Origin of the sequence: Brevibacterium sp. SMBL_HHYL_HB1 (genome assembly GCF_018208375.1) — a bacterium.
Classification (GTDB): domain Bacteria; phylum Actinomycetota; class Actinomycetes; order Actinomycetales; family Brevibacteriaceae; genus Brevibacterium; species Brevibacterium intestinavium.
Map to the genome: position 1 here is coordinate 2354921 of NZ_CP062936.1, position 922746 is coordinate 3277666.

Annotated in this window: 799 protein-coding genes, 11 tRNA genes, 6 rRNA genes, 1 other RNA gene, 18 pseudogenes, 4 riboswitches and 2 other annotated features (2 of these 841 only partly in view); of the genes and pseudogenes, 352 read left to right on the forward strand and 483 right to left on the reverse strand. The window is 65.5% G+C overall.

Annotated features, from left to right (window positions below; translation table 11 throughout):
* The 10 genes from IG171_RS10930 to IG171_RS10975 form a co-directional block, all read right to left on the reverse strand.
* A protein-coding gene (locus IG171_RS10930) for a helix-turn-helix domain-containing protein (RefSeq protein WP_212127477.1) crosses the window boundary here: on the reverse strand, positions 1-323 show its beginning. 970 nt of this gene lie to the left of the window's left edge; the window shows 323 of its 1293 coding nt (coding positions 1-323); its start codon is at positions 321-323; the stop codon falls past the left edge of the window.
* A 166-nt stretch (positions 324-489) separates the two neighbouring features.
* Positions 490-1185 carry a 50S ribosomal protein L1 gene (gene rplA / locus IG171_RS10935; protein ID WP_212127478.1) on the reverse strand — a complete coding sequence of 232 codons (696 nt, stop codon included), beginning with the start codon at positions 1183-1185 and terminating at the stop codon, positions 490-492.
* 64 nt (positions 1186-1249) lie between these two features.
* Complete coding sequence (gene rplK / locus IG171_RS10940) at positions 1250-1687, reverse strand: 50S ribosomal protein L11 (RefSeq protein ID WP_212127479.1); 438 nt, start codon at positions 1685-1687, stop codon at positions 1250-1252.
* 394 nt (positions 1688-2081) lie between these two features.
* Positions 2082-2882 (reverse strand): transcription termination/antitermination protein NusG, encoded by an 801-nt coding sequence (gene nusG / locus IG171_RS10945; protein ID WP_249204336.1) that lies wholly within the window; start codon positions 2880-2882, stop codon positions 2082-2084.
* A 160-nt stretch (positions 2883-3042) separates the two neighbouring features.
* A complete protein-coding gene (gene secE, locus IG171_RS10950; RefSeq protein ID WP_135537149.1) occupies positions 3043-3321 on the reverse strand; it encodes a preprotein translocase subunit SecE in 279 nt (92 codons plus the stop codon).
* A 96-nt stretch (positions 3322-3417) separates the two neighbouring features.
* Positions 3418-3490 (reverse strand) — tRNA-Trp (locus tag IG171_RS10955).
* A gap of 136 nt (positions 3491-3626) precedes the next feature.
* On the reverse strand, positions 3627-5264 hold the full coding sequence (locus tag IG171_RS10960) for a metallophosphoesterase (protein ID WP_249203635.1): 1638 nt from the start codon (positions 5262-5264) through the stop codon (positions 3627-3629).
* A 29-nt stretch (positions 5265-5293) separates the two neighbouring features.
* Positions 5294-6403, reverse strand: coding sequence for a UDP-N-acetylmuramate dehydrogenase (locus IG171_RS10965; protein WP_249203637.1), 1110 nt, complete (start codon positions 6401-6403; stop codon positions 5294-5296).
* Positions 6400-6843 carry a MaoC/PaaZ C-terminal domain-containing protein gene (locus IG171_RS10970; protein ID WP_212127481.1) on the reverse strand — a complete coding sequence of 148 codons (444 nt, stop codon included), beginning with the start codon at positions 6841-6843 and terminating at the stop codon, positions 6400-6402. The genes IG171_RS10965 and IG171_RS10970 overlap by 4 nt, the downstream gene beginning before the upstream one ends.
* Positions 6840-7289 carry a MaoC family dehydratase N-terminal domain-containing protein gene (locus IG171_RS10975; RefSeq protein ID WP_212127482.1) on the reverse strand — a complete coding sequence of 150 codons (450 nt, stop codon included), beginning with the start codon at positions 7287-7289 and terminating at the stop codon, positions 6840-6842. Before IG171_RS10975 ends, IG171_RS10970 begins: the two co-directional genes overlap by 4 nt.
* 168 nt (positions 7290-7457) lie before the next feature.
* Between IG171_RS10975 and IG171_RS10980 the strand changes: the two genes are divergently transcribed.
* From IG171_RS10980 to IG171_RS10995, 5 genes are all read left to right on the forward strand, one after another.
* Entirely contained in the window at positions 7458-8882 is a 1425-nt protein-coding gene (locus IG171_RS10980; RefSeq protein WP_135542801.1) for an IS1380 family transposase, read from the forward strand.
* 353 nt (positions 8883-9235) lie between these two features.
* Positions 9236-10525 carry a biotin carboxylase gene (locus IG171_RS10985; protein ID WP_249203639.1) on the forward strand — a complete coding sequence of 430 codons (1290 nt, stop codon included), beginning with the start codon at positions 9236-9238 and terminating at the stop codon, positions 10523-10525.
* On the forward strand, positions 10462-10839 hold the full coding sequence (locus tag IG171_RS19065) for a hypothetical protein (protein ID WP_249203641.1): 378 nt from the start codon (positions 10462-10464) through the stop codon (positions 10837-10839). Before IG171_RS10985 ends, IG171_RS19065 begins: the two co-directional genes overlap by 64 nt.
* Before the next feature lie 165 nt (positions 10840-11004).
* Positions 11005-12261 (forward strand): serine hydrolase, encoded by a 1257-nt coding sequence (locus IG171_RS10990; RefSeq protein WP_249203643.1) that lies wholly within the window; start codon positions 11005-11007, stop codon positions 12259-12261.
* Positions 12262-12624: 363 nt separating this feature from the next.
* Positions 12625-13248, forward strand: a complete 624-nt coding sequence (locus tag IG171_RS10995; protein WP_212127483.1) for a hypothetical protein — start codon at positions 12625-12627, stop codon at positions 13246-13248.
* Here the strand turns inward: IG171_RS10995 and IG171_RS11000 are convergent.
* From IG171_RS11000 to IG171_RS11020, 5 genes and pseudogenes are all read right to left on the reverse strand, one after another.
* The gene (locus IG171_RS11000; protein ID WP_212127484.1) at positions 13221-13649 is read right to left on the reverse strand and encodes a twin-arginine translocase TatA/TatE family subunit; all 429 of its coding nucleotides are present in this window, start codon (positions 13647-13649) and stop codon (positions 13221-13223) included. The genes IG171_RS10995 and IG171_RS11000 overlap by 28 nt on opposite strands.
* Entirely contained in the window at positions 13637-14431 is a 795-nt protein-coding gene (gene tatC / locus IG171_RS11005; protein ID WP_249203646.1) for a twin-arginine translocase subunit TatC, read from the reverse strand. The genes IG171_RS11000 and tatC overlap by 13 nt, the downstream gene beginning before the upstream one ends.
* Positions 14432-14640: 209 nt before the next feature.
* A pseudogene (locus IG171_RS11010) lies at positions 14641-14769 on the reverse strand (twin-arginine translocase TatA/TatE family subunit); the annotation flags it as partial.
* Positions 14770-14857: 88 nt separating this feature from the next.
* The gene (locus tag IG171_RS11015; protein WP_212127485.1) at positions 14858-15835 is read right to left on the reverse strand and encodes an intradiol ring-cleavage dioxygenase; all 978 of its coding nucleotides are present in this window, start codon (positions 15833-15835) and stop codon (positions 14858-14860) included.
* A 71-nt stretch (positions 15836-15906) separates the two neighbouring features.
* Complete coding sequence (locus IG171_RS11020; protein WP_212127486.1) at positions 15907-16887, reverse strand: squalene cyclase; 981 nt, start codon at positions 16885-16887, stop codon at positions 15907-15909.
* A gap of 659 nt (positions 16888-17546) precedes the next feature.
* On the opposite strand from IG171_RS11020, the gene IG171_RS11025 reads away from it, so the two are divergent.
* From IG171_RS11025 to IG171_RS11075, 11 genes are all read left to right on the forward strand, one after another.
* Positions 17547-17768: a hypothetical protein gene (locus IG171_RS11025; protein ID WP_212127487.1), complete on the forward strand. Its 222-nt coding sequence runs from the start codon at positions 17547-17549 to the stop codon at positions 17766-17768.
* A gap of 62 nt (positions 17769-17830) precedes the next feature.
* Positions 17831-18727 (forward strand): tyrosine-type recombinase/integrase, encoded by an 897-nt coding sequence (locus tag IG171_RS11030; protein ID WP_212127488.1) that lies wholly within the window; start codon positions 17831-17833, stop codon positions 18725-18727.
* A gap of 101 nt (positions 18728-18828) precedes the next feature.
* Positions 18829-19407, forward strand: a complete 579-nt coding sequence (locus IG171_RS11035; protein ID WP_212127489.1) for a hypothetical protein — start codon at positions 18829-18831, stop codon at positions 19405-19407.
* Between the two features lie 45 nt (positions 19408-19452).
* The gene (locus IG171_RS11040; RefSeq protein ID WP_212127490.1) at positions 19453-19752 is read left to right on the forward strand and encodes a glutaredoxin family protein; all 300 of its coding nucleotides are present in this window, start codon (positions 19453-19455) and stop codon (positions 19750-19752) included.
* Positions 19749-20885: a YibE/F family protein gene (locus IG171_RS11045; protein WP_212127491.1), complete on the forward strand. Its 1137-nt coding sequence runs from the start codon at positions 19749-19751 to the stop codon at positions 20883-20885. The genes IG171_RS11040 and IG171_RS11045 overlap by 4 nt, the downstream gene beginning before the upstream one ends.
* Positions 20886-21023: 138 nt before the next feature.
* Positions 21024-22805 (forward strand): hypothetical protein, encoded by a 1782-nt coding sequence (locus tag IG171_RS11050; protein WP_212127492.1) that lies wholly within the window; start codon positions 21024-21026, stop codon positions 22803-22805.
* Positions 22802-24595 (forward strand): hypothetical protein, encoded by a 1794-nt coding sequence (locus IG171_RS11055; RefSeq protein ID WP_212127493.1) that lies wholly within the window; start codon positions 22802-22804, stop codon positions 24593-24595. Before IG171_RS11050 ends, IG171_RS11055 begins: the two co-directional genes overlap by 4 nt.
* Positions 24596-24659: 64 nt before the next feature.
* Entirely contained in the window at positions 24660-26378 is a 1719-nt protein-coding gene (locus IG171_RS11060) for a phage tail tip lysozyme (RefSeq protein WP_212127494.1), read from the forward strand.
* A 148-nt stretch (positions 26379-26526) separates the two neighbouring features.
* On the forward strand, positions 26527-27384 hold the full coding sequence (locus IG171_RS11065) for a hypothetical protein (protein WP_212127495.1): 858 nt from the start codon (positions 26527-26529) through the stop codon (positions 27382-27384).
* 82 nt (positions 27385-27466) lie between these two features.
* On the forward strand, positions 27467-28120 hold the full coding sequence (locus tag IG171_RS11070) for a type IV toxin-antitoxin system AbiEi family antitoxin domain-containing protein (RefSeq protein ID WP_212127496.1): 654 nt from the start codon (positions 27467-27469) through the stop codon (positions 28118-28120).
* A complete protein-coding gene (locus IG171_RS11075; protein WP_212127497.1) occupies positions 28117-29127 on the forward strand; it encodes a nucleotidyl transferase AbiEii/AbiGii toxin family protein in 1011 nt (336 codons plus the stop codon). Before IG171_RS11070 ends, IG171_RS11075 begins: the two co-directional genes overlap by 4 nt.
* 463 nt (positions 29128-29590) lie before the next feature.
* Here the strand turns inward: IG171_RS11075 and IG171_RS11080 are convergent, their stop codons facing one another.
* Together IG171_RS11080 and IG171_RS11085 are read right to left on the reverse strand one after the other, a co-directional pair.
* The gene (locus tag IG171_RS11080; RefSeq protein ID WP_212127498.1) at positions 29591-29740 is read right to left on the reverse strand and encodes a hypothetical protein; all 150 of its coding nucleotides are present in this window, start codon (positions 29738-29740) and stop codon (positions 29591-29593) included.
* A 59-nt stretch (positions 29741-29799) separates the two neighbouring features.
* Positions 29800-30162: a hypothetical protein gene (locus tag IG171_RS11085; protein WP_212127499.1), complete on the reverse strand. Its 363-nt coding sequence runs from the start codon at positions 30160-30162 to the stop codon at positions 29800-29802.
* 277 nt (positions 30163-30439) lie between these two features.
* On the opposite strand from IG171_RS11085, the gene IG171_RS11090 reads away from it, so the two are divergent.
* Both IG171_RS11090 and mobF read left to right on the forward strand, forming a co-directional pair.
* On the forward strand, positions 30440-31243 hold the full coding sequence (locus IG171_RS11090; protein WP_212127500.1) for a hypothetical protein: 804 nt from the start codon (positions 30440-30442) through the stop codon (positions 31241-31243).
* 160 nt (positions 31244-31403) lie between these two features.
* A complete protein-coding gene (mobF, locus tag IG171_RS11095; RefSeq protein WP_212127501.1) occupies positions 31404-35177 on the forward strand; it encodes a MobF family relaxase in 3774 nt (1257 codons plus the stop codon).
* 772 nt (positions 35178-35949) lie between these two features.
* Here the strand turns inward: mobF and IG171_RS11100 are convergent.
* The 12 genes from IG171_RS11100 to IG171_RS11155 form a co-directional block, all read right to left on the reverse strand.
* Positions 35950-37173 (reverse strand): helix-turn-helix domain-containing protein, encoded by a 1224-nt coding sequence (locus IG171_RS11100; protein WP_212127502.1) that lies wholly within the window; start codon positions 37171-37173, stop codon positions 35950-35952.
* A 59-nt stretch (positions 37174-37232) separates the two neighbouring features.
* Positions 37233-38390, reverse strand: a complete 1158-nt coding sequence (locus tag IG171_RS11105) for an acetyl-CoA C-acyltransferase (protein ID WP_212127503.1) — start codon at positions 38388-38390, stop codon at positions 37233-37235.
* A 56-nt stretch (positions 38391-38446) separates the two neighbouring features.
* Positions 38447-38872, reverse strand: coding sequence for a MaoC family dehydratase (locus IG171_RS11110; protein ID WP_212127504.1), 426 nt, complete (start codon positions 38870-38872; stop codon positions 38447-38449).
* Positions 38873-38874: 2 nt separating this feature from the next.
* Positions 38875-40185 (reverse strand): MFS transporter, encoded by a 1311-nt coding sequence (locus IG171_RS11115; RefSeq protein WP_212127505.1) that lies wholly within the window; start codon positions 40183-40185, stop codon positions 38875-38877.
* On the reverse strand, positions 40185-41603 hold the full coding sequence (locus IG171_RS11120; protein ID WP_212127506.1) for an MFS transporter: 1419 nt from the start codon (positions 41601-41603) through the stop codon (positions 40185-40187). The genes IG171_RS11115 and IG171_RS11120 overlap by 1 nt, the downstream gene beginning before the upstream one ends.
* 52 nt (positions 41604-41655) lie before the next feature.
* On the reverse strand, positions 41656-42111 hold the full coding sequence (locus tag IG171_RS11125; protein ID WP_212127507.1) for a Zn-ribbon domain-containing OB-fold protein: 456 nt from the start codon (positions 42109-42111) through the stop codon (positions 41656-41658).
* Positions 42112-42128: 17 nt separating this feature from the next.
* On the reverse strand, positions 42129-43283 hold the full coding sequence (locus IG171_RS11130; RefSeq protein WP_212127509.1) for a thiolase family protein: 1155 nt from the start codon (positions 43281-43283) through the stop codon (positions 42129-42131).
* Complete coding sequence (locus IG171_RS11135; RefSeq protein ID WP_212127511.1) at positions 43280-43972, reverse strand: 3-oxoacid CoA-transferase subunit B; 693 nt, start codon at positions 43970-43972, stop codon at positions 43280-43282. The genes IG171_RS11130 and IG171_RS11135 overlap by 4 nt, the downstream gene beginning before the upstream one ends.
* Positions 43973-44008: 36 nt before the next feature.
* A complete protein-coding gene (locus IG171_RS11140) occupies positions 44009-44788 on the reverse strand; it encodes a CoA transferase subunit A (protein ID WP_212127512.1) in 780 nt (259 codons plus the stop codon).
* Positions 44789-45338: 550 nt separating this feature from the next.
* Entirely contained in the window at positions 45339-46307 is a 969-nt protein-coding gene (locus IG171_RS11145; protein ID WP_212127513.1) for a C-terminal binding protein, read from the reverse strand.
* Positions 46308-46347: 40 nt separating this feature from the next.
* A complete protein-coding gene (locus IG171_RS11150) occupies positions 46348-47523 on the reverse strand; it encodes a MalY/PatB family protein (protein WP_249203648.1) in 1176 nt (391 codons plus the stop codon).
* 104 nt (positions 47524-47627) lie between these two features.
* On the reverse strand, positions 47628-48473 hold the full coding sequence (locus IG171_RS11155; RefSeq protein ID WP_212127514.1) for an IclR family transcriptional regulator: 846 nt from the start codon (positions 48471-48473) through the stop codon (positions 47628-47630).
* A 193-nt stretch (positions 48474-48666) separates the two neighbouring features.
* On the opposite strand from IG171_RS11155, the gene IG171_RS11160 reads away from it, so the two are divergent.
* From IG171_RS11160 to IG171_RS11190, 7 genes and pseudogenes are all read left to right on the forward strand, one after another.
* A complete protein-coding gene (locus IG171_RS11160; RefSeq protein WP_212127515.1) occupies positions 48667-50019 on the forward strand; it encodes an MFS transporter in 1353 nt (450 codons plus the stop codon).
* 49 nt (positions 50020-50068) lie between these two features.
* Positions 50069-51271 (forward strand): mandelate racemase/muconate lactonizing enzyme family protein, encoded by a 1203-nt coding sequence (locus IG171_RS11165; protein ID WP_212127517.1) that lies wholly within the window; start codon positions 50069-50071, stop codon positions 51269-51271.
* Between the two features lie 65 nt (positions 51272-51336).
* Positions 51337-51888: an OsmC family protein gene (locus IG171_RS11170; protein ID WP_212127519.1), complete on the forward strand. Its 552-nt coding sequence runs from the start codon at positions 51337-51339 to the stop codon at positions 51886-51888.
* Positions 51889-52448: 560 nt separating this feature from the next.
* Positions 52449-52676 (forward strand): annotated as a pseudogene (locus IG171_RS19335) (recombinase family protein); the annotation flags it as partial.
* A gap of 216 nt (positions 52677-52892) precedes the next feature.
* Complete coding sequence (locus tag IG171_RS11180; protein ID WP_212127520.1) at positions 52893-54047, forward strand: adenine-specific methyltransferase EcoRI family protein; 1155 nt, start codon at positions 52893-52895, stop codon at positions 54045-54047.
* Positions 54048-54050: 3 nt separating this feature from the next.
* Positions 54051-55229: a DUF262 domain-containing protein gene (locus IG171_RS11185; RefSeq protein ID WP_212127522.1), complete on the forward strand. Its 1179-nt coding sequence runs from the start codon at positions 54051-54053 to the stop codon at positions 55227-55229.
* Positions 55226-55711 carry a hypothetical protein gene (locus tag IG171_RS11190; RefSeq protein WP_212127523.1) on the forward strand — a complete coding sequence of 162 codons (486 nt, stop codon included), beginning with the start codon at positions 55226-55228 and terminating at the stop codon, positions 55709-55711. Before IG171_RS11185 ends, IG171_RS11190 begins: the two co-directional genes overlap by 4 nt.
* Positions 55712-55877: 166 nt before the next feature.
* Here IG171_RS11190 and IG171_RS11195 read toward each other — a convergent pair whose 3' ends face one another.
* The 38 genes from IG171_RS11195 to IG171_RS11385 form a co-directional block, all read right to left on the reverse strand.
* Positions 55878-57701: an ATP-dependent helicase gene (locus tag IG171_RS11195; RefSeq protein ID WP_212127524.1), complete on the reverse strand. Its 1824-nt coding sequence runs from the start codon at positions 57699-57701 to the stop codon at positions 55878-55880.
* Position 57702: 1 nt separating this feature from the next.
* Positions 57703-59775: an AAA family ATPase gene (locus tag IG171_RS11200; protein WP_212127525.1), complete on the reverse strand. Its 2073-nt coding sequence runs from the start codon at positions 59773-59775 to the stop codon at positions 57703-57705.
* A gap of 356 nt (positions 59776-60131) precedes the next feature.
* On the reverse strand, positions 60132-65759 hold the full coding sequence (locus IG171_RS11205) for a helicase-related protein (RefSeq protein WP_212127526.1): 5628 nt from the start codon (positions 65757-65759) through the stop codon (positions 60132-60134).
* Between the two features lie 44 nt (positions 65760-65803).
* Complete coding sequence (locus tag IG171_RS11210; RefSeq protein ID WP_212127528.1) at positions 65804-66172, reverse strand: hypothetical protein; 369 nt, start codon at positions 66170-66172, stop codon at positions 65804-65806.
* 148 nt (positions 66173-66320) lie between these two features.
* Positions 66321-67313: a hypothetical protein gene (locus IG171_RS11215; protein ID WP_212127529.1), complete on the reverse strand. Its 993-nt coding sequence runs from the start codon at positions 67311-67313 to the stop codon at positions 66321-66323.
* Positions 67314-67332: 19 nt separating this feature from the next.
* Complete coding sequence (locus tag IG171_RS11220) at positions 67333-68142, reverse strand: hypothetical protein (protein ID WP_212127530.1); 810 nt, start codon at positions 68140-68142, stop codon at positions 67333-67335.
* Positions 68143-68148: 6 nt separating this feature from the next.
* Complete coding sequence (locus tag IG171_RS11225) at positions 68149-69555, reverse strand: hypothetical protein (RefSeq protein WP_212127532.1); 1407 nt, start codon at positions 69553-69555, stop codon at positions 68149-68151.
* A gap of 24 nt (positions 69556-69579) precedes the next feature.
* Complete coding sequence (locus tag IG171_RS11230; RefSeq protein ID WP_212127534.1) at positions 69580-70377, reverse strand: site-specific DNA-methyltransferase; 798 nt, start codon at positions 70375-70377, stop codon at positions 69580-69582.
* A 6-nt stretch (positions 70378-70383) separates the two neighbouring features.
* A complete protein-coding gene (locus IG171_RS11235; protein WP_212127535.1) occupies positions 70384-71733 on the reverse strand; it encodes a hypothetical protein in 1350 nt (449 codons plus the stop codon).
* An 18-nt stretch (positions 71734-71751) separates the two neighbouring features.
* A complete protein-coding gene (locus tag IG171_RS11240; RefSeq protein ID WP_212127536.1) occupies positions 71752-72318 on the reverse strand; it encodes a single-stranded DNA-binding protein in 567 nt (188 codons plus the stop codon).
* 589 nt (positions 72319-72907) lie between these two features.
* On the reverse strand, positions 72908-73270 hold the full coding sequence (locus IG171_RS11245; RefSeq protein WP_212127538.1) for a hypothetical protein: 363 nt from the start codon (positions 73268-73270) through the stop codon (positions 72908-72910).
* Between the two features lie 27 nt (positions 73271-73297).
* Complete coding sequence (locus IG171_RS11250) at positions 73298-73873, reverse strand: hypothetical protein (RefSeq protein ID WP_212127539.1); 576 nt, start codon at positions 73871-73873, stop codon at positions 73298-73300.
* A 27-nt stretch (positions 73874-73900) separates the two neighbouring features.
* Positions 73901-74773 (reverse strand): hypothetical protein, encoded by an 873-nt coding sequence (locus IG171_RS11255; RefSeq protein WP_212127541.1) that lies wholly within the window; start codon positions 74771-74773, stop codon positions 73901-73903.
* The gene (locus tag IG171_RS11260; RefSeq protein WP_212127542.1) at positions 74763-75071 is read right to left on the reverse strand and encodes a hypothetical protein; all 309 of its coding nucleotides are present in this window, start codon (positions 75069-75071) and stop codon (positions 74763-74765) included. The genes IG171_RS11255 and IG171_RS11260 overlap by 11 nt, the downstream gene beginning before the upstream one ends.
* Positions 75072-75502: 431 nt before the next feature.
* Positions 75503-77533 carry a TraM recognition domain-containing protein gene (locus tag IG171_RS11265; RefSeq protein WP_212127544.1) on the reverse strand — a complete coding sequence of 677 codons (2031 nt, stop codon included), beginning with the start codon at positions 77531-77533 and terminating at the stop codon, positions 75503-75505.
* On the reverse strand, positions 77530-79107 hold the full coding sequence (locus IG171_RS11270) for a conjugal transfer protein TraC (protein ID WP_212127545.1): 1578 nt from the start codon (positions 79105-79107) through the stop codon (positions 77530-77532). The genes IG171_RS11265 and IG171_RS11270 overlap by 4 nt, the downstream gene beginning before the upstream one ends.
* A complete protein-coding gene (locus tag IG171_RS11275; protein ID WP_212127547.1) occupies positions 79107-80744 on the reverse strand; it encodes a PrgI family protein in 1638 nt (545 codons plus the stop codon). The genes IG171_RS11270 and IG171_RS11275 overlap by 1 nt, the downstream gene beginning before the upstream one ends.
* A 5-nt stretch (positions 80745-80749) precedes the next feature.
* The gene (locus IG171_RS11280; RefSeq protein WP_212127549.1) at positions 80750-81829 is read right to left on the reverse strand and encodes a hypothetical protein; all 1080 of its coding nucleotides are present in this window, start codon (positions 81827-81829) and stop codon (positions 80750-80752) included.
* 110 nt (positions 81830-81939) lie between these two features.
* Positions 81940-82266, reverse strand: coding sequence for a hypothetical protein (locus IG171_RS11285; RefSeq protein ID WP_212127551.1), 327 nt, complete (start codon positions 82264-82266; stop codon positions 81940-81942).
* A 52-nt stretch (positions 82267-82318) separates the two neighbouring features.
* Positions 82319-83101 (reverse strand): hypothetical protein, encoded by a 783-nt coding sequence (locus IG171_RS11290; protein ID WP_212127553.1) that lies wholly within the window; start codon positions 83099-83101, stop codon positions 82319-82321.
* Between the two features lie 477 nt (positions 83102-83578).
* On the reverse strand, positions 83579-84154 hold the full coding sequence (locus IG171_RS11295) for a hypothetical protein (protein WP_212127555.1): 576 nt from the start codon (positions 84152-84154) through the stop codon (positions 83579-83581).
* A complete protein-coding gene (locus tag IG171_RS11300) occupies positions 84151-84432 on the reverse strand; it encodes a hypothetical protein (RefSeq protein ID WP_212127556.1) in 282 nt (93 codons plus the stop codon). Before IG171_RS11300 ends, IG171_RS11295 begins: the two co-directional genes overlap by 4 nt.
* Positions 84433-84435: 3 nt before the next feature.
* Positions 84436-85263, reverse strand: coding sequence for a hypothetical protein (locus IG171_RS11305; protein ID WP_212127562.1), 828 nt, complete (start codon positions 85261-85263; stop codon positions 84436-84438).
* A 64-nt stretch (positions 85264-85327) separates the two neighbouring features.
* On the reverse strand, positions 85328-86290 hold the full coding sequence (locus IG171_RS11310; protein ID WP_349252154.1) for an IS3 family transposase: 963 nt from the start codon (positions 86288-86290) through the stop codon (positions 85328-85330).
* Positions 86149-86281, reverse strand: a sequence feature (AL1L pseudoknot). Its footprint overlaps the gene before it by 133 nt.
* Positions 86239-86550 carry a transposase gene (locus IG171_RS11315; RefSeq protein ID WP_212127336.1) on the reverse strand — a complete coding sequence of 104 codons (312 nt, stop codon included), beginning with the start codon at positions 86548-86550 and terminating at the stop codon, positions 86239-86241. The genes IG171_RS11310 and IG171_RS11315 overlap by 52 nt, the downstream gene beginning before the upstream one ends.
* 94 nt (positions 86551-86644) lie before the next feature.
* Positions 86645-86974: a hypothetical protein gene (locus tag IG171_RS11320; protein ID WP_212127563.1), complete on the reverse strand. Its 330-nt coding sequence runs from the start codon at positions 86972-86974 to the stop codon at positions 86645-86647.
* Positions 86974-87834 (reverse strand): sigma factor, encoded by an 861-nt coding sequence (locus tag IG171_RS11325; RefSeq protein ID WP_212127564.1) that lies wholly within the window; start codon positions 87832-87834, stop codon positions 86974-86976. Before IG171_RS11325 ends, IG171_RS11320 begins: the two co-directional genes overlap by 1 nt.
* A gap of 23 nt (positions 87835-87857) precedes the next feature.
* The gene (locus IG171_RS11330; RefSeq protein WP_212127565.1) at positions 87858-89048 is read right to left on the reverse strand and encodes a helix-turn-helix domain-containing protein; all 1191 of its coding nucleotides are present in this window, start codon (positions 89046-89048) and stop codon (positions 87858-87860) included.
* Between the two features lie 274 nt (positions 89049-89322).
* Complete coding sequence (locus IG171_RS11335; protein ID WP_212127566.1) at positions 89323-89538, reverse strand: hypothetical protein; 216 nt, start codon at positions 89536-89538, stop codon at positions 89323-89325.
* Positions 89539-89819: 281 nt separating this feature from the next.
* Entirely contained in the window at positions 89820-90302 is a 483-nt protein-coding gene (locus tag IG171_RS11340; protein ID WP_212127567.1) for a hypothetical protein, read from the reverse strand.
* A gap of 2 nt (positions 90303-90304) precedes the next feature.
* Positions 90305-90796, reverse strand: coding sequence for a hypothetical protein (locus IG171_RS11345; protein WP_212127568.1), 492 nt, complete (start codon positions 90794-90796; stop codon positions 90305-90307).
* On the reverse strand, positions 90789-91625 hold the full coding sequence (locus tag IG171_RS11350; RefSeq protein WP_249203651.1) for a DUF2637 domain-containing protein: 837 nt from the start codon (positions 91623-91625) through the stop codon (positions 90789-90791). The genes IG171_RS11345 and IG171_RS11350 overlap by 8 nt, the downstream gene beginning before the upstream one ends.
* Before the next feature lie 257 nt (positions 91626-91882).
* The gene (locus IG171_RS11355; RefSeq protein ID WP_212127570.1) at positions 91883-92164 is read right to left on the reverse strand and encodes a hypothetical protein; all 282 of its coding nucleotides are present in this window, start codon (positions 92162-92164) and stop codon (positions 91883-91885) included.
* Positions 92165-92175: 11 nt separating this feature from the next.
* The gene (locus IG171_RS11360) at positions 92176-93003 is read right to left on the reverse strand and encodes a hypothetical protein (RefSeq protein ID WP_212127571.1); all 828 of its coding nucleotides are present in this window, start codon (positions 93001-93003) and stop codon (positions 92176-92178) included.
* A complete protein-coding gene (locus tag IG171_RS11365) occupies positions 93000-93860 on the reverse strand; it encodes a hypothetical protein (protein ID WP_212127572.1) in 861 nt (286 codons plus the stop codon). The genes IG171_RS11360 and IG171_RS11365 overlap by 4 nt, the downstream gene beginning before the upstream one ends.
* A 631-nt stretch (positions 93861-94491) precedes the next feature.
* Positions 94492-94565 (reverse strand) — tRNA-Met (locus IG171_RS11375).
* Positions 94566-94592: 27 nt separating this feature from the next.
* A tRNA-Thr gene (locus tag IG171_RS11380) sits at positions 94593-94665 on the reverse strand.
* A 91-nt stretch (positions 94666-94756) separates the two neighbouring features.
* The gene (locus IG171_RS11385) at positions 94757-95557 is read right to left on the reverse strand and encodes a glycerophosphodiester phosphodiesterase family protein (protein ID WP_212127573.1); all 801 of its coding nucleotides are present in this window, start codon (positions 95555-95557) and stop codon (positions 94757-94759) included.
* A gap of 152 nt (positions 95558-95709) precedes the next feature.
* Between IG171_RS11385 and IG171_RS11390 the strand changes: the two genes are divergently transcribed.
* Positions 95710-96882, forward strand: a complete 1173-nt coding sequence (locus IG171_RS11390; RefSeq protein ID WP_212127574.1) for a hypothetical protein — start codon at positions 95710-95712, stop codon at positions 96880-96882.
* Positions 96883-96907: 25 nt separating this feature from the next.
* Complete coding sequence (locus IG171_RS11395; RefSeq protein ID WP_212127575.1) at positions 96908-98113, forward strand: M20 family metallopeptidase; 1206 nt, start codon at positions 96908-96910, stop codon at positions 98111-98113.
* Between the two features lie 29 nt (positions 98114-98142).
* On the opposite strand, the gene IG171_RS11400 is transcribed toward IG171_RS11395, so the two are convergent.
* Together IG171_RS11400 and IG171_RS11405 are read right to left on the reverse strand one after the other, a co-directional pair.
* Entirely contained in the window at positions 98143-98700 is a 558-nt protein-coding gene (locus IG171_RS11400; protein WP_249203652.1) for a DUF1992 domain-containing protein, read from the reverse strand.
* Positions 98701-98778: 78 nt separating this feature from the next.
* Positions 98779-98860: transfer RNA gene (locus IG171_RS11405), tRNA-Tyr, on the reverse strand.
* A gap of 161 nt (positions 98861-99021) precedes the next feature.
* On the opposite strand from IG171_RS11405, the gene IG171_RS11410 reads away from it, so the two are divergent.
* The 3 genes from IG171_RS11410 (at position 99022) to metE (ending at position 103095) form a co-directional block, all read left to right on the forward strand.
* Positions 99022-99513, forward strand: a complete 492-nt coding sequence (locus tag IG171_RS11410; RefSeq protein WP_212127576.1) for a YajQ family cyclic di-GMP-binding protein — start codon at positions 99022-99024, stop codon at positions 99511-99513.
* A gap of 172 nt (positions 99514-99685) precedes the next feature.
* Positions 99686-100747 (forward strand): methylenetetrahydrofolate reductase, encoded by a 1062-nt coding sequence (locus IG171_RS11415; protein WP_212127577.1) that lies wholly within the window; start codon positions 99686-99688, stop codon positions 100745-100747.
* The gene (metE, locus tag IG171_RS11420; protein WP_212127578.1) at positions 100744-103095 is read left to right on the forward strand and encodes a 5-methyltetrahydropteroyltriglutamate--homocysteine S-methyltransferase; all 2352 of its coding nucleotides are present in this window, start codon (positions 100744-100746) and stop codon (positions 103093-103095) included. Before IG171_RS11415 ends, metE begins: the two co-directional genes overlap by 4 nt.
* Positions 103096-103139: 44 nt before the next feature.
* Here metE and IG171_RS11425 read toward each other — a convergent pair whose 3' ends face one another.
* Positions 103140-104066, reverse strand: a complete 927-nt coding sequence (locus IG171_RS11425) for a RelA/SpoT domain-containing protein (RefSeq protein WP_212127579.1) — start codon at positions 104064-104066, stop codon at positions 103140-103142.
* Between the two features lie 243 nt (positions 104067-104309).
* Positions 104310-105728 carry an FAD-dependent oxidoreductase gene (locus IG171_RS11430; protein ID WP_212127580.1) on the reverse strand — a complete coding sequence of 473 codons (1419 nt, stop codon included), beginning with the start codon at positions 105726-105728 and terminating at the stop codon, positions 104310-104312.
* A gap of 148 nt (positions 105729-105876) precedes the next feature.
* Between IG171_RS11430 and rarD the strand changes: the two genes are divergently transcribed.
* From rarD to IG171_RS11450, 4 genes are all read left to right on the forward strand, one after another.
* Positions 105877-106782, forward strand: coding sequence for an EamA family transporter RarD (gene rarD, locus IG171_RS11435; RefSeq protein ID WP_212131649.1), 906 nt, complete (start codon positions 105877-105879; stop codon positions 106780-106782).
* Positions 106783-107062: 280 nt separating this feature from the next.
* Complete coding sequence (locus IG171_RS11440; RefSeq protein WP_212127581.1) at positions 107063-107464, forward strand: GntR family transcriptional regulator; 402 nt, start codon at positions 107063-107065, stop codon at positions 107462-107464.
* 3 nt (positions 107465-107467) lie between these two features.
* A complete protein-coding gene (locus tag IG171_RS11445; protein WP_212127582.1) occupies positions 107468-108385 on the forward strand; it encodes an ABC transporter ATP-binding protein in 918 nt (305 codons plus the stop codon).
* The gene (locus IG171_RS11450) at positions 108382-109125 is read left to right on the forward strand and encodes a hypothetical protein (RefSeq protein ID WP_212127583.1); all 744 of its coding nucleotides are present in this window, start codon (positions 108382-108384) and stop codon (positions 109123-109125) included. Before IG171_RS11445 ends, IG171_RS11450 begins: the two co-directional genes overlap by 4 nt.
* A 1-nt stretch (position 109126) precedes the next feature.
* Here the strand turns inward: IG171_RS11450 and IG171_RS11455 are convergent, their stop codons facing one another.
* From IG171_RS11455 to IG171_RS11470, 4 genes are read right to left on the reverse strand one after another with little or no spacing between them, the layout of a single operon-like run.
* Positions 109127-110188, reverse strand: coding sequence for a permease (locus IG171_RS11455; RefSeq protein WP_212127584.1), 1062 nt, complete (start codon positions 110186-110188; stop codon positions 109127-109129).
* A complete protein-coding gene (locus IG171_RS11460) occupies positions 110185-111195 on the reverse strand; it encodes a polyprenyl synthetase family protein (protein ID WP_212127585.1) in 1011 nt (336 codons plus the stop codon). Before IG171_RS11460 ends, IG171_RS11455 begins: the two co-directional genes overlap by 4 nt.
* A 45-nt stretch (positions 111196-111240) precedes the next feature.
* Complete coding sequence (locus tag IG171_RS11465) at positions 111241-112542, reverse strand: geranylgeranyl reductase family protein (RefSeq protein WP_212131650.1); 1302 nt, start codon at positions 112540-112542, stop codon at positions 111241-111243.
* 8 nt (positions 112543-112550) lie between these two features.
* Positions 112551-113300, reverse strand: a complete 750-nt coding sequence (locus IG171_RS11470; protein ID WP_212127586.1) for a demethylmenaquinone methyltransferase — start codon at positions 113298-113300, stop codon at positions 112551-112553.
* A 201-nt stretch (positions 113301-113501) separates the two neighbouring features.
* On the opposite strand from IG171_RS11470, the gene IG171_RS11475 reads away from it, so the two are divergent.
* Positions 113502-114866: an isochorismate synthase gene (locus IG171_RS11475; protein ID WP_212127587.1), complete on the forward strand. Its 1365-nt coding sequence runs from the start codon at positions 113502-113504 to the stop codon at positions 114864-114866.
* 169 nt (positions 114867-115035) lie between these two features.
* Here the strand turns inward: IG171_RS11475 and menD are convergent, their stop codons facing one another.
* Positions 115036-116766 carry a 2-succinyl-5-enolpyruvyl-6-hydroxy-3-cyclohexene-1-carboxylic-acid synthase gene (gene menD / locus IG171_RS11480; protein ID WP_249203653.1) on the reverse strand — a complete coding sequence of 577 codons (1731 nt, stop codon included), beginning with the start codon at positions 116764-116766 and terminating at the stop codon, positions 115036-115038.
* Positions 116767-117060: 294 nt separating this feature from the next.
* Here menD and IG171_RS11485 point away from each other — a divergent pair, with 294 nt between their 5' ends.
* Positions 117061-117702: a hypothetical protein gene (locus tag IG171_RS11485; protein ID WP_212127588.1), complete on the forward strand. Its 642-nt coding sequence runs from the start codon at positions 117061-117063 to the stop codon at positions 117700-117702.
* Positions 117703-117704: 2 nt separating this feature from the next.
* Here the strand turns inward: IG171_RS11485 and IG171_RS11490 are convergent, their stop codons facing one another.
* Positions 117705-118835, reverse strand: coding sequence for an o-succinylbenzoate synthase (locus IG171_RS11490; RefSeq protein WP_212127589.1), 1131 nt, complete (start codon positions 118833-118835; stop codon positions 117705-117707).
* Positions 118836-118859: 24 nt separating this feature from the next.
* Positions 118860-118994 (reverse strand): hypothetical protein, encoded by a 135-nt coding sequence (locus IG171_RS19260; RefSeq protein WP_283091825.1) that lies wholly within the window; start codon positions 118992-118994, stop codon positions 118860-118862.
* Between the two features lie 196 nt (positions 118995-119190).
* On the opposite strand from IG171_RS19260, the gene IG171_RS11495 reads away from it, so the two are divergent.
* From IG171_RS11495 to IG171_RS11505, 3 genes are read left to right on the forward strand one after another with little or no spacing between them, the layout of a single operon-like run.
* On the forward strand, positions 119191-120111 hold the full coding sequence (locus IG171_RS11495; RefSeq protein WP_212127590.1) for a 1,4-dihydroxy-2-naphthoyl-CoA synthase: 921 nt from the start codon (positions 119191-119193) through the stop codon (positions 120109-120111).
* Positions 120112-120131: 20 nt separating this feature from the next.
* The gene (locus IG171_RS11500; protein WP_212127591.1) at positions 120132-121373 is read left to right on the forward strand and encodes an AMP-binding protein; all 1242 of its coding nucleotides are present in this window, start codon (positions 120132-120134) and stop codon (positions 121371-121373) included.
* Between the two features lie 54 nt (positions 121374-121427).
* The gene (locus tag IG171_RS11505) at positions 121428-122360 is read left to right on the forward strand and encodes a 1,4-dihydroxy-2-naphthoate polyprenyltransferase (RefSeq protein WP_212127592.1); all 933 of its coding nucleotides are present in this window, start codon (positions 121428-121430) and stop codon (positions 122358-122360) included.
* A 206-nt stretch (positions 122361-122566) separates the two neighbouring features.
* Here the strand turns inward: IG171_RS11505 and IG171_RS11510 are convergent, their stop codons facing one another.
* Complete coding sequence (locus IG171_RS11510) at positions 122567-122875, reverse strand: DUF4229 domain-containing protein (RefSeq protein ID WP_212127593.1); 309 nt, start codon at positions 122873-122875, stop codon at positions 122567-122569.
* A gap of 84 nt (positions 122876-122959) precedes the next feature.
* On the opposite strand from IG171_RS11510, the gene IG171_RS11515 reads away from it, so the two are divergent.
* A complete protein-coding gene (locus IG171_RS11515) occupies positions 122960-123382 on the forward strand; it encodes a PLD nuclease N-terminal domain-containing protein (protein ID WP_212127594.1) in 423 nt (140 codons plus the stop codon).
* Between the two features lie 585 nt (positions 123383-123967).
* Here the strand turns inward: IG171_RS11515 and ccsB are convergent.
* The 14 genes from ccsB to IG171_RS11585 form a co-directional block, all read right to left on the reverse strand.
* On the reverse strand, positions 123968-124990 hold the full coding sequence (ccsB, locus tag IG171_RS11520) for a c-type cytochrome biogenesis protein CcsB (protein WP_212127595.1): 1023 nt from the start codon (positions 124988-124990) through the stop codon (positions 123968-123970).
* 120 nt (positions 124991-125110) lie between these two features.
* On the reverse strand, positions 125111-126814 hold the full coding sequence (locus IG171_RS11525) for a cytochrome c biogenesis protein ResB (protein ID WP_249203654.1): 1704 nt from the start codon (positions 126812-126814) through the stop codon (positions 125111-125113).
* Positions 126814-127569, reverse strand: coding sequence for a cytochrome c biogenesis protein CcdA (locus tag IG171_RS11530; protein ID WP_212131653.1), 756 nt, complete (start codon positions 127567-127569; stop codon positions 126814-126816). Before IG171_RS11530 ends, IG171_RS11525 begins: the two co-directional genes overlap by 1 nt.
* A 5-nt stretch (positions 127570-127574) precedes the next feature.
* Positions 127575-128174, reverse strand: coding sequence for a TlpA disulfide reductase family protein (locus IG171_RS11535; protein ID WP_212127596.1), 600 nt, complete (start codon positions 128172-128174; stop codon positions 127575-127577).
* Positions 128171-128812 (reverse strand): histidine phosphatase family protein, encoded by a 642-nt coding sequence (locus IG171_RS11540; RefSeq protein WP_212127597.1) that lies wholly within the window; start codon positions 128810-128812, stop codon positions 128171-128173. The genes IG171_RS11535 and IG171_RS11540 overlap by 4 nt, the downstream gene beginning before the upstream one ends.
* Complete coding sequence (gene hemL / locus IG171_RS11545; RefSeq protein WP_212127598.1) at positions 128809-130170, reverse strand: glutamate-1-semialdehyde 2,1-aminomutase; 1362 nt, start codon at positions 130168-130170, stop codon at positions 128809-128811. The genes IG171_RS11540 and hemL overlap by 4 nt, the downstream gene beginning before the upstream one ends.
* Before the next feature lie 55 nt (positions 130171-130225).
* Positions 130226-130693: a MarR family winged helix-turn-helix transcriptional regulator gene (locus IG171_RS11550; protein ID WP_212127599.1), complete on the reverse strand. Its 468-nt coding sequence runs from the start codon at positions 130691-130693 to the stop codon at positions 130226-130228.
* Positions 130693-131715 carry a porphobilinogen synthase gene (hemB, locus tag IG171_RS11555; RefSeq protein WP_212127600.1) on the reverse strand — a complete coding sequence of 341 codons (1023 nt, stop codon included), beginning with the start codon at positions 131713-131715 and terminating at the stop codon, positions 130693-130695. The genes IG171_RS11550 and hemB overlap by 1 nt, the downstream gene beginning before the upstream one ends.
* Before the next feature lies 1 nt (position 131716).
* Entirely contained in the window at positions 131717-133321 is a 1605-nt protein-coding gene (locus IG171_RS11560) for a uroporphyrinogen-III synthase (RefSeq protein WP_212127601.1), read from the reverse strand.
* Positions 133318-135795: a glutamyl-tRNA reductase gene (hemA, locus tag IG171_RS11565; RefSeq protein WP_212127602.1), complete on the reverse strand. Its 2478-nt coding sequence runs from the start codon at positions 135793-135795 to the stop codon at positions 133318-133320. Before hemA ends, IG171_RS11560 begins: the two co-directional genes overlap by 4 nt.
* Positions 135792-136424, reverse strand: coding sequence for a redox-sensing transcriptional repressor Rex (locus IG171_RS11570; RefSeq protein ID WP_249203655.1), 633 nt, complete (start codon positions 136422-136424; stop codon positions 135792-135794). Before IG171_RS11570 ends, hemA begins: the two co-directional genes overlap by 4 nt.
* A gap of 90 nt (positions 136425-136514) precedes the next feature.
* Positions 136515-136760: a glutaredoxin family protein gene (locus tag IG171_RS11575; protein WP_212127604.1), complete on the reverse strand. Its 246-nt coding sequence runs from the start codon at positions 136758-136760 to the stop codon at positions 136515-136517.
* A 79-nt stretch (positions 136761-136839) separates the two neighbouring features.
* Positions 136840-136935 (reverse strand): AURKAIP1/COX24 domain-containing protein, encoded by a 96-nt coding sequence (locus tag IG171_RS11580; RefSeq protein ID WP_167952014.1) that lies wholly within the window; start codon positions 136933-136935, stop codon positions 136840-136842.
* A 151-nt stretch (positions 136936-137086) separates the two neighbouring features.
* Positions 137087-138283 (reverse strand): acetoin utilization protein AcuC, encoded by a 1197-nt coding sequence (locus tag IG171_RS11585; protein ID WP_249203656.1) that lies wholly within the window; start codon positions 138281-138283, stop codon positions 137087-137089.
* Between the two features lie 59 nt (positions 138284-138342).
* Between IG171_RS11585 and IG171_RS11590 the strand changes: the two genes are divergently transcribed.
* Together IG171_RS11590 and IG171_RS11595 are read left to right on the forward strand one after the other, a co-directional pair.
* The gene (locus IG171_RS11590) at positions 138343-139761 is read left to right on the forward strand and encodes a potassium transporter TrkG (RefSeq protein ID WP_249203657.1); all 1419 of its coding nucleotides are present in this window, start codon (positions 138343-138345) and stop codon (positions 139759-139761) included.
* Positions 139754-140416, forward strand: a complete 663-nt coding sequence (locus IG171_RS11595) for a TrkA family potassium uptake protein (protein ID WP_212127607.1) — start codon at positions 139754-139756, stop codon at positions 140414-140416. The genes IG171_RS11590 and IG171_RS11595 overlap by 8 nt, the downstream gene beginning before the upstream one ends.
* Positions 140417-140641: 225 nt before the next feature.
* On the opposite strand, the gene IG171_RS11600 is transcribed toward IG171_RS11595, so the two are convergent.
* The 3 genes from IG171_RS11600 to IG171_RS11610 form a co-directional block, all read right to left on the reverse strand.
* Positions 140642-140712: transfer RNA gene (locus IG171_RS11600), tRNA-Gly, on the reverse strand.
* Between the two features lie 287 nt (positions 140713-140999).
* Entirely contained in the window at positions 141000-142652 is a 1653-nt protein-coding gene (locus IG171_RS11605) for a cation acetate symporter (RefSeq protein WP_249203658.1), read from the reverse strand.
* Positions 142649-142990, reverse strand: a complete 342-nt coding sequence (locus IG171_RS11610; RefSeq protein WP_212127608.1) for a DUF485 domain-containing protein — start codon at positions 142988-142990, stop codon at positions 142649-142651. The genes IG171_RS11605 and IG171_RS11610 overlap by 4 nt, the downstream gene beginning before the upstream one ends.
* Positions 142991-143097: 107 nt before the next feature.
* Between IG171_RS11610 and IG171_RS11615 the strand changes: the two genes are divergently transcribed.
* Positions 143098-143979, forward strand: a complete 882-nt coding sequence (locus IG171_RS11615) for a LuxR C-terminal-related transcriptional regulator (RefSeq protein ID WP_212127609.1) — start codon at positions 143098-143100, stop codon at positions 143977-143979.
* A 99-nt stretch (positions 143980-144078) separates the two neighbouring features.
* Here IG171_RS11615 and proC read toward each other — a convergent pair whose 3' ends face one another.
* Together proC and IG171_RS11625 are read right to left on the reverse strand one after the other, a co-directional pair.
* On the reverse strand, positions 144079-144915 hold the full coding sequence (gene proC / locus IG171_RS11620; protein ID WP_212127610.1) for a pyrroline-5-carboxylate reductase: 837 nt from the start codon (positions 144913-144915) through the stop codon (positions 144079-144081).
* Between the two features lie 63 nt (positions 144916-144978).
* Positions 144979-145977, reverse strand: coding sequence for a sugar phosphate isomerase/epimerase (locus IG171_RS11625; RefSeq protein WP_212127611.1), 999 nt, complete (start codon positions 145975-145977; stop codon positions 144979-144981).
* Between the two features lie 105 nt (positions 145978-146082).
* Here IG171_RS11625 and IG171_RS11630 point away from each other — a divergent pair, with 105 nt between their 5' ends.
* Positions 146083-146640, forward strand: a complete 558-nt coding sequence (locus IG171_RS11630; protein WP_212127612.1) for a GNAT family N-acetyltransferase — start codon at positions 146083-146085, stop codon at positions 146638-146640.
* 141 nt (positions 146641-146781) lie between these two features.
* On the opposite strand, the gene glpK is transcribed toward IG171_RS11630, so the two are convergent.
* From glpK to IG171_RS11670, 8 genes are all read right to left on the reverse strand, one after another.
* Positions 146782-148314 (reverse strand): glycerol kinase GlpK, encoded by a 1533-nt coding sequence (gene glpK / locus IG171_RS11635; RefSeq protein ID WP_212127613.1) that lies wholly within the window; start codon positions 148312-148314, stop codon positions 146782-146784.
* A gap of 38 nt (positions 148315-148352) precedes the next feature.
* Positions 148353-149075 (reverse strand): MIP/aquaporin family protein, encoded by a 723-nt coding sequence (locus tag IG171_RS11640; protein WP_212127614.1) that lies wholly within the window; start codon positions 149073-149075, stop codon positions 148353-148355.
* A gap of 115 nt (positions 149076-149190) precedes the next feature.
* Positions 149191-150909: a glycerol-3-phosphate dehydrogenase/oxidase gene (locus IG171_RS11645; protein ID WP_212131655.1), complete on the reverse strand. Its 1719-nt coding sequence runs from the start codon at positions 150907-150909 to the stop codon at positions 149191-149193.
* 157 nt (positions 150910-151066) lie between these two features.
* Complete coding sequence (locus IG171_RS11650; protein ID WP_212127615.1) at positions 151067-152044, reverse strand: Ppx/GppA family phosphatase; 978 nt, start codon at positions 152042-152044, stop codon at positions 151067-151069.
* 120 nt (positions 152045-152164) lie between these two features.
* Positions 152165-152998, reverse strand: a complete 834-nt coding sequence (locus tag IG171_RS11655) for an enoyl-CoA hydratase/isomerase family protein (protein WP_212127616.1) — start codon at positions 152996-152998, stop codon at positions 152165-152167.
* Positions 152999-153021: 23 nt separating this feature from the next.
* Positions 153022-154143, reverse strand: coding sequence for a bifunctional 2-methylcitrate synthase/citrate synthase (locus IG171_RS11660; RefSeq protein ID WP_212127617.1), 1122 nt, complete (start codon positions 154141-154143; stop codon positions 153022-153024).
* Positions 154140-155045: a methylisocitrate lyase gene (prpB, locus tag IG171_RS11665; RefSeq protein ID WP_212127618.1), complete on the reverse strand. Its 906-nt coding sequence runs from the start codon at positions 155043-155045 to the stop codon at positions 154140-154142. Before prpB ends, IG171_RS11660 begins: the two co-directional genes overlap by 4 nt.
* Positions 155045-156541, reverse strand: a complete 1497-nt coding sequence (locus tag IG171_RS11670; RefSeq protein ID WP_212127619.1) for an MmgE/PrpD family protein — start codon at positions 156539-156541, stop codon at positions 155045-155047. The genes prpB and IG171_RS11670 overlap by 1 nt, the downstream gene beginning before the upstream one ends.
* 196 nt (positions 156542-156737) lie before the next feature.
* Here IG171_RS11670 and IG171_RS11675 point away from each other — a divergent pair, with 196 nt between their 5' ends.
* Both IG171_RS11675 and IG171_RS11680 read left to right on the forward strand, forming a co-directional pair.
* Positions 156738-157277, forward strand: coding sequence for a DUF4916 domain-containing protein (locus IG171_RS11675; RefSeq protein ID WP_212127620.1), 540 nt, complete (start codon positions 156738-156740; stop codon positions 157275-157277).
* 157 nt (positions 157278-157434) lie between these two features.
* Positions 157435-158367 carry a universal stress protein gene (locus IG171_RS11680; RefSeq protein WP_212127621.1) on the forward strand — a complete coding sequence of 311 codons (933 nt, stop codon included), beginning with the start codon at positions 157435-157437 and terminating at the stop codon, positions 158365-158367.
* Between the two features lie 143 nt (positions 158368-158510).
* Here the strand turns inward: IG171_RS11680 and IG171_RS11685 are convergent, their stop codons facing one another.
* Entirely contained in the window at positions 158511-160265 is a 1755-nt protein-coding gene (locus IG171_RS11685; protein ID WP_212127622.1) for an FN3 domain-containing metallophosphoesterase family protein, read from the reverse strand.
* Positions 160266-160424: 159 nt separating this feature from the next.
* Positions 160425-160533: riboswitch (TPP riboswitch) on the forward strand.
* A gap of 23 nt (positions 160534-160556) precedes the next feature.
* On the opposite strand from IG171_RS11685, the gene IG171_RS11690 reads away from it, so the two are divergent.
* Genes IG171_RS11690 through IG171_RS11700 form a run of 3 tightly spaced genes read left to right on the forward strand, consistent with a single transcriptional unit; the run spans position 160557 to position 163553 of the window.
* A complete protein-coding gene (locus IG171_RS11690) occupies positions 160557-161186 on the forward strand; it encodes an ECF transporter S component (RefSeq protein ID WP_212127623.1) in 630 nt (209 codons plus the stop codon).
* Entirely contained in the window at positions 161186-162715 is a 1530-nt protein-coding gene (locus IG171_RS11695) for an ABC transporter ATP-binding protein (protein ID WP_212127624.1), read from the forward strand. Before IG171_RS11690 ends, IG171_RS11695 begins: the two co-directional genes overlap by 1 nt.
* Positions 162708-163553, forward strand: a complete 846-nt coding sequence (locus IG171_RS11700; protein WP_249203659.1) for an energy-coupling factor transporter transmembrane component T — start codon at positions 162708-162710, stop codon at positions 163551-163553. The genes IG171_RS11695 and IG171_RS11700 overlap by 8 nt, the downstream gene beginning before the upstream one ends.
* Positions 163554-163562: 9 nt before the next feature.
* Here the strand turns inward: IG171_RS11700 and IG171_RS11705 are convergent, their stop codons facing one another.
* The 5 genes from IG171_RS11705 to IG171_RS11725 form a co-directional block, all read right to left on the reverse strand.
* On the reverse strand, positions 163563-164153 hold the full coding sequence (locus tag IG171_RS11705) for a hypothetical protein (RefSeq protein WP_212127626.1): 591 nt from the start codon (positions 164151-164153) through the stop codon (positions 163563-163565).
* Positions 164154-164247: 94 nt separating this feature from the next.
* Positions 164248-164568, reverse strand: a complete 321-nt coding sequence (locus tag IG171_RS11710; RefSeq protein WP_212127627.1) for a putative quinol monooxygenase — start codon at positions 164566-164568, stop codon at positions 164248-164250.
* Between the two features lie 122 nt (positions 164569-164690).
* Entirely contained in the window at positions 164691-165293 is a 603-nt protein-coding gene (locus IG171_RS11715) for a class I SAM-dependent methyltransferase (protein WP_212127628.1), read from the reverse strand.
* Between the two features lie 180 nt (positions 165294-165473).
* Complete coding sequence (locus IG171_RS11720) at positions 165474-165875, reverse strand: dihydrofolate reductase family protein (RefSeq protein ID WP_249203660.1); 402 nt, start codon at positions 165873-165875, stop codon at positions 165474-165476.
* 71 nt (positions 165876-165946) lie between these two features.
* Positions 165947-166822, reverse strand: coding sequence for a LysR family transcriptional regulator (locus IG171_RS11725; protein WP_212127629.1), 876 nt, complete (start codon positions 166820-166822; stop codon positions 165947-165949).
* A gap of 180 nt (positions 166823-167002) precedes the next feature.
* Between IG171_RS11725 and IG171_RS11730 the strand changes: the two genes are divergently transcribed.
* Entirely contained in the window at positions 167003-168205 is a 1203-nt protein-coding gene (locus IG171_RS11730; RefSeq protein ID WP_249203661.1) for an FAD-binding oxidoreductase, read from the forward strand.
* Positions 168206-168277: 72 nt separating this feature from the next.
* The gene (locus IG171_RS11735; protein WP_212127630.1) at positions 168278-169813 is read left to right on the forward strand and encodes an aldehyde dehydrogenase family protein; all 1536 of its coding nucleotides are present in this window, start codon (positions 168278-168280) and stop codon (positions 169811-169813) included.
* Between the two features lie 134 nt (positions 169814-169947).
* Here the strand turns inward: IG171_RS11735 and IG171_RS11740 are convergent, their stop codons facing one another.
* A complete protein-coding gene (locus IG171_RS11740; protein ID WP_212127631.1) occupies positions 169948-170160 on the reverse strand; it encodes a hypothetical protein in 213 nt (70 codons plus the stop codon).
* 208 nt (positions 170161-170368) lie between these two features.
* On the opposite strand from IG171_RS11740, the gene map reads away from it, so the two are divergent.
* The 3 genes from map (at position 170369) to IG171_RS11755 (ending at position 173054) form a co-directional block, all read left to right on the forward strand.
* Positions 170369-171136 (forward strand): type I methionyl aminopeptidase, encoded by a 768-nt coding sequence (gene map / locus IG171_RS11745; protein WP_212127632.1) that lies wholly within the window; start codon positions 170369-170371, stop codon positions 171134-171136.
* Between the two features lie 126 nt (positions 171137-171262).
* Positions 171263-172609: a DNA repair protein RadA gene (gene radA, locus IG171_RS11750; protein WP_212127633.1), complete on the forward strand. Its 1347-nt coding sequence runs from the start codon at positions 171263-171265 to the stop codon at positions 172607-172609.
* Between the two features lie 52 nt (positions 172610-172661).
* Positions 172662-173054, forward strand: a complete 393-nt coding sequence (locus IG171_RS11755) for a VOC family protein (protein WP_249203662.1) — start codon at positions 172662-172664, stop codon at positions 173052-173054.
* Positions 173055-173143: 89 nt separating this feature from the next.
* On the opposite strand, the gene IG171_RS11760 is transcribed toward IG171_RS11755, so the two are convergent.
* A complete protein-coding gene (locus tag IG171_RS11760; protein ID WP_212127634.1) occupies positions 173144-173962 on the reverse strand; it encodes a hypothetical protein in 819 nt (272 codons plus the stop codon).
* Positions 173963-173998: 36 nt separating this feature from the next.
* Between IG171_RS11760 and IG171_RS11765 the strand changes: the two genes are divergently transcribed.
* Positions 173999-175027, forward strand: a complete 1029-nt coding sequence (locus IG171_RS11765; RefSeq protein ID WP_212127635.1) for an A/G-specific adenine glycosylase — start codon at positions 173999-174001, stop codon at positions 175025-175027.
* 16 nt (positions 175028-175043) lie between these two features.
* On the opposite strand, the gene IG171_RS11770 is transcribed toward IG171_RS11765, so the two are convergent.
* From IG171_RS11770 to IG171_RS11780, 3 genes are all read right to left on the reverse strand, one after another.
* The gene (locus tag IG171_RS11770; protein ID WP_212127636.1) at positions 175044-175628 is read right to left on the reverse strand and encodes an amino-acid N-acetyltransferase; all 585 of its coding nucleotides are present in this window, start codon (positions 175626-175628) and stop codon (positions 175044-175046) included.
* A gap of 91 nt (positions 175629-175719) precedes the next feature.
* Entirely contained in the window at positions 175720-178254 is a 2535-nt protein-coding gene (locus IG171_RS11775; protein WP_212131658.1) for an ATP-dependent Clp protease ATP-binding subunit, read from the reverse strand.
* Positions 178255-178498: 244 nt separating this feature from the next.
* Positions 178499-178960 (reverse strand): hypothetical protein, encoded by a 462-nt coding sequence (locus IG171_RS11780; protein WP_212127637.1) that lies wholly within the window; start codon positions 178958-178960, stop codon positions 178499-178501.
* 197 nt (positions 178961-179157) lie between these two features.
* On the opposite strand from IG171_RS11780, the gene IG171_RS11785 reads away from it, so the two are divergent.
* On the forward strand, positions 179158-180048 hold the full coding sequence (locus IG171_RS11785) for a macrolide 2'-phosphotransferase (RefSeq protein ID WP_212127638.1): 891 nt from the start codon (positions 179158-179160) through the stop codon (positions 180046-180048).
* Between the two features lie 305 nt (positions 180049-180353).
* Here IG171_RS11785 and IG171_RS11790 read toward each other — a convergent pair whose 3' ends face one another.
* From IG171_RS11790 to IG171_RS11850, 13 genes are all read right to left on the reverse strand, one after another.
* Positions 180354-180683: an Lsr2 family protein gene (locus tag IG171_RS11790; RefSeq protein ID WP_212131659.1), complete on the reverse strand. Its 330-nt coding sequence runs from the start codon at positions 180681-180683 to the stop codon at positions 180354-180356.
* Entirely contained in the window at positions 180649-180894 is a 246-nt protein-coding gene (locus tag IG171_RS11795; RefSeq protein ID WP_212131800.1) for a hypothetical protein, read from the reverse strand. The genes IG171_RS11790 and IG171_RS11795 overlap by 35 nt, the downstream gene beginning before the upstream one ends.
* Positions 180895-180899: 5 nt before the next feature.
* Entirely contained in the window at positions 180900-182459 is a 1560-nt protein-coding gene (lysS, locus tag IG171_RS11800) for a lysine--tRNA ligase (protein WP_212127639.1), read from the reverse strand.
* A 43-nt stretch (positions 182460-182502) separates the two neighbouring features.
* The gene (locus IG171_RS11805; RefSeq protein ID WP_212127640.1) at positions 182503-183393 is read right to left on the reverse strand and encodes a DUF2520 domain-containing protein; all 891 of its coding nucleotides are present in this window, start codon (positions 183391-183393) and stop codon (positions 182503-182505) included.
* Positions 183390-185186: a PH domain-containing protein gene (locus IG171_RS11810; RefSeq protein ID WP_212127641.1), complete on the reverse strand. Its 1797-nt coding sequence runs from the start codon at positions 185184-185186 to the stop codon at positions 183390-183392. Before IG171_RS11810 ends, IG171_RS11805 begins: the two co-directional genes overlap by 4 nt.
* Before the next feature lie 2 nt (positions 185187-185188).
* On the reverse strand, positions 185189-185689 hold the full coding sequence (locus IG171_RS11815) for a PH domain-containing protein (protein WP_212127642.1): 501 nt from the start codon (positions 185687-185689) through the stop codon (positions 185189-185191).
* A complete protein-coding gene (locus IG171_RS11820) occupies positions 185686-186147 on the reverse strand; it encodes a DUF3180 domain-containing protein (protein WP_212127643.1) in 462 nt (153 codons plus the stop codon). Before IG171_RS11820 ends, IG171_RS11815 begins: the two co-directional genes overlap by 4 nt.
* 28 nt (positions 186148-186175) lie before the next feature.
* Positions 186176-187072, reverse strand: coding sequence for a 2-amino-4-hydroxy-6-hydroxymethyldihydropteridine diphosphokinase (gene folK / locus IG171_RS11825; protein WP_212127644.1), 897 nt, complete (start codon positions 187070-187072; stop codon positions 186176-186178).
* Complete coding sequence (folP, locus tag IG171_RS11830; protein ID WP_212131660.1) at positions 187069-187917, reverse strand: dihydropteroate synthase; 849 nt, start codon at positions 187915-187917, stop codon at positions 187069-187071. The genes folK and folP overlap by 4 nt, the downstream gene beginning before the upstream one ends.
* Positions 187918-187941: 24 nt before the next feature.
* Complete coding sequence (gene folE / locus IG171_RS11835; RefSeq protein WP_212127645.1) at positions 187942-188565, reverse strand: GTP cyclohydrolase I FolE; 624 nt, start codon at positions 188563-188565, stop codon at positions 187942-187944.
* Positions 188565-190727: an ATP-dependent zinc metalloprotease FtsH gene (gene ftsH / locus IG171_RS11840; protein ID WP_212127646.1), complete on the reverse strand. Its 2163-nt coding sequence runs from the start codon at positions 190725-190727 to the stop codon at positions 188565-188567. The genes folE and ftsH overlap by 1 nt, the downstream gene beginning before the upstream one ends.
* 173 nt (positions 190728-190900) lie before the next feature.
* The gene (gene hpt, locus IG171_RS11845; protein ID WP_212127647.1) at positions 190901-191452 is read right to left on the reverse strand and encodes a hypoxanthine phosphoribosyltransferase; all 552 of its coding nucleotides are present in this window, start codon (positions 191450-191452) and stop codon (positions 190901-190903) included.
* Between the two features lie 46 nt (positions 191453-191498).
* Positions 191499-192770 (reverse strand): MFS transporter, encoded by a 1272-nt coding sequence (locus IG171_RS11850; RefSeq protein WP_212127648.1) that lies wholly within the window; start codon positions 192768-192770, stop codon positions 191499-191501.
* 128 nt (positions 192771-192898) lie between these two features.
* On the opposite strand from IG171_RS11850, the gene IG171_RS11855 reads away from it, so the two are divergent.
* A complete protein-coding gene (locus tag IG171_RS11855) occupies positions 192899-194188 on the forward strand; it encodes an amidohydrolase family protein (RefSeq protein WP_212127649.1) in 1290 nt (429 codons plus the stop codon).
* Positions 194189-194191: 3 nt separating this feature from the next.
* Here the strand turns inward: IG171_RS11855 and IG171_RS11860 are convergent, their stop codons facing one another.
* The 4 genes from IG171_RS11860 to dacB form a co-directional block, all read right to left on the reverse strand.
* Complete coding sequence (locus IG171_RS11860; protein WP_212127650.1) at positions 194192-195655, reverse strand: endonuclease/exonuclease/phosphatase family protein; 1464 nt, start codon at positions 195653-195655, stop codon at positions 194192-194194.
* A 251-nt stretch (positions 195656-195906) separates the two neighbouring features.
* Positions 195907-196968, reverse strand: coding sequence for a tRNA lysidine(34) synthetase TilS (gene tilS / locus IG171_RS11865; protein WP_212127651.1), 1062 nt, complete (start codon positions 196966-196968; stop codon positions 195907-195909).
* Positions 196961-197989, reverse strand: a complete 1029-nt coding sequence (locus tag IG171_RS11870; protein WP_249203663.1) for a zinc-dependent metalloprotease — start codon at positions 197987-197989, stop codon at positions 196961-196963. The genes tilS and IG171_RS11870 overlap by 8 nt, the downstream gene beginning before the upstream one ends.
* Entirely contained in the window at positions 197974-199512 is a 1539-nt protein-coding gene (gene dacB, locus IG171_RS11875) for a D-alanyl-D-alanine carboxypeptidase/D-alanyl-D-alanine-endopeptidase (RefSeq protein ID WP_249203664.1), read from the reverse strand. Before dacB ends, IG171_RS11870 begins: the two co-directional genes overlap by 16 nt.
* A gap of 106 nt (positions 199513-199618) precedes the next feature.
* Here dacB and IG171_RS11880 point away from each other — a divergent pair, with 106 nt between their 5' ends.
* Together IG171_RS11880 and IG171_RS11885 are read left to right on the forward strand one after the other, a co-directional pair.
* Entirely contained in the window at positions 199619-200107 is a 489-nt protein-coding gene (locus IG171_RS11880; RefSeq protein ID WP_212127653.1) for an inorganic diphosphatase, read from the forward strand.
* 144 nt (positions 200108-200251) lie between these two features.
* On the forward strand, positions 200252-200893 hold the full coding sequence (locus IG171_RS11885) for a VOC family protein (protein WP_212127654.1): 642 nt from the start codon (positions 200252-200254) through the stop codon (positions 200891-200893).
* A gap of 89 nt (positions 200894-200982) precedes the next feature.
* Here IG171_RS11885 and IG171_RS11890 read toward each other — a convergent pair whose 3' ends face one another.
* The 9 genes from IG171_RS11890 to IG171_RS11930 all read right to left on the reverse strand — a co-directional run bounded on the left by IG171_RS11890 (position 200983) and on the right by IG171_RS11930 (position 213305).
* Entirely contained in the window at positions 200983-203508 is a 2526-nt protein-coding gene (locus IG171_RS11890) for a PhoX family phosphatase (protein WP_212127655.1), read from the reverse strand.
* Between the two features lie 211 nt (positions 203509-203719).
* Entirely contained in the window at positions 203720-204481 is a 762-nt protein-coding gene (locus IG171_RS11895) for a CPBP family intramembrane glutamic endopeptidase (protein WP_212127656.1), read from the reverse strand.
* 24 nt (positions 204482-204505) lie between these two features.
* On the reverse strand, positions 204506-208450 hold the full coding sequence (locus tag IG171_RS11900; RefSeq protein ID WP_249203665.1) for an efflux RND transporter permease subunit: 3945 nt from the start codon (positions 208448-208450) through the stop codon (positions 204506-204508).
* A 140-nt stretch (positions 208451-208590) separates the two neighbouring features.
* Complete coding sequence (locus IG171_RS11905; protein ID WP_249203666.1) at positions 208591-209844, reverse strand: MFS transporter; 1254 nt, start codon at positions 209842-209844, stop codon at positions 208591-208593.
* Entirely contained in the window at positions 209841-210707 is an 867-nt protein-coding gene (locus IG171_RS11910) for a nitroreductase family protein (protein ID WP_212127657.1), read from the reverse strand. Before IG171_RS11910 ends, IG171_RS11905 begins: the two co-directional genes overlap by 4 nt.
* Positions 210707-211237: a peptide-methionine (S)-S-oxide reductase MsrA gene (gene msrA / locus IG171_RS11915; RefSeq protein ID WP_212127658.1), complete on the reverse strand. Its 531-nt coding sequence runs from the start codon at positions 211235-211237 to the stop codon at positions 210707-210709. Before msrA ends, IG171_RS11910 begins: the two co-directional genes overlap by 1 nt.
* A gap of 47 nt (positions 211238-211284) precedes the next feature.
* Positions 211285-211950 carry a peptide deformylase gene (locus tag IG171_RS11920; protein ID WP_212127659.1) on the reverse strand — a complete coding sequence of 222 codons (666 nt, stop codon included), beginning with the start codon at positions 211948-211950 and terminating at the stop codon, positions 211285-211287.
* Positions 211951-211962: 12 nt separating this feature from the next.
* Positions 211963-212766 carry a CoA ester lyase gene (locus tag IG171_RS11925; protein ID WP_212127660.1) on the reverse strand — a complete coding sequence of 268 codons (804 nt, stop codon included), beginning with the start codon at positions 212764-212766 and terminating at the stop codon, positions 211963-211965.
* A gap of 8 nt (positions 212767-212774) precedes the next feature.
* On the reverse strand, positions 212775-213305 hold the full coding sequence (locus IG171_RS11930; protein ID WP_212127661.1) for a MaoC family dehydratase: 531 nt from the start codon (positions 213303-213305) through the stop codon (positions 212775-212777).
* Positions 213306-213390: 85 nt separating this feature from the next.
* On the opposite strand from IG171_RS11930, the gene IG171_RS11935 reads away from it, so the two are divergent.
* On the forward strand, positions 213391-214050 hold the full coding sequence (locus IG171_RS11935; protein WP_212127662.1) for a histidine phosphatase family protein: 660 nt from the start codon (positions 213391-213393) through the stop codon (positions 214048-214050).
* Between the two features lie 76 nt (positions 214051-214126).
* Here the strand turns inward: IG171_RS11935 and IG171_RS11940 are convergent, their stop codons facing one another.
* Together IG171_RS11940 and IG171_RS11945 are read right to left on the reverse strand one after the other, a co-directional pair.
* Positions 214127-214621 carry an SRPBCC domain-containing protein gene (locus IG171_RS11940; protein WP_212127663.1) on the reverse strand — a complete coding sequence of 165 codons (495 nt, stop codon included), beginning with the start codon at positions 214619-214621 and terminating at the stop codon, positions 214127-214129.
* 76 nt (positions 214622-214697) lie between these two features.
* Entirely contained in the window at positions 214698-215048 is a 351-nt protein-coding gene (locus tag IG171_RS11945; protein ID WP_212127664.1) for a metalloregulator ArsR/SmtB family transcription factor, read from the reverse strand.
* A 156-nt stretch (positions 215049-215204) separates the two neighbouring features.
* Between IG171_RS11945 and IG171_RS11950 the strand changes: the two genes are divergently transcribed.
* Positions 215205-216026, forward strand: coding sequence for an HAD-IIA family hydrolase (locus IG171_RS11950; protein WP_212127665.1), 822 nt, complete (start codon positions 215205-215207; stop codon positions 216024-216026).
* A 340-nt stretch (positions 216027-216366) separates the two neighbouring features.
* Positions 216367-217338: a hypothetical protein gene (locus tag IG171_RS11955; RefSeq protein ID WP_212127666.1), complete on the forward strand. Its 972-nt coding sequence runs from the start codon at positions 216367-216369 to the stop codon at positions 217336-217338.
* A 30-nt stretch (positions 217339-217368) separates the two neighbouring features.
* Here the strand turns inward: IG171_RS11955 and IG171_RS11960 are convergent, their stop codons facing one another.
* The 8 genes and pseudogenes from IG171_RS11960 to IG171_RS11995 all read right to left on the reverse strand — a co-directional run bounded on the left by IG171_RS11960 (position 217369) and on the right by IG171_RS11995 (position 227034).
* The gene (locus IG171_RS11960) at positions 217369-217656 is read right to left on the reverse strand and encodes an integrase core domain-containing protein (RefSeq protein ID WP_249203667.1); all 288 of its coding nucleotides are present in this window, start codon (positions 217654-217656) and stop codon (positions 217369-217371) included.
* Positions 217657-217748: 92 nt separating this feature from the next.
* Positions 217749-218932, reverse strand: a pseudogene (locus IG171_RS11965) (IS3 family transposase).
* Positions 218933-218937: 5 nt separating this feature from the next.
* Positions 218938-219615: a DDE-type integrase/transposase/recombinase gene (locus IG171_RS11970; protein ID WP_212127667.1), complete on the reverse strand. Its 678-nt coding sequence runs from the start codon at positions 219613-219615 to the stop codon at positions 218938-218940.
* A gap of 71 nt (positions 219616-219686) precedes the next feature.
* A complete protein-coding gene (locus IG171_RS11975) occupies positions 219687-220127 on the reverse strand; it encodes a transposase (protein WP_212127466.1) in 441 nt (146 codons plus the stop codon).
* Positions 220128-220463: 336 nt separating this feature from the next.
* Positions 220464-221936 (reverse strand): cardiolipin synthase, encoded by a 1473-nt coding sequence (gene cls, locus IG171_RS11980; RefSeq protein WP_212127668.1) that lies wholly within the window; start codon positions 221934-221936, stop codon positions 220464-220466.
* A 180-nt stretch (positions 221937-222116) separates the two neighbouring features.
* The gene (locus IG171_RS11985; RefSeq protein WP_212127669.1) at positions 222117-223289 is read right to left on the reverse strand and encodes an acyl-CoA dehydrogenase family protein; all 1173 of its coding nucleotides are present in this window, start codon (positions 223287-223289) and stop codon (positions 222117-222119) included.
* 107 nt (positions 223290-223396) lie between these two features.
* Positions 223397-225412, reverse strand: a complete 2016-nt coding sequence (locus IG171_RS11990) for an acetyl-CoA carboxylase biotin carboxylase subunit (protein ID WP_212127670.1) — start codon at positions 225410-225412, stop codon at positions 223397-223399.
* Positions 225413-225420: 8 nt separating this feature from the next.
* Positions 225421-227034: a carboxyl transferase domain-containing protein gene (locus tag IG171_RS11995; RefSeq protein ID WP_212127671.1), complete on the reverse strand. Its 1614-nt coding sequence runs from the start codon at positions 227032-227034 to the stop codon at positions 225421-225423.
* Between the two features lie 136 nt (positions 227035-227170).
* Here IG171_RS11995 and IG171_RS12000 point away from each other — a divergent pair, with 136 nt between their 5' ends.
* Complete coding sequence (locus tag IG171_RS12000) at positions 227171-227806, forward strand: TetR/AcrR family transcriptional regulator (RefSeq protein WP_212127672.1); 636 nt, start codon at positions 227171-227173, stop codon at positions 227804-227806.
* A 9-nt stretch (positions 227807-227815) separates the two neighbouring features.
* Here IG171_RS12000 and IG171_RS12005 read toward each other — a convergent pair whose 3' ends face one another.
* The 4 genes from IG171_RS12005 to IG171_RS12020 all read right to left on the reverse strand — a co-directional run bounded on the left by IG171_RS12005 (position 227816) and on the right by IG171_RS12020 (position 232841).
* Positions 227816-228736 carry an NADP-dependent oxidoreductase gene (locus IG171_RS12005; protein ID WP_212131664.1) on the reverse strand — a complete coding sequence of 307 codons (921 nt, stop codon included), beginning with the start codon at positions 228734-228736 and terminating at the stop codon, positions 227816-227818.
* Positions 228737-228839: 103 nt separating this feature from the next.
* Positions 228840-231011 carry a 3-hydroxyacyl-CoA dehydrogenase NAD-binding domain-containing protein gene (locus tag IG171_RS12010; RefSeq protein ID WP_212127673.1) on the reverse strand — a complete coding sequence of 724 codons (2172 nt, stop codon included), beginning with the start codon at positions 231009-231011 and terminating at the stop codon, positions 228840-228842.
* Position 231012: 1 nt separating this feature from the next.
* Complete coding sequence (locus IG171_RS12015) at positions 231013-232221, reverse strand: acetyl-CoA C-acetyltransferase (protein ID WP_212127674.1); 1209 nt, start codon at positions 232219-232221, stop codon at positions 231013-231015.
* A gap of 176 nt (positions 232222-232397) precedes the next feature.
* Entirely contained in the window at positions 232398-232841 is a 444-nt protein-coding gene (locus IG171_RS12020; protein WP_212127675.1) for a helix-turn-helix domain-containing protein, read from the reverse strand.
* Between the two features lie 709 nt (positions 232842-233550).
* Here IG171_RS12020 and IG171_RS12025 point away from each other — a divergent pair.
* The 6 genes from IG171_RS12025 to IG171_RS12050 all read left to right on the forward strand — a co-directional run bounded on the left by IG171_RS12025 (position 233551) and on the right by IG171_RS12050 (position 240572).
* Positions 233551-234423, forward strand: coding sequence for an ABC transporter substrate-binding protein (locus tag IG171_RS12025; RefSeq protein WP_212127676.1), 873 nt, complete (start codon positions 233551-233553; stop codon positions 234421-234423).
* 1330 nt (positions 234424-235753) lie between these two features.
* Positions 235754-236833 (forward strand): protein rep, encoded by a 1080-nt coding sequence (locus tag IG171_RS12030; RefSeq protein WP_212127677.1) that lies wholly within the window; start codon positions 235754-235756, stop codon positions 236831-236833.
* A 573-nt stretch (positions 236834-237406) separates the two neighbouring features.
* A complete protein-coding gene (locus IG171_RS12035) occupies positions 237407-237820 on the forward strand; it encodes a hypothetical protein (RefSeq protein ID WP_212127678.1) in 414 nt (137 codons plus the stop codon).
* Between the two features lie 856 nt (positions 237821-238676).
* Positions 238677-239708: an FtsK/SpoIIIE domain-containing protein gene (locus IG171_RS12040; protein WP_349252116.1), complete on the forward strand. Its 1032-nt coding sequence runs from the start codon at positions 238677-238679 to the stop codon at positions 239706-239708.
* Positions 239705-240055 carry a hypothetical protein gene (locus IG171_RS12045; protein ID WP_212127680.1) on the forward strand — a complete coding sequence of 117 codons (351 nt, stop codon included), beginning with the start codon at positions 239705-239707 and terminating at the stop codon, positions 240053-240055. The genes IG171_RS12040 and IG171_RS12045 overlap by 4 nt, the downstream gene beginning before the upstream one ends.
* 10 nt (positions 240056-240065) lie before the next feature.
* Complete coding sequence (locus IG171_RS12050; protein WP_212127681.1) at positions 240066-240572, forward strand: hypothetical protein; 507 nt, start codon at positions 240066-240068, stop codon at positions 240570-240572.
* Between the two features lie 22 nt (positions 240573-240594).
* Here IG171_RS12050 and IG171_RS12055 read toward each other — a convergent pair whose 3' ends face one another.
* On the reverse strand, positions 240595-240738 hold the full coding sequence (locus IG171_RS12055; RefSeq protein ID WP_212127682.1) for a hypothetical protein: 144 nt from the start codon (positions 240736-240738) through the stop codon (positions 240595-240597).
* 284 nt (positions 240739-241022) lie between these two features.
* Between IG171_RS12055 and IG171_RS12065 the strand changes: the two genes are divergently transcribed.
* Positions 241023-242123, forward strand: a complete 1101-nt coding sequence (locus IG171_RS12065) for a tyrosine-type recombinase/integrase (protein ID WP_212127684.1) — start codon at positions 241023-241025, stop codon at positions 242121-242123.
* Between the two features lie 18 nt (positions 242124-242141).
* On the opposite strand, the gene IG171_RS12070 is transcribed toward IG171_RS12065, so the two are convergent.
* A tRNA-Thr gene (locus IG171_RS12070) sits at positions 242142-242214 on the reverse strand.
* A 208-nt stretch (positions 242215-242422) separates the two neighbouring features.
* Between IG171_RS12070 and IG171_RS12075 the strand changes: the two genes are divergently transcribed.
* Complete coding sequence (locus IG171_RS12075) at positions 242423-243541, forward strand: M20/M25/M40 family metallo-hydrolase (RefSeq protein WP_212127685.1); 1119 nt, start codon at positions 242423-242425, stop codon at positions 243539-243541.
* A gap of 41 nt (positions 243542-243582) precedes the next feature.
* Here IG171_RS12075 and IG171_RS12080 read toward each other — a convergent pair whose 3' ends face one another.
* Both IG171_RS12080 and tmk read right to left on the reverse strand, forming a co-directional pair.
* Entirely contained in the window at positions 243583-244740 is a 1158-nt protein-coding gene (locus tag IG171_RS12080; RefSeq protein ID WP_212127686.1) for a DNA polymerase III subunit delta', read from the reverse strand.
* A gap of 1 nt (position 244741) precedes the next feature.
* Complete coding sequence (tmk, locus tag IG171_RS12085; protein WP_212127687.1) at positions 244742-247576, reverse strand: dTMP kinase; 2835 nt, start codon at positions 247574-247576, stop codon at positions 244742-244744.
* A 109-nt stretch (positions 247577-247685) separates the two neighbouring features.
* Between tmk and IG171_RS12090 the strand changes: the two genes are divergently transcribed.
* Entirely contained in the window at positions 247686-248441 is a 756-nt protein-coding gene (locus IG171_RS12090; protein WP_249203668.1) for a lipoate--protein ligase family protein, read from the forward strand.
* A gap of 16 nt (positions 248442-248457) precedes the next feature.
* A complete protein-coding gene (locus IG171_RS12095; protein WP_212127688.1) occupies positions 248458-248952 on the forward strand; it encodes a GNAT family N-acetyltransferase in 495 nt (164 codons plus the stop codon).
* 84 nt (positions 248953-249036) lie between these two features.
* Here IG171_RS12095 and topA read toward each other — a convergent pair whose 3' ends face one another.
* The gene (topA, locus tag IG171_RS12100; RefSeq protein ID WP_212127689.1) at positions 249037-251844 is read right to left on the reverse strand and encodes a type I DNA topoisomerase; all 2808 of its coding nucleotides are present in this window, start codon (positions 251842-251844) and stop codon (positions 249037-249039) included.
* A gap of 168 nt (positions 251845-252012) precedes the next feature.
* Positions 252013-253563 (reverse strand): class I SAM-dependent methyltransferase, encoded by a 1551-nt coding sequence (locus IG171_RS12105; RefSeq protein ID WP_249203669.1) that lies wholly within the window; start codon positions 253561-253563, stop codon positions 252013-252015.
* Positions 253564-253597: 34 nt separating this feature from the next.
* Between IG171_RS12105 and IG171_RS12110 the strand changes: the two genes are divergently transcribed.
* Positions 253598-255874, forward strand: coding sequence for a DEAD/DEAH box helicase (locus IG171_RS12110; RefSeq protein ID WP_212127690.1), 2277 nt, complete (start codon positions 253598-253600; stop codon positions 255872-255874).
* Positions 255875-255879: 5 nt separating this feature from the next.
* Here IG171_RS12110 and IG171_RS12115 read toward each other — a convergent pair whose 3' ends face one another.
* From IG171_RS12115 to IG171_RS12155, 9 genes are all read right to left on the reverse strand, one after another.
* On the reverse strand, positions 255880-256197 hold the full coding sequence (locus IG171_RS12115; RefSeq protein WP_212127691.1) for an Rv3654c family TadE-like protein: 318 nt from the start codon (positions 256195-256197) through the stop codon (positions 255880-255882).
* Positions 256194-256580, reverse strand: coding sequence for a TadE family protein (locus IG171_RS12120; protein WP_212127692.1), 387 nt, complete (start codon positions 256578-256580; stop codon positions 256194-256196). The genes IG171_RS12115 and IG171_RS12120 overlap by 4 nt, the downstream gene beginning before the upstream one ends.
* 6 nt (positions 256581-256586) lie before the next feature.
* A complete protein-coding gene (locus IG171_RS12125) occupies positions 256587-256823 on the reverse strand; it encodes a DUF4244 domain-containing protein (protein WP_212127693.1) in 237 nt (78 codons plus the stop codon).
* A 177-nt stretch (positions 256824-257000) separates the two neighbouring features.
* Positions 257001-257603, reverse strand: coding sequence for a GNAT family protein (locus IG171_RS12130; protein WP_212127694.1), 603 nt, complete (start codon positions 257601-257603; stop codon positions 257001-257003).
* A 45-nt stretch (positions 257604-257648) separates the two neighbouring features.
* Positions 257649-258275: a type II secretion system F family protein gene (locus tag IG171_RS12135; protein WP_249203670.1), complete on the reverse strand. Its 627-nt coding sequence runs from the start codon at positions 258273-258275 to the stop codon at positions 257649-257651.
* The gene (locus IG171_RS12140; protein ID WP_212127695.1) at positions 258239-258931 is read right to left on the reverse strand and encodes a type II secretion system F family protein; all 693 of its coding nucleotides are present in this window, start codon (positions 258929-258931) and stop codon (positions 258239-258241) included. The genes IG171_RS12135 and IG171_RS12140 overlap by 37 nt, the downstream gene beginning before the upstream one ends.
* A complete protein-coding gene (locus IG171_RS12145) occupies positions 258928-260100 on the reverse strand; it encodes a TadA family conjugal transfer-associated ATPase (protein WP_212127696.1) in 1173 nt (390 codons plus the stop codon). The genes IG171_RS12140 and IG171_RS12145 overlap by 4 nt, the downstream gene beginning before the upstream one ends.
* Entirely contained in the window at positions 260097-261104 is a 1008-nt protein-coding gene (ssd, locus tag IG171_RS12150) for a septum site-determining protein Ssd (RefSeq protein ID WP_212127697.1), read from the reverse strand. Before ssd ends, IG171_RS12145 begins: the two co-directional genes overlap by 4 nt.
* A gap of 262 nt (positions 261105-261366) precedes the next feature.
* On the reverse strand, positions 261367-263604 hold the full coding sequence (locus IG171_RS12155) for a hypothetical protein (protein ID WP_212127698.1): 2238 nt from the start codon (positions 263602-263604) through the stop codon (positions 261367-261369).
* Between the two features lie 310 nt (positions 263605-263914).
* On the opposite strand from IG171_RS12155, the gene acs (IG171_RS12160) reads away from it, so the two are divergent.
* Positions 263915-265861, forward strand: coding sequence for an acetate--CoA ligase (gene acs / locus IG171_RS12160; RefSeq protein WP_212127699.1), 1947 nt, complete (start codon positions 263915-263917; stop codon positions 265859-265861).
* A gap of 372 nt (positions 265862-266233) precedes the next feature.
* Positions 266234-267625 (forward strand): IS1380 family transposase, encoded by a 1392-nt coding sequence (locus IG171_RS12165; RefSeq protein ID WP_212131668.1) that lies wholly within the window; start codon positions 266234-266236, stop codon positions 267623-267625.
* A gap of 129 nt (positions 267626-267754) precedes the next feature.
* Here IG171_RS12165 and IG171_RS12170 read toward each other — a convergent pair whose 3' ends face one another.
* Together IG171_RS12170 and IG171_RS12175 are read right to left on the reverse strand one after the other, a co-directional pair.
* Entirely contained in the window at positions 267755-268717 is a 963-nt protein-coding gene (locus tag IG171_RS12170; protein ID WP_349252154.1) for an IS3 family transposase, read from the reverse strand.
* Positions 268576-268708: a sequence feature (AL1L pseudoknot), on the reverse strand. Its footprint overlaps the gene before it by 133 nt.
* A complete protein-coding gene (locus tag IG171_RS12175) occupies positions 268666-268977 on the reverse strand; it encodes a transposase (RefSeq protein ID WP_212127336.1) in 312 nt (103 codons plus the stop codon). The genes IG171_RS12170 and IG171_RS12175 overlap by 52 nt, the downstream gene beginning before the upstream one ends.
* Before the next feature lie 503 nt (positions 268978-269480).
* Here IG171_RS12175 and IG171_RS12180 point away from each other — a divergent pair.
* The gene (locus IG171_RS12180; protein ID WP_212127700.1) at positions 269481-269843 is read left to right on the forward strand and encodes a hypothetical protein; all 363 of its coding nucleotides are present in this window, start codon (positions 269481-269483) and stop codon (positions 269841-269843) included.
* A gap of 99 nt (positions 269844-269942) precedes the next feature.
* Here IG171_RS12180 and IG171_RS12185 read toward each other — a convergent pair whose 3' ends face one another.
* Entirely contained in the window at positions 269943-270602 is a 660-nt protein-coding gene (locus IG171_RS12185) for a recombinase family protein (RefSeq protein ID WP_212127701.1), read from the reverse strand.
* A 485-nt stretch (positions 270603-271087) separates the two neighbouring features.
* Here IG171_RS12185 and IG171_RS12190 point away from each other — a divergent pair, with 485 nt between their 5' ends.
* Complete coding sequence (locus IG171_RS12190) at positions 271088-271648, forward strand: hypothetical protein (protein ID WP_212127702.1); 561 nt, start codon at positions 271088-271090, stop codon at positions 271646-271648.
* Positions 271649-271698: 50 nt separating this feature from the next.
* A protein-coding gene (locus IG171_RS12195) for an IS3 family transposase (protein ID WP_249203671.1) occupies positions 271699-272864 on the forward strand; the annotation gives its coding sequence in 2 pieces (ribosomal slippage) (positions 271699-271983 and positions 271986-272864; 1164 coding nt in all).
* Positions 272865-273373: 509 nt separating this feature from the next.
* On the opposite strand, the gene IG171_RS12200 is transcribed toward IG171_RS12195, so the two are convergent.
* The gene (locus tag IG171_RS12200; RefSeq protein WP_249204338.1) at positions 273374-274003 is read right to left on the reverse strand and encodes a response regulator transcription factor; all 630 of its coding nucleotides are present in this window, start codon (positions 274001-274003) and stop codon (positions 273374-273376) included.
* Here IG171_RS12200 and IG171_RS19070 point away from each other — a divergent pair.
* Positions 273887-274150: a hypothetical protein gene (locus IG171_RS19070; RefSeq protein ID WP_249204375.1), complete on the forward strand. Its 264-nt coding sequence runs from the start codon at positions 273887-273889 to the stop codon at positions 274148-274150. The two genes, IG171_RS12200 and IG171_RS19070, sit on opposite strands and share 117 nt — an antisense overlap.
* On the opposite strand, the gene IG171_RS12205 is transcribed toward IG171_RS19070, so the two are convergent.
* Positions 274051-274764, reverse strand: a complete 714-nt coding sequence (locus tag IG171_RS12205) for an ATP-binding protein (RefSeq protein WP_212127704.1) — start codon at positions 274762-274764, stop codon at positions 274051-274053. The two genes, IG171_RS19070 and IG171_RS12205, sit on opposite strands and share 100 nt — an antisense overlap.
* Positions 274701-275189: a histidine kinase gene (locus IG171_RS12210; protein ID WP_212127705.1), complete on the reverse strand. Its 489-nt coding sequence runs from the start codon at positions 275187-275189 to the stop codon at positions 274701-274703. Before IG171_RS12210 ends, IG171_RS12205 begins: the two co-directional genes overlap by 64 nt.
* A 119-nt stretch (positions 275190-275308) precedes the next feature.
* Here IG171_RS12210 and IG171_RS12215 point away from each other — a divergent pair, with 119 nt between their 5' ends.
* Entirely contained in the window at positions 275309-276796 is a 1488-nt protein-coding gene (locus tag IG171_RS12215) for a serine hydrolase domain-containing protein (protein WP_212127706.1), read from the forward strand.
* A gap of 868 nt (positions 276797-277664) precedes the next feature.
* Here IG171_RS12215 and IG171_RS19075 read toward each other — a convergent pair.
* Positions 277665-277865, reverse strand: a pseudogene (locus IG171_RS19075) (tyrosine-type recombinase/integrase); the annotation flags it as partial.
* Entirely contained in the window at positions 277862-278500 is a 639-nt protein-coding gene (locus IG171_RS19080) for a site-specific integrase (protein WP_249203672.1), read from the reverse strand. The gene IG171_RS19080 and the pseudogene IG171_RS19075, both read right to left, overlap by 4 nt.
* A 95-nt stretch (positions 278501-278595) precedes the next feature.
* On the opposite strand from IG171_RS19080, the gene IG171_RS12225 reads away from it, so the two are divergent.
* Positions 278596-279761 (forward strand): IS3 family transposase gene (locus IG171_RS12225; RefSeq protein WP_249203671.1). Its coding sequence is split into 2 segments (ribosomal slippage): positions 278596-278880 and positions 278883-279761, totalling 1164 coding nucleotides; the frame shifts between segments, so codons are not numbered across the junction.
* 15 nt (positions 279762-279776) lie between these two features.
* On the opposite strand, the gene IG171_RS12230 is transcribed toward IG171_RS12225, so the two are convergent.
* Positions 279777-280475 carry a recombinase family protein gene (locus tag IG171_RS12230; protein WP_212127707.1) on the reverse strand — a complete coding sequence of 233 codons (699 nt, stop codon included), beginning with the start codon at positions 280473-280475 and terminating at the stop codon, positions 279777-279779.
* A 30-nt stretch (positions 280476-280505) separates the two neighbouring features.
* Between IG171_RS12230 and IG171_RS12235 the strand changes: the two are divergent.
* Positions 280506-280787, forward strand: a pseudogene (locus IG171_RS12235) (acetyl-coenzyme A synthetase); the annotation flags it as partial.
* 167 nt (positions 280788-280954) lie between these two features.
* Positions 280955-281362, forward strand: a complete 408-nt coding sequence (locus IG171_RS12240; protein ID WP_212127708.1) for a phage holin family protein — start codon at positions 280955-280957, stop codon at positions 281360-281362.
* A 119-nt stretch (positions 281363-281481) separates the two neighbouring features.
* On the opposite strand, the gene IG171_RS12245 is transcribed toward IG171_RS12240, so the two are convergent.
* Complete coding sequence (locus IG171_RS12245) at positions 281482-282480, reverse strand: TetR/AcrR family transcriptional regulator (RefSeq protein ID WP_212127709.1); 999 nt, start codon at positions 282478-282480, stop codon at positions 281482-281484.
* Between the two features lie 106 nt (positions 282481-282586).
* Here IG171_RS12245 and IG171_RS12250 point away from each other — a divergent pair, with 106 nt between their 5' ends.
* Positions 282587-283552, forward strand: coding sequence for an ATP-binding cassette domain-containing protein (locus tag IG171_RS12250; protein WP_212127710.1), 966 nt, complete (start codon positions 282587-282589; stop codon positions 283550-283552).
* A gap of 77 nt (positions 283553-283629) precedes the next feature.
* A complete protein-coding gene (locus IG171_RS12255; RefSeq protein WP_212127711.1) occupies positions 283630-284484 on the forward strand; it encodes an ABC transporter permease in 855 nt (284 codons plus the stop codon).
* 22 nt (positions 284485-284506) lie between these two features.
* Here the strand turns inward: IG171_RS12255 and IG171_RS12260 are convergent, their stop codons facing one another.
* Positions 284507-285286 carry a CoA pyrophosphatase gene (locus IG171_RS12260; protein WP_212127712.1) on the reverse strand — a complete coding sequence of 260 codons (780 nt, stop codon included), beginning with the start codon at positions 285284-285286 and terminating at the stop codon, positions 284507-284509.
* A complete protein-coding gene (gene nth, locus IG171_RS12265) occupies positions 285283-286038 on the reverse strand; it encodes an endonuclease III (protein ID WP_249204339.1) in 756 nt (251 codons plus the stop codon). Before nth ends, IG171_RS12260 begins: the two co-directional genes overlap by 4 nt.
* Before the next feature lie 213 nt (positions 286039-286251).
* Here nth and IG171_RS12270 point away from each other — a divergent pair, with 213 nt between their 5' ends.
* The gene (locus IG171_RS12270) at positions 286252-286929 is read left to right on the forward strand and encodes a Crp/Fnr family transcriptional regulator (RefSeq protein WP_212127714.1); all 678 of its coding nucleotides are present in this window, start codon (positions 286252-286254) and stop codon (positions 286927-286929) included.
* Between the two features lie 96 nt (positions 286930-287025).
* Here the strand turns inward: IG171_RS12270 and IG171_RS12275 are convergent, their stop codons facing one another.
* From IG171_RS12275 to IG171_RS12345, 15 genes are all read right to left on the reverse strand, one after another.
* The gene (locus IG171_RS12275) at positions 287026-287790 is read right to left on the reverse strand and encodes an MBL fold metallo-hydrolase (RefSeq protein ID WP_212127715.1); all 765 of its coding nucleotides are present in this window, start codon (positions 287788-287790) and stop codon (positions 287026-287028) included.
* The gene (locus IG171_RS12280; protein WP_212127716.1) at positions 287787-288761 is read right to left on the reverse strand and encodes a hypothetical protein; all 975 of its coding nucleotides are present in this window, start codon (positions 288759-288761) and stop codon (positions 287787-287789) included. The genes IG171_RS12275 and IG171_RS12280 overlap by 4 nt, the downstream gene beginning before the upstream one ends.
* Positions 288751-289224 (reverse strand): RidA family protein, encoded by a 474-nt coding sequence (locus IG171_RS12285; RefSeq protein WP_212127717.1) that lies wholly within the window; start codon positions 289222-289224, stop codon positions 288751-288753. The genes IG171_RS12280 and IG171_RS12285 overlap by 11 nt, the downstream gene beginning before the upstream one ends.
* Before the next feature lie 61 nt (positions 289225-289285).
* The gene (locus IG171_RS12290; protein ID WP_009883339.1) at positions 289286-289441 is read right to left on the reverse strand and encodes a hypothetical protein; all 156 of its coding nucleotides are present in this window, start codon (positions 289439-289441) and stop codon (positions 289286-289288) included.
* Between the two features lie 252 nt (positions 289442-289693).
* Positions 289694-292042: a transglycosylase domain-containing protein gene (locus tag IG171_RS12295; RefSeq protein ID WP_212127718.1), complete on the reverse strand. Its 2349-nt coding sequence runs from the start codon at positions 292040-292042 to the stop codon at positions 289694-289696.
* A 36-nt stretch (positions 292043-292078) separates the two neighbouring features.
* On the reverse strand, positions 292079-293038 hold the full coding sequence (locus IG171_RS12300; RefSeq protein WP_212127719.1) for a metallophosphoesterase: 960 nt from the start codon (positions 293036-293038) through the stop codon (positions 292079-292081).
* 65 nt (positions 293039-293103) lie between these two features.
* Positions 293104-294012 carry a metal ABC transporter permease gene (locus tag IG171_RS12305; RefSeq protein ID WP_212127720.1) on the reverse strand — a complete coding sequence of 303 codons (909 nt, stop codon included), beginning with the start codon at positions 294010-294012 and terminating at the stop codon, positions 293104-293106.
* Complete coding sequence (locus IG171_RS12310) at positions 294009-294872, reverse strand: metal ABC transporter ATP-binding protein (protein ID WP_212127721.1); 864 nt, start codon at positions 294870-294872, stop codon at positions 294009-294011. The genes IG171_RS12305 and IG171_RS12310 overlap by 4 nt, the downstream gene beginning before the upstream one ends.
* Positions 294873-294874: 2 nt before the next feature.
* Positions 294875-295903, reverse strand: coding sequence for a zinc ABC transporter substrate-binding protein (locus IG171_RS12315; protein WP_212127722.1), 1029 nt, complete (start codon positions 295901-295903; stop codon positions 294875-294877).
* 380 nt (positions 295904-296283) lie between these two features.
* Positions 296284-297336 (reverse strand): aspartate-semialdehyde dehydrogenase, encoded by a 1053-nt coding sequence (locus IG171_RS12320; protein ID WP_212127723.1) that lies wholly within the window; start codon positions 297334-297336, stop codon positions 296284-296286.
* Entirely contained in the window at positions 297333-298661 is a 1329-nt protein-coding gene (locus IG171_RS12325; RefSeq protein WP_212127724.1) for an aspartate kinase, read from the reverse strand. The genes IG171_RS12320 and IG171_RS12325 overlap by 4 nt, the downstream gene beginning before the upstream one ends.
* A gap of 325 nt (positions 298662-298986) precedes the next feature.
* Positions 298987-299238, reverse strand: a complete 252-nt coding sequence (locus IG171_RS12330; protein WP_212127725.1) for a helix-turn-helix domain-containing protein — start codon at positions 299236-299238, stop codon at positions 298987-298989.
* Positions 299238-299939, reverse strand: coding sequence for a DUF2975 domain-containing protein (locus tag IG171_RS12335; protein ID WP_212127726.1), 702 nt, complete (start codon positions 299937-299939; stop codon positions 299238-299240). Before IG171_RS12335 ends, IG171_RS12330 begins: the two co-directional genes overlap by 1 nt.
* Before the next feature lie 160 nt (positions 299940-300099).
* On the reverse strand, positions 300100-300705 hold the full coding sequence (recR, locus tag IG171_RS12340) for a recombination mediator RecR (protein ID WP_212127727.1): 606 nt from the start codon (positions 300703-300705) through the stop codon (positions 300100-300102).
* Complete coding sequence (locus IG171_RS12345) at positions 300702-303974, reverse strand: DNA polymerase III subunit gamma and tau (RefSeq protein ID WP_212127728.1); 3273 nt, start codon at positions 303972-303974, stop codon at positions 300702-300704. The genes recR and IG171_RS12345 overlap by 4 nt, the downstream gene beginning before the upstream one ends.
* 80 nt (positions 303975-304054) lie before the next feature.
* On the opposite strand from IG171_RS12345, the gene IG171_RS12350 reads away from it, so the two are divergent.
* Genes IG171_RS12350 through IG171_RS12360 form a run of 3 tightly spaced genes read left to right on the forward strand, consistent with a single transcriptional unit; the run spans position 304055 to position 306016 of the window.
* On the forward strand, positions 304055-304717 hold the full coding sequence (locus IG171_RS12350) for a DUF1707 domain-containing protein (RefSeq protein WP_212127729.1): 663 nt from the start codon (positions 304055-304057) through the stop codon (positions 304715-304717).
* Positions 304714-304944 (forward strand): hypothetical protein, encoded by a 231-nt coding sequence (locus IG171_RS12355; protein WP_212127730.1) that lies wholly within the window; start codon positions 304714-304716, stop codon positions 304942-304944. The genes IG171_RS12350 and IG171_RS12355 overlap by 4 nt, the downstream gene beginning before the upstream one ends.
* Positions 304945-304999: 55 nt before the next feature.
* Positions 305000-306016 carry a GNAT family N-acetyltransferase gene (locus tag IG171_RS12360; protein ID WP_212127731.1) on the forward strand — a complete coding sequence of 339 codons (1017 nt, stop codon included), beginning with the start codon at positions 305000-305002 and terminating at the stop codon, positions 306014-306016.
* Between the two features lie 29 nt (positions 306017-306045).
* Here the strand turns inward: IG171_RS12360 and IG171_RS12365 are convergent, their stop codons facing one another.
* From IG171_RS12365 to IG171_RS12375, 3 genes are all read right to left on the reverse strand, one after another.
* Positions 306046-306453, reverse strand: a complete 408-nt coding sequence (locus tag IG171_RS12365) for a DUF4190 domain-containing protein (protein WP_212127732.1) — start codon at positions 306451-306453, stop codon at positions 306046-306048.
* Positions 306454-306573: 120 nt separating this feature from the next.
* Positions 306574-307167: a TIGR03085 family metal-binding protein gene (locus tag IG171_RS12370; protein WP_212127733.1), complete on the reverse strand. Its 594-nt coding sequence runs from the start codon at positions 307165-307167 to the stop codon at positions 306574-306576.
* A 30-nt stretch (positions 307168-307197) separates the two neighbouring features.
* Complete coding sequence (locus IG171_RS12375; RefSeq protein WP_212127734.1) at positions 307198-308097, reverse strand: Sir2 family NAD-dependent protein deacetylase; 900 nt, start codon at positions 308095-308097, stop codon at positions 307198-307200.
* Between the two features lie 57 nt (positions 308098-308154).
* Here IG171_RS12375 and IG171_RS12380 point away from each other — a divergent pair, with 57 nt between their 5' ends.
* From IG171_RS12380 to IG171_RS12395, 4 genes are all read left to right on the forward strand, one after another.
* Positions 308155-308604: an NAD(P)H-dependent oxidoreductase gene (locus IG171_RS12380; protein WP_212127735.1), complete on the forward strand. Its 450-nt coding sequence runs from the start codon at positions 308155-308157 to the stop codon at positions 308602-308604.
* Between the two features lie 154 nt (positions 308605-308758).
* Entirely contained in the window at positions 308759-309181 is a 423-nt protein-coding gene (locus tag IG171_RS12385; protein ID WP_212127736.1) for a hypothetical protein, read from the forward strand.
* A gap of 35 nt (positions 309182-309216) precedes the next feature.
* The gene (locus IG171_RS12390) at positions 309217-309564 is read left to right on the forward strand and encodes a transcriptional regulator (RefSeq protein WP_212127737.1); all 348 of its coding nucleotides are present in this window, start codon (positions 309217-309219) and stop codon (positions 309562-309564) included.
* A 64-nt stretch (positions 309565-309628) separates the two neighbouring features.
* Entirely contained in the window at positions 309629-311044 is a 1416-nt protein-coding gene (locus IG171_RS12395) for an amidase (protein WP_249203673.1), read from the forward strand.
* Between the two features lie 30 nt (positions 311045-311074).
* On the opposite strand, the gene IG171_RS12400 is transcribed toward IG171_RS12395, so the two are convergent.
* The 4 genes from IG171_RS12400 to IG171_RS12415 all read right to left on the reverse strand — a co-directional run bounded on the left by IG171_RS12400 (position 311075) and on the right by IG171_RS12415 (position 313875).
* On the reverse strand, positions 311075-311692 hold the full coding sequence (locus IG171_RS12400) for an FUSC family protein (RefSeq protein WP_212127739.1): 618 nt from the start codon (positions 311690-311692) through the stop codon (positions 311075-311077).
* Complete coding sequence (locus IG171_RS12405) at positions 311652-312146, reverse strand: hypothetical protein (RefSeq protein ID WP_212127740.1); 495 nt, start codon at positions 312144-312146, stop codon at positions 311652-311654. Before IG171_RS12405 ends, IG171_RS12400 begins: the two co-directional genes overlap by 41 nt.
* A 115-nt stretch (positions 312147-312261) precedes the next feature.
* Positions 312262-313449: a DUF6596 domain-containing protein gene (locus IG171_RS12410; protein WP_212127741.1), complete on the reverse strand. Its 1188-nt coding sequence runs from the start codon at positions 313447-313449 to the stop codon at positions 312262-312264.
* An 18-nt stretch (positions 313450-313467) separates the two neighbouring features.
* On the reverse strand, positions 313468-313875 hold the full coding sequence (locus IG171_RS12415) for a YciI family protein (protein ID WP_212127742.1): 408 nt from the start codon (positions 313873-313875) through the stop codon (positions 313468-313470).
* 267 nt (positions 313876-314142) lie between these two features.
* Between IG171_RS12415 and IG171_RS12420 the strand changes: the two genes are divergently transcribed.
* Entirely contained in the window at positions 314143-314676 is a 534-nt protein-coding gene (locus IG171_RS12420) for a type 1 glutamine amidotransferase domain-containing protein (RefSeq protein ID WP_212127743.1), read from the forward strand.
* A 167-nt stretch (positions 314677-314843) separates the two neighbouring features.
* Positions 314844-315650: an Fpg/Nei family DNA glycosylase gene (locus IG171_RS12425; RefSeq protein ID WP_212127744.1), complete on the forward strand. Its 807-nt coding sequence runs from the start codon at positions 314844-314846 to the stop codon at positions 315648-315650.
* A gap of 101 nt (positions 315651-315751) precedes the next feature.
* Here IG171_RS12425 and IG171_RS12430 read toward each other — a convergent pair.
* Positions 315752-315836 (reverse strand) — tRNA-Ser (locus IG171_RS12430).
* 191 nt (positions 315837-316027) lie between these two features.
* Here IG171_RS12430 and IG171_RS12435 point away from each other — a divergent pair.
* The 4 genes from IG171_RS12435 to IG171_RS12450 all read left to right on the forward strand — a co-directional run bounded on the left by IG171_RS12435 (position 316028) and on the right by IG171_RS12450 (position 319706).
* A complete protein-coding gene (locus tag IG171_RS12435) occupies positions 316028-316459 on the forward strand; it encodes a YciI family protein (protein ID WP_212127745.1) in 432 nt (143 codons plus the stop codon).
* On the forward strand, positions 316420-317850 hold the full coding sequence (locus tag IG171_RS12440; protein ID WP_212127746.1) for a DUF6596 domain-containing protein: 1431 nt from the start codon (positions 316420-316422) through the stop codon (positions 317848-317850). The genes IG171_RS12435 and IG171_RS12440 overlap by 40 nt, the downstream gene beginning before the upstream one ends.
* Positions 317851-317932: 82 nt before the next feature.
* An RNA gene (ffs, locus tag IG171_RS12445) (signal recognition particle sRNA small type) lies at positions 317933-318028 on the forward strand.
* A 190-nt stretch (positions 318029-318218) separates the two neighbouring features.
* Positions 318219-319706, forward strand: coding sequence for an Ig-like domain-containing protein (locus tag IG171_RS12450; protein WP_212127747.1), 1488 nt, complete (start codon positions 318219-318221; stop codon positions 319704-319706).
* Positions 319707-319750: 44 nt separating this feature from the next.
* Here IG171_RS12450 and IG171_RS12455 read toward each other — a convergent pair whose 3' ends face one another.
* Positions 319751-320785 carry an iron-siderophore ABC transporter substrate-binding protein gene (locus IG171_RS12455; protein WP_212127748.1) on the reverse strand — a complete coding sequence of 345 codons (1035 nt, stop codon included), beginning with the start codon at positions 320783-320785 and terminating at the stop codon, positions 319751-319753.
* 159 nt (positions 320786-320944) lie between these two features.
* Between IG171_RS12455 and IG171_RS12460 the strand changes: the two genes are divergently transcribed.
* Both IG171_RS12460 and IG171_RS12465 read left to right on the forward strand, forming a co-directional pair.
* Entirely contained in the window at positions 320945-321583 is a 639-nt protein-coding gene (locus IG171_RS12460) for an endonuclease (protein ID WP_212127749.1), read from the forward strand.
* An 85-nt stretch (positions 321584-321668) separates the two neighbouring features.
* Positions 321669-321998, forward strand: coding sequence for a helix-turn-helix transcriptional regulator (locus IG171_RS12465; RefSeq protein ID WP_212127750.1), 330 nt, complete (start codon positions 321669-321671; stop codon positions 321996-321998).
* An 8-nt stretch (positions 321999-322006) separates the two neighbouring features.
* On the opposite strand, the gene IG171_RS12470 is transcribed toward IG171_RS12465, so the two are convergent.
* Together IG171_RS12470 and IG171_RS12475 are read right to left on the reverse strand one after the other, a co-directional pair.
* Entirely contained in the window at positions 322007-322588 is a 582-nt protein-coding gene (locus IG171_RS12470) for an ATP-dependent Clp protease proteolytic subunit (protein WP_212127751.1), read from the reverse strand.
* Complete coding sequence (locus tag IG171_RS12475) at positions 322585-323238, reverse strand: ATP-dependent Clp protease proteolytic subunit (RefSeq protein WP_212127752.1); 654 nt, start codon at positions 323236-323238, stop codon at positions 322585-322587. The genes IG171_RS12470 and IG171_RS12475 overlap by 4 nt, the downstream gene beginning before the upstream one ends.
* 145 nt (positions 323239-323383) lie before the next feature.
* On the opposite strand from IG171_RS12475, the gene IG171_RS12480 reads away from it, so the two are divergent.
* Together IG171_RS12480 and IG171_RS12485 are read left to right on the forward strand one after the other, a co-directional pair.
* Complete coding sequence (locus IG171_RS12480) at positions 323384-323689, forward strand: hypothetical protein (protein WP_212127753.1); 306 nt, start codon at positions 323384-323386, stop codon at positions 323687-323689.
* A 229-nt stretch (positions 323690-323918) separates the two neighbouring features.
* A complete protein-coding gene (locus IG171_RS12485) occupies positions 323919-324734 on the forward strand; it encodes a YidC/Oxa1 family membrane protein insertase (protein WP_212127754.1) in 816 nt (271 codons plus the stop codon).
* A 111-nt stretch (positions 324735-324845) separates the two neighbouring features.
* On the opposite strand, the gene IG171_RS12490 is transcribed toward IG171_RS12485, so the two are convergent.
* From IG171_RS12490 to IG171_RS12500, 3 genes are all read right to left on the reverse strand, one after another.
* The gene (locus IG171_RS12490; RefSeq protein ID WP_212127755.1) at positions 324846-327392 is read right to left on the reverse strand and encodes an ATP-dependent Clp protease ATP-binding subunit; all 2547 of its coding nucleotides are present in this window, start codon (positions 327390-327392) and stop codon (positions 324846-324848) included.
* Between the two features lie 129 nt (positions 327393-327521).
* The gene (locus tag IG171_RS12495; RefSeq protein WP_249203674.1) at positions 327522-328304 is read right to left on the reverse strand and encodes a DUF3152 domain-containing protein; all 783 of its coding nucleotides are present in this window, start codon (positions 328302-328304) and stop codon (positions 327522-327524) included.
* Positions 328305-328409: 105 nt separating this feature from the next.
* Positions 328410-329078, reverse strand: coding sequence for a VOC family protein (locus tag IG171_RS12500; protein WP_212127756.1), 669 nt, complete (start codon positions 329076-329078; stop codon positions 328410-328412).
* 566 nt (positions 329079-329644) lie between these two features.
* On the opposite strand from IG171_RS12500, the gene IG171_RS12505 reads away from it, so the two are divergent.
* The 6 genes from IG171_RS12505 to IG171_RS12530 are packed head-to-tail and all read left to right on the forward strand — an operon-like array spanning position 329645 to position 337420.
* Entirely contained in the window at positions 329645-331354 is a 1710-nt protein-coding gene (locus IG171_RS12505; protein ID WP_212127757.1) for a TIGR04028 family ABC transporter substrate-binding protein, read from the forward strand.
* Entirely contained in the window at positions 331351-332469 is a 1119-nt protein-coding gene (locus IG171_RS12510) for an ABC transporter permease (protein ID WP_212127758.1), read from the forward strand. The genes IG171_RS12505 and IG171_RS12510 overlap by 4 nt, the downstream gene beginning before the upstream one ends.
* Positions 332466-333320, forward strand: coding sequence for an ABC transporter permease (locus IG171_RS12515; RefSeq protein ID WP_249203675.1), 855 nt, complete (start codon positions 332466-332468; stop codon positions 333318-333320). The genes IG171_RS12510 and IG171_RS12515 overlap by 4 nt, the downstream gene beginning before the upstream one ends.
* The gene (locus IG171_RS12520) at positions 333317-335017 is read left to right on the forward strand and encodes an ABC transporter ATP-binding protein (protein ID WP_212127759.1); all 1701 of its coding nucleotides are present in this window, start codon (positions 333317-333319) and stop codon (positions 335015-335017) included. Before IG171_RS12515 ends, IG171_RS12520 begins: the two co-directional genes overlap by 4 nt.
* 5 nt (positions 335018-335022) lie before the next feature.
* Positions 335023-336081, forward strand: coding sequence for a putative FMN-dependent luciferase-like monooxygenase (locus tag IG171_RS12525; RefSeq protein ID WP_212127760.1), 1059 nt, complete (start codon positions 335023-335025; stop codon positions 336079-336081).
* 1 nt (position 336082) lies between these two features.
* Positions 336083-337420: an alkylhydroperoxidase domain protein gene (locus IG171_RS12530; RefSeq protein ID WP_212127761.1), complete on the forward strand. Its 1338-nt coding sequence runs from the start codon at positions 336083-336085 to the stop codon at positions 337418-337420.
* 56 nt (positions 337421-337476) lie between these two features.
* Here the strand turns inward: IG171_RS12530 and IG171_RS12535 are convergent, their stop codons facing one another.
* The 4 genes from IG171_RS12535 to IG171_RS12550 all read right to left on the reverse strand — a co-directional run bounded on the left by IG171_RS12535 (position 337477) and on the right by IG171_RS12550 (position 341035).
* Complete coding sequence (locus tag IG171_RS12535) at positions 337477-337896, reverse strand: DUF779 domain-containing protein (protein ID WP_212127762.1); 420 nt, start codon at positions 337894-337896, stop codon at positions 337477-337479.
* Positions 337896-339350 carry an aldehyde dehydrogenase family protein gene (locus IG171_RS12540; RefSeq protein ID WP_249204340.1) on the reverse strand — a complete coding sequence of 485 codons (1455 nt, stop codon included), beginning with the start codon at positions 339348-339350 and terminating at the stop codon, positions 337896-337898. Before IG171_RS12540 ends, IG171_RS12535 begins: the two co-directional genes overlap by 1 nt.
* 471 nt (positions 339351-339821) lie before the next feature.
* The gene (locus IG171_RS12545) at positions 339822-340286 is read right to left on the reverse strand and encodes a GNAT family N-acetyltransferase (protein WP_249203676.1); all 465 of its coding nucleotides are present in this window, start codon (positions 340284-340286) and stop codon (positions 339822-339824) included.
* A gap of 143 nt (positions 340287-340429) precedes the next feature.
* Positions 340430-341035, reverse strand: coding sequence for a M23 family metallopeptidase (locus IG171_RS12550; protein ID WP_212127764.1), 606 nt, complete (start codon positions 341033-341035; stop codon positions 340430-340432).
* A 36-nt stretch (positions 341036-341071) separates the two neighbouring features.
* Here IG171_RS12550 and IG171_RS12555 point away from each other — a divergent pair, with 36 nt between their 5' ends.
* Positions 341072-341284: a hypothetical protein gene (locus tag IG171_RS12555; RefSeq protein ID WP_212127765.1), complete on the forward strand. Its 213-nt coding sequence runs from the start codon at positions 341072-341074 to the stop codon at positions 341282-341284.
* 3 nt (positions 341285-341287) lie between these two features.
* Here IG171_RS12555 and IG171_RS12560 read toward each other — a convergent pair whose 3' ends face one another.
* The gene (locus tag IG171_RS12560; RefSeq protein ID WP_212127766.1) at positions 341288-342358 is read right to left on the reverse strand and encodes an AI-2E family transporter; all 1071 of its coding nucleotides are present in this window, start codon (positions 342356-342358) and stop codon (positions 341288-341290) included.
* A gap of 95 nt (positions 342359-342453) precedes the next feature.
* Here IG171_RS12560 and IG171_RS12565 point away from each other — a divergent pair, with 95 nt between their 5' ends.
* Both IG171_RS12565 and IG171_RS12570 read left to right on the forward strand, forming a co-directional pair.
* Positions 342454-345108, forward strand: a complete 2655-nt coding sequence (locus IG171_RS12565) for a M3 family metallopeptidase (protein WP_212127767.1) — start codon at positions 342454-342456, stop codon at positions 345106-345108.
* Between the two features lie 82 nt (positions 345109-345190).
* On the forward strand, positions 345191-345850 hold the full coding sequence (locus IG171_RS12570) for a queuosine precursor transporter (protein ID WP_212131673.1): 660 nt from the start codon (positions 345191-345193) through the stop codon (positions 345848-345850).
* Here IG171_RS12570 and tgt read toward each other — a convergent pair.
* On the reverse strand, positions 345826-347103 hold the full coding sequence (gene tgt / locus IG171_RS12575; RefSeq protein ID WP_212127768.1) for a tRNA guanosine(34) transglycosylase Tgt: 1278 nt from the start codon (positions 347101-347103) through the stop codon (positions 345826-345828). The two genes, IG171_RS12570 and tgt, sit on opposite strands and share 25 nt — an antisense overlap.
* Positions 347104-347124: 21 nt before the next feature.
* Here tgt and mmuM point away from each other — a divergent pair, with 21 nt between their 5' ends.
* A complete protein-coding gene (gene mmuM / locus IG171_RS12580) occupies positions 347125-348048 on the forward strand; it encodes a homocysteine S-methyltransferase (RefSeq protein WP_212127769.1) in 924 nt (307 codons plus the stop codon).
* Here the strand turns inward: mmuM and IG171_RS12585 are convergent.
* Together IG171_RS12585 and IG171_RS12590 are read right to left on the reverse strand one after the other, a co-directional pair.
* Positions 348023-349417, reverse strand: coding sequence for an FAD-linked oxidase C-terminal domain-containing protein (locus IG171_RS12585; protein ID WP_212127770.1), 1395 nt, complete (start codon positions 349415-349417; stop codon positions 348023-348025). The two genes, mmuM and IG171_RS12585, sit on opposite strands and share 26 nt — an antisense overlap.
* The gene (locus IG171_RS12590; RefSeq protein ID WP_212127771.1) at positions 349414-350475 is read right to left on the reverse strand and encodes an aminotransferase class I/II-fold pyridoxal phosphate-dependent enzyme; all 1062 of its coding nucleotides are present in this window, start codon (positions 350473-350475) and stop codon (positions 349414-349416) included. Before IG171_RS12590 ends, IG171_RS12585 begins: the two co-directional genes overlap by 4 nt.
* Positions 350476-350688: 213 nt before the next feature.
* Here IG171_RS12590 and mqo point away from each other — a divergent pair, with 213 nt between their 5' ends.
* Positions 350689-352164 (forward strand): malate dehydrogenase (quinone), encoded by a 1476-nt coding sequence (mqo, locus tag IG171_RS12595; protein WP_212127772.1) that lies wholly within the window; start codon positions 350689-350691, stop codon positions 352162-352164.
* A gap of 141 nt (positions 352165-352305) precedes the next feature.
* On the opposite strand, the gene IG171_RS12600 is transcribed toward mqo, so the two are convergent.
* The 3 genes from IG171_RS12600 to IG171_RS12610 form a co-directional block, all read right to left on the reverse strand.
* The gene (locus tag IG171_RS12600) at positions 352306-353130 is read right to left on the reverse strand and encodes a bifunctional allantoicase/(S)-ureidoglycine aminohydrolase (protein ID WP_212127773.1); all 825 of its coding nucleotides are present in this window, start codon (positions 353128-353130) and stop codon (positions 352306-352308) included.
* Positions 353131-353183: 53 nt separating this feature from the next.
* On the reverse strand, positions 353184-354491 hold the full coding sequence (locus IG171_RS12605; RefSeq protein WP_212127774.1) for an aldolase/citrate lyase family protein: 1308 nt from the start codon (positions 354489-354491) through the stop codon (positions 353184-353186).
* A 100-nt stretch (positions 354492-354591) separates the two neighbouring features.
* Positions 354592-355971: an NAD-dependent malic enzyme gene (locus IG171_RS12610; protein WP_212127775.1), complete on the reverse strand. Its 1380-nt coding sequence runs from the start codon at positions 355969-355971 to the stop codon at positions 354592-354594.
* Between the two features lie 164 nt (positions 355972-356135).
* Here IG171_RS12610 and IG171_RS12615 point away from each other — a divergent pair, with 164 nt between their 5' ends.
* Positions 356136-356921, forward strand: a complete 786-nt coding sequence (locus IG171_RS12615; protein WP_212127776.1) for an IclR family transcriptional regulator — start codon at positions 356136-356138, stop codon at positions 356919-356921.
* A 251-nt stretch (positions 356922-357172) separates the two neighbouring features.
* Here IG171_RS12615 and IG171_RS12620 read toward each other — a convergent pair whose 3' ends face one another.
* The 6 genes from IG171_RS12620 to uraD all read right to left on the reverse strand — a co-directional run bounded on the left by IG171_RS12620 (position 357173) and on the right by uraD (position 364239).
* Entirely contained in the window at positions 357173-358123 is a 951-nt protein-coding gene (locus tag IG171_RS12620) for an IS3 family transposase (RefSeq protein ID WP_249203629.1), read from the reverse strand.
* Between the two features lie 71 nt (positions 358124-358194).
* On the reverse strand, positions 358195-358635 hold the full coding sequence (locus IG171_RS12625; RefSeq protein ID WP_212127466.1) for a transposase: 441 nt from the start codon (positions 358633-358635) through the stop codon (positions 358195-358197).
* A gap of 821 nt (positions 358636-359456) precedes the next feature.
* A complete protein-coding gene (gene aceE / locus IG171_RS12630) occupies positions 359457-362210 on the reverse strand; it encodes a pyruvate dehydrogenase (acetyl-transferring), homodimeric type (protein WP_212127777.1) in 2754 nt (917 codons plus the stop codon).
* 141 nt (positions 362211-362351) lie between these two features.
* A complete protein-coding gene (pucL, locus tag IG171_RS12635) occupies positions 362352-363236 on the reverse strand; it encodes a factor-independent urate hydroxylase (RefSeq protein ID WP_212127778.1) in 885 nt (294 codons plus the stop codon).
* A 167-nt stretch (positions 363237-363403) separates the two neighbouring features.
* Positions 363404-363727 (reverse strand): hydroxyisourate hydrolase, encoded by a 324-nt coding sequence (gene uraH, locus IG171_RS12640; protein WP_212127779.1) that lies wholly within the window; start codon positions 363725-363727, stop codon positions 363404-363406.
* On the reverse strand, positions 363724-364239 hold the full coding sequence (gene uraD / locus IG171_RS12645) for a 2-oxo-4-hydroxy-4-carboxy-5-ureidoimidazoline decarboxylase (RefSeq protein ID WP_249203677.1): 516 nt from the start codon (positions 364237-364239) through the stop codon (positions 363724-363726). The genes uraH and uraD overlap by 4 nt, the downstream gene beginning before the upstream one ends.
* Before the next feature lie 191 nt (positions 364240-364430).
* Between uraD and IG171_RS12650 the strand changes: the two genes are divergently transcribed.
* A complete protein-coding gene (locus IG171_RS12650; protein WP_212127780.1) occupies positions 364431-365615 on the forward strand; it encodes a glycerate kinase in 1185 nt (394 codons plus the stop codon).
* A 65-nt stretch (positions 365616-365680) separates the two neighbouring features.
* Positions 365681-366148, forward strand: a complete 468-nt coding sequence (gene bcp, locus IG171_RS12655; protein ID WP_212127781.1) for a thioredoxin-dependent thiol peroxidase — start codon at positions 365681-365683, stop codon at positions 366146-366148.
* 78 nt (positions 366149-366226) lie between these two features.
* On the opposite strand, the gene allB is transcribed toward bcp, so the two are convergent.
* The 12 genes from allB to IG171_RS12715 form a co-directional block, all read right to left on the reverse strand.
* Positions 366227-367558, reverse strand: coding sequence for an allantoinase AllB (gene allB, locus IG171_RS12660; RefSeq protein ID WP_249204342.1), 1332 nt, complete (start codon positions 367556-367558; stop codon positions 366227-366229).
* 130 nt (positions 367559-367688) lie between these two features.
* Complete coding sequence (gene gcl, locus IG171_RS12665) at positions 367689-369482, reverse strand: glyoxylate carboligase (RefSeq protein ID WP_212127783.1); 1794 nt, start codon at positions 369480-369482, stop codon at positions 367689-367691.
* 116 nt (positions 369483-369598) lie between these two features.
* Positions 369599-370486: a 2-hydroxy-3-oxopropionate reductase gene (locus IG171_RS12670; RefSeq protein ID WP_212127784.1), complete on the reverse strand. Its 888-nt coding sequence runs from the start codon at positions 370484-370486 to the stop codon at positions 369599-369601.
* A 33-nt stretch (positions 370487-370519) separates the two neighbouring features.
* Positions 370520-371350, reverse strand: a complete 831-nt coding sequence (locus IG171_RS12675) for a TIM barrel protein (protein ID WP_212127785.1) — start codon at positions 371348-371350, stop codon at positions 370520-370522.
* 166 nt (positions 371351-371516) lie between these two features.
* On the reverse strand, positions 371517-372803 hold the full coding sequence (guaD, locus tag IG171_RS12680) for a guanine deaminase (RefSeq protein WP_212127786.1): 1287 nt from the start codon (positions 372801-372803) through the stop codon (positions 371517-371519).
* A gap of 31 nt (positions 372804-372834) precedes the next feature.
* Positions 372835-373620, reverse strand: a complete 786-nt coding sequence (xdhC, locus tag IG171_RS12685) for a xanthine dehydrogenase accessory protein XdhC (protein WP_212127787.1) — start codon at positions 373618-373620, stop codon at positions 372835-372837.
* Positions 373617-375998, reverse strand: a complete 2382-nt coding sequence (gene xdhB / locus IG171_RS12690) for a xanthine dehydrogenase molybdopterin binding subunit (RefSeq protein ID WP_212127788.1) — start codon at positions 375996-375998, stop codon at positions 373617-373619. Before xdhB ends, xdhC begins: the two co-directional genes overlap by 4 nt.
* Entirely contained in the window at positions 375998-377503 is a 1506-nt protein-coding gene (locus IG171_RS12695) for an FAD binding domain-containing protein (protein WP_212127789.1), read from the reverse strand. Before IG171_RS12695 ends, xdhB begins: the two co-directional genes overlap by 1 nt.
* A gap of 208 nt (positions 377504-377711) precedes the next feature.
* Positions 377712-379178 (reverse strand): NCS2 family permease, encoded by a 1467-nt coding sequence (locus IG171_RS12700; RefSeq protein ID WP_212127790.1) that lies wholly within the window; start codon positions 379176-379178, stop codon positions 377712-377714.
* 277 nt (positions 379179-379455) lie between these two features.
* Positions 379456-379546: transfer RNA gene (locus tag IG171_RS12705), tRNA-Ser, on the reverse strand.
* Positions 379547-379623: 77 nt separating this feature from the next.
* A complete protein-coding gene (locus IG171_RS12710; RefSeq protein ID WP_212127791.1) occupies positions 379624-380055 on the reverse strand; it encodes a nucleoside deaminase in 432 nt (143 codons plus the stop codon).
* Positions 380056-380096: 41 nt separating this feature from the next.
* The gene (locus tag IG171_RS12715) at positions 380097-380642 is read right to left on the reverse strand and encodes a tRNA adenosine deaminase-associated protein (RefSeq protein ID WP_212127792.1); all 546 of its coding nucleotides are present in this window, start codon (positions 380640-380642) and stop codon (positions 380097-380099) included.
* Between the two features lie 71 nt (positions 380643-380713).
* On the opposite strand from IG171_RS12715, the gene upp reads away from it, so the two are divergent.
* The 3 genes from upp to IG171_RS12730 all read left to right on the forward strand — a co-directional run bounded on the left by upp (position 380714) and on the right by IG171_RS12730 (position 383492).
* Complete coding sequence (upp, locus tag IG171_RS12720) at positions 380714-381352, forward strand: uracil phosphoribosyltransferase (RefSeq protein WP_212127793.1); 639 nt, start codon at positions 380714-380716, stop codon at positions 381350-381352.
* Positions 381353-381617: 265 nt separating this feature from the next.
* Complete coding sequence (locus IG171_RS12725; RefSeq protein ID WP_212127794.1) at positions 381618-382436, forward strand: winged helix-turn-helix transcriptional regulator; 819 nt, start codon at positions 381618-381620, stop codon at positions 382434-382436.
* Between the two features lie 114 nt (positions 382437-382550).
* Positions 382551-383492: an endonuclease/exonuclease/phosphatase family protein gene (locus IG171_RS12730; protein WP_212127795.1), complete on the forward strand. Its 942-nt coding sequence runs from the start codon at positions 382551-382553 to the stop codon at positions 383490-383492.
* 30 nt (positions 383493-383522) lie between these two features.
* On the opposite strand, the gene IG171_RS12735 is transcribed toward IG171_RS12730, so the two are convergent.
* Both IG171_RS12735 and IG171_RS12740 read right to left on the reverse strand, forming a co-directional pair.
* Positions 383523-384713 (reverse strand): MarP family serine protease, encoded by a 1191-nt coding sequence (locus IG171_RS12735; RefSeq protein WP_212127796.1) that lies wholly within the window; start codon positions 384711-384713, stop codon positions 383523-383525.
* 7 nt (positions 384714-384720) lie between these two features.
* A complete protein-coding gene (locus tag IG171_RS12740; RefSeq protein ID WP_249203678.1) occupies positions 384721-386259 on the reverse strand; it encodes a PrsW family intramembrane metalloprotease in 1539 nt (512 codons plus the stop codon).
* Positions 386260-386627: 368 nt separating this feature from the next.
* On the opposite strand from IG171_RS12740, the gene IG171_RS12745 reads away from it, so the two are divergent.
* Entirely contained in the window at positions 386628-388673 is a 2046-nt protein-coding gene (locus tag IG171_RS12745; protein WP_212127797.1) for an LPXTG cell wall anchor domain-containing protein, read from the forward strand.
* 9 nt (positions 388674-388682) lie between these two features.
* On the opposite strand, the gene IG171_RS12750 is transcribed toward IG171_RS12745, so the two are convergent.
* Entirely contained in the window at positions 388683-389441 is a 759-nt protein-coding gene (locus tag IG171_RS12750; protein ID WP_249203679.1) for a MerR family transcriptional regulator, read from the reverse strand.
* Positions 389442-389507: 66 nt separating this feature from the next.
* On the opposite strand from IG171_RS12750, the pseudogene IG171_RS19085 reads away from it, so the two are divergent.
* Positions 389508-389870 (forward strand): annotated as a pseudogene (locus IG171_RS19085) (DUF6194 family protein); the annotation flags it as partial.
* A 92-nt stretch (positions 389871-389962) separates the two neighbouring features.
* On the opposite strand, the gene IG171_RS12755 reads toward IG171_RS19085, so the two are convergent.
* Genes IG171_RS12755 through IG171_RS12780 form a run of 6 tightly spaced genes read right to left on the reverse strand, consistent with a single transcriptional unit; the run spans position 389963 to position 396383 of the window.
* Complete coding sequence (locus IG171_RS12755; RefSeq protein WP_212127798.1) at positions 389963-390751, reverse strand: HpcH/HpaI aldolase/citrate lyase family protein; 789 nt, start codon at positions 390749-390751, stop codon at positions 389963-389965.
* Positions 390736-391521 carry a fumarylacetoacetate hydrolase family protein gene (locus IG171_RS12760; protein ID WP_212127799.1) on the reverse strand — a complete coding sequence of 262 codons (786 nt, stop codon included), beginning with the start codon at positions 391519-391521 and terminating at the stop codon, positions 390736-390738. Before IG171_RS12760 ends, IG171_RS12755 begins: the two co-directional genes overlap by 16 nt.
* 33 nt (positions 391522-391554) lie before the next feature.
* On the reverse strand, positions 391555-392667 hold the full coding sequence (hpaD, locus tag IG171_RS12765) for a 3,4-dihydroxyphenylacetate 2,3-dioxygenase (RefSeq protein WP_249203680.1): 1113 nt from the start codon (positions 392665-392667) through the stop codon (positions 391555-391557).
* Between the two features lie 19 nt (positions 392668-392686).
* Positions 392687-394189 (reverse strand): 5-carboxymethyl-2-hydroxymuconate semialdehyde dehydrogenase, encoded by a 1503-nt coding sequence (gene hpaE, locus IG171_RS12770; protein WP_212127800.1) that lies wholly within the window; start codon positions 394187-394189, stop codon positions 392687-392689.
* The gene (locus IG171_RS12775) at positions 394186-394902 is read right to left on the reverse strand and encodes a GntR family transcriptional regulator (protein ID WP_249203681.1); all 717 of its coding nucleotides are present in this window, start codon (positions 394900-394902) and stop codon (positions 394186-394188) included. Before IG171_RS12775 ends, hpaE begins: the two co-directional genes overlap by 4 nt.
* On the reverse strand, positions 394899-396383 hold the full coding sequence (locus IG171_RS12780; protein ID WP_212127802.1) for a fumarylacetoacetate hydrolase family protein: 1485 nt from the start codon (positions 396381-396383) through the stop codon (positions 394899-394901). The genes IG171_RS12775 and IG171_RS12780 overlap by 4 nt, the downstream gene beginning before the upstream one ends.
* Positions 396384-396511: 128 nt before the next feature.
* On the opposite strand from IG171_RS12780, the gene IG171_RS12785 reads away from it, so the two are divergent.
* Together IG171_RS12785 and IG171_RS12790 are read left to right on the forward strand one after the other, a co-directional pair.
* Positions 396512-397906 carry an MFS transporter gene (locus tag IG171_RS12785; protein WP_212127803.1) on the forward strand — a complete coding sequence of 465 codons (1395 nt, stop codon included), beginning with the start codon at positions 396512-396514 and terminating at the stop codon, positions 397904-397906.
* An 85-nt stretch (positions 397907-397991) separates the two neighbouring features.
* Positions 397992-399911 carry an FAD-binding monooxygenase gene (locus IG171_RS12790; RefSeq protein ID WP_212127804.1) on the forward strand — a complete coding sequence of 640 codons (1920 nt, stop codon included), beginning with the start codon at positions 397992-397994 and terminating at the stop codon, positions 399909-399911.
* A 16-nt stretch (positions 399912-399927) separates the two neighbouring features.
* On the opposite strand, the gene IG171_RS12795 is transcribed toward IG171_RS12790, so the two are convergent.
* The 3 genes from IG171_RS12795 to udk all read right to left on the reverse strand — a co-directional run bounded on the left by IG171_RS12795 (position 399928) and on the right by udk (position 402819).
* On the reverse strand, positions 399928-400497 hold the full coding sequence (locus IG171_RS12795; RefSeq protein ID WP_212127805.1) for a hypothetical protein: 570 nt from the start codon (positions 400495-400497) through the stop codon (positions 399928-399930).
* 65 nt (positions 400498-400562) lie between these two features.
* The gene (locus IG171_RS12800; protein ID WP_212127806.1) at positions 400563-402137 is read right to left on the reverse strand and encodes a DUF222 domain-containing protein; all 1575 of its coding nucleotides are present in this window, start codon (positions 402135-402137) and stop codon (positions 400563-400565) included.
* A 70-nt stretch (positions 402138-402207) separates the two neighbouring features.
* Positions 402208-402819, reverse strand: a complete 612-nt coding sequence (udk, locus tag IG171_RS12805; protein ID WP_212127807.1) for a uridine kinase — start codon at positions 402817-402819, stop codon at positions 402208-402210.
* Positions 402820-403070: 251 nt separating this feature from the next.
* Here udk and mgtE (IG171_RS12810) point away from each other — a divergent pair, with 251 nt between their 5' ends.
* Complete coding sequence (gene mgtE, locus IG171_RS12810; protein WP_212127808.1) at positions 403071-404414, forward strand: magnesium transporter; 1344 nt, start codon at positions 403071-403073, stop codon at positions 404412-404414.
* A gap of 36 nt (positions 404415-404450) precedes the next feature.
* Here mgtE (IG171_RS12810) and IG171_RS12815 read toward each other — a convergent pair whose 3' ends face one another.
* On the reverse strand, positions 404451-405974 hold the full coding sequence (locus tag IG171_RS12815) for a GntR family transcriptional regulator (RefSeq protein WP_212127809.1): 1524 nt from the start codon (positions 405972-405974) through the stop codon (positions 404451-404453).
* Between the two features lie 115 nt (positions 405975-406089).
* Here IG171_RS12815 and IG171_RS12820 point away from each other — a divergent pair, with 115 nt between their 5' ends.
* Positions 406090-409575: a bifunctional proline dehydrogenase/L-glutamate gamma-semialdehyde dehydrogenase gene (locus IG171_RS12820; RefSeq protein ID WP_212127810.1), complete on the forward strand. Its 3486-nt coding sequence runs from the start codon at positions 406090-406092 to the stop codon at positions 409573-409575.
* 77 nt (positions 409576-409652) lie between these two features.
* Here the strand turns inward: IG171_RS12820 and IG171_RS12825 are convergent, their stop codons facing one another.
* The gene (locus tag IG171_RS12825; protein WP_212127811.1) at positions 409653-410489 is read right to left on the reverse strand and encodes a GntR family transcriptional regulator; all 837 of its coding nucleotides are present in this window, start codon (positions 410487-410489) and stop codon (positions 409653-409655) included.
* A 247-nt stretch (positions 410490-410736) separates the two neighbouring features.
* Between IG171_RS12825 and IG171_RS12830 the strand changes: the two genes are divergently transcribed.
* From IG171_RS12830 to IG171_RS12855, 6 genes are read left to right on the forward strand one after another with little or no spacing between them, the layout of a single operon-like run.
* A complete protein-coding gene (locus tag IG171_RS12830) occupies positions 410737-411879 on the forward strand; it encodes an ABC transporter substrate-binding protein (protein WP_212127812.1) in 1143 nt (380 codons plus the stop codon).
* On the forward strand, positions 411876-412796 hold the full coding sequence (locus tag IG171_RS12835; RefSeq protein WP_212127813.1) for a spermidine/putrescine ABC transporter permease: 921 nt from the start codon (positions 411876-411878) through the stop codon (positions 412794-412796). The genes IG171_RS12830 and IG171_RS12835 overlap by 4 nt, the downstream gene beginning before the upstream one ends.
* On the forward strand, positions 412781-413662 hold the full coding sequence (locus tag IG171_RS12840) for an ABC transporter permease subunit (protein WP_212127814.1): 882 nt from the start codon (positions 412781-412783) through the stop codon (positions 413660-413662). The genes IG171_RS12835 and IG171_RS12840 overlap by 16 nt, the downstream gene beginning before the upstream one ends.
* Positions 413659-414723, forward strand: a complete 1065-nt coding sequence (locus IG171_RS12845; RefSeq protein ID WP_212127815.1) for an ABC transporter ATP-binding protein — start codon at positions 413659-413661, stop codon at positions 414721-414723. The genes IG171_RS12840 and IG171_RS12845 overlap by 4 nt, the downstream gene beginning before the upstream one ends.
* Entirely contained in the window at positions 414720-415385 is a 666-nt protein-coding gene (locus IG171_RS12850) for an HAD family phosphatase (protein WP_212127816.1), read from the forward strand. Before IG171_RS12845 ends, IG171_RS12850 begins: the two co-directional genes overlap by 4 nt.
* A 24-nt stretch (positions 415386-415409) precedes the next feature.
* Complete coding sequence (locus IG171_RS12855; RefSeq protein WP_212127817.1) at positions 415410-416318, forward strand: endonuclease/exonuclease/phosphatase family protein; 909 nt, start codon at positions 415410-415412, stop codon at positions 416316-416318.
* 34 nt (positions 416319-416352) lie between these two features.
* Here IG171_RS12855 and IG171_RS12860 read toward each other — a convergent pair whose 3' ends face one another.
* The 3 genes from IG171_RS12860 to mdlC are packed head-to-tail and all read right to left on the reverse strand — an operon-like array spanning position 416353 to position 420774.
* A complete protein-coding gene (locus tag IG171_RS12860) occupies positions 416353-417633 on the reverse strand; it encodes an aromatic acid/H+ symport family MFS transporter (RefSeq protein ID WP_212127818.1) in 1281 nt (426 codons plus the stop codon).
* A 59-nt stretch (positions 417634-417692) separates the two neighbouring features.
* Positions 417693-419156: a benzaldehyde dehydrogenase gene (locus tag IG171_RS12865; RefSeq protein ID WP_212127819.1), complete on the reverse strand. Its 1464-nt coding sequence runs from the start codon at positions 419154-419156 to the stop codon at positions 417693-417695.
* A 13-nt stretch (positions 419157-419169) separates the two neighbouring features.
* Positions 419170-420774: a benzoylformate decarboxylase gene (gene mdlC / locus IG171_RS12870; protein WP_212127820.1), complete on the reverse strand. Its 1605-nt coding sequence runs from the start codon at positions 420772-420774 to the stop codon at positions 419170-419172.
* Between the two features lie 150 nt (positions 420775-420924).
* Here mdlC and IG171_RS12875 point away from each other — a divergent pair, with 150 nt between their 5' ends.
* Together IG171_RS12875 and IG171_RS12880 are read left to right on the forward strand one after the other, a co-directional pair.
* The gene (locus IG171_RS12875) at positions 420925-421695 is read left to right on the forward strand and encodes an IclR family transcriptional regulator (protein ID WP_212127821.1); all 771 of its coding nucleotides are present in this window, start codon (positions 420925-420927) and stop codon (positions 421693-421695) included.
* Positions 421696-421763: 68 nt separating this feature from the next.
* Positions 421764-422495: a GTP pyrophosphokinase family protein gene (locus IG171_RS12880; protein WP_249203682.1), complete on the forward strand. Its 732-nt coding sequence runs from the start codon at positions 421764-421766 to the stop codon at positions 422493-422495.
* Here IG171_RS12880 and IG171_RS12885 read toward each other — a convergent pair.
* Positions 422476-423054 carry a dihydrofolate reductase family protein gene (locus IG171_RS12885; protein WP_212127822.1) on the reverse strand — a complete coding sequence of 193 codons (579 nt, stop codon included), beginning with the start codon at positions 423052-423054 and terminating at the stop codon, positions 422476-422478. The two genes, IG171_RS12880 and IG171_RS12885, sit on opposite strands and share 20 nt — an antisense overlap.
* Before the next feature lie 146 nt (positions 423055-423200).
* Here IG171_RS12885 and IG171_RS12890 point away from each other — a divergent pair.
* The 4 genes and pseudogenes from IG171_RS12890 to IG171_RS12905 all read left to right on the forward strand — a co-directional run.
* Positions 423201-423344: pseudogene (locus tag IG171_RS12890) on the forward strand (SDR family oxidoreductase); the annotation flags it as partial.
* Between the two features lie 65 nt (positions 423345-423409).
* Positions 423410-424435, forward strand: coding sequence for a type IV toxin-antitoxin system AbiEi family antitoxin (locus IG171_RS12895; protein WP_212127824.1), 1026 nt, complete (start codon positions 423410-423412; stop codon positions 424433-424435).
* Between the two features lie 29 nt (positions 424436-424464).
* On the forward strand, positions 424465-424710 hold the full coding sequence (locus IG171_RS12900) for a hypothetical protein (RefSeq protein ID WP_212127825.1): 246 nt from the start codon (positions 424465-424467) through the stop codon (positions 424708-424710).
* Entirely contained in the window at positions 424707-425171 is a 465-nt protein-coding gene (locus tag IG171_RS12905; RefSeq protein ID WP_212127826.1) for a nucleotidyl transferase AbiEii/AbiGii toxin family protein, read from the forward strand. The genes IG171_RS12900 and IG171_RS12905 overlap by 4 nt, the downstream gene beginning before the upstream one ends.
* Positions 425172-425178: 7 nt before the next feature.
* Here the strand turns inward: IG171_RS12905 and IG171_RS12910 are convergent, their stop codons facing one another.
* Both IG171_RS12910 and IG171_RS12915 read right to left on the reverse strand, forming a co-directional pair.
* Complete coding sequence (locus IG171_RS12910) at positions 425179-426666, reverse strand: multicopper oxidase domain-containing protein (protein WP_212127827.1); 1488 nt, start codon at positions 426664-426666, stop codon at positions 425179-425181.
* Entirely contained in the window at positions 426663-427067 is a 405-nt protein-coding gene (locus tag IG171_RS12915; RefSeq protein WP_212127828.1) for a hypothetical protein, read from the reverse strand. The genes IG171_RS12910 and IG171_RS12915 overlap by 4 nt, the downstream gene beginning before the upstream one ends.
* Positions 427068-427219: 152 nt before the next feature.
* On the opposite strand from IG171_RS12915, the gene IG171_RS12920 reads away from it, so the two are divergent.
* The 3 genes from IG171_RS12920 (at position 427220) to IG171_RS12930 (ending at position 429477) form a co-directional block, all read left to right on the forward strand.
* Positions 427220-428413, forward strand: coding sequence for a sensor histidine kinase (locus IG171_RS12920; RefSeq protein WP_212127829.1), 1194 nt, complete (start codon positions 427220-427222; stop codon positions 428411-428413).
* Positions 428410-429096: a response regulator transcription factor gene (locus IG171_RS12925; RefSeq protein ID WP_212127830.1), complete on the forward strand. Its 687-nt coding sequence runs from the start codon at positions 428410-428412 to the stop codon at positions 429094-429096. Before IG171_RS12920 ends, IG171_RS12925 begins: the two co-directional genes overlap by 4 nt.
* 129 nt (positions 429097-429225) lie before the next feature.
* Positions 429226-429477: a hypothetical protein gene (locus IG171_RS12930; protein WP_212127831.1), complete on the forward strand. Its 252-nt coding sequence runs from the start codon at positions 429226-429228 to the stop codon at positions 429475-429477.
* Between the two features lie 64 nt (positions 429478-429541).
* Here the strand turns inward: IG171_RS12930 and IG171_RS12935 are convergent, their stop codons facing one another.
* Positions 429542-430075 (reverse strand): O-acetyl-ADP-ribose deacetylase, encoded by a 534-nt coding sequence (locus IG171_RS12935; RefSeq protein ID WP_212127832.1) that lies wholly within the window; start codon positions 430073-430075, stop codon positions 429542-429544.
* 75 nt (positions 430076-430150) lie between these two features.
* Between IG171_RS12935 and IG171_RS12940 the strand changes: the two genes are divergently transcribed.
* The gene (locus tag IG171_RS12940; protein WP_212127833.1) at positions 430151-430921 is read left to right on the forward strand and encodes a class II glutamine amidotransferase; all 771 of its coding nucleotides are present in this window, start codon (positions 430151-430153) and stop codon (positions 430919-430921) included.
* Position 430922: 1 nt separating this feature from the next.
* On the opposite strand, the gene IG171_RS12945 is transcribed toward IG171_RS12940, so the two are convergent.
* On the reverse strand, positions 430923-431147 hold the full coding sequence (locus IG171_RS12945; RefSeq protein WP_212127834.1) for a sulfurtransferase TusA family protein: 225 nt from the start codon (positions 431145-431147) through the stop codon (positions 430923-430925).
* Positions 431144-432199 (reverse strand): YeeE/YedE family protein, encoded by a 1056-nt coding sequence (locus IG171_RS12950; protein WP_212127835.1) that lies wholly within the window; start codon positions 432197-432199, stop codon positions 431144-431146. The genes IG171_RS12945 and IG171_RS12950 overlap by 4 nt, the downstream gene beginning before the upstream one ends.
* Before the next feature lie 223 nt (positions 432200-432422).
* On the opposite strand from IG171_RS12950, the gene IG171_RS12955 reads away from it, so the two are divergent.
* The 9 genes and pseudogenes from IG171_RS12955 to IG171_RS12990 all read left to right on the forward strand — a co-directional run bounded on the left by IG171_RS12955 (position 432423) and on the right by IG171_RS12990 (position 441591).
* Positions 432423-433811: an MmgE/PrpD family protein gene (locus IG171_RS12955; protein ID WP_212127836.1), complete on the forward strand. Its 1389-nt coding sequence runs from the start codon at positions 432423-432425 to the stop codon at positions 433809-433811.
* Positions 433812-433902: 91 nt separating this feature from the next.
* A complete protein-coding gene (locus IG171_RS12960; protein ID WP_212127837.1) occupies positions 433903-434739 on the forward strand; it encodes a phosphosulfolactate synthase in 837 nt (278 codons plus the stop codon).
* A gap of 167 nt (positions 434740-434906) precedes the next feature.
* Entirely contained in the window at positions 434907-436091 is a 1185-nt protein-coding gene (locus tag IG171_RS12965) for a 4-hydroxybenzoate 3-monooxygenase (RefSeq protein ID WP_212127838.1), read from the forward strand.
* A gap of 51 nt (positions 436092-436142) precedes the next feature.
* A complete protein-coding gene (pcaH, locus tag IG171_RS12970) occupies positions 436143-436955 on the forward strand; it encodes a protocatechuate 3,4-dioxygenase subunit beta (RefSeq protein ID WP_212127839.1) in 813 nt (270 codons plus the stop codon).
* On the forward strand, positions 436948-437532 hold the full coding sequence (gene pcaG, locus IG171_RS12975) for a protocatechuate 3,4-dioxygenase subunit alpha (protein WP_212127840.1): 585 nt from the start codon (positions 436948-436950) through the stop codon (positions 437530-437532). The genes pcaH and pcaG overlap by 8 nt, the downstream gene beginning before the upstream one ends.
* 5 nt (positions 437533-437537) lie before the next feature.
* Positions 437538-438908 (forward strand): lyase family protein, encoded by a 1371-nt coding sequence (locus IG171_RS12980; RefSeq protein ID WP_212127841.1) that lies wholly within the window; start codon positions 437538-437540, stop codon positions 438906-438908.
* A 24-nt stretch (positions 438909-438932) separates the two neighbouring features.
* A pseudogene (locus IG171_RS19090) lies at positions 438933-439718 on the forward strand (alpha/beta fold hydrolase); the annotation flags it as partial.
* Positions 439719-439823: 105 nt separating this feature from the next.
* Complete coding sequence (pcaC, locus tag IG171_RS19095) at positions 439824-440240, forward strand: 4-carboxymuconolactone decarboxylase (RefSeq protein WP_249204347.1); 417 nt, start codon at positions 439824-439826, stop codon at positions 440238-440240.
* A gap of 133 nt (positions 440241-440373) precedes the next feature.
* Positions 440374-441591 (forward strand): MFS transporter, encoded by a 1218-nt coding sequence (locus tag IG171_RS12990; protein ID WP_212127843.1) that lies wholly within the window; start codon positions 440374-440376, stop codon positions 441589-441591.
* A gap of 118 nt (positions 441592-441709) precedes the next feature.
* On the opposite strand, the gene IG171_RS12995 is transcribed toward IG171_RS12990, so the two are convergent.
* Both IG171_RS12995 and IG171_RS13000 read right to left on the reverse strand, forming a co-directional pair.
* Positions 441710-442660, reverse strand: a complete 951-nt coding sequence (locus IG171_RS12995) for an IS3 family transposase (protein ID WP_249203629.1) — start codon at positions 442658-442660, stop codon at positions 441710-441712.
* A gap of 71 nt (positions 442661-442731) precedes the next feature.
* The gene (locus tag IG171_RS13000) at positions 442732-443172 is read right to left on the reverse strand and encodes a transposase (protein WP_212127466.1); all 441 of its coding nucleotides are present in this window, start codon (positions 443170-443172) and stop codon (positions 442732-442734) included.
* A gap of 245 nt (positions 443173-443417) precedes the next feature.
* Here IG171_RS13000 and IG171_RS13005 point away from each other — a divergent pair, with 245 nt between their 5' ends.
* The 5 genes from IG171_RS13005 to IG171_RS13025 all read left to right on the forward strand — a co-directional run bounded on the left by IG171_RS13005 (position 443418) and on the right by IG171_RS13025 (position 448711).
* Positions 443418-444170, forward strand: coding sequence for a peptidylprolyl isomerase (locus IG171_RS13005; protein WP_249203683.1), 753 nt, complete (start codon positions 443418-443420; stop codon positions 444168-444170).
* A gap of 203 nt (positions 444171-444373) precedes the next feature.
* Positions 444374-445810 carry an MFS transporter gene (locus IG171_RS13010; protein WP_212127844.1) on the forward strand — a complete coding sequence of 479 codons (1437 nt, stop codon included), beginning with the start codon at positions 444374-444376 and terminating at the stop codon, positions 445808-445810.
* 312 nt (positions 445811-446122) lie between these two features.
* On the forward strand, positions 446123-446920 hold the full coding sequence (locus tag IG171_RS13015) for a basic amino acid ABC transporter substrate-binding protein (RefSeq protein WP_249203684.1): 798 nt from the start codon (positions 446123-446125) through the stop codon (positions 446918-446920).
* 211 nt (positions 446921-447131) lie between these two features.
* Entirely contained in the window at positions 447132-447926 is a 795-nt protein-coding gene (locus tag IG171_RS13020; RefSeq protein WP_212131681.1) for an amino acid ABC transporter permease, read from the forward strand.
* A complete protein-coding gene (locus IG171_RS13025) occupies positions 447926-448711 on the forward strand; it encodes an amino acid ABC transporter ATP-binding protein (protein WP_212131682.1) in 786 nt (261 codons plus the stop codon). The genes IG171_RS13020 and IG171_RS13025 overlap by 1 nt, the downstream gene beginning before the upstream one ends.
* A gap of 31 nt (positions 448712-448742) precedes the next feature.
* On the opposite strand, the gene IG171_RS13030 is transcribed toward IG171_RS13025, so the two are convergent.
* Positions 448743-449372, reverse strand: a complete 630-nt coding sequence (locus tag IG171_RS13030) for a TetR/AcrR family transcriptional regulator (RefSeq protein ID WP_212127845.1) — start codon at positions 449370-449372, stop codon at positions 448743-448745.
* An 86-nt stretch (positions 449373-449458) separates the two neighbouring features.
* Here IG171_RS13030 and IG171_RS13035 point away from each other — a divergent pair, with 86 nt between their 5' ends.
* A complete protein-coding gene (locus tag IG171_RS13035; protein WP_249203685.1) occupies positions 449459-450901 on the forward strand; it encodes an MDR family MFS transporter in 1443 nt (480 codons plus the stop codon).
* A 12-nt stretch (positions 450902-450913) separates the two neighbouring features.
* Here the strand turns inward: IG171_RS13035 and IG171_RS13040 are convergent, their stop codons facing one another.
* Both IG171_RS13040 and IG171_RS13045 read right to left on the reverse strand, forming a co-directional pair.
* Positions 450914-451927 (reverse strand): proline racemase family protein, encoded by a 1014-nt coding sequence (locus IG171_RS13040; protein ID WP_212127846.1) that lies wholly within the window; start codon positions 451925-451927, stop codon positions 450914-450916.
* Between the two features lie 4 nt (positions 451928-451931).
* The gene (locus IG171_RS13045) at positions 451932-454757 is read right to left on the reverse strand and encodes an ornithine decarboxylase (protein WP_212127847.1); all 2826 of its coding nucleotides are present in this window, start codon (positions 454755-454757) and stop codon (positions 451932-451934) included.
* Positions 454758-454932: 175 nt separating this feature from the next.
* Between IG171_RS13045 and IG171_RS13050 the strand changes: the two genes are divergently transcribed.
* Both IG171_RS13050 and IG171_RS13055 read left to right on the forward strand, forming a co-directional pair.
* Positions 454933-456675 carry a thiamine pyrophosphate-dependent enzyme gene (locus IG171_RS13050; RefSeq protein WP_212127848.1) on the forward strand — a complete coding sequence of 581 codons (1743 nt, stop codon included), beginning with the start codon at positions 454933-454935 and terminating at the stop codon, positions 456673-456675.
* 9 nt (positions 456676-456684) lie between these two features.
* Positions 456685-458316 (forward strand): amidohydrolase, encoded by a 1632-nt coding sequence (locus tag IG171_RS13055; RefSeq protein WP_212127849.1) that lies wholly within the window; start codon positions 456685-456687, stop codon positions 458314-458316.
* A gap of 21 nt (positions 458317-458337) precedes the next feature.
* Here IG171_RS13055 and IG171_RS13060 read toward each other — a convergent pair whose 3' ends face one another.
* Positions 458338-459702: an aspartate aminotransferase family protein gene (locus IG171_RS13060; RefSeq protein WP_212127850.1), complete on the reverse strand. Its 1365-nt coding sequence runs from the start codon at positions 459700-459702 to the stop codon at positions 458338-458340.
* A gap of 89 nt (positions 459703-459791) precedes the next feature.
* Here IG171_RS13060 and IG171_RS13065 point away from each other — a divergent pair, with 89 nt between their 5' ends.
* The gene (locus IG171_RS13065; RefSeq protein WP_212127851.1) at positions 459792-460403 is read left to right on the forward strand and encodes a YigZ family protein; all 612 of its coding nucleotides are present in this window, start codon (positions 459792-459794) and stop codon (positions 460401-460403) included.
* Between the two features lie 33 nt (positions 460404-460436).
* Here the strand turns inward: IG171_RS13065 and ybaK are convergent, their stop codons facing one another.
* Together ybaK and IG171_RS13075 are read right to left on the reverse strand one after the other, a co-directional pair.
* Positions 460437-460937: a Cys-tRNA(Pro) deacylase gene (gene ybaK / locus IG171_RS13070; protein WP_212127852.1), complete on the reverse strand. Its 501-nt coding sequence runs from the start codon at positions 460935-460937 to the stop codon at positions 460437-460439.
* 221 nt (positions 460938-461158) lie between these two features.
* Entirely contained in the window at positions 461159-461506 is a 348-nt protein-coding gene (locus tag IG171_RS13075) for a metallopeptidase family protein (protein ID WP_212127853.1), read from the reverse strand.
* 163 nt (positions 461507-461669) lie between these two features.
* Between IG171_RS13075 and IG171_RS13080 the strand changes: the two genes are divergently transcribed.
* The 15 genes and pseudogenes from IG171_RS13080 to IG171_RS13145 all read left to right on the forward strand — a co-directional run bounded on the left by IG171_RS13080 (position 461670) and on the right by IG171_RS13145 (position 473738).
* Positions 461670-461742 (forward strand) — tRNA-Glu (locus tag IG171_RS13080).
* Between the two features lie 37 nt (positions 461743-461779).
* Positions 461780-461853, forward strand: a tRNA-Asp gene (locus IG171_RS13085).
* A 69-nt stretch (positions 461854-461922) separates the two neighbouring features.
* Positions 461923-461998 (forward strand) — tRNA-Phe (locus IG171_RS13090).
* A 104-nt stretch (positions 461999-462102) separates the two neighbouring features.
* A complete protein-coding gene (locus tag IG171_RS19265) occupies positions 462103-462228 on the forward strand; it encodes a hypothetical protein (RefSeq protein ID WP_283091826.1) in 126 nt (41 codons plus the stop codon).
* A 61-nt stretch (positions 462229-462289) separates the two neighbouring features.
* Positions 462290-463192 carry a DUF418 domain-containing protein gene (locus IG171_RS13095; protein WP_212127854.1) on the forward strand — a complete coding sequence of 301 codons (903 nt, stop codon included), beginning with the start codon at positions 462290-462292 and terminating at the stop codon, positions 463190-463192.
* Positions 463193-463298: 106 nt separating this feature from the next.
* Positions 463299-465248, forward strand: coding sequence for an acetate--CoA ligase (acs, locus tag IG171_RS13100; RefSeq protein WP_212127855.1), 1950 nt, complete (start codon positions 463299-463301; stop codon positions 465246-465248).
* Positions 465249-465399: 151 nt separating this feature from the next.
* Positions 465400-466230 carry an SDR family oxidoreductase gene (locus IG171_RS13105; RefSeq protein ID WP_212127856.1) on the forward strand — a complete coding sequence of 277 codons (831 nt, stop codon included), beginning with the start codon at positions 465400-465402 and terminating at the stop codon, positions 466228-466230.
* Between the two features lie 59 nt (positions 466231-466289).
* Positions 466290-467273, forward strand: a complete 984-nt coding sequence (locus tag IG171_RS13110; protein ID WP_212127857.1) for a patatin-like phospholipase family protein — start codon at positions 466290-466292, stop codon at positions 467271-467273.
* A gap of 84 nt (positions 467274-467357) precedes the next feature.
* Entirely contained in the window at positions 467358-468101 is a 744-nt protein-coding gene (locus IG171_RS13115; RefSeq protein WP_212127858.1) for an IclR family transcriptional regulator, read from the forward strand.
* A gap of 169 nt (positions 468102-468270) precedes the next feature.
* Positions 468271-469581 (forward strand): ISL3 family transposase, encoded by a 1311-nt coding sequence (locus IG171_RS13120; RefSeq protein ID WP_212127859.1) that lies wholly within the window; start codon positions 468271-468273, stop codon positions 469579-469581.
* Between the two features lie 3 nt (positions 469582-469584).
* Positions 469585-470883, forward strand: a pseudogene (locus IG171_RS13125) (ISL3 family transposase); the annotation flags it as partial.
* Positions 470884-471047: 164 nt separating this feature from the next.
* On the forward strand, positions 471048-471887 hold the full coding sequence (locus tag IG171_RS13130) for a thiamine pyrophosphate-dependent dehydrogenase E1 component subunit alpha (protein ID WP_249204348.1): 840 nt from the start codon (positions 471048-471050) through the stop codon (positions 471885-471887).
* A 16-nt stretch (positions 471888-471903) separates the two neighbouring features.
* Positions 471904-472929: an alpha-ketoacid dehydrogenase subunit beta gene (locus IG171_RS13135; RefSeq protein ID WP_212127861.1), complete on the forward strand. Its 1026-nt coding sequence runs from the start codon at positions 471904-471906 to the stop codon at positions 472927-472929.
* Positions 472926-473156, forward strand: a complete 231-nt coding sequence (locus tag IG171_RS13140; RefSeq protein ID WP_212127862.1) for a lipoyl domain-containing protein — start codon at positions 472926-472928, stop codon at positions 473154-473156. Before IG171_RS13135 ends, IG171_RS13140 begins: the two co-directional genes overlap by 4 nt.
* Positions 473157-473243: 87 nt before the next feature.
* Positions 473244-473738: a hypothetical protein gene (locus IG171_RS13145; protein WP_212127863.1), complete on the forward strand. Its 495-nt coding sequence runs from the start codon at positions 473244-473246 to the stop codon at positions 473736-473738.
* Here IG171_RS13145 and IG171_RS13150 read toward each other — a convergent pair.
* Positions 473723-474214: an isocitrate lyase/phosphoenolpyruvate mutase family protein gene (locus IG171_RS13150; RefSeq protein WP_212127864.1), complete on the reverse strand. Its 492-nt coding sequence runs from the start codon at positions 474212-474214 to the stop codon at positions 473723-473725. The genes IG171_RS13145 and IG171_RS13150 overlap by 16 nt on opposite strands.
* Here IG171_RS13150 and mgtE (IG171_RS13155) point away from each other — a divergent pair.
* Entirely contained in the window at positions 474140-475507 is a 1368-nt protein-coding gene (gene mgtE, locus IG171_RS13155; protein WP_212127865.1) for a magnesium transporter, read from the forward strand. The two genes, IG171_RS13150 and mgtE (IG171_RS13155), sit on opposite strands and share 75 nt — an antisense overlap.
* 33 nt (positions 475508-475540) lie before the next feature.
* Here the strand turns inward: mgtE (IG171_RS13155) and IG171_RS13160 are convergent, their stop codons facing one another.
* Both IG171_RS13160 and IG171_RS13165 read right to left on the reverse strand, forming a co-directional pair.
* A complete protein-coding gene (locus IG171_RS13160) occupies positions 475541-477328 on the reverse strand; it encodes an ABC transporter ATP-binding protein (RefSeq protein ID WP_212127866.1) in 1788 nt (595 codons plus the stop codon).
* Positions 477325-479025 carry an ABC transporter ATP-binding protein gene (locus IG171_RS13165; protein WP_249203686.1) on the reverse strand — a complete coding sequence of 567 codons (1701 nt, stop codon included), beginning with the start codon at positions 479023-479025 and terminating at the stop codon, positions 477325-477327. Before IG171_RS13165 ends, IG171_RS13160 begins: the two co-directional genes overlap by 4 nt.
* An 88-nt stretch (positions 479026-479113) precedes the next feature.
* Between IG171_RS13165 and IG171_RS13170 the strand changes: the two genes are divergently transcribed.
* Positions 479114-480181 (forward strand): amidohydrolase family protein, encoded by a 1068-nt coding sequence (locus IG171_RS13170; protein WP_212127867.1) that lies wholly within the window; start codon positions 479114-479116, stop codon positions 480179-480181.
* 6 nt (positions 480182-480187) lie between these two features.
* Here the strand turns inward: IG171_RS13170 and IG171_RS13175 are convergent, their stop codons facing one another.
* Positions 480188-481378 carry an acyl-CoA dehydrogenase family protein gene (locus IG171_RS13175; RefSeq protein ID WP_212127868.1) on the reverse strand — a complete coding sequence of 397 codons (1191 nt, stop codon included), beginning with the start codon at positions 481376-481378 and terminating at the stop codon, positions 480188-480190.
* A gap of 124 nt (positions 481379-481502) precedes the next feature.
* Here IG171_RS13175 and IG171_RS13180 point away from each other — a divergent pair, with 124 nt between their 5' ends.
* Positions 481503-482393 (forward strand): LysR family transcriptional regulator, encoded by an 891-nt coding sequence (locus IG171_RS13180; protein ID WP_212127869.1) that lies wholly within the window; start codon positions 481503-481505, stop codon positions 482391-482393.
* 31 nt (positions 482394-482424) lie between these two features.
* On the opposite strand, the gene IG171_RS13185 is transcribed toward IG171_RS13180, so the two are convergent.
* The 3 genes from IG171_RS13185 to IG171_RS13195 form a co-directional block, all read right to left on the reverse strand.
* Positions 482425-483840 carry an aldehyde dehydrogenase family protein gene (locus IG171_RS13185; protein ID WP_212127870.1) on the reverse strand — a complete coding sequence of 472 codons (1416 nt, stop codon included), beginning with the start codon at positions 483838-483840 and terminating at the stop codon, positions 482425-482427.
* Between the two features lie 165 nt (positions 483841-484005).
* Entirely contained in the window at positions 484006-484974 is a 969-nt protein-coding gene (locus IG171_RS13190) for a helix-turn-helix domain-containing protein (RefSeq protein WP_249203687.1), read from the reverse strand.
* A gap of 372 nt (positions 484975-485346) precedes the next feature.
* A complete protein-coding gene (locus IG171_RS13195) occupies positions 485347-486771 on the reverse strand; it encodes an IS1380 family transposase (RefSeq protein ID WP_135542801.1) in 1425 nt (474 codons plus the stop codon).
* Between the two features lie 354 nt (positions 486772-487125).
* Between IG171_RS13195 and IG171_RS13200 the strand changes: the two genes are divergently transcribed.
* From IG171_RS13200 to IG171_RS19350, 4 genes and pseudogenes are all read left to right on the forward strand, one after another.
* Positions 487126-488328, forward strand: a complete 1203-nt coding sequence (locus IG171_RS13200) for an IS110 family transposase (RefSeq protein WP_212127871.1) — start codon at positions 487126-487128, stop codon at positions 488326-488328.
* 272 nt (positions 488329-488600) lie between these two features.
* Positions 488601-488954: a lycopene cyclase family protein gene (locus IG171_RS19340; RefSeq protein ID WP_349252117.1), complete on the forward strand. Its 354-nt coding sequence runs from the start codon at positions 488601-488603 to the stop codon at positions 488952-488954.
* 60 nt (positions 488955-489014) lie between these two features.
* Positions 489015-489398 (forward strand): annotated as a pseudogene (locus IG171_RS19345) (GMC family oxidoreductase N-terminal domain-containing protein); the annotation flags it as partial.
* 44 nt (positions 489399-489442) lie between these two features.
* On the forward strand, positions 489443-490156 hold the full coding sequence (locus IG171_RS19350; protein WP_349252118.1) for a GMC oxidoreductase: 714 nt from the start codon (positions 489443-489445) through the stop codon (positions 490154-490156).
* Between the two features lie 89 nt (positions 490157-490245).
* Here IG171_RS19350 and IG171_RS13210 read toward each other — a convergent pair whose 3' ends face one another.
* The 3 genes from IG171_RS13210 to IG171_RS13220 form a co-directional block, all read right to left on the reverse strand.
* A complete protein-coding gene (locus tag IG171_RS13210) occupies positions 490246-491208 on the reverse strand; it encodes an aldo/keto reductase (protein ID WP_212127872.1) in 963 nt (320 codons plus the stop codon).
* Between the two features lie 108 nt (positions 491209-491316).
* The gene (locus IG171_RS13215) at positions 491317-492087 is read right to left on the reverse strand and encodes an SDR family NAD(P)-dependent oxidoreductase (protein ID WP_212127873.1); all 771 of its coding nucleotides are present in this window, start codon (positions 492085-492087) and stop codon (positions 491317-491319) included.
* The gene (locus IG171_RS13220) at positions 492084-493448 is read right to left on the reverse strand and encodes an NAD(P)-binding domain-containing protein (protein ID WP_212127874.1); all 1365 of its coding nucleotides are present in this window, start codon (positions 493446-493448) and stop codon (positions 492084-492086) included. The genes IG171_RS13215 and IG171_RS13220 overlap by 4 nt, the downstream gene beginning before the upstream one ends.
* A 48-nt stretch (positions 493449-493496) precedes the next feature.
* On the opposite strand from IG171_RS13220, the gene IG171_RS13225 reads away from it, so the two are divergent.
* The gene (locus IG171_RS13225; protein WP_212127875.1) at positions 493497-494192 is read left to right on the forward strand and encodes a TetR/AcrR family transcriptional regulator; all 696 of its coding nucleotides are present in this window, start codon (positions 493497-493499) and stop codon (positions 494190-494192) included.
* Between the two features lie 71 nt (positions 494193-494263).
* Here IG171_RS13225 and IG171_RS13230 read toward each other — a convergent pair whose 3' ends face one another.
* A complete protein-coding gene (locus IG171_RS13230) occupies positions 494264-495109 on the reverse strand; it encodes an Fpg/Nei family DNA glycosylase (RefSeq protein WP_212127876.1) in 846 nt (281 codons plus the stop codon).
* A gap of 145 nt (positions 495110-495254) precedes the next feature.
* On the opposite strand from IG171_RS13230, the gene IG171_RS13235 reads away from it, so the two are divergent.
* Positions 495255-497198: an aconitate hydratase gene (locus IG171_RS13235; protein ID WP_212127877.1), complete on the forward strand. Its 1944-nt coding sequence runs from the start codon at positions 495255-495257 to the stop codon at positions 497196-497198.
* 68 nt (positions 497199-497266) lie between these two features.
* On the opposite strand, the gene IG171_RS13240 is transcribed toward IG171_RS13235, so the two are convergent.
* From IG171_RS13240 to IG171_RS13250, 3 genes are all read right to left on the reverse strand, one after another.
* Positions 497267-498745: a peptide MFS transporter gene (locus IG171_RS13240; protein WP_249203688.1), complete on the reverse strand. Its 1479-nt coding sequence runs from the start codon at positions 498743-498745 to the stop codon at positions 497267-497269.
* A gap of 199 nt (positions 498746-498944) precedes the next feature.
* A complete protein-coding gene (locus IG171_RS13245; RefSeq protein ID WP_212127878.1) occupies positions 498945-500423 on the reverse strand; it encodes a catalase in 1479 nt (492 codons plus the stop codon).
* A 201-nt stretch (positions 500424-500624) separates the two neighbouring features.
* Positions 500625-501950 (reverse strand): hypothetical protein, encoded by a 1326-nt coding sequence (locus tag IG171_RS13250; protein WP_212127879.1) that lies wholly within the window; start codon positions 501948-501950, stop codon positions 500625-500627.
* Positions 501951-502430: 480 nt separating this feature from the next.
* Here IG171_RS13250 and IG171_RS13255 point away from each other — a divergent pair, with 480 nt between their 5' ends.
* A complete protein-coding gene (locus tag IG171_RS13255) occupies positions 502431-503813 on the forward strand; it encodes an MFS transporter (RefSeq protein WP_249203689.1) in 1383 nt (460 codons plus the stop codon).
* A 46-nt stretch (positions 503814-503859) separates the two neighbouring features.
* Here the strand turns inward: IG171_RS13255 and IG171_RS13260 are convergent, their stop codons facing one another.
* Positions 503860-504222: a VOC family protein gene (locus IG171_RS13260; RefSeq protein ID WP_212127880.1), complete on the reverse strand. Its 363-nt coding sequence runs from the start codon at positions 504220-504222 to the stop codon at positions 503860-503862.
* A gap of 273 nt (positions 504223-504495) precedes the next feature.
* Between IG171_RS13260 and IG171_RS13265 the strand changes: the two genes are divergently transcribed.
* From IG171_RS13265 to IG171_RS13275, 3 genes are all read left to right on the forward strand, one after another.
* Positions 504496-505053, forward strand: a complete 558-nt coding sequence (locus IG171_RS13265) for a hypothetical protein (RefSeq protein ID WP_212127881.1) — start codon at positions 504496-504498, stop codon at positions 505051-505053.
* 38 nt (positions 505054-505091) lie between these two features.
* Positions 505092-506573 (forward strand): NAD(P)/FAD-dependent oxidoreductase, encoded by a 1482-nt coding sequence (locus tag IG171_RS13270; RefSeq protein ID WP_212127882.1) that lies wholly within the window; start codon positions 505092-505094, stop codon positions 506571-506573.
* Between the two features lie 126 nt (positions 506574-506699).
* Entirely contained in the window at positions 506700-507599 is a 900-nt protein-coding gene (locus IG171_RS13275) for a GyrI-like domain-containing protein (protein ID WP_212127883.1), read from the forward strand.
* A 185-nt stretch (positions 507600-507784) separates the two neighbouring features.
* Here IG171_RS13275 and IG171_RS13280 read toward each other — a convergent pair whose 3' ends face one another.
* The 3 genes from IG171_RS13280 to IG171_RS13290 all read right to left on the reverse strand — a co-directional run bounded on the left by IG171_RS13280 (position 507785) and on the right by IG171_RS13290 (position 510208).
* Positions 507785-508717: a hypothetical protein gene (locus IG171_RS13280; protein ID WP_249203690.1), complete on the reverse strand. Its 933-nt coding sequence runs from the start codon at positions 508715-508717 to the stop codon at positions 507785-507787.
* The gene (locus IG171_RS13285) at positions 508714-509253 is read right to left on the reverse strand and encodes a hypothetical protein (RefSeq protein ID WP_212127884.1); all 540 of its coding nucleotides are present in this window, start codon (positions 509251-509253) and stop codon (positions 508714-508716) included. The genes IG171_RS13280 and IG171_RS13285 overlap by 4 nt, the downstream gene beginning before the upstream one ends.
* Positions 509254-509392: 139 nt before the next feature.
* Positions 509393-510208, reverse strand: coding sequence for a hypothetical protein (locus IG171_RS13290; RefSeq protein WP_212127885.1), 816 nt, complete (start codon positions 510206-510208; stop codon positions 509393-509395).
* 128 nt (positions 510209-510336) lie between these two features.
* On the opposite strand from IG171_RS13290, the gene IG171_RS13295 reads away from it, so the two are divergent.
* Positions 510337-510561 (forward strand): DUF3073 domain-containing protein, encoded by a 225-nt coding sequence (locus IG171_RS13295; RefSeq protein WP_212127886.1) that lies wholly within the window; start codon positions 510337-510339, stop codon positions 510559-510561.
* A gap of 158 nt (positions 510562-510719) precedes the next feature.
* Here the strand turns inward: IG171_RS13295 and purM are convergent, their stop codons facing one another.
* The 3 genes from purM to IG171_RS13310 form a co-directional block, all read right to left on the reverse strand.
* The gene (gene purM, locus IG171_RS13300) at positions 510720-511847 is read right to left on the reverse strand and encodes a phosphoribosylformylglycinamidine cyclo-ligase (RefSeq protein WP_212127887.1); all 1128 of its coding nucleotides are present in this window, start codon (positions 511845-511847) and stop codon (positions 510720-510722) included.
* Position 511848: 1 nt separating this feature from the next.
* Positions 511849-513330 carry an amidophosphoribosyltransferase gene (gene purF / locus IG171_RS13305; protein WP_212127888.1) on the reverse strand — a complete coding sequence of 494 codons (1482 nt, stop codon included), beginning with the start codon at positions 513328-513330 and terminating at the stop codon, positions 511849-511851.
* A gap of 81 nt (positions 513331-513411) precedes the next feature.
* Positions 513412-513906 carry a hypothetical protein gene (locus IG171_RS13310; protein ID WP_249203691.1) on the reverse strand — a complete coding sequence of 165 codons (495 nt, stop codon included), beginning with the start codon at positions 513904-513906 and terminating at the stop codon, positions 513412-513414.
* A gap of 174 nt (positions 513907-514080) precedes the next feature.
* Between IG171_RS13310 and IG171_RS13315 the strand changes: the two genes are divergently transcribed.
* Positions 514081-515058 (forward strand): universal stress protein, encoded by a 978-nt coding sequence (locus IG171_RS13315; RefSeq protein ID WP_212127890.1) that lies wholly within the window; start codon positions 514081-514083, stop codon positions 515056-515058.
* Positions 515059-515068: 10 nt separating this feature from the next.
* Here the strand turns inward: IG171_RS13315 and IG171_RS13320 are convergent, their stop codons facing one another.
* The 6 genes from IG171_RS13320 to IG171_RS13345 form a co-directional block, all read right to left on the reverse strand.
* The gene (locus IG171_RS13320) at positions 515069-515722 is read right to left on the reverse strand and encodes a DMT family transporter (RefSeq protein WP_249203692.1); all 654 of its coding nucleotides are present in this window, start codon (positions 515720-515722) and stop codon (positions 515069-515071) included.
* Between the two features lie 4 nt (positions 515723-515726).
* The gene (locus IG171_RS13325) at positions 515727-517313 is read right to left on the reverse strand and encodes an IS1634 family transposase (protein WP_212127892.1); all 1587 of its coding nucleotides are present in this window, start codon (positions 517311-517313) and stop codon (positions 515727-515729) included.
* Between the two features lie 180 nt (positions 517314-517493).
* The gene (locus IG171_RS13330; RefSeq protein WP_249203693.1) at positions 517494-517877 is read right to left on the reverse strand and encodes a hypothetical protein; all 384 of its coding nucleotides are present in this window, start codon (positions 517875-517877) and stop codon (positions 517494-517496) included.
* A 19-nt stretch (positions 517878-517896) separates the two neighbouring features.
* Entirely contained in the window at positions 517897-519339 is a 1443-nt protein-coding gene (locus IG171_RS13335) for an aldehyde dehydrogenase family protein (RefSeq protein WP_212127893.1), read from the reverse strand.
* Positions 519336-519737 carry a sterol carrier family protein gene (locus IG171_RS13340; RefSeq protein WP_212127894.1) on the reverse strand — a complete coding sequence of 134 codons (402 nt, stop codon included), beginning with the start codon at positions 519735-519737 and terminating at the stop codon, positions 519336-519338. The genes IG171_RS13335 and IG171_RS13340 overlap by 4 nt, the downstream gene beginning before the upstream one ends.
* The gene (locus tag IG171_RS13345) at positions 519737-520885 is read right to left on the reverse strand and encodes an asparaginase (protein WP_212127895.1); all 1149 of its coding nucleotides are present in this window, start codon (positions 520883-520885) and stop codon (positions 519737-519739) included. The genes IG171_RS13340 and IG171_RS13345 overlap by 1 nt, the downstream gene beginning before the upstream one ends.
* 33 nt (positions 520886-520918) lie before the next feature.
* On the opposite strand from IG171_RS13345, the gene purD reads away from it, so the two are divergent.
* From purD to purQ, 9 genes are all read left to right on the forward strand, one after another.
* Positions 520919-523234 carry a phosphoribosylamine--glycine ligase gene (purD, locus tag IG171_RS13350; protein ID WP_212127896.1) on the forward strand — a complete coding sequence of 772 codons (2316 nt, stop codon included), beginning with the start codon at positions 520919-520921 and terminating at the stop codon, positions 523232-523234.
* Positions 523235-523647: 413 nt separating this feature from the next.
* Positions 523648-524355, forward strand: coding sequence for an amidohydrolase family protein (locus IG171_RS13355; protein ID WP_212127897.1), 708 nt, complete (start codon positions 523648-523650; stop codon positions 524353-524355).
* Positions 524356-524364: 9 nt separating this feature from the next.
* Positions 524365-525504: an ABC transporter ATP-binding protein gene (locus IG171_RS13360; RefSeq protein WP_212127898.1), complete on the forward strand. Its 1140-nt coding sequence runs from the start codon at positions 524365-524367 to the stop codon at positions 525502-525504.
* Positions 525497-526660, forward strand: coding sequence for a spermidine/putrescine ABC transporter substrate-binding protein (locus IG171_RS13365; protein WP_212127899.1), 1164 nt, complete (start codon positions 525497-525499; stop codon positions 526658-526660). The genes IG171_RS13360 and IG171_RS13365 overlap by 8 nt, the downstream gene beginning before the upstream one ends.
* Positions 526657-527562, forward strand: a complete 906-nt coding sequence (locus IG171_RS13370) for an ABC transporter permease (RefSeq protein WP_212127900.1) — start codon at positions 526657-526659, stop codon at positions 527560-527562. The genes IG171_RS13365 and IG171_RS13370 overlap by 4 nt, the downstream gene beginning before the upstream one ends.
* A 1-nt stretch (position 527563) precedes the next feature.
* Complete coding sequence (locus IG171_RS13375) at positions 527564-528418, forward strand: ABC transporter permease (protein ID WP_212127901.1); 855 nt, start codon at positions 527564-527566, stop codon at positions 528416-528418.
* A gap of 90 nt (positions 528419-528508) precedes the next feature.
* Complete coding sequence (locus IG171_RS13380) at positions 528509-529930, forward strand: FAD-dependent oxidoreductase (protein ID WP_212127902.1); 1422 nt, start codon at positions 528509-528511, stop codon at positions 529928-529930.
* A 263-nt stretch (positions 529931-530193) separates the two neighbouring features.
* Complete coding sequence (gene purS / locus IG171_RS13385) at positions 530194-530451, forward strand: phosphoribosylformylglycinamidine synthase subunit PurS (protein WP_212127903.1); 258 nt, start codon at positions 530194-530196, stop codon at positions 530449-530451.
* Positions 530448-531185, forward strand: coding sequence for a phosphoribosylformylglycinamidine synthase subunit PurQ (gene purQ, locus IG171_RS13390; protein ID WP_212127904.1), 738 nt, complete (start codon positions 530448-530450; stop codon positions 531183-531185). Before purS ends, purQ begins: the two co-directional genes overlap by 4 nt.
* 94 nt (positions 531186-531279) lie before the next feature.
* Here purQ and IG171_RS13395 read toward each other — a convergent pair whose 3' ends face one another.
* From IG171_RS13395 to IG171_RS13410, 4 genes are all read right to left on the reverse strand, one after another.
* Complete coding sequence (locus IG171_RS13395) at positions 531280-531774, reverse strand: peptidoglycan-binding protein (RefSeq protein WP_212127905.1); 495 nt, start codon at positions 531772-531774, stop codon at positions 531280-531282.
* 286 nt (positions 531775-532060) lie between these two features.
* Positions 532061-533701, reverse strand: a complete 1641-nt coding sequence (locus IG171_RS13400) for a hypothetical protein (RefSeq protein ID WP_212127906.1) — start codon at positions 533699-533701, stop codon at positions 532061-532063.
* Positions 533702-534026: 325 nt separating this feature from the next.
* A complete protein-coding gene (locus tag IG171_RS13405) occupies positions 534027-536057 on the reverse strand; it encodes an ABC transporter ATP-binding protein (RefSeq protein ID WP_249204349.1) in 2031 nt (676 codons plus the stop codon).
* Between the two features lie 76 nt (positions 536058-536133).
* Positions 536134-537867 carry an ABC transporter ATP-binding protein gene (locus IG171_RS13410; RefSeq protein WP_212127908.1) on the reverse strand — a complete coding sequence of 578 codons (1734 nt, stop codon included), beginning with the start codon at positions 537865-537867 and terminating at the stop codon, positions 536134-536136.
* A gap of 197 nt (positions 537868-538064) precedes the next feature.
* On the opposite strand from IG171_RS13410, the gene IG171_RS13415 reads away from it, so the two are divergent.
* Positions 538065-539189, forward strand: coding sequence for a DUF6882 domain-containing protein (locus IG171_RS13415; RefSeq protein ID WP_212127909.1), 1125 nt, complete (start codon positions 538065-538067; stop codon positions 539187-539189).
* Between the two features lie 233 nt (positions 539190-539422).
* On the opposite strand, the gene rrf (IG171_RS13420) is transcribed toward IG171_RS13415, so the two are convergent.
* The 9 genes and pseudogenes from rrf (IG171_RS13420) to IG171_RS13465 all read right to left on the reverse strand — a co-directional run bounded on the left by rrf (IG171_RS13420) (position 539423) and on the right by IG171_RS13465 (position 553951).
* Positions 539423-539541: ribosomal RNA gene (rrf, locus tag IG171_RS13420) — 5S ribosomal RNA — on the reverse strand.
* Positions 539542-539703: 162 nt separating this feature from the next.
* A 23S ribosomal RNA gene (locus IG171_RS13425) occupies positions 539704-542825 on the reverse strand.
* A gap of 58 nt (positions 542826-542883) precedes the next feature.
* Positions 542884-544293, reverse strand: a pseudogene (locus tag IG171_RS13430) (IS3 family transposase).
* Positions 544294-544801: 508 nt separating this feature from the next.
* A 16S ribosomal RNA gene (locus IG171_RS13435) occupies positions 544802-546328 on the reverse strand.
* The 16S, 23S and 5S rRNA genes sit together here, the layout of an rRNA operon.
* Positions 546329-546851: 523 nt before the next feature.
* Positions 546852-547550: a HipA domain-containing protein gene (locus IG171_RS13440; RefSeq protein WP_212127910.1), complete on the reverse strand. Its 699-nt coding sequence runs from the start codon at positions 547548-547550 to the stop codon at positions 546852-546854.
* Between the two features lie 519 nt (positions 547551-548069).
* Complete coding sequence (locus IG171_RS13450) at positions 548070-548363, reverse strand: helix-turn-helix transcriptional regulator (RefSeq protein WP_212127911.1); 294 nt, start codon at positions 548361-548363, stop codon at positions 548070-548072.
* A gap of 248 nt (positions 548364-548611) precedes the next feature.
* Positions 548612-548730 (reverse strand): 5S ribosomal RNA (gene rrf, locus IG171_RS13455).
* A 174-nt stretch (positions 548731-548904) separates the two neighbouring features.
* Positions 548905-552026: ribosomal RNA gene (locus IG171_RS13460) — 23S ribosomal RNA — on the reverse strand.
* Between the two features lie 397 nt (positions 552027-552423).
* Positions 552424-553951 (reverse strand): 16S ribosomal RNA (locus IG171_RS13465).
* Positions 553952-554468: 517 nt separating this feature from the next.
* Here IG171_RS13465 and IG171_RS13470 point away from each other — a divergent pair.
* Positions 554469-555491 carry a DUF1731 domain-containing protein gene (locus IG171_RS13470; RefSeq protein WP_212127912.1) on the forward strand — a complete coding sequence of 341 codons (1023 nt, stop codon included), beginning with the start codon at positions 554469-554471 and terminating at the stop codon, positions 555489-555491.
* 6 nt (positions 555492-555497) lie between these two features.
* Here the strand turns inward: IG171_RS13470 and IG171_RS13475 are convergent, their stop codons facing one another.
* On the reverse strand, positions 555498-556463 hold the full coding sequence (locus IG171_RS13475) for a rhodanese-related sulfurtransferase (RefSeq protein WP_212127913.1): 966 nt from the start codon (positions 556461-556463) through the stop codon (positions 555498-555500).
* Positions 556464-556663: 200 nt separating this feature from the next.
* Between IG171_RS13475 and purL the strand changes: the two genes are divergently transcribed.
* Together purL and IG171_RS13485 are read left to right on the forward strand one after the other, a co-directional pair.
* Positions 556664-559048: a phosphoribosylformylglycinamidine synthase subunit PurL gene (gene purL, locus IG171_RS13480; RefSeq protein WP_212127914.1), complete on the forward strand. Its 2385-nt coding sequence runs from the start codon at positions 556664-556666 to the stop codon at positions 559046-559048.
* Between the two features lie 817 nt (positions 559049-559865).
* The gene (locus tag IG171_RS13485) at positions 559866-561095 is read left to right on the forward strand and encodes a cobalamin-independent methionine synthase II family protein (RefSeq protein ID WP_212127915.1); all 1230 of its coding nucleotides are present in this window, start codon (positions 559866-559868) and stop codon (positions 561093-561095) included.
* Positions 561096-561230: 135 nt separating this feature from the next.
* Here IG171_RS13485 and IG171_RS13490 read toward each other — a convergent pair whose 3' ends face one another.
* From IG171_RS13490 to IG171_RS13535, 10 genes are all read right to left on the reverse strand, one after another.
* On the reverse strand, positions 561231-562631 hold the full coding sequence (locus tag IG171_RS13490) for a TIGR01777 family oxidoreductase (RefSeq protein WP_212127916.1): 1401 nt from the start codon (positions 562629-562631) through the stop codon (positions 561231-561233).
* 145 nt (positions 562632-562776) lie between these two features.
* Positions 562777-564348 (reverse strand): choline-sulfatase, encoded by a 1572-nt coding sequence (gene betC / locus IG171_RS13495; protein ID WP_212127917.1) that lies wholly within the window; start codon positions 564346-564348, stop codon positions 562777-562779.
* Between the two features lie 17 nt (positions 564349-564365).
* Entirely contained in the window at positions 564366-566510 is a 2145-nt protein-coding gene (locus IG171_RS13500) for a BCCT family transporter (protein ID WP_212127918.1), read from the reverse strand.
* A 421-nt stretch (positions 566511-566931) separates the two neighbouring features.
* A complete protein-coding gene (locus IG171_RS13505; RefSeq protein WP_212127919.1) occupies positions 566932-567246 on the reverse strand; it encodes an SMR family transporter in 315 nt (104 codons plus the stop codon).
* On the reverse strand, positions 567243-567602 hold the full coding sequence (locus IG171_RS13510) for an SMR family transporter (RefSeq protein ID WP_249203694.1): 360 nt from the start codon (positions 567600-567602) through the stop codon (positions 567243-567245). Before IG171_RS13510 ends, IG171_RS13505 begins: the two co-directional genes overlap by 4 nt.
* Complete coding sequence (locus tag IG171_RS13515) at positions 567599-568156, reverse strand: TetR family transcriptional regulator (RefSeq protein ID WP_212127920.1); 558 nt, start codon at positions 568154-568156, stop codon at positions 567599-567601. The genes IG171_RS13510 and IG171_RS13515 overlap by 4 nt, the downstream gene beginning before the upstream one ends.
* A 194-nt stretch (positions 568157-568350) precedes the next feature.
* On the reverse strand, positions 568351-569142 hold the full coding sequence (locus IG171_RS13520) for an ABC transporter ATP-binding protein (protein ID WP_212127921.1): 792 nt from the start codon (positions 569140-569142) through the stop codon (positions 568351-568353).
* A 5-nt stretch (positions 569143-569147) separates the two neighbouring features.
* Positions 569148-570131: an ABC transporter permease gene (locus IG171_RS13525; RefSeq protein ID WP_212127922.1), complete on the reverse strand. Its 984-nt coding sequence runs from the start codon at positions 570129-570131 to the stop codon at positions 569148-569150.
* Positions 570132-570265: 134 nt separating this feature from the next.
* Complete coding sequence (locus tag IG171_RS13530) at positions 570266-571246, reverse strand: ABC transporter substrate-binding protein (RefSeq protein ID WP_212127923.1); 981 nt, start codon at positions 571244-571246, stop codon at positions 570266-570268.
* Positions 571247-571510: 264 nt separating this feature from the next.
* A complete protein-coding gene (locus IG171_RS13535) occupies positions 571511-573739 on the reverse strand; it encodes a S9 family peptidase (RefSeq protein ID WP_212127924.1) in 2229 nt (742 codons plus the stop codon).
* Positions 573740-574033: 294 nt separating this feature from the next.
* Here IG171_RS13535 and IG171_RS13540 point away from each other — a divergent pair, with 294 nt between their 5' ends.
* From IG171_RS13540 to IG171_RS13550, 3 genes are read left to right on the forward strand one after another with little or no spacing between them, the layout of a single operon-like run.
* Positions 574034-575065, forward strand: a complete 1032-nt coding sequence (locus IG171_RS13540) for a tripartite tricarboxylate transporter substrate-binding protein (RefSeq protein ID WP_249203695.1) — start codon at positions 574034-574036, stop codon at positions 575063-575065.
* Complete coding sequence (locus tag IG171_RS13545; protein WP_212127925.1) at positions 575062-575727, forward strand: tripartite tricarboxylate transporter TctB family protein; 666 nt, start codon at positions 575062-575064, stop codon at positions 575725-575727. Before IG171_RS13540 ends, IG171_RS13545 begins: the two co-directional genes overlap by 4 nt.
* A gap of 1 nt (position 575728) precedes the next feature.
* A complete protein-coding gene (locus IG171_RS13550) occupies positions 575729-577273 on the forward strand; it encodes a tripartite tricarboxylate transporter permease (RefSeq protein WP_212127926.1) in 1545 nt (514 codons plus the stop codon).
* A 97-nt stretch (positions 577274-577370) separates the two neighbouring features.
* Here IG171_RS13550 and IG171_RS13555 read toward each other — a convergent pair whose 3' ends face one another.
* Positions 577371-578921 carry an MFS transporter gene (locus IG171_RS13555; RefSeq protein WP_212127927.1) on the reverse strand — a complete coding sequence of 517 codons (1551 nt, stop codon included), beginning with the start codon at positions 578919-578921 and terminating at the stop codon, positions 577371-577373.
* 161 nt (positions 578922-579082) lie between these two features.
* Here IG171_RS13555 and IG171_RS13560 point away from each other — a divergent pair, with 161 nt between their 5' ends.
* A complete protein-coding gene (locus IG171_RS13560) occupies positions 579083-579625 on the forward strand; it encodes a TetR/AcrR family transcriptional regulator (protein ID WP_212127928.1) in 543 nt (180 codons plus the stop codon).
* Positions 579626-579679: 54 nt separating this feature from the next.
* Here the strand turns inward: IG171_RS13560 and IG171_RS13565 are convergent, their stop codons facing one another.
* On the reverse strand, positions 579680-581500 hold the full coding sequence (locus IG171_RS13565) for an NAD(P)/FAD-dependent oxidoreductase (RefSeq protein ID WP_212127929.1): 1821 nt from the start codon (positions 581498-581500) through the stop codon (positions 579680-579682).
* Between the two features lie 131 nt (positions 581501-581631).
* Between IG171_RS13565 and IG171_RS13570 the strand changes: the two genes are divergently transcribed.
* Entirely contained in the window at positions 581632-582816 is a 1185-nt protein-coding gene (locus IG171_RS13570) for a GAF domain-containing protein (RefSeq protein WP_249203696.1), read from the forward strand.
* Positions 582817-582911: 95 nt separating this feature from the next.
* On the opposite strand, the gene IG171_RS13575 is transcribed toward IG171_RS13570, so the two are convergent.
* The 6 genes from IG171_RS13575 to IG171_RS13595 form a co-directional block, all read right to left on the reverse strand.
* The gene (locus tag IG171_RS13575) at positions 582912-583835 is read right to left on the reverse strand and encodes an arylamine N-acetyltransferase (RefSeq protein WP_212127930.1); all 924 of its coding nucleotides are present in this window, start codon (positions 583833-583835) and stop codon (positions 582912-582914) included.
* A gap of 2 nt (positions 583836-583837) precedes the next feature.
* A complete protein-coding gene (locus IG171_RS13580) occupies positions 583838-584884 on the reverse strand; it encodes an NAD(P)-dependent alcohol dehydrogenase (protein WP_212127931.1) in 1047 nt (348 codons plus the stop codon).
* Positions 584885-585038: 154 nt separating this feature from the next.
* Positions 585039-585242 carry a VOC family protein gene (locus IG171_RS19100; protein WP_249203697.1) on the reverse strand — a complete coding sequence of 68 codons (204 nt, stop codon included), beginning with the start codon at positions 585240-585242 and terminating at the stop codon, positions 585039-585041.
* Positions 585242-585451 (reverse strand): hypothetical protein, encoded by a 210-nt coding sequence (locus tag IG171_RS19105; protein WP_249203698.1) that lies wholly within the window; start codon positions 585449-585451, stop codon positions 585242-585244. Before IG171_RS19105 ends, IG171_RS19100 begins: the two co-directional genes overlap by 1 nt.
* A 91-nt stretch (positions 585452-585542) precedes the next feature.
* The gene (locus tag IG171_RS13590) at positions 585543-586403 is read right to left on the reverse strand and encodes a helix-turn-helix transcriptional regulator (RefSeq protein ID WP_212127932.1); all 861 of its coding nucleotides are present in this window, start codon (positions 586401-586403) and stop codon (positions 585543-585545) included.
* 62 nt (positions 586404-586465) lie between these two features.
* Positions 586466-587527, reverse strand: coding sequence for an MFS transporter (locus tag IG171_RS13595; protein ID WP_212127933.1), 1062 nt, complete (start codon positions 587525-587527; stop codon positions 586466-586468).
* A 248-nt stretch (positions 587528-587775) separates the two neighbouring features.
* On the opposite strand from IG171_RS13595, the gene IG171_RS13600 reads away from it, so the two are divergent.
* On the forward strand, positions 587776-589299 hold the full coding sequence (locus tag IG171_RS13600) for an asparagine synthase-related protein (protein ID WP_212127934.1): 1524 nt from the start codon (positions 587776-587778) through the stop codon (positions 589297-589299).
* Between the two features lie 119 nt (positions 589300-589418).
* Here the strand turns inward: IG171_RS13600 and IG171_RS13605 are convergent, their stop codons facing one another.
* The 5 genes from IG171_RS13605 to glsA all read right to left on the reverse strand — a co-directional run bounded on the left by IG171_RS13605 (position 589419) and on the right by glsA (position 595081).
* Complete coding sequence (locus IG171_RS13605; protein WP_212127935.1) at positions 589419-590354, reverse strand: glycine betaine ABC transporter substrate-binding protein; 936 nt, start codon at positions 590352-590354, stop codon at positions 589419-589421.
* Positions 590355-590419: 65 nt separating this feature from the next.
* A complete protein-coding gene (locus tag IG171_RS13610; RefSeq protein WP_249203699.1) occupies positions 590420-591133 on the reverse strand; it encodes an ABC transporter permease in 714 nt (237 codons plus the stop codon).
* A 77-nt stretch (positions 591134-591210) separates the two neighbouring features.
* Positions 591211-592482 carry an ABC transporter ATP-binding protein gene (locus IG171_RS13615; protein ID WP_212127937.1) on the reverse strand — a complete coding sequence of 424 codons (1272 nt, stop codon included), beginning with the start codon at positions 592480-592482 and terminating at the stop codon, positions 591211-591213.
* Complete coding sequence (locus tag IG171_RS13620; RefSeq protein ID WP_212127938.1) at positions 592479-593123, reverse strand: ABC transporter permease; 645 nt, start codon at positions 593121-593123, stop codon at positions 592479-592481. Before IG171_RS13620 ends, IG171_RS13615 begins: the two co-directional genes overlap by 4 nt.
* Positions 593124-593266: 143 nt before the next feature.
* The gene (gene glsA / locus IG171_RS13625; RefSeq protein WP_212127939.1) at positions 593267-595081 is read right to left on the reverse strand and encodes a glutaminase A; all 1815 of its coding nucleotides are present in this window, start codon (positions 595079-595081) and stop codon (positions 593267-593269) included.
* A 125-nt stretch (positions 595082-595206) separates the two neighbouring features.
* Here glsA and IG171_RS13630 point away from each other — a divergent pair, with 125 nt between their 5' ends.
* Positions 595207-595959: a helix-turn-helix transcriptional regulator gene (locus IG171_RS13630; RefSeq protein WP_212127940.1), complete on the forward strand. Its 753-nt coding sequence runs from the start codon at positions 595207-595209 to the stop codon at positions 595957-595959.
* Positions 595960-596024: 65 nt separating this feature from the next.
* Here IG171_RS13630 and IG171_RS13635 read toward each other — a convergent pair whose 3' ends face one another.
* Positions 596025-596876 carry an urea carboxylase-associated family protein gene (locus IG171_RS13635; RefSeq protein ID WP_212127941.1) on the reverse strand — a complete coding sequence of 284 codons (852 nt, stop codon included), beginning with the start codon at positions 596874-596876 and terminating at the stop codon, positions 596025-596027.
* A 235-nt stretch (positions 596877-597111) separates the two neighbouring features.
* On the opposite strand from IG171_RS13635, the gene IG171_RS13640 reads away from it, so the two are divergent.
* The 4 genes from IG171_RS13640 to IG171_RS13655 all read left to right on the forward strand — a co-directional run bounded on the left by IG171_RS13640 (position 597112) and on the right by IG171_RS13655 (position 599517).
* Positions 597112-597390 carry a hypothetical protein gene (locus tag IG171_RS13640; protein WP_212127942.1) on the forward strand — a complete coding sequence of 93 codons (279 nt, stop codon included), beginning with the start codon at positions 597112-597114 and terminating at the stop codon, positions 597388-597390.
* Between the two features lie 66 nt (positions 597391-597456).
* Positions 597457-597909: a carboxymuconolactone decarboxylase family protein gene (locus IG171_RS13645; RefSeq protein ID WP_212127943.1), complete on the forward strand. Its 453-nt coding sequence runs from the start codon at positions 597457-597459 to the stop codon at positions 597907-597909.
* A 145-nt stretch (positions 597910-598054) separates the two neighbouring features.
* Positions 598055-598495 carry a transposase gene (locus IG171_RS13650; protein WP_212127466.1) on the forward strand — a complete coding sequence of 147 codons (441 nt, stop codon included), beginning with the start codon at positions 598055-598057 and terminating at the stop codon, positions 598493-598495.
* A gap of 71 nt (positions 598496-598566) precedes the next feature.
* The gene (locus IG171_RS13655) at positions 598567-599517 is read left to right on the forward strand and encodes an IS3 family transposase (protein WP_249203700.1); all 951 of its coding nucleotides are present in this window, start codon (positions 598567-598569) and stop codon (positions 599515-599517) included.
* 318 nt (positions 599518-599835) lie between these two features.
* Here the strand turns inward: IG171_RS13655 and IG171_RS13660 are convergent, their stop codons facing one another.
* The 3 genes from IG171_RS13660 to IG171_RS13670 form a co-directional block, all read right to left on the reverse strand.
* On the reverse strand, positions 599836-601245 hold the full coding sequence (locus IG171_RS13660) for a sugar porter family MFS transporter (protein WP_212127944.1): 1410 nt from the start codon (positions 601243-601245) through the stop codon (positions 599836-599838).
* 158 nt (positions 601246-601403) lie between these two features.
* Positions 601404-602492, reverse strand: a complete 1089-nt coding sequence (locus IG171_RS13665) for a LacI family DNA-binding transcriptional regulator (protein WP_249203701.1) — start codon at positions 602490-602492, stop codon at positions 601404-601406.
* Entirely contained in the window at positions 602459-603517 is a 1059-nt protein-coding gene (locus IG171_RS13670; protein ID WP_249203702.1) for an aldose 1-epimerase family protein, read from the reverse strand. The genes IG171_RS13665 and IG171_RS13670 overlap by 34 nt, the downstream gene beginning before the upstream one ends.
* A 254-nt stretch (positions 603518-603771) precedes the next feature.
* Here IG171_RS13670 and IG171_RS13675 point away from each other — a divergent pair, with 254 nt between their 5' ends.
* Genes IG171_RS13675 through araA form a run of 3 tightly spaced genes read left to right on the forward strand, consistent with a single transcriptional unit; the run spans position 603772 to position 607720 of the window.
* Complete coding sequence (locus IG171_RS13675; RefSeq protein WP_212127945.1) at positions 603772-605397, forward strand: FGGY-family carbohydrate kinase; 1626 nt, start codon at positions 603772-603774, stop codon at positions 605395-605397.
* Positions 605398-605449: 52 nt separating this feature from the next.
* Positions 605450-606160 (forward strand): L-ribulose-5-phosphate 4-epimerase, encoded by a 711-nt coding sequence (locus tag IG171_RS13680; protein ID WP_212127946.1) that lies wholly within the window; start codon positions 605450-605452, stop codon positions 606158-606160.
* Positions 606161-606211: 51 nt separating this feature from the next.
* Positions 606212-607720, forward strand: coding sequence for an L-arabinose isomerase (gene araA / locus IG171_RS13685; protein ID WP_212127947.1), 1509 nt, complete (start codon positions 606212-606214; stop codon positions 607718-607720).
* An 87-nt stretch (positions 607721-607807) separates the two neighbouring features.
* Here the strand turns inward: araA and IG171_RS13690 are convergent, their stop codons facing one another.
* The gene (locus IG171_RS13690) at positions 607808-609094 is read right to left on the reverse strand and encodes an adenylosuccinate synthase (RefSeq protein WP_212127948.1); all 1287 of its coding nucleotides are present in this window, start codon (positions 609092-609094) and stop codon (positions 607808-607810) included.
* A 303-nt stretch (positions 609095-609397) separates the two neighbouring features.
* On the opposite strand from IG171_RS13690, the gene IG171_RS13695 reads away from it, so the two are divergent.
* The 3 genes from IG171_RS13695 to IG171_RS13705 all read left to right on the forward strand — a co-directional run bounded on the left by IG171_RS13695 (position 609398) and on the right by IG171_RS13705 (position 612530).
* Positions 609398-610648 (forward strand): PLP-dependent aminotransferase family protein, encoded by a 1251-nt coding sequence (locus IG171_RS13695; RefSeq protein WP_212127949.1) that lies wholly within the window; start codon positions 609398-609400, stop codon positions 610646-610648.
* Between the two features lie 71 nt (positions 610649-610719).
* Entirely contained in the window at positions 610720-611844 is a 1125-nt protein-coding gene (locus IG171_RS13700) for an aromatic acid exporter family protein (protein ID WP_249203703.1), read from the forward strand.
* 152 nt (positions 611845-611996) lie between these two features.
* Positions 611997-612530, forward strand: a complete 534-nt coding sequence (locus IG171_RS13705) for a hypothetical protein (protein ID WP_212127950.1) — start codon at positions 611997-611999, stop codon at positions 612528-612530.
* 69 nt (positions 612531-612599) lie between these two features.
* On the opposite strand, the gene IG171_RS13710 is transcribed toward IG171_RS13705, so the two are convergent.
* From IG171_RS13710 to IG171_RS13725, 4 genes are all read right to left on the reverse strand, one after another.
* A complete protein-coding gene (locus IG171_RS13710; RefSeq protein ID WP_212127951.1) occupies positions 612600-615116 on the reverse strand; it encodes an ABC transporter permease in 2517 nt (838 codons plus the stop codon).
* Positions 615113-615967 carry an ABC transporter ATP-binding protein gene (locus IG171_RS13715; RefSeq protein ID WP_212127952.1) on the reverse strand — a complete coding sequence of 285 codons (855 nt, stop codon included), beginning with the start codon at positions 615965-615967 and terminating at the stop codon, positions 615113-615115. The genes IG171_RS13710 and IG171_RS13715 overlap by 4 nt, the downstream gene beginning before the upstream one ends.
* Before the next feature lie 156 nt (positions 615968-616123).
* Entirely contained in the window at positions 616124-616861 is a 738-nt protein-coding gene (locus IG171_RS13720; RefSeq protein WP_212131696.1) for a response regulator transcription factor, read from the reverse strand.
* A 71-nt stretch (positions 616862-616932) separates the two neighbouring features.
* Positions 616933-618672 (reverse strand): sensor histidine kinase, encoded by a 1740-nt coding sequence (locus IG171_RS13725; protein WP_212127953.1) that lies wholly within the window; start codon positions 618670-618672, stop codon positions 616933-616935.
* Between the two features lie 229 nt (positions 618673-618901).
* On the opposite strand from IG171_RS13725, the gene IG171_RS13730 reads away from it, so the two are divergent.
* The 7 genes from IG171_RS13730 to IG171_RS13760 all read left to right on the forward strand — a co-directional run bounded on the left by IG171_RS13730 (position 618902) and on the right by IG171_RS13760 (position 624112).
* A complete protein-coding gene (locus IG171_RS13730) occupies positions 618902-619441 on the forward strand; it encodes a CrcB family protein (RefSeq protein WP_212127954.1) in 540 nt (179 codons plus the stop codon).
* Positions 619438-619815, forward strand: coding sequence for a fluoride efflux transporter CrcB (crcB, locus tag IG171_RS13735; protein WP_212127955.1), 378 nt, complete (start codon positions 619438-619440; stop codon positions 619813-619815). The genes IG171_RS13730 and crcB overlap by 4 nt, the downstream gene beginning before the upstream one ends.
* 86 nt (positions 619816-619901) lie before the next feature.
* Complete coding sequence (locus tag IG171_RS13740) at positions 619902-620312, forward strand: hypothetical protein (protein WP_212127956.1); 411 nt, start codon at positions 619902-619904, stop codon at positions 620310-620312.
* Positions 620248-621738 carry a HAMP domain-containing sensor histidine kinase gene (locus IG171_RS13745; RefSeq protein ID WP_212127957.1) on the forward strand — a complete coding sequence of 497 codons (1491 nt, stop codon included), beginning with the start codon at positions 620248-620250 and terminating at the stop codon, positions 621736-621738. Before IG171_RS13740 ends, IG171_RS13745 begins: the two co-directional genes overlap by 65 nt.
* Positions 621735-622403 (forward strand): response regulator transcription factor, encoded by a 669-nt coding sequence (locus IG171_RS13750; protein WP_212127958.1) that lies wholly within the window; start codon positions 621735-621737, stop codon positions 622401-622403. Before IG171_RS13745 ends, IG171_RS13750 begins: the two co-directional genes overlap by 4 nt.
* A gap of 78 nt (positions 622404-622481) precedes the next feature.
* Positions 622482-623117 carry a DUF4956 domain-containing protein gene (locus IG171_RS13755; RefSeq protein ID WP_212127959.1) on the forward strand — a complete coding sequence of 212 codons (636 nt, stop codon included), beginning with the start codon at positions 622482-622484 and terminating at the stop codon, positions 623115-623117.
* Complete coding sequence (locus IG171_RS13760; protein ID WP_212127960.1) at positions 623114-624112, forward strand: polyphosphate polymerase domain-containing protein; 999 nt, start codon at positions 623114-623116, stop codon at positions 624110-624112. Before IG171_RS13755 ends, IG171_RS13760 begins: the two co-directional genes overlap by 4 nt.
* 84 nt (positions 624113-624196) lie before the next feature.
* Here IG171_RS13760 and IG171_RS13765 read toward each other — a convergent pair whose 3' ends face one another.
* From IG171_RS13765 to IG171_RS13810, 10 genes are all read right to left on the reverse strand, one after another.
* Positions 624197-625666 (reverse strand): MFS transporter, encoded by a 1470-nt coding sequence (locus IG171_RS13765; protein ID WP_212127961.1) that lies wholly within the window; start codon positions 625664-625666, stop codon positions 624197-624199.
* Between the two features lie 189 nt (positions 625667-625855).
* The gene (locus IG171_RS13770; protein ID WP_212127962.1) at positions 625856-626317 is read right to left on the reverse strand and encodes a DUF3151 domain-containing protein; all 462 of its coding nucleotides are present in this window, start codon (positions 626315-626317) and stop codon (positions 625856-625858) included.
* Between the two features lie 93 nt (positions 626318-626410).
* A complete protein-coding gene (locus IG171_RS13775) occupies positions 626411-627328 on the reverse strand; it encodes a hypothetical protein (protein ID WP_212127963.1) in 918 nt (305 codons plus the stop codon).
* The gene (locus tag IG171_RS13780; RefSeq protein ID WP_212127964.1) at positions 627325-628404 is read right to left on the reverse strand and encodes a glycosyltransferase family 2 protein; all 1080 of its coding nucleotides are present in this window, start codon (positions 628402-628404) and stop codon (positions 627325-627327) included. Before IG171_RS13780 ends, IG171_RS13775 begins: the two co-directional genes overlap by 4 nt.
* A 72-nt stretch (positions 628405-628476) precedes the next feature.
* Positions 628477-629310 (reverse strand): ABC transporter ATP-binding protein, encoded by an 834-nt coding sequence (locus tag IG171_RS13785; protein ID WP_212127965.1) that lies wholly within the window; start codon positions 629308-629310, stop codon positions 628477-628479.
* Between the two features lie 41 nt (positions 629311-629351).
* The gene (locus tag IG171_RS13790) at positions 629352-630221 is read right to left on the reverse strand and encodes an ABC transporter permease (protein ID WP_212127966.1); all 870 of its coding nucleotides are present in this window, start codon (positions 630219-630221) and stop codon (positions 629352-629354) included.
* Between the two features lie 4 nt (positions 630222-630225).
* Positions 630226-631461: a CmpA/NrtA family ABC transporter substrate-binding protein gene (locus IG171_RS13795; RefSeq protein WP_212127967.1), complete on the reverse strand. Its 1236-nt coding sequence runs from the start codon at positions 631459-631461 to the stop codon at positions 630226-630228.
* Between the two features lie 35 nt (positions 631462-631496).
* Positions 631497-632657, reverse strand: coding sequence for an acyl-CoA dehydrogenase family protein (locus tag IG171_RS13800; RefSeq protein ID WP_212127968.1), 1161 nt, complete (start codon positions 632655-632657; stop codon positions 631497-631499).
* A 2-nt stretch (positions 632658-632659) separates the two neighbouring features.
* Positions 632660-633217: an OsmC family protein gene (locus IG171_RS13805; protein ID WP_212127969.1), complete on the reverse strand. Its 558-nt coding sequence runs from the start codon at positions 633215-633217 to the stop codon at positions 632660-632662.
* A 203-nt stretch (positions 633218-633420) separates the two neighbouring features.
* The gene (locus tag IG171_RS13810) at positions 633421-634275 is read right to left on the reverse strand and encodes a CoA transferase (RefSeq protein WP_212127970.1); all 855 of its coding nucleotides are present in this window, start codon (positions 634273-634275) and stop codon (positions 633421-633423) included.
* Between the two features lie 289 nt (positions 634276-634564).
* Here IG171_RS13810 and IG171_RS13815 point away from each other — a divergent pair, with 289 nt between their 5' ends.
* The 7 genes and pseudogenes from IG171_RS13815 to IG171_RS13845 form a co-directional block, all read left to right on the forward strand.
* Complete coding sequence (locus IG171_RS13815) at positions 634565-635182, forward strand: TetR/AcrR family transcriptional regulator (RefSeq protein WP_212127971.1); 618 nt, start codon at positions 634565-634567, stop codon at positions 635180-635182.
* A 133-nt stretch (positions 635183-635315) separates the two neighbouring features.
* Positions 635316-636923, forward strand: coding sequence for a sodium:solute symporter (locus IG171_RS13820; RefSeq protein WP_212127972.1), 1608 nt, complete (start codon positions 635316-635318; stop codon positions 636921-636923).
* Positions 636916-637833 (forward strand): dihydrodipicolinate synthase family protein, encoded by a 918-nt coding sequence (locus tag IG171_RS13825; RefSeq protein ID WP_212127973.1) that lies wholly within the window; start codon positions 636916-636918, stop codon positions 637831-637833. Before IG171_RS13820 ends, IG171_RS13825 begins: the two co-directional genes overlap by 8 nt.
* On the forward strand, positions 637830-638954 hold the full coding sequence (locus IG171_RS13830) for an ROK family protein (protein ID WP_212127974.1): 1125 nt from the start codon (positions 637830-637832) through the stop codon (positions 638952-638954). Before IG171_RS13825 ends, IG171_RS13830 begins: the two co-directional genes overlap by 4 nt.
* Complete coding sequence (locus IG171_RS13835; protein WP_212127975.1) at positions 638954-639649, forward strand: N-acetylmannosamine-6-phosphate 2-epimerase; 696 nt, start codon at positions 638954-638956, stop codon at positions 639647-639649. Before IG171_RS13830 ends, IG171_RS13835 begins: the two co-directional genes overlap by 1 nt.
* Before the next feature lie 64 nt (positions 639650-639713).
* Positions 639714-640628 carry a DUF2268 domain-containing putative Zn-dependent protease gene (locus IG171_RS13840; RefSeq protein ID WP_212127976.1) on the forward strand — a complete coding sequence of 305 codons (915 nt, stop codon included), beginning with the start codon at positions 639714-639716 and terminating at the stop codon, positions 640626-640628.
* 7 nt (positions 640629-640635) lie between these two features.
* Positions 640636-640857 (forward strand): annotated as a pseudogene (locus IG171_RS13845) (IS481 family transposase); the annotation flags it as partial.
* A 14-nt stretch (positions 640858-640871) separates the two neighbouring features.
* Here the strand turns inward: IG171_RS13845 and nagB are convergent.
* Both nagB and IG171_RS13855 read right to left on the reverse strand, forming a co-directional pair.
* A complete protein-coding gene (gene nagB, locus IG171_RS13850; RefSeq protein WP_212127977.1) occupies positions 640872-641654 on the reverse strand; it encodes a glucosamine-6-phosphate deaminase in 783 nt (260 codons plus the stop codon).
* A gap of 31 nt (positions 641655-641685) precedes the next feature.
* The gene (locus tag IG171_RS13855; RefSeq protein WP_212127978.1) at positions 641686-642399 is read right to left on the reverse strand and encodes a GntR family transcriptional regulator; all 714 of its coding nucleotides are present in this window, start codon (positions 642397-642399) and stop codon (positions 641686-641688) included.
* Between the two features lie 199 nt (positions 642400-642598).
* On the opposite strand from IG171_RS13855, the gene IG171_RS13860 reads away from it, so the two are divergent.
* Both IG171_RS13860 and IG171_RS13865 read left to right on the forward strand, forming a co-directional pair.
* Positions 642599-643714 carry an SPFH domain-containing protein gene (locus IG171_RS13860; protein ID WP_212127979.1) on the forward strand — a complete coding sequence of 372 codons (1116 nt, stop codon included), beginning with the start codon at positions 642599-642601 and terminating at the stop codon, positions 643712-643714.
* A 79-nt stretch (positions 643715-643793) separates the two neighbouring features.
* On the forward strand, positions 643794-644216 hold the full coding sequence (locus IG171_RS13865) for an organic hydroperoxide resistance protein (RefSeq protein ID WP_212127980.1): 423 nt from the start codon (positions 643794-643796) through the stop codon (positions 644214-644216).
* Between the two features lie 109 nt (positions 644217-644325).
* On the opposite strand, the gene IG171_RS13870 is transcribed toward IG171_RS13865, so the two are convergent.
* Entirely contained in the window at positions 644326-645531 is a 1206-nt protein-coding gene (locus IG171_RS13870) for an NADP-dependent malic enzyme (protein WP_212127981.1), read from the reverse strand.
* 769 nt (positions 645532-646300) lie between these two features.
* Between IG171_RS13870 and IG171_RS13875 the strand changes: the two genes are divergently transcribed.
* Together IG171_RS13875 and IG171_RS13880 are read left to right on the forward strand one after the other, a co-directional pair.
* A complete protein-coding gene (locus tag IG171_RS13875; RefSeq protein ID WP_212127982.1) occupies positions 646301-648709 on the forward strand; it encodes an HNH endonuclease signature motif containing protein in 2409 nt (802 codons plus the stop codon).
* A gap of 177 nt (positions 648710-648886) precedes the next feature.
* Entirely contained in the window at positions 648887-649540 is a 654-nt protein-coding gene (locus IG171_RS13880) for a histidine phosphatase family protein (RefSeq protein WP_212127983.1), read from the forward strand.
* Between the two features lie 176 nt (positions 649541-649716).
* Here the strand turns inward: IG171_RS13880 and IG171_RS13885 are convergent, their stop codons facing one another.
* Complete coding sequence (locus tag IG171_RS13885) at positions 649717-651921, reverse strand: SpaA isopeptide-forming pilin-related protein (protein WP_212127984.1); 2205 nt, start codon at positions 651919-651921, stop codon at positions 649717-649719.
* 493 nt (positions 651922-652414) lie between these two features.
* Between IG171_RS13885 and IG171_RS13890 the strand changes: the two genes are divergently transcribed.
* A complete protein-coding gene (locus IG171_RS13890; RefSeq protein ID WP_212127985.1) occupies positions 652415-654124 on the forward strand; it encodes a sigma-70 family RNA polymerase sigma factor in 1710 nt (569 codons plus the stop codon).
* Positions 654125-654190: 66 nt separating this feature from the next.
* On the opposite strand, the gene IG171_RS13895 is transcribed toward IG171_RS13890, so the two are convergent.
* Both IG171_RS13895 and IG171_RS13900 read right to left on the reverse strand, forming a co-directional pair.
* Positions 654191-654781, reverse strand: coding sequence for a LuxR C-terminal-related transcriptional regulator (locus tag IG171_RS13895; protein WP_212127986.1), 591 nt, complete (start codon positions 654779-654781; stop codon positions 654191-654193).
* A gap of 23 nt (positions 654782-654804) precedes the next feature.
* A complete protein-coding gene (locus tag IG171_RS13900) occupies positions 654805-656463 on the reverse strand; it encodes a hypothetical protein (protein WP_212127987.1) in 1659 nt (552 codons plus the stop codon).
* Between the two features lie 199 nt (positions 656464-656662).
* On the opposite strand from IG171_RS13900, the gene IG171_RS13905 reads away from it, so the two are divergent.
* Positions 656663-657571, forward strand: a complete 909-nt coding sequence (locus IG171_RS13905) for an Ltp family lipoprotein (protein WP_249203704.1) — start codon at positions 656663-656665, stop codon at positions 657569-657571.
* Positions 657572-657729: 158 nt separating this feature from the next.
* Here IG171_RS13905 and IG171_RS13910 read toward each other — a convergent pair whose 3' ends face one another.
* Together IG171_RS13910 and IG171_RS13915 are read right to left on the reverse strand one after the other, a co-directional pair.
* Entirely contained in the window at positions 657730-658059 is a 330-nt protein-coding gene (locus IG171_RS13910; RefSeq protein WP_212127988.1) for a nuclear transport factor 2 family protein, read from the reverse strand.
* A 79-nt stretch (positions 658060-658138) separates the two neighbouring features.
* Complete coding sequence (locus IG171_RS13915) at positions 658139-658894, reverse strand: SDR family oxidoreductase (RefSeq protein ID WP_212127989.1); 756 nt, start codon at positions 658892-658894, stop codon at positions 658139-658141.
* Positions 658895-658957: 63 nt separating this feature from the next.
* Between IG171_RS13915 and IG171_RS13920 the strand changes: the two genes are divergently transcribed.
* A complete protein-coding gene (locus tag IG171_RS13920; RefSeq protein WP_212127990.1) occupies positions 658958-659656 on the forward strand; it encodes a TetR/AcrR family transcriptional regulator in 699 nt (232 codons plus the stop codon).
* Positions 659657-659687: 31 nt separating this feature from the next.
* On the opposite strand, the gene IG171_RS13925 is transcribed toward IG171_RS13920, so the two are convergent.
* The 4 genes from IG171_RS13925 to IG171_RS13940 all read right to left on the reverse strand — a co-directional run bounded on the left by IG171_RS13925 (position 659688) and on the right by IG171_RS13940 (position 663455).
* Positions 659688-660389 carry a response regulator gene (locus IG171_RS13925; RefSeq protein WP_212127991.1) on the reverse strand — a complete coding sequence of 234 codons (702 nt, stop codon included), beginning with the start codon at positions 660387-660389 and terminating at the stop codon, positions 659688-659690.
* Entirely contained in the window at positions 660379-662076 is a 1698-nt protein-coding gene (locus IG171_RS13930; protein WP_249203705.1) for a sensor histidine kinase, read from the reverse strand. Before IG171_RS13930 ends, IG171_RS13925 begins: the two co-directional genes overlap by 11 nt.
* A gap of 28 nt (positions 662077-662104) precedes the next feature.
* A complete protein-coding gene (locus IG171_RS13935; protein ID WP_212127992.1) occupies positions 662105-662512 on the reverse strand; it encodes a hypothetical protein in 408 nt (135 codons plus the stop codon).
* 139 nt (positions 662513-662651) lie between these two features.
* Positions 662652-663455 (reverse strand): PaaX family transcriptional regulator C-terminal domain-containing protein, encoded by an 804-nt coding sequence (locus IG171_RS13940; protein WP_212127993.1) that lies wholly within the window; start codon positions 663453-663455, stop codon positions 662652-662654.
* Positions 663456-663640: 185 nt separating this feature from the next.
* On the opposite strand from IG171_RS13940, the gene IG171_RS13945 reads away from it, so the two are divergent.
* From IG171_RS13945 to IG171_RS13975, 7 genes are all read left to right on the forward strand, one after another.
* Positions 663641-664984 carry an MFS transporter gene (locus IG171_RS13945; RefSeq protein ID WP_212127994.1) on the forward strand — a complete coding sequence of 448 codons (1344 nt, stop codon included), beginning with the start codon at positions 663641-663643 and terminating at the stop codon, positions 664982-664984.
* The gene (gene menE, locus IG171_RS13950; protein WP_212127995.1) at positions 664981-666594 is read left to right on the forward strand and encodes an o-succinylbenzoate--CoA ligase; all 1614 of its coding nucleotides are present in this window, start codon (positions 664981-664983) and stop codon (positions 666592-666594) included. The genes IG171_RS13945 and menE overlap by 4 nt, the downstream gene beginning before the upstream one ends.
* On the forward strand, positions 666591-667478 hold the full coding sequence (locus IG171_RS13955; protein WP_212127996.1) for a crotonase/enoyl-CoA hydratase family protein: 888 nt from the start codon (positions 666591-666593) through the stop codon (positions 667476-667478). Before menE ends, IG171_RS13955 begins: the two co-directional genes overlap by 4 nt.
* A gap of 11 nt (positions 667479-667489) precedes the next feature.
* Positions 667490-669490 carry an acetoacetate--CoA ligase gene (locus IG171_RS13960; protein WP_212127997.1) on the forward strand — a complete coding sequence of 667 codons (2001 nt, stop codon included), beginning with the start codon at positions 667490-667492 and terminating at the stop codon, positions 669488-669490.
* Entirely contained in the window at positions 669487-670428 is a 942-nt protein-coding gene (locus IG171_RS13965) for a 3-hydroxyacyl-CoA dehydrogenase NAD-binding domain-containing protein (protein ID WP_212127998.1), read from the forward strand. Before IG171_RS13960 ends, IG171_RS13965 begins: the two co-directional genes overlap by 4 nt.
* Positions 670429-670469: 41 nt before the next feature.
* Positions 670470-671351, forward strand: coding sequence for an amidohydrolase family protein (locus IG171_RS13970; protein ID WP_212127999.1), 882 nt, complete (start codon positions 670470-670472; stop codon positions 671349-671351).
* Positions 671352-671557: 206 nt separating this feature from the next.
* Positions 671558-672931: a cation:dicarboxylase symporter family transporter gene (locus IG171_RS13975; protein WP_212128000.1), complete on the forward strand. Its 1374-nt coding sequence runs from the start codon at positions 671558-671560 to the stop codon at positions 672929-672931.
* 162 nt (positions 672932-673093) lie between these two features.
* Here the strand turns inward: IG171_RS13975 and IG171_RS13980 are convergent, their stop codons facing one another.
* The 7 genes from IG171_RS13980 to IG171_RS14010 all read right to left on the reverse strand — a co-directional run bounded on the left by IG171_RS13980 (position 673094) and on the right by IG171_RS14010 (position 679620).
* Positions 673094-674047 (reverse strand): alpha/beta hydrolase, encoded by a 954-nt coding sequence (locus IG171_RS13980; RefSeq protein ID WP_212128001.1) that lies wholly within the window; start codon positions 674045-674047, stop codon positions 673094-673096.
* Between the two features lie 92 nt (positions 674048-674139).
* Positions 674140-674826: a TetR/AcrR family transcriptional regulator gene (locus tag IG171_RS13985; protein ID WP_212128002.1), complete on the reverse strand. Its 687-nt coding sequence runs from the start codon at positions 674824-674826 to the stop codon at positions 674140-674142.
* A 51-nt stretch (positions 674827-674877) separates the two neighbouring features.
* Positions 674878-675900 (reverse strand): phosphotransferase family protein, encoded by a 1023-nt coding sequence (locus tag IG171_RS13990; protein ID WP_212128003.1) that lies wholly within the window; start codon positions 675898-675900, stop codon positions 674878-674880.
* The gene (locus tag IG171_RS13995; RefSeq protein WP_139469845.1) at positions 675897-677120 is read right to left on the reverse strand and encodes an acyl-CoA dehydrogenase family protein; all 1224 of its coding nucleotides are present in this window, start codon (positions 677118-677120) and stop codon (positions 675897-675899) included. Before IG171_RS13995 ends, IG171_RS13990 begins: the two co-directional genes overlap by 4 nt.
* Before the next feature lie 35 nt (positions 677121-677155).
* Positions 677156-678163, reverse strand: coding sequence for an NADPH:quinone oxidoreductase family protein (locus IG171_RS14000; RefSeq protein WP_212128004.1), 1008 nt, complete (start codon positions 678161-678163; stop codon positions 677156-677158).
* A gap of 129 nt (positions 678164-678292) precedes the next feature.
* Entirely contained in the window at positions 678293-679069 is a 777-nt protein-coding gene (locus tag IG171_RS14005; RefSeq protein ID WP_249203706.1) for an SDR family oxidoreductase, read from the reverse strand.
* 71 nt (positions 679070-679140) lie between these two features.
* Complete coding sequence (locus IG171_RS14010; protein ID WP_212128006.1) at positions 679141-679620, reverse strand: MaoC family dehydratase; 480 nt, start codon at positions 679618-679620, stop codon at positions 679141-679143.
* 178 nt (positions 679621-679798) lie between these two features.
* Here IG171_RS14010 and IG171_RS14015 point away from each other — a divergent pair, with 178 nt between their 5' ends.
* A complete protein-coding gene (locus tag IG171_RS14015) occupies positions 679799-680758 on the forward strand; it encodes a phosphotriesterase (protein WP_212128007.1) in 960 nt (319 codons plus the stop codon).
* A 110-nt stretch (positions 680759-680868) separates the two neighbouring features.
* Positions 680869-682197: an MFS transporter gene (locus IG171_RS14020; RefSeq protein ID WP_249203707.1), complete on the forward strand. Its 1329-nt coding sequence runs from the start codon at positions 680869-680871 to the stop codon at positions 682195-682197.
* 23 nt (positions 682198-682220) lie between these two features.
* On the opposite strand, the gene IG171_RS14025 is transcribed toward IG171_RS14020, so the two are convergent.
* Entirely contained in the window at positions 682221-683027 is an 807-nt protein-coding gene (locus IG171_RS14025; RefSeq protein ID WP_212128009.1) for an SDR family oxidoreductase, read from the reverse strand.
* Between the two features lie 148 nt (positions 683028-683175).
* Between IG171_RS14025 and IG171_RS14030 the strand changes: the two are divergent.
* Positions 683176-684230, forward strand: a pseudogene (locus tag IG171_RS14030) (AMP-binding protein); the annotation flags it as partial.
* Positions 684231-684275: 45 nt separating this feature from the next.
* Complete coding sequence (locus IG171_RS19110; RefSeq protein WP_349252156.1) at positions 684276-684722, forward strand: hypothetical protein; 447 nt, start codon at positions 684276-684278, stop codon at positions 684720-684722.
* 134 nt (positions 684723-684856) lie between these two features.
* Here the strand turns inward: IG171_RS19110 and IG171_RS14035 are convergent, their stop codons facing one another.
* Together IG171_RS14035 and IG171_RS14040 are read right to left on the reverse strand one after the other, a co-directional pair.
* Complete coding sequence (locus tag IG171_RS14035) at positions 684857-685051, reverse strand: hypothetical protein (RefSeq protein ID WP_212128010.1); 195 nt, start codon at positions 685049-685051, stop codon at positions 684857-684859.
* Positions 685048-685329 (reverse strand): MerR family transcriptional regulator, encoded by a 282-nt coding sequence (locus IG171_RS14040; RefSeq protein ID WP_212128011.1) that lies wholly within the window; start codon positions 685327-685329, stop codon positions 685048-685050. Before IG171_RS14040 ends, IG171_RS14035 begins: the two co-directional genes overlap by 4 nt.
* A gap of 136 nt (positions 685330-685465) precedes the next feature.
* On the opposite strand from IG171_RS14040, the gene IG171_RS14045 reads away from it, so the two are divergent.
* Complete coding sequence (locus tag IG171_RS14045) at positions 685466-685897, forward strand: HSP20 family small heat-shock protein (protein ID WP_212131699.1); 432 nt, start codon at positions 685466-685468, stop codon at positions 685895-685897.
* A 637-nt stretch (positions 685898-686534) separates the two neighbouring features.
* Here IG171_RS14045 and IG171_RS14050 read toward each other — a convergent pair.
* The gene (locus IG171_RS14050) at positions 686535-687014 is read right to left on the reverse strand and encodes a hypothetical protein (protein ID WP_212128012.1); all 480 of its coding nucleotides are present in this window, start codon (positions 687012-687014) and stop codon (positions 686535-686537) included.
* A gap of 158 nt (positions 687015-687172) precedes the next feature.
* Here IG171_RS14050 and IG171_RS14055 point away from each other — a divergent pair, with 158 nt between their 5' ends.
* The 5 genes from IG171_RS14055 (at position 687173) to IG171_RS14075 (ending at position 691514) form a co-directional block, all read left to right on the forward strand.
* Positions 687173-687571: an acylglycerol kinase family protein gene (locus IG171_RS14055; RefSeq protein ID WP_212128013.1), complete on the forward strand. Its 399-nt coding sequence runs from the start codon at positions 687173-687175 to the stop codon at positions 687569-687571.
* A gap of 34 nt (positions 687572-687605) precedes the next feature.
* Positions 687606-688840 (forward strand): IS3 family transposase gene (locus IG171_RS14060; RefSeq protein WP_212128014.1). Its coding sequence is split into 2 segments (ribosomal slippage): positions 687606-687888 and positions 687888-688840, totalling 1236 coding nucleotides; the frame shifts between segments, so codons are not numbered across the junction.
* 39 nt (positions 688841-688879) lie between these two features.
* Positions 688880-689449, forward strand: coding sequence for a hypothetical protein (locus tag IG171_RS14065; protein ID WP_212128015.1), 570 nt, complete (start codon positions 688880-688882; stop codon positions 689447-689449).
* 47 nt (positions 689450-689496) lie between these two features.
* On the forward strand, positions 689497-690324 hold the full coding sequence (locus IG171_RS14070; RefSeq protein ID WP_249203708.1) for a DUF3500 domain-containing protein: 828 nt from the start codon (positions 689497-689499) through the stop codon (positions 690322-690324).
* A gap of 80 nt (positions 690325-690404) precedes the next feature.
* A complete protein-coding gene (locus IG171_RS14075; RefSeq protein ID WP_212128017.1) occupies positions 690405-691514 on the forward strand; it encodes an FAD-dependent oxidoreductase in 1110 nt (369 codons plus the stop codon).
* Positions 691515-691577: 63 nt separating this feature from the next.
* On the opposite strand, the gene IG171_RS14080 is transcribed toward IG171_RS14075, so the two are convergent.
* The 11 genes from IG171_RS14080 to IG171_RS14125 form a co-directional block, all read right to left on the reverse strand.
* Positions 691578-693254 (reverse strand): hypothetical protein, encoded by a 1677-nt coding sequence (locus tag IG171_RS14080; RefSeq protein ID WP_249204351.1) that lies wholly within the window; start codon positions 693252-693254, stop codon positions 691578-691580.
* The gene (locus IG171_RS14085; protein WP_212128018.1) at positions 693217-694527 is read right to left on the reverse strand and encodes an ISL3 family transposase; all 1311 of its coding nucleotides are present in this window, start codon (positions 694525-694527) and stop codon (positions 693217-693219) included. Before IG171_RS14085 ends, IG171_RS14080 begins: the two co-directional genes overlap by 38 nt.
* Positions 694528-695328: 801 nt before the next feature.
* On the reverse strand, positions 695329-695457 hold the full coding sequence (locus IG171_RS19270) for a hypothetical protein (RefSeq protein ID WP_283091828.1): 129 nt from the start codon (positions 695455-695457) through the stop codon (positions 695329-695331).
* Positions 695458-695557: 100 nt separating this feature from the next.
* Entirely contained in the window at positions 695558-696967 is a 1410-nt protein-coding gene (locus tag IG171_RS14090) for an FAD-dependent oxidoreductase (RefSeq protein ID WP_212128019.1), read from the reverse strand.
* A gap of 72 nt (positions 696968-697039) precedes the next feature.
* A complete protein-coding gene (fdxA, locus tag IG171_RS14095; RefSeq protein WP_212128020.1) occupies positions 697040-697366 on the reverse strand; it encodes a ferredoxin in 327 nt (108 codons plus the stop codon).
* The gene (gene cobA, locus IG171_RS14100) at positions 697363-698175 is read right to left on the reverse strand and encodes a uroporphyrinogen-III C-methyltransferase (protein ID WP_212128021.1); all 813 of its coding nucleotides are present in this window, start codon (positions 698173-698175) and stop codon (positions 697363-697365) included. Before cobA ends, fdxA (IG171_RS14095) begins: the two co-directional genes overlap by 4 nt.
* A complete protein-coding gene (locus IG171_RS14105; RefSeq protein WP_212128022.1) occupies positions 698172-699551 on the reverse strand; it encodes a GTP-binding protein in 1380 nt (459 codons plus the stop codon). Before IG171_RS14105 ends, cobA begins: the two co-directional genes overlap by 4 nt.
* Entirely contained in the window at positions 699551-700516 is a 966-nt protein-coding gene (gene cysD, locus IG171_RS14110) for a sulfate adenylyltransferase subunit CysD (protein WP_101546398.1), read from the reverse strand. The genes IG171_RS14105 and cysD overlap by 1 nt, the downstream gene beginning before the upstream one ends.
* Positions 700513-701313 (reverse strand): phosphoadenylyl-sulfate reductase, encoded by an 801-nt coding sequence (locus tag IG171_RS14115; RefSeq protein ID WP_212128023.1) that lies wholly within the window; start codon positions 701311-701313, stop codon positions 700513-700515. Before IG171_RS14115 ends, cysD begins: the two co-directional genes overlap by 4 nt.
* Positions 701310-703037: a nitrite/sulfite reductase gene (locus IG171_RS14120; RefSeq protein WP_212128024.1), complete on the reverse strand. Its 1728-nt coding sequence runs from the start codon at positions 703035-703037 to the stop codon at positions 701310-701312. Before IG171_RS14120 ends, IG171_RS14115 begins: the two co-directional genes overlap by 4 nt.
* Before the next feature lie 137 nt (positions 703038-703174).
* Positions 703175-703972 (reverse strand): CbiX/SirB N-terminal domain-containing protein, encoded by a 798-nt coding sequence (locus IG171_RS14125; protein WP_249203709.1) that lies wholly within the window; start codon positions 703970-703972, stop codon positions 703175-703177.
* Positions 703973-704371: 399 nt separating this feature from the next.
* Here IG171_RS14125 and IG171_RS14130 point away from each other — a divergent pair, with 399 nt between their 5' ends.
* Positions 704372-705289, forward strand: coding sequence for a sulfite exporter TauE/SafE family protein (locus IG171_RS14130; RefSeq protein ID WP_212128025.1), 918 nt, complete (start codon positions 704372-704374; stop codon positions 705287-705289).
* Between the two features lie 104 nt (positions 705290-705393).
* On the opposite strand, the gene IG171_RS14135 is transcribed toward IG171_RS14130, so the two are convergent.
* The 8 genes from IG171_RS14135 to IG171_RS14170 all read right to left on the reverse strand — a co-directional run bounded on the left by IG171_RS14135 (position 705394) and on the right by IG171_RS14170 (position 715825).
* The gene (locus IG171_RS14135) at positions 705394-706665 is read right to left on the reverse strand and encodes an MFS transporter (RefSeq protein ID WP_212128026.1); all 1272 of its coding nucleotides are present in this window, start codon (positions 706663-706665) and stop codon (positions 705394-705396) included.
* A 647-nt stretch (positions 706666-707312) separates the two neighbouring features.
* Positions 707313-708755, reverse strand: a complete 1443-nt coding sequence (locus tag IG171_RS14140; protein WP_212128027.1) for an FGGY-family carbohydrate kinase — start codon at positions 708753-708755, stop codon at positions 707313-707315.
* The gene (locus tag IG171_RS14145) at positions 708752-709468 is read right to left on the reverse strand and encodes a GntR family transcriptional regulator (RefSeq protein ID WP_212128028.1); all 717 of its coding nucleotides are present in this window, start codon (positions 709466-709468) and stop codon (positions 708752-708754) included. The genes IG171_RS14140 and IG171_RS14145 overlap by 4 nt, the downstream gene beginning before the upstream one ends.
* Complete coding sequence (locus IG171_RS14150) at positions 709468-710685, reverse strand: CoA transferase (RefSeq protein WP_212128029.1); 1218 nt, start codon at positions 710683-710685, stop codon at positions 709468-709470. Before IG171_RS14150 ends, IG171_RS14145 begins: the two co-directional genes overlap by 1 nt.
* A gap of 53 nt (positions 710686-710738) precedes the next feature.
* Positions 710739-712430 (reverse strand): thiamine pyrophosphate-binding protein, encoded by a 1692-nt coding sequence (locus tag IG171_RS14155; RefSeq protein ID WP_212128030.1) that lies wholly within the window; start codon positions 712428-712430, stop codon positions 710739-710741.
* Positions 712431-712443: 13 nt separating this feature from the next.
* Entirely contained in the window at positions 712444-713430 is a 987-nt protein-coding gene (locus tag IG171_RS14160) for a MaoC/PaaZ C-terminal domain-containing protein (RefSeq protein ID WP_212128031.1), read from the reverse strand.
* Positions 713427-714791 (reverse strand): MFS transporter, encoded by a 1365-nt coding sequence (locus tag IG171_RS14165; RefSeq protein ID WP_212128032.1) that lies wholly within the window; start codon positions 714789-714791, stop codon positions 713427-713429. Before IG171_RS14165 ends, IG171_RS14160 begins: the two co-directional genes overlap by 4 nt.
* An 83-nt stretch (positions 714792-714874) precedes the next feature.
* Entirely contained in the window at positions 714875-715825 is a 951-nt protein-coding gene (locus IG171_RS14170; protein WP_212128033.1) for a MaoC family dehydratase, read from the reverse strand.
* A 310-nt stretch (positions 715826-716135) separates the two neighbouring features.
* Between IG171_RS14170 and IG171_RS14175 the strand changes: the two genes are divergently transcribed.
* The 3 genes from IG171_RS14175 (at position 716136) to IG171_RS14185 (ending at position 719175) form a co-directional block, all read left to right on the forward strand.
* On the forward strand, positions 716136-716576 hold the full coding sequence (locus IG171_RS14175) for a transposase (RefSeq protein ID WP_212127466.1): 441 nt from the start codon (positions 716136-716138) through the stop codon (positions 716574-716576).
* A 71-nt stretch (positions 716577-716647) separates the two neighbouring features.
* Complete coding sequence (locus tag IG171_RS14180) at positions 716648-717331, forward strand: DDE-type integrase/transposase/recombinase (protein WP_212128034.1); 684 nt, start codon at positions 716648-716650, stop codon at positions 717329-717331.
* Complete coding sequence (locus IG171_RS14185; RefSeq protein WP_249203710.1) at positions 717328-719175, forward strand: excinuclease ABC subunit UvrA; 1848 nt, start codon at positions 717328-717330, stop codon at positions 719173-719175. The genes IG171_RS14180 and IG171_RS14185 overlap by 4 nt, the downstream gene beginning before the upstream one ends.
* A gap of 48 nt (positions 719176-719223) precedes the next feature.
* Here IG171_RS14185 and IG171_RS14190 read toward each other — a convergent pair whose 3' ends face one another.
* The 6 genes from IG171_RS14190 to IG171_RS19355 form a co-directional block, all read right to left on the reverse strand.
* Entirely contained in the window at positions 719224-719568 is a 345-nt protein-coding gene (locus IG171_RS14190; RefSeq protein WP_212128035.1) for a hypothetical protein, read from the reverse strand.
* Between the two features lie 50 nt (positions 719569-719618).
* Positions 719619-720437 (reverse strand): ABC transporter ATP-binding protein, encoded by an 819-nt coding sequence (locus IG171_RS14195; protein WP_212128036.1) that lies wholly within the window; start codon positions 720435-720437, stop codon positions 719619-719621.
* On the reverse strand, positions 720430-721287 hold the full coding sequence (locus tag IG171_RS14200; protein ID WP_212128037.1) for an ABC transporter permease: 858 nt from the start codon (positions 721285-721287) through the stop codon (positions 720430-720432). The genes IG171_RS14195 and IG171_RS14200 overlap by 8 nt, the downstream gene beginning before the upstream one ends.
* Before the next feature lie 73 nt (positions 721288-721360).
* Positions 721361-722665 (reverse strand): FAD-dependent oxidoreductase, encoded by a 1305-nt coding sequence (locus IG171_RS14205; protein ID WP_212128038.1) that lies wholly within the window; start codon positions 722663-722665, stop codon positions 721361-721363.
* 210 nt (positions 722666-722875) lie between these two features.
* Positions 722876-723661 carry an acetoin reductase gene (locus tag IG171_RS14210; RefSeq protein ID WP_101555668.1) on the reverse strand — a complete coding sequence of 262 codons (786 nt, stop codon included), beginning with the start codon at positions 723659-723661 and terminating at the stop codon, positions 722876-722878.
* A 139-nt stretch (positions 723662-723800) separates the two neighbouring features.
* Entirely contained in the window at positions 723801-725030 is a 1230-nt protein-coding gene (locus IG171_RS19355) for a pyridoxamine 5'-phosphate oxidase family protein (RefSeq protein ID WP_349252119.1), read from the reverse strand.
* Between the two features lie 364 nt (positions 725031-725394).
* On the opposite strand from IG171_RS19355, the pseudogene IG171_RS19120 reads away from it, so the two are divergent.
* Together IG171_RS19120 and IG171_RS19125 are read left to right on the forward strand one after the other, a co-directional pair.
* A pseudogene (locus IG171_RS19120) lies at positions 725395-725773 on the forward strand (hypothetical protein); the annotation flags it as partial.
* Between the two features lie 153 nt (positions 725774-725926).
* Positions 725927-726229 (forward strand): helix-turn-helix transcriptional regulator, encoded by a 303-nt coding sequence (locus IG171_RS19125; protein WP_249204353.1) that lies wholly within the window; start codon positions 725927-725929, stop codon positions 726227-726229.
* On the opposite strand, the gene IG171_RS14230 is transcribed toward IG171_RS19125, so the two are convergent.
* Positions 726183-727109, reverse strand: coding sequence for an arginase family protein (locus IG171_RS14230; protein ID WP_212128041.1), 927 nt, complete (start codon positions 727107-727109; stop codon positions 726183-726185). The two genes, IG171_RS19125 and IG171_RS14230, sit on opposite strands and share 47 nt — an antisense overlap.
* Positions 727110-727319: 210 nt before the next feature.
* Here IG171_RS14230 and IG171_RS14235 point away from each other — a divergent pair, with 210 nt between their 5' ends.
* From IG171_RS14235 to IG171_RS14255, 5 genes are all read left to right on the forward strand, one after another.
* Entirely contained in the window at positions 727320-728630 is a 1311-nt protein-coding gene (locus IG171_RS14235; protein ID WP_212127363.1) for an ISL3 family transposase, read from the forward strand.
* A 157-nt stretch (positions 728631-728787) separates the two neighbouring features.
* Entirely contained in the window at positions 728788-729117 is a 330-nt protein-coding gene (locus tag IG171_RS14240) for a rhodanese-like domain-containing protein (RefSeq protein WP_212128042.1), read from the forward strand.
* Positions 729118-729163: 46 nt separating this feature from the next.
* Positions 729164-729388, forward strand: coding sequence for a hypothetical protein (locus IG171_RS14245; protein WP_212128043.1), 225 nt, complete (start codon positions 729164-729166; stop codon positions 729386-729388).
* A gap of 99 nt (positions 729389-729487) precedes the next feature.
* Positions 729488-730090 carry a hypothetical protein gene (locus IG171_RS14250; RefSeq protein ID WP_212128044.1) on the forward strand — a complete coding sequence of 201 codons (603 nt, stop codon included), beginning with the start codon at positions 729488-729490 and terminating at the stop codon, positions 730088-730090.
* A 107-nt stretch (positions 730091-730197) separates the two neighbouring features.
* A complete protein-coding gene (locus IG171_RS14255) occupies positions 730198-730839 on the forward strand; it encodes an HIRAN domain-containing protein (RefSeq protein ID WP_212128045.1) in 642 nt (213 codons plus the stop codon).
* An 81-nt stretch (positions 730840-730920) separates the two neighbouring features.
* Here the strand turns inward: IG171_RS14255 and IG171_RS14260 are convergent, their stop codons facing one another.
* Complete coding sequence (locus IG171_RS14260; RefSeq protein WP_212128046.1) at positions 730921-731106, reverse strand: hypothetical protein; 186 nt, start codon at positions 731104-731106, stop codon at positions 730921-730923.
* 512 nt (positions 731107-731618) lie between these two features.
* Here IG171_RS14260 and IG171_RS14265 point away from each other — a divergent pair.
* Together IG171_RS14265 and pgm are read left to right on the forward strand one after the other, a co-directional pair.
* A complete protein-coding gene (locus tag IG171_RS14265; protein WP_212128047.1) occupies positions 731619-731936 on the forward strand; it encodes a hypothetical protein in 318 nt (105 codons plus the stop codon).
* Between the two features lie 127 nt (positions 731937-732063).
* On the forward strand, positions 732064-733704 hold the full coding sequence (gene pgm, locus IG171_RS14270; RefSeq protein WP_212128048.1) for a phosphoglucomutase (alpha-D-glucose-1,6-bisphosphate-dependent): 1641 nt from the start codon (positions 732064-732066) through the stop codon (positions 733702-733704).
* A 40-nt stretch (positions 733705-733744) separates the two neighbouring features.
* Here pgm and IG171_RS14275 read toward each other — a convergent pair whose 3' ends face one another.
* Positions 733745-734107, reverse strand: coding sequence for a MerR family transcriptional regulator (locus IG171_RS14275; protein ID WP_249203711.1), 363 nt, complete (start codon positions 734105-734107; stop codon positions 733745-733747).
* A 104-nt stretch (positions 734108-734211) separates the two neighbouring features.
* On the opposite strand from IG171_RS14275, the gene IG171_RS14280 reads away from it, so the two are divergent.
* Entirely contained in the window at positions 734212-734901 is a 690-nt protein-coding gene (locus IG171_RS14280; RefSeq protein WP_212128049.1) for an SDR family oxidoreductase, read from the forward strand.
* Positions 734902-734942: 41 nt separating this feature from the next.
* Here IG171_RS14280 and fdxA (IG171_RS14285) read toward each other — a convergent pair whose 3' ends face one another.
* Together fdxA (IG171_RS14285) and IG171_RS14290 are read right to left on the reverse strand one after the other, a co-directional pair.
* The gene (fdxA, locus tag IG171_RS14285; RefSeq protein ID WP_212128050.1) at positions 734943-735275 is read right to left on the reverse strand and encodes a ferredoxin; all 333 of its coding nucleotides are present in this window, start codon (positions 735273-735275) and stop codon (positions 734943-734945) included.
* A 284-nt stretch (positions 735276-735559) separates the two neighbouring features.
* The gene (locus tag IG171_RS14290) at positions 735560-736300 is read right to left on the reverse strand and encodes a Crp/Fnr family transcriptional regulator (protein ID WP_212128051.1); all 741 of its coding nucleotides are present in this window, start codon (positions 736298-736300) and stop codon (positions 735560-735562) included.
* Between the two features lie 396 nt (positions 736301-736696).
* Here IG171_RS14290 and IG171_RS14295 point away from each other — a divergent pair, with 396 nt between their 5' ends.
* Positions 736697-737164, forward strand: a complete 468-nt coding sequence (locus IG171_RS14295; RefSeq protein ID WP_212128052.1) for a hypothetical protein — start codon at positions 736697-736699, stop codon at positions 737162-737164.
* Positions 737165-737245: 81 nt separating this feature from the next.
* Here the strand turns inward: IG171_RS14295 and IG171_RS14300 are convergent, their stop codons facing one another.
* Positions 737246-738289, reverse strand: coding sequence for an LCP family protein (locus IG171_RS14300; protein WP_212128053.1), 1044 nt, complete (start codon positions 738287-738289; stop codon positions 737246-737248).
* Between the two features lie 190 nt (positions 738290-738479).
* Between IG171_RS14300 and IG171_RS14305 the strand changes: the two genes are divergently transcribed.
* Positions 738480-739718 (forward strand): MFS transporter, encoded by a 1239-nt coding sequence (locus tag IG171_RS14305; protein ID WP_212128054.1) that lies wholly within the window; start codon positions 738480-738482, stop codon positions 739716-739718.
* Positions 739719-739838: 120 nt separating this feature from the next.
* Here IG171_RS14305 and IG171_RS14310 read toward each other — a convergent pair whose 3' ends face one another.
* On the reverse strand, positions 739839-741488 hold the full coding sequence (locus tag IG171_RS14310) for an FAD-dependent oxidoreductase (protein ID WP_212128055.1): 1650 nt from the start codon (positions 741486-741488) through the stop codon (positions 739839-739841).
* Between the two features lie 91 nt (positions 741489-741579).
* Between IG171_RS14310 and IG171_RS14315 the strand changes: the two genes are divergently transcribed.
* From IG171_RS14315 to IG171_RS14325, 3 genes are all read left to right on the forward strand, one after another.
* Positions 741580-742191, forward strand: coding sequence for an XRE family transcriptional regulator (locus tag IG171_RS14315; RefSeq protein WP_212128056.1), 612 nt, complete (start codon positions 741580-741582; stop codon positions 742189-742191).
* Between the two features lie 193 nt (positions 742192-742384).
* Entirely contained in the window at positions 742385-742597 is a 213-nt protein-coding gene (locus tag IG171_RS14320; protein WP_212128057.1) for a helix-turn-helix transcriptional regulator, read from the forward strand.
* Positions 742594-743163, forward strand: a complete 570-nt coding sequence (locus IG171_RS14325; RefSeq protein ID WP_212128058.1) for a hypothetical protein — start codon at positions 742594-742596, stop codon at positions 743161-743163. The genes IG171_RS14320 and IG171_RS14325 overlap by 4 nt, the downstream gene beginning before the upstream one ends.
* Before the next feature lie 261 nt (positions 743164-743424).
* Here IG171_RS14325 and dld read toward each other — a convergent pair whose 3' ends face one another.
* The 4 genes from dld to IG171_RS14345 form a co-directional block, all read right to left on the reverse strand.
* Complete coding sequence (dld, locus tag IG171_RS14330; RefSeq protein WP_212128059.1) at positions 743425-745134, reverse strand: D-lactate dehydrogenase; 1710 nt, start codon at positions 745132-745134, stop codon at positions 743425-743427.
* A gap of 91 nt (positions 745135-745225) precedes the next feature.
* Positions 745226-746551, reverse strand: coding sequence for a replication-associated recombination protein A (locus tag IG171_RS14335; RefSeq protein WP_249203712.1), 1326 nt, complete (start codon positions 746549-746551; stop codon positions 745226-745228).
* A 115-nt stretch (positions 746552-746666) separates the two neighbouring features.
* On the reverse strand, positions 746667-748001 hold the full coding sequence (locus tag IG171_RS14340) for an MFS transporter (protein WP_249203713.1): 1335 nt from the start codon (positions 747999-748001) through the stop codon (positions 746667-746669).
* On the reverse strand, positions 747998-748675 hold the full coding sequence (locus IG171_RS14345; protein ID WP_212128061.1) for a GntR family transcriptional regulator: 678 nt from the start codon (positions 748673-748675) through the stop codon (positions 747998-748000). The genes IG171_RS14340 and IG171_RS14345 overlap by 4 nt, the downstream gene beginning before the upstream one ends.
* Positions 748676-748787: 112 nt before the next feature.
* On the opposite strand from IG171_RS14345, the gene IG171_RS14350 reads away from it, so the two are divergent.
* On the forward strand, positions 748788-749792 hold the full coding sequence (locus IG171_RS14350; protein ID WP_212128062.1) for a universal stress protein: 1005 nt from the start codon (positions 748788-748790) through the stop codon (positions 749790-749792).
* A gap of 72 nt (positions 749793-749864) precedes the next feature.
* On the opposite strand, the gene IG171_RS14355 is transcribed toward IG171_RS14350, so the two are convergent.
* Entirely contained in the window at positions 749865-751622 is a 1758-nt protein-coding gene (locus tag IG171_RS14355; RefSeq protein ID WP_212128063.1) for an FAD-dependent oxidoreductase, read from the reverse strand.
* A 77-nt stretch (positions 751623-751699) separates the two neighbouring features.
* On the opposite strand from IG171_RS14355, the gene IG171_RS14360 reads away from it, so the two are divergent.
* Complete coding sequence (locus IG171_RS14360; RefSeq protein WP_212128064.1) at positions 751700-752644, forward strand: LysR family transcriptional regulator; 945 nt, start codon at positions 751700-751702, stop codon at positions 752642-752644.
* A 15-nt stretch (positions 752645-752659) separates the two neighbouring features.
* On the opposite strand, the gene IG171_RS19275 is transcribed toward IG171_RS14360, so the two are convergent.
* Entirely contained in the window at positions 752660-752782 is a 123-nt protein-coding gene (locus IG171_RS19275; protein ID WP_283091829.1) for a hypothetical protein, read from the reverse strand.
* Between the two features lie 120 nt (positions 752783-752902).
* Here IG171_RS19275 and IG171_RS14365 point away from each other — a divergent pair, with 120 nt between their 5' ends.
* Positions 752903-753952: an MFS transporter gene (locus tag IG171_RS14365; protein WP_249204354.1), complete on the forward strand. Its 1050-nt coding sequence runs from the start codon at positions 752903-752905 to the stop codon at positions 753950-753952.
* Positions 753953-754226: 274 nt separating this feature from the next.
* Here IG171_RS14365 and IG171_RS14370 read toward each other — a convergent pair whose 3' ends face one another.
* On the reverse strand, positions 754227-755213 hold the full coding sequence (locus tag IG171_RS14370) for an LLM class flavin-dependent oxidoreductase (RefSeq protein WP_212128065.1): 987 nt from the start codon (positions 755211-755213) through the stop codon (positions 754227-754229).
* Between the two features lie 150 nt (positions 755214-755363).
* Between IG171_RS14370 and IG171_RS14375 the strand changes: the two genes are divergently transcribed.
* On the forward strand, positions 755364-756542 hold the full coding sequence (locus IG171_RS14375; RefSeq protein WP_212128066.1) for a PQQ-dependent sugar dehydrogenase: 1179 nt from the start codon (positions 755364-755366) through the stop codon (positions 756540-756542).
* Between the two features lie 92 nt (positions 756543-756634).
* Here the strand turns inward: IG171_RS14375 and IG171_RS14380 are convergent, their stop codons facing one another.
* Both IG171_RS14380 and IG171_RS14385 read right to left on the reverse strand, forming a co-directional pair.
* Entirely contained in the window at positions 756635-757309 is a 675-nt protein-coding gene (locus tag IG171_RS14380; RefSeq protein WP_249203714.1) for a copper resistance protein CopC, read from the reverse strand.
* Between the two features lie 65 nt (positions 757310-757374).
* The gene (locus IG171_RS14385) at positions 757375-757926 is read right to left on the reverse strand and encodes a low molecular weight protein-tyrosine-phosphatase (RefSeq protein ID WP_212128067.1); all 552 of its coding nucleotides are present in this window, start codon (positions 757924-757926) and stop codon (positions 757375-757377) included.
* A 110-nt stretch (positions 757927-758036) separates the two neighbouring features.
* Here IG171_RS14385 and IG171_RS14390 point away from each other — a divergent pair, with 110 nt between their 5' ends.
* Positions 758037-760007 (forward strand): M13-type metalloendopeptidase, encoded by a 1971-nt coding sequence (locus tag IG171_RS14390; RefSeq protein WP_212128068.1) that lies wholly within the window; start codon positions 758037-758039, stop codon positions 760005-760007.
* Positions 760008-760133: 126 nt separating this feature from the next.
* Here the strand turns inward: IG171_RS14390 and IG171_RS14395 are convergent, their stop codons facing one another.
* Positions 760134-761690, reverse strand: a complete 1557-nt coding sequence (locus tag IG171_RS14395; RefSeq protein ID WP_249203715.1) for a DUF1684 domain-containing protein — start codon at positions 761688-761690, stop codon at positions 760134-760136.
* A gap of 150 nt (positions 761691-761840) precedes the next feature.
* Between IG171_RS14395 and IG171_RS14400 the strand changes: the two genes are divergently transcribed.
* From IG171_RS14400 to IG171_RS14415, 4 genes are all read left to right on the forward strand, one after another.
* Positions 761841-763148 (forward strand): M18 family aminopeptidase, encoded by a 1308-nt coding sequence (locus IG171_RS14400; protein WP_212128070.1) that lies wholly within the window; start codon positions 761841-761843, stop codon positions 763146-763148.
* 684 nt (positions 763149-763832) lie between these two features.
* A riboswitch (TPP riboswitch) is annotated at positions 763833-763941 on the forward strand.
* Entirely contained in the window at positions 763937-765901 is a 1965-nt protein-coding gene (gene thiC / locus IG171_RS14405; protein WP_249203716.1) for a phosphomethylpyrimidine synthase ThiC, read from the forward strand. (Overlaps the previous riboswitch by 5 nt.)
* An 84-nt stretch (positions 765902-765985) precedes the next feature.
* On the forward strand, positions 765986-766810 hold the full coding sequence (locus IG171_RS14410; RefSeq protein WP_212128071.1) for an amidohydrolase family protein: 825 nt from the start codon (positions 765986-765988) through the stop codon (positions 766808-766810).
* Positions 766807-768498 (forward strand): ABC-ATPase domain-containing protein, encoded by a 1692-nt coding sequence (locus IG171_RS14415; protein ID WP_212128072.1) that lies wholly within the window; start codon positions 766807-766809, stop codon positions 768496-768498. Before IG171_RS14410 ends, IG171_RS14415 begins: the two co-directional genes overlap by 4 nt.
* A gap of 99 nt (positions 768499-768597) precedes the next feature.
* Here IG171_RS14415 and IG171_RS14420 read toward each other — a convergent pair whose 3' ends face one another.
* Genes IG171_RS14420 through IG171_RS14435 form a run of 4 tightly spaced genes read right to left on the reverse strand, consistent with a single transcriptional unit; the run spans position 768598 to position 774135 of the window.
* Positions 768598-769524, reverse strand: a complete 927-nt coding sequence (locus IG171_RS14420; protein ID WP_212128073.1) for an energy-coupling factor transporter transmembrane component T — start codon at positions 769522-769524, stop codon at positions 768598-768600.
* Positions 769521-771356, reverse strand: a complete 1836-nt coding sequence (locus tag IG171_RS14425) for an ABC transporter ATP-binding protein (RefSeq protein ID WP_212128074.1) — start codon at positions 771354-771356, stop codon at positions 769521-769523. Before IG171_RS14425 ends, IG171_RS14420 begins: the two co-directional genes overlap by 4 nt.
* Complete coding sequence (locus IG171_RS14430) at positions 771353-772330, reverse strand: cell division protein FtsQ (RefSeq protein ID WP_212128075.1); 978 nt, start codon at positions 772328-772330, stop codon at positions 771353-771355. Before IG171_RS14430 ends, IG171_RS14425 begins: the two co-directional genes overlap by 4 nt.
* Positions 772327-774135: an HAD family hydrolase gene (locus tag IG171_RS14435; RefSeq protein WP_212128076.1), complete on the reverse strand. Its 1809-nt coding sequence runs from the start codon at positions 774133-774135 to the stop codon at positions 772327-772329. The genes IG171_RS14430 and IG171_RS14435 overlap by 4 nt, the downstream gene beginning before the upstream one ends.
* 136 nt (positions 774136-774271) lie before the next feature.
* On the opposite strand from IG171_RS14435, the gene IG171_RS14440 reads away from it, so the two are divergent.
* Positions 774272-775288: a LacI family DNA-binding transcriptional regulator gene (locus tag IG171_RS14440; RefSeq protein WP_212128077.1), complete on the forward strand. Its 1017-nt coding sequence runs from the start codon at positions 774272-774274 to the stop codon at positions 775286-775288.
* 31 nt (positions 775289-775319) lie between these two features.
* Here the strand turns inward: IG171_RS14440 and IG171_RS14445 are convergent, their stop codons facing one another.
* A complete protein-coding gene (locus tag IG171_RS14445) occupies positions 775320-775664 on the reverse strand; it encodes a metalloregulator ArsR/SmtB family transcription factor (protein WP_249203717.1) in 345 nt (114 codons plus the stop codon).
* A 119-nt stretch (positions 775665-775783) separates the two neighbouring features.
* On the opposite strand from IG171_RS14445, the gene arsB reads away from it, so the two are divergent.
* Both arsB and IG171_RS14455 read left to right on the forward strand, forming a co-directional pair.
* The gene (gene arsB, locus IG171_RS14450) at positions 775784-776890 is read left to right on the forward strand and encodes an ACR3 family arsenite efflux transporter (RefSeq protein WP_212128078.1); all 1107 of its coding nucleotides are present in this window, start codon (positions 775784-775786) and stop codon (positions 776888-776890) included.
* Positions 776883-778277 carry an FAD-dependent oxidoreductase gene (locus IG171_RS14455; protein ID WP_212128079.1) on the forward strand — a complete coding sequence of 465 codons (1395 nt, stop codon included), beginning with the start codon at positions 776883-776885 and terminating at the stop codon, positions 778275-778277. The genes arsB and IG171_RS14455 overlap by 8 nt, the downstream gene beginning before the upstream one ends.
* A 25-nt stretch (positions 778278-778302) precedes the next feature.
* Here IG171_RS14455 and IG171_RS14460 read toward each other — a convergent pair whose 3' ends face one another.
* Positions 778303-780657: a DUF255 domain-containing protein gene (locus tag IG171_RS14460; RefSeq protein ID WP_212128080.1), complete on the reverse strand. Its 2355-nt coding sequence runs from the start codon at positions 780655-780657 to the stop codon at positions 778303-778305.
* A gap of 89 nt (positions 780658-780746) precedes the next feature.
* Between IG171_RS14460 and IG171_RS14465 the strand changes: the two genes are divergently transcribed.
* The 3 genes from IG171_RS14465 (at position 780747) to IG171_RS14475 (ending at position 783491) form a co-directional block, all read left to right on the forward strand.
* Positions 780747-781727, forward strand: coding sequence for a hypothetical protein (locus IG171_RS14465; RefSeq protein WP_212128081.1), 981 nt, complete (start codon positions 780747-780749; stop codon positions 781725-781727).
* Positions 781728-781876: 149 nt separating this feature from the next.
* Positions 781877-782878, forward strand: coding sequence for an RluA family pseudouridine synthase (locus tag IG171_RS14470; protein ID WP_212128082.1), 1002 nt, complete (start codon positions 781877-781879; stop codon positions 782876-782878).
* 154 nt (positions 782879-783032) lie between these two features.
* The gene (locus IG171_RS14475; protein WP_212128083.1) at positions 783033-783491 is read left to right on the forward strand and encodes a pyridoxamine 5'-phosphate oxidase family protein; all 459 of its coding nucleotides are present in this window, start codon (positions 783033-783035) and stop codon (positions 783489-783491) included.
* Positions 783492-783631: 140 nt separating this feature from the next.
* Here the strand turns inward: IG171_RS14475 and IG171_RS14480 are convergent, their stop codons facing one another.
* Positions 783632-784492 carry a glycerophosphodiester phosphodiesterase gene (locus IG171_RS14480; protein WP_212128084.1) on the reverse strand — a complete coding sequence of 287 codons (861 nt, stop codon included), beginning with the start codon at positions 784490-784492 and terminating at the stop codon, positions 783632-783634.
* A 533-nt stretch (positions 784493-785025) separates the two neighbouring features.
* Here IG171_RS14480 and IG171_RS14485 point away from each other — a divergent pair.
* The 6 genes from IG171_RS14485 to IG171_RS14510 all read left to right on the forward strand — a co-directional run bounded on the left by IG171_RS14485 (position 785026) and on the right by IG171_RS14510 (position 791926).
* Positions 785026-785850, forward strand: a complete 825-nt coding sequence (locus tag IG171_RS14485; RefSeq protein ID WP_249203718.1) for an Lrp/AsnC family transcriptional regulator — start codon at positions 785026-785028, stop codon at positions 785848-785850.
* 405 nt (positions 785851-786255) lie between these two features.
* Positions 786256-786942, forward strand: coding sequence for a polysaccharide deacetylase (locus IG171_RS14490; RefSeq protein ID WP_249203719.1), 687 nt, complete (start codon positions 786256-786258; stop codon positions 786940-786942).
* Between the two features lie 59 nt (positions 786943-787001).
* Positions 787002-788309, forward strand: a complete 1308-nt coding sequence (locus IG171_RS14495) for an MFS transporter (RefSeq protein WP_212128087.1) — start codon at positions 787002-787004, stop codon at positions 788307-788309.
* Complete coding sequence (locus IG171_RS14500; protein WP_212128088.1) at positions 788306-789181, forward strand: SDR family oxidoreductase; 876 nt, start codon at positions 788306-788308, stop codon at positions 789179-789181. Before IG171_RS14495 ends, IG171_RS14500 begins: the two co-directional genes overlap by 4 nt.
* Positions 789178-790260 carry a 2-dehydropantoate 2-reductase N-terminal domain-containing protein gene (locus IG171_RS14505; RefSeq protein ID WP_212128089.1) on the forward strand — a complete coding sequence of 361 codons (1083 nt, stop codon included), beginning with the start codon at positions 789178-789180 and terminating at the stop codon, positions 790258-790260. Before IG171_RS14500 ends, IG171_RS14505 begins: the two co-directional genes overlap by 4 nt.
* 172 nt (positions 790261-790432) lie before the next feature.
* Positions 790433-791926 (forward strand): alanine/glycine:cation symporter family protein, encoded by a 1494-nt coding sequence (locus IG171_RS14510; protein ID WP_212128090.1) that lies wholly within the window; start codon positions 790433-790435, stop codon positions 791924-791926.
* 207 nt (positions 791927-792133) lie between these two features.
* Here the strand turns inward: IG171_RS14510 and thpD are convergent, their stop codons facing one another.
* From thpD to IG171_RS14555, 10 genes and pseudogenes are all read right to left on the reverse strand, one after another.
* Positions 792134-793045: an ectoine hydroxylase gene (thpD, locus tag IG171_RS14515; RefSeq protein WP_349252120.1), complete on the reverse strand. Its 912-nt coding sequence runs from the start codon at positions 793043-793045 to the stop codon at positions 792134-792136.
* A 291-nt stretch (positions 793046-793336) separates the two neighbouring features.
* A complete protein-coding gene (locus tag IG171_RS14520; RefSeq protein ID WP_212128091.1) occupies positions 793337-793744 on the reverse strand; it encodes an ectoine synthase in 408 nt (135 codons plus the stop codon).
* Between the two features lie 90 nt (positions 793745-793834).
* Entirely contained in the window at positions 793835-795136 is a 1302-nt protein-coding gene (gene ectB, locus IG171_RS14525; RefSeq protein WP_212128092.1) for a diaminobutyrate--2-oxoglutarate transaminase, read from the reverse strand.
* 161 nt (positions 795137-795297) lie between these two features.
* Positions 795298-795693, reverse strand: a complete 396-nt coding sequence (gene ectA / locus IG171_RS14530) for a diaminobutyrate acetyltransferase (protein ID WP_249203720.1) — start codon at positions 795691-795693, stop codon at positions 795298-795300.
* A gap of 594 nt (positions 795694-796287) precedes the next feature.
* Positions 796288-797196, reverse strand: a pseudogene (locus IG171_RS19130) (L-serine ammonia-lyase); the annotation flags it as partial.
* Positions 797197-797408: 212 nt separating this feature from the next.
* Positions 797409-797978: pseudogene (locus IG171_RS19360) on the reverse strand (serine dehydratase beta chain); the annotation flags it as partial.
* Positions 797979-798006: 28 nt separating this feature from the next.
* Positions 798007-798405 carry a glycine cleavage system protein GcvH gene (gene gcvH, locus IG171_RS14540; protein ID WP_212128093.1) on the reverse strand — a complete coding sequence of 133 codons (399 nt, stop codon included), beginning with the start codon at positions 798403-798405 and terminating at the stop codon, positions 798007-798009.
* 102 nt (positions 798406-798507) lie between these two features.
* A complete protein-coding gene (locus IG171_RS14545) occupies positions 798508-799767 on the reverse strand; it encodes a glycine cleavage system aminomethyltransferase GcvT (protein WP_212128094.1) in 1260 nt (419 codons plus the stop codon).
* A complete protein-coding gene (gcvP, locus tag IG171_RS14550; protein WP_212128095.1) occupies positions 799767-802700 on the reverse strand; it encodes an aminomethyl-transferring glycine dehydrogenase in 2934 nt (977 codons plus the stop codon). Before gcvP ends, IG171_RS14545 begins: the two co-directional genes overlap by 1 nt.
* A gap of 197 nt (positions 802701-802897) precedes the next feature.
* A riboswitch (glycine riboswitch) is annotated at positions 802898-802995 on the reverse strand.
* 816 nt (positions 802996-803811) lie between these two features.
* Complete coding sequence (locus tag IG171_RS14555; protein WP_212128096.1) at positions 803812-804843, reverse strand: AraC family transcriptional regulator; 1032 nt, start codon at positions 804841-804843, stop codon at positions 803812-803814.
* Positions 804844-804954: 111 nt separating this feature from the next.
* Between IG171_RS14555 and IG171_RS14560 the strand changes: the two genes are divergently transcribed.
* On the forward strand, positions 804955-806244 hold the full coding sequence (locus IG171_RS14560) for an alpha-hydroxy-acid oxidizing protein (protein WP_212128097.1): 1290 nt from the start codon (positions 804955-804957) through the stop codon (positions 806242-806244).
* A 399-nt stretch (positions 806245-806643) separates the two neighbouring features.
* Here the strand turns inward: IG171_RS14560 and IG171_RS14565 are convergent, their stop codons facing one another.
* Positions 806644-807438: an SDR family oxidoreductase gene (locus tag IG171_RS14565; protein ID WP_212128098.1), complete on the reverse strand. Its 795-nt coding sequence runs from the start codon at positions 807436-807438 to the stop codon at positions 806644-806646.
* A 112-nt stretch (positions 807439-807550) separates the two neighbouring features.
* Here IG171_RS14565 and IG171_RS14570 point away from each other — a divergent pair, with 112 nt between their 5' ends.
* The 3 genes from IG171_RS14570 (at position 807551) to fabG (ending at position 810438) form a co-directional block, all read left to right on the forward strand.
* On the forward strand, positions 807551-808225 hold the full coding sequence (locus IG171_RS14570; protein WP_212128099.1) for a DUF1990 domain-containing protein: 675 nt from the start codon (positions 807551-807553) through the stop codon (positions 808223-808225).
* A 147-nt stretch (positions 808226-808372) separates the two neighbouring features.
* Entirely contained in the window at positions 808373-809536 is a 1164-nt protein-coding gene (locus IG171_RS14575) for an acyl-CoA dehydrogenase family protein (RefSeq protein WP_212128100.1), read from the forward strand.
* Positions 809537-809631: 95 nt separating this feature from the next.
* Positions 809632-810438 (forward strand): 3-oxoacyl-ACP reductase FabG, encoded by an 807-nt coding sequence (gene fabG / locus IG171_RS14580; protein ID WP_212128101.1) that lies wholly within the window; start codon positions 809632-809634, stop codon positions 810436-810438.
* 250 nt (positions 810439-810688) lie between these two features.
* Here fabG and IG171_RS14585 read toward each other — a convergent pair whose 3' ends face one another.
* On the reverse strand, positions 810689-812635 hold the full coding sequence (locus IG171_RS14585; protein WP_212128102.1) for an amidohydrolase: 1947 nt from the start codon (positions 812633-812635) through the stop codon (positions 810689-810691).
* Positions 812636-812751: 116 nt separating this feature from the next.
* Between IG171_RS14585 and IG171_RS14590 the strand changes: the two genes are divergently transcribed.
* A complete protein-coding gene (locus IG171_RS14590) occupies positions 812752-813225 on the forward strand; it encodes a hypothetical protein (protein ID WP_212128103.1) in 474 nt (157 codons plus the stop codon).
* Here the strand turns inward: IG171_RS14590 and IG171_RS14595 are convergent.
* The 6 genes from IG171_RS14595 to IG171_RS14620 all read right to left on the reverse strand — a co-directional run bounded on the left by IG171_RS14595 (position 813219) and on the right by IG171_RS14620 (position 819478).
* A complete protein-coding gene (locus IG171_RS14595) occupies positions 813219-813974 on the reverse strand; it encodes an ATP-binding cassette domain-containing protein (protein WP_212128104.1) in 756 nt (251 codons plus the stop codon). The two genes, IG171_RS14590 and IG171_RS14595, sit on opposite strands and share 7 nt — an antisense overlap.
* Complete coding sequence (locus tag IG171_RS14600) at positions 813971-815230, reverse strand: iron chelate uptake ABC transporter family permease subunit (protein WP_249203721.1); 1260 nt, start codon at positions 815228-815230, stop codon at positions 813971-813973. Before IG171_RS14600 ends, IG171_RS14595 begins: the two co-directional genes overlap by 4 nt.
* A 1-nt stretch (position 815231) precedes the next feature.
* Positions 815232-816392 (reverse strand): iron chelate uptake ABC transporter family permease subunit, encoded by a 1161-nt coding sequence (locus tag IG171_RS14605; RefSeq protein WP_349252121.1) that lies wholly within the window; start codon positions 816390-816392, stop codon positions 815232-815234.
* A 15-nt stretch (positions 816393-816407) separates the two neighbouring features.
* Positions 816408-817400 (reverse strand): ABC transporter substrate-binding protein, encoded by a 993-nt coding sequence (locus IG171_RS14610; protein ID WP_212128105.1) that lies wholly within the window; start codon positions 817398-817400, stop codon positions 816408-816410.
* A gap of 373 nt (positions 817401-817773) precedes the next feature.
* Positions 817774-818769, reverse strand: a complete 996-nt coding sequence (locus IG171_RS14615) for an inositol monophosphatase family protein (RefSeq protein ID WP_212128106.1) — start codon at positions 818767-818769, stop codon at positions 817774-817776.
* 556 nt (positions 818770-819325) lie between these two features.
* Positions 819326-819478 carry a hypothetical protein gene (locus tag IG171_RS14620; protein WP_162835613.1) on the reverse strand — a complete coding sequence of 51 codons (153 nt, stop codon included), beginning with the start codon at positions 819476-819478 and terminating at the stop codon, positions 819326-819328.
* Between the two features lie 388 nt (positions 819479-819866).
* Between IG171_RS14620 and IG171_RS14625 the strand changes: the two genes are divergently transcribed.
* Positions 819867-822890 (forward strand): FAD-binding and (Fe-S)-binding domain-containing protein, encoded by a 3024-nt coding sequence (locus IG171_RS14625; RefSeq protein ID WP_249203722.1) that lies wholly within the window; start codon positions 819867-819869, stop codon positions 822888-822890.
* Between the two features lie 33 nt (positions 822891-822923).
* On the opposite strand, the gene IG171_RS14630 is transcribed toward IG171_RS14625, so the two are convergent.
* Both IG171_RS14630 and IG171_RS14635 read right to left on the reverse strand, forming a co-directional pair.
* On the reverse strand, positions 822924-823313 hold the full coding sequence (locus IG171_RS14630) for a universal stress protein (RefSeq protein WP_212128107.1): 390 nt from the start codon (positions 823311-823313) through the stop codon (positions 822924-822926).
* A gap of 64 nt (positions 823314-823377) precedes the next feature.
* Entirely contained in the window at positions 823378-824415 is a 1038-nt protein-coding gene (locus IG171_RS14635; protein WP_212128108.1) for a WYL domain-containing protein, read from the reverse strand.
* Positions 824416-824491: 76 nt separating this feature from the next.
* Here IG171_RS14635 and IG171_RS14640 point away from each other — a divergent pair, with 76 nt between their 5' ends.
* A complete protein-coding gene (locus tag IG171_RS14640; protein WP_249203723.1) occupies positions 824492-825181 on the forward strand; it encodes a DUF664 domain-containing protein in 690 nt (229 codons plus the stop codon).
* A 75-nt stretch (positions 825182-825256) separates the two neighbouring features.
* Here the strand turns inward: IG171_RS14640 and aceB are convergent, their stop codons facing one another.
* Both aceB and aceA read right to left on the reverse strand, forming a co-directional pair.
* Positions 825257-826867 carry a malate synthase A gene (aceB, locus tag IG171_RS14645; RefSeq protein ID WP_212128109.1) on the reverse strand — a complete coding sequence of 537 codons (1611 nt, stop codon included), beginning with the start codon at positions 826865-826867 and terminating at the stop codon, positions 825257-825259.
* A gap of 248 nt (positions 826868-827115) precedes the next feature.
* A complete protein-coding gene (aceA, locus tag IG171_RS14650) occupies positions 827116-828411 on the reverse strand; it encodes an isocitrate lyase (RefSeq protein ID WP_212128110.1) in 1296 nt (431 codons plus the stop codon).
* 176 nt (positions 828412-828587) lie between these two features.
* Between aceA and IG171_RS14655 the strand changes: the two genes are divergently transcribed.
* Positions 828588-830039 carry an XRE family transcriptional regulator gene (locus IG171_RS14655; protein ID WP_249203724.1) on the forward strand — a complete coding sequence of 484 codons (1452 nt, stop codon included), beginning with the start codon at positions 828588-828590 and terminating at the stop codon, positions 830037-830039.
* Here the strand turns inward: IG171_RS14655 and IG171_RS14660 are convergent.
* Positions 830027-831388, reverse strand: coding sequence for an alpha/beta hydrolase-fold protein (locus tag IG171_RS14660; RefSeq protein WP_212128111.1), 1362 nt, complete (start codon positions 831386-831388; stop codon positions 830027-830029). The two genes, IG171_RS14655 and IG171_RS14660, sit on opposite strands and share 13 nt — an antisense overlap.
* Positions 831385-833001 (reverse strand): FAD-dependent oxidoreductase, encoded by a 1617-nt coding sequence (locus IG171_RS14665; RefSeq protein ID WP_249203725.1) that lies wholly within the window; start codon positions 832999-833001, stop codon positions 831385-831387. Before IG171_RS14665 ends, IG171_RS14660 begins: the two co-directional genes overlap by 4 nt.
* 37 nt (positions 833002-833038) lie before the next feature.
* Here IG171_RS14665 and IG171_RS14670 point away from each other — a divergent pair, with 37 nt between their 5' ends.
* A complete protein-coding gene (locus tag IG171_RS14670) occupies positions 833039-834313 on the forward strand; it encodes a site-specific DNA-methyltransferase (RefSeq protein ID WP_212128112.1) in 1275 nt (424 codons plus the stop codon).
* A gap of 125 nt (positions 834314-834438) precedes the next feature.
* Here the strand turns inward: IG171_RS14670 and IG171_RS14675 are convergent, their stop codons facing one another.
* Positions 834439-835140, reverse strand: coding sequence for a TetR/AcrR family transcriptional regulator (locus IG171_RS14675; protein WP_212128113.1), 702 nt, complete (start codon positions 835138-835140; stop codon positions 834439-834441).
* Between the two features lie 44 nt (positions 835141-835184).
* On the opposite strand from IG171_RS14675, the gene IG171_RS14680 reads away from it, so the two are divergent.
* From IG171_RS14680 to IG171_RS14695, 4 genes are all read left to right on the forward strand, one after another.
* Positions 835185-836225, forward strand: a complete 1041-nt coding sequence (locus tag IG171_RS14680) for an ATP-binding cassette domain-containing protein (protein ID WP_212128114.1) — start codon at positions 835185-835187, stop codon at positions 836223-836225.
* Positions 836222-837019 carry a hypothetical protein gene (locus IG171_RS14685; protein WP_212128115.1) on the forward strand — a complete coding sequence of 266 codons (798 nt, stop codon included), beginning with the start codon at positions 836222-836224 and terminating at the stop codon, positions 837017-837019. The genes IG171_RS14680 and IG171_RS14685 overlap by 4 nt, the downstream gene beginning before the upstream one ends.
* Before the next feature lie 335 nt (positions 837020-837354).
* Positions 837355-837651, forward strand: a complete 297-nt coding sequence (locus IG171_RS14690) for an antibiotic biosynthesis monooxygenase (RefSeq protein WP_212128116.1) — start codon at positions 837355-837357, stop codon at positions 837649-837651.
* Between the two features lie 299 nt (positions 837652-837950).
* Positions 837951-839402: an APC family permease gene (locus IG171_RS14695; protein WP_212128117.1), complete on the forward strand. Its 1452-nt coding sequence runs from the start codon at positions 837951-837953 to the stop codon at positions 839400-839402.
* A gap of 528 nt (positions 839403-839930) precedes the next feature.
* On the opposite strand, the gene IG171_RS14700 is transcribed toward IG171_RS14695, so the two are convergent.
* Positions 839931-841235, reverse strand: a complete 1305-nt coding sequence (locus tag IG171_RS14700) for a glycine cleavage T C-terminal barrel domain-containing protein (RefSeq protein ID WP_212128118.1) — start codon at positions 841233-841235, stop codon at positions 839931-839933.
* 143 nt (positions 841236-841378) lie between these two features.
* Here IG171_RS14700 and IG171_RS14705 point away from each other — a divergent pair, with 143 nt between their 5' ends.
* Positions 841379-842239: a methylenetetrahydrofolate reductase gene (locus IG171_RS14705; RefSeq protein ID WP_212128119.1), complete on the forward strand. Its 861-nt coding sequence runs from the start codon at positions 841379-841381 to the stop codon at positions 842237-842239.
* 118 nt (positions 842240-842357) lie between these two features.
* Here the strand turns inward: IG171_RS14705 and IG171_RS14710 are convergent, their stop codons facing one another.
* A complete protein-coding gene (locus IG171_RS14710; RefSeq protein ID WP_212128120.1) occupies positions 842358-843107 on the reverse strand; it encodes an IclR family transcriptional regulator in 750 nt (249 codons plus the stop codon).
* Between the two features lie 120 nt (positions 843108-843227).
* Between IG171_RS14710 and IG171_RS14715 the strand changes: the two genes are divergently transcribed.
* The 13 genes and pseudogenes from IG171_RS14715 to IG171_RS14775 all read left to right on the forward strand — a co-directional run bounded on the left by IG171_RS14715 (position 843228) and on the right by IG171_RS14775 (position 857562).
* Positions 843228-844025: an IclR family transcriptional regulator gene (locus tag IG171_RS14715; RefSeq protein WP_212128121.1), complete on the forward strand. Its 798-nt coding sequence runs from the start codon at positions 843228-843230 to the stop codon at positions 844023-844025.
* 122 nt (positions 844026-844147) lie between these two features.
* Positions 844148-846661 carry an FAD-dependent oxidoreductase gene (locus IG171_RS14720; RefSeq protein ID WP_212128122.1) on the forward strand — a complete coding sequence of 838 codons (2514 nt, stop codon included), beginning with the start codon at positions 844148-844150 and terminating at the stop codon, positions 846659-846661.
* Positions 846662-846663: 2 nt separating this feature from the next.
* Entirely contained in the window at positions 846664-847437 is a 774-nt protein-coding gene (locus IG171_RS14725) for an electron transfer flavoprotein subunit beta/FixA family protein (RefSeq protein WP_212128123.1), read from the forward strand.
* Positions 847434-848414, forward strand: a complete 981-nt coding sequence (locus tag IG171_RS14730; protein ID WP_212128124.1) for an electron transfer flavoprotein subunit alpha/FixB family protein — start codon at positions 847434-847436, stop codon at positions 848412-848414. The genes IG171_RS14725 and IG171_RS14730 overlap by 4 nt, the downstream gene beginning before the upstream one ends.
* A gap of 122 nt (positions 848415-848536) precedes the next feature.
* On the forward strand, positions 848537-848932 hold the full coding sequence (locus IG171_RS14735; protein WP_212128125.1) for a thioesterase family protein: 396 nt from the start codon (positions 848537-848539) through the stop codon (positions 848930-848932).
* Between the two features lie 176 nt (positions 848933-849108).
* Positions 849109-849741: an HAD domain-containing protein gene (locus tag IG171_RS14740; protein ID WP_212128126.1), complete on the forward strand. Its 633-nt coding sequence runs from the start codon at positions 849109-849111 to the stop codon at positions 849739-849741.
* Entirely contained in the window at positions 849738-850544 is an 807-nt protein-coding gene (locus IG171_RS14745) for an aspartate/glutamate racemase family protein (protein WP_212128127.1), read from the forward strand. The genes IG171_RS14740 and IG171_RS14745 overlap by 4 nt, the downstream gene beginning before the upstream one ends.
* Positions 850545-850698: 154 nt before the next feature.
* The gene (locus IG171_RS14750) at positions 850699-851751 is read left to right on the forward strand and encodes a slipin family protein (protein ID WP_212128128.1); all 1053 of its coding nucleotides are present in this window, start codon (positions 850699-850701) and stop codon (positions 851749-851751) included.
* Between the two features lie 73 nt (positions 851752-851824).
* On the forward strand, positions 851825-852421 hold the full coding sequence (locus tag IG171_RS14755; protein WP_212128129.1) for a DUF308 domain-containing protein: 597 nt from the start codon (positions 851825-851827) through the stop codon (positions 852419-852421).
* 376 nt (positions 852422-852797) lie between these two features.
* Complete coding sequence (locus tag IG171_RS14760) at positions 852798-854306, forward strand: inorganic phosphate transporter (protein ID WP_212128130.1); 1509 nt, start codon at positions 852798-852800, stop codon at positions 854304-854306.
* A gap of 410 nt (positions 854307-854716) precedes the next feature.
* A pseudogene (gene erm, locus IG171_RS14765) lies at positions 854717-855544 on the forward strand (23S ribosomal RNA methyltransferase Erm); the annotation flags it as partial.
* 915 nt (positions 855545-856459) lie between these two features.
* Positions 856460-856855, forward strand: a complete 396-nt coding sequence (locus IG171_RS14770; protein ID WP_212128131.1) for a hypothetical protein — start codon at positions 856460-856462, stop codon at positions 856853-856855.
* An 83-nt stretch (positions 856856-856938) separates the two neighbouring features.
* Positions 856939-857049: riboswitch (SAM riboswitch) on the forward strand.
* Positions 857050-857079: 30 nt separating this feature from the next.
* On the forward strand, positions 857080-857562 hold the full coding sequence (locus IG171_RS14775) for a hypothetical protein (protein ID WP_212128132.1): 483 nt from the start codon (positions 857080-857082) through the stop codon (positions 857560-857562).
* Positions 857563-857577: 15 nt separating this feature from the next.
* Here the strand turns inward: IG171_RS14775 and IG171_RS14780 are convergent, their stop codons facing one another.
* On the reverse strand, positions 857578-858252 hold the full coding sequence (locus IG171_RS14780) for a metal-dependent transcriptional regulator (RefSeq protein WP_212128133.1): 675 nt from the start codon (positions 858250-858252) through the stop codon (positions 857578-857580).
* A 176-nt stretch (positions 858253-858428) separates the two neighbouring features.
* Here IG171_RS14780 and IG171_RS14785 point away from each other — a divergent pair, with 176 nt between their 5' ends.
* The 6 genes from IG171_RS14785 (at position 858429) to IG171_RS14810 (ending at position 865854) form a co-directional block, all read left to right on the forward strand.
* Positions 858429-858950 (forward strand): hypothetical protein, encoded by a 522-nt coding sequence (locus tag IG171_RS14785; RefSeq protein WP_212128134.1) that lies wholly within the window; start codon positions 858429-858431, stop codon positions 858948-858950.
* Positions 858951-859104: 154 nt separating this feature from the next.
* Positions 859105-861375 (forward strand): choline BCCT transporter BetT, encoded by a 2271-nt coding sequence (gene betT, locus IG171_RS14790; protein ID WP_212128135.1) that lies wholly within the window; start codon positions 859105-859107, stop codon positions 861373-861375.
* A gap of 191 nt (positions 861376-861566) precedes the next feature.
* Positions 861567-863156, forward strand: a complete 1590-nt coding sequence (locus IG171_RS14795) for a lipase maturation factor family protein (RefSeq protein ID WP_212128136.1) — start codon at positions 861567-861569, stop codon at positions 863154-863156.
* 141 nt (positions 863157-863297) lie between these two features.
* Positions 863298-864188, forward strand: coding sequence for a metal ABC transporter substrate-binding protein (locus IG171_RS14800; protein WP_212131718.1), 891 nt, complete (start codon positions 863298-863300; stop codon positions 864186-864188).
* A complete protein-coding gene (locus IG171_RS14805) occupies positions 864185-864976 on the forward strand; it encodes a metal ABC transporter ATP-binding protein (protein WP_212128137.1) in 792 nt (263 codons plus the stop codon). Before IG171_RS14800 ends, IG171_RS14805 begins: the two co-directional genes overlap by 4 nt.
* A complete protein-coding gene (locus IG171_RS14810; protein ID WP_212128138.1) occupies positions 864973-865854 on the forward strand; it encodes a metal ABC transporter permease in 882 nt (293 codons plus the stop codon). The genes IG171_RS14805 and IG171_RS14810 overlap by 4 nt, the downstream gene beginning before the upstream one ends.
* Before the next feature lie 172 nt (positions 865855-866026).
* Here the strand turns inward: IG171_RS14810 and IG171_RS14815 are convergent, their stop codons facing one another.
* Entirely contained in the window at positions 866027-867286 is a 1260-nt protein-coding gene (locus IG171_RS14815) for an Nramp family divalent metal transporter (RefSeq protein ID WP_212128139.1), read from the reverse strand.
* Between the two features lie 100 nt (positions 867287-867386).
* On the opposite strand from IG171_RS14815, the gene IG171_RS14820 reads away from it, so the two are divergent.
* From IG171_RS14820 to IG171_RS14835, 4 genes are all read left to right on the forward strand, one after another.
* A complete protein-coding gene (locus IG171_RS14820) occupies positions 867387-868004 on the forward strand; it encodes a TetR/AcrR family transcriptional regulator (RefSeq protein WP_212128140.1) in 618 nt (205 codons plus the stop codon).
* Complete coding sequence (locus tag IG171_RS14825) at positions 868001-868360, forward strand: DoxX family protein (RefSeq protein WP_212128141.1); 360 nt, start codon at positions 868001-868003, stop codon at positions 868358-868360. The genes IG171_RS14820 and IG171_RS14825 overlap by 4 nt, the downstream gene beginning before the upstream one ends.
* A 149-nt stretch (positions 868361-868509) precedes the next feature.
* Positions 868510-869325 (forward strand): methyltransferase domain-containing protein, encoded by an 816-nt coding sequence (locus tag IG171_RS14830; RefSeq protein ID WP_212128142.1) that lies wholly within the window; start codon positions 868510-868512, stop codon positions 869323-869325.
* A gap of 170 nt (positions 869326-869495) precedes the next feature.
* Entirely contained in the window at positions 869496-870044 is a 549-nt protein-coding gene (locus IG171_RS14835; protein WP_212128143.1) for a hypothetical protein, read from the forward strand.
* 46 nt (positions 870045-870090) lie between these two features.
* On the opposite strand, the gene IG171_RS14840 is transcribed toward IG171_RS14835, so the two are convergent.
* Positions 870091-870810 (reverse strand): sulfite exporter TauE/SafE family protein, encoded by a 720-nt coding sequence (locus tag IG171_RS14840; protein ID WP_249203726.1) that lies wholly within the window; start codon positions 870808-870810, stop codon positions 870091-870093.
* Between the two features lie 716 nt (positions 870811-871526).
* Between IG171_RS14840 and IG171_RS19365 the strand changes: the two are divergent.
* The 3 genes and pseudogenes from IG171_RS19365 to IG171_RS14850 all read left to right on the forward strand — a co-directional run.
* Positions 871527-871784, forward strand: a pseudogene (locus IG171_RS19365) (23S rRNA (uracil(747)-C(5))-methyltransferase); the annotation flags it as partial.
* Between the two features lie 43 nt (positions 871785-871827).
* Positions 871828-872103 (forward strand): hypothetical protein, encoded by a 276-nt coding sequence (locus IG171_RS19370; RefSeq protein WP_349252157.1) that lies wholly within the window; start codon positions 871828-871830, stop codon positions 872101-872103.
* 374 nt (positions 872104-872477) lie between these two features.
* Entirely contained in the window at positions 872478-874031 is a 1554-nt protein-coding gene (locus IG171_RS14850) for a BCCT family transporter (protein WP_249203727.1), read from the forward strand.
* Between the two features lie 97 nt (positions 874032-874128).
* Here IG171_RS14850 and IG171_RS14855 read toward each other — a convergent pair whose 3' ends face one another.
* The 5 genes from IG171_RS14855 to hutI all read right to left on the reverse strand — a co-directional run bounded on the left by IG171_RS14855 (position 874129) and on the right by hutI (position 880876).
* A complete protein-coding gene (locus tag IG171_RS14855; protein WP_212128145.1) occupies positions 874129-874872 on the reverse strand; it encodes an IclR family transcriptional regulator in 744 nt (247 codons plus the stop codon).
* Positions 874873-874939: 67 nt separating this feature from the next.
* A complete protein-coding gene (locus IG171_RS14860) occupies positions 874940-876409 on the reverse strand; it encodes an amidohydrolase family protein (RefSeq protein WP_212128146.1) in 1470 nt (489 codons plus the stop codon).
* Positions 876406-877755, reverse strand: coding sequence for an allantoate amidohydrolase (locus IG171_RS14865; protein WP_249203728.1), 1350 nt, complete (start codon positions 877753-877755; stop codon positions 876406-876408). Before IG171_RS14865 ends, IG171_RS14860 begins: the two co-directional genes overlap by 4 nt.
* Before the next feature lie 48 nt (positions 877756-877803).
* The gene (hutH, locus tag IG171_RS14870; protein ID WP_212128147.1) at positions 877804-879480 is read right to left on the reverse strand and encodes a histidine ammonia-lyase; all 1677 of its coding nucleotides are present in this window, start codon (positions 879478-879480) and stop codon (positions 877804-877806) included.
* A 73-nt stretch (positions 879481-879553) separates the two neighbouring features.
* Positions 879554-880876, reverse strand: coding sequence for an imidazolonepropionase (gene hutI, locus IG171_RS14875; RefSeq protein ID WP_212128148.1), 1323 nt, complete (start codon positions 880874-880876; stop codon positions 879554-879556).
* A gap of 346 nt (positions 880877-881222) precedes the next feature.
* On the opposite strand from hutI, the gene IG171_RS14880 reads away from it, so the two are divergent.
* On the forward strand, positions 881223-882116 hold the full coding sequence (locus IG171_RS14880) for an NAD(P)-dependent oxidoreductase (RefSeq protein ID WP_212128149.1): 894 nt from the start codon (positions 881223-881225) through the stop codon (positions 882114-882116).
* A gap of 212 nt (positions 882117-882328) precedes the next feature.
* On the opposite strand, the gene hutU is transcribed toward IG171_RS14880, so the two are convergent.
* Positions 882329-884050 (reverse strand): urocanate hydratase, encoded by a 1722-nt coding sequence (hutU, locus tag IG171_RS14885; RefSeq protein ID WP_212128150.1) that lies wholly within the window; start codon positions 884048-884050, stop codon positions 882329-882331.
* Between the two features lie 511 nt (positions 884051-884561).
* Between hutU and IG171_RS14890 the strand changes: the two genes are divergently transcribed.
* On the forward strand, positions 884562-885455 hold the full coding sequence (locus tag IG171_RS14890) for a LysR substrate-binding domain-containing protein (RefSeq protein WP_212128151.1): 894 nt from the start codon (positions 884562-884564) through the stop codon (positions 885453-885455).
* 54 nt (positions 885456-885509) lie between these two features.
* On the opposite strand, the gene IG171_RS14895 is transcribed toward IG171_RS14890, so the two are convergent.
* On the reverse strand, positions 885510-886745 hold the full coding sequence (locus IG171_RS14895; protein WP_212128152.1) for an IS30 family transposase: 1236 nt from the start codon (positions 886743-886745) through the stop codon (positions 885510-885512).
* Between the two features lie 438 nt (positions 886746-887183).
* On the opposite strand from IG171_RS14895, the gene IG171_RS14900 reads away from it, so the two are divergent.
* Together IG171_RS14900 and IG171_RS14905 are read left to right on the forward strand one after the other, a co-directional pair.
* Complete coding sequence (locus IG171_RS14900; RefSeq protein ID WP_212128153.1) at positions 887184-888614, forward strand: Nramp family divalent metal transporter; 1431 nt, start codon at positions 887184-887186, stop codon at positions 888612-888614.
* A complete protein-coding gene (locus IG171_RS14905) occupies positions 888614-889558 on the forward strand; it encodes a phosphoglycerate dehydrogenase (RefSeq protein WP_212128154.1) in 945 nt (314 codons plus the stop codon). Before IG171_RS14900 ends, IG171_RS14905 begins: the two co-directional genes overlap by 1 nt.
* A gap of 385 nt (positions 889559-889943) precedes the next feature.
* Here the strand turns inward: IG171_RS14905 and IG171_RS14910 are convergent, their stop codons facing one another.
* Together IG171_RS14910 and IG171_RS14915 are read right to left on the reverse strand one after the other, a co-directional pair.
* Positions 889944-890837 carry a dihydrodipicolinate synthase family protein gene (locus IG171_RS14910; RefSeq protein WP_212128155.1) on the reverse strand — a complete coding sequence of 298 codons (894 nt, stop codon included), beginning with the start codon at positions 890835-890837 and terminating at the stop codon, positions 889944-889946.
* Positions 890838-890868: 31 nt separating this feature from the next.
* Positions 890869-891849: an aldo/keto reductase gene (locus IG171_RS14915; RefSeq protein WP_249203729.1), complete on the reverse strand. Its 981-nt coding sequence runs from the start codon at positions 891847-891849 to the stop codon at positions 890869-890871.
* A gap of 140 nt (positions 891850-891989) precedes the next feature.
* Between IG171_RS14915 and pdxA the strand changes: the two genes are divergently transcribed.
* Together pdxA and IG171_RS14925 are read left to right on the forward strand one after the other, a co-directional pair.
* On the forward strand, positions 891990-894299 hold the full coding sequence (gene pdxA, locus IG171_RS14920) for a 4-hydroxythreonine-4-phosphate dehydrogenase PdxA (protein WP_212128156.1): 2310 nt from the start codon (positions 891990-891992) through the stop codon (positions 894297-894299).
* 78 nt (positions 894300-894377) lie between these two features.
* Positions 894378-895181, forward strand: a complete 804-nt coding sequence (locus tag IG171_RS14925; RefSeq protein WP_212128157.1) for a DeoR/GlpR family DNA-binding transcription regulator — start codon at positions 894378-894380, stop codon at positions 895179-895181.
* 24 nt (positions 895182-895205) lie between these two features.
* On the opposite strand, the gene IG171_RS14930 is transcribed toward IG171_RS14925, so the two are convergent.
* Together IG171_RS14930 and IG171_RS14935 are read right to left on the reverse strand one after the other, a co-directional pair.
* A complete protein-coding gene (locus IG171_RS14930; RefSeq protein WP_212128158.1) occupies positions 895206-896375 on the reverse strand; it encodes a sialidase family protein in 1170 nt (389 codons plus the stop codon).
* A 110-nt stretch (positions 896376-896485) separates the two neighbouring features.
* Positions 896486-897814 carry an Nramp family divalent metal transporter gene (locus IG171_RS14935; RefSeq protein WP_212128159.1) on the reverse strand — a complete coding sequence of 443 codons (1329 nt, stop codon included), beginning with the start codon at positions 897812-897814 and terminating at the stop codon, positions 896486-896488.
* A 328-nt stretch (positions 897815-898142) separates the two neighbouring features.
* Between IG171_RS14935 and IG171_RS14940 the strand changes: the two genes are divergently transcribed.
* Both IG171_RS14940 and IG171_RS14945 read left to right on the forward strand, forming a co-directional pair.
* The gene (locus IG171_RS14940) at positions 898143-898871 is read left to right on the forward strand and encodes a sulfite exporter TauE/SafE family protein (RefSeq protein ID WP_212128160.1); all 729 of its coding nucleotides are present in this window, start codon (positions 898143-898145) and stop codon (positions 898869-898871) included.
* A 518-nt stretch (positions 898872-899389) separates the two neighbouring features.
* Positions 899390-900856 carry a lipase family protein gene (locus IG171_RS14945; protein ID WP_212128161.1) on the forward strand — a complete coding sequence of 489 codons (1467 nt, stop codon included), beginning with the start codon at positions 899390-899392 and terminating at the stop codon, positions 900854-900856.
* A 159-nt stretch (positions 900857-901015) separates the two neighbouring features.
* Here the strand turns inward: IG171_RS14945 and IG171_RS14950 are convergent, their stop codons facing one another.
* The 8 genes from IG171_RS14950 to IG171_RS14985 form a co-directional block, all read right to left on the reverse strand.
* A complete protein-coding gene (locus tag IG171_RS14950; protein ID WP_212128162.1) occupies positions 901016-902266 on the reverse strand; it encodes an amidase in 1251 nt (416 codons plus the stop codon).
* Positions 902266-902652, reverse strand: coding sequence for a hypothetical protein (locus IG171_RS14955; RefSeq protein ID WP_249203730.1), 387 nt, complete (start codon positions 902650-902652; stop codon positions 902266-902268). Before IG171_RS14955 ends, IG171_RS14950 begins: the two co-directional genes overlap by 1 nt.
* A gap of 231 nt (positions 902653-902883) precedes the next feature.
* On the reverse strand, positions 902884-904308 hold the full coding sequence (locus IG171_RS14960) for an IS1380 family transposase (RefSeq protein WP_135542801.1): 1425 nt from the start codon (positions 904306-904308) through the stop codon (positions 902884-902886).
* 100 nt (positions 904309-904408) lie between these two features.
* On the reverse strand, positions 904409-905413 hold the full coding sequence (locus tag IG171_RS14965) for an MFS transporter (protein ID WP_249203731.1): 1005 nt from the start codon (positions 905411-905413) through the stop codon (positions 904409-904411).
* A 7-nt stretch (positions 905414-905420) separates the two neighbouring features.
* The gene (locus IG171_RS14970; protein ID WP_212128164.1) at positions 905421-906923 is read right to left on the reverse strand and encodes an amidase; all 1503 of its coding nucleotides are present in this window, start codon (positions 906921-906923) and stop codon (positions 905421-905423) included.
* A gap of 50 nt (positions 906924-906973) precedes the next feature.
* Positions 906974-908293 carry a M20 family metallo-hydrolase gene (locus IG171_RS14975; RefSeq protein ID WP_212128165.1) on the reverse strand — a complete coding sequence of 440 codons (1320 nt, stop codon included), beginning with the start codon at positions 908291-908293 and terminating at the stop codon, positions 906974-906976.
* Positions 908294-908343: 50 nt separating this feature from the next.
* Positions 908344-909645, reverse strand: coding sequence for an MFS transporter (locus IG171_RS14980; RefSeq protein ID WP_249203732.1), 1302 nt, complete (start codon positions 909643-909645; stop codon positions 908344-908346).
* Positions 909646-909852: 207 nt separating this feature from the next.
* Positions 909853-910767 carry a LysR family transcriptional regulator gene (locus IG171_RS14985; protein WP_212128166.1) on the reverse strand — a complete coding sequence of 305 codons (915 nt, stop codon included), beginning with the start codon at positions 910765-910767 and terminating at the stop codon, positions 909853-909855.
* A gap of 162 nt (positions 910768-910929) precedes the next feature.
* On the opposite strand from IG171_RS14985, the gene lgt reads away from it, so the two are divergent.
* Complete coding sequence (gene lgt, locus IG171_RS14990) at positions 910930-911814, forward strand: prolipoprotein diacylglyceryl transferase (RefSeq protein WP_212131723.1); 885 nt, start codon at positions 910930-910932, stop codon at positions 911812-911814.
* A gap of 121 nt (positions 911815-911935) precedes the next feature.
* On the opposite strand, the gene IG171_RS14995 is transcribed toward lgt, so the two are convergent.
* The 4 genes from IG171_RS14995 to IG171_RS15010 form a co-directional block, all read right to left on the reverse strand.
* Positions 911936-913630, reverse strand: coding sequence for a nucleobase:cation symporter-2 family protein (locus tag IG171_RS14995; protein ID WP_212128167.1), 1695 nt, complete (start codon positions 913628-913630; stop codon positions 911936-911938).
* 207 nt (positions 913631-913837) lie between these two features.
* Entirely contained in the window at positions 913838-915031 is a 1194-nt protein-coding gene (locus IG171_RS15000) for an aminotransferase class I/II-fold pyridoxal phosphate-dependent enzyme (protein ID WP_212128168.1), read from the reverse strand.
* Between the two features lie 135 nt (positions 915032-915166).
* A complete protein-coding gene (locus IG171_RS15005; RefSeq protein WP_212128169.1) occupies positions 915167-915724 on the reverse strand; it encodes a hypothetical protein in 558 nt (185 codons plus the stop codon).
* Positions 915725-915786: 62 nt separating this feature from the next.
* Positions 915787-916578, reverse strand: coding sequence for an SDR family oxidoreductase (locus tag IG171_RS15010; protein ID WP_212128170.1), 792 nt, complete (start codon positions 916576-916578; stop codon positions 915787-915789).
* Between the two features lie 166 nt (positions 916579-916744).
* On the opposite strand from IG171_RS15010, the gene IG171_RS19140 reads away from it, so the two are divergent.
* Positions 916745-917428 carry an FAD-dependent oxidoreductase gene (locus tag IG171_RS19140; protein ID WP_249203733.1) on the forward strand — a complete coding sequence of 228 codons (684 nt, stop codon included), beginning with the start codon at positions 916745-916747 and terminating at the stop codon, positions 917426-917428.
* Positions 917415-918200 carry an FAD-dependent oxidoreductase gene (locus IG171_RS19145; RefSeq protein WP_249203734.1) on the forward strand — a complete coding sequence of 262 codons (786 nt, stop codon included), beginning with the start codon at positions 917415-917417 and terminating at the stop codon, positions 918198-918200. The genes IG171_RS19140 and IG171_RS19145 overlap by 14 nt, the downstream gene beginning before the upstream one ends.
* Positions 918201-918399: 199 nt before the next feature.
* On the opposite strand, the gene IG171_RS15020 is transcribed toward IG171_RS19145, so the two are convergent.
* Positions 918400-919824, reverse strand: a complete 1425-nt coding sequence (locus IG171_RS15020) for a sodium:solute symporter family protein (protein WP_212128171.1) — start codon at positions 919822-919824, stop codon at positions 918400-918402.
* Positions 919825-919911: 87 nt separating this feature from the next.
* On the reverse strand, positions 919912-920754 hold the full coding sequence (locus IG171_RS15025; RefSeq protein ID WP_212128172.1) for a MurR/RpiR family transcriptional regulator: 843 nt from the start codon (positions 920752-920754) through the stop codon (positions 919912-919914).
* Positions 920755-920839: 85 nt separating this feature from the next.
* On the opposite strand from IG171_RS15025, the gene IG171_RS15030 reads away from it, so the two are divergent.
* Positions 920840-922066, forward strand: coding sequence for an amidohydrolase family protein (locus IG171_RS15030; protein ID WP_212128173.1), 1227 nt, complete (start codon positions 920840-920842; stop codon positions 922064-922066).
* A gap of 328 nt (positions 922067-922394) precedes the next feature.
* Positions 922395-922746: the 5' portion of a pyridoxal phosphate-dependent aminotransferase gene (locus IG171_RS15035; RefSeq protein WP_212128174.1), read on the forward strand. Its footprint extends 818 nt past the window's final position; 352 of the gene's 1170 nt are visible here — the first part of the coding sequence; the start codon lies at positions 922395-922397; its stop codon lies off the right edge, out of view.

Sequence of the window (922746 nt, forward strand, 5' to 3'; positions counted from 1 at the left end):
AGCGCTGCCAGCAGACCCGCGTCCTTCGCGGGTTCGATGAGGTGCGAACGCAGCAGCGGCATGATCGAGTGGAAGGGGTGGCGTCGCCTCATCTCGGCCAGCTGCTCGGCCTCATAGGCCACGCGCACTCGGGCGCCGGCGGGATCGCGCAGTCGGTTCAGGCTACGGTTCCAGGACTCGAGCACCGATGAGCGCACTCCGCTGCGGCGTTCATCGTGACTGCCGCCGAGACCTCTGAGATCCGCCGACGGCTGCTGCAGGCGATCGTGCGCCAATCGCACGGTGCGCTGATAGGCATCTTCGAGCAGAAGCGTCGAGTCCATGGCGGACGGTCCACCTCCATCGGCGGTCATCGGATGAGAACTGTCAGAAGAGAGCCTCGATTGCTCACAATCTAATCGCGAACCGGCCTCCGAGCAAGGCCGCGGACGAATCAGGGCGGGAAGCGAACGATTCGCTTCCCGCCCTCAGACTGCGCTGACCCGCTGATCAGACGCGCAGACCCGAATGGTCGACCGGAACGGCGGGGCCGTTCGAGGTCGTGATCGCAGCCTTGCTGATGTAGCGGCCCTTCGAGGCGGAGGGCTTCAGACGCAGGATCTCGTCGACGGCTGCTTCGAAGTTCTCCTGCAGAGCTTCCTCGGAGAAGGAGACCTTTCCGATGATGAAGTGCAGGTTCGAGTGCTTGTCGACGCGGAATTCGATCTTTCCGCCCTTGATGTCGGCCACGGCCTTCGCGACGTCCATGGTCACGGTGCCGGTCTTCGGGTTCGGCATCAGGCCACGGGGACCGAGCACCTTGCCGAGACGACCGACCTTGCCCATCATGTCGGGGGTCGCAACAGCGGCATCGAAGTCGGTGAACCCTCCGGCCACCTTCTCCAGCAGGTCATCGGAGCCGACGTAGTCGGCACCTGCTTCACGGGCAGCTTCTGCACGGTCGCCGGCAGCGAACACCAGGACCCGGGCGGTCTTACCGGTACCATGCGGAAGGTTGACGGTGCCGCGCACCATCTGGTCCGCCTTGCGGGGGTCAACACCCAGGCGGAGGGCGACCTCGACGGTGGCGTCGTACTTCGCCACGCTGGTCTCTTTGGCCAGGGCGATCGCCTGAGCCGGTTCGTAGTTCACATCTGCGGCGATCTTCTCAGCCGCGGCCTGGTAGGCCTTTGAACGCTTTGCCATCTGCTTTGCTCCTTGCAGTCGTGGTGTGGGCTGCGTGGGCCCTGCCACTGGATGAGGTGAGGTCTCAGACCTCGATGTCGGTGGTCACACCCATGGAACGTGCGGTTCCGGCCACGATGCGGTCGGCCTGTTCCATGGTGATGGCGTTGAGGTCGGGCATCTTCGTGGTGGCGATCTCACGCACCTGATCAGCGCTGAGGTGAGCGACCTTGACGGTGTGCGGCGTCGCCGAACCTGACTTCACTCCGGCGGCCTTCTTGATCAGCTCTGCGGCCGGCGGGGTCTTGAGCACGAAGTCGAACGAACGATCTTCGTACACGGTGATCTCGACGGGAACGATGTTTCCGCGCTGGGATTCTGTGGCGGCATTGTAGGCCTTGCAGAATTCCATGATGTTGACGCCGTGCTGGGCAAGCGCCGGACCGATCGGAGGGGCCGGGTTGGCGGCACCTGCCTGAATCTGGAGCTTGACGAGGCCGGCTACCTTTTTCTTGGGAGGCATGTACGGTCCTTAATCTTGAGGTTTCGATGTGCCAGACGAAAACGGCACATCGTTCGACGGCGGACTCCGATGAGGGCCGCAATCAAACCACACCAGTATTCCATGCGCGCGCGGCTTTGGGCAAATGCCTGTGGGCCGCATCACTGGCGCCGCATCACCGGATCGAAGTCTCACCGAGGCGGCCGACCCGATGCGGTTGCCTCGACACCCTCGTTCAACCGCCGGCGCGAATATCGACCCGAGGAACGCTCGAAATCCGGGCTCAGCCTTGAACGGGGAATATCGTCGCCGAGGCGACCGCCCAGGCACGGGCGAAGGGGCCCGGAATCATCCGGGCCCCTTCGAGCGGAAGTCTCACCTGATCGCCGAGGCGGTCAGTTCGCACCTGCGGTTCTCACAGCTTCGACACCTGGTCGAAGCCGAGCTCGACCGGAACATCGCGTTCGAAGATCGACAGCAGCACGGTGAGCTTCTGCGACTCCGGACGGATCTCCTGGATGGTGGCGGGATGGCCCTCGAAGGAGCCCTCCTTGACGAGCACGGACTCGCCGACCTCGAATTCCACCTCGGTGACGGGGGCCGGTTTCGCGGCGGCCTCGGCGGCAGGTCCCTCGGCAGCGGCGGCCTCGGCCTGACGCTCCTCGAAGATCGGGGCCAGCATCGAGAAGACCTCGTCGATCGACAGCGGGGTCGGGTCGTAGGCGTTGCCGACGAACCCGGTCACACCCGGAGTGTGGCGGACCGCGCCCCACGACTCATCGGTCAGCTCCATGCGCACGAGAACGTAGCCGGGCATGCGCACGCGGCGGACCTGCTTGCGCTGGCCGTTCTTGATCTCGACGACGTCTTCCATCGGCACCTGCGATTCGAAGATGTACTCTTCGAGGTTGAGGCTGATGGTGCGGTTCTCGAGGTTCTGCTTGACCCTGTTCTCGTAGCCGGCATAGGAGTGGATGACGTACCAGTCGCCCTCCTGCATGCGCAGCTCGGCCTTGAACTCCTCGGCCGGGTCCTCCTCGACAGCGGACTCATCGTCGTCGCCGGCGTCGCCTGCGTCCTCGTCGTCCGCAGTCGCGGACTCGCCTTCTGCGTCTGACCCAGCGGCCGCGTCCGCCGATTCGGGCTGTGCGGATTCGACGTCCGCGTCTTCGGCCGCTGCCGCCTCGGCGTCGGCCGGAGCTTCGGTTTCGGGCACCGCTGCGGCACCCGATTCCTCGGGAGTGACGTCCTGTGTCTCAGGGGTCTCCTGCTCAGGTGAACTGGTATCCGACACCGATCATTTCCTCGCTTCGCGTGTTGTGATTCCCATTCGGGAGTGAAGATTCAGCTTAAAGTGTCTCACTGCGGACCGCGGTTCACCACAGGGGCCACAGCGGCGTTCCGCCGAAGACGAATCCGACGAGCTTGCCGAACACCAGGTCCAGGACCGTGACGAGGAGCATCATGAACAGGATGAAGCCCAGCACCACCAGGGTGTAATTGACCAGCTGCTTCCGCGTCGGAGTGACGACCTTCTTGAGTTCTGCCACAACCTCGCGGAAGAACTGCAGGATTCGTCCGAAGAATCCGAGCTTCTTGGGACCGGAGGCACTGCTGGGTGCGCTGCCAGTCTTCTTTGCCGGTGTGTCGCTCACACATCCTCACTCGGTCGGTTTCGTTAGGGCTTCACAATTGTTCGTGCCAGTCGAGGACGGCGCCTAGCCGATGAGACTTCGGCAGAGTCAACTGCGCAGGGGTGACAGGACTCGAACCTGCAACCTACGGTTTTGGAGACCGTTGCGCTACCAATTGCGCCACACCCCTTCGATCGAACAACTCGAATCCTTGGGATCCGGTGACTGTCCAACCACGAGAAACGAGCATACCGTGCCCGACCGTCGTTCGTCGAACCGGAGGGCGCACAGGTGGCACAAGCGTGTCGCCGCTCACTCACCGCCTCTCATTGCCCGGCGACGTCCTCATGGGGTTGGGCCACCAGCGGCAGGGGCTCGGGGAAGCGCACCCACGGATCGATGTGCACCTCCATCTCAGGCGTGACGGTGATGATCTGCACGTCGATCGGCCGCTTCGTGGCATTGTCGACGCGGATGATGCTCAGCTCCGCGTTCATCTTCAGCGGCCCCGGAGTCAGCGCATTCGCAAGCGCGCCCCCGGTCGTGGAGCTGAGGTAGCGGACTCCGGAGCCGAAGGTCTCGGGGCCGACCCTGCGGTGCCAGTGTCCGCTCAGAGCGTAGTCGGCGCATCCGGCTCGCAGGCTCGGGGCACCCACAGCGGCATCGTGGATGAGCATGATGTCGAAGTCCGTCTCGCAGGCTTCGTCTCGCAGCCGCTGCGCGTACTGGTCGGCAGTGAGTTCGGTCTCGAGCTGCGCCCCGGAGCCGAAGACGGTGCGGCGGGGGTCCGCGGCGCCGAAGAAGGTCACCCCGGCCATCTCCGCGGTCGAATCCTCGAGCACCTCCCAGCCGCGGGTCTTCGCATGCTGGGTCGTCTCCGTCGAGTCGTGGTTGCCCTTGACGATCACGCGGGGCATCTCATCGGGCAGTTCATCGTCGAGGACGTCGAGACAGTAGTTCTCCGCGGAGGTTCCGGTCATCGTGATGTCGCCGCCGTCGATATAGGCGTCGGCGCCGCTCATCCCGGCCACCTCTCCGACGACGCGGGCCATGCCGATGTTGCAGTGCAGATCGGACCCGAAGACGAACGTCGACACTGCCCGGTCCGAGTCGTCCGCGTCCTCCTGTCCGGCTGCCCCGGCGGGTGGGACCATTCCGCGGTCGGTCCAGTTGCCCGTGATCGGTCGTCGGTCCCACTGCTGCCTGAGTGCGGCCAGCACCTGGTCGTAGAATGCATCGTTGTCCTCGGCGAAGTCCTGCACCGCAGTCAGCGCGGTGTCGATCACTCCGCCGAGGCGGCCGGTGACCTGGGAGCCGGCCAAGGGGGTGCCGTCGAAGGCGGGATCGGCCGCGATCGGTTTCGGACGATTGAGCACGAGGCCGCCGAGTCCGGTCAGCACGAGAACGATCACCAGGCAGATGCCGATGAGCTCCTTGCCGACGAGGGCCCGGACGATGCCATCGAGCCGCTGCGAGCCCAGGAACGCCGCGAGGCCGACGAGCCCACCGGTGACCAGGCACACCGCCAGCGCCCACCGGGTGAGGATCTCCCGGCTCAGCCCCTCCACCACCTGGTCGATCTGAGCCTGCGGGGAGGAGAACAGGGAGGCATAGGAGGCGATGTCTCCGCCGAGGGCGTCGATGCTTCCCCCGCCGGGATCCTTCACCTCGTCGGGGTCGGCGGCGGGCCGCTCCTCGTCCCGGTCGTCGCCGGAGACCGGGATCTCTCCGATGTCGACATGCAGTCCGAGGCCGAGGGGAATGTAGTCCTCGGCAGGAACGAGCAGCTCCCCCAAGGGGCCGAAGTCCACGGTCAGCCGGGAATCGGCGGTGACACGGTACTGCGCCTCGTGCGGGCCGAAGGTGAGATCGGCACGGGAGGTGAAGAGCGCCCACGGCAGGGTCACCAGAGCGACGGCCGCCAGGGCGAGGAGGAGACAGGTGGTTCTGCGACGCGATGACACGTGCTCAGTCTATGGAAGTTCTCCGCCGTCTACGGAAGCGCTCCGTCGTTCAGGGCACAGCCGATAAAGGTCGGTTCGGGCTCCAAGGTGATGCCGAAGGCGTTTTCGACACCGGCGACGATCGTGTTCGCGAGTTCGATGACGTCGGCGGTCCTCGCCTGTCCCCGGTTCGTCAGCGCCAGGGTGTGCTTGTCCGACAGCGCCGCTCGCCCGGGCCCGAGACTGAATCCCTTGGAGAATCCCGCGTGTTCGATCAGCCAGGCCGCCGAGGTCTTCGTCTTCCCCTCGATCTTCGCGCCGCTGAGCGGATCGGTCACCGGGTAGCGGGGAGCCTCGGCCGGCAGGGTGTCCGGGTCGTCGACGATGGGATTGGTGAAGAAGGACCCTGCCGACCACGAGTCGTGGTCGTCGGGGTCGAGCACCATCCCCTTCGAGCGGCGCAGTCCGATGACGCTCTCGCGCACGAGGCCCACTTCCACCCGGGCGCCGATCTCGACGTCGAGGGCGGAGGCGAGCTGGGCGTAGCGCACCGGCAGGGACTGCTGACTGCGCTGGAGGTCGAAGGTCACCGACAGCACCACGAACTGCGGTGTCCCGGCCGCGATCTGCGCGCGCTTGAGCGCCGAGGTGCGGTAGCCGAATTCGAGTTCGACCGCGCTGAGGTGCCGGATCTGGCCGGCGACGCGGTCGAAGACCTCGACCGAGGTGATGAGCTCGCCGACCTCGGTGCCGTAGGCGCCGACGTTCTGGATCGGGGTCGCCCCGACGCAGCCGGGGATGCCGGACAGAGCTTCGAGCCCGGACAGGCCGAGTGAGAGCGTATGAGCGACGAAATCGTCCCAGTCCTCCCCCGCCTCGGCGGTCACTCTGACGTCGGTGACCGTGGTCTCGGTGGCTGTGACACCGGTGGTGCGCACCACGCACACGGGCCCGTCGAAGCCGTCGTCGGCGATCAGGAGGTTCGATCCGCCTCCGATGAACAGCACGCCGGCCCGCTCCTCACCGCTGAGTCCCATCTGGTGGGCGCGGCAGAACTCGAGCAGCTCCTCGCGGGTCTCGGCGATGGTCACCTGCGCGGCCGGACCGCCGAGGCGGAAGGTGGTGAACTTCGACAGCTCCTCGCTCACAGCTCCGCTCACCGGCTGATCCGAACCTGGGTGCGGCTGAGGACATCGGCCTCACCCGACTTCACGGTGATGTCGATGCGCGCGGTGCCCACAGCGGCATCGACCGCACCGACCGTGGCCGTGAGCTTGAGCGAGGTCGTCGGGGACGTCGGCGGTCCGGCCTCGGCGTCGGGGACGAGCACCGGAGCGGAGAACCGGGTCCGATAGTCGACGACGGCACCGGGATCGCCGAGCCAGTCGACGACCGGGGCGATGACCGCACCCATCGACAGCATGCCGTGGGCGATGACGCCGTCGAGGCCGACCTCCCGGGCGAATCGCTCGTTCCAGTGGATCGGATTGTGATCGCCCGAGGCCGCGGCGTAGTCGACCAGCGAGGCTAGCGACAGCGGGATCTCCGCCTCGACGACGGTGTCTCCGATGGTCAGCTGGGAGAAGTCGGTGGGACTCATTCTCCGTCTCCTCTCACGACGAGGGTCGAGGTCACGGTGACGACGGGCTGCTGCGCGGCGTCGGTGAGCTCGGTGCGGGTGGTGATCATGGCATTGTCGCCGGCGGCGCGGATCCCGTCGACGTGGGTCACGGCCGACAGGAGGTCACCGGCGACGATGGGACGGGTGAAGGAGAACTGCTCGGAACCGTGGACGACCTTCGAGAAGTCGATGCCCGATTCGGGATCGGCCACATACGCGGCTTCGGACTTCTGCGCGATGATCACGGCGAAGGTGGTCGGGGCGACGACATCGCGATATCCCAGTGCGGTGGCCGCCTCGGCGTCGTAATGGTAATCGGCCTTCGCCCCTGTGGCGCGCGCGAACTCCGCGATCGCCTCCCGGGAGACCTCGTAGGGCTCGGGCAGGGAGAACGAGGCTCCCTGCCTCTCGGTGTTGACCGGCATATAAGCTCTCTTTTCCACTGTGGTCGGTATCGACTCCAGCCTAAACCTTGATCCACCGATGCGGGTAGCTGTTCAAAGCCGCGTGTGAAATGGAAATGCCCCTCCTGAACTGGGAAAATGATGATGTCTAACGTCAACATTCCCGTTCAAGAAAGGGGCACCTCTCAGGTGCTATTCAATCACACACCCACGGCAGCGTCCTACTCCTTCAACGACACGAACCTCGTCAGTCCTACCGGCCTGGTCCCGATCATGCGTCTGGCCCACCAGGCAGGCCTGCTCGACCTCGCCGAGCAGCGTTTGACCGTGACGACGACCGGAGCCGATAAGGGCGCGAACCCGGGCGCGAAACTGTCCACCCTGATCGCGGGCATGGCCGCCGGCGCCGATTCGATCGATGATATGAACATCCTGCGCCACGGCGGCATGAACAGACTCTTCGACCGTGTCTACGCCCCATCGACTTTGGGATCGTTTCTGCGCTCGTTCTCCTTCGGCCACGTCAGACAGCTCGATGCCATCAGCGCCCGTCTTCTGACCGGCTTCGACCAGCACATACGCCTGCTGGCCACCAGTCCGACAACACCGCAGTCGTCAATGGTCTTCGTTGACGTCGACGACACCGTCATCGACGTCCATTCCGCAAGGAAACAAGGAGCCGGATTCGGGTATCAAGGCAGTCGGGGACTCAACGCGCTCTTGGCGACTGCATCGACAAGCACCTCCAGTCAGGTCATCGTCGGTCAGCGTCTCCGGAAGGGCTCTACCTCATCAGCTCGGGGTGCCGACAAGTTCGTCTCTGACGCCCTGGCCACCACTCGACGCATCAATTCCGGTCAGGCCCCGGTGCTGGTGCGTGCTGATTCCGCCTACTACTCGTCGACAATGACCAAAGCCGCCCGCGGTGCTGGGGCCGAGGTGTCGGTGACGGTGCGTATGGACAAGAAGGTCAAAACAGCGATCTCCACCATCGACGATGATGCGTGGACCGGCATCCAGTACCCGGAAGCGATCTTCGACGAAGAGACCAAAACGTGGATCAGCAAGGCTGAAGTCGCTGAAGTCGCCTTTACCGCGTTCACGTCGAAGAAGAAGGCTCTGCAGGTGCCAGGCCGGTTGATCGTGCGACGAGTCCCCGAGCTCAACGAGAAGAAGCGGTCTGCCGGGCAGGACCCGTTATTCGACTTGTACCGATACCACGCCTTCTTCACCACCCTCGATCAGGAGCGCTTCGACACTGTTCTGGCGGACCAGATCCACCGGAAGCACGCAATCATCGAGCAGATCAATGCGGAATTGAAAAACGGTGCACTGGCGCATATGCCCTCAGGGGCCTTCGATGCCAACGCAGCGTGGGTGACGATCGCGGCGATGACTCATAACCTACTGCGGGCAGCTGCTGGGCTCATGGGTGGCCGAATGAGCAAGGCGCGTGCACAAACACTGAGGACGCGTATCATCCTCGTCCCGGCCCGGATTGCCCACCGAGCGAGGAGATTGATCCTGAATCTGCCCAGAGACTGGCCATGGGCCGAGGAATTCGCTCGTTTGTGGCAGGCCGCGTTGAGCCCTCCCCAACGTGCGTTGACATGACCGATCAGCCCGAGCGGGCGTGAAGACCGGGGCCCGGGGAGGAGGCCTACGGGAACTGAAAAGTGGAATCAGACTGGTGAGAGACCGGGACGATGTTCCCTGCCCATTTGTCGACATTTTGCGGGAACCGGATTCACACCACGGCTCCCATACCGATCGGTGGATCAAGGCTAAAGCACGGCTGTGTCCGGGGGCATCCGCGGTCGAGGCCGGCGGAGTCCTGGGTCGTGGCGTCTGCTCTCGGCTGTGGAATCGACCGCGCGTTCGCGTCCGGTTCGCACAATTCATCGGGTCCACCACCGCAAAACTGGTATATGTTATTCACATCACATCTGCCGAGGAGTAGTGCGAAGATGAACGATTCCCCCGCCGCAGACCCAGCGAGCCCCGGGGTGCAGAGGCGAGGGGATTCGGCCCCGCCGCAGGTCGAAGTGGCAGTCGCCACCGACGCCGCCTATGCCGGCGATGAGGCCGACCGGGTGCAGATCAGACGTCCTCTGCGCAATGTCTCCGAGGTCCGACATTTCTTCCGAACGAATCAGACGCCGATCTATTTCGTCGGTGCCACCCCGTTCAACCTGCTCGGCATCGACCGGTGGGTGCGCAACTTCTCCTATGTCACCTACTACGACGGCTGGGACGGCGGTCATCCGCGCGTGTTCTCCCCGCGCTACAAGCCCTATGTCGAGTTCGACTCCGGTGAGTCGATCAACAACTGGCTGCTGCTCAACGCCGAGGTGCGCGCTCATATGACGCGCAGCATCCCGCATGGGGAGCGGGTCAAGGTCGCCATGGTCTTCTTCGACGAGGAGACCGAGAGGATCTGCCGGGAACTCGGCTACGACCTCATCCTGCCCTCGGCCGCGCTGCGCAATCAGCTGGATTCGAAGATCGAGACCACCAAGCTCGGCAATGAGGCCGGGGCGTTCTCCGTGCCCAATGTGCTCACCACGGCCGATACCTTTCAGGAGCTGACAGATCAGGCCGCCGAGGCGGGGCTCGGCGGAGATCTCGTCGTGCAGACCCCGTACGGCGATTCGGGGAAGACGACGTTCTTCATCTCCGCTGAGTCGGATTGGCAGAGGCATGAGGACGACATCGTCGGCGAGCAGCTGAAGGTGATGAAACGGATCAGCAACACCCCTGTCGCCGTCGAAGCCGTCATCACCTCCAGCGGAGTCGTCGTCGGCCCCTATCTCACCGAACTGGCCGGTTTCCCCGAACTCACCCCGTATCCGGGCGGCTGGTGCGGCAATGAGATGAAACCCGATGTCCTCAACGCGCAGCAGCGAGCCCAGACCCGCGAGCTCGTGCGCAAGATGGGCGAAGGTCTGCGCAAACGCGGCTACCGGGGCTTCTTCGAAGTCGATGTGCTCGTCGACCTCGACAGCGACGACTGTTGGCTCGGTGAGCTCAATCCGCGCATCTCCGGAGCCTCGGCGATCACGAACGTCACCGCCGGGGCCTATGCCGACGTTCCGCTGTTCCTGTTCCATCTGCTCGAATACCTCGATGTCGAGTTCGACCTCGACGTCGATGAGATCAACGAGCGATGGGAGGAGCTGTCCGGGGCCGACGAGTGGAGCCAGATGATCATCAGGAGACGGCTCCGATCACCGAGTACATCACTCATTCGCCGCTGACCGGCCAGTACTGCCTCGACCAGTACGGGACGCTGGCATACAAGCGGGCGGCACTGGACTGGCACCCGCTGCAGAACGGCAATGAGGCGTTCTTCCTGCGCATCTTCGGGGCCGGGGACTATCGCTGGAAGGGTGCGGACCTCGGTGTGCTGGTGACGAAGAATCCGCTGCAGACCAATGTGGGCGGACCGGATGCGCTGAGCATCAGGGCCAAGCACTTCATCGATTCGATCCGGGCCATGTACGCCGGGATCCCGGTGGCGCCGGAGGACCCGTCACCGGCTCTGGGCGGGCCGGGAACCAAGGGAGACTGACCCGGGAGGCGGGGCCGCCTCGGTGATACTCTCGTCACGACCCGAGCCGGCGCCGCGGCCAGAAGCCGATGAAGCGATCAGACACCGGTCGAACCGGCGCCGCCGAAGCCGACCGGCCGAACCGGCGCCGCCGAAGCCGGACGAAGACCGATCCGAGAACACGAGGTGAAGCGTGACCGAACCGTCACCGGGACAGACAAGCCCATTCCCCCGGCAGACGCCGCAGGCCCGGCAGGCACGGCGCTGGGAGCCGCCGGCATCGACAGGGACAACTGGCAGGCTCCCGACAACATCCGGTGGTCGTTCCAGAACGTCGCACGGGTGCTGCCGACGACGCCGATCTCGCGCGGGACCGGGCCGGTGGCCGAACTGCCGGTCGAGCTGCAGGACCTCGGCGAGGTCGAGATCCCCGCGACCGAGCACTCCGGGGCCCGCAGCGTCCGCAGCGTCATCGAAGCCACGGACACGGACGGATGGATGCTGCTCCACAACGGGACCGCCCTCATCGAGGAGTACTTCGGCGCCATGACCCCGTCGACCGAGCATCTGCTCATGTCGGTGAGCAAATCGCTCGTCAGCACGGTCGCCGGCGTGCTCGCCGGTTCGGGCGACCTCGACCCGAGGCGTCCGATCACCGACTACGTGCCCGAACTCGCAGATTCCGGCTATGCCGGGGCCACCGTGCGGAACATCCTCGACATGCGCTCGGGGATCAGATTCTCCGAGGACTACCTCGACCCGGAGTCCGAGGTCCGACAGATCGAGGAGGCCATCGGCTGGTCCGAGGCCGCGCGGGTCAGCCCCGGCATCGGCATGTACGAGTTCCTCACCACGCTCGAGGCGAAGTCCGAGCACGGTGGGGTCTTCGAATACCGCTCGTGCGAGTCCGATGTGCTCGGCTGGGTGTGCGAGAAGATCGCCGGGGAGAGCATGCAGACGCTGATGTCGCGGGTGCTGTGGTCCCGCCTCGGGGCGGAGCAGGACGCGCTCATCGCCACCGATCAGTACGGGGTCGGCATGTTCGACGGTGGGATCAACACCACTCTGCGCGACCTCGCCCGCTTCGGCTTCGTCTACGCCAACCGCGGCCGATCGCTGACCGGTCAGCAGGTCGCTCCGACGACGTGGATCGGCGACACGCTCACGACCTCGGAGGACGTGCGGCAGGCCTTCGCCGACGGCCCCGGGGACAATCGGATGCCCGGCGGGGCGTATCACAACCAGTTCTGGTTCCCCTTCCCCGACTCCCACGCGTTCCTGGCCCTGGGCATCCACGGCCAGATGATCTACATGAACCCGGGCGCGAACGTCGTCGGGGTCAAGCTCTCCAGCTGGGGGCTGCCGCAGGATGCGGCGAAGCTGTTCCCGACGATCCGTGCGTTCGAGGCCCTGGCCATGGCCGTGAACTCCCCGGCGAAATAGCCCCCGGTCTCCAGCACCATCACACCCCCGCTTGCGTCACAGCGCCCCGCCAGCGCCATAGTGCCCCGGCGGTGGCAGCTCCTGCAGTCGCTGAGCCATCACGTCCCGGTACTCCCACACCCTCCTGGTGCAGCGCTCGGTCATGCGAGCGAAGGTGCGTGTCGGCCTGCGGGCGAGGGCACTGCGCGATGGGCGAGGCCACTTCACGGGCGTCGAGGGCGATCACGCACGCGAACGTGTGCCCAGATCGCCACATCCGTTGCCGGACCCGCACACAGAACTGCGAGCGCAGGCGACCGGCCATGGCAGACTCGTTGTGCAGAGACCACGTTTGTGGTCGCTTCACGGCGAAGGAGAGAGACCATGACACCGAACCGCCGCACCACCCGGATGCCCCGCCTGCTGACAGCGGCCGCCGGAACAGCCCTGGCACTGTCACTGAGCGGTTGCGGACTGCTCGGCGGCGGCGATGAGCCCGCCGAGGGCCCGGAGTCCGAAGCCGCTCAGCCCAGTGAGGGAGCATCGGACGCGGGCACGGACTCCTCAGACGAGGGCAGCATGACTCAGACCACTCCGAGCGAATCGACCACTGCCGACCCCGCCGAGGCGGAGCCCACCGATACCGCGTCGACCGACCTGTTCGCTGACGCCGCAAGGACGAAGAATTGGGCCAGTGACGATGCGATGGACGTCGATGACGAGGGCAATGGCATCGTGCCCGCCAGATCGATCGAAGCCGACCTCATCGACCTGTTCGAGAACAAGCTCGAGATGAAGGTCGAGAAGGCCGAGTGCGCGAACGATATGGAGCTGAGCGAGTGGTACGGATTCGAAACCTGCGATATCACGGTCGAGGACGATGAGAGGACCACGGGAGAGAAGACCTATTACGGAACGGTGAAGATCGTCGACCACAAGGACTCCATGATCAAGTACGAACTCGTGTTCCCCGGCATCGATCAGGAGGACTTCGACTTCAAGGACTGATCACCTTCTGAAGGCACGGAGGCGCTCTCCTCCGCGTCCGACCGGCTGTCGGTCGAGTGGGCGAGGAACTGTCTGCGGGGATGGCCGGAGGAACCGGTGACGATGTAACGCCCCGGCACCTCGGCGCCGGTCGATCCGGTCTCCTGCTTGGAGTCGCGGGCCGGTTCGTGCAGCGCCTCCCGGATGATCCGACGCGGATCGTACTGGCGCGGATCGAGAGACTGCCAGTCCTCGACACCCAGCGACTCGGACGCGTTGTCCCGGGCGACGTCGATCTGGGCTCGCAGCAGTCGGGCCAGTTCACCGAGCTTCTGCGCATAGTGGGGCAGCCGACTCGGGCCGAGGACGATCGCTGCGATGATGCCGACGATGACGATCTTCTCGAAGTTCAGGCCGAACATGTCCGGCTCCTTTCCGTGGACGGCAGGTGGATCTCGCCCTCGTCACCGTCGTGCCGGCGATCGTGGACCCAGGCGACGGCGAGCGCTGCGAGGAAGAGCAGGACCATCGGGGCGGCGACGAAGACCATCGAGAGCACGTCTGCGGCCGAGGTCACCAGAGCCGCGAATACGACGATTCCGACGATGCTCACACTCCACGCCTTCGCGATCGTCCGGGCCGAGAGAAGGCCCATGGAGTTGAGCATGACGAGGATGACCGGGAGGACGAACGCGATGCCGGTGGCCAGCACGATCTTGAACACGAAGTCGAAGTAGTAGGAGGCCTGGAGGATGGTGCTGTCCTCGGATGAGGCGAAGGAGGTGAGCACCTCGACCATCCGGGGAAAGACATACAGTCCGGTCAGGCAGCCGGCGAGGTAGAGAGGGATGGCTACGGCGAGGAAGCCGAAGGTGTATTTCCTCTCCCTCGCCGTCAGCCCAGGGGTGAGGAACCCGAAGATCTGCCCCAGCCAGACAGGGCTGGAGAGGATGATCCCCGAATACAGCGCAATCCGCACCTGCAGGTCGAAGGCCCCGGTGACGCTGTCGTAGTTGAGTGAGGCACTGCGGGACTCGGCGATCTCGGTGATCGGGGCACGGAGCACATCCATGACCAGACCGGAGGTGAGATAGCCGATGACAGTGCCGATGAGAAGCGCCACCGCCGCGCGCACCGCCCGGGCCCGGGCCTCCCTCATGTGCGCGGACAGGGGCATCTTCTGCGCGGCGGTGGCTGCGGTCATGATCGGGCCCGCGTGTGCGGCTGAGAATCCGCGCCGTTCTCAGCGGCCCGGACAGTGACGTTCGGGGCGACGTCGACCGAGCTCGGCTCGGAGACCGCCGAGGCTGCCCCGGTGCCGGTGGGTTCTGTGACGATCCGATCGGTCACCGCCTCGTGATAGGTGGGTTCCGGATTCCGATCGTCCGGTCCGCTCGGGCGCTTCTCGGCCGTTTCGTCCTTGAGGATTCGGACCGATTGTCCGAGGCTCTTGGCCAGCGCGGGCAGTTTGGTCGCTCCGAAGACGAGGATGACGATCGCGAGGATGATGAGGGCGTGCCAGCCCGTGAGATTGTGCAGCATGGTCTATGGCCTTTCGAATGGTTGTTCTGCGGTTTCGGCATGTTCAGCGACGACGTGCAGTCGCCGACGCGCCATCGGTGGGCTCCGTCTACTGCTCCGCGGACTCGTCGGGCGGGGTCCCACCCTCCGGACCGGCCCCGCCCTCCGGCGGTTCTCCGCCTTCTCCGCCTCCGCCGCCGGCAGGTGCGGCCCCGTCTGACGGTTCGGTCTCCGTGTCGACGGGAACATCGAGTGAGGCCACGTATCCGGAGTCGGTATCGCCGCTGATCGTCGCGAGCTGGTGTTCACCGCCGTCATCGCCGAAGACATTGTCGTCATCGAGGGTGATGGCCGAGAGGTTCTTCGCCGATCCGTCATAGGCGTCGAGTTCGAACACGGCATTGCACGCATCCTCGGGAAGAGCCATCTGGGAGGTGGCGATCGCGTTCTCGGCGTCGGTGATCGAGTCGACGTCGGGGTAGACCTCGAAGTGGATGTGCGTCCACCTTCCGGTGTAGCAGCCGGGGAAGATCGAGGTGAAAGTGACCTCGCCGTTCGAATCGGCGACCTGAACCCCGCGCAGCCAGGTCGCGTCCTCGGCGCCTTCGGAGTACATCGAGTATCGGCCCTGAGCGTCGCAGTGCCAGGCATAGACTGCCACCCCCTCGAATGGGGCGTTGCCGTTGGCCATGTCGGTGACCTTGAGCGTGAAGGTCAGCGGCACGCCGTCGACGGTGTCGGATCCGTCGATGTTCGACCGAATGTCCGAACGCACGATTCCTGACTGTTCGAGGATGTCCGGGCCGTTGGAACCGTCTGCCGGATACGGTCCGGCGGTCTCGTCGGGGATCTCCGTGACCGAGCCGCTGCTCGAACTCGCTGAACCCGAGGTTCCGGAGCTGCAGGCGGTCAGGGCCGCGGCCCCGACGCCTGCGCCGATGAGTCCCAGGACTCCGCGTCGGCTGAAGAGTGTGCGGAGATCGAATGAAGCGCCCTGATCGACGACTTCCTCGTCCGGGCGGTCGAGGAGTCGGCCTTCGTAGGCGGGGCCTTCGGGGGTCTGGTCTGGTTCGGGTACGCGAGCCATGAGCTGTCCTTCCTTCGCTGGTGTGATGACACCATCGTGGCGACGAGGTCTGGCCCGCGACTGTGGCGTTCCTAGGTTGCCGCTGAGAAAGGCCGGGACGGATGTGCTCCGTCCCACAATCCGAGGATTCTGCAGGCGTGGAATGTCACCCATTTCGATGGCTGACCGGGCCGAACATCGACGTGGAACCGCACGTCGCCACCGAGGCGATGGCCCTGCAGCCACGATCCGTCGTCCTCGCGTTCGCTGCGGATGCTCTCGATCGCGTCGGTCATGCGCAGGTCGGGGGCCACCGCGTCGGCGTGCGCCGCGCGCCGGAAGCAGTCGGCCGCAGGGAGGACACCGTAGAACCACCGCCGAGGGTGGAAGAGCACGAAGACACGATCATCGAAGGGCTCGCCGCTGCTTCGCCGACGGAAGAGGCCCCGAGCGAGGAGGTATTCCTCTCCCCCGCATCGGGCCGTCGCGACCCGCGCAGCGTCTCCGGTGCGGATCTGATAGTCGAGCAGCCCGAGGAGGGCGTTGAGCGTGGAGTGGAAGGAGGAGACCCTCGAGCCGTCGATCCATTCGCAGTTCCAGCCACCGTCATCCTGCTGGTGTTCGAGGAGCCAGTCGACGAGCCCATCGACGTCCGCATCGAGCCAGAGTCCGTTCGACAGGGCCCATGAGTTGATGCAGACATCGACCTCTCCGCCCCAGTACGGAAGGTTCTCGTATTCCCAGCGCACATCGGCGAGCTTCTCTGCGGTGCCGGCGAGCGCCGCGGCGTCGACACCCCATTCGCGCAGGTCGTTGAGCGCCCAGGTGGTGGCTGTCCATGGCTGCGGTGTGTCTTCGGCGAAGGCGAAGTCCGCGGGAAAGTAGGCTCCCCCGGCCCACGCGCCGTCATCGTCCTCCTCATCAAGCAGTTCGCGGCCGAAGCCCTCGTGGGCCACACGGGCGCGGGTGGCCTGCCAGATCTCCGGTGCCGCCCCGAGGAGATCGCGTTCGACCTGCCAGCGCGGGGCGGGGTCGGAGTCGAGCAGCCAGTCGGCAAGCCGTGCGTCGATCATCGTCGATCCTCTGCATCCTGTCTCGCCCCGAACGGGCGGAGACCTTGGGCAGAGGTTACTCCTCTGGCCGGAAGCATGGAAGCGCCGGGAACGAAAGAACTCCCCCACTGGACTGTCCGTCCTGGTGAGGGAGTTGAGTGGTAGCGGGAGGGGGACTCGATCCCCCGACCTCACGATTAGAGGATTCATTCCAGAGGGCACTCACACCGATCTGAACTTTGATGGTGCTCCGTTCGCTGCTGGACAACTGCTCGCCGCCGCGTGGAGTAAAGCTCTCCTTGAACTTCTCGTCGAAGAGGTGGGTTGATGACTGCCAAGCATCTGACGATCCGCACAGTACGCTCGATGCTCACCCGTTCCGGAGTCGACTACTCGGCCTTGGATTTCGCGATCATCGACCGGTCGGGTACACACACAGGTGGAATGTATGAGGGGCAGTACGTTGAGAAGATAGACGTACGAATTACCGGAGAGTCAGCCGCCAGGCGCGAGGCTCGACAGGCGCTCGGAGAACGTGGGCTCTGGCTAACACCCAACGGCGAATACGATGACTGGAGCCGCGGTAGTGCGCCAGCAGCATCACACGCATAGTGCCGTGTCAGTCCCGAGTAGTAACGTAGTCCGTCCAACATCAGCACTCAAGTCAAGGAGAAGCGAACATGGACATCGGAGTCATCGTTGCGCTAGTACTGGCCGGATTTCTGCTTGTCGCAATTCTCGGAGTCGCGCTCAGGCTTGCGTTCTTCGCCTGCGCTGCACTAGCCGTCGCCTCTTTCCTTCAGATCTTCCTGGTCGAACCTTCCGGCCCGCTCTGGCTCGCAGCGATCGGAGGCACGATCGGATTCTTCGTCTTTGGTGCCCTGTCGGCACGATCCCGGTAATCAGACAGCAGTCAAGCCATGCTAAAAACAATCTCACTTCCCCTAATAGAAAGTGAGATTCAATGTCCGTCCGCGATCTATCAAAGCCCCACCAGGCACTCCACGACTCATTCACGTCGTCCTTGTCCAACTATCGTTCGCCTTACACGGTCGAACTGCGGGGGTACTACCTCCAGCGCTTGATGGTCTGGACTCAAGACACCACCAAACACAAGTCCGTCCTCAAACTCACCCTCGAGGATTTCCACGCGTGGCTCTCCAAAGACGTAGGACCCGCGATCTCGACAAAACGCTCGGCCCGTTCCACTCTCAGTGTCTTCTACGAGTGGGCCGAGACCATCGGGAAGATCAAGAAGAATCCCGCACGTAAGCTCCCCACCATGCGTAACAGCATCGGCATCCCCAACCCCTGCCCCATCGATGACATTCAGAGAGCACTCTCACGAGCGACCCGCCCCATCGATGTCCTTATGATCCTCTTCGGAGAACTCCAAGGAATGAGAGCCGGTGAAATCTCCCGCGCACACTCCGACGATGTCATGCTTCCAACGAAGGAGCTAAGAGTCCTCGGCAAGGGAAACAAACAACGCCTCGTCCCACTCCACCCGCTCCTGCAGGATCTGTTGCCGCAGTTCCCGGCGGGCTACTTTTTCCCTTCCGACCGGAACCCCTCAGGACACATGCTGCCCCGATCAATCGGACGACGAATCCGGCATCTACTCGGGTTTCAACCGGGGAGGAACGCCCACTCCCTGCGACACAAGTTCGGCGTTGACGCTCTTGAGCTCAACCCCGATCTCATGGGTCTCCGTGACCTCCTTGGCCACGCGTCAGTCGCCACAACACAGATCTACACCAAGGCCTCAAGCAGCCGCCTGAGAAAGCTCGTCGACGACTTACCAGAGCCGACTGGCCACCGCGACAGAATCCAAGCTCTCCAGCGTCAAGCAATCTCCTAATCACGAGCGTAACGACACCACTCTCATATCCCGCGACAAACACCAACATCGCGTGTGCCCGAACTTCGTGCACAAGTTCACAACTAGACAAAGGAACCGTGATGAGCAAGATTCCCACCCACTACCCCGTCAAGTACAAGTGCGGCCATACCGCCAGCACCGATCTCTCGAAAGTTCCACCGTCGAGGCGAGCACAGGCTGCCAGATCTGACTTCTTCGCAACTAAGGCCGGGAAGAACAACGACGGCATGGTGTGCAAGAAGTGCTTCAACGCCGAACGAGAGAACGACACCGAAGCTTTCCTGAAACAGCTCATGCTCGACACCGAAGCCTTTGAGGCCGAACACGGCCTGCCGGAACTGACCGGCACCGACAAGCAGCTCAGCTCAGGGCTGGTGGAATCGGCGCGAAAGGATCGTTTCACCGTCCTCGACACGATCGCCAACGACAACGAATACGCCGACCAGTTCCCGACTGTGCTCGAAGCAGCGCACTCCCTGACATGGGGCGGCTGGTGGACGAACAATCTCGGCTACAAGACTCGCAAGGACAACGAGTACGGGTCAGAAGAGTTCGTCGAACTCATCATCGACGGAGCCGAAGAAGAAGCGAAACGCGAGCCCTCCGAAAGAGCCGAACCAGAGAACCCCCACGACTGGAACCCCAACGAATCCGAATGACAACCCGAGGTGACCACCATGTCGACCCCAACCGAGGAGGAACCCATGTCCAACATCACCGTGTGGGCAGCCCCGCAATGTGGCAAATGTGAAAGCACGATCAGCTTCTTTAAAGGAGCTGGCTTCCCGCCGAACGTCAAAGACCTCTCTGCACCCGAAAACCTCGACAAGCTCAAGGAGATTAAAGCCGCCGGCCACCGCGAAGCACCCTACGTGGAGACTCCCACCGATTCGTGGTCAGGTCTTCGGCCCGACAAGATTGCCCAGGCTATCGCGGTCGAGAGAACTGCAACACCGTCACCTACAGTCCAGCCGCCTAGTCACTCCCATGATCTGAGCGCATGAAGACGCTCCTTGCCAGCATTGACCACGGCACCCGCCTCGCCACGGCGGTTGTCGTGGTCATTGCTGTAGCCCTCATTCCTCTCACCATTGCCCTGTGGCCGAACCCCAGCAACACCACGGGGATCTCTTACCCGAACGCCGTCCTGTCTGAAGTGTCCTACACCGACTGCGAGAACGTCACCGACGAGGCCCCATGTGGAGACGCCACCGGGACTCTGAACACAGGGCAGCAGGTTGACGTTATGCTCTTCCGCGACGCGTGGCTCTCCCACGTGGACAACGGCGATCGCTCAATCCTGTACGTTTCCGAATCCGGCGACTCTGAAACTGTCTACACGTTCCACTCCCACGACCGCGCTTTGAAGCTCGCCATTTTCACGATCATCATCATCGCACTCGTCCTCCTGGTCGTCGGGGGCAAAGGAATCCGAGCCATCGCCTCTCTTCTGGCTTCAGCCCTGTTCATCTGGGCCTTCCTCATCGGTGGAATTGCCGCAGGCGGATCCCCGCTGCTCTACACCGCCATCAGCATCGTCCTCGTCCTCACCGGCGTGCTGTTCTTCACCCACGGACTGTCGACGAAGACCCTCGCCGCCTGGGGAGGGACCATGTGTGGCGCCGCCACCGCTATGCTCGCAGGCACGCTACTCGCGACGTGGCTCGAACTAGGCCCAGCCGACGAGTCCGCATCCGCGCTGACCTACACCAGCCTCGATATTGACCTCTCGGCACTATCCCTTGCGGCCCTGCTGATCGCGCTCGTCGGAATTCTCAACGATATTGCCGCAGCTCAAGCCTCGACCGTTTTCTCTCATACCGCCGCAGGAACACCCCCGAACTGGCGAACGACTCTACCGACCGTTCTTGCCGTCGGTCGCGACCACTCCGCCTCAGCGATCTATACGATCAGCTTTTCAGTCGTCGGAGCCGGTCTCGCAGCCTTTGTCCTCGCTCATACCTACAATCAACCTCTGTCAGCGTTTCTCCAAACAGACACGGTCGCCACGACTCTCACACAAATGCTCGCTGGCATCATCGGCATCATCGTTACCATGCCAGCCACCACCGTGTTCGCGCTTCTTCTCTCTCGGATCCCAACACGACCAGTTCCGACACCACTCCATACGCATTAACCTTCCTTCCCCTTGACGGCTCCTCACACGGGTGAGGGGCCGTTTTCATGCGCAACGGATCCACGACGGTGACAAACATTCGCCCGAGTTTTCGGGGAACAACTCCCGAAACCAGGATTTCCCTCAAGGCGGAGAAGCATGCACGACACCACAGATACGACCCCTGGCATCGAAGTCGGTGAGACAGCCCCGAACGGCCTGATCGTCACCGCCGAGGTCACTCTCAAAGACCGGTCGAATGTCTCCGTGTCCAAACCCACCCTCGACGCCGCTCTGGCCATCATCCGGCGACGCCACCACAATCGGCAACCGATCATCGAACTAGCTCCCGTTCATGCACGGGACACTGTCTGCTTCCGAGCGGGTCGGTGGCGAGTCACGCCAACCGATCTCGAACTCCTCGACTCGAGAGACGCTGCCCCCACGACATATCAAATCGAGTTCCACAACTTCTCGATCATCACTCCAGGAGAGGGCTCCATCGCCGCGAAATCCTCCTTGGCAACCGTCGTCGCCGCCGCTCAGTCTTTGGCCAACCGCAATGTCGACTCCTTCGAGCTGACCTCCGCACTCCCTGGTTTTCGTGCGTTGGTCCTCGAACCTGAGAGTTTCGACGACACCGTCGAGCTCTCCACCGTCTCCGAGCTGCCGCCCAAGCCGACAAATAGGCCTCGTACCCCTACGCGCATCGGTCGACTCGTCTCCCGTGCCAAGGCCAAGTGGTCCGCGATCAAGCCAGCTACGGCGAAGAAGCCGACATCACGCCCGCAGACCAACACAAAGCGCAGGCTGCCGGATCCGGCCTGGACCAAACGCGCTCCAGTCATCATCACTGTCATGGCTGTGCTCCTCGTCGGCCTCCTCATCCTTGGCCTTTTGCAAATGGGGCCCGCGCGCCAACCAGAACCCGCGTCCTCCCCCACCTGGTTCACACCAGCCCCCGTGGCTCAACCTGCCTACGAGGAGTTCCTCGACGGCTACGACAAGCAGCTCTGGGAACTGCCCGCAGACAAGACCTCAGCACTTGGTTGGTTCAAGGCAGGAGTCGCTTATGTCACTCCCGATAGCGGCGAGCTTGTTCTGGCCAACACACGCAGCGGAGACGAGGTCGGGAAGGCGAAGCTCGACGGCCCGATCAAATACACATCCGAGTTCACCACCGGTGACACCCCCGCGGTCGCAGCGCGTACCGACAAGAAGGTCACTGTCATCACCGGCAAGGGCACGACTCAGACCTGGCCGATCGGGAAAGACCAGAAACTCAATGTCACCGGAACTACGCCGATGATCACGACCAAAGACGGTGATATTCGGGCGCTCCTGGTCGGAGAGAAAGATCCGGTCAAGGTCACCTCCAATCCACAGTTCCTCCCTGTGGCCATTGACGACCACGCACTCGTCCAGGTCGAGTCCGGAAAACCACGGCTCGTAAGTGTGCCCTTCGGGAAGAACAAGGATGATGCCACCACGATCACCTTGGCCGCACCAACCAAGGGCGCAACGTTCGTTCGGCATATCACTGCCGGTCACAGCCTGGCCGTTGCTGAATGGTCAGTCGATGACACCAACTATGTCGTCGTCCACTCACTGACCGACGACGGTGCCGTTTCCGGCGCAGCCGAGGCATCTCCGTCCGGCATGGATTGGAAAGTTGGACGTGGCCTCGAGACGGCCATCATCGGCAACACCGCTTTCAATCTCGACGACGGAACAGTCGCCGCGCAATCCGCCGAGGGCGACTTCACGACCGCCCTCGGACCAGCAGCGATCAGCGAATCCGGCACCGACCGTACCTATTACCTCAACAAGCACACCTATACCGATCCAGATCGTGTCATCGGCTACACCAGCGAAGGCATCGCACTCGTGCGCGGCTCCAACGGTGTCGTCACTGCAAATGAGAAAGGTTCAACCAAATGACACAGCCAACACCCGCAAAGCGGCGAGTCCTTGCGGCCGCCGTGGCCGTCGGTCTTGCAACATCCGGGACGACTCTGGCGACTTCATTGGCCCATGCCGATGAGCCAAGCACCGAGCAACCCGCAGAGACTTCGTCCCCGGCGTCCGAAGCACCCACAACAGAGACTCAGCCCGATCAGCAGCCCGCGGCCGAGCCCTCCACGGCACCGGAGCCTGAAACTCCCGCAAAGGTGGATACCCAACCTGCGAAGGAACCCGAGCCGGCCACGGACGAGGCTGCACCGAAGACGGTGGACACGCAACCTGCGCCGAAACCGGAGACGCCTGCCTCTGAACAGCCGAAAGCCGAACCTCCTGTTGCCAAGAAGCCAAACGAACCGTCCGAAGATGACGCACCTTCGCTGCCCGCCACAGTGCCCACGGCCCCCAAAGACCACGACGACCGAGAAGGTCCGCTAGACAACGAGGTTCCTGTCGATGAGCCCACTGACGAGCCGTCCGATGAACCCACCGATGAACCGTCCGACGAACCCACAGACGAGCCGAGCGAGGATCCTGATTCCCCGGAACCTCCCGAGGAAGATTCCTACGACCCAACGAACCCCGGTGATCGAGAAGAGCCCGACCCAGAGGCGCCCACTCCCCCGCCCGATTCAGAACACCAGTACCCCGTGGACAACTCGGACCCGGTCACCGTTAAGCCTGCCATCCCTCCCGAAGACTACGACCAGGCATCCATTGGTCTCGTCGACCCCAAGACTGGCAAACGCTCACCTGTAGCCAAGGTCGACGGCTACGGCACATTCGTGACGCTGCCCGATGGATCAGTGACCTTCACTCCTGATAAGCCGTTCGAGGGATCCGTCACGATCAAGTACTTCGTCAAAAACAACAACGGCGAGTGGGTGGTCGGCTGGTTCACCGTCCACGGCGGAGGAACGACCCCACCCGGAGACAAGGACGCGATCGCAGACAGCAACGGTGACGAAACCGCTTCCGGCAATGCGAACGCCGATGGAGACGACTCCAACGCTTCGTCTGATGCTGATTCCGATAGTTCTGAAGCCACCAGCCGTGCTGACGGGTCCGACGACGCGGGCGCGACGGCTGCCGACGACAACGGCTCAGCTGCTGGGGCCAACAGTGACCCGGACGATCAGGGTGACAAGACCGGCGATAGCAACGACTCCATTGCGGCTGAGGGCGATCGAGAAGCCGAAGCCAATGCCTCGGGCAAGGAAGCGGCTGCAAACGCTCAAGGTCCGCCTCCGGCTGCCGATAGTGACAGCGACGGAGGAACCTCGGATCCTGCCGCCGACGGAGGTGCTGACGACGCCGGAGCTGACGGCAGTGACAGCGATGAGCCCAAAGCAGGTAACGACGGTGGTGACGATAAGGGCAAAGGCGACGAGGACAAGGACCAGCCGGACATTGCCGATGATTCCAATCTTGAAGATAACGCACCGGACACTCCTGGTGACGTTCCTGAACTGCCGTCCGGCCAGGGAGATGAACATCAGTACCAGCGCCCAGCACCACGCGATGAGACAACCCTCGTCGATGGTGACGACGATGCTCCCGATGATGAGCCCACTGAAAAGTCCACTCCTTCGCCCGATAAGACCGACGAAGTTGTCATCACTGATGGCGGCTCGGCCAAGGCCGGAGAACCCGCCACTCAGGGAGTCAATGGTGCCGCTGTCGGTTTCAGCCTTGGCGCTCTCGTCGCCGTGACGATCGGCGGATTCGTGCTGTTCGCTGTGCTGCGTCGCAAGAAGAACAATCAGTAATCAACCATGATGACCACCGGCCCTGCGCTTTGGGGTCGGTGGTCATTGCCGAAAGGCCCTCGCCATGTTCTCTCTCAAGTCGCTCCTTCCCGGTGCTGCCACCCTTGGTGCAGGCTTCCTCGCGCTCGTCGTCATTGTGCCGATACTCTTCGGACTCATGGCCGCAAGCGGGGCTTGTACACCGGTCAGCGACGATGGCAATGGTGGAGGCGATGTCGGAGATATCGGTGACATTGATCCGACTGAGAAAGCGCACGCGAGAGCCGTCTTCGAAGTACTCTCCGACAAGGGAATGTCGAACACTAACATCGCGGGAATTCTCGGCAACTGGTCGCAGGAATCGGGAGTCGATCCTACTAGTGTGCAGGGCATCACGGATTCTCCCTACAAAATGACCCCGAAGAAGCGCGAGAAGGCCGAATCGTCTTCAGATGGGATCGGTCTGGGGCAATGGACAGGTGATCGCAACAGCAAGCTCAAGGCCTATGGCAAGAAGAAGAGTAAGGATTGGTCGACGGTCGAAGTCCAGTTGACTTTCATGGCTGATCCCAAGGGTGATAACCCTGACGACGTCGCGATCTTCGAAAACATGATCAAGAGAGAACTCGATTCAGTCCCAGCTGCAACGAAACACTTCCATGACAAATGGGAACGGGCCGGAGCTCCAAACATGCCCAATCGGATCAAGCAGGCCGAGAAGTGGTTCGACGAAATGAAAAACTGGAAGTCAGGCGACAAAGCCCAGGCCGCCAGTGTTTCCACGGGAGATGATGAGGCAATCGCCGGTGGCGAGGTCACAGTTCAGAAAAAGAAGCTTCCGCTCGGCAAGGTGAAGCCTCACGTGCAGGAAGCCGCCGAGGTCATCCACGACGAATACGACGGCATCACCGGAGTCGGTGGATACCGATCGGGCAGCACGTCTCGAGATCCGAACGGCCACCCTGCTGGTCTCGCCGTGGACTTCATGGTCCCTTTGAACAAGGACGGCAAGGCACTCGGTGACGACATTGCCAAGTTCGCCATCGACAACCACAAAGCGCTCAACGTTAAATACGTGATCTGGTACCAACGGATCTACAACGTCGAGCGTGCCGATGAGGGGTGGCGCAAGATGCCAGATCGCGGCGGCGACACTCAGAATCACAAAGACCACCCACACGTCTCGTTTCAGGCCGACGCCAAGGGCGACCCCAAGGATGCCGTCGGCAAGGGAGGAAAAGGTGGCGGTGGTAGCGACAACGGTGATGATGGCAAAGCCGACAACGCCACCTGCGAGACCGACGGTGGTGGAGGTTCAGGTGGTGGTGGCGGTGATGTACCCGACGACGGTCGCCACAACCCTGGCCCATGGGGTGGGCACAAGAACGGCGAGATCCCGACCGACAAGCTCAAGAAGATCCCGTGGACGCCCAAGAGCAAGAAAGAGTTCCTGCGCAAGGACGCCACCGAAGCCCTCATCGCGATGAACAAGGCCTACAAGAAAGAGTTCCACACTGACATCGCCATCACCGACGCCTACAGAGACCTCGCGGAGCAGAAGATCCTTTACAAGAGGTACGGACCAGGCCGGGCCGCGGTACCTGGTAAGTCAAACCATGGTTGGGCGTTGGCCGTCGACTACGGGGGCGGCATCAACAAGTTCGGATCTCCGCAGCATAAATGGATGCAGAAGAACGCCAAGAAGTTCGGCTGGGAGCATCCGCCCTGGGCACGTGAGGGGCAAAAGAACAGCGAAGCATGGCACTGGGAGTTCTATGGCAAGGATAAAGAATCCAAAGCCTGAGGAAGTCCGCATGAACACCAGCAGTCATCCTGCAATGTCACGTTGTAACTTGGTGGCTGTGATGGCCGCGGCCGATGTGTGCTGAGCAACACGGAGTTGCCTAGCGGGAGAAAACAGAGAACACATCACTGCGAGCAGGAGAAGAACAATGACCGATCTCACCACATTCTCACGGAGTGAAGCCTGGGCGCTGCGCCGCCTGGTCGACGGAGGGATCCACGACTTCGAAGCACAAGTACACAATAATCCTCGAATGCTCGACCACATCGCCGACGGCCACATGTCGCTCGACGACTACCGCGAAATGCACTCTGGTATCGCCCACAAGCTGCAGGAACACGAAAACGACGGATTCGACTGCCGCCTGTTCAACCGTGACGAGACAATGTTCATCGCCCACCTCGCGCAAGAAGGCAACGACTCAAGCCTCTCCAACACCTCGTATGTTCATGAAGATACTCGCAACTGGTACGCCACCCTCATAGAAAAGGCCGAAGCTATGAACCAAGACCGCCGCTCCACCGATGCCACCACTGCCCCAGACCGCGCCGCATCTGCGCATACCGAACCCATGTACAACCGTGCCACGCTCGCCGCCGCCGGCCACCAGCTCGAAACCGGAGACTGGGACGCCCATCGAAAGCTTGCTCAGATCGCAGTCAAGAGCGGCTACGCCGCTGAAGTGACGCAAGAGTACTGCAACGAAACTGATACTGACACGCCTCTGGAACACAAGATCGAGATCCTCGACCCTGGCGAGGCTGCCCCCTGTAAGGAACCCGGCCTCCGTCTCGAAGAAGAGACTGTGCTCGGCTCAACTATTACAGTCGAACAGTTCACCCCCGAGACCCCGCATGGATTCTTCGGCCCCGTCACTCCACTCGAGGACGCCCCGACTGACCCAGAAGGCCCAGGCAACCCCGTCGCCTCCGACGCACACCTCAGCGCACTCTCCGCACAACCACCCCACCCACAGGCACACAGCACAGGCCCCAGCCTGACCTGATAACTCCACACCACTCTCCACCGCCGCATACTTCCATCAGCCAGAGGCATCATTAATGCTTCTGGCTGGTATTATTGATGTCATGAGTTATCAAGTGGTGGCCGCGCTCAGTCCCGTGGCCTACGACTACAACGGGTTCGTGACCTCTCGGCAGGCCCACGACGTAGGGGTGTCGAACACGCAGCTGAAGTCCATGGCCGACGCCGGAGTCCTGGAACGCGTTGACCATGGAATCTACCGCTTCGAAGCAGCCCCTGGGCAGCTCTCCGATCCAACATTCTGGCGCTGGCTCGCAGTCAGCCAGGGTGACCGTCACGGAAGCGACGGTGTACCACCTGTCATCGTAGGCGGAGAGAGTGCCGCTGAGCTCCACGACATCGGTGACTTCTGGCCGCGCGGCTTTGACTTCATCGTTACTGCTCGTCGATTCACCCGAATCGATGACGTGCGACTTCGCAGACGGACAGTCGAGCCGATTGATGTCGACTATGTTGACTCGATTCCTGTGCTGACTATCGAGGCCACCCTGGCGGATCTGGCGGGACCGGACCAAGGTGCAGATCTGTCACTGATTGGTGATGCCTACAGGGATGCCCGTCGACTGGGGAGGATTGTGAGGCCTCAGCGACTGCTGGCTCTTCTTGGGCGACATGCCCACCGCCACGGCTTCTCCCGAGGCGACGGGGCGGCGCTGCTCGACTGCATCGCGCCAAACGCCGATAGAGTCGCCGCATGACAGATTCCGGTTACTCGACCTGGACGGCCACCGACAAGGCCATCAAAGCCGCAGCGAGGACAATCTCGGAAGAACAAGGACGAGACTTTCACACCCTCATTCGCGGCGCCTACTTTGACCGCTTCCTCTCTCGCGTGTTCGATCAATCGCAGGGAAACCGCTGGGTGCTCAAAGGTGGTTCTGGCATGCTCGCCAGAGTTCCCGACACTAGAACCACCAAAGACGTGGATCTCACCACCTCAGCCATGTCCATCGACGATGCCGAACGAGCACTGATCGAAGCTGCGTCCAACGACATCGGCGACCACGCAGTGATACGCCACCGCGACAGCCGTCCCATCGTCGAACATGACGTGCAACCCGATGTCAAAGGGCGACGAATCACATTCGAGATGCGTGATGCTCAGACATTGAAGCTCATCCACACGATTCCCGTTGACCTGGTCGTCGAGGACGGGCTGATCGGCAGGACAGAAGTGATAGATCCAGCCTCCCGAGTCATGCCATCAAGGGGACTGCCGACAGCCCCCTACCGTCTTTACCCACTGGCCGATCAGATCGCCGATAAGGCCAGTGCCACCATGCTTCGCTTCAACGGTCGACCAAGTACCCGGACTAAAGACCTCGTGGATCTCGTCGTCATCGCACGCACGCAATCAGTAGATGTTGACAAGATGAGAGCGGCGATAGAAGCGCGCTTCGCTGCTCGTCGTGAACCAATCCCCGCTCAGTTCAAAGTCCCCGACGGGTGGAGTGCACGATACTCACAGATGACAAAGGCAGTGCCAGCTTGCCAGGGATTCGAAGACGTTCACACAGCCGAAAAGCTCGCCGGCACACTACTGGCCCCGGCCCTCGATCCTGCACACCCTCGGTGTCACCAGTGGATGCCACAACGCGGATGGGATACGGCCCCTGAGGCCGGCAAAACTGCTTCGCCCATTGATCCGATGATGATTGCACCTTCGGTAGAACCTCCCGGATCCGACGGCCCAGGCATGAACTAACACTGCGCTCATCGGCTCCGGCACCCTGGTTGGTGCCGTGGTCGAGAAAGGCCGGTCACCACAGTCAGCGCGTGGTGACCGGCCTTATTCATGAAATCCTGCCGCACTGGGCGGCGTGGTTGCGTTCTGCACTTCGGACCGAGGTTCGTGGCCTCCGAATTGGGTGCCCTGCGTGAGGGCGGGTGGCGCACAGTTCTCTTTGATTCTTCCTCCCCACAGACTGTCACACCCTCCATCGACTAATTGCTCCCACCCACTGCGGCACCCTGGTTGGTGCCGTGGTTGAGGAAGGCCTCCCACCACAGTGTGTGCGTGGCGGGAGGCCGAGCAAATGAGATCCTGCTGCCCTTCCTGCTTCGCCGCTTTCCATGGTTCGATCCAGCGTTCGCGCGCCTGCGTCGGGGTGTCCTGCGTGTCTTGCGGTTGTGCACCTTAGTGGTTCTTGTCGTTCCGATGTGATGCTTCAGGTGCGTTGGGCATCGTGTGCAGCTCTGTCCTTTGCAATGCTTTCCTGCGCCCTGGCCCGGCAGTTGCCCCAATAGTCATTATTGGGCAGTGCATCGAACCACTCTCTGAGGGAGGGACTGGAAAAGGAGTCATCGTTCATTGCCATATTGAAAGGCTACGGCACCCTGGTTGGTGCGGTGGTTGAGTAAGCCCATTCGCGGCTCTCTACTCGTTGTCGTGGAATATCTGCTGTTTCCAGTAGGGGTCTCCCTTGTATCGGCCCGGCTCGAGACGGCAGTCCCGGAGGTTCACGTGGTCACGAATCCATTGCCTGACCGTGCCCGAGACTTCGTCGAAACGGTCCCGCCAGTCTTCCGTCTTCAGCACAAGTTCGTTTCCTGATTGGTCGCTGAGCCGACACGCATAGTGGGGCAGCTCCCGACCATCGCTGCGCTGTGAGTGTGTGTACTTTACTCCCTCGTGCCCGGTGGTGAGGTAGTAGCGGATGTACTCTCCGCACGTACGGGCGCACAGCGTTTTGTAGTCCTGGTACTCAGCCATCCATTCTGGCGAAATAGATTCGTTCATACGTTCTATTATGCTCTCTGTGGGAGCTGGCCGCGCCCACGTCGATTCAGGGGGTGTTCGCTGCCGAGCGAACACCCCCTTCACTTTCAGCAGACTGCACTCGTCCTAACCAGATTCCGCCAGCCCCAACTCACCATCAATGACGAAGAGAACCCTGCTACACATCAGAACAGACCACACGTAATACCAAGCTTCACCGCCTCACGGAGAAGGGCACTTCTCCAACGAGCAAACCCGGACTCAAAAGCTACACACCTCTGGCACCAAGGTGCATACCGTGCGTTTGCGCCCCGACGCAACGACAAACGCTCCGACCGCCGCTTGGCGTAGACGAGGTATGGAAACACCTCTAAGACCCTGCAACGAATGCGGCTCTCCCCTGCCGCCGACAGCGACCACACGCCGTAAGTTCTGTTCGCCGACGTGCCGCCGGCGGTCCAACGACCGCGAACACCGGCGCGCGAGACAGAAGACGGAGACCCAGCGACTGTCGGACCAGCTCGACGAGGCCCGAGCAGAGATCTCCCGCAAGGAATCCCAGCTCGCCAACGCTCGAAAGACCATCGCGGCCGAACGCACCCAGCTCCGCCGCCAAGAAGCCAAAGCGCGGAAACGGGAACGACAGCAGCAGGCACACGCTCAACGGGCGATCACCGCCAGAGTTAAGAACCTCGTGTCCACCCGTGATCGGCTCGCGGCGGTCAAGGCCGACTTGGAGGCGGCGACGACCGGCCCGATTGACCGGTCAGACCTCGAGATCGCGGCGCAGCAGATCCTGGATCTGCAGAACCGATTGGCCACCGTCGCCGACCGTCAGCAAGCAGTGACCGGTCAATACGTCGAGCTGCGTGACCGCTTCGAGTCCTTGGTGACCGAATACAACAAAGCAGCTCAGAAACTCAGCGATATGGCTCGTGACCGGCAGCGGTTTCGACCGGTCATCGAAGCTTGGGACACGCTGGTTGACCGTCTCGCCCGGTCAGCCAAGCCTGCTGCTCTGTCCCCCGGTGACCGGGAGATTGTCCGCATGTGGGCCACGTGGAAGGCCGGTCGTGACCGGCGAATCAAGGCCGGTCAATGACCGGCCACCGCCTGTCCATTGACTGTGTCCGACCGTTGACCGGCCACCATCTGGCCACCCCTATGACCACTGACCGAGTCCACCTGTCCGGTCGCCGCTTGACGCCGACAGGTCATCCTTTCGTGACCGGCCACACCCCTCTGACCGAAGGAGTCCGACTATGACCGTGTCCATCTCGAAGATGTCCATCAACTACTACCTCGAGCACGCCGCGACCGGCGACGGTCAATCGCATGACCTGACCGCCTACTACACCGAGACCAAAGCTCCCCCCGGAACATGGCTCGGATCCGGCCTGACCGGCCTGTCCGGCCTCCACGTCGGACAAGAAGTGACCGAGGCCCACGCCCGGTCAATCTACGAACTCCAGGAAGACCCGATCACCAAGAAGCCGATCGGGCGACCACTGATGAAGACTCAGGCGGCTCCCGAGGGTGCGGTCACGCCTGCCGGTCGACCAGCCAAGAAGGAACGTGACGGTGTAGCTGGATTCGACCTGACGTTCTCTCCCCCAAAGTCCGTGTCTGCTCTCTGGGCTTTGGCCGGTCCCGAACTGCAAGGCCGACTCCACGCCGCACACCGCCAAGCTCTCGAAGAAATTCTGGCATGGGCCGAAGCCAACATCGTCCAATCCAGGGCCGGGCACGGCGGTGTCGCCCACGTCGCTGTCAACGGTGTGATCGCCTCCGCATTCGACCACTGGGACTCCCGTGCCGGTGACCCGCAACTGCACACCCACCTGGTGATCGCTAACCGTGTCCAGCGTGCCTCGGACGGCCACTGGGTCACCATCGACTCCTACACGCTTCACCGCCACGTCGTGGCGCTCTCGGAGATGTACAACTCGCTGATCTTCGACCGGCTCGCCGCCGACGTCGGAACCGTTGCCGAGTCGCGAGGGGACATCGACCTTGATGTCCAGCAACTCATCGAAGAAGCGACCCAGGAGGAAACCAGTAGTGGTTATGAACCGGCACATCGTGTCGAGCTGGCCGGAATTCCCGACGAGCTCATCGAGGAGTTCTCCAGCCGGTCAATCAGTATTGAGGCCCGGACCGACGAACTGATTGCCGAATACACCGACACGCATGGGCGTCGTCCCACTGCTCGCGAAATCCTCATCATCCGACAACGGGCGACCCTGGAGAACCGCCCGGACAAAGAGACGGTGGAGCGGACCACCCTGCCCGAGAAGATGCATTGGTGGAGGCAACGCACGCACATGGCCGGTCTCGACCCGGACACCGTTGTCCGCAACGCGGTCGGTCACCATGTCCGGTCGGTGACCGCCGAGATGGTCACACCCGACGTCATTGAGCAGATCAGCCAATGGACGCTGACCGATGCCTCACAACGTCGGACCACGTTCTCTCGCGCCAACGTCCGCGCTTCCGCTGAACGTGTCCTGCGTCTTGTCCGCTGTCCTACCGCCGATGACCGGCACGCACTCGTTGACCAGATCGTGAACGCCACCCTCGACAAGGCAGTGTCACTGACACCCGACCGGTCACGCTCTCCCGAAGGACCGGACAACACGGTCAACCTCCGTGACCGGTCAATCTTCGACCACCAGGTCCACTCCGGTGTCTACACCACAGAACAGGTCATGACCGATGAAGAGCATCTCATCTCTCGCGTGACCGCGACCGGCGCACCCACCCTGTCCGGTCACCCTGACCACGCGACCGTCCTCGAGAACTGGCGCACCGACGACGGTCACGCTCTCAGCCCCGACCAGATGGAGGCCTCCAAACACGTCCTGTCGTCCGATGCTGGAATTTCTGCCATCATCGGCCCAGCCGGAACCGGCAAATCCACCACGATGGGAGCCATCACCGACACCTGGCATTCCGTCCACGGCGACCAGTCCGTCATCGGCCTCGCGCCCTCGGCGGTGGCCGCCGGTGTCCTCGGCGATGAAATCGGCGTCGACACCGATAACGTCGCCAAGTGGCTGTTTGAATCCGTCGGCGAAGGCGCCGCCCGCAGAGCCGAGCGAGTCGTCAACCATGAAACACGACTGGAAGCCATCGACGAGAAACTGGCGGACACTACCCCACGAAACCGCCCCAAGCTGATCAAACAACGCGAAGCCATTCAAGCAAAGCTCGCCCAGGACTACGCAACCCAGGCCCAGTACCGGTTCCACGCCAACCAACTCATCATCATCGACGAAGCCTCGATGGTCTCGACAACCAACATGGCCGAACTATCCCGACAGGCCGAGGCCGCAGGAGCGAAACTCCTCATCGTCGGCGACCCGGCACAACTCGAAGCCGTCGACGCCGGCGGATTCCTCGGCCACGTCGAACGCCACCTCGACCACACCACACTGAACACGATCTGGCGGTTTAAGAACGAATGGGAAAAAGCCGCCTCACTCAAGCTGCGCTCCGGTGACATCGACAACGACATGGCCGTCGTCGACGAATACGCCGCTAAAGGACGCATCCACGGCGACCCCGACGCAGAAGCAGCCGATACCGCCTACACCGCGTGGAAGAACGATCGCGACGCAGGATTGTCCTCGATTCTCATCGCCTCAGACAACGAGACCGTGGCCGAACTCAACCAGCGAGCTCACACCGACCTCGTCGAGTCCGGCGACGTCGACATCACCGACCAAGTCGTCCTCCGCGCCGAGGTCCAGGCCGGTGTCGGCGACGTCCTTCTTGCCCGCCGCAACGACCGCAGCATCCGCGACTCCAACGGTGCCTTCGTCGCCAACGGCACCCGCATGACCATCGCCACGATACGGCCCGATGGAAGCGTTGAAGCTCACGTCCAGTCAGACGAGGACGGTCCAGCACCAACGATCATCCTCGACGCCGACTACCTCGCATCCTCAGTCGAACTCGGATACGCCACCACCGCTCACCGATCCCAGGGCGTGACCGTCGATACCGGCCACGCAGTCGTAACCCCGAAACTATCTCGTGAACTGTTCTACGTCGCCATGACGAGAGGAAAACGCGCCAACCACGCCTATGTCGATATCGACGATCCGGAGAACCCCACACCGGACGATTGGTCCACCACCATCACCGCCAGTGCCCTCGATGACAACGGCGAAGTCATCGACGATCCCAGCTACTACATCAAGGCGGTGGTCGCTCGATCCACCGCGGAGAAATCCGCACACGAAGTCCGAGACGCTGAACTTGGGTGGGCCAACGACGTCGGACGCATCTGCCACGAGCTGACCTACCTCAACTGGGCGGCAAAAGTTGCACGCACCCAGGACTGGCTCAACGTGAACGCCGATAACGAGCACCGCGAACGGCTCCGCTCCGATGAGAACTGGCAACGCCTCATCAGCGTCGACCCAGCGCAGAACTTCCACGGTGAAGTCCTTCCAGGTGATTCCGCTCTGGCGATCATCGACCGCTGCGAAAAGCCCTCCGAGCAACCGGCCACTGGAGCCGGTGACATGATCGTGGCCACGAGCGTGGCCACCGAAGAACAGGGACACATCTGGGACCAAGCCATGTTCGATCTCGACGACCAAGTTGCCGCTCGCCGAGCCGTCCTCGCAAAGGACCCGCCAGAGTGGTTCGCCACGCTCAATGAGCAGTACGCCCATCATCCCCGCCGCGATGACGTGATCAACGCCGTCATCGTCTGGCGCGGGGTCTCGAACCAGACCGAGATCGAAACTCCGCTGGGTACGGAACCACCCAAGCAAGACTATCTCCGTCCGTACTGGGAGCGAATGCAAGCAGTGATGAACGACCACTCTGACCATAGCGACCGCTCACACCAACCGCCACGAATCGGCTCAAACATCGAAACGATTGATTGGAACAACCACGTCCCAAGCGCGGACTATGGAGCGTTGGACGACTTGCGGCTTCAGACGGCTCCGCATCGTCCAGAACACCACCAACCCGAGGTTCAGGCACCCGACCGTTCAGGTCCCGAAACCGAGATCTAACATTCATAGGAGATGTGACAGACGCGTGCCATCGCACTGTCGGGGAGGATCTCGTCGCGGCGACCTCGCGGCGTCGTGTTTCAACTCCTGTGAGTTTTCCTGAATCTCGAATTTCATCGGTTTCGCCATCACCCACCGACGCCCGGCGACTGTGCGTCGCTCCTTCATCAATAGAGCGGACCGTCTAATCCACCATCGTGCTCCGCCTCACCGGTAACTGACCGGCTTTCCTCTGACTATTGGTCTTTGCGATTCCTGCCACATGCTCAGCAGCGGCCAGACCATGCAGGCACCAAGTCGTCGCCGCCAGCTTCAGTGCCGTGAGCACTTCAGCTAACGATAACTGTTCAGAGACTCCCGGCAAGTACGGCATCATCGCAAGTTCAAACCTGTCGTCGCCGGCGTACGCAGGGAAGAAGAATTAGCCAAACGATCCCTGTTTAGTGCGAGTTGGCCACGTGGACTCTCCTTCCGGCAGAAAACGCTCCTTGGTCGCAATGCGGGTGTGGTCATCGCATTCGGTGTTTCCCATCCGAGGGCAATGTTCGACCCTGGTAGAAACGGGACGAAGCTGTGGGAATGACAGAATTCTGTTTGCTTCTAGCCAGCGAGCTGCAGTTGATATCGAGCGGATCGTGTGACAGGAGCCGAGACTGGCCATGTCTTCGGTCTTTCACAGCGTGTCGCGTCGCTTCGGGGGAGGAAGCTGTCAGCAACGTCGACCGGTAGATGAAATCGTTGCGAAGTTGTCCTTAGGTTCCTCGCTTGAGGACTAGCCTGAAAAGTCGCGATTGATCTTCGAGCCAAGGGCGAGCAGCAACAGGTCATCTGGGAGGTTCGGGTCTCTTCCGGACAGCTCCTGGATGCGTTCGAGACGATATCGCACGGTGTTCGGTCGAATATTGAGTTCCGCGGCAGTCTGTGACAGGTTGAATCGACGCAGAATATAGACCCGCAGCGTCTGCACCAGACTCGATCCGTGAGCCTTGTCATAGTTCAAAAGCGGATGGACGGTTTCACCGAGGATCGTCTCTCGCAACCCCGACCGGTCCACAACTGCTTGTAGGAGAACGTCCGTATAGAAGTAGGCCCTCAAGTCCCCTTGGATCCGCGCGATCCTCACGGCATCAGAGGCCTCTCGGTATGCCTCGGAGGTCCGCCCCCCGCCGGCGTGGGCGCGACTCACGCCCACAGCGTATCGGTCGAGCATGGTTGAGATCTCATTCGCAACCGTTCGCACCGCTCCGTCTGCAATGCCGGTAGTCGGCAAGATCACTACGATCTCTTCTTCTCTCAACCCCACGAGTGGTTTGCTCGCCGGGCTGGTTGGCAACAATCCTCTCACGGAGGAAAGGTCGTCTCTGGTCTGGCTGGAATCAGCGGCTGACGGGTTGCGCCGGTGCAGAAGTAGGACGCAGTGACGCTGGTTGACATCAATGCCGAGACGCGAAAGATAGCTATACACCCGTTCGGAAATCTCGGTTCCCGATATGAGTTCTTCAAGGGCGTTGCGTTCGGCAAGATGACGATCTTGGATGACGCCTTCAGCCTCTTCGAGGTACGAATTTGCGACGGCCAACGACACTCGGTTGACATAACGCATGACTTCCCCGGCCACAGCGAATCCGGTGGCCGGGGAAGTTTTGCATTCGGGCAGGCTGGCGATTTCCTCCCAAACGATCTGACCCCAAAGCCTGTATGAGTGAAGCAGGGCTTGAACCGATATTCCTTGCCGGAATCGTCGCACAGCGCTGTTGCGGAAGTCTTCAAAACTGCGGGCTTCGTCCGCATCGCCCCTCAACCAGTCACGGAGCGTGAAAAGACTCGTCCGAGAATTCTCGAAGACATCATTCATCAGAAACCCCTCCGGCTGCGACCGGTAATCGACGATCTCGTCGGTATACGCGGTGACCAGCCTGTTGGAGATTTCGTCAGCATGTTGCGCCAGGTGTTCGACGACCGACTCAAGAAGCATCTCGGAATCGTGCTCGCTCACTCGATTCTCCTTCGAAGTCATTGCGCTATCCTCTCACAGAGGAATAGTGAGTCTGATCGTCATTGCAATCGGAGCAGGATCGCCTGTCCTTGACCGCCTCCCCCGCACATCGTGGCAATGCCGTGCTCGACACCTCGTCTGCGCATCTCGAGAGCCAGGCTCATCGTGATCCGGAAGCCCGAAGCCCCTAGAGGGTGGCCGATCGCGATCGCTCCACCGTTGACGTTGACACTCGCAAGGTCCAATGCCAGATCGCGAGCCGTTGCCAGGGCCACTCCCGCGAACGCTTCATTGACTTCCCAGAGTCCGATGTCATCGGGCTTCATGCCGACTGAGTCGAGCAGTTTGCGGGCGGCGGCCGCGGGTTTGAGGTGCAGTGACGGGTCGGGTCCTGCCACCGTGCTGGAGCCGACAATCTCGACAAGAGGTCGCAGTCCTTCGGCCTCTGCCACAGCCATGCTGGTCATGAGCCCGGCTGAACCGGCATCGGACATCTGAGAAGCGTTTCCTGCAGTGACAGTTCCACCCTCGGTGAACGCTGGCCGTAGCTTGGCTAAGCGATCGAGCGATGAGTCGGAGCGAATTCCCTCGTCGGCTTCCAGCTCTGGAAGGGTGACGATCTCGTCGCCGAGGCGGCCGCTCTCAGTTGCCTGGTGGGCACGTCGGTGGCTTTCGACGGCGAACGCGTCTTGATCTTCACGTGAGATTCCGATGTCAGCATTGGCTTCGTCGGCGATCGGGCCCATTCCCGAGTCGGAGACGGCGCACCATAGTCCATCTTTGGTGAGGAGGTCGACCGCTGATTCGTCGCCGACCTTCGGGGCTTGTCTGATCTGAATGGCGTGGGGTGCTCTGCTCATTGAGTCGAATCCACCGACGACTGCCGAATTGAGCTCTCCACAGCGAATCATGGTGGCGGCCATGCCTGCGGCGTACATGCTGGCCAAGCAGACGTTGTTCAGAGTGATCGCGGGCACCGTCGTCGGCAGCCCTCCCCTGAGGCCGGCTGACCGTGCGGGGTTCTGGCCGTTTCCGGCCTGGAGGACATTGGCCATGATGACGTGGTCAGGAACAACCTCTCCTGCGTTGTTCATTGCTGCGGCAACCGCTGCGCCGCCGAGGTCGAGAGGATCGACTGTTCTGAGCGCACCGTTGAATTTTCCGACGGGTGTTCTCGCTGCGCTGACGAGTACCGGGGCTTGTGCGTTGATGGGCATTATGTGCTGCTCCTATGGAATCGTTGCAATGTAGTCAGTGGGGATGAGACGTCCGATCATGTCAGTGACATGGTGTAGCACACGGCTGTGCCATCGAGGACGAGCGTGCCGTCGTCGCGGACGACCTGCGTCTTGATTTTGGTGACTGGTTTGTCCTCGCGCGCTTCAACGACTTCAACTCGACCGGTGATCGTGTCTCCCGGACGGACCGGTGCTTTGAAATCCCAGTTCACGTTGAGGAACACGGTCCCAGGTCCCGGCAGCTCTTCGGCCACGACGGCGTTGAGGATCGCGCTCGTCACTCCGCCTTGCACGACGATTTCTCCGAACTTTGATCTCTTCGCTGCCTGTTCGTCGTAGTGAATCGGGTTCTTGTCCCCGCTGATGTCGGTGAACTTCGCGATGTCGTCTGCTGTGACTTCGCGTGTCAGCTCAGCTGTCTGTCCGGCGGCGAGCTTCTTGGTGGTATCTGAATCGGTCATGGTTACTGTTCCTTCTCATTGATGGTGTTGGATTGGTTCTGTACAGGGTCAGTCATTGTGGTTGGTGTGCCCATTTCGGCGGCGTCGGTTTGATCCGATCGAGGATCAGTGTCTGAAATCGTCGGGTTCGCTCGGTGCCTAAGCCCCATCGCCACGGCGCCGACGACGGGTCCCGGCACCAGGATGAGAAACGCGAACTGCCAACTGGTGAGTTCTGCTGCCAGTGGCACTAGCTGAATCGTGATGACGGTAATGAGAAAGCCGACTGTCGTCTGCATGGTCAGGGCGGTTCCGACGTATCGCGGGTCGACGCTCTCGCTCAGTGAGGTCGAGAAGACTCCGGAGTCGGCGATGACTGAGCTTCCCCAGATGATGAGGAACACGAGCATCAGTGGCCCTGTCACCGTGAACATCATCGGCGAGACGATGCAGCAGAGGCCACTGACGACCAATGCTGAGACCGCAGCCGTGCTCCTCCCCCACCGGTCGGCCATCCAGCCGCCGAGCAGACAGCCGATGAGTCCGGCGACCCCGATGGCGATGAAGACCGAGGTGCCGAGGTCGACGGGATCTGCCTCTGTTCCTGCCGCCTGCTTGCTCATCAGCAGGTACGTCGGAAGCCAGGTCCAGAATGCGTAGAGTTCCCACATGTGGCCGAAGTAGCCGAGGTTCGCTAACAAGGGAGGGCGCGAGTTGAAGCCCGCCCAGGCGTAGCGCATCTTCGGACGTGTCGTAGCGGCCCCTCCGTATGGTCCCTGCCGAACCCACAAGCCGGCCAGGACTCCTGCCACGGCGGTGACCCCGGCTGCGATAAGCATGATGTACCGCCAGGGCAGGCCCTCTGCCAGTCCGGAGATGAGATGTGGCATGCCCGAACCGACCGTCAGAGCACCGATCAACAGCCCGAAGGCCAACCCTCGCTGGCGGGGTGATGCCCAGCTGGCCATCACCTTCATACCAATCGGGTAGAGCCCTGCGAGGAAGACTCCTGTGAAGAATCTCAGCCCGATCGCCGTCCAGAGGTCATCGGCGAAGAGGGCCAGGCACGCCGTGGTCAGGGAAGCACCGAAGGCGGATAGGCACATCACGGCGTGGGGTCGGTATCTGTCACCGATGGTCAGGAGGGCAGAGGCGATACCGCCACAGACGAATCCGATCTGCACTGATGCCGTCAGCCACACCGCTGACGAGGAGCTGATGGACCATTCCATTTGCAACGCAGGCGAGACCGCTGTGGCTGAGAACCACACTGTCAACCCGAGGACCTCGACGGCGGCTAAGAGCAGCATCTGCCCGCGCTTGCTCTTTGTCATCACGGAGTTTCAGGGACCTTCGCATCTGCTGGTTGGGACGTGTGTGCCTCCGACACTGGTCGATATGGCTGTCCCGAATCTTTATCGGCAATACGATCGATTTTGGCTGGCTTTCTGCGATTGCCTCGGTGGGTCTCGGGTGACAGGATCGTCGCGACGATTGTGACGATGCTGACGCCGATCATGTACAGCGCCACCAGCCACGGTCGATCATTGCCGACTTGCAAGAGATAAACGGCGAGGACAGGTGAAACTGCGCCCGCGATTGTCGAGGCGAACTGGTATCCAAGCGATGTTCCGGTGTACCGGACCTTCGTTTCGAACATCTCGGTCATGAAGGATGCCTGTGGGCCGTACATCGCATCGTGGAAGATGAAGGCGAGGACAATCGCCACGGCGATGAGAACCACGTTTCGGGTGTCCATCAGTGCGAACATCGGGTAGGCGAACACTGCGGAGGCGATGGCGCCGAAGAGGTAGGTGCGCCGCCGTCCGAACTGGTCGGATATCCAGCCGAAGAACATGAGGGAGAAGACGCTGATCACGCAGGCGATCATCACGCCGACCAGAGCGACGTCGTCGCTCATGCCAAGTGACTCCCCGACGTAGGTGAGGACGAAGACGGTGATGATGTAGAAGATCGCGTTCTGCGAGATCTTCACCCCGGCGGCGAGCAGCAGCCTGCGCCACTGGGTGCGGAACATTTCGGCGATGGGGAACTTGGCGACTTGCGCGGTCTCCTTCACTTCAGCGAAGTCCGGGGTTTCCTCCATCTTCAGGCGAATGATCAGGCCGACAGCGATGAGGAGGGCCGAGCCGAGGAATCCGACCCGCCATCCCCAGGCGACAAATTCTTCGGGCCCGATGATGAAGTTCATGATCATGAAGACGGCGTTGGCCATGAAGAGGCCTACGGGCACTCCGACTTGCGGCCAGGATCCGGCCAGACCTTTCTTCGTCTTCGGCGCGTGTTCGACGGCGACGAGAACTGCGCCTCCCCATTCGCCACCGACTCCGAAACCTTGGATGACACGCAACAGCACCAAGAGCAATGGTGCCCAGATGCCAATCGTGGCGTAGGTCGGAAGGAACCCTATGAGAGTCGTGGCAATGCCCATGGTCATCAGCGAGAGCACGAGCATCGACTTGCGACCGATCCGGTCTCCGAAGTGGCCCATAACAATTCCACCGACCGGTCGTGCGATGAATCCGGCGGAGAACGTCATGAGGGACAGCAGTGTTCCGGTCGGGCCGTCAAAATCTGTGAAGAAAACTTGGTTGAACACGAGTGCGGCCGCGGTGCCATAGAGGTAGAAGTCGTACCACTCGATGGCGGTGCCGATGAAGCTGCCCCATTTGGCCCGCCGGGCCATCGCCGTCGTATGGGTGGGATCCGGTTGTATGTTCGCTGTTGTCATTCTCTGACCTCCTTGTCAGCCGAGTGCGCGATACACCCGGGTTGGTCGCTGTCTATTCCGAGACAGCAGATGCGAAGTTGAGCAGCATCTGATTGAGTTGGTCGTCCCATGTGGGTGCGAGTCTGACTGGCATTCCCACGGACACACTTTCGGGTGGACAGTCGACGATTCGAGTCATCATCCGCGGTCCTTCTTCGAGTTCGACGAGGGCGATCACATATGGGACCTCATCAGCCCATGCCGGGTGGCCAGGCTTTTCAACGACAGTGAATGTCCAGATGACACCGTTGCCTGAGGCGCTCATCCACAAAGGTTCATCCGCCCAGCACGAGGTGCAGATATTGCGTGGATAGTGCTGACGATGACCGCAACTCGAGCAATGCTGGATGAGCAGCTCGCCCTCGTTGGCGCGGTCCCAAAAGGGTTCGGTCAATGGTGTCGTCACCAACCCCGGCCGTCGGATAGATTCGGGTCGTGTTTTTATGCTGGCGGTTTGGGTGTCGGTCATGTCAGTTCCTTTCGTGCTCATCTGCGAGAGCTGCCTAGTATCAAGGCGACTTCTTCGCTGAGCGTCGCGCCATTGCCGGTGACCAATGCGAGTTCGGGGTCGTCAATCTGCCTTCCGACCGCGTCCCCCCGCAGTTGCAACACGGCTTCGACCACATGTCCCATTCCTCCAGCAAGGTCGGACTGGCCGGTCGAAAGTTGTCCGCCATGAGGGTTAATTGGCAAGTCGGACGTGATGGAGAAGTCCGCCTGTTCGAGCCAGGGCCCGCCCTCTCCTTTGGCGCACACTCCTGCGTCTTCGATGGTCTCGGCGACCACGATGGAGTAGCAGTCATAAATGGACAAGAGGTCGAGGTCATCGGCTCGTACTGCGGCCATCCGATAGGCCTGCTCGATTGCAGGTGCCAGTGGCGAGGTCGTCAATCGTGGAGCCTGGCTCAACGCCCTGTGAGTGACCATTTCCCCGGCACCGAGCAGATGCACCGGTGCGTGTGGGGTGTCGTGTGCGCGATCAGACGAGGTGACGACAACCGCCGCTCCCCCGCCACAGGGCATGACCACCTCGAGCAGGTGCAACGGTGACATCACCATAGGAGACGACAGCACGTCGTCGACGGTGATTGCCTTGCCGTGGAAGACAGCATTCGGGTTGAGCATTGCATTCTGACGTTGTTTGACTGGTACCTGGGCAAGCTGTTCGGGGGTGGTTCCGAATTCGGCCATGTGAGCCTGAGCGACCATGGCGTAGGCTTGATTGGCGCCGCTAGCACCATAGGGAACGTCGAATTCGCGGATAGGGTTGCGGTTCGGCGAGCGGGGAAGACGTTCCGGGTCACGGGCGTTGCCCAGCACACAGAGGACTGTGTCCGCCATTCCTGCCGCGATCGCGGCCGCTGCACGCCAGACCATGCCGGGTCCGCATGCACCTCCGAGATCGACGATGTCCGCGAATCTCGGTTGCAGCCCCAGATATTCAGCGAGTGCTGCCGGTGCGTGCTGTGGTGTCTCGCCGACCTGGGGGCCGATCATCAGGCCATCGATGTCCTGTGGAGTGAGACCGGCATCAAAGGTCGCCCCCTTTGCCGCCCTGGCGATCATTTCAAGACTGGTCACGCCAGGGGTGGTGCGCTGTGGGGGAAGTTCGAACGCGCCGACGATAGCTGCACCCCTCATACGAGTTCCTCTTCTCGCAGTGCCGCTGACGAACCCGCACTTGAACTCGCGAGCTGCGGGTCAATGGTCACCGGGGCTCCGGTCGCCGAGACCACCTCGTCGATGCTCAGACCATCTGCGACCTCGCGGAGAACGAGTCCGTCGTCAGTGACATCGAAGACACCGTGACTCGTGATCACCATTGAGACGACCCCTTTGCCGGTCAGTGGGAGTGTGCATTCTTCGAGTATCCGGTGGTCGCCGTTCTTTGTCAGATGCTCCATGAGCACGATGACGCGCCTGGCACCGTGCACGAGGTCCATCGCTCCGCCTGGGCCCTTGATCATCTTTCCTGGTACGGTCCAGTTCGCCAGATCGCCCTGGGCTGAGACCTGCATTCCTCCGAGTACTGTGACGTCGAGCTTTCCGCCGCGGACCATGCCGAAGCTCATAGACGAGTCAAAGTAGGCTGCACCAGGCAGCACTGTCACGGTTTCCTTGCCCGCATTGATGAGCTTCGGATCCTCATCGCCTTCCAAAGGGTAGGGTCCTACTCCGACGATTCCATTCTCCGAATGCATCGTGATCTCGACGCCCTCCGGCAAGAAGTTCGGGATGAGGGTGGGCAGGCCAATGCCCAGGTTGACGTAGCCCCCTGCTGGAAGCTCAAGTGCCGCGCGTGCGGCCATGTCATTACGTGTCCAGGTCATAGTATTTCCTCTCGGTCTTTCTGTTTCGGCAGACGTTCAGGCAGCTGTACGGGGGCGGGTCTTGAGCTTCTCGATGGGAAGCTCCTTGGCGACCTCCGCCGTCTGGGCGATCACACGGTGGACGTAGATGCCGGGAATGTCGACGTCGTCGGGATCGATCTCTCCGGGCTCGACGAGTTCTTCGACCTCGGCGATCGTGATACGCCCGCAGGTGGCCACGACGGGGCTGAAGGCCCGTTCTGCCTTTTCGAAGACAAGGTTCCCGTGGCGGTCGCCCTTTGCAGCGCGGACCAAGGAGAAGTCGGTGACGATGGCCTCCTCGAGGACGTAGCTGAGCCCGGGGCCGAAGTGGTCAAATGTCCTGGTCTCTTTCGCTGGTGATTCGACGATTACATTTCCGTGCCCGTCGTATTTCCACGGAAGGCCTCCGTCAGCGACGACGGTGCCGACTCCGGAGGCGGTATAGAAGCCGGGAATCCCGGCGCCGCCGCAGCGCATTCTCTCAGCAAGCGTTCCCTGCGGTGCGAACTCCAACTCCAGTTCGCCACCGAGGTATCGGCGGGCGAATTCGTGGTTCTCACCGACGTAGGAAGCGATCATGCGCGAAATTTGGCCGGTGCGCAGAATCTCGCCGAGGCCCCAGTCGTCGACGCCACAGTTGTTCGAGACGACTTCCAGATCGTCAACGCCGAGATCGCGCACGGCGCGGATGAGGGTGATCGGCACTCCGACGAGGCCGAATCCACCGACCGCTATCGAAGCGCCGGAAGGGATATCCTGGATTGCTTCAGCGGCCGAGGTTTGTACTTTGTCCATGGGAGAGTTCTCCTTTGCATCGCCTTTGATTGAACTGTCGTCGACGATATGCACGAGTGTGGTCGGAGTCACTGGCGAGAAACGCGGACTTCGCGCCCACCAATTGCAAAATATGCAAAAGCCCTGATCAGAGCGCCGCTTCGATTAACGAATGGCGTGAAAGGACGCTGGCATCAGACCAGTGCAGTCACGAGACTTTGATTTGTGTGCGTATAGGAGTGCATTCTCGGTGTAGCCCTACTTTTTCAAACTCGAGACCTGACGCATGGCAGAAATAGGATGCTCGAGGAGTCCGTCGCGGAATCATTTCTGGGTGAATGCCACTCGTGTCATCCAGTACGTCCATATTCTTCGAGTTATCAGCGCGGCGAGTACAGGTGCCAGGCCGTCTGCACGGCCCGAGAAGCACGTAGACTTCAGCACCTGAACTGGAGTGTCACAATTGCGGGCTGAGCGTTCTTTGAACTGGTGTTGTCACAAACGATGCGTTGCCCTGGCCATCGTTGAGCGCGACCACGCAACGTGATCGAATGCCAAGCTTCTCGGGTGTTTACTCAGCTTCGCAATTCACAAGATTGATTGGTCTTTCATTCCTGAAAACCCTGCCGATTTCACTGACTGCGGTGCTAGCAGCTTCTGCCGCGGCCTCTTTGGACAGATAAGCGACGTGCGGGGTGAGAGTGATTCCGTCCACTCCATGAAACGGACTGCCAATTCCTGCCGGTTCGGCTTCGAAGACGTCGAAGCCGGCTCCGGCGATATGCCCCGCTTGGACTCTCTCAGCCAAAGCATGCTCGTCAACGAGCCCTCCCCTGGAGACGTTGATCAGCACTGCACCGGTTTTCATTCTTGACAGCCGTGTGCGGTCGATTAGTCCTCTTGTCTCCTCGGTGACGGGGATATGGAGAGACACAATGTCGGAAGTTTCGAAGAGCTCATCGAGACTCATTGGAGTACCACCCATGGCGATGATGGAATCAGCATACTTCGGTCGGGCGTAGACGTGGACTTCGAATCCGAGCGGCCGGACGAGATCGGTCAGGCGTTGAGCAGAGCGCCCGAACCCGACCAGGCCAAGACTCAGTGCACTCGGGCGGCGCATACCTGCCCCGATCGTCGATGGCGCCCATTCACCCTTCTGCATGGATGAGTTGAATACAGTAATCCGCCTGAGTTGGTCGAGGATCAGAGCAAGTGCATGAGTGGCCACTTCGTTGAAATTTGCATCCGGCACATTCGTGACGAGGATTCCCAACTCGGTCGCAGCCGCGACATCGATAGTGTCGACGCCAACACCGACGCGGGCGATGACTTTGAGTTTCGGCAGCGCCTCCATAACTTCACGGGTGACATTCTCGGTCATGACCACGAGGGCGTCGGCGTCAGCGGCTTGATCGATGATGTCTTGTGCGGATCGACACGGTACATCGTCTATGCGATAGCCTATTCCGCTCAGGTGAGAGAGTGCTTCCTCTGGTATCGACACCACGCCGAGGTCGGTTTTTACTATGCGGAACATGGGCGGATCCTGGTCTCGCATGGAACGAGTTCAAAGCTCGTCATCGGTATCTGACGGATTCGGCCATGGCGGTAACGGCCTCAGTGAGTACGGACGGGGATGTGGCGAAGTTCAGCCGCACGTGTCCTCGACCACCTGGCCCGAACACGTGACCGGAACTCAAAGCCACTTTGGCGTTGCTGAGGAAGAACTGTGCAGGGCCTGCCAGTTCCGAAACGACTCCTGTTTCGGAGCGGGAGGGAGCCTCGTCGATTTCGAGTTTCCGGCAGTCGAGCCACCCGAGGTAGGTACCCTGTGGTGGAGTCCAGCTGACCGAGGGGATCTTCGATGAGATGAGTTGGTCGAGCAGGTTTCGGTTCTTCTCGAGCCCTGTCAGAAGGTCCTTGAGCCATTGTCGTCCTGAGTTCAATGCGGCCGTATGGGCGATGATCGCAACATGGCTTGGACCGTGGCTGACTTCCTCTGGGATCTGTGCGAGCTCCCGAACGCTGTCTTTGCCTGCGATGACGAGCGCGGCCTTGAGCCCAGCAAGGTTCCACGCCTTCGACGCCGATGTCAATGAGAAGGCGTTCTCAGCTCCGTCGACGGTGAGAAATGGAATGAATTGGTGGCCTGAGTAGACCAGCGGTGCGTGGATTTCGTCGGAAATCACGCGGACTCCGTACTTCCGTGCCAGCTGCGCCACGTGCTCGAGTTCTGCGCGAGTATGGACGGTTCCGGTCGGGTTGTGCGGGTTGCTCAGCAGCAGGACAGCCCGTTTGTGATCTTTCGACGCTGTCACGAATGCTGATTCCAGGGTTGCGATATTTAGCCTGTTCGAATCTCCCAGCGGAGCGTTGATAATTCTTCGGTCGCTGTGTTCGACGAACGCGTAGAAAGGCGCGTAGACAGGAGGGGTGACGATGACCGCGTCGCCGGGATCTGTAAGCACTCGGAGTACCTCTACGATGCCCATCATCACATCGGGAACAATCGCGGTACGCTCCACCTGGAAATCGGTCCATCCCCAGGTCTCGGCGGCGAATTCGCCCAGCGCCCGAGCATAGGCATCGCCTGCGGGGTATCCGGTGTCGCCAGCAGTCATAGTCTCGGTGACTGCGTCAATGATGGCCGGTGCAGGTGTGACGTCCATCTCCGCCACCCAAAGCGGCAGGACATCGGTCGGATGAGTCCGCCATTTCATGCTGGTTCGGGTTCTCAAGTCCTCGATGGTCAACTGCTCAAGTGGGTTGGATGACACGAGCGCCTACTTTCGTCAGGGAGGGTTCGGGCAATTGCGTATTCGTAGTACGGACGACTAAGCGGGCGTGCGTCGCCGGCTCAGGACGCGAGCGAGCGTTTGATGTCGGTATCTGAGAAGCGCGGGTTGAGGCTCAGCAGTTCGTCTGAGAGCGATTGGGCTTCCTCGGTCAGCCACTCAACGATGCGTTCCAGGCGTGGTTGCTGGAATCGTGAATGAGTGCCCACAATGCTCAGTGCGGCGACTGGTTGCGACGATGCACCGCGGACAGGCACGCCGACACCGACGATTTCAGGTATCTGCAGATTGGCGAACTCGGCATAGCCGCGCACCCGGGACTCCTCGATGAGTTCGTCGAGAGCTGCGCGTTCGGGAACACGGTAATCATCTGATCTCTCGCGCATTTGCGCGGCCAAAGATTCTGCCATCGAATCGTCGTCCATCCAGGCGAGAAGAGCAAGACTTCCGGCACATGAGCCCAGTGGTCGGCGGTCGCCGATCTCGGGGTCGACGATTCTGACAGGGTGGCTGCCCGCCGCCCTGTCGGCACACAGTGCGCGTCCGTCAAGCATCACCGATAGGTAGACGGTATCGCCTGTTACCTGGGCAAGGCGCTCCAGATGTGGTCGTGCTTGCTCAACGATCCCATGGCGATCCATCGCTGCCATGCCGAAGCCGACGACCGGCGGGCCGAGGAAATAGGCACCTCTTCCTTCGTCGAATTCGATCCATCCCGAACCTGTCAGGGTGACGAGAATTCTGTGCACTGTCGCCTTCGACAGCTTCGAAGCAACAACCAGGTCGCTGGGCTTGCTCCCCTTGTCTCCAGACGATGCGATGATTTCGACCAGCGCCAGGGCTCGTTCGACCGAACGGATGGACCCAGCACTTGCCGCGTGCTCGTTTTGAAACTCTGTTTCACTCACATCACCGAAGTTACCACAGATCCGATCTTCAACCCGAGATACCTACCGGATTGGAACCATGATCCGTTTGGTGAAACTTCTCGATTGACAGCTACTCGATCGTGTGATGTGCTTTGTGTCACCTGGGAACTGCGTTTCACTTTCGTGCGTGCAGCGTCCTGGCGTGATGTCCGTCCGTCGAAAATGAGAGCCGATGATGTCCTCAGAACCGAGCACCGCTGCAACACTCAAACGCGTATCACTGCGATTGCTGCCGATCATGATGATCCTCTACTTCATGAGCTATGTTGACCGAGTCAACATCGGATTCGCAGCACTGGAGATGAATGCCGATATCGGCCTGAGCACCGCCGCCTACGGGCTCGGAGCCGGCCTGTTCTTCGTCGGCTACTTCATCTTCGAGGTACCGAGCAATCTTTTGCTCGACCGGTTCGGGGCCCGAATATGGATCACACGTATCGCCCTGACCTGGGGTGCAGTGGCAGCTGCGATGGCGTTGGTCAATAACGAGCTCACCTTCTACATCCTCCGCTTCCTGCTCGGAGTCGCCGAAGCCGGGTTCTTCCCTGGACTGGTCTACTTCCTGGGATTTTGGTTCCCCCGCCAGCAGAGGGCTCGCATCCTGTCGTATGTGTATATGGCTGCGCCGGTGTCCTTTCTCCTCGGCGGACCGCTCTCGGCGTTCCTCATGGAGACGGGCAACACCCACGCCAACTTCGCAGGCTGGCGTTTCATGTTCGCCGCCGAAGGCATCTTGACCATGGTGCTCGGCGTGATCGGCTACTTCCTGCTCGTGGACCGCCCGTCGAAAGCGAAATGGCTCACCGCGGCTGATGCCAAGTCACTCGAGGATCAGATCGCATCTGAGGACGCTTCGGTGACTGCGACCCACGGCGGTCACGGCCTGCGTGCTGCCTTCACCCCTCGAGTCTTCGCTCTCTCGGCCGTGTACTTCGGCATCGCCTACGGAATCTATGCAGTGGGCTTCTTCCTCCCCTCGGCCATCAGCGATTTCGAGACACGGTTCGGTCTGTCCCTGTCCCTGGTGCAGATTGGTCTGATCTCAGCCATTCCGTACGCGTTCGCAACGATCGCCATGCTGCTGTGGAGCAGACACTCCGACCGTAACGCTGAACGCTTCTGGCACGTGGCCATCCCCACCGCTGTAGGCGGTGTCGCCCTTGCCATCGCCTTCACGCTGGATTCGCCTTGGGCCGTCATGGCCGCTATCACAGTCACAGCGATCGGGATGTTCTGCGCCGTGCCAGTCTTCTGGCAGATTCCGCCCATGTTCCTCACCGGCGCTGCGGCAGCTGCCGGTATCGGTGTCGCGAACTCGATCGGTAACCTCTCGGGCTTCTTCGCGCCCTATATTGCCGGTTGGCTCAAGGACAGCACAGGGACGTACGAGTCCGGAATGCTCCTGGCCGGGGCCTGTATGGTCGCCGCAGCGATCCTCGTGTTCTTCGTGCGCCGCCGACTACGCGCCACCGCTGCCCACTCCTCGCCGTCCGGGAACCAAGCAAACAACGAAGTATCTTCCTAACTAACCATCACAAAGTAGTGCACCACTTCACCTACAGAAGGAGAATCACATGGCAACGACCATTGCCTCGCTCGAAACGCTGTCGTGCGACGCCGGATGGCGTAACTATCACTTCCTCAAGCTCACCACGTCCGACGGCGTCGTCGGTTGGTCGGAATTCGACGAGGACTTCGGGCCCCGTGGCCTGACCGCAGCCATCGAAGCATATGCACCATTCTTCATCGGCGCTGACGTGATGAATCACGAAAGGTCGATTCTAGCGGTCGGGTCCACGATGCGCCCCGCGCCCCATGGCATCACTGGAGAAGTTCTCGGCGCCGTTGAGAACGCGATGCTCGACGCTAAAGCACGCACCCTCAACGTTCCCGTCTACGAACTCCTCGGCGGCAAGCATCGGGATTCAGTGCCCATCTACTGGTCTCATTGCGCCAGCTGGCGCATCAGCCACCCCTCCCACTACGGCAACGCCATCACCGATCTCAACGGTGTCAAGGACATTGGACACGAGGCCAGAGAGCGCGGCTTCCAGGCCGTGAAGACCAACATCTTCCAGTACGGGGAGAACGGACCGAAATCCTGGGGCTCGGGATTCGGCAACCCGTACGAGCCAGGCTTGAACATCACACCCGCCTTGATCCGCGATGTCACCAACCATCTCTCAGCTCTGCGAGAAGGAGCCGGAGACGATGTCGAGATCCTCATCGACTTCAACTTCAACGCCCGCACCGAGGGCTACGTCAAGCTGTTGCGAGCACTGTCGGACTTCGACCTGCTCTGGGCCGAACTCGACATCTACAACCCCGAGGCCCTCGCGTTCATCCGCGCGCAATCGCACGTTCCCATCGCCTCGTGCGAGACCGCCTTCGGTGTCCGGCAGTTCCTGCCCTATCTCTCTGCACAAGCCATCGACGTCGGCATCGTCGATGTCGTCTGGAACGGCGTCGCCCAAGGTATGAAGATCGCCCACACTGCCGAGGCCTTCGACGTCAACGTCGCACCCCATAACTTCTACAGCCACCTCGCTACCACCATGAGCGCGCACTTCGCCATGGCAGTGCCCAACCTCAGAATCATGGAACACGACGTCGACCGTCTCGACTACGACGACGAACTCTTCACCGCACACCCTGAGATCTCCGCCGGACGCCTCAGCGTCCCGGACGGGCCCGGATGGGGAATCGAACCGATTGAAGACGAGATCCGCCGCAGACCCGCAGTCGCACGCGACACATACTTGGGCATCAAGCCCTAACCTGCGATTGCGCCAGTCGGAGGCAATCTGCCTCCGACAAACACCATACCGAAAGGAACACCACCATGGCCGACAAGCCGTTCATCAATTCCAAGGACCTGACAGATACCATCGCGGCTGTCACCGACAACCGCGCTCTCGGAGAAGTCACTTTCTCCGTAGCAGCACATTCGACTGGCGGTGTCGCCGGAGAGACCATCACCGGGCCCATCACACAGGCCGGCCAGCAGGACACATCACGCAAAGGCAAGTTCACCCTTGCCAGCGATGAACCCGTTCCACTGCTCGGAGGAGACAGCGCGGTCAGCCCCGCTGAATACATCCTCCAGGGGCTTGCCGGCTGCTACATCGTCTCCCTGACATCGCTGGCCACCAAGCGCGAGATCGAGCTCGAGCGCATCGAGGTCTCCCTCGACTTCGATATCGATCTTGCAGGATTCCTCGGCATCGATGACTCCGTAAAGCGAGGAGCAAAAGAAATCCGGGCCGAAGTCTCGCTCACGGCCCCATCTGCCTCCACTGAAGAGCTGCAGAAACTCGTCGATGCACTCGACACGACTTCACCAATTCGGGATACACTTGCAAATCCCGTCGATGTGGTCACCACACTTAAGTAAGGCTGGACGGAAGCACTCGCACCTTTCACAACTCACCATCGGCGAAGCCTCGGTTCCACTTCTCAAACGAAGTGGAACCGAGGCTTCGCCGAGTCAATCGCCCAAAACCGTTCAGATCTACTTTCGGTGAACGGATATCAGATTTCACTACTAAACAATGTTGGTGATTAGATTCCGGGCTGATAGGCAAGGGTTCGAGTGAGTTGGTGGCGGTCTCTTTTCGACGATTTCCTCACTTTCGGGCGAGCGCGCGAAGTATCATAGGTTAAAAAAATTATGGAATCAGTATTGCTGCAGTTAAACCGCGTAACGGTACCTCCTGACGTTCCCACTAACCGACCGTCGCGGAAACGATCGTTTCCGCGACGTCCCATCTTCGCCACCGCAATCCCCGACCACAAGGCGGCTCTGTTGTCGCATAAACGTGTTCCACAACTGCGCAGACCCCCATCACGGGAATTGACACATCTTCTATGTCAACGACCTGTGGTGCGTCTGAACGCACGAGTTGGTCTCCTCCCAGTTCACGCACGCTTGGCTATAGTTGAGTCTCCACTGTCGGTCACAACCACGACCGGCATCTCAATTCCCTCAAACAGGCCGGATGCTCACGAGTCTTTTCCGACGCCGGATCGGGAGCGAAAGCAGATCGCCCTGGAATCACTGCTCTGCGCGACCATGTCCGCCCCGGGGACACTGTATTAGTCGAGTCGCTTGACCGACTCGGACGCTCAATGCGGGCATTCTCAGTCCCATCCACGAGTTTGCCGGGGAAGACGTATCAGTAGAGTCTCTGGACGGTCTATGCACCGACTCTCGCAAACCCCGGGGGCACGATCGGCCCGCAGGCGGTGAGCCAGCGAAGATCGCGGGAGGCGCTGGTCCCCAAGGGGGCGTACAGGATGGAGCCCAGCAACACTTGTCGCGTAGGTCAGGTCCTAGTTGGTGAGGACATCGTCGACTTCTTGTAGCATTCCAACTATCGGACTAGAGGAGAGACATCGATGGCGAATACCAACTTGGGTGCAGCAAAGCAGGCGAAAAATAACGAGTACTACACTCAATGGCCGGACATCGAGCGCGAGATGAATGCCTGCCTCGAGTATGACCCCGACGTCTTCAGGGATGCTACGGTACTGCTCCCATGTGATGATCCGGAATGGTCGAACTTCACGAAGTTCTTCGCACTGCACTTTCGCGACTTTGGTCTCAAGAAGCTGATCTCTACTAGCTACGCGCCGAACAGTAACGCTGACGCAATGCACTACTCGCCGACCTTGTTCGAGACCGAAGACCCGAAATTTGACCCGAAAAAGTCCAAGGAACGTGGAAGAGTTTTCGTTCTCGAGCAAGATAGCGTGAACGGAGATGGCAGGGTCGATATCGACGATCTACGATGGGACTACCTTGAGGGTGACGGCGACTTTAGTAGCGCGGAAGTTACAGCTCTTCGTGATGAAGCTGACTTCGTGATCACCAATCCGCCCTTCTCTCTATTTCGAAAGTTTCTATCGTGGCTCTTTGACGGCAAAGTAAGATTTTCTATTATCGGTAGCAATAACGCAATTACATATAAAGAGACATTTCTACGGATCAAGAATAACCAAATGTGGTTGGGTGCGACCGGGAACAGCAACGATATGGTATTCGGTGTACCCAAAGGTACACCGGTAAAAAAAGCGGACCGCGAAAAGGCCGAACGTCTCGGATACCCCTCTGACGATCGCTTCGACTATACGAGGATGGGTAACTCCTGTTGGTTGACTAGCATCGAACACGGCCGCAGGCATGAGCCACTGCAGCTGATGGATATGAAGGACAATTTGCAATATGGTTCGAAGCGGGTCAAAGCCGCATCTTATCAAAGCTACGAAAATTATGATGCCATCGAAGTCCCTGAAACCATGGGGATTCCGTCTGACTTCGAGGGAATCATGGGGGTTCCCATATCATTCCTCGATAAGTACGATCCCGAACAATTCGAAATTTTGATGATGGCAAACGGAAATGCGCGTACTAACACTCCGATTAATGTACTGGAATCTGTGAGATACCACCGCCATTCTGAAGACAAAGGCGGGCTGGGCGTGATCAATGGTGAACGTGTCTACGCTCGAATTCTCGTCCGTCACCTGAACCCCGTTCCGAGGAAGGAATAATCCGTGGATACCGATCTACACCAATACTCTGTAGAGGAAGTCACGCGAGGTTTCGTCTACAACGAACTCGAAGGCAAGGGGTTATTCGGCCTGAACGGCGACCTGGTTATCCAACCAGAGTACCAGCGGCACTATATCTACGGGGATGGCAAGAAAGACGTGGCGGTCATTGAATCGCTGCTCAAGGGATATCCGCTCGGTCTGATCTATTTCGTGAACACGGGGGCGACGACCAGCCCGCGACTCGAAGTGCTTGACGGCCAGCAGCGCATCACTTCAGTTGGTCGATTTGTCACGGGGAAATTTGCTATCAAAATCGCTGGTCGCGAGCAGACATTCGGGTCGCTGTCCGCAGACAAGCAAGAGCTCATACTTATGAGCACACTGCTGGTGTACGAGTGCACGGGCACTGAGACCGAGATCAAGGAATGGTTCGAAACGATCAACATCGCGGGTATACCACTCAACCAGCAAGAGCTCAACAACGCGATTTACTCCGGATCGTTCGTCACCGCGGCGAAGCGGGAGTTCTCGCGATCCTCAAATGCCCTCCAGCAGAAATGGACGGCGTATGTGAAGGGCGATCCGAAGCGCCAGGAAGTCCTCGAGGTCGCGCTTAGCTGGGTTGCAGACACGCACGCCCAGACGATCCCGGCGTACATGGCTGCGCACCGAAAGGACGCGGGGATCGATGAACTCAAGACTTACTTCACGACTGTCATCGACTGGATCGGAAGCGTGTTCACTGGGGAACTCCACAGCGAGATGCGAGGGCTCGAGTGGGGTCGCCTGTACGAGACTTACCATCAGGAGTCCTACGACAGCGTGGCACTCACCGAGCGGGTGGATGAGCTGATCGCCGACCCCGCTGTGAGCGACCGAAAAGGCGTCTTCGAGTTCGTCCTGGGCCGTGAGACTGACACCCTACTGCTTAACGTCCGCCTGTTCCCGCCGAAAACGAAGAAGCAGGCCTACAAGCGACAGACGGAGTACGCAAAAGCGCGTGGGGTCTCGAACTGTCCCGTGTGCGAGATTGGGAACAATGTGAACAAAACAAAGGTCTGGGCCGAGAAGGAGATGGAGGCAGATCACGTGACTGCATGGTCGAAGGGTGGCTCAACGGACCTGGACAACTGCGAGATGCTCTGCAAATCGCACAATCGCGCTAAGGGCAACCGGTGAGCGAATCCGCGACATCTTCGCTCCGCGTCTCGTTGCCAGACAAAGCGTACGTACAAAAGATCGGCGCTCTCGCATACGCAGTGTCCTCGCTCGAGTGGAAACTCCTCGGCGATCTGAATCGCCTAGCGAACAGGTTGCCGGAGAACCTGACTCTGAAAGTCCTGGAACCAATCACCACAGGGGGAATCGCTAAGAGAATCAGCAAGGCAGCTGCCAACACCAAGGACGTCGAGGTGCGGAACTACCTTACTGTGGCGAGCGATGCGCTGAAACGCGCGGCGGAGTTGAGAAACGACCTCCTGCACGCGAGGCCTGCGACGCATCCAACCGAGGGTCAGCGGCTTCACCGCGCCGAAGTTGTCGACCGAGCAACCACGGGGCACCGATTCTGGATTGATAATGCATGGTTCGACAATTCATTCGCTGAACTCAACGCGCTTTCGGCCAAGGTCAACCGCGTTCGACCGCCACGTAGTTACTAATTATGTCTTACACACACGTGGAGTGAAGATACAAAGTTCTGCGAATGGATGTCACCGATGCGGTGTGGTTGAATGCCGCGGTGTAGCAAAGTTTCACTCCGCTTCGGTACACAGCTTTCTACTGGGAGCCGTTTTCGAGCACCTGATTCGGATGCCCGAACGGATTCTACAGGTTCTTACCGAGTCGATCAGCCAACTGCTGAGCAAAGCTCGAGTAACCTCGCTGGATTTCATAGCCCTGATGATCGACTCCAGTACTCGAGACCTGAAGCAGAACGCTACCGCGGCTGCGAGTCAAAGCAACGTAGAAACCACGTCGCTCTTCCTCTAAAGCTCGACCAGTCTTGGGCCTGCGTTTCCAGGGTGGACCGCTCCATGGCGGTACGACACCTTCGCTCAGCCCCGGAATGACGACCGCCGAGAACGTGCGCCCCTTTGCTCCGTGGAAGGTGGACATCACAACTCTTCCCGTGCCCACGGAATCAGACGCGAGGGAAGCGAGCGCCACATCTTCAGGCGCCTCTAGCAGTCCGTTGAGCTCATCGACCGACCGAGGATCGCCAACCTCACGGGCAAGGTCCCTCAGATTCAGCGATTCCACGACCTGCCGCAGCCATGAGCGCATCGTGAGGTCTAGTGTCGGGTTACCGTCCAGCAGTGAGGCATGAAGTTGAGCAACTCGTGCAAGCCGGGGTTGGCTAGGCTTGGGTCTGCCAACAATCCGGCGCATGGACTCCAGGCGGTCCAAGAGCTGGCTCACGCCAACTTCCGGCGGCAGGTCCGCGTCAGATTGACCCGACATCCGTACCGCGTATAGCGCGGCTGCCTCAAGCCACCGCCCCACATCAGTGACAGGACCTGCCAGCAGTCCACCGTGTTGCACCGGAATCCCCTCGAAGCGCAAACCTCGTTCGATGAGGGGCGCCAGCGGCTTCCGGTTACGCACGAGGACAGCAATCTCTTCAGCGGCGAGCCCAGCGTCGAGAAACTGGCGCACCGAGGACACGACCTCGCGAGCTTGTTCAGCCGAGGAGCCTTCGGCCACTCTGAACTCAAGGACGCCCGGATCTGCGCTATAACCACGCGCCCGGTCGAGAGTAAGTTCGGCTGCCGCAACAACAGCAGATCCGCAGCGGTAATTCGTCACGAGGCGGCGCATCGCGAAGTCATCACGGCGGCACAGCTCCTCGAGATACACCGGGTCGCCGCCGCTGAACCCGAAGATACTCTGGTCGGCGTCTCCAACTGCGGTGATCTCGACTCCGGAGGCCAAAAGCAGCTCGACCAGTCGGTGTAGACCTGCGCCGAGATCCTGGTACTCGTCGATCATCACGATGGGAAACTTCGCTTGGATGACTTCTGCGATCTCGGGATGATCCTCCAGGAGCCGCACTGAACGAAGCACAATTGCTTCGAAGTCCCATACATTGCGGCGTTCGCAAAGAGCCTCGTAGTGTTCGACCGCGTGCACGTATGCTTCCGGCTCGTTGGAGACATCCTCGCTCGCTGCTACTCGCCGTCGTAACCCGGGGAAGCCTTCTCGCAGATCCCACACGTTGATCCCGACAGCGTCGGCACATTCTTGTTCTAGGTCTTTGATCTGGGACGTCGTCATTAACCGGTCGAGCGAGGGAAGATAAGTGCCGACCAGCGTGGCGTATGGGAGGACCTGAGTAAGACAGAACGAGTGCATTGTGCCGGCGAATAGACGCCGCGTGGTTACGCCCAGTTGAGCCAATCCTTCGCGAAGCTCGGATGCGGCTTGGTTTGTGTAGGTGATCGACGCGAGGCCGCGCGGGGGCTGTATCTGGGTTGAGAGGAGGCACCCGGCGCGGGCCACGACGGTACGGGTCTTGCCACTTCCTGGTCCCGCTGTGATGACCAGATTGCCCTCTGCAGTCAGTACCGAGCGCTGCTCAGCATCAAGTTCCCTGATCGCCTCGGTAAGGGCGGATGGCAAAGCATGGGTTGTCCTCTTGGAGATGGCCACGTCACGGCTCCTCCGCACGAATAAGGGCGGAGCTTCGGGCCGCTCTGCTCACATGGTCCAAGGCACGCAAGTATACGCGGGCGGATTCACTCGATGCGATCAGGTCGAGATGGACTTCCTGGCTGACGTCAGAGATGTTGCTGTCGGTCTGATGACCGAGGCCTGCGAGCAGTACTTCGAGCCAGTTCCGCAGATTCGCTTTCTCGATGTGATGCGCCCAGCGCTGTGCGACACGTCCCTTTCCTAGCTCTTCCACGCGCGCTAGGACTCGGTCCAGGCGATGTTGGTGTGTGCTGCGCGCTGTGTTCTCAGCTCTCGCCATATCCGCCAGATACTGTGTGGGCTCCGTGATCATTTCCTCAGTTCCCTCGGCCTCGAGAATCGCTCGGATGTCGCGTGCCATGGCTGTTGACCGACCTTCGCTCGCGAGCTCAGAGTATGCCGTAGCCAACTCATCGCCAAGCAAGAACAAGAGATCTAGTTCGAGAGTACTGTCGCCAACGAAGAGGCCCGCCTCAGCGCAGGCGTCCTGCAGGGAGCGCCTGAGACGGATTGCTTTTCCGTTCGCACCAGCTCGCTCGTGCTGCCTCAGTTCTTCAACATCGCTGATCAATCTTTCGCGAAGGCTAGCGTCCTCGACGAGCTGGGCGGCTCTTTGCAGGCCTTGCTCGGATCTCTTCGAGTCGCGGAGAGGATCTCCGTCGGTGATGACCACGTGAGGCACTTGGAGACCGAGCGGTCCGAGTAGTTTTCGATACGGTGCGAAGTCTGTGCCCGCCACGTTAACGACGACTACGCCATACTCATCGAGGTCGAACCCTGCGGCCTTTGCTATGGCCGGGAGGATGTAGGTCTCCGCGGTGCCTTCAACCAGGATGACGAAGCGTGCGAACAACAGTTCTGCGCGGGTGACGTCGAGGTATCGGCTGATGTCCTGAGATTCTTCTGCAGTAAGTCCCGCGTCGAGGGTGGTACTGGCGACCGTGCCTGACGTGCTTGCCCGCAGCAGCAGCAAAGAATCCAGGGGCGCCACAGCGGCGATGTGAGGGCTGTGCGTGGTGAGCAGCATCGCTGGCTCGGTAGCCAGGAGATGTCGGAACAGACGGCGCTGGACCGCGACATGCAAATGGGCCTCGGGCTCCTCGACCCCCAGGATCGTTGTCACGAAGGCGCTCGCGGAGCGTCGTACCGAAAGGGCTTCCATGAGCATCCCCAAATAGAGAACATTCGCGGCGCCGAGACTTGTGTCCGCCACGGTTCTGGTACGCGAAGAGTCCACAAATAGACGCAGACTCCTCAGTAGGGAATCGGGGTCTTTGGACGCAATACCAACGTGAGGGTCGACGGGAAGCTGAGGCCCGACGAGTCGCTTCAGCCTCGTTGCCAAGTCCTTCTGGAGGCCGTCAATCTCCGGTTCCTGAGCTAGACGGTCCGCGGCGGCATCAATGTCACCTGCGATCGCCTCAAGCTTGGTTCGGTCGAGGGGTAGTTCTTCGAGCAGCGTTCGCAGCGGGCTACGATTCCACCGGGCAAGGTCACTCTCGGCATCGCGAAGGGCAGGAAGGACGCGCAAGCTGATGTAGCGTCGCACCCGTGCGCCGTCAGTACTTTCGTCGATGCCCTGGGTCACCTGGAAGTCGTAGTCCAACGGGGTGAACGCGACGTCCTCCTCCGTGGGAGGGCCTTCGATGTCGAGCGGTGCCCTCGGCGCGAACCGGTACACGAGTCGAGCACGACGCGGCCGCGTCACTTTGGTCAGTGCATCAGATAAGATCGCGAGAGCGTCCGGCTCGTCGTCAAACCCCTCGAAGTCAATCTCGACGGCGACCTCGGCACCACCCGCCAAGCCAGGCCCGAACGGCCCTGTAGCTCCCTCGTGGATGTCTTCGGCCCTTAGTCGGCGTGCAGAGTCGGGCATGTCGGGGTCTAGAACAAGTCGGAGTGCATGCAGCATGTTGCTTTTGCCGATCCCGTTCTCTCCTACGATGACTGCGGGCGAAGGAAACGAGGAAACTTCGCATTCGGCGAAGTTACGAAAATTCGCGATTCGAAGTCGACTGATCCGAAGCGTCACGTACATTCCTATCTATTGCCGACAGTCATCTTCCGTATTGCGCGAAGTAGCTCCGCACCAAGTGGAAAGACCGGCACACCAACGTGTCTTAAGACCACCTTGCCACACACGGGTAGAGTTTGTAAGCAATGAAAATGGCGGACGGCCTCACTCTCGCGCGAGCTAAACCCGCTATCCGCTCCGTGCTGACCAATCATCTTACGGGCACCATGTCTACTCTGTGCTCCTGGGGCACTTCTCCATCAGACAAATTCGGCCACATCAATGCTTTCATTTCTCACGTCTTCGGTGCTTTCATTCTGGTTTTGACGCGATCGTACCGGTGGCCCATGACACGATCCGTTTCCTCGGAACTCTCACTCAACATCAGGCATCGCTCCTGCCGGCTGGGGTGCAGGTGGAGAATAGACCTCGGGTGAGACCGGCGCGCCTGGAGAATGGGTGACGTGTGCCTCGACGCCCTTTAGGTTCTCCTGAAGCTGCTTGATTTTGCCGTGAGCATCGATCAAAAGTGCTTCGTGGGATTTCAGGTCGTCCACGTGGGCTGAGCTTTCTGCTGTTTCCAATGCGGCCGAGAATGCTTCCAACCCAGTCGAGCACATTTTAGCCACCCGTTCTAGTTCAAACCGGTAGACGCTCAACGCGGGAGAAAGTTTGTGCTTCTCCGTGGCATCACGCCGCACACGCTCAACCGCGGCCGCGGACCGTTCCTCGACCTCGCGCGTGATCCTCTTCGCTTCGTCACCCAGTCGCTGCGACTGTCCCATACGTGAGTTCTGAGCGTGCGCGGCCGCTTCGGACTCTGCCTCGTTCGCCGTCGCCTCGGGTACGCTGGCCAGTCGTTGCCCCTCATGCGTGTATTCGACGGTCTCCGGTTCGCTCACACTCACCCCGGATCGCGTCGGTGTCACCGCGACCGTCGTCACTGAATATCCGGTCTCGGCCTCGTCTCCATTCGTTTCTGGTCCCGGCTCTCGCTTCTTGCGGTCCTCAGCCTCCTGCACCTCCTTGATCTTCGCGTCGATGTCATCCAGCTTCGCCTTGGCCGCTGCCAGCTCTTCGGCGTGTTTGAACGGCTTGCCCAACTGCTCACCAACAACCTCCAGCGTCTGCTCTGCCTCGTTCTGGTTCGCCACGAGTCGGTCTCTGACCTTGTCCAGGCCAGTGACCTTGTTCTCCAGCAGTTGCGCGACATTCCGCGGAGCCGAACTCTGCGGATCCAGAATGGCGTCGAAATCAATCTCCACCTGCACCGATTCGGGCAACGCCCCGGTGTCCTCCAAGGTCAGGAGGACTCGTCGACCCGTAGCGTAATCGTGCCGGAAGTCAACGTTGACGAAGAACCCACCAATCTCAATGCGGTTGCCCTCCCCATTGATCAACCCGCCACCAGGCCGGGTGAACCCCTCGATGTGCGAATAGATCGCCTCAGAGGCTTCTCCACGATTGTCGTACTCAACACCAGCGACCCGTGCTCGGAAACGATCACTTTGGGTGTCGATTCGCCGTGTCAGTGCCTCTTCGACGGCAGGCAGGATCCGCTTGATCTCCCCGAGCCGCTGTTCAGCGGAACTTCGGCGGAACTTCAACGCCGCCTGCGCCTTGTCATGACCGCGTGCCCGTCGCGACAGCTTCTGTACGGTCACATCGACCTCGGTGCGTTCGACGAGCAGCGGGTTTCCTGAGGATCCGGCCATCATCTGCTGCGCATCCAGCGCCAGATCGCCGGGATCGTCGAGCTCCCTGACATCGAGCCGGCCCCGCATCACCTGAGCGATCGCAGTGGCTTTCCGCCCGATGATGTCCCAGGAAGTGCTGTCGAACGTGTTCTCCGTCGCGTACCGGTAGATCTGGACTTCACTGTTCTCGTTGCCCTGCCGCAGGATCCGTCCCTCACGCTGTTCCAGCTGATCGGGCCGCCATGGGCAATCAACATGGTGCATCGCCACCGCACGATTCTGGATATTGGCTCCGGTGCCCATCTTCTGGCTTGAACCGATGAGCACGTCGATACGACCCTCGCGCGCGTCCCGGAACAGATTCGCCCGCTTCTCATCGTCCTTGGCCTCGTGGATGAACCGGATCCGCGACCGGTCCATCCCGTGCTTGGCCGCCAGATCGGACTTCATCTGATCGTAGGCATTCCACTCATCATCAGTCGGCATCGACAAGTCACAGAACACCAACTGCAGGCCACCCTTGTTCTCCGACACATCACTTGTGCCGGGGACCAGGTATTCGTTGTCCCGGTTCTCTCGCCAGATCTGCGCGATCCGTCGAGTCACGTAGTTCAGCTTCACATCGCCGCTGAACTCGAGACCGACCATGCGAGGGTCCAAAGCCACCTGCCTACCGTCGTTATACACGGTCAGGTGGTTGTCCTCACCCTTCTCCGGTCGACCCGACAGCTTATCCAGCCGGCCCTCGAGGTACTCCATGTACTGTGCGTGTGCCTCCGTGCGGGGGATGACGACCATCTCGGGGCGTCGGTCACCATTGGAGTTGACCACCTGTTCGGGCACCGGCAGGTCCAGATCCTCGGCACGCTTCACATCGGCGAACTGCTGCCACGATGACAGCATTTCCGGGACGTTCTTGAACTTCGCGAACCTGGTCCGCTGCTTCAACCGGCCCGCAGCGTCGCGTTCGACGCGGGTCACCGTCTCACCGAACGTTGACCCCCATTGATCGAACGCGCGGACTCCGGCCTCTTCCAACAGGTCAGGCCGCAGATACCGTGTCATGACGTGGGCTTCGCTGATGCTGTTGGCAATCGGGGTGCCCGTGGCCATCGTGACAACCCGCTCACCGTAGGTCTGGCGCAGATAGTTGATCTTCAGCTCCATGTCGGTGGCCTTCTCGGAGCCTTCGATGAAGGCACCGGCAATCGACGTGGGAGTGTGCAGATTCTTAAACTCGTGAGCCTCATCAACGGTCAGGTAGTCGATACCCGTGGCCTCGAACGTCAGGTTCGTCTCATCAGCAGCTGCGAGAATCTTCTCCAACCGGGCTTCCTGCTTCTTCTTCGCACCCTCGATCTGCTTAACGGTCCGGTTCGTTTCACTCTCCGTCGACGCTTCCATCGCCGCTTTGGCCTCATCGAGCTCAGCAGTGATGTCACGGAAATAGCTCTTCGCAGTCTCCGGCTTCACTCCCAACATCTTGAACGACGAATGCGTCATGATGATGCCGTCCCAGTCACCGGTGGCCGCCTTCGCCACGAACTCCCGGCGCCCAGCAAGACTGCCCTTCTTCACCGCCAGATCATCACTTCCGGCAGCAAGCAGACGAGCATTGGGGTACATCTCCTGCCACTCGCGGGTGAACTGCTCCAGCATGTGTCCCGGAACCAGCACGGCAGGCTTGGTGACCAGACCGCGGCGTTTCAGCTCCATCATCCCCATCACAGCCGCCCCGGTCTTGCCCGCACCCACGACATGGAACAGCCCCACCGCCGGCTCCGCGATCATTCTCGCCACCGCCGTGCGCTGATGCGGCTTCGGCACCCAATCATCAACCAGACCGGGGAACGTCAGACGCTCGGCCTCGGGGGTGTAATCGCGGGGCACGAGTGCGTTGAAACGCCGGTTGTAATCGGCACTGAGCCGTTCGGCCCGCGCAGGATCGGCAAACACCCAATCCTCGAACCGTTCGGCAATCTCCTCAGCCTTGGCCCGTGCGGCCTCGGTCTCGGTCGGGTTGAGGACACGGGACTTATCCTCCATGGTGTCCATGACCTGGATCTCCGCACCGGTAAGCAGGTGCCGGTAGATGTCATAGACCGGCATCCTCGACGTTCCCCACTCGGTGGTGGCCTGCACCGACTGGCGTGCACCGGCATATCCGAACTTCACATCCCAATAGCCCGCGCCGGCCTTGTGCACGGTCGCCCACCGGTCACCGGCTATTTCTTGCAAGAACGCCTCATGATCGGACGCCGGAATCCACACAGCCCCGATCGTCGGGGTGATGTCCTCAATCGGAATATCGTCGGGGATCACCGCCTTCAGGGCCTCGACATTGACCGTATAGCGGCCGTCATCCTCGACTGATTGTTCGGCCTCGGCCAGCTTCCGCCGCACGTTGCCCGACAGGTACTCCGCACGGGTCACCAATTGCCCACTGGTCGGATCGTCGAACACGAGATCGCCGAGCTCTTCGCGAGCAGTCACTTCATCTGTGCCCAGCAGATTCGCGATCCGACCGATCTCGGCCTTGCCCTTGGCATCCAGGCACAGTCCCAGTGCTTCTTCTGCCGTGTCCGCACCCAGCAAGGGCCGATTCTGCTCGACGGTGCGCTGGTGCAAAATGTCAGCCGCGACCGCCTCCCCGGTCTCCTCGTTGTAGGTCTCCAAGGCTTTCGTCAGCGACCACAGCGGATCGTCCCGCATGATCTGGGCCGATTTCGGGTCTTTCCGAACTTGGACCCGGACCTTTTCTTTCTCTCCGGTGTCCTCATTGTCGACCGTTTCGGTCTTCCATCCCGTTCTGTGGCGGTTGATCGGCCCGAACTTCGCGACGTGCTTGGCCCACACGGCCCGTGTGTCTTCACGCAGCGCCACCAGTTCCTCAGTATCAACTGGTGTGGCCACCTGGCCCTCGACGAGGGCACTGGCGCGGTCTCGAAGATCCACCAGCGAACGGACCTCGGCCATGGCATTCTTCGGCACCTTCACGTCCACGTTCTCGCCGTCGACGACGCGCACAAACTGACCCGGCTCCGTCTCGACAATCGTTCCCGGCCACTGGCCCTCAGCCAGTTCGACGGGAGCCTCACGCTCACGCTCGGCCAGCATCTCCGCTGTGGGAGCCACATACCCGCGCCCGCGTTCGTTGGCCGCATCGACGATTGCGGTCAAACGCTGCCGCAACAGCTGCGGCACCTGCTCCAGGTTTTCGGCGCGCACGTTGATCTGCGAATCCCGGAACGTGCTCGCCTCCAGCTCACCCAGAATGTTCTCTGGATGGTCGTGGAAATACCGATTCATCAATGGCCGTGCACCGGCTTCACCCAGATTCGTCGGTTGCGTCTTCACCCACCGCAGCGTCTCCGGGGTCGGTTCTTCACCGGGGAGGCGTTTGCGGAACACGAGCACATCGGTGACAACTTCGGTGCCCGCGGTACGTCGGTGTGCCCCGGTCGGCAATCGCACCGCACCCAGGAAGTCGGCCTCGCGGCCGATCTCTGCCCTGAACGCGGGATTCTTCGCATCCATGGTGTACGCCGACGTCATCATCACCGCGACACCGCCCTCGTGGAGTCCACCCACGGCTTTGCGAATGAAGTGATTGTGGATGGAGAACCGTTCACCCGGATTCCATGACGGGTCGAAGACAGGAAAGTTGCCGAACGGGACGTTGGCAATCGCGGCATCGAACTGGTTCGGCCGAATCAGGGTCTTGCCGAACGATTCATTGCGCACATCGGCGTGCGGATACAGATACGAGGCGATCTGCGCTGACAGTGGATCGAGTTCCACACCGACCATGCTCATGGACTCTGGTGCCGAGCCGATAAAGTTACCGGATCCGCACCCAGGTTCGAGGACACGGCCCTCGGCGACTCCCAGACGCTCCAGTGAGGACCACATTTCGGCGACGATGGCCGGCGAGGTGAAGTGAGCGTTGAGCGTCGTTGCCCGTGCCGCTTCCCACTCATCGTCGGTCAGCACCTGCCGCAGCTGGTCACGCTCGCTCGACCAACTGTCCTTCGCCTCGTCGAAGACATCGGCCACAGCCCCCCACGAGGACCACCCGGACAGCACTTCCTGATCCTGACCGGTCACCGCCCGACCTGACTCGGTCAGCTCCCGGACACGGTCAATCGCGGCCAGATTCGCCTGAAACCGTGCTTTCGGCCCCGAGGGCACATGCTCTTTGTCCCGGTCAACGACGAACCTCGGCCCAGCAGTGTCCGGTGTTGTGTCCGGCCCTGTCCGGTCATGACCGGTGTCCGTGACCGGACGCACATCGTCGCCGGTCACGGACACCACCTCGATATTGTCCGACTCGAGGAAGTCGCTCAGCCTCAGTCGTCCAGTGGACTGCCGCTCTCGTCGACTTCCGGTGGATACCGGTCGAGAACGACCTCCTGCCACGCGATCTCCTCGGCTTGCCGCCGATTCGCCCGACTCTTTCCGATCAGCAGCAGCGGATTCGCCCGCTCTTCCGCGCTCGGCTGCTCGCCCTCCGGCTCCAGCGCCGCGATCACCTGGCTGCGTCGGCTCACGTATTCCTCGAATATCGCCGAATAGTGTTCCGTCGGGTTCTGGATCGCCGCGGCCCTGCTTGGCGCGAACCTCTCCACGTACTCCCGAATCCTCTTGCCCTCGGCCATCTTCCTCACCTGCTCCTGCACTCTCAGCTCGTGGCTCTGACACCAGTTCCTGTTTGACACTGAGCACCGGCTGTTCCGATGCGTCGTCCGAAAAGATGAGGTCAAACAGACCCTCAGCATCGTCAAACTCATTTTTCGCCATTCTGCCTTACCTCACAGATTAGAACACATATACGAATAGTGCAAGATTGATTTTTGTTGTTGCGAATCAGCGATCCATTCCGACTGCAGTCTCCGAAGCGCTCACCGCAGACGGTCCGTAGATGGGCACAGCACCTGTTCTCCGGCTATGGCTGTGTGCTTCTTTCAGCATCGTCTTCTGAACCTCTCCAGCATTGGTCGCTGACGGGTCCACGGCAGGCATCAAGGGCAGGCCGTTCTCCGCGGCATATGTTTCAGCCGCTGCGCTGTTGAGCTTCTGGCGCGAGTCCACCGCTTCACGTTGCACGCGTGAGGTGCTTACCCATGCTTGAGCGATCCCTCGTTGCTCTGTCGTCATTGCCGCATAGCTCTCGACGGCAAGTCCGGCTCCACGATGCCCAGACATAACCACCTGGTTCTGCTTGGTTCCTCGATCTAAATCGGCCAGGCGCAACTGCGACTGCAAGTATTGCTTCGCACGCGAGACGTCCTCGGCTCCTTTGGGGTTCCACGCCACTGGTTCGTTGGGTGTAAGCACTAGCGCTTGCTCCACGCTCGCATCCACAGTTAGCTTCCCGGCCCGTGTGTTCATGATGCTTTCCACCTGCTCGGGCATCCGTTCGCGCAACGACCGCGTGACTCCTGTGGCAAACGGTGTCTCGGGTCGACTCGCCGCCTGCGCCGCCGCTGAGAACGCTCTCAGCGACTCCGCTCGAGCCGACGCCAGTTCAGCTCTCGCGCGTTCTTGGCTGATCGCCTCCGGCACCGACTGCCCCGTGAGGTTACGGGTCTGGTACTGCCTGGTTTCCATCGACCTCTTGAAGTGCTCTTGCTGCGCTGCTTCATAGCTACGTCGTGCCTCGTTGATTGGACTGTCCAACGATTTCAGAGTGGCTTTGAGTTCTGCTTCCGCCTCCGCTCTCAAGGACGGCTGTGCCGCCTTGCGATAAGCATCCTGCATCGCACGCGTGACTTCATTACGAATCTGACGCACCTGCTTATCGGCTTGGATCCACGCTGCCGATAGCCCATCACCATATGTCTGATTGTTCTCGCTCATGTTCCTCACCCTCTCGGCGTCAACGGTCAAGACCGGTGTCCGGCCCCTGACCGGTCACCGTGTGACCGGTCATCATGTCCAGGCTTGGCCCGGTAACGGCGGCCGCTGGTGTCCGGTCACGGCCCATGTGCTCATCCCAAGCCCGGGTTTGGCTGACCCCGGACGCCCGGTCAACGGTCATCATTCGTGCCGCGAGCTGACCGGTCGGAGACTCGGGCTCGTCCATCAGGGCACTGTTCTGTTCGAACCGTGTCCGGGCACGTGCGGACAGGTCGGCGTCGTTGGACACGGCCCTCCACGCCTGGGACACCAGGCGTGACCGGTCATACTTTTGACCGGAATCGCCCAGGTCGATAGTGCATGCTTGTTCCTGTTGTTCGTGTGCATCCCAGTACCGATTCAGTGCTGTCTCGACCTGGGATGGTTCAGCCGTCGGTATCCAAGACATCAACGCCGCCTCACGACTCGCGGCCTTCGTCACATACATGCTCTGACTGGTCTCAAGCTGCTTGACCGCCTGTGCCGGGAGTTCCGCCTGCATTGCCCGTTTCACGATCGCCCAATCCTGACCGCCAGTAACGGGGTCCTTCGCCGCCACGAGTGCATCGCCGTAGCGTTCCATCACTGCCGCCTCTGCCGGTGCCTGCTCCGCGAGGTTGTTCGCCGCCACTTCTGCGTCTCTCGCCTGACCAGTCAGAAGTTTCTGCATGTCCTCCATATACTCAAGCTGGGTCTCCGGTGACTGCGTCACTCGTTGTCCCAACTGCCTCACCAGGCGCACCCGCAGGCTCATTCGCTCACGCACTTCGTTCATCTCATCGGCAGCCACGACCGGTCACTCCCACATCTCGTACGCTGTCGAAGTCTCGACCTCAACCTCGACTTCTGGTGGTGCCACAGAGTAGACACTCGCCGGATCGGCAGCCTGATCGACCAGTGATTTCTGCACGCTCAGGCCGTCGCCGGCTTCTCTGGCCTGATCTGCCACTGTGAGTGCGGGCATTGCGGGAAGCCCGACCCCTATCGAATAGTCGTGGGCGCGGGCGCTGTTGACTCCACGGTCGTCGATCATCGACCGCTCAACCGAGGACAGCTTCCTCCACCGGTCGCTGAGATCCTTCTGCTCCTTACTGATGACGTCATAGCAAGCCATCGCCAATCCTTGCCCCCTCAAGCTGGGGGTGCGTGGCAGATGACGCCGATCGACCATTTCGTCCCAATCCAGGCGGTCACGCTCCTGGGCGGTGTCGATATACCGGTGGATCTGTTTGATCATCCCGTCCTGGTCGGGATACCAGTTCATTGGATCTTTGGGCGTCAAACGCAGGGCCGCCTCGACACTGGACTGTTCGGTCAGCCTGCCTGCCTTCGTCGCGAGAATCTCTCGGTCCTCATGAGGGAACCGTTCACTCAGACTCCGGCGCAGGCACGCCATGAATGGTGTCGTTCGACGTGCCGCCCGCTCCAGCGCCACTGAGTACGCAGTCAGAGCGGCTGCTCTACTCGCGGCGACCTGCTTGTTGACTTGGAACAACTCGCGAAGCGACTCCGGGGTAGTCTCCCGGTCTCTCGTTACTTGGAAATCTTTGGCCGCTGCCGTGTACTTTCTCGTTGCGAGCTCGACCTGTTCACGAGCCATGGCGATTTCACGCTTGATGTACCGTTCGGCCTCGGCCCGCCGTGTCGGATTCTCCGCCAGTGCCTGCCCATGAACGAGTGCGTCAACGATACGTCTGCGTAACAACGCTACGGCTTCATCGGCTTCGACCAGTTCCAAAGGACCGGTCCCGGACTCTCGGCCAGCCTGATACTCGCCTCGGACGTCTTCCCACCACAGCGCTGCTTCGTCGCGCCCAGGCACCCGCACGCTTCTGTCCGGGTTTCGCGCGTCCACGATCGCGTCATCGACGACTCGTTCAAGAATCTCTGGCGATATCTCCCCGTGGCCTGTTTCTAGGTGGTCTTCCATCTGATAGGCCAAGACCCCGCCGTTGTCGAGCCGGTCGAGGTCTCCATAGGCGTAACCGACCGCGTCGAGACCGAAGATCCCCGGACGCGTGTGCTCTCCAGCGTCTCGCGCTTGTCGGTGCAGCCGCTGTTCATAGTCGGCAAGTTCACCCCAGCGTTCCCACCGCAACGTGACATCATCCGGGGTATTGCCTTCAACACCCAACCGCATCGCCGTTCCGGGAGGTGCGGCCGCAAGTTCATTGTGCAACTGTTCTAGCTCGATGGTGTTCATGGTCGTCCTCTTTCTCGTGTTGTCTCAGGCACTCAGACGGGCAATTCCGCCCATAGTGGGGGCATCGCTGACCTCTGCCAGCGGGAGCACTCCTTGGCCGAAACGCCGGGCCATCACCTCGCAGTAGCGTTCATTCGCTTCAATGCCGATTGCTTTTCGTCCGAGCATTCGTGCAGCCGCCAGCGTCGTCCCCGACCCGGCGAAGGGGTCAAGGACTGTCTCTCCGGGGTCAGTGAACTGCGCCAGGAGTGTATGCATGAGCTCCTGGGGCTTCTGCGTGGTGTGGAGCCGTGCGCCTGTCCGGCCGCGATCAAGCACGATGGGGAACGACCATACGGCGTGCTTGCCGCCTCCGTTCCACTTCTTTCGCCCTTTCGGATGCGCGATTGTGATTGCCTCGAAGCCAGTTGCGGGACGGTCCCCGGAGAACTGTGGTGTCGCTCCGAGCTTCACCCACGCCCCTGTACGCACATAGTCCAACCCGGCCTCTGTCAGGTCGGATCGCCATAGGTGATCGGATTCGACGTCGGAGAACACGAGCACCCACCGCCCGGCAAGGCGTGCAAATTCCGCAGCGCACCACCGCCTCAGATCTTCGTCGAGATGGTCGAAGCCCAAATCGACAGTGCGGCGTACATCGGCACCGTAGCGGCCTCCACGGTCATTTGCTGCTCTCATTCGACCCGAACGCGCATTGGCGTGAATGTGCTCGCCATAAGGCGGGTCGGTGATGATGTGATCTGCGTTGGGCAACTGGGGAAGGATCTCAGCACAGTCGCCGTGGTAGATCATCACCTCGTCGTCTTCGTAGTAGGCATCCATCCTCGATCACCGGTCCAGCTCGACACCGACATTCGCCTCTGTCGGAGGAGCAACCAGATACGGTTCCACCGACGGTGCGGGGGCACTGTTATGCATGGTCACCGGTTTGGCTGAGTTGAGTGCACCCACAACGACACTGCAGTGGTACGCCACCCGTTCGGCATCGTTGCGCAGCTTCTCCACCTGCTGTACAGCCTCGCCACCGTCGAGGCCGTAGTCGTCGTCGTTCTGTATGAGCTCGATGCGTTCTTGCGCGTTATACACCGATGTGAACTGCACGTCCTCGGCTCGCTCTCGCAGTTCGACACGCTGTGTTGCGCTGACGGTCACGTCGACGTCGTTCTCGCCCTCGATTACGACGTGGTCGAACGCCGGTCCCATGTAATCGCGGCTTGCCTCCCACACCTGCCGGGGGAGCTTGAATCGCACATCTGCGTGCTGTTGAACAGACTCGTTCGGAGCTGGGAACGAATCAATCTCGACCGGAACACCATTGCGCAATGCCCACCAGTCACTCGTCGGTGACAGCCCGTCTTGGTCAGGCACAGGAACAAAAGCCTCTTCCTCGAGGTCGCCACCCTCGGTCACGCCGAACGATTCCATCGCCACATTGCGCGTGTCGAATTCGTAGGCTTTAGAGAACGCCCTGTCCATCGTCGACTGACTGGTATCGGTGCGTTGACAGCTCACCTTGAGACGCTGTCCTACTGCTTCCCGCAGCTGATGCCCAGTTGGTTCGTCAGACGACCGTTCCGACGCTGAAAGCCGGTCAACAGCCAACCACGCAGCCACATCTGCATGCTGTTCTTCCAACCGTTTGATTCCTGCTCCGTCGGCGGCCGTCCAGCCTTTCGGCGACGGTGGCATGCAGGACACGGTGGCTTCGATGCTGGCCTGCTGCATCAGGCCCCATTCCTGGGTCTCACGAAGCTCGGGAAGCTTCTCGGGACTGACGACCTCGGCGGTTGTCACCGACATGGCAGCCAGCCATGGCCTACGGTCCTCAGCAGCATTAACGATCGATTCGCTGAAAGCCCTCACGTGTGCCGCGCGCGCATTCATCTCCTGCTGTACTGATTCAACTTCAGCAGACGCCGCGGCTCTCCGGTAATGGTCACTTGCATAAGCTGCCCTGTCCGGCACAAAGGTGCGGAGTTCATAGCGCAGTTGATCGTCGAGCACGTCGCGTTCACATGCGGGCCTCTCCATCAACTTTTCGTGCGCATTGGCCAGGCTTGCAACAACTCCTCTACGGATTCGCCTCACCTGCGCGTCGGCAGCAGTAACCAATTCCTCGTGCAGATCAGCCTGGATTTGTCTGAACTGGGCGTCGACATCCCACGGCTCGTCGGCCATATCAGTAGCCACCCTCGGTCACCGTCCTAGCCCGGCATCCGGTGCGTTGTCAGGCGGCGGGGGTGGTGAGTACTGCTGGTGGACTGGCTGGCCACGGTCAGCGAACTGCTGCGAATGCTCCGGGTACGGGTCCGGGTTCTGACCCCAGCCGTGTCCAGCAGCCGCGCGAGCCATGTCCTGAGCCTCGGGCGCGCGGCTATACCCGACTTCTTCATCCCGTCCCACTGCTACACCACCGCGTCCTTGTGATTCGTGCATGTAGCTGGCAGACACATCGTGGGCGTAGATCTTGTGCCCGACCCGTTGCTCTCCGTTCTTGTCGATGTACGGCTTGGGCACATAGTTGCCCTCGACACTGACGCGCTGGCCCCTTTCGAGCGAGGCGAGAACGTTGTCACGTAACTTCGGCTGGTCGACCGTGACTTCGTACCGAGTGGCTTTCGCATCCTTCCATTCCTGAGTGTCCGGATCCTTATACCGTTTGTTCTCCACCACAGGGAACGCCGCGAACGACTTCCCTTCTGGGGTTTTGATCAGCTCGGGATCGCTTGCGACATATGCTTTGACGGTTCTCTTCTCGGCCATCGTGGTCACTCTCCTTAATCGTGAGTCCGCATTCATTGCGACTCACCAGGAGTACCCACCAGCAGGTATGTCTCTTCGAGTGACAAACATTTCCACCCCAAACACCGTAAACACGGTGAAAGCGGCGACCTGTGTAATCAGGCCACCGCTTTCTTCTATCCGCGCCCGCAGATGATCAGCCCCCTGGCGAACTCCACCGAGGCATTCCCCCACCCATCCAGAACAACTCATCAGTCTGAACGCCACCGGATGCATCAATCGCGGCCACGTGGGCATCCAACGCAGCTCTGAAGCTCTCGTACCTGCCCTGCGGATGGTTCGCCAACGGGGTATTGCGATTCCACCCATCGGAGAACTCGAAAATCCAGCAGATCTCGTTCCCGTCTAGATCCTCGACCATCGAGGATCCACCATCTTCGTCAGCGACCTTGATTTCAGTACGCACACACGACCCCAGACGGTGCTCAAATACTTCCGGAACATTCAACATCTGCCCTCACCTCTTTCGTCGATCACAGCACAGCCGGCGGCTGCTCTTCGTGCTCATCATCACCGGTTTCACTCGCTCAATCAGGCTGGACTATCGAGCTCACATCCACGGCCTACCTCCATTGGCCCGGATCAGACGCGATTGTCGGTCCATTCCCCGGAGCCAGCCTGTGTCCTTTCGGATTGTCTGGCTCTCGCCGAGGATGACCGCTTCCTCGTATTCGGGTGTCATAGGCTCTTCACCGTGTGGCCCCTCATGCCCCTTTTGCAGCCCGCACAGAGTCAGCAAGAACGCGTAATCCACCCCCTCAGCATCCGGAACTACGAGTTGGAACTCCTTGAGGCATTGCATCTGTTCTAACGCCAATCGAGCTTCGTCGACCTCCACTTTGGCCTGTCGAACGGCATTGACAGCCAAGTGGAAATCTCTCACAGCTTCGGCGAATTCCTTCTCTGACACCATGACTTCTTCCCTCCTCACCTCAGCCATTCACCGGTGCGACGGCGGCTGCTCTTCGCGCTCATCAGCTTCGGTTTCACTCAACGAGCTACCCCATCGTGGATCCCAGAACCCGTCCAACGGATACTGAGCAAACTCGTCAACGACCTCGGCTCCTTCGCAGTGCCGTGACTCTTCCCATTCCCTCCGCTCCATAGCCTCCATTGACTCCAGGATTCTGTCCAGCTCTTCTTCGCTGCAGGCTTCGTCAGTGACTTCCGGACGCTCCAGCCGTTCGACCGCGCTCCATGTTTCCAACAGTCGCGTGGCGGCCTTATCAGCAGCGACAGCTGCGAACACCCATTCGTCGACTGCGTCCGCAAACTCCTCAGCCTGGTCCTCTTCCAGATAGAACCGTGCATCGTGAGTCCCCTCGTGACCGGCCGGACGTCCACACCGCAGCACAGGCCATCCGGACCGGAAGCCATTAGGCCTCCATGAAAACCGGCACTGCAACCGTCCCAACGCTCCCTGCGCCCGATCAGCTCGGGCATTAGCCGAATCGAACTCATCGTTGGCCCTGGCCTTAGCGGCCTCAGCGGCTACGAAATCATTCTCTGTCACCATGACTTCTTCCTTCCTCACCTTGGCCACTCACAGGTCCGCGGGCGGCTGCTCTTCGTTCTCATCCTCGTCATCGAGTCCGGTCCATGGACCGTCTTGGGAGTCGGCCTTCTCCCACACCAGCTCCACGACCTCCGGCACCTGCTTCACCGTCGTCTTCAACACGGCATCCGACCCACCAGGCACACCATCGCCAGTGAGCACAGCCGCTGACTCTCCGCGAGCCTTTCGCCTCGCCCCGGCACCGCCGACGTTCGACTCGCTGACGATCTCACCGTTGTCATCGACAACCCGCACCCGCACGTACGTCGCCTCTCCAGCGTTCTCCGGCCGGTCCAACGTCTTCGTCTCAGTGCGAGTGAACGCTGTTTGTTCCCACAGATCTTCGTCATAATCTCGCTTGACCAGTTCGGGTTCGTGGTGCTCCCCCTCGCCGCACCCGCCGAGCTCGCCGACAAAACCGCGCAGACGCATGATCATGGCCTGCAATTGCGGCAGCCACATCCACATCGGATTCACCGTCGGAGCGCCCTCTTCCCACGCCTTCCATTCCAGGTTCATCGCCGCATGGAGTTCGGCAACGATTTCTGAGTGACGGAACCAGCACGGAGGAATCACAGCTTTAGTGATTTTGAACTCTGCGATCAGCCAATCGACCCAGCGGCGCAGCCCCACCCAAGCATCCTGCTGGAGTTCGACAGGGATGTCGCGCCACCGCAGTCCCAGCCATTCTGGGTACGCGGTGTCCTCCGCTAAACCCATCAGCCCGGGGTCAACGTAGGACGAGTTCTGGGTGCTGCCATAGACCTGCTCCGGGTCCGTGATCTTCGCCAGCAGAGCATCAAGGTCGCTGGGATCCACATCTTCTTCAGATTCCGGTGGGGTTTCGGGTTCATCGACCATGGGTCCGTCCCTTCTTGTGATACTTCCGGGCCTTCACTGACACTGCCTCGGCCAAGCGATGCACCATTGCCCCGATCACTTTCGCCGAACGCCCGTCGCCAGTTTCATCTTTCATCAGTTCATGTGCCGTCGAGTGGCACAGGTCCGAGCACAACCAATACCCGGGTCCGCCCGATCCCAGCGACGCCGCGCACTCGATCGTGGTGTCATAGTCAGCGCTGATGGAGTGCCACTCGAGTTCGGCGAACCGTCCGCACACCTCACATAGCATCGGCTTCGCATCACTGCTCGCGCTCATCGTGGATCCTCCACTTACTGATTCTGCTTTCACTTCTTTTCCCTTCTCGAACGGAGGTAGGCAACGATCACGAGCGTTGCTCGGCGCCGATCCCATCCGTAGAAGTCTCGCTTGCGATCCATCAGCCGGTGCACCGCTTGGTGGTGGGCCCGACATAACGGCATCAGGTCCTCGTCGGCCTCTCTCGCCGTCCACGAACCATCAGCATTCTCGACCACACCGTCATACGACACATGGTGCAGATCCAGGCTTCCTGCGTCCTCGAGCCGGACACCACACACTTGGCAGGCTGGTTCGAATCCCGCATCACGGCGGTCGCGGAACCACCTGCGACGCCTCCAATGCCACTGCTGGGACCGCAGATATCCTGCCTGATAGGCGTTCGACCCTGTGCGTGTCAGGCTGAGTCGGCTCATAACTATTCACCCGCATCAGAACACCGTCACGGACGGCGGCTCAGGCTTGTTCTCCGCCTCATCGCCACCTTGAACGTCCGTCGACGGCGGTGCTTCTTCCTGCCGCGCCTCGTCGACTTCCGTGTCAGCCTCGACGACCTCCCCATCGACGGTCTCTGGCGTCGTCGCCGTGGACAAGTGATGTTCCCACCGGTCGTCTTCGCTGTCTTCGAGCAGCGACTGAGCGTAGAGCTTCTTCGTCATGTTGATCTCGGAGGCGTACTTCGACTTCCAATACGGAGTCAGATGCATGAGCATGGGACGCTTGTTACGGAAGAACACAACCGACCATCCAAACGGCAGACGTCGCAGCTCCGAGACTTCGAAGACCTTCTTCTCATGCAACTGTTCCGAGACGGTCGTCCCGTCGTTCTGTCGCGTCCGAGACGCCCTCAGTACCTCACGATTGCCCGCCAGGGTCGACAGCACTTCCAAGTCTTGAGTGTTCGATGCTCCACCGAGTTGAATTTTCACTGTCGCAGCGTCGAACAGTGCTGACGCAGCTTGTTCACCCCACGAGTTCCGTACCTGTGCCATGGACTGGAATACGGCCATGACACAGATTCCAACACCTCCACCGTCGGCCATGAGCGGGACAAGTCCGTCCCAAGCTTTGGTGATGTTCGCGATCTCATCGAGTACGAGAGCCAACGGCGGATCGAGTCGGTTTCCTTCGCGTTTGGCCGCGATCTCTCGCCCCCGCTCGGTGATGGCATCCATCATCGCCACAAGGAACGCACCGGCTGACGAACCACCGGTTTTGGTGCCCATGATGTAGAGGGTGCCGGAGTTCTCAATGAACTCGTCGATATTGAACTCTTCGTCCTTGCCCTTCGGGTTCATGACCTCGCGCACGGCCCCGACGCTGAGTCCGCTAACCGCGTTGGCGACACCGAACCACTTGTTCGTTCGCATCTTCGGGTCCGACTCGATTTCTGATTCGAGGCTTGTTGCCCAGCCGATTTCGGCCATCCCCATTTCTTCGTACTCGCGCAGAATCTTCACGGCGTCCTTCGCTCCTGCCGGTGACGTTCCCCACCGCATCAGGGGGTCGACTCCGGCCCCATCGAGGGCACATGCGTGGAGGAGAGACTGCATGATCGTGACCGCGGCGGGTTTCCACTCTGAGTTCGACGAGTCGTCATTCAACCCGGTAGCAGAAATCAACGAGGTTGCTCGCTGGCTCGCGACGATTCCTCTTTCACATCCGGTGATCGGAGACCACTTCAGGCTCGTCGGCTTTCCGGTCAATCCCTGCGGGTCAAACAGTGTCACCGGTCCCTTGCGCGCACGAATGCTCGCCGTCATCGAGTAGTTGTCCGCACGGGATGACGTCGTGATTACTGGGCCAGGTGCGTCGATGATGGCCTTCACGAGGACGTTCACGCCTTTACCTGACCGGGGCGGGCCGATAAAGCAGATTGATTCTTCCAACGCGATCCAGGATTGGATGCCTTCGCTTCGTCCGAACTCGATATTGCCTAGTTCGGGAGCGATTTTCGCCAGCCCCACGGCTCGCAGTGTTTTCGCCCGAATCGACTTGTCGACCATTGTCGGTCTGACGTTCTTGACCGCTTTCCCCGCCGCACGAGGGCCGACCGCTCTGTTCACCTCACGCCGTTTGGCGACACCGCGCCGTTCGCGCAGCTTCTTGATGAAATACCCATCGGACTCGAGATAGTCCCGGTACTTCACGATCCCGAATACCACACTCCCGCTGACGATCAGCAGGGCGATCACCCAGACAGTGCCAATGGCCCCGGCCGATGCCGTGCACCCAGTCTCGGTTGTGCCAAATACTGAGGCGTCACCCGTGCCGAAAAACGAGAACACGTCGAAGATGCCCGACGGTGTCGCCCATGCCCCGCAGGCGAGGCGATTGACCATCATGGCCAGCCCCGTGAGCAACGCCAGAATCCCTATGCAAGCGGCGACAAAATAGATAATGATGTCGCCTTTCGACGATACCCTCATCTGGTTATCGCGTTCCTGGAACAGCCCCATCATGCGACGTCCCTCCCAGCTCCTGGTGCCGCCCAGTCAGTGAAGCGGTGATCACCGACTGTCACGAACGCATCATCGTCACCGGTATCCCCGGAAGCACGCAGCCGCTGGTCGGTATCGAATAGAGGTTCTTCTTCGACGGTGAGGTCGTTGCTGACGTGGAATGTTTTCTGACCCATGCGCCACAGGCCGGTGCCTTTGGGTAGCGTCTTCAGGATTTGTCTTTCTTTGTCGTTGAGCTCAAGCTCTTCTGTCGTCGAACGCAGTGCGGCCGCGTCCTGACGGTAGATGACTTTGATATCGGCGTCGGCCAGCAACGACTTCGCCATCGCGGCCATCTGGGATCCTTGGTCACCGGCCATGTTCAGATCCGAGACCTTGTGGAGGATGAGGATGTTGAAGATGCCGTAATCACGGGCAAGCTTCCAGTTCTCAACCATCCGCTCGAGGTCGGCCCTCGACGTGACTGCGTCCCAACCCTCTTCATAGACGACGAGTCGTTGACCGGCGTCGGGGTTGGTCACCATGGCTTCGATCCAAGTGCCGCAGCACGCCGAGGCTACACGCCGACCCGCCTGAGTGGCCCCGCGCAGCGCGGCCGTGTCGATCGATACCGCTGGAACGTCGGAATCGAAGGTCACCGTGGATAGTCCATCGAACATGCCGCCCACGTCGCCGGTGTGTAGCCTCTCCAGCGACATGATGAGGTCCTGGCACGCATTCGAGACTTTCGTCGCCGATGTCTTCTCAACTTCCCTCAGTGCATCGGTTACATCGGGAATAATCATCATTCGCCCGGCGTTCTCTGCAATCGCGGCAGCACCCTCGACGCCTTCCTGCAGCGCATTGTTCTCCGCTGGTGTGAGGTCGTCTTGGCCGGTGAGGATCTTCACGATCGTTGTGAGAATCGAGAGACGACGGGTACGGACCATCATCTTCCATCCCTCATCCGATAGCGGGTTGCCCATCCGGTCAATCGACGGGCGTACTCCCTCTTCGAGCGGGTTGAGGCGGGTGGGAAGGCCGGGACCGATCTGAATGACTTTGCCTTTGAGGCGGTGAATGACGTCGGTCCATTCGCCCTTGAGGTCGCTGGCGACGGCGAGTTTCTTCCCGAACTGCACCAGACGAGTCGTCCACGACTTCGCTAGCGATGACTTTCCCGTTCCGACGGTCCCAAACAGCAGCATCGCCATTCCCGAGATGATGCCGCGACGGTACAGGTCCCACGGGTCTGCGCAGAACAGTCCCCCACCATAGAGGTCTTCACCGATCGGTGGGCCAGATGCTCCCAGGTTCGGTCCGGCACAGTACGGGTAGGCTGTCGCCGCGGTGTGACCGGCGACTTTCACTCCCCCGTCAGTGAGCATCCTCGCGCCGCGTCCCGAGTGCCGCCGCGGTTGCCCACCAGAGGACCAGCGTCGTTTCGGAAAGCCTGCGTTGAGGTCTTTCTTCGGCTGGGCCTCTACCAGCTGGCGTTGCGCTTCCAGCCCCAGCGTCCGCACCGCCCTGGCCTGTGCTTTCCGGGTCTTTTTATCCCCGTCGATGAACGCGAAGACACTCTGCTTCTTAGCCATTACACACTCAACCTGCCCAACGGAGTCGCCGCTGCCATAAACGCACTGTCCTGCTGCCCGTACATCACTCGCACTTCACAGTTCGCGCGAGCAGCCGAGGTCTTCAACTGAGAGACGTTGGCATCCATTTCTTCTTCCGAGAACGCAGAAACCGTGATGAGGATCGTCATCTTCAACGCCGCGTGACCGCGGACGAGTTCTTCTTCCTCTTGATTCAGATCCTCAATCTGCCGGTCGTTGCGGCGGGTCTTCTGCTTGCCAAGCCTCTGCCGGATCGTTTCGTTTGTGCCCCACGTCGCCCTCGACCGTTCGTTCGTTTTCAGCGCCTTACCAATATCGCGGGGCTTCATATACACGCTGACCGTGTGCCTGAAGTCACCGGAGAAGATGAACCCGGACAGGAATCCCAACTGCGCTTGCGATCGAGGGAACTCCGAGACCTTGAACGTCCGGTGCAAGGCCCCTTCGGATGCGAACGTTGCCAGTGAGTCTTTGGCCCACATTGGTCCTGCCGCTGACACGTCGACACCGTCTTCCCCGCGCTCGGAGATCTCCACCGACGATGCGGGGTCGAACGCTGAGCGCACCAGTGCCGCCAACGACCGGGGTGAGTGCCACCGAACCACTTCGGTACCCGACTCCGGCAGACCCGACTCGATGGATCCCATGGTCACCAGAGCTGTTTCCATGAATCCCCGGATACCTCGGCCTGAGGAGTGAATGCGCTTGGCCAGCTTCGTCTGGCTCAACACAATCGCCATCCACATACCATGGACCGGCTGCCCCTCAGCAGCCGAGAGCATGTCGACCAGAGACTGGTGCAAGAACGGGTCGATCCCTTCACCCGCCTGGTGGACTCTCTCACCCGTATCCGGGTCTTCGACGACCTGCGCATTGTTGATCTCGTGGTCATAGTGGTCAAGGACGGCCGCACCGGAAACAATCGTTGTCTGGTCCGACATCTGCACTCTCACAACTCCGTCCATCCCGGAGATCGTTGCTTCGACTTCGGCCCATGCCCGCAGGCGTGCCTCCTGGTTGTCAAAGGATTCGAGGCCGAAGGCTTTATGCGTCGAGATCTGGGCGACGACAACCGCCTCTTTCGCTGTCGGGTCGTAGGCGAACGCTGCCCCGCCTGGCATCTGGTACACGAGCAGTTCACCGAACTCGCCCGGCAGCATGAGCCGAGCCGGCTTCAGCGGGACGATGCGGCCCTTCTTATCTCGAGTGGTGTCCTCACTGCGCTTGGGTGGATCCATAACCTCGAGTTCGGGAAGCAACTCCACACCCTCGTCACCGATAGCAACGTCAACACCATCTTCTTCCGGCATGTACTCGTTCTGCCCAGTGCGTTTCCGGCTCCACGAGGTCATGAACACTTGCACCCATTTGAGGAACGACTTGCCGAAGACTCGAGGAATGCCGAGTCCTCCGAAGACGACGACTGTTCCTACCGCTGCCAAGGTTCCGCCGGGGAACCCTCCAGCGATGACGAAGGCCACCGCGATGACCATACCGATGCCCAGGAACAGAACCTGGAGGAAGTCGAGTCCGAACACGACCCCGGTCGATTCCTCGCGCCCGAAGCGGGCACCGTCCCATTCGCTTTCTTCACTGTTGACTGTTTGTGCACTCATCGTTTTCACCTTCTGCCTGTAAAGAGACGACGACCGGCTCTGGCCGTTCCACCGACTGATTTCCTCACCGTGTTCGCGCTGCTGCGCATCACCCGTTGTCCACCGCGGCCAATGCCGCCATAAACACGCCGTTGTCCGGCCATGGCGAACCCGCCGGCTGTCTGCTCGAGCATCCGTGCCGAGTCCGGTGTCATGAATGAAATGATGCTGATCATCACGATGGGCATCGCCGACGAGATGAGCACCAACACCACACCGGCCGCCATCTGCACCCAGTCAGAACCGATCGAGGCCATCGTGATTCCGAACTTTGTGACTGCAGCCGCAATGGGTTTGGCCATGAGAAGAGCCACCACTAGGCTCGCCCACTTCGATGCGATCCCTTTCGCCGCATCCCACGACATTGAGAACACTCCCACGGGAGTGAACATCGCGAGGACGAGAACGATCACGGTGCGAAACAGCATCATGAGCATGAGGATCAGACACGAGATGAGGATGACCCCGGAGACCAGCCACGGCAGGATTGACTGCCCTACTTGGTCCGTGCCGGTGGCCATGGCCCAGATTTCAAAGCCTGCGTCGACTTGCACTCCCCCGGCGTTGTTGTTCGCCGACGGGTCCCACCAGAGTCCGAAGAGGCGCAGGATACCGCCGACTCCAACGTCATCGCCGCTGGTGTCCCCGACCCCAACTTCGAGGATCCAATTGGTGAGTTCGTCTGTTCCAATCAGTCCCAGGTAGACGATCCCGGCACAAATGTAGGTTGCCGGGACCGCCAGGACTGCAGAGGCGAATGCGCGAATCATGCCCGCGGTCGATGCGCGATAGATTGACATGAAGATCTGGATCGCCAGGAAGATGATGAGCAACGGAACCATGGCGATGACCATGACGTTGAGCATTCCGGGATACTCCACGGTGTGCTGGTACACCCCACCCTGGTAGACCTCGATCTTGCCGCCGATGACGGCCAGCCACCAGTCCGATCCACCGCCATCGGCGGTGAACGACCCGACTCCGAAAGCTCCTTTGAGAAACTCCCAAGAGGCGATCGCGAATCCGTCGATGGACTGCTGGATCAAGGCCTGGAGGGATTCGCCCCAGTCTTTCCACGGACCGTCGAGGATTCCTCCCCAGTCCTTGCCCTTAGCTAGAAACATGCTGATGCTGGCCTCTCATCGGCTGGAACGGATCACGGGAACAGGGGAATTCCGGAGAAGTACATGACCGCGCCACCGATCGATCCGATGATGGCCGCAGCGATCGCTCCGATGAGCAGACCTTGCAGACCCAGCGTCTGGCCGTTGCCTGCTCCGAAGATCTTCGAGCCCACCCACACGAGTGCGGCGCAGACCATGAAGATCACGAGGCAGGCGATGACCGTGCCGAGGATCTGTCCGCCGAGGGTGCGGAAGAATCCCATCCATGGGGCATCGAATCGCGGTTTGATTCCAGGGTCGTAACCCTTCGCGAGGACGTCGAGACTGGTGTTGATGATTTCGGCGTGTACAACGTTCATTTCGTTTTTCCTTTCGAGTACTCCCCGGCTTTCTGCCGGGAAGGAGGGAGTGTTATTTCACGGGGATGCGGAACATGCGGTAGCCGTACTGCTGGGGGATGTTCCAGCCCCAGTCATCGGGGTCTTTGCCCTTCTTGTGGATTTCCCAGAAGATGACCTCGACAGGGGCACCTTTCGCGGCGTGGAAGTTGGTGTTGTCGCAGTCGCCCTTCTTCCCGTCGGGCTGCCACTGGATCCGTGAGTACATCGGGGAGTGTTTCGCCTCGTAGTCGGCCCGGTTCTGCTTCCAGTCCTCTACCTTGGGCATGTCGCCGACGCGACCGAGCTTCGACCATTTGATGTCTTTGGTCTTCACCGACTCGGCTTCCCACTTATCAGCGCCGATCTCGCGGATCGCGCGGCCCATCTTCCCGGCTTCGGCCTCGGTCGGCTTGTACTTATCGCCGTCCTCGTCCTTGGCCTTGTCTTTCTTCCCGCCCAGGTGCTTCTCGGCCGAGATTGACACTGTCGCCGTGCACTTCGAGTGCGGAGCCTTCCGGTCGACGCGGATCGTTTTCTGTTTCGCGGCCTCTGGTAAAAGCCCCTCAGTTTTCGAGTCTGTGGACGACCATTCGATGCCCCCGCCGATCGAGCCCAGCAGGAGGGCTCCGAGAAAGAACATGGCGACACCGATCTGGCCCTTCTTCACCCATTCCTGCATCGAGAAGGTCTTTCCGGCCAACCATGTCAACAGCAGGCACACACATCCGACGACGGCCAGGGCGATTGCCGACCCGAGGAACCACGCCGCGATCGTGTTCAATTGCGTCAACGGTGGCGCGATGTCTTCAAGCATCCAAGTCTCCAAAGTCGGTATGTACTGTCGTAGTCGTTTCTCTCTGTGGCCCGCACATGTCTGTCAGGGCATGAAAAAGGGTGGGTGCCCTCCCGAAGGAAGACACCCACCCTTATGGCAGATGGTCAGATGTGAACTACCAAGACAGCCATGTCACGGCTCCGGGCAGCAGGATGAGGAACGCAAAAATGAGACCAGCAACCGCAACGCTGCCAACGACAAGGCCCAGGGCTGCCCCCAGTCGCCTCAGCGTCCTCCCCACGGAAGCGAGCGTGGTCATGTCGCTGTCTTGCTTTAGTTGCTTTTCACCGCTCACGATCAGCTCCCGTCGCCTCCTTGCAGCCACCGGTCGCACCCAACCCGTCGAGCGGGTCTAGCCGACTCCGGCCTGTCGGGTGCACGTCGATGACCGTCCCGCCGAGCCGTTGAATAACATTCGTCGGGTCTCCGCCAGTTGCGTTCGTTGTGGGGTGTTCGTCATTTCGCATGGTCTTCCTCCAATTCCAGTTCGAGCCGCGCGGTCTCGACCGCCACGATCAGGTCTTCTCTCGCCCGTTCGAGTTGGTCCTCGATGCTGCACCGCAGAGCCTTGCCCTGGTCCTCCCTTTGAAGGGACAACGTGGCACTGCCGGTGAAGCGCCGGCCGTACTTCAGTGTCTGCATTTTCCATTCGAGGCCCTGCACGCGAGCACCTGCGTCTGCAGCTTGGATCAGCACTGTTTCGGGAAGGTCCTGCCACTGATGTGGGACAGTCCACTGCCTCGCCACATTCCGCCACCCGCGAAGACCTCGGTAGAACATCAGTACCCAACCGGCGCACGCGATGGCGACTATCAGCTTGAAGATCCACGGCAGCTCTTCTGAGCTCCACCCTGGCCACATGGCGATGCAGGTGATTCCGGCGATTGCGATCAGCAACCGAACCACGGTCGACGCTGCCGGGTACCGGCTGTATTGGACAACGGAAACGCTCACCAACCGGTGCTCGGTGCGGCGACCACGCGGAATCTGGATCTGGTACTCCTGTGTGTGCCGCTTCACGTGCCACATCACTGTCGTACCTCAGCCGATTGAACGACCGTCTGGAAGTCTCTCAGCACTTGCTTTGCGCTCACCTCACGGACGGTGTTGTTCCCTAGCGAATTGATCGCCGCATACGTTCGAGCCCCGCTTTCTCCGACGGTCTTGATCTTCAGGAATATGCGGTCGTCCTTTGCGTGTGTCATCGCCCATTCGATAATCCGTGTATTGACAAGGGTTTCTCTCGGCTCCTGTGAAATCCTGTCGGCGGCCACGAGTTCGACGACTTGTGTCAGTCTGATCAGTGCCATGGTTCAGTTCCTCCGGTTGCCGTGTTCAGCGTTCCATCTCGCTGCAGCGAGTTTCGCCTCGGCCAGGTCAGCTTCTTCGTGGATCCCTGCGCCGAGGTTCTCGAGTTTCCAGCGCGTACTCATCCACCGTGCGAACGCCGTGCTCGTCTCCGCTTCGACAGTTCGACGATCATCACTGAGCTGTTGCAGCTCGTCATCGTTGTCGATGTCGTCTTGCGAGATCCTGGCCAGCATCCGCCGCGCTTTCACCAATTCCCGGTAGGACCGTTGCGTATCCGAGGCATACAACATCGCTTCCTCAACCAACGGAACCATTTGAGCCTGGTACTCATCCGTTGAGAGTCCACAGTCCTTGAGCCGATCCATCCCGTCCTCGGCTACGGCAATAAGCTCCGCTACGGTGCCGACATCCTCGTCGGAGATCAACGATGCCGTGCATCCCTCCGCGATCAGGGTGTCGTACTTCGCCCAGCCGGCTGCTTCACGCCTGGCCAACCACGCCTCGACCAAGTACAGACCGGCACCAATGGCCACGCTGAGTCCTGTGTTGGCCATTCCCGCCCAAATCCCGTTGACGACTCCGTCGCCCTCGAAAATCGAGAACGGGCCGCCCAGGGTCAGGGCCAGGAACATGCTGCCCGCAATCGCCCAAAAGAATGGGATCCGTACCGGTGACGGCAGCTCAGATGAAGGAACGGTCAGGTTTCGAAATTCCGACAGAACATTCTTGGGTGGACGGTTACCCAGCGTATTGAAATCGGCATCACCGGTCGGGCCCAGCGCGGTGACTCGTCGCCGGTCTGGTGTGTAGTAGGTGACTTCTTCCACCACGGAAGAGGCATACTTCAGTATGTCAAGTCCCGGGTTTTCTGGAGGCTGAACGTTCGTTCAGTTATTAGGCCGCCGAAGTCTGCAGGCTCGTGTAGTGGGCTGCTTCGATCTCGGCGGGAGTCTGATAGTCAAGCATCGAATGCAACCGTTCGGTGTTGAACCAATGCACCCACTCAGCCGTCGCGGCCTCGAGATCGTTGCGACCGGACCAGGGGCCGTCGGTGAAGACGAGTTCGTATTTGTATAACGAGTTCAGCGCTTCGGCCATGGCATTGTCGTAACTATCGCCGATCGATCCCACCGACGCCACTGCCTCGGCCTCAGCCAGTGCCTGGGTGTAGCGCAGAGCCCGATACTGCACCCCTCTGTCCGAGTGGTGGGTCAGCCCTACAACGTCGTGACCTGCACGTTTACGGCCCCATATGCCCATATTCAAAGCATCGAGAGCCAGATCGGTATACATTCGCGTCGAGGTCTGCCAGCCGATGATCATTCGAGAGAATACGTCGAGGACGAACGCGACGTAAACGAAGCCGGCCTCAGTGGGAACGTAGGTCAGATCCGCGACCCAGAGACGGTTCGGCTCCGCAGCGGTGAAGTTACGTTTGACGAGGTCAGCCGGTCGTTTCGTCTCGGGACCGGGCTTCGTCGTCCGCGGGAACTTCCCTCTCACAACACCCCGGATGCCCAACTCATTGCACAATCTCTCGACCGTGCACCGGGCCACGGGGCCGTAGGTCCTTGTGAGTTCGGCGTGGATCTTGCGGATGCCGTAGACCTTGTTGCGGCGGTGAGTGTGGATAGCCATGATCCTTTCTTTGAGCACCGCATCTCGCTGGGCTCGAGCGCTGACCGGACGGGTCTTGAAGGCATAGTACGTTGATGGGGCGATGCTCAGGCCCAGGTCCTGGCGCAGGACCTGACAGATCGGTTCGATTCCCCACCTGTGCTTGTTCTCGTCGATGAAGGCGACGATTACTTCTGTAGGCGGTCGAACTCCGCCTTGCCGAAAAACGCGGTCGCTGATCGGAGGATGTCGTTGGACTTCCGCAGCTCCCGGTTCTCCTTCTCCAGCCGCCGGATCCGTGCCTGGACGTCCTCGGTCTCGACGGGCAGGTTGGCTGCTTCGGCTTTCTTGACCCAGTTGCGCAGGGCTTCCTTGTTCACATCGGTCTGCTCGGCAATGCGGGCGATGGCACCGTTTCGAGTCTCTGGGTCGGCGCGGGCCTCGAGAGCCAGTCGAGTGGCTCTCTCACGTACTTCTGGTGGATATTTCGAGGTAGGCATGATGAGTTGAGGGTAGTCCTTTCTTGGGTAACCGCACACCCTCCATCAAACCAAGGACGAATCAGTACTCGTTTGCGCGCCCGCATCGTGGTCATCACCGCGTCCACAACAGCCACAGCAGAAACACCCACACGCCCATCGCTACGACGGCGCACCCGGCCAGCAGCAATCGACCGACAGGTCCGTGGAAGACCTTCGGCAGGTGCTGGGGAGCATCGTCGTCTTCGGTCGGGACCACGTTCTCCAGGTAGTAGCTCCACCACTTGCGGACCCTGGCGCGGTTCCGGTCACGGATCATCCGCCACCGCCCGAACAGACCCTTGTACCTATCCGGGTCTGCCGACCCTGCTTGCCCTGCTCTTGTGCTTTCGTTCGCCTCATCGAGATCAATGTTGAGACTGCCGGTCTGCTTCTTCTTACTCATCACGCCTGCCCTTTCGATTCCTTGGCACTGAGAACTCCCAGCGCCACTTCCAGGAGAGTCTTCGTTGTCGATACGTACTGGCGCACCGTGTTCCTTTCCCACCCCGTCACTTTCACCACGTGCTCAACCGGCACCTGACCAATCGGTCCCTTCCACGAGCTCATCGCCTGTGCGGTCTCTCTCGTCCATGAACCTGACTCGTCAGCACCTGGCAGGCACTCGATCAGGTCTGTGATCCTTATTCCCCGACCGACCACAATGCGTTTGTGCTCGATCGCGGTCCGGATCACCTGGCAGTGAAGTTCAAACAACCGTTTGCAGTCCCGGACCCGCTGCTCGCTGAGCCCAAAAGCAGAGGAGGCGGTCTTCACATCGGACTCGAACTTCAGATGGGTCAAGAACCCGACCATGAAGGCTTGAGTTTCCATGACCGATGCTGCCGCCGCGATGACCGGTCGCAGCCACGTCATCGTCGCCAAGTGTTCGGCAACGATGACCGCGATGTCCGTGCCCCACGACCGGGGGTCTGAGGCCGCGATCCGGTCAAGGACTTCTTCGACTGCGACCGGCGAGTCTTTCGGCCCGGATACCAAGTCCGCGGGATTGCGGCGAGTCTCGGAGTCGATGAGGTCGGCCATGCGATTACGAGCGATGCCCGTGATCCATGCCTCCAACTGCCCCAGCTCAGGGTCGAACCCCGAACGTGCCTTCCACGCCGAAACGATCACATCACCGGCGACGTCTTCGGCCCATCGGGACAATCCGATTGCAGACATCTTTGGCCGGATGGTGCGCTTGGCCACAGTCTCGACGGCGGTCAATAGCTGTCGTTCTGAGAATGGTTCTTCGTGCTCTTGCATGGTTCACCGTCCTTCCTTCCCCATCAACCGGCATCCCGGTCGACTGTCCGGCCTGACCGGTCGCGTGACCGGACACTCGGTCTGGTCATGTCCACCACTGTGACCGTCTGATCGCGGTCGACCAGTGACCGGACGTCGGCTTCCAGAGCCTCATACGTTGCCCGGTCAAGCTGCTTGGGGAAGTCAAGATGCTTACGGCATCCGGGGCATGACCGGGCACTCCAGCCAGAGTCCGCGTGATGCTTGATCGGGCATTTCCGGTCATCAACCGAGCTGTGACCGGGTGACCGGACCCAACTGCGGCGGTCACCGAAGTGGTCAATGACCGCCGCCTCCCACTCGTGACCGTCGTTGACCAGGCTCCTGCGGACAAACGCGTCCGGGGACCCGACTGCCCGGGCTGACCGGGCTGTGATCTGCTCGGCCAGCCACGCGGCTCGGTCACGGTCAACGGTGACCGACCATTGACCAGCCACGACCTCAACGAGCTTGTCCAGATCGACCGGAATGCGTGCATTCGACACCGGGTGCGTGCCCAGCCGATCCCGGCTCGATCCATTTTCTTCATCCCCGAATAGCCTCGTCGTCGTCTCGTCTGCCTCGGCTCCTGCCGACGGCACGCCGTCGTCTGTAGTTGCGCTGGAACTCATAGACGACGATGACGGTTCAATGACGGTTAAAGACGCACCCGCGGTAGTCTCCGCGCGTGGGACCCGACTCTGTGTCGGGTAGTACCCGACTGTGTGTCGGGTAGGGTCGTCTTCCTCGGGGTACCCGACTGTGTGTCGTGTCTTGAATTCGCGGGCCTGAACGGGGGTACCCGACTCTGTGTCGTCACTTGAATTCTCGGGACCCGACTGTGTGTCGTCACTTGAAAATCCAGGGATCGCCTCATTGCGGGCAATCGGCTCAGCCACCGCTTCCGGGTGCAGTCGGTACATGTTCCCTGACTTCGCGCCACTCTTCTTGTAGCGAGTTTCGGTGCTCAGCAGCCCGAAGTCGCGGAATCGTTTCAAGGCCCGCTGCACGGTGCGTTCGTTGAACCCGGATTCCTGCGCCAGCGTGTTTTGGAGAGGGAATGCCGACCATAGGCCGGTTTCTTCATCGAAGGATGCGTTGTCGGCCAACAGCATCAGAATGAATCGTTCCGGGCCGGAGAGTTTGAACTGCTCGAACACTTGCCTTCTGGCCCACGTGATCATCTCTACAGCCATGGTTCACCCCCTAACCTGTCGGTCGCCTTCAGAACTGTCATCTCGGTCATCGCCTCGGTGAGTCTGGGAAGCTGCGATTGAGGGTGAACGCGGTGGCCGTCACCACTCCGTTGTCTCGGGGCTCGTTACCGCGCACTGTCTGCGTGTTCACTGTCTTCGTCCTTTCCGCCAGTTCCGCACTTCTTCGTTCCTCTGGTCTCTCCGGGGATCTCGTCGAGAAGATCCAACTGCCCAGGCATTTCGACGTCGTCTGGTGTTGGTTTCGTCGTCGTCATCACTCTCCGATTGCCCCTTCGGGACCGTGGAAGTCGATGTTGATGTCAACCAGCGATGAACCCCACGTGTAGACGACGGCGATCCAGTGCCACCACCACCGCACGTCCAACCAGTGCAAGTACCACTCGCCCGTAAGGGACAGCTCGCCAAGTGTTCCCAGAGTCATCAGGACCGCTAGTACAGCGACAAGAACGAATCCACCGATCTTCATCACCAATCACTCCTCTCTGAGTTCTGCGTCAGAGATATCGGCTCGGTAGTCACCCGTCGCCACGGCAGGGGTTTTGCCTGTCCCGGTCCCGAAGAAGACCAAGGGCCGCGGTGACCTCGCCTGCTCGTCGTCTCCGGAAGCGACGGAGACGAGGCGGGGGCGGAGCTCGCACGCCTCCCATTGCTCCCAGCGCTGCATGATGATCGGTGGCCGTCTCGCGTGCCATGATTCCTCGACCACCAATTGCCTCGCTGGCTCAGGAGGACGGGCGCGCTCGAACTCATTCATGACTGCTCTTCTTTGTTCAAGGCACCAACCGCTTCCGAGCGACGCTCGTTGTTGGCTTTGCGCAAGTCAGCGGTCGCGAGGCGGTACATGACCAAAAGCAGTGCGAGACCTGCCGAAATCGGCATAGCCGTGAAGACGGCGAAGGCCAACAGCAAGAGGGCTCCGCCTCCGACGGTCACGATGGCGACATCGATCCAAGGCGACATGCTCCCCCCGCCCGCAAGCAGGCCCAGAGTGACGACGACGACGGTCATTCCAAGGAGGACCAGGAGTCGCTTCGTGGAAATGCGGCCCGTCTTGGACCGGGCAATCATGGCGAGGCTCCACCAGATGATGAAGGCCAGCCCAGACAGCACGGCCAAGTACAGTGGCGACACCGCCTGTGCATGCTCAAACGCCTCCGCCTCGGAGGTGTTCGATGCCGTGGTGGGCCAGTCGATAACAGGCCAATTTGAGGGCGCAAAATCAGGGAAAAACATTATTACTTAGCCTCCTCAGTGTTTGAGTCGTCCGACTCTTCGAATGCTTCTGGTGGTAGATCGCTGGCCTCGACGACCACTGGTCCGGGAAGTCCTGCGTCTAGCAGTCCCGAAATGCTGGCTCCGTCGGGGACTTCATTGACCTCGAGTTGAAAGTGCCACCACACCTGGTCACACCTGGTGCACTCCGCATTGTCGACACAGACCACACGGTCATAGGCCATGAACAGGACCCGCTCGTCGCCCTCCAGGTTCACCTGAATCAGTGGTTTGGCATTGAACGGGTGAAGGGAGCCAGCCCCGGTCCACGCGAGGCTGTCGACCAGCGGTGTCGCTCGGGCATCGTCTGGGGCAAAGTGTCCGGCGAGGAGGAATGGCACTTCCGTCTTCGTCCCGAGAAGATGCACGATGTGCTCTTCAACCGCTTGGGATGTGACCGCAGAGCGGAGGAACGGGACTGAGGTTTCGGTTGTGGTCGTGGTGTTCTCAGGCATTGTCGCCTCCGGTGAAGATGTGTGGGTGGGACTCGCGCAGCGCTGATAGGCGACGGCGTCCGGTCTTGTCGCTGAAGCCAAACTCATTCGCGAGATCCGCTCCGGACGTTTCCTCACCCTGTGCGGTGCGGTCGGTGATGAACTCGATCAGGGCGTCCATGTCCGATGTTGCGGTCTTCGCCTTTGGTCCGGGCTGTTCAGTAGGCCTCTCTGGTGTTTCGGGGTCGGGGACACTGGCCAGCCACGGAGTGCGAGGCAGAGCGAATTGCTCACCGTCTTCGGCTGCTTGCGCCGCACGAGTGGCCAGCGCATCCCGTTGTGCACGCACGACTTCCAGATTCGTGGCGTGCTGTTCCCTAGCCAGCTCAGCTTCCTGTCTGGCGGCTTCCCGCTCGGCTTCGACCTCGAGCTGCTTGCGTTCGCGCTCGGCCTGTTCAGCCAGCCACTCGGCCTCGGCCTGCTTCTCACGTCGTCTCGAGATCGGGTCCTCGACGGCGACTCGAGAGAGTTGTTCTGTAGCGGCGAACACGGCGAACGGGACCATTCCGGCAATGACGGCTCCGATGATTCCCTGCCAAGAACCGGCCTGCGCGTCTCCGTACGAGAGTGCGTGAGCGACGTTGGCGATCACGGATAGGCCGGTGAACGCGGCCAGTAGTGCCCACGATTGCCAGGTCTTCTCGCCTCGAGTTTTGTGGATGAGGATGGATCCGGCGTAAACGAGGATCGCAGTATCGATGAACGCCGGTACTGCCCAATGCATCCATTCGGGAAGACCGAGCCAGGACGCGACTTCCATGAGCGCGACGAAGCTGATTGCGAAGGCCACGAGACCAGCGAATGCAACACCGATGGTGATGAGGCGAACGAACCTGTGGTCGTCCGGGTTGATCCGTGATTTTGGGCCATTTGCGACAGCAATAGTCGACTCGTTCGGTGTACTCTGGTCGTGCCTTTGAATTCTGCTAAATGCTCTTGCATGGTTCTCTGGCTGGGCGGCCTCATCCTTCGCGGGTGGGGCCGTTCCTTCGTCTGCAGGAGCGGTGTGTGCCAGTGCTGTGTTATCAGTCGTCATGGTTGCCTCTCTCACTGGTCGACTGGACCGATCCAGTCACATGAAACTCCGCCGTTTCCGTTGTCACCGTCGTAGATGACGCAGGTGATCGTGCGTCCGTCCTCGAGGACGATGGGTTCTTCGTGCAGCCCCTGACCGTCGCCTCGTTCGTCAACAACCGATGGGTCGTTGGTCTCGTTGGACTCGTCTTCGGGAGCTTCGTCGACCTTCGTGGGCTGGCACCCTGCCAACGCGGAGGTCAGGATCACTGTTGTCAGGAGAACGACTGGCTTCTTCACGGATGTGGTCTTCATGGGTATTCCAATCACTTGGTCTTTGTGGTCGTGATCTGCTTCATCAAGAACGGGTCGAGTTCGGGGATCTCGACGGCACGTTCACCGACAATGGGTTTGAGTGCCTTGAACAGCACCCGCATTGTCCGGTCGCGGTCATCGTCTGTGGTGTCGGGACGACGCAGGACCTCCACAAGGTGCGCGGCATCGTCCATCACTCGTTTGAGCACCGGGTCGAGGGAAGGTCCGCGCCCGAGGAGCTTGGCTTGGTGTTCACCGTCGAAAAGTGCCCTGTCGAACGCATCGACGGCGGCCTCGAAGGCACGGAGTCGGCTGTGATCGGCCCGGTCGTTTTCCCACCGTTCGCGGGTTTTCGTCGCAGTTTCCGAAGTATCGAGAATCCGCACGGCGAACTCTTCGTGAGCTACGTCGTGGATCGCGGGAAACTCGATGAGTAGGTTGAGGTCTGTGTGCCACTGGGCCCAACGGTTCTGGACCGCGTCATGACGGGCCACCGTCACTTCTCCCCGGTCCCAACCCCACACGTCAATAGTTGAACCATCGGAGTCCCGGAGCGTGATCCTCGTTGAGCTAAACCTCGCCATCGCCTTATCAGCAGTCGCATCATCCGCTCTATCGGCAGTCGCGTAATCGAAGAGGGATACCAGATCACCCCCTGCCCCACCGAGACCAGCGCGGAATCTTAGACGACCCATCGTCAAGACTCCGACCGCGATCACCACTAAGAGAACGGAGACCGTCAAACCAACGGCGAGAATCGTTGCGAAAGATTGATCGGTTACCCATGCCTCGAAAGAAGGTCCTCCAACTGCGGGTCCACGAACTTTGAACGCCGTCATGATCGGCTCCGTGTGATGGCCTGGAGGTTAGTCATGGTCTTCTTGACCGACCCCACGGTGTCCGAATGCGTTAGCGCGGCTTGGAAAGTGGGTGCCGACTGTGTCGCCATGGCTGAAAGAAGATCGGAGAGCACACCGAGGGCATCAGCGACGTCGCGGCCAAGATCCTCGACTTTGTCGCCTTCGAGAGTCGCAAGGTCGGAGACTCCCCCACTGAACGCGACCTCGAGGAGTTTCGACTGCTTCTTCACCATTGGTAGTGGTGCTGCTGCCCCGTAGTGGAGTTCGCGGATCGCCCGCACGACATGCTCACGGCCGGGGGCATTGCTCGACTCGCTGAGATTCACCGAGGCAGGTTCGAGACCGGATGCGGAAGCCAGACCGTAGTCCTCGGCCTCATCGTCATCGATAACCTCGGCATCAATGATGTTCTCCGTCGTGGGCGTAGCGGTGGATTCAGTCTTTGGAGGCTTCTCGCGCCCATAGCGCTTTCCGTCCAAACCGATTACAGATTCTCCAATTTCAGGTGATTCATTTGAATCACCTGGATCGCCCAGCCTGCGGACCACGGTTGGTTGACTCAGATCAGTCGCTGACGCGATTCCTCGAGTACTCATGCCCGCTTCACGCAGCTCCGCGATTACCTGTTCTTGAAGTTCCTTAGGCGGACGCAAGCTCACATCGCGAAACTCTTCGTCCAAGTAGTCCTGCCAAGACTCGTAGCCCAGAGCAAGCCAAATACGACCTCTCCAAGCGGTCGAAATCTTCACCTGAAGAGACCCATAGTCGGCTCTGAGCTCGTCGGTGAGTTCTCGAGCCTCGTCTGCTGAAAACTGGCTCACGAGTTCGGTGCTCATGCTGGCACCGCCAGTTCCGAATCGATCCCCTCAACCAGACGCGAGAAAGGCATATCAAGCGCCTGTGCGAGACCGACTAGTTCGTTCATTCGCCACTCCGTACGGCCGTGTAGCCGAGACGAGAAGGTTGCCGGTGTAAGCCCAATTGATTCCGCAGTCTTCTGTCCTAGCCAATCGCGACGCGCCATGGCTGCCTTGATGTTGCCCCTCAGGACCATTTGATAGCTCATGGGGACGACAGTAGTCCTGTGGCGACTATTCTGCAAGCTAGAAATGTCCCGTGTCGAATATTTTTCTCCAGGGGGTTATGTCTAAGTCCGAGAGAGGGATAGAATTGCCACATGAATACATCGACAGAATCGGCAACTGATCTAGAGCGAACAGCCAACCTGAAAGTTAGCAGCGAAGTCAGAGCGTGGCTGGCACGTAGAGGCCTGCGACAGATTTGGCTCGCAGAACTCCTGGGAGTCGGCCAATCGGCAGTTTCTAAGCGACTGCGCGGCGTGCTGCCGTTCACCGCTCCCGAGCTGATGATGATAGCGAACGCGCTCGATGTGTCTTTGGCCGAGCTACTTGGCGAACTCGTGAATGAGAAGAACCCCCATCCAGTGGATGGAGGTTCTTCGAACGGTAGCGGGAGGGGGACTCGATCCCCCGACCTCACGATTATGAGTCGTGCGCTCTAACCAGCTGAGCTACCCCGCCCCAGCACCGCATTCTAGGCGGCACAAGAGCCCCGAAAGGGAATCGAACCCTTGACCTTCTCCTTACCATGGAGATGCTCTGCCGACTGAGCTATCGGGGCAACAGGTAAGAATTTACACGGGTTTCAGCGAGGAGGGCAAATCGGCACCTCGTGACCTCTCTCACAGAACCGCGGCCCAGCACCGAGGCGGCTATGCCACCGGGTCGAACCGTCCTGCCAGGAACCCCTGCAGACGACCGGGATGATTCGTGATGATTCCGTCCACGCCGGCGTCGAGGAGCTCCCGCCATTCGTTCATCCCGTCGACCGTCCACACGAACACCCCGAGGTCGTTGTCGCGGATCTCGGCCACGACGGATCTGCGCAGCGAGAACCCCTTGTACGACGGGTTGATCGCGACGGCTCCGACCTCGCGGGCGATCTCGATGTCTTCGGGTTTGGGCACCATGCGCAGCAGGAACCGGGTGACCATCGGCAGCATGTCCCGGCAGGTCTCGAGCGTGACGACGCTGAACGACTGCACGACCATCCTGTCGGCGATGCCGGTCTCTACCACGAGCTCGGAGACCCGGGCGACCGCACCCGCCGACCACTCCCCCTTGAGCTCGAGGATCAGTTCGCCGCCGCGATGCTCGATATCGCGCATCACCGCCGCCAGAGTCGGGATCCGCACCCCGGTGAACCCGGGGCCCATCCACGAACCCGCATCGACGAACGACAGCTCCTCGGCGGTGAGCTCGACCACCGGCCCCTTCCGATTCGTGGTCCGATCGAGATCGGGATCGTGGAGGATGACGGGCACACCATCGGCGCTCGTCGAGGTGTCGACCTCGATGAAGTCCACGTCGAGCGCCCGGGCCGCGTCGACGGCCGCCAGACTGTTCTCCGGGACCACGGCCGAATAGCCGCGGTGGGCGATCACCAACGGTCGATTCGCGGATCCCGGACGCTCGGTCAATCCACGCTCGTGCAGGAACTGCAGAAAACTCATAGGCCCAGACTATGCCCTGACACAGCAGCTGTCGCACGCCGAGGCACGAGTTGTTCTCGACTATCGGGGAAGTCGGACGAAAACCCCCACAGACGCCGGATCTCGTACTACCTTGTCAGCACGGCCACCTCCCCGACTCGAAGGGCCCCCTCATGGAAGCCATCTGCGCTGCCGCCGTCGTTCTCGCATTCATCGCATTCGGCGAACTCATCTCGATCTGGTCGAAGGCCCGCATACCCAGTCTGCTGGTGGCCATGCTCAGCATCTTCGTGTTCGCGAAGATCGGGATCGTACCCGAGACCGTCATCGACGATTCGATGCTCGTCCAGATCTACACGATCCTCGTCGCGCCCCTCCTGTTCCACATGGGCACGCTCATCCCTCTGCGGGTGATGCTCAAGCAGTGGCGCTCGGTGATCATCGCGACCTCCGGAATGCTGGTGGCCGTCCTGCTCATCCTCGCCGTCGTCGCCCCGCTGTTCGGCTTCGAGACCTTCGTCGCCGGTTCCGGACCACTCGCCGGCGGCATCGTCGCCACGAGCCTGACGACGGAGGGCCTGACCGCCCATGGAGCCGCCTCGTCGATCATCGTCCTTCCCGCTCTTGTGCTCATGCTGCAGTCACTGCCGTCGATGCCGATGACGAACTTCCTGCTGCGCCGCTACGCCGCGAAGCTGCGCGACAGCGGCGAACTGCAGGAACTCGCCCGAGCCCACCACGCGGAAGAGGAGGAGGTCCAGCAGAAGAAGAAGCCCATCACTCTGCCCGGGTTCCTCGTGGACAACCAGCTGTTCATGCTCTTCCTCATCCTCGTCGGCGGTTCGGCCGCGACCCTGCTCGCCGTACCCACGCACATCCCCTCCTCGATCCTCGCACTCATCCTCGGCATCCTCGCCGCCGCAGTCGGACTCTCCCCGGACAAGGCGATGGAACGGTCGAACTCCTTCGGCATCGCCATGGCCGGCGTCATCGCCATCGTCATGGCACCGCTGGTCACGGCGTCCGTGCAGGATGTCATCAATGCCTTCCTGCCCACCGTCATGATCCTCATCGTCGGCGGCGCAGGCATCATCGGCGGCGGCTTCATCGCCACGAAACTGCTGCGGTGGAAGTCCGGACTGGGCATGTCGGTGGCGCTGACCGCGATGTACGGCTTCCCCGCCGACTATCTGCTGACCAATGAGGTCGCACGTTCGGTCGCCCGCGACGAGGACGAGAAGGAGGCCCTGCTCAGCGCCATGCTCCCGCCGATGCTCGTCGGCGGCTTCACCTCGGTCAGCGCCGGATCGATCGTCATCGCCAGCGTCCTCGTCAGCCTGCTCTGAACCACCGCACGGAAGGACTCCGCTCATGAACTCCCTCATCGCCGAGGCCGACGGCCTGCTGCCTCAGCTGCAGCGGCTGCGCCGCACCCTGCACGCCCATCCCGAGATCGGACTCGACCTCCCCCGCACACAGGCCGCCGTCCTCGACGCCCTTGACGGTCTCGACCTCGAGATCAGCACGGGCACGGAGACGACGTCGGTGGTCGCCGTTCTGCGCGAACACCACCCGGACAGGCCCGCAGAGGCACCGGTGGTGCTGCTGCGCGGGGACATGGACGGTCTGCCGATCACCGAGGAGACCGAGGAGCCCTTCGCCTCGACGAACGGGAGGATGCACGCCTGCGGGCACGACCTGCACACGGCCGGGCTCGTCGGCGCTGCGCGCTTGCTGCACGCCCACCGGGACGAACTGCGCGGCGATGTCGTGTTCATGTTCCAACCCGGCGAAGAGGTCTGCAACGGGGCATCGGTCATGATCGAAGAGGGCGTGCTCGAAGCGGCGGGCCGCCGAGCGGTCGCGGCCTTCGGCGCACATGTGAATACGAGCCCGCGGGGAGTCGTCTGCACCCGCCCGGGAACTCTCCAGGCCGGTTCGAACGTCCTCGAGGTCACGATCCGCGGCCGCGGCGGCCACGGCTCCCAGCCGCAGTCGGCCGTCGACCCGGTCCCGGTCCTGGCAGAGCTCGTCACCGCACTGCAGAACATGGTCAGCCGACGGATCGACGCCTTCGATCCCATCGTCATGAGCGTCACCCAGCTGCGAGCCGGCGATGCCATCAACGTCATCCCCGCCTCGGCGAGTCTGGCAGCGACCGTGCGCACCCTGTCCGAATCCTCGCTCGAAACGGTCCGGCAGCGGTCGGAACAGCTGACCGAGGGCATCGCGGCAGCGCACGGATGCACCGCCGAGGTCACTTTCGAAGTCCAGTACCCGGTGACCGTCAACGACGCTGCCGAAACCGCGTGGGCGCTCGAGCGGCTCGAGGGACTGCTCGGAGGCGAGCGGGTGAAGGTGCTGCCGCAGCCGATCATGCCCAGCGAGGACTTCTCGTTCGTGCTCCGTCAGGTGCCGGGAACCTACCTCCTGCTCGGCGCGGGTCGCACCGATGTCCCCGCCGATCGACTGGGCGACAACCACTCCCCCTTCGTCATCTTCGACGACTCCGTCCTCGCCGATCAGGCCGCGGTCCTCGCCCACCTGGCCCTCGAACGGCTGAATCTCGCAGACTGACCCCGTCGAGGTCGCCGGATCACGTTTGCTCAGCGCCGCCTGCGCCGCCACCAGCGCCGAGGCGGGCCATCGTCTCCGCGCCTCTGCCTCTCGGGCGCCGCGTCGTCCTCGCTCCGTGGTTCGGACGGTGCTCTGCGCCGGCGCCAGGCCGCGACCTCTCGGTCGACATCACGCGGCGGGGTGAAGATCGGCGGGCCCTCACGCAGGTCCATCACCGCCGCACGCACACGTTCGTTGAATCCGGCCAGGTAGTCGCGGACGTCGGCCTCACGGTCGAAGACGTCGAGCGTGTCCTCGAGGACAGCGTTCTCCTTGCGCAGCTGGAAGGCGGCCGGGGCGACGCCGCTGATGTTCTCCTGATCCATCTTCTGCTTGATCCACCAGTCGGGATCCTCGGAATTGCCCAGGCCTTTCAGCGGTCTGCCCAGACCCGGCAGATCATCGAAGTCGCCGCGCTTGACCGCCCTGTCGACGGCGGACTCGACGACAGCGTTGCGGTCTTCGAGCGAATTCAGTCGCCGCGGCCGCTGCTCGTCTTTCGCCTCTTCGTTCATCGCCTCGCCCCGAAACAGAGTCGTTGCGACCACTTTAGACCTTCTGACGGGCCGCGGCCATGCGAAAGACCCCGTGATCGGGAGACGATCACGGGGTCTTTCCGTTCTGCGTGGCAGATGAAGGATTCGAACCTTCGAAGGCAATGCCGGCTGATTTACAGTCAGCTCCCTTTGGCCGCTCGGGCAATCTGCCGCAGTCAGCGCTCGATGAGCACCTGAAAAGAATACAAGGCATGAGCCCGAATCACCAACTCGATTGACGCGGGTCACATCTGAGGCCCCTCGACTAGACTCGGTGTCAGGAGTCACGCTCGTTGCATCCGGGCACGCATCACCGAACACGAAGGAGCATCCATGGCCAGCGAATCCTCATTCGACATCGTCAGCAAGGTCGATCGTCAGGAGGCCGACAACGCCCTCAACCAGGCTGCGAAGGAGATCCACTCCCGCTACGACTTCCGCGGCACCGATCCCTCGATCGCCTGGAGCGGCGAGGCGATTCAGATGAAGGCCAACAGCGAAGACCGGGTCAAGGCCATCCTCGACGTGTTCCAGTCGAAGCTGGTCAAGCGCGGAATCTCGCTGAAGTCGCTCGAGGACGGCGAGCCCTATCCCTCCGGCAAGGAGCACCGCATCGATGCCTCCCTCAAGGAAGGCATCGACAAGGACAATGCGAAGAAGATCTCGAAGATCATCCGCGAGGAGGGGCCCAAGGGCGTCAAGGCGCAGGTCCAGGGCGATGAGCTGCGAGTGAGCTCGAAGAAGCGCGACGATCTGCAGAACGTCATCGCCCTGCTCAAGGGCAAGGACCTCGACGTCGACCTCCAATTCACCAACTACCGCTGAGACCGGCGGCCCTCCCCTCGTCCAGTCCCCATCGACCGCCCCACCCGGTCAATATGACGGAACATGTCCCCATCTGACGTCGGCGAACGTCCTTTGACCCGTTCATGACGGGCTGTGACGCCGATCGTCATCGGGCACCGAGCATCCTCGGGTCCGCTGTCAGCATGAAGGCATGTCATCGACCCACACCGCCCCCAGGGCCACCGCATCGGTGCCCAGGCTCTCGGCATCGGCGCCCGAGACCGCGCCCGAGACCCGGCCCGCCGCCCGGCGCCGGCTGCGGCGAGCGCTGTCGTTCGAGGTCATCCCTCCCCGTTCAGCGACTCAGGCCGAGCGCATGCCCCAGCTGCTGAGGTTCCTCGATTCTCTCAGCCCCGACTATCTGGCCGTGACCTCCTCGGCCAAGAGCGATTGGCTCCGAGGCACGGCTGACTTCATCGCCGAGGTCACGTCCACGACTTCGCTCAGGCCGTTGGCCCACCTCGCCTGCACCGCCGGCACCGAGTCGGAGCTGTTGGCCTGGATCGATCATCTCCTGCAGGTCGGCGTCCGGGGCTTCCTCGCCATTCGCGGGGACTTCCCCGACGGTGAGACCAGCGTCCCGCCCGAGCACCTGCCGCACGCCGATGCCCTGGTCAGTCTCCTGCGCCGCGTCGAATCGGACAATGTCGCCTGCCTGGCCGCCGGCCGGCTCGGCATCGGGGTCGCCGCCTATCCCTCCGGCCACCCGGAGTCGACGGGGCCCGAGGAGGACCTCGACGTGCTCGCGGCCAAACAGCGCAACGGCGCCGATTTCGCGATCACCCAGCTCTTCTTCGACCCCACCGCCTACTCCAGGCTGAGACGTCGCGCCGAGCACGCGGGCATCACCATCCCGATCATCCCCGGCATCCTCCCCATCACCGATGCCCGCCGGCTGCACACGATGTCCCGCCTCTCGGGGCTGCCGGTCCCGGACCACCTGCTCGCGCGCTTCGACGGAGTCAGCGACCCCGCCTCGGCGCGGCGGATAGGGCTCGATATCACGGCAGAGCACACGGCGGCGATCCTCGACCAGGATGCCGACGGGCTGCACTTCTACACCTTCAACGACCAGAACACGACCGAGGACCTGCTCACCGCGCTCGACGACCGAGGGGTGTCCGTGTCCTCATTCCCACCGCCACCGCCTCCTCGGCGCTGGCCGCCATCGTCCGAGACCGAAACAACGACAGAGAAGGAAACGCGTTCATGACTGCACCATTTCCGACCGCGACCATCACCGGCTACCCCCGCATCGGGGCCCGCCGCGAACAGAAGAAGGCCTTGGAGAGCTTCTGGGCCGGCCGCATCGACGCCGAGGACTTCGCCCGCTCCGTGCACACGCTGCGCATCGGCACATATCACCGCTTGGCGCAGCTGGGGCTGCGCGAGAACTATGCGATCCCGGCCTCCTACAGCCATTACGACCACGTCCTCGACACCGCGCTCACGGTCGGTCTCATCCCCTCGGCCACGACCGGCACCGATTTCGACCTCGACGAGTACTTCGCTCTCGCCCGCGGCACCGCGCAGCGCTCCCCGCTGGAGATGACGAAGTGGTTCGACACGAACTACCACTACCTCGTACCCGAGATCTCCGACGACACGACGTTCACCGCACATCCCCAGCATCTGCTGTCGCTGGTCAGCGAGGCCAAGACCGCAGGTCACCTCGTCCGTCCCGTGCTCGTGGGACCGCTGACCCTGCTCGCCCTGACCAAACCCGCACCGGGCACGCCCACGCGTCCCCTCGACCGGCTCGCGGAGCTCACCGATGTCTACCTCGACATCATCGGCGTCCTGGCCGCCGCCGGTGTCGATTGGGTTCAGTTCGACGAGCCGGCTCTGGTCGCCGACATCGCCGGAACGAGCGATCACGAACTCGCCGAGGCGGCCCGCCGGACGTATTCGACCCTGGCCTCGGCCCGCACCCGCCCGCAGCTGTTCGTCACCACCCCGTACGGCAGCCTCCGCGAGGGCTTGGACGGGCTGGCCGGGTCCGGCATCGACGCCCTCGGCGTCGACCTCGCGGCCTCGACCCGAGCCTCCGACCCCGACTACGCGAGCCGCCTGGCCTCCGCCGTTCCCCAGCAGGTCCGCCTCGTCGCCGGTGTCGTCGACGGCCGCAACATCTGGGCCGATGATCTGCGGACCAGTCTCGAGGTGCTGCAGGGGCTGGGGCGCGAGTCGCTGAGCGTGTCGACCTCGACGTCGCTGCTGCATGTGCCCTACACCGTGGAGCAGGAGACCTCTCTGCCGGTCGATGTCGCCTCCTGGCTGTCCTTCGCCGAGGAGAAGGTCACCGAGGTCGAGGCTCTGGCTACGGCCGTCACCGCCGGACCGGATGCTCGCATCGAAGCGTTCAACCGCGCCGACCGGGCCCGCCGCACTCGGGCCGAATCCGCCCGGGTCAACAGCCCCGAGGTGAGGGAGCGCACCACCGCCGCTGCAGGTCGGGACGGGTTCCGCACCGACTTCGCGCACAGGCGACAGGCCCAGGACGCACTGGGCATCCCGGATCTGCCGACGACGACCATCGGTTCGTTCCCGCAGACGGCCGAGGTCCGTCGCGCACGAGCCGACCACCGGGCCGGCCGCCTCGACGACGCCGCCTATGCGCAGGCGATGCGGACCGAGATCGATCGTGTGATCGAGCTGCAGGAGGACCTGGGGCTCGATGTCATCGTCCACGGCGAACCCGAACGCAATGACATGGTTCAGTACTTCGCCGAGAACCTCGACGGCTTCGCCACCACCGAACACGGCTGGGTGCAGTCCTATGGCTCGCGGTGCACCCGTCCCCCGATCCTCTTCGGCGATGTGTCGCGACCGAATCCGATCACCGTCGACTGGTCGGCCTACACCGCGCAGCAGACGCAGAAGACGGTCAAGGGCATGCTCACCGGTCCGGTGACCATCCTCGCGTGGTCGTTCGTCCGGGACGATGTGCCGCTGCGCGAATCGGCCGATCAGATCGCCTTGGCCCTGGCCGATGAGGTCGCCGACCTCGAGGCGGCCGGCATCGGCGTCATCCAGGTCGACGAACCGGCTCTGCGCGAACTGCTGCCGCTGCGCGAATCCGACCGCGCCGAGTACCTCGACTGGTCGGTGCGCTCGTTCCGGCTGGTCAATGCGCAGGTCAGTCCCCGCACTCAGATCCACACTCACCTGTGCTACTCGGAGTTCGGGGAGATCATCGATGCGATCAACGCTCTCGACGCCGATGTCACCAGCATCGAGGCGGCCCGGTCCCGGATGGAGGTGCTGAACGACATCGCCGATTTCGGATTCGAACGCGGAATCGGTCCCGGCGTCTATGACATCCATTCCCCGCGGGTGCCCACGGTGCCCGAACTCGTCGAACTCATCGAGGCCGCGCTCAAGCACGTTCCGCCCCACCGGCTGTGGATCAACCCGGACTGCGGTCTGAAGACCCGCAGCTATGCCGAGGTGCGCGCCTCCCTGGCCAATCTCGTCGCCGCTCGCGACCAGGTGGTGGCCGCCGGCCTCCCGACCGGCGGCGCCGAGGCCCCGGAGTCAGCGGTGGTAGTGTCCGGCTGAGTCCGGAACCGAGACGCTGACTGAGGGTCGGGGCAGTGACCGGGTCAGTGTCGGGGCAGTTCGAGGGGAATGTAGTACAGCCCCTTCGAATCCTCCTCGACGCTGACTCGCAGTCGGTCGTCGAGGTGGATGTAGTCATTGACCTTGATGGTCCCCTTCGTCTGGCTCAGACGTCGGATCGCGAAGGCGGGGATGAGTCCCTGCCGTCCGGACCCGTCGACGGCGAGAGCGTATTTCGGTCCGGTGGCACGGACCCTGACCTCGATGCCGATCCTCTGCTCGCGCAGCTCGTCGAGTCCGGGTTCGGGTTCGCGATCGGTCAGCGCGGTGAGCTCGACGGCCAGCGTATCGGCCATGTCGTCGACCGTGGCGAGCATATTCGCCATGGCGCGGGCGAACTCCCCGTGCAGTTTGCTCGGCTTCATCGCCGCACCGGGTTTGTACATGTCCTCGTGGGTCAGTTCGCCCCAGGCGTCCTGGAGTCGGGTCTTGACCTGGATCTCGGCGAAGACCGGGGCTCCCTGGTCCGAGGGGATGCGGAGGATGACGTGGCAGGCCCGATAGCCGCTGGCCTTCGGAGGGTCCGTGTAGTCCCTCTCTTCGATGAGTTCGAAGGACCCGAGCTGTTCGGGATCGCGCAGCGCATCGAACATCATCCGCTGATCCCGCGGTGATTTGCACAGCACCTTGACGCCGACGATGTCGCGGATCTGGTCCTCGACGTCCGCGGTCCCGTGCACCGCCAGCTGCGGGTCCTCCTCCGTCTTCTCGGTCAGCTTCGCCAGAGTTCGCGCCGCATCCTTGATTCGATGCCCGTCGACGTCGAGGCGGGAGATGTCCTTGTCCTTGAGCAGGCCCTTCTGCTGTTCCTTCAGCCAGTGTTTGATCCGCACGGCCGCCGTCTGCCAGGCGTCGAGTCGTTCGACGTAGGCACGTTCGACGATCGTTTTGAGCAGCGATTCGTTCTTCACTCAGTCTCCTGCCTGCCGACGGTGCGTGATCTGGTGCGTGTCTCTCGAGGTTCGACTCTACGCGCTGGAGCCATCACGGCCCATCAGCGACTCGTCACTCCGATGCGACGGGGTGACCAGCGACTGCGGGTGCGCAGTGGGTCATGGAGTGTCGGCAATACCGAGGCGGGATGCGAGATCCGCTCAGCACCCGAGGTCACCCGGTCCAGACGAGTCCCCGGGCCGGACTAGCGTTCGGCGTGATCAGTGCCCGGAGGCGGGCTGGCCCACGGTCTCGGCGGTGACGCGTCCGCGAGCTTCTGCCAGCATCGCCTCACGGGTGGCGAGCTTGATCCGTTCGCGCCCTTCGGCTTCGCCGGCCGCCTTCTCGGCGGCCTCGACCCGGTGGTAGCCCTCCCAATCGACGTAGTCCACGCCCTTGGCCTCAAGAAGGTCGACGATCGCCGATTCGTCCGGGTAGACCGGCTCCGTGAGCACCCCGGCGGCGCGGTCGTCGAGAATGTGGCCGATCGTCTCCAGCGCATCGCCCTTCGTGTGGCCGATCAGCCCCACCGGTCCGCGCTTGATCCACCCGGTGGTGTACACCCCGGGCACGACGTCAGCCTCGGCGGCCCGATCCTGTGAATCCGCGTCGACGACTCGGCCCTCATGGTTGGGGATCACGCGCTTGTGCTCGTCGAAGGGCAGCTGCGGCAGCTGCGTGCCCGCATAGCCGACCGCCCGATAGACGGCGTCGATGTCCCAATCGTGGAACTCCCCGGTGCCCGTAACGCCGCCGGTCCCGTCGAGTTCCTGCCGCTCGGTGCGCAGCCCGGTCACCCGATCCTCACCGAGAACGGCCACCGGTGCGTGGAGGAAGTGCAGGTGCAGGCGGCGCTTGGCCCCGGTGGGCTCCCGCATCGCGAAGTCCGTCAGCGTCTTCGTCACCTGCTTGACCTGGTTGCTCGATCCGATGGCCTCCATGGACCCCTCGTCGAATTCGAAGTCCTCGGGATAGACGATGATGTCGACATCGGCGACCTGCCCGAGTTCGCGCAGCTCGAGCGGAGTGAACTTCGCCTGCGCGGGACCGCGCCTGCCGAAGATGTGGACGTCGGTGACGCGCGAGGCCTTGAGTCCGTCGTAGACGTGATCGGGGATCTCCGTGGTGTGCAGGTCGTCGGCCTGCTTCGACAGCACGCGGGCGACGTCGAGAGCGACATTGCCGTTGCCGATGACGGCGACTCGCTCGGCATCCAGAGGCCAGGTCTGGGCAACATCGGGATGCGAGTCGTACCAGTTGACGAAGTCCGCGGCCCCGTAGGAGCCGGGCAGGTCCACACCGGGCAGATCGAGTTCGGCATCGACGAAGCAGCCGGTGGAGAAGATCACGGCGTCATAGCGGTCGGTGAGCTCCTCGAGGTGGAGGTCGACACCGTATTCGACGTTCGTGAACAGTCGGATGTCGCCGCGGTCGAGGACCTTGATCAGCGCGTTGATGATGCCTTTGATCCGCGGATGGTCGGGGGCGACTCCATAGCGGACGAGGCCGAAGGGAGTCGGCAGGCGATCGAAGAGATCGATGCTCAGATCGAAATCACGCTCCGCCTTCGTCATGAGGTCAGCAGCGTAGATCCCAGCAGGACCGGCGCCGACGATGGCCACCCGGAAGGGACGAGTCATTCTCACACCTCTCTAGTCAGTCGTCCCCGAGTCTATCGCCAATGTAGGTGATCCTTACAACGACGTGAGCAAACTCGCATTCACCGTCTCAGCGCCGGACCCCTGGCGGGGCGCGCCCCGCCGTCTCAGTAGACTGAAACGTGTGAGCATGAACCCGGCCCCTGATGAGAGCGCGATTCGTCGCACCGGCCTGATCAACGGATTCTCCGCATACCTGCTGTGGGGCATGATGCCGCTGCTCTTCGCCGCCGCAGTCCCCACCGGGGCCCTCGAACTCGTCTCCCACCGCGTCATCTGGTCGCTGGTCTTCTGCGCGGCCCTCCTCGTCTTCACCGGAGGCTTCCTGCGCACCTGGCAGGTCATGCGCTCGCCGCGCACCTTCGGCCTCCTCGTGCTCGCCTCGGTGCTCATCGCGATCAACTGGACGACCTTCATCTACGGCGTCGAGACCAATCAGCTCGTCGAGATCTCTCTGGGCTACTACCTCAACCCGCTGATCTCGATCGGCCTGGGTGTGGTCTTCCTCGGCGAGAAGCTGCGCCCCCTGCAGTGGACGGCAGTGGGCTTCGGCATCCTGGCCGTGATCATCGTCGGCCTCGGGCTCGGGCGCATCCCGTATCTGGCCTTCACCGTGGCTCTGTCGTTCGGCCTCTACGGCCTGGTGAAGAACAAGGTCGGCGGCCGGGTCGGAGCGCTCGAGGGCATGACCGTCGAGAGCCTCGTTCTCGCCGTCCCCTCTGCCGCCTACCTCATCTTCCTCGGTTCCCAGGGCCTGCAGACGTTCACCGGCTTCGGCGCCTGGCACATCGTCGTCATCATCGTCACCGGTCCCGCCACGGCCATCCCGCTCATCCTCTTCAGTGCGGCTGCACGGCGCATCCCCCTGTCGTGGGTGGGCATGCTCCAGTACATCACCCCGACACTCCAGTTCATCCTCGGCATCACGGTCCTCGGCGAGGCGATGTCGACGCCGAGGTGGATCGGCTTCTTCGTCATCTGGATCGCTGTGACGCTGCTGTGCACCGATATGCTCAGCCACAGTCGTCGACGCTGACCGGCCGACCGGCACTTCCCGACCGCTGCCTGCCCGAGAACCGGCCGACCGGCACTTCCCGACCGCTGCCTGCCCGAGAACCGGCCGACCGGCACTTCCCGACCGCTGCCTGCCCGAGAACCGGCCGACCGGCACTTCTCGTCCGACGCATCCCCGAGCACGGCCGTCCGGCACTTTCCCGTGCGAGAGCTGAGGAAGAACAGTCCCGCGAACCCTTGACACCGCAACCAGCACCATGGTTCATTAGTTAAGTAACTAACCGATGCACATGGAGCCGAATATGATCGACGATGCCAAACCCCTGTTCACCCAGATAGCCGAGAAGATCGAGGACTCGATCCTCAACGGGACACTTCCCGAGCTCTCCAAGGCCCCGTCGACGAACGAACTCGCCGGCTTCTACTCCATAAATCCGGCCACGGCCGCCAAGGGGATCAACGAGCTCGTGTCCAAAGGCGTTCTGGAGAAGCGACGCGGCGTCGGCATGTTCGTCACCGAAGGTGCCCGCGCGCTGCTCATCACCGAACACCGCACCGCGTTCTCCGAGAACTTCGTCACTCCCCTGCTGAGCGAGGCCAAACGACTGGGACTCGGCGCGAAGGACGTGATCGCGCTCATCGAAGAGCGCTCCCGAGAACTCCCCCTGACCACCGCACTCGATCCGACCGCCGCGAAGGGATGACCCATGAACTCAGTCGTCGAGCTCCGCCACCTGACCAAGACATACAAGACGACCACCGCCCTCAACGATGTCAGCCTCAGCATCGAACAGGACTCGATCTACGGCCTGCTCGGACGCAACGGCGCCGGCAAGACGACGCTGATGTCGATACTGACCGCCCAGAACTTCGCCACCAGCGGTGAAGTCGAGGTATTCGGGGAGAACCCCTACGAGAACGCCCGCGTACTCAGCCGCATGTGCTTCGTACGCGAGAGTCAGAAGTATCCTGAGGATTCCAATGCCAAACATGCGCTGGCCAATGCACGGCTGTTCTTCCCGCATTGGGACCAGGCTCTCGCCGAAGAGCTCATCGACGAGTTCCGCCTGCCGCTGAAGACGACGATCAAGAAGCTCTCCCGCGGTCAGCAGTCGGCCGTCGGCGTCATCATCGGCCTGGCCTCGCGAGCCGAGATCACGTTCTTCGACGAACCCTACCTCGGCTTCGACGCGGTGGCCCGGCAGACCTTCTACGACCGTCTCATCGCCGACTACGCGGACCATCCCCGCACGGTCGTGCTCTCGAGCCACCTCATCGATGAGGTCGCCGATCTCATCGAGAACGTCATCGTCATCGATCGCGGAAAGATCATCATCGACGAATCCGCCGAGGAGGTCCGGAATCGCGCCGTCAACATCGTCGGTGACGCCGATGCGATCGCCCGCCTCGTCGCCGGCCGCGAAGTCATCCATCGGCAGTCACTGGGCAGGGTAGCCTCGGTGACCGTGCTCGGTCGGCTCAGCGCAGTCGATTACGAACTCATCGCCGAAGCCGATCTCGACCTCACCCCCGTGTCCCTGCAGCAGCTCATCGTCCGCAGCACCCAGGAGGGCCTCAACGATCGGTCCGCAGCCGACACCGAAAGCAGAAGCGTGCAGTCATGACCGCCACAGTCGACCACCCCACCCGGGACACGATCTCTCGACCGAAGAGCCGCGCCTGGGGAGTCGTCCGCCTCCAGTTCACGAACACCCAGACCTTCGTCTGGGTCCCCGTCCTCGTCCTCGGCGGGGTGTGGCTGATCACCCTCGTCATCTACTGGATCATCTCCTCCTCAGGTTCGGACGGCCCCATGTACAGCGGCGGATCGCAGGCACCACTGTGGTACTTCGCCGTCGTCGGCGCCCAAGCGATGAACCACACTTTCTACTTCTCGCAGGCGATGAGCCTCACACGCCGGGAGTTCTACCTCGGCTCCCTGCTCGCCGCGGGCATCAGCGCCGTCGGCATCTCATTCGTCTTCGTCGCCCTCGGTCTCATCGAACAGGCCACCGACGGCTATGGCATGGACGGCTATTTCGCCTATCTGCCCTGGATCTGGGAAGGGGGCCCGCTGGCGGCCGGAACGATCTACTTCACGCTCACGCTGCTGGGCTTCGTCCTCGGCTTCTGGTTCGCCATCGTCAAGAACCGCTTCGGCTCGGTCATCGTCACGGTTTCGCTCATCGGCCTCGCCCTGGTGCTGCTGGCCGGTGCTGCGTGGCTCAGCTTCAATCGCGCCTGGCCCCAGCTGTGGATGTGGCTGGCCGACGCGCAGGCGATCGGACTGGCGTTCTGGGCGCTGGGACTGTCAGTGGTCTGCGCAGCCGGGTCGTACCTGACCCTGCGCCATCTGACCTCCTAGCTCAGCCCAGCAGCGTCAGCGCTGCCCCGGCGAGTACGGCGGCCACCGCCACCGCAGCGCCCATGGCCGCGGTCGTCCGCCATCCCATGTCCCTGCCGACCATGACCATCGAAGGGATGCTCAGCGCTGGCAGAGCCACGAGGAGGGCACCGGTGACTCCGGCGCCGACGCCCAACGGCAGCAGGGTGAGGATGATCGGAATCTCACCGCCGGTGGGGATCACCAGGAGCGTGCCCACGATCGCCACGACGAGGACCGCTGCGACTCCCAGCTGCGCCTCGAGCCCGTAGACTCCCGTCAGCCACGGGCTGAGGAATCCGATCACGAGGACGAGCAGGAAGTGCTCCGGCACGAGGATGAGCGTGAATCTCGACAGGGACCGCACATAGCGGACAGGCAGGTGGGACAGCCTCGCCGGCTCAGCACGCGGGGCGGGCACCCGATCGGCTCGTCCCGGCACCCACCGTCCGATGAGGGCACTGGCTCCCACGGCGATGAGCACCGCGAAGACGATGCGCACCGCGACGTAGTGCCAGGGCAGGACGAGAGCGAGGAAGATGAGGACCGCCGGGTTGAGCAGAGGGTTGCCGACCCAATAGGCCAGGGCCGCCGATCGGCGGACGCCCGAGGAGCGCAGGCCGGTGGCCACCGGCGCCGCGCAGCAGGTGCACATCATCGACGGCATCGACAGGGCGGCGCCGACCAGGGACTGTCCGGTGTGGCTGCTGCGGTTGAGCACGCGCAGCAGCCAGTCCCTGGGCACCAGGGCATCGATGGCCGCCGCGACGATCAGAGCCACGAGCAGGGCCTTCCACACCGCAGTGAAGTACACGAGTGTGAAGTCCCAGGCCCCGGCCAGGGACACGGCGTCGCCGGCGGCGTCGAACAGCGGCCCGCCGTCCCAGATCGAGGTCCGGCTCAGCGTCCAGGCCCTGTCCCAGTACGGCAGCCATTTCGACCAGCTCAGCCCCACCACCAACAGCAGGACGAGGACGGCCACACCGGCCCAGTCGACGGCTCCGAACCGGCGCGGCACCGGGTTCGGGGCCCGTGAGGTGGTCACGAGCTGCGGGCGACGACCGAATCGGCGAAGGCGAACAGGGCGTCCTTGACGCGACCGGCCGGCACCGGTTCCAGAGCGGCCTTCGCGTCTTCGGCCCAGCGCAGAGCCTCGGCGCGTGCCCGCTCGGTCACGGGGTGGGCGGCCAGTGCGGCACGGGCGGCCTCCAGCGCCTCATCGGAGGTCAGGTCCGCGTCGAGGAGTCGGACCACCTCGGCGGCGGCTTCGTCACCATCGCCGGCGGCGGCCCGCACATAGAGCACGGGCAGGGTCGGGACGCGTTCGCGCAGGTCCGTGCCCGGTGTCTTGCCCGATTCCGAGGAGGTGGTCGTGAGGTCGATGATGTCGTCGGCGAGTTGGAAGGCCACGCCGACGCGTTCACCGAAGACGCGGGCAGGTTCTGCCAGAGCCGGATCGGCGCCCGAGAACATGATTCCGAACCGCGCCGAGGTGGCGATGAGCGATCCTGTCTTGTCCGCGAGCACCTGGAGGTAGTGGTCGATCGCATCGGCGTCCTCGGGCGGGCCGGCGAATTCGTTGAGCTGCCCGAGGACGAGGCGCTCGAAGGTCTCGGCCTGGATCCGCACGGCTTCGGGACCGAGCTTCGCAGTCACTCCGGAGGCCTTGGAGAAGAGCAGATCACCGGTGAGGATGGCTACCGAATTGCCCCACACCTCATGCGCGGCCGGTGCCCCGCGACGCACGGGAGCGTCGTCCATGACGTCGTCGTGGTACAGCGATGCCAGGTGGATGAGTTCGACGGCCACGGCCGCGTCGATGATGTCGTCCTGCTCGGCCTCACCGAGGCGAGCGGTCAGCAGCACGAGGTTCGGACGGGCACGTTTGCCACCGGCGGCCAGCAGATGCTTCGAGGTCGTGTCCGGCAGTTTGCGGGTCTGCTCGGTCACCTCGTAGAGCCTGGCCTCGACGGCCTCCAACTGAGTCGAGATCTCCGCCGCGAGTTGGGCGTCGGCACCGGTGAAGGTGGCCGGAGAGGCTAAGTGGCTCATGTCCTCGTCATTCGTCGTAGTCGGTGTCTGTCCTCGCCCGAGCGCTCAGACATTGCTGGTGTCCGGGGCGATTCGGGTCAGGGCGGCGATCACCCTGTCGATGAGATCGGCCTCGGAGACCTTCGGTTCGCGGTAGAGGTTCGCCAACAATTTGACGACGAACTCCATCACAACGTCAACACCCATACCGTACTTGATTCCGAACTGCATGAGCGCAGGGTGGCCGATGATCGAGGCGAAAACCCGACCCAGGGTGAAATAGCCGCCGAGCGAGTCCCCGAGCAGGGCCGGGTACTCCTGCAGCCGGCGGCGCATCACCGCCTGCGGATAGCGGGAGTAGGTGGAGATCACCTCGGCGGCCAACCGAGCGGATTCGAGCGCATAGTCGATGCCCTCCCCGTTGAACGGGTTGACCATTCCGCCGGAGTCGCCGATGAGCAGCAGCCCGCGGTGGAAGTGCGGGGTGCGGTTGAACGCCATGGGCAGGGCGGCGGACTTGATCGGGCCCAGCGAGGTGGTCTCATCGAGGCCCCATTCGTGGCCCATATCCGCGATCCACTGGCCCATGACCGAGCGCAGGTCGACGGATCTGAACTGCGGGGAGGAGTCCAGCAGGCCGGCACCGATGTTGACCGTGCCGTCGCCGAGGGGGAAGATCCACCCGTAGCCGGGCAGGACCTCCGACTGCCCGTCCGCGTTCGTCGAGCGCATCTCGAGCCAGGATTCGATGTAGTCGTCGGCGTGCCTCGGCGAGGTGTGGTAGGCGCGGGCGGCGATGCCCATGGGCCGGTCGTCGCGCTTCTCCAGCCCCATGGCCACGGCCATCCGGGACGAGACCCCGTCGGCGGCGATGACGATAGGAGCACGGAAATGGGCCTCGGGTCCGACCCGTCGGCCGCGGTGATCGGTCCCGGCCGCATGGACTCCCCGGATCCAACCGTCCTCGCCGATGTCCGGCGACATCGCTTTGACCTGTTCGAACAGTCTCGCCCCGGACCGCTGCGCATGTCGGGCGAAGGCCTCGTCCATGCCCAGGCGCGGGCGTGTGAGCCCGTAGTTCGGGGTGCCGTCGATATCGGGCCAGTCGAGTTCGAGGCGGTAGCCCCCGCCGATCAGCCGCAGCCCCCGATTCGGGTGCCAGCCGTCGGAGGCCGGCAGGTCCATGCCGAGGAACCCGGCCTCCTTGACCGCCCGCGGAGTCAGAGCGTCGCCGCAGATCTTGTCACGCGGGAAACCGGACTTCTCGAGGATGATGACTTCGTGTCCGGCCTGAGCGAGGTAGGCGCCGATGGCCGATCCCGCCGGTCCGGCTCCGACGATGACGACCTCGGCGTCGAACTGATTCACCGTTGCGCTCACGGCTCGTCGGACTCCGTGTCCCGAGTCTGAGCACCGGGCCCGGCCTCGGTCCCGACGGGTTTGAGGGCGTGGTGGACGGCGACGATGCCTCCGGTGAGGTTGCGGTACTTCACCTGGTCGAACCCGGCGCCGAGGATCTGGTGGGCGAAGGCCTCCTGGTTCGGCCAGGCGCGGATCGACTCGGCCAGGTACACATAGGCCTCGGGGTTCGAGGACACCGCGCGGGCCACGGCCGGCAGCGCCCGCATCAGGTACTCCTTGTACACGAGGCTGAAGGCCTCACACGTCGGGGTGGAGAACTCGCAGATGACCAGCCTGCCGCCGGGCTTGAGCACGCGCAGCATCTCGGCGAGGGCCGTGTCGACGTCGTGGACGTTGCGGATGCCGAAGGAGATCGTGACGACGTCGAAGCCGCCATCGGCGAAGGGCAGATCCATCGCATCGGCGTAGATGAAATCGATCTTCGGGTGGCGGCGGCGACCCTCGGTGAGCATCCCGGTGGAGATGTCACCGGCGACCACCTCGGCGCCGTGCCGGGTGAATGCCATCGACGACGTGCCGGTTCCCGCCGCGAGGTCGAGGACGCGCTCACCGGGTCCGGCGGCCACGGAATCGGCGACGGTGCGTCGCCAGGTGCGGGCGAGACCGAAAGTGAGGACATCGTTCGTGAGGTCGTAGCGGGAGGCGACATCATCGAACATCGAGGCGACGTCGTCGGGCTGCTTGTCCAGCTGGGCACGGTTCATGCCCTCATTGTCTCAACACCTCAACGCAGACGGCGAATCCGTCATCGCCCGGACGGGCCGCCGCGGATGTGGAAATGGACACACTCCCGGTCATCACGAGCCCGCACCGGTCCGCTGGGGTCCCGTACCGGTCAGTCTCGGGCCGGTGCCGGTGGCGGTGAGAGGATGAGAACCGGGGAACTCGTCTAGAGTTGGACCGACATGACTACGACTTTCGGCACCAGTGACATCATCACCGCACCCCCGCACCTGCATGTGCGCTCCCGCTTCGTCGACGACGTCGATCCCGGGCCCGGATTCCCGTTCCAATCCGGGCTGCCGACCACCGTCGAGCAGACCCTGGAGCTGCTGCCGACGTCCGGATTCTCCTGCTGGGTCCGCGACACCTCCGGGCTGATCGGCTTCGGCCGGACCCTGCGCATCCGCGCCCGCGGTCCCGAACGGTTCACTCAGCTCTCGGCCGCGTGGAAGGCGATCACCGCTGTCGCGAGCGTCGAGGACGAGGTCGATCTGCTCGGCTCCGGGCTCATGTGCTTCGCCACGGTCGCCTATTCGGGCGAGTCGGACGTCGATTCGATCATCCACGTTCCCGAATTCGTGCTCGGTCGCCGAGGCGGCCGCGTGTGGCTGACATCGATCTCGACGAACGCCACTCCGCCCACTCCCCCGGTCCTGCAGGCCGAGCCCCTGCGTCGGGTCGCCTCGGCGCGGGCGACGGACGGCAACCTCGATTCCGCGAAGTGGGCGCAGCTGGTCGCAGAGGTCGCGGCCATGCTCACCCCCGTCGACGGCTCGTCCGAGGTGGATGCCTTCAGCGACGATCCGACACTGCGCAAGATCGTGCTCGCCCGCGACGAGGTGGTCACCACCGACGACGACATCGACGTCCGGTCGGTGCTCGGCGCTCTCAATCGCAGCTATCCCAGCTGCTGGACCTTCGATGTCGCCGGGCTCATCGGTTCGACGCCCGAGCTGCTCATCGGGGTGGAGAACAACCGAGTGATCTCCCGCGTCCTGGCCGGGACCTACCGGGTCGAGAAGAACCCGACGGACGAGATGCCCGCGGCCAGGAAGCTGCTCAGCGCGCACAAGGACAGCACCGAGCACGCCTTCGCCATCGCCTCCCTGCAGCGCAGCCTCGGTTCGGTCGCCGACGACGTCACCGTCGATGAGCGTCCTCACCTGCTGCCGCTGGCCAACGTCATCCACTCGGCCTCGGACGCGCAGGCGAACCTCTCACCCGATTCCGATCTCAACGCCCTCGACGTCGCCGCCGCTGTCCATCCGACGGCCGCCGTCGGCGGTTACCCGCAGGCGAGCGCCGTGGCCCACGTCGATTCGCTCGAACCGCTCGACCGCGGACGCTACTCGGGTCCGGTCGGGTGGATGGACGGACGCGGCAACGGTCAGTTCGGCATCGCTCTGCGCTGCGGTCAGCTCGAGGACCGCAATCGGATCCGCCTGTTCGCCGGTGCCGGGATCATGCCGGATTCCGATCCCGACGCCGAGGTGGCCGAGACCGATGCGAAGCTCGCCCCGATGCGTCGGGCGCTGGGCCTGGACTGAGCGATTTCGCTGTCGGCGCGGGCGGCGGTGACCGGTCAGGCTGACGAAGCAGCCCGAAACAGCCGCTCACTCACCAGTACGGTTGAAGAACGCGTCGTGCACGGCGCGTTCTTCAACCCACGCGGTGAGTGAGCGGACTCAGCACAGCGCGGACTCAGCGCAGGCCGGGTCAGTGCGCGCGGGTGACTTCGATGATGCGGCGAGTGCCTGCAGCAGCGCTCGAATCAGCAGCGCCTGGGCCAGAGACGCCGGTGTTGCCTTCGCCAGCCAGGACCCGTTCGAACTCGCCCGCAGTCTCGACCGACGTGTAATCCCACCCGTAGGCGGCGGCGAGCTCTGCGAACCCGCGGCCGTGCGGGACCGTGAAGTAGCGCTCCAGGTAACCGGCCACATGCGGCTGGGAGTGCTCGAGTCCGGAGAAGATCGCTCCCCCGTCGTCGTTGAGCACCACGATCGTCACATCCCCCGCCATTTCGGCCGTCGGTGTGAGCAGTCCCCCGATGTCGTGGAGCATCGCGATGTCACCGATGAGCAGGACGACCGGCTCGTCCAGGCCCAGGGACAGCCCCGTCGCGGTGGAGACGAGTCCGTCGATGCCCGCCAGTCCGCGTGAGGCGTGGATATGGGCACGGATGTCGGTGGCCTCACTGAGGTAGCGCACCGAGTTCGAACTGGCCGCGAAGACAGTGACGTCCTGTGCCGCGAGATATTCGGTGACCGCTCGAGCCGTCGATTGGAATTCCTGCGCCGAGGCGGCTTCCCCAGTATCGGTCGATTTCCGCGCCGAGGTTCGTTCGTCCCGGGCGGCTGCAAGACAGGCCTCGCCTGCGTCGATCCAGTCACGCACCCACGCAGCGCCCGAGGCGGCGCAGTCTGCGCCATCGCTGCCGGCTCCGTCATCGGAGCCGATTGCCTCGTCCGTGACGGACAGGGCGAGCGCGTCGATATCGTCGGGCAACCGCCGTGCGGTCACCGTTTCGTCGGCGAGCAGCGCGGCCACCGGCCGGGTCAGAGTCGGTTTGCCGTGGACGACGACCGTGCGGATCGCGTCTCTCAGTTCCGTCCGTTCCCCGAGAACCCGAGCATGGGCGGGCACGAATGTCGAGGAGACTCCCCTGGCCTGCGCCAAGGGGCTCGAGGGTTCGGCGAGCACCGGTAGGTGGTGGGCGGCGGCGAGCGCACGCAGAGATTCGGCCGGGTGCCCGCCTGCGTCGCCCGCGACGATGACGGTGCCATCGGTGATCGTCACGCTCACCTCGGGACGTGAGGATTCGACCGGGGTCCGCTCGAACGATCCGCTGACCTCGTCCTTCCACGCCCCCAGTTCGGCGGCAGTGGGCACCAGCGGGGTATCGAACTGCACATTCAACTGGACCGGTCCGGCCGCCTCGGCGCCGGTTCCTCCGGTGCGTCCCAGCGCTGCCGCAACGGACTCGGAGACCGCCGCCTCGACTCCTCCGCGGCTCTCTCCGGCGGGAAGATCGCAACGGGCACGGACGTCGCTGGGCACATGCGCCTGATCGTCGATCGTCTGGTTCGCCCCGGTCCCACGCAGCCGGGCGGGCCGGTCGGCGGTCAGCGCCAGCAGCGGCAGGTGCCCGTACGAGGCCTCGAGCACGGCCGGGTGGAGGTTGGCCACGGCCGATCCCGAAGTGGTGACGACCGCGACGGCCGATCCCGCGCCGCCGGCGCGCAGACCCCGGGCCAGCCCGAGGGCGAGGAACCCGGCGTCGCGCTCGTCGATGCGCACATGCGTGCGGATCAGCCCCGCTTCGGCCAACGGTGCCAGGGCATAGACCAAGGGAGCGGAGCGGGACCCGGGGGCGATGACCACATCCGTCACTGCTGATCGGACGAGGCCTCGGGCAATCTGCTGCGCCACCGCGCTCGAATTCGACATCACCTGATATTCAACCACTAACCCATCTGCGGTTCATCTCCGCCCTCTGACCTCGGCGCATTCGTTCGACTGGTGCGGATCGCCTCGACGCCTGAGGACTCGGACGAGACAGCGACACAGCCACGCGGCGATGTGTCGGATCCGGTACACGGGAGGGCCCGCAACCGGCGGGTGGGGCTTATATTGATAGCAGTCGCGGCTCTGCGACCGCTGATCGCCCCACTGAACGCTGACTCGAGAGGTCCATCATGAAACGCACACTCCCAGCCATCGCGCTCATCACCGGCCTGACCCTTGCGGGCTGTTCGGGCGGCCAAGACGGCGGCCAGGACGAGGACGAGCGACTCCGCAGCCGAGGAGGCGACGCAGCTCGACGAAGCGACGCTGAAGGAGCTCCTCGAATCCACGGATGCTCAGGGACAGTCCTTCACGTACATCGACACCAGCGAGGCCTCCGGCAGCGAGGCTCTCAAGGCTCTCGACAATGCCGAGTTCGAACCCAGCGAGTGCAAGGACCTGTCGATGGCGGCGCTCGGGGCAGCCGAAGCCAGTGACAGCACCACGGTCACCGGTGTTTCGAGTGACAACACTCTGTCCGTGGGACTGGTCAGCCTCGCCGATGAGGACGCGGCCGGGTCTCAGCTTCGAACCTCGAGCAAGGTGACCGAGGAATGCAGCGATGTGACCATCAGCTCCCAGGGCATCGAGATGTCGATGGACTTCGAACCCTTCGACACCGAGGTCGCCGGCGCCGATGAGACCGTCGGAGTCAAGGCCACGATCGACGCCGGCGGGCAGACGGTGCTCAACACGAACTCCATCAGCGCCAGAGTCGGCAACAATATCGTGACCGCGGCCAATGTCGTCGACGTCGACAAGGCGACGGTGTCCCAGACCGCCGAGGCAATCGTCGACGCCGTCAGCAGCGCGGGCTGACCTCAGCCCGCGCCTTCGCCACGCTCCCGCTCTCCGAGCCGCAGACGGGACCAGCACTGCTGGAGTCGTCGGGCCCACCAGTCGAATCGCCCCGGATCCACCGCCAGAGACTGCAGGCGGTCAGGGTCCGGGGCGATTCGCGTGACCGGGACGAAGCCGTCGACCGGGCGCATCCCGGCATCGTCGGCGACGACATCCGAGGCGAAGAGACGGACGGTGCCCAGACCGCAGGCCGGGCTGTCGCCGAGCAGTGCCCGGCTGCGGTCGGTGCGCGGCAGCTGTGCGGCCAGCCTGGCACCGGCGGCCAGTCCGACCGATGATTCCAGCGCCGAGGACACCACGGCCGGCAGCCCGCAGGCGTCGATGACCGACCGGCCCGCGGCGATGCCGCCCAAAGGCTGGACCTTGACAATGATGACCTCGGCCGCACCCAGCGCAGCCACACGCAGCGGGTCCTCGGCCTTGCGGATCGATTCGTCGGCGGCGAGCACGATCGGCAGATCCCGGTCGGCCAGTTCCTCACGCAAGCGGGCCATGTCCTCGACGCCGGCGACCGGCTGTTCGAAGTACTGGAGGTCGAAGTCGGCGAATTCGGTGCAGGCGCGCTGCGCCTCGGCGAGGCTGTAGCCGGCGTTCGCGTCCAGGCGCAGCGTGGTGTCGGGCAGGATCCGACGGAACTGCCGCAGGCGGGCGAGGTCATCGGCGAGTGAGTCGATTCCGTGCTCGGCGACCTTCGCCTTGACGGTGCCGACGTGTCCGTACCGGGCCAGTACCGACTCGACCTCTTCGGCAGGGCAAGCCGGCAACGTGGCGTTGACGGCGACGGTCTGGGGCTCCTCCTCTGCTGCGCTGCCTGCGGTCGGCCGGCTCGCGCGGTCGCCGGGCAGCAGACCTGCGAATTCGAGGGCGGCACGCAGCCACCTGCTGGCTTCCTCGGTGCCGTATTCGGTGAACGGGGAGAACTCGGCCCACCCATCGGGCCCGGGCAGCAGGGCGATCTCGCGTTCTGTGATGCCTCTGAATCGAGTCACCATCGGCAGACGGAGCACGTGCACCTCGTCGATGAGGTCCTCGAAGCGTTCGGGCAGCTCGGCTGCTGACGAGGCGGCTGCGGACGGACGTGAATCGGCCATGGGGCCAGACTATCGCCCTCCCGGTCAGAGGCGTCCGAGGAACGAGGGCACCCGCTCGCGCAGCAGGGAAGCCGCGTCGTCGTCGAGGGCCTCGAGCGAGGAGTCCGCGAAGGCTCTCATCCCGTCGGTCAGGCCCTGGATGTGGTGGTAGGGAAGCACTTCATGTGGTGGTAGGGAAGCACTTCGGTCCTCGCAGACTCCCATCGACTGGTGATCCGCTCGACTGGTGATCCGCCTGTCCTCGACGATGCCCGACTCCAGCGTGATGTGATATCAATCATCAGCCGTCGGTGGGGTTCGGATCACCGGACACCTCGGGACCGGCACAGCACTGCCAAGCGATAGGCTGGGGACCATGACGGTTTCAGATATCTTCGATCCCTCCGCGTGGCGTGAGGTCTCCGGATTCGACTTCACCGATATCACCTACCACCGGGCGATCGACCCCGCCGACGGCAGCGATCTCGGCTGCGTGCGCATCGCCTTCGACCGCCCCGAGGTGCGCAACGCCTTCCGGCCCCACACCGTCGACGAGCTCTACCGCGCCCTCGACCATGCCCGCCAGACCTCGGATGTCGGTGCGGTGCTGCTGACCGGCAACGGCCCGAGTGCCAAGGACGGCGGTTGGGCGTTCTGCTCCGGCGGCGACCAGCGCATCCGCGGCCGCTCCGGCTACCAGTACGCCTCCGGGGAGACCCGTGAGAGTGTCGATCCGGCTCGTGCCGGGCGCCTGCACATCCTCGAGGTCCAGCGCCTCATCCGCACCATGCCGAAGGTCGTCATCGCCGTCGTCCCCGGCTGGGCCGCCGGCGGCGGGCACAGTCTGCACGTCGTGGCTGATATGACGATCGCCTCCCGCGAGCATGCGAAGTTCAAGCAGACCGATGCCGATGTCGGATCCTACGACGCCGGCTACGGGTCGGCGTATCTGGCGAAGATGGTCGGGCAGAAGAGGGCCCGCGAGATCTTCTTCCTCGGCCGCACGTATTCGGCGCAGGAGATGGCCGATATGGGCGCTGTCAACGAGGTCGTCGACCACGCCGAACTCGAAACGGCCGCCCTGACGATGGCCAAGGAGATCCTCGGCAAGTCCCCCAACGCGCAGCGGATGCTCAAATTCGCCTTCAACCTCGTCGACGACGGTCTCATGGGCCAGCAGGTCTTCGCCGGTGAGGCCACCCGCCTGGGGTACATGACCGACGAAGCCGTCGAGGGCCGCGACGCCTTCCTCGACAAGCGCGACCCCGACTGGTCGCCGTTCCCCTGGTACTACTGAAGGCCCGGCCCGGACCCATCGTGACCGCACGCGAGCTCAGCCCCGAGGACCTGCCCGAGGCCATCGACCGAGCGCTTCAGGGACACTCGATCCTCATCCTGCCCGCAAACCGCGAGGGTGCCGTCACCGAGGCGGCCCCGAGTTCGTGGGCAGGCACCGGAACGTGTCCGGCTCTCATCCTCTTCACCTCCGGCTCCACCGGGCAGGCGAAGGCTGTGGCCCTGTCCGCCCGCGCCCTGACCACCTCGGCGCGGGCGACCGAACGGTCCCTGTCCGGGCCCGGCGACTGGTACCTGTGTCTGCCGGTCAATCACATCGCCGGTTTCCAGGTGGAGCTGCGTGCCCGACTGGCCGGGAGGCCTCCGGTGCGGTCGACCTCGGCGAGGTTCACCGCCGCATCCTTCACCACCGGGGCCGACCAGCTGCTGGACAGGGCAGGAGACCGACCCACCTACGCCTCGCTCGTGCCCACTCAGCTCCACCGCATCCTCGAGGACGATCACGCCGCCGATCTGGCATCGAGGATCGATCACATCCTCCTCGGCGGGGCGGCGATCCCACCGGCGCTGCTCGATCGGGCGGATGCCGCAGGACTGTCGATCGTGCGCACCTACGGGATGAGCGAGACCGCCGGCGGCTGCGTCTACGACGGCGTGCCCTTCGACGGCGTCGACATCACCATCACCGAGTCGGGCACCATCGATCTGTCCGGCCCGGTCGTCGCCGACGCCTATGTCGACATCGCCGCCGACGGCACCATCACCCCCGTGGACTCCCCCGGCCTGGAGGTCGACGTTCAGGGCAGGCGCATCATGCACACGAGCGATCTCGGGCGCCTCGAGGCGGGTGTGCTCACCGTGCTCGGCCGCGCCGATGACATCATCGTCTCCGGCGGCACGAACGTGTCTCCGCATGCGCTGGAGATCGGGCTGCTGCCGAGCTGGCAGCGCGAGGGCATCGCCGAGATGCTCGTGACCTGGGTGCCCGATGCCGAGTGGGGAAAGCGGATCGTCGCCCTCGTCAGATTCGCCGAGCCTCTGCGCGAGCTCGCCCAGCCTCTGCGCGAAATCACCGAGTCTCCGCGAGAGCTCGCCCGCCGACTGACCGCCCTCGATCACGGGATGAGCGGGCAGCTGCTGCCGCAGCTCGTCTTCGCCGTCGACGAGATCCCGAGCAGGTCGATCGGCAAACCCGACCGGCAGGCCGCGGCCGAACTCGCGGCCGAACTCGACGCCACCGCTGCCGAATACCCTTGCCGATGAACAATCGATAATATGAGACGGTTCCGCAAATGCTGAGGAAGGTGACCGAAACCTATGGCTGATGCCGCCCAGTGGATCTCGGGTGCTCGGTTGCGCACCCTGCCCCTGGCACTCGCGCCCGTCCTCATCGGAACCGGCGCCGCGATCGGGTCCCTCGGAGGATTCACCGCGTTCATCCTCGATGACATCTCCGGCAGCGGCGATCATGTCAGTCTGCCGCAGATACTTCTGCGCGGCTTCCTCGCGCTGCTCGTCGCTCTCTGCCTCCAGATCGGATCGAACTACGCCAACGACTACTCCGACGGCATCCGCGGCACCGACGACGAGCGAGTCGGACCGGTGCGTCTGACCGCGACCGGTCTGGCCGAGGCGCATACGGTCAAGCGTGCGGCCTTCCTCTTCTTCGGTCTTGCCGGTCTCGCCGGCATCGTGCTCGTCCTCATCTCGCAGGCGTGGTGGTTCCTCATCGTCGGCGCAGCCGCCGTGGCCGCCGCGTGGTTCTACACCGGAGGGAAGAGGCCCTATGGGTATATGGGCCTCGGCGAGGTCTTCGTCTTCGTCTTCTTCGGTCTCGTCGCCACCTTGGGAACGATGTGGATGCAGGTCGGCCATCTCAGCCTGAGCGGCCTCGCCGGGGCTGTGGCGATCGGCTCGCTCGCCTCGGCTGTGCTCATGGTCAACAACCTCCGCGATATCCCCACCGACACCGAGGCGGGCAAGATCACGCTGGCCGTGCGGCTGGGCGACAACGCTGCCCGCATCGCCTATGCGGTGCTGGTGCTGCTGCCGTTCGCGCTGCTGGCCCTGGCGATCCTCGATGGGCATCCGGCGGTGGCATTGGCGATCCTCGCTCTGGTGCCGGCCCTCAACCCGCTCAAGACGGTTCTCAGCGGCACGTCCGGCCAAGGGCTGATTCCGCCGATCAAGTCGACCGGGCTGACCGGCTTGGCCTTCGCCGCGCTGATGGGACTCGGTCTGGCCCTCTGATGGGACTGGGTCCGGCCCGCTGAGGGGACTCGGTCCGGGCCCGGGGGCTGGGCCCGGTCCTCCGTGCCCTCCGAGGGGATGAGCCTTCTGAGGACGCGCGCTCCTTTGGGGGCTTGTGACCGCACCTATGGGAACAGTTGAGACCCGCGCTGCGGGAAGGAGTGCGACCCGCGCTTGAACCGGGCCCGGATGCCCGAGTCGGGTTCCTACTTGCTCTGGTTCCCGTCGTCGCTGACGTGTTCCTCGTCGCCCATGCGTTCGTCGACGATGTGGTCCTCGGCGGCTTCATCGGCGCTGCGTCGCTTCGGCGCAACGGCGCGCTTGGCCACACGTGCTTCGATGTCGGCCGCTACTCGGGCACGCATATTGCCCAGGAACAGGTAGCTCAGCAGTGCGCCGATGACGATCGCGGCGACGGCCATGAGCAAATTGAGTCCGAGGAACGGGAACAGTACGAGGCCCACGGCGACGATGATGCCGAGGCGGGCGAGAGAATAGAGCCAGAAGGTGCGCATTGAGCCCATTGTATCCCTCGATCGTGACCATCTCGTCACCGCACGCTTGAGTCCGTGCTCAGGTTCGTGGACTAACCTGGACGCATGGCTCGATTTCTCATTGCCGCGATTGTCCTGGCAGCAGCGGTGACACTGTACGGACTCTTCGATTGCCTGTTGCGCGATCGGGGTCTGATTCGAGTCCTGCCCAAACCCGCGTGGGCGCTCATCATTCTCTTCATTCCCGTACTCGGATTCATCCTCTGGTATCTTTTCGGCCGTGGTTCCGAGGGCAGGCCCGTTTCGGCGGCTCGCCCGCGCGGACAGGTCGCACCGGACGATGATGAGGACTACCTGCGCCAGGTCGACCGTGAGGTCCAGCTCGGCAAGCACGCTCCGCAGGCCAGCGATGACGATGAGCCTTCGTCGTCGACCGACGCCTATGAGGATTCCGACGAGGACAGCGACTCCTCTGCCGATTCCGATGAGCACGGCACCAAAGGCGATGGCCGCGGTCGCTCGAACTGAGCTTCACAGAGTCCCACCCCAGCACAGCCCAGCCTCCTGGCAGCCATCGAAACAGCACAGGCTGCCCTGACCTGCCTGATTCCGAACCAGAGTTCTGCGGTCTTCGATCGGCTGCTTTCCGCTTGATCTGGAGACACGTGCGGCTGCCGATCCTCTCGCCGACGGCCTGATACGGCCGACGGCTCGCTCTGCGACACAGAGCTCTGTATGCAAACAGAGCTTCCAGTCGTAGGTCGAGCCGTCGCCGTTTCAGGAGCGCGAAGTCACCTCCGTTCGAGCGGTCCTCGCCCCCTGAGGCAGCCGCTGACCGAGCCGCCGCTGACCGAGCCGCGAACCGCCGCTGACCGAGCCGCCGAACCATCGCTGACCGAGTCGTCGAACGCCCGAGTCGTCGAACGGCAGGGGTTCGGCCCCGGCCGCGGGCGACACCGCACTGGCCAGAGCCGACTTGCTGCGGTCCGCCCCCCTCTCAAGCGAGTCCGGAGTATTTGCTCCCTCGCAGCCGAGTCCGGGGTACCTGCCCCCTCTCAACCGATTCCGGAGTGTCCGACACCTCTCGGCCGACGCCGGAGTGTCCGACTCCCCTCAGTCGAGTCCGGAGTAGGAGTGCAGGCCGTTGAAGTAGACGTTGACGACGGTGAAGTTGAAGACCACCGAGGCGATGCCGATGAGGTTGAGCACCGCGACCTTCGTCGGACCCCAGCCGCGCGTGGCGCGAGCATGCAGGTAGGCGGCGTAGATGACCCACACGACGAAAGTCCAGATCTCCTTCGAGTCCCAGCCCCAGTAGCGGCTCCAGGCCACCTCCGCCCAGATGGCACCGGCGATGAGGGTGAAGGTCCAGGTGATGAAGCCGACGGCCGCGATCGTGTAGGAGATCCGCTCGAGATCGGTGCTCGAGGGCAGTCGCTTCATGAAGCGCAGCCACTTCGGGTCCCTGTCCTCGTGGACGGTCTTGAGGATCTGGAACAGAGCCAGCGCCGCGGAGATGAACAGCAGCGAGGTCGAGAGGATCGCGATCGGCACGTGGATGGCGATCCAGTACGAATCGAGCGCCGGGATCAGCTTCGCCGCCGGGGTGTAGAAGACGGTGATCGCCAGCCCGAGGCTGAGCAGCACTCCCCCGGAGACGAAGGTGCCGAGATAGCGCACGTCCTTCTTCAGGTTGACGACGAGGTAGACGATGACGGTGATCACCGTGGCCGTGAGGACGTATTCCATCATGTTGCCCCACGGCACGCGTGAGACGGACAGCGCGCGAGTGAGCACCGCCGCCGCGTGGAGCAGGACGGCCAGGACGAGCAGCGAAGTGCCGATGCGGGCCCCGCGGCGTCGGTTCCTCCGAGCGGAGGGAGCCGGGTCGGTGCCGGTCGCAGCGGCGGACTCATCGTCTCCGGGCCGGTCGAGGACCGCAGTCGTCGCGGTCTTCCGGTTGGTCCGACGCACGGAGCTGGCCTTGGCCGCGGTGCCGACGGAGGTCTGAGAGGTCTTGAGCTCCCGAGAGCCGAACAGGTCGAAGGCGTAGAAGATCATGGCGAAGGCGTAGACGATCATCGCCGAGATGATCAACTGGTTCGACCACATTGCGAGGTCAGTGTTGACGTCCATTCATCCTCCGCACCTCAGGTGCTCTCAAATCGCTAGCTGTCAGTATCGCTGTGCACAGGCCCGTTCGAGGCTTCGGGACTCGCACACCGCGGCCATTCTACTCTGCGTAGTAGCTTTGGCTCATCTTTCCTTCTCGCCATCGTCCCGATCCTCGTCGGGTTCGGGGTCTCGCAGCTGTTTGACCAGGTCGGCGACCGCTCGCTCGACCATCGGGTCCTCACCGCGGGCGAGCGCGGCCACCTCGGCTTCACCGCCCCTGATCCGCACCCACACGCGACGTCGCGGGACGAACAGGGACAGGCCGAGGCCCGCCAGGACCAGGACCGCGCTGATGAGCATCAGCCCCTGTGTCGGGTCCTGCGAGATGTCGACGGCGATGTACTTCTTCACCCCGTCGAAGGTCACCGAACCGCCGCCCGGCAGCTCCTGGGTCTCCCCCTCGGCGAGTTGGATGATCAGCGGATTGCCCGCGTCATCGGTCATCTCGGTCATCTCATCGGCATCGAGGGAGTACACCGACTGCGGGACTCCGGAGTCGAGGCCGAGATCACCGGTGTACCCGCTCATCACGAGGTAAGGGTTGCGCAGCTCGGCGAAGCTTGAGACGAGGTCGCCGTCTTCGTTCTGCGCGGCCGTGGGCAGGAAGACCCCGACGAAGCCCATCTGGGTTCCGGCCGAGTCCGGGACCTTGATGACTCCCTCCGAGGTGTAGCCGGGGTCGCCGTCGTCGGGGACGAACACCTGCGGTCCGGACTGGACGATGTTGCCTTGCGCATCGCGGATGGTCACCTCGGGCGCGTAGCCGTTGCCGGTGAGGTAGACGCCGACGCCGGCGACACGGACGGGTTCGTTGACCTTGAGCGTGTGCGTCTCGTCCTCGCCGTTGGCCGTGGTGGTGACCTGCGCGTCGAAGCTGCGCGGCTGACCGAACTGGTTGCCCGCGGCCTGATCGTCGAAGGTCGAGGTGAAGCGGTCGAGCTTGAGCCGGAAATCCGGCAGATTGTCGGCATCGTAGTAGGAGCCGGGTTCGAACGAATCATACGAGACCAGCGAGTTCGTGAACGTGTCCCCTTCGACGAGGATGCGCTGCCCCTCGTAGCCGAAGAGGGACCCGATGGCCATCGTCAGCGTCGCCATGAGCAGTGCGATGTGGAAGACGAGGTTGCCCGTCTCGCGCAGGTAGCCGCGTTCGGCGGCGATGTGGTCGGCCTGCCGGTTGATCCGGTAGCCGGACTTCTTCAGCCGTGCCTCGGCGGCATCGAGGAAAGCTTCATCTGCGGCCTCTCGCGACCGGCTCTCCCCCTGCGCCGAGGTGAAGCTCGCGTAGCCGGGCATCCGACTCAGTCGCCGCGGCGCCTTCGGCGGCACCGAGCGCATCGCCTTCCAGTGTTGCTTCGTGCGGGGAATGATGCAGCCGACGAGGGAGATCATCAGCAGCAGGTAGATCGCGGAGAACCAGACCGAGGAGTAGACGTCGAACATCTGTATGGCGTCGAGGAATCGTCCCCAAGCGCCGTTGTTCTCCAGGAAGGTATTCACCCGGCCCGGGTCCTGGATGCGTTGGGGCAGCAGCGATCCGGGGATCGCGGCGAGCGCGAGCACGAGCAGCAGGATGAGCGCCACGCGCATCGTCGTCAGCTGTGTCCAGGCCCAGCGGCACATGCCCCAGAAGCCCAGTTGGGGCGGGGACACGGTCGACTTCGCCGACTTCCCGGACTTCGCGCCGGACTTCGCCCCGGGCTTCGTCGATTTGCCGGACTTCGCCGCAGACTTCGAGCCCGATTCCGTCGGTGTCGTCTCGACGTCTTCGGTCTTGCGCTCCACTAGATCACCACTTCGAATCCGTTGATCACACCTTGCAGGGAGGTCATCCACATATTCCAGACGCCGCTGGCCATGAGCACGCCGAGGACGATGAGCATGATGCCGCCGGCGCGCACGATCGCGCTCTGGTGCCTGCGCACCCACCCGAGCCGCCCGGCGCCCTTGTGGATGGCCACCGCCAGCAGGATGAACGGGATGCCCAAGCCCAGACAGTAGACGAAGGCCAGCAGGGCCCCGCGCCAGATCATCCCGTCACCGCCGAAGCTCACGGACATGGTCAGCACCGCCGACAGGGTCGGTCCCACGCAGGGAGCCCAGCCGAGGGCGAAGGTCGCCCCGAGCACCGGGGCGCCCCAGAGTCCCGCCTTCGGGCGGGCCCGGATCCGGTGTTCGCGCTGCAGCAGCCCGAATCCGCCCATGAACACGAAGCCGGCGATGATGACGACGATGCCGAGGATGCGGATGATCAGCGACTGCCATTGGGAGAACAGAGCCCCCAGCGCGGAGAAGCTGGTTCCCAGCAGGACGAAGACGACGGTGAATCCGAGCACGAACAGGCTGATGCCCAGCACGACCCGCCAGGTCTGTTTGTCCCTGAGCGAGGATCCGGACAGTCCGGTGACGTACCCGACGTAGCCGGGCACCAGCGGCAGCACGCACGGAGAAGCGAAGGACACCAGGCCCGCCAGCGCCGCTGCCCCGGCCGCCAGCAGCAGCGGACCGGACAGCACGGTCTGGGCGAATTCCGCCCCGATCCCACTCACTCGGCCCGCACGTCCTCGATGAGTCCCTTGAGCGTCGACGCGTCGACCTCACCGACGACCCGGGCGGCGGCACGGCCTTCGGTGTCGAGCACCACCGTCGAGGGGGTCGCCTGCGGGGGCAGGACGCCCGAGAGCAGGGAGACCATATCGCCGTTGGTGTCGAGCATGTTCGGATACGGAATCTGGTAGTTGTTGATGAAGGCATTGGCCGCGGCCGCCTGGTCGCGCACATTGACGCCGATGAACTGGGCCTTGTCACCGAAGCTCTCCGACACCGACTTCAGGTCCGGAGCCTCCTTCCGGCACGGCGGGCAGGCCGCGTACCAGAGGTTGATGACCACGGGCGTCGGGCGCAGATCGGCCAGGGACATCGACTCACCGTCGATGGTCTCGAAGTCCAGCTCCAGGGGCTCGCCGCGGTCTTCCACGGCCACCTGGGAGACCACGCCCGATCCGGACACGTAGCCCTGATCGGACCCGGCCTGATCGGCCAGTTCGTCGTTCTCGCTGCAGGCGCCGAGGGCCAGGGTCGTACCGGCGGCGAAGACCGCGGTGAAGAGGGTGCGGCGGTTCAGCGGGCGGCGACCGGCCCTCATGCTCCTGCCACCGTGGTCCCGGGTTGCAGATCAGCGCAGATGCTCTCGTAACTCACGGATACCAGTGTGGACGAGCCGAATGTGAAACTGGTGATAGAAGCCAGATCACATTCCCGGCGCCGGGGGTCGTGGACGAGCGAGCGCCCCTCCCCCGACAGCCGGGTCATCCAGATCGGCAGCTGGTGCGAGACGATGACGCCCTCGGCCTCGGGCCCGTACCGGGCCAGTTTGGTCCGCAGGCTGGCCATCGCGGCTCGCATGCGCAGCACGATCTGTCGGTACGGTTCGCCCCAGGACGGGGTCAGCGGGTTGTACAGGCGCAGGAGGTTCCTCGGTTCGGCCAGCCGACGCACACCCAGCTTCTGCCCCTCGAACGAGTTCGCGGCCTCGATCACTCGGTCATCGGTGAACACCGGAAGCTCGAGCGCCTCGGCCAGCGGTTCGACCGTCTGCTGGGTCCGCAGCAGCGGTGAGGCGACGAGTTCGACCGGGGCCGTGTCCGCCGTCGAGAAGTGCTTCGCGACCCGGGCGGCCATCTCATGGCCGCGCTCGGTCAGACCGAAATGCGGCAGACGTCCGTACAGCACCCCCTCGGGGTTGTCGACCTCGCCGTGCCTGACCAGGTGGATCGTGGTCATGCCTGCGCCTTTCCCGCCTCCGGCACCGCGGCCGCGGCCTTCGCCGCCGCGGGCAGAGCGGTCACGATCCGGTCGAGGATCTCATCGGTGTGGGCGTAGGACAGGAACCAGGCCTCGAAGGCGCTCGGCGGCATGTGGATGCCCTGATCGAGCATGGCGTTGAAGAACGCCGAGTACCGGTCGACGTTCTGTCCGCGCGCCTGTTCGTAGTTCGTCACCTCCGTGTCGGTGAAGAAGACCGAGAACATCGAATTCGCGGACTGGATGACGTGGGCGACGCCTTCGGCCTCCAGACTCGCTGCGACGGCCGATCGCAGGATGTCCGCCGCCCGTCCTATGTGCGAGTACACGTCGAGTTCGGTGGTGAGCTTGAGCGTGGTCAGTCCGGCGGCGGTGGCCACGGGATTGCCCGACAGCGTTCCCGCCTGGTAGACGGGGCCGGCCGGGGCCAACTGGGCCATGACATCGGCACGTCCGCCGAAGGCCGCGGCGGGGAATCCGCCGCCCATGACCTTGCCGAAGGTGAACAGGTCCGGTGCTCCCTCCGGGTAGCCGAGCCGATCGGCCTCATAGCCGTACCAGCCGGCGGCGGAGACGCGGAACCCGGTCATCACCTCGTCGCTGATCATCAGCGCACCGTGGGCCTTGGTCAGACGGCGGATGGTGTTCGTGAAGCCCTCGCGCGGAGGCACGACGCCCATGTTCCCGGGGCTGGCCTCGGTGATGACGCAGGCGATGTCATCACCGTGCTCGGCGAAGACGGCTTCGAGACCGGCGGCGTCGTTGTAGCCGACGACGATGGTGTCCTGCGCCTGCGCCCCGGTCACGCCCGGGGTGTCGGGCAGAGAGAAGGTCGCCAGTCCGGACCCGGCCTGGGCCAGCAGCGAATCCACGTGGCCGTGGTAGCACCCGGCGAACTTCACGACCTTCGACCGGCCCGTGTATCCGCGGGCCAGACGGATCGCGGACATGGTCGCCTCGGTGCCCGAGGACACGAGACGGACCTGGTCGACGGGGTCGACCCGGGACACGATCTCCTCGGCGAGTTCGACCTCACCGGTCGAGGGGGTGCCGAAGGAGAACCCCTTGACGGCGGCTTCCTGCACGGCGGCGAGCACCTCGGGGCGCGAGTGGCCCAGGATCATCGGGCCCCAGGAGCCGATGAGGTCGATGTAGTCGTTGCCGTCGGCGTCACGCAGCCAGGCGCCGGTCGCCTCGGTGATGAATCGGGGGGTGCCGCCGACGGCCTTGAACGCGCGGACCGGGGAGTTGACTCCGCCGGGGGTGACGGCCTCGGCGCGGGCGAAGAGTGCGGCGGACTGATCGGTGGGGTGTCCGTGCGTCGGTGCTGTCGTCATGGGGTCTCCTCTGATTCTTCGCGGGATCGTGGTCGTGGAACGTGGCAGGGGCGGCTCAGGAGCCGTCGAGTTCGCGCAGATGGTCGTGGACCCTGGCGAAGATGCGACCCAGAGTCGCCATCTCCTCGGGTTCGAGCAGGTCGACGAGGTGGTCGCGGACACCGGCGACATGGTCGGGGGCGACGGTGCGCAGCAGCTGCCAACCGGCCTCGGTCATCACACAGTTGACTCCGCGTCCGTCCTCGGCGATGGCCGAGCGTTCGAGCAGTCCTCTCTTCTCCATCCTCGCCACACTGTGGGTCAGACGCGACCGCGACATGGTCGTGTCGGTGGCCAGCAGCGCCATCCGCATGGTTCGGTCCTCGTGTTCGGACAGCCGAACGAGGATCTCGTACTCGGGCAGGCCGATGCCGTGCTTCTCGCGCAGCTCCTTGTCCAGCTGCGCGCTCAGCAGCTGGGAACCGCTGAGGTAGCTGCGCCACGCTCTCTGGTCCACGGCCGACAGCCAGCGGGGCTCAGTCATCACCGGCTCCCGGTCGCTGCGGTGCCCGCCCCCGCGGCCTCGGCCTGGAGCCTCTGGGCGACCTCGGTGGCCCAGTAGGTGAGGATCGCATCGGTGCCGGCGCGTTTGAAGGCGATGAGGGACTCCTCGATGGCCCGTTCGCGCTCGATCGCCCCGGCCGCGGCGGCGAATTCGATCATCGCGTACTCGCCGGAGACCTGGTAGGTCCAGACGGGCACAATGGATTCGCGGGCCACCTCGGCGAGGACGTCGAGGTAGGGCAGCCCGGGTTTGACCATGACGATGTCGGCGCCTTCGGCCAGGTCGAGCCCGAGCTCGCGCAGGGCCTCGCGACCGTTCGCGGGATCCTGCTGGTAGGTCTTGCGATCGCCCTTGAGCTCGGAGTCCACGGCCTCCCGGAACGGGCCGTAGAAGGCCGAAGCGTACTTCGCGGTGTACCCCATCACGACGGTGTCGGTCAGCCCGGCGGCGTCGAGGGCCTCACGGCAGTAACCGACCTGACCGTCCATCATCCCCGACAGTCCGAGCACCTGGGCTCCGGCACGGGCCTGGGCCACAGCCATCGAGGCGTAGCGGTCGAGGGTGGCGTCGTTGTCGACTCCCCCGGCCGAGTCAAGGACTCCGCAGTGGCCGTGGGAGGTGAATTCGTCGAGGCACAGATCGGCCATGACGACCGTGTCCTCGCCGAGGCGGTCGCTGAGCAGCGACAGCGCGCGGTTGAGGATGCCGTCGGGGTCATCGGCCTGGGAGCCCGTCTCGTCCTTGTGCTCGGGGATGCCGAAGAGCATGAGTCCGCCGACTCCGGCCGCCACGGCCTCCTCGGCCGCGGCCAGCAGGGACTCCAGCGTGTGCTGGACGACTCCCGGCATTCCCTCCAACGGGACCGGTTCGCTCAGGCCCTCCTTGACGAACATCGGCAGGATCAGCTCGGACGGGTGCAGCTGCACTTCGGACACGAGCCTCCGCAGGGCCGGCGTCGAGCGCAGGCGGCGGGGGCGTGCGGATCCGGGAACCAGTGGCATGTCAGGCCTTCTTTCTGCGGCGCTTCTGGCTCGGACGCTTCGGGGTGATCCCGGCGTCCACGTCTTCTGCCCGCTTGGTGAGTGCGAATTCGACGAGTCCGTCGATGAGCGAGGTGAGGTTGGCCTCCTCGGCGAGCACATCGACCCGCAGTCCGTGCTCGGCCGCTGTGTTCGCCGTGGCCGGACCGATGCAGCAGATCACCGAGGTGGCCGCGGGTTTGCCGGCGATGCCGACGAGGTTGCGCACCGTCGACGAGGAGGTGAAGAGGAAGGCGTCGAAGTCGCCGGCCTTGATCGACTCGCGGATCGGCGCCGGCGGCGGGGAGGCCCGCACGGTGCGGTAGGCGGTGACGTCGTCGGGGTCCCAGCCCTTCTCGAGCAGACCGGCCACCAGCACCTCGGTGGCGATGTCGGCCCGGGGCAGGAGCACGGTGTTCATCGGGTCGATGTCGTCGACGAATTCCGGCCAGGCCGCGGCCAGCCCGCGGGCCGAATGCTCACCGTCGGGAACCAGATCGGGGGTGATTCCCCAGTCGATGAGGGCCGCCGCCGTGCGACCGCCGACGGCCGCGACCTTGACTCCGGCCATCGACCGGGAGTCGAGCCCGAAGTCCTCGAACCACATGCGCACCGCGCGCACGGCGTTGACCGAGGTGAAGCCCACCCATTCGTAGGATCCGTCGACGAGTCCGCGGATGGCCTTCTCCATCTGGGTCGGGGTCCGCGGGGGCTGCACGGCGATGGTGGGCACGACGGTGCCGACGGCACCGAGCTCGGCCAGAGCCTCGGCGGTGGAGGTTCCCTGCTCCTTCGTCCGCGGGATGAGCACCTGCCAGCCGAAGAGCGGTTTGGATTCGAACCAGCTCAGCTCTCCTCTGGATTCCACGCCCTGTCCCATGATCACCACCATACGATCCGATCCTGTCTGCGTCATCGAAAGCGCCTGCTTCAGGGTGGTCTCCACGCTCGTCTGCTCGATCGTGGAGATCCCCCAGCCCAGCAGCACCTTCGTGTCCTCGTCCCAGCCGTCGGCCAGCAGGGCACCGATGGCCTGTTCGTGGGCGGCGGCGGTGCCGGTGAGCACATGGGTGGTGTTGCGGTGTCGGGAGACGTCGACGTGGGTCTGCGGTCCCGCCTCGATGAAGCGCACGGACCGGACCCGGTTCGTCGTCAGGGCTGTGCCGGTGTAGGCCGCCGTCGAGGCCGACAGGCCGACTCCCGGCACGATCTCGACCTCGACGTCGGCCTTGCGGCACACGGCGGCCTCGGCCGTGGTGTTCGTGAAGATCAGCCCGTCATCGGAGCTCAGACGCACGACGGTGTTGTCGGGTCGGGCGAGTTCGGCCAGCCGCCGGCCCCGGGTGGATGCGGCGACACCGAGATCGGCGGCGTCGATGAGCGTCGCCGCCTGGGGAACGTAGGCGGTGACGATCTCCGAGTGGACATCGGCGTCGTAGACGACGGTGACCGCTGTGGCCAGGATCTCGGCTCCGCGCATCGTCATCAGGCTCGATTCGCCGGGACCGCTGCCGATGAAGACGACGCGCGGCGCGGCCGGCAGCAGTCGGCGCGGTTGGACCTGACCGGTGGCCGGTGTGCTGTTCATCCCTGCTCCTGAGCCTTGACGGGGGTGAGGTGATCGGCGCTGGCCGACGGGTCGATGCCGAGTGCGTCCAGCAGGTCCTCGGCCGCCGCGGTGCCGAGTTCGTCGGCGATGCGGGCCAGTTCCTTGCCGGTCACGGTCAGCTGCTGTTCGCTCCCGTTCGTCCAGTCGACATCCGGCACTGCCGGCAGCTGGGTGCTCCGGCGGGTCCGGGCCAGTCTGCCGTCGTCATCGGCCATCACGGCGTCGACGACGAACTGGCCGCCCTCGATCTTGGCCAGGGCGCCGATCGGGGCCGAGCACCCGGCCTCGGCACGGGACAGGATCGCGCGTTCGCAGGTCACGGCCAGATCCGTGGTCTGGTCGTGGATGCGGCGCAGGGCCGCGCGCACCTCGGCGTCGGCGTTGAGGATGTCCTCGGAGCGGGCATAGGAGCTGTCCGCACTGCGGGTCTCCACCGCCAGCGCACCCTGACCGGGAGCCGGGAGCATGACGTCGAAGCTCAGCGAGTCCGTGGCCTCGGCCAGCCGACCGATCCGGCGGACTCCGGCCGCGGCGAGGACGACGGCGTCGAGGCGACCGTCACGGACGTGGGCGATGCGGGTGTCGACGTTTCCGCGCACTCCCCTGACCTCGATATCGGGGCGGGCGGCCTGCAGCTGCACGGCGCGCCTGGGCGAACCGGTGCCGATGGCCGATCCGGCCGGCAGCTCGGACAGGCTCAGGCCGTCGCGGCCGATGAGCACGTCGGAGGGGTCGACGCGCGGTGGGATCGCCGCCATCTGGATGCCCACCTCGGGGGTGGTCGGCAGGTCCTTGAGCGAATGGACGGCGAGGTCGATCTTGCCCTGGTGCAGCGCCTGTCGCACCGCGGAGACGAAGACGCCGGTGCCGCCGAATCCGGCCAGCGGGGACATGTTGACGTCCCCCTCGGTGACGACCTCGACGATCTCGACCCGCCAACCGGTCAGAGCCGCGATCTGGTGGGCGATCGCCGTGGACTGGGACCGGGCGAGCTTGGACCGGCGGGTGCCCAGGCGCACGGTGCGTCCGCTGAACTGCTCGGGTTCGACGATGTCGAGGGTGTGGTCGGCGACCGGTCGGATCCCATCGGCTTCGACGTGGTCGGCGCTGGCGGCCTTCGCGACCTTCGTCTCGGGCTGAGTGATCGCATGGGCGACCTTGTTGACGGGAAGGTCGAACAGCTGCATGAGCGCTTGGGCGTAGTCGACCTCGGATTCCGTCACAGCCAGTTCCTTGACCTTCACCGTCGGGGTGTGGATGAGCTTCTCGGCCACCCGGTGCAGCGATTTGCGGACCTCGCCGAAGGACTTCTCATCGACGACCGCACCGATCTTCTTCTCCAGGCGCGCGGTCTCGGAGGCGAGGACGTCCTTGGCGTGGGAGCGCAGCGCGGTCACCGTCGGGGCGACGGAGCGCTCCCTGTTGCCGGTGGCGATCTTGTCGAGTTCCTCAGCGATGATCCCCCGCACCTCCTCGACGGTGCTCACGACCTTCGCGTCGCGCTCCTTGTCGGAGTTCTTCAGCAGTTCGCGGATCTCGCCGAGTCCGAAGAGCGCAACGTGTTCGAACTCGCGCACGCTGGGGTCGATGTCATGCGGCAGGGCGAGGTCGACGAACGCCTTGTTCGCCGCGCCCTTGGGGTTCTGCGACAGTCCGGCGACGATGTCGTCACGGGTCACGACGACACCGCGGGCACCGGTGCAGGAGATGATGAGGTCGGCGTCGGCGATCTCCTCGGCCATCACCCGCGGGGTCAGCTCACGGGCCCGTCCGCCCACCTCGGCGACGAGGCGCTCGGCCTTCTCCACGGTCCGGTTGAGCACGGTGATGTGGCTGACCCCTTCCCTGTGCAGGCCGGACACGACGAGTCCCGACATGGCTCCGGCACCGATGACCAGGGCGTTGGCGGCTCGCAGCGAACCGATGTGCGCGGCCGAGGCTTCGAGCGCGGCTCCGAAGAGGGAGCGGGCGACCTCGCCGAGGTCGGTCTCCGAATGGGCGCGCTTGCCCACTCGCAGCGCCTGCTGGAGGGCCTGGGACAGTTCGGAGGTCAGGGCCCGGTCCTCCTGCGAACCGGTGAACGACGAGCGCAGCTGGCCGAGGATCTGAGCCTCACCGATGGCCATCGAGTCGAGTCCGCAGGCGACCTTGAGCAGATGCTCCATGGCCTGAGTGTCGTAGTGGGCGTAGAAGTGCGCGGCGATGTCCGACCATTCCTTGTCGATCGAGGACACCAGCGCATTGCCGAGGTCGGCCAGTCCTCCGTGGAAGGCCGAGACGTCGGCGATCAGCTCGAGGCGGTTGCACGTCGAGAGCACGGCGAGCCCTTCGACGTTGTCTCCGGCAAGTGCGTCCTTGCGCAGAGACCCGACCTCGCCGGCACCGAAGGCCAGCCTGTCGAGCATGTCGATCGGGGCCGACTGATGTGAAATGCCGAGAACCAAGAGAGTCAATTCCTGTGCTCCTCAAAACCAGGGTTGAGCGGTGCCGTGTCCAGCGCCGAATAGTATGCGAGTACTTGCAGCTCACTGGCCAGATCGACTTGGTGGACACGGACGGTGTCCGGGGTGTCGAGCACGGTAGGTGAGAAATTGAGAATGCCGCGCACACCCGCCTCGACGGCCGTGTGGGCCGCCGCGGGTGCCGCGGCTGCGGGAACGGCCATGACCACGAGGTCGATGTGCTCGTTCCAGGCGGGCAGGTCGTCGAGAGCGGAGACGGTCAGCGTGCCGATCGTCGTCCCGATCTTCTGCTCGTCGATGTCGAAGATGGCGGTCAGACGCAGGCCCCGACGACGGAAGCCGGCGTAGTCGGCCAGGGCCGAACCGAGGCGACCGGCGCCGATGATGGCCACGCTCCGGTCGCGGTCGAGGCCGAGGAAGCCCCGCAGGGTGGTGACGAGTTCGGGGCACGAGTATCCGACGCCGCGCTTGCCGGAGCGTCCCAGCTGGGACAGGTCCTTGCGCAGAATCGACGGGGACACTCCGCTGGCGGCGGCGAGGTCCTCCGACGACACGGTCTCCCTGCCGGTTGCGACGATGGTCTCGACGGCCTGCAGATAGATCGGGAGTCGGGAGATCACGCGTTCGGGTACGTTTCTGCGAACGACACCCTCAATCCTGTTGGCGGACAGAATCTCGCCCACGAACCCGTCTCACTCCTTCAATCGATCTCATGCGCCCAGGCTCGCCAGAGCCTGGGACAGCCGATCCCTGTCGACTCGATGAAAACTGTGCTGCCGCCCGTTGAGGAGCACCACCGGCACGTCCCAGCCGTACTGTGCGGCCAGGTCGTCGTCGGTGTCGATATCGACCTCGGTCACTCTCACGTCCCTGCCGGCGGCCACCTCTGCGACGGTCTCGCGCGCGAGCGCGCACAGATGGCAGTCGACGCGCGTGAGGAAGGTCAGCTCAACCATGGCTCACTCCTCATCGGGTGCAACAAACCCCGCCGAGAAATCACTCGAGCGGGGGCGCAGGACCGTCGTCTCGGCCTTACTACTTGTTGCGACGCTGGTGACGTGTCTTGCGAAGCTGCTTGCGGTGCTTCTTCTTCGACATACGCTTGCGGCGCTTCTTGATGACTGAGCCCACGCGGGTACCCCTTGTGCTTGGCGGTGGAGGGTGGACAGCGGATGCCCACCCATTGAACTAACCGTGCAATTCTATCGCTTGGCCGCCTGCTTTCCCAAAACTGTGTCGAGTTCCACAGCCGGTGGCCCGATCTTCCGCGCCGCTTCGGGGGTCAGTCGAAGTACGGGTCGAGTCCGAAGAAGGGGAAGACGTTCTTCCGGGTGCCCATCACGGCCCGATCGAGTTCGGCCTCGGGGTCGAATCCCTTCGACCAGGGTTCGAACGCACCGTCGAATCCGTCCGTCATCGACAGCGGCGCCTCGCGCCCCGTCATCGTCTGCGCATAGTCCGCCCAGCGGCCGGGGATCCGCGCGCCGGGATCGATGTCGCGGTCGGCGGCCACGGCCAGCAGATTCGTCCAGGCCCGGGGCACGACGTCGATGATCGCGTAGCCGCCTCCCCCGACGGACAGCCATTTCCCGTCCGCGTGATCGGCGGCGAGCCGACGGATCCGCTCGGCCGCGATCCGCATCGCGTCGACGCTCAGCCACATGTGCGTCAGCGGGTCCGAGCGGTGACCGTCGCATCCGTGCTGGGAGACGATGACCTGGGGTTCGAAGGCAGCGACGATCGGCGGGACGGTGGCGTCGAAGGCCCGCAGCCAGTCCGCGTCGCCGGTGCGCGGGGGCAGGGCGACATTCACCGCCGAGGCGGCCGCCTTCAGTCCCCCGATATCGGCGGGGAACCCGGTGCCGGGGAAGAGGAACTTCCCCGATTCGTGGATCGAGACCGTCAGCACCCGCGGTTCGTCCCAGAAGAACTTCTCCACCCCGTCCCCGTGGTGGGCGTCGATGTCGAGGTAGACGATGCGTTCGTATCCGGCGTCGAGGAACTCGGTGATCGCCCCGGCCGCATCGTTGTAGATGCAGAAGCCGCTGGCTCTGTCCGGCATCGCGTGGTGCATCCCTCCGGTGAAGTTCACCGCGCGGTCGTAACCGCCGGAGATGATCGCATCGGCGGCGTCGACGGTGCCTTGGAACAGCAGCGCCGAGGCGGCGTGCATGTCCTCGAACCCGGGCACGTCCTCGGTGCCGATCCCGTAGCCGTTCGCCGTCTCCTCGTCGAGGCCCTCGGCGGTTCCGGCCTGCTTCACGGCGGCGATGAAGTCGTTGTCGTGGAGGCGGGCGAGTCTGCCCTCGTCGATCGGGCCGACCGGATTCACGTGGACGTTGTCGGCGTCGCAGAGGCCGAAGTCCATCGCAAGCTTCGCCGTCAGGTCGAGCCGCAGCGGGTGCATGGGGTGGCTGGGACCGAAGTTGTAACCGGTCACCGCGTCGTCCCAAACGACGTACACATCATTTTCGGCCATGCGCACCATGCTATATGGCGCAGCTCACTTGCGCCGATTCCGGGGACCCGGGATCTACCATGGTGCTTGTGTCCAAGAAATCCGCACCTCGCTACGACCGGCTGCTCACGCCCGGACGGTGGGTACGGGACTTCGTCGACGACCTCGCCGTCGCCTCGCCGGCGCGGCTGGCGATCGGATCCTTCGTCGCCGTCGTCGCGCTGTTCGCAATCCTTCTCATGCTGCCGGCGAGCATGCGCCATCCGGGATCGGTCGATGAGGTCACGCATATCGCGAATTCCGTCTTCGTGGCCGTCTCGGCCGTCTGCGTGACCGGGCTCAGCCCGGTGGTCACGGAGGAGTACTGGTCGGATTTCGGGATCTCGGTCATCACCGCCGGCATCCAGGTCGGCGGTCTCGGCATTCTCACGCTCGCCTCGGTGCTGGGCATGGCGGTCTCACGCCGGCTGGGCGTGCGTCAGCGGCTCATCGCCCAGCAGGCCACCTCGGCGCTCAATCTGGGTCAGGTCGGCTCTCTGCTCAAGACGGTCGTCATCACCATCGTCACCGCCGAGGCGATCCTCGCGGTGCTCCTGTTCCCGCGCTTCCTCATCCGCGGCGATTCCATCGGCGATGCCACGTGGTACTCCGTGTTCTATTCGATCTCGGCGTTCAACAATGCCGGCTTCACCATCCACCCGGGAGGCGGCGCCCACTTCGCCTCGGACCCGTGGATCCTGTCCCTGCTCATGATCGGCGTGTTCGTCGGGTCCCTGGGCTTCCCGGTCGTGCTCATGGTCGCGATGTTCTGGAATCGGCCGAAGAAGTGGGATCTGCACACGAAGCTGACGCTGACCACCACCACGGCGGTGCTGGCCGTCGGTCTGCTGCTGCTGGCGCTCTTCGAATCGGCGAATCCGGCCACGCTCGGGGACAAGAACGCCGGTCACACCTTCGTCGAAGTCCTGTTCATGGCCGTCATGCCCCGGTCGGGCGGGTTCTCGACGATGGAGATCGCGGACATGAGCCAGGCCTCCCACCTGCTCATGGACCTCATGATGTTCATCGGCGGCGGATCGTCCTCGACCGCCGGCGGCATCAAGGTCACGACCGTGGCCGTGCTCGTTCTGGCCGCCTTCGCCGAGGCCAGGGGCCTGCAGGATGTGCACGTGTTCGGGCGCCGGCTGACCTCCTCGACGATCAAGCTGTCCATCTCGATCCTGCTGACAGGCGCCTCCATCGTCTTCGTCGGCACGCTGGCGATGCTCCAGATCAGTGCCGAACCGCTCGACCGAGTGCTGTTCGAGGTGATCTCGGCCTTCGGCACCGTCGGCTTGAGCTCCGGGGTGTCCGCCTCCTCGCCGAATTCGGGGCTCTATGTGCTCTCGGTCATCATGCTCATCGGCCGACTCGGTACGATTACACTTGCGGCGGCCCTGTCCATGCAGGACTCCGCGCGACTGTACCGCTACCCCGAGGAAAGGCCGGTCGTTGGCTAACGAACACACCTCCATCCTGGTCATCGGGCTGGGACGCTTCGGGTCCTCGACGGCCGCCACCCTGACCCGGCTGGGGCGGGAGGTCATGGCCATCGAGCACAATCCCGAGCTCGTCAAGGACTGGAGCGGCAAACTCACCCACGTCGTCGAAGCCGATTCCACGAACATCGACGCGCTGCGACAGGTCGGTGCCGGTGATTTCTCGACCGCCGTCGTCGGCATCGGCACGTCGATCGAGGACAGCGTGCTCACCACGGCCAATCTCGTCGACCTCGGTGTGGGCCAGGTGTGGGCGAAGGCGATCTCGCCCTCGCACGGCAAGATCCTCCACCGCATCGGCGCCCACCACGTCCTCTACCCCGAATCGGATGCGGGTCGGCGCGTGGCCCACCTGGTCAGTTCCAGGATGATGGAGTACATCGAGTTCGATGAGGGTCACTTCGCCGTGGTGAAGATGCGTCCGCCGCGGGAGATCCAGGGCTTCACGCTCAGCGAATCGGGTGTGCGCGACAAGTACGGCGTGACCATCGTGGGCATCAAGAGCCCGGGGCGCGACTTCACCTATGCCGATCCTTCGACTCGGGTGGGCAAACAGGACCTGCTCATCGTCGCCGGGCACGTGGAGCTGCTGGGTCGCTTCGCCGGCCGCCCCTAGGCACGGCTGCGCGGTTCGCCGCTGCGCAGCCGGGGCGAACCACCGTTTGTGGTCACCGCACCGAGGAGAATCCGTGCGATCGGCCATTTCGCCTCGGTTCATCGACCACAAACGGAACCAGCCCCGCGCAGAACCCACCGACTCACGGGGAGGAAGCCGGCAGGGTCAGTCGAGTCAGACCCAGCCGTGTCCGGGCACGAAAAGAACGGTGTCGAACATGAAGAGAGCGGGCGACGGGAATCGAACCCGCGTCGTCGGCTTGGGAAGCCGAAGCTTTACCATTAAGCTACGCCCGCACGTCACCGCTGTTGAGCAGCTGTCCGTCCAGGTGGAACCCTGTGCAGACATGCTGCCCTCGGCTGCTCGAACCAGTCTACAGCTTCATGACGAAAACGCATCCCCGCACCGAACCTCCTGCACGCCTCAGACCCTGCATGACACGGGACACGCAATCCTGCATGAGACCTCCGCACACGCGCTCGTGCAGCACGCAATCCTGGAGGGACTTCCGGACACGCGCTGAGGGGCGGCCGCAGCCGCCCCTCAATGCGCCTTCTGCCCAGCGCTGGGCAGTCGGCCGAACTCAGTGCTCGACGGCCTCCTCGGCGCCGAATCCGGTGTGAGCTCGGACCTCCATTTCGGCCGCGAGCGCCGGATTCTCAACGGTCCTGTCGGTGACCGAGGCGATCCACCCGAGGAGGAATCCCAGCGGAATCGAGATGATTCCCGGGTTCGCCAGGGGGAAGATCGCGAAGTCGGCTCCCGGGATCATCGCGGTCTCGGATCCGGAGACGACCGGGGAGAAGCTGATGAGCAGCATCGCCGAGATCAGGCCGCCGTAGATCGACCAGACAGCGCCCCGGGTGGTGAAGCGCTTCCAGAACAGCGAGTAGACGATCGTCGGCAGGTTCGCGCTGGCCGCGACAGCGAAGGCCAGGGCCACCAGGAACGCGATGTTCTGCCCCTGCACGCCGATCCCGCCGATGATCGCGACCGCGCCGATGACGATGACCGTGCGACGAGCGATCTTGACCTCGGCCTCGGAATCCTCGACCCGGCCCTTCTTGATCACATTGGCGTAGATGTCGTGAGCGAACGAGGCCGCGGCGGTGATCGCCAGGCCCGCCACCACGGCGAGGATCGTGGCGAAGGCGACCGCGGAGATGAAGCCCATGAGGAGGGGCCCGCCGAGATGGAGCGCGAGCAGCGGCGCCGCCGAGTTCACCCCACCGGGAGCGTTCTTGATCTCCTCGGCGCCGACGAGTGCTGCCGCACCGTAGCCGAGCACGAGGGTGAACAGGTAGAAGGCACCGATGAGCCAGATCGCCCACACCACCGAGCGACGGGCCTCCTTCGCCGTGGGCACGGTGTAGAAGCGCATGAGCACGTGCGGAAGACCGGCGGTGCCCAGAACCAGCGCCAGGGCCAGGGAGATGAAGTCGAGCGGATTCTCACCGTACTGCAGTCCGGGATTGAGGACTCCCTCGCCGACACCATCGGCCGCGTTCTCGACCGCCGAAGCCAACAGCGAGGAGAGGTTGAAGCCATTGAGTGCGAGCACCCAGACGGTCATCGCGAAGGCACCGGCGATGAGCAGGATGGCCTTGACGATCTGCACCCATGTGGTGCCCTTCATCCCTCCGACGAGGACGTAGATGATCATCAGCGCGCCGACGACGGCGATGACCAGTGATTGGCCGACCTCGCTGTCGATGCCCATGAGCAGCGACACGAGTCCGCCGGCTCCGGCCATCTGGGCGAGCAGATAGAAGAAGCACACGGCCAGGGTCGACAGGGCCGCCGCCATGCGCACGGGGCGCTGTCTGAGACGGAAGGACAGCACATCGGCCATGGTGAACTTGCCCGTATTGCGCATGAGCTCGGCGACGATGAGCAGAGCCACGAGCCACGCGACGAGGAAGCCGATCGAATAGAGGAAACCGTCGTAGCCGTTGACCGCGATCGCACCGCAGATGCCGAGGAACGATGCCGCCGAGAGGTAATCGCCGGAGATGGCGAAGCCGTTCTGCGGTCCCGTGAAGGAGCGTCCGCCGGCGTAGTAGTCGGATGCGGAGCGGTTGTTGCGGCTGGCCCGCAGCACGATGAACATCGTCACCGCGACGAAGGCGGCGAAGATCGTGATGTTGAGGACGGGATTGTTCTCGACCTCGGCCGTGGCCGCGCTGAGGAGGTCCACCCCGGAGGCGAGGATGTCGTCGAATGCCGGTGCGCTCATGAGACACGTCCTTCCGACTCGGCTTCGAGGCGCTCACGGATCCTCTGTGCCGGAGGGTCGAGCTTCCTATTGGCGAATGAGACGTAGAACATCGTGATCGCGAAGGTCGTCACGAACTGCAGCAGCCCGAAGACCAGACCGATGTTGATCTCGCCCACGACCTTCGTCGACATGAAGTCATGGGCATAGGTGCTGAGGATGACGTAGAGGAAATACCAGACGAGGAACGCGATCGACAGCGGTATCACCACCGAGAACCTCTTGCGCTTCAGCGCTTTGAATTCGGGGTCTTCCGCCTCGGCGAGGAAGTCAACCCCGGTGTTGACCGATTCAGTCATTCTTTCTCCTTTGAATGGACAGAACATCAGTGTCCTGAATCACATGACCCAAAGGTAACGTTCAGCATGCACTAGGGAATACCACCGAAAGTTGGTAGCTTGTTCACATGAACGCGCACGACAAGGAGACACGGGCTCTCCAAGCCCAGACCCGCCGCCTGTTCGTCGAAGCCGTCGACTCACTCCACCGCAGCGGCACGGGCGACGTCGTCTTCGGAGGCATGGTCGAGGAGGGCTCTGTCGCGGTCGAGGCCGTCGCCGGCGCCGGTCGTGATCTGCTCTCGTCCCTCATCGTCAGCACCGGTCGGGGGCTCGGCGGTCGTGCCATGACCGAAGGCACTCCACAGCTGACACGAGACTACGAAGTCGACCCCTACATCACCCACCACTACGACGAAGAGGTCCTCGGTGAGGGGATCCGAGTCCTCGTCGCCGTCCCCACCCTCCACGGCGGCGAGGTCACGGGTATGGTCTACTGCGGTCACCGGTCCGACTACGATGCCGCCGCACCGCAGACGGGAGACCTCGTCCGACGAGTGCGACAGCTCTCGGTCGATCTCGCCCGGCTCGGCTACCGCCAGGAACCTCAGCGCAACGCCGCCAGCGAGCAGCTCTACCCCGATCTGGATCCCTCCGGCCGGGAGGCGCTGCGGCACACCTACGCGGAGCTGCGCGCCATCCGCTCGGGCATCGTCGACGACGAGACACGGGAGAGGCTGACGGCGGTCGAGGCCCGACTGGCCGATATCCTCTCCGGGCACAATCCGGACAATTTCCAAACCCCGGTCCCCGCAGTGCGCCTCTCGCCCAGGGAGACGGACATCCTCTCCCATGTGGCCCTGGGCTGGTCGAATGCGCGCATCGCCGAGACGCTGGGCCTGCGCGAATCGACGGTGAAGTCCTATCTCAACACCGCAATGGTCAAACTCTCGGCCCGCACCCGGCACGAGGCCGTCTCGATCGCCAGGTCGTCGAACGTCCTCCCCTGAAGCCGAAGGAGGCCGAGCATGCCCGGCAGCAGTCGAGCCTGAGAACGCAGTCGAGCCTGAGAGCGCAGCCGAGCCTGACGTCAGCCGTGGAGGACGTCGTCAGCCGTTGATGACGTCGGAGTTCTCCCGCTCCATCTCCACGGATCGGTCCGCCGCCGCCTGCACGGCCGCCTCGGCGATGTCGAAGATGCCGGCGTCGATGAACTCCGACAGTCCGGCCAGGGTCGTCCCGCCCTTGCTGCTCACGGCCTGACGCTGCGCGGCCGGATCGGGTTTCCGACTCAGCAGGCGACCAGCACCGTCGGCGGTGGCCACGACCATCTGCCGAGCGACGTCCTCGCTCAGACCCTGCTTGACCCCGGCGGCGATCATGGCCTCGGCCAGGAGGAAGAAGTAGGCGACTCCCGATCCAGAGATCCCGGTCATGGCCGGGACCTGGGACTCGTCGAGATCGACGACGAGACCGGCGCCCGACAACAGCTGCTTGAGGGTCTCGACGCGGTCGGCGGGCACCTCGGCGTCGGGGGCGAGTGCGATGACACCGTGGCCGACCGCGCTGGGCGTGTTCGGCATGATCCGCACGATCGGGTTCTCCGGTGCCAGCGTGGCCAGGTCGGCGGTCGCGACCCCGGCGGCCATGGACACGAGCACCGTGTCTGCCTCAAGTCCCGGTGCCAGTCCGCGCAGAGTGTCGGCCATCATCCACGGCTTCACGCCGAGGAAGACGAAATCGGCTCCGGCCGCGGCCTTCCGGTTGGCTTCGTCATCGTCCTCCACCGAGGTGACCGTCGCGCGGGGCAGGTCACCGCGCAGACGCTTCGCCGAGGCGGCCGAGTTCGTCGTCGCCCGGACGGTGATGGTCTCATCGGCGCTGAGGATTCCCTGGATCAGTGCCGTGCCCATGTTGCCGGTGCCGATGGAGGCGATAGTGGTCAAATCGTGCCAGCCTTTCGTCGCGATTGAAGTGTGTGGGATTCGGTGGGTCAGCGATCGCTCGGATCAGTCCGCGGGGCCGTTGCCGTGGCTCAGGGGCGAACGCTCCGAGGTGCGGGTGTGGCTGTGCGCATTGCGTCGGGGCGCGTCCTCGTCGAGGCCGAGGTGCTCGCGGGCGAAGGCGATCGAGTCGGCGAGCATCCTCTCCCGGGTCGACTGCTTGCGCACGAAGCGGGTGTTGACCTCGACGACGACATCGCCGGCCCAGTTGTGCTTGGCCAGATACTGCAGGGTCTCGGCCACGGGCATGGTCCCGGCTCCGGGGACGAGATGTTCGTCCTTGAGCGACCCGGCCCCGTCGGTGAGGTGGACGTGCCGGAGCCGGTCGAAGATCTCGGCCACGGTCTCGAGCGCATTCATCCCTGCAGTGGACGCGTGGGAGAAGTCGAAGGTGAGGTTGTCGTAGTCCTCGTCCAAGGGGTTCCAGTCCGGATAGTACACGAGGATCTCACGCAGGCCCGCGCGCCACGGGTACATGTTCTCCACGGCCAGTCTCACCCCGGTCTCCTGCGAGACCTGGCGGACGCCGTCGACGAAGCCGAGCGCGTAGTCGCCCTGCCATCGGAACGGCGGGTGCAGGACCACGGTCTCGGCACCGACCGCCTTGGCGAGATTCGCGGTGATCCGCAGCTTCTCCCAATGGTCCTTGTGCAGCACCCGGGGCAGGAACAGCAGCGTGGGGGCGTGAATGGAGATGACCTCGAGGCCGGTGTCCTCGGCGAGGGAGTTGATGAGGTCGACATCGCGGGTCTCGACGTTGTGGGTGACCATGATCTCGACGCCGTCGTAGCCGTGCTTGGCGGCCTGGGCGAAGGTCTCCTCCACGGTCATCGGCGAGACCGAGGAACTGGAGAGTCCGAGGCGGATGCGGTTGTCGGAGACGTGATGGGCGTCGTGTTCGTAGACCTCGTGACTGTCGAAGTAATGCCGGTGGCGCCGCGAATTCGAGCGCGCGGAATTCTTGGCGGTCAGCACCTTCCGTTTGGACTTCGACTTCTTACTCATCGCTTCCAGTTTAGCGCTCTCGAAATCCACATTCGCTCAAAGCCCTGTGACATCGTCGCCTACGCACTCACACTCATCCGCCTCACGCACGGGTAGGCTGAGGCCGTGTCCGAGTTCCGAGTTCGCCCGGCCCACGTCTCCGACGCCGGGCGGATCGCGCAGATCCACATCGCCGCCTGGCGCTGCGCATACCGCGGGATCATGGATGACGCGGTCCTCGATCGACTGGACCATGACCGTCAGACCGCCACCTGGGCGACGAACCTCGCCGACGAGCAGACAACGATCGAGACCTTCGTCGTCGACAGGACCGCTGACGGTGAGTGCCTGGGCTTCGGCGGGGTGTGCCCGCCGCGTGAGACCGCCGAGGTGCTCGACCGGCTGCCGGATTCGTCCGGTCTCGGTCAGCTCGCCTTCATCAACGTCCATCCCGATCATTTCGGGACCGGCGCCGCCTCCGTGCTCTTCGACGGCCTCGAGGACGAGCTGCGCGCTCAGGGCTGGATCCGGGCCTACCTCATGGTCGCCGAGGGCAACGACCGGGCCATGCGCTTCTATGCGAAGAAGGGCTGGGAGCGCACCGGCATCACTCATGTCTACGAAGGCGTCGTCCCGCCCGTGCCCGAGCGGATGTACGTCGCCGACCTGCACCGGGCCCGGTGAGAGGGCCGGACCCAGCCGCCGGCCCCGGTGGGCCCCCGGACTCGGCCCGCTGCGGCAGCCCTCTCTGTCCGGAAACAGCTGGCGGGAGTCGGGTGACCCGATGCCAGGGTCGCCCGACTCCCGCCGAGCAGGTCGAGTGGCTCAGCCGTAGAGGGCTGCGGTGTCTTCGTCGACCCAGTTCTTCGACTTCTCGACCGCCTTGTTCCACAGACGGTAGAGGCGGTCGATCTTCCCGTCTTCCATCGACGGGGTCCAGCGCTTGCCCTCGCGCCAGTTGCTGCTCACATCCTCTTCGCCCTTCCAGAACTTCACGGCGATGCCCGCGGCATAGGCCGCACCCAGAGCCGTGGTCTCGACGACCTCGGGGCGGATGACGGGCACACCGAGGAGGTCGGCCTGGAACTGCATGAGGGTCTCGTTGGCGACCATGCCGCCGTCGACCTTGAGCTCGGTGAGCTCGACGCCGGAGTCGAGGTTCATCGCGTCGAGGACCTCACGCGACTGGAACGCCACGGATTCGAGAGTCGCACGTGCGATGTGGTTCTTGTTGACGTACCGGGTCAGGCCCACGATCACACCGCGGGCATCGGATTCCCAGTGGGGTGCGAAGAGTCCGGAGAACGCCGGCACGATGTAGCATCCGCCGTTGTCGTCGACCTCCTTGGCCAGCGTCTCGATCTCCGGGGCGTCCTTGATCAGGCCGAGGTTGTCCCGGATCCACTGCACGAGCGAACCGGTCACGGCCACCGAGCCCTCGAGTGCGTAGACGGCCTCGGCCTCGCCGATCTTGTAGGCCACGGTCGTGAGCAGTCCGTTCTTGCTGGCCACCGGTTCGGTGCCGGTGTTGATCAGCATGAAGTTGCCGGTGCCGTAGGTGTTCTTCGCCTGGCCCTTCTCGAAGCAGGCCTGACCGAAGGTCGCCGCCTGCTGGTCGCCGAGGATGCCGCAGATCGGGGTGTCGATGATCAGCCCGTTCTTCGCGCCGTAGCCGTAGATCTCGGAGCAGGACTTGATCTCCGGCAGCATCTGAACGGGGATGCCCATGTCCGCGGCGATATCGGCGTTCCAGTCGAGGGTGTCGATGTTCATCAGCATCGTCCGCGAGGCATTCGTGACATCGGTGACGTGGACTCCCCCATTGGGGCCGCCGGTGAGGTTCCAGATCACCCAGGTGTCCATGGTGCCGAAGAGGAGGTCTCCGGCCTCGGCGGATTCCCTGACCCCGTCGACGTTGTCGAAGATCCATTTGGCCTTCGGTCCGGCGAAGTAGGTGGCCAGAGGCAGACCCACCCGATCCTTGTACTTGTCGGCGCCGTCGTCGCCGGCGAGCTCATCGCAGATCTTCTGCGTGCGGGTGTCCTGCCAGACGATCGCGTTGTAGACGGGCTCGCCGGTGTGCTTGTTCCAGATCACGGTGGTCTCACGCTGATTCGTGATGCCCACGCCCTCGAGCTGGTGGCGGTTGATGTTCGCCCGCGTCAGGGCCTGACCGATCGCCTCGTTCGTGTTCTTGATGACCTCCTTCGGGTCGTGTTCGACCCAACCGGCGCGGGGGAAGATCTGCTCGTGCTCGAGCTGCCCCGAGGACACGATCTGCCCGTCATGGTCGAATACGATCGCCCGTGACGAGGTGGTGCCCTGGTCGATGGCGAGGATGAATTTTTCCTGACTCATACTGACTCCTGTGTCGAAGTGGTTCGCTGTGATCGTACTCAGATGAACGCCTGGGAGGCCAGGCCGGCGATGATGGCGCCGACCAACGGCCCGAAGACCGGGACCCACGAATAGGCCCAGTCGGAGCCGCCCTTGTTCGGAATCGGCAGCAGCGTGTGGACGATGCGGGGTCCGAGGTCTCGAGCGGGGTTGATGGCGTATCCGGTGGGTCCGCCCAGCGAGGCGCCGATGGCGACGACGATGAGGGCCACGGCCAGCGGACCGAGCCTGTCCGGTGTGCCCCCGAAGACGAGGATGACGAAGACGAGCACGAAGGTCGCAACGATCTCGGTGATGAAGTTCCAGCCGTAGGAGCGGATCTCCGGGCCGGTGGAGAAGGTGCCCAGAATGCTGCCGGGGTCCTCCTCCTCGTCGTAGTGCTTCTTGTATGCGGCCCAGGCCAGGAACGCGCCGATCATCGCGCCGATCATCTCGGCGGCGAGATAGGCCACTGTGTTGGCGAAGTCGACCGGGATCCCCTCAGCGTATTCGGACTTCCCGCTGAAGAGGATGCCGAAGGTCACCGCCGGGTTGAGGTGGGCTCCGGTCTTGAACGCGACGAAGACACCGGCGAAGACCGCCAGGCCCCAGCCGAATGAGATCAGCAGCCAACCGCCGCCGTTTCCCTTGGTCTTGGTGAGTACGACGTTGGCCACGACGCCGACGCCGAGCAGCATGAGCATCGCAGTGCCCGCGATCTCATAGAGAAAGATAGTGCCCATATCTCACAAACTCCTCATTGTTCGTTTGTTCTCGTATGTCGTCACACTCGGCACTCACAGACTGTGACGGCGGTGATGGTGCTCTTTGCGGCCGGTCCGGCAGGTCCCGGACGGCTCAGTGCAGGGTCTTCGCGACCAGTGCGGCGGCGGAGGCGTCGTCCTCGGTGCCCTCCGCTGCGATCTGGGCATCGACATGGGCGTGGAAATCAGAGATTTCGGAAGCTTCCCGATCGGCGTCCCATCCGAGGATCGGAGCGACGATGGCAGCGACCGCCTCGGCGGCGTTCTTGCCCCGGTCCGCGGTCTCGTAGTTCAGACGCAGACGACGCTCCAGGATGTCGCCGAGGTGGACGGCCCCCTCGGCGGCGGCCGCATAGTGGGCTTCGACGCGCAGGTAGCGTTCGGCGCCCGGCAGCGGTTCACCGAGTTCGGGATCCTCGTCGACGAGGTCGAGCAGATCCTCGATGAGGGTGCCGTAGCGGCGGATGAGACGTTTGACGCGGTCTTCGTCCCAGCCGTACTTCTCCGCGATCCCGGACTGTCCGCGGCGCAGCGCCCCGACCCCCTGCGCACCGAGCAGCGGCACGGATTCCGTCAGCGACCGACGGTCCTTCGCATCATCGCCGAGGGCGAAGTCGACGGCGTCCTCGGCCATCACCCGGTAGGTGGTGAACTTGCCGCCGGCGATGGCGGACAGGGCGGGCTCGACCTCCATCACGGTGTGTTCGCGGGAGACCTTCGTCGAGGCCTGCCCCTCCTTGACGACCGGCTGCAGCAGCGGCCGCAGTCCGGAGTAGACGCCGATGACATCGTCACGGGTGAGCTTGTTCGCCAGGATCGCATTCGCATGCTCAAGCAGGTACTCGATGTCCTTCGACGTCGCCACGGGGGCATCGACGTCCTGGTTCCACGGGGTGTCGGTGGTGCCGATGACCCAGTAGCCGTCCCAGGGGATGACGAAGAGCACGGACTTCTCGGTCTTCGAGATGATGCCGGTGTTCGGATCGGCCGCGATCTTGTCCTGGGCGACGGTGATGTGCACGCCCTTGGAGGCCAGCACCTTGAGACCGGCGTCGGCCTTCGCCAGATCCTGCTGCTCCTCGGTCCAGACCCCGCCGGCGAGGATCGTCCGGCGGGCGTGGATGTCGAATTCGTCTCCGGTGAGTTCGTCGCGGGCCCGCACGCCGGCGACCTCGTCGCCGTCGTGGAGGTAGCCGATGACGGAGACGTGGTTGGCCGCGGCTGCACCGTATCCGACGGCCGAGCGCACCAGCGTCATCACGAAGCGGGCGTCGTCGACCTTCGCGTCGTAGTACTCGAGTGCGCCGACCGCGGCGTCATCGGCCAGGCCGGGGAAGTGCGAGGTCAGCGCCTTCTTGCTCAGATGGCGGTGCATCGGCACTGCGCGCTTGCGGCCGGGGCGGGTGGCCATCGTGTCGTAGAGGAGGACGCCGGAGCCGATGAAGGCCCGGTCGATCAGGCGGTGCTCGAAGGGGAACACGAAGGCGACGGGTTCGACGAGGTGGGGGGCGGTGTGCGTCAGCAGCAGATCGCGTTCCTTGAGCGCTTCGGCCACGAGCTTGAAGTCGAGCATCTCGAGGTACCGCAGGCCTCCGTGCATGAGCTTCGATGACCGGGACGACGTCCCCGAGGCCCAGTCCTTGGCGTCGACGACGCCGACCTTGAGACCGCGGGTCGCTGCGTCGAAGGCTGATCCCGCTCCGGTGACTCCCCCGCCGACGATGAAGACGTCGAGGGGGTCGTCCGCACTGGTCTTCTTCAGCGTCTCGAGTGCCTGCTCGCGGAAGTTGGGGGACAGCTCACCATTTCGCATCGTCAAATCTGCGCTTTCTCTCGGACGTTCTCTTACGGACCTGCCCAGGTCCACCGTCGCCGGACCGGCCAGGTGCTCCCCAGTGCCGATGAGGCCGACAGTCAAAAACTAGCAGGCCATTATGAAATTGCGTACTGAACGGTAATTCAGATTGGCTTCAGTCGAGCGCGGCGATCGGTTCCACGCGCATCGCCGAGGACTGCTCGGCCGAATCGAGCAGGTCGAGTTTGCGCATGATGATGCCCTCGCGCAGCGCCCAGGGCGAGATGCTCATCACACCGACGTCGAAGATCGTGAAGGCCGCCTCGGCGACGATCGCGCCGGCGAGCACCTGACCGGCGCGAGCCTCGGAGACCCCCGGCAGGGTCGCCCGCTCCTGAGGGGTGCGCGAGGCCAGGGTGTCGATGATGCCTTCGAGGTCGCGGCGGAAGAGTTTGCGCGGGGCATAGATTCCGTCTCCGCTCGGAGCCGCCCCGGCGATGCGGGCCAGGGAGCGGAAGGTCTTCGAGGAGCCGACGACCTGGTCGGGGGCACCGACCCGGTTGATCTTGCCGGCGATGCGACCGATCTGCGCTCGAGCGTGCTTGCGCAGGCTGTGGATGTCCTCGGCCGAGGGGACCGGGTCGGGCAGGAAGTCCGAATAGGTCCGTCCGGCGCCGAGAGGCACCGAGACCGCCGCCTGCGGGTATTCGTCCTGGCCGGCCGCGATCTCGAGCGAACCGCCGCCGATGTCGAGCAGCAGGATCTTGCCGGCGGACCAGCCGAACCAGCGCCTGGCGGCGAGGAAGGTCACGCGCGCCTCGTCCTTGCCGGTCATGACGTTGAGAGTCACCCCGAGCTGGGCGTTGATGGAGTCGATGAGGGCGACACCGTTGGGGGCATCTCGAACCGCCGAGGTGGCGAAGGCCAGGATCTGCTCGGCTCCCTGGTCCTCGGCGATCTCGACCGCCTCGGCGATGAAGTCGCGCAGGTGCTCCTGGCCTTGTGCATCGATCGTTCCGTCGTCCGTGAGGTATTCGGCAAGACGGAGCACCTCCTTGTGGGAGGTCGCCGGCAGCGGCGGTGCTCCGACATGAGCATCGACGACCAGGAGGTGGACGCTGTTGGACCCGATATCAAGTACAGCTAAGCGCATTCGGTCAGTTTATCCCGTTCGCGGGCTCGGTCGACGCTTTCTCCGGGGATTGTTCTTCCCACTGACCGTCGAACGCATCGGCCGCTCCTTCGCCGGACGGCGCGACGACGGTCTCGGTGCTCAGGATCGGTCGCCGTCGTTCCAGTCGGACTTGGAGAAGGTGAACTCCGGAGAGCGCTTGGCGAAGAACGCCTCCTGACCACGGGCGATCTCCTCCTGATAGGCGGCATCGAGCCATTCCGGAGGAACGCCGTCGTCCGCTCCGGCATCCGCCGGGCCCGTCCCCTGCCCGGTCAGACGCCCGTCGAGGATCTCCTTGGCTCCGATCTGACTGAGCCGGGACAGTCCGACGATCCGCTCCCCCAGCTCCTGAGCGGCGGCCCGAGGCGAGTCCGAGACCTCGTGGAAGAAACCGAGCTCATCCATCTGCTCGAACTTCACGATCGAGGCGGTGACGAGGAGGTATCTGGCCCACGAATCGCCGAGGACCTGGGCCAGACGACGAGTGGGGCCGGGCGGGTAGACGAGGCCGAGTTTGGCCGCCGTGACGCCGAAGATCGAGCCGGGGGCGGCGATGCGGATATCGCAGGCGGCGGCGATCTCCGTGCCTCCGCCCACGCAGTTGCCTTCGATGGCTGCGATCGTCGGGGTCGACGAATTCGCCACGGCCGCCTCCGCGGTGGAGTTGAGCTGCCAGAAGTCGGGCAGCGCGACACCGAGGTCGCCGATGTCCGAGCCGGCGGAGAAGTGCCCTCCGGCACCGGTGATCACGAGCGCCCCGATCGAGTCATCGGCATCGACGGAGGCGATGATCTCGGGGATGGCACGCCACATCGGGCGGGAGAGCGCATTGCGCTTCTCGGTCCGATCGATGACGAGGGTTCCGACCCCACCGGAGACGGTGAAGTCGAAACCCTCGTGATCGACCGGACGGTGGGAACCGTCAGCGGTCATATGCTGTGCCTTCCGTGCCGCACTCAGCCCCGGCTGTCGGGGACTTCGCGCTGGTCATGACCGTCATAGGCGCTCAACGGTCGGATCAGGGCGTTGTTCGCCTGCTGCTCGAGGATGTGCGCGGTCCACCCGGTGATGCGAGACATCACGAAGATCGGGGTGAACTGCTCGGTGTCGAAGCCCATCAGGTGGTAGGCCGGGCCCGAAGGGTAGTCGAGGTTGGGGTAGATGCCCTTGCGCTCGACGAAATCGGACTCGAAGGTGTTGTAGAGATCGAGCAGATCCTTGGCGCCCTTGGCCTCGACCATGTCCTCGAAGGCCTTGCGCATGGTGGGAACGCGCGAGTCGCCGTTCTTGTACACACGGTGACCGAAGCCCATGATCTTGGCCTTGTTCGCCAGGGCCTCATCGATCCATGCCGAGACCCTGTCGGCCGTCCCGACCTCTTCGAGCATCGCCATCACGGCCTCGTTGGCTCCGCCGTGCAGCGGGCCCTTGAGCGCGCCGATGCCGCCGGCGACGGCCGAGTACAGGTCCGAGGTCGTCGAGGTGATCACGCGCGTGGTGAACGTCGAGGCGTTGAAGGAGTGCTCGGCGTAGAGGATCATCGACACATCGAAGCAGCGCACGACCTCCTCGGCGGGAACCTCGTCGAAGACCATCTTGAAGAAGTTCGCGGCATAGCCGAGGTCCTTCGTCGGGGCGATGGGGTCGAGGCCGTGACGGCGACGGTGGTCGATGGCCACGATCGTCGGCAGCTGGGCGTAGAGGCGCTCGGCCTTCGCGAGGTTCGCCTCCTCGCCTTCGACATCGGCCTCGGGGTCGACGGCGCCGAGGTAGGCCACAGCCGTCTGCACCACGTGCATCGGGTGGCAGTCCTTCGGCAGGTCGAGGATGAGCTGGACCAGCTTGTCATCGACCTGCCGCTGGCTGCGTTCGCGCTCCTGGAACTGCTCGAGCTGGGCTTCGGTGGGCAGCTCGCCGTTCCAGATCAGGTAGGCGACGTCCTCGAAGCTGCGCTTGGCGGCGAGCTGCTGGACGGGATATCCGCGATAGGTCAGGGAGTTGGTCTCCTGGACCACCTTGGAGACGGCCGTGGTGTCGACGACGACGCCGGCGAGGCCTTTCTTGATTTCTTCGGTCACTGGTGACCCTCCTGTGAGAAGTTGAATACGGCAGCGTCAAAGTCGTTGTACGCAGCGTAGTCGATCGTGTCATACAGGTCCGCACGGGTCTGCATCCCCTCGAGCAGGTCCACCTGGGTGCCCTCGTCGCGAATGGTCTGCAGGCCCGATTTGATCGCACCCATGGCGAGACGCAGGGTCGTGACCGGGTAGATCACGAGTCTGACTCCCACGTTCGCCAACTGCTCTGTCGTGAACAGTTCGCTCTTTCCGAATTCCGTCATGTTCGCCAGGATCGGCACATCGACACTGGCGGCGAACTTCTCGAATTCGCCCAGGTCGCGCATGGCCTCGGGGAAGATCAGGTCCGCTCCGGCGTCGGCATAGGCCTTCGCCCGGTCGATCGCCGCGTCGAGGCCCTCGCCGGCACGGGAATCGGTGCGGGCGCTGATGACGAAGTTCTCGTCGCGGCGGCCCTTGACGGCGGCCTTGATGCGCTTGGTCATCTCGGCGGCGGTGACGACCTCTTTGCCGTCGAGGTGACCGCAGCGCTTCGGGTTGACCTGGTCCTCGAGGTGGAGTCCCGAGATGCCGGCGTCCTCGAACTCCTGGACCGTGCGGGCCACGTTCATCGCCTCGCCCCAGCCGGTGTCGGCGTCGATAAAGGTCGGCAGGTTCGTCACCCGGGCGATATTGCGTCCGTGGTCGGCCACCTCGGTCATCGTGGTCAGTCCGATGTCGGGCAGCCCCATGGCCGCGGAGAACGCTCCGCCGGAGATGTAGACGCCCTCGAAACCGATCTGCTCGATGATCTGAGCGTTGATCGGATTGATGGCGCCGGGGAACTGGACGATCCGATCGCCGGCGAGCAGTTCGCGGAACTTCGCGCGGCGCTCGGCCGCGGTTGTCTGTGCGCCCAACATCAGAAGATGCCCTTCGATCCGCTGTGGGCGAGTCCGTCGACGGTGAAGGACAGCTCGGCCACGCCCTTGGCGTCGAGACTCTCGAGGTTCTCGGCCAGGTCGAGGAACCGGGCCTGCTCGGAATCGCTGACGATGCCCTCGGCCAGTGTCTTGAACTTCTCGACGTAGTTCGCCCGGGCGAAGGGACGGGCGCCGAGGGGGTGGGCATCGGCGACGGCGATCTCGTCGACCAGCGTCGAACCGTCCTCGAACTCGATCTCCACGCGGCCGCCGAAGGCCTTCTCGTTCGGGTCGATCGAGTGGTAGCGGCGGGTCCACTCCGGGTCCTCGGTCGTCTCAATCTTGTGCCAGAGTTCGACGGTGTCGGGTCGGCCGGCGCGCTCGGGAGCGTAGGAGTGCTCGTGGTGCCAGCCCTGGTCCTGCATGGCCACCGCGAAGATGTACATGATCGAGTGGTCGAGGGTCTCGCGGCTGGCACCAGGGTCCATCTTCTGCGGGTCGTTGGCACCGGTGCCGATGACGTAGTGGGTGTGGTGCGAGGTGTGGATGACGATGCGCTTGATCTTGCTCAGGTCCTCGATCTGCCCGCCGAGCTTGCGCGCGAGGTCGATGAGCGCCTGCGCCTGGTACTCGGCCGAGTGCTCCTTGGTGTAGGTGTCGAGGATCGCCCGCTTGGCCTCGCCCTTGCCGGGCAGCGGAATGGTGTAGCGGGCCTCGGGGCCCGACAGGATCCAGGCGATGAAGCCGTCCTCGCCTTCGTAGATCGGGTTCGGGGCGCCCTCACCGCGCATCGCCCGGTCGACGGCCTCGACGGCCATCTTGCCGGCGAAGGCCGGAGCGTGGGCCTTCCAGGACGAGATCTCGCCCTTGCGCGACTGCCGGGTCGCCGTGGTCACGTGCAGCGCCTGCTGGACGGCCTGGAAGGTCACCTCGGTGGGCAGGCCGAGCATGGCGCCGATTCCGGCTGCGGCCGACGGGCCGAGGTGGGCGACGTGGTCGATCTTGTGCTCGTGCAGGCACATGCCCTTGACGAGGTCGACCTGGATCTCGTAGCCGGTGGCCACGCCGTTGATGAGGTCCTTGCCGTCGATGCCCTTGTGCTGGGCGACGGCGAGGATCGGCGGGATGTTGTCACCGGGGTGGGAGTACTCGGCGGCGAGGAAGGTGTCGTGGAAGTCGAGTTCGCGCACGGCCACACCATTGGCCCATGCCGCCCACTCCGGGGAGAAGCGGTCGGTCAGCGGCAGACCGAAGATGCTGGCGCCGGGGCTGAAGGGATGGGTCTGCGCCTGTTCGCGAGCGTGCATCGGAGCCGAACGGCGCACCGAGGCGGCCGCCACGGAGGCGTTGTCGATGACGCGGTTGATGACCATCTCGGTGACGTCCGAATCGACCGGGGTCGGGTCGGATGCGACCTCCGCGATCTTCCAGGCGAGCTGATCCTCACGAGCCAGGTTCTCTGAGCTCTTATGAGTGCGGACTTCATGATCGATCATGGATACCCCTTCATAGTCCTCGACCGGTTCCGGTCAGAAAGTGCTGACACAACTGTAGGCCACGTCACTTGGGCAGGTCTCTGCCGGTCGGATATTTATCTCGACGTCAAGATACTTTACCCGATGTATGGGCTGCTTCACCACCAGAGCCGACGAAGCACTTCTGCCTCGGCCCACGTTGTGGGACGATTGCCTCATGACTCGAACTGCCCTGGACTTCGACGAGAATTGGTTCGACGACGCGGAGTACGCCCAGCTGCGCAGACGCATGCCGATCCCCTATGTCAACGCGATCCCGGTCCGGGTGGGCGAGTCAGGCAATGTCGAGCGCATCGGACTGCTGCTGCGCAGCCTCGACGACGGGACCCTGGGCAGGGAGGTCGTCGGCGGTCGCATCCGCTTCCACGAGACCATCCGCTCAGCACTCATGCGCCACGCGGAGAACGACCTGGGCCCGATGGCGCTGCCGGTCATCCCACCGGCGATCTCACCGTTCCACATCGCCGAGTACTTCCCCACCGAGGGCTCCTCGCTGCTGCACGATCCGCGCCAGCATGCGATCTCCATGTGCTTCATCCTCGAGGTCCGCGGAGAGTGCACCCCGCGCGCCGATGCGCTCAGCCTCGACTGGCTGACTCCCGAGGAGACTCAGCGCCCAGACATCACGAGCGAGCTCTGCTACGGCCAGGAGTACATCCTCAAGGCCGCACTCAGCCATCTGGGCTTCCCGATCTGAGCCTTCTGCTCCCGACCTGAGACCCCGACTCTCATCCGAGGCGCTTTTCTACGCTGTGTAGAACGGCCTTGCTAAACTGGTGCCGACGCTGACGAAACCGCCAGTCGGGGCCGTCGTCGGCGTCCGGGTTGGCCAGGCCCCGATCGAGAGGTTCGAGATGTCTGACCAGTCCCGCCCGCCCGAAGCACGTCCGTCCGAAGCCGGCCTCAACCGACACCTCGGCGTCCTCGTCGGCTTCGACGGGTCCGACCTCGCAGCCCTGGCCGTGCGCTCCGGCGCAGTCGAAGCCGAGCGGCGCAACACGACACTGACCGTCGTCACCGCCTATGCACTGCCGACGATGATCTACCCGAACATGGCTTCCATGCCCAGTGAGCCCGAAGGCGAGAAGGCGAAGCGGGAGGCGGAGAGTACACTCGCCGAGGCTGCCGAACTCCTGCGCGACCACCCCGGTGAGACGAGCTTCCGCACGGAGTCCGGTGATGCCGCCGGCGTGCTCGTCACGCTCAGCTCCGCCGCCGAGCTGGTCATCGTCGGCGCACGCGGACGCGGGGGCTTCCTCGGCCGCCTCCTCGGCTCCGTCTCCACCGCCCTGCCCGCCCACGCCCACTGTCCGACCCTCGTCGTCGGCAGGCGCGCCTCATCCGAGACCGCTGCCGATGGTTCCGTGGTCGTCGCCGTCGACGGCTCGGACTCCGGCCGCGTGGCCATGTTCACCGCAGCCGCCGAGGCCGGCGTGCGCGAGGCCCCGCTCGAGGTCGTGGCGGTGCTGCCGGCCGGAGACGAATGGCTCTACTGGTACCCCGAGCTCGAGCTCAGCTCGGAGGTCTCCGCGCGTCGGCAGAAGCAGCTCGCCGTCGGATTGGACAAGGAGGCGGCGAAGCTTCGTGAGCAGTTCCCGAACCTGTCCGTGTCCACCTCGGTGCCGGTCGGCGACCCCACTCAGACGCTGGTCGAGATCAGTGCCCGGGCGCAGCTGCTGGTGATGGGCACGCGGGGTCGCGGGAGGGTCAAGAGCGCTCTGCTCGGCTCCGTCTCCCGCGGGGTGCTCAACCACGCCCAGGGTCCGGTGATGGTGGTTCCGAGCTGATCAGCAAGGCGCCCGGCTGAGCAGGTGCCTTGCCCGACCCGGCGATGAGGTCGAGGCGGTCACCGCCCTCGCAGTCGTCCGTGACGACGGTGACCGCTCCGGCAGCGAGACCGTGACTGCGCTTTCGCCTGCCGTGGAGGATCTCAGTGCAGTGCGCTCCGACGCCGCCGGCTCGCAGCCAGCAGCAGAGCACCGAGGAGGATCGTTCCCGCGCCGAGACCGATCGGAAGTGCGAGCTCAGTTCCCGTGCGCGGCAGGTCGTCGCCGTCCTTCGAGGCGGAAGCTGCGTCTGACTCCGAGCCTGCCCCCGGCTCGCCGCCCTCGGCCTCGGCGTCCACAGCCGCTGGCGTGGATCCGTCGGCGTCCGCGGCGGTGTCAGCCTCATCGGCGCTTGTCTCGGTTCCGTCCCGGTTCGGTCCGGCTCCGCCCGAATCGGATTCGCCGCCGGCGGCATCGGCCCCACCACCGGCACCGTCAGCGTCAGCCCCAGCACCAGCACCGTCAGTATCAGCCCCAGCACCAGCACCGTCGGCATCGGCGTCGTCGTCCGGTTCCGGAGCTTCGTCCGAGGCGCGGCTGATCTCGACGTCGTCGATCTCCTCGGACGCGGCTTGGGCCGTGACCTGACCGTCGGTCCCGGTCGGCACTTCGTAGGTCGTCGCCCGCAGAGATCCGTCGGTGACGCGCACTCGCGTGAAGGCCGGAACGTCGTTGTGGACGCTCTTTGCCTCCCATTCGAGACCCGGAACATGATCGTAGAACTTCGAACCCGAGGATGAGGTCAGTGTGAGATACATCGTCTGCCCCGGCTCCTTCTCCTGAGCGATTCCGGCGTCGGACCCGTCGACCGGCTCGCCCTCGGCGTCCATGAGGAACGTTCGATTGTAGATGTGATCGTGGCCGGAGACGACGAGATCGATGTCGTTTCGGGCGGCCACCGGAGGAATGGCCTTCCGCAGCCTCCTCACATCGGCGTCATCGTTGTGGGTTGCGGTCGAATAGATCGAGTGATGGAATCCGAGGACCTTCCACCGTGCCTCGTCACCGTGCTCGGCGACGACCTCATCGATGAACTCAGCATGCTCGTCGGTATCGAGTTCGTTCGAGTTGATGTTGATGAACAGGACGCCTGAGTCGATGAACCAGTAGTCTCCTCCTGAGGTGATCGCACCTCCTCCGCCGTGGTCCCGGCTGACGTTCGGGCGGTTGAAGTGCTGCTCATAGGACTTCGAAGCCACATCGTGGTTGCCGATGGTCGTCGCTTGGGGGACCGTCCTGGTCGCATCGGGAGCGAGGTACTGCTCGTACTGGCTCTGGCTGTTCGCGATGTTGACCTGATCGCCCATGGAATAGAAGAAGCGCGGATCCTGTGCTGTGGCCAATGCCGAGTTCAGGGTTCGCTCCCAGCCGGCGGCGTCGTCCGGACGCCCTCCGCCGGAGCCGATCTGAGGATCGCCGAAGACGAGGAATTCGCTGTCGCCGCCGCTGGGGCCGGTGACGAAGTTCTCAACCGACGTATAGCCGTCCTCTTCGCTGCCGACTCGATAGGCGTACTCGGTGTCGGGTTCCAACCCGGTCATGGCCGCATGGTTGTAGTGGCGTCTGAGATCGATGGCGAGCCCGGAGTCGGTGGTCTCTGCACTCTGCGCATCGGCGGGCAGCTGCCCATCGTCGACCTCTGAGGCCTTCGCCCACCGAATCTCTCCCCCGCCGGAGCTCTCACTCATCCACGACAGGTTGCGAGAGGTCTCATCGCCGCCGACCTGAAGGACGGGATCGCTGATCGCGGACTCCTCCGTCACGTCGGCCTGGGCGGGAATGGGCGCGGCGACCAGCCCGGTCACCAGCGCCAGAACCGATGCGAAGCTGAATGATCTGTTGAGATGTTGAGTTTTCACCCGACCATTCCTACTGCTGGGTAATTAAAGCTCGCCTGTCGAGAGACGACCCACGACGAAACGACAGGTGAATTTCTGACAACGGAATCGACCGATCGTGCCGCCGCCCTGCCATCACCTGCCGCCGCCTGGCAATCCCCGTCGCCTGGGGTACAGTGGTGGCTACGACAGGGGAGCGCCGTCAGGGGCGCTGAGAGTGCAGGTGAAGCTGCAGACCCTCGAACCTGATGCGGTCAGTACCGCCGAAGGAAGTCGAGACTCTTCTACCCCTCCTTGATCCGAGGAGGCACAATGCCGAAAACCACCACGCCGAATTCCACGCCGTCGACCGCGCCGGCCCACACCCTGGCGCCGAAGACGAAGAAGTGGCGCGTCGTCGACTACGTCACCACCGCCGTGCTCGGCATCGCCGTCGGGCTCGTGTTCTGGGTGCTGGCGCTGAGCTGGAAGGTCCTCGAACTCGCGTTCCAGGCCTTCCCACCCTCGATCGGCCTCATCGCGGGCCTGTGGGTCCTCGCCGGGCCCCTGGCCGGTGCGATCATCCGCAAACCCGGTGCCGCGCTCCTGTGCGAACTCATCGCTGCTGTCGTCGAGGCGGTCCTCGGTTCCCACTTCGGCGCCACCGTGCTGCTGTCCGGGCTGCTCCAGGGCCTCGGTGCCGAACTCGTCTTCGCAGCCTTCGGGTACAAGCGGTTCACGCTCTGGATCACTGCGGCCTCGGGCATGCTGGCCGCAGCCTTCATGGCCGTGAGCGAGAACATCATGTACAACGCCGAATGGCAGTTCGGCTACCAGGCGATCTACGCGGTGTGTGCGATCGTGTCCGGTCTCGTCCTCTCCGGCATCGGGGCCTGGTACGCCTACCGTGCGATCGCGAGGACCGGGGCGCTGAGTTCGTTCGCCTCCGGTCGTCTGCGCTGATGGGCCTGCCGATCACGGCGCGCGGGTATTCATGGACCCACGCCGACCGCGATGAGCCGGCCGTCGGTCCGCTCGATCTCGACATCCCCGCCGGGCAGAAGGTCCTCCTGCTCGGCCCATCCGGAGCGGGCAAATCCACGCTGCTGCACGCGCTGGCCGGTGTCCTGCCCGAGGAGTCCGGCACCCCAAACGGTGAGCTGCTCGTCGGCGACACCGGCCCGGACCCGCACCGAGGTGAGACCGGATTGGTCCTGCAGGACCCCGAATCGCAGGTGATCTTCTCCCGGGTCGGCGACGACGTCGCCTTCGGAATGGAGAACCTCGGCCTGCCCGCCGAGACCATCGACTCCCAGATCCGCGAATCGCTGGCCGCGCTCGGTCTCGATCTGCGGCTCGACCATCCGACGGCGGCCCTGTCCGGAGGACAGAAGCAGCGCCTGGCCCTGGCCGGGATCCATGCGATGTCTCCGCAGGTGATCATCCTCGACGAACCCACGGCGAATATCGACGCGGACTCGGCCGGCGGGATCAGGGACGCCGTTCTCTCCGTCCAGGCGGCTAACTCGGCGACCATGGTCGTCGTCGAGCACCGGGTCGGCCTGTGGCTCGACCACGTCGACCGCGTCATCGTGCTCGGACGTGAGGGTCTGGTCGCCGAGGGGTCGCCGCAGAGCGTCTTCTCAGACCCGGGACTGACGGCCGCGCTCATCGGCTGCGGCATCTGGGTGCCGACCGGTCCCAACGCGCCGGCCGAAGAGCGGGCCCACCCCACCGCCGAGGCGGCTCCGGGCTCGGGAACCGACGACGAAGAGGGCGAGGTGCTGCTGCGGGCCGAGAGCCTGGCGGTGTCCCGTCCGCGTGCGAAGGCACCGGCGGCCGCCGGCATCGACCTCACCGTCCGGGCCGGACAGGCCGTGGGGATCGTCGGCCCCAATGGAGCCGGCAAGTCCACGACCGCTCTGACGCTGGCCGGCCTGCTGCCCGAGTTCGCGGGTCAGGTGACTGCCGAACCGGCGCTGCGGGGAAAGACCAGGCAGGTCCGGCCCTTCGCCTGGCCCTCGGCGCTGCTGGCACCGCGCATCGGCATGGTCTTCCAGGAACCGGCCCATCAGTTCCTCACCGCCGAAGTGGCCGCCGAGCTGAGACTGGGCCCGCACCTGGCCGGGTGGTCCAGGGCCGAGGTCAACGACCGCGTCGGGCAGCTGCTCGATGTGCTCGGTTTGAATGACCTGGCCGGGGCGCACCCGCAGAGCCTGTCCGGCGGAGAGAAGCGTCGCCTGTCGGTGGCGGCTATGCTCGCTCCCCGACCGCAGGTCCTCATCGTCGATGAGCCGACCTTCGGTCAGGACGCCCTGACCTGGGCCGGGCTGGTCGAGCTGTTCCTCGACGCGCTGGGCCGCGGCTCGGCGGTCGTCGCCGTCAGTCACGACCGTGCCTTCCTCGATGCGATCGGGGCCAGACGGGTCGATCTCGGCGCGTTCTCGACCCCCGCATCGGCGCAGGCACCGGCGGGTGGTCGCGGTGAGTGAGCAGCTCGCACGCAGGCGCTCCTCCGCCGAAGTCGGCGTCGAGGATCCCGGTCAGCTCATTCCCGTGGTGCGCACCACGGCGGTGGTCAGGTGCAATCCGCTGACGAAGATCGCCATGGCCCTCATCCTCATGGTCGGGGCGCTGCTGAGCATCGACGTCGTCTCCGCCGGTGTGGTGCTCCTGTTCTGCCTTCTCGGACTGCCTGCCACAGGCCTCGACCTCACCGCAGCCCTCAAACGACTGTGGTTCCTGCCGGCCGGGGCCCTGCTGGCGGCATGGGGCACGGCGATACTTGCGGAGAAGACCGGAACGGTCGTCATCGACGTCGGTCCCGTCCTCATGACCACGGGATCGCTGAGCGCGGCCGCGGCGATCTTCGTGCGCGCTATCGCCTTGGCGATACCGCTCATCGTGCTGGCCTCGACGATCGATCCGCGCGATCTCTCCGATGCCCTCATCCAGCATCTGCGGCTGCCGGAGGTCGTGGTCGTCTCCGTGCTCGCCGCCGGTCGGCTGCTGGGCCTGCTGGTCAGCGAGTGGCAGGTGCTGGCGATGGCCAGGCGGGCCAGAGGGATGGCCGGCGGTTCGCTCGCTCGGCGCACGAGGAGTCTGTTCAGCGCTGTCTTCGTTCTGCTCGTGGTCTCGATCAGGCGGGCGACGACACTGGCGATGGCGATGGAGGGCCGTGCCTTCGGTCGTCCCGGACGCACGTGGCGCAGGCGTTCGACGTTCGCAGTCCGGGACGTCGCCGCAGTGGTCTCGGCCCTGGTCGTGTGTGTGCTCGCCATCGTCGCCGCCCACGTGCTGGGCACCTGGAATCCGATCATCGCCGGTTGAGCGGTCGGCTCAGGCGGGGCGATCGGAATCGATCGGGCTCACCTGACCGATGAGGTCCTTGAGGTGCGCTCTCCATTCCTCGACCGCTGCGACGTCGGGCAGCCTGGAGACGGTGAGGACGAGCAGGGTGCGGTCAGCGGGCTTCGCCTCGGCGGCGGCTTCGAATCTCGTCCCGTCTTCGAGGCCCGCGCGCCAGAAGGAGCGCTTCTGGGTCCGCGACCGACGCGGCCGGTCCGTCAGTTCCACGCCCGCGTCCGGGCTGAGACCCTGCGGTGGACGGTCGTCGATGAGTTCGGCGAAACCGGCGATCACCTCGTCCCGGTCACCGGTGAGAGTGCGTGAGACGGCGACGTCGAAGGTGCCGTCGGCGCGCTGACCGGGCACCCTCCTGCCGATCTCCTGTTCGTAGGCGACGACCGCGCCCTGGACCCACCATTCGTGTCTGTCGACGATGCCGTCGAACTGCGGGCCGAGGGCCTCGGCGAGTTCCTTGTGGCTCGCCGAGGTCCCGCCCGCGGCCTCGAGGCGAGCGCGGATGGTCGACCAGGGTTCGCCGAGGGCCGTCTCGATCGCCTGCACATTCGCTGCTCTGGTCGCCATGGGGAGGAGTCTATTCCGACCCGGACCGGCTGTCGATGTCGAAAGGGCCCCTGGAGGAGCTCCAGGGGCCCTGGTGAGGGTGCGGCTGTGCGGGTCAGTCGATCTTCAGTTCGCCCATCTCGTCCCAGCCCTCGCCGTCGATCTTGCGCGAGATGATCTTCGGCGTCGAGGCCAGGTGCGGACGCATGGCTTCGAGTCCGGCGGCGAAGTGATCGCTCTTGACGTGCGGTTCCGCGCCTTCGTCGGTGAATGCCTCGACGAGGACGTACTCGTTCGGGTTCTCCAGGCTCTTCGACCATTCGAAGAAGAGGTTCCCGGGTTCTGCGCGGGTCGCCTCGGTGAAGGCGCGCACCGCCTCGGGGAACTCGTCGACGCTGTCGGGCTTCACGTCGTACTTCACAACGATGAAGATCATGATGGATTCTCCTCAGTCGGATCTCGGGTGGATCGTCGGTTATCGGATGGGCTCGGTGTCAGCTTAGTTCGCGACGGACCAGGTTTCGACCGGCCCCGAAGCCGCCTGGCCCATCGTGGTCCTCAGAGCCTCTCGGCGATGAGGACGAGGAAGTCGCTGTCGGCCTCGAAGGGGTGGAGTTCCCAGGTGGAGAACTTGAGGTCGATGAACATTCCGGTGGCCTTGATGTCCTCGGCGAAGTCGTCGAAGTCGTAGCCGCGACCGGCACCGAAACCGGACACGAGGCGACCACCGTGTTTGAGGGCCGATTTGATGTTGCCCAGCGTCTGTCGGCGTGATGCCGGGTCCAAGAAGGCGAGCACATTGCCGGCGCAGAAGGCCACATCGATCTCGGTGATCCCCGCCGCGGCGAAATCGAAGTCGGCGAGGTCACCGGTGTGCCATTGACCTGCCGGGAAGTCCTCCTCGGCGACGGAGATGAGGAATTCGTCGAGGTCGACGCCGAAGACGGTGTGTCCTTCGCTCAGGAGCAGCCCCCCGGCTCGGCCGGTCCCGCAGCCGGCATCGAGGATGCGGGCCTCGCGCGGGGCCATCGCATTGACGAAGCGGGCCTCTCCCCCGATGTCGTGGCCCGCGGCGGCGCGTTTGCGCCACATCTGCGCGTAGTTGGCCGAATGCTCGGGATTGGCCCTGCGTACCTGGTTCCACCGGTGATCGAAGCTCATAGCTCTCATCCTAGGAGATGCACCAGTGGTGCTGTCCGCGGCCGTCGTCGGGCCGGTTCTGGCTCGACGGGTGCCGGTGGCAGGCCCCGGCTGCCGAAGACGTCGAGATGTTCGTCGAGCGCCTTGTTCGACACGAGGTGATCGCGCTCGATCCCGCTCAGGATGCGACCTCGTAGACGCTCAGGATGCGACCTCGTGGACGAGCTTCGTCACCCCGTTCGAGCAGCTGTCTGACTCTCGCAGCCGCCGCATATCGTTGTCGCCCCGGCTGGACAGGCTCTTGCCTGCGCCCAGGAGCACCGGGAAGACCAGCAGGTTGTACCGGTCGATGAGGCGGGCATCGGAGAGCCTTCGGGCGAGTTCGGCACTGCCGTGGAGGAAGATGCCGCCGCCTTCGCCGCGCTTGAGCTCGGCCACCTCGTCGCTGGAGCGCAGGATCGCAGTCTGGCCCCAGCCGTCGTACAGTCCGTCCTCGCCGAGGGTCGTCGACACCACGTATTTCGGCAGATCCGCGTACGCGGCGTGGTCATCGGAGTCGCGCCAGACGGCAGCGAACGCCTCGTAGTTGCGACGGCCGAACATCAGTGTCCATCACCCAGCCTCCGCTGCGATGGCCCTCCTGTCGGCTTCCCGGTGAGTCCGCCAGCAGTGCTTCATGCGAAGACCTCGGCGACGACCTCGGCGACGGCGCGCACCGGCTCGCTCGGCTCCGGGGAGGTCAGGACGATGATCTCCCGGCCGCCCGCCTCGGCGACGGGGTGGAGTTCGACGTCGTCCCCGCCCAAGGACATCATGATCGGGCTCGCCAGGGTCAGTCCCAGCCCGGTCCCGGCCAGGGCGAGGGCGACGGCGGTGTCGGTGACGATATGCGTCTCCTTCGCGGTGATCCCCAGCGCCGAGGTGGCCAGGCGCATCGCCCGGCCGAAGAGGTCCTCGGCCGGTGGGAGGATCCAATCGGCCTCGGCCAGCTGCCCGGCCCGCGGTTCGGCCGATCCGGCGGGTACGACGATTCCGAAGTCCTCCTCAGCCACGGCCCGCCAGCTCACCCCGCGCATCGCCGGCAGCGGCACGGCCGGGTAGTTGATCCCGATCCCGAGGTCGATGACTCCGTCGATGACCGCCGTCGACATCGTCTCGACGTCGATCTCCCGGGCCCGGACCTCGATGTCGGGGTGGCGCTTGCCCAGCCGCCGCACCACCTGCGGCAGCGCCGTCGTCGACGCGGAGCCGAAGACGCCGAGGGTGACGATGGCCTCGCTGCGGAAATCCCTGCCGAGCATCGCCATCTCCGCCTGCTTCTGCGCAGCCAGGATGTTCCTCGCCCGCGGCAGCAGGGTGCGACCGGCCTCGGCGAGGACGAGACCGCGACCTCGGCGCAGGAACAGATCGGAGTCGACGACCCGACGCAGGGCGGTGATGTGCTGGGACACGGCTCCGACGCTGTAGCCCAGGTGCTCGGCCGCACGCGTCATCGAGCCGAGTTCTGCCACTGCGACGAAGGTGCGCAGCTGACCGAGTGTCCACGCCATGGGGGCATCCTAGCGTCTTTCACACTTGCTAAACAGAGTGTTCATGAACTCTCTCTTGTCCTTAACTGTGATCGGACGCACAATGGTGTCAAGTCACAGTCCGCCGACATCGCCGTCGGCATCTTCCGCCGCTGCGGCGACCGACGGAGGTCGCCGCGGCAGCAGACAGTGAGGTGAAACGTGGAGACCCCAGCCACTTCGACCAGCGCAGAGACCACGACCGGCTCGGTGCCCGAAAGCGCCTCGATCGTCATCATCGGAGCGGGTGTCATGGGCGCGTCGATCGCCTACCATCTGGCCGAGCGCGGAGTCGAGGACATCGTCCTCGTCGAACGCGACACCCCCGGAGCCGGTTCGACGTCGAAGGCGGCAGGGGGTGTGCGCTGTCAGTTCTCCGACGAGGTGAATATCGCCCTCGCCGCACGCGGGCTCGAGGTGCTGCGGACCTTCGAGGACGATTTCGGCGTCGACATCGATCTTGTCCGCAACGGCTACCTGTTCCTCCTCGACTCGGACGAGTCCGCCGAGGCCTTCGCCGCCAATGTCGCCCTGCAGCAGAGGATGGGCCTGGATTCGCGGATGCTCACCGTCGCCGAGGTGGCCGAACTCGCCCCCTACGTTGACACCGAAGGACTCGTGGCCGGAGCATTCAACCCCGGTGACGGCCATTGCACCCCCGAGGCCGTCGTGTCCGGCTACATCACCGCCGCTCGAGACCGCGGGGTGCGTGTGGTCAAGGACTGCGAGGTGACCGGTTTCGAAGCAGACGATGGCCCGGACCGTCGCGTGAGTGCGGTGCGCACCGATCGCGGCACCATCTCCAGCCCCCAGGTCGTATGCGCAGCCGGGGCCTGGTCGGGGCTGATCGGGCAGATGGCCGGAGTCGACCTGCCGGTCAAACCTCTGCGACGCGAGATCATGGTCTCAGAGCCCGTGGACTTCGATACGACCGGAATGCCGTTCACCATCGATTTCTCAACCAGCTACTACGTCCACCCGGAAGGCTCCGGTCTGCTCTTCGGCTGTCCCGACGAGGTCGACGACTGGTCGTTCAACGACAAGCGGGATCCGGACTGGCCGTCCACCCTGGCCGAGCACATCGCCGCCCGGACACCGGACCTCGGCGAGGTCGAAGCGGGACACGGGTGGGCGGGCCTGTACGAGATGACTCCCGACCACAATGCGCTCATCGGTGAGGCCGAGGAACTCGCAGGGTTCTTCTACGCCTGCGGATTCTCCGGCCACGGCTTCCTCATGGGCCCGGCCGTCGGTCAGGTGCTCGCCGATCTCATCACCGGCAGCGAGCCCTTCGTCGACGTCTCCCCGATGGACAAGCGCCGCTTCGCGACCACGGGACTGCGCAAGGAGCTCAACGTGGTCTGAGACCTCCGCCCCGACCCTGCCGGCAACGGCACCTGACTGGCCCAGATAACGGCATCCGACGAAAGGACGGCAATGACCGCACTGCCCACCGACCAGACCATCACCGAACTCCTGACTTCGGGACTGAACGCCTGCGGAGTCGACGCTGACGTGCTCGACGCGACGGCGGCCTCGGCGACCCTGCCCGCCCGCTCCCCCATCACAGGGCAGGAGCTCGGCACCATCGCCGCCGACACCGCTGCCAGCGCGGCGGACAAGATCGGCGCCGCCCGGCAGGCCTTCGAATCCTGGCGTGATGTGCCCGCGCCGGCACGCGGCCAATTGGTCCAGCGCTGGGGCCAGCTGCTGGGCGAGCACAAGGAGGATCTGGCGAAGATCATCACCGTCGAGGCCGGCAAGACCCCCTCGGAAGCGGCCGGCGAGGTGCAGGAGATGATCGACGTCTGCGAGTTCGCCCTCGGCCAGTCCCGCCAGCTGTGGGGCAAGACCATGCCCAGCGAACGTCCCGGGCACCGGCTGATGGAGACCTGGCATCCGCTCGGCGTCGTCGGGGTCATCTCCGCGTTCAACTTCCCCGTGGCCGTGTACTCGTGGAACACGGCGCTGGCACTGGTCGCCGGTGACGCGGTGGTGTGGAAGCCCTCGGAGAACGCCGTGCTCGCCGCCCTCGGAGCGCAATCGCTGCTGTCGCGGGCCGCCGCCGAGGTGGGGGCGCCGGAGGACCTCGCACCCGTCCTCGTCGGCGGTCGGGACATCGGCGACGTCATGGTCCGAGATGATCGAGTGGCCCTGGTCTCGGCGACCGGCTCGGTGCGGATGGGACGTGAGGTCGGCCCCGTCGTGGCCGAGCGCTTCGGCCGGATCCTGCTCGAGCTCGGCGGCAACAACGGTGCCATCGTGGCGCCGAGCGCGGACATCGACCTGGCCCTGCGCGGGGTGGTCTTCGCCGCGGCCGGCACCGCCGGCCAACGCTGCACGACCCTGCGCCGGCTGATCGTGCACGAGTCCATCGCCGATGAGTTCGTCGACAAGGTCGTCGCCGCCTACAAGACGCTGAGCATCGGCTCGCCGACCGATGACGGGGTGCTCGTGGGACCGCTCATCAACGAGGGCGCCTACGAAGCGATGCAGGCGGCCCTCGAGCAGGCGAAGTCCGAAGGCGGCGAGGTCCTCTGCGGCGGCGGGCGCGTGCTGGCCGAGGAGCGTCCGGATGCTCACTACGTCGAACCGGCGGTCGTGCGGATGCCCTCACAGACGGCGGTGATGAAGGATGAGACCTTCGCCCCCATCCTCTATGTCGTGACCTATTCGGATCTCGACGAGGCACTCGAGATCCACAACGACGTCCCGCAGGGGCTGTCCTCGGCGATCTTCACCTCCGAGCTCGCCGAATCCGAGAGGTTCATCTCGCGATCGGACTGCGGCATCACCAACGTCAACATCGGCACCTCGGGAGCGGAGATCGGCGGTGCCTTCGGCGGCGAGAAGGAGACCGGCGGCGGACGCGAATCCGGCTCCGACTCGTGGAAGGCCTATATGCGGCAGGCCACGAACACGATCAACTACTCCGGCGAGCTGCCGCTGGCGCAGGGCGTCGAGTTCCTCTGATCCCACCTCCTGCCGCGCCCGGCTCCCTGCCGCTCGTTCAAGGGCGGGCTCAGATATGGCGTCGTTGAACATTCCATATCTGAGCCCGCCCTTGATCGAGCGTGCGGCCTACGCGCCCGATAGCTGCCCCAGCGTCATGCGTCGGGAAAGCTCTCGGCAGCTGCTCGCTCCCGGCGCTTCTTTCTGTAGTCGATGAGCTGAGCGATGAGACCGAGCACGGCCAGCGGCGCGAAGACACACAGCCAGAGGATCCACTTGCGGTCATCTTCACGCAGGAGATCGGCTCGCGAGGTCACCGACAGCGCGAATGTCATGCCGAGAGCGAATGCCGCGACGATGTTTCCCATGCCCTGAACCCTACTTTCGAACAAGCCCTCCTGTGAATGCGCGAAGCGGCTCGCAGCCGAAATCGGGTGATCTGCCGCCCCGACGGCGACGGGCCCGGAAATGATAGGCCCCTCACTGCGACCACCTAACCGGATGCGCCCGCGACCGCGGCGGGGCCAGGGACTAAAATCGGAGTCGAAACCCCGTGCCTGCCGAAGGAGAAACCCTGTGATTGAGCTGAAGACGCCTGCCGAGATCGACAGGATGGCGGTGACCGGCCGTTTCGTCGCGAAGACCTTGGCGGAGCTGACCTCGATCGCAGAACCCGGTATGGACATCATGCATCTGGAGAAGCGGGCCCGGAAGCTCATCGAGGACGCCGGCGCGAAGTCCTGCTACTGGGACTACGCGCCGTCATTCGGTTCGGGGCCCTTCCGCAATGTCATCTGCCTGTCGGTCAACGACGGAGTCCTCCACGGCAAGCCCCACAGCTATGTGATGGCCGACGGCGATCTGCTGACCCTCGACTTCGCTGTGTCCATCGACGGTTGGGTCGCCGACGCCGCCCGTTCCGTCGTCGTCGGTGATGGCCGCGACGAGGATCAGCGTCTCATCGATTCCACCTGGGCCGGGCTCGAAGCCGGCATCGGCGCGGCGCAGGCGGGCAACCGCCTCGGCGATATCTCGAAGGCCATCGGAGACGTCGCCGATGCTCAGCGCATCCCGGTCAATCTCGACTTCGGCGGTCACGGCCTCGGCCACACGATGCATGAGGATCCGCACGTGCCCAACCGAGGCAAGGGCGGTCGCGGACTCGTGCTCAAGCCCGGTCTGACCCTGGCGATCGAACCGTGGTGGTCGTTCACCTCGAAGAAGCTCACCGTCGACAAGGACGGGTGGACGCTGCGCCTGGCCGATGGTTCGAACGGCGCGCATTCGGAGAATACGATCGCCATCACCGAGGACGGCCCCAGAGTCCTCACGGTCGTCGACTGACCGTCTGCCGCACTGGCCGGCGACCGCACTGACAGCCTGCCGCACTGCCGGACGAGGGCGCCCGATCGTCGGGCGCCCTTTCTCGTCCGCGATCCCTGCGTCAGCCCCTCGTGTCAGAATTGCGGTATGTCTTTCACCTGCACCGAATGCGGCTATTCGACGGTCAAATGGCTCGGGCGCTGCCCCGAGTGCCAGGCCTGGGGCACCCTCGAAGAAAAGGGTGCGAATTCGTCGAAGGTGAAGACCAAGGTCAAGAAGTCCAGCGGGGCGAAGCCGATCAACGAGGTCGACTCCACACTGGCTCAGGCGAAGTCGACCTTCGTCCCCGAACTCGACCGAGTGCTCGGCGGTGGGATCGTGCCCGGCGCCGTCGTCCTGCTCTCCGGTGAGCCGGGGGTCGGCAAGTCGACCCTGCTGCTCGATGTGGCCGCGAAGACGGCGCTGTTCGGAGCCAAGGTCCTCTACGTCACCGGTGAGGAATCGGCCGGGCAGGTCAGGCTGCGGGCCGAAAGGATCAACGCCCTGGCGGACTCTCTCCTGCTGGCCGCGGAGACCGACCTCGGCTCGGTCCTGGGCATGATCGAGGCCGAGGATCCCGACCTGCTCATCGTCGATTCGATTCAGACGCTGGCCTCCTCCGAGGTCGAAGGCGTCCCCGGCGGTGTCACCCAGGTCCGAGAGGTCGCGGCGGCTCTCATCAGGGAGGCGAAGGCCAAATCCCTGCCCACGGTGCTCGTCGGCCACATCACCAAGGACGGCACGATCGCCGGGCCCCGACTGCTCGAACACCTCGTCGACGTCGTGTGCACCTTCGAAGGCGAGCGGCATTCGCGTCTGCGCATGCTGCGAGCCGTGAAGAACCGCTTCGGTCCCACCGACGACGTGGGCTGCTTCGACATGGCGGAGAACGGCATCCACAGCCTCGAGGACCCCTCCGGGCTCTTCCTTTCCCGGAGCGGAATGAATCCGCCGGGAACCTGCCTGACTGTCACGCAGGAGGGCAAGCGACCGCTGCTGGTCGAGGTCCAATCCCTGATCACCGAGTCCGCAGGCGGACAGTCGCGCAGATCCGTCTCCGGCGTCGACTCGTCGCGAGTGGCGATGATGTTGGCCGTACTCAGCCAGAACATCCCGGGCTCCAATCTGGCCAAGAGCGATGTCTTCACCGCCACGGTCGGAGGCGCGAAGCTGTCCGAGCCCGCGAGCGACCTGGCCATCTGCCTGTCACTGGCCTCGGCGGTCATGGGCAGATCTCTGGCCAAGAGGTTCGTGGGCATCGGCGAGATCAGCCTGTCCGGGGAGATCCGCAATGTGCCCAACCTCGGTCAGCGTCTCAATGAAGCCAAACGGCTGGGCATCACCCACGCAATCGTGGCCAAGGGGGCCCTGCGCAATGTGCCGACGCCGGAGAAGATGAAGGTGAAGGAGTGCGAGCACATCGCCGAGGCAGTCCAGATCCTGTTGAAGGACTGAGCGTGTTGAGAAATTTCGGGACTTTCGGACGGATTTGGAGCATCCTTGTGTCATGACTACGACAGTTTTTCCGGCACTGAGGACCACGGATGCGGCGGCCACGATCGCGCTGCTGGTCACGCTCGGGTTCACTGAGCGTGTGGTGATCCGCAACGAACAGGATCCAGAACTCGTCGAGCACGCCGAATACGCACTCGGCGACACCGGTGGGATCATGTTCGGTTCGGTCCGCAACGACGGTTCAGCGCTCGACGCGGTCGGCGGCAGCTCGATCTACGTCGTCGTCGACACCGAACGCGAAGTCGACCGCCTCTATCAGGAGATCGTCGATATGGGCCATGCGATCGTCAGACCCGTGCAGACACAGGACCACGGCGGTCGGGAGTTCGACTTCCGCGACCACGACGGCAATTCCTGGGGTGTGGGCTCCTACCGCGGAGCCTGACCAACTGGGGGCTCCTATCGCGGGCCCCTGACCGTCATCGACCCGCTCGGGTCAGTTCTGCCCGTCATCGTCAGTTGTGCGCATCATCGTCAGTTCTGCCCATCGTCTGAGGACTGCTCCTGCGACTGGTCCTCCGACGAGGGCCCGTCCTCCGAGGATTCCTCGTCGGAGGAGTCCTCCTCGCCGGACTCGTCGTCCTTCTTCTCCTTGGCCTTCTTCTCCTTGGCCTTGGTGGCGGCGTCCTTCTCCAGCTCGAACGTCGTCGGTTCGCTCGCCCTATCATCGAGTTTGACGATGAGATCGTACTTCCCCGGTGCGAAGTCCTCATCCGTGCGGTTGCAGTTCTTATCGACCTGAATCCGATTCCACTTGAGCTTCGCGGTCTTCTCCGACTGCGGTGCGAATTCGGTCGAGACTTCGGCGTTCTCGTCCTTCGGGGCTGCGCAGTACTTCGACGACCACACCACATCGCCGTCCTTCTTGACGACGAACTCCTGCTCCTTGGTGCCGACGTCGATGAGGCAGGTCACGGTGTGATTGTTCTCGACGACCATCCCGAATTCGGGCTCTTCCCCGTCCTCGACGGATTTGGGATCGACTTCGGCTTTGAGAGCGATCTTGTCCTCGGGACATTTTCCGCTCGCCGCTTTCTCATCGGGGACCGGCGCGGACGTCGTGGTCTCGGTCTGCGTCTCCTCAGCGGAGGTCTCTCCTTCGTCTCCGCCTCTGCTGCCGACGGCTTTGACGATGCCGACGGTGCCCAGCACCAGGAGTCCGAGAACGACGAGGCTGAGCACGCCCAGAGTGATGCGGCGTCTGCGGTACACGTGGGCCGGCAGCTTCGAGCTAGACTGGCGAGGCTGTCCTGCAGCTCTCTTCGGCTGCGAACCACGATCGGAAGGAGTCATCGCTTTGAGCCTAGGCCGAAGCGGAAGAGCATCCAAATGACACACCGAAGCGGTCTCGAAACGAATGCCCCAGGGTCTGCCGCCCCCTTCCCCGAGGTGGCCGAACCGGTGCTGCGACGCGTGCAGACGACGATCATCTCGTGGTTCTCCACCTCCGCCCGGGAGCTTCCGTGGCGGGAGCCGGGCACCAGCGCCTGGGCGGTTCTCGTCAGCGAGATCATGTCCCAGCAGACGCCTGTGGCCAGGGTCGAACCACGCTGGCGGGAGTGGATGGAGGTCTGGCCGACACCGGCCGACCTCGCGGCGGCCCCGACGGCCGAGGTCCTCCATCGGTGGGATCGACTGGGATACCCTCGCAGGGCCCTTCGCCTGCAGGAGGCCGCCCGCGTCATCGCCGAGGAACTGGACAATGCGGTTCCCACCACCGCCGAGGAGCTCGAACGGCTGCCCGGCATCGGCTCCTACACCGCCGCGGCAGTCGCGTCCTTCGCCCACGGACGTCGGACGACGGTTCTGGACACGAACGTGCGCCGGGTCCTCATCCGCCTCTTCGCCGGAAGGGAGCGCCCCACCGCATCACCCGGCCGGAAGGAGACCGCCTGGGCTGCCGGGTTCGTTCCCGAGCGCGACCATGTGCAGTGGAATGCCGGTGTGATGGAATTCGGCGCCCTCATCTGCACGGCGCGCAATCCCGACTGCGCTGCCTGTCCGCTCCAGGACGTCTGCGCCTGGTATCGGCTGGGCAGGCCCGCCTCGGCGACGAAGCCGAAGACTCAGAAGTGGGCGGGCACGGATCGACAGCTGCGCGGAGCGATCATGGACGTGCTCAAGACCGCCCACACCGCCGATGACCGACGACAAGGCGTCAGTGTCGACCTGTTGACCACCTCGGTCACCGAGCTCGATCCCGAATTCTTCGCCTCACTCGATGAGCCGACAGCGGCCGCTGTCGCCCGCGTGCGCGAGCTCAGCGCCGACTCGGACCGGATCGCCCGACTCATCTCCGATCTCGTCAGCGATGGTCTGGCCAGGGAGGTCGACGGTCGGCTGGCATTGCCGTCCTGATGACAGCGGTGATCGCTCAGAGGTACTTGATCATGCGGGAGTTGCCCAGCGTGTTCGGTTTGACCCGCGCCAGGTCGAGGAACTCCGCCACACCCTCGTCCGTGGAGTGCAGCAGTTCGACGTAGACCTCGGGTGAGACCGGGATGCCCTTGATCGGTTCGAAGCCGAGAGACCCGAAGAACCCGGTCTCGAAGGTCAGACAGAACACCCGGTCGACACCGATCTCACGGGCATCGGCGAGCAGTTGGCCGATGATGGCTCTGCCCACTCCCCTGCCCCGGTAGTGCGGGGACGTCGCGACCGTGCGTGCTTCGGCGAGATCGGCCCAGATGATGTGCAATGCTCCGCAGCCGGCGAGGATCTCCGAACCGTCGGGCTGCGGGTCGACGACGAGCCAGAACTCCTGCAGCGATTCGAAGTAGGTCACCGTGTCCTTGGCCAGAAGGATCCGCTCTTCCGCCAAGGGTGCGACGAGGGCCTCGATGTCCTTGACGTCGCCCGTCCTGGCCCGACGCAGGTACAGACCGCCGGGAAGCTCATGGTTGAGGTGGTGGTCTCCGGAGATCCGTTCGTGATCGAAATCGGCAACATGAGAGCTCATGGACTCATTCAACACCATTGCGCCTCGATGCCACGAAAAAGTCCGGGGAGCCGGCGGCTGCCGACTCCCCGGACTCGTCCGTCTCAGTGGCTCAGACGGAGGACTCCGACGATCCGTTGGAACCCGCAGCGGCGAGTTCGTTCTCCACGTCGTCATCATCGTGCCTGAAGTTCTCGGTCTCGATGCCTTCGAAGGTGAACTCGGCCTCGCGGCCCTCACCCTCGACGTCGACCTTGATGGTCTGGCCCCGTCCGATCTCCTTGAACAGGATCTTCTCCGACAGAGTGTCCTCGACCTCGAGCTGGATGGTCCGGCGCAGCGGTCGGGCACCCAGCACGGGATCGTAGCCGCGCTCGGCGAGCAGGTTCTTCGCCGCATCCGAGACCTCGACCTTCATGCCCTGGTCGGCAAGACGGCCATCGAGGCGCTCGAGGAAGAGGTCAACGATCTTGATGATCTCTTCCATGCTCAGCTGCGGGAACACGATCGTGTCATCGACGCGGTTGAGGAACTCGGGGCGGAAGTGCTGCTTGAGCTCCTCGTTGACCTTCTGTTTCATCCGGTCGTAGTCGGTCTTCGTGTCCCCCTCGACCTGGAATCCGAGCTGGAGTCCGCTGGAGATGTCACGTGTGCCCAGGTTCGTCGTCATGATGATGATGGTGTTCTTGAAGTCCACCTCACGACCCTGGGAGTCGGTCAGACGTCCGTCTTCGAGGATCTGCAGCAGCGAGTTGAAGATGTCCGAATGGGCCTTCTCCACCTCGTCGAAGAGGACGACCGAGAACGGCTTCCGGCGGACCTTCTCCGTCAGCTGACCGCCCTCTTCGTACCCGACGTATCCCGGAGGCGAACCGAACAGACGCGAAACGGTGTGCTTCTCCGAGTACTCCGACATATCGAGGCTGATGAGGGAGTCCTCATCGCCGAAGAGGAACTCGGACAGCGCCTTGGCCAGCTCGGTCTTGCCCACGCCGGTGGGTCCGGCGAAGATGAACGAACCGGACGGCCGCTTCGGGTCCTTGAGTCCGGCGCGGGTGCGGCGGATCGCCCGAGAGATCGACTTGACCGCGTCGTCCTGGCCGATGACGCGCTTGTGCAGCTCGTCTTCCATCCGCAGCAGACGCGAGGACTCCTCCTCGGTGAGCTTGAAGATGGGAATGCCGGTCGCGGAGGCGAGCACCTCGGCGATGAGATCCGAATCGACGACCTTGGAGGTGTCGGTGCCGGACTTCCGCCAGGCCTCGGTCTGCTCTTCCTTCTCCTTGGCCAGCTTCATCTCGGAGTCGCGCTCCGAAGCGGCCAGCTCGAAGTCCTGAGCATCGATCGCGGCTTCCTTGCGGTGGCGGGCCTCGAGGATCTTCTCCTCCAGGTCCCGGATCTCCTGAGGCACGGACAGACGCGAGATCCGCAGCTTCGCACCGGCTTCGTCGATGAGGTCGATCGCCTTGTCCGGCAGGTACCGGTCGTTGATGTAGCGATCGGACATATTCACCGCGGCCGCCAGGGCACCATCGGTGACGGTGACCTTGTGGTGGGCCTCGTACTTGTCGCGCAGTCCCTTGAGGATCTCGATCGAATGCGCCAGCGACGGTTCGGGCACCTGGATCGGCTGGAACCGACGTTCGAGGGCGGCATCCTTCTCGATGTGCTTGCGGTACTCGTCGAGAGTGGTCGCGCCGATGGTCTGCAGCTCCCCTCGAGCCAGCATGGGCTTGAGGATCGAGGCGGCATCGATCGCGCCTTCGGCGGCACCGGCACCCACCAGGGTGTGGATCTCGTCGATGAAGAGGATGATGTCACCGCGGGTGCGGATCTCCTTGAGCACCTTCTTCAGTCGTTCCTCGAAATCGCCGCGGTAGCGGGAACCGGCGACCAGCGAGCCGAGGTCGAGAGTGTAGAGCTGCTTGTCGGTGAGGATCTCGGGCACATCACCGTTGACGATGGCCTGCGCCAGTCCCTCGACGACGGCAGTCTTGCCCACACCGGGTTCGCCGATGAGGACCGGGTTGTTCTTCGTGCGGCGGGAGAGGATCTGCATCACGCGCTGCATCTGCTCGTGCCGGCCGATGACCGGGTCGAGATTGGCCTCACGGGCCTCAGCGGTGAGGTTGGTGCCGAACTGGTCGAGCACGAGCGAACCCGAGGGGGTGCCCTCTTCGCGCCCACCGGCCGAGACGGGCTCCTTGCCCTGGTAGCCCGACAGCAGCTTGATGACCTCTTGGCGAACCCGTCCGAGGTCGGCGCCGAGCTTGACCAGCACCTGAGCGGCTACTCCCTCGCCCTCGCGGATGAGGCCGAGCAGAATGTGCTCGGTGCCGATGTAGCTGTGTCCCAGCTGCAGCGCCTCACGGAGGCTGAGCTCGAGGACCTTCTTCGCCCGCGGTGTGAAGGGAATGTGTCCGCTCGGTGCCTGCTGGCCCTGTCCGATGATCTCCTGGACCTGGTCGCGCACCTGTTCGAGGGAGATGTCCATGCCCTCGAGAGCCTTCGCTGCCAGGCCTTCACCCTCGTGGATCAGGCCGAGCAGAATGTGCTCGGTGCCGATGTAGTTGTGTTTGAGAAGTTTCGCTTCTTCCTGTGCGAGCACCACGACGCGGCGTGCTCGGTCGGTGAACCGCTCGAACATATCCATCCTCCTCGGTCTTCTTATTCTTCTGAGCCTAACGACGATCAGCGCGGTTCTATTGCAGGTTTCGCCATGAGCCGAAACCGTTTGGCTGTCGGCGAAATTCACTTGCCATCGTCGAAGCAGCCGGCCGAAGCGGCCGACCGCGCGAAAGCGCCTGGCCGCGCGAGGGCCGACCGCTCAGACCGTGCAGAAGGATCCCCCACTGCTCCAGCGGGCGGAGGCTGCCTGCCGGACCGGCTTCTCAGTGCTTCGGTGAGTCAGGATCTGCAGTGGGTCCTCGGTCGGCCCGCGGGTCGATGCCGCCGCCCTCGGGCCCGTTCTCCTCGGCATCGGGGTCGAGGTCATCGGCGTGACGCAGCCGGCGTTCGTGCTCATCGCGCTCGGCACGCGCCACACGGTCGCGCTCGGCGGCATCGGCGTCCAACCGTTCCGCTTCGGCCTGTCTGCGCTTGGCCTCCGCGGCCTGCACTTCGGCATCGGCGTCGGCCTGCTTGGCTTCGGCCCTGCGCCGCTGCGCCTCGGCCTCGCGAGCATGCAGCTGGTGTTCGGACTCGGCTGTCTCCTGGCGGATCCTCGCAGCCTCTTCGCGCTGATGTTCGCGCTTCTTCGCTGCGGCCTTCCGACTCACTGCGACGATGATGCCGATGACGATGAGAACGGCGACGATCACGACAGCTGTCCAGATGATGGCAGTGGCATTCATGCGCTCTCTCCTTCCTGTCCGTTCGGTTGCCGTTGATCTCGGGGAACCGATCAACAGGGTGGACTCATCGTTCCACTCCGCCACCGTGCTGACAACCACCCTCATCGGCTCCGCATCCGCTCGCTGCAACCTCACGTCCGCACCCGTCGGACACTAGACTTGAGACCCCGCCCGATGAGCGCAGAGAGGCAGAAGGCATGCCCACAGATCGTGAGGCGACGATCCGCGAACTGGCCCGCGCCCATGGCCTCGACATCTCCGGAACCGTGACCGTCAATGAACTCGGACTCGACTTCCAGGTCGCCATCGCCGAGGCGGCCGACGGTCTTTCCTGGGTGCTGCGGATCCCCAGGAAGCCGGATGCCGCGAACCGTGCCGCCGTGGAGGGCCGGTTCCTCAGCGCCATCGCACCCCATCTGAGCGTCGCTGTCCCGGATTGGCAGATCCACACGGCTGAGCTCATCGCCTACCCGCTTCTGCCCGGCGATCCCGGGTTGACCATCGACGAGCGGGGAGGGCCCCGGTGGCACTTCGACGTCGAGTCCCCCGAGTACGCGGCCTCGCTCGGGAACTTCCTCGCCGAACTCCACACCGTCGATCCGGCGCTGGTGCGCGACTCGGGCATCCCCCAGCTCTCCCCCGCCGAGGTGCGGCAGCACAAGCGTGAGGACATCGATCGAGTCGTCTCCGAGTTCGAGGTGGCACCTGAACTGTCCCGCCGGTGGAATCAGTGGCTCGGCGACGACAGCTATTGGCCGACTTTCACGACCGTGACCCACGGTGAAGTGTATCCGGCCCATCAGCTCATGGACGGGCCGACCAATCTCAGCATCCTCGACTGGACGACCGCTGCCATCAGCGACCCGGCCAGAGACTTCATGTTCCACCGGGCAAGCGTCTCGGCCGCGGCCTTCGAAGCGACGATCGCCCGCTATGTGCAAGCCGGTGGTCGAGTCTGGCCGAGATTCGCCGACCACTGCGCTGAGCTCTATTCGACCTCCCCCGTCGAACTCGGCCTGTTTGCGTTGCAGACAGGAGATCCCGAGCTTTTGTCAGCGGCGAGAGCCCAACTGAATCCATCCGATTGAATCCACGCCAGGCGTCGTATCCGTCCTTCAGGAGATCTGGATGCGGGGCCGTGGACAGAGCACAGGCTCCCTTGCTTCGATCGAGCATTCATTGCCATATTCGCCGGAGACCTGACTCACATCCCTTTTCGCCGTCCATTTCCTGACAATTGTCTGTGCTGGGCTCACGACGGTGATTTAGCTCGGACCAGCCGCTGTCCTATTCGAGAATTCGCCTCTGAGCCGACCGACAAAGACCTGAGGGGCCGGCGATGGAATTCGCCGACCCCTCAGGTCTCATTTCGGTTTTCGGACGGACGGATCCCTTATTTCTCCGCAGCCTCATAGGCTTCGACGATTTCGAGCGGGATACGACCGCGGTCGCCGAGCTGGTAGCCGTTGTTCTGGGCCCATTCGCGGATCTTCGCGGTGTCCCGCTTGGGACCTGACGAACCGCTGCGGCGGCCGCGGCCTCCGGTATTGGCTACGCGACGCGCTTTGGCGATGTATGGGGCGAAGGTCTCGCGGAGCTTCTCGGCATTCTCGGCCGAGAGTTCGAGTTCGTAGGTTGCCTGGTCCAGGCTGAAGCGAACGGTTTCTGACGCTTCTGTTCCGTCGAAATCATCTGTGAGAACGAGGCGCATTTCCCTTGCCATGTTCACTCTTTTCATAATCAGAGGACTTTGTCGAAGTCATCTTAACATCCGATTCCGAATTATTCTCGACTTCGCTAACGTCGATCTCCGAATAGTATTTATCGACTTGTTCGCGTTCATTGCGATCGGCACGGAAGATGTTCCTAATGACATACCAGAACAATAGTGCCACGCAGATCGATGGGAGCAGCGCTTTGATGATATCGAGCATCGTGATCAGTCCTTCTGAGCCGTGTCCTCGTGCGAAGCCGCCAAAGGCTTGGTGAATGGGAACAGAATGGTTTCCCGGATTCCCAAACCGGTCAATGCCATGAGGAGGCGGTCGAGGCCCATTCCCATTCCGCCGGTCGGCGGCATCCCGTGCTCCATGGCCGTGAGGAAGTCCTCGTCGAGACCCATCGCCTCATCGTCGCCCCTGGCCGCGTCGGCGGCCTGGGCTTCGAAGCGCTGACGCTGGATGATCGGGTCGACGAGCTCCGAGTAGCCGGTGGCCAGTTCGAACCCGCGCACGTAGAGGTCCCACTTCTCGACGACACCCGGCTTCGACCGGTGCTCGCGCACCAGAGGTGAGGTGTCGACCGGGAAGTCGGTGACGAAGGTCGGTGCCCACAGACGGTCCTGGTAGAAGTGCTCCCACAGCTCCTCGACGTACTTGCCGTGCGAGCAGAAGACCCCTGACAGGTCCACGTCGTTGTCGGCGGCGATCCTGTCGAGCACATCGAGCCCGGTCTCCGGGGTCACCTCGACACCCGAGAGCTCGGTCAGGGAATCGTACATGCTCACGACAGCCCAATCGCCGCCGAAATCGTATTCCGTGCCGTCCTCGAGGGTGACCACCATCGATCCGGTGGCGTCCTGCGCCGCGTTCTGAATCAGGGTCTTCGTCAGATCGGCGATCGAATGGTAGTCGCCGAAGGACTGGTAGGCCTCGAGCATGGCGAATTCCGGCGAATGCGTGGAGTCGGCGCCTTCGTTGCGGAAGTTGCGGTTGATCTCGAACACGTTCTCGATCCCGCCGACGATGGCCCGCTTGAGGAACAGCTCCGGCGCGATGCGCAGGTACATGTCGATGTCGTAGGCGTTCATGTGGGTCTTGAACGGGCGGGCGGAGGCTCCTCCGTGCATGGTCTGCAGCATCGGGGTCTCGATCTCGATGAAGTCCTGCTCGGCGAAGGTCCGGCGCAGCGAGGTCATCACCTTGGCTCGCGTGCGCATCGTCTCCCGTGCCTGTTCGCGGGTGATGAGATCGAGATAGCGCTGACGGACCCGAGTGTCCTCGGCCAGTTCGGTGTGCAGCCCGGGCAGGGGGCGAATCGCCTTCGATGCCAGGGACCAGGAGTCCGCGAGCACGGACAGCTCTCCGCGCTTGGACTTGATCACCCGACCGTGCAGGAACAGGAAATCGCCGAGGTCGACATCGGTCTTGAAGTCATCGAGGCGCTCCTGACCGACCTCACGCAGCGAGAGCATCCCCTGCAGGCGGGTCCCGTCCCCGGACTGCAGCGTCACGAAGCACAGTTTGCCGGTGGTGCGGACGAAGACGACGCGGCCGATGACGCCGACGACGACGTCGGTCTCCTCCCCCGCCTCGAGCCCGTCATGGGCGGCGTGGACCTCGGAGAGGGTGTGGGTGCGGGGCACCGATACGGGGTAGGCCTCGGTTCCGTCATCGAGGAGACGCTGGCGCTTTTCCTTCCGGATCCGGATCTGCTCGGGATCGAGATGCTCGGGTGAAAGGTCTGCGTTCTCAGGTGTCTTCGAGTCGGTATTCGCCATGGTCCAAGGCTACCGTGGACCGGGCATGCGGGGGAATTCGGACTCAGTCGAGGATCGCCAGGATCTCCTGAGCCTGGGCCTCGGTGATCCGTCCCATCGTCAGTGCCTTCGCGGTGGTCGACCGGGCCAGGGCGATATAGCTGTTGCGCGCCCCGGGATGCGATCGGCTCAGGCTGTATTCGCTCAGTGCGGCCAGATGGGATTCGACGGTGCCGACGTCGCCGCGGCTGACCGGTCCGGTCAGCGCCTTCGTCCCGTTCTGGAGGGTATTGGCCACACTGGCGTCGACGAGGGCGTGCAGAACATGGGAGGGTTCGTCGACCCCCGCCTCGGTGAGCATCTCCATGGCTTCGGACAGGATCGTGATCGAATGGTTCGAGGCGTGGGTGATGGCCGCATGGTAGAGCGGCCGGTCGGCCTCGGCGATCTCGATCGGCTCGGCGCCCAGCTCGACGACGAGCGCTTCGCCCACCGGACGGATCGGTGCGGCAGCGGTGACGGCGATCGTCGCCTGTCGCAGACGCGGCAGATCCACGTCCGTGCCCGTGAAGGTCAGCGACGGGTGCCAGGCGATGGGCAGGGCGCCGAGCCTCGTCCCCGCTTCGAGGACGCTGGTGCCGTACCGGCCCGAGCAGTGGAGGAGGATCTGACCGGCGTGGATGCGTCCGAGGTCGGCCAGCCCGGTCACCAGCGGAGCGATCTCGTCATCGGGCACGGCCAGCAGCACGAGTTCGGCACGTTCGGCCACCTCGTCCGGGTCGAGGATCGGGACCCCGGGCAGCATGTCCTCGGCGCGATCGAGGCTGGCCGCCGAGGTGGCGCTGAGTCCGATGATCGCGTGCCCGGCCTGCCTCCAGGCGGCCCCGATGGTGGCTCCGACCCGACCGCAGCCGATGATTCCGATGCCCAGACGCGGCGCGTCCTCCTGGCTCATCCTTCGTCCTCCTTCACGGTCTCCGCCGTCTTCGCGGCGGCATCGTAGCGTTGGCGTGCGATGCGGGTGCGGTCGGCGTGTTCGGTGAAGAAGCGCTTCGCCGCATCGACGCTTTGATGGGTGACCCACGGGTTGATGGGCCCGGCCGTCGAGTGCACGGCCACCGAGCCGAGGCCGAACGCCCGCATCAGCGGTCCCTGATGGTAGCGCAGCGACTGCACTCGCACATGTGGGACGAAGTCGACGCGGCGGTCGAGCACTCCGAGCCTGAGCACGAGCATCGAACCGGTCAGAGCATAGGCCCGCCGCTTCCACACCAGGGGGTCGAGGAACCGTGAGGAGCGGGGCTGGCCGTGGAAGAGGTCCTCGGCGGCAGCGGCCTGCGGATCGGTCGACCGGCGGTCGTACATGGCCGAGCGGACGAGGGTGTCGGCGCCGATGCCCTCGGGCAGCTGCGGGTCCGGCAGCGCCAGTCCGACCATGAGCAGCGCCTGGTCGATGTCGCCGACCGGCAGCAGCAGGTTCGAATCGCTGCTGCCGCCTGCGCTGGCGATGTTGTATTCGGCCTGCCACCATCCGGCCCAGCGCCACAGCAGCGGCTGGTGCAGGCACACGGCCTGGATCCGGTCGAGCGGGATGACCTTTCGCGAGGTGGAGAACAGACCGTGGTTGACGGCCAGCCCGGATTCGCCGAGGCGGACGACGAAGTTCGCATTGTCGAGGTTCTTCCGGAAGACGGAGAAGGCCGCGAAGACGCCGGGCAGGACACCGACGAGGATCGGGATGAAGGCTTCCTTGACCCCGAGCGCCAGCATCACGATGGCGGTGGCGACGACGATCAGCACCACGAGAACGGAGATGATGGTCTCGGTCTTGAGCAGGGAGGCGATGACGACCCGGTGGACGGGGACCCGGATGATCTCGCCGGCCCGGGAGATGCTCGGGGCGAGACGATAGGGAGCCAGCAGTTCGCTGAGGCTGTCTTCGGCCTCGCCGGAGACGTCATCGGCCATGGCGCCGAGTCGCTTGCTCAGGCGCACGCCGAGGCTGTCGTCGCCGCGTTCGGGAACGGACCGGTCGACGGTGTCCTCGGGTCCGCCGAGGGGCACCGAGGCGTCGCTGCCGGTCGCCGCGGCATTGCTGGCGGGCCTCGCGGACTCGGCCAGGGGCGTCTCGGTCCCTTCGGCGATCCTCTCCGTGCCGGTGGTCGGGGCCGTGTGCGCGGGACCCGGCGTGCCCTGCTTCTTCGCCCTGACTGCGGCGAGCAGTACGTCGCGCAGCTCTTCGGCGCGCTTCTTCGACAGGTACTTCAGGGAGATGTTCGATCCGGCGCCGCCGGCGACGTCGAAGACGAGCTCGGCCATGCCGAGGATCCGGGGCAGCAGCTTCTGCTGCAGGTCGATGGACTGGACCCGATCGAGGCGGGCCTTGCGCAGCTTCTTCGACAGCAGACCCCGCCGGTAGTAGATCGATTCGGCGTCGACTCGGTAGCCGATGACACGCCAGGCCAACCAGCTGAAGAAGGCGGTGAGGAGGAGGATCAGGATGATTCCGCCGACGACGGCGAGGACGACCAGCGGATGTTCGCGCAGCCAGCCGGCGAATGTCAGGTTGACGCTGCGGCCGGAGGCGAGGTCCTCGACGACCGATTGGAAGAAGTTCTGCAGACCGTAGGCCGCGGCGATGAAGATGCCGACGAGGACGCCGAGGCTTTCGAGGATCGGCGTCAGCGGATGGACTCGGTGCCAGGTCTCGGGTGCGGCCGCCTCGGCGGGTGAGGGCTCCTGGCACATGGTCACAGGCCTGCCATATTGGCCCGGCCGAGTCCGGCGAGGCTGTCGCGGAGCCGATCGGCCTCGGCCCTGGGCAGTCCGGGGATCGAGGCATCGGTCGCGGCCGAGGCGGTGTGGAGTCTGACCGTGGCCAGGCCGAACATGCGGTCGATGGGGCCCGCGTCGACGTCGACGAACTGCAGTCGCCCGTAGGGCACGACGGTGGCCCTGTGGAACATGATGCCGCGGCGGATGAGCAGATCGTCGGAGCGTTCGGCGTAGCCGATGGCCCGGGCCTGCCGGACGATGATGATGGTGGCCACGACCCCGTAGACGAGCACGGCCGCCCAGACTGCGTGCAGCCATGGCGCTTCGGCGGTGAAGACGACCGCGAGGACGACGGCGACGATGAGCAGCGGGACCGTGATGATCATGGTGGCCAGGACTTCCTTGAGTCCGTACTTCGGGCTGACGCGGTTGAAGGGCACATCGGCACCGATGGAGAACGCCGGTTCTCGGTTCATGCTGTTTCAGCTCCCGGTGGGTCTTGGGGCGGGATCTCGCAGAATCCCTCGACGATGAGGCCCACGATCATCAGCGCTGCTGCGGCGATCATGGCGATGAGCATGCCCGCGGCGAGGTCGTTGCGGATCCCCGGCGCGGACAGGAAGTAGTAGCCGGCGTTGCCCAGGTACCATCCGGCCAGTCCTGCACCGGTCAGGGCGCTGGCCTTGGCCATGACGGCGACGCGGGCCGCCTGGATCGGGTCGATCTCCTTGGTCCGGTCGCCGTCGTTCCACTTCTTGATCGGCCAGCCGAGGACTAGCAGGATCGCGGCGAGGACGAGCATGCCGATGACGGCGAACCAGGGCAGACCCGGCAGTGAGAATCCCTGGCTTTCGAGCACCACGTCGACCACGACCGCGAGCACCGTGCCGATCACGGCCCATACGACCAGGGTGGACGAGGAAGTTCTCTGCATAGGTCCCAGTCTCTCAGATCACGATCGGCTATGGTGAGGCGATCCGAGCGACTTCCTGATCGTCGAGTTCGCTCAGGACCTCTCCGATCGGTCGACGGCCCTCCGGGGTGTCGACGTTGACGTCACCGACGAGTTCGATCCACGGAGCCAGCACGAACGCACGCTCGTGAGCGCGCGGATGCGGCAGGATCAGACGCTCGGTGTCGCTGACGAGCTCGTCATCGCCGTGACCGAAGCGGATGAGGTCGATGTCGAGGGTCCGCGGCCCCCAGCGCAGCTCACGGGTGCGCCCGCAGGCGACCTCGATCCCCTGCGCCACGGCCAGCAGTTCGGTCGCGGACAGCGTGGTGGTCACGATGAGTCCGAGGTTGAAAAAATCGTTCTGCTCGACCCCGCCCCAGGGCGCGGTCCGGTACAGCGACGACCGTGCCTCGACGGTGATGTCCGGGTGCCGGTCGAGCGCTTCGACGGCCTGGTCGAGGCTGTCGCGCGCATCGCCGAGGTTGGCCCCGAGATTGAGATAGGCCTCGGCGGCCGGTGCCGGGCCGGGTTCGGCGGCGGTGCGGAAGCGCTCGACACCGACGCGGACATCGTTGAAGGCCCGTTGGATCGGCGCCGAGGGTTTGTGGACGACGACCTCGACGTGGTCGCACAGGCGCAGGCAGTGATCGGCGATGCGTTCGGCGAGGGTCTCGATGAGGTCGAAGGTGTTGTCCTCGACGATGCCGGCGACCTCCTCGGCGAGCTCACCGTAGTGGATGGTCTCGTTGAGATCGTCGGTGGCCGCGGCCCGGCTGACCGAGGTGTGCAGCGTGACGTCGATGACGAAGTCCTGGCCCTCGCGCTTCTCGAAGTCGAAGACGCCGTGGTTGCCGCGCACTCGCAGCCCGCGCAGCTCGATGCGGTCCGGGGCCGTGCCGGTCATGTCTGTGCTCCGGTCCTGGCCGGGCTCGGGGCGTGGTCGGCCACGGCCGAGACGACACGGCAGGCGATCGCCGAGGTGGCCGGATCGTGGACGCGGACCGCCCAGGCCCCGGCCTGTGCGGAGAGCGCCGAGATCGTGGCTGTCGCCTGGTCCTTGGCCGTCTGCTCGGCGAGCTTCGGGTCCTCGGGGCTGATCAGGCTCGAGATGAACCGCTTCCGGCTGGCCGCGACGAGCAGGCGGTGGTCGAGGCCGGCGAACTCGTCGAGGGCGGCCAGTATCTGCCAGTTGTGTTCGGCGTTCTTCGAGAATCCCAGCCCCGGGTCGACGATGATGTTCGCCGGGTCGACGCCCACGGCGATGGCCTCGTCGATGCGGGTGCGCAGCTCGGTGATCACCTCGGCGACGACGTCATCGTAGTGGAAGGTCGCCGAGGCCTGGTCGAGATAGCCGCGCCAGTGCATGAGCACGATGGGGGCGGCCGACTCCGCGGCGAGGTCGAGCATGGTGGGATCGGACTGTCCGGCGGAGACATCGTTGATGATGTGGGCACCGGCGGCCAGGGACTCCCGGGCGACTCGGGCGCGCATCGTGTCGACGCTGATCACCGCGCCGGCGGCGGCGAGCTCACGGATGACGGGCACGACGCGGCGCAGCTCTTCGTCCTCATCGACGCGGACGGACCCCGGCCTCGTCGACTCGCCTCCGACATCGATGATATCGGCGCCGGTGTCGATGAGTTCGAGGCCGTGGGCGATGGCCCTGTCATGGTCGAAATAGCGTCCGCCGTCGGAGAAGGAGTCGGGCGTGACGTTGAGGACGCCCATGATCTTCGTCTGCTCGCGCATCGCTGGTCTGTCGGTCACTGGCACTCACCGCCCGAGGATCAGGCTCATCGCCTCGGCGCGGGAGGCGCTTTCGCGCAGCTGACCGCGCACGGCCGAGGTGATCGTCGAGGCCCCGGGCTTGCGGACCCCGCGCATGGTCATGCACAGGTGTTCGGCCTCGACGACGACGATGACTCCCTGGGGGTCGAGATGCTCGACGATCGCGTCGGCGATCTGCGAGGTCAGGCGCTCCTGGACCTGGGGGCGGCGCGCGTAGATCTCGACGAGCCGCGCGAGTTTCGACAGACCGGTGACCTTGCCCTGGCGGCTCGGGATGTAGCCGATGTGGGCGACGCCGTGGAAGGGCACCAGATGGTGTTCGCACGTCGAGTACAGGTCGATGTCGCGCACGAGCACGAGTTCTTCGTGGCTGATGTCGAAGGTCACGTCGAGGACCTCTGCCGGATCGCGGTGGAGTCCGGCGAAGACCTCTTCATAGGCTCGTGCGACCCGGTTGGGGGTCTCGACGAGTCCCTCTCGGTCGGGGTCCTCCCCCACGGCGATGAGGATCTCGCGCACGGCGGCGGCGATGCGGTCGTGGTCGACCTTGTTCTCACGCCCTGCGGGGGCGGGGCCGAGACCGGCGGAGACCTCTTCGATATCGGCCATCAGATGTCGTTCCCTCTTTCGTCGTCCAATCCGTTCGTGTTCTGTCCGCCCCCATCGCCCATGGTGCTGGGTCCGCCGGGCCCCGAGGCACCGGGATCGTTCGGGTTCTGCGGTCCCGGCGGGTTGTGCGGCACATTCGGTCCGCTCACCCCCGAGGGTCCGGCACCCGGGAGGTCGGTGGTGTCGACCTCGGCGCCGCCGGAGCCCTCCCCGGTGTTCCGGTCGCTCTGCGAGGTGGGCGGGGTGATGGGGCCGCGTTCGGACACGGGACGGTCGTCATGGGCGAGCCAGACCTCACGGACCGGGCGTTTGGTGACATCGGCGAAGATCGCCGCGAGGGCCGCCTGGTCGAGCGTTTCCCGTTCGAGGAGCTGGTAGGCGAGGTTGTCGAGCACATCGCGGTTGTGCGTCAGTGCCCAGTAGGCGTCGGCATGGGCGGAGTCGATGAGCCCGCGGACCTCGCGGTCGATCGAGGACAGGGTCGAGTCCCCGTATTCGTCACCGCCGCCGTAGCCGCGTCCGGCGAAGGGCTCGGACTGGTCGTCACCGATCTTGACCATGCCCAGCTGCTCGCTCATCCCGTACTGGGTGACCATCTTGCGGGCGATGTTCGTCGCCTTCTCGATGTCGTTGCTGGCTCCGGTCGTCGGATCGTGGAAGACGATCTCCTCGGCCACCCGTCCGCCCATGGCGTAGGCGAGCTGGTCGAGCAGTTCGTTGCGGGTCGTCGAGTACTTGTCCTCGCTGGGCAGCACCATGGTGTAGCCCAGGGCGCGACCGCGCGGGAGGATGGTGACCTTCGTGACCGGGTCGGTCTGGTTCATCGCCGCGGCCACGAGAGCATGTCCTCCCTCGTGGTAGGCGGTGACGAGGCGCTCCTTGTCGTTCATCAGCCGGGTCCGCTTCTGCGGACCGGCAATGACGCGGTCGATCGCTTCGTCCAGGATCCGGTTGTCGATGACCTTCGCGTTCTCGCGGGCGGTGAGCAGAGCCGCCTCGTTGAGCACGTTGGCCAGATCCGCGCCGGAGAACCCGGGGGTGCGCTTGGCGATCTGGGAGAGGTCGACTTCGTCGGCCAGCGGCTTGTCGGCGGCATGGACCTCGAGGATGTGCCGACGGCCCTTCATATCCGGAGCTTCGACGGGGATCTGTCGGTCGAAGCGGCCAGGACGCAGCAGGGCCGGGTCGAGGACATCGGGTCGGTTGGTCGCGGCGATGAGGATGACGTTGGTCTTGACGTCGAAGCCGTCCATCTCGACGAGCAGCTGGTTGAGCGTCTGCTCACGTTCGTCGTGTCCGCCGCCCATGCCGGCGCCGCGCTGCCGGCCGACGGCGTCGATCTCGTCGATGAAGATGATGCACGGGGCGTTGGACTTCGCCTGCTCGAACAGGTCGCGCACGCGCGAGGCGCCGACGCCGACGTACATTTCGACGAAGTCGGAACCGGAGATCGAGTAGAAGGGCACTCCGGCCTCCCCGGCGACGGCCTTGGCCAGGAGGGTCTTACCTGTGCCGGGCTGGCCGTAGAGGAGCACGCCCTTGGGGATCTTCGCGCCCACGGCCTTGAACTTCTCGGGTTCGGCGAGGAATTCCTTGATCTCCTCGAGCTCTTCGAGTGCCTCGTCGACTCCGGCGACGTCTTTGAAGGTGACGTCCGGGTTCTCCTTGTTGACGAGCTTGGCCTTCGATTTGCCGAAGTTCATCATCTTCCCGCCCGACATCTGGGAGATGAGGAACCAGAAGACGACGAAGATGATGACGAACGGGATAAGGGTGCCCAGCAGGGACATCAGCCAGCTCTGCTTGGGCACCTCGTCGGTGAAGCCCTTGTCCGGCGCGGCGGAGTCGACGGCCTTGATGACCTGGTCACCGCGCTGTTCGACGTAGAAGAACTGGACCTTCTTGCCGAAGTCCTTGCCATCGACCTTGTAGTCGTCCTTGAGGGTGAGGTCGACGCGCTGATCCTTGTCGACGATCTTGGCCTGTTCGACCTTGTCGTCGTCGAGCAGCTGCAGGCCCTGTTCGGTGTCGATCTGGCTGAATCCGGTCTGGCTGAAGAGCAGAGCGCCGATGGACACCACGAGCAGTGCCATGACGATCCAGACCAACGGGCCCTTCGTCGCCTTGTTGAACAGCGGGCGACGTTTGTCCGACTCGGCCATAAGTCCTCTCAGGAAAAAGATGTGGGCAACCGCTTCAGGCTACCGAGGCTGCCTGGGAACATCCCCCACAGCCTAGTACTTCGCACCGTCATAGCCCGAATGCGCCGGGATCTATTCCGTCACAGGCCTCGGGCCGGTGCTCGGTTCGCCGCCGGCGTAATCGTCGTCGGTCTTCAGCTGTAGACGTGCTGGGCCAAGGTCGCGACGAAGGGCACATTGCGGTACTTCTCCGCATAGTCGAGTCCGTAGCCGATGACGAACTCGTTGGGCACGTCGAAGCCGACGTACTTGACGTCGATGTCGACCTTGACGGCTTCGGGCTTGCGCAGCATGGTGCAGATCTCGACGGTGGCCGCACCCCGAGTGCGCAGGTTCTGGACCAGCCAGGACAGGGTCAGACCGGAGTCGATGATGTCTTCGACGATGAGCACGTGGCGATCGGTCAGATCGGTGTCGAGGTCCTTGAGGATGCGCACGACGCCGGAGGACTTGGTTCCGGACCCGTAGGAGGACACGGCCATCCAGTCCATCGTCACCGGCGAGTGCAGGGCCCGGGCGAGATCGGCCATGACCATCACGGCACCCTTGAGGACGCCGACGAGGAGAACGTCTTTGCCCTTGTAGTCTTCATCGATGGCGGTTGCCAATTCAACGAGTCGTGCGGCTATCTGCTCTTCCGAGACGAGTACCTTTTCGATGTCATTGCCGAGATCGTTGATGTCCACGGGTGTCGTTTCTCCTCAGATGGGGTCCTGGAGCTTCCATTATGGGTCACGTTCCCTCGCCGGTGCCACTGCGCCCGGCTCCCAGGACGACCTCCTCGTCGACACTGCCCGGACCGGCCGAGAGCCATCCGGTGATCCCCATGAGCACGGAGATGGCGATCATGAACCACAGCGGCACCGCCCAGCCCCCGCTCCAGCCGAGCAGACCACCGACGGCCAGGGGTCCGACGGCGGCGAGAACATAGCCGGAGGACTGCACGAATGCCGAGGTGGCCGCCGTGACCGAGACCTCCCTGGTTCGGGAGGTGATGAGGGCGAGCGCGGAGGGGAAGGCGAACCCGCCGTATCCGAGCAGGATCGCCCACACCACCGGCGTGGTGGCCGGGGCGAACAGCAGACCCAGGTAGCCGAGGACGGCGCTGACGCCGAAGGAGACGAGGAAGGCGCGTGGGGCGATGCCCCGGACGATGATCTGCGGAGCCAGGAACCCGCCAGGCAGTCCCCCGAAGGTGACGATCGTGAGCATGATGCCGGCGAGGACAGGGTCGAGACCTGCGTCCCGGTAGATCTGGGGCAGCCACCCGAACTGGACGTAGGCATTGGCCGATTGGAGCCCGAAGAACATCGCCATGTACCGCGCCTTCGGTGAGGCCAGCACCGATCGCCGAGGCGGCTGGTCCTTCTGCTGCCCATCCGACCGGGTCTGCGATCGCCCGGGTTCGGGCACGGATCGGGCCAGGCGCAGAACCGTCCAGGTGATGACGGCCGACAGGGGCAGCACGAGCCAGAATCCGAGCCCGAACCGCCAGCCGCCGAGCTGCCCGGCCAGCGGCGCGGTGAGCAGGGCCGGCAGCATCGATCCCAGACCGAGGGAGACCGTGAAGGTCGTGGCTCCGAGCGTCGGCCGGTCCGGGAAGCGGGTCTTGACGTAGACGGGCAGGATGACGTTGCCGATCGACATCCCGGCCAGGGCGAGGACGGTCAGCAGCGCGAAGGCCACCCAGCCGGTGACGATCGCCCGCAGTCCGATGCCGGCGATGATGAACGCGCAGCTCAGCGCCAGGGTGGAGAAGAGGCCGAGTCTCCTGAGCACGGGCACGGCGATGATGCCGCAGATCGCGAACACGAGGCCGGGAAGGGCCGTGAGCAGACCGGTCTGCCACTCCTCGAGGGAGAATCCGGCCGTGACCTCGGACAGCACGGGTCCGAGCGAGGAGGCGGCCGGGCGGAGCGAGGCGGCGATGAGGACGAGGCTGGCCAGAGCCAATGCATCGAGGCCCCGGGAGCGGCGGAACCCGAGCTCAGGCGAAGTCGTCATGGGCACATCCTTTCAGACGGCGGTCGTCTCCAGGTGCCCGGTCCGGGCCGACTGTGCGCTCGCGTGGGACGGCGACAGGCGGACACAGCCTCCAATGGTATACCGTTGAGAGTTCGTAGTCTGGACCCATGACGATCGTGAGGAATGTGCGCCTCTTCCCGCGCACCCCGGATGCCCGGGCAGTCGATGTCGAGATCTCCGAGGGACGCTTCTCCGCCATCTCCCCCGCCTCGGGCAGAGTCTCCCCCGCCTCAGGCACGGTGACGGATCCTGCCGGGAACGATGGCACGGCGAACGGGGAGGGAGTCATCGATGGGGCAGGGCGGATCATGCTGCCCAGCCTCGGCGATGTCCACGCGCACTTGGACTCGAATCGGATGGGCCAGACCTTCCGTCCCCACACCGCCGACGGCACCCTGCACGGCCTGATCATGGACGATCGGGAGAACTGGCGGCACGGTGAGCGCGGCGTCGCCGCTCAGGCCGCCTATGCGATCGGGACGATCATCGCCTCGGGCGGGACCCGCATCCGCTCGCATGCTCAGGTCGACTCCGACTGCGGGCTGGAGCGGTTCCACGGCGTCGAGGAGGCCCTGAGGGCCCATGCCGATGTCCTCGACTTCCAGATCGTGGCGTTCCCGCAGGCGGGCATCGTGCGCGAGGAGGGCGTGCGGCAGCTGCTCGACGCGGCGCTGAGCGAAGGGGCCGATCTCGTCGGCGGCCTCGACCCGCTGCTCTACGACCGGGACCCGGTCTCGCACCTCGATGTCGTGTTCGATCTGGCCGAGAAGCACGGCAAGGGCGTCGACATCCATCTGCACGAGACCGGCACCGCCGGGGTCTTCTCCCTCGAGGAGATCGTCAAGCGCACGAAGGCTCTGTCGATGTCCGGTCAGGTGACGGTCTCGCACGCCTTCGCCCTGAGTTCGAACCCCGACGCCGAGGTCCACCGGGTCCTCGACCTCCTCGATGAGGCGGGCATCGGCCTGACCACCATCGCTCCGGCCAAGGCAGTGCTGCCGCAGGCGCCGATCGCCGAACGTCGGCTGGCCCTCGGGCTCGGCGAGGACGGTCAGCGCGACTACTGGAGCCCCTACGGCGACGGTGATCTGCTGCGGCGCACCTGGCAGCTGGCGTTCACGAACGGGTTCCGCCGCGACGAGGACATCGAAGGCTGCCTCGACATCGCCTCCCGCGGAGGTGCGCAGATCATGGCGGGCGCCCGTCCGGACGGTTCGGCACTGACCGAGGACGCCCGCTTCGGTCTGGCCGTCGGCGCCCCGGCCGATTTCGTCCTGCTCGAGGCCGATACGGTCACCTCGGCGATCATGGACTGCCCGAGCGACCGGGACGTGTTCAGATCCGGTGAGCTCATCGCCTCCGGCGGGCAGCTGCTCGGAGGCGTCCGTCTGAGCTGAGGGTCATCCCCGACGGCGGCCGATCGCAAGGGCGAGCGCACCCAGCCCGATGAGCACCGCGCCCGCACCGAGGCCGGCCAGCCCGATGCCGGTCCGGGGGAGGTCTCCCACCGGGCTGGCAGCCTCCGAACCGTCAGCGTCAGAGGAGTCTTCGGCTTCAGACGCGCCGCCGGAGTCGTCAGTTCCATTCGTCCCCGCTGAGGCACCCGTCGAGGTGGCCGCGTCGGAGTCCGGCGAATCGGCGGCGCCCGCGTCGCCGGAGGACTCGTCGTCTGCGCCGTCAGCCGAACCCGTGCCCGTGTCACCGTCGGGCCCCGAAGCGTCGGTGTCCGATTCGGCGGCACCCGCGTCGCTGTCGGCAGCCGTGCCGGACTCGGAATCCCCCGCCGAGTCCGTGTCGGCCTCGGATCCCTCGGCTGCGGCGTCCCCGTCGACGTCTGCAGCCGGCTCCTCGTCATCGTTGTCGACACTGTAGGTGATGAGGTTGCCTTTGTGGTCGCTCGGCCACGCGGCCTCGGGCGTGAAGAACTCGTCCTGAGCATCCTCTTCGACGAACTCATCGCGGACGACCGAGGTGCGCGGGCCCACGATCTTCGCCGCGGTGGCCTCGAGGGCGTCGTCGGCGGAGTCGAAGACGAAGTCGATCCGATCGCGTTCGTCCGCTTTCGGAGTCCAGCTCAGCTCCGAGGTGGGGAAGGCTGTGTTTCCCGCCGGCCATGTCACTCCGGGATGGGTGATCTCATCGGGGTGGACGTGCCGGTAAGCGTCACGGTATCCGCCCTTCTCCAGCTCCAGCGTCGAATCCCAGGGCATGACGACGCCGTGATGGTCGTGCTGTTCCTTGGCGCGCTCGGTCCAGTCGAGGTGTGAGGGCTCGTTGAAGTCGCCTCCGATGAGCACCGAGCGGCCCTGACTGCGGTCGTCCTCGGCGGCCTCGACCGTTCGTGCCACGGCTTCGCTGCGACCGGACTCGCGGTTGATCTCGGAGATCACGTCGGTGTCGGTGATCGGCCCGGACGGGATCTCGTCCCAGCGGTACTCGCTCGTCGGAAGCGGTGGAGGGGTCCCTCCGCCGTAGCCTCGAGGCAGGTAGTTAGCGTAATAGCGGTACTCGAGATGCCCGGAGTACACCGCAACTTCCTGCCCTCCGAGGTCGAGGACGGCTCTGGCGAATCCGTCTGCCGAGGAGGAGTCCGTGATCGGGAAGCGGGAGACGACTCCCGCGTCGACGGTGGCCTTGCTGGACGTCTCGAGGCCCCGGCGATTGAGTTCCCGGCTGACCGACTTCGCTGCCAAACCGGCCTCGGAGAGCATGATGACGTCGGCTCCGGTCTCCTCGATGACGTCCGCGACGCGATCGATGCCCTCGGGGACCTGCGTGCCCTGATGCCAGATATTCAGCTGCAGCACAGTGAATTCGTCGATCGACTCCGAGGACGGTTGCGCCGCGGCAGGAAGGGGGCTCACGGCGTCTCCGAATGCCAGAGCCAGTGCTGTTCCAGCACAGAGCAGTGAGCTTCGTCGGGACGAAACAGACCTCAGGGACAAGACGAACCTTTCTGGTAGTAAGGGGCTGACCAGGGACACCATAGTGCTCGCCGTCGTTTCCGGACATGCATCTCAGCTTCCGGGACCTGACATCCGCCGTCTGTTCATTCGCAGGCCGCCTTGCCGTCCAACTGTTCTTCGTTCTCGTCACAGCCGAAGGCGGCGTGTAGTCAGCGGGCCTTGGCGGCCGCCTGGAACACCACCCGGTCGCGGCCGATGACGACCTCGGTGTCGCCCGGCAGCGACAGCCGACCGCGACTGCGACTGCGGATAAGACCGGCGAGTTCGGCGACTCTGGGCGCGCCCAGATTCTGTGCGGGCACACCGAGGGAGAGCACCCAGTCGCGCAGCACCCTGCTCAGGATCGCGTCCTCGAGCTCGGCGAAATCGTCGACCGGCACTGAGGCGAGCCCCCGGAGGTGAGCGCTGACCTGCCCGGCGCGGGCGTCGAGGAAGTCGGCATCGGCCCGACACAGATCAGCGGTGCGAGCGAGATTCGCCGCGACCGGCTGACCGAGTTCGGTCTCGAGGCCGGCGAGCAGTCGGCGCGTGCGCACCCGGGCGTAGGCGGTGTCGTCGTTCATCGGATCGTGCCAGACCTCGATGTCCTGTGCCCGACAGGCCGCCTCGGTCTGCTCCCGGTCGAGGCCGAGCAGGGGCCGCAGCAGCCTGCCGGTGCGCATGCTCATACCGGCCAGGGACCGGGTGCCCGAACCGCGCATGAGGCCGAGCAGAACGGTCTCGGCCTGGTCGCTGCGGGTGTGGGCGGTCAGGATCCAGTCGGCTCCCGCCCTCGTCCGCGCGGTCTCGAGGGCGGTGTAGCGGGCATTTCGGGCCGCGGCTTCGAGCCCCTCGTCGGATTCGCTGATGTCGACGGGGACGACCTCGGCGGGCATGCCCCAGGAGTCGGCGGTGGCGGCGACTCGGTGGGCCACCTCGGCGGTCTCCGCCTGCAGTCCGTGGTCGACGGAGACGGCCCTGGCCCGGATCTCACCGCGACGGTGGAGGAAGGCGCAGGCGTGGAGCAGCGCCATCGAATCCGCTCCCCCGGACACGGCGACGATCAGCCCGGGCACGGCGGAGTCCGGCGCCCCGCCCGCGGCGTTCGCCCCGCCCGCGGCACCGGCAGGGGATTCGGGTGCGGCGGCGAGGCAGTCCCTCACGGCCCTGCGGACGGCTGCGCTGGCGGGGTCGAGGGTCGGGCGCCGCCTCGGCGGGGTGTGGTCAACCATGGACGCGATCGAGCCAGAGCTCGGGTTCGTGGATCTCTGCGGTGCTCGGCAGGTTGGCCGGTTCGTCGTAGACGCGGGAGAAGCCCTTCTGCCCGACCTTGCGGCGGACGGCGCGGACGAACTTCGCTCCGTCACGATACTGGGCGAGTTTGAGGTCCATCCCCAGCAGGTTCGACAGGAAGCCGCCCTGACCGGCGTCCCGGCGGGCCTCGAACTTCCTGCGCAGCCGGCGCACGCTCGGGATCACCCCGGCGCCGACCTCGTCCATGACGACATCGGCATGTCCTTCGAGCAGGGACAGGATCGCGGTCGCCTCGTCCAGTGCCGCCCGCATCTCCTCGTCGCGGATGAGGTCGACGAGGCTGGCCTCGCCCTTGAGGATGCGCCCGACCGTGGCGAAGAGATCGACGATGCCACCGACCCCGGGCATTCTGACGCGGGTGGATACGACGCCCGAGAGCAGTGAGCGCATGTGCTCGCGCAGCCACGGCGCGGTGGCGAACTGCACCTGGTGGGTGGCTTCGTGGAGGGCCACCCACATGCGGAAATCGCGCGCGTCGACGTTCATGGCCTCCTCGGCGATGAGCACCGCCGGAGCCACGAACATCAGACGCCCGGCCTCCTCGGCGAAGGGGTCGAACTGGCCGAGCACCCGGGTCGACAGCAGCGACAGCACCCCGGCGACCTCGACCGCGGCGCCCTTGGCGGTGGCCGGTGTCACGGGTGCCGGCAGGGCCGCCTCGTCGACCATGCCGTTGACGGACTGGGCGTTGGCCTTGACCCAGCCGACCTGGTCGAGCACGAGCACGGTCCCGGCGGCCAGGCGGGTCCGCACGTCATCGGCGTGGGCGGGTGCGAGCAGGAAGGAATCGAGCACGAGGTCCTGCGCGGTCAGGGCATTGTCCTTCATCCCGGCCACGAGCGCTTCGAGCTCGCCGAGGTCGGGGACCTTCGCGGCGGAGACGAGCTCACGGGCGGTGCGGGCGGCGAATCTCTCATCGACGATCATCGGCAGCCGCAATTCGCGAGTGCGGTGACGATGTCGTCCACGGTCTTCCTGGCTTCCAATATCTTGTCCTTGTCCACGTCGTCGATCTGAATGGAGAACACGAGGTAGCGTCCCTCCGCGTCGAGCACGCCTCCGGCCAGGGAGGTCACGGTCGACAGTGTTCCGGTCTTCGCATGCACCACTCCCGTGGCGTTGCGCTCCTCGACGAACCTTTCCGTCAAGGTACCCGTCAGGCCGCCGACCGGGAAGTGGCTGATGAGGCCGGCGAGCGAGTCATCGGCGTCGACGGAGGCCTGGAGGACGGTTGTGAGGTCGTGCGGGGCGATCCGATTGTCATAGGACAGTCCCGAGGTGTCGACGAGTTCGGTGCGGCCGAGATCGATCGAGTCCTCGAGGACCGAGAGCACCGCCCGAGGCCCGTTCTCGAGGCTGCCGTCCTCCCCCTGGGCGATCGCGACCTCGTTGCCGAGCATCTCAGCGACGACATTGTCGCTGTGCACCAGCGCGTACTCGACGATCTCGGAGATCGTCGCCGATTCCACTCGCGCGACCTCCTCGGTGTTGTCGGTCGAGGCGCCGTCGGTTGCGGTGCCGTCGGCGGAGTCCCCGGAAGAGGCGGCCTCGTCGTCCTCCGCCCTTGTGACGGTGATTCCGGTCTTCTTCAGCTCCTTCTCGAACGCGGTGAGCGCATCGGCGGCGGGGTGCTCGCTGCGAGCCCGCCACTGCTCGTCCTTCGATCCGATGTAGCCGGTGTCGACCATCAGCGGCTGGATCGGGGTGATCACGCCCTTGGCGATATCGGATCTCTCCCAGCCGGAGTCGAAGTCCTCACCGGTGTACCGGCTCGTGTCCAGGGCCAGACTCACCTCGGTGACGTTGTCGTCCTCGAGTGCCTGGGCGGTGTCCTCGGCCAGGGTGCGCAGCCCGCCGTGGCCGTTGACCGAGCCGGGATCGGAGTCGCCGGACGAAAGCAGCACGTCCCCTCCCCCGTTCAGGGTCACGGTCTTCGTCTGCGGATCGAAGCTCGTCGTCGTCGCCAGCCGCTGCTGCCCGCCGATGGACTTCAGCGCCGCGGCCGCGGTGAGCACCTTCGTCACCGAGGCGGGCGTGCGCGGTTTCGTTTCGCTCTTGGCGTAGAGGACATCATCGCTCAGACCGTCGCGGACTTCGAGGCCGAAGCCCTTGACGTCGGATTCCTTGAGGATGGCGTCGATCTTCTCCGGGATCTTCGTCGGCACAGGAGCGGAGTCATCCACCGCCGAGGAGGGCGCGGGCACCTCTGTGCCCCGGGCCTGCGGGGTCGGCACGGCCTCGACCTCGATCGGCGGATCCGTGGTGAGGAATCCGGGGAGTTCGGGCACGAGGTCATAGGCGTCGACGACCGCATAGCCGGCGAGGACGAGGGCCAGGGCTCCGGCGGTGATGCCGCCACCGATCCTCCTTCGGCGACGTCGCTTCGCCGCGGTCCGATCTGAGCGCTCGGATCCGGACTCCGGCGGGTTCGGTGTCGCCGACTCATCGGGGCTGTCGTTCAAACGCGCTCTCATTCCTCGACGACCGGGGTGCGGTCGTCGTCGGTGGACGGTGACGGGGACTTGTACCATCTATTCTAGTTACGCACCCCTAACGTGAAGGAGCACTATGGAACTGTTGGCCACGATCGAGATCCCGCGCGGGTCTCGCAACAAGTACGAGGTCGATCATGAGACCGGCCGAGTCAAGCTCGATCGCTACCTCTACACCTCGATGCAGTACCCCGCCGATTACGGCTTCATCGAGCACACCCTCGGAAACGACGGTGACCCGCTCGACGTGCTCGTGCTCCTTCCCGAGCCGCTGTTCCCCGGTGTGCTCATCGACATCCGCCCCATCGGCATGTTCAAGATGGATGACGAGGCCGGCGGTGACGACAAGGTGCTCGCCGTACCCGCCGGAGACCCCCGCTGGGACGACGTCCAGGGCATCGCGGACGTCAACAAGTTCACGCTCGACTCGATCGAGCACTTCTTCAGCCGCTACAAGGACCTCGAACCCGGCAAGTACGTGAATGGTTCGAGTTGGGCAGACCGCGATGTCGCGGAGGCCGAGATCAGCGCCTCCATCGAACGCTTCAAGGCAGAGGGCCACTGACCAGCTTCCCGCTCTTCATCTGATCCTCGACCGCCCGGACGATCCTGTCCGGGCGGTCTTTCGGTTCCCTGACCGTGATTTCCGTCACGATTCATTAGGTGAGCCTAAGCGGAAGTGTGAGCCAGGTTATGCGATTGTCGAGACATGAAACTCGATCATGTGTCATACGCCAGTGAACCTGACGGCTACCAGGCGACGGCCGAGCGGATCTCGGACAAGCTGGGAGTGGTTCCCTACGACGGCGGTGTGCATCCTCGATTCGGCACCAGAAATCTCATCTTCCCCCTAGCGAACGGCCACTACCTCGAAGTCGTGGAAGCCTTGGAGCATCCGGCCGCTCTCTCGACACCCTTCGGCCAGGCAGTCCGGGCTCGTTCCGAGCTCGGCGGCGGCTGGATGGGCTGGTGCGTCTCGGTCGACGATCTCACTGCCGTCGAGACCCGCCTCGAACGCAAGGCCGTCGATGGAAACCGCACACCGGAGTCCGGTTTGGAACTCAGGTGGCTGCAGATCGGCGTCAAGGGGCTCATCGCCGACCCCCAGCTGCCGTTCTTCATCAAGTGGTCCGCCGATTCCTCGCAGCATCCTTCGACGTACAAGACGAATGAAGACGTCGCCATCGACACCCTGCAGATCGCCGGGGACCGCGATCGTCTGCGCGATTGGCTGGGCACTCAGGATGCCAAGCCGATCTCGGAGATCAACATCGACTGGTCCGCACCCCACGGGACGCCGGGCATCATGTCGGTGAGCTTCAACACGCAGAACGGCCCCGTCACCATCTGAGCCCCTCAGCGTCCGCGTACTCTGCGGAGTCGAAGAAGGCCAGAGGCAGTGTCGCCTCTGTCCTTCTTCAGCTTATGGTCGTGGAGTCATCAGTCGCCCTGAGTCTCCAACGGCGATCCCTGCTCGCTTTCCGTCCCGTCTGCTTTCTTCCGACGCAGATGAGCGGCCGTCGCCATCGCACCGCCGGCGGCGAGGAGACCTGCTCCGCCGCCGAGCAGCGGCAGAGTGCTGTCAGTGCCGGTCCACGGCAGTTCACCGCCGTCCGACCCGGAGCCTCCTGAGCCGGAGCCGCCGTTCGAAGAACCGCCGCCCGAGCCGGATCCGCCGGAGCTGCCTGAACCTGAGCCGCCGTCGCTTCCGGCGCTCGCGGCCGCACCAGCTGCCGCGGCATCCTTCGCACCGTCCTGCGACCCGGCAGTCGATCCGGAGCTGTCGGCGTCCGTTCCGGTGCTGTCGCCCTTGGCATCGGTGTCCTCACCCGTTCCGGCACCATCTGAGCTGCCGTTCTCATCCGAGTCCTTGGCCCCTTCATCTGTGCCGTCGGCGTCGGAGTCCTGGTCCTTCGGCGGTTCAGTCGGATCCGGTGCCGATCCGCCGTCGCCCTTGATGACCTGCACGACCGTGGGCCGCGGCATCGCGGCCACTCCCTTATCGACATCGGTCGCGTCGACATAGTCGGGGAACTGCGAGTGCTGATCGGCATAGGAGCCGTCCTCACCTGGGTGCTGGACCGCAACGAAAGCTGACTCATACTCGTCGTGGACGAGTGGTCCGCAGACCTCGGCTTCGCGAGGCACGGACAGGAACTGTTCGACCCGACCGCGCTGGTCACCGTCGATCGTGACCTTGAACAGCCCGTCGCAGTAGCCGATGCCGTCGGGAGCACCGTCGGTGGAGATCCACAGGTTTCCGGCGGTATCGAAGGCCACATTGTCCGGGCAGGAGATCGGTGAGACCTGATCGGCGGGGAAGCCGGAGAAGTAGGTGGCATCGCCCTGCTTCGGGTCTCCGCAGACCAACAGCAGCGTCCAGTCGAATTCGGTGCCCGTATGATCGCCGGAACGCTCGGTGATCTCGACGATGTGCCCGTCGCGGTTCTCCGTGCGCGGATTGGCCTCATCTGCGGCGGCCTTCCCGTCGGTGCCGCGGTCGGAGTTGTTTGTGCACGCTACGTAGATGCGGCCGTTGACCGGGTTCGGTTCGACGTCTTCGCAGCGGTCCATCTTCGTCGGTCCGACCTTGTCGGCGGCCAGTCGGGTGTTGACAAGGACCTCTTCGACGGAGAATCCGGACACCTGCGACTTGCCGTCCTTGACCAGCGGAAGCCACTGTCCGCTGCCGTCGAACTCGCCGTCGGCGGGCACCTCACCGCTGCCGTCGATCTCGGACTTCGGTGAGTTGCCGGTGAACTTCGCGACGTAGAGGTCGCCGTCGGTCAGCAGCGTCTTGTTGTGTTCGCGGTCGCCCTCGACGTAGGTGTCCTTCGAGACGAACTTGTAGAGGTAGTCGAACTTCTCATCGTCTCCCATATAGGCCACGGTGTGGCCCGAATCGGAGATCGTGATGTTCGCCCCTTCGTGTTTGAAGCGGCCCATGTTCGTGTGCTTATGAGGGGTGGAGTTCGGGTCCCAGGGGTCGACTTCGACGATCCAGCCGAAGCGATTCGCTTCGTTCGCGTAGCCCGGGTTGTTCGTATCGAATCGGTCGACATCGGCTTCCCACCCGTTGGCCGAGTCTTCGCTGTCGAGACCGTAGCGCTTATCGGCCGCCGAGGTGCCCTGCGCCTTGAAGTACGAGTTGAAGTTCTCCTCACCGGACACCAGAGTGCCCCACGGGGTGAGTCCACCCGCGCAGTTGCCCAGTGTGCCCTGCGCCTTGTCGCCCTGCGGGTAGTCCTTCGTCCGCAGCAGGTCGGAGCCGGCGGCGGGACCGGTGAACTCGTATTCGGTGTCGATGAGGAACCGGCGGTTCTTCTTTCCGTTGACATCGATCGTCCACGTCGACTTCTCGTCCGTGCGGATGAGTTCGGCAACGGTCAGTCCGTGGGCTTCACGGCTGATCGCCCGCTGATCGGCTCCGTCCATGTCCTCGGGGTACATGATGGCGTCGTTCGTGTATTCCTGGTTGGCGAAGAGCACGGCCCGGTTGGAGTCATCGGGGTCGATCTGGATGGACAGGAAGTCGTTGTTGTAGCCGAACTGGCGGCGCTGCGCCTCTGGGCTCTGATTCTCCGGGTCAAATTTCGGAGAGTCGGGGAACAAGGGGTCTCCCCAGCGGACGATCGGATGCCAGGAGTAGCCTTCGGGGACGACGAATTCGTCGACCTCATGCTGGACCGGGTCGATGGCGGTGAAGGCCAGACTGCCTGCGGTGGCTGCGGCGGCAGAGCGTGCGGTCGGACTCGGTGCGGTGGTCACTGCGATGGCCAAGGCACCGGCAGCAGAGGCACCGAGAACCGCGCGACGGCTGAGCTTCGCATTGACGATATCGCGGAAATACCCATTCGCCGATGTGTTGCAGGTGGCCTTGAGGCAGGCGTTGTCGCACTTCAGTGCGCATGTGACGGGGCTGCGCTTGCCACGCACATGGTCGGCCATCGGCAGAAAGGTTCGCATAGATTCTCTCCTTGTATCGGGTATCTTCCCAGTCCGGGGCCCGCCCGGCACAGAGGGCGGAACCGGGAGGGCTCACCCGGTCGAGACTGTCACCGGCAAGCGGCCCTGGAACTACCCGTCGGTGAACTGCCGGTGAACCCAGCAGGTCGAGTGAGTGTCCCATTCGCCTGTCCCGGCTTCGGGTCCTGGTCTCAGCCTGGGGCTCCTGGCCTCAGCCGAAGTCGACGAGGGCGAGCACTCCCGGGGCGAGGAATCCGACGGCGTCGATGATGACATGCGCCCACACCAGCGGCATGAGTCTGCCCTTGCGCAGGAAATACCAGCCGAAGATGATGCCCATGGCGACGTTGCCGATGAACGGGCCGATGCCCTGATAGAGGTGGTAGCTGGCGCGGAAGAGAGCCAGGGAGATGATGATAGGCCAGGGCCCGAACCCCAGCCGCCGCAGTCGCAGCCACCCGAAACCGAAGATGATGACCTCTTCGACGATCCCGTTCTTCGCGGCCGAGAGCAGCAGGACGGGAATCGTCCACCAATGATCGCCGAGGTTGGACGGCTGGATCTCGGCCGTGATCCCCAGTGCCCTGCCGCCCGCGTACACCCCGAGGGTGCCGATGCCGATGATGAGGAAGATGAGGACACCGTGGCCGAGGTCGCGCCCTCGGTGCCCGTCGACTCCGAGTCGGGTCGACAGCGGCTGCGCCGGCCGGTCTCGGCTGAGCAGGTAGATCGCGAGGGCGACGGGAACGAGGGTGAAGCCGATGTCGAGAAGCTGGTAGATGAGGTCGAAACCCGGCCGGGGTGAGATCGAGGTATTGAGCTTCGCCTGGGCGTCGCTGATCGGCCCACGGGTGGCGATATCGGCCAGGCGCACGATTGCATAGACGGCCGACTGGCCCAGCGACAGGGCCGCAATGAGGCCGAGCTCGAACCACAGGCGCTTTCTCTCCTGTGGTTCGAGCTCGGTCGTCATGGACTCAACTCTAGCCGGGACGGATCAGTGTTTGGGTTCACCGTCCCCGTCGTCGCGGCGCGGGTTCTGGCTGCGCAGGGTGAAGTCCGTTTCCTGCCCGCTGCCTCGCTCCGCGTCGGCCTCCCGCCCGCCGCCTCCGTGGTCGGCGTCCGTCGATTCATCCGACGCCGAGGCGGTGCTGCCCGAATCCGTGGACCTCGGGTCCGCGGTCGGTGCGGCCTCCTCGGTGGGGGCCACCCCCTCTGTCCGTGTCCGAGGTTCACCGAAACCGGCGGCTGCGGCTCCCGCACCGGCGGGCACCGTGGCGGTCTCCCGCTGGTTCGCCCGGGCTTCGGCGGCGTCGAGGACCTCTCCGCGGGCCATGTTCTTCACGTACTTCTTCTCGGCCCGGCGTTCCTTCACTCCTTCGAGCAGCAGGTAGAGCACCGGCACGAGGATGAGCGTGAGCAGCGTCGAGCTGACCAGGCCGCCGATGACGACGATCGCCAACGGCTTCGAGATGAACACTCCCCCGCCGGTGAGCCCGAGGGCCATCGGCAGCAGCGCGAAGATCGTGGCGGCCGCGGTCATGAGAATCGGACGATAACGCAGCCGGGCGCCGTGGACGACGGATGTGCGCAGGTCGACCCCGCGAACACGGAAGTGGTTGATGAGGTCGATGAGCACGATCGCGTTCGTGACCACGATGCCGATGAGCATGAGCAGACCGATCATCGACGTCAGCCCCAGCGGGGTGTCGGTGATGAGCGAGAGCGCTACCGAACCGGTGGCCGCGAACGGGATCGAGACCAGCAGGATCAGCGGCTGCAGCAGCGACTTGAACGTGGCGACCATAATGACGAACACGATGAGGATCGCCGCGAGCATCGCCAGTCCCAGCTGCGAGAACGCTTCGTTCTGCTCCTGGGTGGCACCGCCGGTGTCGACGGACACCGTATCGGGCAGGTCCACCTCGTCGAGGGCCGACTGCACCTCGGTCGAGACAGCACCGAGGTCATCGCCCTCCGGGGTCACGGACACGGTGGTCGAGCGCTGCGAATCCGTGTGGCGGATCGTCGGAGCGGTCTTGACCTCCTTGACCTCGGCGACCTCATCGAGTTCGATGAAGCGCGGCTCCGAGGTCACGGGAGCGCCCGCATTCGGATCTCCGCCGGCTGCGCCACCGGCACCGCCACCAGCACCGCCGGCTCCACCAGCACCGCCTTCTCCGCCAGCGCCGCCGGCTCCTCCGGCCGCACCGGCGTCACCCGAACCACCGGCACCGCCAGCGCCTCCGGCTCCTTCGGCACCACCGGCCGCACCGGCATCACCTGCACCGCCGGCGCCTCCGGCAGCTCCTCCAGCGCCTCCGCCTGCAGCACCCGCACCGGCTCCGCCGGCAGGGGCTGTCTCTTCCGGCTTGCCCGGGATCTTGAGTTCACGCAGCTTCTCCACGGTGTCGGCATTGCGATCGAAGAGCAGCACCGAATGCGAGACATCGTCGATGACGACCTCACCGATCTGCTGACCGTGCATGGCCCGCTGCACATACTGGCCGATGGACGCCTCGGTGAGGTTCTCCTCTGCGGCCTTCTCATGATCGACCTTGACCTCGATCACGGGCTGGACCGCAGCGATATCGCTGGTCACCGACTGTGCCGAGGACACGCCTTCGAGCTTGTCGCTGACCTTCTTCGTCGCGTCTTCGAGTTCCTGCGCGTCGGTGGCCGTGAGCGTGACGTCGATCGTCTGCGCACCCGGGGTCGAGCTCTGGCTCGCCACCTCGACGTCACCGGCACCGTCGAGCTCGTCGAACTGCTTCTGCAGGTCGGCGGAGATCGACTGCGCCGAGACTCCGGACTTCGTGTTGACGATATACGTGCCCGTCAGCGACGAGTCATCGGTGAAGCCGAACGATGTTCCGCCCAGCGACAGCTGATAGTTGTCGACATTGGAGGCATCGGCGAGGATGTCCTCGACTTTCTTCGCCTGCTCCGATGCCTCATCGAGGTCCGTGCCCGGGTCGAAGGTCTGAGAGATCTGCAGGGAGTCCTGCCCGGTGTCGCCGAAGAGCTCGGTCTTCAGCTGGGGAATCATCGCTCCGGTGCCGCCGAGGATGAGCACGGCGATGAGGATCATGACGATCGGGTACTTCGTCGAGAACCCGATGACCGGCATATAGGTCTTCTGCAGACGCGTCACCGGAGAATGCATTCCAGCGAGCTCGTCGACTGCCTCCGTGCCGTCTTCGGATTCGCCGTAGCGCGGACCACCCGCGGCCACTCCGGTCGGTTCGGACCGGCTGGAGGCTTCACCTCGCGCAGAGGCAGCAGCCGGAAGGGAGGAATCGGCATCGTCGCGCGGGCCGGTGTCCTCGGCTTCGGCACCGGCGGCGACGAGGTCGCGCTTCTTGTCGGCCTTCTTCGCCGCCTTCTTCTCTGTCCGCCACTGCGACAGCATCGACTTGCGGCTGCGACGGATCTCGGCCTTCTCAGCGCGGGTGAGCTTGACCTTCGCTTCACGCTGACGGAGGAACCAGTACGCGAGGACGGGCACGATCGTCAGCGCCACAAACAGGGAGGAGAGCAGGGCGATCGTCGCGGTCAGGGCGAAGGGCCGGAACATCTCGCCGGTCTGCCCCGTCACGAACGCCAGCGGCAGGAACACGGCCACCGTGGTCAGGGTCGACGCGGTGATGGCCCCGGCCACCTCGGAGACGGCGGCGAGGATGTTCGAGAATTTGTCGCCACCGGAGGCATGACGTCTTCGGATCGCCTCGATGACGACGATGGAGTCGTCGACGACGCGGCCCACGGAGATCGTCAGCGCTCCCAGGGTGAGCATATTGAGGGTCTCCCCGCCCATCCACAGCCCGATCATAGCGATGAGGAGGGAGAGCGGAATGGAGATGGCGGTGATGATCGTCGCCCGCACCGAGAGCAGGAAGACAAGGATGACGAGGACCGCGAAGATCAGGCCCAACCCACCCTCGTTGAGCAGATCGTGGATGGACTGCTCGATGAACGGTGCCTGGTCGAACGCGGAGACGAACTCAGTGTTGTCGCCCATCATCTTCTCGAGTTCAGGCAGCTTGTCGGCCACCGCGTGTGAGACGTCGACGGTGTTCGCGTCGGATTCCTTCATCACCGACACGGACAGCGACGGCTGTCCGTTGGTGCGCGAGATCGATTCGACGGGCTCGTCGACGAGTGTGACGTCGGCGACGTCGGAGACCTGGACCGGTTCGTCCTTGCCGGAGATGACGAGGTCCTTGATCGCATCGATCGAGCGGATGCGCGTGCCGACCTCGACCGGGGCCGTGCCGTCGGCGCCCTTGAGCTCACCCGCCGAGGTGGGGACGCCGTTGGATTGGAGGATTCCGGCCACCTCGTCGAGGTTGGCTCCTTCGTCCTCGAGATCGTCACGACGGATGCTGATCTCGACCTGTTTGGTCTTCGCACCGGCGATCTGCACCTGGGAGACTCCGTCGACCTTCTTCAGCTCCGGTTCGACCATGTCCTCGAGATTCGCGGCCAGCTGGTCTTCATCGGCGTCGGAGGTCACGGAGAGGGCGAGAACCGGAATATCGTCGGTGCCCATCATCATGACGTTCGGTTCGACCCCGTCGGGCAGGGTCGGCTGCACTTGGGAGACCGCGCGCTGCAGAGCACGGACGACGTCATCGGAGTCGTCGCCGTACTTCGTGCCCACGGTGATCTGCGAACTGCCCGCCGAGGATGTCGAGGTCATGTCCTCGACTTCGGGCAGTGCGGTCAGCGCCCCTTCGAGGGGGTCGGTGACTTCGGATTCGACTGCCTCGGGGGTCGCCCCCTCGTAGGAGGCGGTGACCGTGGCCTGTGGGTTGTCGAGGGATGGGAAGAGCTCTTGCTTGAGGGCACCGGCTCCGATGACGCCGAAGATGACGGCAACGACGGAGATCAGCGCGATGAGCGCCCGGTTCTTCAAGCTCAGTCGAGTCAGGAAACTCACAGAGGGGACTTTCTTTGTCGTAGACAGGGCGACGACGCAGAACGCCGACAGAGCCATCCTAGTGAGTATCCGCTGAGCCGCCCATGAGGAAAACCTGACTTCTCGGAATCAGAACCGGGGCGCGCCCAGCCGCACCTGCGTCACTGAGTCGAAGCCGGCTGCCTCGGTCGGGTCTCGCGGCCGAAGAACCACATACCGGCGGCGATGATGCCGAGGACACCGGTGAGCAGGAACGCCCACGAGTAGTCGAAGTGGTCGACGACGGCTCCGGCGATGATCGGGCCGAGGATCGCTCCGCCGTCGAGGGCCATCTGGTAGCGGGCGAGCACTCGGCCGCCCTTGCGTTCGCGGCCGATGACATCGGCGACGGTGGCCTGTTGCGCGGGATTGGCCAGGCCGGATCCGACTCCGGCGATGACCGAGAAGGCGAAGAACAGCCAGATCGAGTCGATGAAGGCCAACGCCGCGGTCGTCACGCCGAGGACGAACAGACCCCATTGGATGAAGGGCTTGCGCCCGACGGTGTCCGCGAAGCGCCCCACGACCGTGACCGCCGAGGCATTGCCGATGGCGAACATGGTCAGAGCCAGTCCGGCCACGGCCGTATCGGCCTTGAGTGCCTGGATGGCGAAGAGCGGGTAGATGGCCACGCGGATGCCCATCGCCGACCAGCCTTGGACGAAAGCGGAGATGAGCGCGGAGCGGTAGGCCGAATCCTTCCAGGCTTCCCGGAAGGACATGACTTCCTGCTGCTCCTTGTCCTTCTCCGCCTCCAGGCGGGCACGCCCGGACTTCGTGGAGGAGCCGAATGAGGCGGTGGAGCCGAGGAAGACGCGGACGACGATGGCGGCGATGAGCAGACCGACGGCGTAGATGACGAACGGGATGCGCATCCCCCATCCGGCCATCGCACCGCCGAGGACGGGCCCGGCGATATTGCCGACGAGGAACGCTGTCGCATACGTCGAAGAGGCTTTCGCACGGGCGTCGATCGGGGCGAGCCGGACGATGAGGGCCATCGCGGAGACGCTGAACATGGTCGAGCCGATGCCGCCGAGCCCGCGGAAGATCAGCAGCTGCCAGTAGTTCTGGGCGAAGGCGACGGCCGCGGTGGAGGCGGCGACGATGAGGAGGCCGGTGATGTAGATTCGGCGTTCACCGAAGGCATCGACGAGGCGGCCAGACGAGGGTGAGAACACGAACCGGAAGAATGCGAACGAGGAGACGACGATGGTTGCGGCCGTGACCCCGAAGTCGAAGCTCGCTGCGAACTGCGGCAGGACGGGAGCGATGATTCCGTAGCCGAGGGCGACGATGAAGGCCGCTGCCACGAGGACGTAGATCTCCTTGGGCAGGCGGCGCGTTTCCGGAGTCTCGGTGTCGGGTGTGCTCACAGGGTATCGAGGAACTGTTCGGGCTTCGGCAGGGGGCGGGTGCTCGTGGTCAGCCGCTGTCGGTAGCGTTCGGAAACGGCTCCGATGTAGAACCAGCCCATGAGCAGCTCGTGATCGGCAAGACGGTGGAGGCGACGCACCGGTTCGGTGTTCGTCAGGGTTCCCGACCGCCACATCACTCCCCAGCCTGCCTGCCACAGAGCGAGCTCGAGAAGGTGTCCGGCACCGGCGGCCGTGGCGTGCTGCTCCCATTCGGGAACCTTGTCATGCTTGGCCGGTGAGGAGACGAGGGCGAGCAGGAGTTCGGCTCGCAGCGGCTTCGTGTTTGTCTCTCCCGGCTTGCGGACGACTCCGGCGGCTTCGTCGAGGGCCTCGCCGAGGCGGAGCCGGTCGTCTCCGCGGATGATGAGGAAGCGCCAGGGGCGCAGGGACTTGTGGTCGGCGACCGAGGAGATCGACCGGATGATCTCCAGCAGGTCGGAGTCGTTCGGGGTCTCCGGGTCGACCTTCGAGATCGACCGCCGTGTGCTCAGGGCGTGGAGAACGGGATCGGCGACGATGTCGATCGATGACGGCACCGAGTAGTCGGGTCCGCGGCGGGTGGGCGTGATGGTCGCGGTGCTGCCCTTCGCCGAGGCGGCGGCATCCTCGGCGTGGTCAGCGTTGTGCTCGCTCTGCGCCGAGCGGGCGGTCTGTGCGTCCTGCGCGGCGAGGTCCTTCGCCCAGGGGCCGGTGTTGCCGTCGAGGAAGTGGGCGCGCACGCGGTCTTTGGTCACTTCGCAGGCATCGCCGCCTGCGTCTTTGGACCGTTTGCGGGCCTTGTGTTTGGACTTCTTGCACTTGTCTTTTCTGTGGCTGCCCATCAGCTCACCCATTCGGCGAAGGCGGTGCGTGCCCTGCTGAGTTTCGGGTCGATGATGACACGGCAGTAGCCGCTGTCCGGGTTCGCGGTGTAGAAGTCCTGGTGGACATCCTCGGCGGGATAGAACGTGCCGAGGGGTTCGAGGGTGGTCACGATCGGATCGTCGAAGAGGGACTGTGCGGATTCGATGGCTTCGGCGAAATGCTGCTTCTCGGTCTCGTCGCGGTAGAACATGGCCGACCGGTACTGGGTGCCGACGTCGTAGCCCTGACGGTTGAGGCTCGTGGGGTCGTGGCCGGTGAAGAACAGGCCGAGGATGACCTCTTCGGGGACGATGTCGGCGTCGAAGGTCACCTGCAGGGCTTCGGCGTGGCCGGTCATGCCGGAGCAGACCTCGCGGTAGCCGGGGTTGTCGGTGTGGCCGCCGGTGTAGCCGGAGATCACTTCTCTCACGCCGGTGGTCCGCTGGTAGACGGCGTCGAGGCACCAGAAGCAGCCGGCGCCGAGAGTGAGAGTCTGAAGATCGCTCATGATTCGTATAACGATGACACGCGCAGGTTATTCCCGGCAGCCCCGGCTCACATCACCAAACCGGACGGCAGAGAGAAGCCGAGCTCGGCGGCTGCCTTCTGCGTCGAGGGCTGGTGCCAGAACTTCGCGACCGATCCGTTCGTCGCCAGGGATCGCATCTCGGCCTTGTCGAGGAAGAGGATTCCGGACAGGTGGTCGGTCTCGTGGGCGACGATGCGTGCCGACCAGCCGGAGACCTCCTCGGCGATGGGGCTGCCCTGCAGGTCGGTGCCTGTCAATGCGATTGTGCGGGGGCGGGCGACGACGGCCTGGTAGCCGGGGATCGACAGGCATCCTTCATAGAAGGCGACGTCGTCTGCGCCGGCGCGTTCGTATCCCGCGTTGAGGACGACTCGCAGCGGCATCGGCTCCCGTTGCCGGACCTTCGCGACTTCGGGATCGCGGGCGCCGGGATCCTCGGCGACGAACATCGACAAGGCAATGCCCACTTGCGGGGCGGCGAGGCCGACTCCGGGGGCTGCGAGCATGGTTGCTCGCATCACCTCGGCGAGCTTCTCGAGCTCGGCATCGTCGACCTGCCCGTCGAAGGGGCGGGTGTCGGTGCGCAGGACGGGGTCACCGGCCTCGACGATGGGCGCGGTCCCATCTCCCTCCTCGGCGGCGGTGAGGACAGCCCGGATCTGTTCGGCGATCAGCGCATCGGCTGCGTGCATGGAATGGTTTCCTCAGCTCGCGCGAGCGACGATGAGTTCGGCGTGCTTGAGCAGCGGGGCGTCGATCATCTTGCCCTCGAAGGAGAATGCGCCTTTCTCCGTCTTCGCCAGGTCGAGCACGGATTGTGCCCATGTCAGCTGTTCGTCGCTGGGGCGGAAGGCGTCGCGGACGACGGGCACGTGGTTGGGGTGGATGGAGACCTTACCGGAGAAGCCCGACTGCACGGCGTCCTCGGCTTCGGCGGCGAGGCCCTCGAGGTTCGGAATGTCCGCCCAGATCGAGTCGAGGGCGAACTTGCTGTGGGCCCGGGCGGCGAGCAGGGTCTGGCTGCGCACATGCTTGGCTACGTCCCGGTAGCCGCCGTCATCCTTGCGTGAAGAGCCTCCGCCGAGGTCAGCGATGAGATCCTCGGATCCCCACATCAGCGCGTAGACGTTCGGGGCGGCGGCGATCTCGGCGACGTTGACGGCGCCGAGCGCGGTTTCGATGAGCGCGATGACCTGGAAGCCCGACAGGATCGACAGATCCGCTGCGAGTTCTGCCTTCGGCAGCATCACGGCCGTGTAGTCGGTGCGTGCGAGCATCTTGAGGTCCTCGCCGAGGTGGCCCGAATCGTGGGAGTTCACCCGCACGACCGTGCGGCTGGGGTCGAGGGGGAAGTCGACGATGGACTCCCGCGCGGCGGCTTTGTCGGCCTCGTTGACGGCGTCCTCGAGGTCGAGGATGACGATATCCGAGCGTTCGGCAGCTTTCGTGTACCGGTCGGGGCGGTCGCCGGGGACGAAGAGCCAGGCGGGTTTGAACTCGAGTGCCATGGGCGTGCTCACTTTCCGGTTTCGGTCTGGTCGGCGGTATCGGCGGCGGACTTCGCAGCTGCGGATTCGTGGCTGGAGTCGAACATCATCGCCTGGCGCACGGCCTTCGCGACGAGCTTGCCGTCCTGGTTGTAGCCGCGGTGTTCGAAGGTGACGATGCCCTGGCCGGGACGCGACTTCGAATTGCGCTTGTCGAGGATCGTCGTCTCCGCGTAGAGGGTGTCGCCGTGGAACATCGGTGCCGGGAAGCTGACCTCGGAGAAGCCGAGGTTTCCGACCGTCGTGCCCTGGGTGAGCTGGGATACGGACAGGCCGATGAGGGTGGCAAGAGTGAACATCGAGTTCACGAGGCGCTCACCGAAGGGTTCGGTGGCCGACCATGCGGCGTCGAGGTGCAGGGCCTGTGTATTCATGGACACGGCCGTGAACAGGGTGTTGTCCGCCTCGGTGATGGTGCGGCCCGGCGCGTGCTTATAGGTGGCGCCGACTTCCATCTCGTCCAGCCACAGACCTCGTTGTGCAATGACCTTGTCACTCATGTAACGCTCCTCACTCGTCGTGATTTGAGTTTATCGCCATTCACCGGAGCCCTGCGACCCGGGGGTCGGTAGGATCGAGCCCATCATGGCCATCACACGAACGCTCGTCGTCGTCACGCATCCCGAGTCGCGACATCATCTCGAGTCGCGGGTCGGCGGGTGGCACGATTCCGCACTCACCGTTCGCGGTGAGTTCCAAGCCGATCGCATCGCTGCCGAGCTGCAGTCACGGATTCCGGCGGGTGCCTCGGCGCAGGTCTTCACCTCCGATCTCCGGAGGGCCCGCGCAACCGCCGAGATGATCGCCGATCGGCTCGGCAGTCGAGTGGTCGACCGCCCGGACCTGCGCGAGAAGTCGTACGGGGTCGCGGAGGGGCGGGCGCAGTCCTGGCTGGACGAGCGCTTCGTCTTCCCGCCCGTGCCGGATGATGCCTTCGACCATGCGGCGCGGCTCGATCATGCCGAAGGCATCGACGGGGCGGAGACGCGGCGTGAGGCCGGTGCTCGGATCTACGCCGCCGTCGACGAGGTCCTCGCACAGCGGGCCTCGCACCAGGTGGTCGTCACGCACGGCTTCGCCCACACGTTCGTCATCGGTCGATGGCTCGAGCTGCCTCTCGAGGCGATGGGCCGGGCGACGTTCGCGGCGCGATCAGGGTGCATCACAGAACTGGTCGAGGACGATCTGTTCGGCAATCGGACCCTGCAATCGCTGGCGGCGGTGGACCACCTCGGCGATGCCTGAGGTGGTCCACCGCTGTGAGAGCAGAGGGCATTTGCCTGCTCTTAGTGAGATGGCCGTCTGATCGGCTGTGCACCGGTCAGGAGCTCAGCTCGGTATCGAGTTCGCTGAAAGCCGATGACCATCCGTCGTACACGCTCTCGTCCGAACCCGAGTCGTCCGGCAGGCCGGTCAGCGTGAAGGTCATGCGAGTGCGGCCGGCGTCGAGCTCGTCGAGTTCAATGCTCACGCGCGGAGCCTCGTCGACCTCGCCGGGACTCCCCCACGTGAAATCGAGGCGGTCGGGTTCGTCGATGCGGAGGTACTTCCCGGCGGTCGGGAACTCCTGTCCCGTGTCGGGGATGCGCATCGTATAGGTGTACTCGCCTCCGACGCGCAGGTCGACGGAGACGGATTCGCGTGGGGTCACCAGCGTTTCGGGGTGGAACCAGCGGGCCATCACGTCCGGATTCGTCCATGCTTCCCAGACGCGGGCGCGCGGTGCGGCGAATTCGCGGACGATGGTGAAGCCGGGCTCCTCCGCCTGTGCGCTGTTCGGGTCGGTGGCTGTGTGGTCTGTGTTCTCGGCGTTCATCGCTGTTCTCCCCCTTGAGTCGTGCATGATGTCCGCGTCGTTCGGTTCATCGTTTCGTCGATGTCGGGTCCGCGGTTCATTCCGCGGTCGACGGATCGGTCGTTGCAGGGTCAGTGGGCACCTCCTCGGCGAGGATGCGATCGAGATTGTCGAAGCGCTGCTGCCATTCGTCGTGAGCCGACTGCAGCCAGCCGGTCGCCTCGGTGAGCGCGTCGGCGTTGAGTGCGACGATGCGCTGCTGTGCGGATTTCGACCGCGTGATGAGCCCTGCAGTCTCGAGCACCTTGAGGTGCTGGGAGACCGCGGACCGGCTGATCGGCAGCGGCTCCGCAAGCTCACCTGCGCTCTTGTCTCCCGAGCGCAGCCGATCGATGATCGCCCGACGAGTCGGGTCGGCCAGCGCCGCGAAGACGAGATCCATACTCATTTAAGCATCCCCTTAATTAAGTGATTACTACAATACACTGCTCTGACGTCCCGTCAAGGGGTGCGCATCATCGGATCGGACTTCTCAGCACACTTGCGCCCAACCCGACTAGGCTGGAAGCAGCCGCTTCGGCCCACCCCGAGTTCGAGGAGAGACATGGATCGCGATTCGATCGACTGCTGGCTGACCGATATGGACGGTGTCCTGGTCAAGGAGAACAATCCCCTGCCGGGAGCCGCCGAGCTGCTCGCCCAGTGGCGCCAGGCGGACATCCCCTATCTGGTGCTGACGAACAATTCCATCTACACCGCCCGTGACCTCTCCGCCCGGCTGCGCTCGAACGGACTCGACGTCCCCGAGTCGAACATCTGGACCTCGGCGATGGCCACCGCGGATTTCCTGTCCAACCAGGTCGAGCACGGCACGGCCTATGTCGTCGGCGAGGCGGGGCTGACCACGGCGATCCACGAGGCCGGGTTCGTCATGACAGAGCACGACCCCGAGTTCGTCGTCGTCGGTGAGACCCACTCCTATTCGTTCGAGGCGATCACGAAGGCGATCCGCCTCATCGATGCCGGCTCCCGCTTCATCGTCACGAACCCGGACGCCACCGGCCCCAGCCCCGAGGGCGTCCTGCCGGCCACCGGCGCCATCGCCGCACTCATCACGAAGGCGACGAACCGCGAGCCCTACGTCGTGGGCAAGCCGAACCCGATGATGTTCCGCTCGGCCCTGAACAGGATCGGCGCGCATTCGATGAGCACAGCGATGATCGGCGATCGCATGGACACCGACATCATCGCCGGGATGGAAGCGGGCATGCACACGGTCCTCGTGCTGTCGGGAATCTCCACCGCCGAGGATGTCCGCCGCTTCCCATTCCGACCCAACGAGATCGTCAACGGAGTCCACGAGCTGCTCGATGTGCCGCTGGAGAACCGCGGAGAGCTCGGCCCCGACACCACCGGCTCCGCCTGAGGCGGCCCCGCACCTGCGGCGCCGGACATACAGCCTCCCAGCGGCGAGAAGCTGGCGCCTGCAGCCTCCACCTGGCGACAAACGGGTTGAGGCACACGTGGATTCGCCGAAAAACGGGCTGAGTGTCGAAACACGGGTGTGCCCACGCGTTTTTCGACACTCAGCCCGTTTCTCGATGAAGCTGCCCCGGCGACCGCTCCGCGGCCCGCGGCCGCCCCAGCACAGGAGAGCACCCACGCCAGACTCTCCGGAACCCGATTACCCAATGCTGAATATGCGGTTTGATGCCATTTGATCTTTTTTCATTGCATTTATTGCGTATTTGGTTCATGCTTGATGAGTGTTCCAAGTGCTGACGACGCGGCAGCTCCGTGAACTCGGTATGACCCGCAAACAGATGGCCGAAGCGGAACGATGCTGCCTGCGCAGAGTCAGGAAGGGCCACTTCGTGATCCGCAGGGCCTGTGACGATGACCATCACGGACCCATCCGCGGTCTTTCTACGGATCACGACACTTCGTTCCCGACTGTTTTCGGAGATCTGCGAGACGAAGCCGAGGAACTGCGGGTCCAGATCGCATGCCGCCTCGATTCTCTTCGGCCGGGAGGTGTGTTCTCTCATGTATCGGCTGCGCTCATCCACCGTCTCGACCCGGCCTTGATCGAATCATCGAAAGTCGAAATCTCCAGGGATTCCCCTACCCGCAACTACGATGACGTGCTGATGTACTCGCGAAGACTTCCACCGGAAGAGATCTCATCCGAGTTCGCTTATCCGGTCACTACTCTGCCCAGGACCTTGGCCGATGTTTCCCTTGACCGTTCGCTCGAGGTTTCCGTGCCGCTCATCTCTCAAGCGCTCCGTGCGGGAAAGGTCGACCGGTCGGACATCACAGAGCGGCTGGTGAAAGGGAAGCGGGGACGCAGAAGAGCCCTACTGGCTGTCGAGCTCTCGAGTGCTGAATATGAATCCCCTGCCGAGGCGGTATGTGCGGTGAAATTCCACCGGTTCGGAATCACTGGGATGGTCCCGCAGGTCGAGACCTTCACAGAGTCAGGCAGATTCATCGGCCGAAATGATTTTCGGCACAAGTGTGCAGCCGTCGCAGTGGAAGTCCATGGTGTCGGCAAGTTCTACCTCAGCCCTGACGGTCCCGATGAAGCGTCCAAAACGAGCCATCAGCGCAATATGGATCTGCTCAATGCAGGCTTCACCGTCTTCAACCTGAGCTTCGGAGACCTCTTCAGGCCCCGCATTTTCGCCGCGATCAAGCGAGCTATCGAGACCGCGAATCAGCGAAAAACGGGCTGAGCGTCGAGACACGGGGGTGCCCGGTATATTTCAAGCTGTTTGTGACAGCTCGGTGTTTTCTGGGCTATTGATGCCGGCGTGGGTCGGTGGGCCAGCGGCTATGGGGCTGGTGTGGAATCGTTCCGGATGCGCGCAGTGACGGGCCTCCAGAGTGGCTTGGCGACGGGCCCGGACAAGCTCGGTACGTCCGTGATGGACATCGTTGGGAGTGTAATAATTCAGGCCGCTGTGGCGGTGGTTCGCGTTGTAGTCAGCAATGAACGCGGCCATGTAGTCACGAGCATGATCGATGGATTCGAACCGGGTGGGAAAGTCCAAGTGGTACTTGATGGTCTTGAACGTCGATTCACTAAACGCGTTGGGGACTGCTGAAGGTTTGGGACTGCTGAAGGTTTGGTTGACTCCGGGGTTTATGCCGCCAGAGCGACGACCTTGTGGTGAACAAGCTCGTATTCAACCGGGGTCAGTTTACCCAAACGTCGCTGTCGACGCTTCCGGTGATAGGTCCGCTCGACCCAGTGCACGATCACCTTCCGCAACCTCGCTCGCGTGTCCCAACGGCCTCTATCGAGGACGTTCTTCTGCAACACGGCGAAGAACGATTCCATCGCCGCGTTGTCGCCAGCAGCACCAACCCTTCCCATCGATCCGACGAGCCCATAGTGCCGTAAAGCGTGCTGGAATTTGCGGGAACGAAATTGCGACCCGCGGTCCGAATGCACCACGCAACCGGCCACAACGCCAGCCCCGCCGCGGCGGGCTACAGCATCGTCAATCGCTGCTACGGCCAGGCGCGACTTCATTCTCGAGTCGATGGCATAGCCGACGATTCTGTTGCTGAACACGTCCTTGACCGCGCACATGTACAGCTTGCCCTCACCGGTGTGATGCTCCGTGACGTCGGTCAGCCACAATTCGTTGATTGCCTTGGCCGTGAAGTCTCGTTTGACAAGGTCATCACACACTGGCGGGCCGGGCTTCTTCCCATGTTTCCGAGCTCGTTTGATCGTGTTCGAGAACAGCTCTTGCTGCGAGCACAATCGCCACACACGACGCTCTGACGCTTGCAGACCTGCGGCGTGGAGTTCATCGGCGATGAAACGGTATCCGAACTCGGGATCGTCCGTATGGACATCATGGGCGGCATTGATCAGGTGCGCCTCCTCGAGATCCCGGTCAGAGATAGGTTTCGCGCACCACTTGTAGAACCCCTGCTTGGTGAAGCCGAGCACCCGACAGGTCACTGCCACCGGCACCCCGGTGGCAGCAAGGTCGAGGACCAGCGGGTACATCATTTTGGGTGATGGCCACCGAGCTTCAAGTTCGCTTGCGAGAGGTAGGCGGCAGCCTCACGGAGGATCTTGTTCTCCCTCTCGAGCTCGCGAATGCGTTTCAGCGCTGCCGCCTGGGCGCGTGACTCCTCGGCATCACGGGAGGGCTCGAGTCCGTGCTCGCGTAGCCGCGAGTCACGGACCCAGGCTTGTAGGGCTGATTTCGAGATGCCGAGGTCGGCGCAGACCTGCTTCTGGGTCATCCCGTCGTTGATGAGATCGAGCGCTGATTGCTTGAACTCATCGGTGTAGATCTTTGGCATGACTTCTATCCTTCCTGGAATTTATCCAGTCGTGAAGTCAACCAAACCTTCAGCAGTCCCTTGTCATTCGACACTCTGGGCCGGGAAAAGGACAGCTTGATCCCCAGCGACTGAGCGAACTGGACAGTCGTTGCCGCGCGCATGGGAGCCCCGTTATCGGCGTGTAGCACGGTCGGGTACTGCTGGTTAGTTGCCACAGCCTGATCGATCATGGTCTGAGCATGGACGGATTTCTCGGAAGTCTCGACCCGGTGGCCAACGATCTTGCGAGAGAAAACGTCCATGATGGCATAGAGGCGATAGATGACCTTGCCGGGACCGCGCAGCATCGTGATGTCCCAACTCCACAGTTGGTTCGGTGCGCAGGCAGCGTGGACCGGCTTAGGCCGTTTGGGCTGGTTACCACGGCGCTGGGCGCGACGGTCTCCGTTCTGCCCGTGTGCGGCCACCACTCGGTGAGCCGTCGACGCGGAGAATGGCACCTGCCCGGCATCGAGCATCCGCCAATACGCCTGGGTGACAGACAGGCTCTCATAGTCTTCAGAGTTCAACAGCGCCATGAACGCATCGGCCTCGGCGGTGGTGATCCGACTCGGGTAGTCGCGTTCCTTCTGCGGCACCTGCACCCCGGCCGGGACCGCCGGATTCTGGTGACGGTACCAACTCGTACGATGCACACCCATCAACTCGCAGGCCGCCGTGATCGACCAGCCGACCCTGATCAGATCGCCGATGAACCTGAACCCGATTGCCTTTACTGTGGCGGGCTCATCCAGTCCGGCCTGGTCGCCTCGACCTCGGGCAGCGTCGGGTCTGTCGCGGTCGCGCTCTTGGACATCGCTTCCAAGAGCGCGGACGCTTTTCCCAAGATATCGACCGCAGCTTCAGACTTGGCCAGTTTGGCCTTCAACGCTTCGTTCTCGGCCTGCAGCTGTGTGAGTTGCTTCTTCTCAGCGGCTTTGAGCTTGTTGTCACTGGGATTGCCATTCAACCGATCCGATCGCGAGGTCAGGCAACCATTTTCTCTGTCCACGAACCACTGATAGATCGTTCTGGGATTGACCCCGACAGTCCGAGCCAACTGGGCTTTAGAACCCATCTCGATACATTTGTCATATTCGTCCAGGATCTCGAGTTTCTGGGCCGTGGTGAAATGCCCGCGGCTCGAGGAACGGGACGGAACTTCAAAAGACATAACAGACTTCTCTCCCCGCCAATATTGTCAGATAACTGTCACAAGACAGCCTGACACAGAGGGTGCCCACGCGTTTCTCGACGCTGAGCCCGTTTCTCGGTGAAGCAGCCTTGCCGCAACCCGTTTCTCGACACTCAGCCCGTTTCTCGATGTGTCAGTACACTGCACCCGAGCGCTTCAACAGCCCGTACATCGGAGAGCATCGGGGCGAGAGGAGGTCTCGCTACGAGTCAGGCGCCTCGAGCGCCCCGCGCTGCACCGCCCGCGCCGCAATGCGAGCGCCTGCCCCTCACCGCAGAACCCGCACCCGCCGCACACGCGGCCCCAGCTGCCCGGCTACTGGAGCGAAGAGGTCAGGCGCATGACGGACTCCATATACCGGCGGGGCCATGGCCGCTTCTCCCATTCCTCGAGGGTGAGTTCGCGGCTGACGTCCTGGTAGCCGGCGACGACGTCGACGATGTCATCGACCAAGTCCCCGCCGGTGGTCAGCAGGCTGATCTCGTAGTTGAGGCCGAAGGAGCGCATGTCCATGTTCGATGAGCCCATCACGGCGTAGATGTCGTCGACGATGAAGCACTTCGTGTGGAGCACAGCGGGTTTCGGGTACAGGAAGATCCGCACCCCCGCTTCGAGCAGCGACCGGTAGTACGACGATTGGGCCCGGTCGACCATGTATTGGTCGGCCTGCTCGCTGACGTAGAGCTCGACGTCGACTCCGCGCCAGGCCGCGGTCTCCACTGCGGCCAGCAGCGATTCGTCGGGCACGAAGTAGGGGCTGACGATGGCCAGGCGCTTCTGCGCCAGATACATCATCGAGGTGAAGACCTTGAGGTTCGGCGAGGTCGTGAATCCGGGTCCGGAGGGAATCAGCTGCATGGCGCTCGTCGCTCCGCCGACTTCGGGTTCGTTGCCGTCCCGTTCGTAGGGGCGGATGCCCAGCGCCTGCCCCGATTCGGAGTACCAGTCGGTGGAGAACGCCGCTTCGATCGCTGCGACGATGGGCCCGGAGAGCTCGACCATGATGTCGTGCCAGTTCCGGCCGATCTGCGAGTTCTTCCTGTTGAGGTAGCTCGAGTCGATCATGTTCTGTGAACCCATCATCGCCTGTTTGCCGTCGATGACGAGCAGCTTGCGGTGGTTGCGCAGATCGATGCGCCGGGCCTTGCCCCGCCACGGAATGAACGGCAGCATCAGGTGCCATTCGATTCCCGCGGCGTTGAGGCGCTTGCCCAGCCGATGGAATCCCGGATACTTCCTCGACCCGATGTGGTCGAGGAGGACACGGACTTCCACACCGCGTGCCGAGGCCCGTTCGAGTGCCCGGAAGAACACGTCGGTCGTCTTGTCCCAGGCCATGATGTAGATCTCGACGTGGACGTACTCGTGGGCCTCATCGACGAGTTCGGCCATGCGCTCGATCGAGGCTTCGTAGTCCGAGATCACCCCGTGGCTGTCGCCGGTGACCATCGGCAGCTCGGTCAGCGCCCGCCCCAACTGGGCGACGGAGACGAATTCCGGCGCGGCGTCCAGCGATGGAGGCACATCCGGCAGATCATCGGCGCCTTCGTGCAGGAGTTCGTTCGCTTCAGCCTGGATCCGTGCGCGGCGCTGATTGATATAGGGGCTGCCGAGCATGAGGAATGCGGGAATGCCGATGATCGGCACGAACAGGATGAGCAGCAGCCATGCCGATGACGATGACGGGCGACGGTTCTCCGGCACCACACCGACCGCAATGATCTTCACGATGTATTCGATGACGATCCACGTCGTCGTCGCCACCGATGCCACCATGCTGAGATCCATGTGCTCCCACTTCCCCTTCGGTCGCCGTCTCACCTCACGGTGTTATCGGACCAGAATATCGCCCGCCGAGGCGGCCCCGCACGTCCGTACGGATGTGCGGCGCCGCCTCGGCGGGCGATGATGGCATGGGTGACCGACGGGAGGTCGGCACCTGCCCTCATGTCAGGATGTGAACTGGGCTCAGAGTCCGAGTTCGCGGGCGATGAGCATGAGCTGGACCTCGGTGGTGCCTTCGCCGACCTCAAGGATCTTCGAGTCGCGGTAGTGGCGGGCGACGAGGTATTCGTTCATGAAGCCGTAGCCGCCGTGGATCTGGGTGGCGTCGCGAGCATTGTCCATGGCTGCTTCGCCGGCGATCATCTTCGCAATGGCGGCTTCCTTCTTGAACGGCAGTCCGGCGAGCATCCGCGAAGCCGCGAGGTAGTACGCCGACCGGGCGGCGACGACGCGGGCCTCCATACGGGCGATCTTGAAGGAGATGCCCTGGAAGTCGGCGATCGGCTTGCCGAAGGCCTGGCGCTCCTTCGCGTACTTCACGGATTCGTCGACACAGCCCTGGGCGGCGCCGACGGACAGGGCGCCGACGGCGATGCGGCCCTCGTCGAGGATGCGCAGGAAGTTCGCGTAGCCGCGTCCGCGTTCGCCGAGCAGGTTCTCTTCGGGCACCTGCACATTGTCGAAGGTGAGCGGGTGCGTGTCCGAGGAGTTCCAGCCGACCTTGTCATAGGCCGGTTCGGCGGTGAAGCCGGGGGTGCCGGTCGGGATCATGATCGTCGAAATCTCGGGCACCTCACGGCCGGACTTCGAGGTCCGGGTCCCGGTCACGGCGGTGGCGGTAACGAGCCGGGTGATGTCGGTGCCGGAGTTCGTGATGAAGCACTTGCTGCCGTTGATCGTCCAGGTGCCGTTCTCCAGGGTGGCCTTGGTCCGGGTGCCTCCGGCATCGGAGCCGGCTTCGGGTTCGGTCAGGCCGAAGGCAGCCAGGCCCGAGGCGTCGGTGAGCTTGGGCAGCCATTCCTTCTTCTGCTCTTCGGTGCCGAAGCGGTAGATCGGCATCGCGCCCAAGGAGACTCCGGCCTCGAGGGTGATCGCCAGCGACTGGTTGACCCGGCCGATCTCCTCGATGGCCAGGCACAGGGCGAAGTAGTCGCCGCCCATGCCGCCGTACTCCTCGTCGAAGGGCAGACCGAACAGCCCCATCTGCCCCATCTTGGCGACGAGGGCGTAGGGGAACTCGTGCTTGGCATCGAGCTCGGCGGACACGGGTGCGACTTCGTCGTCGGCGAACTTCGCCACCCCTTGGCGCAGGTCTTCGTATTCTTCGGGCAGCATGCCCGGGACAAAGGTCTCCATGGTTTCCTCCCCCGCCGGTGGCGTGGTTGTCGTGGTCTCGGTTGTCTCAGCTGTTCCGCGGGTGCCGGTGCCGCCGTCCGGTCCCCGGCTCGTGTCTTCTGCAGGGATCAGTCGGCGGGTTCGCCGATTCCGGCCTCTTCGGCGATGTCCTCGTCGACGACGGTGGCGAGCACCTCGTCGAGTCCGACCTGGGCGCCCTCGACGGCGGTGACGGAGACGATGCCGGCGGCGGGTGCGGTGAGCACGTGCTCCATCTTCATCGCCTCGACGACGACGATCGGATCGCCCTGGTCGACTCTGTCGCCGGTGTCGACCCGAACGGCCACGACGGCCCCGGGCATCGGAGCGAGGACCTCTGCTCCCTCGAGCCCGGGCGTGAGCGAGGAGTCGGCCAGCGGTCGGGTGAAGACGTGGATGCCGCGGTCGGTGCTGACCCAGATGGTGCGCTCACCGGCGTCGGAGAAGATCCGTGCCGTGTGTTGGACGCCTCCCAGGACGACGCGCCAGAGGCCGTCGGCGTCGCTGTCGACGCGGTCGGCGTCGGCCACGACCTCCATGGTCTGCCCGCCGGTGGCCAAGCGAAGCGTCGGGCGGAACTCCGGCCTGGAGGCCCGCCAGGCACTCGGTCCGGCCCACGCCGAGGCGGCCGATCGATTCGCTGTCAGCTCAGCGGCCGTGATCGGGCCGGTGAGCGTGGTTCCGGCCGCTCCCCCGGTGGCCAGGACGGCCGCGGCTGCCAGCTGGGCATGGATCTCGGTGGCGGTGTGGGCGAGCTGCTCCTCGCCGAGGTTGTCGATCAGGGAGGTGTCGAGGTCACCGGCGACCACCTCGGGCAGGGCGAGCAGAGTCCGCAGGAAGTCGATGTTCGTCACGATCCCCGGCACCGCTGAGGCCGCGAGCGCGGCATCGAGTCGCGCGATCGCCGCGGCTCGATCCTCGGCGCGGACGATGAGTTTGGCGATCATCGGATCGTAGTCCGACGCGATCGTCTGTCCGGCCTCGAGCCCGGCATCGACGCGGATGCCCTCACCTTCCGGGAAGACGACGTCGAGGGCCCGGCCGCCGGTGGGCAGGAAGCCTCGCGAGGGATCCTCCGCGTAGATGCGTGCCTCGATCGAATGCCCGGTCAGCGTGATGTCGTCCTGACTCAGCGGCAGCCGTTCTCCGGCGCCGACGAGCAGCTGCAGCTCGACGAGGTCGATGCCGGTGACTTCCTCGGTCACGGGGTGTTCGACCTGCAGGCGGGTGTTCATCTCCATGAAGAAGAACTCGTCGGGACGGTCGGCGCCGACGATGAACTCGACGGTGCCGGCTCCGACGTAGCCCACGGACTTCGCGGTCTCGCAGGCGGCCTGGCCGATGCGGGCTCGGGTCGCCTCGTCGAGCAGTGCCGAGGGCGCCTCTTCGATGACCTTCTGGTGGCGTCGCTGCAGCGAGCACTCACGCTCGCCGAGGTGGATGACGTTGCCGTGGGCGTCGGCCATGACCTGGACCTCGATGTGGCGCGGGGTGGCCACGAGTCGTTCGAGGAAGAGAGTGTCGTCGCCGAAGGAGCTCGCGGCCTCACGGCGGGCCGTCTGCAGCGCTTCGGCCAGCTTCTCGGCGTCGAACACCGCGTGCATGCCTTTGCCTCCGCCTCCGGCGGAGGGTTTGATGAGCACGGGGAACCCGATATCGGTCGAGGCCGCGATCAGGGCTTCGTCGCTCATGGCGGCGTCCTTCGTGCCGGGCACGAGCGGGACTCCGCGGGAGGACACGGCCTGCTTCGCGGTGATCTTGTCGCCCATGGTCCGAATCGCCTGCGCACCGGGGCCGAGGAAGACGATGCCGGCGGCTTCGCAGGCGGCGGAGAATTCGGCGTTCTCCGACAGGAAGCCGTAGCCGGGGTGGATGGCTTCGGCCCCGGTGGACCGAGCGGCGTCGATGACCTTGTCGATGCGCAGATACGATTCGGAGGCGGCGGCCGGGCCCAGGTGCACGGCGGTGTCGGCGGCCTTGACGTGGGCGGCGTGGGCATCGGCGTCGGAGTAGACGGCGACGGTTCTGATCCCGAGCCGACGGCAGGTGCGGATGACGCGCAGGGCGATCTCTCCGCGGTTGGCGATGAGTACAGTCTTGAACATCGAGGGGCTCACATTCTGAAAACGCCGTAGCCGCTGGCATTCAGCGGGCGTTCCATCGGTCCGAAGCGGGCGAGTTCGAGAGCCAGAGCCAGGACCTGACGGGTGTCACCGGGTTCGATGATCCCGTCGTCCCAGAGCCGGGCCGTCGAGTAGTACGGGTTGCCCTGGGCTTCGTACTGGTCGCGGATGGGCTGTTTGAAGCTGTCTTCGTCCTCTGCGCTCCAGGACTGGCCGCGGGCTTCGAGCTGATCGCGCTTGACGGTCGAGAGCACGCTGGCGGCCTGCTCGCCGCCCATCACGGAGATGCGGGCATTGGGCCACATCCACAGGAAGCGCGGCGAGTAGGCGCGGCCGCACATCGAATAGTTGCCGGCGCCGAAGGAGCCGCCGATGACGACGGTGAACTTCGGCACGCGGGCGGTCGCGACGGCGTTGACCATCTTCGCGCCGTGCTTGGCGATGCCGCCGGCCTCGTAGTCGCGGCCGACCATGAACCCGGAGATGTTCTGCAGGAAGATCAGCGGCACACCACGCTGGTCGCAGAGTTCGATGAAGTGGGCGCCCTTGAGGGCGGATTCGCCGAAGAGGATGCCGTTGTTGGCCACGATCCCCACCGGGTGTCCGTCGAGGTGAGCGAAGCCGGTGATGAGGCTGGTGCCGTATTCGGCTTTGAATTCGTGGAACTCCGAGCCGTCGACCAGCCGGGCGATGACCTCGTGGACGTCGTAGGGGGTGCGGGAATCGACGGGCACCACCGAGGTCAGCTCCTCGGGTGGGTGCGCTGGCAGGCGGGATTCGATGACGTCCCAGTTCGGGAGGTTCTTCGGTCCGAGCGTGGAGACGACGTCGCGCATGATCTCCAGGGCGTGGGAGTCGTTGGAGGCGAGGTGATCGGTGACGCCGGAGATGCGGGAGTGCAGGGCACCGCCGCCGAGCTCTTCGGCGGTGACCTCCTCGCCGGTGGCGGCCTTGACCAGGGGCGGGCCGCCGAGGAAGATCGTGCCCTGGTCGGCGACGATGATCGACTCATCGGCCATGGCCGGAACGTAGGCGCCGCCGGCGGTACAGGAGCCGAGGACGGCGGCCAGCTGCGGGATCCCAGCGGCCGAGAGCGTGGCCTGGTTGTAGAAGATGCGGCCGAAGTGCTCACGGTCGGGGAACACATCGTCCTGGTTGGGCAAGTTCGCGCCGCCGGAGTCGACGAGATAGATGCACGGGAGGTCATTCTCCTTCGCGATCTCCTGCGCCCGGAGGTGCTTCTTCACGGTCACGGGATAGTAGGTGCCGCCCTTGACGGTGGCGTCGTTGGCCACGATGACGCATTCGCGGCCGGCGACTCGGCCGATGCCGGTGATGATCCCGGCTCCCGGGCTGGCATCGTCGTACATGCCGTTCGCGGCCAGCGGGGAGAGTTCGAGGAACGGAGTGCCCGGATCGAGGAGGTGCTCGACGCGCTCGCGCGGCAGCAGCTTGCCCCGGTCGATATGACGCTGCCTGGACTTCTCGGACCCGCCTCGGGCGGTGGCCCGAATGCGCTCCCGGAGTTCGGCGATGAGTTCGGCGTGGGCCTCGGCGTTGACCTGCCCCGTCGCCGGACTGACCGCAGTTCCCACTGCTCTCATTCCATCCTCATTTCAGTTAATTCTCCTTAACTTACTGCTATGATACTGCTCACAGGCAGAAGTGACAATGAGCGGATCCCGCAGCGCGCTGGCAACGGGAACCGGATCAACAGCGGGAAGAGGAAGGGGTCCGACCATGTCGACCGAGGAAGCGACCAAGCCGACCTCGCGCGCGGAGGCGAAAGCCGCCCGTCGTGAGCAGCTGCTGAACGTGGCGAAGACGCTGTATGCCCGCCATGGCTTCCATGGCGTCCGCCTCGACGACCTCGGACAGGGCGCGGGCATCTCGGCACCGGCGGTGTACCGGCACTTCTCCTCGAAGGAGGCCGTGCTCGAGGAGCTGCTCGTCGGGATCTCTCAGTACCTGCAATCCGGTGGGGACGAGATCGTCGCCGCGGCCGGGCAGACGAGTGCGTCGGCCGCCTCGGACGAGGCCGATGCCGCAGCCGCGACCCTGCACCGTCTCATCGACTTCCATGTCGACTTCGCGATGAGCGAGCCCGAGCTCATCCGCATCCAGGATCGCGATCTCGCAGCGCTTCCCGAGGATTCGCGCCGGACTGTGCGTCGTCTGCAGCGCGCCTACGTCAGTCGTTGGGCAGAGGTCGTTGCAACAACTCATCCGGACTGGTCGCTCGATGCCGCGACGGTGCGGGTGCACGCGGTGTTCGGAATGATGAATTCGACCCCGTACCAGGCACGACGCTCCAGCGCCGAGGTGGTCGGGGTCGAACTGCGCGCGGCCGCGGCCGCCGCGCTGGGGATCGGATGAGGCCGCGACTCAGGGGACGATGACGAGCTTGCCCCGGACGTGTCCGGCGGCACTGTCCTTGAAGGCCTGCGGGACCTGGTCGAGACCGTAGGTCCCGGCGACGTCGACGGTCAGCTGCCCTTCATCGGCGAGGAGTCCCAGGCGGGCCGTCTCTGCTCCGTCGGGGCGCACCCAGATGTAGCGTCCACCGTGTTCGGCGACCGAGGGGTCGGCGACGGAGGCATGCGTACCACCCTCGGCCAGCACGGCCAGAGTGTCGTCGAGGACGCCCCCGACGAAGTCGGCGACACCGTCGACGGGTCCGCCGGCGGCCTCGAGCACGCGATCCGCCAGACCCGGGCCATACGTGACGGGTTCGGCACCGAGGCCGCGCAGATAGTCGTGGTTCCTCTCCGAGGCCGTGCCGATGACACGCGCGCCGGCCCACGCGGCGATCTGCACGGCGAAGCTGCCCACTCCCCCGGACGCGCCGTGGACGAGGACGGTTCTGCCGTCGAGGGCGCCGAGGGACTCGAGAGTGCGCAGGGCAGTGCCTCCGGCCAGGGGCAGACCGCCCGCCTGCTCCCAGCTCAGGCTCTTGGGCTTGGCGGCGACCGCACGCACGGGAACCGCGACCTTCTCCGCGAAGGTCCCGGAGCTCAGCACGTCCTTGCGCGCATAGGCGATCACCTCATCGCCGATGGAGAACTCGGGGGTGTCGAACCCGAGCCCGATGACGACGCCGGCGACGTCCCAGCCCGGTGTGACCGGGAATTGGGTCGGCATGAACGCGTCGAGGTGGCCGCCGACGAGCTTCCAGTCGACCGGGTTGACGCCAGCGGCCTTGACCTCGATGAGCACCGAGGCCGGTGGGAGCTTCGGGTCGGGCAGGTCGCGGACCGTCATGTCGTCGAAGTTCTCTGTGTAGGCGTCGTAGACGGCAGCGCGCATAGCAATGGCCTTCCGGTAGCTGTCAGGGTGACTGACCTGTGAGTCAGTCTGGCTGAACAACACCGGAAGGCCATCAGGCTATTCCTGCGAAGGGCGCGGTCTCCTACTCGTAGGTCTGACCGGACTTCGCCCGCTCGACCAGTGAGGCCGGTGGGGTGAAGTGCTCGCCGTACTTCGCCGCGAGCTCTTCGGCACGCTTGACGAAGCCGGTCAGGCCGCCCTCGTACTGGTTGACGTACTGGAGGACACCGCCCGTCCACGCCGGGAATCCGATGCCGAAGATCGAGCCGATATTGGCATCCGGCACCGAGGTGAGCACTCCCTCGTCGAGGCATTTGATCGTCTCGATCGCCTCAGCGAAGAGCATCCGCTCCTGCAGGTCGGCGAAGGGCTGATCGGTCGAACCCGAATCGTACTGCTCGCGGACCCCGGACCACAGTGCGGTGCGCTTGCCGTCCTCGTCGTAGTCGTAGAAGCCCGCCTTGTCCTTGCGGCCAGTGCGGCCGGCTTCGACCATCCAGTCGATGACCGCCTCGGACGGGTGCGCGACCCACGTGCCTCCGGCCGCCTCGGTGGCGGTTTTGGTCTCCTGGCGGATCTTCTGCGACAGGGTCAGCGTCAGTTCGTCGAGCAGCTGCAGGGCACCGGTCGGGTAACCGGCCTGCAGTGCCGCCTGCTCCACCGTTGCCGGTTCCACGCCCTCGCCGACGGCCGCGACCGCCTCGGCGATGTAGGTCCCGATGACACGGGAGGTGTAGAAGCCGCGGGAGTCGGTGACGACGATCGGGGTCTTCTTGATCTGCTGGACGAGGTCGAAGGTGCGGGCCAGAGTCTCATCGGAGGTGTTCTCCCCACGGATGATCTCGACCAGGGGCATCTTGTCCGCCGGGGAGAAGAAGTGGACGCCGATGAAGTCCTTGTCGCGGTCGACCCCGGTGGCCAGTTCGGTGATCGGCAGGGTCGAGGTGTTCGACCCCAGGACGGCATCGGGTTCGACGATGTTCTGGATCTCACCGAACACCTGCTGCTTGACCGGCACGGACTCGAAGACGGCTTCGATGACGAAGTCGACTCCGGCGAAGTCCTCGACCGCCGCACTCGGGGTGATCCGGTCGAGCACGGCCTTGGACTTCTCCTCGGTGGTCTTGCCCTTGGCCAGAGCCGACTCCTCGCGCTTGACCGCATAGGCCTTGCCCTTCTCGGCGGCGGCGAGCTCGACGTCCTTGAGGACGACCTCGATGCCGGCCTTCGCTGCGGTGTAGGCGATGGCAGCACCCATCATTCCGGCTCCGAGGACCCCGAGCTTCCTGACCTGCCGGGGCTCGTACCCGTCCGGTCGGGAACCGCCGGAGTTGATGTGGCCGAGGTCGAAGAAGAACGCCTGGATCATGTTCTTCGCCACCGGAGTGTGGGTGAGGTGGACGAAGTACCGGGACTCGACCGACAGCGCGGTGTCGATATCGACGCTCGCACCTTCGACGGCCGCGGCGAGGACCGCGCGCGGGGCCGGCATCGGCGCGCCCTTGGTCTGACGGCGCAGCATCGCCGGCAGTCCCGGGAGCATTGCGGCGAGCTTGGGCGAGGACGGCGAGCCGCCCGGGATCTTGAAGCCCTTGACGTCCCAGGGCTGAGCCGCTTCGGGGTTGTCCTTGATCCAGGCCTTCGCCCGCGCCTCGAGTTCGGCCGTGGGGGCGAGTTCGTCGATGAGTCCGAGCGCCTTGGCGTCGGCGGCCTTGAACTTCGTCGAGGGCAGGATCACCTTCTGCAGGGCGTCCTGGATGCCGATCATGCGCACTGTGCGCGCGATGCCCCCGCCGCCGGGCAGCAGACCGAGGGAGACCTCGGGGAACCCGAAGCGGGCGCTGGGGTTGTCCTCGGCAGCGATCCGGTGATGCGCGGCGAGCGCGATCTCGAGTCCGCCGCCCAGTGCCGCTCCGTTCAAGGCCGCGACGACGGGCTTGCCGAAGGTCTCGAGCCGACGCAGCACGGACTTCACGCTCTCGACCTGTGCGAACTCTGCCTCGGCGGTCTCGGGGCTCGCCTGGCGGATCTGGTTGAGGTTGCCTCCGGCGAAGAAGGTCTTCTTCGGCGAGGTCAGCACGACGCCGGTGATGTCGTCGACGTTGGCCTCGAGCCACTCCACGGTCGCCTGCATGGCGGCGGAGTAGTAGTCGTTCATGGTGTTGACTTTGGCGCCCGGTTCGTCGATGACGACGGTGACGATGCCGTCGGCGTCGGTGGTGCGCTCGTAGTCGATGGTGGTCGTTGTCGTCATGTCAGACCCTTTCGATGATCGTCGCGATGCCCATTCCGCCACCGATGCACAGGGTGACGAGTCCGCGCTTGAGGTCGCGGCGTTCGAGTTCGTCGAGGACGGTGCCCAGAATCATGGCACCGGTGGCGCCGAGCGGGTGGCCCATGGCGATGGCTCCGCCGTTGACGTTGACCTTCTCATGCGGAATGCTCAGATCCCTCATCCACTTGAGCACGACGGCAGCGAAGGCCTCGTTGAGTTCGAACAGGTCGATGTCGTCGACGGTGAGGCCGGCTTTGTCGAGGGCCTTGCGCGTCGCCGGAGTCGGACCGGTGAGCATGATCGTCGGTTCGGAACCAGTGACTGCGGTGGAGACGATGCGGGCACGCGGTTTCATGCCCATCGTCTGGCCCACCTCGGCGTCGCCGAGGATGACCAGGCTGGCGCCGTCGACGATGCCCGAGGAGTTCGCGGCGGTGTGGACGTGGTCGATCTCTTCGATCCAGTGGTACTTCTGGAGGGCCACCTCGTCGAATCCGGCCTGGGCGGCGAGCTTCGCAAACGCCGGGTTGAGCTTCGACAGCGATTCCACGGTGGAGCCGGGACGCATGTGCTCGTCCCGGTCGAGCAGGGTGATGCCGTTGATGTCCTTGACGGGCACGATCGACTTCTCGAAGTACCCGTTCTCCCAGGCGTTGGCCGCCCGCTTCTGCGATTCTGCCGCGAAGGTGTCGACGTCGTTGCGGGTGAAGCCCTCGGTGGTGGCGATGAGGTCGGCGCCGATGCCCTGGGGCACGAAGTAGGTGTCGAAGTTCGTCGTCGGGTCCTGTGCCCAGGCGCCGCCGTCGGATCCCAGCGGCACGCGCGACATGGACTCGACGCCGCCGGCGAGGACGAGGTTCTCGAATCCGCTGCCGACCTTCTGTGCCGCGAGGTTGACGGCCTCGAGACCCGAAGCGCAGAACCGGTTGACCTGGACGCCTGCGACGGACTCGTCGAGGCCGGCCACGAGGGCGGCCGTGCGGGCGATGTCGCCGCCCTGCTCACCGACAGGTGACACGACACCGAGCACGAGGTCGTCGATGGCTTTGTCATCGAGTTCGGGGTTGCGCTCGCGCACGGCGTCGATGAGCCCGGTCACGAGGTCGATGGGTTTGACGCTGTGGAGCGCACCGTCGCGGTTCTTGCCGCGTGGGGTGCGCACCGCGTCATAGATGAACGCTTCGCTCATGTGTTCCTCACAGTCTTCGTGGAAGACCGACCAGCAAATCTGATCGATCGTTCAGTAACATTCGCATGCTCCATTGTGTACCAGTTTTCAGTGACGATCAACACACCGCTGACGCGGCGCTTTCGAGACCCCGACACATGGCCCGTGAACCTGACCGCAGGCAGCCGCTGTCGCTGTCAGGTGCGGGACGAAGCGGCAGCAGTCGCACGGGAATCCGACCGCGCCGCTGCGGCTTCGAAACTCTCCGGCGGCTCTCTCCAGTCGCGGATCGCCGTCGCGAGGTTCTTCGTCAGCACAGCGCGGGGCAGCCCAGTGATCCGTCCGGCGGCTTTGACGAGCCCATCGGATCCGCTGTACCCGACGGAGCGCGCCGCCGACGGCGTCGTCGCCCCTGCGCGGATCCGCATCAGTGCGCGGTTGAGCCTCCTGCGAGTGCGCCATTGCACGAACGACATTCCGAGATCGTCCTTGAACAGCCGCTCGAGATGCCGCGTGCTCACCGCGTGCCGATCCGCCAGGGTCGGCAGCGAAGTCAGCAGGCTCAGCGGATCGTCTGCCACGGAGACGACGATCGGGTGAGTGGGCGTCGGGATGTAGAAGTCATCAGCGATGAGCGCCATCAGCTCGGTGTCCAGGGCAGCGCGAAACGGACGACGGTCCGCCTCGCACGCCGGAGGCGAAGCGAGGATGAGCAGAGCAATCTCTCGGATCGCAGAGGAATGCCTGAGATGGAGGAGTCCGTCAGGCGGCTCGGTTCGCGGCGAGAGCCTCGGCCCGAGCATAATGCAGTCCCGACTCGCGGTCACCGCGTGCTCAACACCGGATGCCAACCACAGACTCGACCCGGCCGAAAGACCCAAGTGCTCGGCGGCGGCGCTGCCCGACCTCGGCTCGACACAGCCTGCCGCCCCGACGAGGACACCCGACCCAGAATCGGCCGAACATCGCCGAACATGCATTTCGACCGAGCCACTGACGACGTGGATCAGCAGCGGATAGTCGTGGGAATGGAAGTCGTGTCCGGTCAGCACCACAGGATGATCATCGCTCGAGGCCCGACGGGCCGGCCGGAGCAGATCGTGTCGTATTGGTCGAATGAGGATGTCGCCTTTGTCGAAGGAATCGCGTAATCAGTAGTTAGGTTAGGCTATGTTATCCGATTCCAGCTGCTCGCTCATACGTCGCAGTTTCTGCGCAGTCCCGGGGGTGCCCATGTCCAGTCTCCGCTCACTTGCTTCAATCGTTTCGGCCGCCGCGCTGCTCCTCGTTGCCGGCTGTTCGCAAGCGGCACCTTCCGGATCCGAAACGGCCGAGACTGAGACCCGTGTCGTGGCGACTGAGCAGGGTGAAGTTGAGGTCCCGAGCGATCCGGAGCGCATCGTTGTGCTCAACTATGCCCTGGCCGGTTACCTGTTCGACCTCGATGAACCGGTGGTCGCCATGACGCCGGAGGTGACTGATTCCGAGGGTGAATACTCCGAGTTCTGGAAGGACGAGGCCGAAGCCGCCAATACGGAGCTCCTCCCCTGGAGCGATGACGGATTCGATCTCGAGGCTGTTGTCGCTGCCGACCCGGATCTCATCATTGCCGGCGGTATCGGGTTCCCCCTCAAGCACGCCACCGACTCGTTCGATCGTCTGGCAGAGATCGCCCCGACAGTCGTCGTTTCCGGCGAGAAGCAGACCTGGCAGGAACAGTTCTCGTTCCTCGCCGACGACGTACTGGGCAAGCAGGACGAGTACGAGGAATTCGAATCCGATTACGCGGACAGGGTCGCCGAAGTCAAGGAGAACATCGAAGTTCCCGAGGGGGAGATCTCGATCCTCAGCCTCGACGACCCGAAAACCCCGTACATCCTCATCGAAGGCGAGAGCCTCTCATCCGCGCTCGAGCCGCTCGGCTTCACCACCGCGCCCCTGTTCGCCGAGAACGACATCGAGCCCTACACCCCCGGCGGGGATCTGTTCAGTCCCTCCCTCGAAGTCCTTCCCGAAGTGCTGCGCTCGGAGACGGTGTTCGTCGTCGGCTTCAACAACGCGGACATCGGTGTCGACGATCTCAAGGACACCTCACCCTATGACAGAGTGCCCGCGTTCAAATCGGGCCAGGCCTATGACCTCCCGTACTGGGCAATGCGTGGAGACTATGACGAGGCAATGGCGCTGCTCGACATCATCGAGGATCAGTTCGGACGCAATTGATCAACCGCAGTTCACGTGAGACTCACCCGGAGGGGCTGCGGAGATGCTTGCCTATATTGCGAACCCCGGGGCACCGTGACCGGCAAGAAGTTCGAGCCCACTCTGCGGCACCTCGGCGATGTAGGCAAACGAGCGGCGGTGCTGGGGACCATCAAGGGTTCGGCGCTGAGTGCGTCTCTGACGTTCCGTGCCGCGAAGTCGGACGAGGTAGACGATGTTTGGGTCAAATCGTTGCCGCCTGCACCAGGGCCGCTTGTACCTGAAGCGCTGTCTTACCAGATTCCACCGACATACCAGCCTCCTCTGTCTGAGCGGGCACCGATGCGCACACCTCGTCATTCCGCGCAGACCGTCGGGCCTCGGGCGGAGACGAAGAACGCAGGCGGGTGTGCCCTGGTTCTGGCCTCCATACTTGGACTGGCTTCGGCAGCAGGCACCGCTATCAGCCACTTCGCATGACTGGACCCTCCGACCACAGATAGACCCGGCCCCACCGTGATGTGGACTCTGTGCTTGTTCGGCACGCGCCACCGCATTGCCAGCGACAGCACAGGCACGGGCTGGTCACACCTCGAACAGCACTCCGAAGCTATGTGTGCAGCGTCTCGGTTCGGTCGCCGCCTGGCCGATTCGGACCGCGTGAATGCCCGGGCGCCGGGGGCACACATGGAGAGGACGACGGTGCCAGCAACGGAAACACCCCAGGCCATAGACCTGGGGTGATGTTGCCGAGCCGCCTGCGGGAATCGAACCCGCGACCTATTCATTACGAGGGCGGCGACTGCTACATAAGTAGACGTTTCGGCAGTTACAAACGTTGCAAGGTAAAGCCCCGAGACCGCTGGTTTCGATCTCGGGGCACGCCGGGGGCACAAGCCCCAGCACCTACAGATGAATGCAGTCATCTGCACGGAATCATTTTAGTCCAGAGCGCGGACACTGTCAGAGATCAGCCTCGTTGGAATCGGGTTGCCTTGGTCGGGCATCGGTGGCCGGAGGCCACGCGCCGGTGCCGTCGACGGCAAGGCCCGAGCACGGCCGCAGGCCGCGCGCAGGAGCCGCAGCCGGCGGCGAGCAGCCGGCGCTCTTGGTACATCGCGGACAGAGTTTCCTTGCCGATCAACGGCCCGAAATTGATGGGCTGCGCCGGTCGCGGTTCATGCGTCGGTCTCAATCTTCGAAGTGGCTCATTGCCGATGCGGTGGACTCTTCGACTATCGAGGAGCTAAGTGATGGGCTGTTCGTGGATACGGCGAGCGGGGAGGTGCTGGATTCGGGATGGGTTCGGCCTCCGCGGCCGGCGCGGTGTGGGTGGAGGATCGGTGAGAACGTGTCAGTGCATTCGGATGGTCAGTTCGCGCACTTTTCGGGGACGGAGCGGTGTGGCTCGATCTGGGCGTGTCCGGTCTGCTCGGCGGTCATTCGGGCGGAGCGTGCTCGGGAGATTTCGCAGGCGGTTGAGGCTCATCAGGCGGCTGGTGGGTCAATTCTGTTCGTGTCGCTGACGATTCGGCATGATCGGGACGATTCGTTGAAGCAGAGCATGGATGCGGTGCTGGGGTCGTGGCGGAGGCTCCTGCAGGGCAGCGCGTGGGTCGGCTCGAAGTCGAGGCAGGGTGCGCGGGACCGTTACCGGGTGTCGGGGTATATCCGGAGCACCGAAACGACGTACGGGTCGAACGGGTGGCATCCGCACATCCATGCGCTGTTCTTCAGTGACGATAGGCTGTCTAACACTGAGGTGGAGGCGTTCGGCGATGAGGTGCACACGCGTTGGGCACGATATGTCTACAAGGCGACAGGGAAACTCCCGACCCGTGAGCACGGGATAGATGTTCAGCTCGCAGATGATGACGGACAGGTGCTCGGGCAGTACTTGTCAAAGGTTCAAGACGAGGAGACGAGCAAAAAGAAGAAGTGGGACGCGTCGGCTGAATTGGCTCGGGCCGACGTCAAGAGGGGCCGCGGGGACGAGAACTTCGTGCCGTTCGAACTGCTGGACTCGGAGCATCCTATGCCGCTCGCGCAGCGTCGCCGGCTGTGGGTGGAGTACTACGAAGGCACCAAGGGTCGGCGGGCGTTGACCTGGTCTCGTGGCCTGAAGGCCCGTTATGAGGTGGGCGAGAAATCTGATGAGGCGATCATCGAGGAGACCGAGTCTGCTCCGGTGCAGTGGCTTGCAGATGGCCGTGCCTACGATACTTTGCGGCGATCGGCACCCGATCTGCTCGCGGTTGTGTTGGAAGCAGCTGGGGCGGGCAATTGGGCCGTAGTGAAGATGCTATTGCCGGGTTCTCTTCCTCCGGCGGATTGCGGGATCGGTGAAGTTGCGCACCGAGACTTACTCGAAGCGAAGAAGGCAACGAGACCGGAACGGGATCGGAAGTTGCGCTTGAGGTTGAGCAACTGACTGTCGAAGTCGTCAACACTCTGCGTGCGAAAGTGTGGGACCCCTGCACTCTTTACGCCAACATCAAGCGTCTAATATCCATCGAACTGGATCGTGAAGCGATTGATTTGGGCTGGATCGCAATATCGATATGCATTCCCTTGTAGCCACTAGAGTCAATGGGTCGAATAGAGCCATTGGGGGCAGTACCGATAATAACGGTAGTGGGGAAACTGGGTAGATAAGAACCTGTGTGGATAATGTCTCCATTAGGGTAACTGGCGCTAGTGTCCCCAGTGGGGCCAATGGGGACACGGCGGGTGCCAATGGAATCATTGTCCCTGGTGACAGCTTCAGAGCCGGACATGCTTGTGGGTATAGTGCTGCCATTGTTGGCAGTAGAGGCGATGGAACCAAAGGGGATAGTGTCCCCATTGTCGCCATTAGCTATTCGTTTTCAAGCATGAATTCTCGAGTGCAATCAATTTGCTTGCAAAATTGCCTGCAGGTGTAGTTGGCAGTCTATATAAACGGGTGTACGGTGGGCTGTGCCGGTCGAGTGGCGGGCAGATGAGAATGAAAGGTTGAAATATTATGGCGAATCCAATCATCCCGATTACCGAGCCCCTAACTGGTGTGGTGACGCGAGTCTTCCAGCCTTGGGCGTATGTCGACGGCAAAAAGACGGACAAGCGCGTTGTGGATGAGCAAGGCCACCCCATCACCAGGCTGCGAGTGTTCGGGAGGATCCTTGGGGCATCTCAGGAGATCACCATCGATGTTCCAGACCATGCCGCGGAGGGAGTCGCCCCGGAAGACGCCGTGCTTGTGGCCGGGAGCAGTATCCGGGCCTCTCTGCGAGGAGGCGATTTTGGTGCTGTCGAGGCAACGGTGCTGGGGGCTGAGGCACTGAAAATTGTTTCGACGGCCGAACAGCTCTTTTCGTCTCTGGCGAAGGTACCCACTTCCGGAGCTTCTAGCTCCGCTTCCTCGAGTAAGGAGTCGTGAAGTGGGGTCGGACAAGTATAGGCGACAGATTTCAGTGCTCGTCCCGGCCGATATTCTCAGTGCTTTTGACGAAATGATTCGTCCCGAGTCTAGGTCGTCAGCCGTATCACGACTGATGCAAAGGGAACTCGATTCGGTAGCAGAGGAGGGCGAGGAATCATGTTCCTGAGATGGGTTGTGTTCGTGCTGGTATGCATCGCCGCACGTCCCCTGGAGTCCTTCCTCGCCGTTGTATCGATCGTTTTGGTCCTGAGGGGTGAGGTATCGCTGGTCGCAGGAGCGTTCGTCGTTGGTGGAGTTCTCTACTGGCTACTCAGGCGGTTTGTTCCGGGTTTCACTCAAGTCGTGCGCGCCTTCTCTTCATATCGGCGTCGTTGGAGAGAGTTTTCGCATCGTACGTACCAGACATGGGAGCAGCGGCAGGTCGATCGCCACGACTTTGGGGTGGGGTCTGCTGAGTTTGAGTCGAGGCGTCTAGATGAGGACTAGGTTGAGGGTCGAGACGCCGGGTACGCGGCGTAGGAAGGGCTTGCTGCGGGCCCTGGTGGTCATGGGAGTGGCATACGTGCTCACTTACTGGTGGTCAACAACTGCTGTTCCGGTAGTCCGTGTGTCTGGACCTGGAATCACGGATCTTACTGTGGTCGTGGTTTCGGCAGGCATCGTAGGGATTGGCACGTTAACTGCCGTGGTGTTGCTTATTCGGCGTCCGCGCCCACTAGTTGAGGTCGCCGGTACACATCGATTCGCCCTCCGACCAGCGCGGAAACTCGTACGCCGTATCCGGAGGAACTGGTTGCAAATATGCCGCCAAAGCCGAGTCACCATTGAGCAGCGTGTAAAGCCGTCAAAGGTTATGGTGCATGCGCCACGGGTAGCAGGTATCCGTCCGTCGGCGCTCGGTGTCGATATTCGAGTTCGAACGATCCCAGGACAGCCGGCTCAGTCGATTCTGGAGGCCAAGGACCGGTTCAGTAGCGCGCTGGGCGTACCGTTACGTGCTACTGAAATCGATGCGGCCACGGTGTGTCTCTCGGCGATCCTCCGCGACCCTCTCAAAGGTATCCGAGCGGCAGGCAACTCATGCACCACTCGTGTTGTGGTTGGACGGTGTGACGACGGCTCTGAGGCTGTGATTGATCTCGCCGATGCTGCTCACATCGCGGTGCAGGGTATGACCCGTTCGGGAAAGTCGGCTCTGTTGTACACGATTCTGGGGCAGGTTTTTGCTTCGGAATCGGTTCATATCTCTGGCATCGATCCGAATCAGGTACTCCTTGGGCCTCTGGCAGATGCTTCGGAAACTGACTCTTTTGTGCTTGGGGCTGACCCGGTGGGGGCCTTGAGGCTTTTGGATGAAGCCTGTCGAGTCATGGATGAGCGTGCCCGTGGCCTCAAGGATTCGGGCATTGCTGCGTATGAAGAGTTTACCTCTGACTTTCCGGTTCGGGTGATCGTCCTTGAAGAATACGCCGGGCTTCTCCGGCAGGCGGCTGCTCACGACGAGGGTCTCAAGCCGGCGGAACGGACGGCAGGAAAAATTAAACAGCGGGTAGGGCGTCTTCTGTCAGAGGGCGCTAAAGCGGGCGTACGAGTGGTTCTCATTACACAGCGGGCCGAAGCCAGCATCATTGATGGCGACTCGAGGGGGCAGTTTGGCACTCGTATCACGCTTTCCGTTGATAACGGTGACTCAGTCCGGCTTCTTCACCCGCAGGCTTCGCCGGAGACTATCGAGGCTGTGATCCGGTTTCCAGTGGGCCGAGCGCTCTTTTGGCAGCACCGTCAAGAGCGGATCATGCAATGTGATTTCACAGAATACGGAGAGTATAGGAGGCGACTTGGGTTGTCCCCGGTCGTAGAGACAGAAGAGGAGATCAATCAATGACTTTTTACCACACTGCGGCCATCCAGTTGACCTTTGAGCGTGTGTACATGGAAGACGAGCTGTGGCGAATTCTGGATCAGCTTGGACATCATTCACCGGCCGCGCGGCTGAATCGAGTTAGAGACTGGCAAGAGGGTGGCTTCGAAACGGATGAAGACTTCGAGGCCGGACGCTACACGGCGGCAGAGATCAGCGTCGCCACGGAACCCCACGAGGGAGAAGACTTATACGATGCGGGCCGCCGGTTGACCAACGAGGTGCTTGAACTGTTCCCGGAGTCGTTCTTCGATCGCGTTGAGCTTGCAAGCATAAATCTTGGTGACCCCGAGAACATCGCATACGCCTAGGAGAATAGAGATGAATACGCTGGTCAGAAATGTATTCGGAAAAGTAAATTCGCTCCCTCACGGGTATCAGATAGCCGGATGCGCGACCTTCGGCGGAGCGGTGTTCATGGCGTCGTACGGGCTGAGTGTTGCTGGCCTTCTCGAGGCTGCAGCCAGCGCGTTAGTGTTCTTTTTCTTTCAGCTGGTCGCGCTTACGGGCCCCAGCTTGTCGAACAGGGCTCCTCGAGCGTTTAAGGGGTCGGCGGCGATGCTAGAACAGTTCCTGGATGATTGGAAAGAGTGGCGGAAGGAGCAAGCCATGATGGCTCAGGCCATTTTGGCTTTCGCCGCAACGTGCCTGTTCGTCGTTTCTCGCTTCCTGTGTGCGTCAATTCTTCCGCTGATCACCAATGTTTGGTTCGCGGGAGCGCTGGGTATGGGCATCTGCGCCGTGGTGATCAGCCCTGTCTTGGCTCGGGCCGTGATAGCGACCTTTAAGAGTAGTTCGCAAGGTGCAGAGGACAGCGACGGTGTCTGAGTCAAATTTCGGGTATAGCCCGCTAACGCACTTGCAAGCCGGTGACATCGTAGCCGCTCTCCGTGAGCACCTCGACTGTGTGGTGGATGAAGAGGACAGGGAACGAGTCGAGAAGCTGCTGCGCAAGTGCGAATCGTCGTTGGACATCGTGTTGGTATCGCGTCATGCATCAATAGCCTCGGAGCGAGGGACGAGCTTCGAGGGTGGCCCTCGCCGGGCAGGCGTAGCGGATTGCAAGTTTTAAGGATTGGTCGATATGGAGTCGCAAGTGATGGACCGATTACTGACGGCACGTGATGTGGCTGAGTGGTTGGCTACGAGTCCCGCGACGCTGTGCCGGTGGCGACAGTCTGGGAAGGGGCCACGTTGGGTCGCGTTGGGCGATTCGAGTCCTCGCTATCGTCGTGAAGATGTCGAGGTTTGGCTTGAAGAACAGGCGAGCTGCTGAGTATGGCTGTTCGTAAAGAGCCTTCAGGCCGCTGGCGTGCGGTCGTGAAGCAGGGACGGCGGTATGTCGATGGAGCCACGTTCAATACACAGCGTGAGGCCAAGGCCTGGGAACAGCGCCAGAAGGCCGCATTAGCCGGTGGAGTCGATCTGTCTGCTCGTAAGCAATCGGTGAGTTCGCTCCTTTCTCCGTGGTTGGAGGAACGCACACAGACTGTCGCGGCAACTACAGCACATACTGACGCGGCAATGGTGCAACGACTGCCCGGAGCATTTACAGCTCGCGCCGTTGGCTCGGTTACCGACAGGGACGTGCAGCGAGTACTCAACGGCTGGTCGGTCAATTATGCCGAGGCGAGTGTTCGCCGGTTTCGCGCAAGCCTCGCCAGCTTCTTTGGCTGGTGCGTCGCCGAGCGTTGCATCGTCGCGAATCCGGTCAATGGTAGTCAGGTGCCACGTAAGGATGCCGAACCTGGTCGGATGAAGCCCCTTACCGAGACTGAGCTGGAAGAAGTCGTTTCAGCCATTCGTGTCTACGATGATCGCGCTGCTGACCTGGTTCTCATTGCTGCGTGGACTGGCCTACGGTGGTCCGAACTGCGCGCGGTGACCGTTGCAGACTTCTCGCGGGTACCTGTTCCTGTGTTGGTGGTGCGGAGGGCTGCGCCGGAGGGTGTCGCGGTCAAGACCACGAAAGGTCGACGCGCGCGGACGGTTCCAGTGGCGGATCGTGTTCTACGTTTAGTCGAGGCATGTGCTGACGGCAAGGCTGGCGAAGACCCACTTTTCACATCGGGTACAGGGGCACGTCTTCATGCCTCCGGATTCAAGAAATCAGCGCATTGGTCTCAGACGGCCATGAACCGTCGCATCCACGATCTACGGCATACAGCCATTTGTTTGTGGCTCGCCCGTGGTGTGGATGCTGCAACCGTTCAAGCGTGGGCAGGTCACGCGTCAATCAGTACAACAAATTTGTATGTTCAGCATCTCGGAACGGTCGCTGACCGAGCCGGATTAGACCGTTTAAACGCCCCGGGGCACACCGGGGGCACACATGGAGAGGAGGACGGTGCCAGCAACGGAAACACCCCAGGCCATTGACCTGGGGTGATGTTGCCGAGCCGCCTGCGGGAATCGAACCCGCGACCTATTCATTACGAGTGAATCGCTCTGCCGACTGAGCTAAGGCGGCAACCGAACCAACTTTAGCCAACTTCTCCACCGCCGGTCAAAACGGCGAATCCGCCGATCTCGGCTTCTGATCGATGCGTACCTCGGGCTTCCCCTCCTGCCCGGACGACCGCAAACCAAACCGATGCCAGGCAGGCACCTCCGGCTCTGCTCCCGGCACCAGTTAACCTTGAAAGCGCAGACAGTGCGCAGACCAGAGGGAGACATCCGTGGCCGAGTTCGACTCAGACGACTTCATGAGCGATTTCCAGTCCCTCATCGAATGCGAGTCGTTCTCACAGGACTCCTCGTCGTTGGCCCGAAGCGCTCAGCTCGTCTCGCGGATCGGCACCGGAATGCTCGGCGCGGCCCCACGCATCATCGAAACCGGCACCCACCCGCATGTCCTCTGGCGATTCGGCACCGGTCCGCGCAAGGTCGTGCTCATCGGCCACCACGACACCGTCTGGCCGACCGGGACCATCGAAGACTTCCCCTACTCCGTCAAGGACGGAGTCGTGCGCGGTCCCGGTGCCGATGATATGAAGGGCGGACTGCTCATCGCCATCTACGCGCTGGCCCGCGTCCGCGCCGAACTGGGCAGCCTCGACGGCGTCAGCCTCCTCATCACCGCCGACGAGGAACTCGGGTCCCCAGGGTCCCGACAGATCATCGAGGACGAAGCTCGGGGTGCGAAAGCGGCGCTCGTCTTCGAAAGCGGAGCAGCCGACGGTGCCGTGAAGATCGCCCGCAAGGGAGTCGCGATCTACCAGCTCGAGGTCACCGGCTTGGCCTCACACGCCGGCGTCGAACCGGAGAAGGGCATCAACGCCACCATCGAGGTGGCCAACCAAGTCGTCGAGATCGCCAAACTGCACAGACCTTCGGCCGGCACCTCGGTCGTACCGACGGTGATGACCAGCGGTTCGACGACGAACACTGTCCCCGCCAGGGCAGTCGTCGGGATCGACTCGAGAGCCGCCTCGGCGAGTGAGCAGGTGCGCATCGACGAGGCGCTGCGCGCACTCACTCCCACCGTCGCCGGCGCCGAGATCGAACTCAAGGGCGGAATCAACCGCGCCCCACTCGAAGAGGACATGGCGATGGGGCTCTACGCCCGGGCCCAACGATTGGCGGGAAGGCTCGGACACCCACCGCTGCGCTCGGTCGCCGTCGGCGGCGGTTCGGACGGCAACTTCACCGCCGGCGTCGGAACGCCGACACTGGACGGTCTGGGGACGGTCGGCGGAGGCTCGCACGCTCGCACCGAGCACGCGCTCCAGATCTGGATCCCCCGGCGCATCGAACTCACCGCGGCACTGGTCACAGAACTGCTCACCGGGGTGTGAACGAGACCCGCTCCCCCGAGATGACAGGCACGGCAGCGAAATCAGATCGCCCCGGTGCGATCGTCCTGCAGCCACGGGTTCGACAGCAGCACGAAGGCCGCCTCGACGATGAGCACCGGTGACATGTTCGTCTGCAGTCGCTGCCGGGCCTCGGTGATGGCATCGATGCGCAGCAGAGTCGTGTCCGGCCCATCCCGGTTCGCCTGTTCGGCGATGAGGTCGACTTCTCCGGCATTGATCCACCCATCTCGTATCCCCAGCTGGTACATGAGGATGTCGCGGTAGAGGCTCATCAGTTCGAGGAAGATCCTGTCGAGCTCATCGTTCCGGGCTCGCACCGATCGCCGTTTCTGCTCTTCCTCGAGCTTCCTGATCTGCGCTCTGGCCGATGGTGGGATCTTCTTCTCGCCCTCGATCCCCAGTGTGGTCATCAGTTGGCTGCGTTCGGCGGCGTTGCGCTCCTCGACACGCGATTTCGCTGTTTCCGCCGCGGCGTCGACGATTCGGCCGGCCAGACGGATCGTCGCTCCCACCGAGGTGAGTTTGCCGGGGATCGCCAGGATCTGTTTGCGTTCGGCATCGGCCGATTCGTTCAGCGCAAGGTACCTCGCCCGCCCGATATGGCTCTGAGCCACCGACGCGGCCCACTTGGCCCGGTCCTCACCGACGCGGTCGCGATCCATGAGCAGCTGGGCGACGGCATCGCGGGAGGGAATGCGCAGCCGCACCGGCCGGCACCTCGACCGGATGGTTGTCAGCACATCGATCGGGCTCGGCGCACACAGCAGCCACACCGTGGCCGGAGGCGGCTCCTCGATGGCTTTGAGCAGCACGTTCGCGGTCCGCTCCATCATCCGGTCGGCGTCTTCGATGATGACGACTCGCCACTGCGAATTGACCGGGGCTGCCTGGGCCGTCGCCACGAGCTCGCGCACCTCGTCGATCGAGATGACCGATTTCTGCGTCGACATGATCGTCAGGGACTCGTGGTGGCCCGAGAGCACCCGGGAGGTCACATCGTTCGACTCAGTGCCCCCGGAGATCAGGGCCGCGGCGAAGGCTCTGGCCGCGTTCGACCGCCCCGACCCGGGTGGACCGGTGAACAGCCACGCATGGGTCATCGCAGCCAAATCGTCCAAGGCGTAGCCGAGCTGGGTGATGACTTCATCCTGGCCGACGAGTTCGTCGAAGACGTTCACCTCAGGATCCCTCCGGATCGTTGAACCGACGGTTGTTGCGTTCGCGCTGTCTGCGCAGGCGCTCCCTGGCCTGTCGCTCGATCTCCGCCTGTGCCTGGAGGCGTTCGCGGCTCATCTCTCGAGCGCTGCGGGCCGGCAGGACAGTCGTCTCGGCGTCGCCCGGATCGATCTCATCGTCCGAAGCACGAGGTTCGACGACTCTGGTCTCGGCCTCCTCCGGATCCACGTGATCGACGACTCGGGTTTCGGCTTCTTCGGCCGAATCCGTCTCGATCCTGTCCGTCGGCACGCCCTCGGCATCGTCAGTGTCGTCGATGAGAGGTCCCGAGGTGAAACCTCGAGCGGGTAGGACAGTCGTCGACGCCTCCTCATCGGACTCGGGCTCATCCTTCGAGTCCAGGAACGACGGAAGGTCGCCTGCGTCTTCACCTTCCGATGCGGACGGTTCCTCGCGCAGATCCGCGCCGAGGTCGACCCGTTCGGTGGGAACGCCACCGGAGATCTCCACCTCGTCGTCGGTGATCGACTCCGGGATGAGACGGTCGCCGCTGACCGGCACGAACCGCGGTCCACGTTCATGCCGCGAATCCTCCCCCGCGGAGGGGCTCTCGGCTGCGGCTGAGTCGCTGGGCTCGGAGCCCTCATCGGTCGCAGGGTCGTCGTCTGCCGGGCTGTCAGCGTCGGCAGAGCCGTGATCATCAGCGGGATCTGCGCGGGCAGCAGACGAACCGCTGTCCGCAGCATCCTCGCCCTCGGCAGTCGCCCCGGCAGCAGCAGCACCCGCGGCGGCCGATCCGGCAGCGGCTCCGGCGGCGGTGGCGTCTCCAGCGGCAGAGTCATCGGTCTCAGAGGCCCCACCGGTGTCTGCCAGTGCCCCCTCGGCGGGGGTGCTGTCACGGCCGGCCAGGGTCTGGGGAAGCCGGCGGCGGATGGCTTCGAGGATCCGTTCGGTGAGTTCATCGGCTCCGACCGAGGCGTCGAGGACGACATAGCGGTCGGGTTCCTTGTGTGCGCGTGAGAGGTAGGTCTGGCGCACACGCTGGTGGAACTGCTGATTCTCCTCATCGAGGTAGTTGCTCTGCCCGCGCTTGCCCATCCGCTCGGCGGCCGCCTCGGGTTCGATGTCGAGCACGATCGTCAGATGCGGGACCAGCCCCTGGGTGGCCCACCGGCTCAGCGCCAGGATGGTCTTCTCATCGAAGTTGCGACCGGCGGCCTGGTAGGCGATGGTCGAGTCGATGTAGCGGTCGGTGATGACGATGTTTCCCTCGTCGAGATTGGGGTCGACCAGGGACGCAACATGGTGGGCACGGTCGGCGGCGAAGAGCAGCGCCTCCGTGCGGGTGCTCGGACGATCGGAGTCGAACAGGACCGAACGGATCTTCGTTCCCAGTTCGGTTCCGCCGGGCTCCCGGGTGGACTCCACGTGATAGCCGTCATCGGCCAGGGCGCGGGAGATCCGCTTGATCTGGGTGGTCTTTCCCGACCCGTCCCCGCCTTCGATGGCGATGAAGAATCCCGCGCCGAGTCGCTCGGCGGAGTTGCCGAGTCCGCCGGCGGCGTTATCGTTCTGATTCGGTGGACGGAAGCCGTGGACGATGTCGACCGACAGACCCTGCAGTTTGTGCGGGTCGAAGGTGAAGAGTCCGATGATGCCGGCGACGAGAGCCGCGACTCCGAAGATGATATAAGCGACGTCGCTGGGGGCGAGCACCCAATCAGGGCTCGCCCCGACTCCGACGCTTCCGCCGAGGTCGAAGGCGTTGATGACGATGGCCAGGGCCGCACCGCCGACCGCTCCGTACCTGCGGGAGAAGTCGTAGGGCTGAGCTCGCACGCCGATGCCGACGAGGAATGCGATCGCCGCGGACAGGACCACCTTGCCGGAGAGCTCCGAGATGGCCCCGGTCGCCAGCAGCAGCACGCCGGAGACCAGCAGGGCGAAGGTCGATACGCGGGGCCGCGACATGCCGGGCGCGAAGGTCGGCCCCATCTCGAATCCGATCGCCCAGCCGACGAGGCAGCAGGCGATGATGAGCGCGAAGCCGGCCTGCCCGTAATCATGCCCGACTGCTGTGGGCTGGGCGAGGATGAAGGTGGCGCCGAGTACGGCGAAGAGTCCGATGCACACCCACGGATTCGAGATCGCCTCCGGGGGGCGGGCCACGCGCGCCTTGAGCTCGGGGAAGGCCCCGGTCGTCGCGGTCTCCGCGTGCAGAGCGCGTTCGGGAGTGAGGAAGATGATGATCGATCCGATGGACATGCCGATGCCCACCAGCAACGACATCCATCCGAGCGCCTGGGTGCCGGCGGCGGAGCCGCCGAGGATCTGGAAGGCGCAGGAGACGAAGACGAGGACCGCGGCGGGAATGCCCACGCGGCGCCACGGCTTCTCGTTCGTGAACGGGTTGATGCTCATCAGCAGCCCCACGACGGCCCCGAGGAAGAGGGCCGCGACCCAGGTCAGCCAGGCGCTGGGCGCCAGGCTGAGGACGATGAGCAGGGCCGCTTCGATGATGGCGGAGATGCTCAGCGCGGTTTTGCGCACGGCGGGCGGCCGGGTGGCGAAGACCTTGCTGGGGATGAAGAGTCCGGTGCAGGAGAGGGCGAAGACGATGAGCAGCGACAGGCTGCCCATGCGATTGTCGAACCCTCCGGCGCTGATGGTCTCGGCCGTGGTGATGAACGCGCGTCCACCCACCGTGGCGAGGAATCCGCTGGTGCCTGCCACCACATAGCTGATCGCAACCAGAACGATCAGGGCTCCCCAGGCGGCGGTCTCGGTGACCAGGCGGCCTGGGGCTCCGGGCAGTCGGTGTCCTGTAGTCGTCAACATGCTCACAGCCCTACACTATCGGTCCCGACTGACATATCTCTTGGAACCCGGTGCGATCTCGGACAACCCGAACCGCGATCGCCCGCCGTCATCCTCTACTCTTGTTCTCGTGCACACAGTCAAGACAGCGATGACCTCCGTGGCCGCCCAGGGGCTGGGTCCGGTCGAGGAACTGGCCTTCGCCCGCATCCTCCTCGATTCCGTCAAGGCCGGTCGCAGAGGCGCGACGCTGCGGATGTATCGTCCCGCCCCGACCTTGGCCTTCGGTGCCCGCGACCGGTTCCTGCCCGGCTTTGCCACCGCCATCGAGGCGGCCAAGGACCACGGGTTCACTCCGGCGCTGCGCAGCCTCGGCGGTCGGGCCGCGGCGTACCATCCCGGCTCTCTGGTCATCGATCACATCGAACCGAGTGATTCCTTCATCACGAACACGACCGCCCGGTTCACCGGCTTCGGTCTCGACTACGTCGAGGTGCTGCGCGGGATCGGAATCGACGCCCGCCTCGGCGAGATCCCGGGCGAGTACTGTCCCGGTGAGCACAGCGTCAATGTCGCCGGCCGGATCAAGGCGATCGGCACGGCTCAGCGGGTGGTCTCCGGGGCCTGGCTGTTCTCCTCCTCGGTCGTCGTCGAGGACCCGGATCCGATCCGCGCCGTCCTCACGGATGTGGAGGCCGCCCTCGGCATCGAGTGGGACCCGTCCACGGGCGGTTCGATCAGCGAGATCCACCCCGAGGTCACCGTCGATGCCGTCACCGAGGCATTCGCGACCCACTATGCCTCGGCCGATCCGCTCTCGCCCGTCTCCCCCACCGCCGAGGAGCTGGCCGCGCTGTCCGGCTATGTGGGCAAGCACCTGCTCTGAGCTCACAGGAGGAAGAATGTCCGTCACCATCCGCGAAGCCGTCGAGGCCGATCTGCCGCAGATCCTCCGCCTCGTCCATGCGCTGGCCGTCTACGAGAGGGAACCGGACGCTGTCGAGGCCACCGAGGCGGACTTCGCCGCGGTGATGTTTCCGACCGAGGGCAGCCCGAACACGTTCGGACTCATGGCCGAAGTCGATGGGACAGTCATCGGCTTCGCCATCTGGTTCCACACCTTCTCGACCTGGACGGGCAGGAACGGTATCTGGCTCGAAGACCTCTTCGTCGATCCCGAGTACCGCGGATACGGTGCCGGCAAGGCGCTGTTGGGTCGGCTCGCACAGATCTGCCGCGATCGGGGGCTGACGCGTCTCGAATGGTGCGTGCTGAAGTGGAACACACCCTCGATCGGGTTCTACGAATCATTGGGCGCGAAGCCGCAGGACGAATGGGAGACCTACCGCGTCGACGGGCGGGCACTGGCCGAGTTCGCGAACTCGGCACAGCCCTGAGACCCGGCCGGTCACCCCGGCAGGTGCCGGCCGGTTCGGGGCGCCGGTGCTTCGACGTGAGGAAGGTTCGTCAGTCGTCTCAACTCACGGAGTCTTCGGCTTCGCCGTGGACTTCTTCGCCGCAGTGGACTCGGACGCCGCGGACTTCGACGACGCCGTCTTGGACGACGTTGATTTCGCCGTGGACTTCTTCGCCGCAGTGGTCTTCGACGCCGTCGTCTTCTTCGCGGTCGTCTTCTTCGCCGGGGACTTGCGCGTGGTCTTCTTCTTCGCCGGCCCCTTCGCCCGCTTCTCGGCCAGCAGGGTCGCCGCACGCTCGAGCGTCACGGCTTCGACGGAGTCGTCCTTGCGCAGGGTCGCGTTGGTCTCACCATCGGTGACATAGGGTCCGAAGCGGCCGTCCTTGACGACAACGGGCTTCTTCGTCTCCGGGTCCTCGCCGAGTTCCTTCAGCGGTGCTGCGGCACGACGGCCGCCTCGCTGCTTGGGTTCGGCGTAGATCTTCAGGGCCTCTTCGACGGTGATGGTGAAGATCTGCTCCTCATCGGTCAGCGACCGCGAGTCCGTGCCCTTCTTCAGGTACGGCCCGTAGCGCCCGTTCTGGGCGGTGATGTCCGTGCCCTCTTCGTCCTGACCGACCACGCGCGGCAGGCTGAGCAGCTTGAGAGCGGTCTCGAGATCGATCGAGTCCAGGTCCATCGACTTGAACAGGGATGCCGTCCGCGGCTTCGGCTTCTTCGCACCGCGCTTGGGTTTCTCCGCGGGCTCGGGCAGAACCTCGGAGACATAGGGACCGAAACGTCCGTTCTTCGCCACGATCGTGTGACCGGTCTCCGGGTCGACGCCGAGCTCGCGGTCCTCGCCGCCCTGGGTCTCGATGAGTTCGGCAGCCTTGGCCGCAGTCAGCTCATCGGGAGCCAGATCATCGGGCACCGAGACCCGCTTCGGGTCTCCTCCCTCCGTCTCGGCCGCGACCTCGAGGTAGGGTCCGTAGCGGCCGACACGCAGGTTCACGCCCTCGCTGATGGCGACGGTGTTGACCTCTCTGGCGTCGATGTCGCCGAGGTCGTCGACGATCGCCTTGAGGCCTTCACGATTCTGGTCCTGATCGCCGAAGTAGAAACCGGCCAGCCAGTCGTTGCGGTCCTCTTCGCCCACGGCGATCCGGTCGAGTTCGGATTCGAGATCGGCGGTGAACGCATAGTCGACCAGTCCGGTGAAGTGCTCCTCGAGCAGCCGCACGACCGAGAACGCCAGCCAGCTGGGCACGAGGGCATTGCCGCGAGTGAACACATATCCGCGGTCCTGGATGACCGAGATGGTGGCCGCATAGGTCGAGGGCCGCCCGATGCCGAGCTCCTCGAGCTGCTTGACCAGGCTCGCCTCGGTGAAGCGCGGCGGCGGAGCGGTGGTGTGACCATCGGCTTCGGCATTGATCACCGACAGGGCCTGCCCCTCTTCGACCTGGGGCAGACGCGACTCCCCGGACTTCGTGTCGTAGCGGGAGGCGTCCTGCCCCTCTTCGTAGGCGGCGAGGAAGCCGCGGAAGGTGATGACGGTGCCGCTGGCGCTGAACCCGGCTTCGTGGCCGTCGGCGAGTGCGGCGCTGACCTTGATCGTCGCGGTCTTGCCCTTGGCGTCGGCCATCTGGCTGGCCACGGTGCGCTTCCAGATCAGGTCGTAGAGACGGAATTCGTCACCGGACAGCTGTTTGGACACCTGTGCCGGGGTGCGGAACGAGTCACCGGCGGGGCGGATCGCCTCGTGGGCCTCCTGCGCGGACTTCTGCTTGCTCGCGTACTGGCGCGGCGACTGGGGCACGAATTCGGGACCGTAGAGTTCGGTCACCTGCTTCCGTGCGGCCGCGATGGCCTGGCCCGACAGTGCCGAGGAGTCGGTGCGCATATAGGTGATGTAGCCGTGTTCGTACAGCGACTGCGCCGTGCGCATGGCCTGACGGGCGCTCATGCGCAGCTTGCGTCCGGCCTCCTGCTGCAGCGTCGAGGTGGTGAATGGTGCGGCGGGACGGCGGGAGTAGGGCTTCGACTCCACCGAGGTCACGGACAGCGAATCCTTGGCGCCGCCGTTCAGTTCGGCGGCGAGGGCTTCGGCCCGGGCCTGATCGACCACCGTCACCGAGGTGTTCTTCAGCTTGCCCTTGTCGTCGAAGTCCCGGCCGGTGGCCACACGTGCCCCGTCGAGGGTGTTGAGGTTCGCGGCGAAGGGGTTCGACCCGTCGGGCAGTCCGAGGTCGATGTCGAGGTCCCAGTAGTCGGCGGGCACGAAGGCCATGCGTTCGCGTTCGCGTTCGACGACGAGGCGGGTGGCCACCGACTGCACACGTCCGGCGGAGAGTCCGGCACGGATCTTGCGCCACAGCACGGGTGAGACCTCGTAGCCGTAGAGGCGGTCGAGGATCCGGCGGGTCTCCTGCGCGTCGACGAGCGAGGTGTCGATGTCGCGGGTGTTCTCCAGTGCCCGTTCGATCGCCTCGGGCGTGATCTCGTGGAAGACCATGCGTTTGACCGGGATCTTCGGTTTGAGCACCTCGAGCAGGTGCCAGGCGATGGCCTCTCCCTCACGGTCCTCATCCGTTGCCAGATAGAGTTCGTCGGCGTCCTTGAGCAGACGCTTGAGCTCGGTGACCTTCTTCTTCTTGCCCGGGTCGATGCGGTAGTAGGGATCGAAGCCGTTGTCGACGTCGACGGCGAACTTGCCGTAGGGCCCCTTCTTCATATCGGCGGGCAGTTCCGAGGGAGTCGGCAGGTCACGGATATGACCGACGGAGGCCTCGACGTCATAACCATCGCCGAGGTATCCCACAATCGTTCGCGCCTTCGTCGGAGACTCGACGATGACGAGGCGACGGGGTTTCTTCTCGGTTGTGGTCACGCTTTCACATTCCTCTCACGGCACCTGTTGCACACTGCAACGGACGATCCGGCCCAATGTAACACTGTTGATTGGGCACGATACTCATCGGGCCGTTCGACCCGGACACGGCATCAACGGTTTACGATCCTATCCCTATTCCCGGCCGGCCCAGGGCACCTCGGTGTCTCAGGAGGCGCTGTCGGGCAGCAGCACGCCGGCCGCGGCCAAGGCTCTGACCTGGGCGATGAGCTGGTCTTCCAAGGCTGTGGCATCCACGTCGAGCAGCTGGGCCAGAGCCCCTGCCGTCTGGCGGACGGTCAGTGATCCGTCGGCGACGGAGACGAATCCGGCCAGCGCCGTGTCGAGGTCGAAGACCTGCCCGAATCCGATGCCCTGCTCCAGGGTGATCGAACTCGGTTCGGACTGGCCGGGCACGAAATGCCGGTGTTCGACGAGGTCCGGGGACCGGGTGAAGGCGGTGGCGGCGATCTCCTCCGGGCCGGCCGAGGCCAGCCAGGACCTGATGGCGAAGACCGTGGTGAGGAACTCGGCGAGTCCGTGCGGGTTGTTCGCCGGCGCCGAGGTGACCCGCTCCCGCGCCCGGAACACGCCGTCGTCCGCGCTCTGCGACCTGGCCATGAACACATAGCCGAAGACGACCTGTTCGACGCTGCGGGAGGCGAAGTCATCGAGCCAGTCGGCGATGGCGCAGTCCCAGGCCGGTGTGGCACGGGCGATCCCTCCGTCGCGGATCCACGTCTCGGCGTAGGCGACCGGGTCGAGGGCCTCGCGTTCGATGACGAGCACAGAGGTGTCGGCCTCACCCACCCAGGCCTCCGGTCCCTCGTCGTTGCCCGAGGTGGTCTCCCAGTTGCCCAGGCACACGCTGCGACCGCCCGGGGTCAGGACCGCGGGGACGGCGGTGAACAGCCGTCGGACCAGAGCGTCTCCGGTCATCCCCGCGTCCCGGTACTCGAAGGTCGTGCCCGTGCTGCGCGGAGTGATGACGAACGGCGGGTTCGATACGAGCAGATCGACACGCTCCGTCAGCGGGTCGAGCAGTGACCCGTGCCGGAACTCGATCGTGCTCACCCCGTTGATCTCGGCCGACAGCGCAGCCAGTGACAGGGCACGATGTGAGACGTCGGTGGCGATGACCCGTCTGCTGTGGCGGGCCAGCAGCAGGGCCTGGATGCCGCAGCCGGTGCCGATGTCGGCGGCCACGTCGACCTGGTCTCGCGGGGTCAGGTTCACCAGGGTCCGTCCCGCCCCACCGAGGCCGAGCACGTACTCGCGGCCGAGGGTCTCCGGGGTGACGAGTGTGCCGTGATCGGCCACCAGGTAGAGGTTCTCGTCCCCGGTGCGGAAGCCGCGCGGCACACCCACCGGCAGGTCATAGGGGGTGAGAGCGAACGGGGCGATCGCCTCGCCTGCCTCGATGTCGATCAGCCCCGCCTCGGCGGCGGTGTCGACGGTCTCGCCGAGCACCTGCCGAACGTCTGCGACAGCGACGCGGCGGTGGAAGTGGAACAGCAGCGCCAGACTCGCCAGACCGCGATCGAAGGCGCCGGCCGTCTCCGCGGCCAGCACGTCGGTGCAGTGGTGGATGGCGGGAGCGGCGTTGTTGCGCGTCAGCGCCTCCGAGGCCGCCGAGCCCCAGAACTGCCGCAGCCGCGGTTCGGTGTATCCGGCACGGTAGAGGGCCTCGCCCAGGCGGGTCAGCGGAAGATCAGTCACAGAAGAATCCTAACGACTGCGCCATAATTGACCCATGGCCTCCTCTGCTCTCCTCGACATCGTCACCGGTTTCGGTGCCCGGGATGAGCGCATCGTCCACGTCCGCGACATCCCGCAGCGCTTCGAGTCCGACGCCGAATGGCCCGAATGGATCGATGAGGAGCTCCGGCACGCCTGCCACGCCATCGGCGTCGACTCCCTGTGGCAGCACCAGCTCGAGGCCGCGGCCACGGCCAGGGACGGCTCCGATGTCGTCATCGCCACCCCGACGGCATCGGGCAAGTCCTTGGGCTTCTGGCTGCCGGTGCTCGAATCGATCCAGGCCAGCCGTGACAGGCTGCGCACCGACTCGGCCATCTACATCGCCCCGACCAAAGCGCTGGCGGCCGATCAGCTGGCCAAGCTCGAACGGTTCATCGTCCGCGGGATGCGTCCAGCCGCGTATGACGGGGACACCTCGCAGGCGTCGAAGGACTGGGCCAGGCGGCATGCGAACATCGTGTTCACCAATCCGGACATGCTCCACCGGTTCATCCTGCCTCAGCACGAACGCTTCACCCGCCTGTTCAAGTCCCTGCGCTACATCGTCGTCGACGAGGCTCACCGCTACCGCGGAGTGTTCGGCTCCCATGTGGCCCTGATCCTCCGCCGTCTGCTGCGCATCGCCGTCCACTACGGTGCCGCTCCGGTCGTGATCGGCGCCTCGGCGACGATGGCCGAACCCGATGCGGCCTTCGCCAAGCTCACCGGCCGCGACGTTCATGCCGTGACCGCCGACTCCTCCCCGCGGGCCTCGGGCAGCTTCGCCCTGTGGGAGCCCCCGGTCTCCCCCGGCGGGGACCGGCGCAGCGGTCTGGTCGAAGCCGCCGACGTCATCACCGATTCGATGTGCGCCGGTTACCGATCGATCACCTTCATCGCCTCCCGTCGCGGCACCGAGGCGCTGGCCCAGACCGTGCGCGACCAGCTCGGGCAGATCGACGAATCGCTGACCGGCAAGGTCGCCGCCTACCGGGGCGGCTATCTGGCCGAGGAGCGACGAATGCTCGAGACGGCTCTGCGTTCGGGCCAGCTTCTGGCCGTGGCATCGACGAGCGCCTTGGAATTGGGCATCGACATCTCCGGTCTCGACCTCGTCATCATCTCCGGGTGGCCGGGGACCCTGGCCTCGCTGTGGCAGCAGGCGGGGCGGGCCGGTCGGGCCGGACAGCGGTGGATGGCCGTGTTCATCGCCCGTGACGACCCGCTCGACACCTATGTCGTCCACCACCCCGAGGTCATCTTCGACTCGCCCGTCGATGCCGGGGTCATCCACCCGGGCAATCCGCATGTGCTCTCCGGTCATCTGTGTGCAGCCGCCGCCGAGGTGCCTCTGAAGTCGGCGGATCTTACGCACTTCCCGGTCAACTCGCCCGAGGTCGTCGATGACCTCGTCGAGAAGAGGATGCTGCGGGCCCGTCCGACCGGATGGTTCTGGGCCAAGGACACCCCGGCTGCCGATCTGGCCGACATCCGCGGGACCGGAGGCGGCCAGTTCACCCTCGTGGAGGCGAGCACCGGGACCCTGCTGGGCACGGTCGACGAGTCCGGAGCGCACACGGGCGCCCATCCGGGAGCCGTCTACACTCATCAGGGCGTCGACTTCATCGTGCTCGATCTCGACCTCGAGGAGAAGATCGTCGCGGTCGAACGCACCGAGGTCGACTACACCACCCAGCCGCGGTCGCAGACGGAGATCGCGATCGTGAGCACCGACTCCCAGCGGGTCCTGCCCTCGGGCACGGCCGTGTGCAGCGGCACCGTCGACGTCAAGGACCAGGTCGTCGCCTACCGGATGCGGGCGAAGAGGGGCGGTGCGATCATCGCCGAGCACGAACTCGATCTGCCCGAACGCACTCTGCAGACGAAGGCCGTGTGGTGGACGATCCCGCAGACGGTGCTCGACGACGCCGAGGTCGCCTCCGGCGACCTGCCCGGAGCCGTGCATGCCGCCGAACACGCCTCCATCGGTCTCCTGCCGCTCTTCGCCGGTTGCGACCGGTGGGACATCGGCGGGGTCTCGACGGCGCTGCACGCGGATACGGGACTGGCTACGGTGTTCGTCTACGACGGGCTGGCCGGAGGAGCCGGCTTCGCCGAACGCGGCAGCGAGGTCATCGAGGACTGGCTGTCGGCGACGCGGTCGGCCATCGCGGCCTGCGAATGCGTCGACGGGTGCCCGTCCTGCGTGCAGTCACCGAAATGCGGAAACGGCAACGAGCCCTTGGACAAGGACGCCGCACTGCGTCTGCTGCGCACCGTGCTCGACTGAGCGCGTCATTTTCCGGCCACGGCCTTCTCCCTGACCTTCGGAAGCGGACCCGGTATGTCGACGTCGACCGCGACATAGGCCGACTGTTCGCTCAGCGAGGCACGGCAGTCGCTCATCTGGCCACCATTGCGTTCGACCACCTCCTCGGCGATCTCACAGGGCTCGCCCGTGGCCAGTCCGCGCACGGCATCCGCGGCAGCCAGTGCTGCCAGGTCCGCGGCGTTCTGGGCCCGGCTGTGGGCGACGAAGGCCTGACCGAGGCTGCCGATCGCGGTCACGAGCACGAACACGATGGAGCAGAGCCCGACGACGATGTTCGTCATGACGGTTCGCCTCTGTCCCCTTCGTACCTGGCAGTGGCGGAGGCATCGACGGTATCGAGGAAGAAGATCGCGGCCGGCAGGCTGATGGTGACCGTGACGACCGAGTACCCGCCATCGGCGCGGACCGACACCGTCGATGACGTCCCCGCATGCTTCCTCGCTTCGGCCACGACGGCAGCCTGGGGCTCGCCTCGGGCGATCTCGCGGGCGGCCGATCGTGCCGCGTCGAAGGCGCGCAGCTGGGAGAAGCCGACCGCGGCGGCTCCCGTGAGCAGAACGACCAGGACCACGATGGCCGGCATGACCACGGCGAATTCGGCGGTCGCCGTGCCCGAGTCCTGCTCCTGGTCCGTCAACCGCTGACGGGAGCGCCCGCGTTCCATCTCGGTTCAGCTTCCCATTCCGAGTGCCGTCTGGATGACCCCGGTGACGAGTTCCTTGATCGGTTCGGATTTGAGGATCACGACGAGCAGGGCTGCGAATCCGCAGGCGGCAAGCGTGGTGATAGCGTATTCGGCGGTGGTCGCTCCGGTGTCGGCTCCCCAGAACTCGTCGGCGGCCTCGTGGTCAGCGACCGGTTCGGCGGGTGGGGCCTCGGTCTCCGGTGCGGATGACGTGGTGCTCATGCTCTCCTCCTTGGCAGCGGATCCGTTCGCACTCTGCGAGCGGATCTTCAGCCTGCGAGGCAGGACGTGAGCCTGTCCAGAGGAGAGAACCGGCCTGTGGATACCGTTCGGCCGTCCACAGGCCATGGACGTTCGAGTGGTGATGCCGTCCACAGTCGTCGGCGTCGAAGTCGCGGTTCAGGAGTTGCTCGCCCAATCGTCGCGGAGAATGCCCATGATCACCTCGTCGTGGCGGCGCCCGTTGAAGAACACGGCCTCACGGCGACGGCCTTCCTCGACGAATCCGGCCTTCGCATAGGAGGCGATGCCGCGGGTGTTGAACGCCCAGGTCTGCAGCTCGATGCGATTGAGTCCCAACTGCAGGAAGCCGTAATTTACGGCCAGGCGCACGGCGTCGGAGCCGTAGCCGCGGCCGTGGAACTCAGGGCCGAGCACGATGGCCAGAGTCGCGGACTGGTTGATCGGATTGCGTCCGTAGAGGGTGACATGGCCGACGAACTCCTCGGTGTCGATGAGTTCGATGCTCAGGCCCACGGCGTCGCTCGAGGTGTTCGCACTCCACTGGGAGAACTGTTCCGAGACTCCCCCTTCGGGCCGCGGCAGGACCGTGTGGTTCTGCAGCACGACGATCGAGGGGTCGTACCACCACTGTTCGAGATAGGGCAGGTCGTCCTCACGCAGGGGACGCAATCGCACGGATCGACCGACGAAGAGCTTCTCAGCGTATTCTTCCGCCTGTTCGACGCTGGACAGTTGGCTGAAGGGTGTGACCGGTGACATGTGTCGAGCCTATCGGCCGTTCCTGAAAACCGGTTCAGCTCCCGTTCAGAAGAACACGGTCTCCAGATCCGACAGGAGGGAGATGACGACCGGCACGACGGACAGCAGCAGGAAGGCCGGCAGGATGCACACACCCAAGGGCAGGACCAGCCGCACCCCCAGCGCCGCTGCGGCCTCCTGCTGTCGACGTCGGGAGGAGTCACGCAGCTCCTTGGCCACGGATTCGATGAGCGGAGCCGGACCGACTCCGGTGTGCTCGGAGAATTCGAAGACCTCGAGAACCGGCAGCAGCCGGTCGTCCTCTGCCAGTTTCCGACCGCCGATCGTCATCGCTCTCCCGATCCGCTGGAGCCCGGAACGGTCCTCGGTCGCCTCGGCCGTCAGAGCCAGGGCGACGGGAATCGGCAGGCCCGAGGTCAGACAGATCGCCACGAGGTCGAGATCGAACGCCAGCTGATCATCGGCCACGGACGGGCCGGTGCGCTCTGAGACCGAACCGGTCCCGTGGTCTGTTCCGGAGCCGGGCCCGTCACCGGGCCGGCCGAGCAGCCCCTGCAGGCGGGACTGGGGCGTGTCCGACCACAGCAGCACCCCGATCGCGACGAAGGCTGCGATGAGCACGGGCAGCATCACGATCACCGCTGCGCCCGCAGCATCATCGTCCTCATCCACCAGCGCCCGAGTGCGTAGAGGGCCACACCCCCACCGAGGCTCAGCTGCCCGGGCAGGCCGGTGGCCAGCTGAGCGGGTTCGACTCCGATGAGCAGCCCCAGGCCGATGCCGATGAGCGGCAGCCAGCTGAGCACCCGCACCGTCGACTTCGGTCCGGCCATCGCGATCCGGCGTTCGCGTTCCGCGTCGAGCGCGTCGCGCTGGGCGGAGGCGTAGCGCAGGATCATCTCGGCCGCGGGCGCTCCGGAGCGTTCGGACACGGTCCACACGGCAGCCATCCCCGCCAGCACTTCGGCGGCTGGCCCGGGCAGTGCGGCGCTGCGGGTGGCGATGGCCCGGCCCGGCTCCTCCCCCAGGGAGATCGCTCGCGAGATCGGCGCCAGGGCCTCGTTCTGGCGGCTCAGGGTCGCCATCACCGCCTGCGGGGTCATCCCGACCCTGAGCAGATGGGCGCAGTACTCGACCGCGGCGATCGCCCACAGTCTCTCGGCCTGCGAATCCGCCGGCGTCCCGCCTCGGCGAAAGAGCCCACGTGCCGGCCGCCCGGCATCATCGTCGTCGTCACGGGGCAGAAGCTGCCGCAGACGCGCGCCCGGGTCCGAGGGGGCGGCAAGAACGATGCCTGCGACCACGAGAACGGCGGTGAGGACGATCATCCGGCCGACTTCTGCTCGAGCACGGCTTCGAACCGTGCCAGTGCCCGCCGGTTGACGGTCCCTCCGGACGATGGTGAGGGCCTGCCCCACACCGGTTCCATCACCACCCCATCGGCTCCCGTCCGGGTCGGGATCGCCAGTTCCGTCACGCCCCGCTCGGAGCCGGACCGGCGCAGATGGACGACGAGATCGATGGCCGTGGAGAACTGCGAATACACTGCGGCAGGGCTCATGCTCGCCAGCGCCCCGAGGGCGGCGACCCGGCTGGGCACGGCATCGGCGGTGTTCGCATGGATCGTCGCACACCCTCCCTCGTGGCCGGTGTTGAGAGCGGTGAGCATGTCCCTGACCTCCGCCCCACGGCACTCACCGACGACGAGGCGGTCGGGCCGCATCCGCAGGGCGTTGCGCACCAGATCGGTCAGGGTCACTTCCCCACCGCCTTCGACATTGGCCTGCCGGGCGGCGAGCTGGACGACATGCGGATGGGTGACGATGAGTTCGCGGGAGTCTTCGACGATGACGATGCGCTGATCGGCCCCGACCTGTGAGAGCAGGGCACCGAGCAGGGCCGTCTTGCCCGTCCCGGTGCCTCCGGAGATGAGGATGTTCGCCCGTGCCTCCACCGCCTCGGCGAGCAGGGGGCTGATCTCGTCGGGGACGAACCCCTCGGCGCACAGCTGGGAGAAGGGGAATCCGGAGCGTTTGGGCACCCGGAACGAGATCGTGGTCGTCTCTGCCGAGATCGGTGGGACGATCGCGTTCATCCGCACCCCGTCGGGCAGGCGCACATCGACATAGGGGCTGGCATCGTCGAGGCGACGTCCGCCGAGCGCGGCCAGCCGCACCGCCAGGGACCTCACCTCGTCCTCGGACCCCAGGGACAGGTCGAGCAGCTGGGGGCCGTCGCCGGTGTCGGCGAAGATCTCCCGGGGACCGTTGACGAACACGTCGGTCGTGCCCGGCACTTCGAGCACGGACTGCAGGGGCCCGGCCCCGGACAGCTGTGCCGACAGCCGGGTGACGAGCTCGAGCAGGGCAGACGAGCCGAGGACGCGTCCGGTGCGTTGGACCGCCTCGGCGACGGCCGCAGTGGTCACGGGTCCCGGTTTGTCGAGCAGGGTCTTGCGGACCTCGGCGACGAGGGAGGCGTCGAGCCATTCGCTCATTCCACCCACTCCCCCAGCAGCCGATCGACGAGGCGGCCGAGGTGGGCGCCTCCGGGGATGCCCTCACCGCGGTCGACGGCGGCGGACAGTCCGCGGTCATCGCGGATGCTGCCGGCCAGGCTCAACCCGATGGAATCGGCGAGGAGTTCGGAGTCGAGGCCGCCGGCTCCGGTCTCGCGGACGACGAGGCGGACATCCGGGTGCGCCTGCGAGAGTCGTTTGGCGACCTGGGAGGCGGCCACAGCGGAGCGGACCCGGGCCGGGGATACGAGCAGCACGTGGTGGCAGCGCCGGGTCCACTGGGGTGGGGCGTGGCGGGGTAGGTCGACGATGACGAGGTCGAAGGCCTGACCGGCTGCGGCGAGGAAATCGTCGAACACGTCCGGATCGAGGTCGACGGTGTCATCACGGCCCCAGGACAGCAGAGCCAGTCCATCATGGCGGGGCAGCGCATCGGCCAGCGTCGAGGGGCGCAGCTGTCCGCGGGAGGCGCTGAGGTCGGTCCAGCGGGGTCCGGGGACCTGCTCGGCTCCGAGGACGAGGTCGAGGCCGCCGCCGAGCGGATCGGCGTCGACGAGCACGGTGCTGTGATCGGCACCGGCCCGTCGGGCGAGCGCACAGGCGAGGACGGAGGCTCCGGCACCGCCGCATCCGGCGACGACTCCGACAGTGGTGCCCGGGGCGACGGGAGGTTCGATGGCCGCGATCATCCGTCCGCTCAGCCATTCTGCGGCCGCCGGCAGCACGGCCAGTTGGTCCACGCCGAGCTGGGCCGCCTTCGCCCAGGTCGAGCCGGGTTCGTCGTCGTCGAGGACGACGAGGATGCGGTCGGCGCGGTCGGTCACGGGGGCTTCCCTGACATCCTCGCCGAGGAGGATGAGAGAAGCCGACTGCCATCCTCCTGAGTCGGGAGGCAGAACGGTGAGCATCACCCCGAGGCTTTCGGCCACCCGGGCGCATTCCTCGGTGATCGCGCCGAGGTCGGTGATGAGGGCTACTTGCATGTGCCGAGCCTGTCGCGGGCCTCGATGTGAGCACCAGATCAGGGTGGGCCCCTGTGGATACGACGGCGAAGGGGCGCCTCCTGTGAGTTCGAGTCACAGGAGGTGCCCCTTTCGGTGCGCCTGGGTCGTCGCCCCTGGTCAGCGTCGGTTTTCGTCTCGGGCCTTCGCAGGGTGCGGGGCCTGCCCGCACCGTCTGGCCCACGCTGTGTCCACAGCTGCGACGTTCGAGTCGGTGCTCACCGGGTCGACGGCACCCGCCGGTTCAGCCGCGCTGGATTCCTTCGATATTGCGCAGGATCCCTTCCTTGCCGTCGGTGTCACGGACCTTGAACCAGGATCCGTTGTCCTCGAGGCTGAGATACCAATCGCCGGGGTAGATCGTGAACACCGGCATTCCCGTGGTCGGGTCGACGGCTTCGCGAGGTTCGGGCACGGCGAACCAGAACGCCTGGATGATGGGGCGACCGGCGTCCTGACGGTTGTCCTGCCCGGCGTCGCTGGGCACCGGTTCGCTGTCGATGGCCGTCTGCGTCACGGTGTCCTCGTCCGTCCGGGCGGAACCTGGTCCCGCGTCGTCATGTGCTCCCGCCCGGTCGCCGTAGGAGGCGACGGGCACGTACTGAGTCGGCTCCTCGCTCTCGGCAGCGGCCGTCGGCTCCGCGGCGGCAGCCGACCGCCCTTGAGAGGTCTGACCGCTTGACGACAAGGATTCGTCGCCGGCGGCGTTCGTGTCCGAGGACTTCGAATTGACCTTCGACACGAGGTCGCTGCTGTCCGCCGGAGAGACGACTGTCGAGGCTTCCTCGTCGGTCGAGTCCGCGTCTGCGACCGGCTCGTCTGTCTGCGGGCTGCCAGCCTCGTTGGCTTCCTCGGAGTCCGGGGCGGCGTGGCGACCGCGACGACGTTCGGAATCCGAATTCGCCGCGGCTCCGGCGGCTGCCGCTCCGGCACCGAGGGCACCGGCTCCGGCAGCTGCCGCCGCACCGGAGGGCGAATCGTCACCGCTGTCCGCGACCTGCTGCTCGGGTGCGGAGGGCTGAGCGGAGGCGAAGGTCTGCTCGTCACGGGCATCGGCCTGCTCGCGGCCCGCGTCGAAGCCGAAGGCCTGAGTGGGCTCGGCCTGCGAATGCTGCGGGGCATCCGAATCGCGTGCGCCGAGGTAGGTCTGACCGTCACCGGTGCTGTGCGTCGGCCGCTCGGACGAGTCGCCCGACGCCTCTGCCGAATCATCGGCAGCCTTCGCTTCGCCGGCCGGCGACGCGGGGTCCTGCTCGGCGGTTCGGCCCTCGGCCGGTGCCGAATAGGCGCTCGCCTGGCGCTCAGCATCTTGTTCCTGCGGCGGTGCGTAGGGGCTGGGACGCTGACCGTCGTCCGGCTGCCCGAACCGCTGGTGGTCAGGCTGCCCGTATGCCTGTGCGCCGGGCTGCTGGCCGACAGGCTGCCCGTACTGCTGTGCGCCGGGCTGATCGGGGGCGGCGAACTGGCTCTGCTGTCCGAACTGATCGGGTCCGGGCTGGACGGGTCCACCCGGCTGGCTCGCACCGGCTGGGGCCGTGCCGTAGGGAGCGAATCCGGGTGCACCGCCGGGCACATTGGCCACGGGGGCCGGGTGCGGCGTGTGCTTGGACACCGGTCGGGCCTTCGGGTGGCTCTCGATGTCTTCGCGACCGGTGAATTCGCGGGCGAAGAAGGGGATCACGGTGAACACGCCGGCGAAGAAGGCAAGCAGCGCGGCGAAGAACGCCAGGTAGGCGCCCACATGCCAGTAGATCACCGAGGTGAGCAAGTCGATGAAGGCGTAGGTGAAGGCCATCGCCGAGAGCACCGAGATGAACTGGTCGAGGCTGAGCGAGCCGACCCGCAGTCGCCCACTGCCGAGCTTGTTGACGAGCACGGCCGTCGCCAGCAGCAGAATCGCCAGAACGTTGAAGACGAGTGCGCCCATGTCCGCGACGTTCCAGTGCCACAGGGTCATAGTGTCGAACCCGTAATCGCGGTACGGCACGAACAGTGTGATGAGGGCGAGCAGACCCGCGAAGAGAAGGAACAGATCACGCAGAGTCAACGGACCGATGAGTCCGGGGCCCGACGCCTGCTTCGGCGCAGGTGCCGCGCCGAACTGGCCCGGCGCAGATCCGTAGGGTCCGGGGGCGGCCCCGTAGGGACCCGGAGCCGAACCATAGGGCCCGGGCGCAGATCCGTACTGGGCAGGTGCGGAGCCATAGGGGCCCGGGGCCGATCCGTACTGGGCAGGACCGGAGCCGTAGGGGCCCGGTGCCGAGGCGTTCTGACCGGGTGCAGAACCGTAGGGCGCAGAGCCGTACTGCTGCCCGGGTGCGGAGCCGTAGGCCGGACCGGGAGCCGACCCGAACGGCCCCGGGCCCGGTCCGTGGGCCGATGGCTGGCCGCCGGGCTGGGGCATGTTCTGCCCCGGCTGCTGCGGGGGCTGATCCTGCCACGGCTGTGGTCCGGACCCGGTTGGATGCTGCGGCGAACTCATCGCTTACTCCACTCGATCTCGGGGAAAGGGAACAGTGTTGCTGTGTCTGTCCGGGACACGGATCCCGACAGACTCTGGTCCCATCCTTGCAGAACACAGGGCCCCTGTGCACTCATTCATGCCCTCCGCGCCCTCCGGATGCTCCGTCTCGCGCGTTGCGGATGCCCGTCTGTGACCCTTACCACGTTCGGCCCGCTGTGGCTACCCCCACCTCCCCCGCTGATCGCCGAAAACTTCGCTGTTCGGCCCAGGCAGGCGGGTATACAGTGCAACTAGAATTTTCAATCCACCAAAGGAGTCGGAGGGAAGTATGACCGAAAGCACCGCTGAGCAGGCCGAGACCTTTGCCCCACCAGAGCAGTTCGCAGCCACCGCCAATGTCGGCGCCGATGAGTACGAACGGGCCGAGGCCGACTACCTGAGCTTCTGGGCCGAGCAGTCCCGCGATCTCGTCGACTGGCACGAGGACTTCGGTGAGGTCCTCGATTGGACGAACCCGCCGTTTGCGAAGTGGTTCGTCGGCGGCAGACTCAATGTCGCCTACAACTGCCTCGACCGCCATGTGCTCGCAGGCAATGGCGACCGCGTGGCCATCAATTTCGAGGGTGAGCCGGGAGACTCCCGCATCTTCACCTATGCCGAGCTGCTCGCCGAGGTGTCGAAGGCGGCCAATACGCTCACCGACCTCGGTGTCCGAGCCGGCGACCGCGTCGCCATCTACCTGCCGATGATCCCCGAGGCGATGATCTCGATGCTGGCCTGCGCCCGCCTCGGCGCGGCTCATTCCGTCGTCTTCGGCGGCTTCTCCGCCGATGCGCTGCGCTCACGCATCATCGACGCCGAAGCGCGCGTAGTCATCACCGCCGACGGCAGCTACCGCCGCGCCAAGCCCACCAGCCTCAAGCCCGCCGTCGACGAGGCCCTGTCGTCCGGCGACACCCCGGTCGAGCATGTCCTCGTCGTCGAGCGCACCGGGCAGGACATCGACATGACCGATGGGCGCGACCAGTGGTGGCACGACACGGTCGGGCAGGCCAGCCCGGAGCACGAATGCGAGTTCTTCGACTCGGAGAACCCGCTGTTCATCCTCTACACCTCCGGTACGACCGGCAGGCCCAAGGGCATCCTCCACACCTCCGGCGGCTACCTCACCCAGGTGCTGTACTCGATGAAGGCCGTCTTCGACATCAAGCCCGAATCCGACGTCTTCTGGTGCACCGCCGACGTCGGCTGGGTCACCGGGCATTCCTATGTCACCTACGGCCCGCTGGCCGCGGGCGTGTCCCAGATCGTCTACGAGGGCACTCCGGACACCCCGCATCAGGGCCGTTGGTGGGAGATCGTCGAGAAGTACAAGGCCACGATCCTCTACGCCGCGCCCACGGCGATCCGGACCTTCATGAAGTGGGGCGAGGAGATCCCGGCGAAGTACGACCTGTCCAGCCTGCGCCTGCTCGGCAGCGTCGGCGAACCGATCAACCCCGAGGCCTGGCGCTGGTACCACCGGGTGGTCGGCGGCGAGCGCTGCCCGATCGTCGACACCTGGTGGCAGACGGAGACCGGCGCCCACATGATCGCTCCCCTGCCCGGGGTGAAGTCGACCAAACCCGGTTCCTCCCAAGCGCCGATCCCCGGCATCTCGGTCGACGTCGTCGACGATACCGGTGAGAACCCGGCCGGCCCCGAAGGCGGACTCCTCGTCATCCGCCAGCCGTGGCCGGCGATGCTGCGCGGAATCTGGAAAGACCCCGAGCGCTTCAAGGACACCTACTGGTCGCGGTTCCCGAACACGTACTTCGCCGGAGACGGTGCCCGTCGCGACGCCGACGGCGACATCTGGTTCCTCGGACGCGTCGACGATGTCATGAATGTCTCCGGTCACCGTCTGTCGACCGCGGAGATCGAGTCCTCCCTCGTCGCCCATTCCAAGGTCGCCGAGGCGGCCGTGGTCGGTGCTGCCGATGAGACCTCGGGTCAGGCGGTGGTTGCTTATTGTGTGTTGAAAGATTCGCGTGACGACGACGGTGCGGACCTCGACGCGCTCGTGCAGGAGTTGCGTGCGTGGGTGGGTAAGGAGATCGGTCCCATCGCGAAGCCGAAGCACGTGTTCATCGTGAACGAGCTCCCGAAGACTCGCTCGGGCAAGATCATGCGTCGCTTGTTGAAGGACACGGCGGAAGGTCGCGAGGTGGGCAACACCTCCACGCTCGCTGACACGTCGGTCATGGACGCGATCGCTCGTCAGCTTCGCGACTGACATGAGCGCCGATGGGCAGCGGTGTTCCTCTTCGTGTCCACCGCCGCCCATCGGCCACGTCTCATTCTGTTAGCCTCGTTCGCTCACCATCGTTGGTGAACACCTATGCGTGAGACAGATTTTCCTGCCTCTGACAGTCTCAACTGTCGCTTCGCCAGTCGCTATCGTGTGAGGTATCGACTGCTATAGCCACACACTCAAGACCGTCTTAGCCTCAACTTAACCTTGATCCACCGATGTAAGTAGCCGTTCAAGCGCGCGCGTGGAATGGAAATGCCCCTCCTGAACTGGGAAAATGGTGATGTTCAAAGTCAACATTCCCGCCCAGAAAGGGGCACCTCTCAGGTGCTATTCAACCACACCCCCGCGACTGTGTCCCACTCCTTCGACGATGAGAACCTCACCGCAACCACTGGGCTGGTCCCGATCATGGGCCTCGCCCAGAAGGCCGGCTTGCTCGACCTCGCCGAAGACCGTCTGACCGTGTCGACCACCGGCGCTGACAAAGGCGCGAACCCGGCGGCGAAACTGGCCACACTCATCGGCGGGATGGCTGCCGGAGCCGACTCGATCGATGACATGAACCTCGTCCGCCACGGCGGCATGACACACCTGTTCGACCGCGTCTACGCTCCCTCGACTCTGGGTTCGTTCCTGCGCTCGTTCGCCTTCGGCCATGTCCGGCAACTCGACGCGATCTCCTCCCGTTTCCTGGCCAACCTCAACGAACACACACCGCTGCTGCCAACCAGCGAAGACACTGGACAAGCGATGGTGTTCGTCGATATCGACGACACCGTCATCGATGTTCACTCCGCGGCGAAGCAAGGAGCCGGGTTCGGCTACCAAGGCAGCCGCGGACTCAACGCACTGTTGGCCACAGCCTCGACTGCCGGTTCCGGCCAAATTATTGTTGGTCAGCGCCTGCGCAAAGGCTCAACCTCGTCAGCCCGGGGCGCTGACAAACTCGTCTCCGACGCCCTGGCCACCACGGCCCGAATCGGCTCCGGTGCCCCGGTGCTGGTGCGTGCTGATTCGGCATACTACTCATCAGGCGTCGTCAAAGCCGCCCACGACGGCGGGGCGGATGTGTCGATCACGGTGCGCATGGACAAAAGGATCAAGGCAGCGATCGGGTCGATCAGCGACGACGCATGGACAGGCATCGAATACCCCGAAGCGATCTACGACGAAGACTCCGAGGCCTGGATCAGCAAAGCTGAAGTCGCTGAGGTCCCGTTCACCGCGTTCACCTCGAAGAAGAAGTCCCTGCACACGACGGGGCGTTTGGTGGTCCGCCGCATCCCGGAACTCAACGAGACCAAACGCGCGAGTGGGCAGGATCCCTTGTTCGACTTGTACCGGTACCACGCGTTTTTCACCACCATCGACCGGGATCGTTTCGACACAGTCGCTGCTGATCAAGTCCACCGCAGACACGCGATCATCGAGCAGATCCATGCGGAGTTGAAGAACGGGGCCTTGGCGCATATGCCTTCCGGGGTATTCAACGCCAATGCCGCCTGGGTGACGATCGCAGCGATCACGCATAACCTGCTGCGGGCTGCTGCCGGGCTCATCGGTGGACGGATAAGCAAAGTGCGCGCCCAGACGCTGCGCACGCGCATCATCGGCATCCCCGCCCGGATTGCCCACCGGGCCAGGAAGCTGATCCTGCACCTGCCCACGAAGTGGCCGTGGGCGAGGGACTTCGCACGACTCTGGCAAGCAGTGCTGAGCCCACCAAGGACAGTATTGTCCTGACCGATCCGCTCCTACTCGAGCACAACGCCGCAGGGTCTGGAGGAGACCTTGGGAAACATTTGTGGAAGAGACCGGTGAGAGACCGTGTCAAGTCCCGGGTTTTCTGGAGGCTGAACGTTCGTTCAGTTATTAGGCCGCCGAAGTCTGCAGGCTCGTGTAGTGGGCTGCTTCGATCTCGGCGGGAGTCTGATAGTCAAGCATCGAATGCAACCGTTCGGTGTTGAACCAATGCACCCACTCAGCCGTCGCGGCCTCGAGATCGTTGCGACCGGACCAGGGGCCGTCGGTGAAGACGAGTTCGTATTTGTATAACGAGTTCAGCGCTTCGGCCATGGCATTGTCGTAACTATCGCCGATCGATCCCACCGACGCCACTGCCTCGGCCTCAGCCAGTGCCTGGGTGTAGCGCAGAGCCCGATACTGCACCCCTCTGTCCGAGTGGTGGGTCAGCCCTACAACGTCGTGACCTGCACGTTTACGGCCCCATATGCCCATATTCAAAGCATCGAGAGCCAGATCGGTATACATTCGCGTCGAGGTCTGCCAGCCGATGATCATTCGAGAGAATACGTCGAGGACGAACGCGACGTAAACGAAGCCGGCCTCAGTGGGAACGTAGGTCAGATCCGCGACCCAGAGACGGTTCGGCTCCGCAGCGGTGAAGTTACGTTTGACGAGGTCAGCCGGTCGTTTCGTCTCGGGACCGGGCTTCGTCGTCCGCGGGAACTTCCCTCTCACAACACCCCGGATGCCCAACTCATTGCACAATCTCTCGACCGTGCACCGGGCCACGGGGCCGTAGGTCCTTGTGAGTTCGGCGTGGATCTTGCGGATGCCGTAGACCTTGTTGCGGCGGTGAGTGTGGATAGCCATGATCCTTTCTTTGAGCACCGCATCTCGCTGGGCTCGAGCGCTGACCGGACGGGTCTTGAAGGCATAGTACGTTGATGGGGCGATGCTCAGGCCCAGGTCCTGGCGCAGGACCTGACAGATCGGTTCGATTCCCCACCTGTGCTTGTTCTCGTCGATGAAGGCGACGATTACTTCTGTAGGCGGTCGAACTCCGCCTTGCCGAAAAACGCGGTCGCTGATCGGAGGATGTCGTTGGACTTCCGCAGCTCCCGGTTCTCCTTCTCCAGCCGCCGGATCCGTGCCTGGACGTCCTCGGTCTCGACGGGCAGGTTGGCTGCTTCGGCTTTCTTGACCCAGTTGCGCAGGGCTTCCTTGTTCACATCGGTCTGCTCGGCAATGCGGGCGATGGCACCGTTTCGAGTCTCTGGGTCGGCGCGGGCCTCGAGAGCCAGTCGAGTGGCTCTCTCACGTACTTCTGGTGGATATTTCGAGGTAGGCATGATGAGTTGAGGGTAGTCCTTTCTTGGGTAACCGCACACCCTCCATCAAACCAAGGACGAATCACCGGGACGCTACCTCCTGCCCTCACGTCATGCTCGCGCTCGAATCCAGCCGCACCCCTTGCCTGCAAGCAGATCGGTGGATCAAGGCTTAAAGGGTGCGGCCTAAACTGATCTCAAGACGTTCTTCACATCACGTACGCCTCTCGGAGCGTTAGCGCCTTGCGGGCGGCACCACGGCAGCTGAAGAACGGGCCCTGGGGAGTCAGCGGTAGTCTGCTCGTAAGGAGTCACCTGTGGTTGTTGTGTCTCTCGTGCTCTACTGCGTTTTGCTCTGCGGACTACCTTTTGCGGCGAGCGTCTTCGTCCATCGAGGTATGCCAACGAATGGACTCAACGCCATCATGGCAACTGATCCGTATCCTCCTCGGCCCTACTCTCGCGGTCGGAACCCCGCTGGCAGATGGCGCCATCGTTGGCTGCATCGGCTGCGCTTGCTACCCGTGAGGCTGATCGAACTAAGTCCGTTCGGTGCTGCCCTCGCTGCCTCGCCGCTCATGTACAACGAATTCACGATCTTTCCGAAAGTGATGCTCGCGATGTGTGTTCTGGCAATTCCGTTCTACCTTCTCTTCTCATGGCAAAGAAGGGCAACACTGCGTTTCTTGGAGAACGACAAAGCAGCGGACAATCGGGACATCTACCATCGCGAATGGCTGTCTGGGCGCTTACGCATCAGACACGAAAGATCGAACTCTATCTTCATTCGGACCGTCATCTGTAGCCTCGCACTCTGGGGTGTCGGCGTTGCCTTCCCACTCCTGTGGAAGCATGCTTGGACGGATTTGCCTGAGCTGAGCTTGTGACTAACAGCGCGTCGAGAGCTGACCTTTCGAGCGAAAGTTACGTGTTACATAAAAAACGGCGGCGAACCTCCACAGGTTCGCCGCCGTTGTCGTCGTTGGTCATCGCTTGCGGTCTGCGTCCTTCTTCGCCTTCTCCCATGCTTCCGTCGTCACGTACGGCTCCTTGTCCGCGTAGCCGTAGATGCCGAGCACACGATGGATGGTTGAGCGCGAAACGCCCCAATCGTCGGCTAGCTTGCGATCAGTCACACCGTCCTTGTAATCCTCGCGAATCGCGCGCACTTGCCTGTCGTTGAGCTTCGGCCGAGGTCCAAGCTTCAACCCTTTCTCCACCTTTGCGGCCCGCCCTTCACTCATGCGTGAGGTGATGAGTTCGCGCTCGAACTGCGCGAGGGCGGCGAAGATGGTGATGACGAGTTCGTCGTGCGCGTTGCCTGCCTCGTACTTGAGTCCGCCGTCGAGCGCACGAAAACTAGCGCCCATGCGTGTGAGGGTTTCAAGTCCTTCGAGCACGGCCTTCGTGCTGCGTCCGAGCCTGTCGAGCTTTGGTACGAGGACAGTCACGTTGTAGCCGTCTTCGATCTTGCGTTCCACTGTCTTGAAGAGTTGTCTGTACTTCGGTGAACGGTGGTTCTTCGCTCCACTCACGGCCGGATCGCTGATGATCTCGTCGCATCCGGCCTTCAGCAGTTGTTCCTCCTGAACTTTTGTGTTTTGAGCCGACGTGCTCACTCGTGCGTAGCCGATTGTGTAGTCCATGTGTTTGCCCGTCTCCTGTTTTTGAGTGTTGGTTGGGTGACTGTCCAATGCCATATCGGTTTATGAACCGCTACGGGCTGCAAAAAACAGTGGGCCACCTTGATCTGACACTCGAACTACGGCCGACCGTATCGCCCTAGTCGCTCATCGTTGGGAGTTGTGACCTGCCGTATTTCAGTTCCACACGCAAGAGATGCGAACCGCGCAAAACAACAGCGGACATCATCACCGAAACTCTTGCTCGTCGCGTTTGCGAGCAGCTCAATGTACGCTCAGGGAGGCCCTACCCGACGTAAGTTACGTGTTACGTACGATTCGGCTTCATCGATGGGCCTGGGCCAGTAAAGGGCCCGCAGATTGCACCCTGCACGAGCTCTATTTGTGGCTTTCGCTGTGCATCCGGGCAGTGCAAGGTGCACGGCACGTGTTTGACGAGTTCCTCGCGAGCTGTAGACGCAGGTTCGTTGGGCGGGTACCATGCAGTCGTGGTCTCTCCGTTGGCAACGTTGCCGTCAGACGCATATGTTCCGATCCTCAAGGGTAAAGCAGCTGAGCTTGGCGCAGTTTCCAGCGCGCCGAAAGATCGATTGGTTCCGTTGCTTGAGTTCATCGATGCAGAAAAAGCGCCAGCCTTGCTCAGCAAAGCATGGGACACTGAAGACGATGCAGTGTGGGTGCAACTTCTCAACTTCGAGGGTGTGAGCGACTCTGATTTCGGCACGCAAATCACTGCCGTCTTCGACCAAGTGCGTGGCAAAGTATGCGCAGTTCCCGTAGTCACAACGACCGAAGAACCTGCCACTCTTGCGGCTATCGCAGGAGTTATCGCTGAAGATCAGAGAGGTGCCGTACTCCGGATTGACGTCGAAGATCTTATTGACGGCGACGTAGATACTGGTGCCGACATTGCATCGACTTTGGATCAGTTAGATATTTCGCCGTCTCAAGTAGCCCTCGTAGTGGATGGTGGAACCCTCACTGGACCACCCACCATCCAGGCAACAGTCGCGACACAAGCTCTAAGTGCGGGACTGCCGCGCGGATAGGTGACATCTGATCTGGCTTACCCGTAGGGCGGCCTGGAAGGATGTGCACCATGCCCGCTCCCTACCCCCAGGAGTTCCGCGAAGATGTCGTGCGAGTGGCCCGGTCCCGTGAGGACGGCGTCACCATCGCGCAGATCGCGAAGGACTTCGGCGTCCACGAGATGACACTCCACAAATGGATCCGCCAAGCCGACATCGACGACGGCAACCGGCCCGGGAAGACCCGTGAGGACTCCACGGAACTGCGCGATCTCCGCCGCCGCAACCGGCTGCTGGAGCAGGAGAACGAGGTTCTGCGCCGCGCTGCTGCTTACCTGTCCCAGGCGAACCTGCCGGGAAAAGGTGGTACCCGCTCGTGAGAGAGCTCGCCGACGACGGCATTCCCGTCGCGGTGTCCCTGCGGGTCCTGAAGCTCTCCCGCCAGCCCTACTACCGCTGGCGGCATCAGCAGGTCACCCAGGCTGAGCTCGTCGAGGCCTACCGAGCCAATGCCCTGCGGGGCGCCCACCTCGACGACCCCGAGTACGGCTACCGGCTCCTGGTCGACGAAGCCGCCGAAACCGGCGAGAAGATGTCTGAGCGCACGGCGTGGAGGATCTGCCGGGACAACCAGTGGTGGTCCGTGTTCGGTAAGAAGCGCGGCAAGAACGGAAAGCGCCCCGGCCCGCCCGTCCACGACGACCTCGTGAAACGGGACTTCACCGCCGATGACGTCAACGAACTGTGGCTGACGGACATCACCGAGCACTGGACCGACGAGGGCAAGCTCTACCTCTGCGCGATCAAGGACGTGTTCTCCGGCCGCATCGTCGGCTACTCCATCAGCGACCGGATGAAGGCTCGCCTCGCAGTGAATGCGCTGGACAACGCGATATCCAGGCGTCGCGACGCCGCTGGTTGCATCGTGCATTCGGACCGCGGCTCTCAGTTCAGGTCCCGGAAGTTCGTCCACGCGTTGAACCGTCATCACCTCATCGGGTCGATGGGCAAGGTCGGTGCCGCCGGCGATAATGCCGCGATGGAGTCGTTTTTTGCCCTGCTGCAGAAGAACGTCCTGGACCGCAAGCGGTGGCGGACCCGAGAGGAGCTGCGCATCGCGATCATCACCTGGATCGAGAGGACCTATCACCGCCGTCACCGGCAGGCCCGTCTGGGCCGATTGACCCCCATCGAATACGAGACCATCATGAACCCGGCCGTGAGCCTCGCGGCCTGACACCCCAACTGTCACCTATCGGTGCGGCAGTCCCAAGGCAGCGCAATGAGATGCGAGCTCCTCCATGAGTCAACCAGGCCTTAACTGCACAGTTCTGTCGCGTTGAGGACCACTTTGCGCGACATTTAAGGCACCGTAGGCTTACCCGTCGCACAGGGTCCAAGGCGGCGGTTCTGTGACAGATCTGCGCACTGAGGTACACCCCGAGGGGACCACCCGCATCGTTCAGGTAACCGAGTGCCGACAGCCGACGGCGACTCACGACAGCGCGCGATTTGCGGTTGCGCGGACTCTCGCATTCCTGCGTGAGCGACCACAGCGTCGCCTCGGTCGACGGTGAGTCCATTCCAGAGCCCGCATTACCTTGGCAGCCATTTTCCGCAACCGCCAATGCGGATCCGCGCAAGCGCGGAACACCGTCCGCTGCCAGGTTTGATTAGGCATTCAGCATGGCAACGGGGATGCCAGGTCGATCGCTGCCACCTAAACCGCACCGCGGGCCTCTTGCGTCAGAGCAAACCGGCCTGATGCGCGATCACCGCGGCCTGGACTCTCCGCTCTACGCCGAGTTTCCTGAGCACTTCACTGACGTAGCCTTTGACGGTCGCTTCGGAGAGAAACAGCTCGCGTGCGATCCCTGCATTGTGCTCCCCGCGCGCGATGCTGCATAGAACATCCCGCTCTCGCGCGGTTAGCCGGGAGATCGCAGCGTGGGCATCCGTCCGCCGGGACATCGGTCCGGCGGCTTTATCCAGGAGCCATCGCGCGACGATCGGGGAGAGCGCCGCTCCTCCGCTGTGCACGGCATGGACAGCTGCGACGATGTCCTCGGGTGCGCTCGCCTTCGTCACATACCCGTCGACCGATAATTCCACTGCTCGCCGAAGGTACTCGGCGTCGGCGAAGGTAGTCAGGACGACCAAGCGTGAGGGGGTTCTGGCAGCGCGTAGATCTGCGATCGCGTCCAGACCCGAACGTCGCGGCATGCGCACATCCATCAGCACGACGTCGCATCGTGCTCCGTGAACCGCCGGGACAACTCCGACGCCGTCGCCGCGCTCGAGGACGACCTCGATATCTGGGTCGCTCTCAAGGACCGCACGAAGTCCTGCCCTGATGAGCGGCTCATCGTCGATGATCGCGACACGGATCGGGGCAGAGCGGTCAGAGCCCGTCGCTCGGTGCGTCATGGCGCTGGGATCGTTGTGGTCGAGGTGACATGTCCGTCCTCGAAGCACACCTCGTACACGTCTGTGCGGTCGAAGGGGCTGAGCGTCGACTCGTAGTGCCTACAGTCGCCGCCTCCCACCTGTGCCGGCGGAGCTTCCATCTCGAGCCGGGGCAGCTGAGCCTCTGCGACGGTCTGCGGCTGGCCAACCGCGATGTTGGCAAACTTTGCGGGTGGCAGTGAGGACAAAGCTGCTTGGCCGAGCACTGCTGCAATGGGCAACGCGAGAAGGACCGCTGCGACTGCAGCGGGAACGAGGATGAGCTTCCGCCGCATCTGTCGCTGCTTCCTGGAGAGTGTCGTCCGCGCTTCATCGATCCTCACCGCGGGGCGCAGCGGGACCCGAGCACGCAGCCTCCAGCCGTCGCCCTGGGGTCCGGCCGTCAGCTCGCCTCCGAGAGCCTCGACCTGTGTCGACAGACCCGCCAGACCGCGTCCTGTCCCCTGTGGTGCCGCAGGCAGCATGACCTTGTCCTCAGGCGCCCCGTTCTCGACTTCAAGCTCGACACCGTCAGCCTCCGTGCGCAGGCGGAGGTGAATCGGTGCGCTGGGGGCATGCCGCAGGGCGTTGGTGCATCCTTCCAGCGCGACCGCGAGCACAGCGCGCTCTACTGCGGCTGGCAGGTCCAGAGCATTTTCGAGCTTGGGACTGTGGCGGACATCGACCTGCACGGGCCCCCACTTCTTCGGACCTGCTCGACGATTCCCTCGATGCCGCTGTCGAAGCGGCCATCGGCGTGATGATCGCTGAGGCCCAAAACGGATCTGTTCAGCGCTTCAACGCAATCGGCGATAGACGATCGAAGATGTTCCAGGTCTGCAGCAAGGGCGTCACCCGCGCGGGTTCGCAGCGCGGCAGTCTCTACAGCGGCCAGGGTGAGGCGGTGGCCCAGGTCGTCGTGGATTGTGCGCGCGAGCTCGGCCGCATGCTCAGACCGGATGCGCTGCGCCGTCTCAGCGGCCAACGCCGACTGCTGCGCCGCGAGCTCCCAACCCAGCTCAGCCTCGCGTCTGTGCAACAGGATCAGACGCCCGGCGAGCACCGCCGCGACGAGGACGGGAAGAATGATCATGAGCCAGGCGATTACATCAGACATACCTCCATTCTTATCGCGTGCCTTCGTGAGCGCACCCCGCCGAACGGAGGGTTCTCCCATCCTCAGGAACAACCAGATGGACCTGGTAGCCGACGCCGGCCAGCTGATAGCGTCAAGGCATGAGAAAACTCGGGCCCATCCTCGTTTTGTTGCAGCGCATGCTTCGCGGTTCTCGATCGTGTGCTACCAAGCTCGTGCTGACCGTTGTGGCCGCCTCGTTCGCTGTAGCGAGCATGCCTGGGACACCGGCCCTGGCAGACCCGGCAAGCAATGAGGTCCAGCAGTGGCTGGAAGAGGTCAGTGCCAGCGGTGTCCCGGCGATCGCCGTCGTCGTCACCCGAGGCGACTCCGTCGAACTGGCGACCGGAGCGGGTACCGTCGACGGGAATCCGGTAAACGAGCACACGCAGTTCCGGATCGAGTCCCTGTCGAAGTCGTTCACCTCCGCCGCGGTCTTGCAACTGGTCGAGCGGGGATCGATCGACCTGGACGCCCCAGTCGTGCAGTACCTGTCCGCGTTCCGCATGGACGATGGTCGCGCCGACAGCATCACGGTGCGCCAGCTGCTCAATCAGTCCAGCGGGATCAGCGACATGTCTCTGGGCTTCGACCAGTACGAGGCGGGGCCGCAGTCGCCCAGTGACGCGGGAGCGCTCCTGGCGGAAAGTCGCTTGGCGTTCGACCCCGGCACGGACTGGGCGTACTCCAACGCGAATTACTGGATGCTCGCGTGGCTCGTCGAAGAAGTGTCAGGGATGGACTTCGAGGCGTACATCCAGCAGGAGATTCTCGAGCCACTGGGGATGTATGAGACGTCGATCGCGCCCACTGCTGATCAAGTACCAGGCGTCTCCGGCCATGCACCCGTCTTTGGCGAAGTAATCCAGGTCAAAGGGCCGGACGCACTGGTCACAGGGGCAGGCGGCATGGCGTCAACAGCGCACGATATGGGCATTTGGCTTCGGTTCCAGCATGGGGTGCTGCCCGACAGCGACGCAGTTCTCTCCCAACGGTCCAAGGATGAGTTGCACCGTCGACAAGCACCGGACAATGGCTTGTACGCCTTGGGCTGGTACAGCGGTCCACCTGCCGACGGCGGTGTCCAGCGAGTGTCGCACTCCGGTGTTGGCGCGGGAACAAGCGCCTATCAGGGGCTCTTCCCGGATGGGGTGGGAATCGCAGTCCTGCAATCGCGATCGACCCCGGAGGCCTATGAGGTCGCCTCGCACCTGTATCAGGGCTGGTCGACAGGGGAGCTCGGTCACCCTCCCGTTGCGCCGGGACCGGTGCGCGACATCGTCGTCACCGGGGTCGTGCTCGCCGTGCTGGGTCTGTGCGGCCTGGGGATCGCCCGAAGTCGACGATGGGCGTCGCGTGCGGGACGAGTGCGCATGGCTGCCGCCTTGGCGACCGGCACCCTCGTCACGGTGGCCATCACCATGATCCCGTGGCTCGGCTCGCTTCTGATGGGGCGGAGCGCAACCTGGCCAGTTCTCTACGCAGTTGCGCCCGTCCCGGTGCTCGCGCTATGGGTGACAGCGGGCGGTATCGGGTTGCTTACCGCCACTCGAGCGATGCGCATATATATGAAGCGCCGAAGTTCTTAGTGGCTCTGCAGTGCGGATGCGCGCGGTTTGCCAAGGCCTCGTAGTTCTGTTGCTAACTCATTCAAGGCGACTCTCCATAGTTTGGTCAGCCGGGTATCGAGGCTTCGGGACGACTCGGCTATTGCCGTTCCCGCGACGGGGTCACATTTGCAATCGGCCGCCCCATGCCTGCGCAACCCCAAGTTCCTTTGAGTCCGTAGACAACCCTGGGTTCCGGGAATGATTCTCGTCGATCAGCCGCGCTGCACGTTGTGCGGTAGGAGCGCGCTGGAGTGTGTTTTAAGTCGACCTTCGTGATTAGGTCGGCTAAAGCTCCTCGAGCAGCGCGCCGAAAAGAAAACTGAAAAAGGCTTCTATGACTCTCGAGGAACGGTTTCAATACGGGCCCAAGCAATCCTCGGAAGAGAAACCGAACCCCTAGAGGGCCCTGAAGTTGTTATCGCTCACACGACTTACCAGCGAGTCCTCGCCGAGAAGCGGAGTGAACAGGCACGTTGGAAGGCTACGTCTAGCACAACGACATTCGGCCTGTTGAGCGGAGCGATAGGCTTGGTGGTGCTGGTTGCCGGCTTCTTCCTGAAGCTGTCGGACGAGGTACTCACAGAAATATCTTACTGGATTCCAGTCGTGGCCCTCGGCCTCACGTTAGTACTAGCGGTTACAGGAATGTTTACAGCGCGCCATTATTTCCGGAAAGCTTCGGGCGAAGAGGCTCTGAAAGACCTCGCAGACAAATGTGCCGCGGAGGCAGTGGCTCAACAGTCTGCAAAGGGCTAACAGGAAGGCCGCTGACTTACTGGTCATGCGGGGGCGCGACAGCGGCGGCGAGGCTGTAGGCCGGCGACCCGTCGAGGGTGGCGGCGGCCCGGACGTAGCGCTGAGTAGTCGAGAGCGAGGCGTGGCCGAGCATGTCGCGCACGGCTTCGATGTTCGCGCCGCGCGCGAGGCTGATGGACGCGGCGGAGTGGCGCAGCAGGTGAGGGTGGAGGCGCAGGCCGCGCCGGCGGCCAAGCCGGGTGAGGGCGTCGCGGACTTCGCGCTGTGTCCAAGCCTTTCCTGTACGTGTCACGAAGAACAGCCCATCGGGGCTGTCGGGGCGGATGGCGTCGAGGCGTTCCAGCGCAAGCGGGGGGGGACGACGACGGTGCGCATGCGCCCGCCTTTGCCGGTGATGGTGGTGGTGACGCGGCCGCCGGCACCGGCGCGCAGCCGCGCCGGCGTGAGGTCGAGGGCTTCGCTGATGCGCGCTCCGGTGGTCAGCAGGGTCGCGATGAGCGCCGCCATGCGGGGTGAGTGTGCATCGGCGGCCGTCATGAGCGCGGCGGCGCCCTGGGCGTCCAGGCCGAGCAGGCGGGCATCGTCGCGGCCACGGGTACGGGGCGCGGCGCCGACCGACAGCTCCGGGACGGCCACGAGCACTCCTTCGTCGCGCAGCCAGACGTGGAAGCTGCGGATGCCGGCCAGGCGACGCACCTGGGTTGAGGTGGCCAGGTGTGAGATCGAGGCGAGGTACGCGGTGAGGTCGCGTCCGGACGCGGTTCGGGGGTCAATGCCGCTGTCGGTGCACCAGCGCAGCCACGAGCGGACGTCGGCGCGGTAGCCGCGCACGGTGGTCGGCGCGAGGCCGCCGAGCCAGCGTGCGGCGAGCTGCTCGAAGCCGGCTCCTCCCCCGCTTTCGGGAGTCAGAGAGGTCGTCGGTTCCATGATCCCAAAACTAGCCGGAAAGACCAGGGACTGCCGCGCGGATAGGTGACATCTGATCTGGCTTACCCGTAGGGCGGCCTGGAAGGATGTGCACCATGCCCGCTCCCTACCCCCAGGAGTTCCGCGAAGATGTCGTGCGAGTGGCCCGGTCCCGTGAGGACGGCGTCACCATCGCGCAGATCGCGAAGGACTTCGGCGTCCACGAGATGACACTCCACAAATGGATCCGCCAAGCCGACATCGACGACGGCAACCGGCCCGGGAAGACCCGTGAGGACTCCACGGAACTGCGCGATCTCCGCCGCCGCAACCGGCTGCTGGAGCAGGAGAACGAGGTTCTGCGCCGCGCTGCTGCTTACCTGTCCCAGGCGAACCTGCCGGGAAAAGGTGGTACCCGCTCGTGAGAGAGCTCGCCGACGACGGCATTCCCGTCGCGGTGTCCCTGCGGGTCCTGAAGCTCTCCCGCCAGCCCTACTACCGCTGGCGGCATCAGCAGGTCACCCAGGCTGAGCTCGTCGAGGCCTACCGAGCCAATGCCCTGCGGGGCGCCCACCTCGACGACCCCGAGTACGGCTACCGGCTCCTGGTCGACGAAGCCGCCGAAACCGGCGAGAAGATGTCTGAGCGCACGGCGTGGAGGATCTGCCGGGACAACCAGTGGTGGTCCGTGTTCGGTAAGAAGCGCGGCAAGAACGGAAAGCGCCCCGGCCCGCCCGTCCACGACGACCTCGTGAAACGGGACTTCACCGCCGATGACGTCAACGAACTGTGGCTGACGGACATCACCGAGCACTGGACCGACGAGGGCAAGCTCTACCTCTGCGCGATCAAGGACGTGTTCTCCGGCCGCATCGTCGGCTACTCCATCAGCGACCGGATGAAGGCTCGCCTCGCAGTGAATGCGCTGGACAACGCGATATCCAGGCGTCGCGACGCCGCTGGTTGCATCGTGCATTCGGACCGCGGCTCTCAGTTCAGGTCCCGGAAGTTCGTCCACGCGTTGAACCGTCATCACCTCATCGGGTCGATGGGCAAGGTCGGTGCCGCCGGCGATAATGCCGCGATGGAGTCGTTTTTTGCCCTGCTGCAGAAGAACGTCCTGGACCGCAAGCGGTGGCGGACCCGAGAGGAGCTGCGCATCGCGATCATCACCTGGATCGAGAGGACCTATCACCGCCGTCACCGGCAGGCCCGTCTGGGCCGATTGACCCCCATCGAATACGAGACCATCATGAACCCGGCCGTGAGCCTCGCGGCCTGACACCCCAACTGTCACCTATCGGTGCGGCAGTCCCGAGGTCTTCACGCCCTCGCGCTCCCACTTGCGCCTGATGGCTGTGAGCGACGCGCCCGCGATGATGTCGTCCACTGCCTCTCGTATGAGTTGCGCTTCCTCCGGGTGGTGGGTCACTGCATCCTCTTGAAAGCCGAACGGTCGCTTCCATTGTCTTGCGACTTCACCTTTGCGGGCATTAGCTAGCTTTGTTCGTCGCACTCGTTCGGAGATGCGATCCGCTTCTGCGGCGTCGATGCTCGCAACGAGCCTCGCGGTCATGAGTCCATCTGCGGTGCTCAAGTCCGGCTCGCCCGACACGCAGGTCTTGAACTTGATCTGGTGGTTGTTGGCGAGTTCAACGAGGTCTTCGAACTCTCGCGGTCGTCGTGTGATCCGTGAGAACGAGTAGGCGATGATGTACTCGAACTTGCCTGCCTTCGCGTCAGCGATCATTCGCGGGTAGTCGACGCGCTTCTTGCGCTTGTCTGTCTTGCCTGACGCACCGATGTCGTTGTCGCTGTATAGCTCGTAGACCTCTAGACCGTGGCGCTCCGCGAGCTTCCGGCAGTCGTCCTCTTGCCGCTGCACGACCTTCGCCTCGCCCTCGCGGTCGTCGCTGATCCGCGTGTAGATGGCGCAGCGATTGCCTTCCGTTCGTTCGTCATCGCTGGTCACGTGGCCCCCGTCGTCGGTTTTCACGCATTATTGCACAATTAGCGACGTCTGGTTACGTCCGTACAGGCCGTCATCGCCTTCGTCATCGTGTTCAACGGCATCGAGGACTCCGCCGAGACGGCAGAGGAGCTGCGACAGCACGTGGGCAAGGACATCGGTCCGATCGCGAAGCCGAAGAAGGTCCACATCGTCACCGACCTGCCGAAGACCCGCTCGGGCAAGATCATGCGGCGTCTGCTCAAGGACGTCGCGGAGAATCGCGAGATCGGCAATACGATGACCCTGGCCGATGCCTCGGTGATGGAGACCATCGAGAAGTCGGTGGCGGAGGTCTGAGCCGACCGGCCCCAGTGATCGCGACGGTGACGCAGCCCGCCGGGGACGGATCGATGCGGCGAATCGGTCCGGATCCGGCGGGTTCGCCCGCCGATTCGCCTTGGCCGCAGGGCTCCTTCAGACTACTCTTAAGTTAGATTGTCCCCGTTCTCGATTTAGGAGCACTCATGGCCGAGAGGTCGATCAGCGAACTGATCAAAGGCATCAGCGACGATTCCAAAGCGATCGCCGAGGAAGAGATTGCGCTGGCCAAGGCCGAGGCCACTGCCGGTGCCAAGAACCTGGGCATCGGGGCGGGTCTGGCAGTCGCCGCCCTCTTCCTGCTCTTCCTGTCGTCGTTCATGGTGATCTTCGCCGGTGCCGCCGCCTTCCATGAGGGCCTCGGCTGGCCGTGGTGGGGCAGCTTCCTCATCGTCTTCGGCATCCTCGCCGTCATCGCGATCGCCCTCGTCCTCGTCGCGCTCCCGCTGTTCAAGAAGGGCAATCCGGTCCCGGGAACAGCGATCGGTTCGGCCAAGTCCCTGATCGCCTCCGTCAAGCGGGCACTGAAGAACCCCTCGGGACCGCGATACTGAGACCCGATCACAGACAGCGGCGCCGACCACACGGTCGGCGCCGCTGTCGTCGTCTCGGCCGCTCCCGGCGCCGGTGACCTCCTCTCAGGCTCGGTCCGGAGACCGAGCCGAGGTGCGCTTCAGCGGCGCTTTGCGACTCGTTCCTTCGCCTCGCGCAACGTCTGACGTTCTCGTTTGCGCGCCTCGGCCAGGACCTTCTGCGCCTGCTTGACCGCCTTCTGAGCCTCTCTGAACTTCTTGTCCGCCACGACATCGGGGTCATCATCGCTGATCACGGACGAGTCCTCTGCGTCGTCCGAGCTGCTCCCACTGCCCCGCCCGCCCTGCGAAGCCGGATCCTCGGCCGGCGGATCGGTCAGCGCACCGCTGCGCTCGCGAGCGACCCGATCGATATAGGCCTCCAGGCCGTCGAGGCCCCGTTCGAATCCGAAGTCGAAGGGATCGGACTCCGAGGTGAAGACGCCGGCGTCGATCGCCCGCCGCAGAGACGGATATCCGTCGACGGTGATGACGGCGTCGAAGAGCCGAGCCTCCCGCGCGGCCACCTCCTCGGCGCTCAGACCGCTGGTCCGGCTCTCCTCCTCGTAGCCGGCCATGACCAGCCCCTTCCACCGGGCGGCACCGGTGACGAGCAGAGAGGCGGCGATGCGCTCGTCCTGCGTCAGGCAGGTCTCCGCCAGCGCTGCGAGCCCCGCTTCCAGCCAAGCAGAGCTGTTCGGCGTGATGGGACTGCCGGTGATCGGCAGGGACAGCAGCCAGGGCTGACTGACGTAGACCTGGGAGGCCGCCTCGTAGAGCTCTCGCAGTCGGGTCCGCCAACCGGGCGATTCCTCCCCCGCCTCGGGCGGCAGTCCGGTCGCCTCCTCCTGCATCAGCAGCAGCAGATCGTCCTTGGAACTGACGTAGCGATAGAGCGACATCGGCGTATAGCCGAGCCGTTTCGCCACTGCCGACATCGACACCGCCTGGATGCCCTCCCTATCGGCGAGCTCGATCGCGGCGTCGACGATCTTCTCCACACTCATCTCACGCTTGGGTCCCCGCTGCGGAGTCGCGGCCACACCCCACGCCAGAGCGATACCGCTGGGAAGCTGCTCGATCGGATCATCTGTGCTCATTTCGCCATCCTATATTGTGTACGTCATATATTGCGTGTTACTGTCATATACAGTTTTCGACATACACAGATGCCTCCAGAGAGACTCCTCGAGAAGGGACGCAGCCATGGCCGATCGCGACATCACCGGAACAGCATCGGGCGGAACCGACCGCACCCAGATCTCACGACACGCACGCGCACCGTCTGCGGACGAAGCCCAGCATGCCGCAATCGCCTTCACCGGCGTGAGCAAGGCGTTCGGCGCGAAGACCGTCCTCGACGGACTCGATCTCCAGGTCGACAGGGGCGAGGTGTTCGCCCTGCTCGGAGCCAACGGAGCCGGAAAGACGACCTGCATCAACGTCCTCACCACCCTGCTCCGCGCCGACGCCGGAACCGTCCGGGTCATGGATGTCGATGTGCACGCCGACCCCGCCGAGGCGAAGCGACTCTTCACCGTCACCGGCCAATCAGCCGCCGTCGACGCCCACCTCACGGCAGCGGAGAACCTCGTCCTGCTCGGCAGGCTCTCCGGTCTGGGACGGCGGGAGGCGAAGGAGAGGAGCGAGACGCTCGCCGACAGGCTCAGTCTCGCGAGCTTCATGAGGACCCGCGTCGGCGCCCTCTCCGGTGGTATGCGACGCCGGCTCGACCTCGCCCTCAGTCTCGTCGTCCCGGTCGAGGTGCTCATCCTCGACGAGCCCACGACAGGGCTCGACACCCGCTCACGGCAGCAGCTGTGGAACGAGGTCGACGAGCTCGCCCGGGGCGGAGCCACGGTGTTCCTCACGACCCAGTATCTCGATGAGGCCGATGCTCTGGCCGACCGGATCGGTCTGCTCGATCATGGGCGCCTGGCGGGGCTGGGAACTCCGAAGGAGCTCAAGGCCCGGGTCGGAGAGGACACTGTGGCCATCCGCGCCGCCGATGGCAGTCACTTGGCCGATTCTCCCTCGGACGGCACGGTCCGCGGTCTCGCCTCGGCGTTGGAGCCATGGGTCGAAGAGTCGCCCGAGGCCTCCGTGTCACTGCACAGTCCCAGCCTCGACGATGTCTTCCTCACCTTCACCTCGGCGACTTCGCCTCACTGAGCCCTCGCCGGCCGCCGTGTCGATTCGACCGCCGCGTGCCAACCGTCATTTCAACGCCTGTCAGAGAGGTCACCATCATGTCAGACAGTCCCCCGACCGCCACGACCCATCCCGCCTCGCCACCTGTCGCAGATCCCGTCTCCCCGCCGTCGGTTCGGAACATCCGCACTCGGCCGCACGGCCTCAGTGCCGAAGCGATCTTCATCGGCAGGAACCTCAGGCACGCCCTGCGTGACGTCGAGTCCCTGCTCATGGCGGTCGCGCTGCCGGTCCTGCTCATGCTCATGTTCACCTTCGTCTTCGGAGGCGCGCTCGACCCCGACGGAGGCTACGTCGACTATGTGGTTCCGGGGATCGTCCTGACCTGCGCCGGATTCGGTGCGGCCTCGACATCGCTGTCGGTGGCCACCGACATGACCTCGGGATTCGTCGACCGTCTGCGGACGATGCCCGTGCGTGCCTCTGCCGTCATCACCGGACATGTGACGGCGAGTCTGGTGAAGAACCTGTTCGCAACCGCCATCGTCATCCTCGTTGCCGTCACCATCGGCTTCCGTCCCTCGGCCGGATTCGGAGATTGGCTGATGGCCATCGGACTCGTCGCGCTCTACATACTGGCGATCACCTACCTCTTCGCAGCTATCGGACTGGCTGCGAGATCACCCGAATCGGCGAGCGGCTACGGCTTCATCCTGCTGTTCCTCCCCTACGTCTCCAGCGGATTCGTACCCGTCGAGACCATGCCGAGATGGCTGGAGGCCTTCGCCGACAATCAGCCTCTCACTCCGGTCATCGACGTCCTGCGAGCACTGCTCATCGGCACAGAGATGGGCAGTTCCGGGCCCCTCGCCGTTGCCTGGTGTCTTCTCATCCTCGCCCTGGCCATGGCGTGGGCCGGCGCGCTGTTCCGCACGAAGGCCGGTCGGCGGTGAGGCGGGATCACGGCCCGAGCGGTCAGTCGTCGATCTCGATCGGGACCCCGGCGTCCCAGTCGCCTGCCCAGCCGAGGTGGTCGAGTGCGTAGTCGAGGACTCCTGCTGTGAACCCCCAGACCTTGAGCACGCCGACGTCGAAGGCCGGAGTCGTGATCTTCAGGTCCGGGCGGGAGAACGTGCCGCGGTTGGCCGGTGCGACGAGGTCGGCGATCGAGACCCGGTAGACGGAATAGGACTCCCGTTCGTCCATCACCTGCACAGCACCCGGCTGCGCCCAGTATCCGATGACGGGGGTGACCTCGAAACCGCTGACGGGGATGTAGAGAGGGTCCATGGTGCCGAGCACCTCGACGGTGCTCGGAGCGATTCCGGCCTCCTCCTCGGCCTCGCGCAGTGCCGCAGCGGTGATCGACGGGTCCTCCGGATCGCGTCCGCCGCCGGGGAAGGCGACCTGACCGGGGTGGTGGCGCAGGGTGGCCGCTCGTTGCAGGAGGACGATGTCGACATCGGCGACGCCGAGCTCGGTCAGTCGCCTGTTCTCGGCCCGCCCTGCCTCGGTGCGGGCCTGTCCCCCGCGACCGAAGAGCATGAGCACGGCGGCGTCCCTGGCCTCGGCCTCGACGGCCTTCTGCATCCTCCGCATCCACGGCGGGGCCCCGTGCGAATGCGCCAGGGTCTCCAGCTGGGAGCGCAGGGCGCCGTCGGCGATCGTCGCGGACTCGCGGGGGATCTGCGGGATCTCGCCGTCCCAACGCCCGTCGGACGAGTGTGCGGACCGGCGGTCGGCCTCGGCGCTCATGATCGTGCCTGCGACGTCGCCTCGGGGGACATTTCGAACCGGAGGAGGGACCGGGCCTTCTCCGGATCGAGTTCGCCGATGCCGAAGGAGGGGCACAGTGCGGTGAGCGGGCAGGCGCCGCAGGCGGGTCTGCGGGAATGGCAGATGCGGCGTCCGTGGAAGATCACTCGGTGCGAGAGGACGGTGAGTTCCTTCTTCGGGAACAGGGCGGCGATGTCGTTCTCGGCCTTGACCGGGTCGGTCTCCTCGGTCCAGCCGAAGCGTCGGGCCAGGCGCCCCATGTGCGTGTCGACGGTCAGGCCCGGGGTGTCGAAGGCGTTGCCCAGAACGACGTTCGCGGTCTTGCGGCCGACGCCGGCGAGCTTGACGAGAGCGTCCATATCGTCGGGAACCACACCGTCGTGCGTCTCGACGAGGTCATCGGCGAGCTTGACGATATTGCGGGCCTTGGACCGGTAGAAGCCGGTGGAGCGGATGAGTTCCTCGACCTCGATGAGATTGGCCACGGCCAGGCTGTGGGCGTCGGGGAAAGCGGCGAAGAGGCCGGGCGTGACCGCGTTGACGCGGATATCGGTCGTCTGTGCCGATAGAACGGTGGCGATGAGCAGTTGGAACGGGGTGTCGAAGTCGAGTTCGCACTTCGCGTTCGGGTACACCTCGGCGAGAATCCGATTGATCTTCCGTGCCCGCCGGGTCCGGCCCAGCGGGGTCTCCTTCGCGAACTTCCGCGCACTCTTCTCAGCCACCGTCAACACAGCTCACCATCCTAATCCGTGCCCCCTGTTTCCGCAGTGAGGCCCCTCACACCCGCCAGCTGGCCGATCATGGCGGCTGTACGGTGTCGATGGCACGGTGACGAGCAGGCCCGGTTTTCATATTGGTGGGCCACACTCCCGCGTCTTTGCTGGTATCGATGCAGTTGACCAGGTAGATTTATGTGTGATTATCACGACAAGGAGGAACCAGTGGATATTGAAGTGGTGCGGGGCGCGACGCTCTTCGCAGGTCTGGACGACGAAGCCACCAGTGCATTGATGAAGTTCATGAACCCGCGGAGTCTCCGTCGGGGAACCGTGCTCTTCAACGAAGGCGATGCCGGCGATGAGCTCTACATCGTCTCCGCGGGCAAGCTCAAGATCGGTCGTGAATCCTCCGACGGCCGCGAGAACCTGCTGTCCGTGGTCGGACCCGGCGAGATCATCGGCGAACTCAGCCTCTTCGATCCGGGTCCGCGGTCGACTTCCGTGACCGCGGTCTCCCAATCGGAGCTGCTCAGCCTCAAGCACGAAGACCTGACGACCTGGCTCAACGAACGCCCCCAGGCGGCCATGAACCTCCTCAAGGCCCTGGCTCAGCGTCTGCGCCGGACCAATGAGACCGTCGGTGACCTCGTGTTCTCCGATGTTCCCGGCCGTGTGGCCAAGGCTCTGCTCGATCTGGCCGCACGTTTCTCGAAGCCGGCTCCGGACGGCGTCCTCGTCGCCCACGACCTCACCCAGGAAGAGCTCGCGCAGCTCGTCGGTGCCTCGCGTGAGACCGTGAACAAGGCCCTCGCCGATTTCGCCGCTCGCGGGTTCATCCGCCTCGAGGCCCGTTCGGTCGTCATCCTCGACATGGACCGCATGCGCAACCGCGCCCGCTGACCCTCCTGCGTCTCCGGCGGGCCAGCCCACCGGCGCCGCTGACGCTCGAACGCCCGGACGCTTCGGTGTCCGGGCGTTTCTGCGTCGGTCGCGGTCTCAGGCGTCGGCGGCGGGCAGAGCGTCGAGGTAGGCCAGCTGGGCCTTGACGATCTGCTCGGCGGCCGGCCGCACACCGGCGTCGACATCGTGGTAGACGATGTCGCAGACCGCGGCCGCGGTCGTCGCTCCCCGGTCGAGTGCGGCCCTGACCTGGTCGATGCGCTCCAAACGGTGGGCCCGGTAGTAGTCGATGGCCTCGGCTGGGTCGTCGATGCGGGGGCCGTGGGCGGGTTCGATGATCGCGAACGCTTCGTCGTCGAGCAGGCTGCGCAGCCGGTCGAGGGAGTTGAGATAGTCGCGCAGGGACCCTTCGGGGTGGGTCACGATCGTCGTTCCCTCCCCCAGGATCGTATCGCCGCTGTAGAGGGCGCCGGCGTGGATGAGGCTGATGCTGTCGCTGGTGTGGCCGGGGGTCGACACCACACGCAGGACATCGGCAGGGGCGTCGCCGAAGGCGATCCGGTCGCCGTCGGCCACCGGGTCCGCATGGCGGGCGAAGCGGTCGAGTGCGGCGTAGACGGGAACATCGGGGGCCCATCGGTCGACGCTGCCGAGCATCTCCGAGTGATCGGCGTGCTGGTGGGTGAGCACGATCGCACGCAGGCTCCGGTGGCCCACCTCGGCGAGGAATGCCTCCCGGTGCTCAGTCGACTCCGGGCCGGGGTCGATGACCACGGCCGCATCGTCGTCCTGGCTGGTGAGAACGTAGGTGTTCGTCCCGGACAGGGTCATCGGGCCGGGATTGTTCGCACGGATTCTCATGAGTCGTCGCTCTCCTCGTCGATTGTCTCGTCATCATCGTCGTCGCCGCGGGACAGGAATCCGGGGCTGTGGTCGGTATCGTGCTCGCCGACGGCGATCGCCCTGTCGCGCAGGGTGCCCTTGCTGTGCGGGTCCCTGCCGGTCTGGATGACGATCTTCCAGTCGCCGTCGTCGCGGGTGACCTCCGGGCGCAGCGGGTGGACGTTGCGCACCTGCGCCATGGCCGCACCCACGGTCGCGACCTCGGTGAGGCTCTCGACGATGAGGCGGGTGCTGGCACCGATGCTGTTGGGATCGCCGCCGACTTCGTCGAGCACCTGAGCCGGACGCTTCCAGCCGCCCGAGGTCTCGTTCGGGGACAGGAAGTCGACCTCTTGGCCGAAGGGCACGGTGGCGATGAAGAAAGTGGTGTCGAAGCGGTGCAGCTGAGTCGGTGTGTTGATCCAGCGCAGCCATGGTTTGCACAGGTCCGCGCGCAGCTTCAGGTCACGGTCGCGCAGAACCTGTGACCAGGTGATCTCGTTGGAGAACAGCCGGGACCGGGTGGTGCGCCAGTCCGTCTGCGGGGCGGCCACGAGTTCTCGGTCGACGTCCTCGGCCAGCAGGATGCCGGTGGCGGCGAAGGCGATGCGCGCGGCCGCGGAGAAGTGGTGGAGCGCTCTGGACCTGTTCTCGATGCGCAGCGCGCGGGCGCAGCGGGCGGAGTTCCATCCGGTCAGCGGGAGCTTCCGCGCATCTCCCGGGCGCAGACTGCTGGTGGGGAAGGCCCACCGGTTGCGGTCCTCGACGCCGCGGGCGTCGAGTTGGCGGGTGATGAAGACTTCCAGACCATCGGAAGCGTCCCTGATCAGCACGATCGCCGAGGTGGGTCGAGGGGCCTCGGGGACGGGCCACCGCCCGTCGGACTGCCAGTGGTCGAGCAGCCACCGCAGTTCCGACGAGACGGGCAGTGTGCGTCCGCTAGGCGGCATCGCCTGAGACTTCGACGACGACTTCGACCTCGACGGGGGTGCCCAGGGGCAGGGTGTTCACTCCCACGGCGCTGCGAGCGTGCTGTCCGCGATCGCCGAAGATCTCCCCGTAGAGTTCGGAGACGCCGTTGATGACGGCGGGCTGCTGGGTGAAGTCGTCGGCGGAGTTGACGAAGCCGGTGACCTTGACGACGCGGACGATCCGGTCGAGGTCCCCGATGACTCCCGCGATCGCGGCCAGGGCGTTGAGGCCGGCGGTGCGAGCCAGCTGGTAGCCGGTGTCGACATCGACATCCGTGCCCAGATGTCCGGTGGCCGGCAGTTTTCCGTCGACGACGGGCAGCTGACCGGAGGTGTAGACGTAGTTGCCGGTTCGCAGCGCCGGGACGTAGGCGCCGGCGGGGGCGGCGATCTCGGGCAGATCGAGGCCGAGCTCGGCGATGCGGTCAAGGGTTTTGGACATGGGTCCTCTTTCGAAGTGGGTTGAGTATGTGCTGTCCTCACTCAGGAGCGAAGCGGGCGGATCATTCCTTCGGGCGCTTGAGGTAGGCGACGAGTCCGTTGTTGTCCGGCCCCGGTACGACCTGCACGAGTTCGTATCCGTCCTCGCCCCACTGATCGAGGATCTGCTTCGTCGCATGGACGATGAGCGGCACGGTGACGTATTCCCACTTGGTCATGATTCTCCTCGGTAGGGTGTGCGTCGACGCGCGGATTCTGCCGGGCATGTCCCAGGCACGGTCGACGACGCGGTTCCGTCCCCAGACTAGCTCAGTCCGAGTCGAGTCAGCACTCCCGCCGAGGAGCGGGACAGCATGGATGGCCGAAGGCGGGGAGGAATCGGCTCCTCCCCGCCTTCTTCACGGGCTGCTGCACTCGGCAGAGACGCCCAGTCCTTCGGCTCGCTCAGCCCTTCGGCTCAGTTGTTCGACTCAGTTGCCGCCGAGGCCGGGTGCCTCATCGCCGCCGCCGTCGCCTCCGCCGGTGCCGCCACCGCCGCCGTCGCCTCCGCCGGTGCCGCCACCGCCGCCGCCGTCGCCTCCGCCGGTGCCGCCACCGCCGTTTCCTCCGCCGCCGGTGCCGCCGCCACCGCCGCCGCTGCGGCCGCTGGTCGAGGAGCCACCGCCGCCTCCGGATCCGCCTCCCTTGAGGTACTTGCTGCTGGGCTTCGGGAATCCGGTGTTGCCCTTGGTCTCCTTGACCGCCTGGCTCATATAAGCCTGCCAGGTCTTACCGGAGATCGTGGCACCGTAGACGTGACCACTGACCGCACCGGCACCGTCGTAGCGCCAGTCCCTGGTGCCCGATGGATCACCGGTCCACACGGCCGTGGACAGGGTCTTCGTGAAGCCGAGCAGCCAGGTGTGGCCGACGTCGAAGTTCGTCGTACCGGTCTTCGCGCCCGCAGGGACTCCGATGCCCAGACCGGAGGTCGTACCGCCTTTGAATGTCTGCGTCAGCGCATAGGCGACGCCCTTGGCGACGTCCTTGTCGAGGACGCGTTTGCAGCCCTCGCCCGGCAGGTCGAGCTTCTCGCCGTTGCGGTCCTTGATCTCGGTGATCGGCTTGGGCCCGCAGAACTCGCCTTCGTTCGCGAAGGCCGCGAAGGCCGCTGCCATGGCGATGGGTGTAGTCTCCGTCGTTCCCAGGATCGACGAGGGGGACAGCGCCTGGATGAACCCGTTCTCATTCTCGTAGTCCAGCTTCTCACCGCTGCCGTAGCGGATGCCCAGGTCCATCGCGGTGTCCATGATGTCGCACATGTTCATTCGGTTGCCCATGGCCGCGTAACCGGTGTTCACCGAGTTCTTCGTCGCCTCGAGCGCGGTCATCGAGCCCTTGCCCTGACCGTCGCCGGCGTTGTTCGGATCCCAGTCTCCGGCCATGCTCGGGCAACCGTCGTACGTCCATGAGCTGGCAGGGAAATTGCGTTTCGTGGCATTGACAGTGGTGTTGAGGCTCTTGCCTTCCTTGAGCCAGGCCGCGAGGACGAAGGGCTTCCACGTCGAACCGACCTGGAAACCGCCGCCGCCGTTGTGCTTCTTGTCGACGGCGTAGTTGATCGAGGTCTTCTTGTTCCTGTCCTTCTTCTTGACCTCGCCGGCCGTGTACTCGCGGTTCTCGGCCATGGCGATGACCTCGCCGGTGCCGGGTTCGATGGTCACCAGGGCGTGGCCGGCGCCGGAGGGATCGCCGACGGGCACACGCTTCTTGATCTCTTTGTCCGCGATCTTCTGGATATCGGGATTGAGGCTGGTCTTGATCGTCAGACCACCCCGCTGGAGGAACGCGAGCCGTTCATCGGCCGTATCCCCGAAGGTGTCGTCGTTCATGATCACGTTCTGGACGTAGTTGCAGAAGAACTCCGCATTGCTCTTGGCCGCCGTGCAGCCGTTCGGTGTCTCATGCAGATCGAGGTCGAGATCGGTCTTGACCGCCTTGTCGTATTCCTCCTTCGTGATGTGGCCGTATTTGTGCATCTGCCCCAGCACGGTGTTGCGACGCTTGAGCACCTGATCGGGGAACCGCTGCGGGTTGAAGGCCGATGGGTTCTGCACGATGCCGGCGAGCATCGCTGACTGCTGGATGTTGAGGTCCTTGGCGTGGATGCCCCAGTACCGGTAGGCGGCGGCTTCGACGCCGTACACGTTCGGTGATCCCGAATAGTTGTTGATGTTCATATAGCGGTTGAGGATTTCCTTCTTGTCGTACTTCTTCTCAACCGCGACCGCGAGTTTGGCCTCACGCAGTTTGCGCGCATAGCCTTCGACTCCGTCGGACTCCTTCGCCGCCTCGACGCCTTCGGCGTCCTCTTCGGCATGGGCGTTCTCCGCCAGCACGTTCTTCACGTACTGCTGGGTCAGCGTCGATCCGCCCTGCGTCGTCGAGGACACCATATTGTGCACCGCTGCACGTGCGATGCCCTCGATGTCGACACCGCCGTGTTCGAAGTACCGGTAGTCCTCGACGGCGATCGTCGCGTTCTGCATGTCCTCGGAGATCTCGTCGAGCGGAACCTCGACGCGGTTCTGCCAGTAGAACTCCGCGATCTCGGAACCGTCGGAGGCGAGCATCGTCGACTTCTCGCCGAGATCCTTGATCTCCAAGGTGGCGGGAAGCGAATCGAAGATCTCAACCGCACTGTTCGCACTGGCTGTGGCTACGCCGACTCCGGGGATGGCCAGACCGGCGGCGACGATCCCCGCCACCGCGCTGACGGCCACGAACTGCATGAACGCGCCCATTTTGGTCGGTGTGGGCTTTGACTCAGGAGACACCATGAGAGCCAGTTTAACGAATTCGCCCTGTGCAGACCTTCAGAAACCGCTGAGCGACTGGGTTCTGGGCACGAGGGTGAGCAGACTGACCTCGGGTCGGCAGGAGAAACGCACAGGTGAGTAGGGGGAGAAGCCCAGCCCCGCCGAGATCTCGACGAGGGTTCGCCGGTACGGAAAAACACCCCTCGCGCGTGTTCGGTCGAGATCGCAGTTCGTCACCGGAGCGCCCCAGAACGGCACCCGGATCTGTCCACCGTGCGTGTGCCCGGCCATGACGAGGTCCGCCCCCGCCGAGGCGAACGCCGCCAATGTCCGCGAATACGGAGCATGGGTCACGCCCACCCGCAGACCGGCCTCGGGGTCGAAGCGCGGATAGTCCAGGCGCCCCTGGCCGGGCGTGCCGCTGCTCCACCGGATGTCATCACGGTCGATATGGGCATCGCCGAGTCCGCAGAAGTCGATGCGGGTGCCCTTGACACTCAGGCTCGCCTCGGCGTTGTCGAGGAAATGCCAGCCCCGAGCGGTCTCTGCAGGCTGCGCGGTCGCACCTTCGAATCCGCGGATGAGCGCCTTGACGTCGAGATCGGGTTCGACCCGGTGCTTGACCTGGGACGGCGAGCGCAGATACGTCGCCGGATTCTTCGCCTGCGGGGAGAAGAAGTCGTTGGACCCGAGGACGAAGACACCGGGGACGTCGATCAGTTCGTCGAAGACGTCGAGCACACGCGGGACGATATCGGCCGAGAGGTTGTCACCGGTGTTGACGACGAGGTCGGGGTCGAGTCGGGTCAGAGCCTTGACCCAGGCGGCGCGATGCTTCTGCCAGGGAGCCAGGTGCAGGTCGGAGACGTGGAGGACCCGGATGGGTGCGGCACCGGCCGGCAGGACCGGAAGGGTGTGTCGGCGGACGGCGAAGAGGTGCGGTTCGATGACCGCGCCCCAGATGCCGGCGGCCGCGGATGCGGCGAGGCCCCCGGCGAGGAGTGCACGCTTGTTCATTCCCCCAACTCTATCCGCTCCCGCAGTTCCGCCTGACAGCCACGGGGCACGAAGCGGTGCCGTCGTCAGGCTGCGGCCAGCGACGTGTTGTGCTCTTCGGCGGCGCGAGCGACGCGGCGACGGTCCAGCGCCTTCATCCGGCGGCTGCCGACGAGTCGGCAGACGAGGTAGATGAGGAAGGAGATCGTCGTGACGAACGGGCTGATCGGGACCACGGGTGAGCCGAGCGCGATGAGGATGCCCCCGACCGAGGCGGTGACGGCGAAGATCACGCTGAGCACGGGCACCCACACCGGGGAGGCCGAGAGCTGTGTGGCAGCGGCTGCCGGGGTGATGAGCAGGGCGAGGACGAGCAGGACACCGACGACCTGCACACTCAGGGCCACGGCCAGGCCGAGGGTGAGCATGAAGACGATGGTCAGCGCCGAGACCGGCACTCCCTTGGCCCTGGCCACCCCGGGGTCGAGGCTGGCGAACATCAGCGGTCTCCACACGATGGCCAGGACGACGAGCACGGCGAGCGAGCAGAGGATGAGGGTGAGGATCTGGCCCGGTGTGATCGCGACGATCTGACCGGTGAGCAGCCCGAACTTGCTCGCCGCGCGGCCGTCGTAGAGGGCGAGGAAGAGGATCGCCAGTCCCAGGCCGAAGGGCATGAGCACACCGATGATGGCGTTCTTCTCCGAGGCCTTGGCTCCCCCGACTCCGATGATCAGCGACGCCATGATCGAGCCGATGATCGACCCGGCCACGACGTCGAAGCCGATGAGCAGGGCGAATGCGGCCCCGGCGAAGGAGAGTTCGGAGATGCCGTGGACGGCGAAGGGGATGTCTCGAGCCATGACGAAGACGCTGATGAGGCCCCCGACGACCCCCAGAAGTGCCGCGGCGATGAGCGAATTGGCCAGCAGTGCGACCAATTCCCCATAGTCTTCGAAGGTGAAGAGGTTGGCGAAGATCTCTGCCGCGCTCATCGGCCCACCGCGCTTTCCGGTTCGAGTTCGTTATCGAGGTGATGATGGTCGACGCACTCCTCCTCGCCGCCGACGACGACGAGGCGGCCTCCGACTCGGACCACCTCGACCGGAGAACCGTAGAGGCGGGACAGGGACTCGGTGGTCATCACCTCGGCGGGGGTGCCGACGAGGAAATGCCCGCCGACGATGTAGAGGATCCTGTCGACGTAGGGAAGGATCGGGTTGATCTCGTGGGTGACGAAGACGACGGCGGCGTCGCGCTTGACCCGCTGTTCGTGCAGGAGTGCGGCGACGACCTTCTGGTGGTGCATGTCCAACGACAGCAGCGGTTCGTCGCACAGCAGCACCGAGGGATCGTTGGCCAGGGACTGGGCGACTCGCAGCCTCTGCAGCTCACCGCCGGAGACGGTTCCCGCAGGAGCATGGGCGTAGTCGGTGGCGCCGACGGCGGCGAGCAGCTCGTCGACCTTCTTCTTCCGTCCCCGCGAGAACAGGCCCGTCCCCCACTTGTGTCCGTCGATGCCCATCCGCACGAGGTCGCGGCCGCGCATCGGGGTGTGCGGGTCGATCCCGCGCTGCTGGGGGATGTAGCCGATGGCCGGGTTGCCCGAATGCACTCTCTGCCCGGCCACCTCGGCGGTGCCGGCCGACAGTGTGTTCTGCCCGAGCAGCACCTTGAGCAGGGAGGTCTTGCCGGTGCCGTTGGGGCCGAGGACCGCCACGAATTCACCGGGTGCGACATCGAGGTCGAGGTCATGCCAGAGCAGGCGGGGACCGAACCGCAGTTCGGCACCGCGCAGACGAATCACCGGCTGCTGCGGCGTCGTCGGGGCGACGAGTTCGGATTCCTTGACCATTGTCAGTGCTTGTGTCCTTCGAGTGCTGTGGAGATGTCGGTGATGTAGCCGCCCATCCAGTCGATGTAGTCCTCATCCGCGGGCATGGTCTCGGCCAGATCGATGATCGGGACCTCGGACTTCTCGGCCGTGGACTTCAGCTGCTCCGCTTGGGGACCGGCCGCCTGAGTATTGTATCCAAGCAGCACGGCCTCCCCGTCGGAGATCTGCTTCTCCGCCTCCTTGAGCACCATCGGCGGCACATCGTTGCCCTCTTCGACGGCGGCGAGGAAGTCATCGGAGGTGATGTTCTCAAGCCCCATATCGGCGAACAGCCACAGCGGCACGCGTTCGGTCGCGGCGACCTTCTCACCACCGTGGTCGTCCTTGACCGTCTCGATCTGGCCCTGGAGTTCGTCCAGCTCGGCCTTGTAGTCCTTCGCGTTGGACTGGAATTCGTCTTTGTGTTCGGGCAGGGACTCGCCGAGGTGGGTCGCGACCTCGTCGACGAGTTTCGTCATCGTCGGCACCGAGTACCACAGGTGCTCGTTGAAGTCTCCGTGGTCGTGGCTGTCATCATCGTGAGTGTGGCCGCCGGCATACGCTTCGTCGTCACCATGATGGTGCTCGTCGCCTTCGCCATGATCGTGGTCGTGGGGTTCGTTGCCGAGGTCGTCGGACCCGGGAAGACCGGAGATCGAGACCGTGTCGATGGTGTCGATTTCGGCCCCGGAGGCCTCGAGCATCGTGGTCATGAACGCGTCGTAGCCGCCGCCATTCTCGACGACGAGGTCGGCCTTCGACAGTTTGAGGCGGTCCTGGGTGGTCGCTTCGTAGGAGTGCGGATCCTGATTCGGATCGTCGATGACCGCAGTCACCTCGGCGAAGTCACCGGCGATCTGGGAGACGATATCGGCGTAGACGTTCGTCGACGTCACCACCGAAAGCTCCCCGGATTCCGCGCCTGAGGCCCCGCTCCCGCACCCGCTGAGGACCAGAGCCGCCGATGCGGCGATGGCTCCGGTGGTGAGGACTGTTCGGGAAGGAGTCATGTCGGGCCTTTCAGGGCATCGGGGTGTGTTCGACACCGTCGACGATACTCAGATCAACGGCCCGGCACTAATATAAATATTTATATATAGAAACGCTTTTATGCGTCACCGCGCGCTCCCCCGTCGGGCGTACCCAGGCGCCCTCGTTCAAGGCGGCGCTCTTCGATCAAGGCCGCGTTCTTCGATCGAGGCGGCGCACCCTCGATCAAGGCCGCGCGCAAAAACGAAACGTTCCTCGGATCCACATGCGAGCGCGCCCTTGATCGACCGTGGTTGGCCGCCTCGTAAGACGACGAACCGCTCGGGAGGATTCTCCCGAGCGGTTCGTCACGGCATCACAGCCGATCACTGACGGCCGCAGCTGATGGGCCAGGTGCCGATCAGGCTGCCTGCGCCTCGAGCTTCGCGGCCAGCAGCGCGGCGATCTGGACCGTGTTCAGCGCTGCGCCCTTGCGCAGGTTGTCGTTGGCGACGAAGAGGACGAGCCCCTTGCCTGCCGGTGCCGACTGGTCGGCGCGGATGCGGCCGACGAAGCTGGCGTTGGCCCCGGCGGCCTTGAGCGGGGTCGGGACCTCGTCGAGGACGACGCCGGGAGCCTCACCGAGCACCTCTGCTGCGCGCTCGGGGGTGATCTCGGAGTCGAATTCGGCGTGGATGCTCAGGCTGTGCCCGGTGAACACGGGCACCCGCACGCAGGTGCCGGCGACCGGGAGGTCGGGCAGATCGAGGATCTTCCGGCTCTCGTTGCGCAGCTTCTTCTCTTCATCGGTCTCGTTCTGACCGTCGTCGACGACGCCGCCGGCCATCGGCAGGACGTTGAACGCGATCGGTTCGACGTAGTTCTCCGGGGCCGGCAGCGACACGGCGGAACCGTCGCGGGTGAGCTTGCGGGCATCGGGGATTCCGGCCTCGAGCTGACCGGCGAGCTCCTCGACGCCGGCCAGTCCGGAACCGGACACCGCCTGATAGGTCGAGACGATGAGTCGGCGCAGTCCCGCCTCGGCGTGGAGGGCCTTGAGCACGGGCATGGCGGCCATGGTCGTGCAGTTCGGGTTCGCGATGATGCCCTTGGCCACTGCGTCGAGGGCCCCGGGGTTGACCTCGCTGACGACGAGCGGGACCTCCGGGTCCGAACGCCAGGCCGAGGAGTTGTCGACGACGGTGACGCCGGCGGCGGCGAACCGTTCGGCCTGGGCGCGGGAGGTCGCTCCGCCGGCGGAGAACAGGGCGATGTCCAGTCCGCTCGGATCGGCCTCGGCTGCGTCCTCGACGGTGATGGGCTGTCCCTTGAAATCGATGGTCTTCCCAGCCGAACGGGCCGAGGCGAACAGCCTCAGGGTGCCGATCTCGAACCCTGGGTCCTCGGCCAGGAGGTCGAGCATGACGCCTCCGACCTGGCCGGTTGCTCCGACTACTCCGATATTGACACTCATCGTCCGGTACCTCCGTACACCACTGCTTCGTTGTCTTCACTGTCGAGTCCGTAGGCGGCGTGGGCGGCCCGGACCGCGTCGTCGAGCAGGTCTGCTCGGGTGACGACGCTGATGCGGATCTCCGAGGTGGAGATCATGTCGATGTTGACCTGGGCGTCGCTCAGCGCTTCGAACAGCGTCGCGGTCACACCCGGGTGGGAGCGCATTCCGGCGCCGACGACCGAGAGCTTGCCGATCTGATCATCGTAGCGGACCTGGTCGAAGCCGATCTCGGTCTTCACCGCGTCGAGGGCCTCCAGCGCCTTGGCGCCATCGGCCATGGGCAGGGTGAACGAGATATCCGTCTTGCCCGGATCACGGGTGGAGATGTTCTGCACGATCATGTCGATATTGGCCTCTTGCTGGGCCAACGTGTTGAAGATCTCAGCAGCCTTGCCGGGGACATCGGGAACGCCGACGATCGTGACCTTGGCTTCCGAGCGGTCATGGGCGACGCCGGAAATGATTGCCTGTTCCATGGTGGACTCCGTTTCTGATTCCGCTGCTGCCGGGGTCGACTTTCCCCGACCCTGTCGGAAGGCTTCGGGGATGGGTGAATCGGTCACCCAGGTTCCTTGATTGCGAGAGAATGAGGACCGCACGTGCACGGGCACGTTGTAGCGGCGGGCGTACTCGACGCACCGGAGCATGAGGACCTTGGCGCCCGAGGCGGCCATCTCCATCATCTCCTCATAGCCGATCTCGTCGATCTTGCGTGCCGAGTCCACGATGCGCGGGTCGGCGGTGAAGACACCGTCGACGTCGGTGTAGATCTCACACACATCGGCGTCGAGGGACGCGGCGAGCGCCACGGCCGTGGTGTCGGAGCCGCCGCGACCGAGCGTGGTGATGTTCTTCGCGGTCTGGCTGACGCCTTGGAATCCCGCGACGATGGCAACGTATCCCTCGTCGAGGGACGAACGGATCCGACCGGGTGTGACATCGATGATGCGGGCCTTGCCGAACTGCTCATCGGTGATGACTCCGGCCTGTGAACCGGTGAATGATTGGGCTTCGAACCCGAGATTGGCGATCGCCATGGCCAGGACCGCCATCGAGATGCGTTCACCGGCAGTCAGCAGCATGTCGAGTTCGCGGGCGGGGGGCATGGGAGAAACCTGTTGGGCCAAGTCGATGAGATCATCGGTACTGTCACCCATGGCCGACACCACGACAACTACTTCGTGGCCGGCTTGACGGTACTCGACAATTCGTTTGGCCACCCGCTTGACCGATTCCGCATCGGCTACCGAGGACCCACCGAACTTCTGGACGACTATGCTCACTGCAGTATCTTCCTTATCGCTGATAAGTTCCGTGCCAGGTGATCGATTCCATGGTTCCAAACATGGAGGTCTCGTGCTGCATCGATCAGGATTTCAGCCGTGTCGGGCTCCCGGCACCTCGACCATTGTATGAGGTAGATCATCTCGGTTCACCTTCGCCCGCCATGTGGGCCGCTGTTCTGCCCGCCTCCACCGGCCGGGTCGAACCGGCACCTCAGGCGCGCTCGCGGGCGAGAAGCGGGCCCGTCCGCGCCCGCGCCTGACTTGTCTCCGATTCCGCTGACAGCCTGGTGGTCCGGTCGGTCCAGACAGTCCGGCAGTCGGGTCAGTCCTGATCGCGCGCTCGGTCCTGACGGGGTCGCACGGTGAAGAGGTCACCGGGCTGACAGTCGAGCACTCGGCACAGCGCGATGAGGGTGGAGTACCTGACGGCTCTGGCCCGGTTGTTCTTGAGCACCGAGAGATTGGCCAGGGAGACTCCGACGCGACGAGACAGCTCGGTCAGACTCATCTCCTGTCGCCTCAGCAGGGCGTCGAGGTGACAGACCACGCGGTGCGAATCGAACTCCTCCACCATCACACGAGCCCTTCGAGTTCTTCCTGGGCCGCCTGTCCCGAGCGGAAGCAGCGGCGCAGCAGCTCGGCTCCGCCGATGATTCCGAGAACGACGAATGCCTGCATGGTCGTGATGCCCGGCCCCACTGCCTTGACGATGCCGAGGTCGAACGCGACTTCATTGGTTCCGATGGTCATCGTCGCGAAGTAGAGGACGGCTCCGATGGCCACGATCCACTCGAGGACCCCCAGCGCCCTGATCGCTCGAGCCGAGAACGGCGTCCCCGCGGCTATGTCCCTGATGACCGGCACGATTGCGATCCCCGCCCCGAGGACGGTGAGAATGAGCACGATCTTCGCGATCCAGACCAGCGTGATGCCGGCGGCGCCGAGATCGGCCACCGGCACTGAGATCTGGGTGAGGCCCATGAGCGTCGCCGAGCTCTGAGGCAGGTCGAGCGTCGACACAGCCTCGGACTCGAAGTCCAAGGGCAGTCTGAGTCTGGAATCGACGAGGCCGGAGATCAGGTCGGCGGCCGAATAGACGACGTAGAAGCCGACAGCCAGCCCGACCCACAGTTCGTACCCGGTGCCGAAGGCCTTCGGCCTGACCGTCTCGACCGGCGAGGCCTCCCCCGCGCCGGGCTCAGCCCTGACGGCATCCTCGCGCCCGGATTCGTCCTCTCGGTCGGGACCTGCAGGTCCTCTTCTCTTCTGTGACATGGCTTCTCCACTCCTCCGGTGCGCCTCGGCACCCGGCCGCTGACGCTCGGCGACGATCATCGCTTACCGTTGATCGATATATCGATAAACGATATGTTTCACGATAATCGATATGGAGTCAATGGTTCGAGCGGGGAAGCTCGGTGTGCCCGAGGCGGTCTCAGTCGATCTCGCGGCGACCGGAGAATGCCCGGCCGAGGGTGACTTCGTCGGCGTATTCGAGGTCGCCTCCGACGGGCAGGCCCGAGGCCAGCCTGGTCACGGTCACGCCGAGCGATCCGAGCAGACGCACGAGGTAGGTGGCGGTGGCTTCGCCTTCGAGATTGGGGTCCGTGGCGATCACGGCCTCCTTGACCTCGCCGTTCTGCAGGCGGGTCATGAGCTCCTTGATGCGCAGATTGTCCGGGCCGACCCCGGCCATCGGGTCGATCGCGCCGCCGAGGACATGGTAGAGACCGCGGTATTCGCGGGTGCGCTCGATGGCCACGACGTCCTTGGGCTCCTCGACCACGCAGATCATCGATCGGTCGCGGCGCGGGTCCTGACAGACGGTGCATTCGGCCTCTTCGGACACATTGCCGCAGATGTCGCAGAACCGCACCCGCTGCTTGACGTCAGTGAGCGCCTGCGCGAGGGCGCTGACGTCCTGTTCATCGGTCTGCAGGATGTGGAAGGCGAGTCGCTGCGCCGACTTCGGCCCGATGCCGGGAAGCTTGCCGAACTCTTCGACAAGGTCCTGGAGGGCTCCTTCATAGACAGCGCTCATACTTCTCTTTCATCAATGATCTCACCGCCGAGGACCCGGGCGATCACGTCGACCCCGACCTGGGGGGCCTCGGAGACGTCGAGGTCCGTCTCCGGATCATACTCGTCCTCGTCCGATCCTGAGTTCTGCGGTTGGGCGTTCGCCTCGGGTGCTGTGGCGTTCGGCCCCGAACCGTTCGCGGTCTCCGCCGCCGGGCCGGATGCGAATCCGGACTCGCTGACCGGAGTGGTGTGGACTCCGTGTTTCTCGGCGAGCGCGGCGAAGCGGGACTTGAATGGCTTCGTCTCCCTCCCGTGGCTCGGCACCGGTGGTGCGGACTGGACGGGAGGCGTCGACCGGCCCGGTGAAGTCTGGGCCTCTGTCCCGAAGGGGTCCTGCCCGGGCTCGGAGCTGTCGAGATCGTCGTCGGGCGGGGGGACGACGACGGCACCGACGTCGACGGCACCGCTGCCGGCGCTCGTGGCATCGACCGCGGAGGAGTCACCGGCGGCAAAGGGTCCGTCGTCAGGCCGACCGGAAGCGGGGCCGTCGTGCCAGGTCGGTTCCTCCCACCGTGGCTCGACGTACTCCATCGGCGCAGGCTCGTCGGAAACGCCGCCCCCATCGAAGGCGCCATCACTGCGGCGGGGGCCGCCTTCACCGGGTGAGACGCCCTCGGGGCGCCCGGGAGCCTCAGCCGGGCCGGGCTCGTGGCCGGCCGACGGTCCGAAGAAGTCGTCATCGGACAGGTCGGGCACGATGATCTCAGGGGGCTGGTCTTCGGCACCGACTCCATCGGCTCGGTCTGCCGTCGGACTCGTGTCGGCTCGGTCGTTGAGGTCTGCATCGGTCCCATCGGCACGCTCAGCGCCAGCCTGCTCGACCGGGTCCGGACCGATCTGCTCTGCCGAGTCCTGGTCGGCCTGCTCGACCGGGTCCGGGCCGGTCTGCTCTGCCGAGTCCTGGTCGGCCGGCTCCGCCTCGCCGAGGTGGCCGCTATCGCTGGGTGGGGCCGACTGTTCTCCCTCCTCGTCGTCGGAGGACCAGGGGCCCTGCGTGGGCCCGCTTGGTTCCCAGAACTTCTCGTGGTCGACCTGCGGCTTGTCGACCTCACGAGTGCCGACGACGGCGGCGACTTCCTGCGGGCTCGGCCGACGCTGACTGGGGGCCGGGCCGTGGTTGCCTCCCCCGTCGTTCAGAGGTGGGCTCGAGGCTCCCTTGCCCTGATTGCCGCTGCTTCGGCCGTGTCCGCCACCGCCGAGGCGTCCGACGTCGCCGATGTCGATGCGTGCCTGAATGCCGAGGACGTCGTTGATCGCGCCGGCCAGCTTGGCCGCGTGATCGCGCTGTTGGAATCCTTGCACGGATCCGGGATTGTTGAATCCGAGGTAGACCACACCGTCGGAGAACGACTGAGGAATCGCGTTGGCGGCGATGATCGCACGTGTAAGGCGGCTGCGCTTCTCCACGGCGGACAGAATGCTCGGCCAGGCACGACGGATCGCTTCGATCTCTCCGCCGATGTCTCCGGACCCCGCCACCGAGGTGGCCTCGGGGGCGGCCCTCGACTCGGATTGCGAGGGCGGCTGGGACGCCGCCGTCGGCTGGGGCGCCGCCGTCGGCTCCGGCGCGTCCTGACCGCGCCCGGTTTCGGGCGCACTCGTCTCGGATGCGGGGGCATCCGCGGGACGGCCATTCCGTTCAGCAGCGGCAGTCTCGGGCCCCGAAGGCTCGGGCGCGTTGGGCTGCGGTTCGTTCGGGCGCGAGGCCGCCGACTGCTGATCACCGTGCCCCGGCGCAGAGGCAGGCCCGGACTGCTCGGGCGCAGGGGCGGCTTCGGGCTCCTGCGCCGTCGGGGACGATTCCTCGGGTCCGGTGGATCGGGTCGGTTGGGCCGGCTCATTGAGCATCGACTCAGCGGCGACGGCCATGGCCGCGATGTCGTCGAAGTCATCTTTGCCGGCCGAGGACTGGTTCGTGTCCGCAGCCGCACCGCTTCCTCGTCCGGCGGCGGCAGGGGCTGAAGCTTCCGGTGCCCCACTGCCGGGCGAGGCCGCGCCGGGCGCCGGCGCCTGCTCCGGCCCGGGAGCCTGTGCGGGCGGCAGGTTCGAAGCCGCACCCGTGGCCGACATTCCGATGCGACGTTCCATCCGCTCGACCCGGCTGAGCACGGCGTCCCGGCTCCGTCCCGATCCCGGCAGCAGGATGCGGGCGCAGATGAGCTCGAGCTGCAGCCTCGGCGAGGTCGCTCCCGACATCTCCGTCAGGCCGGCGTTGAGCAGATCGGCCGCGCGGGAGAGCTCTCCCTGACCGAAGCCGTTGGCTTGGAGAGTCAGACGCTCCAAACGGTCCGGCGGGACTTCTGGCAGAAAGGCATGAGCGGCCTCGGGGGCGGCGTTGATGACGATGAGATCGCGGAAGCGTTCGAGCAGATCCTCGACGAAGCGCCTGGGATCCTGACCGGATTCGATCACTCGCTCCACGGCGCGATAGACGCCTGCTCCGTCACCGGCGGAGAACGCGTCGACGATATCGGACAGCAGCGAATCCGGAGTGTAGCCCAAAAGCGCGATGGCCCGACCGTAGTCGACGCCGTTGGGTCCGGAACCGGCGATGAGCTGGTCGAGCACGGACAGGGTGTCTCGCACGGATCCGCCCCCGGCACGCACGACCAACGGCAGCACTCCCTTGTCCACCTGCACACTCTCACGGCTGCACAGGTCGTCGAGATAGTTGCCCAGTGCCTCAGGCGGCACCAGCCGGAAGGGATAGTGATGCGTCCGAGAGCGGATCGTGCCGATGACCTTCTCCGGCTCGGTCGTGGCGAAGACGAACTTGATGTGCGGCGGCGGCTCCTCGACGATCTTGAGCAGAGCGTTGAAGCCCTGTGAGGTGACCATGTGCGCCTCATCGAGGATGAAGACCTTGTACCGATCGCGGGCCGGCGCATAGATGGCGCGCTCACGCAGGTCGCGAGCGTCATCGACGCCGTTGTGGCTGGCCGCGTCGATCTCGACGACGTCGAGCGAGCCCGGTCCCCCGCTGGCCAGATCGCGACAGCTGGGACAGTCGCCGCAGGGCACCGGGGTCGGGCCCTGCTCGCAGTTGAGGCAGCGGGCCAGGATCCGCGCCGAGGTGGTCTTTCCGCACCCGCGCGGACCGGAGAAGAGGTAGGCATGGTTGATGCGACCGCGCTCGATGGCGGCCTTCAGCGGATCGGTCACATGCTCTTGACCGATGACCTCGTCGAAGGTTTCTGGGCGGTATCTTCTGTACAGTGCGGTGGACACGTCCCCTAGCCTAATGCCAACGGCTGACACGAGACACGGTGCCGTTGTCGCCCATCAGCTGATCGGGCACGATAGTGATCATGAGCCATTCCAGCCCCGGTCCCGACGACAAGGACCCCGCGAAGACCTTCCGCATCGGTCACAAGGAGCGTGACGATGCCATCGAAGTTCTGCGCGAGGCCGCCGGCGACGGTCGGATCACAGTTGCCGAACTCGACGAACGGATGGACAGGGTCCAGGCCGCGAAGTTCCCCGTCGATCTCGACGAGGTGCTGTCCGATCTCATCACCGAGCTGCCCTCTGATCGGTTCCGCCCCGCCTCGGCGATCTCGGCCGTCGATGGGCGCGCACGTCCGGTCGCCGGCTGGGACCGCTTCGACCCGCTCGTCATCAGGGCCGGCTGGGAGTCGGAGGTCCGGCGGGCGAAGTGGGCGGTGCCGCCGTTCGTCCGCGTGGAGCCTGCGATGTCGAACATCGAGCTCAACTTCCTCGAGGTCGACACGGATCTCGAGGTCATCGAGGTCGATATCGTCGCGGGCATGGGTGCCGTTATCGTCGTCATTCCCGAGGACTGGGCCGTCAACGTCGACCAGCTCTCGAAGACCTGGGGCAGCGTGAGATCCGCGGTCAATGCCGTTCCCGCCGCTCACAGACCGCTCGTGCGCGTGGGAGGATCGATCGGCATGGGCTCCTTCAGGGCCCGGTTCGCGAACTACTTCGACCGACGACGGATGGCGAAATGATGGATACCGGGCTCGGCGCTGTCATCTTCCTCACCTTCTGCATCATCGTCGTGTTCGGTCTCGGCGCCTTCCTCGTCCATCGGGTGATGACCAGACCCGGCACCCACATCGGGTCCCGCCTGCCCAAACACGACCCCCACGCCGAAGCGGACCCCACCGATCCGGACCGCCCCGATCCCGACGACGGACCGGAGACGGGCCCCGGCACGGGCCCGCGATCGCCGTGAGCGCCCGGGGCACCGCAGGCTTGAAAACCCGGGGGCGGCGTGGTCGACTCATACTATGTCCGAAATCCGGATCACACGCGTCGATCCCACAGACGAGACCGCTCTTCTGGAGTGGAACGACCTCATGCGCCTCGGATACACCGAATCGCGCACCGGTGTCTGGTGGCGCAGCGCCGAGACGACGCTGGCCCAGTTCGCACGGCCGCGCGCCGACAGGCGCGATATCCCGCTCATCGCGTGCCTCGGTGAGACCGTCATCGGCGGTGCCGAGATCAATCTGAGCACCGAGGCCGCGAACAACATCGAACTCACCGTCCTGCCCGCCCACCGCCGTCGCCGGTTCGGCACCTCATTGGCCGAGGCCGTCGAAGACCTCATCCGCGCCGAGGCGACCTCGCCCCTCGTCCAGACCGAAACCTACACCCGGGCCGGAACGGCCTTCGCCGAGTCCCGTGGAATGACCGTCGGCATCGAAGAGCACAGGCTCCTGCTCGACCTGCCCTCCTATCTGCAGGCCGATGCCGATCGCTACAAGGATTCGGGAGCGTCGACGACGGTGCCGGTGATCAGGGACGACCCGGACTTCTCCATCACCTCATGGATCGGTCCCTGCGACGAGGAGAACCTCGATTCCTGGGCTCGGCTGCGAGCGCAGATGGACGAGGACGTGCCCGCCGGTGACCTCACACGGGTCGCGAAGCACGCCGATGCGAAGGCCATCCGCTGCCATGAGCAGCGGATGGCCGAACAGGGATGGGTGCTCGTGAGTTCGATGGCCCATGTCGAGGATCTGGCCATCGGCTACACGGAGATCATGGTCTGCGCACATGACCCGGAGATCGTCATCCAGGAGGACACCCTGGTCGACCGGGCTCATCGGGGGCGGGGAATCGGACGCGCGCTCAAGGTCGCGAACTTGCGGCAGCTGCCCGCCGTGCCGGCGACCGCCTCGGCGAAATGGGTGCAGACGCACACGGCCACGGACAATGAGCCGATGCTCGCGCTCAACCATGACCTCGGTTTCGTCGTCGCCGATACGATGACCGCGCTGGAGAGCAGGCTCGGCTGCTGAATCGCCGCCGTGCCCCCGGACCCGTCTGATCAGGCGCCCAGCAGCGAGACCATGCCGCCGACGATGCCGGCAGAGATTCCGAGCATCCAGCCGAATGCGAGCAGGGCGAGGAAGACGATGCCGAGGATGAGTCCCCATCTGCCCATCTCATTGTCCGCGCGGCCGTCGGCTTTCGATCGGCTGCGGGCCATGTGCCCGGTGATGATGCCGATGACGGGGCCGACGACGTTGAAGCCGATGAAGGTCGACAGGCTCGCCACGAGCGAGACGACGCCGAGCACCTTGCCCGGGTCCTCCTCGACGCGTCGGTCGGAGGGCGCGGGGTGGGAGGTCGGGTGGGTTCGCGGGACATCGGGCGGGAAGGCCTGACCTGGCTGGGGATGCGTACGGTCCGGATCGAATCCGGCGCCGGGGTTCGGGGTGGGGGCTGCGCTCATGGTGCCTGGTCTCCTCTGTGCTGGGTGTTGTCACCAACCTAGGAATTCGGCCGCGAGCGGTGATATGGGCCAATCCCCCGAGCCGGCGGGGGTTTTCCCGAACCCCGGCCCGGCCTCTCCTCAGCGGACGTTGACCAGGGCGTGGTCCTCACGCCCCATGAGGTAGAGGAGGAGTTCGAGGGGTTCGCCGGTGATCGTGATCGCGGAATCCTTGTTGCGTCTGCTTCCTGCCGTGCGGGTGCCGAATCCGGGCGCCGAGAGCCTCACGGGGCCGTCGGCTTTGGCCGCGAAGGGCAGGAGCGCGACGCGGGTCTGTGCCCAGACGGTCCGGTTCTCCGCCTCCGAGAGTCGTCGCGGAACCCATTCGAGAGCAGCCCGCCGGATGTCCTCGTGGTGGACGAGGAACTCGGTCGTGTTCATCGCCGTTCCGATGCCCGGAAGCGCGCTCGGCGTCCATTTCGGCGGGTCGGCGACGAGGCCGAGCAGCTGCGCAAAGGGCATCGCGGCGTAGTCGTTCTCCTTCGCCTCCCTCCGGTCGTCGAACTTCGACATGAAGATGCCCAGGGCGGCAGTCGGGTGGCGTTCACGGATGATCAGGTGAGTGGCGAGGTCCCTGGTCGTCCACCCCTCGCACAGGGTCGGGGCGTCCTCACCCGCACGGCGGGCGGTGTCGACGAGTCGCAGGCGTTCGGCACGGGCCAGATTGTCCTTCATGCCCGACAGTCTCCCATCCTCGGCTTGGACTCACCTGGACGCCCAGGCTGTGACGAAGTCGGATACGCGGGACAGCGACCGGAAATCGGCGAGCTCGTCGCCTCGTGTGGGACCGTCGGTGACGATGACGACGGGTTTGCCGGCTTTGGCCGCGGCGCGGACGAAGCGCAGTCCCGACAGCACCGCGAGCGAGGACCCGAGTACGACGATCCCCCGCGCCCCCTCGCAGATGCGGTTCGCCTCCTGCAGCCTGGCCGGTGGGACCGAATCGCCGAAGTAGACCACATCGGGTTTGAGCATGCCGCCGCATTCGGGGCAGTCGGCGACGATGAATCCGGCGGTGTCCTCGAGTTCGACGTCGCCGTCGGGTGCGGTCTCGACGTCGATGGGGTCGATGCCGACCTCATGGGCGAAGTCCGGGTTGAGTTCGCTCAGTCTCCGCTGCACCCAGTCCCGATCGATCAGATGGCCGTTGTCGAGGCAGATCACCCGGTCGAGACTGCCGTGGAGATCGATGACCGGGCTCGGGGCGGGTGCTCCGGGGTGCGATGAGCGTACTTTCGCGGCGGCCTGGTGCAGCCCGTCGACGTTCTGAGTCACGATCCCGGCCACGTCCAGACCGGCCAAGCCGAGGTGTCCGGGGTTCGGTCGCGTGCTGCGCATCCGGGGCCAGCCGATCCACGACCGTGCCCAGTAGCGGGCGCGCTGGTCGGGGTGGGAGAGGAAGGTCTGGATGGTCATCGGCGACCGCGGCGCGGCATCGGGCCCGCGATAGTCCGGGACTCCGGAGTCCGTGCTCATCCCGGCCCCGGTGAGCACCGCCCAGTCCGAGGCGGTGTACCTGTCGGTGAGGACGTCGATGATCGTTTCGTCGGGATGGCTGGCCACGGGGCGCACGCGCCCGCGCAGGGGGTCGAAGATGACGGCCATGGTCCCACCATAATCGTGGGGGCTGACCCGAGTCATTCCCGCGGCTAGGCTGGGACCATGGTCAACGTGCTGCTCGTCCATCATTCCCCCTCCGATGCGACCGCCCGGATCGCCGAGGCGGCCCTGGCAGGGCTGCGACTGCCCGAGCTCGGCGACATCGAGGTCACGGTCCGGCCCGCCCTGGAGGCCAGCGCCGAGGATGTGCTCGACGCCGATGCCTATGTGCTGGGCACGACCGCGAACTTCGGCTACATCTCCGGAGCGCTCAAGCACTTCTTCGACACCACTTACTACGCGGTGCGCGAGCCGACCGCCGGCAGACCGTTCTCGTACTGGATCCACGGCGGCTACGACACGACCGGGGCCGAGACGGCGATGAAGCAGATCACGGCCGGTCTGGGATGGACCCTGGCCTTCGATCCCCTCGTCTTCACCGGTGAGGTCACCGACGATCACCTCGCCCGAGCCACCGAGCTCACCGCCACGGTCGCCGCCTCGACCCTCTGAGCGCCTCGCTCACCTCCTCCTGCCCGAACGCATGGTACGCATCCGGAGTTTTCTCTGCGCAACTACTTTCCAATTAGGAAAGTAGTTGTTATTATGGAATCACTTTCGCAATCCAGCACCGACCGTCCGGCCGGGCCCGAACAGAGGATTCGACATGAATGACGACCCCACCCCGCAGCAGGCCGACGCCCTCCTCGCCCAGGTCGAGGCGAACCAGGCTCAGGCCAGGACGAACGATGCCTGGCCGCTGGTGCTGCTCCTGACCACCCTCACCGCAGGCATCTCGGTCGGACTCGTCGCCATCGGTCTGGTCGAGGACAACACCACCCAGCTGCTCATCTTCGGCGCCGGCCTGGCCTGGCTGCTCCCGGCCCTGGTCGTCTACACCGTCAAGGCCCTGAGCTGGAGCCGACGCTCGACGGCTCTGCTGCTGATCTGGCTGCTGACGATGATGCTGGCACTCTTCGTCGGCCTCATCGTCGACACGGTGTCCTCGGCGAACTGGGTGCCCCTGGCCACCGCCGGAGCGCTGTGGCTCGCGGCCCCTGTCTTCGCCCTCCTCGGCCTGCGCCGCTGATCCTACGCCGACACTCGAGCCGAAACGGACACGATATGACTGCGAAGAACAACCCGCCGGCCTCGGACGACCAGGAGTCGATCCCCCACCTCGGCGACTCCCTGGCCCGACTCGAGCCGGATCTGACCAACCCCACCCGACTGGGCATCGTCTCGAGCCTGAAGAACCGCGACAGGGCCGAGTTCCGACTGCTGCGCGACTCCCTCGGGGTCTCCGATTCGGTGCTCTCCCGCCATATCACCGCCTTGGAGAAGACCGGGGCGGTCGAGGTGAAGAAAGGATATGTGGGCAAACGTCCGCGCACCTGGGTCGCGATCACCGCAGCCGGGGCCCAGCGGCTCGAATCCCACGTTCGGGCGCTGCGGGAACTCGCCGGGGACTGAGCCCGGTCCCACCTGCCGAGGGCCTCGGCTAGGCTGGTGGGACCCGGCGCAAGGAGGCATGCTGATGACAATGGCAGCACCGACCGATCTGCACTTTCTGCAGCTGCACGAGATCTCCCACCTCATCCGCACGCGGACGCTGAGCTCCCGCGAAGTCACCGAGGCGATGCTGGCCCGCATCGACGACCTCGAACCCGGCCTGCGGGCCTTCGCCACCGTCATGGCCGAGTCCGCGCTGGTCGAGGCCGACCGGGCTGACGCTCTCGCGGCGCGCGGCGACTGGCTCGGCGATCTGCACGGGGTCCCGCTGGCGGTGAAGGATCTCGCGAACACCCACGATGCGCCGACGGGAGCGGGAACGACCATCCACGCGGACTTCCGCCCCGAGACCGATGCCACCGTCGTGGCCCGGCTGCGGCGGGCCGGTGCGGTGATCCTCGGCAAACTGCGCCTGACCGAAGGCGCCTTCACCGGTCACCATCCGGACCTGCCGACACCGGTCAACCCGTGGGATACGGCAACCTGGTCCGGGGTGTCCTCGAGCGGATCCGGGGTGGCCACCGCCGCAGGACTGTGCTTCGGCTCTCTGGGCTCGGACACCGGCGGATCGATCCGCCTGCCGTCGGCGGCCAATGGCGTCACCGGTCTCAAACCCACGTGGGGCCGGGTGTCCAGACACGGCATCTTCGGCCTCGCCCCGAGCCTCGACCACATCGGCCCGATGACCCGCAGCGCCCGCGATGCGGCGATCGTCCTCGAGGCCATCGCCGGTCATGATCGACTCGACCCCACCTCCTCGCTCGAACCGACCGCGGAATACTTCCGGGCCCTGCGGCTCAGCAGCACCCCCTTGGTCGGCTTCGACCGGGAACTGGCGCACGCCCATTTCGACGAGGCGACGAATGCGATGCTCGAGACGACGATCGAGACCCTGAGCGACTTAGGCTGGCGCGTCGTCGACGTCACCGCCGCCGGACTGGCCCAGGCGGCGGAGGAGTGGACCGCACTGTGCGGGATCGAAACCGCCGGCGTGCATGCCGAGACCTTTCCGGCCCGAGCCGAGGAATACGGACCGGACCTGTCCGGCCTCATCGAGATCGGACGCGGGCTCAGCGCCGTCGACTACCACCGACTGCTCGAGTCCCGACGGGCCTTCACCGGTCGGATGCGTGAACTCATGGACGATATCGATCTTCTGCTGCTGCCGGGGATCGGCGTCGGCTCACCGACGATCGAGCAGATGGGCGAACTCGGCACCGATCCGAAGCTGTTCCGGGCCGTCACGATCCCCACCGCTCCGATCGACAGCTGCGGGATGCCCTCGATCACGCTTCCGGCGGGATGGACCGAGCGGGGAACGCCCCTGGCCGCCCAGTTCGTGGCCGGCGACTTCAAGGAGCAGCTCGTCCTGGCCGCCGGTCACGCCTTCCAGCAGGCCACGGACTTCCACACCCGCCATCCGCAGGATCCGAGAGGCTGAGAGGGGATGAGCACCCTCGGCTAGGGCGCCTCAGTCGTCGTCATCGGCATTCGGTGAGGACGCGTCATCGACGGGGTTCTTCCTCTCCCTGCGGAAGCCGATGAGGACGACGAGCATGCCCACGATGACGCCGATGACGGTTTCGACGGCGCGTGAGGTCAGCAGTTCCGCCGCCGGCTGCGGGTGACCGAGCTGCGTCATCAGCAGGGCCAGCGGAGTGATGAAGAGCAGAGCCGCCGAATAGTTGCGCAGCACGAAGATCTCGGCGAGGAACTGGAGCAGGATGACCCAGACGACGAGCTGCCAGGCCTCGATGGGGAACGACAGCAGGAACGAGGTGACGACGACTCCGCCGAGCGTGCCGACCACACGGTGGAGTCCGCGTTTGAGTCGGGTCGACCGCCTCGGCGGGGTGATCGGGGCGACGGCGGCGACCATCGCCCAGTAGCTGTGCGACAGCAGCGGCAGCACGTCGATGAGCAGGGTGCCTGCGATCCCGGCGATGAACGGGGCGATGGTGAATCGGATGGCGTGGGAGGCGAGATCGCTCTTGCCCACCGGGGACAGCCCCACCCGGACATAGGTCTCCTGACCGGTGGGCATCCGCTCACCGACGAAATGGGCGAACGCTCCCAATCCGATGCTCACCAGCGCCGAGGCGGCCGCGATCGCCATGGCGACCCGGAACGGAAGCGCCGTCGGGGATCGAACCGACGGCACCGGTGGCGAAGATGAAGAAGATCGATCCGCCCGGTTTGAGGCGGAAGCGCAGCGCCACTGCGGCCCCTGCTCCCGAGACGAGGGAGGTGACGACGATGAGTACCCAGATCGAGGCGCCCACGGCACCCAGCAGCGCACCGACGCCGACGCAGATCACGAGGACGAGTGCCGCGATCGACTGCCGCCTGGTCCGCGACCGGGGAGATTCGAACCTGGCGTAGATGCCGGTGAAGGCGCCGAAGGCCGCATAGACGGCGAGGTCGAGGCGGTCGATGCCCAGCAGCACGAGGAGCGGGATGGCGACTCCCAGAGCGATGCGGAACGCGGGAATGTGGTCGCGTTCGCCCGGTGGGATGCGGAAGAACTCCTGCACGTGGCTCAAGCGGGGTCGGCCCCTTTCGGTTTCGGACGGTTGCCTCGGGGAGGATGAGCCGGAGGCTCCATTCGATCGTAATGGCAGCCCTGAGCCGGAGGTCCGGTTATGCCCACAGGAGTGATCAACCTCGCTCGCCGAGGCGGTCGGATCGGTCCCGCGCCCACGCGGCCTGCCGACTCAGATGCTCTCGCTCGGCCACGCTGGCCGCCCGCTCGGCGGCCCGTGCGTAGAGTTCGGCGGCCCGACCGGTCTCTCCTGCGCGTTCACGCAGATGCGCCTCGACGGCGAAGTACCGAGCCACACCGTCATCGAGGCTGCGCAGTTCGGCGAGACCGGCCGCCGGGCCGACGGCCTCGCCGAGGGCCACGGCCCGATTGAGGCGGATGACCGGGGTGTCCCTGAGTCTGAGGAGCTCGTCGTACCAGTCGACGATCTGCGCCCAGTCGGTGGTCTCGACGCTTCCGGCATCGGCGTGCAGAGCCGCGATTGCCGCCTGGGCCTGGTATTCGCCGAGTTCGTCTCGGGCGAGCGCCGCCTGCAGGATCCCGATGGCCTCGGCGATGAGCGCTGTGTCCCAGCGGGCCCTGTCCTGGTCGGCCAGGGCGATGAGCCGACCGTTCTGACCGAACCGGGATGCCCGGCGGGCGTGGTGGAGGAGCATGAGTGCGAGCAGCCCGCTCACCTCGGTATCGGCGGTCATCGCGGCCAGGCGTCTGGTCAGTCGGATCGCTTCGGCGACGAGGTCGATATCGCCGGAGTGTCCTTCGTTGAAGACGAGGTAGAGGGTGGCCAGGACGGATCGCAGGTCACCGGGCCGGTTGAGGCGCTGACCGGCGATGGTGCGTTTGGCGCGGCTGATGCGCTGGGCCATCGTCGCTTCAGGCACCATATAGGCCTCGGCGATCTGCTTCGTCGTCAGACCGCCGACGGCGCGCAGGGTCAGTGCCACCGCTGAGGAGGGGCTCAGGTCCGGATGGGCGCAGAGGAAGTAGAGGTCGAGGGTGTCATCTTCGCTCGCGATGACGGCGCCGGGTTCGGGCAGCGCGGTGGCCGCGACCCGTTCCTCGCGTCTGACCCGCGATCCTTCGGCGCGGACGGCATCGAGGAACTTCCTCCACGCCACGGTCACAAGCCACCCCCGTCGATCCCGCGGCGGATCGGACGGCCACGTCGCCAGAGCCTCGACGAGCGCGTCCTGCACGGCGTCCTCGGCGGCCGCGAAGTCCGCTCCACGGCCGACGAGGATGCCGATCACGGCGGGGACGAGGTCACGCAGGCCCGCCTCGGCGAAGGGTTCCCTGTCGGGCATGATTCCGCCTCTCAGCCCTCAGTCATCGACGCTCGGCGCCTGGGCGAGGAAGGGGCGCAGTTCGAGCCATTCGTTGATCGGCTGTCCTCCCTTGCCTGGTGCTGCCGAGAGCTCTGCGGCGAGGTCGAGTGCGCGTTCCCAGCTCTCGACGTCGATGACCATCCATCCGGCGATGAGGTCCTTGGTCTCGGGGAACGGGCCGTCGGTGACCGGAGGTCGGCCCGCTCCCCCGGACTGGACGAAGGTGCCCTCGGGTGAGAGCGCCTGCGAGTCGACGAATTCCCCGGATTCCTTGAGCCGGTCGGCGAAATCATTCATGTATGCGATGTGGGCCTCGACCTCATCGGGGCTCCACTGGTCCATCGGGGTGTAGTCCATGTATTCGCTCGGCATCCGGTAATGCTTGAGCATGAGGTACTTGGCCATGATCGTCTCCTTAGTCGTGAGTCGCCGGCACGGGATGTGCCCGCTGACATGCCTGGGACGGAGCCGGACGGTGCTTTTCGACATCCGCCGCGAGAAATCCTCACCAGAATAGGCAGATGGGTACGATCCGAACCAGGGCTGCCTGGGAAGATGGCGAAAGGCACCTGTTGGAACAAGTCCGGCATCTGTGTCGTTGAGTAGGGCATGGGCACCGGCACACGGTCGGCGCTCGTGCTGTGGAATCGCCAATCGCTAAGGAGCACCACAATGGCCATCTCTGACAAGAAGATCGCATTCCTCCTCACCAACGGCGTCGAGCAGGTCGAATTGACCAGCCCCCGCGCCGCCCTCGACGAGGCCGGTGCGACCACCGTCATCGTCTCACCGTCCAAAGGCACACTCCAGGCGATGGAAGGCGATTGGGAGCACGCCGACACCTTCACTGTCGATGTTCCCGTCGCTGAAGCCTCGGTCGAGGACTTCGATGTCCTCGTCCTGCCTGGCGGCACCCTCAACGCCGACGCCCTGCGCCTGGATGAGAACGCCGTCGAACTCGTCAAGGCATTCTTCTCAGCCGACAAACCGGTCGCCGCGATCTGCCACGCACCGTGGATCCTCGCCGAGGCGGGCCTGGCCAAGGGACGGAAGCTGACGTCCTTCATCTCGACGAAGACCGACCTCATCAACGCCGGTGCCGACTGGACCGACGCCGAGGTGGTCGTCGACGGCAACCTCATCACCTCCCGCAACCCCGGTGACCTCGACGCGTTCAACGCCGCGATCGCCGAGAAGCTGAGCTGAGACTGACCTGCACCGGCTCCGCCGAAGGCATGACCGCCTCGGCGGAGCCGATCAGCAGCGCCTTCCCGCACAGACTCGCCGCTGCCCGAGCCGAGACATATGCTGACTGAGGACATCAGCACAGCGAACCGGGCAGAGTCCCGGCCCGGACGAAGGAGAAGTCAGACATGCCGGAAGGCCATGTGATCCACCGACTGGCCAGCGACATCGTCGATACCTTCGCCGGCCACCGCATCGCCTCATCCAGTCCGCAGGGACGCTTCACCGGAGCCCGCCTGCTCGATGGAGATGTCCTCGAAAGCGCCGAGGCCTGGGGCAAGCACCTCTTCGTCGGGTTCGCCTCGACTGCGGCCCGGGTCCACATCCATCTGGGCATCTACGGCACGATGCGGCTGGCCGAAGGCGAACCCGAAGTCGTCGGGCAGGTCCGCTGGCGGGTCACCGACGGCGCGAGCACGGTCGATCTGCGCGGACCCAACACGTGCGCGCTCCTCGACCCCGCCGAAGTCGCCGCCGTCATCGACCGACTCGGTCCCGACCCGCTGCGACCCGATGCGGATGCGCAGAAGTTCATCGACAGGGTCCTGCGGTCCCGATCGACGATCGCCACCCTGCTCATGGACCAGTCGGTCATCGCCGGCACCGGCAACATCTATCGTGCGGAGGTCCTCTTCCGCCTCGGCATCGATCCGCTCACACCGGGCAGATCGCTCGGTCGGGAACGCGCCGAGGCGATCTGGCAGGACACCGTCGAACTCATGGAGATCGGTCGGCAGCGCGGCCGCATCGACACCGTCCGACCCGAGCACGAACCCGAGGCCATGGGCCGACCCCCGCGGAAGGACGACCACGGCGGTGAGGTCTACGTCTACCGGCGGCAGAATCAGCCCTGTTGGATCTGCGGCGGCCCGATCCTGACGAACACGATCGCCGGCAGGAACCTCTTCTGGTGTCCGGTGTGCCAGGCCGCCTGAGTCGGGATCTGCCGGCACCCGATCCTGAAACCGGCTCGGAGTCCCAGAGACGAAGAAGAGAGCCTGTGGTCTGCACAGTGCGGACCACAGGCTCTCTGCGGCGGAGGATAGGGGATTCGAACCCCTGAGGGCGTTAACCCAACCCGCGTTCCAGGCGAGCGCCATAGGCCACTAGGCGAATCCTCCGCGGATCAGCTTATCCGAGTGATGACGACAATGCGAAATCGCGATGGCCGAGTGTGAACGATCCCACTTCCGCAATAGTTCTTCGAAAAGCTTTCACCGGCCTGTCGATCCCGCATAGTCTTGTTCGACGCAGTGCATGAGAGGGCCTCGACCGAGGCTTTCGGCCGATCACGAATGACAGAGGAGTCATCATGAAGTACATGCTCATCATGCGCGCAGTCGATCAGCGAGCCGTCGAGGACTTCGAGAGTGCCGATTTCAAAGAAGTCATCGCCGCCATGGGTGCCTACAACGCGTCGATGGTCGACGCCGGCGTACTGGCCGACGGCGCCGGACTCTCCGATGCCGAGGAAGGAACCGTCGTCGATTTCTCCGACGACGATCCCGTCGTCACCGACGGCCCCTACGGCGAACTGCGTGAACTCTTCAACGGCTTCTGGATCCTCGACGTCTCAACCAAGGAGGAGGCGATCGAGTGGGCCAAGCGCGCACCGCTCGGACCCGGCTCCCAATTGGAGATCCGCCGCATCAACGACGTCGACGACTTCCCGCAGGACAACGAGTGGATCCAGAAAGAACAGGAATGGATCAACCAGGGCAAGCTGAAGACCAGCCGCGACTGAACCCGACCCCCACCGAGGCGGTCCGTCGACCCGATGCGGCCCCGGCCCACTGGGCCGGTTCCGCATCGGCGCAGCGGACCGTCGAGGCGACGTGGCGGATCGAGGGGGCAAGAATCGTCGCCGCCGTGACCCACTACGTCGGCGATTTCCCGCTCGCCGAGGACTTCGCCCAGGAGGCCTTCGCCGACGCGCTGAGCACCTGGCCGGAGTCCGGCATTCCCCGCAACCCTGCGGCCTGGCTGACGACGGCAGCCAAGCGGAAGGCGATCGACCATTGGCGCAGAAGGGAACGCCTCGACGACCGCATCGCGGATCTCGGCCGTGGCCTCATTGCCGCTGCCGAGGGCGTCGGGACTGCCCCAGCCACCTCGCCGGTGGGCAGCTCTCGCCCCGGGCCGCGACCCACCGAGATCCCCGACCCGACCTCGGCCGGTTCCGACCTGCCGTGGGATCCGGACGCGATCGATGACGACGTGCTCCGCCTTCTCTTCATCTCCGCCCACCCCGTGCTCACCCGCGAGGCGCAGCTGGCACTGACCCTGCGCGTCGTCGGCGGTCTGACGACGGAACAGATCGCCCACGCATTCCTCCTGCCCGTCCCCACCATCCAACAGCGCATCGTCCGAGCGAAGAAGGTGCTCGCAAAAGCCGAGGTCCGCTTCGAACTGCCGCCCGCGAGCGCATGGAGCGACCGCCTCGGCGGAGTCCTCGGGTCCCTCTACCTCATGTTCTCCGAAGGCCACGTCGCCACGTCCGGCTCGGACTGGATGCGTCCCGAGCTTGCTCTCGACGCCCTCCGCCTCGCTCGCATCGCTGCCGGGCTGCTCCCCCGCGAACCCGAAGTCCACGGTCTCGTCGCCCTCATGGCCTTCACCGCCTCCCGCTTCCCCGCCCGCCTCGATCGAACCGGTGCGCCGGTTCTGCTCGCCGACCAGGAACGGAGCCGGTGGGACCGCAGCCTCATCCGCCTCGGCGAAGCTTCCCTCAAACGGTCGACAGATCTGCGCGAGTCCCGCGGGACGTACACGATTCAGGCTCAGATCGCGAAGGTGCACGCCTCCGCCCGCACGATCGCCGACACCGACTGGGAACGCATCGTCTCCCTCTACGGCGACCTCGGCAGCATCAAGCCTTCGGCGATCACCGATCTCAATCAGGCGATCGCCATCGCCGAGGCCAGGGGGCCGGCCGCCGGGCTGGAGAGGGTTGATGCCCTCGCCGACTCCGGTGCGCTGTCCCGCTGCCACCTCCTTCCCAGCGTCCGCGGAGAGCTGCTGGCCCGCCTCGGCGAAGTCGGGGAGGCCCGCGAGGAACTCCTCCGCGCGACGAAACTGACGACGAACGACCGCGAACGCGACGTCCTCGAGGACAAGGCGCGGCAGCTGCGCTGACCGATGCGGTGGACGGCTTCGCCTACCGGCCGGATCCGCCCACTCGTTTTGTGCACCGAGGACGCTGTCGACTAGACTGGTCGCTGGCTCCCCGTGTGGCGTCATCTTGTGAACTCCCCCAGGGCCGGAAGGCAGCAAGGGTAAGCGAGCTCTGGCGGGTGCACGGGGAGTCCTCTTTCTCCAAGATCACAATTCCACAACTCCCCTTATCCCCCATCGGCCCAGGTCAGTTCCGCCGCAGCGATCCTGACGTCACCCGTTTTCGGGCTCAGAGACGAATTCGTTAATACTTTCGTGATTTCCTTTCACTACCATTATTCGCAGTTCTCATCCCTGTGCTCGAACGAGGTTCCCTATTGTCCACGAAGATGCAAGGGGCCATTGCCGCCCTTTCGGCGTTGGCCCTGCTGACGGCATGCACGCCGTCGAGTTCTGACCCCGATGCGACCCGCGATGATGCGAAGACCGCCGAGGCGGCCGCAGAGCCCGTCTTCCGCGTCGGAACGATCAGCGACGAAACCGCCGAGGCCGCTTCCTCCGCACAGACGGACTCACCCCAGCCGACCGATGATGGGACGGCGTCGGCAGCGCCGAGCGATTCCGCCTCATCGGCGGCGAGCCTCCCCAAAGGAGACCGATTCGGCGAGGCCGTCGAATCCGGTGATGCGATCGAACTCGACCCCGGGCAGCGCATCGGCGTCAGCGTCGACAACGCCACGCTGAAGAACATCTCCGTCACCGAGGCTGATCATCCTCGGATCTCCGCCGATCCCGGCGTCTTCTTCGACGGCAGCGGTCAGGCCCTCGAGGCCGATGAGGATGCGCAGGCCGGTTCCTCCGCACCGAGCTCGACGAGCACTGAAACGGATGACGGTCAGTCCTCGGACTCCGCGTCGACGGAGGCCGAGGATCCTGAGTCCCTCCCGGCGCCGGAGGAGTCCGCGGCATGGATCTCGACCTACGACCTCGTCGCCGACAGCAGCTACGAGGTCAGCGCCACGGCGACCACGTCGGACGGTGACGAGGTCGACCTGTCCGCTGAGGTCACCGTCGGCGACACCGATGCCTCACCGATGTCGGTGCGCACCACCCTCGCCGATGACCAGACCGTCGGCGTCGGGGCACCGATCATCCTCAACTTCGGTTCGACTGTGTCCGAGGAGTTCCGTGACGATGTCGAGCGCAGGCTCTCGGTCGAGGTCACCGACGAGGACGGCAAGAAGCGCAAGGTCGAGGGATCCTGGGGCTGGCTCTACGACGACCCGCAGTCGCGTCTGCATTTCCGGCCGAAGGATTTCTGGCCCGCATACTCGAAGGTCTCGGTCGATGTGCCGCTGAAGAACGTGCCCATGGGTGAGAACACCGTGGGTCAGAACGATCTCACGCTCGATTTCGAGATCGGCCGCAAGCAGGTCGTCGAGGCCAGCGCGAAGACCCACCGCATGGTCGTGACCCGTGACGGCAAGGAGGTCATGGACTTCCCGGCCTCGCTCGGCGCCCCGAAGTCACCGTCGTACAACGGCACCCATGTGGTGATGTCGAAGGCCGCCGATTACACCATGACCTCCGAGCAGTGGGACTACGAGACCGATGTGAAGTGGGCGGTGCGCATCCACAACAACGGCGAATTCATCCACGCCGCCCCGTGGTCGGCGGGTGTCCAGGGCGCACAGAACGTCTCCCACGGCTGCGTCAACCTCACAACCGAGCGGGCGAAGGAATACTATGATTCCGCGCTCTTCGGCGACCCCGTCGAGATCACCGGATCGGACGTGAGCCTGTCGACTCAGGACAGCGACATCTCCGACTGGGTCTACAGCTGGGATGAATGGAAGGAGCTGAGCGCCCTCGATTGAGAGCGCTCAGCTGATCTGCCCGACGAGTCCCGCTTCGGCTCGTCTTATCTGTCGAGCTTCTCCACGGCCTTGTCGATCATCGGCACATAGCGCTCGAGAACCCACGGGACCGTGAGCGGGTTGATGATCGAGGATCCGGTGACGAAGGCCTGGTCCTCCGGCGCCACGACCGCGCCGGCCTTGACGGCCGGAATGTTCGCGTACAGACCCTGGGACTCGACCTCCTTCCGGTTCTCCTCATCGGAGTAGAAGGTGAAGAGGAGGTCGGAGTCGTTGAGCTTGTCCGCGTTCTCGAGGCCGATCAGAGCCGAGTCCGTTCCCGGCTCGTCGTAGTCCTCCTTCAGTTCGTCGATGACCGGATCGGGGGTCAGACCCAGGGCCGAGACCATGGCGACTCGCTGCTCGGTGGGATAGAACACGCCCAGAGTCCCGGGCCCGGAGTTGTAGACGAAGGAGAAGGTGAGGTCCTTGTACTCGTCCCGTTTGGCGTCCGAGAGCTGCTCCTTGATGTCATCGACCAGTCCTTCGGATTCCTCCTCATGCCCCAGCGCCTTGCCGATCGTGGTGATCTGGTCGTCCCATTCGATCGTCCACGGCTGCTCGGGGTAGGCCACGGTCGGGGCGATGTCGTCGAGCTGCTCGTACTGCTCGGCGGTCACACCGGACCAGGGGGCGAGAATGACATCGGGCTCGAGTTCGGCGATGGCTTCGACATCGAGTTCCGTGTCTCCCTGGAACTGCTCGGGCAGCTCCTCTCCCCGGTCCTTCACGGCCTCATAGATCCACGGCATGTAGCCGGTGTCATCGCTCCCCCAGGCGTATTCCTCCATGCCGACGGGGGTCTTGCCGAGGGCGATGGCGGTCTCGGTCGAGCCCTGGCCGAGGGTGACGACGCGTTCGGGTTCGGATTCGATGACCGCCTCACCCAGTGCGTGCTCGATGGTCACCGGTTCGAAGTCACCGGAGCCCTGGGAGCCGGACTCCGATGCGTCGGAGTCCTGGCTGCAGGCTCCGGCGGTGAGGGCGAAGGCGACGATCGTTCCCGCGGCGGCGAAGCGACGCAAGAGTTGAGCTGGCATGTCTGTCCTTTCGACAGTGTGAGGAATCCGGACGACTCCCGGGCATTGACGTAGGCCAGCCTAAACTAACTTCAGCTCGAGATCGAAGTGAACGTGAGTCAGGTCACTCGACATGGGGGTCTTGACGCGGTCTCGGTCGCCGCGCCTACGATCGGCTCCATGAGCACACAGCGAGATCGTGCCCGTCGCCTCGTCGACAAGCATGGTCGCACCTTCGCCGCCGAGGCCTCGATCACTCTGCGCGACAAGCCGGCGCCGCTGTGGCAGCTGCTCGTCCTCACACTGCTGCTGTCGACTCGGATCAGCGCCGATATCGCACTCGCCACCGCCCGCGAACTCTTCTCCGCCGGGTGGAGGACGCCGCAGCGTCTGCGTAAGAGCACCTGGCAGCAGCGGGTCGACGCCCTCGGCCGCGGCGGCTATCGACGCTACGACGAGAGCACTGCGACGCGCCTCGATGATGCCGCAGCCCTGCTCATCGACCGCTGGGCCGGCGATCTGCGCCGTCTCAGAGACGAGGGCGAGGCGGACTCGTCCCGTCTGTCCTCGCTGCTCCAGGAATTCACCGGCATCGGTCCGACGGGAGCGCATGTCTTCCTGCGTGAGGTCCAGGCGGTGTGGCCTCAGGTGCGACCCCACGTCGATCCTCTCGTGAGGAAGGGTGCCGAGGCCACCGAGCTGCCCGAGGATGCGCAGGCTCTCGCCGGACTCGTCGACGACGACGAAATCGCCGCCCTCGCCGCCGCGCTCGTCCGAGTCGCCCGCGATCCTTCGCTGATGGACGATCTCGACAGCTGAGCGGACCGGCGCCTTCGAGCAGGCCAGGAATCCGCTGAGGGCAGAAACCATCGCCGAGGCCTCCGCCGACGTCTAGGCTCGGACCATGACATCCAGCTCGACACCGCGACCGCTGTGGCGTGAGGCCCTGGGCAGAACGCTGCGCCTGCGTCGCACGGACCTGGGGCTGACCCTGGGGCAGGTCTCCCGCCGCTCCGGGGTCTCCACACAGTTCCTGTCCGAGGTCGAACGCGGACTCAAGGATCCGTCCTCCGAGGTCATTGAGGCCGTCACGATCGCGCTCGGACTCGAGGTGCCCGACGTCCTCGTGCTCACCTCCAATGGCATGCGGCGGGGATTCCTCCGCGCCGGCGGACGCGACGAGACGACCGCACGGCCGACGATGGGTCGGGTCGAGCTCTCGCTCGCCGCCTGAGCGGCCTTTCAGAGGATGACGTCGATGAGCCCGAAGTCCTGTGCGGCCTTCGCATCGAGGACGAGGTCCCGGTCGAGGTCGCGGCGGATCTGTTCCGGGCGGCGTCCGGTGTTCGCCGCGAGCATCCCTTCGACCTCGCGGCGCTGCCGGACGATCTCATCGGCGGCGACGATGAGGTCGGGAATCGTCCCCCGGGCACCCTCGGCGTGCGGTTGGCGCAGCACCGCCCGAGCGTGCCCGAGCATGGCGCGCTGGCCGGCGGCTCCCGCCGCCAGGAGCACGGCCGCATCAGCCGCGGCCTGTCCCACACAGGTGGTGGCGACCGGCGAACCGATGTGGTGCATCGCATCGTAGATCGCGGTCATCGCCGTCAGCGATACGCCCGGGGAGTTGATGTACATGCTGATCGGCAGCTCCCGACTGCTGGCGTCGAGGTGCAGCAGCTGTGCGATGATCGTGTTCGCCACTCCGTCGTCGATGGGCACACCGAGGTAGATGATGCGGTTGCCGAGCAGGTGCGAGTAGACGTCGACGATCCTCTCGCCGCCTCCGGACCGGTCGACGACATTGGGGATCGTGTACTGGCTCATCGCGTCCCTCCGATCTTCGCGTGCAGCTGCGCCGGAGCAGTGAGGATGTCGTCGATGAGTCCGTAGTCGCGGGCGGCATCGGCTGCGAACCATTTGTCCCGCAGCGAATCGGCGAACACCTGCTCATATGTCTGCCCGGTCGCCTCGGCGATGCGGATGAGCACCGAATCGCGGACCTCACGCAGATCATCGCCCTGCAGTTCGATATCGGCCGCGGCTCCGCCGATCCCACCGGACCCCTGATGGAGGAGGATGCGGGCGTGCGGCAGGGCGAGGCGCTTTCCCGGCGTGCCCGAGGTGAGCACGAACTGCCCCGCCGAGGCGGCCCACCCGAACGCGATCGTGACGATGTCGTTGGGCACGGTGGCGATGACATCGGCGATCGCATGCATCATCGGCACCGATCCGCCCGGGGAGTTGATCCACAGGTGGATGTCGGAGCTCGGGTCCTCAGCGGAGAGCAGGACCAGGCGGGAGATGATCTCCATGCCGTTCTCATCCTGCAGCTCCCCGTTGAAGACGACGGACCGGTAAGCGTAGAGCATCCTTTGGGATTCGGGAATCGCTGTGGTCGCCGTGGCCTCGGGTGTCTCGGAGGACCGGGACGAAGCGGCGAGGTGGGACGGGGTCGGTATGTGGTGTGTGAACATGGTGCCACCCTGGCAGCCGCTCAATGCCCGGTGAACCCGAATCCGCCCGGGGCGGATCCTTGCCGCCGTGAGCGGACGGGACCGTCTTGTCTGCACGGTCCTCGCAGCCGTGCGTGTTAGCATCGAGGCGTCGAAAGGGGACGAGATGCTGGCGAATATGTGGCTGACTCTGCAGCTGCTCGTCGTCGTGACCTCGGCTGATATCGACTCGGTCGTGCCGCAGTCCCCGACTCATCTCATCGTCCTGGCCCTGCTCGGCGCCGCCCTGCTGACACCGATCGCTACCTGGGCGGGCATCGCACTCCTGCGGGTGGTGTCGCTGGCCGCGCGAGTTCCCCGACTTCCCGACGTCCGCAGAGGCGTGCGCGAATTCCGCATGCCCGAAGAACCCGGCACCCCGGGAACCGCCTTGGCCAGAGCGCCTTCGCGGGTCGTTCACGCCATCGCCTGAACGACGTCTCTGCCACCCTGCGGACTGCCGCGACCTTCAAACAGGTCGCTGTCTTCGGCAGACCCCCGTCTTCGGCGGGTCCCCGGCTCCCAACGGCAACCGGCAGGCCGCTGTCCCATAACGGCTGCCGCCGGGACCGGCCCCGGACCGCGCTGGGCACCTGCACCGGATGGTGACGTCGCCCCATTGACTCCGCGCCCCGAGCGCTCTGCCCCAAGGACACAGACCTGTGAATATCTATGAATTCCTGCCCATCCGCCTGCTCGTCGAAGCCGCCTACGAGGTGGTCACGACGCTCACCTCGTTCCTCCATCCTCTCGCCGGGGCCCACAGTGCCGCCCTGGCCGTCATCGTGCTCACCCTCCTCGTCCGCGCCGTGCTCATCCCGGTCGGGGTGTCCCAGGTCAAGGCCGGAATCACCCGCAGGCGACTGGCCCCGAAGATCAGCGAGCTGCGATCGAAGCACAAGGACAAACCCGAGCTCATGCAGCAGAGGCTCATGGAGCTGTACAAGGAGGAGAACGCCTCTCCCCTGGCCGGCTGTCTGCCCGTGCTGGCACAGATGCCCGTGCTCATGGCCGTCTACGGCCTGTTCATCAACTCCTCGATCGGCGGGCGGACCAATGAGCTGCTCGGACACACGTTCCTCGGACTCCCGCTGAACACGAGCTTCGTCAAGCTGCTGGGTGCCGGGGACCTGACCGGCACCGCCATCACCGTCTACCTCGTCCTCGTCGTCCTCATCGCCGTCGTCGCCGGGTTCTCCCGCCACCTGCTCACCCCGACTCAGCCCGAGGCCCCGGCGGCCGCGGGCTCAGCGCGCTCCGCACCGGACTCCCCGACCATGCCGGACCTGTCGGGGCTGATGAAGACGCTGAGCTTCATGCCCTTCCTCACCGCGATCTTCGCTCTCTTCGTCCCACTGGCCGCCGCCGTCTATCTGGCGACGACGACCTCGTGGACACTCGGTGAACGGCTGGTCCTCAACCGCCTCCTCGGCGCGAACGATCCGCTGCCTGAGGAGCGGGCGCGCGTCAGCGACTGAATCGGGCGAAGAGCCCGGGCAGAGGGGAGACATGCGAAGAGCCCGGGGCGGAGGATTCCTGTCCTCAGCCCCGGGCTCGGCATCGACGGTCGGTGCCGGTCGACTCGTCGGTCAGGCGATGACCGGTTCCGGCCGGGTCCCGGCTTCGACTCTCAGCTCGCCGTCGACGACGGCGGCGCGGATGCGACCGCCCTCATCGACAGCCTCGGTGACGAGCAGATCCGCGATGCGGTCATCGAGTTCGCGCTGGATCACGCGACGCAGGGGACGAGCACCGAATTCGGGCTCGTAGCCCTTGTCGGCGAGCCAGTCGAGGGCATCGGCGGAGACATCGAGCGAGATGCCCTTCGCCTCGAGCCGCTTGCGGCTGGCCGCCAGCTGCTGGCCCACGATGGACCGCAGCTGCGCGCGATCGAGACGGGAGAACATCACGGTGTCGTCGATGCGGTTGAGGAACTCCGGCCGCATGAATTCCTTGAGCCGTCCCATGACCTTGGCCTTGAGGTCCTTCTCCGCATCCTGTGCGACACCGGAGTTGAAGCCCAGTGGGTTGCCGGACATGAACTCCGAACCGAGGTTGGAAGTCATGATGATGACGGTGTTGCGGAAGTCGACCGTGCGCCCCTGGCCATCGGTGAGGCGTCCGTCGTCGAGGACCTGCAGGAGCAGGTTGAACGCATCCGGGTGCGCCTTCTCGACCTCGTCGAGGAGGATGACCGAATACGGACGCCGACGGACCTGCTCGGTCAGCTGACCGGCCTCGTCGTAGCCGACATAGCCGGGAGGGGCACCGACGAGACGCGAGACCGTGTGACGTTCGCCGAATTCGCTCATATCGAAGCGGATCATGGCCGATTCGTCGTCGAACAGGGTCTGCGCCAGTGCCTTGGCCAGCTCCGTCTTGCCCACACCGGTGGGGCCGAGGAAGAGGAAGCTGCCGATCGGGCGGTCGGGATTGGCCATTCCGGTCTGGCTGCGGCGGATGGCCCGGGACACCGAGGTCACGGCCTCGTCCTGCCCGACCACCCGGTCGTGGAGGACCTCTTCCATGTTCGCCAGGCGAACCTTCTGGCTCTGGGTCATCCGTGCGGCCGGGATGCCGGTGGCTCGGGAGACGACCTGGGCGATCTCCTCCTCACCGATGGTCGCTTCGGACGCCGCGGTCCGCGCCGCCTGGGCATCCGGGGCCTCGACGGACTCGATCCGGGCGGTGAGCGCGGTGATCTCATCGCGCACACGTCCGGCGCGTTCGTAGTCCTCGGCCTCGATCGCCGACTTCTTCTCGGCCTCGAGTTCGGAGAGATTGCGCTTGAGCGCGTCGACGTCGACACCGGGTCCGCGTGCCAGCGACATCCGGGCACCGGCCTGGTCGATGAGGTCGATGGCCTTGTCCGGCAGGAAGCGGTCGGTGATGTAGCGGTTCGACAGTTCGACCGCGGCCCGGACCGCCTCGTCGGTGTAGGTGACTTCGTGGAATTCCGCGTAGCGATCCTTCAGTCCCTCGAGGATCGTCACGGCGTCCTCCACACTCGGTTCGCCCACGGTCACCGGCTGGAACCGGCGTTCGAGCGCCGAGTCCTTCTCGATGGTGCGGTACTCCTTGAGCGTGGTGGCACCGATCATGTGCAGATCGCCGCGGGCCAGTCGCGGCTTGAGGATGTTTCCGGCATCCATCGAATTCGACTCGCCGCTGCCGCCTGCCCCGACGAGGGTGTGGAGTTCGTCGACGAAGACGATCATGTCTCCGTCCTCGGCGATCTCATTCAGCGCCCCGGTCAGCCGCTCCTCGAAGTCTCCGCGGTAGCGGGTGCCCGCGAGCATGCCGGGCATATCGAGGGCGATGATGCGCTTGCCGTGCAGCTGCTTGGGCACCTCACCGGCGTGGATGGCCTGGGCCAGGCCCTCGGCGATCGCGGTCTTGCCGACGCCTGCCTCACCGAGCAGAACGGGGTTGTTCTTCGTCCTGCGGGCGAGGATCTCGATCGTCTGCTCGATCTCCTCGGCCCGACCGATGACCGGGTCGAGGCGGCCCTCTGCGGCCAGCGCCGTGAGGTCGGTGCTGTACTTCTCGAGCACGGATCCCTGGGACTCGTCCCCTTCGGCCTCCTGCCCGGGCTGCATTCCGGCCTCGGCGGCCTCCGCTCCCGCCTGCAGGGCTGCCTGTGTCACCCCGGCCTGGGCGAGGATGCGTCCGGCCGGCATCTCCTGATTGAGCACGAAGGCGAAGAAGATGTGCTCCGGATCGATGTAGGTCGACCCGAAGGCACGTGCCACCTGGTAGGCGTCGAGCAGGGCCCGCTGGGCGGAACCGGTCAGCGTGGGTGTGGAGTCCGCCGCGACGTCGGTGGCCGCCGGAAGGCGCTCTTCGATGCCGTGGGCGATGGCTTCGGGATCGGCGCCCGCTTGGCGCACGGCCGAGATCCCGGGTTCGGAATCGACCATGATGCGCAGGATGTGCAGGGCGTCGACCTCGGTCTGACCGTGACGGCCGGCGAATTCCGCGGCCGCTTCGATGACCTCGTGGCTGCGCTTGCTCAGCAGCCGGTTGATGTCGACGGAACGGCCTCGGCGCGCTCCGTTCTGCCCTTGCAGGAACCGTGCGAGGAACTCATCGAAGGAGTCACCGCCAGAGCCTGCGGGTCCATAGAATGTGGCCAAAACTGACCTCCTCTTTCAAAGTTGAGCGTGTACGACTCAATCAACAGGAGCGGCGGTCCTGTTATTCCCGGTTCCGCTACGACGCGGCCGGCACTGAGACGAGCTTCACAGTCCGGGCCGGAGACGGCCTCAGCCCTCCGAGGGCCAGCCGTTGGGCTCACAGCCCTGCAGACCCTTCGTCTGCTGCTGCATCAGCGGCGCCGTGCGACCCGGGCCGGGGCAGCTCTCATGCCCATGGCCCAGGGCATGGCCGACTTCGTGGTTGATCAGGTACTGCCGGTATCGGACGATGTCGTCGAATTCCTCGGTCGCCGCGACCCAGCGCTTGGCGTTGAGGATGACGTCGGGGCCGTTGCGGCACGAGAGCTTGCCGAGGGTGCGCAGGGGCAGGCACATCTGGTCGACGGTGTCGGGACTGGCGATCGAGATCATCGTGTCCTGCCCGTCATCGACGAGTTCGATGGAGACGTCGTCGATGTCCTGCCAGCCGCGTTCGTCCTGGAGCGTGTCGATGATGAAGTCACCGGCCCGGTCGACGTCGATGGGCAGATCGTCCTCGACGCGCACGGCGACCTTGAAGGTCTTCCCCTGCTCCCGGTTGGGCCCGGTCTCCTCGGCGGGTCGCTTCCATTCCCCGCTGCCGGTGGTCTCGATGTCGTCCTCGGTCAGATCCGCCGCCCCGGCGTCGTCGACGGCCGCGCCGTCGGTGGGTTCGCTGGGCTCGCCTGACTCGTCCGGCTGCTCTGTCGGGCTCGCGGAGGCTCCGATGGTCTCGGCCGCCTGCGGGGTCGGCCGGGTCTGCTGACCGTCCTCGGGTGCGCAGGCGCTCAGCCCGATGAGCAGGGAGGCTGCGGCCAGGGACGTCAGGGCCCGCAGACGCGGGCGGGAGGCGGGGCGAGTTCGACTGAGCACGCCTGCGAGTCTAACCCCTGCGGCCTCGTGGGCGCAGATCCGCCGAAGAGCGGATCAGGGGCGAAGGCGTGCCGGCATCTCGATGCGCCCCGTGTCTCTAGGGCCTCAGAACTCGAGCACCCCGCCCGGTCCGCGCATCCGGGCCCGCAGACGCGGTTCGGGGCCCTCGACGACGCGAGTGTCCCCGGCCCCGAGCACCTCGAGTGCGGATCGGGTCGCGTCGACCTCGGGGGTCTCGATGGCGAAGTCGAGCAGCTCCAGCCGCGGCAGGGACGCCTCGGCGGGGTGGTGGGACTCGCCCCAATCGATGAGGAAGGGCTGGGTCCCCGCGGCCGGCAGCGGCGACCTGCTGGTCAGCCGCCATTCGAGCAGGTCTCCGTCGGGGGTCTCGCGGGACATGTCCCTGACCTCTCCGAAGTCGATGCCGGCCGTGTTCGCGGCCGCGACCTTGGCCAGAAAGGCCGGCGGATGGATCGCCCAGGTCTGCAGGGTCGGGGCCGTGGCCAGATGTGCATCGAGGGCGAGTCTGCCGCCGGCGGGCGGATCCTGCTGCGGGTCGGGGCCGAGGAGCTCCAGGTAGGTGCGGGCATCGTCGGCCCAGCCGGTCGGGCTCAGCCCGAGAAGGCAGTTCGCGGTGCCCCGACCGGGGTGCGAGCCCCCGGAGACCGCGCGCAGCCCCGTGGCCTCCTCCACCACGGCGACTCCGGCGTCGAGGTCGGGCACCGTGACGATGAGATGGTCGAGTTCCCTGGGAACGGTGTGCAGAGCGTCCATGATCCACCTGGACCTTTCAAACGAGCGTAGAGCCTCAGTCTCCCCCGCTTGGACGCCGAGGGCAATGCCGAGGAGTCCGGGACGCGGTGCCGGGCACGCGACCGGATCTCCGCCGGGCACCCGCGCAGACGTCTCCTGCGGGCGGATCCGCTGTGATTTCCGGCGGGATATCGGAACGGATCCGCCCGCAGGAGACATTGCTGCGCTCGCCGACCGCTCCGGCCGCGGACGGTCACCACGAGGCACCGGCCCGACCCAACCTGCCTCTGACCTGCCACTGAGCCAGCCGATCTCATATTGCTCAACATATTCAGCTCAGCAGAACGCGCCACCGGCAAAGCGCTCAGGGCTCGAACCAGAACCCGAAGACCTCAACATGTCCCAATATTAAGCCCCGTGTTGACTGTCATTTCGCCGATGAGCTTAAATCGAACCATGCAGTTCATCCCCGGCCCAGATGCGCAGCACCCCACCCTCTGCCGAATCTCGGCAGACCAGTGTGAGACTTATTGTTGAACCATCTCCGCATCGTCGTCCCCTCTCTCCGGCCCAAAGGACTTCATCCCATGACGGACCTCCGTCCCACCGCCTCAGCACCCGCTGCCGGGCCCAGCCTCGACCGCCGCTCGATGCTGGGCCTCGGCATGGGATTCGGCACGCTCATCACCCTCAGCGCCTGCACACCACGCGACACCGGTTCCCTCGAGTCCGGCGAACCCGTCCGGGGCGGGGTGCTGACCTACTTCGAACCGCAGACCTGGACTCTGCTCTACCCGCCGTCGGTCGGCTTCTACCCCAACGGCGGCATCATGAACAACATCTCCGCCCGCCTGCTGTGGCAGGACCCGGAAACCCTCGAGCTGCACCCCTGGTTGGCCACCGAGCGGCCCGAGATCAGCGCCGATGCCACAACGTATACGTTCACCATCCGTGATGGGGTGACCTATTCGGACGGGTCTCCGCTGACGCCGGCGAATGTGGCCAGGAACTTCGATCTCTTCGGCCGCGGGGACGAGGCCCGCACCCTGCCGGTGTCCGAACAGATCTCGAACTACGAGCGCAGCGAGGTCCTCGACGACCGACGCGTCCGCTTCCACTTCTCCGCCCCCTCCCCCGGCTTCGAGCAGGCCACCTCGACGATGAACGCGGGTCTGCTGGCCGACTCCACCCTCGAACTCGACGCCGCCGGGTTCGGTCCCGGTGGAGCGACGAAGATCCACACCTGCGGCCCCTTCCACATCACCGATGAGGCCATCGGCACGAAGCTGTCCGTCCGCGCCCGCGAAGACTACGACTGGGCACCGCCGCACCTGGAGCACCAGGGCCGGGCCCACCTCGACGGCATCGACTTCCTGACCAACAACGAGTACTCGGTGCGCATCGGCGCCGTGCTCTCCGGACAGGCCGACGGGGTCCGCGACGTCCAGGCCCCCGATGAGTCCCGCGTGACCGAACAGGGGCTGCGGCTCTATGCGAAGGCGACGAACGGGATCAACAACGGCATCAACTTCCGGTTCCGCCACGATCTCCTGGCCGATATCACCGTCCGCCGGGCGCTCATCGCCGCCATCGACCGACAGGAGATCGTCGACAAGCTCTTCACCCCGAACTATCCGCTGGCCACCGGTCTGCTGGCCAAGGGCGCAATGGGATACACGGACCAGTCGGGGTCCTGGGTCCACGATCCCGACAGGGCCGAGGCCCTGCTCGACGAGGCCGGCTGGACCGAACGCAACGACTCAGGCTACCGCGTCAAGGACGGACAGGTGCTCGCACTGACGGTGAACATCGCCCTGCCCCAACCGCGGTCGAACGAGGTCCAGACCCTGATCCAACAGCAGCTGCGTCGCGTCGGCGTGCGTCTGTCGATCAATCCCGGAGACCAGTCGAAGCAGACGCTCGACGCCCTCGATCTCGACACCGTGCAGATCTACCATTCGATGGTCGCCCGCGCCGACTTCGACAATCTGCGCTCGAACTACTCCTCGGTCAACCGCGATGTCTTCCTCAACGGCGCCGGCCGCTCCGATGCCGACGACGATTCGATCGACCCGAAGATCGACGAACTCCTCGACGCTCTGGCCGCCGAACCCGATGCGCAGAAACGACAGACGGCCGCCGAGGCGGTCCAGAACCACCTCGTCGAACACGCCTACGTTCTGCCCTTCTTCGAAGAGCCGCAGGTCTTCGCGTTCCGCCGCCGCGTCCACGGCTTCGCCACCGAGCCTGTGGGACGTCCCGATTTCTACAGCACCTGGCTGGCAGGAGAGAAATGATCCTCGACACCCGTTATCTGCTCCTGCGCCTCGGCCAGGCCGTCCTCGTCCTGCTGCTGGCCTTCACCGCGGCCTTCGTCCTGCTCACCCTCATCCCCGGCGATGGGGTCACCGCCCGCTTCGCCGATCCGGCACTGGGGCTCTCCCCCGACCAGATCGCGCAGATCCGCGAGGCCACCGGGGCCGACGACTCCTGGTTCAGCCGCTATCTGATCAGTCTCACCGGCTTCCTCACCGGCGACTTCGGCTACTCGGTCCAAACCGGTGCCGCAGTGTCGACGATCATCGCCGCGGCCCTGCCCTCGACGGCGGTGCTGGCCGCGGCCGGCTTCCTCACCGCCCTCGTCTTCGCCGTCGTCATCGCCGTCGCCGCCACCTACGGCCCGACCGTCGGCCCCTTCGCCTGGGTCCGACGGGTCCTCGACTCGGTGCCCAGCCTCTTCATCTCCGTCCCCGTCTTCTGGCTCGGAATCCTGCTCATCCAGGCCTTCTCCTTCCAGCTCGGGCTCGTCTCCGTCATCTCCCCCGGTCCCGCCGAGGCGCTCGTGCTGCCGACCCTGACCGTGGCGGTGCCCCTGTCGGCACCGATCGCCCAGGTCCTCATCCGCTCCATCACCGAGGTCCAGGCCTCCGGATTCGTCAAGGTCACCACCGCCAAGGGCGCCTCCGAGCTGTGGCTGCTCGTCCACACCGTCGCCCGCAACGCGGTGCTGCCGGGGCTGACGATCATCGGACTGGTCTTCGGTGAGCTCGTCGCCGGTGCCGTGGTCACCGAAACGGTGTTCGGCCGCAACGGCATCGGGCTGATCACCGCTCAGGCCGTGACCCACCGGGACAATCAGATCCTGCTGGCCGTGGTCGTGATCGCCACCTTCGGCTATGTCATCATCAACCTCGCCGTCGACCTCCTCTACCCCGTCATCGACGTCCGCCTGCGCACCCCGCGCACGGCCGCCTCGGGCAGAGGGCTGAAGAGCAGCGACGCAGCCGCCCGCAGCGCGCTGACGACGACGGCCGCCAGTGTCGGCGTCGACCTCGACTGGACGGACCACTCCGCTGCCCCGACGGGCACCGCTGCCGAGGCGAGCAGCGAGACGAAAGGGACGCACCCATGAGCCTCACCGACGCCCTCGCCCACAATCGCTCCACCGCCGGCACCCGCGCCGCCCGCGGTGCGGTCACCTCGGCGACCGTGGTCTCGGCCCTGGTCCTGCTCATCGCCGTCTCCTGGGCACTTCTGCCCGGCCTGTTCACCCACTTCGACCCGAACGACGGCGGCGACACCCCCGCCCTGCTGCCGCCCAGCCTCGACCACTGGTTCGGCACCGACCAGACCGGTCGGGACGCCTTCACCCGCGTCGTCTACGGCGCCTCCCAGTCGCTGCTGGCCGCGCTCGTGGCCGTGGGGGTGGGACTGGTCCTCGGCACCGCGATCGGACTGATCGCCGGCACCCGCCGCGGACTCGTCGATGATGTGCTCATGCGCTTGATCGACGTGCTGCTGTCGATCCCCGCGATCCTGCTGAGCCTGTCGATCGTCGTCGTCCTCGGCTTCGGCACGATCAACGCGGCCATCGCCGTCGGCGTCACGGCCATCGCCCAGTTCGCCCGCCTCGCCCGCTCCCAGGCGGTGCAGATCAGCACCAGCGACTACGTGGCCGCCGCCTACGGCTCCGGAGGCACCTTCTTCTCCGTGCTCATCCGCCATATCCTCCCGAACTCGATCTCACCCGTGCTCTCCCTGGCCGTGCTGCAGATCGGTTCGGCGATCCTCCAGATCTCGACTCTCGGGTTCCTCGGCTACGGCACCCCGCCGCCGACGCCCGAATGGGGCCTCATCATCGCCGAGGGCCGCAACTTCGTCGCCACCGCCTGGTGGCTGACCGTGCTGCCCGGCCTCGTCGTCATGGCCATCGTGCTGGCCACCCACCAGATCGGCAACACCCTGCGAAAGGTGACATCATGATCGGCTCTCCGCTGCTGAGCATCGACGGGCTCACCGTCGACTACTCCCGCCGAGGCGGCTCACCGGCCGTGTCCGACCTCGACCTCACCGTCGCCTCCGGCGCGATGACCGCCGTCGTCGGCGAATCCGGATCGGGGAAGTCGACGACGGCGAACGCAGTCATCGGTCTGCTGCCGTCCTCGGCACGGATCACCACCGGGAGGATCCGCCTCGGCGACCTCGACCTCACCGGTCTGGGACCGACCGGTTGGCGCGGGGTGCGCGGGAGCCGGATCGGCTACGTCCCGCAGGATCCCGGCACCTCGCTCAATCCGCTGCAGACGACGGGCAGGTCCGTGGCCGAGGCGCTGCGCATCCACCGACGCATGAACCGCACCGAGGCTCGGGCCCGGGTCATCGAGCTGCTGGGCCGGGTCGGCATCGACCGGCCGGAGAAGCGGGCCGATCAGTTCCCGCACGAACTGTCCGGCGGGATGCGGCAGCGTGTGCTCATCGCCGCGGCCATCGCCCTGCGCCCCCGCCTGCTCATCGCCGACGAACCGACCTCGGCCCTCGACGTGACCGTGCAGAAGCAGGTCCTCGACCTCCTCGACGAGCTGCGGGACGAAACCGGAATGGGCATCCTGTTCATCACCCACGATCTCGCCGTCGCCGGCGAACGCGCCGACGAGGTCCTGGTCATGCAGTCCGGATCCGTCGTCGAGGCGGGCGAAGCCGAACGCGTCTTCTCCCACCCGGCCACCGAGTACACCTCCCGCCTGCTCGCCGACGCCCCGGCCCTGCAGACGAAGCCGCGCCGCTGCCTCGCCGAGGCGGCCGCCGATTCCCAGCACCCCTTCGTCTCCGTCGACTCACTCACGCAGGTCTTCGACCGCACCGAGAACCAGGTCATCGGCGTCGAGGACGTCAGCTTCACCATCGGCCGCGGCACCACCCACGGCATCGTCGGCGAATCGGGGTCGGGCAAGACCACGACGGGCAGAGCTCTCGCCGGGTTCCTCGCCCCGCAGTCCGGTCGACTGCGCATCGGCGACTTCGATGCCGCCGAGTTCGCCGGCTCCGGTCCCGGCGGCAGGCGGCGTCGGGCACGTCCGAGCCGGGCCCGGCTGCGACAGTTCCGGGCCACCGTCCAGCTCGTGCACCAGAACCCGTATTCGGCTCTCGACCCGAAGCACTCGATCCGGTCGACCCTGACCGAGCCCCTGCGCAACTTCGGCATCGGCACTCGCAGCAGCCGGGCCGGCCTCGTCCACGAAATCCTGGAGCGAGTGGCACTGCCGGCGGAGTTCCTCGACCGGCGCCCGGCCGAACTCTCCGGCGGTCAGCTGCAGCGGGTGGCGATCGCCCGCGCCCTCATCGTCGAACCCGAGCTCATCGTCTTCGACGAAGCGGTCTCGGCCCTCGACGTCACGGTGCAGGCGCAGATTCTGAGCCTCCTCGACCGGCTGCAGCGGGAACTGGGCCTGACCTACGTCTTCATCACCCACGACCTCGCCGTGGTGCGCCAGATCGCTGATACGGTGTCCGTGATGTCGCGCGGTCATCTCGTCGAAAGCGGTGAGACCGAGGAGATCTTCGCGCACCCGAGCACCGATCGCACGCGTGCCCTCCTGGACGCGATCCCCAACCCCGTGACTCTGACCGGTCACGCCGACCCCGCACCCGAACCCGCCCTGACCGCAGCGGCAGAAAGCTGAGATCCATGACTGAGACCCCCACTGCAGGCACGACCGGCCCGAGGCTCGGAATCTTCACCCGCCTGCTCGAGGACGCCCCGGCTGATAGGCGCTACCGTTTCGCTCTCGAGCAGATCGCCGCCGCCGAGCGCTTCGGCCTGCGCTCGGCGTGGGTCGCCCAGCACCATTTCTCCGCCGCCGAGGGCGGTCTGCCCTCCCCGCTCGTCTTCCTCTCCCACGCCGCCGCGCACACGAGCCGGATCACCTTGGGCACGGCCATCATCACACTGCCGATGGAGAATGCCGTGCGCGTGGCCGAGGACGCCGCTGTGCTCGATGCCCTGTCCGACGGGCGCCTCGAGATCGGCCTGGGCTCGGGCGGGAATCCGAAGTCCTTCCCCGCCTTCGGCACGAGCTTCGACGAGCGCCGCGAGGTCTTCGCCGACAAGCTCGCGACCCTGCGCACCCTGGTCTCGGGCGGTTCGCTTCCCACCGACCATCTGCTCTACCCCGAGGCCGGGACGGCGAACCCCGACCGACCGGGACTCGACCGGCGCCTGTGGCAGGCGACGTTCTCCTCCGGCGGGGCCGGAGCCGCCGGCGCCGCCGGGGACGGGCTCATGCTCTCACGCACCCAGCCGCGTCCGCAGGACGACCCGGGCGCGGCCCTCGACGAGGTGCAGCTGCCGGTCATCGACACCTACCTCTCCCAACTTCCCGACGACGTCGCCCCGCGCATCCTCGCCTCCCGCACGGCGGTGGTCGCCGATGCCGCCGACCTGCCCCGGCTGCGCGAGATCACCGAACCGGCGCTGCGGAACGAGGCCGACCGCCTCGTCGGCTATGACACCTCCTCCCTGAGCCTCGATGAGCTGCTCGTCGCCACCGACACCTACCTCGGCACCCCCGAACAGGTGATCGAGCGGCTGAGCAGGGACCGTGTGCTCGACCGTGTCACCGATGTCAGCTTCCAGGTGCACTCGGTGCCGGCGACGAACGAGACCGCCCTGCGGTCGATCGAGCTGCTGGCCACCGAAGTGGCTCCGGCACTGGGCTTCGACGTCGCCGAGGAGCGGGTGCACTGAGATGGCCGATATCATCAACGTCCTCGCCGGGATCGCGGCGAACGACCCCCTCGATGCGCTGCGCGATCACCGCCCCCAAGCCAAGGAGAACGCCCAGCTGAGCTTCGAGGCACTCCTCGAACCGTCCGATCCGGCCAGTTTCTCCTATCTCGAGCGCTATGCAGTCGCCGCTTTCACCGCGGGCCTGCTCGGTGCCCCCGCCGCCGAGGAGTTCTACCGCGACCTGCTGCGCGATGAGGACGAGTCCGCCTCCTGGGCGATCGCCGAACTCCTCGACGAGGCCGTGGCGGCATCCGTTCCGGACACCGGCACCGGCGTTCCGGGCCCGTACGGGATCTTCGAATCCGCGGCACTGGCCGGAGAGAATGCGCCCGGCCCGTGGTTCACCGCGGCGGCGGAACCGGCAACGCCTCTGGATGACAAGCTCGTGGCCGGCCTCGAGTTCGCCCATCTGCTCGTCCTCCACCCGCGCGACAGCCGGCCCGGGCACCTGGCGCTGCTGCTCGAGGCCGGCTGGGACGAGGACGGGATCGTCGCTCTGGCCCAGCTCGTGTCCTTCCTCAACTTCCAGATCCGCATCAGCACCGGACTGGCCGCGCTGGCGCACACCCCCGGCGCACCGGCGGAACCAACCGCCGGACCCGACCCCGGCTCCGAGCCCGCGGATCCGGCCACGGGAGTCGACAGCCCCGCCTCGGCGCGGGTGGAAGAGGCACTCGCGGCCGTCGGGGACCGGGTGAGCACCTATCCGGACCTCAACCGACCCAAGGTGTTCCAACAGTCCGGGCTCGGATGGGTGCCGTGGATCGCCCCGGTCGCCGAGGCGGAGCTGACCGAGACGCAGCGCGAGGCGCTCATCGAGGCCGGGCGGGCGAAGAACCCCTACTTCCGCCTGCTCGCCCGGGATCCGGCCGCACTCAAGGCCAGGACGCTGACCGACCTCGACATCTTCTTCAACACCACCGACGGCCTCGGCCGGGCCGAGCGGGAACTCGCCGCGACCGCGGCCTCGAGGCTCAACGGGTGCCTGTTCTGCGCGTCCGTCCACGCCGACCGCGCCACCGAGGAATCCGGACGTCGCGACCTCGTGCAACGGCTGCTCGACGACGGCGCCGAGGCCAGCCTCGGCGATGCGGTCTGGGACGCCGTGGTCGAGGCCTCGGTCGCCCTCACCCGGACCCCGCAGACGTTCGGGCCCTCGCACGTGACAGCCCTGCGCGAGGCGGGTCTGGCCGATGGCGACATCATCGATGTGCTCGGCTGCGCGGCGTTCTTCAACTGGGCCAACCGCCTCATGCTCTCACTCGGAGAGCCCGAGGTGCTGTCCGCCGGGAGGTGAGTGCTCCGCCGTCGCGTGCACATGCCGCCCGCCCGGCGCTGCGACCGAACCTCGGTTCAGGCGACGTCCATCAGCGCTGAGCGGATGATGAAGCGGTTGCCCGTCGGCGATTCGACGCTGAAGCCTCCTCCCCGACCGGGCACCACATCGAGGGTCAGGTGGGTGTGCTTCCAGTACTCGAACTGCTCGGCCGACATCCAGAAGTCCAGTCCGGCCTTCTCCGTGTCCTCGATGGGCAGTTCGAAGTGGCCGAGCAGCACGTCGGCGTCCGAGGTGAGGAAGTCACCTTCGGGGAAGCACATCGGAGAGGACCCGTCGCAGCAGCCGCCGGACTGATGGAACATCAGCTGGCCGTGCTTGTCGACCAGCGTGGCCAACAGGTCGATGGCCGCCTGGGTCATCGCCACTCGTGATTTCTCTTCGCCCTCGATCGTCGGTGTCGATTCGAGGACGGCTGATTCGGTTGTGTCACTCATCAGAAGAATCCCTGTGCATTCTCGGAATAGCTGACCAGCAGGTTCTTCGTCTGCTGGTAGTGGTCGAGCATCATCTTGTGGTTCTCGCGTCCGATGCCCGAGGACTTGTACCCGCCGAAGGCCGCGTGCGCGGGGTAGGCGTGGAAGTTGTTCACCCAGACGCGACCGGCCTGGATGTCGCGTCCGGCCCGGTAGGCGGTGTTGCCCTTGCGCGACCAGACGCCGGCACCGAGGCCGTAGAGGGTGTCATTGGCGATCGCGATCGCGTCGTCGTAGTCGGAGAACGAGGTCAGGGCGACGACGGGTCCGAAGATCTCCTCCTGGAAGATCCGCATCGAGTTCGTGCCCTTGAAGATCGTCGGCTGGATGTAGTAGCCGCCGGCCAGGTCCCCGTCGAGTTCGGCCCTGTCACCGCCGATGAGGATCTCGGCGCCTTCGTCCTTGCCGATCTGCAGATACGACATGATCTTCTCGTACTGGTCGTTCGAGGCCTGCGCGCCGATCTGGGTGTCGGTATCGAGCGGGTTGCCCTGTTTGATCGAGCGGACGCGTTCGACGCCGGCGGCGACGAAGTCGTCGAAGATCGAGTCCTGGACGAGTGCGCGGGACGGGCAGGTGCAGACCTCGCCCTGGTTGAGCGCGAACATAGCGAAGCCCTCGAGGGCCTTGTCACGGTATCTGTCGTTGTCGTCCATCACATCGTCGAAGAAGATGTTCGGTGACTTGCCGCCGAGTTCGAGGGTCACCGGGATGATGTTCTGCGAGGCGTACTGCATGATCAGACGACCCGTCGTCGTCTCACCGGTGAATGCCACCTTGCGGACGCGCTTGTTCGCGGCCAACGGCTTGCCCGCCTCGGCGCCGAAGCCGTTGATGATGTTGAGGACTCCGGCCGGGAGCAGATCGCCGATGAGTTCGGCGAGGACGAGGATCGACGCCGGGGTCTGCTCGGCGGGTTTGAGGACGACGCAGTTGCCGGCGGCGAGCGCAGGGGCGAGTTTCCAGGTGGCCATGAGCAGGGGGAAGTTCCACGGAATGATCTGTCCGACCACACCGAGGGGCTCCTGGAAGTGGTAGGCCACGGTGTCGTCGTCGATCTGCGAGATGCCGCCTTCCTGCGCCCGGATCGCCGAGGCGAAGTAGCGGAAGTGGTCGACGGCCAGCGGAAGATCCGCGGCCAGGGGTTCGCGGATGCCCTTGCCGTTGTCCCAGGTCTCGGCGACAGCGAGCATCTCGAGGTTGGTTTCGATGCGGTCGGCGATCTTGAGCAGGATGTTCGCCCGCTCCGTCGTCGAGGTCCTGCCCCAGGACGGTGCCGCTGCCCAGGCCAAGTCGAGGGCGGTCTCGACGTCCTCAGCGGTGGAGCTGGGGATCTCGGTGAAGACCTGACCGGTCACGGGAGTGATGTTCTCGAAGTAGTTGCCATCCTTCGGCGGCACCCACTCGCCGCCGATGAAGTTCTCGTAGCGCGGCTTGAACGTGACGAGCGAACCGTCGGTACCGGTGCTGAGTAGACTGCCATGACACTCCTTCGTGTGAGTCCATCCGCTCCCGAGGAGCGGATGTGTCCTAGTGCTCTCACCATAAGCCTGCTCAGCCGGAGGGACAATAGGTGCCACTGGCTCCGGACTCGGGGTGCCCCTCCTGCGGAGCGCCGTCGAGTGGGCGTTCGACCACGGCGCGTGTCTGCTCGACGGCCATCCCGTCGATGTTGCCGCGCTCCGACGCCCACCGGCACCCTCGGCCGTCTTCACGGGAACTCTGACGATGTTCCAGCAGTCGGGATTCACCGAGACCGCTCGCACCTACCCTTCCCGTCCAGTCATGCGCCGCGAGGGAAGCGAAGGGCTGTGGCCTCAAGAAGTCCGCGGCAGAGAGCTCGTCAGCAGCATCGGCCCACAGGAAGGAGTGCCAGGAGGTCAGGATCAGGGACGCACAGCCTCATACACCACCATCTCTCTGGTCTCACCGCTGAAGATCCGATGGTCGGCTGTCGCTTCCTGCCGCACGTATCCGGCGCGTTCGGCCGTGCGCTGCGATGCGATATTCCAGGGTTCGACGTGGAGGACGATCCGAGCGAGTCCTGGCACTGTCCATCCGAAACCGGTCAGCGCCAGAAGGGCGTCCGCGGCATAGCCGCGCCTCCGCTGTGAGGGGGCGATCGCGTAACCGGCCGTAGCCAACCCGCTGCTGAGGTCGCGCAACCACAGACCACAGTGCCCCACGGCCCGGTTGCCGGCGGTCCAAACGATGGCGAATGAAAAGCCCGCGCCTTCTGCATGTCGTCCCTGCTGCCGGTCGATCCACGCATTTGCCTCCTCGTTCGAGGCAGTGAACGGCAAGGATCCCGTCTGCGGGACGTACGGATCGGTTGAGAGTTCTCGCGCCATTGCCACATCCTCGGGTCCGACTTCGCGGAGATGGACTGAACCATGTGCGGGAGCCCTGCTCGGCCACGGCGGAAGTGTCATCCGAACAATTCTAGGCCCAGTCCTTCGACCGCCGGCCTGCCAGTAGGCCGGTTGTCGCCGGCTCACACATGGACGAGTGTGCCGTTGCGGGGAACCCCGTCTCCGAACCGAATGGGGACCGCGGATGCGCCTTCCAAACTGTCGAAGGCCTGCAGGTGCAGATGCGGTTCAGTGCTGTTGCCGGAATTGCCGCACCGTCCGACCTGGTCACCGGTCCGGACCCGGTCGCCGAGCTGCACCTGCGTGCTTCCTCGCTGCAAGTGACAGAGTGCGACGATGGCCGTTCCGCAGTCGATCATGATGTGGTTGCCGGCGAGTGCCCGCCACCCAGCCTCGACCCGTTTGCGCTGCGTCAGCGCATACCCGAGCGAGGGCAGGCCCCGGTGGGCAGAGTGGTCGGGTTCGGAATCGTGGACTGCCACGACGGTGCCGTCGACAGGGGCGGTCACGGGACGGCCGAAGCCCGCGAACCTTTCCGGAGGCTCAGGCCGCAGCAGCGATTCGATGCTCAAGCGCGCCGATCGCAGCGATTCGTCGACCGGCACGAAGTCGATGGCATACGAGGTCGCGAACCGTGCCGTCCCGTGGCTCGGAACCCGATCGGCGGGGCTGTTCTGCACCAGCCACCGTCCCGTGAACGGATAGTCCAGATCGAGAGGATCATTCATCGCTTCCCCTTCCACCCCATTGCTAGAATGACTGCCATGAATGAGCCCGACAGCCCGGTTCTGCGTCTGATCCCGTATCTGGCGGCGATCACTGCGGCCGTCTTCATCTTCCTGCCCCGACTCGGCGGGGCCGGGGACCTGCTGACCGGCCTCATCTTCGCGGCCGCCGCCTATTTCGGAGTCTACTATCTGGCCAAGCTCATCATCCACGTCATCGTCACTCGCATCGACGACGACGATCCCGCCTGACCCCTACTTCTTCGCCTGCGCGGGCACGACGACCTTGCGGATGACGATGAGCGCCGAGGCGGCCACCGGCACCGCGACCACGGCACCGAGCACACCGCCCAGAGTGCCGCCGGCGATGGCGGCGATGATGACGAGTGCGCCGGGCACATCGACCGCGGCTCTCATGATGCGGGGGCTGAGCAGGTACGCCTCGACCTGCATGTACACGAGATAGTAGATGCCGGCGGCGATGCCCAGTCCCGGGGAGACCATGAGGCATGAGGCGGTGATGATGGTCGCTCCGATGATCGGACCGATGAGCGGGATGAGCGAGGCCAGGAACGCCACGAACGCCAGCAGTGCCGGCAGCGGTGCGCCGATGATGGTCAGGAAGATCGCCGAGCACACGCCGTTGACGATGCCCAGGGACAGCTGCCCGAGGACGTAGCGTCCGATGGAGCGGGTGACCTCCTCGGTGACGGATTCGACCGTCGGTCGGGAGCTGGCCGCGACCAGGGAGAACATGGCGGATTTGATCGTCGGCATGGTCACGGCGAAGTAGATGGTGAGGATGACGACGATGATAGCGCCGGTGATGAAGCTCAGTATCCCGGCCCCGATCGACACGACTCCGCCGCCCACCGACAGCACGTTCTTCGGGTCCGAGACCCAGTCGCCGAGATTCGCGAAGATCGCGTCGACGTCGATCGCCCCGGTGAACTGCTGCTCGAGCTCCAGCACCCAACCGGTCGCCGCGAGATTCGCCACGATGTCGGGCAGATCGCCGATGAAGGTCTGGATCTGACTGATCACGATCGGGGCGACGAGCAGTCCGGCCCCCACGACGATGAGGATGAAGGCGAGGACGACGAGGATGACGGACATCGACCGCGGCACCTTGCGCTCGACGAACCACTGCACGATCGGTTCGAGACCCAGCGACAGGAACAGGGCGAGCCCGATGTAGATGATCACGGTGGCCACGGACTGCAGAGCCATCATCACAGCGATCGCCAGCCCCACGCCCAGGGTGCCGGTGAAGCCGACCCGGAACGCGCTGTTGAGTGTGAGGGATCTGCCCTGACCGGTGCCCATGGACTCCAGTGTAACCAGCGATCATGCACCGGTCGGCACTCTCACGTTAGGATCGTCGGTGAAACCCGAACCGTGAAGAAAGTGGTATGTCGAGAATGAGCCCCGATCCGAACAGCATCGATGTCTGGGAGGCCTTCCTCGACCCACAGGGCGAATTCTCACTGCCTGACTTCGCCGCCGTCACCCCAGAGACGCTGTTGTCCGCGGTGAACGCGGCCACCGATTTCGCCCGCGCCGAGGTGGCCGGGATCGTCTCCGACGAGGCCGAGCCGACGTTCTTCTCCACCACCGTGAGGTTCGAATCCGCGTTCGTGCCGATGACCCGCATCGCCTCCGTGGTCAGCGCCGTCGAGTCCAACCACTTCCGTCCCGAACTCGCCGACGCCGTCGGGCAGGTGTGGCAGACGCTGTCGGCGACCCGCACCGAGATCCTGCTCGACGTCGATCTCTTCCATCGCATCGAGCAGGTCGCGGTGGCCGACCTCAACCCCGAGGACAAGCGGCAGCAGGAGCTGACCGTCGAGCTCTTCGTCCGCGCCGGAGCCCGCCTCGGCGAGGAGGAGCGGGAGCAGATGGCCACGATCCTCGCGGAGCTCACAGCACTCGAGACCTCCTTCTCCCGGGCCCTGCAGCAGGACACACGGGAACTGGCCGTCCACCTCGGCGAGGCCGATTCGCTGGTCGGGATGAACGAGGACCGGATCGCCGCGGCCGCGGAGCGGGCGGCGGAGCGCGGCGTCGACGGCTATCTGCTGCCGCTGAACAACTTCACCCAGCAGCTCGTGCTCGAGTCCCTCGACTCCGCGCAGACGCGCCGGCACGTGCTGAACAACTCGATGGCCCGCGGCTCCCGCGGCGGCGACGGCGACACGCGCACCCAGGTCGCGGACACGACGGCGCTGCGGGCGCTGCAGGCGAACCTGCTCGGCTATCCCTCGTACTCGTCCTTTGCCATCGACAATCAGACCGCCGGCAATCCCGATGCCGCGGCCGATATCGTCTCCTCCCTGATCAACCCCGCCAATGCTCAGCTCGATGCGGAACTGGCTGCGGTCAGGGAACGCTACGGTCTCGACGAAATCGCAGCCGAGGACGTCAAATATCACCTGGCGAAGTACCGGGCCGATACGTTCGGCATCGATCCCGATGAGGTGGCCAAGTACTTCGAGTTCGACACGGTCCTCACCGAAGGCGTCTTCCGCGCGGCCACCGGGCTCTACGGCATCACGTTCGCCCCACGTGAGCACGTGACCGGCTGGCACGAGGACGTCCGCACCTATGAGGTCACCGATGTCAACGACCGGCCCTTGGGCCTTGTGCTCATCGACCCGTATGCGCGGGACACGAAGCGGGGCGGGGCGTGGATGGACCAGCTCGTGCCCGCCTCACGCCTGACCGGTCTGCTGCCGGTCGTCACCCTCTCGCTCAACCTCGCCAAGCCCGGCCCCGGACGGCCGACCCTGCTCAATCCGACCGAGCTGAAGACGCTCTTCCACGAGTTCGGTCATGTGCTGCACGGACTGTTCGCGAACTCGACCTACCCGTCGACGGCGGGCACCGCGGTCCCGCGCGACTATGTGGAGTTCCCGTCCCAGCTCAATGAGATGTGGCGGTTCCACCCGCAGGTCCTGCCCCATTACGCCAAGCACATCGACACGGGTGAGCCGATGCCGGCCGAGCTCGTCGCCGCGCTGGTCGACAGTGAGCGGTTCGGGCAGGGCTTCGACACGATCGAGTACCTCGCCGCGGCCATGCTCGACCTGTCGTGGCATTCGCTCGAAGCCGGAGAGCACATCACCGATGTGCTCTCCTTCGAATCCGAGGTCCTCTCCGCCGCCGGGTTCTCCCCGCTCGTGCCGCCCCGGTACCGCACCACCTACTTCGGTCACATCTTCGCCTCCGGGTATGCCGCCGGCTACTACTCCTACCTCTACTCCGAGGTCATCGCCGCCTGGGTCAGCGAATGGTTCGAAGACCACGGCGGGCTCGACCGCGAGGCCGGAGACGCCTTCCGCGAAGCCATCCTCGCCCCCGGATTCTCGATCGACCCGATGTCGGCGATCGAACGCTTCTTCGGCACCCGACCCGATGTCGCGCCGCTGCTGCGCCGTCGCGGACTGGCCGAACCGGTCGCCTCCGAAGACGAGCCCGCAGCCGCAGCCGAACCGGCAGCCGGCCCGGGCGAACCCGGTGACGCGGACCCCGCCGCGGCGAACCCGGCCGCCGTCGACGACCCGGCAGCCGCCTCGGCGGGGGCAGCGGAGGGACCCAAGCAGCATGCCAATCATGCGAAGGTCGAGACCGCACTGCGCGAGCACGGCATCGAACCGCAGGTCCGGCTCTTCGACGATGCGACACCCACGGCGGCGTCGGCGGCCGAGAAGCTCGGCATCGAGGTCGGGGCCATCGCCAACAGTCTCATCTTCTCCTCCTCAGGCGCGCCCGTGCTCATCATGACCTCGGGCGCCCACCGCGTCGACACCGACCATGTCGCCGATCAGCTGGGCATCGATTCCCTCGACCGCGCCGACAAGGACCTCGTCCGCGAGGCCACCGGCCAGGTCATCGGCGGTGTCGCCCCGTGCGGGCATCCCGCTCCGATCCCCACCTACGTCGATATCGCGCTGAGGGGCCATCCCGTTCTGTGGGCCGCGGCCGGCACCCCGAACTCGATGATGTCGCTGACCTACGAGCAGCTGCTCGAGGTCACGAACGGGAAGGAAATCACCGTTGTCGCAGAAGAGCCCTGACAGCCGGTCCGGCCCTTCGGAGAGCGAGTCTGGACAGCCGAGTCGCAGCAGCGACTCGGCGCCCTCCCCCACCGCGACGAGGCTGGCCGCCTTCGCGTCCTCACGCGGACGTTACTACGCGGTCTTCCTCGCCGTGTTCTGCGCGGTGCTCATCATCTCGAACATCTCGGCCACGAAGGTCATCGGCTTCGGCCCCATCGTCACCGACGGCGGCGCGTTCCTGTTCCCCATAGCCTACATCCTCGGCGACGTGATCAGCGAGGTCTACGGTTTCAAGGCCGCCCGCAAGGCCGTGATCACCGGTTTCGGTCTGCAGATTCTGGCGACTTTCGTCTTCTGGCTCGTCCTCATCTCCCCACCGGGGCCCGGATACGAGAATCAGGAGGCCTTCGCCGCCGTCCTCGGCTTCTATCCGCGCATCGTTGCCGCCTCCTTGGTCGGCTACCTCGTCGGCCAACTGCTCAACTCGTGGGTGCTCGTGGCCGTGAAGCGGCGGATGGGCGAATCGAAGTTGTGGGTGCGGCTGCTGACCTCGACCGGGGTCGGCGAATTCGTCGACACCCTGCTGTTCTGCATCATCGCCTTCGCCGGAGTCATCCCGGGCCTGGACTTCCTCAACTACATCATCGTCGGCTTCGTCTACAAGGTCGCCGTCGAGGTCATCCTCATGCCCGTGACCTACCGGGTCATCACGCTGGTCAAACGCCACGAACCCAGTTACGAGCTCGGCGGAGGCTCCTGACCGCGCCGCTTCGCATAGTACCGGCCGAGCGCCTCGGCCTCGAGCTCGTGGAAGCGGCCGTCGATCATCGCCTGGCGGATCTCGGCGACGAGGCCGACGACGAAGTGCTCGTTGTGGATCGTGCACAGGGTGGAGAAGAGGATCTCCTTGGCCTTGTACAGGTGCCGCAGATAGGCCCGCGAATAGTTCTGACAGGTGTAGCACGAGCAGTCGGGATCGAGCGGTCCGAAGTCCCGGCGGTATTTCGCCCCGGTGAGGTTGAAGCGCCCGTCACGGGTGTAGATCGCGGCATTGCGGGCCACCCGTGAGGGCGAGACGCAGTCGAAGGTGTCCGCTCCGGTCCTGATCGCCTCGAACAGGTCATCGGGCTCGGAGATGCCCAGCAGGTGCCGCGGCTTGTCCTCCGGCAGCTCCTCGCACACCCAGCGGATGATGGTGCCGAGGTTCTCCTTCTCCAGCGCCCCGCCGATGCCGAAACCGTCGAAGTCCATCCCACCCAGATCCCGGGCGGCCTTGCGCCGCAGGTCCTCGTACTGCGCTCCCTGCAGCACTCCGAACAGCGCCTGATAGGGACGGTGCGAACGGGCCTCGGTGAGGCGGAAGTGCTCCTCGACGCAGCGGATCGCCCACTGTCGGGTCCGCTCGAGCGACTCCTCCTGGTAGCCGCGGGTGTTGATGAGGGTCGTCAGCTCGTCGAAGGCGAACATGATATCGGCGCCGATCTCGTGCTGGACGCGCATCGAGATCTCCGGGGTGAAGCGGTGCATCGCCCCGTCGAGGTGGGATTTGAAGGTCACCCCGTCGTCATCGACGTTCGACAGCCGCTCCTTGCCCACGGCCACGAGCTCATCGCTGCGCTGGCCGGTGGCCTCCATCGAGATGACCTTCTTGAACCCCGAACCCAGGCTCATGACCTGGAAGCCGCCGGAGTCGGTGAACGTCGGGCCGGGCCAGTTCATGAACTTCCCCAGACCGCCGGCCTCATCGATGAGGTCCGATCCGGGCTGCAGGTAGAGGTGGTAGGCGTTGGCCAGCACCGCCTGCCCGCCGAGCTCGGCGACCTCGTCGGGGCGGACGGCCTTGACCGTGGCCTTCGTGCCGACCGGGATGAACGCCGGGGTCTCGATCCGACCGTGCGGGGTGCGGATGACACCGGTGCGGCCGCCCGTGTCCAGGCGCGTGCCCACCTCGAAGCCGAACTGCGAACGGTCGTTGATGGGTGCGGATGCTGCCGGGGATTCGTCTGTAGTCACCGGACAAGCTTAACTAAGACCATGACGTTCACGCAGATGCTCACCGCGACCGGGCCCATCGTCATCGACGGCGGGCTGGGCACCGCGGCCGAGGACCGCGGCATCGACCTCAACCACGATCTGTGGTCGGCCGAGCTGATCCGCCGCAGCCCCGAGGCCCTCGCCGAGGTGCACGCCGACTTCGCGGCCGCCGGCGCCCGCATACTGACCACCGCGAGTTACCAGGCGAGCCCGCTGGGCTTCGCCGGGGCCGCCGTCTCCCTCGAGGACGGCCGTCGCCTCATCGCCGACAGCGTGAGCATCGCCCGCTCGGCCACCGAGGCCGTCGCCGCGGCCACGGGTGCGCCCCGAGCTCTCATCGCCGGCTCCATCGGCCCCTATGGGGCTGGGCTGGGCGACGGTGCCGAATACACCGGCGACTACCGGCTGACCGCGGGCGAGTACGCCGAATTCCACCGCCTGCGCATCGATGCCCTGGCCGCGGCCGGGGCGGACCTCTTGGCGATCGAGACCCAACCGCGCCTCGACGAGATCCGCACCGTCATCGGTCTGGCCGAAAAGATCGGTCTGCCGGCCTGGCTGAGCGTGACCCTGCGAACGGGCACGACTCTGCCCGACGGGTCGGCCCTCGCGGATCTCGCCGAGGCGGCGAACGCCTCGGCGGCGGTGCAGGCGGTCGGTGTCAACTGCGTGCCGCCCTCGCTCGTGACCCCGGCGCTCGAGGCCCTGTCCGCGCACACGGATCTGCCCCTCATCGCATACCCGAACTCAGGAGAGTTCTACGACTCCGACGCCATGACCTGGCGAGACGATGGTGCGGAAGCCGGCGTCGGATCCTGGCCGCTGCCCACGTGGACCCGCCTCGGCGCGCGCATCATCGGCGGCTGCTGTCGAGTGTCGGCGGCCGACATCGGCCTCCTCACCCGAGCATCTTGCCCGGATTGAGGATCCCCAGGGGGTCGACGGATTCCTTGATCATCGCCTGCAGCAGGCGGGCGCCCTCATCGAGTTCGCGGACCAGCCATAGGCGCTTGAGGCTGCCGACCCCGTGCTCGCCGGTGATGGTCCCGCCGAGGTCGAGCCCGAGCTGCATGATCTCGGCGAAGGCCTCCTTCGCCTCGGCCACACTGGCCGCATCGGAGGAGTCGAAGAGCACGCTCGGATGCATGTTCCCGTCCCCGGCGTGCCCGGCCGTGGCGACCTCCACCTGGTACTTCGCCTCGATGACCGCCAGCCGGGCGAAGAACTCGCCGAGGCGGGACCGCGGAACGCACACATCGTCGACGAGCTCTCCCCCGCCGATGCCAGCCACGTACCGCTCCATCGCCGGCGATACGGCCCGTCGGGCGGCGACGAACATCTCGGAGTCCGCCGGATCATCGGAGAAGAACACCTCGGTGGCGCCCTGGACCTCGGCGATGGCCTGGAACGATTCGAGTTCGGCCACGGCGGAGTCCCCGGCGGCATCGGATTGGACGAGCAGGAGCGCACCGGCGTCGTCGGGCAGACCGAAATCGCCGAAGGCGTTGATCATCGCCACGGTAGCCCCGTCCATGAGTTCGAGCATCGAGGGTGCGGCGCCGGAGGCCATGTACGCCGAGACCGTGTGCCCGGCCGACTCCATATCGGGAAAGATCCCGACACCGGTCACCGGCGGGGCCAGCTTCGGCTTGAGTGCGAGAGTGATCTCGACGATGACGCCGAGGGTGCCCTCGGAGCCGACGAACAGTGCGGCCAGATCGAGTCCGGCCACCCCCTTCGCCGTCTGCCGGCCCACCTTCGTCACGGTGCCGTCGGCGAGCACCACGGTCAGAGCCCGCACGTAGTCCTTCGTCACCCCGTACTTCACACAGCACATGCCGCCGGCGTTCGTGGCGACATTGCCGCCGATAGTCGAGATCGCCACGGAACCGGGATCCGGCGGGTAGGACAGGCCGTGGCCGGCCAGGGCGGTCTTGAGATCCTGGTTGATCACACCCGGCTGGACCCGGCAGGTCTGATTGACCTCGTCGATGTCGACGATCGCATCGAGCCCGGCCACATTGAGCAGCAGGGCACCGTCGGTGGCATTGGCCGCCCCGGACAGTCCGGTCCGCGCCCCCTGGGTGACGACGGGGATCCGATGCTCGGTGGCGAACCGCATCACCGCGACCACATCGTCGACATCGGCGGCCCGGACCAGGGCCAGAGCCGTACCGGCGGGACAGAAGAGGGCCTTGTCGGAGGAGTAGGAGTCGATGACGTCGCGGTCGGTGACCAGCGCGCCCGGGCTCAGCCGGGCCTCGAGCTCCTCCAGTCGCGGGTTGCCGGTCACAGTTCGGCGGCGACCCTGAGCACCCGGTCGAGTGCCTCGTCGGGGCCGATGCTCACACGCACACCGCCCTGCAGACGACGGACGGCCACGGCCTGTTCGGCGCAGGCGCCCTCGAAGGCCACGGCGGCCTCGGGATCGAGGGCGATCCACACATAGTTGCCCTGGGAGTCGGGGACGCTGAGCCCGAGTTCGCGCAGATCGTGGGCGAACCGGTCCCGCACCGTCGCGACCTCCTTGGCCCGCACGGCCACCTCGTCGATTCGGGACAGGGACTGACGGGCCGCGGCCTGGGCCCCGGCGGTGACGGAGAAGGGGGCGATGACCTGGCGCAGGGCCGAGGCGATCTCGACATCGGCGATGCCGAAGCCCACACGCAGGCCGGCCAGCCCGTGGGCCTTGGAGAAGGTGCGGGCCAGCACCAGGTTCGGATGCTTCCTCTGGGCGGCCAGACCGTCGGCGGCCTCGGCGGCGAAGTCGACGTAGGCCTCGTCGAGGACGACGATGACCTCGTCGGGCACCTCGGCGAGGAAGCCTTCGAGCTCGGCGTCGGTGATGGTCGGGCCGGTCGGATTGTTCGGCGAGCACAGCAGCACCAGACGGGTGGTGTCGTCGACGGCGGCGGCCAGTCCGGGGAAGTCGTGACGACCGTCCTCGAGCAGATCGACCGGGCGCTTCTCGGCCCCGCGGGAGGCGGCGAGGATCGGGTACATCTCGAACGACGGCCACGGGTAGACCACGGAGGTTCCGGCCTCGAGGGTGATGTTCGTCAGCGCCGAGAGCACCTCGGAGGCGCCGGCGCCGGGCACCACTTCGGCCGCCTCGACGCCGAGGTGGGAGGCGATGTCGTCGACGAGCGCGGCCGAGGTCGGATCGGGATAGTTGCCCGGAACCGCCGAAGCGGAGGCGACGGCCTCGACGACACCCGGCAGCGGCGGCAGGTGGTTCTCGTTCGAGGACAGTTTGTACGGGGTCAGACCCGGCGAACTGACGGGAGGTTTGCCGGGGACGTAGGGCGGGAACTCGGCCAGCGAGTCACGAAGCAGGAAACGATTCGACATGTGCCCATAGTTGCATAACTTGTGGCGGGCGACACGGCCTGTCTCGCCGAAATGTCCGATCGGTCGGATTCGGCCCGCTCGGGTGGACGCACATCCGCTGTGAGAATGCTCGCACGTGCTCGCGCTGCCTCAGCCCGGGTTACAGGTGTGCAGCGGCGGAGAGTAGTCTGAGAGACGAATACATGCAGTCAGCGACGAGGAATGAGAGTCCAAATGACCTCCAAGCAGGAAAAGGTCGACGTCGTCCTGATCGGCGGCGGCATCATGAGCGCCACTCTCGGCGCCATGCTGACCGAACTCCAGCCCGATTGGGACATCCGTGTCTACGAGAAGCTCGACTATGTCGCCAAGGAGAGCTCTGATCCGTGGAACAACGCCGGCACCGGTCACGCGGCCCTGTGCGAGCTCAACTACACGCCTGAGGACTCCAACGGCCACATCGATCTGAAGAAGGCCTCGCAGATCAACGAGCAGTTCCATCAGACCCGTCAGTACTGGTCGCACCTCGTCGACAACGGAGTCCTGCCGGATCCGAAGACCTTCATCAACCAGGTCCCCCACATCAGCTACGGCCGCGGCGAGCGGGGCCGGGACTACATCAAGAACCGGTACGAGCAGATGAAGCGCAACCCGCTTTTCGCCGAGATGGAGTACACCGACGATCCCGACACTCAGGCCGAATGGCTGCCGCTGATGTTCGAAGGGCGCGGTCCCGGCCAGGTCAACGGCATCTCGCGGACGAAGATCGGCACCGACGTCGACTTCGGTTCGCTGAGCCGTCAGCTGCTCAGCTACGTCGCCGACAAGGGTGCCACCATCCGCACCAGCCACCAGGTCACCGATCTCGAGCGCGCCTCGGACGGGTGGACGGTGTCCGTGCGCGACCTGCTCGCACGCGAGACCCATAAGGTCAGCGCGAAGTTCGTCTTCGTCGGCGCCGGCGGTGGAGCGCTGCCGCTGCTGCAGAAGTCCGGCATCCCCGAGGGGCGAGGATACGGCGGCTTCCCCGTCTCCGGCATCTTCCTGCGGACCTCGAACCCCGACCTCGTCTCCCGGCACCAGGCCAAGGTCTACGGTCAGGCGTCCTTCGGGGCCCCGGCGATGTCCGTGCCGCACCTCGACACCCGTGTGGTCGACGGCGACGACTATCTGCTGTTCGGCCCCTATGCCGGCTTCTCGCCGAAGTTCCTCAAGGACGGCCGCTTCACCGATCTGCCGTTCTCCGTGCGCGGGAACAACCTGGCCACGATGCTCAATGTCGCCAAGGACAACACCGACCTCGTGACCTACCTGGTCAGCGAGCTCGCCGCGTCGAAGAAGTCCCGCTACGACTCGCTCTACGAGTTCATCCCGCACGTCGACCCGGCCGACTGGGAGTTCATCCAGGCCGGCCAGCGCGTGCAGGTGATGAAGAAGGATCCCAAGAGCGGCGGAGTCTTGGCCTTCGGCACGGAGCTCGTGTCCTCGGCCGATGGTTCGTTCGCCACTCTGCTCGGCGCCTCCCCGGGCGCCTCGACCGCGGTGTCGATCGTGACCAACCTGCTCAAGACCTGCTTCCCGCGTCAGTACGGGAACTGGGAGTCCTCGCTCAAGGACATGATCCCCTCGCTCGACCGCAGCCTCGCCGACGACGAGACCCTGCTGTCCGAACTCTCCGAGTACACCGCCCGGACCCTGCAGCTCGTCTGAGCCGACTCGTCCGAGCCCAGCTCGCACGAGCCCGCCCGGATCTGCCGGGAGAGACCGACCGCTCGCTCGCGGTGCCACGCAACGTGTGCCGGCACCGCGAGCGAGCGGTCGTTTGTCTCTGCGGACTTCTCAGGGCTCGGATCAGAGCTCGACCTGACGGTTGACGTCCTTGTAGAGCAGGTAGCGGAACCGGCCGGGTCCCCCGGCGTAGCAGGCCTGCGGGCAGAAGGCGCGCATCGAGATGAAATCGCCTTCCTGCACCTCGACCCAGTCGCCGTTGAGCCGGTAGACGGCCTTGCCCTCGAGCACATAGAGCCCGTGCTCCATCTCGTGCGTCTCCGCGAACGGGATGACCGCTCCGGCTTCGAAGGTGACGATGTTGACGTGCATGTCATAGGCCAGATCGTCCGGATCGAGCGGCCGGGTGGTCCGCCAGCGCCCGTCCGTGCCCGGCATCGGGGAGGGCTCGATCTCGGATTCATTGCCGAACTTCGCCTCGGGGACCAGACCGGCCACCGGCTGGTAGCGCTTGCGCACCCAATGGAAGCGGGCCGCCTCGGTGCCGGTGGACTTCGCACTCCAGGTCGAGCCCGCGGGCAGGAACGCGAACCCACCGGGCGTCAGCGTGTGGTTCCGGCCCTCATGGGTGATGTCGAGCTGACCGGCCATGACGAAGAGGAACCCTTCGACCTCGGGCTGCGGCTCCGGAGCCTCGGAACCGCCGCCGGGGGCGACCTCGAGGATGGTCTGCGAGAACGTCACCGCTCCCCCGGCCACCGGTTTGCTGAGCACCCAGGACCGTGTTCCCGTCCATTCGGGCAGGTTCGAGGTGACGATGTCACGCAGCACCCCGCGGGGGATGACCGTGTAGGCCTCGGTCACCAGTGCCCGGTCGGTGAGCAGGTCCGACTGCGGCGGATGGCCGCCGGTCGGCGCCCAGTAGGTGTAGGGATCGGTCGTCGTCATCAGTGGGTTCTCCTTGGTGTCGTGGTCTCGCTCGTACGGTCGTCGCTCAAGTGTCAGTTCGCACGGCCGGTGCGAGCGAGGCTCTTCAGTTCTTCGAGGCTCAGGTTCGTCTGCGTGGTGACGAACTCCTCGGTGTGGGCTCCGCAGACGAGGCCGCGGTCGAGATAGCGGGCCAGCGCCTTCGCGGTGGCGGGTTCGTCGAGGACCGCCGAATCCTCCTTGAACACGTAGTTGCGCAGTCGCTGCGCGGCGCTGGGCCCTCCCTCGCGGTAGAAGGCGAAGGTTGCGAGGAACCGGGTCGGCAGCTGATGCGGGTGGAGGTCCCAACCCTGGTAGATGCCGCGCTTGAGGTGGCGACGCACGAGGCCGGCGTGCAGGCTCCACGCCCGGTGGACGTCCTCGGGCTCGCCCAGGGGCAGAATGTTCGTCGAACCGTCGGAGAGGTGGACTCCGGTGCCGGCGACGGCGAGCATCATCTGGTTCTTCGCGAAGTCGGCCACGGGGTGGTCCATCGCCTGGTAGGCCGCGGCCACTCCGATCGAGGCCGAGTAGTCGTAGGTGCCGTAGTGCAGGGAGGTGACCCGGCCGGCTCCCGCGTGCAGGGCCGAGGCCAGCGGCACGGTGCCGTCTGCGCCGAGGACGAGCTGCGGGGTCTCGACCTGGATCTCGAAGCTCACCGTTCCCTCGGCCAGGCCGTGCTGGGCCTCGATGTCGCGGCAGGCCAGCACCATGGCCCTGACCTGGTCGACGGTGCTGACCTTGGGCAGGGTGAGCACGAGGTTGTCCGGCAGGGATCCGTTGGCGGCGACCACCTCGGCGAGGAAGCGGTCGAGGGTGCGCAGGCCCCGGGCCCGTGTGGGCGTCTCCAGGCATTTGAAGCGGATGCCGTAGAAGGCCGGTGCCCCGGTCTCGTGCTGCCCGGCCACGGCGTCGCGGGCGGCCTGCGCGACCCACTGGTCCTCGAATTCGTCGCCCTGGTCGCCGAAGCCGTCCTCGAAGTCCAGACGCAGGTCCTCGATCGGTTCGCGCCGCAGCTTCGACGTCACCGCCTCGGCGAGGAGCTCGGCCTCTCGCGCGACCTGGTGCAGGCTCGGGATCTGACCGCCGGCCTGCGGACCGGCTTCCTTCCTGGCCGCGGTGATGACCCGCTCGGCCAGCTGCAGCATTCCGCCGTGCGCATCGACGAAGTCGAGTGCCTGCTGACCCCACTTGCGCGGCAGGTCGGGAGTCGAGACGTGCCCGGGAACGTAGACGGTGTGCACCGGCTGGCGCACATCACGCTCCCCAGGATAGCGAGCTGCAAGGAGCTCATCGGTGTCCTTGAGCAGCGAATCGATGTCGGCCAGGGTTGATCGTTCCACTTTTCACATTCTCTTTCTCTGCACAGGTGCCATCGGCCAGGCGGCGGTGCCGAGCCTGTGCTCATTGTCTCTCATTCTCCCCGCCCGGGCACGGCGACGCTCAGGACGACACCGCTGCCACCGCCTCGGCGACCTTCTTCGCCACCTCCGGATCGAACACCGACGGGATCACATAGCCGGGGTGCAGCTCATCGACCGGGATGCAGTCGGCGATCGCATCGGCGGCGGCGACCATGATGTTCTCGTCGACGTCCCGTGCCTCGGCGTCGAGGAGGCCGCGGAAGATGCCCGGGAAGGCGAGCACGTTGTTGATCTGGTTCGGGTAGTCGCTGCGTCCGGTGGCCACGACGGCGGCGTGCTTGAGCGCCTCGACCGGATCCACCTCGGGATCCGGGTTGGCCATGGCGAAGACGAGGGCGTCGGAGTTCATCGCCTGGATGTCGCTGCCGTCGAGGACGTTGGGAGCCGAGACGCCGATGAAGGCGTCGGCACCGACGACGGCCTCCTTGAGGGTGCCTTCGAAGCCCTCGGGATTCGTATTGGCCTGCAGCCACACCTTGTGGTCGGTGTCGACCTTCGAGTTCGGTCCGATGGCGCCTTCGCGGCCGCAGGCGATGATGTTCTTCGCCCCGGCGACCTGGAGCAGACGGATGATGGCGTTGCCGGCCGCTCCGACTCCGGAGACGACGATGCGCAGGTCCTCGATCCGCTTGCCCACGACCTTGAGCGCGTTCTTCAGCGCCGCCAGCGTGACGACGCCGGTGCCGTGCTGGTCATCGTGGAAGACGGGGATGTCGAGCTCATCGCGCAGGCGACGTTCGATCTCGAAACAGCGCGGGGCCGCGATGTCCTCGAGGTTGATGCCTCCGTAGGCCGGGGCGATGGCCTTGCAGATCGAGATGATCTCCTCGGTGTCCTTCGTGTCCAGGGCCACCGGCCACGCGTCGACGTCGGCGAACTGCTTGAACAGCACCGCCTTGCCCTCCATCACCGGCATGGCCGCCTCGGGCCCGATGTCGCCGAGGCCGAGGACCGCGGTGCCGTCGGTGACGACGGCGACGGTATTGCGCTTGATGGTCAGACGGCGTGCGTCGTCCTTGTTCTCCGCGATCGCCTTGCAGACTCGCGCCACGCCCGGGGTGTAGGCGCGGGAGAGGTCGTCGCGGTTGCGCAGGGGCACCTTCGCGGCGGATTCGAGCTTGCCGCCGAGGTGGAGCAGGAACGTGCGGTCGGAGACCTTTTGGACCTCGACGCCGGGCAGCTTCTCGAGGGCGTCGGAGACCTCCTGGGCATGGGCGACGTCGCGGGTGTCGGCGCTGACGTCGATGATGACGGTGTGCGGGGTGGACTCGACGACGTCGAGCCCGGTCACGCCGGCGCCGGTCGCGGCGGCTGCGGCGACGAGGTCCGAGGTGGCGGACTGTCCGACGGCGATGCTGACGCGCAGGGTGATCGAGTATCCGGGACTGGTGGCAACCATGAGCAATATCCTCCCTGATATTGGTTTTCCGTATTATGGATAGTAACTTCTACCTAGTGGAAATTCTAGTCGAGGCATCGCAATCTGGAAACTTTCTTCCATTTCGATACTAGACTGAATGGAAGTTTCACCGCCGAAACTCAAATTTGGAAGAAGGAACATCGATGAGCAGCAAGGACACGAAGACTCCCGCGATCCGCCAATCGAAGGGCGGAGTCCAGTCCGTCGAGCGTGCCTTCGGGCTGCTCGAGTGCATCGCGAACTCCTCCGGATCGGCGACGCTCAGCCATATCGCCGCCGATGTCAATCTGCCTCTGCCGACGATCCACCGGCTGCTGAATACGCTGGTCAACCTCGGCGTGGTGCGCCAGCTGCCCAATCGCGGCTATGCGCTCGGGCCCGGACTCGTGCGGCTGGGCAATCTCGCCGGAGCCCAACTGGGCGCGATCGCCCGTCCCTATCTGCGCGACCTCGTCGCCGAGCTCGGCGAGTCGGCGAATGTGGCCACGATGGACGGAGACATGGTCGTCTACGTCGATCAGGTCGCCTCGCAGCGCCAGATGCGCATGTTCACCGAGGTCGGCCGGCGTGCGCACATGCACGACACCGGGGTCGGCAAGGCCATCCTCGCCGGGCTCGAGGCCGATCAGGTCCGTCATATCGTCACCACCGCGGGGATGCCGACGCCCACGGAGTACAGTCTCGGAACGCTCTCCGAGCTCGAGTCCGAGCTCGAGCTCATCAGGGACCGCGGCTACGCCATCGACGAGCAGGAGCAGGAACTGGGTGTCCGCTGCTTCGCGATGGCGATCCCCGATGCCCCTGCCCCTCTGGCGATCTCCGTCTCCGGGCCGATCAGCCGCGTCGACCAGGCCTTCGCCGATCGCGCCGTCCCCCTGCTGCGCGCGGCCGCGGATCAGATCTCCGAGGAGATGCGCAGCATGGTCTGAAGCTGCCCCGGGGCGCTGGCGCTGGCTGCGCAGCCCTGGCCGCACTCGCCGCCTGGCCGCGGTGCACTAGCCGCACTCGCCGCGCCGCCCTGGCCGACCTGAGTGCCCTGGGCCGCGCCGGGTGCTCTCCCCGTCTCCCACTGCGCCTCACACTTCGTTCGTCACCTCAGAGGCCTCACCTCAACGGGCGGGCTTGCCGCTCGCGTCGATGCAACGGTGGAGCGCCGAGACCACCATGTCTGCGGTATATTTCAAGCTGTTTGTGACAGCTCGGTGTTTTCTGGGCTATTGATGCCGGCGTGGGTCGGTGGGCCAGCGGCTATGGGGCTGGTGTGGAATCGTTCCGGATGCGCGCAGTGACGGGCCTCCAGAGTGGCTTGGCGACGGGCCCGGACAAGCTCGGTACGTCCGTGATGGACATCGTTGGGAGTGTAATAATTCAGGCCGCTGTGGCGGTGGTTCGCGTTGTAGTCAGCAATGAACGCGGCCATGTAGTCACGAGCATGATCGATGGATTCGAACCGGGTGGGAAAGTCCAAGTGGTACTTGATGGTCTTGAACGTCGATTCACTAAACGCGTTGTCATTCGACACTCTGGGCCGGGAAAAGGACAGCTTGATCCCCAGCGACTGAGCGAACTGGACAGTCGTTGCCGCGCGCATGGGAGCCCCGTTATCGGCGTGTAGCACGGTCGGGTACTGCTGGTTAGTTGCCACAGCCTGATCGATCATGGTCTGAGCATGGACGGATTTCTCGGAAGTCTCGACCCGGTGGCCAACGATCTTGCGGGAGAAAACGTCCATGATGGCATAGAGGCGATAGATGACCTTGCCGGGACCGCGCAGCATCGTGATGTCCCAACTCCACAGTTGGTTCGGTGCGCAGGCAGCGTGGACCGGCTTAGGCCGTTTGGGCTGGTTACCACGGCGCTGGGCGCGACGGTCTCCGTTCTGCCCGTGTGCGGCCACCACTCGGTGAGCCGTCGACGCGGAGAATGGCACCTGCCCGGCATCGAGCATCCGCCAATACGCCTGGGTGACAGACAGGCTCTCATAGTCTTCAGAGTTCAACAGCGCCATGAACGCATCGGCCTCGGCGGTGGTGATCCGACTCGGGTAGTCGCGTTCCTTCTGCGGCACCTGCACCCCGGCCGGGACCGCCGGATTCTGGTGACGGTACCAACTCGTACGATGCACACCCATCAACTCGCAGGCCGCCGTGATCGACCAGCCGACCCTGATCAGATCGCCGATGAACCTGAACCCGATTGCCTTTACTGTGGCGGGCTCATCCAGTCCGGCCTGGTCGCCTCGACCTCGGGCAGCGTCGGGTCTGTCGCGGTCGCGCTCTTGGACATCGCTTCCAAGAGCGCGGACGCTTTTCCCAAGATATCGACCGCAGCTTCAGACTTGGCCAGTTTGGCCTTCAACGCTTCGTTCTCGGCCTGCAGCTGTGTGAGTTGCTTCTTCTCAGCGGCTTTGAGCTTGTTGTCACTGGGATTGCCATTCAACCGATCCGATCGCGAGGTCAGGCAACCATTTTCTCTGTCCACGAACCACTGATAGATCGTTCTGGGATTGACCCCGACAGTCCGAGCCAACTGGGCTTTAGAACCCATCTCGATACATTTGTCATATTCGTCCAGGATCTCGAGTTTCTGGGCCGTGGTGAAATGCCCGCGGCTCGAGGAACGGGACGGAACTTCAAAAGACATAACAGACTTCTCTCCCCGCCAATATTGTCAGATAACTGTCACAAGACAGCCTGACACAGAGGGTCTGCACAATGGTCTCGGCGCTCCACCGTTGTTTCGGTTGGCTCCTCAGTCCTCCGCCGTGGTCTCGGGCACCAGCCGTGGTCTCGGACTCGGCCGGTTCCCGCAGCCAGAGGCCGCCAACCGCATTCGACTGTCGCATCCAACCGGCTCAGTGCCCCGTACTCCCTGCGACAGAGAACTCCTGCCTCGTGAGGTGCGTTCATACCAGCGGGCCCGGCAACAGCGGATGTCGCTCATCAAGGCTGTGATGCCATCACAACGCGCCTCGTGCCAGCGGCCTCACCACAGAATGCCAGAGGGCAAGTGAGCTTTGCGAGCTCTCCAGCAGACACTCCACCAGCAAGTTTCGCGCCGGTGGATCTCTCGCCAGTGAGTGCAGAGCAAAGCACCAGCTTGCCGCTCACGTCGATACAACGGTGGAGCGCCGAGACCACCATGTCTGCACAATGGTCTCGGCGCTCCACCGTTGTTTCGGCTGGCTCCTCAGTCCTCCGCCGTGGTCTCGGGCCTCCGGCGGTGTTTCGGCTCAGGGCCGCTCCTCCCCAAGAAGCCAGCAGCCTGCATCTGGGTGAGCAGGCCCGGCTGCGGTGCCTCGTAGCGGCCCCTCAACCACGGGCCCCCTCGTCCGCAGACCCCTCGTCCGCGGGCTTCTAGTAGCGGACCCCTCGTCCGCGGACCCTTCGTCCGCGGGTCCCCGGTCGCCAGCGACCAGGCCCCAGCCGCTGGCGACCGATGGGCACCAGTGGGCTGCGGCTTCCTCAGGAATCTCCGCCGGCGGTGCCTGAGGTGCCGGCGTTGACGTCGCCGAGGCGGTACTTCTTCGCGGCCTCCACCGGCGCACTCGGCGCCACCTCACCGCGCTCGGCGAGCAGCTGCAGAGTGCGCACGACCATCGAGTGCGCGTCGATCTTGAAGTGGCGCCTGGCCGCGGCCCGGGTGTCGGAGAAGCCGAAGCCATCGGCGCCCAGAGTGGCGAACTCCTGGTTCAGGAAGGGCCGGATGAGATCGGGCTGGGTCGAGTCGAAGTCGCTCGTGGCCACGATCGGCCCGGCCTGCCCGCCCAGACGCTGCCTCACATACGGCGTGCGCGGCTCGGCCCCGACGTCGGTCAGCCTCGCGGCTTCGCAGTCGAGGGCATCCCGCCGCAGCTCGGCCCACGAGGTCACCGACCACACGGCCGCGTCCACACCCCAGTCCGCAGCGAGCAGCTCGCGAGCCTCGACCGCCCAGGGCACGGCGACGCCGGAGGCGAGCAGCTGCGCCTGCGGACGGGAGCCCGGAGCCGCCTCGGCGGTCGTCCCCGCCTCGGCGACGCGGTGGATGCCCTTGAGGATTCCCTCGACGTCGACGTCGTCGGGTTCGGCCGGCTGGAGCATCGGCTCGTTGTACACCGTGAGGTAGTACATGACGTTGCGCGCGTCCTCGCCGAGGTCGTGCTCACCGTACATCCGGTGGAGACCGTCGCGGACGATGTGGCCGATCTCGTAGCCGTAGGCAGGATCGTAGACGCGCACCGCCGGGTTCGTGGCCGCCAGCACCGGGGAGTGCCCGTCAGCATGCTGGAGACCCTCCCCTGTCAGGGTGGTCCGGCCTGCGGTGGCACCGATGATGAACCCGCGCGTCATCTGGTCCCCGGCGGCCCAGAAGGCGTCGCCGGTGCGCTGGAAGCCGAACATCGAGTAGAACACGTAGATCGGGATCATCGGTTCGCCCAGCGTCGAGTACGCGGTGCCCGCGGCGGTGAACCCGGCGGCGGCACCGGCCTCGTTGATGCCCACGTGGAGCAGCTGACCGGAGGTCGCCTCCTTATAGGACAGGAAGAGCTCCCGGTCGACGGCGAGGTAGTTCTGCCCGTTCGGGTTGTAGATCTTCGCGGTCGGGAAGAAGGCGTCGATGCCGAAGGTGCGGGCCTCATCGGGGATGATGGGCACGATCCGCTCGCCGAGGCCCTTTTCGCGCATGAGGTCCTTGAGCAGACGCACGAAGGCCATGGTCGTCGCCGCCTGCTGCTGGCCGGACCCCTTCTTCGTCTGTGCGAACGCCTTGTCGCTGACGGCGGGCAGGGTCTTGCGGCTGTTCTCCGGCTTGCGGGCCGGGAGGAAACCGCCGAGCTGCCGGCGCCGCTCGAGCATGTACTCGATCTCCTCGGCATCGTTGCCGGGATGGTAATAGGGCACCGCATAGGGATCGTCGTCGATGACCTTGTCGGAAATCGGAATGTCCATCCGGTCGCGGAAGGCCTTGACGTCGGCGGCGGTGAACTTCTTCATCTGGTGGGTGGCGTTGCGGGATTCGAAGGTCGTGCCCAGTCCGTAGCCCTTGACCGTCTGGACCAGGATGACCGTGGGCTTGCCCGTGGTGTTCACGGCCCGCTGATAGGCGGCGAAGACCTTGTGGTAGTCGTGGCCGCCGCGCTTGAGATTCCAGATGTCGTCATCGCTCAAGTGCTCGACGAGCCCCTTGGTCACCGGCGAGCGGCCGAAGAAGTTGTCGCGGATGAACCCGCCGGACTCGGCCTTGAACGTCTGGTAGTCACCGTCGAGGGTCTCGTTCATGATGCGCACGAGCTCGCCGGAGCGGTCGGCGTCGAGCAGGGAGTCCCATTCGCGGCCCCACAGCACCTTGATGACGTTCCATCCGGCGCCGGTGAAGGTCGCCTCGAGCTCTTGGACGATCTTGCCGTTGCCGCGGACCGGACCGTCGAGGCGCTGGAGGTTGCAGTTGATGACGTAGGTGAGGTTGTCCAGTCCCTCGTTCGCGGCCAGCTGCAGGGCTCCGCGCGATTCGGGTTCGTCCATCTCACCGTCGCCGAGGAAGGCCCACACCCGCTGCTCGGACGTGTCCTTGATCCCGCGATGGTGCAGATAGCGGTTCATCTGCGCCTGGTAGATCGCGTTGATCGGGCCCAGGCCCATCGACACGGTCGGGAACTGCCAGAACTCGGGCATCAGCCGCGGATGCGGGTAGGAGCTCAGTCCGTGCGGAGCCTGCGAGGCCTCCTGCCGGAAGCCGTCGAGGTCGGCCTCGCTCAGCCGCCCCTCGAGGAAGGCGCGGGCGTATATCCCCGGCGAGGCATGGCCCTGGAAGAAGACCTGGTCGCCGCCGCCGGGATGGTCCTGGCCGCGGAAGAAGTTGTTGAACCCGATCTCGTAGAGGGTGGCGGCTCCCGCGTAGGTGGAGATGTGTCCGCCCACGGAGATGTCCGGTCGCTGCGCACGGTGGACGAGCATGGCCGCGTTCCAGCGCAGCCACCTGCGGTACCGTCGCTCGATCCGCTCGTCACCCGGGTAGGCGGGTTCCTGATCGGCGGGGATCGTGTTGACGTAGTCGGTGGTGGTGACCTTGGGCTGGGCGACGGAGTTCGTGGCCGCGCGTCGGCGCAGCGCTTCCATGATCTCGCCGGCGCGCAGGGTGCCGCGCGCGCACACGAGACCATCCCAGGACTCGAGCCATTCGTCGACCTCTTCGTCGGTGGTGTTCCTCGAATTGACCGAGGTGGTGTCCAGTGTCATTGCGGGGTTTCCTTCTCACGAGGTTCCGGGCCCCGGAGATCTCAGGGATCCGGGCTCCCGGCGGTGTCGGATCTCCGGGCTCCCGGAGACCTGCCGCGGGAGCCCGGAGACGGACGGTCCTGGCTCAGCAGGAGTGCCGTCTCAGCAGAAGCCGGCGATCTGTGCCCAGGCGTCCTTGTTCTCCTCCACCCCGTCACGGGTGAAGGTGGCCTCGATGAGCCCGTACGGGCGGTCGGCGACGATGAAGACCTCGTTCGGGTTCTCCAGTCCGAAGCGTTCGATGTCGTAGACGAAGTGATGCTTGTTCGGGCAGGAGAAGCGGATCTCGTCGATCTCCGGCACGGCCTCGATGGCCTTCTCGCCCATCTGGTACAGAGTGTGCTGCAGGGCATGCGAGTAGTGGTCGGTGAACGAGTCGAGGATGATCTCCTTGACCCGGGTGTAGACCGATTCGAAGTCGAGATCCGTGCTGTTGTAGATCCACCGTGTGGCGATATCGGTGGCCAGGATCCGGTCGTCGGTCTCCGGCAGCGTCGTGTACTTGTCCTTCGGGTAGCCGACGAAGCCCGACTCCGTGGTCTTGAGCACGGTGAGTCCGTTGAAGCCCGAGATCAGCGTGTCCTTGTCACCGTCGCGGGTGAGCACCGCGGTGCGCACCTCGGGAGCGGACTTGAAGAACGAGTGGTTGTGGTCGTTGATGCGATCCCAGCCGTACTCCTCGGCCTCCCAGCGTCCGCCGGTGACCCAGTCGAAGCTGCTGGTGAAGTGATCGGCCAGGCCGAGGAGGAACTGCTCGGGCGAGCTCACGCCCAGTTCCTTGGCCTTGGCGAAGACCGTGTTCTTCTGTGTGTCGGTGGCGACGATGTGCTCATTGTTGCCTTCGGTGTGCGCAGTCTCGAAGTCGCCCCACAGCTGCGAGGTGACGTTGAGATCGCGGATCTCGTGACGCTGCGAGTCGCGGTAGACCCGCATGAGTCGGTTCTCCGCCTTGCCGTACTGATTCGATGTCAGTCTGACCTTGCTCATCTTCTTGCTCCTATAGCTCTTCGGCGCACGGGCGCGAGGGGCGCGCCGCGGTCGCCGTGACCAATCGATCTGCGAGGCCCGCCGGATTCGGGTTCCGGCCGGCTTCGGCGGTTTGTTGAGGATCTGATCCTGCAGGGGGCCTGCTTCCCCTGGTGTCTATAGGCGGTTCAGCTGCCGCGGTAGGTGCTGTAGGCGAACGGGCTGAGCAGCAGCGGGATGTGGTAGTGCTTCTGCCCGGCCTGGACCGTGAAGTCGATGGTGACCGAGGGATGGAAATGGTCCATCTCGCGAGCCGCGAAGTAGGCGCCGGTGCCGAACACGATCCGGTAGTCGCCCGGGTCGAGGTGGTCGGGACCGAAGTCGGAGACGCGTCCGTTGTCGTCAGTCCGCGCCGAGGCGATGACCTCGGCTCCGTCGTAGAGGGTGACCTCGAGATCAGCGGCGGGTGTGCCCACGGTCGAGTCGAGGGCGTGTGCGGTGATGAAGCTCATGACAGGATTCCTTCGAGTCTCAGGGCTGCGATCTGGATGAGTTGCTCGCCGACCTCGGCGGTCTCGTCGGCGTCGGAGTTGTCCATCCGCCGTTCGAGTTCGGACAGGACCTCTTCGGGGCTGCGGCCGGCGGCGCGGATGAGGAAGACCCGGTCGAAGCGCTCCTCGTAGGCGGCGTTGCCCGCGGCCAGGCGCGCTTGGACATCATCGCCGAGAGCGCCGAGTCCGGCCTGTTCGCGGGTGGAGTGGGCCGCCTCGGCGGAGTCGCCTTCGGCCTTCTCCCCGATCCGGGGGTGGTGGGACATCGCGGAGTCGATCTCATCGGTGCGAAGCGGTGCGGCGTCTTCGCGCGCCGAGGCGAGCGCCGAATCGAGATCGGGAAAGGGCCGTGCCGCGACGACCGCATCGATCCACCGATCGACGTCGAGGCAGGGGCGCAGAACGTCGCGGGCCGCATCGGCGGGAAGCCGATTGAACTCGGACAGGTCCACAGTGACCTCCTTGGATTTCATGCTCCTCGGCTTTCACGCTTCGGAATACCATTTCCAAACAATTGGTTCGAGTCTGCTGGGCGCATCGGGCAATGTCAAATCACCGGAGACCAAATGTGGAAACTTTCTTCCGAATCGTGGATACTTGAGGAGCGGTGGTCGAATCCGGTCGCCGCTCCATCCCGCTCCCGACGATGAGGTTGAATGAGGGCATGAGCTACGACGCTTCGACAACACAGGCCCCCTCTGCACGGACCCCGAGGATCGTCTGCGCACCCGATTCCTTCAAGGGGTCGGCCTCCGCACCGGCCGCGGCTTCGGCCCTGGCCCGCGGCGCTCGCGCGGTCTTTCCCGACTCCTCCGTTGCCGAACTGCCCTTCGCCGACGGCGGAGAGGGCACCCTCGACGCGCTGCTGGCCGTCTGGGGGACCCGACCGCGCACCGTGGACACCGTCGATGCCCTCGGCAGACCCGCCTCGGCGGCCTTCGGGGTCTCCCCCGACGGATCCACCGCCGTCATCGAGGCCGCCCAGGCCAATGGCCTGCCGCAGGTCTCCGACGTCCCGCTGCAGCCCGAGCGGGCCGACACCTATGGCGTCGGGCTCATCGTCTCCAGCGCGCTCGACCTCGGCGTCGAGGAGATCCTGCTGTGCATCGGCGGCTCGGCGAGCACCGATGGCGGGGTCGGCATCGCCGCCGCCCTGGGCGCGCGCTTCACCGACGCCTCGGGCCGGCCCATCGCCCCCGGTGGCGGCGGTCTGGCGTCCCTGGCCTCCGTCGACACCTCGGGTCTGGACGAACGGGCCCGATCCGTGCGCTGGCGCATCGCCGTCGACGTCGACAATCCGCTCACCGGTCCGCGCGGAGCCGCCGCGGTCTTCGGGCCGCAGAAGGGCGCCGACCCGGAATCGGTGACCGTGCTCGACACGGGGCTGGGCCACCTCGCCGAGGTGCTCGCCGGATCCGCCGCCGAGGCCGAGACCTTCGCCACGACCCCGGGATTCGGTGCCGCCGGCGGGATCCCGCTGACGCTTTCGACCCTGTTCGGCGCCGAGGTGGTGCCCGGATCGACGATGGTCGCCGAGGCGGTCGGACTCACCGCCGCCCTGGCGCAGGCCGATATCGTGCTCACCGGGGAGGGCTCATTCGACTCCCAGTCCCTGGGCGGGAAGGTCGTCGCGGCCGTGCGCGACCGCGCCCCCGCCTCGGCGCGGGTGATCGTCGTCGCCGGCCGTGTCGGGCTCTCCCCGGCCGAGTGCCGGCAGTCCGGCATCACCGCGGCCCTGTCGATCGCTGCGGGACCGGCCGACCTCGACACCCTGTCCGAGCGGGCCGAAGCCCTCATCGAGGACACGGCCGCGCACGCCTGCGCGCTCGTAGCCGCCGGGATGGGATGAACACGGCAGCCAGCCGCACCGCGACTGCCGCCGACTCAGATATTCAGCAAACGAAAGGAACCATCATGACCACTGAACTGACCATCGGAGACACCGCACCGGACTTCTCCTTGTCCGATGCCGACGGACGGACCCACTCGAAGTCGGACTTCGCCGGCCGGAAGGTCATCGTCTACTTCTACCCGAAGGCCGCCACGCCCGGCTGCACGACCGAGGCCTGCGACTTCCGCGACAACCTGTCGGCGCTGGCCGCCGCCGGCTTCGACGTGATCGGCATCTCCCCCGATGACACCGAGGCGATCCGGGCCTTCGCCGCCGACGAAAACCTGACGTTCCCGCTCCTGTCCGACCCCGGCGCCGAGGTCGCGAAGGCCTATGGCAGCTACGGGCAGAAGACGATCGGCGACCGCACCTTCGACGGCACTCTGCGCTCGACCTTCGTCATCGCCGAGGACGGAACCGTGGCCAGGGCCGAATACAACGTCGACGCCCAGGGCCACGTCGCTCGCCTGCGCACAGAGCTCGGCGCCTGACCGCCGCCTCACCCCAGACGACGGCGGCCCGGATGCCTCGAGTCAGGCATCCGGGCCGCCGTTTCGGCTGTGCGCGGGTCAGCGGGCGCTGAGCAGGGCACCGCGGGGCTCGTCGAAGTCGACGGCGGCACCGCGCAGCAGCGTGCGGGTGACCCGACCGCGGACGGTGCGGGAGTCATAGGCGGTGATCTGATTGCGGTGGTAGAGGTCGGCGGCGCGGACGGTCCACTCCTCATCGGGGGCGAACACGGCGAAGTCCGCGTCCTTGCCCACCGCGATCGCACCCTTGTCCCCCACCCGGGCCACCTCGGCCGGAGCCGTCGCCATCCAGCCGACGACCTCGGCGAGGTCGATGCCGCGCTCGACGGCCTCGGTCCACACGAGGGACAGCCCGAGCTGCAGGGACGAGATCCCGCCCCAGGCCGCGCCGAAGTCACCGGTGTCGAGCAGTTTGAGCTCGGCCGTCGAGGGCGAGTGGTCGGAGACGATGCAGTCGATGGTGCCGTCGATCAGCCCCTGCCACAGCGCCTCGCGGTTCGCCTCCTCACGGATCGGCGGGCAGCACTTGTGCGTCGTCGCCCCGTCGGGGATCTCCTCGGCGGAGAAGACGAGGTAGTGGGGGCAGGTCTCGACGGTGAGCCGGATGCCCTCGGCCTTGGCGGCCGCGATCTGGTCCAGCGCATCGGCCGACGACAGGTGGAGGATGTGAGCGCGGGCCCCGGTCGCCCGCGCGGCGTCGATGACTCGGGCGATCGCGACGTTCTCGGCCTCCCGCGGTCGGGTGGCGAGGTAGTCGGAGAACTTCGGCCCGGAGTTCTTCGGCGCCCCCGTCAGCACTTCGTGGTCCTCGGCATGGACGATGAGCATCCCGTCGAAGGAGGCGATCTCGGCCATATCGGTCTGCATCTCGGCCGGTTCCAGGGGCGGGAACTCCTCGACCCCGGAGTCCTCGAGGAAGCACTTGAACCCGTAGACGCCAGCCTCGTGCAGGGCCCGCAGCTGATCGGTGTTGCCGGGGATCGCTCCGCCCCAGAAGCCGACGTCGACGAAGGCCTTCGGGCCTGCGACCTCGCGCTTGGTCTCGAGTGCCGCGACGTCGACCGTCGGCGGCAGCGAGTTCAGCGGCATGTCGACGATCGTCGTGACTCCTCCGGCCGCGGCGGCTCGGGTGGCGCTGGCGAAGCCCTCCCATTCGGCGCGACCGGGATCGTTGACGTGGACGTGGGAGTCCACGAGTCCAGGCAGCAGCACCTCGTCGGGGCCGACCTCGATGACGTCCACCCGCGCCGAGGCGGCCTCGTTGAGTTCGGCTCCACCGCCGGCGATCTCGACGATCCGGCCGTCCCTGACCCCGATCCGGGCGGAGTCGACACCGTCGGGCAGCACCGCACGCTCGGCGTGGATGACCAGGTCGTACGTGGCGTCATTGCTCAATGTTCCTCCTCTGTCGCCCGATCGCGGGGCCGGGGGTGCGATACCCCCGGCCCCGCGATCGGCAGGTGCGCGGCACACGCACCCTCAACGGTATACCGTTCTCAGTTTACTTGGCCGCCGCCAGTTCGCCCATCGGCGTCAGAGCCGTCGGGGCGTCGGCCGGCGTCTGGGCCAGCGTGTCGAACTCGTTGATGGCATCGAGTGCGGTGCCCATCGAGATGTTCGTGACGCGCTCGAGGATGACTTCGACGACCACGGGCACCTGGTGCTCGTTCATCAGCTCCGTGGCCACGCGCAGTCCCTCGCCGATGAGCTCGGGGTCCTCGACGCGCACGGCCTTGCATCCCAGCCCCTGCGCCACGGCCACGTGGTCGACGCCGTATCCCGAGGAGGTCGAACCCGAGGCGTTGATGTTCTCGAACGCCAGGGACACCTCGAAGTCCATGTCGAATCCGCGCTGGGACTGGCGGATCAGTCCGAGGTAGGAGTTGTTGACCACGACGTGGACATAGGGGATCCGGTGCTGGGCGCCGACGGCGAGCTCTTCGATCATGAACTGGAAGTCGTAGTCGCCGGAGAGCGCGACGACGGTCTCGCCCGGTTTGCTGCGGGCCACCCCGAGCGCCGCCGGTCCGGTCCAGCCCAGCGGTCCGGCCTGTCCGGCATTGATCCAGTGGCGGGGTTTGTAGACGTGGAGCATCTGGGCTCCGGCGATCTGGCTCAGACCGATCGTCGAGACATAGGTGACGTCCTTGCCGAAGGCGGCGTTCATCTCCTGGTAGACCCGCTGCGGTTTGATCGGCACCTCGGTGAAGTTCGTCTTCCGGTGCTCGGTCGACTTCCGGGCCGTGCACTCACCGGCCCAGCCCGTGAAGTCCGGCAGTCGACCGGCGCGGGCGCGGGCGGCGGTCAGCAGCGCGTCGAGGGCGGCACCGGCATCGGAGACCACGCCGTAGTCGGGGGCGAACACGCGTCCGATCTGCGTGGGCTCGATGTCGATGTGGACGAACTTGCGTCCCTTCCGGTAGACGCCGAGGTCACCGGTATGGCGATTGGCCCACCGGTTGCCGATGCCGATGACGAGGTCGGACTCGAGGAAGGAGGCGTTGCCGTAGCGGACATGCGTCTGGATGCCGACCATGCCGGCGGCCAGTTCGTGATCGTCGGGGATCGCGCCCCAGCCCATGAGGGTGGGCGAGACCGGGATGGAGGTCAGTTCGGCGAATTCGACGAGGCGGTCGGAGGCCTCGGCGTTGATGATCCCGCCGCCGGCGATGATGAGCGGGTGCTCGGCGTCCGCGATGAGGTCGAGGATCCGCTCGGCCTGCGCCGAGGTGGCCGCCGGCGTCGACGGCGCCAGGGGCTCGTAGGTGTCGATGTCGAAGTCGATCTCGGTCTGCTGCACATCGAGGGGAAGGTCGATGAGCACCGGTCCGGGACGGGCCGAGCGCATGAGCTGGAAGGCGGACTGGAACACTCCGGGCACCTGTCCGGCCTCGAGCACCGTCTTGGCCATCTTCGTCACCGGCTTGGCGATCGAGGAGATGTCGACGGCCTGGAAGTCCTCCTTGTCGAGCACGGCCACGGGCGCCTGGCCGGTGATGCACAGGATCGGCTGCGAGTCCGCGGCCGCGGCGTAGAGACCGGTGATCATATCCGTGCCGGCGGGTCCGGAGGTGCCGATGCAGACTCCGATGTTCTCGGCAGCGGCCCGGGTGTAGCCATCGGCCATGTGCGAGGCCCCCTCGACATGGCGGGCCAGGGTGTGGCGGATCCCGCCGTGGGCCCTCATCGCCGAGTACAGCGGGTTGATCGCCGCTCCCGGCAGACCGAAGGTCTCGGTGGCGCCTTCCTTCTCGAGGATGAGCACCACTGCGTCGACAGCGCGCATACGTGTCATTGTTCTTCCTTCTTTCGTCAGGCGACGGCTCTGTCGCCTCGGATGCTGGTGGCAGGGCGGGACCGACGGTGTCGTTGGGCCGCCGGCCCCGCCGTGGACCGCCGGACGGCGGTGGTTCAGCCCCGGTCCTTGCCCGAGAGCTGCTCGACGACGGTGAACAGACCCGAGTGGTCCAGTCCGCCGTTGCCCTGCTGGACCGTCGAGGCCACGAGCTGGGCGACGGTCGAGCCGAGCGGGATCGCCACACCGGCCTCGCGGGCGGCGGCGGTGACGATGCCCATGTCCTTGTGGTGCAGCTGCAGGCGGAATCCGGGGTCGAAGGAGCGGTCGAGCATCTTCTGCCCCTTCTGGTCGAGGACCTTGGAGCCGGCGAGTCCGCCGCCGAGCACCTGGAGCGCCGAGGTGGTCTCGACTCCGTAGGCTTCGAGGAAGACCACGGCCTCGGCCAGCAGACCGATGTTGCCGGCGACGATGAGCTGGTTGGCGGCCTTGACCGTCTGGCCCGCGCCCGAGGGGCCGACGAGCACGATCGTCTTGCCCACGGCGTCGAAGACCTCGGACACGGCGTCGAAGTCGGATTTCTCGCCGCCGACCATGATCGACAGCACTCCGTCGATGGCTCCCGGCTCTCCGCCGGAGACCGGGGCGTCGAGCGGCTTCAGGCCCTTCTCCTTGGCCTGCTCGGCCAGGTCCGTGGCCACATCGGGGCGGATGGTCGAGAAGTCGATCCAGGTGGCACCGGCCGCGGCCGAGGCGAGGATGCCCTCGTCGCCGAGCAGCACGTTCTCGACGTCGGGTGAGTCCGGGACCATGGTGATGATGACATCCGCGCCGTCGACGGCCTCGGCGATGGTGGCTGCGGCCTGTCCTCCCGCCTCGGCGAGGGCTTCGGCCTTGGCCGGGGTGCGATTGAAGCCGCGGACGGTGAAGCCTGCGCTGACGAGGTTCTTGGCCATGGGCAGGCCCATGATTCCGAGTCCGATGAATGCGATCGTCTTGCTCATTGGGGTTCTTCCTTCCCTCTCAGGTACGGGGTCTCAGGCGGTCTGGGCGGCGGGGGTCAGCCAGTCGAAGGCGGTGGCGCGGTCCTGTTTGTATTCCAGGGCGATGGGTCCGGTGTAGCCGAGGCCGTAGGCGCGGTCGATCCACTCGCTCAGCGGCAGCTGACCGGTGCCCGGTGCTCCGCGGCCCTCGGCGTCGGCGATCTGGATGTGACCGAAGTTCGCGGCCTCGGCCTCGATGACCGCGGCGACGTCGTCGCCGTTGACCGACATGTGGAAGAGGTCGGCGAGCACGGCCACGTTCTCGGCTCCGTCGGCGCGGACCCGGGCGACGACCTCGGCGGCGTCGGCGTAGCGCTTGAGCGGGTAGTCCTCGGCTCCGGAGACGGGCTCGACGAGGACCGTTCCGTCGATCTTCGACACCGCGCGGGCGGCCAGGGCGAGGTTGGCCAAGGCTGCGGCGTCCTGGTCCGCGGGGTCCTGGCCCTCGGTGCGCAGTCCGTAGAGGGCGTTGAAGGCCTTGCATCCGGTGCGGCGGCCGATCTCGACGACGATGTCGACGTTGGCGGCGAAGTCCGCCTCGGCGCCGAGGATCGAGACCATGCCGCGGTCGCCTCCGGCCATGTTCCCGGCCCAGAAGTTCAGTCCGGCGAGCTCGACTCCGGCGGTCTCGAGCGAGGCGATGAATTCATCGACCTCGGCCTGGCTCGGCGTCGGATTGCCGTCGAAGGGCCACCAGAACTCGACCCGGTCGAATCCTGCGTCCTTCGCGGCCTGTGCTCTCTCCATCACGGGCAGCTCGGTCAGCAGTGTGGAGCAGTTGACGATGTAGCTGTCGGCTGCGGTGAAGTCGAATGTCGCGGTCATGGAGCTCTCCTTTGAGAATTTTCCGTAGTGCGGAAGTCTGTTTCCATTGCGTGAAATAAGCATAGACAGGCGCCCCGCGGCGAGTCAACCCTGTCCGCCGCCCCGCCCCTGAATGCAGAAGACGGCGGCCCAGAGGTGACTGGGCCGCCGTCGAACGACAGGAGGGTCAGGAGGCTTTGACGAGTTCGCCGTCGACCCACACTCGGGCGATGTCGCCCGGGGTGCCCATGGCGAAGATCGCGGCCAGGGCATCGGAATCGTCGCCGGCATGCCGGATGCCGACGTCGAGCGGCTGGCCGGCGACCGGGTCGATGAGCACGGCGTCGAAGCGCTTGCCCACCGACAGATCGCCGACCTCGTCGAGGGCGAGCGCCTCGGCGCCGGCGGAGGTGGCCAGATGCAGCAGGTGCGCGGAGTCCAGCGCCACTCCCCCGGTCGGGTCGAGCTGCTGCATGAAGTACGACTGGACCCCTTCCTTGAGCAGATTGAAGCCCGTGCCGGCCCCGACGTCCGAACCCAGCGCGACCCGCACCCCGGCCTCGAGGTGGCGGCGCAGGGGGAAGAACCCGCTGGCCAGCGCCGAGTTCGAGGTCGGGCAGTGCGCGGCGACGGCCCCGACCTCGGCCATGCGCGCCAGTTCCCGGTCCTGTGGGTGGACGTTGTGGGCGAGCACCGTGCGCCGGCCGAGCAGACCCGCCCGGTCATAGGTGTCGAGGTAGTCGAGAGCCTCGGGGTGGATCTGCGCGACCCCGGTGACCTCGTCGCGGTTCTCGTTGATGTGCGAGGTCACCCAGATGTCGGGATTGTCGGCGACCAGCGCCCCACCGGCGGCGAGCAGCTCGGGCCCGGCGGAGAAGGAGAAGCGCGGTGTCACCGCATACCGCAGTCGGCCGGTCCCGTGCCAGGCGTCGATGAGCCTCTGCCCTTCGGCCACCGAGGTCTCGACGTCGGTCAGCAGCGCCTCGGGCAGGTTCCGGTCGCTGGTGACCAGCCCGGAGGTGATCCGCAGACCGGCCTTCGCGGCCGCGGAGAAGAAGATGTCCATCGCCGCCCCGAAGTGCGCGCCGAAGACCATCGCCGAGGTGGTCCCGGCCGAGGTCAGCCCCGTGAGGAACTCCTCGGCCACGGCCGCGGCGTAGGTGTCGTCGGACAGCTTCGCCTCCTCGGGCAGGGCGCAGTGGTCGAGCCAGTCGAGCAGGGGTCTGCCCAGGTGGCCGATGGCCCGCACCTGCGGGAGGTGGACATGGGTGTCGATGAGGCCGGGGATGAGCACACCGGATCGCAGGTCGACGACCTCGGCGTCGGGATGGGCGGCCCGGGCGGTGGGCAGATCGGTGCGGGCGGTGATGAGCCCGTCGTCGACGACGAGGGCGATGTCGGATTCGCTGCGCAGTCGCCCTCCGGTGAAGGGACTGTCCGGGGTGTCGAAGACACGCGCACGATAGATGATCACAGGGGTTCTCCTTGAAGCAGGTGGGTGGCACTCAGGCCATGCGGGTCAGCAGGTCTGCGGCCGCGCTGACGGCGATCGTGGCCGGCTCCTTGCCGGTCAGTGCGGGCAGTCCGATCGGGCATCGGATGGTGTCGATGGTCTCGAATGAGAAGCCTTCGTCGGCGAGGTTCTTGCGGAAGCGCTGCCATTTGGCCCGCGAGCCGATCAGCCCGATCGAGCCCAGATCGCCTCGAGCCAGGGCAGCCGAGCACAGGTGCAGGTCCTCGGCGTGGTCGTGGGTCATGATGAGCACGTGGCTGCCGGGCGGAAGCCCGATGAGCACTTCCTCGCCGACGACGGCGAACTCCCGACGGATCCGCGCGACCGGCGACTCGAGGCCGTCGAGGGCCTCGAGCTGTTCGGGCCGGGAGTCGGATACGACGAGGTCGAGGTCGTGTCGGCTCAGTATCCGGGTGAGTTCGAGTCCGATGTTGCCGATGCCGAAGATCGCCGCCGAGGCGGGCACGGGCAGCGGTTCGAACAGCACCGTGACCTCCCCGCCGCAGCACTGACGACCGTATTCGGCAGGGGCCTTGTCGTTGAGCCGCAGGGTCAGCATCTCCGGACCCGACTGGCCGGCGGCCAGCAGTTCGCGGGCACGGGTGAGTCCCGTCATCTCGAGATTGCCTCCGCCGATGGTTCCAAACAGGTCATCGGCGGTGACGATCATCTTCGCTCCGGCCTCGCGCGGGGCGTGGCCGCGCACCGAGGCGAGAGTGACGAGGACGGCGGGCACCCGAGCCCCGCGGAGCTCGGCTGCGGTGTCCATCCAGGTCATGACGGAACTCGGTGTCCTTCCGCTTCGGCCGGGGACTCGGCCGCCGTGGTCCGGGAGCGGACGTCCTCGATGGCCCAGAACACCTGCTCGGGGGTGGCCGGGGAGGCCAGCCGCACCGAGGAGCCGGGTGCGCCGAAGGCGGCCACGGCCTCGCGCAGGGCCTCGCGGACGGAGAAGGCGAGCATGAGCGGGGGTTCGCCCACGGCCTTCGAACCGTAGACCGCGCCCTCCTCGTGGGCCTTGTCCAGCAGCGAGATGTTGAAGACCTCGGGGGCTTCGGAGAAGCTCGGGATCTTGTAGGTGCTCGCCGCCTGCGTGGCCAGGCGTCCCCGGCTGGGCTTGTCGGAGTCGTCCCAGCGCAGATCCTCCAGGGTCAGCCATCCTGCGCCCTGGACGAATCCGCCCTCGATCTGGCCGAGGTCGATGAGCGGAGACAGGGAGTCCCCGACGTCGTGGACGATGTCGACGCGGCGCAGAGTGTAGGAGCCGTCGAAGCGGTTGACCTCGACCTCGGAGACCGCGGCGCCGTAGGCGAAGTACTTGAAGGGCTCGCCGCGCATCTGCGACAGGTTCCAGTGCAGGCCCTCGGTCCGGTAGAAGCCCGAGGCCGAGAGCTGGATGCGCTGGAAGTACGCGGTGTTGATCAGCTCCTCCCAGCTCACGGACTTCGACGAGGACAGAGCGGTGACGATGCCGCGGGAGATGACCACCTCGTGGGCGGGGGCCCCGAGGATGCCCGCCGCGACCTGCTTGAGCCGCTCGAGGATCTGATCGCAGGCGTTCTTCACCGCCCCGCCGTTGAGGTCGGAGCCGGAGCTGGCCGCCGTCGCCGAGGTGTTCGGCACCTTGTCCGTGCGAGTGGGCGCCAGGCGCACGGTCGACAGGGGCACCCCGAGGGTGGTGGCCGCGACCTGCAGCATCTTCTGGTGCAGGCCCTGGCCCATCTCGGTCCCGCCGTGGGTGACGAGGACGGATCCGTCCTTGTACACGAGCACGAGCGCCCCGCCCTGGTTGAAGGCGGTGAGGTTGAACGAGATCCCGAACTTCACCGGGGTGATCGCCAGCCCGCGTTTGACGTAGTCGCTGCCGGCGTTGAAGGCCTCGATCTCGAGCTCCCTGGCCTCCAGGTCGGATTCGCAGATGAGCTGATCCCAGCAGGCCCCGATCCTCTCCGGATGGCGGACCGGCTGATAGTAGGGCGTGTCCTGGCCCTCGGCGTAGAAGTTCCGCCGCCGCAGCTCACGGGCGCTCAGCCCCAGTTTCGGTGCGACCTGGCCGAGGATGTCCTCCATCACGAGCATCCCCTGCGGCCCGCCGAAGCCGCGGAAGGCCGTCTGCGAGGTCTTGTTGCATTTGGCGATGCGACCGACCACGCGGATGTTCGGCACCCAGTAGGCGTTGTCGATATGGCACATGGCCCGGGTGAGCACGGGTTCGGACAGGTCGAGGCTCCATCCGCCGTCGGCGGTCAGGTTCGCGTCGAGGGCGAGGATCCTGCCGTCCTCGGTGAAGCCGACCCTCCACGAGGAGTGGAAGCCGTGGCGTTTGCCGGTCATCGTGATATCGCATGTGCGGTCCAGCCGCAGGCGCACCGGCCGACCCGTCAGTCTGGCCCCGAGTGCCGCGACCGCGGCATAGCCGTGGGGCTGCATCTCCTTGCCGCCGAATCCTCCGCCCATGCGCAGGCACTGCACGGTCACCTCGTGGGCGGGGATGCCGAGGACGTGGGAGATGATGTCCTGCGTCTCCGTCGGATGCTGGGTCGAGGACTGGACGAAGATCTGCCCGCTCTCGTCGACATGGGCCAGGCAGGCCTGGGTTTCGAGGTAGAAGTGCTCCTGACCGGCGAACTCGAACTCGCCCTCGAAGACGTGGGCGGCGTCGGTCAGGGCGGAATCGACCTCGCCCTTGTCGATCGTCAGAGGCTTGCCGTGGTAGCTGTCGGCCGCGATCGCTTCGCGCACGGTCACGAGCGAGTCCAGGGCATCGGTGTCGGCGACGACCGCCGCCGCTGCCTCCTTCGCGGCCTCGAGGCTCTCGGCGAGCACCCAGGCCAGCGGCTGGCCGTAGAACATGATCTCGTCTTCCGGCAGCATCGGCTCATCGTGTTTGACGCCCTGGTCGTTGACGCCGGGGATGTCCGCGGCGGTGATGACCCGAACGACTCCGGGCACCCGGTAGGCGCCTTCGACGTCGAGCGAGTTCAGTCGGGCGTGGGCGACCGTCGACTGCACAGGGTAGGCGTGGAGGACGCCGGTCAGGCGTCCGACGAGGTCGTCGGTATAGAGCGCGGATCCGGTGACATGGCCGAAGGCGCTCTCATGGGGGTGGCGTTCGCCGACGATCGGGTCGGCGGGGCGCTGGGACAGCTGGCTCATCACTTGACCTCCTTGCTGGTCGCGGCCATGCGGCCGAGCTGCTCGGCATAGAAGCGTTCGAGCGAGGACCTCAGCATCGCCGTGCGGTACTTCGCGCTCGCTCGGTGGTCGTCCATCGGTGTGCCCTCGGCGGCCAGGGTCTCGGCCGCTGCATGCACGGTCTCGAGGCTCCAGGGGCTGCCTTCGAGTCGGGCTTCGGTCGACAGGGCCCGCAGCGGGGTCGCCGCGACTCCGCCGAGGCCGATCCGAGCCTTGGTCACGGTTCCGTCCGTGACATCGACGGCATAGCCGATGGCCACCGAGGAGATGTCGTCGAAGCGGCGCTTGGCGATCTTCTGGAACGACGTCAGCGGTGCCAGCGGCTGGGGGATGCGGATGGCGGTGATGAGTTCATCGGCCTCGCGCACGGTCTGCCGATAGCCGGTGAAGTAGTCATTCAGCTCGACGATCCGCTGGCCCCGCACCGAGGTGAGCACGAGCTTCGCCTCGAGTGCCAGCAGCGCCGGTGGGGCGTCGCCGATGGGCGAACCGGTGCCGAGGTTGCCCCCGATCGTGGCGCCGTTGCGGATGAGGCGGGAGGCGAACTGCGGGAACAGCTTGCCCAGCAGCGGGATCTCGCCGGCGAGGTCGCGCTCGAGTTCGGACAGCGTCGAGGCCGCTCCGAGCTCGATGTCCTCGCCGTTGCGGCGGATGCCCCGCAGTTCGGGCAGACGGTCGATGGCGAGCACCGATTTCGCGCGTGCTCCCTTGATGTTGACCTCCACGCCCCAGTCGGTGGCCCCGGCGACGACGGTGACATCGGGTTCGGCGGCGAGGATGTCGAGTGCCTCGGTGAGCGTGGCCGGTCGCCGGTAGCGGCCGAATTCGCCCCCGGCAGTGTCGGCGCAGTGGAGATCGGTGGCCGCCGAGGCGGGGGCCGGCTGCTCGCGTCGTGCGGCGATCGCGTCATCGGCCTCGGGCTGGCCGAGGGCGTAGGCGGCGTCGCGGATGGGGCGGTAGCCCGTGCAGCGGCAGAGGTTGCCGGACAGGGAGTGGAGATCGAAGCCGTTGGGCCCGCAGTGATGATCGGAACCCCCAGCAGCGCCGGCGACGGCATCGGCCGCGCGTTCGGGCCGGTAGTATTCGGCGGCCATCGAGCAGATGAAGCCGGGGGTGCAGTAGCCGCACTGGGATCCGCCGCGCACCGCCATCTCCTCTTGGACGGGGTGGACGCCCTCGGCGTCGGCCAGCCCCTCGGCGGTGATGACTTCTTGGCCGTCGAGTGCCGCTGCCGGCAGCAGACAGGAGTTGATCGAGGTCCAGCGGGTGCCGCCCTCGGCATCGGGGCGGGCGATCATGATCGCGCAGGCCCCGCATTCGCCCTCCGCACAGCCTTCCTTGGCGGCGGTCAGGCCTTGGCCCCGGAGGAAGTCCAGGGCGTTCATGTGTGTCGGTCCGTCGAATTCGCGGGTCTCTCCGTTGACCGAGACCTCGGCGATCGAGCGGTCTGTCGTCGTCGCAGACATCGCATTTACCTCCTGCGCCTCTTCGCTGAGACGCACCATGCATGGTTGGAGCGCTTGCTATGTTCTTCGAGACTTCTGGTTATCCATGCGAACAGCAGTGAAGAACATCGTCGTGTCGCCGGCGGCAGGTCTCGCCGCCCACGGCGATGTCCTCATTCCCCGTGTGCGATCTGCCCCTTCGGCCAGGCTGTGATCTCACTCATATTGCTCATCCTCCCAAGATAGCCGAAATCGGTCCGCGAACGAAGTACAGGACGAATCCTGCCGAGACCACCCACAGCAGCCAGTGGACATCGCGGCCGCGTCTGCTCATGACATGGATGAGGGACCAGGAGATGAATCCGACGCCGATGCCGTTGGCGATGGAATAGGTCAGCGGCATCGTCACCATGGTGAGGAAGACCGGCAGCGAGGTGCGGAAATCGCTCATGTCGATCTCTTTGACCTGCGTGACCATCATCGCGCCGACGACGACGAGGGCAGCGGCTCCGGCCTCCATCGGGATGACTCCGATGAGCGGGGCGAAGAACATCGACACCAGGAAGAGCACACCTGTCACGAGCGCAGCGAAACCGGTCCTGGCGCCCTCTGCGATTCCGGCCGCAGCATCGACGAAGACGGTGTTCGACGAGGCCGAGGACGCACCGCCGGCAACTGCGCCGAGCCCCTCGACGACGAATGCACCGCGGATGCGGGGGAACATGCCGTCGCTCGTCTGGAGCCCGGCCCCGCGTGCCAGGCCCGTCATCGTTCCCATCGCATCGAAGAAGTTCGTGAATACGAGGGTGAAGACGAGCATCGTCGCGGCCAACACGCCGATCCGCTCGAAGGAGCCGAAGAGGTCGAAGGCGCCGAGCAGTCCGAAGTCAGGCACCGCCACGATCTGGCCGGGCAGCTCGGGCGCGCTGAGGTTCCAGCCCAGCGGGTCGGGATCGACGGGATCGCCGACGGTGCCGAGCTTGGCGAACGCCTGGATGATCATCGCGATGACCGTGGCCACCGCCATGCCGATGAGGATCCCACCGGGCACCTGCCGAGCCACGAGCGTTCCGATGATGATGAGCGCGACGACGAACACGAGAGTCGGCAGAGAGGCGATCGAACCGTCCTGGCCCAGCTGGACGGGCGGCCCGTCCGGAGTGCGGGTGACGAATCCGGAGTTGACGAAGCCGATGAAGGCGATGAACAGGCCGATGCCGACTGTGATCGCGACCTTCAGCGCGTGGGGTACGGCGTTGAAGATGGCCGTGCGAATGCCGGTGGCGCCGAGGACGACGATGATGACGCCGTTGATGACCGTCAGCCCCATCGCCTCCGGCCAGGTGACCTCTCCGACCACGGAGACGGCGAGGAAGGAGTTCATGCCCAGGCCCGCAGCCAGGGCGAAGGGCAGACGCGCGACGACTCCGAAGAGGATGGTGATGACACCCGCGACGAGGCCGGTGACCGCGGTCAGCTGGGCGAAGTCGAGCGAGTTGCCCACCACGTCCTCGGATCCGCCGAGGATGAGCGGGTTGAGCACGACGATGTAGGCCATCGCGATGAAGGCGACGATGCCTCCGCGGATCTCCTGTCTGATCGACGAGCCGCGTGCTGTGATTTCGAAGAATCTGTCCAAGAGACCAAGTCTGTCGGACGCGGTCTTCACCGCTGTGGTCTGGTCGTTGTCAGCCATTGAGATGGGACCCCTTGATCTGTTCGATTTGGTCAGCCTGCGACTGCGTTGTCACAGGCTCTGCGCCTTGAACGTGCGCATAGGAATAGATCGGCTCCACAGGGAACCGTGATTCCGCATCCCGGAAACCTATTTCTATTCCATCGGCATAGTCTGCTCTGAGGGAGAGGCTGTGTCAAACATCACATCCTGGCACGGATCGGGCCGAACTGACCCCAACCAGTCCTGCGACACAGCAAAACCCCTGCTCAGCGATGAGGCTGGCAGGGGTTCCACATGGCGGTGGCGGTGGGATTTGAACCCACGGTAGGGGGTTGCCCTACACGACATTTCGAGTGTCGCACCTTCGGCCGCTCGGACACGCCACCGCCGACAACTGTACAGCGCTGCACTTTCGGCCGCCAAATCGAGATTCCGTGAGGTGGGCCACTGCCGCCAGCCGGCGTCACCTCCGGTCGGCGAAGAAGTCCCGCAGCAGGCTCCGGCTCTCCTCGGCCCTCACCCCGGAGGTCACCTCGGGATGGTGGAGGGCGGCACGGTCGCGCAGCAGATCCCACACCGAGCCGACGGCACCGGCCTTGTCGTCGAAGGCCCCGAAGACGACCCGGGCGATGCGGGCGCCGACGGCCGCTCCCGCGCACATCGCGCAGGGTTCGAGGGTGACCACGAGCGTGCAGTCATCCAGGCGCCACCTGCCCGCGGCCTCCGCGGCGGCCGAGATCGCCATGAGTTCGGCGTGGCCGAGCGGATCGCCGTCGACCTCCCGCCGGTTGTGACCGCGGCCGATCACGTCCCCGCGCCCGTCGACGACCACGGCGCCGACGGGCACGTCGTCATGGGCCGGAGCCAGGACCGCCTCGGCGAGGGCGAGTCCCATCCATTCCGCGTCCCTTGCGCCTCCCGCGCCGGGACCGGGGATCAGCGGGCGGCCTCGAGCTGGTCGGCGAAGCCCACGGCCTCGCCGACGTGGGCGACGACGCGGGCCGGGTCGGACCGGTGCGCCTCGACCTGGTCGATGAGCACCGCGGCGGCCACTCCCCGGTCGGCGTAGATGTCGGCGTCTCCGCCCCATTCGGCGTCGGGGTCGAACTCGAGCATCTCGACCTCGTCGTCATCGGACTCATCATCGGTCTCGTCCTCGTCGATGCCGAAGTCCTCCTCGGGCTCTGCTTCGTAGGCATCGGGGCGGGAGTCGAGGAAGTCGGAGAAGATCGGGGCGAACGGGCTGGCCTCGACCGCGGCGAGATCGGAGAGGAAGACCTTGATCTCGTTGTTCTCGCACAGGCGCACGAGGCCGAACCATTCGTCCTCGTGTTCGATGACGGCGACCGCTTCGCCGTCGTCTCCCGAGGCGGCGCGCATCATATCGGCCAGATCGTCGAGGTCGTTCGCATCGCCGACATCGACGTCGAGGGCTCGGAAGCCGTCGCCGGAATCGGCCAGGATCTCAGTGAAATACGACATGCTTCCATTGTGGACGCTCCCACCGGCGTTGACCACTGCCGCATGCCCGGTTCTCCCGTAACATTTCGGGTATGCATCTTCACGCAGCAGATCACCCGCTCATCGCCCACAAACTCACCGTCCTGCGCGATCGAGACACGGACTCCGCCCGCTTCCGGCAGCTCACCGAAGAGCTCGTGATGCTGCTGGCCTACGAGGCCACGCGCTCACTGGCCGTCGAGGACAAGCAGATCTCGACGCCGGTCTCGGACTTCACCGGCACCCGCATCGCCGAACCGCGGCCCATCGTGGTTCCGATCCTGCGCGCCGGACTGGGCATGCTCGACGGGATGCTGCGCATCCTGCCCACTGCCGAGGTGGGCTTCCTCGGCATGGTCCGCGATGAGACCACGTTCGAGCCCAGCGCCTATGCCGACCGCCTGCCGGAGGACCTCACCGGTCGACAGATCTTCGTCGTCGACCCGATGCTCGCCACCGGCGGCACCCTGGCCATGGCCATCGACTTCCTGCTCGCCCGCGGCGCCCGCGACGTCACCGCCGTCTGCCTCGTCTCCGCCCCCGAGGGCGTCGAGCGCATCGAACGCGACTACAGCGACGCCGCCGAGGTGAAGATCTACACCGCGGCCTTGGACGAGCGACTCAACGAGAAGGGCTACATCGTCCCCGGACTCGGCGACGCCGGGGACCGGATGTACGGAATCGTCGACTGAGCATCCGGACTCAGCCTTTCGTCATATTTCGTCACAGTCGTCTCATTTTCGCCCGCGTCGTTGCAACCGCTTCGTTTTGTGACAAATAATGAAGCCATGACTTCACCGATCCGTTTGATGCGAATGTCCGCAGCAGCCATGTGTATGCGCTGCGTTCGCGGTCGGTGATCACCCTCCCGCTGTCCGGCCTCGAACGAGTACACGCACCCATCAGCAGCGGACTCATTCAGTCACATCGACCCGATGGTCGGAGCAAAGGACAGTCATGCCGAATCCAGAACCCGCCTACGTCCACCCGCGCAGCGCAGTGGCCACCCGACGCGCAGGAGCCAGGTTGAGCGCAGTCGACCCGCAGAACGCCCCGCACACCTTCGGACCTGCCGGTGTCGTTCCCTCCCCGAAGGCCGCCCGCGGCGTCATCGTCTACATCGGACTCGACGAGTCCAAGGCCGCCGCCGACGGCACGAACCTCTCCGCCATCGCCGGTGAGCTGCAGGCCTATGCGAAGGAGCTGGCCAGCCAGGCCGAGACCCAGGCCGTCATCGCCCTGGCCCCGGAGGGCCGGGGCAGCGACATCGACGCCGTCCGCGCCGTGGCCACCGGCTCCCCCGCCGCGACCGGCGCACCGGCGGCCACCCACGGACCCGTGCGGTCGAGGATCCCCAACCGCATCCACCCGCCGACCCTGCGGGAGGACACCGCCCCGGCGCCCGTGTCCCCCCGCGGCTTCGGCGGCCGGGCCGGCGATGTCTACACCGATGCCGCAGGTGAGCGCCTGCGCATCGACATCCCGCGTCGCGAAGTCCGCATCGATGGTGAGCTCGTCGACGTGACGACGAAGGAATTCGACCTGCTCGCCACCCTCGTCACCCACGCCGATGAGACCCTGCCCCGCGAGGAGCTGATCAGCGCCGTCTGGTCCGACGGTGAGGTCCCCGACGAGCGCACCGTGGACGTGCACATCCGCCGCCTGCGCCGCCGCCTCGGCGAATACGCCTCGGTGGTGCGGACGATGAGGGGTTCGGGCTACCGCTACGACACCCACCCGGACGTCACCGTCTGGAGCGCCACCGCCCGGCACTGAGTCCTCCTCGGCCCGGCACTGAGTCCTCCTCGATCCGGCGTCCCCGGGCCTGTGAGCCGCATCGCACCGCCCACCCAGCCCGAAGCCAGACTTCCCGGTTATGATCATTGATCGATGAACCAGGCACTTTCACCGGCGCGCAGAAGGCCCCATCCCGCCAAGGGCATCACCGCATTGATCTTCGGGATCCTCTATGCGGCGTTCCTGCTTCTCCACGATCTGCTGCCGACGAGGATGGGCATCGCCCTCATCGTCGAGTCGCTCCTGCCGTGGACGGGGATCTTCCTCGCCCTCGTGCTGCTCATGACCCTCATCCGATTCTCATGGCTGTCGGTCATCGGCCTTGTCATCTCCGCGCTCGTGTGGACGGGCATGTTCGGGCCCGCGCTGCTGCCCAACCAGTCGTCCGGGGACGCGGATCTGAAGGTGGCCACGCACAATGTGGGCGCTCGGATGCCGCAGCCCACGGCCGCGGCGCAGAACCTCGTCGACCAGGATCCCGACATCGTCACGATCCAGGAGCTCGAGTCCCTGTCGGGCAAGATCATCCACAAGGAGCTCGACTCCGCATTCACCCATGCCCGGGTCGTCGACACCATCGGAGTCTGGTCGAAATGGCCCATGTCCGAACCCGAGGAGGTCGATCTGGGACTGCAGTGGCCGCGTGCGTTCGCGACCACGATCTCGACCGATCACGGTGATATCCGCTTCTACGCCGTGCACATGCCCTCGGTGCGCCCGGGGCACGAATCGATGCGCAACGCCGCCCTGCGTCGCCTGTCCACGGTGGTCAAGACCGACTCGGCCGATCACGTCATCGTCGCCGGGGACTTCAACACAGCCTCGACCGACGGCAATCTGTCGACGCTGGTCCCCCAGCTCGAGGACTCCCGGGAGCAGGCCCGAGGCGGCTTTGGCTTCACCTGGCCGGCGCGGTTCCCGGTGACCCGGCTCGATCATGTCCTCTACCGCGGCTTCGACGCCTCCTTCGACGAGGTCCTCGAGCGCGGGTCGAGCGACCACCGAGCCGTGCTCGCCGGGCTGGATCTCAAGTAGGCCCTGGGCCGATGCGGGTCTCGGGCTGCCTCAATTGGTGCACTGACCGGTCGGCTGGGCGGTGGAACTGTTGGCCCCGGCCTCGAGCTCGTCGGCGATCTCGGCGCGGGTGAGCGCATAGCCGGTCTCGGAGTCGGTGGCCGAACGGGCGAAGACCATGCCGACGACATCGCCGTTCGAGTCGAGCAGCGGTCCGCCCGAGTTGCCTTCGCGGACGATGCCGCGCACCGAATAGACCTCGCGGACGACCGAGTTCGAATCGTAGATGTCGAGGCCGCGGGCGCTGACGGTCTCCCGCACCCGTGTCGGTGAGATCGTATAGGGGCCGTTGGCGGGGAAGCCGACGACCACGGAGTCGTCACCGGGACCCAGACCGTCGCCGAAGTCGAGGGCGGGAGCCTCGAGTTCGGGCACCCGGAGAACGGCCACATCGGCCTCGGCGTCGAATTCGACCACCTCGGCGGAATAGGGCCGTCCCCGACCGGCGGCCTGGACGGCCAGTTCCGAGGATCCGGCCACGACGTGGGCATTGGTGGCCACGAGTCCGTCGCGGTAGACGAAGCCGGACCCTTCCGAACCGGCGGGGCAGGTGGTGGCCGTGGTCGTGATCTTGACGACCGATTCCTCGACGCCTCGACCGACATCGATCATGGCCTCATCGGGCTCTCCCACACCGCGGATCTGTTCGGGCTGGCCGGAGAACACCTGGGGGAATCCGGTGGCGTTGAGCCCCTCGGCCAGCCCGCCGAGAGCCGTCTGGGACGAATACGGGATGGTCCGGTCGATGGCTGCGATGACCGTGGAGTCGGCGACCCACCGGTTCGGTTCGACCAGTGGGGTGGTGCGGATGAATCCCGCGGCGAGCCAGACGACGAGGACGTAGACGATGCCGGCGGTGATGGTGCCGCCGATGGCGTCGATGCCCTGCCCCAGATCCGAGTCCATCGAGCGTTTGATCCACGCCCCGATGCCGCTGCCGGCGAAGGCGAAGAGGACGCTGAGGACCAAGGGCATCGAGGCGAGCAGCATGAGCACGCCGGGGTTCTCCATCGCCGCCGTGCCCTCGCTGAGCGATTCGACCAGCGGTGAGAGCAGTCGCCCGACGATCCACCCGGCCACGAAGCCCGCGGCCGTGCCGAGAGCGGTGATGAGTCCCTGGCGGAAACCGGCGAACAGCGTGCCGATGCCGAGGACGATGAGGACGATGTCGACGACGGTCACGGCGGATTCACCGTGCTGGACGTGCGGCGGCGGCCAGCAGCCGGTCGCGGGTGTCTGAGAACCGTTTGAGCTCGGCCCGTTCGATCATGCGCTCCTGGTCGCCGCCGATGCCGGCGAGCACGCGCATGCGGGTGGTCGACAGCTTGCCCGAGAGTCGGATCATGGTCCGCATCTCCTCCTTGCCGCCGGGGAACGAGGCCGCCCAGCGGCGACCGTTCTTCCGTCCCTTCCAGGTCCCGAGCATGTCGACCTCGGCGTGGGTGAGCCAACCGGAGTTCGCATAGTCGCCGAGCATGTTCTGGGTGTGCATCCTCTCGCTGCGACGCAGGACCAGGCCGAGGGCGACCCAGGCTCCGGAGAGGATGAGGCTGAGGACGATGAGACCGATCCGGTTGACGATCTCGGGGAAGGCCCCGAGCAGGGCCATCGTGCCGTTCCAGAAGCTGTGCAGCACCATGCCGAATACGAGACCGGGCAGCCACATCAGGATCAGCGACCACCACGGCCATTTGCGTGCGGCGAAGCCGATGGTCACGCCGGCGCAGGTCGAGAACGCCGTGTGCAGCAGCGGGGCGCACAGGCACCGCAGGATGAAGATCTCGATCAGCCCTTCGAACTGGTTCTCGTTCCAGGCCCCGCCGAGGTAGAGGATGTTCTCCGTGAAGGCGAATCCGGCGCCGATGAGGGCGCCGTAGACGAGGCCGTCGAGGGGGCCTTCGAAGTAGCGGCGAGCCGCGAGGACGATGACGACGAGGAGGACGGTCTTCGTCGACTCCTCGACGACCGGGGCTTGGAAGACCGCGCCGATGATGCTGGGCACCCCGTCGATGCCGACCATGTAGAGCGCGATGTCGCTGAACAGGGAGAAGACGAGGGTGAGGATGACTGCGGCGACGGCGCCCCAGAGCAGGCAGATGCCCAAGAGGATCTTCGGCTGCGGTTTCCACCGATCCAGCCACAGCACATAGGCGATGATGCCGATGAGCGGGACCGCCGACAGCCCGATGAGGGCGAACAGGCGCAGACCGAAGCTCAGTCCGCCCAGCAGCGCCATGAGCAGCAGGCCGCCGAAGAGTGCGACGAGGACGACGATGCCGATGGCGAGCCGGATGATGTTCTCGGTCGAACCGGGCTCGGTCTGCGGCTGGGACTGTCGCACCGCTCCGGTCCACGGGGTCTCGGTGACCATCTGCGGCGGGGCCTGCATCCCGGCGCGCATCCGCATCTCCTGGGTCACGGTCGGAGCGAACCGCGGCTGCGCATAGACACGGGCGGACACCGGCGGCTGCCACTGCATGGGCGGCTGTCCCGGCATCGGCGGCTGCCCCTGCATAGGTGGGCCACCCGGCATCGGCGGCCGCCCCTGCTGCTGGGGACGGGGTCGGAACCGCTCATCGCTCTGCTGGGGCGGCACCTGTCCGGACTGCGGCATCGCCTGGGCGGGCGGAGGACTCGGGTTGACCGGAGCCTGCACCTGGGGAGGCTGGGGACGCCACAGCCCGGGCCTGTTCGGTCCCTGCGAGCCGGGACCGTTCTGTGCCGACATAGATCGTCCTTCTTCAATCGGGGGAAAGTACCGCTGATTCCAAGTTTACGGTCGAACATCGACGACAGGGGCACGTCGCTGTGTCCGTCCAGCAACACCTCAGCCGACTGACACCTCCCGCGAAGGCCCGATCATCGGCCGACTCGAACGCTTTCGGCTGTGGATTCAAGGCCACGCAGTCACTGCCGCGGCGAGACTCCCGACCACTCAGGCGACCGGATGCGGCCGATTTCCGCACCACTGGCCGTCCCGAACCCGGAGCGCACACCGCAGACTCAAGCGCATTTTCCTGTGGATGCTCGACCTCCTTTCCACAGGCGATCTGCAGACTCTGGCCGCCGAGCAGGGGCTCCATGTCGAATCGAAGCATGACTGCTTTCAGACTCGCTTCGCGGTACACCGCACTGCTCCTGACCGTTCTCACTGTGGCCTCGCTGATCGGGCTCGGCCCCGCTCTGGCCGCAGGCCCTCCCTCCGGACTCGGCGAGGTACCGGTGCTCACGGCTCCGAACGCCTACGGTCCGGGCATCTGGCATCATGCGAAGGCCGGCAAGACGTGGTACGGCTCATACCGGACCTTCCCCGACACCTCGGCCTACTGCATCGATGCGGGCAAGAAGTCGCCGCTGTCGAAGTACTTCAGGGGCGCGACGTCCGAACCGGCCACCTCCGCACAGACGGCATGGGCACTGCACGAATACGCGGATTCGAAGTCGAAGGACGTCCAAGCCGCCCTGAGTGCCATCGCCCGGCTCGACAAGACGCTCCCCCATGACCACAAGGTGCCGCCGCAGAAGCCCGCCGACCTGGGCAGGAAGTTCACCGGCGCGGCGAAACAGCACTCGTCGATACTCACGAAGGCGAAGAGGTACGCCGGGCCCTACACCCTCCACGTCAGCCTCGAGCCGGTCCTGAGGATGCCCGTGCTCGAACCCCACACCGCCCCGGAATCCGACACTTCTCCTGACTCCTGGGCTTCGGTTTCGAACGACACCGATGCGAAGGAACTCGGCTCCAAGGACTCCGAGGCACCCGATCGCGATACGGGCGGTGACAAGGACGAGGGCAGGATCCTCGGCACGCCGACCGATGAGGCGAGGCTGACGATCTCTCTGACCAGCGCTTCCGCGGCACAGGTCCCCGACGTTCCCGTCACGCTCGGCGTCGACGGGGCAGAGGACCCTCCGGAGACGCTCACCACCGGAGGCGAGGCCGTGACCACGACCCTGCAGGCGAGCACACCGGGCACCCTGTCGGTGACCGCCTCGGCAGAAGTCGCCCCGCAGACCGTGCGAATCTTCGAACCGACGACGGGCACCCGTGTCCAGCGGGTCGTCACTCCGGACGAACCCGACACGGTCACAGGCAAGGCGTCGCTGAACATGAGCTCGCAGCCGAAGGTGACCACGGAGATCTCCGACCAGACGCCTGCACCCGGCGATGCCGTCACCGACGAATTCACCGTCTCCGGCCTCATCGGCGACCACACCGTCACCGTCGAACACACCCTGTGGCAGACCACGACAGAGCCGAAGCAGGGCACGAAGAACGACGATGCCCGCGAAATCGGGTCCGTGACCTCGAACGACGTCGGCAACGGCACTCACACCTCCGGAGAGGTCACGGTGCCCGAGGACTTCCGCGGCTGGCTCTACTTCACCGAGACGATCGCCGAGGACGAGGCGACGAAGGAATGGAAGGGCGTCCACGGCCAACCACGGGAGACCGGGTTCGTCCCCTGGACCCCGACCGCCGACACCGAGGCGGTGCTCGAAGGAAAGCAGACCCACGACGAGGTGGCCGTGACCGGGCTTCGACCCGGTTCCGAGGCCATCATCACCGTCACCGCCTACCACGTAGAGACCGAACCCGAGCAGTCGCAGAAGCCCCAGGGCAAGGAACTCTCGGCGCAGGACGTCACCATCGTCGCCGATGCCGAAGGTCGGGCCGAGATCAGCACTGAGCCGATCGATATGCCCGTCGGCTGGGTCACCTTCGTGAGCGAGATCGAAGGCAGCGACGTCAACGCCGCATGGATGAGCGACTGGGGCGTGCCTGCCGAGACCGTGCACCGCCCACCCGAGGAGAAGCCGAGCACTCCCCCGGCACCGCCCGCACCGCCGGAGGAACCGAGCACGCCGCCGGAGAAGCCGACCAGCCCGCCGGCTCCGCCCGAGCAGCCGAGCACACCTCCGGCCCCGCCCGAACAGCCAGAACAGCCCGCGGCTCCCGAGGCCCCGGAGAAGCCCGAGACCCCACCGGTCGCCGAGACCCCTGCGGCCCCGGCCCCGACGGCCGAGCTGCCACGCACCGGGACCACCGGCAACGGCATGCTCATCGGCTTGGGCATCGTCCTCGTCGGACTCGGGACCACGGTGCTGCTGATCTCCGGCAGCCGTCGCGAGAACGACTGAGAAGTGAGCTCAGGGGTGTTCTTCGCCGATCGTCCCGGAGAGAACACCCCCGGCCCGCAAGACCGCCGCCCCACGCAGCGCCAGGTCGCCCAGTCTGTCATCGAGTGCAGCGAGCATCGAACTCGTATCACCGAGCTCTCGCATCACTGCCAAAGCTGCGCGGATCTCGTGTATGCCGTACCCGCCGGACCGCAGCGCCGCAGTGATCCGCGCGTCTCTGATCGCTTTGAACCGATAGAGACGCGCGGTTCGAGGTCCGGAACCCACCCGGTCCGGAGCGGTCAGTCCCTCTGACTCCCAATATCGCAGCGTGGATGCTCCCACCCCAATTGCCTCAGCAAGTTCGGTGATCGTCATCGATTCGTGGGTCGGCTCACCCCCACGCTCGTCGCCAGTCTCGGATTCGACGCTGGCCTCGGACTGAATCGAGAGCAGCATCGAGCGTGCCGCAACGACCTGACGTCGAAGCTCGTCCACTTCGGTCACTGTGCTGGTGAGCAGGGCGATCGCCTCCTTGGGATCGAGCCGCGGCAGTTCGGTCATCACCGATCGAGCAGCCACAGGGCCAATGGCGAAAGCAAGATCACGGTATGCCGACAACGCACTGACATGAACCCCTGAGTATCGCCGGTAGCCGTTGTCTTCCCGTGCGGCCGCCGGAATGACACCGCGGGATTCGAGCTGGCGAACCTGCTGCACCGAATACCCGCTGAGCGAAGCCACGTCCGCGGTGCGCAGAGTGACCACCCCCAGCATCAAACCCGACATAAGCACTTCAAGTGCACACTTGAACCATGATCATGCACGAGATCATCGACCGATTCCACAGTCTCGATGGACTGCTCCACATCGCCCCCGAGCCGGACAGCCCCCTACCCCGAGCTGGTCTGGGGAGACCACTTCTTCTATTTCGCCCCTGATGGAGAAGTGCCTGCGAACACACAGCCCTTCGCCACCATCACCACCAAGGACTACCCCGATGACACAGCCTCCAGGCTGTCTGCGCCCGACCGATGGAGACTCAACCTCCACATCGGGCGCGCCCGATTCTCCGAGCTCGTCGACGAACCCGGTCCCGACACCGAGGCGGACACCTTGGATCGCCAGTCCGTCGCAGACACAATCCACCCCCACCCGCTCTACAGCAGGCAGGGGTGGATTGCCGTGGTGAATCCGGCCGGGAACACGGAGCACCAGCTCTCTGAACTCCTCATCGCCGCCCACACCGATGCTCGGCGTCGCTGGGAGCGAGCTCACCGGCAAGGGCAGGACCGCCTCGGCGGGGATCCTCAGTCCTGGACCCAGGTCTGCGCCCAGGCGCGGGCGCCGTTCATCATCAGACCGACATCGGCGCCGACGAGGACGAACGAGGCCCCCGCCTCGAGGTACTTCCGAGCCTGGTCGGGGTCGAAGGCGTTGACGCCGACAGGTTTGCCCGCCGCACGCACGGCCTCGAACGTCCGAGCCACCGCGTCCGTGACCTCGGGATGCGTCTGCTGGCCGAGCAGGCCCATCGACGCGGCCAGGTCGGACGGGCCGACGAAGACCTGGTCGATGCCGTCGACCGCGGCGATCGCTGCGGCGTTGTCGACCGCGGTCGCCGATTCGATCTGCACGGTCAGGGACAGGAGCTCCTCGGCCCGGGACAGATAGCCGTCCACGGCGTTCCAGCGTGAGGCCCGGGCCAAGGCCGACCCCACCCCGCGCACACCCCTGGGCGGATAGCGGACGGCGGCCACGGCCGCCTCGGCGTCGGCTTCGGTATCGACCATCGGCACCAGCAGGTTCTGGGCGCCGAGGTCGAGGAACTGCTTGATCACGACCCGATCATTGACCGGCACCCGCACCACCGGGGTGGCCGGGTAGCCATTCATCGCCCGCAGCAGCGAGGTCGTCGTCTCGAGGCCGATCGGAGAGTGCTCGGCATCGATGAGCACCCACTGCATCCCCGAGGCCGCGGCGATCTCGGCAGCCACGGGCGAGCTCGAGCACACCCACATCCCGGCCAGGTGCCGGCCCTCGTCCAGGGCCGACACACGCTCGGCGAAGGTCTGCGGAAGGTCTAGACGAAACGACATGTGATGGCTCCCAACTCTCCGTAGTCGGCATGGACGGTGTCACCGGGATGGACCCACATGGGGCGGGTGAACGACCCGGCCAACACGGTCTCCCCGGCCGGCAGCACATCGCCGTGTTCGGCGAGCTTGTTCGCCAGCCACACGATGCCGCGGGCCGGATGGTCGAGCACGGCGGCGGCGACTCCGGAGTCCTCGATCGTCTCGTTGCGGTAGAGCAGCGCATTCACCCGGCGCAGGTCGACGGCGTCGACGGCGACCGGGCGACCGCCGAGGACCATCGCGCCCAGGGCCGCGTTGTCCGAGATGGTGTCGACGATCGTGCGCCCGTCCATCTCGATGCGCGAGGACAGGACCTCGAGCGCGGGAACCACGTACTCGGTGGCCCGCAGGACGTCGAAGAGGCTGACATCGGGTCCGCGCAGCTCCTGACGCAGGACGAAGGCGAGCTCGACCTCGATGCGCACTCCCGAGTACTGGGAATGGTCGATCACGGCCCCGGTGTCATAGACCTGATCGGCGAAGATCGCCCCGTAGTCGGGTTCGGAGATCCCCGTGGCCTGCTGCATCGGCTTCGAGGTCAGACCGATCTTGTGCCCGTACAGTCGGCGGCCCGCGGCCTCACCGCGCCGACGCCACTCGTTCTGCACCGCATAGGAGTCCTCGACCGTCATGTCCGGGTACTTCGCGGTCAGCAGCCCGATCTTCTCGCCGGTCCTCTCCGCCTGAGCGAGATCGTCGGCGATGGCCGCGATCGTTGCCTCATCGAGCATTGTCGTCCTCTCCTCCCAATCGATGGCCGCGGTTCACAGCTGATGGCCGAGCTTGAACTCGTCCTCACCGTCATCGGCGCCCGAATGCGCGCCGAATCTCGAAGCCGCATCTTCGCGACGGGTGTAGGAGAACCCGTCCGCGCCGATGGTCACCTCCATCTCGGAGTCGTCGGTGCGTTCGACGACCGGCATCGGGGTGCCGTCGAGGTCGAGGACGAGCGAGGCGTCGGTGTACCAGGAAGGCACGACCGGGTTGCCCCACCAGTCGCGGCGCTGATTGTCGTGGACGTCCCAGGTCACCCGCGGGTTGTCGGGGTCACCGGTGTAGTAGTCCTGGGTGTAGACCTCGATGCGGTGGCCGTCGGGGTCGCGCAGGTAGAGGTAGAAGGCGTTCGAGACTCCGTGACGCCCGGGTCCGCGCTCGATCGTGTCCGACAGGCGCAGCGCACCGAGCTTGTCGCAGATGGCGAGGATGTTGTGCTTCTCATGGGTGGCGAAGGCGACATGGTGCATGCGCGGTCCGTCGCCTCCGGTCATCGCGGTGTCGTGGACGGTCGGCTTGCGACGCATCCACGCCGCATAGACCGTGCCCGCATCGTCCTGGATGTCCTCGGTCACGCGGAACCCGAGCTTCTCCATGTAGTCCACGGCCTTCGGCACATCCGGGGTGACCTGGTTGAAGTGATCGAGACGGACGAGCGCACCCGGCGAATACAGGTCGTAGCGCCAGGCCAGACGCTCGACGTGCTCGACGTCGTAGAAGAATTCGTACGGGAAGCCCAGCGGGTCCTGCACCCGCACCGAATCGCCGATGCCCTTGACGAAGCCGTCCCTGTTCCGGCGGACCTCGCAGCCGAGCCCGCGGTAGTACGCTTCGGCGCGGTCGACGTCTTCGGGGCTGCGCACCCGGTAGGAGAACGCGGCCACGGCGGCGGTCGTCCCCTGCCGGAGGATGAGGTTGTGGTGGATGAACTCCTCCATCGACCGCAGATACACGGCGTTCTCGTCCTCCTCGGTGACCTGCAGGTCGAGCACGTCGACGTAGAAGTCGCGGGACTTCTTCAGATCGGTGACGATGAGTTCCATGTACGCGCAGCGCAGCACGTCCGGCGCCGGTGCCGTGGGGGTGGGAATGTTGTCAGACATTGTCGCAGGAGCCTTTCGATTACTTGCCGAAGACCGGGTTATGGACCTCGCCGAGGTTGATGTGCACGGACTGCTGATCCGTGTAGAAGTCGATCGACCGGTATCCGCCCTCGTGACCGAGTCCCGAGGCCTTGACACCGCCGAAGGGGGTGCGCAGATCGCGGACGTTGTTCGAGTTCAGCCACACCATTCCGGACTCGACGGCCTGCGAGAAGTTGTGCGCCCGCTTGAGATCCGAGGTCCAGATGTAGGCGGCGAGACCGTACTGCGTGTTGTTCGCCAGCTCCAGGGCCTCCTCATCGGAGGAGAAGGGGGTGATCGCGACGACGGGTCCGAAGATCTCCTCCTGGAAGATCCGGGCATCGGGACTGACATCGGCGAAGACGGTGGGCTGAACGAAGTTTCCGGTCTCGAAGCCCTCCGGGCGTCCGCCGCCGGCGACGAGACGGGCCTCGGTCTTGCCGATCTCGACGTAGGACATGACCTTCTCGAAGTGCTCGGGGTGGACCAGCGCAGCCACCTCGGTGGCCTCGTCGGAGGGCAGACCGACCTTCACGCGCTTGGCCTGGGCGGCGTAGCGCTCGACGAACTCGTCGTAGATCGAGTCCTCGACGAGGATGCGCGAACCGGCGGTGCAGCGTTCCCCGTTGAGCGAGAAGACGCCGAAGATCGTGGCATTGACGGCGGCCTCGAGGTCCGCATCGGCGAAGACCACGGCCGGGGACTTGCCGCCGAGCTCCATCGACAGACCTTTGAGCCACGGTGCGGCATTGGCGAAGATCGTCTGGCCGGTCTTCGACTCTCCGGTGAAGGAGATGAGCGGGACATCGGGGTGCTTGACCAGGGAATCACCGGCGAAGCCCTCTTCGCCGAAGCCGTTGACCATGTTGAACACGCCCGTCGGCAGACCGGCCTCTTCGAAGATGCCCGGCCACAGGGACGCCGAGAGCGGGGTGAATTCGGCGGGCTTGAGCACAACGGTGTTGCCGGTCGCGATCGCCGGGGCCAGCTTCCACGACTCGAGCATGAACGGAGTGTTCCAGGGAGTGATGAGTCCGGCGACGCCGATCGGCTTGCGATTGACGTAGTTGGCCTGGCGGCCCGGAACCTTGAAGGCGTCGTCGACCTGGGCGACGATGAGGTCGGCGAAGAAGCGGAAGTTCTCCGCGGCCCGGGCCGCCTGGCCCTTGGCCTGAGTGATCGGCAGCCCGGAGTCGTGGGACTCCATCGCAGCCAGTTCTTCCTTGCGGGATTCGACGATGTCGGCGATCCGGCCCAGGATGCGGGCGCGCTCACGCGGCAGCATCTTCGGCCACGGACCTTCGTCGAAGGCGGTCTTCGCCGCGGCGACGGCGGCCTCGATATCGGCCTTCTTGCCCGAGGAGGCCTTGATGTAGGCCTCGTTGGTCACGGGATTGAGGACATCGAATTCCTCACCGTCGATCGAGTCGACGAACTCTCCGCCGATGTAGTGGCGGATCTTCTCCGGCAGGCTGACCGGCGGGGTGGTGGACGCTGTCATGACTTGTCCTTTCCTGAGGGTGTGCCCGATTGGGCGTTCTGATAGCTGTGCAGTGTCGCCGAGCGGTGCTCGCGCACGGCGGTTTCGATCTCCTGCGCCGAGGCACGGGCGCGGATGAGGGCAACGATGCGGGAATGCTCGTCGACCGATTCCAGGGCGCGTTCGGGCACGAAGGAGAACGTCGAGTCGCGCAGATGCGAGAGTCGGTCCCATTCGAGCCCGACCAGGGTGCGCAGCCGCTCGTTCGGGCACCGGCGATACAGCCTCTCGTGGAACTCGTGGTTGAGACGGGTGAATTCGGCCGGCTCGAAGTCGGCCAGCAGCGCCCGCATCCGATCGTTGATCGCCTCCGCCTCCTCGAGGTCACCGGCGCCGAGGTGGTCCCTGGCCTGTGCCATGGCCGCACCTTCGAGGATCGCGACGGCCTCCATCGACTGCGCGTAGGAGCCCTGGTCGACCATGGCCACCCGTGCCCCGACATTGCGTTCGAAGGTCACGAGCCCATCGGCCTCGAGCCGACGGATGGCTTCGCGGACCGGCACCACCGAGGTGTCGAGCTCGAGCGCGATCTGGGCGAGCACGAGTTTGTGCCCGGGCTGGTAGGTCTGATCGGCGATGCGTTCGCGGATCCACCGGTAGGCCGCCTCCGCCTTGCTCAGCGAGGTCGGGCCGTCTGTCCTGCCGGCGGCGGGCGCTGAGGTCTCGGTGCTCACCGTGAGGCCTTCCAGTCCTCGAACTTCGCCTTCCATTCGCCCTTGGGCGGGAAGAGGCCCTCGATGGGGTGGCCGGCCGCGACCTGTTCGGCGACCCAGCCGTCCTCGGTCTCCTTGGCCAGGGCCGCATCGACGACCTCTTCGGCGAGATCGCGGGGGATGACGATGGCTCCGTCGTCATCGGCGACGATCACGTCTCCGGGCAGGACGGTGGCGTTGCCGCAGGCCACGGCCACGTCCGATTCCCAGGGCACATGCCGCCGACCGAGCACGGCGGGGTTCTTGGCGGTGGCGAACACGGGCAGGATGCCGGCGACCTCGGCGGAGTCGCGGACTCCCCCGTCGGTGATCACGCCGGTGGCGCCCTGCGACTTCGCCCGCAGGGCGAGGATGTCGCCGAGTGTGCCCGACCCCGATTCGCCGCGGGCCTCGATGACGACGACCTCGCCGGGCCTGATGGAGTCGAAGGCCCGCTTCTGCGCGTTGTAGCCGCCGCCGTGGGATTTGAAGAGGTCCTCACGGTTGGGCACGAAGCGCAGGGTCTTCGCGGTGCCGACGATCTTCGAGCCCGGCTCCAGAGGGGCCACGCCCTCGATGACGACGTTGTTGAGTCCCCGCGCCCGCAGCTGAGCCGACAGCCCCGCGGTCGGAGCCTCGGTGAGCTTGGCGACGAGCCCTTCGTCCAGGGCGGAGGCTGAGGCGCTGCCGGGCTCGGGGGCCAGGCCGGCGGCCTCACGCGAGCCCCAGGCGTCGACGGTCAGCGACTCGTCGATCGCCGGGAGGCTGCCGAGCTCGGCATCGAAATCCCCGGGGCCCTCGACGACGGTGGTCTTCAGTCGTCCGGAGCTCAGCTGCGCCCCTGTCTGCGCCGAGGTGGCCGTGACCTCGACCTCGACCGTGTCGCCGGGGGCGACGACCGAGGATCCGGCGGGCGTCCCGGTGAGAATGACGTCATCGGGTTCGAGGCTCAGATGCTGACTGAGATCGGCGATGATCCGCGGCAGGCTGAAGATCAGCTGCCGGGCGCTCGTTCCATCGTCCTGGGCCACCTCGCCGTTGACCCAGGTGCGGATGCGCAGGGAGTCCGGGCCCGCCTCGGCGGCGGGGATGAGTTCGGGACCCAGCGGAGTGAAGCCGTCCCGGCTCTTCGAGCGCACATTCGAGCCCTTGTCCGCGGCCTTCATGTCGTAGAGGCCGAAGTCGTTCGAGGCGGTCACCCCGGCCACATGGGACCAGGCCTCGGCCTCGGTGACGCGGCGGGCGGTGGCGCCGATGACGACGGCGATCTCGCCCTCGAAGGCCAGCAGCGAGGTCCCCGCCGGCCGTTCGATCGTCTCCCCCGTCGCGGCCACGGAGCTGCCGGCCTTGAGGAAGTAGGACGGCTGTGCGGGCCGCTTCCCGCGCTGGGCCGCACGGGACTCATAGGCCACATGGACGGCAATGATCTTGCCCGGACGGGCGGGAACACCAGGAGTCGACATCGAACTCACACCTCATTTCGATTGGCTTCACCACAGATCGTATATGATACGGTTCCCGAGAACAAGTAATCCAGGACACAGCGAAGGTGTCCGGATGACACGCACACGCACGACAGGACACAGAAGTCATGGCAGCACAGAAGCACACCCAGGCCCGGGTGGCGTTCGCAACGGTCGTCGGCACGAGCATCGAGTGGTACGACTACTTCCTCTACGCAGCGGCCTCAGGGCTGATCTTCAACGAACTCTTCTTCGGCCCCCTCGGCTCGACGCTGTCGACCATGGTCGCCTTCGCGACGGTCGGAATCAGCTTCCTCTTCCGCCCACTGGGCGCCTTCCTCGCCGGTCACTACGGCGACAAGCTCGGCCGCCGGGTGGTGCTCATCATCACCCTCATCGCCATGGGCGCGGCCACCGCACTCATCGGCTTCCTGCCGACCTATGAGTCCGCCGGCGCCATCGCCCCGATCCTGCTCATCGTCCTGCGCATCATCCAGGGGGTCTCGGCCGGCGGCGAATGGGGCGGGGCGGTCCTGCTCGCGGTCGAGCACGCCGACGAGAGGTCCCGCGGGCTGCGCGGATCCTTCCCGCAGATCGGCGTCTCGATCGGCCTCCTCCTGTCCTCGGGAGTCCTGGCGCTGATGACCTCGATCGCTCCGGGCGAGGCCTTCCTCGAATGGGGGTGGCGGGTGCCCTTCTTCCTGTCCATCGTGCTCGTCTTCATCGGCTACTGGATCCGCCGCGGCGTCGAGGAGTCGCCGGTCTTCCATGAGATCGCCGAACGCAAGGAGCAGGTGACGAACCCGCTGGGCAAGCTGCTGCGCAGCCACTGGCTGCTCGTCATCCTCGCCTCGCTGGTATTCATGGGCAACAATGCCGCCGGATACATGACCACCGGCGGCTACATCCAGAACTACGCCACGGACCCGGCCGGACCCATCGGCCTCGAGCGCGGCCCCGTGCTGTGGGCCGTGACCGCCTCGGCGGTCTCCTGGCTGATCTTCACGATCCTCGCCGGCGCCGTCTCGGACCGGATCGGGCGCAAGAACTCCTATTTGCTCGGCTGGGTCTTCCTGCTCATCGGCGTCTTCTCCCTGTTCCCGCTGGTCAACACCGGCAGCCTGGGACTGCTTCTGCTGGGACTGATCGTCCTCACCGTCGGCCTCGGCTTCACCTACGGCCAGCAGCCGGCGATGTACGCCGAGCTCTTCCCCTCCAGCGTCCGCTTCTCCGGGGTCTCGGTCTCCTACGCCATCGGCTCGATTCTCGGCGGCGCCTTCGCCCCGACCATCGCGAAGGGGCTGGTCTCGGCGACCGGCACGACCGCCTCGGTGGCCGTGTACCTGGCGATCATGGTCGTCCTCGCCCTCGTCGCCACCCTGGTCCTCCGCGATCGCACCGGGATCCCGCTGGGCCCCGACCACGAGGACGAGCAGGCGGTCAGCCCGATCATCGGAATCCGGTCCGCGGCCGCGGCGTCGGTGACCGGCGATGACGAGACGGCGACGGCGGGGCGGCGGTGACCGTCCCCACCCCGAAAGCGCCAGATCGTATATGAACTGTTAGTATTTGAGCATCACGACGACGTGTTACGAACCGGAGGTTGACATGCATTTCCATCAAAACGGCTATGTGTCCGCTGACCCGCGGATCGAGGAGGCCGCCGGGTACGGCATCGATCGCGACCAGGACCTGCCCGATGAGGTCGACGTCCTCATCGTCGGCAGCGGACCGGCCGGAATGATCGCGGCCGCCCAGCTCTCGCAGTATCCCGGGGTGAGGACTCGGATGATCGAGAAGCGCGATTCCCGCCTGGTCATCGGTCAGGCCGATGGCATCCAGGCCCGTTCCGTCGAGACGTTCCAGGCGTTCGGCTTCGCCGAGGAGATCATGCGCGAGGGCTACCACATCACGGAGATGTCGTTCTGGAATCCGGACCCGGACAATCCCGAGCACATCATCCGCACCGGGCGGCCCAAGGACGATGAGCACGGGATCAGCGAGTTCCCGCACCTCATCGTCAACCAGGCCCGCGTGCTCGACTACTTCGCCCAGTTCGCCGTCCAGTCGCCGGGGCGGATCACTCCCGACTACGGCATCGAGTTCGTCGATCTCGTCGTCGACAGCCCCGAGGCTCCGGCCACGGATCATCCGGTCTCCGTCACCGTCCGCTACACCGCCGGCGAGCGCGCCGGTGAGGAACGCACCATCCGGGCCGGCTACGTCGTCGGCAGCGACGGGGCCCGGTCGAAGGTGCGCTCGTCGATCGGGCGCAAGATGACCGGAGACCAGGCCAATCACGCCTGGGGTGTGATGGATGTGCTCGCGAACTCCGACTTCCCCGATATCCGCACCAAGTGCGCGATCTCGTCGAAGCACGGCAACATCCTCCACATCCCGCGTGAGGGCGGGCACCTGTTCCGCATGTACGTCGACCTCGGCGAGGTCCCGGAGGACGATGCGCGCAGGGTGCGCCAGACGAGCATCGACGAGATCATCAGCCGGGCGAACGCCATCATCGCCCCGTACAGTCTCGATGTGAAGAACGTGGCCTGGCATTCGGTCTACGAGGTCGGTCACCGTCTCACCGATGCCTTCGACGACACCGATGAGACCGATCCCGCCTCACCGTGCCCGCGCGTGTTCATCACCGGAGACGCCTGCCACACCCACTCGGCGAAGGCCGGTCAGGGCATGAACGTGTCGATGCAGGACGGCTTCAACATCGCGTGGAAGCTCGGTCAGGTCATCTCCGGTCGCTCGTCGACGGAGCTGCTGCGGACCTACTCGGCCGAACGTCAGGTCACGGCGAAGAACCTCATCGACTTCGACAAGGAATGGTCGACGCTGATGGCGACCCCGCAGGAGGAGCTGCCGGACAAGACCTACCTCGAGGAGTTCTACGTCAAGACCGCGGAATTCCCCGCCGGGTTCATGACCGAGTACACGGAGTCGATGATCACGACCTCGACGCGGCACCAGGCACTGGCCACCGGGTTCCCAATCGGCAAACGGTTCAAATCCGCGCGGGTCCAGCGCAGCTGCGATGCGAACTTCATCCACCTCGGCCATGAGGCCCGGGCCGATGGTCGCTGGCGCGTCTACGTCTTCGCCGATCGAGCCGCGCCGACCGCCGACGCGTCGAAGGTCGAGGCCCTGGCGTCCTGGCTCGAGTCCGACCCCGGCTCTCCCCTGGTCGCGTACCGGCGAGAGGGAGAGGATCTCGATGCCCTCATCGAGCTCAGCGTGATCTACCAGCAGGAGCACACGGAGTTCTCGTTCCCCGATGTTCCGACGGTCTTCCGCCCGCATGTGGGGGCCTTCGGCCTCGAATACGTCGAGAAGATCTACGCCTCCCTGCCCGATGACGACATCTTCGCCGCCCGCGGGATCAGCCGTGAAGGAGCCGTGGTCGTCGTTCGTCCCGACCAGTACGTCTCCGGCGTCTTCCCGCTCGATGCGCACTCCGAGATCGCCGATTTCTTCGCCGGCGTCTTCGAGCCCGTCAACCGGGCAGTCTCCGGCTGAGCCGCCGGTCCTTCCTCTATGCCTCCGTCCCATGGGGTCTGCGCATGCGGCGTTTGATCCGCAGCCGCCTATCGCGTGTCCGCTGGGCGTCGGCGATCAGACCGCAGACTCCGGCGGCGATGAAGCACAGGCTGCCGAGCACCCAGAGGCCGAACCCGAGTGCCGGATAGGCGACCTCCATGCCGCCGGTCGGCGTCCCCGAGGAGGTCTGGCCCTCCCACACCAGGTAGGGCGGATCGACGATCATCTGGAGCAGCCGCAGGCTCAGCACGGTGCCGAGGACGATCGCAGCCACCGACCACCATCTGGAGGCCTCGAGCAGCCACGCCGTGACCGCGACGATGAGGACGACGGCCCACAGCAGAAGGTAGGCCTCGTCCAGATCGTTCATATCGATCGGCGAGTAGCCGAGCGAGGTGACTCGGATCCGCAGCGAATCGGGCTCACCGCTGTCGAGGACCGGAACGACGATCGTGATCGCCCAGCAGGCGACCGTCGCCACGGGCAGCACTTGGGCCACGACCTTGAGTCGTCGCCCGAGTTCGGTCGTCGTGGTCCGAGTGCTGCCTCTGTCTGCCCTGCCCATAGGTCCGATTCTGATCGGCATCCGTGTGTCGGCTGTTGCGACGATGTTGCAGATCCGACACCGACTCAGTCGGGACCGAAGATCATGAGCGCCAGCTGCTGTTCGACCGGCGCGCCGACGAACGGCGGCCGCGGGTGCCCGCTGCGTCGGCGCCGGTCGGCGCTGCGACGGTCCCGCGGGCCGCGGCTGCAGTGCCGAGGCGGAAGGCGCTCGGACAGCTCGACCGGCGGGTCGACTGCCGTGGTCTCGAAGGGCGGCGGTTCCGAGGTGCTGCTGTCGCAGCGTTCGGGTTCGAGGAACCGGGAGAACATCATCCGCCAGTCCTCCGCCGCGGTCATGGGCTCTGCCGCATCCGGTCCGCACTCGGGGCGGGGGTATCGCATGCGGCGCACCAGCGCCGGAGTCGTCACCGTGTAGGTGCGGCCGCTCGGCGTGGTGACCTTGAGCCCTTCTGCCGTGGCGTCGTGGACCCAGCCGGGGTGCTCCTTCGCGAAGTTGCACGCCGCGCACAGTCCCGAACCGTTGTTCCACTCGGTCGGTCCTCCCCCGGCATGGGGTTCGGCGTGGTCGGCGTGCCGGATGGGCGCATCGCACCAGGGAGTTCGGCACACATCGTCGCGGAAGACGAGCATCTGGCGCAGCCGGCCGGTGAATTCCCGGCCCCGTGCCTCCATCCCCACGAGCTGCCCGTCTTCGGGTCGGGTGAAGAGTCTGCTGATGAGGACCCGCGCCTCGTTCGCGGTGACGAACTCGCGGGCGGTCTTGGCCGGCAGCGGACCGAAGCCGGGCAGCCAGGCCGGCACCAGCCCGTCCGAGAGCAGAGACTCAGCCTCGACGACCAGGTGGACCTCCGCCGGCACGGCGGAGGCCGAGGGCCGACCGCTCAACCGTTCGACGACGGTGTCGGCGAGCACCTGCGCTCGGCTGCGGCCGTTCGCTGCACCGCCGCCGACGGTTGCCTCGGCGGCCCTCCGCAGGCTCTCGAAGGCGGCGACGGCCTGCGGCAGCGGCAGGATCGCCGAGATCCGGCCCATTCCGTCCTCGAGCGGGGTCAGGCTCACGCGCCGATTCGACGCTGCTTTCGCAGCCCGCTTCGCGGCCGCCTCGGCGTCCATCTCGGCGCTGAGCGCGCGTGCCTCAGTGCGCAGACTGCGCAGCCCGGCCGGTCCCAGGCTGCGCTTCATCCTGGAGTCGACCCGGCGGCGGTCGGCGTCGCCGAGCACGGCGGTCTCTTCGACCATGATCCGAGCCTTGTCCTCGGAGATCGAGCCCGTCGCCAGCGCCTTGAAGGTATTGGGCAGGCCGGTCACGACCGTGCGGGCCGTGCTCAGGAACTTCCGTCCCGAACCGGGAGAGACCCGCTTGGCCAGTCCGACCTCGTCGCCGGCGCGGACGCCGCAGTCACGGGCGGGCACCCGGTTGAGGCGATCGCGTTCGACGCGCAGCCGCTCGAAGGCCACGGCCTCACGCGCCTGTGCGGAGGCGATGGTGGCCTTGAGCTCTTCGAGCGCGGTGATCCGCGCCAGCGTCTCCGCCTCCGTCCCACCGACTTCGAGGCTGCGCAGGAGCTCGCCGAACCCGCCGATCTCGGTCAGCGGATCGGGGCCCTGCGATGGGTGCCCGGCGGTGTCGACGTCCATGGGAAGACGGTACCGCTCGGCACTGACACGGCCGGGCACGAGCATGATCCGGGCTGGTCAGTCCTGTTCTTCAGCCGACTCCCCGCTGGATCCGGTTGAGGATCATATCCATGGCCACGAGGTTGTGCCCGCCCTCGGGAATGATGACATCGGCGTTGCGTTTGGAGGGTTCGACGTAGAGTTCGTGCATCGGCTTGACCGTGTCCAGGTACTGGTCCTCGACCGACTGCAGGGTCCGCCCGCGGTCGACGACATCGCGTTTGATCCGTCGCAGCAGGCGCACATCGGCGTCGGTGTCGACGAAGAGCTTGATGTCGAGCAGTCCGCAGATCCGCGGCTCGGCGAAGATGAGGATGCCCTCGACGATGACCACCCGGGAGGGTTCGACCAGGGTCGTTGCGTCGCTGCGGTTGTGGATCGAGAAGTCGTAGACGGGGCTTTCGACCGGTCGGCCGGTCCGCAGCGCGGTGAGGTGGTCGACGAAGAGATCGTTGTCGAAGGCGTCGAGGTCGTCGTAGTTGACCTGCTCGCGCTCCTCGTAGCTCAGCTCGTCGCGCCGCCTGTAGTAGTTGTCGTGGTAGAGCACGGAGGGCGGTCCCTCGCACTTGTCCAGCAGCGCCTTCGTCAGCGTCGTCTTTCCGCTGCCGGTGCCACCGGCCACGCCCACAACCAAAGTCTCCACGGCTCTGCACTCCTCCTCGGCTTCGATCCTGTCCAAATCTATACCAGTCGGCGCCCGGCCCGGATTCCCGTCGGACCGCCGGTCTCGGTTAGACTCGATCCGTGCGCCGTTCGCGCACACAGAGTTTCCTTCGAGCAGAGTTCCGGGAGGTGGTTGTCAATGGATCCCGACAGTCGATTGTGCCCCCTCCCCCTCTTCCACTGACGCCTGCCTCAGCGCACGCGTCGACTCGACTCTGCTTGGAGTACGTCATGACCTCAGTCCTCGACGCCGCCACAGTCCGCTCGCTGACCGAAGACCGCGATCTCGCCTCACTCGGGGCCGCCATCCGGGATCTCGGGCCGAATGCGACCACCGAACTCATCGCCGAGCTCTCGGCCACCGAAGCCGCGATCGTCTTCCGACTGCTGCCGAAGGACGAATCCGTCGAGGTCTTCGACGACCTCGACCGGGGCACCCGCTCGGACATCATCGATGCCCTCCACACGGAGGAGCTGAGCTCGATCTTCAGCGACCTCGACCCCGAGGATCAGGGCCGCCTCGTCGATGAGCTTCCGGCCAACGTCACCGCGAAGCTGCTGGACGCCGTCCCCGCCTCCGACCTCGGCGCGGTGATGGCCATCGCCGGCTACGGCCGGAATTCGATCGCCCGCCGGATGTCGCCGACGGCCGTGATCGCGTGGACAGACGACACCGTCGCCGAGGTGACCCAGCGTCTGCGCGACACCGAGGTCGACCTCGAGGACGTCCGCCTCATCCCCGTCCTCACCCTCGACCGTCGGATCGTCGGCACCCTCGACGCCCTCGAACTCCTCCGCTTCGCGCCCGGCACCGGCGTGGCCGGCCTGGCCGAACCGATCGAGGAGATCACCCACACCGATGACGATATGGAGACCGCCGCCCGGGCGGCCCTGCGCGAGGACGTCACGGTCCTGCCCATCGGGGACCGGGAGGGCCGCCTCGTCGGGATCCTGCCGATCAAGGACGCCGCGCGCATCATCGCCGAGGCCGACGAGGAGGACTACGCGCTGTCGGGCGGCACTCAGCCGCTCTACCGCCGGTACCTTCCGACCTCGATCCTCACGATCGCCCGCACCCGCATCGTGTGGCTGCTCGTGCTCGCGATCTCGGCAGTGCTCACCGTCCATGTGCTCGAGATCTTCGAATCGACGCTGGCCGAGGTCGTCGCGCTCGCGCTGTTCATCCCGCTGCTGACCGGCATCGGCGGCAATACGGGCTCGCAGGCCGCGACGACGGTGACCCGCGCATTGGCGATGGACGAGATCGGCCTGCGCGACTTCCTCCGCGTCGCCGGCAAGGAGCTGACGACGGGGCTGCTGCTCGGGGTGCTGCTGGCGGTGCCGGCGTTCGCGATCGCCTCGCCGCTCTACGGCATCGAGATCGGGGCGGTCATCGCGCTCACGCTCACCGTCAACTGCCCGATCGCGGCCGTGGTCGGCGGCTCGATCCCGATCCTCGCGAAGGCCAGCAGGGTCGATCCGGCAGTCGTGTCGACGCCGTTCATCTCGACCTTCTGCGATGCCAGCGGACTGCTCGTGTACTTCACCATCGCCATCGCCCTCCTCGGGCTCTGAGACAGGAGTGCACCCAGCCGGGCCCAGCAGCCGGACTCAGCCGAGGCTGCGGGTCAGCTGGGTCCACAGCTCCTGGTCGAAGCGGCGCCGACCGAGCAGCCCGGCCATGTGCCGCACCGCGTTGTCGACCTTGCCCCGCCAGACCTCGATCGCGGTCCTCGCATCCGCACGGGCCAGCGACCGGAACATCGCCCGGTCGTCGCTGACGATGCGGTCGCTGGCCGGGGAGTAGTCGAGCTGGAGCACGGAGATGAACAGCCGCAGCCGCAGGGTCAGGGATTCGAAGGCGCGTGCCGACTCACGCAGCCCCGAGGCGCGGGCGAGCTCCTGCTGGAAGTGCAGGTCGGCGTCCTCGACGTCGATGCCGCTGCGCGTCGGTGCCGCGGCCTCGACCTGCCGCAGCGCCAGCTGCACGGGAACCAGGTAGCGCTGGGGGCGCAGGGACAGCGATCTCAGCACGACTTCCCCGATGGCCATGCGCGCGGCGTAGAGGTCGAGCACGTCGACGGTTGTGATCAGCGGGATGCGGGCACCGCCGCGGGAACCGTCGAGCAGCTTGTCGTCGACCATCCGGCGCAGCGCCGCATCCACCGAGGCCCGCGGCACCCGCATGCGCCGCGACAGCAGACGCGGATTGATCCGATCGCCGGGGTCGTAGCCGGAGTCGATGATCTCCTCGCGCAGGGCGATCGCCAGATGCTCGGTGATCGACCTGGTCTCCTTCGGCAACCACGAAGAGATCTCCATTGAGTCAGAAGTAATAGAACTTCTCACCGGCTCGAGCTGGACGGACTCGCGCCACATCACCCCTTCGAGACCGTTCCTGACACGGGCGGCGAGCTGGTCGAGCAGAGAGCCGGGAATGTCCTGACACCCGGCGAGCACGTGCTTGAGCGCGACCACGAATTCCTCGAAGTCCCGATGCACGCTCACTCCGGGCCCGGCATCGGGCATTTCGCCCAGAGGGTCGAAGACGAGGAAGTCGTCGCCGATCTCGCCGGAGACCAGCGCCAGCAGATCAGCGGTGCGGACCTGTCGGTGCTCGCTGCCGAACCGCTGGGGCCAGCGCTGGACACCGGCCGACCGCAGCGCCGCCGTGATCCCGGCGATGCGTCTTCGGATCCGCCGAGGCCCAACGGCCGGTCCGCCGACGCCTTCGCCGGCGGAAGCATCGGCGCGGACGCCGAAGACGAGGAGGGGGAAGCCGGCCGCCGCGAGGACGAGCTCACGGCCTCCGGTCACCTCGGCGGCGGGCACGGTCAGGGACCGGAAGGAGCGTGAGACGATGCTCTGACTCAGCCCGGTCGCCTCCGACAGCGCCCGACTCGAGTAGTCCCGTCCCGAGATCCTCGCTCCGGCGGTTGCGACCAGCGCCTCGATGACCCGATCGGCGGTGCCCTGGATCGGCGGACGACCGCTGCGCGGACGGTCCTCGAGGTCGGTCCGGCTCGCCCAGCGACGCAGGGTCGACGGTGAGGCGCCCGTGCGTTCGGCCACCTCGGCGAGGGTGGAGGTCCGCAGCTGCGCCACGGCGGCACGACGGGTTTCAGGTGAATACATCCCGCTATTCTAATACTTTTGACTCAAACGGACGGGTGGGCCGCTTCGACCTCTTCACCCTCGGTCACCCGCGGCGCATACTGAGTGCAACACTCAAGCTCCACGGTCAGCGCCGATGCGTGAGAGCACCTACGACAGACAGGGGAGCCAGTTGCTGCACACCGATACCGATCTCGAACAGCTGACCGACCGGTCGATCGACACCGTCCGCAGGTGGCTGCGGGTCGCGACGTCGAAGACCGCGGCGAAGAACCCGGCCGCCGAACGGCTCTCGGCGGTCCTGTCGGACGACAACGGTCTGGACTTCACCGTCGGATTCGTCGACCGCGTGGTCCGCACCGATGATGTGCACGCGGCCGCCGATGCCCTGACCGAGGTCGGCAGGCTCGCTCCCGAGACGATGTCCGCTCTCGACCGCGCGCAGATCAAGGCCGGTGCCGCGCTGGCCAAGATCGCCCCTCAGGTCGTCGTGCCCGCCGCCCGAACCCGCCTGCGCCAGATGGTCGGGCACATGGTCGTCGACGCCCGCGACAAGCAGTTCGGCAAGGCCGTGGCCGCACTGACCGGCGACGGTCACCGGCTGAACATCAATCTCCTCGGCGAGGCCGTGCTCGGTGACGGCGAGGCCGATCACCACCTCGAGGAGACCCATCGCCTGCTCGCCCGCGATGATGTCGACTACGTCTCGGTCAAGGTCTCCTCGATCGCCTCGCAGATCTCGATGTGGGCCTTCGACGAGACCGTCGACTACGTCGTCGACCGCCTCCGCCCGCTCTACCAACAGGCGGCGAAGGCCCCGACGGGCGCGAAGTTCGTCAACCTCGACATGGAGGAATACCAGGACCTCGAGCTCACGATCGCCGTGTTCACCCGCCTGCTGTCCGAACCGGAGTTCGCTGACCTCGAGGCCGGCATCGTCATCCAGGCCTACCAGCCCGATGCCCTCGGAGCGGTGCAGCGGCTGAGCGAGTTCTCCGCCGACCGCGTCGAGAACGGCGGCGTCGGGGTCAAGGTCCGCCTCGTCAAGGGCGCGAACCTGGCGATGGAGACCGTCCACGCCGAGATCGCCGGTTGGCCGACCACGACGTGCGATTCGAAGCAGTCCACCGACGCGAACTACAAGCGGGTCCTGCATTGGCTGTTCACCCCGGAGCGGATGAAGGGCCTGCGCATCGGCGTAGCCGGCCACAACCTCTTCGACATCGCCTTCGCCCACCACCTGTCGGCCGACCGCGGGGTCACCGACCGCGTCGAGTTCGAGATGCTGCAGGGCATGGCCAGTGAGCAGGCGGCGGCCGTGACCGAGGACGTCGGCGACCTCCTCCTCTACGTCCCGGCCGTGCATCCGAAGGAGTTCGACGTCGCGATCTCCTACCTCGTCCGCCGCCTCGAGGAGAACTCGGCTTCTGAGAACTTCATGTCCGGGATCTTCGACCTCGCCAACGGCAACGAGGTGTTCAAGCGCGAGGCCGACCGCTTCACCGCCTCGGTCAAGCAGCTCGAGGACATCCTAGGCAGCGATGGCGAGACCGCGCCGGCCCCGAACCGTCACCAGAACCGGGCCGCCGAGGCGGATGCGCAGACCGCGGCCGAACGCTCCGAGGTGCCCGCGGTCTTCCGCAACGAGCCCGACACCGACCCGTCGCTGCCGGCCAACCAGGCCTGGGTGCGCAGGATCATCGCCGAGGCGACCGCCCCCGGCTACCTCGACGACCGTCCGAACGCTCCCGCAGTCGAGACGACCGCGGACCTCGACGAGATGATCGCGAGGGGCCGCGTCGCGGCAACGGGCTGGCGTGAGCTCGGGGCCGCGGGCCGGGCGGAGATCCTCCACCGGGCCGCGGACATCTTCGCCGCCCGTCGCGGTGAGTTCCTCGCCGTCGCAGCCGCCGAGGTGGGCAAGATGCCGGCTCAGTCGGACCCCGAGGTCTCCGAGGCCATCGACTTCATCCGCTACTACGCGCTGAACTCCCTCGAGCTCGACAGCCTCGAAGGGGCGACCTTCACCCCCGACGAGATGGTCGTGATCACCCCGCCCTGGAACTTCCCCGTGGCGATTCCCACCGGCGGCACGGTGGCCGCACTGGCCGCCGGTGCGTCCGTCATCCACAAGCCGTCCAAGCCGACACCCCACTGCTCGGCGCTCATCGTCGACTGCCTGTGGCAGGCCGGGGTCCCCCGCGATGTGCTGCAGCTGTGCGCCCCGATCGAACGGGAGCTCGGCCAGCATCTGGTCTCCCATCCCGATGTCGACCGGGTCATCCTCACCGGCGCCTCGGAGACCGCGGCCCTGTTCAAGTCCTTCCGGCCCGAACTCCACGTCAACGCGGAGACATCGGGCAAGAACGCGCTGGTCATCACGCCCGCCGCGGACCGCGATCTGGCGATGGCCGACCTCGTGCACTCGGCATTCGGCCATGCCGGGCAGAAGTGCTCGGCCGCCTCGCTGGGCATCATGGTCGGGTCGACGTATGACTCGCAGCGCTACCGCAGCCAGCTCATCGACGCCGCCTCGTCGATGGTCGTCGACTGGCCGGCCAACCTCTCGGCGACGATGGGACCGCTGACCGAGGACCCCTCGGACAAGCTGCGCCGCGCGCTGACCAGCCTCGAACCCGGAGAGTCCTGGCTGCTCGAACCCAAGCAGCTCGACGACACCGGTCGTCTGTGGAGCCCGGGCATCAAGGACGGGGTCAAGCCGGGATCGTTCTTCCACCTCACCGAGGTCTTCGGGCCGGTGCTCGGCCTCATGCACGCGAAAGACCTCGACGAAGCCATCGAGTTCCAGAATGCGGTCGACTTCGGCCTCACCGGCGGCATCCACTCCCTCGACCCGGCGGAGGTCGCCACGTGGCTCGACCGCGTCGAGGTCGGCAACGCCTATGTCAACCGCGGCATCACCGGGGCGATTGTGCGGCGGCAGTCCTTCGGCGGCTGGAAGCAGTCCTCGGTGGGTCTGGGGTCGAAGGCCGGCGGACCGAACTACCTCATGCTCTTCGGCCACTTCGCCGACGACCCGGCCTCCCTGCCGGGCGCCCAGGGGTCCGCACAGAGCCTCGAGGCGGCCAAGGCCGATGACCGGCGCTGGCACGAGGCCGAGTTCGGCGCGGCGAAGGATCCCTCGGGGCTGAGCGCCGAGGCGAACATCTTCCGGTACCGCCCGCGCCCGGTCACCCTGCGGGTCACGGCCGAGGCGAGCCTGTTCGACCTCGAGAGGTCCCTGCATGCGGCACGGACCGTGGGTTCGACGGTGCAGCTGTCCGTCGCCGACGATGTGTCCGCCGAGGTCAGGATCGCCGTCACGAATGCCGGTGTGGCCGCGCGGACGGAGACGGCGGCCGAATTCGCCGAGATGGTCGGTCAGGGGCGCTACGATGACACCGTGGGCGCGCGCATCCGCATCCTCGGCCGTGTCGAGGACGAGCTGCTGGCAGCGGCGGCTCCGCGTCCGGAGGTCGCCGTCATCGATGAGCCGGTGACCTCCTCGGGCCGGGTGGAGCTGCGGTACTTCGTCCAGGAGCAGGCGGTGTCGATGACGCTGCACCGCTTCGGCAACCCCAGCCGCGACTTCCACGAGCTGGCGGCCGAGCTCAAGGCCTGAGCGCCCGCACAGCTGACTGACGGCGGTTCTGGAGCCTCGCATGAGGCCGCAGGGCCGCCGTCAACTGGTTCGCGGGCTCAGAACCAGTTGTGCTCGTCCGCGGTCAGCCAACTGATCGGATTGACATTGCGGCCGTTGGACATCGCCACGGAGATGACGTTGGCCAGATAGCGGTCTTCGGAGAACTCCAGGGGCCGCCCGCCCCGATCACGGCTGCGACGCAGGTGCCGCAGCAGCGGTCGGCCGCGGGAGACGCCGAGCAGCGAGGCGTCCTGCTGATTGCACACGGTCGCGGAGAACACGTGATCCGCGCCGGCGAAGACGATGCCGTGCTCATCGGCCAGGTGGCGGCTGACCGAGGCGGTGTCGGCCGGGATCCGCTCCACGATCTCGCCGAGGCTCTCCGGATAGCTCGTGCGCTCGACCATGACCTTCTCCCCGTCGAGCAGGCGCACACGCAGCACCTGCAGCACCCGATCGCGGTGGTCGACCCTGAGGGCCGCGGCGTTCTCCGCGCCGGCGATTCTCCAGGTCTGCTCGATCACCTGTCCGCCCGGGGTCCGACCGTGAGCGGACGCCCACTGGGCGAAGCTGCGGAACTCCTCGGCCACGGCCGCCGGACGCGGTTTGCGCAGCACGACCTTGCGCGCGCCTCGCCGGCCGCCCACGGTGCCCTCGCTGACGAGCAGCCGCAGCGCCTCGCGCACGGTTCCCGGCGCCACATGGTAGTCGGCGGCGAGCGCGGCTTCGGATTCGAGCAGCTGGCCGACCTGCCGGCGACCGGTCCGGATCGACTCCCTGATCTGCTCGGCGATCTGCTCATAGCGAGCTCCGGACGCCGATGCCCCCGTGCCGGTCACAGGATCCGTCCTCTCACCGCTGCTCCCCTTCCACACATGCTGCACGATTCGCATTGCCTGCCACTCTGCCTCCCCTACGCTACCTCACCGCCGGCCCGCCCCCGGACGGGTGTCGCAGTTTCCCACTTCACTGGTGAACTTTTTATAAATTTCTCAACCTCACTAGTTATCTGACTTGGCAAAGGGCGGAGGCTTCCCTATTGTTGTTGTGGCTCGAAACACCCCGACAGACAGCAGAGAGCGCAAGCGCCGACGGGGTCGAACAGGCGTGAGCGCAAACGTCCGAAAGGCGAGTACGACTATGAAGAAGCAAGCCCGGCTGCTCACGGCGGCCATCACTCTGGGCGCTCTGACCGCGCTGAGCGGCTGCGGCGGAAGCGGCGGCGAATCCGAGGAATCGGCGAACTGGCGGTCCGCGACCTCCGTCGAGGACGGCGGCGGCATGGACGCCCTCGTCGAGGCGGCTCAGGCAGAGGGCTCTCTCAATGTCATGGGCCTCTTCCCCGACTGGGCCAACTACGGAGGGCTGCTCGACGCGTTCTCCGACAAGTACGACATCGAGATCAACAACGACACCTCCACCGGCGCCAGCCAGGACCTCATCAACGCGGTGAAGAACCGGCAGGGGCAGGAGACCTCGCTCGACTACCTCGACACCGGCGAGTCCTTCGCCGTCGACGCCGACGAGGAGGGCCTTCTGGCCGAGTACCATCCGGCGACCGCCGACGATCTCCCGGACAATATGAAGTCGAAGGACGGCACCTGGTACAACCACCTCGGCGGGACGATGGCCATCGGCTGCGACACCGAAGCCGTGAAGAAGTGCCCGACGAGCTTCGAGGAGCTGCTCGGCTCCGAATACAAGGGCAAGGTCGCCATGCGCGGCAACCCGACGACCGGCGAGGCGGGCTTCATGGCGGTGTTCGCCGCGTCCCTGGCCAACGGCGGATCGCTTGATGACATCGAGCCCGGCATCGACTACTTCAAGCAGCTCTCGGACAAGGGCAACCTCGTGCCCACCGAAGCCGAAGCCGGCACCATCGAGACCGGAGAGACCCCGATCGTCGTCAACTGGGACTACCTGCTGCTGCAGTGGGCCGACGACCTCTCCGACAGCGGCATCGACCTGTCCGTCGACGTTCCCTCCGACGGCACCGTCGCCTCCTACTACGCGGCCTCGCTCAACGAGGACGCCCCGCACCCGGCGGTGGCCCGCCTGTGGCAGGAGTTCGTCTTCAGCGATGAAGGACAGAACCTGCTGCTCGACGGCTATGTCCTGCCCGGCCGCCTCGATGCGATGGTCAAGGCCGACACGGTCGATGAGGACTCCCTGTCGAAGCTCCTCGACGACTCGGTCGACCAAGAGGCCCCGCAGCCGACGCAGGAGCAGCGCGACGCCCAGGCGGAGGTGCTCGCCGACAAATGGGCCGAGGCGGTCGGATGAGATCGGCCCCACCCGCGGCCGAGGCGGTCGACGCCTCGGCCGGGCACCCGCCCGCACGCAGGCGCCGCCGCACCGTGTCTCCGGCCTGGGGCGCGCTGGCACCCCTGACCGTGGTCATCATCGCCTTCTTCGTCATCCCGATCTGCGGCATGGTCACGACCTCGGTGCTCGTCCCCGGCCCGGAGCGGGGCTCATCGGTGCTCAGTGCCGAGAACTTCGCCGCCCTCGGCTCCGGCTCACGGTCGATGGCCCTGCAGAACAGCCTCCTGCTGTCCTTCACCGCCGCCACCGTCGCCGCCGTGTTCGGCGGAGTCTGCGCCTGGGCGATCTCGACGGTGAAGTCGAAGATCATCGATTCCCTCACTGCCGTAATCTCCAGCGTTCTGGCCAATGACGGCGGCGTGCCGCTGGCGTTCTCCTTCATCGTCGCCGTCGGCAACACCGGGTACTTCACGGCCCTCGTCACCGCCGTCGATTCGACGTTCACGCTCTACAGCGTCAAGGGCCTCATCCTCATGTACCAGTACTTCCTCATCCCGACGATGATCCTGCTCACCCTGCCCAGCTTCGTCGCCCTCCGACAGCAGTGGCGGGAGGCGAACACGAGCCTCGGCGGCACCTCCCTGACCTTCTGGCGGCGGGTCGGCCTGCCTGTGATCACCCCCGCCCTGCTCGGCGCATGGCTGCTGATGTTCGGTTCGGCCTTCGGCACCCACGCCTCGGCGGCCGTGCTCATCGGCACCGGCGCCTTCCCCCTCATTCCGCTCGAGATCGCCGGTCAGCTGGCCGGATCGGCCGCGACCGGCGGAGAGGGTGTGGCCATGGCCCTGGGCGTGACGACCGGCGTGGTCGCCGTCATCGTGCTCATCGCCTTCAACGCACTGACGAAGAGGAGCGCGAAGTGGCTGAACACCTGAGATCGTCCAGCACGACGGTGAGGTTCCTCGCCTGGCTGCCCCTGGCGGCCCTGGCGATCTTCATCCTCACCCCGCTGCTGAGCTCCCTGACCTATTCGTTCTTCCGCTCCGACGGCAGCTTCACGACCTCGGGGCTGACGGGACTGGCCGATTCGGGCAAGATCATCGCTCCGCTCACGCGCAGCCTCATCGTCTCCGTCCTCGCCGTCGTCGTCCTGGTGCTCACCCTGGTCCCGGCCGTCGTCGCCGTCCACCTGTGGGCGCCGAGGCTGCGGTCCCTGCTGTCCGTCCTGTGCACCCTGCCGCTCGTCGTCCCGGCGATTGCGATCGTCGCCGGTCTGTCCGCCGTGCTGCGCAGCCTCGCCTCGCACGGCCGGGGCAGTCTGGGCATGGAGATCAACACCCTGCTCCAGAATCAGGATCTCCCGTTGGTGCTCGTGGGCACCTATGTGGTGCTCTGCCTGCCCTTCACGTTCCGGTCGATCGATGCGGGGCTGTCGACGCTGCCCCTGCGGACCCTCTACGAGTCCTCCTCGATCCTCGGCGCCGGCCTGTGGACGACGCTGTGGCGGGCGGTCATACCGAACATCCGCGGTCCGGTGATGTTCTCCGCGTTCTTCACCTTCGCCCTGTCGATCGCCGAATACACCGTGGCGGCGACGCTGTCGATCAACACCCTCCCGGTGTTCCTCAACACTCTGTCGAGCACGAACTTCCGCGGATCGATCACTCTGTCCGTGCTGCTCAACCTCACCACCTGGCTGCTGCTGGCCTCGGCGACGATCAGCGCCTCGCGCTTCGGACACCGGACGAGTCCCGATGAGCCCGCACCGGCACCATCCCGAAAGGAAGCCGCGATCTCATGAGCACTCCTGAGCGATCATCAGTCGACGATGCGATGTCGGTGCGCTTCGAGCGCGTCGACAAGTCCTATGGCACCACCTCGGTGCTGCGCGATTTCAGCATCGACATCGAAGCCGGCAGCATGGTCAGCTTCCTCGGCCCCTCGGGCTGCGGGAAGACGACCACGCTGCGCATCCTCGCCGGATTCGAACCCGTCAACGGCGGCGATGTCCTCGTCGGCGGGGAGTCCGTGCTGCGGCTGCCGCCGAACCGGCGGGACATGGGCATGGTCTTCCAGAGCTACAGCCTGTTCCCCAACCTCAGCGTCACCGACAACATCGAATACGGTCTGCGCATCCGCAAGGTCGGTGCCTCGGCGCGGAAGAAGCGCAGCGATGAGCTCCTCGAGATCTGCGGTCTGACCGGCATGGGCACGCGCTTCCCGCATCAGCTCTCCGGCGGTCAGCAGCAGCGGGTCGCCCTGGCCCGCGCCTTGGCCACCCAGCCGAAGGTCCTCCTCCTCGACGAGCCCCTGTCCGCGCTCGACGCCTCCGTGCGGGCCTCGCTGCGCGACGAGATCCGTCGCGTGCAGCAGACTCTGGGAACGACCACCGTCTTCATCACCCACGATCAGGGCGAGGCCCTGGCGATCGCCGACCGGGTGGCGGTGATGAATGCCGGACGGATCGAACAGTACTCGGCCCCGCACGAGGTGTACATGACTCCGAAGACACCGTTCGTCGCCCGCTTCGTCGGGTCGATCAATGAGTTCGCGGTGCCGAGCAGCTGGGCCGTCCGCGACCGTCTGCCCATCGACGCCGATTCCGCGGACACCGTGTTCATCAGGCCCGAGAATCTCGCGATCGCGGCGGTCGACGACGGCTTCCTCGAGATCAAACGCCAGACGTACACGGGCGAGCGCACGATGATCCACCTCGGCCTGCCCGGTGACGATCGGTCGCGCTGGTCGGCTTCGCTGGCCTCGGCCGAGGCGGCGAGCATGCGCCCGGGAACCCGGGTCGACGCCAGTGTCACCGCCGCCCCCGCCCTGCGGCTGGAGGCGGACGAGGTGGGTCAGGCATGAGACTCAGTCGCATCTCGGGTGCGGTCTTCGACTGCGACGGCATCCTCGTCGACTCCGAGCAGCCGTGGATCGACCTCATGGCCGACTGCCTGCGGCGCATCGGGGCCGTGGACGTTCCGGCCCAGCAGCTGCGCGGGCTCACCGCCGCCGAGGCGGTCGTGAAGCTGGCCGAGATCCACGACGGCCTCGGTGCCGCGGCGACATCGTCGCCGCCGAGCACCGAGCAGATCGATTCCGCGTACAGCCGGGCACTGGCCGGTCTCACCGCCCCGATGCCGGGGGCGCAGGAACTCGTGGCCGCGATGTCGGGCACGATCCCCGTGGCCGTGGCCAGCAACGGCCGCGGTGAGGACGTGCGGGGTCTGCTCGAACGGGCGGGGATGCTCCACCTCTTCGACGAGGTCGTGACCATCGATGACGTCGCCGACGGCAAACCCGCACCGGACCCCTATCTCACCGCGGTCTCCCGCCTCGGTCTCGACCCCGCAGCGGCCGTGGCCTTCGAGGACTCGCCGGTCGGTTCGCAGGCCGCACACCGGGCAGGATGCACGGTCATCGGAGTGAACGAGGACGCCGAGGTCGGCCTGACCGCCGATGTGCGCCTGACCCACTTGGGGCAGGCGCGCTTCGACACGAGCACCCGGACCCTGCACCTGCCCTGAACCGCCTTCCACTCAAGGAGCACCATGCCCACGACTTTCACCCTGCAGACCTGGAATCTCTGGTACGGCGGCCGCGAGGTCGACTACGGACAGGAGAAGCAGTACGCGATCGCCGCGCAGTTTCCCGCAGACGTCCTCGCCGTCCAGGAATGCTGGGGCACTGCGGCGGAGAATCTGGCGCCGAAGCTCGGTGCCGGCCTGGCCCAGTCCGGCTGGGACACGGCCGTCATCGCCCCCGGCGAGCTGACACCGCTGGCCACCGACACGCTTCCCTATGCGCAGGCGGCCCTGGCCACCCCGGTCCCGGGCGCCGGCAGGGTGCTCGTCTGGTCGGTCCACCTCGCCGCCTATCCCTATGCCGTCTATCGCGCCCTCCAGGGCGAAGGGCAGGAAGTCGCCGACGCCGAGGAAGCCGAGCGTCTGAAGCAGATCGAACAGGTCCTCGCCGAGACCTCGCGGCTATGCACCGAGCTCGGTGATGAGAACCTGCCCGTGGTCGTCTGCGGGGACTTCAACACCCCGGCCACCGGGGACTGGGCGGCACGCAGCGATCGTCCCGACATCGCCTGGCGGGCACCGGATGCGCTGGTCGAGGCGGGATTCGTCGACACCTTCCGCGCAGTCCACCCCGATCCGGTGACGACCCCGGCCGACTCCTGGTCGCCCATCGAACCGCTCACCCATGCCGGGCACGAGGTCAAGCCCGAACCCGGCCGCACCGATGGTGCCGAGCCCCGTGATCGCATCGACTTCATCTTCGCCCGGGGGCTCGAGGTCGTCGACAGCCTCATGCGCGGCTGCAGCGTCGACGGCCTGGTCGAAGACGGTTTCGTCGATGTCGGTGGCCGCTGCGAGCTCATCCCGAACCAGCGGCAGAACCGGTTCCCGTCCGATCATCAGCTCGTCGAGACGCGATTCTCCTTCCCCGCCTGAGCGAAGGCTCCTGACCGCGACGGCAGGTCATCAGTCACTTCACCGACTTCGGCACGATGACCATGGCAGCGAAGCCGAGCACGGCGACTGCGGAGAAGAGATAGAAGCCCCAGGGGTAGGCGATGCCGGCGGTCACGAGCGCTCCCGTGATGAATGGTCCGACGATGGCGCCGAGGCGGCCGATGCCCGAGGCCATGCCGAGCGCGGTCCCGCGCGCCTGCGCCGGGTAGATCGCGGAGACGAAGGCGTAGACGAGCACCTGCGCGGAGAAGACGAAGACGCCGGTGATGAAGACCGCGAGGTTGAGCAGGATCTGGCTGGTCATCGGAATCGACAGGGCGGCGAGGAAGACCGCGGCGAGGACGAACCACATGAGCACGATCCTCTTCGTTCCGTGCTGATCGGCCAACCAGCCGGCCAGGACGAGTCCGACGACGGCTCCGATGTTCATCACGAAGAGCATGACGAGGGAGTCCGAGACCTCGTAGCCGGCGTCGGCCATGATCTTCGGCAGCCAGGTGTTGAGCCCGTAGACCAGCAGCAGTCCCATGAAGCTCGAGGCCCAGACGCCGATGGTGACCAGCGCGAGCCTGCCTTCGAAGAGTCCGGCCATGCCGGATTTCGCCCTCGCGTCGACGTGACCGGCGGGATCGATCGCTTCTGTCACGGTCGCCGAGGCGGCCGCAGGGTTGCGCTTGGCTTCCTGGGCGATGCGGAACGCCTCCGATTCGGGCAGCTTCCACCACAGGAGCGGAACCATGAGCAGGCCCGCGAGTCCGCCGGCGGCGAAGAGCAGATGCCAGTTGTGCGAGTAGGCGACGGCCAGCAGCGAGATCCCAACGGCGCCGGCATGGTACCCGGTCATGGTCAGAGTCGTCGCTTTGCCGGTCTTGCCCGACTTGCTGTACTCGCTGATATAGGCCAGGCAGCTGGGCATCACGGCGCCGAGGAAGATGCCGGCGATGAACCGGAAGAGCGTGAACAGGGCGACGTTCGGGGCGAAGGCCACGAAGAGAGTGAAGAGGCTGAAGCCGATGACGCAGGCGATGATCGTCCACCGTCGTCCGATCCGGTCGACCACGGGCCCGACGGCCACAGCGCCCGATCCGACGCCGACGAGGCTGAGCGTGGCCACGAGGGTGGCCGCCTCGGGGGTGAATCCGAGGGCCTGAGTGGCCAGCAGCTCGGGGATGACTGCGCCGAGGACGACGAGGTCGAAGCCCTCGAGGGCGACGGCGAGCCAGCAGAGGACGGCGGGCCACCGGCCCACCGAGTCGGCGGCGGTGGCGGCTGGGGCAGGGGCGGTTGAGGACATCGGTGTCTCCGTGCGGTCGGCGGTGACCGGCGGTCGGCCGGTCGGGTGGAGGGGGCGGATCAGAACGGGTAGTCAGCGATCGTCGAGCGCATCGTCACCCATTGGGTTTCGGTGAAGGCCTCGATATTGGCCTCGGCCCCGCCGAAGCGGGACCCGTTGCCCGAGTCCTTCATGCCGCCGAAGGGCACATTGGCCTCATCGGAGACGGTCTGTTCGTTGATGTGGATCTTGCCGGTGTCGACGAGGTCGGCCAGCTCCATGGCCATGCCCACATCGCCGAGGATGCCCAGGGAGAGCCCGTATTCGCTGGCGTTGACCATCTCGGCGGCCTCGTCGAGGGTGGAGAACGTCGCCACGGGGGCCACGGGCCCGAAGATCTCCTGCGACCAGGCCGGGTTCGACGGGGTCAGGTCGGTGAGCACCGTGGGTGGGACGAAGGCTCCCTCACCGGGCCCTCCGGCGACGAGCCGGGCGCCGTCGGCGGTGGCCTTGTCGATGATCTCGCGGATGCTGCTCCGCTGCTTGTCGTCGATGATCGGCCCGATCGCGACCTCCTCGGCGGCGGGATCGCCCACCGGCAGGTTCCGGGCACGGCTGGACAGCTGCTCGACGTAGTCGTCGGCGATCGATTCGTGGACGAGGTGGCGGCCGGTGGTCATGCAGATCTGTCCCTGGTGCATCCACGAACCGAAAGCCCCGGCCGAGGTGGCCGGACCGACCTCGGCGCCGGGCAGGACGACGAGCGCATTGTTGCCGCCGAGCTCCAGGTGGCAGCGCTTGAGGAGGCGACCGGCGGCCTCGCCGACCTTGCGGCCGGCCGCGGTCGACCCGGTGAAGGAGATGACGGAGACCTCGGGGGCGGCGACGACGGCCTCACCGGCGTCGAGCCCACCGGGCAGGACCTGGAGGAGCCCCTCGGGCAGACCCGCCTCGGCGAAGATCCGGGCCAGGGCGACACCGCCGCAGACCGCGGTGCGGGGGTCGGGTTTGAGCAGGACCGCGTTGCCCAGGGCCAGCGCCGGGGCGACCGAGCGGATGGAGAGGATGAGGGGGAAGTTGAACGGGGCGATGACGGACACGACTCCGGCCGGGACTCGGCGGGCGAAGGACCAGCGGGGTTCGTTCGAGGTCAGCACCTGGCCCTTGGGCTGGCTGGGCAGCGCGGAGGACTCGTAGCAGATCTGTTCGGCGGAGCTGACCTCGAGTCCGGCCTTGGCGGGGATGGCACCGGATTCGCGGATGATCCAGTCCGAGATCTCCTCGGCGTGCTCGGCCCACAGCGCCCCGGCCCGGCGGAGCACGGCGGCGCGTTCGGCCGGTGTGGTCCGTGCCCACTGCTTCTGTGCGGCCGCGGCCCGCGTGGCCGCGGTGGTGACGTCATCGGCGCTGGCGGCGCCGAGGCGGCCCAGGGACGCCCCCGTCGCCGGTTCGATGACGTCGTAGGTCTCCCCCGCGCCTTCGGTCCACCGGCCGGTGAAGATCCTGCTGTGCCAGTCCGATCCCAGGAAGCTGTTCTCGCTCATGGTCTCTTCTCCCCTATTCCTTCTCTGGTCGTGTCTTCTCGGTGTTGACTTCGATCAGGCTGGCGCGGCCCTGTCCGGCACGGTCGATCGCCTCGCTGAGGGCGCGGTCGAACCCATCGGCGCTTCCGGCGTGTTCGGCGTGCATCCCGTAGCCGGCGGCGATGGACACGAAGTCGACCTCGCCGAGGTCGAGCCCCGGGGCCTTGTCGACGTCGAGCATGTCCGCGAACCAGTCCAGGGCCCCGTAGGTGCCGTTGCGCAGCAGGACGATGATGACTCCGATGTTCTCCTCGACGGCGGTGCGCAGGGCCGAGATCGAGTAGTGGGCAGAGCCGTCGCCGATGATCGCCACGACCGGACGGATCGGGTCGGCCAGGGCCACGCCCATGGAGGCGGGCAGTCCCCAGCCGAGGCCGCCGGAGGCCGGGAAGAAGTAGGAGCCGGGCAGCTCGAGGTCCATCTGCGCCCAGAACGCCGCGTTCGTCGAGGTGGATTCGACGACGTAGCGGGTCTCGGCCGGCATCGTCTCGCGCAGACCGGCGAAGACCTCCTCCGGGTGGAGGACGCCGTCGGTCGCCGAGGTGGCCGGAGCGGCGATCGCCCGTGCCGGGCCGGGCTCGGCGGCTGGGTCGGCGACGTCGAGGGTCTTCGCCAGCGCCAGGAGCGTCTGCACGGGGTCGGCGATGAGGGCATCGCCGAAGGGCGCGCGGGCGGCGGCCGCGGTGTCCTCACCGATCTGGATGAGCTCGGTGGTCTCGGGCAGGTACTGACCCGGCTGCCACTGGTGATAGCGGAAGACCGGGGCGCCGATGACCAAGGCGAGGTCGTGGGACCCGAGGATCTGGCCGATCGGGGCGATGCCGGCGGGCAGGACTCCGCGGAAGTTCGGGTGCTGGTTGGGAAACGGCAGACGCGACAGCGACGGGGCGGCCCAGACGGGCAGGTCGAAGGCCTCGGACAGGGCGATCGTGGTGTCCCAGACGCGTTCGTCGTCGACCTCGGGGCCGAGGACGAGCACCGGCGAGGTTGCCGCTCGCAGCTTCTGCGCGAGTTCGGCGACGACGGTCGGATCGACGGTGCGGGCGGAGGTGACATGGCGGGAGAGCTGACCGATCCGGTCGGCGGGCACCTCGGCGTCCCAGTCGTCGTAGGGCACGGACAGATAGACGGGTCCGTGTTCGGAGGCGAAGACCGACTGGGAGAACGCGCGGGGCACATCGTGAGCGCTCAGGGGTTCCAGCGATTGGTGGACGAGGGGTTCGGCCAGTTTGGGAGCCTCGACATTGGCGAGCATGACCTCGGGCCCGATCATGTCCCGGACCTGCTGACCGGCGGTGATGACGAGCTTCGACTTCGAGATCGCCGAGTTCGTCAGGGCCCCGAGGCCGTTGCCCGTGCCCGAGGCGGCGTGGAGACTGACCAGCGTGGGCCGATTCGTGATCATCGAGTGGCCGTCGGCCATGGCCACGACGGCGGCTTCGTGAAGGCCGAGGATGTAGCGGGCGGGCAGGTCCTTGAGGAAGGGCAGCTCATTGGAACCGGGATTGCCGAAGATCGTCGTCATCCCGTGGAAGGCCATGATCTCGTGAACTGCTCGGCGAACCGTGACTGTCGTCATCGACGTGATGCTCCTTGATGTGGCGGATCTGCGGGCACCGCCGACCGAGGACTGTGGTGCACCTCTCGTCAGAGTAGTGACCCGGACCACCAGGAGCCACAGTATTTCCATTGATTGAGAATTTCCTCTCGGAATCGCTAGGATCGGGGCATGGCGAACTCCCGGTCCGGCGATGCGATGATCGATCGACTCGTGCGCGTGCTCGCCGCCTTCGATCCGGATCACCAGAGCCTGAGCACCGAGGAGATCGCCGCTCGTGCCGAACTGCCGAAGTCCACGGCCTACCGGCTGGTCGGCGATATGATGCGCCATGATCTGCTGCAGCGCGATCCCAGCGGCCGGCTCCGGATCGGAGTGGGGATGTGGGAGCTGTCGAACCGAGCCTCGGATGCCGTCGATCTCGCCTCGGTGGCCAGGCCGCACATGATGGCCGTCCATGAGTTCGTCGGCGAGAACACTCAGCTGGGGATCCTCCGCGAGCGCGAGGTGCTCATCATCGAGCGGATGTCGGCGCCGAACGCGGTCGTCCATCGCTCGAAGACGGCCGGGCGACTGCCGGCGCATGCGTCCTCGTGCGGGCTCGTACTGCTGGCCTATGCGCCCAAGCATGTGCGCGAGGCCTATCTGCGGGGGCCGCTGAACGCGCTCACGGAGAAGACGACGACGGACCCGGCCGCCCTGCGGACGATGCTCTCGACGATCCGGTCCCATCATTTCGCCGAGCTGTCGGGGCACATCGACGAGGGCACGACCGGCATCACGGTCCCGGTCTTCGACGGAGGCGGGATGGCGATCGCCGGACTCGGCGTCGTCATCGACTCCGAGCACAGGAAGGGCGTGCCCGCGATCATGCGGGCCCTGAGGACCGCCTCCGCGAGGATCACCCAGGACCTGGCTGTCCACGGCGGGGCGCTCGGCTGACCTGCCGCGAGCGCTTGCGGCCCGGGCGGCCGATAGACTGCGGAAGGAATCCAGACAGCGGGAGGATCATGAGAACCGAGGAATCGGCGATGACGTCGGAACAGCTCGACAGCCTGCGCACCCTGCGCATGGACTTCTCCCGGCTGATCATGCAGCATCGGTTCGTCGTCGACGAGATGCTCACGAAGATCTCGATCCTGCGCGAGGAGTCCGTCCACGCCCACAGCTACAACCCGATCGAGCACATCTCCTCGCGGGTGAAGTCTCCGCGGAGCCTGCTGGCGAAGATCCGCCGCCGCGGTCTGCCGCTGGAGATCGATGTCATCCGCAAGGAGATCACGGACATCGCAGGCATCCGCATCACCTGCAGCTTCATCGCCGACACCTACCATGTGCTCGAACTGCTCACCGCGCAGGACGACATCCGGGTCGTCGAGATCAAAGACTACATCGCCCACCCGAAGCCGAATGGCTATCGCAGCCTGCACGCGATCCTCGAGGTGCCCGTGTTCCTCCACGGCGGACCGGTGCCGGTCATCTGCGAAGTCCAGATCCGCACGATCGCCATGGACTTCTGGGCCAGTCTGGAGCACAAGATCCACTACAAGTTCAACGGCGACGTCCCCGACCGGCTGATCGACGAACTCACCGAGGCGGCCGACGCCTCCGACCAGCTCGACCGACGGATGGAGCAGCTGCACTCCGAGGTCCACGACCGGGCCCCGGCCGTCGACACCGGCGAGGACTTCGACGACGAGGCGATGCGGATCCTGTGGGACCTCAGCAGGCGCGAGGGCTAGACCTTTTGGGCCGGTAGGTGCGACCGAAACTGCGCGCGTTCGCCGTATCGATCATCGCGAGCTCCCAGTCGACCCGGCGCCCGCCCGGCACGTCGAAGATCCGGGTCCCGTCGCCGAGGAAGACCGGAGCCACATAGACCTGGAGTTCGTCGATGAGGTCGACTTCGAGCGCCTGCCGGGCGATATCGGCGCTGATGATCTGGATATCGCGATCCCCGGCAATCCGCTGTGCCTTCTCGACCGCCTCGGTGATGGTGCAGTTCATCGCGGTCACCGAGGCATCTCCCGCCAGCTCCTCGGGACGATGAGTGAGGACGAATTCCGTCCCCGACCACGCACCACCGTAGGCCTCGGAGGTCATCTCGTCGTGTTCATCGGCCTGCGCCCTGGCCGCGTCGTAGCCGCGGCGGCCGGAGATGATGACGGCGACCTTCGCCGCCATGCCCTCGGTGGTGCCCTCGGCATTCGGTTCGGAGGCCGAAAGCCATGACATGTCATGGCCCGGCCCGGCGATGAACCCGTCGATCGAGGCGGTGAAGCCCCATGCCACTTTTCCCATCACTCCCCCTTGAGCTGCGGCACCCCTCGCCGGTGATTGCAGAATGCAATCAGTTAACCATCGTTGCGACGTCCGATCAATGGTCTCTGTGACCGAGCAGGCCCGCAGACAGAGGAATGTTCTCCGCCATTTCGTCGTTCTGCTTGGACGGGCTAGAGGCCAAGCACCCGCTCGGCCGTCTGGGCACCGCCGACGAAGTCGCAAAGGTCGTGACGTTCCTGCTTTCCGATGACGCCTCGTTCGTCACCGGCGCCTACTACCTCATCGACGGCAGCTGCACGGCGGTGTGAGGCACTGAGCCGACTGCCACCAACCCCGTGTTCAACTTTTCGTAGTGTTCAAGTGTCCTGAACGTATGTCGATCATTGAACACTGGACTGGTCGCATCCCGGCGTTCATCACCCGCGCCCTCGAGGCACTCGCGGGGGTGGGGTTGCGCGCAGATTGGTCGGCCCTGACGAGCGATCTCGGCCGAGCCGCCTCCGGCACGCTGATCGTCGACGACGGCCACAGCACACACGAGTTCCCCGCCATTGCCCAGGCTTCAGCGAGCGCAGCCGACATCGCACTGCTCCCCCACGACGAGCAGACGATCCTCATCACCGATCGTGTGTCACAGGTCCGTGCTCAACAGCTCGCGGACCGCGGCCGGGGAGGATACCTGGATTCTGCGGGCAACGCCTCCCTCCGCGGAGAAGGCATGATTGTCGAGATCGCGGGCCAATGCAAACCAGGGTCGGCCCCGACCCGCGCGACAACTGCCCCATTCACCCGCGCGGGTCTGCCGGTGACCTTCGCGCTCTTGGCTGCCCATGACCTCCACGGCACCATTCCCACCCAGCGTGCGACCGCCGAGAGTTCGGGGGTCTCACTCGGCACGGTCAATCGAGTCTTCCGCGCCCTTCGTGAGCGCACTCCGCCGTTCCTGGAAGGACGGCACAATGACCTCACTCGACCAGACGTCCTCGAACGTGAATGGATCTCGGCGTATTCGGCACAGCAGCCCGCCGCCTGGCCGGAAGAGCGCTTTACCAGCGGCGTCTGGACCATTCCCGAAGGTCTCCTCAATATCCCTCTTCCAGAGGGCGCGCTGTTCAGCTCGGAAGTCGCTGCCGCACGGCTCGGAGCGTCGATCCGGCCGGCTTCAGTGCTCATCCACGTCGACGGAGACGATCGCACACGGAAGGAACTGATTCGGCACGGGCGACTCCGCAGAGACGAGACCGGCATGATCCGACTCCGACCGGCGCTGTGGCGGATTCCACCGGTCCCGACAGAGGGTCAGACCGTCCCTCGCCTCCTCATCCGCGCCGATCTGCTGCTCGAAGACGATCCTCGAACCGATGAGATCAGTGCCGAGTTCCGTGGAAACGACCGATGATCGACCTCACAGGTCGCATGGATGTTCCGGTGCCTGAAGACGTTCTCCGAGATCTGACGGCGCTCTGCCGGACAGCGGAGGTCGAATTCCTCGTCATCGGCGCGGCCGCACGAGACCTCGTCATCCACTCCCGCCAGCGGAGCGAACCCACCCGCGCCACGAAGGACATCGACATCGCTGTCGCGGTCCGCGGCGACGAGGATTTCCGCGCGCTCGCGCAGGTGCTTGACCGCAGAGGCAGAGCACCGCATAAGTTCATCGTGCACGGTCGGTGACCTTCTCCGACGGCAGCGTCTTCGACGCCACGGCAATCTCCGAGGCCCATTCGACATCGGTGACGGTGCGGTTTCCGCATGGAACCGAGGTGCAGGTCGCGTCGCCGGCGACACTGACCGCGCTGAAGATCCTCGCCTGGAGAGAGCGCCGCGCCGACAACCCCAAGGACGCGCTGGATCTTGCCACCATCCTGACTGCGATGTCCGAATCCCCCTTCGGCGACTCGGTGTGGAACGACGACGCAGCGCTCGAGGCAACAGGTGCCGATATCTTCGCGGCTGCAAGCTGCTGCTACGCACGGCTCGCCGCCCGACCCTTCACCCGTCATGACGGTCAGAAGGTGCTCGACATCCTCGGCGATCCGATCCAGCGGCCGCTGCTGATCAGACAGATGCGCACGGCGATGGCCGGCGATCTCATCGATGCCTACCTCACAGGATTCGCGGCAGGGCTCGCCTGACTCGGTCTCAGTGCTCGTGCCCGACAGCCACCCCGACCTCGTCCTCCTGACCGGGATCGATGACGACGAACTGACCCATCATCCCTTCGTCCTCGTGCAGGAGCATATGGCAGTGGTACATATACGGCAGGTGCGGGTCGGTGTAGTCCTCGAAGCGCATGAGGAGTCGGTAGACGCGATTCGGTTCGAGGTAGATCGTGTCCTTGCGCCCGCTCATCGGCACCGGCGGGGCCTCGCCGTCGATGTCGAGCACCTCGAACTGCACATCGTGGACATGGAAGCTGTGGGGAATCGGCTGCGAGCTGCGGACCTCCCACACCTCGGTGTCACCGACGTGGACGACCTCGTCGATGCGGCTCATATCCATCCTCTCGCCGTTGATCTCCCGCTCTGAGAGCTCGAACTTCCTGGTCTTGACCGCATCGGCCTCGTCCATCGCGTCCTCCTCGGCCTGCCGCGACGGCGACCACGCGGGCTCGGGCGAGGCCGCCAAGTCATCGGCGGCACGGAATTCGACGACGTCGAAGGAATCGGATCCTCCCATCGTCGACGGAACCGCAACCCCGCCGAGGTCGACCTCGGCCGAACGCATCCGCACGATCTCGCCCGGGGAGAAGTCCACGACCACCTCGGCGCGCTCTCCCGGCGCCAGCCGAAGCCGGTCCACCTGGGCGGGTTCGTCGAGGAAGCCTCCGTCGCCGGCGATGAGCGTCATCGGCCGGTCGGGGAACTCGAAGGCATAGGTGCGAGCCGTCGATCCGTTGAGCAGGCGCAGGCGGACCTTTTCGGTCGTGACCTTCTGCACCCCTCCGATGGTGCCGTTGACCATGACGGTGTCACCGAGCATCCCGGGCTCGGCACCGTCGTGGGTGAGTTCGAGCTCACCGTCTCCGTCGAAGGACTTGTCCTGGACGATGAGCGGCAGATCGTCGACGCCGTACTCATGCGGCAGTTCGGCCTTCCTGCTCGCATCGTCTTCGACGATGAACATTCCGGCCAGCCCTCTGTACACATGGTCCTCGGTCTGACCGTGCGGGTGCGGGTGGTACCACAGGGTCGCGGCGGCCTGGTCGATCTGCCAGTGCGGTGTCCACGTCTGCCCGGGCTCGATCATCTGGTGCGGTCCGCCGTCCATCTCCGCCGGCAGATGCATTCCGTGCCAGTGCACACTCGTGGCCTCCGGCAGCGCGTTGTCCACGTCGACTGCGATCTCCTCACCGCGATCGGCCCGCAGCGTCGGTCCGAGGAAGTCGCCGTCGAACCCCCAGGTGCGGGTGGACCCGTCCTGGCCGGCGAACTCGCTCCTGCCCTCCTGCGCGCTGAGGTCGAAGGTGCGGACTCCGTCCTCGACGTGCGAGTCGGCAAGCGGCGGGACGGCCAGTTCGTTCGTGAACTCGGGTTCCGTCACCGAGGTGGTCGAGACCCCGCATGCGGCCAGACCGGCCGCGACGAACAGCGAGACGGCCGCGACCGCCGCGGGTCTGCGCAGTCTCATCGTTCCTCCCGCCGACCGAGCAGCGCCTGGATGCCCGCGGCAGCCAGACCGGCCAGGCCACCGACTCCCGCACCCATCGCCAGGCTGGGAATGAACGCCATGAGCATGGCGGGACCGGCGCCGATCGCCCCGGTGCCCGCAAGCAGCCCGCCGAGGGCGAGGTTGATGAACCCGTGTGCCGCACCGCAGATGGTCAGGGTGAGCACGGGCCGGGCGACGCGGGCGAAGCCGACGGTCCCGATCCACACCGCACCGGTGATTCCGATGAGGACGAACGCCCGGAGCGGCCCCTCCCCGAGGACCGGCCACAGCCCGGTCAGCGGCCACAGCAGGGCCAGAGAGGACAGGCCGACGATGAGCGGCCAGGACAGAGGATCTCGTGTTCGGGGTTCGTCATTCATACCCTCAACCCTCCTGCTCCGCCGGCTGCGGCACATCGACCCCGAATCGTCACCTGCCTTCGCCCCGCGACGCGGTCACAGTCGCCCGCAGGCGACTGCCCGATCGACACCGAACGACTGCGCCGGTGCTCGAAGCTCCGTATTCTGGACCCATGGCCATCGACGATGCAGGAGCGACGGACGGGGCTGCGCGCACGCGTGAGCACCTCGACTCCCGACTGATCGACGCCTCCCTGGCGGTGGCGATGACGCTGGTCATCGCCTTGGTCATCGCCGCCGATTCGGCACAGACCTCACCGTTTCCCGGCCTCGTCTGGGCCGCCGGATTCGGAGCGCTGATGCTTCTGCGCCGGCACTTGCCCATCATCGTGCTCACGGTCACCGTCCTCGGCATCTTCGCCTATTACGCGCTCGATCTGCCGCCGATCGGCATGGTGCTGCCGGCCGTCGGCGCCCTCTACTCGACCGCCGAGCTGCGGCGCACCTCCTGGGCCGTCATCGGCGCCGCGGTCCTCGTGACCGTGTCCTCCTTCTTCCGCTTCGACGACCTCGACCCCCGCGCCCACCTCACCGGCTACGGATTCGTCACCGAACTGGCCCTGGCCGCCGCGGCGATCGCGCTCGGATCCGTGGTCCGACTGGTCCGGCACACACGTGCCCAGGCCGCTCACATCGCCGCGCTCACCGCCGCGGAACAGGCCCGGGCCGCGGCCTCGCGCATGCAGGCCCAGCGGATGCGGATCGCCCGCGATCTCCACGACACGATCGGTCACACCCTGTCCGTGGCGGCCCTGCACACCTCGGTGGCCGCCGAGGCACGCGACCCGGAGGAGGCGGCGGCCGCCCTCGAACGGGTCCGCAGCGCCACCTCGGAGGCGCTGCGAGAGCTGCGGGGCACGGTCAAGGTCCTCCGCGACGAACCGCTCGATCGGGCTCCCGCTGCGACGCTGGGTCTGGCCTCGCTCGAACAGGTGGCCGAGTCCGCCCGAGCGGCGGGTCTCGAGGTGAGCGCGGAGGTCGACGTCGATCCGGCCCGACTGCCGCGTGATGTCGATGCCGTGGCGTTCCGAATCGTGCAGGAGTCGATGACCAACGTCCTCCGCCACTCGACGGCGACGCAGGTGGCCATCGCCATCGGCCTCGACGGAACCGAGCTCGTCCTCGACATCGCCGATGACGGCACCGGGCCCGCCCACGACCCGGTGGAGGGGACGGGGATCCGTGGCATGCGCGAGCGCGTGCACCTTCTGGGCGGAGACTTCGCGGCCGGTCCCGGCGAGGGCGGATTCACCGTCCGCGCCCGGCTGCCCGCGGGCCCGCCGGCTGATGACGAGGAGAGCCCATGAGCCCGAACGCACCGATTCGCATCATCATCGTCGACGACCAGGAACTGGTCCGAGCCGGTCTGCGCCCCCTGGCCGAGCGCGATGAGGACATCACCGTCATCGCCGAGGCGGCCGATGGCCGAGCCGGTCTGTCCCATGTGCGCCAGCTGCGCCCCGATGTCGTGCTCATGGACATCCGCATGCCCGTCATGGACGGCATCGAGGCGACACGGGCGATCGTGGCCGATCCCGCTCTCGACGGGGTGAGAGTCCTCGTACTGACCACCTTCGACGAGGACGAGAACGTCTATTCGGCGATCCGAGCCGGGGCCGCCGGCTACCTGCTCAAGGACGTCTCCCCCGTCGATCTGCGCACAGCGATCCGCACGGTCGCCGCCGGCGACGCCCTGCTCGCACCGTCGATCACCGCCGCGGTGATGCGCGCCGTGGCCGATGGCCGCACTGCCGACCTCGACGCCGGTGCCCTCGAGGGGCTGAGCGAAAGGGAGGTCGAGGTGCTCACCTGCATCGGTCGGGGCCTGACCAATGCCGAGATCGCCGCCGAGCTGTTCCTCAGCCCGGCCACGGCACGCACCTATGTCAGCCGACTGCTCACCCGCCTCGACGCTCGCGATCGCTCAGCCCTCGTCGTCCTCGCCTACGAAACCGGTCTGGTGCGTCCCGGTGGGCAGCCTCGACGCTGAGGCTCTGTGTGCGGAGCCGATTCCCATCGAACGTCCTTCGATCTCTGAGAGCATGCTCTGCTTCGTGGAGTAGCCTCGAAGCAGAGTCCAAACGGCTTGGACCGTTGACGATGCCGAAGGTGATCGAAGATGAACACGCCGAAAGTCAATGACCGTCCGAAGAGCCAGTCGATCCGTCTGGGCAGGTCCGCTGCCCTCTTCCTCCTCATCGGCATCCTCGGATTCCTCTTCGTCAAGGTCGTCGGCCCGATCCTGCAGACCGGTCCCGAACTCGTCGTCGAGTCGATCATCTCCGGGGTGCCGCTGCTCATCGCCGCAGGCTGTGCCATCGCGGCCGTGACGGCCAAGCTCGTCAAGAGCCTCCGTCGCTCGGCCGCCTGAGTCCGTCACTGCGGGTGCGCGACGATATCGTCGACCGCGAGGCCCGGGATGACCCTGTTGGCGCTCACCACTGATCGTGGTCGAAGACCTGGCAGAACACGCTGGTCATCTGCTCGCTGAAGAGGACGAACTGGAGTTCTGCGATCGATTCCCAGCGTCCGCGCTCACGTCCTTCGACGATGACGCTGTGGGCCGCCTCGGCGACGTCCCTGGCCGACCAGCCGTAGACTCCCCCACCGATGGCGGGGAACGCGATCGAGGTGGCCCCGACCTCCTCGGCGAGGTTGAGGCTCGATTCGAAGCAGGATTCGAGGAGCTCCGGATCGGCCTCACCGGCGTGCCGGTTCGGACCGACCGTGTGGATGACCCACGTGGCCTCGAGGTCACCGGCGGTCGTGGCCACGGCCTGGCCCGGCGGCAGACCCCGCACATGGGTCGTCTGCCTGACCTCGCGACAGGCCTCGAGCAGTGCGGGACCGGCCGCGCGGTGGATGGCTCCGTCGACCCCGCCGCCTCCGAGCAGAGACGAATTCGCGGCATTGACGATGGCGTCGACGGAAACCTCGGTGATATCGCCTTCGAGAACCGTGATCTTCATGTCTCGAGTCTAGACAGACTCCGCGGCGTTGCACACCGGGCGTAGCCTGGAGGCAGCGCGAAGGAGGCTCGTGAAATGTGCAGACTGCTCGGTTTCATCTCTCCCACCCCGACCACGGCCGCGGATCTCATCGGTGTCGATGACTGCCGCCAGTGGCAGGCGATGGGCAGCATCTACGATGACGGCTGGGGCACGGCGTGGATCGATCCCGGCGCCGAGGAGGTCACCCGGTTCCGCACGCCCGGCGAAGGGGCCGACGATCCGCGGCTGACACGAGCCTTGGATGCCCAGAGAACGGAAGCGCGGATCTGCCATCTGCGGATGGCCACGACCGGGCTGAACGATCGTGAGGAGAACACGCACCCGTTCCTCGCCGAGGGCATCGCGCTGGCGCACAACGGCTCGGTGCGTCCGGTCCAGCGGCTGCGCGAGTTCGTCAGTGCCGCGGAGGCCGATCAGATCGGCGGCACGACTGATTCGGCGATCGTCTTCGCGCTCGTTCTGCGCCGGGCCCGCCATGGCGAACCTCTGCTCGACGCGGTCACCGGCACGGTGAGGATGCTGCGGGCGGACTTCGACCACCCGGGAATCAACCTCCTGGTGCTCACGCCCGAGGAGATGATCGTCGTCCACGCCACGGCCGGCACCGAGGTGCCCTATCTGCAGGGGCCGCTGCCGCCGGACCATCATGATCACTACTACCGGATGAGCTGGCGGCGCTTCGCCGACGGGGCGACGATCGTGTCCTCCTCGGGGCTCGAACATCGAGGCTGGAGTCTGATCGAGCAGAACACGATCATGCGGCTGACCGTCGCGAATGGCGCGGAGACGATCGTGCGGCTGTGAGTCAGGCCTTCTGGACCGTGATCGTCCAGCTCGCGTCGGTGACCCGATCGAAGTGGGTGACCGGGTAGCCGTTCTCAGCCGCCCACTGCGGGATCGCCTCGGTGGCCTGAGTGCAGTCGAAGTTGATGACGAGTTCATCACCGTCGGCCAGGCCGGTCATGGCCTCCTTGGCTTCGACGAGGGGGAAGGGGCAGACCTGGCCGTCGGTTTCGAGTACCTGCTTCATACTGTCCTGCTTTCTGCCGCGGGCACTGCCGCCCGCGACGTCGTGGGTTTGATGGTGGCCTTGGCGGCGATTCCGGCGCCGGCGATCATGAAGACCATCGAGACCCAGCCCTGGTATTCGAACTGGGCGGTCGAGACCATGGCGTTGCCGACGGTGCAGCCGCCGGCGATGGCCGCGCCGACACCCATGCCGATGCCGCCGAAGATCGATTTGATGATCGTGTCCTGATCGGGCACGCGGATCCGGAACTCTCCGGAGGCCTTGGCCGCGATGAACGAGCCGATGAGGATGCCGAGCACGAGCATGACGCCCCAGTCGATGAGCTCGGTGTCGCCGGTGGCGAGGTATCCGGTGAGGTTCGCCGAGGGAGTGGTGATGCCCAGCCCGGAGTTGCGTCCCGTGGCCGCCGACAGGGGCCAGGCGATCGTGGCGATGATGCCGATGACCACGGCCGTGGCGAAGGGGTTCCACCGCTTCTCCGTGAGCAGATGGGCCAGTCCCCGCTTCCTGGGCGGCAGCGCGGCCATCGGGGTCTTGAGCTTGCGCGCGTGATGGACTGTCAGCCAGACGGCGATGGCCGAGATGAGGACGACGAAGACCCACGGGCTCAGCCCCGTGCTCGCCTGCAGGCTGCCGTTGTCGAGAGTGATCGAGCGGATGCCCTCGGTGAAGCCGGCGGCCGGGCCCAGCTTCATGAACGCCGAGAACAGGGCGTAGAAGATCAGTGCGAGCCAGCTGCCCACGAGTCCCTCACCGGCCCGGTAGTACGTGCCGGTGGCGCAGCCGCCGGCCAGGACCATCGCGGCGCCGAAGATCAGCCCGCCGACGATCGCGGCCAGCCACGGGAACGGCTCCGCTTCGAGAGTGATGACTCCGGCGTTGTTGAGCAGGAACAGACCGATCGAATGGACGGCGATGAGGACGATGAGGGCGGAGAACCAGCGCGTGTTCCCCGTCAGCGTGAGATCGCGGAACGCTCCGGTGACGCAGAATCGGCCGCGCTGGAACACGAATCCGAGAACCATTCCGACGACGAGGCCAGTGATGATCATTGAGCTGTTTCCTTTGGATGATGGGAGTGCAAGACGAGCGACAGCAGCCCATTTTGCTCAACAATCACCATCGAGTCAACGCCGCCCCGTCACATCCGGTCATACGCGTCATCGCGACGACCCCGCGACGCGATGTGATGCACATCTCCTCAAAAGTATCTTGACGTCAAGATAGTTCGGGGACATAATTTAGGTATACCTTACCTAATGAGGAGGGGTCAGGATGAATAGGAATCCCGCACTGACAGAAGTGCAGTCACTCGCACAGTTCGTCGATCAGGCCTCGCTGGACATGCTCAGCGACACCGCGCTCGAGCAGCTCAAGATCCGCGTCCTCGATACGATCGGCGTCGCCATCGGAGCCCTCGACGCGCAGCCGCTCAAGGAGATCCGGGCACTGATCGAGGACCTCGATGCCGGAGGCGGAGCCACACTCATCGGCGGCGGCCAGGCCAGCCCCGATCACGCGGCCTTCTTCAACTCGGCCCTGAGCCGGTATCTCGACTTCATGGATGCCTACCTGGCCAAGGGCGAGACCAACCACCCCTCGGACAACATGGGCGCGGTCCTCGCCGCGGCCGAGCGGGCCGATGGCTCGGGGGCGGACTTCCTCACGGCCTTCGCCGTGGCCTACCAGATCCACGCGCGCCTGTCCGATGTCGCCCCCGTGAGGGACCTCGGCTTCGACCACACGACGCAGGGAGCCTTCGCCGCCGGGGCCGCCTCGGCCAAGGCCCTGGGACTGGGTCCCGAGCAGATCGCGAACGCCGCCGCCATGGCCGGGACCGCGAACGTCGCCCTGCGCGTCACCCGCACCGGTGACCTCAGCCACTGGAAGGGACTGGCCTATCCGCACGTGTCGAAGGAAGGCGTCTTCGCGGCACTGCTGGCCGCCCACGGCATCACCGGCCCGGCCGAGGTCTTCGAAGGCAACAAGGGCTTCAAGGCTCTGGCCGGTGACTTCGAGCTCGACTGGTCGGCCGAGGACCTCGAGAAGGTCACCGACACGATCATCAAGAAGCACAATGCCGAGATCCACTCCCAGTCCGCCCTCGACGCCGCCCAGGAGATCAGGGCCCAGGACGGCTTCCGCGCCGATGCCATCGCCAGCGTGGAACTGAGGACCTTCGACGTCGCCTACTCGATCATCGGCGGCGGCGAGGAAGGCGATAAGCGCACCATCCGGACCAAGGAGGAGGCCGACCACTCGCTGCCGTGGATGGTCGCCGTCGTCCTCCTCGACGGACAGCTCAATCCCGAGCAGTACGATCCCGATCGGATCACCGCGGAGGACGTACAGGGCCTCATGCACAAGGTGGCGATCACACCGTCGGACGAGTTCAGCGACCGCTTCCCCGACCACATGTGCGCCGATCTCGTCGTCACCCTCGACGACGGCACACGGTTCCACGCGAGCACCGACGACTACGAGGGATTCGTCACCAATCCCCTCGATTGGGCCGGTGCCAGGCGGAAGTTCGACGCGCTGACCTCCCCCTTCGCCGAGGCGGAGCTGCGCGATGAGATCGCCGAACTCGTCCACGACCTCGAGCACCATCGGGTCCGCGAACTCACCGAGGCCCTCGCCCGCGTCCCCCAGACTCGCAGCTGAGGCTGCGTCACCCAGCCGGAGAACCCGGCACCCGCCGGCGGTCAGCCGGCACCCCGTCGGCAGTCAGCCGACATCGAAGAAAGGAAATACCATGTCGAACGCCATCGATTTCGATGTGTCCATGAACTTCGTTCCCCGCGCCCACCGGCCGGCCAAGCCCCGCACCGTCGGGATGACCGAGATCCGCGCCCCCTACTACTCGACCTTCGGCACCCGACACCTGCAGGACGTCTTCGACGTCGCCGGGCAGTGGGTCGACGGCATCAAATGGGCGGGCGGCTCGTTCTCGCTCGTCCCGGCCGAACAGGTGAAGGCCTTCAGCGACATCGCCCATGACAACGGCGCGTACGTATCCTCCGGCGGATGGATCGAAACGGTCCTGCGCTACGGCGATGACGCGGTCGATCAGTACCTCAAGGAGGCCAAGGAGGTCGGGTTCGACGTCATCGAGATCTCGACCGGCTTCATCATGCTGCCGACCTCCGGTCTCGAGCGCCTCGTCGAGAAGGTCGTCAAGGCCGGCCTCAAGGCCAAGCCCGAACTCGGCATCCAGATCGGCTCGGGCGGAGACTCCGGAGAGGCCGAACTGGCGGCCGAGTCCGCGAAGGACATCGGCGACCTCGTCGATCGCGGCCAGCGGGCGCTGAATGCCGGAGCCTCGATCATCATGGTCGAGTCCGAGGGCATCACGGAGAACGTCGAGGAGTGGAACACGGCGGCCGCCGCCTCGATCATCAACGGTCTGGGCCTGGAGAACGTCATGTTCGAAGCCGCCGACGGGCCCGTCTTCGAGTGGTACATCAAGAACTACGGAAACGAATGCAACCTGTTCGTCGACCACTCGCAGATTCTCCAGCTCGAGGGCCTGCGCCAGAACATCTGGGGCAACAAGTCCACCTGGGGACGGGTGATCAACCCGGCTCCATGAGCTGAGACGGCCGACTGAGTCGGCCCGATTCGGCACAGGGAAGGCGCCGACGGATTCCGTCGGCGCCTCTGCCATGCCGGCCTGCCTCCCATTCATTGAGAACGGGATCGCCTCGCTCACGTGACCGGGCGCACACTGAGGAGGACGAAACAGGCAAGGAGGCCCGAGTGCCAGAACTTCAGACAGACGTCGCGATCGTCGGTGCCGGTCCCGCGGGACTCATGCTCGCTCACCTGGTGCACAATGCGGGCATCGACTCGGTCGTCATCGACAACCGCAGCCGCGACGACATCGCCCACACCCACCGTGCGGGGATCCTCGAAGCGGGATCGGTGCGCATGCTCGAGGCCGCAGGGGTCGATTCCCGCGTCCACACCGCGGGCCACCGTCATGACGGGATCACCATCCGCGTCGACGGGACCTCCCACCTCTTCGACTTCCCCGAACTCGTCGGCGAATCCGTCTGGCTCTACCCTCAGAACGAGATCTTCGTCGACCTCGCCGCCGCCCGCGAGCGCACCGGACGGCCGATCCACTACTCGGTGTCCGACACCCGCCTCGGCGATATCGAAAGCGAACGGCCCTGGGTGGCCGCCACCACCGTCGACGGCGAGGAGCTTCGCATCGAGGCCCGATACGTCGTCGGCTCCGACGGCTCCCGCGGACCCTGCCGGGCGATGATCCCCGACACCACCCGGCAGCGGTACTTCCACGAGTACCCCTTCGCCTGGTTCGGCATCCTCTGCGAGGCCCCGCCCAGCCACGAGGTGCTCGTCTACTCCCGCTCCGAACGCGGCTTCGCGCTGATCTCCCAGCGCAGCGACACCGTCCAGCGCATGTACTTCCAGACCTCCCCGGGCACCGATGCGGCCGACTGGTCCGATGATCGGATCTGGACCGAACTGCAATCCCGGGTCGCCGGGCCCGACGGCTTCGAGCTCAGGACCGGGACGATCACCGACAAGACGGTGCTGCCGTTCCGTTCGGCCGTGACCGAGCCGATGCAGCACGGTTCGCTGTTCCTCGCCGGCGACAGCGCCCACACGGTCCCGCCCACCGGGGCTAAGGGCCTCAACCTCGCCTTCGCCGATGTCTCCGTTCTCGCCCCGGCCCTGATCAGCGCGCTCAAGGACTCCGACGCCGAGGCTCTGGCCGGGTATTCGCAGACCGCGACCAAACGCGTGTGGAAGGCCCAGAACTTCTCCTACCAGATGACCCGGATGCTCCACGCCGACCCCGGTCAGGATGCGTTCGAGACGAAGCGCAGCCTCGGCGAGCTCCATTCCATCCTCGATTCCGAGCACGGTCGGCGCTACCTGGCCGAGTGCTACACCGGATGGCCCAACGGCTGATCCCCCTCCCGCTGCCCACAGTGATTCCAACCGATGGAGAAAGGTTCGACGATGAGTCCACAGCAGACCTCGGACACCGCCACGGGCCCCGATGACGCCACCGAGTCCCAGGCGACGCTGTCGCAGGAGATCGCAGACATCGAATCCGCGTACAGGAAGGACGTGGAAGGCGGGAAGGCGCCGGAGACCCAGCCGCGGCTGGACTACCGGCCCTACCGGTCCTCGATCCTGCGGCACCCGACGAAGGACCCTCGCCACGCCGATCCCGAGACCATCGAGCTCTTCTCCCCGGCCTTCGGGCACCGTGACATCGGCACCCTCGAATCGGACCTGACCGTCCAGGCCGACGGCGAACCCATCGGCGAGCGCATCCGCGTCACCGGGCGGGTCCTCGACGGTGAGGGTCGGCCGGTCCGCAATCAGCTCGTCGAGATCTGGCAGGCGAACTCCGCCGGTCGCTACATCCACAAGCGCGACCAGCACCCGGCCCCGATCGACCCGAACTTCACCGGTGTCGGACGCACCCTGACCGGCGATGACGGCTCGTACTCGTTCACCACGATCAAGCCGGGCCCGTACCCGTGGAAGAACCACCACAACGCGTGGCGGCCGGCCCATATCCACTTCTCGCTCTTCGGGTCCGAGTTCACCCAGCGCATGATCACCCAGATGTACTTCCCGGGCGACCCGCTGTTCGCGCTCGACCCGATCTACCAGTCGATCACCGATCGATCAGCACGCGACCGCCTGGTCGCGACCTATGACCACAGCATCACCGAGCACGAGTTCCTCATGGGCTACAACTGGGACATCGTGCTCACCGGAGCCAACCGGACCTGGATGGAAGAAGACGACGATGACTGATCTCACCGCGACCCCGGACCTGACGCCGACGCCCGGACAGACCGTCGGCCCGTTCTACGGCTATGCACTGCCCTATGACCATGACAGCGAACTCGTGCCCGCGGGCTCGGCCCGGGCCGTGCGCCTGCACGGTGTCGTCTACGACGGTGCAGGTGTCCCCGTCCCCGATGCCCTCCTCGAGATCTGGCAGCCGGATGAGAACGGCACCGTGCCCCGCGCGACGGGATCGCTGCGCCGAGACGGCTTCACCTTCACCGGCTTCGGGCGCGCCGCGGTCGACCCCGAGGGCGAGTACAGCTTCTCCACCGTCGACCCCGGACCCACCGAGCCGGGCAAGGCGGCCTTCATCAGCGTCGTGATCTTCGCCCGGGGCCTGCTCAACGGCCTCTTCACCCGGATCTACCTCCCCGAGGACACCGAGGCCCTGGCCGCCGATCCGCTGCTGTCCTCCCTCTCGCCGTCGGAGAGGAACCGCCTGATCGCGGCCCGAGGGGCTGACGGATCGCTGCGTTTCGACATACGGTTGCAGGGTGAGGAGGAAACACCCTTCCTCCGTTTCCCCGGCCACGAGGACTGACACCAATGACCGACACCGCCCATACCCGCCTCCTCTTCGCCCCCGGCGATCTGCGCGGCGCCGAAGCCATCGATGACGACGCGCTCATCACCGCGATCGGCCAGGTCGAGACGGCCTGGATCATCGCCCAGGCACGGGTGGGGCTGGTGTCATCGGAGGTGCGCACCGAGGTCGCCGCGGCCATTGACGCGACCATCCGGTCGCTGACGGCCGATCACGCCGAACTCCAGACCCTGGGAGAGAGCGCAGAGGCGGGAGGCAACCCCGTCATCCCGTTCCTCGGCCTCGTCCGCACCCGGCTGAGTCCGGAGGCCTCACGCTGCCTGCACCGGGGGCTGACCAGCCAGGACGTCATCGACACCGCGATCGGACTGCTCGTCTCCCGTGTCGTCCGGCAGATGCAGGCCCGCCTCGAGGTCATCGGCGCCTCCCTCGTCCACCTGTCCGAAGCCCATGCCCAGACTCTGTGCCTGGCCCGCACGCTGACTCAGCCGGCGCTGCCGACGACCTTCGGACTCAAGGCCGCGGCCTGGGCCGCCGAGGTCAACGAGGTCCAAGGCCAGGCCCCCTTCGTCGACTATGTGCAGGTCGGAGGCGCCGCCGGCACCCGGGCGGCGATCCGCTGGTTCGCCGGGGAGTCGACGGACTCCCTGCTGCACGAGTTCCACATGCAGATGGTCGGCCCCGATGCCGCGCTGACGCAGATCCCCGTGCCCTGGCACACCGACCGGGTCCGGATCCTGACCTGGGGATCCCACCTGGCCCAGTGCGTGACGGTCGGGGCCTCGATCGCCCGCGACGTCCTCGTCGGCGTCCGCCCCGAGGTCGGGGAGCTGTCCCTGGCCTCGACCGGCGGATCCTCGGCGATGCCGCACAAGTCGAACCCCACCTCGGCGGTGCTGCTCCACCGCAACGGAATGCGGGTGCCCGGGGCACTGTCGACCCTGACCACGGCCGCCGCCGAAGCGGTCGAGGAACGCTCCGACGGGGCCTGGCACGCCGAATGGCCGGCTCTGTCCGAACTGATGACGCTGGCGATCTCGTCGCTGATCATCCTCGATGAGATGATCGCCGGTCTCACGGTCGATGCCGAGGCCATGCGTGCGAACCTCGACGCCGCCGGTCCCGGACTCTTCAGCGAGAAGCTGGCCATCGTCTACGGCGACCGGCTGTCGAAGGACGAACTCGCCGCCATCGTCGCCGACGGCACCGACCCCGTGGCCGCGCTGCGGGAGGCCGTCGGCGACGAAGACGGCATCGAGGACTTCTTCAGCCCCGAACGCTACCTCGGCGAGGCCGAGGACATCCGCCGGAACATCCTGGCCACCATCGACCAGTCCGGGCCGCAGGAGATCGACCTGCCGACCTTCGACTGATCCCCGACAGAGAGAGTGACATCCATGGAGCTGACCGCATCCGTTCTCGCCGCGCCGACGACCTCGACCGGTGAGGCCCGGGTCCTCGTCGTCCTGCCCTCCCTGGGCACCTCGGTCGGGGCACTGTGGCAGCAGGCCGCCATGCAGCTGGCGGAGCTGAGCCCGGAATCGACGGTCATCGGCATCGACCTTCCCGGCCACGGCCGGTCGGCTCCCATCGACGTCCCCGCCGGCAGCACGGTGGCGCCGAGGATGACGGTGCGCGAGCTCGCCGAGGCGGTGCAGTCCACCCTCGCCAAGATCCTGCCCGATGTGGCCGCCCCGGGAACTCCCGTCGACCTCGCCGGTGATTCGATCGGTGGGGCGATCGCCCTGCAGCTGGCCCTCGACCATCCCGAGAGCTTCGGTCGGGTCGCCGTGTTCTGCACGGCGGCGAAGATCGGCGAGGCCTCGGCCTGGGAGGAGCGGGCGCAGACCGTGGCGACCTCGGGCACGCCCACGCAGATCATCGGCTCGGCCCAGCGGTGGTTCGGTGAGGGGTTCATGGACCGTGAGCCCGAGGCTTCGGCGGCGCTGCTGCACTCGCTGCAGGACGCCGACCGGTTCTCCTATGCTGCCCTGTGCTACGCGCTGGCCGAGTTCGACGTCCGCCGGCGTCTGCCCGAGATCTCCCTGCCGCTGCTGGCCGTCGCCGGGTCCGAGGACCAGCCGACGCCGGCGACGAAGCTCGCCGAGATCGCCGGCGAGGTCCCCGGTGCCCTGCTCGAGGTCATCGAGGGTGCGGCCCACCTCGTTCCGATCGAGGCCCCGGCCGTGACCGCCGGGCTGCTCGACGACTTCCTGCGCGGGAAGGGGCTCGGCGGCGGTGCCAGTGGAAGCGGTGCCGTCAGCGACGAGTCCGCACCGGCAGTCGCGCTGCCCACGGCCTCGGGCCCACGTGAGGCCAGCCGGGACGAGGTGCGCGAGGCGGGCATGACCGTCCGGCGCCAGGTCCTGTCCGATGCCCACGTCGACCGGGCGAATGCGAAGGTCGACGAGTTCACCACCGACTTCCAGGACCTCATCACCCGCTATGCCTGGGGTGAGATCTGGACCCGTCCGGGCCTCGACCGGCGCATGCGTTCGGCCATCACGCTCACGGCCATGGTCGCCGGCGGCCACGAGGCCGAACTCGCCATGCACGTCAAGGCGGCCCTGCGCAACGGGCTGAGCCGTGACGAGATCAAGGAAGTGCTCCTCCAATCGGCCATCTACTGCTCGGTGCCGAGCGCGAACACCGCGTTCTCCGTGGCCGCTCAGGCCCTGGCGGAGGTGGACGAGGCAGAGGAGTGATCCACTCCCCCTGAGCGCCCACCCGGCACGGGGCCCTGTTCGAATCGTCACATTGGGCCATCTCAACTGTCGACGAGCCGAAATCGGCAATAGGCTGGTGCGGTCGTGTTCCCACCGTCTCCGAAGGAGTCCTATGAGCGAAGCCCCGGTCTCTCGCGGAGTCTACAAATTCGCCGTCTTCGCCCTGGCGATCGGTGCCTTCGGCATCGGGGTGACCGAATTCGCAACCATGGGTCTGCTGCCGATGATCGCCGAGGAGCTCGGCATCACCGTGCCGCAGGCCGGTCACGCGGTGTCCTTCTACGCGATCGGCGTCGTCATCGGCGCGCCCCTGATCACGACGATCGCGGCGCACATGGATCGCAAGCTGCTGCTCCTGTGCCTCATGGGCCTGTTCGCCCTGGGCAACCTCGTCTCGATGCTCGCCCCGACTGCGTCCCTGTTCAACATCGCCCGGTTCGCCTCCGGACTGCCCCACGGCGCCTATCTGGGCATCGGCGCCGTGGTCGCCGCCTCGCTCGTGCCGGTGGGCCGCCGCGGGAGGGCCATGTCGCGGGTGATGCTGGGGCTGACGATCGCGAACATCTTCGGCGTGCCCTTCGCCGCGGCACTGGGCAACCTGTTCGGCTGGCGCAGCGCCTATGCCCTCGTCGCCGGCCTCGGCGTGCTCACCGTCATCATGGTCGCCGTCGGCGTGCCCCGCGTGAGCGTCGGCGCAGGTGAGGTGCCCTCGGCCCGCGGCGAGATCAAGGCGCTCGGTCGCGCGCAGATCATCCTCACCCTCCTGGCCGGGTCCGTCGGCTTCGGCGGCATGTTCGCCGTCTACACCTACATCACCCCGACCATGACCGAGATCGCCTCGGTCCCGTCCGTCGCCATCCCCTGGGTGCTGGCCGTCTACGGACTGGGCATGACCGCCGGCTCGCTCATCGCCGGTCCCCTGGTCGACAAGTCCATCGAGCGCTCGGCCACCGGCGGCATGATCCTCTCGGCCCTCGTCCTGGCCGCCTTCGGAGCCTTCACCCATATCGCGGCGGTCGCGATCATCGCCCTCTTCCTCATCGGCGTCTCGGGCTCGATGATCACCACGGCCCTGCAGATGCGCCTGTTCCGCGAATCCCAGGACGCCCCGAGCCTGTCCGCGGCGATGAACCACGCGGCATTCAACCTCGCCAATGCCATCGGCGCCTGGCTCGGCGGCATCGTCATCACCGCGGGCCTGGGCTACCGGGCGCCGGCCTGGGTCGGCGTCGGACTGTGCCTGGCCGGGCTCATCGTCATCTCCGTCGCGATCTTCCTGCGCCGAGGCGGCTCCTCCAGTCCCAGCAGCCGCTCGGTCGTCGACAGCTGAGCCCCGAGCTGCCGCGTTCCCGCGGCTGACTCGCGGCCGCCTCGAACAACGGGTCTGCATCAGAGGTCTCTGCCGAGACACCGGTCGGGTTCCGAGACACCGGGGCGCGCGGTATATTTCAAGCTGTTTGTGACAGCTCGGTGTTTTCTGGGCTATTGATGCCGGCGTGGGTCGGTGGGCCAGCGGCTATGGGGCTGGTGTGGAATCGTTCCGGATGCGCGCAGTGACGGGCCTCCAGAGTGGCTTGGCGACGGGCCCGGACAAGCTCGGTACGTCCGTGATGGACATCGTTGGGAGTGTAATAATTCAGGCCGCTGTGGCGGTGGTTCGCGTTGTAGTCAGCAATGAACGCGGCCATGTAGTCACGAGCATGATCGATGGATTCGAACCGGGTGGGAAAGTCCAAGTGGTACTTGATGGTCTTGAACGTCGATTCACTAAACGCGTTGTCATTCGACACTCTGGGCCGGGAAAAGGACAGCTTGATCCCCAGCGACTGAGCGAACTGGACAGTCGTTGCCGCGCGCATGGGAGCCCCGTTATCGGCGTGTAGCACGGTCGGGTACTGCTGGTTAGTTGCCACAGCCTGATCGATCATGGTCTGAGCATGGACGGATTTCTCGGAAGTCTCGACCCGGTGGCCAACGATCTTGCGGGAGAAAACGTCCATGATGGCATAGAGGCGATAGATGACCTTGCCGGGACCGCGCAGCATCGTGATGTCCCAACTCCACAGTTGGTTCGGTGCGCAGGCAGCGTGGACCGGCTTAGGCCGTTTGGGCTGGTTACCACGGCGCTGGGCGCGACGGTCTCCGTTCTGCCCGTGTGCGGCCACCACTCGGTGAGCCGTCGACGCGGAGAATGGCACCTGCCCGGCATCGAGCATCCGCCAATACGCCTGGGTGACAGACAGGCTCTCATAGTCTTCAGAGTTCAACAGCGCCATGAACGCATCGGCCTCGGCGGTGGTGATCCGACTCGGGTAGTCGCGTTCCTTCTGCGGCACCTGCACCCCGGCCGGGACCGCCGGATTCTGGTGACGGTACCAACTCGTACGATGCACACCCATCAACTCGCAGGCCGCCGTGATCGACCAGCCGACCCTGATCAGATCGCCGATGAACCTGAACCCGATTGCCTTTACTGTGGCGGGCTCATCCAGTCCGGCCTGGTCGCCTCGACCTCGGGCAGCGTCGGGTCTGTCGCGGTCGCGCTCTTGGACATCGCTTCCAAGAGCGCGGACGCTTTTCCCAAGATATCGACCGCAGCTTCAGACTTGGCCAGTTTGGCCTTCAACGCTTCGTTCTCGGCCTGCAGCTGTGTGAGTTGCTTCTTCTCAGCGGCTTTGAGCTTGTTGTCACTGGGATTGCCATTCAACCGATCCGATCGCGAGGTCAGGCAACCATTTTCTCTGTCCACGAACCACTGATAGATCGTTCTGGGATTGACCCCGACAGTCCGAGCCAACTGGGCTTTAGAACCCATCTCGATACATTTGTCATATTCGTCCAGGATCTCGAGTTTCTGGGCCGTGGTGAAATGCCCGCGGCTCGAGGAACGGGACGGAACTTCAAAAGACATAACAGACTTCTCTCCCCGCCAATATTGTCAGATAACTGTCACAAGACAGCCTGACACAGAGGGCGCGCGCAGTGGTCTCGGCGCTCCACCGTTGTCTCGACGCTCCACCGGGGCGCGCGCAGTGGTCTCGACGCTCCGCCGTTGTCTCGACGAGGCAGCGCTCAAGAGGTGGTCGTGTTCGGATACTTTTGGGCCGCAAGAGCATCCGAACACGACCAGTAGTCGGCCGACTATACGATGAGGGCATGGACCATCCCGCGCAGAGTCGCTCCCATGCCCTGATCCATCCCCCGAAATCGCTTGCCCTCATGCTGCAGACCGCCCTGGCCGCCCTCGCCCTTGTACTGCTGGCCGGATGCGGAGCCTCCGATCCGGAGCAGGATTCCGCCAGCGACTCAGGCAGCGACTCCGCGGCAGCTGATTCCTCGGCCGAGGCCGCCGCGGGCACCTGCTCCTACCCCACCGGTTCGCAGCCTGCAGCCAAGGATGTCGAGGTTCCGCCCCAGACCCCGCAGGCGACCGGTGAGGTCGAGGCCGCCATCGCCACGAGTGCCGGCGATCTGGCCGTGACCCTCGACGCCGAGGGCGCACCCTGCACCGTCAACAGCTTCCTGTCCCTGGCCGGGCAGGAGTATTTCGACGACACCGACTGCCACCGCCTGACCACCGAGGGCATCTTCGTCCTCCAGTGCGGTGATCCGACCGGAACCGGCAGCGGTGGCCCCGGCTACTCGTTCGCCGATGAGCTCGACGGCTCCGAGACCTACCCGGCCGGCACACTGGCCATGGCCAACGCCGGTCCCGACACCAACGGCTCCCAGTTCTTCGTCGTCTACGACGACAGTCCCCTGCCGGCCGACTACACCGTCTTCGGGTCTCTCGACAAGGAGAGCACGAAGACCGTCGCCGATATCGCCGCCGAGGGCACGGACTCCGGGGCCGGCGACGGTGCGCCGAAGGAGAAGGTGACCATCGAGTCCGTCACTGTCGCCGAGTGAGACCGGGCAGAGGCTCGAGGCACCCGCAATGCTCGGACCTCCTAGCAATCTCAAGGTCTGAGACTCCGAGTGCGCATTTCCTGAGACGGGCGTAGTGTCTATTCGTCGCCGTCGACGCTGTGCCCGCACAGCACCGACGGCCTTTTCCATTGACACGAGCACCACCCGCCCGTGCCTGCACTCACGAAGAAGCGGAGCACACCATGTCCACCGAAACCCAACCGGGCAGTCCCCATCCCTCATCGGCCGCCACGGCCGATGCCATCGCAGCCACCAGGAAGAACAACACCCGGGGCAAGGTGCTGACCGCCTCGATGGTCGGCACCACGATCGAATTCTTCGACTTCTACGCCTACGCGACCGCCTCGTCGCTGGTCTTCCCGGCGCTCTTCTTCCCCAACCAGACGTCGACGACGCAGCTGCTCAGCTCGTTCGCGATCTTCGGCGTCGCCTTCGTCGCCCGCCCCCTCGGCTCGATCATCTTCGGCCACTTCGGCGACCGGATCGGCCGGAAGAAGACCCTCATCGCCTCGCTGCTCATCATGGGCATCGGCACCTTCCTCATCGGCCTGCTGCCGACCGCCTCGACCCCGGGCTGGGTCGTTCTGGCTCCCCTGTGCCTCGTCCTCTTGCGCTTCTGCCAGGGCGTCGGCCTCGGCGGCGAATGGTCGGGCGCGGCCCTGCTGGCCACCGAGAACGCCCCGAAGGGCAAACGCGCCATCTGGGGCACGTTCCCCCAGCTGGGCGCCCCGGTCGGCTTCATCATCGCCAACCTGCTCTTCGTCGGACTGAGCGAGTGGACCTCGCCCGAGGCGTTCCTCGCCTGGGGCTGGCGCATCCCGTTCCTGCTCTCGGCGCTGCTCGTGGCCGTCGGCCTCTACGTCCGCCTGTCCCTGATGGAGACCCCGGCCTTCCAGCTGGTCGCCCAGAAGCAGCAGATCTCGAAGGCTCCCATCGGTCGCGTCTTCGCCAGCAGCTGGAAGCCGCTGATCCTCGGCACCTTCATCATGCTCGCGACCTACGTGATCTTCTACTTCATGACCGCGTTCACGCTGACCTACGGCACCGCCCCGGCCAGCCCCGAACAGGCACAGACCGCCGCCGAGGCGGCCGGCAAGACCTTCGACCCCACCGGATTCGTCGCCGGGCTGGGCTATTCGAAGAGCGAATTCCTCACCTACCTCATCATCGGCGTGGTGTTCTTCGGCATCTTCACCGTCGTCTCCGGTCCGCTGGCCGAGAAGCTGGGGCGGCGGAAGATGCTGCTGGGCGTGACCGTGCTCATCGCCGCCTACGGCCTGATCGTCAACGCCCTGTTCAACGCCGGCACCGCCGGGGTCATCATCGCCCTCATCGTCGGCTTCATCCTCATGGGACTGACTTTCGGGCCGATGGCCGCCTACCTGCCGGAGCTCTTCCCGGCCAATGTCCGCTACACCGGCTCGGCCGTGTCCTACAACATGTCCAGCGTCATCGGCGCGGGCCCGGCACCCTTCGCCATGGTCGCGCTGTGGCAGGCCGAAGGCGGCACGATCTTCTACTGCGGCCTCTACATCATCGGCGCGGCGATCCTCACGCTCGTCGCCCTCTGCTTGGCCAAGGACACCTCGGCCCTCGATATGGAGGACCAGCTCAGCTGAGTCTCCGCCCGGGAGCGTCTTGAAGCGCAGCACGCGCCGTTCCCGCTGTCGAAAGTGGTCAATGAACCGAGGCCCGATCGCCGAAAACGGCGGTCGGGCCTCGGTTCTCTGACCGCAACTCGCCTGCTCGGCAGATCGCAGGCCCCGTGCCGGACGCCGCGTCAACACTACGATTGCGTCACAACCTCCGCAGTGCTGATGCCGGACCCCGAAATGTGATTCATTTCACGGTATGATTCCTCACAGAGACTGTTCAGAGTTCTGAACAGGCCGCTTGTGTGACGATCCCGTCACCGACTCACTGGAGGAACCATGAAACGACGCTCGAGTCTGGCCATCGCGGCCGTCGGCGCCATGCTCGCCCTGTCCGCCTGCAGCGGCGGCGGCGATTCCGAACCCGCAGCGACCGCCGAGGGCGGGGTGCCCCTGGTCGAGGAGGGCAAGCTGACCACCTGCACCCACCTGTCCTACCAGCCGTTCCAGTTCGAGAAGGACGGTGAGGTCGTCGGCTTCGACGTCGACATCGTCGACGCCGTGGCGGAGAAGCTCGGCGTCGAGCAGGAGATCGTCAACACCCCGTTCGAAACCATCACCACCGGCGCAGCGTTCAACCAGAACCAATGCGATGTAGCGGCCGCGGCCATGACGATCACGCCCGAGCGCGAGGAGGCCATCGACTTCTCCGAGTCGTACTTCCCAGCGAACCAGGCCATCCTGACCACGGAGGACAAGACCGCTGACGACGAGGCCGGACTCAAGGACTTCAAGGTCGCCGCACAGGCCGGCACCACCGGCCTCGACTATGCGAACGAGAACTTCACGGACGCCGAGATCGTCACCTATGAGGACCTTCCGCTCTCGCTCGAAGCGCTGAAGAACGGCCAGGCCGATGCGGTCATCAACGACAACGGTGTGCTCTACGACTACGCAGCCAACAATGACGGATTCACCGTCGGCTTCGACATCGACACCGGCGAGCACTACGGCATCGGCATGAAGAAGGGCAACGAGGAGATGAAGACGGCCGTGGACGAAACGGTCAAGGAGATCAAGGACAACGGAGAGTACGACAAGATCTACGAGAAGTGGTTCGGCGACGCTCCCAAATGATCACCGCTGAACGGGCGGCCGGCCGCGGCACACAGACCGCGGGCGGCCGCTCATTCGGCTGAGCACGATTCTCACTGACACACACTGCATCGGCGGTCACCACTGCCACCGCGTCAAAAGGACACCACCCATGTCATCACCCCATGCGACTGGCAACGGAGGCCGGACCGGCACCGGCATTCCCGTCGCCGCCGCCACCCCCAAAGCGAAGATGAGCAAGCGCCAGAAGGCGAAGATCTCGCGCGGGATCCAATACGGCCTCCTCGTCGTCATCGCCGCCGTCATCGCGGTCGTGGCCGATTGGCCCACACTCATCGACACCTTCGGCCGCGTCGACATCGCAGCCGACATGTTCCCCGATGTCATCACCAAGGCGCTGAAGAACACCGTCGTCTTCACCGGCCTCGGCTTCGTCCTGGGACTGGTCATCGCCATCGTGCTCGCACTCATGCGACTGTCCTCGGTCGGCGTCTACCGGTGGATCGCCTTCGTCTACATCGAGTTCTTCCGCGGCCTGCCCGCCCTCGTCGTCTTCCTCGTCATGGGCTTCGGCCTTCCGGTGGCCTTCCCCGGATTCATCCTTCCCCAGCTCGTGGTCATCATGATCGCCCTCGCGCTCGTCTCCTCCGCCTATATGGCCGAGACCATCCGCGCCGGCATCCAGGCCGTGCCCAAGGGCCAGGTCGAGGCCGCCCGGTCGCTGGGCATGTCGTCCTCACGCGCGATGTTCACAATCGTCCTGCCGCAGGCGATGCGGATCATCCTCCCGCCTCTGACCAACGAGCTCATCCTGCTGACGAAGGACTCCTCGCTGGCCTACATCCTCGGCTCCTCCGTCGACGGACGTGAGCTCGCGGCACTGGGTCGCGCCGAGATCGTCAACTCCGCGAACCTCACCCCGTTCATCGTGATCGCCCTGTGCTACCTCATCATCACGATCCCGCTGTCGTACCTGTCACGGGTGCTCGAGAAGAAGTACGGTTCCGCAGACTCAGGAGTGAAATGATGACAAGCTCAGCAACCGCCTCGGCGCGGGCGACCGGAACACCGCTCATCTCGATCACGAACCTGCAGAAGAGCTTCGGATCGAACAAGGTGCTCACCGACATCAGCCTCGACGTCGACAAGGGCGAGGTCGTCTGCGTCATCGGGCCCTCGGGCTCGGGAAAGTCGACGATGCTCCGGTGCATCAACACCCTCGAGGACCCGACAGGAGGGTCGATCGTCGTCGACGGTATGGACATGACCGACCTCGACCTCGACATCGATGCCGCTCGCACCCGCATCGGCATGGTCTTCCAGTCCTTCAATCTCTTCGGCCACCTCACCGTGCGGGAGAACCTCACCGTCGCCCAGATCAAGGTCTTGCGCCGGTCAAAGGCCGAGGCCGACAGGATCGCCGAGGAGAATCTCGCGAAGGTGGGACTGTCCGAGAAGATCGATGCCAAGCCCTCGTCCCTGTCCGGCGGCCAGCAGCAGCGCGTGGCGATCGCCCGGGCCCTGAGCATGGACCCCGATGTCATGCTCTTCGACGAGCCCACCTCGGCGCTGGACCCGGAGACCGTCGGCGATGTCCTCCAGGTCATGCGCAACCTCGCCGAGGCGGGGATGACGATGGTCGTGGTCACCCATGAGATGGAGTTCGCCCGGCAGGTCGCCGACCGCGTGGTGTTCATGGACGGAGGGGTCGTCGTCGAGTCCGGACCCGCCCAGGAGGTCATCGGCGCCCCACGGGAGCAGCGCACGAGGGATTTCCTCTCCCGCGTCCTCCACCCCGGGCAGCTGGGGTAGGGGCTCGCCGCGTGAGGCTCGGCCAGCGGGGTCAGCTCCTGGCCGTGCCCTCACCCGTCGGCAGCACCAGCGGCAACAGCATCTCATCGACGATCGCTTCGATGCGAGCCCTGGACACCGGCTGCGGGGACATGAAGATGTCGTGTCGAACCAGGTCGACGGGCATGTCGAGGATCGTGTCCGACAGACGGTTCAGGTCGATCTCACCACGGTCATGTGCGCGCTGATAGACGGTGCGCAGGTTCTCCGCCCTGTTCGGGCCCAGGATCCGGTCCCGGAACTCCGAGACCGTCAGCCCCGTCGACTTCAGCAGGCCCGAGAACGCCGCTCCGAAGGCACCTGAGAAGAGGCCCGAACGCTGACGGCCCATGCCCTCCATCAGCCCGATGAGGTCGGTTCTCAGACTGCCGCTGTCCGGCACCTCGATCGGGTGAGTGCTCCGGTAGTGCTCGAAGGCGGCGAGCGCCAGCTCGTCCTTGTTCGCCCAGCGCCGGTACAGCACGGCGATTCCCGTCTGCGCCCGTGCCGCGACCGATTCCATGGTGAATCCCGCATACCCGGCCTCCGCCAGCTCATCCCAGGCCGCCTGCAGGAGCGCGCTTTCCAATTCTGCGCCCCTGCGACGCGTTCGGGCGGGGCGGGGAGTCGACGAAGTGCTCACGACTGCATGGTACGTCACCTTCATATAAGAAAGGGTTGCCACTCTTATTCGAGATCGCTATCTTTAGAGATGCAATCATTCCTTAAATGAAAGATGGCGCCATGTCGACCACCCCGCGGACCGGTCCCGCCGAGAACCGAACGGAAGCGCTTCCGCGCTCGGCGAAGCTCACGATCGCAGCACTGATCATCGGTGCGATCGCCGCCATTCTCGACGCGACGATGGTGACTCTGGCCATCCGCACACTGACCCTCGATCTGGACTCCACGGCGGCCACGATCCAGTGGGTGACCACCGCCTACCTCCTCGCGCTGGGCGCGGCGGTGCCGCTGACCGGATGGCTCGAACGCCGGCTCGGCGGCAAGCGGGCCTGGATGTCGGCTCTCATCGTGTTCGGCATCGCCTCCGTCCTCTGCGCTCTGGCGTGGAACGACACCAGCCTGATCGCCTTCCGCGCCCTGCAGGGCTTCGGAGGCGGCCTCATCATGCCTCTCATGCAGACCCTGGCGGTCAGGGCCGTGGGTGAGCGGGTCGGCCCCAGCATCATGGCCACCATCGCTCTGCCCGCGGCGCTCGGGCCCATCCTCGGTCCCGTGGTCGGCGGCGTCATCCTCAACTGGCTGAGTTGGCGCTGGCTGTTCCTCGTCAACGTGCCGATCATCGCCGTCGGGCTCATCATGGCGTGGCGGTTCCTCGCCGCCGATGCTGATCAGCGCGGGCCGGCGCGCCTCGACTGGGTCGGACTCTCGCTGCTGGCTCCGGGGCTCGTCGGCATCCTGTACGGCTTCTCTCAGATCGCCGAACACGGAGACCTCGCACGTCCCGGCGTCCTCGTCCCCTCGATCAGCGGCGTCGTTCTGCTGGCCGGCTTCGTGCTCTGGGCTCTGCGTGCCGCCGACCCGCTCCTCGATGTGCACCTGCTGCGAGCACGCTCTCTGGCCAGCGCCTCGGCGACGATGTTCACCGCCGGAGCCGCGCTGTATGCGGGGATGTTCCTGCTTCCGCTGTACTTCCAGCAGCTGCAGGGACGCACGGTCCTGGCCGCCGGACTCCTCATGATCGCTCAGGGTCTCGGAGCGCTCGTCGTGCGATTCGCGGCGGGCGGACTCGTGGCGCGCTTCGGCGGTCGCACCGTCACCATCGCCGCCTTCCTCGTGGCAGCGGTCGGCACCGTGCCGTTCGCCGTCGCCGGGCCCGGTACGAGCCTCGTGTGGCTGAGCACGGTGCTGTTCGTGCGCGGCCTCGGCATCGGCGCGGTCCTCATTCCGCCGATGAGTCTGGCCTATCGGGACGTCGGGCCGGAGAGCATCGCGCACGCCAGCATCCACACTCGCATCTTGCAGCAGGTGGGGGCGTCGTTCGGCACTGCGATCGTCGCCGTCGTCCTCCAGTTCGTCATGGTCCATTCGGACGCGAGCGGTTCGACCGTCAGCGCCTATCATGCGTCCTTCTGGGCGGCGGTCGGCATATCGATCGCCGCTCTGATTCCGGCCTTCGCGCTTCCGGGGCGAGATCGGGAGAGGGACTGAGCCGGGCCGGGGTCAGAGGGTGAAGCCGGCGGGGAAGGGATCGCTCGGGTCGAGCATGAACTGCGAGGTGGCGGTCAGCCAGGCGCGTCCGGTGATCGTCGGCACCACGGCCACGTGGTCGCCGACGTGTGTCTCCTCGACCAGGCGGCCGGTGAAGGAGGTGCCGACGAAGGACTCGTTGACGAAGTCGGTGTTCAGCCCCAACTGCCCACGAGCGTGGCGGACGGCCATGAGGGCGCTGGTCCCGGTGCCGCCGGGCGAACGATCGAGCCAGCCCGGGTGGTTGATGAGCACATGGCGGGCGTCGGGCCCGTCTTCCGGCTCCGGGGCCAGGAACACCACGTGCTCGCAGCCGCGGTATCCGGAGACGGGATGGACCGGTTCTGCCTGGTCGTTGACGGCGGCCATGATGTCGCGGCCGGCGGCGATGAAGTCCTCGGCACGGTCGCGCTCGAGGCCGATGCCTTCGTCAGTGCCGACCTCGTCGGCTCTGACGAAGGTGTAGAAGTTCCCGCCGAAGCCGATGTCACAGGCGATGCCGCCTCGTCCGGGCACGTCGATCACCTGGTCGAGGGCGTGGGCATAGGAGGCGACGTTGACGATCGTGACCGCCTCGGCGCGGCCGTCCCGCACGGCCACCTCGGCGGTGATGAGTCCGATGGGGGTGTCCAGGCGCACCGTCGTCACCGGTGAGGTCACGGCCACCATGCCCGTTTCGACGAGCACCGTGGCCACAGCGATGGTGCCGGCACCGCACATCGGCAGCACCCCGGTCACCTCGATGAACAGCACTCCCCAGTCCGCATCGGAACGGGTCGGCGGCTGCAGGATGGCCCCGGACAGCCAGCCGTGCCCGCGCGGTTCGCACATGAGGAAGGTGCGCAGGTCATCGGAGTGCTCGATGAACCACTCGCGCCGCTCGGCCATCGTCTCTCCGGGCAGCACCGCCACTCCCCCGGTGACCACGCGCACGGGCAGTCCTTCGGTGTGGGCTTCGACGGTCTGGATGAGGCGATTCGCGCGCATGCTCTCAGCCCTCCGCGCCGTCCTTCGACAGCATCACCCGGTAGCCGAGCCTCGACTCGTAGCCGTGGATCTCACGAGTGTCCAGGGCCGACATGAAGTCGAGCACCTCGGCGGTGATGATCTGGCCGGGCACGAGCACCGGGAAGCCCGGCGGGTACGGGGTGACGAACCCGGCCGAGACCGGCCGCTCGCCGTTGTCGATGCGGCGGCGCAGTTCGTGCGGGAGGACGTGCTCGGTGTTCTGCCGCCGCAGGCCCGCATAGTAGGCCGTGCGCAGATCGCCGTCGGGAAGCCGCTTGGACGGATCGTCGGCGGGCGCCTCGGCGGCGTAGTCCGGGGCGAAGGCGCTGAAGTCCGGCAACGGCGGCATCACCGCGGCCGGCTCGCTCAGGGCGTCGGGTTCGTGTGCCTCGTGCGGATCGTTGAACATCCCCGCGAGTTTGACGAGCACCTCGATGAGGTAGGCCACGGCCGACCGCGAGGTGCCGATGTTCGTCATGAACAGCACGGTGTTCCTGCTCGTCTTGTTCACCTGGATGCCGTAGCGGTCCATGAGATGGTCGTGCTTGAATGTGTCCCCGTCGACGCCGGTGCCGGAGATCTCGACGGTGATGCGGCTGGGATCGACGACGAATTCGTCCGTGACCCACGCGTTCCACATCGTCGACAGTCCGTCGCGCAGCGGCATGGTCCGGTCGGTGATCCGGTATTCCTCGGGGATCAGATCCGCGGCGGTGAGCACCTTGAACGTCTTCTTCAGCAGCGGGTGCCGCGCGATCGCCGAGGACAGGCTCATCGCCAGGTCGAGCTGCTTCTGCACGAGTGCGAAGCCCTCCATCTCGACCTGCCTGCGGCCGAGGTCGAGGGAGGCCAGGATCTGGTAGTTCGGAGACGTCGAGGTGTGCGTCATATACGCCTCGTGGAAGGCTTCCTCGGCGCCGAAGGAGAACTCCTGGTCGAAGACGTGGATCATCGATCCCTGCCGCAGCGCCGTCAGCGTCTTGTGCGTCGACTGTGTCGCATACACCCGGATGCTCGCGTCCGGCGGCGGCAGCAGCTCCTCGTCCAGCCACACCTCATCGGGTGCCGGCCGACCGGTGTCGGGGTCGTACAGACGCTTCTGCTGCTCCCGGAAGGCCGCGGCGTGGGCGTCGGTGGACAGGGTCTCCTCGAGGCGTTCGGCCGCGTACATGGCCGTGCGCTTGCGGGTGACGGGATGGAAGCGGGCGAAGGCGAACCAGGCCTCGTCCCACAGGAAGACGAGGTCGGGTTTGATCGCCAGGCACTCTGACATGACCTTGTACGGGTCGTAGACGATGCCGTCGAAGGTGCAGTTGGTCAGGGTGATCATCCGCACCTCGTCGAGGCGGCCGGCGGCCCGGTAGTCGAGCAGAAGCTGCTTGATCCGGTTCAGCGGCACCGCCCCGTAGAAGGCGACGTCGTTGAGCGGGTAGGCCTCGAGGTAGGCGGTGCGGGCGCCGGTGAGCATGAGCGCATGATGGTGCGACTTGTGGCAGTTGCGGTCGACCATGACCACCTCGTCGGGGGCGACGACGGCCTGGTGGACGATCTTGTTGGCTGTCGAGGTGCCGTTCGTGACGAAGTAGGTGCGTTTGGCGCCGAAGGCCCGGGCGGCCAGCAGCTGCGCCTTCTTCAGCGTGTTCACCGGGGCCAGCAGGGAGTCCAGCTCGCCCGAGGTGGCGCTGGATTCGGCGAGCAGCAGGTTGAGTCCGTAGAAGTCGACGAAGTCGCCGATCCACTTCGACCCGACCACGGAGCCGCCGCGGGAGACCGGCAGGGCGTGGAAGACCCCGGCCGGACGGCGGGCGTGTTCCCGGATCGCGTCGAAGAACGGGGTGTCGTAGAGGTGCTGGGCCCGGCGCAGCAGCGACAGGTGCAGTTCGAACTGGTCCTCACGGCGGAACACACGCCGGAACCGGTGGGTCAGCGCCCCGGCGAGGCTCTCGATGTGGGCACCGGCCATGAGGTAGAGGTCGAGTTCCGGGCGCAGGTCGGCCAGCGTATCGGCCAGGCGCAGCACCCGACGGACCGAGTTGAGCGGACTCATCGGACCCGTCGGCGATTCCTTCGCCGACCGGTGGGCGAACTCCACGGCATCGCGCAGGTCGCGGCTGAGGATCTCACGGGTCTCATCGGTGAAGCCGGGACGGATGACGCAGGCGAGCAGGTTCGGGTTCGTCAGCGCCGCGGCCACGGCATCGTCGGCGGTCGGGACGATGACGTAGTCGTAGATGAACTGGTCGGACGAGGTCCGCAGTCGGAGCAGGTCGGAGTGCAGTTCGTCGCGGCCGCCCTCGGTGGTCTCATCGACGATGAGCACCTCGAAGCGGGGGCGGGTGTCCTGCCGGTCCCTGAGTTCGGCGCGCTCGTCCTCGCTCAGGTCCTCTTCGCCGGTATCGGGCACGGTGGTTCCGCGCAGCCGATTGACCGCGCGGGTGATCATGTCATGGGCGGGTTCGAATTCGCCGTTCGAGAGCAGGTCGGTGATCTCCTCGACATAGCGCTGCCCGAACCCGCCCCAGTACAGTTCCATCGTCCTCAGCGAGCGCAGGGACCGCCACACCTCACCGTCCTCGGCGATCATCGAGAAGTCTCCGCCGCTGGCCGAGAGCCGCTTGATCGCGAACTTCAGGTACTCCCAGGCGTCCGAGCGCAGCCGCCAGGTGCTCGCCGGCATGCCCGGATCCCGTTCGAGTTCGACCGTGCGCGGCGTCGACTGGGATCCCGGACGACCTCGCCGGCCGATGGCGCCGTCGTCGGCGGTGCCGATCGCCTGCGCCGATGGATGGTCGGAGTCGATGCCGGTCATGCGTGAGCCTCCTGGCTGTCAGTCGTCGTTCGCCACCGAGGTGGCGACAGTTTCCCTGCTCGCGGGGTCAGGCGGCGGACCGCACTGATTCCGTTGTTGCACGATCATACGACCTCCCGCGGTTCGATGAGCTCGATGGGGACCACATGAGACAAAAGAATGGTAAGCATGGTGTATGGACACTTCCGCGTCGCTTTCCGCCGGCCATCTCATCGTCGAGGAGCTCGAAGCCCACGGGGTCCGCCGCACCTATCTGGTGCCCGGCGAGTCCTACCTCGACGTCATCGACGGCCTCCACGATTCGTCCATCACCCCGATCGTCTGCCGCCAGGAGGGCGGGGCCGCCTATATGGCCGTCGCCGAGGGGCGGATGACCGGTGTGCCCGGCATCGCCATGGTCACCCGCGGGCCGGGTGCGGCCAACGTCATGGTCGGCGTCCACACCGCCTATCAGGACGCCACCCCGCTGGTCGTGTTCGTCGGGCTCGTGCCCATCGACCATCGCGGCCGGGAGTCGTTCCAGGAGTTCGATCTCGACGGCTGGTTCTCCACGACGACGAAGAAGGTGCTCACCCTCGACGATCCCGACAAGGCCGCCGAGGTGGTCGTCGACGCCATGCACACCGCCGTGGCCGGCCGGCCCGGTCCCGTCGTCATCGGACTGCCCGAGGAGGTGCTGGTCCGACCCAGCGCGGCAACCGTGCTGCCGCCGCGTGTGCTCGGCTCGGCCTCGCCCTATGCCGGCGACCTCACGGAGCTGCGGGCCCGCATCACCGCCGCCGACCGCCCCGTCCTCATCATCGGCGGTGAGGACTGGTCGCCGTCGACGGCCAAGCGCATCGCCCAGTGGTCGCGTGATCGCGGCCTCGGTGTGCTCGGGACGTTCCGCGCCTATGACGGCATCGACCACGACAGCCCGAACTTCCTCGGCATCCTCGGCTACGGGGCGGCGCCGGTGGCCAAGCGGGTCCTCGACGAGGCGGACCTGCACATCTTCCTCGGCTGCGTCCGCACCGATGTCGCCACCGCCGGGTTCACGCTCGGCACCGATCAGCGCACCGTCGTCATCGGCCCCGACCCCGATGCGCATGGGCACTTCGGCCGGCTCGACCAGCACATCGTGACCTCGGTGAGCCGCTTCGCCCAGGCCCTGTTCACCGAGGACGGGTCGCGGACCTATTCGGTCTCCTCCGATGGTTCGATCGACGAGCCCCCGCTCGGCGATGCCCTGTCCGAGGCCGCCGGAGAAGCGGTGCCGCTGCCCGACTGGGTGAGCGAGGCCCGGGCCGAACTCGACGACTGGCGCCTTCCGCAGATCGCCTCGGCCGGATCCGCCTCGGCGGGGTCGTCCGATGGCGTCGTCGATATGGATGAGGCGTTCGTCCACGTCCGGCAGCTGCTGCCCGAAGATGCGATCATCACCTATGGGGCCGGGAACTTCTCCGGCTGGGCGACCCGGTTCCTGCCCGCTCACGGGTTCCCCTCGGCGCTGGGACCGCGCAACGGATCGATGGGCTTCGGTCTGCCGGCCGCGGTCGCCGCCGGACTCGTCCACCCCGAACGGTCCGTGTTCTGCATCACCGGCGACGGTGACTTCCTGATGAACGGTCAGGAGATGGCCACCGCGGCTCAGTACGGTCTCGACATCACCGTCGTGGTCAACGACAACTCGGTCTACGGCACGATCCGCGGCCATCAGGACCGCGAATACCCGGGCCGGGCCACGGCCACGGCGTTGGAGAACCCGGACTTCGCGGCCATGGCTCGGGCCTTCGGCGGCCTCGGGATCCGGGTCGAGAGGACCGCCGACTTCCGGGACGCCTTCGAACGGGCGCTGGCACACAAGGGGCTGTCCCTCGTCCACTGTCTGACCGATCCGAGCATCCGCGGCGCCCGCCTGCCCAACCGTCCTGACTGAGGTGGCCTCATGAGAATCGACGCGATCTTCACCGACCTCGACGCCCACACCCTCGACCCCGAGCGGCCGAGGGCGAGCAGGATCGGGGTCTTCAACGGCCGGATCATCGGCTTCGACGAGGACCTCGACGGCATCAGCGCCGATCGGATCGAATCGCTGGGCGGGGCGACGGTGCTGCCGGGCTTCACCGACGCCCACTGCCACACGGCCTGGTTCGGACTCACCCTGGCCTCCGTCGACGTCACCGCGCTGCCGGGCGGCCTGCCCGACGTCTACGCGGCCTTGGAGGAGGCAGCAGCGGCGACCCCGGCCGGAGAATGGATCAACGCCACCGGGTACGCCCACCGCGACTACGACGGACAGTACCCCGACCTGACCCGCCTCGACGAGATCACCGGGGACCGTCCGCTGTTCATGCGCCAGACCTCCGGTCACGCCGCGATCGTCAACACCGAGGCGATGCGCCGGGCCGGCATCCTCGAACCCGGCTTCACCGAGCCGGTCGGCGGCAAGGTCGTCACCGACCCGGCCGGCCATCCCACCGGGCTGCTCGAGGAGACCGCGCAGTCCCTCGTCCAGGACCTCATCCGGCCCTATTCGCTCGACACCCTCGTCGAGGCGATCGACCTCGCCACCGCCCACTATGCGAAGGAGGGCATCACCTCCTTCGGCGAATGCGGCATCGCCTACGGCTGGATCGGCCACTCCCCCATCGAGATCAGCGCCTATCTGCGCGCTCGGGAGGAGGGCAGGCTGCGGGCCCGGGCCCAGCTGATGCCGCAGGCCGATGGACTGCACACGATCGCGGCGAACTCGGCCGACGGGTTCGGCATCGGACTGGACGCGGGACTGCGCACCGGCCTCGGCGACGATCTCATCTCGATCGGCCCGGTGAAGTTCTTCATGGACGGGGCTCTGTCCGGTGAGACCGCGGCGCTGCGGGAGAACTACACGGGCAAGGACCATCCCGGCTATCTCCAGGCCGACGCCGAGGCGCTGCGACAGCAGATCCTCGACACCTGCGCCTCCGGCTGGTCGGTGGCCGTGCACGCGATCGGCGACGCCGCCGTCGACGCAGCCGTGGCCGATATCGTCGAAGCGCAGAAGCGGTACGGTCGCCGCCCCGTGCCCAACCGGATCGAACATGCCGGAATGGTCCACGACGAGCACCTGGCCACACTGGCCGAGGCCGGCATCGTCGTCACCCCGCAGTCGGCCTTCGCCGAGGGCATCGGCGACGGCATGAACGCCTCTCTGGGTCCGCAGCGCCGGCCGCTGCTCTACCGGGCCAAGTCCTTCCTCGACGCCGGTGTCCTGCTCGCCGGCAGCTCCGACCGGCCGTGCGCCGACGGCAATGTGCTGCGCGGCATCGAAGCCTTCGTCACCCGCGCCACCCGCGACGGCGATGTCATGGGCTCGGCCGACGAGTGCCTGAGCGCCGATGAGGCTCTGGCCGCCTATACCGTGAATGCGGCGGCCGCGATGGGACAGGGCGCGGACAAGGGCACGCTGAGCCGCGGGAAGCTCGCGGACTTCGTGGCCCTGGATGCCCATCCCGGGCAGGTGGCGGCGACCGAGATCTCGCAGATCCCCGTCCGCGCCACGGTCCTCGGCGGGGATCTCACCCACGACGCCCGCTGATCCGCCTGGGGCAGTGCGGCCTCAGCGGGAGAAGTCGAGGTCGGTGAGCACCTTCTCGAAGACGCCGAGGCCGCGTTCGAGGTCGTCCTCGGTGATGTTGATCGGCGGGACCACGTGCAGTCGGTGGTAGTTGTTGAACGGCACCACACCGTGCTCCTTGAGTGAGGCCACCACCGAGGAGACCTCGGGTGAGCCCCCGCCGTAGGGGGCCAGCGGTTCCTTCGTTTCCTTGTCCCAGACGAGTTCGATCGCCCAGAACGCGCCGGTGCCGCGGACCTCGCCGACGTGCTTCGAGTTCTCCGCGATCCGGGCCAGCCTGGGACCGATGATGGTCTCGCCGATGCGGGCGGCATGTTCGACCATGCCTTCATCGGTCATCGCGTTGATGGTGGCGACGGCGGCCGCGCAGGCCAGCGGGTGACCCGAGTAGGTCAGTCCGCCGGGGTAGACGCGTTCGGCGAAGGTCTCGAAGATCGCGTCGTTGATGACCACCCCGCCCAGCGGCACATACCCGGAGTTCACGCCCTTGGCGAAGGTGATGAGGTCGGGGACGATGTCGAAGTGCTCGAAGGCGAACCACTTGCCCGAGCGTCCGAAGCCGGCCATCACCTCATCGGCGATGAAGATGATCCCGTACTCGTCGGCCAGTGCCCGCACCCCCTGCATGTACTCGCGGCTGGGGATCATGATGCCGGCGGTGCCGGGGATGGATTCGAGGATGATCGCCGCGATCGTCGCCGGTCCCTCCAACTGGATGGTCCGCTCGAGGTGGTGCAGCGCCCGTTCGGTCTCCTCCGCCTCGGTGGCGGCATGGAACTCGGACCGGTAGAGGAAGGGACCGAAGAAGTGGACGACGCCGGCATCGCCGGTCTCGTTCTGCCACCGCCGCGGGTCGCCGGTGACGTTGACGGCCGTCTGCGTGCCGCCGTGATAGGACCGGTAGCGTGAGAGCACCTTGTTCCGGCCCGTGTGCAGCCGCGCCATACGGATGGCGTGTTCGTTCGCATCGGCTCCCCCGTTGGTGAAGAACACGCGGTCCAGCCCGGCCGGGGTGCGTTCGGTGATCAGTCGGGCGGCCTCGGAGCGGGCGGCGTTGGCCGTGGCCGGGCTGATCGTGCACAGCAGATCGGCCTGGTCCTTGATCGCCGCGACCACGGCCGGGTGCTGGTGCCCGATGTTCGCATTCACCAGCTGGGAGGAGAAGTCGAGGAACTCACGGCCCTCGCCGTCGACGACCGTCGACCCCTGCGCTCGGACCACCGTCGGAGGATCGATGAGACGCTGGGCCGACCAGGAGTGGAAGACGTGCGCGCGGTCGAGGGAATGGGCTCGGGCGGCTTCGTCCTTGAGCGCTGCGAGATCGACATCGTCTGACTGGTACACCATTGTCACCCTTTCGCCGAGGAGGGGCCGGCGGCGCAGGAGGTCCGCGCCTGTGGCCTCATCGTAGAACAGATTCGACTACAGTGACGAGCATGTCGTACCGGACGATCGCCACCAGCGTCGAGGCCGAGATCGAGATCAAGAAGTCCCGCTTCCTCGCCCGCCTCTCCCCCGCCGCCGACGAAGCCGAGGCCCGCGAGGTCATCGCCGACTGTCGGGCCGAGCATCCGAAGGCCCGACACCACTGTTCGGCGTTCGTCCTCGACCCGGAATCGCGCACGCAGCGCTTCAGCGATGACGGGGAGCCGGCAGGCACGGCCGGTGCCCCGATCCTCGACGTCGTCACCGGTCACGAACTCACCTACGTCGTCGCGGTCGTGACGAGGTACTTCGGGGGCACTCTGCTGGGCGCGGGAGGACTCGTGCGCGCCTACGGTCAGGCCACCTCGGCGGCGGTGGATCGGGCGCGGATCATCACGCGCAGGCAACGCGTGCCGGTGCACGCGCTCGTCGATTACGCCCAGGCCAATGCGCTGGAGCGGGCGGCCGGGAATCGGGGCTGGATCACGCGAGCCGACTACGGCGGTGAGGTGGGGCTCGACCTCCTCGTTCCCGTCGCCGAGGTGGACGAGGCCCTGGCGACGTACGCCGACCTCACCGCCGGCCGGGCGGCCCCGGCCGTCGGTGAGGTCGAATGGGTGTGAGTCGCAGATGCGACCGGGCAGCGGGTCCGCTGCTCAGTCGAGAGTGGCGATCTTGGCCACCTGGGCGTTGGTGAGCATGACGAGATCCTCCGGACGGATCTCGATCTCGAGGCCGCGGCGGCCGGCGGAGACGAACACGCACGCATGCTCGAGCGCGGTGCGGTCGATGACGACGGGCACGGCATGACGCTGCCCGAAGGGGGAGACTCCCCCGACGGGATAGCCGGTGCGGCGCTCGGTCTCGGCCACGCCGGACAGCTGCGCCTTCTTCGCCCCCCGCGCCGAGGCAAGCCCCTTGAGATCGAGCTGACCGGAGACCGGCACGAGCGCGGTCACGGGTGCGCCGTCGACCTGGATCATCAGGGTCTTGAACACCTGGTCGGAGCTGACGCCGAGCTTGTCGGCGGCCTCCGAGCCGTAGCGGCGGGCGGCCGGATCGTGATCGAAGCTGCGCAGGCTGTAGTCGATGCCTGCCAGGTTGAGCACTCGAACGGCCGGGGTCGCCGCTGCTGTCGGTTTGGATGCAACTGTCATAAGGGGTAGTGCCTCCTGCCCGCAGGTCCGCGGGAGACTTTGGGCGCTGCCGCCCGGGACCGTCGATGATCCTGTGCTCCCGCGTCGATACGGACGGAATTGTTGTATCGATGCTGATGGATTACCCGCCCAGAATAGGCGACGCGTCGGGGCGAGCGCCAATCACCGCCGCGCAAAATGACTTGCCGGTAGCCTTCTCGCCCGCGTGCGCGCGGCTGTCCTCAGCCCCAACCGAGTTCGTGCAGACGTTCGTCGTCGATGCCGTAGAAGTGGGCGATCTCATGGACGATGGTGATGACGATCTCCTCGCGCAGGTGGTCGCGGTCCTCGGCGAAGTCGATGAGGTTGTCACGGTAGATGAAGATGTTGTCGGGCAGCTCGAGACCCGAGATGCCGCGTTCGCCGATCGGAGTTCCCTCGTAGAGGCCGAGCAGATGCCGGTCCCCGCTCTCCGGCCGGTCCTCGACGAACAGGGCGACATTGTCCAGCTGCTCTGTCACCCCCGCAGGCAGCAGGTCGAGGGCCTCATCGAGGATCGCCTCGAACTCGTCATCGCTCAGGGACTCCATGCCCTCCACTCTAGTCCGATCACAGTTCCGGACGTGGGCCGGCGGCGCACCGAGAACATGCCCGAGACCTGTGACCGAGGACACTCGGTTTCGTTTTGCATTCGTCGAATCGGGTGGGATAAGCTTAACGTCGTTGCCCACGGGGAATCCGAGGACAAACTAGGCCCCCATCGTCTAGAGGCCTAGGACACCGCCCTTTCACGGCGGCGACACGGGTTCGAATCCCGTTGGGGGTACGGTGCAGGATTGAGAGATCTGAAACCACAACAGCAAGGCCCTGTGGCGCAGTTGGTTAGCGCGCCGCCCTGTCACGGCGGAGGTCGCGGGTTCGAGTCCCGTCAGGGTCGCGGAGCATAAGGCTCTTCTTCGGAAGAGCCTTTGTTTCTCTCGGCACACGTGCAGTGTGTCGGCGACCAGGCTCTGTAGCTCAGTTGGTAGAGCGTTCGACTGAAAATCGAAAGGTCACCGGATCGACGCCGGTCGGAGCCACCAGCAAGACCCCCGCCCCGGCGGGGGTCTTCGCGTATCCGGAGTGCGCCTCAACCTGATCGCAACCTCCATTCGACAAGGGACCTGGCCTGATACCGTGGCTCGGCATGATCCACGAACAGGCCCGCCGATCACCGGACACGCGCACCGATCGGACTCAGCCGTCGAACCCGGCAGATCGCATCGTCTCCATCGACGTCATCCGCGGAGTCGCATTGCAGGCAACCTGCTGATCAACACCGCTATTTCCTGTCTCAGGCCGGCCAGTCGGAGGATCCCGTCGGCACGGACGCGGTGATCTGGCAGCTCGTCGACGATGTCGCCCTGGGCAGATTCCATTTCGTCTTCGCTTTCCTCTTCGGCACCAGCGTCTACATCTTTCTCACGCGGCTGCGCGCGAAGGACCGATCGACATGGGTCTACGTCCGCCGGATGGTCATCCTCGTCATCGCAGGACTCATCAACTCGAGCTTAGGCGGCATCGACGTGCTCGCCTCCTACGGTGTCCTCGCGCTCGTGCTTCTGCCGCTGACGTTCCTGCCGAGGCGGCCCTTCGCGATTCTCGGCATCCTGGCCGCGATCGTCCCCGATGTGCTGCATCTGGTCACCGGCGTCGGCGGAGTCGACCTCCACCTTCCTCCCCTGCTGTTGCCGCTGCTGTCCTTTGCTCGGACCCTCGGACACATGGTGATCGGATTCCGGCTGGCCGAACTCGGCCTGTATTCCGCAGCTGCACGCGTCCCCGTCACCGGCATCTTCGCCCTCAGCTTCATCGGCTCCGTTCCGCTCTGGCTCTGGGTCAACGCCGCCGGCATCGGATCGACTGACGCTCACGACATCGCCTTCCGCACCGCAATGGTCCCCGGTTTCATGTACGTGACCGGTCTGATCCTTCTCCTGCGCACCCGCCTCGGAGCGACATGCCTGTCCTTCCTGCGCCTGTACGGTCGGATGGCCTTTTCGAACTATCTGGGTCAGACCGTCATCTGCGTCCTCACTCTGCCGCCGCTGGCCTCGGCCGGTCACGTCTCCGCCCCGGCGGCTCTCGGGATCTGGGCAGTCATCATCATCGTCCAATGCGCCCTGTCGACGGTCTGGCTGCATTTCTTCCGCTACGGCCACCTCGAGTGGCTGTGGCGGTGCGGGACCTACTGGGAACTCACGCCTCTCCGTTCGCCCGAGGCCGATCCGTCATGATCACACGTCGCACCGCCCCTTGATTTCACCGGCCACTGGAGTAGGTTGAAAGGGAGTTCGATTCCATGCACCACGTCGGTGTGAGGCATGGCGAAAGGAGCACACGATGACGAACAATCCGACGATCGAGGAACTCAGCCACGAAGGCCGGACCTTCCCGCCCCCAGAGGAGTTCGCCGCCAACGCGAACGTCACCGCCGAAGAATACGACAAGGCCGCGGCCGACCGCATCGGATACTGGGAGGAGCAGGCGAAGAGGATCACCTGGGACACTCCGTTCGACACGGTCCTCGACTGGTCGGACAAGCCCTTTGCCAAGTGGTATGTCGGAGGCAGGCTCAACGCCGCCTACAACTGTGTGGACCGACACGTCGAGAACGGTCTCGGCGATCGTGTCGCCTACTACTTCGAAGGCGAGTCCGGAGACACCCGCACCATCACCTATTCCGATCTTCTGCGCGAGGTCTCCAAGGCCGCCAATGCGCTGACCGAGCTCGGTGTCAAGACCGGCGACCGGGTCGCGATCTACATGCCGATGATCCCCGAAACCGTCTTCGCCATGCTCGCCTGCGCCCGCCTCGGCGCTCCGCACACCGTGATCTTCGGCGGGTTCTCCGCGAGCGCGATCGCTGACCGCGTCAAGGACTGCGAAGTCGAATTCGTCATCACCGCCGACGGCGGCTACCGCAAGGGCAAGGCCTCGGGTCTGAAGTCCGTCGTCGACGAGGCCATGGTCGACTGCCCTGAGGTGCGCAACGTCCTCGTCGTCCAGCGCACCGGCCAGGACATCGACTGGCATGAGGGCCGCGACCTGTGGTGGCACGATGTCGTCGATCGCCAGTCCGAGACCCACACCCCCGAGGCCTTCGACTCCGAGCATCCGCTCTACATCATGTACTCCTCGGGCACGACCGGAAAGCCCAAGGGCATCATGCACACGACCGGCGGGTACATGGTCGGAACCTCGTTCACCCACTGGGCGGTCTTCGACATCAAGCCCGAGTCCGACGTCTTCTGGACGGCCGCGGACATCGGCTGGGTCACCGGTCACTCCTATATCGTCTACGGACCGCTGGCCAACGCCACCACCTCGGTGCTCTACGAGGGCACCCCCGACACACCCCATCGCGGGCGCTGGTGGGAGATCGTCGAGAAGTACAAGGTCTCGATCCTCTACTGCGCGCCGACGGCCATTCGCTCGTTCATGAAGTGGGGACGCGACATCCCGGCGAAATTCGATCTGTCCAGCCTGCGCCTGCTCGGCAGTGTGGGCGAACCGATCAACCCCGAAGCCTGGATGTGGTACCGCGAGCACATCGGCGGCAACCGGTGCCCGGTGGTCGACACCTGGTGGCAGACGGAGAACGGCAGCATCCTCATCAGCCCGCTGCCGGGCGCGACGGCGACCAAACCGGGTTCGGCGATGCGGGCCCTGCCGGGAATCGTCGCCGATGTCTTCGACGATGAGGGCCGATCGGTCGAACCGGGCAACGGCGGCTACCTTGTCATCAAGGAGCCCTGGCCGTCGATGCTGCGCACCCTGTGGGGCGATGAGGAACGGTACAAGAAGACCTACTGGTCGCAGTACCCCGAGGTCTACTTCGCCGGTGACGGCGCGAAGATCGACCGCGACGGCGACTTCTGGGTCCTCGGCCGCGTCGACGACGTCCTCAACGTCTCCGGTCACCGGATGTCGACCGCGGAGATCGAATCCGCTCTGGTCGCGCACCCGAAGGTCGCCGAGGCGGCCGTGGTCGGCGCCCGCGACGAGACGACCGGACAGGCCATCGAGGCCTTCGTGATCCTCCGCGAAAGCGCCGCCGACGGCGGAAACGACGTCGTGGACGAGCTGCGGGGCCATGTGCGCAGCGCGATCGGGCCGATCGCGACACCGAGGTCGGTCATGCTCGTTCCCGATCTGCCGAAGACCCGATCGGGCAAGATCATGCGCCGTCTGCTCAAGGACGTCGCTGAGAACCGCGAGGTCGGCGATGTCACGACGCTGGCGGACTCCTCGGTGATGGATCTCATCCAGAAGGGCATCGCCGAGAGCTGATCGGCCCGGCCCGCTTCATTCGCCGCCGCACCCTTGCGGTGACCCACGTCATACTGATGTACTGTTGAGTAACTTTCGGGTGGGTCGCCGCAGGGTGCGGCGTCCGCGTCCGAGAGCCGCTGGACTGACCTCGACTGCAAGGATGCAACGAATGAAGCGTGGAATGACGATCGACGGTGCCCGGGTGCTCATCACCGGAGCAGGCAGCGGCATCGGCAGACTCATGGCCCTCGACGCCGCGGCCCGCGGAGCCGCCGAGATCCTCATCTGGGACCTGTCCGCCGACAGCGGAGATGCTGTGCGCGATGAGATCACGGCCGTCGGCGGGCAGGCTCGGTCGTTCGAGGTCAATGTGGCGGATTCCGCCCAGGTCGAGACCGTGGCCGAGCGAACGGGACCGGTCGACATCCTCATCAACTGCGCCGGCATCGTGACCGGCAAGAAGCTCCTCGACGCCGATGCGGACGCGATCCGGCGCGTCTATGACGTCAACACGCTGGCCCTGTACTGGACGACCAAAGCGTTCCTGCCGGGAATGCTCGAACGCGACCGCGGAGCGGTGGTCACTATCGCCAGTGCTGCGGGCCTGACCGGAGTGGCCCGCCAGACCGACTACTCGGCGAGCAAATGGGCGGCCGTGGGATTCACCGAATCGCTGCGCAGCGAGCTGCGCGCCGAGGGCAGCCGCGTGGGCACCCTCGTCGTCTGCCCCTTCTACATCAACACCGGCATGTTCGACGGCGTCCGCACGAAGTTCCCCCGCCTGCTGCCGATCCTCGAGGAGACCGATGTGTCCACACGAGTGCTTGACGCCATCGAGTCCGGTCGCGAGCAGCTGGTCATGCCTCCGCTCGTGCGACTGGTGCCGGGAGTGCGCCTGCTGCCCACACGCGCCTTCGACACGGTCATGGACTTCCTCGGAGTCAACCAGACCATGGACCACTTCACCGGTCGCACCCGGCAGCCGAGCGGAGGCAGCTGAGTCCGTCGCCGCCCGCCCGGGTCCACAATGGACTCAGGGACGCACGGAAGGGAGCAGTCATGGCCACGACCGATCTGGTCCTCGAAGGAGGCGGGGCGAAGCTGCCCGGACTCATCGGCGCCCTGCAGTCCCTGACGGCGGCCGGCTATGACTTCCACCGCATCGCCGGGACCTCGGCCGGGGCGATCGTCGGGGCGCTGAGCGCGGCCGGTCTGTCCGCCGACAGACTCGCGCAGAGGGTGCTCGAACTGGACTTCTCCGAATTCGAGGACCTCTCCCCCGTCTTCCGGTTCACGCCGTGGCTGGGCAAGGTGCAGGGGCTGCTGTTCCACAAGGGCATGTACCTCGGTGACACACTCCATGACTTCCTCGCCGAAGTGCTGGACGGACAGGGGGTGCGCACCTGGGGCGACCTCAAACTGACCGATCCGGGATCGGCGATCCCGCCCGAGCGCTCCTACCGGCTCGTCGTCATCGTCTCCGACGTCTCCCGGGGGCGGATGCTGCGCCTGCCCTGGGACTATGAGGACTCCCTCGGCGTCGACGCCGACAGCCAGTCCGTCGCCGAGGCGGTGTGCGCCTCGGCCGCCAGCCCCTTCTTCTTCCGCCCCCGGTCCCTGCCGGCACGGCCGAAATCGGCCGGAGGCTCCTCCGTGCTCGGCGCCGACGGCGGTCTGCTCTCGAACTTCCCCGTCGACGTCTTCGACCGCAAGGATGCCAAGCCGGCGCGGTGGCCGACGTTCGGGGTCATGCTCTCGGCCCGGCACACCCCCGCGGCGCAGTGGCGACCCAACACCACGACGTTCCAGTACGCGCGGTCGCTGCTGTCGACGATGATCAACGCCCACGACCGCAGGCACATCGACGATCCCTCGGTGACCGAGCGGACGATCTTCGTCGACACCTCCGGCCACAGCAGCACGGATTTCGGCCTCTCGAGGGAGGCCGAACTCGATCTCATCGCCTCGGGCCGCAGCGCTGGTGAGAAGTTCCTGACCCACTGGGACTGGCAGGAGTGGAAGGACCGCTTCGACCGGAAGTGACCTATTTCGGGAAAACTCCGATCAGGCTATGATGTAGAGCACGTGCGAGATCGGCGATGAGGCCGTAGCCTGCGGAGGATCAACGTGGCTCCACCCACTCTCATCAGTTCGGTGCAGCGAGCGCTTCGTCTTCTGGAAGCCGTAGCTGCCAGCGCTGACGCCATCCCTGCGAAGAAGCTTGCGAGGCTGACCGGTCTGCCCCTGCCGACTACCTACCACCTGCTGCGTACTCTGGTATACGAAGGCTACCTGCGCAAGGCGGAGAACGGTTACGTCATCGGACCATCGGCGACGGCTTCCGGTCGTTCGCCGCTGCAATCGCTGCACCCACGGATCCAACCCGTGTTGCGCTCCCTTCGCGATGAGCTCGGCGGAGCCACCTACCTGTCGATGTATGACCATGGCGAGATCCGCCTCGTCGACATCGCCGACGGCCCGCATGCCCAGTGCGTCGACCTCTGGGTGGGAGTCCACGAAGCCGGCCACGCGACGGCGTTCGGGAAGGCCATTCTGGCGAGCTTGGATCCAGAGCTCCGGGACGACTACATCAACCGCCATGACTTGCACGACCTCACTCCGAACACCATCACGAATCGCAATGCGCTGGAACGTCGCCTCGCCGACCCGCCCGAGATCTGGTCCGACTCCGAAGAGTACCTGCTCGGCACGTACTGCTTGGCCGCCTCCATCCGCACATCCGATCTCGTGGCCTCGATTGCGGTGTCCCTTCCGACTCATCGAGGCCGGAGCGACAGTCAGGCGCATGCGCTTCACCGCGCGGCACACCGACTGAGACGGACCGTTGGTGCCCCCTCTATCACCATGTGAAAACTTCGTCATTGCCCACCACGTGTCACTCGTCACATGATGATTTCCGGCTCTTCGTAAAAGAGAGTGTAGATCGGTGATTCCAGGACACGGCGCGTCGCTGCGCGGATAGATGTCGAGGTCTTCCGATGATGGAAGTTCTCACACAACCCATCCGAAAGACCTCGACGTGGCCAAGCCTACTTTCTCAACCCCTGACCTCACGACATTCTGCCGACTCGACACCCTCGACCTGACCTGCACCGGCCAACACATCACCGGACACAAAGCCATCCTGGAATGCCGGCCTAACACTGCCGATGACTGGTGCCGACGGTGTGGTGGCCACGGGATCGTTCGCGATACCGTCGTCCGCCGTCTCGCCCACGAACCCTTCGGCCACCGACCGACCACGCTTCATATTCGCCTCCGCCGTTACAAATGCGTCGAGTGTGGCCGCGTCTGGCGTCAAGACACCACTGCTGCGGCGCCACCACGATCGAAGATCTCGCGAACCGGCCTCGACTGGGCGTTGCGTGCCCTCGTGATCGATCACGACACCGTGTCCGTCATCGCTGCGAAACTCGCCGTGTCCTGGCACACCGCGAACTCCGCCGTCCTCGCTGAAGGTAAGCGGTTGTTGATCAACGACCCGACCCGTTTCGACGGGGTCAGCGTCATTGGTGTCGACGAGCATGTATGGCGGCACACCCGGCGTGGTGACAAGTACGTCACCGTCATCATCGACCTCACCCCGATCAGCGAGGGAACAGGCTCGGCACGTCTGCTCGACATGGTGGCTGGCCGTTCGAAGCAGGTGTTCAAACAATGGTTGAAAGACCGACCGAAAGAATGGCGTGAGGGCATCGACGTCGTCGCGATGGACGGATTCTCCGGCTTCAAAACAGCCTCAGCTGAGGAGCTGCCCGACGCTGTGGAAGTCATGGACCCCTTCCACGTCGTCAAACTCGCCGGTGATGCCCTCGACGAGGTACGTCGCCGAGTTCAGCAGGAGACAACCGGCCATCGCGGACGAGCAAAGGACCCGTTGTACCGGGCAAGAAGAACTCTTCACACGGGCAGCAGCTTACTCACGACCAAGCAGCAGGAAAGAATCGCGAACCTCTTCGCTGACCCGAACTTCACCGAAGTCGAAGTCACCTGGGCTGTCTACCAAGACATTGTCAGCGCCTACCGAACCGCGGACTGCAAAGAGGGCAAGAGACTCTTGCAAACGGTCATCGACGCCCTGACAACGAATCTGCCACCCGAACTTGTCGAGCTCAAACGGTTAGGACGAACGTTGAAGCGTCGAGCTGCTGATGTGCTCGCATTCTTCACCCGACCGGGAACGTCGAACGGTCCCACTGAAGCGATCAACGGCAGACTCGAGCATCTACGCGGGTCCGCGCTGGGATTCCGCAACCTCACGCATTACATCGCCAGATGTCTGCTCGAGTCCGGTGGCTTCAGACCGGTTCTACACTCTCAATTACGATGAGCCACTTTCTCGACCCCTGACCTTACGACATTCTGCCGACTCGACACCCTCGACCTCACCTGCACCGGCCAACACATCACCGGGCACAAAGCCATCCTGGAATGCCGTCCAAACACGGCAGATGACTGGTGCCGACGGTGCGGTGGTCACGGGATCGTCCGCGACACCGTCGTCCGCCAGCTGGCCCACGAACCTTTCGGCCACCGACCAACCACGCTTCACATTCGCCTCCGCCGTTACAAATGCGTCGAGTGTGGCCGCGTCTGGCGTCAAGACACCACAGCTGCGGCGCCACCACGAGCGAAGATCTCGCGAACCGGCCTCGACTGGGCGTTGCGTGCCCTCGTGATCGATCACGACACCGTGTCCGTCATCGCTGCGAAACTCGCCGTGTCCTGGCACACCGCGAACTCCGCCGTCCTCGCTGAAGGTAAGCGGTTGTTGATCAACGACCCGACCCGTTTCGACGGGGTCAGCGTCATTGGTGTCGACGAGCATGTATGGCGGCACACCCGGCGTGGTGACAAGTACGTCACCGTCATCATCGACCTCACCCCGATCAGCGAGGGAACAGGCTCGGCACGTCTGCTCGACATGGTGGCTGGCCGTTCGAAGCAGGTGTTCAAACAATGGTTGAAAGACCGACCGAAAGAATGGCGTGAGGGCATCGACGTCGTCGCGATGGACGGATTCTCCGGCTTCAAAACAGCCTCAGCTGAGGAGCTGCCCGACGCTGTGGAAGTCATGGACCCCTTCCACGTCGTCAAACTCGCCGGTGATGCCCTCGACGAGGTACGTCGCCGAGTTCAGCAGGAGACAACCGGCCATCGCGGACGAGCAAAGGACCCGTTGTACCGGGCAAGAAGAACTCTTCACACGGGCAGCAGCTTACTCACGACCAAGCAGCAGGAAAGAATCGCGAACCTCTTCGCTGACCCGAACTTCACCGAAGTCGAAGTCACCTGGGCTGTCTACCAAGACATTGTCAGCGCCTACCGAACCGCGGACTGCAAAGAGGGCAAGAGACTCTTGCAAACGGTCATCGACGCCCTGACAACGAATCTGCCACCCGAACTTGTCGAGCTCAAACGGTTAGGACGAACGTTGAAGCGTCGAGCTGCTGATGTGCTCGCATTCTTCACCCGACCGGGAACGTCGAACGGTCCCACTGAAGCGATCAACGGCAGACTCGAGCATCTACGCGGGTCCGCGCTGGGATTCCGCAACCTCACGCATTACATCGCCAGATGTCTGCTCGAGTCCGGTGGCTTCAGACCGGTCCTACACTCTCAATTACGATGAGCCTGATTTCCTCAGACCGAGGAGGAAACATGGAACCGGGAATTGCGCGTGAGCTGTTCAGTCAAATGGTGCTGATCCGCACCTACGAGGAAACGATCCTGCGCGAATACCACGCTGACAAGAAGCCCATCTTCGATATCGGTGCAGGACTCATCCCAGGTGAAATGCACCTGGCCGCTGGGCAGGAACCGGTAGCCGCTGGGGTGTGTGCCCACACGATTGACGCGGATGCGGTCACAGCCACTCACCGACCACATCACTTCGCCCTGTCGCACGGTGTCGATATCAACGCCATGACAGCGGAGATCTTCGGCCGTGTCGACGGCTTGGGGCGAGGGCGCGGCGGCCACATGCATCTGTTCGATCCGCAGGCGAACTTCTCCTGTTCCGGAATCGTCGGTGAGGGACTCCCCCTCGCTGTCGGTCAAGCCTTGGCCTTCAGTCGTCGGAAGACGGGCAATGTCGCAATCGCCGTTGCCGGTGAAGGCGCCGCCAACCAGGGGGCATTTCACGAGTCTCTGAACCTGGCCGCATTGTGGAAGCTTCCCGTCGTCTTCGTCATCGAGGACAACGAATGGGGAATATCAGTGCCGCGGTCTGCCTCCACCTCGGTGCCGTCCAACGCGGTTCGTGCCGCTGCATATGGAATGCCCGGAACACAGGTCGAGGACAATTCAGTCGAAGCCGTCTATGAGGAAGCCGGCAAGGCAGTCGAACGAGCCCGCGACGGCGGCGGGCCCAGCTTGATCGAGGTGCAGACCCTGCGGCTGTGGGGGCACTTCGAAGGTGATGCGCAAGGGTACCGCCCCGATCTCGAAGGCGTGCCCGGCCGTGATCCCCTCCCGACCTTCGAGAATTCCCTGCTCGCCGACGGAGTCCTCGACGATGCGCAGATCCAGTCGATCAAGGATGAGGCGACTCGACGCGTCGAAGACGCTGTCACCTACGCGAAGTCGAGCCCGGAACCAGACCCCGCAAGAGTCGGCGACTACGTCTTCGCCTGAGCAAAGGAGCACTCTGATGACTGCAACAACACCAACAACCCGTCGACTCAGCACGGCAAAGGCCACCGTCGAGGCGATCGCCAGAGAGATGGAAGCCGATGACGACGTCTTCGTCATGGGCGAAGACGTCGGTCCCTATGGGGGAATCTTCTCATCCACGACGGGCCTGTTGGACCGCTTCGGTCCACAGCGCGTCATCGACACACCGATCTCTGAGACCGGCTTCATCGGGGCCGCGATCGGGGCAGCCACCGAGGGCATGCGTCCGATCGTCGAGCTGATGTTCGTCGACTTCTTCGGCGTGTGCATGGACCAGATCTACAATCACATGGCCAAAATCCACTACGAGTCCGGCGGGAATGTCAAAGTCCCCATCGTTTTGAGCACAGCGGTCGGGGGCGGCTACTCCGATGGCGCACAGCACTCTCAGTGTCTGTGGGGGACCTTCGCCCACCTGCCCGGCATGAAGGTGGTTGTTCCCAGCAATCCCGCGGACGCCGCTGGCTTGATGACGGCAGCGATACGCGATGACAACCCGGTGGTCTTCATGTTCCACAAGGGAATCCAAGGCCTTCCTTGGATGGCGAAGAATCGGCGTGCGATCGGCCCCGTCCCCGAAGGCGACCACGTTGTGGAGATCGGACGTGCGGCAGTTCCGCGCGAGGGCACCGACGTCACAGTGATCACTCTCTCGCTGTCTGTGCACCACGCCTTGGACGCAGCCGAAGAATTGGCCGAAGAGGGCATCGACGCAGAGGTCATCGATCTGCGCAGCCTTGTGCCTTTGGACACTGAGGCGATTGTCCGATCGGTGTCCAAGACCGGTCGGCTGGTCATCGTCGACGAGGACTATCAGTCTTTCGGGCTCACAGGAGAGATCACAGCTCGGATCGTCGAACATGATCCCTCCATGCTGCGCTCGCCAGTGTCACGGGTTGCGAATCCGGACGTTCCGATTCCGTACGCACGTCCGCTCGAATATGCCGCCCTGCCGAACGTGGGCAGAATCAAAGACGCAATCCGCAGGCAGGTGCAGAAATGACCGAGGTGCGATTTCCGCAGCTGTCGGAGACGACGGACGCAGAGGGAACTGTTGCAACATGGTTCGCCGAGGACGGGGACCACGTCGACGAGGGGCAGCTCATCGCTGAGGTCGCTGTGGACAAGGTCGACGCGGAGGTGACTGCACCAGCGGCGGGCACGGTCGAGCACCGAGCCGACGAGGGCGACGTGATCAAGCAGGGCTCGGTGATCGCTGTCATCACATGAGTCGTTGAATTCGTTCGGCCCATAGCCCGCACGCGATCGACGTGCAAGAATGAGGGCCCGATCCTGACGACGAGCGAAGGAGAGATCATGAGCGAGTTCGAATCGGACATGACCGACCGGCCGGACGAGGATCCCATCCTCGACGCCCCCGAGGTCGACGAGCCGACGGCCGCTGAACTGGACGACCCGGAGCTCAATGCCGCCGAGGTCGAAGCCGAACAGGTCGAGACCGACATCGACGATGACGAACCGGGCGAACCGGACGTCGAGCCCGGGGCCCACGGCCCCGAGGGCACAGGTGTCGAGGGCGCCGACGATGTGCTCCTCGAAGAGGCCGACCAGGATGACGAGAACGATGAGCCCGATCTCTCGGACGAGTTCAACACCGACCAGTCACCGGCGGCGGAACAGGGGAATCGAGTCGGCGACGAGATGGTCTCCGAAGGCGATGACGACTTCGAGGTCTCCGAGCTCGACGGGGACGACCTCAACGTCGATGCCCTGGCCGATGACGGGACCGAAGAGGTCTCGGTCATCGACGGCATGCCGGAGGTCATCGACGACTCCTATGAGGAGGACTGACCACCGCTCGGATCACCGACCGCCCGGTAGGACAGCACACCCGCTGTCTCTGCCGGGCGGTCGTCGTCGAAGACGGAAAGCGACTGCACCGCCGCCGACAGCGCCGAGCGGTGAAGCAGCGAACCGGTGCTGATCCGCGCGACTCCGGCCGCGGCGAGTTCGGACTGGAAGAGTGTGGGACCGGCGAGGACGTTGACCGGTAGCGGACTGGCTTCGACGATCGCAGCGATTCTCGCCTGATCGTGGACCCCGGGAACGAAGATCCCGTCGGCACCGGCCCGAGCATAGGCATCGAGGTTCGCCCCGCCGCCGTGATCCCGGCCGGGGCGGTGGCCCGACGCCTTCCGCCCATGGCCTAAGGTGGTCTGCGGGAGAGTCCGTGACGAGGCGAGGGGGAGTTCGTGGCCGACACGACAGAGAGCACCGAGGCGGCCGATCGGCTCGAATCCGCGCTCACCGGCAGAATCGACCCGCACACCCTCGATGAGATCGCCTCCCTGGCCCGGCAGGTGCCGCGGGCCGAGATCGGTCGGCTCGTCCACACCTCGACTCCGCTGCAGTCCGCGATGCTCTTCCGGGTCCTGACGAAGGCCGAAGCCCTCGACGTCTTCGAGGACCTGCCGCCGGCCTACCAGGCCGAACTCATCGGCAACCTCCGCGAACCCGAGGTCGCCGACATCGTCGAGGGACTCGACCCCGATGACCGTGCCGAGCTCTTCGGCGAACTGCCCGCGAGCGTGGCCAGTCGACTGATGAAGGGGCTGACGGCCCAGGAGCGGGCGATGACCGCCGCGGTCCTCGGCTACCCGAAGTCCGCGATCGGCCGGTACATGTCGCCCGAGGTCCTCGCCCTGCACGAGGACTGGACCGCCGCCAGGGCGATGGAGGTCGTGCGCGCCCGCATCGACGGCCCCGAGACCGTCTATCTCCTACCCGTGGTCGGCCCCGGCCGGGTGCTGCGCGGAGTGGTGTCCCTGCGCAACCTCATCGCCGTCGATCCCGACACCATCGTCGAGGACATGGTCCGCGACTCGATCAGCACCCATGCGCTGACCGACCGTGAGCAGGCGGCACGCGAGTTCCTGTCCCACCGGCTCATCGCGATGCCGGTCACCGACCAGGAGGAGCGCCTCGTCGGAATTCTGACCATGGACGACGTCCTCGACATCATGGACGAGGAGGATGCCGAGGACATCGCGCGCGGTTCCGGTACGGAACCGCTGGACCGGTCGTATCTGTCCTCGACGATCCTGCGTCTGGTCCGCAGCCGGATCGTGTGGCTGCTCGTCCTCGCCGTGTCCGCGATCCTGACCGTCCAGGTCCTCGAAGTCTATGAGGACCGCCTCGACCAGGTCGTCGTCCTCGCCCTGTTCATCCCCCTGCTGACCGGCACCGGCGGCAACACCGGCAACCAGGCCGCGACCACGGTGACCCGGGCCCTGGCCATGGGCGAGGTGCGCATCCGCGACCTCGGACGGGTGATCTGGCGGGAGCTGCGCGTCGGGGCCGTCCTCGGCTCCGTGCTCGGCAGCCTCGGCTTCGTCATCGCCGGCCTCGTCTACAGTTGGCCGATCGGCCTGGTCATCGGGTTGACCCTGTTGTCGGTGTGCATGATGGCCGCCACCGTGGGCGGGCTGATGCCCATCATCGCGAAGAGGGTCGGCGCGGATCCGGCCGTGTTCTCGAACCCGTTCATCTCCACGTTCTGCGATGCCACGGGCCTCATCATCTACTTCACGATCGCGACCACGGTGCTCGGGCTGCGCTGAGACCCGACGGCGGTCGACGCCGTGGCCGTCGGTTCAGGCCGACCACGCCTCCCACAGAGCGGCGTACCGGCCGCCGGCGGCGAGGAGTTCGTCGTGGGCGCCCTCTTCGATCACCTGCCCGTGCTCCATGACGAGGATCCGGTCGGCCTTCTCGGCCTGGCTGAGCCGGTGGGCGACGATGAGGGCGCCGCGGCCGGTCAGAGCCGACTCCGCGGAGGCCTCGAGGACATGGGCCCCGGCCGATCCCGCCTCGGCGGTCGCCTCATCGAGGATCGCGAAGTCCGGGTCGGCGAGGACGAGCCTGGCCAAGGCGATCGTCTGCTCCTGCACCGCCGACAACCGGGTCCCGCCCTCCCCGATCCAGGCGTCCAGACCCTTCGGCAGCGAGTGCGCCCATCCGGCTCCGACCGTGTCCAGTGCGGCGAGGACCGCAGCATCGTCGGCGCTCGGTTTCGGCAGGGCCACGTTCTCGCGCAGGGTTCCGGAGAAGGTGTGGACCTCCTGGGCGACCATGGCGATGTGGGCGCGCAGTTCGGATTCGTCCACCGAGGTCAGCTCCACCGTCCCCGCCGAGGCGGCCGGCCAGCCGGCGAGCGCGGCGTGGCCGGATCCCGGTGCGGACAGTCCCGCCGCGATCCGGGCCAGGGTCGTCTTGCCGGCCCCCGTGGTGCCGACGACGGCGATGTGCTCACCGGGGTCGATGCGCAGGCTGACGCCTCTGAGCACATGGTTGTCCGAGTCCGGGTCGGCCTCGTAGCTGAACCACAGGTCCTCGAGCACCAGACACGGGCGGTCCGGGGCCGGAGCGGTCGACCGCTGCGGGGCCGCCTTCGCCTCGTCGATGACTCCGACCATGCGCGTCAGCGATGCGCCGGCCGATTGGATCTGGTCGAAGAGCCCGACGAGGGCGCCGATGGGGTTGAACAGGCGGTGGAAGACCAGGGCCGCGGTGGTCACGGCTCCGGCGGTGGACTCGCCGAACCACACGAGGGCGAAGCCGGCGACCAGCAGCAGGGAGAGCACGACGGCCTCGGCGCGGTTGTTGCGGCCGAAGGCGCGGGTGACGAATCGAAACACGTCGATCGACAGATCCCGGGCCTGGCCGGAGGCGGCGTCGATGCGGTGCAGCTCCCCGGCCTCCGCGCGGTAGGCGCGCAGGGTCGCGGCCCCGGTCAGACCGCCCAGCAGCCGACCCGCGCGCCGTCCGAAGGCCGCGCGCTCTTCCCTGTAGATAGGTTCTGACCTCGGCAGATACCAGCGCAGGGTGAGCCAGTACATCGGCAGGGCGACGAGGCCGACGATGCCCAGCCGCCAATCGATGGCGGCCAGTCCCGCGGCGGAGACGATGACGACGAGCAGTGATTCGACGACGAGGGGAAGCACCTGGGCGGCGGCCTCGCTGATCTTGCGGGAATCATCGGCGACCCGGGAGACGAGATCTCCGGTGCCGGTGACCTCGATGCGCTGGGACTCCAAGCTCAGCGCGGAATCGACGACTTCCGTGCGCAGCCCGGCGACGACGGGCATGGCGATATGGGCCAGCGCCCAACCCCCGATCCACGTGCCCAAGGCCATGACGATGCCGGCGACCGCCACGGCCACGGCGCAGAACCAGACCTCTTCGGGTCCGGCGCCTGCCGGCAGCCGATCGACGAGGTGGCCGATCGCCCACGGTCCGACGAGTCCGGCACCGGCGTTGGCCAGACCGGCGACCGTCAGGAGGGCGATCCAGCCGATCCGGCGTCGCAGCAGCGGGCCGAGATGGGCGAACGACCGGCGGCGTGAGGCGATCGGCAGGGTGCTGTGATTCGGTTCCGTCATCGGGTCACCGCCCGACGGTAGGCCTCGGCGGCGTCGCTGTCGGCGGCCAGCAGCCCGGAGTGGGTGCCGCTGAGGATCGGGCCCGTCGCCGGTGCGTAGATCACGGTGTCGGCGGCGGCGAGGAAGGCCGGGGAGCTGGTGAGGATGATCGTGGCTCTGCTCTGCCCGCTGCGGCGCAGCTCGGTGAGGCCTTCGGCGATCCGGGCCTCGGTGACGGCGTCGACGGCCGTGGTCGGTTCGACGAGGACGAGGATCTCGGGGTCGGCGTTCAGCGCCCGGGCCAGGGCGACGCGCTGACGTTGGCCGCCGGAGAGGTTGCCGCCGAGTTCCTGGATCCGATGGTCGAGTCCGCCTTCGACGAGGCCGAGGAGTTCGTCGGCTCCCGCGGCCGCGAGGACCTCGTCGGTGACCGTGATGGCGGTGCGCGACTGCTCGTCGGGCTCGGACTGCTCGCCGGTGCCGACGACCATGGTGATGTTCGAGCCGATGGTGCCTTCGAACAGATCGACGTCATGCGGTGCGACGAGCATCGTCGCCGGTCCGAGCCCGCGGGCGCGGGCCGACAGCGCCGAGTGCAGCCGGGCGCTGTGCTCGGCGGTCTCGGTGACGATGCAGGTCAGTTCCCCGCAGGCCGTGGTGAACTCATCGCCGTTGCCGGGCCAGCCGGTGACGGTGACGACGGAGTCCGAGACGGAGACGTCCGGGTCCGAGGCGGTCGAGTCCTTCTCGATGCCGGCGTCGATATCGCCCAGCAGTCTCGCGATCCGTTCGGCGGCGCCGTGGGATTGGGCGAAGAGGCCGACGATCTCGGCCAGGGCACGCATGGGTTCGGTCAGGAATGCGGTCATGCCGAGGATGCCGATCAGGGCTCCGACGCTCATCTGCCCGTCGATGAGGCGCAGGCCCGCGACGATGAGGACGATCGCGAGGACCGCGGACATCACCAGGGCGCCGAGGCCGGCCAGGCGCCCGGTGCGTTCACCGGTGGCGATGCCGGCGACGGCCGCGGCGTCCGAGGTCTGCCGGTAGCGGTCGACCGCCCAGGTCTCGCCGCCCATCGCCTTGATCACCCGCAGCCCGTGCATGAGGTCGGAGGCCGAGCGTCCCGCGGCGGCGACGGCCTCGAGCTGGGCGGCGGCCTTCGCGGACACCGAACGGCCCGGCAGCGCAACGATGATCAGGCCGATGGGAACGGCGATGAGGACGACGAGGCCGGTCACGGGGTCGGCGACGAGCAGGAAGACCGCGGCGGTGATCATGCCCAGCACCGAGGCGATGCCGCGTCCGGCCTGCTGGAAGGACATGGAGGCGGTGTCGGCGTCGGCGGAGGCGATCGAGAGCACCTCTCCCGAGGCCCGGTCGGCGGGCAGGTTCGCCGAGGTCAGCGCCGCATGGGTGATTTCGACGCGCAGCGCATGCGCTTCGTGTTCACGGGCGGCATTGCACGAGCGGGCCCCGAAGCGATATCCGAGGCTGAGGACGGTGAACAGCGCCCCGATGCCGATGATCGACACGATGAGCATCGGCCACGACAGCGGAATGATCGCGCGGTCGACGACGATTCCGATCGCCACGGGAACGAGCGCTTCGCAGACCTGCCACAGCGAGAGCATGAAGGCTCCGGGCAGCAGCAGTGACAGGCGCCGACGGGCGGCTCTGATCAGGAGTGACGAACCGGAGGAGGGAAAACTCGGCACAAAGGCCACCCTAACACCACTGCCGCGGACACGGTTCTCAGGCGTGGTGGGCCAGGCTCTGTGCGGTCATCGGCCGTACAGTGTCCCCATGACGATTCTTCGCAGTGTCCGCCTCGTCGGCGACGGTGGCCCGGCTCAACCCGTCGACGTCGAATTCGCTGACACGATCACTGCGATCCGCCCGGCTGCGGAGCCCGCGCCGCGGGCGGCGAAGACATTGCTTCCCGGTCTCATCGACACCCATGTCCACCTCGGCGGGCGCTCACGGCTGGTCGACGCTCTGCGGTCGGGTCTGACGACGGTCGTCGACCTCGGCACGCACCCGGACTCACTCATCGATCAGCTGCGCGCCGACGATGGGCTGCCGGCGATCGTCAGTGCCGGATCGGCCGCCTCGGCGCCGGGGAGCACGCAGATCGAGATGATGGGATTCCCCGCCGAGTCCGGGGTCACCGGTCCCGACGACGCCGAGAGGTTCCTCGACTGGCGAGTCGGAGGCGGTGCCGACCTCATCAAGATCATCATCGAGGATCCGGAGGCGACGCAGGTCCCCGCCCTCGACGTTGCGACGCTGACGGCGCTGGTCGACGGCGCCCACCAGCGGGGACTGCTGACCATCGCGCATGCGGTCACGGCCGCGTCCTTCGACCGCGGACTCGATGCCGGGGTCGACCTGCTCACCCATACCCCGTCCGACCGCCCGCTTCCGAAGCTCGCGCTGAACCGGCTGCGGGAGTCCGGCACCGTCGTGTCCCCCACGCTCGTGATGATGCGGGCGATCATCGACGGTCGCCTCGGCGATCGTGCCGATGCCGCCTTCGGTCTCGCTCTCGACAATGTTCGCGCGATGGATGAGGCGGGCATCGCCGTCATCGCCGGAACGGATGCCAACGAAACGGCGTTCGCCCCGGTCCCTCACGGGCCCTCTCTGCACACCGAGCTCGACTGGCTGGTGCAGGCGGGGATGAGCCGGGCCGAGGCGCTCCGGGCGGCGACCTCAGCGGCGGCGGATGCCCTCGGGCTGCGCGATCGCGGGCGTGTGGTCGAGGGCGCCCGTGCGGATCTGCTCCTCATCGACGGTGATCCGCTCACCGATCTCGACGCACTCCGCTCCCCCGCCGAGGTGTGGGTGGCGGGAGATCGGCTCGTGCCCTGACATCGATCAGCGGAACGCCTGCTGACCGGTGATGTGGCGGCCGAGGATGAGGGTGTGGACCTCATCGGTGCCTTCGTAGGTGCGGACGGATTCGAGATTGTTCGCATGTCGCAGCGGTGAGTAGTCGAGGGTGATGCCGTTGCCGCCGAGCATGGTCCGGGCATCGCGGCAGATCGCGATGGCTTCGCGGCAGTTGTTGAGCTTGCCCACCGAGATCTGCACGGGGTCGAGGCGGCCGGCGTCCTTGAGCCGTCCGGTCTGCAGGGCCAGCAGGGTGCCCTTCTGGATCTCGAGGGCCATGTTCACCAGCTTCTCCTGGGTGATCTGGTACGCCGTCAGCGGTTTGTCGAACTGCAGACGGTTCTGCGCATAGTCCAGGGCGACTTCGAAGGAGTCCCGAGCCGCACCCATGGCGCCCCACATGATTCCGTAGCGGGCTTCGTTGAGGCAGGAGAACGGGCCCTTGAGTCCCGTGACCTCGGGCAGGACCGCCTCGGCGGGCAGGGCCACGTCATCCAGGGTGATATCGCACTGGATGGACGCGCGCATCGACAGCTTCGCCTCGATGGCAGTGGCCGTGAAGCCGGGGGTGTCGGTGGGGACGAGGAAGCCGCGGATGCCGTCCTCGGTGGCGGCCCAGATGACGGCGACATCGGCGATCGAGGCCAGTCCGATCCACCGCTTGGCGCCGTTGAGGACCCAACTGCCGTCGGAGCCTCGGACGGCGGTGGTGGCCATCGCCCCGGGATCGGACCCGGCGGTCGGTTCGGTCAGCCCGAAGCAGCCGATGAGCTCGCCGGCCGCCATGCCGGGCAGGTACCGGTTCTTCTGCTCCTCGGACCCGAATCTGCGGATCGCCGACATCGCCAGCGATCCCTGCACGGACACGAAGGTGCGCAGTCCCGAGTCGCCGGCTTCGAGCTCGAGGGCGGCGATCCCGTATTCGACGGCCGAGCGTCCGGGGCAGCCGTAGCCTTCCAGGTGCATGCCGAGCAGACCGAGGTCGCCCATGTCCCTGACGATCTCGGTCGGGAAGACCGCGTTCTCATACCAGTCGGCGATATTGGGGCGGATCTTCGCGTCCACGAAGGCGCGGACGCGCTCGCGGATCTCGAGTTCGGTCTCCGAGAGGAGTCCTGCGAGGTCGAGCAGATCGGATGGGTCGGTGGAGGGGGTGGTGGTGTCGGTGTCGGGCATATCGGCTCCTCGGGCGCGGTCGGGGTCGTCTTCAACCCTGCCACCGGAATTCAGCGGAGTCCAAGAGGTAATATCGCACTGATTGATTGCATATGCTTATCAATCAGCAACACCGAGGAGAAGCATGGAGTTCAGACAGGTCACCGCCTTCCTCGCCGTCGCCGAGGAGCTGCATTTCGGTCGGGCGGCGGAGAGGCTGCGCATCGCCCAGCCCGCCCTCAGTCAGATGATCCGCGCCCTCGAGGCCGACCTCGACGTCGATCTGTTCGAACGGACGACCCGTCGGGTCAGACTGACGCCTGCCGGGGAAGCGCTGCTCGAACCCGCGGCGGCGATCGGCACTCAGGTCGACGGCGCCAGGCGCATCGCCCGTGCTGCTCAGCAGGGGCTGGCCGGCCGGGTGCGCATCGGCTTCGGCGGCACGAGCGGCTATTCGATCCTCTCCCGTCTGGCCCGGGAGGTCGGCGAGCGGCACCCGGGGATCAGCCTCGACCTGCGCCCGCAGATGTACTGCGGACAGGCGGCCAACGCTGTGCGTGATGGACAGATCGATCTCGCCGTCATCAGTCCCCCGGCGCCGGCCGGTGTCGAGGTCCACATCATCCGTCAGGATAGCGTGATGATCGCCATGCCCGCCGGACACGAGCTCGCCGGTCGTGAGTCGGTCAGCATGGCCGAGCTGGCCGGCCAGCCGTTCATCTCCTATGCCCCGTCCCACGGTTCGCAGGTGAGGGAGGTGATGATGCGCCTGGCCGACGAGGCCGGTTTCCTCCCCCACGTCGTCCAGGAGGCGCCGGACCCATACAGTCTCCTGGCGCTGGTGGGAGCGCAGGTCGGTCTGGCCGTCGTCGTCGCGTCCTCGGATCACATCCGCATCGACGGAGTTCGCTATGTTCCCCTCGCCGAAGGTGGGGACGCCTTCACACTCGCGCTCGGGTGGCGGCGGAACAACCCGTCGGAGGCGCTGGCACGGGTGGTCGGCATCGTCGGTGAGGTCCTTCCGCAGGCGCAGTGAGCGGTTGGAGATCCAGCCTCGGCGATCGCTTCTACCAGCTGATCACATGGGGGACGCTGACCTGTTTCAGGCCTTCGAGGCCGAATTCGAGACCGAAGCCGGACTTCTTCACGCCGCCGAAGGGAATCCGCGGATCCACGGCACCGTGTTTGTTGATCCATGTCGAACCGGCCTGCAGGCGGGCGGCGACCTCGCGGCAGGCATCGAGGTCGGTGCCCCATACCGAGGAGCCGAGCCCGACCTCGAGGCCGTTGGCCCATTCGATGGCCTGCTCGAGGTCCGTGTACTTGATGATCGGCAGGACGGGGCCGAACTGCTCCTCAGCGACGAGCGGGTTGTCATTGTCGATGTCGGCGACGAGCGTCGTGGGGTAGAAGTACCCAGGCTGCTCGGCGACCGGATCGCCGCCGATGAGCACGCGCGCTCCCCCGTCCTTCGCGGCCTGGACGAGGCCGGCGACGATGTCGTACTGCCGCTTGTTCTGCAGCGGGCCGAGCACGTTCTCCTCCTCGAGGCCCACGCCCATCGGGGACGCTCCGGCCACCTCGACGAGAGCCCGGCAGACCTCGTCATAGAGCGACTCGGGCACGTAGAGGCGCTTCATCGCCGCGCAGGTCTGGCCGGTGTTGATGAACGCACCCCAGAACAGGTCGTCGGCGATGGCGGCGGGATCGGCGTCGGCGAGCACGATGCCGGCATCGTTGCCGCCGAGCTCGAGGGTGATCCTGGCCAGACTGTCCGCGGCGGTGCGCATGATCGCCTGCCCGGTCTTCGTCGACCCGGTGAACATGATCTTGTCGACATCCGCGTGGCTCGTCAGTGCGGCGCCGACTGCCCCGTCTCCGGGCACGACGGCAAGCACATCGGCCGGCAGCGCCTGGTTGACCACGGCCACGAGTGCCTGCACGGACAGCGGCGTGTACTCCGAGGGTTTGAGGACGACGGTGTTGCCCATCTTCAGCGCGGGCGCGAACTGCCACACGGAGATCATCATCGGCCAGTTCCAGGGTCCGACCGCGCCGACGACGCCGACCGGCCGGTAGTGGAGTTCGGCATGGGTCTCGCCGTCCTCGACGACGACCTCGGGGTCGAGTTCGAAGGCCGCGTTCGCCCGCAGCCAGGCGGCGCAGGCCCCGACCTCGAAGCGCGCGTTCGGCCCGTTGAGCGGCTTGCCCTGCTCGCGGGAGAGCAGCTCGGCCAGCGCTTCGGCGGAGCCTTCGATCGCATCAGCGGCGGCATTGAGACGGTCGCTGCGCTCCTGCGCGGTCTGCCCGGCCCATGCCGGTTGGGCCCTCCGGGCGGCGGCGACTGCCGCGTCGATGTCTGCCGGGCTGCCTTGACGCGTGCGGCCGACGATCTCACCGGTGGCTGGATCGCGGATCTCGCGCCCGTTGGGGTCTTCGATCGCAGCCAGGATTGCGGCAGTGGTCGTGAGGTCGGTGGTCATGATGCTCCTTGCGTAGGGATGGTGCCGGTCGGAACTGTGCCGGTCCGTCTTGTGGTCCGTTCAACAGTCAATGTGTTAACGGCCAGTGTGGACGGGTCCCATGGTCCGCGTCTTGGCTCTGCAGGCGGAGTTCTTGACGATTCGCGCATCATCGCCGACCGGGGCCTACACCGTTCGGTTGGCCAGAACGCTGCGGCGGAATCCGGCGGGCGGCTGGCCGACGACGCTGCGGAAGAGGCGGGAGAAATGAGCCGGATCGCTCAGCCCCCAGCGTGCGCCGATGGCCGCCACCGGCGTCTGCCTCTGCCGGGGGTCGGCGAGATCGGTCCGGCACCGGTCGATGCGGCGACGCCGGATCTCACCGGCCACGGTCTCCCCGCTGCCTTCGAAGACCTGGTGCAGGGTCCGCACCGATATGAAGTGAGCGGCGGCGATGGTCGAGGGCGACAGCTGCGGGTCGGACAGATGTGCGTCGATGAAGTCCGTGATCTCGTCCCACATCCGCTGCCGCTCATCAACGCCGCCGGCGGCCGTGAGCTCGTCGGCCATCACCGTGGTCAGCAGGTCGACGACGTTGCCGGCCAACCGGACTCCGGTCGTCCGGTTGAGAGTCGGCAGCATGGCTCCGGCCTGAGAGATGACCTGGGCGACGACCGCACCGAGCTGGTGGTCGGCACCGATCGGTGTGGCGGTGAGCTGGCCGACGGCGGCGACGGGTAGGTTCACCCGCGACTGCGGGAACATCATGACGTAGGACGAGAAGTCCGAGTCGAAGCTGAGCGTGTACGGCCGCGAGGTGTCGTAGATGGCCAGCGTCCCTGGGGCCAGGGCCATCTCACGACTGTCCTGGATGAGCAGACCGTGTCCATCGAGCTGAAGCGAGACCTTGAAGCAGTTCGCCGTGCCGCCGTGTCCGTCCGACCGGGTCCGGGAGATCAGCCCGGGGGTGCGCAGAACGGCGTGCGGATCGGCGTTGATCTGTGACATCACGACCGAATCGTAGTCGCGTGCACTGATCCGTCCGGTGAATCCGCCTCGGCGCTGGGGTTCGGTGTCGAGCGGGACGAATGAGTCCGATACCAGGCTCTGCCATCCGTCGAAATCGTGCGCGGTGCCTTCAAGCAACATCGTCATCCTCAGGACCTCTCTCGGCTTCGACCGCCTCGTCGATGCCCGTTGTCCAGTCACTCTATCCCCTGGCGGCGGGGGCAGTCACGGTCAGGGACAGAATCACCGCTCAGTCGCTGCTGTGCTCCCAGCTTCAAGCCACACATGCCCCGTTACCTTTTAAGTAGCCCCACCATCCGTCAGGATAGAAAGGGGTCGCTGGCCTAAGCCTTGATCCACCGATCGGTATGGGAGCCGTGGTGTGAATCCGGTTCCCGCAAAATGTCGACAAATGGGCAGGGAACATCGTCCCGGTCTCTCACCAGTCTGATTCCACTTTTCAGTTCCCGTAGGCCTCCTCCCCGGGCCCCGGTCTTCACGCCCGCTCGGGCTGATCGGTCATGTCAACGCACGTTGGGGAGGGCTCAACGCGGCCTGCCACAAACGAGCGAATTCCTCGGCCCATGGCCAGTCTCTGGGCAGATTCAGGATCAATCTCCTCGCTCGGTGGGCAATCCGGGCCGGGACGAGGATGATACGCGTCCTCAGTGTTTGTGCACGCGCCTTGCTCATTCGGCCACCCATGAGCCCAGCAGCTGCCCGCAGTAGGTTATGAGTCATCGCCGCGATCGTCACCCACGCTGCGTTGGCATCGAAGGCCCCTGAGGGCATATGCGCCAGTGCACCGTTTTTCAATTCCGCATTGATCTGCTCGATGATTGCGTGCTTCCGGTGGATCTGGTCCGCCAGAACAGTGTCGAAGCGCTCCTGATCGAGGGTGGTGAAGAAGGCGTGGTATCGGTACAAGTCGAATAACGGGTCCTGCCCGGCAGACCGCTTCTTCTCGTTGAGCTCGGGGACTCGTCGCACGATCAACCGGCCTGGCACCTGCAGAGCCTTCTTCTTCGACGTGAACGCGGTAAAGGCGACTTCAGCGACTTCAGCCTTGCTGATCCACGTTTTGGTCTCTTCGTCGAAGATCGCTTCCGGGTACTGGATGCCGGTCCACGCATCATCGTCGATGGTGGAGATCGCTGTTTTGACCTTCTTGTCCATACGCACCGTCACCGACACCTCGGCCCCAGCACCGCGGGCGGCTTTGGTCATTGTCGACGAGTAGTAGGCGGAATCAGCACGCACCAGCACCGGGGCCTGACCGGAATTGATGCGTCGAGTGGTGGCCAGGGCGTCAGAGACGAACTTGTCGGCACCCCGAGCTGATGAGGTAGAGCCCTTCCGGAGACGCTGACCGACGATGACCTGACTGGAGGTGCTTGTCGATGCAGTCGCCAAGAGCGCGTTGAGTCCCCGACTGCCTTGATACCCGAATCCGGCTCCTTGTTTCCTTGCGGAATGGACGTCGATGACGGTGTCGTCGACGTCAACGAAGACCATTGACGACTGCGGTGTTGTCGGACTGGTGGCCAGCAGGCGTATGTGCTGGTCGAAGCCGGTCAGAAGACGGGCGCTGATGGCATCGAGCTGTCTGACGTGGCCGAAGGAGAACGAGCGCAGAAACGATCCCAAAGTCGATGGGGCGTAGACACGGTCGAAGAGTCTGTTCATGCCGCCGTGGCGCAGGATGTTCATATCATCGATCGAATCGGCGCCGGCGGCCATGCCCGCGATCAGGGTGGACAGTTTCGCGCCCGGGTTCGCGCCCTTATCGGCTCCGGTCGTCGTCACGGTCAAACGCTGCTCGGCGAGGTCGAGCAGGCCTGCCTGGTGGGCCAGACGCATGATCGGGACCAGGCCGGTAGGACTGACGAGGTTCGTGTCGTTGAAGGAGTAGGACGCTGCCGTGGGTGTGTGATTGAATAGCACCTGAGAGGTGCCCCTTTCTTGAACGGGAATGTTGACGTTAGACATCATCATTTTCCCAGTTCAGGAGGGGCATTTCCATTTCACACGCGGCTTTGAACAGCTACCCGCATCGGTGGATCAAGGCTAAGGGCCCCGGCATGATTGATGCCCCCAGTCACCAATGATCTGGGGGGGGTGTAGTCACCGGGGTTCGAAGGCGCCAGGGAAATCGCTGATAGGGGCCAGAACCACTGGCAGAACCCATGCCTTGAGCCCGACCGTAACGTGGATGCCGAACCTTGGAGCCACAGCATCACCGGCCAGCCGAACCACAACCAAAATGTCCGGTCACATGAGTCGAAGAAGATGAGTGACATGATCACCAACCACGCTGACATCGACGTATTCATCGGCATCGATGTCGGCAAACACAACCACCACGCCGTCGCTGTTGATCGCGACGGAAAACAACTGTTATCGAAGGCACTGCCGCAGAACGAAACGAAACTGAAAGCCCTACTCACCTGGCTGGCCAAACACGGTCAGCTGCTGGTTGTTGTCGATCAGCCTGCCACGATCGGGGCCCTGCCCGTCGCGGTCGCCCAAGCAGAGGGCATCGCGGTTGCTTACCTGCCGGGGTTGGCGATGCGTCGCATTGCTGACTTACACCCTGGCGAGGCGAAAACCGATGCCCGCGATGCCGGCATCATCGCTGAAGCCGCCCGAACCATGCCGCAGACGCTGCGGGGCATTCGGGTCGCGGATGAGAACGTCGCGGAGTTGTCGATGCTGTGCGGCTACGACGATGACCTCGCCAAACAAGCCACGGCCACGTCGAATCGGATCCGCGGTCTGCTGACTCAGATCCACCCCGGACTCGAGACCGTGATCGGTCCGCACTTGGATCATCCGGCCATGCTGGCCCTGCTGGCGAAATACCCGACACCGAAAGCGCTCAAGCATGCCGGGAAACACCGAGTCGAGACTCTGCTGCGCAAGCAGGCACCCCGGGCGTGGAAGAGGTGGGCGACAGCGATCTTCACCGCACTCGATGGGCAGACGGTGGAGGTGTCGGGCACCGACGCGGCCGGACTCGTCCTACCCCAGTTGGCGACGTCGTTGGCGCAGACACGCCAGTCACGGGACGACGTACTCGCCCGGATCGAGGAGCTGGTGGAATCACATCCGCTTTTCGGGCTCCTGACGTCGATGCCGGCAGTCGGCGTCAGGACCACCGCGCGGATCCTGACCGAGGTCGTGGGTAAGGACTTCGAATCCGCCGGACACCTCGCCTCCTATGCCGGCCTGGCACCGGTGACGTGGCGGTCAGGAACCTCGATCCGAGGAGACCATTCCTCGCGTCGGGGGAACAAGATCCTCAAAAGAGCGTTGTTCTTGTCCGCGTTCGCTGCGTTGAAGGACCCGTTGTCGAAGGCCTATTACGACAAGAAACGTGCCGAGCATAAGAAACACAATCAAGCACTGATCGCCTTAGCGCGCAGGCGCTGCAACGTGCTGTACGCGATGCTGCGCGATGGCGCTTACTTCCACACACCCGAGGCGGCCACAGCTGCCTGAACCGTACTGAAGCGAAGTGCCAGGTCAGTCTGGGAGGCAGTTCCCGGACCGATCACCCCTGACATCCGAGCCCAACCGAATATTCTTGAGGAATCTGACCTTTACCCCTTGACGAAAAACATAGGGGCACCCCCCGGGGGGGGTCGAGGATCGCTTCGGCCAGCACAGCACATTGACGATCCGTGCGCGGGCGGCGGGCTCGGCTTGGCAACGCGTGCGGAGTTGCCGGAGATCTCTTCCGCTGCGGTGGCCCGCCTCTCTAGCCTGACGTCATGACCACCAATGACGCCGGCATCGTCGCCGCAAGCATCAGCGCCCATCCGGAGAACTTCCCGACCGAGCTCCCGGACGAACGATTCGACCACATCGTCATCGGAGCGGGCTCCGCCGGGTGCGTGCTCACCCGCCGCCTGCTCGATGCAGGCAAGAAGGTCTGCCTCGTCGAAGCCGGCGAGGACGAGACGAACCCGAACATCGATCACCTGAACAACCTCGGACTCATCTGGCATTCGCCTCAGGACTGGAACCACTACACCGTTCCGCAGCCCGGCACCATGGACCGCAGGCTCCACCTTCCCCGCGGGAAGGTGCTCGGCGGTTCGAATGCCCTCAACGCCGTCATCTGAGTCCGCGGCGACGCCTGGGCCTATGAGCAGTGGGTCGATTCCGGCTGCCCCGGCTGGTCCTGGGACGACGTCTCACCGGTGTTTCAAGCGATCGAGAACTTTGACGGGGAGATCACCGACACCCGCGGCACGACCGGTCCGATGGATGTGCGCACCGACTTCGCTCGCAACCGGCTGCAGGAGGACATGCTCGCCGCGTCCGTGGAGACCGGGGTCCCCTTCAACCCCGACTACAATTCGGGCAGCGTCGAGGGAGTCGGCAGGATCCAGCTCAATGTCCGCGACGGGAAACGGCTGAACACCTGGCGGGCCTACCTCAAGCCCCGCCTCGGCGACGAGAATCTCACGATCATCACCTCCGCCCACGCCCGTCGACTCCTCATCGAGGGCACGACGGTCACCGGACTCGAGGTCGACTTCCACGGTCGCGTCGGCACTCTGTCGGCCGATGAGGTCATCCTCGCCGCCGGTGCGCTGGCGTCGCCGGAGTGGGCAAGAACCTCCAGGACCATTGGCTCTCACCGGTGGTCTTCTCCACCGGTGAGCATCAGGTGCCGATGGGTGAGGTGGCCCCGGCCGAGGTGCACCTGTTCGCGAAGTCGCGTCCCGAACTGCCGGTGCCCGACACCCAGCCCCTGTTCTTCTCCGTGCCGATGTACGCTCAGGACGCCGCCCCGGCGGCGCAGGACGGTCCCGGTCCCGGAGGCGCCTTCACTCTGCAGGGTGGGCTGGTCCGTCCCGCCAGCCGGGGCGAGGTCAGACTCAGCGGTCCGAATCCGCAGGATCCGCTCATCGTCGACCCGCAGGTGCTCACCGCACAGGCCGATGTCGATGCCCTCGTCGCCTCCGTGCGGCAGTGTCGTGAGATCGGCCGGGCGGACGCGCTGTCGGCCTGGCAGCCCACGGAGATCCATCCCGGTCCCGAGGTGTCCGATGACGCGCTCGAGGACTACGTCCGCGGCTCGGTCGTGACCTATCATCACCAGGTCGGAACCTGCCGGATGGGCACCGATGCGGACGCGGTCGTCGACCCGAGCACATTCGCCGTCCACGGTCTGTCCGGGCTGCGCCTGGCCGATGCTTCGATCATGCCGCAGGTGACGACCGGCAATACGAATGCGCCGACGATCATGATCGCCGAACGGGCCGCGGCCGCACTCGTCGGGTCCCCGGCCGAGGGCATCACCGCTCCCGGCCTCTGACGGCGCCCGCCCCCGAAGACGAACTCGTCGCCTGAGACTGCCCGTGCGGCAGTCTCAGGCGACGAGTATCCGGGACTCGAAACCGGTCGTCAGGAGGGTTCCTCCTCGGCGAACGGGGCCGAGGCCAGGTCGAGGCGTTCGATCTCATCAGCGCTGAGTTCGAGACCGGGTGCGGCCATGATGGCCTCAAGCTGATCCGGCGTGCGCGCCGAGGCGATCGGCGCTGTCACGCCCTTGGCCAGCAGCCAGGACAGCGCCACGGTCGATGGTGCCGCGTCGTGGGATTCGGCGATCGCCACGAGGTCATCGACGGCCTTGAGTCCCTCGGCGTTGAAGTATCCCTGCACCATCACCGCGCGATCGGCACCTTCCAGGTCGGCTTCGGTGCGGTACTTGCCGGTGAGGAATCCGGCGGCGAGGCTGAAGTAGGAGAACACGGCCAGATCGTGTTTCTCGGCCACTGGGCGCAGGTCCGTTTCGAACTCTCGCCGATACACCAGGCTGTACTGCGGCTGGATGGCCACAGGCTTGACCAAGCCTTCGTCCTCGCATGCGGCGAACCAGTCGGCCAGACGCGCCGGCGAGTAGTTCGACACGGCGATGTGCCTGGCCTTTCCGGAACGCACGATCTCATCGAAGACCCGGGCCACCTCGGCGATGGGGGTCACCTCATCGTCACGGTGGGCATAGTAGAGGTCGACGTGATCGGTCTGCAGGCGTTCCAGGGAGCCGTCGATGGCGGTGCGGATGTAGGCGGGATCCTGAGTCTGGTGATCGGGATGATCGCCGACCTTCGTGGCGATGACGATGTCGTCGCGGTTGCCGCGGGCGGCCAGCCAGGTGCCGATGATGGTCTCGGATTCGCGGCCGGTCTTCCCCGGCAGCCACGCCGGGTAGGATTCGGCGGTGTCGAGGAAGTTGCCGCCTGCGGCGACGAAGGAGTCGAGGACGGCGTGCGAACCGGCCTCATCGGCGGTCCACCCGAAGGTGTTGGTGCCGAGGTTGATCGGGAAGATGGACAGTTCGGTGCCGGGGATCTCAACCTGCGTCATCGTTCTCCTCAAGACGTTCGATGTCGATGGGCTCGCCCGTACAGGGCCACGATCAGGGACAACGCCGCCGCGGGGGCGAATATTCCGTCACCGCGGTCTGGTCGCGCCTCAGGTGCCGACACCCGTGCGCGGCGGTCGCGCAATCGTGAAAGAGCCCTCGTAGCCGGCCCGAGCCTCCGCTCGAACTTCGGCCACCTGGTCGGGCACCATGGCGGCGAAGAGTCGATCCCGCATCGCCTGCGGCAGAAGTTCCGCCATCCGCGTGAGCGGTCCGATGTAGGCGGGCACGGTGATCTCGAACCGCGGGCGGTCCACAGCGGCGACGACGGCCGGCATGACGGCGGTGACTTCGACCCCGCTGCCGCGCAGCTCTGTGCGCACAGCCTTGAGGTAGCCGAGCACCCCGTGTTTGGTCGCCGCATAGGTCGCCTCACCGGGAGTGGGCAGGATCGAGGCGGCCGAGGCGACGGTGATGAGGTGCCCGCGACGCGCACGGCGCATGGCCGGCGCAGCGGCCTTGATGCCGTTGATGACTCCGAGCAGATTGACACTCAGTTGGGCGCGAGCCGCCGATTCCGGTTCCTCCTCGAAAGACCCCACCCACATCAGACCGGCATTGTTGACGAGAACGTCGACCGGACCGAGATCTTGGCGGACGGCGTCGAGGAAGTCGGCGAACGATTCGGCGTCGGTGACGTCGAGTCCATACGCGTGCAGCCCAGGCTCCTCGGCGGCCTCCCGCGCGGCCGCACGATCCGTATCGCCGATGGCTACTTGAGCGCCTGAGGCGGCGAAACGGCGGGCGATCGCCTGCCCGATCCCATGTGCCCCACCGGTGACGGCCACCACCGCTCTGTGCGAGGTTCCAGAACCGATCATGCGGCAACCGCTCCCCTTCTCATCTCCCGTTCCATCTCCCACAGGTAGTGGTCGAAGTCGACTTCCATCGTGTGGCGGGGCGAACTGTAGAACTGCTTCTTGTTCCGCCGGTCGTCCTTGGCCATCTGTGCGAACATGTCTCGCCGGCTCGGCAGCTCGCAGTGACCGAGGATGACCTTCGCAGCCAGCTTCGCCTGTATCTCCGACAGGGGCATGACGGCCCCGACCGGTTGGAGCAGACCGATGAAGAGCAGCCCCGGATGATCCGGGTGGACCATCCTCTTCCACAACGGCAGGTCGTTGTTCTCGACATCGACGACCGAGGATGAGAGGAAGGGGAATGACACCCTGTAACCAGTGGCCCAGACGATGAGGTCTGCCGGTGATGCAGTGCCGTCGGTGAATACGACTCGATCGGATTCGAGCCGTTCGATGCCGGGACGCACCGTGATCGCTTCTGCCTTGAGCCGCTTACGGATGGTGTCGGATTGAACCGGGTGGGACTGGCCCGGCTTATGGGAAGGAGTCGGCAGTCCGTACTTTCTCAATCTGCCGGACAGAAGTGCACCGAGACGCAGCCGCGCAGACGTCATACACCATGGAGCCCATCCCGGCAGGATGATCTGATCGGCGGCCATTCCGAGGACCGTCTTCTTCATCACCCACTGGCCGCGCCGGATCGACAGGTCGACGCTGCGCGCCCGGTACGATCCTTCGACCGCGATGTCCATGGCCGAATTGCCGGCCCCGACCACGACCACATCGCGTCCGTCGAGCTGATCGCCGCTTCGATAGTCGTGGGCGTGGATTTGGTCACCGTCGAAGTGACCCGGATATGCGGGGTCGGGCCAACGGGCGTCCCAATGGTGCCCATTGGCGACCATCACGTAATCATAATGCCGGGTTTCGAAACCGGACTCCGACACGATGTCGACGTCCCAACCGCCACGACGGCCTGGACGGACGTCTGTGGCCTCAGTGTTGAAGGTGATCGTGTGACCGAATCCGAAGTGCTCTACATAGTCGCGGAAGTAGGCGAAGACCTGATCGTGGCTGGCGTAGTGCGGGTAGTGCTCGGGCATCGGGAAGTCCGAGAACGCCATGCGGGGGCATGAGGTATTGATCTGCAGGGTCTCGTAGCAGGCGCTGGTGCCGTTGGGATTGTCGAAGAGCCAGGTTCCGCCGATCTCACTGCCCTTCTCGAAGCAGTCGAAGGGGATGGCCGAGGTGTAGAGGGTCTTCGCGGCCGCGATGCCCGAGGACCCTGCTCCGATGATGCAGACCTTCGGCAGGGAGGGATCCGGATCGATGGCAGCGGTGACTGCCGGTGCGCGACTGCTCTGTCGAATTATGTAAGCCATGCCACACAGTATTGCATTGAAAATCTGAATTTTCACTATAATGAAGTGGTGGATTCCGTACCGCCTCTCAATCCGACCCCGCACCGTTGGCACGGCACGCTGCGCGCAGAACGCGATTCGGCCCGGCGGACACGTCTGCTCGAAGCGGCCCTCGAGCTGTACGGAACCGATGGCTTCCGCCGGACCAGTGTGCAGGCGCTGTGCCAGGAATCCGGCGTCTCCAGCCGTTCGTTCTACGAGCTCTTCTCCACTCAGGAGGACGTGCTCGAACAGCTCTACATCGAACTGAATGCCGAAATCACCACCGCTCTCGCTCAGCCCCGGGTCGCCGAGGGGTCCACTCTGTTCGATGCCGCGTCGCAGATCGTCAGCGCGGCTCTGAGCCCGATGCTCAGAGACGAACGCAAAGCCCGTGTCCTCGAAGTCGAGTCCGTCGGGATCAGTGAGTCCATGGAGGAGCGCAGGCGCTCAACGATGCGTCTGATCGCCGATTCGGTTCGCGGTGCCTTCACCGACCTCGCAGCATCCTACGCCTTGGACGCTCCTGCCCTCTCCCCTGCGGAATCCGGCGATGACCTGACCGGCCTGATCGTCGTCGGCGGAATCACCGAGGCGCTCGTGCAGAGAGTCGGAACCCCGTCCGAATCCCGCTGTGCGACCTCAGACTTCCTCGGCTCCATCGCGGAGGTGGTCCTGCGCGCGCATGGAATCCCCGACCGGCAGTTCCACGCTCTCCCGTCCTGAGGACCCTCTCCCCGCCTGAGGATCGGCGGACGGCAACGGGTCTCCGCTCAGGTGCACGTTCCCGGCGATCCTCATTTGAGGAGTCGGTCCATACGCCGATCGGACAGTTTCCTCCCGCCAGTCTGGCAGTGCGGGCAGTACTGGAGCGATCGGTCGGCGAAGGACACCTCGGCGATCGTGGTCCCGCACACCGGACATCCCCTGCCCGCGCGGCCGTGGACGGAGAATCCGCGCTTCTTCGCGGCTTTGACCTTCCCCGGCGGCAGGCCGCTGAGCGCCTGCCGGGCGGTGGTGAGGACTGCCCTGATGGCATCGAGCAGAGTGTCTGCGTCGACGGTCTTCGCCGTCGCGAACGGGGAGAGCTTCGCGGCATGGAGGATCTCGTCGGAGTAGGCATTGCCGATGCCTGCGATGATTCGCTGATCCTCGATGACGGTCTTGATCCTCGAGGTCGACTCCGCCAGGCCGGCAGCGAGTTCCTCGACCGTGATGGACAGCGCGTCGGGGCCGAGTGCCGCCACTGCTGCGACCTCCGAGCGGTCGTGGACCAGCGACACTGCGGCGTTCTTCTTCGATCCCTGCTCGACAAGGTCGAAAGCGGCTCCCGAGGCCAGACTCACCCGCATGCCCAACGGCCCTCTGCCCATCCTGATCGGACTGGTCGGGGCCGCATCGTGCCAGTTCAGCCAGCCCATGCGTGCGAACCGGCAGACGAGTTCGAGGCCGTCGAATCCGATGATGAGCATCCGCCCGGCGCGGCCGACTTCTGTGATCTCCAGACCGGCGAGCGCCTCGAGGTCCGGTTCGACGGTCTTGAGCAGACTGAGTTCGGCGATGTCGGCGCGGGTGACGAAGTCGCCGGTCAGGCGCGGACGCAGGAACTCCACCAGGGAGTCGACCTCGGGCAGTTCCGGCATGAGTCCATTATGCCCTCCGGTTGCACGGCGCACCAGGGACGACGGGTCTTGAGAACCCCGCGGTCCGGGTCTAGCGTGGACGGACACGGTCGATCTGCCACGGTCGTCGACGGATCGGCCAGAACCCTGCCGAAGGAGGCTGACGATGCCCGAGAATGTTGCCCAGAAACTCATCAGATCGCATCTCGAGTCCGGGGAGTTCGCACCCGGCAATGAGCTCGGGCTCCGCATCGACCAGACCCTGACCCAGGATGCGACGGGGACCCTGGTCATGCTCGAGCTCGAGGCCCTGGGTCTCGACCGGATCCGCACCGACCTGTCTGTGCAGTATGTCGATCACAACCTTCTGCAGACCGATGAGAAGAACCCTGAGGACCACGAGTTCCTCCAATCGGCCGCCCAGCGATTCGGGCTGTGGTTCTCAGCCGCCGGCAACGGCGTCTCCCACCCTGTCCACCAGTCGCGGTTCGGCAAACCGGGTGCGACGCTCATCGGCTCCGATTCGCACACCTGCGCGGCCGGAGCTCTGGGGATGCTGGCCATCGGCGTCGGCGGCCTCGAGATCGCCATGGCCATGGCAGGTGAGCCCCTCTACATCGCCGCCCCGCAGGTGATGGGCGTCGAACTCACCGGTGAGATGCCGGACTGGGTCTCGGCCAAGGACGTCATCCTCGAGATGCTGCGCCGGCACGGAGTCAAGGGCGGGGCCGGCAAGATCATCGAATACCACGGGGAGGGTCTCAAGCACCTCACGGCCATGGACCGACACGTGATCGCGAACATGGGCGCCGAACTCGGCGCCACCGCCACGGTCTTCCCCGCCGATGACGCGGTCCGCGACTACCTCGAAGCCAGCGACCGCGGGGAGGACTTCACCCGACTGGTCGCCGACGACGGGGCCGAGTACGACCTCACCGATTCGATCGATCTGTCCGAGCTCGAACCGCTCATCGCCGCCCCATCGTCGCCGGGCAATGTCACCCCCGTGCGCGAGGTCGCCGGTGAGGATGTGTTCCAGGTCGTCGTCGGCTCCTCGGCCAATCCCGGGCTGCGCGACTTCGCCGTGGTGGCCGAGACTCTGGGCGAACGCCAGATCCACCCGCAGATCTCACTCGACATCAACCCGACCTCCCGCGAGGTCCTGGCCGACCTCATCTCGGGCGGCTGGCTGACATCGCTGGTGGGCTCGGGGGCGCGGATCCACCAGTCCGGCTGCATGGGCTGCATCGGCATGGGTCAGGCCCCAGCCGTGGGGCGCAACAGTCTGCGCACCATGCCAAGGAACTTCCCCGGCCGCTCCGGCACCGATGAGGACTCCGTCTGGCTGTGCTCTCCGGAGACCGCGGCCGCGGCGGCGCTGACCGGTCGGATCACCGATCCCCGCGACCTCGACATGGACTACCCGAAGGTGCGGCTGCCGGAGAAGTTCTCGGCCAACCGCAAGATGCTCATGCCCCCGCTTGAGCCCGAGGAGGCGCGGAAGGTCGAACTGGTCAAGGGTGAGAACATCTCGACCCTGCCGGAGTTCGAACCGCTGCCGGATGACATCGACCTCGAGGTCCTGCTCAAGGTCGGCGACAATGTCTCCACCGACGAGATCATGCCCGCCGGTTCGCGCGTCCTGCCGTACCGGTCGAACATTCCGAAGATCTCCGAGTTCGTCTACATCCAGGTCGACGACACCTACGCCACCCGTGCGGTGGAGCACGAGGGCGGTCATGCCATCGTCGGCGGTGAGAACTACGGGCAGGGTTCGTCGCGTGAGCACGCGGTCATCGCTCCCCGCTACCTCGGGCTGCGAGTGGTCGTGGCGAAGTCCTTGGCGAGGATCCATTGGCAGAACCTCGCGAACTTCGGTGTCCTCGCCCTCGAGTTCACCGATGACTCGGGCTATGAGGACCTGTCCCAAGGGGATGTGCTCGCCTTCCGCGGGCTGCGTGATGAGCTGGCCGAGGGCAGGACCGTCACCGCCGAGGTGGACGGTCGGACCTTCGAATTCCGCCACGGTCTCTCGCCCCGGCAGGTCGAGATGGTCCTGGCCGGAGGACGCATCGCCCAGCGCGCCGAGCACGAAGCCCAGACCTCCTGAGTCTCAGACCGACTGACGGCGGCCCTGCAGCCATGTGGCTGCAGGGCCGCCGTCGGTGATGTGCGGCCTCAGCGCACCCCGGCCATGAGCTTGACGATGGGCTTGCGGAAGGCGAAGAGCAGGAGTCCGACGACGATGGAGACAGCCCCGATCGTGAGGAAGTAGGGGACCTCGTTGTCGGTGGAGTAGAAGACGGCCAGGGAACCGGAGGCCGCGGTGCCCAATGCCACCGAGAGGAAGAACAGGGCCACCATCTGCGAGTGGAAGGCCTGCGGCGCCAGCTTGGTCGCCAACGATTGGCCCACGGGTGAGAGGCAGAGCTCGGCCATCGTGAACAGGAAGTACACGAGGACCATGACGATGAACGGCACGGAGTTGGCACCCCCGCCGGCGAGCGGAATGAAGATGAAGAAGGCGATGCCCATGACGACCGTGCCGATCGCGAACTTCACCGGAGTCACCGGCTGCCGGTCACCGAGCTTGGTCCACATCGCAGCGAACACCGCTGCGAAGATGATGATGAAGGCCGGGTTGATCGACTGGACGACGCTCGGAGGGAGTTCGAGTCCGAGGATCGTGCGGTCCAGACGCTGGTCCGCGTAGATCGCGAGCACGGTGAACTGCTGCTGGAACAGTGACCAGAACACGGCGGAGCCGATGAACAGCGGGATGAAGGAGATGACCCGGCTGCGTTCGGTGGCGGTGATCCGCTTCGAGGTCCCGATCACGATGAACAGGACCACCGCCGCGATGAGCGTGACGATGACGACGACGTCCGAGAGGTTCTCGGCAGTGAGGATGCCCAGCATGGTCGCCCCGATGATGATGAGGACGCCCAGGGCGCCGATGAGGGACCAGCGGGTCGCTTCACGCCGCGACAGCGGATTCGTCGGCTTGCTGCTCTCTTCGGTGACGGTGTGGCGGCGCATGAGCATGTACTGCACGAGCCCGATGGCCATGAGCACGGCTGCCAGTCCGAAGCCCCAATGGAATCCCTTCCATCCCCAGACCGCTGAGGTCAGCAGGGGGCCGATGAGACCGCCGATGTTGACGCCCATGTAGTAGATGGAGAATGCGGCGTCCCGCCGGTTGTCCTTGAGATCGTAGAGGTCGCCGAGAGTGGCTGAGGTGGTGACCTTGAGCGACCCGGAGCCCACAGCGATGCAGACCAGCCCGATGCCGAGGCCGAGGCCTCCCGGCAGCAGCGACAGGGCCAGATGGCCGATCATGACCACCGCCGCCGAGGTGATCACCGTCTTCTCCGAACCGAGGATGCGGTCGGCGACCCAGCCTCCGAGGACCGAGGAGAGATAGACCAATCCGCCGTAGGCACCGACGATGGACGTTGCCACCGCTTCGGACATGCCCAGGCCGCCGTCCGTGGCGGAGTAGTAGATGTAGTAGGCCAGCAGGCCCTGCATCCCGTAGAAGCTGAACCGCTCCCACATCTCGACCCCGGCGAGATTCGCCAGGCCCCATGGATGGCCGAAGAAACTGCGTGTCTTCGTGATGGACGTCGGTTCGCTCTTCAGTTCTGAATGTGGCACTCGCTCATCTTAGGACTGTCGAAGCGATCATGCATCTTCGGTCGTGAGCCGGCCGCCGGACGGATCCTCGCGCGTCTTCGCAGAGGACTCACAGGTCTTGCCGACAACGCAGACTGCGGCCCGGACACCTCTTGCGAGGCATCCGGGCCGCAGTCTGGATATCGGCGGGTTCGCCGGGCTCAGGACCGGAAGAGGTCGATCAGCCCTTCACCCTGGCCTCGATGGCCTGACCCACCTCTTCGTCGATGTTCTTCCAGTACTGGATCGCATTGGACAGCACCGGCTCCTCGACACCATCGGAGAGTCCGCCGACGACGGTCTCGATGAGACCCTGGCGCTCCTCCTCGGTGTAGACCTCGCGGACCAGCGTGTGCGCCTGACCGAAGTCGTCGTCCTCGGCGTGCAGGCTGTAGGCGCTGCGGACGAGCTCACCGTCGGCCTCCCAGCTGTTGTCGATCGCGCCCTGCGTCTCCTCGTAGGAGCGTCCGTACGAGTTCGGGGCGTAGACCGGAGCATTGCCCGAGTGGTGGTACTGCATCTGGCCTTCCTTGTCATACGAATTCGTCTTCGTGACAGGGGCGTTGACCGGCAGCTGGTTGAAGTTCGTGCCGATCCGGTTGCGCTGGGCATCCGGGTAGGAGAACACGCGTCCGAGCAGCATCTTGTCCGGCGAGATCCCGGTGCCGGGCACCATGTTCGACGGGCTGAATGCTGCCTGCTCGATCTGTGCGAAGTGGTTCGAGGGGTTCTCGTTGAGCGTGAACTTGCCGACCTTGATCAGCGGGTAGTCCTTCTTCGACCAGGTCTTCGTCAGGTCGAAGGGGTTGAACCGATAGGTCTTCGCTTCTTCGTAGGGCATGATCTGGACGTAGAAGGTCCAGGACGGGTAGTCCCCGCGCTCGATGGCCTCGAACAGGTCGCGACGGTGGACGTCGCCGTCCTCGCCGGCGAGCTGGGCGGCTTCCTCGTTCGACATGTTCTCCACACCCTGATCGGTGTGGAAGTGGTACTGAACCCAGAACTTCTCGCCCTCGGCGTTGATCCACATGTAGGTGTGCGAGGAGTAGCCGTTCATGTTCCGCCAGGACTTGGGCAGTCCGCGCGGTCCCATGAGGTAGGCGACCTGGTGGGCGGATTCGGGCGAGAGCGACCAGAAGTCCCACTGCATGTTGTTGCTGCGCAGACCCGAATCAGGGGTGCGCTTCTGCGAGTGGATGAAATCGGGGAACTTCATCGGATCGCGGACGAAGAACACCGGAGTGTTGTTGCCCACCATGTCGAAGTTGCCCTCTTCGGTGTAGAACTTCAGCGCGAATCCGCGCACATCGCGCCACGAGTCGGGTGAACCGAGTTCACCGGCGACAGTGGAGAAGCGAGCGAGCATCGGGGTCTTCTTGCCCGGCTGCAGGAAGTCGGCCTTCGTGTAGGCCGAGACGTCCTCGGTGACCTCGAGCTGACCGAAGGCACCCGATCCCTTGGCATGCGGGCTGCGCTCGGGCACACGTTCGCGGTCGAACCGGGCGAGCTTCTCGACCAGGGCCACATCGTGGAGCATCAGCGGGCCGTCGGCTCCCACGCTCAGCGAGTGGGCATCGGATTCCCTGGGCGCACCGGACTCGGTCGTCGAGGGCTTGGTGCTGTCGTGCCCGGGGTACTCATGATCTGTATGTTGCGTCATCACATCTCCTAACCACTTGGCTTCGGGCCCTGTGCCGCCGCAGCCGCGCTTCCGCGTAGGACTGCGGCGCCACTTGCCCGATTGATTTGCATTCCCGACCTCGGCAGAACGCTGTCGGTATTGGCTTCAAACTAACCCTATTCTTGAATCATTACAACCAAGGCCACACTGTCTTGATTCCCGAGCAGCGTGTTGATCGGCTCACCCCTGTGCCGAGGAAGCTCCCGAACCGCCGCTGCCGCCGGCGCTCGAATCGCCTCCCGAGCTCGACCCGCCGCCGGCGCCTCCGCCGGAACTCGAACCGCTGCCTGATGCGTCGGAGCCGCCCTGACTTCCGGAGCCGTTCGAGGTGCTCGACGCGCCGGAGCTGTCCGTTCCGTCCGAAGAAGTCGATGAGCTCGCATCGCTCGACGAGGCGTCTGAGCCCTGATCGGTCTGTGCTCCGGTCGAGGTGCCTTCGGACTCGCCCTCACCCGCCGAGGTGGCCCCGCCCTCGCTCGTGCTCGACCCCGTATTCGCGGTGCCCGTGTTCGAGTCGGTGCCCGACTGGGAACCGGAGCCGGAGGAGCCCGAGCCCGATGATCCCTCGCTGCCGCCGTCCGTCTCCTCACCGGATCCGGTGTTCCCGGAAACCGCGCGTGAGATCTGAGACGTGCCCGGGGAGATGTCTGCCCCGGTGACGGACTCGGCCACGACCACGGCGCCGAGTCCGATCCCGAAGGCTGCCACACCGATCGTGACGGGGTAGAGCACACGCTTGCGCCGCAGCTTCTGCCACCACGTCTGTGAGGTCTCTGCCGCGGCGCCGGCCTCATCGACAGCGGCCGGGGCCGTCGCGGCCTCCGTCGCTGCAGTGTCATCGGTCGCCGGTGCGGAGGCGAAGACTGACTCGCTGCGCACACCTTGTGCGGTGCCGGCCTTGGCCCCCTGGCCGCCCTTGGCCATCTGGGCCTTCACTGCGGGTGCCAGCTTGGAGCCGACTTCCTTGATCTTCTCCTTGCCCTTGTCCAGGCTGCGTCCGTAGATCGTCACGGCCAGGCCGGTGATGATGCTGGCGATGCTGGCACCGACGACGGTTCCGGCGACCCCGAGCTGACCGCCGACGACCGACGAGGTCGCGGCGGCTCCGGCGCCGGCGAGCAGTTGGGTCGCCGAGATCCGTCCCTCTGACTTCTTCTCGTCCTCGGGGGACGGGCCGTTCGCCGCTGCGGGAGCGAGGCGGGTGTCGGTCGGGTGTGCGGCCGTCGAGGCGGTGCTCGATGCCTCTCGCACTCCCGCGGGAGTGTCCTGCCGGAGGACCGGGGTGTCCTGCCCAGGCGTCTCACGGCGAATCGGATTCGGCGGCATCACCGGCGTGGTCGCAGGCTGGCCCGGTGCCGAGCTGCGTTCTGTCTCCGTCGCGTCGCGAGAGGCGGCGAGTTCCTCGGTGATCAGCGGAAGGGTCTGCGAATGCCGCTGTGGATTCGCTCTGTCCTCGTGCTCAGCTGCGTTCTTCTGCTTGTCCGACTCTCCGTGTTTCGACGTCAATGATCCTCCCAAAACCAGTGCTTTGACTCAGTATCGTCCGCCAAGTTTCGGGCAGCCTGACCCACCTGGCCCCAGCCTGGGAGAATGCTGATGGACACTGTCATCAGCAAGGGCCCTGACCAGGTGTTTCACCGTCCAGTGTGACCTCGGGGACAGTCGGCTCTCACCATTCCCACAGGAGGGGGACGAGGGGCCGGTCGTGTGACTGGTCCGGCGGGGACGATCGGCGCATCTGCATCGGCCGGGACGGGCGTTGGACTTGCCATGAGAGCTGAGAGGACTAACCTGAGTCCGTGCTGTCCGACGGTCCTTCCGCCGAGGAGCACCGAACTTTCGCATAACAGAGAGGGACGTGCACAGATCTTCTGCGTGTGATTCCAGATCACGGCGGTCTCGCGTCTCTCATGCCCGCCAACGGAAGGTGAAGACGTGTTCGGACCGGACAATGTCCGTCGGCGGTGGCGCCCAGACGAGATCACAGTGACCAGGCCCGATGTCACGAAGCGAGCGATCGGGGCCGCGGCCATCGGCAACATCACAGAATGGTACGACTTCGGCGTCTACGGCTATCTCGCGGTCGTCATCGAGGGGATCTTCCTGCCGAAGGATTCGGGTCCGATCGGCCATGTCATCGTCGCGGGTCTCTTCGCTGTGGCATTCCTTGTCAGGCCGCTCGGAGGCCTGTTCTTCGGTCCGCTGGCCGATAAGATCGGGCGCAACAGAGTGCTCGCGATGACGATGATCCTCATGGCCTCGGGCACCTTCCTCATCGGCGTACTGCCCGACTATGCGACCGTGGGCCTGTGGGCGCCGTTCCTGCTGCTGGGCTGTCGCCTGCTGCAGGGCTTCTCCACCGGCGGCGAGTACAGCAATGCGATGACCTTCATCGCCGAATACGCCCCGGATCGTCGGCGCGGCTTCCTCGGCAGCCTGCTCGAGGTCGGAACCTTCTCCGGCTATGTGCTCGGCGCCCTGTTCGCGACGATCGTCCAGACCGCCTCGACTCCGGAGTTCCTCGCCGCCTGGGGGTGGAGGACCCCCTTCTTCATCGCCCTGCCGCTGGGCTTCGTCGGCGTCTATCTGCGCACGAAGCTCGCCGACACCCCCGCCTACAAGGAGATGGAGAAGCTCGCCGAACAGGACGAGGCGGACCACCGCGCGAAGGGCGAGTTCAAGAACATCTTCCGCCTGTGGCCGAACCTGCTGGCCTGCTGCGGGCTCGTACTGGCATGGAACGTCACGAACTACATGCTCACCTCGTTCATTCCGCTCTACTTCCCGATGGTCGCGGACATCCAGGGCAGCGGCGGGGTCTCGGAGCTGACCTCTCAGATCCTGCAGATCCTCGTCATGGCCTGCTGCCTGGCGCTCATTCCGCTCATCGGCAGGCTCTCGGACAAGGTCGGGCGGAAGGCCGTCGTGCGGGCCGGGTCGATCTCTCTCATCGTGCTGTCGTTCCCGTCCCTGTGGCTCATCCGCGGCCACAACGACATCGTGGTGTTCCTGGGCCTGCTGATCATGGGGCTCAGCCTCATCTGCTTCAGCGCGACGATGCCTTCGACCCTGCCGTCCCTGTTCCCGACGATGGTGCGCGCCGGTGCTCTGGCGATCGCCTTCAACGTCTCGATCTCACTGTTCGGCGGCACCACCTCGGTGGTGATGACATCGCTGATCAACGCCACCGGATTCCTCATGTGGCCGGCGATCTACCTTATCGCCGCCGGGGTCATCGGGCTCATCGCGATCCACTTCGTGCCGGAGAGCAACCGGCGACCGCTGTGGGGATCGACCCCGTCAGCGGCCTCGGAGGAAGAGGCGGAGGAACACGCCGAGGAGCTCAACAGTCAGGTCGAACCCGCCTGAGCCACAGGTTCAGGCGGGTTCGCCCGGCTTCGGGCACGGCCCGGGCTCAGGCTCGGCAGAGGCAGAACGGGTGGCCGGCCGGGTCGAGGAAGACCCGGAACGTCTCTCCGGGCTGTTCGGCGGCCTTGCCCGCACCGATCTCGATCACGGCCGCCTCGGCGGCCTCGAGGTCCTCGACGATCACGTCGAGGTGCATCTGCTGCGGATGATCCTGACTCGGCCAACTGGGCGCATGGTAGTCCTCGACCTGTTGGATGCAGATCGGGGGCCAGGAATCGGAGGTGACCTCGGCCCATGTGCCGTCTTCGTCGATGGCGACCTTCCAGTCGAGGAGCTTTCCGTAGAACTGCCCGAGTTCGGCGGCGTCGGGAGCATCGAGCACGACAACGGGCTGCTTTGCGATAGCCATGCACTCGAGTCTACGCCGTGAGGCGCACAGAGCGAAGGATCCGGCCGAGCGGTACTCGACTGGCTCGCCGCGGCCGGGCGTCGCGTCATCAACGGTCGCGGGGTCTTCGAACTCGAGGTCAGCAAGATCCGTCAGCACGGTGCGCTGACCGGGCACGGCTTCGAGGCGCCGCGGACTGCGGCGGCGTTCGGCAGCCGAGCGCTGGTCGAGGCGGCTCGGGACTTCACTCCGCCGTTCATCACCAAGCACAATCAGGGCGGCAAGGGCCTCGGTGTGCGTCGCTTCGACTCCCATGCCGAGCTCGAGTCCGCAGCCGATGACTTCGGCCCCGGCGGTGCGAACGAACCGATCGACGGCATCAGCCTCATCCAGGAGTACGTGCAACCGGCCCAGCCGTTCATCACCCGCGCCGAGTTCATCGGCGGCCGCTTCCACTATGCGGCCCGCGTCGACATCTCCGACGGCTCCTTCGAACTGTGCCCTGCCGATGCCTGCGAGATCCCACGCACCGAGGCCGAATCCGGTGCCGCAGCCGCCCCGTTCGCCCGGCGCGAGGAGATCACCGCCTCGACCCCGCTCGTCGGCCACCTCGAGGAGCTGTTGAACGATCTGGGGATCGCCATCGCCGGTGTCGAGTTCATCGAGACCGGCGACGGCCGCCGGGTCGTCTACGACATCAACACGAACACGAACTACAACCCCGCCGTCGAAGCCGCCGAACAGCTGGCCGGACGATCACCGGCCGTCGACCGGATCGCGGCTTACGTGGCCGGTCAGCTCGCCGAGGCGGCCCCACAGACCTCGCCCCTCGCCGGATCCGCATCCCGGTGAGCACCGGCGAAGGGAGCGCACTCCCCTAGACTGACCACATGAGCGCTGAGGTGGATGCAGTCGTCGTCGGTTCCGGACCCAACGGCTTGGCTGCCGCAGTGACCCTGGCCCGCGCCGGACTCTCGGTGCAGGTCTTCGAGGCTCAGCCCACCATCGGCGGGGGTGCTCGCACCCTCGACCTGGGAGTGGCGCCGGGCATCACCCACGACGTCTGCTCGGCCGTCCACCCACTGGCCATCGCCAGCCCCTTCTTCGTCGACTTCGATCTGCGTGCTCGCGGAATGGAGCTGACCACCCCCGAGATCTCCTACGCCCAACCCCTCGACGGGAAGCCGGCCGCGCTGGCATTCCGCGATCTCGAGACCACGGTCGACCACCTCGGCGAGGCCGGGCCGGAATGGCGGCGATTCTTCGCCCCTCTGCTCGACCGGATCGACGATTCCGTGTGGCTGTCCCTGGGCGACAAACGCTCCGTGCCCGAGACGCTGCGCGACATGCCCGGAATCGCGAACGTCGTGAAGTTCGGTCTGCGTCTGCTCAGCCAGGCCGGCCCCGCGTGGAACATTCCCCTGTCCCACGAATCGACCCAGGCCCTGTTCACCGGCGTCGCCGCACACGCGATCGGCGGACTGCCGGCCATGGGGACCTCGGCCACGGCCACGATGCTGTCCACACTCGCCCATGCCGTGGGCTGGCCGTCCCCCGTCGGCGGCTCCCAGGCCATCATCGACGAACTCATCGCCGACCTCGAGGCCCACGGCGGATCCGTGACCGCGAACGCGCGCATCGATCACGTCTCCGACCTCCCCGCCGCCGGAGCCTATCTGCTCGACACCTCGGCACTGAACGCCGCGCAGATCTTCTCCGGGCTCCTGCCGTCCCAGGTCGACCGCTCGCTGCGACGGTTCAAACACGGCAATGCCGCGGCCAAGGTCGATTTCGTCCTCGACGGTCCCGTGCCCTGGGCCGATCCCGAAGTCCGGCGCGCCGGCACGATCCACGTCGGCGGAACACGCGCCCAGATGGCCGCCGCCGAGGCGCAGGTGATGGACGGACGCATGCCCGCCGACCCCGTGTGCCTCGTCTCCGACCCGACCGTCTTCGACCCCTCACGTGAGGTGGGCGGGCTGCGACCGCTGTGGGCGTATGCGCACGTGCCCTTCGACTGCCCGCTAGACCCGACCGAATACATCACCGGGCAGATCGAACGCTTCGCCCCCGGATTCCGCGACACCGTCGTGGCCTCGAACTCCATTCCGGCCTCGGAGATGGCCGCGCACAATCAGAACTACATCGGCGGGGACATCGCCACCGGCGTCGTCTCCTTCTACCGCATGATGGCTCGGCCGCGTCTGAGCTGGGACAACTACAGCCTCGGCGTGCCCGGAGCGTTCCTGTGCTCGTCGGCGACCCCGCCGGCCCCCGGCGTCCACGGGATGAACGGCTGGTTCGCCGCCCGGCGCGCGCTCAAGACCCGGTTCGGGATCGACCAGGCGCCGAGCTTGGCTCCAGGCGACTGAGTCCGGCTCCGGGGCCCGCGCCCGCTCCTGTGACTCCGCCCGCCGCGTCACTGATCGAATCGGACACAGATTGTCGGGCGGTGGGCGCGTCCAGGACGGAAACATGGTTGAGCGAAGGGAGACACCGTGATCGCCGAACTCAACACGCTCATCGACATCATCGAATCGCGCCTGTCCGGGCAGGCTAACCCCGCCCACCCGATGGCGGGCTCTTCCGTCGATGTCGGTGAACTGGCACGAGAGCTCGGCACCACCGAGTACCATCTGCGGCGGATGTTCTCATCACTGGCGGGGATGCCCCTGTCCGATTACGTCCGCCGACGTCGCATGAGCGTCGCCGCCGGCGATGTCATCGGCGGTGAGGATCTGCTGAGCGTGGCCGTGCGGTACGGCTACGGTTCGACCGAGGCCTTCGGCCGAGCCTTCCGCTCGGTCCACGGGGCAGGTCCGTCCCAGGTGCGGCGAAACGGCGGTCCCCTTCGCAGTCAACCGAAGCTCAGGCTGCGCCTGACGATCGAAGGGAGTTCATCAATGGACACTCGCATCACCGACCGACCGGCCTTCTCACTCATCGGTCACGCCACACGCGTGCCTCTCATCTACGAGGGGGAGAACCCGCATATCCGCGAACTCGTGGACTCTCTGCCGGCGAGCGAGCACACACGTCTCAAGTCGCTGTCGGCCACCGATCCTGCCGGGCTCCTGCAGGTCACCGCCGATGTCGACCCGGACTATCGGGAAGGGAGCGAACTCACGTACCTGCACGGCGTCGCGGTCTCGGCCACCGCCGAGGTGCCGGACGACCTCGACGTCATCGCGGTCGATGCGGGCTCTTGGGCGGTCTTCACGACGTCTGGCCCGTACCCCGCGGCCCTGCAGGAGACATGGGCCGCGACCGCGGCCGAATGGTTCCCTGCGAACCCCTGGCGGCTGCGCCCCGGCCCGTCGATCGTGTCGATCATCGACCGGGCCGAGGATTTCAGCACTGCGACGACGGAGCTGTGGCTGCCCGTCGAGGGTGAGTGACAGTCGCATCGGCCGACGTCCCCGCGGGGACGTCGGCCGGACCGTCCGCGGGGAGGCCGGTCGCCGGCAGCCCGGCCCCCTTCGACACGATCCTCAGTTCGGTCGAGCACGTCACCGCCGACCGGAGTCGCGACCACCCGCTGGGTCGTGGCAGTGATGCGGCCGGACGCCGCCGCGCATGGCGGTCACCCGCGTGCTTCAGGCGCTGCGAAGCGACCGGGGACCAGCCTCTCCAGAGGCAGGAACGCCGCCCAGCAGATGACCGTCGGCAGGAAGTGGATGCCCAGCGCCAGGTAGGTCATGAGGTGGAAGAGGCAGAAGAAGGCCACGACCCCGTAGAGCCACTTGCCCTTGAGGAACAGCGCGATCGGCGAGAGGAATTCGAAGACCAGCGTCGCCCATTGGGCGGCGATGAGCAGCCCCGGCATCTCGAGGAACGGTTTCGACCATTCGGCACCGCGGCGCATGAGTGCCCAGATGATCACGGCACCGTTGCCCCAATGGGCGATGTTGCCCGAGGCGATCCACTTCATCAGCACCGAGTAGAAGTAGGTGAGCACGACCGCGATCTGGACGACGCGCAGAGCCCACCCCGCCCGCGCCGAGGTGGTCGCGACGTCCCTGAACCGGGCCGCTCCGATCGTCGGCAGGTCGAAGGCGGCGATGACCAGCGCCATGTGATCGTGGGCGACATACCCATAGCCCTGGGTGTAGAACATCCAGGCTCCGAAGGACAGCGCCGCCGCCCAGCCGCTGAGGCGCTGGATGACCCCGGCCGCGGCCAGCAGCGAAGAGACGATGATCACCGCCAGCAGGATCTGCGCGCCGAGCACGCTGACCGCCGGGATGTGGAGGGCCCGTGCCAGCCACAACGGCTGGTAGAACTCCGGTGTCCAGCCGTGGGCGATGACGTCACCGGAGATGGTGAGCACATCGATGATGATGAAGATATAGATGAAGACCCGGAACACGGCCACTCGGGCCAAGGGCAACTCGGGCATGAACCAGCGCAGGAATCCGTTCCTCGCCCCCGCCTCGGCGGTGGTCAGGGTCTGGGTACCCGAGGAAGCGTTCGCATCCGCGTGTTCGCGGTCCGCGGGCATCGTCGGATCGTTCACCGCACCTCCCAGGTCGCGAGTTCGGTGAGTTCGGGTTCGCCGACGCTCAGACCGTTCTTCAGCTGTGTGGTGGTCCGGCACAGGATCATCTCCTCCGGCTCCGGTTCGTCCGGGTGCAGCCGCACATAGGAGTCGGCCAGCGACTGCAGCAGTTCGGGATGGGCGGTGACGCGGTCGAGCTGGGACTCGACGTCGCCGCGTTCGATGCCGACCGTGGCCGTATTGAATCCGAGTCGGCGCGGCTCGTCCTCACCGGGGAACTGGGCGGCGATGCACGTCGAGTTCACGGTGCCGTTGAGGTCCTTGGCCGTGGCGTACTGGGTGAGCGACCCGAGCGGGAAGAAATCGTTGGTGTTGAGCAGCTGCCCGCAGGTGAGGATGACCAGGGCGATGGCGGTGGCTCCGATCCGCCACCCGACCGAGAGCCTCGACAGCGGTCTGACCCGCGTCGGAGCCTTCTGCCGATCCGGCGCGGAAGCGGGCGGGGCGGAGGCCGGGTCCTGCCGCGCCAGGAGTCGACGCTTCTTGTCTTCCATACGCAGTCGGGGTCATTCTCTCGAGGGGTCGGACGTACGCAGACCATCGTAGCGCCCCACCGCTGCCCTGGTGAGCGACAGCCCGTCGGCGATCCGGACGCCCGGGAATGCCCGAGCCGGCATCGTGCGGCAGAGAGGGTCAGGAACCGCGGGCGTAGAGGTTGAGCTGTTCCCAGCCGGCGGCGTACTTCTGGAAGGCCGCGCGGGCGGATTCGGTGTCGTCGTTGCTCAACGCGGTGACCCAGGAGTCGACGAGTTCGGGAGCCTCGGTCGGCCACAGCACATCGGACATCCCGCCGAGGTCGAGTTCGAGGATCGAGTTCATGTCGAAGCTGTCGATCCATTCGACCAGGTCCGAGGTCTGCTCGACCATGTCGACGACCTTCGAGGTGTCCGAGATCGTCTCCGCGGCCCATTCCATGCGCGCCGAGGCGGCCAGGATGTCCGTGCGGATGAGCACCCGCAGACCTGCCTCGGTCTCATCGGTGATGATCTGGTCCTCGGACAGGGAGAAGAACAGCCACCAGGACGGAGGCACGTCCCAGGCCGAGACGCGGGTGAAGATCCGTGTGTCCTTCGCATCCTGCAGCCACTCCGCGCGGCGGCTGGCTGCCCGCCTGCGCGCGGACTTCGGAGCGATGATGTCCAGGGTCGCCTTCGAGGTGTGCTCGGTCAGCGACTCGAGCGCCTCCCACCCGCGGATGTCCTCCTGAGCCGGGCAGAAGCGGTCGACCCCGTCCGCCGTCTGAGACGCCGGGAGGAAGATCGGAGTCGCGCGGAAGGAATCGGCCACGGGGCTCGGAGGCAGGGAGATCAAGCGCTTGTCGGCGTCCTGGGAGATCTGCTCCTCGACCCGCGTCCGGTTGTCCTCCACCTGCCTGTCTTGCAATTCGGAATGCACCACAAGAGGTTCGAAGATCCGTAGGGTGACAACATAATCGCGACGGTAGGCCATGGGTTCAGCCTATCCAAGGTGTGCGCGCAAAATGGAACTTCCCAGTACGAACAGGTAGGATTTAAGCGCATAGCAGAGATCTAGTCCGGGGCGATTCGCCCCACATGACGACGGAGGGGGTCACGCCAGTGGGTCGCGGCCGCGCAAAGGCAAAGCAGATCAAGGTAGCTCGGAAGCTGAAGTACTACAGCCCGGACACCGACCTCGATCAACTCCAGCAGGAGCTGGGATCGGACTCTCGCAAGTCCGATTCGTCCGATCCGTATGACGATGATCCCGATTACTCCGCTTACGCCGATAAGTACAACGTCGACGATGACGACGAGTACGAAGACGAGCACGACGAGGACTGAGCACCGAGCGAGCGCATACGGCGCCAGCCGGCCAGGGCTGTAACGACGACACTGAGGGCGGGAACTGCGGTTCCCGCCCTCAGTCGTCTGCTGGTTCGCCTGCCGGGCATCACGCACCGCCGGAGCAGCCTGCTCGGCCGGGGCACGAGACTCCGCGGCTACTGCAGGATCGCTGCGCCGCCGTCGACGCCCTTGGCGCCCTGGACGTAGAAGGGATCGTCAGCCAGCGCCCCGTCGTCGGAGACGACTTCACCGAGCACCCAGGCGCCGGGACTGGCTTCGATGACGCCATCGGCCATCGCCGGGTCGACGACGAGGACCATGCCGACGCCGAGGTTCCAGGTGCGTTCGCGGTCGGCCTGCGGCACGCCGCCCAGATCGCCGAGGACCGAGAACACCGCCGGCACCTCCCAGGAGGCACGCGACATCTTCGCCACCAGTCCCTGCGGGAGCACGCGGGCCACATTGGCCGACAGTCCCCCACCGGTGACGTGGGAGACCGAGTGCACGGCCGTCGGCAGAGCGTCGAAGAGCGCGGCGAGTTCGCCGGTGTAGACATGGGTGGGCACGAGCAGCTCCTCACCGAGGGTGCGACCGAACTCGGCGACCTGCCGGTCCAGGTCCCACCCCGCCTCGGCGATGATGTGCCGGACCAGGGAGTAGCCGTTGGAGTGGATGCCCGAGGACGGCAGGCCGATGAGGACGTCGCCGGCGCGCACCTTCTCGGGTCCGAGCAGGTCGGCGGCGTCGACGACACCGGTGGCGGCACCGGCGACATCGTATTCGTCGACGCCGAGCAGTCCCGGGTGCTCGGCGGTCTCCCCGCCGACCAGGGCGACACCGGCGCTGGCGCAGGCATCGGCGATGCCGCGGACGATATCGGAGATGCGTTCGGCCACGACCTTGCCGCAGGCGATGTAGTCGGTCATGAACAGCGGCCTGGCTCCGCACACGATGATGTCGTCGACGACCATCCCGACGAGGTCGAAGCCGATGGTGTCGTGCTTGTCCATCGCCTGGGCGATGGCGACCTTCGTGCCCACCCCGTCGGTGGAGGAGGCCAGCAGCGGACGCTCGTAGTCCTTGAGCATGGAGACGTCGAAGAGTCCGGCGAATCCGCCCATCCCGCCGACCACGCCGGCGGTGTGGGTCGCCGAGACGGCGGCCTTCATCAGTTCGACGGCACGGTCTCCGGCCTCGACATCGACGCCGGCTGCGGCGTAGGTGGAGGACGCGTTCGTCTCTGTCGACGAGGCGGCGGACGACGCAGCGGGGTCAGAACTCAACTCAGCATCCTTTGTCGGCGGGGGTGTTGTTGACGGGGATCGGGTAGTTGCCCGAGAAGCAGGCGGTGCACAGCTGGCTGGGCTCCTGCTCGGTGGCGGCGATCATGCCGTCCAGGGAGATGTAGCCCAGGGAATCCGCGCCGAGGTTGTCGCAGATCTCGTTCGTGGTCAGTCCGTTGGCGATGAGTTCGGCACGAGTGGCGAAGTCGATGCCGTAGAAGCAGGGCCATTTGACCGGCGGAGAGGAGATGCGCACGTGGATCTCCTCTGCCCCGGCCTCCCGCAGCATCCGCACCAGCGCCCGCTGGGTGTTGCCGCGCACGATCGAGTCGTCGACGACGACGAGGCGCTTGCCCTCGATGTTCTCCCGCAGCGGGTTGAGCTTGAGGCGGATGCCCAGCTGGCGCAGGGTCTGTGAGGGCTGGATGAAGGTCCTCCCGACATAGGCGTTCTTCATCAGCCCCTGCCCGAAGGGGATGCCCGAGGCCTCGGCATAGCCGACGGCGGCCGGGGTGCCCGATTCCGGGGTGGCGATGACCAGATCGGCGTCGACCGGGTACTCCTCGGCCAGCTGCCTGCCCATCTGCGTCCGGGCGGCGTGGACGTTCTTACCGGCGAGCAGGCTGTCGGGTCGGGCGAGGTAGACGTATTCGAACACGCAGCGAGCATGTTCGGGTTCGGCGAAGCGGTGGGAGCGCAGCCCGTCCTCGTCGATGGCGATGAGTTCGCCGGGTTCGACGTCGCGGACGAACTTCGCGCCGACGATGTCGAGTGCCGCGGTCTCCGAGGCGACCACCCAGCCGTTCTCCAGCCGCCCCAGCGACAGGGGCCTGACCCCGTGCCGGTCACGGGCGGCGTAGAGGGTGTGCTCGTCCATGTACACGAACGAGAACGCCCCCTCGACATGCGGCAGCAGGTTCAGCGCCGCCTCGGTGAGGTCTTCGCCCTGTTCGGTCGCGAAGAGCTCGGTGACCAGGGAAGTGTCGTTCGAGGAGTCCCGGAAGGGGCGGGTGCGCGCGGTCTTCTTCGTGGCCTGCTCGACCACCTTCGTCGCATGGTCGCGCCTGCCATCGGCCATGGCCTCGAGGGCGTCGAAGTTCGTGAGATTGCCGTTGTGGGCCAGCGCCACGGTGCCGAACGGAGTCGGCCCCAGTGTGGGCTGAGCGTTCTCGAAGGACGGCGAGCCCGTCGTCGAATAGCGGGTGTGCCCGACGGCGATGTGCCCTTGCAGGAGCTCGAGATCGCGTTCGTGGAACACTTGGGAGACCAGGCCCATGTCTCGGTAGATGAGGATCTGCTTGCCGTTGCTGGCGGCGATGCCGGCGGACTCCTGTCCCCGGTGCTGCAGGGCGTAGAGCCCGAAGTAGGTGAGTTTGGCGGTTTCCTCGCCGGGGGCCCAGACTCCGAACACACCGCATTCGTCCTGCGGTCCGCGGTCCTGGGGGTCGATTTCGTGCGTCAGCTGCCCATCTCCTCTTGCCACGAGTGAAATTGTCTCATACCCGCACGGCCGCGCAGGCCCCGTGGTCAGACTGTGGAACGAGGCTCACAGACGCCGGTGAGATCAGACCGTGGAGTCCGGGGCCGGACCGCGCTCGGCTCCCCCGTCCTCGGCGGCGTCATCGATGTTCTCACCGGCGGTCTCGGCACCTCCTGCGGGGCCGGAGTCTGCGCCGGCGGCCGCCGCGGACTCATCGCCGGCTGCGGTCTCGCCGGCGTCCGGGTCCTCGCCGCGGGCCTCGGCCAAGCGGCGTCGAGCGACCTCCTTGGGATCATCGACCATGTCGATCTGCGCGTCGACACGGAACTCCTTGGCCCGCTTCCGTCCCGTCCAGTCGAGGATGAGCGCGAGCAGCCCGCCGAGGAACAGCCCGCCGGCGCCGAGGACGAGCAGCATCAGCCCGACCCCCTTCGCCACCGTGTACCCCATCGGCATGTCCGCAGGGTCGACGAACATCGCGAGGATGCCCGCGACGAAGACGCCGAGCACCGCGCCGATGCCCATGAACACCGAATACTTGGGGCTGCGACGGACGGCGACGTCGATCTGGTCCTTCATGATCTCCTTGGACACGGGGCCGCTCACGGCCGGGGGACACCGGGGAGGCCCCCGGCAGAACAGGTCGCGAACATTCTAGTCGAGTCAGTCTGAGCCGCCTCCCAGGCAGTCTCACACCGGCTCCCATAAACTGGACACATCCAGCTGACCGGTTCACCAGACAGAGGTTCTGACATGTCCCATACGATCATCGTCGGCATCGACGGCTCCGACAACGCCCACTGCGCCCTGCAGTGGGCGATCGCGCACGCGAAGAGGACCGACTCCCAGATCCGCATCGTCGCCGCCTACACCGTCCCCGGAGTCAACATGGGCCCGGCCGACGTCGTCTATCCCGCGGACTTCGACGTCGCCGTGAAGAAGACCGTCGAAGGCATCGCCGAGGCGGCCGCCGCCACGGTCACCGAGGCCGGCGTCCCCGTGTCGACGACGATCACCCCGGGAGACGCCTCGGGGGTGATGGTCGAGCATTCGAAGAATGCCGATCTCGCCGTCGTCGGCGCCCGCGGTCGCGGTGGTTTCGCTGGCCGGCTGCTCGGCTCCGTGGCCCTGGCCATGCCCGCGCATTCGCACTGTCCCACCGTCGTCATCCCGAGCACGTGGCCGAGCCGGGAGATGCCGCAGACCCCGCTGCCGATCGAACTGCCCGTGCGCTCGAACTCTCCGCGCACCCCCGAGGCGTCCGGAAAGCGGCGGCTCGACTTCTCCGGTGAGGTCGTCGCCGCCGTCTCCCCCTTCGAAACGGACACCCCGGTCCTGCGGGCGGCGGCCGCTCAGGCCGCGATCTACGGCGCCCCGCTGCATCTGGTCGGTGTCACCGCCACACATGTCCTCTCGCCCGAGTGGATGCCCACCCAAGAGCACCTGGTGCGGATGTACGACGAGGCGGAGAAGTCCGTCGAAGCCGCCATCGAGGCTCTGCGCGGCGACTTCCCCGTCCTCGATGTGCGCTTCTCGCTCTTCGACGCCCCCGCCACCGAGGTGCTCGTGTCCGCCACCTACACCGCCGATCTCATGGTCATCGGCTCTCGCGGTCGCGGCGGCTTCGCCTCCACCATCCTCGGCTCGACCTCGCAGGGCGTGCTCTCCCACGCCGTGTGCCCGGTCCGGGTGGTGCGCGTGACCAGACGGCAGCCCGGCCGGCGCCGCTGAGGAATCGCCGTCACCCCAGGGCGATGAGCCCGATTCCGGTGACGACGACGAGGGCACCGGCGAGTTTGATCCCGATGTTCTTCTCCCCGAAGAACCACCAGGCCAGAAGGGTGCCGATGATGATCGAGGTCTCGCGCACGGGAGCCACGAGCGCCACCGGGGCCTGCTGCATCGCGAACAGGACGAGCACATAGGCCAGCGGGGACAGGATCGCCACGGTCACCAGCGCCCTCTTGTGCCCGCGGAGGATCTCGCGGAAGTCCGCCCTCCGTGCGGCACCGCCGGGCAGTCCGATGATGCCGGCGGCCATGAGCAGGCCCACGCAGGCCTCGGAGACGGCGAAGTAGAGCAGCGGCGACTCGCTGATGCGGTTGACCGCGAAGTCGTCCCACAGGGTGTAGCCGGCGATGAAAGCCCCGATCAGCCCGCCCCAGGCGAGCCCGCGGCGCAGCCGGGCACCGCTGGCGGGCACATCCCCGCCGGGCCTCGGACGGATCGTGACGACAGCGATTCCGGCGATGACGATGAAGGCGCCGGTCACCTCGGCGAGGGTGGGACGTTCGCCGAGGAAGGCCACGGCGATGATGATCGTGATGACCGGACCGGTCCCCCGCGCGGTCGGGTAGACCACTCCCAAGGGCGCGTGGTCGTACCTGAGTTCCACAACTTTAGTGCCCCGCAAAACGGTCCGGCAGTAGCTCACCCGCGATTTTTCTCGCTTCCCCGGTGACCTCTGGGTCGAAGGTGATGTCCTGCCCACCCACGCGGCCGGTGAACTCCCGCAGCGGCCGCAACGATGTGATGATCTTCTTCAGCGACGCCCCAGTCGTGTCCTGCATGAACCTCGATATGGCCAACGCGGTGAACACGACTGTCAAGTGCGCCTCGATCGCATCTCTGGTGCGGTGGAAGATCGGCCTGGCTCGTAGGTCGGTCTTCGACATCCGGAAAGACTGCTCGACATGCCACAGGTCGTGATAGCTGCCGATGACCTCGGCCGCAGGCATGGTCCCGACGGGAATGTTCGTCACGTAGCCTTTGAACCCTGTCAGCTTCATCGCCCGCTCATAAGCCTTCTCATCGAAGGCTTTCTCCTCATCAGTGACCTTGACGAACCGAGCCTTCTTCGCCGGCTTGTCACCGTCGATGATCGCCAATGCCCGGTTGCGCTGCAGGTTCAGCGTCTGCTCATCACGCATCGCCCGTTTGCGCCGGTACTGCCACACCACTCGCCACGCATGAGGATGCTCTTTCGCTGACCAGACGGGTTCGCGTCTCTTCTTCACCCGCTCAGGATCAAGCCGCTTGGTTCCTTTCGGGGTGATCGTGTCGATGATCTGCCCGTCCTCGGCGTACTCACCATTCCACCGAAAATGCGTCGCCAGATCGTGTGGAGCTTTCGTCTGCCTCGACCCGACGATGAACCGCAGCCCAGCGTCATCGAGTTCTTTGAGGTTCTTTGCCGACAGCATTCCGGCGTCGGCGGCGACGACCATGTCTGTCACCTGGTGGCGTTCTTGGAAGGCTTTGATCACGGGAATGAGCGTGTGGGTCTCTGCTTTCGATCCTTCGAAGCAGCCGATCTCTAACGGGAATCCGGTCCGATCGACGAGGAGTCCAACAACGATCTGCGGGTCCACGCGGCGTTCTTTGGAGTACCCGACCTGACGCAGAGAATCTTCCTTCTCAGCCTCGAAATACAGTGTCGTGACGTCATACAGCAGCAGACTGATGCCGGTGGTGGCGATGCTGTGGGCGAAGCATTTCTCGGCGATCTTGTCCCGGTAGTCGCGTTCGTTGGCCCGAACCAGACAGTTGAGGAACGTGTTGTGGTGCGGTGGCTCGATACCGAGCTCGGCAAGGACACGGAGACTGTCGGCTTTCGATGTCGGCTCAACCAGCCGTGCCAGCACGAGGTGAAAGAAGGCGTTGTCGTTGACCACCTCGTCGAAACCGAGTCTCTTCCACGACTCGGCGATGGCATCGATGAGGACGGAAGACCGTGATCCCACCACAGTTCGGGCCCGCGGTGGCACGGCAGCATCGGTAGGTAGGCCCAGCTCAAGTTCGAGTTGTTCGGCCGCCCCGTAGTCGGCGAGCCCTTCTTCGCCGGCAGCGAGCAGAGCCGCTAGTTCTGCTTCTGTATGAGCGGATCCGAGGTGTTCAAGGACGGTGACTTTCCCACGGTGTTTGCGCACGATCTGCACGGCTGTGGCCCCGGACCCGGTGGTGACTTTCCGCAGACGAGGCGACATAGCCCCATCGTAGACAGCCAATTAGTGTCCCACCAACAGAATTCCCGGCCTTGTGACCAGCACAAACACGAACGGAATCGCGAAATCAGCGCCTAGTTGTGGAAGTCAGGAGCCAATTAGTGTCCCACCAACAGAATTCCCGGCCTTGTGACCAGCACAAACACGAACGGAATCGCGAAATCAGCGCCTAGTTGTGGAAGTCAGGAGGGTGGGACGTTCGCCGAGGAAGGCCACGGCGATGATGATCGTGATGACCGGACCGGTCCCCCGCGCGGTCGGGTAGACCACTCCCAAGGGCGCGTGGTCGTAGCCGGACTGCAGGGACACCGAATAGGCGATGTGGAAGACGGCGCTGAGCGCGGCCGCGGCGACCAGCGCCCAGTTCAGCGGCTGCGCACCGGAGGCGATGATGACGATCGCGACCGGGATCAGGAGGATGGCCGAGAGCCCGTGGTAGGCCAGCACGAAGGCGTAGCCCTTGCCGGTCACCGACTTCGCGGCCAGGTTCCACAGCGCATGAGCCACCGAGGCGATGAGGACGAGGCCGAGCACCGAGAACGTCATCGCGGCCCCCGCTGTCTGCTCACAGCTTGATGGCGACGGTCTTCGTCTGCGTGTACTCGTCGAGGGCTTCGATGGACTTCTCCCGCCCGTAGCCGGACTTCTTGAACCCGCCGAAGGGAAGCTCCACTCCCCCGCCGGCCCCATAGGTGTTGACGAAGATCTGCCCGGCCTCGACCTCGGCGGCCAGCCGGTGGGCGCGGGAGAGGCTCTGCGTCCACAGCGCGGTGACGAGCCCGTAGTCGGTGCCGTTGGCCAGGGCCACGGCCTCGGCCTCATCGGCGAAGGGCATGGTCACGACGACGGGGCCGAAGACCTCCTCCTGGGCGATCCGCGACTGCGGGTCCACACTGTCGACGAGGGTGGGCGTGATGAACGCCCCGGCGGCGAGGTCGTCGGCCAACCCAACGGGTCGCCGGTCGCCGGTGACGATCTGCCCGGTCTCGACCTCGGACAGGAAGCCGGAGACCCTCTCGTGCTGTTCGGCCGAGATCAGAGGCCCGAGCATCGGGTCGTCGAGGCCGTAGCCGATGGTCACCTCGGACATGGCCGCGGCCAGCTTGTCGACGACCTCGGCGTGGACGTCGCGGTGGACGAGCAGTCGGGACCCGGCCGAGCACGTCTGTCCGGCGTTCTGGATGACCGATCGCAGGAGGGAGGGGATGGCCGCGTCGACATCGGCATCGGCGAAGACGATGTTCGCTGACTTCCCGCCGAGTTCGAGCACCGTGGGCACGACCCTCTCGGCCGCGGCGTGGGCGATGGCCGAACCGGTCCGGGTCGAGCCGACGAAGCCGAGGTGGGCCACGCCCGGATGTGCGCTCAGGGCCGCACCCGCCTCGGCACCGAGCCCGGTGACGACGTTGAACGCTCCCGCCGGGAACCCGACGGAGTGGATGAGTTCGGCCAATCGCACGGTCGATCGCGGGGTCTCATCGGCGGGTTTGGCCACGGCGCAGTTGCCCGTGGCCAGGGACGTGGCGGCGGCACGGCCGATGAGCTGGAGCGGATAGTTCCAGGCCACGATGTGCCCGGTCACCCCATAGGGTTCGCGCCGGGTGTAGACGTGCATGTCCTCGGCCATCGGGATCGTCTGCCCGTAGTAGGACTCGATCGTGTGGCCGTAGAACTCGAAGTAGCGGGCGCAGACATCGACATCGGCGTAGGCCTGGGTCAGCGGTTTGCCGGTGTCCTCGGATTCGAGGCGGGCGAGTTCGTCGCGGTTGGCCGCGATCACGGCCGCGGCGGCCACGAGCAGGGTCGAACGCTGCTGCGGGCTCGACCGCCTCCATTCCCGCTGCGCCTTCGTCGCCGCCCGCACGGCGCGGTCGACCTCGTCGGCTCCTCCCCGGGAGACGTCGCCGAGGTGGCCGCCGGTGGCCGGGTCGACGTTCGGATAGGTGATGAGGGAGGGCACATGCCGCCCGCCGATGAAGGACGTCGTCTGGGTGATCTGCGCGCTCATCGCCGTTCCTCTGATTCCGCGGGGCTGAAGAGGGGGAGGTGCTCGCTGAGGTCGGCCCGGGTGCCCGAGGCCTCGATGCTGCCCGCCTCGAGCGCGGTGGCGAAGTCCGTGCTCCCGGTGACCAGGCCCAACCACACCTCGGCGGAGGTCTCGACGACGTTCGGCGGGGTGCCGCGGGTGTGGCGGGGCCCGGCGATGCACTGCGTGACCCCGAACGGGGGAACACGGACCTCGACGCTGTTGCCTTCGGCGCGAGCCGCGAGCTCCTCGAGCGTGAATCGCACGGCGGTGGCCACAGTCGAACGGTCGGCCGGGCCCGCGTCGAGCTTCGACTGCGCCGCCCACATCTCCAGTGCGCTGCGTCCCTGGTCGGGATCGATCCTTCTGCGAATCGCCATCAGTGCCTCTCCCTCTTACCGATACTGGCAATATCCTCCCCGAGCGCGAGCCGCCCGACAACGCTCGTCCGTCCTTCGGAATCCGTGCCCCCGGTGACCGGGTCCGTGATCGCGGCGATGACCGCGGCCACGTCGTCATCGGTGACCTCCGGCGCCGAGGCGGGGTTCGCGCCCTCGTCGAAGGCCCCGGCCCGCTGCAGCAGGGTGAGTGCGACGAGTCCGGTGGCCCGCGAGGATCCGTCGAGGCATTTGACCGCCACCGAATAGCCGGACTTCGTCGCCATGACGATGACGCCCTCGGCCCCGCCCTTGGCGAAGACGCCGAGACGCTCGATCACCGTCGTGTTCGGCCGACCATGGCCTTCGACGGCCCACGGGTCGGCGAACACCGCGTCCATGAGGGTCCTGGCCTGCTCCGTGTAGTCGGTCCAGGCGCCTGCGGGTGCGCCGGCCCCGTCTCCGGGCGGGCCGACCTCGGCCGAACTGCCTGCGCTGACCACGCGGCCGATGGCTCGGGCCAGACCGTTGAGGCTGAGCGCGAACACCGGGGCTCCGCAGCCGTCGACGCCGACGGCGGCCGGGGTCTCCGAGGCGAAGGCCTCGACCACCTCGGCGACTCTGATCTGCACGGGATGATCGGCGGACAGGTAGGTGGAGGTCTCGGCGCCGATGGCCCGGGCGGCGGTGAGGAAGGCGGTGTGCTTGCCCGAGCAGTTGAAGTGCAGCGCCGACCGCGGATCGGTCTCCGCCTCTCGCGATGCCCGGGCCTCCTCCTGCAGTCGGCGGCGGAAGGCGCCGTCGGCGGGGTGGACGGACGGACACTGCAGGTCGGCGACGCTGAGGCCGGCGGCGTCGAGCATGGCCGCAACGACCTCGACGTGCCCGGCCTCGGACTTGTGTGAGGCCGTGGCCAGGGCCGCCGCCGGTCCGGACAGCTTCGCGCCGAGGCTCATCGCCGCGATCGCCTGCAGCGGTTTGAGACTCGATCGGGTGAACACGGGCACCTCGGGGGCGCCGAGGCGAATCAGCGGCGTCCCCTGTGGGTCGAGGACCACGGCGGATCCGATATGGCGGGATTCGGTGAATCCGCTGCGGATGACGACGGCGAGCTCGGCGGCTTGTGCGGGGGTGAAAGTCGAACTGGTCACGCACTCAAGCCTACGACCCTTTAGGCTGGTGCCGTGAAGGTTCTTGTCATCGGTTCGGGCTCCCGTGAACACGCCCTCGTCCTCGCTCTTTCGCGCGACCCGCAGGTCGACGCCGTCATCGCCGCGCCCGGCAACCCCGGGATCGCTCAGGTCGCCCACACCGAGGCCGTCGATGCCTCGGACGCGGCGGCCGTGACCGCGCTGGCCGAATCGCTCGACGTCGACCTCGTCGTCATCGGCCCCGAGGCGCCCCTGGTCGCCGGGGTCGCCGATGCTCTGCGCGAGGCCTCGTTCCCCGTCTTCGGACCCAGTTCGGAAGCGGCCGTGCTCGAAGGCTCGAAGGCCTTCGCCAAGGAGGTCATGGAGACGGCGAACGTACCCACCGCACGGGCTCAGGTCTCCTACTCCCCCGACGAGGCCGCCGCCGCACTGCGCGAATTCGGCGCTCCGCACGTCGTCAAGGCCGATGGCCTGGCCGCCGGCAAGGGCGTGGTCGTGACCGACGACTTCGATGCGGCGTACGAGCATGCGAGCTCCTGTCTCGACGTCTCCGATCGGGTCGTCATCGAGGACTACCTCGATGGGCCAGAGGTCTCCCTCTTCGTCCTCTGCGACGGCGAGCACACTCTGCCCCTGGCCCCGGCCCAGGACTTCAAGCGCATCGGCGAAGGCGACACCGGTCCGAACACCGGCGGCATGGGCGCCTATTCTCCGCTGCCGTGGCTGCCGGCGGGCACGGTCAAGACAATCGTCGACACCGTCGCCCAGCCCGTCGTCGACGAGATGGCCCGCCGCGGCACCCCGTTCACCGGGCTCCTCTACTGCGGTCTGGCGCTGACGTCGAAGGGGCCGCGCGTCGTCGAGTTCAACGTCCGCTTCGGCGACCCCGAGACGCAGTCCGTGCTCGCCCGGCTGAAGAGCCCCCTGGGCCAGACGCTGCTGGCCGCCGCCGAGGGCCGCCTGAACGAGGTCGGCGACCTCGACTGGGATCCGCGCGCCTCGGTCACCGTGGTCATGGCCGCCGAGAACTATCCCGGCACTCCGACCACCGGTGACATCATCCGCGGCCTCGACACCGCCGAGGGCCTGACCGATATCAGCGTGCTGCACGCGGGCACGAAGCTGGCCACCGGCTCCAGCGGCGGGTTCGCTCCCGAGGACGCCGTGATCACGAAGGACATCGCCGAGACCGGCGACATCGTCACCTCCGGCGGCAGAGTGCTCTCCGTCGTCTCGCTCGGCGCCGACCTCGACGAGGCCCGGCAGAGGGCCTATGCGGCCGTCGACGAGATCAAGTGGGACGGCGAGCACCACCGCACCGATATCGCCGAGGCGGCCGCGGCCGGACGCATCGAGCTCGCCGAGATCTACGGCGCCCCCGAGACGCCGGCTGCCGGCGCAGCGGGCGGGGCCCCCGGCGCGACGGCGGGTCTGGCCGCCGAGACGGTGGGTCTGGCCGCCGCTGCTCCCGAACTTCCGGGCTGGAGACATGTGTACTCGGGCAAGGTCCGCGATCTCTACATTCCCGAGAGCGCGGCGGATGTCGCGAGCGCCGAGTCCCTGCTCATGGTCGCCAGCGACCGGATCTCGGCCTATGACTGGGTGCTCGATTCCGAGATCCCGGACAAGGGCAAGGTGCTCACGGGACTGAGTCTGTGGTGGTTCGACCAGCTCTCAGAGGTCATCGGCAACCATGTCATCAGCTCCGCTGTCCCCGAGGCCGTGCGCGGTCGCGGCCTGATCGTTGAGAACCTGGCCATGCTGCCCGTCGAATGCGTCGCTCGCGGTTACCTCACCGGCTCCGGTATGGCCGATTACAAAGCCACCGGCTCCGTGTGCGGCATCCGACTGCCCGCCGGACTCGATGAGGCCGATCGCCTCGAACCGCCGATCTTCACGCCTGCGACGAAGGCCGAGCTCGGCGATCACGACGAGAACGTCAGCCTCGCTCAGATCGCCGAGACCGTCGGCACCGAAACCGCGGAGAAGCTGCGCGAACTGACCATTGACATCTACCAGCGGGCCGAGGCCATCGCCCGCGAACGCGGCATCATCCTCGCCGACACGAAGTTCGAGTTCGGCACGCTGACCGATGGCACGATCGTCCTCGGCGACGAGGTGCTCACCCCGGATTCCTCCCGCTTCTGGGACGCTGAGGACTATGCGCCCGGACGGACTCAGGCGAGCTTCGACAAGCAGTTCGTCCGCGACTGGCTGACCACCGAATCGGGCTGGGACAAGTCCTCTGACACCCCGCCGCCGGCCCTGCCGGCCGAAGTCGTCGACAAGACCCGTGCCCGCTACATCGAGGCCTTCGAACGACTCACCGGGCAGACCTTCCCCGGCTGAGCCCTTCGCCGGCAGCGCATTCCGGCGAAGTGGCCCACGTCGTTGCCGACGTCCTGCGCGACAGCCTGCCGGGTCCGGCGCGACGCCGCCCCCCCTTCCACACCGCTCCGCGATCCCTCGCACACCCCACCACTCCCTGCGAATACCGCAGTGTGAGACACCGATCCAGCGGTGACAACAACTGCTATTGCCCTTTTCAGCCACACCTGTCGAAAAATGCAACGGAATCGGTGGATTCACCTTCGATCTTCCGCTAAGGCGCTAAACAGTGATTCAGGACACACCTTCGGGTCGTCCTATCTCACCGGTCCCTGAGACCGGGAAGCACCCCCGCCAGACGCGGCGGAAGACCCCAGGCGGAACGCGGCTACCGCGCCCCGCCCGAGCTTCGACAGAGCAGTCGGGAGGCAGCAGTGGATCTCGATATCCTCGATGTCACCATCTTCGACGGGCACGCGCTCCGGCCCGAGAATCGAGTGAGCATCCGGGACGGACTCATCAGCGAGATCGGCACGGGCGCTGCCGAGACGCCGGCGGCCCGCACCATCACCGCCACCGGCCGCCTGCTCACCCCCGGCTTCGTCGACGCCCACGTGCACACGACTTTCGGCGGACAGGTATCCCTGGCCTGCGACCTCAGCCGGGCCGACGGGCTCGACGAGGCCCTCGACGCCCTGCGCCTGTATCTGGGAAGCACCGAGGGCTGGGTCACCGGCGGCGGCTGGTCGATGGCCGACTTCCCCGGCGGTGCTCCGACCGCGAGCATCCTCGACGAAGTCACCGCGAACCGTCCGATCATCCTGCTCAGCGCCGATCACCACTCGGCGTGGGTCAACCGGGCGGCCATCGACCTCGTCGGAGCCCACGTCCCGCCAGCCGACGAAGCGGCGAGCCGCGCCGGACTGCGCGCGGGCCAGTCCTACCTCCACCGCCTCGGCGTCACGGCGTGGATGGACGCCATCATCGGCGACTACTCCGGCCACCGGTCCCCCCCCCTGCGACGCCTACGTCGCGGCCGAGATCAGCACCGTGACCAACGAACTGACCGTCTGCGACGACCGCATCGTCTTCGACATCGCCGAGGGCGCCCAGTCGACCACTGCCACCCCGAACACCGCTGAAAGGCCATCATGACATCAGATCCCTCACCGATGGAGCACCTGAGCATCCAGAGCGTGAAGAAGAGCTTCGGCGAGAACACCGCCATCGAGAAGATCGATCTGTCGGTGCGAGAGGGCGAATTCCTCTCACTGCTCGGACCCTCGGGATGCGGGAAGACGACCCTGCTGCGGATGATCGCCGGTTTCGAGCATCCCACGGTCGGCCACATCTACCTGGACGGCAAGGACCTCGTGGGTCTGCCGCCCCACAAACGGCCGGTGAACACGGTGTTCCAGTCCTATCTGCTCTTCCCGCACATGAATATCGCCGACAACATCGCCTATGGCCTCAAACAGGCGAAGGTGCCCAAGCCCGAGATCGCGAAACGGGTGCGTGAAGTCCTCGAACTCGTGCAGATGGAGGACTTCGCCGGCCGCAAGCCCGAACAGCTCTCCGGCGGTCAGCAGCAGCGCATCGCCCTGGCCCGCGCCCTGGTCAACCGTCCCCAGGCCCTCCTCCTCGACGAACCGATGTCCGCGCTCGACCGGAAGCTGCGCGAGGAGATGCAGCTCGAACTCAAACGTCTGCATGCGAGCCTCGGCACCACCTTCATCTTCGTCACCCACGACCAGGAGGAAGCGCTGGCGATGAGCGACCGCATCGTCGTCATGTACGAGGGCGTCGTCCAGCAGATCGGCTCCGGCGAAGCGATCTACGAGCAGCCGGCCAACCGCTTCGTAGCCGGCTTCATCGGCAAGCAGAACTTCATCCCCGTCACGGTCTCCGAAGTCGGCCCCGCCGGAGCCACCCTGCAGTCGAAGAACTCGGTGATGCGCACCGACGCCGTCGAATCCATGCCTGCGACCGCGAACACGGGCAGGGGCGCCGAGGCGCTCGTCGCAGGCGGACAGGTGCGGGCGGCCATCCGACCCGAGCGGATGCGGGTCTTGGAAGCCGATTCCGCCGCGGGCCAGACGCCGAACACAGCCCCGGGCACCGTCATCTCCTCCTCCTTCCTCGGCGATGTCGTCCAGTACATGGTCCGTTCCGGCACGAACAACGAGATCCTCGCCCGCGTCCCGGCCGCGGGGGCACGCCTGTTCGGCCACGGTGAGGTCGTCTCGCTGTCGTGGGACGAAGACGCAGTGGCGGTGTTCGCCGATGAGTGAGCGCTTCCCGATCAGCGTGCTCGCGCCGAAGTCGCAGGTCCCGACCATCTCCCGCCGATCGGCTCTGGCCGGTTTCGGGGTGCTCGGCCTCGGAGCGCTCAGCGCCTGCGGCGCGACGACGAAGATGGCCGAGTCCCCGGCCCCGGACGGTGAGATCGAGTCCAAGCTCAACCTCTACAGCTGGGGCGACTACGATTCCCCGGACCTGTTGGGGACGTTCAACGATGACTTCGACGTGCTGCTGCAGGTCGACTCCTACGGGTCGAACGAGGAGCTCATCGCGAAGCTCTCCTCGTCTCGGGGAACATCCGGCTACGACGTCGTCGTGCCCACCGGTTCGGACCTTGTGCGCTTCACCAGCCATGACCTGCTCCAGCCCCTGGACATGTCTCTGATCCCGAACTTCGAGCACATGGATCCGAATTTCATCGCCCAGGACTTCGACCCGAAGAACGAGTACACGATCTGCAAGGCCTGGGGCACCACCGGATACGCCTATCGCACGGATGTCATCACACGACCGATGGAGTCCTGGCAGGACTTCATCGATGCGGCCCAGGACGAGGCCGCAGGACGGACGTCTCTGCTCTCCGACGCATGGGAGGTCGCGGCGATCGGCTTGGCCGCTCGCGGCTACGGCCTCAATTCGACCGATGAGAGGGAGCTCGAGGAAGCGCGGAAGATCATCGTCGACGAGGTGGCCCCCAATGTCCGGGCCTACTTCGGCAGTGCGTCGACCGGGATGATCCAGGGAAGCTTCGATCTCATGCAGTCCTACAACGGCGATGCCCGTCAGGGCTTCGGCGAGGTCGACAACCCCGAGGACTGGGAGTTCGTCTTCCCCACCCCTTCGGCGAACCTCTGGATGGACTGCTGGGCCATCGCGACCGGGGCCCCGCACCCGGACGCCGCCCACGCGTTCATCAACTTCATGATCGCCGAGGAGAACGCGATGACGCAGATCGAATACATCGGCTACCCGATCGGGGTCCGCGGTTCGGAGGAGAAGGCCAGGAACGAGGGCTTCGAGGGACTCGACCTCATCTTCCCCGACCAGAAGATCCTCGATCGGCTCGTGGCCAGCGAGTTCAATGAGGGCACCCAGGCACGCGTCGATATCCTCACGGCGGCGCAGAGGAGGTCGGGAGCAGCATGACCCCGCTACGGAACAGAATCTTCGGCCCGGCGGCACTGTCGTTCCCGACCTGGGCCTATGTCGTCTTCTTCTTCGTCATCCCGGTGGCGATGGTGATCTTCTTCAGCTTCGGCTACAAACCGGACATCTACACCCCGGTGGCCACCGATCGCCTCAGCTTCGACCGGTTCCCCGAGGCGATGAACCCCGCGTTCGTGTCCACGTTCTTCGCGACGCTGCGCATCTCGATCCTCGGCACGATCCTCTGCCTGCTCATCGCGCTTCCCTTCGCCTATTGGATCGCGGTGAAGATCGCGCCGGCCAGACGCGGACTGGCTCTGGCCCTGGTCATGGTGCCGTTCTGGACGAACTTCCTCGTGCGCACCCTCGGCTGGCAGATCATGCTCTCGCCCAACGGCTTCGTCTCCGAATGGCTCATGGCCCTGGGGATCACGCATGAGCGCCTCGACATCCTCTACACTCACGCCGCAGTCCAGATCGGCGTCGTCTACAACTACCTGCCGCTGATGATCCTGCCGCTCTTCGTCGCCATCGACCGGTCGGGCACGAAGCTGCGGGAGGCCAGCTACGATCTCGGCGCGAACAAGGTCAAGACCTTCCTCAAGGTGACCCTGCCGATGGCGATGCCCGGCGTGATCTCCGGCTGTCTGCTCGTGTTCATTCCGCTCAACGGCGATTACGTGACCGCCACGGTTCTCGGCGGAGCCAGCGGATCGATGGTCGGCCAGCTCATCGCCGAACAATTCAACGCCGCCCAGAACTGGGCGGTCGGTTCGGCCATGGCGGTCGTGCTCATCGCCTCGACGGTCGTGGTCGTCGGCATCGGCTTCGCACTGTTGAAGATCGGGCAGCTCATCGCTGCGCAGGTCAACAGCATTCCGATCTCGAAGGGGAGGGCATGACATGGCCTATACGATCCGCAAACCGCTGACGGACAGGCTGCTGAGCGCCTGGGGAATCCTCGTCTTCATCTATCTCTTCCTGCCGATCGCCGTCATCGTCGTCTACTCGTTCAACAACGGCACGGTGCTGGCGAACTTCTCCGAGTTCGGCTTCAAGGCCTATATCAACGGTCTGAAGAACGATGTCATCGTCGCCACGGTCTTCACCAGCCTCCAGGCCGCGGTCGGCTCAGCGCTCGTCGCCACGTTCTTCGGCACCCTCGGCGGTGTCGCCCTGGCCCGGGCCAGAACCGGTCTCTGGTGGGCCGTGGGACTGACCGTCGTCCTCGGCGCCACTCTCTTCACCCCGGAGATCGTCGACGGCATCGCCTTCCTGCCGTGGTTCGTCACCCTCGGCGTGGACTGGGGACTGACACCGTTCAACGACGGCCTGTTCCGGCTCATCATCTCCCACGCGATGTTCTCCATGGCCGTGGTGACCTTCATCGTCCGCGCCCGACTGGCCGGGATGAACCGACAGCTCGAGGAGGCCTCAGCAGACCTCGGTGCCAACTCATGGCGCACGTTCCGGGACGTGACTCTGCCCATCGCAGCACCGGGCATCTTCGCCGGGGCTCTGATGTCGTTCACCCTCAGCCTCGACAACACGATCCTCTCGAGCTTCGTGCAGCTGCCGGGCTCGACCCCCTGGCCGGTCTACATCTTCGCCGCCGTCAAGGTGGCGCTGCGCCCGGAGATCGCCGCGGTCTCGACGCTGATGTTCCTGCTCACCCTCGTCGCGCTCGGAGTCTGCACGCTGGCTCTGCGCAGAACCGGGGGAAGTTCGACTGAGATCATCAAGACGATGGCTGGGTGAGGCTCCCGACGAAAACGGCACGTCCCGTCCTGGGCCGTGCCGAGCAATGACCGCTGTGCGGACCGACCGCGCGGCAGAAAGAGATACGACATGGACGTGCAGACCGCACTGGCCGAGGCTTCAACCGTTCCCTTCTGGCTCGACACCGATGAGCGCCCCTCACCGCTGCCGCCGCTGACCGAGGACCTGGACGCCGAACTCCTCATCGTCGGCGGCGGGTTCACGGGACTGTGGACGGCGCTGCAGGCCAAGGAACGCACCCCCGACAGGCACGTCGTGCTCGTCGAAGCGAACTCCATCGGCTGGGCCGCCTCGGGGCGCAACGGCGGATTCTGCGCCGCCAGCCTCACCCACGGCTACGACAACGGCCAGACGCACCTGCCGGAGGAGAACGAGCGCCTGGCGGCCCTGGGCCGGGAGAACCTCGACGCCATCGAGACCGCTGTGACCCGGTACGGAATGGACTGTGAGTTCGAACGCACCGGTGAGCTCGATGTGGCCACCGAGGACTACCAGGTGGCGGACCTGAGAGCCGGCCACGACCCCGAGGCGGGATTCATCTTCTACAGCCGACAGGAACTGGCCCAGCTGGTGAAGTCACCGACCTACAAGGCGGCCCTCTGGGACTCGCGCGAGGTCGCGATGGTCAACCCCGCGAAACTGTGCTGGGAGCTGCTGCGCGTCATCCGCGAACTCGGCGTCGAAGTCTTCGAAGGGACCAAGGTCACGAATGTCAGCGACCGGAAGACCACGGTCGCGGTCACAACCGAGACGAACGGAGCTGAGACCGAGGCGAACGATGCGGCCGCCTCGGCGACGATCACGGCCGATCGGGTGGCCCTGGCCACGAGCGTCTTCCCCTCCCTGCTCAAACGCGTCAGCCTGCACACGGTTCCCGTCTACGACTACGCGCTGATGACCGAACCGCTGACGACCGAGCAGATGGAATCGATCGGCTGGGAGGGCCGGCAGGGCATCGGCGACTGCGCGAACCGGTTCCACTACTACCGGCTGACCGCCGACAACCGGATCCTCTTCGGCGGCTGGGACGCCGTCTACCACTACGGGCGACAGGTGTCGTGGAAGTACGACCAGCGGCCGGAGACCTTCACCACCTTGGCCGAGCACTTCTTCGACACCTTCCCACAGCTGTCCGGACTGCGCTTCACCCACAAATGGGGCGGGCCGATCGACACCTGCTCTCGGTTCTTCTCGTTCTTCACCACCGCCTACGGCAAGAAAGTGGCTATGGCGGCCGGTTTCACCGGCCTCGGCGTCGGCGCTTCCAGATTCGCCGGAACCGTCATGCTCGATCTGCTCAGCGGCGAGTCCACCGAACTGACCGAACTCGAGATGGTCCGGAAGCTGCCCTTGCCGTTCCCGCCCGAGCCCGCCGCCTGGCTGGGCATCAGACTCACAACGCAGGCCCTGATCAAGGCCGATGAGAACCAGGGCCGACGTGGGCGGCTGCTCAAGGTCCTCGACGCCGTGGGCATGGGCTTCGACTCCTGAGCTCATGTCGGGGCCCGTCGCACACTCCGGCCGGCGCCATTCTCCGCACATCCCTGCCGGCCCGGCTCCCCTGCCGGCGCCGTTTGTGGTCACTGCACCGAGGTGATTTCGCCAGATTCGAGGTTTCGCCTCGGTGCGGTGACCACAAACGGCCTCTCGTTTCGGCGTCCGGACCGTGAGCCGGACAGTCGCCCGCTCTTGATAGACTTCGAACGAGCGCGGGAGGAACTCCCGAACACTTTCACAAAGGAGCGTAAGCACGCATGGCACGTGTCGTCGTTGAGGTGATGCCCAAACCCGAGATCCTCGATCCGCAGGGCAAGGCGATCGTCGGTGGACTGACCCGGCTGGGATTCACCGGGTTCGGTGATGTCCGGCAGGGCAAGAGGTTCGAGCTCGAGGTCGAGGGTGAAGCCACCGATGAAGTGCTCGCCCAGGCGCGCGAAGCCGCGGAGAAGCTCCTGTCGAATCCCGTGATCGAGAACGTCGTCGCCGTGCGCGTGGCCGAGGACGCATCGTGACCGCTGTGGCCGATGATCCCACCCTCGCCGAGGCGGGAGCCGAGTCCGGAGTAGCGATCGGAGTCGTCACCTTCCCCGGATCGCTCGATGACCGGGACGCCGCTCGTGCCGTGCGTCTGGCCGGGGCGAAACCGGTGAACCTGTGGCACGCCGACTCGACCCTGTCCGGCGTCGACGCCGTCATCCTGCCGGGCGGGTTCTCCTACGGTGACTATCTGCGTTGCGGTGCGATCGCCGGCTTCGCCCCGATCATGGAATCCGTCGTGGCCGCGGCCGGGCAGGGCATGCCGGTGCTGGGCATCTGCAACGGATTCCAGATCCTCTGCGAAGCCCATCTGCTGCCCGGTGCGCTCATCCGCAATGACCACCAGCACTTCATCTGCCGCGACCAAGAGCTCGTTGTCGAGAACACGGCCACCGCGTGGACCGGGGACTATGAGCGGGGACAGACGATCCGCATCCCGTTGAAGAACGGTGAGGGCGGCTACGTCGCCACCGAAGAGGTGCTCGACGAACTCGAATCGAGCGACCGGGTGGTCTTCCGCTATCAGGGCCTGAACCCGAACGGCTCGCTGCGCAGCATCGCCGGGATCACGAACGAAGCGGGCAACGTCGTGGGACTCATGCCCCACCCCGAGCACGCTGTCGAAGCCGGCTTCGGCCCCGAGGACGGCAGCGGGATCGACGGCCAGGGATTCTTCTCCTCGGCCGTGCGCACCCTCGTCGAGCGCTGAACCGCCCGGTGCTGATCAGCCGGGCTTCGGTCAGTGTCCGCCTCCGAGCAGCAGACGGGCCTGCACGCGGCCGACCGGCCGCGTGCAGGCCGCTTCAGTCTTCGGCCCAGTCGAGTCCGACAGCGGTTTCCAGAGTGCTGTTCGCCGCGTGCAGAGGCACCGCCCACGTCTTGTCACCGACGATGCCGTCGACATCGACCTGCCCCCATTCCTGAAAGCCTTCGACCGATGCCTTGGTCTCGGCCCCGAAGTCTCCGTCGGCCTCACCGGGTGAGGGCCAGTCCCCGTCTTCGGACCCGGAGATGAGCACCTCCTGCAGGTCACGGACGACATCGCCCTTCGACCCGGCCTTGAGAAGCGGCATCGGTCCGCCGTTCGGCAGTGCCGCCCAGGTGTCGTCTCCGACGATGCCGTCGACGTCGAGGCCTGCGCCCTCCTGGAACCGTTCGACTGCGGCTTCCGTGTCCGGACCGAAGTCTCCGTCGAGGGCGACGCTGAGATCGGGAGTTCTGCGCAGGGCCCGTTGGGCGCGGAACACGGCCGTTCCCTGATCTCCTCGTCTGATCAGGGGCTGTCCTGGATTCGGCATCTCTTCCTCCTTGTTCGACGATACGATGGAAGCTCCCTTGCCACCATCATCGATCAACCTACAATCGACCGAGACCGCGAACAAGAGTGCGACGAACCTCAGAGCCGGTGCCCGCGAGACCGCCTTCCGCAGGCACACATCGGTCGCCCCCGCAGGCACACATCGGTCGCTTGCGCAGACGCAGAAGGGCCCCGGCGAATCCGTTCCGCCGGGGCCGATCCCCAGTTCGTGGGGCCGGTCTCGCACCGTCGGGCCGGGTACCGTCACCGACCCGACGGGTCACTGGTCACCGTTCGAGCTGGGCGCGACGGCGAGCGAGCAGAATCGCTGCTGCACCGCCGAGAATGAGCAGGCCCCCGGCCGCCAGACCGGTGAGCTCGGCACCGGTGCGCGGCATCGAGTCACCACCGGAGCCCCCGGCCTCGCCCGAGTCCGTGCCGCCTCCGGATTCGTCTCCGGTGACGACGAACTGCCCGTCCATGCCGATGTCCTGGCAGTTCGCCTTGACCTGGTAGGTCCCTATGTAGGCCTGCGGGTCGTCGGCGAGGCCGTAGACCTGCACTCCGGCCGTCCCCTCATCATCGCTGTGGGTCGTCTGCTCGTAGAGCTTCGTGTCGAAGTCCTCGGACCAGACCTCGAACTGCACCTGGGCCTCGGGCTCGCAGGCGGTGACGGTCAGCATCACACCCTTTTCTCGGTTGACGAAGTCGACCCCGGAGATCTCCGAAGGCTCGACTGACAGCTTCGGATCGACGACGCTGCCGTCATCTGCGACGGTGAACGTGGCCTCGTCGCTTCGGTCACCGCAGGTCGCGGTCACCCGATACTCACCGACCCAGGAGGTGCCTCCCTCGCCGTCGGGCGTGAACTGGGCATATCCTGCCGCGTCCTCCCCGGCCTTCTGCGATTCCTCCCAGATGGCGGTGTCGGGATCATCGCTCGTGCTCACGCGGAAGGTCACATCAGAGTCGACGTGGCAGTTGACCATCGTCAGGCTCACTCCCCCTTCGAGGAATTCGCTGAGGCTCTGCGACTTCGGTGAGACCGTCAGCTCGGACTCCGGTGCGTCCCCATCGCCTTCGGTCACGGAGAAACTCGCTTCGACCGACTGGTCACCGCATTCTGCCTGCACGACGAACTCGCCGATCCAGCCGTCACCGCCGGTCCCGGGCAGGAACGTCGCCGAGGCGGCCCCGTCGTCATCGGCTCGCGTGCTGTCCTCCCAGTACTGAGTCTCGGGATCGTCGGCTCCGACGATGCGGAACGTCACGTCCTCACCGGCCGTGCATCCGGTCAGGCTCATCGAGACTCCGTCGACGAGATAGTCATCGATCGACTGCGTCTCCGGAGTCACCGACAGCTCGGCCTCGGCCGCTTCGTCGTCGACGACGGTGACGCTGCCGTTGAAGGTCTTCGTCTGCTGGCCCTCGCGCTGAACGGTGACCGTGACATCGAGGACGTCGCCGTCCTGCAGATCGGTGCTGCCGGTGATCGTCCCGGAGAAGGTCCCGTCCGATTCGACGGTTCTCGCTCCTTCCGACCCGGGCTCGGCGGTCACGACATCGCCGGCTTCGAGCGAGTCGATGGTGTAGCCGATTCCGTCGGTGCTGATCTCCTCGGCGGTCATCTCGGTCTGGTCGAGGGAGAACGATGCATCGATCGGTTCGGACTGGCCGGGTTCCTCCGTCTCATCGGCGCCGTCTCCCTCGCCAGGCGGCGTGGTCTGGCCGTCTCCGTCGTCTTCGCTGCCCGAGTCCGCCGGATCTTCGGGCTCAGTTGAGTCCCCGCCGTCCTCGTCGCCGGGAGTCTGTGTCGGTTCCGCAGCCGAAGCGGCCGAGCCCTCGGCTGCGGTCGCGGCGGCTGCCGGCCCGATTCCGAGCAGTGATGCCGTGAGAGCGACCGCCGCTGCCAGTGCCAGGCGTTTCATGGTGACCCCTCCAAAGGTTCGTCCTCGCCCGTTCGAGGTGATGGCAGGCACACTACGCGGGCAGTGGCGGGTCGGCGACTTTCGGTCATTTAGTACATGACGGAAATGAAACGCTTGTTATCGCCCACCGTCACCTCCGCGCAACACGGCCGCTCCCCCAGGCACAGCCGTCAGGGGTCAGCGGGATTCGAGAAGGCTCGGTTCACCTCGGCAGATGCTGACCGGTGTGAGCACCGCGACCGGAATTGCGTGTTCTTGACCAAGATCACGATTCCATACACTTCTGTCGGCAACGGGAGAAAACGTTATCCGCTGCACTTGCCGATCAGGTCCGGTCTGCGCCTGATTCCGCCTCGGCGCCGTTCCTCTCGTTCGGAAGCGGGGTCTCCCCTGCAGGCGTCTCGTCGGGCAGCGTCCCGGCCTCGGCCTCGGTCTCGGCGAGCACCTCGGCGGTGAATCGCTCCTCGGCGTCCTCACCGCGGAACTGCGACATGTAGAGGCGCCGGTAGGCGCCGTCGGCGGCGAGCAGCTGCTCGTGGCTGCCGTGTTCGACGATCGCCCCGTCCTCCATCACCAGGATGGTGTCGGCATCGCGGACCGTCGAGAGCCGATGGGCGATGACGAAGGAGGTCCTCTCGGTCCGCAGCGCCGCCATCGCCTGCTGCACGAGCACCTCGGTGCGGGTGTCGACCGATGAGGTCGCCTCGTCGAGGATGAGCAGGGACGGATCGGCGAGGAAGGCTCGGGCGATGGTGATCAGCTGGCGTTCTCCGGCGGAGACGCTGCCGCCGTCGGAGTCGATGACGGTGTCGTAGCCGTCGGGCAGCTGTCGGACGAACCGGTCGACCATGGTCGCCTTCGCCGCTGCGACGACCTCCTCGTCGGTGGCGTCGAGGCGGCCGTAGCGGATGTTGTCGGCGATCGTGCCTTCGAACAGCCACGCGTCCTGCAGCACCATGCCGACGTGTGAGCGCAGATCGGCGCGACTGAGGTCCCGGGTGTCGATGCCGTCGAGGACGATGGTGCCGCCGGTGACCTCGTAGAAGCGCATCACGAGGTTGACCAGGGTGGTCTTGCCGGCTCCGGTCGGGCCGACGATCGCGACCGTATGACCGGGATCGGCGGTGAAGGACACCTTCTCGATCAGTGGAGTCTCCGGGGTGTAGCGGAAGCTGACCTCGGAGAATTCGACCTTTCCGGGGGTGCGCGGCGGAAGGCTGCGGCTCGCCTCATCGGGGTCTTCCTCCTCCGCATCGAGCAGTTCGAAGGTCCGTTCGGCCGAGGCGACTCCCGACTGCAGCATGTTCGCGACCCCGGCCATCTCGGAGATCGGCTGGGAGAACTCACGCGAGTACTGGATGAACGCGGTCGCATCACCGAGCGTCATCTGCCCCGTGGCGACCCTGAGGCCACCGGCGACGGCGATGAGCACATAGCTGAGGTAGGACACGAACTGCATCGCGGGCATGATCATGCCCGAGACGAACTGGGCTCCGGCCGAGGCCCGGTACAGCGATTCGTTGCGGCGGTCGAACTCCTCGAGCATCACTTCGTCGCGACCGAAGGCGCGGACGATGTCGAGTCCGGAGAAGGACTCCTCGACATGGCCGTTGACATCGCCGGTGTGCTTCCACTGAGCCTTGAACAGCTTCTGGGATCGGGTGCCGATGACACCGGCGATGAGGCCCGACAGGGGCAGTGCGATCAAGGCCAGCAGGGCGAGCTGCCAGGAGACGATGAACATCATCACGCCGATGCCGATGATCGTCAGCGCCGATTGGATGAGTTGGGAGAACGCCTGCTGCAGGGCCTGCTGGATGTTGTCGACGTCGTTGGTCACCCGCGACATGACGTCACCGCGCTGCCGGGTGTCGAAGTAGCGCAGCGGCAGTCGGTTGATCTTGCGTTCGATGTCCTCACGGAGACGGTAGACCACACGCATGACGAGGGCGTTGAGGATGTAGCCCTGCGCCCACATGAGCATCGAGGCCACGAGGTACATGAGCAGGACTGCGATGATGATCTGCCCGAGCAATGTGAAGTCGATGCCTTGCCCGGGCACCACCTCGGCGGTGGCGAGCATATCGGCGAAGTCGTCGCGTCCCTGGGCGCGGGCACCGGCGATGATGTCATCGATATCCGCTCCGGTCGGCAGCTGGGCGCCGATGACTCCGGAGTAGACGACGTCCATGGCCTTGCCGAGGACCTTGGGGGCGATGACGGTGAGGACGACGGAACCGACGACGAGGGCGACGACGTTGATCAGTCCCCGCTTCTCGGTGGTCATGAGTCCGAACAGGCGTCTGACCGACGGCCAGAAGTGCTTGGCCTTCCGCGGCGGTGCGCCTCCGCTCATTTCGAGCTCTTCGCCGCTGGGGATGTAGTCGTCGTCCGTGGACACGACGGTGTCCGCTGAGGTGTCATCGGCCATGTCAGTTCACCTCTTCCGTCGTCAGCTGGGATTCGACGATCTCGCGGTAGGTCGGGTTCGTCTCGGCGAGTTCCTCGTGGGTGCCGCGGCCGACGATCCGTCCCGCGTCGAGGACGATGATCTGGTCGGCCCCGCGGATGGTCGACACGCGTTGGGCGACGACGATGACCGTGGCCTGACCGGTCGATTCGTCGAGGGCGGCCCGCAGCCGCGAGTCGGTGGCGACGTCGAGGGCGGAGAACGAATCGTCGAAGACGTAGATCTGCGGTTTGACGGTCAGCGCTCTGGCGATGCACAGGCGCTGTCGCTGCCCGCCCGAGTAGTTCGTGCCTCCCTGGGCGACGCGTTCCTCGAGCCGGTGCTCCTTCTCCGCGACGAAGTCATCGGCTTGGGCGATGCGCAGGGCCTCCCAGAGCTCGTCGTCGCCGGCGTTGTCATTGCCGAAGCGCAGGTTCGAAGCGATCGTCCCGGAGAACAGGTAGGGCTTCTGCGGGACGAGACCGATCAGCTGGGCCAACTGCTGGCGGCTGAAGTCGGTGACGGGCACGCCGTCGATGAGGACCTGTCCCTGCTGTGGGTCGATGAGCCTGGGGATGAGGTTGACGATCGTCGACTTGCCGGAACCGGTGGAACCGATGATCGCGGTCGTCGTGCCCGGTCGGGCGGTGAAGTTCAGGTCTTCGAGGACGGGGACCTCGGCGCCGGGGTATCCGAAGGTGACGTTGCGGAACTCGAGTTCGCCTCGGCGGGGCATCTCGTCGACGCCTGCCGGGATTCTCATACTGGTGCGGGACTCGAGCACCTCTGCGATGCGCTCGGCGCAGACGACGGCACGAGGAATCATCATCATCATAAACACACCCATCATCACGGCCACGAGGATCTGCAGGAGATACTGCAGGAAGGCCGTCAGCGAGCCCACTTCCATCTGCCCGGCGTCGACCCGGTGGCCGCCGAACCACAGCACCGCCGCGGTCGCCAGGTGGAGGACCATCATGATCGCCGGGAACATGAGGACGAAGAGGTTGCCGACCTTGACCGAGGTCTCGGTCAGGGCCCTGTTGGCATCGGCGTAGCGGTCCGTTTCGAAGGGTTCGCGCACGAACGCACGGATGACGCGGATGCCGGTGATCTGCTCGCGGAGGACTCCGTTGATGTCGTCGACCTGGTCCTGCATGCGGCGGAACAGCGGCATGAGGAGGTAGACGAGGATGGCGACCACGACGAACAGGACGGGCACGGAGACCCACACGAGCCAGGACAGGCCGATGTCCTCGCGCAGGGCCATGATGATGCCGCCGATGCACATGATCGGGGTCGAGACCATGAAGTTCAGGGTCATGAGCACGAGCATCTGAACCTGTTGGACATCATTGGTGTTGCGCGTGATCAGGGTCGCGGAGCCGAACTTTCCGACTTCGAGCATCGACAGGTCGTCGACCTGCCGGTAGATGGCGCGGCGGAGGTCCCGTCCGACGCCCATGCCGGTGCGGGCGCCGAAGAAGATCGCGGTGATCGCGGTGATGACCTGGACGAGGCAGACCAGCAGCATCGTCATACCGGTCGACCAGATGAAGTCGGTATCGCCTTCGGCCACGCCTTCGTCGATGATGCGTGCGTTGAGGCTGGGCAGGTAGAGTGCGGCGATCGTCGATGTCAGCTGCAGGATGACGACCAGGATGATGAACGGCCAGTAGTTCCCGGCGTATTTCAGGGACAGGCGGAGTAGGGCCACAGTGTACGTCCTGAGTGAAGAGTGAGCTGATGAATGAATCGTGAGAAGCGCGACAGACAAGCCTACATGCTCTCACCTTTCCGCGGAAGTCCGATCGGGCAATCCCCGACCTCTCCGCTTCACCACACGGGCCTGACGTGGACCCTCGCACCGCGTGCCTCTTCGAATCTCGAGCGCTGCCGCTTAGGCTTGAGATCATGAGCACAACTTTGCAGGACCTGGTCGACCGCGCCGTCTTCTACTCCACCGAGGTGCAGACGCATTTCGGTGGGCTGATCGCCGACGCCGAATGGGAGGTCGACTTCACCTCAGACCCGCACCTGACGTTCAGCTCGGCCGACGGTGTCGTGCTGCGCGGCCGTCCGCACCTGATCGGCTCCGAGTCGAGCCGGGACAAGACCTGGCTGTGGGGCTGGGAGAACGTCAACGACTTCCCCGATGCCGTGATCGGTCTGTCCCATGACGTCCGGAAGTTCGGTGCCGCCGAGGAGGTCGCGGAGCTGACGACCCCGGAACTCGACCTCGATGAGGAGCTCGCGCTGCGGCTGACCCTGGCCGCGAAAGAGGCCACGGGCAAATGGGTGCATTATCCCGCGGAGGCCGGCGCCGGCACCACGGTGTGGCTGCTCGTCGACGCCGCCGAGGTGGTCCTGCCCGAGCCGCAGGTCAAGGTCTCGGTGCGTGCTCTCATGCAGGGACTGACGCAGACGACGGTCAGCGATCATCGCGCAGCCATCGACTGGTACGTGAGCAAGCGGGGAATCCCCGTCCGGGAGCTGCCCGAGGGCGGTCTCCGGATGCTCTTCGCCGATGGTTCGGCGGATCTGTCCTTCGATGACGAACGCCGGATCTCCAACTGCGATATGAATACACCGCTTGAGGGCGAGGCCGCAGAACAGTGGGCCGAGGCCAGCACAAGCGCCGAGGTGGGCGCGGAGCCGAGCACCGCCGGCTCAGAGCCCGCGGTCGACGCAACGACTGCACCGCCGGCCGGGGCCGGTGATGAACCGGTTCAGCAGTCCGCCGAGGCGGCCGAGACGACTGCGGGCTCCGCCGAGAGCCCGGTCTCAGAAGACCGCCGCGAGAAGGCGCCGGAGCAGGCAGAGCCCGCGGGCACTCCGGAACCGTCCGTTTCAGGTGACGCAGCGGCATCGGGCGTCGCAGCGGACAGCACTGATTCGGCGCCGAGCGCCACCGACGAAACCGCGGACGAGTCGGCGGCCTCGGATGCGGATTCCGAGCCGGCCGCACCGGCTGAGGAGGAAACGCCGGCCGAGAAGCCGAAGAAGAAGGGGCTGTTCTCCAAGCTCTTCGGTCGCTGATCGCTCAATCCCTCAGCACAGGGGCCGTTGTCGATGCGTCGGCAACGGCCCCTGTGGGCGTAAGGGCCATGGCTGCCAGCGCCCACCAGGCCCACACACAGTGGGGGTGTCCCACACACAAAACCCGTCGCGGGCGCCCCGCCCACAACGAAAAGGGGGCAGACAACAACCCCGCCCATGAATACAAGAAAGGGCCCCGTCCAACACGAACAGGGCCCTCCCCACAAAAATAAATGCGGCAGTCACCTACTCTCCCACAACCACCAAGTTGCAGTACCATCAGCGCGAATGGGCTTAGCTACCGGGATCGGAACGGTTAACCGGGCGTTTCCCCACCACTATCACCACCGCAAAACCAACAGACCACCACACCCAACACACCAGTCAGGCGGTAGCAGTCCAAGAACCGCACAGCGAACGCGAACACCACAAACAATGCAACCACCCCACACAAAAAGGGGGTCTTGCCACCAACGAGCACACCACACACTCACGCACACACCAACCCAAAAAGGTCAATGAGTGATCGGTGTATTAGTACCAGTCAACTCCACACATTACTGCGCTTCCATACCTGGCCTATCAACCCCATCATCTATAGGACACCTCTCCCCACACAAATGTGGGCTGGAAATCTCATCTCGGAGCAGGCTTCCCGCTTAGATGCTTTCAGCGGTTATCCATCCCGAACGTAGCCAACCAGCCATGCTCCTGGCGGAACAACTGGCACACCAGAGGTTCGTCCGTCCCGGTCCTCTCGTACTAAGGACAGGCCTCCACAAATTTCCTACGCACGCAGCGGATAGGGACCGAACTGTCTCACGACGTTCTAAACCCAGCTCGCGTACCGCTTTAATGGGCGAACAGCCCAACCCTTGGGACCGACTCCAGCCCCAGGATGCGACGAGCCGACATCGAGGTGCCAAACCATGCCGTCGATATGGACTCTTGGGCAAGATCAGCCTGTTATCCCCGAGGTACCTTTTATCCGTTGAGCGACCACGCTTCCACAAGCCATGGCCGGGTCACTAGTCCCAGCTTTCGCTCCTGCTCGACACGTCCGTCTCACAGTCAAGCTCCCTTGTGCACTTACACTCGACACCTGATTGCCAACCAGGCTGAGGGAACCTTTGGGCGCCTCCGTTACTCTTTAGGAGGCAACCGCCCCAGTTAAACTACCCATCAGGCACTGTCCCTGAACCCGATCAGGGTCCGAAGTTCAGGAATCCACTATGGTCAGAGTGGTATTTCACCGATCGACTCCACCCCAACTAGCGTCAGGGCTTCCCAGTCTTCCACCTATCCTACACAAACCACACCGAATCCCAATACCAAACTATAGTGAAGGTCTCGGGGTCTTTCCGTCCTGCTGCGCGTAACGAGCATCTTTACTCGTAATGCAATTTCGCCGAGTTCGTGGTTGAGACAGCAGAGAAGTCGTTACGCCATTCGTGCAGGTCGGAACTTACCCGACAAGGAATTTCGCTACCTTAGGATGGTTATAGTTACCACCGCCGTTTACTGGGGCTTAAATTCTCCGCTTCACAGAACGAATCCTGTTAACGGGTCCTCTTAACCTTCCAGCACCGGGCAGGCGTCAGTCCGTATACATCGACTTACATCTTCGCACGGACCTGTGTTTTTAATAAACAGTCGCTTCTCTCTGGCCTCTGCGACCACCACCAGCACATCCCCAAGCCAGTTGGGTTCACCGGGATGGTCCCCCTTCTCCCGAAGTTACGGGGGCATTTTGCCGAGTTCCTTAACCACGATTCTCTCGATCACCTGAGTATTCTCTACTCGACCACCTGTGTCGGTTATAGGGTACGGGCAACACACACCCTCACGCCGATGCTTTTCTCGGCAGCAGAGGATCACCAGATCACCCCACCGACAGTGGGGCGCCCATCAGCTCTCACACTTACTGTGGGGACGGATTTGCCTACCCCACGTGCTACAACCTTAGACCGTGACAACCATCGCACGGCCTGGCTACCTTTCTGCGTCACACCACACGCTTACCGACTCCACACTCAGGTCCCACCCCGCACACCAAACCAGGCATCCGAAGATGCCCAGGGCGTTTGGGACGGTTAGTCTCATGTGTTTTGGTACTGTCGGTTGTGTGTCGGTACCAGAATATCAACTGGTTATCCATCGACTACGCCTGTCGGCCTCGCCTTAGGTCCCGACTTACCCAGGGCGGATTAGCCTAGCCCTGGAACCCTTGGTCATCCGGTGGACGGGCTTCTCACCCGTCTTTCGCTACTCATGCCTGCATTCTCACTCGAGACGCCTCCACCACTCGTTCACACGGCGACTTCACCAGCGACTCGACGCTCCCCTACCCAACACCACACCATTACGGCGACCGTGGTGCTGCCACAACTTCGGCGGTGTACTTAGCCCCGCTACATTATCGGCGCTCAATCACTTGACCAGTGAGCTATTACGCACTCTTTCAAGGATGGCTGCTTCTAAGCCAACCTCCTGGTTGTCTTCGCAACTGAACATCCTTTCCCACTGAGCACACGCTTAGGGGCCTTAGTTGATGGTCTGGGCTGTTTCCCTCTCGACAATGAAGCTTATCCCCCACTGTCTCACTGCCACGCTCAACCTTGACTGGCATTCGGAGTTTAGTTGACGTCAGTAACCCGGTAGGGCCCATCAGCCATCCAGTAGCTCTACCTCCAGCAAGAACCACGCAACGCTGCACCTAAATGCATTTCGGGGAGAACCAGCTATCACAGAGTTTGATTGGCCTTTCACCCCTAACCACAGGTCATCCCCTCCATTTTCAACTGAAGTGGGTGCGGGCCTCCACGCGCTCTTACACACGCTTCACCCTGCCCATGGCTAGATCACTCCGCTTCGGGTCTAGGACACGCGACTCAAATCGCCCTATTCGGACTCGCTTTCGCTACGACTACCCCACAACGGGTTAACCTCGCCACGCACCGCTAACTCGCAGGCTCATTCTTCAAAAGGCACGCCATCACAGCCGCTACGGCTGCTCTGACGGATTGTCAGCACATGGTTTCAGGTACTCTTTCACTCCCCTCCCGGGGTACTTTTCACCATTCCCTCACGGTACTATCCGCTATCGGTCACCAGGAAGTATTTAGCCTTACCAGGTGGTCCTGGCAGATTCACACGAAATTCCACGAGTTCCGTGCTACTCGGGCACACGCACACTGCAGAAGCATCCATGTTTCGTCTACGGGACTCTCACCCACTCCGGTCCTGTTTCCCACCAGGTTCGACTACACAAACACCACCACAGACCAGTCATGCTGAACCGGACCATGCACGCCCCACAACACCCCCACAGCAACACCAGCACGCTTGACACTGAAAGGGTTTAGGCTCCTCCGGGTTCGCTCGCCACTACTACCGGAATCATTGTTATTTTCTCTTCCTGCGGGTACTGAGATGTTTCACTTCCCCGCGTTCCCCCACGCACCCTATATACATTCAGGCACGGGTCACCACCCTTGACGGTGGCGGGGTTTCCCCATTCGGACATCCTCGGATCAACGCCCGTTTATCGGCTCCCCGAGGCTTATCGCAGATTTCCACGTCCTTCATCGGCTCCTGATGCCAAGGCATCCACCATGCGCTCTCACACACTCACCACCCCATAAGGGTCAGCTCCATGTGCGGAATTTGTCAAGGTGAGTGAGACCAGCGGGAGTTAGGCAGCTGGTAGCTCAACCTGCTGGCGGTCGTCGTCAGTCGTGCTCTCGACGGGCTTGTTGATCCAGGCAGCCGCAGGGAGGTCGAGGACCTTCGGGGGTGCGTTCGTGGCGAACCGTTCAGGATGAGCCGCCCGGGCCGCGGCGAGGACGTCAGCGCGTTCATTCGCCTTGGCCGCTGCGAGTCCGTAGTGGACATCGGCCGGCGTATGCAGACCGAGTCCCTGGTGGTGATGTTCATGGTTATACCAGGACACGAACTCGTCGATGAACCCTCGCGCCCCAGCCAAAGACCCGAATCGTTCGGGAAAGACCGGCGCATACTTCAACGTTTTAAACCACGCTTCGGAATAGGGATTGTCGTTGGAGACCTTCGGCCGCGAATGCGATCTGGTCACTTCCAGATCGGCCAACAGTGTAGCCACGGACTTCGACGTCATCGACGTGCCCCGGTCGGCATGGACCACCTGTGGGATGCCGTGGATGCCGAACACCTCGGCCATCATCTCCTGAGCCAACGGTCCGGACTCACGAGCATGGACATGAGCACCAACGATGTAGCGGGAGTAGATATCGATCATCATAGGCGTCGTAGTACACACCCCGGGTCGGTCCGGCCAACTTGGTGATGTCCCACGTATACACCTGTCCCGGCCCGTCAGCGACCAGTTCCGGCACCGCTCGGGCAGGATGCCTGGCCTGCCGTCGACGTTCTCTGACCTGGGCATGCTCGGCCAGGATCCGATACATCGTCGAGATCGAGCAGAGGTAGACGCCCCGGTCGAGGAGAGTGGCGAAGACCTGCATCGGGGTGGAATCGACGAACTCAGCACTGTTGAGCACGGCCAGCACATGCGCTCGTTCAGTGCAGTCGAGCCGGTTGGCCGGGACCACCTCCCGCGGTACAGGCGGGCCTGAACGTCTGCGGCGGCGTGCCGCGGTCGACCGCGCGATACCGGTCAGCCCAGCCGCGCCCCGGGTACTCAAGCCGTGGACGGTCAGCTCGGTGTAGGCGTTCATCAGCGCTTCTTCCGCCTGGTCTCGGTATCCGCGCTCTTGGAGGTCTCTTCCAAGAGCGCGCGTGCTTTTCCCATAATCTCCAATGCCGTCTCCGTGCGGTCCAAACGCTGCTGGGTCTGCTCGAGCTCGCGGCGCAACCGGGCAATCTCAGCCTGATCCTTGCTCGGCTTCCCGACCGCCTGACCGGGCTTCTTTCCATCCAAGACACCCGCATCGCGCAGTCTGCGCCATTCGGTGATCAGCGAGGAATACAGCCCCTCACGGCGCAGGTAGGCTCCTCCCTGCTGCTGCCTGCAGGCTTCTTCGTACGCGGTCAGGTGGGCGAGTTTTTGGTCGGGGGTGAAGGTACGTCGGCGTGGACCATCAGCGCGTGGGTGGCGAGGGTTCATCGTTCCATCATCGCCGATCGGAGTTGATGATGGGGAGAGAGTCGAGATACTCATCGTGGTTGTTCCTGATCTCGCCCTGCTAAGGCGGACTTGCTATGAACCGGTGGACTCAACTCACCCTGACACGCAGGGGTGCGCGCGAAATGTATCAAACACACTCGTATTCGATGACAAGAAAATCACATTACATAAACAACACAAAAATGTTGTTGATGCTCGCGTCCACTATACGATTCTCAAACCACTACCAAACACCACCAACCAGCAGCCACGAACCCGTGACCACCACCTGGCAGGTCGGTCTATCAGCAGAAACCACACCCAACACAGGGCTTGTGATTCCAGGACCCAATAACGTGCCTGTCCCAACCCACCCGACACCCACCCCCTGGGGCAGAAACCCCAGCCAGGCAGCATCGACGAGCAAGCAGTTGTGATGTTCCACCCATGAGCACCCAACACCACCACGAACGGGTGATCAATTGGGGTTCTGATGTGTGCTCCTTAGAAAGGAGGTGATCCAGCCGCACCTTCCGGTACGGCTACCTTGTTACGACTTAGTCCCAATCACCAGTCCCACCTTAGACGGCCCCCTCCACAAGGGTTGGGCCACCGGCTTCGGGTGTTACCGACTTTCGTGACTTGACGGGCGGTGTGTACAAGGCCCGGGAACGTATTCACCGCAGCGTTGCTGATCTGCGATTACTAGCGACTCCGACTTCACGTAGTCGAATTGCAGACTACGATCCGAACTGAGACCGGCTTTAAGGGATTCGCTCACCCTCACAGGCTCGCCTCTCTCTGTACCGGCCATTGTAGCATGCGTGAAGCCCAAGACATAAAGGGCATGATGATTTGACGTCATCCCCACCTTCCTCCGAGTTGACCCCGGCAGTCTCCTATGAGTTCCCACCATCACGTGCTGGCAACATAGAACGAGGGTTGCGCTCGTTGCGGGACTTAACCCAACATCTCACGACACGAGCTGACGACAACCATGCACCACCTGTACACCAGCCCCAAAGGGAGCACCTGTTTCCAAGCGTGTCCGGTGTATGTCAAGCCTTGGTAAGGTTCTTCGCGTTGCATCGAATTAATCCGCATGCTCCGCCGCTTGTGCGGGCCCCCGTCAATTCCTTTGAGTTTTAGCCTTGCGACCGTACTCCCCAGGCGGGGCACTTAATGCGTTAGCTACGGCGCGGAAAACGTGGAATGTCCCCCACACCTAGTGCCCAACGTTTACGGCATGGACTACCAGGGTATCTAATCCTGTTCGCTCCCCATGCTTTCGCTCCTCAGTGTCAGTCACAGCCCAGAGTCCCGCCTTCGCCACCGGTGTTCCTCCTGATATCTGCGCATTTCACCGCTACACCAGGAATTCCAGACTCCCCTACTGCACTCTAGTCAGCCCGTACCCACTGCCCGCGCAACGTTAAGCGTTGCGTTTCCACAGCAGACGTGACCAACCACCTACGAGCTCTTTACGCCCAATAATTCCGGACAACGCTCGTACCCTACGTATTACCGCGGCTGCTGGCACGTAGTTAGCCGGTACTTCTTCTGCAGGTACCGTCACCTTACGGCTTCTTCCCTGCTGAAAGCGGTTTACAACCCGAAGGCCGTCATCCCGCACGCTGCGTCGCTGCATCAGGGTTTCCCCCATTGTGCAATATTCCCCACTGCTGCCTCCGTAGGAGTCTGGGCCGTGTCTCAGTCCCAGTGTGGCCGGTCGCCCTCTCAGGCCGGCTACCCGTCGTCGCCTTGGTAGGCCATTACCCCACCAACAAACTGATAGGCCGCGAGCCCATCCCCAATCGAAAAAACTTTCCACCACCAACCATGCGGCCGGTGGTCATATCCGGTATTAGACCCAGTTTCCCGGGCTTATCCCGAAATCAGGGGCAGGTTACTCACGTGTTACTCACCCGTTCGCCACTCATCCACCCCCAGCAAGCTGAGGGCTTCAGCGTTCGACTTGCATGTGTTAAGCACGCAGCCAGCGTTCGTCCTGAGCCAGGATCAAACTCTCCATAAAAATTATGTTGCAGAATGAATCCCAGCAAGACAGCCAACCCGACCACGGGGGTGATCGAAGCTGGCCCAATAAATAGTCTCACCAGAAAAACAAACAATTTCTGGCATCACAACTAGTTCAAACAAACACGCTATTGGATTCTCAAACCACAAACACACACCCATCACCGCAACCCACACAAGGCCACGTACACTGGGGGCATCCGCATCAAATATCGCCACCCCACAACCCAACCCGGACCGAACCCGTGTTCGTCCTGGTCAGACCCGGCAGAAACCCTGTTCTTCGAACCATGTTCCCGGCGGGGCAACGAGATATAACTCTAGACCAGACCAGAAGCGTCGTGCAACTCCAACCGGGTCCACACGCCTGTGACAACCGTCACCGACGCCGACCAGCCACGACACCGGCCCGAACCCCACCATCACAACCACGCGCAACCAACCACGAACACTGACCGAACCCAGCGCGCGAACCACGCCAAGAGTCACGCAGACCATGCCTCAGCAATCGAGGACAATGCTCATCCGAGGGCGGCGCGGATCCGTTCAAGCTGCTTGTCGATCACACCCCCGACGGATTCCAGCTCTGCTGCGGGCACCGACAATGACACCGCGCATGCCCTCCACTGCCCGACCGCCTCGACGACTTCGCTGAGAATGGTCCGGGACTCTGAGTCAGTCAGGTGACAGAGCGCAGCGAGCTCCAGCAGTGCCTCTGCCTCGTGCTCAGCCTCGGTGACACCGTTGATCGCCGTTTGCCGATCGACGGCGATGTCCGGCTCAGGGTTGATGTCGAACGCCGGGCTGAGTTCCCACCCGGCGTCGGTGCGAAGGAAACCGTGATTGCGGAGATGATCATCGGTATTGTGGACTGCCGTTGACAGCGCGATGCGCCGGAAGAGCTGTCTGCAGTCGCGACGCCATTGACGGCTCGTATCCTCGATCGCCTCGATGACATCGACGCAGTCAGCCGCTTCGCCGTCGCGGCGATCTGCCGCGGTCATCGCGCTGATGTATCCGATTCGCTGGTGTCCGGCGCGGTCGAATCTGTCGAGCAACAGCACTGGTCGATCTTCGATTCGCAGCAGCTGGGTGTCAGGGACGGTGATTCCTGCTCGTCGTGCCAACTCCAAGGCGACGCTTTCCCACAGGATGACGCTCCACTCATCGCTGGGCCTGGAGAACTTCGCTATGAGAAGCCGGCCGTCATCGCCGGACACAGACGCTTTGGGCCGAGCGCCGCCGAGAGATCCGGTTCCTGCCTCGAGCAGGCGTTTGATGGCCGTTCCTGAGCCGTCAGCGGCCTCATCTGCGGCCTGTTGGAGTTCACGTCTTCGGTATGCGTGTCCCTGTTGCCAGGTAGTCCCCGGAGGTTGATCTCCTGAACCGGAGAGCTCCCGGTCTGGTCGTATCGCTGACACCGAGCAGATAGTCGACTTCGGTGAGTCGGCGATCCCGAACATCGCCGGCCGCCACCAGTCGCCGGTGCTGTTTGCTGACGAGATAGCGTCCCCACCGGTCCGGCGCGCAGTCTCCGAATGCGCCCGGCATTCCAGAGACGTTCAACGGTGCGGTCGACAGTGGCAGTGCGGGATCGATGGGGAACGCCCACCGAGTCTCAAGCTAGTCGTTAGAGTATCTGAACGTGGTTGAGGTCTGCCCGCGAGCGATATGGAACTACGCCCCCCCGACGAGGACGGTGCGACCTCTCCAGTCCAGCTCGACGCGGATGTATTCGCTCATCGGCGGACCCGTGATGGCAGTGTCTCCGTCGAACACAGCCGACCGACATCTGTGCTGAGGGGATCGAAGGAGCCGACGACGTGGTCGATCTGCCCGAGAGCTTGCATCACGGACATAACTGCCCCGATCGACACCCCGGGATCGCCTCGTTCGACCTTCTGCAGGGTTGATCGTGAGATGCCTGCGCGCTCGGCCAGCTCTTCGGCTTTGAGCGACTGCATCAGTCTCCAGCGGCGCACCGACGCGCCCATGTCGGCAAGACGCCTCGAGACCGTGCGCGTCGGATTCATTGCTCCTCCTCACGACTGCGATCCCACTCACCACAGCCGTTACTGGTGAGAATGCGCGACATAAGGAGTGTGAGCAATGGAACGAGGCCGCGCTGCCGGTCTTGTCGGCAGGACTGCCAAGACGATCGTCACCGGCATCAGCCGTATGCCACCCCGCCCACAACGAAAAGGGGGCAGACAACAACCCCGCCCATGAATACAAGAAAGGGCCCCGTCCAACACGAACAGGGCCCTCCCCACAAAAATAAATGCGGCAGTCACCTACTCTCCCACAACCACCAAGTTGCAGTACCATCAGCGCGAATGGGCTTAGCTACCGGGATCGGAACGGTTAACCGGGCGTTTCCCCACCACTATCACCACCGCAAAACCAACAGACCACCACACCCACACCCCCAACAAAAAGAGGACTCACGGGCGGTAGCAGTCCAAGAACCGCACAGCGAACGCGAACACCACAAACAATGCAACCACCCCACACAAAAGGGGGTCTTGCCACCAACGAGCACACCACACACACACACACACACCAACCCAAAAGGTCAATGAGTGATCGGTGTATTAGTACCAGTCAACTCCACACATTACTGCGCTTCCATACCTGGCCTATCAACCCCATCATCTATAGGACACCTCTCCCCACACAAATGTGGGCTGGAAATCTCATCTCGGAGCAGGCTTCCCGCTTAGATGCTTTCAGCGGTTATCCATCCCGAACGTAGCCAACCAGCCATGCTCCTGGCGGAACAACTGGCACACCAGAGGTTCGTCCGTCCCGGTCCTCTCGTACTAAGGACAGGCCTCCACAAATTTCCTACGCACGCAGCGGATAGGGACCGAACTGTCTCACGACGTTCTAAACCCAGCTCGCGTACCGCTTTAATGGGCGAACAGCCCAACCCTTGGGACCGACTCCAGCCCCAGGATGCGACGAGCCGACATCGAGGTGCCAAACCATGCCGTCGATATGGACTCTTGGGCAAGATCAGCCTGTTATCCCCGAGGTACCTTTTATCCGTTGAGCGACCACGCTTCCACAAGCCATGGCCGGGTCACTAGTCCCAGCTTTCGCTCCTGCTCGACACGTCCGTCTCACAGTCAAGCTCCCTTGTGCACTTACACTCGACACCTGATTGCCAACCAGGCTGAGGGAACCTTTGGGCGCCTCCGTTACTCTTTAGGAGGCAACCGCCCCAGTTAAACTACCCATCAGGCACTGTCCCTGAACCCGATCAGGGTCCGAAGTTCAGGAATCCACTATGGTCAGAGTGGTATTTCACCGATCGACTCCACCCCAACTAGCGTCAGGGCTTCCCAGTCTTCCACCTATCCTACACAAACCACACCGAATCCCAATACCAAACTATAGTGAAGGTCTCGGGGTCTTTCCGTCCTGCTGCGCGTAACGAGCATCTTTACTCGTAATGCAATTTCGCCGAGTTCGTGGTTGAGACAGCAGAGAAGTCGTTACGCCATTCGTGCAGGTCGGAACTTACCCGACAAGGAATTTCGCTACCTTAGGATGGTTATAGTTACCACCGCCGTTTACTGGGGCTTAAATTCTCCGCTTCACAGAACGAATCCTGTTAACGGGTCCTCTTAACCTTCCAGCACCGGGCAGGCGTCAGTCCGTATACATCGACTTACATCTTCGCACGGACCTGTGTTTTTAATAAACAGTCGCTTCTCTCTGGCCTCTGCGACCACCACCAGCACATCCCCAAGCCAGTTGGGTTCACCGGGATGGTCCCCCTTCTCCCGAAGTTACGGGGGCATTTTGCCGAGTTCCTTAACCACGATTCTCTCGATCACCTGAGTATTCTCTACTCGACCACCTGTGTCGGTTATAGGGTACGGGCAACACACACCCTCACGCCGATGCTTTTCTCGGCAGCAGAGGATCACCAGATCACCCCACCGACAGTGGGGCGCCCATCAGCTCTCACACTTACTGTGGGGACGGATTTGCCTACCCCCACGTGCTACAACCTTAGACCGTGACAACCATCGCACGGCCTGGCTACCTTTCTGCGTCACACCACACGCTTACCGACTCCACACTCAGGTCCCACCCCGCACACCAAACCAGGCATCCGAAGATGCCCAGGGCGTTTGGGACGGTTAGTCTCATGTGTTTTGGTACTGTCGGTTGTGTGTCGGTACCAGAATATCAACTGGTTATCCATCGACTACGCCTGTCGGCCTCGCCTTAGGTCCCGACTTACCCAGGGCGGATTAGCCTAGCCCTGGAACCCTTGGTCATCCGGTGGACGGGCTTCTCACCCGTCTTTCGCTACTCATGCCTGCATTCTCACTCGAGACGCCTCCACCACTCGTTCACACGGCGACTTCACCAGCGACTCGACGCTCCCCTACCCAACACCACACCATTACGGCGACCGTGGTGCTGCCACAACTTCGGCGGTGTACTTAGCCCCGCTACATTATCGGCGCTCAATCACTTGACCAGTGAGCTATTACGCACTCTTTCAAGGATGGCTGCTTCTAAGCCAACCTCCTGGTTGTCTTCGCAACTGAACATCCTTTCCCACTGAGCACACGCTTAGGGGCCTTAGTTGATGGTCTGGGCTGTTTCCCTCTCGACAATGAAGCTTATCCCCCACTGTCTCACTGCCACGCTCAACCTTGACTGGCATTCGGAGTTTAGTTGACGTCAGTAACCCGGTAGGGCCCATCAGCCATCCAGTAGCTCTACCTCCAGCAAGAACCACGCAACGCTGCACCTAAATGCATTTCGGGGAGAACCAGCTATCACAGAGTTTGATTGGCCTTTCACCCCTAACCACAGGTCATCCCCTCCATTTTCAACTGAAGTGGGTGCGGGCCTCCACGCGCTCTTACACACGCTTCACCCTGCCCATGGCTAGATCACTCCGCTTCGGGTCTAGGACACGCGACTCAAATCGCCCTATTCGGACTCGCTTTCGCTACGACTACCCCACAACGGGTTAACCTCGCCACGCACCGCTAACTCGCAGGCTCATTCTTCAAAAGGCACGCCATCACAGCCGCTACGGCTGCTCTGACGGATTGTCAGCACATGGTTTCAGGTACTCTTTCACTCCCCTCCCGGGGTACTTTTCACCATTCCCTCACGGTACTATCCGCTATCGGTCACCAGGAAGTATTTAGCCTTACCAGGTGGTCCTGGCAGATTCACACGAAATTCCACGAGTTCCGTGCTACTCGGGCACACGCACACTGCAGAAGCATCCATGTTTCGTCTACGGGACTCTCACCCACTCCGGTCCTGTTTCCCACCAGGTTCGACTACACAAACACCACCACAGACCAGTCATGCTGAACCGGACCATGCACGCCCCACAACACCCCCACAGCAACACCAGCACGCTTGACACTGAAAGGGTTTAGGCTCCTCCGGGTTCGCTCGCCACTACTACCGGAATCATTGTTATTTTCTCTTCCTGCGGGTACTGAGATGTTTCACTTCCCCGCGTTCCCCCCACGCACCCTATACATTCAGGCACGGGTCACCACCCTTGACGGTGGCGGGGTTTCCCCATTCGGACATCCTCGGATCAACGCCCGTTTATCGGCTCCCCGAGGCTTATCGCAGATTTCCACGTCCTTCATCGGCTCCTGATGCCAAGGCATCCACCATGCGCTCTCACACACTCACCACCCCATAAGGGTCAGCTCCATGTGCGCGCGAAATGTATCAAACACACTCGTATTCGATGACAAGAAAATCACATTACATAAACAACACAAAAATGTTGTTGATGCTCGCGTCCACTATACGATTCTCAAACCACTACCAAACACCACCAACCAGCAGCCACGAACCCGTGACCACCACCTGGCAGGTCGGTCTATCAGCAGAAACCACACCCAACACAGGGCTTGTGATTCCAGGACCCAATAACGTGCCTGTCCCAACCCACCCGACACCCACCCCCTGGGGCAGAAACCCCAGCCAGGCAGCATCGACGAGCAAGCAGTTGTGATGTTCCACCCATGAGCACCCAACACCACCACGAACGGGTGATCAATTGGGGTTCTGATGTGTGCTCCTTAGAAAGGAGGTGATCCAGCCGCACCTTCCGGTACGGCTACCTTGTTACGACTTAGTCCCAATCACCAGTCCCACCTTAGACGGCCCCCTCCACAAGGGTTGGGCCACCGGCTTCGGGTGTTACCGACTTTCGTGACTTGACGGGCGGTGTGTACAAGGCCCGGGAACGTATTCACCGCAGCGTTGCTGATCTGCGATTACTAGCGACTCCGACTTCACGTAGTCGAATTGCAGACTACGATCCGAACTGAGACCGGCTTTAAGGGATTCGCTCACCCTCACAGGCTCGCCTCTCTCTGTACCGGCCATTGTAGCATGCGTGAAGCCCAAGACATAAAGGGCATGATGATTTGACGTCATCCCCACCTTCCTCCGAGTTGACCCCGGCAGTCTCCTATGAGTTCCCACCATCACGTGCTGGCAACATAGAACGAGGGTTGCGCTCGTTGCGGGACTTAACCCAACATCTCACGACACGAGCTGACGACAACCATGCACCACCTGTACACCAGCCCCAAAGGGAGCACCTGTTTCCAAGCGTGTCCGGTGTATGTCAAGCCTTGGTAAGGTTCTTCGCGTTGCATCGAATTAATCCGCATGCTCCGCCGCTTGTGCGGGCCCCCGTCAATTCCTTTGAGTTTTAGCCTTGCGACCGTACTCCCCAGGCGGGGCACTTAATGCGTTAGCTACGGCGCGGAAAACGTGGAATGTCCCCCACACCTAGTGCCCAACGTTTACGGCATGGACTACCAGGGTATCTAATCCTGTTCGCTCCCCATGCTTTCGCTCCTCAGTGTCAGTCACAGCCCAGAGTCCCGCCTTCGCCACCGGTGTTCCTCCTGATATCTGCGCATTTCACCGCTACACCAGGAATTCCAGACTCCCCTACTGCACTCTAGTCAGCCCGTACCCACTGCCCGCGCAACGTTAAGCGTTGCGTTTCCACAGCAGACGTGACCAACCACCTACGAGCTCTTTACGCCCAATAATTCCGGACAACGCTCGTACCCTACGTATTACCGCGGCTGCTGGCACGTAGTTAGCCGGTACTTCTTCTGCAGGTACCGTCACCTTACGGCTTCTTCCCTGCTGAAAGCGGTTTACAACCCGAAGGCCGTCATCCCGCACGCTGCGTCGCTGCATCAGGGTTTCCCCATTGTGCAATATTCCCCCACTGCTGCCTCCCGTAGGAGTCTGGGCCGTGTCTCAGTCCCAGTGTGGCCGGTCGCCCTCTCAGGCCGGCTACCCGTCGTCGCCTTGGTAGGCCATTACCCCACCAACAAACTGATAGGCCGCGAGCCCATCCCCAATCGAAAAAACTTTCCACCACCAACCATGCGGCCGGTGGTCATATCCGGTATTAGACCCAGTTTCCCGGGCTTATCCCGAAATCAGGGGCAGGTTACTCACGTGTTACTCACCCGTTCGCCACTCATCCACCCCCAGCAAGCTGAGGGCTTCAGCGTTCGACTTGCATGTGTTAAGCACGCAGCCAGCGTTCGTCCTGAGCCAGGATCAAACTCTCCATAAAAAAATTATGTTGCAGAATGAATCCCAGCAAGACAGCCAACCCGACCACGGGGGTGATCGAAGCTGGCCCAATAAATAGTCTCACCAGAAAAACAAACAATTTCTGGCATCACAACTAGTTCAAACAAACACGCTATTGGATTCTCAAACCACAAACACACACCCATCACCGCAACCCACACAAGGCCACGTACACTGGGGGCATCCGCATCAAATATCGCCACCCCACAACCCAACCCGGACCGAACCCGTGTTCGTCCTGGTCAGACCCGGCAGAAACCCTGTTCTTCGAACCATGTTCCCGGCGGGGCAACGAGATATAACTCTAGACCAGACCAGAAGCGTCGTGCAACTCCAAACCCCACCCCCACCACGTGAGCCCCACCACATGACCACTGCCCGCATTGCAGAGCAGCTGTATTCATCTCCGTCGGTGCCCGTCCTGCCACCGATATCGCCGAGCAGAAGGGTGGACGAGCAGCTGAAAGCGAGCCCTTCAGCGGTGTTACCGTTCGAGCATGATCAAGCACTCTGTTGCCGAGCGTTCCTCGGTGCCTCGCTCCCATGCGCCGATCGCCGTCGTCGCCGGCGCATCCGGGTTCATCGGCCGGAACCTGCTCGGCGCGCTGAGCGATTGGGGCTACGAGACTCGCACCATCGGCCGCGCGCCTGGCGCCAATGATGCTTCGTGGGACGACCCGACACGGATGGCGAAACTCATCGACGGAAGCGATCTGCTCGTCAACTTCGCCGGCCGCAGTGTCGGATGCCGATACACCGATCGGAACCGGCAGGAGATCTGGGATTCGCGGATCCTCACGACCCGAATGCTCACTGATGCGGTTCGGGCCGCCTCGGAGCCTCCCCGTCTGTGGCTGAACTCAGGTACGGCGACGATCTATCGCCATGCCATGGACCGTCCCCAGTCCGAGTCCGACGGAGACCTCGGCGAGGGTTTCTCGGTCGATGTCGCACGCGGCTGGGAGGACGAATTCTTCGCCGGCGATCTGCCGCAGACCAGGCGGGCGGCCCTGCGTATGGCCATTGTGCTCGGCGACGGGGCCGCGTTGAATATTCTCGCCATGGCGGCCCGCCTCGGCGTCGGTGGGCCACAGTTCGAAGGTCGCTGGTTCCCTCATCAGCGCTATCGCGGCATCGGGCCGCGCCCTTCGGGGCCGAGGGTCTGGACAGGTCATCCGGCCACGCACGGGCGGCGGCGCTTCAGCTGGGTGCACATCGACGATGTGATCCGAGCGATCCGCTTCATCGACACCCACAGCGGCCTGACCGGTCCGATCAATATCTCGAGCCCCGGAGTGACAGACAATGCTCGGCTCATGACAGCTCTGCGCCGGGCCGTTCGCATGCCGGTCGGGATTCCTGCACCTCGGTGGCTGCTCGAAATCGGCATGGCGGTCCTCCGGCAGGAGTCAGAGCTCGTCCTCAAGAGCCGGTGGGTCATCCCAGAGACGCTGACGGCTGCCGGTTTCGACTTCCGATGGACCGATATCGAAGCGGCCGCGAAGAGTCTGCTGCGCTGAACCCGATCAGCCCGCGACCGCCTCGACGGGCGCGACCGCCTCGGCGGGGGTGTGCACCTGAGCGCGGTTGTCTGCTTCGGCGGTGGTGTTCTGCTCGACGCAGTCGGTGCAGTAGGACTGGAGCCCCCTGTCCGTGCACTCGGCACAGCGCAGATACTGCTTGCGGCAGGCGAGATTCGCGCAGTTGACGAATTCCGGAGTCTTCGCCTCACAGGAGACGCAGTGCCCGATCGATTCGACGTTCTCGCCGAACTCGACGTGCATGCGCTTGTCGAAGACATAGAGGGAACCGTCCCAGTAGCCGGAGGAGCCGAAGGTCTCACCGTAGCGGACGATGCCGCCGTCGAGCTGATAGACCTCTTCGAAACCGCGGTTCTTCATCAGCACGGATAGGACCTCGCAGCGGATTCCGCCCGTGCAGTAGGTGACGACCGGCTTGTTCTTGAGATCGTCGTATTTGCCGGATTCGATCTCGGCGATGAAGTCGCGGGTGGTGTTCGTGTCGGGGACGATGGCGTCCCGGAACTTCCCGATCTGGGCCTCCATCGCGTTGCGGCCGTCGAAGAAGACGACGTCATCGCCGCGTTCGTCGAGGAGTTTGTGCAGCGCTCCCGGCTTGAGGTGTTCGCCTCCGCCTTGGACGCCGTCGTCGGTCACCTTGATCTCATCGGGGGTGCCGAAGGTGACGAGCTCCGGCCGGACCTTCACGCTCAAGCGCGGGAAGTCATCGCCCTGTCCGTTGGACCATTTGATATCGGCCTTCTTGAACGGGGCGTAGGACTTCGTGGCCCGCACGTACTGCTTGACGTCGAAGACGTCTCCGCCCACTGTCGCGTTGATGCCGTCCTTCGACACGATGACGCGGCCTTTGAGCCCGAGGCTCTCGGCCAGCGTGTGCTGCCACAGTTTGACCGCCTCGGGGTCGGCCAATGGAGTGAAGACGTAGAACAGGACGATCTTGGGAGTTGCCATGACTCCCATTCTAAGCGGGCCGTCATCGGCCGCCGTTCTCCACCGCCGCCTGCGAGGTGCCGCCCGAGGCGGGCGGCGCATCGACCTCGCCGAGGCGGATGTGCGAGGCGGCCCATCGTGAACGCACTTCGCCCGCCGAGCGCGGACACAGCTAAGATTGCCCTGAGTGCCGTGTCGTATGAAAGGGCCCCGAAGAGGACATGTCGTCAAACCTCAGCTCTGCGGATTCCACGCAGGTCGATTCCCCGCAGAACACTTCGAAGAAGGTCAAGGAGACAGTGGAGTTCGCAGCCGCGAACCCCGACGTCGAACAGCCCTTCGCCGATCTCGGCCTCAAGGCCGACGAATACGAGCAGATCAAGCAGATCCTCGGGCGCCGTCCCACCTCGGCGGAGCTGGCGATGTATTCGGTCATGTGGTCCGAACACTGCTCCTACAAGTCCTCGAAGGTCCACCTCTCGAAGTTCGGTGAAAAAGTCACCGAGGACATGAAGAAGCACCTGCTGGTGGGCATCGGTGAGAACGCCGGAGTCGTCGACATCGGCAACGGTTGGGCCGTGACATTCAAGGTCGAGTCCCACAACCACCCCAGCTATGTCGAACCCCACCAGGGCGCGGCCACCGGCGTGGGCGGCATCGTCCGCGACATCATCTCCATGGGCGCCCGCCCGGTCGCAGTGATGGACCAGCTGCGCTTCGGTGCCATCGACGACCCGGACACCGCTCGCGTAGTCCACGGTGTCGTCGCCGGCATCAGCAACTACGGAAACTCACTGGGTCTGCCGAACATCGGCGGCGAGACCGTCTTCGACTCCGTCTATCAGAGCAACCCCCTGGTCAACGCTTTGGCCGTGGGTGTCCTTCGCCATGACGACATCCGTCTGGCCAATGCCTCGGGCCTGGGCAACAAGGTCGTCCTCTTCGGCGCCCGCACCGGTGGCGACGGCATCGGCGGTGCCTCGATCCTCGCCTCCGAATCCTTCGACGACACGAAGCCCTCGAAGCGCCCGGCTGTGCAGGTCGGCGACCCCTTCGCAGAGAAGGTGCTCATCGAATGCTGCCTCGAGCTCTTCCGCGCCGGAGTCGTCGAGGGCATCCAGGACCTCGGCGCCGCAGGCATCTCGTGCGCCACCTCGGAGCTGGCATCCAACGGCGACGGCGGCATGCACATCGCCCTCGACGACGTGCTCCTGCGTGATGAGACCCTCACTCCCGAGGAGATCCTCATGTCGGAGTCGCAGGAGCGGATGATGGCCGTCGTCAGGCCGGATCGCCTGGACGAGTTCCTACGGATCGTCGGCAAGTGGGAGGTCGAGACCTCGGTCCTCGGCGAGGTCACCGACGGCGACCGTCTCGTCATCGAGTGGCACGGCGACGTCATCGTCGATGTGCCTCCGCGCTCGGTCGCCCACGACGGGCCGGTGTACGAGCGTCCGATGACCGAGCCGTCATGGACCGCCGAGGTGGCCGCGAACACCGTCGACGCCGCAGGCCTGGCGCGTCCGAACTCCGACGATGAGCTGCGGTCGACGGTGCTGGCGCTGGCGGGTTCGCCGAATCTGGCATCGAAGGACTGGATCACCTCTCAGTACGACAAGTACGTGCAGGGCAACACCGCGCAGGCCTTCCCCGATGACGCCGGCGTCATCCGCGTCGACGAGGAGACCGGCCTCGGCGTGGCCATCGCCACCGACGCCAACGGTCGCTACAGCTACCTCGATCCGGCTCGCGGCGCACAGCTGGCCCTGGCCGAGGCCTACCGCAATGTCGCCACTGCCGGGGCCATCCCGCGTGCGGTCACCGACTGCCTCAACTTCGGCTCCCCCGAGGACCCGGAGATCATGTGGCAGTTCGCCCAGGCTGTCGAGTCGCTGGCCGGTGCCTGCCAGGACATGGGCATCCCCGTCACCGGCGGCAATGTGTCCCTGTACAACCAGACCGGAGGGGTGGCCATCCACCCGACTCCGGTCGTCGGCGTGCTCGGCGTCTTCGACGACGTCACCCGCGCGACCCCGAGCGGCTGGAGGGAACCGGGCCAGACGATCTACCTGCTCGGCACCACCGAGGCCGAGCTCGACGGTTCGGCCTGGGCCGAGGTCACGGCCGGCCACCTCGGCGGCGTTCCTCCGCAGTACAAGCCGGAAGCGGAGAAGGAACTCGGCGAGATCCTCATCAACAGCTCTCGCGACGGCATGATCGATGCCGCCCACGACCTGTCGGAGGGCGGCCTGTCGCAGGCGCTGGTCGAATCATGCCTGCGCTTCGACACGGGAGCTCGGATCTGGCTCGACGAGGTGTGCGAGCGTGACGGCGTCGACGTGTTCACCGCACTGTTCTCCGAGTCGACTGCTCGTGCGATCGTCGCCGTGCCGAGGTCCGAGGAGGTCCGATTCAAGGACATGTGCACCGCCCGCCGGTTCCCCTTCGTGCGCATCGGCATGACCGACGCCGGAGATGAGGCACCGTCGCTGGATGTGGTCGACCACTTCACCATCGGTCTCGACGAACTCAGCCGGACGCACGAGGCGACGCTGCCGAAGGTGTTCGGCTCAGCGGTCGAAGCCGCGGTCGAAGGCACCGTGTAAGTTCGACACACGTTTCGAGGCGGGGCCTGTGGGCGCGGGCAGGACCGGCGGTGGCTGGTCCGCTCGATGCCCTGATCATCTCTGGCGTCGGCTTCTTCTGGGGATGCGCCTTCTTTCACCGTCCACAGCGCATACAGCAGAGGGAACGAACAACGCGACCGAGCTGGTATCGCACTGGCTGTTGTCCACATACTGCTCAGTGCTGTCGCACTCGCTGCCGCGTATTCGCGCAGTGAGACGACAGCAGTGGTGGCAACGTTCACGTTGATTCCACCATGGGCCTGCGCACTGATGGGACTCTGGTACCTTCTCCGCCCACGTGGGAGAGCGAAGCGGGCGACCGCAGCCGGAGACGAAGCCGCCCCGCTGCCCAGCTGTGGTCCTTCAGCCGGTGACATCGCTGAGTTCCCGGAAGACAGCCGACGAGCGGTGTTTGAAGATCGTCGACAGGGACTGCTCATTCTCGTTCGCCGACACATCCTCGATGAGGCCGAGATCGACGACCTAGCAGCGCGGCCACTGGGCGATTGGTGTCGGTAACATCCTTCATTGAATGAGAGGCCATGGGCTGAAGCCCACCAGGGGCTGTCACAGGACTGTCTTCCGAGACCACGACTCGCGTCACTCACGACCTTCTCTTTCACGGTCCGCGCGGACAGCAGTCGAACAGCGAGCATCTCGCACGTTACCCGAGATGACACCGGTCGCCGCCTCGCCACGACCGATGTGATTGGCTGAACACACAAGCAACCGGGTGCGTGCCGTGGCCCGGCCATCGCCCGCTCGAGCACGCGACGATCGACCAGAGGAGTCTTCCATGACCACCATCCGCACCTCGCATGCCGGATCCTTGCCCAGGACCCCCGAGCTCATCGAAGCGAACAAGGTCAAGCAGGCACAGAACACCGCACGGCTCGCCGGCGAAAGCGTCTCCGATGCCCAGGAGAAGGAGTTCGACGAGCTGCTGGCCGCCAGCGTCGCCGATCTCGTCAAGCGCCAGAAGAACCTCGGCATCTCGCTGCCCAACGACGGCGAGTACGGCCACGCGATGGCTGCGGACTTCGACTACGGTGCCTGGTGGCACTACTCCTTCGCCCGCACCGGCGGGCTCGAGCTCCACGACCGCAACATCTTCGAAGAGCCCGCCAACCGGTCGACGCCCGGCAATATTGTCCTGACGAGCTTCTCCGACCGCCGAGATCGCAACCTGTTCCCGAACGTCTATGCTGACGCCAACGCTGGTGCTGACACCGGAGCACAGCCGCAGTTCCCGAAGGCCACCGGGCCGATCAGCTACATCGGCCAGAAGGCAGTCGTCCAGGACATCGCGAACCTCAAGGCCGGCCTGGCCGCCGCCGGATACGATGAGCACGACGGCTACATCAATGCGCTTTCCCCCGGCTCGGCCTCGCGTGTCGCCAACGAGTACTACAAGACCGATGAGGAGTTCATCTGGGCATGGGCCGATGTCCTCCGTGAGGAGTACCTCGCCATCACCGAGGCGGGCCTGACCGTCCAGATCGACGATCCCTCACTGGCCGAGAACTTCGACCAGATCAACCCCGAGCCGTCCTACGACGACTACCGGGCGTTCATCCAGGTCCGCATCGACGCGCTCAACTATGCGCTGCGCGGCATCGACCCGGCCCAGGTCCGCATCCACACCTGCTGGGGCTCCTGGCACGGACCGCACGTGACCGACCTCCCATTCGCCGAGATCGTCGATCAGGTCCTGACGATCAACGCCGCCGGCATCACCTTCGAAGCCGCCAACGTCCGCCACGAACACGAATGGCGGATCTGGGAGGAGAAGAAGCTGCCCGAGGGCAAATACATCATCCCCGGCATCGTCTCCCATGCCACGAACGTCGTCGAGCACCCTGAGCTCGTGGCCGACCGCATCGAGCGCTTCGCGAAGCTGGTCGGACCCGACAACGTCGTGGCCTCGACCGACTGCGGCCTGGGCGGACGCATCCACCCGGAGATCGCGATCGCGAAGCTGCAGTCGCTGACCGAAGGCGCTGAACTCGCCGCGAAGCGCTTCTGACCCGACTCACCGTCCAGTCCCCTCCGCTCGGCCCTGTTGCCGGACGGAGGGACTGTCGTATCGGTCCTCCCGATCGCCCGAGTCGATGGCACCCACGCGCTCCTCCGCCTCCGGCCGACGCGCAGCGGACCGATCTCACGCTCCGCTGCCCAGCTCCTCGTCGAAGCATTCGGCGAGCGTGGGGTGGGCGAACTGGTATCCGGTCTCCTGCAGCTTCTCCGGCACCACCTTCTGATCGGCCAGAGCCAACTCCTTCGCCCCGTCCCGGCCGAGCATGAGCTCAGTGACGAATCCGGGCGTCGGGACCCACGCGGGCCTGCGCAGGTGGGCGGCGAGCGCCTCGGCGAAATCCGCCTGTGACACGAGCTCGGGGGCAACGGCGTTGACCGGTCCGCGCACATAGTCGTAGAGGACGGCATGCACATAGGAACGTGCGACATCGTCGAGCGAGATCCACGCCAGGGCCTGCTCGCCGCTGCCCAACCGTCCGCCGGCACCGGCGAGGAACAGCGGCGCCTGCAGTCTGAGCAGACCGCCCAGAGAACTGAGCACGACCCCGGTGCGGATCGAGACCCGTCGGATTCCGGCGTCCTCGACCCCGGCCGCCGTCTTCTCCCATTCCTGACAGAGCTCGGCGAGGAACCCGTCCCCGGGCGGCCCGGTCTCGTCAACCGGTTCGTCCGCCTTCGACCCGTAGTAGCCGACGGCCGAGGCGCAGACGAAGACCGAGGGCCGTTTGGCCTCGGGCAGGCCGCGCATGGTTTCGGCGAGCAGCCGGGTCGAATCGATGCGTGAGGACCAGATCTCGTTCTTGACGTTCTTCGTGAACCGCGTGGCGATCGATCGCCCGCCGAGGTGGACGACCGCATCCGCCCAGGCCAAATCACGCGGATTGAGGATCCCGAGATCGGGGTTCCAGTGCACCTCGTAGGGGAACTTCGGGGTCTCTCGCACGAGCAGGCGGACGAAGTGCCCGGCGGTGGAGAACAGGGCAGCGACCTGTCGCCCGATCAGTCCGCTGCCGCCGGCGATGAGGATCCTCTTCCCCTTCTTCCTCGTCACCAGGGGCGCATTCGTGCTCTCGAGGAAGTCGATGTCCATGAGCATGCGCCGATGCCGGGCTTCGAAGGTGGCTTCGAGGTAGCGGCTGAGGCCGCGGTCGATGACGTCGAAGCCCTGCGGCGCCATCGCGTATTCGACGTAGTCGTCGATCTTCGTTCCGCCCGCGACGGAGCTGAACTCATGCGTGTGCTTCCACTGGCTCAGCGGACCCTTCTTGAGTTCATCGACGAAGGAGAACCGCGACGGGCCCTCGGAATGCACGGCGGTGAAGGGGCGCCGGAGCAGACCATAGGTGCCGGGCACACTGGTCCTGACCTGCGCGACCGAGCCCGGGGCGATCGGAGGGTAGCTCTCCTCGACGATCTCCTGCGCCCAATGGGGTGAGAGCCGGGTGAGGGCTCCTGGCTGAGCATGCCAGTGATAGGTGGTCTCGGCGCCGAGCGGAACTTCAGATGTCCATTCGAAGATGGTCATGACATCCCTCCTACTGGGAATCATGCCACCCCAGCCTGAGAGTGTGACCTGCGACTCGCCCGACTCCGAAAGAGTTCACTCGCTGCCCGCCCGCCGGCGACCTCCGGCGGGCGGGCAACTGACACCGTCCGGTGCCGCCGGCGGCTCAGTCGGCGGCGGGAATCTTGCCGAAGCGGAAGGCGGACCAGAAGTCCCCGCGCACATACCCGTGCTCCGGCTCGGGGTCGAAGTCCCAGTGGCGGACCGTACCGAGTTTGAGCGCATCGGCGACGAGCTGTCGGCTGCGCTGCGAATCGAGCACATGGTCCTCGAGACGCTCGAGGTCGTAGCGAGATTCGAGTTCGCTGCGCATCGCGGCCAGGGTCTCAGCGTAGGCGGGGTCTCCGGCACGATTGCTCAGCTCGTCCGGGTCCGCGGACAGGTCGAAGAGCAGCTCCGGGTCTCCCGGGCACAGAGTCAGCTTGCAGTCGCCGCGGACCAACGTCACCTGCGGCCGGTAGGTGCCTTCGGCGAAGTATTCGATGACGACGTCCCGGTCCGTCGGCCCCTGTTCCCCAGCGGCCTCCCGCCGGGCGGATTCGAGCAGCGAGGTTCCGGCCAGCCCGTCTCCCACCGACGAGGTGAGGGTCGAGCCCGACTCCCCCGCCGAGGCATCACCGCAGCCGGCGATCTCGAGCAGGGTCGGGGCGAGGTCGATGAGGCTCACGGGGTTGGCATAGCGGCCGGGTGTGACCACATCGGCGGGGCCGTCGATGATGAGCGGCACTCGGGAGGAGCGTTCGTAGGGCGACATCTTGAACCACAGCCCCTTCTCCCCCAGCATGTCCCCGTGATCGCTGGTGACGATGATGACCGTGTTCTTCGCCAGATCGAGCTCCTCGAGTCTCCTCCGGATCGCTCCGATGTGGTCGTCGATGTAATTCACCGCCGCATAGTAGGCCCTGCGGGCCCGGCGCACATCCTCGATCCCCGGATCCCGCTGGTCGAAGCCGCACATCGTGCGCAGTCGGTGGCTGTGCGGGTCCACGGCAGCATCGGGAACCTCGGGATGGGCGGGATCGGGGATGGCCTCCTCGGCGAATCGATCCCAGTTGGCCTTCGGCGGTTCGTAGGGATCGTGCGGGTGGATGAACGAGGTGACCATGAGGAACGGCTGGTCGGTCCCAGCCGCCTGGTTCGCTCGCTTCCGGTCGTTGAGGTGGCGCAGGGTCTTGAAGATCACCTCGTCGTCGAAATCCTGCTGGACGTTCGCGGTGGCCGCGCCGGCGGTGAAGACGGGGTCGGCCTCGTGGTACCACTGCAGCTTCTCGTCCAGCGGCCGGTTCCAGTCGGGAACCATGTCGAGATCGGCCGGGTAGACGTCGGTGCTCAGGCGCTGTTCGAAGCCGTGGTGCTGGTCGGGGCCGATGAAGTGCATGCGGCCGATGAGCGCCGTGTGGTAGCCGAGACCCCGCAGGCGGTGGGCGAAGGTCGGCACCGAGGCGGCGAAGTCGTCGCCGTTGTCGAGGCAGTCGACCTCGGAGGGCATCCGACCGGTCATCATCGACGCCCGGGAAGGGGCGCACAGGGGCGTGTTGCAGTAGGCGCGGTCGAAGACGGCTCCGGTCTCGGCCAGAGCATCGATGTTCGGTGTCAGCGCGGCCTGATCTCCATAGGCGCCCAGGGATTGGGCGGCCATCTGATCGGCTTGGATGACGACGATGTTCGGGGTGGTCATGAGGTATCCTCTCTGGTTCAGGAACTGGGGGCGGTGTCGGGTTCGGTGTCGGCATCGGAATCCGGGCTCCAGCCGTCGGCCCAGCGGCCGGTCCCGTAGTCGAAGCCGACGGGCTCGCCGTTCTCATCGGTGCGCTGGTACCAGCCGGTGTAGTCCTCGTGCTCGGAGTCGATTCCGCCGTTGGCGCCGTCCCCGGGCTCGGTGGGCACGACCTGGAGCGCGAAGTCGTCGCCATAGGCGTCGGCGCCGGTGACCACGGCGTTGTCCACCGCATTGAGCGCATACTGCCGGCGCAGCGCACGCGGATCCGTGCGCAGCTCCTTGAACCAGGCGAGGATGATGAAGAGCATGACGAGCGCGAACGGCACCGCGGTGACGATGACCAGCTGCTGCAGCCCTTCGAGGGCGCTGGCGTCGCCGAGGAGGAGCATCACCACGGCGATTCCCGACATCACCAGGCCCCAGAAGACGACGACCCATTTCTTCGGTTCCTGATCACCGCGGCTGGTGAGCATGCCCATGACCACCGAGGCGGAATCGGCCGAGGTGATGAAGAAGATCGCGAGGACGATGATCGCGACGAAGGGCAGCCATTCGACGTAGGGCAGGTTGTCGATGAGAGCGAAGAAGACCTCGGGAGCCTCCATGCTGTCGGTGAACCCGGCGGCACCGGACCGATACATCGAGATCGAGGTGCCGCCCATGATGCCGTAGGCGACGAAGAGCAGGGTCGAGGGGATGAAGATCGTGCCGAGGATGAACTGGCGGATGGAGCGACCGCGGGAGATGCGGGCGATGAAGGTGCCGACGAACGGCGACCAGGAGATCCACCAGGCCCAGTAGTAGACCGTCCACACCGACTGGAACTCCTGAGTCTCGTTGCCCCAGGACAGGGACCGGCCCATCATGTCGAACAGCGAACCGAAGTACTCCATGAGCGCCGAGGGCAGCAGATTGAACAGGAACAGGGTCGGTCCGAGGAACAGCACGAGCCCGACGATGCCGACGGTCAGCACGATGTTGATGGACGAGAGGTAGCGGATCCCGCGGGAGACGCCGGAGACCGCGGAGATGATGAAGCCGAGGGTGAGCACGAGGATGATGACGACGAGCATGGCATTCGTCATCGGCCCCGCACCGGAGACGATGCTCACTCCGGTGCCGATCTGCATGGCCGCGATGCCCAGGGCGGCGGCGGTTCCGAACAGGGTTGCGACGATGGCGAAGATGTCGACGAGTTTGCCGGCGAAGCCCTCGGTCTGCCGCTTGCCGAAGAGGGTGACGAAGATCGACGACAGCAGCAGGGAGCGGCCTCGGCGGTAGGCGGCATAGGCGATGGCGCCGCCGACCAGGGCGTACATCGCCCAGGCGTGGAAGCCCCAGTGGAAGTAGGTTTGGGCCATCGCTCCGTGGAGCGCCTCGGTGGTCTCCGGATCGTTGGTCAGCGGAGGCGGGGAGATGAAGTAGGTCAGCGGCTCCGAGGGCCCGAAGAAGAGGACGCCGATGCCGATTCCCGCGGCGAAGAGCATCGCCACCCAGGAGAAGGTGCTGAATTCGGACTTCTCACCGTCCTTGCCCAAAGGGATCTTGCCGTAGGGCGAGAAGGCGAGGATGAGGAGGGCCACGAGCACGATGATGGCGACGAGGTTGAAGAACCAGCCGACGTTGAGCGTCGCCCAGTCATAGGCGGCCTGCGCGACCTCGGCGACGCTGCTGGGACTCGAGATGCCCCAGATGACGAAGGCGACGGTGAGCGATCCGGCGATCGCGAAGATGACTCGGTCCAGCCAGTAGTGCCTCCGCTGCTCGTCGATGGCGATGCCGGGCACGAGGATCGGATGGGTGTCGTGCGGGTAGTTGGCGTTCGGCTGCTCGGCCTCGGACGAATCCGGTACGCGCGGTCGTCTGTAGTCGAGCTTGCCGAGGCTGCGGCCGGTCTCTCGGCCCACGCGTTTGGTCTCGGCGCCCACCCGGCGGGCGTCGGCCTTGATCCTCTCGCGGGGTGCGCGGCGGCCGGCGGCGGGGTTCGATTCGGTCGTGGCCGGTTCGGAGTGTGCCGGGTCGGACGGTATCTGACCGGGCTGATCCGGTGTGTGGTCGGTCGTTCTCGGATCGGAGTGGTCCGGTGTCTGCCCGGATGTGCTGATGGAATCGTCTGTCATCTGTCGGCTCTCTCATTTGACTGCCAGGGCAACTGTCAGCCGATCGGAGACCGCCGGAGTGGGCACACACGCCATGACCCGATGAGGTCCGGAAACCTCATCGGGACAGATGCGCCGAATAGGTGGAGCAGGCCGGCGATCGTCGATCGGGCAGTGGATCTGCGGATCGGCGGTGGCGTCTAGGGCTCTCCTCCCCACCAGCCGATGGCTGCCGCTTCCCAGGAGTCGTCGGCGAAGCCGCAGCTCGGGCGCACACGATTCGGAGCCGACACACCGCGGCGATGGGGGTCGACGAATCCGAAACAGGCCATAGTTGAGGACGATAACAGCTCCCGCGGAGTTCTCAAAGGAATCCGCTGATTCACGGATCCGGGAGTGAGCCGCCCGTGAGTCGCACGAGACCTTCCGGCCCGCAGGAGCCTCAGCCCGTTTCGACGAGGACGACTCCGATGACGATGAGTCCGATGCCGATCAGTGCCCGCCGGGTCAGCGGGTCCTTCCAGATCACGCGTGAGAGCAGGCAGACGAGAGCGACACCGCAGGCGGCCCACAGCCCGTAGGCGACGCCGAGCGGCATCCCCGCTGCCAGAGTGCGACCGAGGAAGATGAAGGCCGCGGTGTAGCTGATGGCCACCGGGATGAACCAGATCCTGCGCTGCAGTCCGGCGCTCGCGCGCAGGCAGAGGGTGCCGGCGACCTCACTGAGGATGGACAGGGACAGCCACAGCCAGCTCATTCGCTCGCCTCCGTCTCCGCTGTCGCGGATTCTTCGGGACTTCCGGCCTCGACGAGGATGACGCCGATGATGATGAGCACGATGCCGATGATCGCACCGAGGCCCAGTCCGTCGCCGAAGAACACGAGGCCGAGCATCGCGACGAGTGCGACCCCGCTGGCCGACCAGGTCGCGTACACGGCACCGAGCGGCATACCGATCCGCTGCGTGAGGCCGAGGAGGAAGAACGCCAGGGCATAGAAGACGACGACCCCGGGGATCCAGATCGGGTCGACGACGGAGGCGCGCAGCATCAGGGTGGCGGCCACCTCGGCGAGGATGGCGCCGATGAGCAGCAGCAGCCTGGACGGGTTCACTCCGCCACCTCCTTCTCTGCGGCATCGATGAGCCCGAGCGCATGATCGCGCACAGCGGCGAGGTCGTCGGAGGGGAAGACGCCGGTGGCCTCGGACATCCACGCACCGTCGGCGCAGAAGCGGGCAGCGGTCAGCAGGGATCTCGCGTGCGCATCGAGGCCGGTGGTGTCGAACCACGGCGCGAGATGCCGGCTCCACGACTGGGCGAGCTTCGGGTGGTAGAGCGCGTCGGAGAAGATCCAGTAGTCGGCGCGAGAGACTTCGGCAGTGGTCGCCACGGTGACATACGCTCGGTGCCGGTCGAAGCTGCTCAGTTCCTCGCTCGCCCTTCCCGTGTGGTTGCGGAGCAGCCACGACCAGTGTTCGGCGGCATGGTCGACCAGACCGAGCATGAGCGCCTCCTTGGACGGGAAGTGGTACATCAGCCCCGGTTTGGTGATCCCTGCCTGCAAGGCGACCGATTCGAGCGAGATCGTCACTCCCTGCACCGAGTCGTGGGACTCGGCGAGGGTCTTCGCCGCCGTGAGAATCCTTTCCCTTGCGCTTGTTGCCATGGTCGCTACTTTACCAACCGGTTGGTAAAGTATGCCAGCCCGGGAGCCGCCGGCCGGGCCCGCTCCCTTCCCGCCGGTCGAGTCTCCGGTCCGGGATCGTGACGGCGCACAGCGAAGGGCGGTCCGCATCCCCTCGATGCGGACCGCCCTTGCGTCTCGGCTCAGCTGGGAGCCCGGCTCAAGTGCGCTTCAGCTCAGTTGAGCAGCGCCCGGTCCCCCAGGCTCGCGCCCTTGAGCTTCGAGAACTCGCCGAGGAGGGTCTCGACGGTCAGGTCCTTCTTCTGTTCGGCCGTGGCCTGGTAGATGATCCGCCCCTCGTGCATCATGATCAGCCGATTGCCCAGCGCGATCGCCTGCTCCATATTGTGCGTGACCATCAGCGTGGTCAACCCGTCGTTCTCGACGATCTTCTTCGTCAGCGCTGTCACCAGCGCCGCCCGCTGCGGATCGAGTGCCGCGGTGTGCTCGTCGAGCAGGAGGATCCGCGGCTGGGTGAATCCGGCCATGAGCAGGCTCAGCGCCTGACGCTGACCGCCCGAGAGCAGCCCGACCTTCGTCTTCAGTCGGTTCTCGAGACCGAGTTCCAGTGTGGCCAGTTCGTCCTTGAAGTGCTCGCGCCGCGCCGAGGTGGTTCCCCGTCCCAGCCCACGGGACTGACCGCGCTTGAGGGCCAGGGACAGATTCTGCTCGATCGTCAGGTCGGGCGCGGTGCCGGCCATCGGGTCCTGGAACACCCGGCCGAGATATTTCGCACGCCGGTGCTCGGGCATCCGCGACACCTCGGCGCCGTCGATCCTGATCGAGCCGGAGTCGATGGGAAGTCGGCCGGAGATCGTGTTGAGCAGGGTCGATTTGCCGGCACCGTTGGATCCGATGACGGTGACGAAATCGGATTCCTCGAGCTCCAGCGACAGATCCTGCAGAGCCTTGCGCTCGTTGACCGTGCCGGGGAAGAACGTCTTGGAGATGTCGTCGATCTTGAGCATGGTCCTCAGCCTTCCTTCCCGGCTGCGGCACCGGCCGTACTGGTCGGGACGTCGGCGATCTCCGCGGGGTCCTTCATGTCCGTCGTCCCCTGCGGCACCGCCGAGGCGGCGCGATTTCCGCGTCCGCGCAGCGAGGGGATCCGTTTGAGCAGGCCCCACCTGGGCAGCAGCAGGGCGACGACGACCAGCAGCGCGGTGGTCAGCTTCATGTCGTTGGTGTCCAGTCCTGCCCGCAGGGCGAGGAAGATGATCAGGCGGTAGAGGACCGAGCCGAGCAGCGCGCCGAGGCTGGCCATGACGATGTTGCGGCTGCCGAGCACGGCCTGGCCGAGGATGACCGAGGCCAGACCGACGAGGATGAGTCCGATGCCCATGCTGATGTCGGAGAAGCCCTGGTACTGGGCGACCAGTGCCCCGCAGAGGGCGACGAATCCGTTCGACAGCGCCAGGGTGAGCATCGTCGAGTTGTCGGTGTTGACGCCGAGGCTGCGGATCATCTCCTTGTTGTTGCCGGTGGCCTGGATCGCCAGTCCCAGATCGGTGGTGAGGAACCAGTCGATGGCGAATTTGAGGATGAGGGCGAAGGCGAGCAGGATCGCGATCGAGACCCAGGTGCCCAGCCACATCTTCTCCCGCAGCGGGGTGAACACGGTATCCTCTCGCAGCAGCGGCAGGTTCGCCTTCCCCATGATCCGCAGGTTGATCGACCACAGGCCGATCATGGTCAGGATGCCGGCGAGCAGTCCGTCGATGCCGCCCTTGGTGTGGAGCAGACCGGTGATGTAGCCGGCGATGAGTCCGGCGACGATCGCGGCGAGGGTGGCCAGGAAGGGGTTGACTCCGGCGATGATGAGGGACGCCGCGGTGGCGCCGCCCGTGGTGAAGCTTCCGTCGACGGTGAGGTCGGGGAAGTTGAGGACCTTGAAGGTCAGATAGACCCCGAGCGCCATCGCGCCGTAGATGAGCCCGAGTTCCAGTGCTCCGAACATGGGTTTCCGTTCATATGGTGTGTGGTGGTTCGTGGTGGCCCGAGGTGGTCGGCAGGGCTGCCGACCACCTCGGGGCGGCCGTCTCAGGCGCAGCGCGCTTCGGTCGGACCGATGGTTCGGCCCGACCGAAGCGGTCACTCGATGACGTTGTCGGCTTCGTCGATGAGATCCTGCGGAACCTCGGCGCCCTGGGACTTCGCGGCCTCCGGGTTGACGACGAGTTCGAGGTTCGAGCTGGTCTCGACGGGCAGATCGGCGGGCTTCTGGTCGTCCTGCAGGATCTTCAGCGCCATCTGCCCGGTCTGCTCACCGAGCTTCGTGTAGTCGATGCCGCGGGTGATCGCCGCCCCCTGCTCGACCTGTCCGGCCTCGGAGCCGACGAGCAGGGCCTTGTTCTTCTCGGCCGCCTGGACCATGGTGGATACGGCCGAGACGACATTGTTGTCGGTGGGCACATAGTAGGCGTCGACCTTGCCGAGCGAGTTGACGGCCTGGGCCAGTTCGCTCGAGTTCGCGATCGTCGCCTCCTTGATCTCGATTCCGAGCTCCTTGGCCGATTCCTTCGCGAGATCGACCTGCACCTGCGAATTGACCTCACCGGAGCTGTAGACGATGCCGACGGTCTCCGCATCGGGCTTGACCTCCTTGACCAGCTGAAGCTGCTCATCGACCGGGTTGAGATCGGAGGTGCCGGTGACGTTGCCGCCGGGCTTGTCGTTGGTGTCGACGAGTCCGGCCTCCTCGGCGTCGGTGACGGCGGTGAAGAGCACCGGCACGTTCGTGATCGCCTGTGCCGCGGCCTGCGCGGCCGGGGTGGCCACGGCCAGGACGAGGTCGAAGTCCCCGTTCGCGAAGGTCTGCGCGATCGAGGTGGCGTTGGCCTGCTCGCCCTGAGCGTTCTGCTCATCCCATTCGACCTCGACCCCGGCGTCCTCGAAGGACTTCTTGAAACCGTCGCTGGCGGCGTCGAGCGCCGGGTGCTGCACCAGCTGCGAGATGCCGATCTTGAACGAGTCCTCCTCACCGCCTCCGCCGTCGCCGCCGCCGGAGCAGGCCGAAACCGCGAGTATCGAACCGAGCGCTGCCATCGCTGTGGCCATTTTCCTGAGACGCATGCTTCTCCCCTTTGAAACATCGGTCCGCTGGTGCGGATCCGTCACGGATTCTGCGCGCCGGTGCCGCCGCTCCTCGCAGGCGATGGAGTGGTGGCCGCGCAGACGGTGATGCGGCGTCAGAGCTCAGACCGTTCTGAGGCCATGACGTACATCACTTCGAATGTGATGATATCCACTCTATGGCCCGGCACTGACACCGGGTGCCGATTGGGGGTTTTGGAGACAATCGTCCCAGTATCGTTATCTGACGCGACAGACGTCCTATCAGGGCTCGATCTCGACGTCCGATCGTCCGAGCACATCGAGCATCCAGGCGAAGTCGAACGCTGTCTCCTTCCAGGCGTCATAGCGGCCGGAGGCACCGCCGTGCCCGGCGACCATCTCCGTCTTGAGCAGAGCTTCTGCACCGACCTCGCGCAGCCGCGCCACCCATTTCGCGGGTTCGACGTAGAGGACCCGGGTGTCGTTGAGCGAGGTCACGGCTAAGATCTTCGGATGGGCCGCCTCGGCGACGTTCTCATAGGGAGAGTACGAGCGCATGTACTCGTAGACCTCCGCATCGTGCAGCGGATCGCCCCATTCCTCCCACTCGATGACGGTCAGCGGCAGTTCGGGCATGAGGATCGAGGTCAGCGGGTCGACGAAGGGCACGTGCGCGCTGATTCCCGCGAACAGCTCGGGCGCCATGTTCGCCACCGCACCCATGAGCAGCCCGCCGGCCGATCCGCCGGTGGCCACGAGCGATTCGGGACTCGTCCAGCCGGTGTCGACGAGGTGACGCGCGACGGCGATGAAGTCGGTGAAGGTGTTCTTCTTCGACGTGGTCTTGCCCTGGTCGTACCAGTGGCGGCCCATCTCCCCGCCGCCGCGGACATGGGCGATGGCGAAGACGACCCCGCGGTCGAGCAGCGACAGGCGGGAGACCGAGAAGTACGGGTCCATGCTCGCTTCGTAGGAGCCGTATCCGTAGAGGACCAGCGGCGCGGGTTCGACCGGCCTGGGCTCCTCGTGCGCCGAGGCGGCCGTGGTCTCAGTCATCGCGGCGGCCGTGGCCTCGTCGCCCGCGAGGCGGTGGAGGTCGGCGCGGTAGACCACCGAGATCGGCACCTGTGTGCCGTCGTCGGCGGTCGCCCACAGCAGAGTCTCCGCGTAGGCGTCGAGGTCGACGGAGCCGAGCACGGGCTGCCGTTTGAGCACGGTGTCAGTGCCGTCTGCCACGCTGTGGGAGTAGAGCACGGAGGGTGTGGACATCGAGGTGAAGAGCAGGCGGATGCTCGTCTGGGCGAACTCGGGATTGCCTGCCGGCAGCAGCGTTCCGGTCTCCCGGCCGAAGGGCAGCTCCTGCACAGCGGCGAAAGGAGAGGAGGACTCGTTGTCGAGCCGGACGATTCCCACTCGAGCGAATCCGCTTCGGCGGTAGCTGATGGCGATGAAGTCGGCGAAGGCGTCGACGTCCTCGATGCGCAGACCTGCGACCTCGGCGATCACCGGCCGCGGGTCCGCGGTGGGGTCGGCGGCGGGAACGTCGACGAGTTCGAAGTCGGCGCGGTTGCGGTTATGGGTGATGAGGAACCGGTCCTCACCGCCGACCACGGCGTGCTCGACGCTGTACTCGACCCCCTCTTCGCGTGGCCAGACGGGCTGCGGTTCGGCCTCGAGGTCATCGGCGCCGATGCTCCAGTAGCCGGTGGTGGTCTTCGACCCGGTGACGACGAATAGGATCCGGCCCGAGCGGGAGAACCCGGTGCCGACGAAGAAGCGCTCATCGGGTTCGTCGAAGATGCAGACGTCTTCCGCGCTGTCGGTGCCGACGAGGTGGCGCCACACCTTCTCCGGGCGCCAAGCATCGTCGACGGTGGTGTAGAAGACGTAGCGGCCGCTCGGGTCGAGACAGGCTCCGGCGAAGGTGCCCTCGATGGTGTCCTCGAGGTCGTCGCCGGTGGAGAGGTCGCGCAGTCGCAGCGTGTATCGCTCGTCGCCGGTGGTGTCGACTCCGTAGAGGAGCCACCGGCCGTCGTCGGACAGGGAGAACGAGCCGAGCGAGAAGAAGTCCTGGCCCTCGGCGGCGATGTTCGAGTCGAAGACGACCTCTTCACCGGCCAGCTCGTCCTCGCCGACCTCCGGCGGGGTCCAGTCCTCGGGCCCGGCAACGGGCACGCGCACGCTGATTCCGTAGTCGAGTCCGGCCCGAGTGCGGGAGAAGTACCAGTAGTCGCCGCGCCGGTTGGGCACGGACATGTCGGTCTCCTTGATCCGGGTCTTGATCTCGGTGAAGATCGACTCCTGCAGCCGATCGAGGTGAGCCGTCTGTGACTTCGTCCAGGCGTTCTCGGCCTCGAGGTGGGAGATGACCTCGGGCGATTCCTTCTCACGCATCCACTCGTAGTCGTCGATGAACGTGTGGCCGTGATGGGTGCGCTCGAACGGGATCTTCTTCGCAACCGGCGCAGTGCCCGCCGCGGGAGCGATGTTCGCAGAATCGGAAACAGTCATGGCCACAGCCTAGTCACTCACGCGCGATGGCCGTCGCCGCGAGTACGGGGCAGCCGTGCGGCGTCCGTTTGTGGTCACGCAGCCGAGGCGACAACGCGAAAAACGGGAACTCGCCTCGGCGCCGTGACCTCAAACGCGCCTCGCACCCGCAGCCGTGCAGCGGGCCCGCAGCCCCGGGCCGGGCCTCCGGTGAGCAGAATGAGCAGAACGCGCACAGTGAGCACAAACGCGCCATCGACCGCCTCCGCCGCTTAAGGTGAGACTCGCATCACATCTGTCTTCAAAGGAGAAGCCGTGCCCAAGGCACCACCTGATTCCTCTGCGGAAACCTCTCATCCCACGCGGCGAATGTTCGGTCGCCTCGCCTACGGAGCGATTGCCGTGGCGGCGATCGGAACAGCGACGACGTATTCGGTCAGAGCCGCCTCGGCGAAGGGCGATCTGTCCTCGAATCTCACACTCATCGCTCCGGCCGGTGCCGGCGGCGGTTGGGATGGCTTCGCCCGCGAAACGCAGCAGGCGATGCGCGTGAATGCGCTGGCGGGCAACGCTCAGGTCGTCAACATCCCCGGCGCCGGCGGCACCATCGGTCTGGGCAAGTTCTCGACCATGCACGGCCAGGCCGACACCATCCTGGCCACCGGCACGGCCATGGTCGGCGGGATCGCTCTCAACGAGTCTCCCGTCGGCTTCGACGACACCACGCTGCTGGCCCGTGTGGCCGAGGACTACGATGTGCTCATCGCCGCCGCCGACGCGCCGTACGACACGCTCGACGATGTCATCTCCGCGTGGAAGAAGGATCCGAAGGGCTTCGTGTGGACGGGCGGCTCGGCCGGATCGGTCGACCATCTGACCATCGCCCAGCTGGCGCTGCTCGGCGGGATCTCCGCGGCCGACATCACCTATATTCCGAAGTCCGGCGGCGGTGAGGCGATCCAGACCCTGCTGTCGGGCACGACCGACTTCGCCTCCTGCGGCTTCAATGAGGTCTCGGACCAGATCGAGGCCGGTCGGGTCAAGGCCATCGGTGTCGCCGCACCCGAGCGCGTCAAGGGATTCGAGGATGTGCCGACCATGTCCGAACAGGGCTATGAGGTCACGCTGACGAACTGGCGCGGCTGGCTCGGGACGCCCGGCATCACCGACGACGAATCCGCGCAGCTGCTCGAGATCCTCCAGAAGACCCGCGACAGTGCGGCCTGGAAGGACGCGCTCGAGCGCAACAAGTGGACCGATGTGTGGCTGACCGGCCAGGAGTTCGCCGAGTTCGTCGAAGAGGACACCTCTCGGGTGGAGAAGCTGTTGAAGGAGTTGGGACTGTGAGCGCGCAGACGAACACACGGACGGGCCACCTCGGCGCCGGGACCTGGTGGCAGGGCCGATCGGGACTCGTCGTTCCGCTCATCATGGGGGCGTTCTCGACGTATCTGCTCATCGGGATCGTCACGATGGACGTCGCCGAGGATGCCGAGAAGCCGGGCCCGCAGTTCTTCCCGATGCTCATCATGCTCATCGGCTACGCGCTGACGATCCTGCTGACGATCGCCTACGTCCGCAATCCGGAACCGGTTGACGTCGATGAGGAGCTGCCCGCCGCGGCCGAGGAGGACGAGGCGTTCTCGACTCCGGTCACCTCGGCGGTGGCGGCCTCCCGCCTGTCCCCGCACGAGGAGGACGAACCGGCCGATGACCGCAGGGCCCTCGCCGAGGCGCGGGTCGCCGATTCGCAGCACCGCACGCACAGCGACTTCGTGTCCCTGGCCTGGGGCGCCGGCGGTTTCGCGGCCTTCGCGCTGCTCCTCGAGTTCGCCGGCTGGATCATCGCCGCGGCCCTCCTGTTCTGGTGCGTGGCCCGGTCGATGGGCTCGAAGAAGCCGCTGTTCGACCTCACCTTGGCACTGACGTTCTCGTCCCTGGTCTACCTCGCCTTCGCGGTGGCCCTGGGACTCAACCTTCCTTCGGGAATCCTGGGAGGTGGCTTCTGAGATGGACGCTCTTCAGTCCCTCTTCGAGGGCTTCGCACATGCTCTGACGCCGATGAACCTGCTGTGGGTGCTCGTCGGCTGCTTCCTCGGCACCGCCGTCGGCGTACTGCCGGGCCTCGGCTCGTCGATGGCGGTGGCGCTGCTGCTGCCGATGACCTTCGCGCTCGACCCCACGGGTGCTTTCATCATGTTCGCCGGCGTCTACTTCGGTGGGCTCTTCGGCGACTCGACGATGGCCATCCTCATGAACACTCCCGGGCAGGCCTCGGCGATCGCCTCGACCTTCGAAGGCCACAAGATGGCCAAGGACGGGCGCGCCCCGCAGGCTCTGGCCACGGCCGCGATCGGCGCGTTCATCGGCGGGTTCATCTCCTGCTTCCTCGTCGTCTTCATCGCCCCGGCGCTGGCGGACCTGTCGACGAGCTTCGGCCCGGCAGAGTTCTTCGCCCTGGCGCTCTTCGCCTTCGTCGCCACGTCCTCGGTGGTCGCCGATTCCGTGCTCAAGGGGCTCATGGCCCTCGTGCTCGGCATCGGATTCTCCGTCATCGGGATCGATTCGGTCTCGGGCACCGAGCGCTTCACCTTCGGTGTGCCCGAGCTCTTCGACGGCGTCTCCCTGGTGACGGTGACCGTGGGCATCCTGGCGCTCGGCGAGGTGTTCTTCATCGCCTCCCGGATCCGCCGCCAGGCCAAGGACAATACGATCAACTCCTCGGGCCGGCCGTTCCTGTCCCGCAGGGAGGTCGGGGAAGCGCTGCCGGCGTGGCTGCGCGGCACCGCGATCGGCCTGCCCTTCGGCGTGATCCCCGTCGGCGGTGCCGATGTGCCGACGTTCATGGCCTACGGGCTCGAGCGCAAGCTCGACTCCCGGCGCAGACATCCGCAGTTCGGCAAGGGTGCGATCCGCGGTCTGGCCGGCCCCGAGGCGGCCGGTTCGGCCACGACGGGCATCGCCATGGGTGCGCTGCTGGCTCTGGGTCTGCCGATCTCGGCGACCGCGGCGATCATGCTCGCGGCCTTCCGCCAGTACGGCATCCAGCCCGGGCCGCTGCTGTTCGACCGCTCCCCCGAACTCGTCTGGGGTCTGCTGGCGAGCTTCTTCGTCGCGATGATCGTCCTGCTCACCATCAACCTGCCCTTCGCTCCCCTGTGGGCGAAGCTGCTGAAGATCCCGGACCCGTACCTCTACGGCGGCATCGCGGTCTTCTGCGGGCTGGGCATCTACGCGACCTCGGCCTCGATCTTCGAGCTGCTCGTCCTGCTCGGCATCGGTATCATCAGCTTCGTGCTCAAACGCTACGGGGTGCCCCTGGCGCCGCTGATGATCGGCATGGTGCTCGGTCCCCTGGCGGAGTCGAATCTGCGCGACGCGCTGCTGGCCTCGGGCGGGGACGCCTCGGTGCTCGTGTCCTCACCGATCACGATCGTCCTCTACATCGTCCTCATCGGAGCGCTCGTCTACACCGGCGTCGGCCGGGTGCTGGCGCGCAGGCGGCAGAAGCAGGTTCCAGGGGAGGCCGCTGCGGAGGAGTCGCCGGTCTCCTGACGGGCACGAGCCTGCCTCACCGCCGCTCGTTCGAGCCGTCGCGCAGGTATCGAACCGGCCACGATTCGACAGCTGCGCGCGGGCTTGAACGAGGGTTTCAGCCCCTGTCGCGGTGCGCCTCCTGCTCGACGGCTCCGGGCAGGAGGCGACCGGCGCCCTTGAGGCCGAAGCTCGTGAGCAGCGCGGCGATGACGACGAGGACGACGGCGGCACCGGCTGCCCACTGCACACCAGTTTCGAAGGAGGCGACGGCCGCCTCGGCGATTCGATGCGCGCTCTGCCCGTCGAGTCCCGCGGTGTGCTCGAGGGCGGAGCCCAGAGTGTCGAACCGGGGCTGGTTCGCCGCGTCGCCGATGGCCGAATGCAGCGCCGAGCCGAAGACGAAGGTCGAGAGCCCGCCGAGGACGGCGGTGCCCATGACCGAACCGAATTCGTAGGCGGTCTCCGAGATCGCCGAGGCGGCCCCGGCCCTGTTCGCCGGAACTGCGGCGAGGATGAGGTCGTTCGTCACCACTTCGGCTGCCCCGAGGCCGATGCCGAGGATGAGGAAGGCGATGAGCATTCCCGTCACCGTGTGCTCGGGTGTGAATGCCACGATGCCCATGCCGACGGCGTTGAGCAGCAGGGCCGCGGGGACGACGACGCGCGGAGCGAAGCGGGCGACGATCGGGACCACGAGGTATCCGGCGACGATCGAGGTGACCAGCCCGGGGATGAGCACGAGTGCGGCTTGAACCGGGGAGAGTCCGAGGACGAGCTGGAGCAGCTGAGTGCCGAAGTAGAGGAACCCGGCCAGGCCCATGATGCTGAGCAGGTTCGAGGCCACCGCCGAGGTGAACACCGCATTGGCGAAGAGCCGGACGTCGAGCATCGGGGTCGGCAGCGCCAGCTGACGCAGCACGAAGCTCGCTCCCGCTCCGAGCGCCACGGACAGGGTCGCCCAGAACAGCATGTCCGGGCCCGTTGACATCGCATGTTTGATCGCGAACACCAAAGGCGCCAGCGCGAGCATCGACAGGACCATGGAGGCGGGGTCCACGCGGCCGGGGTCCGGGTCCCGCGACTCGGGCAGCAGCCAGATGGCCAGCGGGATGAACGCCGCGATGAGCGGCAGGTTGATGAAGAAGATCGAACCCCAGTGGAAGTGCTCGATGAGGACTCCGCCGACGATCGGGCCGAGGGCGGCGCCGCCGGAGAACATCGCGGCCCAGGTGGCGATCGCGATCCGTCGGTCCTTGTCGTCGGTGAAGATATTGCGGATCAGGGACAGCGTCGAGGGCATGAGGGTGGCACCGAAGATGCCGAGCAGTCCGCGGGCGATGATGAGCATCTCCGGGGAGACGGAGAACGCCGCCAGCAGGGACGCCGCCCCGAATCCCGCAGCGCCGATGACGAGCAGCCGCCTGCGGCCGATGCGGTCGCCGAGGCTGCCCATGACGACGAGGAGGCCGGCGAGCATGAGCGCATAGATGTCGACGATCCACAGCAGCTGCGTTCCCGTGGGGTGGAGACCGACGCTGATGGCCGGGATGGCGAACCCCAGAACCGTGTTGTCGACCGAGATCAGCAGCACGGGGATCATGAGCACGGCCAGGCCGGCCCATTCGCGCCGGCCGGCGCGCAGCTGTGGAGCGGTTGTCATCGTCATGAGCTTCACTGTACCGTCCAGACGGTACAGTTGGAAAGTGCGGCGACAGCCGGAACCGCGATGCTCAGGGAGGTCTCAGGTGGAATCAGGGAGGCTTCGGGCGGAAGCTGCCGTGCCGACACGTCACTTCGCACGCAGGCCCATCAGCTAGGCTCGAGGCCATGGCACGCAATCCGACGGAGACCAAAGAGAAGCTGCTCGACGCGTTCGACGCTCTGCTCGATGAGCGCGGAACGGCTGGTGCGACGCTCGACGCCGTGGCAGCGAAGGCCGGAGTCTCCAAGGGCGGACTGCTCTACCATTTCGGTTCGAAGGCGGAACTGGTCAACGGCAGCCTCGAACGCCTCGGGCGGTTGGTCGATGACGACGTCGCCTCAATGAAGGCCGCCGGCGAGCGCCTCGCCCTGTACTATCTCGAGACGTCCGCGGAGATCGGCACTCCCCTCGACCGCAGCCTCATCGCCGCGAGCTGCCTGGCCCAGGAGTACGAGGAGGCGAAGACGGCGCTGCGGGCGACTCGCGAAGCGTGGTTCGACGCGCTCAACGACCACCTCGGCGATGCCGATCTGGCGATGACCGTCCAGCTCATCGGCGACGGCATGTACTTCAACCAGAACTTCGGCCTCATCCAGGAAGAGGCGCTCGAGCATGTGAAGAACGTTCTCGCGAGGCTGGGCCTGCCAGAGGACTCCGGCACGGGATGAGGCCGTCGTTCGGCTGAAACGCAGGCCTCATCCCCCGCCTTCGGATGCCTGATCTCACTTGAGGTGGTGGACCTCCTGCAGCCCGTACACCGGAGTGTCGATGCCTTCGTGCCGGGCCTTGAGCTGCAGGGCCAGGTAGAGCGAGTAGTGCCGAGCCTGGTGGAGGTTGCCGCCCATGAACCACAGGTTCTCCTGTTGGGTGGGCTTCCACATATTGCGCTGCTCGCCCTCCCACGGGCCCGGGTCCTTGGTGGTCTCCGACCCCAGACCCCAGCACTTGCCGACCTTGTCCGCCGTCTCCTGGTCGACGAGGTCGGCGACCCAGCCGTTCATCGACCCGTAGCCGGTGGCGTAGACGACGAGGTCGGCCGGCAGCTCGGTCCCGTCATCGAGCACCACGGCGTCCTCGGTCAGGTGGTCGACCTGCCCCTTGGCGAGCCTGACCTTCCCATCGGCGACGAGCTCGGCCGCTCCGACGTCGATGTAGTAGCCCGAGCCGCGGCGCAGATACTTGAGGAACAGACCGGACTCGTCATCACCGAAGTCGAGGTCGAATCCGGCGTCCTCCATCCGCTGGTAGAAGTCCTTGTCGCGTTCCTTGATCTGGTCGTAGAGCGGGATCTGGAACTCGTGCATGATCCGATAGGGCAGGGAGGCGAAGGTGAGGTCCGCCTTCTCCGTCGTCACTCCGTTCGCCAGGGCCCGCTCCGAATAGAGGTCGCCGAGGCCGATCTCCATGAGCGAATCGCTCTTGACGATGTGCGTGCTCGACCGCTGCACCATCGTGACATCGGCATCGTTCTCATACAGGGCTCCGCAGATGTCGAAGGCGGAGTTGTTGCTGCCGATGACGACGACCTTCTTGCCGGCATAGGCGTCCGGTCCAGGATGCTGTGAGGAGTGCTGCTGTTCTCCCCTGAATGTGTCCGCGCCCGGGAAGGTCGGTACATTGGGCTTGCCCGACATCCCCGTGGCCATCACCAGATGGGTCGGTCGCAGCGTGATCTTCTCACCCCCGCGGTCGACGTCCACGGTCCACTGCCCGTTCGCCTCGTCATAGCTCGCCGAGGTGGCCGTCGTCGATGACCAGTACGGAATCTCCATCACCTTCGTGTAGAACTCCAGCCAATCGGCGATCTTGTCCTTGGGAGCGAAGACCGGCCAGTTGTCGGGGAACTTGAGATAGGGCAGATGGTCGTACCACACGGGATCGTGCAGGCACAGCGACTTGTACCGCGAGCGCCACTGGTCTCCGGGCCGCTCCCACCGGTCGACGACGAGGGCGGGAACACCCAGCTGACGCAGGCGAGCTCCGAGGGCGATTCCGCCCTGTCCCCCACCGACGACGAGGATGTACGGGTCGGCGGTCCTTCCCCAGGCCGCGTCCTCCTCGGCGAGTCTTTCCGACCAGCTCTTCCGTTCGGGATCGACACCGTGGACCGCTCCCTTGGGCCGCCGCGGCCCCTGCGGCTCCTCGTGGCCGGTCAGTTCCTGCAGCGCGGTGAGCACGGTCCAGGCTTTGGTCCCGTCTTCGTCGATGAGTCTCACGAGCCCTTTCCCTCGCCCCACCGAGGTGGTGAAGGTGAACCAGGCCTCGGTGACTCCGTCGGCGGTCGCGGCGGGTTCACTGAGTTCGAAGTCCGATGGAGAGACCCGGTCGAGGTTGTGGGTCAGCAGGTCGGTGACCCCGTCGGGGTTCTCGACCGTCTTGAGGTTCCAGGTGAAGGACACCAGGTCCCTCCAATAGCTGGCGGTGGCGAACAGTCCCGCCGCGGCCGGGATGTCACGGCGGCTGAGCGCGGACTCGAAGTCCTGCAGCCACCTCGTGGCGATGTCATCAGCGGTCAATTGCGGTCGCTCGATCGTCGTGGTCATCTCTTTCCTCCTCATTGAGTTCAGTGGCTTCACGCTATGCCGGACGCCGAGGTTCGCAGAAGAGTTGCATCGAGTTGCACGGCCGCGCCGTGCACATGGTCAGGGGCGGTGACTCTGCCTATACTCGAGTCATGCCTCAGCCGGACCTGGCACATCTCGCCAGAGATCTGACACGCATTCACGATGCTGTGATCACCGGGGCCTCACCGCCGGTGCAGCCACGCGCGCTCGTCAGGCGCTCGTGGGAGAGAATGCTGCGCCTGGGCCTCGACCCCGCCGGGGCCAACCGTCGCGTCGTCGATGACGGTGCGGAGGTCGAATCGCGCCGCCAACGGTCGAAGCTGCGGCTGGTCGTCGAAGAGATGAAGTCGGTCCTGCTCAGGAGCCCGGACACCGCGCCCTTCATCCTCGTCGTCACCGATGCCGATGGGGTCATCCTGTGGCGTGACGGCGCCGCCTCCGCCCGCCGTCAGGCCGATGGCCTCGGCTTCGTCGAGGGGGCGCACTGGTCCGAGTCGGTCGTCGGCACGAATGCCATCGGCACCGCCCTGACCGAGGAATCGCCGGTCCAGCTGTTCTCCGCCGAGCACTTCGAATCCACCCAGCACCCGTGGTACTGCAGCGCCGTGCCCGTGCACGATCCGCACGACGGGACCCTCTTGGGCGTCGTCGACATCAGCGGACCGGCGCTCACCCTCCACCCGGCGGTGCGGTCGCTGGTGACGACGGCGGTGCGGCTGGCCGAGGCCAGACTGATGATCGTCCGACAGGAGCAGCTGAACAGTCTGCGCGATCGCATGTCGACCGTGCTCGCCGGCACTCCGGGCCCGGCCCTGGTCGTCGACGATGCCGGATGGGTCGCCTACCAGCAGGGTGTGCGCAGCCGAGACCGCATCGAAGCGCCCACCCCCGACCGTTCGATCCTCATCCCCGGTGCGGGCCTGTGCCTGCCGGAGAAGATCACCGGAGGGTGGCTGCTGCGCCCTTCGGGTGACGGGGCGGGCCAGCCGGTCTCGGTCACTCTCCGACTCTCGGCCGACCCGGCCGTGGTCGAGATCGACTCGACCACCGAACCGCTGACGATCCCGCTCACCCCGCGCCGAGCGCAGATCCTCGCGGCGATCACCGAGGCGGGGCCCGCCGGCATCAGCGCCTCGCAGCTCAGTCGCACGCTCTACGGGGATGCCGATCACCTGGTCACGGTCCGTGCCGAGGTCTCGCGCCTGCGCCGTTCGATCGGGGCGCTGCTGGCTACGCGGCCCTACCGTTGGGCCGAGGGCGTGCTCGCCCGGTCCGACGACTCCGCGTCCCCTTGAGGTCGGCGTGCCTGCCGCCGCGGAGGTCGGCGCCGCCTGCCGCGGAGGTCAGCGCCGCCTGCCGCGGCCCCGACTGCCGTGCCCGATCCGAACGCTCAGGACCGACCCTGCCGGTCAGGGCTGGGAATCGCGCTCCACACGAGCGCCGCGACCTCCTCTGAGACTCTCAGCCCGAAATCCTCCGTGAGCACGCGTGAGAAATCCGCGGCATCGGCGATCGTCCTCTCCCGGCGCTCGGGCGTCGAACCATAGCGGACGTACCGCAGCTGCCGACCCTCCGCGGTCAGCTTGCCCCCATCGGGCAGCATTCGGACGAGAACCGGTGCGCCCGTGAACCGGGTCCCGGGCCTCGTCGAGGTGTACCAGTTCGAGACTTCGATGTCGGAGCGCTGACGAGGAACGTCAGCGAAGGCATAGACCGTGCGGAAGTCCTGGTCTTCGGCGGTCCGGGACTGCAGGGCCCATTCGGCCTCGGCGCGCATGTCGGGCTCGAGCACCGACTCCGCCGGCACGATGCGGTGCTCCCCTCGCGCCGTCGTCCGCGCACCGCCGGTCAGCGGCAGCGCGAGTTCGGGTGTCCCTCCGCCGAAGCCCGGATCGACGAGGTGCCGCTGAGAGCCGAGCTCGACGATCGTCGCCTGGTGGGTCAGCCCGCCCGGTTCGGCACGTCCGGCGCCGAGGTGGACGCGCGCCAGCACCGGATGCACTGCCAGTCCCAGCTCTGCGAGGGCTGTGCGGATGAGCACCGCGTGTTCGTGGCAGTACCCGCCGCGGCGGTCGTCGAGGAGTTTGTCGGCCACCTCGTCGGGAGAGACGGAGACGGCTCGGACCTCGCCGCGGACACGAGCAGTCACGACGTCGAGGTTCTCGAAGCAGATCGCGTGCACGTGGGCGGCGATGATCTCGTCGAGCAGATCGATGACCTGACCCGTCGATCCTGCGGCCCTTCGCCTCAGTTCGGGCACGGACTCGCCCAGGCCGAGGCGATCGGCGTACCGCTCCACCAACGAGGACGACATGGTCAGTTTCCGTGTGGCACGATCACCGCGCGCCGGCTCAGTTCGCCGGCTTGGAGTTTCCGGTAGGCGTCCAAGCCATCGTCAAGACTGTAGCGTTCGATATCGGGCACGATCTGACCCGCTCGGTACATGTCGACGACTTCGTGGAGTTCTTCGATGGTTCCCCAGTAGGTATTCGTCAGCGTCGACTCGTACGGCGTTGTGAAGAACGACCACTCATAGGATCCTCCGGCAACTCCGACGATCGTGCAGCGGCCCATCCGGGCCATCGACTGCGCGGCAACGGCTACGGTCGGCCCTACCCCGACGAAGTCGAATGCGGCGTCCACGCCTTTGCCTCCGGTGATCTCGCGGATCCGCTCGGCCTGATCCTCACCGCCTGTGACTGTGATGGCGCCGGCTTCGCGGGCCTTGGCCATCGCTTCCTCCTTCATGTCGGTGGCGATGACAGTCGCTCCAGTGAGGGCACGGAGGATTTGCACGGCGATCTGACCGAGTCCGCCCAGACCGATCACCAGCGCGAATCGTCCACCTCCGTTCAGATTCGGCAGAGAGTCCTTGATTGCGTGGTACGGAGTCAAGCCGGCGTCCGACAACGGTGCCGCTGCCACTGGGTCGACTTCTCCGAGAGCCACCAAATTGCGCGCGGGCACTGTCACATATTCCGCCATCCCACCGTCGCGGCCGAGGCCGATTCCCAGATAGGGGTTGGTCGCAGCGTTCTCGCAGTAGGTGTCCTGACCGCGCGAGCAAGCGCGACAGCGGCCACACCCGACGGGGCCGTAGACGAGGTAAGCATCACCTTCAGTCAGCCCTTCGACTCCCGGACCGAGCTCTTCGATCCAGCCCGAGTTCTCATGACCGAGGACGAACGGAGGCGGAACAGCACCGGGACCGCCCTTCTCGAATTCGTCGTAGATGGCAACGTCTGAATGGCAAGCTCCGGCGCCCGCAACCTTGAGCAGGACTTCGCCTGGTCCCGGGGTGGGGCGTTCAACTTCTTTGAGCGTGGGGAATGTCTTGAAGTCCTCGAACACGATCGCCTTCATCGAGTGTTCTCCTTTCGTCCTGCACAGGAGCGGCAGGTCCGCTTCTTACTCTCAGCCTAGTCCGCGAACACAGAAGCTCCCCCGTTGCAGTTGTGAGGTCTGAGACAACTCCCATCATCTCGGCCGACATTCGACGGCTCTCCCCGGAATGGCCTCACTCCACACCGGCGCCCCGGTACGTGCCGAGGCACCAGAGCACTCCTTCGGGGTCCTGGACGCAGAAGTCGAGTGAGCCGTAGTCCTGTTCGGTCAGGCCCATGACTTCGACTGCGCCTGCGGCGATGGCTCGGTGGTAGAGCTCCTCCACGTCGTCGGCGGCGATGTAAACCGACCCCGAGGCGACCGACGTCTTCGTCATCACGCCCTCGTCGCGGGCGGATCCGAGCATGATCCCGCCCCCCCGCCGGGCCATCGGAGTTCGGCATGGTCGATCCTCTGCGGGTCATCGGAGTTCTCGTACTTCGCCGCGACTTCGAAGCCGAAAGCGGCCTCCAGGAATGCGATCGCGGCGGAGGCGTCGCGATATCTGAAGGTGGGCCAGATGTTCGCTGTGGTGGGGTTCGACATGGCAATTCCTTTCCTCTGCGTTCGTCGTCCCTCCAGCGTGACCCGCCTCGGCGGGTGTGGGCTTGGACAAATGGGAACTGCGGCCGGATCCCTACACGGTGCGTTCGCTGCCGACGGTTCCGCGCCGGGCGACGGGGTCGTCCTGCAGCCACCGGCCCGGGGTGGTCTCGGCCAGTCGGCGGAAGTCGCGGTTGAGATGGGACTGGTCGGCGTATCCGCAGACGGCGGAGATCTCGGCCAGCGAGCCCGCCTGTGCCGAGATCAGCCGTCTGGCGCGGTCGAAGCGCAGGACACGGGCGGCTTCCTTGGGACCGATCCCGAACTCTGCGCTGAAGACTGCGTTGAGATGTCGTCGGCTCCATCCGATCTGATCGGCCACGAGCGAGATCGGCAGGCCGCCGTGGCCGGCCGCTATCTGCTTCCAGGCCTCGAGCAGCTCCGGACGCGGGCCCGCGGAACCGCGCGGGGGTGCGGGCCGGGGACCCGCCTCGGCGGCGGTGCGCAGCAGAACCTCATCGACGGCGTCGAACCGGGCGTCCCAGGTCAGCGCCGAGTTCACCCGGTCGTGGAGCTCGGCGGCGATGGTCCGGGAGTCCTCGACGAGGTCGTAGGTGCGGTGGGCGAACTCGGCGGCGGGCATCCCGAAGAGGGCCCGGGGCGCGAAGGGGGTGAAGTTGATCTGGATCCCGGCCATCGCGCCGCTGTGGCGGATGTGAGTCGGCCGCAGGTGCAGGCCGGCCAGGAGGACGTCGAACGATGCGGCCGATCCGGTCCCCGCCTCGACCTGCGTCAGCGGCGCGTCGATCGAGACGATGAAGGTCAGCGCTCCCGAGGGCAGCCCCAGATGCGTTCCCGCGGCCACGCCGAAGATGTCGTAGCCGACGTAGTCACCGACGAACGGTCGCAGGCGCGGGTGCGGCCTGCGAATGAGCTCGTCGGGTCGCACGGACATGGCGCCAGTGTAGGCCCACGACCTCGGAGAAGGCTCGGCCGAACGCCGGCGGCACCGGTCAATCAGCCGCGCAGTACGACCTCGCGGGTATGGGTGCTGCGGGCGCGGACGTGTCTGTCCTGGCTGGCGAAGGCCCCGATGAGGACGGAGGCTGCGGCCACGCCGATCCACCGCGGTCGCAGCCGTCCGGCGATCGAGGGAGTGATGAGGCAGGTCAGGATCGCGGGGAAGGCGGAGAAGGACAGCATCCAGCCCGCCCGGTACGCGGCCATGCCGCTTTCCTGGAAGATCGCGGGAACCCAGGTCAGCGCCGCGTAGTAGCTCATCGACTGCAGTCCCATGAAGCCGGTGACCGCCCAGGCGATGGGGTCGGTGAGGATCGACCGGAAGGGCGGTTCCCCGCTCTCGCTGGGCGAGTCCGCCGCGTCCGATCCGGCGGCGCCTCCCGGGTTCGAGAAGCTCGCCGGGCGCCGCACCATCTGCGGGATCCACAGCAGAGCCGCCAGTACGGCCGGGATCGCCCAGATCCCCAGCGCCCAGCGCCAGGATCCGCCGACGACGGCCATCACCGGCACCGTCAGTCCGGAGGCGAGCGCCGCCCCGAGGAACAGCGCCGTCGAGTACAGACCCATCATCAGCCCGGCACGATGGGAGAAGTCGCTCTTGATCGCCGTCGGCAGCAGCACATTGCCGACGGCGATGGCCGCGCCCACGAGCACGGTGCCGGCGAAGAGCGCGAGCAGGCTCGGCTGCAGTCGCAGGCCGATGCCGGCGGCGAGGACGATCATGAGGATCCCGAGCACCCGATGCATGCCGAACCTGCGTGTCAGCGCGGGGGTGAGGAACGCGAACGCGCCGAAGGCGAAGACCGGAATCGTCGTCAGCAGACTGCCCACCGCGGCGCTGAGACCGGTATCGCCGAGGATGTCCCCGAGCACCGGCCCCACCGAGGCGACCCCGATGCGCAGGTTGAGACCGATGAGGATCAATCCCGCCCCCAGCACCAGCAGACTCAGCCGGCCCCGACCGCCGCCAGTCGTCATGCGCCGAGGTGGCTCGACGATGGTCATGCCCTCCTCGGTGAGGCGGAGGTCCGATTCGGCGTTCGGGTCGAGTCTCTTCATGTCGTCCTTATCGTTCAGGGCGGTCTTTCGGTCCTCCCCCATTCAAGCGAGGCCCGCCTCGGCGGAGAACCGGTAAACTGACTCGGAATGAACAAATTCAGCCACGAATCCCTCAGTCCGGAGCATGGGCATCGACGTAAAGGATGGCCACGGGTCTCGCTGCAGGGCATTCCCCATCTCTTCCTGCAGGACTGTTCCGAACCTCGCGTCGGCTGAACCTAAACTGGAAGTCCGAAGAGAGGACACATATGTCGGGTTTGGTTGCGGCTCATGGCTCGTTCGATCCGAAGGTCGGGCTGCGGATGCTGGAGAGACTCACTCACCGTGGCCCTCATGGTCAGGGCCATTGGCAGACCGACGACGCATGGCTGGGCAGCCGCTATCTGTCAATCGTCGATCCGCAGTCCGGAGATCAGCCGTTGACCGGCGGTGCCGAGCGCGGCATCTGCTTGGTCGGCGACGGGATGATCCACAATCATCGCCGCATTCGCGCCGCAGCGGGCGCTGACCGCTTCTACACCGCTTCCGACCTCGAGGCGGCCATTGTGCTCTTCGAAGACCACGGTGCAGCGGCATTCGAGCGGATGTGGGGGCCGTTCGCCCTGGCCATCGCCGGCCCGAACCACGAATTCGCGGTCGGACGCGATGTACTGGGGCTCTCTCCGCTGTACTGGGTCCGTGATGGCGAGACAACCCTCTTCGCCTCCGAGATGAAGGCGTTCGACAAGCATCTGCGGCCCCGTGTGGAGCCTTTTCCTCCTGGCCATGTGTGGACACCGGAGAACGGACTCGAGGCCATTCGTGAGTTCCCCGGCGCCTCACCCGTTCTGCTGCAGAGCCGCGCCCCGTACGAGGAGCCGCCGGAGTGGGTCTTCGACGCCATCCGCGAGACGCTCGTCCGAGCCGTCGAACGGTCCGTGGACAGTCAGCAGCCGGTCGGTGTGCTGCTGTCCGGCGGCGTCGATTCGAGCATTCTCACTGCGATCGCCGCTCGCCGCAGTGCGGCGACTGGACGCAGACTCAAGACCTTCGCCGTCGGTCTGGCCGACAGCGGCGACCTGCGCGCCGCGCGAGCTGTCGCGGATTTCTGGGATACTGACCACCGCGAACTCGTCTACACCGCCGAAGACGCTATCGAAGCGGTGCCCGAGGTGATCGCCGGTCTCGAGTCCTTTGACCCGACGCTCGTGCACTCGGCAGTGCCGAACTTCTTCGTCTCCAGATTGGCCGCACGACATGTCAAGATCGTCCTGGTCGGCGAGGGTGCCGATGAACTCTTCGCCGGATACACCCATTACGGACGATATGATGTGGGCGAGGAGTTGCACGCCGAACTGCTCCACACGCTCAAGGGGATGCACATCGGCGGACTGCAGCGGGTGGACCGAGTCGCCGGGGCTCTCGGCGTCGAACCCCGCCTCCCCTTCCTCGACCTCGACATGGTGGAACTGGCCATGGCCCTGGCCCCGGAATGGAAGCTGGTCACCGACTCCCGCCCTGCCAAGTGGCTGCTGCGACGCGCCTTTGACGGGTGGTTGCCCGATGGGGTGCTGTGGCGACGCAAAGAGCAGTTCGGCGAAGGCACAGGAATGAACGATGTGCTCCGAGAGCATTTCGAATCCATGGTCACCGCGCAGGAATTCGAAGCCGAAGCCGATGTCCTGCAGCCTCCGCTGCGAACTTATGAGGAACTCGTCTACTACCGTATGTTCACCCGTTCGCTCGAGGGCGTCGACGCCGGTGTCACGGTCGGCAGATTCGCTGACGCTTAGAACACATCCTGCTGACACGGCAACATGTCGAAACGACCGAGTCCGATCGGCCCCACAGGAGAAGATCCCCAGCTCAGCGCATGGCCGAGCTGGGGATCGCCCTTGAGGATCAGAAGGCTTCAGCCTCCGATGAGGCCCTGATCCTCGAGCCACTCCTCAGCGACGTCCTCGGGCATCTCGCCGTCGGTGTCGACGCGGCCGTTGAGCTCCATCATCACCTCATTGGTCAGCTTCTCCGAGATCGGATCCATGATCTCGGCGATCTCCGGGTGCTCATCGAGTGTGTCCTGACGCAGAGTCATGGAGCCCTGGTACTGGACGAAGAAGTCCTTGTCGTCCTCGAGGACGGTCATGTCGTTCGCTTTGATCCTGGCGTCGGTGGAGAAGACCTCGCCGAACTGGCACTTCTTGCCGACCTGCGGGTAGATGAGGTTGAGGTCGAGCTCCACGACATCGGAGAATTCGAATCCATAGGCCTCCTCCAGCCCCGGCAGGCCGTCATCGCGATTGACGAATTCGCTGGCGGCGCACACCTTCCCCTGATCCTCGTTGTCGGAGATGAACTTCGCGGCATCGGACATCGTCTCGAGACCGTTGGATTCGGCGAAATCGTTCTTGACGGCAATCCGATACGTGTTCTCGAACGGCGCCGGATCCAGCCAGGCGATGCCGTTGTCAGCATCGGCCTCGGAAACCGCTTCGAACAGGTCATCCGGCACATCTTCGGTGGTGTTGCCCAGAATGTTCACCCACCCGGTTCCCGTGTAGTCCCAATAGAAGTCGACTTCATCGCTTTCGAGCGCCTCGCGCACGGTCGCACTTCCGGAGATTCCGGTCTGGTCCTCGATACTTGCTCCGGCGTCTTCGAGTGCCTTTGACGTGATCTGCGAAAGCACCACCGATTCGGTGAATTCCTTCGACCCGGCGGTCAGATCGACGCCGTCGAGCATCCCCTCGTTGGGGCTCTCTCCTCCGCCTCCCCCGCAGGCTGTGAGCAGCAGAACGGCCGCGGCCGCCGTGCCGATCAGCGGTGTCAGCTTCGAGTTTCTGGACATGATGTCTTCTCCTTCAGTTGGTCGAATCCGTGAAGTGGTTTCCCGAGTCGAGTCCTGCGTATCGCTCACAGTCCCTTGGGCCGCAGGAAGTCCTCCGCGATTCCGGCGATGTAGTCGATGAGCAGAGCGAGCACTGCGGTGAGTGCAGCACCGACGATCTGGACGAGAACGCGGTTGGTCGACAGTCCGGCGACAATGATGTCGCCCAACCCGCCCGCGTTGATATAGGTCACCAGAGTGGCGGTGCCGACATTGATCACCAGCGCTGTGCGTACCCCGGCGAGGATGACCGGCACGGCCAGCGGAAGCTCAAGCCGACGCAGCACCTGCATGCGGGACAGTCCCATACCGCGTCCGGCCTCCAACACATTCTCGTCCACCTGCTCCAAGCCGACCATGGTGTTGAGCAGGACAGGGATGATGGCGTAGAGGACCAGGCCGACGATGGCGGCCTGGAATCCCAGGAATAGGAAGGCCACGGCCAGCAGCACCAGGATCGCGATCGTGGGAACAGCCTGGAGAATGGTCAGCACGCCGATGATGAACGGACGGATCCGTCTGGTCAGAGGCCGTGTGAGAAGGACTCCCAGTGGTACGGCGATCACCAGCGTGACGAGTGTCGACACCGCGGTGAGGACGATGTGCTCCTGGAGAGCCGTGCCGATCGACCCGATGTTGAGCGAGCGCTGCTCGATCGTGTCGAGCTCCCTGCTCTGCACGTAGAGGAAGAGCCCGAGGCAGACGAGACCGAGGATCACAGGAACCGTGAGGTAGCCCATCCACGTCCGTCGATGCGCAGCAGAAGGGGTCTGGGCGACCACGCCTGCATCAGAGCGATGCTCAGCTGAAGTCTGACTCATGACGACGTCTCCGATGGGTCGATGCCCGGGAAGTCCGCCTGACCGGATGCCGTCGAAGCCGAGGGCATGGACGTGAACTCACTGCGTGCTTCGGCGACGGCGGAACTGCGCATCGTGCGTATCGAATCATTGACTTGGTCGATGTCGACCACGCCCTGATACCGGCCGTGTTCGTCAACGACGATCGTGACGGCATAGCGAGCGGCGACCAGTTCGTTGAGCGCGTCGGACAGGGTAGCTCTCGGTTCGATCACGGCCCGCGGCACCGAACCGACCTGGTCGAGCGGTTCTCCTCCGCCTCGGCGAAGGTCATCAGCGGTGACCCAGCGTGCCGGTCGTCTTTCGCTGTCAAGTACGAGGACGGCACTGTGGATCGATTCTGCCAGCAGCTCGTGCGCCCGTTCGTGTGAGTCCTCGCTGGTCACGGTCGGCCAACTGCCCAATTCGATCTCGCTGACACGGGAGAGGTTGAGCCTCTTGAGTGAAGCCCCGGAACCGATGAAGTCCTTGACGAAGTCATTCGCCGGGGCAGTCAGGATCCGTTCTGGCGTATCGTATTGGGCGATGCGAGACCCCTCCTGGAGAATCGCGATCCGATCACCCATCTTGATCGCCTCGTCGATGTCATGGGTGACGAATACGATCGTCTTGCGGACTTCGGACTGCAGGCGCAGGAACTCGTTCTGCAGACGATCGCGGGTGATCGGATCGATCGCGCCGAAGGGCTCGTCCATGAGCATCACCGACGGGTCGGCTCCGAGGGCGCGGGCCACGCCGATGCGCTGCTGCTGGCCGCCGGAGAGCTGTTTGGGGAACCGGTCACGGTATTCGTCGGGTTCCATGTTGACCATCCGCAGCAGCTCGTCGACTCGGCTGCGCACCTGCTCGGCGCTCCAACCGACCAGTTTGGGGACTGTGGCGATGTTCTGACCGATCGTCTCGTGCGGGAACAGACCGACCTGCTGGATGACGTAGCCGATGCGTCGGCGCAGTTCGTCGGCGTCGGCAGTGGTCACGTCCTGCCCATCGAGGATGATTCGACCGGACGTCGGTTCGATGATCCGGTTGATCATCTTCATCGTCGTCGTCTTCCCACAGCCGGAGGGGCCGACGAGGACGACGATCTCACCCTCGTGGATGTCCATCGTGAGTTCGTCGACGGCATTGGCTCTCTGCCCCGGGAAGCGCTTCGTCAGACCCTCCAAACGGATCATCACATCGGACTCGGCATCAGAGGCGGACTGAGCTGGATTCGTTGTCTGTGTCATCGGATACCTCGCGAAGTGGTGAGTCTCTGGACTGCGTAGAAGACGAGATCGAACAGAACCGCCAAGATCATCACGCCGAGTGTGCCGGCGAGTACCAAGTTGACCGCGACGGGAGTTCCGACTCGTGCCAGGCCGGTGAAGATCAGCTCACCGTAACCAGGGCCGTTGACGATCGCGCCGATGGCCGCGATCCCGAGCAGCACCAGGGTCGTCACGCGCACACCGGTGATGATGACCGGCCAGGCGAGCGGCAGTTCGACACGCATCAGTCGCTGCCTGCGGTTGAGCCCCATCCCCTTGGCCGATTCGATGATGGCCGGATCGACCTCACGCAGGCCCGTGATGGTATTGCGCACCACGGGCAGGAGTCCGTAGAGGACGAGCGCCAGCAGCACGGGCGGCCACCCCAGGCCGAGGGGACCCAGCAGCAGGATGAAGAGCGCGAACGAGGGGATTGTGAGAAAGGAACCGGTCACGGCCAACGCAATCTCCCGGGCTCGTTCGTGCTGAAAAGTCAGCGCACCGAGTGCGACGCCGATGACGGTGGCGATGAGCACTGCCGCACCGACGACCGCCGCATGCGCCAACCCGAGCTCGATCATGTCGTCGGCCCGTTTGCCGAGGAACTCCCCAAAGCCCATAGGCTCCTACTCCTTCCGACGACGTGAACTGCCTCTATGTTGAAGAGCAATAACCGTTCTATTGTAGTTTACGGAGTTTCCAGCTGAAGCGAAGCGAACTCACAGGCTTGTCATCGCCCCATGCCGATAGGGACCGGAAAGAGTCAGTAGTTGAGGCGGACCGCGGTCTCGCGCAGATAGCGGTCGACAAGCAGGTACGCATCGCGCGTGAGCGCCCGCCACAGCTGCAGCGCCAGCTGAGGATCCTCGGATTCGAGTTCGTCCAGCGACTCGGGCGTGAGGACCATGAGTTCGACGGCACCCACGGCCTTCTCAGTCGTCTCCTGCCGGTCATCGCTGCCTAAGGCCAGTTCTCCGAAGGTCATTCCGGCACTGAGTGTGTTGAGTCGCACGCGGTCCCCGTCGGGATCCGTGACGATGGTGTTCACCTGGCCGGAGACGATGAAGTGAACCCCGCCGAACCGCTGTCCCACGCGACGGATGATATCGCCGTCGTCGTGCTGCCGCGGCACCAGATAGGACAGGAGCCGGTCACGCTGCGCCTGCGACAGCGGCGCCAGCACCGGGCTGTTCTCCACCAGGACCCGACCGGGTTCGCCGACAGCGGCTCCCGACGCTGAGATCAGCTGGTTCTCACAGTACTCGACTGCGCTTCCCCGGCTGTCGAAGATCAGCACCGCCGGATCAGCGGACAGTGCTGTATCGGCGAACAGCCCTCCTCTGTCGATGAGCAGCAGCTGCCGGTCTGCCTCTTGCAGCCGCTGAGAGACTTCCTCGAGCATCTGCTTGGCCAGTGGGCCGACCTCATTGACGTGCTGCATGTCGATGACGAGGAGTGAGACTGCGTCATCGGCTTCACTGACGGCGCGGACGAGCGACTCTGTACCGGCGAAGGCCAGGTCTCCGGTGACTTCGATGATCCGACACCTCTCGTGGAGCTCTTCGAGCACCGCCGCCTGTTCCCCTGTGCGGCGGATTCGCGAAGGCAGCTGGATGATCCCCGGCCCCTGCCGTACGGTTGAGTTGCCGCTGGTGGCCGAGCGCACGAAGTGCATCTCCATATCGGCTGACAGCCTCCGACAGGTTTCGACACCGCGCACGCTGCTGCCGTGCTCGTCCAGCGGCGGTGAGTAGACAGCCAGGCCCGCTTGGCCCGGCAGCACGGCGAGTGTTCCACCGCCGACTCCGGATTTGGCCGGCATCCCGACACTGCTGACCCAGGAACCGGCATCGTCGTACATGCCTGAAGTCATCATCACCGACAGGATCCGCTCGACCTGCTCGATCTCGAGCACTGTCTCTTCGGTGCGCGGGTTGGTTCCGCCGTTCGCCAAAGTTGCGGCCATCAGCGACAGATCGTGGCAGGTGACCTGAGTCGAACACTGTCGCAGATAGTTCTCAAGCGCCCGTGTCGGGCTGTCCTCGATGATTCCGAAAGAACTCAGCAGATAGGCCAGAGAATGATTGCGGTCGCTGTTGCGCATCTCGACGTCGAATACGGCCTTGCTCCCGGTCAGACGACGTCCCGCAAACTTCGAGTAGAATTCCGTGATCCTCCGCGGCGCGGATTTTCCGCCGCTGCCTTTGATCATCGACACGACGGCCAGCGCCCCGGCATTGATCATCGCATTCGCAGGCCGTCCTGTGCTCGGGGCCAGGGAGATCTCGTTGAAGGGGTCCCCTGACGGTTCGACGTCGACCTTCTCGTCAACGGCGTCGACACCGTGATCGGCCATCGCCAGCCCGTAGCTGAACGGCTTCGAAATCGATTGAATCGAGAACAGTTTGTCCGAGGCACCGACGGAGTAGACATAGCCGTCGACCGTGGCAAGACAGATCGCGAAGTCCTGCGGGTCCGGTGCATCGCCCGCGGGGTGGATCGGGTAGGGCGCACCCGCGTCATTGCCGCTGACCTCGTCGAGCAGCCCTTCGAGATACTTCTGGATCGGGGAGTCCATGGACCCAACTCTAAGACAGCACGGGAAGAGTCTCCTTCCGACGTCCTTGGGGTTCGTCGCAGTCTTTCGGTCCTCCCCATTCAAGCGGGCCCCGCCTCGGCGGGGAACCGGTAAACTGACTTCGAATGAACAAATTCAGCCACGAGTCCCTCAGTCCGGAGCTCATCCACCTCCTCGGCCATGATGAGCGGGCCCCGGCCCACACCCACGACCTCGGGCACCTGGTGTACCCGGCGACGGGGGTGCTGTCCCTGGTCACGAGCGATGGGTCGTGGATCGCACCGTCGAATCGCGTCGTCTGGGTGCCTGCGGATTTCGAGCATCAGCACCGGGCGCATGGGGCCGCGGACATGCGCGTGGTCTTCCTGCCCGCGCAGATGGCCGCTGCCCTCGTCGACCGGCCTGCCGTGCTGGCGACGACCCCGCTGGCCACGGAGGCGATGCTCGCGCTGACCGGCCCGGGGCGGCGGACGAAGGCGAGCACGGACCGCCTGCGTCTCGTCATCCTCGACGAGCTGACGGCCACCGGCGAACAGCCGCTGCACCTGCCCGAGCCCCGTGACGATCGACTCTTGGCCGTGACGAAGCTCGTCGAGGAGGACCTGGCGAATCCGGTTTCCCTGGCCGAACTCGGCCGCCAGGTCGGGGCGAGCGAGCGGACCCTGACTCGTCTGTTCCAGCAGGAGACGGGGATGACAGTCCGGCAGTGGCGGGCCGAGCTGCGCGTGCATCGGGCGCTGCTGCTCCTGGCCGACGGGCTGAGCGTCTACGACACCGCGGCCGAATGCGGTTGGGCGAACCCGGGCTCGTTCATCACCGCGTTCACCTCGCTTGTCGGGATGAGCCCGGGACGGTATCAGCACTCGCTGCGCGGATGACCGGGCGCTCGGGCGGCCGGCTCACGAAGCCTTCATCAGTGCCGGCTCGCCCAGCGGTGTCCCGGTCAGTGCAGGCTCGCCCAGGTCTGGGGCTTCAGTCCGTGCCCGCCCCGGTAGTTCGGAGACTCGGGTTCCGTCCAGTCGCCGAGGAGGTCCTCCGGCAGTGCGTAGACCGTGACCCGCAGCGGGTGGCAGTGGTCAACCGCGTCCTCGCTGCCGTCGCCGAACATGGGCGCTGACAGGTCGCCTCCGGGACAGGCGGACAGCGCGGCGAGCAGGTCCTGCTCGGCGAAGAACTCGAAGTGGTCGCCCGGCTGAGCGGGGCAGGTCTTCATGAAGTACTCGTCGTTGTCGTTGAGTCCGGTGCATTGGAAGACGTTGAGCACATCGTGGACGTCGAATTCGGTCAGTCCGAAGGGCAGGATCGCGCGGACGAGGTTCGAGTGGCAGTGGAAGTCGAAGTCCACGCCGCTCAGCATCTGCGACACATAGGGATCGCACCGGGTGCCCAAGGTGTCGTGGAGTCGACCGCCCTCCGGGTCGGTGCCGTATTCGGCGAGTGTATCGCCGACGATCGTGGCCATGGGGCGCAGGAACGGCAGGGTCGACCACAGGCGGTCGAACGTCGAGAGGTGGGCCGCCTGCAGCTGCCGGGTCCGTGCCGCCCAGAACCGTTCCCGGGGATCGTGCCGGTTCCACAGGTTGAGGTCGCCGACCTGCGGGCCTTCGGGAGTCGAGATCCGGCAGACGTGGCCGGCCGGGATCTCCCAGGCCTGCCCCGAACGGATCGGCACCGTGAACTCGTCGACGACGCGCCTGCGCTCGGTCTCGGCACCGATGCGTCCGTAGTAGTCCTCGTCGACTTCGAGCGCGGCGCCTTGGTAGGCCGCCTCGGTCAGTCGTGCGTCATGTGGCATGGTCTTTGTCCTCCCCGGCTGAAGTGTTCGCGGCCCTGATCGTCACCATGCCACCTTCTTCCTCAGGACCCAAGTGACCGGTGGCCCTGGCGCCCGTATCCGACCGGTCGACCGCTGCCAGAAGCGCCGAGGCTGCCTTCGGAGACGCAGAGACCGACATCACGGCTCCCCCACCGATGACCGGGTCTATGCTGAAAAGAGAGCCTTCACACACACCGAGGATCGGGAGGTCGAAATGGCTGAAGAGAAAATCGACGTCGAGCTGCAGGACACAGGCGAATTCCTGGCCAGCATCCACACGCGCACGGGGACCGAAGAGATCGTCTTGATGTTCTCCGACGTCGAGGACGTCTCCCAGGGTGCCCTGAACAATGACGAGGCCACCGCACGGGCGGCAGTGGAATTCCTCCTCAGCCATCAGGACGCGGCAGACCTGCCCGATCGGATCGACCTCGTCGACATCTCCGCCGCCTACGACGGAGCCGTCGACTCCATCCGCAAGCTGCGCGCCTGAGATCCCTCGGGCTCGCTCAACGACACCGCTGAACCACGACTCACGCATTATCAGCACACGAAGAAGATGATCAAGATGTCCGACACCCAACGCCTCAACGTCCTCGCCGTCGACAAGGCCGCCTACCAGCCCATGATCGCGATGGAGGAGTACATCCACGGTGGCAGCCTCGGCGAGGAGCTGCTGGCACTGATCAAACTGCGCGCCTCGCAGCTCAACGGCTGCGCCTACTGCCTGAACATGCATGCCCGCGAGGCGCGCAAGGCCGAGGTCGACCAGGTCAAGGTCGATGTTCTCGCCGGGTGGAAGGAAGCCGCATCGGTCTACAGCTCACGCGAGCAGGCGGCTCTGCGGCTGACCGAAGAAGTCACCCTCATCGCCGGGGGTGTCTCAGATGAGACCTGGGAAGCCGCCTCGGCAGACTTCTCCGAACAGGAGATGGTCGAGCTGCTCATGGCGATCTCAGCGATCAACGTCTGGAACCGCCTCGCTGTGAGCACCCATCAGCCCTTGGACTGACTCGCGCCAGTCACTTGGCGGCTGGCTGATGGTCGGCCCGCAGCGTCGAAACCACGCTGGCGTTCCGAGGCCACTGCGCACGCCCTCTGTGTCAGGCTGTCTTGTGACAGTTATCTGACAATATTGGCGGGGAGAGAAGTCTGTTATGTCTTTTGAAGTTCCGTCCCGTTCCTCGAGCCGCGGGCATTTCACCACGGCCCAGAAACTCGAGATCCTGGACGAATATGACAAATGTATCGAGATGGGTTCTAAAGCCCAGTTGGCTCGGACTGTCGGGGTCAATCCCAGAACGATCTATCAGTGGTTCGTGGACAGAGAAAATGGTTGCCTGACCTCGCGATCGGATCGGTTGAATGGCAATCCCAGTGACAACAAGCTCAAAGCCGCTGAGAAGAAGCAACTCACACAGCTGCAGGCCGAGAACGAAGCGTTGAAGGCCAAACTGGCCAAGTCTGAAGCTGCGGTCGATATCTTGGGAAAAGCGTCCGCGCTCTTGGAAGCGATGTCCAAGAGCGCGACCGCGACAGACCCGACGCTGCCCGAGGTCGAGGCGACCAGGCCGGACTGGATGAGCCCGCCACAGTAAAGGCAATCGGGTTCAGGTTCATCGGCGATCTGATCAGGGTCGGCTGGTCGATCACGGCGGCCTGCGAGTTGATGGGTGTGCATCGTACGAGTTGGTACCGTCACCAGAATCCGGCGGTCCCGGCCGGGGTGCAGGTGCCGCAGAAGGAACGCGACTACCCGAGTCGGATCACCACCGCCGAGGCCGATGCGTTCATGGCGCTGTTGAACTCTGAAGACTACGAGAACCTGTCTGTCACCCAGGCGTATTGGCGGATGCTCGATGCCGGGCAGGTGCCATTCTCCGCATCGACGGCTCACCGAGTGGTGGCCGCACACGGGCAGAACGGAGACCGTCGCGCCCAGCGCCGTGGCAACCAGCCCAAACGGCCCAAGCCGGTCCACGCTGCCTGCGCACCGAACCAACTGTGGAGTTGGGACATCACGATGCTGCGCGGTCCCGGCAAGGTCATCTATCGCCTCTATGCCATCATGGACGTTTTCTCCCGCAAGATCGTTGGCCACCGGGTCGAGACTTCCGAGAAATCCGTCCATGCTCAGACCATGATCGATCAGGCTGTGGCAACTAACCAGCAGTACCCGACCGTGCTACACGCCGATAACGGGGCTCCCATGCGCGCGGCAACGACTGTCCAGTTCGCTCAGTCGCTGGGGATCAAGCTGTCCTTTTCCCGGCCCAGAGTGTCGAATGACAACGCGTTTAGTGAATCGACGTTCAAGACCATCAAGTACCACTTGGACTTTCCCACCCGGTTCGAATCCATCGATCATGCTCGTGACTACATGGCCGCGTTCATTGCTGACTACAACGCGAACCACCGCCACAGCGGCCTGAATTATTACACTCCCAACGATGTCCATCACGGACGTACCGAGCTTGTCCGGGCCCGTCGCCAAGCCACTCTGGAGGCCCGTCACTGCGCGCATCCGGAACGATTCCACACCAGCCCCATAGCCGCTGGCCCACCGACCCACGCCGGCATCAATAGCCCAGAAAACACCGAGCTGTCACAAACAGCTTGAAATATACCGCCGGCACCGTGGTCTCGGAACGCCAGCGTAGTTTCGGCGCTGCACGCGGTTTCAGGCGCGGCTGCGGCCAGCACGCCAGCGTGGTCTCGCCGCTCCAGCGTGGTCTCGGCGATTAATGTGAGCGTGGACAGCAGCGGCCCCACTAGTGACCCCATCCCACCACGAACCCCACCCCCACCATCACCCCATTCCCACCAGTGGCCCCATCCCCACCAGCACCCCACTCCCACCGCAGACCCCGCGCAGACACACGAACGCCCGGACTCCTTCCATCAGGAAATCCGGGCGTTCGGGCGTTCGGGCAGGTGATCAGCTGTGGTGAGCGGCCTTCTCCTGCTTCTTCTCAGACCGCCGCCGGATGGTGTTCGCCTCGATGTCCTCGAGGGTGCGACCGCGGGTCTCGGGCACCCGGAGGGTAACGAACAGGACGCCGAGGACGCAGATGACGCCGAAGATCGCGAACACCGCGTCCTGGCTCATGGTCGCCGTCATGATCGGGAACAGCAGACCGACGAGGAACGATCCGATCCAGTTGAACGAGCTGGCCAGTCCCGAAGCACGTCCGCGAATCGCCAGCGGGAAGATCTCTCCGACGATCACCCAGGTCAGCGGCGCCCAGGTGAAGGAGTAGAACGCGACGTAGATGCTGAGGAACACGACGATCATCATCGGATCGGCATTCGGCATCACCGAGTTGATGATCGCCGGCAGCAGGAACGAAGCACCCATGACGAGTCCGCCGACGATGAGCAGCAGCCGACGGTTGAACCGCTCGGCGATCGCCATGTAGAGCAGTGAACCGAGCACGAGGATGACGCCCTGGATGATCGGCCACATGAGCGCCGATTCCGCGGCGTTGCCCGTGGCGGTCTCGACGATGAGCGGAATGTAGTAGAAGATCGCGTTCGCGCCCTGGAACTGCTGGAACGCCGCCACGCCGACGCCGGCGATGACGAGATAGCGGTATCGGCTGGCCATCAGCGTCGCCCACGTGGTCACGAGGGCGTTCTTCTTCTCCTGCTCGGCGGTGTTCCTGATCAGTTCGATCTCGGAGTCGAGCTCATCGGGACGGCGGATGTAGCTGAGGACCCGCCGCGCCTGCTCCTCGTGGCCGTGTTTGACCAGGTAGCGCGGGGACTCCGGAAGGCGGAGCACTCCGAGGAAGAGGATGATGGCGGGAACGGCAGCGGCTCCGAGCATCGCCCTCCATGCCCAGGCTTCGGGCAGATCGCGCAGGAGGAAGTCGACGATGTAGGAGATGAGCATGCCAGACACGATCATCGTCTGGTTGAGTCCGGAGAGACGTCCGCGCAGTCGCGCCGGAGCCAGCTCCGACATATAGGCGGGAACGAGCGCGCTGGCCGCACCGACGGCCAGTCCGAGGAAGATCCTCACGAATACGAGGAACAGCGTCCCGCCCGACGGCGCCACCGCACAGAGCAGTGAGCCGAGCACGAAGACGACGGCGGCGGCGAGGATCATGCGCCGCCGGCCGAAGCGGTCCGAGAGCTGACCGGCGATGGCGCCGCCGAAGATGGCGCCGAACATCACTCCCGAGGTGATCCAGCCGATCACGCTCGCCTCGTCGCGCAGCCCCCAGTCGTTCTGGAGGAACGGCAGCGCGCCGGTCATCACTCCGATGTCATAGCCAAAGAGAATTCCGCCGAACGCGCCGAAGAAATAGATGAACGCGCCGGAGATCTTCTTGTCATTGTCCACGATGACAACATCCCTTTCTGGATGGATGGTCAGCGCATTTCGGAGAGTCGAAACCGGCACCACTGCCGTTCGTCCGAAAAGCAACTCTGCCGTTCACTTCAAAAAGTGAGCGCTAACATTTCTGTCGGTCGAAACGTTAATCTACCCGCTCGGGGCTGTCAACGCTTATTTTCCCGAGCCTGCTCAGGAGGCTGCGCTGTCGAGCTGCGCACCAACAGGACCGGCGGCACTGCGGACATATCCGGTTCCTGACCGCCGATCAGCGCCGCCGCGGCCTCGAGCACCCGATGCCCGAGCGTGGTGAAGTCCTGATGGACGGTCGTGAGGGCGGGACTGAAGTAGGCCGCCTCCGGGATGTCGTCGAAGCCGATGAGCGAGACGTCGTCGGGCACCGTCACCCCGGCTTCGTTGAACGCCGCCAGCAGTCCTAAGGCCATTGCGTCATTGGCCGAGAAGATCGCGGTCGGAACGCCGTCGGCCCGGTCCGCCAGCGCCCGGCCCGCCTCGTATCCGCTGGCCGGGCTCCAGTCCCCGGCGACGACCTCGGCGGCGATCCCCCGCGCCTCGCACTCGTCGAGGGCTCCCGTCCGCCGCTCCTGCGCGTCGATCCACCGCCCGGGCCCGGTGAGCACGAGGATCCGACGGTGGCCGAGCTCGCCGAGGTGGGCGATCGCGTCCTTCGCGCCCTGCCGCTGGTCGACGCTGAACGTCGACAGCCCCGGCAGATGCGACTGCGGGGGCCCGACGACGATGAGCGGGACGTCGACGGCGAACATCGGCACCTGCCGGACCACGTCCTCCTGCGCGGCGATGACGATGATCGCCTCGACCGAGCGATCGAGGCAGGTGTCGATGGCGCGCTCGAACTGCTCGGACAGCTCGCCGTCGCCGCCGGATCGGATCGTCGCGAGCAGGGTGGTGAAGTCGTGGCTGCGGGCGGCCTCCTCGATGCCGGCCAGCGTCCGCGTGGGCCCGTAGAGGAAGGACCCGACCGCGATCACTCCGATGAGTCCGGACCGGCTCGTGACCAAGGTCCGTGCGGCATTGTTGCGACGGTAGCCGAGTTCGCGGATGGCGGCCTCGACCCGCTCCCGGGTGGCCGGTTTGACTCCGGTCGCACCGTTGACGACCCGCGATACGGTCTGGTGGGACACCTTCGCGTGGGCGGCGACCTGGGCCATGCTCGGCCGCCCGTCCGGACTCTGGGCCCGGCTCACGACGCTTCGCCGATCGCTGCGATCGTCCATGTCGCCTCGTGCGTTTCGCCGGGGTCGAGGACGAGGAGGTCGGTGCCGGAGTTGAAAGCGTCGGGCGGGCAGGTCATCGCTTCGACGGCGACCGCGCGCCGATCGAGTTCGGGATGGTCGGGGACGTCGGCGGTGAAGATCTGCACCCAGGGCAGCGCCTCCGGGTCCCAGCTTAGCGACACCCCAGAATCCGCGGCATCGGGGCCGAAGAGCTCGACTCCGGTCGTCCCTCCTTCCGCTTCGATGCCGGTCATCGCGTGGTCGATTCGCTGCGGGCCGATCGGACGCGCCGAGGTGAAGTCGAAGACCCCGTCGGCGAACTCGGCCACCGGATGCAGGCACCGAGGCAGCTTCGTGTCCTCATCGACGTCGAGCACCTCATGCGCGGGCACCCGCAGCCGCCACTGATCGGCCCGCCCCGTCGGCAGCCTGAGATAGGGATGGGTGGCCACCCCGTAGGGGGCCGGAGCGGACCCGACGTTCGTCGTGGTGATCGACCACCGCAGCCCACCGGCGCCGAGGCGGAACCGGGCCATGGCCTCGAGCGAATGCGGATAGCCCGGCTGGGCCGCGATGCGCGTGGCCAGCTCGACCCGATCGGCTGCGACGCCGACGACGTCCCAGTCGAGCCAGGAGGCGAGACCGTGGATGGCGTTTCCGCGCTCGGGCTCGGTGATCGGCAGCTGCTCGGACCGACCGGCGAACTCGTATGCTCCTCCGGCGATCCGGTTGGGCCATGGCAGCAGGCCCGTGCCCAGGGCCGCCGGGCGGACCTCATCGGCCCCGAAGGTCGCCGTCAGCGGTCTGTCCCGGTGGGACAGTGAGCGCAGCGTCGCTCCCACCGAGGCGATCTCGGCCGTGTAGCCGCCGCCGCTGATGCGGATCTGCCGCCCGCTGCCCGCCCTCGCGTGCGCGCCAGCGCCGGCACCATTCGTACCGGCACCATTCGCGCCGACACCACCGTTCGTGCCCGCGGTTCTGTTCATGTCGGCCATCGCGTTCGGCCCTGTCATTCCGTTCGTCATTGAGCGCTCATTCCGTTCGCGGCTGCCGTTGATGCGGACAGCTCTGTCGATCTGCTTCACCTGCCCGGTTCTGACGTCCCGCCCCTCGTCACGGACAAGGCTACCGACTCAGTGAGGGCGCGGCACGCGCGTCCGCCCCTTGCACGCGCCGTGTCCGTGCGGCATGATGAGACGGAATACATGAATGTTAACGCTAACATTCGGCGGGCGATGCTGCCCGCCCCGCGAACGCGAAGACGCAGAGAGCCAGGAACATGGAACCAGAGCACACAGCGGGTGGCAGGGCCCGCGCGAAATCGGCGAAGATCATCGAGACCGGAGCGGCCGTGCTCGGCATCGAACTCGGATCCACACGGATCAAGGCCTGCCTCATCGCCCCGGACGGAGTCAGCCTGGCCACCGGAAGCTCCGAATGGGAGAACCGGTGGAGCGACGGACACTGGACGTACGGCCTCGACGAGGTGTGGGACGGCATGGCAGCGGCCTTCGCCGATCTGCGCGACCGGGTCCGTCAGACCTACGGCTGCGAGCTGACGTCTCTGGCCGCCCTGGGAGTCTCGGCCATGATGCACGGCTACCTGGCCTTCGACTCCGATGACGAGCTGCTCGTGCCATTCCGCACCTGGCGCGACACCACAACGGCGCGCGCCGCCGCCGAGCTGACCGAACTGCTCGAGATCAACATCCCGATGCGCTGGTCCGTGGCCCATCTGCACCAGGCCGTCCTCGACGGCGAGGACCACGTCGGCCGCGTCTCCTTCCTGACCACCTTGGCCGGGTACGTCCACTGGCAGCTGACCGGGCAGAAGGTGCTGGGCATCGGCGACGCTTCGGGCATGTTCCCCGTCGCCCCCGACACCCTCGACTACGACGCGGCCAGACTGAGCACCTTCGATGACCACCTCGGCGAGGCGCTGCCGGACGGGGGCCTGCGGTCCCTGCTGCCGCAGGTCATCGCCGCCGGCCGCCCGGCCGGTGAGCTCACCGAACGCGGGGCCGGACTCCTCGATCCCACCGGCACCCTGCGCCCCGGAAGCCCGATGTGCCCGCCCGAGGGCGATGCCGGCACCGGCATGGTGGCGACGAACTCGGTGCGGCCGCGCACCGGCAACGTCAGCGTCGGCACCTCGATCTTCGCGATGGTCGTCCTCGACACTCCGCTGGATGACGTCCACACCGAGATCGACCTCGTCGCAACCCCGGCCGGGCCGACGGTGGCGATGGTCCACTGCAACAACGGCGCCGATGAGCTCAACCGCTGGGTCTCGCTGTTCAAGGAGGCCGCCTCGGTGCTGGGCGGAGACCGTCAGGTCGCCCCCGATGAGGCCTTCGCCGCCCTGCTCACCGCCGCCGAGGACGGTGCCGCCGACACCGACGGCATCGTCGTGTTCAACAACATCTCGGGCGAACCGATCACCGGACTCGAACAGGGCCGTCCCCTGCTGGTCCGGGCCCCCGACTCGGAGCTGCGGCTGGGCAGCATCATGCGCGCCCATGTCTATTCGATCTTCGCCACCTTGGCCATCGGCCTCGACGTCCTCGCCGAGGAGGGTGTGGGACTCGAGTTCCTCAACGCCCACGGCGGACTGTTCAGAACCGCCGGAGTCGCCCAGCGCTTCCTCGCCGCCGCCACGGGCACGCCCACCGTCGTCGCCGAGAGCGCCGGCGAGGGAGGGGCATGGGGCATCGCCCTGCTGGCGGCCTATCTCGACCACTCGGAGAAACCGCTCGAGCGCTTCCTCGACGAAGAGATCTTCTCCGGCACGTGGACCCATTCGGTCACCCCGACGCCCAAGGACGCGGCCGGGTTCCGCGCATTCCTCGACCGCTACCGCGAGGCACTGGCCGTCGAGGCCGCAGCCGTCGACCACCTCCCCTGAGCCGGACGGCCCCACCGCCGGCAACCCACCCATCGACGATCGGAGGATCATCGTGACAATCGATCAGCGCATCCGCGCACTCATCAGCGAAACCCAGGAGCGGGTGAGCGAGCTGCATGCTCAGCTGCCGTTCTGGGGCCTGGTGGTCTGGACGGCGGGCAACGTCTCCGAACGCGTCGTCGTCGACCCCTCGGGCACACCCGGGCCGGATGACCTGCTCGTGATCAAGCCGTCGGGAGTCCGCTACGACGAGCTGTCGGGAGACAAGATGGTCGTGTGCGACCTCGAGGGCAACCTCGTCGAGGAGCTGTCGACCGGCGGTCTGACCCCGTCATCGGACACCGCCGCCCACGCCTACGTCTACCAGCAGATGCCGCAGGTCGGAGGGGTCGTGCACACGCACTCGACCTATGCCACCGCTTGGGCCGCCCGCGGCGAGGAGATTCCGTGCGTGCTGACGATGATGGCCGATGAGTTCGGCGGGCCCGTGCCCGTGGGACCGTTCGCGATCATCGGCGACGACTCCATCGGGCGCGGCATCGTCGACACGCTGTCCGATTCGCGCAGCCCGGCGGTGCTCATGCGCAATCACGGCCCGTTCACCATCGGTGCCACCGGCGCCGAGGCGGTCAAGGCAGCCGTCATGGTCGAAGAGGTCGCCAAGACCGTCCACGTCTCCAAGCAGCTCGGTGAGCCGCTGCCGATCGAGCAGGGGACGATCGACCGCCTCTACGACCGCTACCAGAACGTCTACGGACAGTGATCCGCGGACCCGAAACTCCCCGAACACCGACATCGCGAAGGAGCAGTTGACATGCGCAATCCATTCGAGGGCAAGGAGATCTGGTTCCTCACCGGCAGCCAGGGTCTCTACGGCCCGGAGACCCTCGACCAGGTCGCCGAGCAGTCACAGCAGTTGGCCGGCACACTCGACGCAGCCGAGGACATTCCCGTCAGGATCGTCTGGAAGCCGGTCCTGACCGACTCGGAGTCGATCGAACGCACCCTCATCGAGGCCGGGGCCAACGACCGCGTCCTCGGCGTCATCGCCTGGATGCACACGTTCTCACCGGCCAAGATGTGGATCCGCGGCCTGGAGGCGCTGCGCAAGCCCCTGCTGCACCTGCACACGCAGGTGCATGAGCGCATGCCGTGGTCCGAGATCGACATGGACTTCATGAATCTCAATCAGGCCGCCCACGGCGACCGCGAGTTCGGCTACATCCTCACCCGCTTGGGTGTTCCCCGCGTCACCGTCGTCGGACACGTCGACCATGCGAAGGTGACCGGCCGCATCGGCGTGTGGGCCAGGGCCGCGGCCGGCTGGAACGAGGCACAGCACATGCGGATGGTCCGCTTCGGCGACAACATGCGCAATGTGGCCGTGACCGAAGGCGACAAGACCGAGGCCGAGATCCGCTTCGGCGTGTCCGTCAACACCTGGAGCGTCAATGAACTGGCCGCCGCTATCGACGCGGTTCCCGACTCCGAGGTCGACGCCCTCGTCAAGGAGTACGGCGAACTCTACGACATCGCCGACGAACTGCGTCCGGGCGCCGACCGCCACGAGTCGCTGCGGTACGCGGCCCGGCAGGAAGCCGCGATCCGCGGATTCCTCGAGGCCCACAACGCCACGGCGTTCACCGACACCTTCGAAGACCTCGGCGCGCTCAAGCAGCTGCCCGGTCTGGCCGTGCAGCGGCTCATGGCCGACGGCTACGGCTTCGGCGCCGAGGGCGACTGGAAGACCGGCATGCTCATCCGCATCGCCAAGGTGATGGGCTACGGCCTCGACGGCGGCGCCAGCCTGATGGAGGACTACAGCTACAACCTCGAACAGGGCGCGGAGAAGATCCTCGGTGCGCACATGCTCGAGGTCTGCCCCTCGCTGACCGCGGGTCGGCCCCGGCTGGAGATCCATCCGCTCGGCATCGGCGACCGCGAGGACCCGGTCCGTCTCGTCTTCGACGCCGATCCGGGTGATGCCTTGGTCCTGGCCCTGTCCGACATCCGCGACCGGTTCCGCCTCACGGCCAATGTCGTCGAGGTCGTCGAGCCGGACGAACCGCTGCCCAATCTGCCGGTGGCCCGTGCCGTCTGGCAGCCGGCGCCGGACTTCGCGACCTCGGCGACCTGCTGGCTCTCGGCCGGTGCCGCGCACCACACGGTGATGACGACCGCGCTGGGTCTCGACGCGTGGCGCGACTTCGCCACGATCGCCGGTGTCGAGCTCGCCGTCATCGACGAGGACACGACCGTTCACGGCTTCCAGGACGGACTGCGCTGGAACGACGTCTACTACCGCGTGTCCCAGGGGTTCTGACCGACCACCGCTGACGGTTCGAAGCTGCCGTGGCCTGCGACGAGGAACATCTCGTCGCAGGCCACGGCAGCTTTCTGATGCCGGTTCTCAGTCCAGCAGGTCGTGGCACACGATCGACTGCTCGCGGTCGGGGCCGACGCCGATGACCGACATCCGGCAGCCCGAGAGCTCCTCGAGCGCGGTCACGTACTTCTGAGCGTTGATCGGCAGGTCCTCGAAGGTGCGGGCACCGGTGATGTCCTCGGTCCAACCGTCGAAGTACTCGAAGATCGGCTTCGCGTGGTGGAACTCGGTCTGCGACACCGGCATCTCGTCCTGACGCTGCCCGTCGACCTCGTAGGCCACGCAGACGGGGATCCGCTCGATGCCGGTGAGCACGTCGAGTTTGGTCAGCACATAGTCGGTGAAGCCGTTGACCCGTGAGGCATAACGAGCGATGACCGCGTCATACCAGCCGCAGCGGCGCGGACGACCGGTGTTGACGCCGAACTCCCCTCCGGCCTTCTGCAGGTATTCGCCCATCTCGTCGAACAGTTCGGTGGGGAACGGTCCGGCCCCCACGCGTGTGGTGTAGGCCTTGACGATGCCGACGACGCGGTTGATGCGTGCGGGGCCGATGCCCGAACCCACACAGGAACCGCCGGCGGTCGGGTTCGAGGAGGTGACGAACGGATAGGTGCCGTGGTCGACGTCGAGCATCGTCGCCTGACCGCCCTCCATGACGACGACCTCATCGCGGTCGAGGGCCTCGTTGAGCAAGAGCTCGGTCTCGGCGACATAGGGACGCAGCCGCTCGATGAAGGGCTCGAAGTACTCGACGATCTCGTCGACCGACACCGCCCGACGGTTGTAGACCTTGACGAGCAGTTCGTTCTTCTGCCGCAGAGAGCCCTCGATCTTCTGCCGCAGGATCGACGCGTCGAAGACGTCCTGGACGCGGATGCCCAGTCGCCCGATCTTGTCCATATAGGCCGGTCCGATGCCGCGGCCGGTGGTGCCGATGGCCCGCTTGCCCAGGAACCGCTCGGTCACCTTGTCCAGGGTCTGGTGGTAGGGAGCCACGAGGTGGGCGTTGGCCGAGATGCGCAGCTTCGAGGTGTCGGCCCCGCGCGATTCGAGCGCGTCGATCTCTTCGAAGAGAGCCTCGAGGTTGACGACGACGCCGTTGCCGATGACCGGGGTGACGTTCGGTGAGAGGATACCGGCGGGCAGGAGTTTGAGCTCGTATTTCTCTCCCCCGACGACGACCGTGTGTCCGGCGTTGTTCCCGCCATTGGGTTTGACCACGTAATCGACGCTGGTGCCGAGGATATCGGTGGTCTTACCTTTACCTTCGTCGCCCCACTGAGCGCCGACGACAACGATTGCTGGCATGAGAGTACTTCACCTCGAAGTGAGAGGGGGATGTCATTACTCCACAAGTCTACTGGGTCACACTGCCACAGCCGTCAGCGGGCGAACGCCGGTCCGAATCCGTCCGCCGAGGCGACCCCCGCCTGCACGCCGCGGCGACCCGTCCCGTCCTCGCCCGCCGAGGCTCATCCGTCCAGTCCTTGTTCGCCGAGATCAGCGGGCTTATGCTGAGGTCACCCACGTATTCCGTCGTTCGGGCAGGAGCCTTCTGAACGTCGCCGGAGCAGTCGACTTCAGGGCATCACCGCTCGTAGGAGGTTGCTCATGTCCACCACCTCAACGAATCCGGCCACGAATTCCGCGCAGAGCCCCTCGCTGCCGTTCGCCAGCCGTGCCGACCAGCTCGTCGGATCCGTCATCGACGCCTCCACCACACTGCTGGCCGCCTACGACCACGACATCGTCAAGTTCGGTATGGGCGCGCCCGCCCCGGACATGCTGCCGGCCAAGGACTTCGGACGCATCGCCGGAGAGGTCTTCGACCCCTCGAACTTCACCTACGGGGAGACCAAGGGCGAGCCGATCCTGCTCGAGGCCCTCCACGACTATCTGTCGGCCACGGACCAGATCCCGGCCGAGCAGAAGGGCAACCTCGACCGCCTGCTCATCACCTCCGGGGGGATGCAGGGCCTCGACCTCGGGTTCAAGCTCTTCGTCAGCCCCGGCGACCTCGTCGCCTGCGAGTCGCCCACCTACACCAACGGCTCGGCCACGGCCATGAGCTACGAGGCCGACATCCTCGAGGTCCCCGTCGACGATGAGGGCATGCAGGTCGAGGTGCTCGAGGAGCACACGGCTCGCACCGGCAGGCCGCCGAAGGTCATCTACACGATCCCGACGTTCCAGAACCCGGCCGGGGTGACGATGTCCCTGCCGCGGCGCGAACGGCTGCTGTCCTTCGCCCACCGCCACCGTTCGGTCATCATCGAGGACAACCCCTACGGCATGCTGCGCTTCTCGGGCGAGTCCCTGCCGGCGCTCAGCGACCTCAGCCCGAACGACCCCCTCATCTTCGGTGTCCGCACTTTCTCGAAGTTCGTCGCCCCCGGCCTGCGACTGGGCTGGATCGACGTCGACCCCGAGGTCCGCGACCTCGCCGTCAACGCCAAGCAGACGATGGACACCTGCGCACCCGTGCCCAACCAGCACCTCGTCGCCCAATGGCTGTCCGAAGGCGGCGCCGAGTCCCACGTCGAGGTCCTGCGCGAGGCCTACCGGGAGCGGAAGCTGACGATGTCGGCGGGTCTCGAACGCCACTTCCCCGGCCAGCTGAGGGCCACCGACCCCGACGGCGGATTCTTTCTGTGGGTGACCTTCGAGGACGAGACGCTCAACACCGAGCAGCTGCTGCCCACCGCCCTGGAAGAGGGCGTCGCCTACATTCCGGGCCCGGCCTTCTCCCCCGGCGGCAGCTTCACCAACGACCTGCGCCTGTGCTTCGCCTCGAACACCCCCGAACGCATCGACGAGGGGCTGGAGCGTCTGCGCAGGGCCATCGACCGGCACCGCGCCTGAGGCACCTTCCCACCCGGTGAGGGGGCAGATAGGCTGATCGCCTGACCGATTCCGACTCAGGAGGAGCCCGCGTGCCCGATCAGCCGATGCCACGTCTGCGCGCCTGGGTGCGCGACCCCGAGGTCACCACCGACCTGATGCAGATCGGCAAGTCCGTCATCGCCGCCACCGCGGCCTGGTGGCTCTCGGGGTCCGTGCTCGACTCGCAGATGCCGTTCCTCGCGCCGTGGACGGCGCTGCTGACCGTCCACGCCACGGTCCACCGCTCCCTCTCGCGCGGCATCCAGACGACGGTGGCCACGACCATCGGGGTCGGGATCTCGTTCCTCATCGGCAATTTCCTCGGCGTCAGCCTCTGGACCTTCGCCCTGGCGCTGCTCGTGGGACTGGCCGGTGCCCGACTGAGCTGGATCCGGGATGAGGGCGTGGCCATCGCCACGACCGCGATCTTCATCCTCGGCAGCGGCTTCAACAGCCAGCAGCCCCTGCTCGGCGAGCGCATCGGCGAACTCGCCCTCGGCGTCGCGATCGGTCTGGCTGTCAACCTCATCGTCGTTCCGCCCCTGCGTGACCAGCAGGCGGCCAGATACGTCGACAGCATCAACCGCAGGATGGGAGACGTGCTGTGCAGCATGGGCCGGGAGTTCCGCGAGTCGTGGGACACCGACGAGTCGGACAGCTGGCTGCAGGAGACCCTGTCGATGAGTCGGGAGCTCAACTCCGCATGGGCCTCGGTGCGCTTCGCCCGGGAGAGCCGTCGGGCCAATCCCCGCGGCTACCTCGGCACGCGCCGGGCCGGGCCGCATTCGACCACCATCTCCTCCTCGGCGAAGGTCGGCTACGAGGACATCCTCGAACGCGTCGACGAGGGCATCTCCCATCTGCGCAATCTCACCCGCACCCTGGCCGAGGCCTCCTACGACGAGGGCCGATGGGACGACCGCTTCCGCGCCGAATGGGCCGATATCGCCGCCGACGCGGGACAGGCCGTCGCCGACCCCGACGCCGATGTCGAACCGATCCACGCACGCCTCGACGAGCTCTCGACCCGTCTGGCTCAAGGTGAGCTGCCCTCCCGGTCATGGCCGCTGTACGGCGCGCTCATCACCAGCCTGCGCCATATCGCTGTCATCGTCGACGATGTCGCCTCCGATCGCCGGGCCCGCGAGGCGGCGAAGTCGAATCCACGGAAGTGACCTCACGCGGCCCCGCACCCGCGAGCCGCGAATCCCGACCCCTCACCCACGCGGAAAACCCCGCGAATCCCACATGCCGACCGACGGGTCCCACTGTCTGAGCCGGCAACCTGATTTGTGCACAATTACACTTGCTCGCCGATAATGGAGACATGCGTACCAGAACGATCCCCACCATTGCCATTGCCGGACTCCTCGCTCTCAGCGGGTGCTCCGGCTCGGATGAAGCCGAGCAGCCCGCAACCGAGGACGCTCAGGGCGCGGAGACGGCCGATCAGAGTGAACAGGCCGAGTCCGAGGACTCCGACGAAGGATCCGAGGACGCCGAGGACTCCGACGATGAGTCCGAGACCGCGGAGGCCTCCGAGCCCGCGGACGAAGCCGAGGACTCGAAGCTGACTGTGAAGACCGGTGCGAAGACGATCACGATCCACCCCACAGATGTCTACTGCTCCGGCGAACCGGGCAACATCCGGCACATCATCAGCAAGTCGAACAACAAACCGCCGCTGGTCAAGGCCGAGGGCTCGGACTTCGTCATGGTCAAGATCGGCCAGGGGAAGCCCTACAAGACCGATCAGCCCGGCGGCGTGGACTTCGGCGACGAGAGCGTGACCTTCGACGGCACCGAGGTCGGTTCGGCAACGCTGGACGGAACGATGACCTGCACCGACTGGGAGGACTGAGCCTCAACAGCACACTGCGCGCCGTGGCCCCGACAGGATCGGGACCACGGCGCGCAGTGCGTCCGGGACTCATTCCATGCTCATGCCCTTGGCCGGGGCGATCCGCGACATGGTGCGGGCCGGAATCGCCGAGGCGAGGACGGCGGCCAGCACCGCGGCCAACCCGATGAGCCCGAGCTGGACCGGAGGAACGGAGAGCACCGGTTCGGTCACGTCCGGGGTGATCGAGGCGGTGCCCACCCAACCGAAGAACGTTCCCACGCCGGCCCCGACGACCAGGGCGATGACGGTCATGAGCAGCGATTCGATCGTGATCATCCGCGACATCGATCCCCGGGTGAACCCGAGAGCCCGCAGCAGGGCGCCCTCTCGCCGCCGGTCGATGACCGACAGGGTCAGCGTGTTGCTCACGCCGATGACCGCGATGATCACCGCTGCGGCCAGCAGGCCGAGCACCACCGTCAGCGCCACCTGGAACATCGAGGCGTATTCGGCCCGGTTCTGCGCCGGTTCCGCGTCCGAGTCGGCGCCGATCCCGTCGAGTTCCGACGACAGCGCCTCGATCTGGGAGGTTGAGGCGTCATCGGCGATCCTCACCCAGGTCTGCTGCTCCACGGCGTCGCCGGCGGCCGCGTCGAGGGTCCTGCCGTCGGCACCGCTGACCAGTGCCGTTCCGGCAGGGACGTCGCGTGAGCCGACGGCCTCGAGCGTGAGCGTCTCACCGCCGACGGCCACGGTCACGGTCTTGCCGTCGATGTCCGAGGTGACACCGTCGAGCCCGAGCTCATCGGGGTCGACGAGCACGGTCCCCCGCTCGACGTCGTAGCCGTCGCTGCGCACGACCGAGGAGTCCCCCGCCTCGGCGGCGCTGGCGATCGTCAGATCGTTCTCGCCCTGTCCGCCTTCGACGCTCACCGAGGCGGCCGCCGACGGCACCTCGACCCGGTCGTCGACGACGGGTGAGTCATCGAGGACCGAATCGACGTCGCTGCCGCTTGCGGTCACGACGAGGTCGACGGGTGTGTCCTCGGCGGTGGCCAGTTCGAGGGTGCGCTGCAGGCTGGCCGAACCGACGACGACGGCCGTGACCAGGGTGATCCCGATCAGCAGGGCACCCGTCGTCGAGGCCGTCCGTCCGCCCGCGGTGCTCGCCGACCGTCCGGCCAGTCTGACCGTGGGCGAGCGCCGGGTGATCAGCGCGATCAGTCGCGCCAGCAGAGCCACCAGCCGCGGCACGAACACCCGAGCGCCGATGAGGAGGGCGACGAAGAGGACGAAGCAGCCGAGGATGCCGAAGAGCACGGACTGGGAGTTCGCACCGAGCAGGCACAGGGCGATGCCGGCGGCGCCGAGGACGATCGCGAGCGTCGCACGGAACCAGCGGATGCCGGCAGCCGCGGCGGGCACATCGACGGGACGCAGCGCCTCGATGGGCGAGACGCGGGAGGAGCGCAGGGCCGGGATCAGTCCGGCCGCGACCGTGACGAGGATGCCGACGGCCGGTCCGGCCACGAACGCCAGCGGCGAGACGGACATCTGCGCGAACTCGGGCATCCAGAACGCCCGGGCGGCGGCCGCGAGCCCCCAACCGAGGCCGAGGCCGAGCCCGACGCCGACGACGGAGCCGATGATGCCGAGGCTGAGGCTCTCGATGACCGCGGCCCCGCGCACCTGCCGCCTGGTGGCGCCGACGGCCCGGAACAGTGCGAGAACGCGGGTGCGGGAGGCCACGAGCACATTGAAGGTGTTCGAGATGACCAGTGCGGCGACTCCGGCGGCGAGCAGTCCGAAGGCGAGGCCGACGGTGTTCAGCACGTTCGTCGAATCGGACATCGCCTCGAGCTGTTCGTTCACGACCTGGTCGACGGTCTGGACGGTGAGCGCATCCGCGGATCCCGCCTCGGCGACGACCGTGTCGACCGCCTCGGCGAGGTCACCGCGATCGGTTCCGTCCGCGGCCACGACACGCACGGAATCGGCGGTCAGTTCGCTCGGCACGGTCTGCAGGCCGGCATCGGTGAGGTAGAGGGCCGTCGCCGAGGCGGACGATCCCGGCATGATGCCGGAGACGGTGTAGGTCCGGTCGTCCGAACCGCTGCCGCCGGTGCCGTCGATGGTCTGCATGGTCAGCTCATCGCCGACGCCGAGACCGAGTGTCTGCGCATCGGCTTCGTGGAGCATGAGCTCGTCATCGGCCTCGGGGGCCGAGCCGGTGATCGGCTCGTCCTGGTTCTGCGGGACGTTCGTGGGCATGGCCGAGACCGTGGTGCCGTCGGCGGTGACCGAGACGAATCCGGACTCGGTCAGCTGGGCGCTCTCAGCACCGTCGAGCTCGGCGACGGACTTCGCCAGCGATTCGTCCAGGGGTGAGGACTCGGCGGGGTCGGTCTGATCGCTCTGGGAGGCGGTGATGGCGACATCGGCGCCGGCCCACTGGGAGCGCACCTGATCGCGCAGGGTGTCGCCGAAGGCCTGGGAGAACAGGAGGGCGGCGACGATGAAGGCCACGGACACGGCGATCGCGATCGTGGCCGCGAAGAGCCGCCCTGAGGCGCTGCGGAGGTTGGACCAGGCGATGCGGATCATCGTGCACCTCCTTCGTGTGCGGTCGCTGCGTGGGAGGCTCCGGATCGTGAGGCTGCGGTGTTCGAGCCGCCGGTGGTCGCGGTGAGGTTCATCAGCGCGGTGGCCACGGATTCGGGGTCCGGGTCGGTCAGTTCCCCGGCCAGCCGGCCGTCGGCGAGCAGCACGACGCGGTCGGCGCGGGCGGCGGCGCGGGGGTCGTGGGTGACCATGACGACGGTCTGGCCGAGTTCGTCGACCGAGGACCGCAGAATGCTCAGCACCTCCTCACCGGCGTTCGAGTCGAGGTTGCCGGTGGGTTCGTCGGCGACGATGACATCCGGCTGGGACACGAGTGCGCGGGCGACGGCGACGCGCTGCTGCTGGCCGCCGGAGAGTTCGTGGGGACGGTGGTGGAGGCGGTCGCTGAGTCCGAGGAGGTCGACCATGCGGCGGAAGACGCGGCGGTCCGGCTTCTTCCCCGACAGCTGCATGGGCAGCAGGATGTTCTCCTCCGCATCCATCGCGGGCACGAGGTTGAACGATTGGAAGACGAAGCCGATGCGGTCGCGGCGGATCGCGGTGAGCTTGCGGTCGCTGAGTCCCGACAGCGCGGTCCCGCCGATGATGACCTCCCCGGAATCAGGGGTGTCGAGGCCGGCGAGCATGTTCAGCAGCGTCGACTTGCCCGAACCGGACGGTCCCATGATGGCGGTGAAGCGTCCGGCTTCGATATCGAGGCTGAGGTCGTTCAGCGGCCGGACGATGGCCTCACCGTCGCCGTAGGTCTTGCGCAGGCCGACGGCGCGGATGGCCGGTGTGGTCGTCGGGATGGTCGACGGGAGGGTGTCTGTGTATGTCGGTGATGAGTTCATGACTCCAGTTTTGTCGCTGCCGGCGTCTGCGACATCGGACCGGAGGATGGTCTTCGGATGCGGCCGCGGCCGCCTCGTCGCTGGCAGGTCATACCAGGGGATGACCTCGGCGGCCGGGACCGACCTGCTCAGTCTCTCGCGTTCGGGGTGACGGGGTCAGTGCCCGCCGACGAGGCCGGCTTCGTAGGCGAGGACGACGGCTTGGACGCGGTCGCGGGCCTCGAGCTTCATGAGAATGCGTCCGACGTGGGTCTTGACCGTCGGCTGGGCGAGGAAGAGCCGCTGTCCGATCTCGGTGTTGCTCAGCCCTTGGGCGATGAGCACGAGCACTTCCGTCTCGCGCGGGGTCAGCGTCTCCAGACGGCGGGCCGCGGCCTCGTCGAGCAGCTTCGGCGGCGGACCGGCCGCTGTGTCCGGCGCCGAGTCACCGGTCTCGGCCGTCTGCGCGTCCGTGTCGGCCGAGGAGTCGTGCCCTTCCCCGGCACCGCCGGTTGGTCTGCCGGCGCCGAGGCGGGGCAGCAGTTCGTTGTCGAGCAGGCGTCGGGTCGTCGTGGGGGCGATGACGGCTCCCCCGTCGACGACGGTGCGGATCGAGTCGAGCAGCACCTCGGGCAGGGTGTCCTTGAGGAGGAACCCGGAGGCGCCGGCCCGCAGGGCGTGCAGGGCGTACTCATCGTCGTCGAAGGTGGTCAAGACGATGATCTTCGGGGTGCGGATCTGCCCGCTGTCGGCGAGGCCGAGGATCTGCTCGGTCGCCTCGATCCCGTCGACACGGGGCATGCGCACGTCCATGAGGACGACATCGGGCTGCTCCTGGCGGACGGTGTCGATGCCGGTCACGCCGTCGCCGGCCTGACCGGCCACGGTCATATCGGACTGGGAGTCGATGACCATGGCGAAGCCGGCGCGCACAAGGGCCTGGTCGTCGACGAGGACGACACGCAGAGGATTCGACGCATGTCCGCTCACCGCCGGCCCCCGTCCTCGCCGCTCGGAGCGCTCGGGCCCGAGGCTGCCGCGTCCCCTTCGGCAGCAGCCGGGCCAGCATCCTGCCCGGCACCGCCGCCGTCGTCGCTGCCCCGCGCACCGGTGTCATGGGCCTCGACCGCCTCGCCGCTGGTGTCCTGGGCCTCGATACGGCGGTCTTGGGCCCCGCCGCTGGTGTCCTCGGCTTCGGTGCCGGCCTCCTGGGACTCGCCGGCCTCGGCCCCGACAGCCTCGGTGCCGGCCTCCTGGGACTCGACATCGCGTTTGAGCGGGAACCGGGCCTCGACGAGGAAGCCGGTGGCCGTCCCGAAGGCGCTGCCCGGCACCTTGCCCGAACTGAACGCGGGCTCTCCCCCGGACACGTTGGCCGCCCCAGAAGCTCTGGCACCCCCTGAAGCCCCAGAAGAAGCCCCAGACCCTTCGGAGGAGTCGGTGAGTCCCGTCGAGTGGATGGCCCGCGCCGTCAGCGTGCCTCCGTAGAGGGCGGCACGCTCCTTCATGCCGATGATCCCGTGGCCCCGGGCGCGTTCGTTTCCATTGTGGTCCTTCTCCGGTGCCTCGCCTGCCCCGTCATCACTGATGCGGACCACGAGTTCCCGGTCCTCGACCTGCAGGCTCACGTGCGCTCGTGCCGAGCTGCCGGCGTGCTTGAGCACGTTCGTCAGCGCCTCCTGCACGATCCTGTAGACCGCCAGCGCGGCGCCCTCGGGCAGTCGGTCCTCGTCGAAGTCGGCGAGTCCGGACTCCGACACCGGCAGTCCTGCCGAGCGCACATCGGCGATGAGGGACTCGATGTCGCCGACACCCGGCAGCGGGGACTTGGACCAGCTGTCGTCCTCGTCGGAGCGGAGGAAGCCGAGCAGCGAACGGGTCTGGGCGAGCGCTTCCCGTCCCGTCTGCGAGATCGTCTCGAGGACTCCGACGGCCGCGCTCGGATCGGTTCTGGCCGCATAGCGGCCGCCGTCGGCCTGGGCGATGACGACGGACAGTGAGTGAGCGATGACATCGTGCATCTCCCGGGCGATGCGCATGCGCTCGGCGTCGGCGGCCAGCCGGGTCTCGGATTCGCGTTCGCGTTCGAGGAGGCGGTTGCGTTCCCTGACGCCTTCGATCTCGGCGCGCCTGCGGTGGATGACCCCGCCCAGCAGCCACGCGATGAACACGATCGCCGCGCACAGAGCCACGATCGTGGCCAGCAGCAGGTACTCTCCGGACTCCAAGGGCCTGGAGTCGGGTCCGATCGTGGCCTGCAGCGACATGAGGTACAGCCATCCGCCGAGCAGCAGCGCCCCGACGAAGCCGAGACCGAGCACGATCCGGCCGTGGGCTCGGGTCCCGAAGGCCGTCGTCGAATAGATCGTCAGAGGCACGGCCACGATCCCGAGGTTCGGTCCGATCATCGTCAGCACACTGAGCAGGAAGCCGCCGGCGATGAGCGTCGAACTCATCAGCGGCGCCGTCCGCCGCAGGGCCAGGGGAACGGTCTCGAGCAGGGCGATGAGGATGTGGATGGGCACCGGAAGGGAGGACAGGTCGCTGGACTCGGCCGTCGCGAGTTCGGTGCTCACGCCGATCAGGGCCACCGGCAGGGCCCAGAGCACGGAATCGGAGATCCAGGGACGTGAGGCGAGGAAGATGCGCACGCGCTCCAACCGGTCGGGCTCGCTTCGCACGGAATCGGACACACGCGGCGGGGCCTCGGACGGTCGATTGCTCATGAGCCTCATGCTAGTGCGCGCTCCGACGCCGGTGCATCATACCCAGGGCTGACCCGCACCGTGCCGTGTCCGGGGGCCGTGACACAATGGGATCGACGCAGGCACACGATCGCATGCGCCGCGGCGGTGGGGCTCGCCGCACCCAACCTCGGGGCAGCCGAGACCAGGGCTTCCCGACAACAGTCCCTACCTCAGTCGGCGTCAGCATGCCCGAAAGGTAGGAGACAGCATGAACCGTCCCGCCCATCTGCGCACGTCCTTCCTCGGTCTCGCCCTCCTCGGCGGCATCGGCGGCACCGCGGCCCGGGAGGCGATCAGCCTCGCCGTGCCCGAGGTCGACGGGATTCCGGTGGCGATCTTCGCCGTCAACATCGGCGGTGCCTTCCTCCTCGGGCTCCTCCTCGACGCACTCGCCCGGCGCGGCCCCGACGAAGGTGCGCGCAGGACAGCCCGCATCCTCATCGGCACCGGCTTCATGGGCGGGTTCACCACCTACAGTGCGCTGGCCGCGGATGCGGCATGGCTGATCGGCAACGGTGACCCGGCAGTCGGCATCGGCTACGGCCTGGCCACTGTCGTCCTCGGCGGACTGGCCACGTGGGCGGGCATGGCCGTGGCGGTGGCCACGCACGGGCCGACGACCCGTCCGCATGAGCCCATCGATCCCGACCTCGCCGAGGCGGATCCGGAGGCCCGCAGTGCCGAACCGACCCCGGAGTCCCCATCCGCCGAGGCGGGCCCTGAACTCGGCGACGGAGGTCTGCGATGACCTGGCTCGTGTTCTCAGGCATCGCTGTCGCCGGCGGCTTCGGGGCGGCCCTGCGCATGCTGCTCGACGGGATCGTCAAGTCCCGCCTCACCGGGGCCATGCCCTGGGGGACGATCCTCATCAACGTCTCGGGCTCGCTCGTGCTCGGCTTCCTCACGGGACTGGCGGCCGGCCGGCTCCTGCCCGAGACCTGGCACCTGATCATCGGCACAGGGTTCCTCGGCGGATATACGACGTTCTCAACAGCCAGCGTGGAGACGGTCCGGCTGGCTCAGGAACGCAGGTGGGCGGCGAGCCTGGCCAATGCCCTCGGCACGCTGGCGCTCGCGACCGGTGCCGCGGGACTGGGCCTGTGGCTGGGCGGACTGGTCTGAGACCGGGGCCGATGCGGGGTGCGGAATGAGAGAACTCTCATCGCCTCGGCGCTGAAACTCCCCCGGCGCTCGTCCATACTGGGACCATGAGGCGCTACGGATGGTTTCTCGGCATCGGCGCCGTCCTGCTCTGCGCCCTCGCCTGGCTCGTGGTCGGAAGGTCACTGGCCGACGATGAGACAAAACTCGGTCCCCCGATCATCGTCCCCTCGGCCACCACCACGAGCGAACCGTCGAACGAGCCGACGCTCGAAGAGTCCCAGGAGCCGAAGTCGCCGAGCTCTCCCCCGGCCGGATCGGCGAACAGCGATTCCGCGAACGGCGATTCCACCGGCGCCGAACGGATCACCCCCGCTCCGCCGCGCCATGCCGGAGACGACGATGACGACGATGATCGCGATGAGTCCGATGACGCGGACGACGACGTCGACGATGACGACGCCTACGATGAAGACGACGACGTCGACGATGACGACGAGGACGACGATGACGACTGATCAGCGCCGCGGGGTGACCGCCCGCACGCGGATCCTCGCGTGGATCATGCTCGTGCTCACGATCGCGGTCTTCGTCATCGTCCTCTCGACCGCCCGGGCCGAACTGTCCCGAGTGAAGGTCCAGGCCAATGAGGAGCTGCAGCACGAAGCCGATAAGTTCCGCAACTTCGCGTCGAAGCCCGACCCCTCCGACGGCCGGCCCTACACCTCGGTGCAGAAGCTCATGACCAGCCACCTGCAGACCAATCTGCCCGAGCAGTCCGAGACCATCTTCAGCATCGTCGACGGCAAGGAGGACCAGCGCAGCGTCGACAATCCGCCGGTCCGCCTCGACAAGGACCGCGAATTCGTCGCCCGCGCCGCACAGGTGACCACGCCGCAGACCGGAGAGCTCGTCACCGATTCCGGACGGGTCGCCTATGCGATCATGCCCGTGCAGATCGAAGGGCAGTCCCAGACGGCGCAGCTGGTCATCGTCGAATTCCTCGCCGGCGAGTACGAGGAGGCGTGGGCGACGATCTGGACGATGACCGGCATCGCCGTGATCGCGCTCATCGCCGCGGGCTTCTTCGGCTGGTTGGTGGCCGGTCGCGTGCTCGCCCCGATCCGCGAACTCAGCGAAACCGCCTCGGGCATCGGCGAGGACGACCTCACCCGGAGGATCGAGGTCACGGGCAACGATGACGTCGCCCACCTCGGCGATACCTTCAACCGGATGCTCGACCGCCTCGAATCCGCCTTCGACGGGCAGCGGCAGTTCCTCGACGACGCCGGTCACGAACTGCGCACCCCGATCACCGTCGTGCGCGGGCACCTCGACGTCATGGGCGATGACCCCGAGGACCGCAAGCACACGCTCGAACTCGTCGGCGATGAGCTCAAGCGCATGTCCCGCCTCGTCGACGAGCTGATCATGCTCGCCCGCAGCGAGCGTCCCGATTTCCTCGTCCCCGCCGAGGCGGACCTCACCGACCTCGTCCTCGAGAGCTTCTCGAAGGCGAGCGCTCTGGCCCCGCGCCGATGGATCATCGACTCCACGCCCGAGGCGTTCGGCGTCGTCGACGAGCAGCGACTGACGCAGGCGCTGCTGCAGCTGGCGGCCAACAGCGTCGACTACACCGACGAGTCCGACACCATCGCCTTCGGCGGCCGCATCGCAGGCGAGGCCTCCGAGGCGATGATCGAACTGTGGGTCCGCGACACGGGTGCCGGCATCGCCGCCGAGGACCAGAACCGGATCTTCGAACGCTTCGCACGAGCGAAGAGGACCAGACACGGGCGCCAGGGCACGGGGCTGGGACTGACGATCGTCGACCGCATCGCCAAGGCCCACGGCGGATCCGTCACCGTCAGCTCCGTCCAGGGCGAAGGGGCGACGTTCCTGCTGCGCCTGCCCTGGCACCGGGAAGAGAGGGAGACCAGTTGACCCGCATACTCATCGTCGAGGACGAGGACCGCATCGCGTCCTTCGTGGCCAAGGGGCTGCGCGCCGAGGGCTTCTCCCCCGACATCGTCGAGGACGGCCACGAGGCGATCGACCTGGTGCGCACCGGCCGCTACGACCTCGTCGTCCTCGATCTCGGCCTGCCCGGACTCGACGGGTTCAGCGTGCTGCGCATGATCCGCAGCGAACGCCATGAGCTTCCCGTCATCATCCTCACCGCCCGAGAGTCCATCGAGGACACCGTCGCGGGCCTGTCCAGCGGGGCCGATGACTACATGCGCAAACCCTTCGCCTTCGACGAGCTCCTCGCCCGCATCCGGCTGCGCCTGCGCGCCGCCGACCCCCAGGAGGCGACGGTGCTGCGGGCCGGGAACATCGCCGTCGACATCCGCACCCGCCGCGCCCACATCGGCGATCGCACCGTCGAGCTCAGCTCCCGCGAATTCACCCTCCTCGAGGTCTTCGTCAAACACCCCGACCAGGTCCTCAGCCGTGCCCAGCTGCTCAGCCGGGTGTGGGGCCTCGACTTCGATCCCGGGTCGAATGTCGTCGACGTCTACGTCCGCTATCTGCGGGAGAAGCTCGGCCACGAGACGATCGAGACCGTCCGCGGCGCCGGCTACCGGCTGCGTGTGGCGAAGATGTGAAAGCTCTCATCTTCTCCTCATCGTGGTCTTAACCTCGCCCACCAGTGTGGATGGTGAACGTCAACAGGAGGAATCTCAATGCCATTCGCCATCGCTGTGGGCACCGATCTGGTCGCCATCGTCATACTCGCCTATGTCCTGTACTTCCGCCGCCACCGTCGCCGGGATCTGCTGCTGTCCTATGTTGCACTCAACATCGGGGTCGTCGCGGTCACCTCGGCGCTGGGATCGGTCGAGGTCGGCGTCGGGCTGGGGATGGGCCTGTTCGGCATCCTCTCGATCATCCGTCTGCGCTCGGATCAGATCACGCAGCAGGAGATCGCCTACTACTTCACGGCACTGGCGCTCGGCCTGCTCGCCGGCCTCCATCCGGAGCCGATGTGGCTGACACCGGTGCTCTCGGCGCTCGTGATCCTGGCGATCGCGATCCTCGACAGCCCGCTCATCGCCTCCTCGACCCACCGCCACACCCTGACCCTCGACCGTGCGATCACCGACCGTGACGCACTCATCGCCCATCTGGCCGAGATGTTCGCCGCCGACACCGTCCGCGTCGAGGTCCTCGACATCGACCTGGTCCGCGACACCACCCTCGTCGACGTCCGCTACAAGACGCTTCCCCGCCGCCGGTCCGGTGCCGCCAAGGACGCGCAGCCCGGCGGCCGCACCTCCGCCGATCACGCGGCCGGAATCCTCGACACCGAGGTCCGATGACGATGCGGGACGCCACCATCGCCGAGGCGGCCCCCGACCCGGGCATGAACCCCGCCCTCGCCGACGGGCCGACGGTCGGCGGCGGGCAGTCGGCCGGAGGCGGCGCCGAGGACACCACCGCGAGCGGGCTCGCCCTCGAGACCCAGCTGCAGCGGCTCACGCCGATCTCGCTCGACGAGATCAACGCCCAGGCGAGGCTGATGACCCGTGTCGATCGGAAGTACTTCCTTCCGCGCGGGCTCTTCATCGACCTCCTCGCGGCGACTCGGGACGACTTCCGGGTGCTCGAGATCGACGGCAAGCACCGCTTCGAGTACCGCACCGCCTATTTCGACACACCCGATTTCCGGTTCTACCGCGATCACGTCCAGGAGCGTCGGCACCGGTTCAAGGTCCGCACCCGCACCTATGTCGACACCGGCACCTGCCATCTCGAGGTGAAGTCGAAGGGCTACCGGGGGCAGACGGTCAAGGAGCGCATCGCCCATCCGCTCGACTCACCGCTGACGCTGACAGACGGCGACCGCGAATTCATCGACTCCGTCCTCGGTGGGCCACCGGCTCGCGCGGGCGGCGTCGATTCCGGCGGCCGGGCTTCCGGCGACCGCGCTTCCGGGGGACGCGATTGCGACGGCCGTGGGTCCGGCGGTCACGACTTCGGCTGCAGTCCCAGCATCCGTGTTCGGCCGCAGGCGGCGGACCTCGCACCCGTCGTCGAGACCGTCTACGACCGCATCACCCTCTGTCACGCCGACCAGCGGCTGACCTGCGATCTCGACATCCGCGCGATCAGCGGCGATGAGCAGCATGTGGGGCCGAGCGACGTCCTCGTCGAGACGAAGTCACCCGGAGGCGGCGGGATCTGGGACGGTCTGCTCAAACAGGTCGGCGTCCGACCGCACAAGGTGAGCAAGTACTGCGTCTCGGCCGCGCTGCTCAACCCGCAGCTGCCGAGCAACCCCTGGGAGCAGACGATCCGCCGGTACTTCCGGTGAGACGGGCCTTCGGGAGACCCCGGTATAGCCGAGGCCACCCAGTGAGGCAGACACCTGGTCAGGCGAGCCCCGCGAGCCGGGCACTCAGGCGTGCGTGTATTCCGTCCGGGGCTGCGTCTTCTTGCGTCCGCGGGCGAGGTCGATGATGCCGATGAGTCCCGCCAGGGCCATGGTGATCGCGATGAAGGCGAACCCGGCCACGATCGCCGCTCCGTAGCCGCCCAGCGACTGGACGACGAAGAAGACCGCAGTCACGATCGCGATGCCGATGGCCGTGCCCACACGCTGTCCGGTCTGCATCACACCGCCTGAGCTGCCGGCGTATTCGACGGGGACTTCGGCCAGCGTGAGCGTCTGATTGGGGCTGATCGCCATGCCCTGCCCGATGCCGGTGAGCCCGAGGGTGGCCATCAGCCACCAGATGCTCACACCCCACGTTTCGTGGGCGATGACGATGAGCGCCGAGGCGATGATGCCGGCCAGCGCGATCCCGACGCCGAGGACGACCATCTTGCGGCCGAAGGTGAGCACGACCCGGCCGGCCGCCTGTGCCCCGGCGGCCGAGAGCAGGGCCGAGGGCAGTCCGACGAGACCGGCCTCGAGGGCGGGGAAGCCGAGCCCGTTCTGCAGGTAGAGGGCGACGATGACCCAGACACCGGGCATCCCGACGAAGTAGATCGACGTCAGCGACGCCCCGTAGGCGAAGCTGCGGGTCCGGAACATCTGCATATCGACCATCGGTGAGCCGCCTCGGCGGGCGTACCTGTTCTCCCACTTCACCCAGCCGAAGACGATGGCGGCACCGGCGGGGACCAGCGCGTAGATCCATGCCCCGGCGCTGCGTTCGAGGAAGGGAAGCATGATGAGCAGAGTGCCGAACGCCAGAAGCACGAGGCCGACCGGGTCGAAGTCCGCCCGATGGCGGTCGCGCGGATCGGGTTCGGCGCCGCTGCCGAACCAGGCGCTCTTCGGCAGCCAGACCTTGCCCAGGCCGATCGCGGCCAGTGCGATCGGCACATTGATGAGGAACGCCGAGCGCCATCCCCATTCGTCGCCGAGGACGGCGATGAGCCCGCCGCCGAGCACGGGGCCGATGCCCACGGAGACGCCGACGATCGTGCCGAACATGCCGAAGGCGCGTCCGCGCAGCTTGCCGTGGAAGTACTGCTGGAGCATGCCCACGCCCTGCGGGCTGAGCAGGCCGGAGCCGATGCCCATGACGATGCGGGCGATGTTGAGCACGAGCGGATCGGGCGAGAGCCCGGCGATGAGGGAGCCGAGGGCGAAGACGCCGACGCCGATGACGAAGAGCCGCCCGCGGCCGAAGAGGTCGCCGGCCCGTCCTGCGGCGACGAGGAAGACGCCGAAGGCCAGCGTATAGCCTGAGAGCACCCACTGGATCGCCGAGTTCGACGCCCCGATCGAACGCTGCATGTCGGGCAGGATGACGTTGACGATCGAAACGCTCAGCAGCGACATGAACATCGGAACGAGCATCACCGCAAGGATCTTGCGCTGCTCGGCTGACATCACCGTCTCGGAAGTATTGCCCATTCATATAGTTCTACGCCGCCACGAGCGCAGGCACAATCGGTGACCGTGGTGCGATTGCTCACCCGCCGCGAAAATACGGACCGCCAACGGCGACAGCCCTGTCTGCGACAGAAAGCACTGGTTGCAAACCGAGCTCTCTGTCGCAGACAGGGCCGTCGCGAAAGCCGTCCCGTCAGAGCGGACCGCCCCTCACTCCCCCTTGCCGATCGCTTCGACGGCGGTCGGGTCGGACGAGGCGAGGAACTCCTCGATGCGGGCGGCTTCCTCGCCCTCGCCGATCGCCCCGGCGGCGCGGCCCAAAGCGTAGAGCGCGCGGAGGAATCCGCGGTTGACCTCGTGGGCGTACGGGATCGGCCCGGCCCCGCGCCATCCGGCCGCACGCAGGGCGTCGAGGCCGCGGTGGTAGCCGACCCGCGCGTAGGCATAGGCGTCGACGAGGCGGCCCTCCTGGTGGGCTTCATCGGCGAGTTCGGCCCAGGCCAGCGACGAGGCCGGAAGTGCCGCGGCCACGTCGATGGGCTCCTCACCGGCGTCGATGCGCTGCTTGGCCTCCACGTCCGGGTGGTCATCGGGCAGGTAGGTCGGCTGCGGCCCGAGCTGGCTCGCGTCGAGGTTGCCGATATGCGATGGGTTGCCGATGGGCTGGGTCATTGCATCTCCTTCTACGTCGTCGGGGTCGTATCATTCATCGTCAGAATCGTCTTCGTCATCGCGCCGAGGCGCCTCCCCGCCCCTGCATCAGGGTCAGTCGGTCTTCACTTCGGAGGGCAGCACTTCGTACGGGTTCGTGCTCAGGGCTCCGAAGACGCCTGCGTCGGCCAGTTCGTCGAGCTGCTTCTCGTCCTCGACTCCGGTGGCCCACACGTCGAGCTCGCCGCCGGCCCGATCCGCTGCGGCATCGGCGTCGACGGCCAGGGCCGTAAAGCCGGCCTCGGACAGGGACTGCTCGCTCGAGGCGGTCACGTCCCCGGTGAACATCGCGTCGACGCCGGCGTCGGCGGCGGCACGGGCCACCTCGGCGTCGTCGGTGCGCACGATCGTCGAGTCCTCGAGGCCCGCCTCGGTGACGGTGTCCAGGGCGGGTCCGGCCACCTCGGCGGAGGTGATCTCGGGCAGGAAGACGGTGTCACCGCCGAGCTCGTCGACGAGGCCGTCCCAGGTGATGGGCTCACCGGATTCCGTGTCCTCGCGAGGGGGTGTGATCGAGGCGTCGAGGAATTCGTCGACGGTGAGTTCGTCGAGGCCCTTCTTCAGGCCCATCGACTCGGCCGCGGTCTCGGCATCGGCGGCGACGACCGTGCCGTCGCCGAGAGCGGCCAGGGTGGGGGCCGGGAGGTAGCCGAACTTCACGTTCTCCGTGAAGGCGCGCTTCGAATCGGGCGGGTACACCGCGGACCCGCCGTCGAGTGCGGCCACGGCCGGCGGGTTGAGCGAATCGACGGTCAGCTGGTCCTTGCTGCCGAAGATGTTGAACGCGAGGACGGCGACGACGGCGAGGACGACGATCGCACCGGCCCACAGGGGTGCGTTGAACTTCTTCGGCTCCGGGCGCTCGGGCACGGGCACGCGCTCCTGGGAATCGGGTTCGACCGAGGGCAGCGGGTCGTTGAGTCCGCGCCCGTACCGGTCCCGATCGGGGCGGCCTGGCTTCCTCTTGCTCATCGGCTGCCGTCCTTCGTCGTGCCCGCCCCGGTCACCAGGCCTTTGAGGAATCCGGCGCCCCAGCACAGGTGCATGGTCGGCAGGACGAGGCCGAACCAGAACCGTTCCCGTCTGCCGCAGTCCTTCGCCGCCGAGGCGGTTGCCAGGATCCCGGCGATGTAGCCGCAGCTGGGCACGTGGACGAGTGAGGTGAAGCGGCGGACGAACTTCGGCCAGGTCTTCGTCCGGCCGGTCAGCTGGAGCAGGGTCTCGATGACGGCGGCACCCATGCCGAGCACCAGCAGCGGCGGGGCGAAGTAGCGCAGGGAGTTCTGCGCGCCGTAGCGGCGGATGAGTTCGGCCCGCCAGATGCCGGTCGCCCAGAACTGGCGGGCGATCTTCGACCAGGTCCCGCGGGGCCAGTAGGTGACCTGCATGTCCGGGTTGAACCAGATGCGTCCGCCGGCGGTGCGGATGCGCAGGTTGAGTTCCCAGTCCTGACCGCGTTTGATGCCTTCATCGAAGCCGCCGAGGGCATCGAAGACCTCGCGCCGATAGACGCCGAGGTAGGCTGATTCGGCTTCCTGCGCCTCGTCACCGGAATGGTAGGCGGGGCCGCCGAGGCCGACCGGGGACATATAGGCACGGGCGACGGCCTTCTGGAAGGAGGTCCTGCCGCGGGCGAGCATGAGACCGCCGCAGTTCGCGGCCTTGGTCTCGCGCAGGGTGTCGATGGCCTGCTGAGTGTATTCGGGGTTGAGCCCGGAGTGCGCGTCGACGCGGATGATCACCGGATGCCGGGTCGCAGCGATCGCGAGGTTGAGGCCGATCGGGGTCGCGGCTTCCGGATTGTCGACCGTCTGGATCCGGGAGTCGGTCGCAGCCATCGACTCGATGATGGCGTTCGTGTCGTCCGTCGAGGGCCCGAGAGCGAGGACGATCTCCTTGTCCCCGTCGTAGTCCTGCGCGAGGATCGTGGTGATCGCCTGTTCGATGTGCTCGGCCTCATTGAGGACCGGCATGATGAAGGAGACTCCGGGCTTCTCGGCCAACGGCGGCAGGCCGTCCGGGGTCAGGATCTCAAGTACTTTCGACACGCCTTCAATCTTGTCACACGCGCGCGAGCGCGGTCTTGAGGGGGCGCACAGGCACGGGGCTGCGGTCACCCCTCAGTTCTCGGCCGAGAGCGCGTGGTGGAGTTCGCGACGCAGGTCGAGGAACGCCGGATCTGCCTCGATGTCCTCACGGTCGCGGGGTCGGGCGAAGGGCACGTCGAGTTCGGATTGGATGGTCGCGGCCGGCCCATGGGAGAGCACGAGGATGCGGTCGGCCAGCAGCAGCGCTTCGTCGACGTCGTGGGTGACGAGGACGAACGTGCGCTTCTCCCGCTCCGACAACGCCAGCAGCTGCTGCTGCAGCGAATACCTCGTCAGCGCGTCGAGGGCGCCGAGGGGCTCATCGAGCAGAAGCACCTCGGAGTTCAGGGCGAATGCGCGGGCGATGCCGACCCGCTGCGCCATTCCTCCGGAGAGCTGGTTGGGTCGCAGATCAGCGGCCGAGCTCAGTCCCACCCGATCGAGCCATTCGTCGGCGAGCTCCTCCCGCTCGTCTGCTGTGCTCGCCCCGGTGCCCGCGGCTTCGAGAGCGAAGAGCACATTGCCTTTCGCACTCAGCCACGGCAGCAGCACGTGCTGCTGGAACACCATGCCCAGGTGCCTGCTCGGCTCGCGGATGGGCTCACCGGCCAGTGAGACCTGACCGTGTTCGGGTCTCTCGAGCCCGGCGAGGATGCGCAGCAGCGTCGACTTCCCCGAGCCGGAGGGTCCGATGATCGCGACGAACTCGCCGGCACCGACCTCGAAGGACACATCGGCGAGGATCTGCTGCGTCCCGCCCTTGGGCCGGCGGAAGGCCTTGCTGATGCGTTCGATGCGCAGGCCGGCGGCCGCCTCGGCGGGGGTCTGGGTCTTCGCTTCGGTCACCGTCGGATCTGTCGGGTTCATCTCGGGCCTCCTCCTCGTGGGGGGTCTCGCATCGGTCGGGCTCATGCGGCGGGCACCAGTCGATGGAGCTGGGAAACGGCGCGGTCGAGGAGGAAGCCGACGAGGCCGATGATGAGGATGGCGACGACGATCGAGTCGATGTTCATCGCGTTCCATTCGTTCCATACGAAAGTGCCCATGCCGCGGCTGCCGACGATCATCTCGGCGGCGATGATGACCAGCCACGCCGTCGACAGAGAGGTGCGCAGACCGGTGACGATGGCAGGGACGGTGGCGGGCAGGGTGATCCGCAGGATCCGTCGCAGCGGAGTCGTCTCCAAGGTGCGGGCGAGGTCGAGGTAGGCGGGATCGATCCGGTGGACGCCGTCGATGGTGTTGATGAGGATGATCCACAGCGAGGCCATGAAGATCACGAACACGGCGGTGGCTTCGGAGTCGCGCAGGATCGCCAGCCCGATGGGCAGCCAGGCCAGCGGTGAGACGGGACGCAGCACCTGCACGATCGGGTCGAGGGCGGATTCGAGGGTGCGGCTGCTGCCGAGCACGAGTCCGAGCGGGATCGCGATGAGCGCGGCGAGTCCGAAGCCGATGAGCACCCGTCGCAGCGAAGCGATGAGATGGAAGACGATGCCGACGTCGTTCGGGGGCCGGAACACGAACGCGGTGGAGACGACCTCGATGAGGCGGTGCCAGCTCGCGGCCGGGGTCGGGGCGAGGCCGCCGTCGTCATAGCCGGCGGTGAGCAGCTGCCAGATGAGGATGACGACCGCGGCGACGATGAGGAACAGACCGGTCGTCTTCGCCAACCCGACGAGGCGCCCGGTCCCAGGCGCCGCCCCCTTCACGCCGGCATCCTCGGGTCGGGAGGGCGATCGCTTCGGTTCGGTGCTCCGCTTCAGTTCAGCGCTCATGGTCTCAGAAGCTCCACTTCTTCGGGCGGCGTGGGTCGAAGGTGCGGCCGAGGACGGTCTCACTCGTGTGCTCGGCAGTGTCGCCGCCGAGGCTGCCGAGGACGTCTGCGGCTGCATGCGAATCGAACACGGAGTTCACCGCTCCGGCATAGTCGCCCGCCTGCGTGAACTCGGCATCGCCGGTCAGGTCTTGGCGCTGCATCGCATCGAGCATCCACACGCCGAAGGATTCGTGCGGGTAGGGCTGGAAGCCGATCCGGTCGGGCACCGAGCGGTTCTTGCCGGTGCCGTCGGGGAACTTCCCGGTCAGCACGGCCTCAAGCACGGGCTGCGGCATTCCGAGCGCCGAACCTGCGGTCATGAGTTCGGCGGCCTCGGCCCGGTGCGCCGGTTCGTCGATCCACAGTGAGACATCTCCGAGGGCGCGCAGCAATGCTGTGTAGCTGTTCGGGTTCGCCGCGGCGAAGTCCTCGGCGACGGCGAAGCTGCAGCAGGGGTGGCCGGGCCACAGGTCCTTCGTCAGCAGGTGGATGAATCCGGCCCCTTCGGCGACGGCCCGCTGGTTGAATTGGTCGGGCAGGCAGAAGGCGTCGAGTTCGCCCACGGCCAGGGCGGTGACCATATCCGCCGGGCGCATGATCCGCAGGTCGACGTCCTGCTCCGGGTCGAGGCCGCCGGAGGCGAGGTAGTCACGCGTGAGCAGGCTGTGCACCGAATAGTCGAAGGGCAGGCCGACGCGCAGACCGGCGAAGTCGTCCGGTCCTTTGACCTTGCCCAGCAGCGACCGGGCGACGGTGATTCCGTTGCCGTTCGTGTTCGTCACGAACGGCAGCCGCAGATCGCGTCGGCCCGAGGCGAAGTTGTGGTGGATGGCCAGCGGCATCGGTGCGAGCATCTGCGTGGCGTCGAGCTCGCCGGCGACGAATGCGATCCACAGCTCCGCCCAGCCGGTGTAACGGCGCAGCGTCACCTCGAGCCCGTATTTCGCGTAGACGCCGAGGGCGGCGGCCGTGACGATCGGGGTGCCGCAGGTGATCGGCACGTACCCGATCGTCATCGTGCGTTTCTCGAGACCGGCCGGAGCTGTGAGTGAGGGGTCAAAGTCCGCCGAGGCGGTGCCCGCCGTTCCCGTCTGTGTGGGTGAGCAGGCGCTGAGCAGTGTCGCGGCACCGGCGGAGGCGCCGAGTCCCAGCAGCCGGCGTCGTGAGAGCGCCGAGGCGGCCGCCTCTCCCGTCCTCATGATCGTTTCCATGTGTGTGTTCCGCTCCGTCCGGGTCATCCCAGACGGTCGAGCTCCCACCGCAGCTGGGATTCCGAGGGCGACTGGACAGGGATGAACGTCGCTTCCCGGAAGCGTCGGTTCGCATGCGAGCCGACGGCATATCCGCGGCCGCCGGCGGTGCGGATCTCGAGTGCCGAGACTGCCGTGGCCAGCCGTCCGGCCTCGAGACGCAGAGACAGGACTTCGCGCGGGTCGGGGCGATCGGCGGTGCCGATCCGGTGGATGATGTCGACGAGGCCGCTCTTGGCTTCCACGAGGGCCCGGCCTTCCCGCTCGACGTCGTCGGTGAAGACGTCGTTGATGCCGTGCAGCCCCGCCTCGGCGCCGGAGTGTGCCGAGGCGGCGAGTCCGAGGCAGAAGCTCGATTGGAGGACGGCGGCGACGGGGCGCCAGCGGGCGAGAAGCCCGGTGAAGTCCTCACCGATGACCTGTTCACGGTCGAAGTCGGTGATCTCAACGCTCACCGAGGTCGACGCTGTGCCCTTGAGCGCGAGCAGGTCGAGATCCGGGCCGACGGTCACGCCTGCCTCGGACAGGGAGAAGGCGACGATCGACTTCGGGCCCGCCTGAGGATCAGCCGCAGCGGGGTCGACGGCACCGGAATCAGCCGAACCGTACGCCGCAGAGACGATGACGGCATCGGGGTAGAGGTTCGAGGCCCACGCGAGTTTCCCGCGCAGCGCCAGAGATCCGGCCCCGCCTCCGGACTCCCCTGTGCCCGTACCGATTTCGAGCCCGAGCTCGCCGGCTCCGACCGAGGCTTTGAAGGCCGGCGCCATCCCGGACACGCCGATGGTCTCACCGCGACGCAGCCGGTCGAGGTGGCGGTCGGCGAAGCTGCCGCCGGTGGTGGCCAGGTAGTCGATGGCCATCCTCTGTCCCCAGACGGAGAAGGCGAGGCTCAGCGAGTGCCGGGCGATGGCCTCGATGACCGAGGCCTGGTCGAGCAGAGTGCCGTTCGCCGTCTGCCCGTCACTGCCGGCCACCCCGAGATCGAGGAGTCCGGCTCGGCCCAGTTCGGGGAGGAATTCTGCGACCTGGCGGTCTCCGCGATCGAGGGCGGGGGCCGCCTCGGCGATCGTCTCGAGCAGTTCGGCGGGAACGGCCGCGGTGGTCAGCGCATCGGTCGGGCGGCTGATGGCGTCGAGACTCATGGTCAGGAGCTCGACCCGGTGGTGGTCGAGGTTTCGAGGGCGACGGGGCGGATGAAGGTGTTGGCCACCGGTGACCATTTGACGGCGTCGTCGCTGATCTTCTGCAGCGTGGCGTCGTCGGCGTCGCCGTCGAGCGAGATGTTCGCCCGCACCGTGGTGATGCCCAGTTCCTTCTCCGGGTCGAGGTCGCCGACGCCCCAGACGGCGGAGATGTCGATATCGCCTTCGAGCTCGATCTCGATCTTCGTCAGCGTCACTCCGCGGTGGCTTGCGATGGCCTGGATACCGACGTTGATGCACGATCCCAGTGCGCCGAGGGCGTATTCGGTCGGGTTCGGTGCCTGGTCATCGCCGAGGAGGGGGTGCGGTTCGGAGATGAGGAACGGCTTGTGGTCGCGTGCGAAGTTGAGGTTGCGGAACCCGGATTCGGTCACGGACTTCACGGAGATCTTCTTGTGGCCGATCTCGGGGTCGGCCTTGTTCTTCTCCGAGAGTTCATTGAGTCGGTCGACGTCGATGTTCTTGGTGGTGTCGATGCCCTTGTCAGTGTCGATGCTCATGGATCTCACCCTCCGTACTGTCAGATGCGGTTGATGGCCCCAAGCTATCGGCGTGGGACGAAAGATGATGCAGCTTCGTCACTATTCGACATATATTGCTCAACACATCAACGGTCGTACAGATCATTCACACGCGAAATCTCTTGCAACAGTCGAGGATTCCTGCTGAGCGGGCTCATTGATCCACAGATGTGCTCAACTATTCAGTTTTCGACGATCGCCTCGATCGGCAGATCGTGCTGAGCGGCGAAGTCGACCCAGCGGGCGGTGGGCTCGGCGGCGAAGGCGCGTTCGAGTGTGTCGTGATCGGACCCGAGGTTCGCGGCGAGCGCCTTCGCGAAGTGGGGTTCGATGCAGGCCACGGCGATGTGCCCATCGGCGGTGGCATAGGTGCGATAGAAGGGAGTGCCCCCGCCGAGGGGACCGCCCGGTGAGCTCAGACCGTGCCGCGCCGGCCCCGCCGCCCAGGCCGCGGCCTCGTCGAGGACGACCCGTCGGACGATTCCGCTGCTTGTCCCGCCGACTGCGGGGCCTCCGCCCCTGCCCACGTCCCGCTGGCGCAGGCCGGCCAGGGCCTCGAGTGCGGCATGCTCACCGCCGAGCACATCGGCGACGGGGACCGTCGGCATGTGTCCGGGCAACAGCGTGGCGTGCGCGGCCTGATAGGTGAGGTCGTGGCCCGGGACATCGGCACGGTCGCCGGCGAAGCCAACGAGCTCGACGTGGACGAGTCCGTGCTCGTCGACCAGCTCCGGCACGCCCAGAGCGGCTGCGGCCCGGGGACGCATGGCGGTGAGCAGGACGTCGGCCTCGGCGGCCAGGGAACCGAGCTCCTTCGCACCGTCAGCAGTCTTGAGGTCGACCCGGCGGATCTCCTGACCCTCGGTCAGCTCCCGATAGTATTCGGCGACGGCGCTCTCGAGGGGGTCCCCATTGGGCGGTTCGACCTTGATCACCCGGGCGCCGAGCTGCGTCAGTCGTGCCGCGGCGAGCGGTCCGGGCAGATTGACGGCGAGCGTGAGCACCGTGATTCCGTTGAGCGGGGTCTGGTCGGTCACCCTGTCTCCTCTGGTCGATCGATCACCGGCCGGGCGAACGGCTCGAATCTGCCGAGCCCGACACAGATCACTGGTTTTGAACGAATGTATAAGATGCTGAAAGAATGTTCAATAGCGTCTCGACGCGTCGGTACGGCGCGCCTGCCCCGAGCGGGCAGGCGCCACCGCCGCGCGTGGGCATGGAAGAATTGGCCGGGAACGATGGGCTGGGCCTGCCCTCAAGAGCAGGTATGAGCAGGCATGCGCAAGAGCAGGCACGGGGTCGATTCGGAAAGGCAGGGGTGAGGACATGGCAACGGCAGCCGCCCAGGACGGATCACAAGACGACGGCAGGGACCTCACCGGTCGTGCCCGCATCCGCAATGCCGGCCTCCACCTCTTCGCGGCCAACGGCTTCGCCGGCACTCCCTTGCGCTCCATCGCCGCCGAGGCGGGGGTGGCCATCGGGCTCATCTCCCACCACTTCGGCTCGAAGGACGGACTGAGGGAGGCCGTCGAGAGCTGGATCATCGACCTCTTCGACACCGCCATCGACACCGCCGACCAGCAGTCCGCGGACCCCGTCGCCGATGCGGCCGGACGCGATGCCGCAGTCGCCCGAATGCTCGAAGACCACCCGCTCGTCGTCGACTACCTGCGCCGGGAGCTCCTCGACTCACCCGATGACCGGCCCCTGCTCACCCGCCTGACCGCGCTCACACGCCAGAGCGTCGATTCGATGCGCGCCACGGGTCTGGCCTCGACCGACAGGGACCGCGTGGAGCAGGTCGTGACCGTCATGGTCCGCCAGCTGGGCAAGCTGTTCCTGCAGCCGCTCATCGACCAGATCGTCGATTCGTTCCCCGCCGAGGAACGCCCGGCCGCCTCCCCCGAACTGAGCGTCGAGGTCAGCTCCGCCCACCGCTGAGGTCGAGCGAGCCAGCGGGTTGTGCCCTGTGGCACATTCCCGTAGATTCATCACATAGGACATCATACGTCTTATGTGTCGATCGGGACCCGCCCTCGCTCGGTCCCCTACAGACTTCACGTGAGGAGGGAGCATGGACGCTCCGGGACTCGGCGGCCTCAACTGGGCCGTGATCATCATCTACCTCGTGGCTACCCTGGGCATCGGGGTCTGGTTCACCCGCAGGGCCAGCGGAGGCACCGACGCCTTCTTCAAGGCCAATGGTCGGATCCCGGCGTGGGCGGCCGGATTCTCCATCTACGCGACAACGCTGTCGGCCATCACCTACATGTCCACGCCCGAGCAGGCCTTCCTCACCGACTGGTCCTACGCCGCGGGCAATATCGCCATCTTCGCGATCGTCCCGCTGCTCGTGTTCTTCTACATCCCCTTCTTCCGCAAGCTCGACGTCACCACGGCCTATGAGTACCTCGAGGAGCGCTTCGGACCGAGCATCCGCGTGCTCGGCTCGGTGCTGTTCGTCCTCTTCCACATCGGTCGCGTGGCCATCGTCATCTACCTGCCGACCCTGGCCATCAGCTCCGTCACCGACATCAACCCGGCACTGGTCGCCGGGGCCGTCGGCGTGCTCTCGGTCGTCTACACGTTCCTCGGCGGCATCGAGGGCGTCATCTGGTCCGATGTCGTCCAGGGCATCATCCTGCTCGTCGGCGCGGGCGTCATCCTCGTCTTCGGCATCATGGCCCTCGACGGCGGCCTGGCCACCGTGGTCTCCGACGCCGCGGCCGATGACAAGTTCATCTCTGCCGACAACTGGAAGTTCGGTGGAGCCGCCGCGGCGATCCCGATCGTCTTCCTCGGCTCGGTGTTCAACAACCTGCACCAGTACACCGCCAGCCAGGACGTCGTCCAGCGCTACCAGACGACGGCCTCGCCGAAGTCCACCGCCCGCTCGCTCATCGTCAACGGCTTCCTGGCCCTGCTGACGATCCCGCTGTTCTACGGCATCGGCACCGTCCTCTACAGCTTCTACCAGCACTCGGAGGCCCTTCCCGAGGGGTTCAACACCTCGGCGCTGGTGCCCTATTTCGCGGTCACCGCACTGCCGGCCGGCGTCTCGGGGCTGCTCATCGCCGCGATCTTCGCCGCCGCCCAGTCGACGATCTCCTCGAGCCTCAACTCGATCTCGGCCTGTGTCACCGTCGACATCCGCGACCGCTTCTTCCCGCCCAAGGACGGTCTGCCCCGCACCGGGGTCGGTTTCTCACGCGCCGTCATCATCGTCGTCGGCATCCTGTCCGTCTCGGTCGCGCTCTACCTCGCGGCCACCGATCAGGCCCAGACCTGGGATCTGTTCCTGTCGATCACCGGGCTCTTCGGCGTGCCCCTGGCCGGGGTGTTCGCGCTCGGCATCTTCACGAAGCGGGCGAACACCGCCGGTGTCCTCGGCGGGCTCATCCTCGGCGCGGGCCTGGCCTGGATCGTCCAGGAGCAGGCCGGACTGACTCCGTTCGCCGTCTCGACCGTCGCCTTCATCGGCGCCATGGTCCTCGGCTACCTCCTCTCGCTGCTCACCGGTCTCCTGCGGGCGCGCGGTGACCATGATGTGCTGCCGCTGACCATCTACGGCAAACGCGATGACTACACTCGGCGCGTCCCCACCAAACCCGCCGAGCCGGTCGCCATGTCCGCCTCGGCGTCAGGAAACAACTCCGACAAGCAAGGAAACGACCATGACTGACTTCCACGGAATCATCCCCCCGCTGCTGACCCCGCGCACGGATTCCGGCGAGATCGACCGGGCGGGCATCTCCGCCCTCGTCGACCACCTCGTGGCCGGCGGGGTGCACGGCATCTTCGTGCTCGGGTCCTCCGGTGAAGTCCCGTACCTGACCGAAGCCGAACGCGACCTCGTGCTCGAGACCGCGCTCGAGGCCGCGGCCGGGCGGGTGCCCGTGCTCGTGGGCATCAGCGAGCAGACGACGGTCCGCGTCCTCGCCGAGGCCGACCGTCTGCTGGCCATCGGCGGTGACGCCGCCGTCGTCACCACCCCCTTCTATGCTCTGTCCGACGCTGCCGAGGTCGAGCGCCACCTGCGCACGGTCGCCGACCACATCGACGTTCCCCTCTTCGCCTACGACGTGCCCGTGCGCACGCATATGAAGATGCCCTTCGAGGTCCTCGTCCGCCTCGCCGAGGAGGGTGTGCTCGCCGGGGTCAAGGACTCCTCCGGCGACGACATCTCTTTCCGCCGCCTGCTGCTGGCGACGGAGCACCTGCCCGACTTCGCCGTGTTCACCGGCCACGAGGTCGTCACCGACGGGGCCATGCTCGGCGGAGCCGCCGGAATCGTCCCGGGGCTGGGCAATGTCGATCCCGCCGGTTATGTGCGCCTCTACGCCGCCGCGCGGGCCGAGGACTGGTCGACCGTCGTGGCCGAACAGGATCGCCTGGCGCGGCTGTTCGAGATCACCGGTGCCGCGACCCCCGGACGCGTTTCGGCCGGTGCGGCCGGCCTCGGCGGGTTCAAGACCGCCCTGCGCCTCATGGGCGTCATCGGCTCGAACCGGATGGCCGAACCGATGGAGGCCCTCGACGCCGCCGAGGCGGAGAGGGTCCGCGAGATCGTCACCGCCGCAGGACTGCTGTGAGACTGCCCGGAATCATCGCCGTCGATGTCGGAGGCACGAAGATCCGTGCCGGGTCCGTCGTCGACGGCGTGCTCGGGCATGTGCGGACCGTGCCGACGCCGGCGAGCGCGGGGGCACAGGAGATCCTCGACACCATCGCCGAGGCGGCCGCCGCCGTCATCGCCGAGCCCGGCCGTGGCGCTGCCGTGTCCGAGTGGCGGATCGGCGTCGGTGCGGCCGGGGTCATCGACCCGGTCACCGGGACCGTGGTCTCGGCGACCGATTCCCTGTCCGGCTGGGCCGGCACACGCCTGGTCGCCGAGCTCGAGGCCCACACCCAGCTGCGCGTGCGCGCCGTCAACGACGTCCACGCCCATGCCCTCGGCGAGGCCTGGTCCGGGGCGTCTCGCGGGACCAGCAGCTCTCTTCTCGTGGCGGCCGGAACGGGCATCGGCGGCGGGATCCTCTGGGACGGGCGACTGGTCACGGGCCGGAATTCGGCGGCCGGGCACATCGGGCATCTGCCCGCGCCGGCCGCCGCCGGCCTGCCCTGCCCGTGCGGGGCCACCGGCCATGTCGAGGCGATCGCCTCGGGCCCGGCGATCCTCGCCACCTATCGCAGACTGCTCGCCCACGACCAGCAGAGTCGGCAGGAGGCAGAAGCACCGACCCCTCACACGTCGGCCGTGCAGGGACCGGTCGGCGCTCCGGAACCGGCCGCTGCGCCGTACCCGCCGGCTACGCCGGGCCAGGCCGGCGAGCCGTGCCCGCCGGCTGTTCGGGGCCCGGCCACGACTCGGGACCTGGCGGCGATCGCCTCGGCGGGTGACCCGCTGGCGAAACGAGCGTTCGAGATCGGCGCCCGAGCCCTCGGCGCGGCCCTGGGCGGCATCGCCAACGTCGCCTCCCCCGAGGTCATCGTCATCGGCGGCGGACTGGCCGAGACGGACGAGACGTGGTGGGCTCCCCTGCGCGAGGCCTTCGCCGCCGAACTCATCCCCGCCACCACCGGAACCCCGCTGCGAAAGGCAGAAATGGGTCAGGACGCCGCACTCCTCGGCGCGGCGAGCCTGTGGACCGCAGAGGTCGGCCCCTGGAGCCATCAGAACCGCGAGACCTGCGAAAAGGAAGAGACTCACTGATGCTGTCGAAGACCGAGATCCTTGACCGCCTGCGCGCACGGCTCATCGTCTCAGTGCAGGCCTATCCGGGTGAGCCCATGCGCGATCCGAGAACGATGGCGCAGGTCGCAGCCTCGGCCGTGACCGGTGGTACGGGTGCCGTGCGCGTGCAGGGGCTCGGAGACATCCAGGCCACCCGTTCGGCCGTCGAGGTGCCCGTCATCGGGCTGTGGAAGGACGGCACCGATGGGGTCGTCATCACCCCGACGTTCCAGCACGCCTTTGCGGTGGCTCTGGCCGGGGCCCACATCGTCGCAGTCGACGGGACCCGCCGCGAACGGCCCGACGGGCTGAGCCTGGCCGAGACCGTCGGACGCCTCCACGAACAGACGAACGCCCTGGTCATGGCCGATTGCGGCAGCCTCGGCGATGCTCGGGCCGCGGCCGAGGCCGGTGCCGACATCATCGGCACCACCCTGGCCGGCTACACCGGCGAGCGCTCACCGGTCGCCGGCCCCGATCTCGAACTCATCAGCGCCATCGGCGATGCCGGTCTGGCCCCGATGCTCATCGCCGAAGGCCGCATCCACACGCCCGATCAGGCCGCTGCCGCCCGTCGGGCCGGCGCCGAGGCGGTCGTCGTGGGCACCGCGATCACGCACCCGGCCACGATCTCGTCCTGGTTCGCCGAGGCGGTTGAGGGCCAGACGCACTGACCGGGGATGCTGATCGAGCGGGCGCGTTGACCTTGGCGTTGGGTCAACGTTTAGAGTCCGAGCCATGAGCATTTCAGTGATTGACAGCGCGGCCGGGATGCGCCGTGTCCTGGACCAGACCCCGCAGGGGCGTGCTGATGCGGTGCGCGATCTGTGGGCCCCGATGGCGGGCATGTACCACTTCATCCCGGACATCGACCTGCTGAGCGTCCACGCCCAGAACTTCGGCTTCCCCCTCGACTCGACACCCCAGTGCGAGCGGCAAGTCCGCGAGGCGATCGCGGCCCTCGAAGCGGCCGACGCGTGGTCCCGCGTGCGAACTGCCCTTCAGGGCGGTGCTGCGGCGCTGGCCGAGGGGGATCCCGGCATGCCGGTTCCCGACCTGCAGCTCCTTCTGCTCGCCGGCGACCCGACGAACCACCATTTCCTGGACGAGATCCAGGGTCTGTCGGCGTTCGGCGGGATCAGCGGGTACATCTCCGTGACGGTGTGGCCCACCGAGCTGGTCCTGGACCGGCTGGAAGCCATCGCCGTCCATGAGCTGCACCACAACGTGCGGTACTCCCCTGGCGGGGTCGTCTGGGACCCGGACACCGTCACCGTCGGCGAGCATGTCGTCGCCGAAGGGCTGGCTGATCTGTTCGCGGCCGAGCTGTACGGCGACCGCGGGTACACCCACTTCGCCAGTGAGGACACCCACACCGACGACGCCGTCCTGGCCAAGGTGGCCTCCGGCCTCAACGTCACCGGCATGGCGGACTTCGCGTCCTGGGTCCTGGGGGATGCTTCTGCCCGCTTGTTCGGCGGTCAGCCGGTCGGCCTGCCGACCGGTGCCGGCTACGCAGCCGGGGCACGCATCGTCCAGGCGTACCTGAGCGCGACGGGGACGACTGCGGCTCAGAACGTCCGCACTCCGACGTCCGACATCCTGCGCGTGGCTCTGCCTGCGCTCGGCCTCAACGATGCCGGGGCACGCTGAGCGGCACACGTGGCCGACGGTGAAGCGTTGGGTCGACCGTCACCTGGCCGGCGAGTCGATGCAGAACCGCTCGTCACGCCCGAATGCGTCGCCGAACAAGACCCCGAAGGCAGTGGCGAAGCGGTGCGTGAGCCTGCGCATGCGCTTGTGCGAAGGGCCCGTTCATCTCGCCGCCCGGCTCGACATCACCCCATCGACGGTGCACCGCAGCCTCACGACGCCCCGCCTCAAGGATCGCCCTGCTCAGAGGTGCTGCCAGTCGGGTTTGTTCTCGAAGGCGTGACGGTAGTAGTCGCCCAGCTGGAGCCTGGAGGCGGCCGCATCGTCGACGAGCACGGTCACGTGCGGATGCATCTGCAGCACCGTCGCCGGCCACATCGCCGACACCGGCCCTTCGATCATCTGATGCACCGCTTCGGCTTTGCCTCCTCCGGTGGCCACGAGCACGAGGTGCCTGGCCTCCATGATCGTGCCCAGCCCCTGCGTCAGACACAGGCTGGGCACCTGGTCGACGTCGCCGTCGAAGAAGCGCGCATTGTCGACCCTCGTCTGGTACGTCAGGGACTTCACCCGGGTGCGTGAGGCCAGGGACGACCCCGGTTCGTTGAACGCGATGTGCCCATCGGTGCCGATGCCCAGGATCTGCAGGTCGATCCCGCCCGCCTCGGCGATCTTCTGCTCGTACCCCGCCGAGGCGGCCGCCAGGTCCTCGGCGGAACCGTCGGGACCGTGGACGGCCTCCTCGGCGAAGTCCACGCGAGTCGCGATCTCCGTGTCGATGACGTTGCGGTAGCGTTCCGGATGGTCGGCGGCGATGCCGACGTATTCGTCGAGCATGAACGCCTGCGCGTGGGCGAAGGACAGGCCCTGCCTCTCGTGGCGGGCGGCGAGCTCATCGTAGATGCGCAGCGGACTCGAACCGGTCGCCAGCCCGAGGACCGGGGCGGTCTCGGTGCGCAGCAGACGCTCGATCGCATCGGCAGCCAGCTGCGCCAGCTTGTGTTCGTCGGCGATGACAACTTCCATCGGGTCTCCGTCCTCTTCCTGTTCGACGCCGTCAGTGGTCCGCGGAGCTTCTCTGGTCGAGCGCGCGCATGATCGGCTCGTAGTGCGCGGCGATCGCGGTCCGGAAGGCCTCGGCGTCGCCGGACTCCGCGGCCTCGAGCATGAGCCCATGGGCTCGTGCGGTCTGTTCCAGGTCGGCGGCCACGGCGACGTTGAGCTTCGGCAGCACCGCTGTGTGCACATCCCAGAAGGCCGCGACCAGCTGGCCGACGAGCGAATTGTCCAGCCGGGCCAGCAGACCTGTGTGGAAGGCTCGATCCTGCTGCGGGAAGGATCTGCCGTCGGCGGCCATGGCGACCATCTCGTCGACGAGCGCCGACAGTTCGGGGTTCGAGGTGCCCTCCAGGGCGTCGACGATCTGCTGGGACATTCCGTGGTCGAGCGCCTGACGGACCTCGACGACGTCGCGCAGCGCGCAGACATCGTCACCGGGGCTCAGGACCCCGCGGAAGACGAGGGCCTCGACCAGGGCGTCCAAGGACATCTGGCCCACATAGGTTCCGTGACCGTGACGGACGTCGACGATGTCGAGTGTCGTAAGCTTGCGAATGGCTTCTCTCACGTTCGACCGCGACACTCCGAGGCGGGCGCACAGCTCACCCTCGGTGGGCAGCAGGTCGCCGGGGCGCAGCCCGTCGGCGAGGATGAGATCCTTGATCCGGTCGGAGGTCGTGACCTTCCGACCGGTCGCTGCCGCCTCCGTCATGAGCACCTTCCACCGATCGTTCCGGGATGAGACACCAGTATACGTCTGACATCAGATGATCGCCTCGGCGCAGACCAGATGCGAGACGGTCGAACCGGCCACCAGCGTCCTTGCCATATGCTCAGGCGGCGACCGCCATTAGGGTGGGAGGCATCAGCGGCCGCATCGCGGCCGACAGACACGACGCATAGGAGCAACCATGACTGGATTCGCGGTCACCATCACCGTAGTCATCGTCATCCTCGTCATCGCCATTCTGCTGTTCGGCAAGCTGCGCACGAGCCTGTTCTTCACGGTGAAGACGCAGGAGAACGTCATCGTCGAACGGTTCGGGAAGTTCAAGAAGGTCGCGAAGCCGGGACTGAACTTCAAGATGCCCCTTGTCGAGACGACGAGCAAGCCGATCTCCCTGCGCGTCCAGCAGCTCGAGGTCAACATCGAGTCGAAGACGAAGGACAACGTCTTCGTCACCGTGCCGGTCGCCGTCCAGTACGTCGTCGAAGAGGACAACGTCGCCGACGCCTACTACCGACTGGCGAACTCCGAGGAGCAGATCCGCTCCTATGTCTTCGACACCGTCCGCTCCGCGCTGTCGGGTCTGACGCTGGATACGGCATTCGAGTCGAAGGACGACATCGCGGAGAACGTCGAGCGCAGACTCTCGGAGTCGATGCGACGCTACGGGTTCAAGATCGTGAGCACGCTCGTCACGGACATCACTCCCGATCCGAAGGTGCGCGACTCGATGAACTCGATCAACGCCGCCCAGCGCGACCGGGTCGCCGCGCAGTCGCTGGCCGAGGCCGACAAGATCAAACGCGTCACCCAGGCGGAGGCCGAGTCCGAGGCGATGCGCCTGCACGGCGAAGGTGTGGCCTCGCAGCGCAAGGCGATCGCCAACGGCATCGCCGAGCAGTATGCCAAGCTCAAGGAGGTCGGCATCGACAAGACCGCCGAGCAGCTGCTGATGATGACCCAGTACTTCGACACCATGCAGAACGTGGCCCAGGAGGGCCGGTCGAACGTGCTGTTCATGCCCTCGAACCCCGGCGGACAGGGCGAGATGGGCCAGGAGATCCGCAACGCCCTGTTCGCCGCCAACGCCGCCGAGGACGGTGCCACACTCAATGCGCCGGAGTCCCGGTACACCTCGAGCCACCGCTCGGATCGCGAGGATGTCCCGCCGCAGCCGACGACGCCGCCGAGCTCGGGCGGATCCGATCAGCCGAACGCGCAGTCACTGAAGTCGAGAGCAAAGTCGATCGCCCAGCAGTGGACGAACTCACAGCAGCCTCCGCAGGACCCACAGCAATGATCCACCGCTGACCCGCATCGCGGGACCGGGCCCGGCCACGGACCGGCCCCGCAGCGCACCACCGACGAAAGGACGAATCATGAGGGCTCTCTACACCGCAGAAGCACTGGCCACCGGCGAAGGCCGCGACGGCCACGGCCGCACGAGCGACGGACGGGTCGATGTCGATCTCGCCACCCCCACGGACATGGGCGGCAGCGGCAACGGCACGAATCCCGAGCAGCTCTTCGCGGTCGGCTACGCGGCCTGCTTTCACTCGGCGCTGCGTCTCGTGGCGGGTCAGACCAAGGCGAATATCGAGGACTCCTCGGTCGGCTCCCGCGTGAGCATCGGCAAGGACAATGAGGGCGGCTTCCAGCTCGCCGTCGAACTCGAGGTCACCCTCCCACACCTCGTCAAGGCCGAGGCTCAGGCGTTGGCCGACAAGGCTCACAGGGTATGCCCGTACTCCAACGCCACCCGCGGCAACATCGACGTCACGATCACCGTCACCGACGACTGACCGGCGCACGTGCCTGACCGTCGCACATGCCTGACCGTCGCCCACGCCTGAGGGGCGGGTGAAGATCTCTCTTCACCCGCCCCTCAGCCGTATTCGGACCGGCTGAGCCTCAGCGCTGTGCCATCGCCTCGAGCGCGGACTTCTCGACCGCCTCGGCGACGGCCGGCGCCACACGGGAGTCGAGCGCACCGGGAACCACATAACCGGGCTCCAGGTCCTCGCCGACGAGATCGGCGATCGCCCGCGCGGCCGCGAGCTTCATATCATCGGTGATCTCGTGGGCATCGGCGTCGAGCGCCCCGCGGAAGATCCCGGGGAACGCGAGCACGTTGTTGATCTGGTTCGGGAAGTCGCTGCGGCCGGTGGCCACCACGGTGGCGTACTTCGTCGCGACGTCGGGGGCCACCTCGGGGGTGGGGTTCGACAGGGCGAAGATGATCGCGTCGTCGGCCATCCTGGCCAGATGAGCCTCGTCGATGGTGCCGCCGGAGACGCCGATGAAGGCATCGGCACCGTCGAGGGCCTCGCCGATCCCGCCGGAGACACCGCGCGGGTTCGTCGCCGAGGCGATGGCCTGCTTCGTCTCGGACAGGTCGGAGCGGCCGGATTCGATGACGCCCTTGGAATCGAGGACGACGACATCGGTGACACCGGCGTCGGCGAGGATCTTCGCCACGGCCACGCCTGCCGCCCCTGCCCCGGAGACGACGACCCGGATCGCGTCGAAGGGCTTGTCGACCACGCGCAGCGCGTTCGTCAGCGCCGCGAGGACGACGACGGCGGTGCCGTGCTGGTCATCGTGCATGACCGGGATGTCGAGGGCTTCCTTGACGCGGTCCTCGATCTCGAAGCAGCGCGGCGCCGAGATGTCTTCGAGGTTGACCGCGCCGAAGGTCGGGGCCATGCGGACGATGGTCTCGACGATCTCATCGGTGTCGTTGGTGTCGAGCACGATCGGGATGGCATTGATGCCGGAGAAGCTCTTGAACAGGGCGCACTTGCCCTCCATCACCGGCAGCGAGGCGGCCGGGCCGATATCGCCGAGGCCGAGCACGGCCGAACCGTCGGAGACGACCGCGACGAGGCGGCCGGTCCAGGTGTGCGTGCGCGCCATCTGCGGTTCGTCCTTGATCGCAGTGCAGACCTTGGCCACGCCCGGTGTGTAGGCGATCGAGAGATCCCGCTGAGTCTCCAGCGGACTCGTGAGCTCGGCGGACAGCTTGCCACCTTCGTGCGCGGCGAAGATCTCTTCATCGGTGATCGGAGCCTGCGAGTTCTGGTCGGATGAGGTGGTGTTCTGGGCGGTGGTCGTCATGGTGGATCCTCGTGGTCGTGCGACGGCAGGGTCGAGCCGATGCCGTCGGCTGTGATCGTCGAACCGCCGGGGCCCGAAAGGTGTCTCGACCCGCTTGGGCCTCTCGACCCGCAGTGGGCGTCGACCCGCTGGGGGCGTTCCAGCCGGCAGGGGCGTCTCAGCCTGCATGGGCGTGAGACCGGCGGTCGTAACGAAGAACTCGTCACCAGTGAAGGTTGAGCGGTGACGTCCGCGCGACCCGTGATGCTGACCCTAGGTGAAGGGCGACACGGTTGCGCGCTGTGCGGATACGGCTCGCATGAGGCGAGTACCGACCTCGTGGGTCGCATCCGGCAACCCGAACAGCATAACCGATGCCTGCATCCATTTCACGCAAAAATTCGTCAAAATCCGCGACGGCGAACCGCCTGGATGGCATATTCTCCAGACCTTTGGACGGTCTCGGCGGTGACGTCGAGCCTGCACGAGGGCGCGAGGAAGGCTGGTCACGCCCGTGGGGATCGTCCGGAATCGGTTGGCCTCGTCCCCTGGGTACGGGGTCGGATGACTGCAGCCCGATATTCGCCGAGGCGGCTCCGTGGTCTTCATGTCAGTGCCGTGTGCAACGATGGACAGACAACGAAATCACATAGCGGACGAACTCGAGAACTATTCGAAGATATTCTCTTTTTACTATAGTAATTCGAACTTTGATGATCTAACATAGAGTTAGAAGCTTTTCAAATCAGCTCCACCCCCGACAACGAAGTCCGAGGCAGGTGAAAACGCCATGAAGAGCACCACTGACCAACCAGGCCCGTCGCACGAGGCCGAGCCGACCCAGCCGTCACCCCGTTATGCCATCCGCTTCGAATCGAGCATGACCCGGTTCGCGGAGCTCACCGCCGCCTCGGACCGCGCACACTTCGCGGTCCTCGAATCAGCCGCCGGAGTGGTGCTCGAGCAGATTCTGCTCAACCTCGACTTCGCCGTGCCGGACGGTTCCGGCCCCTTCCGCTGCGAGACGATCGCGGGAACACTGGCCCGCCACAACGCAGGTGCCGAAGGCGAGGACGCTCCCCGCGTCCGAACCGCCGACGCACCTTCGACGGCGGTCGTCGTCTACGACGGCGCATTCGCCCGCGCACAGAAGGCCGCGGCCGAAGAAGCCGCCCGACAGGCGCTTCCGGAGTTTCCCGAGTTCGATTCCCGCACGTGCTTCGCGACGTGGGTCTACGAGAACGTGGCGTCCGAGGACCTGCTCGAGATCTCGACGGCGCTCGGCACCAACACGCCCCGCACCTACCGCCAGCTGTCGGAGGCGATGACGATCCTCTATGGTCTCCCCCGCTTCGCCGACAGGGTCCGCTCGGGCGAATTCACCCACGCCCACATCACTGTCGTGTCCCAGCTGTGCCGCAACCTCGCCTTCGCCCACCTGCCGGAAGTCGATTCCTTCCTGGCCACCAAGCGGGCCGACACCACGTGCGAGACGCTGCGTCGGGCGCTGAGCAAGAAGATCAGCCTCCTCGTGCCGCCGATCGACTTGACCGAGATGGCCACGACGCGCCGCCGCGTCGATGTCGAAGGAAGCAAGGACGGCTCGGCCAGCCTCATCGTGAGCGGACCCTCGGCCGAGATCTACTCCTGCTACAACCGCATCCGGGCCATGGCGCGTGCCGTCCACGGAAAGAACAAGACGACGTTCAATCTGCCTGCGGGGATGGAACTCAACGACGACCGGACCATCGACCAGCTCCAGTACGACCTGCTGATCAGGCCGGTCCCCGAACTCAGCGTCAAGGTCGTCTCCGTCGACCCGGTCACCGGTATACAGACCACGAGCGAGGCTCCGCTGCTCGATGACGACGGCGAGATCGCGCCCGGGGTGGACTCAGACGCCGGGCTCGCGGACTTCGCCGAAACGGTGGCACGGACAGCACCCACGCACTCCGGCTCGGCCGGGCCTTCGTCCGCGAGCTCGGGCACGACAGCGCAGACGCATGCGAACGCCGAGCAGTCCGACGACCGCTCAATCGGCTCGGCTTTCCGCCCCGACTCCGGGGACGGCTTCGGCCCCGTCGAGTATTGGGTGAAGCTGCGCATGCCCACCAGCCAGTGGTGGCTGTCGCAGCAGGCCGCCACCGTCGCAACCGTCCCCTTCCTCACCCTGACCGGTGATTCGGACCTGCCCGGCACTCTGGACGACGGCTCACCGATTCCCGCCGAGGTGGCTCGCACGATCGCCGGTCGGTCGAAGACCATCCAGCGGATCCTCACCGATCCGGCCACCGGCACCCCGCTCGACGCGAAGGCCACGAGCTATCCGGTGCCGAAGGACCTGCGGAAGACCTTGATCGAGCAGTGGAACTGCTGCGCAGCGCCCGGCTGCACGCGGACAGCGGAGAAGTCTGAGATGGACCACGTCATCCCGTTCTTCCACCTCGATCCCCTCAAGGGTGGACTGACACGATTCGGCAACATCCAGCCTGTATGCGCCAAGCACCACGCGCTCAAGACCGCCGGTCTCCTGAGGGTCACTATGCCCAATTCCTGGGAGCTCGACTACGAGTTCAGGCACGGGCTCTCCACCAAGGTCACGCCTCCCGACCAGCCGGTCAACATTGCCCAGGCTCTCGAGTTCGCGGCCTTGGCCGACATGCGCCCGGAACGTTGGCGGGTCCCCCGACAGATGGTTCCACCAGCACCGACGGTGTTGGAGCTGATGCCCGGCGAATCGACGATTCGCCAACGCGACGAGGCCAAACGCCTCGCGGAGGAGAAGTCTGCCAAGAACCGGCGACTGTCGAAAGCCTTTCGGCAGCAGCGGGCAGCGCGACAGCGGTTGATGGTGCAGCGCTGCCTCGATTGGGACAGCGCTGTCTTCCAGCCCTGCCTCCTGCCCGGTTCCAAGGCGTCATCGATGAAGCAGCTGACCGGGAACCGCTATGTCGCGGAATTCGCAGAACGCGCACGCCGTCGAAGCAGGGCCGCGTCCGGCGCACAGGGGGCGACCGGCACAAAAGGGACGGCTGGCGCAAAAGGAGCGACCGAGCGCGCGGTCGCGAGCAGCTCCGCCGGGAAACCCGAGGCCAGCCGGCGGGTCCGTTCGGGACCCACCGATCCCTGGGATGCCCGGTACACCGGCAACCAGGTGAACTGGGACCACGACCTCGAAGTCGATCCCCCACCGTTCTGACCGCGCACCTGCCCAGACGGAACGCGGAGCCCGACCCGGCCAGATTGCGGAGCCCCACCCTGACAGGGACGGAACCCCACTCAGACGATCCACCGCTGATCGCCTCGGCGGGTTAGGCTCGGTGACAGAGCAGGTCGGCCTGCTCTGTCACTGGTTTTGTCTCAGCAGGAGTGGAATATGGGCGTGCTCTATCTGATCCGACACGGACAGGCCTCGTTCGGCACCGACGACTACGACCGACTGTCCGACCTCGGCCACGAGCAGAGCCGTCTCGCCGGCCGACACCTCGGCGGGCAGGGTGTGCACCCCATTCGCATCGTCCACGGGCAGATGCTGCGTCAAAAGCAGACCGCCGAAGGCATCCTCAACGGGCTCGATCCCAAACCGGAAGCGGAGATCGACCCGGGATGGAACGAGTTCAACGCCTGGGAGCTCACCGGTGCATTGGGAGAAATCGATCCGCGGGCGAAGCACGATTCGACCGTCTTCCAAGCCGAGCTGGAACGCGGCTGCGCCCGCTGGGCCGGCGGTGACTTCGACACCGACTACGCAGAGACGTTCTCAGAATTCACGGACAGAGTCGACGGCGCCCTCGACGCCGTGTTCCAAGCGATGGGCTCGGGTGAGTCAACGCTCGTCGTCTCCAGCGCGGGAGCCATCTCCTGGACAGCGACCCGGCTGCTCGGCGGAGACTTCGATCAGTGGATGGCGTTCAACCGAGTGACCATCAACACCGGAATCACGAAGATCATCTCCGGGCGCAATGGCACCAGTCTCATCTCCTTCAACGACCACGGTCATCTGCCGCCGGCCGACGTCACCTACCGGTGAGAGCGGAGCATTTTGAGCTCCGCCGGTGACCACAGACGCTACGGCAGCAGCCCGTGGGAAGCACGGCATCGCGGACCCTCAGCGCGTGCTGGCCTGGTGCAGGGCCACACATGCAGGGGGGCGGAACCGTTAGGGAATCGGTTCCGCCCCCTGCATGTCTCAGAATCGCCTCTGCATCAGACCAGGTCGGATTTCCTGCGCCTCGTCACGAGGAGAGCAATGATTCCGCCCCCGATGAGAATTGCGCCGAGAAGTCCAAACGTCATCGCTCCAGCGGCACCTGTTCTGGGCAGATGAGCACCGTCACTGCCGCTGTCGCTTCCTTCCGTGCTACCGGTCGCGCCGTCGGCTGAGGTGGTGCCGTCAGCCGATGTGCTCGACGCACTGGTCCGCGAATCGGAGTTCTCCGCGTCCGAATCGTCCGCGTCCGGATCCGTGGAGGCGGAGTCGTTACCGCTTAGATCTGCCGAGGCAGAGCGGTCGGAGTCCGAACCCGTTGCGGCGCCGTCGGCACCGTCCGGATCGGCTGTCGCCCCGCTGTCCGGATCGGTCGCGGCATCAGCCGCACCATTGGGGTCCGTTGTTGCGTCTTCCTGACCGACAGGATCGCTCGAAGTATCCTCGTCGTCGCCCGGATCCGTCGCGGCGTCTTCGCTGCCGCTGCTGTCTGGGTCGGTCGCAGCCTCCTCTTCACCGGCCGGATCCGTCGCCCCGTCTTCGTCACCTGCCGGGTCCGTCGCGGCATCCGCCGCACCGTCGGGATCCGCCGACGCGTCCTCTTCTCCGGCCGGATCCGTCGCCCCGTCTTCGTCACCTGCCGGGTCCGTCGCGGCATCCGCCGCACCGTCGGGATCCGCCGACGCGTCTTCCTCACCGGCCGGATCCGCCGACCCGTCTTCGCCACCTGCCGGGTCCGTCGCGGCATCCGCCTCGCCATTGGGATCTGCTGAGGCATCCCCGTCAGGATCGGCACCGGCTTCCTTCTCATTGACGATGTCGGAGAAGGCTGCCTCTCGCTTCTCACCGCTGATCGTCACGGTCTGGGTCTCATCCGCAAGTACGTATCCCTCGGGAGCGCTGGTCTCCTTGATCGTGTAATCGCCCCAAGCCAGGTCGGTCACTTCGAACTGTCCGGCCGCCTCATCGGCGTCGAGCTCTCCGTTGTCGGCCACGACGAAGTCTCTTCCGTCGGGCCCGGTGAGTGTGAATTCCGCGCCGGCGAGGGCCTTACCGTCCTCGTCGACCTTCTTCCAGCTCAGTGCACCGGGGATCTGCTCATTGATGATCTGGCAGGCGACGATCGCGTCCGTGTCGACTGTCTCAGTCAGTTCGAAACCGTCTGCGATGTTCTTCGTGCCGATTTCACGCCCGTCTGCGGTGCAGACTGCGTTCGCCCCAGACTGCGGCTGCAGCCGGTACCCCTCTTGCTGTTCTTCAGAGGCTTGCACCCCCTCGGCCGGGGTCTTGAGCTTGAAGCTCACCGTTCCGTCAGCATTGGTGGTCTTCTCAACTCCATCGACCGAGTCCGGAGACGAAATCGTCCAGCCCTCACCTCGATATACGTCGGTGCTTTCGCCGTGCTCGCCGGCGCCTGGATCGATCAGCTTGGTGACGTTGAGAGACCCACGGCAGCTCTTCGTGGCGATTTCGCGAAGCTGTTCGGTCAGCCCCGAGTAGTCGGAGATCACGTAGTAGTCGTCGCCCGCTGTCTGGCCGGAGACCAACTTGATATTGTCCTCGTTGATCCCGCTGCCCACACCCAGTCCGACGATCTTGGTTCCCTGCGACTTCAGCTCGTTCGCTGATTCGATGGCCTTGTCGATGTCGATCTGATCGGTCCGCGTGCCGCGATCGGTGTTGCCTCTCTCGGATCCCGGTACCCCGTATGCCGTGGGTTTGCCGTCAGTGACGAACAGAACCAGATCGTGATGCGCGGCATTGAGCTGCCCGAGACCGCGGTCCCAGTTCGTGCCTCCCGAGTCCTGGGGAACTCGGCGGAGGGCATCGATCTGTTCGTTCAACTCACTCACGGAATCCGCAGTCGACACGGAGGTGGCGGCGATCGGATCGTTGGTTCCGTCGGGACCGAAGGTTGCGAAGGAGTTGACCGATACTCTGCTGGGAGTTCCGGTGAGACCGCTGGCCACAGCTTTGGCGGCCTTTTTCGAATCATCGACGTCACGATCGGACAGAGAGTTCGACAGGTCGAGGACCACTCCGATGTCGAGCCCGCACCTATCTGCCAATGAGGGGTTCGGCTGGGGCTCGGGCGCTGCCTGCGCAGGTGCGACGGCAGCGCCGAGGAACGCGAACGTGGCAAGGACGGACGAGGCGAGGACCGCCGCTCCGTGCTTCGCCAGGGGATGTCGCCGTAGGGACAAGGGAACTCCTTCGGAAAGGGCCCCCTGCCTGCATGTTCGCTCGTCGAAACACAGGCGAGGGGAGGTGCTGAATATGGTCGGTGAAGTGGCCCTGCAGCCACGTGGTTCTGCAGGGCCGCCTCGGATGAGTCCGGGGACTCGGAGGGGCCCGAATCGGCCGTCGTGAAACCGCCGGTCCGGTTATGGATCGGCCTTGGGTATCGACCTCTCCATAGACTGAGACCCGCGTGCGGGCGCTTTCGTTCGCGAGTTCTGAAAGTTTTTCATTCGCACGGCACAACCCCCTGGTTCGGCCTCGGACAGTCGATCGGCATCGCCTCCGGTGAACGTCGCCGCCCCGGCAGAGTGCGAGTGTTTGGGAAGCTGAGAATTCCTCCTGTAGAGTTTCAGCACTCCCCTGATCAGCCCCGAACTGTTCCCCGAATCACAGTTGAGGTTTCATAATGCAGATTCAACAACGACGTCCTTATTGCTCTTTCGAAGCACAGATCCGATGACCGAGGCATGGCATCCATCGGACGAGCATCCCCACACGGCTTTCGGACTTCCCCAATCGGACAACGAGCTCAGCGACTCCGTCCTCTGTGCCCGCATTCGCCGTCATCGACCTGATTCGCCTGCCGGACGAGCGGCCTTCGGCGAACTCTATGCGCGGCACCAGCTGCCCGCGCTTCACTTCGCTCTGCGCCTCAACCGTGATCGCAGTCGCGCCGAGGATGCCGTCGCCGAGGCCTTCGCCAAAATCTGGCGCGCGTGGGGACAGGGCGGTGGACCCGATGAGTCGTTCAAGCCGTATCTCATGGCCGCCGTGCGCTCCGAATCGTACCGACGCACTGCGACGACCCGTGCCACCACAACCGTTGAGCCGGATGTGCTGGCGTTCCTCGCCGACAGCGAACCGGGTGACCACGCCGCCGAGGTGGCTGAGCGGGATCAGCTCGGCCGTGCGTTCAAGGCCCTCCCCGACACCTGGCAGAAGGCCCTCACGCTCATCGACATCGACGGCACACCGACGGCCGAAGCGGCCGAAGCCATGGGATTGTCGCCGAATTCCTTCAGTTCGCTCCTCCGTCGCGCCAGGGAGGGTCTGCGGGTCGCCTACCTTCAGGAACACGTCGAACCGAGCCCGCCCGAATGCGCTGAGCATTCCTCTGAGCTCGCACGCTTCGTCCGTCACCAGCTGAGCCCGAAACGCTCAGAGGCGCTCGAGGCTCATCTCGCTCAGTGCAGTCACTGCCGTGGTCAGTCCTTCAGGCTCCGAAGCCTCAACACGACCTTCCAGGCGTGGATCACGCCCGCTGCCCTTGCCGCCGCGCTCATCGAGATCGGCCACTTCCCCGAGGGGGCATCGGTGCTGGCAGCAGGCAGCTCCACGACCGCCTTCGGCACCACTACGGGAGCCCCCGGAGGAAGCACGAGTGGGTTAGCGACCGGAGGCGGCACTGCGGCCAACACGACCGGGGTCGCGGCCGGAGCCTCGGCTCTCAAAGTCACAATCGCGAGTATCGCCGCCACTGCTGCCATCGCGGCCGGCGCCGTGAGCATCATCGACTTTGAGAGCGATCCCGCCCAGCAGCCCGCGAATGCGGCTGAGACTTCATCGGCCTCGGCCCCGTCGCCGAAAACGTCCCTTCCGACGTCTTCATCGCAACCGACAGTGCCCGGCAGCGGGAGCGAGGGGCCCAGCAGCGAGAAGCAGAGTTCCGGCAAACCCCACGAAGATACCGAGCCCGAACACTCCGCACCTGCCAGCGAAGGTCGGACTCCGGCCGCGCACGAAGACGGACAGACACCGGAGGCGCAAGCGGAAACGCGGACGCCGGATGACCAGGGGCACGCGCCTGTCCCGGACGACCGAGATCGGGCTGAGGACGAGGCGGACGAACAGGAGTCCGCCGAGGCTGAGCCTGAATCTCCTTCACCTGAGCGGACCGACGACACTGCCGCACCAACACCGAGCGCTGTTCCGACGACTGCGAGCGATCCCAGCCCTACGCCGACCAGCACCGACGTTGACGTTCCTGAGCCGACCAGCACTTCCTCGTCCCCACCCGAGCCGGACTCCGATGCGGGAGCGGTGAGTGACGGCGCATCGGACGCAGATGGTTCCGATGCTTCGGATTCTGCCGATGCCTCAGACGATGGTGGAGACGATGACGGGTCCCACTGTCACGACTTCGGCTGGTGGGTGCTCTGCCACTGAGCCTCACAGCCGTTCAGGGCCCACAGCACCAATGCCGCATCTCGGCGGAAGTCAGCCGGGACTGTCTCACCGGCTGCGATGGGCGTGTGCGATGGCCTCGGCCCGACTGCGCACACCGAGCTTGCGGTAGAGCGCGGACAGGCGGTTCTTCAGAGTGCCGGGCACGACCCCGAAATCCTTGGCGATCTGCGCAATGGACTTCGGGGAATCGATCGCGAACAGCAGCGACTGCTCGGCCGAGGTGAGCTCGGTGCCGAAGTCCGGTTCGACCCCCAAGGTCTCGGGCAAGTCGAGCAGCCGCCTCTGCAACTCGGCCGCGGTCACGCCGCCGGAGCCTGAGGACGCACCGTTGCCGAAGGACCGGGCCAGCCCCTGCCACCCATGATGATCGGCCGAGGCCGAGATGAGCGCCTGCCTGGTCTCCTTCGACAGCTGGGCGACGCCGAGCACCGAGGAGCTGATCGCACAGTAGTCGAGCACATGGACGAACGCCTCGAGAGCCTCGGCCGTGCGGCCTTCGTGATGGAGCAGCTCGACCCGCAGAGCCACGGCACAACTTTTGACCCTGGGCCCGTGATCCCCGCTCAGCGTCTGCGCGGTCGCAGTCCACAGCCGGTCGTGCTGGCCGAATGTCAGGGCCTGCCGAGACTTGATCATCGAGTGTCCAGGACACTGCGGACTCATCTGGTCTCCCAGGTCCTGCAGGATCTTCGTCTCCCCGCGGCGACCAGGACGAAGCCGGCGATGTTGATGATGCCGGACTGCCGCGTGCTCGGGACACCGGCCATCTGGATGAACCTCACGCTCGAACTCTCCGTGAGCATCTTCGCCGCGATCGAGGCACGCCCCTGATACACGCTGCAGAGGCTGTGGGCGATGTCGGGGATCGGACCGAGATACTGCCCGGGCCGCGCCTCGTCGACCTCGGCCAGGATCCGATCAGCGGCGTCGGTGTCGAGCCGGTCGAGTCTGCGCATCGCCTCGATGCACAGGGCGGTGCGCTCGTTCGGCAGCTCCGCCATTCCGAACCCGCGAGCGGACTCCCGCGCCCGCTCCAGGCTGCGGTCCATGTCGGATCCCTGCCCGTGCCCCATGCTCGCCAGAGCCGCCTCGACGAGTCCGGTCAGCAGAGGGTGCGGTGAGTTCGGGGTGTAGATCTCGGCGAACTGGACGACCAGCTGCAGCAGCCTCATCGCTTCCGGGAATCGTCCGGCCACGACCAGGTTCCGGCCATGCTCGAGGTTGAGTTCGGCCTGCAGCATGAGCGTGGCCTCGGGCTCGCCCTCGTCGAGGCTGCGCAGACGTTCCCGTCCGGTCTCGATCGTGTCCAAGGCCGCCTGAGTGTCGAGATTCATCCGGTGCGTGCGGGCCTCGAGCGTGGTCAGCACGGTCACCTCGTCGGCGGTCAGGGCAGTCTCGGCGGTCGACGCCGTCTCGGTGGACAGCAGTCCGTGCAGTCCGGGCACGACGATGCTGTCGAAGTCGGTGGCGGCGACGAGCTCGACCGTGTCATCGCTGCGCAGCCGCCGACGGGTCGAGTCGATGCGACGGGCCGCGCTGCGGGCCAAGGTGCGGACGGGGCTGTCCGCCAGCACGTCCTCGGGAACACCGAGGTAGGTCTCGATGGCCGTGGGCACATCGACGAAGACGTTGACCGAGCGGCGGGCCCACACGCGTTCGAGCACCTTCCAGTTGCTTGTCTCGACGGCGAGGCCGATGGCCTCCGAGAATCCGGACTCATCGGCCGAACGCGGCTGGGCAAGCGCATCGGTGATGGCCGCTCCGAGGGCTTCGCGTGGGTTCTTCGCGGCACAGTCGGCGCCGACTTCGGTGATCCGGCGCATGAGGACGCGAATCAGGGACGGCACCGTGAACACCTCTTCGGTGCCGGCGGCCACGGTGAGCAGCCGTTGCGAGGTCAGCAGTGAGGTGAGCTCTTCGGGCGTGGCCGCAGTCCTCACCTGCCCGGCGGAGAATGCGGCATGGACCAGATCGACCATGGTCGAGGTGATCTGCGGAGTCCAGGCGAACAGAGCGAGCAGGTAGAGCGCTCCGGCCTCGCGGGAGGCGCCGGACACAGTGGGCGTCAGTTCAGGGGCGAGCATCGCCACGGTGCGGTCGGGGTCCGCGTCAGCGATCGGGATGCCCGCCTCGGCGCGGGCGGTGAGGAGGGAATCGGCGATCCGGCTGCGACCGCCGGCTGCGCGGAAGAGCTGGTCGAGCTGGGTCCTGGACAGAGAGGAACCGGACTCGACCGCGGAGGCGAATTCCGTCACCGAGGCGGCGCGAGGTCCGAACTGCGTGTCGAGGGTCGATGATTGCCCAGGTCTGACTTTCACGTGCGGGGATCTTCTCTCTCGTCTCGGCGAGCGCCGAGGTGGCAGCCGGGGAGCTGCGGGGATGGACTGAGGGACGTGCTGTCTCAGATTATGGCACAGCTCGATCGTTACACAACCGATACAACAGCTGACGTTTTTGTTGAATTTTTAATCTATCATTGATTGCTGGAACTCCCCTTCGACATCTGTGGACGTGATAATGACCCAGCAACCTCCTGCGCCGATGAACTACCCCGGCCAGTGGAATCCCACCCAGCCCGCATACGGGCAGCACCAGCCCTTCGTCGGGCAGAAATCGTTTCTCGCCACCTGGCTGCTTTCGTGGCTGCTCGGCGGACTCGGCGCCGATCGCTTCTATCTCGGCAAGATCGGGACCGGCATCCTCAAGCTCATCACCCTCGGCGGCTTGGGCCTGTGGTCCCTCATCGATCTGATCATCACCCTGGTCGGCGCCCAGAAGGACAAGCACGGCCTTCCCCTTCAGGGCTATGACCAGCACAAGAAGATCGCCTGGATCGTCACCGGCATCTTCTTCGTCCTGGGACTCATCATCGGCGGAGTCGCCGCGAACTCGGCTCCGACACCTCAGACGGACGACTCCTCGATCGTCTCGGAGGCCGAAGAGGCCGCCGACGAAGCCCCCGCGGCCGAACCGGAGGAAGAGCCTGCCGACGAACCCGTCGAGGCGGAACCCGCAGCGGAAGAGGAACCTGCCGAGGAAGAGGCCGAAGAGCCGATCGCCGAAGAACCCGCCGAAGAGGAACCCGCGGCTCCGGCCGAAGACGAGGACGATTCGAGTGTTCCTGCCGAGTACACATCCGCTCTGACCAAGGCCGAAACCTACTCGGACATGATGCATATGAGCAAGAAGGGCATCTACGAGCAGCTGACGAGCGAATACGGCGAAGACTTCTCCGACGAGGCCGCGCAGTACGCCATCGACAACGTCGAAGCCGACTGGAACCAGAACGCGCTGGAGAAGGCCCGGAGCTACCAGGACGATATGGCGATGTCTCCTAACGCCATCCATGATCAGCTCACCAGTGAGTACGGTGAACAGTTCACCTCATCCGAGGCCGATTACGCGATCGAGCACCTCAACGACTGAGTCGGCCCAGACCGTGGGCTCCGCCGCCCGTTGACCGGCGCGCAGCCCACAGAAGAGGCGGACGAAGGAATCAGCTCCTTCGTCCGCCTCTTCGCATTTCTGCAACGGACCGTGAGGGTCGACCGGCCCTCGCGGGTCGGCTAGCCCTCGCGGATCAGTTAGCCCTCGCGGATCGTCATCCGGCCGATTCGATCGCCGTCGAGGTCGAAGGCGAACGAGGACCGCCCGTTGGCATAGTTCGATGCCCAGTCACCGATGACGGTGATCCGGTCGCCCTCGGTCGTGACCTCTTCGGGCGTGAGGACGCCGGTGGCTCCGATGAATTCCTTGTCGCTCCAGGCCTTGATGGCCTCACGTCCGGTGAATTCGCGCCCCCAGTCATCGACGACGCCGCCCGAGGTGAAGGCATTGAGGAAGCCCTCCTCGTCGTGGGCGTTGACGACGTCGATGAAGTCGGCGACGACGGCCGGGATCTGCAGTTCTGACATTGCTGCTCCTGATTCTCGTTTCCGGTTGACTGCGCTATCGGTGCTGTCGCTGGTGGTTGAGCGGGGCGATCAGCGCGGATCAGCGAGTGGTGTACCCGCCGTTGGCGAAGATCGTCTGGCCAGTGATCCACCAGCCCTCGGTGGCGAGGAACCGCACGATCGGGGCGATGTCCTCGATCTGGGTGAGCTGGTTGCCCATGGCCTGCGACTTGTGGAACTCCACGCGCTCCGGTGTCTCCTGGCCGTAGAAGAACGGAGTGTCCATCGGGCCGGGAGCAACCGCGGTGACCGAGATGCCCCGGTCGGCGAATTCCTTGGCCGCCGCACGCGTGAAGTGCTCGACGGGGCTCTTGCCGCCCGCATAGGTCGAGTACCCATCGGTGAAGGCCGCGAGCAGGGCGGTGACGATGGTGATGATCTTCCCGCCGTCGCTCAGGTGCCGACCGGCCTCCTTGATGAAGAAGTAGGCGGCCTTGGAGTTGATGTCGAACATCGAGTCGTACTCGTCTTCGCTCGTGTCCACGATCGGCTTGCGCAGCACCTTGCCCGCAGTGTTGACGGCGATGTCGATCGAGCCGAGCGCCGCCTTCGCATCCTCGAAGAGCTTCGCAACGTTCTGCGCTCGGGTCAGGTCGCCGCTGAGCAGGACGCCCTTGACACCCTCTGCCTTGATCGCCGCGAGAGTCTCCTCGGCCTCCGGGCGCGAGGACTCGGAGTTGTAGTGAATGGCCACAGATGCCCCGGCCGCCGCGGACTGCCGGGCGATGAGGCCGCCGAGGTTCTTGCCGCCACCGGCGATGAGCACGGTCTTTCCTGCCAGAGTCCTATCGGTCATCTTCTCTCCTGTCATATCGCTGATATACATTGCTATAGCGACAATACACGATAATATAGCGATATGACAGAGGCCCCGACGACTGATACACGAACCCGGCTGCTCGATGCGGCTGCCGACCTCATCGCTGAGGCTCCGGGCGAGGACTTCTCCCTGCGGGCCGTCTGCGATGCCGTCGGTGTCAAGATGCCGACGCTGTATCACTTCTTCGGCAGCAAACAGGGCCTCATCGATGCCGTCATCAAACGCGGCTTCGACCTCTACCTCGGGCAGAAGTCGGCGATGGAGTCCAGCGGCGACCCGATCCAGGACCTGCGTGAGGGCTGGGACGCCCATGTGGCTTTCGGCCTGAACAATCCCGGTTTCTACACCCTGATGTACGGCAAGGTCCGGCCCGGCTACTCACCGGAGGACCAGTCCAGACCCAGCGAGATCCTTCGCTCTCTGACCGCCGAGGCGGCCGCACAGGGACGGCTGGTCGTCGACTCCCGTCAGGCAGCGGCCCATATCCTCGCGACCAATATCGGTCTGACGCTGCGGCTGATCATCCTCGGCGAGAACGACCTCGAGCTGTCGGCGGCCATCCGCGAAGGCGTGCTCAACTCCATCACGGGCACGGCCCCGAGCACCGAGGGAGGCGACGAGGAGCGGTTCGGTCACTCCGTCATGGAATACGCGGTCTCACACCCGGACATCCTGGGCAAGACGGAGACGCAGCTGTTCGTGCAGTGGCTGCGCCGCCTCGGCGAGGAGCATTCCTGACTCCCGGCAACGGGCGTTTGCCGGGGCCGCCTCACACCCAGCGGTACTCGTACTCGGGCCTGCCGGGGGTGCCGTGGCGGGGCTGTTTGATCGCCTGCTTCGTCGCGACCAGATGCTCGAGGTAGCGGCGAACGGTCACGCGTGACAGCTCCAAACGCTGCCCCACCTCGGTCGCCGAGACCGGCTCGGCCGATTCCCGCACCTCGTCAGAGACCGCTTCGAGGGTCTCGGCGATCAGCCCTTTGGGCAGCCGCGTGGCCGAGACCGAACGCAGCGCCGACAGCGCATTGTCGACCGAGGCCTGAGTCGCCAGTCCCCCGGACCCGCCCAGCCCGCGCCGGAACTCCCGCTGGTTCTCCAACTTCTCCCGAAACGCCGCGAAGGTGAAGGGCTTGATCAGGTACTGGGTGATCCCCGTCGAGATCGCCGACCGGATCACCTGCAGATGCCGGACCGCGGTGATCGCGATGATGTCTACATCCTTGCCGCGGGCATTCAACCGCCCGGCGACCTCGATCCCGTGCGAGTCCGTGAGGTTCATATCGAGCAGGACGATATCGACCGGAGTCCCGCCGGCATCGAGTTCGTCGAAGCGCTCGATGGCCTCGTGCCCGCTCAGGCAGGTTGCCGCCACGTCGAAACCGGGCACCCTGGCGACGAAGTCCGCATGCGCCTGCGCCGTCAGCGAATCGTCTTCAACGATGAGCACCCGCAGCCGGTCGTCATCGCTCATCAGCGTCTCCTTCCTCGATGGGCAGCGTGACCGTGAAGATCGCCCCGCCGTCGGAATCGACCTCGACATCCCCGCCGAGGCGGCGCACCGCCTGCCGGACGAGCACGAGTCCGAATCCGCGCCCGCCCGGCTCCTCTGCCGCAGTCTTGGCCGAAGCGCCGAGGTGGAAGAGCGCCTCGACCTCTTCGGCGTCCACGCCCTGACCGGAATCGGCGATGGTGATGATCAGTTCTCCCTCGGCGGCGACGAAGTCCGCCCACACGTGCTTGTCCGCCGATTCGGCGGCCGCGTCGAGGGCGTTGTCGAGCAGGTTGCCGGCCACGGTGACCAGGTCGCGGGCGTCGAGGGCCCCGGGCGGCAGCTCGCCGGTGGCGGTGACCGTGAGTTCGATGCCGCGCTCATGGGCCTGGGCGGCCTTGCCGATCATCAGGGCGGTGATGAAGGGCTCGTCGAGCGAACCGACGAAGGAGTCCGTCAGCCGCTGCGCCTCCTGCTTGTCGCGGACGGCGAAGTCGAGTGCCTCCTGAGTGCGCCCGAGTTCGATGAGCGTCGAGACCGTGTGCAGTCGGTTGGCATGCTCGTGCGTCTGTGCCCGCAGCGCCTCGGACAGCGTCGTCATCGTCGCGAGCTCACCCGTGAGCTCCTGGATGTCGGTGCGATCGCGCAGGGTCGCCACGGTCCCGCCGCGGCCGGAGCTGCGCCCGGAGTCACGGCCGCTGCCGCGCGGCTGGCTCGCCTGCTTCTGGCTGATGACGAGCACTCGGTCCTCGGTCAGGTGGATTTCGTCGACGGCGACCCGGCCGGTCGACAGGAGGTCACGCACGGATTCGGGCAGGGCCGCCTCGGCGAGGGCGATGGGTTCGGACTCATCGGGCTCGGGCAGGCCGAGCAGGGCCGCGGCCTCGTCGTTGTAGAGGACGAGGCGACCGGAGCCGTCGACGAGGATGAGGCCCTCGCGCAGCGAATGCAGGGCCGAATCGTAGAACGCGAACAGCCGCTTGAGCTCCTCGGGCCCGTAGCCGAGCGTGACCCGGCGCAGATAGCGGGCCAGCAGCCAGGATCCCAGGCCGCCGAGGGCGATGGCGGCGAGCGCGACGATGATGATCTGCGGCAGGGACGCCGCCTGGGCCACGGACAGGGACTCAAGGGTCACGCCGACGGCGACCATCGCCGTGACCTCGCCGTTTGCATCGGTGATCGGCACGATCGCCCGCACCGAGGCACCCAGCGTGCCCACGTACTCCTCGGTCTGGCTGTGCCCGGTCAGCGCTTCGTCGATGCTGCCGATATAAGGCTTGCCCAGCTGCTCGGGATCCGGGTGGGTGTAGCGGGTGCGGTCGCGGTCCATGATCGTGACGAAGTCGACCTCGGCCGTGGAGATCACGGTCTCCGCGTACGGTTGGAGCTTCGCCGAGGGGTCGTCCTCGGTCACGGCGCTGGTCACGAACGGGTCGTGGGCGAGGGTCTCGGCGATGGACAGGACCCGATCGGCCGTGGCCTCTCGGATGTTATTCATCGTCGTGACGTAGCTGGTCACCGACAGTGCGATGCAGACGGCGACGATGAGGACGAGCTGGATGAGGAACAGCCGACGGGCCAGCGGCCCGCCTCGGGACCGGAATCGGCGACGGTCTCGCCGAGGTGGGGCCGCCTGGCCGGGCTCATCGCCCGCGGGCGCTACCGGCACGGCGGGTCCGCCGATACCGGCGTCGCGGTCACTTCTTGGAACCGCCGGAGAGCACCAGTGCCAGGCCGATCGCGGCCAGCCACGTGTCCTTGGCCACGGCGGTGCCGTCCTCGGAGGGGCGGATGCCGTCGTCCTTGGTCATCGAGTCGATGGAGAAGTAGTTCGACACGAGTCCCGCGGCGAACGTCGTCAGTGCGGCACCGGCGATGCGAGTGGGCACGAAGGGCAGCAGCAGAGCGGATCCGACAGCGATCTCACCACAGGAGAGGAACTTCCCGAACTGAGACGCAGTGAGGTTCTCGACCATGGGCACACCATTGGCGGCCATCTGCTGGAGGCCGGCGGCGGTCTCCTCGTCCATGCCGAGTTTGCCGATGCCCGAGTTGAGGATGAACGCGCCGGGAACTGCGCGCAGAAGTGCTGTGCTGAGCTTCATGACCTGCTCCTTCGTCTGGGTTGCCACTGATCCCAAGACTAACCGCGAAGCAAGAGGATGCGCCACAGCCGAGCCTCACCCAGCGCCGCCACCGGAGGTTACGCAGCCGAGCCCCGTCGTCACAGTGCCCGCACTGGTTTCACAGCATCGGCAGGTCCCCAGTGAAGAACGCAGCGATGACCGAGGACTCCCGCTCGCCCAGCTGAGTATCGAGGTCCTTGAAGAGCCGCCCCTGTGCGGTGCCGGGCCAGGCCTCAGGCAGCAGGCTCACCGGCAGCTGCGGATCTGTGCGCGTGAGCCTGAGCCAATCGAAGTGGAGTTCGATCCGCCGGACCAGAGCCTCTGTCGGTGTCAGCGACTCCGCTTCGACGGCCTGCCATTTCCGGCCGAAGGCCGCATAGTCCTCGGCCAGGTCCGCAAGGTCGAAGGCCGCTACGAGGAGCTCGTCCCCCGTGGGCGGCTGCGGCTTGCCGATGAGGACGATCGGGTCGATCTCACCGGCCTCGTCACCCAACAGTTCGGCCACATCGCGGGGACCGGGAGCAACCCAGGTGCTGCCATCGGTCTGCCCGAAGCCAGCCCAGGACAGCTTCGATGAGATCCGATGGCGAAGGGTCCGCTTCGACTCCGGAACCTGGACGCGCACGAGGGTCCACCGCCCATCCCAATCCTGAGGCTGCCAGCCGGAGTACATCTTCTCCTGCCCCTCACGCAGAATCCGCCGACCCCGATCACTGAGGGAGTAGAAGGTCTTCCTCCCCTCCTTGTGCCTGTCGATGAACCCCTTGGCCGCCATCCGCTGCAGCACGGACCGTGCAGCCGACTCCCCGACTCCCAAGCGCTTCATCGCGAACACGATCGAGGTTCCGCTCAGAGGCCTCGACTCATCGAGCAGGTGCTGACCGGCCAGAGCGAGGAAGAGCGACTGAGGATGGACTGCCATGCCCTCACTCTACGGGCGCAGGCACCGAGCCTCCACGAGCCGGACCACCGGACAGCCATTTTATATCGCAATCTATTGACGTGCCGACATAGAACTGCATAGTATTCAATCGGCCCCCGCCACTGCAGTCCGGGGCCTTCCGAAACTGCGACACCCCACCCGAGCCACACATCAGCGAGGATCACATGGCTTCCACCAAATCACCGTCGATGCTCAAACGAGCCGCCGCCTCGGCGTATCTGGGCAGCGTCATCGAGTACTACGACTTCTTCGTCTATTCCGTCTGCGCCGCACTCGTATTCAAGGACGTCTTCTTCTCCAACCTCCCGCCCCTGGTGGGCACGCTTGCCAGCCTCGCGACGTTCACCACCGGATACCTCGCCCGCCCCATCGGCGGCATCGTCTTCGGCCACTTCGGCGATCGCCTCGGCCGCAAGCGCATGCTTGTTCTCACGATGATGATCATGGGCGTGTCCTCGACCGCCATCGGCCTGCTGCCCACCTACGAGACCGCCGGCGTCATCGCCCCGATCCTGCTCATCGTCATCCGCCTCCTCCAGGGCTTCGCTCTCGGCGGCGAATGGGGCGGAGCGGTCCTCATGTCCGCCGAGCACACCACGAAGAACCGCGGATTCTGGGCCAGCTTCACCAATGCCGGAGGGCCCACCGGCACTCTCACCTCGTCCCTCGTCGTCACACTGACGATGGCGATCATGGGCGTCGAGGAATTCATCGCCTGGGGCTGGCGTCTGCCGTTCCTGATCTCGATCGTCCTCCTCATCGTCGGCATCGTCGTGCGCGCGAAGGTCAGCGAATCCCCCGAGTTCCTCCGCGCCAGTCAGCGTCCCGCACCGAAGTCCATCCCGATCATCGCGACCCTGCGCAAACAGCCCGTGACACTGCTGTTCTCCGTCGGCGTGGGCCTGTCGGCATTCATGTTCCAGGGACTGCTCACCACCTACTCCGTGGCCTACGGCGTCCAGATCGGAGTCGAACGCCAGACGATCCTCACCGGCCTGTCCGTCGCCTCCTTCTTCGCGATCTTCGGCATCCTCGGCTGGTCCCGACTCTCCGACGCCATCGGCCGGCGGCCCATGGTCATCAGCGGGGCCGTCCTCATCGCCGTCTGGGGCTTCGTCCTCTTCCCCCTCATCGACACGAAGTCCGGTCTGCTCATCACAATCGGCATGGTCGTCGGCCAGGGCATCATCCACCCGATGATCTACGGCCCACTGGCGGGTCTGTACTCCGAGCTCTTCGACACTGAGCACCGCTACACCGGAGCCTCGCTGGGCTACCAGATCGCCGGAATCGGCGCCGGCATCTCCCCCGTCCTCTTCGCCGCGATCATGAGCAGCAACGAGGGCACCTCGACCGTTCCGCTGTCGATCGTCCTCGCCGTCTTCGCCCTCATCAGCGTCTTCTGCGTCGTCCGCCTCGGCGAGACGAAGTCGCGCAGCCTCTCAGAGAGGCTGTCGACTCCTGAACCGACAGCGGCGACCGCAACGAGGAAGGAGCCCCAGGCATGAGTGCGGTCCATCCGAGCCTGGCCCGACTGTCCGAACAGCAGGCCAACGACCACGGCGAGAAGACGGCGATCATCTTCGACGGCCAGGAGCTGACGTTCGCGCAGGTCCACGTCCGGACACTTCGCCGGGCCGCCGAGCTGCGCGCATCGGGCATCCGCCGAGGCGACCGCGTCGCCTACCTCGGACCCAACCACCCGGCCCTGATCGAAACGCTGCTGGCCTGCCTGCGCCTGGGCGCCGTATTCATCCCGCTCAACTGGCGCCTCACGGCCGGCGAGCTCGACTTCCAGCTGGCAGCCGCAGGGGTCTCCCGGCTCATCGTCTCCGACGAGTTCCACAACACCGCGCAGTCCCTGACGGCCGACGTCCCCACCGGCACGGTCGGCTGGGAACCGATCCCGGCCGACGGAGACCCGAACGCGGCCGACGGATACGTCCCCGAGGTGCCGGCCGCCGAGGTCGATGGCAGCGAACCGGCACTGCTCCTGTTCACCTCGGGTACCACGGGGCGGCCCAAGGGCGCGGTGCTCACACACGCGAACATCCTGTGGAACGCGTTCAACCTGCTGCTCAACACGGACCTCACCGCCGATGACCGCACCCTCGTGGCCGCTCCCCTCTTCCACGTGGCAGCCTTGAACCAGCAGGTGATGACCAGCTTCATCCGCGGAGCGAGCATCATCGTCGAGTCGAAGTGGGATATCGACATCGTCTTCGACCTCATCGAATCCCACCGCCTGACCTGGCTGTTCGGTGTCACGACGATGTTGGCCGGACTCGCCCAGTCCCCGAGGTGGGCCACAACCGATCTGTCATCGGTCCGGTTCGTCAACTCCGGGGGCGCCCCCGTGCCGGTCTCCCTCATCCACGACTACCAGGCCCGGGACATCATGTTCTGCCAGGGCTATGGCCTGACCGAGACCGCTCCCGGCTGCACCTTCCTCACCGCCGAGGAGGCGATGGTCAGACCCGGATCGGCCGGTCGGGCCGTGCCCTTCACCGAGGTCGATGTCCGCGATGCCTCCGGCAACCCGTGCGGGCCCGGCGTCCGCGGCGAGATCGTGGCCCGCGGACCCAATGTCATGGGTGCCTACTGGAACGACGAGGCGGCCACCGCTGCCGCGTTCTCCCCCGGCGGCTGGTTCCACACCGGTGACATCGGCTACCTCGACGAGGACGGGTTCCTCTTCATCGTCGACCGGCTCAAGGACATGTTCATCTCCGGCGGAGAGAACGTCTACCCCGCCGAGATCGAATCTGCCCTGTTCGCCCACCCGGACGTCAACGAGGCCGCGGTCGTGGCCACCGCTGACGAGAAGTGGGGCGAGGTCGGCCACGCCTTCGTCGTCCCGGCACCGCAGACCTCGCCGACCGCAAACGAGCTGAGGGCCTTCCTCACCGAACGCCTGGCCAAGTACAAGGTGCCGAAGTTCTTCGACATCGTCGATTCGCTGCCGCGCACCGGTTCGGGGAAGGTCCACAAGGTCTCCCTGCGCCGTACGAACGCCCTCGGTGCTCATTCACGCACCGACGACTCGACCGGCGGCGCAGACTCGGCAGCGACCGTCCCCGCAACCGCTCCCACAGCCCCGACTAAGGATCAAGCATGAGCACCCAGACCGAAACTCAGACCCAGAGCGAAGACTCCCAGACCGACACCGCCCAGGTCGACACCCCACAGACCGAGCCCCCGCAGGCCGAAACCGGACCGCCGACGCCGCTGAACTCCGCCCAGACCCTGCACTTCACCCGCGACGGCGAAATCGGCATCCTCACCTTAGACCGTCCGGCCAAACGCAATGCCCTTGACGATCAGACGATCAGCGGCCTCGGCGAGTTCTTCGCCCATCCGCCCGAGGGCATCTCCGCGATCGTGCTGAGCTCGACCGGTGAGCACTTTTGCGCCGGCCTCGACCTGTCCGAGATGACCGACCGCGACGCCGTGGCCGGCCTCCACCACTCCCGGGGCTGGCACACGACGATGAACGCGATCGCCGAATCCGCCGTGCCCGTCATCGCCGTTCTCCAGGGCGCGGTGATCGGCGGCGGCCTCGAACTCGCGTCCGCAGCCCACCTGCGGGTGGCCGAGGACACTGCCTACTTCGCCCTGCCCGAGGGCAAGAGAGGACTGTTCGTCGGCGGCGGAGCCTCCGTGCGAGTCCCCCGCCTGATCGGCCTCAGCCGTGTCCAGGACATGATGCTCACCGGCAGAACCTTCGACGCCGCCGAGGCCGAGGCCATCGGGCTGGTCAACTACCGGGTCGGTGACGGTCAGGGTGCGGCCAAGGCCCTCGAACTCGCGGCCTCGATCGCCGCGAACTCACCGGTGACGAACTACGCGATCACCCAAGCGCTGCCGCGCATCGTCGAATCCGGTCGCGATGAGGGCTACATGATGGAGGCTCTCATGGCCGCCGTCGCCCAATCGAGCAGCGAGGCCAAGGAGCTCATGCGTTCCTTCCTCGACGGCTCCGGTCCCAAAGTCACGAAGTGAGAGGGCAGACCATGTCAACCGTCATCCGCGATGTGCCTGCCGATGCCTTGTCCATCAGCCACATCGGCGACTTCGTCAACTGGGTCAACAGCAAGCACGGCAGCGACTTCACCGGGTGGGACGAGCTCTATGCCTGGTCGGTGACCGAGATCGAGGATTTCTGGGCCGCTGTCTGGGAGTACTTCGAGGTCAAGGCCCACACCCCGTATGTCTCCGTGCTCGAGGAGCGGTCCATGCCGGGCGCGAAATGGTTCACCGGCGCCCGACTCAACTACGCCGAGCACTCCTTCGGCACCGCCGAGCAGGCCGATGACCTGGCCGTGACCGCAATGTCACAGACCCGTGCGGACTTCGACCTCACCTTCGCCCAGCTGCGGGACGAGGTCGCCCGCGTCCGTTCGGGCCTCAAGGACCTCGGCGTGGGCGAAGGCGATCGAGTCGTCGGCTATCTGCCGAATCAACCCGAGGCGCTGGTGGCGTTCCTGGCCGCCGCGAGTCTCGGCGCGATCTGGGCCAGCTGCGCTCCCGAATTCGGCACCCAATCCGTCATCGACCGGTTCAGCCAGATCGAACCGACCGTGCTGCTGGCCATCGGCGGCTACATGTACGGCGACAAGGCCATCGACCGCACCGCAGAGGTCGCCGAGGTCGTTGCCGCCCTGCCGACGCTGTCCCACGTGATCACCGTCGACTACGGTGACTTCACCCTCTCCCGGATCCCGACCGGGCAGGTCGAGGTCATCGACTACAACGAGTTCGGCGATACTTCCGCCCCACTGGAGTTCGCCTCCGTGGACTTCGACCACCCGCTGGTCATCCTATTCTCCTCGGGCACCACCGGCAGGCCGAAAGCCATCGTGCACAGTCATGGCGGGATCCTGCTCGAGACGCTGAAGAACCACAGCCTCCACTTCGACCTCGGCCCGGGCAGCCGGTTCTGCTGGTTCTCCACGACCGCGTGGATGATGTGGAACGCACTGGTTGGCGGCCTCGTCGTCGGATCGGCGATCGTGATGATCGACGGCAACCCGAACCATCCGGATGAGAAAGCCCTGTGGCGCATCGCCTCAGAGACGAAGGCCACACTGATGGGGGTAGCTCCCGGAGCGATCATGGCTGCCCGGAAGGCCGGTTTCTCACCGACCGAGGAATTCGACCTGTCCACCGTCACACAGTTCGGGGCCGCTGGGGCACCCCTGCCGGCCGCCGGCTACGAATGGGCACTCGAGCAGTTCGGCGACCGGGTGCTGCTCAACGTCGGATGCGGCGGCACGGATGTGTGCACCGGAATCCTGCAGGCCTCTCCGCTGACTCCCGTCTACTCCGGTGAGATGTCGGCGCCGTCCCTCGGCTTCGCCGCCACCGCCTTCGACGAGGACGGCCACGAGATCCGCGATGACCTCGGCGAACTCGTCATCACCCAACCGGTGCCCTCGATGCCCGTGACCTTCTGGGAGCCCGACGGCGATGACCGCTATGCGGCCGCCTACTTCGACAAGTACCCCGGCGTGTGGCGCCACGGCGACTGGGCCCGGTTCACCACCGGTGGCGGAGTCGTCGTCACCGGCCGCTCCGATGCCACCCTCAACCGAGGTGGGGTGCGCTTGGGCACGGCGGACTTCTACTCCGTGCTCGACACGCTGCCCGAGGTCTCCGACGGCCTCGTCATCCATCTTGAAGACGATGAGGGCGGGATGGGCGAACTCATCGTCTTCGTCCGCACCGAGGACGAGGTCGCCTTCACCGAGGACCTCGGCGTCCGGATCCGCAACGCGCTCAAATCCCGCCTGTCACCACGGCATGCTCCCGACGAGATCGTCCCGGTGGGCCGGATCCCGTTGGGCCGGACGGGCAAGAAGCTCGAAGTCCCAGTCAAACGCATCATCCAGGGCGCCAGGGCTGAGGAGGTGGCGAGCACCGGGGCGCTGCAGGACCCGGCCTCGCTCGACGAATACGTCGACTTCGCTCGCCGGCGCGCGGCAGCGCAGTCGAAGGAAGGAGCCGGAGTATGACCACGCCACCGACAGCGCTGAACGTCGCGATCATCGGCACCGGGGTCATCGGTGCCGCCTGGGCCTCCGGATTCCTCGCCGCCGGTCACTCGATCACGGCGTTCGACCCGGCGCCCGGCGCCGAGGAGCGTCTGCGCGAGCAGGTGAAGAACAACCTCGCCGTGATGGATGGCGGGCAGGCGCCTGCCGCCGATCGTCTCCGGTTCGCCGACAGCCTCGCCGAGGCGGTCACCGGTGCCGACTTCGTCCAGGAGAACGGTCCCGAACGCCTCGAGGTCAAACAGTCCCTGCTGGCCGAGATCGATGCCGCGGTCCCTCGGCCGGCGATCATCGCCTCGTCGACGTCCGGGTACGCTCCCTCGGAGATCTCCACCCATGCCGCCTCCGCGCCCGAACGCATCATCGTCGGCCACCCGTTCAATCCCGCCCATCTCATCCCGCTCGTCGAGGTCGTGCCTTCCCCATCCACCCGTGCTGAGGTTGCCGAGGAGGCGCTCGAGATCTACCGGTCGGTCGGAAAGAAGCCGATCCTCGTCCGCGCTGAACTGCCCGGCCATGTGACCAACCGGCTGCAGGCCGCCCTGTGGCAGGAGGCGTACTCGCTCGTCGATCGCGGTGTCGTCTCGGTGGCCGACATCGACACCGCGATCTCATATGGTCCCGGCCTCAGGTGGGCCATCCTCGGGCCCTTGGCTCTCCAACACCTATCCGGCGGGGCCGGCGGGATGCGTCACCTGCTCGAACATCTGGGACCGCCCCAGGAGGTGTGGATGCACGACCTCGAGCAGGTCCACCTCGGCGAGGGACTGAAAGCCAAGCTCATCGACGGCGTCGACGACGAACTGACCGGACGCGATAAGGAGGCGATGACTCGGCAGCGCGACGACATGCTGCTGCGCCTGCTCGAGCTCAAGGCCGACTTCGACCAACTCCCCTGACTCGCCCGTCCCCACAGACACCACTGAAGCGAAGGACATGTATGTACCAGCCCGCGATCGACATCGACACGATCACCGCGATCGATGTGCACACCCACGTCGAAGCCGATGACCACCGGCACACATCGCTCGATGCCGAACTCCTCGACGCCTCGGCCGGGTACTTCCGGGCGCCGGTGCCGCGGACTCCCACCGTCGCGGACCTCGCCGGATACTACCGGCAGCGCAAGATGGCCGCGGTGGTCTTCACCGTCGACGCCACGACAGCGCTCGGCGGCCATCCCCCGGTCTCCTCGGAGATGATCGCCGAGCAGGCGGCGGCGCACAACGACGTGCTCATCCCCTTCGGATCCGTCGACCCCCGCAACCCCGCCGAGGCGGTAGCCCGGATCAAGGTGCTGGCCGAGGACTACGGCGTGCGCGGGATGAAGTTCCATCCCAGCCTGCAGGGATTCGATCCCAGCCAGCCCCAGTACTACCCGATCTACCAAGCCTGCGCCGATTACGGTCTCGTCTGTCTGTTCCACACCGGGCAGACGGGCATCGGGGCCGGGCTGCCGGGAGGCCGGGGCATCAAACTGCGCTATTCGGACCCGATGCTGCTCGACGACGTCGCCGCCGACTTCCCGGATCTGACGATGATCCTCGCCCACCCGTCGGTGCCGTGGGCCGATGCCTCGATCTCGATCGCCACCCACAAGGCCAATGTCTTCATCGACCTGTCCGGATGGTCGCCGAAGTACTTCCCGCCGCAGCTGACGCGGGCGATCGGGTCGATGCTCAAGCACAAAGCGCTGTTCGGTTCCGACTTCCCGCTCATCACCCCCGAACGGTGGATCGGGGACTTCGAACAGCTGGGCATCAAGGACGAAGCCGTGCCGCTGATCATGAAGGGCAACGCGGTCGGCGTCCTCGGCCTATGAGCCGGCCCCGGCCCGCGCTGACCGCCGGCGCGGGACCTAGCCGACCGCCGGCGCGGACCTCCCGTGAACACTATGAACGCAACCGAGACACCGATCACAGTTCCTGCCAATCTTGTCGGGTACATCACCCCCGCGGCCCAGCGCCGCGCGTGATCGGAGCCCATCGAAGGGCCCCGGTCGCGGACAGAGCATCACATGGAGGAACGATGGCAACGTCGCCACACAATCAAACAGAAGCACCCGCCCACGATGCACCGGCGCGGAAGAAGGATCGCACGCACTGGCTCTACATCATGGTCATCGTCGCGGTCTTCGCCGGCGCCGCCATCGGGCTCATCGCCCCCGAGGCGGGCATCGCCCTCAAACCCCTGGGCACGGCCTTCGTCGCGCTCATCAAGATGATCATCGCACCGGTGATCTTCTGCACCATCGTCCTCGGCGTCGGGTCCGTGGCGAGGGCGGCCACCGTCGGCAAGGTCGGCGGTATGGCACTCATCTACTTCCTCGTCATGGCGACCTTCGCCCTGGTCATCGGGCTCGTCGTCGGCAACCTCATCCATCCGGGCACGGGACTGCAGCTCTCGCCCTATCAGGAGTCCGGAGGCGGCGAATCCAACGCCACCGTCGACTTCCTCATGAGCCTCATCCCCGGCGACATCCCGGTCCTGCCGACCCTCGTGCTCGCCCTCCTCGTCGGGTTCGCGCTGCAGTCGATGGGCAAGGCCGGCGAACCGGTCGTCAACGGCATCCGCCACATCCAGGCCGTGGTCTTCAAGCTCATGATGATGATCATGTGGGCCGCCCCGGTCGGCGCCTTCGGTGCCATCGCCGCCGTCGTCGGCGACACCGGCTGGGCCGCGATCCGCTCGATGGCGATCCTCATGGGCGCCTTCTACCTCACCTGCGCCCTGTTCATCGTCATCGTCCTCGGCGGAATCCTCAAGGTCGTCACCGGGCTGAACATCTTCCTGCTGCTGAAGTACCTGGCCCGTGAGTTCCTGCTCATCTTCTCCACCTCGTCGTCGGAGTCGGCTCTGCCGCGTCTGATCGCGAAGATGGAGCATGCTGGAGTCTCGAAGCCGGTCGTCGGCATCACCGTACCCACCGGCTACTCGTTCAACCTCGACGGCACGGCCATCTACCTGACTATGGCCTCGCTGTTCGTGTCCTCGGCCATGGGCATGCCGATGTCGATTCCCGAGCAGATCTCGCTGCTCGTGTTCATGATCATCGCCTCGAAGGGCGCAGCCGGAGTCACCGGTGCGGGCCTTGCCACGCTGGCCGCCGGCCTGCAGTCGCACCGTCCCGAGCTGCTCGACGGAATGGGCGTCATCGTCGGCATCGACAAATTCATGTCCGAGGCCCGTGCGCTGACGAACTTCACCGGCAACGCCGTGGCCACCCTGCTCATCGGCAAGTGGACCGGCGAGATCGACCTCGACGTCGCCCGCGCCACCCTGTCGGGTGACAACCCGTTCGATGAGCTCTCGCTCGAGTCTGACGTGCACGGTGCGTCGACCGAGTCGTCAGCCCCGGCTGCTCGCGACGAAGGCGAAAAGGAGAAGGTCGCCGTCAGCTGACCTTCGGACAGCCCCGAAACACCACCACGGGTGCCGTCGTCCTCATCGTGAGGATGCCGGCACCCGTGGTGTTTCGTCTCCCCTCGCCGAGGCGCCTGTGTCGTCGGGACAGCTGTGCAGTCGGGACGCCATCTCCAGGTCCACTTCGGCCACGAAACGCAGTCAATCGGCAGATTCTCGAGCCATTTCGATCACCGTGGCCGCAATGTCCTCCGGATGCGATTCCGGCAGCCAGTGGGAGGCCCCTTCAAGCGGGACGAAACGATAAGGACCCTCGACGTAGCGAGCGCTGAGCTCTGCGGTTGCGCGGGAAAAGGCAATATCCTCGCTGCCCCAGATGAAGCTCGTGGGCACCGTGATGGGAGTGCTCGGCGTCCGATCGCTGCCGTCCATCGCTTGGTAGTACTTGATCACGGACAGAAAGGCCCCTGGCTCACTGAATCGAGCAACATAGGAGGCTGCGAGGTCGTCGGGGACGGCTCCGCCGTAGAGATCGACCAGTCTCTTCCCGTCATCGCGCAGCAACGTTCGGGCCACTCCTTCCGGGTGGTCTTGGATCGACCGCATATAGCCCATGCGTTCGTACTGGTCATCGTCCGTCTTCAGCTGTTTGCCCAGTGCTCTGGGATGTGGAGTCGACACGATGGTGCAGGTGTGCAGGCGCTGCGGGTGGTTCGCGGCAAAAGGCCAAGCGACCAGTCCGCCCCAATCATGACCGACGAGGTGGAATCGTTCGAGCCCCGCCGCGCGGGAGACTTCGTCAAGGTCGGCGACCAGGTGCGCAATTGCGTACTCCCCCACCGATTCCGGGCGCACTCCCGGCGAATATCCTCGTTGGTCATAGGCGAACACCCTCATCCCCTGTGCGAGGAGCAGGCCAGCAGTCCTCTCCCAGCAGGAAGCGTATTCCGGCCACCCACGCAGAAGGATCGCCTCGCCGAGGTCGGGGCCCGGGTGCGTCGGCGTCGCCCGGAAAGCGGCGAACTCCCCTTGGTCGGTGGACACCGTCAGCGCCTCGGCGTCGGCGGTTGCCGGCAGCTCCGCCAGGCGCTCGGCCACCGATGCGTTGTCGAACGGGGCACCGCTAAAGGGCTGGGAAGTCGTTGATGCCGTCACGGGTCAGCCTCCTAGTTGATTGAGATCCATTGATTCTCGGTTCCGGTCATTGGACACAGGTCAATGCTGAGCCCCCGGCGGCCCGGAGACTGCTATTTGCGACGTGAACCGTCGGTGGGAATGCCCAGTGCGTTGATCCACAGTTTCGTCGCGGTCTCCACGATCAGATCGTCACTGCCCCACCCTGGTTCCTCGACCGCATATTTGAAGTACGCCATCCGCCCGACCATCGCTGACAGCGCCCGGGCGGACATGAGGGGGTCGAGGCTCGGGTCCACGTAGCCTTCGTCCTGGAGCTTTTGGATCCACCGGCAATTGCGTTCGGCGAAGGCCCTCGCCCGGTCGAGGCGCAGGCGACGGAAGTTCGCGTCGATCGCGGCAACCTGTTCGAGCAGGAACATCAGCTTCGCATTGCGCTTATACGACTCGACATAGGCCCGATGTCCGGCTTGGAGCTGCTCGATGACGGTGCGCTCTTCGTCGCTGCTGTGCGGCGGGCCCGGGTGGAGCATGTCCTCCTGAGCGTCATTGAGCACAGCAGCGAAAGCCTGCTCCTTGCTGTCGAAGTAGGTGTAAAACGTGCCCGTGGAGCACTTGGCCTCTTTGGTGATGTCGGTCAGCCGAGAATCGATGAAGCCATCACGTTCGAACACGACTCGGGCGGCGGCGACCAGAGCCGCCCGAGTGCGGGTTCCCCTCGTGGTCGTCGGGGGATCGCGCAGGAGCGCGGTATCCACGAGCGTGGGGAGATCCTCAGCTGAGCCTTCGGTCGTCGACATGACAGCCAATCCTACAATCCATTTCTTCGGCGCGAACTCGGTGAGTGTGCCTCATGATGTCAGCCCGCTCTCCCGCGCAACAGCCCATCCCCGATCGATGATCGCCTGAACGTCGCCGGCCGCGGGTACGCCGTGGGCAGCGGCGTTCGCGGGGTTGTCCGCGACGCGACGACGGACGCCTTCGGCGATGATCGCGATCTTCCACAGCCCCAGCGTGTGCCAGAAGCCGAGCGTTCGCCTGCTGCGACCCGAGACAGCCAGGTATTCGGCAGCGATCTCGGCGCGGGTCGGGTATCCGTCCACTGCGGTCGGGGCGCCAACAGGCACCTCGCCGGCCTGAGTCCAGTACGCCAAGGAGCTGCCCACATCGGCCAGCGGGTCACCCAGAGTCGCCAGTTCCCAATCGAGAACCGCTCGGATGTCACCGGTGGCACTGTCGATGATGACATTGCGGATGTGGAAGTCACCATGGACCAGGGTGATCTCATCGGGCTCGGGCAGGTGCTCGGTCAGCACCGAGGTGAGAGCGTCGAGATCGGGGCGGTCCTGGGTCCGGCTCTCCTCGAGTTGGCGGCTCCACCTCTTCAGCTGCCTCGGCGCGTAGGGTTTCCGAAACGCCAGGTCACCCAAGCCGACAGCGTCGATGTCGACGGCGTGGATCTTCGCCAGGGTCCGAGCGAGTTCGAGGCCAAGACGTCTGCGGGTCTCAGGGGCGATCTGTCGGGCGGCCTCCTCATCGTCGATGACGGTTCCCTCGACGTGTTCCATGATGACGACCGGGACATCGGCGACTGCAGGGTCCTCACAGACACCGATGGTGGCGGGAACCGGCACTCCGGTCGACTGCAGGGCAGCGATGATCCGGTGCTCCCGGGCGACGTCATGAGCCGAGGCAAGGAGATGTCCCAGCGGGGGTCGACGGGCGATCCACGTCCGGCCCGCCTCGTCGTCGATGCGGTAGGTGAGGTTCGACTGCCCCTGCCCCACACGGGTCCCGCGGAGCGAACCGGTCACCGGCTCGCCGGCGTCCCGTATCCATCTCGCCAGGCTCGGCAGGTCGAGTTCGACGCTCATCGGGACTCCCGTGCGTTCTTCCTCCGTCGCAGTTCACGCCGCGCGATCGACCGTTTGTGCACCTCGTCGGGACCATCGGCCAATCGCAGTGTGCGCTGATGGGCGTAGAAGCTGGCCAACGGAAAATCGTCGGTGACTCCTCCGCCGCCGTGGACCTGGATCGCCCGGTCGATGATCGTCAGCGCCATGTTCGGGGCCTTGACCTTGATGGCCGCGATCTCCGTGGCCGCTTCCTTGTTGCCGACGGTGTCCATCATCCACGCAGCCTTGAGCACGAGGAGGCGGGTGGCTTCGATCTCGACGCGTGCCTCGGCGATCCAATCCTGGATGTTCGCCCGGTCTGCCAGCGGCTGACCGAAGGTGACTCGTTCCTGGGCACGGTCGATCAGAAGGTCGAGGGCGCGTTCAGCCATTCCGATCGAGCGCATGCAGTGGTGGATGCGGCCCGGTCCCAGCCGGGCCTGGCTGATGGCGAATCCGTCACCCTCGCCGGAGAGCAGCGCAGTCTTCGGCACTCGCACATCGTCGAAGATGATCTCTGCGTGGCCTTCCCGGTCGAGGTAGCCGAACACCGGCAGTCCCCGGACCACGGTGATGCCGGGGGTGTCTTTGGGGACGACGAGCATCGACTGCTGCCGGTGGGTCTCGGCGTTCGGGTCGGTCTTGCCCATGACGATGAAGACCTGGCAATTGGCATGCAGGGCGTTCGAGGCGAACCATTTCCGCCCGTTGAGCACATAGTCGTCCCCGTCGGGAACGATGCTCATCTCGATGTTCGTCGCATCGGAGCTCGCCACCGCCGGTTCGGTCATGCAGAACGCCGAGGCGATCTCACCGTCGAGCAGCGGTTTGAGCCACTTCTCCTTGTGCTCGTCGGTCCCGAAGAGCGCAAGGACCTCCATATTCCCGGTATCGGGTGCGTTGCAGTTGATGGCCTCGGGGGCGATCTCCGCACTGCGTCCCGTGATTTCGGCAAGATGCGCGTACTGAAGGTTCGTCAGTCCTGCTCCCCATTCGTCGTACGGCAGAAACAGGTTCCACAGTCCTTGGGATCGAGCCTCCCGCTTGAGGTCTTCGAGGACGGGCGGGTGGAAGTTCGGATCCCCGGCCTCTGCCCGTTGCCGGTGGTAGACCGGTTCCGCGGGGTAGACGAAGTCGTCCATGAAGGCGTTGAGTCTGGATTGGTAGTCGCGGGTCGTCTCATCTGGTGCGAAGTCCATTGTTCCTGCTTTCTCGGTGAGGGGTGTATGCGGTGTCAGGTCTGGTGATCATGGGCACCGGCGCCGCCGGTCTCTCCTCTGACTTCGAGGACGACCTTGCCGCGCACGGATCGGGAGTCGATGAGCTCGAGGGCCTCCTTCGCCCTTTCCAACGGGAGCACGCTGTGAATGACGGGATCGAGTGCCGCTGAACTCAGATGCGGCCACAGCGTGTCCCACTGGGTGGCGACCATCTCCGGTCGTCCGGCCAGTGCCGCGCCCCACCCCACTCCGGCCACGGAGATGTTGTTCAACAGCAGACGGTTGACCTTGACTTCGGGGATGGATCCTGCGGTGAATCCGAGGACCAGAAGAGTGCCGAAGGTCTTCAGTGTGCGCAGGGAATCGGTGAACCGATCACCGCCGACCGGGTCGGCGACGAGGTCGACACCGCCAGGGAGCAGGTCCTTGACCGTGTCTTTGAACCGTTCGGCCAAGACCACATGAGAAGCGCCGAGGCTGCGCACCGTCTCCGCCTTCTCCTCGGTCGAGACCACGCCCACGACTTCTCCGCCGTAGGCGCGGGCGACCTGGACGAGGGCGCTGCCGAGTCCGCCTGCGGCGCCGTGGACGAGGACCGTCTGACCCGGTTCGAGTCTCCCGCGCACGCGCAGCGCGAAGTCCGCGGTCAGGAGGTTCATCGGCATTCCTGCTCCTGCGGTCAGCGATACGGACTCCGGAAGCGGGAGGACGCTGGCGGCCGGGACGACGATGGACTCCGCGTAGGCCCCCGTATTCGCCACCCCGACGACGCGGTCGCCGACGCTGAGACCGGTGACGCCTTCGCCCAGCTCACGCACGGCTCCGGAGACTTCCGACCCCACTGTGTAGGGCAGCGGCGGCTGCATCTGGTACTGCCCGCGAGATTGGAGCAGTTCGGGGAAGGTCACGCCGGCATAGGCGACGTCGATGAGGACCTCGCCAGGCCCGGGTGTCGGAGTCTCGACGTCGCGCAGTTCGAGGGAGCCGGGGCCGTCGGTGGCTCTCAGCTGCATTGCTCTCATGATGGTCGGGGGTCCTTTCGTTTGGGTTCGCCACGTGGGTGATGCTGTCAGGGCGGTCGATCGGGAGCGGATCTGGGCGGGGCAGTGAAGCCGTCAGCGGGGCGGCCGAATGGGTCGTCGTCGAGGACGTCAGAGACGAGACGAGGCGACGACACCGCCGTCGACGGCGATCGTCTCTCCCACGACGTAGTCGCCGGCCCGGGAGGCGAGGTAGGCCGCGACTCCGGCCATGTCCTCACTGGTGCCGATTCGTCCTGCCGGGATCTTCGTCTTAACCTCGTCGCCGTGGTCGCGAGCGTCCTTGTTCATCTTCGTGCCGAAGGCCCCGGGAGCGATGCCGCTGACGATCACTCCGTCCGGGGCCAGCCGGGAGGCCAAGCGTTTGGTCAGGTGGATCACCCCGGCCTTGGACGCGTGGTAGCTGTAGGTCTCAAGCGGATTGGGTCGGATGCCGTCGATGGAGGCGACGTTGATGACCTTGGCGAGGTGGCTCCCCGAGGTCGCGGCGGCCCGCAGGTCGGGCGCGAGTGCCTGTGTGAGGAAGAACATCGCCTTGAGGTTGAGGTCCATGACCTTGTCCCACCCGTCCTCCGGGAACTCGTCGAACGGCGCGCCCCAGGCGGCACCGGCGTTGTTGACGAGGATGTCCAGACTCGTCTCGTGCTCACGGAGCCGGGCCACCACCGAGGCAAGTCCCTCCTTCGTCGAAATGTCTCCGGGCAGAGACACGCAGGTTCCCTGTTCGGACAGTTCGGCCGCAGTCCCGTCACAGGCCTCGGCCTTGCGGGCGGTGATGTAGACGCGCACGCCCGACTGCACGAATCCCTCGGCGATCATCCGGCCGATTCCGCGCGAGCCGCCGGTGATCAGCGCACTGCGCCCTTTCAGCGAAAACAGTGTCGACATGTCCATGGAAACTCCCTTGTTCGGTATGACTGCACGGTCTGTCCGGCATAGAAGAGCCGGATGTCAGTGGCTCAGATGTCTGCGTTGTGTTCGGTGAAATAGCCGATCGACTCGGCGACGCAGATCGGCTTCTCGATCCCCTCGGCTTCGAAGATCTGAGTGGTGGTCACCTGTGCGGACCCGGTGCCGCGCGCATCGACGGCTGAGACCGTCGCCCGCATGCGCACCTTTGAACCCACTGGTCGAGGCTGCGGGAATCGCACCTTGCCGTAGCCGTAGTTGAGACTGTGCGCGAATCCGTCGAACGCCATGAGCTCCTCCATGAACCCCGGCCCCAGCGACAGGGTGAACAGTCCATGACCGATCGTGCCGCCGAAGGGACCAGCGGCAGCACGTTCCTCGTCGACGTGGATCCACTGGTGGTCGTTCGTCAGGTCGGCGAATGAGTTGATGTCGTCCTGGATCAGCGTGTGCCAGCTGGTCGGACCGAGTTCCTCACCGACGAGCGATTCAAGGTCGGCGATGGTCGTGGGCCTGATGGGAGTCGTCATTGTCTGCCTTTCGGTGGGTGCGACGGGTCACGCGCGGTCCGTGAAACCCGAATCATCATCGTATTTGAAATTGAGTTCAGATTCACTAGTCTGAGACTAGCCGTGTGCGCTGGGTCACTTCAAGGCGGCACAGAAACAAGCCTCACGGCAGGGACGTCTACGCAAAGGAGCGGCACCCATGGCAGAAGTCCAGACCGTCACCGGCACCATCGACAGCAGCGAACTCGGCCGAACCCTCGTCCACGAGCACATCTTCGTCCTCAGCGAGGAGATGCGGCAGAATTACGACACGGCCTGGGACGACGAAGAGAAGATCGCCGATGCCGTCGCCAAGCTCAATGACCTCAAAGCCGCGGGGATCGATACGATCTTCGACCCGACGGTCGTGGGTCTCGGTCGCTACATCCCCCGGGTCCAGAGAGTGGCCGAGCAGACCGACCTCAACATCGTCGCAGCCACCGGCCTCTACACATTCACCGACCTCCCCCACCAGTTCGAGCATCGCGGCCCGGGTCTCCTCGTCGACGAACCGGAACCGCTCGTGACACTGTTCGTCCGCGACCTCGAGGAGGGCATCGCCGACACCGGAGTCAAGGCCGCCTTCCTCAAATGCGCCATCGAATCCCCCGGGCTCACCGAGGGCGTCGAGCGCACGATGCGGGCGGTCGGTCAGGCGAGCGCTCAGACCGGCGCCCCCATCACCGTCCACACCAATCCACGCACAGGCTCCGGCCTGGTCACGCAGCGAGTGCTCAAGGAAGAGGGCGCGGATCTGGGGAAGGTCATCATCGGCCACTCGGGCGACTCGACAGACCTCGACTACCTGTCCCAGATCGCCGAGAACGGATCGTTCCTGGGCATGGACCGGTTCGGCATCGACGCCTATCTGCCGACCGAACCGCGCGTAGACACCATCGTCGAACTCGTCCGTCGCGGCTATGCCGACCGCATCACCTTAGCCCACGATGCAGCGTGCTACATCGACTACTTCACTCAGGAAGAGAAGGCGCAGATCCAACCAAACTGGCACTTCCGCCACATCAGCGACGACGTCATTCCGATGCTGCTGGACAAGGGCGTGACCGAAGACGATATCGACACGATGCTGGTGAACAACCCGCGCCGTTACTTCGAGTAATACCGATCGACCATATGCACTGAGGGACCATTTTCGACGATGAAGGGAATCCCGTGTCAGTCCACGCACAAACCATCAATCCGCAGGTGAAACCGGACAAACACGCTGGATTGAGAACTGCCGGCCTCGTCGGCTCCTCGATCGAATGGTACGACTTCTTCCTCTACGGCACAGCGGCCGCACTGGTCTTCCCGCAGGTCTTCTTCCCTGATACGAGCGGAGTCACCGGCACGCTCCTGGCGTTCTCGACCTTCGCCACCGGTTTCATCGCGCGGCCGGTCGGCGGGCTCGTCGCCGGCAACTTCGGAGACAAGATCGGCCGCAAGCCCATGGTGGTCATCGCCCTGCTGGGCATGGCTGTCTTCACCTTCCTCATCGGCTGCCTGCCCTCGGCCGGGAGCATCGGCCTCATGGCCCCGGTCCTGCTCGTCACGTGCCGATTCATCCAGGGCATCGCCTGCGGCGCCCAGTGGGGCGGGCTGGCGCTGCTGCTCAGCGAGTCCGCCGGGCCCAAGCACCGAGCATTCTCGGGCTCGTTCATGCAGGTCGGCGTTCCCACTGGAGCCCTGCTCGGCAATCTGGCCTTCGTCATCGTCTCGTCCGCGGTCGATGAGGCGGCCTTCGTATCGTGGGGCTGGCGGATCCCGTTCTGGACCACGGCGCTGCTGGTGCCGATCGTCATGTACATCCAGCTCAGAGTCGAGGACTCCCCCGAGTTCAGACAGCTCGAGAACGAGGTGTCTGCGGCCAAGCCGAAGGTCGTGCAGGCACCGCTGTGGCAGGCCATCAGATCGCACTGGAAGACGATACTGCTGGCCGCGGGCACACTGTCGGGAACGAACTGCGTCTTCTACATCACGATCGCCGGAGCCCTGTCCTACGGCACAAGCTACCTGGGTATGGACTACGGGCAGATGCTCATCGCCGCCATGCTCTCCTGCGTGTTCGGCATCGCCACCATCCTCATCGGCGGCAGGCTCGCCGACCTGATCGGTCGCCGTCCGGTCATCATCATCGGTGGCGTCGGCCTGCTGGCGTGGGCGTTCCCCTATTTCGCCCTGATCAATACGACGGACATCGTCCTCTTCGCGGTCTCGATCAGCGTGGCCAGCGTGTTCCAGTCACTCATCTACGCCCCGATCGCCGCGTACTTCGGCGAATTGTTCGCCCCGCAGATCCGCTTCTCCGCGGTCTCTCTGGCCTATCAGCTCAGCGCGATCGTCGTGTCGGGCTCGACGCCCATCGTCATGACGTGGCTGATCGCGAAGATGGACGGATCAACGCTGGGGATCACGCTGTTCGTGTGTGCGATGGCCCTGATCACCGTCGTGTCAACGCTGGCGCTGAAGGAGACGAACCCGAAGTCCGTCAGGCAGTCACAGACAGCTGTCCCGGGTGAACACCTGCGCACGGAGACCGTCGCGGTCCAGCCGGCATAGTCGGCCCGGCCCGCGTAGTCGGCTCAGCTCGCAGCGCTGCTGCTACGCAGCTTTGCCTGGTAGCGGCGCATCCCGCGGATCCACCGGTCGTAGTCGGAGCCCTTCATCCGGTACATGTCGAGGACCTCGGGGTGGGGCAGAATGAGGAAGGTCTCGGCTTCGACCGCGGCCATGACAGCCTCGGCGACGTCCGCCGGCTCGTGGACGTTGCCGGCTTCGGACACGGCCCGCTGGGCGGCGAGTTCCTCTGCGGTCAGGGAGTCGGGGTCCTCGCCCCACAGGATCTTCGTGTTCACTCCCATCGGGGCCAGTACGGATACGCCCACTCCCTCGTCGCCGTAGGTCACCGACAGCCATTCGGCGAACGCGAGCGCGGCGTGCTTGGTCACCGAGTAGCCGGCCTGGCCGATCTGTGTGAGCAGTCCCGCCGCCGAGGCGGTGGCCACGAAATATCCTTCCCCGCGGGTCTGCCACCGGGGTACGAGCCGTTCGGCGGCGCGGATGTGAGCCCGCAGGTTGACGTCGAGGATGCGGTCCCAGTCGTCTTCGCCGCCGATTCCGGAAGCCCCAGCGATCCCGGCATTGGCGAAGTAGAGATCGATATCGCCGAGTTCGCGGCCCGCAGCGGCCAGCAGATCGTCGACCCCGGCCGCCGTGGAGACGTCCCCGGTCCAGTGCGGCTGGCCCAGTTGCGCCGCGGTGTCCGTGACCGCCTCGGCGAGGTCGGCAAGCAGCACCCGGGCCCCACGCTCATGCAGGGCCCTGGCCAGTGCCGCCCCGATTCCTGATGCGGCCCCGGTGACGACGGCAGTGCGTCCCTCGATCTCCATAGTCCTCTTCCTCTCCGGCGCACCCCGTTGTGTCCGAAACGCGGCCGACCTATAGTTGAACCTGTACTCAAGTTCAAGTATTTCAGCATCCACATATTGCTGTCGAGCCCCGCGCGGGCCCGTCCACGTCGTGATCCGAAGGAGCTTCATGACCACGAAGTCGCGCACATCGATCATTGATCTGCTCACCCCTTGGGCGGAGAAGGACCCGGAGTCTGTCGCAGCGGCCACGCCGCCGGGACCAGATCGGGTGACGCTGTCGAAGGTGCGCCTCCTTGGCGAAATCGGTGCCGCCCGTGACCGCTACCTCACTGCGGATGTCCACCCCGGCGATCGGATCGTGCTCATTGCGCCCAGCTGTCCGGAATTCCTCATCGAGTTCTTCGGCGCGCACGCTGCCGGGCTGGTGGTCGTCGCCGTCAATCCGCTCTCGACGGTCAGGGAGCTCGACTACATCCTCACCGATTCCGAAGCCCGCGTACTCGTGGCGCATCCAGCCTCGGCCGAGGCGGGGAAGGCTGCGGCCGCACAGCATGACGTCGAGTTCCGCACCCTGCCCGTCGTCAGCGATGAGGGCCCCCGCGCCGAGGTGGGTGCTGAGTCCGATGTCACCGTCGATCGTGCCGGTCTCGCGTGGGACGACGTCGCCGCGCTCCTCTACACCTCGGGCACGACGGGCAAGCCGAAGGGGACGATGCTGACCTTGGGCAATCTCGTTTCGGCGAGCGATATCGTCCGGGAGATGATCGAGGCCACGCCCGCCGACCGGTCCGCGACCGGCCTGCCGCTCTTCCACGTGTTCGCTCTGGCGGCCGTCACCCTGCCGGCGATGAGTGCCGGTGCGCCGGTGACCCTTTCCCCCGCTGGGATCCGCAGGCCTTCATCGATTCGCTCGCCGAGGATGAGACGACCATCGTCTCCGGCGTTCCGACGATGTGGATGTCGGTGCTGGCGAAGGCCCCCGAGGGCGACGCACCGGACCTGCGCATCATCAGCTCGGGTGGCGCCTCGATCGCCGCCGAGGTGGTCCGTCGGGTCGAAGATCGCTTCACGGCGCCGCTGGCGGAGGGCTACGGACTCACGGAGACGTCCGGACTGGGCACGTTCAATCCGCTGCATGGGACAAGGAAGCCCACGAGCGTCGGCCCGGCGGTGCCCGGATTCGAGGTCAAGACCGTCGACCCCGCCAGCGGCGAAGAGCTGCCTGCCGATGAGGTGGGTGAGGTGCTGCTGCGTGGGCCCGCAGTCATGGCCGGCTACTGGAAGAAACCCGAAGCCACCGCCGAGGTCCTCGATGCCGAGGGCTGGTTCCGCACGGGCGACCTCGGTCGGGTGGATGAGGACGGGTATCTCTTCATCGTCGACCGCATCAAGGACCTCATCATCCATGGCGGATACAACGTCTACCCGCGCGAGATCGAAGAGGTCATCTATGAGATCCCCGAGGTCGATCAGGTCAGCGTCGTAGGCACTCCGGATGAGAAGTATGGTCAGCAGGTCACCGCTGTCATCGCCCGCACTCCAGGTTCCGACCTCGGCGCAGATGAGGTCGAGCGGTTCTGCCGGGAGAATCTCGCCGCCTATAAGATCCCGCGGATCATCGAGTTCCTCGACGAGCTGCCCAAAGGACCCAGCGGCAAGATCCTCAAACGCGAGATCGTGCGCATGTTCACCCCGAGCACCGAGGCACGCTGAGACAGGCGGGCATCATCGTCGGCAGGCGGTTGCGGGCGGAACGGTTCGCATTCGAACGCCGGCAAGGCCGATGGAAGAAGCACAGCAACTTCCCCCTATAGCCCGATAGGCCGCCATCAGATCAGCGCGGCTTCTCACCCGTCTTCATCATCAACCTCGACAACGATGGATTGATCGGCAACATCGCCCGCATCCGCCTCGCGGATTGTTCCCCAGTGAGGCTCAGCCTCTTCGTAACCGTCGTCGATATGCGTTGCGGCCTCGACGAGTTGTTCGTTCCAATCCGGCCCGGGCACTTCGACGCCGGGGAGGACACTGTCTGCCATCATTGCATCCTCCTCAATTCGTACCGAAGCGAGGTGTTCTCATCCTGCAGATCGAGAATGATTCCGATGCTGGCGAGATTCGCGCCCGCGTCAACCAGCTCCCGCACACGCCGCAGACGAGCAATATCCTCGCGACTGAACCGCCGCGTCCCGCCCTCACTGCGCATAGGCGTCACGAGGCCGCGAGCCTCGTACTGCCGCAATGACTGCACCCCGACACCGGTCAACTCCGCAACATGCGAAATCGAGAACAAGCGCCCACCAGACTCTGAAGTCACCATCTCCCCATCTCCCAAAATTCCCCCTGAAACAGGGTTGACATTCGCACTCTGATCGACTACATCATATGTCTATCAGATGATGTAGATCATATCATCTGCACGAATTCACTATCCAGCAAAGGAGGTTTCACCAATGATCATGATGCGCACTGACCCATTCCGCGAAGTCGAGCGCCTGAGCAGAGAAATCTTCGGAGTCACCGGGACAACGGCTCGCCCCGTGATGATGCCGATGGACGCCTGGCGCGACGGCGATACTTTCCGCGTCGAACTCGACCTGCCAGGAATTGATCCTGACAACATCGACCTCGACGTCGAGAACAACGTCGTCACCGTCAAAGCTGAACGGCCCGGCCCCGACCACGGGGAGTCTTCAGTCGCGGCAGAGCGACCCCGCGGGACCTTCAGCCGTCAGCTCGTCCTCGGCGACAACCTCGACACCAGCAACATCACGGCGAACTACGACGCCGGTGTGCTCACACTCAGCATCCCGGTCGCGGAATCAGCGAAACCCCGCAAGATCGCCATCAACTCAGGCTCTGCTGAACCGGCAGCCATCAGCGCCTGACCACAACTGGTGGGGTGTTCCCATGCAGACGTGTGCACCAGACGTCCAGCTGGGTATCGATGCTGCGTTCTGGACGATCATCCTCAGCCACCGCGAACTGCGGGACCTCGACACGAGTCACCACACAGGTGATGGACCGCAGGTCGTGAGTCATTGCGGGTGCCGGGTCTTCAGGCACTCCGCACCGTGGCTGCTGTTCCGGTCGCCCCGCCTCTCAGCAGGCCAGGTTATCGCTCACCGAGTCCTCGCTTGTCAGCGTTCACCTCCCCGGCTCAACGGCGCTGACATCTTCGATGAAAGGAGGTGAGACGTTTCCGCACCCAGGTTGAGCTATGCAGCCGTGTGGTCGCGTCCGCAAGTCTTTCTACCAGTGTGCTCGACGCAAGATGCGCGGCAGTGACGTCACAATGACGACGAAATGATGCGGGCCCGTCCACGGCTTCCCCTTCTGGCCCCGGGGCATCCCCCGGGGCCAGACCATGTTCGGTTGAGATGAGAGATGAGGAGACCGTGTTCGTCAGCTTCTTGGAGAAACTGTTGATTGTCTGGCCCTGGCACGCTCGAGCACTGATCGGCAAAGCGATATCATCCCGCTATCGATCCTCGGTCGGCCAGCGGCCTGTGTCGCTTGACCGCCTCAGGACTCCTTAAGCAACGCCTTGACCAGTTCACGGGGAGTATTTTCGTCGACGTCTATGCCGACAGTGTCGCGGAGGTACGCCCGGACGCGTTCGACGCTCTCATCGCTTCCGAGTCTGCTTCGTTGCCATCGTGCACCATCGACGAATGCTTCCCGTTTGTGCTCGCGCAACGCCGAAAGCGAATAGGAGTGTCCCAGGACATCAAACTCGGGATCGGGATGAACCTGTTTCGCGGTCTCTATCGCTGTCTGTTCCCAACGCAACTTCTCATCACCTAGCTTCGGTCCAACGGCGTCGTGATTGATGTCAGTGTTATATACCGAAAAGGCTCTCGGCTCCAATGCCTGTGCGTCGGCAATGCCAGTTGGTGAGCATCCCGTCGCAGAGCCGTCAGCCTGGTGAGCGTCTGTGATCGAAGTCCGTCCGCCCCGAGCCGGGCGGACGAGACGGCCGGTCGGGTCGCTGGAGGTGATCATGGCGCCCTCCATCCTTGGAAGTAGCTGGAGGTTGGGCTGGATCAGAGCGGGCTGCCTGCCTGACGTGGTCACGACTGCGCTAGCCTGTGAACAGGCCGACGGCTGAAGCCGATGCCCAAGCAACACCACCCGCAGCATCGTCTAAGTGAGGTCCCGAAATGAATGCCAATCATGTCGGCATTGTGTGGAATCCGTCCAAGACCGAGAAGGCAGACCTTGAGGCCGCGCTCCCGACACAGACTGGCGTCGATATCACGTGGCACGAAACTGAGGAAGACGATCCCGGCAAATCAGCGACGCAGGCCGCGCTCGATGCCGGTGCTCAAGTGATCATCGCGGCAGGAGGGGACGGGACAGTCCGTGCGATCGCTGGTCACCTCGCGGAGATCGGCTCCTCTGCCGAGCTCGGCATCGTTCCGCTGGGGACCGGGAACCTCCTAGCCCGCAATCTCGACGTTCCGCTCAACAGCTTGGGCGAGGCAATGGATCGCGCCTTCAACGGCACAGCACGCGAAATCGACATGAGGCTACCCTCGAATAGTGGACACCCAAGTTAGCGGGATTCGCAGTCCTGCTGGAAGGATGTTCAATATGTCAGATCAGAAGCGCCAGCGGCGCTCTTACACCCCGGAGTATCGGATCGAGGCGGCGAATCTCGTCATCGACACCGGCAGGTCCATCGCCGCGGTGGCCAAGGAAATCGGAGTCGGTGAACAGACCCTGGGCACCTGGGTCAAAGCCGAGAAGCACCGACGCCGCGGCGACGGTGAGCCCACGGGCCCGTTGAACGAGGGCGAACGGGCTGAACTGGCACGGTTGAGGCGGGAGAACTTCGATCTGAAACAGGACAACGAGTTTTTGGGAAAAGCAGCCGCCTTCTTCGCGTCGAAGCCTCGAAACAAGAGAAATTCGAACTGATGGATTCGGAGAAGGCTCACTACGCGATTCGCCGGATGGCCAGGCTCCTCGAGGTGACGAAATCTGGGTACTACGCATGGAAGAAGCGTCGGCAGACCGGACCATCGAAACGTGCCAGAGCGCAACGGAGCCTGGATGGGCACGTCGCAGAGATCCACGCGGACTCTGATGGCGTCTACGGGGCACCACGGGTGGCAGCGCAACTGGCTCGACAAGGCGTGAGCGTGGACGAGAAGACGGTCGCGGCCTCGTTGCGCAGGCAGGGCCTTGAAGGCATCAGCCCGCGCCGGTTCAAACCGGTGACGACTCTGCCGGGGGTGGCGACTCATCACATTCCGGACCTCGTGAAACGGGTCTGGGACCGAGGTGAGTTGGATGCTGTGTGGATCAGCGATATTACGTATCTGCGCACCTGGGAGGGGTTCGTGTACTTATGTGTGATCCGCGATGGGTGCTCACGTCGAGTGCTTGGTTGGGCGATGGATGCCAGGCAGGATTCTGACCTCGTGGAACGGGCGTTGAGGATGGCTCATACGTTGCGAGAGCTGGTTCCAGCTGACGTCATTTTTCATGCCGACAAAGGAGCGCAGTACACGTCGTCGCAGTTGCATCAGGCGTCTGTCGAGTTGGGTTTGACGCAGTCGGTGGGCCGGACTGGAGTGTGTTGGGATAACGCGATGTCGGAGTCGTTCTGGTCGTCGTTGAAAACGGAGTTCTTCGAGCGGCGAGTCTGGCAGACCCGGGCCGAGGCAATGCGGGAAGTCGCTCGTTGGATCGAGGTGGTCTATAACCGGCGGAGGTTGCATTCGGCGTTGGGGATGGTTCCGCCGGTGGAGTTCGAGGAGAAGTTCTGGGCCGAGCAGAGTGCTGGTCGGGTTCAGGAGGAAGCGTCGACGCAGGCTGCGTGACGTGGTTCACGTGTCCACGACTTGCGGGGAGCCCCAGACATGGGCTGGGTGGAGGTCACCCTTCCCCAGGGCATGAATCGTGAGCCTTTCGTCGTCATGGCCGGGTTCGGAATAGATGCCCACATGATCACAGAGACCAACGATGACCTTAAGGACAAGGCAGGATGGCTGGCCTATGTTGAGTCGCTTGGGCGTGCCGTCTCTGCCAGCGATGTCATGGAGATCAACCTGTCACGCGGAGGTGAACCGATCGGGCACGAGTCGGCGCATACGCTCATCGTCGGCAATTGCGGCACGTTGCAGGGTGGTATCACTCTCCTTCCCGATGCCGATCCCACCGATGGTGAACTGGATGTCCTTATCCTCAAGGCAGAGGGTGTCGCCGGTTGGCTCGACACGATGAAGAACATGGTGTGGGATAACGGTCTGCGGAAGATGATGGCGAAGGACGAGTCTGCGCAGAGCAGTGAGAGCGCGGTACATCAGCGGATTTCTTCATTGACGATTGAGCTTGAGCAGCCGCGCATCGTCGAGGTTGACGGTGACGAAGTCGGTGAAACTAACCGGATCGATGTGACGATCAAGCCCGCGGCGCTGCGAGTGCGCTAGTCCGGCAGAGACTACAGGGCACCGCGTTGGACCTCGTCCGGGCGAGTTTGAGCAAGGAGGGCTTCGAACTCACCCACTCGAAGATGCTCATCAACGGATTCCTCGGCGAGGTCGTGGGTCTGGAGAACATCCTCGGCGAGTTCTCATACAACTTCGCCGTCTACGGCACTCCGGATCTCAGGGCTCCGTGGGGATGGCAGCTCTATGGACATCATTGCGCCGTCAACTGCCTCGTCGTCGAGGGCCGAATGACGATAGCCCCGGTGTTTCACGGCGCTGAGCCAAACGAAATCGACGCGGGGCCGCACGCGGGCCTGCGATCCTTCGACGATCGCGTCGACGCCGGCACCGACCTCATCGCGTGCATGAGCGAGAGTCAGCGCGCCGAGGCGGTCATCTACGACGAGATCGTCGATCCTGCGATGCCCGAAGGGCGAATCCATCCCGGCGATGAGCGCCATCTGGCCGGGGCGTTTCAGGACAATCGGGTCATCCCCTACGAGGGGGTGCAGGTGGCCACGCTGGATGCGCGGGCACAGGAAGCGGTCGTCGACCTCGTCGCGACCTTCCTCAAAATTCTGCCCGAGGGGCCGCGACGCGCGAAGGTGCGCGAAGTGACGAATCACCTGGACGAGTCGTACTTCAGTTGGATCGGCGGGACCGAGCCGGGAGATGTGTTCTACTACCGATTCCAGTCACCAGTACTCATCATCGAACTCGACCACCACTGCGGAGTGTTTCTCGACTACGACGTCCCCCAGCGTTTCCATGTGCATACGCTCATGCGCGTGCCCAACGGCAATGACTACGGCCGTGCCTGGGTCCGCCAGTGGCAGCGTCGAACTGACGGTCGAGTCGAAAGCAACACCCGATGAGCACAATCTGAGGGTGTAGTCGGGATCGTAAGCTGGCTCCAGGGCCCGGACCGAAAGGAGTATCGCCAACAATGAATACGATGAAGATCGCCGTCATCGGCGGAGGAATCGCTGGTGTCACCACCGCTTACGGTCTGGCGCGCCGGGGCGCGACGGTCACCCTGATCGACGATGCCGCATCAGGTCAGGCGACAGCTGCCAGCGCCGGGATCATCGCTCCCTGGGTATCTTCGTCGAGCGGTGCCTTCTATGAAGCGTACTCAGCTGGAGGCAACTACTACCCGGAGTTCCTCGCAAGGCTCCATGACCTAGGGATTCCCGAACTGGGATACAGGCGCTCCGGCGCCCTGATGGTCTCGCGAGACGATACAGAACTCGACGCCGTCGAAGACCGGGTAGCCCAGCGCATTGCTGAGTCCGGTTCCGTCGCAGGAACGCTGGAGCGCGTAGACAGCACACAGGTCAACGAACTGTTTCCCGCCCTGTCCACCGAACTGACGGGTTTGTACGTCTCCGGCGGCGGACGGGTCGACGGCCGCGTTCTCCGGAATGCGACGTTGAGTGCCGCAGTCCTTCTAGGGGCCGAGCACTGCGAGGACGCAGTGATCGCGATCAATCCCCTCGGCGACACCGGATGGCGAGTGCAGACGATGCGCGGTCCGATCGACGTTGACTCTGTCGTCGTGGCAGCAGGGGCGAGAACTCCAGAACTGCTGCTTCCCCTCGGTGTGAGCTGCGCAGTGAGCCCGCAGCGTGGACAGATCACCCATCTCAACCTTCGTGGAGTGAACACCTCACAATGGCCAACGGTCCACCCCTTCACACCCAACTACATGACCCCGTTCGATGGAGGCAGGATCGCGGTCGGCGCAACCCGCGAGACCGGGAGCGGCTACGATCCCCGCGTCACCGCCGCGGGACAATTGCAGGTCCTCCGGGACGCGCTGGATTTGGCGCCCGGACTGGCCGATGCCACAGTCATCGAGACCCGAGTGGGCATTCGCCCTATGGGTGACGACAACCTGCCGATCGCCGGAGAAGTGCCGGACAGATCAGGCTTATGGACGATGACGGGCTACGGCGCGGGCGGGCTGACGCTCGGGCCGCTGCTGGGCGATGCCGTCGCCCGCAGCATCCTCGGAAACCCCGCACCGGAGCTGACGGCGTTTCCCACAGCCACGCCCATGTGAAGGAGTCTTCAGCACGGCCGGCTATGGGGCGTGCGCGGAGAAAAGCGGTCCGATCGGCCCACCTCACCCCTTGCGCATAATAAAGACCGTCACGGAGCTCCCAGCCAGGTCGATCCGCAGCTTTCCGTCGTCGCCCATCCCGCCGCTCGGAGTAGCCGACGAGCTGGTGGCACCCGCCCCAGCCGACGCGCTCGCCGATGCCCCCGAAGCCCCGTCCCCGCTGAACGGCACATCAGCCGGCAGCGGGTTCGCCGGCACAACCTGCGTAGCACTCTTCACATCGTTCGACTCCCCGTACACCTGCGACGCCGACGAAACACTGAACCCCGACGGCATCGACAGCGTCACGGGATTCCCACCCACCGAAGTCGCGTCGTTCGCATTGATCACCGTCGTCACCAGCGTGCGACCGTCGTTCTTGACCACGGTGTAGGCGCTCATATTCCCGCCGCCGGAAACTGAAGTCCGCGTGAAATGACCACCGACACTCGGCACCAGCAACCTGAGCCCGAGCATGTTCGGCCTCACCTGAAACTCATTCGACCGGTCCCCGTGATCGGCCGGATCGCAGATGAGCGACATCGGCGCTCCCCCATTGCACGCCCCGAGCATCGAATGCATGGCCATCCGCTCGACCCCGAGTGTCGCCGCATACATCGTGTAGTCGGCAGCCCACAACGCCGAGGCGTTCGTCAGCGAGGTGTCATTCGTGCCTGGGCAGCTCGTCGGCCCGGTCTCTTCGAGCCACAGCGGCAAATCCGCAGCGTCAGCCTTCGATTTCCCGATGCCGAGGTTCTTCTTCGCCGCCTCCTTCGCCAAAGGGTCGATGAGGTTCGCCGCCTGCGGCCCGCGTCCCGGGACCTGAGTCGAATCGCATTCGTAGAGCTGATACCAATGCTGCGCGAGCGCGGTCTTGTGATTGACACCGGAATCCAGGAAGGCAGTCATCCACGCGCCGTCGTAGACATCGGGGCCGATGATCGGCGCATCGGGGCGTTTCGCATGAATGGCCTTCGCATACGTCTCAAGCTGCTTGACGTATTTGTCTTCGTTCCAGCCGTCATCCCGGACGGCTCCCCCGGGAACATCGTCCACGGTGTACCCGTTCGGCTCATTGCCGATCGCCAGACCGACAAGAGAATCGCCGAGGATGTCGACCGCATGCGCGGCCATGTCCGCTCCGCGTTTCGGATCGTAGGTGCCCAGAGGAATGCCGATGGTGACGGACGAACCGGTGACGTCGACGAGCTTCTTCAGCCGTTTGAGGTCATCAGGTGTGACGGTGACCTTCTCACCGTGCTTCGACTTCTCACCCTTGGACGTCCAGAACGTCCTCCGGTCGAGAGCATTGCCACCGAACCGCAGCGCCGGCGATCCGAGGGACTTCAACTGCTCGTCGAGGTTGGACTGCGCCGGATCGAGTCGAGGATCGGCAAGGTCGGTGGCTTCGAACGAGATCCCAACATTGTCTGCCGTGAGGCCCGGACCCGTTTTGTCGGTGGACGCAGTCACCACCGCATCGTCTCCGGAGATCGCGCCGGCAAACGACTGCTCGAATTCAGTCGGAGTAGGGCTCGGTTCTGGGGACTGGCTCGAGGACGACGAATCGCCCGAATCGAACCACGAGCACCCGGACAGAACGAGGGCGAGCGCCACCACGCCACCCTGGATGCTCCTTCTGAGGTTCACTCCGATAACTGGCTCATCGTAATTGAGAGTGTAGAACCGGTCTGAAGCCACCGGACTCGAGCAGACACCTCGCGATGTAATGCGTGAGGTTGCGGAATCCCAGCGCGGACCCGCGTAGATGCTCGAGTCTGCCGTTGATCGCTTCAGTGGGACCGTTCGACGTTCCCGGTCGGGTGAAGAATGCGAGCACATCAGCAGCTCGACGCTTCAACGTTCGTCCTAACCGTTTGAGCTCGACAAGTTCGGGTGGCAGATTCGTTGTCAGGGCGTCGATGACCGTTTGCAAGAGTCTCTTGCCCTCTTTGCAGTCCGCGGTTCGGTAGGCGCTGACAATGTCTTGGTAGACAGCCCAGGTGACTTCGACTTCGGTGAAGTTCGGGTCAGCGAAGAGGTTCGCGATTCTTTCCTGCTGCTTGGTCGTGAGTAAGCTGCTGCCCGTGTGAAGAGTTCTTCTTGCCCGGTACAACGGGTCCTTTGCTCGTCCGCGATGGCCGGTTGTCTCCTGCTGAACTCGGCGACGTACCTCGTCGAGGGCATCACCGGCGAGTTTGACGACGTGGAAGGGGTCCATGACTTCCACAGCGTCGGGCAGCTCCTCAGCTGAGGCTGTTTTGAAGCCGGAGAATCCGTCCATCGCGACGACGTCGATGCCCTCACGCCATTCTTTCGGTCGGTCTTTCAACCATTGTTTGAACACCTGCTTCGAACGGCCAGCCACCATGTCGAGCAGACGTGCCGAGCCTGTTCCCTCGCTGATCGGGGTGAGGTCGATGATGACGGTGACGTACTTGTCACCACGCCGGGTGTGCCGCCATACATGCTCGTCGACACCAATGACGCTGACCCCGTCGAAACGGGTCGGGTCGTTGATCAACAACCGCTTACCTTCAGCGAGGACGGCGGAGTTCGCGGTGTGCCAGGACACGGCGAGTTTCGCAGCGATGACGGACACGGTGTCGTGATCGATCACGAGGGCACGCAACGCCCAGTCGAGGCCGGTTCGCGAGATCTTCGCTCGTGGTGGCGCCGCAGCTGTGGTGTCTTGACGCCAGACGCGGCCACACTCGACGCATTTGTAACGGCGGAGGCGAATGTGAAGCGTGGTTGGTCGGTGGCCGAAAGGTTCGTGGGCCAGCTGGCGGACGACGGTGTCGCGAATGATCCCGTGGCCGCCGCACCGTCGGCACCAGTCATCTGCCGTGTTTGGCCGGCATTCCAGGATGGCCTTTTGCCCGGTGATGTTTTGGCCGGTGCAGGTCAGATCGAGGGTGTCGAGTCGGCAGAATGTCGTGAGGTCAGGGGTTGAGAAAGTAGGCTTGGCCACGTCGAGGTCTTTCGGATGGACTGTGTGAGAACTTCCATCATCGGAAGACCTCGACGTCTATCCGCGCAGCGACGCGCCGTGTCCTGGAATCACCGATCTACACTCTCTTTTACGAAGAGCCCCTTTGTCGAGCAATCCACGCCAGAACCCGAACGTACATTGGGCGACAAGCTTTCCGGGTGTCTTAGGGCCGCTGACGCGGCGCCAGGCAGTATTCAATGCAGACGACGACCGGTCGTCGAGAGGAATATCTGTATTTGCATACCATTCAGCTCCCCATTTGCGCTCGAGTTGAGTACTCATGGAATTTCGCAGCGCCACCTCCAAGATAGCCAGATCCGCGAGGAACCCTACGGACACTGCACGATCCCACAGATACAGTTCACGAGCGAGCCGAGTATCTCCAGCCGCAGCGGACCGATAGGTGCTCATACGAGGCGGGGTGATCGATCGGTCGAGAGCTGCAATCTGCTGGGGCGACAACTCCACTGGATTCTCCATCTCGTTTAACCTATCCTGGAGGGGAAGTCCCCGGCATAAGCCTCTGTCGAACCTGAGTCGGCACGCAGCCGGGGTTTTTCTTTTGATCAGTGTAGGCAATACCAGTTCACGTTGCTGTCCCCTTCATCGTCCTCCGTATTGAGTATGAGGCTTGAGAGGCGCGCGCAACCAGTGCTCGAGCACCCACTGCTCCCAGAGAACCCGACCCCGTACTCCACTGTTCGTGGATGTACGGGGTCGGGCCGCCTCGGCGAGGGTGTCACTTTTTGACATCGAAGGATTCGATGTCGTGTCAGGGGATCATTCCCCGTCGATGTGTTCGGCTGCGGTCTCCCTGGTGTTCTCGACGTTGGTGACGACTTCGTCCGACTTGAGCCGGGTCTTGATGCCGACGTAGACGACGATGGCGGTGAAGAGGGTGCAGGCCAAGAGCCACGGAGCCGAACACCATCGCCAGGAACAGCTTCCAGCTAGTGTCCCACCCGGCCCGGAACACGATGAGGTCTGCGCCTTAAGGTGGGCGCGGGTCTCAGCTCCCTGCGTTCGCGTCCGCGGTCAGGTGGGCGCGCGCCTCGGCGAGCATGGCCTCACGGGTCGCGATCTTCACGCGCTCACGTCCCTCGGCCTCACCGAGGGCCTTCTCCGCGGCCTCGAGCCGGTGATAGCCCTCCCAATCGGTGAAGTCGACGCCCTTCGACTCGAGCAGCTCGACGATCGAAGACTCCTCCGGGTAGAGGGGTTCGGTGAGCGCACCGGCGGCCTGGTCGTCGAGAATATGCCCGATCGTCTCGAGCGCATCACCCTTCGTGTGACCGATGAGCCCGACGGGGCCGCGCTTGATCCATCCGGTCGTGTATACGCCGGGGATGACGTCCGCCTCGGCGGCCTGGCCCTGATCATCGGCGTCGACGACGCGACCTTCGTGATTCGTGATGACCTTCTTGACCTCGTCGAACGGCAGCTGCGGCAGCTGCGTTCCCGCATAGCCGACGGCACGGTACACAGCATCGATGTCCCAGTCGTGGAACTGCCCCGTGCCAACGACGCCGGCCGAACCGTCGAGTTCCTGACGTTCCGTGCGCAGCCCGGTTACCCGATCCTCGCCGAGGATGGCCACCGGCGCGTGGAGGAAGTGCAGGTGCAGACGCCGCTTCGCTCCCGTCGGCTCCCGCAGGGTGAAGTCGGTGAGCGTCTTCGTCACCTGCTTGGTCTGGTTGTTCGACCGGATCGCCTCCTCCGAGGCCTCGTCGAACTCGAAGTCCTCGGGGTAGACGATGACGTCGACGTCTTTGACCTGTCCGAGCTCACGCAGCTCCAGCGGAGTGAACTTTGCCTGCGCGGGACCACGCCGGCCGAACACGTGGACGTCGGTGACCTTCGAGGACTTCAGGCCCTCGTACACGTGGTCCGGGATCTCCGTGGTGTGCAGGTCATCGGCCTGCTTCGCGAGCACCCGAGCCACGTCGAGGGCGACATTGCCGTTGCCGAGCACGGCGACCTTCTCCGCATCGAGCGGCCAGGTCTGGGCGACATCGGGATGAGCGTCGTACCAGTTGACGAAGTCGGCGGCACCGTAGGAACCAGGCAGGTCGATCCCGGGCAGCGACAGCGGTGCGTCGACGAAGCAGCCGGTGGAGAAGATCACCGCATCGTAGCGGTCGGTGAGCTCGCCGAGGTTGATGTCGGCTCCGTATTCGACGTTGCCGAACAGGCGGATGTCACCGCGGTCGAGCACCTTGATGAGGGCATTGATGATGCCCTTGATCCGCGGATGATCGGGGGCGACCCCGTAGCGGACGAGCCCGAAGGGTGAGGGCAGGCGTTCGAACAGGTCGATACTCAGTTCCAGGTCGTGTTCGGCCTTGGTCAGCAGGTCGGCGGCGTAGATGCCGGCGGGACCGGCACCGATGATGGCCACTCTGAAGGGAATAGCAGGCATGAGTTTCCTTGATCAATCGTCGTGGTGGAGCGAGGAGTTGCTCGTCAGAAGGGAGCGTGGAGTCGCTGAAGTTCAGTCGTCGGCGTTCTGCGGCGGCAGTGCAGCGATGAAAGGATGGTCCTTATTGACGACCCCGTGGGCGGCTGCTCCGCCAGGGGATCCGATGTCGTCGAAGAATTCGACGTTCGCCGCGTAGTAGGCCTCCCACTCATCGGGCACATCGTCTTCGTAGAAGATCGCCTCGACGGGGCACACGGGTTCGCACGCCCCGCAGTCGACGCATTCGTCGGGGTGGATGTAAAGGGAGCGGGTGCCTTCGTAGATGCAGTCGACCGGACATTCCTCGATGCAGGCTCGGTCCTTCAGGTCCACGCACGGCTGGGCGATGATGTAGGTCATGGGTTCCTCACGAGTTCGGATGCGTGCGCTGCGGCAGGCTCGGTCGCCTGGGTGAACGCACCATCGGCGTAGGGGCTCAGGGTCACGACATCACCGGCGACGATCACGGCCGGTGACCGGACGCCTCGGCGAGCCGCGCGGAAGGCGATGTCGCCCAGGGTTCCGATGGTCACCCGCTGGTTCTCACCGAATCCGTCTTCGACGATCGCCACCGGGCAGTCGTCACCGCGCCCGGAGCGGGCGAGCACCATCGCCGAGTTGATGAGCGTGCCCACTCCCATGAGCACGACGACGGTGTGATCGCGTCCCCCGCCGATCTCGGACAGCTGATCATGACCGGTCACGACCGTGTACGAGGTGGCGACGCCTCGGTGGGTGAGCGGGATTCCGGCGACTGCGGGAACGGAGTTCGCGCTGGTCACCCCGGGAACGACGCGGACATCGACTCCGGCGGCCCGGCAGGCGATGACCTCCTCTCCCCCACGTCCGAGGACGAACGGGTCCCCGCCTTTGAGACGGACGACCCGGTGGCCCATCTTCGCCTGCGTGATGAGGATGTCGTTGATCCCGCTCTGCGGCACCGGATGGTGCCCCGGCTGCTTTCCGACGTCGATGATCTCCGCGTCCAGGGGTGCGCCGCGTTCGGTTTCGAGCTGATCGATGACCGATCTGGCACCGAGGCGGTCGGCCACGATGACATCGGCCCGTTCCAATGCGCGCAGACCGGTGACGGTGAGCAGTCCGAGATCGCCCGGTCCGGCACCGACGAGCAGCACGGTGCCGGGCTGCTGTGGGAGGAAGAGTGTCATGGCTGGTCCTCGGTTGCTGGGATGGGCTGGGTTGGTTCGGGAGTGTGGATTCCCGCGGCGAGGGTGTTGCCTGTCTGCGGGTCGATGACGACGAAGGCTCCGGCCGTGCCGTGGTCACGGAAGTCCGGGACCGGCAGCTCGGCCGACAGCTTCACCCGGGCCAGGCCGATGTCGTTGCCGGCGAGCACCTCGGCGGCCTCCAGCCCGGAGGTCTCGAGGTTGCGTTTGGCCTCGATGGTGACGATGCCCTTCACGGTCGTCGTCCCCGTCTTGATGAGCACCCGATCCCCTGTGCGCAGGCCCTCGGCGGTGAAGGGGAAGACCTCGGCGCGCAGTTCGCGGCGCGGGGTGGGCAGGGTGCCGGCCGCGGCGATGACGCTGCCGCGAGCGGTATCGACATCATCGGCCAGCCTCAGCGCCACCGACAGCGGCGCACTCGCGGTCTCAAGCGGTCCGGTGGCGGTATCGATGCCGGTCACGGTCGTGCGGAGCCCGGCGGGGTGGATCTCGATTTCATCGCCGAGGCTGACCCGCCCGGCCGTGATCTGTCCGGCCACGGCCCGGTAGTCCCGGAATTCCTCGGGGTCGAGTCCCGGTGCCAGTCCCCCTTGCGGACGGAGCACGGTCTGCACGTCGAGGCGGAAGGCCTCGAGGTCGGCGGTGTCTTCGTCCGCACTCGGCAGAGTCTCGAGCAGCTCGAGCAGCGCCGGGCCGGAATACCAGGGGGTGTTGTCCGAGGCGGCGGCGATATTGTCCCCGGCCAGTGCAGAGATCGGGATGAGGTGCGGGGTCTCGAGTCCGATCTCGGCGGCGAGGGTCTTGATGTCGTTCTCGACCGTCTCGATCCTCGCCTGGTCGAAGTCGACGAGGTCGATCTTGTTGACGGCGATGATGACGTGGCGGATGCCCAGTCGGGAGACGACGGTGAGGTGCCGGCGGGTCTGTTCGGTCGCGCCGGTGCGGGCGTCGATGAGGACGACGACGGCATCGGCGGTCGAGGCTCCCGTGACCATGTTCCGCGTGTACTGCACGTGTCCGGGGCAGTCGGCGAGGATGAACGAGCGACGGTCGGTGGCGAAGTACCGGTAGGCGACGTCGATGGTGATGCCCTGTTCGCGTTCGGCCCGCAGACCGTCGGTGAGCAGAGCGAAGTCGAACTCACCTCCCAGGAATCCGCGTTCCCGGCTGGTCGCGGTCACGGCGGCGAGCTGGTCGGCGAGGATCGCCTTCGCATCGTGGAGAAGCCGGCCGACGAGCGTGGATTTCCCGTCGTCGACGGATCCGGCGGTGGCGAAGCGCAGCAGCGTCTTCGTCGTCGTGTCCAAGGTCGGCGTCGCCTCGGTGGCGGTTGTTTCGGTGGTGGTTGTGGTCGTCATCAGAAGTACCCGTCCTTCTTGCGGTCTTCCATCGCCGCGGCCGAGATCCGGTCGTCGGCGCGAGTGGCTCCGCGCTCGGTCACAGTGGTGGCGGCCACCTCGGCGAGGATCGACTCGAGGTCATCGGCGCTCGATTCGACGGCTCCGGTGCAGCTCATGTCTCCGACGGTGCGGTAGCGGACCTTCTTGGTCGTGACGGTCTCGCCGTCGCGTGGGGTGGAGAATTCGCCGGTGGCCCACCACATGCCGTCGCGCTGGAAGACTTCGCGTTCGTGGGCGAAGTAGAGCTCGGGCAGTTCGATGCCTTCGCGGGCGATGTAGCTCCACACGTCGAGTTCGGTGAAGTTCGAGATCGGGAACACGCGGACGTGTTCGCCGGGCAGGTGGCGGCCATTGAAGAGGTTCCACAGTTCGGGGCGCTGGCTGCTGGGGTTCCAACCGCCGAATTCGTCGCGCAGGGACAGAATCCGCTCCTTCGCGCGGGCCTTGTCCTCGTCGCGGCGGGCGCCGCCGAAGACGGCGTCGAACTTCCCGCCGGTGATGGCATCGAGCAGCGGCTGGGTCTGCAGGGTGTTCCGGGTGCCGTCTGGGCGTTCGCGCAGGCGACCGTCGTCGATGTAGTCCTGGACCTTCGCCACCGTGAGGTCGAGGCCGTACTTCTCTGCGGTCTCGTCTCGGAAGCGGATGATCTCGTCGAAGTTGTGTCCGGTGTCGACGTGGAGGAGTCCGAACGGGATCTTCGCCGGCCAGAACGCCTTCGCGGCGAGGTGGAGGACGGTCACGGAGTCCTTGCCGCCGGAGAAGAGCAGCACGGGGCGTTCGAATTCGGCGGCGACCTCACGGATGATGTGGATCGCTTCGGATTCGAGGACGTCGAGGGTGGACAGGCTCGCGCCCGGGTTGTGGGTGGGTGCCGTCTCGGTGGTGGTGTGGGTGTCGTGGTTGTACTGGGTGTCAATGCTCATGTGTGGAGTCCGCATTCTGTTTTGGTCGATCCGGCCCAACGGCCGGCGCGGGGGTCTTCCCCTTCGGCGACGGGGCGAGTGCAGGGCTGGCAGCCGATCGACGGGTATCCCTGCGACAGCAGCGGGTTGACCGGGACGTCGAAGGCGCGTGAGTAGTCGAGGAGGTCGTCGAAGGTCCATGCGGCCAGGGGGTTGACCTTGACGAGTCCGTTCTTCTCATCGAAGGTGATCAGCGGTGTGTTCGTCCGGGTCGGGGCCTCGTCGCGGCGGACTCCGGTGAACCAGAGTTCGTAGCCGTTCAGCGATTTCTTCAGCGGTGCGACCTTGCGGCGGGCGCAGCACAGGCCGGGGTCGCGGGCGAAGAGGTCCTTGCCGAATTCGGCGTCCTGCTCTTCCACGGTCTGCTCCGGGAGGACGTCGACGATGTGGACGTCGACACGGCGGGCCACCTCGTTGCGGGTGTCGTAGGTCTCGCGGAAGTGGTAGCCGGTGTCGAGGAAGAGGACGTCGACGCCGGGCTGGTACTGGGCGACGTAGTGCGGCAGGGCGGCGTCGGCCATCGAGCAGGCCACGGCGCAGGCCGCGGTGTCGAAGTTCCGGGAGACCCAGCGGATGACGTCGGCGGGGTTGGCCTCGGGAACCCCGTTGTCCGGGTCACCGGCGAGTTCACGGGCACCCGCCTCGGCGAGGGTTTTGAGTTCCTCGACGGGACGCGGTTCGGGGCGGGACGTCGTCGGTGTCTGAGTTGTTGCTGCCGGGTTGGGGGATGCGGTCGGGGTCGGGTTCGTGGTGCTCATTTCAGCTCCTCTTCGTCGACGCGGTTGGCCCATTCGGAGAATGTTTCGGTCTCCCCGCGTCCGGCGAGGAAGCGGCGGACGAGGGTTTCGACGTATTCGGTGAGGTTCTCGGCGGTGACCTTGAGTCCGCGGACGGTACGGCCGAGGCCGGCTTCGTCGCGGTCTTTCGAGGCCAGGCCTCCGCCGACGTGGACCTGGAATCCGGGGACCTGTTCGCCTTCGTCGGTGGTGACGATCTGGCCTTTGAGTCCGATGTCGGCGGTCTGAATGCGGGCGCAGGAGTTCGGGCAGCCGTTGAGGTGGAAGCTGATCGGGTGCGGCAGCTCCTCGATGTCGGCCAGCCGTGCTTCCAGTTTCTCGACGGCGTCGGCGGCGGTCTGCTTGGTCTCGACGATGGCGAGTTTGCAGAATTCGATGCCGGTGCAGGCGATGGTCGAGCGGCGGAAGAGGTCCTTGCGGCTGGACAGGCCGAGGGCATCGAGGCCGGCGACGACGTCATCAACATCGGCTTCGTCGATGTCGAGCAGCAGGACCTTCTGGTGCGGGGTGGTGCGCAGGCGGGTGGATCCGTACTTCTCGGCGAGGTCGACGAGCTGGCCGAGCAGGGTGCCCGAGGCGCGGCCGGCGATGAGGGTGACGCCGATGTAGTAGCGGCCGTCGGCCTGTTTGTGCACGCCGACGTGGTCGCCTGCGGTGATCGGTTTGGCCGGTGCCGGGCCGTCGGCGAGCTTGTAGCCGAGGTATTCGGTTTCGAGGACCTCGCGGAACTTCTCCGGGCCCCAGTCGGCGAGCAGGAACTTCAGTCGGGCTTTGTTGCGCAGGCGGCGGTAGCCGTAGTCGCGGAAGATCTGGGTGACGCCGAGCCAGGTGTCGACGACCTGGTCGGGGGCGACCCAGGTGCCGAGGCGTTCGGCGAAGCGGGGGACGACGGACAGGGCGCCGCCGACCCAGAGGTCGTAGCCGATGCCGTGTTCGGGGTGGTCGACGGCGACGAAGGAGCAGTCGTTGATCTCGTGGACGACGTCCTGGCTGGGGTGGCCGGTGATCGCGGTCTTGTATTTGCGCGGCAGGTTCGACAGTGACTGGTCGCCGATGTAGCGGCGTGAGATCTCTTCGATCGCCGGGGTCGGGTCGATGAGTTCGTCGGCGGCGATGCCGGCCACGGGTGAGCCGAGGATGACGCGGGGGACGTCGCCGCAGGCTTCGGTGGTCTGGAGTCCGACGGCTTCGAGGCGGCGCCAGATCTCGGGCATGGACTCGATCTCGACCCAGTGGAGTTGGATGTTCTGGCGGTCGGTGAGGTCCGCGGTGCCGCGGGCGAACTCGTTGGAGATGTCCGCGATGACCCGCAGCTGCTCGGTGGTGAGCTTGCCGCCGTCGATGCGGATGCGGAGCATGAAGTATTCGTCTTCGAGCTCGTGCGGTTCGAGCTTCGCGGTGCGGCCGCCGTCGATTCCGGGCTTGCGCTGGGTGTACAGGCCCCACCAGCGGAAGCGGCCGTGCAGGTCGTCGGAGTCGATCGAAGAGAATCCCTGCTTGGCATAGATGGTTTCGATCCGGGCGCGAACGTTGAGGCCGTTGTCTTCGGCCTTGTCGATCTCGTTTTTGTTCAACGGTTCATGGCCGTCGATCTTCCACTGCCCATTGGACTTCTTCGGGCGGGCAGGCCGCTTTGCGGATCGTTTACCTGCTGCTTCCTTGTTCTCTTCCACCTGAGTGGACATTGCTGTCTCCAAACGCTGAGGGGAACCAGTGATGAGTCACGCTACATGAATGCCGAATTGCTCAACAACTCACCGGAGGTGATTGTGTCATGGAGTGACATATGGCGTCACGGTCTGTCGGTCTGCTGTGGGTGCGGTCAGGCATTGAGCATGTCCGGGGCAGAGGCGTGGGGTTGGGTGCCGGCATGACCGCGGGGCTGGGTGCATGCGCGGACTCGGTCACGGACGATATCGACGAGCCGGGGCGGCACCGCGGCGCCGCTGTTTCCGTTGGTGAGCAGCGGCGGAGAAAGGACACCGGACGAGTCACTGCCGCCGTCGACGAGTTTGCGCGCGAGGTCATCGAAGAAGCCCGGCGCCAGCAGATAGTTCGCAAGCACGGGGCGGGTTCCGCGGCTACGGCTCTTCTCGACGACCTCCTTCAACGGCACTCCCCCACCGGCGAGGAAGCCGACCTCGACTGGACGCTCGAGCTCTGCGGCCAACAGCCTGCCCATCTCACGACATGACTCGTTCGCCCGCTCGTCGCTCGATCCGGCAGCGGCGAGGATGACCTCGTCGTTGTCGCTCAAAGCCGGAAGGCGATCGGCAAGGATCTCCGCAAGCCTCGCATCCGGCCCAAGCGTCGGCGTCCGCCGAACGTCACGGCCGGACTCGATGGCTCGGTTGACCGCCTCGGCGAGGTCGACATGGACGTGATACCCCGGCGAGAGCAGAAGCGGCACGAGGATCACCGGACGGTCGGCGGGCAGGCGGTTGATCACCTCGTCGACGTCGGGTTGCTGGACGTCCACATGGCCGAGCATGACCTCGTCGGCAATCCCGCGAATGCGCAGGTCTGTGGCGATCTCTGCGGCGAGCACCTCGATGAGGACTTGGCCGGTCGGCGATGAGGTCCCGTGGGAGATCAGCCCCACCGACGGCAGCCCCGTCACAGCGCCCACTCCTGGGCAGGCCTCTGCGCCCGGAATCTCACTGGCTGCGGGGCCCGACCCCGCGCAGGAACCGGGGGCGTCACGGTCATCGCGCAAAGCAATTGCTCAACGACTACACGGCCCGGGTGAGCAGCTCTCGTTACTCTTGATTGCATTCGCACAGCGTAACCGATCAGTGTCAACGCCGCATACAGGCTCGTCATCAGGGAAATACCGCCATGTGGCGTCATCTTTCGACATACAGCGACCGAGTTCGTAGGATTGCGGATGATTCGCCATTCTGCTCAACAGTTTCGCTAGTGTGTCTAGTCAGAGCGTCTTTGCGTTCCTGACACCGCCAGCATCTTCGACGTCTTCTGCGTCATCACCACCTTCGCGTCATCCACGAAAGGCAAGCACATGCGTCAGCTCATCGTCCTCGGGATCGTCGGCCTCATCGCTCAGCTCATCGACGGATCATTGGGGATGGCCTATGGGGTCACCTCAACCACTCTGCTGCTCGCGGCGGGTACGGCACCGGCGGCCGCCTCGGCGGCGGTGCACTTCTCTGAACTGGGCACAAGCCTGGTGTCAGGGATCTCCCATCACCGGTTCGGCAATGTCGACTGGCGGACGGTCGGCATTCTCGCCGGTCCCGGATTCATCGGCGCGGTCCTCGGGTCGACGTTCCTCGCCAGCCTCGATGGGGAGGCCGCGACCCCGTGGATCTCGGGAATCCTGCTCGCGCTCGGGGTCTACGTGATCTGGCGGTTCCTCGCATTGGGCGGGAAGCGTCCGGAGTTCAAGTCGCGGCCGAGCGCGGGGATGCTCGTGCCGGTCGGGTTCGTCGGTGGAGCGCTCGATGCCGTCGGCGGTGGCGGCTGGGGTCCGGTCGGGACGACGACGCTGCTCTCATCAGGACGTTTGGAGCCCCGGAAGGTCATCGGTTCGATCGATACGAGTGAGTTCGTCGTCGCCGTCGGCGGTTCGCTCGGGTTCCTCATCGCACTCGGATCGCAGGGCATCGAATGGCAGATCGTGGCGGCGCTGCTCATCGGCGGCGTCATCGCCGCACCGTTCGCTGCGTGGCTGGTGAAGCTGCTGCCGGCGAAGGTGCTTGCGGTCGCCGCGGGCGGAATCATCATTCTCACGAACATCCGCACCATCCTGCTCACCTTCGGACTCGACGCGTCGACGGTGTGGCTGACGCTCGCCGGCTTGGCTCTCGTCTGGTTTGCCCTCATCGCCCACGTCGTCCGCGTCGAGCGGGCAGCCGCGAAGGCGCGGAAGGCTGAGGAAGCCGCGGAAGCTGAGGCCGAAGCTACCATCGGCAGCTGATCACCGCCGCCTACCCTTCTCAATCAACGCGAAACTCGAAAAGCACGTCGCTAGTGACGTGCTTTTCGAGTTTCGCGTTGATCCGCGTGAGGTGATGGCGAAAGTCAGCGCTGGCTGTAGAGCTTTCGGGCCATGATCACGCCGATGAGAGACAGCAGCGACAGGCCAGCGTAGTAGAAGCCGGGCACGGTCAGAAGTCCCGTTGCGCCCAGCAGGGCGGTGAGGATGAGCGGGGCGAAGCCGCCGAAGATCGCGACACCGAAGCTGTAGGCGATGGTCATGCCGGAGCTGCGCACCTTGACGGGGAACAGTTCGGACAGCAGCGCCGGCATCGGGCCGAAGTAGAAGACCATGAACAGGCCGACGATCGCCTCGCACAGGGTGAGGACAGGAATCGTCGGGTTAGCTTCCAGAAGGATGAACATCGGCCAGCCGGCGATGATACCCACGATCGCTGTCGGGACCATCACAGTCGTCGGACCCACGCGATCAGCCAGGCGGCCGGCGAACGGAGCACCGATGAGGGTGATGACACCGGCGACGACGGCACCTGGGAATGCTGCCCAAGCGTCGAGGCCGAGGTTGGTCACGGCGAACTGAGGCAGGTACGTGATGAGGTAGACCGAGATCGTGGCCATTGCGATGATGAGGAACGCGGAGAAGAGGCGACCGAAGTGCTCGCCGAGGAGGACACGGAGTGGGCTGTCGGTTTTCTCGGCGGCCTCGAACTCGGGCGTATCGTCCATCTTCGAGCGGATGTACCAGCCGACGGGACCGATGAGCAGGCCGAGCGCGAAGGCCACTCGCCAGCCCCAGGAGTGCAGGGCGTCTTCGCTCAGGGTCGAGCTGAGGAGCCAGGAGATTCCGGCGGCGAGGAACATCGAGATGCCCTGGGTCGCGGTCTGGAAGGAGGCGTAGTAGGCCTTGCCGCGCTTGGCGTTCTCGGTGAGGAAGGCGGTGGCGGATCCGAATTCGCCGCCGGCGGAGATGCCTTGGATGATGCGGGCGATGATGAGGCCGATCGAGGCCCAGATGCCGATCGTCGCCTCGCCGGGCAGGACGACGATGATGAACACACCGAGGGTCATCAGTCCGATGGTCAGCGACAGAGCCGCCTTGCGCCCGTGCTTGTCGGAGTACCGGCCGATGAGGATGGAGCCCAACGGTCGCACGACGAAGGTGATGGCGAAGGTCGCCCAGGTCATCAGCTGCGCAGACAGGCCCTCGCCCGGATAGAAGACCGCCGTGATCGAGGTGGCCATGAATCCGAAGAGGATGATGTCGTACCACTCGAGGGCATTGCCCAGCCCAGCCGCGAATACGGCCTTGCGGGCCCGCGACTTCTCTTCGCGGGTCTCGACGGGTGTCTCAGTCATCGTGTGCCTTTTCTTGTAGGTGCCCGGGCGCCTTGGGTGGCGGAGCCGGTGGTGGATCGTGGGCTTACGGGATGCAGGCACCGTTGCTCATCAGCGGAACGCTTGTAGTCCGGTCATGTGCGGGAGCCAACATGGTCTCAACAGGCGATGAGTCACGTCAGTGCCGGTTGTTACGATCATGATATGTCGACCGAAGCCCGGAACTCAGCCCCAGCCACCGCGGTCGAGGCCCGCGGCGCACGCGTCCACAACCTGCAGGACATCGACGTCGACGTACCTTTTGGCGCCCGGTGAAGATTCATGACTGACAGTGAAACTCACAGTCACAGTGACAACAGTGACACTTCACACTTGCACACTGACAAATTTCGAGTGTACGTTTCGGTCAACTCTCTCGTCGCCTTCGCCGGTGTTTCCGATTCAGGCACGGCATCGCTGGCTATGAGAAAAGCAGCCCATCGCGGCCATCTCGGAGGAGAGACTGCATGACCTCGACATCTCGCCTTCCGCAACGCTCACCTGACCGCGCCCGAAGAACTCAAACGTGCAGACACTGAGAAAAGCTTCACCAAGGTCAGCCGGTTCCTCTCCGAACAGGTCTGACTTTCAGGCTTCGGAGCCATACCGTGCAGGCATACAGAAGCTAGCTAATTCTCGCCAGTATCGTGGACGGCCAAAAGATCGCGGGCTATTTTCCAGTCACGATACACATGCTCATAAGAATCTGTGGCGATACGCTGCGGGTCAATCTCTCTAAAACGTATGCCTAGACGATCTCGCGCTTCGCCCAGATCTGAGGCCTCGCCGATAGCTATTAACGCCAGCCCTGCAGCACCCAGCAAAGTGACATCCGGATCGCTCGCTACTCGCAGCTGACGGCCAAATACGTTCGCACGCATTTGGGCTACGGCAGCTGAACGAACCGAACCCCCAGCAATATTGATAGGAAGTCGTTTCGTGGGATCAATAAGGTCCAGTCCTTCTCTCACGGTGAAACATGCCGCCTCTTGCGCCGCGCGCAAAATAGCCGCAGCACCGTGATCAATCGTTTTCCCAAGGACTCCACCTTTGGACTTCGAACGCCAACACGGGAATCGCTCCCCCGACATGGCGGGAACGATTCGGAGTCCACTCACGCCTGGCTCCAACCCAGCAAGGTCAGGTTCATCGACTCTTCCAACGAGAGATCGCCAGTTAGCTACAGCTCCCCCGGTAAGGCCGGTCGAACCGCCTACTGTCCAACGTCCAGGCACAAGCGAGGGATTCACAAGTGCACCTTCCGGGTGCCCGTCAGCACTTATTGAAAGCTTCCCCAGGACATCTGTCGTTCCCGCAACATCTGCAATTGCATCCCTGTCATCTCCAAGAAGCAACCCCAGACCGACCGAGCCATCCGGGCCGCCAGAGATGACTTTGACTCCCGTTGGCAATCCACAAGATAGCGCTGCGTCTGGCATCACCTCCGCGACCACTGAAGTTGGAGGGACCTGTTTCGGGAACCACGAAGACGGGACGCCAAGCTGTTGCAAAACACCGCTCTGCCACCCTCCAGTGCGTATATCGCTTACTGAGGTATAGGCAGCATTAATGAAGTCTGTAGCTGCGACTCCCGTTAGCTTGGCAACTATGAAGTCTTTCGGGCTAAGCAGGCTCTGCACGCGACTTCCCAACTGCTGTGCATTGATGTCCAAAGAAAACGAAGCCGCACCTCCAGACGTAACTGCCCTACCCGAGGCATCTAGCATCTCTTGCAGCAATTCGTCCGAGTAGGAATTCAACAGTCCAAGGCCGCGAGAATCCGCCCAGCTTCCTGCGTGAACAACCGGATTTAGTTCGTCATCGACGGCCACTGTTCCGATATGGGCAGTAATCGCGAGAGCGTCTATAGCCAGTTCGCGAAGCTCCAAGTCTCTCAACGTATATTTCACATCGTTCCAGAGCGCTTCAGCGTCGAATATCAATCCACCTAGATCTGACGTACGTGATCGACGAACCGAGCGAATGAGACTCCCGTTTCCAGCTAACAAAGCGGCCCGTACTGCAGAAGTACCAATATCGACAGCCGCAACCAACGGCTCAGCGGCTTTCACTCTGCTTCAATTCGTAGCAGCAGCGGAAATTCTGGAAGAGTCCAGCCACGTGTGTACTCCACCGGCCGGTTTTCTGTCGAGTAAGTGGTCCTTAGGCCATGAAGAACAGCCCCTCCCGGCTCAATCCCCAAGGAACGAGCTTCTTCCTTACCTAGCAAAGATGCAGTCATTGACTGGTCGGCCCACCTGAGCGCCACACCGTGGCGCTCAGCCAATGTGCGATAAAGCGAATTGTCGATGAGCGGTTCCCGAACAATTCCCGGCGCCACCGAATAGGGTATCCACGCATCTTGCAGCGCAGCGGGTTCCTTGTTCACCCGACGGACTCGAGTGAGGCGGCTGACTGAATCATCGGATGCAAGTTCCAACGCCTCAGCCACGTCTTTCGGAGGATAGACGAGTTCTGCCCTCACAACATCACTTGTAATATTGTCAGGCGCCGATCCGAGTTCTTCCGAAAATGAGCGCAGACGATTCAGTCGTCGCCCTCGACGAGATTTCTCCGATACAAAAGTACCGATTCCGTGTCGACGAGCCACGAGCCCATCTTCTTCGAGCAGATTGAGAGCCTGCCTTACTGTCATTCTGCTGACCCCATATTGCTTTGCGAGGTCGTGCTCGTTTGGGAGTTGATCGCCGGACGAAAAAACTCCTCCCTGTATTTGTGCAGCAAGGTCCTCATTGATTACTCGATACATTGGTTGCCGATGCATCAAATGACTCCTTGTTCTTTCAGCTCAGCGAGGTCTTCATCACTGAATCCAAGGATATTCCGATACACATGACGGTTGTCTTCACCTACAGTTGGCGGAGCTTTTCGAACTGTCGGAGGACTCTTTTCCATGTGGATAGGGTTCGCCGGCATCCGAATGGTGCCAAGCTCAGCATGCTCGGCCTCCGCGATCATTCCCCTAGCGGCGATTTGCGGTGATCGGGCTACCTCTTGGACGCTTGCCACCTCAGCGTAGGGCACTCCCACTTCGTCGAGCTGCTCAGCTATGTCTTTACGGGACAGCTGCCCAACCCATTCCTGGATTTCACTTTCCAAGAACTCTTGCCACTGCATTCTGCCCTCGACAGTGGCAAACCGTTCGTCACTGACCAGATGTCGCTTGCCCATAACATTGCACAGCTTCGGAAACAACGACGCGGTCCCCGCCTGAATGTAGATCGGCCCATCATTAGCTTCATAAACATTCACCGGTGCCGTAAGCAGATCTCGCGAGCCCGACCGTGGCATCTCCATTCCAAGCATGAGCTCGGCCATGAGCCGGATACCCAAAGCCGAGAACATCGTGTCGAAGCTGGCGATGTCCACCAGCTGGCCTTCTCCAGTCTGATTTCGATGCATAAGTGCTGCCATCGCACCCATCGCACCCTGGTAACCAGTGGTGTAATCCGCGATATAGGTACCCGACAATGTCGGCTTCCCACTCGGTTCACCAGTCATGCTCATCAAGCCCGAAGACGCCTGAGAGATCGCGTCAAAGAGCGCACGAGATGAATCTGGCCCAGTCTGTCCAAACCCAGAAAGCGAGACGAGGATGATGTCAGAGTTAAGCTCTTTCATTCGGTCGTACCCGATCCCCATCTTTTCGATCGTTCCAGGTCTGAAGTTCTCAACGACTACATCCGCCCATTTCACAAGGGTCTCCAGGATGTGCAACGCCTTCTCATGGCGAGTATCGAGCGTAATCGCCTGCTTGTTCCTGTGGTACAGGAACATATAGATGCTCTCCCCCTGCCAATATGGGCCATGGTGACGAGAATCTTCTCCAGTGGGTCGTTCAACCTTGACCACCTCAGCGCCGAAGTCGCCAAGGATTTGGGCACACAACGGACCGGCGATGAATCGCGATAGGTCCAGCACCTTTACCCCAGCGAGAGGGGCATCAGCGCCGGATTCAGCGGATTTTGGTGAAGCAACCATTGGGAGTCTCCTTTGATCTCATATCAGCAGGGGCAGTTGAGCTTAGAGACAGCTCAGTTGGCGTATGGAACGAATGCGGGGTAGGTCCAAGCGTTGGCGGCCCTGTCGAGCACCACATCGATGACGACCGGTTCGCCCGCCGTGAATCCGACACGGACTGCTTCTACAAGCTTGTCCACTTCGGTCACCCTTTGCGCCGCAAGGCCCATTCCTTCAGCGACCGCAGCAAAATCGACTCCGCAGAAGTCAACCCCTATCGTTCGGCCGTCGAAATGCAGCTCCTGTTCTTGCCTGATGTTGCCATAGCTTGAGTCATTAAGCACGATGATCACCACAGTCCCTCCGACGCGTTTGAGAGTTTCGAGCTCCCCTAGACTCATTCCCAGTGATCCATCTCCGATCAGTGCAAGCACAGGCATTGAAGGATCCGCTGCGACCGAAGCGATAGCCGCGGGAAGCGCAAATCCCATATTTCCAAACCCGACTGGCTTGATGTAGCGATACGCAACTGGCATTTCCCATAGAAACGACCACACTCCTGGGTTGCCGGCATCCGGAATCAAAACAGCATCTTCCGGAGTAACATCGCGCAGAGCTCGAACGACCACGGCCGGCGAAACGGTCTCCGGAGTTTCTGGTTCGAGATCGGCCGAAAGCTCCCACCATTCAGCTTCTGCTTTCTGCAATTCATCTATCCATGTCTGGCGCGAGAGTTTTGCGTTCTCCGACCTCGAGGCTACGTTTGCCAGTAAGTCACGAGAAAAGTCCGCAATATCGCCGACGACACCAGTTGTGACTTCGGCGTAGTAGCGACCGATCATTGAAGGGTCGATGTCCACTTGAATGACGTCGGGCAAATCAAGTCGCCACCTTGACGTTGACACCGCATTGAGGCTGTTGCCGAGCGCCAGAACGAGGTCGGCCTCCTGCACGACTCGAGTGGTGAGGTTGGTGCCCATGCGGCTCAAAGCCCCGAAAACCAGCGGGTGTGTGGTCGGCACGGCTCCCATACCGTTGAAAGTGGTGATGACAGGTAAGTTGAGCGCTTCGGCTAACGCCAATACTGCGCCGGAAGCTTCGGCCCTGTTGCCACCGTTACCTACCCATATGACAGGTTTCTTCGCCGCCAGAACTCGTTCAGCAACCTCGGATATCGTCGAGGGCGCGGCGACGGGTCGGGACTTGACCCAGTCGCGAAGTGGGTGAATATCCGGCACCGCCGGAGGGTTCTCAACGGGCAGTTCTATAGTATCGCGCGCAAAGTCAAGGTGAACTGGCCCGGGGTTTCCCGTCATAGCGTTGACATACGCTTCTTCCATAGCTTGCTTGACTGATGAAGCATGCGCGACAAGTCGAGCAAATTTGGTGAATGGTTTGAAGATCTCTACATGATCCGCATTCTGAGCATCGTCCTTGTGGATGTTCTCTCCATTGTTGTTGCAAGTCATGATGATCGCAGGACTTGAATCTCGAAACGCACCCCCCACACCAGTGAGCAGATTGGTCGCGCCGGGCCCTGTAGTGGAAATGGCAACCGCAGGCTGACCAGTCAAACGACCGTAGGCATCTGCCATCACAGCCGCCGCGTTCTCATGACGCGTGTGCACGAATTCGATCGAAGGCGTGTCAATGATCGCGTCCGTGATCGCCAGTGTCTGTCCTCCAACGACACCAAAAACTTTGGTAACGCCGAGCGATTCAAGCATCTTCACAACCAGCTGCCCGCCGGTGATAGCTTCAGTCATTTAGAATTCTCTTTCACTTAGTATTGTTTGGTTTCGGCAGCGGCATCTCCGCCCACCCAACGGCGCTCAGTGCGCCATCTTGCTTGCGAACCCACACATCAAGCTCAACTCGATCGTGGGTGACGCCTGTGACTTTTCCTCGGATTTCTACCGGCTCATGAACATCAACAGTGTTGAGAAACTTCACACGTAGCCGTCCACCGGTGAACAACGCTGAACCAAAGGCCCGTGTCAGAGCTTCAACCATGGCCCCATACTGCTGCTGTCCCTGCACAATGGGGACCCTGAGTCCATAGGCGCGAGCGATACCTAGATCGTTGTGGATATTTCGGACGTATTCACCAACTCGCGAGAACACGGCGGCCTGCTCCGTGGTGAAAGTCTTCGTCAAGGGCGGAAGAACTTGGCCGGACGCAGGAGCGTTCGGAGTGAATTCGGGAGCATCCTCAGAGACCTCACCGGTGACTCGCTTCGAAGGAGAAGTACTACCTCGCCCGGCAATCTTTGCAGGTGCTGTGCGTAGAATTTCTACACCGCGATGGCGCAGAATGCTTCTGCCGTCTTCGCCTGTAGCGGTGGCTTCCATAACCACATAACCTTGCCCACGACGCTCATAGGCTTCGGTGTATGTTCCCTGGAGTGTGACTTTCTCATTGAGATAGGCAGGCGAGTCAAACCACAGTTGCTCTTCAGTATGAAGTCCAACGACACGACTAGCCGCATAGACAGTCGTAAAGAGCTGAACAAGGTCATTGCCAAGCAGTGATGCATGTGCAATGCGCTTCCCATCAAAGGGACTCTCTACAAGATGCCAAGAATGGTAGTCGTCTTGTGTAAAGGCATACCGTTTGATCTTATGGTCATCAACTCGAATCGTGACCGGGCCGAGCTTTTCTGGTATTTCGAGATTTTCAAATAGTGGCTCTTTGAGTCCTGCTTCCAGGTCGTCAGCTACAACTGCACGACGTGGATCAGTTAGGTCTCTGGTGACATCAGTCATTTCGTTTTGTCTCCTCCTAATTCTGACAATGTCGATTTGCTGGTTTCCGGCGCCAGCCACGCACACACCAGCCCAAGGATCAGCGAGAGCACCGTGATCAATGCAATCGGCCATGGATCTCCTCCGGTCCAAGCCAGAAGTGCCGTCGAAGCCATGGGCCAGAGTCCGATGAGCATCGAAGGAATCTGAGCTGCAAGAGAAACCCCGGTATAGCGAACCTTCGTACCAAACAGTTCGCTGAAGAAAGCTGGTTCAACCCCATAAACCGCACCCACACCGATCGCGTATGCAACGGAGTAAATGACATACATAAGAACGATGTTGTCCGCATCGAGAATCCAGAAGAAGGGGAAGGAGACAACTGCCCCAACCACGGAACCGATAATAAAGACCGCTCGACGTCCAATCCGATCACTGAGTTTGCCAAAGAAGTAATAGGTATAGACGGCTAATGCAGCAGCCACTGTCGACGCGATGAGCACATGCGTTCGAGGGATATCCGTATAGTTCGTCGCATATGTCAATCCGATAGTGAGAATGATGTATCCAAATACCGCTTCACCGAAACGCATTCCCATTGCGAGCAGCAACGGCTTCTTGAAATTCCGCACGAGTTCGGAGAGCGGCATCTTCTCCTTTTCCTCGGCTTCGAGCTGCTTTTCTTCCAACTGCGCCTGAGCAGCCTGGAAAGCTGGTGTTTCAGTGAGCTTCATCCGGATGAACAAACCGACACCGATGAGAACAGCACTTAGCATGAATGGCACTCTCCAGCCCCAGCTCATGAGCTGCTCGTCCGGGAGCAGTGAAACTATAGCAAAAATGCTTGTCGCAAAAACCAGTCCGACCGCGTTGCCGATTTGAGGGAAGCTTCCGTAAGCCCCACGTTTGCCGTCGGGTGCATATTCCACTGCAACAAGTGAAGCACCACCCCACTCACCTCCAACACCGAAACCTTGCAGGAGGCGAAGAATGACCAAAAGCACAGGTGCCATCAGTCCGATCTGCTCGGTCGAAGGAAGGAGACCAATAAGAAAGGTGGAAATACCCATCAGCATCAACGTGGTGACTAGAGCAATCTTTCGACCAAACTTGTCACCGAAATGACCAAAGACGATTCCACCCAATGGCCGAGCAAAGAACCCTACGCCGAAGACCGCAAATGCCGATAGCGTTCCGATAATTGGATTGTCAGGATTTGGGAAGAACAGTTCACCAAACACCAGCGCTGAGGCAGTGCCGAAGATGAAATAGTCGTACCATTCGACTGCCGTCCCCACCAGGCTGGCTATCGCAGCGCGACGGGCCAACTTTGCTTTTCCTTCGGGAGCTTTAAACGACTGGGTCGCTATTGGATCTTTCATTTGCAGACTCCTTCGTCATGCGTTCTTTTGAATCTTTCGCCTCGGCATCAAAAGAGGTCTCGTTGAGGCCCTCTTCGAATTGTTCAAATCAAGGAAGCGGGTCGAGCCAGATCGTCCGATATCTCGGCTGAGGCCCACCCCACGGCAGTCTTCTGCCCGTGCTGGTTCTCCACCCACACCTCTGTCTCGAGCCGGTCGTCTACCTCCCGCAAACTCGCACCAGTAGTCGTCAAAGTGTCGTTGACAAATGCCGGAGAGATGAATCGGAGATCGAGTTCACCGGTTGTGAACCACGAGCCTCCAAATAGATCGACCATGTTCGAAACAATCAGCCCAGTCTGCTGTTGCGCTTGGACGATTGTCCTATCCAGACCCGCCAGTGCCGCCTTTTCTACGCTGGTGTGCACATTTGCATATCCGCGACCGGCCCACGAGAAGACAGCCATCTGGTCCTGACTAAACTTTGCACTTTTGACTGGCAACGGCGATCGATATGGAGCTCCGTGATACGCATGAGTCATTACTTTCGCCCTGGGATCAACCTCCCCGACAACTGTTCGATCACGCAGCTCACCGTTCGCTCGACCCTGGCCGACAACATCTCCAGCAACTGTGCGCATGATTTCTCGACCTCGATGCTCGACAAGCAACCGACCGTCTTCTCCGCGCGCCTCAGCTTCCAGGGTGACGTATCCCTGCCCCCTTCGCTCGTACTTCTCTGTGTAACCGCCCTCGATGCTGACCCGCTCACCGATATGCACCGGAGAGTGGAACCTGAGGTGCTCGTGGGTATGAAGGCCCTGCGCAGTGTTTCCGTCGTACTTCTCGTAAAACAGAAACAGCAGTTCGTTAGCGAGCACCAAGGGATGGCCGACCGGGCCTCCGAACGGTGAGTCCGTGAAGTACCAATCACAAAAATCACCTTGTGCGTATGCGTAATCGAGCACAAACTGTCGGTCCACAAGACGTGCCACAGGCCCCATCGGCTCGGGAACCTCTACTAGTTCGTATAGCGCTTCTTTCAAAGACATCATCGTCTTCCTTTCAACGTAAACCGTTACAGTTTCTAGCTCTAAACCACGAGATCTAGACGACTAGACATATCGTATGGATTCTCTACACGCCTGTCAACAGACCTAATCGCCGACTACCTGACAACAGCATGCGATAAGGGAAGTACTCATTGGCGACAGGGCAAGACCAAGCTCGTCGTGGTCCAGATCGAACGGCTACGCGAACCATTGCCCGAAAACGCAGAACGCAATTGAAGGTATTCGGCACCCCTCTGTGTCAGGCTGTCTTGTGACAGTTATCTGACAATATTGGCGGGGAGAGAAGTCTGTTATGTCTTTTGAAGTTCCGTCCCGTTCCTCGAGCCGCGGGCATTTCACCACGGCCCAGAAACTCGAGATCCTGGACGAATATGACAAATGTATCGAGATGGGTTCTAAAGCCCAGTTGGCTCGGACTGTCGGGGTCAATCCCAGAACGATCTATCAGTGGTTCGTGGACAGAGAAAATGGTTGCCTGACCTCGCGATCGGATCGGTTGAATGGCAATCCCAGTGACAACAAGCTCAAAGCCGCTGAGAAGAAGCAACTCACACAGCTGCAGGCCGAGAACGAAGCGTTGAAGGCCAAACTGGCCAAGTCTGAAGCTGCGGTCGATATCTTGGGAAAAGCGTCCGCGCTCTTGGAAGCGATGTCCAAGAGCGCGACCGCGACAGACCCGACGCTGCCCGAGGTCGAGGCGACCAGGCCGGACTGGATGAGCCCGCCACAGTAAAGGCAATCGGGTTCAGGTTCATCGGCGATCTGATCAGGGTCGGCTGGTCGATCACGGCGGCCTGCGAGTTGATGGGTGTGCATCGTACGAGTTGGTACCGTCACCAGAATCCGGCGGTCCCGGCCGGGGTGCAGGTGCCGCAGAAGGAACGCGACTACCCGAGTCGGATCACCACCGCCGAGGCCGATGCGTTCATGGCGCTGTTGAACTCTGAAGACTATGAGAGCCTGTCTGTCACCCAGGCGTATTGGCGGATGCTCGATGCCGGGCAGGTGCCATTCTCCGCGTCGACGGCTCACCGAGTGGTGGCCGCACACGGGCAGAACGGAGACCGTCGCGCCCAGCGCCGTGGTAACCAGCCCAAACGGCCTAAGCCGGTCCACGCTGCCTGCGCACCGAACCAACTGTGGAGTTGGGACATCACGATGCTGCGCGGTCCCGGCAAGGTCATCTATCGCCTCTATGCCATCATGGACGTTTTCTCCCGCAAGATCGTTGGCCACCGGGTCGAGACTTCCGAGAAATCCGTCCATGCTCAGACCATGATCGATCAGGCTGTGGCAACTAACCAGCAGTACCCGACCGTGCTACACGCCGATAACGGGGCTCCCATGCGCGCGGCAACGACTGTCCAGTTCGCTCAGTCGCTGGGGATCAAGCTGTCCTTTTCCCGGCCCAGAGTGTCGAATGACGGGACTGCTGACGGTTTAGTTGACTCCGGGGTTTATGCCGCCAGAGCGACAGCCTTGTGGTGAACAAGCTCGTATTCAACCGGAGTCAGTTCGTCTTCACCGGTCCCGAAGAGAAGAAGCACATCACGGTCACCTCGAAGAAGGGGCTGCACGACCTCGACTTCACCTTCCGCAACGCTCGCCTGACCGTGACCGAGGAACTCAAACGCGCGGACAACGAGAAGCGCTTCGCCCGGGTCAGCCGGTTCCTCTCCGAACAGGTCTGCCCCGACTGCGAAGGCACCCGCCTCTCCCCCGCTGCTCGAGCACCGCGCCTCGGCGAACTCGACCTCGCCGAGGCGACCGCCATGACCCTCGACGAACTCGTCGATTGGGCCGAAGACGTTCCTGGCGGGCTCCCCACCTCGATGCAGTCCATGGCCCGATCGTCGGTCGATGCCCTGCTCGGCATGGCTCGCCGGCTGCTCGACCTCGGACTCGGTTACCTCGCCCTCGACCGGGCCGGTTCGACCCTGTCGACCGACGAACGCCAACGCGTCCAGCTCTCCCGCGCGGTTCGCAACGAGACCACCGGAGTCCTCTACGTCCTCGACGAACCCTCGATCGGCCTCCACCCCTCGAATATCACCGGCCTGCAGGGCGTCATCACCGACCTGCTCGACGAGGGCAATTCCGTCGTCATGGTCGACCACGATCCGCTCGTCCTCCGCGAAGCCGACCACCTCATCGAGATCGGTCCCGGGTCCGGACGCGACGGTGGAACGGTCGTGGCCACCGGCACCGTCGCCGACCTCGACAGTCATCCCGAGTCCCGCATCGGCCCCTACCTCACCGGCCGGGCCGAAACCCTCGTACGCACCCCCGCGGCCGCCTCGGCGACCCTCGATCACGGTCGGGTCCAGCTGCGCACCGCTCCGATCCACACGGTCCACGCTCTCGACGCGGAGATCCCGCGGCAGCGGCTGACCGTCGTTACGGGAGTGTCCGGATCGGGCAAGACCACCCTCGTCCTCGACAGCCTTGTCCCCGCGCTCAAGGCCGCCGACGAGCGTTCGCGGCCCGGGCATGTGCGTGAGATCGATGCCGACGGGATCGATCGGGTCAACGTCGTCGATGCCACCCCGATCGGCATCAACGTCCGCTCCACCGTGGCCACCTATTCAGGGGTCCTCGACGACCTCCGCCGTGCGTATGCCCGACTCGAATCGGCGAAGGATGCCGGGCTCAAGGCCGGGGATTTCTCGTACAACACGGGTTCGCTGCGCTGCCCGAAATGCGAAGGCAGCGGCGAGATCACCCTCGACGTGCAGTTCCTCCCCGACGTCCACATCCCCTGCCCCGACTGCGAAGACCGCCGCTTCAGTCCCGACGCAGATGAGTATCGCCGTGGCTCGGATGCCGATGGTCAGCCGCTGTCGTTGCCGGATCTGCTGGCGATGACGGTCGCCGAGGCGCTCCCCCACCTCGCCGAGATGCGTAAGGTCCACGCCCGGCTGCGGGCGCTGCAGGATGTGGGGCTCGGATACCTCACCCTCCACGAGGCGACCCCGGCACTGTCCGGTGGTGAGGCGCAGCGGCTCAAGCTCGCCACCGAACTCGGGAAGTCGCAGCAGCACACCCTCTTCGTCTTCGACGAACCGACGGTGGGCCTGCACCCCGAGGATGTGCGTGTGCTCGTGCGCGTCTTCCAGCAGCTGCTCGACCAAGGTGGGACGGTGCTCGTCATCGAGCATGACCTCGACATGATCGCGAACGCGGACTGGATCATCGACCTCGGCCCCGGCGGAGGCCAGGACGGCGGTCAGATCGTGGCGACGGGAACTCCGCAGCAAGTCGCGAATGCCTCAGGCAGCGTGACCGGCGAGTACCTCAAGGGGCATTTGGCCGAGGCGGAGCCTGCCGGATAGCGAATGGAGCCGGGGCTCGAGCGCACTTCCCAACTAGCCTGAGCGGATTCAGGCTCCGCTCGCAGCAGCGCCCACGCAGAGGACGAGTCCAATGAGCGAAGCAACAGCCATTCCGATCATTGCTCCGGCCATGACCCACAGGCGAACTCTGCCTGGTCGCAAGGCGAAGCGGGCAGTGAGCAGAATCAGGTAGAGCACTGCCGCTATGACGATCGTAGTGATCGCTGTGGGCACCGCCGTATTGCCGGAGACGATGATCGCCGCGAGCACACCCGCAATGACGACGAGGAAGATCCCACCTGCCACGATCCAGATGGTGCCTGACGAACTGCGCAGCGCAGGCTGATCACTGATGCGGCGTGACTCGATCGGCTCACGTGAACTGTTGTCCATGCCGCCGAATGTACCGAGACAACTGTGACTCGGCTAGGGGGTGCGGTGCCTCAGCCCGGCTCTTCCTCGGCTTCCTTCGCCTTCTCTGCCTTGGTGAAAGCCTGGTACTTCCGAATCACTTCGAGCGCCGGGCCGTCGGCGAGCAGCTCGCCCTTCTCGATCCACAGCGCACGGTTGCACGTGTCCTTGATCGTGCGCATCGAGTGCGAGACGAGGAAGACGGTACCGGCGTTCTCACGGATGGCACGGATACGGCCTTCGGAACGGTCACGGAACTTCTTGTCACCGACGTTGAGCGCCTCGTCGACGATGAGGATCTCGTGCTGCACCGAGGTCGCAATCGCGAACTTCAGACGCTGGGACATACCCGAGGAGTACGTGCGCATCGGCAGGTCGATGAAGTCCTCGAGCCCGGTGAACTCGACGATGTCGTCGAACTTCTCGTCGACCTCGTCACGGGTGAGCCCCAGAGCCAGGGATCCGAGAATGATGTTGCGAGCACCGGAGAGATCCGGAATCAGTGCGGCACCGACACCGAGGAGGTTCGGCCGTGACGTCGCATAGATCGCGCCCTCGGAGGTCGGGGTCAGCCCGGTGATCGACCGCATGAGCGTGGACTTGCCGGAGCCGTTGCTGCCGATGATGCCGATCGATTCGTTCTTGTGAGCGACGAAGCTGATGCCCTTGAGGGCGTGAACCTCTCGCAGCTCCCGCTTCCGCCCCATCACGTTCTTACTGCCGAGCTTGAGCTTCTTGCCCGTGGCCAGGGTCTTGTAGCGGACGTGGACGTTGTCGCAGACGACTACGGGTGGGTTGTTCCTTGTCACCTCGGGGAGGTTGCCGGTGTCGAACGAATTCTCGTCACTCATCACGACCAAACCTTTCCTCGGCCTGCCAGAAGAACACGAAGCCGATGATGAAGATGCCGAATGCCCAGATGGCCAGGTGCCAGAAGTAGTCGTAGGGAACGACTCCGTCCTTCATGAGGATGCCGCGAGCGATGGACAGCACGTTGTTGATCGGCTGCCAATCGGCGAACGGCTGCAGCGACGGGTTGATCTTGTCGACCATGACCTTGAGGTCGAAGAAGACACCCGAGGTGTAGAAGATCATTCGGGAGATGAACGGGGTGACCTGCGACAGGTCTCGGAAGTGGACCGTTGCACGGGCGAAGATGAATGCCACGCCTTGGTTGAAGACCCAGAACAGGAACACCAGCGGGATGAAGAGGAACCAATCCCAATCAGGTCGCGCACCGAAGAGGATGACGATGAGCGCCATGAAAAGGAGCGTGGGGATGAAGTCGAGCAGGTTCTGGAACACCTTGGCGATGGGCAGAACAATGCGCGGGAACGGTAAGGATTGGACGAGTGAGGCATTCGAGATGATCGACTTCGCGCCGCCGTTCATCGAGGTGTTGAAGAATTCGAGGATGAAGACGCCGATGACGACGAATGGCGCGAAGTCCGGCGGTCGAGCAGTCGCTCCCTGCATGATGACGCCGAAGACCGTGCCGTAGATCAGTGCCGAGAACGACGGACGCAGCAACACCCAGGCCATGCCGAGGCGGTTGCGTTCGTTCTCGGACTGCATCCGATACTTCGCCAGCGTATAAGTGAAGTCGCTGCGGCTGATCAGCTGTTTGACGTACTGGGGCAAAGACGGCCGTCCACCCACTCTGTCGAGTCCGTGCTCGGCAGCAAGCTTGGCCATATCCATGAACAGAAGATTCTCTCGTCGGCGACTGGGGGTAGAACAGATGAAAAGTCTACGTGATGAGACTAGCGCAGACTCACAGTCGGCTGTGAGCCTTGAAGTCGAATTCCGGGTCCTCCAGCTGGGCCCGAGTGGGGATGTGGTTACCGCCGAGTACTCGACGGGCGGCGGCCTGCATGGGCGGCCAGTTGAATGTCTCGACGCCGATGAGCTTCGACTCCGGTGCGGTGCCGTCGAAGTGGAAGACCTGGAATTTGGCTCCGCTCGGGTCGTGTCTGATGATCGTGTCGGTGGCATCGGGGCTGGTCAGGCCCGCCGTGAACACCTTCAGAGGGCCTTGGAAACTCCAGTGCCAGGGCACCTCCGACCAGATCTTCGCCGCCGTGTCTGCCGGGTTGTCGGCGGGAGCGTCCTCGCTGGTGCCTGAGGGCTCGTCGGCGATGGTGGTGAGGTATTCGGCGAGGAACTTCCCATGGCTTTCGGCCACCGGTTCGCAGGCCCACGGATGGTCGAGAGCGTAGGGTCCGGCGGTGACGATTGCGCAGTCTCCGGCGGCGAAGATGCCGGGATGGGATGTTGCCAAGCTCTCATTCACCTCCCATGCCTCGGCGGGGCGATCGCCGTCGATGGGAATGAGGCGGGGCCGGGCTCCGACACTGGTGATGAACAGATCGTGAATATTTGCGTCGATGTCGTCCGGGCTCGACGTGTGGGTGACGAATTCGACGCCTGCGGCCTTGTGCGCTTCGAACAGCGCCTGCCTGACCGGCGCGGACAGCTGTTTGCGCAGCGGTTCGCCTCCGCGCAGATAGACCGTGGCCCGGTGCCCGGCCGCGACCGCCGAGGTGGCGACCTCCATTCCGAGATAGCCGGAGCCGAGGACTCCGACGTTGAGCGGCTGTGTGGCCTCTTCGACCCGGGCGAGGATCCATTCGGCGTCGCCGAAGTCGTAGACCGGCAGCGCATCCGGGTATTCCGGGATCTGCGGCCGGTTGGCTTCCATCCCCGTGGCGAGGATGCAGTGGGTGAAGTCGATCGACTCCCCCGAAGCCAGGTGGACGGTGCCCACGGTCGCGTGGTCGTCGGTCAGCCGTTGGGGGTGGAGCTGGGTCTCTGCGGTGTAGCGGGACTCGGCGGCCGCCTCGGCGAGGGTGATCTCCTCCGCCCAGTCGCGGACGAAGGTGATGTGCTCGGTCGACTCGAGGTGGTAGGGCAAGTGGTGGCGGGAATTGTCGAAGAGGTGCTTCGACAGCGGCGGCCGTTCGCAGGTGTCCCCTGCCTGCGGGTCGATGACGGTGACCGCCTGACCGCGCTCGTTGAACTCCCTGGCCGCTGTGGTGCCGGCCAGACCCGCACCGATGATGACGATCCGCTTGCTCATGTCTCCCATGCTAGTGCTCGGGTCGGGCATTCGCTGGCCGAGGGATGGTTGGGCGATCGGCGGATGGTGGCGGGGCGCGCGATCGCGGACGGCTGGATGGTGCCCGGGGAGAATTGGGATCTCCCCGGGCACCTCACCGCGTCGCTCCCATTGCCGCTGGTCGGCACGGTCACCGTGCGGCGAGCGCAACCAGTTGGCCCGCGCGAGCGGTCAGTTGTAGAGCATGCCGCCGTCGACCAGCAGGGTCTGACCGGTGACGTAGTCGGCGTTGTCGGAGGCGAAGAAGGACACGACTCCGGCAACGTCTTCCGGGGTCTCGATGCGGCCCAGGGCGATGCCTTCGACATTGTCCTTGAGGTTCTCACCCTTGGCCTTGCCGTTGAGCTTGCCCATCTCCTCGTCGATGGTGTCCCACATGCCGGTGCCGACGATGCCGGGTGCCCAGGAGTTGACGGTGATGTTGCGTGGAGCCAGTTCCTGGGCGGCCACCTGGGTGATGCCGCGCACGGCGAACTTCGTCGCCGAGTAGGCGCCGAGAATCGGGAAGCCCTTGATGCCGGCGATCGAACCAGCGGAGATGATCTTGCCCTTGTCCTTGCCCAGCTCCTCGAACTTCGCCGAGGCGGCCTGGATGCCGTAGATCACGGAGTAGACGTTGATGCTGAAGATCTTCTCGAGGTTCTCCGTCGTGATCTTGTCGACCGGCTCAACCTGCACGATGCCGGCGTTGTTGGCGATGACGTCGAAGCTGCCGAGCTGTTCGGCCGTGGCGTCGACTGCGGCGAACACCTCATCGCGCTTGGAGACATCGGCCGCGACCCAGATTGCTCTGCGACCGAGATCCTCGATCTCCTTGACCACCGCGCGAGCCTTCTCCTCTTGGAACCCGAGGTCGGCAACTGCGACGTCGAATCCATCTGCTGCCAGTTTGAGCGCAATGGCACGACCGATTCCCTGGCCGGCTCCTGTGACGAGGGCTGCTTTGTTGTCAGCCATGGTCTGTCACTTCCTCCCTAATCGTTGACAGCTCAACAGTAACTCCGCTTCACGCGGTTGAACCGGAGTTGGCAAGTGAGATGCGAGACAGCACAGGAGCGGGTCTGCACAGCAGAGGTGCACTGATGCGGCCTCAGGCTCAGAGTTCCGTGCTCTGAGTGCCACCGGCGGGACGGTCGCCGGCGATCTTCGACTTGACCATACGGAACAGGCCGGAGACCTTGCCGCCGGGCAAGCCCCAATGCTGCGCGGAGTCCGTGACGACCTTGATGAGCCCGAGGTTCGGATCCTCACGGCCGTCGAACCAGGCATTAGCCGATTCGGACCACAGCTCGTCGATCGTGACCGGGTCGTCGACGAACTCGACGCGGCCGGCCACGGAGAGCCAGTTGCCCGCCTCGGCGACGCTGATATTGACCTGTGGGTTCGTCCGCAGCGCCTTGGCCTGGTCGCCGTCGAGGGCGAGGAAGAACCAGACATCGGCATCCTCGGTGACCTCCTGCGCGGTCATCGGATGCGCGAGAATCTTGCCGTCGGCCAATGCCGTGGCGAGCATCACGGAGTTGCTGCCCCGCAGGATCTTGATCACATCGGCCTGGCCGAGTTCGTTCGTCGCCGCCTCGCCCGCGGGCCTCGTCCCGGCACCGCCCGGGGCATGACCTCCCTCGGTATCGTCGCTGGCGGAAACGCCGCCGGATGCCGAGGCGCTGCCGGTCGATGCGTTGCCGGATGCAGTCTCATTGCCGGAGTAGGCTGCTGCGGTGCTCGCCGCACCGCCTCCGGCAGTGCTGGCGACCGCGTTGCCCATGCCGGGTGCACTGTCGACATCGTCGGGCTCACCGGTGGTGCCGACAGCCGCGCCCATGCCGGGGGCAACGGCAGCGTCATCAGCCTCGTGCGTCCCCTTGTCGGAATCGGAACCGCTGTCAGCAGCCGCATCGTCTCCGGCAGTGCTGGCGACTGCGTTGCCCATACCGGGTGCACTGTCGACATCGTCGGGCTCACCGGTGGTGCCGACAGCCGCGCCCATACCGGGAGCTGCAGCGGCATCATGCTTCTCGGGCTGATCTTGATCCGCATCGGACGTCGGGGCTCCCTCGCCGGTATCGGACTTCGGGGTCGCCTCGGCGGCTCTCGATTCGTCGATCGCTGTGTGCGATCCATCAGGATTGCGGTGCAGGGTCACGCCCTCCTCCTCGGCGGCGGTCTGGGCGCGATCCTCAACGTTCTGCTCGGTGTATCCGACCCTGGCGTGAGATTCCATGTTCGAGGTCCCGGCAAACGTCGCGGACGTCTCGTCCAACTTGGCAGCGACGTCACGTGCCTTCTTCTCGGCAGCGGACTCGTCACTCGTATCTCTGTTGCCCATGACCATTTCCCTTCGCAGACGGTTCCTGGCGCTCCAGTCGCTGTGCGCGCCGTAACGGTGCGCCGATCCCGGCAGTCGCTGATGCGAGCTGTGATCGGCGAGCGCATGAACGGCTGGACAGTCATTCTCACACGGGCTTCCGGTTGGCAACAGCCCCCTTGGAATGGGACGACGGGAGGGATCGTCGGGCAGCTGCAGCCTCTGGACGCGCACCGGGCCGCCGATACTTCAGTTCGACCGTAATATGGGAAAGATGAAGGGGGCCGAGGTGAACGCCGCAGAACGTTGCTCTGAGTTTCCCACTGCCTGGACCTCGCGCCAACAGTGGGAAGAAGTCGTGAGATCCGCCTACGCGGGGCTGACCATGACCATCCAGCGCGGGTCTGAGTTCTCAGCTCGGATGCGTCTGTCCGGCTTCGGTCGCCTTCAGGTCTCCGAGGTCGAATCGGGGCCGGTGCGCTACGAGCGTTCGGACGAGCTCATCGCCGATGTTCCGTCTGATCATCTCCTGCTCAGCCTCAAGTACTCCGGCAGCGGTGCAGTCGAACAGTTCGGACGGCGACCTCCTTCTCTATGACACCAGCGCGCCTTACCAGCTGAACTTCCCCGAGCCCTATCGTGAGCTCGTCGTCAGGATTCCCCGCTCGGCGCTGGCCTCACGGGTCGCCGCACCAGAGAGGTTCTCCGCCATCCGCTTCGCAGGCAATTCAGCGGTCTCACGTCTCGTCGCCAACTATCTGCGCGGGCTGGCCGCAGAATCAGAGTCTCTTCCGGCCGCCGCCCGCGGCCGGCTCGACTCGGCGATCCTCGACATCGTTGCCGTGGGGCTGACGAACGTCGACGGTGTGGCGGCGAGCAACGGCTCAGCGGACTACCTCATGCGCGCCAAGACGTTCATGCGCGCTCACGCCGCGGATCCCACGCTGACCGCGGGACGAATCGCTGCCGCACTCAACATCAGCGTGCGTACACTGAACAGAGCCTTCGCTCGAGAGAACGAATCGGCGATGAGATGGCTGCTCGACCACCGTCTCGAGGCCGCCCACACCGCTTTGGCCGAAGGACGCACCCGGTCCGTCGCGGATGCGGCCTTCGACCTGGGGTTCTCAGACCTGTCTCATTTCAGCCGTGCGTTCAAAGCGAAGTACGACCTCACTCCGAGCGAAGTCCATCATCGCCGATCAGCGGAAGACCACTGAGCATCTCCTGCAGCTGCAGCAGATTGCGCGGAACATACTCAGCGATTGTGAGACCTACGACGTCGGCGACTGCGGCCACGTCTCTGATGAGCCGGTTCACCTGAGACCGAGTGAGCCCGCCTGGCTCCTCGCCGAGGCCGAAGGAGACCTCGTCGCTGTCGACGACATCCACATCGAGGTGGATCGCCACTTTGCCCGCACCGGTGGCCTTGAGCCAGTCGAGGAGAGCGGTCGAATCCTTGCGCAGGTCATCCGGTGTGAACACCGGCGGTCCCCATGCACGCACGTTCGCCAGAGCATCGTCCTCACCGCAGTGCTGACCGGCGTAGGCGAAGTTCTCGGCCCTGACAGTCGCGGGCAAGTGGCTGATCAGCTGCCGGTCGCCGTGTCCGAGGAGCATGGCCGCGGCCATCGCGTGATAGCCGTCGTAGGCCGTGTCCGGGGTGTCCGAGTCCGGGTGGGCGTCGATCCACACCACGGCGAGATCGTCTCCATACATCTCGGCCAGGTGAGCAAACGGTGCCACGCTGACCGAGCACTCCCCGCCGAGGGTGAGCACCCGATCGAAGTCATGTGCGGACAGTGCTCTGAGGGCCTTCTGCAAAGCGGTGGTCACGGCCGTTCGAGATTCTATTCCGTCGATCGATCCCTCATCGGGGTCGCCGACATCGACAGGGATGAACTCCGACGGTCCTTTGTGCTCGGGCAGTATGGCTGCGAGCACGCGCGAGCCCACGTGGTAACCGCGCCGAGCCCGTTCCCTGCCAACCTCGGGTACGAGGGATGCGGCGTTGTCCGCCCCTGCGCCCTGCCACTGCGGCCACACGAGCCGAAGTGTGCGGGCATCGTTGAATGCTGCCTCAGGTGTCGTGTCATTCATGGGTCAACCTTTCCGTCTCTCAGCCAAGTCGAGGAACTCTGTGAAGCCACGTTCGGATGGTCCTGTGGCGCGAGCGTACGTGGGAATCGGGCTCATCGTAAACGAGAGTGTAGAACGGTGATTCCAGGACACGGCGAGTCGCTACCCGGATAGATGTCGAGGTCTTCCGATGATGGAAGTTCTCACACAACCCATCCGAAAGACCTCGACGTGGCCAAGCCTACTTTCTCAACCCCTGACCTCACGACATTCTGCCGACTCGACACCCTCGACCTCACCTGCACCGGCCAACACATCACCGGACACAAAGCCATCCTGGAATGCCGGCCCAACACTGCCGATGACTGGTGCCGACGGTGTGGTGGCCACGGGATCGTTCGCGATACCGTCGTCCGCCGTCTCGCCCACGAACCCTTCGGCCACCGACCGACCACGCTTCATATTCGCCTCCGCCGCTACAAATGCGTCGAGTGCGACCGCGTATGGCGTCAAGACACCACTGCTGCGGCGCCCCCACGAGCGAAGATCTCTCGAACCGGCCTCGACTGGGCGCTGCGTGCCCTCGTCATCGACCACGACACCGTGTCCGTGATCGCACGCAAACTCGCCGTGTCCTGGCACACCGCGAACTCCGCAATCCTCGCTGAAGGTAAGCGGTTGTTGATCAACGACCCGACGCGTTTCGACGGGGTCAGCGTCATTGGTGTCGACGAGCACGTATGGCGGCACACTCGGCGTGGCGACAAGTACGTCACCGTCATCATCGACCTCACCCCGATCAGCCAGGCAACAGGCCCAGCACGTCTGCTCGACATGATGCCCGGACGGTCGAAGCAGGTGTTCAAGCAGTGGTTGAAAGCCCGTCCGAAGGACTGGCGTGATGGCATCGACGTCGTCGCGATGGACGGATTCTCCGGCTTCAAAACAGCCTCGGTCGAGGAACTGCCCGATGCGGTCGAAGTCATGGACCCCTTCCATGTCGTCAAGCTCGCCGGTGATGCTCTCGATGATGTTCGTCGTCGTATTCAGCAGGAGACCACTGGTCATCGTGGACGAGCGAAAGACCCCTTGTATCGAGCGAGGAGGACTCTGCACACAGGCGCTGATCTGCTCACGACCAAGCAGCAGGAGAGGATCGCAGGCCTGTTCGCCGATTCGAGTTTCACCGAAGTCGAAGTCACCTGGGCTGTTTACCAAGACATAGTCAACGCCTACCGAACCGCCGACCGCAACGAGGGCAAGAAGCTCTTGAGAACGGTCATCGACGCACTGACGACGAATCTGCCGACAGAGCTGGTCGAGCTCAAACGGTTGGGACGGACTCTGAAGCGCCGAGCTGCCGATGTGCTGGCGTTCTTCACCCGACCGGGAACGTCCAATGGTCCGACTGAAGCGATCAACGGCAGGCTTGAACATCTGCGCGGGTCTGCTTTGGGGTTCCGTAACATCACCCACTACATCGCCAGGTGTCTGCTCGAGTCCGGTGGCTTCAGACCGGTTCTACACTCTCAATTACGATGAGCCGGGAATCGGCATTCGACATCGCTCGACATCGGTTCATGGACGAGGTTAGAAGAAGTGCCGGAAGACTTCTTGGCGGATCGGGACATCGCAGTTGTCGATTCGCGCCACCCTGCACGCGTGCACGGTGAAGACGTCCGTGCCTACACTGGGGGCCATGGATGAAGAAACCACCGTCACCGTCAACGACATTCCCGAAGGTGCCACCATCGTCGACGTCCGTGAAGACGACGAGTGGGAGGCCGGGCACATCGAAGGCGCGTACCACGTGCCGCTGGGCGAACTGCCCGCCCGCCTCGACGACCTGCCGCTCGATGACGACATGTACGTCATCTGCCGCACCGGCGGACGCTCGAACCGAGCCGTCGCCTGGCTGAACCAGAACGGCTTCGACGCCTTCGACGTCCAGGGCGGAATGGGCTCCTGGAACCTCGACAACGGCAAACCCATCGTCTCCGAGACCGGCGAGGAACCCTGGGTGAAGTAGGGTCCTGGGCCAGTTCGGTCACACCCGCTGACGACAGTTGCAGAATTTGGAACGCACCGATGTGACCGACTGGATGGTTGAAGCCGATGAGTCGATGGGCGCTGACCCCAAAATTTGGATCACGCCGAAAGGCACAGCCTTTTCCACTCCGACTCAAGAAGTGTCATGGCTATTCAAGACACCGAAAACCGGACAATCCACGATGGTAGAACGTACCGGCGCCACGACGATGTCGCCGAAGCCGTGGTGTGTGAAGTCGCCAAGCTGCTGAGCATTCCGACTGCGCAAGTGCGCCTGGCACAGAGACGATACTCCCGGAGTCATTTCACGAAACGTGATCCGTCCAGATCACAATCTCGGGTCCGCGGACATGGTCCTTCTCGGAATCGAAAGCTACGAATCATGTGCTGGCGATCGCCGCTCCAATGCCCGGCCCGGCCACAACCTGAAGAACATCGCCTCCGTCATGACGGGTCTGTTGGGCCCCGCCGGCACGGACTACGCAGATTGGGCGGCATTCGATGTCTTCAGCGGCTACTTGTTGCTTGATGCCCTGTGCGCCAACAACGATCGACATGCCGAGAATTGGGCCATCGAAGAACCGCCGCTCGGAGACGCGGACCAGCCAGATCGGCTTACCGCAAGCTTTGACCATGGATCAGCATTGGCTTCTTCGATTGAGGAGTCGGTCTGTGAAAGGAAGCTTTCCGACATCCACAGATTCTGCGAACGCGGTAAGGCGAAGCGATTCGAGGACAGAAAGCAATCGCTGGTGGGCCTCTGGCGTGATTCGGTTCTAATCGCAGGAAAATCGGCAGTGCTGTGGCGGGACAGGCTGGAAGACCTTGATCCGGACAAGCTCGCTGAGACCTGTCACGGCGTCGATATCGTGTCAGCCTCGCGGGCTAACCTGATGACTGCGATACTTGAAGAAAACAGACGAAGAATTCTCCGATGCTCCCTACAGAACTGATCGCGCCCGCGAATGTTCCACGTAGCGGTGTCTCCGTGCGGAAACTTCTGGTCACTCAGAAGCTGCCTCCGAACAGTCCCTACGAGACCATCGGCATACTTTCACGAATGCCTGACGATACCTTTCATTTCTCGTATCTGAATACGTATGCGCAGGCGGAGTATTTCCGTGAACTTCCCGGATTGCAGAAGGTGCGGGGTGGAGTGACCTCTGATCGCCTGTTTCCATTTTTCGCCGAACGCGTCATTTCGCCGGAGCGACCGGATCGAGCGACTGCACTCAGCTATCTCAACCTTGAGGACCCAGCTGAACCATTTGAGGTTCTCGCGCGATCAGGTGGAAGCCGACTCAATGATCAGCTTGAAGTGCTTTCATTCCCGGAACAGGTCAGTACGGGACATCATTCATTCACCCTTTTCGTGCATGGTATCCGGTACCTCGACGACACCGGGTACAACGCTCTCGAACAGCTGCATTCGGGTGACTCGCTGCAGGTTGAGCGAGAGCCATCCAACCCCGAGTCCGAACTGGCGCTCAAGGTCAGTCACAATGGGGCGCCTCTGGGGTACGTTCCACATCCGTTGCGCAACTTCATCAATCCGGCAGTGGCAACCGACAACTATACGTTGACTGTGGTGCAGCGGAACTCACCAAATGCTGGATTCCACCAAAGACTGCTGGTGACGCTGGTGTTTGAGGCGCGCGATGACGAGGCAGTGTTCTCCGGAGTCGATCTCAAAGAGTTCTGATCACCCGGCCTGTTAGCCTACTCGCCGGAGAACCCCACGGGTTGATAACTTTATCAACGAGCACTGCGCTCACTGGCGGGTTCACGCTGCCGGATCGGCCTCCTCGGCGGGGTCGGGGACCTCGTCGGGCCGGTACTTGGGCAGGCGTGAGGCCGGCAGGGCCGCGGCCAGACTGATTCCGGCGAGGGCATGGAAGCCGAGCTTGAGCGTGCGCAGATGCTGCTCGGAATTGAGTTCGACGGCGTGGTCGGCCTGCTCGGGTGACACCGTCCTATCCTCGATGACCTCGCGCAGCTCGTCATTGCCGATGAAGTTCGGGATGTCGAGTTCGGCGGGATGGAGAAAGCGATCTCGGTGGCACCGGTCTCGTGCACGGTTCCGACCGATTCGATGAGGCTGAGGCCGAACCAGTCCGGATCCGCCTCGCGAGGATCGGGATGCAGTCGGCGACCTCGTCCCGTTCGCAAGCGGCAGGCCTCTCGGCTCCTGCCCGCGGAGTGGTTTCACTCTCTCCCAGCACTTTCCTCATGCACAGGGTTCTGATCAGGGATTATCAGAAAATTCACCGCAGCCTCGGGCACGGTTCGACAGCCCCGCGATGCCCGCTTCGAGCTGGTGAGCGCCGGCGCGAAGGCACCGTGGTCGAAAGCCTTGATCCCACTCCCCGATGGGGTTAGCGTCGAGACCACGGACCGCGTTGCCTCTGACACGATCATCGACCCGAAGTGAACGAGGTGGCGATGGCCATCTCCGACAACCGTGCGAAAGAGTGGGACCCCATGAGCGACGAGAAGAAGAATCTGCCCGACGGCGCAGCAGGAGAGGACCACGACACCGAGAAGGAGATCGACTCGTCCGCTGTCAGCGTCGGTTCCGAGACCGAGGAAGAAGGCAGTTCGCAGACTCCTGAGGAGAGGCTCGAGCAGATCGCAGCCGACCACGACGTGCCCGTGGATCGAGACCCCAAGGAAGCCCAAGCCGCCGGCGAAGGCGCAGTGTCCTCCGACGACAGCGATTCGTCGCTCGACAACGGCCGCGATGTGCGCGGCGGCGACACGAAGGAGGACGAGGACACCAGCTCGGAGCCGCCGGACTGAGCAGCCGCCTCGGCGAGGGTGTCTGCTGCAGGCGTGAAGTCTCGCAGGACTCCTCCGCACCGTCCACGATGCAAGAACTCCGTGGACACAACTGTGCGCCCCTGAGGGGATTTGGCAAGGTAGGGATATGACTACACGCGCTGGCCAGTTGGCCCAGGATCAGGATCTCGTGGACATCCCCGCGCTTCTCGACTCCTATCACGATCTCGTTCCCGACCCCTCGGTGCCCACCCAGGCCGTGAGCTTCGGCACTTCTGGGCACCGCGGCTCGAGCTTCAACCGCTCCTTCAACGAGGCGCACATCGCGGCCATCACCGCGGCCATCGTCGACTTCCGCAGGGACAAGGGCATCCGCGGTCCGATCTTCCTGGGCCGGGACACCCACGCTCTGAGCGAGCCCGCGTTCCTCACCGTCCTCGAAGTCCTCGCCGCCGCCGAGGTGCACGCGCTCATCGACGAGCGTGACGGCTTCACCCCCACCCCGGCGGTCTCACACGCGATCCTCGGCTACAACGCCGGGAAGTCCCGCGCCGACGCCCAGGCCGACGGCATCATCGTCACCCCCAGCCACAACCCGCCCTCCGACGGCGGCATCAAGTACAACCCGCCCCACGGCGGACCGGCCGGCACCGAGACCACGACCTGGATCGCCGACCGCGCCAACGCCTACCTGGCCGACGGGTGGGAGAAGATCCCGCGCACCGGATTCCAGCGCGCCTTCCACCTGGAGAACACTGAGAACTTCGACTACGTCGCGAACTACGTCGATGACCTCGGCTCCGTCGTCGACCTCGACATCGTCCGCAGCTCCGGACTGAGGATCGGCGCCGACCCCCTGGGCGGGGCCAGTGTCGACTTCTGGGCGGCCATCGCCGAGGACTACGATCTCAACCTCACCGTCGTCCACCCCGATGTCGATCCCACCTGGTCGTTCATGACGCTCGACTGGGATGAAAACATCCGCATGGACTGCTCCTCGCCCTATGCGATGTCCGGCCTCATCGCCTCCCGCGACGACTATGACATCTCCACGGGCAATGACGCCGACGCCGACCGGCACGGCATCGTCACCCCCGATGCGGGACTGATGGACCCGAACCACTACCTGGCTGCGGCCATCGACTACCTCCTCAGTTCGCGTTCCGATTGGCCGGCCGGGGCGGGGATCGGCAAGACGCTGGTCACCTCGTCGCTGGTGGATCGGATCGTGGCCTCCCACGATCGGAAGCTGTTCGAGGTGCCCGTCGGCTTCAAATGGTTCGTTCCCGGCCTGCTCGATTCGACTCTGGCCTTCGGCGGGGAGGAATCGGCGGGTGCGTCGTTCCTGCGCCGAGACGGCAAGGTGTGGTCGACGGACAAGGACGGCATCATCCTCGCTCTGCTCGCGGCCGAGATGACCGCGAAGACCGGCCAGACGCCGTCGCAGAGGTATGCGGGACTGGCCGCGAACTTCGGCGCCAGCGCCTATGCCCGTCAGGACGCCCCGGCCACCCGTGAGCAGAAGGCGAAGCTCGGAGCCCTCGCAGCCTCCCAGGTCAACGCGAAGACCATCGGCGGTGAAGCCGTCAAGTCAGTGCTCACCTCGGCGCCGGGGAACAACGCCCCCATTGGGGGACTGAAGGTGACCACGGACAATGCCTGGTTCGCCGTGCGTCCCTCGGGCACGGAGGACGTGTACAAGATCTACGCGGAATCCCTGCGCGACGAGGACCACCTGCGCACCGTCCAGCACGATGCCCGGACCCTGGTCGACGGCGTGCTGAAGTAGGCGTTCCCGTCACTGCGCCGTCGGCGCGAAGAACGCGGGCTCACAGCGACTTGAGGATGTCTGCGAGCCTGTCCGCGGTCGCCTCGAGTTCGCGAGCCTGGTCGAGCAGCTTCGCATGCTCGCGCTCGAGCGTGGCCACGGTGTCTGCACCCGCTGAGCCGTTCATACATGGCAGGAGCTCTCGAATCACCTCGGTGCCGAGGCCGGCATCGATGAGTCTGCGGTAAAGCAGCACGCGCTCGACGGCATCGACGGGATACCTTCGCTGACCGCCCTGGGTCCGCTGCGGTGCGAGAAGTCCCTGTTCTTCGTAGTAGCGAAGGGCGCGAGGACTGCAGCCCGCCCGGCGTGCGGTCTCACCGATCGACAGCAGGGAAGCTGTGGGCGGTGGATTCTGTGACATGTGCCTCATCGACTTGAACTTGACGTTGACGTCAGATTCTAGCATCGAAGCACCCGCCGGAACCGGCGCGGAAACAGACCGCCGACAGCGAAGGAAGCACAGCCATGAAGGTTGACAACAGCGTCGCCATCGTTACCGGAGCGAACCGCGGACTGGGCCGTCAGTTCGCGGCCCAACTGCTCGACAGAGGCGCGGCGAAGGTCTATGCGGCCGCACGCCGCCCGGAGTCGATCGACCTTCCCGGAGTCGAGGCCATCGGCCTCGACGTCACGGAGCCGGATCAGGTCGACGCCGCCGCTCGCACGGTCGGCGCAGCAGACATCGTCATCAACAACGCGGGGTTCTCCTCGTTCGCGCGACTCGTCGATGGGGACATGGATGACATCCGCCGCGAGATCGATGTCAACTACTTCGGAGCATTGCACGTGGTCAGGGCGTTCGCGCCGGCCATGCGGGAGCGCGGTCGCGGGGCATTCCTCAACGTCTCGTCCGTCATGGCGTGGCTCGGCTACGAGCATTCGAACTCCTACGGCGCGTCCAAGGCAGCCAATTGGGCGATGTCGAACGGACTGCGCGAAGAGCTCGCCCCAGGCATTCAGGTCAGTTCCCTCCTGCTCGGCAGCACCGACACGGACATGATGAAGGGCATCGACGCACCGAAGAACCGCCCCGACGTGCTCGTCTCCACCGCCCTCGATCAGTTCGAGGACGGGGTGGTCGAGATCCTGGCCGATGAGGCGGCGAGGGCCCTCAAAGCCGGTCTGTCGGACGATCGGGGCCGATTCGCGAAGTGATTCGGTTCGATGACGGAGCGGGATTCACCCCCTCGTCGGCTTCAGCCCTGGTAGTCCTGATTCTGCGGGGGCAGGGCCGCGATGGCGGGGTGGTCGCGTTCGGTGTTGCCGAGCTTCGCCGCACCACCGGGTGAGCCGAGCTCGTCGAAGAACTCGACGTTGTAGCTGTAGTATTCCTCCCACTCATCCGGGACATCGTCTTCGTAGAAGATCGCTTCGACCGGGCACACCGGCTCGCAGGCACCGCAGTCGATGCATTCATCAGGATGGATGTAGAGGCTGCGCGCGCCCTCGTAGATGCAGTCGACCGGGCATTCGTCGACACAGGCCCTGTCCTTGACATCCACGCACGGCTGCGCGATCACATACGTCATGCGTTCTACCGCCTTTCTTCAAGTCACGCGGAGCCTTTGGCGCGCTCTGCGTTCCTCACACCGGTTTCCCGGGTCTGGTCCCACCATAGTGAACTTCGGACCGCGGGCATATGATCCCGATCATGTTCGACGGCCTCGGCCGAGGAGACCGGGGCGACGGTCGGTTCGGCAGCCGGACGTGGGGTCGGCAGGCAGACGGCCGCGGGGTTGACGAGCAGTCGCCGGGTCGGTGTCAGACGCGGGGTTCGTGTCCGTTACCGAGTTCGTGTCAGTTGCCGGTCCGGTCAGCTCGTGGCGATCTCGTGCAGCAGGCTCGGGTCGACGATCGCTGTCCACTGCCGCCCGAAATCGACGGCTCCGGCCGCGCGCAGCCGCCCGAGCGCACGGCTCGCGGATTCGGGAGTGATCCGGGCGATGGCCCCGAGGTCGGCACGGCTGAGGGGAACGGACAGCTCGATTCTTCCCTCGTTCACTCGCCCCAGCTTCTCCGACAGGCTCAGCAGCACGGCGGCCACCCGCCGATCCGCGCTGCCGACGGTCAGCTGCTCGAGCGCCTGGTAGGACTGCTCGAGTCGCTCGGCGAGTTCGTCGAATGCCGCCATTGCGACCTTCGGGTATCTCTCCAGAACGCTGCGGACGACACTCACCGGAAGTCCGATGATGCACGAATCGACCATGGCCACAGCGGTCTCACCACAGTGTTCGATGCGCGTGAGCGTCCCGAAGCTGTCCCCCGGGCCGAGCACTGACACGACGGCATTGTCACCTCGTGGAGACGGGCGCAGCAGCTTCACCGCTCCCGAGGCGACCACGAACAGAGAACCGGCACGGTCACCGGCCCGATAGATCCGCTCTCCCGCGATGTAGCCGGGAGCACTGACCCGCCCCTCGAGCGCGATGAGTTCGTCGGCGGGCAGCGATGCGAAGAGAGGCGCATGGGTCAGCGCCTCGAGGCGGACCGTGTGCCGGCACGCGGAAGGGGCCGCCGAACACGGGGACAGAGGAAGCGAGAGGTGTTGTGGCACGGTCTCCCCATCCTCTCAGGCTGTCGTCGTTCCGAGGCACTGCCCACACTACTCCGTCACCCTCGGGCCGGTTCGGGTCACGATCGGATATCGCTGCGCCAACGGAATTGCCGAGAACATCACCGACCCCGAACGCCCACAGCTGCCGGAGCATCGCCAGCAGGGCATCGTCACCACCGGGCTCGCAGGAAGAATCGACTGCCGCCGGCTGTTCGCCTGCCCACCTGTGACAACCGCTGCCGCATGATCGCAACACTCCTGTCGTCGGTCTGTGACCGTTTCCAAGTCTCCATTCAGTCTCCGTTGTCGCGTCCTCAAATTCGAGGACAATACTGATCTGCGTCAACCGACATGCCACCTTGCGGTGGCAGCAGATACGACGAAGGGAGCGATCTGATGAAGTCCACCATCCGCAACCGCGCCACCGCCTTCGGCGTCGCCACCGTCACCGGCCTCGCCGGCATCGCCTTCGCCAGTGGTCCGGCCCTGGCCGACAGCGCCGGCCTCGCCGACTCGACATCGCAGTCGGCCGCAGCGGATTCCGGCACTCAGTCCGTGCACTTCCCAACCGACCCGACGACCTATGCGGACGAACTCGTCCAAGCTTGGGGCAACGGCAACACCGACCGCGTCGAGGCCTTCGCCTCACCCGGGGTCGTCGACGAGCTCGATGCCCACCGCGATGACAACGTCACCCATTGGGATCGTATGGGCACTGAGGGAGCCGCCGGCACGACCTACGTCGACTATGTGAACACCGTGACCGGCGAGACGATGTCTCTCGGCCTGCCCACCGAGGCGGTCCACAACGGCGGCGAACGGGGCGAGCCCCACGCAGTCCACAGCGTCAGATTCCAAGGCTGAAGCCGCCTCGGCGAAGTCCTGTGAATGACTCCGGCCCCGCACCGGTCGCAATCGGTGCGGGGCCGGATTCTGCCTCGGCGCTTACAGGTGCGCTTCGGGAGCGTTCTGCACGTAGTCGTCGACGGTGTCGTTCTTGAACGCGTCCTGGACCTTCTTCAGCTCATCCTCGTCGACGTTGACGATCGACTGGCCGTCCGGCGAAGTGCCGACACCGGCGACGGGGGCGGTGAAGAATTCGATGTCGCCGGGGCGGACATCGCGCATATCGAAGGCGGTGGACGAGATGTACTTCGCGTCCAGGCCGGAGTCGACATACATGTATGGAGCGAAGTTCTCCACCATGTCCTGGATCTTCGCCGGGTTCGACAGGGTGTCGGCGGAGATGATCTCATTCGTCAGGCCGCGGATGAATGCCTGCTGGTTGCGGGCGCGCTGGAAGTCGCCGTCCTTGAACTGTTTGCGCTCACGCACGAAGGTCAGCGCCTCATCGCCGTCCAGGACGTTCTCGCCCTTGGTGAAGGTGTAGCCGTTCTTCTCGAAGGCCTGCTCGGAGTTGACCGTCACCCCACCGAGGCTGTCGGTGAGCGCCTTGAAGCCTTCGAAGTCGATGATCGCCACGTGATCGAGGTCGGTGCCGATGAAGTCCGAGACCGTCGACACAGCCAACGGCAGACCGCCGTAGGACAGGGCCGAGTTGATCTTCGACTTGCCGTGACCCTCGACGTCGACCCAGGTATCGCGCGGGATCGACATGATCTGGACGTTGCCGCCGTCCTCGGGCAGATGCATGACCATGATCGTGTCCGAGCGCAGACCGCGGGAGTCGTTGACGTCGACCTCGTCCATCGGCTCATCGGAGCCGAGCAGGAGGATGTTCGTCCCGTCGCCTTCCTTGCCGCCTGCATTCTGATCGCCGAACACCTGTTCGTCGGACAGCCGGTTCGCGTTCTTGTCGAAGGAGCGACCGACGTTCCAGACGTAGAGCCCGATGCCCAGCACGCCGAGGATGACGATGACGAGCAAGGCGACGAGCACCTTGCGCCATACGCGCTTCTTCTTGCGGGGTCGCTGCTGGTCTTCGGGCTGGTGGTCGAAGAGATCGTCGAAGGTGGTGTTGTCCGTCATCGGCACTCCGGGGTCATGTCGGTGCGGGACTCACGCCGACGGGGAGAAAATGGCAATCTCGGCAATTATATAGCTTTTGTTACAAACCTCCGGACACCTCGGTGTCGTCGCCCCACTTTGGTGAGGCGACTCACCGGTAACTGTGCCCGATCCGATGGTGGCGCCGTGACAAGCTGGGTAGACTCTTCTGGTGTTCAACAACTATCGGGAGATCCTGTCGCTTCCCGGTGCGCTCAAGTTCTCCTTGGCCGGTCTCGTCGCCCGTATGCCCGTGGCAGTGCTGGGATTGGGAATCGTCCTCTTCATCCAGGGCGTGAGCGGATCCTATGGCCTGGCGGGCATCGTCACCGCCGTGTACATGATCGTCCAAGCCCTTGCCGGCCCCGGGATCGCTCGCTTCGTCGACCGCTACGGCCAGGCGAGGGTCATGACGCCCATCGTCATCATCCACCTGGTCTCGCTGACGCTGCTCATCTTCGCCGTCTACGGCGGTTGGTGGACCGGTTTCATCTACCTCTTCGCCGGCCTCGGCGGAGCCACGGTCGGCTCCGTCGGTTCGCTGGTTCGTTCGCGCTGGTCGCATATCGTCGACTCGCCGAAGAAGCTGCAGACCGCGTTCTCCTGGGAGTCGGTGGCCGATGAGCTGATGTTCGTCTCCGGTCCGGTGATCGCGACCGTGCTGGCCACGTCGGTGTGGCCTCCGGCGGGAATCATCCTCTCGATGGTCACCGTGGGTGCGGGATCGCTGCTGCTCTACATCCAGAAGTCGACCGAACCGCCCCCGGTCGAGCGCACCACCGAGGCCAAGGGGCACGTGTTCTCGAACCCGGGCATCTTCGCGATCATCATCGTCAACATCTTCCTCGGCGTGAACTTCGGGGCCATCGACGTCATCGCCGTGGCCTTCGCCGATGAACTCGGCGTGAAGTCCGCCGCCGGTGTGCTGCTGTCATGCCTGGCCCTGGGTTCCCTGGTCTCCGGTGCCCTGTACGGGGCCCGGAACTGGACGGCCGCCGTCCACCACCGGTTCGGTGTCGCCGTGTCGTGCCTGGCCGTGGGCGCCTGCATGATGCTGCTGGCGCAGAACATGGTCTCCTACGGCATCATCCTCGTCTTCGTCGGCTCGGCGATCGCCCCGAGCCTCATCGGCGCGAACTCCGTCATCGAGCAGCTGGCTCCGCCTCGCCGGCTCACGGAGGCCTTCGCCTGGCTCGGCACGTCCCTGGGCTTCGGCGTCGCCTTCGGTTCGGCGATCGCCGGCAACATCATCGACGCCGCGAACGCGAAGACCGCCATGCTGCTGCCCGCCGGGTGCGCGATCCTCGGAGCCGTGATCGCGCTGTCGCTGCTCAAACTGCTCAACCCGAAGCGGTCGAGCCACGAGGTCCGGCTGGCCAAGGACCGCCGCCGGGCGCGCATGGCGGAATAGGGCACTCGGCTGCGTCGGCCGGGTGCACGGCGGCGTCGGCCGGGCGCACGGCGGCGCAGAGCGGGCCCGCAGGCGCTGATTCGAGACCTCGAGGCGGACGGTGTCAGACGCAGCTGCGCCTCATGCTCGCCTCAGGAGGACGATTCCGTCCTTGACCGTGGCCGTCTCATCACCGTCGGGACCGGTGGCCTCGCGCGAGCGGATCTCCTTCCTCACAACCTGCCAGTCGGCTTCGTCCAGATCGAGCTCGGCCACCTCGGCGTCCGGGGTCAGCAGCACACTGAGCTCATCCTGCAGCTGCGGATCCTCCGGGTCATCGGTCTCGTGGTGCCGCAGCGCCCAGGCGGGGATGTCGGCGGGGGTTTCGAACACATGGGAGACGATCAGCAGGTGCCCGCCTCGCCGCACCCGCGCGGCGGCTCGACGAAGTATCTCGGTCCGGGGCAGCTCCACACTGGAATGGAAATACGATGCTGTGACGAGGTCGAACGTCTCCTCCGTCACCCAAGCGGAAAGGTCCTGGCTCACCCAGGTCACCGCATCCGCGGCCCCGGCCTCACGAGCGTTCTCGATTCCGCGTGCGATCGCCGTGGCCGAGATGTCGACGGCGGTGACCTGCCATCCCTGCTTCGCCAACCACACGGCGTCCCCGCCCTCACCGCAGCCGAGGTCGAGGGCGGAGCCGTTCACGGGCACGTGCAGGGCGGCGGCCACCTCGGCGGTGGCGGGATTGACCCGTCCGGACCAGCGCTGGGAGCTCTCGGCGTACTGACCCTCCCAGTAGTCTTCGGCCGATTCGGTCTCCCGATGCTCTGCCGGTCCCGAGGAGAGACCAGCCGGGTCGGCCCCCTCGACGGCCCTGTCGAATTCCTCAGTCACCAGGGCCATGTTGACCACGCCCCCGGTCATCGATCCGGCACCGATCGAGACCGGCACGTTGGCGCCGGGATTGACGATGTTGCCGATCGCCCAGACTCGTGGGTGGCTGGTCTGGCCGACGGGATCGACGGCGATGAAGTCGCCCATCGCATTCTCGGTGCGCTGCAGCCCCAGATCGGCCAGGTACCGGTCGTTCGGGCGCAGGATCGGGGCGGTGAACATCGCATCGAGTTCGATGCTGTCGCCGTCGCCGAGGCGGACCCCGGTGAGGCGGCCGCGGTCGGTGAGAAGCTCGGTGACAGGGGAATCGACGAGTCTGACCCCGCGAGAGCGCAGACGCGCGGCGAGGTCCGAATCGATCGGTCCGCAGCCGGCGGTGAAGAAGATCAGTCGGTCGCTCCACTGCCGGAGCAGCTGTGCTTGGTGCAGAGACATCGGCGAGGTGCCGAGGACGGCCAAACGCTGCCCGCGCACCTCCCAGCCGTGGCAGTACGGGCAGTGCAGGACGCCCGTGCCCCACTGTTCGCACATTCCGGGGATCTCGGGCAGTACGTCGCTCAGACCGCTCGCGGCGATGAGCGCCCGGGTCGATGCGGTCTCACCGTCGTCGAACGCGACCACGAGGCCGTCCGCCGCCTCCTCTGCGCTGCTGATCCTGCCCGTGCGAACCGTGACATCGTAGGCTCCGAGCTCTTCTCGTCCGCGTCGCAGCAGCTCGGCCGGTTCGAGGCCGTCGTTGCCGAGCATTCCGTGCATGTGCGCGGCGAAGCGGTTGCGCGGCGCCCCGCCGTCGACGACCAGCACACGCCGGCCCGACCTTCCCAATGTCAGCGCCGCCGACAGCCCGGCCACGCCTCCTCCGACGATGATGACTTCCCATTCTTCTCTCATGCCACCATAGTCCGCGCCAGGCTTGCAGTTTTGCAATAGTTCTTGCAGAATCAGCAAAAAGAATGCTTCGGGAGCAGGGGGAAAGACGATCATGGTCGACGAGATCAAACACATCGGCGCACGACTGCGGGCGCTGCGCAGCAGTCGCGGCTGGACACTCGAGGACCTGGCCTCCCGAGCCGATATGTCGACGAGCACCCTGTCACGATTGGAGTCGGGCAAGCGGCAGGCGAACCTCGAGCTCCTCATCCCCCTCACCCGCCAGCTCGGGATCAGCCTCGATGACCTCGTGACGCCCGCGGCCTCCGATCCGCGAGTTCGCCGCCCGAGCATCCACAGAAACGGGATGGTCATCGTGCCGCTGGCGCCCGAAGGAGCGCCGATCGCCACGTACAAGATCACCTATCCGCCCGTGACCAGTCCCCCGGAGCTGCGGGTCCACGACGGATACGAATGGCTCTACGTCCTTTCGGGCAGACTCCGGCTGCTCCTCGGCGATCAGGACCTCGTGCTCGCCCGCGGCGAAGCGGCCGAGTTCGACACGCGGGTCCCGCACGCCATGTTCGCCGCGGGCAAGCGTTCGGCTCAGATCCTGAGCATCTTCAACAACGAGGGAGTGCGAATGCACACCCACATGCCCGAGGAGGGCACGCCTGCGGAAGGAGGGCTCGAGGAGAGCGCGCCGGAGGACAAGCCGCAATAACAGGACGGACGCGCAGCCCTCGGCGACAGGACGGACGCGCCACCACCACTCAGGGCAAGCGTCACATCACAGCACCGGAAGGATATGCCGCCTCCGATGCGCGGCGGCGAAACAGATGTCAAGCATCTTTGACATGGGGGTGTCAAAGATGCTTTACTTTTTATGTAAAGAGAAATTGACATCTAGGGGCGATATGGAAGTGCAGACTTCGGACCTCAAGCAGATTCGCAAGGCGTCCGGACTCACTCAGGCCCAGCTGGCACAGCTGACAGGCGTATCCCGACAGACGATCATCGCCACCGAGCGCGGCGACTATGCGCCCAGCGTCTATCTCGCTCTGCGGATCGCCCGAGCCCTGGACACCACCGTGGAAGAGATCTTCTCGCTTCAGGAGGAAGCCCAATGAACACCAGCAGCGGAAAGAAGCCTCGCACCAACGAATTGGCCGACAGAATCGCCGGCTTCGACGATCCGTCCATGGGAGACGAACGGGAACGTGAGGTCATCCTCCGGGCGTACACGTTCGGCTCGATCGTCTCGACCTATGTGTTCTTCGCCCTCGGCGTCATCTTCGCCGTCATCGGCGGCGGAATGTGGACGGCGCTGATCGTCCTGGCCTCGGGCGTGTCCGGCATGGCGGTCTCGGCCTATTGCAAACGCGAGAACGTGGACTTCTCTCTGGCCATGGCACGCGTGTCGCCTCACCGGCTGCTCATCTCCTACATCCTCGGTGCCGTGTTCGCCATTGCATGGGTCGCAGCCATCGTCTTCCACATGACCACCGGTCATCCGCTCATCGACGTCGGCCTGGGAAGCGACCTGAGCGGACTGACCAGCTCCACCTCGATCGCCATCGGAGCGGCAGTCGGATTCGCGGGTGCCATCGTGGCGATGTCGATCTCGCGTTCGCGCAAGATCAAGCAAGCCCGCCGCGAGATCGCTTCAGCCGCCGACATCGAGGACGAAGACTGAGCAGGACGCTCTCGGCTCTGGCGCCGTCGGGACATCCGCCTCGGCGAGGCCGACCATCCCTCACCGTCAGCGGCCGAAACTACTCGTTGCACCGGGGCGTTATGGCGCTGACGGTGAGGGGTGCACACAGGACAGGGCGTTGTGACGCTGAGGGTGGGAGCTGAGGCCAACGGTGCGCTGTGCATCGGACAGCGTGCACCCCCACTACCGGCACCCGGCTGGCCGCGCCCACGTCCGCCGGCACCCGGCCGAACGCCGCGCTTATGCCCAGTTCTTGCGCGGTGAGGTCTCGCCGACTCCCGGGTTGAAGACGTTGCAGGGGTCGAGTTCCTTGAAGTGGGCCTCCATCTCTTCCGGCACACGGTAGAGGCGGCCGTAGTTGTGCTCGGCGGGCACGGCGGCCCCGCGGGCCTCGAGCAGCTCCATCATCTGCTTCTTCAGCGCCACCGGGTCGACGCCCTTCTTCGCCACATGGTCCTGGTGGAGGACATGGCAGAAGAAATGACCGTAGTAGGAGCTGATGTGCAGCTGATCGGCGATCTCGTCGGGCAGGACTTCGAGCCAGTCGTCCTCGTCGCGGCGCAGCGCCACATCGAAGGTGATCATGTCCGCCGACTCGTCGCGGTTGAGATTGAAGTACCGGGTCGCGGCACTTGCGGCCCCGAAGCGGTGGAGCATCGCGGACTGAGCCTCGTCGTCCGTGCAGACGAAGTAATCCCCCTCATGCCCCGCCTCGGCGAAGAAGTCGTCGAGGAAGGCGCCCATCCTGTCCTTCTCCTCACCGCTGACGACGAGCAGGAGGTGGTGCTCGAACCGATCGCGGAACTTGAGCATCCACTCCGGCAGCTGCTGCGGGAGCAGAGCGAAGGCCCGCTGGGCGATCGTATCGGCAACGGTCTGCCCGAAGAACGGCAGCTTCGCGAACACACCGTTGGCCCAGTTCTTCAGCGCGAAGAGTTTGATCTGCTCACGGCTGCCGGCATGCTTGATCGACACGAACGTGTCCTTGCCGTACTTCTCGGCGAGGTCGAACGAGGGCCGGCCCATGTACTCCCCGGAGACCGGCAGCGGCATGTCCGAGGTCAGGATCGCCCGGCGCAGATCCTCGAGCTCGGCCGGAGAGTTCGTGCCGACGTAGAACGTGGTCGCGCCCGTCACCTTCGGGAAGGTGCGGGTGCGCACGGCGAAGACCATGAGCTTGCCGGCCGAACCGGAGGCTTCGTAGAGGAACTTCGGGTTCGCGTTGAAGCGGGCGGGCGAATCGACGATCTCGCGCACGTGCTCGCCGTACTCGGTCTCCATCGTGTCCTCCGGCGGCGGGGTGACGTCCGCCGGGGACCAGTCGCCGCGCTGGAGCTTGTCGAGGATGTGGGCGGGATCGTCACCGAGTTCGACGCCGAGGTGGTTGACCAGTTCGAGTCGGCCCTCCTCGGTGACGCGGGCGAAGATCGCATGCTTCGTGAACGCCGGACCCTTGCGGACCTGGCTGCCGCCGGAGTTGTTGGCGATGCCGCCGATGACCGAGGCCCCGATCGAGGACGAGCCGATGACCGAATGCGGTTCGCGACCGAGCGGGGCGAGCGCCTCGTCGAGTTCGTAGAGGGTGGATCCGGCCAGGCACACGGCCTCGCGAGCGTCGTTGATGAGGTGGATCTGATTGAGCCGCAGGGTCGAGATGATGACGATCTCGCGGTCGTAGTCCTGCGCGCCGGGCCCGGAACCGCCGGTCAGGCCGGTGTTGGCCGACTGGGGAATGACGATGAGGTCGTGATCGACGCAGACCTGCAGCGCCCGCCACATGTCGACGAGGCTGCCCGGCTTGAGCACGGCGAGCACGCTGCCGCCGCCGAACCGATTGCCCTTGGCGTACGGCGCCGTGGCCCTCGCCGAGGTGAGCACGTGGCGGCTGCCCATGATGTCGATGAATGCGCTGACGGCTGGTGATTGGTGCTGGCGTGATCTTCCGAGCATGGTGTCGGTCCCTCTCTTGTCGTTGTGAACTGTCTTCGCAGTGGTACTTCGTCGAGGCGCGCCGAGGCGACCCCGCAGTTCGATCCTCAGGTCACGGTTCCTCGTCCTCCTGCGCGTCCTGCGTCCGCCTCTCCGTGCGCATCCGATGCCATTCGGCCAGTTTCTCGGCGATGATGCGCTCGTAGCCGTTGCCTGTGGGCCGGTACAGCCTCTCCGGCTCCATCTCTTCGGGGAAGTAGTTCGCCCCCGAGAATCCTCCCGGCGTGTGCGGATCGTACTCGTAGCCCTCCCCGTAGCCGAGGTCCTTCATCAGCTTCGTCGGGGCGTTGAGGATGTTCGCCGGCGGCATGAGGGAACCGGTCGTCTTCGCCAGCCGCTTCGCGGCATTGAACGCCGAGTAGACCGCGACGGACTTCGGGGCGGTTGCGAGATAGACGACGGCCTGGGCGATCGCGAGCTCACCCTCCGGAGACCCGAGCCGCTCGTAGACGTCCCATGCCGCCGTGGCCTGGTGGACGGCCTGCGGGTCGGCGATCGCGATGTCCTCATTGGCGAACCGCACGAGGCGTCGGGCGATGTAGAGCGGGTCTTCACCGCCGTCGAGCATCCTCGCCAACCAGTACAGCGACGCGTCGGGGTCGGATCCGCGCATGGATTTGTGCAGCGCGGAGATGAGGTTGTAGTGGCCTTCCTGACCCTTGTCGTAGACCGGTGCGCGCTGCTGAACCAAACTGACCAGGCCGGACGTATCGAGCGTCTCGCTGACGGTTTGGAGCTGCTCGATGAGATTGAGCAGGTACCTGCCGTCGCCGTCGGCCATCGCCACCATCGCCTGCCGAGCCTGATCGTCGACCGGAAGCGATCGCCCCATGGCCTCTTCGGCACGTTCGATGAGCGTGGTCAGCGTCTGCTCGTCGAGGCGTCTGAGGACGAACACCTGGCAGCGGGAGAGGAGTGCGGAGTTGAGCTCGAAGCTGGGGTTCTCCGTCGTCGCGCCGACGAGCACCACTGTGCCGTCCTCCACATAGGGAAGGAAGGAATCCTGCTGAGCACGGTTGAAGCGGTGGATCTCATCGACGAACAGCATCGTGCCCTGACCGATCTCTCGGCGTTTGGCAGCCGCCTGGAAGACTCTTCGGAGTTCGGCGACTCCGGAGAAGGTCGCTGACAGGGGCTCGAAGGCCAACCTTGTGCGATCTGCGAGCAGACGCGCAATGGTGGTCTTCCCACAGCCAGGAGGCCCCCACAGCACCATCGAGACCAGTCGACGCTCGTCGACCATCCGGCCGATCGGCGCGTCGTGCCCGAGAAGGTGCTCCTGACCCAGCACGTCCTCGAGAGTCTCCGGGCGCAGACGATCGGCGAGGGGACGCCCGACACTGTCGGATTCGAACAAGGACGGTGGCTCCTGAGTCACTGTGTCACCTCCTTCGCCATGGACCCGTCTGCGCGGTGAGGATTCCGCACGCGGTGAGGATTCCGGTTTCATCCTAGTTCCCGGCGGCAGAGGCCGACAGGCCCACCAGCCTCGCTCACCACGGCCGATTCGCCGCACGGGCCACGGCGCCGAGGCAGGTCAGGCAGATCGCGGCGACCCCGGCCAGAGAGAGGCTGTAGTCGAGCACGGGCAGCAGTGCGGCGAGCACCGTGGGCAGCAGGAATCCCGAGTAGGCCAGGGAGTAGTAGACCCCGGTGATTCCGGCGAGGTCGTCGGGTTCGGCGATGGCCTGGACGAGGATGAGTCCGGCGACGACGCAGATGCCGTAGGCCAGGCCGAGCACGATGGCGACGACGAAGGCGAGGATCGGGTCCGCCGTCAGCGCGGCCGCGACGCCGAGGGCCATGCCGAGGCTCATGAGTCCGAGACCGACGACGATCGCCCGTCCGCCGGTGACCCGGTTGATCCGCGGCACGAGGTTCTGCACGAGCGCTCCGGCACCGAGGGTGAGCACGGTGAGCACGGTCGCGTACAGCGTCGTCCACTCCCCCAGTTCGTCCTGGACCAGGGCCGGCATGACCGCATAGGCGATGCCGGCGGCGCCGAAGACCCAGGGCGCGGCGGGCATGATCAGGTGCACGAAGGTGCGGTGGCCGACCAGCGGGATCCGCAGCCCGTGCCACCAGTGCTGATCCGTCCGCCGGTGCTTCGGCAGGGTTTCGGGCGCAGTGACCGCGATGAGCAGGGCGACGAGGTTGAGCAGACCGTGGACGGCGTACGGCAGCACCTCGGGCAGCGGACCCCACTGTGCGAGGCATCCGGTGACCGCGGCGCCGAGGGCGAATCCCAGGGTCAGGGTCAGTGCCGGACGGCGGGCTCCGGCGGTGATGTTCGCCCGGTGGTCGAAGGGAGGGGCGGAGAGTTCCTTGATCCAGCTCGTGCCCACCGACATCGCCACGCCGACGCCGATCCCGGCCAGTACGCGCCCGGCGCACAGCAGCCAGAAGAGGTCGAATCCGAGGCCGAGGCCCACGCTGCCGATGATCGCGGCCAGCGATCCTGAGATGAGGATCGGTTTGCGTCCGTGCCGATCCGACAGCGCCGAGGCGACCAGCAGTCCGGGGATGAGCCCGCCGACGTACATGCCCAGCAGGAGGTTCGCCTGCCAGACGGCGTAGCCGCCGTCCTCCTCGTAGAGGTGGACGAGCGGTGTGAAGTGGTTGCCGCCCCAGGCGAGCAGCAACATCGCCGGTGCCACACGCAGCCAGGGGGCGCCTCGGCGAGGGTGGGCTGCGCCGTCGGACGGGGCAGCCGCGGTGCCGGCTTCAGCAGGGGTGGAAGCCGCGGTGCCGGGTTCCTCGGGAACGGAAGGGGCGGCTGCGGGTTCAGCGGGAGCAGGGATGGTGTCGGTGTGGGGGTCTGCGGTCACAGGGGGCGGTTCTCCGGGAAGTGCGAGGCGGCGATGTGTTCGTGGACGAGGCGGCCGAATCCTGCGGTGTCGCCGTTCTCGGCCCGATCGGTCAGGCGTTCGTGTTCGTCGAGCAGGGTGTCGAGGCCGGCCGGATGGTCGATGGCGACCTCATAGGTCAGTCGGGCCAGGCGCGGGCCCATCGTCGTCAGCAGCTCTTCGACGATGCTGTTGCCGCCGCTGCGGATGAGCCGGGCGTGGAAGGCGTAGTCGGCGCTGGCGAAGTCGAGGGTATCGGCCGCCTCGAGCGCTCGGCGCTGATGATCGAGCAGGGTGCGCAGGTCCTTCGCAAGTGCTTCGAGGCCGTCCGCGGCGGTCAGCGCTTCGACGGCATCGACTTCGAACATCGCGCGCACGGCGAGCAGATCGCGGCGCTCTCGGCTCGTGACCGTGGTGACGATGGCGCCCTTCTTCGGCACGAGGCGGACGAGTCGCCAGCGTTCGAGCTGGAGCATCGCCTCCCGGGCCGGGGTGCGGCTGGCCTTCTGCGCCTCGGCGAGGTCGGCCTCGGTGAGCAGTTCGCCGGGTTCGAATCGCCGTTCGATGATCTCGCGGGCGGCCCAGGCGGCCATCCGCGAGGCGATCGGGGAGGAGTCGTCGGTGAGTTGCCACGGAAGCGTCAGCAGTTCATTCACACCACCACAATAGCAGATGCATACATTGATAGATGCATCAACTCTTCGGCCGATCTCACGATACGATTGCGCATGAGTCAGCTCATCCGATCCGTCTCACCGAGGAGACACCGTGGCACTGCACCAAGATGTGATCGTCGGCATCGACGGTTCAGCACCGAGCGAGGAGGCCGCCGCGTGGGCGCTCAAGGAGCTGCGCGGGTCCGGCCGCACCCTGAACCTTGTCCACGTCATCACTCCCGCCGGCCCGGAGAGCGCGGCAGAATCCGAGCTCAGATCGGCTGGCGACGAGGTGCTGACCAGACTCTCGGTCCGGCTCGCTCACCTCGATGCCGCGCATCCCGACGGCGCTTCCGACACGACGATCGACACCGAAGTCGTCATCGGCGATCCGGCCGAAGCGCTGAGCGCCCTTGCCAGCGATGCGTCCCTGCTGGTGCTCGGACACCACGGAGTCGGACAGGGCAACAGTCCCCGGCTCGGGACTGTCAGCTTCGGCCTGCCGGGCCATGCGCTGAGTTCGGTGCTGGTGCACAGGGTGCGCACGGGCAGCGAGTTCGACGATCCGGCAGCCCACCCGACGATGCGCTCCGGCCCTGGGCTGCCGACGACGACCGGCGGCAGCGACGCACCCGTCGATGCTGTTCCTGCAGACGACGGCAACGCGCGCGCCGATGCCGGACAAGGGCGCACACGTGGAGTCGTCGTCGTGGGTCTCGACACCTCGGAGTACGCTGCCGTGGCGGCTCTCGACGCCGCCGAGTTCGCCGTTGGCAGCGGACAGCGTCTGCGCGTTCTCGTCGGAGTCAACGCATTGGCTGACGCCGCCGCCAGGGCTCGCGCAGAGGCCGATCTCGCATGGCTGCGCCGTGAGTTCCCGACTCTGGATGCCGATGCCGAGTTCCCGACCGGCGATCCTGTCGATGCTCTGATCCGCGCCTCCGAGGACGCCGATCTCATCGCCATCGGCAAACGCGGGATCGGACAGTTCGCGGCCATGACGTCTCAGCTGGGGCGCACGAGCTCCGCTGTGCTCTCGGGCGCACACTCGAGCGTCCTGCTGGTGACCTTTCGCCCCGACCCGCGATTGGAATCGCGCACTTCGGTCCGCCGCTGAATCCGACCCGAACGCCCTGCTGTGACATAACGCGGACAGAGGCGCGAGCGATCGGGCCGGGCCCGGAGCGGACTACTCGACGAGCTTGCCCTCCTGGCTGATCTCGTCGGTGCGCATCAACGCCTCGACCTCGGGGTCGATCGGCGGGATCGATTCGCGCACGACTCCGGCGCTCGGCGACCATACGAGGTTGACCTGCAGCGCCGGGTCCTGCTCGGGGTAGTCGCTGCGGTTGTGGCAGCCGCGGGTCTCCCGGCGCTCGAGGGCGCATTCGATCGTCGCTCGGGCCGCGAGCACCGAGGACCTGAGGTCGAAGGCGTGGGAGAGATCGGCGAATCCGGCGATGTCCGGGTGGATGCCGACGTTCGCCATCCGCTCCTCGATGTTCGCGAGCTTGTCCAGGCCCGCCTGCAGACCGGCCTCGTCGCGGACGACCCCGGCGTGCTCGGTCATGAGGTTGCGGACCTCGCGCTGGAGGGCCCGGACGTTCTCCGTGCCCTCGGAGGCGAGCAGATCATCGATCTCGGCCCTCGCCTCGGCGATGGCGTCCTGCGAGCGCACCTGCGCCTCGAGCCCATCGGAGTAGGCGACGGCGGAGCGGCCGACGAGGCGGCCGAAGACGAGGAGTTCGATGAGCGAGTTCCCGCCCAGCCGGTTGGCCCCGTGCAGCCCGGAGGAGGCCTCGCCGATGGCCCACAGTCCGGCCACGTCGGTGCTGTGGTCGACGGGGTCGACCCAGACTCCGCCCATCGAGTAGTGCGCGGTCGGGGCGATCTCGATCGGCGAGCGCGTGATATCGAGCATCTGAGTCTCCATGAGGGTGGCGAACACGCGCGGCAGGCGGCTCATGATCGTCTCGCGCGGCAGATGGGAGACGTCGAGCCAGACGCCGCCGTTGGCTGTCCCACGGCCCTCGGCGATCTCCGTGTAGGCGGCCAGGGCCACGCGGTCGCGGGTGGACAGCTCCAGACGCTGCGGATCGTAGCGTTCCATGAACCGCTCCCCCAGCCCGTTGGTGAGGATGCCGCCTTCGCCGCGGGCGGCCTCGGAGACCAGCGTTCCGGCGGCGTTCTCGGGTTCGATGATGCCCGAGGGGTGGAACTGGACGAGCTCGGCGTCGCGGAGTCGGGCACCGGCCTCGACGGCCAGACGGAAGGAGTCGCCGGTGTTCTCGTCCCGACGCGATGAGGTCCGCCGCCAGATGCGGTTGTGGCCGCCGGCGGCGAGGATGACGGCATCGGCGTGGATCCGGTAGCCGGTGCCGTCGATGACGTCGAAGCCGTAGGCGCCGAAGATGCGGCCGCCAGCGACGAGCAGCTTCGTGATGTAGACGCGGTCGAGGATCGGGACGTTCAGGGCCTGGGCACGATGAATGAGGGTGCGCTGGATCTCCAGACCCGTGTAGTCTCCGGCGAAAGCGGTGCGACGCCAGGTGTGGGCGCCGAAGAAGCGCTGAGAGATCCGACCGTCGTCCTCCTTCTGGAAGTCCATTCCATATCGCTCCAGGTCGACGATTCCCTCGGCCGCTCCCTGGGTGACGATCTCGACGGTTCGGGGGTTGGCGAGGCCATAGGACTCCTTGATCGTGTCGGCGGCGTGCTGGGCCCAGCTGTCCTCGGGGTCCATCGTGGCCAGCGCCGCGTTGATGCCGCCGGCGGCCAGCGAGGTGTGGGCGTCTTCCTTCGGACGTTTGCCGACGGCGAGGACGTCGACGCCGGCCTCGGCGACCTCGATCGCGGCCCTCAGGCCCGATCCGCCGGTGCCGATGACCAGCACCGAGGTGGAGATTGAGTATTCCTTGCGACGGGCAGTGCCCTGTGTGGTGTTCATGGCTTCCACGTTAGGTTCGCCTAATACATACGTCCAATGCATTGTTCGACTGAAGTTGATAGCGGTATGCTATCGGCATGAATCTCGAACAGCTGGCCGGCTTCGTCGAGGTCGCCGCCACCGGCCATTTCACGAAGGCCGCCGCCGCCCTGCATCTGGCCCAGCCGTCGCTGAGCCGCCAGATCTCGACGCTGGAGAAGGAGCTCGGCGCCGAGCTCTTCCACCGCGCGCGCGGCCACATCTCGCTGACCGCGGCCGGTCAGACCCTGCTGCCGACGGCCCGGCGCATGCTCGCCGACGCCGAGGCGGTCCGCCGCGACATGGACGAGCTCGCCGGACTGCGGCGCGGCCGGATCCGCCTCGGTGCGACCCCGACGCTGTGCGTGAGCCTCGTCGCCGAGGCGATCAGCCGCTTCCATCGCGACCACCCCGGCATCGAGCTCGAGCTCGTGGAGAAGGGCTCGCGCGAGCTCATCGAGGCGCTCGGGGCCGGCGAGCTCGATCTGGCGCTGATCACCCGCACCCTCGACCCCGGGCCGCAGATGCCGAGGCTGGCGATGCGCAGCGTGCTCGGCGAGGACCTCGTCGTCATCGCCGCGGCCGGCGGCGGCGCAGATCTCACCGGCAGGGACCGGATCACCCTCGCCGAGGTGGCCGAGCTCCCCCAGGTGCTGTTCCACCACGGCTACGACCTGCGGGAGGCGACCTCGGCGGCCTTCGAATCCGCGGGGCTGAGCCCGAACGTCGTCGTCGAGGGCGGGGAGATGGACGCGGTGCTGCGCTTCGTCGAGCGCGGGCTCGGACTCGCGATCGTTCCGGCCATGGTGCTCGTCGACCGCCCGCACCTGACCTCGGTGCAGCTGGTCGAGCCGGACCTGTCACGGACGGTCAGCCTCGCCAAGCGCGCGGACGTGCGGCCGACCAGGGCCGCCTCGGCGATGGAGGACACGATCCTCGACACCGCACGAGCCCTGACCGCCGACGACACCGGCCTGGCAGGGCATGTGCGGCTGGCTCACTGAGACCGGGCCGGAACCCTAGGAGCTCGAAGCCCCCTTCCCGATCCAGGAGTCGATGGCGCGGAGGACGCGGAAGGCGGCGTCGAGGTCGTCGGGGTCGATATCGGCTCCTGAGACCGTCCGGCGCCACTCCTCGCGCACCCGCTCGAGGTTCTCACTCGCCTTCGAAGTCAGGGCGAGGGTGATGCGGCGCCGGTCGGCCAGGTCGCGGACCTCGACACCACAGCCACCGGCATCCAGCTGTCGCTGACGACCTTCCTCATCGGAGCCGGCGTCGGCCAGATGGTCTTCGGCCCCTGGTCGGACCGGTCGGGACGCATGATCCCCCTCCTCTCCGGACTCCTCGTCTATGTCGTCTCCAGCGTCATCGCGGCAATCGCCCCATCGGTCACGGTGCTCATCATCGCCCGCGGCCTGCAGGGCATCGGAAGCTCAGCGGGCATGGTCATCGGCCGTGCGATCGTCCTCGACCGCCAGTCCGGCACCGAGGCGGCCCGGGCGCTGAATGTCATGATCGCAATCACCGGGATCGCCCCGATCGTCGCCCCTCTGGTCGGCAGCGCTCTCGTCGACCCGCTGGGGTGGCGCGGCATCCTCTGGGTCGTCTTCGGCCTCGCACTCGTCTCGCTCCTCGCCGCCGTCGCGGTGCTGCGCGAGAGGCTGCCGCTCGAGGAACGGCAGCGCAGGAGGAGCGCGCGCGAACCGGGAGCCTGGCGTGGGCTCCTCGCCCTGCCCTACGTCGGCAGCACGCTGACCTTCGCCTTCGGCATGGGCGTGCTCATGGCCTACATCTCCGCTTCGCCGTTCGTCTACCAGACGCTCATCGGACTGAGCGAGATCGGCTACGGCATAGCCTTCGCGATCAATGCGATCGGCATGTCGCTGACGACGCTCGCTTCGAACCGGCTCAATCGGCGATACTCGCTGATGCGTCTGGCCGGCACGGGCCTGACGCTGAGCATGGTCGGCGTTCTGGCCACTCTGGCCTCCGCATTCGCCGGGATCGAATCGTGGCCGCTCATGATCCCGCTGTTCATCGCCATCGCACCCCTGGGCATGGTGCTCGGCAATGCGAGCGCGATCGCGATGTCCGCGGTCTCTGCCCGCACGACCGGACTGGCCTCGTCGTTCCTCGGCCTCGGACAGTTCGCCCTGGCCGGGGTCGCGGCGGCCCTGGTCGGCCTCGGCGGAGAGTCGACGCCGGTGCCGATGGCGATCATCATGCTCGCCAGCGGAGTCATCGCCATCGCCGGACTCGTCCTCATCCGACTCACCCGAACCGCGCAGCGGGAGCCGGTCCCGGCCGCCTGAGGCGACCTCGGCGGTTCTCTCGACGGGCAGGGCGTGACCATTCTCTCGGCGGGCGCGGCGCGCTGGTCTGAGAGTGCCGGACCCGGGCACCGACGCCGAGGAGGGAACATGCGAACCACGATGAAGCGGCCTGTTGCCGCTCGGGTCCTCTCCGGTGCCGCGCTCGTCCTGACGCTCACGGCCTGCTCCTCGGGGTCCGGGGCCGAGGATTCGAGCGGTCGGGAGGACACGGCCGAGGCCCTCGCCCGTGTCCCGCCTTCGATCAGAGACTTCCTCAGAACCACGCGTCGGCGAGCAGTCGCAGGGACTGGCGCTGCACCTCGGGATCGAAGGCGTAGGTGATGGTGATGAGCTCGTCGGCTCCGGTGCGCTGAACGAACTCGGCCATCTGCGCTGTCGCCGTGTCCGGTGAGCCGACCGCGCTGACCTGCAGCATCGGACTGGTCCCGCCTTGCGCGGCGATGTCGGCCGGGTCGACCGGGGGCTGCAGATTGCGTCGGCGACCGGTGCGCAGGTCATTGAACATCTGCTGCACGGAGGTGAACTGACGGGCCGCCTCGGCGTCGGTGTCTGCGACCATGACGTTGATACCGGCCATGACGTAGGGTTCGTCGATCTGCGCGGTCGGGGCATCGGCGGTGAACGAATCGCGGTACGTCTTGATCGCGATGTCGATCTGGTCGGGCGCGAAGTGCGAGGCCAGGGAGAACGGCAGCCCCAGCTGTCCGGCGATCGAGGCCCCATTCATCGTCGATCCGAGCACCCAGATGGGCACGTCCATGCCCGCCGAGACGGCCGATTTGATCGGCATGGTGTGCGCTTGTCCGCTGTCGGAGAACCAACCCTGCAGGTCGTAGATGTTCTGCGCGAAGTCCTGGGGTTCGGCCGAGGACCGGGCGAGCGCCTGCGCGGTCATCCCATCAGTGCCGGGTGCGCGCCCGAGGCCCAGATCGATGCGGTCGCCGTGGATGTTCGCGAGCGTCCCGTACTGCTCGGCGACCATGAGCGGGGCATGGTTGGGCAGCATGACGCCGCCGGAACCGACCCGGATCCTCTCCGTCACCGAGGCGGCCTGCGAGATGAGGAGAGCAGTGGCACTGGCGGCCAGCCCCAGTGTGTTGTGGTGCTCGGCGAACCACAGGCGCCGGTATCCCAGCTCGTCGGCCAGCTTCGCCGAGGCCATCGATTCGGCGATGCCTTCGCGAGCGGTGGATCCTTCCCGAATGGAGACGAGGTCGAGGATATTCAACGGGACAGACAAGACGTGAGGCTCCTTCGATGGGTGAGCGACGCGGTCACAGAACGCGGTCACAGTGCAGACTCTGAAGGCAACAGTCCGGACAGACGGTTCTATTCCTCGGCCACGGGCGGCTAGGCTGAATGAATCGGACTCCCCTATCGAGGAGAGATCATGAGCACCACAGCACAGCGGCGAACGGGACGGCTTCTCACCGGTGCTGCGCTGGCCCTCGCCGTCTTGGCCACGGCCTGCTCCTCGGGCTCCGGGGTCGAGGATTCGAGCGGACGGGAGGACACGGCCGCCTCGGCGTCGGAGGCCGAGGCTGACGGCACGGATTCGGCGCAGAGCTCCAGCTCACCGGGCCACGACGACCCGGAGGTCATCGCCAGCGGGCTCGAGGCTCCGTGGTCGGTCGTCTTCGTCGGGGACACGCCTCTGGTCAGCGAGCGCGACTCCGGCCGCATCCTCGAGATCTCCTCCGACGGTGATGCCCGCGAGGTCGCCCGCCTCGACGAGGTCGCGGCGACGGGTGAGGCCGGCCTCCACGGGCTCGCCGTCCGCGACGACGAACTCTATGCCTTCTATGCCGCCGGTGACGAGAACCGGATCGAACGATTCGACCTCCTCGGCGAGGCGGGGAGCCTGTCCCTGGGTGAGCCCGAGACGGTCCTCGACGGCCTGCCCACCGGCAGCTTCCACAATGGGGGACGTCTGGCGTTCGGGCCCGATGGGATGCTCTACGCCACCCTCGGCGACACCGGCGATCGCGACAGCGCGCAGGACCGGCAGGCGCTGTCCGGGAAGATCCTGCGCATGAGCCCCGATGGCGAGGTTCCCGAGGACAACCCGTTCGACGATTCGCTGGTCTTCAGCATGGGCCACCGGAACCCGCAGGGCATCGCCTGGGACGAGCAGGGGACGATGTACGCTTCGGAGTTCGGCCAGGACACTTGGGACGAGCTCAACGTGATCGAGGCCGGCGGCAACTACGGCTGGCCCGAGGTCGAGGGCGGCGCGGGCGAGGACGGCGCGGGCGAGGACGGCGCGGGCGAGGGCGGTTCGGACGACTTCACCGACCCGGTGCAGCAGTGGCCGCCGAGCGAGGCCAGCCCCAGCGGCATGGCCGTCACCGATCAGTCCATCGTCATCGCCGGTCTGCGCGGCCAGCGCCTGCACGAGGTCCCCCTCGATGACCTCTCGACCTCCACGCAGCTCTGGGCGGGCGAGCACGGCCGGCTGCGAGATGTCGCCCAAGCCCCCGATGGGTCGCTGGTGGTCGCGACGAACAACACCGACGGCCGCGGCGAGCCCGGTCCCGACGACGACCGCCTGCTGCGCTTCGTGCCGTGAACGCAGTTCGGGCCCCGGAAGTGGATGCTTCCGGGGCCCGAACTGCAGGGACTGGGTCTCGTTGGACGAGAGGCGCAGAATCCGCCGGCCCGTCAGCCGTTCTTCGGGCCGGCCCCCGAGTCGTCGCCCTTGGTGCCGGGCAGGCCCTGGGACTTGCGGCGCATGAGCAGGACGACGATGACGATGATCGCCACCCCGCCGACGGACAGCAGCACGATCATCGGGGTCGACATGCCGGAATCGCTGCCGGCCGTCTCACCGATCTCGCCGCGCTCCTCGGTGTCCTTGCCCGGTTCGTCGACGACACCGCCGCCGAGTCCGGCCTTCGTCGACTCCTCGGACGATTCCTTGACGTCGCCGCCGGCGCCCTCGGAGTCCTTGATCGTGAACGCGTAGTCGCCGGAGATCGGGTGGCCGTCCTGGGACACCACCCGCCAGGTCACCTCGTAGTCGCCGGGCCTGAGGTCATCGGGCAGGGCGACCTCCAGCTTCTTGCCCTCGACGGTCAGCTCACCGGCGGAGACGTCCTTGCCGTCGACGACGACGGTGACCTCGGAGCCGACCTCTTGGATCTCACCGGAGAAGGTCATCTCGAGCCACTTCGGCTGCTGGTCGAGTTCGGCCCCGTCCTCGGGATTCGACGACACCAGCTGGTCGTGCGCACTGGCGGCGGGGGCGAACGCGAACACGCTCATCGCAGCGACCAGCAGGGCGGCGAAGCCCAACCTGAGAGCTGACCACGTCGTTCGGGTCATGGTTCGAGACATGAGAGATTCTCCTTCAAGGCGTACCTGCGATATCGGTCGTGCCGACAAGCTTCTGCCTACCAGTATCACTGAGACTTCACTGCCAGTGCATGCAGGTGATCGGTAATTCCCGGCACGGATACCTCGATTGTCTCAAGAGTTTCTTCGAAATCCTTTAATTCCCCGTACCACGGGTCCGGCACGTCGGGCGCCGGAGCCTCGTCGACCCCCGCCGAGGCGGCCCCGGCCCGGCTCGCATCTCCTGCCGCACCGGCCACCCGCGGATCGAATTCGCGCAGCATCCGCAGCTCGGGCGCCGCCTCGGCGGGCAGATCGGCGATCAGCCTCTGCAGCACGCGGTAGTGGCGGGCCGTCATCGCCACGGCCAGATCGCGTTCGGCCAGCCATTCGGGCGTGATCTGCCGCGCGACGTGATCATCGGTGCGGTATCCGGCCGCGGCGAGCACACGCGCCTGACGCGGGTCGATGGGGTTGCCCGCCTCCTCGTCGCTGATCCCTGCGGAGTCGACGAGCGCCTCGGCGCCGTTGATCTGCAGATGATGTTCGAGCACACGCTCGGCGGTGACGGATCGGCAGATGTTGCCGGTGCACACGAACACGACGGATGCCATAGTCATTCGTTCCTCCTCAAAGGCTGTCGGGTCAGCGACCGACGCGCGACCGGGGCTGCGTTTCTCGGGCGATCACGACCCTCTCCCCCGGCCACTGATCACGATACTGTTGGACCATGACTTCTGAAACTTCAGCCGTTTCGGCACGGCCTCAGGACGACCTCTACCAGCACATCAACGGCGAGTGGATCGACTCGTTCACCATCCCCGACGACCGGGCCGGCGACGGAGCCATGCGCGAGCTCTTCGACACCGCCGAGACCAAGGTCCGCGACATCATCACCTCCGTGTCCGAATCCGACCAGGAACCCGGCAGCGAAGGTCAGAAGGTCGCCGATCTGTACACCTCGTTCATGGACGTCGAGCGGATCAACTCGCTCGGGGTCACCCCGCTCGACTCGACGTTCGCGGCCATCGACGCCGCCGAGGACAAGTCCGAGCTCGCAGCGCTGCTGGCCCGCCTCGAGATCGAGGGCATCGGCGGAGTGCTCGGCGGCTACGTCACCGCCGATGCGAAGGACTCCGACGTCTACGCCCTCTACCTCGTCCAGGCCGGAATCTCCCTGCCCGACGAGGACTACTACTTCAACGACGACCACGCCGAGGTGCGCGCGAAGTTCCTCGCGCATGTGCAGCGCATCTCGGCCCTGGCCGGGCTCGGGGAGAAGTCCGGGATCACCGACGCCGAGGTGGCCGCGAAGGTGATGGCCTTCGAGACCGCCCTGGCCCGCCACCACTGGGACCGGGTCGCCTGCCGGGATGCGGAGAAGACCTACAACAAGTATTCGGTCAGTCAGCTGCGCGACCTCGGCCCCGAATTCGACTTCGACTCCTACCTGGGACTGCTGACCGCCGAGGCGGCCGACCTCAAGCACCTCGTGGTCTCCCAGCCCTCGTTCGTCACGGGCATGGCGAAGGTGTGGGCCGAGACCGACATCGAGACCATCAAAACCTGGCTGCGCTTCGTCGTCGTCTCCGACACCGCCGCACTGCTGTCCGATGAGTTCGTCGAGGAGAACTTCGATTTCAAGTCCCGCACGCTCTCGGGCACACCGGCTCTGCGGGAGCGATGGAAGCGCGGGGTCGGGCTCGTCGAGGGCTGCCTCGGCGAGGCGGTGGGCAAACTCTACGTCGCCGCCGAGTTCCCGCCATCGGCCAAGGCCGCGATCGACCACCTCGTGGACATGCTCATCAAGGCCTACGACAAGTCGATCCGCGAACTCGACTGGATGAGCGAGGAGACGAAGGAACGCGCCCTGGTCAAGCTCTCGAAGTTCACGCCGAAGGTCGGCTACCCCGAGGTGTGGCGCGAGTACCCGGCCGTCATCGATGCGACCGATCTCGTCGGCAATGTGCGCCGCTGCTCCCAGGCCGAGCACGTGCGGCAGGTGCGTCGCATCGGCAGGCCGATCGATCGGACCGAATGGCTGATGACCCCGCAGACGGTCAACGCCTACTTCCACCCGGTGATGAACGAGATCGTCTTCCCCGCCGCGATCCTGCAGCCGCCGTTCTTCGATCCCGAGGGTGACGTGGCCGCGAACTTCGGGGCCATCGGCGCGGTCATCGGCCACGAGATCGGGCACGGCTTCGATGATCAGGGATCACGCTACGACGGGGACGGCAACCTCGTCGACTGGTGGACCGAATCGGACCGGAAGCTGTTCGAGGAACGCACGAATGCGCTCATCGCTCAGTACGATGCGCTGGTCCCGGCCGGCCTCGACGAGAGCCAGCACGTCAACGGGGCGCTGACGGTCGGTGAGAACATCGGCGACCTCGGCGGGCTGTCGATCGGCTGGAAGGCGCTCGAGCTCGAACTCGGCGAACGGGCCGGCACCCCCGGTCAGCCGGTGGCCCCGTCGACGGAGCAGGCGAAGTCGTTCTTCTCCGCCTGGGCGAAGGCGTGGCGGTCGAAGATGCGCACCGAGGAGCGCGTGCGCCGGCTGTCGATCGACCCGCACTCGCCCGAGGAGTTCCGCTGCAACCAGGTGGTCAAGAACATGACCGCCTTCCACGACACCTACGGGGTCACCGCCTCCGACGGCATGTACCTCGCCCCGGCCGAACGCGTGACCATCTGGTGAGGCCGGAGACCGCGTGGTGAGGTCGACCCCAGTGGGCTGACAGCGCCCCGACGCAACTGAGGGCGGCCCGACGATCTCCAGCGAGATCGCCGGGCCGCCCTCAGTTGCGTCTGCGGGGCCGGTGCCTCACCGATGGCCGCGGATGAGCGCGACCATGCGGTAGTCGAATTCCTGCCAGCTGGTGATCGGCCGGTCGGCCTCCAGCGCCGCCTGGAATTCCTCGACCTCGGTGAGATCGGACTCGAGCGGGATGTCGAAGGGCATCTCCACATAGATCAGCCCGCTGGCATCGGTGTGGACGATGTCGAATCCGGCCTGCTGCGGGTCGAGTTCGTTGTTCATCACGATGAGCAGGCGCCCCTCGGAGGCTTCGTACTCGGACTCGATGCCGTCGTCATAGCCCTGCTGGTGCCGCAGCTCCCGCTGGGCCTGGATGACGAACTCGGAGTAGGCGCCGAGGCCGATCACCGGGATCCGCGAGGTCAGCGCCTCGGTGGCGATGTCGATCAGCCGTGAGCGGGCCTTGCGCCCGAGCACGCTCAGATCCCCACCGGACATCGCGATCCCGTCGAAGCCGACGAGCGAGACCCGCCCGTCGTCGTGGTCCGGGTTGAGAATGGTGATGTCGAGGCCGAAACTCGAGTACCAGGGGCGGGTCACCTCGGCGCTGTCCTCGTCCCACCACACGTAGAACAGGAACGGAACGTTGATCCCGGCCTCCGAGTAAAAGAACGGGGGGCGCCGCTCACCGGCGGTGACCTCGAAGGGCACGACATTGCCCTCGATCGGGGCGGGGCAGGTGGCGAAGGCGGTGAACGCGAAGGGGTAGTTGACCGCGCGGTTGAAGTCGATGACGAGCGAACCGTCCTGGTTCGGCACGCCGAGGTCGAGGGTCCGCCACGCGGGGGTGGTCTTCCCGTTCGTCGAATCGTGGAAGTCCAGCTGGAGCCCGGTCTTCGGGCATCCGGTGGCGAGCAGGCTGACCTCGCCCTGCTTCGTCTCGAAGGTCACGATCCCGGCCGCCTGGGTCTGCAGCTGCAGATCCTCCTGGGCGGTCTCGATCGTGAAGGTCTTGAACGGATCGAACCGGGTGAATCGGCCGAGGAAGACGAAGTCCGGATCCGGGTCGAAGGCCGGGACCTCAAAGAACTTGCCCAACAGGGGCGACTTGGAATCGCGCACGCGCACGCCGAGGCGGCCGCCGCGGTCGATGAGTTCGTAGAGGACGCTGCCGACGGTGAACCAGCTCAGCGATCCCCCCTCGGGCAGACGGGCGCTGAAACCGTTGTCCTCGACCCGGACCTGCGGGCGTGCGGGTGCGGTCTCCTGGTCGGCCCGGTCGCTGACGGTCGGCAGGGTCGAGGTGTCGCTGGGCACCGAGGGGCTGGTCGCCCGCGCCGCACTCGTCGACGGCGCCGTCACTCCGGTCGAGGCCGTCGTCGCATCCGTCTGGGACTCGCTCATGAGGTCGAAGGTCTCGGCGGCGGGGCCGGCCTTGATGCCGGGCTCGAGCGCGATGGTGACCCATCCGTCCTCGACGGTGAACGTGCCGGGGGCCTCGGGCCACGTCGACTCCTGGTCGAGCCAGTGCAGTCCGACGACGCTGAGCCAGCCGAAGGGTTTCGCCAGTGCCGAGTTCCGTGAATCGCGCCAGGTGTTCCACTCAGTCACGAACTGGTTCACGTCGAACACTCCTTGCTGTCGCTGTTGCGGCCACCGGGTCGCGGTCGCCGGGTCCCCGTCACCAGCGCGTACCACCGAATCCGATGCCGACGCGCCGTCTGGAACCAAACCCTCTGCCCTCCAAACTACCGCAAAGGATAGGCTGGGGAAATGAGCGATTCGCACCCGAGACCCGACCTGGCCGCCGAGACCGCGGCCGACCTCAGTGACTTCGTCAGCGCCTCCCCCAGCTCGTATCACGCCGTGGACACCGCGGCCACACGCCTGAAGCAGGCCGGCTTCTCCCGCCTCGACGAATCGACGTCGTGGGCCCTGTCGCCCGGGTCCGGTCACTACGTCGTCCGTGACGGAGCACTCATCGCCTGGATCAATCCCACCACCCCCGCCGAGGCGGTGCCCGGGTTCCGGGTGTTCGGATCCCACACGGACTCCCCCGCCTTCAAGCTCAAACCCGGTGCCGAGTACACCGCCGAGGGCATGCGCCAGGTCGGAGTCGAGATCTACGGCGGTCCGCTGCTGAATTCCTGGCTCGACCGGGAGCTGGCCTTCGCCGGTCGCCTCAGCCTCGCCGACGGCACCGTCGCGCTGGCCCGCACGGGACCGATCGCGCGGATCCCGCAGCTGGCGATCCACCTCGACCGCCAGGTCAACGACGGTCTGACCCTGGACAAGCAGCGTCACACCGCACCAGTGATCGGTCTGGCCGACCTCGCCGAGGCCGATATCGTCGAGCTGCTCGCCGCCTCCGCCGAGGTGGACCCCGAGACCGTCGTCGGACACGACGTCTACACCATCCCGGCCCAGGAGCCCAGCCGCTTCGGGGCGGCCGAGGAGTTCTTCGCCTCGCCGCGGCTGGACAACCTTCTGTCCGTCCACGCCGGCGTCACCGCGCTGACGAACCTCGACGCCGACGGGCTCGAGGCCATCGCACTCTTCGCCGCCTTCGACCACGAGGAGATCGGGTCGAATTCGCGCTCCGGTGCCTGCGGGCCCTTCCTCGCCGATGTCACCGAACGCATCATCGCCTCCCTGCTGCCGAACTCGACGCGCAGCGATTACCTGACCGCCCTCGCGTCCTCGGTGTGCGTGTCCTCGGACGCCGGGCATGCCGCCCACCCGAACTACCCGGAGCGGCATGACCCGCATGTCAGGCCCCGCCTCGGCGGCGGTCCCCTGCTCAAGCTCAACGCCCAGCAGCGCTACGCCACCGATGCGGTGGGCACGGCGGTGTGGTCGCGGGCCTGTGCGGCCGCCGGTGTCGAGTATCAGGACTTCGTGTCGAACAACGCGATGCCCTGCGGGTCGACGATCGGCCCGCTGACGGCTACACGACTGGGCATGACCACCGTCGATGTGGGCCCGGCCCTGTATTCGATGCACTCGGCCCGCGAGATGGTCGCGGTCTCCGACGTCGTCGCCCTCGGAGCCGCCGCGAAGACGTTCCTCCAGGGCGCTTGAGCGCCGCGGCGTCCAAAGCGCAGCGGCGTCGGGTGGCGTCTGGTGGTGCCGGGGTGGCGTCTGGTGGCGCCGGGGTGGCGTCGTTCGAGGCCTGGCGGCGCAGCGGCACCCTCATTCAACGCCTCGTTCAAGGCCAACAGCGTCGTTCAAGGCGTAGCGCCGCACCAACAACGTCGGTCAAGGCGGGCCGCACATATCGAACGGTGCACGATTCGACAACTGCGCTCCGCCTTGAACGAGGGACATGAAGCGCGCTAAGGCTTGAACGAGCCGCGTCGGGCGCGCTCCGCCTTGAACGAGCGACGCGGGACGAAGGTGTTCTCCCAAGCTGCTCAGAAGCCACAGCAGCAACGTCATTCAGAGCGCATTGAGTGCAACAACGACGTCGCTCGAGGCTCGGCGACGCAGCGGCTGCCTCACTCAACGCCTCGTTCAAGGCCAACAGCGTCGTTCAAGGCGTAGCGCCGCACCAACAACGTCGGTCAAGACGGGCCGCAAATATCGAACGGTGCACGATTCGACAACTGCGCTACGGCTTGAACGAGCCGCGTCGGAAGCGCTCCGGCTTGAACGAGCGACGCGAGGCGGGCAGATTGCGCGGGTTCGACGCCGCCTTTCGCATTCGCTTCATCGGCCGAATGCCTCAGCTGGTTTGTCTTCCCGCTGACCCCGTGATAGAAGTTGCACGACCCCACGGGAGCCCTCTGGAAGGGCTGAGATCGGACTGGATCGTCCGAGACCGTAGAACCTGATCCGGTTGATACCGGCGTAGGAAGTGAGGACTGCGGATGACTGCGTTCACCCCTGAAACACCAGCCCACACCACCTCCGGAGGCCCTGCCCACTCGGCCTCCGAGGCGACCGTCGAAACACCTGCCCGCTCGGCCTCCAAATCGACCGCAGAAACCCCCGCCGAGGTGGCCTCGGAATCCTCAGCCACTCCGAACAACCCGAACCCTTCGACCACTCCGAACGACCCGACCCCCTCGTCCACCCCGAACTCCCCGAACCCCTTCTCCACCGAGCAGTACGCGACGCATTCGCAGGCGTGGGTCGAAGACGCCGAGCACAACATCCGGGTGCCCGTCACCCGCATCGACCTCGACGATTCGAACTCGAAGCCGAACCAGCCCGTCCACGTCTACCGGACCGTCGGACCGGGAAGCGTCCCCGAGGAGGGACTGCCGGCCATGCGATTCCCCTGGATCGACGCCCGCCTCGACACGGAGACCTACGAAGCGCGCGGGCACCTCATCGCCGATGACGGGCGCGCCGCAGTCCGCCGGGGCGCACCCACCCAGCAGTGGCAGGGCCGCAAACCGGTTCCGCGCCGGGCCAAGTCCGGGCGCACGGTCACCCAGATGCACTACGCCCGGCAGGGCATCATCACCCCGGAGATGCGGTACGTGGCCCTGCGCGAGCAGTGCGACGTCGAACTCGTCCGTGCCGAGCTCGCCGCCGGGCGCGCGATCATCCCGAACAACATCAACCACCCCGAGTCGGAGCCGATGATCATCGGCAAGGCCTTCCTGGTCAAGATCAACGCGAACATCGGCAACTCCGCGGTCACCAGCTCCATCGCCGAGGAGGTGCAGAAGCTGCGTTGGGCCGCGAAGTGGGGTGCCGACACCCTCATGGACCTGTCGACCGGCAACGACATCCACACCACCCGCGAGTGGATCATCCGCAACTCCCCGATCCCCATCGGCACCGTCCCGATCTACCAGGCTCTGGAGAAGATCGACGGCGATGCGAACGCGCTGACCTGGGAGATCTATCGCGACACCGTCATCGAGCAGTGCGAGCAGGGCGTGGACTACATGACCGTCCATGCCGGTGTGCTCCTGCGCTACGTGCCGCTGACGGCCGACCGGGTCACCGGGATGGTCTCCCGCGGAGGATCCATCATGGCCGGCTGGTGCTTGGCCCACCACGAGGAGAACTTCCTCTACACCCACTTCGACGAACTCTGCGAGATCTTCGCCCGCTACGATGTCGCGTTCTCGCTCGGCGACGGGCTGCGCCCTGGATCCATCGCCGATGCCAATGACGCCGCCCAGTTCGCCGAACTCGACACCCTGGCCGAGCTGACCGAAAGGGCCTGGGCCCACGACGTCCAGGTCATGGTCGAAGGCCCGGGCCACATTCCGCTCCACCTCGTGCGCGAGAACGTCGAACGTCAGCAGGAGCTGTGCCACGGTGCTCCCTTCTACACCCTGGGTCCGCTGGTCACCGATATCGCACCCGGCTACGACCACATCACCTCGGCGATCGGGGCGACCGAGATCGCCCGCTACGGCACGGCCATGCTCTGCTACGTCACCCCGAAGGAGCACCTCGGCCTGCCCGACCTCGACGACGTCAAGACCGGGGTGATCACCTACAAGATCGCCGCGCATGCCGCCGACGTCGCGAAGGGACATCCCGGTGCGACGGCCCGCGATGATGCCCTGTCGAAGGCTCGCTTCGAATTCCGCTGGCGCGACCAGTTCGCGCTCGGCCTCGACCCGGAGACTGCCGAGGACTTCCACGATCAGACGCTGCCGGCGGAACCTGCGAAGACCGCGCACTTCTGCTCGATGTGCGGGCCGAAGTTCTGCTCCATGCGCATCTCCCAGGACATCCGCGACACCTACGGCAGCGCCGAGGCGCAGGCGGCACTGGCGGGAATGCAGGAGAAGAGTCGTGAGTTCCTCGCCTCAGGTGGACAGGTCTACCTGCCCGAGCCGACACTGGGCCCGCCCTCCCAGTGAGACGAACCCGTCCGCCCAATGAGGCGGCCACACCCACGCAGCGAGGTGGCCCCACGGCCTCGATCGGCGGGTAGGTTGTGGTCCATGAGCGAGCTCCAGCGCGCGTTCGACGCGCATCTGCACATCATCGACCCGAACCACCCGCTGATCGAGAACCACGGCTTCCTGCCCGATCCGTTCACCGTCGCCGACTACCGCGCCCGACTGCGCAGCCTGCCGCAGACCGGTGTCCAGGTCGTCGGCGGCGCGGTCGTCTCCGGGTCGTTCCAGGGCTTCGATCAGGGCTGCCTCATCGAGGCTCTGCGACAGCTCGGTCCCAACTATGTCGGCGTCACCCAGCTGCCCGCTGAGACCACCGATGACCAGATCCTGCGCCTCGACGAGGCGGGCGTGAAGGCTCTGCGCTTCAACATCGCACGCGGTGGCTCGGCCAGGCTCGACGCCCTCGACGGCTTCGCTCGCAGGGTCCACGACATCGCCGGCTGGCATGCCGAGCTCTACATCGACGCCCGCACCATCGATGACGACCTCGCCGATCGCATCGCCTCCCTGCCGGCCGTGAGCATCGACCACCTCGGCATGCACTCCGACGGCCTGCTCACCCTGCTGCGGCTGGTCGAACGCGGGGTGAAGGTCAAGGCGACCGGGTTCGGCCGGGTGGAGCTCGACCCCGCCGAAGCCATCCGCCGCATCGTCGACACCGACCCGAACGCGCTGATGGTGGGCACAGATCTGCCGTCGACGAGAGCCCGCAGGCCCTTCGCCGATGCCGACCTCGCTCTCATCCTCCAGGTACTCGACCCCGCCGAGGCGGACGCGGTGTTCTGGACCAACGCGGCGAACTTCTACGGCGTCGGCTCCGACCGGGGTCCCTCCGCCGCTTCTCCATCGAGTAGCATGCCCGGATGAGCTCCACACGAACAGATCTTGCCGCCCGCCTGCGCGACCTCGACGGGCGCAGCTACGGCAACTACAAGCAGATCACCGGCCGCTACCGGTTCGGTCCGGTCACGGTCTTCATCGACCGGGTCCAGGTCGACCCGTTCGCCTCACCGTCGAAGGTGCGGGTGCGCATCGACCGCGCCGAGGCGGGCTTCCCCACCGACATCACGACCGATGGCGCCGACCGCATCGCCGTCGCCGACTTCCTGCTGCGAACAGGCACCAAGGCCCTGGCCGACCTCGGGCAGCGCGCGATCATCCTCGGCCGGCCGGGTCAGGAGATCCTCGAACGCACGAACGTGCGCATCGACGACGACGGCTTCGAAGCGCGTCTGCTCGTCAACCTGCCGGCCAAGGGCCGGCGCATCCTGGGCCGTCAGGCCGCCGACATCCTCACCCGCAATGTGCCCGAACTCGCCCGGACGATGTTCCTCCACTCCGGCCTCGACGCCGAGGCCCTGCGTCAACACGTGCAGCTGCACCGGGATCAGCTGGAGCTGCGGTCCCGCCTCGGCGATGAGGGGCTGGTGGCCTTCGTCGGCAACGATGCGATCCTGCCGCGCCGCTCCGGCGACTCCGATCTGCCGATGGACTCCGCGGCGGTGCCGTTCCGCAGCCCGGACTCGCTCGAGACCACGTTCGTCCTGGCCAGCGGGCGCAGCGTCACCGGCATGGCGATCCCGCACGGGGTCACCGTCATCGTCGGCGGCGGCTACCACGGGAAGTCGACGATTCTGCGCGCGCTCGAACGCGGCGTCTACCCGCACATCGCCGGCGACGGACGCGAATGGGTGATCGCCGAGCCGACCGCGAGCTCCATCCGCGCCGAGGACGGGCGCGCGGTGACCGGCGATGACATCTCACCGTTCATCACCAATCTGCCGACCGGCACCGACACGAGATTCTTCACCACGACGAATGCCAGCGGGTCGACCTCTCAGGCAGCCAACCTCGTCGAGGCCCTCGAGACCGGGGCGCGCACGCTGCTCATCGATGAGGACACCTCGGCGACGAACTTCATGATCCGCGACGATCGGATGCGTGCGCTCATCCCCGCCGAGCGCGAGCCGATCACGCCGTTCGTCTCCCGTGTGCGCCCGCTGCTGACCGAGCGCGGGGTCTCCACGGTCCTCGTCGCCGGTGGTTCGAGTGCCTTCTTCGAGGTCGCCGATCTCGTCATCGCCCTCGACGCCTATGTGCCCGCCGATGTCACCGCCCGCGCCCGCGAGCTCGTGGGAGCCGAGGACGGTGCCGAGCCGTCGGTCGAGGCCCCGGACGGAGTGTTCGCCGCTGCCCCGGCGCGCGTGCCCACTGCCGGAGCGCTGAGGCCGTCGTCGAAGACGAAATCGGCCAAGGCCAAGGGCCTGGACACGGTGCAGTTCGGGCGAAGCTTCATCGACCTCGCGGCCCTGTCCCAGCTCATCGACGGCCAGCAGACCGGTGCCATCGCCGAGGCGCTGGAGTACCTGGCCGAGATCTTCGACGGCCAGACCTCCATCACCGAGGCGTTGGCCGAGATCGACGCCATGCTCGATGCCCAGGGGATCGACGGGATCACCGGCCACCGCGCTCATCCCGGTCACCTCGCCCGCCCCCGGGCGCAGGAGATCGCCGCGGCGCTCAATCGCTTCCGCGGGCTCCGCCTGGTCGATTGAGACTGCCTGCGGCCGGTCGACCGCGACGGCCCGTCTCCGGTCGACGGTGACTGCCCGCCCGCAGGGGTGGACGCTCCGTGCCCAGGAGGCGGCCGGCTGTCACGGCACCAGTGCGCCGAACCAGTAGGAGGCGACGATGAGGACCACCGTGCCGACCAGCAGGGCCGCATCGACTGCCGTGAACCGCAGGTGGGCCAGCCGCAGGCTGCGCGTGGCGGCGGTCGCCGTTCCGAACCCGCGGGTCTCGAGGCCCTCGACAGTGGTCCGGGTGCGTCGGGCGGTGTTGAGCATCAGCGGATAGAAGGACTGCACGGCGATGCTTCCCAACCGGGCGAATGTCCGCCAACCGAGGAATCCGTGCCCACGAGGCGGGGCTCCACGCAGTCGGTGCCCATCGACGATCGTCTGGAACTCGGTGACCAGCAGCGGCACCATCCGGTAGCCGTAGCTGACGCCGAACCCGACGACGGCGGGGACCCGCAGGGCCTGGAACCCGTCGGAGAGCTTCTCCGGATCGAGGGAGACGAACGCGGCCATGCTCACCAGCGACACCGTGCCCAGTTTGAGCGAGGTCTGCAGCAGTCCGGTCAGCGCACCGACATCGCCGCCGAGGAGCAGCACGAGCACGAGCACATAGATGCCCTGGGTGATGAGGCCGACGACGAAGAGCCCGAGCAGGAGCGGGCCGATCCGCGCGGACAGGGCCGCGACCGCGGCGAGCGCGAACAGGGTCGTGAGCACCGTGAGGTCGTAGGTCAGCCAGGGCGCGATCGCGCAGATGACGTACCAGATGATGACCGCCCGGGGATCCCGTCGGGAGAGGAATCCGCCGCGTGAGGCATAGGCGACCCGCATGAGTTCGAGGGTGACCCATTCGACGGAGAGTCGGCCTCGGTCCTTGCGCTTGCGGCCCGCCCCCTTCTCCTTCCCGTCCCCGGACGGGCCGGCGGTCCCGTGGGCGTCAGCGCCGGTCAGGTCGCGGGTGAGAGCCTCCGGCGGGGCGGGACTGGGGTGGACGGCGGTCATCTCACAACCTCCTCGGCGTGGGTCGTACGGGTGATCAGGTCCGGCAGGGACAGCGGGAGCGGGTCGAGGCCGAGCTGCTGGCCCAGCTGCGTCACCTGCGGTGGGACCAGGCGTGCGCGGTCGAGCAGTTCCCGATCGGAGAAGAGTCCGATCGGATCGGTGTCGGCGATGATGCGGCCGTGGTCGAGGACGATGACACGATCGGACCATTCGGCCACGAGGTGCATGTCGTGGGTGGCCACGACGCTGCAGAGGATGTGCTCGGCCAGGGCGTCGAGCATGTCGATGACGTCATCGCGGGAGCGCAGGTCGAGGCTCGAGGTCGGTTCGTCGAGCAGCAGCAGGGTCGGGCGCATCGCCAGCCCGATCGCCAGGGTCGCTCGCCGCTGCTGCCCGCCCGAGAGCAGGCGTCCGTCACGGTCACCGACCTGGCTGAGTCCGACCCGGTCGAGGACCTCGGCGGTGATCTCTGCGGCGTCGGGCAACCCGCGCGAGCGCGGGAACATGCCGACATCGGCGCTGATGGAGTCCTGGAGGAACATCTGATCGGGGCGTTGGACGAGGTAGCACACGGTTCCGGCGAGCTCGGAGGGGCTGAGCCGGCTCGTCTCCTGCCCGTCGATGATCACACTGCCGTCCCGGGGCAGCCTCATTCCCGCCAGCGTCGACAGCAGAGTGGACTTGCCGGCCCCGTTCGAGCCCACCAGCGCCACCCGCTCATCGGCGTGCAGACGCAGGTCGAGGTCGTCGATGACGGTGCTGCGAGCTCCGCTGATCGTCTGATATCCGACGGTGATGCCGCGGACCTCGGCCACGGTCCGGCAAGCGTCGTCCGCGACGGCGACGGCACCCCGCACCGGCTCGGCCCGATCGGTCTCCGACCCGGCGAACGACGCCGAGGCGGGCGTGCACGCAGATCGGTCGGTTCCGGCCGCGGCCGTGTCCAGGCGCGGGCCCGCCGCGGCCGTGTCCCGAACCGGGCCGAGGGCCTCTCGGACCGCCTCGGCGCACTCCTCGACCGTCAAAGGTGCGGACCTGATCCCACGCGCGACGTCCGGGACGAGGGCGCGGGCTGCCGCGACCACCTGGGGAGCGGGGATGTCAGCGGCCTCGAGGTCGGCGGTGCGCGACAGCGCCTCGGCGACGGGAAGGCACCAGCTCACCTGCCCCTCGGACATGAGCACGACGGTCTTCGCGTACTTCGCCACGAGCTCGGCGTGGTGCTCGATGACGATGATGGTGATGCCGCGCTCGTTGAGTCGGGCGAGGCGGTCGTAGACGACGGCGGCCCGCAGCGGGTCGACCTCGGCGGCGGGTTCGTCGACGACGATGATGTCCGGAGCCAGGGCGAGCACACCGGCCAGGGCCGTCAGGTGCTGCTGTCCGCCGGAGAGCTGCCAGGTCTGGGCATCGGCGATGTGGGCGATGTCGAGGTCGTTCAGCACCGCCTCGGTGCGTTCCCGCCAGTCCTCGCACCCGAAGTTGAGGGGACCGAAGGAGATGTCGTCACGCGGGGTCGGCCGCACGATCTGGTTGCCGAAGTCCTGGAACACGTAGCCGACGTCCCGGGCGATCTCGCCGACGGTGCGATGGGCCGTGCTGCGGCCGTTGCACCGGACCGTGCCCGAGATGTCGCCGTTCCAGAAGTGCGGGATGAGCCCGTTGAAGGACTTGCACAGCGTCGTCTTGCCCGAACCGTTGCCGCCGACGACGGCGACGAAGTCTCCCCGCTCGATGCGCAGGTCGACTCCGCGCAGGGACTCGACGGGGCTGCCCGGGTAGCGGAATCGCAGGTCGCTGACCTCGATGGCCGGTGTCGTCTCCCGGTTCATCGCTGCCCCTCGCCTTCACGCGCACTCCGACGACGGCGCTTGCTCGCGACAGCCAGCACGATGATGATGCCGAGGGCGACGACCACGGCGCCGAAGACGGCGAGCAAGCCGAATCCGGGCTGCCCGTCGGCCCCGAGTTCGAAGCTGCCGATCGTTGACAGGCCCTGCTTGCCGACGAACTCCTCCCAGGCAGCCAGCAGTGCGATCGCGGCGGCAGCGACGACGGCGAACACGGCCACGAGCCAGAACCCGATCCCGCCCGGTCCCCGCAGCCGCGGAGGGTCGGCGGGGTCGCGGGGGCGCAGACCCATGATCGGTTCGATCTTTCCGTAGAGCCGCGGTGCCAGCCAGATCGCGGGCAGGATGCCGAACAGGACCCCCGAGAACGCGACGGTGACGATGATGTCGAGGCCTTCGGCGATGACGAAGGCGGAGAAGAGCCCGTCGGATTCCTCGAGCGTCTCCGGATCGATGCCGACGGCGACCTTGACGATGTCGATGATGCCGCCGCTGACCTTGTCGATGAGCACCATCGTCACACAGGCCAGGGCCAGCTGCGCTCGGCGGCAGGGATCGCGGACGATCACACCGGCGACGTAGATCGCCAGGGCCGTCTCCAGGTATCCCTCGAGTTCGCTGAGTCCGGCGAAGTCGCCGAGGAGCATATCGGAGAACACGAGCTCACCGAGGGGAGCGCCGAGGGCGACCCAGACCGGGTTGAGCAGCGCGGCGAGGACGACGGCGATGAAGGAGAAGTAGGACACCCCGAGTTCGAGCGGTCCGACCGAGATCTCGGGCAGCACCGAGGCGACGATGTCGCCGACTCCGTAGAGCGTCATGGACAGGACGAGGATCATCAGCTTCTGCGAACTCGACAGACCGTCGCCGGAGTGTCGCAGTTCGGCGGATTCGAAGGAATCGGAGCTCGGTGTTCGGATGGAGTCGTCGGGTCGTGGCTGCGCCGAGCGGATCATGATCGTCCTTTCGTCGAGGTCGCAGTCGGCTGCGAGTCGGGCTGAGATGAATCGGTGGGAGCGAAGACGAGCGGGAGCAGATCCTCGATCGAGTCGAGGAGGTGATCGGGCCGGAGCGCCGGGTCGGAGGCGAAGGCCTCCTCCAGCTCGTCGTCGCCGGTGGCACCGCCGCGCACGATCACGACGGTGCCGACGCCGCCGGCTCGGGCGGCGGGAACGTCGCGGTGCGGTTTGTCGCCGACGAACCAGGCCCGGCGCGGGTCGGCGTCGACGGCGGTGAGGACGTTCTGCACTCCCGAGGGGTCGGGTTTGCGGCGGCCGACTTCGTCGGAGTAGGCGTGAGCGGCGATGAGGTCGAGCAGGCCCTGGCTCTCGAGCAGGCTGCGGATCCCGCGCCCGGACACGGTGTTCGACACGATGCCGACCGGGATCCCGAGGTCGCCCGCGGTGCGCAGCAGCTCCACGATGCCCGGTCGCAGCGTTCGCGCCGACTTCACTCGCGAGTAGTCGTACATGAGGCGGTGCGCCTCGGCGTGCAGCCAGGCGGCGACCGCGTCCGGGTCACCGGGCAGTTCGGGGCCGACGAGTTCGGCCCAGAACGTGACCGGGTCGATCTCGGGGACCGGGCCGCCGTCGACGGACTCGTGAGCGGCCTTCCACTCCTTGTGTCGGATGCGGCCGGCGGCGAGTCCGGAGGCCGCCTGGTCGGCGGTGGTGGCGTGCCCTGCCGCGCTGAGCCCCTCGGCCAGGCGCGCGGTGAAGGCCGCCAGGCCGAGTTCGTCGGGTGCCGAGTTCGAAATCACTCCCCCGTGGTCGAGCAGCAGGGCCGAGGGCAGCCGGTCGCTCTCGCTCACCGCCGAAAGTGCGGGCCGACCGGCCTCGGGCCGTCCGACACTATGCCGTTCGGGACCGTCGGACCGGTCCTCGTCGGGCCGACCGGCCGCCTCGGCGAGGGTGGGGCCTGCGGATGAGGGCCGCACGGTCCTTCGCAGCGCCGGGACGATGCCGCGGGGGTCGTCGACGACGAGGTCGGCGCGTTCGGTCACGGGGAACGGTGGGGTGTCGGTGTGGTGCGAGCGCGTGACCAGCACGGCCGCGACGCCCGCTCGTCGGCCGGCCACGACATCGCGGTCGAGCGTGTCGCCGACGTACCAGCACCGCCGGGCACTGGTGCCCAGGGCCCGAGCGGCGAGGTCGATGATGCCCGGGTGCGGTTTGCGGATGCCGACCTCGTCCGAATAGAGCTGGACGGCGAACCGCTCGGTCAGGCCGGTCTGATCGAGGATGGCTCGGTGGGCTCGGCCGGAGTGGGCGTTGGACACGATGCCCACGGGCACGCCGAGCTCGGCGGCGGTGTCGAGGAGCTCGACGAGGCCGGGGCGCAGGGTGTGCTCGGAGCTGCGGATGGTCAGTTCGCGCTGGAGTTCGCCGGCATGACCGATGAGGACTTCGCGTTCGGCGGCCGGAAGCGGCGAAGCGTAGAAGTCGCGCCAGATGGTGCGGTGGTCGAGCTCGGTCGGCTCCAGCAGCCGCGATTGGCTGTTCTTCCAATCGCGCAGAGCGACACCGCCTGCCGCGAAGACGGACGCGAGCTCGTCCGGGCTGCGGTGATGTCCGGCCCTGGCCAGCAGCTGCGCGGCGATCCGGGCGACCTCGAGGCCGGCCTCGGGTCTCTTATGAGTGGAGAAGACGACTCCGCCGAAGTCGAGCAGCAGCGCCTCGGGGCGCAGGGTCGGCGTCGAGTCATCGTCCCCGGCGGCAGCGGTGCGGCCGGGCGGGATCAGGAGGGTTTCTGCAGTCGTCATAGTTGACGAGATTAGGGACGGTCGGCGAATTCGTGGCGTCGCCTCGACGGACTCCAGGTGAACGGAACGGGAACTCTGGAACGTTCCAGAACGGGTGACGCCCGCTGCCGGGCCGCCCTGGGGCAAGATGGTCGATATGCCTCACAGACCGACGATCAATGATGTGGCCGCACACGCCGGCGTTTCGAAGTCACTCGTATCCCTGGCGCTGCGCGGGGACGCCGGGGTCGGCGAGGCCACCCGGACGCGGATCCTGGAGTCGGCCGATGCGCTGGGATATCGCTCGAACATCCTCGCCCGCGGCCTGCGCCAGGGCAGGACGATGACCATCGGCGTCGTCCTCTCGAGCCTGACCAATCCGTACCACACCGAGGTCGCCGCCGCCGTCGAGGAGGCCGCAGAGCACGAGGGGCTGTCGGTCCTGCTCGCCCACGGCACGCACCGACGGGACAGACTCGAGGCACGCATCGACCTGCTCCTCGACCTCAGCGTCGACGGCCTGGTCATCGTGTCCTCGTGGATCGGCGCCGAGGCCCTCGAGCGGGCCGGGAGGCGAGCACCGGTGGTCATGGTCGGCCGCACGGAGGACGACGTGCCCGGAGTCGACAGCGTCAACAACGATGACGAGCACGGCGCGAGTCTGGCCATCGACCACTTCCTCGCCGCCGGCCACACTCGCATCGCCCATATCAGCGCTTCGTCCCGCCCATCGGGTGCGGCTCGTCGCCGCGGGTATCTCCAGGCCATGGACGCAGCCGGGCTGAGCGGGAATGCGCGGATCATCGATCGGTCCACCGACGCCGAGGCGCTGCCCACCCAGCTGTCGGAGACCCTGTCCGATGGCTTCGATGCGTTCTTCGCCCGCAATGACGTCGAGGCCATCGACGTCATGGCCGCCGCTGCCGATCTGGGGCACGAGGTGCCCGAGTCGATCGGCGTCATCGGCTACGACGATTCGGCGCTGGCGCGTCGGGCCCGCCCCGGTCTGACCTCGGTCCAGCAGCGCGCCGAGGTCCTCGGCGCCCGTGCCGTCGAACTGCTGAAGAGCCGAATCGGCGGGCGCAGCGATGACATCCACGACGTCGTCGAGCCGCGACTGCGCGTGCGCGCCTCGACGCGCAGTCCCGCGACGGCCGCCGACGACATCGGCTGAGACTGCTGGCATTGCACTGGCGCCCTCTCCGTCAGGACGGTGACAGAAATGTCGCTATCTGTTCCAACATCTCGCCCCTGAGGGAGTAATACGACCAGATGCCGCGCTTCTCCCGGTGCAGAACACCGGCATCGACCAGAACCTTCAGATGGTGCGAGACCGTGGGCTGCCCCAAGCCCACCGGATCGATGAGATCGCAGACGCAGGCTTCGTTGCCTTCATGTGATGCAACAAGCGAGACGAGCCTCAGCCGAGTCGGGTCGGCGATCGCTTTGAAGATTCTGGCGAACACCTTCGCATCCTCGACGCTCAGCGGATCGCCCGTCAGCGTCGAGCAACACGTTGCCGGGGCTGGCAGAGTCTTTTCAGTCTTCACTCTTCCATTATGCCCATACATTGACAGTTGTCGATACGAAATGGTTCGATTCATATCGACAACCATCGATGCATGAGGCTTCGCGGCTTCCGGCGTCGCCACTTCATCTGAGGAGTTCGATGAGCATCCCCGTTACCGTCGACGCGGCTGACCCCGTGCCGGCAAAGCTATCGACACTGGATCGGTTTCTGCCGGTGTGGATCATCGCAGCAATGGCCACCGGCCTCCTGCTGGGACGGCTCGTCCCCGGTATCGGGCAGGCTTTGGACTCGGTGAAGATCGCTGATGTCTCACTGCCGATCGCTGTGGGACTGCTGGTGATGATGTACCCGGTGTTGGCCAAGGTGCGCTATAACGAGACCGGTCACGTGTTGGCCGATAAGAAGCTGATGATCACGTCTCTGGTCATCAACTGGTTGGCCGCGCCCGCATTCATGTTCGCGCTCGCGTGGCTCTTCCTCCCCGACCTTCCCGAATACCGCACCGGGCTGATCATCGTCGGCTTGGCACGCTGCATTGCGATGGTCCTCATCTGGAACGATCTCGCCTGCGGTGACCGCGAAGCTGCCGCCGTGCTCGTCGCGATCAATTCGGTCTTCCAGGTCCTGGCCTTCGGCCTCCTCGGCTGGTTCTATCTCCAATGGTTGCCGAACCTGCTCGGACTGCCGACCACGAGCAGTGAGTTCTCCTTCTGGGCCATCACTGCCAGCGTGCTCGTCTTCCTCGGCATTCCACTGATTGCAGGCTTTCTCACCCGCACCATCGGAGAAAGGGCGAAGGGCCGTGAATGGTACGAAGACCGGTTCCTGCCGCGCGTCGGTCCCTGGGCACTCTACGGACTGCTGTTCACCATCGTCCTCCTCTTCGCACTTCAAGGCGGAGAGATCACTTCGAATCCCTTGAATGTCGCGCGCATCGCACTGCCATTGCTGGTTTATTTCGTGGTTGTCTTCGCCATCGGCATGATCACCGGACGCGTCCTGAGCCTCGGCTACGAGAAGACGACCACGCTGGCGTTCACCGCGGCGGGCAACAACTTCGAACTCGCCATCGCTGTCGCCATCGGCACCTTTGGAGTCGCCTCGGGGCAGGCGTTGGCCGGTGTCGTTGGCCCACTCATCGAAGTCCCGATCCTCGTGGCGCTCGTCTACGTGGCCCTCTGGTCACGACCCCGGCTGTTCCCGACTCAACCCACGACCACGGACCTGGAGACTCATCATGCCTGACACCACAGCCACCACCGACCTGCCGGTCGCAGTGATCGGGGCCGGACCGACCGGTCTCGCCGCAGCCGCCCATCTGGTGACGCGAGGGATCGACCCCATCGTATTCGAGGCCGGCCCCACACCGGCCGCAGCCGTTCTTGAATGGGGCCACATCGGTCTCTTCTCTCCGTGGAAGTACAACATCGATCAAGCCGCACGCACACTGCTCGAATCCGTGGATTGGCAGGAACCCGACGGTGATTACCTCCCCACAGGAGCCGAACTCGTAGGCGACTACCTGACACCGCTGGCGAACACTCCCCAGTTGCGCGAGACGATCCACACAAGCACGCGAGTCATCGCCGTGAGCCGGGCCGGTTTGGATCGCACACGCACACCGGGTCGTGAAACTGCGGCCTTCCTCGTCCGAACGCAGAGCACTGATGGCCAGATTGTCGACCATAGGGTCCGTGCCGTCATTGATGCATCCGGCACCTGGGAGACCCCTAACCCACTCGGGCAAGCAGGCCTTCCCGCAATCGGAGAGACGACTGCTCGTGACACGGGGCTCGTGACATCGCCGTTGCCGGATGTTCTGGGACGCGACCGGGAGCAGTTCGCCGGTCGGCACACTCTCGTCGTCGGTGCCGGACACTCGGCGGCAAACACTCTGCTGGCGCTGGGCCAGCTCAGTGATGAAGAGCCCAGCACTCGGATCAGTTGGGCCATTCGCGGTGCCGATCCTGCCAGCGTCTACGGTGGCGGCGATCAAGACGGTCTGCCCGCTCGCGGTGCGCTCGGGTCTCAGCTGCGCAACCTCGTCGAATCCGGCCACGTCGAGGTGCACACGTCGATGACCATCACCGGACTCGAATCCTCAGATGGGCTCACCATCACGGGCACCACGCCCGAAGGGCACGTGTCTTTGCAGGTCGATCGGGTTGTCCCGACGACTGGTTTCCGGCCGAATCGGGACTTCCTACGTGAGGTTCGACTCGATCTCGACCCGGTGGTGGAAGCGCCCACGAAGCTCGGTCCGCTCATCGACCCGGAACACCACAGCTGCGGGACCGTTCCACCGCATGGAGCCCGTCTGTTGGCCCATCCGGAGAAGGACTTCTACATCGTCGGGATGAAATCGTATGGTCGCGCGCCCACGTTCCTCATGTTCACCGGTTACGAACAGGTCCGTTCCATCGTCGCCGCTCTGGCCGGCGATCAGGCTGGCGCCGACAGGGTCGAACTCGTCCTCCCCGAGACAGGGGTCTGCTCTGCTGATATCGGTTCCTCGTGCGATACAAGCGCCGACACTGCCGACGAGAGCACGAACTGCAGCCCTGCTGAACCCGTGAAGATCGGAATCCCCACCGGTTTGGCACATGGGCGCTACAAAGCCGATCCCAAATGACGAGCTCGCTGCGGGCGCGGGCGCATCAGCGCGCCAGCAGCCGCTCCAGCTCGTCGACCGTGCGCACCGGCAGCGAGCACTGGGTGCCGCGGCAGACGATCGCCGTTCCGTCGGGCGCCTCGATGGTCGTCCCGTCCGGTCCGGGCACCCCGGTGGTCTCGACGATGAGTGTGACGGCGGGATTCCTGGCCGCGCTGCCGCGCAGCTCCTCGTCCCGGCCGGCGACCCGCACCGGGGCCAGAGCGCGCTCGGCCTGCCAGAGCCCGTGACCGCAGCCGCGCGGTGCGCGTTCGGCGATCGCCCGGTAGGCGCCGAGGAGTCCGTCGCGCAGATCGAGCAGCCGACCGGCTGTCAGGCTCTCATCGGCCCTTTCGGTCTCGGCTCCGAGTTCGGCGAGCAGGAGCACGGCCTCGGCGGCGGCCGAACGTCCCGACGGCACCGTGTTGTCCACGGGATCCGAGGCCCGGACATCGAGGATCTCATCGCCGAGGGAGTCGCTGACCTCGAGGACCTCGTCCTCCTCGTCTATGAAGAGGTCGATCATCCGCGCCCCCAGCCCCGCCAGTGTCGGAACCGAGGCAGCCGGCGCCGAGGCGGCCGCGCCCGGCAGCTGACCGACCGTGATCCCGGCGGTGATGAACTGCGCCCAGTCGGCCAGCCCGCCTCTGCCGGGTCCGGCGACGCCGTCGGTGAAGCTGCGGCGCAAGTCGGCGGGCTGGTCCGTCGAATCGAACCGAGCGTGCATCGCCGACCAGAAGCGCAGGGCGGCCTGCCCCCATTCCTCGGCATCGCCGGTGCCCTCGGCGCCTGTGGTGCCCGGTTCCCGTGCACCCGCGGTGCCGGACTCGGCGGCCCCTGCGCCCACGCCCTTGTACAGGGCCGCCTCGGCGAGGGCGGTGATGGCCAGGGAATTCCACTCGGTGATGATCTTCTCGTCGCGGGCCGGCTGCGCACGTCGGGCGCGGATCGCCGCCAGCGTCTCCCGCTGGGCCCGGGTGGCGTCGATGTCCCAGGGGGCGGGGTGGTCGGCGTCGAAGGGCACGTCCTCCATCCCGAGCCAATCGATGATGCGCACGGCCGCGACCACCTGCCCGGACAGCTCCCCGCCGGCCGGGGAGTCGACGAGTCCGAACAGTCCCGCCTGCCCTGCCTCGGCGAACTCCTCGGGGGTGAAGACATAGGCCGCACCCTCTTCGGAGACCCCATGGGCGTTGAGCGAGTCGGCGTCGAGTGCCGCAATGCAGCCGTCATCGGTCGACAGGTCGCTGATCAGGAAGTTCGCGGTGTCGGTGACTTCCCTCTCGGCCAGCGCCAGCCATTTCGAGCCCGGGTCCAGGGCGCGTTCGACCTTGGCCCAGGCGACGACGGCCCGCAGGTAGAGCGCATTGTCGTAGAGCATCTTCTCGAAGTGCGGCACGAACCACTGCCGGTCGACGCTGTAGCGGGCGATCCCGCCGCGCACCTGGTCCCGCATGCCGCCTGCGGCGATCCGGGCGAGGGTTCCGCGGACGGCGATGAGGCAGTCGAGGACCAGCTCGCCGCTGAGGTGGCCGTCGGCGCCGAGCCAGCCGAGCCGTCCCTCGGCCCGGGCCCGCGACACCGGGTGGTCGTCGGCCTCAGCCGCACTCGCCGAGGCCGCCCGGCCCCGATCCTCGTCTCCGACGGAGCCGCCTCCACCTTCCTCGGCGGTTCCGCCCAGGCGCACGAATGCGGCCAAGAGCTGCAGGATGTTCATCATCGGCGGGAACTTCGGTGCCGGACCGAACCCGCCCCAGGCGGGATCGTAGGAGTCGAGCAGCGCAGCGGCGGCGGCATCGAGCTCTTCGGCGCTCAGGGACTCGGCGGCCGCCTCGGCGGGCAGGGCGCTGGTCACCGCATCGGCCATCTCGGCCAGCCCGCGGTCCATGCGCTGGGTCATCTGGTCCACCTCGTCACGGCGATCGGTCCACGTCTGGGACACGGCCGTGAGCACCTGGGTGAACGAGGGCAGATTGCCGCGCGGGGACGGCGGGAAGTACGTGCCGGCGTAGAAGGGGCTGCCGGCGGGAGTGGCGAAGATCGTCATCGGCCACCCGCCCTGACCGGTCATCGCCTGCAGCGCATTCATGTAATAGGAGTCGATGTCGGGCAGTTCCTCGCGATCGATCTTCACGGGGACGAACCGGTCGTTGAGCAGCGCGGCGAGCGCCTCGTCCTCGAAGGACTCGTGGGCCATGACGTGGCACCAATGGCAGGTGGAGTACCCGATCGAGATCAGGAGGGGCACGTCCCGGCGGGCCGCCTCGGCGAGGGCGTCCTTCGTCCACATCCGCCAGTCGACGGGATTGTCGGCGTGCGCGCGGAGGTAGGGGCTGGTCGAGGTGGCGAGTTCATTCGGCATGGACCCAGCGTCTCACTTCGGGCCGGTCGTGGCGAGGGGGCGGAGACCTTTTGAACACAAGGCACCTGGTTCTATGCGATCATGAGGTCATGAGCGTAACCACCGCGGGAGCCGCACATGACGACACTGCCCCTGCCGCCCTGTCCGATGCCGGAGTGTCCACCACCGTCGTCGCCTTCGCCGTCTTCATCGCGGCATGGATCGGCGCGAAGCTGACCGCCTTCTCGGTCCCGACCAACGGTGCCGGCGGAAGCGATCTCAGTCTCCTCCAGCTCGCACTGTTCCTGCTGGCCGGGGCCGCCGCCCTCGTCACCGGCAGGAGCCTCAAACCGGTCCCCCGCAGCGTCTTCATCGTCCTCACGGCCCTCTACTCCGTGGCCTCCGGCCTGATCCCCATCGCCGATCTCGCTGAGGAGGCACCCGTTGCCGACATCGGGCTCTTCACGGCCCTGACGCTGTTCGTCTTCATCGCCGATCTGCTCTACCCGCTCATCGTGGCCGCGGTCCTGGCCGTGACCTTCTCCCGAGTCGCTCCCGCCACCGCCGAGGCTGACGATGTGCAGATCGAGCGCAGCCGGTCGAAGGCCCGTCGCAGCGGTCTGACTGCCGCGTTCGTGCTCCTGGCCGCCGCAGTCGTCACGGCCGGCGTCTGGCTCCTCCGCCAGTTGGCACTCGGAGTCTCGACGGCCGGAGTCTCGGCGCTCTGGTCCTCAGGTGATGCCGTCAATGCCGTCACCGCGGTCGTCGGCGTCGTCGCCGCCGTCGTCGCGCTCCGGTCCGTCGCCGTCTCCCGATCGCTGCCCCACCCCGAGCCGGTCGTCGGCCCGCGCTCGCACCGCGCTCAGCCTCGACTGGCGCAGACGCTGACGTTCTTCACCATCGCCGGCGGGCTCCATTTCTGTCTGCTGTCGACGGCCACCGTGGCCGGATTCCCGTTCGAGCTCGGCGCGGGGTACACGACCTGGCCGCTGGGCATGTGCGTCTTCACCATCGGCGGTCTCGTGCTGGGAGTCGTCACCCTCGATGCCGTGACGAGCCGCCACCTGGACAGACGTGCCATCGCCGGCTGAGCCTCGGACGCATGGACGCCTTCGGCCTGCGCAGACATCGCCGAGGCGGCGCCGCCTCGGCGACGAAGGACTCGTCGGTACAATGCCGTCGGAGGCGTCAATTGCCGCGGCCGGGCTCTCGGCCGCGATGATCGTAAGGAAGTGAGTGGGTGTCTGAGGCCGGTTCCCGTCCCGCCGGAGAACGGCGGCCCGATAGGCCCTCATCCCCGCAGCGCGGCGCCGGTCGGGCACAGTCGGCCAGGACGATCGCCATCGACGGCGAACATGCCGGTCGACGCTTGGACAAGTTCCTGCGCTCCCAGCTCAAGTCAGTCCCGGCCGGGCTGCTGTTCCGGCTGCTGCGGCAGGGCAGGCTGCGCGTCAACGGTCGCAAGGCACAGCAGAACTACCGACTGCAGGCCGGCGATGTCATCAGCGTTCCCGAACTGCGGATCGACTCCGCTCCGGCCCCGAAGCCTGCCGTGCCCGCCGCCCTGCTCGATTCGCTGCGCGGTGCCGTCGTCCACGAAGACGAGGATCTCCTGGTCATCGACAAACCGGCCGGCATGGCCGTCCACCGGGGCACCGATGTCTCGGCCGGGGTGATCGAAGCGCTCCGGCATCTCCGGCCCGAACTGCCCGAACTGGAGCTCAGCCACCGCCTCGACCGTGGCACGTCCGGCCTGCTGGCGCTGGCGAAGACCCCTTCGATGCTGCGTTACCTCCACGAACTCCTGCGCGAGAGGGAGGACGAGATCGAGCGCCACTATCTGGCCGTCGTCGCCGGAGCCTGGCCGGCGGACACGCAGATCCTGGATGCGCCGCTGCGCCGCGAGGAATCCGGCATGGTCGTCGACGCGACCGGCCAGCGAGCCGAAACCCGAGTCCGGGTCAAGCGACGGCTCGGGAAGCGAGCCACCCTCGTCGGCGTTCGGCTGCTGACGGGACGCAAACATCAGATCCGGGTCCATCTCAGCCATGCGGGCCATCCCGTCGTCGGTGACGACCGCTACGGGGACCGCGAGTTCAACCAGCGCGTGCCCGGCCTCGGCGGCAACGGGATCTATCTGCACGCCGCCAAACTGGTCATCCCCAAGCCCGACGGCACGGACCTCGAGGTCACGGCGCCGACTCCTCGACGCTGGAACAAACTGCTGAACTCCCGCCGGTGACCGACGGTCTTCGCGACTGACGCCGAGGCCGAACGAGACGTTCGGGGCCGCCTGCCGATACCCTCTTCCCCTGGACGGCCCATGCTTCTACACTTTGTAGAAACGTGGTGCGGGCGCCGCGCCCGGCATCTGCCGCTCTGACAGGAGGCTGAAGATGAACTCGGAATCGACTTTTGCGCTCGATGCGAAGGACTGCTGGGAGTGCCTGCGGTCCACATCCATCGGCCGGCTGGCCGTCATCGTCGACGACTGGCCCGAGATCTTCCCCGTCAACTACGCCATCGAACACTCCGCCCTCGTCATCCGCACCGGCGAGGGCACCAAGGTCGATGCCATCCGCGCCCACCCCCGTGTGGCGTTCGAGATCGACGGCGTCGACACCGAGGACGGCACCGCGTTCAGCGTCGTCGTCAAGGGCAACGCGAAGGAGATCAACGCGCCCGAGGATCTGCAGGAGACTCTCTCCCTCGACGTGGCCCCTCTGCAGTCGGGGACGAAGAACCATTTCATCCGCATCCTCGCCCAGGAGGTCACCGGCCGTCGCTTCCCCGTCACCGACCCCTCGGACTGGGAGACCGACCTGAGCCACGTCGCCCGGGCCCCGCGCGAGTAGTCGAGCGGTCCCCGCGCGAGCAGCCGGGCGGACCCCGCGCGAGCAGACGGGTAGGTATCACGCGAGTGGCTGGGTAGACACCGCGAGTGGCCGGCGGGACTCGAGGACCGACCGCTGAACCGAGGGTCTTGACCCGAGATTCAGAGGGTCTCGACGATCTCGACGAGACGATCCGGGGCGTTCGTGATGATCCCGTCGGCTCCGGCGTCGATGGCGCGTTCCATCCCAGCCGCCTCGTCGACGGTCCACACGAGGCTCGACATGCCCAGTTCGTGCACGCAGCGGAGGAATTCGGGATCGGCGCCGAGGTACTCGGGATTGACCTGGTCGACCCACTCGGCGAAGTCGACCAGCTCGTCCGGGCAGGGTCGCCCGATCACACCGACGGGGATCTCCGGGGCCAGGGAATGGAAGCGGCGGACGAAGGACCAGTTCGCCGACTGCACGACGAGCATGCCGGCCGCCAACGCCCGCTCGAGATAGTTCGGCACGGCCTCCAGAGCGGCCACGATCGCCTCGGCGATGGCCGGATAGAGCTCGGGGTGCTTGACCTCGAGCAGCAGTCCCGTGCGGGTGTCGTGGACGAGGGTGAGCACCTCGGCGAGGCGAGGCACGCGGATGGCGGCGAATTCCTCACCCTTCCAGCCTCCGGCATCGAGCGTGGCGATCTGGGCGGCGTTCATTCCGGCGATGCTGCGGTCGGTCCGATTCGGGTAGAGCTTGCGGGCGTCCGTGGTGCGGTCGACGGTGGCGTCGTGCATGATGACCAACTCACCGTCGGCGCTCATGTGCACATCGGTCTCGATCATGTCCGCGCCCTGGTCGATGCCGGCCATGAACGCCGGGATCGTGTTCTCCGGCCATGTTTCGGACGCGCCTCGATGGGCGATGACCAGGGGCGGAACGCGGGTGCGGGACGGATCGGCGCTGTTCGGTGCTGTGGGGTCGACGGTGCGGCGGGGCGTCGGTCCGGCGGTCGGTGTCACGAGGGTGATGGGCATGTCAGGACTCCTCCACGGAGGCTGCGGGATCTGAGCGAAGATCCGTGCGGATCTCCGGTTGTGCGGTGCAGGGTCGCGATCTGCGATGGCGGCCAGACTAATCGTCGCGGGCAAGCTCCCGATGATGCGCGGGTGGACGGGACGTGAATCCTGTCTTCGCGCAATGTGACAGCAAGTCCCCGCTCGATCGACTCGGACGAATTCGCAGAATTGCGACGAGAGCAACACAGCTGACCGCACGTAAGTTTCGCTAACAGTCATAAAGCTCGGCTACATTGCAGATATTATTCATTGTCAATGCCTGATATGACGGATATGATCATGCTGTGAATCACAGCACATTGACGACGACATCTCTCGATCCGCTCGATCGCGCGATCATCGACATCCTCCACCGGGAAGGTCGAGAACGCTGGACGAGAGTGGCCGAGCAATTGGACATTTCCGCGGCCACGGTGCGGCGACGATACGAGGCAATGCATTCGGCAGGCGTCATTCGCGTCGTCGGGGCTACTGATGTCGCTCGTCTCGGCATGGGAACACCGGTCTATCTACGGCTATCCAATGCCCACACGGACCTCGCAGAGCTCGTCTCACGGCTACGCGCCAGACCCGAAGTCCGCTTCTTCGCAACCCTGTTGGGAAGCGTCGACATCGTCGCAGAGATGGTGCTTCCCGAAGGCGTCGACTACGGCAGACTCGTCAGCGAAATCACCGAGGGCACATCGGCCGCTGCAGAAAGCCTCCTCATCACTCACGCCTTCGCATCAGGACAGGATTGGGCACCCCCACGAGAATCAACCGACCCCACACGGTTGGCCCCCGTGGAGACGGAACCAGCACCTCACATCGATCTGACCGACTCCGAGGCAAAGGTGCTCGGTATGCTCATGCATGACGGTCGAACTGCCCTGAGTACTCTGGCCTCCGCAATCGGCAAGTCGGAGAACACTGCTGCTCGCACCATCGAACAGTTGCGTAGGTCCGGAGTCCTCGACTTCCGCATCCTCGTCGAACCGGTCCGCTACGGATTCGCCACTGAGTTCTTCCTCTGGCTGGAAGTCGAACCACGCTTCCTCCTGGACACTGCAACCACACTCGCCGAGCACCCGGCGACGAAGTACCTCACAGCAACCACGGGCCGTTCGAATCTCGCCGGGCAGTTCATCGTCCGCGACCGCGCCGAACTCTTCCGGTTCTCCACACAGGTGCTTGCCTCGATGCCCGGGATTCGCACGGCAGACATCTGTGTCCAGACCGCAGTGCACAAACGGGTCTGGACAACTCTCGAGAACGGCGTGTACGCGACCGACGGGCAACCCCTCGACCCTTTGGAGTACCTGCAAGCTCAACGCTGAATACGAACCGTGCAATCGCGAGCTCAGATCACGCTCGAACCTGTTTCTAAATCCGAGTAGAGCCATAGCCCATCGACGAACATTCGCATCAAGCGACGACGAAGCACACCTGAACAACCGACCAGAGGCGATCATATGAGCACCAAATCCACAGATCTGACAGCGACGGCACCGTGGCAGTGGCCCGAAGAGACTTGGCGGACCGAGGTCAACCGAGTTCGTGCAGGACGTAGCCTCGTCGCCGATGACCCTGAGCGACGTTGGCCGAACGGAGCGACGTGCGCCGTGCTCATTTCGTATGACGCCGACCACGAGACTCCATACCTCCGTGACGGCAACACCACACCGGGTTCACTCGCACAGGGGGAGTATGGCAGTCGCTCGGCAGTGCCCCGGATACTGGACATGCTCGCACGCCATGAGGTCCCGACAAGCTTCTACGTACCTGCGGTCTCCGCGCTGCTGCACCCCAAGGACATCGAAGCCTTCGTGGCGGGCGGACACGAGGTCGCCGTGCATGGATGGATCCATGAACGCAATACGCAGCTGCCCTACGAGGCGGAGCTCGACCTCATGGGACGAGCAACCGACACCCTCGAGAAGCTCAGCGGCACCAGACCGATCGGCATCCGCACCCCGTCATGGGACTTCTCCTATTCGACTCTCGATGTCATACGAGAACTCGGCCTCGTCTATGACTCATCCCTGATGGCCGACGACGAGCCGTACGAACTCGACGCCGATGGCACACCGACAGGAGTCATCGAGATCCCCGTCGAGTGGGTCAGAGACGACGCTCCTTACTTCATGATGGATCGCTTTGGAGGGCTGCGCCCCCACCTCTCACCTTACGATGTCGAACGAATCTGGATCGACGAATTCGAAGCCGCCTACGCAGCCGGCAGCATGTTCGAACTCACCCTGCACCCGCATATCAGCGGTCATCGTTCGAGATTGGCGATGGTCGAGCGGCTCCTCACCTACATCCGATCCTTTGACAGCCTCTGGTTTGGCACGCACGCCGAACTCGCGCGGCACCTCTCCGACACGACTGCCGCTCCCACCGCAGGTCTGCCGTCCGGCAGATCCTGACTTTCATCCTCCGACGGCCGCAGCGATGCTGCCGTCCCTTCTCGAAAGCACAGACACACATGTCCACTCAATCGCAAACCAATCAACCACATGAAACCAAACTCTCTGCGAAAGGCCGCAAAGCACTTGTCGCAGGAGCTGTCGGCAATACTGTCGAATGGGTCGACTGGGCGATCTACACGACTTTCTCGTCCGTTTTCGCCGTTCATTTCTTCCCTGCAGGCGATCCAGCGGTCGCTCTCCTATCCACATTGGCAGTCTTCGCCGTCGGCTTCCTCATGCGACCGATCGGGGCCGCAGTCCTGGGTAACTTCGCTGACCGGCACGGCCGAAAGAAGGGCATGGCCCTGACCATCGGTCTCATGGCCGGCGCATCGCTCATCATCGCTATTACGCCCGACTATTCGATGATCGGCATCTTCGCTCCGATCATTCTCGTACTCGCCCGCATGATCCAGGGATTTTCCGCTGGAGGCGAGTTCGGCGCTTCCTCTGCGTTCATGGTCGAGGCCGCTGCGCCCAAACGTCGAGCGTTCGCTGGTTCCTGGCAGCAGGTCTCCGTCGGAGCGGGCAGCCTCCTGGCCGCCGGCATCGGAGCTGTAATCACCTCAGCACTTGATTCCGAGGCCCTCGACTCCTGGGGCTGGCGCCTGGCATTCGCTCTCGGCGCACTGTTGGGTCTGTTCGGTCTTTGGTTGCGCACCAACGTCGCCGAGTCAGAATCCTTTGAAGCAAGCAAAGCCGACAGATCGGCAACTGAACCAAAGCGCTCATACTTGGCTATGTTCACCCAACACCCTGGTGCAGTCGCTCGCGTCTTCGGAATCACGATCGCCGGCACACTGCTCTACTACATCTGGGTCTCCTACCTGCCGACATACGCACATGTCGCGACGGGGCTTCCGCTCAATCAAGCGCTGACTGCGAACTTCATCGCCATCGCCTACTTCATTTGCGCACTTCCGTTCGCGGGGCTCCTTTCTGACAGGATCGGCCGCAAACCGACGATGTCGGCCTTCGCCGGGGGATTCCTCGTCCTTGCCTTCCCACTGCTCAATTTCCTCGACAACAGTTTCTGGATCTTTCTCGCCGTCGAACTCATCGGCATGACACTGCTGCTCGGATATTCCGCCAACTGCGCCGTGATTATGGCTGAACAGTTCCCGCCCGAAGTCCGAGCCACCGGCATCGGGTTCCCCTATGCCTTGGCTGTGGCCGTCTTCGGAGGCACTGCCCCGTACATCATCACGTGGATGAATGACATCGGGGCCGGCGACAAGGTATGGATCTACTGTGCTGTCGCAGCTGCCATCGGCCTCGCCGTCTACCTCACCATGCCTGAAACAAAAGGGAAGAAACTCGTATGACACGATTCGCACCACACGTTCTCATCACCGGCGCCGCCAGTGGCATCGGCCGGGAGATCGCTCGCACCTATGCTGTTCGAGGTTCTCGCCTCACCCTCGTCGACTTCGATGACGTCGCACTCAATGAGCTCTGTGACTACCTTCGCCGAGGCGGAAGCAACGTCACCCCGATCACTGCGGATCTGCGCGATCCATCCGCCTCTGCCACCACTGTGGAGACTGCGTTCGAGATCGCTCCAGTCCATGTCCTGATCAATTCCGCTGGCGTATACCCCGCAGTCGAGTTTCTCGACATCACCGCTGAGATATGGGATGCAGTGCAGGCGATCAACGTGCGTGCTCCCGCGTTGCTCACTGTCGAGTTCGCTAAACGAGTGCGCGATCTCCGCGAGGAGATGCCGACCGGATTTCCTGCCGTCGTCAACATCTCCTCCGGAGCAGCTCTGCGCGCCCGCCCGGGCGCCGCACCGTATTCGACGTCGAAAGCGGCAATCGAGATGCTCACACGAGCAAGTGCTCTCGAACTGGGCGAGTTCGGCATCCGCGTCAATGCCGTCGCCCCCGGATTCGTCGTCGTCGACAGTGAACTGAACAGACTCACCGACGAGTATGTCGATGCTGTGTCCGTCAACCCGCTGGGCCGGAAGGGACGACCCGACGACATCGCCCGTGCCGCGCTCTGGCTCGCCTCGGCGGAAGCCGAATGGGTGACCGGGGAGACAGTGCGCGTCGACGGCGGATCAGCAGCGGGCGCACTCAACCTCCCACTTCACTGGCCGGAGACACGCACAGAGGTCGAGACCGAAGCGCATATTGCGAACGCACCCAGCCCCGCTGGCCCCGACAACGAGAAAGAGGATTGCACTAAGTGACTGGAGAGACACCAGCGCCACACGATATCTACACTGTCGTCGGCGGCGGCGCGATTGGCGGCACACTCGCCGCACATATCGCAATGGCCGGGCATCCGGTTCAGATCGTCGATGCGGACACCCAGCACGTTGCTGCCATCCGCCGCGAGGGGTTGAGCATCGAGGGACCGGAGGGATCTGTGACCGTCCAGATTCCAGCATTCGATCCTGTGGACGCGCCCAATGACCTCGGTCCGGTGCTTCTCGCCGTGAAGTCCCAAGCAACGAGCTCGGCTATGGAGTGGATTGCACCTCGGCTGAGAGGAGATGGCTACGTCGCCTCACTGCAGAATGGCCTGAATGAAGAAGTCATCGCCGAGTTCGTCGGATCACAACGCACTGTCATCGCCTTCGTCGACCTCTTCGCCGATCTGCTCGAACCCGGAGTCATCAAGGACGGCGGGTTCGGAACGATAGCTCTGGGCGAGTATGCCGCGGAATGCTTTGGCGACTCCAGCAGTTCGCGCGCCCACAAAAACGCCGGGTTCGGCCCCAACACCGGCTCTCGCGTCGCGAAGCTCGCTCGCGACCTCGAGCATTGGGGAACCCCGATCGTCAGCGCCAATGTCTCAGGGTTCCTCTGGTCCAAACTCGCTTTCGGCGCGATGCTCACGGCAACCTCGCTCATCGACGACGACATGGCTGAAGTCGTGGATGCGAATCGAGCCACGATGCTCGGGCTGGCACGTGAAGTGTTTGCGGTCTCCGACGACCTGGGCATCCAGCTGGAAGGTTTCGACGCGTTTCGCCCAGACGACTATCGGATCGGCTCCCCGGACGATGTCACCGAGGCGGCATTCGATGCTCTGTGCCACTGGCTGGCAGGCCAGACGAAGACACGTTCAGGGATTTGGCGAGACATCAACGTCCGCAGACGCCCTACTGAGGTTCCTTCCCAGTACGAACCAGTGATCGCGACCGCTGCACAGCGACGCATCCACACACCACGACTGAGAGCATTGGTCGATCTGATCGGGGAGCTGGAACGCGGCGAGTCAAGCATGGGCACCGACCTATTCGAACGCATCACTGAGATCTGAAAACACTGGCTGTGCGGCCTCCGCATTGCGCAGTGCTCTGCAGAGTAGATGGTTGCCGAGGCAGACCCCACCCCTCCGGACTGCGGTGACAGGTGGCAGACTGTAACCAACCACGGACGGAGTCCTGAACCTCCGGTCCTCACAGCACGATTGCCGAAGGAGGCTCAGTTCGATGGAGATGCTCCAGGGCGTGTTCGACAATGTCAGCACCGTCTCGTCATACATCCTCGTGGCTGTTCTCATCCCCACTGGTCTGTACTTCACCATCAGCACAGGAGTGGTGCAGGTGCGACTGCTGCCCGAGATGTTCCGCACGCTGGTGGAGCCGGGCGGACGGGACTCGGAGGGCAACCGGAACATCTCCCCGTTCCGCGCCTTCTCCATCTCAGCGGCGTCGCGAGTCGGCACGGCGAACATCGCCGGCGTCGCCCTGGCCATCTCCCTCGGCGGTCCCGGAGCGATGTTCTGGATGTGGCTGACGGCCATCGTCGGCGGTGCGACGGCCTTCGCCGAGTCCGCCCTCGGACAGCTCTACAAGCTCAAGGACGGCCCGAACTTCCGAGGCGGCCCGGCCTACTACATCAGGCACGGCCTGAACATGAAGTGGCTCGGACTGATCTTCGCCCTGATCGTGGCCATCACCTACGGCATCGTGTTCAACACCGTGCAGTCGAACTCCATCGTCGACGCCGTCGGCGCGTCCTTCGACGTCGACGACTCGAACACCGCCTTCGCGGCGATCGCAGGGGCGATCATCGCCATCGGCGCCTATGCGATCTTCGCCGGCGGCGCTAAGCGCATCTCGAACATCTCCGCCTACCTCGTGCCTATCATGGCCGGTCTCTACCTGATCGTCGGCATCATCGTCGTGGCGATGAACATCGGCGCCGTGCCCGGCATGGTCGCCACGATCTTCTCCGATGCCTTCAGCACGCACTCGATCGCCGGCGGCGCGCTCGGCTCGATCATGCTCATCGGTGTCCAGCGCGGCCTGTTCTCCAATGAGGCCGGCATCGGTTCGGTGCCGAATGCGGCGGCGACGGCTTCGGCCTCGCACCCGGCCAAGCAGGGTTTCGTGCAGGCGCTAGGCGTGTACTTCGACACGATCCTCGTGTGCTCGATCACCGCTTTCATCATCCTGCTGTCGAATCCGGAGTACGGCAGCTCCGCCGAGGGGATCCAGCTGACGCAGACGGCGCTGAGCGGGCAGCTCGGCCAGTGGGCGATCCACTTCCTGACCCTGGCGATCTTCCTGTTCGCGTTCTCGTCAATCCTCGGCAACTACTACTACGGCGAAGCCAATATCGAGCACCTGACGACGAACCGGACCGCTCTGCGCGTGTACCAGGTGGTCGTCATGGTCTCGGTGTTCATCGGCGCGATCGCCGCCCTCGACATCGTGTGGACCGCGGCGGACATCTTCATGGCGGTCATGGCGCTGATCAACCTCTTCGCCCTGATCCTGCTCTCGCCGCTGGTGTTCACGCTGCTGAAGAACTACATGGACCAGCGTCGGGCCGGACAGGAACCGATCTTCCGCCGCGGCGATCTGCCCACGTATCGGTACATCAACACCGAGATCGATGCCTGGGACGACACCGACGAGGTGACCACGGCGAAGTTCTGGCGCGACCGCGGCCGGAAGGTCCGCGAGGACGGGGTGTGAGTCATGGTCGGCAGGCGCAGGCAGCGCCTCGGATAGGCGCATCGGTCGGGCCACATACGTACCTGCGCTGACGGTCGTCTACCCGGTCGAACCTTCGCTTTCACAGACACAGAAGAGGCCCGACGTCGCATCTGCGGCATCGGGCCTCTTCGGTGCTGCTGGCTCAGACGACGGAGGGCTCAGCCCCCGCGAGTCGTCCGACGGTCATCAGCTGCCGGCGGGTGTGAAGTCCGTGCTGCCGACGAACTCCGGCCGCGGCTTCGGCGCGGCAAAGGGCTCCCCGCAGGCGTTCTCCACCGAGTTGTAGACGATGAAGATGTTCGAGCGCGAATACGGGGTGACGTTGCCGTTCGAGGCATGCATGCAGTTGGAATCGAACATGATCGCTCCGCCGGCAGCGCCCTCGAGCACATCGATTCCGTACTCGTCGGCGAAGTCACTGAGCGTCTGACGGTCCGGGGTGCCTGCGCCCTGCATGATCAGCGACTTCCGGTAGTTGTCCTCGGGAGTCCCTCCCACACAGCTGATGTAGCGCTTGTGCGAGCCGGGCATGATCATCAGGGGGCCGTTGAATGAGTAGTTGTCCGTCAGCGACAGCGACAGGCTCACCGCACGAGGCGCGGGCATTCCGTCCTCGGCATGCCAGGTCTCGAAGTCGGAATGCCAGGAGAACTCCTTGCCCACGAATCCGGGCTTGTAGTTGATCCGGCTCTGATGGATGTAGACATCGGATCCGAGGATTTGGCGTGCCCGATCGACCAGGCGCGGATCGTTCGCGATCTTCTTGAAGATCTCATTGGTGCGATGGATGTTGAAGATCGACCGGACTTCGTCGGACTTCGCTTCGACGACAGTGGCCTCATCGGCCTTGACCTCGGGGTCCTGCGAGAGCCGGTGGAGTTCTTCGGTGAAGAGGGCCAGCTCCTCGGACGAGACGAGCTGATCGATCGTCAGGTAGCCCGTGTCTTCGTAGTGCTTGAGCTCCGTCGCCGTGAGGGGTCCGTCATCGGGGGAACCGAAGACGATGGGACCCGTGCGTGGGAGAACCTCAGTGCTCTCACCGGAGCGAGTCGGATAGAGATCTGTAGTCGTGGTCGCAGGTGAAACTGCGGTCATCATTCTCCTTCCTTCGCTATGTGCCGTCTGCCGGGCGATGTCATAACCGCACTCGGATCGGCAGATCGGCTTGTCCGGCTACCGTAGCAGGGGGACGTTCCCAGTGGAACCCCTGGTGGTACGCCTGCGTTCGACCGGACCGCTGCGTCACACGCTTGCCGATTGTCCGGTCAGGCATGGCTTTCGGACATGCCTGAGAGCGGCTCGAGCATTCGGTCGCTCGAGCCGCCCTTCGGCGTCAACGTCCTCAGCGACGGATCGATCCGATCGGCCGCCTCGGCGAGTGAAGCGAGATCAGCTCACGGCTGCTTCCTCGTCTTCGACGATGAGCGGGTAGACGCCGTTCTCGTCGTGGACCTCGCGGCCGGTGACCGGCGGGTTGAACACGCAGGCCATGCGCAGCTCCTCTTCGGCGACCACGGTGTGCTTCTCATGACCGTCGAGCAGGTACATGACACCGTCGTGGAGGGGGTATTCCTTGCCGGTGACCTGGTCGGTCAGCGTTCCCTTGCCCTGCACGCAGTACACGGCTTCGACGTGGTTCTGGTAGTGGAACGTCGAGGTGGTCCCGGCGTAGATCACGGTGTCGTGGAACGAGAAGCCGACGCGCTCCTTGCCCAGCACCATGCGGCGGCTGCGCCAGGTCTCGGACTTCACATCGCGGTCGGTGTCGTTGAGGTCATCGCGGTTGACTACGTACATTCGTGGTCCTTTCGTTGGAGTTCAGGGGGGGGTTCGGCCATGCAACGGGCCGGCGCCATTGATGCGGCACCGGCCCGGGCAGGGAGGGTATCAGGCCAGGACGGCCTCGGCTGCGGGAGCGAACTTGAGCACTCCGGCCTCGATGATGTCGAGCCCGGCCTGCAGATCGCGCGAGTCGATCGTCAGCGCCGGCATGATCTTGATGACCTCGTCATCGGGACCCGAGGTCTCGAGGAGCAGGCCGTTGTCGAACGCGTAGGCGGCGACCTTCTCGGCCACCTCGGTGTCCTCGAAGCACAGACCCGCCAGCAGTCCGCGACCGCGGATCGAAGCACCCTCAGCCTTCTCGACGATCGTGTCGAGGCGCTGATGCAGCTCGGCGATGGTGTCGGCGAGCTGGTTCTGGAACGAGTTGTCGGCCCAGAAGTTCTTGATCGCGGCGGTGGCGGTCACGAACGCGGGGTTGTTTCCGCGGAAGGTGCCGTTGTGCTCGCCGGGCTCCCAGACGTCGAGCTCGGGACGGAACAGGGTCAGTGCCATCGGCAGACCCGAACCGGAGATCGACTTCGACAGGCACACGATGTCTGGCTCGATTCCGGCCTCTTCGAAGCTGAAGAACGAACCGGTGCGGCCGCATCCTGCCTGCACGTCGTCGACGATGAGGAGGATGTCGTGCTTCTTCGTCAGCTTCGACAGTGCGCGCAGCCATTCGGCACGAGCGGCACGGAGTCCGCCCTCGCCCTGCACGGTCTCGACGATGACGGCGGCGGGCTTGTCCACACCCGAACCGGAATCCTCGAGGACCTTCTCCAGCCACAGGAAGTCCGGGATCTCACCGTCGAAGTAGTCGTCGTACGGGATCTTCGAGCTGTTGGTCAGCGGGATGCCTGCGCCTTCGCGCTTCATCGAGTTGCCGGTCACCGACAGCGATCCCAGGGTCATGCCGTGGAAGGCGTTGGTGAACGAGAGCATGTGCTGACGGCCGGTGACCTTGCGAGCCAGCTTGAGGGCCGCCTCGACGGTGTTCGTGCCCGTCGGTCCGGGGAACATGATGGAGTAGTCGAGTCCGCGCGGCTTGAGGATGAGGTCCTGGAAGGTCTCGAGGAACTCACGCTTGGCCGGGGTCTTCATGTCCATCGAGTGCAGCACGGCTCCCGACTGCAGGTACTCGATCAGCGGGTTCATCACCACGGGGTTGTTGTGGCCGTAGTTGAGCGCACCGGCGCCGGAGAAGAAGTCGAGGTATTCGTTGCCGTCCTCATCCCACTGCTTCGCACCCAGGGAGCGGGCGAAGGTAGTCGGCCAGGACCGGCAGTAGCTGCGAACGGTGGATTCGCGGGTCTCGAAGATATCGGGCTTGTCAGACGGGGTGTTCGTGGAACTTTCGGTCATCACTGGAGTCCTTTCGACTTCTTGATTGTGCGTCTGCCGCGTGTGCAGGCGCTTGAGGCGGTGACCGCAACCGCTCATCGCGGGCGGTCGCTTCCGCCTCCTGACACCGGGCGCGGTTCTCCCTTGCTGCAGGGGTGCGCGCGGCGCCGGGGTGGGGCTCGTTACAGGGGTGCGATCTCGTAGAGGTATTCCGTGTCGTGGCCGTCCGGGTACATCTCCGGAGTGAACAGCGGACGACGGTCGCAACCTGCCCCGCGCTGCTCGGCGAATGCCTGGAACAGGCGATTCGAGGCCGCATTGTCATCGGTGATCGTCGTCTCCAGGCGGAGAGCGCCGGTCCGATCGGCCAGCTCATGGAGCATGGTCGATGCGAGCCCGTGGCCACGGAACTTCTCGTCGACGGCGACCTGCCAGATCATCAGGGTGTCCGGATTCTCCGGACGGGTGTACCCGGTGATGAAGCCGGCGGGCTCACCGTCGATCCGCGCAATCACCGAGGTGTCCGCGAAGTCGCGGCACCACAGCAGGTACGAGTACGAGGAGTTCAGATCGAGCACGGCTGTGTCTTTCGCGAGCCGCCATAGATGTTGTCCGTCCTCCAGCTCGGGAGTACGAACGTCGGTTTGCGTCTTCGGTTCAGCGAGTGCGTTTCTCACGCCAATAAACCTAACGGGATGAGATTGAGCGTCAACCCCACAACCGTCGAATACGGGGCACTTTCGCAACCATCGTCCCGAGCTCCCGGCATGTAACAGACCCGTCCTTGCCCATGGCATCTCTGGGATGTGGCGGGGCGCTCATTCGCGCTCATACCGGGCCGGTGCTTCGTTATCGTTTCGTTACATTTGGCGTCAGTTGGAACAGAGGTTCCACGTGTTCCATGTCACTTCTGCGCATTTTGGGCATCAAGATTTCTTGCTGGTTTGCGACGGGTCTTCAGGCTCGGAACCGGGCCGGCGATCGGCGCGGATTCCGGCTGGGCAGACTCTGCGCGAGGCAGATACGCCAGCCGCCCAGGGCAACTGCGCCAGCCGCCGAAGAACTGGTCGCGTTCGGATACTCCTCTCGCTGGAAAGTATCCGAACGCGACCACAGCTCGAAGAGGACACGTCGAAGAGGACGCGCCCCGCGTCGGCTTCCGGCGAGTCGCCTCAGCACTCGACGACGTTGACGGCGAGGCCGCCGAGCGCTGTCTCCTTGTACTTCGAGGACATATCCGCGCCGGTCTGGCGCATCGTCTCGATCACCTCGTCGAGGCTGACTCGATGCTGGCCGTCGCCCCACAGCGCCATCCGCGCGGCGTTGATGGCCTTGCCCGCCGCGATCGCATTGCGTTCGATGCAGGGGACCTGCACGAGCCCGGAGATCGGGTCGCAGGTCAGGCCCAGGTTGTGTTCCATGGCGATCTCGGCGGCGTTCTCCACCTGCTCAGGGGTCCCGCCCATGACTGCGGCCAGTCCCCCGGCCGCCATCGACGAGGCGGAGCCGACCTCGCCCTGGCAGCCCACCTCGGCCCCGGAGATCGAGGCCCGTTCCTTGTAGAGGACTCCCACCGCCGCCGCGGTGAGCAGGAAGTCGATGATGGCCTCGTGCTTGCCGGCCTCGCCGCCCTCGGTGACGGAGGTGACGTAGTTGAGCGCGTAGTGCAGCACGGCCGGGATGATGCCGGCTGCGCCGTTCGTCGGCGCCGTGACCACACGTCCGCCCGAGGCGTTCTCCTCATTGACGGCCATGGCGATGAGGTTGACCCATTCGAGGTAGTAGCCGGGATCACGGTCGGGGTCCTCGGCCTTGAGCTTGAGGTACCAGTCGTGGGCGCGCCTGCGCACCTGCAGCCCGCCGGGCAGATAGCCCGAGCGGTCCAGTGATGCCGAGGCGCATTCCTCCATCACGGAGTAGATGTGGAGCAGTCCGTGTCGGATCTCGTCCTCCGAGCGCATGGACAGCTCGTTGGCGTGCATGATCTCGGTGATCGACATGTCGTTCTCGGCGCAGCGCTGGAGCAGCTCGGCACCGGAGTGGAACGGATAGGGCAGTCCCCCACTGGAGGACTCGAGTTCGGCGTCGACGACCGACTCGGAGACTGCGAACTCCGACCCCGCCCCCCGGCGTCCGGGCCTGATCCCGCCCCGGCTTCCGCCCCTGAACCGGCCCCGGCGTCGCCGCCTGCGTCGGCACCCGCCTCGGCGGCTCTCTCCTTTTCGAGGAATTCGGTCTCGGAGGTGACGAAACCGCCCCCGACGGAGTAGTAGGTCTCCTCGGCCAGGGTCTCGCCGGCGGAGTCGAAGGCCGTGATCGTCAGGGCGTTCGTGTGACGGGGCAGGACGGTCAGCGGTCGTTTGACCATATCGTCCTCGGTGAAGGGCAGTTCGACGCCATCGCCGGTGGAGTCGCCGAGGAGGATCGTCCCGGTCTCGGACATCCGTGTCCGTCGGGCGGTGAGCTCATTGGCTTCGACGAGGTCGGGGCGGCAGCCTTCGAGGCCGAGCAGGATGGCGTCGAAGGTGCCGTGTCCGGTGCCCGTGGCGGCCAGGGATCCGAAGACATCGACCTTGATGTCGGCCACGTTCCCCAGCGATTCGCCGAGGAGGCTGATGAAGGTCGCGCCCGCGCGCATCGGTCCGACGGTGTGGGAGCTCGAGGGTCCGATGCCGACGGTGAAGAGGTCGAAGACACTCAGTGGCATGGCAATCACTTCGTTTCTATGACGACGGGGCCGGCCGAGTGACCGTGCACTGCACGGTGAGCCGGCGGGGCGCTCACGCCCGCGCCGACCTCGGCCGACCCCGTTTGGAAGGGGTGCTCCCCGGTCTCGCGCGTCCCCTTCGACGGGGCTGCTCATCCGGGTCGCAGCTGAGAAAGGGTGTTCCTCAGAGAGAGTTGGCTTCGGCGTAGCCGGCGGCGTCCATGACTTCGCCGACCTCGGTCACAGCGACCTCGAACAGCCAGCCTTCGCCGTAGGGGTCGGAGTTGAGCAGTCCCGGGGAGTCCACGGCCGCCTCGTTGAGGGTCACGACCTCACCGGAGACCGGGGTGTAGAGGTCGGAGACGGACTTCGTCGACTCGACCTCTCCGCAGGTCTCACCGGAGGTGATGGTGTCGCCGACCTCGGGCAGGTCGACGTAGACGACCTCGCCGAGGGCGTCGGAGGCGACGGCGGTGATGCCGACCTTGACGGTCTTGCCGACGAGCTCGTCGGCGGCACCGTCGACCCACTCGTGCTCAGCGGAGTAGGTGTAGTTTTCGGGCAGCGGGGGCAGCTGTGCCATAGATATTCCTTCTCTGCGACCCACCAGTGACCGGCAGGTCGCGACGTAGTGTGCTTGCCAGGTGAGACCAGTGTACGAGTCACCGGCACCACCTGGATGGACTCAGTTGCTCTGGCGTTTGTAGAACGGCAGCTCGGCGACGGTGAAGTCGTGGGACTTGCCGCGGATGTCGACGGTCACCGCGGTTCCCACCTCGGCGCGGGTCCGGTCGATGTAGGCCAGGGCGATCGGGTGCCCCAGCGTCGGTGAGGGCTGGCCCGAGGTGACGGTGCCGATCTCCGTGCCGTCGATCGACACCGAGGCTCCGGACCGGGCGGCGCGGCGGCCCTCCGAGGTCAGGCCCACGAGCACGCGCGGGGGTTCGGTCTCGCCGAGTTCGGCCAGGGCCTCGCGGGCGAAGAAGGTCTCCTTCGTCTTGAACCCGATCATCCGTCCCAGCCCCGCATCGTAGGGGGTGGTGTTGAGATCGAGTTCGTTGCCGTACAGCGGCATCCCGGCCTCGAGGCGCAGCGAATCGCGTGCGGCCAGTCCGCAGGGCACGAGCCCGTAGTCGGCGCCCGAGTTCATGAGCGTCTCCCACAGGCGGGTGGCACTGATGTTCGGCGCGTAGAGTTCGAAGCCGTCCTCGCCGGTGTAGCCGGTGCGGGCGAGCATGAGGTCGATGCCGGCGATCGTCAGCGGCATCCACGCGTAGTACTTGAGCTCGCGCACGGCCTCACCGATGGTGATCTTCTCCTGCCTCGCCGAGGCGGCTCCCCCGCTGACGGCGTCCGTGATCTCGGCGTTCGCCTCGTCCCCGGTTCCGGTGCGCGGACCGAATTCGCCGTCGGCGCTGTCATCGAGGGCGCGCAGGATGATGGCTTCGGAGTTCGGGCCCTGGACGGCGATGAGCGCGGTGTCATCGGATTCGTCGAACAGTCGCACGGCCGCGCCGGGGGCGATGTCGGTGACGAAGGTCTCGACCCGGTCCTTCAGCGCTGCGACCACGGCGTCGGTGTTCGAGGCGTTGGGCACGATGAGGAACTCCTCATCGCCGATGCGGTAGGTGATGAGGTCGTCGACGATGTATCCGCCCTCGTTGACGAGCACTCCGTATCTGGCCTTGCCGACCTTCATCTTCGAGTACTTCGCGACCATCGCGTAGTCGAGGAAGGCTGCGGCGTCGGTGCCGGTGACGCGCACCTCGCCCATATGGGAGAGGTCGAAGATGCCTGCTGCCTCGCGCACTGCGCGGTGCTCGGCCAGTTCCGAACCGTACTTCAGCGGCATGTCCCAACCGCCGAAGTCGGTGAACGAGGCGCCGAGCTCGGCGTGTTCGGCGTGCAGCGGGGTCTCCTTGGGCTTCTGCGTGTTCTCAGTCATCACTTGTCCTCTTCCTCGAACTCTTCGAAGGCCTCTGGCGGCGGGCACGAGCACACCAGGTTGCGGTCACCGTAGGCTCCGTCGATGCGGCTGACCGGCGGGAAGTACTTCGTCAGCCGCAGGCCCGGGGCCGGGAAGACGGCGGTCTCGCGGCTGTACTTGCCGTCCCAGTCGTCCATCACCACGGTCGCCGGGTGGGGAGCCCCGGCCAGCGGGGACTCCTCATAGGAGTACTCGTCACCGATCGCGTCGATCTCGGCGCGGATGGTGCGCATGGCCTCGATGAAGCGGTCGAGTTCGGCCTTGTCCTCGGACTCGGTCGGTTCGACCATGAGGGTGCCGGGGACCGGGAAGGCCAGGGTGGGGGCGTGGAAGCCGAAGTCGATGAGGCGCTTGGCCACATCCTCGGCGGTGACGCCGGACTTCGCGGTGGCCTCGCGCAGGTCGAGGATCGTCTCGTGTCCGACGAGTCCGTTCTCTCCCGAGTAGAGGACGGGGAAGACCTCGTTCAGCTTCGCGGCCAGGTAGTTCGCTCCCAGCAGGGCCGCCCGTGACGCCTCGCGCAGTCCTTCGGCGCCCATGAGCTCGAGGTAGGCGAAGCTGATCGGCAGGACCCCGGCGGAGCCGAACATCGATCCGGAGATCGGCGGGGTCACGGCGTGATCGGCGTCGGCGACGAGCTGCGCGTCGGTGGCGTCGCCGGGCAGGTAGGGCGCGAGGTGGTCGCGCACGGCGACCGGTCCGACTCCGGGTCCCCCGCCTCCGTGGGGGATGCAGAAGGTCTTGTGCAGGTTGAGGTGGGAGACATCGCCGCCGAACTCGCCGGGCTTGGCCAGCCCGACCATGGCGTTGAGGTTCGCCCCGTCGACGTAGACCTGTCCGCCGGCGGCGTGGACCTTCTCGCACACCTCGCGCACCTGGGGTTCGAACACCCCGTGGGTCGAGGGGTAGGTGATCATGATGCCGGCGATCCTGCCCGCGTGCTTGTCGATCTTCTCCGCGAGGTCGTCCATGTCGACCGATCCGTCCTCGGCGGTGCCGACGACCTGGACCTGGAGGCCGGCGAGGACCGCCGAGGCTGCGTTCGTGCCGTGGGCCGACTGCGGGATGAGGACGACCCTGCGGTCGGGTTCGTCATTGGCCAGATGGTAGCTGCGGATGGCCAGCAGTCCGGCCAGCTCGCCCTGGGAGCCGGCATTGGGCTGCAGGGACACGCGGTCGTAGCCGGTGACCGCCGTCAGCGAGTCCTCGAGCCGGGTGATGAGCGTGCGCCAGCCCTGGGTCTGTTCGGCCGGGGCGAAGGGGTGGATGGAGGCGAACTCGGGCCAGGTGATGGGTTCCATCTCGACGGCGGCGTTGAGCTTCATCGTGCACGAGCCCAGCGGGATCATCGTCCGGTCCAGTGCCAGGTCCCGATCGGCCAGGGTGCGCAGGTAGCGCATCATGGCGGTCTCGGAGCCGTGGGCGCTGAACACCGGGTGAGTGAGGAACTCGGTGTCGCGATGGAACTTCGCGTCGAAAGCCGGGTCCGGCACGGCGTGAGGTCCGAAAGCCCCCGCCGAGGCGGCCTCGAAGTCCTCGACGTCGATCCGGGCGATGATGCCCAGGGCCTCGAGCAGGCCGTTGGCATCGGCAACCGTGTGGGGTTCACCGAAGGAGACGCCGATCGTCGTGCTGTCGATGACGCGGATGTTGTATCCGGCTCGGTCGGCGACGGCGCGGGCGGCTTCGGCGTCGGCCACGCGCAGGGCCACGGTGTCGAAGAATTCCCAGGTGAGCACCTCGGCGCCGGGGGCGGTATCCGCGCCCGCCGCGAAGGCATGGGCCAGGCGGTGGATGCGGGAGGCGATGCGGGTCAGGCCGACCGGGCCGTGGTAGACGGCGTACATCGAGGCGACGTTGGCCAGCAGAGCCTGCGCGGTGCAGATGTTGGACGTGGCCTTCTGGCGGCGGATGTGCTGCTCGCGCGTCTGCAGGGCCAGCCGGTAGCCGGGCTTGCCCTGGGTGTCCTTGGACACGCCGACCAGTCGGCCGGGCAGCTGGCGTTTGAGGTCGGTCTTCACAGCCATGAACCCGGCGTGGGGGCCCCCGAAGAACAGGGGGACGCCGAAGCGCTGGGCCGAGCCGACGGCGATGTCCGCGCCCTGCGAGGCGCAGTCCTTGAGCAGGGTCAGTGCCAGCAGGTCGGCGTCGAAGGTCACCAGTGCCCCGCGGTCGTGGGCCCCGGTGACGGCTTCGGAGAAGTCGCGGATGGCGCCAGTGGTGCCCGGTTGGGCGCAGACGATGCCGAAGATGTCCTCGCCCACGAGGCCCTCTGCGAGGTCGGCGACGGTGACGCGGAAGTCCATGGCCCGGGCGCGGGCGCGGACGACGGAGATGGTCTGCGGGTGGAGCTCGGAGTCGAGGACGACGGTGGTCCCCTTCTTCACGGCCCGGCGCATGAGCAGGACCGCCTCGGCGACGGCGGTGGCCTCATCGAGGAGGGAGGCGTTGGCGATGTCGAGACCGGTGAGGTCCTGGACGACCTGCTGGAAGTTCAGCAACGCCTCGAGCCGACCCTGGGAGATCTCGGGCTGGTACGGGGTGTAGGCGGTGTACCAGGCGGGGTTCTCGACGAGGTTGCGGCGGATGACGGCCGGGGTGATCGTGTCAAAGTAGCCCTGGCCGATGAGCTGGGTGCGCATGACGTTCTGGCTGGCCAGGTCGCGCAGATCGGCGAGGACGTCGTGTTCGGAGCGGCCGGCCGGGAGGTCGAGCTCCTCGTTCTGGATCGAGGCGGGGACGGCCGCGGACGAGAGGGCGGCCAACGAATCGTAGCCGAGTTCGGCGAGCATGGCCTGGACGTCATCGGCGCGGGGTCCGATGTGGCGGTCGGAGAAGGGACGCGCGGTGTCCCCGGTCGCTGCAGTCGTATGGGCGAGTGAACTGGTCAATTGCCGTCCTAGGGTCGGTGTCGCGCCCACCGATGGAGGACGCACTGATCACTGAGTGTCCTCCCCGATCTGTCGGCAGCGATCCTCGTATTCGCGCTTGACTCGGGCAACGTGCGCTGTGTGCGCTGCGTGCGCGCATGTGCGTGACCACGTGCGCCCGAGCCGTCTGCGAACCTGGATCGGTCCTTCAGATATGCCTGCAATCGGTGGTACTGGGCCTGAGAGTTTCCCGGGGAGGGAATTGCACCTACGGCGCTGCCCGGCGTCGAACCGGCAGCTCTCCCACGTCATGTCTTAGCGGCGTATGAAGTTATGTGGAACTGTGCTTCCAATCCTAGTGAATGAAGTCACGCCCGACAAACCTCTCAGCCCCGGGCCGCGGGGACGGAGTGGACCGAACCGAGTGCGCCCTGCTGAGGGGCACGGCGCACCCCTCTGCGGGGCAGGTCACCGGGTGATTTGGCGGGAGCACTTCGCGCAGGGACTTCGTGGGGGCCTCGCGTGGGGGCTTCGTGCGGGGACTTCGGGGGCTTCGTGTGTGACGCCGTTGTGGGACGCCGTGGGGGCTTCGTGTGGGACGCCGGCCGAGGCCCTGGATAAGCTGTTGTCTGAACACGATCAATCACCGGGTGTTGCAACGACCGGCTGAAACCGCCGGCCTCTGGCTCAGGCCTCGCGCACGCCGGCCTTCTTCCGAACAAAGGTCGCAATCGGATACTCTCCGGCGAGAGGAGTATCCGATTGCGACCACCTCTTCATCCCCCGACCCGGTTTCAGCTGCTGCGGCGAGTCAGATCAGGCCGAAGATGCCTCTGCCAGGCGCGACCTTCGAGTGCGCTCAGGCGCCGCCTGCGGCGAGGGCTCCCGAACTCTCGGCTCCATCGGGTGGGCGGCGTTGAGCGCCCGGGCCACATTCCGGTCGTGTTCCACTGATTGTCTCCGGTCGTGCTCGACTGATTGTCTCCCGGGATCGTCCTTCGCGGTCTCGTGGCCGATGTGGCCCAGGCGCCGTCGGCGTCGAGTTTCCCGGAAGGCGTGTGTGCCAGGGCTCGACCTTGAGCGCGGCGTTGACCTGCTCGATGATCGCGTGAGGTGGTGCGTCTGTCCGCTGTCACTGTGTCGAGGACGGTGCTGCTGGTGGGGGTGGTGAAGAATGCGTGGTGCCGGAGCCGAGCGGAGAAGACTCCCCGCTGCCGAGTTTGCGCCGATAGGCGCTTGGCGTCGTGCCTGTCTGCGACCGAAATTGCCGGTTGAAAGCTGACAGAGTGGTGAAGCCGCAGCGCCAGCAGATTTCGGAGACATGCTTGTCGGTCGTACGCAGGAGTCGCAGCGCCTCGGCGATGCGCAGACCTATGAGGATTCGAGAGAATCCATGGGTGGTCGCGCGGGTGAGCATTCGCGAGGCCGTTGATTCGCTCGTCCCGAGCACCTTGGCGACAGCGGCGAGACGCAGGGGCTCGTCAAGATTTTCGTGCATGTATGTGAGCGCCGCGCTGATATCGGTGTGTGAGGTTCCTTCAGGAGTCGCGGGGACGTAGTTGGGATCGATCACTTCGACATCGTCCGGTGAGGCTTCGAGGATAGCGGCGAAGGCGGTGAGCGCCGTACTGAAGCGTCGGGCGTCGGTCTCAGAGCCCATGCGCACCAGCAGGTCGGCGACCTCGTCAGCTGTGCGGCCGTGGAAGGCGAGGCCATGGCGAGCACGATGGAGCAGTTCGCCGACGCCTCGCAGGTCAGGCACGATGCGCTCGAGCTCACGCAGACGATCCGGATGCATCTGCAACAGGACGTCACGACCAGGCACGGACCGGCGACCGTCCAGGACACTCACCCAGTTGTGCGGGACTCCGCCCCCAAGGAGATACAGTGACCCGGGCTCAAATGCGCGGGCTTGACCACCGATCATCGCTGTGCCTGTAGAAGCGGTGATCAGATGCAGTTCCAGTTCGGGGTGATAGTGCCAGCGTGCCAGCAGATCCGGGAAGTCGTGCTGAAACCATCGCAGGCAGCTGCTCTGGTCCATGACGACGAGTTCGCGTTCGATTCCGGAATCGTCGTAGCCGGCCGGCGCTTCGCTCCTGAGCGCACGCTGATCGGGCCCATCCGGGGCTTCGCCCGAAGCCTCGCCTGCCTTGCCCTGCATAGAACCATCCTACGCAGTGAAGCCGCATCTGCCCGCGGTGATTTGCACGGCACCGAAGGACCATGGGCGGTTTCCCTCCTTCTCCGGACCCGACGTGCTACCGTGACAGCCATGAGCTTCCTCGGAGCAGGTCGGAAGGTCGAGTCAGCGGTGTTTGGGCGTGGAGTCTCCGGTTTCCGGCCCAAAGTCCCCACATCGCCGCAGAGGCTCGAGGCCAAAGCCGCCAAGGCCATGAGCGCCCAGGCGCGCGCTTACATCATGGGCGGCGCGGGCACCGAGTCCACGGTCGCCGCCAACAGAGCCGCTTTCGACCGGGTCGAGATCCTCCCGGCGATGCTGCGCGACACCACTGGCGCTGACATGAGCACCGAGGTATTCGGCACGGCTCTCGACTCGCCGCTTCTCGTGGCTCCCATCGGCGCGGCGGGGCTCGTTCGGAACCGCCCGGACATCGCCGTCGGCGAGGCCGCAGCCTCGCTGGGCGTCCCGTACATCTTCTCGAGCCAAGGATCGGATCCCATGGAGCGGGTCGCTGGCGCGATGGGCGACGCCCCGCGCTGGTTCCAGCTCTACTGGTCCAAGGATCTTGAGCTCGTTCGCAGCTTCGTCGCCCGTGCGGAGGCGATCGGCGCGGGCGCGATCGTGCTCACTGCTGACACCACACAGCTCGGTTGGCGCCCACGCGACCTCGATCTCGGCTACCTGCCCTTCACTCGTGGTATCGGTATTGCCCAGTACACCTCGGATCGGCGCTTCTCCGAGCTCGTCGCCGAGCGCATGGCGGCGTCGTCCGACGACACAGACGTCGATCACAGCCCCGTGCCCACGCCCACGGCGATTGCCACATTGCTGCGCATCGCTCGGAACCATCCGGGCAGGTTCGTCGAGAACCTCCGCTCGCCCGTGCCGCGCGCCGCCGTCCAGACTTTCCTCGACGTCTACTCCAATCCAGCTCTGTCCTGGGACCACGTGGAACAGCTGCGTGGAATGACGACGCTGCCCGTCGTCGTCAAGGGAATCCTGACCCCCGGCGACGCGAAACAGGCGTTCGCCGCCGGCGCCGACGCGGTGATGGTGTCCAACCACGGAGGGCGGCAGGTCGACGGGGCGATCGGTTCTCTCGACGCACTTCGCGAGATCCGCAGGGAGATCGCGCGTGAGCACACCCTGATCCTGGATTCTGGGATCCGCAGCGGCGCCGACGTGTTCAAGGCGATCGCCTGCGGAGCCGATGCCGTGACTATCGGACGTCCGCATGTGTACGGTCTCGCCATTGACGGAGCGAGGGGAGTCGAGTCGGTGCTGAGGAACATCATCGCCGAACTCGACCTCACGATGTCTCTGTCCGGGCTGTCGTCCCTCGCTGAGATCGATTCGACGATGGTGAGGGTCAGAGGGTAAGCGAGATTCGAATCGCTGGTCTGAGTGTGTGCGTGCCGGCGCGGCGATTTCCGAGTCCAGGCTGTGACTGCTCGCCGTTCACGCTCTCAGCTCGACTGCTGATCTCGGCGGGAGAGTGGGAGAGGGCAGCCGGCAGCGCGTTCGGTGCAGAAGTCTCTGCCCGAAAAGCGCCTCGTGCGCAGGTGCTGGTCGACAGCCGCCGGTGCTCACAGCCACGCGTGGTTCGCCCGGCCACCGCCGGGCCTCCCTTCCTCGCTGGAGACCAACGGAGCGAGTTCTGCGCCTGCCCCAGCCGCGATATCGCCCCTCGGGGACGGTGACCTCGACGTTAGGACAGTCGCCGAGGCGGCTGCTAATGCACCTGCGAGGCCGCAGAGCCTCAGGCGGTGCCGCGGAGCCTCAGGCGGTGCCGCCTGCGGTGACGACTCCCCCGTCGGCGGTGAGCACCTGCGCGGTGATCCAGTCGGCGTCGGCGGAGGCGAGATAGGCCACGGCTGCGGCGACGTCCTCGGGAGTGCCGAGCCGTCTGACCGGATACGTCGAGGCGACTTCCTCTTCCTTCCCCTCGTAGAGGGCAGTGGCGAAGTTCGTCTTGACGACGGCCGGCGCGACGGCGTTGACGCGGATGTCGGGCCCGAGCTCGACGGCCAGGGACTTGGTCAGATGGGAGACTGCGGCCTTCGAGATGCCGTAGAAGCTGATGCCGGGGCTCGGCCGCTCACCGGCCACCGAGGAGATGCTGACGACCCGTCCCCGGTTGTCGCGGAAGTTCAGGCCCTCGTGATGGACGGCGCCCTGGATCCAGGCGAGCGTGCCGAGGACATTGACGTCGAGGATCTTCCGGGCGGCATCGAGGTCGAGGTCGATGAGCGGCCCGTAGACGGGGTTGATGCCGACATTCGTCACGAGCACGTCGAGGCGACCGAACTTCTCCGCGATCGTGTCGAAGACCTCTGCTCGGTGCGCCGGATCATCGGACTTGCCGGCGATGCCGAGCGCGGCGCCGGCGGGGAACTGCGCGACCGCCTCGGCGAGCGGTTCGGGGTTGCGAGCTGTGAGGATCACGGTGGCGCCCTCGGCGTTGAGCCGACTGGCGATGCCGAGCCCGATGCCTCGGCTGGACCCGGTGACCAGGGCTACCTGGCCTTCGAATCGGCGTCCGGACTGCGGGGCGGTTGCGGTGCTGTCTGACATGTGTGAACTCCAGTGTTCGGTCGGCGGGCGAATGCGATCATGCGTGAAGCGAGCGTTCGTTCAGCATTCCGCTCCCATCGTAAGCACGGCCACCGGGGAAGACAAGGAGACAATGAGGACCATGAACCAGCTTGAGCACCACCTCGACCTCGGCCCCGCGCACCTGTTCCCGCTCGCACGGGAGGCTGTTCTCACCTGGGCGCTGCAGGAGAGCGCGGGAGTGAGCGTGCGACCTGCCCGCCGCGTCCGTCACGGGCAGGTCGTCGACCTCCGCCTCAATCCGCTCTGGCCAACCTCGCCGAGGCGGCTGCGCGGCCGCGATCTGACCGTGCCGGTCGGGTCGTGCGTCATCGTCCGTGTTGTCGATGAGCCGGATCGGGCCGGGTTCACCTACCGGACCCTGCCTGGCCACCTGGAGGCCGGCGAGGAGACCTTCCTGGTGTCGACCGGTTCGGACGGCCGCCTCGGCGTGACCATCACCGCGGAGTCGGTACCCGGGCATCCGCTGCTCAAAGCGGCCGGGCCCGTGGCGGTGATGGGGCAGTCGATGATGGCGCGACGGTACGCCGAAGGACTGCGACGGCTTCTCGCCGCGAGCGCTTCCCGCCCTGGGCAGGCGCGTCGAGGCTGGGCCTGCAGCTGCGGCTGTCCCGGCGTGTCGAGGCTGAGCCTGCAGGTGCGGCTGCCCTGCACCTCGAGGCCTGGAACGCACGGCTGTGAGCAGGGAGGCCCGGTCCCGCCGAGCTCTGATATTCATGACCGCAATGGAATAATCATTTTCAATTGAGACCCACATAGGGCTAATGTGGGATGAGCCACAAAACAGTTCGAGAACGGACCATGATGACCGCCCTGGCGCACTGCAGCGCCGGAGCCTGACCGCCGTCCGGTAGCGCGGATCAGCTGAAGTCCACCGCCCCGAAGGAGAGGAACCATGGACAGCACGGAACTCGACGACATCCTGGCCGCCGTTCGCGAATTCGTCCGCGAGAAGGTCGTCCCGCTCGAGACACAGGTCGAAGACGACGACGCCTTCCCCGAGTCGATCATCGCCGAATCCGCAGAGATGGGCCTCTTCGGGTGGGCCCTGCCCGAGGAATACGGCGGCTTGGGACTGAACGCCGAGCAGGATGCGCTGCTGGCTATGGAACTCGGCTACACCACCCCGTCCTTCCGCTCGCTGTTCGGCACGAACAACGGCATCGCCGGCCAGGTCCTCGTCAACTACGGCACGGACGAGCAGAAGTCCGAGTGGCTGCCTCGCCTGGCCTCCGGGGACGTCGTCGCCTCCTTCGCCCTCACCGAGTCCGAGGCAGGATCCGACCCCTCGGGCCTGCGGACGAAGGCCGAACGCGTCGGCGATGACTACATCATCAACGGCAGCAAGCGCTTCATCACCAACGCCGAGGCCTCCGATGTGCTCATCGTCTTCGCCCGCACGGACCCGAATGCTGCCGGGTCGAAGGGCATATCGGTCTTCCTCGTGCCCACGAAGTCCGATGGAGTGACCGTCGGGCCGCACGATCACAAGATGGGCCAGGCCGGAGCGTGGACCTCGGAGATCTACTTCGACGACGTCCGCGTCCCCGCTGCCGATCTCATCGGCGGTGAGGAGGAGAAGGGCTTCTATGCGGCCATGGCCTCACTGAACAAGGGGCGTCTGCACATCGCCGCGATCTGCGTGGGTCAGTCCATCCGCATCCTCGACGAGTCCGTGCGCTTCGCCGCCGAGGCGAAACAGGGCGGAGAGCCGATCTCCCGGTTCCAGCTCGTCCAGGCGATGCTCGCCGACATCTACACCGACACCGCCGCCGCGAAGTCCCTCGTGCTCTCGGCCGCACAGCGCTGGGATGCCGGGACCGACCGCAAGCTCGGCCCCTCCTCGGCGAAGCTCTTCGCTTCCGAAGCGCTGGCTCGCATCGCGGACAAGGGCGTGCAGATCCAGGGCGGGATGGGCTATATGCGCGAATCCGCGGTCGAGCGCTTCTACCGCCACGCCCGGCTGTTCCGGATCTACGAAGGAACCTCGGAGGTCCAACGCGTCGTCATCGCCCGGCAGCTGATCAAGGGCGCGCACAAGTCCCAGTTCAATCTGTAGCCTCGAACTGACCCAACACCCCCGGGAGCTCACCTCTCGCAGGAACCTCGCTTTCACGCCTCTCACAAAAACTAGCGTCGACGAAAGGAATCTCCATGACCGAGACACCCGGCACCGCATCGATCACCACCACCGAAACCGGCGGAGTCGCCGCCATCCCCGGCCTGTTGACCGGCAAGGTGGCCGTCGTCACCGGCGGTGCGCAGGGACTGGGCCTGGCCATGGCCCGCAGCCTCGTCGATTCCGGGGCGAAGGTCGTCCTCGGGGATATGAATGAGAACAGCTTGGCGACCGCCGTCGAGGAGCTCGGCGGGACCGAGTCGGCGGCCGGCATCGTGTGCAATGTGTCCTCGCTGGAGAACGTCGAGAAGCTCGCCGATGCCGCCTCGCGAATCTTCGGCGGCGTCGACATCTGGGTCAACAACGCCGGCATCACGCGGGACGCGACCATCCGGAAGATGACCGAGCAGCAGTTCGACGATGTCATCTCCGTCCACCTGCGCGGCACGTGGAACGGGCTCAAGGTCGCCACCGGTCTCATGCGCGAGCAGGACCGCGGGGGTTCGATCGTCAACGTGTCCTCGATCAGCGGCAAGGTCGGCAACCTCGGCCAGTCGAACTACTCGGCGGCGAAGGCCGGCATCGTCGGCATGACGAAGGCCGTGGCCAAGGAGGTCGCGTTCAAGAACATCCGCATCAATGCCATCCAGCCCGGCTTCATCAACACCGCGATGACGCAGGCCATGCCGCAGCACGCCATCGACTCGAAGCTCGCCGACATCCCCCTGGGCCGTGCCGGTGAACCGGAGGAGGTCGCCTCGGTGGTCCTGTTCCTCGCCTCCGGCCTGTCGAGCTACCTCACGGGCACCGTCACCGAGATCTCCGGCGGCCGTCACATCTGACCGCCTGGCTACGGCGCTGAACGGAGTGGGACTGGGGACTGGGACTGAGGTTAGCGAGCCTGATTCTGCGGGAGACGAATGTAGGTTACTGGCCGGTAAATCAACATTCGTCTCCCGCGAAATCCCTGCCCATCGGCGCCGAGGCGGGCCTGCCCACCGGCGCGGAGGCGGGTCTGCCCTCGCGAGCAGGCTCGGTCTCCCCGCGTGCAGGTTCGGTGCCCCCGCGCGGACGCGGTGGCTGGACGCGAGTTCAGGCTCGGTACTTGACCTCGCCGCCGACGACGGTCATGACCACGCGGGTGTCCCGGATCGCCTCGGCGTGGGCGAAGAGGGCTTCTTCGGAAGCGTAGCCGAGCAGTCCGTTCGTCCCATGCGCGGCCGCCTTGGGGTTCAGCCCTTCGGCGGCGCAGGGGTCGGTGTCGACGACGATGAAGTCGGCGTCCATGCCGGCGGCCAGGTAGCCTCGGCGGTTCTCGAGCCCGGCGGCGAACGCGGGTCCCTGCGTGTGCAGACGGATGGCTTCGACGGCGGACAGGCGGCGCTCGGGCTGGAAGCTCGTGGACGCGTCCCCGGAGATGTCGGCCCTGGTCATCGCCGCATAGATCGCGGCGAAGGGATTCGCGGGCTCGACCGGACCATCGGAGCCGAAGACCACCTGCGCCTCTGCCGCGAGCAGGTCCGGCCAGGCGTAGGCGGCCAGGTGAGCGGATTCGTCGATGAGGTGGAGCAGATGCAGGTCCGAGATGCAGTGGCGCGGCTGCATCGAGGCGATGACGTCGAGTTCGGCGAAGCGGGCGAGGTCCTCGGCCCGGATGAACTGGGCGTGTTCGACCCGGTGGCGCAGGGGCCGGTCGAGCCGCTGCTCGGCCTCGCGCGTGGTCTCGCGCAGGCGTTCGAAGACATTGAGCACATGGTGGTTGGCCTGGTCGCCGATCGCGTGGATCGCCACCGAGATGCCCGCTTCCGTGGCCCACTTGGCGTTCTCGAACAGATCGTCTTCGGACATCTGCGCGATGCCGTAGTTCGCCTCGGCGGGGTCGCCGTCGAGAATCTCCTCGGGCACCGTTCCCGGATAGGTGTGGACTCCGTCCGCGGGCGCATCGCCGCCGAGGGCCACTCCGTCCGCATCCGTGCCCGCGTCGGGCGCTGCGCTCGCGTCGGACGCAGTGCCCGCACCCGCAGCAGCCTCGGATGACTCCGGTGCGGGGAACGGGGAGGACATATGGCTCGTGTGTGAGCCCAACGCTCCGTCGGAGAAGAGCTTGAGGCCGCCTCGGCGCAGCCAGTCATCTCCGTCTCCGGTGTGCCAACCGGTCTCGATCGCCCACGGAACCTCATTGCCGCGCAGGTGCTGCGTGACCCGGATGTGCTGCCGATCCGCTTCGCGCAGATCGTTCCAGCCCAGCGTCGAGGAGATGCCGTCGAAATCGTGGATGCCGGTCAGTCCCTGGGACAGGAACAGCTTCTGCGTGCGGTCGAGGCGTTCGACCTGTTCCTCGCGCGAGGGCTCGGGGATGAACCTGGCCACCAGGTCGGTGGCGTCCTCGCGGATGAGCCCGGTCAGCTCACCGTCCTGGTCGCGGACGAACTCTCCGCCCCAGGGGTCGGCCGTGAGTGCGTCGATGCCGGCGATCTCGAGGGCATGGGCATTCGTCCAAAGCGTGTGGAGGTCGAGTGACCACATGGCCACCGGGTGGTCGGGCACTGCCTGGTCGAGCAGCTCTCGGTCCGGGTGGCGAGGGTCGTCCCATTTGTTGAGGTCCCATCCGGAACCGACGACCCACTCACCCACCGGCATCGTCAGGGCACGTTCGCGGATCGCGTCGACCGCCTCGGCCAGTGATCGCGTCTGCGACAGATCGAGCTCCTCGATCGAGTTCGCGTAGGCGATCGAGTGCATGTGTCCGTCGACGAAGCCAGGGAGGATGATCTGCCCGTCGCAGTCGATCTCCTCGATCTCAAGCCCGGGGATGACCGCGGTCGCTCCGACCCCACCCGCCGAGGCGAGCGCCGCCGTGGTCGATGATTCCGCGGCCGCGATGTCGAGCAGCTCGGCCCTGGTGCCGACGGCCACGATCGTCTCGCCGTCGACGAGGATCGCATCCGGAGGCGGTGTCGCAGGATCGCAGAATTCGGGGGTGTCCGAATCGACCGGGGGTGCGAAAGTGCGCACGACGGCGTTGGAGAACAGACGCATGACCACCAGTCTAGAGTGGCCGATCACCGGCGCGGTCGACCCCTCGGCCCCGGGTGCGGCGGGAGGCCGTTCCGCGCTCTCCCCGACCGGTTTCTACGGGGAGTAGAATCACGGGCATGGCACATTTCCTCAGCACCGGCGATTCGCGCCTGGCCGCGGGCGCGCGCATCATCTTGCCCGCCGTCTGGCTCGGGCTCATCATCGGCATCTCGCTCATCGAAGCGCCGCTGAAATTCACCGCCCCGGGCATCACGATCCCGCTCGGGCTGGGCATCGGGCGCCTGGTCTTCGGAGTCATGAACTGGGTGGAGCTGGTGATCGGAGTGATCCTGCTGTGGGCGATGCTGAAGAACGGTGTCGGCCGTGCCTATCGGTCGGTGGCCAGCGGCCTCCTCGCCGTGCTCATCATCAAAGTCGTCGTCATCCGGCCCCTGCTCAACCGGCGCACCGATGCCGTGCTCGCCGGGATCGACGACGGCGGTTCGGCGCTGCACCTGTTCTACATCGCCGCTGACGGTCTGCTCATCGTCGGCCTCGTCGCCGCCCTCGTCCTGGCCGTCCGTCGCTGGGTGACGATCCGGCCTCAGTAGTACACGGCCAGGCGGCCGCGGGGTCCGTCGATGACCTCGACGGGGGTGTCGAAGACGCGGGAGAGCACCTCTCCGGTCATGATCTGCTCGGGACTGCCGAACTCGACGACCCTGCCCTGCTTCACAGCGCAGATGTGGTCGGCGTAGTGGCCGGCGAAGTTGATGTCGTGGAGGACGATGACGATCGTGCGCCCCATCTCCGCAGCGGCCCGCCGCAGGTGCTGCATCATCTGCACCGAATGCTTCATGTCGAGATTGTTCAGCGGCTCGTCGAGGAGCACGTAGTCCGTGTCCTGGGCGAGCACCATCGCCACATAGGCGCGCTGGCGCTGACCGCCTGAGAGCTCGTCGATGAAGCGCTCCTCGAGGTCGCCGAGCTCGAGGAAGTCGATCGCCTCCGAGATGATCTCCTCGTCCTTGCGGGTCAGCCGCCCCTTCGAATAGGGGAAGCGGCCGAAGCCGACGAGCTGTCGGATCGTCAGGCGCGTGATGTAGTGGTTCTCCTGACGCAGGATCGACACGACCTTCGCCAGGTCCTTCGACTTCGTCGAGGCGACATCGAAGCCGGCGATCTCGATCGCGCCCTCGTCGAGGCCGAGCAGCCGTCCGACCATGGTCAGCAGCGTCGACTTGCCGGCCCCGTTGGGCCCGACCAGCGCGGTGACTCCCCCGGCCGGGATCTGCAGGTCGACGGGCCCGATCTCGACCTCGTCGCTGTAGGATTTGCGGACCTCGCTCAGTGTGATCACAGGCGTCCCTTTCTCATGATGACGATGAGGAATGCCACGCCGCCGACGACCTCGACGATGATCGAGACGACGCCCTGGGCGTAGAAGATGTTCTTCATGATGAAGTACGCCCCGCCGAGGATCGTGAACGCGATGAGCGCGGCCATGGGCAGGATGTACTTGTGGTCGTAGGTGTCGGAGAACTGGTAGGCGAGCATCGCGACGAGGAAGCCGAGGAAGACCATCGGTCCGATCATCGACACGGACACGGCCATGAGGATGGAGACGAAGAAGAGGATCTTCATCATCTCGAACCTGTGGTTCAGTCCCAGATTGCTCGTGGTGTCCCGTCCCAGCGCGAGGACGTTGAGCCGGCCCGAGCTGGCGAAGATCGCGATGCAGGCGAGCACGCACAGCGGGATCGCCAGCGGCAGGTACGCCGAGTCCGAGTTCGCGATCGAGCCGAACAGCCGGGCGGAGAGGATGTCGAATTCGCTCGGCGTCAGCGTCCTCTGCATGAACGTCGCGATCGAGCCGAGCCCGCCGCCGATGACGACGCCGATGAGCAGCATGATCGCCACGCTTCCGTACCGGCCGGACAGCAGCCAGCCGTAGAGCGCCAAGGACAGCCCGACCATGACCACCAGCTGGATGGCGAAGGGCGTCAGCCCCTTGAGGTCGACGATGGCGGTGACACCGAAGAAGTACATCGCCCCGGTCTGGATCGCGACGTAGAGCGATTCGAAGCCCATGATCGAGGGCGTGATGATCCGGTTGTTCGTCACCGTCTGGAAGGCGACCGTGGCGAAGGCCTGGCTGAGGGCGACGATGGCGAGGACGACGAGGTTCTTCATCCGCAGCTGAGCGATGAGCCAGAACCCGTCATCGGTGATCGGCATCGGATTGTCCCAGGCCAGGAGCCCGAGTGCGACCGCCGCCGAGGTGACGACCAGACCGGCCATGATCGCCCAGTAGCGCCGCCGTGCCCGGACCGTCGGCAGCGATCCCGCCGATCGTTCGCGTGCATGAGTGCCCGTTCGCCGAGGCGGCCGCGCGCCCGTCCCAGACGTGGCCTCGGCCGACCGCTCAGACGTGGCCTCAGTCGACCGCTCGGGCGTGGCCGCGGCCGAGCGATCGGGTGAGCTCGCAGCCGCGTCAACGATCGACGATGCAGGTGCTTCGGTCGGGCGGGTGCGCGCAGGCACCGCCTCGGCGGGCGGCCGGGACTCGGTCGCCTCCCGGACGTGGGCGGTTCCGGTGGAAGTCATATCGTTCATCTCAGCCCTTCTTCCGTGCACGCATGAGGAGAGCGACGAACACTGCGGCACCGACGACTCCGAGGATGAGAGACACCGGCACCTCGAACGGCATGACGATGATGCGGCCGATGAGATCGCAGACCGTGACGATCGCGATGCCCAGCAGACACACCCACGGCAGGTTGCTGCGCAGATCGTCGCCGCGCAGCATCGACACGATGTTGGGCACGATGAGTCCGAGGAACGGCAGGTTGCCGACGACGACGGTGACGACTCCCGTGGCGATGGCCACGAGGATCGTGCCGATGAGGATGATCCGGTTGTAGTTGAGGCCGACGTTCGTCGCGATCTCCTTGCCCAGGCCGGCGACGGTGAAGCGATCGGCGGTGACGAACACGGCGACGACGACGAGGGCGACGATCCACAGCACCTCGTACTGTCCGCGCAGGATCGAGGTGAAGCTGCCGGCGAACCAGATGCCCAGGCTCTGGAGCATGTCCGTCTGGACGGCCACGAAGGTCGAGATCGCCCCGACCACCGCTCCGAGCATGATGCCGATGATCGGCACGATGAGCGAGGACTTGAGCGAGACGCGGCGGAGGAAGAGGAAGAAGATGATGGTGCCGATGAACGCGGCGATGATCGCTCCGATCATCCGCGCGAGGATCGAGGCGTCGGGATAGACGATGACGGTGAGCATGAGACCGAGCCCGGCCCATTCCGTCGTACCCGTCGTCGTCGGCTCGACGAAGCGGTTCTGAGTCAGCAGCTGCATGACGAGCCCGCACATCGCCATCGCCGCGCCCGCAAGGACGAGGGCGATGGTGCGCGGGACACGGGTGATCTGGAACATCTCTGCCCCGCCGTCACCGCCGAAGATGTCGTAGACACCGGTCAGCAGCGAGGCGGCGAGCAGGGCCAGGACACCGAGGACGCTGAGCAGGAACTTCCAGTTCAGCAGCTGTCCCACCAGCGCCGAGGCGGGTTCCCCGGCGTCGGTTTCGCCGGCTCTGCGCCCGGCGGGCCGGCCCCGCCGAACCCCCGGGGCGGCAAGGGCGCCGGAGGTGCGGGATCCGTCTTCGGCGGGGGGCGCTGATCGGTCGGCCGATTCGGTGATGGACGTGCGACTGCCGGCACCGGGTTGACCGGTGCCGGCAGTGCGGCGTAGTGCTCGTGTCATGCGCTGGTGCGGACCTTACTTGTCTTCGAGCTTGTCAGCGAAGGTGTTGAAGAACTCGGTGTAGGTCTGGATTCCCTCATTGAGGTAGGTGTCCTCGGGGAAGTAGACGATGTTGTCGTCCTCGATCGCGGGGACGTTCTTCAGCGCTTCCGAGTCCTCGAGGACCTCTGCTGCGGGGGCCGAGCCCTCGTCGCGGTCCTCGGGGGCGAAGGAGGCGTCACGGTCCATGACGATCATGAGCTCGGGGTTCGAATCGGCGATGGCCTCGACCGAGACGTCGTCGCCCTGGTGGTCCTCACTGCTTTCTTCGACCTCGAGGGCCGGGTTCAGATCGAGGATGTCGAAGACCGGTCCGACGGTCCGGCCGACCGAGGGCGCGGAGTAGCCGATGTCACCGGCCGAAGTGATCAGCCCCATGGCCTTGTCCTCGCCGTTGTAGGCCTCGCGGGCGCGCTCGATCGAGGCGTCGAAGTCCTCGATGAGCTCATTCGCCTCGTCCTGCTTGTCGAAGACCTCGCCGAGGACGGTCGTCTGGCGCTTGAGCTCCTCGTCGAAGTCCTCATCGTCGCGAGGATCGAGTTCGAGGATGGTCGCATCCGGCGCCAGCTTGGCCAGGTCGTCGTGGTACTGGGAGAAGCGCTGGCCGTTGACGATGAGGTCGGGCTCGGCCTCGACGACCTTCTCGAGGTCGGGCTCGCGGTGGGAGCCGAGGTCGAGGATCGAGTCGTCCTCGGTGTAGCTGAGGTCGTCGGGCATGAGCGAGACGGCACCGGCACTGAGCTCGACGCCCCAGGTGTCGAGAGTCTCGAAGGTGCGGTTGTCATTGGCGACGACGGACTCGGGAGGGCTGGCGACGGTCTGTGTGCCGTTGTTGTCCTCGACCTCGATGGTGCTGCCGGAGCCTTCGGCGCTGGCCTGGCTCTCATCGGAGCCGGACGAGCCGCAGCCCGCCAGGGTGAGGGCAAAGACGCCGGCCAGAGCGCTGAGCTGTAGACGTGACGAAACCATAGGGAACCTACTTCCTGCAATCTTCGGGTTGGAGAAGCATGTACACACTCTGGCAATTAGCTTAGCCTAGGCTTCATAAATAAAGTCAAAAAAGTGTTTCGTTATCCACGTCACATTCACTGCGGTTGTGATCGAAAGCGCAGCCGAACGGCCGCAGTCCGGCTTGCACAGGCGCGGTCCGGTTTGCACAGGCGCGGCCCGAGGCTGCGGGCGCAGGTGAACGCGGGCCGGAGTCTCCGCGCGAGCCGGAGCCCTGGGAGGGCGGTACCTCCGCACGGGCCGGAGCCCTGGAGGGGCGGGCACCGGTCTGGGCCCGGGCAGTCGACCGGCCCGACTGCCCTCAAGCCCTCACAGGGCCGCTGGAGGACAGGCTTCAGATCGCAGCGATGAGTCGTTCGACCTCGGCCTGGGTGGCGGCCGCGGCGGTCGGTCCGCCTCCGCCTCCGCGCACGACCTTGATGCCGGCCTCCTCGGCGATGATCGCTCCGCCGGCATAGTCGTAGATCCCCAGTCCGCGTTCGGCATAGCTGTTGACCTTGCCCTCGGCCACCATGCACAGATCCACGGAGGCGGCCCCGCAGCGGCGGATGTCGTCGTAGCCGTCCATCAGGTTCTCGAGTTTCGCCAGCTGCGGCCCGCGATTGCTGCCGGTGTAGGCGAAACCCGTGGCGAGCAGCCGTCCGGACAGTCCGGCGGGCGTTCCGTGCAGACGCTGCGCCGGAAGCGATTCGGAGCCCACGCGACCCTCGACGCGATACGAGCCGAGCCCTTCAGCGCCGAGCCACGTCGCATTCAGGCCGGGAGAGGCCACCAGGCCGAACAGCCAGCGTCGCCGGTCGGGCCGCCCAGCGGGTGTCCCCTCTCCCCCGACTGCCTCTCCCCCGGCCTCATGCGAACCGTCCGGCGCGGGCAGGCAGACACCGACGGAGAAGGCATGGTGTTCGATGCCGCGGACATAGTTGACAGTCCCGTCGATCGGGTCGACGTGCCACTCGAGGCGCGAGCCCGGCTCGCTCTGCTCGACGAGCCTGCCGACCTCCTGATCGAAGCAGCTGAGTTCGGCCAGGAACTCCTCCGGAAAGAACTCGACCGGGTCGAGAGCGGCCGCGCCCTCTTCTCCGACCATGAGGTCATTCGGCCTGACCTCTGCGAGAAAGCCCCGAACGAGGGACTCGATCTGCGCATCGGCGAGAGTGACCAGGTCATTCGGCGAGGACTTCGTATCGACCACGGACTCATCGAGGCTCGCACCCAGGGATCCGCGCCAGGCGGTCATCTGCTCCCACGCCATGGCGGATAAGTCAGAGGCGATGCGCAGCAGAGGCAGATCGGCGATCTCAGTGGGCAGGAAATCAGACTCAGGACTCATACCGCCACTCTAGACACCGCTGCCACCACACCGGCGGACCGGTCTGCTGGGCGGACGCCGGCACCCCGACCACTCGGCGGCCTCGCGGCACCCCGCCGTCCAGGCCACATCGGTCACAAGCACCCGGGCCGCCTCTGTAACAAGACTGCAATACTGCGCCGAGTATGTACTTTTTGTATCTAAGCCGCCCGACGCCGGCTGACGACCACGATTCTTCGACAATTCAGCGCACTCGGAGGACGCCTGGGGATACTGTTCACGATTGCCTGGAACCGAACTTTCACGAGCACGGATCCGCGCATTCGGAGCGAGGTTTCTCTGCCGGCTGCGCAAACCCGTCCGCGCGATTATGCACCCACCGGGCGCTTTAAGCACTCAATAAGATCTCTTGTTATAGAACAGTGATGGAAATCGACCACCGAACGGTCGGCGAACACCCATGGAACGCACAAGGGCGGTGACCCATGTCGTTCATGGATCACCGCCCCGGGCAGTCGCGGGAAGGGCGAACACTCCAGAGAGCGGACGAGACCGGTTCGACCTCGTCTCCTCGGGGTCAGACCGGGTCTGCGACTCCCGCTTTCGGTTCGCTGCGCTTCACCGGTCCGTGCCTGCGCACGATCTCCTGCACGGCCTGCGAGGAGGTTCCGGCAGCCTCGGCGATCGCTCCGAAGGTCGCCCCCTCTTCGCGCGCACGCAGAATGGCCATCACGTAGTCCGTGTTGATTTTCGATCGCTGACGAGCGACCTTTCTGACAACACCGACTAATGCCGTCTGATCAACTGTCAATTCACGAGCTCGACGCGACATGGTTTCTTCCCTTGCATTTGTGCTGTGGCCCGTTGCCACGAATTGGTGTAGTCCCATTAGATACCACGAATATGTCAATACACCAAGAATTCCCGGATATTGGAATCAATGGCACCGCTGGGCGCCGTTCTGAGCTTGTCGCATAACGAATCGATAACGTTCGCGGGTGTTGAGGATGACTGCGCACGGCCCGCAGCGCTCAACACGAGTGCCGCCGAGCGCGGGGCCCCGGGACTGCCGGGAGAGGGGCTCGATACTCCGCCGACCCAAGTGGCACAATGCGGACATGACGACAATGGCCCATCCCACAGGCGCGAATCGGGCGACCGTCGATGATGACGAGTCCACGACGACGCTGCCCACCACACTCGCGGCCGAGTTCCGTGCCGCAGGCATCCGCGACTTCAGCATCGAGGGCACCGAGCGAGCCGCCTTCTCCTCCGACGCCTCTCTCTTCCGACTCGTCCCCGCCGCGATCGCCTTCCCATACGACGAGGACGAAGTGCGTCGCATCCTCACCATCGCCCGCCGCCTCGGGGTGTCGATCACCAGCCGCGGGGCCGGGACCTCGATCGCCGGCAACGCGATCGGCCGCGGCATCGTCATCGACTTCTCCCGCCATATGAATGCCGTCGTCGATCTCGACCCGGCCGAGCAGTCGGCCTGGGTCGAGGCCGGCTGCATCCACGCCGACCTGCAGAAGAGAGCCAAGCCGCACGGTCTGCGCTTCGGCCCCGACCCGTCCACGCATACGCGCTGCACGATCGGCGGGATGATCGGCAACAACGCCTGCGGCCCTCGGGCCATGGGCTACGGGCGCACCGGCGACAACATCCTCGCGCTGAAGGTCATGCTCGTCGACGGCACCGTCGTCACCCTCGATGACACGGACAGCTCCGAGACCTTCCCCCGACTCCACGAACTGATCGCGAAGAATCTCGGAACCGTCCGGACCCACTTCGGCACGTTCTCCCGCCAGGTCTCCGGGTACGGGCTCGAATCCCTGCTGCCGGAGAACGGCTTCGATCTGCGGCGCGCCTTCGCCGGCACCGAGGGCACCTGGGGCATCGTCCTGGCCGCGAAGATGCGCCTGGTCAAGGACCCGAGCTTCACCTCGGCGGTGGTGCTCGGCTACGAGGACATGGTCGCTGCCGCCCACGACGCTCCGCTTTTGAAGGACTTCCCCGTCGCCGCCTGCGAGGGCCTCGACTCACGCATGCTCGCCCGCGTCATCGACACCAAGGGCGCCGAGGCGATCCCGTCCCTGCCCGAAGGCGCCGGATGGCTCGTCGTCGAACTCACCGGTGAGGACGAGCCCGAGCTCGAGCGGGAGACCCAGCGGCTCATCTCCGAATCGAAGTCGCTGGACTCCGCGGTCCTCGACGCCGCGGCCGCCGCCGAGGTGTGGGCCATCCGCGCCGACGGCGCCGGCCTCGTCTCCCGTACCCCCGACGGCCGCGACGCCCACGCCGGATGGGAGGATTCGGCGGTTCCGGTCGACCACCTCGGCGATTATCTGCATGACCTCATGGATCTGCTCGACGAGCACGGCCTGTGGGCCATCCCCTATGGACACTTCGGTGACGGCTGCCTGCACATGCGTGTGGACTTCCCGCTCGAGGCTCCGAACGGGCAGCAGGTGATGCGCGACTTCATGGTCGCGGCGACCAAGCTCGTGGCGCGCTACGGCGGTTCGGTCTCCGGTGAGCACGGGGACGGTCGGGCGCGCTCAGAGCTGCTCAGCCTCATGTACCCGCCCGCGGCGCTCGATCTGTTCACTCAGGTCAAACGCCTGTTCGACCCGCAGCATCTGCTCAATCCCGGAGTCATCGTCGATCCCGACGCGCTCGACGAATCCGTCCGGCTGACTCAGCTGCCCCTGCGCCAGGAGCTGCCCGGGAAGCTGGCCATGGCCTACCAGGGCGAGTCCGCCGGCTTCGTCTCAGCGGTGCACCGGTGCACCGGGATCGGCAAGTGCCGGGCGGACACGGCCGCGGCCGGCGACATCATGTGCCCGTCCTACCAGGCCACCCGCGATGAGCGGCATTCGACGAGGGGGCGCGCCCGGGTGCTGCAGGAGATGGTGTCCGGGGACCTGCTCGAACCGCGGTGGGACTCCCCCGAGGTCCACGAGGCGCTCGACCTGTGCCTGTCGTGCAAGGCCTGCGGCACCGAGTGCCCGACCGGGACGGATATGTCCACCTACAAGGCCGAGGTCCTCTACCAGTCGTATCGGGGCAAGCTGCGGCCGATGGCGCATTACGTCCTCGGCTTCCTTCCGCAGCTGGCTCGGCTGTCGACTCCCATGGCGCCGGTGGTCAACCGGATCTCGCGGCTGCCCGGGTTCGGGCAGCTGGCGAAGCGGATCGGCGGCATCGATGCCCGCCGGTCGATCCCGCAGTTCGCTGCCACGACCTTCCGCAAGTGGTGGACGACCACCGCCGAGGCGGCTCCGCGTTCGAATCGGTCACAGACCCCGCCGCCCGCCGAGGCGGGGGAACCGTCGGCGGGAACGCTGACGGGCGGGACCCGGAAGACGGACGAGGTCGTCCTGTTCGCCGATTCCTGGTCGAACCACTTCGCCCCGCGCATCCTCGCCGCGGCCGTGGCCGTGCTCGAACACGCCGGGGTGAGCGTGCGGGTGATCGATCAGACCGTGTGCTGCGGTCTGCCGCTGATCTCGACCGGTCAGCTCGACGTCGCCCGGGCGAACCTGTCGGAGACGATCACGGCTCTGGACGCCACCGGCGATGTGCCGATCGTCGGCGTCGAGCCCTCCTGCATCGCCACGATCAAGGACGATTCGGCCAAGCTCATCGCCGATGAGGCCTCGGCGAGGGTGGCCGACCGCGTGCAGACTCTGGCCCAGTACCTGCTGAGCATCGGTGCCGAACTGCCCGACCTGTCCGGCGTCGAAGCGCTCGTCCAGCCGCACTGCCACCAGTCGTCGATCTTCGGCAACGCCGCGGACAAGGAGCTGCTGGCCAGGGCGGGGGTCACCTCCCAGTTCCTCGGCGGGTGCTGCGGGCTGGCCGGGAACTTCGGCGTCGAACAGGGGCACTATGAGACCTCGGTCGCCGTCGCCGAGGTGGCCCTGCTGCCCGCCCTGCGCAAGCAGGCCGCCGCCCGGACGCGGTCCGAACAGGCACGTTCCCAGACCGCCGAGGCGGGGGCGGATGAGTCGCGCCTGCAGGTGGTGCTCGCCGACGGCTATTCGTGCCGGACTCAGATCACGGATCTCAGTGACGCCGAAAGTGTGTCATTGGCCGAACTGCTCGCCTGGGGTTGGGGGCTGGATCCGCGCCGTTGACGGGCACTCGAGAGCCGCCTCGGCGAGGGGCCCTCAGGCCTTGGCGGTCAGCACCGGGACTTCGGCCTCGAGGAGGATCCGCTGCGCCTGGGATCCGAGGATGAACTTCCCGATCGCCGAGCGTTTGCGCAGTCCGATGACGATGAGCTGGGCTTCGTATTCGACGGCCAGTTCGTTGAGAGTCCCGGGCAGGTCGTCCTCGTGGTCGGGCTGGAGCACCTCGACCTCGATGTCGGATTCCTTGCCGAGGTCGACGATTCGCTTGATCTCGTCCTCACCGATCTCGGTCGGGGTTCCGCTGGCACCTCGTCGCTGTGAATTGATCACGACGGCAGTGCTCGACCGCAGTTTGGCCTCCGCGAACCCCGCACGCAGAGCAGCCTCACCCTCAGGAGCGGGTAGGTAGCCAATGAGAATCGTCATGACTCCCAGTATATTGACAGGTGCCCGAAACATTCATTCCGGTCTCATCTCGGAGACAGCCGAGTCACCGTCCTTTGCCGGAATTCGCCGCCGTCGACTGCGCCCGCTGCGCCAGAGCCGCCATCTGATCGATCAGCTCAGGAGGGTCGATGATCTCGACCGGGACCGGGATCATGGCGAGATGGGTCGCCGCCGTGGCCAGATCGTCGATTCCGAAGGCGATGCGCACACCATCGGCCGCCTCGGTGATGGTCGCCGCTCGGGAGGAGAACCACTGACCGGCTTCGGCGACCGTCGACCGCATCCCGATGATGACGGTGTGCGAGTATGCGGCGGTGGTGACCGCGGAGCTCACGGCCGCCTCGGCGTCGGGGTGGGGCCGTGGAGAGAACTCGAGGGTCGTCGCGTGGACGTCGCTCATCCGGTCGAGCCGGAAGACCCTCCAGTCCCGGCGCACGAGATCCCAGGCGAAGAGATACCAGTGCGCGCCGAGGACGACGAGCTGGACCGGCTCGACCCGTCGGCTCTCGGTCGGCCTGCCGGTCTCGGCCGGGGCGACGGTCTGGCGTCCGCGCGGGGCGGCGGTTGCTGAGCGGGGCGAAGAACGGCCGCGTCCACGACGGTCGGGGACCGTATAGTCGAAGGTCGCCAGCGTCTGCCCGCTGATCGCCGAGGCGAGCGCGATGACCGAGGCGATGTCGATACCGGGCACGTTGCCCTGCGGCACGGACACCGCCGTGCCGATGTCGTTGAGGCTCCCGCGCATCTGAGCGGGCAGCATCTCACTGAGTTTGCGGGCCGCCGAGTCCGCATGCGGGGTGTTCAGCCCCGCCCCGCGCAGCAGGGCGAGACCGACGGCGGTGGCCAGCGCTTCACCCGATCCGAGTTGGAGCGGCGGCAGCATCGTCCGTGACTCCGCGCGGTAGCCGCCGGCCGTTCCCGGCACGGAGGCGATGATGTAGCCCAGGGCCCGGAGTTCGGCGATGTCACACCTGATCGTGCGCGCGGTGACCGCGAAGTCTGCGGCGAGTTCGGCGGCTGAAAAGGTCCGTCCGGAGGCGAAGGCGCTCAGCAGCGACAGCAGTCTGGCATTGCCCGGCATTCCCATCACCTTGACTCGCCCTTCGCCGGAGATCGCCTGCGATCGTTCGCCGATAAGGACAGTATATGTCCGCAATATGGCAGACGATGGGATCGATGGGGCGGAGCGACCGTCCCTCGCCGCCGATGACGGCGGTCGACGAACAGGAGAGACCATGCCCTTCTTCGCTCCTTCGGTCACGTCGGAGACCGACGCGGCCTTCAGCTTTCTGGCCCACCAGTGCGCGCAGCTCCGGGTGACGGCCCTGGGCCTGTCCGCTGAGCAGGCGCGGCGCGCTCCGACGGCCAGCCCGCTCAGCATCGCCGGGCTCCTCGCCCATGTCGCGCAGGTCGTCAACGGCTGGCTCCTGCAGGTCAAGGAACCCGAGCGCGTCATCGAATTCTCGGACTTCCCGGCGATCAACGCCGAGCTCGGACTCGACGGCATGTTCGATGGCACCGCCGTTCCCGACCGGCCGCTCGAGGACGTGGTGGCGGTCTTCGACAAGGCGGTGGCAGAGATCGAGGTCGCCCATCGGACCGTCGAGGACCGCGGGATCAGCCTGCGCACCGAGGTCAGCGTCCCGAGCAATCCGTGGATGCCGGCGGATTTCGTCATGACCGTCGGCTGGATCCTGTGGCACCTGGCCACCGAGGTCGCCCGTCATGCCGGACATGCCGACATCATCCGCGAGTCCATCGACGGGGCAATCGCCTATCAGCTCAACGCCGAAGCCGACGGCGAGGCCTGGCCGCCCGAGCATGCCGAGACGGTCGAGGGCAGCTGAGCCGCCGACGTCCTCACACACGCCGAAGGCGGTATTGCAGAGTATGCAATACCGCCTTCGGACAGACAGGGGCGCTCAGGCGACGAACACCTCGGCGTCGGTCTTCGACACCCTGTCGACCAGGTGATCGGTGTAGGCCGGCATGGTGAGGAATTCGGCGAAGGTCTCCCCCAGCGCCGAGGCGCGGAAGATCTCCACGGCCTCGTCGAAGTGGTCATCGGGACGACGCTCCATCGCCGCCAACTCCTCCCCGAGGTAGCGTTCGGCCAGATGAGGAGTCAGCTGCCGACCGTTGTCGAGGGTCACCTCGTGGTGGATCCACTGCCAGATCTGCGAGCGGCAGATCTCGGCGGTCGAGACGTCCTCGAGCTGGTTCTCCAACGCCACGTGCCCGTTGCCGCCGAGCCATTCGTTCATGTATCCGACGGCCACACGGATGTTCATCCGCACACCCTGTTCGGTGACGATCGGCTCGAGGCCGGTGATGTCGAGGATGTTCTCGCTGGTGACCTGCACGTCGGGGCGCTTGTTCTCCAGCTGGTGGGGACGCGATCCCAGTGCGGCGTCGAAGACAGCCAGCGCTGCCGGCACCAGGGCCGGGTCGGCGACCCAGGTGCCGTCGAAGCCCTGCCAGGCCTCGCGGGCCTTGTCCTCACGCATGCGTGCGAACTCGGCGGCCACGAAGGCCTCGTCCGGATGGTCGGCCATGAGGTTGGACATCGTGCCGATCGCATGCGCTCCGCGACGGTGGCAGGTGGCGACGAGGCGATCGGTGAAGGCCTTCATCAGCGGCAGATCCATCGTCAGGCGCTCCCGGTCGGGCAGAACGTAGTCGCTGGTGTTGCGCAGGTTCTTGACCACGGAGAACAGGTAGTCCCAGCCGGCGGCTTCGAGTCCGGCGCAGTGCTCGCGCAGCTCGAAGAGGATCTCCTCCATCTGGAACACCGCGGTGATGGTCTCGATGTGCGCGGTCGCCCGGATGGTGCCCTGCTCGATGCCGAGGCTGTTCTGGGCGTGGACGAAGATCTTGTTCCACAGCCGGGCCTCCTGCGAGGACTCGAGCTTCGGCAGGTAGAAGTACGGGCCGGAGCCGTGGCTGATGAGGTGGCGGGCGTTGTGGAAGAAGTACAGGCCGAAGTCGACGAGTGCTCCGGAGGTCGCGAACTCCTCGCCGTTGTCGTCGACGTAGAGCAGGTGCTTCTCCGGCAGGTGCCAGCCGCGGGGACGCAGTCCGATGGTCGGCTGGTTGTCATTGCTGACACCGGGCAGCTGGCCGCGGATGGCGCGGTAGAGGTTGAGCTGACCGCCGATGACATTGGCCCAGGTCGGGCTCGTGGCGTCTTCGAGATCGGCCAGCCACACCTTGGCCTGGGAGTTCAGGGCAGCCACGACTTCGGGTTCGGTCACGGGACCGGTGAGTTCGACGCGGCGGTCCTCGAGACCGGGAGCCCCGGCGGAGCCGGCGACGGTCCAGGACCGGTCGGCCCGGATGCGGGCGGTCTCGGGCTTGAACCGCGGCAGGGTCCCGCCGTTCATCTCGGCCGCACGGGCCCGGCGCGTGCGCAGCAGCTGGCTGATGGTGCCGGCGAACTCGTCGTGCAGAGTCGCGATGAACGTCAGTGCGGGCTCCGAGAGGACGGTGCCGAAGCCGGTTTCGAGCGGCGCGTTGATCTTGATGTAAGACATGGGCTTCTCCTCACCCGTCGTAGTGTGCTGCCTGGAATCTGTGGTGGTGCTGCGTGGAATCTGTGTGCCCGGCGGGCCGCCGAGTGCGGTGCTGGGTCCGGGATCGGATCCCGACCGGGGTTCATTCAGTCGTGTGTGGTGTGACGGCGCGGACCGACAATGCAAACCCCGTGAAAACATTGACGATCCGCGCCGAGTCCGTGGGGGCCGAGGACGTGCCGGGAAGGCGCGTGCCGCGGCCGGTCGGCTCAGCTGAACTGAGCGGTTTCGGTGGAGCCTTCCAGTGCGGTGGTCGACGAGTCCGGGTTGACCGCGGTCGAGACCAGGTCGAAGTATCCGGTGCCGACCTCGCGCTGGTGGCGGGTCGCGGTGTATCCGCGCTCCTCAGCGGCGAACTCGCGCTCCTGCAGGTCGACGTAGGCCTTCATCTGCTCGCGGGCGTAGCCGTGAGCCAGATCGAACATCGAGTAGTTGAGCGCGTGGAAGCCGGCCAGGGTGATGAACTGGAACTTGTAGCCCATGGCTCCGAGCTCGCGCTGGAACTTCGCGATGGTCGAGTCGTCGAGGTGCTTGCGCCAGTTGAACGACGGCGAGCAGTTGTAGGCCAGCATCTGGTCCGGGTGCTCGGCCTTGATCGCCTCGGCGAACTGCTTGGCCGCCTCGAGGTCGGGTGTCGAGGTCTCCATCCACAGCAGATCCGCGTAGGGAGCGTAGGACAGACCGCGGGCGATGCCGGCCTCGATGCCGTTGGTGATCTTGTAGAAGCCCTCGGCGGTGCGCTCACCGGTGACGAAGCGCTGATCGCGCTCGTCGATGTCCGAGGTCATCAGCGTGGCCGCCTCGGCGTCGGTGCGGGCGATGACGAGGCTGGGCACGTTCTCGACATCGGCAGCCAGCCGGGCCGCGTTCAGGGTGCGGATGTGCTGCGAGGTCGGAACCAGGACCTTGCCGCCGAGGTGGCCGCACTTCTTCTCGGAGCCGAGCTGGTCCTCGAAGTGGACGCCGGCCGCACCGGAGGCGATCATCGAGCGCATGAGCTCGTAGACGTTCAGCGTGCCGCCGAAGCCCGCCTCGGCGTCGGCGACGATCGGGGCGAACCAGTCGTCGACGTTCTTCTGTCCCTCGGAGGTCTCGATCTGGTCGGCGCGCATGAGCGCGTTGTTGATCCGACGCACGACCTGCGGCACCGAGTTGGCCGGGTAGATCGACTGGTCCGGGTAGGTCTGGCCGGCGGCGTTGGCATCGGCGGCGACCTGCCAGCCGGAGAGGTAGATGGCCTTGAGCCCGGCCTTGACCTGCTCGACGGCCTGGTTGCCGGTCAGCGCGCCGAGGGCGTTGACGTAGTCCTCGGTGTTGATGAGATCCCAGAGCCGCTCGGCACCGTGGCGGGCCAGCGTGTGCTCCTCGATCAGCGAACCGCGCAGTTTGACGACATCCTCGGGCTCGTAGTCACGAGCGATTCCCGACCAGCGGGCGTTGGTCGCCCAGTCGCGGCGGATGGCCTCAGCATCGTGCAGGTTGCTCTGCGTGGTGGTCTCAGTCATTGTCCTTCTCTCCTCGTCGTTCGGGGTTGATGTATTCATTCTGTGGGGGCCGCAAGAGCTGTGGTAGGGGATTTTCTGATGAATAACCTCGATATTTCCGGTTCAAGAAAATTCGCGCTTCTGTCATACTGGTTTGCACGAAAGTGAACTGGCACACAGAACCGATTGGAGCGGCCTTGGTCAGCATCGAAGCGGAAGTCGAGAGCGGCGAGCAGCAGACGGATACTCTGAGCATCGGCAGAAGAATACGATTTTTTCGCAAACAGCGGGGTCTGACGCTGAACGAGCTGGGGCAGGAAGTGGGGCGTGCGGCCTCGCAGATCTCGACGATCGAGAACGGCAAGAGAGAAACTTCTGTCACGCTCCTGGCCACGATCGCCAAGGCGCTGAGGACCGATGTCGCCGACCTCATCGACCCCACCCCGATCGACGACCGTCAGGCCCTCGAACTCGAGGCCGAACGCAATCAGGCCTCGCCCATGTACTCTTCCCTGGGGCTGCCGCAGGTACGCATCAAATCCCTGCCGTCCGATGCGCTCGAGGCGATCGTGGGGCTGCAGCGCCAGCTCGGTGAGGTCCTCGAACGCCGTGCGGCCACCCCCGAGGAGGCGCGCCGGGCCAATCGCGAGCTGCGGGACCGGATGCGGGAGAAGAACAACTACTTCGCCGAGCTCGAGTCCACCGCCGCCGAGCTGCTCGACCTCGTCGGCTACGAATCGGGCACGGTCTCGCAGCGGCAGACAGCGCTCATCGCCGAGAAGCTCGGTTTCAGCCTCCACTACGTCTCGGATCTGCCGGAATCGACCCGGTCGATCTCGGACACCGCGAACAAGCGGCTCTACCTGCCCAACGCCGATGCGGCCTTCGACCCGCGCTCCCACCTGCTGATGAGTCTGGCCCCGCACGTGCTCGGCTACGACTCGCCGAAGGACTTCCACGAGTTCCTCCAGCAGCGCGTCGAGGCGAACTATCTGGCCGCGGCGATCCTGCTGCCCGAATCGACGGCCGTGCCGATGCTCGAGGAGGAGAAGAGGAAGCGCGTGCTCTCCGTCGAGCATCTGCGCGATATGTTCAGTGTCGGCTACGAGATGGCCGCGCACCGGTTCACGAACCTCGCCACCGAGCACCTCGGTCTGCCCGTCCACTTCATGAAGGTCCACAACTCCGGCACGATCCACAAGGCGTACTCGAACGACGGTCTGCCCTTCCCCACCGATCCGCTCGGCGCGATCGAGGGGCAGTTCGCGTGCAAGCGCTTCACCTCACGCACGGTCTTCCGCGTCGCCGACCGGTTCAGCCCGTACTACCAGTACACCGACACTCCGCAGGGCTCGTTCTGGTGCACCGCCCGCGTGCTGCCCGGAGGCGACTTCGCCATCAGCGTCGGAGTGCCGTTCGCCCATGTGCGCTGGTTCGAGGGCAGGGAGTCACAGATCCGGTCGAAGTCCGAGTGCCCCGATCCGGCCTGCTGCCGGCAGGCGCCGGCCGACCTGGCGGCGAAGTGGGAGGACCAGGCGCTGCCTTCGGCGCGGATGCACGCCTCGCTGCTGGCCGCGGTGCCGCCGGGTGCGGTGCCCGGCGTCGACGACACCGAGGTCTACGAATTCCTCGAACGTCACTCGGACTGAGACGCGGGGGTTCCGTGACCGAGCGGCGTGGGCTCTCCTCGGCGAAGAGACGCGGGAGCTCCGTGACCGAGGGCCTCGCGGAGGCGGCCGAGCAGGAGATCGCGCCACCACAGGTATTCGTGCCCGCCCACGAATGACCGGGCCTCGACCTCAAGTCCGCGGTCGGCGAACTCGGCGATCGTCTCGGCGACCGAATCCGCGATCACCGGTTCCAGGACGCCGTAGTCGATGACGAGGTCCGGCACGGTCGCGTCAGTGGAGTCCGCATCGGGCAGGTGGTCCCAGATTCTGCGCCCGGCGGCGTCGGTCTGCCAGAACGACGGGGACAGGCAGATCCCGCGGAAGCGCTGCGGATGGCGCAGCGCGAAGTAGGCCGCGGCCAACCCGCCGTAGGAGGCTCCGGCGACGAGGGCCCGGACTCCGCGGTCGGGCGCGATGCTTGCGACAAGGTCGAGCACGTCGTCGCAGAAGTCCGGATTCATCACGAGATCGTCCGCACGCAGATTGCCCGCGCTCGGAGCGGGCGGTCGCGGACTCCCGGTCCTCGCATCCCCCGCGTTCGGGGCGGGGGCTCGCGATTCGCCGTCGGGAACCTCGGCGGTGCCCGGGCCAGCGTCGGCAACCTCGGTCTCGGCGTGCTCGTGGTCGATCGCGATGACGGTCGAGGGCGGAGAGTCGAATTCGTCGATCGCTGCCAGCAGTCCGCCGTCGACGAATCCTCGTCCGTCGAAGACGACGAGCACCGGCGCCGAGGCGACCGCCCGGTTCGGACGGTGGATCCAGATCCGCCTCGGCGAGGAATCGAGGGTGACGATGCGCTCTGCGACGTCGTCGGAGCCGATTTCGGGACCGGAGGTCCAGGGCAGCCGACCGCCGTCGATGCGCGGTGGGGCCTCGGGCGGGGCCCAAACGGGCGGTGGGGCGTCGGGGGCGGCGACGGCGAGGGTGGCGATGCCGTGCATATTGCGCACCGTCGACAGGCCGGGATGGCGGGTCGGGACGAACGATCCTTCGAGTGCCGCGAGCCAGGTGGGCCGGTCGGCGGACTGCAGTCCCGCGGGCACGGCCATGAAGTGGAGGCCGCCGCGGAACCCGCGGGGCACGTCGAGGTCGATCGCGAATCCGCCGCCGCTCGGGCCCTCGTAACGGGTCATGATCCCGCGGGCGACGTCGGTGCGGCCGGCGATGCCGTTGAGGTCGGCGAACAGGGACTGCCCGTCCCCGGGTCGACGGTCGGTGGGAATGTCCTCTTCGGCCACGACGATGCCCAGTCTCCACAGGTCGCGCTCGGCGTCGAGGGTCCATGTGCACAGCTCGGTTGTCTCGCCCGTCTGCCCGTGCCCGTTCATCGGGTGAAGCCGTCCACGGCCTGGTCGACGACGGCCTCGGCGATGGCCAGCGCCGAGGTGGCTCCCCACTTCGGGACGGCCCTGACCACGGTCAGCCTGCCGCGCGTGGTCGTCTTCAGATCGTCGATGAGCTCGCCGTCATCGTTCATCGCCTGCGCACGGACTCCGCGGGGTCCCTGCTCAATGGATTCGGCGTCGAGTTCGGGCACGAATCTGCGCACCCCGTCGACGAAGGCGGACTTGCTCACCACGGTCTTCACCCCGCGGGCGGCCGTCTTCGCGGTCTGCGCGGCGAACTTCCAGAACCCCTTGAACCGGGCGGTCGACCCGATGTCGCCGAGGTCGAATCCGCGGCGTTCATAGGCCTCCCGGCCGAGGGCGACGAAGGTGTTGGGGCCCAGGACGAGCGAATCGTCGAGGCCGCGGATGATCGAGGTTTCGGCGAAGGGCGCCAGCGGGTCGGGCACGGAGCCGATGATGCCGCGGACCGCCTCGGCGCCGGTCGTCGACGCCGTGTAGTAGTCGCAGGTGAACGGCACGATCCGCGGCTGCGCATCCAGTCCGGCGGCGGTCGCGAGCCGGTCGGCCTGCAGGCCGGCGCAGACGATGACGAGGTCGAAGGTGCCCAGGATCTCCTCGGCCGAGGGCTCCTCGCGGGCCGGGCCACGAGTGTGCGGCTGGCCGGGGTCGCGGTCGTTGTGGGTCGAGCCTCGTTCCTGCGGGCGGGCGGGGCCGCGCGTGTCCGAACCGCGCGACCATGAGCTCGTCAGCTTCTCCGTCCATTCGCCGATCGTCGTCTCGGCCTGTTTGAACCAGTCCTGCTCACCGAAGCGATCGCGCAGCTCATCGCCGAGGCCGATGACCGGGTCCCGGGTCTCGTTCCCCCGGTAGGTCCGAGGCCGTTCGTATCCCTGATGCTCACGCTCACCCGCGCCGTCGGCGTCGGCTCCTCGGCCGGGCCCGGCTCCCTCACCGGAGTCCGCGTCCTGATCATCGGGACCGGAGTCCGCACCCCGCTCTTCGGGACCGGACGCCGCCGGCAGCGTGCGTCCGCGCAGCCGGACCTCATTGCTCATGACGTCGAATCCGGTCACCTCGGTGCTCAGGCGAATCCTGCCTCCGTCGGCGCGCACATCGGAGGCGAGCTCTTCGGTCAGCGCCGCGAAGTCCGCGACGGCGGCATGGGGTGAGAACAGCCCGAGGACGCCTCTGGCCGCGGGTTCGACAGCGCGGACCTCCTGCCTTTCGAGCAGTCGCACCCCGGGGATCCCATTGTCCTCGGCCTGGGCGAAGAGCTGTTCGAGCCGCTCCGCCTCGTCGGTGTCCTGGGCGATCAGCAGCTGCCCGCACTCCCGGTAGGCGACGCCGCGTTCGGCCATATAGGGGATGAGCAGCTGCACACCTCGGCGGGCGAGCGCGGCCGCGGTGGAACCGGGCGTCTGTTCGAGCCCGGAGTCGACGATGCCGGAGGTGTGTCCGCTCTGGTGCGCGGCGACGGTCTCGGCCTTGTCGAAGACGGTGACCTCGGCAGCCGGGAGCCTGTTCGTGACTTCGCGGGCTGCGGCGACGCCGAGGACACCGGCACCGACGACGGCCACTCGTGAAATACTCATACAGCAATCTTGGCACCGTTCGGGATGAAGGAGAAGCATGACGACCGTCTTGGATTGGCCGGGCAAAGCCCGGGCCTTCGCCCTCGGTCGTCGCCTCCTCGACGGGCCGCAGACGCGCCTCGGCGACGGGAGCACGCCCTATCTGCCCGACCCGCGCGAGAACCTGCTGGTCGTCGGGGATAATCTGCCAGCGCTGACCGCGATGCTGGCCACGCACCGCCGGCGCGTCAAGGTCGTCTACATCGATCCGCCCTACAACACGGGCAATGCGCACACGTACAAGGACCATGGGCACGATCACGCCAGTTGGCTGTCCTTCATGGCGCCGAGGCTGCTGCTCGCCCGCGAACTCATGCGCGACGACGGGGTGCTCTTCCTCCACCTCGATGACAAGGAGAGCGCGTGGGCGCAGCTGCTCGGCCACGAGATCTTCGGCGAGGACAATTCGCTGGGCACGCTCATCCATCAGCGCGCCAAGGGCGGGGGCAATGCGCCGTCCTTCGTGCGCGGGCACGACTACGTCCACGTCTGGGGGCGGGACGCGAACCGGGTGGGGCCGTTCCTGACGGAGAAGAAGTCACCGGCCAAACTCGAGATCATCGACGGCAGGCGGATGCTCGTGGAGACCGATGTGCTGCGGGCCGGATTCGGTCGGTACGCGCGCGGGTCCGAGCGGCGGCTGATGTACGAGGACATCCTCGCGGTCAAGGGGGCGAAGAAGCTCGCCGAGGTGGACGCGAAGCTGGCCGCGGGCGAATACATCCTGCGGCCCTGGGGCGATGCGGGCAAGCACGCGGTGGTGCGGGTGACGCCGGCGGAGAAGGCGAGTTCGAAGATGTACTCGATCATCAAGGCACTCGGCGGGCAGAACGACCTCGAGCCGCTGGGCCTGGGCGGAGTGTTCAGCTATCCGAAGCCGGTCGAGCTGGTCAAGGCGCTCGTGACCTCGCAGACGTTCTTCGACCCCGAGGCCATCGTCCTCGACTTCTTCGCCGGCTCCGGGACCACGGCGCAGGCAGTGATGGAGGCCAACGAGCGGGACGGCGGGTCACGGTCGTTCGTGCTCGTCCAGACCCCGGAGCCGCTGCGGTCGAAGAACGCCCGCGCCGTGGTCGCCGAGCGGGGCGGGAGCGCACGCGCGGACGGCAGCCAGGCCGAGGAAAGCGGGAGCGCACGCGCGCACGAGGGCCGGGCCGAGGACACCGAATTCCCCGCGATCAGCGACCTCACCGCCGAACGCATCCGTCGTGCCGCCGAAATCCACTCCCCCGGGCTGCGCTTCACCCGACTCGACGTCGTCGAGGACGAATAGGCCGCGACAAGCCTCAAGTGCTTTCCTGCGCGGCGTTTGTGGTCACTCCGCCGAGGCGGTTGTCCCGATTTTCCGGATTCGCCTCGGCGGAGTGACCACAAACGGCTGGGTTCCCGGGCCGGGCATCACCGCCACCAGGACTCGAACCCCGCGAGTTCCTCGTCGAGGGTCTCCCGCGCCGAGGCGGCGCTGCGCTCATCGAGCATGACCTCCTGCGCCAGCCCCTTCGCCATGGCGATCATCCGCATCGCCCACCGCCGGATGTCGGCATCGTCGGCACCGGCCGCCGCCCTGCGGCAATGACGAGCGGCCAAGTCGAGGGTTCCCCGATCGATAGCACGGATGATCTCACCGATCTCCCGGTCCATCACGGCCCTGGCGACGTACGTGTACCACACGGACGCCCCGATACGCATGGCCTCACCTGCAGGGATGAACGCAAAGAAGAACTCTCGCAGGCGGTCCATCGCGCGCTCGTACCCAGCAGATCCCTCCTCGGCGCTCGCGTCACCCTCCGCACCAGCATCACCGCCGACCGCCTCGGCGCTCGCGTCGCCCTCCGCACCAGCATCACCGCCGACCGCCTCGGCGCTCGCGTCACCATCTCCCGGCTCGGGGGCCTCGGCACCGGCGGCGATCTGTCGGCAGCCTTCGAGGACGAGCTCACGTCGGGAGGGGAAATAGTGCTGCACACGGCCGATGGAGATTCCGGCCGCCTCAGCGACGGAGCGGAAGGACACCGCGTCGATTCCCCTGAGGTAGATAACCTGCCAGAGGGCGTGGACGATCTCGGTGCGACGCTGAGCATGATCGACGATCTTCGGCATACCCCTCACTTTACAATACGATCAACTTGCATCACTATTGCAATATGAACGTACTGCCATTGAGTGATGGGGGCATCACGGTTCGGCAGCTGTCGAAGAGCTACGGCGGCCACCGCGTCGTCGATGATGTCAGCTTCGACGTCCCGCCCGGGCAGGTCACGGGTTTCCTCGGCCCCAACGGAGCCGGCAAGTCGACGACACTGCAGATGATCCTCGGACTCGCCTCCCCCGACCGCGGCTTCGCGACCGTTGACGGCCGACGACTGCTTGAGCACGTTGAGCCCGGCCGAGTGGTCGGAGCATTCCTCGGTGCCGACCGCATGCTGCCGGGACTGAGCGCCCGGGGCCACCTCGGCTGGATTGCGAAGGCGACGGCAACCACCGTCGACCGGATCGACGAGATGCTCGAGCTCGTGAGCCTGACTCACGCGCAGTCGCGCCGCGTCTCACAGCTGTCCCTGGGCATGCGGCAGCGGCTCGGGATCGCTGCCGCGCTGCTGACCGACCCGCAGGTGCTCATCCTCGACGAACCGCTCAACGGTCTCGATCCCGAGGGAATCACCTGGCTGAGAGCCCTCCTGGCCGACTTCGCCGGCCAGGGCAGGACGGTCTTCCTCTCCAGCCACCTGCTCCGGGAGATGGAACTCATCGCCGGCCACGTCGTCATCATCGGCAACGGTGAGATCATCGCCGATCTCCCCTTGGAAGAGCTGCGGCAGGAATCCGCGGCACGCATCCGAGTGCAGGGACCGGACCTGCACCCCCTCCTCCACCACCTGTGGAAAGAAGGGGCAGCGGTCGAGGTCGATGAGACCGGCACTTGCGCGGCGATCATCGCGCGCGAACCGCGCGAGATCTTCGGACTCTGCGTCCGCCTCGGCGTCGAGCTCACCGAACTCACCACGGAGGAACGCGACCTCGAAGACATCTTCATGACGCTGACGGTCCCGACCGGCACCCGCCCGGCAGCCGGCCCGGAAACCCGCCCGGCAGTCTGTCCGGCAACCGGCTCGGCGGTCCGTCCGGCAACTCGCCCGGCAACCGGATCGCCGTCGACGCACACGACGGAAGCGGGACCGCGATGACGACCATCGCGTCGAATATGCCTGCCGCCGAGTGGGCGAAGCTTCGGGATCTGCCCCGGTCGCGGCAGCTGCTGATCACCACGATCGCAGCGGCCGCGGCCACAGCGGTGGTGCTCGTGCTGACCTTCCCCGCCACCCGGGGAACCGCACTCTCGGCCGCCACCGCCGAGGAGGTGCTGTCGACAAGCGTCCTCGGAATCGACGCCGCCGCAGCAGTCCTCGTCGTCCTCGCAGCATGGTTCACCGGAGTCGAATTCCGCACCGGCGCAATCACCGAGAGCCTGCTGCGCACCCGTCACAGATCACGTATCGTCGCGGCCAAGTCCCTGGTGATCGCCGTCATCACCGCAGTCGCGGGGATCCTCGCCGCCGTTGTCGTCACGGCGGCGGGGATCATCCTCGCAGCAGCTGCCGCGCAGACCGGCTGGGGGCAGGCCCTGACCGTCGCGGGCAGCGTCGATCACGTCCGTCTGGCACTCGGCAGCGTTCTCCTTCCCGTGGTCTTCTCGCTCCTCGCGGTGTTCGGCGCGGTCGGCTTCCGGTCGGTCGCCGGCGGCGTCCTGACTCCGCTCGCGTTCCTGCTCGGGTCGATGCTGGCGGGCTGGCTTCCGACGAGCCTGGCCTCGGTCCTCCAACCGCTGCTCCCCTTGGCCGCCGTCCACAGTCTCAGCGGCGTCGCCGAGGTGGACGGAACCGAATACATCGGCGAGCTCCCGGCGCTCGTCCTCCTCGTGCTGTGGGTGGCCGGTGCAGCGATCTTCGCCGTCTGGCGGCTGCGGCGGCAGGACTTCTGAATCGCGAGACCAGCCGAGAACAGAGCTGCCGACGAAAGGCGAGGATCGGTCACCTCGTCGATCCGGTGCTCACACCTGCCTCAGTCCGTCCTGCCCGTTGCGGGCGATGAGGCAGTTTTGGGAAATGAGACTGTGCGTGCAGACTGCTGGACTCCTCAGGTGGCATTCGGGTCGGAATCGTAGGCTCGGAGATGAGACCGACGTCCACGTCGAGAGCACGATCGACGCGACACGGCTGAGATGCTCGCCCCGAGCATCGCACGTCCTCGCGTGGTGCCTGCTCTCATGTGTCCGGGCTCGCCGACCAACGAAGTCTCCTCTGAAAGGGAACAGCCATGTCAGTCGTCGCCATCAACGCCCTCACCGTCCCCGAGCCCGCTCGTCCCGAGCTCGAGAAGCGCTTCGCCGAGCGCAAGCACTCCGTCGATGACGCTCCCGGGTTCGAGGGCTTCCAGCTGCTGCGCCCCGTCGCCGGCGGCGACCAGTACTTCGTCTACACCCAGTGGGCGACCCGCGAGGATTTCGAGAACTGGCGGGCCAACCGCAAGTCCGCACACGAGTCCATGGGCAAGAAGCCCGTCACCGAATCGGCGAACCTCCTCGAGTTCGAGGTCGTCGACCTCGACGGCTGACCGTCTCCCCCGCCCGGGCCGAGCCGAGGCTCCGAGGAAGGCCGAGCCACTGAGGTGGACTGAGACCACGCCCGGGCCGCGTCCTCGGCCCTCCTCGGTGTCGCACCCGGCCCGCATCCTCGGCCCACCTCGGTGTCGCACCCCGGCCGAGCCCCGGCTGCGCCGGGACCTTCCTACGCCGGGCGAGTCCGAAGGGGAAGGAGCGGTCCCAGACCCCCACTGGCCTGAATCCCTGCCTGTCCACAGACACCGTCGCAACTGCTACTGTGCTGTTAGTCATCGGCGACGGGAGGCAGAAGATGAGTCAGTCTCAGACGGGCACGGACAAAGCGCCCGGCTTCGTGCGAACGCTGGGCACCTTCGATGCCCTGTTCATCGGCTTCGGGGCCATGATCGGCTTCGGCTGGGTTGTCCTCACCGGCGACTGGCTCACCGGAGCCGGCACGCTGGGCGCGATCCTCGCCTTCGGCATCGGCGGGATCATCATGTGCTTCGTCGGCACGGTGTACTCCGAGATGGTCGCGGCGATGCCCCATGCGGGAGGCGAGCACAACTACCTCATCCGCGCCTTGGGGCCTCGCATCTCACTGTTCGGCTCATGGGCGATCACGGGCGGCTACATCAGCGTCGTCATGTTCGAAGCCGTCGCCGCGCCGCAGACCGCTCTCTACCTGTTCCCCGAACTCGAGAAGGTCAAACTCTGGACCATCGCTGACTCCGACGTCTATCTCACGTGGGCTCTGGTCGGCACGGTCTCGGCGATCGTCATCGCCTTCATCAACATCCGCGGCGTGCGCCTCGCCTCCCTCGTGCAGACCTTCGTCGTCTCCTTCCTCCTCATCGTCGGCCTGCTCCTGCTCGCCGGCGGATTCGTCGGCGGCGATCTCGACAACGCTCAACCGCTGTTCACCGGCGGCGCCTCCGGCTTCATCGGCGTCATGGCCGTCGTCCCGTTCCTCTTCGTCGGCTTCGACGTCATCCCCCAATCGGCCGAAGAGGTCAAGATCCCGCCGCGCAACATCGGCAAACTCGTCGTCATCTCTGTGGTCATGGCGATCGTCTTCTACGTCGTCGTCATCGGCATGACATCAGTGGCGATCCCCGCCGACCAACTCGGCTCGCACGACCTCGTGACAGCCGACGCTCTGACGACCATGTTCGGATCCACAGTCTGGGGCAAGCTGGTCATCGCCGGCGGCCTCGCCGGAATCATCACCTCGTGGAATGCCTTCCTCATGGGATCATCGAGGCTGATGTGGGCCATGGCCAACGCCGGCATGATCCCCAGATGGTTCGGCAAGCTCCACCCCCGCTACCGCACACCGGTCAATGCCATCATCTTCATCGGCTTCCTCTCCGCTCTCGCCCCGTTCCTCGGAGAGAAGGCGCTGAACTGGATCTCGGACGCGGGGTCGCCGGCGATCGTCATCGCCTACTTCCTCGTCAGCGTCGGCTTCCTCGTCCTGCGTCGGCGCGAACCGGAGATGGAGCGACCGCTGAGGGTCGGCGGCTCGGGAAGAGGCGGCTTGGTCATCAGCGCCACGTCCTCGGTGCTGACCCTGATCCTGTTCATCCTGTATCTGCCGATCACCCCGTTCTCCGCCGAACTGGATTGGAGATCCTGGGTCATGTTCGGCGCATGGCTGCTCGTCGGCATCTTCTTCATGTTCCGTCTGCCCACCGGGATCAAGGCAGGACCGCGCGCCGAGAGCGAACTGCTCGCAAAGGTCAGAGCCCTGCGCGGGAAGTAGGCGCGCCGCCACGATCTCGTTGCAGCACTGCCCTTGGCGAGATCTCAGTGCCGCAATGACCCTGGGAACGGCCTGATCCCGGCTGACACGCAAGCACCCCTCACCGCTGGTCGCATCACCTCCCGTTGCAACGGGGTGAGGTGCAGCTGACGGTGAGGGGTGCATTTCTGCCTGGAGGCGATGCCGCGAACTGCAGGCAGTGCCGCGGACGGGCAGTGGTGCTACGGCGAACAGGTGGTGGGACGGTCGTGCTGGTGCGGATTGTGAGTGCTGCCGCGGACAGCGGTGCGGCAAAGGGCTGCTCGACCCATGACGGGTGCGGACATGCGAACGCGGCCGCCGGCTCTTGGCAACAGCGACCGCGCTCGGCCTGAGGGGCGCGCCCGGGTCGGTCGGGCGCGCCCGGATCGGGGGAAGCGCTCGACTCTCGAAGCGAGACGGCTCTCGAAGAGACAGTTCTCGAAGCGAGAAGGCGCTCGGAACGAGACCTCGCTCGACGAGAGTCGGCGCTCGGGGCGCGAGGCGCCTTCAGACAGCGGCGTCGAGGCCGCGCATCTTCAGACGCTCTCGCTGACTGGGGTTGACGCTGGGGCGGAACGGCATCTCGACCACCTCGGCGCGCACCGGGACTCCCGGCGTGTCCGCGAAGGGTTCGGGCAGGTGCACCCAGTACTCGGTGCCCAGCGCCGACGCCTCGACGGGCACATGCGCCATGGCGATGTTCGCCTCGAGCTCCGGTGAGTACCACGGCGAGGTCACATACCCGACGGGCTCTCCCTCTGCTGTGGCGGAGACGAGCCAGAAGTCCGGCGCGTAGTCCGTGATCGGCTTGCCACCGACCAGCAGACCGACCAGCTGGGTCCGATACGGCGGGAACCCGGCCTCGATCTGCTCCCGCACCTCCTCCAGCCGAGTCTTGCCGATGTAGTCGGCCTCCTTCTTCCGAGGCACCTGGTAGGCCAGGTTGACCTGGAACGGCAAGGTCTCGAAATCCATATCCTGCCCCCAGGAGAGGATGCCGGCGGCGATCCTGCGGTGGTGGCTGGGCGCGACGACCTTGAGGTTGTAGGGCACGCCGGCCTCGAGGACGGCGTTCCACATATCCTCGGCGTACTTCGTCGCCTCCTTGAGATAGATCTCGTAGCCCTTCTCCCCGGTGAACCCGGTCTGGGAGATGATGACGTCGCGCCCGCCGACCTGGGCTTCCATGAGTCCGAAGCTCGGCAGCGTCCGTGCTTCCTCACCGACGAGGTCGGCGATGACGTCGACGGACTTCGGGCCCTGGACCTGCACGGGTGCGACGTCGATCTCCTGGATCGTGACGTCGAACCGCCGGCCGACGTTGATCCCCTGCAGCCAGAGCATGAGATCGCTGTCGGAGAGGCTGAACCAGAACTCGTCGACTCCCACACGCAGCAGGATCGGGTCGTTGAGGATGCCACCGGCCTCGTTGCACAGGATGACGTAGCGGGCTCGCATGACCGGGATCTTCGTCGCGTCACGGGTGATGACGAAGTTGACGAATGCCTCGGCGTCGGGGCCCTTGACCTGGATCTGACGCTCCACGGCCACATTCCACAAGGTCACGTCACTGACCAGGGACTGGTACTCGGCCATCATCCCACCGTCCTCGCGGGGGATGTACCCGCGCGGATGGTACATGCGGTTGTAGACCGATGCCCGCCAGCAGCCCGCCTGCATGGACAGCTCCCAATACGGGGACTTGCGGACGCGGGTGTCGATGAGCATCTCGACTGGGGTCGGGCCGGACTGACGTAGGTTGATCGGGACTTCTCTGTCGCTTTGGTCCACTGATGGGACGTTGTTGTCCATGATGTTCCCCCTGCCCTCACAGTTTTATACTATGGAACTCGATTCCCATATTATGGGTATAATGAGTGTAAGATCGAAGACACCGGGAAGCAAGGGACTCGAACTCCGAGTTTCCTGAAACGGCCTCCCAGAAGGAGACGAGGATGTCACAGGCCGCTCTGCTCACGCTTCTGCGCACCGCCCGCTACGAGGTGCTGCCGACGGCGGGAATCGTCGATCGCATCGAGGAGTACATCGTCCCCGGCCGCGAAATCACGGTCACCGCCTCGACGGGACTGAGCCTCGAGGCGACCCTGTCCACGGCCGAGCAGCTGCAGGCCCTCGGCTTCCGTGCGGTGCCACACCTCGCCGCCCGGATGGTCCACGGTCGACCCGAGCTGACCGAGATCGTCGATCGACTCGCCGAGGCGGGCATCGACCGGGTCTTCGTCCCCGCCGGCGACGCCACTCCCCCTGCCGGCGGATATGCAGGAGCCCTCGATCTTCTGACCGACCTGTCGAGCATGGCCGCACCGTTCCAGCACCTCGGCGTCGCCGCCTATCCCGAACCGCATCCGATCATCGCCGATGATGTGCTGATCCAAGCCATGTGGGACAAGCGCGACTATGCCACGCACCTCGTATCGAACCTATGCTTCGACCCGGCGACGATCGCCTCGTGGGCGGCCAGGGTGCGGGCGCGGGGCATCGAGCTGCCGCTCATCCTCGGCATCGCCGGCAAGGTCGAGCTGACCAAGCTCGCACGAGTGGCGACGAAGATCGGCGTCGGTGAGTCCACGCGGTTCCTGCGCAAGAACACGGCGACCTTCACGCGCATGGTCAAACCCGGCGGCTACAACCCGCGGAAGTTCCTCGACCGGCTCGCCCCGGTCCTCGAGGATCCTGCCATGGGAGTGGCCGGCCTGCACATCTACACGTTCAATCAGATCAAGGACACCGAGGTCTGGCGGCGCAAGCAGGTCGCGGCACTCGGAGGGGCCGAGGAATTCACCAGCCTGCAGTGAACGAGCCTCTGCTCGGTCGCTGCGTGTGAATCTGCCCGAGAACTGGTCGCAATCGGACACCTGCAGCGGCCGAAACTATCCGATCGCGACCACTTCTCGCGGCGGGGCCGCCGGTCGCCTACCGGTGGGCGACCTTGCGCTTGAGCGTGCGTGAGAGCAGCCCGGCTTCCTCGGACAGGAGCTGGCCGAGCTTCTCGTGGTGATCGGCGATGCGCATCGTCGGCCCCGAGATGCCGACGGCCGCGACCACGTCCCCATCGATGCCGAACACCGGCGCGGCCAGGGCGTCGAGACCGACCTCGAACTCCTCGTGCACGATGGCGAAGCCGCGCTCGCGCACCTCGGCGAGGTTGTCGGTCAGCTCCTTGCGCGAACCCAGAGTGTGTTCGGTCCGGCGCTCGAGCCGCCCCGTCGGCAGGGGGATGACATCGAAGGCGTACATGACCTTGCCCAGCGCCGAGCAGTGCGGCGGCACCTCGACATCGGCCCAGTTCGTGGCGCCGAGGACGAAGGTCGAATCGACCTGCGCGACCTGCACGACACCGTTCGGCCCCGGCACTGCCAGGTTGACCGTCTCGCCCGTCTCCTCGCTCAGGCGCTGCAGCGTCGGATCGGCGGCGGCGACGAGGTTCTCGACCCGGTCGAAGCGGGAGGCATAGGTGGCGAACAGCGGGCCTCCGCGGTAGAGGCCGTCGCCGTCGCGCTCGACCAGCCCGTTGCGCTCGAGGGCCGACAGCAGCCGTGAAGCCGTCGAACGGGCCAGTTCGGTCGCTTCGACCACTTCGGTGTAGGAGATCGGGTCGTCGGCCCTGACGACCAGCGACAGTATCTCGGCTGCCCGGTCTATCGACTGGGTCCCATTGCTCATCGTGCTCAGCTCCGTCGGGGAAAATACGGTCGGCGCCCCCACGGCCCACCAACCGCACTCACCCTACCGCACACACTCGCACCTCTGGTCGGGTTGTGCCATGTGCGTTACAGTTTCGAAATGAGCAACAGCGAGCCCGTCTCCGAGGCGGCCCATCCGGCCTCCGGGGCCGTCCAGTCCGTCGACCGGGCCGTGACGATCCTCGAGATCATCGCCCGCACCGGGCAAGCGGGAATCACCGAGATCGCCGGCGAACTCGAGGTGCACAAGTCGACCGCTTCACGCATCGTCTCGACCCTCGAGGCCCGCGGTCTCGTCGAGCAGGACCAGCATCGGGGCAAGTACCGTCTGGGCCTGTCCATCCTCCGCCTGGCCGGGGCGACGACCGCCCGGCTGGACATCGTCCAGGAGGCCCGACCGATCGCGAAGATGCTCGCCGAGGAGACCGGCGAGACCATCAACGTCGCCGTCCTCTCCGACGGCGCCGCCCTCTACCTCGACCAGGCCGCATCCACCGCCTCGGTGCAGAGCCACAACTGGGTCGGCCAGCGCATCCCCCTGCACGCGACCTCCAACGGCAAGGTCCTGCTCTCCGGGCTGAGCGAGGACAGCATCCGCTCGACCCTGGCCGCGAAGCTGCCGCGCTTCACCCCGCACACCGTGACCTCGATCCCGCAGCTGCTCACCCAGGTCGCCGAGGTGGCCGCGACCGGGTCCTCGCTCGTCATCGATGAGCTCGAGGTCGGGCTCACCGCCGTCTCGGCTCCCGTGCGCAACGCCCACGGCGATGTCATCGCCTCGATCTCGGCCTCCGGCCCGAGCTTCCGCTTCACCGAGGTCAAGGCCCGCTCGGCCCGGGACCTGCTCATGTCGGCGGCCGCCGACATCTCCGCCAGGCTCGGCTGGCGCGAACACTGACTCGACCCCTTGACACGCCCGTCTCGCAGGGGGACGATCATGGTACAAAGTTCCGCATCGCGCACCCAGTTGCTCGATAGGCAACAGTGCAAGGCGAAGAAGCCTTCAGAGAGGAGCCTGCCATGGCTTCCGTCCCCACCCAGGCCAGCGTCGTCGTTGTCGGTGCCGGCATCGTCGGCAACAGCCTCGTCCACCATCTCGCCGAGCTCGGCTGGAAGGACATCGTCCAGGTCGACAAGGGCCCTCTGCCGAATCCCGGCGGCTCGACCGGCCACGCGTCGAACTTCATCTTCCCCGTCGACCATTCGCGTGAGATCACCGACCTCACCCTCGACAGCATGCGCCAGTACAAGGAACTCGGCGTCTTCACCGAATCCGGCGGCTTCGAGGTCGCCCGCACCGAGGAGCGGATGCAGGAGCTGGCCCGTCGCATGGCCTCGGCGCGGGCCTGGGGCATCGAATCGCAGCTGGTCACCCCCGCCGAGATCGCCGAGAAGGTGCCCTTCCTCGATCCCGAGGTCATCGTCGGCGGCTTCTGGACGCCGACCGTCGGGGTCGTCGACTCCGTGCGCGCAGGCACGATGATGCGCGAGTCCGCCGAGGCCAAGGGGGCCCTGACGGTGTCCCCCAACACCGAGGTGACCGGCATCGACGTCGAAGACGGCCGAATCGTGAGGGTGCACACGACGAAGGGCGAGATCGCCACGGACCGCATCCTCGTCGCCTGCGGTGTCTGGTCGCCGCGCATCGCGGCCATGGCCGGTGCCTCGATCCCGCTGTCGCCGGCAGTGCACCAGATGATCAGCGTCGGCCCGGTCCCGCAGCTGGCCGAGCGTCCCGGCGAGATCTCGTTTCCGATCGTGCGCGATATGGACACGTTCTGCTACGAACGCCAGCACGGTTCGGACATGGAGATCGGCTCCTACGCCCACCGGCCCATCCTCCACGAACCCGACGACATCCCCTCGAACGAATCCGCGAAGCTGTCGCCGACGGAGATGCCATTCACCGATGAGGACTTCGACCCGCAGCTCGAACAGGCCGTCGAACTCATGCCCGAGGTCCTGTCGAACCCCGAGGTCGAGATCCGGTATGCGATCAACGGGCTGCTGTCGCTGACCCCGGACGGTCCGGCCGTCCTCGGCGAATCCCCCGAGGTCGCAGGCCTGTGGTCGGCGGCCGCCGTGTGGGTCAAGGAGGGCCCGGGAGTCGGCCGAGCGGTGGCCGAGTGGATGACGCACGGTCTGCCCGAGATCGACGTCCAGGCCGCCGACATCGCCCGCTTCCACTCCCATCAGCGCACCCGCTCCCATGTGCGGGCGCGCACCTCGGAGGGCTTCAACAAGACCTACGGCATCGTCCACCCTGCCGAGCAGTGGAACTCCGATCGCAACATCCGCCTCTCCCCCATGCACGAGCGGGAGAAGGAACTGTCAGCAGTGTTCTTCGAAGCCGGCGGCTGGGAGCGACCGCAGTGGTTCGAATCGAACGCGAACCTGCTCGAGGAGTTCGGCGAAGACGTGATGGACCGCAGCGCCGAGTGGGAGTCCCGCTGGTGGTCGCCGATCATCAACGCCGAACACCTGGCCCTGCGCAAGCGCGCCGGCCTCGTCGACCTGTCGAGCTTCGTCATCTTCGACGTCTTCGGGCCCGCCGCCCTCGAGGCGGTCCAGCGCATCGCCCTGGCACAGATGGATGTGACCATCGGCCGCGTCGTCTACACCCCGATCCTCGATGAGGCCGGCGGGTTCCGCTCGGATCTGACGATCATGCGGCTGGCCCACGACCGCTTCCGCGTCGTCACCGGCGCCGCTCACGGCATGGTCGACCTCAAGTGGTTCGCCGACCGTCTGCCCGAGACCGGCGCCCAGATCGCCGACCTCACGAGCTCGTGGACGACGATCGGTCTGTGGGGACCCAGGGCCCGCGACATCCTCGGCGGTGTCACCGCCGCCGATGTCTCCCACGAGGGCTTCCGGTTCGCCACCTGCCGGACCATCGAGATCGGGTCGCTGCAGGTGCTCGCCTCCCGCATCTCCTATGTCGGCGACCTCGGCTGGGAGCTCTACGTGCCGATGGAATCCGGGCTGAGGCTCTGGGACACCCTCTTCGAAGCCGGCAGCGAGCACGGGCTCGTTCCCGTCGGCCTCGGCGTCTACAGCACCACCGGCCGGATCGAGAAGGGCTACCGCGCGTTCGGGGCCGAACTCGACTCCGAACGCAGCGTCGTCGAGGTCGGGATGAGCAGGCCGAAGGTCAAGCCCCAGGACTTCATCGGCAAGGACGCGCACGTCAAGCATCGTCAGGCCGAGCCGAAGACCGTGCTGTGCTCGCTCACCGTCGACGACCACACGAGCTCCAGCGGGGAGAGACGCTACATGCTCGGCGGCGAACCCATCGTCTCCGCGAACGGCGAGCCGCTGATCGACGGGCACGGACGCGGCGCCTACGTCACCTCGGCGGGGTCGGCTCCGAGCCTCGGCAAGCACGTCCTCATGGCCTTTCTCCCACCCGCCGAGGCGGTCATCGGCAACCGGCTCCAGGTCGTGTACATGGAGGAGTTCTACCCGGTGACCGTGGCCTCGGTCGATTCCACGCCGCTGTTCGACCCCGACAACGAGCGCATCAGGAGATAGCCATGGACATCCTCGCCTGCATCAAGCGCGTCCCCGACATCGCCGGCACCGTCGCCCTCGACGACACCGGCACCGGCATCGACGATTCCGGACTCGGCCACACCATGTCCTCGCACGAGGAGTGCGCGGTCGAGCTCGCGATCGGCACCGCCTCGGCGACCGGCGGCACCGTGACCGTGCTGACGGTGGGCCCCGCCGAGGCGGTCGAACAGCTGCGCGCGGCCGTGGCCGTGGGCGCGAACGACGGCATCCTCATCGAAACCGCCGAGGCGGACGCCTTCGCACCCGAGGACATCGCCCAGGTCATCGGCGACGTCGTCCGCGACCGCGCCGAGGCGGGGCAGACCTTCGACCTCGTGCTGCTGGGCAATGACGCGGCCGATACCGGCGACTTCCAGGTCGGCATTCGACTGGCCTACGACCTCGGGTATCCGGTGCTGTCGAACATCCAGTCGTTCACGCCGGGTGCCGACGGCCTCGAAGCCCGCGGGATCGGACCGGCCGGAACCGAGGTCTTCTCCCTCGATCTGCCGGCCGTCATCGCCGTCCAGGAGGGCGGGGTCGACCCGCGCTACCCCTCGATCACCGGACGGATGAAGGCGAAGAAGGCGCCGATCGTCGAATACGACGCCCCCGAACCCGGCACCGGCAGCCCACGCATCCGGCTCGAGCTGCCGGAGGTCGAGCAGAGTTCGGTGACCATCCTCGGCGAGGGCCCCGAGGCGGCCCCGGCTCTGGTCGATGTCCTCGAAGAGATCGGAGTGATCCGGCCATGACACACGTATTCGTCGAAACCGATGCCGGCGGTCAGGTGACGCTCACCTCTGCCGAGGCCGTCACCTTCGCCCGCACCGTCCTGCCCGATGCCGGATCTGCCGCCTCGAGCGAGACCTCCGGCATCGAGGCGGTGGTGGTCGGGGCACTCAGCGATGACGCCGTCGCAGAGCTCGGGCGGCTGGGCGTCGCTGCCATCCACCACCTCGAGCATCCGGATCTCGAACAGTACTCGGCCGCCGCCTGGGCGCAGGCGATCGTCGACATCGCTCCCGAGTCGGGCACTCTGCTGGCCTCGGGCACGCCGCGGGGCATGGAGCTGATGGCCCATGCCGCGATCAGAGCCGGCGAGCGCATGGCCGCCAACGTCGTCTCGGCCGATGAGGACGGGCTGCTGCGGCAGGTCTTCGGCGGCACCGCGTTCGAGAGGCTGCGCCTCGACGGGGATCTGCATGTGCTCACCGTCGCCGGCCACGCCTGCACACCCGAGGAGACCACCCCGACGGAGCCGGAGATCTTCGCCTATGATCTCGACGTCGCCGAGGAGGACCTGCGCACCCGGGTCGTGCGCACCGAGGAAGAGGCCGCCGATGACACCTCGGGGCTGACCTCGGCCAGAGCCGTGGTCGGGGCCGGTCGCGGAGTGGGTTCGGAGAACGGATTCGGCGAGGTCCTCGAACTCGTCGACCACCTCGGCGGGGCCTTGGGCGTCTCCCGCGTGGTCACGGGACTCGGCTGGCGCCCGCACGCCGAGCAGGTCGGCCAGACCGGCAGTCGGATCTCCCCGGACGTCTACATCGCCTGCGGGATCTCCGGTGCGATCCAGCACATGGCCGGCGTCGAGGCAGCGAAGACCCTCGTGGCGATCAACACCGACGAGGAGTCCACGATGGTCCAGCGCTCCGACTACGCGATCATCGGCGACCTCCACGAGGTCGTCGGTGCGGTCAACGAGGAGATCGTCCGCCGCCGGGGGTGAGCCGCCTCCTCGTCGGGAGTGAGTCGCCTCCTGACCGGGTGAGATTTCCGTTGCCGCCAGCCAACTGGTTAACTGTAGAACGATCGTTCAGTGTCAGTTCTGCGAAGTTCCCGGAGGCAAGCGTGACAACATTCGAATACTCACCCGAGGTGCGCTGGTCGGACCAGGACATGCTCGGTCACGTCAACAATGCGCGGCTGATCACCCTCGTCGAGGAGTGTCGTGTCCGCTGGATGAATGAGATCCGCGCCGGGCACATCACCGGCGGCGGACTGCTCGTCGCCCGCCAGACCATCGACTACCTCGTGCCCGTCATGTACGGCCCGGAGCTGACGATGACGGTGACGGTGAAGAAGCTCGGAAACTCCTCGTTCACCGTCAACACCCGCGGTGACCAGGACGGACGTCAGGTCTTCGACCACGACTGCGTCCTCGTCCACATCGATCGGGACTCGCAGAAACCCACCCCGCTGACACCCGAGCTGCGCGCGGCTTTCGAAGCCTACCTGCCGGCCTGAGCCGTTCGGCTGACTGGAGTCGGCCCGCCTGCCGTCGCTCGCCGTCGTCCCCGACTGATCCCGGCCTGATCCGGCCGTCCCCGACTGGACTCAGTCGTCCTCGGTCACGAGCGGTAAACTTGTCTGGTCCAGGTGCCCCTGCGCACAGAATACGACCGAACTCACAGGAAGGAACGATGGCAGCAGCACCCCCGTCGCCGGTCTCGGCACGCAGGCAGGCTCGCCACGTCACTGTCTTCCTCGATGTCGACGGCGTCCTCAACTCCTATCCGGTGCCCAAGCTGCGCATCATGACCGAGGGCCGGAAGAGACTGCGGGCGTGGAACTACGAACTCCACTACCGGCCGGCCGTCATCGCCTTCTTCGACCGCATCGTCGAGACCCACGAGGTCGACGTCGTATGGCTGTCGACCTGGTCGCAGCGGTGCAAGTCCGAGCTCGAGCCGAAGTTCGGTCTGCGCAATTCCTTCGACGTCATCGAGATGCCCGATCAGTCCCACAACCGCTATGCCGCCGACCCGCAGCTGTGGTGGAAGGCCCAGGCGATGGAGGAATGGCTGACCTCCCACGAGCACGGGCGTGCGATCTGGATCGACGACGACTTGGCCTGGCCGGCCACGCACGAGTACTTCACGCACCGGTACTCGCCGAACCGCCTCAAGCTCATCGCCCCCGAATTCTCCCGGGGACTGACGAAGGCACATCTGAGGGAGATCAGGGAGTTCGCCTACCCGAAGGCCGGAGCCGCGAAGCCCGGCGCTTCGAGGGCCGGTGCCGCGAAGCCGGTCCATTCGAAAGAGGATTCATGACGCGCATCGGCCTGCTCGACTCCGGACTCGGTCTCCTCGGCACCGCCGACGCACTGTTCAATCTCGCTACCGATGCCGACCTCGTCCTGGCCATGGATCCGGACTTCACCCCCTACGGCAGCCTGAGCACCGAGGCGCTCGAACAGCGCGCCCTGCACTCGGCCGGGGTGCTCGCCGAATGGGAACCCGATGCCATCGTCATCGCCTGCAACACCGCCTCGGTGCAGGCACTTGAGGCCGTGCGCACCCGCTATGAGCCGACCATCCCGGTCATCGGCACCGTCCCGGCAGTGAAGATGGCCGCCGGCACCGGGCAGGACTTCGCGATCTGGGCGACGCCGGCGACCACAGGAAGCGCCTACCAGCAGAACCTCATCGACGCCTTCGCCGCCGACCGGCATGTGGCCAAGGTCGCCTGCCCGGGACTCGCCGAGGCGATCAACGTCGCCGACCTGCCGAAGATCGACCGGGCCATCGAAGATGCCTTCGCCCAGATGGGTCCGGGGCTGGAGTCCGTAGTGCTCGGCTGCACCCATTACGGACTCATCGCCGACCGGATCATGGCCGCCCGAGCCGGGGCGCTGACCCTCTTCGACTCCCCCATGCCCGTGGCCAAGCAGACCCTGCGCCGCATCGGACTCGAACCGGCGGGAATCGGCGACGATCAGCCGGGCACCGGACGCGTGCTCGCCACCTACGCCTCCGGGCGACGGGTCGGTCTGCCCGCGTCCCTGGCCGCCTATCCGGCCGGCAAGCGCCTGCTGGCGCGGGAGTCCCACGACGGCACCGCCGACCGCCGCTGACGTCCCCGTTCTGACCGCCGCAGACTGGCCATTTCCCACCTCCGTGGCCATCCGCCCCCTGCGAATCGGTCGGGATTATAACGGACTCGGGCCCAGCTGACCAGTCGAGTGCTAGCATGGAGAGACCGTCAGTCGTCAAAGGAGGCGATTCGACATGGTCGCACTCACAGTTCTTGCCGCGCTTGTCATTCTCGGAGCCATCACGCTGGGAAACAGCCTGAGGATCGTCAAACAGTACGAGCGGGGAGTGGTCTTCCGCCTCGGCAGGGTGAATTCCGATCCCAAGGAACCGGGGATGAAGGCGATCGTGCCCTTCATCGACAGACTCGAGAAGGTCAACCTCCAGATCGTGACCATGCCGGTGCCGGCTCAGGAGGGCATCACCCGCGACAACGTCACCGTCCGCGTCGATGCCGTCATCTACTTCAAGGTCGTCGATCCGCGCAAGGCCATCGTCGATGTCGAGGACTACCGGCTCGCCGTCGGCCAGGTCGCCCAGACCTCCCTGCGCTCGATCATCGGCCAGAGCGAGCTCGACGATCTGCTGACCAACCGCGAACGACTCAATCAGGGCCTGGCGATCATGATCGACAACCCGGCCGTCGACTGGGGCGTCCACATCGACCGCGTCGAGATCAAGGACGTGGCCCTGCCGGAGACGATGAAGCGTTCGATGTCCCGCCAGGCCGAGGCCGAACGTGAGCGCCGCTCCCGGGTCATCATCGCCGATGGTGAGCTGCAGGCCTCGAACAAGCTCTCCGAGGCCGCCAAGGCGATGTCCGACACCCCATCGGCCTTGCAGCTGCGACTGCTCCAGACCGTCGTCGAGGTCGCCGCGGAGAAGAACTCGACCCTGGTCCTGCCCTTCCCCGTCGAGCTGCTGCGCTTCCTCGAGGGCAACACCCCGGCCGGAGTCGCGGGCGCGACCACGGCCGAGGGCGCTGCGGGCAGCGCCGACGAAGCGAAGACCGAGGGCGCAGAGGCGGACGCGACGACGAGGGCCGATCTCGATGCGATCGTCAAGGCGATGTCCGAATCGCTCAGGCTCACCGGCACCATGCCCGAACAGGAGCGCAGCACCTCGGACATGCCCGATTCCGAACGCACCACTTCGGACTCCGGCGAGCGCACCTCGGACCCGAGCGGCGAACGGGAAGGCACCACTTCTGACTCGGTCGATCGGGAGGACCACCTCGGACACGCCTGAGCCCCGGGGCGGTCCCGCCGGAGCGCCCCGGTTCATTCAGCGTCCGCCCAAACCGAACGATTAGGCTGGGGACATGGACCTCAAACGCACCAGCAGAACAGTCATCATCAATGGTGTCATCGCGTTCGCGATGGGCGTGCTGATGATGGTCTGGCCCGGCGCCAGCGCCGAGCTGGTCGTGCGCATCTTCGCCTGCTGGCTCGCCGTCATCGCCATCACCTCCCTCGTGTTCGCACCGAAGGGAGGCCGCACCGGCAGCCTGGTCACCCGTGCGGTCCTGCTCATCCTCCTCGGGGTCCTCATCTTCCTCACCCCGATGCTGTTCGCCTCCATGCTCACGGTGCTCACCGGCTTCGCGATCATCTTCTTCAGCTTCCTCGCGCTGACCGTGTCCTTCTTCATCCGCCGGATCGGTGTCCGCTCCTGGTGGGTGCTCACGGTCATCGGCGCCCTCGGCATCGTCCTCGGCGCCTTCTTCCTCTTCGCCCCGCAAGCCGGAGTCACCACACTGGTCTTCACGCTGGCCGGGTTCATCATCCTCGTCGGCATCGCCCTGGTGGCCCTGGGCTGGCGCCTGCGCAAGGCAGACCAGCGGATCAAGGCCGACCCGCATCGCAACCGTCCCGACGACGGCGGCGGCGACGTCATCAGCGGCGAGATCATCGACTGAGATCCGGCCGCCTCGGCGGGGCCTTCCCCACCTGAACGGGTCGGCCACCCGCACATCGGCGATTCGGACACCCGCGGCCGGGTGCCCGAATCGCCTTCATTCACACGATCGAGGGATTCGTGTCGATTGTCACAGTCGTTTTCTCTGCCCGTGCTCACCGGCGCCTGCCCACCTTCCCCGGCTCGCCCGCATAGCATCTGACCTGGAATTTCATGTGAACTCACGGCGAACTGCATCGACTGTGCATCAACTGTTCCCCACTCCCGGAATCGGAGTTCACCTTCCGTTCACCTTCCCCGTAACCCTGCGGTCATCCAGCCTGCGAATCATGGAGTCAGACCCAGCCTCGACGCATGACCTTCGCTAGGAGTTCTCAATGACCCAGGTTCTGGCCCCGGAGCGCCACACTCCGAGTCCTGCCGTCGGCCGCAGCAATGATCGTCTCTGGCACCTGGTCTTCGGTGCCCTCCTTGCGGTCACCCTCATCGCCTTCACTCTGTGGTCATTCGATTTCGTGGGTCGGGACGCACCTCGCATGGTGCTCATCACGACGGTCATCTTCGGCGCTTTCATGGCCTTCAACATCGGCGGCAACGATGTGGCCAACGCCTTCGGCACCTCCGTCGGCGCCGGCACCCTGACGATGAAGCAGGCGCTCGTCGTCGCCGCCGTGTTCGAGGTCAGCGGCGCTCTGCTGGCCGGCGGTGACGTCACCGACACGGTCAAGAGCGGGATCGTCGACCTCAGCGCCGTGGCACTCGATCCGATGGACTTCGCGTTCATCATGATGGCCGCGCTCCTCGGCGCCTCCGTGTGGCTGCTCGTGGCAACCCGGATGGGCTGGCCGGTGTCGACGACGCATGCGATCATCGGCGGCATCATCGGCGCCTCGCTGACCATCGGATTCGTCACCGGCACCGGCGGCTTCTCCATGGTCCAGTGGTCCGAGGTCGGCCAGATCGCGATCTCCTGGGTGCTCTCACCCGCCCTCGGCGGCCTCGCCGCGTTCCTCATCTACGGGCTGATCAAGAAGCACGTCCTCGGCGACGCCCTCTCACACACCCTGAAACCGCACATGCTCGCCCCGGTCTCCCCCGCCCAGGGCACGATCGACGCGCAGATCGACGAGGCGACCACCGCCGCCGAGGCGGGAGCGGAGTCCGGTTCGATCGGCACCCATTCGTCGCTGCAGCGCTGGGTTCCGCTCGTCGCCGCCGCCGGCGCGGTCATCATCACCGCGATGCTGCTGTTCAAGGGCCTGAAGAACCTCGACATGAGCGTGAGCACCGTCGGCGGAGTCCTCGTGATGGCGATGGTCGGCATCGCCGTGTGGCTGGCCGTCTTCGTCTTCGCCAAGACCCTGCGCAAGCAGACCGTGCCGCGGGCGACCTACATCCTCTTCTCCTGGATGCAGGTGTTCACCGCTTCCGCCTTCGCCTTCAGCCACGGCTCCAACGACATCGCCAACGCCGTCGGCCCCTTCGCCGCCGTCCTCGACGTGCTGCGCACCGACAGCATCCACGGCGAGGCGACCGTTCCCTTCGCCGCGATGCTCACCTGCGGCATCGCCCTGGTCGCCGGGCTGTGGTTCATCGGCCGCAAGGTCATCGCCACCGTCGGGACGAACCTCACCGAGATCCACCCGGCCTCCGGCTTCGCCGCGGAACTGGCCGCGGCCGGAATCGTCATGGCCGCCTCGGTGAGCGGACTGCCCGTGTCCTCGACCCACATCCTCATCGGCGCGATCATCGGCGTCGGACTCGTCAACCGCTCGGCGAACTGGAAGCTGATGAAGCCGATCGCCCTGGCCTGGGTCATCACCCTGCCGGCAGCCGCGATCATCGGATCCATCGGCGTGCTGACCCTGCGCACCGTCCTCGGCTGATCCGCCCGGGCCCGACGGCACCACCCCGCAGATCTCCTCCTGGGACATCTGCGGGTTTTTGTTCTCCCCTCCCCTGGTGGCCACCGCCTCCCCTGTGCTAGTTTGGTGCGCATGGGAACATTGAACAGCAGCGCAGTGACTGCGCCTTGCTTCTACATTCGTCACCGCCGCGCCTAACAGCGCGCTCGACGAAGACTCTGTGATCGACTGACCGACGACGGTCGCCTCGATCTCCTCCTGCAAGCGCGTTGTCCTCCCGGATCGTCATCGGCATCCGGGCCATGCGGCAATCGGCTGACTCCGGACCGATCACCTCCTGATCGACCCGACTCACCATCATTGCGCTGCCTCGGGTGCCTCCACCTCCAACCGTGGAGCACCTCCCAATGCGACCCCATTCATCCCGATCGATGCACGGCGGCCGACACGAACTCGGTCAGAACTTCCTCCGCTCTTCCACCACCATCGCCACGATCGCCGACCTGGCTCGCGCCACCTCCGGACCCATCATGGAGATCGGCCCCGGCGGCGGAGCAGTGACGAACGAGCTCTATCGGCTCGGACGTCCGCTGACTCTCGTGGAACTCGACGAAACGAGGCTCGATCACCTTGAAGACACATTCCCGCGGGCCGAGATCCGGCACGCCGATGTTCTGACCACCCGGTTCGACCGACCGGTCATCGTCGGCAATCTGCCCTTCCACCTGACCACCCCCATCCTCCGCAGACTGCTGCGCACGGGGCGGTGGCAGCAGGCCATTCTGCTCACCCAATGGGAGGTGGCCCGCAAACGCGCCGGAGTCGGCGGTTCGACCATGATGACCGCGCAATGGGCTCCGTGGTTCGACTTCCGTCTCGCAGGGCGCGTCCCCGCCGATGCGTTCGACCCCAAACCCAGCGTCGATGGCGGCATCCTCACCATCGATCGCTGTTCCACCGGTTCGGTCCCCGACAGGAAACGAGCCGACTACCACCGATTCGTCCACGCGGTCTTCACCGGCCGAGGGCGGGGAATGAAAGGAATCCTTTCGAAGATGAGCATCACCGATCAGCGCACGCTGCACACGACCATGGACCGCAACGACATCAGAGGAAACGCTTTGCCCAAAGACCTCACCCCCGACCAGTGGGCCGGACTGTACTCGGAACTGGCCGCCGGCTCCGCTGAGCAGAGACCACAGGATGGCCGGAAGTCCACACCGGCGAAGACAGATCGGAAGAACTCGACGAAGGGACGCACCATGCGAAACGACAACAGACGGAACGCCGCCAAGCGCAGCGCGAACACCGCCGAACGCAGCGACAAGGGCCGGAACGGGGACTCGGTGCTCGGGCCCCTGCCGAGCGTGACCGGAGACCTTCCGGCAGTCGCCGGGGCCGATGCGGCGGAGAAGCCGGTGATCACCGGTGAGCTGCCGATCGTCGGCGCCGAACAGGCCACCGAGAAGCTCCAGGCCTCCATCCCGGGCGCCTCCCCGAAGGCGAAGAGCCATGACAAGGGGAACCTGCAGGCCGAACGCGGTTTCATGAACCAGCATCAGAAGCCGCAGCAGCCGCAGCCGAAGTGGAACCTTCCTCGCCGTCAGGGGTGACCTCAGGCAGGACAGCGGCTTCCCGGGGTCCCAAACGGGGCCCCGGGCACACGGTGAGCTGATTGTGCTGAAAGGTCTGAATTCGTCCGGGAGAATCGAACCTTTCGGAACTTTCGCCTCAGCAGAGAGCGCCATCGCGGCCCCTCGACCATCGGGTCGATTGCCCGGGTTGGGCTGGGCTGTGACACCACAGCCCAGCCCCGCTCCAAGCAGCCGAAGATCAAGAGGTTCCAGCGAAAAGGAATTCCCCCAGGGACTCCGATGCAGAAGAGCAGCTGATCATATGGGCGACGCTGCGTCCAGTGATGCGATTAACATTCATGATTCGTTGCCAATAAATCTCAGCTGACGTTTAATTATTCAAAGGCCATCTGTTCGGATGGCTCCGAAGCCGTCGACCCCAGTCGATCGCCCCACGAGAAGGCCCGAAGTCGAGTGTCAGTTCTACCCCCGCAGGACAACGGGAATTTCATTCCCGAGAAGCCGTCATCCACCCCTCATTTCAATCCTCCGACGAATTCTCGTAATTCAAAGCGACATCTGTGGTTCGGATTAGGCGGGGTGGGCATCGGAACCGTCATCGGCGCCAGTATCGTCGGAGCGGCTGTCGGCATCAACGCCGCGGTGGATGACAGTCGCGAATCAGCGAAGGCAGAGCTCATCGCCGGTGCCTATGCGACGTGTTCACTGGACACCGTCGACGGAGCCGAACTGAGTCCAGACGAACTGAGCATCACCATAAGTGGGGCCGGCAAGTATTTCGGACCTGAGACCTCCGATGTCTACTGCATCGGTGAAGCTCTTGGAATGCCCGATTCGGTGACCTCTCGCATGGGCCACACGCGGGCTCTCGACGGCACCCAGACTGCAGACTGGGATGTCTTCTCCGTTTCATGGACGTACCATCCAGACGATGGCCTCGGAGTGATATTCGAGTACACGCCGACCACAGACTGATGCTTTCTCAACCGAGTGCGTCCGGCGGCTCGGGACCGATCTGCTCAAGTCGCGTCAGACCCTCGCGCTAGTCTGTCACTCACGTTCTCGAGTTGTGGCCATCGGTACCTGGCCGGCCACACGGCAACCCGTCATCGACCGGGTGCCCCAGGGGAAGAACGGGCCCGGGCAAGCAGTCCGGGCAAGCTTCGATCCGGGCCCCGGCCCGAGAAGGACGGTCTCTCATGTCCGCAGACTCCCACGACCCCATTCCGGTCGATCCGCGCAATCCGTGGGAAGGCTTCAGTGCAGATGAGGCTCTGCGCTGGAGTCGTGTGCTCATCCACCACTCCCCCGATCCGCAGCCGGCCAGCATCAAGGCGGCGATGTCGCACTCCATCAGCAACGGTGTCGCCGTGGTCGGACGCGACTGGGTGCTCACCGCAGCTCGGGCCAGAGAGGACGGGTTCACTCCTGTGCTCTACCAGGCGCTGTTCGAGTCGCTGCAGACGATCGACGTCCGCGCGTTCCGCTCCCACCCGGGGCATCGCAGGACCACGTTCCGGTCCTACGTTCCCGGCACCCCGTATGAGTCCGAGATCTGGAACGACTGGCCGCGCCTGTTCCTCGAGGAGGAATTCGACGCTCGGACGGCGACCGCCCTCGTCCTGCTGCGCACCGAACCCCTGTTCCCGAAAACGGGGCCCACGAGCGCACCCGAACGCTAGAGTCGATCGGCCCGGTCACGACCTCACCGCTGCCGGCTTGAGGTACACGGCCGCGGCGAATTCCCGCTTCACCGCGCGTCTGCGCTGGTCGACGACAACGGTGACGGAATCGGCCGCGGTCGTGACCACCTCGATCCTCGCTTCGGGCAGCACGCCCGCCTCGGCGAGTTCGGACAGCACCTGAGGATCGGCGTCGGAGACCCGCAGGACCAGATAGGACCCGGCGGTCGCCTCGGCGAGCAGAAGCGACGAGTCATGGGACTCGACGCGCCCGTCCGAACGGGGGATCGGATCACCGTGCGGATCGGACCGGGGACAGCCGAGGAAGGCGTCGATGCGATCGATGAGCAGATCCGAGGCAGCGTGCTCGAGGGTCTCGGCCTCGTCATGGACTTCGTCCCACCCATAGCCCAGCGACTCGACGAGGAACGTCTCGATCAGCCGGTGCCTGCGCACCATCGACAGGGCGATGGCCTTGCCCTGGGCGGTCAGCACCGGAGGGCGATAGGGCACCCGTTTGATCAGCTCGAGCTCGTCGAGTCGTTTGAGCACCTCGGTGACATTGGCCTTCGTCGTTCCGAATCGGTTCGCGAGCTCGGTGGCAGTCATCGGGTCCCCGCCCCATTCCTGGGCCGACCAGATGGCCTTGAGGTAATCCTGGCTGACCTCGGACACTTCACCTGCACGCATGGGTTCAGTATCCCACGAACACCGCCGGATCCGGGCTCGCTCTTCCGACGCCGCGTCTGCACTCGCACCGCCGACCACCGGCACTGCAGGAGAAGTGGGCGATCGGGCACACATGTTGCGAAACGATTACCTGCGCATCCGCCCGGCGCCGAGGCGGCACTGCCACAATCACAGACATGACCTCCGATCCCCGCCATGTGTCCCCATCCGAGCGACCGGATCCGCACCCGGGCCGTATCGTCACCGGTCGCTGGGGCGCCCTCGCCCGGACACCGCTGCGCGTGATTCGGGGGTGGGTGTCGCCCCGCCCGGCTGACCGGTCGGCGGCCCCGCCGTCGACGGCTCCGCCGGCTGCCGGGAAGCGATCGCCCGGCTCCCGCTCGACCGGCGTGTTCCGAGCCGGCGAGGTCGAGTACGCTCATCTGCGGTCACTGCCACCCTTCGACACCGACCACCTCGTGCTCACCGATCTGCGGATCATGCGCGTGCGCACCGATGGCAGCGGCACCGTCACGCAGCTCGCCCAAGCCGCCCCCTGGCAGATCAGGACCGCCCGCGCCGAACACTTCCGCGGCCGGGCGACCGTGACCGTCGAATTCCACATCGGATCGTCGATGCGGCTCGAAGAGACCACCCCCGCCGAGGCGGAGCGGTTCATCGCCACCATCGACGAGGCGGCCGCACGGTGGCGCCCCTGAGCTCGCCCCTCGACCGGGCTCGGGGCAACCCGGCTTGCCACATGAGAGGCCGCATGAGAACAGGGGGTGCTGTTCCCGTGTGACCCCAGCCTCAATAGAATGGTCCGGGCCCCTTTTCGGGCCCAGTCCATTTTTTGCCTATCGGAGGTCATGCGTGCAGGATCCGAACGAAGCGAGATTGAAACGGCCCGTCGTCGAACGCGAGCGCTTCGGCGGCAGCGACCCAGCCACCCGAGTCAGCCGGGACACCGACCCCGACAGGCGCGCACCGATCGACAGCACGGAGCTCCGCCGGGGACCCGATGAGCTGTCCGACAACCGTGGTCCACGGGTCAACTGGCGAGTGTTCATCGTCGCTTCGCTCATCATCCTCGCCTTCTCCGTGTGGGCGATGGTCACACCTGTCTCCGCCCAGTCGACGATGAAGACGACCGTCGACTGGATCGCGGAGAACCTCGGCTGGTTCTATGTCGTCACGGTCACCGTCGTCATCGGCTTCGTCCTCTGGGTCGCCCTGTCGAAGGAGGGCGGGGTCCGCCTCGGGCCCGACCACTCGCGGCCCCAGTACAACCTCTTCACCTGGGTCGCGATGCTCTTCGCCGCCGGAGTCGGCATCGACATGCTCTTCTACTCGGTGACCGGCCCGATCACCCAGTACCTCCACCCGGTCAACGCCGCACCCGAGTCCGCGGCCGCGACTCAGGACGCCGTGGTGTGGACGATGTTCCACTACGGCATCGCCGGCTGGTCGATGTACTCGCTGCTGGGCATGGCCATGGGCTACTTCGCCTATCGCTGGGGCATGCCGCTGTCGATCCGCGCGGTCCTCTACCCCCTGCTGGGCAAGCGAGTGCGCGGAGCCACCGGCGACGTCATCGACATCTTCGCCCTCGTCGGCACCGTCTTCGGAGTGGCCACCTCGATGGGCATCGGCGTCGTCCTGCTCAACGTCGGCTTCTCCATGCTCTTCGGACTCCCCGAAGGGCTGGCCCTGCAGATCGCGCTCGTCATCGTCGCCGTCGTCATGACGGTCGCCGCCTGCACCTCGGGGGTGGACAAGGGCATCCGCCTGGTCTCGGAGCTCAACCTGTGGTCGTGCGCGGCGATGATGCTCTACATCCTCCTCACCGGCAAGACCGCGTTCCTGCTCAACGCCATGGTCGAGAACATCGGCCGCTTCGTCTTCTCCCTGCCCGAACGCACCCTGTCGACGTTCGCCTATGTCAGCGACGGCTCGGAGTGGATGGGCTCGTGGACGCTGTTCTTCTGGGCGTTCTGGCTGGCCTGGGGCCCCTTCGTCGGACTCTTCCTCGCCCGCATCTCCCGCGGCCGGACGCTGCGCGAGTTCGTCATCGCCGCGATCACCGCTCCCGTCCTCTGCGACTTCATCATCGTCTCGATCTTCGGCAACTCGGCCCTGTCCGAGGTCTTCAGCGGCAACGACGGGTTCGCCCAACTGGCCATCGACTCCCCCGAGGAGGGCTGGTACTCCCTGCTCGAGATGTTCCCGGGAGCCACCTTCCTCATCGGTCTGGCCACTCTGTCCGGACTGCTGTTCTACCTCACGTCCGCGAACTCCGGGGCGATGGTGATGTCGAACTTCTCCTCGACGATCCCGAACCCCGAAGAGGACGGAGCGAAATGGCTGCGCATCTTCTGGGCCCTGGTCACCGCCGTGCTCACGATCGCCATGCTCGTCGCCGGCGGGGTGACGACGATGGAGTACGCCACGCTCATCTTCGCTCTGCCCGTGACGATCATCGCCTATCTCGTCATGGCCTCGTTCTCGAAGGTGCTGCGGATGGAACGCGCCGAACGCGAGGGCCGCACCCGCAAGCGCCGCACCGCCGCCGCCCACGGCGGCCGGGCACCGGAGAAGACCTGGCGCCAGCGCCTGGCGACGCTGCGCTCCTACCCCTCGCAGAAGTCCGTGAGCCGGTTCGTCGCCGAGGTCATCGAACCCTCGCTGACGGCGGTGGCCGAGGAGTTCCGCGCACTCGGCTACTCCGTCGACCTCACTCAGGAATTCAACGAGAGCACCGGGATCAACGAGAACACGCTCGTCGTCGACATGGGCGACCAGCGCAACTTCCAATACCAGGTCGCCGCCGTCGAGGCGAACGTTCCGGCCTTCGGCGCCCGCAGCGCCCCGCGCGGCGACGACGTCTACTACCGGATCGAGGTCTTCACCCAGACCGGCTCCGAAGGCTACGACCTCATGGGACTGAGCAGCCAGCAGATCATCGACGACGTCCTCGACCGCTACGAGAACCACCTGTCGTTCCTCGACTACTCGCACGAGCACTCGTACCAGTCGGTCATCACCCCACCGGCACCGCCGGTGACGGATTCGATCCCGGCGATCCCCGTCTCGGCCGATGAGGTCGAGGAGGTCGCTCCGGAGCCCGAACCGGCCCACGAGTGAGGTCCACCGTGCACGCGAACTGACCCCCCGACCGGGCCCGGCTCCCTACCGGTGCACCGGTCCGCGAGTCGCCGAGGCTGTCCCCACCATCGGGGGCGGCCTCGGTGCGTTGGGCACGGGTATTGCACGAGGCGAGGCTGGGCCGCATAGTCGAGTCAGGACGTGAAGAATCGGACCTGGAGGTGATCGCCGTGGACATCGCTGCGGTGCTGCCCCTGCTCACGGCCGAGGACTACACGATCTCACGCGAGATCATCCAACGCGGCTTCGGCGCGCTCTTCCTCATCGCCTTCGCCTCCGCGTTCAACCAGTTCCCGGCCCTCCTCGGCGAGCGCGGGCTGACCCCGGCCCCGCGCTTTATCGCCCTGACCACCGCCGCGCAGGCGCCGACGCTCTTCCGGTGGACGCGGTTCCCGTATTCGGACGCCCGCCTGCGCCTGGTGACCGTGATCGGAATGGTGCTGGCCGCCTCGGCGATCATCGGTCTGCCCCAGGCAGGACCGGCCTGGGCGCCGATCCCGGTGTTCCTGGCGATGTGGGCGCTGTACTTCTCGATCTCCTCGATCGGCCAGCGCTTCTACGGCTTCGGCTGGGAATCGCTGCTGCTCGAGGCCGGGTTCCTCGTCGGCTTCCTCGGCTCCCACGAGGTCGCGCCGAGCCTGCTGATGATCCTGCTGCTGCGCTGGTTCGTCGTCCGCGTCGAGTTCGGCGCCGGGATGATCAAGATGCGCGGAGACTCCTCCTGGCGCGATCTCACCGCCATGGACTACCACCATCAGACCCAGCCGATGCCCGGTCCCCTCAGCCGCCTGGCTCACCTGATGCCCACCTGGTGGCATCGCAGTGAGACGCTGGGCAGCCATATCGTCCAGCTCATCGCGCCGTGGCTGCTGTTCCTGCCCCAGCCGATCGCGTCCTTCGCGGCCGCGGCCATCATCATCACCCAGCTCGCGCTCGTCGTGTCCGGCAACTATGCGTGGCTGAACTGGGCGACGATCCTGCTCGCCTGCTCCGGGATCAGCGACTCGTTCTTCCGCTGGATCGCAGGCGGTCCCTTCCCGGAGTGGGGATGGAACTCCGTGATCGATACGGTCACCGGCGCCGAGGCGGCCGGATCCGGCCAGCAGACGGCGCTGCCGCTGTGGTGGGCGATCCTCATCGCCGTCTTCGTCGCCTGGCAAGCCTGGCTGAATGTGCCCGCCCTGCGCAACCTCTTCTCTCCGACCCAGCTGATGAACGCCAGCTTCAACCGGTGGGGCCTGGGCAATGCCTACGGAGCCTTCGGCTCGATGACCGAGACGCGGGACGAGATCATCGTCGAAGGATGGATCGCCCCGGACGAGGCCGGCTCTGGCGAGGGCGATCCGGACGAATCCAGCCCGGGCGAGGACGGCGGCACTGCCGGCGGGGCCGCTGGGTGGCGGGAGTACCGGTTCAAGGGCAAACCCGGCGATGTCGAGCGGATCAGCCCGCTCATCGCCCCCTACCACCTCCGCCTCGATTGGCTCATGTGGTTCGCCGCGCTCGGTGACTATCGGCAGGCCTGGTTCTCCCGTCTGATCGAACGCATCGGCTCCGGCGACGAGCAGATCCGCCGCCTCATGGGCCCCGACCCCTTCGACGGTCGGGCCCCGGAACTCGTCCGCGTCCGCGTCTTCACCTACCGCTACGCCACCCGCGCCGAGCGCCGGGCCGCCGCGGCCGCCGGGGCGGGCCGTCCGTGGTGGGTGCGGTCGAACCCGCGCATTCTGGTCCGGCCGACCGACCTGCGGGTCGACTGACCGGCACGCCGGGCTCCTCGACTTGGCTTTCCTCACACCAGGACCTAAAGTTAATGTACCTTAACTTTGATCCAGGACCCCGCCGAATCAGGAGCCCTCGTGTCCGACCACAGACTTCGTCCCACGCCCCGTGCCCTCGCCATGGCGACCGCCCTCACTGTGGGCCTCAGCGCCTGCGGCGGATCCGCGACCGCCGAAGACGACGGCGGCAAACCCGTGGTGCTCACCACCTTCACGGTGCTCGCCGATATCGCGGACAACGTCGCCGGCGAGCATCTCGAGGTCGAATCGATCACGAAGGTCGGCGCGGAGATCCACGGCTACGAGCCGACCCCGGGAGACATCCGCAAGGCCGCGAAGGCCGACCTCATCCTCGACAACGGACTCAATCTCGAGCAGTGGTTCTCCCAGTTCGTCGACGACATCGATGTGCCTCACGCCGTCGTCAGCGACGGCGTCGACGAACTGTCGATCACCGGCGACGCCTACGACGGCAAACCCAACCCGCATGCTTGGATGAGTCCGCTCAACGTCCAGATCTATGCCGAGAACATGGCCGAGGCCTTCTCCGAACTCGACCCGGATCATGCCGAGGACTACTCGGCCAACGCCGACGAGTACGGCGAGGCGCTGCAAGAGGTTCAGGACGAACTCGTCGATGACCTCTCGAGGCTGCCGAAGTCCCAGCGGGCACTGGTCACCTGCGAGGGGGCCTTCTCCTATCTCGCCCGGGACGCCGAGCTGAACGAGAAGTACATCTGGCCGGTCAACGCCGAATCGCAGGCGACGCCGGGACAGATCACCTCGGCGATCGATTTCGTTCAGGACAATGAGGTGCCGGCGGTCTTCTGCGAGTCGACGGTCTCCTCGGCGCCGATGGATCGGGTCGTCGAGGCTACCGACGCCGAATTCGGCGGCACCCTCTACGTCGATTCGCTCTCGGACGCCGACGGGCCGGTCCCGACCTACCTCGACCTCATCCGCCACGATGCGAAGACCATCACCGAAGCACTGACCGGAGGCGAAGCATGACCACACCCGCCATCACCGTCACCGAAGCGACCGTCCACTACGGGCAGGTGCTCGCCCTCGACCGCGCTTCCCTGACCTTGGAGGCCGGCCGGATCTGCGGGCTGGTCGGGATGAACGGCTCGGGCAAGTCGACGCTGTTCAAAACGATCATGGGCATGGTCGAGCCCGATACCGGACATGTGTCCGTCAACGGCACGACCCCGGCCAGGGCCCGCCGAGCCGGACTGCTCGGCTATGTCCCGCAGAGCGAGGACGTCGACTGGGACTTCCCGGTCTCCGTCCGCGAGGTCGTCATGATGGGCCGCTACGGGCACATGGGTCCGCTGCGGATTCGGCGCCGAGCCGATCGTGAGGCCGTGGATCTGGCGCTCGAACGGGTCGAACTCACCGATTTCGCCGACCGGCAGATCGGGCAGCTCTCCGGCGGGCAGAAGAAGCGGGCCTTCGTCGCCCGCGGCATCGCCCAGGGAGCGAGGATCCTGCTGCTCGACGAACCCTTCGCCGGCGTCGACAAACGCAGCGAGGCCACGATCGTCCGGCTGCTCAAGGAGCTCGCCGCCACCGGGGTGACGGTGCTCGTGTCGACCCATGACCTGCACGCGCTGCCCGAGCTCGCCGACGAGGCGGTCCTGCTGATGCGGCAGGTGCTGCTCCACGACTCCCCCGCCGAGGTGCTCCGTCCCGACAATCTCGCCCTGGCCTTCGGCCTCGACGTCACGGATACGACGACCGGCGCCAGCCCGACGTCCGGTGACGCGGGTGCGGCATCCGGCGGTGGTGCGGCATGAGCCTCGTCTATCTCCTGCTCGAACCCTTCGCCTTCGACTTCATGCTGCGGGCCCTGGCGACCACGCTCATCGCCTCGGTCGTGTGCGCCCTGCTTTCGTGCTGGCTCGTGCTCATCGGCTGGTCGCTCATGGGCGATGCGGTCTCCCACGCCGTCCTGCCGGGAGTCGTGATCGCCTATGTCCTCGGCGCGCCCTTCGCCCTCGGGGCGGTGGTCTTCGGCTTCCTCGCCGTCGGACTCATCGGCGCGGTGCGGGACACCAGTCGGATCAAGGAAGATGCCGCGATCGGCATCGTCTTCACCTCCCTGTTCGCCCTCGGCCTCGTCCTCATCTCGGTCACGCCCTCGCACGTCGATCTCAACCACATCATCTTCGGCAATCTGCTGGGGGTCTCGTCCGCCGAATCGGCGCAGGTGGCAGCACTCGGTGCGATCGCCCTGGCCGTGCTCGTGGCCAAGAACCGCGACTTCACGCTCTATGCCTTCGATCCCACCCATGCCCACGCTTTGGGCATCAATCCACGGATGCTCGGCGCCATCCTGCTCGGGCTGCTGGCCCTGACCTCGGTCGTCGCACTGCAGGCGGTCGGAGTGGTCCTCGTCGTGGCGATGCTCATCATCCCCGGGGCCACGGCCTATCTGCTCACCGACCGGTTCCAGCGGATGCTGCTCATCGCTCCGGCGATCTCGGTGCTGTGCGCGATCATCGGCCTCTATTCGAGCTACTACCTCGACACGGCTTCGGGCGGGATGGTCGTCCTCGCCCAAGGGGCGGTCTTCATCCTCGTCTACCTGTTCGGTCCCCGCCACGGGCTCATCGGTCGCGGCGTCGCCGCCCGCCAGCGACGCCGGCGGGTCACCGCGAATCGGGCCGGATGAGCGGGATCGGGGCAGTCAGCGGGACTGAATCGAGTCGCCTCGGCGCGGGTCGGCCGTTCCGGCGAGGGTCGGTCGCCTCGGCGAGCACCTGCCGCCCCGGCGGAAGGTGAAGACCGCACGCGCGGCACTCGGACCGGGGAAGTCGCGCGTGCGGCCGATCTGGGTTCCACCCTCAGTCTAGGCCCAAAGCGAGGAGAACGAGGAGAACGACATTGAGAACGATGATGAGCCCCGAGGCCGCGATCGCGGCGATCGTGATGCCGCGGGAGTTCGCGTACCGTCCCATCACCGATCGATCCATGGTGAGTCTGACCAGGGGGATCATCGCGAACGGGATGCCGAGGCTGAGCACGACCTGACTGAGCACGAGCGACCAGGTCGGGTCGGCGCCGATCGCGAGCACGATGAGCGCCGGGATCATCGTCACCGCCCGCTGCCATACGATCGGCACATCGAGGCGCAGCAGCCCTTGCATGATCGAAGCGCCGGCATAGGAGCCGACGGCGCTCGAGGCCAGACCCGAAGCGAGCAGACCGATGCCGAAGAACAGCCCCACGACCTCGCCGAGGTTGGCCGTCACGACCGAGTGAGCGCCCTCGATCGTGTCGGTGCCGTCCTGACCGCGCAGGGAGGCGGCGGCTAGGAGCAGCATCGCGATGTTCACGGACCCGGCGATGACGAGGGAGAGGACGACGTCCCACCGGCTGGCGCGCAGCAGCCGGGGGATCGAGGCCCGCGAGGCGCTGCCGTGCCGGTCGACCGACAGCGCCGAATGCAGGTAGATCGCATGGGGCATCACGGTCGCGCCGAGCATGCTCGCCGCGAGCACCACCGAGTTCGTGCCCTCCAGCCGGGGCACGATCCCACCGGCCGCCTGGCCCCAGTTCACATCCCCGACGACCAGGCCGGCCAGAAAGCCGATGGCGATGATCGCCAGCAGGGCGATGATCACGGTCTCGAAGGGGCGCTGACCGCGGGTGGACTGGATCGAGAGCAGGAACAGAGAGACGGCGCCGACGATGATGCCGCCGAGCAGCAGCGGCAAGTCGAAGAGGATCTTCAACGCGATCGCCCCGCCGATCACCTCGGCGAGGTCGGTGGCGATGGCCACGATCTCCGCCTGCGACCAATACGCGAGCCTGGACCTGCGGTTCAGCCGGTCGCCCAGCAGGCTCGGCAGGGACTTGCCCGAGACCAGCCCGAGCTTCGAGGACAGGTATTGGACGAGCACGGCGATGAGGTTCGCGGCCACGAGGACCCACACCAGCAGGTATCCGTACTCGGCACCGGCGGTGAGGTTGGCCGCGACATTGCCCGGGTCGACATAGGCGATCGCGGCGACGAAGGCCGGTCCGAGCAGAGCGACCGTGGAGATCCTCTTCTTCCGACCGCGCCGGCCCGGGTGCACAGCAGCGGAGGAATCGACGTCCATAAAGTTAAGCTACATTAACTTATCCGCTCGGGCAAACTCCCGTGCGGTGATCGACGGATCCGGTCTGGAAAGTGAACACCGAAGGGCTTACGCTTCGACCATGGCTGGTGAACATGTTCAATTCCGCTCCGGGAAACGTCGGCAGACCGAGGAGAGGATCATCGCGGCCGCCGCGGATCTGTTCCTCGAACACGGCTGCAGGGCCACGACCGTGCGCGGCATCGCCAAGGCCGCCGAGGTGTCGATCGGCCGGGTGATGTCGGTCGGGGACAAGGACGAGATCCTCGTCCGCTGCTTCGACCGGTGGATCGGCCAGCTCCAGGACGGAACCCACTCTCCTCCCCCGCTTCGTCGGGCCGACCGGCCGAGGACTGCCTCGGCGGTGCAGCAGCATCTGCTGGAGATCTTCCTGCCCTTCCTCGAGTTCTTCGCCGCGCATGAGGACCTGTCCCGCGACTGCGCGGCGGCCATGATGCGGGTGCGCGGAGATCCCGAGGTATTCAGCGCCCTCGCCAACGATCTGCAGGCCCGGCTCAGTCAGAGCCTGATCGAGATCGGCATCAGCGAGAACGATGCACGGGCCAGTGCCGCCGGCCTCTACGACGCCTATCTGGGCATCCTCTTCCGGTGGGCCGCGACGACGATGACACTGACCGAGGCCACCGACTCCCTGCTCGAGGTCATCGCCGTCCACACACGTGTCAGGAGCCCGCTGTGACCATCCTCCCCGATCCCGTCTGGCCCGTCGTCGTCCTCGCCGTCGTCGTCTTCGGCGATGGGCTGCTGACCTTCCGGCCGCCCAGGACCATTGCCGCCTGCCTCGACGGCGTCGGATTCCCCCGCGACTGGTGGTGGGTGCTCGCGGTGGTGAAGTTCCTCGCCGCGGCCGGGCTGGTCGCAGGCCTCTGGATTCCCGGTCTCGGCGCGGCCGCCTCGGTCGGGCTCGTCGTCTACTTCCTCTGCGCTGCCGCCGCTCACCTGCGGGCGGACTATATCGGTCGAGACTTCTGGCTCAACTGCCTGGGAATGCTCCTCGTCTGCCTCGCCGTCCTCATCTTCTGCTTCCTCACATAGGCAGCTCACGCCGATTCGACATCCCGCCTGCCGAGATTCGCCAGAAAGGAGGCGATTCCCCGTGCATCACAGGCCATGACTGGCCTAGAGTCGAAGTACGGCATCGGTGCCGCCGGGGGTGCCGAGCCGTCCGGCAGAGGAGTGTGAACATGCCCGAATATGCCGACAGCAGTCGCACCCGCGACGAGACACCTCAGGAACGCCACGAGCGGTGGGCCTGGATCCATGACACTGCGTCGATGACGGGGTGGGACTTCGGCCCACTGGACGGTCGACTCATCGCCGATGACCCGCCGTGGGACTTCGACCAGATCTGCCTCGACGAGTTGGCCGCGTCGAGCAGCTGCCTCGATATGGGCACCGGCGGCGGCGAGCGCCTCATCGAACTCATCGACCGCCTCAGCCAGGCCAGACCTCCCGGTCAGCCGGGGCCGACGATCACCGCCACGGAAGGGTGGGAGCCGAACGTTCCCTTGGCCACCTCGGCGCTCGAGGACTACGAGGTCGACGTGGCCAGATACGACAGCGACCACCATCCGGAGATGCCGTTCGACGATGGCGCGTTCGATCTCGTGATGAATCGTCACGAGAGCTACGACATCGCCGAGGTCGCCCGCGTGCTCGCCCCGGGCGGGATGTTCCTCACCCAGCAGGTCGACGGGACGGAGGCGCAGGAGTTCCGGGATCTTTTCGGCGGCGGTCTGGGGGACCTGAGCCAGCAGCTCGAACCGTGCCGTGACCGGGTCGAGGGTGAGAGCCTGACGATCGAGGCGGCACGGAAGTGGCAGGGCACGATGCGCTTCACGGATGTCGAAGCGGTGATCGAGTACCTCGCCTACATCCCCTGGGACGTCCCCGGCTTCTCCGTGATGCCCAACCTCGACGTGCTGGGGCGCTTGGCGAAGTCGAGCGATCCCATCGAGGTCACGCAGAAGCGGTTCCTCATCGTCGCCCGCCGCCGGTGACCGGCGCGGCCGGGTCTACGGGTCACGTGACAGGACCGGTGTGTCCGGGACCTCGTGTCGCGGGGCAGCAGCCGCGTGGCCGGGCCCCGCGAGCGGAGGGAGGATTTCCCGACCCGGTGCGCGGGATAGCAGGATGGGCCGGGTCACCTCGGCGTCGATAGCGTCGAGGCATGACCTCGACGGACTTCACCTACCCCCAGCCGACCGATGATGAGCTCGCGGCGCAGCAGCCGCGGAGTCCGAGTCCGCACGCCCCGCTGATCTATTCTTCCCCGGGCGCCGGCCTCGAACAGTACGAGCGCGCGCCCCATCCGCCAGGTGCGGCCGGGCCGGTCGCCGGGGCATCAGGCGGTGTCGCCGGGGCACCGGTTTCGGCGAAGTCGCCGACTCTGGGGAAGACGGCCCTGGTCCTGGCGCTCATCGCAGCGGTGCTCACTCTGGTCGCCTCGGCGATCCTCGGTGCCACGCTCGGCCCCACCGAGGCCGCATCCGGTTACTACTTCGCGGATGTTCCCGAGTGGTACCAGAGCCTGGCGACCGGACTCGTCGTGCTTCAGGTCCTCTGCGCGTGCGTGGGGATCACCGCCATCATCATGGGCATCGTCTCGGCGGCCACCGCCCGCGGACGCACCTTCGGCATCATCGCCATCGCCGCGGCCGCGATCGCTCCACTCCTCTCCTTCGGCACGTTCGTCGCCCTCAGCTTCGCCTTCGCCTGATCGCTCCGCTCGACGGAGCACCTGCCACGCGGCCGGGACCGCTCCCTCACGCCTGGACGATGACGATCGCCCCGGAGACGATGGCGAAGCCGAGGACGATGCAGCGCAGCAGCGGCCCGTCGAGTCGGTGGTGGACGTAGCGGGAGAGGAAGGAGCCGATCGCCAGGAACGGCAGCATCCACGCCGTCGCGATCATCGTCTCCGCCGTGATCTGCCCGCTGAAGGCGAGCACGATGAGTGAGATCACCTCGCCGACGAGGAAGCACACGGCCACCGTCGAACGCAGCTCCGGTCCCGGACTGTGCTGGTAGGCCAGGGCGTAGGGCGGTCCGCCGACGCCGGTCGAGGTCTCGGTCACGCCGGTGATGAGTCCGACGGCGGCGAGCACCGGACGGTTCGGCGAGAATCTCGGGGCGAACAGCGCGATGATCGCGGCGATGAGCGTCGACCAGCCGATGAGCAGCGAAAGCTGGTGGAGGTTGACGATGACGAGGATCCACAGTCCTGCGAAAGTGCCGGCGAAGCGGCCGATGCTGATCCAGCTGACCCCGGTCCAGTCGATGTGGCCGCGTTCGCGGGCGGCGACGTAGAAGTTGAGCGGGATCATCAGCACGAGCAGCATCACGGGGATGAGGCTCGGGTCGATGAACGTCACGACCGGGGCGAGGATCATCGCGAATCCCATCCCCGTCGACCCCTGCACGAACGCGGAGACGAGCACGACGGCCGCGATGATCGCGAAGGCGAGCACCGTCAGCGAAACCATGGGATCCTTCGAGGTCGAGGGGCGATCAGATCGATGTGGACCCGTCCAGTCTACGGTCGTCGGTGGGCGGAATCGCCGTTTAGAATATGGGGATGACGCCCCTCCCGCTCATCCCCGCCGCGGCGGGTCACGGTCGACTCGAATGCGGGTACTTCGAGCGCGGAGAATGCCGGTCGTGCGCTCTCATCGAAACCGAGTACCCGCAGCAGATCACCGACGAGGAGGTCTGGTGCCACGAGGTTCTGGCGGCCGCGGCCCCATCGGTGTGGCTGCCGAGCTTCACCAGCGGGGTCCGCGACTTCCGCAACCGGGCGAAGCTCGCCGTCGGAGGAACTGCCGGGCACGTGACCCTGGGCATCCTCGATCAGGAGTTCCACGGCGTCGACCTGCGCGAATGCGGGATTCAGGCCGCAGCGATCCGGACGGTGATTCCGGTTCTCGCCGACTTCCTCGACGCCACCGGGCTCGAACCCTACTCCGTGTCCGCGCGGCGAGGTGAGCTGAAGTTCGTCCATGTCACCGCGGCGCCGTCCGGAGACCTGATGATCAGATTCGTCGTGCGCACCCAGCACGGTCTCGATGTGCTGCGGTCGCGGCGGGCGCGGCTCCTCGAACTCGTGCCGGAGGCGCGCGTGGTCTCGGTCAATCTCCTGCCCGAGCACAAGGCCGTGCTCGAGGGAAGCCGTGAGGAGATGCTGCACGGCGGATCGCTGCGGATGAACCTCGACCGGGTCGATCTGCACCTGCGCCCGCAGAGCTTCTTCCAGACGAACACCGCCGTGGCCATCGGCCTCTACGACCAGGTCGCCGAGTGGGTGGACGCGGTCGAGGCCAGCAGCCTGTGGGATCTCTACTGCGGTGTCGGCGGGTTCGCCCTCCACTGCGCGCGCCCGGCAGGCCGGGACGCCGACGGCCGGGGCCGCCGAGTCACCGGCGTCGAGGTCAGTGAGCAGGCGATCGAATCCGCGAAGACCAGCGCGGCCGAGCTCGGCGTCGATGCCCGGTTCCTCGCCGGCGATGCCACGGAGTTCGCCGAGGCGGGGGCTGGGTGGGGAGGCCGCGGGGCCGGACTGCGTGATCGTCAACCCGCCTCGGCGCGGGATCGGGGCACGCCTGGCGGCCGCACTCGAGGGCTCCGGCGTCGAGCACATCGTCTATTCGAGCTGCAACCCGGTGTCCTTGGCCAAGGACCTCGCCCGAATGCCCGGCTACGAGGTGGCCCAGGCGCGGATCTTCGACATGTTCCCGCACACGAAGCACCTCGAGGTCGCGGTGCTGCTTCTGCGGCGGTGAGCACTCCCGCACATCTCCGACCGTCGGATACTCTTCGGTCCGTCACCGCGAGAAGTCTCACACTCTGCGCCTGAGAGCCGAATCCATGTGGAGATTCGCTTCCAACCGCATAGACTCATCGCTGCACGGCTCCTCGAACGTCCCTGTTCGCGGGGCCGATTCTTCAGCCTGCTCCACCACCCGACCGCCCCCGACGAACGCTCATGCCTGCTGAGGCGGTTGTGAGTCCGGAGACCACGATGACGACGCTGAATTCTTCCACCCCTGAACCCGCAAGCAGCACTGCAGGCGGATCCGATCGCTCAACCACGTCCACATCCTCCGACGACCCTCCCCCTGCCGCCGAGCCGGGCTCCGAGCCCGAACCCGACGATGTGCAACCTGCATTCGATGTCGTCACCCGCTCGAATCGGGTCGGAAAGGTGTTCGTGTGCTCGGTCGCCGTCGTCATCGCCTTCATGCTGTGGGCGACGATCGCCCCCGCTGCTCTGGCTGGGATCATGACGCGGGCGATGACCGCAGTGTCGACCGGTTTCGGTTGGATCTACCTCGTCGTGCCCTTCGCTGCGATCGTCTTGCTGGTGTGGTTCGCCGCGAGCCGCTTCGGCCGCCTCCGCCTCGGTACGCAGGACTCACGCCCCGAATACCGCACGATCACCTGGCTGGCGATGATCCTGGCGGCCGTGATGGGGATCGGACTGGTCAGCTACGGCGTGGCCGAACCGATGTCGCACTTCATGGTCCCGCCCCATGGGTCGGCCGAACCGGCGACCATGGGCGCGGCCGTTCGCGCGATGCAGTTCTCCTATCTCGACTGGGGCTTTCAGGCCTGGGCGATCTTCGGAGTCTTCGGTCTGGCCATCGGCTGCTCGACACACAGGAAGAGACGCCCGGCGCTGGTGTCGACGATGCTGCGCCCGGTGCTCGGCCGGTTCGTCGACGGTTGGATCGGCAACCTCATCGACATCCTCACCATCATCGCCACGCTCTTCGGCACGACAACCTCGCTCGGCCTCGGGGCCTCACAGATCGAGCAGGGACTCAACACCGTCCTCGGCGTCGAGTCGACTCCAATCCTGCAGATCCTCGTCATTGCGGTGCTCACTCTGCTGTTCACGGGATCGGCGCTGACCGGGGTGAGCAAGGGCATCAAGCACCTCTCACAGATCACGCTGACCATGGCGACCCTGCTGGGACTGTTCGTCTTCATCACCGGGCCGAGTGGTTTCGTCTCCAACCTGTTCGTGCGCTCCATCGGTGCCTTCGCCGGTGATTTCCTCGAACTCAGCCTGATGACGCCCACGAATGCCGAGGACAGCGAATGGATGCTCGGGTGGACCTACTTCATGATGGCGTGGTGGCTGTCATGGAGCGCGTTCGTCGGCATCTTTCTGGCCAAGATCTCGCGGGGACGCACGATCCGCGAGTTCGTCGCCGGCGTCCTCCTCGTGCCCAGCGCCGTCTTCTTCATCTGGTTCACCGTCATGGGCGGGTCGGCGATCAAGCTCGACATCGACGGGGCCGCGATCGGTGAGGCGACGCAGAACAACTTGGACACCGCCTTCTTCAGCCTGCTCGACCAGCTGCCGCTGTCCCTGCTGGCCTCGACGTTCACGATCATCATGGTCATCCTGTTCTTCGTCTCCTCCGCGGACTCGAACACCTTCGTCCTCAGCTCGCTGTCCTCACACGGCTCCTTCGCCCCAAGGCGCCCGGTGATCGCGACCTGGGGAGCACTGACCGGCGGCTGCGCGATCGTGCTGCTCCTCGTAGGCGGCCTGCAGGCTCTGCAGCAGGCGGCGATGCTCTCGGCCGTGCCCTTCACCGCCATCGTGGTCATCCTCGGCATCGCACTGATCAAGGAGCTGCGCTGTGATCATCAGATCGTCGAGGAGGCCGCTCGCGAGCGGCGGGTGCTGGGGCACTGAAGCAAATCTCGCAGAGACCCGACCAGCGCTCATAACCAACTTGGCACAGAGACGGCGACTCGAGTCGGCGGCGAAAAGCCGCCACCGAATCAGCACATCATCGCAGCTTCGCAGTCACCTCGGCGGCGGCAGTCTGGACCCGGTCGACCACCGGCGTCATGTCCTCGGGCAGGGCCTCGCTGATCAGTGAGACCCCGATGGCGGCGATCGGGCGTTTCAGCACGTCGTAGACGGGTGCGGCGATCGTCGAGATCCCGGGGGTGACCTCGCCGTGTTCGATCGCGCAGCCGGCGCGACGTTCCTGGGCGAGCACTGCATTCAGCGCCTTGACCGAGGTCGGTCCCCTGCCCGTGCGGGAGACGAAACCGGTCTCGGACTGGAACATCGCAAGCACCTCGGACTTCGGCAGCTGGGCGAGGATCGCTCGACCGGTGGCGGTGAGGTAGCTGGGCAGGCGGACACCGGTGGCAGTGATGACGGCCACTGATTTCAGTGACTGCTCCTTGAGCACGTATTCGGTCTCCCACCCGCGGATGACGGCGAGCTGCGCGGTCGCGGTTGTGTCGTCGGCCAGCTGGCGCACTACCGGCTGCGCTAAGCGCTGCAGCGGGTTCGTGCGCAGATAGGAGGCCCCGAGTTCGTGCACACCGGCGCCGAGGACGAAACCCGATTCCGTGCGTGCGACGAGCCCGAGCTCCTCGAGCACGGCGAGGATGTCGTAGGCGCTGGAGCGCGGAATCTCGAGGGCCCTCACCAGGGCCCCGGCTGTGATCGCCCGGTTCGATGAGGCCATGTGCCGCAGCATCGCGATCGCCCGACGCAGCGCGGGGACCTCAGCCATGACGGCCGCCTCCGAACCCGCCGCCCCGGGCGCCGACCGCTTCTCGTCCGGTGAGCTCGGCCACGGCTCAGCCCTCCATCCCCAGCGCCGCGAACGCGGCCGCGTAGAGGTCTGCGATGTCTCCAAGTTCGGCGTGCACGCCGTCGCGGACCCTCACCCGACCGCCGCTGACGGTCAGCCGGACATCCGCCGAAGTGGCCGTGAGGATGATCTGTTCGTCCAGTGACCCGAAGGTGCGCATGCTGTCGGTGCGCAGCGTCACGAAGTCGCATGCCTTCCCGACCTCGAGCGACCCGACGGGCAGGTCGAGGCTGCGGGCTCCGGATTCGGTCAGCGCGGTGATGAGCTCGGCGGGGCTGAAACGGCCGCGCTGACCCGATCGCAGACGTTCTCCGGCCTCGAGACCCTGGGTCTCGCGCAGGGCATCGAGGACGACGTGCTGGTCGGATCCGAGCGCGATCGCGGCTCCGGCATCGGCGAGTTCACGGGCCGGCCCGATGCCGTCGGCCAAGTCCGCCTCGGTGGCCGGACACATGACGATTGAGGCCTGCGACTGTCCGAGGATCGCGATGTCGTCCTCGCTCAGGTGGGTGGCGTGGACGGCCGAGAGGTTCGATCCCACGACTCCGGATCGCGCGAGCACCTGCGTCGGCGTCGTCCCATAGGCGGCGTGGCAGGCTTCGTTCTCTGCGGGCTGTTCGGACAGGTGGACGTGGATGGGATCGGTGAGTTCGGTGAACCGCGGCAGGTTGGCGGCAGGCACGGCCCGGATCGAGTGGATGGCCGCGCCCACATGGACGAAGCTCTCGCCCGGAGCGCGCACGGGGAACTCCTCGGCGAAGGAGGCCGACAGCCCCATGTGGCGGTCCATGTAGCCGTCGATCGTGCCATCGCCGAACCGGGCCTGTTCGGCGGAGAGTTCGGCGTCGATGGCGCCGGTGAGGTAGCAGGTGTCGAGCAGTCGGATCCGGATCCCCGCCGAGGCGGCCGCCCGTGCCAGCGCCCGTTCCATCGCGTGTGCCCGGTTTCCAGCGGCGTCGTCGGCTGCGTCGCCGGCAGTGGTCTCGGCAGCGTTCCCAGCAGAGGGCTCGGCAGCGTTCCCGGCAGCGGTCTCGGCGGCGTCCCCGCGGGGACGTTCGGCCCCGTAGGGTGTCCCGTCCTGTGCGTGGTGGAGGTAGTGGAATTCCCCCACCGAGGTGTATCCGCCGGCGAGCATCTCGGCGAACACGGCGCGGGCTACGGTCTCATAGGTTTCGGGGTCGAGCTTCGCCGCGACCGAGTACATGACCTCGCGCCAGGTCCAGAAGGTCCCGCCGTCACCGTGTGTGCGGCCGCGCAGGATGCGGTGGAAGGCGTGCGAGTGCGCGTTCACGCCACCGGGCAGGGTGAGGCCGGGAACCACCTCGGCGCCGGCGGGTGCGGAGCCGATGCCGGTCTCGACTCCGCTGAGCGTACCCGTGTCATCGCAGTTGAGCAGGACGCCATCAGCGACGGTCCCGTCGACCCAGGCTCTTTCGCACCAGAACTGAGTGCTCATCGCGCACCTCCGCCGCCGGCCGCAGGTCCGGTCGCAGCCCCGCCATCGGGCCCGGTCGCGGCCCCGCCATCGGGCCTGGACGCAGCACCGCCCGCAGGCCCAGGCGCGGCACCGTCCGAGCCGCCGGGGACCTCGATCTCGAGCTCGCGCGCGAGGACCTTGATGAGGGCATCGACTCCGGCCCGCTGATCATCGACCTCGCAGGCCTCTTCGGGAGCGTGCGAGACACCGGTGGGATTGCGCACGTAGAGCATCGCCGAGGGCACGTGCGGAGCGAGGATGCCGGCATCGTGCCCGGCGCCAGAGGGCAGCAGCGGCGCCTGCGGCAGCACCGAGGCCAAGCGCGAGTTGAGGTCGGCGGTGAAGTGCGTCGTCGGCGAGTACGACTCCTGGGAGACGTCGACCCGGACACCGGTCTCGTCGGCGTGCGAGGCGGCCCGGCGGCTGATCGCGTCGAGCACCTGCTCGACGACGGCGTCATTGGGATGGCGGATGTCGAGCCAGAAGCTCATGGCCGAGGCGATGACGTTCGTCCCACCCGGGTGGATGAGCGTGCGCCCGACAGTGGCAACGGCGCTCGCGTCAGTGGCGGCCGCTAGGGTCGGGATATCCCCGATCACACGGGAGGCCGCGACCACCGGATCGGCGCGATGGCTCATCGGCGTCGTGCCGGCATGATTGCCCTGCCCGGTGAAGGAGAAGTGCCAGCGACCGTGGCCGATGATCGAGGAGCCGATGGCCACGGCCTGATCGGTGCCCGCCAGACCGAGGCCCTGCTCGACATGGAGTTCGATGAACGAACCGATCCCGGCCAGCCGAGACTGGTCACGCCCGACCCGATCCGGGTCGAGGCCATAGCCACGGGCGACGTCGGCGAAGGTGTCGCCGACCGAGTCCTTGAGACCGAGTGCGCGGTCGGTCTCGATCGCGCCGGTGAGCAGCCGCGAACCGAGGCAGGCGACACCGAAGCGCGAGCCCTCTTCCTCAGGGAACACGGCCAGCGCGAGGGGTCGGCGGGCCCGCTCGAGCGCGCCCGAGGCCTTCAGCTCGTCGAAGGCCGCCAGCGCCGAGGCGACCCCGAGCGGTCCGTCGAATTCGCCGCCTCCGGGCACCGAGTCGAGATGGGAGCCGGTGACGACGGCATTCTCACCGGGAGGGGTGGCCCACGCCCACGTGATGCCGTTGGCATCGATCTCGGTGTCGAGACCGCGGCGGTCGGCCTCGGCGAGGAACCAATCGCGCAGTTCGCGCTCGGTGGCCGAGAACCCGGGACGCTGGTAGCCGGACCCACGGGGGTCGCGGCCGGTGTCCTCGATCTGGCTCAGCAGTGAGACCACATCGCTCATTGTCAGTTCACTCCGTTCGAAATCGGTCGGGTCCGCCCCGACCCGGTATCAGTCCTGGTGGGTGGTCGCTGCGGCGGTTCCCGACGCCTCGGCAGCGGCTTCGAGGTTGCCCAGGGCCGTGAACTCCGGGTCATCGACGGCCGGGCCGCCGCCGGCCGGCTGCCAGGTTCCGGCCACGGAGGTCACGGTGTGGCGGAACTCGGCGACCGCCTCGGCGGCGGCGACCAGGGATCCGTCCTTGACCTTCGCAATGGTCTCGGCGAGTTCGGGCGACAGGAACCGGTCGGGTCCGGGCCCGGGCACGGTCTCGCGGATGGCCGCGATGACGGCGCCGGTGACCGGCGCCGGGGTGGTCTCACGCATATCGCAGGCCCGGGAGGCCGCGTAGAGCTCGATGCCGACGACGGAGGCGAGGTTGTCGACGACCTTGCGCAGCTTGCGTGCGGCCGACCAGCCCATGGACACGTGGTCCTCCTGCATCGCCGAGGACGGGATCGAGTCGACCGAGGCCGGGGCTGCGCCCCGCTTGGCCTCGGAGACCATCGCGGCCTGCGTGTAGTGGGCGATCATCAGTCCTGAGTCGACACCGGCATCGTCGGCGAGGAACGGGGTCAGATCCTGGTTGCGGGCCACGTCCATCATCCGGTCGGTGCGACGTTCGGCCATCGAGGCGACATCGGCGGCGACGATGGCGAGGAAGTCCAGGGCGTGGGCCAGGGGCGCTCCGTGGAAGTTGCCGTTCGAGGACACCATCCCGTTGGTGAGCACGACCGGGTTGTCGATGGCCGCGCGCAGTTCGCGTTCGGCGACGCCGGTGGCGAAGGCGACGGCATCGCGGGCGGCGCCGTTGACCTGCGGGGCGCAGCGCATCGAGTAGGCGTCCTGGACGAGGTGGGTCGACTCGCGATGGCTGGCTGTGATGGCCGAGTCCTTGAGCGCGGTGAGCATGTTCGCCGCCGAGGCGGACTGTCCGTCGTGCGGGCGCAGAGCGTAGTGGAGTTCGGGGGCGAAGACCGCGTCGGTGCCGAAGAGTCCCTCGATGCTCATGGCTGCGGAGACGTCGACGGCGGTGAGCAGGTTCTCCAGATCGGTCAGGGCCATGATGAGCATGCCGAGCATGCCGTCGGTGCCGTTGACAAGCGCGAGCCCTTCCTTCTCGGCGAGCGTGACCGGAGTGATTCCGGCGGCTTTGAGGACCTCATCGGCAGGTCCGGCCACCCCGTCCGGCCCCTCGGCCACACCTTCGCCCATGACGACGAGCGCACAGGCCGACAGCGGTGCGAGGTCTCCCGAGCAGCCGAGCGAACCGTATTCGTGGACGACCGGGGTGATGCCGGCGTTGAGCAGTTCGACGTAGGTCTGGAGCACCTCGGCGCGGACTCCGGCACGGCCGGTGGCCATCGTCCGAGCACGCAGCAGCATGAGAGCCCGCACGACCTCGCGCTCGACGGGTTCGCCGACACCGGCGGCGTGGGAACGGATGAGCGACTTCTGCAGCTGAGTGCGCAGTTCGGTGGGGATGTGGCGCTGGGCGAGGGCGCCGAACCCGGTCGAGACGCCGTAGACGGGCTTCTCTGCCTGGGCGAGGGCGTCAACGGCTTCGCGGTACTTGTTCACACGGGCCAGGGTGGCCTCGGACAGGCGCACCTTCGCATCGTGGCGGGCGACATCGACCACCTCGGCGAAGGTGAGGGTGTCGGGGTCGAGATCGATGAGGTCTGACATCAGGGGCCTTTCATTGGGAATCGTCCGCACGGTGATGCGGGCCAGGGGTTGAGGATCGGGACTTCGGTGGGTCTCAGGGGCGCGGCCGATTGTCAGCGACGAGTTCACCGTCGGAGTAGACGCGTTCGACGAGTTGGACACCGGGCCGGTAGGCCAGGTGACGGCAGCTCGGCGCGTCGAGGACGGCCAGGTCGGCGCGAGCTCCGGCCCCGAGGTGGCCGACGTCGGTTCGCTGCAGGGCGTTGGCACCTCCGGCCGTTGCCGCCCACACCGCCTGTTCGACGGTGAAATGCATGTCCCGGACGCCGATCGCGATGGCGAAGGGCACGCTGTTGGAGAACCCGGAGCCGGGGTTGCAGTCCGTGGCGATGGCCAGGCGCACCCCGGCGTCGACGTAGCGCCGGGCGTCGGGATAGGGCTGGCGGGTGGAGAACTCGATGCCCGGCAGCAGAGTGACCACGGTGCCGGACTCGGCGAGGACGGCGAGGTCGGAGTCCGAGGCGAAGGTCGCGTGATCGACGGACACGCACCCGAGTGCGGCGCCGAGTTTGAGCGCTCCGCCCTCGGTGAGCTGATTGGCGTGCAGGCGCGGTTTCATGCCTGCGGCCCTGCCGGCGTCGATGATGCGCCTGGTCTGGTCCTCGGTGAAGGCTCCGGTTTCGCAGAACGCGTCGATCCACTTCGCCTTGCCCCGAGTGGCCGGGATGATCTCGTCGATGACGAGGTCGACGTAGCCCTCCGGGTCGTCCTTGTACTCGGGCGGGACGACGTGGGCGGCGATGAGGGTGGACTCTTCGGTGTGCCGGTTGATGATGTCCAGGGCCCGGATCTCATCGGCCACGGTCAGCCCGTATCCGGATTTGATCTCGAAGGTCGTCGTGCCCTGGCGTCGAGCCTGCTCGAGCAGGTGGACGAGGTTGCCTTCGAGTTCGTCCTCGGTGGCCGCGCGGGTGGCGGCCACGGTGGTGGCGATGCCTCCGGCCGAGTACTTCTGCCCGGCCATGCGGGCGGCGAATTCCTCGGACCGGTCGCCGGCGAAGACGAGGTGGTTGTGGCTGTCAACGAATCCCGGGATGACGGCTTTGCCGCCCAAGTCGATGGTCTCGAGCTCGGCCAGCTCCCCTACCGAGGTGACCTCACCGTTGACGATGTCATCGTCGTTGACCGCCGCGACCTCGGGGCGCGGGGCCGCCGGCGCGCTGCCGCCGAGACCGCCCGGTCTCTCTTCGCTGGCACCGAAATGCTCCGCGACTGCGGTGTCCGCCTGGGCGGACGGTCCCGACCAGACGACACGGCCGTCGTCGATGAGCAGGGCGGCATCGGTGATGACGTCCAGTTCGCCGAGCGCATCGAGGTCGTTGACGACCAGCTCGCTGATCCCGGTGAAAAGCTGCATGACGGGTCGGCCCCTTCCGATCGAGAATGCTTCAGTCCCAGTATGGACCGCACGCCCACGGCACAGAACCGCCCACAGAGATATTCGTCCGATATTTCGGACACTCGGTGGTCGTGCGCCCGTCACCGTGCGCCCTTCACCGTGGGCGGGGCACCAGGCGAGCACGCACGTGACCGGCGAACGGCCCAGGGCGCGGCGAGCACGCCGGGACAGCGCCCGCGTCACGTGCCAGCCGCCGACAGGCCCCGCGACGAGCCTGCAACCGACGGGTAGTCTGGCCCCATCTGACTTTCAGCATCCAAGCACTGACGAAATCAGTGTCGACCACGGACGAAGGAGACGAACGATGAGCACTGACAGCCACCTCGGCGCGGGAGCAGATTCCACACGCTCGCTGGCCGGGCGCACGATCATCATGAGCGGCGGCAGTCGGGGAATCGGACTGGCGATCGCACTGCGCGCGGCCCAGGACGGGGCGAATGTCGCGATCGTGGCGAAGACCGCCGAGCCGCACCCGAAGCTCGAGGGCACCGTCTACACGGCGGCCGAGCAGATCGAAGCCGCCGGCGGCAAGGCGCTGCCGATCATCGGCGATGTCCGCGATGATTCCTCCGTCGCCGAGGCGGTCGCGCAGACCGCGGAGACCTTCGGCGGCATCGACATCGTCGTCAACAATGCCAGCGCCATCGACCTGTCGCCGACGGCGGACCTGGCGATGAAGAAGTTCGATCTCATGCACTCGATCAACTCGCGCGGTTCGTTCCTCCTGGCCAAAACGGCGTTGCCGCACCTCAAGGCCTCGAACGCCGCGCACGTGCTCACGCTCTCCCCGCCGCTCAACCTCAACCCGGAGTGGGCGGGCAAGCATCTGGGCTACACGATGGCGAAGTACGGAATGTCGCTGGTCACGCTGGGTCTGGCCGAGGAGCTCAAGGCCGATGGGGTGGCGGCGAACAGCCTGTGGCCGCACACGACGATCGCGACGGCGGCGGTGAACAACCTCCTCGGCGGGGCGGAGCTGATGGCGAGGAGTCGGACACCGCAGATCGTGGCCGACGCCGCATGGGCGGTCCTCACCTCAGACCCGCGCCAGGTGACCGGCAACTTCTTCATCGACGACGAGCTGCTGCGCGAACGCGGCGTCACGGACTTCTCCGTCTACGCCCACGACACCTCGAGGTCCGGTTCCATCGGCCATGGACCCGACGACCTCGAACTCGATCTGTTCCTCGACGAGTAGGGGGCTCGAGCGGCGGCGCTGGCGCCGAGGGCTCGATCCACGACGCAGAGCTCTATTCGCAACTGGGGCTTCCAGTCGCAGGTCGAGCTCTCGGCCGAGGTGCCCCGGCAGCAGCCGCGGGTGCCCGCGAGCGGACGCGGGGCTGCGTAGGCTGGCTGCGCGGATTCAGCACGCAGCCCCGCACAGTCCGCTCACTGCCCGGCGCGATCCGCTCACTGCGCGGCGGATTCCTCGTCGCGCTTGTCGAGCTCGGGGATCATCGGCACGCGCTGGCCGCGCCCTTCGGCCACCTCGGCGGCGCGGTCGTAGCCGGCGTCGACGTGGCGGATGACGCCCATGCCCGGGTCATTGGTGAGCAGGCGTGCCAGCTTCTGGGCGGCCAGTTCGGTGCCGTCGGCCACGGAGACCTGGCCTGCGTGGATGGAGCGGCCGATGCCGACGCCGCCGCCGTGGTGGATGGACACCCAGGTCGCTCCCGAGGAGGTGTTGACCAGGGCGTTGAGCAGCGGCCAGTCGGCCACGGCGTCGGTGCCATCGAGCATGGACTCGGTCTCACGGTAGGGGCTGGCGACCGAACCGGAGTCGAGATGGTCGCGGCCGATGACGATGGGGGCCGAGATCTTGCCTTCGGCGACGAGGCGGTTGAACAGCAGACCCGCCTGGTGGCGTTCCTTGTATCCGAGCCAGCAGATGCGGGCCGGCAGTCCTTCGAACTCGACGTACTCGTTGGCAGCGTCGAGCCACGTAGCCAGGTGCTCGTTGTCCGGGAAGAGTTCCTTCAGAGCCTGGTCGGTGACCTCGATGTCCTTCGGGTCGCCGGACAGCGCGACCCAGCGGAAGGGTCCGAGGCCCTCGCAGAAGAGGGGACGGATGTAGGCGGGGACGAAGCCGGGGAATTCGAAGGCGCGGTCGTAGCCGGCCTTGCGGGCCTCGTCGCGGATCGAGTTGCCGTAGTCGAAGACCTCGGCGCCGCGGTCCTGGAATTCGACCATGGCGCGTACGTGCTTGGCCATGGACTCCTCGGCGCGGAGCGTGAACTTCTCGGCATCCTGCTCGGCCTCATCGTGCCAGTCGTCGACGCTGACACCCACGGGCAGGTAGGACAGCGGGTCGTGGGCCGAGGTCTGGTCGGTGACGATGTCGACCTCGGCAGCCTCGGGGCGGTCGAGGATCATGGGCAGGATCTCAGCGGCGTTGCCGACCAGCCCCACCGACAGGGCCCGCTTGTTCTTCTTGGCCTCGATGACCTTGGCCAGAGCGGTGTCGAGATCGGTCTCGACCTCGTCGAGATAGCGCTTGCCCTGGCGGCGGTCGAGGCGGGTCTTGTCGACGTCGATGATGAGGCAGGCACCGCCGTTGAGGGTCACCGACAGTGGCTGGGCGCCGCCCATGCCGCCGCAGCCGGCGGTGATGGTCAGTGTGCCGGCCAAGCTGCCGTCGAAGCGCTTGTGGGCGATGGCGCCGAAGGTCTCGTAGGTGCCCTGGAGGATGCCCTGTGTGGCAATGTAGATCCAGGACCCGGCGGTCATCTGGCCGTACATCATCAGCCCTTCGGCCTCGAGCTCGCGGAAGTGCTCCCAGTTCGCCCAGTCGCCGACGAGGTTGGAGTTGGCGATGAGCACGCGCGGGGCCCATTCGTGGGTGCGCATGACGCCGACGGGTTTGCCGGACTGGATGAGCAGGGTCTCGTCGTCCTCGAGGTCATCAAGGGTGGCCACGATCGCGTCATAGGCTTCCCAGGAGCGGGCGGCACGGCCGGTGCCGCCGTAGACGACGAGGTCTTCGGGGCGCTCAGCGACTTCGGGGTCGAGATTGTTCATGAGCATGCGCTTGGGCGCTTCGGTCTGCCAGGACTTCGCGGTGATCTCGGTTCCGCGGTCGGCGCGGATGACCCGGCTCGAGTCGTGTTGGGTGAACGACGGCTTGGTGGTCATAGGGTTCTCCTTGTCGCTGTGTCCGACGAGGCGGATGCTTGGCTGCCGCTTCGCCGTCGCGCCGAGGGATGGCCGCCTCCGCGCTGTCGGCTCTGACTACACCATCCATTCTGTCTGCTGGGAGAGAATCCGAAAGTGGCTGGAATCAAGTTCTGTCCGAGATTTCGGACGAACCTGGCGCGCGTCCGTTTGGGCGCGCACACTTGATCCACGCCGAGGCGGTGCCCGTCCGCTGCGGCGCACACTCGATCCGCACCGAGGCGGCACGACGATCTCGTGCTTCTCGAATCCCGCACCCGACCACGAGCGGGATAAGGTGGGAGAGGTCTTCGGTCGCGATCGGCTCCCCATTCACGAGTCCCGGACTGCGATAAATTCTTTTTCGGTAAAACTCTCCAGTTATTGTTTACATTATGTGCAATAATCTGTTTCAGACACCCCGGCTTGCGAACATGAGCTCACGGCCCAGACACACAAGCCGACCCATTGAGACGAATCCGGGAGAGCAACCATGGAGCTGCAGCAGATCCGCGCCTTCGTCGCCGTGGCCGAGGAACTCCACTTCGGTCGCGCCGCCGAACGCCTCGGCATGGCCCAGCCGCCCCTGAGTCGCACGATCCGCGCTCTCGAAGCCGAACTCGGAACCTCACTGTTTCAGCGCACCACCCGTTCGGTCAGCCTCTCACCGGCGGGCAACGCCCTGCTCGAACCGGCCAAGCACATGCTCGCCACCCAGCAGGCCGCTGTCGAAGCCGTCCACCGCTCCTCCAGCGGCCAGGCCGGGCACGTGCGCTTCGGCTACGCCCACCCCTCATCCCGCGACCTCGCCGCGGCCCTCGTCACAGCCTCCCACGAGCGCAACCCGGGAATCGTCTTCCAGCTCGAGTCGACGGTCTACGCCGACGAGGGCCTGGAGAGGATCATGGACGGCAGCCTCGACCTCGCTCTCGTCCGCTGGCACCAGCGCCCACCGCTCATCGACGGACGCCCCGTCGCGATCGAGCGCCCCTGCGTCGCCATGCCCAGTTCGCACCGACTGTCCGGCCGGACGTCGGTGAATGTCGAGGAACTCGTCGACGAGTCATTCATCCTCCTGCCGGCTCGGCCGAACTCGAATCTGCGCGAGACCGCCGTGCGGCTGTGCCTCGACGCCGGATTCAATCCGCGCGTGATCCAGGAGGCTCCGGACTCCCAGTCGATCTCCGCGCTTGTGGCAGCCGGAATGGGCGTGACGATCACCTTCGACTCGGTCGCGGCCGGCTACGACTCGCGGATCTCCGCCGTTCCGCTCAACGCCCCGAACGAGACGACCAGGCTCTACCTCGCCCACCGGCTCGACCACCAGGACGCCGCCCTGGAGATTGTCCTCGACCTCGCCGAGGCAGTGCTGCCGACCGTGGGCTAACGGTCGCGGCGCAGGATTTCGCGGGAAACTATTGTTGGTTTTTCGCGGGCGGTTTCAAGCGGTCGTTGCAACACCCGGTGATTGATCGTGTTCAGACAACAGCTTATCCAGGGCCTCGGCCGGCGTCGCCCAGCTTAAGGTCTTACGCGGCCTGCTGTTGAGTTCAGCCGCGACCATGTCCAGATAACCCGGCCCCCACTGACTGAGGTCCGACCCCTTCGGGAAGTACTGGCGCAGCAGACCGTTCGTGTTCTCATTCGTACCCCGCTGCCACGGACTGTGAGGATCACAGAAGTAGATATCAAGACCAGTGACCTTGCTGATCTCTTCGTGGTCGCACATCTCGTGTCCCTGATCCCATGTCAGTGACCGCTTCAACGCTTCGGGCAACTCGGCGATCTTGGCGATCATGGCGTCAGCGACGTCCTCGGCCCCGTGTTTGCCTGGCAGATGCAACAACATCGTGAACCTCGTGGTGCGCTCGACCAGCGTCCCAATCGCTGATCCTGACGCTGTCGAGCCGAGGATGAGATCACCCTCCCAGTTGCCAGGAACAGCCCTGTCTTCTACGGACTTGGGGCGCTGGGAAATATTGACCATGTTCGGGATCCGCCCTCGCCGTTCGTCGGTCCTACGATGCGGCTTGCGCAACCTGCGACCGGTCCGCAGATGCGTGACCAACTCACGTTTGAGTCCGCCGCGTCCCTGGACGTACAGGGCCTGATAGATCGTTTCGTGCGACACCCACATCTCCGGAGTATTCGGGTAGTCCTCGCGCAGTCGGTGAGCGATCTGCTCGGGACTGTGCTTGAGCTTCAATCGTGCCTGGACCTCTCGGCGCAGGGCAAGGTTCGTCGCGAGCTTCCCGGGTCGGTGACGAGTGCGTTTCCGGTCGGCATCAGACTGGCAGACACTGGCCAAATACGAGGGCCGGCTGGGTCGTACGTCCTGAGGGTTACGAGGCGCGCGACGCAGCTCACGACTGATCGTCGCGGGGTCTCTGTTGAGACGCCTGGCGATATCCCGCACGCCGAGGCCCTGGACTCGGTACATCGCGATGTCCTCGCGTTCATCGAACGTGAGGTAGCGACGAGAGCGTCCGTAGCTGTGTGGTGGTTTCACACCTCCACGATGGCGGAACCAATTACGACACGTCGTTATCGACGCGCCCAGGGCCTTGGCGGCTTCTTCGATATCGCGGCCGGCTCGGATCTGGTCCCAGAATTCGACCGCGAACTTCGTGGGTTTAGTCGGTGGCTGATTGCGACCTCTCATTGCTACTTCCCCCATTTCGAGGGGTGTTGCAACGAACCCTTGAACCCAAGGCGCAGAAACCAACAATAGGTTCCCGCAAAATCCTCAGCGGCCCGCGAGCACGGCGAGGCTCTGGGCCCGTCCTGGCTCCCCAGTGGCCCGCGAGCACAGCGAGGCTCTGGACCCCTCCTGGCTCCTCGAGGAACTCAATCCCGGCCGGCGAACGCCAGTACGTGTGCGGCAATAGTAACGAGTTCAGCAACCTTCCACTCACCCCATCCCCACGGCGCACAACAAGCACACACTCAAGAAATCTCTCGCATATTTTGCGCATTACATGCATTTTCGTTGCGCACATCACGCACTCAATGGCACACTTGCATGAGCTGAGCTGACCGGACACGTCAACGTGCGACGCTTCCCGGCACCGGCGCCACAACCGAATTGATCCCTTTTCGTGCAAGGAAGCCGAGTATGACCGTGCAGAACATCGACCGGGACGACCCCACTGCGGCAGCAGACGTCGATCCATACCATCTCGATCCCAAGGATGTGCTCGAGCCACCCACAACATTCGCGGGCAAACTCAAGTACCTGGGCCCCGGGCTCGTCATCTCTGCGGCCGTCATCGGCTCCGGAGAACTCATTACGACAACCGCACTCGGAGCCAAGGCCGGTTTCGTCCTGCTGTGGCTCGTCATCATCTCTACCGCCGTCAAGGTCTGGGTTCAGCTCGAGCTCGCGCAGTGGACGATCCTGTCCGGAAAGCCCGCGCTCGAAGGATACGGTCACGTCGGTCCGCGACTCATCGGTCGTGCCGGTTGGATCAATCTGCTGTGGATCCTCATGGACTTCGCCAAAGTCCTCCAACGAGGCGGCATCATCGGTGGTGCAGTCGCCGCCCTGAGCATCATGGTGCCGGTCTTCGGTGAGCCGCTCTCCACCCCGTCGCTGGTCTTCTGGACAGTGGTCTCGCTTGCGGTCGTCATCGCCCTGCTCGTCACGAACAAGTACAGCATCGTCGAGAAGTTCTCCGTCGGCGCGGTCATCATCTTCACCGTCTCGACCGTCGGCCTCGCCCTGTCCCTGCCCTTCACCGACTTCGCCTACACTTCGGCGGACGTCATCGGCGGATTGAGCTTCGCCATGCCCGCGGGAACGATCGGCTTCGCGGTCGCAATGTTCGGCATCACCGGAGTCGGCGCCGATGAGATGACGACCTACACCTACTGGTGCATGGAGAAGGGCTACGCCCGTTACACCGGCCCCAACGACGGCAGTGCAGAGCGCGCGCGTCGGGCCCACGGGTGGATCTCCGTGATGCGCACCGATGTCCTCGTGTCCTGGATCGTCTCGACCGTGTGCACGATGTCCTTCTATGTCATCGGTGCGGCCATCCTCCACCCGCAGAACCTCATCCCCGAGGGCAACGACATGATCACCACCCTGTCGTCGATGTACTCCTCGACGATGGGAGAAGCCGGCCATTGGATCTTCCTCATCGGCGCCTTCGCCGTTCTCTTCTCGACCTTCATCGCCTCGACCGCGAGCGTGCCCAGACTCTGGACGAACACGGTGTCCGTCCTCGGTATCTTCGATTGGGAGAACACGACAACACGCAACCGGATCATCAAAGTGCTCACCGTGGTCTTCCCGATCATCTGGGCGCTCAGCTACCTCATCATCCAGTCCCCGGTGATCATGGTCCAGATCGGCGGCGTCGCCAGCGGCGTCTTCCTCGTCGCCGTGGTCATCGCGGTCTGGCACCTACGTTCTCGTGAGGTGCCAGCCGATTTCAAGACCAACCACTTCTTCACGGTGATGCTCGTCTTCTCCTCATTGGCCATCGGCCTCCTGGGCATCTACAGCGTGTTCGAAACCTTCGGAATCGAGATAGGAGCCTGATGCGCCTCACCGTCCTCACCCCGTCTTTCGGCAGATTTTCGCAGGAACCGATTGCGCGTTCTGCGCAGCTGGGCCTCGAAATCATCGATCGAACCGAGAACCATCCCAAGACCGGGGCTGACCTCATCGAGGCGATCTCCGACGCCGAGGCGATCCTCGTCGGTCTCGATTGCATCGATGCCGAGGTCTTCGCAGCCTGCCCCGACCTCAAGATCGTCGCCAAGCACGGAGCGGGAGTCGACAACATCGATCTCGCTGCCGCCGCGGACGCCGGGGTCACGGTCGTCAACACCCCTGGCGCCAACGCGGAGTCCGTCGCCGACCTCACCCTCGGCCTGCTTCTCATGGGGGCTCGGAGGATCCGGGCTGCGGAGGACTCACTGCGATCCGGCGAATGGGGAGTCTTCTTCGGAACCCAGCTCAGCGGGAAGCAGCTGGGCATCCTCGGCTTCGGCCGCATCGGGCGGGAAGTCGCCAAACGAGCGGCCGGCTTCGGTCTGCGCATTGCCGCTTTCGATCCCTTCGTCCCGGATGAGGCCATCGCCGAGGCGGGGGTGACTCCTCTTCCCCTCGCCGAGGTGGTCGCCGGCTCCGAATTCCTCACCCTGCACCTCCCCGGAGGCGAGGAGCCCCTCATCACCTCCGAGCACATCGCATCGATGCCAGCAGGTGCGGGTCTGATCAACGCCGCTCGCGGCGGTCTCGTCGACGAGACGGCATTGGCCGAGGCCCTGCACAGCGGTCATCTGGCCTTCGCCGCGCTCGATGCCTTCGCCACGGAGCCCCCGCCTGCCGACGATCCGCTGCTGGGCGCGCCCAACCTCATCGCCACCCCGCACATCGGTGCGTACTCCGACATCGCGAACGCGAACATGGGCACGTGGGCTGTCGAGGACGTCGTCCGCGTGCTGGGCGGCGAGGAGCCTCGCTTCCCCGTTCGTTGAGTTCACTGGGGCGGGTTTCTCCACGACAGTGGTCCTCGGCGATGCGATAGTTCAATCCGGGTCGTGCTGCGGAGCCGATTCCCGATGTCGCGTTCGGACCGACGGTGACAACGCATCCGCGTCACAGCCTTCATCCAGACGATGCGCTCGAGCCCTGTGAGACCGCGTTCGGCATGTGTGTCGACCGGCAGGTACCCATATCCGACGAGCGAGTATCAGGCTCGTGACGGGCCATACGCCGATCGTCGTTCGGGCGATCACAACCTCCGCAAACGTCGTTCGGGCGATCACAACCTCCGCAACCACCGATAAGGCCCGTTGGGACGGTCGCGACCGTCCCAACGGGCCTTGACAGCAGTGTGGCGATTCCAATCGCCACTGGAGCTCAGCTCAGTCCACGTTCGAGGTCGGCAGCGACAGTGGCCTCGATCGTCGACTTCGCCTCGCCGGAAAGCGCATTGAACGGGGCACGGGCCGGGCCGAGTCCGAATCCTCGCTCGTTGGCAGCAGCCTTGACGACTGTGTTCGGATTGCCCAGTGCCAGGCAGTTGCGGATCGGACGGATGCTTTCCTGAGCAGCGCGTGCGGCATCCATGTCTCCGGCGAGGAACAGATCATAGATCGACGCCATCGTCTTCGGGTAGATGTTCGCAATCCCGCTGATGCCGCCTGCCCCTCCGGCCAGTAGCGTCCAGAGGATGAGCGAATCGTTTCCCGAGATCACATCGAAGGTCGCACGATCGGTGCGTTCGAGGTACTGAAGGATCGTGTCGAAGTTTCCGCTCGAGTCCTTGACCGCCGTGATGTTGTCCACGGCTGCGAGCTTCTCAAGCGTCGCCGGCGCCACGGAGTTTCCGGTGCGGGCCGGGATGTTGTAGACGATGACGGGAATATCGACCGACTCGGCAGTTGCGCGGAAGTGGTTCTCGATCTCCTTCTGCGATGCCGCGGCGAAGTATGGGGTGATGATCGACAGAGCATCGGCACCCGCCTCGGCGGCGTCCTGGGCAATGGCGATGGTCTCACGGGTCGTCGCGGCTCCGGCACCAATGACGACCGGGACCTGGCCGGCCACCTCGTCGACGACGATGCGGGCGGCTTCGGCGCGTTCCGTCGGTGACTGGGCGTAGAACTCACCATTGGTGCCGAGCGCGAAGATGCCGTGCACACCGGCCTCGAGTTGACGGCGCACATGCCCACGCAGAGCCGCTTCGACGATGCGTTCCTCATCATCGAACGGGGTGGCAGTGGCCGCGAGAATGCCTCGGATGGATGTCATGCTTGTCCCTTCTCAGGTGCTGGTCTGCGGATCAGCGGTTGTACTTCGGCTGCGAACCGCGCACTGCGGACGTTGCGTCGTCGACTGCGGTGAGCACGTCGGTCGGCAGAGGCCCCTTGGCGATGGCGGTGATATTAGTCTTGAGCTGTTCCACACGGCTGGCGCCGAGGAGCAGAGAATCGATCCCGGAGGCCCCGGCCACCCAGCGCAGGGCGAGTTCGGCCTGCGGGATCCCTGTCTCGTCTGCGACTGCGGCGAGCGCTTCCACCGAGGTGAGGACGGAATCGGAGAGATAGCGCTGAGAGTACATCTCAGCGAGGACGGATCCGGAGAAGCGGTCCCCTGTTCCGTCGGTCGAGGGGCGGCGGGCGAGCAGCCCTCCCGCCAGCGGGTTGTAGGCCATCGTCGCGATGCCGTGGCTCGCGCCGCATTCAAGCCATTCGTCCTCGATCCGTCGGGCCAGAATGCTGTAGACATTCTGCGCGACGACCGGGCGCGGAGCCCCCGCGCGCTCGGCCGCGGCAAGGACGTCGACCGCCTGCCATGCAGCGTAGTTCGAGAGGCCGAGGTTGGTGATCTTGCCCTCAGCACGAAGTGCGGCGATGGTCTCGAGAGTCTCGTCGAGAGAAGCGGCACGATCGGGCTGGTGCAGGTAGAACAGGTCGATCGTTTCGACGTCGAGTCTGCGCAGGGAACCTTCGACACTTGCCCGGAGACCGGCCGCGGACAGAGGAGAGTTCTCACCGGCGTCCGCATGGGGCATCCCGGCCTTCGTGGCCAGCACTATGCGGTCGCGATATTTCTTCACCAGCGGCGAGATCAGGCTCTCGGTGGTCGACTTCGCATAGCCGTTGGCGGTGTCGATCCCGGTGATTCCCGACGCAATGGCCGCCTCGAAGACCTCGTGAGCCGAGGCTTCGGACACCGTGTCGCCGAAAGTCATCGTTCCCAGCACCAGCCGAGACAGGGGGACGGAGACACCGTCGAGTGGGATGGTCGAGTCTGTGGTCAAGAGGTTCTCCTCATCGAGCGAACGCTGTGCATCTGTGCTCGAATCTTCTCACCTCTGCGTGCATCGTGCAACAACTTGCGCATTTCGCGCACGCATGTCACTGTAGACATGTTCTGCCCAACCGGACGCAAAGGAGTGCCATGTCTGAAGGCGAATCCGGTGTCCTGGTGATCGCCGACGACCTCAGCGGAGCCGCCGAGGTCGCCGCCACACTCGACGGCCGCGTGCCGATCGTCCTTTCGTCCGCCGCACTCTCCGAGGCGAACGATACGCACCCACATGACCTCGTCGTCGATCTCGACTGCCGATATCTGCCGTCGGAAGAGGCTCGGGCACGGACCGTGGAAGCCATCACCACGTTGTCCACACAAGAGGATGCCATCACTCTCGTCAAGGTCGACTCCTTGCTGCGAGGCAACATCCGAGCCGCGCTGTCCGCGACGCTCGAGAGCACGAGCGGGCCCGTGATCTTCGCACCCGCCCTCCCCCAGCAGAACCGTACGATCGTCGACGGAGCTCCTTTCGACAACGGCATTCGGCTCAGCCAGACCCGAGCGTGGGAGCTGGAGCACGGGTCGGCTCCCGAGACGCTTGAGGATCTGTGCCCGGCACCCGCACGACATCTCTCGCTGACTGAAGTGCGCACCACCGAGCCGCTGCGCACGGTCATAGATGATGTGCGCACCCAGCGTCTCTTCACTGCCGATGCAGAGACGATGGAAGATTTGGACCGCCTCGTCGCTCTCGCCGAGGCGACGTCTGCAGTCCTCGTCGGCACCTCCGCCCTGGCCAGAGCGATCGCCGTCCGAAGGGCAGTCCTCCGTAGCCGCGGGCGAGCGGACCGAGCCGAACGAACAGGGCTCGTTCCAACCGAGCGTCCACCCGTCGGCCGCGTGCTCACCCTCCTCGGCACGGCGGCGGACCGAATTGATGCTCAGATCGCCCATCTGCTCGCCAGGACGAACAACCGGGTACTCGACCTTCCGGCGGTCGAGGTTGCGTCCTGGGCCGGAGACCGACAGCGGATGCTGGCGACCGCAGCCCAATTACGAGATCTCCTGAAGGCATCCGACCTCGTCGTTCGGCTCACGGATACAGGATCAGCGGTCGACCCGCGACAGCTGCCGGCTCTCCTCGCCGAGCTCACCGCCCATGCTTTGGACGGATCCGGCCCCGTCGCCCTGGCCGCCGCCGGTGGGGAGACAGCCCGGGCCGTCCTCGACCGCCTCGATGTGCACGGACTCGAGACCGTCGACGAGATCCACCCGGGAGCTGTGCTGTCCACGGTCGCAGCCGCCTCGGCCGATGCTTCGAACACCATCGAACTGACCACGGTCGTCACGCGACCAGGAGGTCAGGGCGGACCCGATTCCCTGACACTCATCCACGCGGCTCTGACCGCCGATGAACACAACACCATCCCTGCGGCCACCGTCGCGAATCACGAAGGAGAGTCAATGAACGCACTTCCCACAGTCGCCGTGACCATGGGTGACGGAGCCGGAGTCGGGCCCGAGATCTGCATCGCTGCCTGCCTCGACCCCTCGGTCCTCGCCGTTGCCGAACCTGTCATCATCGGCGATGCCGCCAGGCTAGAAACGGCCGCCGAAGTGCTCGGCACCACCGTCGAGATCCGCCGAATCGAGGAGCCCGGACAGGCAGAGCAGGGCGCTGGTGTCATCAATGTCATCGACCTGGCACTGCTGCCGCGTGACCTGCCCTGGGGTGAGCTCTCGTCCATCGCCGGCGATGCCGCGTTCCGGTACATCGAACGCGCCGCGGACCTCGCAATGTCCGGCCAGGTGCAGGCGATCTGCACCGCCCCACTGAATAAGGAGGCACTGCACGCAGCCGGCCACAGATTCCCCGGGCACACAGAGATGCTCGCCTCGCTGACCGGGACCGAGGAGGTCTCGATGATGCTCTCCTCCCCGAAACTGCGGGTCATTCATGTAACCACCCACATCGGGCTCATCGATGCCGTCGCGAAGATCGAACCCGGACTGGTCGAACGCACTGTCCGCCGCGGCCATGATGCCCTCGTCCGAGCCGGACTGGAACAGCCTCATATCGGCGTCTGCGCGATCAACCCGCACGCTGGTGAGAACGGCCTCTTCGGCTACGGCGAAGAAGCGGAGAAGATCACTCCCGCAATCACCAGGCTCCAAGATGCCGGCATCGACGCCGTCGGGCCGCTGCCAGCCGATACTGCCTTCTTCCTCGCCGGCCGCGGAGACTACGATCTCATCGTCGCGATGTACCACGACCAAGGGCACGGCCCCATCAAGGTTCTCGGCATCGATGCCGGAGTCAACATCACCGTTGGACTGCCCGTCATCCGCACATCGGTCGATCACGGCACGGCGTTCGACATCGCCGGCACGGGCAAGGTCGCTACCGAGAGCATGAGCGAAGCCATGCGCCAGGCCGCGGCTCTCGCTGTCGTCTGAGCCTCGCTCCGAGGAGGGCGGCTGAGGCATGGGATTCCGCGATACAGTGGCGATCAACGACAATCCATCAGGAGAGAGATGAACGCAGGCGAACGTCGCGAGGAGATCCTTCAGCTGGTCAGGACTCAGGGCGAGATGAGCGTCGAAAGGCTGTCCGAACTGCTGGGGGTCACCGCGTCGACGATTCGTCGGGATCTGGCCAAGCTGACCGACTCCGGTGAATTGGCACGGACGTACGGCGGTGTCATCGCCGTTCCCAAGGATTCCGAGACCACTCTGGCCGAACGATCGCACGAAGCCCCCGAGATCAAACGCGCCATCGGCGCCTGGTGTGCTCGTCAGGTCCCCGCCGGCTCGCATGTGCTGCTCGATGCCGGCTCGACCACCGCACAGGTCGCGCGGGCACTGCGCGAAACCGCCCCACTGTCCGTCGTCTCCTCCGGACTGACCTCGCTGCAGCAGATGGCCGATCTCGACGAAGTGGAGTTCACTCTTCTCGGCGGACGGTACAGACCGCTGAGCCAGGGATTCATCGGCCCGATCACCGAGGCGGGGCTGGAGAAGTTCACGTTCGACTTCGCGTTCCTCGGCGCCGATGCGGTCACCGCCGAGGACGGCGTGTGCGAGGCACTGCCGGAGCAGGTCCGGCTCAAAGAGCTGATGAGCCGTCGAGCGACACACGTCTATGTCCTCGCCCACGCCGCAAAGCTGGGTCAGAGACCCTTCCACGCCTGGGCGGATCTCGGCAGTGGTTGGACTCTTGTCACCGACGATTCCGCCGAGCAGGCACAGACCAAGCCCTTCTCCGACCGTGGTATCAACGTGGTCCAGGTCGACTCACTGGGCAATGCCCCGGAACCGATCGCACCCCGGGGACACTGATCTTCCGAACCACTGACTGAGGCGTCAGCCCCAGAGTTTGCAGTCGGTGTGAACCTGGTCCTCGACCCCGGAGATCCATGCCTCCTCGAAGACGATATGGCGGATGGCGCGTCGTGAGCTGTAGGCGTAGACAACGTGGATGAGTCCATCTGCGTCGACGATGCCGTGGGGGTACTCCTGCCGACGGTTGCTGCGCAGATTGCCCTCACCGCAGAACCCGTCCCCAGGCTCGATCACTCGCCGGACCGGCCAAGTGCGTCCCTCGTCGTTCGACACGGCGATGACGAGCCGCATCCGCTCGTACGGCCAGATCACCTCGCCGGGCCCCTGTACGACTTGGTGTTCGTTCGATACGAGAGCAAGCATGCCCGAGGGCAGACGGAAGGCACTGAGCCCAGCATTGTTGTTCGGCACCTCGGTGGCTTCGGGCACCGACCAGGTCTCTCCACCGTCCTCGGACCTGCTGAGATAGACCCAGTCGGCGAAACGTGAGCGGAAGAGGCTGACCAGGCGGCCGGGGTCGAGCTCGACGATGTTCGGGTGAACCCGTCCCGCCGCGGACGGAAATTCAATCTGCCGCCAGGTGGCTCCTCGGTCTTCGGAGATCTGCACGACAGGCTGGTCCGAGCCGTTCTTCGAATCGTCGTCGAAGCACAGCCACTGCGTGTGGGTCCATTTTCCGTCGCTGAGGACCTGGATGGGTTGGCGGCAGAAGGTTCCCTCGCGGTCGAAGAGCATCTCCGGCTCCGACCAGCTGACCCCACCGTCCGTGGACCGGATCACCTTGACCACCGACGTGTGCTGAAGGTTGAAGGTCTCATGCACACCGGACTGGCGCGACAGCTGGGACGTGTAGACGAGCCAGACCGAACCGTCGAAGGCTTCGAAGAGCCCCGGGTTCTGGTCAGACCTGATCTCATCATTCGTGACACTCTCCGAGGTCGACCACGTTCCGGTGTTCGCGTCGAATCGAGAGACGAGGATATCGATATCCCGATTGCCTTCATCGCTGCCACCGAACCAGGCGGTCAGCAGGCCGCCGTCGCCCAATGACAGTATCGAGGGAGCATGGTTCGATCGCCGGTCCGTCGGAATCACTGCGGCAGCAGCCCCCAGATCTTCGAAGAAGCGGAGTCGACCATCCGCAGGCGGAGCAGGAATGTGCTCGAGCGAGGGCTGGGACAGCAGGTTCATGGTTTTCTCCTTCACCGGTGAGCATGGGATCAAGGGACGGCACTGAGGTCAGCCTCGGCGGGACATTCCGTCTCGCTGCCCGGCAGCAGCGCTTCGCCGAGCGCATCAGCTCAGCCGAATGCTGTTTGGAACATTGAGGGAATCTGCATCGCGATCTGCACTCCGACGACGATGGCGATGACTCCGAGCACGACGAGCAGAACCGTCTGCCATTTCCGGTTCACTGCATAAGTGTGCATGTGCTTCTTCCGCGAGGTCAGCAGCAGAATGCAGACAACGATGATCGGCAGGCTGAGCACGGTCGAGATCGCGGTGCCGACAATATTGAGCGAAACGAGATCGGGTGCGCCCGGAATCGTCGAAGCCAGCGGCAGGATGATGAAGACGATCGCCTGGATCCACCGGAATGCGGGGTTCTTCTCATCGCGGCCGAGGAATTTCCGCATTGTCGGCACCGAGTGATTGATGCCGTTGATAGCCAGTTGCGCGAATCCGCGCGACTGCGGCGGGAAGCTCGTCATCGCAGCGAAGAATATGCACATCCACAGCAGCGAGGGCCCGATCGGACCGACCGCGACAGACAGCATATGGGACAGATCGAACTCATCCGCGATGGAGAAGCCGGGGTGCGCGGAGCTGAACTCGGCTGCGACGACCCAGAACAGCAAGTTAATGATGAGCAGCGGAGCCATTCCTGCGATGAGATCGAACTGCTGGATCTTCCGGTACTTCGGGCCGACCCATCCCTTGTCGCGCATGAAGCCCGAATAGAGGAGATTGGGCATGTTTCCGGCGATCGTGCCGATCGTCGCCGAGGCGATGACGATGGGAGCGAACGCTGAGGTGTTCTGTTCCTCAGGGATCTCAAAAGCCATACCTTGGACGAAGCCGGCGATGTCGAAGGTCCCGATCTTGATGAGCGCGTAGACGAAGGCGATGATCATCGCGACCGAAGCGAAACGCGCGAAGTACTCGAGCACAACGAACTGCTTCCGCAGCATGACGAGTGACAGCGTCAGCGCCACGATAGCGATCGCGCAGATGAAGCGCCCCCAGGCACCTCCCCACTGTCCTCCGGTGAGTTCGTGCAACCCGACGGCCGCCGCGAGGAGGAAGGTTGCCTGGGTGATGAATCCGGCAACGAGGACGACTGCGGCCATGACGCCTGGCAGGACCGGTGACAGGCGAGCGAAGCCGTCGAGTATCTGCGAGTCGCCGTGCCTGTTCATCAGCGTGTACTTCGCAATCGAGGAGATGATGAACGTTCTGGCCACGAGCGAGAGGATCAGAGTCCACAGAAGCGCGTAACCGTACGAGGCGCCGGACACAGAGGAGCTGACGAGGTCGCCGGTGCCCAGGAACGACATGGCCAACACGAGCCCGGGCCCGACCGAGGTCACCAGTCCCAGGCCTCGTGGCAGGGGGTTCTGATCGGGCATCGAAGATGCAGAGTCCCTTTTCACGCTATGGACGTCGGCGGCCATGGCTGCACTCCCGTGTGTAGGTGATTGTCTGAAACACGATTGCCCGACGAGAGCTGCAGCAACGAAGCCACACCAGCGCGTGCGCAATCTACGTAAACACTAGCCCATCCATGCGTGTTCTGCGCAAGTATTTTCTCGAGATGATGCTTTTTCGTGCATTCTGCGCATATGATGGCAGTTCACATTGCGCAATTCGCGGAGCGCGACTCGATGAGCCGCCGCCGCACAGCCAAGCAACAGCCAAGCACACAGTTCCCCACAGACCCCGCAGCAGAGGAGCCCGATGGAGACCGTTCAGTTTCTCATCATTGGGATCGTCGTATTGGCGTCGGCCTGCCTTCAAGGATCCATCGGCTTCGGGCTCGGAATGATCACCGCACCGGTCCTCGCTCTTCTGCGTCCCGACCTGTTGCCGACGGCCCTGCTGTTCCTGGCCGTACTGACCTCGCTGACTGCCTTCGTGCGCGAACGACAGGACGTGGACTGGAAGCTCGTCGGGTGGGGAGCCCTCGGGCGAGTACCCGGAATCGCCATCGGAACCGCAGCCGTAGTGCTGCTGCCGAGTGCAGGACTGTCTTTGATGCTCGCAATCACGGTCATCGGCGGCGCAGCCTTCAGCCTGGTGGGCTGGTCGCCTCGCGCCACGAACCGCAACATGTTCTTCGCCTCGTCGGTATCGGGGATCTTCGGAACCGCGACGAGCATCGGCGGACCACCGATCAGTCTGGTCCTCCGCACACTCGACCCTTCGTCGATGCGCTCGACGATGAGCGCATATTTCACCCTCGGAAGCCTCCTCTCCCTGACCGGCCTCGCGATCGGCGGCGAAGTGACGAGCACCCACATCATCGCGGCGGCGGCTCTGCTGCCTTTCATGATCATCGGCCTGTGGATGTCGAACTTCGTCATCCGCCGTGCCGACAGCCGACTCCTCTATCGCCTTGCAGTCGCAGCTTCACTCTTCGGCGCACTGCTCGTCATCGCCGAAGTGCTTCGCTCGCAACTCGCGTGAAGCCGCCCTCGTCCGCATACCCGACCGTGCGCTGACGGTCGCGGCGCAGGATTTCGCGGGAAATTATTGTTGGCTTTTCGCGCAGAAACCAACAATAGTTTCCCGCAAAATCCTCAGTTACCCGCGCCTGACACCCAGTACGGCTTGATCTGCTTCCACTGCCCCCATTGCCTCGAAGAAAGACAGGCGCTTCGAACCAAGCCAGGTAACAGCTCAGCAAGACAGCCACCGGCTCAATAAGTTCGCCATCGGCGCTCTGGAGCGGTTTCCGTCGAGGAAATCGGTCCAGAGCGCCGATACTCATTGCGCCACTACGGAGGGACCGCGATGTTACCAATCAGTTCTACTATCGAGTAGGCTCTGTGATGCCCGTCACCACACGGGCACTGCACCACGGGTGACCTCGATGACGACATCCCCGTCAACGCGGTCCGCGACACCACCGCTGTCAGCGCGCTCTCAACGCCGAGACCCACGACCTCATCGCAGAGATCCACGACAGAACAGGACATTCGCCTATGCGCACATCCACAGACACGCCCACGAGCCGAAGCACCCGTCCCTTCCGGCCCCGCCTCGCCCCGGCCGGTGCCCTCGGCGCCGCCACACTGACCTCCCTGGCACTCGTCCTCGGCCCGACAGCGACCCCGGCTCAGGCGACCGATCTCGTGCCACAGACAGAAACCGAGGCCGAAGACCTCGTCGAAGACCGACAGGCTGAGGACTCCAGCTCGCTGAATCGGAGCAATGTGCCCGAGGGCATCAGCGCCGAAGAAGCGCAGACCGCCGTCGACAAGTCCGATGAGATCACCACCGCCGACATCGAATACGCCGCGGCCCTGGAGGACCTGCCTTCGAACGATGTCCCCGAGGACTTCTACCAAACTCCGGACCAGCTGCCGGATGAGGACGGCGCAGTGGTCAAGCAGTCGCCGTCGACGTTCTACCTCGACCCGGTCAAACTCATCGAGCACAACGCGAAGACTACGGCGTTCATGTACAAGACCACCGACGAGCAGGGCAATGCACGTGCCGCCACTGCCACCCTGCTCACACCCGAAGGCGCCTCCGGGACCGCGAAGGACGCGGTCGTCCTCTCACCGGGGACCCAGGGCACTGCCGACAAGTGCGCTCCCAGCCGTCAGATGAGCATGGGCACCGAGTACGAAGGCATCTCCGTCAGCTCCGCTCTGGCGGCGAAGCACCCGGTGGTCGTCGTCGACTATATGGGCCTCGGCACCGAAGGCACCCACCACTACCTCAATCGCGTCGAAGAGGGACGCTCCGTGCTCGACGCGGCCAAGGCCGTCAAGAACGTCGAGGGAAGCGACATCGACGATGACACGAAGCTCCAGCTGCGTGGCTATTCGCAGGGCGGCCAAGCCACCGCCTCGGCCATGGAGCTCGCCGAGGAATGGGCGCCGGAGCTCAACATCGCCTCCGCCTCGGCGGGAGCCGTGCCCGCGGATCTCTACGACACCGTCTCCAAGCTCTCGAGCGTGTACACGGCCTTCCTGCTGTACGGCATCGACGCCTTCGCGCAGCAGAGCGGCATTGAGCTCTCCGACCACCTCAACGAGAAAGGGCTCGACGCTGTCAAGAGCGCTTCGAACCAGTGCACGATCGAGGCCCTTGTGGACCACGCCTTCACAGACACGACGACCCTGACGAAGGACGGCAGCTCGTTCCAAGACCTCGTCGACGAAGAGTTCCGGCCGATCATCGACAAGCAGCTGCTGGGCAAGTCCTCGATCCCCGACGTCCCCGTCCTCGTCAACCACAGCCGACTCGATGACGTCGTCCCGTTCGAACAGGGCAGGGACCTGGCCTCGACGTGGTGCGCGGCCGGCAATCGTGTGGCCTTCGAGGACAATCTCGGCCCCACACACGTCGGCGGTTACGTCGTCTCGCTGCCCCGGGTCGAAGCCTTCACCGATCGCACCTTCGCCGGCAAGGCTCCGCTCGACAGCTGCTGGCGGCTCTGAGCTCAGCGGAGCTCGACCAGAGCGGTTCGTCCGGGCAGTGCTGCGTCACCGCTCAGACGGTGTGCGGTATCGCTGCACGCCCGGGGCCCGCTACGGTAGCAAGGATCACCAGGTTCGGGGCCGCCGAGCCCCACTCAGCCGCACAGTGGCGAGTATGCCTCATTTCCTACAGAGTTGCGCGGCGAAAGAGAGCAGTGCGCGATCGCTACCTGGAGGACCGACCAACTGCACTGACTCCGGCAGCTCCTGCGATTCGATGCCGCCCGCTACAGGAATAGTCAACGCAGGCCAACCAAGCACGTTGAACGGCATCGAATAATACATGAATTTCGCGGCCGAATCGGTCACGATGTCCTCCCACCGGATGACGGGGCCGTCAATGGCTGGAGTCAGCAAGAAGTCAGCGCTGTCGAAGACCTTCACCGCCCGTGTCCGCAGGCGGGCCAAGGCGTCCAGATTCTCCCGGTATTCCTCCCCGGTGAGATTCTGTCCGAAAAGAATCTTCGCCCGTACACCTGGTTGGTAATCATCGGTGCCGCCGGCGATCAGCTCACGATGGATTTCAAATGCCTCGTAGCGGCGGACGAAATCGTAGATCGGCGCGCATTCGTCGACGAGTTCGAGCAGGGCAGGCCCATTCGTCGAGGTGACCGCAAGATTCGGGACCGCGGCTACCCGGTCCGTCACTTGGTCCTGCACGTCTCTATCCGCAGACGCGCCGAGAAGACTGAGGTCGATGGTCTTTCCGCTCTCGGCGGCACCTCCTATATGTTCTGTTTGCGACTCGGTTCCCGCGATCACATCGAAGGCGACGGATAGGAGGCCGAGATCGGCGGCAAATAAACCGACGGTGTCAAAAGCTGGAGAAAGGGGAAACACTCCTTCCACTGGCACGGCGCCGAAACTGGGTTTGAAACCGAGGACCCCCTGGCAAGCGGCCGGTACACGAACAGATCCGGCAGTGTCCGTACCGAGGGCCAAAGGCACCGCGTCGGCGGCCACCATCGCTGCCGATCCCGAACTCGACCCGGCAGTGCACAGATCTGGATCGATCGGATTGATCACGCGCCCGAAAGCGGATTCATCACCGAGGATTCCGTACGAGTATTCCTGGCAGTTCGTCTTCGCCACCGGAATCGCCCCGGCGTCTTCTAACCTAGACACAACCAGTGCCGAGGTGGTCACCGCAGAATCGCTGCGAACAGCCGAACCCATCGTCGTGGGGTATCCGGCAAGATCGATGACATCCTTAACTGCGAACGGCATTCCTTCGAGTTGGCGCCTCGGCTCTCCTCCCGCCAGCCGCTCGGCAGACTGTCGTGCCAATTCCTTGGCTCGCCCGTCGGTCACTGCTGTAACAGCGTTGAAGCGCGTTCCTGCGCTCTCCACTTCGGCGATGATCTCTTCCATCACTTGCCTACCCCTGCATTGTGGAAACTGTTCGAGTTCTTATCGTCAAAGAAGACGAAGACACCTGCCAACAGATTAGCCGCGACGAGATAGAGCGCGACGGGCACCCACGACTGGTAAGTCGTGTAAAGCAGGACGGAGATCATCGGTGCCGGGCCCGAGGAAATGAGCCCGCCTACCTGGTAGGAGATCGAGGCGCCGGTATAGCGCACCTGAGGGTCGAAGAGTCCTGAGATGAAGCCCGAGGAGGTCGCGTAGACGACTGAGTGGGCAACCGGGAAGGCGATGATCATCGCGAGCACCGCGCCGAGGAAGGTGCCGGTGTTAATCGCCCAGAAGATCGGCAAAGCCGCCAGCGCAGTAACGAGACTGCCGATCAGCATCATAGTGCGCTTTCCGTGACGGTCCGCGAAGATTGCGACCAAAGGGATGGCGATAACGTCTAAACCTTGATCCACCGATCGGTATGGGAGCCGTGGTGTGAATCCGGTTCCCGCAAAATGTCGACAAATGGGCAGGGAACATCGTCCCGGTCTCTCACCAGTCTGATTCCACTTTTCAGTTCCCGTAGGCCTCCTCCCCGGGCCCCGGTCTTCACGCCCGCTCGGGCTGATCGGTCATGTCAACGCACGTTGGGGAGGGCTCAACGCGGCCTGCCACAAACGAGCGAATTCCTCGGCCCATGGCCAGTCTCTGGGCAGATTCAGGATCAATCTCCTCGCTCGGTGGGCAATCCGGGCCGGGACGAGGATGATACGCGTCCTCAGTGTTTGTGCACGCGCCTTGCTCATTCGGCCACCCATGAGCCCAGCAGCTGCCCGCAGTAGGTTATGAGTCATCGCCGCGATCGTCACCCACGCTGCGTTGGCATCGAAGGCCCCTGAGGGCATATGCGCCAGTGCACCGTTTTTCAATTCCGCATTGATCTGCTCGATGATTGCGTGCTTCCGGTGGATCTGGTCCGCCAGAACAGTGTCGAAGCGCTCCTGATCGAGGGTGGTGAAGAAGGCGTGGTATCGGTACAAGTCGAATAACGGGTCCTGCCCGGCAGACCGCTTCTTCTCGTTGAGCTCGGGGACTCGTCGCACGATCAACCGGCCTGGCACCTGCAGAGCCTTCTTCTTCGACGTGAACGCGGTAAAGGCGACTTCAGCGACTTCAGCCTTGCTGATCCACGTTTTGGTCTCTTCGTCGAAGATCGCTTCCGGGTACTGGATGCCGGTCCACGCATCATCGTCGATGGTGGAGATCGCTGTTTTGACCTTCTTGTCCATACGCACCGTCACCGACACCTCGGCCCCAGCACCGCGGGCGGCTTTGGTCATTGTCGACGAGTAGTAGGCGGAATCAGCACGCACCAGCACCGGGGCCTGACCGGAATTGATGCGTCGAGTGGTGGCCAGGGCGTCAGAGACGAACTTGTCGGCACCCCGAGCTGATGAGGTAGAGCCCTTCCGGAGACGCTGACCGACGATGACCTGACTGGAGGTGCTTGTCGATGCAGTCGCCAAGAGCGCGTTGAGTCCCCGACTGCCTTGATACCCGAATCCGGCTCCTTGTTTCCTTGCGGAATGGACGTCGATGACGGTGTCGTCGACGTCAACGAAGACCATTGACGACTGCGGTGTTGTCGGACTGGTGGCCAGCAGGCGTATGTGCTGGTCGAAGCCGGTCAGAAGACGGGCGCTGATGGCATCGAGCTGTCTGACGTGGCCGAAGGAGAACGAGCGCAGAAACGATCCCAAAGTCGATGGGGCGTAGACACGGTCGAAGAGTCTGTTCATGCCGCCGTGGCGCAGGATGTTCATATCATCGATCGAATCGGCGCCGGCGGCCATGCCCGCGATCAGGGTGGACAGTTTCGCGCCCGGGTTCGCGCCCTTATCGGCTCCGGTCGTCGTCACGGTCAAACGCTGCTCGGCGAGGTCGAGCAGGCCTGCCTGGTGGGCCAGACGCATGATCGGGACCAGGCCGGTAGGACTGACGAGGTTCGTGTCGTTGAAGGAGTAGGACGCTGCCGTGGGTGTGTGATTGAATAGCACCTGAGAGGTGCCCCTTTCTTGAACGGGAATGTTGACGTTAGACATCATCATTTTCCCAGTTCAGGAGGGGCATTTCCATTTCACACGCGGCTTTGAACAGCTACCCGCATCGGTGGATCAAGGCTAAAGCCGCGCCGATAGCAATGGCCAGCAGCACCTGACCACGGTCGAGGCTGGTGGCAGCGGGGGCGTAGGAGAGCAGATATACACTGGCAATGTAGAACAGCGTGTTCGAACCGACGAGACAGAAGATGCCGATGAGCAGCGACTTCTTCGAGGTGCGCAACATCTCGAAAGCCGGAAGGCTCGCGACTCTTTCCTTCTCCTTCACCTCGGCAAGTTCGGGCGATTCAGTCAGTCGCAGACGAATGAACAAGCCTATGAGCACGAGGACTGCGGAGATGAGGAAAGGAATCCGCCAACCCCAGGACATGAACTGGTCATTCGGCATGAGCTGAACGAGGAAGAACACGAGGCTCGAGAGCACCGATCCGGCAGGCACACCGGATTGTGGCCAGCTGCCGTAGAACGCTTTCTTATGCGGAGGAGCATGTTCGACGGCCATGAGCACGGCACCGCCCCACTCACCGCCGACGCCAAAGCCCTGCGCCACACGCAATAATACGAGCAAGATAGGTGCGGCCACGCCGATAGTGTCGTAACCAGGCAGGAGGCCGATCGCGAAGGTGGCCACACCCATCATGAGCAGGGACAGCACGAGCATCGACTTGCGACTGAGCTTGTCACCGAAGTGACCGAAGATCAGTCCGCCGAGGGGACGGGCAACGAAGGCGACAGCGAAGGTACTCAGGGAAGCCAACTGACCGGCCAGCGGGTCGAGGGAGGGGAAGAACTGCTCGTTGAGCACGAGTACGGCAGCAGTGCCGAAGAGAAAGTAGTCGTACCATTCGACCGTGGTACCGATGAAACTGGCAAAAGCGACCTTTGCAGGATTGGTGCTCGCTCCGTCCTTCCTGGCGGGGTTTCCGCCGGAGCTGCCAGTAGGATTGCCACCCGAACCGTGCGGACTCGTGGCGTATGGATCAGACATCATTGTGAGTCCTTCTGCCTCTCGTACTTCGGAACGATCGTGCCCCAGACACATTCATTGCCTACATCGGCGCGAGCCTCTGCCATGGCTGCAGCTGCTCGATCGCGGCCGCGACCTCGAAGGCACTGCGGTCATCAAAGGGGTGCCCGATGACCTGCACGCCGGCGGGGATCCCGCAGTCGGCGAGCCCTGAGGGCACGTTGACGATCGGCACCCGGTTGCAGATGTTGAACGGCATCGTCATATGCGCCTGCCAGTAGTGGTCGAGTCGCAGCCCTCCCACATCGCCGTCCGAACCGTCCCTGCCGATTCCGCCTGCGTCGATCGTGATCCCATCGAGGTAGCTGGCGTCAGCCTCCAGCCCCGCCACCGCCGAGGTGGGGGCCAGCAGAACGTCGAACCCGTCCATCGCGGCCGCGAGCTCCGCCTGGATCTGTGCCTCCATGGCGAGTCCGTCATAGAGGGAACGGCGGCCGGCGACCGCCTCGGCTTCGTCCATGAACTGCAGCGTGTAGTCGGCCAGGGTGTCCTCGTGGCCGCCGGTGGCCTCCCGCATCGCCGGGGCCAGCAGGTGGCCGAAGTGGGTGAACGCGGTCTCGAAGATCCGCTCGGCCGTCCACGGCAGTTCGATCTCCTCGACGATCGCGCCGGCGGATTCGAGCGCCGAGGCGACCGTGCGGGTATTGGCGAGGATGTCCTCCCCGACCGGGAAGTCCCCCAACCGCAGGCACAGCCCCACCCGACGTCCGCGAAGCCGGTCGGCCGCCTCGGTCGAGGTGGGGTCGAACCCGTCGAGGAAACCAGTCGAGTTGATGGTGGCGTGATCGCTCGGGTGGAGCCCGACCATGACCCCGGCGAGCAGGGCGGCATCGGCGACGGTCCTGGCCATCGGCCCGTCCCCGCGGTACCAGTCCGCGGCCAACGGCTGCGCCCCGGGGACCCGGCCGTACGGCGCCTTGAACCCGACGGTTCCGGTGAAGGCGGCCGGCAGCCTCGTCGAACCGGCGATGTCCGAGGCCGTGGCCAGGGGCGCGAACCCGGCGGCGAGCGCGGCGGCCGACCCTCCCGACGATCCGCCCGGGGAGAGTTCGAGATTCCAGGGATTGCGGGTCACGCCCCACATCGGCGAGTGCGTGATGGTTGCGCAGCTGAATTCCGGCGAGGTGGCCCTGGCGTGCACGAACCCGCCGGCCTCGCGGATGCGGGCGATGATCGCCGCGTCCGAGCCGGCCATGGTCTCGCGTTCGTGGATGAGCCCCTGGGTGAGGCTGCGCCCGGCGATCGCGTGCTTCTCCTTGGCGATCACGGGCAGGCCGAGCAGCGGCCTGGTCACGGCCGCCTCGGCGAGGTCGTCGACGGCGGCGCTGGCATAGAAGCGCTCGGCCTCCCCCGCCGAGGTGACCGCCTCCTCGACGACCTCGGTGACGGCGTTGATGCGCTCGTCCTCGGCGGTGATGCGGCCGATGAGAGCTTCGAGGTATTCGACCGGGGAGAGCTCTTTGGTGCGGAACCGCGCCAGCGCCTCGGTGGCGGACAGTGACCAGAGATCGGTGGCTGAGCTCATGGGTTTCACCTCGGTGTGAGTTCGACGGTCGAGCGCGGAAGCGGTGCCCCTCACAGGCTATCGCTCGTGCGCGCCTCGGCGACGGAGCGCCCGGCCCAGACCTCGCCGTCGCGGACCTCGCTGAGCTGGCCGCTGACGAGCTCGCCGGCCACCGAGGTGAGTACACGGACGCCGCGGAGCATGTCTTCGTCGGTGGTGAACTCGCGTTCGCAGTGGGAGACCCCGTCGACGCTGGGGACGAACATCATCACAGCGGGCACACGGTGATTGACCGCCACCGAATCATGACCGGCCATCGTTTCGAGTCGGCGGATGCTCAGCCCTTCGTTGGCCACGGCCTTCTCGGCGAGTTCGACTCCCTCGGCGGGGAAATGGCGTTTATCGCGGATGTCGAAGTCCTCGACCTCGATGGTGATGTCGTGGTCACGGGCGATCTCAGCGATCTGTCTGCGCAGCACGTCACGGGCCACTTGGACGATGGTCGGATCCGAAGAACGCAGGTCGGCGACCATGTGGACGCGGCGAGGCACGACGATCGGCGAGTTGGGTTCGACGACGTGCTGACCGACCGAGGACACGAGCGCCTCCTCGTCGAACTCATTCACCACCTCGGCAACGGCCAGGACGACCTTCGCGGCAGCGACGAGGGCATCGTGACGATCGGCCATGGCCGTGGCGCCGGTGTGGGACTGTTCCCCGAGGACGTCGATGTCGAGCTTCTGCGTATACCAGCTGGATTCGACGATGCCGATGTCGGTGGCTTCGCGTTCGAGGATGCGGCCCTGTTCGATGTGGATCTCCGCATACGTGATCGCCTCGGGCGGGGTATCGGTGCCGTCATAGCCGATCGCCTCGAGCGCCTCGGCCACGGAGGTGCCCTCGAGGTCGGTGACGGCGAGCATCTCGTCGAGGTCGAAGAGTCCGGCGTAGACGGAGCTGCCCATGATCGACGGAGCGAAGCGACCGCCCTCCTCATTGAACCAGTTGACAGCGGCGAGGTTGAAGCGAGGGATCAGTCCGGATTCGGCGACGTCTTCCTTCACACGCAGGGCGGCGAAGAGGGCGGCGATGACACCGTAGGCGCCGTCGAAGCGGCCCCCGAGCGGTTGGGAGTCGAGGTGGGAACCGATGAGGACGTAGGGGGCGCCGGGGACGAACTCGAGGCAGGCGAACATGTTCCCGATGGCGTCGACGCGGATCTCGAAGCCGTTGTCGGCCGCCCACTGCCGCATCCAATCGCGTGTCTGTTTGTCCTCAGGCGTCAGTGCCTGCCGGTCGACGCCGTTGTTCTCGGTCGCACCGATCGTGGCGACGAAGTGGAAATCGGTGAGGAAGGCGGCATCGCTCGAGGGGGATGTCTGCTGATTCATTGCGGGTCACTTTCTCTTGCTGAGTGTGGTGTCTGGGGCGGACTCGTGCGTCATCCCAACCGACCGCGGGTCTCCGGCAGGCGGGTGACGAAGATGAGGATGAGGCAGACCGCGGCACACGCGGCCATATAGAAGCCGGGCGCGGTGTTGACGCCGGTCAGCCCGACGAGCCAGGTGCCCACGAACGGTGCGGTGCCGCCGAGCACGGCATAGGAGACGTTGTAGCTGATCGCAGCCGAGGTGAACCGCGTCTTCGTCGAGAACCTCTCGCAGAAGAAGGTGTAGCAGCCTCCGCCGTAACAGCAGAGGGCGAGGACGAAGATCGTCTGCCCGAGGAACGCCAAGGGCATGTTTCCACTGGTCACGAGCCCGAATGCCGGCACCGAGGTGACCGCCAGAAGGATGGCGCCGACGATGAGCATCGGTCTGCGTCCGAACCTGTCACTGAGGTGACCGGCGATGGGCAGGAAGATCGTGTAGCTGGCCATGGCGATCGCGTTCGTCAGCAGCGACTGCTCGCGGCTGAGATCGCCGGTGGTCTGGATGTAGGTGACGAAATAGGCCGAGAGCATGTAGAAGCCAAGGGCCGTGACACCGAGGACGAAGAACACCTGGAGCATGCCGACCCAGTTCTCCCGGAAGGAGTCGCGGATCGGGCTGAATTCCTTCGGACGCTCCTCGGCGGTCTGCTTGAACAGCTCGGATTCCTCCGTGCGGGAGCGGATCCACAGTCCCACAGCCGACAGAGGAAGGGCCAGGATGAAGGGCACCCGCCAGCCCCAGGATTCGAAGGAGGCGTCGCTCATCATGGTCGACAGCAGCAGGATGAGGCCGCCGGCGAAGACCGAGGGCAGTGCGGTGGCGGCCAGTGTGATGTTGATCCACAGGCCGCGTTTGCTGACCGGGGCGTGTTCGTAGACGAAGGAGGGTCCGCCCACGGACTCGCCTCCGGCCGAGAATCCCTGCCCGAGGCGGGCGAGGATGAGCATCAGCGGAGCCAGCCAGCCGATCTGGTCGTAGCCGGGCAGAATGCCGATGAGGGCGGTGCAGATGCCGACGAGGAAGATCGTGATGGTCAGGGTCTTGCGCCGTCCGACCTTGTCTCCGAGCGCGCCGAAGAACAGACCGCCGAGCGGACGCATGACGAAGGCAACGCCGAAGGTCGCGAAGATGACAAGCAGCCCGGTGATCCGGTCGCCGTCAGGGAAGAAGTATTCGGAGAGGATGACAGCTGAGAGGCCGTAGAGAGTGAAGTCGTAGAACTCGACGAACTGGCCGATGCTGCCGCCGACGAGCACCTTCTTCTGCATGCTCGTCGATCTGCGTGTTGGTTGAACTGCTGTGGTGGACATCAAAGCTCCTTTGCTTTCACCGGCGCAGTCGCTCGTCTCGAGCCTGCACGGTCGGGTGTCTCGCCCACCATCATTGCGACACCGGAAGCATCAGTCCAACAGATAGTTTTTGACTCGAGCATTGACTGAATCGATGAGACGAGCCCGAAGCGACCGCGACGGCGGGATCCGCACACCGTCGATGAACTCGAGCCTGGCCCGGAGACGCTACCCCACCGGCCCGAGAATCTCCTTCGTCAGCTCGCAGAATGCCCGACTGCGCCTGTTCAAGCGCACATCGTCGGGCCAGATGATCGCCAGGTCGATGCTCGGGAAATCATCGAGCAGCGGCACGTCGACGGTCTTGAGCCCGATGTAGGTCCCCGACGACACGCTCTGGCTCAGCAGTGAGTAGCCGTGCCCCATCGCCACGAACGAACGCACCGTCTCGTAGCCGGAGAACGAGTGCCGGATCCGCGGGACGACACCGGCGATGCGGAAGAGTTCGTCGTAGTACTGCCGGCTGAAAGGCAGGTCGAGCTGGATGTAGTCCTCCTCCGCCAGCTCACCCAGATGAATCGGCTGCGGCTTCCCGCCTCGGCTGAGGCGGTGATCGCGCGAGACGAGCGCATGGGGCTCGACCACGTCGACAAGGAAGGTGTCGAACCGTTCGGTCACTCCCAGCGTGTAGGTCAGTGCGATATCGCAGTCGCCGGCGAGGACCGCACGTTGGAGTTCCTCAAGGTCGGCTTCGAGGTAATTGACCCGAACCCCCGGATACCGTTTTTCGAACTCATGGTGGATGAGAGGCAGTCGAGTCGGTGCGATCGGTGAGAACACGCCGACGGTGAGGGTCCCGCTCAGCGACTGCGAGAGCCCGAGGGCGGTTTCGCCGAGGGCATCGGAGGATTCGAGGAATGGGGTGACCTCGGTGAGGAAGCGCTTCCCCGCCGGTGAGAGCACGACTGAGCGGTTCTTCTGTCGGATGAACAGGTCGAGTCCGAGGGCCCGCTCGAGCTGCGCCATCGCCGTCGAGATCGCCGATTGGGTGACGTTGAGGTGCTTCGCCGCTTCCGTCATATGCTCACGCCGCGCGACCTCCTGGAAGTAGCGCAGCTGCACGAGGGTGAAATCGAGTGCCATAGTCGTCTATCCTGCCACCCGACGACCGACCTCGGACCCACCTGCGAATCCTCCGCATCGGGGATTCCCAGTCGTCGCAAATAGACTGGGCCCATGCCTGTCGTTGACATTCCCGCGGTCGACTCCGCCTCGCCCACCGCCGCGCCGTTCGATGCGACCGCCATGGTCCACGACATCTCGGCGGCGATCCCGAGCCCGAGCATCTCGAGCTTCCAACTCGGTCCGCTGACGATCCACTTCTATGCGCTGTGCATCCTCGTCGGCATCATCATCGCGATCGTGCTGACCAACCGGCGACTGACCAAGCGCGGGGTCGAGGACTGGCAGGTGCTCGACATCGCGACGCTGGCGGTGCCGATGGCGATCGTCTTCGCCCGCATCTACCACGTCATCACGCATTACACGGACTACTTCGGCCCCGGCCGCAATCCGTGGAACGTCTTCGAACCCGGGTCCGTGTGGGCGATCTGGGAGGGCGGGATCGCGATCTTCGGATCCCTCATCGGCGGCACCCTGGGCGCCTGGATCATGTGCCGCCGGCTCGGACTGAAGCTGACCACCCTGCTCGACGCTCTGGCTCCCGGCCTCATCCTCGCCCAAGCCTGCGGACGCTTCGGCAACTGGTTCAACCAGGAGCTCTTCGGCCTGCCGACCACCCTGCCCTGGGGGCTGGAGATCGACCCGGGCAATCCGGCGATCCCGCTCGGCACTCCCCCGGACACCCTGTTCCACCCGACATTCCTCTACGAGGTGATCTGGAACAGCCTCGGCGCGCTGGCCCTGCTCTACCTCTCACGCCACATCTTCTTCCAGTGGGGACGCCTGTTCGCCGTCTACCTCATGTGGTACGGCGCCGGCCGCATCGTCTGGGAGTCCATCCGCCTCGACCCGAGCTACGTCATCCTCGGCCTGCGCACGAACGTCTGGGGTGCGATCGGCGCCGTGGCGCTGGGCGTGGTGATCATGGTCGTCCAATGGAAGCGTCACCCCGAACCCGAGGAATCGCCGTTCATCGCCGGACGCGAACCCCAGCCGACCGAATCCTGAGGCCCACCCGCACCGAGGCGGCCCACCCCGCAACCCCACCGAGGCGGCTCACCCCATGATCGCCATCATCTGGAGTTCGCCGCCGCCGGTGAGAGGATCTCTGATCCGACACGGTCGGAATTCAGCTCCGTTCCGGCTCCGATCGCCTGTCTCCCTCGGAAAGGTCCGCGGTGCTCACAGGGGCTGCCTGTGAAGCATCGTCGCTGACTTCCGATGCGGAGCCCGAGGACGGGCCGTCATCAGGGATCTCCCCGTCTTCGACGACGAGCTTGATCTGGGAAGTGTGGGCGATATCGCCGTTCTCGATCGCAGTTCTTACGACGTCTTCCTTCTCATCGGGGATGACGGGGATCTCCTCTCCGTCGCAGTCGAGGAATTTGCCGTCGATGAAGCAATCGCCTTCACGAAGGTCCTTGAGATTGGTCGGGGTCAGGTACCGGAGCGGTTTCGCCGCGAACACCGAGGGATCCTTCGAATTGCCGGCAGTGAATTCGTTGAACAGCAGATTGAGCAGGACAGCCATGATCGCTGCCGAGGAGATGCCGGAGTGGAACACCACCTGGAACCAGCTCGGGAATGCATCGTAGACGTCCGGCTTCATCACCGGCAACATCGCGAAGGCGAGCGAGGAGGAGACGATGATGAGATTCATGTTGCCTTCGAAGCTCACCGTCTTCAGGCTGCGAATGCCCGATCCTGTCACGGTTCCGAAGAGGATGAAGCCGGCGCCGCCGAGCACAGGCATCGGCACAGCGGCGACGACCTCGCCGAGGAATGGGATGAGTCCGAGTGCGACGAGGATGACGCCGCCGGCTGAGACGACGAATCGGGACGTGATCCCCGACAGCGCGACCAGTCCGACGTTCTGCGCGAATGCGGACTGAGTGAACGAGCCGAAGAACGGGGCGATGGTCGACGACAGCATGTCAGCTCGCAGGCCGTTGGCCACTCGCTTCGAGTTCACGGGAGATCCGACGATCTCACCGACGGCGATGATGTCGGCTGCGGTTTCGGTCTTGATGACGAGGATGACGATGAGCATCGACAGGATCGATGCGATGTCGAACGTCGGCACCCCGAACGGCAGAATCGCCGGCAGAGCCACCGGGGCCGCGGACCCGATGTCGGAGAAGTCGGCCTTGCCCATGAACGCTCCGATCGCGGTGCCGAGGACGAGACCGATGAGGATGGACAGGCGTGAGATCGTTGCGGATCCGACCTTGCTGAGCAGAAGGATGATGCCGAAGGTGATGAAGGCCAAGAGGATGTTGCTGATCGAGCCGTAGCCGGCGGCTTCTTCATCCCCGCCCATCGCCCAATCAGCTGCTGTGGGGATGAGGGTGAGGCCGATGGAGGTGATCACCACGCCCGTGACCACCGGTGGGAAGAACCGGATGATCTTGGCGAAGAAGGGCGCGATGATGAAGCCGATGATGCTGGCGACGATGATCGAGCCGAAGATCGAGTTGACCGTTCCGCCGCCCTGCAGGATGGCCAGCATGGTGGCCACACCGGCGAATGACACGCCCTGGATGAGCGGAAGCTTCGAACCGATGAAGCCGAAGCCGATGCTCTGGATGAGGGTGGCGAGGCCGCCGACGAACAGGCTCGCTGTCACCATCTGTCCGCTTTCGGCGGGTGAGAGGCCCGCCGCACCGCCGATGATGATGGGCACGGCGATGATCCCGCCGTACATGGTGAGCACGTGCTGCAAGCCGTAGGCGAACTGCTGCGGCAGCGGCAACCAGGCGTCCTCGGGCCGGTCGGAATCCGGTGGAAGCGAGGTGAGGCGGCGCTTCGTGGGCTTCTGTGTCATCGCTTGAACTCTCCATGAGGGTCTCTCAGCAAGGGGTTCAGACGCTCCGACGTCACTGGGGCTTCGTGCCGAACCTCTTGTATTCCGTATCGTGGATCACATTTTCCAAAAATGTAATACCGATCACCTTCTGCCCTTTTCCCGTCCAAGTCAAATCTGACTCTTCGGTAACATGACCGTCGACCCACCCTCGCCGAGGCGGCCCCCTCAGGCCTCGATCCACTCCCGCAGCCTGTCGAGGCCGGTGGTGATCGCGGATTCGTCGATGCCCGAATACGCCAGCCGGATATAGGACCGGTCCTCGCCCGGCTGCGGTGTTCCGAAGTGCTCACGGGTGCAGAAGGACACTCCTGTGGCGTGCAGCGCCTCGGTGGAGAAGTCCGCCAGGCTCGTGATCCCCTTGGCCGCCATCGCCTCGGTGACATCGGGGAAGACGTAGAACGTCGACCCCGGGGTCGACACGCTCATCCCGGGGATCTCGTTGATCAGACGGCAGGTGGCATCGCGACGTTTGCGCAGCACCTCGAGCATCTGCCCCACGGGCGTCTGCGGTCCGCGCAGGGCCGCGATCCCCGCCCACTGCACATAGTGGTTGGTGCAGGATTCGTCGTTGGTGTTCATCGTCGAGATCGCCTCGGCGACGGCCTTCGGAGCCACCGCACAGCCGAGGCGGGACCCGGTCATCGCGTACTTCTTCGAGAACGTGTAGAGGATGACGGTGCGATCGCGCATTCCCGGCAGCGCGGCGATGGACTGCGAGCGCCCCTTGTAGCGCATCTCGAAATACGCTTCGTCGGAGAGCACCCACAGGTCGAATTCCTCGGCGATGGCGGCGATGGCGGCACGCTCGGCCGGGGTGGATTCGGCCGAGATCGGGTTCTGCAGGTCGTTGTAGATGATCGCCGTCGTGTTCTCGTCGATCGAGGCGCGCAGGTGATCGAGATCGATGGCGAAGCCGTTCTCGGTCGGCACGTACCGGTACGGCAGTGCGGTGCCGCCGAGGTATTCGATCTGGGACTCATAGATCGGGAACCCGGGGTTGGGGTAGAGTACGCCCTCGCCGGGGTCCATCACGGCTTGGAGGAATTTCGTGATCACGGGTTTGCCTCCCGTGGTCACGACCACCTCGGCGGGATCGATCGTCATGCCGCGCCGGGCGCCGATGTCATCGGCCAGGGCCTCGCGCAGTTCGGGGATGCCGGGCCCGGGGCAGTACCCGGTCCGGCCGTCGCGGATGGCCTGTTCCATCGCCTCGACGATGTGGTCGGCCATGGGGAAGTTGAGATCGCCGAGGTGGAACGGGAAGACCTCGTTGCCCCGTGCCTTCCACTCGGCGGCGGCCTGGGCCACGCGGAACGCGGTCTCGGTCCCGAGGCTCTCCAGGCGGCGAGCAGTCTTCATTGTCGGCTCCTTCATCTAGGCGGTCGCGCAGCCGGTGACCGGCCGGGATCGTCACGGTTCACTCACGATAGAACACCCGGACCAGCTATGTCAGCGGCTCCGGCGCCGGTGCGCGAACTGCGCTGTCCGCCCGCCTCAGCCGGCGGACAGAGCACCGCGACCGGCCAGCAGGCACCACAGTCCGATGGCCAGCAGCACCGGGGCACCGAGGATGCCGCACCAGAAGCTCGGCGCGGCGAGTTCGCGGGGCAGGAAGAAGGCCAGGACCGCGATGATCGTGATCAGCGCTCCCGCGAGATGGAGGACCGGCTGGGCGAAGACCGCGGCGAGCGCGAAGAAGTGGATGCCGACGATCGCGAGGATGAGCGGGGCGACCACCTCGGGGTGGCCGGACCGGAGGGCGAGGAAGCTGAGCACGGCGGCCGCGATGATCTCCGCCCAGACCACGACGATGTAGATCGTGAAGGCGGTCGTGCCCGTGGCGATCGCACTCGGTTCGGACCAGCTGCCGATGGCCAGGAAGATGCTCGGCACCGCCAGGGCCAGGCCGGCGGCCGAGAGTCCGCCGAGGACGATGCGGAAGACGGCTCGATCGAGCGGGGCCTCCTGCGCCCATCCTGACCAGATGAACGCGGCGAGGCCGAACACCGCGCCGATCATCACCAGATCGCGCGGGAAGGACGGGTCGATCATCGCTGATCCCTTTCACCCAAGGCCGACTGTCCTTCGAGTCTAGCCCGGTTCCGGCCGCGGGCTCAGTCGCTGCCCCAGATGTCATCGCCGCGGCTGAGGGCGTCGAAGCCGCCGTCGACGAAGATGATCTGTCCGGTCATCCGTGAGTTCGCGGCGGAGACGAGGAAGGCGTGCACCGCCGCGATGTCCTCGGCATCGGCGGGGCCGTTGAAGGGTGCGGGCATGGCCGTTGCGGCCTGCCGGCGTCCTTCCTCGGTGGAGAAGAGCTCCTTCGTCATCGCCGTGCGCACCTGACCGGGTCCGACGCCGTTGATGCCGATGCCCAGTCCGGCGTAGTCATCGGTGGGCGCGACTCGGCGGATCCACCGCGAGATCGCCCGCTTCGAGCTCGAGTAGTTCGCATAGCCGGCTGCCGGTCCCTGCTCGGCCAGTTCGGCCCCGCGGGCCAGCGCCGCCTCGGCGTCTCCGGCCAGCAGGAGGTCGACGAGCTCCTCATCATTGCCCTGCAGTGTGGCCGCCGAGGTGGTCACACTGATCCGCGGGGCGCCGGATTCGACGAGCAGCGGGCGCAGGGCCTCGATGAGCCGGACCGTGCCGATGTAGTTGATCTTCGGCGACAGCGGGCTCGGGGCCGAGACTCCGGCGTTGGCCACGAGTCCGTCGACGCAGCCGTCGCTGATCTCGGCGATCTTCTGTGCGACCTGTGCGATCGAATCCTGATCGCCCAGATCGCCGGTGACGTCTCCCTGTTCGAGGTCGACGCGGATGACGGTGTCCCCCTGACGTTCGAGGACGGCGGCGGTCGCCTCCCCGATTCCCGATGCTGCTCCGGTGACGACGATGGTCCGTGCCACGATGCCTCCCTGACTTATCCCGCGTTCGCGTTGTCTCTCGGGCGCCTCTCGCCCACTGCCCAGTCTACGGACGGTGCGGCTTCCGACCATTTACTTCGCATCGGCAGTGAGATAGAACAGTTTCCGTGACGTGCCGTTCGCGCGCCTCGATCTCAGGAGTTCATCCATGTCCTACTTCAACGGTGAAGCCTCACACTGGCTGACAGCCTCGCCGGCCGAGCCCCTCACCCCTTCCCCACTGCCGGCCGAGAAGCAGGATCTCGTCATCGTCGGCGGCGGACTGACCGGCCTGTGGTCGGCCTACTGCGCCCGCCGGGCGCACCCGGACTGGGAGATCACGATCGTCGAGGCCGAGCACATCGGCTACGGCGCCTCGGGCCGCAACGGCGGCTGGCTGTCGACCCTGCTGCCGGGCAACCGAGCCAAGTACGCCGAGGCGGTCGATCGTGCCCGCCGGTCCGACCCGACCGGGCCGGTCGGGTCGGCGGGCCTCGACGGAGTGGCGAGCGTGCGGGCCTTCCAGTCCGCGCTGTTCGATTCGATCGACGAGGTCCTCGAGGTGTGTGCGGCCGAGGGCATCGACGCCCATCAGGTGCGCGGCGGCCATATCGACATCGCCCAGTCGGAGGCCGGGATGTCGCGCCTGCGCGAGCTCTTCGAGGGCAATGCGCAGTTCGGCTACGGCCCCGAGGACATGCAGTTCCTCGACGCAGCAGAGACCCGGTCGCGCATCAACGTCGATCGGGCGCAGGGCAGCATCTACTTCCCCGGCACCGCCGCGCTCGACCCGGCCCTGCTCACTCGTGGCCTGGCCAGAGTGCTGCGCGATCAGGGGGGTGAGAATCTGTGAGGACACCTCGGCGGGTCATGTCGGCACCGGCGTCGTGTCGACGAACCGTGGGCCGGTGAACGGGGAGACGATCTTCGTCTGCCTCGAGGGCTATTCGGACACCGTCAGCGGGAACCTGCCCGGGCTCGAGGGGCGGCAGGTGATTCCGGTCTTCTCCTCGATGATCGCGACCGAACCGCTGTCGGCTCAAGCCTGGGAGGACATCGGGTGGGCCGGCCGCGAATGCCTCGGCGACACCGCCCACACCTTCATCTACGCCCAGCGCACCGCCGATGACCGCATCGCGCTCGGCGGGCGCGGGGCACCGTATGCGTATAGGTCCGGTCTGCCCGGTGACGGCGAGGTCCCCGCCGAGGTGGTCGAGCAGTTGGCCGGGCGGCTGTCCTCGCTCTTCCCCGATCTCGATTTCGACATCGCCCACGCGTGGCGCGGGGCGCTCGGGGTGACGCGGGACTGGTGCGCCGGGATCTTCTTCGACCCCGTGCAGCGGATCGGGGTCGCCCGCGGCTATGCCGGGCACGGAGTCACGGCCACGCATCTGGCTGCGAAGACCCTGCTCGACCGGGCCTCGGGGGCATCGACTCCGCTGACCGGGCTGCCGTGGAACGATCATGTCTCCGGGCAGTGGGAGCCCGAGCCGATCAGGTGGCTGGGCATCCGGTCGATGTACCGGATCTTCGGCCTCGCCGACGACTGGGAGCGCCTCACCGGCGCGAAGCGGACGAGTCTGCTCGCCCGGTTCGGTTCGCGGTTGGCCGGATTGCACGAGTAGGCCTGCGGGCCCCTTCCGCGCCACCCAGAGCTCCCCAAGAGAGTCTCACGAAGAGGAATCCATATTCTCTTTACTGGGTCTTCCAACTCGGACACACCGGCCAAGTTGTCAGCAGCGGACCTCTCTACTGGAAGCTATTTCGTCGTCTGTACTGGCCTTTCACAGTTGATGAGTATCAGGCAGGACTCTCGACAAGGTCTCAGTTCCCGGAAGCAGACGTCGTCGGCACCTGCGGCGTCCTTCCGGAACGACGCTGGGTCAGGAGACTGACGACGACAAGCACAACCACCGCCGCCGGCAGCGCAGGAATGACGGAGTTGATCGCCTCCGCGCGTCCGGTAGCCTCCCAAACGATCGTCACTGCACCACCAGCGATCATAGATGCCAGCGCTCCCGCAGCGGTCACGCGTTTCCAGAACAGCGCGGCGAGCACAGCCGGCGTAATTGCAGCGCCGTACATCGTGTACGCATACATCTGCAATGCGAGCACGGACTCAAAGAACTGAACCATGACGAAACCCAGGACGGCAATACCGAGAACGGCGAGCCTACCTACCAACACACCCTGCTTCGAGTCCCCTCGCTCCTTGTTCTTCAGAAACACGAGGTCATAGACGACGTTGCCGGAACATGTGAGAAGGTACGAAGATCCTGTGGTCACAATAAGCGCAAGAGCAGCAACAAGAAGGACTGCACCGATGCCGGCCGGCGTAAAGTCTCCTTCCGCGAGTGCGAGCACGGCCATATCCGGATTGACATCGGGCATAAGAATTGACGAGCTGGAGGCCAACAGAATGATCGGAGCGACGATCAGCCCGGCTCCGACGAAGAAGAGTATCGTCGCATTCCGCGCCACTTTCGGGGAGCGAGCTGCAGCCAGCCGCTGATGCATATTCTGGTCGCCGAGGATGAGGAGGAACAACGGGAGGAAGTACCCGAGGATCTGCCAGGGAGTGAGAACACCAGTGAACGTCTTGAACGCTGGATCCAACCGTTCGACATAGGACCCGACACCGCCGAAATCGCTGACGAAGACCCAGATGAGAGTGCCAAGCAGAGAGACGACGATGAGCAGCGCTGAGAGGAAGTCTGTCCACGCTACGGATTTCAGTCCTCCCGACAGCGACAGGAAAGTGATGAGCACGGTGGCTACGATGGTCGCCTGCGTCGCGCTCAGCGGTGTAATGAGAGTGAGGATGTAGCCGGCACCGGTGAACTGATATGCCGTGATGCCGATAAAGGCAACGAGAACGATGATCGTGCCGGCGACACGCACCGGACGGCCGAAGTTCGACTCAAACAGCTCAGGAACAGTGCGGAAGCCGTTCTCCCGCACCTTAGGCGCAATGAAATAGAGCACGATGATGCCGCAGAAGGTGCCGCCGAAGAAAAGCATCCCGGCCAGCGGCCCATTACTGAAGATGAAGTTCGCCCCGCCGATGATCGAGCCGGACCCGACGAACGTCGCCAGCAACGTCCCGGCCAATACCCAAGTCGGCAATGACTTACCAGCCAGAACGAAATCTTCGCCGTCCTTCATGGCCGATGCACGACCGAACCAAGCGGCAATGGCCAGCATGATCGCCACATAAGCAATGAGAACGAAGACGAATGTAAGGTTCATGAGTATCCCTTGTGTCGTGGAGCACAGGTGCGCTGAGTCGATTCTCAACGATGGGTACTCACGAATGCAACATATTTTGCAGAAATCTCATTCTTCGGTGATCGCCGACGTAATGCCCCAGAGCTCGTCGATCCTCCCGAGCATGTCCTGAGTCTGTTCCTCATCACGACGAGCCAGACACCCTAGCAGATACTCAATAGCGCTAGTGGCGCAGACTAGCGAGGAGATCAACTCCGAAGACTCAGCAGGCACAAGCGCGAACTCGTCGGAAATCTCGGTCAAACTGTTCCTGCGGTCGGCGATAACAAGAACTTTGGCTCCCTTCTCGTGGGCCGCCTCGGCAAGCCGGACGATGGCACGGGAAGACTTCCACAGGGCGATGGCGAAAAAGCAGTCCCTCGGTGTCATCAGATTGACCTCATTGACCATTGAAGTCACCGACCCAGAGTGCAGACGCACTCGATAACCGAGCATCTGCGCAACGTGTGCCAGCTGCATGCCTGGAGCGGCGTAGGAGCCAGTGGCGAAGACGCCAACGCTCTCCGCAGAAATGATGTGCTCGGCCATTGTGTTGAGGGCGCTCTCATCGAGCTCAGTGCGCATGCGCTCGAGGAGCTCGATGTCCTTGTCGATCGAGGTCGCCAGCATGCCGGTTCGACGATTGTGGAGGTAGAGGCTACGTGAGCTCAGCGAGGCAAGAAAACGGGACCGAATGTCTGCGGAAAAGGCAGGCCACCCTGAATAACCAAGCGCCTGGGCTGCTCGCACGACAGTGGCAACATTGACGTCCGCCAGATCCGCTAGCGCCTGCGCTGAGCAATAAGCGGCCTCCTCGGGATCAGACTCGATGATCCCGAGAACTGCCTTCGTAGCACGTGTGAGGTGAGCACTCGATCGCAGGCTGGCCATCCACTCAGAGAAGCTGCTCACAGTCCGGACTTCCTTTGCAAAGAACATTGCATAACATCTAACCTAAGTCCATCATCCTATTCGGATCCAATGAAGGAGACACCAGATGAATCTCGATCTGAACATCAACACGATCACCAACGCGCGGGTACTCGATGTAGAGACGGGATCGATCTCCGAACCGACGACGGTGATGATCAAAGACGAACGAATCACCGAGGTGGGAAGTGGCACGGCGACAGCCGACAAGAATGCTTTGGACGCCGGCGGCAGGATCGTGTCCCCCGGCCTCATTGATGCCCATGTTCATGTCCTAGCCGCGACGGCGAATCTCGGAGACCTCGGTGACCAGTCCCCGTACTATCTAGGCGCCCAGGCAGCGCGACTGATGGGCGATATGCTCGGTCGCGGATTCACGACCGTACGTGATGCAGGGGGAGCTGACTTCGGTCTCGCGGCGGCTGTAAGCGAAAACCTCTTCCCCGCTCCGCGCCTCTTCTTTGGCGGCAAGGCGCTATCCCAAACTGGCGGCCACGCAGATATGCGTGGGCCAGGAACTCAGGTCCTCGACAAACACCTGTGCTGCCCGAACATCGGAATCGTCTGCGACGGTGCTGACGCCGTACGCAAGGCTGCAAGAGAGAACCTGCGCACCGGCGCCGACCATATCAAAATCATGCTTTCAGGCGGAGTGGCGTCCCCTACCGACCGTGTCGACTCGACCCAGTTCTCCGACGACGAGATTCGGGCAGCAGTCGAGGAGGCTTCAGCTGCTAACCGTTATGTGCTCGGACACGCTTACACCGCCCGAGCAGTTAATCGCGGTCTCGAGCTCGGTGTCCGCTCCATCGAGCACGGCAACCTCATCGACGACCGCAGTATCCAGCTACTGCTTGAGCACCGCGCGTTCCTGGTCCCAACGCTCGTTACCTATGAGCGGCTCAAACAGGAAGGAGCCCAGTTCGGTCTACCGGAAGCCAGCCAGGAAAAGGTCGACGATGTGCTCTACGCTGGGCTCGACGCGCTCAAACTAGCAAATGACCACGGAGTGAAGATCGTGTACGGCTCAGATCTCCTTGGAGGGATGCAACCTCATCAAAGCCAGGAGTTCGCGATCCGGGCCCGAGTCCAGACCTCACAAGAGGTTCTGCGTTCCGCGACAACCACTGCGGCTGAGCTGCTCGGGGAGGAAGGAAAACTGGGGGTTGTGTCACCAGGAGCTTTCGCCGACCTACTAATTCTTGACGCGAACCCGCTTGACGACGCCTCCGTACTTGGGGATGCGCATAGCGCAATCCACGCGGTCGTCAAGGGAGGCCGCCTGTTGCGGTGAATTCGGTTGACGTTTGTGAGTGCGCGCCAGAAGAGCATACGCAACGGAACCCTCTACGCAGGAACGACTCGTGGACCCCGCAACGATATACGTTGAGACCTGGCGAGCCGACCTGATTGCCGATGAGCCCAAATGGCGTGAAGACAGCCTCCTCTCTTGATCATTGGTGGTATTCTCAACGGCGTTGACCACGATCCCTGCTCGCCAGTTGGCGGACCTGCAAGAGTCCGGCCCTAACCGGCACAAGTTACCCGATATCACATTGATTCTTGGGCAGATCCAGTTACCAATTCTCGAGCCCACACAAGCATGAGAACGGATGCTCTAGATGACTAATACCCCCTCCCGCATCTCCCCCATGGCCGCCACCTACCCGGCCTCGAGCATCCGCAAGATGTTCAACCTCGCCTTCGACTTCCCCGACGCGGTGAAGCTCACGGTCGGGGAACCGGACTTCACCACGCCCGAGCACATCAAGACCGCCGGCATCCGCGGTATCGAGCACGACAACACCCGTTACGTCGCCAATGCCGGCATCCCCGAACTGCGGCAGGCGCTGGCCAGGAAGTACTCCGGCCGGTGGGGGCGCGGCCTCGGGCCGGAGAACGTGATGGTCTCCTTCGGCGCCATGGAAGCGCTGACCTTCGCCCTCGACGTCACCGTCTCCCCTGGTCAGGAAG

Coding starts and splice junctions, on each gene's coding strand:
- IG171_RS13800 (WP_212127968.1), bottom strand. CDS start 632,657: ATGAGTCTCGACGCCATCAGCCGCCCGACCGATGCGCTGACCACCGCG.
- IG171_RS12845 (WP_212127815.1), top strand. CDS start 413,659: ATGAGCACTCCTGAGCGATCATCAGTCGACGATGCGATGTCGGTGCGC.
- IG171_RS14455 (WP_212128079.1), top strand. CDS start 776,883: ATGCCTGACACCACAGCCACCACCGACCTGCCGGTCGCAGTGATCGGG.
- IG171_RS11325 (WP_212127564.1), bottom strand. CDS start 87,834: ATGCAAGAGCACGAAGAACCATTCTCAGAACGACAGCTATTGACCGCC.
- xdhB (WP_212127788.1), bottom strand. CDS start 375,998: ATGAGCCAGCTGTCCCAGCGCCCCGCCGACCCGATCGTCGGCGAACGC.
- IG171_RS13065 (WP_212127851.1), top strand. CDS start 459,792: ATGTCGTACCGGACGATCGCCACCAGCGTCGAGGCCGAGATCGAGATC.
- IG171_RS14355 (WP_212128063.1), bottom strand. CDS start 751,622: ATGAACACCACACAGGGCACTGCCCGTCGCAAGGAATACTCAATCTCC.
- IG171_RS14155 (WP_212128030.1), bottom strand. CDS start 712,430: ATGACTGAAGCTATCACCGGCGGGCAGCTGGTTGTGAAGATGCTTGAA.
- IG171_RS12255 (WP_212127711.1), top strand. CDS start 283,630: ATGTCAGACAGTCCCCCGACCGCCACGACCCATCCCGCCTCGCCACCT.
- IG171_RS13615 (WP_212127937.1), bottom strand. CDS start 592,482: ATGACACAGACAACGAATCCAGCTCAGTCCGCCTCTGATGCCGAGTCC.
- IG171_RS14955 (WP_249203730.1), bottom strand. CDS start 902,652: ATGATGCTGATCGGCAGTCTCGTTACTGCGCTGGCGGCTTTGCCGATC.
- IG171_RS12620 (WP_249203629.1), bottom strand. CDS start 358,123: ATGGGTGTGCATCGTACGAGTTGGTACCGTCACCAGAATCCGGCGGTC.
- IG171_RS15030 (WP_212128173.1), top strand. CDS start 920,840: ATGAATCTCGATCTGAACATCAACACGATCACCAACGCGCGGGTACTC.
- IG171_RS13185 (WP_212127870.1), bottom strand. CDS start 483,840: ATGACCACCGACCTCACGACCACTGCCGCAATCCTGGCTGCGATCGAA.
- IG171_RS12035 (WP_212127678.1), top strand. CDS start 237,407: ATGGCGAATCCAATCATCCCGATTACCGAGCCCCTAACTGGTGTGGTG.
- IG171_RS13045 (WP_212127847.1), bottom strand. CDS start 454,757: ATGACCGGCATCGACTCCGACCATCCATCGGCGCAGGCGATCGGCACC.
- IG171_RS12440 (WP_212127746.1), top strand. CDS start 316,420: ATGGATCAACCAGGGCAAGCTGAAGACCAGCCGCGACTGAACCCGACC.
- IG171_RS13855 (WP_212127978.1), bottom strand. CDS start 642,399: ATGACGGAGGCGGCAGCGACCGGTCGGAAGGTCACGACCTCCGACCGG.
- IG171_RS12420 (WP_212127743.1), top strand. CDS start 314,143: ATGGCCATCTCTGACAAGAAGATCGCATTCCTCCTCACCAACGGCGTC.
- IG171_RS12915 (WP_212127828.1), bottom strand. CDS start 427,067: ATGAATGACGAACCCCGAACACGAGATCCTCTGTCCTGGCCGCTCATC.
- IG171_RS14230 (WP_212128041.1), bottom strand. CDS start 727,109: ATGAATGACACGACACCTGAGGCAGCATTCAACGATGCCCGCACACTT.
- IG171_RS11035 (WP_212127489.1), top strand. CDS start 18,829: ATGAGCAAGATTCCCACCCACTACCCCGTCAAGTACAAGTGCGGCCAT.
- IG171_RS11575 (WP_212127604.1), bottom strand. CDS start 136,760: ATGGTTGAGCTGACCTTCCTCACGCGCGTCGACTGCCATCTGTGCGCG.
- IG171_RS13050 (WP_212127848.1), top strand. CDS start 454,933: ATGGACACTTCCGCGTCGCTTTCCGCCGGCCATCTCATCGTCGAGGAG.
- IG171_RS11810 (WP_212127641.1), bottom strand. CDS start 185,186: ATGTGCCAGGAGCCCTCACCCGCCGAGGCGGCCGCACCCGAGACCTGG.
- glpK (WP_212127613.1), bottom strand. CDS start 148,314: ATGAGTCAGGAAAAATTCATCCTCGCCATCGACCAGGGCACCACCTCG.
- IG171_RS11265 (WP_212127544.1), bottom strand. CDS start 77,533: ATGATGGGGCTGTTCCAGGAACGCGATAACCAGATGAGGGTATCGTCG.
- IG171_RS11895 (WP_212127656.1), bottom strand. CDS start 204,481: ATGACGACCGAGCTCGAACCACAGGAGAGAAAGCGCCTGTGGTTCGAG.
- IG171_RS14295 (WP_212128052.1), top strand. CDS start 736,697: ATGAAGTCCACCATCCGCAACCGCGCCACCGCCTTCGGCGTCGCCACC.
- IG171_RS12780 (WP_212127802.1), bottom strand. CDS start 396,383: ATGTCGACTCCTGGTGTTCCCGCCCGTCCGGGCAAGATCATTGCCGTC.
- IG171_RS12560 (WP_212127766.1), bottom strand. CDS start 342,358: ATGGGCACCGGTCAGGGCAGATCCCTCACACTCAACAGCGCGTTCCGG.
- IG171_RS11275 (WP_212127547.1), bottom strand. CDS start 80,744: ATGAGTGCACAAACAGTCAACAGTGAAGAAAGCGAATGGGACGGTGCC.
- IG171_RS14895 (WP_212128152.1), bottom strand. CDS start 886,745: ATGGGGGAAGTAGCAATGAGAGGTCGCAATCAGCCACCGACTAAACCC.
- IG171_RS13360 (WP_212127898.1), top strand. CDS start 524,365: ATGACATCAGATCCCTCACCGATGGAGCACCTGAGCATCCAGAGCGTG.
- IG171_RS12380 (WP_212127735.1), top strand. CDS start 308,155: ATGGTCAACGTGCTGCTCGTCCATCATTCCCCCTCCGATGCGACCGCC.
- IG171_RS13170 (WP_212127867.1), top strand. CDS start 479,114: ATGACGATTCTTCGCAGTGTCCGCCTCGTCGGCGACGGTGGCCCGGCT.
- IG171_RS11025 (WP_212127487.1), top strand. CDS start 17,547: ATGGACATCGGAGTCATCGTTGCGCTAGTACTGGCCGGATTTCTGCTT.
- IG171_RS13875 (WP_212127982.1), top strand. CDS start 646,301: ATGAAGAGCACCACTGACCAACCAGGCCCGTCGCACGAGGCCGAGCCG.
- IG171_RS13630 (WP_212127940.1), top strand. CDS start 595,207: ATGAACAAATTCAGCCACGAGTCCCTCAGTCCGGAGCTCATCCACCTC.
- IG171_RS13970 (WP_212127999.1), top strand. CDS start 670,470: ATGTACCAGCCCGCGATCGACATCGACACGATCACCGCGATCGATGTG.
- IG171_RS14900 (WP_212128153.1), top strand. CDS start 887,184: ATGACCGTGCAGAACATCGACCGGGACGACCCCACTGCGGCAGCAGAC.
- IG171_RS11970 (WP_212127667.1), bottom strand. CDS start 219,615: ATGGGTGTGCATCGTACGAGTTGGTACCGTCACCAGAATCCGGCGGTC.
- IG171_RS11255 (WP_212127541.1), bottom strand. CDS start 74,773: ATGGTCGATGAACCCGAAACCCCACCGGAATCTGAAGAAGATGTGGAT.
- IG171_RS14820 (WP_212128140.1), top strand. CDS start 867,387: ATGGCTGGTGAACATGTTCAATTCCGCTCCGGGAAACGTCGGCAGACC.
- tilS (WP_212127651.1), bottom strand. CDS start 196,968: ATGGTTGACCACACCCCGCCGAGGCGGCGCCCGACCCTCGACCCCGCC.
- IG171_RS14255 (WP_212128045.1), top strand. CDS start 730,198: ATGCCTGACGATACCTTTCATTTCTCGTATCTGAATACGTATGCGCAG.
- IG171_RS11460 (WP_212127585.1), bottom strand. CDS start 111,195: ATGAGCCACTTAGCCTCTCCGGCCACCTTCACCGGTGCCGACGCCCAA.
- IG171_RS12755 (WP_212127798.1), bottom strand. CDS start 390,751: ATGTCGTTTCGTCTAGACCTTCCGCAGACCTTCGCCGAGCGTGTGTCG.
- IG171_RS11495 (WP_212127590.1), top strand. CDS start 119,191: ATGACGGTTTCAGATATCTTCGATCCCTCCGCGTGGCGTGAGGTCTCC.
- IG171_RS13160 (WP_212127866.1), bottom strand. CDS start 477,328: ATGACGGAACCGAATCACAGCACCCTGCCGATCGCCTCACGCCGCCGG.
- IG171_RS14035 (WP_212128010.1), bottom strand. CDS start 685,051: ATGATGGCAGACAGTGTCCTCCCCGGCGTCGAAGTGCCCGGGCCGGAT.
- IG171_RS12240 (WP_212127708.1), top strand. CDS start 280,955: ATGGCCGAGAGGTCGATCAGCGAACTGATCAAAGGCATCAGCGACGAT.
- IG171_RS11355 (WP_212127570.1), bottom strand. CDS start 92,164: ATGAAGACCACATCCGTGAAGAAGCCAGTCGTTCTCCTGACAACAGTG.
- IG171_RS11920 (WP_212127659.1), bottom strand. CDS start 211,950: ATGCACGCAGCCGATGCGCTGATCGCCGAACAGATCCGGGCTGTCCTC.
- pgm (WP_212128048.1), top strand. CDS start 732,064: ATGACTACACGCGCTGGCCAGTTGGCCCAGGATCAGGATCTCGTGGAC.
- aceE (WP_212127777.1), bottom strand. CDS start 362,210: ATGACACTGGACACCACCTCGGTCAATTCGAGGAACACCACCGACGAA.
- IG171_RS13380 (WP_212127902.1), top strand. CDS start 528,509: ATGGACGTGCAGACCGCACTGGCCGAGGCTTCAACCGTTCCCTTCTGG.
- ftsH (WP_212127646.1), bottom strand. CDS start 190,727: ATGGCCGAGTCGGACAAACGTCGCCCGCTGTTCAACAAGGCGACGAAG.
- IG171_RS14005 (WP_249203706.1), bottom strand. CDS start 679,069: ATGTCGACACTGTTTTCGCTGAAAGGGCGCAGTGCGCTGATCACCGGC.
- IG171_RS13690 (WP_212127948.1), bottom strand. CDS start 609,094: ATGCCAGCAATCGTTGTCGTCGGCGCTCAGTGGGGCGACGAAGGTAAA.
- IG171_RS15005 (WP_212128169.1), bottom strand. CDS start 915,724: ATGATCGACCCGTCCTTCCCGCGCGATCTGGTGATGATCGGCGCGGTG.
- IG171_RS13955 (WP_212127996.1), top strand. CDS start 666,591: ATGAGCACCCAGACCGAAACTCAGACCCAGAGCGAAGACTCCCAGACC.
- IG171_RS14250 (WP_212128044.1), top strand. CDS start 729,488: ATGGTCCTTCTCGGAATCGAAAGCTACGAATCATGTGCTGGCGATCGC.
- gcvH (WP_212128093.1), bottom strand. CDS start 798,405: ATGGCACAGCTGCCCCCGCTGCCCGAAAACTACACCTACTCCGCTGAG.
- cls (WP_212127668.1), bottom strand. CDS start 221,936: ATGGATCTCAGCATGGTGGCATCGGTGGCGACGACGACGTGGATCGTC.
- IG171_RS12335 (WP_212127726.1), bottom strand. CDS start 299,939: ATGTCACAGAAGAGAAGAGGACCTGCAGGTCCCGACCGAGAGGACGAA.
- IG171_RS12850 (WP_212127816.1), top strand. CDS start 414,720: ATGAGACTCAGTCGCATCTCGGGTGCGGTCTTCGACTGCGACGGCATC.
- IG171_RS13580 (WP_212127931.1), bottom strand. CDS start 584,884: ATGAAGGCGATCGTGTTCGAGGACTTCAAGACATTCCCCACGCTCAAA.
- IG171_RS12710 (WP_212127791.1), bottom strand. CDS start 380,055: ATGGGACTCGCCCTCGCCGAGGCGGTCCTGGCTCCGGCCCATGACGAC.
- IG171_RS12155 (WP_212127698.1), bottom strand. CDS start 263,604: ATGAGTTCGCCGCAGCATCCAACCGGGTCCGGACCACAGCCGTGGCAG.
- IG171_RS14475 (WP_212128083.1), top strand. CDS start 783,033: ATGAACTCGGAATCGACTTTTGCGCTCGATGCGAAGGACTGCTGGGAG.
- IG171_RS13650 (WP_212127466.1), top strand. CDS start 598,055: ATGTCTTTTGAAGTTCCGTCCCGTTCCTCGAGCCGCGGGCATTTCACC.
- IG171_RS14325 (WP_212128058.1), top strand. CDS start 742,594: ATGAACACCAGCAGCGGAAAGAAGCCTCGCACCAACGAATTGGCCGAC.
- IG171_RS13005 (WP_249203683.1), top strand. CDS start 443,418: ATGGACCATCCCGCGCAGAGTCGCTCCCATGCCCTGATCCATCCCCCG.
- IG171_RS14860 (WP_212128146.1), bottom strand. CDS start 876,409: ATGAGCACTCAGTTCTGGTGCGAAAGAGCCTGGGTCGACGGGACCGTC.
- IG171_RS14010 (WP_212128006.1), bottom strand. CDS start 679,620: ATGACGACTCCCATCAGGCCCACGACCATCGCCGACCTTGAATCGCTC.
- IG171_RS11110 (WP_212127504.1), bottom strand. CDS start 38,872: ATGACCGATTCAGATACCACCAAGAAGCTCGCCGCCGGACAGACAGCT.
- IG171_RS12825 (WP_212127811.1), bottom strand. CDS start 410,489: ATGCGAATCGTGCAGCATGTGTGGAAGGGGAGCAGCGGTGAGAGGACG.
- IG171_RS11230 (WP_212127534.1), bottom strand. CDS start 70,377: ATGGATGCCTACTACGAAGACGACGAGGTGATGATCTACCACGGCGAC.
- IG171_RS12790 (WP_212127804.1), top strand. CDS start 397,992: ATGCATTTCCATCAAAACGGCTATGTGTCCGCTGACCCGCGGATCGAG.
- IG171_RS13270 (WP_212127882.1), top strand. CDS start 505,092: ATGAGCGCTGAGGTGGATGCAGTCGTCGTCGGTTCCGGACCCAACGGC.
- IG171_RS14440 (WP_212128077.1), top strand. CDS start 774,272: ATGCCTCACAGACCGACGATCAATGATGTGGCCGCACACGCCGGCGTT.
- gcl (WP_212127783.1), bottom strand. CDS start 369,482: ATGACACGTATGCGCGCTGTCGACGCAGTGGTGCTCATCCTCGAGAAG.
- IG171_RS14015 (WP_212128007.1), top strand. CDS start 679,799: ATGGCAGAAGTCCAGACCGTCACCGGCACCATCGACAGCAGCGAACTC.
- IG171_RS13520 (WP_212127921.1), bottom strand. CDS start 569,142: ATGCTCAAGATCGACGACATCTCCAAGACGTTCTTCCCCGGCACGGTC.
- IG171_RS11755 (WP_249203662.1), top strand. CDS start 172,662: ATGACTACGACAGTTTTTCCGGCACTGAGGACCACGGATGCGGCGGCC.
- IG171_RS11015 (WP_212127485.1), bottom strand. CDS start 15,835: ATGGCTCGCGTACCCGAACCAGACCAGACCCCCGAAGGCCCCGCCTAC.
- purS (WP_212127903.1), top strand. CDS start 530,194: ATGGCACGTGTCGTCGTTGAGGTGATGCCCAAACCCGAGATCCTCGAT.
- IG171_RS13825 (WP_212127973.1), top strand. CDS start 636,916: ATGACTGACTTCCACGGAATCATCCCCCCGCTGCTGACCCCGCGCACG.
- IG171_RS13130 (WP_249204348.1), top strand. CDS start 471,048: ATGCACCTGGCCGCTGGGCAGGAACCGGTAGCCGCTGGGGTGTGTGCC.
- IG171_RS13245 (WP_212127878.1), bottom strand. CDS start 500,423: ATGACGCAACATACAGATCATGAGTACCCCGGGCACGACAGCACCAAG.
- hemL (WP_212127598.1), bottom strand. CDS start 130,170: ATGACGACAGCACCGACGCACGGACACCCCACCGATCAGTCCGCCGCA.
- IG171_RS11515 (WP_212127594.1), top strand. CDS start 122,960: ATGGCTCGATTTCTCATTGCCGCGATTGTCCTGGCAGCAGCGGTGACA.
- pucL (WP_212127778.1), bottom strand. CDS start 363,236: ATGAGCAAGGTCAGACTGACATCGAATCAGTACGGCAAGGCGGAGAAC.
- IG171_RS13985 (WP_212128002.1), bottom strand. CDS start 674,826: ATGTCGACGACCGAAGGCTCAGCTGAGGATCTCCCCACGCTCGTGGAT.
- IG171_RS11125 (WP_212127507.1), bottom strand. CDS start 42,111: ATGACCGACACCCAAACCGCCAGCATAAAAACACGACCCGAATCTATC.
- IG171_RS14375 (WP_212128066.1), top strand. CDS start 755,364: ATGAGCACCACAGCACAGCGGCGAACGGGACGGCTTCTCACCGGTGCT.
- IG171_RS11510 (WP_212127593.1), bottom strand. CDS start 122,875: ATGCGCACCTTCTGGCTCTATTCTCTCGCCCGCCTCGGCATCATCGTC.
- IG171_RS11300 (WP_212127556.1), bottom strand. CDS start 84,432: ATGGCACTGATCAGACTGACACAAGTCGTCGAACTCGTGGCCGCCGAC.
- IG171_RS11115 (WP_212127505.1), bottom strand. CDS start 40,185: ATGACAAAGAGCAAGCGCGGGCAGATGCTGCTCTTAGCCGCCGTCGAG.
- IG171_RS11785 (WP_212127638.1), top strand. CDS start 179,158: ATGCCCACAGATCGTGAGGCGACGATCCGCGAACTGGCCCGCGCCCAT.
- IG171_RS14280 (WP_212128049.1), top strand. CDS start 734,212: ATGAAGGTTGACAACAGCGTCGCCATCGTTACCGGAGCGAACCGCGGA.
- IG171_RS11590 (WP_249203657.1), top strand. CDS start 138,343: ATGGTGCTTGTGTCCAAGAAATCCGCACCTCGCTACGACCGGCTGCTC.
- IG171_RS14200 (WP_212128037.1), bottom strand. CDS start 721,287: ATGGATATGGCCAAGCTTGCTGCCGAGCACGGACTCGACAGAGTGGGT.
- IG171_RS13920 (WP_212127990.1), top strand. CDS start 658,958: ATGACAGAGGCCCCGACGACTGATACACGAACCCGGCTGCTCGATGCG.
- IG171_RS14170 (WP_212128033.1), bottom strand. CDS start 715,825: ATGATGTCTTTGAAAGAAGCGCTATACGAACTAGTAGAGGTTCCCGAG.
- IG171_RS14040 (WP_212128011.1), bottom strand. CDS start 685,329: ATGGTGACTTCAGAGTCTGGTGGGCGCTTGTTCTCGATTTCGCATGTT.
- IG171_RS11540 (WP_212127597.1), bottom strand. CDS start 128,812: ATGACCACGATCCACCTGGTCAGGCACGGCGAGGTCGACAACCCCGAG.
- IG171_RS13890 (WP_212127985.1), top strand. CDS start 652,415: ATGACCGAGGCATGGCATCCATCGGACGAGCATCCCCACACGGCTTTC.
- IG171_RS11225 (WP_212127532.1), bottom strand. CDS start 69,555: ATGAACACCATCGAGCTAGAACAGTTGCACAATGAACTTGCGGCCGCA.
- IG171_RS11080 (WP_212127498.1), bottom strand. CDS start 29,740: ATGGCAATGAACGATGACTCCTTTTCCAGTCCCTCCCTCAGAGAGTGG.
- IG171_RS13770 (WP_212127962.1), bottom strand. CDS start 626,317: ATGACCCAGCCCATCGGCAACCCATCGCATATCGGCAACCTCGACGCG.
- IG171_RS14275 (WP_249203711.1), bottom strand. CDS start 734,107: ATGTCACAGAATCCACCGCCCACAGCTTCCCTGCTGTCGATCGGTGAG.
- IG171_RS14725 (WP_212128123.1), top strand. CDS start 846,664: ATGGACATCCTCGCCTGCATCAAGCGCGTCCCCGACATCGCCGGCACC.
- IG171_RS13895 (WP_212127986.1), bottom strand. CDS start 654,781: ATGATCAAGTCTCGGCAGGCCCTGACATTCGGCCAGCACGACCGGCTG.
- IG171_RS12500 (WP_212127756.1), bottom strand. CDS start 329,078: ATGGACGCTCTGCACACCGTTCCCAGGGAACTCGACCATCTCATCGTC.
- IG171_RS11145 (WP_212127513.1), bottom strand. CDS start 46,307: ATGTTCCGCATAGTAAAAACCGACCTCGGCGTGGTGTCGATACCAGAG.
- IG171_RS15000 (WP_212128168.1), bottom strand. CDS start 915,031: ATGAAGACTGCTCGCCGCCTGGAGAGCCTCGGGACCGAGACCGCGTTC.
- IG171_RS14750 (WP_212128128.1), top strand. CDS start 850,699: ATGGTCGCACTCACAGTTCTTGCCGCGCTTGTCATTCTCGGAGCCATC.
- IG171_RS13405 (WP_249204349.1), bottom strand. CDS start 536,057: ATGAGCGGAGGCGCACCGCCGCGGAAGGCCAAGCACTTCTGGCCGTCG.
- IG171_RS14000 (WP_212128004.1), bottom strand. CDS start 678,163: ATGAGAGCAATGCAGCTGAGAGCCACCGACGGCCCCGGCTCCCTCGAA.
- IG171_RS11340 (WP_212127567.1), bottom strand. CDS start 90,302: ATGTTTTTCCCTGATTTTGCGCCCTCAAATTGGCCTGTTATCGACTGG.
- IG171_RS11740 (WP_212127631.1), bottom strand. CDS start 170,160: ATGGGAAACATCGTCGCGGCATTCGCTCTCGGCATGACATTCGCGCTG.
- IG171_RS11765 (WP_212127635.1), top strand. CDS start 173,999: ATGACACACCGAAGCGGTCTCGAAACGAATGCCCCAGGGTCTGCCGCC.
- IG171_RS12955 (WP_212127836.1), top strand. CDS start 432,423: ATGAATAGGAATCCCGCACTGACAGAAGTGCAGTCACTCGCACAGTTC.
- rarD (WP_212131649.1), top strand. CDS start 105,877: ATGAACCCGGCCCCTGATGAGAGCGCGATTCGTCGCACCGGCCTGATC.
- IG171_RS13995 (WP_139469845.1), bottom strand. CDS start 677,120: ATGGACTTCGCACCAGATGAGACGACCCGCGACTACCAATCCAGACTC.
- IG171_RS13315 (WP_212127890.1), top strand. CDS start 514,081: ATGTCCCATACGATCATCGTCGGCATCGACGGCTCCGACAACGCCCAC.
- IG171_RS11680 (WP_212127621.1), top strand. CDS start 157,435: ATGTCTGACCAGTCCCGCCCGCCCGAAGCACGTCCGTCCGAAGCCGGC.
- IG171_RS12475 (WP_212127752.1), bottom strand. CDS start 323,238: ATGTTCACACACCACATACCGACCCCGTCCCACCTCGCCGCTTCGTCC.
- pcaH (WP_212127839.1), top strand. CDS start 436,143: ATGAGTCCACAGCAGACCTCGGACACCGCCACGGGCCCCGATGACGCC.
- IG171_RS13795 (WP_212127967.1), bottom strand. CDS start 631,461: ATGAGGACGGGAGAGGCGGCCGCCTCGGCGCTCTCACGACGCCGGCTG.
- IG171_RS12785 (WP_212127803.1), top strand. CDS start 396,512: ATGGCAGCACAGAAGCACACCCAGGCCCGGGTGGCGTTCGCAACGGTC.
- hpaE (WP_212127800.1), bottom strand. CDS start 394,189: ATGACAGCGTCCACCACCCCGCCGGTCAGCCTGCCGGAGAAGATCCGC.
- IG171_RS14150 (WP_212128029.1), bottom strand. CDS start 710,685: ATGGTTGCTTCACCAAAATCCGCTGAATCCGGCGCTGATGCCCCTCTC.
- IG171_RS13000 (WP_212127466.1), bottom strand. CDS start 443,172: ATGTCTTTTGAAGTTCCGTCCCGTTCCTCGAGCCGCGGGCATTTCACC.
- IG171_RS13340 (WP_212127894.1), bottom strand. CDS start 519,737: ATGGCGATTCGCAGAAGGATCGATCCCGACCAGGGACGCAGCGCACTG.
- IG171_RS13395 (WP_212127905.1), bottom strand. CDS start 531,774: ATGCCGAATCCAGGACAGCCCCTGATCAGACGAGGAGATCAGGGAACG.
- IG171_RS11075 (WP_212127497.1), top strand. CDS start 28,117: ATGACAGATTCCGGTTACTCGACCTGGACGGCCACCGACAAGGCCATC.
- rplA (WP_212127478.1), bottom strand. CDS start 1,185: ATGGCAAAGCGTTCAAAGGCCTACCAGGCCGCGGCTGAGAAGATCGCC.
- IG171_RS13760 (WP_212127960.1), top strand. CDS start 623,114: ATGACGATGCGGGACGCCACCATCGCCGAGGCGGCCCCCGACCCGGGC.
- IG171_RS12065 (WP_212127684.1), top strand. CDS start 241,023: ATGGCTGTTCGTAAAGAGCCTTCAGGCCGCTGGCGTGCGGTCGTGAAG.
- IG171_RS13060 (WP_212127850.1), bottom strand. CDS start 459,702: ATGGTGTACCAGTCAGACGATGTCGATCTCGCAGCGCTCAAGGACGAA.
- IG171_RS12910 (WP_212127827.1), bottom strand. CDS start 426,666: ATGAGACTGCGCAGACCCGCGGCGGTCGCGGCCGTCTCGCTGTTCGTC.
- IG171_RS12980 (WP_212127841.1), top strand. CDS start 437,538: ATGACCGACACCGCCCATACCCGCCTCCTCTTCGCCCCCGGCGATCTG.
- IG171_RS11950 (WP_212127665.1), top strand. CDS start 215,205: ATGGATCGCGATTCGATCGACTGCTGGCTGACCGATATGGACGGTGTC.
- aceA (WP_212128110.1), bottom strand. CDS start 828,411: ATGACTGAGACCACCACGCAGAGCAACCTGCACGATGCTGAGGCCATC.
- IG171_RS12530 (WP_212127761.1), top strand. CDS start 336,083: ATGGCCGATATCATCAACGTCCTCGCCGGGATCGCGGCGAACGACCCC.
- IG171_RS14465 (WP_212128081.1), top strand. CDS start 780,747: ATGAGCGTAACCACCGCGGGAGCCGCACATGACGACACTGCCCCTGCC.
- IG171_RS12860 (WP_212127818.1), bottom strand. CDS start 417,633: ATGTCCTCAACCGCCCCTGCCCCAGCCGCCACCGCCGCCGACTCGGTG.
- IG171_RS13450 (WP_212127911.1), bottom strand. CDS start 548,363: ATGAATCCGACGCGCACGGTCTCGAGGCGTCTTGCCGACATGGGCGCG.
- IG171_RS12545 (WP_249203676.1), bottom strand. CDS start 340,286: ATGGCGCGAGAACTCTCAACCGATCCGTACGTCCCGCAGACGGGATCC.
- IG171_RS14890 (WP_212128151.1), top strand. CDS start 884,562: ATGGAGCTGCAGCAGATCCGCGCCTTCGTCGCCGTGGCCGAGGAACTC.
- IG171_RS11330 (WP_212127565.1), bottom strand. CDS start 89,048: ATGGCTGTAGAGATGATCACGTGGGCCAGAAGGCAAGTGTTCGAGCAG.
- IG171_RS12260 (WP_212127712.1), bottom strand. CDS start 285,286: ATGAGCGCCGAGGCCGACCGCCGGTCCGCACACTCGTCCGACGGGCGT.
- IG171_RS14995 (WP_212128167.1), bottom strand. CDS start 913,630: ATGACACAGAAGCCCACGAAGCGCCGCCTCACCTCGCTTCCACCGGAT.
- IG171_RS12525 (WP_212127760.1), top strand. CDS start 335,023: ATGACTGAGACCCCCACTGCAGGCACGACCGGCCCGAGGCTCGGAATC.
- IG171_RS14730 (WP_212128124.1), top strand. CDS start 847,434: ATGACACACGTATTCGTCGAAACCGATGCCGGCGGTCAGGTGACGCTC.
- IG171_RS12435 (WP_212127745.1), top strand. CDS start 316,028: ATGAAGTACATGCTCATCATGCGCGCAGTCGATCAGCGAGCCGTCGAG.
- IG171_RS11705 (WP_212127626.1), bottom strand. CDS start 164,153: ATGGCGACCAGAGCAGCGAATGTGCAGGCGATCGAGACGGCCCTCGGC.
- IG171_RS14680 (WP_212128114.1), top strand. CDS start 835,185: ATGAACGTACTGCCATTGAGTGATGGGGGCATCACGGTTCGGCAGCTG.
- IG171_RS13945 (WP_212127994.1), top strand. CDS start 663,641: ATGGCTTCCACCAAATCACCGTCGATGCTCAAACGAGCCGCCGCCTCG.
- IG171_RS13400 (WP_212127906.1), bottom strand. CDS start 533,701: ATGAAACGCCTGGCACTGGCAGCGGCGGTCGCTCTCACGGCATCACTG.
- mqo (WP_212127772.1), top strand. CDS start 350,689: ATGACCTCCAAGCAGGAAAAGGTCGACGTCGTCCTGATCGGCGGCGGC.
- IG171_RS12285 (WP_212127717.1), bottom strand. CDS start 289,224: ATGTCCAAAACCCTTGACCGCATCGCCGAGCTCGGCCTCGATCTGCCC.
- IG171_RS11000 (WP_212127484.1), bottom strand. CDS start 13,649: ATGTTCGGCCTGAACTTCGAGAAGATCGTCATCGTCGGCATCATCGCA.
- IG171_RS14810 (WP_212128138.1), top strand. CDS start 864,973: ATGAGCCTCGTCTATCTCCTGCTCGAACCCTTCGCCTTCGACTTCATG.
- IG171_RS13740 (WP_212127956.1), top strand. CDS start 619,902: ATGAGGCGCTACGGATGGTTTCTCGGCATCGGCGCCGTCCTGCTCTGC.
- fdxA (WP_212128020.1), bottom strand. CDS start 697,366: ATGACCTACATCATCGCCCAGCCGTGCGTGGACCTGAAGGACCGAGCC.
- IG171_RS11475 (WP_212127587.1), top strand. CDS start 113,502: ATGACTACGACTTTCGGCACCAGTGACATCATCACCGCACCCCCGCAC.
- IG171_RS12425 (WP_212127744.1), top strand. CDS start 314,844: ATGCCGGAAGGCCATGTGATCCACCGACTGGCCAGCGACATCGTCGAT.
- IG171_RS13105 (WP_212127856.1), top strand. CDS start 465,400: ATGAAGCGTGGAATGACGATCGACGGTGCCCGGGTGCTCATCACCGGA.
- IG171_RS14570 (WP_212128099.1), top strand. CDS start 807,551: ATGAGGACCATGAACCAGCTTGAGCACCACCTCGACCTCGGCCCCGCG.
- IG171_RS12700 (WP_212127790.1), bottom strand. CDS start 379,178: ATGGCTGACAACGACCAGACCACAGCGGTGAAGACCGCGTCCGACAGA.
- menE (WP_212127995.1), top strand. CDS start 664,981: ATGAGTGCGGTCCATCCGAGCCTGGCCCGACTGTCCGAACAGCAGGCC.
- IG171_RS14615 (WP_212128106.1), bottom strand. CDS start 818,769: ATGAGTCCTGAGTCTGATTTCCTGCCCACTGAGATCGCCGATCTGCCT.
- IG171_RS11790 (WP_212131659.1), bottom strand. CDS start 180,683: ATGGCAAGGGAAATGCGCCTCGTTCTCACAGATGATTTCGACGGAACA.
- IG171_RS11945 (WP_212127664.1), bottom strand. CDS start 215,048: ATGAGTATGGATCTCGTCTTCGCGGCGCTGGCCGACCCGACTCGTCGG.
- IG171_RS11440 (WP_212127581.1), top strand. CDS start 107,063: ATGATCGACGATGCCAAACCCCTGTTCACCCAGATAGCCGAGAAGATC.
- IG171_RS14700 (WP_212128118.1), bottom strand. CDS start 841,235: ATGGACAACAACGTCCCATCAGTGGACCAAAGCGACAGAGAAGTCCCG.
- IG171_RS11855 (WP_212127649.1), top strand. CDS start 192,899: ATGACGATCGTGAGGAATGTGCGCCTCTTCCCGCGCACCCCGGATGCC.
- IG171_RS14970 (WP_212128164.1), bottom strand. CDS start 906,923: ATGAGCTCAGCCACCGATCTCTGGTCACTGTCCGCCACCGAGGCGCTG.
- IG171_RS12370 (WP_212127733.1), bottom strand. CDS start 307,167: ATGAAGGACAATCTGGCCCGTGCCGAACGCCTGCGACTCGTCGACACC.
- IG171_RS13910 (WP_212127988.1), bottom strand. CDS start 658,059: ATGTCAGAACTGCAGATCCCGGCCGTCGTCGCCGACTTCATCGACGTC.
- IG171_RS12050 (WP_212127681.1), top strand. CDS start 240,066: ATGAATACGCTGGTCAGAAATGTATTCGGAAAAGTAAATTCGCTCCCT.
- ccsB (WP_212127595.1), bottom strand. CDS start 124,990: ATGGACGTCAACACTGACCTCGCAATGTGGTCGAACCAGTTGATCATC.
- IG171_RS12960 (WP_212127837.1), top strand. CDS start 433,903: ATGTCGAACGCCATCGATTTCGATGTGTCCATGAACTTCGTTCCCCGC.
- IG171_RS11290 (WP_212127553.1), bottom strand. CDS start 83,101: ATGCTTGAAGACATCGCGCCACCGTTGACGCAATTGAACACGATCGCG.
- IG171_RS13565 (WP_212127929.1), bottom strand. CDS start 581,500: ATGACCACGACGATCGAGCGACCGCAATTGACCGCTGATGACATCGCC.
- IG171_RS13175 (WP_212127868.1), bottom strand. CDS start 481,378: ATGCCCGACACCGACACCACCACCCCCTCCACCGACCCATCCGATCTG.
- IG171_RS13805 (WP_212127969.1), bottom strand. CDS start 633,217: ATGAGCATCGACACTGACAAGGGCATCGACACCACCAAGAACATCGAC.
- IG171_RS11320 (WP_212127563.1), bottom strand. CDS start 86,974: ATGAGTAAGAAGAAGCAGACCGGCAGTCTCAACATTGATCTCGATGAG.
- IG171_RS14425 (WP_212128074.1), bottom strand. CDS start 771,356: ATGAACCGGGAGACGACACCGGCCATCGAGGTCAGCGACCTGCGATTC.
- mmuM (WP_212127769.1), top strand. CDS start 347,125: ATGACGTTCACGCAGATGCTCACCGCGACCGGGCCCATCGTCATCGAC.
- IG171_RS12610 (WP_212127775.1), bottom strand. CDS start 355,971: ATGGTTGCCACCAGTCCCGGATACTCGATCACCCTGCGCGTCAGCATC.
- IG171_RS11670 (WP_212127619.1), bottom strand. CDS start 156,541: ATGATCGATCATGAAGTCCGCACTCATAAGAGCTCAGAGAACCTGGCT.
- betC (WP_212127917.1), bottom strand. CDS start 564,348: ATGACCACCCCGAACATCGTCGTCATCCAAGCCGATCAGATGGCCGCC.
- IG171_RS13595 (WP_212127933.1), bottom strand. CDS start 587,527: ATGAAGAGACTCGACCCGAACGCCGAATCGGACCTCCGCCTCACCGAG.
- IG171_RS13935 (WP_212127992.1), bottom strand. CDS start 662,512: ATGAAGCTCAGCACAGCACTTCTGCGCGCAGTTCCCGGCGCGTTCATC.
- IG171_RS13600 (WP_212127934.1), top strand. CDS start 587,776: ATGTCGGGTTTGGTTGCGGCTCATGGCTCGTTCGATCCGAAGGTCGGG.
- IG171_RS12385 (WP_212127736.1), top strand. CDS start 308,759: ATGAATGACGACCCCACCCCGCAGCAGGCCGACGCCCTCCTCGCCCAG.
- IG171_RS14635 (WP_212128108.1), bottom strand. CDS start 824,415: ATGCCGGGCAATGCCAGACTGCTGTCGCTGCTGAGCGCCTTCGCCTCC.
- IG171_RS12725 (WP_212127794.1), top strand. CDS start 381,618: ATGCCGAATCCAGAACCCGCCTACGTCCACCCGCGCAGCGCAGTGGCC.
- IG171_RS13765 (WP_212127961.1), bottom strand. CDS start 625,666: ATGGGCAATACTTCCGAGACGGTGATGTCAGCCGAGCAGCGCAAGATC.
- IG171_RS12120 (WP_212127692.1), bottom strand. CDS start 256,580: ATGGAACGCGGGCGCTCCCGTCAGCGGTTGACGGACCAGGAGCAGGAC.
- IG171_RS13505 (WP_212127919.1), bottom strand. CDS start 567,246: ATGAGCTGGCTGTGGCTGTCCCTGTCCATCCTCAGTGAGGTCGCCGGC.
- IG171_RS13230 (WP_212127876.1), bottom strand. CDS start 495,109: ATGCCGGAACTGCCCGAGGTCGACTCCCTGGTGGAGTTCCTGCGTCCG.
- IG171_RS14685 (WP_212128115.1), top strand. CDS start 836,222: ATGACGACCATCGCGTCGAATATGCCTGCCGCCGAGTGGGCGAAGCTT.
- IG171_RS14710 (WP_212128120.1), bottom strand. CDS start 843,107: ATGAGCAATGGGACCCAGTCGATAGACCGGGCAGCCGAGATACTGTCG.
- IG171_RS11415 (WP_212127577.1), top strand. CDS start 99,686: ATGTCATCGACCCACACCGCCCCCAGGGCCACCGCATCGGTGCCCAGG.
- IG171_RS13110 (WP_212127857.1), top strand. CDS start 466,290: ATGGCCACGACCGATCTGGTCCTCGAAGGAGGCGGGGCGAAGCTGCCC.
- IG171_RS13705 (WP_212127950.1), top strand. CDS start 611,997: ATGCGTACCAGAACGATCCCCACCATTGCCATTGCCGGACTCCTCGCT.
- radA (WP_212127633.1), top strand. CDS start 171,263: ATGTCTTTCACCTGCACCGAATGCGGCTATTCGACGGTCAAATGGCTC.
- IG171_RS11070 (WP_212127496.1), top strand. CDS start 27,467: ATGAGTTATCAAGTGGTGGCCGCGCTCAGTCCCGTGGCCTACGACTAC.
- IG171_RS14210 (WP_101555668.1), bottom strand. CDS start 723,661: ATGGCTGACAACAAAGCAGCCCTCGTCACAGGAGCCGGCCAGGGAATC.
- IG171_RS19125 (WP_249204353.1), top strand. CDS start 725,927: ATGCGCGCTCACGCCGCGGATCCCACGCTGACCGCGGGACGAATCGCT.
- IG171_RS12215 (WP_212127706.1), top strand. CDS start 275,309: ATGAGAAAACTCGGGCCCATCCTCGTTTTGTTGCAGCGCATGCTTCGC.
- IG171_RS13040 (WP_212127846.1), bottom strand. CDS start 451,927: ATGCGCGCGAATCGCCTCATCCAGACCGTCGAAGCCCACACCGAAGGA.
- IG171_RS11560 (WP_212127601.1), bottom strand. CDS start 133,321: ATGAACAGCACACCGGCCACCGGTCAGGTCCAACCGCGCCGACTGCTG.
- IG171_RS13190 (WP_249203687.1), bottom strand. CDS start 484,974: ATGACGATGTTGCTTGAAGGCACCGCGCACGATTTCGACGGATGGCAG.
- IG171_RS14590 (WP_212128103.1), top strand. CDS start 812,752: ATGGCACATTTCCTCAGCACCGGCGATTCGCGCCTGGCCGCGGGCGCG.
- IG171_RS12280 (WP_212127716.1), bottom strand. CDS start 288,761: ATGCCGCCTAGCGGACGCACACTGCCCGTCTCGTCGGAACTGCGGTGG.
- IG171_RS12020 (WP_212127675.1), bottom strand. CDS start 232,841: ATGGCGCTCATCGCTGATGACTTCTACATCCCGACGCCCACTCACCCG.
- IG171_RS12295 (WP_212127718.1), bottom strand. CDS start 292,042: ATGGTGTCTCCTGAGTCAAAGCCCACACCGACCAAAATGGGCGCGTTC.
- IG171_RS11710 (WP_212127627.1), bottom strand. CDS start 164,568: ATGATCTTCATCGTTGTGAAGTACGACGTGAAGCCCGACAGCGTCGAC.
- IG171_RS11065 (WP_212127495.1), top strand. CDS start 26,527: ATGACCGATCTCACCACATTCTCACGGAGTGAAGCCTGGGCGCTGCGC.
- IG171_RS12310 (WP_212127721.1), bottom strand. CDS start 294,872: ATGGTCAAGGAATCCGAACTCGTCGCCCCGACGACGCCGCAGCAGCCG.
- IG171_RS14780 (WP_212128133.1), bottom strand. CDS start 858,252: ATGCGTGCAGGTGAAGTGTCCGAGGTCAGCCAGGATTACCTCAAGGCC.
- IG171_RS13745 (WP_212127957.1), top strand. CDS start 620,248: ATGACGACGCCTACGATGAAGACGACGACGTCGACGATGACGACGAGG.
- IG171_RS14640 (WP_249203723.1), top strand. CDS start 824,492: ATGGCAGACGATGGGATCGATGGGGCGGAGCGACCGTCCCTCGCCGCC.
- IG171_RS13180 (WP_212127869.1), top strand. CDS start 481,503: ATGGAGTTCAGACAGGTCACCGCCTTCCTCGCCGTCGCCGAGGAGCTG.
- IG171_RS14025 (WP_212128009.1), bottom strand. CDS start 683,027: ATGGAGATCGAGGGACGCACTGCCGTCGTCACCGGGGCCGCATCAGGA.
- IG171_RS11910 (WP_212127657.1), bottom strand. CDS start 210,707: ATGGGCAGCCACAGAAAAGACAAGTGCAAGAAGTCCAAACACAAGGCC.
- IG171_RS14120 (WP_212128024.1), bottom strand. CDS start 703,037: ATGTCCACTCAGGTGGAAGAGAACAAGGAAGCAGCAGGTAAACGATCC.
- IG171_RS13870 (WP_212127981.1), bottom strand. CDS start 645,531: ATGACGACCACCGCCCAGAACACCACCTCATCCGACCAGAACTCGCAG.
- hutI (WP_212128148.1), bottom strand. CDS start 880,876: ATGCAGCTTTTCACCGGGATCAGCGAGCTGGTCGTCAACGACCTCGAT.
- IG171_RS11720 (WP_249203660.1), bottom strand. CDS start 165,875: ATGTTCGGCCGTCGCAACTACGAGGCGTTCGCTGCCGTCTGGCGCGAC.
- IG171_RS13730 (WP_212127954.1), top strand. CDS start 618,902: ATGAACCGTCCCGCCCATCTGCGCACGTCCTTCCTCGGTCTCGCCCTC.
- IG171_RS11925 (WP_212127660.1), bottom strand. CDS start 212,766: ATGGCACTCGAGTTCAAACCCGCCTGGCTCTTCGTCCCCGGCGACCGC.
- IG171_RS13990 (WP_212128003.1), bottom strand. CDS start 675,900: ATGAGCGTCGAACTCGACCTGCCGAGCCTGGCGAGATGGATACGGGAC.
- IG171_RS13590 (WP_212127932.1), bottom strand. CDS start 586,403: ATGTCCGTGCGACCCGACGAGCTCATTCGCAGGCCGCACCCGCGCCTG.
- IG171_RS11640 (WP_212127614.1), bottom strand. CDS start 149,075: ATGGGCACTATCTTTCTCTATGAGATCGCGGGCACTGCGATGCTCATG.
- hemB (WP_212127600.1), bottom strand. CDS start 131,715: ATGCCACTGGTTCCCGGATCCGCACGCCCCCGCCGCCTGCGCTCGACG.
- IG171_RS11995 (WP_212127671.1), bottom strand. CDS start 227,034: ATGAGAGCAGTGGGAACTGCGGTCAGTCCGGCGACGGGGCAGGTCAAC.
- IG171_RS13135 (WP_212127861.1), top strand. CDS start 471,904: ATGACTGCAACAACACCAACAACCCGTCGACTCAGCACGGCAAAGGCC.
- IG171_RS12320 (WP_212127723.1), bottom strand. CDS start 297,336: ATGAGTGTCAATATCGGAGTAGTCGGAGCAACCGGCCAGGTCGGAGGC.
- uraH (WP_212127779.1), bottom strand. CDS start 363,727: ATGAGCTTCATCACCGCACACGCCCTCGACTCGACCGTGGGCACACCC.
- IG171_RS12175 (WP_212127336.1), bottom strand. CDS start 268,977: ATGCCTACCTCGAAATATCCACCAGAAGTACGTGAGAGAGCCACTCGA.
- IG171_RS12015 (WP_212127674.1), bottom strand. CDS start 232,221: ATGAGCGAAGCGTTCATCTATGACGCGGTGCGCACCCCACGCGGCAAG.
- IG171_RS13560 (WP_212127928.1), top strand. CDS start 579,083: ATGGCACGCAATCCGACGGAGACCAAAGAGAAGCTGCTCGACGCGTTC.
- IG171_RS12855 (WP_212127817.1), top strand. CDS start 415,410: ATGCCCACGACTTTCACCCTGCAGACCTGGAATCTCTGGTACGGCGGC.
- IG171_RS12415 (WP_212127742.1), bottom strand. CDS start 313,875: ATGGCCAAGTACCTCATGCTCAAGCATTACCGGATGCCGAGCGAATAC.
- mobF (WP_212127501.1), top strand. CDS start 31,404: ATGACCGTGTCCATCTCGAAGATGTCCATCAACTACTACCTCGAGCAC.
- IG171_RS13570 (WP_249203696.1), top strand. CDS start 581,632: ATGCCTCAGCCGGACCTGGCACATCTCGCCAGAGATCTGACACGCATT.
- IG171_RS11385 (WP_212127573.1), bottom strand. CDS start 95,557: ATGAGTTTTCTGCAGTTCCTGCACGAGCGTGGATTGACCGAGCGTCCG.
- IG171_RS12935 (WP_212127832.1), bottom strand. CDS start 430,075: ATGAAGATCACGGTTCTCGAAGGCGATATCACCGAGGTTTCCGTCGAC.
- folE (WP_212127645.1), bottom strand. CDS start 188,565: ATGGCCGATATCGAAGAGGTCTCCGCCGGTCTCGGCCCCGCCCCCGCA.
- IG171_RS12945 (WP_212127834.1), bottom strand. CDS start 431,147: ATGAAGCAGGTACTCGAAACCGACGGCCAGGTCTGCCCCTTCCCCCTC.
- IG171_RS12330 (WP_212127725.1), bottom strand. CDS start 299,238: ATGGTGGAGGAGTTCGATTCGCACCGCGTGGTCTGTCACCTCGACGCC.
- IG171_RS12625 (WP_212127466.1), bottom strand. CDS start 358,635: ATGTCTTTTGAAGTTCCGTCCCGTTCCTCGAGCCGCGGGCATTTCACC.
- arsB (WP_212128078.1), top strand. CDS start 775,784: ATGAGCATCCCCGTTACCGTCGACGCGGCTGACCCCGTGCCGGCAAAG.
- IG171_RS12990 (WP_212127843.1), top strand. CDS start 440,374: ATGAGCGAAGCCCCGGTCTCTCGCGGAGTCTACAAATTCGCCGTCTTC.
- IG171_RS14950 (WP_212128162.1), bottom strand. CDS start 902,266: ATGGAAGAGATCATCGCCGAAGTGGAGAGCGCAGGAACGCGCTTCAAC.
- IG171_RS12800 (WP_212127806.1), bottom strand. CDS start 402,137: ATGGACGTCGACACCGCCGGGCACCCATCGCAGGGCCCCGATCCGCTG.
- IG171_RS13310 (WP_249203691.1), bottom strand. CDS start 513,906: ATGAAGGACCAGATCGACGTCGCCGTCCGTCGCAGCCCCAAGTATTCG.
- IG171_RS12055 (WP_212127682.1), bottom strand. CDS start 240,738: ATGACGCGATACCAACACGATGTCCAACGACGATTCGCACTTGCGCAG.
- IG171_RS11085 (WP_212127499.1), bottom strand. CDS start 30,162: ATGAACGAATCTATTTCGCCAGAATGGATGGCTGAGTACCAGGACTAC.
- IG171_RS13370 (WP_212127900.1), top strand. CDS start 526,657: ATGACCCCGCTACGGAACAGAATCTTCGGCCCGGCGGCACTGTCGTTC.
- IG171_RS13015 (WP_249203684.1), top strand. CDS start 446,123: ATGAAACGACGCTCGAGTCTGGCCATCGCGGCCGTCGGCGCCATGCTC.
- uraD (WP_249203677.1), bottom strand. CDS start 364,239: ATGAAATCCAAGGAGGTCACTGTGGACCTGTCCGAGTTCAATCGGCTT.
- IG171_RS12930 (WP_212127831.1), top strand. CDS start 429,226: ATGAACACGCCGAAAGTCAATGACCGTCCGAAGAGCCAGTCGATCCGT.
- nagB (WP_212127977.1), bottom strand. CDS start 641,654: ATGGAAGTTGTCATCGCCGACGAACACAAGCTGGCGCAGCTGGCTGCC.
- mdlC (WP_212127820.1), bottom strand. CDS start 420,774: ATGACGACAGTCACGGTTCGCCGAGCAGTTCACGAGATCATGGCCTTC.
- IG171_RS12000 (WP_212127672.1), top strand. CDS start 227,171: ATGTCGACCGAGGAAGCGACCAAGCCGACCTCGCGCGCGGAGGCGAAA.
- IG171_RS14905 (WP_212128154.1), top strand. CDS start 888,614: ATGCGCCTCACCGTCCTCACCCCGTCTTTCGGCAGATTTTCGCAGGAA.
- IG171_RS13840 (WP_212127976.1), top strand. CDS start 639,714: ATGAGCATTTCAGTGATTGACAGCGCGGCCGGGATGCGCCGTGTCCTG.
- crcB (WP_212127955.1), top strand. CDS start 619,438: ATGACCTGGCTCGTGTTCTCAGGCATCGCTGTCGCCGGCGGCTTCGGG.
- IG171_RS12670 (WP_212127784.1), bottom strand. CDS start 370,486: ATGAGCAAGACGATCGCATTCATCGGACTCGGAATCATGGGCCTGCCC.
- IG171_RS12010 (WP_212127673.1), bottom strand. CDS start 231,011: ATGACGACAACGACCACCATCGACTACGAGCGCACCACCGACGCCGAC.
- IG171_RS14940 (WP_212128160.1), top strand. CDS start 898,143: ATGGAGACCGTTCAGTTTCTCATCATTGGGATCGTCGTATTGGCGTCG.
- folP (WP_212131660.1), bottom strand. CDS start 187,917: ATGCGCGAGCAGACGAAGATCATGGGCGTCCTCAACGTCACGCCCGAC.
- IG171_RS13905 (WP_249203704.1), top strand. CDS start 656,663: ATGACCCAGCAACCTCCTGCGCCGATGAACTACCCCGGCCAGTGGAAT.
- IG171_RS14830 (WP_212128142.1), top strand. CDS start 868,510: ATGCCCGAATATGCCGACAGCAGTCGCACCCGCGACGAGACACCTCAG.
- IG171_RS12675 (WP_212127785.1), bottom strand. CDS start 371,350: ATGACCGCGACATTCGACTTCACCGCAGCCGACAGCTACATCGTCAAC.
- IG171_RS13260 (WP_212127880.1), bottom strand. CDS start 504,222: ATGGCTATCGCAAAGCAGCCCGTTGTCGTGCTCGATGCTCCCGACGCC.
- IG171_RS14980 (WP_249203732.1), bottom strand. CDS start 909,645: ATGTCCACCACAGCAGTTCAACCAACACGCAGATCGACGAGCATGCAG.
- IG171_RS11930 (WP_212127661.1), bottom strand. CDS start 213,305: ATGAGTGACAAGGTCATTGCACAACGAGGTCTGTGGCTGGACGAGATG.
- IG171_RS12550 (WP_212127764.1), bottom strand. CDS start 341,035: ATGAATGATCCTCTCGATCTGGACTATCCGTTCACGGGACGGTGGCTG.
- IG171_RS12895 (WP_212127824.1), top strand. CDS start 423,410: ATGTCGATCATTGAACACTGGACTGGTCGCATCCCGGCGTTCATCACC.
- IG171_RS10985 (WP_249203639.1), top strand. CDS start 9,236: ATGAACGATTCCCCCGCCGCAGACCCAGCGAGCCCCGGGGTGCAGAGG.
- IG171_RS11060 (WP_212127494.1), top strand. CDS start 24,660: ATGTTCTCTCTCAAGTCGCTCCTTCCCGGTGCTGCCACCCTTGGTGCA.
- IG171_RS11585 (WP_249203656.1), bottom strand. CDS start 138,283: ATGGCCGAAAATGATGTGTACGTCGTTTGGGACGACGCGGTGACCGGT.
- IG171_RS12480 (WP_212127753.1), top strand. CDS start 323,384: ATGCTGGCGAATATGTGGCTGACTCTGCAGCTGCTCGTCGTCGTGACC.
- IG171_RS12315 (WP_212127722.1), bottom strand. CDS start 295,903: ATGACTCCTTCCCGAACAGTCCTCACCACCGGAGCCATCGCCGCATCG.
- IG171_RS13235 (WP_212127877.1), top strand. CDS start 495,255: ATGCCCGAGAATGTTGCCCAGAAACTCATCAGATCGCATCTCGAGTCC.
- IG171_RS14785 (WP_212128134.1), top strand. CDS start 858,429: ATGACCTCCGATCCCCGCCATGTGTCCCCATCCGAGCGACCGGATCCG.
- IG171_RS14380 (WP_249203714.1), bottom strand. CDS start 757,309: ATGTCTCGAACCATGACCCGAACGACGTGGTCAGCTCTCAGGTTGGGC.
- IG171_RS11550 (WP_212127599.1), bottom strand. CDS start 130,693: ATGACTGAGCCCCGCTGGCTGTCGGCCGTGGACCAGAGAGCGTGGCGC.
- ybaK (WP_212127852.1), bottom strand. CDS start 460,937: ATGACAGTTGCATCCAAACCGACAGCAGCGGCGACCCCGGCCGTTCGA.
- IG171_RS19355 (WP_349252119.1), bottom strand. CDS start 725,030: ATGGGCAACAGAGATACGAGTGACGAGTCCGCTGCCGAGAAGAAGGCA.
- IG171_RS14585 (WP_212128102.1), bottom strand. CDS start 812,635: ATGCGTCTGTTCTCCAACGCCGTCGTGCGCACTTTCGCACCCCCGGTC.
- IG171_RS11850 (WP_212127648.1), bottom strand. CDS start 192,770: ATGACGACTTCGCCTGAGCTCGGGTTCCGCCGCTCCCGGGGCCTCGAT.
- IG171_RS11360 (WP_212127571.1), bottom strand. CDS start 93,003: ATGACGGCGTTCAAAGTTCGTGGACCCGCAGTTGGAGGACCTTCTTTC.
- IG171_RS14865 (WP_249203728.1), bottom strand. CDS start 877,755: ATGAGCGATGTGGTCTCACTGCTGAGCCAGATCGAGGACACCGGCCGC.
- IG171_RS14145 (WP_212128028.1), bottom strand. CDS start 709,468: ATGCATCGGCAACCAATGTATCGAGTAATCAATGAGGACCTTGCTGCA.
- IG171_RS14560 (WP_212128097.1), top strand. CDS start 804,955: ATGAGCTTCCTCGGAGCAGGTCGGAAGGTCGAGTCAGCGGTGTTTGGG.
- IG171_RS14510 (WP_212128090.1), top strand. CDS start 790,433: ATGGAGATGCTCCAGGGCGTGTTCGACAATGTCAGCACCGTCTCGTCA.
- IG171_RS13640 (WP_212127942.1), top strand. CDS start 597,112: ATGGCTGAAGAGAAAATCGACGTCGAGCTGCAGGACACAGGCGAATTC.
- IG171_RS12275 (WP_212127715.1), bottom strand. CDS start 287,790: ATGAGAATCCGTGCGAACAATCCCGGCCCGATGACCCTGTCCGGGACG.
- IG171_RS14660 (WP_212128111.1), bottom strand. CDS start 831,388: ATGAACGGGCACGGGCAGACGGGCGAGACAACCGAGCTGTGCACATGG.
- IG171_RS14975 (WP_212128165.1), bottom strand. CDS start 908,293: ATGAATCAGCAGACATCCCCCTCGAGCGATGCCGCCTTCCTCACCGAT.
- IG171_RS13635 (WP_212127941.1), bottom strand. CDS start 596,876: ATGCCACATGACGCACGACTGACCGAGGCGGCCTACCAAGGCGCCGCG.
- IG171_RS13605 (WP_212127935.1), bottom strand. CDS start 590,354: ATGTCCAGAAACTCGAAGCTGACACCGCTGATCGGCACGGCGGCCGCG.
- IG171_RS12940 (WP_212127833.1), top strand. CDS start 430,151: ATGTGCAGACTGCTCGGTTTCATCTCTCCCACCCCGACCACGGCCGCG.
- IG171_RS10995 (WP_212127483.1), top strand. CDS start 12,625: ATGACACCGAACCGCCGCACCACCCGGATGCCCCGCCTGCTGACAGCG.
- IG171_RS13500 (WP_212127918.1), bottom strand. CDS start 566,510: ATGACAGACGATTCCATCAGCACATCCGGGCAGACACCGGACCACTCC.
- IG171_RS13285 (WP_212127884.1), bottom strand. CDS start 509,253: ATGGAAGACAAGAAGCGTCGACTCCTGGCGCGGCAGGACCCGGCCTCC.
- IG171_RS13535 (WP_212127924.1), bottom strand. CDS start 573,739: ATGACTGTTTCCGATTCTGCGAACATCGCTCCCGCGGCGGGCACTGCG.
- IG171_RS13655 (WP_249203700.1), top strand. CDS start 598,567: ATGGGTGTGCATCGTACGAGTTGGTACCGTCACCAGAATCCGGCGGTC.
- IG171_RS19100 (WP_249203697.1), bottom strand. CDS start 585,242: ATGACGAAGACGTCGGTCGCCTCGGGGTCGGTTTACATCGCCGCCGAC.
- IG171_RS13555 (WP_212127927.1), bottom strand. CDS start 578,921: ATGACGATGACAACCGCTCCACAGCTGCGCGCCGGCCGGCGCGAATGG.
- rplK (WP_212127479.1), bottom strand. CDS start 1,687: ATGCCTCCCAAGAAAAAGGTAGCCGGCCTCGTCAAGCTCCAGATTCAG.
- acs (WP_212127699.1), top strand. CDS start 263,915: ATGACCGAAAGCACCGCTGAGCAGGCCGAGACCTTTGCCCCACCAGAG.
- IG171_RS12535 (WP_212127762.1), bottom strand. CDS start 337,896: ATGAGTGACACAACCGAATCAGCCGTCCTCGAATCGACACCGACGATC.
- IG171_RS14760 (WP_212128130.1), top strand. CDS start 852,798: ATGACCCAGGTTCTGGCCCCGGAGCGCCACACTCCGAGTCCTGCCGTC.
- IG171_RS14600 (WP_249203721.1), bottom strand. CDS start 815,230: ATGAACGATATGACTTCCACCGGAACCGCCCACGTCCGGGAGGCGACC.
- IG171_RS11885 (WP_212127654.1), top strand. CDS start 200,252: ATGAAACTCGATCATGTGTCATACGCCAGTGAACCTGACGGCTACCAG.
- IG171_RS11170 (WP_212127519.1), top strand. CDS start 51,337: ATGGCCGACAAGCCGTTCATCAATTCCAAGGACCTGACAGATACCATC.
- IG171_RS11105 (WP_212127503.1), bottom strand. CDS start 38,390: ATGCCCATCAACGCACAAGCCCCGGTACTCGTCAGCGCAGCGAGAACA.
- IG171_RS13010 (WP_212127844.1), top strand. CDS start 444,374: ATGTCCACCGAAACCCAACCGGGCAGTCCCCATCCCTCATCGGCCGCC.
- IG171_RS14575 (WP_212128100.1), top strand. CDS start 808,373: ATGGACAGCACGGAACTCGACGACATCCTGGCCGCCGTTCGCGAATTC.
- IG171_RS11775 (WP_212131658.1), bottom strand. CDS start 178,254: ATGTTCGAGCGGTTCACCGACCGAGCACGCCGCGTCGTGGTGCTCGCA.
- IG171_RS12515 (WP_249203675.1), top strand. CDS start 332,466: ATGAGCCTCACCGACGCCCTCGCCCACAATCGCTCCACCGCCGGCACC.
- IG171_RS15020 (WP_212128171.1), bottom strand. CDS start 919,824: ATGAACCTTACATTCGTCTTCGTTCTCATTGCTTATGTGGCGATCATG.
- IG171_RS14715 (WP_212128121.1), top strand. CDS start 843,228: ATGAGCAACAGCGAGCCCGTCTCCGAGGCGGCCCATCCGGCCTCCGGG.
- IG171_RS12565 (WP_212127767.1), top strand. CDS start 342,454: ATGAGCCCCGATCCGAACAGCATCGATGTCTGGGAGGCCTTCCTCGAC.
- IG171_RS12350 (WP_212127729.1), top strand. CDS start 304,055: ATGAGCCATTCCAGCCCCGGTCCCGACGACAAGGACCCCGCGAAGACC.
- pdxA (WP_212128156.1), top strand. CDS start 891,990: ATGTCTGAAGGCGAATCCGGTGTCCTGGTGATCGCCGACGACCTCAGC.
- bcp (WP_212127781.1), top strand. CDS start 365,681: ATGACCACTGAACTGACCATCGGAGACACCGCACCGGACTTCTCCTTG.
- IG171_RS11695 (WP_212127624.1), top strand. CDS start 161,186: ATGGGCCTGCCGATCACGGCGCGCGGGTATTCATGGACCCACGCCGAC.
- IG171_RS14520 (WP_212128091.1), bottom strand. CDS start 793,744: ATGTACGTAGTCAACCGCGATGACCTCAACGACACCGACCGCGATGTG.
- IG171_RS11245 (WP_212127538.1), bottom strand. CDS start 73,270: ATGGTGTCAGAGAAGGAATTCGCCGAAGCTGTGAGAGATTTCCACTTG.
- IG171_RS14175 (WP_212127466.1), top strand. CDS start 716,136: ATGTCTTTTGAAGTTCCGTCCCGTTCCTCGAGCCGCGGGCATTTCACC.
- IG171_RS13715 (WP_212127952.1), bottom strand. CDS start 615,967: ATGAACTCATCACCGACATACACAGACACCCTCCCGTCGACCATCCCG.
- IG171_RS11240 (WP_212127536.1), bottom strand. CDS start 72,318: ATGGCCGAGAAGAGAACCGTCAAAGCATATGTCGCAAGCGATCCCGAG.
- IG171_RS14755 (WP_212128129.1), top strand. CDS start 851,825: ATGGACCTCAAACGCACCAGCAGAACAGTCATCATCAATGGTGTCATC.
- IG171_RS11990 (WP_212127670.1), bottom strand. CDS start 225,412: ATGTTCAAGACTGTACTCATCGCCAACCGCGGAGAGATCGCCCTGCGC.
- IG171_RS14065 (WP_212128015.1), top strand. CDS start 688,880: ATGGGCTGGGTGGAGGTCACCCTTCCCCAGGGCATGAATCGTGAGCCT.
- prpB (WP_212127618.1), bottom strand. CDS start 155,045: ATGTTGGGCGCACAGACAACCGCGGCCGAGCGCCGCGCGAAGTTCCGC.
- IG171_RS14620 (WP_162835613.1), bottom strand. CDS start 819,478: ATGGCCATTCTGCGTGCGCGCGAAGAGGGGGCGACCTTCGGAGCGATC.
- IG171_RS12125 (WP_212127693.1), bottom strand. CDS start 256,823: ATGAGCACCACGTCATCCGCACCGGAGACCGAGGCCCCACCCGCCGAA.
- IG171_RS11770 (WP_212127636.1), bottom strand. CDS start 175,628: ATGAGCTCTCATGTTGCCGATTTCGATCACGAACGGATCTCCGGAGAC.
- IG171_RS14985 (WP_212128166.1), bottom strand. CDS start 910,767: ATGGCACTCGATTTCACCCTCGTGCAGCTGCGCTACTTCCAGGAGGTC.
- IG171_RS14805 (WP_212128137.1), top strand. CDS start 864,185: ATGACCACACCCGCCATCACCGTCACCGAAGCGACCGTCCACTACGGG.
- IG171_RS12395 (WP_249203673.1), top strand. CDS start 309,629: ATGACAATGGCAGCACCGACCGATCTGCACTTTCTGCAGCTGCACGAG.
- IG171_RS13720 (WP_212131696.1), bottom strand. CDS start 616,861: ATGGTCATCGACTCCCAGTCCGATATGACCGTGGCCGGTCAGGCCGGC.
- IG171_RS14500 (WP_212128088.1), top strand. CDS start 788,306: ATGACACGATTCGCACCACACGTTCTCATCACCGGCGCCGCCAGTGGC.
- IG171_RS13525 (WP_212127922.1), bottom strand. CDS start 570,131: ATGTTCGGAGCACTGGAACTCGGGCTCATCTACGGCGCGATGGCGCTC.
- IG171_RS13490 (WP_212127916.1), bottom strand. CDS start 562,631: ATGACCATCTTCGAATGGACATCTGAAGTTCCGCTCGGCGCCGAGACC.
- IG171_RS11250 (WP_212127539.1), bottom strand. CDS start 73,873: ATGGTGACAGAGAATGATTTCGTAGCCGCTGAGGCCGCTAAGGCCAGG.
- IG171_RS13575 (WP_212127930.1), bottom strand. CDS start 583,835: ATGTCGTCCTCGTTGGTGGAGCGGTACGCCGATCGCCTCGGCCTGGGC.
- IG171_RS12590 (WP_212127771.1), bottom strand. CDS start 350,475: ATGTCGAATCGTTTCCTGCTTCGTGACTCGCTGGCCGAGTTCCCGCCC.
- IG171_RS14625 (WP_249203722.1), top strand. CDS start 819,867: ATGACGACAATGGCCCATCCCACAGGCGCGAATCGGGCGACCGTCGAT.
- IG171_RS14195 (WP_212128036.1), bottom strand. CDS start 720,437: ATGAGTGACGAGAATTCGTTCGACACCGGCAACCTCCCCGAGGTGACA.
- IG171_RS11760 (WP_212127634.1), bottom strand. CDS start 173,962: ATGACTCCTTCCGATCGTGGTTCGCAGCCGAAGAGAGCTGCAGGACAG.
- IG171_RS14435 (WP_212128076.1), bottom strand. CDS start 774,135: ATGACGACTGCAGAAACCCTCCTGATCCCGCCCGGCCGCACCGCTGCC.
- IG171_RS14675 (WP_212128113.1), bottom strand. CDS start 835,140: ATGCCGAAGATCGTCGATCATGCTCAGCGTCGCACCGAGATCGTCCAC.
- IG171_RS14565 (WP_212128098.1), bottom strand. CDS start 807,438: ATGTCAGACAGCACCGCAACCGCCCCGCAGTCCGGACGCCGATTCGAA.
- IG171_RS14105 (WP_212128022.1), bottom strand. CDS start 699,551: ATGACGACCACAACCACCACCGAAACAACCGCCACCGAGGCGACGCCG.
- IG171_RS14165 (WP_212128032.1), bottom strand. CDS start 714,791: ATGAAAGATCCAATAGCGACCCAGTCGTTTAAAGCTCCCGAAGGAAAA.
- IG171_RS14945 (WP_212128161.1), top strand. CDS start 899,390: ATGCGCACATCCACAGACACGCCCACGAGCCGAAGCACCCGTCCCTTC.
- IG171_RS13550 (WP_212127926.1), top strand. CDS start 575,729: ATGGACGCTCTTCAGTCCCTCTTCGAGGGCTTCGCACATGCTCTGACG.
- IG171_RS12885 (WP_212127822.1), bottom strand. CDS start 423,054: ATGGGAAAAGTGGCATGGGGCTTCACCGCCTCGATCGACGGGTTCATC.
- IG171_RS14050 (WP_212128012.1), bottom strand. CDS start 687,014: ATGATCACCTCCAGCGACCCGACCGGCCGTCTCGTCCGCCCGGCTCGG.
- IG171_RS13880 (WP_212127983.1), top strand. CDS start 648,887: ATGGGCGTGCTCTATCTGATCCGACACGGACAGGCCTCGTTCGGCACC.
- IG171_RS11450 (WP_212127583.1), top strand. CDS start 108,382: ATGACCGCCACAGTCGACCACCCCACCCGGGACACGATCTCTCGACCG.
- pcaG (WP_212127840.1), top strand. CDS start 436,948: ATGACTGATCTCACCGCGACCCCGGACCTGACGCCGACGCCCGGACAG.
- IG171_RS11365 (WP_212127572.1), bottom strand. CDS start 93,860: ATGAGCACCGAACTCGTGAGCCAGTTTTCAGCAGACGAGGCTCGAGAA.
- IG171_RS12995 (WP_249203629.1), bottom strand. CDS start 442,660: ATGGGTGTGCATCGTACGAGTTGGTACCGTCACCAGAATCCGGCGGTC.
- IG171_RS12875 (WP_212127821.1), top strand. CDS start 420,925: ATGGCGAACTCCCGGTCCGGCGATGCGATGATCGATCGACTCGTGCGC.
- tmk (WP_212127687.1), bottom strand. CDS start 247,576: ATGTTGACGACTACAGGACACCGACTGCCCGGAGCCCCAGGCCGCCTG.
- thpD (WP_349252120.1), bottom strand. CDS start 793,045: ATGATGACCGCAGTTTCACCTGCGACCACGACTACAGATCTCTATCCG.
- IG171_RS13645 (WP_212127943.1), top strand. CDS start 597,457: ATGATCAAGATGTCCGACACCCAACGCCTCAACGTCCTCGCCGTCGAC.
- IG171_RS12510 (WP_212127758.1), top strand. CDS start 331,351: ATGATCCTCGACACCCGTTATCTGCTCCTGCGCCTCGGCCAGGCCGTC.
- IG171_RS12360 (WP_212127731.1), top strand. CDS start 305,000: ATGTCCGAAATCCGGATCACACGCGTCGATCCCACAGACGAGACCGCT.
- IG171_RS12365 (WP_212127732.1), bottom strand. CDS start 306,453: ATGAGCGCAGCCCCCACCCCGAACCCCGGCGCCGGATTCGATCCGGAC.
- IG171_RS13075 (WP_212127853.1), bottom strand. CDS start 461,506: ATGGAGTCCCTGAGCGATGACGAGTTCGAGGCGATCCTCGATGAGGCC.
- IG171_RS12795 (WP_212127805.1), bottom strand. CDS start 400,497: ATGGGCAGGGCAGACAGAGGCAGCACTCGGACCACGACGACCGAACTC.
- tatC (WP_249203646.1), bottom strand. CDS start 14,431: ATGACCGCAGCCACCGCCGCGCAGAAGATGCCCCTGTCCGCGCACATG.
- IG171_RS13020 (WP_212131681.1), top strand. CDS start 447,132: ATGAGCAAGCGCCAGAAGGCGAAGATCTCGCGCGGGATCCAATACGGC.
- IG171_RS10970 (WP_212127481.1), bottom strand. CDS start 6,843: ATGAGTCCCACCGACTTCTCCCAGCTGACCATCGGAGACACCGTCGTC.
- IG171_RS14605 (WP_349252121.1), bottom strand. CDS start 816,392: ATGACACGAGCACTACGCCGCACTGCCGGCACCGGTCAACCCGGTGCC.
- IG171_RS11030 (WP_212127488.1), top strand. CDS start 17,831: ATGTCCGTCCGCGATCTATCAAAGCCCCACCAGGCACTCCACGACTCA.
- IG171_RS13610 (WP_249203699.1), bottom strand. CDS start 591,133: ATGGGCTACCTCACGGTTCCTGTGATCCTCGGTCTCGTCTGCCTCGGG.
- IG171_RS12145 (WP_212127696.1), bottom strand. CDS start 260,100: ATGAGCGAATGGCTCGACGCCTCCCTCGTCGCCGAGGTCCGCAAGACC.
- IG171_RS11890 (WP_212127655.1), bottom strand. CDS start 203,508: ATGCGAACCTTTCTGCCGATGGCCGACCATGTGCGTGGCAAGCGCAGC.
- IG171_RS11820 (WP_212127643.1), bottom strand. CDS start 186,147: ATGCAGAGAACTTCCTCGTCCACCCTGGTCGTATGGGCCGTGATCGGC.
- IG171_RS13820 (WP_212127972.1), top strand. CDS start 635,316: ATGGACGCTCCGGGACTCGGCGGCCTCAACTGGGCCGTGATCATCATC.
- recR (WP_212127727.1), bottom strand. CDS start 300,705: ATGAGCGCTGTCTATGAAGGAGCCCTCCAGGACCTTGTCGAAGAGTTC.
- IG171_RS11610 (WP_212127608.1), bottom strand. CDS start 142,990: ATGACTGAATCGGTCAACACCGGGGTTGACTTCCTCGCCGAGGCGGAA.
- lysS (WP_212127639.1), bottom strand. CDS start 182,459: ATGGCGAATACCGACTCGAAGACACCTGAGAACGCAGACCTTTCACCC.
- IG171_RS12830 (WP_212127812.1), top strand. CDS start 410,737: ATGAAGAAGCAAGCCCGGCTGCTCACGGCGGCCATCACTCTGGGCGCT.
- IG171_RS14545 (WP_212128094.1), bottom strand. CDS start 799,767: ATGACTGAGAACACGCAGAAGCCCAAGGAGACCCCGCTGCACGCCGAA.
- IG171_RS14840 (WP_249203726.1), bottom strand. CDS start 870,810: ATGGTTTCGCTGACGGTGCTCGCCTTCGCGATCATCGCGGCCGTCGTG.
- IG171_RS14690 (WP_212128116.1), top strand. CDS start 837,355: ATGTCAGTCGTCGCCATCAACGCCCTCACCGTCCCCGAGCCCGCTCGT.
- IG171_RS11505 (WP_212127592.1), top strand. CDS start 121,428: ATGGCTGATGCCGCCCAGTGGATCTCGGGTGCTCGGTTGCGCACCCTG.
- IG171_RS14205 (WP_212128038.1), bottom strand. CDS start 722,665: ATGAGCAAGCGGATCGTCATCATCGGTGCGGGTCTGGCCGGCACCACA.
- cysD (WP_101546398.1), bottom strand. CDS start 700,516: ATGAGCATTGACACCCAGTACAACCACGACACCCACACCACCACCGAG.
- IG171_RS14090 (WP_212128019.1), bottom strand. CDS start 696,967: ATGCCTGCTATTCCCTTCAGAGTGGCCATCATCGGTGCCGGTCCCGCC.
- IG171_RS14495 (WP_212128087.1), top strand. CDS start 787,002: ATGTCCACTCAATCGCAAACCAATCAACCACATGAAACCAAACTCTCT.
- IG171_RS12470 (WP_212127751.1), bottom strand. CDS start 322,588: ATGAGCCAGTACACGATCCCCAATGTCGTCGACCGGTCCGGAGGCGGC.
- IG171_RS11985 (WP_212127669.1), bottom strand. CDS start 223,289: ATGGAGACCTTTGTCCCGGGCATGCTGCCCGAAGAATACGAAGACCTG.
- IG171_RS19265 (WP_283091826.1), top strand. CDS start 462,103: ATGATCCACGAACAGGCCCGCCGATCACCGGACACGCGCACCGATCGG.
- IG171_RS14415 (WP_212128072.1), top strand. CDS start 766,807: ATGAGCTCCACACGAACAGATCTTGCCGCCCGCCTGCGCGACCTCGAC.
- IG171_RS14485 (WP_249203718.1), top strand. CDS start 785,026: ATGGGAACACCGGTCTATCTACGGCTATCCAATGCCCACACGGACCTC.
- IG171_RS14815 (WP_212128139.1), bottom strand. CDS start 867,286: ATGGACGTCGATTCCTCCGCTGCTGTGCACCCGGGCCGGCGCGGTCGG.
- IG171_RS12505 (WP_212127757.1), top strand. CDS start 329,645: ATGACGGACCTCCGTCCCACCGCCTCAGCACCCGCTGCCGGGCCCAGC.
- xdhC (WP_212127787.1), bottom strand. CDS start 373,620: ATGACCTGGATGGACACCGCAGCCGAGCTCCGCGGGGCTCGGGTGCCC.
- IG171_RS12250 (WP_212127710.1), top strand. CDS start 282,587: ATGGCCGATCGCGACATCACCGGAACAGCATCGGGCGGAACCGACCGC.
- IG171_RS14930 (WP_212128158.1), bottom strand. CDS start 896,375: ATGAACCTGCTGTCCCAGCCCTCGCTCGAGCACATTCCTGCTCCGCCT.
- IG171_RS11215 (WP_212127529.1), bottom strand. CDS start 67,313: ATGAGCGAGAACAATCAGACATATGGTGATGGGCTATCGGCAGCGTGG.
- hutH (WP_212128147.1), bottom strand. CDS start 879,480: ATGTCAGACCTCATCGATCTCGACCCCGACACCCTCACCTTCGCCGAG.
- IG171_RS12450 (WP_212127747.1), top strand. CDS start 318,219: ATGCAAGGGGCCATTGCCGCCCTTTCGGCGTTGGCCCTGCTGACGGCA.
- IG171_RS13335 (WP_212127893.1), bottom strand. CDS start 519,339: ATGAGCGCGCAGATCACCCAGACGACGTCCTTCATCGGCGGGCGGCAT.
- IG171_RS12005 (WP_212131664.1), bottom strand. CDS start 228,736: ATGCGCGCTGCCGTCTACGACGCCTACACAGAGAACTTCGACGACATG.
- IG171_RS19110 (WP_349252156.1), top strand. CDS start 684,276: ATGGCCGGCTACTGGAAGAAACCCGAAGCCACCGCCGAGGTCCTCGAT.
- IG171_RS12210 (WP_212127705.1), bottom strand. CDS start 275,189: ATGTCTGATGTAATCGCCTGGCTCATGATCATTCTTCCCGTCCTCGTC.
- IG171_RS11655 (WP_212127616.1), bottom strand. CDS start 152,998: ATGACCGCTGACGGTTCCCACCGTCCGGTCGATCACGAGGGTTTCGAC.
- IG171_RS11975 (WP_212127466.1), bottom strand. CDS start 220,127: ATGTCTTTTGAAGTTCCGTCCCGTTCCTCGAGCCGCGGGCATTTCACC.
- IG171_RS13475 (WP_212127913.1), bottom strand. CDS start 556,463: ATGGCAACTCCCAAGATCGTCCTGTTCTACGTCTTCACTCCATTGGCC.
- msrA (WP_212127658.1), bottom strand. CDS start 211,237: ATGAGCGATCTTCAGACTCTCACTCTCGGCGCCGGCTGCTTCTGGTGC.
- IG171_RS12865 (WP_212127819.1), bottom strand. CDS start 419,156: ATGAGCGAGAACAGCTTCCTGGGATCGGACTGGCACAGCAGGATCTTC.
- IG171_RS13415 (WP_212127909.1), top strand. CDS start 538,065: ATGAGCACAACTTTGCAGGACCTGGTCGACCGCGCCGTCTTCTACTCC.
- IG171_RS14410 (WP_212128071.1), top strand. CDS start 765,986: ATGAGCGAGCTCCAGCGCGCGTTCGACGCGCATCTGCACATCATCGAC.
- IG171_RS11815 (WP_212127642.1), bottom strand. CDS start 185,689: ATGAACCGAGAACCGGCGTTCTCCATCGGTGCCGATGTGCCCTTCAAC.
- IG171_RS12305 (WP_212127720.1), bottom strand. CDS start 294,012: ATGAGCGCGGCAGAGATCTTCGCCAACCTCTTCACCTTCGAAGACTAT.
- thiC (WP_249203716.1), top strand. CDS start 763,937: ATGACTGCGTTCACCCCTGAAACACCAGCCCACACCACCTCCGGAGGC.
- IG171_RS13325 (WP_212127892.1), bottom strand. CDS start 517,313: ATGTCGCCTCGTCTGCGGAAAGTCACCACCGGGTCCGGGGCCACAGCC.
- IG171_RS14135 (WP_212128026.1), bottom strand. CDS start 706,665: ATGACTGAGACACCCGTCGAGACCCGCGAAGAGAAGTCGCGGGCCCGC.
- IG171_RS12600 (WP_212127773.1), bottom strand. CDS start 353,130: ATGACGACGACCGATCCCTACACCTACTGGGCGCCGACCGGCGGCCAT.
- IG171_RS11735 (WP_212127630.1), top strand. CDS start 168,278: ATGACCGCACTGCCCACCGACCAGACCATCACCGAACTCCTGACTTCG.
- IG171_RS12115 (WP_212127691.1), bottom strand. CDS start 256,197: ATGACGAACATCGTCGTCGGGCTCTGCTCCATCGTGTTCGTGCTCGTG.
- IG171_RS12460 (WP_212127749.1), top strand. CDS start 320,945: ATGAGCACACAGCGAGATCGTGCCCGTCGCCTCGTCGACAAGCATGGT.
- IG171_RS12555 (WP_212127765.1), top strand. CDS start 341,072: ATGAATGAGCCCGACAGCCCGGTTCTGCGTCTGATCCCGTATCTGGCG.
- IG171_RS11050 (WP_212127492.1), top strand. CDS start 21,024: ATGCACGACACCACAGATACGACCCCTGGCATCGAAGTCGGTGAGACA.
- IG171_RS12140 (WP_212127695.1), bottom strand. CDS start 258,931: ATGATCGTCCTCACCGCCGTTCTCGTGGTCGCAGGCATCGTTCTTGCC.
- IG171_RS11490 (WP_212127589.1), bottom strand. CDS start 118,835: ATGGCCGATTCACGTCCGTCCGCAGCCGCCTCGTCAGCAGCCGAGCTG.
- menD (WP_249203653.1), bottom strand. CDS start 116,766: ATGTCGAATTCGAGCGCGGTGGCGCAGCAGATTGCCCGAGGCCTCGTC.
- IG171_RS11345 (WP_212127568.1), bottom strand. CDS start 90,796: ATGCCTGAGAACACCACGACCACAACCGAAACCTCAGTCCCGTTCCTC.
- IG171_RS14430 (WP_212128075.1), bottom strand. CDS start 772,330: ATGATCCGCTCGGCGCAGCCACGACCCGACGACTCCATCCGAACACCG.
- IG171_RS13055 (WP_212127849.1), top strand. CDS start 456,685: ATGAGAATCGACGCGATCTTCACCGACCTCGACGCCCACACCCTCGAC.
- IG171_RS13220 (WP_212127874.1), bottom strand. CDS start 493,448: ATGGCTTACATAATTCGACAGAGCAGTCGCGCACCGGCAGTCACCGCT.
- IG171_RS11315 (WP_212127336.1), bottom strand. CDS start 86,550: ATGCCTACCTCGAAATATCCACCAGAAGTACGTGAGAGAGCCACTCGA.
- IG171_RS11120 (WP_212127506.1), bottom strand. CDS start 41,603: ATGACAACAGCGAACATACAACCGGATCCCACCCATACGACGGCGATG.
- IG171_RS12095 (WP_212127688.1), top strand. CDS start 248,458: ATGTCCGTCACCATCCGCGAAGCCGTCGAGGCCGATCTGCCGCAGATC.
- IG171_RS14490 (WP_249203719.1), top strand. CDS start 786,256: ATGCTCGCACGCCATGAGGTCCCGACAAGCTTCTACGTACCTGCGGTC.
- IG171_RS14360 (WP_212128064.1), top strand. CDS start 751,700: ATGAATCTCGAACAGCTGGCCGGCTTCGTCGAGGTCGCCGCCACCGGC.
- IG171_RS12355 (WP_212127730.1), top strand. CDS start 304,714: ATGATGGATACCGGGCTCGGCGCTGTCATCTTCCTCACCTTCTGCATC.
- IG171_RS14720 (WP_212128122.1), top strand. CDS start 844,148: ATGGCTTCCGTCCCCACCCAGGCCAGCGTCGTCGTTGTCGGTGCCGGC.
- IG171_RS13975 (WP_212128000.1), top strand. CDS start 671,558: ATGGCAACGTCGCCACACAATCAAACAGAAGCACCCGCCCACGATGCA.
- IG171_RS13710 (WP_212127951.1), bottom strand. CDS start 615,116: ATGATCCGCATCGCCTGGTCCAACCTCCGCAGCGCCTCAGGGCGGCTC.
- IG171_RS13675 (WP_212127945.1), top strand. CDS start 603,772: ATGGAACCAGAGCACACAGCGGGTGGCAGGGCCCGCGCGAAATCGGCG.
- IG171_RS14740 (WP_212128126.1), top strand. CDS start 849,109: ATGGCAGCAGCACCCCCGTCGCCGGTCTCGGCACGCAGGCAGGCTCGC.
- IG171_RS11625 (WP_212127611.1), bottom strand. CDS start 145,977: ATGAGTAAGAAGTCGAAGTCCAAACGGAAGGTGCTGACCGCCAAGAAT.
- IG171_RS12715 (WP_212127792.1), bottom strand. CDS start 380,642: ATGTCGTATTTCACTGAGATCCTGGCCGATTCCGGCGACGGCTTCCGA.
- IG171_RS12110 (WP_212127690.1), top strand. CDS start 253,598: ATGGCCTCCTCTGCTCTCCTCGACATCGTCACCGGTTTCGGTGCCCGG.
- IG171_RS11615 (WP_212127609.1), top strand. CDS start 143,098: ATGAACGCGCACGACAAGGAGACACGGGCTCTCCAAGCCCAGACCCGC.
- IG171_RS13965 (WP_212127998.1), top strand. CDS start 669,487: ATGACCACGCCACCGACAGCGCTGAACGTCGCGATCATCGGCACCGGG.
- dld (WP_212128059.1), bottom strand. CDS start 745,134: ATGCTCGGAAGATCACGCCAGCACCAATCACCAGCCGTCAGCGCATTC.
- hutU (WP_212128150.1), bottom strand. CDS start 884,050: ATGACCACCAAGCCGTCGTTCACCCAACACGACTCGAGCCGGGTCATC.
- IG171_RS13915 (WP_212127989.1), bottom strand. CDS start 658,894: ATGACCGATAGGACTCTGGCAGGAAAGACCGTGCTCATCGCCGGTGGC.
- IG171_RS14420 (WP_212128073.1), bottom strand. CDS start 769,524: ATGACCGCCGTCCACCCCAGTCCCGCCCCGCCGGAGGCTCTCACCCGC.
- IG171_RS12185 (WP_212127701.1), bottom strand. CDS start 270,602: ATGGACTACACAATCGGCTACGCACGAGTGAGCACGTCGGCTCAAAAC.
- IG171_RS14115 (WP_212128023.1), bottom strand. CDS start 701,313: ATGAGCACCACGAACCCGACCCCGACCGCATCCCCCAACCCGGCAGCA.
- IG171_RS12750 (WP_249203679.1), bottom strand. CDS start 389,441: ATGTCGGGTTTGATGCTGGGGGTGGTCACTCTGCGCACCGCGGACGTG.
- IG171_RS11410 (WP_212127576.1), top strand. CDS start 99,022: ATGGCCAGCGAATCCTCATTCGACATCGTCAGCAAGGTCGATCGTCAG.
- IG171_RS19080 (WP_249203672.1), bottom strand. CDS start 278,500: ATGGAACCGACGACCTCTCTGACTCCCGAAAGCGGGGGAGGAGCCGGC.
- IG171_RS14935 (WP_212128159.1), bottom strand. CDS start 897,814: ATGCCCGATCAGAACCCCCTGCCACGAGGCCTGGGACTGGTGACCTCG.
- ssd (WP_212127697.1), bottom strand. CDS start 261,104: ATGCAAGTAGCCCTCATCACCGACCTCGGCGCGATCACCGAGGAATGC.
- IG171_RS14630 (WP_212128107.1), bottom strand. CDS start 823,313: ATGACGATTCTCATTGGCTACCTACCCGCTCCTGAGGGTGAGGCTGCT.
- IG171_RS14695 (WP_212128117.1), top strand. CDS start 837,951: ATGAGTCAGTCTCAGACGGGCACGGACAAAGCGCCCGGCTTCGTGCGA.
- IG171_RS13725 (WP_212127953.1), bottom strand. CDS start 618,672: ATGAGCAATCGACCGTCCGAGGCCCCGCCGCGTGTGTCCGATTCCGTG.
- IG171_RS11690 (WP_212127623.1), top strand. CDS start 160,557: ATGCCGAAAACCACCACGCCGAATTCCACGCCGTCGACCGCGCCGGCC.
- IG171_RS14480 (WP_212128084.1), bottom strand. CDS start 784,492: ATGCCCATCACCCTCGTGACACCGACCGCCGGACCGACGCCCCGCCGC.
- IG171_RS14300 (WP_212128053.1), bottom strand. CDS start 738,289: ATGACGGACAACACCACCTTCGACGATCTCTTCGACCACCAGCCCGAA.
- IG171_RS13665 (WP_249203701.1), bottom strand. CDS start 602,492: ATGGACGATCGCAGCGATCGGCGAAGCGTCGTGAGCCGGGCCCAGAGT.
- IG171_RS14180 (WP_212128034.1), top strand. CDS start 716,648: ATGGGTGTGCATCGTACGAGTTGGTACCGTCACCAGAATCCGGCGGTC.
- IG171_RS13485 (WP_212127915.1), top strand. CDS start 559,866: ATGACCACCATCCGCACCTCGCATGCCGGATCCTTGCCCAGGACCCCC.
- IG171_RS14315 (WP_212128056.1), top strand. CDS start 741,580: ATGGTCGACGAGATCAAACACATCGGCGCACGACTGCGGGCGCTGCGC.
- IG171_RS11285 (WP_212127551.1), bottom strand. CDS start 82,266: ATGAACGTTGTACACGCCGAAATCATCAACACCAGTCTCGACGTCCTC.
- IG171_RS12745 (WP_212127797.1), top strand. CDS start 386,628: ATGACTGCTTTCAGACTCGCTTCGCGGTACACCGCACTGCTCCTGACC.
- IG171_RS12925 (WP_212127830.1), top strand. CDS start 428,410: ATGAGCCCGAACGCACCGATTCGCATCATCATCGTCGACGACCAGGAA.
- IG171_RS13140 (WP_212127862.1), top strand. CDS start 472,926: ATGACCGAGGTGCGATTTCCGCAGCTGTCGGAGACGACGGACGCAGAG.
- IG171_RS14310 (WP_212128055.1), bottom strand. CDS start 741,488: ATGAGAGAAGAATGGGAAGTCATCATCGTCGGAGGAGGCGTGGCCGGG.
- IG171_RS12465 (WP_212127750.1), top strand. CDS start 321,669: ATGACATCCAGCTCGACACCGCGACCGCTGTGGCGTGAGGCCCTGGGC.
- IG171_RS12730 (WP_212127795.1), top strand. CDS start 382,551: ATGAACCAGGCACTTTCACCGGCGCGCAGAAGGCCCCATCCCGCCAAG.
- IG171_RS13025 (WP_212131682.1), top strand. CDS start 447,926: ATGACAAGCTCAGCAACCGCCTCGGCGCGGGCGACCGGAACACCGCTC.
- IG171_RS14190 (WP_212128035.1), bottom strand. CDS start 719,568: ATGGACAACAGTTCACGTGAGCCGATCGAGTCACGCCGCATCAGTGAT.
- IG171_RS12390 (WP_212127737.1), top strand. CDS start 309,217: ATGACTGCGAAGAACAACCCGCCGGCCTCGGACGACCAGGAGTCGATC.
- lgt (WP_212131723.1), top strand. CDS start 910,930: ATGGTCCACGACATCTCGGCGGCGATCCCGAGCCCGAGCATCTCGAGC.
- IG171_RS14555 (WP_212128096.1), bottom strand. CDS start 804,843: ATGCAGGGCAAGGCAGGCGAGGCTTCGGGCGAAGCCCCGGATGGGCCC.
- IG171_RS14460 (WP_212128080.1), bottom strand. CDS start 780,657: ATGCCGAATGAACTCGCCACCTCGACCAGCCCCTACCTCCGCGCGCAC.
- IG171_RS14610 (WP_212128105.1), bottom strand. CDS start 817,400: ATGGTTTCGTCACGTCTACAGCTCAGCGCTCTGGCCGGCGTCTTTGCC.
- IG171_RS11675 (WP_212127620.1), top strand. CDS start 156,738: ATGACTCGAACTGCCCTGGACTTCGACGAGAATTGGTTCGACGACGCG.
- purL (WP_212127914.1), top strand. CDS start 556,664: ATGTCGTCAAACCTCAGCTCTGCGGATTCCACGCAGGTCGATTCCCCG.
- IG171_RS11235 (WP_212127535.1), bottom strand. CDS start 71,733: ATGGCCGACGAGCCGTGGGATGTCGACGCCCAGTTCAGACAAATCCAG.
- IG171_RS14800 (WP_212131718.1), top strand. CDS start 863,298: ATGGCGACCGCCCTCACTGTGGGCCTCAGCGCCTGCGGCGGATCCGCG.
- IG171_RS19105 (WP_249203698.1), bottom strand. CDS start 585,451: ATGTCGAACCCCACCACAGCGAACATCTGGCCCACCTTCAGATATCGC.
- IG171_RS19370 (WP_349252157.1), top strand. CDS start 871,828: ATGCCACGGAGTTCGCCGAGGCGGGGGCTGGGTGGGGAGGCCGCGGGG.
- IG171_RS14400 (WP_212128070.1), top strand. CDS start 761,841: ATGAGCGATTCGCACCCGAGACCCGACCTGGCCGCCGAGACCGCGGCC.
- IG171_RS11270 (WP_212127545.1), bottom strand. CDS start 79,107: ATGGCTAAGAAGCAGAGTGTCTTCGCGTTCATCGACGGGGATAAAAAG.
- IG171_RS10975 (WP_212127482.1), bottom strand. CDS start 7,289: ATGCCGGTCAACACCGAGAGGCAGGGAGCCTCGTTCTCCCTGCCCGAG.
- IG171_RS11130 (WP_212127509.1), bottom strand. CDS start 43,283: ATGAGGGGTGCAGCTATCGTCGGCGCGTTCGAACTTCCCCCACAGCGC.
- IG171_RS14055 (WP_212128013.1), top strand. CDS start 687,173: ATGAATGCCAATCATGTCGGCATTGTGTGGAATCCGTCCAAGACCGAG.
- IG171_RS12245 (WP_212127709.1), bottom strand. CDS start 282,480: ATGAGCACAGATGATCCGATCGAGCAGCTTCCCAGCGGTATCGCTCTG.
- IG171_RS13215 (WP_212127873.1), bottom strand. CDS start 492,087: ATGATCGGTTCTGGAACCTCGCACAGAGCGGTGGTGGCCGTCACCGGT.
- IG171_RS12760 (WP_212127799.1), bottom strand. CDS start 391,521: ATGCTCGATGAGGCAACGATCGCGGCCATCGCCGACGATCTCGCTCAG.
- IG171_RS12300 (WP_212127719.1), bottom strand. CDS start 293,038: ATGAACAAGCGTGCACTCCTCGCCGGGGGCCTCGCCGCATCCGCGGCC.
- IG171_RS13695 (WP_212127949.1), top strand. CDS start 609,398: ATGTCCACCACCTCAACGAATCCGGCCACGAATTCCGCGCAGAGCCCC.
- IG171_RS11395 (WP_212127575.1), top strand. CDS start 96,908: ATGAACTCCCTCATCGCCGAGGCCGACGGCCTGCTGCCTCAGCTGCAG.
- IG171_RS11795 (WP_212131800.1), bottom strand. CDS start 180,894: ATGCTCGATATCATCAAAGCGCTGCTCCCATCGATCTGCGTGGCACTA.
- IG171_RS13790 (WP_212127966.1), bottom strand. CDS start 630,221: ATGAGCGCTGAACTGAAGCGGAGCACCGAACCGAAGCGATCGCCCTCC.
- IG171_RS11535 (WP_212127596.1), bottom strand. CDS start 128,174: ATGAGGGCCGGTCGCCGCCCGCTGAACCGCCGCACCCTCTTCACCGCG.
- IG171_RS13865 (WP_212127980.1), top strand. CDS start 643,794: ATGAGGGCTCTCTACACCGCAGAAGCACTGGCCACCGGCGAAGGCCGC.
- IG171_RS12130 (WP_212127694.1), bottom strand. CDS start 257,603: ATGTCACCGGTCACACCCTTCAGCCAACTGTCCAGCGTCGAACAGGCG.
- IG171_RS14855 (WP_212128145.1), bottom strand. CDS start 874,872: ATGGCTGAGGTCCCCGCGCTGCGTCGGGCGATCGCGATGCTGCGGCAC.
- IG171_RS11805 (WP_212127640.1), bottom strand. CDS start 183,393: ATGAGCCAGGAGGACGCGCCGCGTCTGGGCATCGGAATCATCGGCTGC.
- IG171_RS13470 (WP_212127912.1), top strand. CDS start 554,469: ATGATCAAGCACTCTGTTGCCGAGCGTTCCTCGGTGCCTCGCTCCCAT.
- IG171_RS13035 (WP_249203685.1), top strand. CDS start 449,459: ATGAAAGATGGCGCCATGTCGACCACCCCGCGGACCGGTCCCGCCGAG.
- cobA (WP_212128021.1), bottom strand. CDS start 698,175: ATGACACTCTTCCTCCCACAGCAGCCCGGCACCGTGCTGCTCGTCGGT.
- IG171_RS12815 (WP_212127809.1), bottom strand. CDS start 405,974: ATGTATTCACCTGAAACCCGTCGTGCCGCCGTGGCGCAGCTGCGGACC.
- IG171_RS14385 (WP_212128067.1), bottom strand. CDS start 757,926: ATGACTATGGCATCCGTCGTGTTCGTGTGCACCGGCAACATCTGCCGA.
- ectB (WP_212128092.1), bottom strand. CDS start 795,136: ATGACCGAAAGTTCCACGAACACCCCGTCTGACAAGCCCGATATCTTC.
- IG171_RS13330 (WP_249203693.1), bottom strand. CDS start 517,877: ATGACGTTCTCGGTGCTCGGCCTCGTCCTCATCGCCTCGGTGGCTCAT.
- metE (WP_212127578.1), top strand. CDS start 100,744: ATGACTGCACCATTTCCGACCGCGACCATCACCGGCTACCCCCGCATC.
- araA (WP_212127947.1), top strand. CDS start 606,212: ATGCGCAATCCATTCGAGGGCAAGGAGATCTGGTTCCTCACCGGCAGC.
- IG171_RS11020 (WP_212127486.1), bottom strand. CDS start 16,887: ATGATCGACGCACGGCTTGCCGACTGGCTGCTCGACTCCGACCCCGCC.
- IG171_RS11390 (WP_212127574.1), top strand. CDS start 95,710: ATGGAAGCCATCTGCGCTGCCGCCGTCGTTCTCGCATTCATCGCATTC.
- IG171_RS14160 (WP_212128031.1), bottom strand. CDS start 713,430: ATGACTGATGTCACCAGAGACCTAACTGATCCACGTCGTGCAGTTGTA.
- IG171_RS11605 (WP_249203658.1), bottom strand. CDS start 142,652: ATGAGCGCACCGGCATTCGACGACATCCTCGCCTCCGGGGTGGACCTC.
- IG171_RS11470 (WP_212127586.1), bottom strand. CDS start 113,300: ATGAACCGTGCCCAGCTGGACAAGCAGCCCGACGACGTCGCCTCGATG.
- IG171_RS11935 (WP_212127662.1), top strand. CDS start 213,391: ATGGCCATCACACGAACGCTCGTCGTCGTCACGCATCCCGAGTCGCGA.
- IG171_RS14130 (WP_212128025.1), top strand. CDS start 704,372: ATGCGTCAGCTCATCGTCCTCGGGATCGTCGGCCTCATCGCTCAGCTC.
- IG171_RS11715 (WP_212127628.1), bottom strand. CDS start 165,293: ATGAGCTTCGATCACCGGTGGAACCAGGTACGCAGGGCCAATCCCGAG.
- glsA (WP_212127939.1), bottom strand. CDS start 595,081: ATGGACTCCCCGATCCAGAAGTATCTCGAAGGGCTGCTCGACGAGGTC.
- IG171_RS14910 (WP_212128155.1), bottom strand. CDS start 890,837: ATGACATCCATCCGAGGCATTCTCGCGGCCACTGCCACCCCGTTCGAT.
- IG171_RS14965 (WP_249203731.1), bottom strand. CDS start 905,413: ATGTGTCTGGGGCACGATCGTTCCGAAGTACGAGAGGCAGAAGGACTC.
- IG171_RS12290 (WP_009883339.1), bottom strand. CDS start 289,441: ATGACCAAGTGGGAATACGTCACCGTGCCGCTCATCGTCCATGCGACG.
- IG171_RS13200 (WP_212127871.1), top strand. CDS start 487,126: ATGATCACCAACCACGCTGACATCGACGTATTCATCGGCATCGATGTC.
- IG171_RS12740 (WP_249203678.1), bottom strand. CDS start 386,259: ATGTCGGCACAGAACGGTCCCGGCTCGCAGGGACCGAACAGGCCCGGG.
- IG171_RS13835 (WP_212127975.1), top strand. CDS start 638,954: ATGCTGTCGAAGACCGAGATCCTTGACCGCCTGCGCGCACGGCTCATC.
- IG171_RS11260 (WP_212127542.1), bottom strand. CDS start 75,071: ATGAGCGCGAGCAGTGATGCGAAGCCGATGCTATGTGAGGTGTGCGGA.
- IG171_RS13365 (WP_212127899.1), top strand. CDS start 525,497: ATGAGTGAGCGCTTCCCGATCAGCGTGCTCGCGCCGAAGTCGCAGGTC.
- IG171_RS14670 (WP_212128112.1), top strand. CDS start 833,039: ATGACGACCGTCTTGGATTGGCCGGGCAAAGCCCGGGCCTTCGCCCTC.
- folK (WP_212127644.1), bottom strand. CDS start 187,072: ATGACCGGCACGGCCCCGGACCGCATCGAGCTGCGCGGGCTGCGAGTG.
- IG171_RS13755 (WP_212127959.1), top strand. CDS start 622,482: ATGCCATTCGCCATCGCTGTGGGCACCGATCTGGTCGCCATCGTCATA.
- IG171_RS11140 (WP_212127512.1), bottom strand. CDS start 44,788: ATGGACAAAGTACAAACCTCGGCCGCTGAAGCAATCCAGGATATCCCT.
- IG171_RS12455 (WP_212127748.1), bottom strand. CDS start 320,785: ATGCCAGCTCAACTCTTGCGTCGCTTCGCCGCCGCGGGAACGATCGTC.
- IG171_RS14390 (WP_212128068.1), top strand. CDS start 758,037: ATGACTTCTGAAACTTCAGCCGTTTCGGCACGGCCTCAGGACGACCTC.
- aceB (WP_212128109.1), bottom strand. CDS start 826,867: ATGTCTTACATCAAGATCAACGCGCCGCTCGAAACCGGCTTCGGCACC.
- IG171_RS12045 (WP_212127680.1), top strand. CDS start 239,705: ATGACTTTTTACCACACTGCGGCCATCCAGTTGACCTTTGAGCGTGTG.
- IG171_RS19340 (WP_349252117.1), top strand. CDS start 488,601: ATGACCACCAATGACGCCGGCATCGTCGCCGCAAGCATCAGCGCCCAT.
- IG171_RS13670 (WP_249203702.1), bottom strand. CDS start 603,517: ATGACGAACGGAATGACAGGGCCGAACGCGATGGCCGACATGAACAGA.
- IG171_RS13960 (WP_212127997.1), top strand. CDS start 667,490: ATGTCAACCGTCATCCGCGATGTGCCTGCCGATGCCTTGTCCATCAGC.
- IG171_RS13620 (WP_212127938.1), bottom strand. CDS start 593,123: ATGGGCTTTGGGGAGTTCCTCGGCAAACGGGCCGACGACATGATCGAG.
- IG171_RS14925 (WP_212128157.1), top strand. CDS start 894,378: ATGAACGCAGGCGAACGTCGCGAGGAGATCCTTCAGCTGGTCAGGACT.
- IG171_RS11650 (WP_212127615.1), bottom strand. CDS start 152,044: ATGCGCTTAGCTGTACTTGATATCGGGTCCAACAGCGTCCACCTCCTG.
- IG171_RS12615 (WP_212127776.1), top strand. CDS start 356,136: ATGAGCAGCAAGGACACGAAGACTCCCGCGATCCGCCAATCGAAGGGC.
- IG171_RS12650 (WP_212127780.1), top strand. CDS start 364,431: ATGAGCTACGACGCTTCGACAACACAGGCCCCCTCTGCACGGACCCCG.
- IG171_RS14835 (WP_212128143.1), top strand. CDS start 869,496: ATGACCTCGACGGACTTCACCTACCCCCAGCCGACCGATGATGAGCTC.
- fdxA (WP_212128050.1), bottom strand. CDS start 735,275: ATGACGTATGTGATCGCGCAGCCGTGCGTGGATGTCAAGGACAGGGCC.
- IG171_RS12040 (WP_349252116.1), top strand. CDS start 238,677: ATGGTGCATGCGCCACGGGTAGCAGGTATCCGTCCGTCGGCGCTCGGT.
- IG171_RS11445 (WP_212127582.1), top strand. CDS start 107,468: ATGAACTCAGTCGTCGAGCTCCGCCACCTGACCAAGACATACAAGACG.
- hpaD (WP_249203680.1), bottom strand. CDS start 392,667: ATGTCTGACAACATTCCCACCCCCACGGCACCGGCGCCGGACGTGCTG.
- IG171_RS11055 (WP_212127493.1), top strand. CDS start 22,802: ATGACACAGCCAACACCCGCAAAGCGGCGAGTCCTTGCGGCCGCCGTG.
- IG171_RS11135 (WP_212127511.1), bottom strand. CDS start 43,972: ATGACCTGGACACGTAATGACATGGCCGCACGCGCGGCACTTGAGCTT.
- IG171_RS13515 (WP_212127920.1), bottom strand. CDS start 568,156: ATGGCAACAAGCGCAAGGGAAAGGATTCTCACGGCGGCGAAGACCCTC.
- IG171_RS13940 (WP_212127993.1), bottom strand. CDS start 663,455: ATGGCAGTCCATCCTCAGTCGCTCTTCCTCGCTCTGGCCGGTCAGCAC.
- IG171_RS14075 (WP_212128017.1), top strand. CDS start 690,405: ATGAAGATCGCCGTCATCGGCGGAGGAATCGCTGGTGTCACCACCGCT.
- IG171_RS14775 (WP_212128132.1), top strand. CDS start 857,080: ATGTCCGCAGACTCCCACGACCCCATTCCGGTCGATCCGCGCAATCCG.
- IG171_RS12920 (WP_212127829.1), top strand. CDS start 427,220: ATGGCCATCGACGATGCAGGAGCGACGGACGGGGCTGCGCGCACGCGT.
- IG171_RS12880 (WP_249203682.1), top strand. CDS start 421,764: ATGAGAACCGAGGAATCGGCGATGACGTCGGAACAGCTCGACAGCCTG.
- IG171_RS13860 (WP_212127979.1), top strand. CDS start 642,599: ATGACTGGATTCGCGGTCACCATCACCGTAGTCATCGTCATCCTCGTC.
- IG171_RS13375 (WP_212127901.1), top strand. CDS start 527,564: ATGGCCTATACGATCCGCAAACCGCTGACGGACAGGCTGCTGAGCGCC.
- IG171_RS12950 (WP_212127835.1), bottom strand. CDS start 432,199: ATGATCATCACTGGCCTCGTCGTCGGAATGGTTCTCGGATTCGTGTTC.
- IG171_RS11725 (WP_212127629.1), bottom strand. CDS start 166,822: ATGGCGTGGACACTCGGTCAGCTGCGCACCTTCGTCGCAGTGGCAGAA.
- IG171_RS11045 (WP_212127491.1), top strand. CDS start 19,749: ATGAAGACGCTCCTTGCCAGCATTGACCACGGCACCCGCCTCGCCACG.
- fabG (WP_212128101.1), top strand. CDS start 809,632: ATGACCGAGACACCCGGCACCGCATCGATCACCACCACCGAAACCGGC.
- IG171_RS13145 (WP_212127863.1), top strand. CDS start 473,244: ATGAGCGAGTTCGAATCGGACATGACCGACCGGCCGGACGAGGATCCC.
- IG171_RS11430 (WP_212127580.1), bottom strand. CDS start 105,728: ATGACTCGTCCCTTCCGGGTGGCCATCGTCGGCGCCGGTCCTGCTGGG.
- acs (WP_212127855.1), top strand. CDS start 463,299: ATGACGAACAATCCGACGATCGAGGAACTCAGCCACGAAGGCCGGACC.
- IG171_RS12820 (WP_212127810.1), top strand. CDS start 406,090: ATGCGTGAGAGCACCTACGACAGACAGGGGAGCCAGTTGCTGCACACC.
- IG171_RS13210 (WP_212127872.1), bottom strand. CDS start 491,208: ATGACGCAGGTTGAGATCCCCGGCACCGAACTGTCCATCTTCCCGATC.
- IG171_RS14705 (WP_212128119.1), top strand. CDS start 841,379: ATGTCACAGGCCGCTCTGCTCACGCTTCTGCGCACCGCCCGCTACGAG.
- IG171_RS11160 (WP_212127515.1), top strand. CDS start 48,667: ATGATGTCCTCAGAACCGAGCACCGCTGCAACACTCAAACGCGTATCA.
- IG171_RS14320 (WP_212128057.1), top strand. CDS start 742,385: ATGGAAGTGCAGACTTCGGACCTCAAGCAGATTCGCAAGGCGTCCGGA.
- IG171_RS13925 (WP_212127991.1), bottom strand. CDS start 660,389: ATGAGCGATGACGACCGGCTGCGGGTGCTCATCGTTGAAGACGATTCG.
- IG171_RS14880 (WP_212128149.1), top strand. CDS start 881,223: ATGAGCACTGACAGCCACCTCGGCGCGGGAGCAGATTCCACACGCTCG.
- IG171_RS14665 (WP_249203725.1), bottom strand. CDS start 833,001: ATGAGTATTTCACGAGTGGCCGTCGTCGGTGCCGGTGTCCTCGGCGTC.
- IG171_RS13785 (WP_212127965.1), bottom strand. CDS start 629,310: ATGAACCCGACAGATCCGACGGTGACCGAAGCGAAGACCCAGACCCCC.
- IG171_RS12695 (WP_212127789.1), bottom strand. CDS start 377,503: ATGTCTGCGACGACGACAGACCGCTCGATCGCCGAGGTCTCGGTCAAC.
- IG171_RS13290 (WP_212127885.1), bottom strand. CDS start 510,208: ATGGCCTACCGTCGCGATTATGTTGTCACCCTACGGATCTTCGAACCT.
- IG171_RS13530 (WP_212127923.1), bottom strand. CDS start 571,246: ATGCGTCTCAGGAAAATGGCCACAGCGATGGCAGCGCTCGGTTCGATA.
- IG171_RS11780 (WP_212127637.1), bottom strand. CDS start 178,960: ATGAATGCCACTGCCATCATCTGGACAGCTGTCGTGATCGTCGCCGTT.
- IG171_RS11165 (WP_212127517.1), top strand. CDS start 50,069: ATGGCAACGACCATTGCCTCGCTCGAAACGCTGTCGTGCGACGCCGGA.
- IG171_RS13815 (WP_212127971.1), top strand. CDS start 634,565: ATGGCAACGGCAGCCGCCCAGGACGGATCACAAGACGACGGCAGGGAC.
- IG171_RS11645 (WP_212131655.1), bottom strand. CDS start 150,909: ATGCGAAATGGTGAGCTGTCCCCCAACTTCCGCGAGCAGGCACTCGAG.
- IG171_RS11940 (WP_212127663.1), bottom strand. CDS start 214,621: ATGAACGCCGAGAACACAGACCACACAGCCACCGACCCGAACAGCGCA.
- IG171_RS12520 (WP_212127759.1), top strand. CDS start 333,317: ATGATCGGCTCTCCGCTGCTGAGCATCGACGGGCTCACCGTCGACTAC.
- IG171_RS14745 (WP_212128127.1), top strand. CDS start 849,738: ATGACGCGCATCGGCCTGCTCGACTCCGGACTCGGTCTCCTCGGCACC.
- upp (WP_212127793.1), top strand. CDS start 380,714: ATGCATCTTCACGCAGCAGATCACCCGCTCATCGCCCACAAACTCACC.
- IG171_RS11180 (WP_212127520.1), top strand. CDS start 52,893: ATGGCGAATACCAACTTGGGTGCAGCAAAGCAGGCGAAAAATAACGAG.
- mgtE (WP_212127808.1), top strand. CDS start 403,071: ATGACCTCAGTCCTCGACGCCGCCACAGTCCGCTCGCTGACCGAAGAC.
- IG171_RS19140 (WP_249203733.1), top strand. CDS start 916,745: ATGTCCTACTTCAACGGTGAAGCCTCACACTGGCTGACAGCCTCGCCG.
- IG171_RS12835 (WP_212127813.1), top strand. CDS start 411,876: ATGAGATCGGCCCCACCCGCGGCCGAGGCGGTCGACGCCTCGGCCGGG.
- IG171_RS11040 (WP_212127490.1), top strand. CDS start 19,453: ATGTCCAACATCACCGTGTGGGCAGCCCCGCAATGTGGCAAATGTGAA.
- IG171_RS13775 (WP_212127963.1), bottom strand. CDS start 627,328: ATGAGCAAGAGGAAGCCAGGCCGCCCCGATCGGGACCGGTACGGGCGC.
- IG171_RS12410 (WP_212127741.1), bottom strand. CDS start 313,449: ATGCCCGACAGGGAACCCTTCGCCGAGGCGGGCCTGCGTGACCTCGTC.
- IG171_RS14240 (WP_212128042.1), top strand. CDS start 728,788: ATGGATGAAGAAACCACCGTCACCGTCAACGACATTCCCGAAGGTGCC.
- IG171_RS14265 (WP_212128047.1), top strand. CDS start 731,619: ATGAGCGACGAGAAGAAGAATCTGCCCGACGGCGCAGCAGGAGAGGAC.
- IG171_RS12375 (WP_212127734.1), bottom strand. CDS start 308,097: ATGGCCGTCATCTTCGACCCCCTGCGCGGGCGCGTGCGCCCCGTGGCC.
- IG171_RS11880 (WP_212127653.1), top strand. CDS start 199,619: ATGGAACTGTTGGCCACGATCGAGATCCCGCGCGGGTCTCGCAACAAG.